At 69.0% G+C, this 818192-nt stretch carries 712 protein-coding genes, 16 tRNA genes, 3 rRNA genes, 1 other RNA gene, 15 pseudogenes and 2 riboswitches (1 of these 749 running past the window's edge); of the genes and pseudogenes, 362 read left to right on the forward strand and 385 right to left on the reverse strand.

The window, feature by feature from the left end:
• From FEZ32_RS09725 to FEZ32_RS09740, 4 genes are all read left to right on the forward strand, one after another.
• On the forward strand, positions 1–247 hold the 3' end of the coding sequence (locus FEZ32_RS09725) for a LuxR C-terminal-related transcriptional regulator (RefSeq protein WP_138680498.1). Its footprint begins 392 nt before the window's first position; only the last 247 of its 639 coding nucleotides appear in the window; the start codon falls outside the window, past its left edge; the stop codon is at positions 245–247.
• A 121-nt stretch (positions 248–368) separates the two neighbouring features.
• The gene (dapB, locus tag FEZ32_RS09730) at positions 369–1109 is read left to right on the forward strand and encodes a 4-hydroxy-tetrahydrodipicolinate reductase (protein WP_028702369.1); all 741 of its coding nucleotides are present in this window, start codon (positions 369–371) and stop codon (positions 1107–1109) included.
• 7 nt (positions 1110–1116) lie between these two features.
• Positions 1117–2037 carry an LmeA family phospholipid-binding protein gene (locus FEZ32_RS09735; RefSeq protein ID WP_051238106.1) on the forward strand — a complete coding sequence of 307 codons (921 nt, stop codon included), beginning with the start codon at positions 1117–1119 and terminating at the stop codon, positions 2035–2037.
• A gap of 129 nt (positions 2038–2166) precedes the next feature.
• Entirely contained in the window at positions 2167–3906 is a 1740-nt protein-coding gene (locus FEZ32_RS09740; protein ID WP_097828142.1) for a pyruvate dehydrogenase, read from the forward strand.
• A 47-nt stretch (positions 3907–3953) separates the two neighbouring features.
• Here the strand turns inward: FEZ32_RS09740 and FEZ32_RS09745 are convergent, their stop codons facing one another.
• A complete protein-coding gene (locus tag FEZ32_RS09745; RefSeq protein WP_138680499.1) occupies positions 3954–4505 on the reverse strand; it encodes a GNAT family N-acetyltransferase in 552 nt (183 codons plus the stop codon).
• 155 nt (positions 4506–4660) lie between these two features.
• Between FEZ32_RS09745 and FEZ32_RS09750 the strand changes: the two genes are divergently transcribed.
• The 3 genes from FEZ32_RS09750 to FEZ32_RS09760 all read left to right on the forward strand — a co-directional run bounded on the left by FEZ32_RS09750 (position 4661) and on the right by FEZ32_RS09760 (position 9015).
• Positions 4661–6349: a ribonuclease J gene (locus tag FEZ32_RS09750; RefSeq protein ID WP_097798630.1), complete on the forward strand. Its 1689-nt coding sequence runs from the start codon at positions 4661–4663 to the stop codon at positions 6347–6349.
• 130 nt (positions 6350–6479) lie between these two features.
• A complete protein-coding gene (rpmB, locus tag FEZ32_RS09755) occupies positions 6480–6665 on the forward strand; it encodes a 50S ribosomal protein L28 (protein ID WP_028702373.1) in 186 nt (61 codons plus the stop codon).
• A gap of 46 nt (positions 6666–6711) precedes the next feature.
• Positions 6712–9015 (forward strand): ATP-dependent DNA helicase RecG, encoded by a 2304-nt coding sequence (locus FEZ32_RS09760; RefSeq protein ID WP_138680500.1) that lies wholly within the window; start codon positions 6712–6714, stop codon positions 9013–9015.
• A 100-nt stretch (positions 9016–9115) separates the two neighbouring features.
• Here FEZ32_RS09760 and FEZ32_RS09765 read toward each other — a convergent pair whose 3' ends face one another.
• Positions 9116–9538, reverse strand: a complete 423-nt coding sequence (locus FEZ32_RS09765; protein ID WP_028702375.1) for a pyridoxamine 5'-phosphate oxidase family protein — start codon at positions 9536–9538, stop codon at positions 9116–9118.
• A 176-nt stretch (positions 9539–9714) separates the two neighbouring features.
• On the opposite strand from FEZ32_RS09765, the gene FEZ32_RS09770 reads away from it, so the two are divergent.
• The 31 genes and pseudogenes from FEZ32_RS09770 (at position 9715) to dprA (ending at position 36537) form a co-directional block, all read left to right on the forward strand.
• Complete coding sequence (locus FEZ32_RS09770; RefSeq protein ID WP_244937982.1) at positions 9715–10272, forward strand: RsmD family RNA methyltransferase; 558 nt, start codon at positions 9715–9717, stop codon at positions 10270–10272.
• Complete coding sequence (gene coaD / locus FEZ32_RS09775; RefSeq protein WP_028702377.1) at positions 10269–10742, forward strand: pantetheine-phosphate adenylyltransferase; 474 nt, start codon at positions 10269–10271, stop codon at positions 10740–10742. The genes FEZ32_RS09770 and coaD overlap by 4 nt, the downstream gene beginning before the upstream one ends.
• 140 nt (positions 10743–10882) lie before the next feature.
• The gene (locus tag FEZ32_RS09780) at positions 10883–11458 is read left to right on the forward strand and encodes a YceD family protein (RefSeq protein WP_028702378.1); all 576 of its coding nucleotides are present in this window, start codon (positions 10883–10885) and stop codon (positions 11456–11458) included.
• A gap of 103 nt (positions 11459–11561) precedes the next feature.
• Positions 11562–11753 (forward strand): 50S ribosomal protein L32, encoded by a 192-nt coding sequence (gene rpmF, locus FEZ32_RS09785; RefSeq protein ID WP_028702379.1) that lies wholly within the window; start codon positions 11562–11564, stop codon positions 11751–11753.
• A complete protein-coding gene (gene rnc, locus FEZ32_RS09790; RefSeq protein ID WP_097828140.1) occupies positions 11753–12523 on the forward strand; it encodes a ribonuclease III in 771 nt (256 codons plus the stop codon). The genes rpmF and rnc overlap by 1 nt, the downstream gene beginning before the upstream one ends.
• On the forward strand, positions 12516–13412 hold the full coding sequence (mutM, locus tag FEZ32_RS09795) for a bifunctional DNA-formamidopyrimidine glycosylase/DNA-(apurinic or apyrimidinic site) lyase (protein WP_138680502.1): 897 nt from the start codon (positions 12516–12518) through the stop codon (positions 13410–13412). The genes rnc and mutM overlap by 8 nt, the downstream gene beginning before the upstream one ends.
• A gap of 2 nt (positions 13413–13414) precedes the next feature.
• A complete protein-coding gene (locus FEZ32_RS09800) occupies positions 13415–13999 on the forward strand; it encodes a GtrA family protein (RefSeq protein WP_138680916.1) in 585 nt (194 codons plus the stop codon).
• 120 nt (positions 14000–14119) lie between these two features.
• Positions 14120–14362: a hypothetical protein gene (locus FEZ32_RS09805; RefSeq protein ID WP_097798637.1), complete on the forward strand. Its 243-nt coding sequence runs from the start codon at positions 14120–14122 to the stop codon at positions 14360–14362.
• Between the two features lie 94 nt (positions 14363–14456).
• Complete coding sequence (gene ftsY / locus FEZ32_RS09810) at positions 14457–15650, forward strand: signal recognition particle-docking protein FtsY (RefSeq protein ID WP_138680917.1); 1194 nt, start codon at positions 14457–14459, stop codon at positions 15648–15650.
• A gap of 5 nt (positions 15651–15655) precedes the next feature.
• On the forward strand, positions 15656–16774 hold the full coding sequence (locus tag FEZ32_RS09815; RefSeq protein ID WP_138680503.1) for a glycosyltransferase family 2 protein: 1119 nt from the start codon (positions 15656–15658) through the stop codon (positions 16772–16774).
• Positions 16767–17132, forward strand: coding sequence for an EamA family transporter (locus FEZ32_RS09820; protein ID WP_084149225.1), 366 nt, complete (start codon positions 16767–16769; stop codon positions 17130–17132). Before FEZ32_RS09815 ends, FEZ32_RS09820 begins: the two co-directional genes overlap by 8 nt.
• Positions 17129–17464, forward strand: a complete 336-nt coding sequence (locus tag FEZ32_RS09825) for an EamA family transporter (protein ID WP_051232538.1) — start codon at positions 17129–17131, stop codon at positions 17462–17464. Before FEZ32_RS09820 ends, FEZ32_RS09825 begins: the two co-directional genes overlap by 4 nt.
• A gap of 27 nt (positions 17465–17491) precedes the next feature.
• Positions 17492–19330 carry a DUF6020 family protein gene (locus tag FEZ32_RS09830; RefSeq protein ID WP_028702383.1) on the forward strand — a complete coding sequence of 613 codons (1839 nt, stop codon included), beginning with the start codon at positions 17492–17494 and terminating at the stop codon, positions 19328–19330.
• A complete protein-coding gene (locus FEZ32_RS09835) occupies positions 19327–20487 on the forward strand; it encodes an alpha/beta hydrolase-fold protein (RefSeq protein WP_244937844.1) in 1161 nt (386 codons plus the stop codon). The genes FEZ32_RS09830 and FEZ32_RS09835 overlap by 4 nt, the downstream gene beginning before the upstream one ends.
• Before the next feature lie 68 nt (positions 20488–20555).
• Positions 20556–22142: a signal recognition particle protein gene (gene ffh, locus FEZ32_RS09840; protein ID WP_138680504.1), complete on the forward strand. Its 1587-nt coding sequence runs from the start codon at positions 20556–20558 to the stop codon at positions 22140–22142.
• Position 22143: 1 nt separating this feature from the next.
• The gene (locus FEZ32_RS09845) at positions 22144–23334 is read left to right on the forward strand and encodes an amidohydrolase family protein (RefSeq protein ID WP_138680505.1); all 1191 of its coding nucleotides are present in this window, start codon (positions 22144–22146) and stop codon (positions 23332–23334) included.
• Positions 23335–23521: 187 nt separating this feature from the next.
• Positions 23522–23932, forward strand: a complete 411-nt coding sequence (rpsP, locus tag FEZ32_RS09850; RefSeq protein WP_028702387.1) for a 30S ribosomal protein S16 — start codon at positions 23522–23524, stop codon at positions 23930–23932.
• A gap of 1 nt (position 23933) precedes the next feature.
• Entirely contained in the window at positions 23934–24188 is a 255-nt protein-coding gene (locus FEZ32_RS09855) for an RNA-binding protein (protein WP_028702388.1), read from the forward strand.
• A gap of 90 nt (positions 24189–24278) precedes the next feature.
• The gene (gene rimM / locus FEZ32_RS09860; RefSeq protein ID WP_028702389.1) at positions 24279–24827 is read left to right on the forward strand and encodes a ribosome maturation factor RimM; all 549 of its coding nucleotides are present in this window, start codon (positions 24279–24281) and stop codon (positions 24825–24827) included.
• A gap of 15 nt (positions 24828–24842) precedes the next feature.
• Entirely contained in the window at positions 24843–25538 is a 696-nt protein-coding gene (trmD, locus tag FEZ32_RS09865; protein WP_138680919.1) for a tRNA (guanosine(37)-N1)-methyltransferase TrmD, read from the forward strand.
• Positions 25539–25659: 121 nt separating this feature from the next.
• Complete coding sequence (locus FEZ32_RS09870; RefSeq protein ID WP_028702391.1) at positions 25660–26319, forward strand: succinate dehydrogenase cytochrome b subunit; 660 nt, start codon at positions 25660–25662, stop codon at positions 26317–26319.
• The gene (locus FEZ32_RS09875) at positions 26319–28343 is read left to right on the forward strand and encodes a fumarate reductase/succinate dehydrogenase flavoprotein subunit (RefSeq protein ID WP_097798645.1); all 2025 of its coding nucleotides are present in this window, start codon (positions 26319–26321) and stop codon (positions 28341–28343) included. The genes FEZ32_RS09870 and FEZ32_RS09875 overlap by 1 nt, the downstream gene beginning before the upstream one ends.
• On the forward strand, positions 28340–29113 hold the full coding sequence (locus tag FEZ32_RS09880; RefSeq protein WP_028702393.1) for a succinate dehydrogenase/fumarate reductase iron-sulfur subunit: 774 nt from the start codon (positions 28340–28342) through the stop codon (positions 29111–29113). The genes FEZ32_RS09875 and FEZ32_RS09880 overlap by 4 nt, the downstream gene beginning before the upstream one ends.
• Before the next feature lie 341 nt (positions 29114–29454).
• Positions 29455–30807: a hypothetical protein gene (locus FEZ32_RS09885; RefSeq protein ID WP_138680506.1), complete on the forward strand. Its 1353-nt coding sequence runs from the start codon at positions 29455–29457 to the stop codon at positions 30805–30807.
• Positions 30808–30921: 114 nt separating this feature from the next.
• Positions 30922–31275 carry a 50S ribosomal protein L19 gene (gene rplS / locus FEZ32_RS09890; RefSeq protein ID WP_028702395.1) on the forward strand — a complete coding sequence of 118 codons (354 nt, stop codon included), beginning with the start codon at positions 30922–30924 and terminating at the stop codon, positions 31273–31275.
• A gap of 163 nt (positions 31276–31438) precedes the next feature.
• Positions 31439–32273: pseudogene (gene lepB, locus FEZ32_RS09895) on the forward strand (signal peptidase I); the annotation flags it as partial.
• Positions 32274–32293: 20 nt separating this feature from the next.
• A complete protein-coding gene (locus tag FEZ32_RS09900) occupies positions 32294–32908 on the forward strand; it encodes a ribonuclease HII (protein WP_028702397.1) in 615 nt (204 codons plus the stop codon).
• Positions 32905–33213, forward strand: coding sequence for a DUF2469 domain-containing protein (locus FEZ32_RS09905; RefSeq protein ID WP_028702398.1), 309 nt, complete (start codon positions 32905–32907; stop codon positions 33211–33213). The genes FEZ32_RS09900 and FEZ32_RS09905 overlap by 4 nt, the downstream gene beginning before the upstream one ends.
• 140 nt (positions 33214–33353) lie before the next feature.
• Positions 33354–33854 (forward strand): YraN family protein, encoded by a 501-nt coding sequence (locus FEZ32_RS09910; protein ID WP_138680507.1) that lies wholly within the window; start codon positions 33354–33356, stop codon positions 33852–33854.
• Positions 33851–35377: a YifB family Mg chelatase-like AAA ATPase gene (locus tag FEZ32_RS09915; RefSeq protein ID WP_138680508.1), complete on the forward strand. Its 1527-nt coding sequence runs from the start codon at positions 33851–33853 to the stop codon at positions 35375–35377. Before FEZ32_RS09910 ends, FEZ32_RS09915 begins: the two co-directional genes overlap by 4 nt.
• Complete coding sequence (dprA, locus tag FEZ32_RS09920) at positions 35374–36537, forward strand: DNA-processing protein DprA (protein WP_175415775.1); 1164 nt, start codon at positions 35374–35376, stop codon at positions 36535–36537. The genes FEZ32_RS09915 and dprA overlap by 4 nt, the downstream gene beginning before the upstream one ends.
• Before the next feature lie 12 nt (positions 36538–36549).
• Here the strand turns inward: dprA and FEZ32_RS09925 are convergent, their stop codons facing one another.
• Complete coding sequence (locus FEZ32_RS09925; RefSeq protein ID WP_138680510.1) at positions 36550–37113, reverse strand: phosphatase PAP2 family protein; 564 nt, start codon at positions 37111–37113, stop codon at positions 36550–36552.
• 1444 nt (positions 37114–38557) lie between these two features.
• On the opposite strand from FEZ32_RS09925, the gene FEZ32_RS09930 reads away from it, so the two are divergent.
• Together FEZ32_RS09930 and FEZ32_RS09935 are read left to right on the forward strand one after the other, a co-directional pair.
• Positions 38558–40858, forward strand: coding sequence for an RNA ligase (locus FEZ32_RS09930; protein WP_138680511.1), 2301 nt, complete (start codon positions 38558–38560; stop codon positions 40856–40858).
• A gap of 30 nt (positions 40859–40888) precedes the next feature.
• Entirely contained in the window at positions 40889–41491 is a 603-nt protein-coding gene (locus FEZ32_RS09935) for an XRE family transcriptional regulator (RefSeq protein WP_097828128.1), read from the forward strand.
• Between the two features lie 268 nt (positions 41492–41759).
• On the opposite strand, the gene FEZ32_RS09940 is transcribed toward FEZ32_RS09935, so the two are convergent.
• The 4 genes and pseudogenes from FEZ32_RS09940 to FEZ32_RS09955 form a co-directional block, all read right to left on the reverse strand.
• Positions 41760–43015, reverse strand: a protein-coding gene (locus FEZ32_RS09940; RefSeq protein WP_138680920.1) for an IS3 family transposase whose coding sequence is annotated in 2 segments (ribosomal slippage) — positions 41760–42691 and positions 42691–43015 — 1257 coding nt in all. Because the reading frame shifts where the segments join, the coding sequence is not laid out codon by codon here.
• A 167-nt stretch (positions 43016–43182) separates the two neighbouring features.
• Positions 43183–43872, reverse strand: coding sequence for a hypothetical protein (locus FEZ32_RS09945; protein WP_138680512.1), 690 nt, complete (start codon positions 43870–43872; stop codon positions 43183–43185).
• Positions 43873–44187: 315 nt separating this feature from the next.
• Positions 44188–44568 (reverse strand): annotated as a pseudogene (locus FEZ32_RS09950) (transposase); the annotation flags it as partial.
• Positions 44569–44722: 154 nt separating this feature from the next.
• On the reverse strand, positions 44723–46096 hold the full coding sequence (locus tag FEZ32_RS09955; protein WP_097827575.1) for an IS1380 family transposase: 1374 nt from the start codon (positions 46094–46096) through the stop codon (positions 44723–44725).
• Positions 46097–46280: 184 nt separating this feature from the next.
• Between FEZ32_RS09955 and FEZ32_RS09960 the strand changes: the two genes are divergently transcribed.
• Positions 46281–46568 carry a transposase gene (locus FEZ32_RS09960; protein WP_138680513.1) on the forward strand — a complete coding sequence of 96 codons (288 nt, stop codon included), beginning with the start codon at positions 46281–46283 and terminating at the stop codon, positions 46566–46568.
• A 17-nt stretch (positions 46569–46585) separates the two neighbouring features.
• Entirely contained in the window at positions 46586–47389 is an 804-nt protein-coding gene (locus tag FEZ32_RS09965) for an IS3 family transposase (RefSeq protein ID WP_244937985.1), read from the forward strand.
• On the opposite strand, the gene FEZ32_RS09970 is transcribed toward FEZ32_RS09965, so the two are convergent.
• From FEZ32_RS09970 to FEZ32_RS09995, 5 genes are all read right to left on the reverse strand, one after another.
• Positions 47348–48151, reverse strand: a complete 804-nt coding sequence (locus FEZ32_RS09970; RefSeq protein ID WP_138680515.1) for a transposase family protein — start codon at positions 48149–48151, stop codon at positions 47348–47350. The genes FEZ32_RS09965 and FEZ32_RS09970 overlap by 42 nt on opposite strands.
• 568 nt (positions 48152–48719) lie before the next feature.
• Complete coding sequence (locus tag FEZ32_RS09975; protein ID WP_138680516.1) at positions 48720–50363, reverse strand: IS1634 family transposase; 1644 nt, start codon at positions 50361–50363, stop codon at positions 48720–48722.
• 236 nt (positions 50364–50599) lie between these two features.
• Complete coding sequence (locus FEZ32_RS09985) at positions 50600–51622, reverse strand: sensor histidine kinase (protein WP_051282030.1); 1023 nt, start codon at positions 51620–51622, stop codon at positions 50600–50602.
• Positions 51619–52281 carry a response regulator transcription factor gene (locus tag FEZ32_RS09990; protein ID WP_138680517.1) on the reverse strand — a complete coding sequence of 221 codons (663 nt, stop codon included), beginning with the start codon at positions 52279–52281 and terminating at the stop codon, positions 51619–51621. Before FEZ32_RS09990 ends, FEZ32_RS09985 begins: the two co-directional genes overlap by 4 nt.
• A 111-nt stretch (positions 52282–52392) precedes the next feature.
• Positions 52393–53262 (reverse strand): undecaprenyl-diphosphate phosphatase, encoded by an 870-nt coding sequence (locus tag FEZ32_RS09995; RefSeq protein ID WP_138680518.1) that lies wholly within the window; start codon positions 53260–53262, stop codon positions 52393–52395.
• A gap of 149 nt (positions 53263–53411) precedes the next feature.
• Here FEZ32_RS09995 and FEZ32_RS10000 point away from each other — a divergent pair, with 149 nt between their 5' ends.
• Genes FEZ32_RS10000 through FEZ32_RS14070 form a run of 3 tightly spaced genes read left to right on the forward strand, consistent with a single transcriptional unit; the run spans position 53412 to position 55159 of the window.
• Entirely contained in the window at positions 53412–54233 is an 822-nt protein-coding gene (locus FEZ32_RS10000) for a phosphatase PAP2 family protein (protein WP_138680519.1), read from the forward strand.
• Positions 54230–54988, forward strand: coding sequence for an ABC transporter permease (locus FEZ32_RS10005; RefSeq protein ID WP_138680520.1), 759 nt, complete (start codon positions 54230–54232; stop codon positions 54986–54988). The genes FEZ32_RS10000 and FEZ32_RS10005 overlap by 4 nt, the downstream gene beginning before the upstream one ends.
• Before the next feature lie 36 nt (positions 54989–55024).
• Complete coding sequence (locus FEZ32_RS14070) at positions 55025–55159, forward strand: hypothetical protein (protein WP_276338745.1); 135 nt, start codon at positions 55025–55027, stop codon at positions 55157–55159.
• Positions 55160–55195: 36 nt separating this feature from the next.
• Here FEZ32_RS14070 and FEZ32_RS10010 read toward each other — a convergent pair whose 3' ends face one another.
• Positions 55196–56431 carry an IS110 family RNA-guided transposase gene (locus tag FEZ32_RS10010; RefSeq protein WP_138680521.1) on the reverse strand — a complete coding sequence of 412 codons (1236 nt, stop codon included), beginning with the start codon at positions 56429–56431 and terminating at the stop codon, positions 55196–55198.
• A gap of 336 nt (positions 56432–56767) precedes the next feature.
• On the opposite strand from FEZ32_RS10010, the pseudogene FEZ32_RS10015 reads away from it, so the two are divergent.
• Positions 56768–58063, forward strand: a pseudogene (locus FEZ32_RS10015) (ISL3-like element ISPfr8 family transposase); the annotation flags it as partial.
• Positions 58064–58296: 233 nt separating this feature from the next.
• Positions 58297–59532 (forward strand): IS110 family RNA-guided transposase, encoded by a 1236-nt coding sequence (locus FEZ32_RS10020; protein WP_082816084.1) that lies wholly within the window; start codon positions 58297–58299, stop codon positions 59530–59532.
• A gap of 582 nt (positions 59533–60114) precedes the next feature.
• Here FEZ32_RS10020 and FEZ32_RS10025 read toward each other — a convergent pair.
• The 4 genes from FEZ32_RS10025 to FEZ32_RS10040 all read right to left on the reverse strand — a co-directional run bounded on the left by FEZ32_RS10025 (position 60115) and on the right by FEZ32_RS10040 (position 64885).
• Positions 60115–61113, reverse strand: a complete 999-nt coding sequence (locus FEZ32_RS10025) for an uL1 family ribosomal protein (RefSeq protein WP_138680522.1) — start codon at positions 61111–61113, stop codon at positions 60115–60117.
• Positions 61114–61515: 402 nt separating this feature from the next.
• The gene (locus tag FEZ32_RS10030; protein WP_138680523.1) at positions 61516–62019 is read right to left on the reverse strand and encodes a hypothetical protein; all 504 of its coding nucleotides are present in this window, start codon (positions 62017–62019) and stop codon (positions 61516–61518) included.
• Between the two features lie 482 nt (positions 62020–62501).
• A complete protein-coding gene (locus FEZ32_RS10035) occupies positions 62502–64145 on the reverse strand; it encodes an IS1634 family transposase (RefSeq protein ID WP_138680524.1) in 1644 nt (547 codons plus the stop codon).
• A gap of 654 nt (positions 64146–64799) precedes the next feature.
• Positions 64800–64885: transfer RNA gene (locus FEZ32_RS10040), tRNA-Leu, on the reverse strand.
• Between the two features lie 134 nt (positions 64886–65019).
• Between FEZ32_RS10040 and FEZ32_RS10045 the strand changes: the two genes are divergently transcribed.
• Complete coding sequence (locus FEZ32_RS10045) at positions 65020–66372, forward strand: M20/M25/M40 family metallo-hydrolase (protein ID WP_138680525.1); 1353 nt, start codon at positions 65020–65022, stop codon at positions 66370–66372.
• Positions 66372–67670, forward strand: coding sequence for a citrate synthase (locus tag FEZ32_RS10050; protein WP_028703742.1), 1299 nt, complete (start codon positions 66372–66374; stop codon positions 67668–67670). The genes FEZ32_RS10045 and FEZ32_RS10050 overlap by 1 nt, the downstream gene beginning before the upstream one ends.
• Positions 67671–67709: 39 nt before the next feature.
• Here FEZ32_RS10050 and FEZ32_RS10055 read toward each other — a convergent pair whose 3' ends face one another.
• Positions 67710–68669, reverse strand: coding sequence for an aldo/keto reductase (locus FEZ32_RS10055; RefSeq protein WP_028703741.1), 960 nt, complete (start codon positions 68667–68669; stop codon positions 67710–67712).
• A 108-nt stretch (positions 68670–68777) separates the two neighbouring features.
• Between FEZ32_RS10055 and FEZ32_RS10060 the strand changes: the two genes are divergently transcribed.
• The 4 genes from FEZ32_RS10060 (at position 68778) to hisG (ending at position 71482) form a co-directional block, all read left to right on the forward strand.
• The gene (locus tag FEZ32_RS10060; protein ID WP_097828103.1) at positions 68778–69359 is read left to right on the forward strand and encodes a DUF3090 family protein; all 582 of its coding nucleotides are present in this window, start codon (positions 68778–68780) and stop codon (positions 69357–69359) included.
• A 150-nt stretch (positions 69360–69509) separates the two neighbouring features.
• Positions 69510–70196 carry a nicotinamide riboside transporter PnuC gene (gene pnuC, locus FEZ32_RS10065; RefSeq protein WP_138680526.1) on the forward strand — a complete coding sequence of 229 codons (687 nt, stop codon included), beginning with the start codon at positions 69510–69512 and terminating at the stop codon, positions 70194–70196.
• Between the two features lie 142 nt (positions 70197–70338).
• The gene (locus FEZ32_RS10070) at positions 70339–70605 is read left to right on the forward strand and encodes a phosphoribosyl-ATP diphosphatase (protein WP_028703738.1); all 267 of its coding nucleotides are present in this window, start codon (positions 70339–70341) and stop codon (positions 70603–70605) included.
• A 16-nt stretch (positions 70606–70621) separates the two neighbouring features.
• Positions 70622–71482 (forward strand): ATP phosphoribosyltransferase, encoded by an 861-nt coding sequence (gene hisG / locus FEZ32_RS10075; RefSeq protein ID WP_244937845.1) that lies wholly within the window; start codon positions 70622–70624, stop codon positions 71480–71482.
• A gap of 150 nt (positions 71483–71632) precedes the next feature.
• Here the strand turns inward: hisG and FEZ32_RS10080 are convergent, their stop codons facing one another.
• The gene (locus FEZ32_RS10080) at positions 71633–72151 is read right to left on the reverse strand and encodes a hypothetical protein (protein WP_138680528.1); all 519 of its coding nucleotides are present in this window, start codon (positions 72149–72151) and stop codon (positions 71633–71635) included.
• A gap of 38 nt (positions 72152–72189) precedes the next feature.
• Here FEZ32_RS10080 and FEZ32_RS10085 point away from each other — a divergent pair, with 38 nt between their 5' ends.
• The 19 genes from FEZ32_RS10085 to FEZ32_RS10170 all read left to right on the forward strand — a co-directional run bounded on the left by FEZ32_RS10085 (position 72190) and on the right by FEZ32_RS10170 (position 93629).
• Positions 72190–72732, forward strand: a complete 543-nt coding sequence (locus tag FEZ32_RS10085; RefSeq protein ID WP_028703736.1) for an SseB family protein — start codon at positions 72190–72192, stop codon at positions 72730–72732.
• Between the two features lie 901 nt (positions 72733–73633).
• A 16S ribosomal RNA gene (locus tag FEZ32_RS10090) occupies positions 73634–75161 on the forward strand.
• A gap of 322 nt (positions 75162–75483) precedes the next feature.
• Positions 75484–78583 (forward strand): 23S ribosomal RNA (locus FEZ32_RS10095).
• 168 nt (positions 78584–78751) lie between these two features.
• Positions 78752–78868, forward strand: a 5S ribosomal RNA gene (rrf, locus tag FEZ32_RS10100).
• The 16S, 23S and 5S rRNA genes sit together here, the layout of an rRNA operon.
• A gap of 403 nt (positions 78869–79271) precedes the next feature.
• Positions 79272–79985, forward strand: a complete 714-nt coding sequence (locus tag FEZ32_RS13570) for a hypothetical protein (RefSeq protein ID WP_217496648.1) — start codon at positions 79272–79274, stop codon at positions 79983–79985.
• A gap of 56 nt (positions 79986–80041) precedes the next feature.
• Positions 80042–80785, forward strand: a complete 744-nt coding sequence (locus tag FEZ32_RS10105; protein ID WP_244937846.1) for a tetratricopeptide repeat protein — start codon at positions 80042–80044, stop codon at positions 80783–80785.
• Positions 80782–81822, forward strand: a complete 1041-nt coding sequence (locus FEZ32_RS10110) for an HAD-IIA family hydrolase (RefSeq protein WP_244937847.1) — start codon at positions 80782–80784, stop codon at positions 81820–81822. Before FEZ32_RS10105 ends, FEZ32_RS10110 begins: the two co-directional genes overlap by 4 nt.
• 81 nt (positions 81823–81903) lie before the next feature.
• A complete protein-coding gene (locus FEZ32_RS10115; RefSeq protein WP_138680529.1) occupies positions 81904–82644 on the forward strand; it encodes a biotin transporter BioY in 741 nt (246 codons plus the stop codon).
• Complete coding sequence (locus tag FEZ32_RS10120) at positions 82637–83368, forward strand: energy-coupling factor ABC transporter ATP-binding protein (protein WP_097828099.1); 732 nt, start codon at positions 82637–82639, stop codon at positions 83366–83368. Before FEZ32_RS10115 ends, FEZ32_RS10120 begins: the two co-directional genes overlap by 8 nt.
• 65 nt (positions 83369–83433) lie before the next feature.
• Positions 83434–84018, forward strand: a complete 585-nt coding sequence (locus tag FEZ32_RS10125) for an energy-coupling factor transporter transmembrane protein EcfT (RefSeq protein ID WP_236082252.1) — start codon at positions 83434–83436, stop codon at positions 84016–84018.
• A 114-nt stretch (positions 84019–84132) separates the two neighbouring features.
• Positions 84133–85065, forward strand: a complete 933-nt coding sequence (locus FEZ32_RS10130) for an NAD kinase (RefSeq protein ID WP_097828097.1) — start codon at positions 84133–84135, stop codon at positions 85063–85065.
• Positions 85062–86765 carry a DNA repair protein RecN gene (gene recN / locus FEZ32_RS10135; RefSeq protein ID WP_138680530.1) on the forward strand — a complete coding sequence of 568 codons (1704 nt, stop codon included), beginning with the start codon at positions 85062–85064 and terminating at the stop codon, positions 86763–86765. The genes FEZ32_RS10130 and recN overlap by 4 nt, the downstream gene beginning before the upstream one ends.
• Positions 86766–86885: 120 nt before the next feature.
• Complete coding sequence (locus FEZ32_RS10140) at positions 86886–88604, forward strand: CTP synthase (RefSeq protein WP_138680531.1); 1719 nt, start codon at positions 86886–86888, stop codon at positions 88602–88604.
• Positions 88601–89284, forward strand: a complete 684-nt coding sequence (locus FEZ32_RS10145) for an NUDIX domain-containing protein (protein WP_138680532.1) — start codon at positions 88601–88603, stop codon at positions 89282–89284. The genes FEZ32_RS10140 and FEZ32_RS10145 overlap by 4 nt, the downstream gene beginning before the upstream one ends.
• Positions 89281–90264, forward strand: coding sequence for a site-specific tyrosine recombinase XerD (locus FEZ32_RS10150; protein WP_097798665.1), 984 nt, complete (start codon positions 89281–89283; stop codon positions 90262–90264). The genes FEZ32_RS10145 and FEZ32_RS10150 overlap by 4 nt, the downstream gene beginning before the upstream one ends.
• Before the next feature lie 57 nt (positions 90265–90321).
• Positions 90322–91242, forward strand: a complete 921-nt coding sequence (locus FEZ32_RS10155) for a ParA family protein (RefSeq protein WP_138680533.1) — start codon at positions 90322–90324, stop codon at positions 91240–91242.
• Positions 91227–91703 carry a hypothetical protein gene (locus FEZ32_RS10160; RefSeq protein ID WP_138680534.1) on the forward strand — a complete coding sequence of 159 codons (477 nt, stop codon included), beginning with the start codon at positions 91227–91229 and terminating at the stop codon, positions 91701–91703. The genes FEZ32_RS10155 and FEZ32_RS10160 overlap by 16 nt, the downstream gene beginning before the upstream one ends.
• A 27-nt stretch (positions 91704–91730) precedes the next feature.
• Complete coding sequence (locus FEZ32_RS10165) at positions 91731–92471, forward strand: pseudouridine synthase (RefSeq protein ID WP_097798668.1); 741 nt, start codon at positions 91731–91733, stop codon at positions 92469–92471.
• A 60-nt stretch (positions 92472–92531) separates the two neighbouring features.
• Positions 92532–93629 (forward strand): FKBP-type peptidyl-prolyl cis-trans isomerase, encoded by a 1098-nt coding sequence (locus FEZ32_RS10170; RefSeq protein ID WP_244937986.1) that lies wholly within the window; start codon positions 92532–92534, stop codon positions 93627–93629.
• On the opposite strand, the gene gluQRS is transcribed toward FEZ32_RS10170, so the two are convergent.
• Complete coding sequence (gene gluQRS, locus FEZ32_RS10175; protein ID WP_097798670.1) at positions 93590–94666, reverse strand: tRNA glutamyl-Q(34) synthetase GluQRS; 1077 nt, start codon at positions 94664–94666, stop codon at positions 93590–93592. The two genes, FEZ32_RS10170 and gluQRS, sit on opposite strands and share 40 nt — an antisense overlap.
• Before the next feature lie 135 nt (positions 94667–94801).
• Between gluQRS and FEZ32_RS10180 the strand changes: the two genes are divergently transcribed.
• The 12 genes from FEZ32_RS10180 to ilvC all read left to right on the forward strand — a co-directional run bounded on the left by FEZ32_RS10180 (position 94802) and on the right by ilvC (position 107110).
• Positions 94802–95797, forward strand: a complete 996-nt coding sequence (locus FEZ32_RS10180; protein WP_138680536.1) for a helix-turn-helix transcriptional regulator — start codon at positions 94802–94804, stop codon at positions 95795–95797.
• Positions 95794–96777 (forward strand): WYL domain-containing transcriptional regulator, encoded by a 984-nt coding sequence (locus FEZ32_RS10185; RefSeq protein WP_097798672.1) that lies wholly within the window; start codon positions 95794–95796, stop codon positions 96775–96777. The genes FEZ32_RS10180 and FEZ32_RS10185 overlap by 4 nt, the downstream gene beginning before the upstream one ends.
• Positions 96774–96998 carry a hypothetical protein gene (locus FEZ32_RS10190; protein ID WP_420809243.1) on the forward strand — a complete coding sequence of 75 codons (225 nt, stop codon included), beginning with the start codon at positions 96774–96776 and terminating at the stop codon, positions 96996–96998. Before FEZ32_RS10185 ends, FEZ32_RS10190 begins: the two co-directional genes overlap by 4 nt.
• Before the next feature lie 75 nt (positions 96999–97073).
• Positions 97074–97328 carry a twin-arginine translocase TatA/TatE family subunit gene (locus FEZ32_RS14150; protein ID WP_420809244.1) on the forward strand — a complete coding sequence of 85 codons (255 nt, stop codon included), beginning with the start codon at positions 97074–97076 and terminating at the stop codon, positions 97326–97328.
• A 28-nt stretch (positions 97329–97356) separates the two neighbouring features.
• On the forward strand, positions 97357–98244 hold the full coding sequence (gene tatC / locus FEZ32_RS10200) for a twin-arginine translocase subunit TatC (protein ID WP_338028421.1): 888 nt from the start codon (positions 97357–97359) through the stop codon (positions 98242–98244).
• Entirely contained in the window at positions 98241–99221 is a 981-nt protein-coding gene (locus tag FEZ32_RS10205; RefSeq protein WP_236082571.1) for a diacylglycerol/lipid kinase family protein, read from the forward strand. The genes tatC and FEZ32_RS10205 overlap by 4 nt, the downstream gene beginning before the upstream one ends.
• Positions 99222–99305: 84 nt before the next feature.
• Positions 99306–102074, forward strand: coding sequence for a DEAD/DEAH box helicase (locus tag FEZ32_RS10210; protein ID WP_138680537.1), 2769 nt, complete (start codon positions 99306–99308; stop codon positions 102072–102074).
• Between the two features lie 29 nt (positions 102075–102103).
• Positions 102104–102865, forward strand: a complete 762-nt coding sequence (gene hisF / locus FEZ32_RS10215) for an imidazole glycerol phosphate synthase subunit HisF (protein WP_097798674.1) — start codon at positions 102104–102106, stop codon at positions 102863–102865.
• Between the two features lie 89 nt (positions 102866–102954).
• Complete coding sequence (locus tag FEZ32_RS10220; RefSeq protein ID WP_028703520.1) at positions 102955–103350, forward strand: HIT family protein; 396 nt, start codon at positions 102955–102957, stop codon at positions 103348–103350.
• 340 nt (positions 103351–103690) lie between these two features.
• Positions 103691–105499, forward strand: a complete 1809-nt coding sequence (locus FEZ32_RS10225; RefSeq protein WP_138680538.1) for an acetolactate synthase large subunit — start codon at positions 103691–103693, stop codon at positions 105497–105499.
• A 5-nt stretch (positions 105500–105504) separates the two neighbouring features.
• A complete protein-coding gene (gene ilvN / locus FEZ32_RS10230) occupies positions 105505–106023 on the forward strand; it encodes an acetolactate synthase small subunit (RefSeq protein ID WP_097798677.1) in 519 nt (172 codons plus the stop codon).
• Positions 106024–106081: 58 nt separating this feature from the next.
• Positions 106082–107110, forward strand: a complete 1029-nt coding sequence (gene ilvC, locus FEZ32_RS10235) for a ketol-acid reductoisomerase (protein ID WP_028703518.1) — start codon at positions 106082–106084, stop codon at positions 107108–107110.
• A gap of 65 nt (positions 107111–107175) precedes the next feature.
• On the opposite strand, the gene FEZ32_RS10240 is transcribed toward ilvC, so the two are convergent.
• Positions 107176–107745 (reverse strand): O-methyltransferase, encoded by a 570-nt coding sequence (locus FEZ32_RS10240; protein ID WP_138680539.1) that lies wholly within the window; start codon positions 107743–107745, stop codon positions 107176–107178.
• A gap of 114 nt (positions 107746–107859) precedes the next feature.
• Complete coding sequence (locus tag FEZ32_RS10245) at positions 107860–108945, reverse strand: 3-isopropylmalate dehydrogenase (protein WP_138680540.1); 1086 nt, start codon at positions 108943–108945, stop codon at positions 107860–107862.
• 88 nt (positions 108946–109033) lie between these two features.
• On the opposite strand from FEZ32_RS10245, the gene FEZ32_RS10250 reads away from it, so the two are divergent.
• Entirely contained in the window at positions 109034–110125 is a 1092-nt protein-coding gene (locus tag FEZ32_RS10250) for a branched-chain amino acid aminotransferase (RefSeq protein WP_138680541.1), read from the forward strand.
• A gap of 8 nt (positions 110126–110133) precedes the next feature.
• Positions 110134–111750, forward strand: a complete 1617-nt coding sequence (gene cimA / locus FEZ32_RS10255; RefSeq protein WP_138680542.1) for a citramalate synthase — start codon at positions 110134–110136, stop codon at positions 111748–111750.
• A gap of 15 nt (positions 111751–111765) precedes the next feature.
• On the opposite strand, the gene FEZ32_RS10260 is transcribed toward cimA, so the two are convergent.
• Positions 111766–113040 (reverse strand): thymidine phosphorylase, encoded by a 1275-nt coding sequence (locus tag FEZ32_RS10260; RefSeq protein WP_138680543.1) that lies wholly within the window; start codon positions 113038–113040, stop codon positions 111766–111768.
• Positions 113041–113075: 35 nt separating this feature from the next.
• Between FEZ32_RS10260 and FEZ32_RS10265 the strand changes: the two genes are divergently transcribed.
• The 4 genes from FEZ32_RS10265 to FEZ32_RS10280 all read left to right on the forward strand — a co-directional run bounded on the left by FEZ32_RS10265 (position 113076) and on the right by FEZ32_RS10280 (position 115393).
• A complete protein-coding gene (locus FEZ32_RS10265) occupies positions 113076–113876 on the forward strand; it encodes a fumarylacetoacetate hydrolase family protein (protein ID WP_028703512.1) in 801 nt (266 codons plus the stop codon).
• Between the two features lie 195 nt (positions 113877–114071).
• The gene (locus tag FEZ32_RS10270) at positions 114072–114998 is read left to right on the forward strand and encodes a CPBP family intramembrane glutamic endopeptidase (RefSeq protein ID WP_244937848.1); all 927 of its coding nucleotides are present in this window, start codon (positions 114072–114074) and stop codon (positions 114996–114998) included.
• A gap of 48 nt (positions 114999–115046) precedes the next feature.
• Positions 115047–115118: transfer RNA gene (locus FEZ32_RS10275), tRNA-Gln, on the forward strand.
• Positions 115119–115320: 202 nt separating this feature from the next.
• Positions 115321–115393: transfer RNA gene (locus FEZ32_RS10280), tRNA-Glu, on the forward strand.
• A 124-nt stretch (positions 115394–115517) separates the two neighbouring features.
• Here the strand turns inward: FEZ32_RS10280 and FEZ32_RS10285 are convergent.
• The gene (locus FEZ32_RS10285) at positions 115518–116237 is read right to left on the reverse strand and encodes an IclR family transcriptional regulator (protein WP_028703511.1); all 720 of its coding nucleotides are present in this window, start codon (positions 116235–116237) and stop codon (positions 115518–115520) included.
• Between the two features lie 92 nt (positions 116238–116329).
• On the opposite strand from FEZ32_RS10285, the gene leuC reads away from it, so the two are divergent.
• From leuC to FEZ32_RS10305, 4 genes are all read left to right on the forward strand, one after another.
• Positions 116330–117745: a 3-isopropylmalate dehydratase large subunit gene (leuC, locus tag FEZ32_RS10290; RefSeq protein WP_097798683.1), complete on the forward strand. Its 1416-nt coding sequence runs from the start codon at positions 116330–116332 to the stop codon at positions 117743–117745.
• Positions 117746–117748: 3 nt separating this feature from the next.
• Positions 117749–118354, forward strand: coding sequence for a 3-isopropylmalate dehydratase small subunit (gene leuD, locus FEZ32_RS10295; protein ID WP_028703509.1), 606 nt, complete (start codon positions 117749–117751; stop codon positions 118352–118354).
• Positions 118355–118415: 61 nt separating this feature from the next.
• A complete protein-coding gene (locus tag FEZ32_RS10300; protein ID WP_414973651.1) occupies positions 118416–119171 on the forward strand; it encodes a lysophospholipid acyltransferase family protein in 756 nt (251 codons plus the stop codon).
• Between the two features lie 30 nt (positions 119172–119201).
• Complete coding sequence (locus tag FEZ32_RS10305) at positions 119202–120398, forward strand: D-alanine--D-alanine ligase family protein (RefSeq protein ID WP_084149444.1); 1197 nt, start codon at positions 119202–119204, stop codon at positions 120396–120398.
• A 14-nt stretch (positions 120399–120412) separates the two neighbouring features.
• On the opposite strand, the gene FEZ32_RS10310 is transcribed toward FEZ32_RS10305, so the two are convergent.
• Complete coding sequence (locus FEZ32_RS10310; protein ID WP_244937849.1) at positions 120413–120919, reverse strand: DUF3515 domain-containing protein; 507 nt, start codon at positions 120917–120919, stop codon at positions 120413–120415.
• 51 nt (positions 120920–120970) lie between these two features.
• Between FEZ32_RS10310 and FEZ32_RS10315 the strand changes: the two genes are divergently transcribed.
• Together FEZ32_RS10315 and FEZ32_RS10325 are read left to right on the forward strand one after the other, a co-directional pair.
• Positions 120971–121930 (forward strand): thiamine-phosphate kinase, encoded by a 960-nt coding sequence (locus FEZ32_RS10315; protein WP_097828082.1) that lies wholly within the window; start codon positions 120971–120973, stop codon positions 121928–121930.
• A gap of 105 nt (positions 121931–122035) precedes the next feature.
• Positions 122036–124633, forward strand: coding sequence for an FtsK/SpoIIIE family DNA translocase (locus tag FEZ32_RS10325; protein WP_244937850.1), 2598 nt, complete (start codon positions 122036–122038; stop codon positions 124631–124633).
• Positions 124634–124797: 164 nt separating this feature from the next.
• On the opposite strand, the gene FEZ32_RS10330 is transcribed toward FEZ32_RS10325, so the two are convergent.
• The 3 genes from FEZ32_RS10330 to FEZ32_RS10340 form a co-directional block, all read right to left on the reverse strand.
• Positions 124798–125691: a DUF805 domain-containing protein gene (locus FEZ32_RS10330; protein ID WP_138680547.1), complete on the reverse strand. Its 894-nt coding sequence runs from the start codon at positions 125689–125691 to the stop codon at positions 124798–124800.
• Positions 125692–125794: 103 nt separating this feature from the next.
• Positions 125795–126364 (reverse strand): DUF805 domain-containing protein, encoded by a 570-nt coding sequence (locus FEZ32_RS10335; protein WP_028703503.1) that lies wholly within the window; start codon positions 126362–126364, stop codon positions 125795–125797.
• 97 nt (positions 126365–126461) lie between these two features.
• Positions 126462–126535 (reverse strand) — tRNA-Val (locus FEZ32_RS10340).
• Between the two features lie 111 nt (positions 126536–126646).
• On the opposite strand from FEZ32_RS10340, the gene prfB reads away from it, so the two are divergent.
• The 12 genes from prfB to ssrA all read left to right on the forward strand — a co-directional run bounded on the left by prfB (position 126647) and on the right by ssrA (position 138644).
• Positions 126647–127753: a peptide chain release factor 2 gene (gene prfB / locus FEZ32_RS10345; RefSeq protein WP_138680548.1), complete on the forward strand. Its 1107-nt coding sequence runs from the start codon at positions 126647–126649 to the stop codon at positions 127751–127753.
• Positions 127754–127929: 176 nt separating this feature from the next.
• Entirely contained in the window at positions 127930–128616 is a 687-nt protein-coding gene (gene ftsE / locus FEZ32_RS10350; RefSeq protein ID WP_028703501.1) for a cell division ATP-binding protein FtsE, read from the forward strand.
• Positions 128617–128702: 86 nt separating this feature from the next.
• Positions 128703–129605, forward strand: a complete 903-nt coding sequence (gene ftsX / locus FEZ32_RS10355) for a permease-like cell division protein FtsX (RefSeq protein WP_211221184.1) — start codon at positions 128703–128705, stop codon at positions 129603–129605.
• A 286-nt stretch (positions 129606–129891) separates the two neighbouring features.
• Entirely contained in the window at positions 129892–130374 is a 483-nt protein-coding gene (gene smpB / locus FEZ32_RS10360) for an SsrA-binding protein SmpB (RefSeq protein WP_028703499.1), read from the forward strand.
• A gap of 110 nt (positions 130375–130484) precedes the next feature.
• Entirely contained in the window at positions 130485–131600 is a 1116-nt protein-coding gene (gene argC / locus FEZ32_RS10365) for an N-acetyl-gamma-glutamyl-phosphate reductase (protein ID WP_028703498.1), read from the forward strand.
• 47 nt (positions 131601–131647) lie between these two features.
• Positions 131648–132814 carry a bifunctional glutamate N-acetyltransferase/amino-acid acetyltransferase ArgJ gene (argJ, locus tag FEZ32_RS10370; protein ID WP_138680549.1) on the forward strand — a complete coding sequence of 389 codons (1167 nt, stop codon included), beginning with the start codon at positions 131648–131650 and terminating at the stop codon, positions 132812–132814.
• Positions 132811–133761, forward strand: coding sequence for an acetylglutamate kinase (argB, locus tag FEZ32_RS10375; RefSeq protein ID WP_028703496.1), 951 nt, complete (start codon positions 132811–132813; stop codon positions 133759–133761). Before argJ ends, argB begins: the two co-directional genes overlap by 4 nt.
• A complete protein-coding gene (locus FEZ32_RS10380; RefSeq protein WP_138680550.1) occupies positions 133754–134986 on the forward strand; it encodes an acetylornithine transaminase in 1233 nt (410 codons plus the stop codon). The genes argB and FEZ32_RS10380 overlap by 8 nt, the downstream gene beginning before the upstream one ends.
• 1 nt (position 134987) lies before the next feature.
• Positions 134988–135944: an ornithine carbamoyltransferase gene (argF, locus tag FEZ32_RS10385; RefSeq protein WP_138680551.1), complete on the forward strand. Its 957-nt coding sequence runs from the start codon at positions 134988–134990 to the stop codon at positions 135942–135944.
• Positions 135945–135973: 29 nt separating this feature from the next.
• Entirely contained in the window at positions 135974–137407 is a 1434-nt protein-coding gene (gene argH / locus FEZ32_RS10390; protein WP_244937851.1) for an argininosuccinate lyase, read from the forward strand.
• Between the two features lie 104 nt (positions 137408–137511).
• A complete protein-coding gene (locus FEZ32_RS10395; protein WP_161626020.1) occupies positions 137512–138153 on the forward strand; it encodes a DUF1707 domain-containing protein in 642 nt (213 codons plus the stop codon).
• A 122-nt stretch (positions 138154–138275) separates the two neighbouring features.
• Positions 138276–138644, forward strand: a transfer-messenger RNA (tmRNA) gene (gene ssrA / locus FEZ32_RS10400).
• A 69-nt stretch (positions 138645–138713) separates the two neighbouring features.
• Here ssrA and FEZ32_RS10405 read toward each other — a convergent pair.
• Positions 138714–138995: a hypothetical protein gene (locus FEZ32_RS10405; protein WP_138680553.1), complete on the reverse strand. Its 282-nt coding sequence runs from the start codon at positions 138993–138995 to the stop codon at positions 138714–138716.
• 64 nt (positions 138996–139059) lie between these two features.
• Between FEZ32_RS10405 and FEZ32_RS10410 the strand changes: the two genes are divergently transcribed.
• The 10 genes from FEZ32_RS10410 to secA all read left to right on the forward strand — a co-directional run bounded on the left by FEZ32_RS10410 (position 139060) and on the right by secA (position 150623).
• Positions 139060–139581, forward strand: coding sequence for a hypothetical protein (locus tag FEZ32_RS10410; RefSeq protein ID WP_138680554.1), 522 nt, complete (start codon positions 139060–139062; stop codon positions 139579–139581).
• A gap of 55 nt (positions 139582–139636) precedes the next feature.
• Entirely contained in the window at positions 139637–140212 is a 576-nt protein-coding gene (locus tag FEZ32_RS10415; RefSeq protein WP_138680555.1) for a GNAT family N-acetyltransferase, read from the forward strand.
• Between the two features lie 34 nt (positions 140213–140246).
• Entirely contained in the window at positions 140247–140819 is a 573-nt protein-coding gene (locus FEZ32_RS10420) for a YqgE/AlgH family protein (RefSeq protein WP_138680556.1), read from the forward strand.
• Between the two features lie 295 nt (positions 140820–141114).
• A complete protein-coding gene (gene mtrA, locus FEZ32_RS10425; protein ID WP_051238397.1) occupies positions 141115–141771 on the forward strand; it encodes an MtrAB system response regulator MtrA in 657 nt (218 codons plus the stop codon).
• 101 nt (positions 141772–141872) lie between these two features.
• On the forward strand, positions 141873–143372 hold the full coding sequence (gene mtrB / locus FEZ32_RS10430) for an MtrAB system histidine kinase MtrB (protein WP_028703318.1): 1500 nt from the start codon (positions 141873–141875) through the stop codon (positions 143370–143372).
• Complete coding sequence (locus FEZ32_RS10435; protein WP_138680558.1) at positions 143369–145144, forward strand: LpqB family beta-propeller domain-containing protein; 1776 nt, start codon at positions 143369–143371, stop codon at positions 145142–145144. The genes mtrB and FEZ32_RS10435 overlap by 4 nt, the downstream gene beginning before the upstream one ends.
• Before the next feature lie 53 nt (positions 145145–145197).
• Positions 145198–145848, forward strand: a complete 651-nt coding sequence (locus tag FEZ32_RS10440; protein ID WP_244937852.1) for a ComF family protein — start codon at positions 145198–145200, stop codon at positions 145846–145848.
• 181 nt (positions 145849–146029) lie between these two features.
• Positions 146030–146644, forward strand: coding sequence for a ribosome hibernation-promoting factor, HPF/YfiA family (gene hpf, locus FEZ32_RS10445; RefSeq protein ID WP_414973639.1), 615 nt, complete (start codon positions 146030–146032; stop codon positions 146642–146644).
• A 116-nt stretch (positions 146645–146760) separates the two neighbouring features.
• Positions 146761–147693: a winged helix-turn-helix domain-containing protein gene (locus FEZ32_RS10450; protein WP_244937853.1), complete on the forward strand. Its 933-nt coding sequence runs from the start codon at positions 146761–146763 to the stop codon at positions 147691–147693.
• Positions 147694–147845: 152 nt separating this feature from the next.
• The gene (gene secA / locus FEZ32_RS10455) at positions 147846–150623 is read left to right on the forward strand and encodes a preprotein translocase subunit SecA (RefSeq protein WP_476692232.1); all 2778 of its coding nucleotides are present in this window, start codon (positions 147846–147848) and stop codon (positions 150621–150623) included.
• A gap of 13 nt (positions 150624–150636) precedes the next feature.
• Here secA and FEZ32_RS10460 read toward each other — a convergent pair whose 3' ends face one another.
• Complete coding sequence (locus tag FEZ32_RS10460; RefSeq protein ID WP_126412636.1) at positions 150637–151185, reverse strand: Rv3235 family protein; 549 nt, start codon at positions 151183–151185, stop codon at positions 150637–150639.
• 180 nt (positions 151186–151365) lie between these two features.
• Between FEZ32_RS10460 and FEZ32_RS10465 the strand changes: the two genes are divergently transcribed.
• Positions 151366–151884 (forward strand): DUF6912 family protein, encoded by a 519-nt coding sequence (locus tag FEZ32_RS10465; protein ID WP_051238382.1) that lies wholly within the window; start codon positions 151366–151368, stop codon positions 151882–151884.
• A gap of 72 nt (positions 151885–151956) precedes the next feature.
• On the opposite strand, the gene FEZ32_RS10470 is transcribed toward FEZ32_RS10465, so the two are convergent.
• Positions 151957–152439: a DUF2505 domain-containing protein gene (locus FEZ32_RS10470; RefSeq protein ID WP_028703310.1), complete on the reverse strand. Its 483-nt coding sequence runs from the start codon at positions 152437–152439 to the stop codon at positions 151957–151959.
• Positions 152440–152585: 146 nt separating this feature from the next.
• On the opposite strand from FEZ32_RS10470, the gene FEZ32_RS10475 reads away from it, so the two are divergent.
• From FEZ32_RS10475 to trpS, 3 genes are all read left to right on the forward strand, one after another.
• Positions 152586–157277, forward strand: coding sequence for an NAD-glutamate dehydrogenase (locus FEZ32_RS10475; RefSeq protein WP_138680924.1), 4692 nt, complete (start codon positions 152586–152588; stop codon positions 157275–157277).
• A gap of 103 nt (positions 157278–157380) precedes the next feature.
• Entirely contained in the window at positions 157381–158184 is an 804-nt protein-coding gene (locus FEZ32_RS10480) for a PHP domain-containing protein (protein ID WP_236082247.1), read from the forward strand.
• 175 nt (positions 158185–158359) lie between these two features.
• Complete coding sequence (gene trpS, locus FEZ32_RS10485; RefSeq protein ID WP_138680561.1) at positions 158360–159475, forward strand: tryptophan--tRNA ligase; 1116 nt, start codon at positions 158360–158362, stop codon at positions 159473–159475.
• A gap of 61 nt (positions 159476–159536) precedes the next feature.
• On the opposite strand, the gene FEZ32_RS10490 is transcribed toward trpS, so the two are convergent.
• Together FEZ32_RS10490 and FEZ32_RS10495 are read right to left on the reverse strand one after the other, a co-directional pair.
• Complete coding sequence (locus FEZ32_RS10490; protein WP_028703307.1) at positions 159537–160016, reverse strand: hypothetical protein; 480 nt, start codon at positions 160014–160016, stop codon at positions 159537–159539.
• A gap of 248 nt (positions 160017–160264) precedes the next feature.
• Positions 160265–162124, reverse strand: a complete 1860-nt coding sequence (locus FEZ32_RS10495; protein ID WP_476692233.1) for a DEAD/DEAH box helicase — start codon at positions 162122–162124, stop codon at positions 160265–160267.
• 383 nt (positions 162125–162507) lie between these two features.
• Here FEZ32_RS10495 and FEZ32_RS10500 point away from each other — a divergent pair, with 383 nt between their 5' ends.
• Positions 162508–163074, forward strand: coding sequence for a hypothetical protein (locus FEZ32_RS10500; protein WP_028703305.1), 567 nt, complete (start codon positions 162508–162510; stop codon positions 163072–163074).
• A 54-nt stretch (positions 163075–163128) separates the two neighbouring features.
• Here the strand turns inward: FEZ32_RS10500 and FEZ32_RS10505 are convergent, their stop codons facing one another.
• From FEZ32_RS10505 to FEZ32_RS10515, 3 genes are all read right to left on the reverse strand, one after another.
• Complete coding sequence (locus FEZ32_RS10505; RefSeq protein ID WP_028703304.1) at positions 163129–163356, reverse strand: DUF3107 domain-containing protein; 228 nt, start codon at positions 163354–163356, stop codon at positions 163129–163131.
• A 13-nt stretch (positions 163357–163369) separates the two neighbouring features.
• Positions 163370–164308 carry a PP2C family protein-serine/threonine phosphatase gene (locus FEZ32_RS10510; protein ID WP_138680925.1) on the reverse strand — a complete coding sequence of 313 codons (939 nt, stop codon included), beginning with the start codon at positions 164306–164308 and terminating at the stop codon, positions 163370–163372.
• A gap of 175 nt (positions 164309–164483) precedes the next feature.
• The gene (locus tag FEZ32_RS10515) at positions 164484–164690 is read right to left on the reverse strand and encodes a cold-shock protein (RefSeq protein WP_028703303.1); all 207 of its coding nucleotides are present in this window, start codon (positions 164688–164690) and stop codon (positions 164484–164486) included.
• 234 nt (positions 164691–164924) lie between these two features.
• Here FEZ32_RS10515 and FEZ32_RS10520 point away from each other — a divergent pair, with 234 nt between their 5' ends.
• The 4 genes from FEZ32_RS10520 to nudC all read left to right on the forward strand — a co-directional run bounded on the left by FEZ32_RS10520 (position 164925) and on the right by nudC (position 173455).
• Entirely contained in the window at positions 164925–168245 is a 3321-nt protein-coding gene (locus FEZ32_RS10520; protein WP_138680563.1) for an ATP-dependent DNA helicase, read from the forward strand.
• Positions 168242–171466, forward strand: coding sequence for an ATP-dependent DNA helicase (locus FEZ32_RS10525; RefSeq protein WP_138680564.1), 3225 nt, complete (start codon positions 168242–168244; stop codon positions 171464–171466). The genes FEZ32_RS10520 and FEZ32_RS10525 overlap by 4 nt, the downstream gene beginning before the upstream one ends.
• A gap of 182 nt (positions 171467–171648) precedes the next feature.
• Positions 171649–172374: a C40 family peptidase gene (locus FEZ32_RS10530; protein WP_175415776.1), complete on the forward strand. Its 726-nt coding sequence runs from the start codon at positions 171649–171651 to the stop codon at positions 172372–172374.
• 145 nt (positions 172375–172519) lie between these two features.
• Positions 172520–173455, forward strand: coding sequence for an NAD(+) diphosphatase (gene nudC, locus FEZ32_RS10535; protein ID WP_420809245.1), 936 nt, complete (start codon positions 172520–172522; stop codon positions 173453–173455).
• Positions 173456–173511: 56 nt separating this feature from the next.
• On the opposite strand, the gene recD is transcribed toward nudC, so the two are convergent.
• Genes recD through FEZ32_RS10550 form a run of 3 tightly spaced genes read right to left on the reverse strand, consistent with a single transcriptional unit; the run spans position 173512 to position 182172 of the window.
• Positions 173512–175398 (reverse strand): exodeoxyribonuclease V subunit alpha, encoded by a 1887-nt coding sequence (gene recD / locus FEZ32_RS10540; protein ID WP_138680567.1) that lies wholly within the window; start codon positions 175396–175398, stop codon positions 173512–173514.
• Positions 175391–178855, reverse strand: coding sequence for a UvrD-helicase domain-containing protein (locus FEZ32_RS10545; protein ID WP_138680568.1), 3465 nt, complete (start codon positions 178853–178855; stop codon positions 175391–175393). Before FEZ32_RS10545 ends, recD begins: the two co-directional genes overlap by 8 nt.
• Entirely contained in the window at positions 178852–182172 is a 3321-nt protein-coding gene (locus FEZ32_RS10550) for an exodeoxyribonuclease V subunit gamma (protein ID WP_138680569.1), read from the reverse strand. The genes FEZ32_RS10545 and FEZ32_RS10550 overlap by 4 nt, the downstream gene beginning before the upstream one ends.
• A gap of 167 nt (positions 182173–182339) precedes the next feature.
• Here FEZ32_RS10550 and FEZ32_RS10555 point away from each other — a divergent pair, with 167 nt between their 5' ends.
• The gene (locus tag FEZ32_RS10555) at positions 182340–184433 is read left to right on the forward strand and encodes an ATP-dependent DNA helicase UvrD2 (protein WP_236082578.1); all 2094 of its coding nucleotides are present in this window, start codon (positions 182340–182342) and stop codon (positions 184431–184433) included.
• Between the two features lie 20 nt (positions 184434–184453).
• On the opposite strand, the gene FEZ32_RS10560 is transcribed toward FEZ32_RS10555, so the two are convergent.
• Positions 184454–185245, reverse strand: coding sequence for a hypothetical protein (locus FEZ32_RS10560; protein WP_028703298.1), 792 nt, complete (start codon positions 185243–185245; stop codon positions 184454–184456).
• Positions 185246–185575: 330 nt separating this feature from the next.
• Between FEZ32_RS10560 and FEZ32_RS10565 the strand changes: the two genes are divergently transcribed.
• Positions 185576–186232 carry a M48 metallopeptidase family protein gene (locus FEZ32_RS10565; RefSeq protein ID WP_138680570.1) on the forward strand — a complete coding sequence of 219 codons (657 nt, stop codon included), beginning with the start codon at positions 185576–185578 and terminating at the stop codon, positions 186230–186232.
• A gap of 123 nt (positions 186233–186355) precedes the next feature.
• Here FEZ32_RS10565 and FEZ32_RS10570 read toward each other — a convergent pair whose 3' ends face one another.
• Positions 186356–187762 carry a zinc-dependent metalloprotease gene (locus FEZ32_RS10570; protein ID WP_138680571.1) on the reverse strand — a complete coding sequence of 469 codons (1407 nt, stop codon included), beginning with the start codon at positions 187760–187762 and terminating at the stop codon, positions 186356–186358.
• Positions 187763–187892: 130 nt separating this feature from the next.
• On the opposite strand from FEZ32_RS10570, the gene FEZ32_RS10575 reads away from it, so the two are divergent.
• The 4 genes from FEZ32_RS10575 (at position 187893) to FEZ32_RS10590 (ending at position 195261) form a co-directional block, all read left to right on the forward strand.
• Positions 187893–189059, forward strand: coding sequence for a YlbL family protein (locus tag FEZ32_RS10575; protein WP_414973637.1), 1167 nt, complete (start codon positions 187893–187895; stop codon positions 189057–189059).
• A gap of 98 nt (positions 189060–189157) precedes the next feature.
• On the forward strand, positions 189158–189778 hold the full coding sequence (locus FEZ32_RS10580; protein WP_232021121.1) for a PPA1309 family protein: 621 nt from the start codon (positions 189158–189160) through the stop codon (positions 189776–189778).
• A complete protein-coding gene (locus tag FEZ32_RS10585) occupies positions 189775–192765 on the forward strand; it encodes a UPF0182 family membrane protein (protein WP_244937856.1) in 2991 nt (996 codons plus the stop codon). Before FEZ32_RS10580 ends, FEZ32_RS10585 begins: the two co-directional genes overlap by 4 nt.
• Before the next feature lie 63 nt (positions 192766–192828).
• The gene (locus FEZ32_RS10590; RefSeq protein WP_028703294.1) at positions 192829–195261 is read left to right on the forward strand and encodes a glycoside hydrolase family 3 C-terminal domain-containing protein; all 2433 of its coding nucleotides are present in this window, start codon (positions 192829–192831) and stop codon (positions 195259–195261) included.
• Between the two features lie 135 nt (positions 195262–195396).
• Here FEZ32_RS10590 and FEZ32_RS10595 read toward each other — a convergent pair.
• Positions 195397–195470: transfer RNA gene (locus FEZ32_RS10595), tRNA-Met, on the reverse strand.
• Positions 195471–195614: 144 nt separating this feature from the next.
• Positions 195615–195688 (reverse strand) — tRNA-Met (locus FEZ32_RS10600).
• A 103-nt stretch (positions 195689–195791) separates the two neighbouring features.
• Between FEZ32_RS10600 and FEZ32_RS10605 the strand changes: the two genes are divergently transcribed.
• The 7 genes from FEZ32_RS10605 (at position 195792) to serA (ending at position 203032) form a co-directional block, all read left to right on the forward strand.
• A complete protein-coding gene (locus FEZ32_RS10605; protein WP_028703293.1) occupies positions 195792–196535 on the forward strand; it encodes a M50 family metallopeptidase in 744 nt (247 codons plus the stop codon).
• A gap of 206 nt (positions 196536–196741) precedes the next feature.
• The gene (locus FEZ32_RS10610) at positions 196742–198235 is read left to right on the forward strand and encodes an ABC transporter substrate-binding protein (RefSeq protein ID WP_028703292.1); all 1494 of its coding nucleotides are present in this window, start codon (positions 196742–196744) and stop codon (positions 198233–198235) included.
• Positions 198232–199206 (forward strand): ABC transporter permease, encoded by a 975-nt coding sequence (locus FEZ32_RS10615; protein WP_028703291.1) that lies wholly within the window; start codon positions 198232–198234, stop codon positions 199204–199206. The genes FEZ32_RS10610 and FEZ32_RS10615 overlap by 4 nt, the downstream gene beginning before the upstream one ends.
• On the forward strand, positions 199203–200015 hold the full coding sequence (locus FEZ32_RS10620; protein WP_028703290.1) for an ABC transporter permease: 813 nt from the start codon (positions 199203–199205) through the stop codon (positions 200013–200015). The genes FEZ32_RS10615 and FEZ32_RS10620 overlap by 4 nt, the downstream gene beginning before the upstream one ends.
• Positions 200012–200890, forward strand: coding sequence for an ABC transporter ATP-binding protein (locus tag FEZ32_RS10625; RefSeq protein ID WP_084149397.1), 879 nt, complete (start codon positions 200012–200014; stop codon positions 200888–200890). The genes FEZ32_RS10620 and FEZ32_RS10625 overlap by 4 nt, the downstream gene beginning before the upstream one ends.
• A complete protein-coding gene (locus tag FEZ32_RS10630) occupies positions 200887–201723 on the forward strand; it encodes an ABC transporter ATP-binding protein (protein WP_138680572.1) in 837 nt (278 codons plus the stop codon). Before FEZ32_RS10625 ends, FEZ32_RS10630 begins: the two co-directional genes overlap by 4 nt.
• A gap of 118 nt (positions 201724–201841) precedes the next feature.
• Positions 201842–203032, forward strand: a complete 1191-nt coding sequence (gene serA, locus FEZ32_RS10635; RefSeq protein ID WP_028703287.1) for a phosphoglycerate dehydrogenase — start codon at positions 201842–201844, stop codon at positions 203030–203032.
• 99 nt (positions 203033–203131) lie between these two features.
• On the opposite strand, the gene FEZ32_RS10640 is transcribed toward serA, so the two are convergent.
• Positions 203132–203926, reverse strand: a complete 795-nt coding sequence (locus FEZ32_RS10640) for an inositol monophosphatase family protein (protein ID WP_028703286.1) — start codon at positions 203924–203926, stop codon at positions 203132–203134.
• 326 nt (positions 203927–204252) lie between these two features.
• Between FEZ32_RS10640 and FEZ32_RS10645 the strand changes: the two genes are divergently transcribed.
• The gene (locus tag FEZ32_RS10645; RefSeq protein WP_331855830.1) at positions 204253–205437 is read left to right on the forward strand and encodes a S10 family peptidase; all 1185 of its coding nucleotides are present in this window, start codon (positions 204253–204255) and stop codon (positions 205435–205437) included.
• A 57-nt stretch (positions 205438–205494) separates the two neighbouring features.
• Here the strand turns inward: FEZ32_RS10645 and rsgA are convergent, their stop codons facing one another.
• Genes rsgA through FEZ32_RS10660 form a run of 3 tightly spaced genes read right to left on the reverse strand, consistent with a single transcriptional unit; the run spans position 205495 to position 208419 of the window.
• Positions 205495–206562, reverse strand: a complete 1068-nt coding sequence (gene rsgA, locus FEZ32_RS10650) for a ribosome small subunit-dependent GTPase A (RefSeq protein WP_138680573.1) — start codon at positions 206560–206562, stop codon at positions 205495–205497.
• Positions 206559–207842, reverse strand: coding sequence for a 3-phosphoshikimate 1-carboxyvinyltransferase (gene aroA, locus FEZ32_RS10655; RefSeq protein WP_244937857.1), 1284 nt, complete (start codon positions 207840–207842; stop codon positions 206559–206561). Before aroA ends, rsgA begins: the two co-directional genes overlap by 4 nt.
• A complete protein-coding gene (locus tag FEZ32_RS10660; protein ID WP_127822663.1) occupies positions 207835–208419 on the reverse strand; it encodes a DoxX family protein in 585 nt (194 codons plus the stop codon). Before FEZ32_RS10660 ends, aroA begins: the two co-directional genes overlap by 8 nt.
• Positions 208420–208675: 256 nt before the next feature.
• Between FEZ32_RS10660 and FEZ32_RS10665 the strand changes: the two genes are divergently transcribed.
• The gene (locus tag FEZ32_RS10665) at positions 208676–209341 is read left to right on the forward strand and encodes a sigma-70 family RNA polymerase sigma factor (RefSeq protein WP_051238359.1); all 666 of its coding nucleotides are present in this window, start codon (positions 208676–208678) and stop codon (positions 209339–209341) included.
• Positions 209338–209610 carry a zf-HC2 domain-containing protein gene (locus FEZ32_RS10670; protein WP_138680575.1) on the forward strand — a complete coding sequence of 91 codons (273 nt, stop codon included), beginning with the start codon at positions 209338–209340 and terminating at the stop codon, positions 209608–209610. Before FEZ32_RS10665 ends, FEZ32_RS10670 begins: the two co-directional genes overlap by 4 nt.
• 129 nt (positions 209611–209739) lie before the next feature.
• On the opposite strand, the gene FEZ32_RS14225 is transcribed toward FEZ32_RS10670, so the two are convergent.
• Positions 209740–209814 carry a 50S ribosomal protein bL37 gene (locus FEZ32_RS14225; RefSeq protein WP_373887156.1) on the reverse strand — a complete coding sequence of 25 codons (75 nt, stop codon included), beginning with the start codon at positions 209812–209814 and terminating at the stop codon, positions 209740–209742.
• Positions 209815–210027: 213 nt separating this feature from the next.
• Between FEZ32_RS14225 and FEZ32_RS10675 the strand changes: the two genes are divergently transcribed.
• Complete coding sequence (locus FEZ32_RS10675) at positions 210028–211518, forward strand: sensor histidine kinase (RefSeq protein WP_138680576.1); 1491 nt, start codon at positions 210028–210030, stop codon at positions 211516–211518.
• Between the two features lie 9 nt (positions 211519–211527).
• Here FEZ32_RS10675 and FEZ32_RS10680 read toward each other — a convergent pair whose 3' ends face one another.
• Positions 211528–211779: a WhiB family transcriptional regulator gene (locus FEZ32_RS10680; protein WP_138680577.1), complete on the reverse strand. Its 252-nt coding sequence runs from the start codon at positions 211777–211779 to the stop codon at positions 211528–211530.
• A 329-nt stretch (positions 211780–212108) separates the two neighbouring features.
• Here FEZ32_RS10680 and FEZ32_RS10685 point away from each other — a divergent pair, with 329 nt between their 5' ends.
• Positions 212109–212513, forward strand: a complete 405-nt coding sequence (locus FEZ32_RS10685) for a hypothetical protein (protein ID WP_051238356.1) — start codon at positions 212109–212111, stop codon at positions 212511–212513.
• Between the two features lie 119 nt (positions 212514–212632).
• On the opposite strand, the gene FEZ32_RS10690 is transcribed toward FEZ32_RS10685, so the two are convergent.
• From FEZ32_RS10690 to FEZ32_RS10705, 4 genes are all read right to left on the reverse strand, one after another.
• Positions 212633–216385 carry a multifunctional oxoglutarate decarboxylase/oxoglutarate dehydrogenase thiamine pyrophosphate-binding subunit/dihydrolipoyllysine-residue succinyltransferase subunit gene (locus FEZ32_RS10690; RefSeq protein WP_244937989.1) on the reverse strand — a complete coding sequence of 1251 codons (3753 nt, stop codon included), beginning with the start codon at positions 216383–216385 and terminating at the stop codon, positions 212633–212635.
• A 181-nt stretch (positions 216386–216566) separates the two neighbouring features.
• Positions 216567–217805, reverse strand: coding sequence for a glycosyltransferase 87 family protein (locus FEZ32_RS10695; protein WP_138680927.1), 1239 nt, complete (start codon positions 217803–217805; stop codon positions 216567–216569).
• 234 nt (positions 217806–218039) lie between these two features.
• Positions 218040–219101 (reverse strand): LOG family protein, encoded by a 1062-nt coding sequence (locus tag FEZ32_RS10700; RefSeq protein WP_028703278.1) that lies wholly within the window; start codon positions 219099–219101, stop codon positions 218040–218042.
• Between the two features lie 46 nt (positions 219102–219147).
• A tRNA-Arg gene (locus FEZ32_RS10705) sits at positions 219148–219219 on the reverse strand.
• Positions 219220–219350: 131 nt separating this feature from the next.
• On the opposite strand from FEZ32_RS10705, the gene lysA reads away from it, so the two are divergent.
• From lysA to FEZ32_RS10755, 10 genes are all read left to right on the forward strand, one after another.
• Positions 219351–220775 carry a diaminopimelate decarboxylase gene (gene lysA / locus FEZ32_RS10710; protein ID WP_138680579.1) on the forward strand — a complete coding sequence of 475 codons (1425 nt, stop codon included), beginning with the start codon at positions 219351–219353 and terminating at the stop codon, positions 220773–220775.
• A 97-nt stretch (positions 220776–220872) separates the two neighbouring features.
• Positions 220873–222237 carry a homoserine dehydrogenase gene (locus FEZ32_RS10715; protein ID WP_097798726.1) on the forward strand — a complete coding sequence of 455 codons (1365 nt, stop codon included), beginning with the start codon at positions 220873–220875 and terminating at the stop codon, positions 222235–222237.
• Positions 222238–222241: 4 nt separating this feature from the next.
• On the forward strand, positions 222242–223204 hold the full coding sequence (gene thrB, locus FEZ32_RS10720) for a homoserine kinase (protein ID WP_138680580.1): 963 nt from the start codon (positions 222242–222244) through the stop codon (positions 223202–223204).
• A gap of 284 nt (positions 223205–223488) precedes the next feature.
• A complete protein-coding gene (rho, locus tag FEZ32_RS10725; RefSeq protein ID WP_138680581.1) occupies positions 223489–225486 on the forward strand; it encodes a transcription termination factor Rho in 1998 nt (665 codons plus the stop codon).
• Between the two features lie 175 nt (positions 225487–225661).
• A complete protein-coding gene (gene rpmE, locus FEZ32_RS10730; RefSeq protein WP_028703275.1) occupies positions 225662–225880 on the forward strand; it encodes a 50S ribosomal protein L31 in 219 nt (72 codons plus the stop codon).
• Positions 225881–226073: 193 nt separating this feature from the next.
• Positions 226074–227123, forward strand: a complete 1050-nt coding sequence (prfA, locus tag FEZ32_RS10735) for a peptide chain release factor 1 (RefSeq protein WP_414973647.1) — start codon at positions 226074–226076, stop codon at positions 227121–227123.
• Positions 227120–228022 carry a peptide chain release factor N(5)-glutamine methyltransferase gene (gene prmC, locus FEZ32_RS10740; RefSeq protein WP_138680582.1) on the forward strand — a complete coding sequence of 301 codons (903 nt, stop codon included), beginning with the start codon at positions 227120–227122 and terminating at the stop codon, positions 228020–228022. Before prfA ends, prmC begins: the two co-directional genes overlap by 4 nt.
• Positions 228019–228861 (forward strand): L-threonylcarbamoyladenylate synthase, encoded by an 843-nt coding sequence (locus FEZ32_RS10745; RefSeq protein WP_138680583.1) that lies wholly within the window; start codon positions 228019–228021, stop codon positions 228859–228861. The genes prmC and FEZ32_RS10745 overlap by 4 nt, the downstream gene beginning before the upstream one ends.
• The gene (locus FEZ32_RS10750) at positions 228862–229977 is read left to right on the forward strand and encodes an MraY family glycosyltransferase (RefSeq protein WP_138680584.1); all 1116 of its coding nucleotides are present in this window, start codon (positions 228862–228864) and stop codon (positions 229975–229977) included.
• A 133-nt stretch (positions 229978–230110) separates the two neighbouring features.
• On the forward strand, positions 230111–231346 hold the full coding sequence (locus FEZ32_RS10755; protein ID WP_138680585.1) for a rhamnosyltransferase WsaF family glycosyltransferase: 1236 nt from the start codon (positions 230111–230113) through the stop codon (positions 231344–231346).
• Here FEZ32_RS10755 and FEZ32_RS10760 read toward each other — a convergent pair.
• Both FEZ32_RS10760 and FEZ32_RS10765 read right to left on the reverse strand, forming a co-directional pair.
• Complete coding sequence (locus tag FEZ32_RS10760; RefSeq protein ID WP_051238344.1) at positions 231343–232806, reverse strand: lipopolysaccharide biosynthesis protein; 1464 nt, start codon at positions 232804–232806, stop codon at positions 231343–231345. The two genes, FEZ32_RS10755 and FEZ32_RS10760, sit on opposite strands and share 4 nt — an antisense overlap.
• A 167-nt stretch (positions 232807–232973) precedes the next feature.
• Positions 232974–234632 (reverse strand): DUF4082 domain-containing protein, encoded by a 1659-nt coding sequence (locus tag FEZ32_RS10765; protein ID WP_138680586.1) that lies wholly within the window; start codon positions 234630–234632, stop codon positions 232974–232976.
• Between the two features lie 246 nt (positions 234633–234878).
• Here FEZ32_RS10765 and FEZ32_RS10770 point away from each other — a divergent pair, with 246 nt between their 5' ends.
• From FEZ32_RS10770 to FEZ32_RS10810, 9 genes are all read left to right on the forward strand, one after another.
• Positions 234879–236717, forward strand: a complete 1839-nt coding sequence (locus FEZ32_RS10770) for a glycosyltransferase (protein ID WP_138680587.1) — start codon at positions 234879–234881, stop codon at positions 236715–236717.
• A gap of 214 nt (positions 236718–236931) precedes the next feature.
• Positions 236932–237798, forward strand: a complete 867-nt coding sequence (locus tag FEZ32_RS10775) for a hypothetical protein (RefSeq protein ID WP_138680588.1) — start codon at positions 236932–236934, stop codon at positions 237796–237798.
• A 67-nt stretch (positions 237799–237865) separates the two neighbouring features.
• Positions 237866–238534: a hypothetical protein gene (locus tag FEZ32_RS10780; RefSeq protein WP_138680589.1), complete on the forward strand. Its 669-nt coding sequence runs from the start codon at positions 237866–237868 to the stop codon at positions 238532–238534.
• On the forward strand, positions 238531–239592 hold the full coding sequence (locus FEZ32_RS10785; protein WP_138680590.1) for an ICP22 family protein: 1062 nt from the start codon (positions 238531–238533) through the stop codon (positions 239590–239592). The genes FEZ32_RS10780 and FEZ32_RS10785 overlap by 4 nt, the downstream gene beginning before the upstream one ends.
• A 31-nt stretch (positions 239593–239623) precedes the next feature.
• On the forward strand, positions 239624–240925 hold the full coding sequence (locus tag FEZ32_RS10790) for an O-antigen ligase family protein (protein ID WP_244937991.1): 1302 nt from the start codon (positions 239624–239626) through the stop codon (positions 240923–240925).
• Between the two features lie 152 nt (positions 240926–241077).
• Complete coding sequence (locus FEZ32_RS10795) at positions 241078–242352, forward strand: glycosyltransferase family 4 protein (protein WP_244937859.1); 1275 nt, start codon at positions 241078–241080, stop codon at positions 242350–242352.
• Positions 242349–243572 (forward strand): glycosyltransferase, encoded by a 1224-nt coding sequence (locus FEZ32_RS10800; protein WP_138680593.1) that lies wholly within the window; start codon positions 242349–242351, stop codon positions 243570–243572. The genes FEZ32_RS10795 and FEZ32_RS10800 overlap by 4 nt, the downstream gene beginning before the upstream one ends.
• Positions 243572–245428 (forward strand): asparagine synthase (glutamine-hydrolyzing), encoded by a 1857-nt coding sequence (gene asnB / locus FEZ32_RS10805; protein ID WP_138680594.1) that lies wholly within the window; start codon positions 243572–243574, stop codon positions 245426–245428. The genes FEZ32_RS10800 and asnB (FEZ32_RS10805) overlap by 1 nt, the downstream gene beginning before the upstream one ends.
• Positions 245425–246777: a glycosyltransferase gene (locus FEZ32_RS10810; protein WP_175415778.1), complete on the forward strand. Its 1353-nt coding sequence runs from the start codon at positions 245425–245427 to the stop codon at positions 246775–246777. Before asnB (FEZ32_RS10805) ends, FEZ32_RS10810 begins: the two co-directional genes overlap by 4 nt.
• On the opposite strand, the gene FEZ32_RS10815 is transcribed toward FEZ32_RS10810, so the two are convergent.
• The gene (locus FEZ32_RS10815; RefSeq protein ID WP_028702411.1) at positions 246719–248311 is read right to left on the reverse strand and encodes a PIG-L family deacetylase; all 1593 of its coding nucleotides are present in this window, start codon (positions 248309–248311) and stop codon (positions 246719–246721) included. The genes FEZ32_RS10810 and FEZ32_RS10815 overlap by 59 nt on opposite strands.
• 159 nt (positions 248312–248470) lie before the next feature.
• Here FEZ32_RS10815 and FEZ32_RS10820 point away from each other — a divergent pair, with 159 nt between their 5' ends.
• Genes FEZ32_RS10820 through FEZ32_RS10830 form a run of 3 tightly spaced genes read left to right on the forward strand, consistent with a single transcriptional unit; the run spans position 248471 to position 251210 of the window.
• On the forward strand, positions 248471–249973 hold the full coding sequence (locus FEZ32_RS10820; protein ID WP_028702412.1) for a class I adenylate-forming enzyme family protein: 1503 nt from the start codon (positions 248471–248473) through the stop codon (positions 249971–249973).
• Positions 249970–250803, forward strand: a complete 834-nt coding sequence (locus FEZ32_RS10825) for an SGNH/GDSL hydrolase family protein (protein WP_138680596.1) — start codon at positions 249970–249972, stop codon at positions 250801–250803. Before FEZ32_RS10820 ends, FEZ32_RS10825 begins: the two co-directional genes overlap by 4 nt.
• A gap of 11 nt (positions 250804–250814) precedes the next feature.
• Positions 250815–251210, forward strand: a complete 396-nt coding sequence (locus FEZ32_RS10830) for a holo-ACP synthase (protein WP_175415779.1) — start codon at positions 250815–250817, stop codon at positions 251208–251210.
• Here the strand turns inward: FEZ32_RS10830 and nadE are convergent.
• Positions 251168–252145, reverse strand: coding sequence for an NAD(+) synthase (gene nadE, locus FEZ32_RS10835; protein WP_138680598.1), 978 nt, complete (start codon positions 252143–252145; stop codon positions 251168–251170). The two genes, FEZ32_RS10830 and nadE, sit on opposite strands and share 43 nt — an antisense overlap.
• Positions 252108–254090 carry an asparagine synthase (glutamine-hydrolyzing) gene (gene asnB / locus FEZ32_RS10840; RefSeq protein ID WP_244937860.1) on the reverse strand — a complete coding sequence of 661 codons (1983 nt, stop codon included), beginning with the start codon at positions 254088–254090 and terminating at the stop codon, positions 252108–252110. Before asnB (FEZ32_RS10840) ends, nadE begins: the two co-directional genes overlap by 38 nt.
• 163 nt (positions 254091–254253) lie before the next feature.
• On the opposite strand from asnB (FEZ32_RS10840), the gene FEZ32_RS10845 reads away from it, so the two are divergent.
• The 13 genes from FEZ32_RS10845 (at position 254254) to FEZ32_RS10905 (ending at position 263825) form a co-directional block, all read left to right on the forward strand.
• The gene (locus FEZ32_RS10845) at positions 254254–254514 is read left to right on the forward strand and encodes an acyl carrier protein (protein ID WP_138680600.1); all 261 of its coding nucleotides are present in this window, start codon (positions 254254–254256) and stop codon (positions 254512–254514) included.
• Between the two features lie 48 nt (positions 254515–254562).
• A complete protein-coding gene (locus FEZ32_RS10850) occupies positions 254563–255123 on the forward strand; it encodes a serine O-acetyltransferase (RefSeq protein WP_232020948.1) in 561 nt (186 codons plus the stop codon).
• A gap of 202 nt (positions 255124–255325) precedes the next feature.
• Positions 255326–255862, forward strand: coding sequence for a cyanate permease (locus FEZ32_RS13970; RefSeq protein WP_244937861.1), 537 nt, complete (start codon positions 255326–255328; stop codon positions 255860–255862).
• An 80-nt stretch (positions 255863–255942) separates the two neighbouring features.
• The gene (locus FEZ32_RS10860; protein ID WP_338028423.1) at positions 255943–256206 is read left to right on the forward strand and encodes a hypothetical protein; all 264 of its coding nucleotides are present in this window, start codon (positions 255943–255945) and stop codon (positions 256204–256206) included.
• Complete coding sequence (gene atpB, locus FEZ32_RS10865) at positions 256203–256985, forward strand: F0F1 ATP synthase subunit A (RefSeq protein ID WP_028702418.1); 783 nt, start codon at positions 256203–256205, stop codon at positions 256983–256985. The genes FEZ32_RS10860 and atpB overlap by 4 nt, the downstream gene beginning before the upstream one ends.
• Positions 256986–257067: 82 nt before the next feature.
• Complete coding sequence (atpE, locus tag FEZ32_RS10870; RefSeq protein ID WP_028702419.1) at positions 257068–257289, forward strand: ATP synthase F0 subunit C; 222 nt, start codon at positions 257068–257070, stop codon at positions 257287–257289.
• 23 nt (positions 257290–257312) lie between these two features.
• Positions 257313–257876, forward strand: coding sequence for a F0F1 ATP synthase subunit B (locus FEZ32_RS10875; RefSeq protein WP_097798752.1), 564 nt, complete (start codon positions 257313–257315; stop codon positions 257874–257876).
• A complete protein-coding gene (locus FEZ32_RS10880; RefSeq protein WP_138680601.1) occupies positions 257873–258688 on the forward strand; it encodes a F0F1 ATP synthase subunit delta in 816 nt (271 codons plus the stop codon). The genes FEZ32_RS10875 and FEZ32_RS10880 overlap by 4 nt, the downstream gene beginning before the upstream one ends.
• Before the next feature lie 65 nt (positions 258689–258753).
• Positions 258754–260391, forward strand: a complete 1638-nt coding sequence (gene atpA, locus FEZ32_RS10885) for a F0F1 ATP synthase subunit alpha (RefSeq protein WP_028702422.1) — start codon at positions 258754–258756, stop codon at positions 260389–260391.
• Between the two features lie 3 nt (positions 260392–260394).
• Positions 260395–261315, forward strand: a complete 921-nt coding sequence (locus FEZ32_RS10890; protein WP_138680602.1) for a F0F1 ATP synthase subunit gamma — start codon at positions 260395–260397, stop codon at positions 261313–261315.
• Between the two features lie 11 nt (positions 261316–261326).
• Positions 261327–262784, forward strand: a complete 1458-nt coding sequence (atpD, locus tag FEZ32_RS10895) for a F0F1 ATP synthase subunit beta (RefSeq protein WP_028702424.1) — start codon at positions 261327–261329, stop codon at positions 262782–262784.
• The gene (locus tag FEZ32_RS10900) at positions 262784–263206 is read left to right on the forward strand and encodes a F0F1 ATP synthase subunit epsilon (protein WP_028702425.1); all 423 of its coding nucleotides are present in this window, start codon (positions 262784–262786) and stop codon (positions 263204–263206) included. Before atpD ends, FEZ32_RS10900 begins: the two co-directional genes overlap by 1 nt.
• 100 nt (positions 263207–263306) lie before the next feature.
• Positions 263307–263825 (forward strand): DUF2550 domain-containing protein, encoded by a 519-nt coding sequence (locus FEZ32_RS10905; RefSeq protein ID WP_028702426.1) that lies wholly within the window; start codon positions 263307–263309, stop codon positions 263823–263825.
• Positions 263826–264079: 254 nt separating this feature from the next.
• On the opposite strand, the gene FEZ32_RS10910 is transcribed toward FEZ32_RS10905, so the two are convergent.
• Both FEZ32_RS10910 and FEZ32_RS10915 read right to left on the reverse strand, forming a co-directional pair.
• Positions 264080–264751 carry a cob(I)yrinic acid a,c-diamide adenosyltransferase gene (locus FEZ32_RS10910; protein ID WP_028702427.1) on the reverse strand — a complete coding sequence of 224 codons (672 nt, stop codon included), beginning with the start codon at positions 264749–264751 and terminating at the stop codon, positions 264080–264082.
• Between the two features lie 67 nt (positions 264752–264818).
• Complete coding sequence (locus FEZ32_RS10915; RefSeq protein ID WP_138680603.1) at positions 264819–265646, reverse strand: alpha/beta fold hydrolase; 828 nt, start codon at positions 265644–265646, stop codon at positions 264819–264821.
• A gap of 365 nt (positions 265647–266011) precedes the next feature.
• Between FEZ32_RS10915 and nucS the strand changes: the two genes are divergently transcribed.
• Complete coding sequence (nucS, locus tag FEZ32_RS10925) at positions 266012–266725, forward strand: endonuclease NucS (RefSeq protein ID WP_138680604.1); 714 nt, start codon at positions 266012–266014, stop codon at positions 266723–266725.
• A 43-nt stretch (positions 266726–266768) separates the two neighbouring features.
• On the opposite strand, the gene FEZ32_RS10930 is transcribed toward nucS, so the two are convergent.
• Together FEZ32_RS10930 and mce are read right to left on the reverse strand one after the other, a co-directional pair.
• On the reverse strand, positions 266769–268259 hold the full coding sequence (locus FEZ32_RS10930) for a DivIVA domain-containing protein (RefSeq protein WP_028702430.1): 1491 nt from the start codon (positions 268257–268259) through the stop codon (positions 266769–266771).
• Positions 268260–268443: 184 nt separating this feature from the next.
• The gene (gene mce / locus FEZ32_RS10935) at positions 268444–268905 is read right to left on the reverse strand and encodes a methylmalonyl-CoA epimerase (protein WP_028702431.1); all 462 of its coding nucleotides are present in this window, start codon (positions 268903–268905) and stop codon (positions 268444–268446) included.
• A 218-nt stretch (positions 268906–269123) separates the two neighbouring features.
• On the opposite strand from mce, the gene FEZ32_RS10940 reads away from it, so the two are divergent.
• Both FEZ32_RS10940 and FEZ32_RS10945 read left to right on the forward strand, forming a co-directional pair.
• Positions 269124–269270 (forward strand): hypothetical protein, encoded by a 147-nt coding sequence (locus FEZ32_RS10940; protein WP_232020950.1) that lies wholly within the window; start codon positions 269124–269126, stop codon positions 269268–269270.
• Positions 269271–269289: 19 nt separating this feature from the next.
• Positions 269290–269817, forward strand: a complete 528-nt coding sequence (locus FEZ32_RS10945; protein ID WP_301456246.1) for a PH domain-containing protein — start codon at positions 269290–269292, stop codon at positions 269815–269817.
• 246 nt (positions 269818–270063) lie between these two features.
• Here the strand turns inward: FEZ32_RS10945 and FEZ32_RS13975 are convergent, their stop codons facing one another.
• Positions 270064–270228, reverse strand: a complete 165-nt coding sequence (locus FEZ32_RS13975; RefSeq protein ID WP_232020951.1) for a hypothetical protein — start codon at positions 270226–270228, stop codon at positions 270064–270066.
• A gap of 28 nt (positions 270229–270256) precedes the next feature.
• Here FEZ32_RS13975 and FEZ32_RS10950 point away from each other — a divergent pair, with 28 nt between their 5' ends.
• From FEZ32_RS10950 to FEZ32_RS11035, 19 genes are all read left to right on the forward strand, one after another.
• Positions 270257–271054 (forward strand): polysaccharide deacetylase family protein, encoded by a 798-nt coding sequence (locus tag FEZ32_RS10950; protein WP_028702433.1) that lies wholly within the window; start codon positions 270257–270259, stop codon positions 271052–271054.
• A gap of 189 nt (positions 271055–271243) precedes the next feature.
• On the forward strand, positions 271244–271465 hold the full coding sequence (locus FEZ32_RS13670) for a hypothetical protein (RefSeq protein ID WP_217496596.1): 222 nt from the start codon (positions 271244–271246) through the stop codon (positions 271463–271465).
• 42 nt (positions 271466–271507) lie between these two features.
• Complete coding sequence (locus FEZ32_RS13675) at positions 271508–271792, forward strand: DUF1345 domain-containing protein (RefSeq protein ID WP_217496597.1); 285 nt, start codon at positions 271508–271510, stop codon at positions 271790–271792.
• A gap of 272 nt (positions 271793–272064) precedes the next feature.
• Positions 272065–273135 carry a CHAP domain-containing protein gene (locus tag FEZ32_RS10960; RefSeq protein WP_138680605.1) on the forward strand — a complete coding sequence of 357 codons (1071 nt, stop codon included), beginning with the start codon at positions 272065–272067 and terminating at the stop codon, positions 273133–273135.
• Positions 273136–273236: 101 nt separating this feature from the next.
• Positions 273237–274496 (forward strand): IS256 family transposase, encoded by a 1260-nt coding sequence (locus tag FEZ32_RS10965; RefSeq protein ID WP_138680606.1) that lies wholly within the window; start codon positions 273237–273239, stop codon positions 274494–274496.
• A 356-nt stretch (positions 274497–274852) separates the two neighbouring features.
• Complete coding sequence (thrS, locus tag FEZ32_RS10970; RefSeq protein WP_138680607.1) at positions 274853–276919, forward strand: threonine--tRNA ligase; 2067 nt, start codon at positions 274853–274855, stop codon at positions 276917–276919.
• A gap of 3 nt (positions 276920–276922) precedes the next feature.
• Entirely contained in the window at positions 276923–277498 is a 576-nt protein-coding gene (locus FEZ32_RS10975; protein WP_028702435.1) for an HIT family protein, read from the forward strand.
• Entirely contained in the window at positions 277491–278114 is a 624-nt protein-coding gene (gene pgsA, locus FEZ32_RS10980; protein ID WP_028702436.1) for a phosphatidylinositol phosphate synthase, read from the forward strand. The genes FEZ32_RS10975 and pgsA (FEZ32_RS10980) overlap by 8 nt, the downstream gene beginning before the upstream one ends.
• Positions 278111–279070: an LpxL/LpxP family acyltransferase gene (locus FEZ32_RS10985; RefSeq protein WP_175415780.1), complete on the forward strand. Its 960-nt coding sequence runs from the start codon at positions 278111–278113 to the stop codon at positions 279068–279070. The genes pgsA (FEZ32_RS10980) and FEZ32_RS10985 overlap by 4 nt, the downstream gene beginning before the upstream one ends.
• Entirely contained in the window at positions 279067–280224 is a 1158-nt protein-coding gene (locus FEZ32_RS10990; RefSeq protein ID WP_138680609.1) for a glycosyltransferase family 4 protein, read from the forward strand. Before FEZ32_RS10985 ends, FEZ32_RS10990 begins: the two co-directional genes overlap by 4 nt.
• Positions 280225–280291: 67 nt before the next feature.
• Entirely contained in the window at positions 280292–281095 is an 804-nt protein-coding gene (locus FEZ32_RS10995) for a DUF881 domain-containing protein (RefSeq protein WP_126412593.1), read from the forward strand.
• A gap of 100 nt (positions 281096–281195) precedes the next feature.
• Positions 281196–281528: a small basic family protein gene (locus FEZ32_RS11000; RefSeq protein ID WP_097798763.1), complete on the forward strand. Its 333-nt coding sequence runs from the start codon at positions 281196–281198 to the stop codon at positions 281526–281528.
• The gene (locus FEZ32_RS11005; protein ID WP_084149238.1) at positions 281521–282354 is read left to right on the forward strand and encodes a DUF881 domain-containing protein; all 834 of its coding nucleotides are present in this window, start codon (positions 281521–281523) and stop codon (positions 282352–282354) included. Before FEZ32_RS11000 ends, FEZ32_RS11005 begins: the two co-directional genes overlap by 8 nt.
• A 105-nt stretch (positions 282355–282459) precedes the next feature.
• The gene (locus tag FEZ32_RS11010; protein WP_028702440.1) at positions 282460–282849 is read left to right on the forward strand and encodes a glycine cleavage system protein H; all 390 of its coding nucleotides are present in this window, start codon (positions 282460–282462) and stop codon (positions 282847–282849) included.
• A 105-nt stretch (positions 282850–282954) separates the two neighbouring features.
• Entirely contained in the window at positions 282955–283461 is a 507-nt protein-coding gene (locus FEZ32_RS11015) for an FHA domain-containing protein (protein ID WP_028702441.1), read from the forward strand.
• On the forward strand, positions 283461–284153 hold the full coding sequence (ftsR, locus tag FEZ32_RS11020) for a transcriptional regulator FtsR (protein WP_028702442.1): 693 nt from the start codon (positions 283461–283463) through the stop codon (positions 284151–284153). The genes FEZ32_RS11015 and ftsR overlap by 1 nt, the downstream gene beginning before the upstream one ends.
• Positions 284154–284196: 43 nt before the next feature.
• Positions 284197–284661 carry a bifunctional nuclease family protein gene (locus tag FEZ32_RS11025; RefSeq protein ID WP_138680930.1) on the forward strand — a complete coding sequence of 155 codons (465 nt, stop codon included), beginning with the start codon at positions 284197–284199 and terminating at the stop codon, positions 284659–284661.
• 192 nt (positions 284662–284853) lie between these two features.
• Positions 284854–285423, forward strand: a complete 570-nt coding sequence (locus tag FEZ32_RS11030; RefSeq protein WP_028702444.1) for a MerR family transcriptional regulator — start codon at positions 284854–284856, stop codon at positions 285421–285423.
• A 93-nt stretch (positions 285424–285516) separates the two neighbouring features.
• Positions 285517–286677, forward strand: coding sequence for a YhjD/YihY/BrkB family envelope integrity protein (locus FEZ32_RS11035; RefSeq protein ID WP_051238124.1), 1161 nt, complete (start codon positions 285517–285519; stop codon positions 286675–286677).
• Between the two features lie 152 nt (positions 286678–286829).
• On the opposite strand, the gene FEZ32_RS11040 is transcribed toward FEZ32_RS11035, so the two are convergent.
• Entirely contained in the window at positions 286830–288053 is a 1224-nt protein-coding gene (locus tag FEZ32_RS11040; protein WP_028702445.1) for a pyrophosphate--fructose-6-phosphate 1-phosphotransferase, read from the reverse strand.
• Positions 288054–288153: 100 nt separating this feature from the next.
• Here FEZ32_RS11040 and FEZ32_RS11045 point away from each other — a divergent pair, with 100 nt between their 5' ends.
• The 3 genes from FEZ32_RS11045 to FEZ32_RS11055 all read left to right on the forward strand — a co-directional run bounded on the left by FEZ32_RS11045 (position 288154) and on the right by FEZ32_RS11055 (position 290098).
• A complete protein-coding gene (locus FEZ32_RS11045) occupies positions 288154–288570 on the forward strand; it encodes a pilus assembly protein TadG-related protein (RefSeq protein WP_097798768.1) in 417 nt (138 codons plus the stop codon).
• Positions 288571–288713: 143 nt separating this feature from the next.
• Positions 288714–289340 carry an L-threonylcarbamoyladenylate synthase gene (locus FEZ32_RS11050; RefSeq protein WP_138680610.1) on the forward strand — a complete coding sequence of 209 codons (627 nt, stop codon included), beginning with the start codon at positions 288714–288716 and terminating at the stop codon, positions 289338–289340.
• Positions 289341–289408: 68 nt separating this feature from the next.
• Positions 289409–290098 carry a 5'-methylthioadenosine/adenosylhomocysteine nucleosidase gene (locus FEZ32_RS11055; RefSeq protein ID WP_474391397.1) on the forward strand — a complete coding sequence of 230 codons (690 nt, stop codon included), beginning with the start codon at positions 289409–289411 and terminating at the stop codon, positions 290096–290098.
• 18 nt (positions 290099–290116) lie between these two features.
• Here FEZ32_RS11055 and FEZ32_RS11060 read toward each other — a convergent pair whose 3' ends face one another.
• Genes FEZ32_RS11060 through FEZ32_RS11070 form a run of 3 tightly spaced genes read right to left on the reverse strand, consistent with a single transcriptional unit; the run spans position 290117 to position 292928 of the window.
• Positions 290117–291028, reverse strand: coding sequence for a diacylglycerol/lipid kinase family protein (locus tag FEZ32_RS11060; protein ID WP_097798770.1), 912 nt, complete (start codon positions 291026–291028; stop codon positions 290117–290119).
• A gap of 10 nt (positions 291029–291038) precedes the next feature.
• Entirely contained in the window at positions 291039–292241 is a 1203-nt protein-coding gene (locus tag FEZ32_RS11065) for a glycoside hydrolase family 3 N-terminal domain-containing protein (protein ID WP_138680611.1), read from the reverse strand.
• 27 nt (positions 292242–292268) lie between these two features.
• The gene (locus FEZ32_RS11070) at positions 292269–292928 is read right to left on the reverse strand and encodes an IMPACT family protein (RefSeq protein WP_244937863.1); all 660 of its coding nucleotides are present in this window, start codon (positions 292926–292928) and stop codon (positions 292269–292271) included.
• Between the two features lie 94 nt (positions 292929–293022).
• On the opposite strand from FEZ32_RS11070, the gene FEZ32_RS11075 reads away from it, so the two are divergent.
• Positions 293023–296427: a PPi-type phosphoenolpyruvate carboxykinase family protein gene (locus tag FEZ32_RS11075; RefSeq protein ID WP_138680613.1), complete on the forward strand. Its 3405-nt coding sequence runs from the start codon at positions 293023–293025 to the stop codon at positions 296425–296427.
• A 7-nt stretch (positions 296428–296434) separates the two neighbouring features.
• Here the strand turns inward: FEZ32_RS11075 and FEZ32_RS11080 are convergent, their stop codons facing one another.
• The 3 genes from FEZ32_RS11080 to FEZ32_RS11090 form a co-directional block, all read right to left on the reverse strand.
• Positions 296435–297814: an MBL fold metallo-hydrolase RNA specificity domain-containing protein gene (locus FEZ32_RS11080; protein WP_097798774.1), complete on the reverse strand. Its 1380-nt coding sequence runs from the start codon at positions 297812–297814 to the stop codon at positions 296435–296437.
• Between the two features lie 31 nt (positions 297815–297845).
• Positions 297846–299369, reverse strand: coding sequence for an Hsp70 family protein (locus FEZ32_RS11085; protein ID WP_097798775.1), 1524 nt, complete (start codon positions 299367–299369; stop codon positions 297846–297848).
• An 86-nt stretch (positions 299370–299455) separates the two neighbouring features.
• Positions 299456–300601 carry a PAC2 family protein gene (locus FEZ32_RS11090; RefSeq protein ID WP_217496598.1) on the reverse strand — a complete coding sequence of 382 codons (1146 nt, stop codon included), beginning with the start codon at positions 300599–300601 and terminating at the stop codon, positions 299456–299458.
• Between the two features lie 118 nt (positions 300602–300719).
• Here FEZ32_RS11090 and arfB point away from each other — a divergent pair, with 118 nt between their 5' ends.
• The 4 genes from arfB to FEZ32_RS11110 all read left to right on the forward strand — a co-directional run bounded on the left by arfB (position 300720) and on the right by FEZ32_RS11110 (position 306003).
• Positions 300720–301160: an alternative ribosome rescue aminoacyl-tRNA hydrolase ArfB gene (arfB, locus tag FEZ32_RS11095; protein WP_051238128.1), complete on the forward strand. Its 441-nt coding sequence runs from the start codon at positions 300720–300722 to the stop codon at positions 301158–301160.
• Between the two features lie 192 nt (positions 301161–301352).
• On the forward strand, positions 301353–303215 hold the full coding sequence (locus FEZ32_RS11100) for a glycosyltransferase family 2 protein (RefSeq protein WP_138680614.1): 1863 nt from the start codon (positions 301353–301355) through the stop codon (positions 303213–303215).
• On the forward strand, positions 303212–303952 hold the full coding sequence (locus FEZ32_RS11105) for an HlyD family secretion protein (protein WP_097827987.1): 741 nt from the start codon (positions 303212–303214) through the stop codon (positions 303950–303952). Before FEZ32_RS11100 ends, FEZ32_RS11105 begins: the two co-directional genes overlap by 4 nt.
• A complete protein-coding gene (locus tag FEZ32_RS11110; protein ID WP_084149242.1) occupies positions 303949–306003 on the forward strand; it encodes a glycosyl hydrolase in 2055 nt (684 codons plus the stop codon). The genes FEZ32_RS11105 and FEZ32_RS11110 overlap by 4 nt, the downstream gene beginning before the upstream one ends.
• Positions 306004–306216: 213 nt before the next feature.
• Here FEZ32_RS11110 and FEZ32_RS11115 read toward each other — a convergent pair whose 3' ends face one another.
• The 3 genes from FEZ32_RS11115 to lpdA all read right to left on the reverse strand — a co-directional run bounded on the left by FEZ32_RS11115 (position 306217) and on the right by lpdA (position 309900).
• Positions 306217–307734 (reverse strand): amino acid permease, encoded by a 1518-nt coding sequence (locus tag FEZ32_RS11115; protein ID WP_028702456.1) that lies wholly within the window; start codon positions 307732–307734, stop codon positions 306217–306219.
• Between the two features lie 271 nt (positions 307735–308005).
• Positions 308006–308497 (reverse strand): hypothetical protein, encoded by a 492-nt coding sequence (locus FEZ32_RS11120; protein ID WP_138680615.1) that lies wholly within the window; start codon positions 308495–308497, stop codon positions 308006–308008.
• A complete protein-coding gene (lpdA, locus tag FEZ32_RS11125; RefSeq protein WP_138680616.1) occupies positions 308497–309900 on the reverse strand; it encodes a dihydrolipoyl dehydrogenase in 1404 nt (467 codons plus the stop codon). The genes FEZ32_RS11120 and lpdA overlap by 1 nt, the downstream gene beginning before the upstream one ends.
• A gap of 171 nt (positions 309901–310071) precedes the next feature.
• Between lpdA and FEZ32_RS11130 the strand changes: the two genes are divergently transcribed.
• Positions 310072–311601 (forward strand): helix-turn-helix domain-containing protein, encoded by a 1530-nt coding sequence (locus tag FEZ32_RS11130; RefSeq protein WP_036980882.1) that lies wholly within the window; start codon positions 310072–310074, stop codon positions 311599–311601.
• On the opposite strand, the gene pdxY is transcribed toward FEZ32_RS11130, so the two are convergent.
• Positions 311538–312434: a pyridoxal kinase gene (gene pdxY, locus FEZ32_RS11135; protein ID WP_051238131.1), complete on the reverse strand. Its 897-nt coding sequence runs from the start codon at positions 312432–312434 to the stop codon at positions 311538–311540. The two genes, FEZ32_RS11130 and pdxY, sit on opposite strands and share 64 nt — an antisense overlap.
• Positions 312435–312452: 18 nt before the next feature.
• On the opposite strand from pdxY, the gene FEZ32_RS11140 reads away from it, so the two are divergent.
• Entirely contained in the window at positions 312453–313232 is a 780-nt protein-coding gene (locus FEZ32_RS11140) for a glycerophosphodiester phosphodiesterase family protein (RefSeq protein ID WP_175415781.1), read from the forward strand.
• 131 nt (positions 313233–313363) lie between these two features.
• Positions 313364–313693: an RNA polymerase-binding protein RbpA gene (locus tag FEZ32_RS11145; protein ID WP_028702461.1), complete on the forward strand. Its 330-nt coding sequence runs from the start codon at positions 313364–313366 to the stop codon at positions 313691–313693.
• Between the two features lie 171 nt (positions 313694–313864).
• Here FEZ32_RS11145 and FEZ32_RS11150 read toward each other — a convergent pair whose 3' ends face one another.
• From FEZ32_RS11150 to metX, 5 genes are all read right to left on the reverse strand, one after another.
• On the reverse strand, positions 313865–314662 hold the full coding sequence (locus tag FEZ32_RS11150) for a polyprenol monophosphomannose synthase (protein WP_028702462.1): 798 nt from the start codon (positions 314660–314662) through the stop codon (positions 313865–313867).
• A gap of 101 nt (positions 314663–314763) precedes the next feature.
• Entirely contained in the window at positions 314764–316368 is a 1605-nt protein-coding gene (gene lnt / locus FEZ32_RS11155) for an apolipoprotein N-acyltransferase (protein ID WP_138680932.1), read from the reverse strand.
• A 143-nt stretch (positions 316369–316511) separates the two neighbouring features.
• Positions 316512–317012 carry an Lrp/AsnC family transcriptional regulator gene (locus FEZ32_RS11160; RefSeq protein ID WP_084149245.1) on the reverse strand — a complete coding sequence of 167 codons (501 nt, stop codon included), beginning with the start codon at positions 317010–317012 and terminating at the stop codon, positions 316512–316514.
• A gap of 53 nt (positions 317013–317065) precedes the next feature.
• Complete coding sequence (gene metW, locus FEZ32_RS11165; RefSeq protein ID WP_051238132.1) at positions 317066–317734, reverse strand: methionine biosynthesis protein MetW; 669 nt, start codon at positions 317732–317734, stop codon at positions 317066–317068.
• A complete protein-coding gene (gene metX / locus FEZ32_RS11170) occupies positions 317731–318954 on the reverse strand; it encodes a homoserine O-acetyltransferase MetX (RefSeq protein ID WP_036980884.1) in 1224 nt (407 codons plus the stop codon). Before metX ends, metW begins: the two co-directional genes overlap by 4 nt.
• Positions 318955–319059: 105 nt before the next feature.
• Between metX and FEZ32_RS11175 the strand changes: the two genes are divergently transcribed.
• Positions 319060–320298, forward strand: coding sequence for an acetyl-CoA hydrolase/transferase C-terminal domain-containing protein (locus tag FEZ32_RS11175; RefSeq protein WP_028702465.1), 1239 nt, complete (start codon positions 319060–319062; stop codon positions 320296–320298).
• Between the two features lie 34 nt (positions 320299–320332).
• Here FEZ32_RS11175 and FEZ32_RS11180 read toward each other — a convergent pair whose 3' ends face one another.
• The 5 genes from FEZ32_RS11180 to FEZ32_RS11200 all read right to left on the reverse strand — a co-directional run bounded on the left by FEZ32_RS11180 (position 320333) and on the right by FEZ32_RS11200 (position 325349).
• Positions 320333–321163 carry an aldo/keto reductase gene (locus FEZ32_RS11180; RefSeq protein WP_138680618.1) on the reverse strand — a complete coding sequence of 277 codons (831 nt, stop codon included), beginning with the start codon at positions 321161–321163 and terminating at the stop codon, positions 320333–320335.
• 11 nt (positions 321164–321174) lie between these two features.
• Positions 321175–322074, reverse strand: a complete 900-nt coding sequence (locus tag FEZ32_RS11185) for a Cof-type HAD-IIB family hydrolase (RefSeq protein ID WP_028702467.1) — start codon at positions 322072–322074, stop codon at positions 321175–321177.
• A 16-nt stretch (positions 322075–322090) separates the two neighbouring features.
• The gene (locus FEZ32_RS11190; protein ID WP_217496599.1) at positions 322091–324067 is read right to left on the reverse strand and encodes a heavy metal translocating P-type ATPase; all 1977 of its coding nucleotides are present in this window, start codon (positions 324065–324067) and stop codon (positions 322091–322093) included.
• Positions 324068–324272: 205 nt separating this feature from the next.
• On the reverse strand, positions 324273–324869 hold the full coding sequence (locus FEZ32_RS11195) for a PIN domain-containing protein (protein WP_028702468.1): 597 nt from the start codon (positions 324867–324869) through the stop codon (positions 324273–324275).
• A 21-nt stretch (positions 324870–324890) separates the two neighbouring features.
• Complete coding sequence (locus FEZ32_RS11200; RefSeq protein WP_036980888.1) at positions 324891–325349, reverse strand: helix-turn-helix domain-containing protein; 459 nt, start codon at positions 325347–325349, stop codon at positions 324891–324893.
• A gap of 116 nt (positions 325350–325465) precedes the next feature.
• Between FEZ32_RS11200 and FEZ32_RS11205 the strand changes: the two genes are divergently transcribed.
• A complete protein-coding gene (locus FEZ32_RS11205; protein WP_084149246.1) occupies positions 325466–325849 on the forward strand; it encodes a TraR/DksA family transcriptional regulator in 384 nt (127 codons plus the stop codon).
• On the opposite strand, the gene FEZ32_RS11210 is transcribed toward FEZ32_RS11205, so the two are convergent.
• The 3 genes from FEZ32_RS11210 to FEZ32_RS11220 all read right to left on the reverse strand — a co-directional run bounded on the left by FEZ32_RS11210 (position 325749) and on the right by FEZ32_RS11220 (position 328167).
• Positions 325749–326615, reverse strand: a complete 867-nt coding sequence (locus FEZ32_RS11210) for an alpha/beta hydrolase family protein (RefSeq protein ID WP_028702470.1) — start codon at positions 326613–326615, stop codon at positions 325749–325751. The genes FEZ32_RS11205 and FEZ32_RS11210 overlap by 101 nt on opposite strands.
• A 3-nt stretch (positions 326616–326618) precedes the next feature.
• Positions 326619–327548, reverse strand: coding sequence for a hypothetical protein (locus tag FEZ32_RS11215; protein WP_028702471.1), 930 nt, complete (start codon positions 327546–327548; stop codon positions 326619–326621).
• Positions 327549–327672: 124 nt separating this feature from the next.
• Positions 327673–328167 (reverse strand): GNAT family N-acetyltransferase, encoded by a 495-nt coding sequence (locus FEZ32_RS11220; RefSeq protein ID WP_232020954.1) that lies wholly within the window; start codon positions 328165–328167, stop codon positions 327673–327675.
• A 116-nt stretch (positions 328168–328283) separates the two neighbouring features.
• Between FEZ32_RS11220 and FEZ32_RS11225 the strand changes: the two genes are divergently transcribed.
• The 4 genes from FEZ32_RS11225 to FEZ32_RS11240 are packed head-to-tail and all read left to right on the forward strand — an operon-like array spanning position 328284 to position 330559.
• The gene (locus FEZ32_RS11225; RefSeq protein ID WP_028702473.1) at positions 328284–328613 is read left to right on the forward strand and encodes a PadR family transcriptional regulator; all 330 of its coding nucleotides are present in this window, start codon (positions 328284–328286) and stop codon (positions 328611–328613) included.
• 16 nt (positions 328614–328629) lie between these two features.
• Positions 328630–329001, forward strand: coding sequence for a DUF1048 domain-containing protein (locus FEZ32_RS11230; protein WP_197720484.1), 372 nt, complete (start codon positions 328630–328632; stop codon positions 328999–329001).
• Complete coding sequence (locus tag FEZ32_RS11235; RefSeq protein WP_084149247.1) at positions 328986–329876, forward strand: ABC transporter ATP-binding protein; 891 nt, start codon at positions 328986–328988, stop codon at positions 329874–329876. Before FEZ32_RS11230 ends, FEZ32_RS11235 begins: the two co-directional genes overlap by 16 nt.
• Positions 329873–330559, forward strand: a complete 687-nt coding sequence (locus FEZ32_RS11240) for an ABC transporter permease (protein ID WP_414973631.1) — start codon at positions 329873–329875, stop codon at positions 330557–330559. Before FEZ32_RS11235 ends, FEZ32_RS11240 begins: the two co-directional genes overlap by 4 nt.
• Here the strand turns inward: FEZ32_RS11240 and FEZ32_RS11245 are convergent.
• Positions 330544–331122 (reverse strand): NADPH-dependent FMN reductase, encoded by a 579-nt coding sequence (locus FEZ32_RS11245; protein ID WP_138680619.1) that lies wholly within the window; start codon positions 331120–331122, stop codon positions 330544–330546. The two genes, FEZ32_RS11240 and FEZ32_RS11245, sit on opposite strands and share 16 nt — an antisense overlap.
• Before the next feature lie 101 nt (positions 331123–331223).
• On the opposite strand from FEZ32_RS11245, the gene FEZ32_RS11250 reads away from it, so the two are divergent.
• Positions 331224–331688 carry a MarR family winged helix-turn-helix transcriptional regulator gene (locus FEZ32_RS11250; protein ID WP_051238134.1) on the forward strand — a complete coding sequence of 155 codons (465 nt, stop codon included), beginning with the start codon at positions 331224–331226 and terminating at the stop codon, positions 331686–331688.
• A gap of 42 nt (positions 331689–331730) precedes the next feature.
• Here FEZ32_RS11250 and FEZ32_RS11255 read toward each other — a convergent pair whose 3' ends face one another.
• The 10 genes and pseudogenes from FEZ32_RS11255 to FEZ32_RS11295 form a co-directional block, all read right to left on the reverse strand.
• Positions 331731–332315 carry a DUF1697 domain-containing protein gene (locus FEZ32_RS11255; protein ID WP_051238135.1) on the reverse strand — a complete coding sequence of 195 codons (585 nt, stop codon included), beginning with the start codon at positions 332313–332315 and terminating at the stop codon, positions 331731–331733.
• Positions 332312–332734 (reverse strand): NAD-dependent epimerase/dehydratase family protein, encoded by a 423-nt coding sequence (locus FEZ32_RS13680; protein ID WP_232020955.1) that lies wholly within the window; start codon positions 332732–332734, stop codon positions 332312–332314. The genes FEZ32_RS11255 and FEZ32_RS13680 overlap by 4 nt, the downstream gene beginning before the upstream one ends.
• Positions 332735–332871: 137 nt before the next feature.
• Positions 332872–332940, reverse strand: a pseudogene (locus tag FEZ32_RS14230) (hypothetical protein); the annotation flags it as partial.
• A 20-nt stretch (positions 332941–332960) separates the two neighbouring features.
• A complete protein-coding gene (locus FEZ32_RS11265; RefSeq protein WP_051238137.1) occupies positions 332961–333857 on the reverse strand; it encodes a sulfite exporter TauE/SafE family protein in 897 nt (298 codons plus the stop codon).
• 827 nt (positions 333858–334684) lie between these two features.
• Entirely contained in the window at positions 334685–335278 is a 594-nt protein-coding gene (locus FEZ32_RS11270) for a HesA/MoeB/ThiF family protein (protein WP_028702477.1), read from the reverse strand.
• On the reverse strand, positions 335275–335577 hold the full coding sequence (locus FEZ32_RS11275; RefSeq protein WP_028702478.1) for a ubiquitin-like small modifier protein 1: 303 nt from the start codon (positions 335575–335577) through the stop codon (positions 335275–335277). The genes FEZ32_RS11270 and FEZ32_RS11275 overlap by 4 nt, the downstream gene beginning before the upstream one ends.
• Before the next feature lie 104 nt (positions 335578–335681).
• Entirely contained in the window at positions 335682–336143 is a 462-nt protein-coding gene (locus FEZ32_RS11280) for a M67 family metallopeptidase (protein WP_138680620.1), read from the reverse strand.
• Positions 336140–337123, reverse strand: a complete 984-nt coding sequence (locus tag FEZ32_RS11285) for a PLP-dependent cysteine synthase family protein (RefSeq protein ID WP_036980896.1) — start codon at positions 337121–337123, stop codon at positions 336140–336142. The genes FEZ32_RS11280 and FEZ32_RS11285 overlap by 4 nt, the downstream gene beginning before the upstream one ends.
• 5 nt (positions 337124–337128) lie before the next feature.
• Entirely contained in the window at positions 337129–337500 is a 372-nt protein-coding gene (locus tag FEZ32_RS11290; RefSeq protein ID WP_244937864.1) for a DUF4395 family protein, read from the reverse strand.
• 40 nt (positions 337501–337540) lie between these two features.
• On the reverse strand, positions 337541–337972 hold the full coding sequence (locus FEZ32_RS11295) for a thioredoxin family protein (RefSeq protein ID WP_036980897.1): 432 nt from the start codon (positions 337970–337972) through the stop codon (positions 337541–337543).
• A 424-nt stretch (positions 337973–338396) separates the two neighbouring features.
• On the opposite strand from FEZ32_RS11295, the gene FEZ32_RS11300 reads away from it, so the two are divergent.
• The 3 genes from FEZ32_RS11300 (at position 338397) to FEZ32_RS11310 (ending at position 340499) form a co-directional block, all read left to right on the forward strand.
• A complete protein-coding gene (locus FEZ32_RS11300; protein ID WP_138680621.1) occupies positions 338397–338783 on the forward strand; it encodes a hypothetical protein in 387 nt (128 codons plus the stop codon).
• Between the two features lie 65 nt (positions 338784–338848).
• A complete protein-coding gene (rocD, locus tag FEZ32_RS11305; RefSeq protein ID WP_138680622.1) occupies positions 338849–340063 on the forward strand; it encodes an ornithine--oxo-acid transaminase in 1215 nt (404 codons plus the stop codon).
• A 76-nt stretch (positions 340064–340139) separates the two neighbouring features.
• Positions 340140–340499, forward strand: coding sequence for a VOC family protein (locus tag FEZ32_RS11310; RefSeq protein ID WP_028702485.1), 360 nt, complete (start codon positions 340140–340142; stop codon positions 340497–340499).
• Positions 340500–340545: 46 nt separating this feature from the next.
• On the opposite strand, the gene FEZ32_RS11315 is transcribed toward FEZ32_RS11310, so the two are convergent.
• Both FEZ32_RS11315 and FEZ32_RS11320 read right to left on the reverse strand, forming a co-directional pair.
• Positions 340546–342210, reverse strand: a complete 1665-nt coding sequence (locus tag FEZ32_RS11315) for an acetolactate synthase large subunit (RefSeq protein WP_028702486.1) — start codon at positions 342208–342210, stop codon at positions 340546–340548.
• Positions 342211–342261: 51 nt separating this feature from the next.
• Positions 342262–343119: a hypothetical protein gene (locus FEZ32_RS11320; RefSeq protein ID WP_028702487.1), complete on the reverse strand. Its 858-nt coding sequence runs from the start codon at positions 343117–343119 to the stop codon at positions 342262–342264.
• 123 nt (positions 343120–343242) lie between these two features.
• On the opposite strand from FEZ32_RS11320, the gene FEZ32_RS11325 reads away from it, so the two are divergent.
• Positions 343243–345048, forward strand: coding sequence for a lipase family protein (locus tag FEZ32_RS11325; RefSeq protein WP_028702488.1), 1806 nt, complete (start codon positions 343243–343245; stop codon positions 345046–345048).
• On the opposite strand, the gene FEZ32_RS11330 is transcribed toward FEZ32_RS11325, so the two are convergent.
• From FEZ32_RS11330 to FEZ32_RS11340, 3 genes are all read right to left on the reverse strand, one after another.
• On the reverse strand, positions 345049–345825 hold the full coding sequence (locus tag FEZ32_RS11330) for a hypothetical protein (protein WP_138680623.1): 777 nt from the start codon (positions 345823–345825) through the stop codon (positions 345049–345051).
• A 186-nt stretch (positions 345826–346011) separates the two neighbouring features.
• On the reverse strand, positions 346012–346716 hold the full coding sequence (locus tag FEZ32_RS11335) for a VIT1/CCC1 transporter family protein (RefSeq protein WP_036980902.1): 705 nt from the start codon (positions 346714–346716) through the stop codon (positions 346012–346014).
• Positions 346717–346804: 88 nt separating this feature from the next.
• Complete coding sequence (locus FEZ32_RS11340) at positions 346805–347734, reverse strand: HNH endonuclease (protein WP_175415782.1); 930 nt, start codon at positions 347732–347734, stop codon at positions 346805–346807.
• 481 nt (positions 347735–348215) lie between these two features.
• Here FEZ32_RS11340 and FEZ32_RS11345 point away from each other — a divergent pair, with 481 nt between their 5' ends.
• Positions 348216–349223: an NADP-dependent oxidoreductase gene (locus tag FEZ32_RS11345; RefSeq protein ID WP_028702491.1), complete on the forward strand. Its 1008-nt coding sequence runs from the start codon at positions 348216–348218 to the stop codon at positions 349221–349223.
• 223 nt (positions 349224–349446) lie between these two features.
• On the opposite strand, the gene FEZ32_RS14080 is transcribed toward FEZ32_RS11345, so the two are convergent.
• Positions 349447–351834: an AAA family ATPase gene (locus FEZ32_RS14080; protein WP_138680625.1), complete on the reverse strand. Its 2388-nt coding sequence runs from the start codon at positions 351832–351834 to the stop codon at positions 349447–349449.
• A 161-nt stretch (positions 351835–351995) separates the two neighbouring features.
• Here FEZ32_RS14080 and FEZ32_RS11355 point away from each other — a divergent pair, with 161 nt between their 5' ends.
• Positions 351996–352838, forward strand: a complete 843-nt coding sequence (locus tag FEZ32_RS11355) for a PhzF family phenazine biosynthesis protein (RefSeq protein WP_028702493.1) — start codon at positions 351996–351998, stop codon at positions 352836–352838.
• Between the two features lie 34 nt (positions 352839–352872).
• Here the strand turns inward: FEZ32_RS11355 and FEZ32_RS11360 are convergent, their stop codons facing one another.
• Positions 352873–353142, reverse strand: coding sequence for a hypothetical protein (locus FEZ32_RS11360; RefSeq protein ID WP_126412595.1), 270 nt, complete (start codon positions 353140–353142; stop codon positions 352873–352875).
• Positions 353143–353585: 443 nt separating this feature from the next.
• On the opposite strand from FEZ32_RS11360, the gene FEZ32_RS11365 reads away from it, so the two are divergent.
• Complete coding sequence (locus FEZ32_RS11365) at positions 353586–354545, forward strand: helix-turn-helix domain-containing protein (RefSeq protein WP_138680626.1); 960 nt, start codon at positions 353586–353588, stop codon at positions 354543–354545.
• 125 nt (positions 354546–354670) lie between these two features.
• On the opposite strand, the gene FEZ32_RS11370 is transcribed toward FEZ32_RS11365, so the two are convergent.
• From FEZ32_RS11370 to FEZ32_RS11410, 10 genes are all read right to left on the reverse strand, one after another.
• On the reverse strand, positions 354671–355084 hold the full coding sequence (locus tag FEZ32_RS11370) for a hypothetical protein (protein WP_097798817.1): 414 nt from the start codon (positions 355082–355084) through the stop codon (positions 354671–354673).
• Between the two features lie 459 nt (positions 355085–355543).
• Complete coding sequence (locus tag FEZ32_RS13575; RefSeq protein WP_175415783.1) at positions 355544–355960, reverse strand: WhiB family transcriptional regulator; 417 nt, start codon at positions 355958–355960, stop codon at positions 355544–355546.
• Complete coding sequence (locus tag FEZ32_RS11375) at positions 355957–357489, reverse strand: hypothetical protein (RefSeq protein ID WP_175415784.1); 1533 nt, start codon at positions 357487–357489, stop codon at positions 355957–355959. Before FEZ32_RS11375 ends, FEZ32_RS13575 begins: the two co-directional genes overlap by 4 nt.
• Positions 357486–357722 carry a hypothetical protein gene (locus tag FEZ32_RS11380; protein ID WP_138680627.1) on the reverse strand — a complete coding sequence of 79 codons (237 nt, stop codon included), beginning with the start codon at positions 357720–357722 and terminating at the stop codon, positions 357486–357488. Before FEZ32_RS11380 ends, FEZ32_RS11375 begins: the two co-directional genes overlap by 4 nt.
• The gene (locus FEZ32_RS11385) at positions 357719–358414 is read right to left on the reverse strand and encodes a hypothetical protein (RefSeq protein ID WP_138680628.1); all 696 of its coding nucleotides are present in this window, start codon (positions 358412–358414) and stop codon (positions 357719–357721) included. The genes FEZ32_RS11380 and FEZ32_RS11385 overlap by 4 nt, the downstream gene beginning before the upstream one ends.
• A gap of 1 nt (position 358415) precedes the next feature.
• Entirely contained in the window at positions 358416–359492 is a 1077-nt protein-coding gene (locus FEZ32_RS11390; protein WP_138680629.1) for a hypothetical protein, read from the reverse strand.
• A 61-nt stretch (positions 359493–359553) separates the two neighbouring features.
• Positions 359554–360036: a hypothetical protein gene (locus tag FEZ32_RS11395; RefSeq protein ID WP_138680630.1), complete on the reverse strand. Its 483-nt coding sequence runs from the start codon at positions 360034–360036 to the stop codon at positions 359554–359556.
• On the reverse strand, positions 360033–360503 hold the full coding sequence (locus tag FEZ32_RS11400) for a hypothetical protein (RefSeq protein ID WP_138680631.1): 471 nt from the start codon (positions 360501–360503) through the stop codon (positions 360033–360035). Before FEZ32_RS11400 ends, FEZ32_RS11395 begins: the two co-directional genes overlap by 4 nt.
• A gap of 154 nt (positions 360504–360657) precedes the next feature.
• Positions 360658–361032, reverse strand: a complete 375-nt coding sequence (locus FEZ32_RS11405; protein WP_138680632.1) for a hypothetical protein — start codon at positions 361030–361032, stop codon at positions 360658–360660.
• 156 nt (positions 361033–361188) lie between these two features.
• Positions 361189–361905, reverse strand: a complete 717-nt coding sequence (locus FEZ32_RS11410; RefSeq protein ID WP_138680633.1) for a hypothetical protein — start codon at positions 361903–361905, stop codon at positions 361189–361191.
• A gap of 133 nt (positions 361906–362038) precedes the next feature.
• Between FEZ32_RS11410 and FEZ32_RS11415 the strand changes: the two genes are divergently transcribed.
• Positions 362039–362251, forward strand: a complete 213-nt coding sequence (locus FEZ32_RS11415; RefSeq protein ID WP_138680634.1) for a hypothetical protein — start codon at positions 362039–362041, stop codon at positions 362249–362251.
• A 256-nt stretch (positions 362252–362507) separates the two neighbouring features.
• Here FEZ32_RS11415 and FEZ32_RS11420 read toward each other — a convergent pair whose 3' ends face one another.
• The 3 genes from FEZ32_RS11420 to FEZ32_RS11430 form a co-directional block, all read right to left on the reverse strand.
• A complete protein-coding gene (locus FEZ32_RS11420) occupies positions 362508–364076 on the reverse strand; it encodes an AAA family ATPase (protein ID WP_138680635.1) in 1569 nt (522 codons plus the stop codon).
• 173 nt (positions 364077–364249) lie between these two features.
• Positions 364250–364597, reverse strand: a complete 348-nt coding sequence (locus FEZ32_RS14235) for a helix-turn-helix domain-containing protein (RefSeq protein ID WP_138680636.1) — start codon at positions 364595–364597, stop codon at positions 364250–364252.
• A 51-nt stretch (positions 364598–364648) separates the two neighbouring features.
• Positions 364649–364891, reverse strand: coding sequence for a hypothetical protein (locus FEZ32_RS11430; RefSeq protein WP_138680637.1), 243 nt, complete (start codon positions 364889–364891; stop codon positions 364649–364651).
• Positions 364892–365020: 129 nt separating this feature from the next.
• On the opposite strand from FEZ32_RS11430, the gene FEZ32_RS11435 reads away from it, so the two are divergent.
• From FEZ32_RS11435 to FEZ32_RS11445, 3 genes are all read left to right on the forward strand, one after another.
• On the forward strand, positions 365021–365755 hold the full coding sequence (locus FEZ32_RS11435) for a COG3415 family protein (protein ID WP_138680638.1): 735 nt from the start codon (positions 365021–365023) through the stop codon (positions 365753–365755).
• A 168-nt stretch (positions 365756–365923) separates the two neighbouring features.
• A complete protein-coding gene (locus FEZ32_RS11440; RefSeq protein WP_138680639.1) occupies positions 365924–366487 on the forward strand; it encodes a hypothetical protein in 564 nt (187 codons plus the stop codon).
• Between the two features lie 30 nt (positions 366488–366517).
• Entirely contained in the window at positions 366518–367852 is a 1335-nt protein-coding gene (locus tag FEZ32_RS11445) for a tyrosine-type recombinase/integrase (RefSeq protein ID WP_138680640.1), read from the forward strand.
• 122 nt (positions 367853–367974) lie between these two features.
• Here the strand turns inward: FEZ32_RS11445 and FEZ32_RS11450 are convergent.
• The 9 genes from FEZ32_RS11450 to prcB form a co-directional block, all read right to left on the reverse strand.
• Positions 367975–368048 (reverse strand) — tRNA-Pro (locus FEZ32_RS11450).
• Between the two features lie 70 nt (positions 368049–368118).
• Positions 368119–368928: an NUDIX domain-containing protein gene (locus tag FEZ32_RS11455; RefSeq protein WP_051238142.1), complete on the reverse strand. Its 810-nt coding sequence runs from the start codon at positions 368926–368928 to the stop codon at positions 368119–368121.
• Positions 368929–368977: 49 nt separating this feature from the next.
• A complete protein-coding gene (locus tag FEZ32_RS11460; protein WP_028702495.1) occupies positions 368978–369403 on the reverse strand; it encodes an OsmC family peroxiredoxin in 426 nt (141 codons plus the stop codon).
• A gap of 129 nt (positions 369404–369532) precedes the next feature.
• Positions 369533–371716: an RNA polymerase recycling motor ATPase HelR gene (gene helR / locus FEZ32_RS11465; protein WP_051238143.1), complete on the reverse strand. Its 2184-nt coding sequence runs from the start codon at positions 371714–371716 to the stop codon at positions 369533–369535.
• A gap of 108 nt (positions 371717–371824) precedes the next feature.
• Positions 371825–373186, reverse strand: coding sequence for a ribosome biogenesis GTPase Der (der, locus tag FEZ32_RS11470; RefSeq protein ID WP_028702497.1), 1362 nt, complete (start codon positions 373184–373186; stop codon positions 371825–371827).
• Entirely contained in the window at positions 373179–373946 is a 768-nt protein-coding gene (gene cmk / locus FEZ32_RS11475) for a (d)CMP kinase (protein WP_097827944.1), read from the reverse strand. The genes der and cmk overlap by 8 nt, the downstream gene beginning before the upstream one ends.
• An 89-nt stretch (positions 373947–374035) precedes the next feature.
• Positions 374036–375130, reverse strand: coding sequence for a prephenate dehydrogenase (locus tag FEZ32_RS11480; RefSeq protein ID WP_138680641.1), 1095 nt, complete (start codon positions 375128–375130; stop codon positions 374036–374038).
• A complete protein-coding gene (prcA, locus tag FEZ32_RS11485; protein WP_028702499.1) occupies positions 375127–375813 on the reverse strand; it encodes a proteasome subunit alpha in 687 nt (228 codons plus the stop codon). The genes FEZ32_RS11480 and prcA overlap by 4 nt, the downstream gene beginning before the upstream one ends.
• 79 nt (positions 375814–375892) lie before the next feature.
• On the reverse strand, positions 375893–376711 hold the full coding sequence (gene prcB, locus FEZ32_RS11490; protein WP_036980906.1) for a proteasome subunit beta: 819 nt from the start codon (positions 376709–376711) through the stop codon (positions 375893–375895).
• 209 nt (positions 376712–376920) lie between these two features.
• On the opposite strand from prcB, the gene FEZ32_RS11495 reads away from it, so the two are divergent.
• Positions 376921–377301, forward strand: a complete 381-nt coding sequence (locus FEZ32_RS11495) for a DUF3054 domain-containing protein (RefSeq protein WP_097827942.1) — start codon at positions 376921–376923, stop codon at positions 377299–377301.
• A gap of 16 nt (positions 377302–377317) precedes the next feature.
• On the opposite strand, the gene FEZ32_RS11500 is transcribed toward FEZ32_RS11495, so the two are convergent.
• Both FEZ32_RS11500 and metH read right to left on the reverse strand, forming a co-directional pair.
• Positions 377318–378922, reverse strand: coding sequence for an HAD-IA family hydrolase (locus FEZ32_RS11500; protein WP_138680642.1), 1605 nt, complete (start codon positions 378920–378922; stop codon positions 377318–377320).
• On the reverse strand, positions 378912–382481 hold the full coding sequence (metH, locus tag FEZ32_RS11505) for a methionine synthase (RefSeq protein WP_138680643.1): 3570 nt from the start codon (positions 382479–382481) through the stop codon (positions 378912–378914). Before metH ends, FEZ32_RS11500 begins: the two co-directional genes overlap by 11 nt.
• Positions 382482–382549: 68 nt before the next feature.
• Between metH and FEZ32_RS11510 the strand changes: the two genes are divergently transcribed.
• Positions 382550–383368 (forward strand): proteasome assembly chaperone family protein, encoded by an 819-nt coding sequence (locus FEZ32_RS11510; protein ID WP_028702504.1) that lies wholly within the window; start codon positions 382550–382552, stop codon positions 383366–383368.
• An 11-nt stretch (positions 383369–383379) separates the two neighbouring features.
• Here the strand turns inward: FEZ32_RS11510 and rpe are convergent, their stop codons facing one another.
• From rpe to efp, 14 genes and pseudogenes are all read right to left on the reverse strand, one after another.
• Positions 383380–384042 carry a ribulose-phosphate 3-epimerase gene (gene rpe, locus FEZ32_RS11515; RefSeq protein ID WP_028702505.1) on the reverse strand — a complete coding sequence of 221 codons (663 nt, stop codon included), beginning with the start codon at positions 384040–384042 and terminating at the stop codon, positions 383380–383382.
• Positions 384043–384065: 23 nt separating this feature from the next.
• Positions 384066–385442 (reverse strand): RsmB/NOP family class I SAM-dependent RNA methyltransferase, encoded by a 1377-nt coding sequence (locus FEZ32_RS11520; protein WP_420809246.1) that lies wholly within the window; start codon positions 385440–385442, stop codon positions 384066–384068.
• A complete protein-coding gene (gene fmt / locus FEZ32_RS11525) occupies positions 385439–386365 on the reverse strand; it encodes a methionyl-tRNA formyltransferase (protein WP_138680644.1) in 927 nt (308 codons plus the stop codon). The genes FEZ32_RS11520 and fmt overlap by 4 nt, the downstream gene beginning before the upstream one ends.
• A gap of 42 nt (positions 386366–386407) precedes the next feature.
• A complete protein-coding gene (locus tag FEZ32_RS11530; protein WP_138680645.1) occupies positions 386408–388447 on the reverse strand; it encodes a primosomal protein N' family DNA-binding protein in 2040 nt (679 codons plus the stop codon).
• 9 nt (positions 388448–388456) lie between these two features.
• The gene (locus FEZ32_RS11535) at positions 388457–389296 is read right to left on the reverse strand and encodes a carbon-nitrogen hydrolase family protein (RefSeq protein WP_138680646.1); all 840 of its coding nucleotides are present in this window, start codon (positions 389294–389296) and stop codon (positions 388457–388459) included.
• Between the two features lie 64 nt (positions 389297–389360).
• Positions 389361–390215, reverse strand: coding sequence for a DNA-formamidopyrimidine glycosylase family protein (locus tag FEZ32_RS11540; protein ID WP_236082592.1), 855 nt, complete (start codon positions 390213–390215; stop codon positions 389361–389363).
• 10 nt (positions 390216–390225) lie between these two features.
• A complete protein-coding gene (locus FEZ32_RS11545) occupies positions 390226–394932 on the reverse strand; it encodes an ATP-dependent helicase (protein ID WP_138680647.1) in 4707 nt (1568 codons plus the stop codon).
• Between the two features lie 45 nt (positions 394933–394977).
• Positions 394978–396198: a methionine adenosyltransferase gene (gene metK / locus FEZ32_RS11550; protein ID WP_138680648.1), complete on the reverse strand. Its 1221-nt coding sequence runs from the start codon at positions 396196–396198 to the stop codon at positions 394978–394980.
• Between the two features lie 74 nt (positions 396199–396272).
• Positions 396273–397538 (reverse strand): bifunctional phosphopantothenoylcysteine decarboxylase/phosphopantothenate--cysteine ligase CoaBC, encoded by a 1266-nt coding sequence (coaBC, locus tag FEZ32_RS11555; protein WP_138680649.1) that lies wholly within the window; start codon positions 397536–397538, stop codon positions 396273–396275.
• 7 nt (positions 397539–397545) lie between these two features.
• A complete protein-coding gene (gene rpoZ, locus FEZ32_RS11560) occupies positions 397546–397890 on the reverse strand; it encodes a DNA-directed RNA polymerase subunit omega (protein WP_138680650.1) in 345 nt (114 codons plus the stop codon).
• Positions 397891–397951: 61 nt separating this feature from the next.
• Positions 397952–398563 (reverse strand): guanylate kinase, encoded by a 612-nt coding sequence (gmk, locus tag FEZ32_RS11565; protein ID WP_028702515.1) that lies wholly within the window; start codon positions 398561–398563, stop codon positions 397952–397954.
• 45 nt (positions 398564–398608) lie between these two features.
• On the reverse strand, positions 398609–398923 hold the full coding sequence (gene mihF / locus FEZ32_RS11570) for an integration host factor, actinobacterial type (RefSeq protein ID WP_028702516.1): 315 nt from the start codon (positions 398921–398923) through the stop codon (positions 398609–398611).
• 262 nt (positions 398924–399185) lie between these two features.
• Positions 399186–399680: pseudogene (gene nusB, locus FEZ32_RS11575) on the reverse strand (transcription antitermination factor NusB); the annotation flags it as partial.
• Positions 399677–400246 carry an elongation factor P gene (gene efp / locus FEZ32_RS11580; protein WP_028702518.1) on the reverse strand — a complete coding sequence of 190 codons (570 nt, stop codon included), beginning with the start codon at positions 400244–400246 and terminating at the stop codon, positions 399677–399679. The gene efp and the pseudogene nusB, both read right to left, overlap by 4 nt.
• Positions 400247–400421: 175 nt before the next feature.
• On the opposite strand from efp, the gene FEZ32_RS14085 reads away from it, so the two are divergent.
• The gene (locus FEZ32_RS14085; protein WP_138680652.1) at positions 400422–401165 is read left to right on the forward strand and encodes a pentapeptide repeat-containing protein; all 744 of its coding nucleotides are present in this window, start codon (positions 400422–400424) and stop codon (positions 401163–401165) included.
• Between the two features lie 9 nt (positions 401166–401174).
• Here the strand turns inward: FEZ32_RS14085 and aroB are convergent, their stop codons facing one another.
• The 15 genes from aroB to FEZ32_RS11660 all read right to left on the reverse strand — a co-directional run bounded on the left by aroB (position 401175) and on the right by FEZ32_RS11660 (position 416707).
• Positions 401175–402254 (reverse strand): 3-dehydroquinate synthase, encoded by a 1080-nt coding sequence (aroB, locus tag FEZ32_RS11590; RefSeq protein ID WP_138680653.1) that lies wholly within the window; start codon positions 402252–402254, stop codon positions 401175–401177.
• Positions 402251–402802 carry a shikimate kinase gene (locus FEZ32_RS11595; protein ID WP_138680937.1) on the reverse strand — a complete coding sequence of 184 codons (552 nt, stop codon included), beginning with the start codon at positions 402800–402802 and terminating at the stop codon, positions 402251–402253. Before FEZ32_RS11595 ends, aroB begins: the two co-directional genes overlap by 4 nt.
• A 46-nt stretch (positions 402803–402848) precedes the next feature.
• Positions 402849–404051 (reverse strand): chorismate synthase, encoded by a 1203-nt coding sequence (gene aroC / locus FEZ32_RS11600; protein WP_097827930.1) that lies wholly within the window; start codon positions 404049–404051, stop codon positions 402849–402851.
• A 52-nt stretch (positions 404052–404103) separates the two neighbouring features.
• Positions 404104–404928: a shikimate dehydrogenase gene (locus FEZ32_RS11605; RefSeq protein WP_236082010.1), complete on the reverse strand. Its 825-nt coding sequence runs from the start codon at positions 404926–404928 to the stop codon at positions 404104–404106.
• Between the two features lie 4 nt (positions 404929–404932).
• Positions 404933–406048 carry an endolytic transglycosylase MltG gene (gene mltG, locus FEZ32_RS11610; RefSeq protein WP_028702523.1) on the reverse strand — a complete coding sequence of 372 codons (1116 nt, stop codon included), beginning with the start codon at positions 406046–406048 and terminating at the stop codon, positions 404933–404935.
• Positions 406045–406491: a Holliday junction resolvase RuvX gene (gene ruvX / locus FEZ32_RS11615; RefSeq protein ID WP_097827928.1), complete on the reverse strand. Its 447-nt coding sequence runs from the start codon at positions 406489–406491 to the stop codon at positions 406045–406047. The genes mltG and ruvX overlap by 4 nt, the downstream gene beginning before the upstream one ends.
• Positions 406492–406505: 14 nt before the next feature.
• A complete protein-coding gene (gene alaS, locus FEZ32_RS11620; RefSeq protein WP_097827927.1) occupies positions 406506–409187 on the reverse strand; it encodes an alanine--tRNA ligase in 2682 nt (893 codons plus the stop codon).
• Positions 409188–409294: 107 nt separating this feature from the next.
• The gene (locus FEZ32_RS11625) at positions 409295–409573 is read right to left on the reverse strand and encodes a hypothetical protein (protein WP_138680654.1); all 279 of its coding nucleotides are present in this window, start codon (positions 409571–409573) and stop codon (positions 409295–409297) included.
• The gene (locus FEZ32_RS11630; RefSeq protein ID WP_036980917.1) at positions 409570–409974 is read right to left on the reverse strand and encodes a DUF948 domain-containing protein; all 405 of its coding nucleotides are present in this window, start codon (positions 409972–409974) and stop codon (positions 409570–409572) included. The genes FEZ32_RS11625 and FEZ32_RS11630 overlap by 4 nt, the downstream gene beginning before the upstream one ends.
• Before the next feature lie 41 nt (positions 409975–410015).
• Positions 410016–411398, reverse strand: coding sequence for a replication-associated recombination protein A (locus tag FEZ32_RS11635; RefSeq protein WP_138680655.1), 1383 nt, complete (start codon positions 411396–411398; stop codon positions 410016–410018).
• Between the two features lie 2 nt (positions 411399–411400).
• Positions 411401–412189, reverse strand: a complete 789-nt coding sequence (locus FEZ32_RS11640; protein ID WP_138680656.1) for a tyrosine-protein phosphatase — start codon at positions 412187–412189, stop codon at positions 411401–411403.
• An 88-nt stretch (positions 412190–412277) separates the two neighbouring features.
• Positions 412278–412628 (reverse strand): metallopeptidase family protein, encoded by a 351-nt coding sequence (locus FEZ32_RS11645; protein ID WP_036980924.1) that lies wholly within the window; start codon positions 412626–412628, stop codon positions 412278–412280.
• A gap of 82 nt (positions 412629–412710) precedes the next feature.
• Positions 412711–414537, reverse strand: a complete 1827-nt coding sequence (aspS, locus tag FEZ32_RS11650) for an aspartate--tRNA ligase (RefSeq protein WP_138680657.1) — start codon at positions 414535–414537, stop codon at positions 412711–412713.
• Between the two features lie 168 nt (positions 414538–414705).
• Positions 414706–415773 (reverse strand): hypothetical protein, encoded by a 1068-nt coding sequence (locus FEZ32_RS11655; protein ID WP_028702530.1) that lies wholly within the window; start codon positions 415771–415773, stop codon positions 414706–414708.
• A 262-nt stretch (positions 415774–416035) separates the two neighbouring features.
• On the reverse strand, positions 416036–416707 hold the full coding sequence (locus FEZ32_RS11660) for a TetR/AcrR family transcriptional regulator (protein WP_084149250.1): 672 nt from the start codon (positions 416705–416707) through the stop codon (positions 416036–416038).
• An 85-nt stretch (positions 416708–416792) separates the two neighbouring features.
• Here FEZ32_RS11660 and FEZ32_RS11665 point away from each other — a divergent pair, with 85 nt between their 5' ends.
• Both FEZ32_RS11665 and FEZ32_RS11670 read left to right on the forward strand, forming a co-directional pair.
• Positions 416793–421157 (forward strand): acyl-CoA dehydratase activase-related protein, encoded by a 4365-nt coding sequence (locus FEZ32_RS11665; RefSeq protein ID WP_138680658.1) that lies wholly within the window; start codon positions 416793–416795, stop codon positions 421155–421157.
• Between the two features lie 463 nt (positions 421158–421620).
• Positions 421621–422463: a cation diffusion facilitator family transporter gene (locus FEZ32_RS11670; RefSeq protein WP_232020957.1), complete on the forward strand. Its 843-nt coding sequence runs from the start codon at positions 421621–421623 to the stop codon at positions 422461–422463.
• Positions 422464–423290: 827 nt separating this feature from the next.
• Here FEZ32_RS11670 and FEZ32_RS11675 read toward each other — a convergent pair.
• The 3 genes from FEZ32_RS11675 to FEZ32_RS11685 form a co-directional block, all read right to left on the reverse strand.
• Positions 423291–424184 carry a DUF222 domain-containing protein gene (locus FEZ32_RS11675; protein WP_175415785.1) on the reverse strand — a complete coding sequence of 298 codons (894 nt, stop codon included), beginning with the start codon at positions 424182–424184 and terminating at the stop codon, positions 423291–423293.
• Positions 424185–424532: 348 nt separating this feature from the next.
• Positions 424533–425891 carry a histidine--tRNA ligase gene (hisS, locus tag FEZ32_RS11680; RefSeq protein WP_138680661.1) on the reverse strand — a complete coding sequence of 453 codons (1359 nt, stop codon included), beginning with the start codon at positions 425889–425891 and terminating at the stop codon, positions 424533–424535.
• A gap of 143 nt (positions 425892–426034) precedes the next feature.
• Entirely contained in the window at positions 426035–426709 is a 675-nt protein-coding gene (locus FEZ32_RS11685) for an MBL fold metallo-hydrolase (RefSeq protein WP_138680938.1), read from the reverse strand.
• Here FEZ32_RS11685 and FEZ32_RS11690 point away from each other — a divergent pair.
• Positions 426702–427985, forward strand: coding sequence for a DUF349 domain-containing protein (locus FEZ32_RS11690; RefSeq protein WP_036980929.1), 1284 nt, complete (start codon positions 426702–426704; stop codon positions 427983–427985). The genes FEZ32_RS11685 and FEZ32_RS11690 overlap by 8 nt on opposite strands.
• 9 nt (positions 427986–427994) lie before the next feature.
• Here FEZ32_RS11690 and thrC read toward each other — a convergent pair whose 3' ends face one another.
• From thrC to dnaE, 18 genes are all read right to left on the reverse strand, one after another.
• On the reverse strand, positions 427995–429428 hold the full coding sequence (gene thrC, locus FEZ32_RS11695) for a threonine synthase (protein ID WP_028702539.1): 1434 nt from the start codon (positions 429426–429428) through the stop codon (positions 427995–427997).
• A gap of 77 nt (positions 429429–429505) precedes the next feature.
• On the reverse strand, positions 429506–431830 hold the full coding sequence (locus FEZ32_RS11700) for a RelA/SpoT family protein (protein ID WP_138680662.1): 2325 nt from the start codon (positions 431828–431830) through the stop codon (positions 429506–429508).
• 54 nt (positions 431831–431884) lie between these two features.
• A complete protein-coding gene (locus FEZ32_RS11705; protein ID WP_138680663.1) occupies positions 431885–432970 on the reverse strand; it encodes a potassium channel family protein in 1086 nt (361 codons plus the stop codon).
• A 13-nt stretch (positions 432971–432983) separates the two neighbouring features.
• On the reverse strand, positions 432984–433520 hold the full coding sequence (locus tag FEZ32_RS11710) for an adenine phosphoribosyltransferase (RefSeq protein WP_028702542.1): 537 nt from the start codon (positions 433518–433520) through the stop codon (positions 432984–432986).
• The gene (gene secF / locus FEZ32_RS11715) at positions 433517–434656 is read right to left on the reverse strand and encodes a protein translocase subunit SecF (protein ID WP_138680664.1); all 1140 of its coding nucleotides are present in this window, start codon (positions 434654–434656) and stop codon (positions 433517–433519) included. The genes FEZ32_RS11710 and secF overlap by 4 nt, the downstream gene beginning before the upstream one ends.
• 1 nt (position 434657) lies before the next feature.
• Positions 434658–436319 (reverse strand): protein translocase subunit SecD, encoded by a 1662-nt coding sequence (gene secD / locus FEZ32_RS11720; protein ID WP_097799859.1) that lies wholly within the window; start codon positions 436317–436319, stop codon positions 434658–434660.
• 134 nt (positions 436320–436453) lie between these two features.
• Positions 436454–436915: a preprotein translocase subunit YajC gene (gene yajC, locus FEZ32_RS11725; RefSeq protein WP_051238150.1), complete on the reverse strand. Its 462-nt coding sequence runs from the start codon at positions 436913–436915 to the stop codon at positions 436454–436456.
• A 108-nt stretch (positions 436916–437023) separates the two neighbouring features.
• Positions 437024–438067: a Holliday junction branch migration DNA helicase RuvB gene (gene ruvB, locus FEZ32_RS11730; protein ID WP_028702545.1), complete on the reverse strand. Its 1044-nt coding sequence runs from the start codon at positions 438065–438067 to the stop codon at positions 437024–437026.
• A 100-nt stretch (positions 438068–438167) separates the two neighbouring features.
• A complete protein-coding gene (gene ruvA, locus FEZ32_RS11735) occupies positions 438168–438782 on the reverse strand; it encodes a Holliday junction branch migration protein RuvA (RefSeq protein WP_138680665.1) in 615 nt (204 codons plus the stop codon).
• Entirely contained in the window at positions 438779–439327 is a 549-nt protein-coding gene (gene ruvC, locus FEZ32_RS11740; protein WP_028702547.1) for a crossover junction endodeoxyribonuclease RuvC, read from the reverse strand. The genes ruvA and ruvC overlap by 4 nt, the downstream gene beginning before the upstream one ends.
• Positions 439328–439425: 98 nt before the next feature.
• Positions 439426–440223, reverse strand: coding sequence for a YebC/PmpR family DNA-binding transcriptional regulator (locus tag FEZ32_RS11745; protein WP_028702548.1), 798 nt, complete (start codon positions 440221–440223; stop codon positions 439426–439428).
• Positions 440224–440390: 167 nt separating this feature from the next.
• Positions 440391–441134, reverse strand: a complete 744-nt coding sequence (gene priA / locus FEZ32_RS11750; RefSeq protein ID WP_028702549.1) for a bifunctional 1-(5-phosphoribosyl)-5-((5-phosphoribosylamino)methylideneamino)imidazole-4-carboxamide isomerase/phosphoribosylanthranilate isomerase PriA — start codon at positions 441132–441134, stop codon at positions 440391–440393.
• A 90-nt stretch (positions 441135–441224) separates the two neighbouring features.
• Entirely contained in the window at positions 441225–441851 is a 627-nt protein-coding gene (hisH, locus tag FEZ32_RS11755; protein WP_036981481.1) for an imidazole glycerol phosphate synthase subunit HisH, read from the reverse strand.
• A gap of 91 nt (positions 441852–441942) precedes the next feature.
• The gene (gene hisB, locus FEZ32_RS11760; protein WP_097799861.1) at positions 441943–442563 is read right to left on the reverse strand and encodes an imidazoleglycerol-phosphate dehydratase HisB; all 621 of its coding nucleotides are present in this window, start codon (positions 442561–442563) and stop codon (positions 441943–441945) included.
• Complete coding sequence (locus FEZ32_RS11765) at positions 442560–443759, reverse strand: histidinol-phosphate transaminase (protein ID WP_036981477.1); 1200 nt, start codon at positions 443757–443759, stop codon at positions 442560–442562. The genes hisB and FEZ32_RS11765 overlap by 4 nt, the downstream gene beginning before the upstream one ends.
• On the reverse strand, positions 443756–445060 hold the full coding sequence (gene hisD / locus FEZ32_RS11770) for a histidinol dehydrogenase (RefSeq protein ID WP_138680666.1): 1305 nt from the start codon (positions 445058–445060) through the stop codon (positions 443756–443758). Before hisD ends, FEZ32_RS11765 begins: the two co-directional genes overlap by 4 nt.
• A 9-nt stretch (positions 445061–445069) precedes the next feature.
• Positions 445070–445750, reverse strand: a complete 681-nt coding sequence (locus FEZ32_RS11775) for a hypothetical protein (RefSeq protein ID WP_175415787.1) — start codon at positions 445748–445750, stop codon at positions 445070–445072.
• A gap of 3 nt (positions 445751–445753) precedes the next feature.
• Positions 445754–449326, reverse strand: a complete 3573-nt coding sequence (gene dnaE, locus FEZ32_RS11780) for a DNA polymerase III subunit alpha (RefSeq protein WP_097798879.1) — start codon at positions 449324–449326, stop codon at positions 445754–445756.
• 88 nt (positions 449327–449414) lie between these two features.
• On the opposite strand from dnaE, the gene FEZ32_RS11785 reads away from it, so the two are divergent.
• Entirely contained in the window at positions 449415–450104 is a 690-nt protein-coding gene (locus FEZ32_RS11785) for an HdeD family acid-resistance protein (protein WP_097798880.1), read from the forward strand.
• Here FEZ32_RS11785 and FEZ32_RS11790 read toward each other — a convergent pair.
• The 11 genes from FEZ32_RS11790 to hisI form a co-directional block, all read right to left on the reverse strand.
• Positions 450082–450423, reverse strand: a complete 342-nt coding sequence (locus FEZ32_RS11790; RefSeq protein ID WP_097798881.1) for a hypothetical protein — start codon at positions 450421–450423, stop codon at positions 450082–450084. The two genes, FEZ32_RS11785 and FEZ32_RS11790, sit on opposite strands and share 23 nt — an antisense overlap.
• Positions 450424–450510: 87 nt before the next feature.
• Positions 450511–451980, reverse strand: coding sequence for a glutamate synthase subunit beta (locus FEZ32_RS11795; RefSeq protein ID WP_138680667.1), 1470 nt, complete (start codon positions 451978–451980; stop codon positions 450511–450513).
• On the reverse strand, positions 451973–456493 hold the full coding sequence (gene gltB / locus FEZ32_RS11800) for a glutamate synthase large subunit (protein WP_138680668.1): 4521 nt from the start codon (positions 456491–456493) through the stop codon (positions 451973–451975). Before gltB ends, FEZ32_RS11795 begins: the two co-directional genes overlap by 8 nt.
• Positions 456494–456679: 186 nt before the next feature.
• Positions 456680–457585: a prolipoprotein diacylglyceryl transferase gene (lgt, locus tag FEZ32_RS11805; protein ID WP_051238276.1), complete on the reverse strand. Its 906-nt coding sequence runs from the start codon at positions 457583–457585 to the stop codon at positions 456680–456682.
• Positions 457582–458427 carry a tryptophan synthase subunit alpha gene (gene trpA, locus FEZ32_RS11810; RefSeq protein ID WP_138680669.1) on the reverse strand — a complete coding sequence of 282 codons (846 nt, stop codon included), beginning with the start codon at positions 458425–458427 and terminating at the stop codon, positions 457582–457584. The genes lgt and trpA overlap by 4 nt, the downstream gene beginning before the upstream one ends.
• A complete protein-coding gene (trpB, locus tag FEZ32_RS11815) occupies positions 458424–459710 on the reverse strand; it encodes a tryptophan synthase subunit beta (RefSeq protein ID WP_051238275.1) in 1287 nt (428 codons plus the stop codon). Before trpB ends, trpA begins: the two co-directional genes overlap by 4 nt.
• 67 nt (positions 459711–459777) lie before the next feature.
• Positions 459778–460659 (reverse strand): indole-3-glycerol phosphate synthase TrpC, encoded by an 882-nt coding sequence (gene trpC / locus FEZ32_RS11820; RefSeq protein WP_084149348.1) that lies wholly within the window; start codon positions 460657–460659, stop codon positions 459778–459780.
• A 10-nt stretch (positions 460660–460669) separates the two neighbouring features.
• A complete protein-coding gene (locus tag FEZ32_RS11825; protein WP_236082007.1) occupies positions 460670–460903 on the reverse strand; it encodes an HGxxPAAW family protein in 234 nt (77 codons plus the stop codon).
• 128 nt (positions 460904–461031) lie between these two features.
• Positions 461032–461658: a Trp biosynthesis-associated membrane protein gene (locus FEZ32_RS11830; protein WP_161626009.1), complete on the reverse strand. Its 627-nt coding sequence runs from the start codon at positions 461656–461658 to the stop codon at positions 461032–461034.
• Positions 461659–461662: 4 nt separating this feature from the next.
• Complete coding sequence (locus FEZ32_RS11835) at positions 461663–463186, reverse strand: chorismate-binding protein (RefSeq protein ID WP_028703028.1); 1524 nt, start codon at positions 463184–463186, stop codon at positions 461663–461665.
• Between the two features lie 62 nt (positions 463187–463248).
• Positions 463249–463608, reverse strand: coding sequence for a phosphoribosyl-AMP cyclohydrolase (hisI, locus tag FEZ32_RS11840; protein ID WP_036981475.1), 360 nt, complete (start codon positions 463606–463608; stop codon positions 463249–463251).
• Positions 463609–463734: 126 nt separating this feature from the next.
• Between hisI and FEZ32_RS11845 the strand changes: the two genes are divergently transcribed.
• Positions 463735–464379, forward strand: a complete 645-nt coding sequence (locus FEZ32_RS11845) for a TIGR03085 family metal-binding protein (RefSeq protein WP_028703026.1) — start codon at positions 463735–463737, stop codon at positions 464377–464379.
• A 110-nt stretch (positions 464380–464489) separates the two neighbouring features.
• Here the strand turns inward: FEZ32_RS11845 and FEZ32_RS11850 are convergent, their stop codons facing one another.
• From FEZ32_RS11850 to gatC, 5 genes are all read right to left on the reverse strand, one after another.
• Entirely contained in the window at positions 464490–466427 is a 1938-nt protein-coding gene (locus FEZ32_RS11850; RefSeq protein WP_138680670.1) for an N-acetylmuramoyl-L-alanine amidase, read from the reverse strand.
• A 188-nt stretch (positions 466428–466615) separates the two neighbouring features.
• Positions 466616–467962 (reverse strand): uracil-xanthine permease family protein, encoded by a 1347-nt coding sequence (locus FEZ32_RS11855; RefSeq protein ID WP_097798889.1) that lies wholly within the window; start codon positions 467960–467962, stop codon positions 466616–466618.
• Positions 467963–468095: 133 nt separating this feature from the next.
• Entirely contained in the window at positions 468096–469601 is a 1506-nt protein-coding gene (gatB, locus tag FEZ32_RS11860; RefSeq protein ID WP_097798890.1) for an Asp-tRNA(Asn)/Glu-tRNA(Gln) amidotransferase subunit GatB, read from the reverse strand.
• Entirely contained in the window at positions 469598–471145 is a 1548-nt protein-coding gene (gene gatA, locus FEZ32_RS11865) for an Asp-tRNA(Asn)/Glu-tRNA(Gln) amidotransferase subunit GatA (protein WP_097798891.1), read from the reverse strand. Before gatA ends, gatB begins: the two co-directional genes overlap by 4 nt.
• Positions 471146–471171: 26 nt before the next feature.
• Positions 471172–471507 carry an Asp-tRNA(Asn)/Glu-tRNA(Gln) amidotransferase subunit GatC gene (gatC, locus tag FEZ32_RS11870; RefSeq protein WP_084149343.1) on the reverse strand — a complete coding sequence of 112 codons (336 nt, stop codon included), beginning with the start codon at positions 471505–471507 and terminating at the stop codon, positions 471172–471174.
• 150 nt (positions 471508–471657) lie between these two features.
• On the opposite strand from gatC, the gene FEZ32_RS11875 reads away from it, so the two are divergent.
• Together FEZ32_RS11875 and FEZ32_RS11880 are read left to right on the forward strand one after the other, a co-directional pair.
• A complete protein-coding gene (locus tag FEZ32_RS11875) occupies positions 471658–472269 on the forward strand; it encodes an ACT domain-containing protein (RefSeq protein WP_028703022.1) in 612 nt (203 codons plus the stop codon).
• A 13-nt stretch (positions 472270–472282) separates the two neighbouring features.
• A complete protein-coding gene (locus FEZ32_RS11880) occupies positions 472283–472810 on the forward strand; it encodes a VTT domain-containing protein (protein ID WP_138680672.1) in 528 nt (175 codons plus the stop codon).
• A gap of 28 nt (positions 472811–472838) precedes the next feature.
• Here FEZ32_RS11880 and FEZ32_RS11885 read toward each other — a convergent pair whose 3' ends face one another.
• The 7 genes from FEZ32_RS11885 to FEZ32_RS11915 all read right to left on the reverse strand — a co-directional run bounded on the left by FEZ32_RS11885 (position 472839) and on the right by FEZ32_RS11915 (position 479277).
• Positions 472839–473882: an ABC transporter substrate-binding protein gene (locus FEZ32_RS11885; protein ID WP_138680673.1), complete on the reverse strand. Its 1044-nt coding sequence runs from the start codon at positions 473880–473882 to the stop codon at positions 472839–472841.
• Positions 473879–474649 carry an ABC transporter permease gene (locus FEZ32_RS11890; protein ID WP_138680674.1) on the reverse strand — a complete coding sequence of 257 codons (771 nt, stop codon included), beginning with the start codon at positions 474647–474649 and terminating at the stop codon, positions 473879–473881. The genes FEZ32_RS11885 and FEZ32_RS11890 overlap by 4 nt, the downstream gene beginning before the upstream one ends.
• Positions 474646–475491: an ABC transporter ATP-binding protein gene (locus FEZ32_RS11895; protein WP_051238272.1), complete on the reverse strand. Its 846-nt coding sequence runs from the start codon at positions 475489–475491 to the stop codon at positions 474646–474648. Before FEZ32_RS11895 ends, FEZ32_RS11890 begins: the two co-directional genes overlap by 4 nt.
• Before the next feature lie 7 nt (positions 475492–475498).
• Positions 475499–475595: riboswitch (TPP riboswitch) on the reverse strand.
• A 50-nt stretch (positions 475596–475645) separates the two neighbouring features.
• The gene (locus FEZ32_RS11900; protein WP_028703018.1) at positions 475646–475852 is read right to left on the reverse strand and encodes a hypothetical protein; all 207 of its coding nucleotides are present in this window, start codon (positions 475850–475852) and stop codon (positions 475646–475648) included.
• Positions 475853–475883: 31 nt separating this feature from the next.
• Positions 475884–476852, reverse strand: coding sequence for a uroporphyrinogen decarboxylase/cobalamine-independent methonine synthase family protein (locus FEZ32_RS11905; protein ID WP_414973641.1), 969 nt, complete (start codon positions 476850–476852; stop codon positions 475884–475886).
• A gap of 56 nt (positions 476853–476908) precedes the next feature.
• Complete coding sequence (mnmA, locus tag FEZ32_RS11910) at positions 476909–477997, reverse strand: tRNA 2-thiouridine(34) synthase MnmA (protein ID WP_028703016.1); 1089 nt, start codon at positions 477995–477997, stop codon at positions 476909–476911.
• A 77-nt stretch (positions 477998–478074) separates the two neighbouring features.
• Complete coding sequence (locus FEZ32_RS11915) at positions 478075–479277, reverse strand: cysteine desulfurase family protein (RefSeq protein WP_138680939.1); 1203 nt, start codon at positions 479275–479277, stop codon at positions 478075–478077.
• 209 nt (positions 479278–479486) lie between these two features.
• On the opposite strand from FEZ32_RS11915, the gene glgX reads away from it, so the two are divergent.
• Entirely contained in the window at positions 479487–481682 is a 2196-nt protein-coding gene (gene glgX / locus FEZ32_RS11920) for a glycogen debranching protein GlgX (RefSeq protein ID WP_051238271.1), read from the forward strand.
• 162 nt (positions 481683–481844) lie between these two features.
• Here glgX and glgP read toward each other — a convergent pair whose 3' ends face one another.
• On the reverse strand, positions 481845–484397 hold the full coding sequence (gene glgP / locus FEZ32_RS11925; protein WP_138680675.1) for an alpha-glucan family phosphorylase: 2553 nt from the start codon (positions 484395–484397) through the stop codon (positions 481845–481847).
• Between the two features lie 396 nt (positions 484398–484793).
• Here glgP and FEZ32_RS11930 point away from each other — a divergent pair, with 396 nt between their 5' ends.
• The 4 genes from FEZ32_RS11930 (at position 484794) to FEZ32_RS11945 (ending at position 492335) form a co-directional block, all read left to right on the forward strand.
• Positions 484794–486815, forward strand: a complete 2022-nt coding sequence (locus FEZ32_RS11930) for an alpha-1,4-glucan--maltose-1-phosphate maltosyltransferase (RefSeq protein WP_276338773.1) — start codon at positions 484794–484796, stop codon at positions 486813–486815.
• Positions 486812–488170 (forward strand): maltokinase N-terminal cap-like domain-containing protein, encoded by a 1359-nt coding sequence (locus FEZ32_RS11935; RefSeq protein WP_244937866.1) that lies wholly within the window; start codon positions 486812–486814, stop codon positions 488168–488170. Before FEZ32_RS11930 ends, FEZ32_RS11935 begins: the two co-directional genes overlap by 4 nt.
• Position 488171: 1 nt before the next feature.
• Positions 488172–490112, forward strand: coding sequence for a 1,4-alpha-glucan branching protein GlgB (gene glgB, locus FEZ32_RS11940; protein ID WP_138680676.1), 1941 nt, complete (start codon positions 488172–488174; stop codon positions 490110–490112).
• Positions 490113–490217: 105 nt separating this feature from the next.
• A complete protein-coding gene (locus FEZ32_RS11945) occupies positions 490218–492335 on the forward strand; it encodes a glucose PTS transporter subunit IIA (protein WP_138680677.1) in 2118 nt (705 codons plus the stop codon).
• A 161-nt stretch (positions 492336–492496) separates the two neighbouring features.
• Here the strand turns inward: FEZ32_RS11945 and FEZ32_RS11950 are convergent, their stop codons facing one another.
• The 3 genes from FEZ32_RS11950 to FEZ32_RS11960 all read right to left on the reverse strand — a co-directional run bounded on the left by FEZ32_RS11950 (position 492497) and on the right by FEZ32_RS11960 (position 496794).
• Positions 492497–495037 (reverse strand): glycoside hydrolase family 65 protein, encoded by a 2541-nt coding sequence (locus FEZ32_RS11950; RefSeq protein ID WP_138680942.1) that lies wholly within the window; start codon positions 495035–495037, stop codon positions 492497–492499.
• 38 nt (positions 495038–495075) lie between these two features.
• Positions 495076–495789, reverse strand: a complete 714-nt coding sequence (locus tag FEZ32_RS11955) for an HAD family hydrolase (protein ID WP_138680678.1) — start codon at positions 495787–495789, stop codon at positions 495076–495078.
• A gap of 72 nt (positions 495790–495861) precedes the next feature.
• The gene (locus FEZ32_RS11960; RefSeq protein WP_028703010.1) at positions 495862–496794 is read right to left on the reverse strand and encodes a tetratricopeptide repeat protein; all 933 of its coding nucleotides are present in this window, start codon (positions 496792–496794) and stop codon (positions 495862–495864) included.
• A gap of 102 nt (positions 496795–496896) precedes the next feature.
• On the opposite strand from FEZ32_RS11960, the gene pgm reads away from it, so the two are divergent.
• Both pgm and FEZ32_RS11970 read left to right on the forward strand, forming a co-directional pair.
• Positions 496897–498525: a phosphoglucomutase (alpha-D-glucose-1,6-bisphosphate-dependent) gene (gene pgm / locus FEZ32_RS11965; protein WP_138680679.1), complete on the forward strand. Its 1629-nt coding sequence runs from the start codon at positions 496897–496899 to the stop codon at positions 498523–498525.
• 103 nt (positions 498526–498628) lie between these two features.
• Positions 498629–500008, forward strand: a complete 1380-nt coding sequence (locus FEZ32_RS11970) for a glycoside hydrolase family 32 protein (protein ID WP_097798905.1) — start codon at positions 498629–498631, stop codon at positions 500006–500008.
• A 173-nt stretch (positions 500009–500181) separates the two neighbouring features.
• Here FEZ32_RS11970 and FEZ32_RS11975 read toward each other — a convergent pair.
• A tRNA-Val gene (locus FEZ32_RS11975) sits at positions 500182–500256 on the reverse strand.
• A gap of 179 nt (positions 500257–500435) precedes the next feature.
• Here FEZ32_RS11975 and FEZ32_RS11980 point away from each other — a divergent pair.
• The 7 genes from FEZ32_RS11980 (at position 500436) to FEZ32_RS12010 (ending at position 504047) form a co-directional block, all read left to right on the forward strand.
• Positions 500436–500508: transfer RNA gene (locus tag FEZ32_RS11980), tRNA-Gly, on the forward strand.
• A gap of 37 nt (positions 500509–500545) precedes the next feature.
• A tRNA-Cys gene (locus FEZ32_RS11985) sits at positions 500546–500616 on the forward strand.
• Between the two features lies 1 nt (position 500617).
• Positions 500618–500692, forward strand: a tRNA-Val gene (locus tag FEZ32_RS11990).
• Between the two features lie 135 nt (positions 500693–500827).
• The gene (locus tag FEZ32_RS11995) at positions 500828–501577 is read left to right on the forward strand and encodes a sirohydrochlorin chelatase (protein ID WP_028703006.1); all 750 of its coding nucleotides are present in this window, start codon (positions 500828–500830) and stop codon (positions 501575–501577) included.
• A 117-nt stretch (positions 501578–501694) separates the two neighbouring features.
• A complete protein-coding gene (msrB, locus tag FEZ32_RS12000; RefSeq protein ID WP_138680680.1) occupies positions 501695–502126 on the forward strand; it encodes a peptide-methionine (R)-S-oxide reductase MsrB in 432 nt (143 codons plus the stop codon).
• A 65-nt stretch (positions 502127–502191) separates the two neighbouring features.
• Positions 502192–502788: a DUF3000 domain-containing protein gene (locus tag FEZ32_RS12005; RefSeq protein ID WP_097798906.1), complete on the forward strand. Its 597-nt coding sequence runs from the start codon at positions 502192–502194 to the stop codon at positions 502786–502788.
• Complete coding sequence (locus FEZ32_RS12010; protein ID WP_138680681.1) at positions 502785–504047, forward strand: HRDC domain-containing protein; 1263 nt, start codon at positions 502785–502787, stop codon at positions 504045–504047. The genes FEZ32_RS12005 and FEZ32_RS12010 overlap by 4 nt, the downstream gene beginning before the upstream one ends.
• 21 nt (positions 504048–504068) lie before the next feature.
• On the opposite strand, the pseudogene dxs reads toward FEZ32_RS12010, so the two are convergent.
• From dxs to FEZ32_RS12030, 4 genes and pseudogenes are all read right to left on the reverse strand, one after another.
• Positions 504069–505958 (reverse strand): annotated as a pseudogene (gene dxs, locus FEZ32_RS12015) (1-deoxy-D-xylulose-5-phosphate synthase); the annotation flags it as partial.
• 108 nt (positions 505959–506066) lie between these two features.
• Positions 506067–508748, reverse strand: coding sequence for an aconitate hydratase AcnA (gene acnA / locus FEZ32_RS12020; RefSeq protein ID WP_138680683.1), 2682 nt, complete (start codon positions 508746–508748; stop codon positions 506067–506069).
• Positions 508749–508908: 160 nt separating this feature from the next.
• On the reverse strand, positions 508909–510084 hold the full coding sequence (locus FEZ32_RS12025; protein WP_138680684.1) for a class I SAM-dependent RNA methyltransferase: 1176 nt from the start codon (positions 510082–510084) through the stop codon (positions 508909–508911).
• Between the two features lie 94 nt (positions 510085–510178).
• Complete coding sequence (locus FEZ32_RS12030) at positions 510179–512209, reverse strand: APC family permease (protein ID WP_028703000.1); 2031 nt, start codon at positions 512207–512209, stop codon at positions 510179–510181.
• Positions 512210–512328: 119 nt separating this feature from the next.
• Between FEZ32_RS12030 and FEZ32_RS12035 the strand changes: the two genes are divergently transcribed.
• Positions 512329–512976, forward strand: a complete 648-nt coding sequence (locus tag FEZ32_RS12035; RefSeq protein ID WP_051238286.1) for a potassium channel family protein — start codon at positions 512329–512331, stop codon at positions 512974–512976.
• A gap of 30 nt (positions 512977–513006) precedes the next feature.
• Positions 513007–513669 (forward strand): potassium channel family protein, encoded by a 663-nt coding sequence (locus FEZ32_RS12040; RefSeq protein WP_028702998.1) that lies wholly within the window; start codon positions 513007–513009, stop codon positions 513667–513669.
• Positions 513670–513718: 49 nt separating this feature from the next.
• Here FEZ32_RS12040 and FEZ32_RS12045 read toward each other — a convergent pair whose 3' ends face one another.
• The 4 genes from FEZ32_RS12045 to FEZ32_RS12060 form a co-directional block, all read right to left on the reverse strand.
• The gene (locus FEZ32_RS12045) at positions 513719–514111 is read right to left on the reverse strand and encodes an OB-fold nucleic acid binding domain-containing protein (protein ID WP_051238270.1); all 393 of its coding nucleotides are present in this window, start codon (positions 514109–514111) and stop codon (positions 513719–513721) included.
• The gene (locus FEZ32_RS12050) at positions 514111–514941 is read right to left on the reverse strand and encodes a DUF3710 domain-containing protein (protein ID WP_338028424.1); all 831 of its coding nucleotides are present in this window, start codon (positions 514939–514941) and stop codon (positions 514111–514113) included. Before FEZ32_RS12050 ends, FEZ32_RS12045 begins: the two co-directional genes overlap by 1 nt.
• A gap of 75 nt (positions 514942–515016) precedes the next feature.
• Positions 515017–515460 (reverse strand): dUTP diphosphatase, encoded by a 444-nt coding sequence (gene dut, locus FEZ32_RS12055; RefSeq protein ID WP_036981517.1) that lies wholly within the window; start codon positions 515458–515460, stop codon positions 515017–515019.
• Positions 515461–515474: 14 nt separating this feature from the next.
• Positions 515475–515987 (reverse strand): DUF3093 domain-containing protein, encoded by a 513-nt coding sequence (locus FEZ32_RS12060; protein ID WP_097798912.1) that lies wholly within the window; start codon positions 515985–515987, stop codon positions 515475–515477.
• 132 nt (positions 515988–516119) lie between these two features.
• Here FEZ32_RS12060 and FEZ32_RS12065 point away from each other — a divergent pair, with 132 nt between their 5' ends.
• Positions 516120–516380 (forward strand): DUF4235 domain-containing protein, encoded by a 261-nt coding sequence (locus FEZ32_RS12065; RefSeq protein ID WP_028702993.1) that lies wholly within the window; start codon positions 516120–516122, stop codon positions 516378–516380.
• Positions 516381–516420: 40 nt separating this feature from the next.
• On the opposite strand, the gene FEZ32_RS12070 is transcribed toward FEZ32_RS12065, so the two are convergent.
• Positions 516421–516717, reverse strand: a complete 297-nt coding sequence (locus tag FEZ32_RS12070; RefSeq protein ID WP_028702992.1) for a DUF4193 domain-containing protein — start codon at positions 516715–516717, stop codon at positions 516421–516423.
• A gap of 307 nt (positions 516718–517024) precedes the next feature.
• On the opposite strand from FEZ32_RS12070, the pseudogene sepH reads away from it, so the two are divergent.
• A pseudogene (sepH, locus tag FEZ32_RS14155) lies at positions 517025–517633 on the forward strand (septation protein SepH); the annotation flags it as partial.
• Between the two features lie 669 nt (positions 517634–518302).
• Here sepH and FEZ32_RS12080 read toward each other — a convergent pair.
• Positions 518303–519475, reverse strand: a complete 1173-nt coding sequence (locus FEZ32_RS12080; RefSeq protein ID WP_244937993.1) for an alkaline phosphatase family protein — start codon at positions 519473–519475, stop codon at positions 518303–518305.
• A gap of 194 nt (positions 519476–519669) precedes the next feature.
• Here FEZ32_RS12080 and FEZ32_RS12085 point away from each other — a divergent pair, with 194 nt between their 5' ends.
• The 4 genes from FEZ32_RS12085 (at position 519670) to FEZ32_RS12100 (ending at position 525542) form a co-directional block, all read left to right on the forward strand.
• A complete protein-coding gene (locus FEZ32_RS12085) occupies positions 519670–520755 on the forward strand; it encodes an App1 family protein (RefSeq protein ID WP_097798915.1) in 1086 nt (361 codons plus the stop codon).
• Between the two features lie 133 nt (positions 520756–520888).
• The gene (locus FEZ32_RS12090; protein WP_138680686.1) at positions 520889–523504 is read left to right on the forward strand and encodes a DNA gyrase/topoisomerase IV subunit A; all 2616 of its coding nucleotides are present in this window, start codon (positions 520889–520891) and stop codon (positions 523502–523504) included.
• Positions 523505–523588: 84 nt separating this feature from the next.
• Entirely contained in the window at positions 523589–524074 is a 486-nt protein-coding gene (locus FEZ32_RS12095) for a beta-class carbonic anhydrase (protein WP_138680687.1), read from the forward strand.
• 19 nt (positions 524075–524093) lie between these two features.
• A complete protein-coding gene (locus FEZ32_RS12100) occupies positions 524094–525542 on the forward strand; it encodes a hypothetical protein (protein WP_097827855.1) in 1449 nt (482 codons plus the stop codon).
• A 107-nt stretch (positions 525543–525649) separates the two neighbouring features.
• Here FEZ32_RS12100 and FEZ32_RS12105 read toward each other — a convergent pair whose 3' ends face one another.
• Positions 525650–527038: an MFS transporter gene (locus FEZ32_RS12105; protein WP_138680688.1), complete on the reverse strand. Its 1389-nt coding sequence runs from the start codon at positions 527036–527038 to the stop codon at positions 525650–525652.
• 69 nt (positions 527039–527107) lie between these two features.
• On the reverse strand, positions 527108–529213 hold the full coding sequence (locus FEZ32_RS12110; protein WP_097799868.1) for a DNA gyrase/topoisomerase IV subunit B: 2106 nt from the start codon (positions 529211–529213) through the stop codon (positions 527108–527110).
• 291 nt (positions 529214–529504) lie between these two features.
• Here FEZ32_RS12110 and FEZ32_RS12115 point away from each other — a divergent pair, with 291 nt between their 5' ends.
• Complete coding sequence (locus FEZ32_RS12115) at positions 529505–529702, forward strand: DUF7455 domain-containing protein (protein ID WP_027586685.1); 198 nt, start codon at positions 529505–529507, stop codon at positions 529700–529702.
• Positions 529703–529761: 59 nt separating this feature from the next.
• On the opposite strand, the gene FEZ32_RS12120 is transcribed toward FEZ32_RS12115, so the two are convergent.
• From FEZ32_RS12120 to FEZ32_RS12130, 4 genes and pseudogenes are all read right to left on the reverse strand, one after another.
• Positions 529762–530316 (reverse strand): GNAT family N-acetyltransferase, encoded by a 555-nt coding sequence (locus FEZ32_RS12120; protein ID WP_097798920.1) that lies wholly within the window; start codon positions 530314–530316, stop codon positions 529762–529764.
• A 56-nt stretch (positions 530317–530372) separates the two neighbouring features.
• Positions 530373–530903, reverse strand: a complete 531-nt coding sequence (locus tag FEZ32_RS14090; RefSeq protein WP_175415788.1) for a family 20 glycosylhydrolase — start codon at positions 530901–530903, stop codon at positions 530373–530375.
• A gap of 79 nt (positions 530904–530982) precedes the next feature.
• A pseudogene (locus tag FEZ32_RS14240) lies at positions 530983–531453 on the reverse strand (family 20 glycosylhydrolase); the annotation flags it as partial.
• 94 nt (positions 531454–531547) lie between these two features.
• Positions 531548–533113: an RNA polymerase sigma factor gene (locus tag FEZ32_RS12130; protein ID WP_138680945.1), complete on the reverse strand. Its 1566-nt coding sequence runs from the start codon at positions 533111–533113 to the stop codon at positions 531548–531550.
• A gap of 306 nt (positions 533114–533419) precedes the next feature.
• On the opposite strand from FEZ32_RS12130, the gene FEZ32_RS12135 reads away from it, so the two are divergent.
• Positions 533420–534358, forward strand: a complete 939-nt coding sequence (locus FEZ32_RS12135) for a sigma-70 family RNA polymerase sigma factor (protein WP_138680690.1) — start codon at positions 533420–533422, stop codon at positions 534356–534358.
• A 109-nt stretch (positions 534359–534467) separates the two neighbouring features.
• On the opposite strand, the gene FEZ32_RS12140 is transcribed toward FEZ32_RS12135, so the two are convergent.
• The 14 genes from FEZ32_RS12140 to miaA all read right to left on the reverse strand — a co-directional run bounded on the left by FEZ32_RS12140 (position 534468) and on the right by miaA (position 554896).
• Positions 534468–535325, reverse strand: a complete 858-nt coding sequence (locus FEZ32_RS12140) for an acyl-CoA thioesterase (protein ID WP_138680691.1) — start codon at positions 535323–535325, stop codon at positions 534468–534470.
• Positions 535326–535337: 12 nt separating this feature from the next.
• Positions 535338–537485 (reverse strand): 1,3-beta-galactosyl-N-acetylhexosamine phosphorylase, encoded by a 2148-nt coding sequence (gene gnpA, locus FEZ32_RS12145; protein WP_420809266.1) that lies wholly within the window; start codon positions 537483–537485, stop codon positions 535338–535340.
• A 199-nt stretch (positions 537486–537684) separates the two neighbouring features.
• Positions 537685–541698 (reverse strand): ATP-dependent RNA helicase HrpA, encoded by a 4014-nt coding sequence (gene hrpA, locus FEZ32_RS12150; RefSeq protein ID WP_138680693.1) that lies wholly within the window; start codon positions 541696–541698, stop codon positions 537685–537687.
• A 77-nt stretch (positions 541699–541775) separates the two neighbouring features.
• Positions 541776–542390 carry a DUF1707 SHOCT-like domain-containing protein gene (locus tag FEZ32_RS12155; protein WP_138680694.1) on the reverse strand — a complete coding sequence of 205 codons (615 nt, stop codon included), beginning with the start codon at positions 542388–542390 and terminating at the stop codon, positions 541776–541778.
• A gap of 129 nt (positions 542391–542519) precedes the next feature.
• On the reverse strand, positions 542520–543404 hold the full coding sequence (locus FEZ32_RS12160) for a universal stress protein (protein WP_138680695.1): 885 nt from the start codon (positions 543402–543404) through the stop codon (positions 542520–542522).
• A 115-nt stretch (positions 543405–543519) separates the two neighbouring features.
• Complete coding sequence (locus FEZ32_RS12165) at positions 543520–544476, reverse strand: T3SS (YopN, CesT) and YbjN peptide-binding chaperone 1 (RefSeq protein ID WP_138680696.1); 957 nt, start codon at positions 544474–544476, stop codon at positions 543520–543522.
• 56 nt (positions 544477–544532) lie between these two features.
• Positions 544533–545114: a dCTP deaminase gene (gene dcd / locus FEZ32_RS12170; protein ID WP_097798928.1), complete on the reverse strand. Its 582-nt coding sequence runs from the start codon at positions 545112–545114 to the stop codon at positions 544533–544535.
• Between the two features lie 94 nt (positions 545115–545208).
• Positions 545209–548076, reverse strand: coding sequence for a vitamin B12-dependent ribonucleotide reductase (locus FEZ32_RS12175; RefSeq protein WP_028702978.1), 2868 nt, complete (start codon positions 548074–548076; stop codon positions 545209–545211).
• Positions 548077–548217: 141 nt separating this feature from the next.
• The gene (gene nrdR, locus FEZ32_RS12180; RefSeq protein ID WP_028702977.1) at positions 548218–548733 is read right to left on the reverse strand and encodes a transcriptional regulator NrdR; all 516 of its coding nucleotides are present in this window, start codon (positions 548731–548733) and stop codon (positions 548218–548220) included.
• Positions 548734–548863: 130 nt separating this feature from the next.
• Positions 548864–549151, reverse strand: a complete 288-nt coding sequence (locus FEZ32_RS12185; protein WP_028702976.1) for a hypothetical protein — start codon at positions 549149–549151, stop codon at positions 548864–548866.
• Positions 549152–549457: 306 nt separating this feature from the next.
• Positions 549458–551464 (reverse strand): ATP-dependent DNA helicase, encoded by a 2007-nt coding sequence (locus FEZ32_RS12190; protein ID WP_028702975.1) that lies wholly within the window; start codon positions 551462–551464, stop codon positions 549458–549460.
• A complete protein-coding gene (gene hflX / locus FEZ32_RS12195) occupies positions 551461–552990 on the reverse strand; it encodes a GTPase HflX (protein WP_244937867.1) in 1530 nt (509 codons plus the stop codon). The genes FEZ32_RS12190 and hflX overlap by 4 nt, the downstream gene beginning before the upstream one ends.
• Positions 552991–553060: 70 nt before the next feature.
• Entirely contained in the window at positions 553061–553891 is an 831-nt protein-coding gene (gene dapF / locus FEZ32_RS12200) for a diaminopimelate epimerase (protein ID WP_138680697.1), read from the reverse strand.
• A gap of 81 nt (positions 553892–553972) precedes the next feature.
• On the reverse strand, positions 553973–554896 hold the full coding sequence (miaA, locus tag FEZ32_RS12205) for a tRNA (adenosine(37)-N6)-dimethylallyltransferase MiaA (protein ID WP_138680698.1): 924 nt from the start codon (positions 554894–554896) through the stop codon (positions 553973–553975).
• A gap of 140 nt (positions 554897–555036) precedes the next feature.
• Between miaA and FEZ32_RS12210 the strand changes: the two genes are divergently transcribed.
• Positions 555037–555237 carry an antitoxin gene (locus FEZ32_RS12210; protein WP_028702972.1) on the forward strand — a complete coding sequence of 67 codons (201 nt, stop codon included), beginning with the start codon at positions 555037–555039 and terminating at the stop codon, positions 555235–555237.
• A gap of 179 nt (positions 555238–555416) precedes the next feature.
• Here the strand turns inward: FEZ32_RS12210 and miaB are convergent, their stop codons facing one another.
• Positions 555417–556907, reverse strand: coding sequence for a tRNA (N6-isopentenyl adenosine(37)-C2)-methylthiotransferase MiaB (gene miaB, locus FEZ32_RS12215; RefSeq protein ID WP_028702971.1), 1491 nt, complete (start codon positions 556905–556907; stop codon positions 555417–555419).
• Positions 556908–556991: 84 nt separating this feature from the next.
• Here miaB and FEZ32_RS12220 point away from each other — a divergent pair, with 84 nt between their 5' ends.
• A complete protein-coding gene (locus FEZ32_RS12220) occupies positions 556992–557909 on the forward strand; it encodes an aldose 1-epimerase family protein (RefSeq protein ID WP_084149333.1) in 918 nt (305 codons plus the stop codon).
• A gap of 128 nt (positions 557910–558037) precedes the next feature.
• Here the strand turns inward: FEZ32_RS12220 and rny are convergent, their stop codons facing one another.
• From rny to FEZ32_RS12240, 4 genes are all read right to left on the reverse strand, one after another.
• Positions 558038–559543 carry a ribonuclease Y gene (gene rny / locus FEZ32_RS12225; protein WP_244937868.1) on the reverse strand — a complete coding sequence of 502 codons (1506 nt, stop codon included), beginning with the start codon at positions 559541–559543 and terminating at the stop codon, positions 558038–558040.
• 120 nt (positions 559544–559663) lie between these two features.
• Entirely contained in the window at positions 559664–560206 is a 543-nt protein-coding gene (locus FEZ32_RS12230) for a regulatory protein RecX (protein ID WP_097798935.1), read from the reverse strand.
• Complete coding sequence (gene recA, locus FEZ32_RS12235) at positions 560203–561258, reverse strand: recombinase RecA (RefSeq protein WP_028702967.1); 1056 nt, start codon at positions 561256–561258, stop codon at positions 560203–560205. Before recA ends, FEZ32_RS12230 begins: the two co-directional genes overlap by 4 nt.
• A 235-nt stretch (positions 561259–561493) precedes the next feature.
• Complete coding sequence (locus FEZ32_RS12240) at positions 561494–561688, reverse strand: DUF3046 domain-containing protein (protein WP_028702966.1); 195 nt, start codon at positions 561686–561688, stop codon at positions 561494–561496.
• A 220-nt stretch (positions 561689–561908) separates the two neighbouring features.
• Here FEZ32_RS12240 and FEZ32_RS12245 point away from each other — a divergent pair, with 220 nt between their 5' ends.
• Positions 561909–562667 (forward strand): DeoR/GlpR family DNA-binding transcription regulator, encoded by a 759-nt coding sequence (locus FEZ32_RS12245; RefSeq protein WP_028702965.1) that lies wholly within the window; start codon positions 561909–561911, stop codon positions 562665–562667.
• Between the two features lie 122 nt (positions 562668–562789).
• Here FEZ32_RS12245 and FEZ32_RS12250 read toward each other — a convergent pair whose 3' ends face one another.
• The 4 genes from FEZ32_RS12250 to rimO form a co-directional block, all read right to left on the reverse strand.
• Complete coding sequence (locus FEZ32_RS12250) at positions 562790–563065, reverse strand: helix-turn-helix domain-containing protein (protein ID WP_138680699.1); 276 nt, start codon at positions 563063–563065, stop codon at positions 562790–562792.
• A gap of 135 nt (positions 563066–563200) precedes the next feature.
• Positions 563201–563704, reverse strand: a complete 504-nt coding sequence (locus FEZ32_RS12255) for a CinA family protein (RefSeq protein ID WP_028702963.1) — start codon at positions 563702–563704, stop codon at positions 563201–563203.
• Entirely contained in the window at positions 563694–564293 is a 600-nt protein-coding gene (gene pgsA / locus FEZ32_RS12260; protein WP_028702962.1) for a CDP-diacylglycerol--glycerol-3-phosphate 3-phosphatidyltransferase, read from the reverse strand. Before pgsA (FEZ32_RS12260) ends, FEZ32_RS12255 begins: the two co-directional genes overlap by 11 nt.
• Positions 564294–564369: 76 nt before the next feature.
• The gene (gene rimO, locus FEZ32_RS12265) at positions 564370–565794 is read right to left on the reverse strand and encodes a 30S ribosomal protein S12 methylthiotransferase RimO (RefSeq protein ID WP_138680947.1); all 1425 of its coding nucleotides are present in this window, start codon (positions 565792–565794) and stop codon (positions 564370–564372) included.
• Between the two features lie 13 nt (positions 565795–565807).
• On the opposite strand from rimO, the gene FEZ32_RS12270 reads away from it, so the two are divergent.
• Positions 565808–566653, forward strand: coding sequence for a fructosamine kinase family protein (locus FEZ32_RS12270; RefSeq protein WP_244937869.1), 846 nt, complete (start codon positions 565808–565810; stop codon positions 566651–566653).
• Positions 566654–566675: 22 nt separating this feature from the next.
• On the opposite strand, the gene pyrE is transcribed toward FEZ32_RS12270, so the two are convergent.
• From pyrE to pyrR, 8 genes are all read right to left on the reverse strand, one after another.
• The gene (gene pyrE, locus FEZ32_RS12275; protein ID WP_028702959.1) at positions 566676–567326 is read right to left on the reverse strand and encodes an orotate phosphoribosyltransferase; all 651 of its coding nucleotides are present in this window, start codon (positions 567324–567326) and stop codon (positions 566676–566678) included.
• A gap of 105 nt (positions 567327–567431) precedes the next feature.
• A complete protein-coding gene (gene pyrF / locus FEZ32_RS12280; protein ID WP_028702958.1) occupies positions 567432–568142 on the reverse strand; it encodes an orotidine-5'-phosphate decarboxylase in 711 nt (236 codons plus the stop codon).
• The gene (locus FEZ32_RS12285) at positions 568142–569053 is read right to left on the reverse strand and encodes a dihydroorotate dehydrogenase (RefSeq protein WP_051238280.1); all 912 of its coding nucleotides are present in this window, start codon (positions 569051–569053) and stop codon (positions 568142–568144) included. The genes pyrF and FEZ32_RS12285 overlap by 1 nt, the downstream gene beginning before the upstream one ends.
• Positions 569054–569175: 122 nt before the next feature.
• Positions 569176–569958 (reverse strand): dihydroorotate dehydrogenase electron transfer subunit, encoded by a 783-nt coding sequence (locus tag FEZ32_RS12290; RefSeq protein ID WP_420809267.1) that lies wholly within the window; start codon positions 569956–569958, stop codon positions 569176–569178.
• A 109-nt stretch (positions 569959–570067) separates the two neighbouring features.
• The gene (carB, locus tag FEZ32_RS12295; protein ID WP_138680700.1) at positions 570068–573256 is read right to left on the reverse strand and encodes a carbamoyl-phosphate synthase large subunit; all 3189 of its coding nucleotides are present in this window, start codon (positions 573254–573256) and stop codon (positions 570068–570070) included.
• On the reverse strand, positions 573256–574422 hold the full coding sequence (locus FEZ32_RS12300; protein WP_028702954.1) for a carbamoyl phosphate synthase small subunit: 1167 nt from the start codon (positions 574420–574422) through the stop codon (positions 573256–573258). The genes carB and FEZ32_RS12300 overlap by 1 nt, the downstream gene beginning before the upstream one ends.
• On the reverse strand, positions 574419–575762 hold the full coding sequence (locus tag FEZ32_RS12305) for a dihydroorotase (protein WP_138680701.1): 1344 nt from the start codon (positions 575760–575762) through the stop codon (positions 574419–574421). Before FEZ32_RS12305 ends, FEZ32_RS12300 begins: the two co-directional genes overlap by 4 nt.
• Positions 575759–576325 (reverse strand): bifunctional pyr operon transcriptional regulator/uracil phosphoribosyltransferase PyrR, encoded by a 567-nt coding sequence (gene pyrR / locus FEZ32_RS12310; protein WP_028702953.1) that lies wholly within the window; start codon positions 576323–576325, stop codon positions 575759–575761. Before pyrR ends, FEZ32_RS12305 begins: the two co-directional genes overlap by 4 nt.
• A 264-nt stretch (positions 576326–576589) precedes the next feature.
• On the opposite strand from pyrR, the gene FEZ32_RS12315 reads away from it, so the two are divergent.
• Both FEZ32_RS12315 and FEZ32_RS12320 read left to right on the forward strand, forming a co-directional pair.
• Complete coding sequence (locus tag FEZ32_RS12315) at positions 576590–577717, forward strand: hypothetical protein (RefSeq protein WP_138680702.1); 1128 nt, start codon at positions 576590–576592, stop codon at positions 577715–577717.
• Between the two features lies 1 nt (position 577718).
• Positions 577719–578594 (forward strand): hypothetical protein, encoded by an 876-nt coding sequence (locus tag FEZ32_RS12320; protein ID WP_138680703.1) that lies wholly within the window; start codon positions 577719–577721, stop codon positions 578592–578594.
• A gap of 9 nt (positions 578595–578603) precedes the next feature.
• On the opposite strand, the gene FEZ32_RS12325 is transcribed toward FEZ32_RS12320, so the two are convergent.
• The 4 genes from FEZ32_RS12325 to aceE form a co-directional block, all read right to left on the reverse strand.
• Complete coding sequence (locus FEZ32_RS12325) at positions 578604–579065, reverse strand: GatB/YqeY domain-containing protein (RefSeq protein ID WP_138680704.1); 462 nt, start codon at positions 579063–579065, stop codon at positions 578604–578606.
• Between the two features lie 53 nt (positions 579066–579118).
• On the reverse strand, positions 579119–580129 hold the full coding sequence (mgrA, locus tag FEZ32_RS12330; RefSeq protein ID WP_097798943.1) for an L-glyceraldehyde 3-phosphate reductase: 1011 nt from the start codon (positions 580127–580129) through the stop codon (positions 579119–579121).
• 48 nt (positions 580130–580177) lie between these two features.
• Entirely contained in the window at positions 580178–580582 is a 405-nt protein-coding gene (locus FEZ32_RS12335) for a DUF3052 domain-containing protein (RefSeq protein WP_028702950.1), read from the reverse strand.
• A 133-nt stretch (positions 580583–580715) separates the two neighbouring features.
• On the reverse strand, positions 580716–583469 hold the full coding sequence (gene aceE / locus FEZ32_RS12340; RefSeq protein ID WP_138680705.1) for a pyruvate dehydrogenase (acetyl-transferring), homodimeric type: 2754 nt from the start codon (positions 583467–583469) through the stop codon (positions 580716–580718).
• Positions 583470–583718: 249 nt separating this feature from the next.
• On the opposite strand from aceE, the pseudogene FEZ32_RS12345 reads away from it, so the two are divergent.
• From FEZ32_RS12345 to FEZ32_RS12375, 7 genes and pseudogenes are all read left to right on the forward strand, one after another.
• A pseudogene (locus FEZ32_RS12345) lies at positions 583719–584843 on the forward strand (PucR family transcriptional regulator); the annotation flags it as partial.
• Between the two features lie 93 nt (positions 584844–584936).
• Positions 584937–585281, forward strand: a complete 345-nt coding sequence (locus FEZ32_RS12350) for a NifB/NifX family molybdenum-iron cluster-binding protein (protein ID WP_138680706.1) — start codon at positions 584937–584939, stop codon at positions 585279–585281.
• Complete coding sequence (locus FEZ32_RS12355; protein WP_138680707.1) at positions 585281–586192, forward strand: 2-dehydropantoate 2-reductase; 912 nt, start codon at positions 585281–585283, stop codon at positions 586190–586192. The genes FEZ32_RS12350 and FEZ32_RS12355 overlap by 1 nt, the downstream gene beginning before the upstream one ends.
• Positions 586193–586367: 175 nt before the next feature.
• On the forward strand, positions 586368–587255 hold the full coding sequence (locus FEZ32_RS12360; protein ID WP_420809268.1) for an ACP S-malonyltransferase: 888 nt from the start codon (positions 586368–586370) through the stop codon (positions 587253–587255).
• On the forward strand, positions 587255–588268 hold the full coding sequence (locus tag FEZ32_RS12365; RefSeq protein WP_138680709.1) for a beta-ketoacyl-ACP synthase III: 1014 nt from the start codon (positions 587255–587257) through the stop codon (positions 588266–588268). Before FEZ32_RS12360 ends, FEZ32_RS12365 begins: the two co-directional genes overlap by 1 nt.
• 124 nt (positions 588269–588392) lie before the next feature.
• Complete coding sequence (locus FEZ32_RS12370; RefSeq protein WP_028702945.1) at positions 588393–588638, forward strand: acyl carrier protein; 246 nt, start codon at positions 588393–588395, stop codon at positions 588636–588638.
• 44 nt (positions 588639–588682) lie between these two features.
• Complete coding sequence (locus tag FEZ32_RS12375; protein WP_138680710.1) at positions 588683–589957, forward strand: beta-ketoacyl-[acyl-carrier-protein] synthase family protein; 1275 nt, start codon at positions 588683–588685, stop codon at positions 589955–589957.
• A gap of 135 nt (positions 589958–590092) precedes the next feature.
• Here FEZ32_RS12375 and FEZ32_RS12380 read toward each other — a convergent pair whose 3' ends face one another.
• The 6 genes from FEZ32_RS12380 to FEZ32_RS12405 form a co-directional block, all read right to left on the reverse strand.
• A complete protein-coding gene (locus FEZ32_RS12380) occupies positions 590093–590587 on the reverse strand; it encodes a DUF3145 family protein (protein ID WP_138680950.1) in 495 nt (164 codons plus the stop codon).
• A 229-nt stretch (positions 590588–590816) separates the two neighbouring features.
• Positions 590817–591521, reverse strand: a complete 705-nt coding sequence (locus tag FEZ32_RS12385) for a YggS family pyridoxal phosphate-dependent enzyme (RefSeq protein WP_138680711.1) — start codon at positions 591519–591521, stop codon at positions 590817–590819.
• Positions 591522–591556: 35 nt separating this feature from the next.
• Positions 591557–592567, reverse strand: coding sequence for a VWA domain-containing protein (locus FEZ32_RS12390; protein WP_236082232.1), 1011 nt, complete (start codon positions 592565–592567; stop codon positions 591557–591559).
• Positions 592568–592569: 2 nt separating this feature from the next.
• Positions 592570–593541, reverse strand: a complete 972-nt coding sequence (locus tag FEZ32_RS12395) for a VWA domain-containing protein (protein ID WP_097798952.1) — start codon at positions 593539–593541, stop codon at positions 592570–592572.
• 8 nt (positions 593542–593549) lie between these two features.
• Positions 593550–594554 (reverse strand): DUF58 domain-containing protein, encoded by a 1005-nt coding sequence (locus FEZ32_RS12400; protein WP_028702939.1) that lies wholly within the window; start codon positions 594552–594554, stop codon positions 593550–593552.
• 89 nt (positions 594555–594643) lie between these two features.
• Entirely contained in the window at positions 594644–595726 is a 1083-nt protein-coding gene (locus tag FEZ32_RS12405) for an AAA family ATPase (protein ID WP_097798954.1), read from the reverse strand.
• 397 nt (positions 595727–596123) lie between these two features.
• On the opposite strand from FEZ32_RS12405, the gene FEZ32_RS12410 reads away from it, so the two are divergent.
• From FEZ32_RS12410 to FEZ32_RS12420, 3 genes are all read left to right on the forward strand, one after another.
• Positions 596124–597059 (forward strand): hypothetical protein, encoded by a 936-nt coding sequence (locus FEZ32_RS12410; protein ID WP_236082434.1) that lies wholly within the window; start codon positions 596124–596126, stop codon positions 597057–597059.
• A gap of 2 nt (positions 597060–597061) precedes the next feature.
• On the forward strand, positions 597062–597892 hold the full coding sequence (locus FEZ32_RS12415) for an HAD family hydrolase (RefSeq protein ID WP_138680712.1): 831 nt from the start codon (positions 597062–597064) through the stop codon (positions 597890–597892).
• 30 nt (positions 597893–597922) lie between these two features.
• Positions 597923–597996, forward strand: a tRNA-Ile gene (locus FEZ32_RS12420).
• Between the two features lie 101 nt (positions 597997–598097).
• On the opposite strand, the gene FEZ32_RS12425 is transcribed toward FEZ32_RS12420, so the two are convergent.
• Together FEZ32_RS12425 and FEZ32_RS12430 are read right to left on the reverse strand one after the other, a co-directional pair.
• Positions 598098–598736, reverse strand: a complete 639-nt coding sequence (locus FEZ32_RS12425; protein WP_175415789.1) for an HAD family hydrolase — start codon at positions 598734–598736, stop codon at positions 598098–598100.
• A gap of 63 nt (positions 598737–598799) precedes the next feature.
• Positions 598800–600512 carry an SH3 domain-containing protein gene (locus FEZ32_RS12430; RefSeq protein ID WP_175415790.1) on the reverse strand — a complete coding sequence of 571 codons (1713 nt, stop codon included), beginning with the start codon at positions 600510–600512 and terminating at the stop codon, positions 598800–598802.
• Positions 600513–600609: 97 nt separating this feature from the next.
• Between FEZ32_RS12430 and FEZ32_RS13590 the strand changes: the two genes are divergently transcribed.
• The 4 genes from FEZ32_RS13590 (at position 600610) to FEZ32_RS12440 (ending at position 603742) form a co-directional block, all read left to right on the forward strand.
• Entirely contained in the window at positions 600610–600999 is a 390-nt protein-coding gene (locus tag FEZ32_RS13590) for a hypothetical protein (protein ID WP_175415791.1), read from the forward strand.
• A gap of 108 nt (positions 601000–601107) precedes the next feature.
• Positions 601108–601329: a hypothetical protein gene (locus tag FEZ32_RS13595; RefSeq protein ID WP_175415792.1), complete on the forward strand. Its 222-nt coding sequence runs from the start codon at positions 601108–601110 to the stop codon at positions 601327–601329.
• A gap of 638 nt (positions 601330–601967) precedes the next feature.
• Complete coding sequence (locus tag FEZ32_RS12435; protein ID WP_138680715.1) at positions 601968–603401, forward strand: serine/threonine-protein kinase; 1434 nt, start codon at positions 601968–601970, stop codon at positions 603399–603401.
• Positions 603398–603742: a hypothetical protein gene (locus FEZ32_RS12440; protein WP_138680716.1), complete on the forward strand. Its 345-nt coding sequence runs from the start codon at positions 603398–603400 to the stop codon at positions 603740–603742. The genes FEZ32_RS12435 and FEZ32_RS12440 overlap by 4 nt, the downstream gene beginning before the upstream one ends.
• A gap of 19 nt (positions 603743–603761) precedes the next feature.
• On the opposite strand, the gene FEZ32_RS12445 is transcribed toward FEZ32_RS12440, so the two are convergent.
• Genes FEZ32_RS12445 through pdxS form a run of 3 tightly spaced genes read right to left on the reverse strand, consistent with a single transcriptional unit; the run spans position 603762 to position 605812 of the window.
• Complete coding sequence (locus FEZ32_RS12445) at positions 603762–604358, reverse strand: DNA-3-methyladenine glycosylase I (protein ID WP_269471506.1); 597 nt, start codon at positions 604356–604358, stop codon at positions 603762–603764.
• A gap of 24 nt (positions 604359–604382) precedes the next feature.
• Complete coding sequence (gene pdxT, locus FEZ32_RS12450) at positions 604383–604979, reverse strand: pyridoxal 5'-phosphate synthase glutaminase subunit PdxT (RefSeq protein ID WP_097798960.1); 597 nt, start codon at positions 604977–604979, stop codon at positions 604383–604385.
• Positions 604973–605812: a pyridoxal 5'-phosphate synthase lyase subunit PdxS gene (gene pdxS / locus FEZ32_RS12455; protein WP_236082639.1), complete on the reverse strand. Its 840-nt coding sequence runs from the start codon at positions 605810–605812 to the stop codon at positions 604973–604975. The genes pdxT and pdxS overlap by 7 nt, the downstream gene beginning before the upstream one ends.
• Before the next feature lie 157 nt (positions 605813–605969).
• Between pdxS and pdxR the strand changes: the two genes are divergently transcribed.
• On the forward strand, positions 605970–607403 hold the full coding sequence (gene pdxR, locus FEZ32_RS12460; RefSeq protein ID WP_175415793.1) for a MocR-like pyridoxine biosynthesis transcription factor PdxR: 1434 nt from the start codon (positions 605970–605972) through the stop codon (positions 607401–607403).
• Between the two features lie 6 nt (positions 607404–607409).
• On the opposite strand, the gene cysK is transcribed toward pdxR, so the two are convergent.
• Both cysK and otsB read right to left on the reverse strand, forming a co-directional pair.
• A complete protein-coding gene (cysK, locus tag FEZ32_RS12465) occupies positions 607410–608345 on the reverse strand; it encodes a cysteine synthase A (RefSeq protein WP_028703692.1) in 936 nt (311 codons plus the stop codon).
• A gap of 590 nt (positions 608346–608935) precedes the next feature.
• Positions 608936–609841 (reverse strand): trehalose-phosphatase, encoded by a 906-nt coding sequence (otsB, locus tag FEZ32_RS12470; protein ID WP_232020966.1) that lies wholly within the window; start codon positions 609839–609841, stop codon positions 608936–608938.
• A 117-nt stretch (positions 609842–609958) separates the two neighbouring features.
• Here otsB and FEZ32_RS12475 point away from each other — a divergent pair, with 117 nt between their 5' ends.
• Positions 609959–611362 carry an alpha,alpha-trehalose-phosphate synthase (UDP-forming) gene (locus tag FEZ32_RS12475; RefSeq protein WP_097798962.1) on the forward strand — a complete coding sequence of 468 codons (1404 nt, stop codon included), beginning with the start codon at positions 609959–609961 and terminating at the stop codon, positions 611360–611362.
• A 69-nt stretch (positions 611363–611431) separates the two neighbouring features.
• Here the strand turns inward: FEZ32_RS12475 and FEZ32_RS12480 are convergent, their stop codons facing one another.
• A complete protein-coding gene (locus tag FEZ32_RS12480; RefSeq protein ID WP_138680718.1) occupies positions 611432–613081 on the reverse strand; it encodes an ABC-F family ATP-binding cassette domain-containing protein in 1650 nt (549 codons plus the stop codon).
• Positions 613082–613297: 216 nt separating this feature from the next.
• Here FEZ32_RS12480 and FEZ32_RS12485 point away from each other — a divergent pair, with 216 nt between their 5' ends.
• From FEZ32_RS12485 to FEZ32_RS12495, 3 genes are all read left to right on the forward strand, one after another.
• Complete coding sequence (locus FEZ32_RS12485; RefSeq protein ID WP_036982255.1) at positions 613298–614137, forward strand: sigma-70 family RNA polymerase sigma factor; 840 nt, start codon at positions 613298–613300, stop codon at positions 614135–614137.
• Between the two features lie 17 nt (positions 614138–614154).
• Positions 614155–614703 (forward strand): hypothetical protein, encoded by a 549-nt coding sequence (locus tag FEZ32_RS12490; protein ID WP_138680719.1) that lies wholly within the window; start codon positions 614155–614157, stop codon positions 614701–614703.
• 86 nt (positions 614704–614789) lie between these two features.
• A tRNA-Asn gene (locus FEZ32_RS12495) sits at positions 614790–614865 on the forward strand.
• Between the two features lie 149 nt (positions 614866–615014).
• Here FEZ32_RS12495 and FEZ32_RS12500 read toward each other — a convergent pair.
• The 3 genes and pseudogenes from FEZ32_RS12500 to FEZ32_RS12510 form a co-directional block, all read right to left on the reverse strand.
• On the reverse strand, positions 615015–616217 hold the full coding sequence (locus tag FEZ32_RS12500) for an MFS transporter (RefSeq protein ID WP_028703688.1): 1203 nt from the start codon (positions 616215–616217) through the stop codon (positions 615015–615017).
• A gap of 141 nt (positions 616218–616358) precedes the next feature.
• Positions 616359–618137 (reverse strand): annotated as a pseudogene (gene dnaG, locus FEZ32_RS12505) (DNA primase); the annotation flags it as partial.
• A gap of 35 nt (positions 618138–618172) precedes the next feature.
• Positions 618173–619291 (reverse strand): HD domain-containing protein, encoded by a 1119-nt coding sequence (locus FEZ32_RS12510; protein ID WP_138680721.1) that lies wholly within the window; start codon positions 619289–619291, stop codon positions 618173–618175.
• 85 nt (positions 619292–619376) lie between these two features.
• Between FEZ32_RS12510 and FEZ32_RS12515 the strand changes: the two genes are divergently transcribed.
• Positions 619377–619943 (forward strand): hypothetical protein, encoded by a 567-nt coding sequence (locus FEZ32_RS12515; RefSeq protein ID WP_138680722.1) that lies wholly within the window; start codon positions 619377–619379, stop codon positions 619941–619943.
• 3 nt (positions 619944–619946) lie between these two features.
• Here the strand turns inward: FEZ32_RS12515 and dusB are convergent, their stop codons facing one another.
• The 7 genes from dusB to FEZ32_RS12545 all read right to left on the reverse strand — a co-directional run bounded on the left by dusB (position 619947) and on the right by FEZ32_RS12545 (position 626955).
• Positions 619947–621014: a tRNA dihydrouridine synthase DusB gene (dusB, locus tag FEZ32_RS12520; RefSeq protein WP_028703683.1), complete on the reverse strand. Its 1068-nt coding sequence runs from the start codon at positions 621012–621014 to the stop codon at positions 619947–619949.
• A 112-nt stretch (positions 621015–621126) separates the two neighbouring features.
• Positions 621127–621882, reverse strand: coding sequence for a succinate dehydrogenase/fumarate reductase iron-sulfur subunit (locus tag FEZ32_RS12525; protein ID WP_097827794.1), 756 nt, complete (start codon positions 621880–621882; stop codon positions 621127–621129).
• Positions 621879–623843 carry a fumarate reductase/succinate dehydrogenase flavoprotein subunit gene (locus tag FEZ32_RS12530; RefSeq protein WP_028703681.1) on the reverse strand — a complete coding sequence of 655 codons (1965 nt, stop codon included), beginning with the start codon at positions 623841–623843 and terminating at the stop codon, positions 621879–621881. The genes FEZ32_RS12525 and FEZ32_RS12530 overlap by 4 nt, the downstream gene beginning before the upstream one ends.
• On the reverse strand, positions 623840–624499 hold the full coding sequence (locus FEZ32_RS12535; RefSeq protein WP_236082641.1) for a succinate dehydrogenase cytochrome b subunit: 660 nt from the start codon (positions 624497–624499) through the stop codon (positions 623840–623842). The genes FEZ32_RS12530 and FEZ32_RS12535 overlap by 4 nt, the downstream gene beginning before the upstream one ends.
• Before the next feature lie 214 nt (positions 624500–624713).
• Positions 624714–625304 carry a pyridoxal-dependent decarboxylase gene (locus FEZ32_RS14095; RefSeq protein WP_269471507.1) on the reverse strand — a complete coding sequence of 197 codons (591 nt, stop codon included), beginning with the start codon at positions 625302–625304 and terminating at the stop codon, positions 624714–624716.
• Positions 625213–626181 (reverse strand): pyridoxal-dependent decarboxylase, encoded by a 969-nt coding sequence (locus FEZ32_RS14100; protein WP_276338766.1) that lies wholly within the window; start codon positions 626179–626181, stop codon positions 625213–625215. Before FEZ32_RS14100 ends, FEZ32_RS14095 begins: the two co-directional genes overlap by 92 nt.
• A gap of 39 nt (positions 626182–626220) precedes the next feature.
• Complete coding sequence (locus FEZ32_RS12545) at positions 626221–626955, reverse strand: NUDIX hydrolase (protein WP_138680723.1); 735 nt, start codon at positions 626953–626955, stop codon at positions 626221–626223.
• A 116-nt stretch (positions 626956–627071) separates the two neighbouring features.
• Here FEZ32_RS12545 and nadA point away from each other — a divergent pair, with 116 nt between their 5' ends.
• The 3 genes from nadA (at position 627072) to nadC (ending at position 630906) form a co-directional block, all read left to right on the forward strand.
• Positions 627072–628133: a quinolinate synthase NadA gene (gene nadA, locus FEZ32_RS12550; RefSeq protein WP_138680724.1), complete on the forward strand. Its 1062-nt coding sequence runs from the start codon at positions 627072–627074 to the stop codon at positions 628131–628133.
• The gene (gene nadB / locus FEZ32_RS12555) at positions 628130–629878 is read left to right on the forward strand and encodes an L-aspartate oxidase (RefSeq protein WP_138680725.1); all 1749 of its coding nucleotides are present in this window, start codon (positions 628130–628132) and stop codon (positions 629876–629878) included. Before nadA ends, nadB begins: the two co-directional genes overlap by 4 nt.
• Before the next feature lie 143 nt (positions 629879–630021).
• Positions 630022–630906 carry a carboxylating nicotinate-nucleotide diphosphorylase gene (gene nadC / locus FEZ32_RS12560; protein ID WP_028703678.1) on the forward strand — a complete coding sequence of 295 codons (885 nt, stop codon included), beginning with the start codon at positions 630022–630024 and terminating at the stop codon, positions 630904–630906.
• Positions 630907–631040: 134 nt separating this feature from the next.
• Here the strand turns inward: nadC and FEZ32_RS12565 are convergent, their stop codons facing one another.
• Positions 631041–632432 (reverse strand): glycine--tRNA ligase, encoded by a 1392-nt coding sequence (locus FEZ32_RS12565; protein WP_028703677.1) that lies wholly within the window; start codon positions 632430–632432, stop codon positions 631041–631043.
• Positions 632433–632610: 178 nt separating this feature from the next.
• On the opposite strand from FEZ32_RS12565, the gene FEZ32_RS12570 reads away from it, so the two are divergent.
• Positions 632611–633027, forward strand: a complete 417-nt coding sequence (locus FEZ32_RS12570) for a Fur family transcriptional regulator (protein WP_028703676.1) — start codon at positions 632611–632613, stop codon at positions 633025–633027.
• 145 nt (positions 633028–633172) lie between these two features.
• On the opposite strand, the gene FEZ32_RS12575 is transcribed toward FEZ32_RS12570, so the two are convergent.
• From FEZ32_RS12575 to arsB, 3 genes are all read right to left on the reverse strand, one after another.
• On the reverse strand, positions 633173–634504 hold the full coding sequence (locus FEZ32_RS12575) for an ISL3 family transposase (protein WP_138680726.1): 1332 nt from the start codon (positions 634502–634504) through the stop codon (positions 633173–633175).
• A 98-nt stretch (positions 634505–634602) separates the two neighbouring features.
• Positions 634603–634938 carry a hypothetical protein gene (locus tag FEZ32_RS12580; protein WP_097798976.1) on the reverse strand — a complete coding sequence of 112 codons (336 nt, stop codon included), beginning with the start codon at positions 634936–634938 and terminating at the stop codon, positions 634603–634605.
• Between the two features lie 141 nt (positions 634939–635079).
• Complete coding sequence (gene arsB / locus FEZ32_RS12585) at positions 635080–635892, reverse strand: ACR3 family arsenite efflux transporter (RefSeq protein WP_276338767.1); 813 nt, start codon at positions 635890–635892, stop codon at positions 635080–635082.
• Here arsB and FEZ32_RS14255 point away from each other — a divergent pair.
• Positions 635891–636220 (forward strand): hypothetical protein, encoded by a 330-nt coding sequence (locus FEZ32_RS14255; RefSeq protein ID WP_276338768.1) that lies wholly within the window; start codon positions 635891–635893, stop codon positions 636218–636220. The two genes, arsB and FEZ32_RS14255, sit on opposite strands and share 2 nt — an antisense overlap.
• Positions 636221–636460: 240 nt before the next feature.
• Here FEZ32_RS14255 and FEZ32_RS12590 read toward each other — a convergent pair whose 3' ends face one another.
• The gene (locus FEZ32_RS12590; RefSeq protein WP_002546834.1) at positions 636461–637855 is read right to left on the reverse strand and encodes an FAD-dependent oxidoreductase; all 1395 of its coding nucleotides are present in this window, start codon (positions 637853–637855) and stop codon (positions 636461–636463) included.
• 27 nt (positions 637856–637882) lie between these two features.
• Positions 637883–638230, reverse strand: a complete 348-nt coding sequence (locus FEZ32_RS12595; RefSeq protein WP_002546835.1) for an ArsR/SmtB family transcription factor — start codon at positions 638228–638230, stop codon at positions 637883–637885.
• Positions 638231–638342: 112 nt separating this feature from the next.
• Between FEZ32_RS12595 and arsD the strand changes: the two genes are divergently transcribed.
• Both arsD and arsA read left to right on the forward strand, forming a co-directional pair.
• Positions 638343–638765 carry an arsenite efflux transporter metallochaperone ArsD gene (gene arsD / locus FEZ32_RS12600; protein ID WP_008598604.1) on the forward strand — a complete coding sequence of 141 codons (423 nt, stop codon included), beginning with the start codon at positions 638343–638345 and terminating at the stop codon, positions 638763–638765.
• Positions 638766–638787: 22 nt separating this feature from the next.
• Positions 638788–640554, forward strand: coding sequence for an arsenical pump-driving ATPase (arsA, locus tag FEZ32_RS12605; RefSeq protein ID WP_456236348.1), 1767 nt, complete (start codon positions 638788–638790; stop codon positions 640552–640554).
• Between the two features lie 73 nt (positions 640555–640627).
• On the opposite strand, the gene istB is transcribed toward arsA, so the two are convergent.
• From istB to FEZ32_RS12620, 3 genes are all read right to left on the reverse strand, one after another.
• Positions 640628–641437 carry an IS21-like element helper ATPase IstB gene (gene istB / locus FEZ32_RS12610; protein ID WP_138680727.1) on the reverse strand — a complete coding sequence of 270 codons (810 nt, stop codon included), beginning with the start codon at positions 641435–641437 and terminating at the stop codon, positions 640628–640630.
• Positions 641434–643095 (reverse strand): IS21 family transposase, encoded by a 1662-nt coding sequence (gene istA / locus FEZ32_RS12615; protein WP_138680728.1) that lies wholly within the window; start codon positions 643093–643095, stop codon positions 641434–641436. Before istA ends, istB begins: the two co-directional genes overlap by 4 nt.
• A 407-nt stretch (positions 643096–643502) precedes the next feature.
• The gene (locus tag FEZ32_RS12620) at positions 643503–643988 is read right to left on the reverse strand and encodes a pyridoxamine 5'-phosphate oxidase family protein (RefSeq protein WP_015069156.1); all 486 of its coding nucleotides are present in this window, start codon (positions 643986–643988) and stop codon (positions 643503–643505) included.
• A gap of 298 nt (positions 643989–644286) precedes the next feature.
• Here FEZ32_RS12620 and sbnA point away from each other — a divergent pair, with 298 nt between their 5' ends.
• The 5 genes and pseudogenes from sbnA to FEZ32_RS12650 all read left to right on the forward strand — a co-directional run.
• Positions 644287–645474, forward strand: coding sequence for a 2,3-diaminopropionate biosynthesis protein SbnA (gene sbnA, locus FEZ32_RS12625; RefSeq protein WP_097798981.1), 1188 nt, complete (start codon positions 644287–644289; stop codon positions 645472–645474).
• Between the two features lie 88 nt (positions 645475–645562).
• Entirely contained in the window at positions 645563–647548 is a 1986-nt protein-coding gene (locus tag FEZ32_RS12630; RefSeq protein ID WP_138680729.1) for an FAD/NAD(P)-binding protein, read from the forward strand.
• 11 nt (positions 647549–647559) lie between these two features.
• Positions 647560–649269: a type III PLP-dependent enzyme domain-containing protein gene (locus FEZ32_RS12635; protein WP_138680730.1), complete on the forward strand. Its 1710-nt coding sequence runs from the start codon at positions 647560–647562 to the stop codon at positions 649267–649269.
• A 359-nt stretch (positions 649270–649628) separates the two neighbouring features.
• A complete protein-coding gene (locus tag FEZ32_RS12645) occupies positions 649629–650633 on the forward strand; it encodes an IS481-like element ISPfr15 family transposase (RefSeq protein WP_138679765.1) in 1005 nt (334 codons plus the stop codon).
• A gap of 170 nt (positions 650634–650803) precedes the next feature.
• A pseudogene (locus FEZ32_RS12650) lies at positions 650804–651460 on the forward strand (transposase); the annotation flags it as partial.
• Between the two features lie 121 nt (positions 651461–651581).
• Here FEZ32_RS12650 and FEZ32_RS12655 read toward each other — a convergent pair.
• The 3 genes from FEZ32_RS12655 to FEZ32_RS12665 are packed head-to-tail and all read right to left on the reverse strand — an operon-like array spanning position 651582 to position 654398.
• Entirely contained in the window at positions 651582–652400 is an 819-nt protein-coding gene (locus FEZ32_RS12655; RefSeq protein WP_010552309.1) for an AAA family ATPase, read from the reverse strand.
• Entirely contained in the window at positions 652397–653794 is a 1398-nt protein-coding gene (locus tag FEZ32_RS12660; RefSeq protein WP_138680731.1) for a Mu transposase C-terminal domain-containing protein, read from the reverse strand. The genes FEZ32_RS12655 and FEZ32_RS12660 overlap by 4 nt, the downstream gene beginning before the upstream one ends.
• Positions 653795–653801: 7 nt before the next feature.
• Positions 653802–654398, reverse strand: a complete 597-nt coding sequence (locus FEZ32_RS12665) for a recombinase family protein (protein WP_010534181.1) — start codon at positions 654396–654398, stop codon at positions 653802–653804.
• A 193-nt stretch (positions 654399–654591) separates the two neighbouring features.
• Here FEZ32_RS12665 and cmtR point away from each other — a divergent pair, with 193 nt between their 5' ends.
• From cmtR to FEZ32_RS12680, 3 genes are all read left to right on the forward strand, one after another.
• Positions 654592–654951: a Cd(II)/Pb(II)-sensing metalloregulatory transcriptional regulator CmtR gene (gene cmtR, locus FEZ32_RS12670; protein ID WP_006590980.1), complete on the forward strand. Its 360-nt coding sequence runs from the start codon at positions 654592–654594 to the stop codon at positions 654949–654951.
• Complete coding sequence (locus FEZ32_RS12675) at positions 654948–655550, forward strand: cadmium resistance transporter (RefSeq protein ID WP_015070590.1); 603 nt, start codon at positions 654948–654950, stop codon at positions 655548–655550. Before cmtR ends, FEZ32_RS12675 begins: the two co-directional genes overlap by 4 nt.
• Before the next feature lie 186 nt (positions 655551–655736).
• A complete protein-coding gene (locus FEZ32_RS12680; protein ID WP_244937871.1) occupies positions 655737–656222 on the forward strand; it encodes a recombinase family protein in 486 nt (161 codons plus the stop codon).
• Positions 656223–656294: 72 nt separating this feature from the next.
• On the opposite strand, the gene FEZ32_RS12685 is transcribed toward FEZ32_RS12680, so the two are convergent.
• The 4 genes from FEZ32_RS12685 to FEZ32_RS12700 form a co-directional block, all read right to left on the reverse strand.
• Positions 656295–657113 carry a hypothetical protein gene (locus FEZ32_RS12685; protein ID WP_138680733.1) on the reverse strand — a complete coding sequence of 273 codons (819 nt, stop codon included), beginning with the start codon at positions 657111–657113 and terminating at the stop codon, positions 656295–656297.
• A gap of 76 nt (positions 657114–657189) precedes the next feature.
• A complete protein-coding gene (locus tag FEZ32_RS12690) occupies positions 657190–661464 on the reverse strand; it encodes a type ISP restriction/modification enzyme (RefSeq protein ID WP_138680951.1) in 4275 nt (1424 codons plus the stop codon).
• On the reverse strand, positions 661413–662738 hold the full coding sequence (locus FEZ32_RS12695) for an ISL3-like element ISPfr3 family transposase (protein ID WP_138680734.1): 1326 nt from the start codon (positions 662736–662738) through the stop codon (positions 661413–661415). Before FEZ32_RS12695 ends, FEZ32_RS12690 begins: the two co-directional genes overlap by 52 nt.
• A 106-nt stretch (positions 662739–662844) precedes the next feature.
• Positions 662845–663234 (reverse strand): RHS repeat-associated core domain-containing protein, encoded by a 390-nt coding sequence (locus FEZ32_RS12700; RefSeq protein ID WP_138680735.1) that lies wholly within the window; start codon positions 663232–663234, stop codon positions 662845–662847.
• A 187-nt stretch (positions 663235–663421) separates the two neighbouring features.
• Between FEZ32_RS12700 and FEZ32_RS14000 the strand changes: the two genes are divergently transcribed.
• Positions 663422–663523 carry a ribbon-helix-helix protein, CopG family gene (locus FEZ32_RS14000; protein ID WP_236082438.1) on the forward strand — a complete coding sequence of 34 codons (102 nt, stop codon included), beginning with the start codon at positions 663422–663424 and terminating at the stop codon, positions 663521–663523.
• 406 nt (positions 663524–663929) lie between these two features.
• Here FEZ32_RS14000 and recO read toward each other — a convergent pair whose 3' ends face one another.
• Entirely contained in the window at positions 663930–664676 is a 747-nt protein-coding gene (recO, locus tag FEZ32_RS12710; RefSeq protein ID WP_097799876.1) for a DNA repair protein RecO, read from the reverse strand.
• Between the two features lie 120 nt (positions 664677–664796).
• Here recO and FEZ32_RS12715 point away from each other — a divergent pair, with 120 nt between their 5' ends.
• From FEZ32_RS12715 to FEZ32_RS12725, 3 genes are all read left to right on the forward strand, one after another.
• Positions 664797–667571, forward strand: a complete 2775-nt coding sequence (locus FEZ32_RS12715; RefSeq protein ID WP_138680736.1) for a S8 family peptidase — start codon at positions 664797–664799, stop codon at positions 667569–667571.
• Between the two features lie 27 nt (positions 667572–667598).
• Positions 667599–668813 (forward strand): cation:proton antiporter, encoded by a 1215-nt coding sequence (locus tag FEZ32_RS12720; protein WP_138680737.1) that lies wholly within the window; start codon positions 667599–667601, stop codon positions 668811–668813.
• Positions 668814–668940: 127 nt separating this feature from the next.
• Positions 668941–669648, forward strand: coding sequence for an isoprenyl transferase (locus FEZ32_RS12725; RefSeq protein ID WP_236082225.1), 708 nt, complete (start codon positions 668941–668943; stop codon positions 669646–669648).
• 28 nt (positions 669649–669676) lie between these two features.
• On the opposite strand, the gene FEZ32_RS12730 is transcribed toward FEZ32_RS12725, so the two are convergent.
• Positions 669677–670492 (reverse strand): class II glutamine amidotransferase, encoded by an 816-nt coding sequence (locus tag FEZ32_RS12730; protein ID WP_097799001.1) that lies wholly within the window; start codon positions 670490–670492, stop codon positions 669677–669679.
• Positions 670493–670637: 145 nt separating this feature from the next.
• Entirely contained in the window at positions 670638–672401 is a 1764-nt protein-coding gene (leuA, locus tag FEZ32_RS12735) for a 2-isopropylmalate synthase (protein WP_138680738.1), read from the reverse strand.
• A gap of 189 nt (positions 672402–672590) precedes the next feature.
• On the opposite strand from leuA, the gene FEZ32_RS12740 reads away from it, so the two are divergent.
• The gene (locus FEZ32_RS12740) at positions 672591–674090 is read left to right on the forward strand and encodes an amidohydrolase (RefSeq protein WP_097799877.1); all 1500 of its coding nucleotides are present in this window, start codon (positions 672591–672593) and stop codon (positions 674088–674090) included.
• Between the two features lie 100 nt (positions 674091–674190).
• Here the strand turns inward: FEZ32_RS12740 and era are convergent, their stop codons facing one another.
• From era to FEZ32_RS12760, 4 genes are all read right to left on the reverse strand, one after another.
• Complete coding sequence (gene era / locus FEZ32_RS12745; protein WP_138680952.1) at positions 674191–675174, reverse strand: GTPase Era; 984 nt, start codon at positions 675172–675174, stop codon at positions 674191–674193.
• Positions 675175–675313: 139 nt separating this feature from the next.
• Positions 675314–676612 carry a hemolysin family protein gene (locus tag FEZ32_RS12750; protein WP_138680739.1) on the reverse strand — a complete coding sequence of 433 codons (1299 nt, stop codon included), beginning with the start codon at positions 676610–676612 and terminating at the stop codon, positions 675314–675316.
• Positions 676609–677076 carry an rRNA maturation RNase YbeY gene (gene ybeY, locus FEZ32_RS12755; protein WP_028703392.1) on the reverse strand — a complete coding sequence of 156 codons (468 nt, stop codon included), beginning with the start codon at positions 677074–677076 and terminating at the stop codon, positions 676609–676611. The genes FEZ32_RS12750 and ybeY overlap by 4 nt, the downstream gene beginning before the upstream one ends.
• Positions 677076–678047, reverse strand: coding sequence for a PhoH family protein (locus FEZ32_RS12760; protein WP_028703393.1), 972 nt, complete (start codon positions 678045–678047; stop codon positions 677076–677078). Before FEZ32_RS12760 ends, ybeY begins: the two co-directional genes overlap by 1 nt.
• Before the next feature lie 169 nt (positions 678048–678216).
• On the opposite strand from FEZ32_RS12760, the gene FEZ32_RS12765 reads away from it, so the two are divergent.
• Positions 678217–679332 (forward strand): aminoglycoside phosphotransferase family protein, encoded by a 1116-nt coding sequence (locus tag FEZ32_RS12765; RefSeq protein ID WP_138680740.1) that lies wholly within the window; start codon positions 678217–678219, stop codon positions 679330–679332.
• Positions 679333–679369: 37 nt separating this feature from the next.
• Here the strand turns inward: FEZ32_RS12765 and FEZ32_RS12770 are convergent, their stop codons facing one another.
• Positions 679370–679975 (reverse strand): class I SAM-dependent methyltransferase, encoded by a 606-nt coding sequence (locus FEZ32_RS12770; RefSeq protein WP_138680741.1) that lies wholly within the window; start codon positions 679973–679975, stop codon positions 679370–679372.
• A gap of 208 nt (positions 679976–680183) precedes the next feature.
• Here FEZ32_RS12770 and FEZ32_RS12775 point away from each other — a divergent pair, with 208 nt between their 5' ends.
• Positions 680184–681533 (forward strand): MFS transporter, encoded by a 1350-nt coding sequence (locus FEZ32_RS12775; RefSeq protein WP_138680742.1) that lies wholly within the window; start codon positions 680184–680186, stop codon positions 681531–681533.
• Entirely contained in the window at positions 681530–682183 is a 654-nt protein-coding gene (locus tag FEZ32_RS12780; RefSeq protein WP_161971526.1) for an ArsR/SmtB family transcription factor, read from the forward strand. Before FEZ32_RS12775 ends, FEZ32_RS12780 begins: the two co-directional genes overlap by 4 nt.
• On the opposite strand, the gene pip is transcribed toward FEZ32_RS12780, so the two are convergent.
• Entirely contained in the window at positions 682102–683115 is a 1014-nt protein-coding gene (gene pip / locus FEZ32_RS12785) for a prolyl aminopeptidase (protein WP_138680744.1), read from the reverse strand. The two genes, FEZ32_RS12780 and pip, sit on opposite strands and share 82 nt — an antisense overlap.
• A 35-nt stretch (positions 683116–683150) precedes the next feature.
• Between pip and FEZ32_RS12790 the strand changes: the two genes are divergently transcribed.
• Complete coding sequence (locus FEZ32_RS12790) at positions 683151–683873, forward strand: queuosine precursor transporter (protein ID WP_028703395.1); 723 nt, start codon at positions 683151–683153, stop codon at positions 683871–683873.
• Between the two features lie 4 nt (positions 683874–683877).
• Here FEZ32_RS12790 and FEZ32_RS12795 read toward each other — a convergent pair whose 3' ends face one another.
• From FEZ32_RS12795 to tgt, 5 genes and pseudogenes are all read right to left on the reverse strand, one after another.
• The gene (locus tag FEZ32_RS12795) at positions 683878–685101 is read right to left on the reverse strand and encodes an ABC transporter permease (protein WP_028703396.1); all 1224 of its coding nucleotides are present in this window, start codon (positions 685099–685101) and stop codon (positions 683878–683880) included.
• Positions 685098–686015, reverse strand: coding sequence for an ABC transporter ATP-binding protein (locus FEZ32_RS12800; RefSeq protein ID WP_028703397.1), 918 nt, complete (start codon positions 686013–686015; stop codon positions 685098–685100). The genes FEZ32_RS12795 and FEZ32_RS12800 overlap by 4 nt, the downstream gene beginning before the upstream one ends.
• Before the next feature lie 52 nt (positions 686016–686067).
• Positions 686068–686763 (reverse strand): response regulator transcription factor, encoded by a 696-nt coding sequence (locus tag FEZ32_RS12805; RefSeq protein WP_028703398.1) that lies wholly within the window; start codon positions 686761–686763, stop codon positions 686068–686070.
• A complete protein-coding gene (locus FEZ32_RS12810) occupies positions 686760–688181 on the reverse strand; it encodes a sensor histidine kinase (protein ID WP_138680745.1) in 1422 nt (473 codons plus the stop codon). Before FEZ32_RS12810 ends, FEZ32_RS12805 begins: the two co-directional genes overlap by 4 nt.
• Positions 688182–688289: 108 nt before the next feature.
• Positions 688290–689516 (reverse strand): annotated as a pseudogene (gene tgt / locus FEZ32_RS12815) (tRNA guanosine(34) transglycosylase Tgt); the annotation flags it as partial.
• A 36-nt stretch (positions 689517–689552) separates the two neighbouring features.
• Between tgt and FEZ32_RS12820 the strand changes: the two are divergent.
• The 4 genes from FEZ32_RS12820 to FEZ32_RS12835 all read left to right on the forward strand — a co-directional run bounded on the left by FEZ32_RS12820 (position 689553) and on the right by FEZ32_RS12835 (position 694397).
• Positions 689553–690410, forward strand: a complete 858-nt coding sequence (locus FEZ32_RS12820; RefSeq protein ID WP_036981904.1) for an EamA family transporter — start codon at positions 689553–689555, stop codon at positions 690408–690410.
• A 32-nt stretch (positions 690411–690442) separates the two neighbouring features.
• Positions 690443–691645, forward strand: coding sequence for a UDP-N-acetylglucosamine pyrophosphorylase (locus tag FEZ32_RS12825; RefSeq protein WP_028703401.1), 1203 nt, complete (start codon positions 690443–690445; stop codon positions 691643–691645).
• Between the two features lie 66 nt (positions 691646–691711).
• Entirely contained in the window at positions 691712–693847 is a 2136-nt protein-coding gene (locus FEZ32_RS12830; RefSeq protein WP_138680747.1) for a RecQ family ATP-dependent DNA helicase, read from the forward strand.
• Positions 693848–693992: 145 nt separating this feature from the next.
• Positions 693993–694397: a DoxX family membrane protein gene (locus tag FEZ32_RS12835; RefSeq protein ID WP_028703403.1), complete on the forward strand. Its 405-nt coding sequence runs from the start codon at positions 693993–693995 to the stop codon at positions 694395–694397.
• Positions 694398–694415: 18 nt separating this feature from the next.
• Here the strand turns inward: FEZ32_RS12835 and FEZ32_RS12840 are convergent, their stop codons facing one another.
• From FEZ32_RS12840 to hrcA, 3 genes are read right to left on the reverse strand one after another with little or no spacing between them, the layout of a single operon-like run.
• Positions 694416–695144, reverse strand: coding sequence for a 16S rRNA (uracil(1498)-N(3))-methyltransferase (locus FEZ32_RS12840; protein WP_097799014.1), 729 nt, complete (start codon positions 695142–695144; stop codon positions 694416–694418).
• Positions 695141–696328 carry a molecular chaperone DnaJ gene (dnaJ, locus tag FEZ32_RS12845; RefSeq protein WP_138680748.1) on the reverse strand — a complete coding sequence of 396 codons (1188 nt, stop codon included), beginning with the start codon at positions 696326–696328 and terminating at the stop codon, positions 695141–695143. The genes FEZ32_RS12840 and dnaJ overlap by 4 nt, the downstream gene beginning before the upstream one ends.
• 9 nt (positions 696329–696337) lie before the next feature.
• On the reverse strand, positions 696338–697357 hold the full coding sequence (hrcA, locus tag FEZ32_RS12850) for a heat-inducible transcriptional repressor HrcA (RefSeq protein ID WP_138680749.1): 1020 nt from the start codon (positions 697355–697357) through the stop codon (positions 696338–696340).
• Positions 697358–697471: 114 nt separating this feature from the next.
• Here hrcA and FEZ32_RS12855 point away from each other — a divergent pair.
• Positions 697472–698089, forward strand: a pseudogene (locus FEZ32_RS12855) (MBL fold metallo-hydrolase); the annotation flags it as partial.
• Positions 698090–698272: 183 nt separating this feature from the next.
• Here the strand turns inward: FEZ32_RS12855 and FEZ32_RS12860 are convergent.
• The 5 genes from FEZ32_RS12860 to hemW all read right to left on the reverse strand — a co-directional run bounded on the left by FEZ32_RS12860 (position 698273) and on the right by hemW (position 702996).
• On the reverse strand, positions 698273–698578 hold the full coding sequence (locus FEZ32_RS12860) for a hypothetical protein (protein WP_028703408.1): 306 nt from the start codon (positions 698576–698578) through the stop codon (positions 698273–698275).
• 170 nt (positions 698579–698748) lie between these two features.
• Positions 698749–699984, reverse strand: a complete 1236-nt coding sequence (locus FEZ32_RS12865; RefSeq protein ID WP_028703409.1) for a chymotrypsin family serine protease — start codon at positions 699982–699984, stop codon at positions 698749–698751.
• 78 nt (positions 699985–700062) lie between these two features.
• The gene (locus FEZ32_RS12870; RefSeq protein ID WP_015070130.1) at positions 700063–700872 is read right to left on the reverse strand and encodes an inositol monophosphatase family protein; all 810 of its coding nucleotides are present in this window, start codon (positions 700870–700872) and stop codon (positions 700063–700065) included.
• The gene (locus FEZ32_RS12875) at positions 700869–701726 is read right to left on the reverse strand and encodes a DUF3097 domain-containing protein (protein WP_138680750.1); all 858 of its coding nucleotides are present in this window, start codon (positions 701724–701726) and stop codon (positions 700869–700871) included. Before FEZ32_RS12875 ends, FEZ32_RS12870 begins: the two co-directional genes overlap by 4 nt.
• A 70-nt stretch (positions 701727–701796) precedes the next feature.
• Positions 701797–702996: a radical SAM family heme chaperone HemW gene (gene hemW, locus FEZ32_RS12880; protein WP_138680751.1), complete on the reverse strand. Its 1200-nt coding sequence runs from the start codon at positions 702994–702996 to the stop codon at positions 701797–701799.
• A gap of 24 nt (positions 702997–703020) precedes the next feature.
• On the opposite strand from hemW, the gene FEZ32_RS12885 reads away from it, so the two are divergent.
• Genes FEZ32_RS12885 through FEZ32_RS12895 form a run of 3 tightly spaced genes read left to right on the forward strand, consistent with a single transcriptional unit; the run spans position 703021 to position 706135 of the window.
• Complete coding sequence (locus tag FEZ32_RS12885; RefSeq protein ID WP_097799022.1) at positions 703021–704316, forward strand: ABC transporter substrate-binding protein; 1296 nt, start codon at positions 703021–703023, stop codon at positions 704314–704316.
• Complete coding sequence (locus FEZ32_RS12890; protein WP_232020971.1) at positions 704313–705278, forward strand: carbohydrate ABC transporter permease; 966 nt, start codon at positions 704313–704315, stop codon at positions 705276–705278. The genes FEZ32_RS12885 and FEZ32_RS12890 overlap by 4 nt, the downstream gene beginning before the upstream one ends.
• Positions 705275–706135, forward strand: coding sequence for a carbohydrate ABC transporter permease (locus FEZ32_RS12895; protein WP_084149427.1), 861 nt, complete (start codon positions 705275–705277; stop codon positions 706133–706135). Before FEZ32_RS12890 ends, FEZ32_RS12895 begins: the two co-directional genes overlap by 4 nt.
• A 50-nt stretch (positions 706136–706185) precedes the next feature.
• Here the strand turns inward: FEZ32_RS12895 and FEZ32_RS12900 are convergent, their stop codons facing one another.
• Entirely contained in the window at positions 706186–706758 is a 573-nt protein-coding gene (locus FEZ32_RS12900; RefSeq protein ID WP_028703415.1) for a dihydrofolate reductase family protein, read from the reverse strand.
• Between the two features lie 131 nt (positions 706759–706889).
• On the opposite strand from FEZ32_RS12900, the gene FEZ32_RS12905 reads away from it, so the two are divergent.
• Genes FEZ32_RS12905 through FEZ32_RS12915 form a run of 3 tightly spaced genes read left to right on the forward strand, consistent with a single transcriptional unit; the run spans position 706890 to position 710046 of the window.
• Positions 706890–707540, forward strand: a complete 651-nt coding sequence (locus tag FEZ32_RS12905) for a TetR/AcrR family transcriptional regulator (protein WP_051238457.1) — start codon at positions 706890–706892, stop codon at positions 707538–707540.
• Entirely contained in the window at positions 707537–708442 is a 906-nt protein-coding gene (locus FEZ32_RS12910; protein WP_028703416.1) for an ABC transporter ATP-binding protein, read from the forward strand. The genes FEZ32_RS12905 and FEZ32_RS12910 overlap by 4 nt, the downstream gene beginning before the upstream one ends.
• The gene (locus FEZ32_RS12915) at positions 708439–710046 is read left to right on the forward strand and encodes an ABC transporter permease (protein WP_138680753.1); all 1608 of its coding nucleotides are present in this window, start codon (positions 708439–708441) and stop codon (positions 710044–710046) included. The genes FEZ32_RS12910 and FEZ32_RS12915 overlap by 4 nt, the downstream gene beginning before the upstream one ends.
• Before the next feature lie 7 nt (positions 710047–710053).
• Here the strand turns inward: FEZ32_RS12915 and acs are convergent, their stop codons facing one another.
• Positions 710054–711946, reverse strand: coding sequence for an acetate--CoA ligase (gene acs / locus FEZ32_RS12920; RefSeq protein ID WP_138680754.1), 1893 nt, complete (start codon positions 711944–711946; stop codon positions 710054–710056).
• 229 nt (positions 711947–712175) lie between these two features.
• On the opposite strand from acs, the gene FEZ32_RS12925 reads away from it, so the two are divergent.
• Both FEZ32_RS12925 and FEZ32_RS12930 read left to right on the forward strand, forming a co-directional pair.
• Positions 712176–712730 (forward strand): rhomboid family intramembrane serine protease, encoded by a 555-nt coding sequence (locus FEZ32_RS12925; protein WP_051238461.1) that lies wholly within the window; start codon positions 712176–712178, stop codon positions 712728–712730.
• Between the two features lie 50 nt (positions 712731–712780).
• Entirely contained in the window at positions 712781–713716 is a 936-nt protein-coding gene (locus FEZ32_RS12930; RefSeq protein WP_232021076.1) for a 1,4-dihydroxy-2-naphthoyl-CoA synthase, read from the forward strand.
• A gap of 46 nt (positions 713717–713762) precedes the next feature.
• Here FEZ32_RS12930 and FEZ32_RS12935 read toward each other — a convergent pair whose 3' ends face one another.
• Entirely contained in the window at positions 713763–714065 is a 303-nt protein-coding gene (locus FEZ32_RS12935) for a hypothetical protein (protein WP_051238463.1), read from the reverse strand.
• A 31-nt stretch (positions 714066–714096) separates the two neighbouring features.
• Here FEZ32_RS12935 and FEZ32_RS12940 point away from each other — a divergent pair, with 31 nt between their 5' ends.
• Positions 714097–715302 carry an AMP-binding protein gene (locus FEZ32_RS12940; protein ID WP_036981911.1) on the forward strand — a complete coding sequence of 402 codons (1206 nt, stop codon included), beginning with the start codon at positions 714097–714099 and terminating at the stop codon, positions 715300–715302.
• A 40-nt stretch (positions 715303–715342) separates the two neighbouring features.
• Positions 715343–716551 carry an isochorismate synthase gene (locus FEZ32_RS12945; protein ID WP_028703421.1) on the forward strand — a complete coding sequence of 403 codons (1209 nt, stop codon included), beginning with the start codon at positions 715343–715345 and terminating at the stop codon, positions 716549–716551.
• 54 nt (positions 716552–716605) lie between these two features.
• Here the strand turns inward: FEZ32_RS12945 and FEZ32_RS12950 are convergent, their stop codons facing one another.
• The 4 genes from FEZ32_RS12950 to lepA form a co-directional block, all read right to left on the reverse strand.
• The gene (locus FEZ32_RS12950; RefSeq protein WP_138680755.1) at positions 716606–718237 is read right to left on the reverse strand and encodes an ABC-F family ATP-binding cassette domain-containing protein; all 1632 of its coding nucleotides are present in this window, start codon (positions 718235–718237) and stop codon (positions 716606–716608) included.
• Positions 718238–718399: 162 nt separating this feature from the next.
• Complete coding sequence (menD, locus tag FEZ32_RS12955; RefSeq protein WP_138680756.1) at positions 718400–720091, reverse strand: 2-succinyl-5-enolpyruvyl-6-hydroxy-3-cyclohexene-1-carboxylic-acid synthase; 1692 nt, start codon at positions 720089–720091, stop codon at positions 718400–718402.
• Positions 720084–721088, reverse strand: a complete 1005-nt coding sequence (locus tag FEZ32_RS12960) for an o-succinylbenzoate synthase (protein ID WP_138680757.1) — start codon at positions 721086–721088, stop codon at positions 720084–720086. Before FEZ32_RS12960 ends, menD begins: the two co-directional genes overlap by 8 nt.
• Positions 721089–721114: 26 nt before the next feature.
• Complete coding sequence (gene lepA, locus FEZ32_RS12965) at positions 721115–722968, reverse strand: translation elongation factor 4 (protein ID WP_036981916.1); 1854 nt, start codon at positions 722966–722968, stop codon at positions 721115–721117.
• Between the two features lie 156 nt (positions 722969–723124).
• Between lepA and rpsT the strand changes: the two genes are divergently transcribed.
• The gene (gene rpsT, locus FEZ32_RS12970) at positions 723125–723391 is read left to right on the forward strand and encodes a 30S ribosomal protein S20 (RefSeq protein WP_028703426.1); all 267 of its coding nucleotides are present in this window, start codon (positions 723125–723127) and stop codon (positions 723389–723391) included.
• Between the two features lie 200 nt (positions 723392–723591).
• Here the strand turns inward: rpsT and holA are convergent, their stop codons facing one another.
• The 6 genes from holA to FEZ32_RS13000 form a co-directional block, all read right to left on the reverse strand.
• Positions 723592–724617, reverse strand: a complete 1026-nt coding sequence (gene holA / locus FEZ32_RS12975) for a DNA polymerase III subunit delta (RefSeq protein WP_138680953.1) — start codon at positions 724615–724617, stop codon at positions 723592–723594.
• Between the two features lie 26 nt (positions 724618–724643).
• The gene (locus FEZ32_RS12980) at positions 724644–726386 is read right to left on the reverse strand and encodes a DEAD/DEAH box helicase family protein (protein WP_474390819.1); all 1743 of its coding nucleotides are present in this window, start codon (positions 726384–726386) and stop codon (positions 724644–724646) included.
• A gap of 68 nt (positions 726387–726454) precedes the next feature.
• Positions 726455–728830 (reverse strand): ComEC/Rec2 family competence protein, encoded by a 2376-nt coding sequence (locus tag FEZ32_RS12985; protein ID WP_138680758.1) that lies wholly within the window; start codon positions 728828–728830, stop codon positions 726455–726457.
• A complete protein-coding gene (locus tag FEZ32_RS12990) occupies positions 728817–729797 on the reverse strand; it encodes a ComEA family DNA-binding protein (RefSeq protein ID WP_036981918.1) in 981 nt (326 codons plus the stop codon). Before FEZ32_RS12990 ends, FEZ32_RS12985 begins: the two co-directional genes overlap by 14 nt.
• Before the next feature lie 100 nt (positions 729798–729897).
• On the reverse strand, positions 729898–732384 hold the full coding sequence (leuS, locus tag FEZ32_RS12995) for a leucine--tRNA ligase (RefSeq protein WP_028703431.1): 2487 nt from the start codon (positions 732382–732384) through the stop codon (positions 729898–729900).
• An 87-nt stretch (positions 732385–732471) separates the two neighbouring features.
• Positions 732472–733518: a DUF4192 domain-containing protein gene (locus tag FEZ32_RS13000; protein ID WP_028703432.1), complete on the reverse strand. Its 1047-nt coding sequence runs from the start codon at positions 733516–733518 to the stop codon at positions 732472–732474.
• A gap of 140 nt (positions 733519–733658) precedes the next feature.
• Here FEZ32_RS13000 and FEZ32_RS13005 point away from each other — a divergent pair, with 140 nt between their 5' ends.
• The gene (locus FEZ32_RS13005; RefSeq protein ID WP_051238465.1) at positions 733659–734261 is read left to right on the forward strand and encodes a hypothetical protein; all 603 of its coding nucleotides are present in this window, start codon (positions 733659–733661) and stop codon (positions 734259–734261) included.
• 91 nt (positions 734262–734352) lie between these two features.
• Here FEZ32_RS13005 and FEZ32_RS13010 read toward each other — a convergent pair whose 3' ends face one another.
• Positions 734353–735615 carry an alpha-amylase family protein gene (locus FEZ32_RS13010; protein WP_028703434.1) on the reverse strand — a complete coding sequence of 421 codons (1263 nt, stop codon included), beginning with the start codon at positions 735613–735615 and terminating at the stop codon, positions 734353–734355.
• Positions 735616–735780: 165 nt separating this feature from the next.
• On the opposite strand from FEZ32_RS13010, the gene FEZ32_RS13015 reads away from it, so the two are divergent.
• The 4 genes from FEZ32_RS13015 (at position 735781) to thiE (ending at position 739936) form a co-directional block, all read left to right on the forward strand.
• Positions 735781–737787 carry a heavy metal translocating P-type ATPase gene (locus tag FEZ32_RS13015; RefSeq protein ID WP_138680759.1) on the forward strand — a complete coding sequence of 669 codons (2007 nt, stop codon included), beginning with the start codon at positions 735781–735783 and terminating at the stop codon, positions 737785–737787.
• Between the two features lie 61 nt (positions 737788–737848).
• On the forward strand, positions 737849–738256 hold the full coding sequence (locus FEZ32_RS13020; protein WP_028703435.1) for a DUF1801 domain-containing protein: 408 nt from the start codon (positions 737849–737851) through the stop codon (positions 738254–738256).
• A gap of 19 nt (positions 738257–738275) precedes the next feature.
• Positions 738276–738370: riboswitch (TPP riboswitch) on the forward strand.
• 73 nt (positions 738371–738443) lie between these two features.
• Positions 738444–739265: a hydroxyethylthiazole kinase gene (gene thiM, locus FEZ32_RS13025; RefSeq protein WP_036981921.1), complete on the forward strand. Its 822-nt coding sequence runs from the start codon at positions 738444–738446 to the stop codon at positions 739263–739265.
• Positions 739265–739936: a thiamine phosphate synthase gene (gene thiE, locus FEZ32_RS13030; RefSeq protein ID WP_036981923.1), complete on the forward strand. Its 672-nt coding sequence runs from the start codon at positions 739265–739267 to the stop codon at positions 739934–739936. Before thiM ends, thiE begins: the two co-directional genes overlap by 1 nt.
• 8 nt (positions 739937–739944) lie before the next feature.
• Here thiE and FEZ32_RS13035 read toward each other — a convergent pair whose 3' ends face one another.
• Positions 739945–740499, reverse strand: a complete 555-nt coding sequence (locus tag FEZ32_RS13035) for a helix-turn-helix domain-containing protein (RefSeq protein WP_028703436.1) — start codon at positions 740497–740499, stop codon at positions 739945–739947.
• A 163-nt stretch (positions 740500–740662) separates the two neighbouring features.
• Here FEZ32_RS13035 and FEZ32_RS13040 point away from each other — a divergent pair, with 163 nt between their 5' ends.
• Positions 740663–742072: an L-lactate permease gene (locus FEZ32_RS13040; protein WP_175415794.1), complete on the forward strand. Its 1410-nt coding sequence runs from the start codon at positions 740663–740665 to the stop codon at positions 742070–742072.
• A gap of 18 nt (positions 742073–742090) precedes the next feature.
• Here FEZ32_RS13040 and FEZ32_RS13045 read toward each other — a convergent pair whose 3' ends face one another.
• Positions 742091–743224, reverse strand: coding sequence for an ADP-ribosylglycohydrolase family protein (locus tag FEZ32_RS13045; RefSeq protein WP_028703438.1), 1134 nt, complete (start codon positions 743222–743224; stop codon positions 742091–742093).
• Positions 743225–743333: 109 nt separating this feature from the next.
• Positions 743334–744116: a TetR/AcrR family transcriptional regulator gene (locus FEZ32_RS13050; RefSeq protein WP_036981955.1), complete on the reverse strand. Its 783-nt coding sequence runs from the start codon at positions 744114–744116 to the stop codon at positions 743334–743336.
• Positions 744117–744236: 120 nt separating this feature from the next.
• Between FEZ32_RS13050 and FEZ32_RS13055 the strand changes: the two genes are divergently transcribed.
• From FEZ32_RS13055 to FEZ32_RS13105, 11 genes are all read left to right on the forward strand, one after another.
• Entirely contained in the window at positions 744237–745166 is a 930-nt protein-coding gene (locus FEZ32_RS13055; protein ID WP_232020972.1) for an ATP-binding cassette domain-containing protein, read from the forward strand.
• Positions 745167–745168: 2 nt separating this feature from the next.
• Complete coding sequence (locus FEZ32_RS13060; RefSeq protein WP_097799043.1) at positions 745169–745990, forward strand: ABC transporter permease; 822 nt, start codon at positions 745169–745171, stop codon at positions 745988–745990.
• 211 nt (positions 745991–746201) lie between these two features.
• The gene (locus FEZ32_RS13065; protein WP_138680761.1) at positions 746202–747509 is read left to right on the forward strand and encodes an ISL3-like element ISPfr6 family transposase; all 1308 of its coding nucleotides are present in this window, start codon (positions 746202–746204) and stop codon (positions 747507–747509) included.
• 99 nt (positions 747510–747608) lie between these two features.
• Positions 747609–748388 carry a hypothetical protein gene (locus FEZ32_RS13070; RefSeq protein ID WP_138680762.1) on the forward strand — a complete coding sequence of 260 codons (780 nt, stop codon included), beginning with the start codon at positions 747609–747611 and terminating at the stop codon, positions 748386–748388.
• Entirely contained in the window at positions 748385–749875 is a 1491-nt protein-coding gene (locus FEZ32_RS13075) for a VirB4 family type IV secretion system protein (protein ID WP_138680763.1), read from the forward strand. The genes FEZ32_RS13070 and FEZ32_RS13075 overlap by 4 nt, the downstream gene beginning before the upstream one ends.
• Positions 749876–750040: 165 nt before the next feature.
• Positions 750041–750646, forward strand: a complete 606-nt coding sequence (locus FEZ32_RS13080) for a helix-turn-helix domain-containing protein (RefSeq protein WP_028703042.1) — start codon at positions 750041–750043, stop codon at positions 750644–750646.
• Positions 750639–751364, forward strand: coding sequence for a B3/B4 domain-containing protein (locus tag FEZ32_RS13085; RefSeq protein ID WP_036981550.1), 726 nt, complete (start codon positions 750639–750641; stop codon positions 751362–751364). The genes FEZ32_RS13080 and FEZ32_RS13085 overlap by 8 nt, the downstream gene beginning before the upstream one ends.
• Entirely contained in the window at positions 751361–752266 is a 906-nt protein-coding gene (locus tag FEZ32_RS13090; protein WP_232020973.1) for an EamA family transporter, read from the forward strand. Before FEZ32_RS13085 ends, FEZ32_RS13090 begins: the two co-directional genes overlap by 4 nt.
• A gap of 179 nt (positions 752267–752445) precedes the next feature.
• Positions 752446–752610, forward strand: coding sequence for a hypothetical protein (locus FEZ32_RS13690; RefSeq protein ID WP_197720489.1), 165 nt, complete (start codon positions 752446–752448; stop codon positions 752608–752610).
• Complete coding sequence (locus FEZ32_RS13100; RefSeq protein ID WP_028703044.1) at positions 752607–753512, forward strand: dihydrodipicolinate synthase family protein; 906 nt, start codon at positions 752607–752609, stop codon at positions 753510–753512. The genes FEZ32_RS13690 and FEZ32_RS13100 overlap by 4 nt, the downstream gene beginning before the upstream one ends.
• Positions 753505–754701, forward strand: coding sequence for an MFS transporter (locus FEZ32_RS13105; RefSeq protein WP_217496601.1), 1197 nt, complete (start codon positions 753505–753507; stop codon positions 754699–754701). The genes FEZ32_RS13100 and FEZ32_RS13105 overlap by 8 nt, the downstream gene beginning before the upstream one ends.
• Here FEZ32_RS13105 and FEZ32_RS13110 read toward each other — a convergent pair.
• On the reverse strand, positions 754651–755433 hold the full coding sequence (locus FEZ32_RS13110) for an arsenate reductase/protein-tyrosine-phosphatase family protein (RefSeq protein ID WP_138680764.1): 783 nt from the start codon (positions 755431–755433) through the stop codon (positions 754651–754653). The genes FEZ32_RS13105 and FEZ32_RS13110 overlap by 51 nt on opposite strands.
• A 28-nt stretch (positions 755434–755461) precedes the next feature.
• On the opposite strand from FEZ32_RS13110, the gene FEZ32_RS13115 reads away from it, so the two are divergent.
• From FEZ32_RS13115 to FEZ32_RS13125, 3 genes are read left to right on the forward strand one after another with little or no spacing between them, the layout of a single operon-like run.
• The gene (locus FEZ32_RS13115) at positions 755462–755749 is read left to right on the forward strand and encodes a transposase (RefSeq protein ID WP_138679867.1); all 288 of its coding nucleotides are present in this window, start codon (positions 755462–755464) and stop codon (positions 755747–755749) included.
• A gap of 53 nt (positions 755750–755802) precedes the next feature.
• Complete coding sequence (locus tag FEZ32_RS13120; RefSeq protein WP_138680765.1) at positions 755803–756150, forward strand: IS3 family transposase; 348 nt, start codon at positions 755803–755805, stop codon at positions 756148–756150.
• A 49-nt stretch (positions 756151–756199) separates the two neighbouring features.
• On the forward strand, positions 756200–756631 hold the full coding sequence (locus tag FEZ32_RS13125; protein ID WP_244937995.1) for an integrase core domain-containing protein: 432 nt from the start codon (positions 756200–756202) through the stop codon (positions 756629–756631).
• Here FEZ32_RS13125 and FEZ32_RS13130 read toward each other — a convergent pair.
• Genes FEZ32_RS13130 through FEZ32_RS13140 form a run of 3 tightly spaced genes read right to left on the reverse strand, consistent with a single transcriptional unit; the run spans position 756614 to position 759469 of the window.
• The gene (locus FEZ32_RS13130) at positions 756614–757993 is read right to left on the reverse strand and encodes a hypothetical protein (RefSeq protein ID WP_138680767.1); all 1380 of its coding nucleotides are present in this window, start codon (positions 757991–757993) and stop codon (positions 756614–756616) included. The two genes, FEZ32_RS13125 and FEZ32_RS13130, sit on opposite strands and share 18 nt — an antisense overlap.
• Before the next feature lie 59 nt (positions 757994–758052).
• Positions 758053–758379 carry a helix-turn-helix domain-containing protein gene (locus tag FEZ32_RS13135; protein WP_028703048.1) on the reverse strand — a complete coding sequence of 109 codons (327 nt, stop codon included), beginning with the start codon at positions 758377–758379 and terminating at the stop codon, positions 758053–758055.
• Positions 758380–758386: 7 nt separating this feature from the next.
• On the reverse strand, positions 758387–759469 hold the full coding sequence (locus FEZ32_RS13140; protein WP_051238288.1) for a tyrosine-type recombinase/integrase: 1083 nt from the start codon (positions 759467–759469) through the stop codon (positions 758387–758389).
• A 202-nt stretch (positions 759470–759671) separates the two neighbouring features.
• On the opposite strand from FEZ32_RS13140, the gene FEZ32_RS13145 reads away from it, so the two are divergent.
• The 6 genes from FEZ32_RS13145 (at position 759672) to FEZ32_RS13170 (ending at position 764951) form a co-directional block, all read left to right on the forward strand.
• Complete coding sequence (locus FEZ32_RS13145) at positions 759672–760202, forward strand: hypothetical protein (RefSeq protein ID WP_175415796.1); 531 nt, start codon at positions 759672–759674, stop codon at positions 760200–760202.
• Entirely contained in the window at positions 760199–761980 is a 1782-nt protein-coding gene (locus FEZ32_RS13150) for a type IV secretory system conjugative DNA transfer family protein (RefSeq protein WP_138680769.1), read from the forward strand. The genes FEZ32_RS13145 and FEZ32_RS13150 overlap by 4 nt, the downstream gene beginning before the upstream one ends.
• 89 nt (positions 761981–762069) lie before the next feature.
• A complete protein-coding gene (locus tag FEZ32_RS13155) occupies positions 762070–762528 on the forward strand; it encodes a single-stranded DNA-binding protein (RefSeq protein ID WP_028703052.1) in 459 nt (152 codons plus the stop codon).
• Between the two features lie 19 nt (positions 762529–762547).
• On the forward strand, positions 762548–763129 hold the full coding sequence (locus FEZ32_RS13160; protein WP_138680770.1) for a hypothetical protein: 582 nt from the start codon (positions 762548–762550) through the stop codon (positions 763127–763129).
• Between the two features lie 2 nt (positions 763130–763131).
• Positions 763132–763335, forward strand: coding sequence for a hypothetical protein (locus FEZ32_RS13165; RefSeq protein ID WP_197720491.1), 204 nt, complete (start codon positions 763132–763134; stop codon positions 763333–763335).
• Positions 763336–763478: 143 nt separating this feature from the next.
• On the forward strand, positions 763479–764951 hold the full coding sequence (locus tag FEZ32_RS13170) for a recombinase family protein (RefSeq protein ID WP_138680771.1): 1473 nt from the start codon (positions 763479–763481) through the stop codon (positions 764949–764951).
• On the opposite strand, the gene FEZ32_RS13175 is transcribed toward FEZ32_RS13170, so the two are convergent.
• The 10 genes from FEZ32_RS13175 to FEZ32_RS13220 all read right to left on the reverse strand — a co-directional run bounded on the left by FEZ32_RS13175 (position 764847) and on the right by FEZ32_RS13220 (position 778565).
• Complete coding sequence (locus FEZ32_RS13175; RefSeq protein ID WP_138680772.1) at positions 764847–766490, reverse strand: IS1634 family transposase; 1644 nt, start codon at positions 766488–766490, stop codon at positions 764847–764849. The two genes, FEZ32_RS13170 and FEZ32_RS13175, sit on opposite strands and share 105 nt — an antisense overlap.
• A gap of 31 nt (positions 766491–766521) precedes the next feature.
• Entirely contained in the window at positions 766522–766884 is a 363-nt protein-coding gene (locus tag FEZ32_RS13180; RefSeq protein ID WP_138680773.1) for a hypothetical protein, read from the reverse strand.
• 477 nt (positions 766885–767361) lie between these two features.
• The gene (locus tag FEZ32_RS13185) at positions 767362–768411 is read right to left on the reverse strand and encodes an EcsC family protein (RefSeq protein WP_138680774.1); all 1050 of its coding nucleotides are present in this window, start codon (positions 768409–768411) and stop codon (positions 767362–767364) included.
• Between the two features lie 71 nt (positions 768412–768482).
• Complete coding sequence (locus FEZ32_RS13190) at positions 768483–769742, reverse strand: IS256 family transposase (protein ID WP_138680606.1); 1260 nt, start codon at positions 769740–769742, stop codon at positions 768483–768485.
• A 301-nt stretch (positions 769743–770043) separates the two neighbouring features.
• The gene (locus FEZ32_RS13195) at positions 770044–770877 is read right to left on the reverse strand and encodes a toll/interleukin-1 receptor domain-containing protein (RefSeq protein WP_175415797.1); all 834 of its coding nucleotides are present in this window, start codon (positions 770875–770877) and stop codon (positions 770044–770046) included.
• Positions 770874–773816, reverse strand: coding sequence for a type I restriction endonuclease subunit R (locus tag FEZ32_RS13200; protein WP_138680776.1), 2943 nt, complete (start codon positions 773814–773816; stop codon positions 770874–770876). The genes FEZ32_RS13195 and FEZ32_RS13200 overlap by 4 nt, the downstream gene beginning before the upstream one ends.
• Positions 773813–774883, reverse strand: a complete 1071-nt coding sequence (locus FEZ32_RS13205; protein WP_138680777.1) for an ImmA/IrrE family metallo-endopeptidase — start codon at positions 774881–774883, stop codon at positions 773813–773815. Before FEZ32_RS13205 ends, FEZ32_RS13200 begins: the two co-directional genes overlap by 4 nt.
• Before the next feature lie 11 nt (positions 774884–774894).
• Entirely contained in the window at positions 774895–775188 is a 294-nt protein-coding gene (locus FEZ32_RS13210; RefSeq protein WP_138680778.1) for a type II toxin-antitoxin system RelE/ParE family toxin, read from the reverse strand.
• A 51-nt stretch (positions 775189–775239) separates the two neighbouring features.
• Positions 775240–776595, reverse strand: a complete 1356-nt coding sequence (locus tag FEZ32_RS13215) for a restriction endonuclease subunit S domain-containing protein (RefSeq protein ID WP_138680779.1) — start codon at positions 776593–776595, stop codon at positions 775240–775242.
• Positions 776595–778565 (reverse strand): type I restriction-modification system subunit M, encoded by a 1971-nt coding sequence (locus FEZ32_RS13220; RefSeq protein WP_138680780.1) that lies wholly within the window; start codon positions 778563–778565, stop codon positions 776595–776597. The genes FEZ32_RS13215 and FEZ32_RS13220 overlap by 1 nt, the downstream gene beginning before the upstream one ends.
• 229 nt (positions 778566–778794) lie before the next feature.
• Between FEZ32_RS13220 and FEZ32_RS13225 the strand changes: the two genes are divergently transcribed.
• Positions 778795–779391, forward strand: a complete 597-nt coding sequence (locus FEZ32_RS13225; protein ID WP_175415798.1) for a TetR/AcrR family transcriptional regulator — start codon at positions 778795–778797, stop codon at positions 779389–779391.
• Positions 779392–779824: 433 nt separating this feature from the next.
• A pseudogene (locus FEZ32_RS14245) lies at positions 779825–780844 on the forward strand (recombinase family protein); the annotation flags it as partial.
• A 243-nt stretch (positions 780845–781087) separates the two neighbouring features.
• Here FEZ32_RS14245 and FEZ32_RS13705 read toward each other — a convergent pair.
• The 27 genes and pseudogenes from FEZ32_RS13705 to uvrC all read right to left on the reverse strand — a co-directional run bounded on the left by FEZ32_RS13705 (position 781088) and on the right by uvrC (position 805675).
• On the reverse strand, positions 781088–781462 hold the full coding sequence (locus FEZ32_RS13705; RefSeq protein WP_217496602.1) for a hypothetical protein: 375 nt from the start codon (positions 781460–781462) through the stop codon (positions 781088–781090).
• A tRNA-Ala gene (locus tag FEZ32_RS13235) sits at positions 781452–781527 on the reverse strand. Before FEZ32_RS13235 ends, FEZ32_RS13705 begins: the two co-directional genes overlap by 11 nt.
• A gap of 42 nt (positions 781528–781569) precedes the next feature.
• Positions 781570–781642: transfer RNA gene (locus FEZ32_RS13240), tRNA-Ala, on the reverse strand.
• Positions 781643–781733: 91 nt separating this feature from the next.
• Positions 781734–782381, reverse strand: a complete 648-nt coding sequence (locus FEZ32_RS13245; RefSeq protein ID WP_138680782.1) for a histidine phosphatase family protein — start codon at positions 782379–782381, stop codon at positions 781734–781736.
• The gene (gene rsfS, locus FEZ32_RS13250; RefSeq protein WP_028703064.1) at positions 782378–782761 is read right to left on the reverse strand and encodes a ribosome silencing factor; all 384 of its coding nucleotides are present in this window, start codon (positions 782759–782761) and stop codon (positions 782378–782380) included. The genes FEZ32_RS13245 and rsfS overlap by 4 nt, the downstream gene beginning before the upstream one ends.
• Complete coding sequence (gene nadD, locus FEZ32_RS13255; protein ID WP_138680783.1) at positions 782758–783420, reverse strand: nicotinate-nucleotide adenylyltransferase; 663 nt, start codon at positions 783418–783420, stop codon at positions 782758–782760. Before nadD ends, rsfS begins: the two co-directional genes overlap by 4 nt.
• 16 nt (positions 783421–783436) lie before the next feature.
• Positions 783437–783559: a hypothetical protein gene (locus tag FEZ32_RS14110; RefSeq protein ID WP_268919831.1), complete on the reverse strand. Its 123-nt coding sequence runs from the start codon at positions 783557–783559 to the stop codon at positions 783437–783439.
• 9 nt (positions 783560–783568) lie between these two features.
• The gene (locus tag FEZ32_RS13260) at positions 783569–784813 is read right to left on the reverse strand and encodes a glutamate-5-semialdehyde dehydrogenase (protein ID WP_138680784.1); all 1245 of its coding nucleotides are present in this window, start codon (positions 784811–784813) and stop codon (positions 783569–783571) included.
• Positions 784814–784963: 150 nt separating this feature from the next.
• Positions 784964–786094, reverse strand: a pseudogene (proB, locus tag FEZ32_RS13265) (glutamate 5-kinase); the annotation flags it as partial.
• A complete protein-coding gene (gene obgE / locus FEZ32_RS13270; RefSeq protein ID WP_138680785.1) occupies positions 786084–787610 on the reverse strand; it encodes a GTPase ObgE in 1527 nt (508 codons plus the stop codon). The pseudogene proB and the gene obgE, both read right to left, overlap by 11 nt.
• Positions 787611–787673: 63 nt before the next feature.
• Positions 787674–788672: a hypothetical protein gene (locus tag FEZ32_RS13275; protein WP_138680786.1), complete on the reverse strand. Its 999-nt coding sequence runs from the start codon at positions 788670–788672 to the stop codon at positions 787674–787676.
• Positions 788673–788973: 301 nt separating this feature from the next.
• On the reverse strand, positions 788974–789243 hold the full coding sequence (rpmA, locus tag FEZ32_RS13280) for a 50S ribosomal protein L27 (RefSeq protein WP_028703068.1): 270 nt from the start codon (positions 789241–789243) through the stop codon (positions 788974–788976).
• Between the two features lie 12 nt (positions 789244–789255).
• Positions 789256–789564 (reverse strand): 50S ribosomal protein L21, encoded by a 309-nt coding sequence (gene rplU, locus FEZ32_RS13285; RefSeq protein WP_028703069.1) that lies wholly within the window; start codon positions 789562–789564, stop codon positions 789256–789258.
• A 172-nt stretch (positions 789565–789736) separates the two neighbouring features.
• Positions 789737–792325 carry an Rne/Rng family ribonuclease gene (locus tag FEZ32_RS13290; RefSeq protein ID WP_420809269.1) on the reverse strand — a complete coding sequence of 863 codons (2589 nt, stop codon included), beginning with the start codon at positions 792323–792325 and terminating at the stop codon, positions 789737–789739.
• A 375-nt stretch (positions 792326–792700) separates the two neighbouring features.
• On the reverse strand, positions 792701–794341 hold the full coding sequence (locus FEZ32_RS13295; RefSeq protein WP_138680788.1) for a glycoside hydrolase family 3 protein: 1641 nt from the start codon (positions 794339–794341) through the stop codon (positions 792701–792703).
• Positions 794338–794775, reverse strand: coding sequence for a nucleoside-diphosphate kinase (gene ndk / locus FEZ32_RS13300; RefSeq protein ID WP_097799881.1), 438 nt, complete (start codon positions 794773–794775; stop codon positions 794338–794340). The genes FEZ32_RS13295 and ndk overlap by 4 nt, the downstream gene beginning before the upstream one ends.
• Positions 794776–794798: 23 nt before the next feature.
• A complete protein-coding gene (locus FEZ32_RS13305) occupies positions 794799–795122 on the reverse strand; it encodes a DUF4233 domain-containing protein (protein WP_084149364.1) in 324 nt (107 codons plus the stop codon).
• 38 nt (positions 795123–795160) lie between these two features.
• Positions 795161–796624, reverse strand: coding sequence for a bifunctional folylpolyglutamate synthase/dihydrofolate synthase (locus tag FEZ32_RS13310; protein WP_244937873.1), 1464 nt, complete (start codon positions 796622–796624; stop codon positions 795161–795163).
• Positions 796621–796977: an RNA polymerase-binding protein RbpA gene (locus FEZ32_RS13315; protein WP_138680789.1), complete on the reverse strand. Its 357-nt coding sequence runs from the start codon at positions 796975–796977 to the stop codon at positions 796621–796623. Before FEZ32_RS13315 ends, FEZ32_RS13310 begins: the two co-directional genes overlap by 4 nt.
• A 62-nt stretch (positions 796978–797039) precedes the next feature.
• The gene (gene secG / locus FEZ32_RS13320; protein ID WP_051238293.1) at positions 797040–797282 is read right to left on the reverse strand and encodes a preprotein translocase subunit SecG; all 243 of its coding nucleotides are present in this window, start codon (positions 797280–797282) and stop codon (positions 797040–797042) included.
• A gap of 111 nt (positions 797283–797393) precedes the next feature.
• Positions 797394–798173, reverse strand: coding sequence for a triose-phosphate isomerase (gene tpiA / locus FEZ32_RS13325; RefSeq protein WP_138680790.1), 780 nt, complete (start codon positions 798171–798173; stop codon positions 797394–797396).
• Positions 798173–799381 carry a phosphoglycerate kinase gene (locus FEZ32_RS13330; RefSeq protein WP_138680791.1) on the reverse strand — a complete coding sequence of 403 codons (1209 nt, stop codon included), beginning with the start codon at positions 799379–799381 and terminating at the stop codon, positions 798173–798175. Before FEZ32_RS13330 ends, tpiA begins: the two co-directional genes overlap by 1 nt.
• 128 nt (positions 799382–799509) lie before the next feature.
• Positions 799510–800517: a type I glyceraldehyde-3-phosphate dehydrogenase gene (gene gap / locus FEZ32_RS13335; RefSeq protein ID WP_028703078.1), complete on the reverse strand. Its 1008-nt coding sequence runs from the start codon at positions 800515–800517 to the stop codon at positions 799510–799512.
• A gap of 148 nt (positions 800518–800665) precedes the next feature.
• A complete protein-coding gene (whiA, locus tag FEZ32_RS13340) occupies positions 800666–801652 on the reverse strand; it encodes a DNA-binding protein WhiA (protein ID WP_028703079.1) in 987 nt (328 codons plus the stop codon).
• Between the two features lie 69 nt (positions 801653–801721).
• Positions 801722–802687 carry a gluconeogenesis factor YvcK family protein gene (locus FEZ32_RS13345; RefSeq protein ID WP_028703080.1) on the reverse strand — a complete coding sequence of 322 codons (966 nt, stop codon included), beginning with the start codon at positions 802685–802687 and terminating at the stop codon, positions 801722–801724.
• A gap of 53 nt (positions 802688–802740) precedes the next feature.
• A complete protein-coding gene (gene rapZ, locus FEZ32_RS13350; RefSeq protein WP_084149355.1) occupies positions 802741–803631 on the reverse strand; it encodes an RNase adapter RapZ in 891 nt (296 codons plus the stop codon).
• Between the two features lie 28 nt (positions 803632–803659).
• Positions 803660–805675 carry an excinuclease ABC subunit UvrC gene (uvrC, locus tag FEZ32_RS13355; protein WP_097799065.1) on the reverse strand — a complete coding sequence of 672 codons (2016 nt, stop codon included), beginning with the start codon at positions 805673–805675 and terminating at the stop codon, positions 803660–803662.
• Between the two features lie 249 nt (positions 805676–805924).
• Between uvrC and FEZ32_RS13360 the strand changes: the two genes are divergently transcribed.
• Positions 805925–806674: a histidine phosphatase family protein gene (locus tag FEZ32_RS13360; RefSeq protein ID WP_028703083.1), complete on the forward strand. Its 750-nt coding sequence runs from the start codon at positions 805925–805927 to the stop codon at positions 806672–806674.
• Between the two features lie 11 nt (positions 806675–806685).
• Here the strand turns inward: FEZ32_RS13360 and FEZ32_RS13365 are convergent, their stop codons facing one another.
• Complete coding sequence (locus tag FEZ32_RS13365; RefSeq protein WP_232020975.1) at positions 806686–807141, reverse strand: hypothetical protein; 456 nt, start codon at positions 807139–807141, stop codon at positions 806686–806688.
• 365 nt (positions 807142–807506) lie between these two features.
• On the opposite strand from FEZ32_RS13365, the gene FEZ32_RS13370 reads away from it, so the two are divergent.
• Positions 807507–807917: a Rieske (2Fe-2S) protein gene (locus FEZ32_RS13370; protein ID WP_138680792.1), complete on the forward strand. Its 411-nt coding sequence runs from the start codon at positions 807507–807509 to the stop codon at positions 807915–807917.
• A gap of 87 nt (positions 807918–808004) precedes the next feature.
• Here the strand turns inward: FEZ32_RS13370 and FEZ32_RS13375 are convergent, their stop codons facing one another.
• A complete protein-coding gene (locus tag FEZ32_RS13375) occupies positions 808005–808358 on the reverse strand; it encodes a hypothetical protein (RefSeq protein WP_028703086.1) in 354 nt (117 codons plus the stop codon).
• A gap of 89 nt (positions 808359–808447) precedes the next feature.
• On the reverse strand, positions 808448–811477 hold the full coding sequence (gene uvrA, locus FEZ32_RS13380) for an excinuclease ABC subunit UvrA (RefSeq protein WP_028703087.1): 3030 nt from the start codon (positions 811475–811477) through the stop codon (positions 808448–808450).
• A gap of 202 nt (positions 811478–811679) precedes the next feature.
• On the opposite strand from uvrA, the gene FEZ32_RS13385 reads away from it, so the two are divergent.
• Entirely contained in the window at positions 811680–812315 is a 636-nt protein-coding gene (locus FEZ32_RS13385; protein WP_028703088.1) for a maleylpyruvate isomerase family mycothiol-dependent enzyme, read from the forward strand.
• Here the strand turns inward: FEZ32_RS13385 and FEZ32_RS13390 are convergent.
• The 4 genes from FEZ32_RS13390 to rpsA all read right to left on the reverse strand — a co-directional run bounded on the left by FEZ32_RS13390 (position 812304) and on the right by rpsA (position 817825).
• On the reverse strand, positions 812304–813305 hold the full coding sequence (locus tag FEZ32_RS13390) for a TerC/Alx family metal homeostasis membrane protein (RefSeq protein WP_028703089.1): 1002 nt from the start codon (positions 813303–813305) through the stop codon (positions 812304–812306). The two genes, FEZ32_RS13385 and FEZ32_RS13390, sit on opposite strands and share 12 nt — an antisense overlap.
• 181 nt (positions 813306–813486) lie before the next feature.
• Positions 813487–815571 (reverse strand): excinuclease ABC subunit UvrB, encoded by a 2085-nt coding sequence (gene uvrB, locus FEZ32_RS13400; protein ID WP_138680793.1) that lies wholly within the window; start codon positions 815569–815571, stop codon positions 813487–813489.
• A 36-nt stretch (positions 815572–815607) separates the two neighbouring features.
• Positions 815608–816240, reverse strand: a complete 633-nt coding sequence (gene coaE, locus FEZ32_RS13405) for a dephospho-CoA kinase (RefSeq protein ID WP_138680794.1) — start codon at positions 816238–816240, stop codon at positions 815608–815610.
• An 82-nt stretch (positions 816241–816322) separates the two neighbouring features.
• The gene (gene rpsA / locus FEZ32_RS13410; RefSeq protein ID WP_097799883.1) at positions 816323–817825 is read right to left on the reverse strand and encodes a 30S ribosomal protein S1; all 1503 of its coding nucleotides are present in this window, start codon (positions 817823–817825) and stop codon (positions 816323–816325) included.
• Positions 817826–818192 lie beyond the last annotated feature (367 nt).

Genomic DNA, 818192 nt, shown 5'->3' on the forward strand with positions numbered 1-818192 from the left:
CCAGACGGTCGTCGACGACTACCTCAGTCGCGGTCGAGGACGGGTCGGCCGACTCACCGATCGCGAGGCGCAGGTGCTGCGGCTGGTGGCCTCGGGCCGCAGCAACGCCGGGATCGCCGACGCCCTGGTGATCTCCCGGCGCACCGTCGACGCCCACCTGCGCTCCATCTTCGCCAAGCTCGGCATCGAGTCCGCCGCCCACGACAACCAGCGCGTCCTGGCGGCTCTCGACTGGCTCGCCGGCTGATCCCGGGGACTCCTTGCAGGCGGGCCGCGCCGGTGGCGAGCCGGGCCGGGCGAGGGAGTCTCTCGATCCACCGTGTCGTCTGTAGGGTGGGAGCCGAGTTGCCCCCACGGAAGGACGAAGGATGATCAAGGTCGGTGTGTTCGGCGCGAAGGGTCGGATGGGCAGTGAGGTGTGCCGGGTGGTCGAGGCCGCCGAGGACCTCGAACTGGTCGGCGGGATCGGCCCCGGCCAGGACCGCTCCGCCCTCGAGGGCGCCGACGTCATCGTCGACTTCACCCAACCGGACGCCGTGATGGACAACCTGGCCTGGGCCATCGACCACGACATCGACACCGTGGTCGGCACCTCCGGGTTCACCGCCGAGAAGTACGACGCGCTGCGCGCCCAGCTGGCCGACCACCCCACCACCGGCTGCCTGGTGGCCCCGAACTTCGGCATCGGCGCGGTGCTCATGATGCACTTCGCCGAGCAGGCCGCCCGCTTCTTCGAGTCGGTCGAGATCATCGAGCTGCACCACGCACACAAGGCCGATGCCCCTTCCGGAACCGCCGTCGCCACCGCGGAGAAGATCGCCGCTGCGCGCAGTGCGGCGGGTCTGCCCGCCGTGCCGGACGCCACCACCCAGGAGATGGCCGGCGCCCGCGGGGCCACCGTCGACGGCATCCATGTCCACAGCGTCCGACTGCCCGGCCTGGTCGCCCATCAGCAGGTGATGCTCGGCTCCCTGGGTGAGACCCTCACCATCAAGCACGACTCCTTCGACCGGGCCTCCTTCATGGCCGGGGTGCTCGCCGGGGTGCGGTCGATCGGTTCGCGGCCCGGTCTGACCGTGGGCATCGAGGGTCTCCTCGGGCTCCAGTGAGGACCCGATGACCAGTCAGCCCGAGGGTCCCGGTGCCGATCCGTACCGCCGGCCCGGGATGGACGAGCCGACCCGGGTCCTCCCGGACCCGCTCGGCTCGCCCGACCCGCTTGACCCCACCGACCCGCGGACCCTCGTCGATCCCGACGGCGTCCCCACCCGGTCCCGGGGACGCAGGGACCCGGCCGGCGCCTCGGGATCGGGCGGGGGAGCACGCAGGGTGATCCGCAGACTGGCCACCGTGCTGCTGGTCGTCCTGCTGATCGTGGCCGCCGTGCTGGCCGACGCCGTCGCCCGGCAGCGCACCGAGCAGCATGTCGCCCAGCAGATCGCCACCCAGCTCGACACCCGCCAGGAGGACGTCGACGTCACCATCGGCGGCTGGCCCTTCCTCGCGGTGCTGGCCACCGACCGGCTGTCCTCGGTGGACCTGTCGATCCCCGTCGCCACCGTCACCCGGCAGGACCGCAGGGTGACCTTCCGCGATGTGGCGGTTCACGCCAGCGGAGTCCGCAACGCCCGCCATCTCGACCGGGGCATCATCGACCAGGCCGAGGCCAGTGCACGCCTCGACTGGGCGCAGCTCTCCCAACTCAGCGGCGCCACCATCACCTCGGCCGGGAACTCGCGGGTCCAGGTGGTGCGGAAGGTCGACGTCCTCGGGGCGCAGGTCGACGTCCAGGTCTCGGCGGTCCCGGGCATCAACCCCGCCGATCGCACCGTCACCTTCAGCGATCCCAAGGCCAGCGTGGACGGGATCACCATTCCCGCCTCGCTGCTGGGCCCGGCGATGTCGTCCATCTCGAAGAAGATGGTGCTGCCCGATCTGGGCTCGATGAGGTACCAGTCCCTGACCGTGGACTCCCGGGGGGCGAAGGTCTCGATGGCCGGCAGCCAGGTCGAGTTGAAGGATCTGCTCGCGAGCTGATCCGTCGGTCCCGATGTCAGCCCATCGCGAAGTCGCGAAGACCCTCCTCCGGTGCGGAGTTAGGGTACCCATGGTCAGGCAGCCTGACCACTGTCTTTGTTCTCTTTGTCCCCGATCCGGAGGTCACCCATGAATGTCGCCGAGCAACTCGTCCAGCAACTAGTGGACGCGGGGGTGCGGCGCATCTACGGGATCGTGGGGGACTCCCTCAACCCGATCGTCGACGCCGTGCGCAAGTCCGGCGGGTCCGCCAAGGGCGGGATCGACTGGGTGCACGTGCGCCACGAGGAGGCCGCCGCCTTCGCCGCCGCCGCCGAGGCCCAGTTGACCGGTGAACTGGCCGTCTGCGCCGGATCCTGCGGGCCGGGCAACCTCCACCTCATCAACGGCCTCTACGACGCCTACCGCTCCCAGGCGCCGGTGCTGGCCCTGGCCTCGCACATCCCCAGCGTCCAGATCGGCTCCAGCTACTTCCAGGAGACCCACCCCGACCGTCTCTTCGTGGAGTGCTCCTCCTACTGCGAGATGGTCTCCAGCCCCGATCAGGCGCCCCGGGTCGTGAACTCGGCGATCCGCCACGCGGTGGCCATGCAGAGCGTCTCGGTGATCACCCTGCCCGGTGACATCTCCGACCAGAAGGCCACCGCCCCCACCCCGGTCTACGTGCCGAGCCGTCGCCCGGTGCTCGCCCCCAACCCCGAGGACGTCAAGCAGCTGGTCACCCTGCTCAACGACTCCCGCAAGGTGGCGATCTTCGCCGGCGCCGGCGTCGAGGGAGCCCACGACGAGGTCATCGCGCTGGCCGACAAGCTCCAGGCCCCGATCGGCCACAGCCTGCGCGGCAAGGACTTCATCCAGTACGACAACCCCTTCGATGTCGGCATGACCGGCCTGCTGGGCTACGGCGCGGCCGCCGAGGGGATGAACGACGCCGACGTCCTGCTGCTGCTGGGCACCGACTTCCCGTACAACCAGTTCCTGCCCGACACCCTCACCGTCCAGGTGGACACCCACGCGGAGAAGCTGGGACGCCGCACCGACGTCTCCTTCCCGGTCCAGGCCGATGTCAAGGCCCTCGCCGAGGCCCTCACCCCGCTGGTGAAGCAGCACGACGACAAGTTCCTCAAGGCCACGATCAAGCGTCACGCCAAGATCATGAAGGCACCGGTCGGCTCGTACACCCGCAATGTCGAGCACCTCAAGCCGATCCACCCGGAGTTCGTCGCCCACACCCTCAACGAGGTTGCGGCCAAGGACGCCATCTTCACCGCCGACACCGGCATGTGCAATGTGTGGACCGCCCGCTACATCGACCCGCTGGGCACCCGCCGGCTGATCGGCTCCTTCCTGCACGGCTCGATGGCCGACGCCCTGCCGATGGCCCTGGGGGCCCAGGCCTCCCATCCCGGCCGCCAGGTCATCTCGGTCTCCGGCGACGGCGGACTGTCGATGCTCCTCGGTGAGCTGGTGACCGCGCGGATGCACAACCTGCCGATCAAGGTCATCGTGTTCAACAACTCCACCCTGGGCATGGTCAAGCTCGAGCAGCTGGTCAACGGTCTGCCCGACTTCGGCACCGATGTCCACGACGTCAACTACGCCGGGGTGGCCGCCGCGATGGGATTCCACGCCGAGCGGGTCGACGACCCCAAGGATGTCCGGCGGGCCCTGACCGACGCCCTGGACGCCGACGGTCCGGCCCTGGTGGAGTTCCTCACCGACCCGAACGCGCTGTCCCTTCCCCCCGAGATCAAGGGTGAGATGCTCATCGGTTTCGCAACCGCCATGAGCAAGGTGGTGCTCAACCGCGGAGCCGGCGAGATCATGTCGATGGCCACCTCGAACATGCGCAACATCCCACGTCGCTGAACCGACGACAGCCGCTCCGGGGGCGGTACTCAGATCAGGGAGATCTGCTACTCACCGATCCAGGTGTGCAGGCGGACCTCCCTGATCTGCACCGTGCCGTCCTCGGTGCCGGTCTGGCGGTGGGCGCCGTCGGCCTGCCAGCCGGCTGCGCTGAGGAAGGCGCGCAGGGTGTCGTCGGTGGTGCGCAACCACCAGGTGGCCCGGGTGAACCGGTCGGCCCGCAGGGTGTCGACGACGGCATTGAGCAGTCGCGACCCGTGCCCCCGGCCCCGATGGTCCAGATCGACGACGAACTCGGCGACCAGCGCATCGGTGGGCTCGGCGTCCTGGTCCTCGCTGGGGCCGATGGTGGCGAAGGCGCGCACCCGGGGCCCCTCCTCCCCGGGATCCAGGGCGACCAGGACCCTCAGCTCGGCGAGCGGTGGAGTGGCGATCGCGCGCCACCAGGTCTGCGTCATCTCCTCGACGCTCATCGACTCCAGCAGCCCGTGCAGATCCGGGTCGGCCTGCCAGACCCGGCGCTGCAGAGCGGCGATGGCGCCGGCCTCGGCGGGCAGGGCGAGCCTGACGGAAGGGGTTCCTGCGGTGGTCCCGGACATGCTCACACCCTATGTGGAGACGCCGCCGGACGATCCGAGGGGCTGCGCGGAGGTTCGCCCGAAGCAGCCCGTGCCGGGGCTGGTTCCCGCGGTGCCGACCCGTCCCGGGAGCGGCGGAACTGCATCTACCGGCGTCAACAGATAGGCTGGTCGTTGTGGCGAAGAATGGACTGAAGAACCCCCCTGCCCTCAAACCTGACGTGCTGCGGGTCATCCCGCTCGGCGGTCTGGGAGATGTGGGACGCAACATGTCCTGCTACGAGATCAACGGCGAGATGCTCCTCATCGACTGTGGAGTGCTCTTTCCCGAGGACGACCAGCCTGGCGTCGATCTCCTGCTCCCGGGCCTCGACTACCTCGACGACAAGCTGGACATGATCCAGGCCCTCGCGCTGACCCATGGTCACGAGGACCACATCGGCGCGGTGCCCTACCTGCTCAAGCGTCGGCCCGACATCCCGGTGTACGGCTCCCGGCTGACCCTGGCCCTGCTGGAGGCCAAGCTCAAGGAGCACCGCATCAAGGGCTACCAGCTCCACGTGGTGCGCGAGGGGGACACCGCCGAGATCGGCGAGCAGTTCGACCTGGAGTTCCTGGCCGTCAACCACTCGATCCCCGACGCCCTGGCGGTGTGCGTGCGCACCGACGCCGGCACCGTGCTCAACACCGGTGACTTCAAGATGGACCAGCTCCCCCTGGACCACCGGATCACCGACCTGCGCGGGTTCGGCCGGCTCGGCGAGGAGGGCGTCGACCTGTTCATGGTCGACTCCACCAATGCCGAGGTGCCGGGCTTCATCAAGTCCGAGACCGAGATCGAGCCGGCCATCGAGAGGGTCTTCGAGAAGGCCCAGAAGAAGCTCATCGTGGCCTGCTTCTCCTCCCACGTGCACCGTGTCCAGCAGGTCCTCAACATGGCCGTCAAGCATCACCGCAAGGTGTGTTTCGTCGGTCGGTCGATGATCCGCAACATGTCGGTGGCCCGCGATCTTGGCTACCTCCACGTGCCCGGCAACACGCTCATCGAACTGCGCGAGCTGGACAAGTACTCCGACTCCCAGGTGGTCATCGTCTCCACCGGTTCCCAGGGGGAGCCGCTGTCGGCGCTGGCCCGGATCGCCAACCGCGAGCACCGTGACATCTCGGTCGGCGAGGGGGACACCGTCCTGCTGGCCTCCTCGCTGATCCCCGGCAACGAGAACGCCGTCTACCGGGTCATCAACGGCCTCACCCGGCTGGGCGCCGTGGTGGTCCACAAGGGCAACGCCCTGGTCCACGTCTCGGGTCACGCCGCCGCCGGCGAGTTGCTGTTCGCCTACAACATCGTCCGGCCCCGCGCCGTGATGCCGATCCACGGCGAGATCCGTCACCTGATCGCCAACGCCGCCCTGGCCAGGTCCACCGGGGTGGCCGAGGAGAACGTCATCGTCACCGAGGACGGCGGGGTGGTCGATCTGGACGACGGCGTCCCGCACCTGGTCGGCAAGGTCGACGCCTCCTACATCTTCGTCGACGGCGCCGGTGTCGGCGAGGTCACCGAGGACTCCCTCACCGACCGCAAGCTGCTCGGCGAGGAGGGGTTCATCTCGGTGGTCGCCGGGGTCAACACCCGCGAGTCCTCGGTCATCTCGGGACCCGCCATCCAGGCCCGCGGATTCGCCGAGGGCGAGGAGTCCTACGACAAGATCCGCAAGCAGATCGTCAGCGAGCTCGAGAAGGCGATGAACGACGGCGTCGATGACCCCCACCGTCTCCAGCAGGTGGTGCGTCGCACCATCGGCCGATGGGTCTCCAAGACCTACCGTCGCCGTCCGATGATCGTTCCGGTCGTCATCGCGGTCTGACTGCTGGCCGGCGATTTGGAGTCGTCGGATCAGGGCATGTAGTCTGAACAGGTTCCTGCCTGGAACCCCCTTGCAGAATTACGAGTGTGTCGGCGCGCATGGCGCCGGCTGTTGAACAGGAGAACTCCCAGTGGCTGCTGTGTGTGACATCTGTGCCAAGCGCCCCGGTTTCGGACACAACGTCCCCTGGTCGAAGAAGCGGACCAACCGGCGGTGGAATCCCAATATCCAGCGCGTTCGTGCCGTCGTGAACGGCACCCACAAGCGGATGAACGTGTGCACGTCCTGCCTCAAGGCCGGGCGCGTCGAGCGCTGAGACCGCGCGGGCGTCTGCCCGCAGGCCAGGAAAGGGCCGACCCTCCATGCGGAGGGTCGGCCCTTCTGCGTTCCGGTGCACAGACCTGTCGGTGCACTCCGGTAGCCTCGCCAGAGTGGATGACGTCGTCTCACCGTGGTTGACCGGAGCCCAGCAGGAACTGCACCGCCCGCTGGCGGAGGTGCTGGGCACCAGGACCGCCAAGGCCTTCACCGCCCTGCACATCTCCACGGTCGGCGAACTGCTCTCCCACGTGCCCAGGCGGTACCTCACCGGCACCGAGACCACCGATCTGTCGCAGCTGGTGCCCGGCTCCGAGGTCGCCCTGGTCGCCGATGTGGCATCCGTGGAGGTGCACGACATCGCCGGCCCCGGCCACCGCCAGCGGCTGGAGGTCGGCCTGACCGACGGCAGGGCCACCCTGCCGATCACCTTCTTCGGCAAGGACTGGCTGGTCAAGTACTGGCAGAAGCAGTTCACCGCCAGCACCCACGGGATCTTCGTGGGCAAGGTCGGCACCTTCCGGGACCGGCCCCAGATCACCCATCCCGACTTCGTGATGTTCGACGCGAACGGCCGGATCGTCGGCAAGGCCGACAAGAAGACGATGGCCACCCAGGTGATGCGCCACGGCCTGGTCGGCCTCTACCCGGCCACCGCGAAACTGCCCACCTGGACGATCGCCGAGTGCGCGACCCTGGTGCTGGCCCAGGTGGGCCGGCAGCAGGACACCCTGCCCGACTGGCTGCGCGAGGAGGCCGACCTGCCCCGGATCTGGGACGCCTTCGAGGAGGTCCATCACCCCCACGACCTGAACAGCGCCGAGCAGGCCGCCGAACGCCTCATCTGGGAGGAGGCCATCGCCACCCAGGCGACGATGGCCTCCAGACGCCGGACGGCCGCCGGCCGGGAGGCCCCGGCCTGCCCGCCGCGACCCGACGGGATCCTGGCGGCCTTCGACGCCGTGATGCCCTTCACCCTCACCGCCGGTCAGCAGGAGGTCGGACAGCGGATCTCCGGTGAGCTGGCCGGCACCGCCCCGATGCAGCGGCTGCTCCAGGGGGAGGTCGGATCGGGCAAGACCCTCGTCGCGCTGCGGGCGATGCTCCAGGTCGTCGACGCCGGCCACCAGGCCGTCCTGCTGGCACCCACCGAGGTGCTCGCCCAGCAGCACCACGCCACGATCACCGGGCTGCTGGGAGATCTCGGGGCCGGTCGGGTGCTGGGGGCACCCGAGAACGCCACCGGCGTCGCCCTGCTCACCGGCTCGATGAACGCCGCCCAGCGCCGCGATGCGCTGTCCCGGATCGCCGATGGGTCGGCCGGAATCGTCATCGGGACCCACGCCCTGCTCACCGGCACCGTCGAGTACGCCGATCTGGGGCTGGTGGTCGTCGACGAGCAGCACCGCTTCGGGGTGGAGCAGCGCGGAGTGCTGACCTCCTCCTCCCGGCGTCACCCCCATGAACTGGTGCTCACCGCCACCCCCATTCCCCGCACCGTGGCGATGACGGTCTTCGGCGACCTGGAGGTCTCCAGCCTGCGCGAGCTGCCCGCCGGACGGGCCGACGTCCAGACCACCGTGGTCGACGTGCAGCAGCACCGCGGCTGGCTGGACCGGGCCTGGCAGCGGGCCCGCGAGGAGGTCGAGAAGGGGCACCAGGTGTTCGTCGTCTGCCCGCGCATCGACGCCCACGAACCCGACGAGAGGCCCGACGGGGCAGGCCCGGCCGAGGACCATCGGCCCCCCTCCGCCACCGTCGAGGAGCTCGCCCCGGCACTGTCCGGCGGACCGCTGAGGGGCCTGCACGTCGAGGCCCTTCACTCCCGGATGGACCCTGCCGACAAACAGCAGGTGATGGACCGGTTCGCCCGGGGAGCCTGCCAGGTGCTGGTCTCCACCACCGTGGTCGAGGTCGGCGTCGACGTCCCCAACGCCACCATGATGGTCATCATGGACGCCGACCGGTTCGGCGTCTCCCAGCTCCACCAGCTGCGCGGTCGAATCGGACGCGGCACGCTGCCCGGGCTGTGCCTGCTGGTCACCGGCGCCGAACCCGGAACCGACACCCGCGCCCGGATCGACGCCGTGGCGGCGACCCGCGACGGATTCGAGCTGGCCGAGCTGGATCTGGCCCAGCGCCGTGAGGGCAACGTCCTGGGCTCCTCCCAGGCCGGACGCCGCAGCCCGCTGAGGCTGCTCAAGGTCCTGGACCACGCCGAGATCGTCAGCGCCGCCCGCACCCTTGCGGAGCGCTGGATCGACAAGGATCCCGACGACCCCCGACTGCGCGACCTGGTCGCCTCGACCGAGCGGATCGCCGAGGGCGACCTCATGGAGCAGGGCTGACGGGAGCGCTGCGCCCCCGCCGCACCCGCCTTCCGCGGCCCCGGGACGCAGCCCCGTCCATCACGCCGTCAGCATGCGCTGCCGGCCGGATACTGCCCGACTACTTGTCGGTCGGCTCGGGGCCGAAGGCGAAGGTCCGCCCGCTGATCTGGCCGGGCTGGATGCGCACCCAGTTCTTCTTGACCGTGGGCACCCACGGCCGCAGCGGCATCTTCTCGCACAGCGCCAGCTCGTCGGGATCGGTGATGAGCTCTGCGCGTCCACGCAGCACCACACTCCACCCGCCGTCCTCCGACCAGCCGTCGGCCTCGAAGGCCACCGCGCTGTTGCGGACGATCTCGTCGAGCTTGCTGCCCGGGGCGGTGCGGAAGACAATCGACAGCCCGTCAACGACATAGTTGACCGGGAAGATCTGGGGCTGGTCATCGATGCTGGTGGCCAGCCGGCCGACCAGGGCGGTGTCGAGGTAACCCCAGCAGGAGTCCTCCTCGACAACGGACATCGGGCTCTCCTCATTGCTCATGGACTATTTCTACCAGCCCGGTGGGACTGGCGCAGGCACCAGGCAGATCACCGGGCGAGCGCGGCCGACCCTCGGCGGGCGCGGGGGCGAGATCTGCTCGCGAGGGTATCGCGCGGCGACTTCGATACCCTGAACCGGTGACCAGGATCATCGCGGGACGAGCCGGTGGGCGCCGGCTGCGCACCCCCGACGGGGACTCCACCCGACCGACCTCCGACCGCGTCCGCGAGGCCTTCTTCTCGAGCCTGGCGGCCTGGAACGGCACCTCCGACCAGCCCGCCGACACCCAGCTGGAGGGCCAGTCCGTGCTCGACCTGTTCGCCGGATCCGGGGCGGTGGGGCTGGAGGCCGCCAGCCGCGGCGCCAACCGGGTGGTCGCGGTGGAGAAGAACCCCCGGACCGCGGCCCTCATCCGGACCAACGCGAGGACCTGCGGTTTGGCCGAGCGTCTCACCGCGGTGGCCGCCGGCGCCGAACGGTATCTGGCCGGCGGGCTCCAGGCAGACCCCTTCGACGTCATCTGGTTCGACCCGCCCTACGCGGCCGACGCTGACCAGCTCGACGCGATGATCGCCGAGGCGGTCGGAGCCTTCCTGGCCCCCGACGGCCTGATCGCGGTGGAGAGGTCGGCCAGGGGCCGGGCGCCGGTGATGCCCGAGGGTCTGGACAGCTGGACCAACCGCTACGGTGAGACCGTCGTCCACCTCGCACAACCCACCAGGGAGCACTCGTGAAGGCCGTCATCTCGGGATCCTTCGACCCCATCACCCGTGGACACGTCGACATCATCACCCGCGCTGTCAGGCTCTTCGACGTCGTGGTGGTCGGGGTCGCGGTCAACTCGGCGAAGAACGGCATCTTCTCGATGGACGAGAGGGTCGCCTTCGTGCGGGACGCCGTCGCCCACGTCCCGGGCGTGGAGGTCGCCCCCGTGGAGGGACTGCTCGTCGACTTCTGCACCGCCCAGGGCGCCGAGGCCATCGTCCGGGGCCTGCGATTCGGCGGGGACTTCGACTACGAGCTGCAGATGGCCCACGTCAACAAGGCGATGAGCGGGATCGAGACGGTGCTGCTGCCGGCCGGCCGGGAGTTCGGGACGATCAGCTCCACGATCATCCGGTCGGCGGCCAGCAACGGCGGCGACGTCTCGGACTTCGTCCCCCCGGCGGTGGCCGCCGCGCTGAAGGAGCGGTTCGGGGGCTGAGATCCCCACGCCTCGAGGGCCTGCCCGTCGTCGCCGGGTCGGTGGAGGCCGATTGAGGTTTTGCCCGGCGATTGAACCGTTGTAGAGTAAGCGGTCGGTCATGACCTCGTCATGGTCCATCGGTTGAAGGGAATGCTGCGATGAACACCAACCATCGCCGCAGTGGCGCCTCTCGCGATCTCATCTTCGAGACTCACGACCTGCGTCGACGTGCGGGTCAGATGATGCAGGTCCAGCGCGACGCCCGGGCACCTCAGGACCTCGGCTTGGACATGATCGGCGTTCCCGAGGACTCTCCCGTCGACCTGGACCTGCGTCTGGAGTCGGTGATCGAGGGGATTCTCGTGACCGGAACCGCCGAGGTCACACTGACCGGGGAGTGTTCACGGTGCCTGGAACCGATTGAGGAGAAGTCCTCCTTCGACCTCCAGGAGCTGTACTACTACCCGGGACATGAGCCCGAGGAGGATGCCAACCGGGTGAGCGACGAGGAGGAGATCGATCTCGAGCCCGTCCTGCGCGAGGCAGTGGTGCTGAACCTGAAGTTCAGCCCGCTCTGTCGCTGGGACTGCGCGGGATTGTGCCCCGAGTGCGGGGCCAACCTCAACACGCACCCGGATCACGACCACGGGGAGAGAATCGATCCCCGATGGTCGGGGTTGAAGGATCTCGGAGCGGTTCTGGCCGATCCCGACTCGGACCGGTCCCAGGCTTGACGGTTCATGGCCCCGACGGGCGATGGATCTGACCGGTCATCAAGACGGCACACACATGAAGGACGACACCGCAGAGGCGGCGTCGCAGGATGAGGAGATTATCGTGGCAGTCCCGAAGCGGAAGATGTCCCGCAGCAACACCCGGAGCCGTCGTTCGCAGTGGAAGACGTCCGCCCCCACCCTGGTCACCTGCGCCAACCCGGCCTGTGGACAGAAGCATCTGCCCCACACCGCGTGCCCGTCGTGCGGCGAGTACGGTCCGCGCGGTGACCGGCGTCAGGTCACCGAGGCCTGATGACCGACTGCTCCGACCAGGAGCAGGGCGCGCAGGCAGGCCGGAGGGGTCCCGCAGAGGATGCGAGCTGGCCCTTCCTGACACTGCTCGAGGAGCTGGGAATCGAGATCGATCCTCAGCTCCTTCAGCTTGCCCTCACGCATCGCTCCTACGCCTTCGAGAACGGCGGGATACCGACCAACGAGAGACTCGAGTTCCTCGGTGACGCCGTCCTGGAGGTCGGTGTCACCGAGTACCTCTACAACGCCTACCCGGCCTTCGCAGAGGGGCGGATGGCCAAGCTGCGCGCCGCGGTGGTGAGCACCGTCTCCCTCGGGGGTGTCGCCCGGAGCCTGCAGATCGGCCCGCGGGTGCTGCTCGGACGGGGCGAGGAACTCACCGGCGGACACGACAAGACGCACCTGCTCGCCGACACCACCGAGGCCCTGCTGGGCGCGGTGACCCTGTCGGCGGGGCTGGCCGAGGGGGTGCGACTGGTCCACCACCTGTTCGATCCGCGCATCGACGAGGCGGTCCGCTCCGGGGCGGGCACCGACTGGAAGACCGCCCTGCAGGAGATGTGCGCCGAACTGCACCTGGACTCCCCGCAGTACCGGATCGAGGGCTCGGGGCCCGACCACGACCGCCGCTACCTCGCTCGGGCCGTCGTCGGCGGCCGCGAGCGCGGCGGGTATGTCGGCCACAACAAGAAGGAGGCCGAGCTCGGCGCCGCGAGGCTGGCCATCGACGAGCTGGTCGCCGAGCACCACATCCCGGTACCGGATGCCTGAACTTCCCGAGGTCGAGACGATCAGGCGCGGTCTGGCCGCCCTGGTGTCCGGCCGACAGGTGGTCGGCGTCACGGTGCTCGACGATCGGGCGGTGAGGCGTCAGCGGGGCGGCCCCGAGGCCTTCATCGCATCGTTGAGTGGGTGCACCCTGCTGGAACCGCGCCGGCGCGGCAAGTATCTCTGGTTCCCCCTGCGGGGGACTGATCGGTCGACCGTCGACGATGCCCTGCTGTGTCATCTGGGTATGAGCGGTCAGTTCCGGGTCGACGACGCCGGCGCTCCGCTGGAGCGTCACACCCGCGTCATGGCGGACCTGGACGACGGCGCCCAGCTGCGCTTCCTCGATCAACGGCTCTTCGGAGGCCTGCAGATCAGCCCTGCCGGGGCGGATCTGCCCGCCGAGATCGCCCACATCGGGCCCGACCCGTTCTCAGACGGCTTCGACCCCCGACGCGCGGGGGCACTTCTGCGGGCCCGGCGCAGCACCCTCAAGAGGTCCCTGCTCGACCAGACCCTGGTCTCGGGGATCGGCAACATCTATGCCGACGAGACCCTCTGGCGGGCGCGACGCCACCCTGAGACGCCGACCGGCCGACTGCGGGCCGCAGAGGCCGGCGCACTGTACGAGACCGCACGCCAGGTGATGGCGGAGGCCCTGGTCGCCGGGGGCACCTCCTTCGACTCCCTGTACGTGCGGGTCAACGGCGAGTCGGGCTACTTCAGTCGCAGGCTCGACGTCTACGGCAGAGCCGGACAGCCCTGCCGTAGATGCGGCACCCCGATCACCCGGATGGCCTTCATGAACCGCTCCTCCCATCTGTGCCCGCACTGTCAGCGATGGCCCAGAGGGGTTCCGCGTCCACCCGCCCCACTAGGATCGCCGAGGTGACCATGACCCGTTCAACTCCCGGTGACCACCGCCGTCACCTGGCAGAGTTCATCAAGTTCGGCCTGGTCGGCGGCTCCGGGGTGCTGGTCAACATGCTGGTCGCCCTGGTGATGAACAAGGCCAACGGAGGCACCAGGAACTCCCAGCAGATCCTGTTCAACCTGTTCGGCACTCCCTGGAACTTCCGGTTCACCAGCCTGGTGTGGATCGTGGCCTTCATCGTCTCCAACATCGCCAACTTCCAGCTCAACCGCTCCTGGACCTTCAAGAGGGACCGGCGCCGCAGCTGGTGGGCCGAGTTCTGGCCGTTCTTCTCGGTCGGGACGGTGGCTGCCTTCGTCGGGATGTTCATCAAGATCGCCCTCACCAACCCCACCTCGCCGGTCTTCCTGTCGGCGTCCTTCTTCCACGAGGAGGCGGGTCTGCACTCGAGGGAGTACTGGTCGCAGATCATCACGATCGCCATCACGACGCCGATCAACTTCGTGGTCAACAAGCTGTGGACCTTCCGCACCATCCGCCACCGCGAGGAGGAGTCGTCCGGCTCCCGCGCCGGCCGCGCCGCCTCGAATGTGAAGACGAGCTAAGGATCCCCTTAACTGAGTCTGGGAAGGGGTGTCCTGGTTGTGGTCGGACCATTGCGACATGCACTCTTGAACCGGTGTGCGGGCAGTGGGTCGGCACACCGGCAGTGAGAGGCAGTACTGGTGGCGTTCACATTCATCATCTCGATGGTGGTCATTCTTCTGGTCGCCGCGGGAGTCGCCGCGGTCGTGTGGGCCGGGCTGAGGGAGCCGCGCACACCGGTCACCGGAAGCGGGCTGACGGCGGTCGCGGCGCGGACCGGCCGAATCCTCAACGGTGACGAGCACGCCGCCGACATCCTGCAGCTGGTGAAGGTCCCGGTGCGCACCGGCCGCCCGCAGTCGACCGATCCCCGCACGCACTGACCCGACAGGTTCGGATCCGCACGGTGCGACCGTGCGTACACCGGGCCCCGGCCACGCCGGGGCAGGCCGGTAGGATCATCCCGTGCCATCTTCCATGATCTTCGTGTGGACGCTGTTCGGCGTCCTGGTGCTCGCAATCGTCGTCGGGGTGAGTGTCGCCCTCGTCAACCGCTACCGGGTCCTCAAGGGGGGCAAGGCCCCCCACGAGGTGGAGGCCCCCCGACCCGGTGAGCCGGCGGAGCAGGCGACGCCCACCGAGACGCCGACCAGCCCCGCACCGACCGGCGGGGCCCCGGCTGCCGAGGACACCACGTCTCAGCCCACCGCACCCGCTGCCGAGGCTCCCGTCGAGCTGGAGGCTCCCGAGGCGCCGGCCTCGCGGATGGCCCGGCTGCGCCGGCGACTGGCCGGCAGCAACAACGCTCTGGCCCGCGGACTCGCCCAGCTACTGAGCGCGGACCATATCGATGAAGACACCTGGGACGACTTCGAGACCGCCCTCATCACCTCCGACCTGGGGGTCGGACCGACCACCGAGCTGGTCGAGAAGCTTCGTGGCGAACTGGCTCTGGACGGCGTCGCCGATCCCGACCAGGCCCGCGCTGTGCTCCACCGCGAACTGGTCGGCCTGGTCGACCCGGCGATGGATCGCCGGCTCAACCTCGACCATCCCGAGGGCAAGCCGGCCGTCGTCCTGATGGTCGGCGTCAACGGAACCGGCAAAACCACCACCTGCGGCAAACTCGCCCGGGTCCTGGTCGCCGAGGGACACTCCGTGCTGCTGGGTGCGGCCGACACCTTCCGTGCGGCCGCCAGCGAGCAGCTGGAGACCTGGGGGGACCGCGTGGGGGTGCGCACCGTCCGCAAGGACGAGGGCGCCGATCCGGCCTCGGTGGCCTACGAGGCCGTTCAGGCGGGAATCGATGAGGGCGCCGATGTCGTCCTCATCGACACCGCCGGTCGCCTCCACACCAAGTCCGGGCTGATGGACGAGCTGGGCAAGGTCAAGCGCGTCATCGAGAAGCTCGCCCCGGTCTCCGAGGTGCTTCTGGTGCTCGACGCGACGACCGGCCAGAACGGGCTCACCCAGGCGAGGATCTTCGCCGAGGTGGTCGACGTCACCGGGATCGTGCTGAGCAAGCTGGACGGTTCGGCCAAGGGCGGGATCGTCGTCCAGGTGCAGCGCGAGCTGGGCGTTCCTGTCAAGCTCATCGGGCTCGGCGAGGGACCCGACGACCTGGCCCCCTTCGACACCGAGCAGTTCGTCTCCGGACTGATGGGGGAGTAGGTCCGATGACCGCGAATCTGCCGGAGAACGGGACCTTCGGCCATCCCGACGTGGAGCCGGTGCACCTGGACTCGGCCCGGGTCGCCGTGCTGATTCCCTGTTACAACGAGCAGGCCACCGTGGCGAAGGTTGTCCGGGACTACCGGGCGGCCCTGCCGACGGCACAGGTCTACGTCTACGACAACAACTCGACCGACCGCACCGCCGAGATCGTGGCAGACCTGGAGGCCAGTGACGACCGCGTGCACCTGCGTCACGAGTGGCGCCAGGGCAAGGGCAATGTCATTCACTCGATGTTCCGCGACATCGATGCCGACTGCTACGTGATGATCGACGGGGACGACACCTATCCCGCCGAGTACGCCCCCCAGCTGGTCGAGCTGGTGCTCACGGGCAGGGCCGACATGGCGATCGGCGACCGCCTGTCGACGACCTACGCGACCCAGAACAAGCGGCCCTTCCATGAGATGGGCAACACCGTTGTCCGTAGTCTCATCAACCACCTGTTCCGATGCGACATCACAGACATCATGACCGGGTACCGGGCCTTCTCCCGCACATTCGTCAAGGGGTTCCCGGTCCTGTCGCGAGGATTCGAGATCGAGACGGAGATGTCGATCCACGCGGTCGACAAGAACCTCAAGGTGCGCGAGGTACCGATCGACTACCGCGACCGTCCCGAGGGGTCGGCCTCCAAGCTCGACACCTACTCCGACGGCTGGAAGGTGCTGCGCACCATCTTCCGGCTGTTCAAGAACTACCATCCACTGGCTTTCTTCGGATGGCTCGGTGCCCTCTTCGCAATCGCCTGTGCGGTGACCTTCCTCCCGGTGTTCCTGGAGTATCTGCGGTCCGGCGAGGTACCCCGGTTCCCCACCCTGATCGTCTCGGTCGCGCTGGGCATGGCGGCCGTGCTGTGCTGGGCGGTGGCGCTCATCCTCGACGTCGAGGTGGCCAAGAGCCGCCAGCTGTACGAGGTGATGACGAACTACCACGACCACATCGAGAGGTTGCTGGCGGCCAATCGGTCCCAGCTGGACCCGCAGTTGCGCGAGCGCACCGGCCCGGATCCGGCGCAGCGCGTGGAACGGTCCCAGGGCGCGGGGCAACATCGCAGTGGCTGAGAGCGAGCGGATCGGCAGGCAGGCCTCCGGGGCGGCCACTGCGCCGATCGGCATCATCTTGATGGTGGTGTCCTCACTGTTCACCTGTACCGGCCAACTGATGTGGAAGCTGGCCGCCACCGGGAGGGCGGCTGAGATCGTCATCGGCTTCGGCTGCTACGGGGTCGGCGCGCTGCTGATGCTGATCGCCTACCGATTCGGCGAGCTGTCGGTGCTGCAACCGATCCTGGGGTTGTCCTATGTGCTCAGCCTGCTGGCCGGCTGGACATGGCTGGGGGAGCAGATCACGGCCGGACGAGTCATCGGGGTGGCCGCGGTAGTGGCAGGCGTCGCGATGGTCGCCAGGAGCGCGCGGTGACACTGCTGCTGTGGGCGGGGATGCTCACCATGACCCTGATCGGTGCGCTGTCGAGCTGGATGCTCAAGCTCGCATCGGGGGATCTGCGCCCGGCGCGGCTGATCCGCAACTGGCATCTGTGGGCCGGTGCTGCGGGCTATCTGTGCGCCGCTGTCATCAACATCTGGGTGCTGCGCCACATGGATCTCTCGGTGGTGCTGCCGATGACCGCACTGACCTACCTGTGGACTCTGCTGCTGGCCCGTTTGTTCCTGGGCGAGAGCCTCGATCGGTGGAGGATCGGCGGGGTCACGGCGATCCTGGTCGGCGTCGTCCTGATCGCGACGACCTGAGGTGGGTCGGATGGATGAGGTGGAGTGATGTCTGAGTGGACGGATCGGTGGCAGTCGGCCGAGGGAGTCAGGGGGATGGCCGGCGGCCCGGCGGGTGTGCTGATCAGTCTGGTGTGCTCGGCGGTGCTGACAGCCGGGTGGTGGTTCACCGGCCACACCGGCCTCCCGTCGGCGGGCCAGTGGATCGCGATGGCGATCGGATGGCTGGTGCTGGCCTCCGCGGTGCGGCTGAGCGCCACGATCCGCCGGCCCGGGCTGTGGCTGGTGGCGATCCTGCTCGGAGCGGTGCTGGCCATCATGAGGGTGCTCGGGGGTCGCTTCGATCCTGCTCTGCATCCGCCCTACCGGCACACCCGGATCTCGCCCTGGGTCGAGTTCGCGGTCGACTGGCTGATCGCGGTGCCGGTGATATGCGTCCTTCTGGAGGTCCTCGCCCATCCCCGCCGGGTGCGTTCCCAGAAGCTCACCGCAGGCCGAAAGGCCGCCTGGTGGGCGATCTCTGCAGTGCTGATGCTGGCAGCCTGGGCCCCCTACCTGCTGGCCTTCTGGCCCGGCATCGTGGTGCGCGACTCCTGGTCGTCGATCCGGATCGGCACCGGCATGCAACCGCTCAACAATCACCACCCGATCGCCTTCTCACTGCTGGTCGGGATGTGCATCAGGATCGGCGGCAGCTTCACCGCCGGCACCGCGGTGTTCTCCGTGCTGCAGGCCCTCCTGCTGGCCTTCGGGCTGGCGATCTGCGTGGTCTGGCTGCGCTATCGCGCAGGGCCTGTGCCCGCCATCCTGGCGCTGGCCTGGTTGGCCCTCGACCCGTCGGTGGCGATGTGGTCGATCACCATGCAGAAGGACACCCTGTTCGCACTGGTGATGACCCTGATGACGGTGCTGCTCGCCGAGGCAGGGCTGCGCGGCTGGACCTGGCTGACGCGGCCATGGCCGCTGGCGGGATTCCTGACAGGCCTGGTGGGCCTGTCCTTCACCCGCAACAACGGGACCTACATCGTCGCCTTCATGGTGGCGGGGGTCTGCCTGTTCCTCATCCCACGCCTGGTTGCGCCACGGCGCCACGGGTGGCGGTGGTGGGCGGTGCCGATCAGCTCGGCGATCGTGATGGCGCTGGTGTTCGCCCTACAGGGGCCCGGCTACAAGAAGGCTGGCATGGTGCCCAGCGATTTCGTGGAGGCGGCCGGGCTGCCGCTTCAGCAACTGGCCTGGGCGAACCGGTACGGACACCTGACGGCCGCCCAGCAGCGGACGCTGGCCCATCTGATGCCTCTGGAGCGGATGCGCCAGGACTACAACCCGACCCTGTCTGACAACATCAAGTTCGATCCGCGCGGGTTCAACAACCGCTGGCTCAACCACCACCGTCGCGAGTTCATCAGGACCTGGGCGCAGGCGATGCCGGCCAACCGCACCGGTTATGCGCTGTCGTGGTATGCCCTGGCGGGCCGGTATCTCGATCCCGGATCGGTCTTCCTGAGGGTCGACCCGGGCACCAAGCGGGGTTCGGGCAGCATCGTCATCGATGACCGCGACCGGCTCGCGACGGTCAGCGGGGGAAGGCTGGGCGCTGGACAGCTGCTGGACGTCGCCCGAACGGTGTCCACGAACCCGGTGACCGGCCTGACCTATCGGATGCCGCTGGTCATCTGGGCGGCGATCCTGGCGATGTGCTCGGCACTGCTGGCCAGACGTCCACGCGGCTCGCTGGCCTTCCTGCCGTTGATCGGGATGGTCCTGACGCTGCTGATCGCGGCACCCCTGACCGATTTCCGCTACGCGGCGGCAGGCCATGTCGGACTTCCCTTCCTGCTGCTGGCGCTGTGGGCCGGGGCGCACCGTGAGGAGGAGGCATCGTGACCACTCGGACACCGCTGCTGCTGGTCGGCATCATGAGTCCGCAGCTGGCCTGGGCGATGATGGGCCTGGCGGTGCTGGTCCCCATCCTGATCGGTCTGTGGTGGGGGTGGCGGGCCACCGGCGGTCGGCTGCGCAGAATCGGGCGGGGGATCGGCCGCGCACTGCTGGTGTTCTGCTGCCAGCTCATCGCCCTGGTCGCGGTCTTCCTGCCGATCAACAACACCTACGGCTTCTACACCAGCTGGGGAGAACTGATCGGCGAGGCGCCGGCCGCCCCGCGCCACGACCTGGTCGACATCCACAGCCCGCAGGTCAAGCGGATCGCGATCTCCAAGAACAACCCGCAACCCGACGGCCTGATGGCCGGCATCATGATGCCCGGCACCGACCCGCGCAACGCCCATGTCCCGGTCTGGCTGCCCCCGCATTACTTCGAGCGCTCCCAGACCCACACCCGGTTCCCGGTCCTCTACTGGATCGGCGGAGAGGGGGACTCCGGGGACCGCGACAACATCTCGATCCCGCTGGTCGGCCCCGCCCTCAACCTCATCAAGAACTACCAGGCCAATCCCTTCGTCATCGTCTTCCTGCCCGGGGAGATCCGCACCGGGCAGGACACCGAGTGCACCGATGTCGGCGGGATCAACCAGCAGAGCTGGATCATGCGCACCGCCATCACCAGGATCCAGAAGCACTACCGGGTGGGCCGCACGGCCGCCTCGAAGTTCGTGGCCGGCTACAGCACCGGCGGCTACTGCGCCGCCAACTTCACCATCAAGTACCACACCGAGTTCCGCGCCGGATTCGGCCTGGCGCCGTACTACCACCCGGTCTACGGGCAGCCCCAGCTCTCCCAGGTCACCCAGCAGACCCGTGACGAGAACTCGCCGATCATGCGGGTCAAGGCGAGGAATGTGCCCAGTGAGGTCCGCTTCCTGTCGGTGATGAGCCGGGCGGACAAGTCCACCTGGGGGGACGCCGCCAACCCGGCGATGTCCTACGGACAGGTCTGGGCCGACGGCCAGGACTTCTGGAACCACGCCCATACGATGGACCAGTTCGCCTTCATCCTCACCGCCGAGGGAGGTCACCACACCAGCACCTACACCCCCTTCATCTCGGAGTCGATGCGGTGGTTGGGACAGTACGGACTGTGAGTCGCGGGGTCCATCGGCGGTACTGTGGTCGTTGACTGCCAGCACAAGTCCACCGAAGGAACTCACCCGTGTTCGACACACTCCAGGATCGACTCGCAGCGACCTTCAAGGGCCTGCGCGGCAAGGGCCGACTGACCGACGCCGACATCGACGCCACCGCGCGTCAGATCCGCATCGCCCTGCTGGAGGCCGACGTCAACCTCGGCGTCGTCAAGGAGTTCGTCGCCGCCGTCAAGCAGCGCTGCCGCGGCGAGGAGTTGTCCAAGGCCCTCAACCCGACCCAGCAGATCGTCAAGATCGTCAACGAGGAACTGGTCGGCATCCTCGGCGGGGACACCCGCACCGTGCGGTTCGCGAAGAACCCCCCGACCGTCATCATGCTCGCCGGCCTCCAGGGAGCCGGAAAGACCACCCTGGCCGGCAAGCTGGCCCGCTGGTTCAAGGACGAGGGTCACTCCCCGATGCTGGCGGCCTGCGACCTGCAGCGTCCCAACGCCGTCACCCAGTTGCAGGTGGTCGGCGAACGCGCCGGCGTCAAGGTCTTCGCACCCCAGCCCGGCAACGGCGTCGGCGACCCGGTCGCGGTGGCCCGCGAGTCGGTGGAGGAGGCCCGCCGCAAGCTCTACGACGTCGTCATCATCGACACCGCCGGACGACTCGGCGTCGATGCCGAACTCATGCAGCAGGCGGCCGACATCAAGGCCGCCACCAGCCCCGCCGAGACCCTCTTCGTCGTCGACGCGATGATCGGCCAGGACGCCGTCAACACCGCGGTGGCCTTCCAGGAGGGCGTCGGCTTCGACGGGGTGGTGCTCACCAAGCTCGACGGCGACGCCCGGGGCGGCGCTGCACTGTCGATCGCCCGGGTGGTCGGGCGGCCGATCATGTTCGCCTCCTCCGGCGAGGGCCTCAAGGACTTCGACGTCTTCCACCCCGACCGGATGGCCTCCCGGATCCTCGACATGGGCGACATGCTCACCCTCATCGAGCAGGCCGAGAAGGCCTTCGACAAGGAGCAGTCCCAGGCGGCGGCGGAGAAGCTGCTGGCCGGCAAGGGCCAGTTCGGCCTCGACGACTTCCTCGGCCTGATGCGGCAGATGCGCCAGATGGGGCCGATGTCCAAGATCATGGGGATGCTCCCCGGGGTCGGCCAGATGAAGAACCAGATCTCCGACATCGACGAGCGCGAGGTCGACCGGATCGAGGCCATCATCCTGTCCATGACCCCCGCCGAGAGGGCCGACGTCGGGATCCTCAACGGCTCCCGCCGCTCCCGGATCGCCAAGGGGTCGGGAGTCGAGGTGAGAGACGTCAACAACCTGGTCAACCGATTCGTCGACGCCCGCAAGATGATGACCCAGATGAGCCAGGGGATGGGCGGCGGGATGGTCGGGTCGATGGCCAAGCACGGCGCCAAGCAGCAGCGCAAGAAGCAGCAGAAGCGCCGCAAGGGGGCCTCCGGCAATCCTGCCAAGAGGGCCGCCCAGGAGAAGGCCGGCACCTCCCAGAAGCCCGCCGAGACCGGCAATCCGTTCGGCACCCCGGCGGCCGGGCTGCCCACCTCCCAGGAGGACCTCAGCAAGGCGATGGCCGACTTCCGGATGCCGCCCGGCATGGAGCAGATGTTCAACCAGAAGAACAAGGGCCCGCGCTGAGATGACAGGGCCACAGGACGGCGCGCCGCTGTTCCACACCCACACCCACGACGGATCCACCCACACCCACATCGATCCCGCCGCGATGGCCCGCCTGGCCCCGGCCGAGGACCTGCGGATCCGCGCAGTGGTGCTGCCCGCCGGTGACCAGCGCGACCTGTGGATCCACGACGGAGTGCTCGTCGAGGGCCCGCTGCCCGGAGCCCGGACCCTCGCCCGGGACTGCTGGGTGATGCCCGGCCTGGTCGACGCCCACAATCACATCGGGCTGAATGCCAAGGGCGCGGTGAGTCACCAGGAGGCGGAGAGCCAGGCGATCACCGAGTCGAGAGCCGGCACCCTGCTGATCCGCGACGCCGGATCACCGGTCGACACCCACTGGATCGACGAGCGCGAGGACCTTCCCCGGATCATCCGGGCCGGGCGCCACATCGCCCGCCCCAGGCGCTACATCCGCAACTACGCCGCCGAGGTCGACCCGGACGAACTGGTCGCCGAGGTGGACCGGCAGGCCCGGGCCGGCGACGGCTGGGTCAAACTCGTCGGCGACTGGATCGACCGCGAGGTCGGCGACCTGGCCCCGCTGTGGCCCCAGGACGTCGCCCGGGCGGCCATCGAGAGGGCCCACCAGATCGGTGCCCGGGTCACCGCCCACTGCTTCTCCGAGGAGGCCCCGGCGCAGCTGGTGGCGGCCGGCATCGACGGGATCGAGCACGGCACCGGACTGACCGACGAGACGATCTCCCAGATGGCGGTGCGCGGGGTGGCCCTGGTGCCCACCCTGGTCAACATCGAGAACTTCCCCGCCATCGCGGCCTCGGCCGACGGCAAGTTCCCGGTCTACGCGGCCCACATGCGCCATCTGCACGCCCACGTCGCCGAGACCGTCGGCAAGGCGGTGGACGCCGGGGTCCCGGTGTTCGCCGGCACCGATGCGGGAGGCACCGTCCCGCACGGCCTGGCGAGCCGGGAGGTGAGGATGCTCGCCGAGATCGGCGGCGCCGAGTTCGCCCTCGGGGCGGCCTCCTGGCGGGCCCGGCAGTGGCTCGGCGGCCCTGGCCTCGATCTCGGCGACTCGGCCGACCTGCTGGTCCTGGACGCCGATCCGAGGCAGGACCTGAGCACCCTGGAGCGGCCCCGGCACATCGTGCTGCGCGGCCGGGTGCTGCTCGACCGGCCTGAGCAGGCCTGACCTCCCGTCGAGTTTCCGTCGGACCGGCCAGTTGTGGCAGAATGACGGGAGCTTCTGCCCGGTCGGTACCCTCTCACACCGTCCGGGCGGTTCCTCGGAGTCATTGCCGTGTCCCCACACCGGCAGTGTCCCCACCCGTCTTCCCGGGCCGACGGTCCGGGTGATCCCATTAGGAGAATCCACACACGTGTCTACCAAGATTCGTCTGAAGCGTCTCGGCAAGATCCGCACCCCGCACTACCGCGTTGTCGTCATGGACTCGCGGACCAAGCGCGACGGACGTGCCATCGAGGAGATCGGCCAGTACCACCCCAAGAGCGACCCGTCGATCATCTCGATCGACTCAGAGCGCGTCCAGTACTGGCTCGGCGTCGGCGCCCAGCCCAGCGTGGCCGTCGTCGCCCTGCTCAAGCGGACCGGCGACTGGCAGACCTTCACCGGTGACGGAAGCCAGTCCGGGGTCACCCCGCAGCCGGCCCGCCCCAACAAGGACGAGGTCTTCGACGCCGCCCTCGCCGAGGCCGACGAGGCTCCTCGCGAGGCCATCACCAAGAAGGCCGACGCCGAGGAGGCCCCGGCGGAGAAGGCCGAGGACTGACATGCTGACCGACGCTCTTGAGCACTTGGTCTCCGGCATCGTCTCCCACCCCGATGACGTGCGGGTCCGTGAGAAGCAGTTGCGCCGCGGGCCGATGCTCGAGGTGCGCGTCAACCCGTCCGACATCGGCAAGGTGATCGGCCGCCAGGGCCGTACCGCATCGGCGCTGAGGACGGTCGTGGATGCCCTCGCTGGAGGCGAGCAGGTCCGCGTCGACTTCGTCGATGTCGACCGTCGCGGCGGACGTCATCGCTGAGCACACCGGAGCTGTCGGCGGCCGTGACCCGAGAAGGGTCACGGCCGTTCGTCACGTTCAGCCCCCAGTCGGGGAGTCGAAGGAGAAGAGATGAGCGAGTCGTCGCACAGCGGGTCGGTCGAGGTGGTGGTGGGACGGATCGGCAGGGCCCACGGTCTGCACGGTGAGGTGGCCGTCTCGCTGCGCACCGATGAGCCCCAGACTCGGTTCGCCCAGGGGGCGACCCTGCGGGTCGAGGGCAGCGGGCGCGAACTGCACGTTCAGCAGACCCGCAGCCAGTCGGCCGCCTTCCAGGTGCGCTTCCGTGAGATCGATACCCGTACCGGGGCCGAGGCCCTTCAGGGCAAGATCCTGGTCGCCGATGTGGCGGCCGAGGAGAGGCCGACCGGCGAGGAGGAGTACTACGACCGGCAGCTGCGCGGGCTGGCGGTCCTGGACTGGCAGCAGCACCGGATCGGCCGGGTCAGCGATGTCATCCATCTTCCCGCCCAGGATCTGCTGGCGATCGACGTCGACGGTCAGGAGAGGCTGGTGCCCTTCGTGAGCGCCCTGGTGCCGACGGTCGATCTGGATGCCGGGACCCTCACCCTGGCCGATGTCGGCGGGCTGGTCGACGCCGACGCCGAGGAGGCGCGCTGAGACATGAGTGCTGCGCTGAGGCTCGACTACCTGTCCATCTTCCCCGACTACTTCCAGGTGCTGCACCTGTCCCTGCTCGGACGGGCCGTGGAGCACGGGATCGTCGAGGTGCACTCCTGGGACCTGCGGGACTGGACCCATGACCGGCACCGCACGGTCGACGACACCCCCTGCGGAGGGGGAGCGGGAATGGTGATGAAGCCCGATCCCTGGGGGGAGGCCCTCGACGAGCTGCTGGGCCCCGATCCCGACCCGGAGGTCCACGTGGTTGTCCCCACGCCGTCCGGCTACCCGTTCCGCCAGAGCGACGCCGAGGACCTGTCGCGGGTGCGCAGGATCGTGTTCTGCTGCGGCCGCTACGAGGGCATCGATCATCGGGTGCTGGACTACATCGGGAGTCGCTGGACCCTCCACGAGCTCAGTCTGGGCGACTACGTGCTCAACGGGGGAGAGGTCGCCGCGCTGGCGGTCACCGAGGCCGTCGCCAGGCTGGTTCCCGGGGTGATCGGCAACCCGGAGTCCCTCACCGAGGAGTCCTACGCGCCCGGTCAGGACGGCCTGCTGGAGTACCCGGTGTACACCAGGCCGATCTCCTGGCGCGGCCTGGATGTGCCCGAGGTGCTGATGAGCGGACACCACGGTCGGATCGCCCAGTGGCGCCACGACCAGTCGGTGGAGCTCACCCGCAACCGTCGGCCCGATCTCATCTGAGCCCAATCGGGGGGTCCACTACACAGTGACGTAGTGGGTTGGCTATGGTGTCGCCGTGGCGACTACAACACTTAGTACTCATCAGAGAGCGGTGCGATCAAGCGTCGCGGCGAAGGCCCTTATGGCCGTCACCGGCCTGATCCTGGTCCTGTTCCTGCTCTTTCACATGTTCGGCAACCTTAAGATCCTCATGAGCGTCGAGGACTTCAACCACTACGCGGGATTCCTGCGCACCATCCTCAACCCGATCCTGCCCGGAGACACCTTCCTGTGGATGTTCCGGTGCGTCCTGCTGCTGTGCATCATCCTGCACATCTGGTCCGCCTCCCGGGTGACCAAGCAGAACGTCAAGGGAAGCGGCGGTCGAGGACGCTACTCGATCAAGAAGTCCCTGTCGCCGAACAACTCGTACGCGGCCCGGACCATGATCTGGAGCGGCATCATCATCGTGCTGTTCGTGATCATGCACCTGCTGCAGTTCACGATCGCTCCGGCAGCCTTCGGCAATCCCCACGACGGTCCTGACGGGCGCGCCGGGATGGTCTTCACGGCCTTCGGCAACTGGGTCTTCATCGTCATCTACGTGATTGCGATGGCGGCGATCTGCGCCCACGTCAGCCACGGATTCTGGAGCGCCTTCGCAACCCTCGGAGCCAACGTCTCGGGCCTGACCCGCAAGGTCCTGCGGCTGTGCTCGTGGGCCGTCGGAGCCGTCATCTTCGTCGGCTTCCTGGTGCCTCCGTTCCTCATCTTCTTCAACATCGTCGGGGGGGCCAACTGATGTCCACTTCAGCCAAAGAGACCAATGCCGAACTGGCAGGCCAGTACTGGCAGGTCGGTGAAGACATTCAGGACAAGAAGGCCAATGTCAGCCTTCCGATCGAGAAGATGTGGCCCGACCGCCAGTTCACCTCGCGTCTGGTGAACCCGGCCAACCGCCGCAAGATGACCGTCATCATCGTCGGGACGGGGCTCGCCGGCGGCGCTGCGGCAGCCACCCTCGGCGAGGCCGGCTACCGCGTGGAGAACTTCTGCTACCAGGACTCCCCGCGTCGCGCCCACTCGATCGCAGCACAGGGCGGCATCAACGCCGCCAAGAACTACAAGTACGACGGCGACTCCGTCTACCGGCTGTTCTACGACACCGTCAAGGGCGGTGACTACCGCGCCCGTGAGACCAACGTCTACCGCCTCGCCGCGGTGAGCGCGAACATCATCGACCAGTGCGTCGCCCAGGGTGTTCCGTTCGCCCGCGAGTACGGCGGACTGCTCGACAACCGGTCCTTCGGCGGCGTGCAGGTGCAGCGCACCTTCTACGCCCGTGGGCAAACGGGTCAGCAGCTGCTGATCGGCGCCTACCAGGCTCTCGAGCGTCAGGTCAACGCCGGCACCGTGCACATGCACACCCGCCACGAGATGGTCGAGCTGATCGTCGCCGACGGCCGCGCACGCGGCATCGTCACCCGCGACATGATCACCGGCAAGATCGAGGAGTGGCTGGCGGACGTCGTCGTTCTGGCCACCGGCGGATACGGCAACGTGTTCTTCCTGTCGACCAACGCCATGGGCTGCAATGTCACCGCCACCTGGCGGGCGCACCGCAAGGGCGCCTTCTTCGGCAACCCCTGCTTCACGCAGATCCACCCCACCTGCATCCCGGTGCACGGCGACAACCAGTCCAAGCTCACCCTGATGTCGGAGTCGCTGCGAAACGACGGTCGCATCTGGGTGCCCAAGAAGGCCGAGGACTGCGAGAAGGACCCCCGCCAGATCCCCGAGGCGGACCGCGACTACTACCTGGAGCGGATCTACCCCTCCTTCGGCAACCTGGTTCCCCGTGACATCGCGTCCCGGCAGGCCAAGTACCGCTGCGACGAGGGTCTCGGTGTCGGACCGAAGGTCAAGGAGATCGATCACGACGGCACGGAGCACATGCGCTCCCGCGGCGTCTACCTCGACTTCGCCGAGGCCATCGGCCGACTGGGCAAGGACGCCGTCGAGAAGAAGTACGGCAACCTGTTCGACATGTACCAGCGGATCACCGATGAGAACCCCTACGAGGTTCCGATGCGGATCTACCCCGCGGTGCACTACACGATGGGCGGACTGTGGGTCGACTACGACCTGGAGTCGTCCATCCCCGGGCTGTTCGTGTGCGGAGAGGCCAACTTCTCCGACCACGGTGCGAACCGGCTGGGCGCCTCGGCCCTGATGCAGGGTCTGGCCGACGGCTACTTCGTGCTGCCGAACACCATCACCGACTACCTGGCGGACTCCCCGAAGTTCCCCAAGGTGGATCTGAAGCACCCGGCCGTGGTGGCCGCCCGTCAGGGCGTCGAGAGCCGTGTCAACAAGCTGCTGTCGATCAACGGCACCCGCACGGTGGACTCGATCCACAAGGAACTCGGCCACATCATGTGGGAGTACTGCGGCATGGAGCGCAATGAGGCCGGCCTGGTCAAGGCCATCGGTCTCATCCGCAACCTGCGCAACGAGTTCTGGACCAACGTCAAGGTCACCGGCGTCAACGAGGAGCTCAACCAGACCCTCGAACGCGCCGGTCGTCTCGCCGACTTCCTGGAGCTCGGTGAGCTGATGTGCATCGACGCCCTGCACCGTCGCGAGTCCTGTGGCGGGCACTTCCGTGCCGAGTCCCAGACCGAGGAGGGCGAGGCGCTGCGTCACGACGACACCTATCAGTACGTCGCCGCCTGGGAGTGGACCGGTGAGGGTCACAAGCCCGTCCTGCACAAGGAACCGCTGATCTACAACTCGATCCAGGTCAAGCAGAGGAGCTACAAGTGAAAATCAATCTGCGTATCTGGCGTCAGCGCAATGCTGACGACCACGGACGTCTGGTCGAGTACACCCTCGACGGGGTCTCGGGAGACATGTCCTTCCTGGAGATGCTCGACCAGCTCAATGAGCAGCTCACCGAGAAGGGCGAGGACCCGGTAGCTTTCGACTCCGACTGCCGCGAGGGCATCTGCGGCCAGTGCGGCGTCGTCATCAACGGCGTGCCCCACGGCGGCCAGGGTGTGGCCCAGCCGGTCCGCACCACGACCTGCCAGCTGCACATGCGCTCCTTCGCCGACGGCTCGACCATCACCATCGAGCCCTGGAAGGCCGCGGCCTTCCCGGTGCTGCGCGACCTGGTCGTGGACCGCTCCGCCCTGGACCGCGTCATCGAGGCCGGCGGCTACATCTCGGTCAACACCGGTGCAGCCCCCGACGCGCACGCCGTCCAGATCAACAAGAAGCGCGCGGACCGCGCCTTCGACGCCGCCACCTGCATCGGTTGCGGCGCCTGCGTGGCGGCCTGCCCGAATGGTTCAGCGATGCTGTTCACCTCGGCGAAGATCACCCACCTGGCGATGCTCCCGCAGGGCCAGCCGGAGCGGGTGCTGCGCGTGAAGTCTATGGTGGCCGAGCAGGACGCCGAGGGATTCGGCGGCTGCACCAACATCGGCGAGTGCGCCGCGGTCTGCCCCAAGGGCATTCCGTTGGAGTCGATCAGCCAGCTCAACCGTGACCTCATCGCCTCGCTGTTCAAGCACGACGGCAAGGAAGATTGAGCTGATCGAGGCAGGGGGACGACCCCCTCGCAACCCCCGTGGCGGGGGCTCTGCGCAGGGGTGAGTCCCGCCTCGCTGGCCATTCGGCTGGTGAGTGGGGGACGACCCCCTCGCAACCCCCGTGGCGGGGGCTCTGCGCAGGGGTGAGTCCCAGGTTGTGTCGCCAGGATGGGCCGGTTCCTCGGGACCGGCCCATCTGCCGTGTCGGGCAGGATGCGGATCGTACATTGATCGCTTGTGAATCCCGTGGGTGGATTCAGGACCTCGAGGGAGGGCGCTTCGTGACACACAACAAGACTGCCGTTTGGTGGCGAGTGGTCTGGCGATACATCCTCAAAGTGTTGGCGACGCTTCTCGCGACCATCGTCGGGTGCACAGTGCTGCTGGCTATCGGGTTCGCGATTCCCAACGGGCGGATCATCAACCAGGTCGTCGCCCAGTCCCGGAGCGGGCTCAACTCGGCCAGCTATCAGCCGAACGGGCTGGGCAACCGGACCGACACCTACACCGAGACCATCGGATACTGCATCGGCGTTCTTCCGGCGCACTCGCAGATGCCGCTGTGGAAGCGGGTCTCCATGGTTCCGCGGTGCACCGGGGGACCTCAGGTCGCGGTGATGATGGGGCACTTCAAGAGGCACCCGAACGAGCTCACCGGTGGCGCGAGCCCCTATATCCGCTACTGGTCCGGCTTCTCAGTGGTCTCCAGGCCTGCGCTGGCACTGGGCGGGGTCTACATGGCTCGGGTGGTGTCGCTGTTGTGCCTGGTGGCCGCGGTGTTCTACCTCGCCGTCATGCTGGCGAAACGCGCCGGTCTGTGGGCGGCGATCGGGCTGATCGGCGTCTATCTGGGCACCACCGATCTGTTGGCGCTGACCTCGCAGTTCACCCACGCGCTGGCCCAGGCGACCATTCTGGCCACCGGAGCGATGATGCTGCAGTTCGGCCGCAAGTGGCAGACCGTGGGCTACCTCGCGGTGGTCTCGGGCGGCCTGTTCGCATTCATGGATCTGTTGACGAACCCTCCGGCATCCTGTGCCCTGACTGTCGCGATGGCGGGTCTGGTGGGCTGGACGGGGAGCCGTCGGATACGCACCACGCTGGTCTTTCTGGCGTCATCGACTCTTGGATGGCTGGTCGGTTTCGTGGGCACCTGGGTGGCGAGATGGATCGAGGCGATGCCCTACAACGGCGGGAGGACGACAGTCAGCAACGTGAGGAACACGGCGAAGTTCCGTCTCGATGGCGACGTGTCATCTACTGGCCGCCACTACGCGGTGAATCTGGAACCCGGAGCGACCACCATGACGAATTTCCGCATGTGGCTGTCCTACCCGCTCTCGCAGTACGTGCTGACAATGGTGATCGTGCTCGCCCTGGTCATCATCGCGTGGCTGCTCCTGCGTGACCGTCACAGTCTGGTGGGGATGCTCGTCCTACTCATTCCCGTGCTGTATGTTCCCGGATACCTGGAGAGTATGAGGAGCCACTCCCAGATTCACAGCTGGTTCGTCTTCAGGGATGTCGCGATGGGGTTCGCCGTGACCGCGGCAGTCTGCCTCCACTTCTTGGAGGAGAAGGTGCGGCCTCACGCCGTGCCGGTGGTTCTGCGAGTCCGTGATGACCCAGCCGGTATCCGAACCACCGAAGGCTCCGACGACACGAATGGCGCCGCGAGGCCGAGCATGTCATAATTGTGGACTGTGCCTGTGGGCGCCGGCTCCTGCCACGGGGGGACCGTCCGGTGCGATGGGCCTCACACCATACTTCGAGCACCAGGTGACCTGTGGCACCGGCGAGGACATCTCATGAGCAACATCATCCAGGAGATCGACAAGGCCGCCATGCGCGACGACATCCCCGACTTCCGCACCGGCGACACCATCCGGGTGTACGTCAAGGTCGTCGAGGGCAGCCGTTCCCGTGTGCAGCTGTTCACCGGCGTGTGCATCTCGCGCACCGGCGGCGGCATCCAGGAGGCTTTCACGGTCCGCAAGCTGAGCTTCGGAACCGGTGTCGAGCGGACCTTCCCGCTGCACTCCCCGATCATCGACCACATCGAGGTCGAGCGCGAGGGCCGGGTGCGCCGCGCCAAGCTGTACTACCTGCGCGGTCTGCGCGGCAAGGCCGCCAAGATCAAGGACAAGCACGCCAACCGGTGAGCTGACCCCGCACACTCGCTCCGGAAGGACCCCCGCCACGGCGGGGGTCCTTCTGTTGTGGCAGCAGGCTGTCGAGAGGTGAGGATCGACCCGCCGGGAGGCCTGTGACCGACGAGCACCGGACCGCTGTGCGCCATGTCGGCGATGACTAGAATGCCGATGGCGTCGCGCATCGGGATGGACCCGCGACACGGAGGACGCCGGCAAGGACGACCGTGGCGAGGAAAAGTCAACCCGAGGGCTCGCAGAGCTCCGTCTCCGGATGGCGTCGGTTGCGCGGAGGACTCACCGAGCTGGTGCTCATCGTGGTGGGGGCACTCATCATCTCCGCCGGGATGCGGGCCTTCGTCGGCCAGATGTTCGTCATTCCGTCTGGGTCGATGGAACAGACCCTGGAGATCGGCGACCGCGTCGAGGCCCTCAAGGTCACCGACTTCAAACGGGGCGACATCGTCGTCTTCAGGGACTCCGAGCACTGGCTCGGCGGGGATCCGGCGAAACGGTCGGTCCCCGGCCAGGTCCTCGAGTTCATCGGGCTGCTGCCCAACACCAGCTCCAACTACCTCATCAAGAGAGTCATCGGGATGCCCGGGGACACCGTCTCCTGCTGCACCCCTCAGGGCCGGATGAGCGTCAACGGTAAGGCCCTCGACGAGTCCGACTATCTGTACCGCCAGCAGAACGGCCAGACGGTGGCCTCCTCGTCCATCGCGTTCACGGTGACCGTGCCGAAGGACCGGATCTTCGTGATGGGAGACCACCGCGACGCCTCGGGCGACTCCCGGTTCCATCTCAGCGATGTCGGCGACGAGTACACCGGGGCCTCGGCATTCGTGCCGATCGGCGACGTCGTCGGACCTGCCAAGGCGGTCGTCGTCCCGCTGTCGCGAATACGCGTGCTGCGCACCCCCGCAGCCTTCGACGGCATCGAGGACCGCTCCTCCAGGGCGCCGGCGCGCGCCGCCATCTGCCTGGGCGAGTCCTGCCCCCGACCATGAGGATGGTGGGGCCGGGACCGCTGGGTCCCGAAAGGCTGCTGCGACGGGTCGGACTGGGCCCGGTCGCCGGCTGCGACGAGGCCGGGCGCGGAGCCTGCGCGGGACCGATGGTGGCCGCCGCGGTGATCCTGGCCGACGGCCGAGGTGGACAGATCCCCGGCCTGGCCGACTCGAAGAAGCTCACCCCGCGGGCCCGCGAGAAGTGCTACCGGCAGATCATGACCCATGCCCGGGCCAGCGCATGGGTGGCGGTGCCGGCCGCCGAGTGCGACCGACTGGGCATCCAGGAGGCCGACATCCAGGGCCTGAGACGGGCGGTGGCACGACTGTCCGTGCGCCCCGGATACGTCATCAGCGACGGCTTCCCGGTGGACGGCCTCGGCGTCCCCTGTCTGGGAATGTGGAAGGGGGACGACGTGTGCGCCTGCGTCTCGGCGGCGTCGGTGGTGGCCAAGGTGGTGCGGGACCGGATCATGGTGGCGATGGACGCCGAGATACCCGGGTACGGCTTCGCGGTCCACAAGGGATACGCCACCCGGGCCCACCAGCAGCGCCTCGAGGAGCTCGGCCCCAGCCCCCAGCACCGGCTGACATACGCCAATGTGGTCCGAGCGGCTAAAGTGCATGCATCATGAGTGCCGACGATCTTGACGAGTACGAGAGCCGGGTCGAGCTTGAGCTCTACCGGGAGTACAAGGACGTGGTCGGAATCTTCACCTACGCGGTGGAGACCGAACGCCGTTTCTACCTGTGCAACGCTGTCGACCTCAAGGTGCGCACCGAGGGAAATGACGTGTACTACGAGGTCTCGATGGCCGATGCCTGGGTGTGGGACATGTACCGACCCTCACGATTCGTCAAGACCGCCAAGATCCTGACCTTCCGGGACGTCTCCATCGAGGAGATCGTCCACTCCGAGCTCGAGGTCCCCGAGAAGTAGCCCTCGGCTCCGCCGGAAGGCCACGGGTCCACGCCGACCTGTGGACAGTCCCGCGGGTTCAGACTCACAGGAACTGGTCTGTGGACAACTGACCGATCCGCCCTCCCACCGCCATACGTGACGGTGAGGAGGTGGTCACGATGACCCCTGAACCACCGCCGGACCCCGCTCCGGCACCCCTGGACGCCACTGCCCCCTGGTCCCTGTCCCCGCCCGCCGGCGCACAGCTCGTCACCACGCCACGGGGGGCCGCCCTGCGGGGACGCAACGACCCACGAGCCCGGCTCGGAGCCTGGGGGGAGGACGTCGCCGTCGATCACCTGCGCTGCCTGGGATGGCACGTGATGGCCCGCAACTGGGCGTGCGAGATCGGCGAGATCGACATCGTCGCACTGGAACCGGGCCCCACCCCGGCCACCGAGACCCTCGTCCTGGTCGAGGTCAAGTGCCGTTCCGGAACCAGCTTCGGGGATCCGCTGGAATCCATCACGGTGGCCAAGGTCCGCAAGCTGCGCAGCCTGGCGCTGGCCTGGCTCAGCGCCAGTCCGCGCTGGATCCCCCGGATCAGGCTGGACGCCATCGGCGTCCAGCGGATCGGCGGGCGGCCCCCGGTCATCACTCACGTGCGGGGGATCTCATGACCGGGGCGAGCGCATGGTCGGTCGCCCTGGTCGGCATGGAGGGGGCCATGGTGGAGGTCGAGGCGGCCACCGGCGGGGGCCTGCCGCGCACCGTGCTGGTCGGCCTTCCCGACACCGCCCTCTACGAAGCCCGCGACCGGTGCCGCGCCTCCGTGGCGGCGGCAGGGCTCGGCTGGCCCAGCCAGCTGCTCACCATCAACCTCACCCCCGCATCCCTGCCCAAGGCCGGGACCCACTTCGATCTGGCGATCGCCGCCGCCACCCTGGCCAGCGTCGGCGTCGTGCACAGGACGCTGCTCGGGTCGACCGTGCTGATGGGCGAGCTCGGCCTGGACAGCCGGGTGAGGGCGGTGCGCGGCGTCCTGCCCGCCCTGCTCGCGGCACGCTCTGCCGGGTTCGAGCGCGCCGTGGTGCCCGCCTCCCAGTACCGCGAGGCGGCGCTGGTGAAGGGGCTGACCATCTGGCCGGTGACCGGTCTGAAGGACCTGGTCGCGGTGCTCAACGGATGCCCACTGCTGATGCCACCAGCGCAGTCTGAGCACCCGACCGAGGAGATCGAGGACGGCGGTGGGGATCTCGATGAGGTGATTGGCCAGCAGGAGGCCCGATTCGCCCTGGAGGTCGCCGCGGCAGGTCGCCACCACCTCCTGCTGCGCGGGGCGCCGGGCTGCGGAAAGTCGATGATCGCGGCCAGACTGCCGACCATCCTGCCGGCCCTGATCGAGCAGGAGGCCCTGGAGGTGACCGCCCTGCACTCCTTGGCGGGCACCAACCCCGCCGGGGGACTGATCACCCGGCCGCCGCTGTCGGCACCTCACCACAACGTGTCGATGGCCGCGATGGTCGGCGGCGGCCCCAGGATCGCCCGTCCCGGGGCGATCTCCCTGGCCCACCGCGGGGTGCTCTTCCTAGACGAGGCGCCGGAGTTCCCACCCCGCGTCCTCGATGCCCTGCGCGGTCCCCTGGAGACCGGAACAGTCACGATAGGACGATCCCAGGCGCAGACCCGCTACCCGGCCCGCTTCCAGCTCGTGACGGCACTGAACCCCTGTCCCTGCGGGATGGCCGACGATCCCTCTGGGCGGTGCACCTGCACACCACAGGCGGTGATGCGCTACGCCGCGCGACTGTCCGGACCGATCCTCGACCGGGTCGACGTGCACCAGCGGATGCGGCCGCTCACCAGCGCCGCTCTGCTCGGGTCGCGGATCATGCCCGCCGCCGAGTCCAGCAGCACGGTCGCCGCCCGGGTGGCCGATGCCAGGCAGCGTGCCGCGGCACGGCTGGCGGAGACGCCGTGGCGCACCAATGCCGACATCCCCGGCTCCTACCTGAGGCGCAGCCTGCCGGCCCCCTCGGACGCCGAGGTCCTGGAGGAGGCCCTCGCCCGGGGCCGGCTGAGCGCCCGCGGGGTCGACAAGGTGCTCAGAATCGCATGGACGTTGGCCGACCTGGCCGGCACGGACCGGATCGGCGCCAGCCAGCTACGCGCCGCCATGGCGCTGAGACGAGCGGAGACATGATGACCAGTGGGGAGTGGACACAGGAGAGGGTGGCCAGAGCCGCCCTGAGCGCGGTGAGCGAGCCGGCAAGTCCGGCCCTGGCCGAGGGCCTGCAGCGGTGGACCGGCGTCGAACTGTGGCACCGGGTCCGCGACGGCCAGCAGTACCCCTCCTGGCAGGCTCGAGCCAGGACGCTGCAGCTCCAGCAGCTGGTCGAACGGGCCCAGACGCTGGGCATCCGATTCATCATCCCCGGGGATCGGCAGTGGCCGGCGCGTCTGGACGATCTGGCCGGCGGGCCCACCCACGAGGGAATGGCAGGGGCTCCCGCCGGGCTGTGGTTGCGTGGCCCGCTGGATCTCGCCCTGGTCACCGACCGGGCGGTGGGAATCGTCGGGTCCCGGGCGGCCACCGGATACGGCCAGGACGTCGCCATGGACCTGGCTCACGACCTGGCCCGCAGGAGAGTCGGCCAGCCGGACCCCTGGACGGTGATCTCGGGAGGGGCCTACGGAATCGACGTCGCGGCCCACCGGGGTGCCCTGGCGGCCAGCGGGGTGACGGTCTGCGTGCAGGCCGGCGGGCTGGATCAGCTCTACCCGCGCGGCAATGTCGGGGTGCTGGAGCAGATTCTCGCCGAGGGACTGATGGTCTCCGAGCGACCACCGGGAGCCCACCCCACCCGGCCCGGCTTCCTGGCGCGCAACCGGCTCATCGCCGCAGTCTCGATGGGCGTGGTGGTGGTGGAGGCATCACGGCGTTCCGGTGCCCTGAGTACGGCCAACTGGGCCGAGAAACTGCTGAGACCGGTGATGGCGGTGCCCGGTCCGGTGTCGTCCAGCCGGTCGGCGGGACCGAACCTGTGGATCCGCGACGCTCGCGCCATCCTGGTGCGCGACGCCGACGACATCCGGCGGGACCTGGGACCGATCCAACCCGACCTGCCCTGGGAGCCGGGGCCCTCCCGGCCGCTGGACGCGCTGGCACCCGAACTGCGCGACGTCTACGAGGCGCTCCCGGCTCACGGCGCGGTCGGGGCCGACGAGATCGCGCTGGAGGCCGGACAGAGCATCCAGGACTGCCTCGTCGGTCTGGATGCGCTCGAGGACGCCGGACGGGCGCAACGTCACGACAACGGCACCTGGTCGGTCAGGCTGCAGGGCGGTCCGCCACCGCGGTGAGGGCGACGTGCCTCAGTCGATGTTGTAGAGGAGGTAGCTGGCTCCGCCGAGGGCGCCCAGGGCGGTGCCGAGCAGGACCTGGAGCCGGGTGTGGCGGCCCTCGTCGACCCGAGCCCAGGCCAGCAGCGGCACGGCGGCGGCGCAGAGGGCTCCGGCGCCGATCCAGGCGAGGATGAGGATGTAGAGCCGGTGGCGTTCGGTGCGGCGCACCACCTGTTCGTCGCTGACCGATCCGGATCTCAGGAGTACTGCCAGGGTGAGGTAGGGGCCGGCCACCAGGCAGATCAGTCCCACGGTCAGGCAGATCAGTCGGGTCCGGGGGGTGACCAGGCAGGTGATGGTCCAGACCAGCGAGACGATGTGCGGGGGACTGGCGATCCATCCGGCCAGGGCCGAGCCGTGGTGTGCGGGCCGCGACGCGAGCCGCCTCAGATCGGGATCGGGGTCGTCGGGAGTCGAGGCGGCCCGGGCGTCGTCGATCTCCATGAGTCGACGCGCGCGCTCGATGCCGGGGTGGAGCAGGCGGTCCAGGACGGTCATGGCCATCACCCCGAGGATTCTCGTCGACACCGCCATCGTAACGGCACCTGCTGCTGTCGGGTCGCCCCCGCACCGCACCCCCGACCGCGATGAGCGCGCGTCTTCCGCGCCCGACGCCCAGTTCCTGCCCGCGATCCCGAGAATTGTCACCGGTCCGAGCGGTAGCGTCCTGACTATGACTTTCAAGAGCGTCTTGCTGGACCCTGTTGGGGGTTCTCTGTGCAAATGAAGTATTCACGTGGTGATGTACTTGCGTTCCTGGTGACGACCACCCTGTCTCTTCTCATGTTCTGGGGGATCGACCTGCTCTCGAACAATCATCAGGAACTGTTTGTGCGAGTGCTGGCGGTCCTACTGGCTGCGTCCGTGGGGCTCGGGGTCGTGTGGGGGCGTCGGACAAGAAGAAAGGAGAGGAAGGACGGCAGTTCGCGGAATTGATAGCGAATTACCGTCTGGCTCGAGCGTGTCCTCCAAGTGCGGCGGGATGACGAGTTGATCAGCTTCCTCTCCGGCGCAGCCGTCAAAGAGGAGACTATGTGGGGGCTGGGCTCGGACTGCGTCTTTACCCTACAGGTCATGGTCTGTGGCGCAGCTTCATGAGAAGCAACCTGGACTGGATTCAGCGGGGGTATCCGGGCATGGGGATCCGTCTGGGTGTCGCGTCATTCAACCAGCGAGAAGTCAAGGTGCAGGAGAGGCTCAGATCTCATGTCGTGCCCCATTGTTGGTGATCGACCAGGGGGATTGTTGCTTCGTCGAGATGAAGTACATCGCCTGAGGGATCAAAACTGCTCCGCCCATGTTGTCACTCAAGGCCGATGGGCGGACTGCATGATTGACGATCCGGGAATTCCGGGAAGCACATTGTGGGGCGCCCCACCTGTTCAGTGCTGACCGATCCGGATCTCAGGGGCACCTCCGAGGCGAAGGTGGGGCCGGCCACCAGGCGAATCAGTCCCACAGCCAGGCAGAACAGTCGGGTTCAGGGGTCATTGGGAAGGGCCAGGCAGGAGATGATCCAGACCAGCGAGACGATGTCCGTGCGCTGGTGATCCGCCCGGCCGGGGTCGAACCGGGCTGTGCGAAAACGGCACCGCATCCTGCCAAGACGTCCCCGACCGCACCTCCGTCATGAGCCTGCGTCTCCCGCGCCCGACGCTCGGTTCCTGCCGGCGATCCCGAGAATCATCACCGGTCCGAGCGGTAGCGTTGTCCCATGACCCCACGATCCAGGTTGCTGACATCGGCTGCGCAGCCCCTCCAGGCCGTCGAGGAGTCCCTGGGGATGGCGAAGTCCTGGCCCTTTGCCGTGCCCGGCTTGCTCGAGGTGACAGACCATCTATCCGAGCTCGATCTCCGGGTCCCAGCAATCGCAGTGGATCCGCGCTGACGTGTGCGCCGGTACGACGCGCGCATCGCGCTGACATGTGCGCTGTACTCACACTCTTTCTCGCACGACTCTCCACCGAAGGACATCCTCATGCGTGCACTCTTCATCCTCCGCGGCGCTCCTGGTGTCGGTAAGACCCGGCTGCTGAGCGACCTCGGCGTCACCGATCTGGGTGTCGGCTTCGACCAGATGCGCCGCATCTTCTGCCCGGTGATGCCGTGCTTCGAGCCAGGCACCGAGACTGTGGCGCCCGCAGAGTCGCAGACGCTGCGGGTACCCCCGGACGTCGACGCACTGGTGGTGAAGGCCACCTACAACGCGCTGGAGGCCCGGATGGGAGCCGGGGTCACCGTATTCTTCGACGCGACCTCGCTGACCATCAGCAGCCAGAACGAGCTGATCAAACGCGCCCACCGGTTCGGCTACGCCTGCCACCTCATCGACGTGCAGGGCGACATCGGTCTCGAGGAGCTGAGAGCCCGCAATCGCGCACGGGGTGTCGAGCGTCTTGACGACCAGTCTCTGGAGAGGATGTGGCAGGCCGGCACCAAGAGGCAATTCGCCCGCGGACTCGAGGTGATCTCGGGATCCTCCGCCCAGATCGCCGAACGGATCGGGCAGATCGCCGCCGTGCCGAAGGTCACCAGCTCGCGTGTGGTGGTCGTCGGAGATGTCCACTCGTGTGAGGCACCCCTGCGCCAGGCGCTGGCCGACCACGACACGCCCGCCACGCACTGGGTCTTCGTCGGCGACCTCTTCGACCGCGGCCCCGACCCGGTGGGCGTCTGGCAGATCGTCAGTCGACTGATCGCCGAGAACAGGTGCACCGTTGTGACAGGCAACCACGAGGCGAACCTGCGGGCGGTCAACAACCACACCGGCTCGCGGCGTCTGGTCGACACCAGGGAGACTCGCGACGCGCTGCTGGAGGCCGGTGTCACCGCCGATCGGCAGACCGCCTTCGTCAATGCCACGGTCCCGGCGGTGTTCCTCGACGGCGCCGATGAGACTCCCTGGCTGGTGACCCATGGCGGCGTCGGACGCACCACGGTCTCCACCCTGACCGACACCGGCCTGCTCCATGTCAGCGACGCCGAGTGCATCTGGGGACTGGGAGATCGAAACCACACCTATCGAGGCAGGTCGAGCTACGACGTCGAGCACATCGAACTGGCCGGACGACAGCTCCACGGACACCGCAACGGGATCCTCGACTCAGCTCCGGTCGACGCCGTGCGAACCGCCGAGGACGGGCCGGTGGTGTGCCTGGAGTCCGGAGTCTCCACCGGAGGACAGCTGAGCCTGGCAGTGCTGGACCGGTCGATCGGTGCCGCAGCGAGACTGTCCCACTACGACGACCAGGTGGACTCGGCTCGGGCCGAGAGGCTCTCCGGGCCACCACGGAGTCACCGCGAGTCGACGGGATCGGCAAGCCTGCTGGAGCGGATGGAGGCCTCCCCGAATGTCCGGGTGAGGGGAGTCGAGGGACTGCCGGGCATCGTGGCGGCCAATTTCACCCGCAGAGCGTTCGCCGAGGGGGCCTGGGACGAGGTCTCGGTGCATGCCCGGGGACTGTTCATCGACCGTGAGACCGGAAAGGTCGTTGCACGGGGTTACGAGAAGTTCTTCCATGTGGGGGAGACGCCGGGCCGGGACCGGGACCAGTGGGTCGATGCGGAGGTGACGAGGTACCCGGTCCGGGCGGTGCGGAAGTACAACGGCTACCTCGCGCTGGTCGCCTCGATCAGAGGCCGGCTGATGGTGTTCTCCAAATCGGGTCTCACCCCCTATGCGAGGGTGGCCGAACGGATGCTCGTGGCGGGGGTGGGAGACGACGGGGCCGAGCAGTTGCGCGAGATGCTGGAGCGTGCCGATGCCACAGCGGTCTTCGAGGTGCTGCGTCACGACGACCCTCACCCGATCACTGAGTCGGGGCCCGACAGGCTGGTGCTGCTGGACGCGATCGGCAACGACGAGAGGTTCGCCACCCGCGACCAGCTGAGCACCGGGATCGGGCGGCGTTTCGGGCTGGAGTGCGCCGCCGATCACGTGATGGCCGTCATACCCGGGCCCGACGGGTTCGATGAGATGGTCAGGACCATTCGGGCCGGACACGACGAGGGTGCGGTCCTGATCGATGCGAACGGCTACCGGTCGAAGGTCAAGACCGATCGCTATGCGGACCGCAAGGCCGTCCGGGGTGCCCTGGAGCGGTTCTGGCGGGGAGACTCTGCGACGGTGAAAGGTCACGACGCTCTGGGAGGACGCCTGGAGGCGGCCGGGTTGCTCACCGCCATCCGAGCTGGCCGGTTCACCACGACCGGGGTGGACCAGTCCCCGCATCTGGATCTGGCCGGCGTCCTCGACGCCCTGGAGGCGTCCCGGGAGTGACGGTCGTCGGATGAGAGGTAGCGTCTCCTCATGACCCTACGAGCCAGGCTGTTCACATCAGCTGCGACAACCCTTCAGGCCGCAGAGGAGTCCCTTGTCGCGACGCTGGACCTGCTGCGAGTCGAGCTGACGGAGCAGGGAACGAGTGCCAACGAGGTGGCCCTGGAGCTGGGGGTGTCCCTCGACTTCGCCACCCGCCTGCTCGAGGGCAGTGCGGTGCCCGAGGAACTGGCGGCCTGGCGGGCCACTGAGGTGACACGGCTCGTCCAGGACGTCTATCAGGACCTCGACTCGTACCGCAGTGGTCTGCTGTGCTGTCGCGCGCAGGACCCGGTCACGCTCATGATCTCGGCCACCCATCCCGCCGATGAGTACCGCAGAAGGTATGAGACGCGGGCCGAGACCCTGGGGATGACGGTGTACTGGCCACAGACGACGCTGAGCCTGTTCGACGTGAAGGACCATCTCGCCGAGCTCGATCGTCAGGCCGCGGTGACCCATGTGGACCCGCCGGCCGGGAGGATTGACGACACAGACCTGACCGTTGCGGCAGAGTCCGTGGCCATGCAGGACTGGATCGGGAACCATCTCGGCCAGTGGATCCGCACGGGCCAGAGTCTGGAGAATTCCTGAGATTCCAAATCTGCGCTGACGACCAACACGTCGGGCCTGGACCTGTCGACGTCCATGCGCAGTCTCTATCAGTAGGACGGCAACGCTCGCATCACCCGGTTCTATGCCAAACGATTCAACAGCTCGGCGAGCAACTTGTCCACGGCGTTCGTGGGACTCACGACAGGATGCTTCGGCACGTTCCCAGTGACCAAATACTCTCTGCTGAAAGCCGCGAAGGCAGACAGCCGGGCCTTGACCCGCGATCGTGGACACGGTGTCGGTTCGGTTATGCCGCTTCCGCGAGGGTAGCTGATGTCGCGGTTTCGTGGGCTTTCTCGTAGTTGTTCGGGGTGATGTAACCAATCGCGGAGTGGCGTCGGCGGGTGTTGTAGCGGCTCGCCCACCGGAACACGGCCCGGTGGGCGGTGGCCTGGTCCGGGAACGCCGCAGCACCTTCGAGGAGCTCCCGCTTGAGCGCGGCATTGACGCTCTCCGCCAGCGAGTTGTCGGCACTCGTGCCCACGGCACCCATGGACTGGGTCACCTGCAGGGCCTCGCAGAGAGCTGCGTAGGCCTTCGAGGCGTAGACGCTGCCGTGGTCGCTGTGAAAGATCGCGCCGGCCAGCGACCCGCGGTCACGGGCCGCGGCGCGCAGGGCATCCTCGACGAGCTCGGTGCGCATGTGATCGGCAATCTGCCAACCAGCGAGCTTGCGGGAGCCGAGATCGATGCAGGTCGCGGGGTAGAGGTTCGAGCCGTCCGCGATCGGGAGGTAGGTGATATCGCCGACATACCGGCGGTTCGGTTCCCCGATGCTGAAGTCTCGCCCGATGAGGTCGGGGAAGCGGCGTCCGGACTGGTCCGGGATCGTGGTCTTCACGCGTCGGCGCAACCGGATCCCCGCGAGTTGGTGTTGCCGCATCACCCGGGCGACGCGCTTGTGATTGACCCGCTCGGCGGCGGGAACGCCATCGTTGAGGTCCGCGGTGATGCGCGGTGCCCCGTAGGCGCGGTCACCGCCCTGCGCGGGGTCCTGCAGCACCCGGATCCGCGCCGCGAGGGCAGCGTCCTCGGCGGCCCTCTCGACCCGCCGCGGGGCAGAGTCCAGCCATGCGTGGAACGACGATCTCGCGACCTCGGCGACCTCACACAACCGCTTCACGCCGAAGGCGTCCTTGTGGTCCTCGACAAACTGGAAGCGGTTCACCAGTTCGTCTCCCCCGCGAAATACTTCGCGGCCTGACGGAGGATGTCCCGCTCCGTCTCGAGCTTGAGCTTCTCCGCTTCCAGCCTCGCGTTCTCGGCCTCCAACCGGACGACCTTCGCCGCCTGCGACTCCGCCCGAACCGTCGCGGGCATCGACGACGTGCCGGCGGTCGTCGTCCCGGAGCCGCGCTTCTCGACCCATTCCCGCAGCGCACCCCGGGAGATCCCGAGGTCGGAGGCGATCGCCTTCAACGTCGCGCCAGGCGTGGACTCGTACAAGTCCACCGCCCGCTGACGGAACTCATCCGTGTAGTTCTTCCTAGCCGTACCTTGGATTCTCACTTCCCCAGCGTCGTGCTGGAATCAGCGTGTCCAAGATCAGGGGTCAGGAGCCGCCTGCCCACAGCTGCGCAGGCTGATGTCTGTGCCCGTGCCTATGCTGCGACCCTGGCAAGCCCGCACCGCTGATGGTCGTACTCCGGCCTGATCACCTGCCCGGCTCCTCATCGAGCCGGGCAGGTGATCAGATGGGGGTAGGGATTCGAGGTGCTGAAGGGAGGGGTGTGCTCCTGCGCCTGCAGGTGTCCTTGATTGCCGGACCATGTGAGAGTCAACCGGGAGTTCTCCTCAGGAGCATCAGGATTGATCTGCACAACGCCGGGAAGTTGTCGCAGTGTCACCGATCCCGGTGTCTTCAGATACACCCAGGTGCTCTGTCCGTAACCGGAGTCGGGAGTGCGCCACAGCATCACGTGACATCTACCGGGGCTGGCCGGGGACAAAACGTGGATCTTCTGTCTCGCGTCGTCGACCTCCAGAAGAGTCATGGCTCCGTCGAGTATCAGGAGAACACTTGCCGTCACAACAACTGTCACGATACAGACGACTCTCCAGATTCTGCGTGCCAGCCCGAGCGGGCGGATGTGGGGCCCGAAGGCCCACAGGCAGAGGCATGTGAGCCACACCCCTACGCCGACCAGTGTGCCGGCCACGATGAGGCGTGCCGCTGATGTGATGAATGGCCCGATCATCCAGAACGGCGAACCGAAACCCTGAACGATCTCGGCAATGCCCCACACCCCGGCGAGGATCGCCAGTCCGGTCCACCACAGGAGCCGTCGCCATCCACGACGACTGAGACGGCGGCGCGTGGTCTGCTCCGGCTGCGGATTCGGAGTATCTGTGTGCTCCATGTCGTCTCCTGACCTGCCGGGGCGCGCAGATGGTGGTCTGGCCCCACCTGAAGGCTACCGGCGGGACTCTCCCCGGATGATCGGCTGATGCTGGCCTTACGAGATCACCATCGGTCCCGGCAATTCCGCTGACGGTGATTTGTGTGTACCGGTGGCTCCGGATTCCGGCAGGTAGGCTTTCCATTTCACGGTACGTATAACGCCACAATGGTGCATTTCTCGTGACAATGCCGTGGCCGGCTCCTCATCGAGCCGGGCAGGTGATCAGATGGGGGTAGGGGTTCGAGGTGCCGAAGGGAGGGGTGAGCTCCTGCGCTAGTGTCCTGAGTCGGAAGTTTCTGGCTGGTCGTTGGTGTGGTTGAGGATGGTGCAGTAGGAGGCCAGGGTCTCGAGGATCGCGTCGGCAGTCTTGGTCCAGATGAAGGGCTTCGGGTCGGCGTTCCACTGGTTGATCCAGGCTTGGATATCGGCTTTCAGCTCGGTGACTGACTGGTGGGCCGAGCCCCGCAGCTTCCTGCAGGTCAGTTCGGCGAACCAGCGCTCGACCAGGTTCAGCCACGACGAGTAGGTCGGGGTGAAGTGCAGATGGAACCGCGGATGGCGCAGCAGCCACGTGTGGACCTTGGCAGTCTTGTGAGTGGCGTAGTTGTCCAGGACCAGGTGCAGGTCCAAGTCCTGGGGCACGGCCTTGTCGATCGTGTGGACTGAGCCCTGATCCACCGGCGTTGATTCGTGATCGGTGATTCCGGTGTGGTCGTGGGCGGGTTGTGGTGTGGGCGTGGCTGACTCGCCGGTCTGTTCCGGCTCTTCCACTGTGGGGTCCTCGGTCGCGCCGGTTCCGGCTGGGTGGTCAGGTGGTGGCCGGAGTCGGTGGCCCGGTCGCGGTCGCCCACAGCGACTCCCAGTTCGCCGTCCATGGCCAGTGGGTTGGCAGGTGCATCACGAGGCGTCGTCCGGTGGTGGCGATCCGGGCCGGGACGTTGATGATCCGGGTCCGCAGGGTGGCCCACCGTGCACGGTGCTGATTGGTGGCCACGGCGCTGGCTCGGGCGATGTTGAACGCGATGGCCGCGTGGGCGACCCAGGCGGCGTTGGCCGCGTACTTCCCGCTGGGCAGGTGCGCGAGTGGTCCTTCCTTGAGCTCGGCGATGACCTGCTCGATGATCGCGTGGTCACGGTGGCGCTCGTCGGCCTCGACCAAGCTCAGGGTGCTGTTGGTGATGAACGCGTGATGCCGGTAGCTGGCGAACAGCTCCTTCTGCTCACTGCCGTCAGATGCCAGGGGCTGCAGTCGCTTCACGCGGCGCACGATGAGCCGGCAGGCGACCCGCTCGCTCTTGCGGCGACCGGTGAACGCGGTGAACGCGATCTCGGCGACCTCGGCGTCGGAGACCCAGCGCTGTTCGTCCTCATCGAAGACGGCGTTGGGGTACTTGATCGGGATCCAGGCGTCCTCGGCGATGGTGGTGATCGCCTTGACCACGCTGGCAGTCATGCGGGCAGTAACCGAGTACCAGGCCTGGTGACGGATCGCGGTGCCGACGAACGCCCACCCGTAGTAGGCCGAGTCCGCCCGGCACATGATCTGGCCCCGAACACCTGCCGCCCGGGCGGTGGTAAGGGCCTGGGCCAGCAGACGTCCAGCACCGGTGGCCGAGGCGGTGTTCCCACGTCGGAGTCGCGCGCGGGCGATCACCGGTGCCGCCAGCGGGGTGCTGATCGTGGCCAGCTGGAGGTTCAGGCCACGGACCCCGGAGTAGCCGAACGCGGCGCCCTGTTTGGCGTGGCCGTGGACCTCACCGATGGTGTCGTCGACATCGATGGTCGCGAACCCCTGGCAGTCCGCGCCGGCGAGCAGATCGGGGACCCGCGCGGCAAGCCCGGCCAACAGTCCCGCGTTAACCTTGTCGAGCTGCTGCACGTGTCCGTGGGTGAACGAGCGCAGGAACGTGCCCAGCGTCGAGGGTGCCCGCACCCCGCCGAACAACCGCCCCATCCCGCCGTGGCGCAGCAGGTCCATGTCATCGATCGAGTCGGCACCGGCGAGCATCCCGCCGACCACACACGCCACCTTCGCCGTGGCGTGAGGCGAACCCACCGTCAACGTGTCGAGCAGGTCGTACAGGCCTGCAGATTCGGCCAGTCCCAGCGCCGGGACCAGGCCCGCGGCCGACACCAGATTCGGATCATCGAAGACAGGCCGGATGGTGTGAGAGGCTTTCACTTACGAGGTGCTCCTCTTGAGTGGCTGGGTGTGGACGTCGCAATCGACATCCTCCCTGCTCAAGAGGGCATTCTCGTTCTACGCCACGCCCACACCGCCATACCCCACGGTGGATCAGGGCTGAGTGAAGCTTCCCGGACTTCTGAGGAAAGTCATAGTTTCGAGAATCGGGTAGGATCACATCATGTCAGGATCGAAGTACAGTCCCGAGTTCAAGGACCAGGTCGTTCTTGACGTCGTGGACAAGCATCGCACCATCAAAGCCGTAGCAGAATCATACAATCTTGTCGCTCAGACTGTCGGTGTATGGGTCAAGGAGTATCGCAAGAAGAATCCGGACCCGGAAACCGAGAACCTCACCAGTGCCGAGTCGGCCGAACTCGAACGGTTGAGGAAGGATCTCCGTGAGGCCCGGATGGAGAACGAGTTCCTAAAAAAATCGGCAGCCTTCTTCGCGAAGGAATCACAGTAGCTGTCCGCTACACGTACATCTTCTCGCAAGAAGGCAACTACCCCGTTCGGCTCATGTGCCGATGCCTCACCGTGTCCCCCTCCAGATATTATGACTGGCGAGCCAGGCCCATTTCTGCGACCGCACGTCGACGCCGTGACCTCGCTTCCAAGATTCGTTTCTATTTTGCTGACTCGGACGGTACCTACGGCTACCGGCGGATCGCCGCCGAGCTCGCCCGGGCCGGTGAGGCGGTGCACCCGGACACGGTCCGCTCCATCATGCGGGCCGAGGGGCTGGTGGCCGCCCAGCCCCGCCTGAGGGTCCGCACCACGATCCCGGCCGACGACGCCGACGGGCGCCCAGACCTGGTGGAACGAGACTTCACCGCGGCGCAGCCGGGATACAAATGGGTCGGTGACATCACCTACATTCGCACCCTGGAAGGATTCTGCTATCTGGCGACGGTACTGGACTGCTGCACGAAGAGGGCCGTGGGTTACGCGATCGATGATCACATGAGGACCGGATTGATCTGCAAGGCCATCGACATGGCCGTCAGGAATTGCGAGTATGTGAGAGGGGCGACCATTTTCCATTCGGATCATGGGTCGCAGTACATGTCGAAGGAATTCACCGAGCTGCTCGAGTCCTACGATATCAGACTGTCAGTGGGAAGGACGGGACTGTGCTGGGATAATGCGTGGGCGGAGTCGTTCAATGCGACATTGAAGAACGAGAGGGTGCACCGGGTAATCTATCGGACCAAGGATGAGGCGGTCCGGGATATTGAGGTTTTCTCACCAGGCTCCTCGCACGTGAGTAGCGATCACGAGGGCTGAGCGGACGATCTGGGTGATGCGCCAGGGGTCGAGGGTGACTTTCTGGAGGGCCTTGAAGTGTTTGATGATGGCATTGGCTCGTTCGGCTGGGGCGCGGAGTTGGGTGATGAGCCGGTTGCGGGTGTTGGTGTCGGGGGCCAGGCCGTGGCCCTTGATCGGGTGGCAGATGCCGATGCCGGCGCCTTGGTAGCCCTTGTCGGTCAACGTTTTCAGGCCTTGTGCGGCGGCTGGGTAGAGGGCTGGCAGGACGTGTTGGCGGGCGGCGGTGAGGTCGTGGGTCGAGCCCGGGGATACCGGCGAGGTCCAGATCGGGAAACCGGAGCTGTCGGTGAGGACTTGGACGTTTCCGCCGTGGCGGTGGTGTTTTCCCGAGTACCACGCATCGGTGGTTTTCCCTTGTCCGGCAGGGGTGTGGACGGCGGTGGTGGCGATCAGGGTGCCGTCGAGGCAGACGAACGCCGCGCCGTGGGCATGTTGTTCGTCGAGGACCTCGTGGAGGTCGGGTGCGTGGTCGGCGACCACGTCCAATGCCTCGTGGAGGTAGCGGTAGCAGGTGGCTTGGGACAGGCCATGGTCACGGGCCAAGCGGTGGATGGGCGTCGCATCACACATCCAGCGGCAGAGCAGGATCGCTTGGGTCCAGCAGGTGGCGGCGCGTTGCCAGGGGCGGCGGTCATGTCGGCGTCGGTGGGCCGACAGCCACGCGGAGATGCGGCGAACGATGGTGGTGGGACGGTCAAGGGTGGCACGATAGGACAGCATGCGGGCTCGGTTCTGTTACAGGGACGGTCTCTTGGCAGAAACCGATCCTGCACCACCCGACCCGCATGCACCCACCCGAGTCGACCATCACCCCTTGCCACAGCATCAACGCCGATGATCCACGGTCAGGTCTGGTGAGAAAACCTCATTGTGCGGTGGATCGAGCTCAGGTATAATCAGAAACGTCTTCACTCGTCGTTGGGGTATTCGGACCCCTAATGAGATTGAGGTGGAGTACCGGGAATCACGTCAGGTGGCCTGAAACCAAGTGTTTGGGCGTGTCCGAGAGACGGCAAGCAGTCCATTGACACGAAGCTGCGCGGGCAGCAGAGCAAGGTCACCTACGCCAACGAGAGGATCTATGCCCTCGACAGGGGAGGCGAGGACAGCAGGGGTGAACTGCGGATCTACTCCCTGGACACCGGCAGACTTCTGCAGGAGATGGCGACCCCGGCCCCTCGACAAGGCCTACGACAGGTCGGGGGACTCGGCCATCACGGGGATCGCCGCCAGACCGGACCACTGACACGACCTGCGCTGGCACTGTCACCTGACTTGTTGCATTGGCTTAGTGCCCCGCATCGGACTCGATCGCGTTGATGATGGCGCGGGCCTCGGGTGTGGTCTGGGGCTTGATGGTGTGAAGCGAGCCGTTGATCTCCAGGGTCGCTGAGCGTAGTGGGGCGAGGGTATGGACGATCCGTTTGACCGACAGGCCGGTGACCTGTCGTAGGTAACGCGAGACGGCCAGGGCGGCGAATGCCGTGGTCAGGTGGGCCTCGATGGAGTCAGAGAGCCGGTGGAAGATGGGCCGGGCCCGCAGGTCGGACTTGGCCATGCGGAAGGAGTCCTCGACGTGCCAGAGGTCGTGGTAGGCCCCGATCACCTGGACCGGAGTCATCACCGATACTGGAATATTGGTCACGTATCCCTTCAACCCGACCAGTTGGCGGGCCCGGTCGATCGCCTTGTGATCCAAGGACAAGCCGTTCGCCGATGCGCTGACGAACCGTGGCTTGCGGGCCGGTCTGTCACCGTCGACCACGGCTTTGGCGCGGTTCTCCTGAGCCGTCAATGTGGCCGAGTCCCGCACGGCCCGTTTGCGGGAGTACTGCCAGACCGCCCGCCAGCTATCGGTGGACCCGGCTGGATCCCAGACCGGCTCGGCCCGTCTGCTGCGAGGGTGGCAGGTCTTCCTCCTCGGGGTGCGGGGTGTGATCGTGTCGATGATCTGCCCGTCATCGAAGGCCGTGCCGTTCCAGTGGAAATGGCCGGCCAGGTCGCTGGGGGCCTTTACCGACCGGGATCCCACGATGAACCGCAGACCTGCACCGTCCAGGGCCTCCAGATTGGAGGCCGACAGCATGCCGGCGTCTGCGACCACCACCATGTCGGCGATCTCGTGGGCCGACCGGTAGGCCTCAACAATCGGGATCAGGGTCGTGGTCTCGGCCTTGTTGCCGGGAAAACAGCCAATCTGGAGGGGAAAGCCCCAGCGGTCCACGAGGAGCCCGACCACGATCTGGGGATCAACCCGGCGTTCCTTCGAATAGCCGACCTTGCGCAGACTGTCCTCGTTGGCAGCCTCGAAGTACAGGGTGGTCACGTCATAGAGCACCAGAGTCACCTCCCCGCCACCGGCCGAGTACCGGTGGCAGGCATCGGTGATCACGGCACGGTAGTCGCGGTCCTGGGCACGAGCCAGGTGCCGGTAGATCGTGGTGTGATGGCGCGGGTCCTGACCCAAACCGGTCAGGACCCGCCCGACAGCCAGTTTCGAGGTGGGTTCGACGATCCGGGCCACAACGACCTGCTCGAACACCTGATCGGCAACCGCGTCGAATCCCAGGCGGCGATAGGCCCTGTCCAGCACAGACCACAACAGGTCCGAGGCCGTCGAGACGACCTGCGCAGGCCTGGCAAGCGCTGAACTCTCATGGCGTCCAGAGTCCTCACCGGTCAACCTGTCCTGGACCACGGGCTCGGTGAACGACTCCTCGACCGCAACCGGGATCTCCACGCCCAGGTCCAAGGGCTCCTGGCCGCTCAACTGCTCGATCCTGGCCCGGGCAGTGGTCCTGAGTACCGCCAGTTCCTCGTCACTGTGAGCCGAGCCCACATGCTCCACGATGATGCGCCTGCCCCGTCGCTTCTCAGCGATCTGGACCGCCACCGCACCCGAACCCGTGCGGACCGTCCGGACATAGGTCATGACCCCCACAATACGGGTCCCCAGGACCGTCTTAGTGCCCCAAAACAGCCACGATCGAACACGAAACCCGTAGCCAGACCAACACACCCGACCGAACCCCGAAAAACTGCATCAAGTCAGGCGCGACGCCCCGCTGCGGGCCGAGATGGGGGCCCGGAGCCTGCGGATCGTCGAGGACCACGGCCTGGACCGCACCCTCGACGCCTTCGAGGGCTGCTACCAGCGGCTGTGCCGGGTCACTGAGCCAGTGGCACCGTGAGCTCCATCACCGTGCCGTCGGGGCCGGTGGAGGCCACCTTGACGCCACCTCCACTGCGCGTCGCGAGCTCCTGGACCAGTGCCAGGCCGATGCCTAAGCTCTGACGGGCGCCCGGCTGGTCAACGGGCTCGGTGTGGGCGAACCGGTCGAAGACCCGGTCGGGGGCGACGCCGCGGATGCCGGGCCCGTCGTCGGACACGGTCATCACCGCCCGGCCGTCGTCGCGGGCCAGCTGGACCTCCACCCGTCCGCGCGCCGAACCGTGATCGCCTGAACTGTGATCACCCGAGCCGTGATTGATCGCATTGTCGACCAGCGCGGTGACGCAGCGCCCCAGCCCGGCCGGCGGCATCCGCACCTCCAGGTCCGGCTCCACGTCGATCACCAGGGACACCCCCCGCTGCTCGGCGAGCACCCGCATCGACTCGGCGCTGGACGTCACGATCTGTGAGGCGTCGGCGACCGGGCCCGGCCCGCGGGCCCCCTCCCCCGAATCGTCGCCGGAGACCGCCAGGAGGTCGTTGACGATGCCGATGAGCCGCCCAGTGTCCTGGCGCAGGGCCGACGCCGTCTCCCCGGCCGGCTGGCCCTCGGCCAGCTCGCGCTGCAGCATCTGGACCCGGGCGTCCAGGACGGTCAACGGCGTCCGCAGCTCGTGGGAGGCGTCGGCGACGAATCGGCGCTGGAGCTCCAGGGCGTCCGCCAGGGGGCGCACCGCCCGCCGCGACACCACCCGGCCGATCACCAGCGCGTAGACGACGGCCGCGACCGCGACGCCGATCGACAGGCCGACGGTCTTGGCCGCGCTGAGATGGATCCTCACCTCGCCGGGCCGGGCGGGCTCGTTGAGCTCGGCGGGGCGCGACTGCAGGATCACCATGACGACGACCGCCGCGACGAACAGCAGGGACACCGCGACGGTCGCCAGGCCGATCTGGCGGGTCATCCGCGTCGAGGTCCGGCGCACCCGCAGCTCGTCGGGGCTCTTCGGCGCGCTCACAGCGTCCCCAGCCGGTAGCCCTTGCGGCGAATGGTGAGGATCACCGTCTGCTCGGTCTTCTGCCGCAGGTAATGGACGTAGGTGTCGACGGTTCCGGGGCTGTCTGTCGGGGAGAACACCGCAGCCAGGATGTCGTCGCGGCTGTAGGTGCGGTCCGGGTGGCGGGCCAGCAGTTCCAGCAGGTCTGATTCTCTGGGGGTCAGGACGATGGGGCCGATGTAGGGGGAGTTGATGATGCGGTCGGCCGGGCGGAAGTCCCAGTCGCCGACCTCCAGGCCCCCGGCGTCATCGTCGTAGCTGCGCAGCAGGGCGCGCAGGCGAGCCTCCAGCTCGTCGAAGTCGAAGGGCTTGACGAGATAGTCGTTGGCCCCCGAATCGAGGCCCTCGACCTTGTCGGCGACGGTTCCCAGGGCGGTGAGCATGAGGATGGGGGTCTTCACCCGGGCCCGGCGGAGCCGTCGCACCACCTCGGTGCCCTCCATGACGGGAAGCATCCGGTCGACCACCATGACGTCGACCGGGCTCTCCAGTGCCGACGTCAGACCGGAGCCGCCATCGGCGGCGACGATCACCTCGTATCCGCGCAGGTAGGAGGCCATGATGGCCGACAGGTTCGGGTCGTCCTCGATGAGCAGCAGACGTGGGCGTCCCGACGTCATCGCCCGGCCCTCCCGGTTCTGTCGGGCCGGTCGTTTCGGTCGGGCCGGTCGTTCCGGTCGGGTCGTTCCAAATGGCCGGTCGTCACGATCGCTGCCCTCCGATGCTCCGCCTCAGACGGACATCATTCCGGTGGCCGCCAGCACCAGCAGCAGCGCCCCGACGATCACCCGGTACCAGATGAATCCGGTGAACTTGTTCGAGGAGACGAACTTCAGCAGCCAGGCGATCGAGAAGTAGGCCACCACCAGTGACACGATCGTAGCGATCACCGTCGGGCCCCAGCCGATGACGCCGGACCCGCCGGACAGCAGGATGCGGCTGGAGGCGGTGATGTCGCCGGCCGAACCGAGGGCCTCGTAGGCGCCGGCCGCCACCAGAGCGGGGATCCCCATGAAGAAGGACAGCCGGGTGGCGTCTGGCCGGTTGAAGCCGCGGAACAGGCCGGCCGAGATCGTCGCGCCGGAGCGGGAGACGCCGGGGAAGAGCGGGGAGAGGGCCTGGAAGAGGCCGATGACGACGGCGTCGACGAGGGTGACGTCGTGCATGGAGCGGCGGAGATTCTTGCGCCGGTCGGCCAGCAGCATCACGAGGCTCCAGAGCACCAGCGCCCCGGCGACCACCCGGATGGATGCCAACGGCCCCTCGATGGCGCTCTTGAAGGCCAGGCCGACGACCGCGACCGGGATCGAGCCGATGATGACTCCCCAGCCGAGAATGTAGTCGGGGTTCGTGCGGGCATCGGAGTGGAAGACGCCGGAGACCCAGGCGACGACGATGCGGACGATGTCTCGCCAGAAGAAGATGATGGCGGCGATGATGGCGCCCACCTGGATGATCGCGGTGAAGGCAGTCATCCCGGCCCCCTGCGTCTGGAAGCCCATGAGGTGCTCCACGATCCGCAGGTGCCCGGTGCTCGAGACCGGGAGAAATTCTGTGATGCCCTCGACGATGCCGAGAACGACGGCCTGCCACCAGTTCACCGGTGCTCCTCCTGTCGTGACGTGTGCAGGTTGAGCCTGCCTGCCGGGGACTCAGAAACCTCTAAGAGAGGTCGGCGGCGGGGGCCGTGTCGGATCCCGGGACGCGCTTCTGAGAGGTTTCTGAGTGCCGTGGACGGCATGCTCGAGGGATGCACGACGAACTCACCGTCCAGGAATCCGGACCCACCGCGTCGGGGGGCAGTCCCGCCTCCGCGCCCGGGAGCACCCCGGCCCCCCGCAATCCTGGACGCGCCGACCAGCTCGATCGCCGTGAAGGGCTTGGCCGGCTGGGCCGGAGCGTGCTGCGACCGGCCTCGGTGGTCTGCCTCATGCTGGTGGCGGCGGTGATCGCGACCGGTTTCGCGGTGCGCAGCTCCACCGCCGAGACGGGGATCCTGATCTGGATCGACGTCCATCACACCCCGGCCCTCGACGGCGTCGCGTGGGCGCTGAGCTGGGCCTTCGAATCGCCCCGGGCGATCGCGGTGGTCGTGCTGCTCGCCGCCGGGGTGGCCTGGCGGCGTCGACACCTGATCGACGGGCTGTGCGCGGGGATCGCGCTGGCGCTGACCTGGGGCACGAGCTACCTGGTGAAGCTGCTGGTGGGACGCCACCGGCCGGCCTGGACGCTGCTGCGCCACCATGTGGGCGGCCCGGAGCAGGATCCCAGTTTTCCCAGTGGCCATGCGACATTCACGACGGCGCTCGTCGTCGTGGTCGTGATGTGCACCCGGCGCGGGTGGCGGGTGTGGATCGGGGCGGTGGGGTGCGTACTCGCGGCGGGGGTGGCGGCGTCACGGCTGTACCTGGGAGTGCACTACCCCAGCGATGTCGCCGCCGGTATCGTCTACGGCGCGGCGGCCGGATACCTGATGTTCCGCGCCACCACCCTGGTGAGCCATGCGCGTCCGGACCGCCGTGCCGGCCAGGACGAGGACGAGCTCCGATCCGGGCCTGGAGAGATCTCATGACCATCAACCCAAGCTGGCAGTTCCTCGTCGCCTTCCTGGCGCTTGTGGCGCTGACGATGGTGATCTCCCGCGTCGGGAGGCTCGGGATCGGGCGGGCCTCGGCCGTCGCCTCGGTGCGTGCCATGATCCAGCTGGCCGTGGTCTCCCTGATCCTCGTCTACGCGCTGCAGCATCTGTGGGCGGCCGTCGGATTCACCCTGCTGATGTTCGCGGTGGCCGTGGGGACGACTGCCGGGCGCACCGGGGTGGGCAGGGCCTGGCCGTGGACGGCGGTCGCGGTGGCCTCGGGGATCGTGCCGGTGCTGGTGATCGTGTTCTGCTCCGGGGCGTCGCCGTTCAATGCCGCGGCACTCATCCCGATCGCCGGGATCATCATCGGCAACATGATGAACGGCCACACCCTGGCCGGGCGGCGTCTGTTCCCCGCGCTGCGGGAGGACATCGGCACCTTCGAGGCGGCCCTGTCACTGGGCCTGCCGCGCGCCGACGCGATCCGCATGGTGACCCAGGGCAGCGTGGCCGAGGCGGTGATCCCCAGCGTCGACAGCACCCGGACCGTCGGCCTGGTGACCCTGCCCGGCGCCTTCGTCGGCGTGCTGCTGGGAGGCGGGTCGGCGGTTCAGGCTGGCGCCGCGCAGTTGCTGGTGCTGATGGGGATCCTGGCCGGACAGGCGGTGACCGTGGTGGTGGCCCACAAGCTGATCTGCCGGGGGCTGCTGCTGCCGCCGGACCTCAAGGAGAAGCTGCACGAGTAGTGCACTGGTCCGGAGCCGGCCCCATAGACCGAGGCGATGGCGGAGTTCGTCCTCTTCTGCGTGCCGACCGTCGTCTACCTGGTGGCGCAGTCGCGAGGAGCTGAGCGCACTCTCCGCGCCGCGCCGCGCCGCGCGGGGGTGGTCTGGGGAGCCCCGACAGCCTACGGATAAGTGGCTCTTCACGAACGAGGGATGCTCCTATATCTGTCAAGCGGCGTGTTGGTGATGGGTGAGGTAGTCACGGTAGGTGGTGATGGTCTGTCGGTTCGAGGAGTGTCCGCGTTCGATGGTGGAGAGCGTGGAGATGGAGCATTTGAGGGCGTCGGCGGCCTGGGCGAGGGTGAGGTCGGCGGCTTCGCGCAGGGGACGGAGCTCGGTGGTGTCCAGGGGCTGGGGTGGGTTCGTGATCAGGTGGTAGACCTCGCTGGCTATGGCGCGCTTGAGGCATCTGATGATCTCCTTGGTGGTCCTGCCCTCGGCGCGACGGCGGGCGGCGTAGGCGCGGGTACGGGAATCGGAGTGCAGCCGGACAACGGCGATGTGGTAGAGCGCACTGTTCGCCCGCCGGTTGCCACCCCGGTTGAGGCGGTGCCGGATGGTCTTTCCCGAGGATGCCGGAACGGGAGCTGCCCCACACATCATCGCGAACGCACCCTCACCCTTGATGCGTTCGGGGTTGTCGCCGGCCGCGATGAGAAGTTGGGCGGCGCAGATCACACCGATGCCCTTGGCCTGGAGAAGTGCCGGGTTGGCCTCGGCCACGAGCCGTCGCAGCGTGCGGTCGTGTCCTGCGATTTCGGCGTCCAGCATGCCGATGCGCCTGGCGAGGGTCCGCAGTGTGGCCCGGGTGAGCCCGGTGAGCCGGTCGTCCGATTCGTGGCCACGGGTACGGGCCAGCATGTTGATCAGCGCACTGCCGGACAGATCTCGGAACTGGGATCGGAGGGTGTCCGGGGCCGACACGAGCAGGTCTCTGATCTGCAGTGTGGTATCGGTGCCGGCCTTGATGGCGCTGGAGCGGGCGACCACGGTCACGCGTATGGCCTCGACGAGACCGTCGCCGTTCTTCGGCGTCGAGCAACCGGTCCCGGACAACGCCGTCCGGGCCGCCGCGTAGGCGTCGATCTGATCGGTCTTGCCCCGCATGCGGCGAACCTGCCGGCTCGGGCGGAGCACCTCGACGACCTCGATGCCCGCCGCGATCAGATGCCGGGCCAGGCCTGCCCCGTAGGAGTTCGTGCCCTCCACCCCGACCCTTGCGAGAGGCCCGTGAGCGGTGATGAACGCGGTCAGCGCCCGGTAGCCGGCCGGGGTCGCGGGGAACGGTGCGGCCTCGAGCTGTTGGCCGGTCGACGTGATCACGGCTGCGTAGTGCGTGTCCTTGTGGGTGTCCACTCCGGCGATGACCGGCGTGTCCCTCCCGACCGTATCGTTGCGGACCATATCTAGTCGCTCCTCCGATCGTGGTTCATGATGGAGGCGCCGGCCGGGACGGTCGGGCAACACGTTGACGAAACCGGGTCGAAAACGGGGTCGTGCTCCTATCAGGCCATGACCGCCCGACCAGCGCCTCTCGCGGGTTCCGATGGGCAGACAAATCCCTTGCAGGGCAGGATCAGCAGACCGGCCAGTGTAGACATCGAGTCATGCCCACCGGAACTACTTCGAGTATCAACGTGTAGCGGGGGGTTGAGTCTGGCTGGCGTGTCGGGGTGGGTGTGAGGGTCGGGGTCTTCCGATGATGGGAGTTCCTACGCTGCCCATCTGAAAGACCCCGACGTGTCCCACGCTACCTTTGCTGCCCCCGATCTGACCACGTTCGCCCGCCTGGATGACCTCGGCCTCGTGGTGGTGGGCCAGAGAGTCCTCCCGGATCGCTGCGAGGTGGCCTGCCGGGTGGTGGACGATGACCGGTGGTGTCGCGAGTGTGGGTGCGAAGGGATCCCCCGCGACACCGTGGTCCGTCGCCTCGCCCACGAGCCCTCGGGCTGGAGACCGGTGACACTGGTGGTGCGAGTGCGTCGCTACCGCTGTTCGGGGTATGGGCGTGTGTGGAGGCAGGACACCACTGGGGCGGCCCAGCCGCGCTCGAAACTGTCCCGGGGCGGACTGCGTTGGGCCCTGGAAGGCATCGTCGTCCAACACCTCACCGTCGCCCGGGTCGCTGAGGGTCTGGGCGTGTCCTGGGACTGCGCCAACACCTCCGTCCTGGAGGAGGGACGCAGGGTCCTCATCAACGATGAGCATCGCTTCGAGGGTGTGACCACGATCGGGGTGGACGAGCACGTGTGGCGGCACACGCGCAGGGGCGACAAGTTCGTCACCGTGATCATCGACCTCACCCCGCTGCGCGAGGGAAGGGGTCCTGCCAGGTTGTTGGACATGGTGGAGGGCCGCTCCAAGAAGGCCTTCAAGGAGTGGCTCAGCCAGCAAGACCCTGCGTGGCGCGACCGGATTGAGGTGGTCGCCATGGACGGCTTCACCGGGTTCAAGACCGCAGCGAAGGAAGAACTCCCCGACGCGGTGGAGGTCATGGATCCCTTCCACGTCGTCCAGCTCGCCGGCGATGCCCTGGACCACTTCCGCCAGCGCGTCCAGCAAGACACCACCGGACATCGAGGCCGGTCCGGGGACCCCCTGTACGGGGTGCGCAAGACCCTGCACACCGGGATGGATCTCCTCACAGACAAGCAACGCACCCGCCTGGAGGGCGTCTTCGCCCAGGACGCTCACGTCGGGGTGGAAGCCACCTGGGGCATCTACCAGAAGATCGTGGCCGCCTACCGCGATCCCGACCCCAAGGCCGGGCGAGCCCAGCTGGCCCACGTCATCGAGGTCATCAGCCGCGGCGTTCCCGCCGCCCTCGCTGAGATCATCACCCTGGGGCGCACCCTCAAGCGGCGCGCCACAGACGTCCTGGCCTACTTCGAGCGCCCCCACACCTCCAACGGCCCGACAGAAGCCCTCAATGGCCGACTGGAACACCTGCGCGGCTCAGCCTTGGGCTTCCGGAACCTGACGAACTACATTGCCCGCAGTCTCCTCGAGGCCGGAGGATTCAGACCCCAACTACACGTTGATACTCGAAGTAGTTCCGGTGGGCATGACTCGATGTCTACACTGGCCGGTCTGCTGATCCTGCCCTGCAAGGGATTTGTCTGCCCATCGGAACCCGCGAGAGGCGCTGGTCGGGCGGTCATGGCCTGATAGGAGCACGACCCCGTTTTCGACCCGGTTTCGTCAACGTGTTGCCCGACCGTCCCGGCCGGCGCCTCCATCATGAACCACGATCGGAGGAGCGACTAGATATGGTCCGCAACGATACGGTCGGGAGGGACACGCCGGTCATCGCCGGAGTGGACACCCACAAGGACACGCACTACGCAGCCGTGATCACGTCGACCGGCCAACAGCTCGAGGCCGCACCGTTCCCCGCGACCCCGGCCGGCTACCGGGCGCTGACCGCGTTCATCACCGCTCACGGGCCTCTCGCAAGGGTCGGGGTGGAGGGCACGAACTCCTACGGGGCAGGCCTGGCCCGGCATCTGATCGCGGCGGGCATCGAGGTCGTCGAGGTGCTCCGCCCGAGCCGGCAGGTTCGCCGCATGCGGGGCAAGACCGATCAGATCGACGCCTACGCGGCGGCCCGGACGGCGTTGTCCGGGACCGGTTGCTCGACGCCGAAGAACGGCGACGGTCTCGTCGAGGCCATACGCGTGACCGTGGTCGCCCGCTCCAGCGCCATCAAGGCCGGCACCGATACCACACTGCAGATCAGAGACCTGCTCGTGTCGGCCCCGGACACCCTCCGATCCCAGTTCCGAGATCTGTCCGGCAGTGCGCTGATCAACATGCTGGCCCGTACCCGTGGCCACGAATCGGACGACCGGCTCACCGGGCTCACCCGGGCCACACTGCGGACCCTCGCCAGGCGCATCGGCATGCTGGACGCCGAAATCGCAGGACACGACCGCACGCTGCGACGGCTCGTGGCCGAGGCCAACCCGGCACTTCTCCAGGCCAAGGGCATCGGTGTGATCTGCGCCGCCCAACTTCTCATCGCGGCCGGCGACAACCCCGAACGCATCAAGGGTGAGGGTGCGTTCGCGATGATGTGTGGGGCAGCTCCCGTTCCGGCATCCTCGGGAAAGACCATCCGGCACCGCCTCAACCGGGGTGGCAACCGGCGGGCGAACAGTGCGCTCTACCACATCGCCGTTGTCCGGCTGCACTCCGATTCCCGTACCCGCGCCTACGCCGCCCGCCGTCGCGCCGAGGGCAGGACCACCAAGGAGATCATCAGATGCCTCAAGCGCGCCATAGCCCGCGAGGTCTACCACCTGATCACGAACCCACCCCAGCCCCTGGACACCACCGAGCTCCGTCCCCTGCGCGAAGCCGCCGACCTCACCCTCGCCCAGGCCGCCGACGCCCTCAAATGCTCCATCTCCACGCTCTCCACCATCGAACGCGGACACTCCTCGAACCGACAGACCATCACCACCTACCGTGACTACCTCACCCATCACCAACACGCCGCTTGACAGATATAGGAGCATCCCTCAATCGTGAAGAGCCACTTTACGGCCTGCCTCGACGGAACAGAACCGACCCTGGTGGCTACAAGCTGCGCGATCCATCCAGGAGGCACTCATATCGACAACGAAGAGGCACAAGATGTTCCAACGTCTAACGACGGCGCAGAAGCTACGCATCGTCGAGTACTACTTCGACTGCCACTCTAGCCGCGACACCGCCACCAGGCTCAAAATCAGGAAGACGACAGTTGTGAGGCCAGCCCGAGACCTCGGCCAGACGCCGCGATCCCGTCACGTCACAGCACCAACGGTACCGACTATCCTTTCAGTCTCATGCGCATCCAATCCATGAACATCTCTTGATGATGGGTATTCAATACTTGTTGCCCGACAGTCGGCAGCGCTGACCCTATAACCATAGGTCAATAACAGATTCTTTCTGTATAGACTTTGGCAGCTGAATATCACCTGAAGAGCCAACCATCTTCAACAGGGTCAAACTTCAATAAAGAAGGAAGTAATTAGTCCACCGACATACTTTCTTTAAAGTACCAAGCAAAGGCAGGACGAATCAACCACTTCAATACCCTAAGACTGTTGCGTGGCACTATTGGGGTATCCTTGATCTGGGTTATTACCAAGTGTTTGCATTGTGTACACTGGCATGTTTCTCCCATCGTCTGTCGGCGTTGTTGTAAAGATGACCGATATGACATCTGTGCTTGGTTTTGTCTTACCTTTCCAGTCGCTAGCGGCGAGATTGGCTGCGATGAGACACTGGGCATCTGATGCCGAAGTAAATCCATTTGGTGGAGTATTGACATCAAGCTGAGGTGTCTGCTCTTCCGCGCCAATCTTAAACGTTGGGTCGTATTTATAGTACCCGAAGAATCTTTGTAGTCGCTTATAGATGATTGGATCAGAAGTTGTTTCGCTATCATCAGACCCTATCGCGTTTATTGCTACCGCATTCATGACCCGAAGACGAATCGCAAGTTCACGCCAGGTCGTTATGCTCTTCTCTTTTGTAGAAGTATACTTCTCACCAAGATTACCCTGAGCCATGTCGGGTGACGCAACCGTCCAGTCTATCTCATTCAGAAGCTTTTCGGCCTCTTCCTTGTTCTCGTTATCAGCGATCAACTCCTCTATGTTTACAATAGCAGCATCTGTATAGTCAAGAGCTATTCTTGCCTGTTTCTTTTTGTCAAAAGTATCATAGTCGGGCCGTGCCATTTCTTTTGCAGCGTTATTGAAGATCTCATCGTATTTGTCATAGTCTTCTGTAGCTAATGTTCGGATGTTAATTTTCTTTTCGCGCACATCGCTGATCGTGTGGACGTCCTTATATTTTTCAGATGAGGCCGTTTCCACACCCGAACTAGCCGCGTCTGGTGTTGCTGTTGCCTCTGGAGTCTTTGGTGCCGAAGATACCGTTGTACTAGGTTTTTCGGCAGCGTTCACCTTGCTACCACATCCTGCTACGGCCACTGCGGCACCAATGCCCGCCATTAAACCAAATAAACTTCGGCGACAGATTGGATCTGAACTGGGATGAAACTGATTCGAATACTGTTCATGCGACATGATTGAGATACTTGCCTAACTTTTCGAGTATGCACCATGTGTACGCGATCACACCAATCGGGCGCGTGTATAGAAGACCATATATCTAAAGATCAGCGAATGCCAAGAGGAACTTGATGTGTCCCCCAAACTGGGGACAGATCGAGTTGCTCTGAAGCATCTGGTGGCACAGGACGAGTCTCACGCCAACCGCTGCTCGAGTGGCTCAACCAAGCTTATTGAGACACACTCGCCCGTTGGTCGCGTTACTTCAAGTATATGAGCCCGCCGCAGCTGGAGAAGATCTCCAATCGAACCAAGTTGCGAAAACGATCCTCGATCTATCCCACAATGGATGCGTGTGATCTCAGCATCCTGACGAAGTCCATTGCGCCATATAACCGGCAATAATCCGTCGTGTCCCTATATGCCCATCATCCGGACCAGCTTGTCCGTCAAATCATCCCTATACTCCCGTTTCTCCAGCCCGTATGTTTTCAGTGCCTTAACTAGGTCTTTGTTCTCGGCTTCGGCTTCAGACAGATTCACGTAATCGTAGTGAAGGGCATGCCACTTGCGCGGAACCAGCATGATCATGTCAATGCCTGAGACGGGGCCGCGTTGAAAGGCCTTGTAGTCCTTTAGATCGTATGAGCGGTCTCTGATGTGTATGATGCCGTCTCGTAGCTCGGCATCATGAACGACTTCATCCTTCTGCCGGTAGCTCAGAAGAAGCGCCGTCGCCGCTAATGCGATCACCAAGCCAAAGAGATACTCCCCCAAACCGACAACTATGATCAGGATATAGCACACAACGAGCACGAACACTATGCGCCACCTCATGGAGTGATGCCGAGACTTGATGGGTGCCGCCCACTGGACAGCCGGCCTTATTGATGGGGATTCTCGCTTCGTTCGAGTTGTCATGCTACCTCCTGTCGTCTCTATCGATACCTAATTGTGTCTTCATTATACCTAATTTGTCGGCCCTGCGTCATGGGTTGAATCAACGTCTGGATTCTGATGGCGAACGTCAAACCGTCCCGGTTCCGGATCTTGGACGTCAGGTGGAACCTGCGGTGCAGCTTGTGGGGTGGGTTGACCCTCTCTCTGTCCAGACTGCGACTCTAGCTGAAAGTGCTCCGTCAACACCTTCTGCTTGTTCTCCCCCATATTGTTCCATGTATTCTTGTTACTGAACATTGCCCTGGCGTGATTTTCTGTGATGCCACCTGATACCACGCCCTTTTGAAGATTGTCCACGCTCTGACCTGAAAGTTCATTAGCGGTCAGATTCTTGAACGTCTCGGGATTGTTCGTAACATCCGTCACCGTCGTGCCCGGAGCCGAATGGGACAGCTTATCCAGCACGGCGTTCTTACTCTTTAGACCTGACTTGTTGCATTGGCTTAGTGCCCCGCATCGGACTCGATCGCGTTGATGATGGCGCGGGCCTCGGGTGTGGTCTGGGGCTTGATGGTGTGAAGCGAGCCGTTGATCTCCAGGGTCGCTGAGCGTAGTGGGGCGAGGGTATGGACGATCCGTTTGACCGACAGGCCGGTGACCTGTCGTAGGTAACGCGAGACGGCCAGGGCGGCGAATGCCGTGGTCAGGTGGGCCTCGATGGAGTCAGAGAGCCGGTGGAAGATGGGCCGGGCCCGCAGGTCGGACTTGGCCATGCGGAAGGAGTCCTCGACGTGCCAGAGGTCGTGGTAGGCCCCGATCACCTGGACCGGAGTCATCACCGATACTGGAATATTGGTCACGTATCCCTTCAACCCGACCAGTTGGCGGGCCCGGTCGATCGCCTTGTGATCCAAGGACAAGCCGTTCGCCGATGCGCTGACGAACCGTGGCTTGCGGGCCGGTCTGTCACCGTCGACCACGGCTTTGGCGCGGTTCTCCTGAGCCGTCAATGTGGCCGAGTCCCGCACGGCCCGTTTGCGGGAGTACTGCCAGACCGCCCGCCAGCTATCGGTGGACCCGGCTGGATCCCAGACCGGCTCGGCCCGTCTGCTGCGAGGGTGGCAGGTCTTCCTCCTCGGGGTGCGGGGTGTGATCGTGTCGATGATCTGCCCGTCATCGAAGGCCGTGCCGTTCCAGTGGAAATGGCCGGCCAGGTCGCTGGGGGCCTTTACCGACCGGGATCCCACGATGAACCGCAGACCTGCACCGTCCAGGGCCTCCAGATTGGAGGCCGACAGCATGCCGGCGTCTGCGACCACCACCATGTCGGCGATCTCGTGGGCCGACCGGTAGGCCTCAACAATCGGGATCAGGGTCGTGGTCTCGGCCTTGTTGCCGGGAAAACAGCCAATCTGGAGGGGAAAGCCCCAGCGGTCCACGAGGAGCCCGACCACGATCTGGGGATCAACCCGGCGTTCCTTCGAATAGCCGACCTTGCGCAGACTGTCCTCGTTCTCAGCCTCGAAGTACAGGGTGGTCACGTCATAGAGCACCAGAGTCACCTCCCCGCCACCGGCCGAGTACCGGTGGCAGGCATCGGTGATCACGGCACGGTAGTCGCGGTCCTGGGCACGAGCCAGGTGCCGGTAGATCGTGGTGTGATGCGGCGGGTCCTGACCCAAACCGGTCAGGACCCGCCCGACAGCCAGTTTCGAGGTGGGTTCGACGATCCGGGCCACAACGACCTGCTCGAACACCTGATCGGCAACCGCGTCGAATCCCAGGCGGCGATAGGCCCTGTCCAGCACAGACCACAACAGGTCCGAGGCCGTCGAGACGACCTGCGCAGGCCTGGCAAGCGCTGAACTCTCATGGCGTCCAGAGTCCTCACCGGTCAACCTGTCCTGGACCACGGGCTCGGTGAACGACTCCTCGACCGCAACCGGGATCTCCACGCCCAGGTCCAAGGGCTCCTGGCCGCTCAACTGCTCGATCCTGGCCCGGGCAGTGGTCCTGAGTACCGCCAGTTCCTCGTCACTGTGAGCCGAGCCCACATGCTCCACGATGATGCGCCTGCCCCGTCGCTTCTCAGCGATCTGGACCGCCACCGCACCCGAACCCGTGCGGACCGTCCGGACATAGGTCATGACCCCCACAATACGGGTCCCCAGGACCGTCTTAGTGCCCCAAAACAGCCACGATCGAACACGAAACCCGTAGCCAGACCAACACACCCGACCGAACCCCGAAAAACTGCATCAAGTCAGGCGAGAGACGGCAAGCAGTCCATTGACACGAAGCTGCGCGGGCAGCAGAGCAAGGTCACCTACGCCAACGAGAGGATCTATGCCCTCGACAGGGGAGGCGAGGACAGCAGGGGTGAACTGCGGATCTACTCCCTGGACACCGGCAGACTTCTGCAGGAGATGGCGACCCCGGCCCCTCGACAAGGCCTACGACAGGTCGGGGGACTCGGCCATCACGGGGATCGCCGCCAGACCGGACCACTGACACGACCTGCGCTGGCACTGTCACGCGGAGACCCGAGGCCCCAAGAAGATGAGGTGGCGCTCGGTGGTCAGCCACCCCTGGGCGCACTCCTTGCCGATGCGCGACTCATCTGGTGCTGCTGCTCGTTGCGACCGCTCGCACCCATATGGTTGAAATCGGTCAAGTCGTGCGATCTACGTGCGATAGCAAACCCCTCAGATGCCCTCCCATGCCCCTTCCTGCGGTTCTCCCGAACATGACAAATGGCTCGTGACTAGGTGTAACACCTAGTCACGAGCCATTTATTCTCGTGTCCGAGAGAGGACTTGAACCTCCACAGCCTAAAGCGGCCACTAGCACCTCAAGCTAGCGCGTCTACCAATTCCGCCACCCGGACAGATCGCCGACTCGGGCAGTGCGCCCTGCGTCGACAGCTATGGAAGCTTATCCCGATCTCTCCGGAGTCCGCAAATCTGTGTCTCACAGTGGCCGGGATGTCCGGTTGCCGGGAGCCGGTGGCAGAATCCCGGTATGGATCCAGACACCTCGACGACCTCGGTCGTCGGCACCGCACCCGAGACCGAGGTGGTGACGATCTGTCAGGATCTTCTCCGGGTCGACTCGACGAATTTCGGTCCCGGAAGAGCCCGTGGCGAGGCCGAGATGGCGGGTCTGGTGGCGGGTCTCCTCACCGAGATCGGGGCGACCTGCCGGACCTACGAGCCCGAGCCGGGCCGCACCACCTTGGTCGCCGACTGGGCTCCCGAGGGCACCGACATGTCCCGACCGGTCCTGATGCTGCACGGTCACAGCGACGTCGTGCCCGCCGATGCGAGCGACTGGACGGTGCCCCCGTTCTCCGGAGAGATCCGCGACGACTGCCTGTGGGGACGCGGCGCCATCGACATGAAGGGGTTTCTCGCCATGGTGCTGTCGGCCATGCGGGCCCGGCACCGTCGCGGCGAGGTCCCCTCCAGGCCGGTGAGATTCATCCTCTTCGCCGATGAGGAGGCCTCCGGCACTCTGGGTTCTAGCTGGCTCGGCCCGCACCACCCCGAGGTCTTCGACGGCGTCACCGAGGCCATCAGCGAGATCGGCGGATTCTCCGTCACCACTCCCCAGGGTCGTCGCGGCTACGTCGTCCAGGCCGCCGAGAAGGGACTGTGGTGGTTCCGGATGACCGCCACCGGGCTGGCAGGGCATGGTTCGATGCGCAACCCGGACAACGCCGTGGCGCGGATCTGCGCCGCTGTCGACCGGATCGTCGCCCACCGCTGGCCCGATCTTCATCATCCGGTCCAGGAGGCCTTCCTGGACTCCTACTCGCGGCTATGGGGGGTCGACGTCGACCACGACGACCTCGAAGGATCGCTGGCCGGTCTGGGACCGCTGTCGAGAATGGTCGGCGCCGCATCCAGCCAGATGGTGACCCCCACCGTGCTGTCGGCGGGATACAAGGTCAACGTGATCCCGACCGCCGCCAGCGCGGAGCTGGATGCGCGGTTCGTGCCAGGCCACGACGAGGAGATGATCGCCCAGATCAAGGACCTCGCCGGACCCGGAATCACCTTCGAGACGATCGCCTACCGGCCCTCGGTCGAGGCACCGTTCGACGGCCCGGTGGTCGATGCCATCAGGTCGGCCATCGATGCCGAGGACCCGGGTGCGATGGTGCTTCCCTTCCTCAACAGTGCGGGGACCGATGCGAAGGGCTTCGCCCGGCTCCCGGACGGCCGCACCATCCGATGCTACGGATGCACGCCCCTGAAACTCCCGGAGGACTTCGACTTCATCTCGCTGTACCACGGGGTGGACGAGAGGGTACCGCTGGACTCCTTGGCATTCGGGGCCAGGGTCGTTGATCACATTCTCGAGGAGGCATGATGATGAATCAGAACACAGGCCAGACCTGCACCCTGACCCTCGATGGCAAGGAGTACACGCTCCCGGTGCTCACCGGGACCACCGGCGCGAGGTCGATCGACATCTCAGGGCTACGGGCCGCAACCGGCGGGGTGACGACCTTCGACCCGTCCTTCGCCAACACGGCGTCCTGCAGCTCGGCGATCTCATCGATCGACGGTGAGAACGGGGTGCTCACCTACCGGGGCATCCCCATCGAGACCTTCGCCACCGAGCACATCTCGTTCACCGAGACGGCCTGGCTGCTGATCTTCGGAAAGCTGCCGACCACCGCCGAGATCGAACGATTCGGCGCCCTGCTCACCAAGTACTCGGCCCTGCACCGGTCGATGGACCTGCACTTCAACGCCTTCCCGCCCAATGGGCACCCGATGGCGATCATGTCCTCGATGATCAATGCGATGAGCACCCACGACAGGCCCAGGATCACCGATGACGAGTCCTTCATCGAGTCCGCGGCCAAGCTGCTGTCCAAGGTGCGCACCATCGCGGCGGCCTCCTACAAGGCCTCGATCGGCGAGCCGGCCATCTACCCGCGCTTCGACCTGCGGTACGTGGAGAACTTCCTCCACATGATGTTCTCGCTGCCCTACGAGCCCTTCGAGGCCGATCCGGTGGTCGCCGAGGCGCTCAACCTCTTCCTGGTGCTGCACGCCGACCACGGGCAGAACTGCTCGACGTCGACCGTGAGGATGGTCGGCTCCTCGGGGGCGAACCTGTTCACCTCCTGCGCGGCGGGGGTCTGCGCCCTGTGGGGTCCGCGTCACGGCGGAGCCAACGCCAATGCGGTGAAGGGCCTGGAAAGGATCCACGAGTCCGGCCTGACGCCGCGCCAGTACGTCGCCAAGGTCAAGGACGAGAGGCAGCGCATCCCCGGCTTCGGCCACCGCATCTACCGCAACTGGGACCCGCGGGCCAAGATTCTGCGCCGCGCCTGCGACCAGCTGCTGGACACCCTCAACCGCACCGACCCGCTGCTCGACATCGCCCGCGAACTGGAGCAGGTGGTGCTGGCCGACGACTACTTCGTCGAGCGCAGGCTGTTCCCGAACGTCGACTTCTACTCGGGAATCGTGCTGCGCGCCCTCAACATCCCGCTGAACATGTTCACGGTGATGTTCTCGATCGGGCGGACCGCCGGATGGATCGCCCAGTGGAAAGAGGTCCACGACGACCCCAGGGGCCGGATCGACCGGCCCCGTCAGCTCTACCGCGGCGCTGCCCACACCGAGTGGACCCCTCCCGAGGATCGCGACTGAGAGGTCCCCGACGACGAACCCTGTCGGTGACAGGTGCTCTCACCGGAGCAGGTTCGGCCCGCCCGTGATGTCGTCGAGAGCGGCGGTGATCTCGTCGGGCAGCTCGTGCTCGTCGGCGGCCAGCAACTCGGTGAGCTGGGCGGGAGTGCGCGGGCCGACCAGCGCCGAGGCCACCTGAGGGGCGTCGCGCACCCAGGACAGCGCCACCTGGGCCGGGGTGATGCCCAGACCGTCGGCGGCCTTGGCGACAGCCTCGGCGACGGCCCGCGACTTCGTCGTGAGATACGGCTCGACGAACCAGGAGAGCTTGTCGTTGGCCCCCCGCGAGTCCCGCGGGGTGCCGGTGCGGTACCTGCCGGCGAGGACTCCACGACCCAGCGCGGACCAGGCCAGCACCCCCATCCGGTGGTGACGCGCCGCCGGCACCACCTCGATCTCGGCGCGGCGGGCCAGCAAGGAGTACTCCACCTGGTTGCTGACGATCGGCATCCGGGAGTGCTCTGCGCGCTGCCAGGTGGCCGCGGTCGCCGACTGCCATCCCACGAAGTTGCTCACCCCGACATAGCGGGCCATCCCGCTGCGCACGGCATGGTCCAAGGCCTCGCAGGTCTCCTCGAGGGGCGCGTCGCCCCAGGCGTGGACCTGCCACAGATCGACGTGGTCGGTGCGCAGTCGTCGCAGAGACCCCTCCAGATCCCGCAGCATCGCCGACCGCGAGGTGTCGACGATGCGGTCGGGCCCCTCGACGGTGAACCCGGCCTTGGTGGCGATCACCAGGTCGTCGCGGTTCAGGTCGAGATGGATCGCCCGACCGATGATCTTCTCGGCCAGACCCGAGGCATAGGCCGGAGCGGTGTCGATCAGACTGCCGCCGGCCTCGACGAAGCGCAGCAGCATGGTGCGGGCATCCTGGACGTCGGTCTGCCCGCCCCAGGTCAGCGTGCCAAGCCCCATACGCGAGACCTTGAGGCCGCTGGCGCCCACTGTTCTCGACAGCATCTGTGTTCTCCCTCGGGCCGACGCGCCGGTGCGCGCCAAGCCTAGTGGTGCCGATGGACCGATCGTGGGGTCCACCTCGACCCGTCCCTGAGCCCCTACAGTGGCCCCATGGCCCGAGTCACCCACCACTACCAGGATCCTGACCGTTTCGTGTGCGGGACGGTCGGATGGCCGGGGGACCGGGTCTTCTACATGCAGGTCCGCCAGGCCAACCGCCTCACGACGGTGCGCTGCGACCGGGAGCAGGTGGATCTGCTGTCGGGCCACCTCGACCGGATCCTCAACGACCTGAGCAGGCTCGCAGCCGGCATCGTGAGCATTCCGGACGCCGTCGAGGAGCCCGATGACACCGACCCCCTGGACGCCCCCCTGGAGGAGGAGTTCACCATCGGGGCGATCGCTATCTCGTGGGACAACCCCGCCAACCGGCTCGTCGTGGAGTTCTTCGCAGTCAGTGGCGACGAGATGATGAGCGCGGATCCCCAGCTTCTGCTCTACGCCAGCCCCGAGGACGCCCCCAACTCCCTGGAGGTGCGACTCACCCCGGACCAGGCCCGACAGTTCGTGGCCCGCTGCCGGTTCCTGCTGAAGGCCGGACGCCCGTCCTGCCCGTTCTGCGGTCAGCCGATCAACCCGGGCGGTCACATCTGCCCCCGTTCCAACGGCTACCGCCGCCCGCTGTTCCTGTGATCTGCTCTCCTCCCGGGCGCCCGGGCACGGCCCCAGTCCGACGGTCGAGGGCGGTGGCCCGGGCCTGGTCGGCGGGTCAGTGCCCACGGCTCTGGCAGAATCTGGGGCCGTTGGTCCAGTACGGGTGCGGGCAGAGCGGAGGCGGCATCAATGGGTGAGGTCATTCTGAGGTTCCTCAACGCCCAGTGGGACGTCGGGCTGGGCAGGCCGATCCTGTGGCGCGAGATCGTCGGGAATCTGTTCGGTCTGGCCTCGGCCCTGGGCGGGGCCCGGCGACGGGTGTGGGCCTGGCCGATCGGGATTCTGGGCAACGCCCTGCTGTTCACGGTCTTCCTGGGCGGCGTCTTCCACACCCCGCAGGACCTGGACCTGTGGGGCCAGGCCGGTCGCCAGGTCTTCTTCATCATCACCTCGGTCTACGGATGGGTGGCCTGGGGCCGCTACCGACGCCACCACAGCGACTCCCGGGAAGCCGTCAGACCGCGCTGGGCGACCCCGCGGGAACGGGCTGTCGCGGGAGCCGCGGCCGTCGTCATGCTCGTGGTCTTCTACCTGGCGCTGGAGGCGCTGGGCTCCTGGGGGCCGGCCTCCGACGCCTGGATCCTCACCGGTTCGATCCTGGCCACCTACGGCATGGCCCGCGGCTGGAACGAGTTCTGGTTCGTGTGGATCGCGGTCGACCTGGTCGGCGTCCCCCTGCTGCTGTCGGCGCACTACTACCCCAGTGCCCTGATGTACAGCTTCTACGGGCTGTTCTGCCTGTACGGCTTCCTCACCTGGTGGCGCAGCGAGCATCCTCGGGTCGTCAGCGACGACGAGGGCGACGCCGTCGGGTGATCCCGACGTCCGGGGTCGGACATCGCGAATCCCCGCAGTGATCGCAGCGGTGCGGGTGCTGCGACCTAGGTCCCACCGATGCCGCTGGCCGCTGGATGGTCAGGGACGGAGCGGGAGGCGCCCCTCGGCTAGGGTTGGCCGGGTGAGCAAGACATTCGAAGAACTCTTTGCCGAGCTGTCCGAGAAGGCGGCCAATCGCCCCGAGGGGTCGAAGACCGTCGACGAGCTGGATCGCGGGGTCCATGCGATCGGCAAGAAGGTCGTCGAGGAGGCCTCCGAGGTGTGGATCGCCGCTGAGTACGAGGGCAATGACCGCACCGCCGAGGAGATCAGCCAGGAGCTTTACCACCTCCAGGTGATGATGATCAAGCTGGGGATCAGCCTCGACGATGTCTACAAGTACCTCTGAGCCTGACAGGACCGACGTGCACGATCAGGAAGCGCAGCTGCGCATCGCCGTTCCCAACAAGGGAGCACTGTCCGAGGCCGCCGCCTCCCTCCTGCTGGAGGCCGGCTACCGGCAGCGGACCGACCGCAAGGACCTCAGGCTGTTCGACGAGGAGAACGGGGTGGAGTTCTTCTACCTTCGTCCCCGCGACATCGCCATCTACGTGGGGGAGGGGACACTCGACCTGGGGATCACCGGTCGTGATCTCCTGCTGGACTCCGGTGCCGAGGCGGTGGAGGTCAAGGGTCTCGGATTCGGACGCTCGCGGTTCCGGTTCGCCGGTCGCGATGGCCTCAGGACCGTCGACGAGTTGGACGGTCGTCGGATCGCCACCTCCTACCCGGGGTTGCTGAAGCGGTACCTCGACGAGCGCGGAGTCTCTGCCCGTCTCGTTCATCTTGACGGCGCGGTGGAGTCCTCCATCGGGCTGGGGGTCGCCGATGCGATCGCCGACGTCGTGGAGACCGGGACCACCCTGCGCAAGGCCGGACTGGCCGTCTTCGGGGACGTCATCCTCGAGTCGGAGGGGGTGCTCATCCGGCGCCACGGGTTCGACGGGGGACCGGCCTTCGACCACTTCATGAAGCGGATCGAGGGGGTCCGGGTCGCCCGGAACTACGTGATGCTCGACTACGACGTGCCCGAGGCTGCGCTGGAGCAGGCATCCAGCCTCACCCCCGGTCTGGAGTCACCGACGGTCTCCCCGTTGTCGCGTCAGGGCTGGTACGCGGTGCGAGCGATGGTGCCCAAGACCCAGGTGCAGGGGCTGATGGACCAGCTCTGGGACGCCGGGGCCAGGGCCATCCTCAGCACGGACATTGCGGCCTGCCGCATCTAGCGGGTGGAGTGGCCGCCGCATCTGACGGTGGAGTGGCCGCTGCATCTGATGGTGGAGTGGCCTGCCGCATCCAACAGCGTGAAGCACATCGGGTGGTGACCCGCGGATATCCGTAGGTCACCACCCGATGTGACATGAAGGGCCGTGGCGTCAGTCGATGCCGCGGTCCTTCAACAGGTTCATGAGCTCACGGTCCTCATCGGTGAATCCCGCCTTGTCGGGGTTGCCGGGCCCTTTCCGGCTCTTCTTGTCCGCCGGCTTGGTCGGCGTGGTCCTGCTGGTGGGGATGGAGGGCTGCGTGCTGCCGCCCGCCTTCTTCGGCTGCCCCGCCGAGTTCTCGATGCGACGCTGCTTGGCCTGTTGCCGGGTGACCGGCTCCAGGTAGCCGGCGCCCAGCCAGATGACGATGCCCAGGGCAGCGCCACCGACCCCCACCCATCGGGTGGTGTCCATATGGGTGGATCGCACCCAGTCCACCGACTGTCGAAGCCATCCCGCGACAAGGCTCATCAGTCCGAGAACCCACAGACCGGCCGGCACGAGAGCCGCACCGATCCCGCGAAGTACAGATCGCACGGAGTGGCGTCTGACCCACATCAGTACCGCCCAGGCGAGCGGGAGCACGATCAGGACGACGGAGACGATGACGGTGATGGTGGCCTCACTCATGCCGTCAACTCTCCCACACGCACGGTAGCGTGCGGGCCGTGCGCAATCTCCTGAAGCCCGTCGAAGGAGATCGGGGCGATCCCGATCCCGAGGTTCGCCGACTCGTCGCCGCGGCGCGCCGGTCGAGGAGCGACTACCTGGACGCCGTGGTGTCGCTGTGCACGGCTCGTCTGCTGATGCCGGTGATGGCACCGCAGGATCGTCTGTCGCCGACTCCCGCCGCACCGCAGCCGTCCCACCCGAGCGCTGGGTCCGCAGGTGACCAGACCCATGAGATGGCGCCCGAGGTCAACGAGTTGGGCGCGGTGGTCCTCACGCACCCGGACGGGACGACCGCCCTGCTGTGTTTCACCGGGGCCGATGCCATGGGGGAGTGGGACGCCAGGGCGCGCCCGGTACCGGGGCACCTGGACGATCTGGCGGCAACCGTCGACGAGGCAGGCGCCCAGGTGCTGCTGATCGATGTGGCCGGTCCGGTCCCCATGGTGATCGGACCCGACCTCATTGCACAGTTGTCGGCGGGTAGACGCCTGGTGAAGCTTGACGACGGCGGCTACGGGTGGATGTCGGTGGCTCGCTGAGCACAAGGCGTCGGAGCGATGGGACCTCTTCGGGGCGGACCCGCCCCGGTGACAGGTCGGGATCGAGACGTCGCGAAGTGCGGCCGGAGACCGTCCTCCAGGGAGCTCTGAAGAGCCCGCGGGTGGCTGTGTGCGCTGGAGCGCTGGCCGGTGGGGACAGCCACACCGGGCCTGTGTTGCGTGGTGGGTGGGTGTGGGGTAATGTTCTCCGGGCTGTCCGGTTGATGGTTCGTGGCTGTTCGGCTGTCTGGTGCCTGTTGTGGGTGTCGGGTGGTGGGTGGTTTCGGGTTGTTGGGATGATGGTTCGGGATTTGTGCCGGGTTGTTGTTTCGGGTAGTGTTGGTCGGGTCGCCTCGTGAGGGGCGGTGTGATTGACCTGATGGTTTCGGGAATGCTTCTTTCGGGGTGTTTTCGGGATGAATCAGTGCCGGGATGTGTGCGGGTTGGTCGGTTTGACTGGCTGGTGTTGTTTCGGTAGTGTTGATCGGGTCGTCCTGCGAGGGACGGTGTGATTGATTCCGGTTGTTCCGGGGATGCTTTTTTGGGGTGTTTTCGGGATTGATTGGTGCTGGGAAGTGTGTGGATCGGCTGGTTTGACTGGCGGGTTTGTTTCCGGTAGTGTTGTGAGAGCCCCAAGCGGCCATGTGATGTGGTGGTGCGGGTCGTGTGTGATGTTTGAGAACTCAACAGTGTGTCATATGTTTAGTCAATAAAGATGTTTTGTTGATGCACAACTTGTGTCGTGTGTCGGATTTATTGATTCCTTTGATTGATTTCGATTGATCATCTGATTTTTTGTCAGTTGGTTTGTCGGGGTCAGTGTTTTGGATTCTTTGATGGTGTCGCCTGTACTGTGGTCCGCCGGCCTTTGGGGTTGGCGGGGTGCGGTGGTGATATTTTTTCATTGGAGAGTTTGATCCTGGCTCAGGACGAACGCTGGCGGCGTGCTTAACACATGCAAGTCGAACGGTAAGGCCCTTTCGGGGGTACACGAGTGGCGAACGGGTGAGTAACACGTGAGTAACCTGCCCATCACTTCGGGATAACGCTAGGAAACTGGTGCTAATACCGGATATGAGCTCTCATCGCATGGTGGGGGTTGGAAAGTTCTGGCGGTGGTGGATGGACTCGCGTCCTATCAGCTTGTTGGTGAGGTTGTGGCTCACCAAGGCGTCGACGGGTAGCCGGCCTGAGAGGGTGACCGGCCACATTGGGACTGAGATACGGCCCAGACTCCTACGGGAGGCAGCAGTGGGGAATATTGCACAATGGGCGCAAGCCTGATGCAGCAACGCCGCGTGCGGGATGACGGCCTTCGGGTTGTAAACCGCTTTCACCAGGGACGAAGTGCCTTTCGGGGTGTGACGGTACCTGGAGAAGAAGCACCGGCTAACTACGTGCCAGCAGCCGCGGTGATACGTAGGGTGCGAGCGTTGTCCGGATTTATTGGGCGTAAAGAGCTCGTAGGTGGTTGATCACGTCGGAAGTGAAAACTTGGGGCTTAACCCTGGGCGTGCTTTCGATACGGGTTGACTTGAGGAAGGTAGGGGAGAATGGAATTCCTGGTGGAGCGGTGGAATGCGCAGATATCAGGAGGAACACCAGTGGCGAAGGCGGTTCTCTGGACCTTTCCTGACGCTGAGGAGCGAAAGCGTGGGGAGCAAACAGGCTTAGATACCCTGGTAGTCCACGCTGTAAACGGTGGGTACTAGGTGTGGGGTCCATTCCACGGATTCCGTGCCGTAGCTAACGCATTAAGTACCCCGCCTGGGGAGTACGGCCGCAAGGCTAAAACTCAAAGGAATTGACGGGGCCCCGCACAAGCGGCGGAGCATGCGGATTAATTCGATGCAACGCGAAGAACCTTACCTGGGTTTGACATGGATTGGTAACGGTCAGAGATGGCCGCCCCCCTTGTGGGCCGATTCACAGGTGGTGCATGGCTGTCGTCAGCTCGTGTCGTGAGATGTTGGGTTAAGTCCCGCAACGAGCGCAACCCTCGTCCACTGTTGCCAGCAATTCGGTTGGGGACTCAGTGGAGACCGCCGGGGTCAACTCGGAGGAAGGTGGGGATGACGTCAAGTCATCATGCCCCTTATGTCCAGGGCTTCACGCATGCTACAATGGCTGGTACAAAGAGTTGCGACACTGTGAGGTGGAGCGAATCTCAAAAAGCCAGTCTCAGTTCGGATTGGGGTCTGCAACTCGACCCCATGAAGTCGGAGTCGCTAGTAATCGCAGATCAGCAACGCTGCGGTGAATACGTTCCCGGGGCTTGTACACACCGCCCGTCAAGTCATGAAAGTCGGTAACACCCGAAGCCGGTGGCCCAACCTTTTGGGGGGGAGCCGTCGAAGGTGGGACTGGTAATTAGGACTAAGTCGTAACAAGGTAGCCGTACCGGAAGGTGCGGCTGGATCACCTCCTTTCTAAGGAGCTGTGACTGTGTGGGTCGTCGTTGTGGCGGTCTGGCATGGTCCATTGGGTCGGGCGCCTCCTGTGTGGGGTGTGTGGCCTGCTTCTGTGGAATGTTGACTGGATGTATTTTTCTGCCTGGTCTGGTGTCCTCCTGTGTGGGGGTGTCGGGTGGGTGGGGGCGCACTGTTGGGGTTCTGGGGTATCACCTTGTGGTGTCCTGGCGAATGCCGCTGCTGCGGGTCCTGTTGTGGGGCTTGTGGTGGGTGTCTCGTGTGGTGGTTGAGAACTGTACAGTGGATATGAGCATCTTTGTAGATTCTTGTTTTGTGTGTATTGCAAGCTACTTAGTGCGGTCGGTGGATGCCTTGGCACCAAGAGCCGATGAAGGACGTTGTGACCTGCGATAAGCCCCGGGGAGTTGGTGAACGAACTGTGATCCGGGGATGTCCGAATGGGGAAACCTTGAATTGCCGGAGTCATGTCCGGTGACCCTGCCCTGAATGTATAGGGGTGTGGGAGGGAACGCGGGGAAGTGAAACATCTCAGTACCCGTAGGAAGAGAAAACAATAGTGATTCCGTGAGTAGTGGCGAGCGAAAGCGGATGAGGCCAAACCGTGTGTGTGTTCAAGCCGGCAGGCGTTGCATGCGCGGGGTTGTGGGGCCTTCTTGATCTGACTGCCGTCGGGTCGACCAGTAAGAAATGGTGTGTGAAGTCGAATCGTCTGGGAAGACGGACCGGAGTGGGTGAGAGTCCCGTAGACGTGAGTGCACCGCTGGTGGGAGTGACCCCAAGTAGCGCGGAACTCGTGAAATTTCGCGTGAATCTGGCGGGACCACCCGTCAAGCCTGAATACTCCTTGGTGACCGATAGCGGATAGTACCGTGAGGGAATGGTGAAAAGTACCCCGGGAGGGGAGTGAAAGAGTACCTGAAACCGGCCGCATACAATCCGTCGGAGCCTGAACACTTGTGTTCGGGTGACGGCGTGCCTTTTGAAGAATGAGCCTGCGAGTCAGTGGTGCGTGGCGAGGTTAACCCGTGTGGGGTAGTCGTAGCGAAAGCGAGTCCGATAAGGGCGACAGTCGCGTGCTCTGGACCCGAAGCGGTGTGATCTATCCATGGCCAGGATGAAGCGACGGTAAGACGTCGTGGAGGTCCGCACCCACTTCAGTTGAAAATGGAGGGGATGAGCTGTGGATAGGGGTGAAAGGCCAATCAAACACCGTGATAGCTGGTTCTCCCCGAAATGCATATAGGTGCAGCGTTGCGTGGTGCGTGCCGGAGGTAGAGCACTGGATGGTCTAGGGGGCCTATCAGCTTACCGAAATCAGCCAAACTCCGAATGCCGGTATGTTGAGCGCAGCAGTGAGACGGCGGGGGATAAGCTTCGTCGTCGAGAGGGAAACAGCCCAGATCATCAGCTAAGGCCCCTAAGGGGCGGCTAAGTGGAAAAGGATGTGGAGTTGCGGTGACAACCAGGAGGTTGGCTTGGAAGCAGCCATCCTTGAAAGAGTGCGTAATAGCTCACTGGTCAAGTGATTCCGCGCCGACAATGTAGCGGGGCTCAAGCCGTCCGCCGAAGCTGTGGCAGTCAGTCCTTGTGGCTGGCTGGGTAGGGGAGCGTCGTGTCAGTGGTGAAGCGGTGGGGTGACCTGTCGTGGAACTGGCGCGAGTGAGAATGCAGGCATGAGTAGCGAATGACGGGTGAGAAACCCGTCCGCCGAATATCCAAGGGTTCCAGGGTCAAGCTAATCTGCCCTGGGTGAGTCGGGACCTAAGGCGAGGCCGACAGGCGTAGTCGATGGACGACCAGTTGATATTCTGGTACCGGTGCAACACCGTCCGTGCCGAGGTGTGTGATGCTAAGCGTGCGAGTCCTGGTCTTGCGCCTCTTTGAGGTGTGGGGCTGGTGATGAGTGTGTGAACCGATCATGTAGTAGGCAAGCTGCGGAGGGACGCAGTGAGGTAGCTCAACCCCAGCGATGGTTGTCTGGGGCTAAATGTGTGGACCGTCCGGCAGGTAAATCCGTCGGGCATGTGGTCGAGGCATGATGGCGAGCCCACGCTTGTGGGTGAGTGAGTGATCCTGTACTGCCGAGAAAAGCTTCGTGAGCGAGGTGTTGGACCGCCCGTACCCTAAACCGACACTGGTGGATTGGTAGAGTATACCGAGGCGATCGAGAGAATCATGGTGAAGGAACTCGGCAAAATGCCCCCGTAACTTCGGGATAAGGGGGGCCCCAACTGTGACAGTCCTTGCGACTGGTAGCGGTGAGGGTCGCAGAGACCAGGGGGAAACGACTGTTTACTAAAAACACAGGTCCGTGCGAAGTTGTAAGACGATGTATACGGACTGACTCCTGCCCGGTGCTGGAAGGTTAAGGGGAACTGTCAGAACCTTCGGGTTTGAAGCGGTGAACTTAAGCCCCAGTAAACGGCGGTGGTAACTATAACCATCCTAAGGTAGCGAAATTCCTTGTCGGGTAAGTTCCGACCTGCACGAATGGAGTAACGATTTCCCTACTGTCTCCACCATGAACTCGGCGAAATTGCATTACGAGTAAAGATGCTCGTTACGCGCAGCAGGACGGAAAGACCCCGGGACCTTTACTATAGTTTGGTATTGGTGATCGGTGCGACTTGTGTAGGATAGGTGGGAGACTGTGAGGCAGCCACGCCAGTGGTTGCGGAGTCATTGTTGAAATACCACTCTGGTCGTTCTGGTTATCTCACCTCGGACCGTGATCCGGTCCAGGGACAGTGCCTGATGGGTAGTTTGACTGGGGCGGTCGCCTCCTAAAAGGTAACGGAGGCGCCCAAAGGTTCCCTCAGCCTGGTTGGTAATCAGGTGTTGAGTGCAAGTGCACAAGGGGGCTTGACTGTGAGACAGGCATGTCGAGCAGGGACGAAAGTCGGGACTAGTGATCTGACGGTGGCTCGTGGGAGTGCCGTCACTCAACGGATAAAAGGTACCCCGGGGATAACAGGCTGATCTTGCCCGAGCGCTCACAGCGACGGCATGGTTTGGCACCTCGATGTCGGCTCGTCGCATCCTGGGGCTGGAGTCGGTCCCAAGGGTTGGGCTGTTCGCCCATTAAAGCGGCACGCGAGCTGGGTTTAGAACGTCGTGAGACAGTTCGGTCCCTATCCGCTGCGCGCACAGGAATCTTGAGAAGAGCTGTCTCTAGTACGAGAGGACCGAGACGGACTGACCTCTGGTGTGCCAGTTGTTCCGCCAGGAGCATGGCTGGTTGGCTACGTCGGGATGTGATAACCGCTGAAAGCATCTAAGCGGGAAGCACACTTCAAGATGAGGGTTCCCACAGATGAATCTGGTAAGGCCCCCGAGAGACCATCGGGTTGATAGGCCGGACGTGGACGCACTGCAAGGTGCGGAGCTGACCGGTACTAATAGGCCGAGGGCTTGCTACACACACTTCATCTTCTGTGACTGCTCGTATCCACTGTGCGGCTCTGGCCCACCACACACCCCCTGCGGGGGTGCGGGATGGTGGCTGGATCCGAAACAAACACGCCCACACACTCCAACCCATTCAATGGGCTGACGGGTTGTGTGGGAGTCATATCCACAGTTTTTGTGCCGGTGGCCATGGCTGGAGGGAAACACCCGGTCCCATTCCGAACCCGGAAGTTAAGCCTCCACACGCCGATGGTACTGCCCACGCCAGTGGGTGGGAGAGTAGGACGCTGCCGCACAAACCCCTTAAAAAAAGAGTTCGGGGCCCGGACCGTGTTCCCCATGTCGAGGTGATCGACATGACGGGGACCCGGTCCGGGCCCCGAACCACACCCACACCCAGACACCGACGGCAACACCCCTGGATCGACCGGGCACAGACGGGAGACAGCCCGGGGCCGGCTCGGCGCTGCCGCCCGAGAAATGCTCATTGTCGAGCCTGCTGGAAACGCTCCAGGTGGCCGGTGCGCCGACCGGTACCCAGGGCGATCCCATCAGCGTCGGCGTCCGCGACCGGCGGGTGGGGAGCGTCGGGGCCCGCCAGTGGCACAGCTGCGCGCTCATCGGAGGTGGGGCAAGGACTTTCAGTATTGGTGCGGACCGTGCTGCTGCGGGAGAATGTCCCCATGGCAGATTCCACAAATGGCGGCGGACGTTCGGGCCGTGGCTTCTCCGGTGACGGACGTCGCGGAGGAGCGGGGCGCTCCGGCGGCTACGGCAGATCCTCCTCATCACGAGGCGGGGGTTACCGCTCCGGCGGCGGTCGCTCCGGTGGCGGTGACTGGCACGGTTCGCGTCGCGACAATGATCGAGACAGCAGCGGGTCGCGTTGGCACAGTGAGAACGACCGCGATCATCGTGGATCCGGTGGTCGGGACGACGACCGGCGCAACTCCCGACGTCGTGATGATGATCACCGTGGGTTCCGTGGTCGTGACGATGATCACCGTGGGTCCCGGCGTCGCGACGACGATCGCGAGGGCGGCGGATCGCGCTGGCACGGAGATCGGGATCGAGACCGCGGTGGCTACCGGGGCCGAGACGATGATCGTCGCGAGTCGCGGGGCTCGGAGGGTCGCGGCCGACGTGACTGGGATCGCGGTGAGGGCGGCGACGACTCGAGTCGTGACGGCGGACGCCGTGGCGGGTACTCGCGCGGTGGACGTGACGAGCGTCGGTCCGATCGTGGCGGACACCAGTCCCACGGGTCCTGGGGAGATCGTGGGCCCAGGCGTCACGACGATCGAGGAGCATCCAGGGACGATGCCGGCAGCGAGACTCGGGGACGCGGACGCTACGCCGATGAGCCGCTGGCACCGCTGGACTTCGACGAGGACTCTCTGCCGCCCTCGGTGAAGGCCGAGCTGCGAAGCGTTCCCTCCGATGTTGCTCACATCATCGAGGGTCACGTGGTGGCTGCCGCGGAGCTGCTGGGCGATGATCCGCAGTTGGCGCACCGTCATGCCCAGGCCGCGCTGAGGCGTGCCGCGAGGCTGCCCGTGCTGCGCGAGGTCGCTGCCGAGACGGCCTATGCGGCGGGGGAGTACGCCTCCGCCCTCAACGACTACCGTGCGCTGCGACGGATGACGGGCAATGACAACCTCATCCCGGTGATGGCCGACTGCGAACGAGCACTCGGTCGTCCGCAGAACGCTCTCAAGCTCATTCGACAGGCCGAGGATGATGACCGGCTGAGTTCCTCCCAGCGCGTCGAGCTGGTGCTGGTGAAGGCCGGTGCACGCGAGGACATGGGCCAGGTGGCCGAGGCCAAACGCCTCCTCCACGCGGCCGTCACCACGATGCAGGGCTCCGATGAGGCCAAGGCGCGGCTGCACTACGCCTACGCCGATCTGCTGCTCAACACCGGCGACAAGCACGGGGCGAAGACCTTCTTCGCCTCCAGCGATGCCCTCGACGCGTCTGGACTGCTGGACGCAGCCGACCGGCTCGAGGAACTGGAGACCGGCCGCAAGGCCGCTCCGGACCCCGATGAGCAGAGCCCGTCGGACCACCCGAGTGACGGCAGCAGCCAGAGCCCCGACGTCGAGAAGCCCGACGCTGAGAAGCCGGACATCGAGAAGCCGGACATCGAGAAGCCCGACGCTGAGAAGCCCGACTCCGAGAAGTCCGACGACGAGACGAGCAGCAACGAATGAGTGACGACGTCAACCCCCGAATGGCACAGCAGGATCCCGTCGATCAGCCGTTGATCGACCACTACGACGCGGCCCTGTTCGACCTGGACGGGGTGATCTACGTGGGTCCCCACCCGGTCCCGGCCGCCCCTCCGACCGTCGAGAAGCTGCTCGCCCGCGGGGTGAAGGTCGGTTTCGTGACCAACAACGCCGCGCGCAGCACCACCGTGGTCGCCGATGTGCTGCGGGGCATGGGCATGGACGTCACCCGCAACGACATCGTCTCCTCCGGGGAGGCGATCACCGACCTGGCGGCGTCCCGGCTTCCCCGCGGAGCACGCGTCCTGATCGCCGGCACCGAGGCGCTGGCCGACGAGGCGCGCGCACGAGGCCTGGAACCGGTGTGGACCGCCGACGAGAACCCGGTGGCGGTGATCCAGGGCTATCACCCGCAGATGCCCTGGTCCCTGCTCGTCGAAGCCGGCCTGGCCGTTCAGCACGGAGCCGCCTGGTACGGGGCCAATCCGGACATGACCAGACCCACCGACCGGGGCATCGTCCCCGGCGTCGGGGTCCAACTCGCAGCGGTCGGTGCCACCGTCGATGTCGAGCCGGTGATCGCCGGCAAGCCGCACCGCCCCCTGCTGGATGCCACGGTCGCCCGTCTGGGCTGCACCCACCCGGTATTTGTCGGCGACCGGCTGGACACCGACATGCTCGGGGCCAACCGCGCCTCGATGGGCTCGATGTTCGTGTTCTCCGGAGCCCACGGCAAGCACGATCTGCTCGACGCCGACCCCCAGTCGCGTCCCGAGCACATCGCCAAGGACGTCTCGGGGCTGCTGGATCCACCGCGCGAGGCGGTCATCGACGGTGATCGCGCAGCGTGCCGGAACGGCAGCGCCGCAGTGGTGGACGGCCTCGTACAGGTCGACGGTCCGGTCGGGTCCGAGCTGGACGCCCAGCTCGACTGCCTGGCGGCGGTTCTGGCCCTGGTCTGGTCCGGCCGTGGGACCGGATCCCACGACGGACTGGCGGTCCTCGACCTGGTCCACTGAACACTGTTCAGGGCGGTCGGCTATGATGTCTGCCGACCCGGTCCCCACGACTGGGTCCACCCGTGCCATCAGGAGGGCATCATGGCCGACCCATCGGCAACCGACTCGACGCGTGCGTCGGGCACCGACTATCTGCACAACGGATCGGCCGGTGGGCCCGCGGTGCCGGGCCAGGGGTCGGGCGGCATCCCGAGGACTCCCGAACCGGCTCGCACCGCACCGGCGAAGCGAGGATTCGAGGCCACCGACATCGCCCTGATCGCGGTCTTCGCGGCCCTCATCGCCGTGCTGGCGATCATCCCGCCACTGTTCGCGATCGGTGCGGTGCCCTTCGCCCTGCAGATGATCGCCGTGATGGCGGCCCCGATGATCCTCGGGTCGCTGCGGGGAGGCGCGGCCGTCGGCCTCTACCTGGTGGTCGGCCTGCTCGGTCTGCCGGTCTTCGCCGGCCAGACGAGCGGACCCGGAGTGCTGCTCGGAGCCTCGGGCGGATTCCTCCTCGGATACTTCTTCGGCGCCTTTGTGGCCGGTGCGCTGGCCACCGCGGTGCTGCGGTCCCGGCCGCGGCGCAGTGTGCTGCCGATCCTGCTGTACCTGGTCGCTCTGGTCGACATGGTCGTCATCTACGCCTTCGGGGTTGCCGGGATGATGATCAACGCCGGCATGTCCCTGCGGGTCGCGGTGGCGGCCAACGGCCTGTTCATGGCCGTCGACCTGGTCAAGGCGGTGCTGGTGGTGATCATCGCGGTCGCCGTCTTCACGGCCTTCCCGCGGTTGATGCCGGCTCCCCGACGGGGCTTGCGAGCAGCTGCCGGTGATTGAGTTCAGGGAGGTCGGCCTGGTCGTCGACGAGTACGACATCGCCGGGGAGCACCGCCAGGTGACCATCCTCGCCGACGTCAACCTCAGCCTGCCCGAGCGCCGAGTCGCCGTCATCGGTCCCAACGGCGCCGGCAAGTCGACCCTGCTGCGAATGGTCAACGGCCTGGTGGCACCCACCACCGGGGTCGTGCTGGCCGACGGCGTCGACCCGGTGCGAGACCCGCGCAGGGCCCGACGACAGGCCGGCTACATCTTCACCGACCCTCGCTCCCAACTCGTGATGTCGACACCGTTGGCCGACGTCGAGCTCAGTCTGCGCCCCAGGGTGAGGCGGCGCGCCGACCGTCACCGTCTGGCCCTGGAGCTGCTCGCCGACCGCGGGCTGTCCGACATCGCCACCCGCAGCGTCCACGACCTGTCCGGGGGAGAGCGGCAGCTGGTCGCCCTGGCCAGCGTGCTGGCCGTCGAACCCACCATCATCATCGCCGACGAGCCCACCACCCTGCTGGATCTGCGCAACCGCGAGCAGCTCAGGCGCGCCTTCGACGCACTGGACCAGCAGATCCTGTGCTCCACCCACGATCTGGACCTGGCCTCGACGATGGACCGGGTGCTGGCCGTCGAGAACGGACGCATCGTCGACGACGGTGCACCGGGCCCGGTCATCCAGCGCTACCGGGAACGGATGACGATGGCGCCGGCCGGCGACGGAGCACGGCCGTGAACGGCCAGGGGGACGTCGAGCGCTACCTCGGCGTCTACGTTCCGGGCCACACCCCGGCGCACCGGATGCCGGTCTGGGCCAAGTACCTGATGCTCGTGGTGGTCGGGGTGCTCCCCTTCATCCTGCGGATCTGGTGGTTCTCCCTGGTCTGTCTGGCGGTGGCGGTGGTCATCGTCCTGGTGGTGGCACGGCTTCCCCGGCGCCTGGCCCTGCGGATCGGCACCGCACTGTGGATCATGAACGGGCTGATCCTCGGCTATCACGTCGTCTTCAACACCTGGCAGCGCGGGGTGGTCTACGTCGCCTCCCTGATGGCCTGTCTCTACATGGCCAGGATGCTGACCTGCACCACCTCCACCGACACCCTGATGGACGCCATCGCCGGCTTCGCGAGGATCCTGCGGCCGCTGGGCGTCAGCCCCGAGAAGGTGGCCCTGGCGGTGACCCTGATGTGGGCCACCGTCCCCTACCTGCTGGGATCCTTCCTGTCGGTGCGCGACTCCGCGCGGGCCCGCGGGATGGAACGCTCCTCGTGGCGATTCGTGGTCCCGGTGATCGTCGGGATCGTGGGTCACGCCCTGGAGGTCGGCGACGCGCTGCGCGCCCGCGGCCTCGGCGACGAACCGCAGATCAGGGCGGGTGTGCGGTGACCACGGCGGTTCGGCCGCTCTGAGGCGAGAGGGCCCGGTCCGGCCGGCATCGGCCGGATGTCGCAGTGGGAAAGCTAGTCTGGGTCCGTGACGTCCCAGAAGAGCACTTCCCCTGTGGGCACGGTCCGCGTGTCCGACCGGTCGCGTGCGGTGGTGGTCCTCTCCCACGCCTACCGCCAGGAGGCCTTCGACGCCGCCGCCGAGTTCATCCGGGCGATGGATGAGCGCGGAATCGTCTGCCTGGTCATCGACGAGCAGCACGCCCAGCTCGGTGCACGGCTGCCCGGGGTCGATCTGGTCAACCTGTCCCAGCGCAGTCACGACATCGAGGCGGTCGTCGTCTTCGGCGGGGACGGCACGATCCTCCGTGCCGCCGAGTGGTCCCTGCCGCACCAGGTGCCGATGCTCGGGGTCAACCTGGGCCATGTGGGCTTCCTCGCCGAGCTGGAGCGCTCCGACATGAGCACCCTGGTCCGCAAGGTCTGCGCCCGCGACTACACCGTCGAGGACCGCCTGGTGCTCGACGTGCGGGTGCTGGACCACCACGGCGACCAGCTGTGGCGCTCCTTCGCGGTCAACGAGCTCAGCCTGGAGAAGGCCGCCCGCCGCAGGATGCTCGACGTGCTGGCCTCGATCGACGAACTACCCGTCCAGCGCTGGAGCTGCGACGGGGTGCTGGTCGCCACCCCCACCGGCTCCACCGCCTACGCCTTCTCGGCCGGCGGACCGGTGATGTGGCCCGACCTGGACGCCATGCTGATGCTTCCGCTGTGCGCCCACGCACTGTTCGCCCGCCCCATGGTGCTCAGCCCCGAGGCCCGTGTCGACCTGGACCTCCAGCCGGACGGGTCCGACTCCGGGGTGCTGTGGTGCGACGGCCGTCGGAGCTTCGACCTCATGCCGGGACGACGGATCACCGTCACCCGCCACCCGCAACGGTTGAGGATCGCCCGGCTGGCCGAGCAGCCCTTCACCTCGCGACTGGTCAAGAAGTTCGCGCTGCCCGTCGAGGGGTGGCGCCAGAGCGAGGGCGACACCGGCGCATGATCGGCCATTTCCTGATCCGCGACCTCGGGGTGATCGACGAGGCCGAGGTGGAGTTCTCCCCGGGCCTCACCGCCGTCACCGGTGAGACCGGCGCCGGCAAGACCATGGTGGTCAGCGGCCTGGGCCTCCTGCTGGGTCAGCGCGCCGATCCGGGACTGGTGAGACGGGGGGCCCGCAGGGCCGTCGTGGAGGCCACTCTCGGCGTCGACCCCCCGATCGCTCGGACGGTCGCCGAACTCGGCGGCGAGACCGAGGACGGCGAGGTGATCTGCAGTCGCCAGGTGCTGGCCTCCCACCGCTCCCGGTCCTCGGTCGGCGGGGCCCAGGTGACGGCCGGCCAGCTGGGCCGGCTGACAGCCTCGACCCTCACCATCCACGGCCAGTCCGACCAGATCAGACTCACCTCACCAGACCACCAGCTCGACGTCCTGGACCGGGCCGCGGGCTCCCGGATGGCCGACCTCCTCGAGGCCCACCGCGACCTGTGGCGCCGGCACCGCGAGGTCGCCGAGCACCTGACCAGGCTGAGCACCGGGGAACACGACCGCTCCCTTCAGATCGAGGTGCTGCGTCGCAGGATCGCCGAGGTGGACGCCGTCGACCCGCAGCCCGGCGAGGACCGGGAGCTCATCGAGGAGATGAGGAGGCTCCAGCGGGGCCAGGACACCCGCGCCGCCCTGGCGCGCGCCGACCGGAGCCTCAACGGCACCGAGACCGAGTCGGGGATGGACCCCGGAGCGGTCTCCCTGCTGGACCAGGCCCGGCGTGAGCTGGACTCCCTCGCCGATCTGGACGAGTCCTGCGCGACCCTGGCCCGGACCGCCCGCGGGCTCGGCTACGACCTGGCCGAACTGGCCTCCGAGGTGGCCTCCCAGGCAGACCGGGCCTCGGCCGATCCCGCCCGGATCGAGCAGGTCAACGGGCGTCTGGCGGCGATCCAGGCGCTGGTGAGAACCCGTGCGACCACCCTGGAGAGGCTGCTGTCCGAGACCACCGCCGATCGCCGGGAGCTCGCACAGCTGGACGGCGGGGGAGCGGACCTGAGTGCCCTGGAGGAGCAGCTGGCCCAGCTGACCGGCCGGCTGGAGACCAGCGCCGCCACGATCTCCGCACTGCGGTCGACGACTGCCGCGCGACTGGCCCACGACGTCGCCCCCGAGTTCGCCGCCCTGGCGATGCCCAGGGCCAGCCTGGAGTTCCGGCTGTCGGACGCCCCGATGGGCCCCCGGGGCATCGACCAGGTGACCATCATGCTGGCCGCCAACCCCGGTGCCGCACCGGCGCCTCTGGCCAGAGCGGCCTCCGGAGGCGAACTGTCGCGGGTGCGGCTCGCCCTGGAGGTCGTGCTGGCCGCCACCGAGACGGCTCAGACCTTCGTCTTCGACGAGGTCGACGCCGGGGTGGGAGGTGCGGTCGGCATCGAGATCGGACGCCGGCTGGCTCAGCTGGCGGACCGCCACCAGGTGATCGTGGTGACTCACCTTCCCCAGGTCGCCGCCTTCGCCGACCGCCAACTGGTCGTCACGAAGGCCTCCGACGGTCGGATCACCCGATCCGGTGTCCACCAGGTGAGCGGACCCGACCGACTCAGCGAGCTGGCGCGGATGATGACCGGGATGGCCGACTCCGAGCTGGCCGTCGAACACGCCCGGGAACTGATCGGCCTGGCCGCCCAGCATCGAGGAGACGACTCCGACTGATCCCCGGAGTGTCCGGGAGACCACCCGACACCCGCCGCAGACCCCCTCTCCCACACCGCCGGACGTCTATCACCGATCCGCGGTGGAGGAGATCCTTCTCACCAGATAGGCTGGAACCCCGTGAGCACCGACAGTCACTGCACCAAACATGTTTTCGTCACCGGGGGAGTCGTCTCATCGCTCGGGAAGGGGCTCACGGCGTCCTCCCTCGGCTCCCTGCTGAAGTCGCGTGGCCTCAAGGTCACGATGCAGAAGCTGGATCCCTACCTGAATGTGGATCCAGGCACCATGAACCCGTTCCAGCACGGCGAGGTGTTCGTCACCGAGGATGGCGCCGAGACCGATCTGGACATCGGCCACTACGAGCGGTTCCTCAACGAAAACCTGTCCGGCGAGGCCAATGTGACCACCGGCAAGGTCTACTCCACGGTGATCGCCAAGGAGCGTCGCGGCGACTTCCTGGGCGACACCGTCCAGGTCATCCCGCACATCACCAATGAGATCAAGGCCCAGATGCTCGCGATGGAGGCCGGCGATCCCGATGTCGTCATCCACGAGATCGGCGGCACCGTCGGTGACATCGAGTCGCTGCCCTTCCTGGAGGCCGCCCGCCAGGTCCGCCACGAGATCGGCCGGGAGAACGTCTTCTTCCTGCACGTCGCCCTGGTGCCCTACATCCGGCCGGCCAAGGAGATGAAGACCAAGCCCACCCAGCACTCGGTGGCCGCCCTGCGCGAGGTCGGCATCCAGCCCGACGCCGTCGTCTGCCGGTCCGAGCGCCCGCTGGCCAAGGGCATCAAGTCCAAGATCGCGCTGATGTGCGATGTCGAGGAGCAGGCCGTCGTCTCATGCCCCGACGCCTCCTCGATCTACCTCATCCCCAAGGTGCTGCACCGCGAGGGACTGGACGCCTATGTCGTCCAGCGGCTGTCGATGTTCTTCCGTGACGTCGACTGGACCACCTGGAACGACCTGCTCAACCGCGTCCAGCACCCCACCGAGGAGCTCACCGTCGCCCTGGTCGGCAAGTACATCGACCTGCCCGACGCCTACCTGTCGGTGACCGAGGCGCTGCACGCCGGCGGCTACGCCAACCGCGTCAAGGTCAACGTCAAGTGGGTCGCCTCCGACACCTGCGCCACCCCCGAGGGAGCCCGCAAGGCCCTGGCCGGGGTCGACGCGATCTGCGTTCCCGGCGGGTTCGGGATCCGCGGTGTGGAGGGCAAGGTCGGCGCGATCCGGCACGCCCGCGAGACCGGGCTACCCTTCCTGGGGCTGTGCCTGGGCCTGCAGTGCGCCGTCATCGAGGTCGCCCGGGACCTGGCCGGGATCGAGGACGCCGCCTCCAGCGAGTTCGAGCCGGACAGCAAGAACCCGGTCATCGCCACGATGGCCGAACAGGTCGACATCGTCTCCGGCAATGCCGATCTGGGCGGCACCATGAGGCTCGGCGCCTACCCGGCCAAACTGTCCAAGGACAGCCTGGTCGCCACGCTCTACGGCACCACCGCCGTCTCCGAGCGGCACCGTCACCGCTACGAGGTCAACAACGCCTACCGCGACCGCCTGGAGGCCGTCGGACTGCACATCAGCGGCACCTCCCCCGACGGCAGCCTCGTCGAGTTCATCGAACTGGACCGCGGCCTGCACCCCTACTTCGTGGCGACCCAGGCCCACCCCGAGCTCAAGTCTCGCCCGACCCACGCCCACCCGCTGTTCCGCGGCCTGATCGCCGCCGCGATCGCCCACCACCACGGGGAGGACCGCTCGGTGCCGCTGCCCGAGGGGACCGACGCTCCGGTGGCCGGGCAGGGCGCCGAGGGCGAGGACGCGAAGTGAGCGCCCCGCGCTGGGACCACGACGAGACCTGGCGGGTCGACTCCCACGAGGTTCTCGCCACCGGCAGGGTCTGCGACTTCGTCAACGACACCATCACCACACCCACCGGTGAGCAGGTCGCCCGCCAGTACATCACCCACCCCGGAGCGGTCGGCATCATCGCCCTGGACGACCAGGACCGGGTCGCCGTGGTGCGTCAGTACCGCCAGCCCGTCGAGATGATCCTCGTCGAGCCGCCCGCCGGTCTGCTGGACGTCGCGGGGGAGAACTACCTGCACGCCGCCCAGCGGGAACTCGCCGAGGAGGCCCAGCTGGCCGCCTCGGACTGGCGGATCCTGGTCGACATCTTCACCTCGCCGGGAGGATCCCAGGAGTCCCTGCGGATCTTCCTGGCCCGCGGCCTGCGTCCGGCCCCCCGCCCCGACGGGTTCGTGCTGGAGGGGGAGGAGGCCACCATGAGCCACGACTGGGAGCCCCTCGACGACCTGGTCGACGCCGTCTTCGCCGGCAACTGCCAGTCGCCCACCCTGGTCACCGGAGTGACGGCCCTGGTCACGGCCCGCGACCGCGGCGTGATCGACCGGCTGCGCCCGGCCGACGCCCCCTGGCCGGTCCGGGAGCGTCCCGGCGGGCTGTCCGGGATGCCTCCCGAGTCGAACGGCGCCGCGGAGCAGGGTTGAGCGACGCCTCGGTCGATGACCTGGTCGTCGACTACCTGTCCCACCTGGCGGTGGAGAGAGGGCTGTCCGACAACACGGTGGCCGCCTACCGCCGCGACCTGGACCGGTACCGCCACTTCCTGGCCGGCCGCGGACTGACGGATCTGGCCCAGGTGAGCGCAGTCGACGTCTCGGAGTTCTCCCGGGACCTCGCGCGCCGGGATCTGGCGCCGGCCTCGGTGAGTCGCGCGGTGGTCGCGGTGCGCAACCTGCACGCCTTCGCCCTGGCCGAGGGACGGGTCGGCCTCGACGTCGCCCACGAGGTCTCCCCGGGAGCCCGCCCCCGCCGTCTGCCCAAGGCCCTGAGCATCGAGTCGGTGGAGGCGCTGCTGGACTCGTGCGACACCACCACCGTCGAGGGGCTGCGCGACCGCGCCCTGCTCGAGCTGCTCTACGGCACCGGGGCCAGGGTCTCGGAAGTCTGCTCCCTGGACGTCGATGACCTCACCCCGGTGCTGTCCGACCCGCAGCAGGGACTGCGACTGTTCGGCAAGGGGGGCAGGGAGCGCGTCGTGCCGCTGGGCAGCTACGCCGCCGACGCGGTCCGCGGGTGGCTGGTGCGCGGCCGACCGGGGTGGGCCGCCTCGCACGGGTCCGGCAGTGCCCCGGCCACCCCGGCCCTGCTGCTCAACCAGCGCGGGGGCCGGCTGTCGCGGCAGAGCGCCTGGGCGGTGATCCAGCGTGCCGGGCAGCGCGCCGGGATCACCGAGCACCTGTCGCCGCACAGCCTGCGGCACTCCTTCGCCACCCACCTGCTCGACGGCGGAGCCGACGTCCGGGTGGTCCAGGAGCTGCTGGGACACGCCTCGGTCACCACCACCCAGATCTACACGCTGGTCACCGTCGAGCATCTGCGCGAGGTCTACCGGTCCAGTCACCCCCGCGCGCTCAGCAGTGACGAGAGGGACGGCCCCACGACACCCGTGGGCACCACCGACTAGTGTTGAGCCAGCCCGGTGCAACCCGGGTCCGACACGAGGCGAGAGGAAGGGTCCCAGGTGGCCGAGGCGACGGATCAGGAGGAGATCTTCCACGTACCGGCTCCCGGCAAGGAGGCCGCCGAGGCCGCTGAGCACGACATCGGACCGACTGGTCGACCGATCCCAGACATTCCCGAGCCGCATCCGGTGCCCGACGGGCCCAAGCACGCCTTGGTGATCTCGATGTGCAACCAGAAGGGCGGGGTCGGCAAGACGACCACCACCATCAACCTCGGTGCCGCTCTGGCCGAGTACGGCCGGAAGGTGCTGCTGGTCGACTTCGACCCCCAGGGGTCCCTGTCGGTGGGGCTGGGGATCAACCCGCACAACCTCGAGATCAGCATCTACAACCTGCTGCTGTCGAACCGGGATCGCGTCGAGGACGTCATCCAGGAGACCGTCATCAACGGGATGGATCTGCTCCCCGCCAACATCGACCTGTCGGCGGCCGAGGTCCAGCTGGTCTCCGAGGTGGCACGCGAGCAGACACTCAAGAGAGTCATCGACAAGGTCCGTGGCGAGTACGACGTCATCCTCATCGACTGCGCTCCCTCCCTGGGGTTGCTCACCATCAACGCCCTGACCGCCTCCGACTACGTCATCATGCCGCTGGAGTGCGAGTTCTTCGCGCTGCGCGGCGTCGCCCTGCTCACCGACACGATCGAGAAGGTGCAGGACCGGCTCAATCCCGATCTCAAGATCCTTGGCATCCTGGGAACCATGTTCGATCCCCGCACCCTGCACGCCCGCGAGGTGATGGAGAGGGTCGTCCAGGCCTTCGGCGAGGTCGTCTTCCACACCGTCATCAAGCGCACCGTGAAGTTCCCCGAGACCACCGTCGCCGGGGAGCCCATCACCACCTACGCCTCCTCCTCGCCGGGGGCCAAGGCCTACCGCGACCTCGCCAAGGAGGTGCTGCACCGTTGCCACGTCGGGTGAGCCTTCCGGGAGCCGATGAACTCTTCCGCCCCACCACACCGGTCCGGACCCCCCGCCACAGGTCCGCTGACCGGCCCCACGACCAGGATCCCGAGCCGATCCGGGAGCAGGATCCCGACGACTCCGCACACCGCAGCGCCGGGAGCAGTGCCACTGCGCGGAGAGCCGCTGCGCAACCCGGCGGTACCGCACAACCCGCCGGTAGCGCACAATCAGCAGATTCCGCACGAAGGGCCGGCAGATCCCGGTCGGTGACCGGCAGGGTCCGCCACGACGAGAAGATCACCGTCTACGTCAGCACCGGCGAGCTCATCGCCCTTGAGACCGCCCGGGTGGCCCTCAAGGCTCACGGCATCAGCGCAGACCGGGGTCGCATCGTCCGGGAGGCGATCGCCATCGCGCTCGCCGATCTGGACACCAGCGCCGAGTCATCGGCCCTGGTGGCCCGGCTCAGTCGCTGAGCCACCCACACACGAACAGGAGAACCCATGACCGACGAGAAACAGGGAGTCCGGCTCCAGAAGGTCCTCGCCCAGGCCGGCGTCGCCTCCCGGCGAGCCGCCGAGGAGATGATCGATGAGGGCCGGGTCGAGGTCAATGGCGAGATCGTCATCGTCCAGGGCCGCCGAGTCGATCCCGAGCACGACGAGATCCGCGTCGACGGGTCCCGGATCCCCACCGCCCGACGCCACCTCTACTACGTGCTCAACAAGCCGCGCGGAGTGGTTTCCACGATGGACGACCCGGACGGGCGGGCCTGCCTGGCAGATCTGGAGGGGGTCCCGAACCACGAGCGACTCTTCCACGTCGGACGTCTGGACACCGAGACCGAGGGGCTCATCCTCCTCACCAATGACGGCGAGTTCGCCCACCGGATGACCCACCCCTCCTACAAGGTGCTCAAGAGTTATCTCGCCGAGGTCGAGGGATTCGTCGACGACAAGGTCATCAGGCGGCTCACCAAGGGGCTGACCCTGGAGGACGGCCCGGTGCACCCCGACTCGGTGCGACTGGTGCAGGCCTCCGAGATGAAGTCCCTGGTCGAGATCAGCCTCCACGAGGGGCGCAACCGCATCGTCCGGCGCATGATGGACTCGGTGGCCCACCCCGTGCGCCGACTCTCCCGGACCGCCATCGGCCCGGTGCGGGTGGGCCGTCTCGGAGTCGGCGACATGCGTCCGCTGAGTCGCGAGGAGCTGGGCAAGCTGTTCGATCTCGTCGATCTGTGAGAACGGCGTCCAGGCGTTCGCAACCGCCTGTGAACTGGTTCGTCGACCGCCGAGCAGGGTCTGCCCCGGGTGCGGCGGGCCGTCGCCTCGGGTAACGTGCACCGGGTGATCTCTCGTGCCTTCCGTTCCCGCCGGACCACGGCCGCAGGGCTGACCGCCCTGCTGTGCGTGGCGGCCCTGGGCCTGACGGCCTGCAGCTCCGACAGTTCCTCCAGCAAGGCGACGCCGACACCGTCGGCGAGTTCGGCGGCCGTCTCCCCCTCCGCCTCGGCCACGCCCAGCCCGTCGGTCTCCGCCACCCCGACGAAGCCGGCCACCACGATCACCAGCCTCGATGCGATCACCGTCACGGGGGCGGCGGGCAAGAAGCCGACCGTCACCGCGAAGTGGCCCCTCAAGATCGCCGCGACCACCTCGAAGGTGCTCACCGCCGGATCCGGTCGCACGGTCTCCGACGACGCGACCGTGCGGATCAACTACGAGGGCGTCAACGCCCGCACCGGCAAGTCCTTCGACTCCAGCTTCTCCCGCGGCAAGCCCACCAGCTTCCCGCTGAGCCAGGTCGTGCCCGGCTTCCAGAAGGGCCTGAAGGGCCACAAGGTCGGCGACCGGGTGCTCGTGATGATGCCCGGCTCCGACGCCTATGACTCCCAGGGCGGCAACCCCCAGGTCGGGATCGCCAAGGGCGACTCGCTGATCTTCGTCGTCGACATTCTCGACACCTCCTTCGAGACGGCCACCGGCACCGCGGTCACCCCGCCCGCCGGGCTGCCGACCGTCACCGTGAAGAACAACATCCCCACCGTCACCATCGGGAAGGCCACCAAGCCGACCTCGCTGGTCACCCAGCCCCTCATCAAGGGCGACGGGGCCAAGGTCAGCGCCTCCGACGTCATCCAGGTCAAGTACCGCACCTGGGCCTGGTCCACCGGAAGCCTCATCGAGGACGGCTACTCCGGCAGTGCGGTGACCGGTCAGATGTCCGGGGTCATCGAGGGCTGGAAGAAGGGGCTGGCGGGCCAGACCGTCGGCTCCCGGGTGATGCTCATCGTCCCGCCGGCCCAGGCCTACCCGAACGGCAATGCCACCCCGGCGATCGACAAGGGCGAGACCCTCGTCTACGTCGTCGACATCCTGTTCGCCGAGCCCGCCTCCTGAGTCGAACCGGCCGGCTGACCTGAGGTCCCCTCCGCAGGGGCATCCAGTGCCACATCGGACCACCAGCCCCGGGGCCCGGCCAGAGGGCCGGCCTCCAGGGGCCCGGGTTCGGCCGAGTCCGCGGCGGCACCCCGGGGCGGACGCAGAGCCGCGTCGATCCCGGGATCCCCGGCCAGCAGGTCGGTCAGCCTGTCCACCTCGGGCAGACCCAGTGACCGGCACAGCACGGCCCTGACGCGCGCGGCGGACAGCCCGCCGGCCGCCAGCTCGGCCATCCCCGCGGCACCCCTGGCCTTGGCCAGGCGCTTGCCTCCCGGACCGGTGACCAGTCCGGTGTGGGCGTAGCCGGGGGCCGGCAGGCCCAGCAGGTCCGCGATCATCGCCTGGCGGGGGGCCGAGGGCCACAGATCCCGTGCCCTCACCACCTGGTCGACCCCCTGGAGCCCGTCGTCGACCACCACCGCCAGGTTGTAGGCCCAGGTCCCGTCATTGCGGCGCAGCACGACGTCATCGACCCGACCCGACTGGGTGCCGCGGGCCAGATCATGAACCGTCCAGTGGTGCACCGGCGCCGCCAGCCGCAGGGCCGGCGGACGGCGGCCGGCAAACTCGGCGCGTCGACTCCGGGACAGCCCCCGGCAGGTCCCCGGATAGGGCAGCCAGTCGCCCTCCCCGGAACGCGGGTTCCCGTCGGGCGCCCGGGAGGCCGCGGCGATCTCCCGGCGGGTGCAGAAGCACGGGTAGCTCGGCAGCCGGCGGGCCATCTCTGCGTAGATCTCCAGGCGGGCGGACTGGCGGACCACCGGTCCGTCCCAGTCCAGCCCCAGCGCCTCTAGATCGCGCAGCTGCTGGTCGGCGATGTCACCGGCGGCCGCCACCCTCACCTGGTCAAGGTCCTCGACGCGCACCACGAATCCACGGCCGCTGCGCCGGGCCAGCAACCAGGCGACCAGTGCGGTGCGCAGATTGCCCAGATGGAGGGCCGAGGTCGGCGAGGGGGCGAACCGGCCGTGCCCGGGGAGGTGTGCGCTGTCCATGATCGTCACTGTAGGGGCGCCCCGCACGACCGGCCCGGCGGCAAGACGGAGTGACCGGGGGTGATGGGCGACCGGCAGTGATGGGCGACCGGGGGCGATAGGCTGTGGGGCCGCGGCAACCTTCGGGAGGTGCTCATGTCGTCACGGCGGTCGGAACGGTTGGTGAACCTCGTCATCGCACTGCTGGTCACCGATCGCCCACTCACCCGGGCCGAGCTGCGCGAGGCCATCGAGGACTACCGGGGCAAGTCCGACCAGAGCTTCGAGCGCACCTTCGAGCGCGACAAGGACGAGTTGCGCAACCAGGGCATCGATGTCCGCGCCGTCACCATCGACAGCTACTTCGGCAACGAGGTCGGCTACCGCATCCCCCGATCAGACTTCGAGCTGCCGCCGGTGCAGTTCAGCCAGGCCGAGGCTGACGCCCTGGGGATGGCCGCCCGGGTGTGGCGCGACCAGGTGCTCGACGAGTCCTCGGCCTCGGCCCTCACCAAGCTGCGGGCCGCGGGGGTCGAGCCCGACATCGAGGCCGGGGTCTCCACCCAGGTGACCTCGGGCCCCGACCAGACCGGCTTCCCCGAGTTGTGGCGGGCCACCCTGTCGGGCACCCCGGTGCGCTTCGACTACCGCGAGACCGCCGTGCGCCACGTCGAACCCTGGCGGATGGTGCTGCGCCGCGGCCACTGGTACCTGCTCGGCTTCGACCGCGACCGGCAGGACCCCCGCGTCTTCCGACTCTCCAGGATCAGCTCGAAGGTGGCCGAGGACGGTCCCGCGGGCTCGGTCCTCAGACCCGGCCCCGAGGTCGTCCAGCAGCACCTTCAGCGTCTGGAGCCCCCTCCCGCCAGTCCCGTCACCGCTCTGGTGGCCCACGACCGGACGGTGCGGCTACCCGGACGGGCCGAGGCGGCACAGCCTCCCGAGTCCCTTCCTGACCGGGTGCAGATCCCCGGCGACTTCGTCGTGGAGACGCTGACCGTCGCGGGGATGGACCAGATGGTGACCTCCCTGCTCCAGGCCGGCGGCAGGGCGATCCTGCTGGGACCCCCGCAGGTGCGCCGGGCGATGGCCGACCGGCTCGAGCAGATCGCGGTCAGGCCCTGGAGCCACTCCCCGGAGGTGCCGCGATGACGCACTCCCAGACCGAGGTCACCAGGCTGCTGTCCCTGGTGCCCTACCTGCGCGCCCATCCCGGGGTTCCGCTGACACGGGTCGCCGAGGTCTTCGGGGTGCGCCCGGCCCGCATCGTCGCCGATCTCAAGACCCTGTGGATGTGCGGCCTGCCCGGCGGACTGCCCGACGACCTCATCGACATCGACATGGACGCCGTGGACGCCGAGGGCACCGTCACGATCGGCAATGCCGACATCCTGCCCCGCCCGATGAGGCTGACCCCCGACGAGGCCTGGTCCCTGCTGGCCGCCCTCCAGGTGGTCGCCGATCTCGCAGACCCCTCGGTGCGGCCCGCCGTGGAGTCGGCCATCGCGACCCTGCGGACCGTGGTGCCCCAGATCGGCCCCGACCCGGTCCAGGCCAGTGCCGGGGCCGGCACCGACCACCGCCGCGAGTGGTTCGCCCACGCTGTGGCCGAGGGCTGGCGGGTCCGTCTGGTGCACCGTCGCCAGGAGGACGACAGGACCACCAGCCCGGTGGTCGACCCGGTCCGCATTGAGGTTCGCGAGGGCCACAGCTATCTGCTGGGGTGGTCGCTGGAGCGCGGCGCCTGGCGGACCTGGCGGCTGGACCGGGTCGAGCGTGCCGAACACCTCGGCGAGTCGGTCGGCCACGGTCTTCCGCCGGCCGAGGTGAGCTGGTTCAGCGACGTCCCGGCCCGCGACGAGGTCACCCTCACGGTGGCACCGTCGGCGCGATGGGTGGCCGAGTACCACCCCGCCCGCCGGGTGGAGAAGGTCCCCGAGGGCTGGCAGATCACCTTCGCCATCGCATCCCGCGGTTGGTTGGCCGACCTGCTGATCTCGCTGGGCCCCGAGGTGCTGGATGTCACACCCCCCGAGGCGGCCTGGCCGGCGGCTCGGGCGCTGAGCGCGGCGGCGCGGGCCAACGGCCTGACCGAGCCTGACATCGCGGCGTCGGAGAAGGAGGACCGGTGACCATGCTGTGGCTGTGGGTGCTCATGGCCGCGCTGGTCGGAGGACTGGCCCTCACCGTCTGGGGACTGTGGTGGCTGTGGCACAAGGTGACAGCTCTGGCGGCGGAGCTGGAGAGGCTCCTGGGCCGTCTCGAGGAGGCCGCCCAGATCCTCGAGAAGGTCGACCTCGACCCGCTGGATGGCGCCGTCTCGCACCCGGGCGGCCACGATACGGCGTGGTAGCCTGAGCGGCGACTCCGGACTGCGGGAAAGGTCTCGCAGACGGCCGGTCGCGTCGGTTCTGAAAGGTTGTCGGCCATGGCCCTGCAGCTCATGCTCATTCCCACCGAGATGGGAATCCTCATTCTGGTCATCGTGGCCCTCGTGCTGTTCGGCGGGTCCCGGATCGCCGGCGTCGGCAAGGGCGCCGGCCGCGCGATCCGCGAGTTCAAGGAGGAGACCAAGGGTCTCAACCAGGCGGACAAGGACGCGAACTCCGGGACCGCCGACACCGCCGATCCGACTGCCGGGACGAAGCCGACCACCACCGACACCGAGGCCAAGTCGGAGTGACCCCCGGGTCGGGGACGGACAGGTGGAGATGAGCGTCGACACCGGCAAGGACGTCGCGCAGGCGCCCGAGCAGCAGAAGACCGGGCGGCTGTCGTGGCTGCGCGCGCCCAAGGGCGGCGAGGGCGGCACCATGTCGCTCATCGATCACCTCAAGGAGCTGCGCTACCGGGTGGTGGTCTCCCTGGTCGCAATCGTGATCACCAGCTCGGTGGCCTTCGTCTTCTACCGGCCCCTGGTCGAGGTCGTGATGTGGCCCTACCACCAGGCCAGCGCCTCCATCCTCGCCAAGAACCCCTCGGCCCATCTGCAGGTCGTCAACACCGGCGTCACCGCCCCCTTCGTGCTCAACCTGAGGATCGCGATGGTGGTCGGCCTCATCGCGGCCTGCCCCATCTGGCTCTACCAGCTGTGGGCCTTCATCGTCCCCGGGCTGGTCGCCAGGGAGAAGCGGTGGGCGATCCGGTTCCTCGCCTCCTCTATCCCGCTGTTCCTGATGGGTGCTGCCCTGGGGTACTGGGTGATGCCCAAGGGCATCTCGATGATGCTGAACTTCACCCCGAACGGGATGGGCATCACCAACCTGCTCGACATGAACGCCTTCCTCGCCCTCGAACTGCGGCTCGTGCTGCTCTTCGGGGCCAGCTTCCTGCTGCCCGTGGTGCTGGTCATCCTCAATATGGTCGGCGTGCTCAAGGCCACCCAGCTGGCCGGTGCCCGCAAGTGGGCGATCTTCGGGTTCTTCGTGCTGGGGGCCTTCGCCAACCCTGCCGGTGACCCCATCTCGATGTGCGCCCTGGCGCTGCCGCTGACCGTGATGTACCTGGTCGCCGAGATGATCTGCCGGGCCCATGACAGGAAGACCAGGGTCGACGACATGGGCATCGACTCCGACGAGTTCAAGATCGACGTCGATTGAACCACCCCCCGGCCCGGCCGGAGGCCGTGGTCGAGCCCTCCGGCATCCTCACCCTGGTCGTCAATCCCGCCGCCGGTGCCGGCACCGCCCGCCGACTCGCCGCCCCGGTCGCCGGACGTCTCAGTGCCCAGTTGCCGGGCACCGCGGTCCGCACCGTCCTCACCGACTCCCTGGCCCACGCCGACGCCGTGATGCGCGAGGTGGTCGACCAGGCGCTGGCCGAGCCCGACCGCGGACCGCACAGCCTGGTGACGATGGGAGGGGACGGCATGGCCCATCTGGGCCTCAACGCCGCCGCCGGCACCCCGGTCCGCCTCGGCCTGGTGCCTGCCGGAACCGGCAATGACTTCTGCCGCGGGGTCAGGCTGCCGCGCCGGATGGGGGAGGCCGTTGACGCCATCAGCTCCTGGCGGGTCGGCGAGATCGACCTGGCGGTGGCCAGTGGATCCCTCCGCCACCCCGGCGGAGTGGGGCGCACCGACCGCCGATGGCTCGGATCGGTGCTGTCGACCGGCTACGACGCGCGCGTCAACCGTCGCACCAACTCCGCCCGGCTGCGGCTCGGCCCGCTGTCCTACGCCTGGGGTGCGCTGGCGGAACTCGCCAGATTCTCCCCGCTGCACTACTCCATCACGCTGGACGGGCAGCACAGAGACCTCGACGCGATGCTGGTGGCGGTCGGCAACGCGGGCTGGATCGGCGGCGGGATGAGGATCTGTCCGCGAGCCGATGTGCACGACGGGATGCTCGACATCACCATCATCCGTCCGGTGAGCCGCAAGGTCCTGCTGGCCGCCCTGGCCACCGTCTACACCGGGGCCTTCGCGCGGCTGCCATTCGTCGAGACGCTGCGCGCCCGCACCGTCCGGATCGACGGCGAGGGGCTGTTCGCGATGGCCGACGGCGAGGAGTTCGGGGACCTGCCACTGACCGTCTCCTGCCGGCCACGGGCTCTGCACCTGCTCGGGGCGCGCTGAACCGGAGCAGCCGGGCAAGGGTCCGGGTCCGGGTCCGGCCCGGCCCCGGGTCGGCGACGGGCCGACTGAACTAGGTTGGGGTCCATGGACTCCGCCCTCACCCGCTTCGCGGCCGGCTACGACTTTCCCCTCGACGACTTCCAGCGCAGGGCGTGCGAGTATCTGGACGACGAGGCCGGGGTGCTGGTGGCGGCCCCCACCGGCTCGGGCAAGACGGTGGTGGGGGAGTACGCCACCTTCCTGGCCCTGGAGACCGGCCGCAAGTGCTTCTACACCACCCCCATCAAGGCCCTGTCCAACCAGAAGTTCCACGACCTGGTGGACCGCTACGGCGCCGACCAGGTGGGACTGCTCACCGGCGACCTCTCGGTGAACTCCGAGGCCCCGATCGTGGTGATGACCACCGAGGTGCTGCGCAACATGATCTACGCCTCCTCGCGCACCCTGGAGGGACTCGGCTGGGTGGTGATGGACGAGGTGCACTACCTGGCCGACCGGTTCCGCGGGCCGGTCTGGGAGGAGGTGATCCTCGGCCTGGCCGAGTCGGTCCGGCTGGTCTGCCTGTCGGCCACCGTGTCCAACGCCGAGGAGTTCGGCGAGTGGCTCGCCGAGGTGCGCGGCGACATCAGGATCGTCGTCTCCGAGACCCGGCCGGTGCCCCTCACCCAGCACGTCGCGGTGAGCCGGCGGATCATCGACCTGTTCGCACCCGACCAGCCCGGCGACGTCAACCCCGAGCTGGTCCGGATCGCCCGGGAGGAGGCCCGTTTCCAGCGCGACGACTCGCGGCGTCCCCGCGGACGCAACGGCAAGGGGCGCAGGAGCGTCAGCTACGGCTCGGGCCGGTTCGGCGGCGCCACCAGCAGGCAGGACCGCAACGGCCCCGAGCACCGGGGCCCGCGCAACAGCCCCAGCCGCTCCCAGGTGGTCCGCTCACTGCGTCAGGCCGGGCTGCTGCCCGCCATCATCTTCGTGTTCTCCCGCACCGGCTGCGACGCCGCGGTGAGCCAGCTGATGAACTCCGACGTGGTGCTCACCAACGGGGCCGAGGCCGACCGGCTGTGCGAGATCGCCGAGCGCCACGGCGCCGGGCTGAGCCCCGAGGAGCGCGCCGCACTGGGCTGGGACCGATTCCTGGCCGCCTTCTGCCGCGGCATCGCCGCCCACCACGCCGGACTGCTGCCGGTCACCAAGGCGATCGTCGAGGAGGGATTCGTTACCGGCCTGCTCAAGGTCGTGGTGGCCACCGAGACCCTGGCCCTGGGCATCAACATGCCCGCCCGCACGGTCGTCATCGAGAGGCTCGTCAAGTACAACGGGCAGACCCACGCCGACATCACACCGGGGGAGTACACCCAGCTCACCGGTCGCGCCGGACGCCGCGGCATCGACGTCCAGGGCCACGCGGTGGTCTGCTGGCAGCCCGGGATGGACCCCCGGGCGGTCGCCGGGCTGGCCTCCCGGCGCACCTACCCGCTGCGCTCGGCATTCGCCCCGACCTACAACATGGCGGTCAACCTGGTGGCCTCGATGGGCCGGCAGCGGGCGGCACGACTGCTGGAGCACAGCTTCGCCCAGTTCCAGACCGACAGACGCCTGGGAGGCTCCACCGCCTCCCACCGCAGGAAGGACGAGGAGGCCATCGCGGAGTACCTGGCGGCCGCTCACTGCGATCGCGGAGACTTCACCGAGTACGCCGGGATGCGCGAGAGGGTCTCCCAGCTGGAGGCCGAGCAGGCCCGGCTGAGGCGCGGAGCCCGCGACGCCGAGGTCGCCGACTCGCTGTCGGCGCTGGACCCCGGAGACATCATCGCGGTGCCCTCGGGACCCCACCGGGGCTGGGCGGTGATCGTGGATCCCGGCACCCGGGGAGGCCATCGGGACCGGGGCTCCCGACCCCATCCGCTGGCCATGGTCGAGGGTCGCAGTGTGCTGCGACTCGGGGACGGCGACATCGACTCGCCGGTCCGCCGCTATGCCGGGGTGCGGATCCCGGCCCACTTCCATCCCCGCGACGCCGCCGCCCGCAAGATCCTGGGACGAAGCCTCGACGACGCCGTCGCCCAGCTGCCCGAGCTCCCCGAGAGGCCCGCCAGGGCGACCGTGGATGCCGAGCTGGCCGACCAGATCGCCGACCTGCGCTCCCGGATCCGCAGCCACCCCTGCCACTCCTGCCCGGACCGGGAGACCCACGCCCGGTTCGCCGAGCGGGGGATGGCACTGCGCCGCAGCACCGATCAGGCCGTCCAGCGCGATGCCCGCCGGTCCGGTTCCATCGCCGCCCGGTTCGACCGGATCTGCCTGGTCCTGGAGGCCCTGGGCTACCTCACCGAGGGGGGTGCCGAGGTCACCGAGCAGGGCCGGATGCTCGCCCGGATCTACTCCGAGCTGGACCTGGTCACCGCCGAGGCGGTGCGCGAGGGGGTGCTGTCGGGCCTGGACACCCCCCAGTTGGCCGCGGTGCTGTCCACCCTGGTCTTCGAGTCGCGGCCGGCGGACCGCCGCCGACCCTCCTGGCTGCCCGACCACACCTGCGAACAGGCCGTCACCCGGCTGAGGTCGGTGCGGGCCAGGGTGGGTCGGTTGGAGCGCGACCACCGGCTGGAGAGGCCCCGCGACCTGGACGTCGGGTTCGCCGAGGAGATCTACGCCTGGACTGCCGGTGCCGGCCTGGAGGTGGTGCTGGGCGATGGGATGAGTGCCGGCGACTTCGTCCGCCAGGCCCGCCAGGTGGCCGACCTGGCCGGCCAGATCGCCGCCGCCGGGGTGGACCAGGAGCTGGCCCGCGGCTGCCGACGGGTGCTCAACGCCGTCCAGCGCGGAGTCGTCTCGATGTCCGGGGAGGACGACTGAGCGGCGCCGATGATGGATAGGCTCGCCTCATGGGTGTTGCGCTGAGAGTCATCCCGTGTCTGGATGTCAAGGACGGACGGGTCGTCAAGGGAGTCAACTTCACCGGGCTGCGGGACGCCGGGGATCCGGTCGAGCTGGCCCAGGCCTATGGCGAGCTGGGGGCCGATGAACTCACCTTCCTCGACATCTCCGCCTCCACCGAGGGCCGTGCCACCACCCGCGAGATGGTCACCAGGTGCGCCCAGACGGTCTTCATCCCGCTGACCGTCGGCGGGGGAGTGCGCTCGGTCGCCGACGTCGACTCCCTGCTGCGCTGCGGGGCCGACAAGGTCGGCATCAACACCGGGGCGATCGCCCGGCCCGAGGTGATCGGCGAGATCGCCGACCGGTTCGGCAACCAGGTGATGGTGCTGTCCCTGGACGCCCGCCGGGAGCCCGGTCAGCCCTCCGGATTCGGGGTCACCACCTTCGGGGGCACCCGCTCGGCAGGCCTGGACGCCATCGCCTGGTGCAAGGAGGCAGTCGACCGGGGGGCCGGCGAGGTGCTGCTCAACTCGATGGACGCCGACGGCACCACCGACGGTTTCGACATCGAGATGATCGAGGCGGTCCGCGCCGAGATCGACGTCCCCCTGATCGCCTCGGGCGGGGCCGGCGCCGTCGAGCACTTCGTGGCGGCCGCCCGGGCCGGGGCGGACGCCGTGCTGGCGGCCTCGGTCTTCCACTACCGCACCCTCACCATCGCGGCCGTCAAGGACGGCCTGCGGGCAGCCGGGTTCGAGGTGCGCTGAGCCCCTCGAGGACCCGACCGCAGGTTCCGGTCGGCCCGGGTGCCGCGAGTTCGTCGGCGTCGGGAGCCCGGTCATGGTAGGCATGGGCCATGGACTGCCTCTTCTGCTCGATCATCGCCGGTGACATCCCCTCCCGCAGGGTGGCCGACGACCAGACCGGCATCGCCTTCCTCGACGTCGCCCCCTTCCAGGACGGACACACCCTGGTGGTGCCCCGCCGTCATGTCCGTGACCTGCTCAGCAACGACGGCGAGCTGGCCCGCATCACACCCCTGGTGACGAAGGTCTCCCAACTGCTGGTCGACCGGCTCGGCGCCCAGGGGATCAACATCGTCTCCAATGTCGGGGAGGTGGCCGGCCAGTCGGTCTTCCACCTGCACGTCCACCTCATCCCGCGGTACGAGGCCGAGCCCGGATTCGATGCCATGAGGTCCCGACGTCCGTTGCGCGATCCGGCCGAGGTGCTCGCCCAGATCCAGGGCTGAACCGCAGCCGGGCCGTGCCGGTCCCGCACCTGAGCAGCGCCCCAGTCGTCCAGAATATGAGACGACTGTCCCAAAGTTTTGACATAGCGTCCCGAATAAGGAAATCTTCTCCTCGTGAACGGTCTTATTGTTCTTAGTTAGCGTCTTGGCCTCGGTCAGGACGCTCCCTCGTATGCCAGTCGGCAGCGAGGGTTTTTTCTTGCCGGGGGACCGACGTCGGGGCGCGCACAACGGGCCACGACAGCAGCGGACTGTGAACATCACGCGGGACCGACTCCCGCGGGAGCACAGACATGTTCGACACAGGCATCTCCGACACGGAGGGAATGGAGGATCAGCGATGGCTGACAATCCCCGGCAACCGAGACTGATGACCGGCGCGCAGATGATCGTCGCCAGCCTCGAGAAGCTCGGTGTCGACGTGGTCTTCGGGCTTCCCGGCGGCGCCATCATGCCGACCTACGACCCGCTGATGGACTCCTCCAGGGTGCGCCACATCCTGGTGCGCCACGAGCAGGGGGCCGGCCACGCGGCCGAGGGGTACGCGGTGGCCACCGGACGGGTCGGGGTCTGCATGGCCACCTCGGGTCCCGGAGCCACCAACCTGGTCACCGCCCTCTACGACGCCTACCTGGACTCGGTGCCGATGATGGCCATCACCGGCCAGGTGGGCAGCTCGCTGATCGGCACCGACGGCTTCCAGGAGGCCGACATCCGCGGCATCACGATGCCGATCACCAAGCACAACTTCCTGGTCACCGAGGCCGCCAAGATCCCGCTGGCGCTGGCCGAGGCCCACCACATCGCCTCCACCGGCCGGCCCGGACCGGTGCTCGTCGACATCGCCAAGAACGCCCAGCAGGAGACGGCCGAGTTCGTCTGGCCCAAGCAGTACGACCTGCCCGGCTACAAGCCGACGGTGCGTCCGCACTCCCGCCAGATCAAGGAGGCGGCCACCCTCATCCGCGAGGCCACCCGCCCGGTGCTCTACATCGGCGGGGGAGTGGCCAGGGCCAACGCCGCCCATGAGCTGATGAGGCTGGTCGAGCTGACCGACATCCCGGTCACCACCACCCTGATGGCCCGCGACGTCTTCCCCGACTCTCACCCGCGAGCCCTCGGGATGCCCGGCATGCACGGATCGGTGGCGGCGGTCGGCGCCCTGCAGCGCGCCGATCTCATCATCGCGGTGGGCACCCGCTTCGACGACCGGGTCACCGGACGGCTGGACACCTTCGCCCCGCTGGCCAAGATCATCCACGCCGACGTCGACCCCGCCGAGATCGGCAAGAACAGGCACGCCGACGTGCCGATCGTCGGCGACGCCCGCCAGACCCTGGCCAGACTCGTCGAATCGCTGTCCGACAAGTCGATGCCCGACATCTCCGCCTGGAACTCCCAGCTGGACGCCATGAAGCAGGTCTACGCCCCCTCCTGGGAGGAGCCCCCGGCCGGCAAGATGTCGCCGCAGTGGGTGATCTCGCGGATCGGCGAGCTGGCTCCCGACGACTCGGTCTTCGTCACCGGCGTCGGACAGCACCAGATGTGGGCCTCCCACTTCCTGCCCCACACCAGACCGCACACCTGGCTCACCTCCGGGGGAGCCGGCACGATGGGCTACTGCGTGCCCGCCGCGATGGGCGCCCAGGTCGGTCGGCCCGACTCCACCGTGTGGGGGATCGACGGCGACGGCTGCTTCCAGATGACCAACCAGGAGCTGGTGACCTGCGCCCTCAACGGCATCCCGGTGAAGATCGCCATCATCAACAACAACGTGCTGGGGATGGTCCGCCAGTGGCAGAACCTCTTCTACGACCAGCGGTACTCCCAGACCGATCTGCACTCCGACACCCTGCCCGACTTCGTCAAACTGGCGGAGGCGCTGGGCTGTGTGGCCTTCCGGGTCACCGACAAGGACAAGGTCGACGAGGTCATCGAGCAGGCCAATGCGATCACCGACCGACCGGTGGTGGTCGAGTTCGTCGTCCACAAGGACGCCATGGTCTGGCCGATGGTCGCGGCCGGGACCAGCAATGACGAGATCAAGATCGCCCAGGGGCTGGCACCCGACTGGGGCGAGTACGCCGAGGAGGAGGAGCTCTCCGCCCCGGGCTCTGCGGTGACGGCCACCAGCGAGCAGAAGGACTGAACGCCATGAACGCCACACACATCCTGTCCGTGCTGGTCGTCAACCGTCCCGGTGTCCTCACCCGGGTGGCGGGGCTGTTCGCCCGCCGCGGCTACAACATCGAGTCGCTGACCGTCTCGCCGACCAATGATCCCGACCAGTCGCGGATGACCATCGGTGTCGACGTCGACTCGCCCAACACCCTCGAGCAGATCGTCAAGCAGCTCAACAAGCTCATCGAGGTCCACAAGATCATCGAGCTGGAGGGCACCGCGGTGGCCCGCGAGCTGATCCTGGTCAAGGTGCGCTCCACCCTGGAGACCCGCTCCCAGGTGATCGACACCGTCGCCCTGTTCCGCGGCAAGGCCGTCGACGTCTCGCCGGAGTCGATCACCGTCGAGGCCACCGGCAGCCGTGAGAAGCTGGACGCCCTGGTCAAGATGCTGGAACCCTTCGGCATCATCGAACTGGTCCAGTCCGGTCGGGTGGCGCTCAACCGGGGAGCGGTCGCACTGGCGGCCCGCGGCTCCCGAAACGGCTCCTGAGGCGTCCCGCCCGGCCGTTCAACAGACTTCCATTTTCCCATCAACAAGGAGAGATTCCATGGCAAAGATCTACTACGACGACGACGCTGATCTGTCGATCATCCAGAACCGTCAGGTGGCGATCATCGGGTACGGCTCCCAGGGTCACGCCCACGCGCTCAACCTGCGCGACTCCGGCGTCGACGTCCGGGTCGGCCTGCGTCCCGGATCCAAGTCGATCGCCAAGGCCGAGGCCCAGGGCCTGCGCGTGGTCGGCATCGAGGAGGCCTGCGAGGAGGCCGACGTCATCATGGTGCTGGCCCCCGACCAGAACCAGCGTCAGCTCTACGCCGAGCAGATCGCCCCCCACCTCAAGTCCGGTGACGCGCTGTTCTTCGCCCACGGTTTCAACATCCACTTCGGCTACATCAAGGCCCCGGCCGATGTCGACGTGTGCATGGTCGCCCCCAAGGGCCCCGGTCACATCGTCCGTCGCGAGTACGAGGACGGCCGTGGCGTCCCGGTGCTGGTGTGTGTCGAGAAGGACGCCACCGGACACGCCTGGGAGCTCACCAAGTCCTACGCGAAGGCCCTCGGCGGGCTGCGCGCCGGCGGCATCGAGACCAGCTTCCGCGAGGAGACCGAGACCGACCTGTTCGGTGAGCAGAACGTCCTGTGCGGCGGCCTGTCGCACCTCATCGAGACCGGGTTCGAGGTCCTGGTGGAGGCCGGCTACCAGCCCGAGATGGCCTACTTCGAGGTCTGTCACGAGATGAAGATGATCGTCGACCTCATCATCGAGGGAGGCATCTCCAAGCAGCGCTGGTCGATCTCCGACACCGCCGAGTACGGCGACTACGTCTCCGGCCCGCGGGTCATCGACGGACACGTCAAGGAGAACATGAAGGCGGTCCTGGACGACATCCAGTCCGGCGCCTTCGCCAAGCGGTTCATCGCCGATCAGGACGCCGGCGCCCCGGAGTTCAAGAAGATGCGCGCCGCCGAGGCCAGCCACCCGATCGAGGCCACCGGCAAGGAGCTGCGCAAGATGTTCTCCTGGCTGGAGAACCAGGACGCCGACTACACCGAGGGCACCGCCGCTCGCTGAGTCTCCTCCTGCGCTCAATGAGGTCCCGGCAGGGGCCCGCCTGATGGCGGGCCCCTGCCGTGCTCTCAGCGCAACCGGCAGGCGATGATTGCCGCCATGTCCTCGGCCAGCTGGATCTCGGTGCAGTTCACCGACGGCTCGGTGCGCCAGGCCAGCCGGGTGTGGTCCACGCCGCCGTCGATGGTGCGCGGCGGGAAGCCGAAGCTCGGGGGCATGTCGTCGATGAGGATGATCCCGCCCCGGCGGACCGCGTGGACGATGTCGGGGATCGGGGTGGCCCGGGCGATCCGGATCGGCATCGACAGCAGCCCGAAGGGTCCGCGCTCCATGAGGTCTGGCCAGCCGCCGTGGATCACCTCGACGTCCAGGCCCTCCAGGATCCCTCTCACCCGTCGGCAGCGGTCCTCGTCGTCGTCGACGGTGACGACATGGGTCCGTGCCCGGGCGCCCAGCCGCAGCCAGGCGGCTCCCGCTCCGCAGCCGGCCTCGCACTCGCCGATCGGGCCGCGCATGGACCCGGCCAGGGTGGCCAGCAGCCGGCCGGTCTCGTTGCGGGTGGTGGTGACATAGCCGAGCTCCAGGGCGTTGTGCAGGGCGGCGGCGACCAGGTCGGGAGTCTCAGGAACGGGTATCACCCCGGCATTGTGCCACTTCCGACGCACCCTCCCGCGGGGCGTCGCGCCCGGTCCGGGGACAGCGGCGGCCGCCGACGAGACCTCGTCGACGGCCGCCGCCGGGTGTCGGGGAGCTCAGACCAGGGCCGCGATGGCATCGCCGATCTGGCTGGTGGTGCGCGTCGGTCCGCTCAGCCGGGAGGCGATGTCGGTGCCCACCGCGGTGCGGATCCGGTCGGCGTCGGCGGGGCGTCCCAAGTGGTCGAGGAGCAGAGCCATCGAGGAGATGGCCGCCGTCGGATCGGCCTTGCCGGTACCGGCGATGTCGGGGGCCGAGCCGTGCACCGGCTCGAACATCGAGGGGAACTTCCCGCTGGTGTTGATATTGGCGCTCGGCGCCAGGCCGATCCCACCGGTGACCGCCCCGGCCAGGTCGGTGATGATGTCGCCGAAAAGGTTGTCGGTGACGATGACGTCGAACCGCTGGGGCTCGCGCACCAGGGCGATGGTGACGGCGTCGACGTGCATGTAGTCGTGCTCGACATCGGGGAAGTCGGCGCCGACCTCGTCGACCACCCGGCGCCACAGCGAGCCGGCGTTGACCAGGACGTTGTGCTTGTGGACCAGGGTGAGGTGTCCTCGCCGGGCCTGGGCGCGGGTGAAGGCGTCGCGGACCACCCGCTCCACCCCGAAGGCGGTGTTGAGGCTCACCTCGGTGGCGATCTCCTGGGGGGTGCCGGCCCGCACCACCCCGCCGTTGCCGCAGTAGAGACCCTCGGTGCCCTCCCGGCAGACCACGAAGTCGATCGGGCCGGCCCCGGTGACCTCCTCGGACAGCGGGGTGGGGGTGCCCGGGTACCACACCGAGGGGCGCAGGTTGACGCCCTGGTCCAGGGAGAACCTCAGCTTGAGCAGCAGTCCGCGCTCCAGCAGGCCGGAGGGCACCTCGGTCGATCCCGGGGCGGCCCCGACTGCTCCGAGGACGATCGCGTCGGCGGTGGCGATCTCGGCCAGGGTGTCGTCGTCGAGGACCTCTCCGGTGGCCTTCCAGTGGTCGGCGCCCAGGGAGTACTCGCGGGTGCTGAAGGCATCGGCCCCGATCGTGGCGCGCAGCACCTTGAGGGCCTCGGCGGTGACCTCCGGACCGATCCCGTCGCCGCCGATGACGGCGAGGGTGGGCGCAGTGCCGGCGGACTGGGCAGCGGAAGAGTCATTCGTCATGGCCCCACGGTATCGAACCGTCCAGAATGTGACATCCGTATGTCAGTCCGTGAACAATCGTGATCGCGTCCGGTGTAGCGTGACGGCCATGAGTCTGAGCTTTGCTGCACCCGATGATCTCACCTGGTCCCCCGACGACGCGATCGCGGCCCTGCACGCCGATCCCAAGTTCGGCGTGGCCTTCACCGACCACATGGCCGAGGCGATCTGGACCGCCGACGGCGGATGGCACGACGACGCCGTCGCCCCTTACGGCCCGCTGGACGTCAACCCGGCCAGCGCGGTGCTCCACTACGCCCAGGAGATCTTCGAGGGCCTGAAGGCCTACCGCCACGCCGATGGCTCGGTGTGGCTGTTCCGCCCCGACTGCAATGCCGAGCGGTTCGCCAACTCCGCACGACGTCTCGCCCTCCCGGTGCTGCCGGAGGAGGACTTCGTCACCAGCTGTCTGCAGATCGCTGAGACCGAGGCCCGCTGGGTCCCCGATGCCGGCAAGAACGGTGAGAAGAGCCTCTACCTGCGTCCCTTCATGATCGCCTATGAGGACTTCCTCGGGGTGGCCCCCGCCAAGCGGGTGCTCTACTCCGTGATCTGCTCCCCGGTCGGACCCTACTTCTCCGGCGGCGTCTCGGCGGTGCGGATCTGGCTCGAGCGTCACAACTCCCGGACAGCCCCCGGTGGTACCGGTGCGGCCAAGTGCGGTGGCAACTACGCCGCCTCCCTGCTGGCCCAGGAGGAGGCCTATGCCAAGGGCTGCTCGCAGGTGCTCTTCGCCGACGCGGTGGAGCACGCCTGGGCGGAGGAGCTCGGTGGCATGAACATCTTCGCGGTCACCAAGGACAAGGAGATCGTCACCCCCGTGCTCACCGGCACGATCCTGCCCGGCGTCACCCGTCGGTCCATCCTGGGAATGGCCCCCGACCTGGGGCTCACCCCGGTCGAGCGCCGTCTGGGCGTCGACGAGCTCCTCGACGGGATCCGCTCCGGCGAGTTCCCGGAGGTCTTCGCCTGCGGTACCGCCGCCGTCGTCACCCCGATCGGGTCGCTGGTCGACGAGTCCGGCGAGACGACCGTCAAGGAGCAGGCCGGCGAGGTCACGATGGCCATCCGCAACCGCCTTCTCGACATCCAGTACGGCCGCGTGGAGGACATCCACGGCTGGCTCCGCCGCGTCTGCTGAGGACTGAGATGACTGAGTCCCGGATCACCGTCCCGTCGAGCATCACACTGTTCGACACCACGCTGCGAGACGGGGCCCAGCAGGAGGGGCTGCGGTTCAGCGTCGAGGACAAGCTGCGGATCGCAGCCCTTCTGGACGGTCTGGGGGTCGGGCTGATCGAGGGCGGCTGGCCCGGCGCCAACCCCGCCGACACCGCCTTCTTCCAGCGCGCCCGCACCGAGCCGGAGCTGCACGGCTCTCGGCTGGTCGCCTTCGGATCCACCCGCAGGCCCGGCTCCCGGGCCGCCGACGACCAGCTCGTCGCGGCCCTGAGGGACGCCGACACCCCCGTGGTGTGCCTGGTCGCCAAGGCCGACTCGCGACACGTCGAGAAGGCGCTTCGCACCACCGCGGCCGAGAACCTGGCGATGATCGCCGACACGGTGACCCACCTGGTGGGTCAGGGCCGCGAGGTGATGGTCGACTGCGAGCACTTCTTCGACGGATTCCGGTACGACCCCGACTACGCCCTCGAGGTGGTGCGCACCGCAGCCGAGGCCGGCGCCTCCACGGCGGTGCTGTGCGACACCAACGGCGGAATGCTGCCCTCGATGATCTCCGAGATCGTCGGGGCCACCGCCGAGCTGGGGGTGCCCCTGGGGATCCACTGCCACAACGACACCGGGTGCGCGGTGGCCAACTCGCTGGCCGCCGTGGAGGCCGGTGCCAGCCAGGTTCAGGGCACCATCAACGGCTACGGGGAGCGCACCGGCAATGCCGATCTGGTCACCCTGATCGGCAACCTCGAGACCAAGTACCACCTGCGGGTGCTGCCCGAGGGCCAGTTGGCGCACCTGTCGGGGGTCGCCCACGCCATCGGTGAGATCGCCAATCAGCTGCCACAGGCCAGGCAGCCCTATGCCGGCCGGTCGAGTTTCGCCCACAAGGCCGGGCTGCACGCCTCGGCGATCCGGGTCGACCCCGATCTGTACCAGCACATCGACCCCGCCGTGGTCGGCAATGACATGCGGATGCTGGTCTCGGGAATGTCGGGGCGGGCGAATGTGCTGCTCAAGGCCAGCGAACTCGGCTTCGACGGTCTCACCCGCGACCAGGCCGGCGAACTGGTCGACCTGGTCAAGCGCCGGGAGGTGGACGGCTACTCCTACGAGGCCGCCGACGGCAGCTTTGAGCTGCTGCTGCGCGACCATCTCGGAATGCCCAGCTCGGCCTTCGAGGTGCTGTTCTGGCAGGCCAGCTCCCACCAGACCGGGGACGGCGAGGTCATCACGACGGCCGTGGTCTCCCTGCACCCCACGGCCGGGTCACCGGGGGTGGAGTCCTGTGGGGGATCGGCGGCGACCACCGTGGAGGCCACCGGCAACGGCCCGGTCCACGCCCTGGACCAGGCTCTGCGCGGGGCACTCATCGACCACTTCCCGCAGATCGCCGCCTGCCACCTCACCGACTACCGGGTGCGGATCCTCGACGACGGCCACGGTACCGACGCCACCGTGAGGGTGCTCATCGACACCGAGATCGACCAGCAGATCACCGCGACCGTCGGTGTCGGCACCGACATCATCGAGGCGAGCTGGGAGGCCCTCTCGGACGCCTACCGGCACGCCCTCATCAGTCGGTCCTGAGCTGGTCGGGGCGCCTCACAGCGAGTCGATCACCAGGGATGTCCGGGGAGCCGACTCGCCGATGGTGAAGGCGCCGACCAGGGCCTCCTCGGCCCTGGGGATCGCATCGGCGGTGTCGGTGAGAAGGGTGGCCAGCGGCTGGCCGGCGACCACCGGGTCGCCGACCTGGACGTTGAGGTGGATGCCCGCTGCCGCCTGCACCGGGTCCTCCTTGCGGGCCCGGCCGGCGCCCAGCCGCCAGGAGGCCACCCCGACCGCCATCGCGTCGATCCCCGAGACCACGCCGTCAGAGGTGGCGGCCACGTCCTGGGAGTGACGGGCCACCGGCAGGGCGGCGTCCGGATCCCCGCCCTGGGCTGCCACCATCTGCCGCCAGACATCCATCGCCCGGCCGCTGCGCAGCTCCTCGGCCGGGTCGGCGTCCAGCCCGGCGGCGGCCACCATCTTCTCGGCCAGCGCTAGGGTGAGCTCGACGACGTCGTGGGGGCCGCCACCGGCCAGCACCTCGACCGCCTCAGCGACCTCGATGCCATTGCCGACCGCGCGGCCCAGGGGGGCCTCCATGCTGGTGAGCAGGGCGCTGGTGTGCACCCCGGCGGCACTTCCCAGGCCGACCAGCCGGCGGGCCAGCTCGCGGGCGTCCGCCTCGGTCTTCATGAACGCCCCCGACCCGGACTTGACGTCCAGCACCAGGGCGGAGGTGCCCTCGGCGATCTTCTTGCTCATGATCGAGGAGGCGATCAGCGGGATCGACTCGACGGTCCCGGTGACGTCGCGCAGCGCGTAGAGCTTCTTGTCAGCGGGGGCCAGACCGGGCCCGGCCGCGCAGATCACCGCCCCGACGGTCTCCAGCTGGTGCATCATCTCGTCATTGGACAGGTCCGCCCGCCAGCCGGGGATGGCCTCCATCTTGTCGAGAGTGCCACCGGTGTGGCCGAGTCCGCGGCCCGACAGCTGCGGAACCGCCGCCCCGCAGGCCGCCACCAGGGGGGCCAGCGGAAGGGTGATCTTGTCTCCCACCCCGCCGGTCGAGTGCTTGTCGACGGTGGGACGCGACAGTCCCGTGAAGTGCATCCGGGTGCCCGACTCGATCATCGCGGTGGTCCAGCGCGACAGTTCGGCGTCGTCGAGCCCCTGGAAGAAGATCGCCATCGCCATCGCAGACATCTGCTCGTCGGCGACCGTGCCGCGGGTGTAGGCGTCGATCAGCCAGTCGATCTGCTCGGGTGCCAGGCGATCGCCCGATCTCTTGGTGCGGATGAGGTCGACGGCGTCGAAGGCAGTTGTCATGGCGGTCAGTATTCCAGCACCGATATTCTGGGGCCATGCGCATTGCCCGATTCGTCCCCACCGGTGGTGATCCGGCCTTCGGAATTGTTGAACTGGCCGCTGATGAGGGGGAGCACCCCGACACCATCGCCGTCATCACCGGGGATCCGGTGGCCGCCCCGGTCCAGTACACCGGAGCCCGCCACGACCTGGCGGATGTCCGGCTGCTGTCCCCGGTGATCCCTCGGAGCAAGGTGGTGGGGATCGGGCGCAACTATGCCGAGCACGCCGCAGAACTGGGCAATGAGGTGCCCACCGACCCACTGGTCTTCCTCAAGCCCAACACCTCGGTGATCGGACACGACGAGGCCATCATCCGGCCCTCCTTCTGTCACGAGCTGCACTACGAGGGCGAACTGGCCGTGGTGATCGGGCGGATCTGCAAGGACGTGCCGGTGGAGCGCGCCCAGGAGGTCATCTTCGGGTTCACGGTGGCCGACGACGTCACCGCCCGGGACGTCCAGAAGGGCGACGGACAGTGGACCCGGGCCAAGGGCTCGGACACCTTCTGCCCGCTGGGCCCGTGGATGGTGACCCATCTGTCGGTCGCCGAGGCCCAGAGTCTGCCGATCACCACCCGGCTGGACGGCCAGGTCGTCCAGCGCGGCAACACCCGCGAGATGGTCCGGCCGATCCCCGAGCTGATCAGCTACATCTCCTCCTTCACCACCCTGCTGCCCGGAGACGTCATCCTCACCGGCACCCCCGCCGGGGTCGGCCCGATGGAGCCCGGACAGCGGGTCGAGGTCGAGATCGACGGCATCGGCACGCTGTCCAACACCGTGGCGGAGGCCTGAGCACCCATGGCCGCAGCGCGACGACCGGTTCCGCGGCGTCCCGGACCACAACGACCGGGTCAGCAGCCCCCGGCGCAGAGGAGACCGGTCCAGCGACCGGTCCAGAGGCGTCCAGGACAGGACGGACCGGGGCAGGACAGGACAGGGCAGGGCGGACCGCAGTCGGCAGGCCCTGGCGGACTGCTGTCGGGCCGGGTGCGTGACCCTCAGCCCCGGGTGGACTACTCCCAGGTGCTGGTGGAGCCCGGTGAGGGGCGACTCGCCGGAGCCTTCGGCATCGCCGGTGGACTGCTCGGCTACGCCCTAGTGGTGCCGCTGGTGCTCCAGGCGCTGCTGCTGGCCGGATGGCTGGCCGGTGGCCGGTCCGGGTCCTTCTCCGACTACGCGCACCGCGCCCAGGGATTCGAGACCATCTGGGGGCTCACCGCCACCCATCTCGCCCTGGCCTGCCTCATCCCGGTCGTCCTGCTGCTGGCCCGCTACCTGCACCACCGCGCCCCTCGATGGGTGTGGTCGGTGCAACCGGGACTGCGCGCTCGTTTCCTGGTCTGGGTGATGCTGGTCGCCGTCATCGTGCTCAACCTCACCCAGATCCTGGCCCGTGGCTACGGGCACCTGGACTTCCAGGTGCCGCACCTGTGGTGGCTGTGGCTGCTGGCGATCCTGCTCACCTCCCCCCTCCAGGCGGCGGCCGAGGAGGTGTTCTTCCGCGGCTACCTGCTCAACTGCTTCGGCTCGCTGGGGGCCAACAGGTGGGTGGCGGTGATCGCCTCGGCTCTGGTCTTCGCCCTGTTCCACGGCACCCAGAACCTCTGGCTGTTCCTCGACAGGCTCTCCTTCGGGCTGGCGGCCGGGGCGCTGGTGATCCTCACCGGGGGACTGGAGGCCGGAATAGCCGCCCACGTCGTCAACAACCTCTTCGCCTTCGGCTACGCGGTCTTCCTCGGCGGGGCCGCCCAGGCGCGAGGGATCACCTCGATGGGGGTCGTCGACGCCCTGTGGGACGTCGGTGGCTTCGTCGGGGTCGCGATGGCGGCCTGGTGGATCGGTCGGCTGATGCGGGTGGCCCGCCTCACCCCGGGTCCGACCGGCGGGGATTTGCGCAGTACTCGAAGGGGCTGATATCGTCTCTCGTCGTTGCGTCACCGGCCCGAACAGGCCTCGACGCCATGGGGTATGGGGTAATAGGCAGCCCGACTGATTCTGGTTCAGTTAGTCCAGGTTCGAGTCCTGGTACCCCAGCTCTGGAGAGCCGAGGATGTTGGTTGGCGGTGACGTCGACTCATCTGATAAGCTCTCCGGGCTGGGTTGTTCGAGGCAGTTCTCGCAATTGCTGAAGAGCATTTCCCGGTGGAGTTGAATGGTCTCGCGGAATTGTCGCTGACAAGCGTCGACAGGCGAAATCGGAGATTCCAAGGATGTACCTGTTCTCCTCGGAGAACATGGCCCCGTGGTGCAGCGGCCTAGCACGCGGCCCTCTCAAGGCTGAAACGGCGGTTCGAATCCGCTCGGGGCTACTCAATGAAAAAGCCCGGACCTCGACGGTCCGGGCTTTTTGCATTCCTGGAGGAAGATTCCGCTCGTCGGGATCTGTTGCTCAGACCCCGACGTCGGGCCGGTCGTCCCACCACGGTGACGCCCTCACTCGGTCGAGCGGCGGAGCACCTCGGAGAGACGGTCGGCGGCGGCCATCACGGCGGGGGCGTGGATCCGGCCGGGCTGACGGGTGAGACGCTCGATCGGCCCGGAGACCGAGACCGCGGCAATCACCTTGCCCGAGGGGGAGTGCACCGGGGCGGAGACGGAGGCGACCCCCGACTCGCGTTCTCCCACCGACTGGGACCAGCCGCGCTTGCGGACCGCGGCCAGGGTGACGGCCGAGAAGGCCGAGTGGGCCAGGGAGCGCTGGATGCGGTCGGAGTCCTCCCAGGCCAGCAGCACCTGAGCCGCCGAACCGGCATCCATCGAGAGCACGCTGCCCACCGGAATGGTGTCCCGCAGTCCGGTCGGGCGCTCGGCGGCCGCCACGCAGACCCGGCTCTCGCCCTGGCGGCGGTAGAGCTGGGCGGACTCCCCGGTGATGTCGCGCAACCTGGCCAGAATCGGACCGGAGGCGGCGAGTAGCCTGTCCTCACCAGCAGCGGCGGCCAGCTCGGCCAGCCGGGGACCGAGGATGAACCTCCCCTGCAGGTCACGGCTGACGAAGCGATGATGTTCCAGAGCCCGGGCCAGTCGGTGAGCGGTGGGACGTGCCAGGCCGGTGGCCTGCACCAGACCCGCCAGACTCGCCGGTCCGGTCTCCAGTGCCGACATCACCAGAGCTGCCTTGTCGAGGACACCCACCCCGCTTGATTCGTCCATATTGCAAGATTAGCGTCTCACTTCTTGATCGGCCAGCCACAATGGCTGGTGACGTCGCTCACCCAGAGCGACGAGAACCGGAAGGGAGTGAGATGGGCCGCACACTCAGCGAGAAGCTGTGGGACGCCCACGTCGTGCACAAGGGCGAGGGAGGCGAACCCGACCTGCTCTACATCGACCTCCACCTCGTGCACGAGGTGACCAGCCCGCAGGCCTTCGAGGGCCTGCGACTCGCCGGCCGACCGGTGCGTCGTCCCGATCTCACCGTGGCCACCGAGGACCACAACATCCCCACCCTGCATCCGGAGCTGCCGATCGCCGACCCGGTCTCCCGGGCCCAGGTCGAGGCGTTGCGCACCAATGCCAAGGACTTCGGCGTCCCGATCCACTCCCTGGGCGACGCCGAGCAGGGTGTCGTCCACATCATCGGGCCGCAGCTGGGCCTCACCCAGCCCGGCATGACGATCGTGTGCGGGGACTCCCACACCTCCACTCACGGCGCCTTCGGCGCGCTGGCATTCGGCATCGGCACCTCCGAGGTCGAGCACGTGCTCGCCACCCAGACGCTGCCCCAGGCCCGCCCCAGGACGATGGCGGTCACCGTCGACGGCGAGCTGCCCGACGGCGTCACCCCCAAGGACCTCGTCCTGACCCTCATCTCCGAGGTCGGCACCGGCGGCGGCCAGGGGTACATGGTCGAGTACCGCGGCGAGACCTTCGAGAAGATGTCGATGGAAGGCCGGATGACGGTCTGCAACATGTCCATCGAGTGGGGTGCCAAGGCCGGCATGGTCGCACCCGACGAGACCACCTTCGCCTACGTCAAGGGACGCCCGCACGCCCCCCAGGGAGACGAGTGGGACAAGGCGGTCGCCTACTGGCGCACCCTGCGCACCGACGATGACGCCGTCTTCGACCGGGAGATCCACCTCGACGGGTCGAAGATCACCCCCTTCGTCACCTGGGGCACCAACCCGGGACAGGGCGTCCCGCTGGACTCCGCGGTGCCCGCCGCCGACTCCTTCACCGACGAGGTGGCGCGCAACGCCGCCGAGCGGGCCCTGACCTACATGGACCTGCGCCCCGGCACCCCGATGCGCGACATCCAGATCGACACCGTCTTCCTCGGTTCGTGCACCAACGGCCGGATCGAGGACCTGCGGCTGGCGGCCGGCATCATCAAGGGCCACAAGGTCGCCGAGGGCACCCGGATGCTCGTCGTCCCCGGTTCCGCACGGGTCCGCCTGCAGGCCATGGACGAGGGCCTGGACCAGGTCTTCCTGGACGCCGGCGCCGAGTGGCGCGGTGCGGGCTGCTCGATGTGCCTGGGCATGAACCCCGACCAGTTGTCGCCGGGGGAGCGCTCGGCCTCCACCTCGAACCGCAACTTCGAGGGCCGTCAGGGCCGCGGCGGACGCACCCACCTGGTCTCCCCGGCGGTCGCCGCCGCCACCGCCATCACCGGACATCTGTCGGCACCCGCCGACCTGGCCCTCAAGGAGGCCTGAACCATGGAGAAGTTCACCACTCACACCGGGGTGCCCGTCCCGCTGCGCCGCAGCAACGTCGACACCGACCAGATCATCCCCGCGGTCTACCTCAAGCGGATCACCCGCACCGGCTTCGAGGACGGTCTGTTCGCCGCCTGGCGCAAGGATCCCGAGTTCGTGCTCAACCAGCCCGCCTGGCAGCACGGCTCGATCCTGATCCCCGGCCCCGACTTCGGCACCGGGTCCTCCCGCGAGCACGCCGTCTGGGCCCTGCAGAACTACGGCTTCAAGGTCGTCATCGGATCCCGCTTCGGCGACATCTTCCGCAACAACGCCGGCAAGTCCGGACTGCTGGTGGCCACCGTCGACCAGTCGGTCGTCGAGCAGCTGTGGGCCGACGCCGAGAGCGCCGCCGGCGAACCGTTCACGGTGGACCTGCAGACCCGCACGATCACCACCCCCGAGCGGGTCGTGGAGTTCACGGTCGACGAGTTCACCCGGCACCGGCTGCTCGAGGGTCTCGACGACATCGCCTCGACCCTGCGCCACGCCGACGAGATCGACGCCTACGAGGCCACCCGGCCGTCCTTCAAACCCACTACGATCCCGGTGAACGCCACAGTCTGAGCAGGTCGGCCTGGGCGCCGTCCGAACAGGAGAGCTCGTGCACCGGATCACCGTGCCCCGTCTGAAGCCGCTGGCCAGCCCCGCCGACAGGCCGGGGCCGATCTTCATCGCCGGGGTCGGGGTGCTGCTGCCGGCAGCCCGTCTGCTGACCCGCTTCGACCACCACGGTCAGGCGAACCTCCCGGCCAGCGGGGGTGCGCTGATCGTCAGCAACCACGTCTCGAACTACGACCCCGTGGTGCTGGGCGCCTTCCTGGTGGAGAACGGCCGGTGGCCGCACTGGATGGCCAAGAAGGAGCTCTTCGACGTGCCGGTGGTGGGCTTCGTGGCCCGTCACGCCGACCAGATCCCGGTCGATCGGAAGGCCCCCGGCCCCGAGATCCTGGCGGCCGCCCGCCGCGAGCTGATTCGCGGGATGACCCTGGTCATCTACCCGGAGGGCACCATCACCGCCGACCCGCTGCACTGGCCGATGACCGGCCACACCGGAGCGGCACGGCTGGCGATGGATACCGGGGTGCCGGTGATCCCGGTCGGCCAGTGGGGGCCCCAGGAGGTGATGGGCTACAAGGACATGACCTTCCCCAGGGTCCTCCCCCGCAGGACCATGCACCTGCACTGCGGCCCGGCGGTCGATCTCGCCCAGTTCCGGGGGCGCAGCAACGACCAGCAGGCGGTGCGCGAGGCCACCGAGAGGATCATGGAGGCCATCGACTCCCAGGTCGAGCTGGCCCGCGGCGAGACCGCTCCCGACAGCCGTTTCGACATCCGCACCGGCCAGCGCGTGCCCAAGGACTCGCTGCGCCGATGCCGGTAGGGTGATCCGAGTCTGACAGGAAGGACACCGATGACTGACGCCGTCCACCATGCCGCGAGCACTACCGAGGCCGACCCCGGCAAGGGCCCGCAGGCAGACGCACGACCCGACGGAGGATCCGGCGAGGGTGGCCGGATCCGGGTCGCCCTGGTCTTCGGAGGAGTCAGCTCGGAGCACTCGATCTCTTGTCTCACCGCCGCCAATGTGCTGGCCGCGATGGATCCGGAGCGGTTCCAGGCGGTCGGTATCGGCATCACCGCCGACGGCACCTGGACCCGGTGGAGCACCGAGGAGATTGGGGCGCTGCCCGACCAGGGCGAGCTCCCCGAGGTCACCGCGGGACATCCCCTCACCGGACTGAAGCACCTGGACGGCGGATGCTTCCTGGTCGACAACGACGGCGCCCGCGCTCCCGAGCCGATCGACGTCGTCTTCCCCCTGCTGCACGGACCCTTCGGCGAGGACGGCACCATCCAGGGACTGTTCGAGATGACCGGGGTGCGCTACGTCGGCTGCGGTGTCGCGGCCAGTGCCAACTGCATGGACAAGCACCTCACCAAGGTGGTGCTCTCCCAGGCCGGGATCCCGGTCGGGCCCTATGAGGAGATCCTTCCGCACGACTGGCTGGCCGACCGCCAGGGCTGCCTGGACCGGATCCAGAACCTCCGATACCCGCTCTTCGTCAAGCCGGCCCGAGGCGGCTCCTCGGTCGGCATCTCGAGGGTCGCCTCCCCCGACGGCGTCGTGGAGGCCGTCGAGGCCGCCCGTCGGTGGGACCCGAAGGTCATCGTCGAGCAGGGGCTGGTCGGTCGCGAGATCGAGTGCTCGGTGCTGGACGGTCACCACGGGGAGCCGCCCAGGGCCTCCCTGCCCGGCGAGATCATCGTCCACGACCCCGACGGGTTCTACGACTTCGACGCCAAGTACCTCACCGCCGACTCGCTGGCCACCGTCGCCGTCCCCGCCGATCTCGACCAGGACACCTCGGACAAGGTGCGCCGCACCGCGGTGCGGGCCTTCCAGGTGCTGGGCTGCGAGGGACTGGCCCGTATCGACTGCTTCGTCACACCCGAGGGGGAGGTGCTGGTCAACGAGCCCAACACCCTGCCCGGATTCACCCGGACCTCGGGCTACCCGCTGATGTGGAAGGCCAGCGGCCTGGACTACCGCCAGCTGGTCACCGAGCTTCTCGAGCTGGCCCTGGAGAGGCCCCTCGGCCTGCGCTGAGGGCCCGGCAGGGACTACTGGCAGGCACGCACCGAGGCCATCTCGCGAACCGCCGGAGCCAGATCCACCAGGGCATCGGCGGCCGGGGCATGGACCTGGGGAACCGTCACCTCGACATACCCCACCCGACCGATCGTGGTGAACCGCCGGGCCTGGGTGAACTCCTCGGTGAACCAGCCCACCTGGTTCACCTCGTCGCACCTCGAGGTCGCGGTGAGGCCCTCGGGGCGGTCCACCCCGCACCGCAGGATGATCGCCGGATCCCCCCAGGACGCCGTGCGGGCGGTGGTCTCGGAGCGTTCCAGGCCGGCCACCCTGGCCGGCAGGGCGCCCATCACGGAGGCGCAGGAGTCGGCCACCGATCCGGTGGGGGAGGGCTCGGCCACCGGCCGGACACCGCTCGGTGAACACCCGGCGAGGGCCACGCACCCCACCAGCACTGCCCATCCGGCCAGCGCCACCGAGCGGGCCAGTCTCACCGGACGGGCCCGCACCGGCCACCTGGTCCACATCAAGGTCATGACTGCACGCTAGCGTTAGGTGACTCAGTCGCACGACCCCCAGGAGACGCCATGAGCAGTACGGGACCGACCATCGCGCAGGTGGGGGAGTTCCCCCTCATCGCCTCACTGGTGAGAGACCTCCCCTCCTCGCCGGCGATCTCGGTGGGCCCCGGGGACGACGGCGCCGTCTTCCTGGTGGACGGCTCCGCGGTGGTCTCCACCGATGTCCTGGTCGAAGGAGTGCACTTCCGGCGCAGCTGGTCGGAGGCCGAGGACGTCGGACGCAAGTCGGTGGCGGTCAACGTGGCCGACATCGAGGCGATGGGTGCGGTTCCGGTCGCCCTGGTGGTCGGTCTCAGCGCGCCGGGGGACCTGCCGGCCAGCTGGGCCCGCGAGTGCATGACCGGGATGCGCGAGGAGTCCGCCCTGGCGGGGGTGAGCGTGGTCGGCGGGGACACCACCGGCGGGCCCGTCGTCACCATCTCCATCACCGTGATCGGCCAGACCGCCGGTCTGGCCCCGGTGCGGCGTGACGGCGCGGTCCCCGGGGACGTGGTGGCGATCCGCGGCCGGCTGGGCTGGGCGGCTGCCGGACTGGTCGTGCTGGGACGCGGGTTCCGCTCCCCCCGGGCGGTGGTCGACGCCCAGCGGTGCCCCGAGGTCGCCTACGGGGCGGGCCGCCAGGCCGCACTGGCCGGGGCCCACGCGATGATCGACGTATCCGACGGACTGGTCGCCGATCTGGGCCACATCGCCGACGCCTCCGGATTCGCCATCGACATCGACACCGCCCGGCTGGACGTCGCCGAGCCGATCGTCACGGTCGGGATGGCCACCGGACTGGACCCGATGCTCTGGGTGCTCGGTGGCGGGGAGGACCACGCCCTGGCCGCCACCTTCGCCCCCGGCACGGTGCCCGACGACTGGCAGGTCATCGGCCGGGTGCTGGATCCCCAGGACGCCCCCGAGCCCACCGTCCTGGTCGACGGTCAGCCCTGGGAGCACCCCGGCGGCTGGACCCACTTCTGATCCCCGCGGGACACCGCGGAGGGACCCCGACCGGTAGCCGGCCAATGTGCGCCCGAGCGGCGCGGGCTGACCGGATCGACGCCTCTGATTGCTAGCCTCGATGGCATGGCGACTCGTGTGTCTTCCCCGACGCGGTCCCGCAGCAGCTCGGCCAAGAAGTCGTCGAGTCGCGGGACCGCGCGTTCCGGGGGCAGCAGGAAGAAGACGACTTCCAGGCCCCGGTCCGGGCGGGCGAGCACCTCGACGAGCCGTGAGAACCCCGTCGCCCGGGCCCTGGCCGCCACCTGGTCGGGAATCGCCCATCTGGTCGGCGGGGCGGTGCGCAGGATCGGTCGGCGGGTCGTCGACCCCGAGCGTCGCCGCGACGGCTCCGGGCTGCTCCTGCTGCTGATCACCCTGCTGGTGACGATCGCCTTCTGGTTCCAGCTGCCTGGTGCCTTCGGCCACCTCATCCGGGTCGGCGTCTCCACCATCTTCGGTTCGCTGTCCTACGCGCTGCCGCTGTTCGGTCTGGTGATGTGCTGGCGCACCTTCCGTCACCCCGACCGCAACGGCCCCACCGGGCGCCAGCTGATCGGCTGGTCACTGCTCTTCCTCGGGGTGCTCGGCGTCGTCAACATCTCCGACGGCCTGCCCCGGCCCGACCAGATGGACCGGGTGAGGGCCGCCGGCGGCGTCCTCGGGTTCATCTCCTCGAGCTTCTTCGCGGACCTGCTGACGGTCTGGGCCGCCGTCCCGCTGCTCATCGCGCTGGCCGGGCTGGGCATCGTCATCATCGTCGGCCGGCCCCTCCTCGACTCGGTGGCCCGGTTGCGCACCGCCAGGCAGCAGCGCATCGAGAGTCGTCAGGAGGAGATCGAGTCCCGCGAGGCCTACGAGACCCCGCTGCTGTCCGAGGACGACACCCCCACCCTCGACATGGCCGCCCATCCGGCCAATGCCGTCGAGGAGGTCGTGCCCCGGAGGAAGAGGCGCCGGAGCCGGTCGTCCAGGAACGACGAGGTCTTCGACTACGACTCCCTGAGCCCTGAGGCGAGCTCCGCGACGCCGGCCCAGTCGGCCCAGCCGAGCAGGCCGGGCTCCGCACAGCCCACTGGCACCGCACACCCCGATGGCACCGCCGAGCGGACCACCGCCGGCCTGCCCCAGGGATTCACGGTCCATGAACACGCCGACCCCGCCCCCGTCGAGGCCGACCCGATTCCGGCCGGAGGGGAGCAGCTCCAGCTGTCCGGAGACATCTCCTACACCCTGCCGCCGGCCGATCTGCTGGTGCCCGGATCGGTGCCCAAGGCGCGCACCGAGGCCTCGGACGCGGTGGTGGCCAAGCTTCAGGGGGTGTTCTCCGAGTTCGGCATCGACGCCCAGGTCACCGGGTACTCCCGCGGCCCGACGGTGACCCGCTACGAGGTGGAACTGGGGGCCGGCATCAAGGTGGAGAAGGTCACCGCCCTGAGCCGCAACATCGCCTACGCCGTCGCCTCCCCGGATGTGCGGATCCTCTCCCCGATCCCGGGCAAGTCGGCGATCGGCGTCGAGATCCCCAACACCGACAAGGAGGTCGTCTCGCTGGGGGACGTGCTGCGCTCCCCGAAGGCCCGCAACGACCACAACCCGCTGGTGGTGGGACTCGGCAAGGACGTCGAGGGCGGATATGTCATCGCCAACGTCGCCAAGATGCCCCACCTGCTGGTGGCCGGGGCCACCGGATCGGGCAAGTCGAGCTTCGTGAACTCCCTCATCACCTCGGTGATGATGCGCGCCACCCCCGAGGATGTCCGGATGATGCTGGTCGACCCCAAGCGGGTCGAGCTCAACCAGTACGAGGGCATCCCGCACCTGGTGACGCCGATCATCACCAGCGCCAAGAAGGCCGCGGAGGCCCTCCAGTGGGTGGTCCGCGAGATGGACCAGCGGTACGACGACCTGGCCGCCTTCGGGTTCCGCCATGTCAAGGACTTCAACAAGGCGGTGCGGGCCGGACAGGTGAAGCTGCCCGAGGGCTCCCAGCGGGTGCTGGCCCCCTACCCGTACCTGCTGGTGGTGGTCGACGAGCTCGCCGACCTCATGCTGGTCGCCCCGCGCGACGTCGAGGACTCCATCGTGCGCATCACCCAGCTGGCCCGTGCCGCCGGGATCCATCTCGTGCTGGCCACCCAGCGGCCCTCTACAGACGTCGTCACCGGGCTCATCAAGGCCAATGTGCCCTCCCGGCTGGCCTTCGCGACCTCCTCGATGACCGACTCCCGGGTCATCCTGGACCAGCCCGGTGCGGAGAAGCTGGTCGGCCAGGGCGACGGGCTGTTCCTGCCGATGGGGGTCTCCAAGCCCGTCCGTGTGCAGGGCTCCTGGGTCTCCGACAAGGAGATTCACGCCGTCGTCGAGCACGTCAAGGAGCAGATGGCGGCCCACTACCGTGACGACGTCGCCGCTCCGGTCGCCGAGAAGGCGGTGGCCGAGGACATCGGAGACGATCTGGAGCTGGTCCTGGAGGCCGCCAAGCTGGTCGTCGAACTGCAGCTCGGCTCGACCTCGATGCTTCAGCGCAAACTCCGGGTCGGATTCGCGAAGGCCGGTCGGCTGATGGACATCCTGGAGACCCGCAAGGTGGTCGGCCCCTCGGAGGGGTCCAAGCCGCGTGACGTCCTGGTGCAGCCCGACGATCTGGACGACGTCCTGGCCAATCTCCAGGCCGAGGGCTGAGGCCCTGTCTGCTGGGGCTGTGCACTTCCTGCTGCGGCCGCGCACTGTCTGCTGTGGCGATGGCGCTGTCGCCGTGCGCCATCCGTCGATCGCAGCGGGGATGCAGCGGGGCCCCGGACCGAGTGGTCCGGGGCCCCGCTGCATGCCTGTGAGGCTCAGCTGGCTCAGCTCTCAACGGGCAGCTGTCCGTTGTCCCAGCGCTGCCAGGCGGTGGGGACCGGAGCCAGAGCCAGCAGGACGATGACGATGATCCCACCGACGTAGGGGATGAGGCTGAGGAAGTAGAAGGCGCCCGACTTGTCGGTGTCGTGGAAACGCCGCCAGGTGATCGCCAGACTCGGCACGATCACCGCGAGCCACATCAGTATCCCGAGGATCATGAGAAAAATGAACCCGGCGCCGAGTCCGTTGCTGGCCGTGCTGGAGGTGGTGGTCCCGTAGGGATCGGTGCTCGACATCGCCAGGGCGAACCCGCCGGCGATCCCGAAGAGGATCCCCCAGACGATGTACACCAGGCCGAGGAAGAGGCTCACCCACCAGTACTCCGACCGGGAGGCCCTTCCACTGAAGACCGCGTAGTTCTTGAAGAACAGCTTGATGGCCGTCACGAAGTCCACCGAGGGGCGCGGACGACCGGCTCCCGGTCCGGTGAACGCGGCGTACGGGTTCTGGCCGTAGAGGTCCTGGCCGTAGCCGCTCTGACCGTAGGGGGCCGGCTGATAGGGGGCCGGCGGCTGGCCGTAGGGCGAACTCTGCGGTTGGCCGTACTGCTGCTGGGAGTCGTAGGGGCTGGGCTGGCCGTAGGCCCCCTGCTGGCCGTACCCGGGCTGACCCTGCTGCGGGTCGTATCCCTGCTGGCCGTACCCGGACTGGCCGTACTGCTGGGTGTCGTATCCCTGCTGGCCGTAGGAATCTGCGTTGGAGGCAGGTTGGGAGGACGGGTCGGCGCTGTGCTGACTCTGGTAGGGATCCTGCGGGTTCTGGTACGGATCCTGCGCGGGTTGCTGCCCATTGCCCTGGGCGTTCGGATCGTAGGATCCCCACGGCTGGTTCGACATACTCACTCCTTCACTGCAAGACGGACGGGCCCATGCTAACGGTCTCAGCCCCCATCAGAACCCGCGAAGACGCCAGCAGGGGCCCACGATGAGGACCAGAGACTCAACTCTCGACGGGCAGCGTGCCGTTGTCGAAGCGCTGCCACGCGTCCTGCCGGGAGGGGCCGGCCAGGAAGACGATGAGGATGATCCACCCGACGATCGGGATCAGGACGATGAAGAACCAGCCGCCGGGCCGGCCCGTGTCGTGGAGGCGGCGCCAGCAGATGGCCAGCGAGGGGACCAGGATCGCCAGGCTCCACAGACTGCTCACCACCGTCAGAGCCATTGACCCGGAGTCGCCGATCGAGCGCGCGAGGCCGTTGAGGACCGCGTTGACCAGGAAGGTGAAGAGAGCCACCCACCAGTACTCCGAGCGAGAGGCCCTCCCGTTGAACACCGCGTAGTTCTTGAAGAACAACTCGATGGCCTGCTGGAAGGTCACCGAGGGCCGCGGTCTGCCACCGGCCGGTCCCGCCGCCCCGTAGGGGTTCTGCTGATATGGACCCTGCTGGTAGGGATCCTGCGGGTACGGATTCTGCGAGTAGGGATCCTGCGCACCGGCGTACTGATCGTAGGGGGATGGCGGCTGCTGGCCGTTCGGGTCATCGGGATTCAACGGGGGATTGGTCATGTCGCTCCAGTCGATCGGCTCTGAATCTTGGAAGCAGCATATGGGTCCCCGGGCCGCCGCGACAGGAACCGCACGGCGAGTCTCAACTGGTGTTCGGTGGGCACAGCCGGGCTCGAACCGGCGACCTCCAGCGTGTAAGGCAGGCGCTCTGACCAACTGAGCTATGTGCCCCGGGGTGCCGAGACGCAGGACACCATATCGCTGTCCTCACCGCTGGACCCATCGCCCTCACCGGGACTGGATCCCAGGACCCGGGCCAACGGCACGGTAGGATGGCCCGCCGTGGCACTTGTAGACCTTCAGCAGACAGCCGACGCCCTGGACCACTCCTTGGCGTCCATCGAGTCCGTGCTCGACCCCACCGCGAAACGGCAGGAGATCGTCGAGCTCGAGAAGGAGGTCGCCGCACCGGACCTCTGGGACGACCAGGAGCACGCCCAGCAGGTGACCTCCAAACTGTCGGCCCTGCAGTCCCAGGTCGATCGTCTCGACACCCTGCGCTCCCGGATCGACGACGTCCAGGTGCTTCTGGAGTTCGCCGCCGAGGACGGTGACAAGGACTCGGCCACCGAGGCGGAGGCTGAGCTCGGCGCGCTGCAGACCGAGATCGACGCGCTGGAGGTGCGCACCCTGCTGTCTGGCCCCTATGACGAGCGCGAGGCCGTGATGACCATCCGTTCGGAGGCCGGTGGCGTCGATGCCGCGGACTTCGCCGAGATGCTGCTGCGGATGTATCTGCGGTGGGCCGAGCGCCACGAGTACCCGGTCGAGGTGCTCGACACCTCCTACGCCGAGGAGGCCGGCATCAAGTCGGCGACATTCATCGTCCACGCCCCCTTCGCCTACGGGACGCTGTCGGTCGAGCAGGGCACCCATCGGCTGGTCCGGATCAGCCCCTTCGACAACCAGGGCCGCCGCCAGACCTCCTTCGCCGGGGTGGAGGTGCTGCCTGTCGTCGAGGAGGCCGACCACGTCGACATCCCGGAGTCCGACCTGCGGGTCGACGTCTTCCACGCCTCGGGACCGGGCGGCCAGGGGGTCAACACCACCGACTCCGCGGTCCGCTTGACCCACCTGCCCACCGGCATCGTGGTGAGCTGCCAGAACGAGCGCTCCCAGATCCAGAACAAGGCCGCTGCCATGCGCGTCCTGCAGGCCAAGCTGCTGGAGAAGGCTCGCGCCGATCAGGAGGCCGAGATGAACTCGCTGAAGTCGGAGGGCAACTCCTGGGGCGCCCAGATGCGGTCCTACGTGCTGCACCCCTACCAGATGGTCAAGGACCTGAGGACCAACTACGAGGTGGGCAACACCGACGCCGTCTTCGACGGCGACATCGACAACTTCATCGACGCCGGCATCCGTTGGCGCCGCAGCCAGGCCGACGAGTGAGACTCTCTGGGCAGATACTTGGGCGAGTCTGACTTGCTCACAGAGCGTCTTCTCATAGACTCGGTACCAGTGAACTGAGAAATTCTCAGGAACTTGCGGTTCCGTCGCTGCCACCGGACGGGCCGCATCATCGCGATTCCACCCGCCGGCGACGGCGTCAACCCAAGGACGGTCCGTTGATCACCTTCGACAATGTCACCAAGGTCTACGAGGGACAGGTCAAGCCGGCTCTCAAAGGTGTCAACGTCGACATCGACAAGGGAGAGTTCGTCTTCCTGGTCGGTCAGTCCGGTTCCGGCAAGTCGACCTTCATCAGGCTCATCCTGCGTGAGTACCGGCCGACCAAGGGCACCGTCTACGTGGCCGGAAAGGACCTGTCCACCCTGCACAGCTGGAAGGTTCCCGCCCTGCGCCGCCAGATCGGCACGGTCTTCCAGGACTTCCGGCTGCTGCCGGGCAAGACCGTCTACGAGAACGTGGCCTTCGCCCTCCAGGTGATCGGCAGACCGACCCGGGAGATCAAGAAGGTCGTGCCCGAGATCCTCGACCTGGTCGGGCTGGAGGGCAAGGACCGGCGGATGCCAGACGAGCTGTCGGGCGGCGAGCAGCAGCGGGTCGCGGTGGCTCGGGCCTTCGCGAACCGGCCGAAGATCCTCATCGCCGACGAGCCGACCGGAAACCTCGACCCCGCCACCAGCGTGGGGATCATGAAACTGCTGGACCGGATCAACCGGACCGGCACGACGGTCATCATGGCCACCCATGACTCCACGATCGTCGACCAGATGCGCCGGCGGGTCATCGAGCTCGACTCCGGCCTGGTGGTCCGGGACCAGCGTGAGGGCGTCTACGGCACCGCCTGAGCGGATGCCCCTCAGACCGAGGCGCCGATGACTGTCGGCGCACCATCCAGATACTCCGACCCGACTGATACCGAGGAAGACCATTCATGCGTCACACCCTGAGAGAGACCTGGACCGGCCTCCGTCGAAACCTCACCATGACGGTCGCCGTGATCGTGACGATGTGGGTGTCGTTGTCCCTGTTCGGTGCCGCTCTGCTGGCCACCCAGCAGGTCGATCTGGTCAAGGGCAAGTGGTACGACAAGATCGAGGTCTCGGTCTTCCTGTGCGTGCCCAATGTTGATGGCGGCCAGTGCACCTCCGGGCAGGGGGCGACCCAGGCCCAGAAGGACGCGATCCGGCAGGCCCTGGAGGCCAATCCCCAGGTCGAGAAGGTCTACTACGAGTCCAAGCACGAGGCCTATCAGGAGTACCAGCGGGTCTACAAGGACTCGCCGGTCAAGGATGTCCTCACCGAGGCCACCATTCAGGACTCCTTCCGCGTCAAACTCAAGGATCCCCAGCAGTACGAGGGGGTGGTGACACAGGCCAAGGGACTACCAGGGGTGCAGGCCGTCCTTGATCTGCACCCGGTGCTCGACCCACTGTTCCTGTGGCTCAATGCCCTGAAGTGGGGGACCCTCGGAATGTCGGTGCTGCTGCTGGTGGCCGCCGCCCTGCAGATCGGCAACACCATCCGGATGGCGGCCTTCTCCAGACGGAGGGAGCTCGGCATCATGAGACTGGTGGGCGCCTCGAACGCCTACATCCTCACTCCCTTCCTGCTGGAGTCACTGGTGGCGGGTCTGATCGGTGGCATTCTCGCCAGCGGGTCACTGGCGCTGGGGGTGTACTTCATCATCATCAAGAAGGCGGCTGCCTCGATCACCACCATCGTGTGGATCGGGTGGCACCAGGCGCTCCTGGCGATGGGCGCGGTCCTTGTCGTGTCGATCCTGCTGTCGGTGCTACCGGCCTTCGTGGCCACCAGGAAGTACCTGAAGGTGTAGCCCCTCGAGGGGGTGCGTGCGAGATCTGCCACCACCGCGTCGGCAACTGGATAATCCAGCTGTCGGTCCTGTGGTGGCAGATCTCGTTTCTGTGGTTCTCGGGTCGAGTGTGAGTTCTGCCACTGGAAACCTGGGGACTGGATAGTGCAGCTGTCGGCCCTGTGGTGGCAGATCTCAACCCAGTCTCTCGGCTCCGCCTGACCCGGGAGGTGACCGGGTATCATGGGCCGCCGCGCCACGGGGTGCGGAAGTGGGTGCCGTGACAGCGGCGCCGAAGGAGGTCAGGATGCCCAGGGAGAAGGGCCAGAAGGTCGTCGCGCGCAACAAGAAGGCCCTCCACGACTACAACATCGGTGATCGGTGGGAGGCCGGGATGGTGCTCCAGGGCACCGAGGTGAAGTCGCTGCGGGCCGGCAAGGCCTCATTGGGGGATGCCTTCGCCCAGGTCGACGATCACGGCGAGGTGTGGTTGTACAACCTGCACATCCCGGAGTATGCCTTCGGTACTTGGAGAAACCACGAGGTGATGCGCAAGCGCAAGCTGCTGCTCACCCGGCGCGAGATCGCCAAGCTCTCGCGGGAGTCGGCCGACTCCGGCAAGACCATCGTCCCGCTCTCGCTGTACTTCAAGGACGGCTACGCCAAGGTCGAGATCGCGGTGGCCACCGGCAAGCGCGACTGGGACAAGCGACAGGCGATCCGGGAACGCGATGCCAAGCGCGAGGCGCAGCGCGCCATGTCGGCCAGGATCAAGCACGGTCGTCGCTGACCCGGATCATCCTGTTCTGGCGGGGTCCTGAACATCCCCCACAAAGGTCCCGGCCACTCCCATCGCGGGACTCCCTCAGGTTGTGGGCCCGCATCGTGTGATGTATAAATATTCGTATGACTGCAAAGCCATTCAGTGTTGCCGTGGCCGGAGCCTCCGGTTATGCGGGCTCCGAGGCGGCCCGACTCATCCTCGGGCACCCCAATATGCGCCTCGGTGCCCTCGCTGCCCACAGCAGCGCCGGCCAACCGGTGAGCTCGATCCTGCCGCAGCTGGCTGGTGCTCCCGGGGTTGCCGAGACCTTCAGCACGATGGATCCCCAGATGCTCGCCGCCCACGACGCGGTGGTCCTGGGCCTTCCGCACGGTGCCTCGGCGACACTGGCCGGACAACTCATCGCACTGAATCCCGACCTGGTGGTCGTCGACGCGGGGGCGGACTTCCGGCTGGAGTCCCCCTCGGACTGGCAGCGCTGGTACGGCGGTGACCACGCCGGGACCTGGCCCTACGGACTGCCGGAACTACCACTCGCCCCTGACTCCGCCCACCAGGGCGGCCACAAGCAGCGCGACGAACTGGTCGGACGCAAGCACATCGCCGGACCGGGCTGCAATGCCTCGTCGGTGGCCCTGGGGCTGGCACCGGTGGTGGCCGCAGGTCTGATCGAGCCCGAAGGACTCTCGGCAGTCCTGCCGGTCGGTACCTCGGGCGCCGGACGCAAGGCCAAGGCCGACATGATCTTCGCCGAGGTCAACGGCGGTGCCAAGCCCTACTCCACCGGAGGGGCCCACCGTCACATCCCCGAGATCCTCCAGTCCCTGCGCCGCGCCGGTGCCCCCTGGCAGACCAGCCTCACGGTCACAGCGGTGCTGGTCCCGATGAGCCGCGGGATCCTGGCGGTCTGCACCGGTCGCACCTCGCAGTCCTCGCTGGGAGCACCCGGGGACCCCACCGCGGCGCTGCTGGCCTGTCTCAACGACGCCCACGCCGAGGAGCCCTTCATCACCGTGCTCCCGGCCGGGCAGATGGCCTCCACCCACCCGGTGATCGGGTCGAACATGGTGCGGATATCGGCGGTGGCCGATCCGGCCTCCGGGATGTCCACCGTGATGGTGGCCATCGACAACCTCGTCAAGGGCACCGCCGGTGCCGTCGTCCAGTGCCTCAATCTGGCCCTGGGACTGCCGGAGACCCAGGGGCTGCCCCGAGTCGGGCTGGCCCCCTGACAGCCATCCCACCCCCACGCACACCACGTTCCACGGAGAGAATCACCATGTCAGTCACCTATCCCAGAGGATTCCGCGCCTGCGGCATCTCGGCCGGTCTGCGGCACAACGGCAACCCCGACCTCGCGCTCATCGTCAATGACGGGCTGATCCAGTCGGCCGCCGGGGTGCTCACCAGCAACCGCGTCTTCGCCGCCCCCGTCGCATGGTGCCGGGAGGTGCTCGCCGGCGGCGCTGTGCACGCCCTGGTCGCCAACTCGGCCTGCGCCAATGCCTGCACCGGCTCCGAGGGGCTCGCCGACACCAAGACCGAGGCCGGTCTGATCGCCGAACTGGAGGGCTGTCAGCAAGGGGAGGTGCTGGTCGCCTCGACCGGCATCATCGGCCAGCGCCTGGAGATGGACAAGATGCTTCCCGGCATCCGTGTCGCCCACGCCGGGCTGGCCGTCGGGGGAGTCGCCGACGATGCGACCTCGCGGGCCATCATGACCACCGACACCCGCCCCAAGACCTCCGAGAAGGAGTTCCACGGGGTCCGCTTCGGCGGTATCGCCAAGGGTGCGGGAATGCTGGCCCCCCAGCTGGCCACCATGCTCGTGTTCATCACCACCGACGCGGTGGTCGACTCCGAGCAGCTCCAGGAGGCGCTGGCGCCGGCCGCCGACATCACCTTCTCCAGGGTCGACTCCGACGCCTGCATGTCCACCAACGACACCGTCATCGTGATGGCCTCGGGGGCCTCCGGGATCACCCTGAGCCCCGAGCAACTCCGCGAGGCGCTCACCGCGGTGAGTGGCGACCTGGCCCGGCAGTTGGTGGCCGACGCCGAGGGCGCCCACCACGACGTGCTGATCCAGGTCACCGGGGCCAGTTCCACCGAGGCGGCCGTCGCGGTGGCCCGCGAGGTGTCGCGGTCCAACCTCGTCAAGACCGCGATCGCCGGCGACGACCCGAACTGGGGGAGAATCCTCTCGGCGGTCGGCTGTGTGCCGGAGTCCGTCGCCCCCTTCGACCCCGACCTGGTGAATGTGTCGCTCAACGGCGTCACCATCTGTCGGGGTGGGATGATCGGTGAGGACCGCGAGCTGGTCGACATGACTCCCCGGGAGGTCCACATCGACATCGATCTGGCCGCCGGGGACGCCTCCGGGCACATCTGGACCAATGACCTGACCCACGAGTACGTCGAAGAGAACAGCGCCTACACATCATGAGCATTTCACTGGACGTCCCACTGAACGCCTCGCAGAGCGCCGCACAGCGCAAGTCCGAGGTCCTCGTCGAGGCCCTGCCGTGGATCCGCAGGTTCCAGGGCTGCACGGTCGTCGTCAAGTACGGCGGCAACGCGATGGTCGACCCGACCCTCCAGCAGGCCTTCGCCGATGACATCGTCTTCATGGCATCGGTGGGGATCCGCCCCATCGTGGTGCACGGCGGTGGCCCGCAGATCAACGCGATGCTGCACAACCAGGGCACCCCCGTGGAGTTCCGCAACGGACTGCGGGTGACCAGCCCCGAGGTGATGGACGTCGTGAGGATGGTGCTGGTCGGCCAGGTCGGCCGCCAGCTTGTCAACCGGATCAACACCTTCGCCCCGCTGGCCGTCGGAATGTCGGGGGAGGACGCCGGCCTGCTGTCCGCCCGGCGCAGCCGAGTCGAGGTCGACGGCGAACCGGTCGACATGGGCCTGGTCGGCGAGATCTCGGCAGTCAACACCGATCTCATCAACGACATGCTCGACCGCAGCCAGATCCCGGTCATCGCCCCGGTGAGTCCGGAGGTCGACGACCAGGGCAACCCGACCGGCGAGGTGCTCAATGTCAACGCGGACGCGGCCGCCACCGCGATAGCCCAGGCGCTGCGCGCCGAGAAACTCGTGATGCTCACCAATGTGGCCGGCATCTACCGGACCTGGCCCGATCCCCGGACCCTCATCCCCGACATCTCGGTCTCCGACCTGCGCCGCATGATCCCGCGGCTGGGGGAGGGCATGAGGCCCAAGGCCCAGGCCCTGCTCGAGGCCATCGACGGCGGGGTGACCAGCTCGGCGATCGTCGACGGACGCATCGAGCACGCCCTGCTGCTGGAGATCTTCACCACCAAGGGGGTCGGCACGATGGCCCGGCCCGACGACTACAACTCAGGTGTGACCGATGACTGAGACCACCACCCTCGACGACCAGGACCTCCCGCAGACCTGGAGCAGGAGGTACGCCGACAACCTGCTGGGAGTCTTCGGGTCGCCACAGATGTGCCTGGTCTCAGGCCACGGCTGCCACGTCACCGACGCCGCCGGGAACAGCTACCTGGACCTGCTCGGCGGGATCGCCGTCAACGCCCTGGGGTACGCCCACCCGGCCTGGGTCAAGGCGGTCTCCCAGCAGGCCGCGACGCTGGCCCACGTCTCCAACTTCTTCACCACCCCCGGCCAGCTGGCCCTGGCCGAGAAGCTGCTTCAGCTGGCCGAGGCACCCGAGGGCTCCGCCGCCTTCTTCTGCAACTCCGGGACGGAGGCCAACGAGGCCGCCCTCAAGATCGTCAAGGCCCACCACCGCGGCGGGCGGGTGATCGCCCTGGAGCACGCCTTCCACGGGCGCACCCTCGGTGCCCTGGCGCTGACCCACAAGGAGATCTACCGCAAGCCCTTCGAACCGCTGGGCGCCGAGGTGACCTTCATCCCCGCCGAGGACCCCGACGCCTTGGAGGCCGAACTGGTCCAGGGCGATGTGGCCGGGGTCTTCCTCGAACCCACCCAGGGGGAGGCGGGCGTCGTCCCGCTGAGCCTCGAGTACCTCCAGTCGGTGCGCACCCTCACCCGGCGCCACGACGCCCTGATGGTGGTCGACGAGGTGCAGTGCGGGATGGGCCGCACCGGTCGGTGGTTCGCCCACCAGGCGGCCGGCATCACCCCCGACGTGATGACCCTGGCCAAGGCCCTGGGAGGCGGTTTCCCGATGGGCGCGACGGTGACCTTCGGGACGCAGATCACCGCGATCCTCACCCCCGGCCAGCACGGCACCACCTTCGGCGGCAACCCGCTGGCCTGCGCGGCCGCCCTGTCGGTCATCTCGACCATCGAGTCCGACGACCTGCTGGACCATGTGAGGACGATCGGCCGGCACCTCGTCGACTCGATCACCGGGATCCACCCGCAGGTGGTGGAGGTGCGCGGCAGCGGTCTGCTGCTCGGCGTCCAGCTCGCCTCGCCGATCGCCGCCGATGTGGTCACCGCGGCCCGGGGGGCCGGGTTCATCATCAACGCGGCCAATCCCTCCACCATCCGGCTCGCACCCCCCTACATCCTCACCGTCCAGGAGGCCGACAGCTTCATCAGCGCGCTGCCCGGCCTGCTCGACGCGGCCACCACCACCCAGAAGGAGAACTGACATGCGCCACTTCCTGCGCGACGACGACATCACCAGTGCCGAGCAGAGGGCGGTGCTGTCCCGCGGACTGGCGCTCAAGGCTGACCGGTTCTCCTCGAAGCCCTTCGCCGGACCTCACACCGTGGCGGTCATCTTCGACAAGTCGTCCACCCGCACCCGGGTGTCCTTCGCCGTCGGGATCGCAGACCTGGGGGGCAGCCCCCTGGTCATCGACGCCGCCAGCTCTCAGATGGGGCGCGGTGAGCCGATCGCCGACACCGCGAAGGTGCTCTCCTCGATGTGCTCGATGATCGTGTGGCGGACCTTCGCCCAGGACCGTCTCGACGAGATGGCCGCCAACTCCAAGGTGCCGGTCGTCAATGCGCTGACCGATCAGTTCCACCCCTGCCAGATCCTCGCCGATCTGATGACCATCGCCGAGACCCGCGGCGGGCTGTCGCAGTCGGGCCCCGCGCTGGCCGGGCGCAGCCTCGGCTATCTGGGGGACGGTGCGAACAACATGGCCGCCTCGTACCTGATCGGTGGGGCACTGGCCGGGATGGATGTCCGGGTCGGCTGCCCGGAGTCGCACTCGCCGCGCCCCGAGATCGTCGCCCGGGCCACCGAGATCGCCAAGGAGTGCGGCGGTTCGGTGCTGGTGACCACCGATCCCCGCAAGGCTGTGGAGGGGGTTGACGCCGTCATCACCGACACCTGGGCCTCGATGGGGTTCGAGGAGGCCGGCCATGCCGCCGAGGGGGTCCTCAAGCCCTACCAGGTGACCTCCGAGCTGATGGCCGAGGGCAACGACGCCGTGTTCATGCACTGCCTGCCCGCCTACCGCGACCACGAGGTGACCGCCGAGGTCATCGACGGCCCGGCGTCGATCGTCTGGCGGGAGGCCGAGAACCGGCTGCACGCCCAGAAGGGCCTGATGGACTGGCTGATGGATCCCGAGCAGCTCACCGCAGGTGAATAATGGCGCCGACACCAGCCGAAAGGACCGACGTGACCTCCTCAGACCAGCCCAGTAGCACCGCCCGACCGCTCGCCCTGTGGGGAGGTCGGTTCGCCGGCGGACCCTCCCAGGCGCTGGCGGCCCTGTCGGTGTCGACCCAGTTCGACTGGCGACTGGCCCGTTACGACATCGCCGGGTCCAAGGCCCACGCCCGGGTGCTGCACCACGCCGGGCTGCTGGACGCCCGGCAGTTCGCCGCGATGGAGGACGCCCTGGACCGGTTGCTGGCAGACGTCACCTCCGGCGCCTTCGTGCCCTCCCCCGAGGACGAGGACGTCCACACCGCCCTGGAGCGCGGCCTCATCGAGCGCGCCGGCGCCGACCTGGGCGGCCGGATCCGGGCCGGCCGGTCGCGCAACGACCAGATCATCACCCTGCTGAGGATGTACCTGCGCGACGAGGCCAGGGCACTGGCCGCCGACGTCCTGGATCTTGCCAGGGCGCTGGTCTCGAGGGCCGACGAGGTGGGCGACGCCGTGATCGCCGGGCGCACCCACATGCAGCACGCCCAGCCGGTGCTGCTGGCCCACCACCTGCTGGCCCACACCTGGCCGCTGCTGCGCGATGTCGACCGGCTGCGCGATCTGGACCGCCGACTGGACTCCAGCCCGTACGGATCCGGCGCACTGGCCGGATCCACCCTCGGTCTGGACCCCCAGGAGGTGGCCCACGACCTCGGCTTCAGCGACTCGGTGCCCAACTCGATCGACGGCACCGCCGCTCGCGACGTCGTCGCCGAGTTCGCCTTCGTCGCCGCCCAGATCGGCGTGGACCTCTCGCGGATGTGCGAGGAGGTCATCATCTGGAACACCCGGGAGTTCGGCTACATCATCCTCGACGACTCCTACTCGACCGGGTCGTCGATCATGCCCCAGAAGAAGAACCCCGACATCGCCGAGCTGGCCCGGGGCAAGGCGGGCCGGATGATCGGAGACCTGACCGGGCTGATGGCCTCCCTCAAGGGGCTTCCGCTGGCTTACGCCCGCGACCTCCAGGAGGACAAGGAGCCGGTCTTCGACCAGATCGACCAGCTCCACCTGCTGCTGCCGGCGGTGACCGGGATGATGGACACCGCGGTGTTCAACCTCGACCGGATGGCGCAGATGGCCCCCCAGGGGTTCTCCCTGGCCACCGACATCGCCGAGTGGCTGGTGCGCAACGGCGTGCCGTTCCGTCACGCCCATGAGCTCAGCGGGGCGTGCGTGCGCGAGTGCGAGCAGCAGGGCAAGGAGCTGGCCGATCTCACCGACCAGGAGCTGGCGGCCATCGATCCGCTGCTCACTCCGAAGGTGCGCGAGGTGATGACGGTCCAGGGTTCGGTGAGCGCCCGGACCGGACGCGGCGGGACCGCGCCGGTGCGGGTCCGCGAGCAGCTGGATGAGGCGCGCGGGCAGATCAGCGAGCTGCAGGCCTTCGTCGGGTGAGTCCGCTCCCGGACCTCACCTGCTCTCCTGGTGGGTGAGTCTGGGGGATCGGTCCGGGACGGCGGGGCTGGGCTCCGGGCTCGGCGTGAGCAAGGATGGATGTCATGACGAGCCCGTTCGGTGACAATCCCTTCCAGCGCTCCCGCGCCGATGCCCAGAGCCTGGACTGGCGGGTCACCGACGCTCAGCGGGACCGCGTCCTCGACTATCTCGGCCAGGCCTATGCCGACGGCCGGATCACCATCAGCGAGTTCGAGAAGCGGATGGAGGACGCTCTGGCGTCGCGGACCCGCAGGGAGCTCAACCAGACGCTGTCCGGACTGGCGACGGTCCCGGTGACCTCCTCGGTGCACAGCGCGGGGCTGGCCCAGCGACGCAGGACCGACGCGACGCCGGTGGGTTCGGTGACCGCGGGGATGGTCGGCCTGGCCCCGGTCGCTGCCACCGGACCGTTGGTGCCGCTGATCGCCTCGGCGGTCACCGAGAAGGGCACCTGGGCGCACCGACAGATCGCCAACCAGGCCAATGCGCAGATCTACATGTGCATCGTCCTGGTGCTGCTCGGGCCGGTCCTCCACGTCACCGGGGTGGTGGTGTCGCTGGCCTGGATGGCCTACCTGGCGCTCACCGTCATCCAGGCGATCAAGGGGTTCAAGGGGGAGACGTGGCGCAACCCGATCACCAGGGTGATCCCCTTCCAGATCATCAAGGAGGGGGAGAAGCCGCGCAAGCGCATCGGGCGGTGAGCTACACTGGACGATGCACGTTGCGGATGATCCCTTTCGGGTGACTGCGCTGGGTGTGGCGGTGCGAGGCAGTCGGGTCTGCTGATCCGATGGTCCGAGCACCGTGGTTGACAACTCAACAAGGGGATGACTGGTTTCGACTTGGAATGGTTGTTCCAGGAGAAGCGGGCCGAGAATCCAGGGTTATCTCGTTAACGACCCCTGGGAACCAATAAGTGCCGATAACAAGCGCACTGACTTCGCTCTCGCTGCCTGATCAGTGATCGAAGGGTCAGCCCGGATGTAGCCTTCCATCCGGAATCTGGCCTCATTTGAAGGCTTGCTGCGTGGTAGTGGTCACGGGGACCGCGCGGGACTCAACTGTGACTGGGCTTGTCTGCACCGTGTCGGTGGGAGCGTAGGAGCCAAGTAGAACGACAGCATCGACTGCGCCCGGAGAATGTCTGGTTCGCCTTTTAAGGACGCGGGTTCAATTCCCGCCATCTCCACCCACAGAAGACCCGCCCCCACGTGGGGGCGGGTCTTCGCCGTCCCGGGGCTCGCGGAACCCCGGGACGACCTCAGGGTGAGTAGCGGCCGGTCAGAACCGAGATGCTCCACCACGTGGACCGACCGGTGAGGACCAGCATCACCAGGGCGACCACCGCCGCGGCGAGGATGAACCCGGCCCAGCCGACGATCGGGGTGGCCCAGGTACCCGAGAGGCCGCACAGGCGGAGCAGGCGTGCTGCAGCGGGCGGACCGGGGAAGAAGGCCAGATCGCTGAACCACGGGTGGGAGCCGCCGCCTGTCGCAGCGCGCAGCTGTGTGCACCGCAGGTGGACCGGTGCGGAGACTGTCACGCACCTGTGAGACCATCTCGACGTCGCGGCGAACGGAAGCGCCCGCCACCTCGAAGGAGACCACATGCATCGGATCGCTGTCGCCACACTCACCGCCGTGGTGGTACTCACCCCGGCTCTGTCCGGGTGCGGCGGATCCTCACATGCCAGCGGTGTCCCGACCACCGCCTCCACCGGGGTCCCGACCTCGGGGTCATCGGCCTCCAAGAACTGGAGATCCACCGCGGACTACCAGATCTGGTGCGACCAGAGCACCAAGAAGATCGATCCCGACCTCGCCGCGGCAGCGAAGGTGACGGTGCCCGACGGGGGACACGTGCAGCAGCTGTGGCTCGACGGCAACTCCGTTGTCGCCCGGCTCTGCGCCCCCATCTCGGGGAACGCGCTCAAGAAGGTCGCCGAGGACCTGGCCATCGGGGTGAGGAGGTCGAGCGTGGCACCGATGGTGGCAACCATGTCGGTCCACGCGCTGCCCGACTCGTCAATCAGGGGAGCCCGGCTCCGCGACTCCGACTTCCAGGGCCATCTCCACGACGGCTCGCAGAATCAGGCACGAGCGCTCACGGCGTGGACGGTGGTCTCCTGATCGGCTGCCACAACCGGTGTCTCTGCCGGCCCGTACTCGCCCTACAGTGGGTGCCATGTCGTCCCAGAGTCGATCCGTGAGCCGGTCGGGGGCAGAGATCCGCGTCGTCGACGCCGGTCCCGAGCATCTTGCGACGATCACTGTCATCTACAACGAGGCGGTGCGCAACACCACCGCGGTGTGGAACTCCCAGGTCGTCACCCAGGAGGAGCGGCGAGCCTGGTGGCAGGACCATCAGCGGTCGGGCTACCCGGTGCTGGTCGCCGTGTCGCCGGGACCCGACGGTGAACAGGTGCTCGGATACGCCTCCCTGTCGGGTTGGCGAGCATCCTTCACGGGCTACCGTCTCACCGCCGAGGACTCGATCTACGTCGCCGCCGAGCACCGCGGCAGGGGAGCCGGACGAGCTCTTGCTACGGCCCTCATCGAGCGGGCCCGCTCGCTCGGACTGCATGTCATCGTAGCCGCCATCGAGGCCGGCAACACCGCCTCGATCCGCCTGCACCGCAGCCTGGGATTCGAGCGGGTTGCGCTGATGCGCCAGGTCGGGGTGAAGTTCGGCAGCTGGCTCGATCTCGCGCTCATGCAGCTCACCCTCGACTCCCGCTCCCTGCCGCCGGGACGATCCTGACCGGCGCACTGCCCGATCGTGCAAGGATGGACGCATGATCCTGGCTGATCCCCCACGCGCCGGGGAACTCGTCATCGCGACATCGGCCGTCACCAGCGGGATCTTCGCACGATCGGTCATCTACCTGCTGGACGCCGACGAGCAGGGCAGTCTCGGCGTCATCCTCAACACCCCCGCACCGATGGACCTGGCGGAGGTGCTGCCCGAGTGGGTGCATCTCACGGTGCCTCCCCAGACCCTCTTCCAGGGGGGACCGGTGTCCCCCAACGGTGCGGTCTGCCTGGCCCGGCTGCACCACCCCTCCGAGGAGCCGCCCGGCTGGCGCCGGGTGTCCGGGCCGGTGGGTCTGCTCCATCTGGACACCCCCGTCGAACTGGTCGAGGGGGCCTACTCCGACCTGCGGATTTTCGCCGGCTACTCCGGATGGGAGCCCGGACAGCTCGAGGGGGAGATCGTCCGGGGGGACTGGGTCCGGGCCCGCGCCCACGAGGAGGACCTCTTCGGCTCCGACCCGCAGACCCTGTGGCGGCGCGTGCTGCGCCGCCAGAACGGTGAGCTGGCGATGATGGCGACCATGCCCAGGGAGCACGACGGCCACGTCAACTGAGGTCGTCTCAGCGGCGGCCGCGTCCAGGCGGGGATGGCCGGCCAGGCTCAGGACCAGACTCAGGACCGGGCGGCAGGACATGGCATCAGGGCAAGGCGGCACCGGGGGCCGCAACCACCGGTCGCGCACCATCAGGACTGTCCTGTGTGCAGCTGCGGACTACCATGTGACTGGATTCCGACAGGGGGCGTCGAGAGTCGGTGAAGAACGAGGAGGCCGAAGCGTGACCCAGCCCAGCGCCGAGTCGACGGGCCAGCGGATACTCGTGGTCGACGACGACCCTGCCCTGGCAGAGATGCTCCAGCTCGTGCTCCACAAGGAACGATTCGTCACCGACTGGTGCGCCAGCGGTTCGCGGGCCCTCGACGTCTTCGACCGGTTCAAGCCCGATCTCATCCTGCTGGACCTGATGCTCCCCGGACGCAACGGGATCGACGTCTGCCGGGAGGTGCGGCGGGTCTCGGGGGTCCCGATCATCATGCTCACCGCCCGCTCCGACACCCAGGACGTGGTCTCCGGGCTGGAGGCCGGCGCGGACGACTACGTCTCCAAGCCCTTCAAGTCCAAGGAGCTGGTGGCCCGCATCCGGACCCGCCTGAGACAACCCCTGGAGGCGGCGACCGACACCGAGTCCGATGTGACATCGATCGGCGATCTGGTCATCGACGTGCGCGCCCACCAGGTGACCCGAGGCGGACAGGAGATCCCCCTCACCCCGCTCGAGTTCGACGTCCTGGTCGCCCTGGCACGCCGCCCGCACGACGTGTTCAGTCGCGACGCCCTCCTCGAGGAGGTGTGGGGGTACCGTCACGCCGCCGACACCCGACTGGTCAACGTCCACGTCCAGCGGCTGCGCTCCAAGATCGAGCGCGACCCTGAGCACCCCAGCATCGTCATCACCGTTCGTGGGGTCGGCTACCGGGCCGGCTCCGGTGACCGGGAGGAGAACTGACCGGCCAGCACCCCGGGCCCGGTGAGAAGGTCCACGGGAGCCGGGGAACCCGACTGCTCCGTGGCCCGGCGCGCCTGTGGTGGTCCTCCCTCGGTCTTCGGATGGTCACCATCGCGCTCACCGGGACCCTCGTGGTCCTGCTCGTCTTCGGGTACTTCCTGGTCCGCCGGGTCGAGGCCGGCATCCTCGACGCCAAGCGCAGCGCCTCGGTCGCCGAGGCGACCACCTCCCTGGCCCGTCTCCAGCAGCAGCTGCGCAGCACCGACCTGCGCACCGCCTCCCTCTACGAACGCCTCAACCAGCTCGCCGACGACGCCGCCCGCCAGTCGGGGCAGTACCACGTCATCATCCAGGGGCCGGTGTCAGGACTGGTCTCGGAGGGGATCTCGGTGGAGTCTGTGCCCCCCGAGCTCCAGGCCCAGGTGACCCGAGGTGAGGGGATGTGGACCCAGCCCACGACCATCCTCTACTCCGACCCGGACCGACCGGGAGATCCCGGCATCGTGGTGGGGTCGACCCTGTGGGCCCCCGGTGAGAACCGCGGCTTCCCGATCTACTTCATCTTCCCCGAGACCGATGAGGCGGCCACCCTGGCCCTGGTGCAACGGGTCGTGATCACCTTCGGTGGACTCATCATGCTGGCGATGGGGATCGCGACCTTCCTGTCCACCCGCGAGATCGCCCGGCCGATCCGGCGGGCGAGCATCACCGCGTCGCGGCTGGCCGACGGACATCTCGACGAGCGGATGCGGGTCCGCGGCACCGACGACCTCGCCCGGCTGGCCACCTCGATGAACGGGATGGCCGCCACCCTGCAGGGCCAGATCACCGAGCTGGAGAACCTGTCCAGCCTCCAGCAGCAGTTCGTCTCCGACGTCTCCCACGAGCTGCGCACCCCCCTCACCACCGTCCGGATGGCCGCCGACATGCTCATCGACTCCCGCGACGACTCCGACCCGGACATGGTCCGTGCCACCGAACTGCTCCACGACGAACTCGACCGGTTCGAGTCCCTGCTGTCGGACCTGCTGGAGATCTCGCGGTTCGACGCCGGCGCGGCGGTGCTCGCCCTGGACCTGTGCGATGTCGCCGACCTGGTCACCGACGAGGTCAACGCCGCCCAGCCTCTGGCCGAGAAGCTCCAGACCCCCGTCGTGGTCTCCACCGACGGGCCCGCGACCGCCGAGGTCGACCCGCGACGGATCCGCCGGATCATCCGAAACCTGGTCTCCAACGCCCTGGAGCACGGCGAGTCCAGCCCGGTCGAGGTCACCGTGGCCCTCGACGACCAGGCGGTCGCGGTGACGGTTCGCGACCACGGCATCGGATTCGAGCCGTGGCAGGCCGAGAAGGTCTTCGCACGATTCTGGCGCGCCGACCCGTCGCGGGTGCGCAGCGTCGGCGGGACCGGCCTGGGGCTGGCCATCTCTCTGGAGGACGCCCACCTCCACCACGGCTGGCTGGAGGCATGGGGCCGGCCGGGCGGCGGTGCCCAGTTCCGACTCACCCTGCCCCGACGTCCCAACCACCCGCTCACCGGATCGCCGCTGCCGGCCGTCCCGGCCGACGACCGGCCCCAGATCACCGGGAGCAGGCCATGACCGGCCGCGATCTGTCCCGACGCCGGTTCCTCGGGCTGGGCGCCGGTCTGGCGGCCCTGGCCGGATGCGCCAGGGTGCCCACCACCGGGCCGGTCACCCAGGTCTCGGCCAGCGCCGACACGCCGGGACGGGTCGGGATCGACGTCGACCCCCAGCCGCCACCGCGCAAGGCCTCCCCGGAGATCATCGTGGCCGGCTTCCTGCAGTCGATGACCAGTCCCCAGAACTCCTACCGGATCGCCCGGGAGTACCTCACCGAGGCCGCCGCGCGCAGCTGGGACCCCGAGTCGGGAGCCGTCATCTACGACGCCACCACGAACACCCCCGTCGTCACCGGGAGCACCGCCGGTCTCAAGGCGCCGATCATCGCCCGGCTGGACGCCGCCGGGCGCTACCGGCCGGTGACCGGCCAGTCCATCGACCTGGACTTCGGGATCACCAGGGTCGACGGCGAGCTGCGGATCTCCCGGCCGCCCGACGGACTGGTGCTCTCGCTGTTCGCCTTCTCCCGGGCCTACTCCACGGTCGCGCTGTACTTCACCAGCCTCACCCGCCCCTTCCTGGTCCCCGAGCTGGTGCACCTTCCCCAGGCGACCTCCAACCCCACCACCGCGGTCACCGATCTTCTCGACGGTCCCTCGGACTGGTTGGCGGGGGCCGTCACCAATGTCTTCCCGACCGGCACGAAGCTGTCCTCCGACGCCGTCGCGGTGGACAACGCCGGAGTATCCACCGTGCCGCTGAGCCCGGAGGTGACCCGCCTCACCGACGCCCAGCGCCGCCAGGTCGCGGCCCAGGTGAGCTGGACCCTGGCCGCCTACCCCCAGGTCTCCAGGGTGCGGTTCACGGTGGGCGGCACCTCGGTGGCGATCCCCGGGGCGGCCGAGGACGACACCGTCTCCACCGGACTGTTCACCTCGATGTCCCCGCTGATCTCCTCGGACCTGCCGACCATGAAGGTGCTGCGGCGGGGGGTGCTGGGGCAGGTCTCCGACCAGTCAGGCACCTTCACCCCGCTGCGCGGGCTGCTCGGCGCCGACTCGGGCGGCGAGTCCCCGGTCGGCGTCGCGGTGGAACCCTCCGGAGGGTTCTGGGCCGTGGTGGACTCCTCCCGGCAGAACCTGCTCAGCTGGCAGGAGGGGGCCCGGGTCACCCGCCAGCTGGCCTCGGGGACCGGGCTGCTCAGACCGCAGGTGAGCACCGACGGGACCTGCTGGACGGTCTCGGTGCAGGGCGACTCGTCGCGGTTCATCGCGGTCGGCAGCAGCCGCGGCAGACTCCAGATCCGGGCCGACGAGCTGGCCACCCGACGCGTCGTGGCGTTCTCCGTGTCCCCGGACCTCGCCCGGGTCGCGGTGGTGCTCCAGGACCGCGGGGACCGGGTGCTGGCCATGCTGCGGATCCGACCGACCACCGGCGGGGCCCCGGGGGTCGTCGTCGACGGTCTGCGCGAGTACCACCTGCAGGGCAACGACTCGGGACTCACCCTCATCGACGATGTCGGCTGGATCTCGGCGACCGAACTCATGGTGGTCGCCAGGGCCACCGCCGACTCGCCCGGCGCCCCCTACCAGATCGCGCTGGACGGCTCCGACGGGATGGCCGTGGGACCCCTCAGCGGGGTCAACATCGTGAGCCTGAGCACCCTGCCGCGCTCGGACGGGATCAACGTCCTGGCTCTCACCGACGGCGGTCAGGTGCTGCGTTTTGAGGACCGCTACCGGTGGCGGACGGTGGCCGACCAGGTGACCGGGATGGGCATCTGCATCTAGTCAGCACCGGACTCGGCCCGCCCGCCTGCCGTGCCGGTCAGTACCATGACAGCGTGCTCGACCCGCTGGCCGACCTGCTGCTGGGGGCCTGCTGCCCCGGATGCCGACGACCGGGCAGCGGGATCTGTCGGCGCTGCCTGGCGGCCCTTGAGGCCCATCCCCGCGTCATCCTCGACGGCCCGCCGCCGATGGTCGCCTGCCTGCCCTACCGCGACCCCCTCCCGGACCTGGTCACCGCGCACAAGGACCGAGGCGCCGGCTGGCTGAGCCGCCCCCTCGGATCCAGCCTCGGGGTGGGGCTGCGGGCGGTCGTCGAGGCCGCCGACGGCCCGGTGAGCCTGGTCCCGATGCCCTCGGATCGGGCCGCGGTACGGCGCCGGGGAGCAGATCACTGCGCAGATCTGGTGCGCTCGGCCGCGCGTTCCTGCGGCCTGCCACCGGATGCGGTGCGACCGCTGCTGCGCCGAACCCGCCGGGTGCGCGACCAGATCCAGCTGGACCACGACCAGCGGGTGGCCAACCAGGCCCACTCGATGACAGCCCTGCCGGCCGGGCCCGGTGAGCCCCCGGTGGTGCTTCTCGACGACATCAGAACCACCGGTGCCACCCTCGCCGAGGGGGCCAGGGCGCTGGACCGCGCCGGACATCTGGTGCTGGCCTGCCTGGTGCTGGCCGACGCCGAGCACCCGTCCCGCTGGGCCTGAAGCGCGAAATCCCGGCCGTGGGAGAGCATTTGGGCTCCCATGCGCTTCGCCGATCCGGTAGCGTTGCTGCATGGCACGACAAGCGGTGGTCCACAGCCTTCCGGGCTGAGGACCGTCGCGGGATCGTGCCATTCGTATATATGCGCCGGAGCCCATCCGGCACAGACCACAGGAGGTCGATATGGACGTCATCGTTTCTGGCCGGCACTGCAAGATCAGTGATGACATCAGGAGCCAGGTCGAGGATCGCATCTCCAATGTCGAGAAGCTGAGAGACCGGGTCCAGCGGGTGGAGGTGGTCTTCACCGTGCAGGACACCAAGGGTGCCAAGGACCAGGCCACCACCTGCGAGCTCACCCTGCGCTCCCGCGGCCCGGTGGTGCGCGCGGTCGGCCAGGCGGCCGACAAGATGGTCGCCTTCGACAAGGCCTCCGAGCGGATGCGCAGCCAGCTGGCCAAGGCCGCCGACCGACGACGCAGTCGTCGCGGCCTGCGGGTCTCCCAGGTGCTCGATGTGCCTGCCGACGAGATCACCGATGATGCACGCGACATCATCCCCACCCGAAGGATCGCCGGTGACGTCGAGGTCACCGGCGAGGGTCCGCTGTACGTGAAGGAGAAGGTCTTCCCGGGCGCCCCGCTCACCCTGGCCCAGGCCCTCGACGAGATGGAGCTGGTCGGTCACGACTTCTTCCTCTACGTCGACGCCGAGACCAAGGCCCCCAGCGTCGTCTACCGGCGGCGCAAGGGGTACAACTTCGGCGTCATCCATCTCGATCTGGAGAAGGCCCGCTGACCGAGCACGTCGCGCGTGCTCTGAGACGCCGTCAGGCGGCCAGGCTCGCCCTGGCCGCCCAGGGGCTGGGCCGCACACCACCCGCACGGGTCGATCGTGCGGCCCTGTCCCGGACGGTGCGGCGTCTGGCGCTGTTCCAGGTGGACTCGGTCAACGTCTTCGCCCGCGCCCACGAGATGCCGCTGTTCACCCGGTGCGGCAGCTATGATCCGGCGCTCCTGGTGGACGCGTCGACGGGGCGCAGACCGCTGCTCCACGAGACCTGGGCCCACGTTGCCAGCCTGGTCGACATCACCCTGGAGCCGGCGCTGCGGCACCGGCAGGCCAGCGCGGTTCAGGAGGCCTGGGGGGAGATGCTGAGAATCAGTCAGGAGCGCCCCGATCTGGTCGACGAGGTGGTCGCACAGCTGGCCCGCCGCCCGGCCACCGCCCGGCAGGTCTCGGCGGGGGAGCGCGGCATGCACCCCGAGAGCTGGGGATGGAACTGGTCACAGACCAAGACCGCCCTGGAATGGGCCTGGCGCAGCGGCCGGGTGGCCGTGGCGGGTCGCACCGCCTCCTTCGAGAAGGTCTACGCACTCCCTGAACGGGTGCTGCCGCCCACCGTCGACGGCCAGGCCGGCTGGTGGATGCGGGCCGGGGCCACCGTCCCGAGACGGATCGGTGCCGCAACCCTGGTCTCCCCCTTCGATCCGCTGATCTTCCACCGGCCGCGGGCCTTGAGACTGTTCGACCTCGACTACCGGATCGAGATCTACGTCCCAGAGCACAAGCGCATCTTCGGCTACTACAGCCTGCCCTTCCTGCTCGGCCAGGACTTCGTGGCCCGGGTCGATCTGAGGGCCCGCCGTCAGATCGGGGAGCTCGAGGTGGCCGCCGTCTGGCGCGAGCCCGGGGCCGAGCGGAGTCCCGACTTCCCCGGCTGGTCGGCGGTAGCCCGGGCTCTGGCCGATCACCTGTCGGTGGCCGCGAGCTGGCGACGGCTCGATCGGATCAGGGTGGCCGGCGTCGGCGACCTGGCCGGGCAGCTGGCGGTGGCCCTGGGCTGATTCCCACCGGCCCGGGATGAGTCTGCGCTGGGTTGTTGGCGGCCCAGCGTTTAGGATGGAGGGCGGCTCGCGACCTGCCACCTGGGTGCGAGCAAGGTCGTCAGCGTCCGCGGCGCGAGCGACTGATTCATCCTTGGAGGAGGACCATCCCTGTGAACCCACTGGATCGCATGCTGCATGCCGGCGAAGGCAAGGTGATCCGGCATCTCAACCGGATCGTCTCCCAGGTCAACAGCATCGAGGAGGACTACTCCGAGATGTCCGACGATGAGCTGTCGGGCCAGACCGCCGATCTCAAGCAGCGCCTGGACAACGGGGAGGACCTCGACAAGCTTCTCCCGGAGGCTTTCGCCACCGTGCGCGAGGGAGGCCAGCGGGTGCTGGGCAAGCGCCTGTTCGACGTGCAGATCATGGGCGGCGCCACCCTCCACGAGTGCAACATCGCCGAGATGAAGACCGGTGAGGGCAAGACCTTGGTCGGCCTACTGCCCGCCTACCTCAACGCCCTGAGTGGCAAGGGCGTCCACGTCGTCACCGTCAACGACTATCTCGCGCGAGTCCAGTCCGAGCAGATGGGGCGGGTGCACCGTTTCCTCGGCCTGGAGACCTCGGCGATCCTCACCGAGATGAACCCGACGGAGCGCAAGGCCGCCTATCAGGCGGACATCACCTACGGCACCAACAACGAGCTCGGGTTCGACTACCTGCGCGACAACATGGCCAACTCGCTGGACGACTGCGTCCAGCGGGGCCACCACTTCGCGATCGTCGACGAGGTCGACTCGATTCTCATCGACGAGGCCCGGACCCCGCTGATCATCTCGGGTCCCGCCGAGGAGAACAAGCAGTGGTACCCCGAGTTCGCCCGCATCGTCACCAAGCTGGTGCGCGACCGCGACTACGAGGTCGACGAGAAGAAGCGCACCATCTCGGTCCTAGGGCCCGGCATCGAGAAGGTGGAGCGCAGGCTCGGCATCGACAACCTCTACGAGTCCGAGAACACCCCGCTGATCGGCTACCTCAACAACGCCATCAAGGCCAAGGAGCTGTTCCACCGGGACAAGGACTACGTGATCTCCAGCGGAGAGGTGCTGATCGTCGACGAGCACACCGGCCGCACACTGGCCGGGCGCCGCTACAACGAGGGACTGCACCAGGCGCTGGAGGCCAAGGAGCACGTCGAGATCAAGGACGAGTACCAGACGCTGGCCACCATCACCCTGCAGAACTACTTCAGGATGTACGACAAGCTGGCCGGCATGACGGGCACCGCCAAGACCGAGGAATCGGAGTTCCAGAAGATCTACGGCCTGGGCGTCATTCCGATCCCGACCAACAAGCCGATGATCCGCGAGGACCAGAAGGATCTCATCTACCGCACCGAGGAGGCCAAGTTCGACGCCATCATCGCCGATGTCGTCGAACGCCACGAGGCGGGTCAGCCGATCCTCATCGGTACCGCCTCGGTGGCGAAGTCGGAGCTGCTGAGCGCCAAGCTGAAGAAGGCCGGCGTCCCGCACAAGGTCCTCAACGCCAAGCACCACGAGTCGGAGGCGGCGATCGTCGCCCTGGCCGGGCGCAAGGGAGCGGTGACCGTCTCGACCAACATGGCCGGCCGTGGCACCGACATCATGCTCGGTGGCAACCCCGAGTTCCTCACCGAGATCGACCTGCGCGACAAGGGTCTTGACCCGGTCAAGGACGAGGAGGCCTACCGGATCGCCTGGAAGAACACCCTCGAGAAGTTCGAGAAGCAGTCGGAGTCCGAGCACAAGGACGTGATGGAGCTGGGTGGGCTCTACGTCATCGGTTCGGAGCGTCACGAGTCCCGGCGCATCGACAACCAGCTTCGAGGACGGTCGGGACGTCAGGGCGATCCCGGCGAGTCCCGCTTCTACCTCTCCCTCCAGGACGAGCTGATGAGGCTGTTCAAGCCCGAGGTGATCGAGCGGGCGATGGTCACCCTCAAGATGCCCGACGACGTCCCGATCGAGTCGAAGTGGGTCTCCCGTCAGATCGAGAGCGCCCAGAAGCAGGTCGAGGCGCAGAACTTCGAGATGCGCAAGAACGTCCTGAAGTACGACGACGTGATGAACCGTCAGCGCCACGCCATCTACGCCGACCGGCGCAAGGTGCTGGAGGGCGCCGACGTCGAGCACGAGCTGCGGGCCACCACCGACCGGGTGGTGGAGACCGCGGTGCGCAACCTCACCGAGGGGTATGCCGAGGACTGGGACCTCGACAACGTGTGGAAGGAGATGGCCACCATCTACCCGGTGTCCATCGACAAGACCGATTTCGTCGACTGCGAGGACCAGGACGAGCTGGTGGAGGCCTTCGTCGCCGACGCCCAGAGCGCCTACGACGCCCGGGAGGAGTCGTTGGGGGCCGACACCATGCGCGAGCTCGAGCGTCAGGTGCTGCTCACCGTGCTGGACCGCAAGTGGCGCGAGCACCTCTACGAGATGGACTACCTGCGCGAGGGCATCGGACTGCGCGCGATGGCCCAGCGCGACCCGCTGGTGGAGTACCAGCGGGAGGGCGGCCAGATGTTCAACCAGATGATGGACGCCTTCAAGGAGGAGGTGGTCGGGTTCCTGTTCAACCTGGACATCCAGGCTCCGGCACCCTCCAAGGTCGGGGTCATCACCGGGCAGGACGGGGCTCCGGTCACCGCCGACAGTCTGGTGGGCGCCGGCGCCACGGCCGGCAGCCGGGCCGCCCTGGGCGGCGCATCGGTGGCCTACAGCGGCCCCGAGGAGTCCGACGAGGAGCTCACCGGCGACACCGATGAGACCGATGACTCCGAGCAGGACGAGGGCTCGCGGCCGGCCGGCTTCCAGAACGTCGGGCGCAATCAGAAGTGCCCCTGCGGGTCGGGCAAGAAGTTCAAGCACTGCCACGGCAAGGACGGCGGAACCGCCGCCTGAGACGAGGCGCGACTCAGGGTGCCTGGAGGGCCTCGCTCACCCCTTCGGTGAGCAGGAGCTGGGCGTCGTCCACCAGCCACCTCTCGTCGTACCTCCTCAGCCGCACAGACATCGCCAGATGGCGGTCCGCCAGGGCGATCATCACGACGGCGTCGACCTGGTCCCGGGCCAGCCTGACCACCGGCACGGCGGTGACTCGCGCCCGTCTCCAGCCCGTCCGCCGGGGCCATCGGCGGACCCGGGACAACGCCTGGTCGGTGCACAGCATGCGCAGATGGCTGGCGGGTCGGTGTCCCGCCAGGCACTCCAGGATCGCCCCGGCCACCGCAGCGGCCGAGGCCCGGGCGGCGGGCTTCTCCGGATGGCGCAGGTCGATCGTCGGGGGGTCGTCGCGGTCCGGAGCCCCGTCGTCGTCGAGCGGCAGCGGGTCCTGGTCGGTCAGCGACAGGTCACGCGGCGGCGAGGGCCGGGGGAGCCAGTCGGCGACCTGCTCGAGCAGCACCCCCTCCGCCGCTGCCAGGATGTGTCCGAGCGGTGCTGGGCTGGGGATGAGCGCTGTCATGGGCACAGTCCAACCGATGGCGGTTCGGTTGACCAGAGCACGTCACCCGATCTGTGGACAATCCCGGCTGTGGACAAGTCCCGGGCATCTCGACCCTTGGACGATTGAGGTCCGCGGGTCGAGATGTTTTCCGGCTCGGGCTACCGTGGATGAGTTCACAGTTCCAGGAGGTTTTCATCCATGGCGATTTCCAGCAGCCCGGTACGAGACGCACACCGACTTGTCTTCCTGCCCACCGATGCGCGGGGAGCTCGGCAGTTGCTGAAGGAGGGCGGAACCGACCTGCAGGGGTTCACCGTCACCGATGAGCTGCGGTCGGTGCTCGACCTGAGCAGCGGCGGCGACGAGGAGGCCGAGCGGGCCGCGATGGTGATCGGTTCCATCTGGGGTCTGGCCCGCTTCGGCAGGCGCCTGGTCCTGGTCGCCCAGGTCCAGGACTCGGTCCTGGCCGCCAACGGCGAGGTCGACAACGGGGGAGTCACCGTCACCCGCCTCGAGCCCTCCGCCATCACAGCCTGGTTCGCCGACGAGGACGACGCCGTCAGCGCTCCGGTCGCCGGGGCGATCGCCGGCATGGTCATTGACGACGCCTGGAGCGACGTCGCCGTGCAGAGCCTGCTGGCCAGCCACGAGCTGTCCTGGCACGACATCACCGAGGAGCTGCCCGAGGAGGCCAGCGACCCTCACACCACGGTGTGACACTGCGTTGTGGACACCGTGGTGCGGGACTGCCCGGTATGAGGCTGCCCGATGTGAGGCTGCCGGGACGCCCTACTGGGCCGACCGGGCGCTCAGGTAGTCGTTACCGGCCTCCTGCTGCACATCGAAGGCGCGGGTGATGTAGGGGCCCGCCGTCGACTCCAGCTTGCGGCCCACCAGCGGGATCGAGACGGTGAACTCACCGGTGTAGGTGATGACGCTGCCGGGGCCCCCGACCGCGAGATCGGCATGGCCGACGGCCTTGGCGGGGAGACCCTTCGGGGTGATCGTGAGGGTCCCCTTGCGAGACCCGTCGTCGGCCGCCGGACCCCAGCTGAGGTCCTGGTGGGCGGCCATCGTCTCCCCGACGAACTTCTTGACCTGACTGGGAGCGGGCAGAGCCAGATCGAGGCTCAGGCCGGTGTCGGTGACCGTCACATCGCTGGTGGTGGCACCGATCCGGCGGTAGACGTCCTGCCACCACGAGGGATCGGTCATCATCGCGCAGACCGTGTTCGGGTCGGCCGCGAACTGTGCGCTGGTGTTGATGTCCATGGTTCCCAGTCTGGCACCCCGGACCGGCGGCGTCACCCTCACCCGATCTGCGCCGGGCGTTCCATTCCCGAGGGCGAGGATCGTCGCTAGTGTGGGATGAGTCACCCATCAGCACGAAGGAGTGTGGACCGGTGGACGATCTCGAGATGGACACCGAACGACTGGTGCCCGCATTCCTGGAGCATCTGGGCGGTTCGGACCTGGCCTCGCGGTCGCCCGACTACCTCGCCCGGATGATCCGCAATGAACTCGTTCTGGCTGCCCGGCTGGACCCCGACCAGGTGCGCATCCGCATCGAGGCGCGCGCCGACTGGGTGCCACGCCACGCCGGGATCATCGAGGTGGTGACCGCCGACCGGCCCTTCCTGGTCGACACCATTCTGGTCACCCTGGACAGGTTGGGGTGGAGCATCGGCGAGGTGATCCACCCGGTCCTGGGAGTGCGGCGCGACGAGCAGGGCAGGCTGGTCGGCGTCTCGACCCAGGGGGCCGTGGAGGGGCGGGACGAGTCCTGGGTGCACATCGAGGCGGCGCCGGCCCTGGGGAACTCTCCTCGGCAGGCCGCCGAGCAGCTGCGCACAGAACTCGACGACTGCCTGGCCGAGGTGGTGAGGGCCACCGACGACTGGCCGGCGATGAGTGAACGGATGGCATGGGTGGCCGGCCAGGTCGGGGCATCGACCGCCCCCTCCGATGACCGCGACTCCAGCGTCGAACTGCTGAACTGGCTGGCCGAGGACAACTTCCTGATGCTCGGCTACCAGCAGTTCTCGATCACCGAGGGAGTCGTCGAGCCGGTGCCCGGCACCGCGCTGGGGATCTGCGCCCGGCAGAGCTGGCCGGCCAACCGCTTCGACGCCCTGGCCGGTGACGACGACCTCGCCACTCTGGTGGTCACCAAGGACTCGGTGCGCGCCCGGGTGCGCAGCAACGACTACCGCGACTACATCGGGGTGCGGATCCGCGACGCCAACGGCCGGCTGGTCGGGGAGCACCGCTTCCTCGGTCTGCTGGGGGAGACCGCATACACCGACCCGGTGAGCAGGATCCCGGTGCTGAGGGCCAAAGCGGCCCGGATCCTGGCGCTGAGCGGATACCCGATGAAGTCCCACGGCGGCAAGGCGATCACCCGGGTGCTGACCGGCTACCCTCGCGACGAGCTGTTCGAGGCCGACGCCGACGAGCTCGCCCCGCTCGTCGAGCAGGTGGTCGACCTGCAGGAGAGACGACGCACCCGGGTGTTGGTGCGCCCCGGCCGGTGGGGCCGGTTCATCCACGTGATGGCCTTCATCCCGCGCGACTGCTACGGGCCCCACAGCCGGTCCATCACCGAGGAGGTCGTCCGTCGTCAGACCGGCGCCGCACAGGTCGAGTCCCAGATGGAGATGGCCGGGCCGGCCCTGGTGAGGGTGATGGTGACCGCCACGATGGCCCCCGGTCAGCCCCTGCCCAGGGTCGACGTCGCGGCCCTGGAGAAGGCTGTCGCCCAGGCGGTGCGCAACTGGGAGGACGACTTCCGCGACCTGGTGGAGGAGATGCCCACCGATCGGCGCGGCATCGAGTTCGGCGCCGACTACCGGGCCGAGTTCGCCCCGCGCCAGGGGCTGCTCGACCTCGAACTGCTCAACACCACCCCCGAGGACCGGGAGCTGGCGCTGGTGATGTACCGGCCCAATGACCCGGAGGACCCCTCCGACCTTCGCCTCAAGGTGTTCAACCGGTGCTCGGCGATGAGCCTGTCGCAGGTGATGCCCCACCTCACCAGTCTGGGGGTCGAGGTGATCGACGAGCACCCCCACCGGATCCTGCTGCGCGGGGCCGAGGTCTGGCTGTTCGACCTGGGCCTGGCGGTGCAGGGTGCCGAGGGCTGGACCGCCGCCGACAGGCACCGCTTCACCGAGGCCTTCGAGGCCTCCTGGACCGGGACCGGGGAGCCCGACACCTTCAACGGGCTGGTCACCGCGGCGGCTCTCAGCGCCCGCCAGGTCGGGGTGCTGCGCGCTGTCGCCCGGTACCTGCGTCAGCTGCGGGTGTCCTTCTCGCAGACCTACATGGCCCGGGCGCTGATCGCCAACCCGCCGGTGGCGCGCCGGCTGGTGAGCTACTTCGCCACCCGCTTCGACCCGGACCGCTTCGAGGACACCGACGGTCCGGGCCCCGAGAGGCTCGCGGCGATGGCACAGGTCCGCGGCGCCGCCGATGCCGAGCTCGACGAGGTGGTGAGCCTCGACCACGACCGGATCCTGCGGATGATGTGGGCGGTGCTGGCCGCGATGAAGAGGACGAACTACTACCAGCCGGTGCACTCGGTCGACAACGGCCGGCCGGTGACCAGGGCGCTGGCGTTCAAGATCTGCCCGGCGGAGCTGGACTTCGCCGTCCGGCCGCGTCCGCGCAGCGAGATCTTCGTGAACTCCCCGACCGTGTCGGGCACCCACCTGAGATTCGGTGCCGTGGCCCGCGGCGGGATCCGCTGGTCGGACCGCCCCGAGGACTTCCGTACCGAGGTGCTCGGACTGGCCAAGGCCCAGATGGTCAAGAACGCGGTCATCGTGCCTGCCGGTGCCAAGGGCGGGTTCCACCCCGGAAGGCTGCCCGACCCGGCCGTCGACCGTGCCGGCTGGGCGGCAGAGGGACTTCGCTGTTACCGGATCTTCATCGGCGCCCTGCTCGACCTCACCGACAACATCGTCGACGGAGCGGTGGTGGCCCCGCACCGGGTGGTGCGCCACGACGGGGACGACCCCTATCTGGTGGTGGCCGCCGACAAGGGCACCGCCAGCTTCTCCGACCAGGCCAACCAGATCGCCGTGGAGCGCGGTTTCTGGCTCGGTGACGCATTCGCCTCGGGAGGCTCCCACGGCTTCGACCACAAGGCGATGGGGATCACTGCCCGGGGTGCCTGGGAGTCGGTGAGACGCCATCTCGGTGAGCTGGGCCTCGACGAGTCCGCACACGACTTCAGCTGCGTGGGAATCGGCGACATGTCCGGGGACGTGTTCGGCAACGGGATGCTCCTGAGCCACCACATCCGGCTGGTCGCGGCCTTCAACCACCGCGACGTCTTCGTCGACCCCGACCCCGATCCTGAGACTTCCTGGCTGGAGCGCAGACGACTGTTCGAGCTGCCCCGCTCCAGCTGGCGTGACTACGACCCCGCCAGGATCTCGGCCGGCGGAGGGGTCTGGCCACGGTCGGCCAAGTCGATCCCGATCAGTGACCAGATGAGAGCGGCCCTCGGACTGCAGGACGATGTGACCGCGCTCACTCCCGACGGACTCATTCGCGCGATCCTCCAGGCACCGGTGGACCTGATGTGGAACGGGGGAGTCGGCACCTATGTGAGGGCCGACACCCAGAGCGATCTGGAGGTCGGCGACCGCAGCAATGACGCCGTGCGGGTCACCGCCGGACAGGTGCGGGCCAGGGCGGTGGGGGAGGGGGGCAACCTCGGCTGGACCCAGGCCGCCCGGATCCAGTACTCCCTTGCCGGGGGCCGGATCAACACCGACTTCATCGACAACTCCGCCGGAGTCGACACCTCGGACCACGAGGTCAACATCAAGATCCTGCTCGACGCCGAGGTGGCGGCCGGGCGCCTGGACCGCGAGGACCGCGACACCCTGCTGGCCTCCCTCACCGAGGAGGTCGCCGGCCTCGTCCTGGCCCACAACAGATCCCAGAACATCGCCCTGGCCTGCGCCTCGGCGCACATCCGCGAACGGGTCGGGATGGTCGAGGCGTGGATGCAGCAGCTGGAGGACGCCGGCCACCTGGACCGCACCGTGGAGACCCTGCCGTCGCGTTCCGAGATGGACCGCCGGATCACCTCGGGAGACGGGTTGACCAGCCCCGAGCTGAGCACCCTGCTCGCCTGGACGAAGATCGCCCTGGCTGATGAGGTGCTGGCGACCGGTCTGCCCGACGACCCCCATCTTGGAGAGGTCCTCATCGACTACTTCCCGACGCCGCTGCGCCGCCAGTTCGCCCGGGCGATGCCCGCTCACCGGCTGCACCGCGAGATCACCACGATGGTGCTGGTCAACGAGTTCGTCGACGCCCAGGGACTGTCGGCCTTCCTGAGGCTGCACCAGGAGACCGGGGCCGGACCCGACGAGATCATCACCGCCCAGGTCGCCGCCCGGCGGGTGTTCCGGATCGCCGCGGCCGAGGAGGCTCTCACCGCGGCCGGCCTGGACGCCGCCACCACCACACGGCTCAGACTGGTGCTGCGCGATCTGGTCGAGGAGACCACCCGCTGGCTGCTGCACCGCGGCAGTGCCGCGCTGGCCGAGGGCCCCGCGGCGGTCGCCTCCCGGTTCGAGTCCGGCGCCGCACGGCTGGTGTCCGGCCTCGAGCGGGCTCCCGGCGTGGTCGGAGAGCAGATCGGGGCCCGACGCCACGAGCTGACCGAGCAGGGACTGCCCACCGACCTGGCGGCCGCGGTCTCGGTGGGCCACTGGGCCTCGGTGCTGCTGTCGGCCATCGACATCTCTGCGCGCACCGGAGTCGATCTGGACGACGTCTCGCACAGCTACTTCCTGCTCGCCGAGCAGATCCGCCTGCACCGGCTCACCGACCTGCTGGCCGGTCTGCCGCAGCGCCGGGTGTGGGACGCGATGGCGGTGGCCGGGTTGAGGCAGGACCTGCTCAACGCGGTCGGCGGGGCGGTCGAGCAGTCGCTGGCCACCGGGGCCACCGGAGACCTTCGCGACGCCGAGCTGCAGGTCCGGCAGATGGTTGACAGAATCGGCGACGACCCCGGACTGGCGCAGCTGACGGTGGTGGTGCGTAGTCTGGGGTCACTGGTCAGCCATGGTGGCGGCCAGGGATCCTGACCTGCCCATCGTGGCAGCGTCCTCGTGATGGAGGTGGGACATGCGGATTGATCTGCACACACATTCCACGGTCTCCGACGGCACCGACTCGCCGACCCGACTGGTGATGAGAGCGGCCTACGCCGGGCTGGCGGTGGTCGGACTGACCGACCACGACACCTTCGACGGGCTGGGCGAGGCGATGGCCGCCGGACCCCGGTTCGGCGTCAAGGTGCTGCCCGGTCTGGAGGTCTCCTGCCAGCTCGGGGATCACGAGATCCACCTGCTCGGTTACGGGTGCCGCCGTGACGACGCGAACCTGCTCGCCGAGCTCGAACTGCTCCGCAACTCCCGCACCGGACGGCTGCTGAGGATGGTCGAGGCGCTGCGCGCCGCGGGAATCGGCATCACCCTCGAGGACGTTCGCACCGCAGCCTCGGGAGCCTCCACCATCGGACGCCCCCATGTCGCCGACGCGATGATCGCCAGGGGATACGTCGCCGATCGCGACGAGGCCTTCCGCGACTGGCTGAACGAGGGCCGACCCGGATTCGTCCGCCGCTACTCCTGCGACCTCACCCGGGCGGTCGACCTGGTCCACGGGGCCGGTGGCGCCGCGGTGCTGGCCCACCCCTGGGCCCGGGGGGCCGATGCCGTCCTGACCCCGGACACCATCGCGGCTCTGACCCATGAGCACCAGCTGGAGGGGATCGAGGTGGACCATCCGGACCACACCCCCGAGCAACGCTCCCTGCTGTTCGACCTCGGCGGGCGCCTGGGGCTCATCCGGACCGGGTCCAGCGACTACCACGGCAGCGGCAAGAAGGACCACGAGCTGGGCTGCGAGACCACCCGGGAGACCGCATACCGCGAGCTGTGCACCCGCATCCAGATGCGCGGCGGGCTGCTGTGGCGCAGCGCCGTGTAGCGGAGTACCTGCCGGGGTGCCGCCTTGGTACAGTGTCGTCCATGGATCCCGCCCCCGCGCCCCGCTGCTGCTGGTGGCGCCGCTGCGCGCGGCCCTGAACCTCTCACCCCCATCAACGGCCGCCCTGAGGCGGCCGTTCGCGCGCACGCCGACGGGGGCGCCTGAAAGGACACTCATGACCGACATCTCCTCCGAGTCCGGCACCCACCCGCAGTCCGGGGAGGGTTCCAACGAGGCCACCCTGGCGCGCTCCCAGGAGCGCAGCGACAAGGTCGAGGCCGACCTCGAGAAGCACCCGGAGAACTGGCGGATGCTCACCGGGGACCGTCCCACCGGCAAACTGCACATCGGGCACTACTTCGGCTCCCTGGCCAACCGGGTGCGACTGCAGAACATGGGGATCGAGTCCTTCCTGCTGATCGCCGACTACCAGGTGATCTACGACCGTGACGGCGTCGGCGACATCCAGGAGAATGTCCTCTCGGCGGTGGCCGACTACCTGGCGATCGGCATCGACCCCGCGCGGACCACCATCTTCACCCACTCGGCCCTGCCGGGACTCAACCAGCTCCTGCTGCCCTTCCTGTCCCTGGTCACCGAGGCCGAGCTGCGCCGCAACCCCACGGTCAAGGACGAGCTGGCCAACTCCGACCGCCCGATGTCGGGCCTGATGCTCACCTTCCCGGTCCACCAGGCCGCCGACATCCTGTTCTGCAAGGCCAACCTGGTCCCGGTCGGACGGGACCAGCTGCCCCACATCGAGCAGGCCCGGGTGATCGCCCGGCGATTCGACGAACGCTACGGCCGCGTCGATCCCGAACACCCCGTCTTCCCCGAGCCCGAGGCGCTGCTGTCGGCCACCCCGCACGTGCTGGGCCTGGACGGCACCAAGATGAGCAAGTCGCGCGGCAACACCATCGAGATCGGGATGTCGGCCGACCGGACAGCGGCGCTGATCAAGAAGGCCAGGACCGACGCCGATCGTCACATCAGCTACGACCCGCAGAACCGTCCCGAGGTGTCCAACCTCGTGCTGCTCACCGCGCTGTGCGAGGGCACCACCCCGCGGCAGGTGGCCGAGGAGATCGGCGATGGCGGATCGGGAACCCTCAAGAAGCGTCTCACCAGCTCGCTGAACGACCACTTCGCACCGATCCGGGCACGGCGGGCCGAGCTGGTCGCCGACGAGGGACAGTTGCGCCAGGTGCTTCACGAGGGCAACGAGAAGGCCGGAGCGATCGCCGACCAGACCCTCGACGAGGTCCGTCACGCCATGAAGATGGTCTACTGATCCAGCTCCGACGCCGCAGCAGAGGTTGTGACGTCGCCGCGGACGACGGCGCTCGGGGATCTCAGGTGCCCCGGGTGGAGTCGGGCTCCGACCACCACAGCCCGTGGGCCTCGCACGCCGCCTGGGCGCGCACCCTGACCATCAGGGTGCAGGTGACCAGTCGTCCGGAGGTCAGCAGATCCAGCTCGGCCTGGCTGACATTGAGGTAGTGGGCGATCTGGCTGCGGCCGTGGCCGGCCCCCTCCAGAGCCTCGATCCGGTGCACGGTCGGTGTCACCGGTACCGTGGTCCGCTCGGCGGCGAGGATCGCCTCGGAGGTGAGGTTGAGAAGCTGCCGGGCGTCGACCTCGCGGATCCGCGCCCGTGGCCGGCCGGTCGGTCCGATGATCGCACTGACGGTGCCGCTGGGCACCCCGGCGAGAAGCGCGATGACCCGCCACGGCACCCCGGTGGAGGCCGCCAGGTGGCGCACATGGTGCCGCAGATGGGAGGAGAACACCCACGCGTGTCCCTCCGTCGGGGGACGTGGTGTGGCGGGCATGGGAGACCTCCCCGGGGTGTCGGTCCGGTCGCTGTCGCAGCGATGCCCACCCGGGCGGGTGATCGATGCGGTGGCCGGGTGCGGCTACCGCATCGAAGACAGCGGTGGGTAGAGAATGCCATGCCGGGGGCCGACCGGGAAGGAGTTCCCGGTCGGCCCCCGGCATCTGACACCTCAGGCTCGGCCCTCAGGACCGGGCGGAAGAGCCCGTTGAACCCGCGACCGGGATCTGCGAATCCGGGGGCAGTTCAGTCGGCCTGCGACCTGCGGGTCCTGCGGCGCCGACGCTGGCCGGCACTCGTTCCGCGCTGCTGCCCGTCACCGGCAGGGTTGGCCACGGCCGCCTCGGTCTCGACGACGGCTCGCCGAGGAGCGCTGTCCCGCGCCACCTCGTCGTGGGACCGGCCGTGGTCCTTGTCCCGCTTGCCCTTGTCATGCCGGGACTTCTCGTGTGGGGTCTTCTCGTGCTCGGTCTTGTCGTGCCGGGTGCGATCGTGCTTGGACCCGTCGCGCTGCGCCCTGTCCTCGCGGGCATCGTCATGCCCGCTGCGCCCGGCATCGGTTCGCTCGCGACGGGGCCTCTCGCCAGCATCGGCGTCCGAGGGCGCCGACACCTGCTCGGTGGAGGACAGGTCCTCGCCGGAGGCCACGACCTCCCCGTTGCGGCGTCGAGTCCGCTTGCGCTTGGGTCGATCCGACTTGGCGGCCTTCTCGGGGCGATCCCCGGACTTCCTGGCGTGGCCCTTGCGCTCGCCGTCGCGGCGGCTGTCGTCGTGGTGGGACTTGTGGTGGCCGTGGCGGTCGTCGTCACGTCGCCTGGGCTCGCGGGTCGCCGGGTCGAACCCGGGCAGGAACCCCACCGTGCCCTCGGGGATGTCGAGGTCGGTGTACAGGTGCGGGGAGGTCGAGAAGGTGACCACCGGGTCGTCGATCCCCAGGTCGAGAGCCTTGTTGATCATCTTCCAGCGGGTGACATCGGCCCAGTCGACCAGGGTCACCGCGATCCCCTTCGCGCCGGCCCGGCCGGTGCGGCCGATCCGGTGGACGTAGGTCTTCTCGTCGTCGGGGCACTCGTGGTTGATGACGTGGGAGACACCGGTGACATCGATCCCGCGCGCCGCCACATCGGTGGCCACCAGGATGGTGGCGTCCCCGGAGCGGAACTTCTTGAGGGCCTTCTCGCGGGCGACCTGGGTGAGATCGCCGTGGATGGCCCGGGCCTTGAAGCCGCGGTCCTCCAGGTCATCGGCCAGCCGCTGGCAGGCCCGCCTGGTGCGACAGAAGATCATGACCTTCTCGACATCGCGCGCCTGAAGGATCCGCGCGATGACCTCGATCTTGTCCATCGCGTGCGCCTGGTAGACGAACTGGGTGGTGTCGGGAACGGTGGCCTGAGCATCGGCCCCCTCGGCCCTGATGTGCACCGGCTTGTTGAGATGGGCCCTGGCCAGAGCCATGATGGCGGCCGGCATGGTCGCCGAGAAGAGCATCGACTGCCGGTTCGTCGGCGTCATCGCCAGAAGTCTCTCGACATCGGGGAGGAAGCCCAGATCGAGCATCTCGTCGGCCTCGTCGAGGACGGTGATTCGGGCGTGCGACAGGTCAAGGTCCTTGCGGTGGGCCAGATCCAGGAGCCGGCCGGGGGTGCCGACGACGACGTCGACACCGGACTTGAGGGCGTCGATCTGCGGGTCGTAGCCGACCCCGCCGTAGACGGTGAGAACTCGGGCGCCACGCACGCTGGCGGCCGTGGCGATGTCGCGGGAGACCTGGAGGGCGAGTTCGCGGGTGGGGCACATCACCAGTGCCTGGGGCTTGCCCTGGCCGACCAGCTCATCCCAACCGTCGTCCCCGGGAAGGGTGATGCGCTGCAGGATGGTGACGCCGAAGGCCAGCGTCTTTCCGGTGCCGGTCCGGGCCTGACCGATGAGATCGGTGCCCTGGACGGCGATCGGGATGCACATCGCCTGGATCGGGAAGGGGGCGGTGATGCCAACCCCGGAGAGGGCCTGGCAGATGTCGTCACGGACACCGAGCTCGGCGAAACTAGTGGGGGCGGAGAAATCAGCAGACAGGATCGTGGCCTCTTCGTGAAATGGGCCCGTCAAGGCCCGCTGTCGTGGACTTCGGCCCGAGTCAGGATCTGCGGATCGCGTGCCCATGACGGGACCAGGTGCGGAGAAGTGTCGACACACCAGCGCCCACTGTATCTCCTTTTGTCGCCAGTTCGGTTGTCGTCCTCCCGGCCCGGCGCTGGTTCGGCGACGTCTGACAACCCTGCCGTGGCGCCCGGCCCCCCCACGATGCAGGGCTGTCGGGGCCCAAGAGGCGTGTCCGGGCCCGCGCGGCGACGCCGGGCGCCTAGTCTTGCGGTGTGAACACCGATGTCAGCACCGCGGGTCCTGGCACCCCGCCGCCCGCCGCCGTGACAACATTCTGGGCCGTGGTGAGCTCCGCGGCGCTGCACAGCATGAGTGCGGTGGTCGGGGCCATGCCGCTGGCCCCCGATGTCGCGCGTCGACTGCTGCTCGCCGACCGTGCCGGGGAGTTCTGCGACATCCTCGACGAGTCACGCGGCCACCTCGACGGGCTCGGCGAGCTCACCGAGGTCGAGCCCCTGATCAGCGGCATCGCGACCTACGTGCCGAGCCGGAACTGGCTCCAGGTGCTGCTGCGCGATCATCTGATGGTGGGGCTGTGCGCCGACTTCATCTCCTTGGTCGAGCCCCAGCTGGGCCCTGAGCTGAAGCCCTCCAGCGGCTCCTTCGGTCCCTGGCTGGGACTGGGCACCGGAGTGAGGGTGCGCTGGGACGAGGAGATGACGGCGGAGCTGTCGGTGCCCTCGGACCACTCGTCAGACTCGGCCTTCGCCAGGAAGCTGGTCGGCGAGGTGCTCAGCGTGGCCCAGCGACTCGCCGCGGTCCACCAGGACCTGTGCTCGGTGCTCACCGGCGCCGGCGACGGCGAGCTGGACGACCTCTCGGAGATCAACGAGGTGATGGCCGAGGTGCTGTCCCGCCACGACCGCAGGGTGGCAGATCTCGGTCTGGAGCCATGAGAAAAGGGTCCGGCCAAGAGGTCGGACCCTTTTCCCAGACGTGGACGGACGGTGTCAGGCCCGTCCGAAACCGACCTGCCGCTGGTTGGGCTGACCCAGGTCCAGGTAGGCCAGGGTGCGGGTCGGCACCAGGACCACGCGGCCCTTGGCGTCGTTGAGTCTGAACAGTCCGTCCGGCTGGGCCAGCGACTCGCGCAGCCCGGCCTCAATCGTCTCGGCGCTGTCATCCGACTCGATGGTCACCTCACGGGGGACGTCCGTGATTCCGATCTTGATCTCCATGTCCCCCAACCTACTAGCTGGGCTGGCCGACCTGAGTCTGGTCGGCGGCGGTCTGGTCGGGGGCGGTCTGCTCGAGGGCCGGGGGATCGGGCGGAGTGGTCCCCGCCGGCACCTCGTCCAACCGCCACAGGGCGATGGTGACATTGTCGTAGCCGCCGCACGCGTTGGCGTAGTCCGCCAGCGCATCGGCGACACGGTTCGGGTCGGGACGCCCATCGGGGCCGGCAGGTGCCTTGGCGACGAAGTCCCAGAACACCTTCGCCAGGTCCGAGGGGTCGGGGACGTGATTCCACAGCCCGTCGCTGCAGATCATCACCCAACCCGGGATCCGAGGAGAGTAGGCGTGGACCCTCGGGTCCAGGTCGGCGGCGCGAGCGCCGAGCCACTTGGTGATGGCGTGGGCTCCGGCTCCCGACTCGGCCTCCTCGCGCGGCATTCCCAGATCGATCTGGGCCTGGGCGACGGAGTCGTCGACGGTCAGCCGGCGCTCCTTGCCGGAGCTGGGGAACCAGTAGGCGCGGGTGTCGCCAATGTTGGCCGCCAGCACCCGATCGGGGGAGCAGATCGCGGCGACCAGGGTGCAGGCGCCGATTCCCCGGGGCCCTGGATGATCCAGGACCGCACGGTGCGCGCGCCGCACCGCATGGCCGAACAGCGAGACGACGGCGTCGTCGGCGGGCGGAAGTCCCTGCGCCAGGCAGGCGGTGAGGTACTGGCAGGCCGTGGTGGCCGCCACCTCGGCGGCCTGCTCGGCCCCCTCGGTGGAGGAGACGCCGTCAGCGACCACGATGACGACGTGTCGGGCGTCCTTGTCGACGTCGACCGCCAGGTAGTCCTGATTGGTCGGGTGCCGCATGCCGACATCTGACGCGACGCCGATGGTCGGCAGGGCGTCGGCGGCCTGCGAGATGAGGATGCGGGAGGGCCGGAGTCGATGGGTGGCCTCGTCCATCGGATCGGTGCGGGACCTCTGGTCGTCCGGGGAACCCTGGGCCTGCGGCGAAGCGTCGGGGCTGTCAGTGCTGCCGGAGTCGGGTGAGGTCATCGGGTGTCCTTCGTTGGTACGGAAAGCCGTCCCGCACCAAGAACTGGTGCGGGACGGCCATCATTCATCGAGCCTTGTTGAATCAGGCGATGCGGACGTTCTCGGCCTGCTGGCCCTTGCGGCCCTCGGTGATGTCGAACTCCACCCGCTGGCCCTCGTCCAGGGACTTGAACCCGTCGGTCTGAATGGACTTCCAGTGGACGAAGACGTCCTCTGAAGCGTTCCCGTCGACGGCGATGAAACCGTAACCCTTCTCAGGGCTGAACCACTTCACGGTTCCCTGTGCCATGTGCACTCCTTGTCAGCGCTTTGGGGATACACCTCGTATCCCCAATGCCGGTCCCAACCCCGGCGACGCCAGTGATGAGCCACAGTCGAGGTGTTCCAGGTCCTCCGGAACCCCTGTCGTGCGAGACGGCGTATCTACCTTCTCACAAATTGGCCGCAATGTACTCATCGGGTCGGGTTGAACTTCGGATCTGGCCTCCAAGAACTGTCGGTGGTCGGTGGTGTGATGGGGGTCATGAGCGTGAATGAGGCGGTGCGACTGACGGCCGATCCCGACCAGGCGGAGGCGCTGGCCGACCGGCACGGCACCGTAGTGGTGCTCGGCGGCCCCGGCACCGGGCGCACCACCGTCTGCCTGGAGCGGGTCGCAGGTCATCTCGAGGAGGGCGGCCGGCTGGACCGGGCGGTGCTGCTCACCCACAGCCGTGCGGCCGCCCAGGACCTGCGCAATGCCCTGCTGTCGCGGGTCGGCGGCGCCCATCTGGCCCCCAGGGTGACCACCGTGCACGCCCTGGCCGCCCGGATCCTTGCCGACCACGCGGGTCGATCCCTCGCCCTGCTGACGGCCCCCGAGCAGGAGTTCCGGATCCGCGAACTGCTGGCCGGAACAGACCTGTCCGGCTGGCCGGAGTACCTGCGGGCCAGCGCCGGCACCGCCAGGTTCGCCTCCGACCTGAGAGTGCTGGCGGCGGCACTGCGCCAGGAGGGCTGCGACCCCAGCGACCTGTCCCGGCTGGGTGAGCGCGACGATGTGGAGGCCTGGCGGGTGCTCGGGCCGTTCCTGTCGGACTATCTGGACGTGCTGGACCTGGAGCAGACCCTCGACTACGCCGAGGCGGTCCATCGGGCGAGGATCCTGCTCACCCGCCCCGAGGTGCTGGCGGCGGTGACCGCATCCATCTCATTGCTGGTGGTCGATGAGTTCGGCGAGTGCGATCCCTCCCAGGCCGCCCTGCTGGCCTCCCTCGCCGGCAGCGGTGTACCGACTCTGCTCGCGCTGGATCCCGATCAGACCGCCTTCGAGTTCCGCGGCGCGGTTCCGGATCGGCTGCCCGAACTGCTCGGTCTGTTCCCCGACGTGTCGGTCCACCACCTGGGCACCGACCACCGCTGCGCCGGCACGGTCCATGACGTCGTCGAGCAGATCAGGGGTCGGCTGCCCCTGGTGCCGGCCTCCCCGCTGCTGCGTCGCCGCTCCACCGTGGTCGCCGCAGATCAGGGCCGGCATCCCGAACAGGTGTCCGAGGCCGGGGTGCGCACCATCGTGGCGCCCTCGACCGCCCGAGCCGCGCGACTGCTGGCCGGGGAACTGCGCCGGGCCCATCTGGCGGGCGGGGTGGACTGGTCCGCGATGGCCGTCATCACCCGGCACGGGTCGGAACTGGCCGCGCTCGCCGCCGTGCTGGCCTCCGAGGGGGTGCCGGTGCACCGGAGCAAGGAGGAGACCACCCTGTCGGGTGTCCACTCGGTCCAGGTGATGCTCGCCGCCCTCACCGCCTGCGCCACTCTGGCCGACGGCCGTACCCCGGGGTCCGGGACCACCTCGGCACTGCTGCGGGGGCCGATGTCGGGGCTCGACCAGGCCGTCTGCGACCGGATCGACGACTGGTCGAGGATTCGCGGGATCGAGTCGGGGGACTGGACCGTGCTCACCGGAACTCTGCTCTCCGCAACTCTGCCCTCCGCAAGTCTGCCCAACGACCCGGGTGCCGACTCCCGGGGCGGCGACTCGGCTGCTCCGCCGGACCCTCCCGCGTGCTCGATGATCGGCCCGGACACACCGCCCCCGGGTCTGGTGCGCGCCGTGCGACCTGCCGCCGAGATGGTCCGCCGGATCACCGCCGCCGCCAGCAGGCTCGCCGCCGGCGGCGAGGTCCACGAGGCGTTGTGGACCCTGTGGGGAGGCGGGAGATGGGCTGCCGAACTGCGCGACCGAGCCCTCGCCGGTGATCTCACCGCCGATCGGGAGCTCGACGCGATGTGCTCCCTGTTCGATCTGGCCGAGCGCTCCGCCACCCTCTCCGGAGCGGCCGGTGCCAGGCGTCTGGTGCGCTCGGTGCGCGAGGAGACGATTCCTGCGGACCGCAGCCGCGAGTCCGACCACGACCGGACCGGGGTGAGCCTCATCACCGCCCACCGTGCCAAGGGTCGCGAGTTCACGGTGGTGGCGGTGACCGGCCTCGAGGAGGGGAGCTGGCCCGCCCCCAATCACACCGGCTCCCTGGTGGCGGCCGACCAGTGGTCTCCCGAGGGGCTGATCCCATCCCCTGGGTGGCCCGAGACTGTTCGCGCAGAGCGAAGACTGCTGTTGCTGGCCTGCTCCCGGGCGAGCGATCTGCTGGTGCTGGTCTGCGTCTCGGACATCAATGCCGGCATTACCGCCTCGCCCTTCTTCACCGAGATCGCGCAGACCCTGGCCCAGGGGGCACAAGTTCCCCCGGCGACCGGGGAGCAGCCGGCCACCAGGATGGCCGACCTGGTCGGGAGGCTGCGTCGAGCCGCACTCAGCCCAGACTCCTCACCGGCGGTGCGCGAGCATGCCGGGGGTGTCCTCGCACAGCTGGCCGCCCAGGGGGTCGGCCAGGCCGATCCGGGTCGCTGGTGGCGGTCCGGCTGGGGCCGCGGGCCCGCGGAGGGGCCGGGGCCGGCCACCCCCGAGCCGGTGATCGTGAACCTGTCGGCCTCCCATGTCGGAGAACTGCTCAGCTGCCCCCGGCAGTGGTTCCTCACCCGGCGCGGCGGGGCCGCCTCGGTGCGCGGTCCGCGCGCCGCGGTGGGCTCACTGGTCCACCAGGTGGCCGCCGAGACGATGGCTCAGGGCTGGTCGCTGGACCGGGCGGTGGAGCGCCTTCGGGACAGCTGGACCCGGCTGGACTTCCAGATCGGATGGCAGTCGTCGGTCGAGGAGCAGGGTGCCGAACAGGCCCTGGACCGGCTCGACCGGTGGCTCGACGGACGGCCCGGCACCCTGATCGGCACCGAGGTCGGATTCGAACACACCTTCGACCTGCCGGCCGCTCGGGTGCGGTTCCGCGGCAGCATCGATCGCCTGGAGCGTGACCAGGCCGGCCGGCTGGTGGTGGTCGACCTCAAGGCAGGCACCAGCAGTTCGGCCCAGTCGCAGCGCTCCCACCTGCTCCAGGTCGGCGTCTACCAGGCGGTCCTGACGGCGGGCGGGGTGGCCGGCCTGCCCGACCCGGCGCCGGTGCCGGTCGGCGGCGCCGAACTGGTCTACCTGCGCCGGGGGGCCGGACGAGGCGGCGTCGAGCCCAAGGTGGTGCGTCAGCCCGCCCTGGCCGACGCGCCCTGGCCGCCGGGGGAGGACCGCCCGGCCGATGAGCGGCTCACCGACTGGATTCATGCCCGCATCAACGACGCGGCCACCATCGTGCGGTCCGGCCGGTTCCCGGCGGTGCCCAACCCGGGCTGTTCGTTCTGCCCGGTGCGCGACGGCTGCCCCGCCCTGGTCCCCCCCGAGGACGTCGTCCCCGGGACCACCGCCGGCCGCGATGCTCCGACCGGACACTCCGCCACCGGCCGTCAGGAGAACCGATGATCACCACTGCCCGACAGGTCGGCGAGCTGCTCGACATCCCCTTCTCCGAGGAACAGCTCGCGGTGATCGGGGCGCCCCTGCACCCCTGCGTCGTCATCGCCGGGGCGGGAACCGGCAAGACCACCGTGATGGCAGCCCGGGTGGTGTGGTTGGTGGCCTCCGGGCAGGTCGCGGCCGACCAGGTGCTGGGACTCACCTTCACCCGGAAGGCCTGCGCCGAGCTCGCCGGCAGGATCGACACGGCACTGGCCAAGGCCGGGATCATGGAGACCGGGGACCCGTCTGCCACCGTCTCCACCTATGACGGGTTCGCCGCCTCCCTGGTCGACGAGTACGGGGCCTGGGACGGGATCGAGACCGGGGACCGTCTCATTCTCAAGGCCCGGTGTCACCAGCTCGCCCTCGAGGTGGTGACGGGTCTGGACCATCCCCCGCGGATGGCCGACCGGCTCACCCCCATGTCGATCGCCACCGCCATCGTCTCGCTGTCCGGGCAGATGGGATCCCACCTGGTCGACGTCGATCGGGTGCGCTCCGCCGACCGGTCCTGGCGCGCCGCCCTGGCCGAGGCTCCCACCAGACGCGGGGGGCAGATCTACGCAGACGTCGCCCGGGCGATGGACACCGTCGACGAGCGCGAGGAGATGCTGGGGATGGTCGAGGCCTACCGGCGCCTCAAGCAGGAGCGAGGGCTGGTCGAGTACGCCGACCGGATGGCCCAGGCGGCCCATCTGGCGGGTCGTCGGAGCCAGGTCGGACGGGACCTGCGTCGGCGCTTCCGAGTGGTCCTGCTCGACGAGTACCAGGACACCTCCTCGGCCCAGGCCCAGCTGCTGTCCGACCTGTTCACCGGGCCCGACCCCGACAGCGGTCTCGGCCACCCGGTCACCGCGGTCGGCGATCCCCTTCAGGCCATCTACGGCTGGCGGGGCGCCGCCGCCAGCAACATCCTCGGGTTCTCCCGACAGTTCCCGATTCTCGACCGGACCGGACAGACCCGACCCGCCCAGGAGTTCAGCCTGCTCACCAACCGTCGTTCCGGCACCCGCATCCTGGACTGCGCCAATGACATCTCGGCCGAGCTCAGGGAGTCGGGGGAGATCGCAGGAAGAGTCGGGGCACTGGTCGCTCCGGTCGGCACCCGGCCCGGCGAGGTGGTCTGCCACGGCCATCTCAGCTGGACCGAGGAGTGCGCCTGGGTGGCCGACCAGCTGGTCGAGGCGCGGGCGCGCGGCCAGATCGACTCGTGGTCGCAGGCCGCCGTCCTGGTGCGCCGGAACGGCGACGTCGCCGACCTGCACGCCGCCCTGGTGAACCGGCAGATCCCCGTCCAGATCGCCAACCTGTCGGGGCTGCTCCAACTGCCCGACGTCGTGATGGTCGTCGCCCATCTGCGCGTGCTGGCCGACAGGCGGGACAACCAGGCCTGGTCAGCGCTGCTGGCGGCCCCCCGGCTCGGACTGTCCCCCGACGATCTCGCCGCCGTGGGGAGGCGGGCCGGCGAGCTGGCCAGGACCCGGGCGGCGGAGGACCGCGGCCTGCCCGGGGACGACTCGCCCGCGGCCATCGGTCCCGACCGGCCCCAGCCGCTGCTGGCCGATGCGGTGGCCGAGCCCGGACGGCTGTCGGAGTCCGGCCGGTTGTCCGCGGGGCTGGCGCGACTGGCCTCCGAGACCCGGGTCCTCAGTGCTCACGCCGTCGACGGACCCGATGATCTCGTGCTGCGGATCCAGCAGGTCACCGGCCTGGCCGACGAGCTGGCCGCCGACGAGCCGGCCCGGGCCCGTGCCAGGCAGGGGCATCTGGACGCACTGTGGTCGGAGATCCACTCCGCGCTGCGCGACGATCCCGACCTCACCCTGCCCGGTCTCACCGCCTGGCTGGCGGCCGAGGAGGAGTTCGGGGACGGGCTGGCCCGCAGCCTGCCCGAGAGCTCGGACGCCGTGGTGATCAGCACGGTCCACGGTGCCAAGGGCCTGGAGTGGCCACTGGTGATGCTGCCCGACCTCGATGACGGCGTCTTCCCCTCCTCGATTCCCCCCGACAATCCGGTGACACGGGCCACCGTGCTGCCCTCGGCGGTGCGCGGCGACGCCGACCAGGTCGCCCAGCCGCAGTCCGGTGCCCGCGAGGACCTGGCTGCCTACAAGGACGCACTGGGTCAGGAGTCGCGAGGAGCCGAGGACAGACTCGGCTACGTGGCCCTGACACGGGCGCGGGACCGGCTCGTGGTGTCCTGGCACCGCTGGCGTCCACCGGCCGTCAGACCACGAGTGGCAGGACGCTATGCCGAGGCGGTGGCGACCCGGATGGCCGGCTGGGGACTGGAGGCGGTTCGGCCCCCCGAGGACGAGGACACCCCGGCAGCCACCGGCGGCCCTACCGGAACAGACTGGCCCGAGCCGGTCGACCCCGACCGCGCCGACCGACTCACCGACCTGGCGGCCAGGGTCGGCGCCGGACGGGGTGCTCCCGCCGGTCTTCCCGATGACCCGCAGGAGGCGCAACTGGTCGCCGGCTGGCGCCGCGACGCCGCCATCCTGCTGGCCGCAGCCCGACGGCAGGCCGCGCTCCGGTCCCGGCCCGATCTGCCCCTGGGCCTCACGACATCCCAGGTGGTGGCCCTCCATGCCGATCGCCGGACCTTCCTCGACTCGATACGCCGCCCGATGCCGCGTCGAGTGCTGCGCGGGGCCGACATCGGCACCCGCTTCCACGAGTGGTTGGCCGACTACCTGCAGCCCGGCGGACAGGAGCCGCTGGCCCTGCTCGACGAGGGCGGAGCACCGCTCGACCCGGGCGTCTCGGGAGGCCCCGACGATCCGGTGCTGGCCAGACTGCAGCGCGCCTTCCTCGCCAGTCGCTGGGCCGATGCACGACCGCTGGCGATCGAGGAGCCATTCACCCTCACCGTCGCCGGACTGGTGATCCGTGGACGGTTGGACGCCGTGCTGGCCGATCCCGACCGTCCCGGGGAGCAGGTGGTCGTCGACTGGAAGACCTCGGCCCCCGACAGTGCCGACCCGCTCCAGCTGTCGGTCTACCGGCTCGCCTGGGCGGGAGCCACTGGGGTCGATCCGCAGCGGGTCCGCGCCGTCTTCCACCACGTCGGCGCCAACCAGACCGTGGAGGCCCACCCGCTGCTGTCGATGGAGGAGCTGGCGAGGGTTCTGTCCGGCGAGTCGGCACCCGCCCGGCAGGACACCCGACAGGACGACTGACAGGAGATCCGTGCAGCAGCTGGGAGCGAACATCAAGCTGAGACTTGCCTGAGAAAGTCTTATTCACGTACTGTCGTCGCTGTCGCACCTCAGTGCGGCCCGCGCGACTCAGCTGCTTTTCCGGTGATGACCTGTGGTCAGCCATGGCCCTGTTGTGCGGACCTCGATCAGGAGTTCGACCCATGACCATGCTGCGCAACCGCATCGCTGCTACCGCCGCCGCAATCAGCCTCGGTGTGGGGTTGGCCCTCACCTCCAGCCCCGCCGCACAGGCCCGTTCGGTGCCCTGCATGCCGAGCAAGGGGACCGTGAGCTGCTCGAAGTACTGGGCCAACCGGGCCAATCCGGCCAAGCCCACGTCCTCCTCGATTCTTAACCTTCAGCGTGCACTTGTTCAGGTTGGTTACCCGATCAAGCCGCTCACCGGCACCCTCAACTCCACCACCAGGGCGCGACTCCAGAGCTACCAGCGCGAGCGCGCCATCAAGGTCACCGGCAAGTTCGACCAGCAGACTGTCAAGGCGCTGCGCGCCGGACGGCCGAAGCTGGTCAGCACGGCGGGCAAGGCCGCCAAGGTGGTCGCCTACGCCAACCGCCAGCTGGGCAAGCCCTACCGCAGCGGAGCGGTCGGCCCCTCCGCCTTCGACTGCTCGGGGCTGACGATGGCCGCCTACAAGTCGGCCGGTCGCAGCATTACCCGCACCAGCTACGCCCAGCTGTCCGCCCACAAGTCGGTGCCCAAGTCCGCCCTGCAGCCCGGCGACATCGTCGGCTTCTACGGCGGCGGACATGTGGCGACCTATGTCGGCAAGGGCTATGTCATCCACGCCTCGCGGCCCGGTCGCCCGGTCGCCAAGGTCAAGCTCTCGACGATGCCCTTCTACAAGGCTGTTCGTCCGGTGATCTGAACCACCCCGACCCACAGCGCCGACGGGCCCCGGCAGGATGCCGGGGCCCGTCGGCGCCCTCAGGTGCTGCGGGCCGCGCCCGCCGCACCGCAACCCCTTCCGGACGATGTCCGCGTCCCCGCCGGTGCGAACTAGAGTCGACCGGGTGACTTCTGCCTCGAGACCCTTCATCGGAGAGCCCCTCATCGACCGGTGCCACGCCGACCGTGACGACCCGCTCGCCAATGCCGCCCGGTGGGCCGACCCCGGGGCCCTGCTGCTGAGCGTCGGAGCCCACGACGAGGTGGCGGTGCTGCCCGGTGCCACCCCCGAGGACACCGTCCGACTGGCCCCGACGCCGACCAGCGGTGAGCGCGACGACCAGCGTCAGCTGCTCATCGGTGTGGTGCAGGGCCGACCGTGGTTCATCACCCGCGACACCCCGAGGGCCGCCGCCGGCCAGCAGATCGCGCCACTGCGCAGCCTTCGGCTCGGCCCGGTCGCCCGCGAGATCGTGTGGGCCGGACTGGCCTTCCTCCACTGGGCGGAGTCCCAGCCGATGTGCCCCTCCTGCCACGGGACCACCCGGCTCACCTCGGGAGGTCCCACCCGGGTGTGCACCGCCTGCGGTCGGGAGGTCTTCCCCCGCACCGACCCGGCGGTGATCTCGGCGGTCGTGGACCGACAGGACCGGATCGCCCTGGGACGACAGCCGAGCTGGGCGCCCGGACGGGTCTCGGTGCTCGCCGGATTCGTGGAGGCGGGGGAGGCCGCCGAGCACGCCCTGGTGCGCGAGGTCGCCGAGGAGACCGGGCTGCGGGTCACCGCCGCGCGCTACCTCTCCTCCCAGCCGTGGCCCTTCCCGCGGTCCCTCATGCTGGGCTATGTGGCTCGTGCCGAGGGCACCATCAGCGACGGCGACCACGAGCTCGACGAGGCCCGCTTCTACTCCCGCGACCAGGTGCGGGACCTGGTTGCCGGGGGAGGGCTGATCCTGCCGACCCCGATGTCGATCGCCAGGTCGATGGTGGACGGCTGGTTGGACAACCGGCTCCCGTCTCCCGAGTCCGGCACCGACCTCAGCGTTCCGTTGAGCCTGTAACCCGTTGGTGCCCGGTGGCCGAACACCGGGGCGTCGAGTGACACCCAGGGCTGCGCTCAGGGCGTGTCGGGGATCTGGTGCAGGTCGCCGAGTTCACGCCAGCGTCGGGTGAGACCGGACTGGCGCCGCGAGGTCTGGGACACCGCCCGGACCACCGACTCGCGGGTTCCCACCAGGACCAGACGACGTCTGGCCCTGGTGATCGCCGTGTAGAGCAGCTCGCGGGTGAGCAGCGGCGACTCGGGCGGCGGCAGCACCACGGTCACCCGGCCGAACTGGGAGCCCTGGGCCTTGTGGACCGTCAGCGCCTCGAGCGGTCGCAGCGAACCCACCAGGGAGCAGGGCAGGCGCCGACTCGTCCCGCCGGGGCTCGGGAGCGCGACCATCGGCACCGGCCGCTCGGCCACCACCACCCCGCAGTCGCCGTTGTTCACCTCGAGCTGGCGCATGTTCTGGTTGACGATCACCGGTTGTCCGATCGACCACTCGCCCCGGGTGCGGGCGCGCTCGCCCGGGTCGGTCGAGGCCCGGCCGGCCCGTTCGGCGGCCGCCATCTCCTCGGACCACCGACTCACACCGTAGGGGCCCTGCCGATGGGCGCACAGCAGCCGGTGCTCGTCGACCAGCTCCAGGGCCCCGGCGTCATCCTGCTCTCCCGCCAGACGGGTCATCCGGCTCGCCAGCGAGGTGATCTCGGCGTGGACATCGGGAAGGTCGGCCAGGCTCAGCGCGGCGGGGTCCTCCGCCACGAACCGGACCGACTCGTCGCCGGCGTCCAGCACCCTGATGACCTCGTCGGTGCGGCCCCGGCGGACCGCCTCGGACAGCTCGGCGATGGCTCCTCCGGAGCGGTGGTTGCGGGTGAGGGTGGTCACCGGAAGCACATCGGGACCCAGGTGGGGGGCCGAGGCCACCACATCGGCCAGCACCGAGCCGGCGTCCACCGAGACCAGCTGGCCGGGGTCCCCGACCAGCAGCACCCGGGTTCCGGGTCCGACGGCCTCCAGCAGTCTGGCGGTCATCGGCAGGGACAGCATCGAGGTCTCGTCGATGACCACCAGGGAGCAGGGCAGCGGATCGTTGCGGTCGTGTCGGAACCCGCGGCCCGGGCCCATCGACCCCAGCAGGGCGTGCACGGTGGTCGCCTCCAGCGGCCCCGGGCCCACCTCGGGGGGCAGCAGCGCGCCAACCTCGGCGACGGCGTCGCGCAGCCGGGCGGCGGCCTTCCCGCTGGGGGCGGCCAGACTGATCGGACCCAACCCCGGATCGGCGGCCTTGAGCACGGCCAGCACGGCGCACACCGCGGTGGTCTTGCCGGTTCCCGGACCTCCCGCGAGCACGCTGAGACGACGGTCGCAGACCCGCAGCGCAGCCTGGGCCTGGGCGGGGTCGAGGACGATTCCGGCGCCGTCCAGGGCGGCGGCGACGGTGTCCAGGGCGGCCTGCGCGGTGGCGGGGGAGATCTCTGGCCGGTCGGCGGCCAGCCGGGCGGTGAGCAGCGCCACCTGCTGCTCGGCCTGCCAGTAGCGCTCCAGATAGACCAGGCCGGAGTCCAGTCGCAGGCCGCGCCGGTTGACCGGCGAGTCGCGGTGGGCCACCGCCGGACTGTCCTCCAGCCGTGCCAGCCAGTCGGTGGGATCGGGCCAGTCAAGGGACCCGAAGACCTCGATGGCTGCCAGTTCCTCGGGGCCGGCCGAGGCCACCACGGCAGGGTCCAGCATCTGCCGTGTGATCTGGGCGGCGATCTCGGTCGGATCCATCTGCACCGATCCGAGCCGGACCTGGCGGCAGGTCAGTGCGGCTGCCAGCTCGACCCGTTCGTCGGACTCCCCGCAGCCGCGGCAGAGCAGTCGCGCCAGGTGGATGTCGGCCGGGCTGAGGACGCCGGCCAGGGCGAACCGGCCTGGAAGGCCGGTGGCCGAGATCGAGACCAGGTCAGTCATGGCGGCCCTCCTGAGCAGCCGAGGGCGAGTCGGTGCGATCGGGGCTGCTGCGCCACAGCAGCTCGGAGACCCGCACCACCAGCTCGGGGCGGGGGTACCAGCTGAACACCCCGGTGGGGGTGTCCCGGGCCGAGTCGCCCTGGAGCGAGCTGCCCGAGGTCGAGCTGCCCTGAACAGAGCCGCCCAGCACCGGGGCTGCCGGTGCAGGGGTGTCGCCGGTCATTCCCCGGACGAACAGATAGCCCACCCCGCCGAGGTGGCGCGCGGGATCGTACCCGGGCAGTCGGGCCGCCAGGAAGCGGTGCAGCGCGGCGCTGTAGAGGATCGCCTGGAGGGGATAGTGCGAGTCGATCATCATCTGCGTCATCGTCGCGTGGCCGTAGTGCCGAGGCTCCAGCGACTCCCCGGGAGGCAGCGGGACCCGGTTCGTCTTGTAGTCGACGACGACATGGCGCTGGTCGGGCAGTCTCAGCACGGCGTCCAGGGAGCCGGTGAGGAATCCGGCCAGCACCCGGTCGGAGGCGGGGGAGTCGGCCAGCACGCGTCCGTAGTCGGCCAGCGGATCCTCGGGGGACACCAGACCGGGGTCGTTCAGGGCGGCCGCGATGTCGGCCAGCACCGAGGCGTGCCGGGAGTCGGGCGCCATCGCCAACTCGAAGCCGAGCTCGGCGAGCCGGTTCCCCTCGCCGATGTCGCACAGTCTCAGGCCCGAGGTGAGCTCGCCCAGCGGGGTGCGCATCACGTCGACCAGGCCCCCGGCGAGATCCTCGGGGCTCACCCCCGGAAGGGGGGTCTGGGCCAGAGCCGCCGAGGTCTGGTCCGCAACATCGGCGGACAGCCCCTCGCCGACCGGACGGACCCGCTCCAGAATGGCGTGCACCAGGGTGCCGAAGGCGGTTCCGCCGGGCATCGCGCACAGCCCCGACCCCGGGTCCTGCCCGCCGATGGCCTCGGTCGTCTGCGTCGAGGTCTCGGCCTCCTGCGGCTCATCGGTGCCTGCCGGTCGGTCCGCACCACTGGCCCGGGGATCGACACCGAAGGTGTGCAGACCGTCCGTCAGACCGGAGTAGGAGGTGCGTCCCCAGGAGCGGTCGATCCGTCGGTCCAGGCTGCGAGGAGCCGCCACCGCGGACTCCGCCGCCCGGTCATGGCGGGTCAGCAGCATCTGGCGAGGCACCTGGACCACCTCGATGAGGGAGGGGTCGAGCCAGCTCAGCCGGGCCGGATCGACGTCCTGCTGGCCGGGGCCGGGGGTCTGCACCGACAGGTGGTCGAAGGCGAGCAGCCGGTGCAGCGGCGAACCACGGTGCTGTCGCCGGTCCGGGGCCCACCACAGCCGCAGGGCGGACCGGGCCCGGGTGAGTCCGACGTAGAGGGTGCGCAGGTCCTCGGCCCGCTGGTCGGCCAGATGCGACTCCCACGCCTGCTCCCGGCGGGGGCCCTGGCCTCCCAGGTCGAGGACCCGTCGGGCCCCGTCATGCCAGACCAGCGGCTCGTCCCTGTCCCTCATGGGCCAGCTGCGGGCCGCGTCGGGCAGCAGGACGACCGGGAAACCCAGCCCCTTGGCCTGATGAATGGTCATGATCGTCACCGCCCGCCGATCGGTCTCCAGGCGTCGCGGGGACTCCACCGAGGCCGAGTCCCGTTGGTCCCGCAGCCACCCGGCGAGCTCGGCCGGGCCCGGCCGGCCGGCTCCCTCGGGGCCGGCGAGGGAGCCGTCCGCCCGGTCCCGGGACTCGGTGGCCGACAACTGGGCCGCCTGGCGCAGGTCGGTGAGATACCGCTCGCCGCGAGGATCGGAGAGCATCGAGGGCATCACCCCGGGTCGTCGCACCGCCTCGTCGACCAGCCCCCAGGGGCCCAGCTGGTCCCAGCGCCGGGCCCACGATCCGATCGACACCGCGAGATCGGGCCTGACCCGTGAGTCGGGACGCACCATCTCCTCGGGACGACCCCCACCCAGTGGCGACAGGGCCAGTCGTGCCATCACCGCCGGTTCGGGTCGCGACAGAGCGTCCAGCAGGTCGATCAGGTCCGCGGTGGCGGCACTGCTCCACACCGACTCGTCCCCGCTGAAGACGGCCGGCTGGCCGACCGAGGCCAGCGCCGCCCGGATCTGGGAACCCCGCCGTCGGGTGCGCACCAGAACGGCGATGTCGGGGGCGCTCAGGGGACGCACCCGGCCGTCGTCATCGGTCCAGGTGGAGCCTCCCTCCAGCATCATCACCACCTGGTTGGCCAGGTCCTCGGCGATCCGCCGGTCGGCGGTGGCACCGTCCATCGAGCCCCGCTCTGACCGGATGCAGCGCAGCTGAACCGGTCGCTCCCAGCTGTAGCGGTGTCCATCGGTGGCCCGGCATCCCAGCCGGCTGCCGGTGTGCCAGGCCTCCACCGGTTCCAGGCGGATCCTGGAGTCGCCCAGCAGGGCCGGGCCGAAGAGGTGCGAGATGCCGGCCACCACCGGCTGGTCGGCGCGCCTGTTGACCCTCAGCGCCAGCACCCGGTCGACCCGTTCGGTGGCCTCCAGGTAGGAGTGGATGTCGGCTCCCCGGAAGGCGTAGATGGACTGCTTGGGGTCGCCGATCAGCCACAGGTCGACCCTGCCCCGGAAAGCCAGGTCGAGGGCCGCCCACTGGAGCGGGTCGGTGTCCTGGAACTCGTCGACCATCACCAGGCAGAAGCGCGTCGACAGCGTCCGGACCGCCGCCGGACCGCGGTCCGGATCGGCCAGTGCGTGGGCCAGGTCGGCGATCAGGTCGTCGAAGGTGTGCCAGCCCTGAGCCCTGCTGCGCCGGTCCACCTCGGCCCGCACCGCCCGGGCCCACCGCGTCCGGTCCAGGGATCGGGGGGTCCCCGAGGGTTCTGCGATCTCCACCTCGCGGTACTGGACGGCGACCTGTCGGGCCAGTCGAAGAGAGGGTGCGGGGGAGGGCGGCCTGTCCTGGTCCAGATTCGCCCTCAGGTACAGGTCGGCGGCCACCTGGTCGGTGAGAGGTCCCGCGTCGGCCAGCAGCCGTGAGGACCGGTCGTGGTCGGCCAGCACCCCCAGCTCGTCGAGCATCCTCGAGGCGAACTCGTGGGTGGTGGTGATGGTGGCGTCCTCGAAGGCGTCCAGACCCGCCCGCAGCCGGTCCGCCATCTGGGCGCGCTCGCCGTCGGGTCGCGACGCCAGGACGGTGTCCAGTTCGTCTGCGGCGTCCCGCCCCCCGGTGAGCAGCCGGTGGGCCGAGACCAGTCTCGCGTGGACCCGCGACCTCAGCTGTCGCGCCGCCGACCGGTTGAAGGTCACCAGCAGCACCCGGTCCATGCTCACCTGACCGGAGGCGACCGCGCGGGCCACCACAGCGGCGATCGCCCAGGTCTTCCCGGTGCCGGCACTGGCCTGGAGAAGGGTGGTGCCGTGGGGCAGGTCGGCGGTGATGTCGAAGGGTCGGCCCGTCTGAGGGATGTCCGTCATCGAGACCCCCCGGGAGAGCCGACGGCAGGGCGACCGGAGGCGGCCTGGACGGGTTCGAAGAGCCACCGGCCAAGATCCTCCGCGGTCGTTCCGCGGGCCAGGCAGGTGGCCCGGAGGCTCTGCTCGTCCTCGTCGAGGAAGACGGCCCAGTCGTCGTCGAACTCACGGGCCCACTGGACGCCCACCCCCGACCTCTCGGTGGCCCACTCGGCACGGGGGCCGCGGGTCAGGCCACCGATCACCGCCATCGTGCGCAGCGGCAGGGGCACCAGCTGCTGGGTCGACCACCACGCCAGCCGGGCGAGCCCGGCGAGCAGGTCGGCGGCCCGCTGCGGGTCGGGCGCCGCCAGGATCCAGGGCTGGGAGTTCGACGCCAGAACAGCCCGCCACCGGCCGGGCCGCCCGGCCGCAACGCACAACAGCTCGATCCAGCTCCTCAGCAGGTCCCGGGCCGAGGCGCGCGAGGAACTGGCGTGCACCACCGCGTCGCCCCAGACCGGGACCCGACCGGCGACCCGCAGCCGGCGATCCGGCTCGGTGAGGGCGCCCTGGGGCCATGACAGCGGAGGAAGATCGCCGCCGGACAGCTCCACATCGACGTCGACCAGCTGCTCGGAGCCCGCCGCGCGGGCGCGTTGGGCGGTGGCCCGGATCGCGGTGGCCCGGTCGAGCTCGGTGGCCAGCGCATCCAGGCCGATCCGGCCCGGCGGGGTGGAACCGCGCAGCCGCTCGGCGGTCCGGGCGTCCTCGGGACTGGCGCCCCGTTCCAGATCGGCCAGCAGCCGGGCACGCACCCCGTAGCTGTCCAGCGGCCCCAGGTCCAGCGGGAGCTCGTCGGCGGGCTCCTCGCGCCAGCTGCGGGTGTCGGTGCCCAGCCGGGCGCGCAGCAGGGCCCTCGCCGGGTTGAGCAGCACACCGGCGAGATCGGCGGGCGACCACACGCCGGTGCCCACCGAGGCGGGAGCCGGCAGCAGCGGGGCGATGCGCGGTTCGGCGGTGATGACGCCGGGGGCCAGGCACGAGGCGGTGGCTCCGGCTGCACACGCCGGGTCGAAACTACGGCGCTGCCGGTCAGGGTCGAACTCCGTGAGGGAGAAGGGTTGCAGACCGTGGTCGAGATGAACGGCGGCCGCATCGACGCCCAGCCGGTCGATGGCGGCGTCCAGGGTGGCGGAGAAGGGGCCGGGAAGGACCGGCGCGTTGGTCACCGGGTCGTGGGCCTGCCGCACCACGACCAGACGCTGCCGGGCGGAGGCCACCGCGTCGAACAGCAGCTGGCGGGCCAGGGCGCCGGGGTCGCGCTCGGGATCGCCGGGATCGCGCAGCCCGCGCAGCTCGTCGGGCGGCTCGTCGCCGCCGTCGGGGTCGAGCAGGATCACGACCCGGTGGGCGATCCCGTCCAGGTCCCTCGGTCCGCACACGTGGGTGCTGCCGTCGAACCAGATCGGGGGTCGGGCCGCCGGGACCCGATCCTCCAGCAGCGCGATGACCTCGGTGACGCCCAGTCGGACCTCGGGGCCCGCGGCCAGTCGTGCCAGGGTGCCGACCGTGGCCGGTCCCTGCCAGGCTCCGGCGGCTGGTGAGGCGGTGAGCTCGGCCACCATCCGGGCGATCCGACCGGTCCACTGCTCGACGGTGGCGGGCTGCGTGCTGTCCAGGACGGCGCGCCGCACCCGCGAGATGAGCTCGGCGAGCCGCCCGACCAGGTCGATGTCGGCCGATCCGACCCCCTCCACCGGGGTGACGGTGGCCAGCCATCCCGGCGGGGTCGATGACATCGCCGCCCCGAGAAGCATCCGCTCCACCCCTGCCAGCCAGGTCGACTGCCGGACCTGCGGCAGCCCGGCGCGGGCCCGCGACCCGGCGTCCAACCCCCACCGGATCCCGGCATCGGTGACCAGCCGGGCAATCTCGGCGAGCTCGTCGGGGGAGAAGGAGAACCTCCGTGCGACCGCCGGCATGGCGCACAGTTGGATCAGTCCCGAACCGCCGGCCCTGGCCGATCCCAGTCCCAATACCCGCACCACCGCCTCGGCGACCGGATTGGTCGTCTGGTGGGCGGGACCCTGAACGCGCAGGCTGCGCGCCGGATGGGCGCCCTCGGCCGCCGGGTCGGCCGGGCAGACCAGGGCCGCCAGCATCTGCTCGACCTGGGGATCGGGGCAGACGACGACGATGTCCCGCGGCTCCAGGCCGGGCAGTTCGGCGATCGCCTCGCACAGCACGTCGCGAACCACCTCGACCTGTCGGTCCGGGCCGTGGCAGTCGTGGATGCGCACGGTGCCGTCGGGCGCTGGTCGTTCCCCGGTCGAGCCGCCGACCAGGGCCGCGAGCAGAGTGGTGGGGCCACCCGCTCCTGCGCTCGCTCCCGGTCCCTCCTCGGGTCCTGAATCGGGTCCTGAATCCGCTCCGGTGCCGGACCCGGTGCCGGGACGGGGACCGGTTGTCGCCGGCTGGCCGTCGAGGCGACGCTGCCAGGCGGTGCGGGAGGCTGCCCTGACGCGGTTGAAGGATCCCCAGGCACCATCGGTGGTGGGAAGTGTCTGGACCCCGACACTGCGGCAGGCGGTGTCCAGATGGATCACCCGGCAGCCGAGACGCCGTCCCAGGTCCACCGCCAGATCGCGATCGGCCGGGGTGCTGGAGGGTCCGGTCAGCCAGGCGCAGCGCGACCATGGCAGCACGGTCGACGGATCGGCCAGGGCGTCGGCCAGCAGGTCGCGACGGCGGGCGGGGTCCGGGACGTCGTGATCCTGGTCCAGCAGCCTGCGCCACAGCGGCGCCCACCAGGTGTGGGCCGGGTCCAGCGGGCGTCCGGCGGCGTCGACATCCTCTCCGCGGGCCCAACCGGTGAGGATCTGGGGCCACTGCCCCGCCACCGTCTCGAGATCGGCGGCGGTGCGCCTGGCAAGATCCCAGGCCGGACTGGGCACCCCACTGGTCGCCAGGGCGGTCAGGTGCTGGCGGACCGGCAGCGCCCACGGCTGATCGACGTCGTCGAGGACCCCGGCGATGCGCAGGGCCAGAGCCGCTCCGCGCCAGGGGTCGTCGGCGGTGTGCAGACCCAGCAGCAGGCTCTCCAGATCGGTGCGTAGCCGAGCCGGCGTCACCCCTCCGATACCCGCCGCGATCCCGTCGCGGAGGGCCAACTGCTGGGCGATGGCCCGGCCGTGGGCCCGCGACGGAGCCACCAGCAGAGGGAGCCGGAAGGGGTCGACGTCGGGATCGGCGGGCGGCTGCAGGGCGTCCAGGACCTCCCGGACGGCACCCTCCCATGAGTCGACGACCGTCACGGTCGCGCTCCGCTGAGTGCTCATCTGCTGGCCTCCCGTCCTGGCCAGACCCTATCGTCACGCTCTCGGTGGACCGGTCCCGACGGGCCGTTGCGTCCGGGTCCGGCAGGGACTGCCGATCGGGGGCGGTGGGACCGTCGCAGACCCGGCGGGCTGGGAAACCGTCGTGGGCCGCGCCTAGTGTTCACCCCGTGACACCCGATGAGACTGCCGACCGGATACTCGACGCCCTGGATCCCGAGCAGCGCCAGGTCGCCACCACCTTCGGCGCCCCGGTCTGCGTGGTGGCCGGGGCGGGGACCGGCAAGACGCGGGCGATCACCCACCGGATCGCCTGGGCGGCCGCCACCGGGCGGGCCGACCCGCACCGGACCCTGGCGGTGACCTTCACCACCCGGGCCGCCGGCACGATGAGGGGCAGGCTCGCAGCCCTGGGAGTGCGGGGAGTGCAGGCGCGAACCATCCACTCGGCCGCACTGCGTCAGGTGCGGTACTTCTGGCCGAGCGCCTACGGCTGCGAGTTGCCGCGAGTCTCCGACGCCCGGTTCCGGATGCTCGCCGAGGCCTCCCGCAGAGTCGGCCTGGGGGTGGACACCGCCCTGCTGCGCGACCTGTCGGCCGAGGTCTCCTGGGCCAAGGTCTCCAACGTCGGAACGGAGCAGTACCCGGCACTGGCCAGGGCCGAGGGACGAGTCGTCGCCGGGGCCTCGGCGGCTGTCGTGGGCCGGGTGCTGTCGGGATATGAGGCCGTCAAGAGGGAGACCGGGGTGATCGATCTCGACGACATCCTGCTGTGCGCGGTCGGCCTGCTCACCGACCATCCCGAGATCGCCGCCCGGGTGCACGACCAGTACCGCCACTTCGTGGTCGACGAGTACCAGGACGTCTCCCCGATCCAGCACACCCTGCTGGAGCTGTGGTTCGGGGGACGCGACGACGTCTGCGTGGTGGGGGACCCGCATCAGTCCATCCACGCCTTCGCCGGAGCCAGGGCCGAGTACCTCACCGGTTTCCTCGCCGAGCATCCCGGCGCCACCCGGATAGAACTGATGCGCAACTACCGCTCCACCCCGCAGATCGTGGCTCTGGCGAACACCGTGCTGCACCATGGCGGGAAGGGGAACGACCAGATCGGCGAGGACCAGGGGGTGCGTCTCGTCGCCCAGGCCGAGGACGGCCCGCAGCCGCGCTTCGCAGCCTTCACCGACCAGGTTGCGGAGGCCGCCGGGGTGGCCGCCTGGCTGAGCGAGCTGCACGGCAGGGGGATCGGCTGGGCAGATCTGGCCGTGCTGCACCGGGTCAACTCCCAGGCCCCGGCCCTGGAGACCGCGCTCACCGAGGCCGGGATCCCTTACCTCATCAAGGGGGCCGAGAGGTTCTACGACCGTGCCGAGGTTCGCCAGACCCTGGCGGCGGTCTCCCGGCGCGTCGAGCAGGGGCCGGGGGAGGCCGGCCTGGGACTCCATGACGCCGAGGAGGTGCTCGCCGGGCTGGGCTGGACGGCCCAGGCCCCGGAGGGCCAGGGCAGCGTGCGGCAGCGGTGGGAGTCCCTCCAGGCCCTCCACGACTTGGCCGGCACGGTGATGACCGGGGACTCCGAGGCCCGTCTGGCCGATGTCGACCGGGCCTTCCAGCAGGCGGCCGCACTGCAGCAGGCCCCGGCTGTGGACGGGGTTACGATCTCCACGATGCACGCCGCCAAGGGGCTGGAGTGGCGCGGGGTGGCGTTGATCGGCGTCTCGGACGCGATGGTGCCCTTCGTGATGGCCACCCGGCCCGAGGAACTGGCCGAGGAGAGGCGCCTCCTCCACGTCGCGGTGACCCGTGCCTGCCGGCACCTGTACATCACCTTCGCCCGCAACAGCACCGCCAAGGGCCGGTACGGCATCTCGCGCTACCTCAAGGGGCTTCCGGGCACCCCGGACGCCGCCACGACGTCGACCTCGGGGCGACCCGCCAGACACCGCACTGTCAAGTTGCTGGACTGCCGGGTCTGCGGGGGTCCCCTCACCGCCGCCGCCGACCGGAAACTGGGTCATCACATGGCCTGCGAGGTCGACGTCGACCCGGCCGTGGTGGACCGGCTTCGCGCCTGGCGGCTGGACCGTGCGCACCGCGACAAGGTGCCCGCCTTCGTGGTGCTCACCGACGCCACCCTGCTGGCCGTGGCCGAGCAGATGCCCTCGGGACCCGATGATCTGCGACAGATCTCGGGGATCGGCCCCAGCAAGATCAAGCGGTACGCCGACGAGCTGCTCGCCACTCTCGACGAGGTGCGCAGCTGAGGCGGCGTCGGGGGTCCCGGTCATGCTGCTCGTGGGGCCGGTGAGTGTCGGTGCGGGCGGCACCGCGGGCAGTCGGGAAGCGGGTCGAGGATTGCGGTGTGATGGTGCTCGCTCGTCCAGGACGACCAGGAGGGTGTGATCCAGTCGGCTCCCCGTGATCCCTGGTCGACCAGACGGGAGATCTGTTGGGCCACCCACTGGCGCGGCCCCCACGCCGATGACGAGCCTGCCAGAGCCGCTGCGGTATGGGCCCACAGCGGGTCCCGCCGGGCCATTCCGGTGTCCAGGCAGTCCTGGCAGCCCGGTCGGGTCGGCAGGGCGACGGGTCCCAACCAGGCGCCGGAGGTACCTGCCCAGCCCACCACCACCGGAATCCCGCGGTCCTGACACAGTTGCACCGGCTCCCGCAGACCCAGCGGGTCTTGGGGGCAGACCACCGTCAGGCCGGGGCTGAGCCGAGATCCCGGGTCCGCCAGGATGGACCAGTGTCCCGAGGAGCTGCGCCGACCGGTGCCCTCGCCCAACTCCACCACCAGTGCCCCGCAGACCGACTGCACCGCCTCGCGGACGGCGGCGGCCAGGGAGCCGGAACCCACCACCGCCACGGTGATCGGCGTTCGGTCCACCACGAGACCCAGGGTGGCCATGGTCTGCAGGATCGCATCGGGAAGGCGGCCCTCCACCAGCTTCTCGACGGTGGTGCCGCGCAGCAGGAAGGATCGGCCGTCGGGGCACAGCAGCCGGACACCGTGGGGCACCTGGACGATCTCACAGGCCAGGTCCGGATGGGCCGGGGGAAGAAGAGCTGTCATGGCACAGATCCTGACCGACCGCCCCCGCCGCGGCCAGAGGTCGAGGGCAACGGGAGACACCAGGGCCCGAACGGACAACACATCGAACGGCCGGGCAACACCTGTGACAACACCGAACCCGATCCCGGCAACACCTACAACCCTGACAGCGCCGACATCCCTGACAGCGCCGACAACCCCGACAGCACAGACAACCCAGGAGATCTCGACAACGCCGGACACCCGGACAGCACGGGTCCGGGGCGAGAGCTCTGTCGGTCAGCCGGACGCCGCGAGCACAGAACTGGCGGCGTGCACAGAACTGTCAGTGGTCACCGCCATGATGGTGTCATGACTCACCAGCCCGCCATCTTCGACGAGTCCGGCCTCGCCGAGGGGCCGGACCTTCCCACCGGGATCCCTGCGGACTCCCGACCGGTCGACCTGGGCGTTGCGCCCAGGGTGATCATCCGACGCAGCGCCCGTCGTCGGCGGACTCTGGCCGCCAGGCGCGAGGGGGACGCCATCCTCGTGATGGTGCCCGACCAGATGGATCCGCAGAGCGAGCAGCGTCAGGTCGATGCGCTGGTCGGCAAGCTGCTGGCCAGGGAGAACCGGGACCACCACGGCACCGGGCCGGTCGACCTGACACGCCGGGCCAGAGCACTTGCCCGGCAGTACATCGAACCGAGGGTCGGCTACGCCCTCGGGCTCGACTCCGTGCGCTGGGTGGGCAATCAGCAGCACCGCTGGGCCTCGTGCACCCCGGCCAGCGGCCAGATCAGGGTGTCGGACCGGATGATCGGGTTCCCACCCTGGGTGATCGACCACGTCCTCATTCACGAGCTGTGCCACCTGGTGCACGCCAACCACGGCCCGGCGTTCCGCGCCCTGGCCGGCTGCCTTCCCAGAGCCCAGGAGGCCGACGGCTTCCTGCTGGGATGGAGCTGGGCCACTCAGCGGACCCACGACCAGAACAGTCTGGACGACGACCTGGCCGAGGACTGACCGGGAGCCGGCCCCTCGCTGCACGGCGGGGGAGCGATGCGCCGTCCAGTCGGAACCCGGCGTGCCGTCGAGTCGGATCCCGGTGTGCTGTCGAGTCAGATCCGGGCGGCTGCGGACTGGAACTCAGTCGTCCTCGCCCTCGGCGCGCAGCAACTCCTCGAGCTCGGCGTCCAGGTCGGCGGTGATCTCGTCGCCGTTGTGGACCGACTCCCCGGAGACATAGCCCAGCGGGTCGTCCAGATCGGCGGCGGTCGGCATCAGATCGGGGTGGTGCCACACGGCGTCACGTCCGACCGTGCCGCGGCCGTCGCGCAGTGCCGCCCACAGATTCGCGGCGTCGCGCACCCTCCGGGGGCTCAACTGCAGTCCGAGTAGGGAGGAGAAGAAGGCCTCGGCGGGACTGGAGGTGGCCCGACGCCGACGGACGGCCTCCTCCAGCTGGGCGTGCTGAGGCATCCACAGCCCGGCCACCTGACTGGTGACCTCGTCCACCCACCCCTCGATCAGCGCCAGCAGGGTCTCCAGGCGGGACAGCACCCCCTCCTGCTCGGGGGTGCGGGTCGGCTCGAAGAGCCGGCCCTGAAGGCGTCGCGACAGCTCCTGGATCTTGTCCGGGGTGAGCTGTGACAGATCGTCGACGTCGACGGCGTCCTCGATGGCCGAGGAGTCGATCCGGATCCCTCGCGCGTAGTGCTCCACCAGGGCCAGCAGCTGTGGTCCCAGCCATCCCACGGCATTGAACAGCCGCTGGCGGGCGGCCTCGCGCAGCACGAGGTAGATCTCGATGTCGCGTGGGTCCAGGTCCAGGTCGTTCCAGGCGGCCGCGATGTTGGACGGCAGTAGCACCACCTGGGCCTGAGGCAGCACCTGGAGGCCGATCTCGGTGCCGCTGACGGTGGTGACGGCCAGATCGGCGAGTCCCTCCGCCAGCTGCGAACCGTAGAGCATCGACGCCATCTGACGCAGGACGGGGCCCATCATCGCGCCCAGGGCCGCCATCGGATCCTGAGGATTCTCCCCGGAGTCGGGGACCAGCAGGTTCGTCATCGCCGAGGTCAACGAGGTCAGCACCGGTTCGACAACCTTCTGCCAGGCGCCGAAGGTGTTCTCGATCCACTCCGCGCGGCTCCAGGCCTCGGGCTGTGCCGCCACCTGGGCGAACTCACAGGCCTGGTCCAGCCAGTTCTCGGCCAGCCGCGAGGCGTCCAGCAGAGCCTCCCGGTCGCCTCTGCCCGGGGTCGGGTCCGGACCCTTGGTGGCGGCGACATGACGGGCCAGGTCCTTGATCCGGTTCCAGTCCAGCGCGCCGGCGCGGCCCGGTTGCTGGCCGGGGGCCTGGAAGCCGACCGGGGCGCCCGTGCCGGGAACCGACATGCCCTGAAGCATCTGGGACAGCTGGGACATGAAGTCGGCGGGGTCTCCCTGCATCGGGAGGCCGAACTGCTGCATCATCTTGCGGAACTGTTCGGCCATGTCGTCGGGATCGGGCTGGCCCGAATCGGGGGTCGAGTCGTGCGGACCGTCGTTCATGCCCATCTCCTGAGGTGTGATTCCTGGGGTCCACCCAGTCTAGAGAGCCGGTGGCACCACCCATAGTGGTCCCTGGGGTGCAATCGGCCCCCGACACGGACTGTCGGTCCATCGGGGGGTCGCGGGTAGCATGACGGCCATGTCCGCTCCTGCTCCCGATCGCGCTCCCGCTGGGCGCAGCACCCTCAGCGTGGAGGACTGGCGGTGGCCCGGGAGTCGCAGCCCGCGGACCCGCAGGGATCCCGGGCAGGGTGGCTACCGGGCCACCGCCCTCATCTCCGCGGTCGTGGTCCTGATTCTCATCATCGCGATGTCCTTCGTCCCGGTGCCCTTCGTGAGCTGGGCCCCCGGTCGCACGGTCAATGTGCTGGCCTCCACCGATCAGGGACGACCCCTCATCCAGGTTCAGGGACTGCCGACCCGCACCTCCCGGGCCGAGCTGCGGATGACCACCGTCTCCATGACGACCGTCGACGGTCGTCTCAGCCTTGTGGAGGCCCTCGTCGCCTACTGGCTGCCGCACCGCGATGTCATCCAGCGCGACGCGATATACCCGGCCGGCCAGTCCGCCGACGAGGTCAAGGCCTCCGAGGTCCAGAGCATGGACACCTCCCAGCGCGACGCCGTGGTCGCCGCCCTGAGGGCCGCCGGTCAGCCCGTCACCGAGATGCCGATGATCGATGCGGTCACGGTGGGCGGGCCCTCCTACAACACCCTCGTCCCCGGTGATCTGATCCAGAAGGTCGACGGCACGGCCGTCCAGTCGGTGGCCGACGTCCAGCGGGCGATCCGTCGCCACCGGGTGGGAGACACGGTCGCGATGGCCGTGCTGCGCGGCGGCGCCGCCAGGAACGTCCAGGTGGTCAGTTCAGCCTCCCGCAGCGACCCCCGGACCCCGCTGATCGGGGTCAGCCTGTCGACCGGCTACCGCTACGCCCCGACCGTGACCTTCGGGGTGCCCAGCAGCATCACCGGGCCCAGCGCCGGTCTGGTGCTCTCGCTGGGGGTCTACCAGACGATCGCCAGCACAGATCTGCTCGGCACCCTCAACGTCGCCGGCACCGGTGAGATCTCTCCCGACGGCACCATCGGGGCCATCGGCGGCATCCAGGAGAAGATTGCCGGAGCCCAGCGCGACGGCGCCCGCATCTTCCTGGTGCCCTCCGCCAACTGCCGCGACGTCCAGGGGGTTTCCACCCGGATGACGCTGGTCAAGGTCTCGACCCTCAAGGACGCCATCTCGGCCCTGCAGAAGCTGCGCCAGGGCACCGACGCCAAGGAGATCCCGCATTGCTGAGCGACGACACCCGCCAGGCCGGTGCCCGCACCGCGGCCGGCGGCACCACGGACGACTGCGGCACTGAGGCCGACTGCGGCAGCAGGGCCGATTCCAACATCACGCGCGATTGCAACAGCACCGCCCGCTGCGGCAGAAGTGCCGACCACCGGTCCGACCCGCTGGTGGCGGCTCTCACCGAGATCGACCGGTTCCTCGGCGCGGAGGGCTGGGGGCTGCCGGCCCGGCTGTTCGCCCTGGTGCCCACCGCAGATCTGCTGGCCGCCGAGCCCAGTCTTGTGGGCCAGCTGTCGGCGGGATCTCCCGACTCCCTGTCCAGCGTCGAGCAGGAGGACTTCCACGGCGGCGACCACCTGGAGCAGACACTGTCGGCCATCGCCTGGCCGCCGACCGTCCAGGGCGTCGCGGTGAGCGTCGAACGCGTCTTCCTGCCCGATGACGAGGAGGCCTCCATCCCCGAGGACCCCGACCGGGCCGCCGAGTACGTGGCAGGCCATCCCCGCCGTCAGGACCTGAGGGTGGTCAGCGGGGCGATGCGCGACGGGAGCCATTTCTCGGTCGCCCGGGTGCTCGGTCATCCCGACGAGCTGTTGGGAGCGGCCAACCTGGTTCCCTCCCTGGAGGCCGCACTGCTGAGCACCCTCGACGACTCCGGGACCGACGACCTCCCCGGACCAGATGATGCACAACCCGACCACTCAGGGATGGAGCCACAGTGAGCACCACTCGACCGATGCCCAGGATCGTCGGCGGATCCGCGCCCCGAGGGAGGTCGCGAGTGCTGCTCATCGTGGCGGCTGCGGTGGTCGGGCTCCTGATCGCCTGGTCGATCGCCTCGACCATCACCACCGATCTCCTGTGGTACTCCGCGGTCGGCTACCGGGACGTCTATCTGGTGCGGCTGCTGGCCGCCGCCGGACTCTTCGTGGCCGGAATGGTGCTGGTGAGCGGTGGCACCGCCATCAACATGGTGATCGCCTTCCGGATGTCGCGCCGGAAGGCCTCGCAGCGGCCCGAACCCGCCGGGAGGGCCGGTGACCCGGGGCACCCCTCCGGCTCCGGGGGGACCGGACGGCCCGGCGGCCGGCGCAAAACCACCGGTTCACGCGGGCGCACCGACCAGGGATTCCTGGAGAGCCACCGTCGCACCGCGATCCTGGTGCCCTCGCTCTTCGTCGGTCTGCTTGCCGGATTCTCGGCGGCCGCCGAGACCCCCACCATGCTCGCCTGGTGGAATCGCACCCCGACCGGGACCAGGGACCCCTACTTCGGGATCGACGTGTCCTTCTACCTGTTCACCTACCCCTGGCTGCGCTTCCTGGTGAACATGGGCATCACCGCCGTCGTGCTCGCCCTGATCGGCGCACTGGCGGTCTACCTCGCCAGGGGTGCGGTGACCATCCTCACCCCGGCGATCCTCACTCCTGGTGGGACGTCGCGGACCAGACGGGAGCACCAGCACCTCTTCAGTCCCCGGGCCCAGGCCCACCTGTCGGTGCTGGTGGCCGTCGGGCTGGTGCTGATCGGGCTGTCCAGCCTGCTGAGCCGCTACGGGCTGGCGGTGTCGCAGAGCCCGCTGTTCACCGGAATCGGGTACACCGCGGACCACTACCGGGTGACCGCCAAGGCCATCGTGGCGGTGATCTGCTTCCTGGTCGCGGCGCTGTTCTTGGTCAACGCCAAACTCCGCCACTGGGGTGTGCCCGGCGTCGGAATCGTCCTGATGCTGGTCGCCACGATCATCGTCCAGGGCATCTACCCGGCGTTCATGCAGCGCTTCTCGGTCTCTCCCGACGCACCCGACAAGGAACGCCCCTACATCGTCAACAACATCGCGGCGACCCGCGCGGCCTTCGGTGTGGCCGGCACCACGATCTCCGACTACTCGGCCAGGACCAGTGCCAGCGCCGGCCAGCTGAAGGCAGACGCCGAGGCCCTGCCGGCCATCCGGCTGATGGATCCGGCGGTGCTCGGACCCACCTTCGAGCAGCTCCAGCAGGTGCGCGGCTTCTACTCCTTCCCCGGCACCCTGGACGTCGACCGGTACCGGGTGGACGGAACCACGACCGACGCCGTGGTGGCCGCCCGCGAGATCGATCTGGCCGGTGTCACCGACAAGAGCTGGAACAACGTCCACACCGTCTACACCCATGGATACGGACTGGTGGCCGCCTACGGGAACAAGGGGCAGGTCTCCGGGGAGCCGCAGTGGCTGGCCCGGGACATCCCCACCGTCGGGGCCCTCAAGGAGACCCAGTCGCGGATCTACTACGGCGAGCGGTCCACCCAGTACGTGGTCGTGGGCGCCCGGCCGGGAGCCAGTCCCGTCGAGCTGGACACCCCCGGCGGCGGCCAGGGGGCCACCGGCTCGGAGAGCAAGAGCACCTATGACGGGAAGGGGGGCGTGCGGGTCGGCAACCTGCTGGTCCGCGCGATGTACGCAACCAAGTTCGCCGACATCAACCTGATGCTCTCCGACCGCGTGCACTCCGACTCCAGGATCCTCTACGACCGCACCCCGTTGGACCGAGTGACCCGGGTCGCGCCCTGGCTCAAGGTCGACAGCGACGCCCTGCCCAGTCTGGTCAACGGACGTCTGGTGTGGATCGTCGACGGGTACACCACCTCCGGGAACTACCCGAACTCCACGCGGGTGGACCTGCGCCAGGCCAGCAGCGACTCGAACTCCCAACAGCGCCAGGCGCAGCCCGACGAGCAGGTCAACTACATCCGGAACTCCGTCAAGGCGGTCGTCGACGCCTATGACGGCACGGTCCAGCTGTACGCCTGGGACCAGAGCGACCCGATCCTCAAGACCTGGCAGAAGGTCTACCCGGGTCTGGTCAAGCCGCGGACGGCGATGTCGGCGGACCTTCTCCAGCACGTCCGGTACCCGCAGGACCTGTTCAAGGTCCAACGGCAGATCCTGGGTCGCTACCACACCACCGATCCCGACACCTGGTACCAGCGCAATGACCTGTGGGAGGCTCCCGAGGACCCGGTGCGCAGCAACCAGGGCACCGAACCGCCCTACTACCTCACCATTCGCTGGCCGGGGGAGAGCACCCCGGTCTTCCGCAGCACCGCGGCGATGGTGCCCAACAAGAGGGAGAACCTGGCCGCCTACATGGCCGTCGGCTCGGACGCCACGAAACCGGACTACGGGAAGATCCGCGTGCTGCGGATGTCCAGCTCCACCCAGATCGACGGCCCCAACCAGACGGCCAGCGCCATCAACTCTGACACGAATGTCTCGGCGAAGCTGCTGCCCTACCAGAACAAGGGATCGGCCAGCGCCACCCTGGGCAACCTGCTGACCCTGCCGGTCGGCGGCGGGCTGCTGTACGTCCAGCCGATCTACGCCCAGCGGCAGACCGGTTCGGGCGGGTATCCGGTACTGCGGTTCGTGGCGGTTCGTTTCGGCACCCATGTCGGTATCGGCGGCACCCTCCAGGAGGCGCTCAACCAGGTCTTCGGGGGAGACGCCGGGGCCCAGACCGCCGAGAACCAGGACTCCGGGTCCGGCTCCTCGGGCGGCTCTGCGCCGCCCGCCACCTCCGCCCAGGCCAGACAGCTGCTCAGCCAGGCCCAGGCCGCCTTCACCGCGGCCGACAAGGCCCTGTCGGCCGGCGACCTGGCCGGCTACCAGAAGGAGGTCGAGAAGGCCCGCCAGCTGGTCACCCGGGCGCTGGGACAGGTGAGGTGAGGACGCCGGGGTATCGGCCCTGAGGACCGCTCCCGGGCACCGCACGGCGCATAGGGTGGGGCCATGACATCGGCTGACGTCCATGACCTGCCCCTCACCGACCAGATCCGGCTGCTGTCGGGAGCCGACGACTGGCACACCGAGGCGTCCACCGGGACCGGACTGCGGCCGCTGCGACTGTCCGACGGGCCGGGCGGTCTGCGGGTGCCCGATCAGGAGGGCGGGTCGCTGCCGGCGACCTGCTTCCCGACCGCGGTGGTGCTCGGATCCAGCTGGGACCGGGATCTGGCGGCGGAGATCGGTGGCGCCCTGGCCGTGGAGGCCGGTGTGCGAGGGGTCGATGTGATCCTGGGGCCGGGGATCAACATCAAGCGCCATCCCCTCGGTGGGCGCAACTTCGAGTACCTCTCGGAGGACCCGGTGGTGGCCGGCGAGTTGGCCGCCGCGGTCATCGGCGGCATCCAGGGCCGAGGGGTCGGCGCCTGCGTCAAGCACTTCGCGGTCAACAACCAGGAGACCATGCGGTTGTGCGTGGACGCCGTGGTCGACGAGCGGACCCTTCACGAGATCTATCTGGCGGCCTTCGAGACCGTCGTGCGGCGGGCCAGGCCGGCCGCCGTGATGGCCTCCTACAACCAGATCAACGGCACCGCGGCGACCACCGACGCGGCCCTGCTGACCGACACCCTTCGCCGAGAGTGGGGATTCGACGGACTGGTGATGAGCGACTGGGGGGCGGTCTGGGACCGGGTCGCCGCCCTGGAGGCCGGCCTGGACCTGGAGATGCCCTCCAGCCACGGCGCATTCGACCGGTCGGTGGCCTCGGCCGTGCGATCGGGACGCCTGTCGGCCGAGGCGGTGGCCACCTCGGCCCAGCGGGTCGCCGATCTGGCCGACCGGGTGAGCCCGCCGCCGGTGACCGAGCTGCCGGTGGTCGAGCACGACCGTCTGGCCCGCCGGGCCGCGGCCGCCGGAACCGTGCTGGCCGCCAACGACGGCGTCCTTCCGCTGGCCCCCGGGGCCCGGGTCGCGCTGATCGGCGCCTTCGCGGCGCGCCCGCGGTTCCAGGGAGCGGGGTCCTCCCAGGTGAACCCCACCAGGGTCACCGGACTGCTGGAGGGGTTGAGGACCAAGAACCTCCAGGTGAGCTACGCGCGCGGATACGACCCCGACGACCATCGCACCGACGCGGTCCTGGTCGCCGAGGCCGCCGAACGGGCCGGTGACGCCGACGCCGCAGTGGTGGTCGTCGGGCTGCCCGAGGAGATGGAGTCGGAGGGATACGACCGCACCGGGCTGGACCTCCCCGCCCAGCACGACGCCCTGGTGCGCGCGGTGCTGGCCGCCAACCCGCACACCGCGGTGGTGGTCTGCTCCGGCTCTCCGGTCTCACTTCCCTGGGCGGACCGGGCCGGAGCCGTCGTGCTGGCAGGTCTGGGCGGTCAGGCCGGGGGAGCGGCGCTGGCCGATGTGCTGGTCGGCGACGTCGACCCGGGCGGCCGGTTGGCCGAGACCTGGCCCCATGATCTGTCCGAGGTGGCGTCCGACCGATGGTTCCCCGGGACCGGCCATCTGGTGCAGTACCGGGAGGGGCCTGCGGTCGGCTACCGGCACACCACCACCGAGTCGATCACCCCGGCATTCTGCTTCGGGCACGGGCTGTCCTACACCCACTTCGAGTGGCGGGAGGTGGCGCTGAGCGCCACCGACATCACCGCCGGGGAGGGTTTCTCGGTGAGCCTCGAGGTCGCCAACGTCGGTTCCCGGGCCGGCGACGACGTCGTGCAGGTGTATCTGGCCGACCGCACCGGGATCACCTCCCGTCCGAGACGATGGCTGGCCGGCTTCGCGAAGGTCCATCTGACCGCGGGGCAGACCCGGCGGGTGGAGGTGGGCGTCGAGGCCCGCGAGCTGGCCTTCTGGGACGTCGATGACCATGACTGGCGGGTCCCCTCGGGCGCCTTCAGCGTCGAGGTGGCGCGATCCTGCCAGCAGATCGTCGAGGTCCGCGAACTGCGGGTCACCGGAGGTGTCGACCACGCCGCCGAGAAGGCCTGGACGCCGCTGGTGGCGGCATCCGAGGAGGCCTTCGCCGCCCGGCTGGGCAGGCCGGTGCCGGCCGAGCCGCCCGCCCGTCCGTTCACCGCGACCTCGGTGCTGCGCGAGACCCGCAGCCATCCGGTGGGCGCTGCGATCCACGCGATGATCATGCGGCGGGTGGCGGCCAGCCAGCCCGACCCGAGGTTCCGCCGGATGATGGAGCACACCGTCGACGAGTTGCCGCTGAGGAATCTGCCCGCCCTGTCGGCGGGAGTGGTGCCGCCCGAGGCGGTTCCGGTTCTGGTCGATGTGCTCAACGGGGCGCCCGACGACATTCTTCGTCGCTCGGTGGGAGGGGCGGCCGGTCTCGGCCGGGACTTGGTCGACACCCTGATCGGTTCGGGCCGGAAGGTGTGGGACGAGATCGGCTCGAGGTGGGGGAGGTTCCAGCGCTGATCTGCGGCCGCTGGGCCCCGGCCGCTGACTCGCGGCCTCGGGGACCGGCCTCCGGGTCCCGGGAGAGCGCCACGGAACGGCGGACATGCACAGGTCCCGGTGCCATCTCTGGCACCGGGACCTGTGTTCTCCTCGTAGCGGGGACAGGATTTGAACCTGTGACCTCTGGGTTATGAGCCCAGCGAGCTACCGAGCTGCTCCACCCCGCGTCGGCCCCGACATTGTTGCACGCGGGCCCTGCCCGACACAAACTCGCCGAGGCCGGGCGACCGGGACCACGAGTTCGACCACCACTGCGCCGAGACACAGATATCCCGGTGCCATCTCTGGCACCGGGATATCTGTCTTCCTCGTAGCGGGGACAGGATTTGAACCTGTGACCTCTGGGTTATGAGCCCAGCGAGCTACCGAGCTGCTCCACCCCGCGTCGCAAGAGGAAACACTACCGTCCGGGCACCACAAGGGCAAATCGTGGGCCCGGCGGACCCGACCTGTCCGGACCTGCCAGGTGCTCGCGCCATCATGGACGGGTGAACTGGAGAGGTCTGCTCGATGCGCTGCTGGTACGGCTGGGCGCCACGATCGGCGCCGGCCGGCCGGTGGTCCCGGGGTGGCCGCCCGGCGCCCTGGCGCTGGCCGTGCTGAGCGTCCTGGTGCCACCGGTCTGGCGGGTGATCCGGCCGGTCGTGACCCTGGTCCACGAGCTGGGCCACGCCGGGGTCGGTCTGCTGTGCGGGCGCCGCTTCTCGGGATTCGTCATCAGCCCCGACATGTCGGGACACACCGTCACCGTGGGACGACGCCACGGGCCTGCCGTGGTGCTCACCGCGGTGGCCGGCTACCCGATGCCCGCCCTGGTGGGTGCGGCAGCCATCCAGGCGGCGGTCGGCGGTCATGCCGGTGCGGTGCTGCTGGCGGTCCTGCTGATCCTCCTCGGCGTGCTGGTGCGGGTGCGTTCCCTGTTCACGATGGCCTGGGTGGTGGCCCTGGCCGCCGCCGTCGGCGCGCTGTGGTGGAGCGGAACCCCTCGGTGGTCGGCCGCCGCGGTGGTGTGGTTGGGCGCGGTGCTGGTGGTCGGCGCCTGGCGACACCTGGTGGCGGTGGCCGTGCACGGCGATCGCGACCAGGATCCGGGAGCGCTGGCCCGCCTCACCGGCGTCCCGGCGGCGCTGTGGTGCCTCGTCATGGCGGTGCCGGTGGCCGCATGCAGCTGGTGGGCCTGGCGCGCCCTGGCCGGACCCCTCGGTCCGCTGCTCGGTGGTGCGCTGCGGTGACGGACTCGCAGACCCTGTCCCTGGAAACGCGTTCCCTGCCGGGCCCGGTCCTCGGAGTCATTGTGGGAACCGACCAAGATCGGCGGCCGGTCTCGCAAGATTGCCGCCGTGCGCGATGAATGCGGTCCCTCGGGTGAGGACTCGGTCGGTGGAAGGCCCACGGGATGCGTAGGCTCATGGCCCACCAGAACGGGAAGGAGGATGCCATGGGAAGACTGTTGCGGGCGGTCGCGGTGATCGGTGCCGCCGCGCTGGCACTGACCGGTCTGGCGGGCTGCTCCCCCGAGCGGCCGCAGAGCACCCTGGTGATCGGGGCAACGGCGGCCCCGGCGACCCTCGACCTGGTCTCCAACACCGCGGCGGCGATTCCCCAGGTGCTGCTCTACAACGTCTACGAGACCCTGGTGAGGGTCGACGACTCCGGCACCCTGCGACCCCTGCTCGCCCGGCAGTGGACGGTGAGCCCCGACGGGCTGACCTACACCTTCACCCTCGACGACCGGGCCCGGTTCGCCTCCGGAGCCCGGGTGGACGCCGCCGCGGTGGCGGCCTCCCTGAACCTGCTGCGCTCCAAGAAGTCCGGCCCGGTGCTCCAGACCCAGCTCTCGGCCATCCGGTCGATCGACGCCGAGGGGGAGCGGGTGGTGCTGAGACTGGCCCACCGCGACAACCTGCTGATCTACAACCTGGCGGGCAGCGCCGGGGTGGTCATCGACCTGGCCCACACCCGAGACCTCGCGGTCCACCCCGCCGGCTCGGGCCCCTACCGGGTCACCGGCTTCTCACCGGGCCAGGAGGTCGACCTCCAGGTCTCCCCGACGGCCTGGCACGAGCGCCCCCAGGTCCGCAGCATCCGGTTCAGCTACTACTCCGACCCCACCTCGCAGACCGCCGCCCTGCTGTCGGGGGATCTCGACGTCGTCACCGACCTGCCCACCCCCCAGGCCCTCTCCCGGTTCTCCGACCCCAGCAGGTTCACCGTGTGGCGCGGCACCACCAACGGCGAGGTGGTGCTCGGACTCAACAACTCCACCAGGGCGCTGTCGGACCGGCGGGTCCGCCAGGCGATCCTGATGGCCATCGACCGGCGGGGACTGATGGACGTCGTCTCCAACGGCCAGGGCACCCTGATCGGATCGATGGTGCCACCCACCGACCCCTGGTACACCGACCTGTCGACCCGCTGGCCCTACGATCCCGCCCGCGCCCGCGCCCTGCTCAAGCAGGCCGGATACGGCCACGGCCTCACCCTTCGACTGAGGGTCCCGAGCCTTCCCTACGCCACCGCCTCCACCCGGGTCATCACCTCGATGCTGGCCCGGATCGGGATCACGGTGGTCACCGACGAGCTGGAGTTCCCGGCCCGCTGGCTCGACGTCGTCTACACCCGCGCCGACTACGACATGACCGTCATCGCCCACGTCGAGCCCCGCGACATCGTCAACTGGGCCAGCCCCACCTACTACTGGCGATACCGCAACCCCGCCTTCAGCGCGTTGGTGAGCCAGGCGATCAGCGGCCCCGCCGACCAGTCGACCGCCAGGATGCGACAGGCCTCCGTCATGCTGGCCGACGACGCCGCCAGCGACTTCCTCTACCTGATGCCGAAGATCACCGTGACCCGCGCCGGAGTCACCGGGCTGCAGCACAACGCCGCCAGCCTGAGCTTCGACCTCACCTCGGTCCGGGAGTCCCGATGACTGTGCTGCGGCGCCTGGCCCGCCCCCTGGTCGAACTGCTGATCAGCCTGCTGATCGCCTCGGTCATCGTCTTCGCCCTGCTCAACCTGCTGCCCGGAGACGTCGCCCAGGTGATGCTGGGCACCAATGCCGACCCCGCGGCGGCGACCGCGCTGCGCCACCAGCTCGGCCTGGACCGACCCCTCACCGCCCGATACCTGGACTGGATGGGGCACCTGCTGAGCGGGAACCTGGGCGCCTCGGCGATCACCGGGGAACCGATCGCCCCCGAGATCGTCTCCCGACTGGCGGTGACCGGCTGGCTGGTCGTCGGGGCCATGGCGCTGGCGATCGCGGCCTGCATCCCGGTCGGGATCTACGCGGCCGTGCACCGGCGCAGGGTGCGTGGTCTGGTCGTCTCGGTGGCGTCCCAGATCCTCATGAGCGTCCCCGCCTTCCTGGCCGGGATCCTGCTGATCCTGCTCTTCTCGGTCACCCTCGGCTGGTTGCCGGCCGGCGGCTACACGCCGCTGCTGGACAGCCCCTGGCAGTGGTTCCGCCATCTCCTGCTGCCGGTCTGCGCCCTGGCGATCGTGCAGTCGGCGGTGCTGGCCCGGTACGTGCGCAGCGCCTTCATCGACATCCTCGCCGACGACCATCTGCGAACCGCCCGGGCGGTCGGCTGGCGGCTGCGGCCCGCACTGATCCGGCACGGCCTGCGCAACGCCTCGATCAGCCTGGTGACGGTGGTCGGCCTGCAGCTGTCGACCCTGCTGGTCGGGGCGATCGTCGTGGAGCAGGTCTTCGTCATCCCCGGGCTGGGCTCCTACCTGCTGGACGCCGTCTCCCTGCGGGACCTCACCGTGGTCGCCGACGTCGTGATGATCCTGGTGGGGCTGGTGCTGCTCATCACCTTCCTGGTGGACACCCTGGTCATTCTCATCGACCCGCGGTTGCGGGTGTCCTCGGGCCTGGAGGGGGCGCAGTCATGAGACGTGCTGGACTGGTGATCGGATCGGTACTGATCGGCGTCATCCTGGTCGCGGCCGTGGTGTCGGTGTTCTGGACCCCCGTCGACCCCTCCCTGGTGGTGCCCGCCGAACGACTCCAGGGGCCGTCCCTGCACCACCTGCTGGGCACCGACGGGTTCGGCGCCGATATCGCCTCCAGACTGCTGGTGGGAGCCCGGATCGGCCTGCTGGTCGGCGTCGTCTCGGTGGTCATCGCCGCCGGGCTGGGAGTGCCCTGGGGAATCGCCTCGGCGATGCTCAACCGGCCCTGGTCACGGGTGGCCTCCCGGGCCTCCGACCTGCTCTACGCCTTCCCCGCCCTGCTGCTGGCCATCATTCTGGCCGCGGCGGTCGGCGGGTCGACGCTGACCGGAATGATCGCCATCGGGGTGTCCACCGTGCCGGTCTTCGCACGGATCACCCGATCGGCGACCTGGCAGGTGATGAGTCAGGACTACGTGCTGGCCGCCCGCTCCTCGGGGATCAGCTCCTGGGGCATCGCCCGCAGCCATGTGCTGCCCAACATCGCACCGCTGATCGGGGTCCAGGCCTCGGTCTCCTACGGGATGGCGATCCTCGCCGAGGCGGCGCTGAGCTACCTCGGCCTGGCCACCCCGGCCACCGTTCCCACCTGGGGCAGGATGCTGCGCGACAGCCAGACCTACCTGTTCAACAGCCCCGTCCAGACCCTGTGGCCCGGACTGGCGATCGCCGCCGCGGTGATGGGGTTCACCCTGCTGGGGGACGGCCTGAGGGACTTCCTCGATCCACGCCTGCGGGAGCTCAGATGACGACAGCCGGAGACGAGACAACCAGCCCGGTCGACCGGAGGACCACCGCGGCGTCCCCGAGGGAGGCGGGACTGCTGGCCGTGGACCATCTCAGCATCGACTTCGGACGACGCCACCGGCCGGCGGTCCGCGACATCGGGTTCACCATCGCACCGGGTCAGCGCCTCGGTCTGATCGGTGAGTCGGGGTCGGGCAAGTCGGTCACCGCCCTGGCCCTGATGGGCCTGCTGCCCGACAACGCCCACGTCAGCGGCTCGGTCCGCTGGCGGGGCCGCGAGCTGCTGGGCCTGGGCGACCGCGAGATGTCGCGGCTGCGCGGGGACCAGATGACGATGGTCTTCCAGGAGCCGATGACCGCCCTGGACCCCACCATGAAGGTCGGCCGGCAGGTCGCCGAGGCGCTCCGGCTCCACAACTCCTCGGCCTCCTCGGCGCGACAGGCCGTGGTGGAGATGCTCGAGCAGGTGGGTCTGACCGAGCCGCACCGGGTCGCCGAGTCCTACCCTCACCAGCTGTCGGGGGGCCAGCGGCAACGGGCCCTGATGGCGATGGCGCTGGTCAACAGCCCGGACCTGGTGATCTGCGACGAGCCCACCACCGCCCTGGACGTCACCGTCCAGGCGCGCGTGCTGAAGATCCTCGACGAGGTGCTGGACGCCGTCGGCGCGGCCTGCCTGTTCATCTCCCACGACCTGGCCGTGGTCTCCCAGGTGTGCGCCGATATCATGGTGATGCGCGACGGGTCCCTCGTCGAGAGCGGACCGGTCGACCGGGTGCTCAGCCACCCCGAGCATCCCTACACCCGCCGGCTGCTGCGGGCGGCCCAACTGGATCTGGTCGAGCCCGGCCAGCGGATCATCCTGGAGGACGAATGAGCGACTCCGCAGTTCCCGACTCCGCAGTTGCCGACTCCACTGCTCCCGAGCCTGTGCCCGAGCTGGAGGCCAGCCACCTCAGCCTGCATCTGGGACGCTCCCGCGGCGGCCTCCAGGTGCTGGACGATCTCAGTCTCAAGGTTCGAACCGGCCGCCGGATCGGACTGGTGGGTGAGTCCGGATCGGGCAAGTCCACCCTGCTGAGGGTGCTCGCCGGACTTCAGCGACCCGACTCCGGGCAGGTGAGGTTCCGTGGACGCTCGATCCTGGGCAGGCGTCCGGGACAGCTCGCCGACCTGCGTGCCGACGTCGCCCTGGTGCTGCAGGATCCGCGTTCCTCCCTGGATCCCCGGATGAGCGTGGCACGCACCATCACCGAGCCGCTGCGCTCCCCGGTGCTGAGCGGCGCGGCGGGTTCGCGGGAGCAGGTGCGCCAACGGCTGGTCCAGGTGATGACCGAGGTCGGTCTCGACCCTGCCACCGCGGGGCGCTTCCCCCACGAGTTCTCCGGGGGGCAGCGTCAGCGGATCGCGATCGCCCGGGCCCTGGTCACCCGTCCCGACGTTCTGCTGGCCGATGAACCGGTCTCGGCGCTGGACGTCTCGGTGCGCGCCCAGGTGCTCAACCTCCTCACAGAGTTGGTGAGTGCCCGCAACCTCACGATGGTCTTCGTCTCCCACGACCTCACCGTGGTGCGCCACCTGTGCGACGAGGTGGCGGTGATGCAGCACGGCGCGATCGTGGAGTCAGGCGATCTGGCGCGGGTCTACGCCGACCCCCAGCACCGGGTGACCCGGGAACTGCTGGCGGCGGTGCCACGCATCAGAACCTGAACTGGCCGCCGCGCACCCCGCCGCCGTGCACTCTGCCCCCGGGCGCCCCCATTACCACCCGGCGGCGCTGCTTCCATCGTGTGAGACGGCCATTTCAGGCTCCCTAGACTAGGGCGACATGAAGGCACTCCTGCTCGAGAACATCCACGACGAGGCCGTCAGGACCCTACGATCCGAAGGCTACGAGGTGGAGAGGCTCAGCAAGGCTCTCGGGGAGGACGCGCTGATCGAGGCCCTGGACGGCGTCGACCTGCTGGGCATCCGATCGCGCACCGGCGTCACCAAGCGTGTCATCGAGGCCCGGGGGAGTTCGCTGACAGCCGTCGGGGCGTTCTGCATCGGCACGAACCAGATGGACCTGGACGCCCTGGCGGAGGCCGGTGTGGCGGCCTTCAACGCCCCCTACTCGAACACCCGGTCGGTGGTCGAACTGGTGATCGCCGAGATCATCGCGCTGGCCCGGCGACTGGGCGACCGCAACACCCAGATGCACCACGGGTCCTGGCGCAAGACCGCGGTCGGCTCCCACGAGATCCGCGGCCGCAAGCTCGGCATCGTCGGCTACGGCAATATCGGCTCGCAGCTGTCGGTCGTCGCCGAGGCGCTCGGCATGCAGGTGTGGTTCTACGACGTCGCCGACAAGCTGCCGATGGGCAATGCCCACAAGTGCGAGTCCCTGGAGGAACTGCTCCAGACCGTCGAGACGGTGAGCATCCACGTCGACGGACGTCCCGACAATGTCGGCATGTTCGGCGCCGCCGAGTTCGAGATGATGCGGCCCCGGTCGCTCTTCCTCAACCTGTCGCGCGGCAGTATCGTCGACATCGACGCGCTGGCCGAGAACCTGCGGACCGGACACATCGCCGGCGCGGCCCTCGACGTCTTCCCCAGCGAACCCAGGTCCGGCGACGAGCCCTTCGTCTCCCCGCTCACCACTCTCGACAACGTCATCCTCACCCCCCATGTCGGCGGATCGACCCAGGAGGCCCAGGTCGACATCGGCCGCTACGTCGCCAACAAGCTCATCGACTACACGGAGAACGCGTCGACGAGCATGAGCGTCAACCTGCCCGACATCTCCCCGGCGCCCAGGTCCGGGACCAGGATCGGACACCTGCACCACAACATCCCCGGGGTGATGGCCCACCTCAACCGGCTGGTCGCCGACTACGGCGGCAATGTCACCTACCAGGCCCTGGCCACCCGCGACGAGCTGGGCTACGCCGTCGTCGACATCGACGAGACCGACCGCGACCTGCTGTCCCAGGTGGCGCACCTGGAGGGCACCATCAGGGCCCGGGTGCTCTGAGCCCGCCCGACACAAGCAGACACAGGACACCGGGCCCCGCCGATCCGTGATCGGCGGGGCCCCTGCACGCCCGGGGCGAGGCGAGCCGCCCGCGACGACTCAGTCCGTCGGGTCGGCCCGCACCATCGCCAGGGCCTCGTCGTGCAGCAGCCCGTTGCTGGCCATCGCATTGGGCCCCCAGGGTCCGTCGGCCCCCTCCAGGGAGGTGAACCGACCACCGGCCTCCCGCACGATGACGTCCAGGGCCGCCATGTCGTGGAGGTTCAGATCGGGCTCGCAGGCCAGATCGACCGACCCCTCGGCCACCAGCATGTAGGACCAGAAGTCGCCGAAGGCGCGGGTCCGCCACACCGTGCGCATCAGCTCGCCGAAACCGCGACCCCGACCGCTCTCCACCCAGCCGTGCAGGGAGGAGTAGGACAGGAAGGCGTCCTCCAGCCGGGCGACCCCCGAGACGTGCATGGGCCGGGCCTTGAGCAGGGAGGTCCCGGTCCACGCCCCCGATCCCTCGGCGGCCCACCAGCGGCGCCTCAGCGCAGGAGCCGAGACCACCGAGGCCACCACATGGTTCTCGACGCTCAACCCGATGAGGGTGGCCCACACCGGGACCCCGCGCACATAGTTGGCGGTGCCGTCGATCGGGTCGACGATCCAGCGACGCGGGCCCTGCCCGGAGTCGTCGCGCTCTTCGCCGTGGACGGCGTCGCGGGAGCGGCTCTTCGCCAGGGTGCGGCGCACCGAGTCCTCCACCGCCAGGTCGGCGTCGCTCACCTCGGTGTGGTCGGGCTTGGAGGAGACGTGCAGGTCCGCGGCACGGAAGCGGGCCATCGTGATGGAGTCGGCGTCGTCGGCCATCAGATGGGCCAGGCGCAGGTCATCGGTGTAGTCGGTCATGGCCCCACGCTAGTGAATAGAGTTGACCCATGCCCGACCTGTCCAGCGACCCGGCGACCACCCCCTCCGCGCAGACCCCAGGGAGCCCGCCCCCGGCCGACGAGCTGGTGACCACCCGCCACACCCTGGAGACCCCCGAGGGGACCCTCCACTACACCGCGGTCACCGGCCGGATCCTGGTCGGCACCGAGGAGATCGCCGACGGGGTGGCCAGGGGCACCGTCCCCACCGCACTGATGGGTGTCACCGGCTACACCCTCGACGACGCCGATGCGGCCACCCGTCCCATCACCTTCGTCTTCAACGGAGGGCCGGGATCGGCGTCGATGTGGCTGCACATGGGGCTGGTCGGTCCCCGGGTGGTCGACGCGGGCACCCCGAGCGCCCCCGCAGTCGCACCCTTCCGGCTCATCGACAACCCGCACACCCTGCTGCGCGGCAGCGACATCGTCGTCATCGACGCCATGTCGACCGGCTACTCGCGGGTGGTCGACGGAACCCGGCCGGGCCGCTGGCACGGCTGGAAGGCCGATGTCGAGCAGGTCGCCGAACTGATCCGGGTATGGTGCACCCGCAACGACCGGTGGACCAGCCCGATCTACCTGCTGGGGGAGTCCTACGGCACGGTGCGCGCGGTGAGCGTGGCCGAGCGCCTCCAGGAGGCCCACGGGATGTACCTGGCCGGCATCGTGCTGATCTCCAGTGTCCTGGACTTCGGCTCCCAGGACTTCGACAACCTGCGCTGGGACCAGGCCTGCATCCACTTCCTGCCCAGCTACGCGGCGATCGCCTGGTACCACGGCAGGCACCCCGGCCGCACCCTGGCGGAGGTGCTGGCCGAGGCCGAGGAGTTCGCCGACGGACGCTACCGGCTCGCCCTGGCGAAGGGGCGCCGGCTGGGGGCCGAGGAGCGCTCCCGGGTGGTGGCGGAGCTGGCCCGGATCGCCGGACTGTCACCCCAGTACGTCGACCGGTGCGACCTGAGGATCGAGCACATGCGGTTCTGCACCGAACTGCTGCGCTCCGAGGGACGGACCGTCGGCCGGATCGATGGCCGGTACACCGGCCCGTCGCGTTGCGGCACCGACGAGATGATGGACGCCGACCCCTCCGGCGATGCCACCCTGGGCGCCTTCACCGCCGCCACCCAGCACTACCTGCGCCATGAGCTCGGCAGTCGTTCGGAGGCGGAGTACCGGGTCTCCTCCGACCTGTGGAAGCACTGGAACTACCACGAGTTCGAGGGCCGGCCGGTCAATGTCACCGACAAGCTGGAGCGGGTGATGCGGGCCCAGCCCGGCCTGCGGCTGCGCATCGAGTACGGCCGCTACGACCTGGCCACCCCGTACTTCGCCGCCCAGGACATGGTCGACCACCTCCGCCTGCCCCAGCAGGCCTTCGACCGGATCGAGAACGCCTGGTTCGAGACCGGCCACATGCCCTATCTCACCGACCGTGCCGAGGAGGCCGACCAGATCTGCGCCTTCCTGGAGGGATTCGACCGGCACTGAGTCCTGGGTCGGAGTCCTGAGGTCGGGCTCGCAGAGGCCGGGGCCGCAGAGGTCTGATCACTGGGTCCGGGCGGCGTCCAGACGGCGGAAGGAGTCCAGTCTGGCCGCCGAGATCCGGCCGGCCGCCAGCGCCTCGTCGAGCCCGCACTCGGGGCTGCCGGCGGTGTGCGGGCAGCCGCGCGGGCAGTCGGCGGTGAACGGGTCCAGGTCGGGGAAGGCCGCCAGGACGTCGTCGGCGGTGACATGGGACAGCCCGAATGACCGCACCCCGGGGGTGTCGATGATCCATCCGCCCTCGGGCAGCGGCAGGGCGAGTGCCGAGGTGGAGGTGTGCCGACCCCGCCCGGTCACCTCGTTGACCTCGCCGGTGCGCCGGCTGACTCCGGGCACCAGGGCATTGATGAGCGTCGACTTGCCCACCCCGGAGTGTCCGACCAGCACGGTGACCCGATCGGTCAGCAGGTCGCGCAGCGGTGCCAGGTCCGAGCCGGGAGAGCTGGTGACCACCGGAACCCCGAGCGGCCGGTACATCGCGGCCAGCTCGTCGGCGGGCGCCAGATCGGCCTTGGTGAGGCACAGCACCGGCTCGGTGCCCGCCTCGTAGGCGGCCACCAGGATCCGGTCGATCATCCCGGTGCGCGGCGGCGGGTCGGCCAGTGCGGTGACGATGAAGATCTGGTCGGTGTTGGCGACGATCGGACGCTCGTAGGGGTCGGTGTCATCGGCGGTCCGGCGCAGCACATTGCGGCGCTTCTCGGTCTCGGCGATCCTCGCCAGGGTGCCCTCGGCCCCCGAGGTGTCGCCGTCCAGCCGGACCCGGTCCCCGACGATCACCGAGCGCCGACCCAGCCGCCGGGCCTTGGCGGCGACGACCTCCTGACCACTGGCAGGGATCGCGGCCCCCTGGTGGTCCCGGCGATGGGGGTGGTGCTTCTGCTGGTGGCCGTGGACCTGGTCGTCGAGCATGACCCGGTAGCGGCCCCGGTCGATCCCCAGCACGGTGCCCATCGGCAGGGTGGAGTAGTCGGGACGGTTCTTGGTCCTCGGCCGGGTACGCCGGGGCCGGTCGTAGGCGTCCTCGTCATTGGTGTCGATCCCCGAGGAGGCCAGCCGGCGGGGGCTCATCGGGGACCGATCATGTCGGACCACATCTGCGGGAAGTCGGGCATCGTCTTGGAGGTGCAGGAGACGTCGTCCAGCACGACGCCGGAGACCACCAGGCCGATCAGTGCGGCGGCGTGGGCCATCCGGTGGTCGTCGTGGCAGCGCAGAAGGGCGCCGTGCAGGGCGGCGGGGCCCCGACCCTCCACGACCAGGCCGTCGGGGGTCTGGCGGACCTCGGCTCCGACCGCCGACAGCTGCTCCTCCAGGGCGGCCAGCCGGTCGGTCTCGTGGCCGCGGATGTGGGCCACCCCGCTGATCCGGGTCCGGCCGTGGGCCAGGGCCGCCAGGGCGGCGACCACCGGGGTGAGTTCGCTGGCCTCGTGGAGGTCCACCTCGGCGTCGTGGAGCTGTTCGCCCCCGATGACGCTCAACCGGTCCCCGGATCGCGCGACCCGGGCGCCCATCGACCGGGCGACGTCCAGGAAGTCGACCCCGGGCTGGGTGGTGCGCTCCGGCCACCCCGGGATGGTCAGGCGGCCGGCGGTGACCATCGCGGCGGCCAGGAAGACCGCGGCGTTGGTGAGATCGGGCTCCACGGTGGCATCCATCGCGGCGATCGGGCCGGGGCGGACCCGCCAGTGATCCGGATCGGGGGTGCTCACCTCGACCCCCCGCTCGGCGAGCATCGTGCAGGTCATCGCGATGTGGGGGGCCGAGGGCACCGCCGGACCGCGATGGCGCAGGTCGATGCCGTGGGGGTAGCGGGCCCCCGACAGCAGCAGGGCGGAGACGAACTGGCTGGATCCCGAGGAGTCGATGGTCGCGCGGGGCCCGCCCAGACGGGCCGGCGGGTCGACGGTGAACGGCAGCCGGTCACCCTCGACCCGCACCCCGAGCTGGGACAGGCCCTCGAGGACCGGTGCCACCGGGCGTGCCGAGGCCGCCGGGTCGCCGATGAACCGGGTGGGTCCGGGAGCGGTCGCCGCGGCGGCCGGCAGGAAGCGCATCACGGTGCCGGCCAGCCCGCAGTCCACGGGCTTCTCGGCATGGTGCAGTCGGTCGGGTGGCAGGATCCTCAGGCGGCCGGGGCCCAGCTCCTGGAAGCCGACACCGAGGGCGGTCAGACCGGCCCTCATGAGCGTGGTGTCACGGCTGCGCAGTACCCCGTCGAGGGTGCTGGGGCCGTCGGCCAGACCGGCCAGCAGCAGGGCGCGATTGGTCTGGGACTTCGACCCGGGGACGACCACCTGGGCGTCCACCGGGCCCGGGGCAGTCGGCGCGGGCCAGCCGGACTCAGGCACCGATCTGCTCTCGGACCTTCTTCTGGGCCTTGCGGGAGGCCTTCGCCAGCTTCTTCTGGCTCTTGCGGGCGGTCTTGGAGGCCTTGTCCTGGAGGTCCTGGGCGCCACTGCTGACGGCCTGTCGGCGCTGGTCGGCCCGCCAGGCGAGGCTGGGCCGTCCGGCGGTGTCGCGGGAGGCCATCATCGCGGCTCCCAGCAGGGCGACATTGCGCAGCAGGATGCGACGTCCGGCAGCCCTCTCCTCCTTGGACAGGGTCTTGTCGGGAACCGAGGCGATGACATGGGGAACCATCGTGAGGGCCACCGTGGCGGCGCCGACCCGGCGCAGCAGGCCGGTGGCCATCGCCAGCCCGCCGAGGGCCTGTGCCGCACCGCTGAGACGCACCAGGGACTTGGTGTCCTCGGGGATCCGGGCGCTCACCGACGGCGGCAGAGTCCGCTGGAGCAGCGGGACGAGGCGGTCGGCGACCGGTTCGGCGTCGGCCACGAAGGAGTCGGGCTTCACCGCGGAGTTGGTCCCGTTGACGATGAAGTAGCTTGCGAACAGGGTTCGGCCCAGGCCGCGAATGATGCTCATGCCTCTATTCCTACCGTCTCCGGGCGGTCGGCGGAAGCAGATCGTGCCAACGAAGTCGGTTTCCGCCCGGCGTCCGGGCCGGTCGGGGCGGCCAACGGGCCGGTCCGGGCGGGAATACCGTGCCGGTACAGGCGTTAGGTGCTGTATGGCTTGTGCAATGCTGTGCCGCGAGCGCACCGCTCCGGTCCCGGGTCGTCGGGCCGGTGGGCTGGTCGCCCCGGGACGTCATGGGTCCGGTGGACTACGCTTGCAGCCGATGACCATCCCTGACACACCGACAGATGACGGGGCAGTCCCGGATCTGGCCGAGGAGACCGACGCGCAGCGGGCCGAACGGTTCGAGCGCGATGCGATGGGCTACCTCGACCAGCTCTACGGCGCCGCCCTGCGGATGACGCGCAATGCGGCTGACGCGGAGGACGTCGTCCAGGAGACCTACGCCAAGGCCTTCTCCTCGTTCAAGCAGTTCAGACCGGGCACCAACCTCAAGGCGTGGCTGTTCCGGATCCTCACGAACACCTACATCAACACCTACCGCAAGGCTCAGCGGCGTCCCCAGACCTCCGACGACGAGAATGTCGAGGACTGGCAGATCGCCCGCGCGGCCTCACACCAGGCGACCGGGCTGCGGTCGGCGGAGGTCGAGGCGCTGGACACGATGCCCGACGCCCAGGTGCTGAAGGCCCTCGAGGGGCTGTCGGACGACTTCCGTCAGGTCGTGATGCTGGCCGATGTCGAGGGCTTCTCGTACAAGGAGATCGCTCAGATCATGGGAACCCCGATCGGCACCGTGATGTCGCGACTCAACCGGGCCCGCAAGCAGTTGCGGGCCCAGCTGGTCGATGTGGCCGGCGCCCACGGGATCGGCCCGCTGGCCGGCAAGGTCGACCAGGAGACCCTGGATCAGGAGGTGCACTCATGAGCGCACAAGACGCCTTCTTCCCGGAACCCTCGCACTGTCCCGAGGAGGCGTGCGACTGGGCCCTGGGCCATCTCCAGGCCTTCCTGCACGGCGAACTCGACGAACAGGAGGCCGACACCTTCCGGCGTCACCTCGCCGCCTGCGAGTCCTGCCTGGACGAGGCCGATCTGGAGGCCGCTGTCAGCCGGGCACTGAGACGCTGCCACCACACGGTGCGCGCCTCCTCGTCGCTGCGGATGAGGGTCGTGCGGCTCCACATCGAGGGCTGAGACACCGCGAACAGATCCCGCGCACAGACAACCGCGTAAAGACGCGAACAGGGCTCCCGTCCTCGGACGGGAGCCCTGTTGCATCCCCGGTCACGGAGCCGGGGACGGCGCACCGGATGGTGCGTCAGATCAGGCGTTGGGACGCTTGCCGTGATTGGCGTTCTTCTTGCGACGCGCGCGACGCTTACGACCAGTCTTGCCCATGGCGCTCTCCTCAGCTCGGTCCACCCTCCCCACGGAGGGGCCGCGTGGATGCGCGGCAACGACCATATATTCTGCCCCACTGAGCCGCCTCGTCCAAATGGCCTGCCGCCACGCCCGGATCTCGCAGCCCTGTCCCGGACGGCGGTGGCCGATCGGGAGGCCGTGAGGGGCACCGGAGAGTGCGGACCGGGAACCGGGCCATAGAGTGTGACCATGCCCTCAATGGACCGTTTCATGGCGAGCCACAGCCGTCTCAACGCCGACGACGTCTCGTGGTTGGGCGAGGTCGTCGAGGAGTGGCAGATCCTCGCCGATATGTCCTTTTCCGACCTCATCCTCTGGCTCCCCGACGAGAACCCGCAGATCTACTGGGCGGCCGCCCAGATCCGTCCCGACACCGGACCCACCGCACTGGAGGACGACGTGGTGGGGGAGTCGATCGCCTACGACGACGAGAACCTCGTCACCGAGGCGTTCATGAGCGGCCAGATGTGCGAGACCAGCAACAACAAGCTGTCGGCCGGAATCCCGGTCGATGTCTGGGCCATTCCGGTGATCCGCCACGGCGAGGTCATCGCGGTGGTGGAGAGGCACACCAACCAGATGGGGGTGCGGGCCCCCGGGTCGACCGAGGACAACTACCTGGAGATCGCTGGCATCCTCTCGGAGATGCTGCACCACGGCCAGTTCCCGCTCTTCCCCGGACACGACCGGGCCCTGGCGCCCGGGGTGACAGACGGCGTCCTGAGGGTCGCGACCACCGGAATGGTGACCTATGCCAGCCCCAACGCGATGTCGGCCTTCCGCAAGCTCGGACTGTCGGGGGATCTGGACGGGGAGTACCTCATCCCGGTGGTGCGGGAACTGTGCCCCAATCTGCGCGACGTCGGCCAGACCGTGGGGATGGACCTGGAGGGTCGCTCGCTGCGGGAGACCGACATCGAGAACGCCGAGGCGACGCTGAGGGCACGGGTGCTGCCACTGCGCACCTGGCTTGACGACTTCGAGGTGCCCGCGGGCACCCTCATCCTGGTGCGCGACCTCACCGAGCTGCGCACCAGGGACCGGCAGCTGGTGACCAAGGACGCCACCATCCGGGAGATCCATCACCGGGTCAAGAACAACCTGCAGACGGTGGCGGCCCTGCTGCGGCTGCAGTCGCGGCGAATGACCAATGACGACGCCAGACTCGCCCTCAAGCAGGCGATGGCCAGAGTCTCGGCGATCGCGGTGGTGCACGAGATCCTGTCCCAGAACTTCGATGACGTCGTCGAGTTCGACGACGTCATCGACCGGATCCTGCGAATGGTCGGCGACGTCGCGGCCTCCTCGGGCCGGGTGGTCGCGCGGCGGGAGGGGAGCTTCGGAAAGGTCCGCGCCGATGTCGCGACGGCCCTGTCACTGGCCACCACCGAGCTGTGCCAGAACGCGATCGAGCACAGTCTGGCCTCCTCCTCGGGAGAGGTGGTGGTCCACCCCTACCGCAGGGCGGGACTGCTCATCGTGGAGATCTGGAATGACGGAAAACCGCTTCCGGAAGGATTCAGCCTCTCGGACCACCGCAAGTCCCTGGGACTGTCGATCGTCACGACTCTGGTCCAGGACCTCGGTGGCACCTTCACCCTCGAGAACAATCCCGACGGGAGAGGTACCCGGGCCACCATCAGCGCCAGGGTCGATCAGCCGGGAACGCAGATCGGCTGATCGACGACGTCAGGCCCGCCGGACCCGGGAACGGGACTGGCGGCGCTTGATGGCTCGACGCTCGTCCTCGCTCATGCCGCCCCAGACGCCGTGATCCTGGCCGGCCTCGAGGGCCCAGGCGAGGCACTCGGTGCGCACCTCGCACCGCGCGCAGACTTTCTTGGCCTCCGCGATCTGTGCCAGAGCGGGACCGGTGTTACCGATCGGGAAGAACAGCTCCGGGTCCTCATCGAGGCAGGCAGCCTTGTGGCGCCAGTCCATGCGTATGTCACTCCTTCTCTGCCCACCTGGGGTGGGTGGAAACTCACGATGTCCGGTGGTCCGCGGGACGGTCCACGACCTCAACCCGGACGGTCGAACCGCAGGGGGTCAACGACCGCGTTATGGTCCGACCAATAAAGTCTGACAACAGGATCGGCCATTGGCAAGACCTTTTCCCGTATTGCGGACAGCTGGTCAGGGCCGGCGGTCAATCGTGCAGGCTCCCGACTGTCTGTCCTGTGCGAAACACCGCCCTTATGATATGCGAGGCGGACCGGTTCGGGAAGGGTTTTTCCGAGGGATGAGGTCCCGACACAAGGAGGCGGCTCGTGGCTCAACCCGGCGCAACAGGCGGGCACACCGTCCACCGCTCGGTGCGGTCGGCCACCGGGTGGGGTCTGCTGGCGGCCCTCGGCAGCTGGCTCTCGGCCCTGGTGATCGCCGGCGTCGCGGTGGCCGTGATGATCATCGGCCACGCCCTGTTCTCGGCCGGCGTCGGCGTGATGCTGCTGGTCTACGCCGGAATCCTCGGCCTCATCGGGTGGGCCGCCGCACGGGGCGTCGGGTGGGCGGACGGGCTGCTCATCGCGAGCTCCCTGGTCCACATCGCGGTGGTGGTCACCCTGGTCCGCTCGGGTGCACCGGCATGGTTCCTGGTCTTCCTGGTGCTGGGCGCCGTCGTCCTGCTGGCGGCCGTGATGCTGGCGGTCGGCCACCGCGGACCGACCGCCTGAGCGACCGAGCCGGTCACCCGAGTGGACCGATCACCAAGGGGATGCGCACAGCCCTGAGCAGGGATTCACTCCACTGCTCAGGGCTGTGCACGATCTTGCTCAGGCTGCACCTGATCTGCTCAGGGCTGTGCCAGGGCAGCGGTCAGCAGGTCCTCCTCCTCGGCCATGTGCACGCTGTGCTGGCCCACCGACGAGGCCGCCGACGGAGGCCTCGCCACCACGGTGAGGGTGTCCAGCAGGCCCGGCTCCAGGGAGGACACCGCCTCGCGGAGGTGGGCCTGCATGAACGGCCACGGGCCCTGGTTCGCCGGCTCCTCCTGAACCCATCGGACATCGTCGACGTGGCGGTAGGGGGCCAATGCCTCCACCAGCTGCCGGGTCGGCAGCGGGTAGAGCCGCTCCATCGAGATGATCGCCACCTTCTCGGTCAGGTGGGCCTGCTCGCGACGCCGAACCAGCTCCCAGCGCACCTTCCCGGTGCACAGGATGACCTGCCGGACACCCGAGGGATCGGAGATCGACTCATCGCTGATCACCGGACGCCAGTGACCCTCGGTGAAGTCCTCCACGGTGGAGGCGGCCGCCTTGTTGCGCAGCATCGACTTCGGGGTCGCGATGACCACCGGCCGGTGCAGATTCACGTAGGCGTGGTAGCGCAGCAGGTGGAAGTAGCTGGCTGCCGTCGAGGGCTGGCAGACCGCCATCGCCTCCTCGCTGCACAGCGAGAGGAACCTCTCCAGACGGGCCGAGGAGTGGTCGGGCCCCTGACCCTCGTAGCCGTGCGGCAGGAGCAGGACCACCCCCGACTTCTGCCCCCACTTGGATCCGGCCGAGGCGATGAACTCGTCGATGATGGTCTGGGCGACATTGGCGAAGTCGCCGAACTGCGCCTCCCAGAGCACCAGGGAGTCGGGCCGGGCCACCGAGTAGCCGTACTCGAAGCCCAGCGAGGCGTACTCGTTGAGGGGGGAGTCGTAGATGTCCAGGTGGCTCCTGGCTCCAGGGATGTGGTTCACCGGCACGTAGTGCTTGTTGGTGGCCCGGTCGACGATCGCGCCGAACCGCTGTGAGAAGGTGCCCCGGCGCGAGTCCTGTCCGGTGAGGCGCACGTGCAGCCCCTCGGCCACCAGCGATCCCAGGGCGAGCATCTCGGCCGAGGCCCAGTCGATCGGCCCCTGGCCGCGCAGCGCGCGGGCGCGCCTGGCCAGCTGGGGGGCGATCTTGGGGTGCGGGGTGAAGCTGGCGGGCAGCACCTCCTGGGCGGTGGCCACCCGGTCCATCATCTCGGCGCTGATGGCGGTGGGCCGGTCCTTGTTCTTCTTGCGCGGGTAGTCGGGCACCGAGTCGTAGGGCTGGGCCTTTGAGGTGGCGTTGCGAACCTCCTCGAAGGCGGTCTCGAGCTTCCTGCGGAAGCTCGTCATCGCCGCGTCGGCGTCCTCCAGGGTGATGTCCCCGCGGCCGATCAGGCTCTCGGTGTAGACCTTGCGGGTCGACCTCTTCTGGGTGATGAGGTCGTACATGTGCGGCTGGGTGAAGCTCGGGTCGTCGCCCTCGTTGTGACCGCGTCGCCGGTAGCAGAACAGGTCGATGACGACGTCGCCGTGGAAGGTCTGACGGTAGGCGAAGGCGATGTGCGCGGCGCGCACCACGGCCGCCGGGTCGTCCCCGTTGACGTGGATCACCGGCGCCGCGATCGACTTGGCCACCCCGGTGGCGTACTGGGAGGTGCGTCCCTCGGCCGGGGAGGTGGTGAACCCCACCTGGTTGTTGACCACCACGTGGATCGTGCCGCCGGTCCGGTAGGGCCGCAGCTGGCTCATCTGGAGGGTCTCGAAGACCACCCCCTGGCCGGCGAATGCGGCATCCCCGTGCATCAGGACGGGCAGCACCGGGAAGTGCGAGGAGTCCGCCAGAACGTCGAGCTTGGCCCGGCAGATTCCCTCCAGAACGGGGTCGACCGCCTCCAGGTGACTCGGGTTCGCGGCCACCGAGGCCTTGATGCTGTGCCCCGAGGGGGCGGTGAACCGGCCCTCGTCGCCGAGGTGGTACTTGACGTCGCCCGATCCCTGGGAGTTGGAGGGCTCGGCATTGCCCTCGAACTCCCGGAAGATCTGCCCGTAGGACTTGCCGATGATGTTGGCCAGAACGTTGAGCCGGCCGCGGTGCGGCATGCCGATGCACACCTCGTCGAGGCCCTGGTCGGCCGCCTGGGTGAAGATCGCAGCCAGCAGCACGATGGCGGACTCCCCGCCCTCCAGGCTGAACCGCTTCTGGCCGACGTACTTGGTCTGCAGGAAGGTCTCGAAGACCTCGGCGTCGGTGAGCTGATCGAGGATCCGCAGGTGCACATCGCGCGACAGCGGGGTGTGCACCCGCTCGAACCGGTCCTGGAACCAGCGTCGCTGCTCGTGGTCGGTGATGTGCATGTACTCGATGCCCATCGTGGAGGCGTAGGAGTCGCGCAGGATCTCCAGGATCTCGCGCAGCGTGAGGTTGGCGCGCTTCATGCCGCCGAAGTTGTTGACCGGGAAGGACCGGTCGAGGTCCCACAGGGTCAGGCCGTGGCTGTTGAGCATCAGGTCGTGGTGGTACCGCGGCTTGTACTCGAGAGGGTCCAGGTCGGCCGACATGTGGCCGAACTGCCGCCAGGCGTCGATGAGGGTGATGACGCGGACCTGTTTGCTCACCTGGTCGGGGCGGCTGGCCATCCGGTCGGGGGCCCACTGGACGGGCGCGTAGGGGATCCGCAGGGACTCGAAGATCTCCTCGTAGAATCGGTCGGCCCCCAGCAGCAGCTTGTGGATGCGGCGCAGGAACTCCCCGGACTGGGCGCCCTGGATGATCCGGTGGTCGTAGGTCGAGGTGAGGGTGGTCACCTTCGAGATGCCGAGCTCGGCGAGCCGGGTCGGGCTGCCGCCCTGCCAGCCGGCCGGGTAGTCGATCGATCCCATCCCCAGGATCATCCCCTGACCGGGCATCAGACGGGGCACCGAGTGGTTGGTGCCGATCCCGCCGGGGTTGGTGAGGGATGCGGTGACTCCCTTGAAGTCCTCGACGGTCAGGGTGTTCTTGCGGCCTTTCGCGACGATCTGCTCGTAGGCCGCCCAGAACTGGCTGAAGTCCATCGCCTCGGCGGCTCTGATGGCCGGCACCACGAGCTTGCGGGTGCCGTCGGCACCGACCACGTCGATCGCCAGCCCGAGATTGACCGAGGGGTTCTCGATGATGTGGGGCTTGCCGTCGATCTCGGCGTAGGCATTGTTCATCGCCGGGACGTCCTTGAGGGCCCGGACCATCGCGAAGCCGAGAATGTGGGTGAAGGAGACCTTGCCGCCCTTGTTCTGGCTCAGGAAACGGTTGATCATCAGGCGGTTCTCGATGACCAGCTTCATCGGGATGTCGCGGACCGAGGTCGCTGTCGGCATCGACAGCGAGGTCTCCATGTTCTTGGCGGTGCGCATCGGGGCGCCGCGCAACCGTTCGGTGCGGGGCTCCGCCGGGGCTGCGGCGGGCGGCTCGTGGACCGGCTGGTCCGCCGACACCGGCGCCCGGTGCGGGGCGCCGGCCGGAGTTGACGGGGCGGGAGACGGGGCTGACGGGGCGGGGGAGGGTGCGGCCGAGGCCCTCGGGGCCGGTTCGGCCGGGGGAGCCGAGGGTTCCTCCCGCTGAGCGCGTCGGGGCTGGGGCGGGGTCGTCGTCGCGGTGGGGTCCGGTTGCGGGACCGGGTCTGCCTCGCGGGGGGCCGGGGCGGCGGACTCCGGGGCTCGCGGCGTCTCGGGGCTGCGGGGGGCCGACGTCCTCTCCTCGGCCTGGAAGAAGGTGACCCACTCGGGACCGACCGAGTCGGGGTCCCGTTGGAACTGCTCGCGCATCTCGTCTATCAGCCAGTCATTGGCCCCGAACTCCGCACTGGTCGGGGAGCTGGTGTGTCCGGCAGTACCTGATGCCACCTCTGCGCCTTCTTCCGTGGTCGATCACGGCACTGGGGTGCAGTTCGCCCTGTCCAGCGCCATTGCTCGTGACCCCGGTGCAGGGGCCGTCCTTGTCATGATGCTAGCGAGTCTCGGCAACCCGGCGGAGTTTCACCAGGGGCGAGATCGCCGATGAGCTGCGGGGGTGTCCGTCCCCGGTCCGCAGCGAGACGACCAGTGCCCACACGCACAGTCCGAGGGTGAGGATCGACATGGCGTTGCGGGTGGTGAGCAGGAGGATTCCCCAGCTGGTGGGTACGGGGGAGATGATCTGTCCGTAGCTCAACGGGTAGATGCACTGGGTGAGCACGGCGGTGACGAACAGCGCCCCGGCGATCATCAGGGTCAGGGGTCCCAGCCGTGCCGGTGCCCGACCCGGTCGGTCCGACTCGCCGGGCAGGCGGTCGAGCATCACCGCGACCGGTGCCCCCCACCACACGAAGTACTGGGGCGACAGGGTCTTGTTGCTCACGATCAGGGCGCCGATGATGACCGTCGCCGCCAGGATCGCCTGGCGGTGGCCGAGTCCACCGCGCCGCCAGGTGAGCCATCCGATCATCGCGGCGGCCGCCACCGCGATCATCATCAGCACCGAGGAGACCGCGACCCAGGTGTCGACACCGGGTCCGCTGATCTCATAGGCGTTGAACGGGGACATCCCCACCAGGTACTGGGCGCCATGGGAGAGCGCGTGCCGGATCATCGGGATGGTGGCCGGCACCGCCTCGACCTGAAGGCCGCGATCGGACTGCCAGCTCAGGGGAGAGACGGTGCGCGTCCAGCCGGTCAGCAGCAGCGAGGCCAGGGCCAGGCCGCCACCGGTGACGGCGAAGGTGACCAGGCGACGCACCGCCAGCCGGCTGCGTCCGATCATCGGCAGGATGAGCAGGGCCGGCCACAGCTTGATGGCCGCGCCGACCGCCACGGCCACCCCGCAGGCGCCCGGGTGACGGTGGAACCACAGCACGGCCAGTCCGATGCACACGGCGGGGACCATGTCGAAGCGGAACCACATCAGGGGTCCCATCGCCATCACGAAGAGGATCCACCACACCGTGCCGACACGGTGCCCGCTGTGCCACAGGGACATCGTCATGACGGCGTCCACGGCGATCATGGTGGCGGCGAAGAGGGGTATGAAGTAGCTCTCCTGGGCGCTGTCCGAGGCCCATGCAAGGACCTTCATCCCCCACACGACCGGCACCGGGTACTCGCGCATCACCTGTTCGATCGGCATCCGGCTGGAGGTCAGCCACCACCGGTAGTACTTGACGTCGCCGGTGATGTAGCTGCTGTTGGGCAGAGTGAACACCCGCAGCATCAGCAGTCGGGTGATGATCCACAGGGCCGTCACCGCGGATCCGGCCAGGAACTGGGCGCGGGCACGGTTGACTGATTGCTTCACCGGGTGGTCGGACACGACCCCCGACCTTACCGGCCGGCCGCTGTGACGGCACTGTGCCAGCGCTCGGGGCGGGAATAGACGCAGGAGCTCGGGGCGGGGCCCGGCACGGTGGGACGCGACGGGGCCGTCGTCAGCGCAACGGGACCGTCATCAGTGCAGCTGCTCGGGACGCGCGGCGTCCGGTGCGCTGTCCAGGTTGTTGAGGGCGCGGATGAGTCGGTACAGCGAGCCGACCTTGAAGGGGTCGAAACGGCAGACCAGACGCGGCAGGCCGAGGTGATCGTCGTCCCTGATCTCGCGGTGCAGTGGACCGCGGGAGCGGAATCCGCCGGATGTCAGCAGGTCGCCGAACCGCTCGTCCAGGTCGGCGATCTCGGCGGCGGTCGGCTCGGCCCTCAGTCGCAGCACGAGCCGGTCGTCCGCCCATCGCAGGGAGTCGTAGTTGCGCCAGAAGCCGGTGATCTCGTCGGCGGCGGCGGTCACCGAGTCGGTGAGCAGGACGCGGTCGAAGTCGTCGGGGGAGATCACCCCGGCGGGCAGCAGCTGTCCCTCGGCGAAGTCGCGCAGGCCGTGCCACAGTCGCCCACCGGGCTCGTCGAGAAGGACGATGGGAGTGGGTTCGGCCTTTCCGGTCTGCTGGAGGGTGAGCAGCTCGAACAGCTCGTCGAGAGTTCCGAACCCGCCGGGCACGTAGACGAATCCGTGCGACTCCTTGACCAGCATCAACTTGCGGGTGAAGAAGTACTTCATCGCGACATTGCGACTGCCCTCGATCGAGGAGTTGGGCTTCTCCTCGAAGGGCAGACGGATGGACACGCCCAAGGAACTTCGGGACCCCGCTCCCTCTGCGGCGGCCTGCATGATTCCCGGTCCGGCACCGGTGACGACCATCCAACCGCGCTCCGCGAGGGCGGCGGAGACGTGCCTGGTCTGCTGGTACGCCGGGCTGTCCGGCCTGGCGCGCGCCGATCCGAAGATCGTGACCTTCGGGGTCCGGGCGAAAGGGGCGAACAGTGCGAACGCGTCCCGCATCTCGGTGAGGGCGGCACTGGCGATCTTGAGGTCGAGGCGAGTGGTGCGATCGACTCCCAGACCTATTCCGGTCTCCAGGAGGCGTCTCACGAGCTTCTTGTTGTCGCTGACTCCGGCCTCGGTGAGGATGGCTCGGAGCTTCTCGGTGACCTCGGGTGGCACAACCTCTGAATTGGTCATGACCCCAGCCTCGCACAGCGACAGACCGGCAGGTTCTTCCGTACTGCGCCCCCGGCGCGATTCGAACGCGCGCTCCCGCCTCCGGAGGGCGGTGCTCTATCCCCTGAGCTACGGGGGCCGGGCCCACATCGGCGGGCCAGAAACAGACTCTAGCGCCTGCGGGCCGCAGGCGGCAATCTGACCCCTGCGCACCGTCTCCGGGGATGGACCCCCGAGCAGGCGCGACGCCGGGAATGGCAGGCTAGTGCCATGACCCACATGCACGTGGCCGGCTCGGTCCACGCCGACGTCGCCGCAGCCGCTCCCCAGTGGCTCTTCGTCCCGACCGATGTCAACGCACTCGATCCCGCGCTGTGGAGCTCCACGGTGCGACGGCGTCCCGACGGCGCTCTGGAGATCGGCGGCATCGATGTGCGCACCCTCGTCGACGAGGTCGGTACCCCGGTCTACGTCATCGACGAGCAGGACTTCCGGCAGCGAGCCCGGGCCTTCCGGTCCGCCTTCGCCGGGTGGGACGTCTACTACGCCGGCAAGGCCTTCCTCACCCGCACCATCGCGGGCTGGGTGCACGAGGAGGGACTCTTCCTGGACGTGTGCACCGAGGGTGAGCTCCGGGTGGCCCTCGAGGGCGGGTTCGATCCCGCCCGGATCGGGATGCACGGCAACAACAAGTCGCGCCGGGAGCTGGAGATGGCCCTGCGCTCCGGGGTGGGGCGGATCATCGTCGACTCCCTCGACGAGATCGATCGCATCGAGGAGCTGTGCCGCCGCCACGAGGTGAGGGCACGGGTGATGGTGCGGGTCACCCCCGGTGTGGAGGCGCACACCCACGAGTACATCGCCACCGCTCACGAGGACCAGAAGTTCGGCTTCTCGATCACCAATGGCGCCGCCATGGTGGCCATGGTGCGCTGCCACGCCAGCCCCGTCATCGATCTGCTGGGGATCCACTCGCACATCGGCTCCCAGATCTTCGACACCGGCGGCTTCGAGGTCGCGGCCCGGCGCACCATGAAACTGCTCTCCCAGTTCCAGCAGGCCACCGGGATCGTGCTGTCCGAGCTCGATCTCGGCGGTGGCTTCGGGATCGCCTACACCTCCCAGGACTCGCCCTCCTCCCCGGAGGACCTGGCGACCGACCTGCGGGACATCGTCGAGACCGAGGCCAGGGCCCACCAGATGCCCGCCCCCCATGTCTCCCTGGAACCGGGCCGGGCCATCGTCGGACCGGCCGGGATGGCCGTCTACGAGGTGGGCACCGTCAAGCCGGTGGACCTGGACGGCGGGGCCCAGCGGGTCTACGTGTCGGTGGACGGCGGGATGAGCGACAACATCCGGCCCGCCCTCTACGGGGCCGAGTACTCCGCCACCCTGGCCAATCGCACCTCCGCCGAGGTCGGGGCGCTGTGCCGGGTGGTCGGCAAGCACTGCGAGGGGGGCGACATCCTGGTCCGCGACGAGTACCTGCCCGCCGACATCCACCCCGGAGACCTCATCGCGGTGCCCGCATCGGGCGCCTACTCGCGGTCCATGGCCAGCAACTACAACCACGTGCCGCGTCCCCCCGTGGTGGCCGTGGATCAGGCACAATGGACGACGCTGCTGCGTCGGGAGACCCTCGACGACCTGGTCGGTCTGGACCAGGGCCAGGTCGTGGGCACCATCCCGCAGTGACCGACCAGCACAGCAGGCGCCGCGGCGACCGCGGCGCACCAGCACCCCGTCGGACACCCACCAGTACCCGATGACTCGAGTTGAAGGACCAGCACACATGACCCCCACCAGCGCCCATCAGGGCCCCGCGTCCACCCAGGCAGGCGACCAGACCACCGAGTCCAGCACTCCGCTGCGGGTCGGTCTGCTCGGCTGCGGAGTGGTCGGCTCGCAGGTGGCCAGGATGATCCTGTCGGGTGCCGACGACGTCCGCGCCCGCGTCGGACGCCCCGTCGAACTGGCCGGGATCGCCGTGGCGCATCCCGACCGGCCCCGCGCCCGCCTGCCCCAGGATCTGTTCACCGCCGATGCGCAGGCCCTGGTCGCCCGCGACGACATCGACATCATCATCGAGGTGATCGGCGGAATCGAGCCCGCCTACCACCTCATCATGTCCGCGATCGAGCACGGCTCCTCGGTGGTCACCGCCAACAAGGCGCTGCTGGCCGCCCACGGACACGAGATCTACGCCGCCGCGGACGTCCACGGCGTCGACGTCTACTACGAGGCGGCGGTGGCCGGAGCCATTCCGATCGTGCGACCGCTGAGGGAGTCCCTGGTCGGTGACGAGATCCGTCGGGTGATGGGGATCGTCAACGGCACCACGAACTACATCCTGGACAAGATGACGACCGAGGGAGTCGGGTTCGACCGGGCCCTCGCCGAGGCGCAGCGGCTGGGCTTCGCCGAGTCCGACCCGACCGCCGATGTCGAGGGGTTCGACGCGGCCGCCAAGGCCGCGATCCTCGCCTCGCTGGCCTTCCACACCAGGATCCGCGGCAGTCAGGTGTACCGCGAGGGGATCACCGACATCACCCCCGAGGACATCCGTGCCGCTCGGGGAATGGGCTGTGTCATCAAACTGCTGGCGATCTGCGAGATGGAACCGGAAGGGGTCTCGGCGCGGGTGCACCCCGCCCTGGTGCCCGAGGACCATCCGCTGGGAGTCATCCGCGGGGCCAACAACGCCATCTTCGTGGAGGCCCGGGAGGCGGGCCACCTGATGTTCATGGGGCCCGGTGCCGGTGGATCCCCGACCGCCTCGGCGATCATGGGTGATCTGGTCACGGTGGCCCGCAACCGCACCCGCGGAGTGGCCGGTCCGCCCCAGTCGATCTTCGGGGACGTCCCGGTGGCCGGTATCGGCACCGTGCACACCCGCTTCCACCTGAGCATCCAGGTGCGCGACCAACCGGGCATCCTCTCCCAGGTCGCCTCGGTCTTCGCCCGGCACGGGGTCTCTCTCCAGACCGTCCAGCAGTCCGCTCTGGAGGGGGCCTCCAAGGAGGACGGCTGGTCGGCCAGCCTCCGGATGGTGGTCCACCGCACCCGCGAGTCCGACTTCGAGGCCTGCCTGGCCGAGCTGAGCCAGTCGCCCATCGTCAACGGCGACCCCCGGTTCATCCGGGTGGAGGGGATGTGAGCCGATGATCGGCGCCGGACAACGGGTCAGCGTCCAGGTTCCCGCCACCTCGGCGAACCTCGGACCGGGGTTCGACTGCATGGGTGTCAGCCTGAGCATGTGGGACCACGTGACGGTCACCACCCGGGAGCAGCCCGGACTGCTCATCCAGGTGGCGGGGGAGGGCCACGACACCGTCCCCCGTGACGAGTCCCACCTCGTGGTGGCAACCCTGCGTCAGGGACTGGTCGACCTGGGCCATCCGCATCCCGACATCGGCCTGGAGCTGTCGGCCCGCAATCACACCCCCCAGAGCCGTGGCCTGGGCTCCTCGGCCTCGGCGATCGTCTCGGGCCTGTGCCTGGCGTGGGGGCTGGCGCGTCCCGGCGAGCCGCTGGACCGCGACCACCTCCTCACCATGGCCACCGCCATCGAGGGGCATCCCGACAATGCCGCACCGGCCATCCTCGGCGGTGCCCAGGTCGCCTGGTTGCAGGACGGCGAGGTGCACCACATCGGCCTTGACGTCCACCCCGCGATCCGGTTCCGCGCCTATGTGCCCAACCGGCACGTGCCCACCGCGCTGGCCCGCCACGTGCTGCCGAAGATGATTCCTCGCAGTGACGCCGTCCACCAGGTGCTCGCCTCCACCCTGCTGGTGACGGCTCTCACAAGCGCACCCGATCGCCTGCTGGCCGCCACCCAGGACTGGATCCACCAGCCCTACCGGCGTCCCCTGATGCCCGAGTCCGGAGCGCTGATCGACCGGCTCCGGCGGGCCGGTGTTCCCGCCGTGATCTCAGGGGCGGGCCCGACGGTGCTGGCACTGGGGACCTCCGAGATGCTGTCGGGAGCCGACGAGATCGAGGCCGACGGCTTCCTGGTGCTGGAGCTCGAACTGGCCGGCGGAGCCCGGCTTCTGGCGCCCGAGAAACGGGCCGGCCAGGAGCAGCCGCCATTCCCGCAACCCCGGGAACCACTGCTATAGTGGTCGGCAACGCGTCACCGACGCGTTTCCCCCCAACATGATGCGCGAGACTCTCTGCGCGGATGTTCTGTTCGGCACGGTGTGATGCCGGGCGCTCAGGACAGCCATGACGTTGCAGCAGTACAGCGCAGCACAGTGTGCTCCCGCCACCATCACCGGGGTCCTTCTCGGCAGACAGCCTCCCTCTCGGTCCATGAATGGGCGAGAGGTGAGATGCCTGGCCATCAGACATTCCTGCCTCCCGGGCGGATCATCCCGGGTCCGGGCAGTTCGAAGGGAAATACGTGACACAGTCCACACACGGGGCCGCCTCGACCGGGGCGTCCCAGGGCACCGACCTGTCGGCCAGACTCCTGCCGGAGCTGCGCGCGATCGGGTCCCAGATGGGCATCAAGGGAGCCCGCACGATGCGCAAGGCCGACCTGGTCGCAGCGATCAGGGAGGGCGGGTTCTCCCCGGCCTCCGCCGGCTCCACCGCCGCCCCCGCCAGCGCGAAGGCCGCCGTCGGCCACGAGTCCGGCAGCGCTCCGTCGAGCGCCGACCAGGCCTCGAACGACCAGGCCGGCAGCGTCGAGCAGGCCAGTGGCGTCGAGCAGGCACCGCGTCGGCGTCGTGGTCGGGAGGGCGGCCAGCGCCGCTCCGAGGATCAGTCCCGCCCCGACCAGAACACGGCCGATCAGAACAGGGACGACCAGAGCAGGGACGATCAGAGCAGGGCCGAGCGGCCCCGTTCCGATCAGCGCCGTTCGCGGGACCAGAACCGTCCTGAGCAGAACCGCTCCGAGCAGGGTCGTTCGGAGCGTCATCAGGACCGGCAGTCCCAGAACGGCCAGAACCGTGGTGAGGAGCGGTCCCGGCGCCGCCGGGCAAACCCCCAGCGGACGGCTCAGGAGGACGGTCCGGAGCTGTCCACCAGCCAGGTGAGCGACGAGGTGGGGGCCCGCCTGGACGCCCTGTCCCATCATCAGGGCGGCCACCAGGACACCGCCGAGCACGAGCATCAGGAGTCGTCTGTGACATCGTCGGGCGAGGATGACTACAACGGCGGTCGGCGCTCTCGTCGGCGCCGCCAGCGCGATCGTCAGAACAGGCGCAAGCGCGGCGGGGACCACGGCGGCGGCGACGAGCCTGAACTCAGCGTCCGCGAGGACGACGTCCTCGTCCCGTGCTCCGGAATCCTCGACATCCGCGACCAGTACGCCTTCGTGCGGACCAGCGGCTACCTGCCCGGTCCCAGCGACGCCTATGTGGCGATGAACCTGGTGCGCAAGCAGGGGCTGCGCAAGGGAGACGTCATCACCGGCGCGATGCGCGCCAAGCGAGAGGGGGAGAGGCGCGAGAAGTTCGCCCCTCTGGTCCGTCTCGACACCGTCAACGGCGCCGACCCCGAGCAGATGCGCAGCCGCGCAGAGTTCTCCCGGCTCACCCCTCTCTACCCTCAGGAGAGGCTGCGGCTGGAGACCGACGCGAAGAACATGACCGGCCGGATCATCGACCTGGTCAGCCCGATCGGCAAGGGTCAGCGCGGTCTCATCGTCTCCCCGCCGAAGGCCGGCAAGACGATGATCATGCAGTCCATCGCGAACTCCATCACCCAGAACAACCCCGAGGTCCACCTCATGGTCGTCCTGGTCGACGAGCGTCCCGAGGAGGTCACCGACTTCCAGCGGACCGTCTCGGGGGAGGTCATCGCCTCGACCTTCGACCGCCCGGCCGATGACCACACCCAGCTCGCCGAGCTGGCCATCGAGCGCGCCAAGCGGCTGGTGGAGCTCGGCCACGACGTCGTCATCCTGCTGGACGGGATCACCCGGCTGGGACGCGCCTACAACCTGGCGGCCCCGGCCTCGGGCCGGATCCTGTCCGGCGGCGTCGACTCGGCGGCCCTCTACCCGCCGAAGAGGTTCTTCGGCGCCGCCCGCAACATCGAGGACGGCGGGTCGCTCACCATTCTGGCCACCGCCCTGGTGGAGACCGGCTCCAAGATGGACGAGGTGATCTTCGAGGAGTTCAAGGGCACCGGCAACTCCGAGCTGCGGCTGCGCCGCGAGTTCGCCAACAAGCGGCTCTTCCCCGCTATCGACGTCGACGCCTCCGGTACCCGTCGCGAGGAGCTGCTGCTGTCCCGCGAGGAGACCGCGATCATGTGGAAGCTGCGTCGAGTGCTCTCGGGTCTGGACGGTTCCCAGGCCCTGGAGATGCTGCTGTCCAAGCTGCGCAAGACGCAGACCAACACGGAATTCCTGTTCACGATCGCCAAGACCACCCCCGGATCCGACTGAGTCCCGGCGGGTCTCCTCCCCGCGGGGAGGAGACCCGCCGGGCAGCCGTCCTCGGACTCTTCCGAGACTTGATCGGGGTGGGTCGATGGGGAACAATGGTGCGCCGCTGCCGGTTCACGCCCCGGAGATCTGCTCCTCGGCGACCCGGCACCGTGACGAGTCAAGGAGTTTCTCGATGAAGCAGGATACCCACCCCCAGTACCACCAGACCACGGTCGTGTGCACCTGTGGCAACACCTTCACCACGCGCAGCACGGCCCCCACGGGCACCCTGAGCGCCGATGTGTGCGCCACGTGCCATCCCTTCTACACGGGCAAGCAGAAGATTCTGGACACCGGTGGCCGGGTGGCCCGTTTCCAGCGCCGCTACGGCAAGGTCGCGGCACAGCACTGAGCCGGGTTCTCGGGAGACCGGGTCCGCCGTGCGGAACTGAGGACGCCGGGCGCACCGCCCGGCGTCCTGTCATGTCATCACCGGCATCGAGGAGATGCGTGCATTGTCGTCATCACAGTCGGCCCCGTCATCACAGTCGGGGAACGGCCCGACCGTCCCAGCGGTCCTGGCGGAGCACGAGGTCGTCGACCAGATGCGGACCCGGCGGAGCGAGATCGACTCCGCCCTGTCGACCCCGAGCGTGATCGCCGACCCCTCGGCGGTCCGACGGCTGTCCCGGGAGAGGGCCAGACTCAGCAGGGTGCTCAGCCACGCCGACGCCGTCTCCGCACTGGCCGATGACACCGCCGCGGCGGCCGAACTGGCCGCCGAGGACGACAGCTTCGCCGCCGAGCACGACCGGCTGGCCGCCGACCTGGCCCGGGGGCGGGCCGAGCTCACCGAGCTGCTCATCCCCTCCGACCCGATCGACGACGAGGACGCGCTGCTGGAGATCCACTCGGGCGAGGGCGGTGAGGAGTCCGCCCTGTTCGCCGCCGATCTGCTGAGGATGTACCAGCACTACGGCGAGTCCCTCGGGTGGCGACTGGAGATCCTGGACGCCCAGCTCACCGATCTGGGGGGCTACCGCTCCGTGACGGTCGCCGTCCGGGGCACCGCCGACAGACCGGCCTACGGCACCCTCAAGTTCGAGGCCGGGGTGCACCGGGTGCAGCGGATCCCGGTCACCGAGTCCCAGGGCAGGGTGCACACCTCGGCGGTCGGGGTGCTGGTGATGCCCGATGTCGACGCCGGTCAGGTCGATCTGGACCCCGTAGACATCCGGGTCGACGTGTTCCGCTCCTCGGGCCCCGGCGGCCAGGGGGTCAACACCACCGACTCCGCGGTCCGCCTCACCCACATCCCCACCGGGATCGTGGTGAGTTGTCAGAACGAGCGCAGCCAGCTCCAGAACAAGGAGCAGGCGATGCGCCTGCTGAGGGCCAACCTGATGGCCCTGGCCGCCGAGGAGGCCGCCGACGAGAGCACCCGGATGCGTCGCGAACAGGTGCGCTCGGTGGACCGCTCGGCACGCATCCGCACCTACAACTTCCCGGAGAACCGACTCACCGACCACCGGATCGGCTTCAAGTCCCATCGCCTCGACGAGATCCTGAACGGGCGACTGGACGAGTTGGAGGCGGCCCTGCACGCCGATGAGGTCTCCCGGCGGATGACGGCCGTGCGTCGGGAGAACCGTTGACCTCCCGCCCCGCGGACCGTCGGCGTCCCGGCCTCTCCGGGCTGCTCGGCCAGGGCTCGCAACGCCTGGCTCGGGCCGGAGACGAGTCTGCGGCCGCGACGGCACGGATCCTGCTGTGCCACGCCCTGGATGTCGAACCCGCCAGGCTGATTCTCTGCCCGGACCCGGGCCCCGATCAGGAGCAGCGGTACCGCGACCTGATCGACGCCTGCGCCGCCGGGCGTCCCGCCCAGTACCTCACCGGTCGCGCCTGGTTCCGGTCGGTGCGCCTGGCCGTCGGGCCCGGGGTCCTCATCCCGCGCCCGGAGACGGAACTGGTGGTGGGCGAGGCGGTCCAGGCCTGTCGAGACCTGGTGGCCCGGGGCATCCGCCCGGTGGTGGTCGATCTGTGCACCGGCTCGGGGGCGATGGCCGCGGCACTGGTGCGCGAGGTGCCCACCGCCCGGGTGCACGCCGTGGAGCTCGAGCCCGAGGCCCTGCGATGGGCCAGACGCAACCTGTCGGGAACCGACGTCCAGCTGCACCCCGGAGATGCCCGGACGGTTCCCGCCGGGATGGACGGCCGGGTCGACGTCGTGATGACCAATCCCCCCTACCTGCCCGAGGCCCTGGCCGACCAGGTTCAGGACGAGGTGCTGGCCAACGAACCGGGATCCGCGCTGTTCTCCGGGGCGGACGGGCTGGATCTGGTCCGGGACCTGGTTCCGCGAGCCGCTCGGCTGCTTCGGGCCGGCGGGATCCTGGTGATGGAGCACGATCCCAGCCAGCAGCACAGTCTGCCCGCCCTGCTGACCGCGGACGGGCACTGGGACCGGATCCGCGATCACGCCGATCTGACCGGACGGTCGCGCTTCGTCACGGCCGTCCGCCGGGATGAGGGCGAAGTGGTGGAAGGATGACAGACATGGATGCGAGCGAACACATCGACCCCGACCCGACAGGATCGGAGTCGCCCCAGCAGGATCTCGAGCCGGGCCTGACCCCGGAGATCGTCGACATCACCGACCCTCAGCAGCGGCCGGAGGCGCTGCGACGCGCGGCCGCCCTGCTCAAGGAGGGGGAGTGCGTCGTGCTGCCGACCGACACCGTCTACGGGATCGGCGCTGACGCACTGGATCCGATAGCCGTCCAGCGGCTGCTGATGGCCAAGGGTCGCGGACGCGACATGCCCCCGCCGGTCCTCATCGGCGACGCGGCCGTGCTGCCGGCGCTGTGCGACCGGGTGCCCGATGCGGCGAAGGCGCTGGCCGACGCCCACTGGCCGGGCGGGTTGACCCTCATCTTCCATGCCCAGCAGGACCTCACGATGGACCTGGGTGAGACCAACGGGACCATCGCGGTGCGGGTCCCCGACCAGGACGCGACCCGCCAGCTGCTGCGCATCACCGGGCCGCTGGCGGTCAGCAGCGCCAACAAGTCCGGATCACCCGCGGCGCTGACCGCTCAGAACGCCGCCGACCAGCTCGGCATCTCGGTGGCTCTCTACCTCGACGGTGGCCCCTCGCGCATCGGGGAGGCCTCGACGATCATCGACTTCGCCTCCGGTGACGAGGGAAAGGTGCTGCGCCAGGGCGCGCTGTCCATCGAGGACATCCACCTCATCGCACCCGATGTCGTCCCCCTCGCCCAGCCCGAGACGCCGGACCCGGCACCGGAGACCGACCCGGAACCCGCCGACGGGCCGAGCCAGGACGCCGACCCGGTCACCACCGACCAGCCCACCGGCTCGACCGAGTAGATGCGCGAGTATCTGCTGGTCATGCTCGTCTCCGGGCTGACCACCTACCTGCTTGCCGGCCTGTGCCGGCAGGTGGCGCTGCGCGTCGGAGCGGTCGCGCCGGTGCGATCGCGCGACGTGCACACCGTCCCCATCCCGTACTTCGGCGGGGTGGCGATGCTGGGAGGGGTGGCCCTGTCGTGCCTGCTGGCCGACAACCTGCCCTTCCTCGGACGCCACCCTCTGGTCGGCGACGACGCGTTCACCATCTGCATCGCCGGGATGACGATCTGCGCCGTCGGGGTGGTCGACGACATCCTCGATCTGCCCGCCCTGGCGAAGGCGGCCGGTCAGGTCCTGGCGGCCGGGATCGTGGTGACCGGTGGGGTGCGCCTGTTCTGGATCCCGCTGCCGAACTCGATCATCGCCCTGGGGACACCCACCTCGATCCTGGTGACGGTGCTCATCATCGTGCTGTGCGCCAACGCCGTGAACTTCGTCGACGGGCTGGACGGACTGGCGTCGGGGGTGGTGGCGATCGGCTCCTTGGCATTCTTCGTGTACACCTATCTGCTGGCCTACGAGCAGGACTTCGTGGTCGCCACCACGGCCTCCCTCATCACCGCGGTGACCGCGGGCGCGTGCCTGGGCTTCCTGCCCCACAACTGGCATCCCGCCCGGATGTTCATGGGTGACTCGGGAGCCCTGCTGCTCGGTCTGCTGCTGGCCTCATCGACCATCTCGCTGACCGGTCAGGTGGACTCCAGTGCACTGGTGGCCCGTGACGGCGGCCTGGTCCCGGCCTCGCTGCCGATCATCCTGCCGGTGGTGATCCTCTGCCTTCCGCTGCTGGACCTGGTGATGGGTTATGTCCGGCGCACCCTGCACGGCACCTGGTTCTTCGTCGCCGACAAGAAGCATCTTCACCATCGGCTGCTGGCCCGTGGCCACTCCCATGTGCGCGCCGTGCTGCTGATGTACCTGTGGTCGGCGGTGCTGTCCTTCGGCGTGGTGACGATGGGGCTGGCCCGCAGCCTGTGGTCGGTGCTGGTCTTCCTGGCCGGCCTGGGGGTCACGATCCTGCTGACCCTGGCCAACAATCACGCCGGGTCCAGGCGGTCGGGAACCGAGGGCTGAGAGGCCGACAAGCGGCCTCCGCGGGTGCGGGAGTTCCCCCGTTTCGCCGGTCCGCCCACCGGCCATGGGGAAGAATGACGGCCATGACTTCGACACTCCTGGCCGTGGGCCGGTTCGACCTGGGGAGCCTGGGATGAGCGCCGTGCGCGAGCTCTCCGGGGCCGGTGGGAAACTCGTGAGCAGGGCCGGCAGAGCCGCCAGGGTGCTGCGCCAGGAGGGGCCGATCGGTCTGGCCCGTCGCGGGGTGCGGGCGGCCTACCGTTCGCTGGGGGCGGCTGTGCTGGACGAACCGCTGCTCAATGCCGACATCGCAGATCCCACCGCGCTAGATCTTCAGGTGCCCGCCGAGCGGCCGTCCCGGGACCGCCCGATGAAGGTGGGATGGGTGACCACCCCGCCGGCCGCCGGGTCGGGAGGGCACACCACCCTGCTGCGGATGGTCGAGGCGACCGAGCGCGCCGGCCACCACTGCACCCTCTTCCTCTACGACCGCTACGGCGGGGACCTCGCCCAGCAGGAGGCCGTGATCCGCCAGTGGTGGCCCGGCGTGCGCGCCACGGTGCGCAGTGTCGAGGACGGGATCAGCGGGGTCGACGCCTGCGTCGCCTCCTCCTGGGAGTCGGCCCACGTGCTGGCCACCCGGGGGACCGAGGCGATGCGCCGGTTGTACTTCATCCAGGACTTCGAGCCCTATTTCTACCCCAGGGGATCTCTCTACTCGCTGGCCGAGGACACCTACCGGTTCGGATTCCGCTGCATCGCCCTGGGAGCGATGGTCGCCCGGCTGCTGCGCTCGGAGATCGGCATCGAACCCGATGTCACCGAGTTCGGGTGCGACACCACCGTCTACCGACTGCTGGACCCGCGTCCCCGTACTGGCGTCGTCCTCTATGCCAAGCCCGACGTGCCGAGGCGGGGGTACTGGTTGGCGCGGATGGCCCTGGAACGGTTCCACCGGGCCCATCCCGAGGCCGACATCCACTATTACGGTGAGACGGTGGCCGACCTGCCCTTCCCCGCAACCCAGCACGGTCGACTGACACCGGTAGAGTTGAACGAGCTGTACAACTCGTGCCGGGTCGGTCTGGCGATGTCCTTCACCAACATCTCCCTGGTGCCCGAGGAGATGCTGGCAGCCGGCGTCGTGGCGGTCGCCAACGACGAGCCCGACGCCCGGGCGATCCTCACCAATGACCATGTCAGGTGGGCCGCCCCCAACCCGGCATGCCTGGCCGAGGCACTCGGCCAGGCCTATGAACGGCCGAGCGGCGACGAGGCCGCGATCGCCGCCTCGGTGAGTCAGGTCGGCTGGACCAGGGCGCAGGCCGATGTCGTGCGCATCCTCGAGGAGGAGGTCTACGGAGACTAACCGGCCTGGGGCCCGCGGACCTGGCGGACGCGGGCCAGCAGCCACCGTCCCATCACCGCCAGATAGACCGCGACCGCGCCGGCTCCTCCCACCAGCAGGGCGATCACGGGGGCGCTGATGAGGTGGCAGGCCGCCAGTGCGGCCAGGCAGGCCGGCACGGTGGCGAGGGTCGGGCGCAGGCAGGCCCTGGCGAGGGCGCCCAGTCGGACGCCGGTGGCGCGGATGATCCCCAGATAGCCGGGCAGGATGAAGATCACCGAGGCGCCGACATGGACCCATGCGGCACCCACGATGCCGTGCCGGGTCGTCATGAGGATCATTCCCGTGGTGAGCACCACGATGGTGAGCACCTGGAGCCACAGCACTCCGCGGCTGCGTCCCAGGGCGTACAGGTAGGCGGCGAACAGGTCGAAGATCACCCTCAGCGAGCCGTAGAGGCCCAGGGCGGCGAGAACCGGCACCGAGGGGGCCCACTTCGCCCCGTAGATGACGTGGACCAGAGGGTCGGCGAGGGCTGCCAGGGTGACGCCGGCGGGCAGGGCCATCGCCCAGATCACCGAGGTGAGCATCGGCAGCGCCCCGGCGGAGTCCTTGACCCGGGAGACGTAGGGCATCGCGATTGAGCGGACCATCTGCGACAGTGCGCTCATCGGCCAGTTGGCGATGTTGAATCCCAGCACGTAGAAGCCGAGGGCGGTGGCCCCGGCCAGACGTGCGATGACGACATTGTCGACGTTGAGCAGGATCCAGGTGAACAGGTTGGCGCCGGCGATGGGCAGGCTGAAGGCCAGCACCGCGCGCCACCGGGTGCGGTCCAGACCGAATCTCGGCCGGACCCTTGCGGCCATGAACTGGAGGGTGCTGGAGACCGCCTGGGCGGCCACCCGACCGATCGCCAGGGAGAGCACGCCCAGCCCGGCGGCGATCAGGATGAATGTCACCGCGGTGGAGACGATGAGGTCGACCAGGCTGATGAGGAACAGCTCGCGCTGCTGGAACCGGCGAAGCATCAGGCCGTAGGGCACGATCGAGACGCCTGCCAGCAGCAGCGTGAGCGACAGCACCGCGATGGCGCTGCCCGCCCGGTGGTCACCGAGCAGGGTCGCCAGTGGTCCACTGAGCGCGACGGTGGCGACCGTCAGGCTCGTCCCGCTGATCAGTCCGAAGGTGGCGACCGTCGGGGCGACCCGCTCGGGCTCCTCGGAACGGATGATCTCGGCGGACAGTCCGAGGTCCGCCACGGTCATCAGGATCCCCTGGACGGTCAGGGCGACGGCGTACAGACCGAACTGGTCGGGGGAGAGGATACGGGCCAGGACCACCCCGACGAGCACGCTGCCCAACCGCAGGATGACCGTGCTGACGCCGCTCCAGACAGCTCCCCTGGCCGCGGTCGCCCCCAGGCTCGGGGAGCCCGGGTCCGAGGTGTCATCGGCGGCGGTTCGAGGAAGCAGTCCCATCGTCGAGCCCTCTCGTCGTCGCCTGCCGCAGCACCGTGTGGGGGAGTCTAGCCCGACCGGCACGCCGCACAGGGGCAAACAGGCGCAGCCTCTGACAGGTGCGGGGACGAACGACGCCGGCCGGACCCTGAGGGTCCGGCCGGCGTGGCTCGGGTGAACAGCCGAGGTCAGCTGGCGCTGACCGCAGCTCCCCTGGCATCGGGGGCCGAGGGGCTGTAGCGGTAGTTGTCGCGCCACTCGGCCCAGCCCGGTCCACCTTGAACGGTGGAGGGGCCCCAGCCGGTGCTGTTGAACCGGTTGTTCACGGCCCGGACGTTGCGGTAGCTGCCGTTCTCCGAGGAGGGCTGGTTGAGGAAGAGGTTGTAGCCGCCTCCCTCGATGAGGTTGCCCTCGACGCGCAGGTTGTCGATCCGGTCGCCGAGGGACTGGATGAACAGTCCGGCGGTGACATTGCCATCGGCGATGTTCAGGCGGTTGTTGGTGAACCGCGCCACCCGGTTCGGGTTGTCGCCGGTGACCATGAAGTCGCGCATGGTGGCGGCCTCGTTGTGGGAGCTGCCGTAGGAGCGCAGGTCGGTCACGTAGTTCTGCTCGGCGATCGCGTCGTGCTTGGTGCCGGTTCCGTAGAAGCAGATCCCGCTGCCCATGCCGTGCATGTAGTTGCGCTGGAGCGTTCCGGTGCCGCGGAAGGCGCAGGCCGCCGCGATCTGAGAGGCGGGCACGTTGGAGGCGTCGATCTCGGAGTCGCGGATGATGATGCTGCGGTCCGAGATCACCGGGCAGGAGTCCCTCCCGCAGACGAAGTTGGAGACGATGGCGGCGGTGCCCGAGTTGGAGGCAGAACCGCTGCTCGGCTGGATGCAGGAACGTTCGACGATGATGTCGCCGTTGCGCAGGTCAAGCTGACCGACGATCCTCACCCCGGAGATCCGGGTGCCCGCCGCCGGGGTCAGGGATCCCTTGTAGACGGGCAGGCTGGAGCAGGTCAGTCCGAAGGGGGCCAGGCCGACATTGTGGGAGTTCAGCTGCCAGCCCATCAGACCCTTGGCAGCCGTGCTGTTGGTGGTCGTCGAGTTGCTCGGCCTCGGAATGGTGGTGCTGGGCGTGGGAGCAGTGGTGTTCGGCTTCGGGGCGCTGGTGCTGGGCTTGGGCGCGCTGGTGCTGGGCTCGGGAGCGCTGGTGGCCGGCGACGAGGTCGCGGGGCTCGGTGCCGGGGTGCCGGAGGTTCCCGAGGAGGGGGTGAACTCGGTGTCGACCCAGTAGTTGCTCGCCCCGTAGGTGCTGGTCGGGAAGGAGGACTTCCAGCCGTTGGTGTAGACCCCGGCATTGCGCGGCATGGTCAGGGTGGAACTCGTCCTGGCCTGGGAGAAGTAGTTGCGGGTGGTCGGGTACGACCCGGACTTCGCGAAGGCCGAGACCACGTAGCCGCTCCCGGCGGTGAGCTTCACCGGAGAGGTGAGGCGGACGCTGATCCAGCCGGTGCTGGTGGTGCGGGAGACCCGGGTCTGGGCCAGTCGGTCGCCGTTGGCGGTCCACAGCGAGACGCTGCGGGGGGTCACGGAGGCATCGGCGCTGGCCTTGTAGAAGCGCACCGAGGAGACCGTTCCATCGGTCGACGGGGTGAACCGCATCCCCAGTTCGACGGGGATGCCCTCGTCGATGGACCTGACGTCCTTGGGAGCGGATGCACCGAAGGTGGTGGACGGGGCGGCACTGGCCTGGTTCGGAAGGGCGGCGAGGGCCGCTCCTGCCGCAACCGCGGCCATCACGATCGCGACCGAGGCGCGTAACGGCCTCCGGTGCGAGGCGGTTGACGTGGACTTCATGGGCTTGGGACCTCTCCAGGATGGACGGTGGTGGTCCACAGCGTGCAGACGGAATGACGCCCGCGACGTTGACTGAGACGACAGTAACAAAATGCTGAGAAACTCTCAAAGTCGCATCAGGTTTGATCGCACGAGGTCCCTCGCGGTCTGCCGCCACCGTACCGGCTGATCGATATACTGACGGCGCGTCGTGGGCCGCCCGGGCACTTCACACACCGATGAGTGGACTCCCAGTGAGGACGATCAATGGACACAGCCGAGGCCAGACCGGTCGGACCGCTCGCGTCCGGCCAGGAGCAGGGGGAGCGGCAGTTCTCCGGTCCCGACGGTGAGGTCGATGTCGCGGCCGTCGTCGTGACCTACAACAGCGCCGAGATGATCGAGGGTCTGGTGGAGTCCCTGCGCCGGGACGCCACCGACATCGCGCTGCGGGTCGTGGCCGTCGACAACGGCTCCACCGATGACACGGTCGAGCGCCTCAGGCGACTGGGGGACGTCATCGTCATCGAGTCCGGCGGGAACCTGGGGTACGCGGCGGGCATCAACATCGGGATGAGATCGGTGGGGGCGGCCCGCAGCGTCCTCATCCTGAACCCCGACGTGAGGCTGCTGCCGGGCTGCCTGGCAGCGCTGCGCGGCCGTCTGGGTCGGGGAGCCGCCTGTGCCGTACCGGCCATCGTCGACGCCGAGGGTCACCTCTCCCACTCGCTGAGGCGCGAGCCGAGTCTGACCGCCGCGGCCGCAGACGCGGTGCTGGGCAGGCTGTGGCCCACCCGACCGTCCCTCCTGTCGGAGACGGTCCGTTCGCCGGCGGCCTACCGACGACCGCATCGGATCGACTGGGCCACCGGGGCGGCCCTTCTGGTGGATCGCCGCACCGCCGATCGGGTGGGCCCGTGGGACGAGCGGTTCTTCCTCTACTCCGAGGAGACCGACTTCTTCCGCCGGCTGCGCGACTGCGGCGGCGAGGTCTGGTACGAACCGGAGGCACGGGTCGTCCACTCCGAGGCCGGCTCGGGCCGGACCCCCGAACTGGTGGCCCTCACCATCGTCAATGCGGTGCGCTACGCCGAGAAGCACCATCGGCGCACCGCCCTGCCACTTCGAGGGATCCTGCTGCTGCACGAGCTCCGCAGATGGCGGGACCCCGATCACCGAGTGGCCCTCTCGGCGCTGCTCTCGCGTCGCCGCTGGGAGGACCTTCCGCACACGACCTCCGGTGACGCGCAGGGTGCGATCGACCTGTTGCTGGTAACCCGGTTCAACCTTCCCTCCCGCGGGCCCGAGAGTCTCATCAGGGCCCAGGAGGGCTGGCTGCAGAGCCGCATCGAACTCTTCGAGCGCTACACCGTGCCGTCGGTGCGCTCCCAGACCGACGAGGGATTCCGGTGGCTGGTCTACCTGGATCCGCAGAGTCCTCAGTGGCTGCTCGACAGGCTGAACCCGCTGGTGAGGCAGGGGCTCCTCACCGTGCGCTACAGCGAGGAGGTGAGTTGGCAGGACCTGGCCGCCGACGCCCGCGATGTCACCGGTGGCCGCGGACGGCTGCTCGTCACCGCCAATCTCGACAACGACGATGCCCTCGCCGCCGACTTCGTGGCACGACTGCGGGACGCGGCGTCCAGAGGACTGCGCGGAGCCGTCTACCTGGCAGACGGCCTCATCAGGGTGGACGGCCGCGTCTATCGGTGGCGGGATCCCGACAACGCGTTCTGCAGCGTCATCGAGACGTGGGACGCGCCGATGACCGCCTGGCGGGACTGGCACATTCTGCTGCATCGACACATGGCTGCCACCGCACTGGAGGGACCGCCCGGATGGCTGCAGATCGTCCACGGCAGGAATGTCAGCAACCGCATCCGAGGACGCCTGGTCGATCCTCTGGCCTTCCGTAGACTGTTCCCGGGAGCCCTGGATGACGTCGCCTCACCGTCCGGACGAGAACTCATCGCTGACGCTCTGGTGGCCCGACCCGCACGGGAGGGTCGTGAGATGGTCCGCGGAGCTGCCAAGCGGGTGCTGCTGATGGTGCTGGGAAAGAACGGTCTGGAGAGGCTCAAGGAGAGGTGTCATGGCGGGCGCTGACAGGACTGGCACGGGAGATGCTCACGTGGATGTCACCGGCTGCGCTGGTGCGCTCCGTGGTCGGCGCTGGGCCGGTGGGGCGGCACTGATGGTGGGGCTGTGCCTGATGGCATCGGGCTGCACTGGCTCCGGACCCGGTCCGGCCTCCGGTTCGAGCCCGGCATCTGGTAGTTCGAGACCGTCGGCGGTCTCCCCGTCGGCCGGCGCCTCCTCCGTGGCGGCACCGACCTCGGGCTGGGCGATCACCCAGGCGAATGTCGGTCTCAGGCGCCTCGGACTGAACTGCACGAGCCTTCCCGCCTACCGGGGGCCGAGCACGGTGCCCGCCGGGACGACGATCTCGGGCCGGCTCATCAGCACCGGTCTGGACCTGTCGTCGGGCAGCATCACCATTGAGCGCAGCTGCATCCGTCCCACCAAGGCCGCACCGGGGATGCCGATCGTGGGCACGACGAACTACAACTCGATGCGGCCGGCCGCCGGCAGGGTGATCATCCGCGACAGCGAGATCGACGGCACCCTGCTCGATGCGAGAACCGCGGCCCAGGCGACCGGTTTCATCGGTGTGGCCGACCTGGCCCGGAACTACATCCATCGCCTCGGCAGCGGTATCGGAATCATGAACGCCGGATCGGAGCTCGACTCGGTGATCGAGCAGAACTACGTCACGGGACTGGTGGCCGAGGGCGACCCGGCCAAGGACGGCACCCACTCCGATGCCTTCACGGTCCGTGACTTCGACGTCAGCAAGAGGGCCGACCGGACCCTGGTCGTGCGCAACAACCGTTTCGACTGCGATTCCGGGTCCGACACCGGTGCACTGTTCATCCAGACCTATTCCGGACGCATCGGCAATGTGCTGGTCGAGGGGAACCTGCTGGAGGGGGGCGGCTACCAGTTGGGGCTGAACGGTGCGAACTACCCGTACAGCAATGTCCGCGCCCTCAACAACCGGTTCAGCGGGACCGGTTGGGGCCCGGCCTATCTGCAGGGTGGAAAGGGCTGGACCCGGTGGGAGAACAACCATCTCCACGGCGATGGTGACGTGCGTGCACAGGGTGCCGCGGTGAACCACCCGTGACCTCGTCCGGGCGTCACCCGGGGTGGCTACGATGGCGTCAACATGATGCCGACACGAAGGGCGCGTCGTGAGCTTCCTGACCGTTGCCGGGGTGATGGTGCGTCGGTGGTACGTCGTGCTGGTGGCGGTGCTGTGCGCCTCATCGATCGGATACCTCTGGATGAGAGACGGCGGCTGCTACAGTGCGGCAACCACGGTGAGCTTCACCCTTCCGGCACGGGCGGCTCTGCTGCCCGACAGTGGTCGTGACGACGCGAGCGTCATCGCCTTTGCGGGATCGGTGGCGGGGGAGATCAACAACGGCAGGGAACCGGCGACGTATGCGTCCAATGACGCACCTCTCTACGGGGTGGGGGTTCGGCAGGGGGTGCTGGTCGCCATCCCGAACACCGGGGGGCAGTGGTCGGCCATGTTCTCCAGGGCCGACATCGAGATTCAGATCGTGGGTCGGACCCGGGAGTGGGTGGAGAGAACGCAGCGCGAGACCATCCAGAAGGTCTTCGAGGTGTCCAGACAACGCCAGGGCGCGGCCTACACGGATCCGCAGAAGTACATCACCCCGACCGTGATGCCGCTGACCGGCGGCATCCAGCAGGTGACGGTCGGCCGCCCGGCCCAGATGATGGCCTTCGTGGCCCTGATGGCGGCCGCTCTGCTGGCCGGCGGATGGGGTGCCGTGATCGTTGACAGAGGACTCGCCGGACGGCCTCCCCGAGATGAAAGGTCCGCAGCATGACCGTGACCCAGACCTTGCGCGGGCTTCTGCGCCGCTGGTACATCCTGGTGGTCGGCCTCGTGGTGGCGATCGCCGTGGCAGCGGGAGTCTGGAGTGCCGTGCCGCCCACCTACACGCGCACCTCGACCCAGATTCTTCTGCCGGGATCCGGAATGATCCCGAGCGGCAGCAATCCCTACCTGTTCGTCGGAGGACTGGCACCCGCCGCTGACATCATCGTCCGTGGTCTGGGCTCGAAGAATGTCATCGAGGAGGTCGTCCAGGGCCGTGCCGGGACCACTGTCCAGGTGGCTCGGGACCAGACCACCTCGGGACCGGTGATCCTCATCACCGTGGAGTCGACGAGTGACCGGGACGCAGCAGCCGTGCTGTCGGCCATGAACCAGCGCACCGCGAGCCTGCTGGACTCCCTGCAGGCCGAGGAGAACATTCCGGAGCGGCGACGCATCTCGGTGGTGGCCGTCTCGGTCGACAAGCGCGGTACCGCCGAGCAGAAGAAGCGCCTCATGATGACCGGCGCATCGGGGGCCGCGGTCCTCGCCCTGTCGGTGCTGGTGGCATCCTTCGTCGACGGCGCCGTGCTGCGACGGCGGCGAGCGCGACGGGCGGCGCAGAGCGATGAGGACACGGCCTCCGACGAGCCGGCCCTCGACGGGCCGCCGGACTCCGAGAAGGGTCCCGGGCCCGACGGGGCAACACGCTCCGAGGAGTCCGCCCAGGCCGATGACGAGTCGGGCGAGACCTCCGGTCCCGATGCGACTGCGGCAGCCGGGGAGGAGTCGTCGAAGGGTCACGGCGCCGAGTCCGAGGAGGACTCCTCGACCGATGAGGCCTCGGACGGTGCCGACGGCTCCGAGGACACCGACGGGGTCGATGCGCAGTCCCTGGGTGACCGGGACCCCGCCCGGACCGACGATCCCGAGCAGACTGCGGTCCGCCCGCAGGCGGACCAGGGCTCCTCGCTGTCCCGGTCGGCGGCCTCCCCCGTGGATCCCGCCGAGGACACCGATCTTCCGGACCGAAGGGGTGACCGTGGAGAGCGGGCGCCCATTGGGTGATCCGGGGACGGGCAGGGTCGGCGCCGTGGGAATGCTCACGGTCTACCTGCTCTGTCTGCTGGTGATCCCCTCCAACGTCACCATCGTCGGCCTGGGAACCTACGGTCGTCCATCGATGCTCTGGGGACTGGTGCTGTTGGCATGGTGGGTGCTGTGGCGGCTGGAGGGAGGGGTTCCTCCCGCCGGTCGGGACCGTCAGGTGGTGCGGATCGCGATGGGCGCCCTCGCCTTCGTGATCCTGGTGAGCTTCGCCCACGCGATGCTCAGAGGTCAGCCCGCCGACCAGATCAGCCCGGCGATCGCGGCCCTGGTGCGTACCGCCTCCTGGGGCGGGGTCTTCCTGGTGGCGGTGGACGGCCTGGTCGACACCGATGACGTGGTGCGCCTGACGCGGCGGTTGGTGGTGCTCACCGGCCTGATCGCCTGCTTCGGGCTGGCTCAGTTCGCCACCCGGCGGACGATGCTGTCCTGGGCCGAGGGGATCCCCGGCCTGGTGTTCGGCGCCGACGACTTCTCGTCGCGGGGCATGTTCGCCCGTGCTGTCGGCACAGCGACCCACCCGCTGGAGTTCGGCGCCGTGGTGGTCGGCATGCTCCCACTGACCATTGCCGCCGCGGTCTCGGGAGGATTCCGCAGGGATCGGGCACTGCGCTTGCGCTGGTGGATACCCGCGACCCTCGCCGCTCTGGTCGCCCTGGTCTCGGTGTCGCGTTCGGCCATCGTGGGACTGGCGGTGGCCATCCTGGCATCGATCCCGGGGATGCCCCGCAAATCCCGCCGGGTGCTCACGGTGGCAGCCGGAGTCGCCGTCGTGGTGGTGGCCGTCGCGGTTCCGGGAATGGCCAGCACGGTCGTCTCGCTGTTCACCGGGGCCTCCGACGATCCCAGCACTCTGTCGCGCACCAACGCGCTGGCCAGGGTGCCCGACTTCCTGGCCGCATCCCCACTGCTCGGCGCTGGATTCGGCACCTTCCTGCCGCGCTACTACATCTTCGACAACCAGTGGGTTCTCACCCTGGTCGAACTCGGCATTGCGGGAGCGGCGGCGCTCGCCGCCGTCGTCGTCTCCGCGATATGGAGCGCCGTCATCGCGGCGAAGGGCCTTGACCCCGCCGGTGCCGTGGTGGCGCGAGGAGCGGCGGCCTCGATGCTCACCCTCGCTGTGCTGTTCGCATTCTTCGACGGTCTGGCCTTCCCGATGTCAGCCGGTCTGCTGTTCCTGGTGGCCGGTGTGTGCGCAGCCTCGTACCGGATGAGCGCCCGCCCGGAGACGGCCTCGCGGTTGCCGTCGATTCCGCTCCCCGAGAGCCGGGCCATGAGAGACTCGGTCTAGCTGAGGAGCCGCCCGGGACACGACCCATGCGGCACCGAGCGATGGCAAGCCCACTCACCTGTCGAGAGATAGAGGGAGCCGTGCGGAGAAGTCAGCGAGCAGATGGCCGGGACCGGGACCGGCACGTTCTGATCATCGTGCAGAACCTTCCCGTGCCATTCGACCGCAGGGTGTGGCTCGAGTGTCGGGCCCTGAGGGCCAATGGCTATCAGGTGAGCGTCATCTGCCCCAAGGGACCGGAGGACAGTTCCCGCGAGACGATCGACGGTGTGCGCATCTACCGCTACCGTCCGCCCCGTGAGGCCAGGGGAGCCCTCGGCTTCGCCGCTGAGTTCGCCTACTGCTGGCTGCGCACCGCCATCCTGTCGGTCGAGGTGGCCAGGGCCCTGCCCTTCCGGGTCATCCAGGCCTGCAATCCGCCCGACACCTACTGGCTCCTCGCCCTGCTCTGGAGACCCGCCGGGGTGCGCTTCGTCTTCGATCACCACGATCTCAACCCGGAGCTGTTCATCTCCCGGTTCGGGCATCCCCGCACGGCGGTGCAGAAGCTGGAGTACCGCATCCTGTCCCAACTGGAGCGGCTGACCCATCGGACCGCCGACCGGGTCATCTCCACCAACGAGTCGTACCGGCGGATCGCCATCACCCGCGGAAGGGTGAGGCCCTCCCATGTCACGGTGGTGCGAAGCGGTCCCGACACCCGGGTGATGGCCCCCAGCTACCCCAGCCGGCCACGGCCCAGCGGCGCTGTCGAACTCGTCTATCTGGGCATCATGGGGCCCCAGGACAACGTCGAGATCGTGCTCCACGTGATGGACGAGTTGGTGCACCGTCGGGGACACACCGGGGTCCATGCCACCCTGATGGGCTTCGGCGACTCCCTGGAGAGTCTGCGAAGGCTGGCCCACAGGCTCGATCTCGACGACTCAGTCACCTTCACCGGTCGGGCGGACCGCAGGATGGTCGCGGAGAATCTGAGTCGTGCCGACATCGGTCTGTGCCCCGATCTCAAGACTCCTCTCAACGACCTGTCGACCATGAACAAGACGATGGAGTACATGGCCTTCGCCCTGCCGTCGGTCTCCTTCGATCTGACCGAGAGCATGGTGAGCGGCGGGGACAGCATCCTGGTGGTGCCCTCGGGTGACGTGAGCGCCTTCACCGATGCGGTGGAGAGGCTGATCGTCGACCCGGACCTGAGGCTGAGGATGGCCAGAGCCGCCCGCTCCCGGGTTGCCCGGGACCTCGACTGGCGGCCACAGGCTGAGGTTTATGTCGGCGTCTACGACTATCTGCTGGGAGTCGAGCGTCCCAATGGCGCCCTCCACGCCGACCTGCCGCCTCGCAGCAGGGACGAGTGGGGCAACCGCATCGTCCCGCTCGAGGACGAGCACGAGTTCGACCGGTTCATCCTGGAGCGCAGATGAGACGGCCGGCGCGACGCCCTCGCGGTGGAGGACAGGGTGAGGGATTCATCTGGTTCGCGGCCCAGGACTGGTGGTACCACAATCAGGCCCACTCCGACTTCCAGCTGATGCGCCAGGTCGCCCGGAGCCGACCGGTGCTGGTGGTCAACAGCCTGGGGCTTCGCGCCCCCGGACCCAGAACAAGTACCCGACCCGGCAGACGGATTCTCCGCAAGCTGCGCAGCATGACCAGGTTCCTCAGGCGTCCTGTGCCCGATCTGCCCGGCTTCCATGTGTACACCCCGGTGATGCTGCCGGCCTACGGCCGCAGCGGGGCGGTCTACCGGTTCAATGCCTGGCTCATCCGGACTCAGGTGAGAGTGGCCGCCCGACTGGCCGGAATCCGGGGAGTCCCGGCGATCGGAGCGACGATTCCCACCGCCTGGCCGGTCGTGGCGGGGATGGCCCGATCCACACTCGCGTTCAACCGTTCGGACCTGCAGTCGGCCTTCCCGGAGGCGGACGGGCAGTGGGTCGCCGGTCTCGAACGGAAGTTTCTGACCCACAGTGACCATGTGCTCTACGTGAGCCACGAACTGATGCGCCGGGACTCCTCGCTGGTGGGGGAGCGGGCCTTCTTCCTCGACCACGGAGTGGATCTGGACCACTTCAGGGCCGATGGCCCCGTTCATCCCCAGATCCTTGAGATTCCGTCACCCCGGATCGGCTTCTTCGGCGGGATCGACGACTATGTCGTGGATCTCGATCTGATAGAGCAGACGGCGCGCCGGATACCCGATGCCAGCATGGTGCTGATCGGCGATGCCACCTGTTCGATGGACTCCCTCACCCGCCTGCCGAACGTCCACTGGCTCGGCAAACGCGACTATCGCGACATTCCGGCCCTGGGCCGAGGCTTCGATGTCGCGATCATGCCGTGGCTCGACAACGAGTGGATCCGATTCGCCAATCCGGTCAAGCTCAAGGAGTACCTGGCACTCGGGCTGCCCGTGGTGACCACCGAGTACCCCGAGGTCGAGGGGTGGCGTCACCTGGTTCGGGTGGCGGACTCGCCGGACGGGTTCATCGACGAGGTGAGGAGGGCGCTGGCCGATCCGGGTGACCCCGAGCCGCGCACCCAGTCCGTGATCCCCTACTCCTGGGCCGGTCGGGCCCGGGCCCTCCTGGACAATGCCGGTCTTCTGGACACTGCCGGTCATCAGGACGAGGGAGGACGCTGATGTGCGGAATCGGTGGTGTGCTCACCAGGCGAGGGCCGGCCTCCGCCTCCGGACTGGAGAGGATGACCCACTCGCTGCGCCACCGCGGCCCCGACGAGTCGTCGACCTGGGTCGAGGACCGTCTCGGACTGACCCACACCCGGTTGTCCATCATCGACCTCGCCGCCTCTCACCAGCCGATGCACGCCGTCGACAGATCGTGGAGCGTCGTCTTCAACGGGGAGATCTTCAACTACCGGGAGCTGCGAGAGGACCTGGACTACCCCTTCCGCACCGAGGGTGACACCGAGGTGCTGGTCGCCGGACTGGTGCGCCATGGAATCCGGTTCGTGGAGAGGCTGCGCGGTCAGTTCTCGATTGCCGCCTATGACCACACCGGTAGGACCCTGCACCTGGTGCGCGACCGGCTCGGAGTGCTTCCCCTCTACTACCGTCTCGACCACCGTGGGATCGTCTTCGGTTCGGAGATCAAGGCGATCCACGCCTACCTCGCAGAACCTCCCGAGGTCGACCCCGACAGTCTCGACGGGTACCTCGCCGGACGGTCGGTGCCCGCCCCGTTCACGCTCTTCGCGGGAGTTTCCAAACTGCCTCCCGGGCATCGCGCCGAGATCGGAGAGTCCGGGGAGCTCCGGGTGGACCGGTACTGGGCGCCGCCCTCGGTCCGTGCCACGGACCTCGATCCGGCGAAGACGGTGGACGAGGCCGACCGGAGAATTCGTGATGCGGTCCAGGCGGCCCTGGTGGCAGATGTGCCGGTGGGCTCCTATCTCAGCGGCGGGGTCGACAGCAGCCTCATCGTCGCGGTGATGAAGGAGTTGCGCGGCACGGCGCCGGTCGACACCTTCGCGGCCGGATTCGGCGATCCGCGCGTGGACGAGCTCAACTGGGCGCAACTGGTCAGCGACCGGGTCGGCACCCGTCACCACCAGGTCGAGGTCCGTGCCGAGGACTTCCTCGCGCTGTGGCCGAGCCTCACCTGGCACCGCGACGCGCCCATCTCCGAGCCCGCCGACATCGCCGTGTTCAGGCTGGCCCAGACCGCGCGCCAGCACGTCAAGGTCGTCCTCAGCGGGGAGGGTGGCGACGAGCTCTTCGGTGGCTACCCCAAGTACCGGTTCGCCTCCTGGGGCGGGCGGGCCCGATGGGTTCCGGCGGGCCCGCGCCAGGCGGTGGGACGGTTCCTGGAGGCTCGGCTGCCGGCCAGCATGGGCCGTCACCGGATCGCCCTGCGGGCTCTCACCGCGGGGTCGGAGGTCAACCAGCTGGGTACCTGGTTCGCTCCCTTCACCGCGGCCGAGAGGCGCGAGCTGATCGGGCGTGACCCGGCGCCGGAGCGAGCGCGTCAACTGCCCGACGGGACCGACGAGATCGACCGGATGCTGCGCTACGACCTGGCGAGCTGGTTGCCCGACAACCTGTTGGAGAGAGGCGACCGGATGACGATGGCCGCTTCCCTCGAGCTGCGCCCGCCGCTGCTGGACCATCGCCTGGTCGAGTTCGTCTTCGGACTCCCCTCCAATCTCAAGGTCCGTCGTGGCGTCCCCAAGTGGCTGCTCAAGGAGGTGGCCCGGCGCTACCTGCCCGAGGAGATCGTCACCAGGCGGAAGGTGGGGTTCCGAGTTCCCCTGGACAGCTGGTTCCGGACCGGTCTGCGCGAGACCGCCCGGGACCGCCTCACCGGCCCGGGCTCCTTCGTCGGGTCAGTCCTGGACCGCCACGCGGTGTCGCGACTGCTGGACCGCCACGAGGGTGGCGGTCATGACGAGGAGATCCGGATCTGGACCCTGCTGTCCCTGGAGGTCTGGCACGAGGTCTGCGTCGACGGTTGGGCGAAGGAATGGCGGGCGGCATGACCGACGATCGGCTGAGACGCCGACTGGCCGGTGCGGGCTACCGGGGGCTGCTGGGTCTCACTGCGCTCACCGACGCCCTTCCCGCCCGCCTCCGGTTCGGACACTGGCAGTCGGTGCTGGCCCTCACCCGACCTGCCGACGATCTGCCCGCCGTGCCACGGCCCCCGGGTCCACCGTCGGACGGTCGCGACGCACCGTCCCCTGATCCGGTGCCACACCAGTCCTGGGGGCCGAGCTGCATGCTGGTGGCCGGTGAGCTGGACGGCGGAGGGGTCGAGCAGGTGGTCGCCACACTGGCCCTGGGGCTGCCCGGCGAGGGGTTCGAGGTGGAGGTGGTCACCTCCCGGTCCGGACGGGTCGGGGCAGAGCTGGTGGCTGCCGGGGTGACCGTGACCGTCTGTGACACCGAGGGGCTGGCCGACCTCATCGCCGGACGCCACCCCGATGTGATCGAGTTGCACCGGCCCGACCCCGGTCTGGTCTCGGCGGTCGCCGCTTCGCAGAGGCCCGTCATTCCGGTCTTCCACGCCGTCGAGTCCTACCTTGACTCCGGCGCACGGGCCACACTCGCCGCCCTGTCAGGGTCCGCACCGGCGTGCATCGCGGTCAGCAGCGGGGTGGCCCGGTACTTCTCCGGGCTGGCGGAGGGGGCGAGGATCTCGGTGGTGGTCAACGGGGTGGCCCCCGACGGCGTCGCCCACGCCCCCGACCGGGTGGGCGCCCGCACCGTCCTCGGGGAGACGATCGGCTCTCCGATCCTCGATGAGGACATCCTGGTGGTGGCCCTTCAGCGCTACAGCGACCAGAAGAACCCGGCCGGACTGGTGGACGCCTTCCTGGTGGCGGCCGAGAAGGATCCCCGGATGCGGCTGGTGGTGGCCGGATCACCCGACAACTGGTTGGAGTACCGCCGGGCAGATCTGCTCCGGAGACGATCGGCGCTTGGCGAGCGGGTGCACCTTCTCGGTGACTCCGACCCGGCGACGATTCTCGCCGCAGGCGACGTCTACGCTCTGGACTCCTTCGCCGAGGGCGGGCCGCTGAGTGCGGTCGAGGCGGCACTCCATGGTCTGCCGCTGGTGCTCTCCGATGTCGGTTTCGCCAGGGACCTGGTCGGCCGGGAGGGTGTTGTCGGCGAGGTCGTCGACGGTCCCTGCCCCGGATTCGGCCAGGCCGATCTGGCCAGGGTGCGCCGGCGCCTGCACCAGCCCAACCGGCGACTGTTCGCCGACGCCCTGGTGCGGGCGCCCGGGCGTGGACGAGGACGATCCGGTCAGGTCCAGGAGCCCTTCACCGAACGCGCGATGGTCGCCGGCCACGCTGGCGTGCTGCGTAGCGTCCTGGACTGACTCCTGGACTCACCGGTGTCGAGTCGCGCGGCGGCACTCCTGTGCCACCCACCGCGGGGACGGCCCGGGTGGCATCGGGGTCGATCGCCGAGGCGGGCACCGCGATCGAGCCGTCGGGCTTGACCACTGGCGCCCGGTACTGCCGCTGGATCCACACAGCCTCGTTGCCGGTGGGGCAGGGCGTGTTGTCCGGGCACAGCGCGGGGTCGTAGTCGGCATAGCTCACCAGAGCGTCCCTCTTGAGGATCAGAGCCTTCCCTGCAACATTGGCGGGTTCGACGCGGATGCCGTAACCACGGTAGGCGAGGATGGGTCCCCGGAAACCGGTCAGCGCGCTGACCGCGACCCTGGCGGCCGCCATGTGGTCTGCGTGGTCCTCCTGGCCCGAGCGGCCGTCCTGGATTCGAACGGTACGGGGGTTGGTGGCCTCGACGATGGCCCGGACCGTGGCGATGAGGCTGTCGCGGTTGTAGCTGGATGATCCGTCGAGGGAGGAGATCGTGCGGATCCGGCCGTCGAGAAGCTTGCTGAGGGACCGGTGCCCGGTGGTCTCGGTGCCCGTTCCGTCGAGGTCCCCGTCCGGCAGACGCAGGCTGTAGAGAGTGATGCGGCCCTGTCCGGGGCTGCGGGAGACGTGCAGCCGGTGACCTGCGAAGGTCGCCGATCCCCGGTTCCACTCGGGCCCGGGGTCCATCGCGGTCATCGTGGCATAGGCCATCTCGGGACCGATCTCACGGTCCTCCCAGTACTGGGTGCCGTTGCCGGAGTCACCGGCCGTCAGGAAGACGGTGGTGGCGCAGGCTCCCGCGTTGAGATCGTTCTGGAGGTCGGGATTCATGAAGATGATGTCGTCATCCTGATGGGCGACGATCGTGAGAATGTTGAACGGGCAGCGGTCGGCACCAGGATCGGTGCCCTTGACGCTCACCCCGCCTGAGATCACCGACGGTGCGCCCCGCCAGCCGGTCATCACGGCCCGGTAGTCGGTGGAGGCCTTCGGCTGCTTGATCGTGACGGTGGCGTGGCCCTGATCGTCGAATGTGCCGGTCTCCGCGTTCACCCAGGTGCTGCCCTTGCGGTACTGGAGGGTCACCTGGCGGCCGATGCGGATCGGACTGCCGATCGCGGTGAGGGAGACCTGCGATCCTGAGACGGCTGTCGTGAGGCGGACATTCTGGTCGACGGCGCGAACGGTGACCGGTTCGGTGGTGATCTGCGGGTAGCTCTTCCCCTGATGAGAGGTCTTCGGGGAGAGGGCGCGAAGCGACATGATCCCCTCCGCCGTGACGTCGAAGCTGAAGGAGCCGTCGGCTCGGGTGCGCGCCGACCCGATCGTCACCCAGTTGCGGTTCTGCGCCTTCTGCAGGACCACGGGACGGGCGAACCGGGTGGTCTGTGCGGAGCGGAACTCGAACTTCTCGTGCCTCATGGGCACATCGGGAACCACCACGGTGGCCGGTTCGGTCGCCTCGGTCGAGGTGTCACCGGGCGAACAGCCCACCAGTGAGACCGCCAGAATCGGGGGGAGAATCAACGCCCACAGAATATGTCCGCGCATGTCCACCACTTCACGTCAGGGCTGGTCCGAACCGGAGGTGCGGAAAGTGCTCAACATATTAGCGGTCGATGACGCCCTCAGTGGGACCCGAGCAAGGTGACATCCCACGGACTGAACGCCCGTTAACATGCAGCCATGAACACGGCTGAGTATCTGCTCGCCGGCGGTGCGGCCGGTGACATTTCTGTGGTGGACTCCGACGGCGCGCACAGCTACGCCGACCTGCGCGGCGAGGTCGCGCGCCGGCTCGAACTCCTCGACGAGTCGGGGCTGGGTCCCGGCGGCCGGGTCGGGCTGATCGGCGTCAACAGCTTCGGCTGGGTGGCCAGTTACCTCGCGGTGCTCGCAGCCGGCATGGTCGCGGTGCCGATCGCCGCCACCCTGCTGCCCGAGGAGATGTTCTCCCGAGTGGAGTGGCTCGGCGTCGGGGCGACCTTCCTCGGCCCCATCGAGGCGCGCCGGCTGGCGGGTCGGCTCCCGCACACCCTGGACCTCGGATGGGACGGCACCTCGGTGCCCGCCTCGGAGATCTCCGTCGTCGAGATCTCCGAGGACCGGGACGCCACACTCGAGTTCACCTCCGGGACCACCGGTCGGCCGCGGGTGGTGCGCATCACCCACGGCAACCTGATCGCCAACACCGAGTCGATCCTGGGATACCTGCCGTTGACCAGTCGGGAGCGGGTGTTCGTGGTCCTGCCGTTCAGCTACGTCTTCGGCGCCTCCCTGCTGCACACCCACCTGAGGATCGGCGCGACCCTCGTGGTGCAGCGCAGCGCTGCCTTCCCCCAGCAGATGGTCGACCGGATGGCGTTGGAGCACTGCACCGGACTCGCCGGGGTGCCCTCCACATTCGCCGTCCTGCTGCGCAACAGCACCTTCGGACGACAGCCACTGCCCGATCTGCGCCTCGTGCAACAGGCCGGCGGGAAACTGGCACCTGCGATGGTCGATGAGTTGAGGAGAGCCCAGCCGCAGGCCCGACTGTTCCTGATGTACGGCCAGACCGAGGCCACCGCACGGCTGTCCTACCTGCCGCCCGAGGATCTCGACCGCAAACCGGGATCGATCGGTCGGGGAATCCCGGGAGTGAGTCTCCGGGTGGTCGGCGAGGACGGCGCCGAGGTGGCGCCCGGCGAGGTGGGTGAGATCAGGGCGCGCGGAGGCAACATCTCGCCGGGCTATCTGGACGACCCGCAGGAGACCGCCAGGCGGATGCCCGACGGCGAGTTGCGGACCGGCGACCTCGCCACCGTCGACGGTGAGGGATACATCTACGTGGTCGACCGTCGCGAGGACTTCATCAAGTCCTGGGGGGTGAGAATCTCCAGTCAGGAGATCGAGTCGGCCGCTCTTCAGCTCGACGACCTGGTCTCGGTCGCGGTGGTCGGCGTCCCCGACGACGCGGCGGGGGAGCGGGTGGAGATGGTCGCGGTCCGCAGGGACGGCTCGACCATCACCGAGCAGGACATCCTGGTGCACTGCCGGGCTCGGCTGGCCAGGCACATGGTGCCGGTGGCGGTCCACCTCGTGCCATTGATTCCCCTCAACAGCAACGGTAAAGTCGCAAAACAAGATGTCCGCGAACTCTGTGTCGGCTGGGGGAGTGCCGATGCGTCTCCGGAAGGGACACCATGACACGAAAACTTCTCCTCGTCGCCCTGGCCGTCACGCTCGTCGTGGTCGCCGCAGCATCGGCGCGGGTACTCCACGGCAGGTCAGCGACGGTGCCGGCCGCGGTGGAGAAGAAGACCCCCACCGCCACCGAACTCGCATCCTTCAGCGACAGGAAGATCTTCTTCGGGCACCAGTCGGTGGGCATGAACATCATCGACGGGCTCCAGGCGACGTACTCCCCCTCGGGCCGTCCGACCCTCACAGTGGTGGAGTCTCGGACGGCTCCTGCCAGGACCGGTGGCTACCTCGCCCACGCGCCGATGGGGGTCAACGGTGATCCGATCGGCAAGTTCGCCGATTTCACGACGGTGATGAACGGTTCGATGGGCAAGGCCGTCGATGTGGCCATGCTCAAGCTGTGCTACGTCGACGTGACCGCGCAGACCGATGTCGACGCGCTGTTCAAGAAGTACTCCGCGATGATGGCTCAGCTCGAGGCCGCACATCCCGACGTGACCTTCATCTACACGACCGTCCCGCTGACCACTGATCGCGGGTGGAAGCAGAAGGTGAAGTCCTGGCTCGGCCGCGATGACCAGATGGGTCCTGCCGACAACGCCGCCCGGGAGCGCTACAACCAGTTGGTGCGCAAGCAGTACAGCCAGACCGGTCGGTTCTTCGACATTGCCGCAGTCGAGTCCACCATGGACAGCGCACCGGCCGAACGCAAGCGCGACGGTGTGCCCTACTACGTGCTGAACAACAGGCTCGCCGCCGACCCGGGCCACCTCAACGGGGTCGGCTCACGGGCGGCCGCGGCGGAGTTCGTCAGCGTCGTCGCGGCTCAGTGACGCTGCGCGGAGTGGGTGTCGATGTCGTCGACCTGCTCCGCTTCCGCAGCCTGATCGACAGGTGGGGGCAGGCCCTCGCCAGGCGCTGGTTCGACACCGAGGAGCTGGACCAGCCGGGTGACCGGGCACTGAACCTGGCGCGGAGCTTCGCCGTCAAGGAGGCCGTTCTCAAGGCCCTCCGCCCGAGCGCGGTGCACCACCCGAGGTGGCGGGAGATCGTGGCCGTCGGGGATGGCACCTCGATGGCGGTGCGGTTGTCCGGGCTGGTCAGGAGGGAGGCAGACGCCTGGGGTGTCAGGTCGATCTGCGTCACAACGGCGGTGCGCGACCAGATCCTGATCGCGACCGCCATCGCCGAGGTCGCTCAGACCTCCGGCACCTCGCCCAGCAGCACCGGCCTGTCGTGAAGATAGGCGGTGGTGCGCCGCTTCTGCTCGATGTCTTGGACCACACGTCCGACCTGTTCCTCGGTGAGACCGGTCGCCGCGGCGATCTCGGACGTCGGGACGTCGTTGTTGTGGCCGTACAGGCACAGGTCCATGAGGTTGTACGGGAGGCTGAAGTAGAACTCCTCCTGGGACTGCGGCATCGAGTAGGTGTCGGTGGTCGGCGGCCTGGTCCGAATGCTCTCGGGTACCCCGAGGTACTCCGCCATGGCGTAGACCTGCGACTTGTAGAGGTGGGCGATCGGCTTGAGATCGGCCGCCCCGTCACCGAGCTTGACGAAGAACCCCTGGTCGTACTCGAGTCGGTTCGGGGTTCCGGCCACCGCGTAGTTGAGGCGGTCGGCGTGGAAGTACTCCAGGACCTTGCGGGTGCGCTGCTTGAAGTTGGTGGCCGCCACGATCTCGAGGTAGGCGTCGGTGGTCAGCCGGTGCGTCTCCTGGCTGCCGTCCGGGGCCTCCACCACGATCGAGTAGATCCGGTAGCGGTCGGAGTCGACCACACTCGGCAGCACGATCTTCGACCGGTATCCCGGACCGTACTCGGGAACCACCCGGCGGATCGCGTCATCGCGACGGCGGTAGCAGCCGAAGGCCTCCAGCATCGGGGAGATGTCCTCGTGGCGGGAGTCCACTCCCAGTGATGCGATGAGTTCGGAGCTGATCGGCAGCGTCTCGTCGGAGGACTCGGACTCCGGCAGCTGCAGGGCGAGGACCCGCTCGGGGCCGAGCGCCCGCACGCACAGGGCGGCCACCACGCTCGAGTCGATGCCTCCCGAGACCGCGACGACTGTTCCCTTGCGCCGGGCTCTTCGCAGGTAGCTGCGGATGCCCTCGGAGATCCGGGTGGTCTCCGCGGCCTCATCGATGCGGAGGGTCGCTGGGCCGAATGCGGTCATGATGTGCTCCTTGATCGGTAATCGAACACTGCGGGGTCGACGGGGGACTGGGCGGATCGCGCCTGGCGCGACGGGCCTGATCGAGCAGCAGCTGGGTCGACAGGACGGCCACCAGGCGCATGTTGTCGGTGTTGCTCATGCCCCGGCCCAGACGCCTGCGCGCCTTCGACATCAGGGCACTGACCATCGCGGGACGGAACACGCCGCTGCGGGAGAGCGCCTCGGAGGAGGTGACGTCGCCGACCCAGTCCGGTGTGCCTCCCGCGAAGAAACTCGCCGCATCGGGGGCCCGGTAGGGCTGCTTGGGGCGACTCAGGATCTCTTTCGGGAGCAGATCCTGGAATGCCAGCTTGAGCAGGTGCTTCTCGTCGAGTCCCTTGATCTTCTGCTCGGCGGGCAGGGCGGCGGCCAGCCGGCTCACCTCGACGTCGAGGAAGGGGAACCGTCCCTCGACGGAGTTGGCCATCAGCATCCGGTCGCCCTGCGAGGCCAGGATGTAGCCGGGCAGCAGGGTCCGCATCTCCAGCCACTGCGCCCGGCCCAGCATCTCCCACCCGGAGCTGTCGGCCGGCATCGCGGCGACCAGGTCGTGGGCCACCGTCGAGTCCACGCGCAGCTCGGGAGTGAGCATGGACTTCATCGTCGAGGCGGTATCCCATCGCGGGCGGTGGGACATCGCCGGGTCGTGGGGATCCAGATTCTGGCCGAAGAACTGTGCGGCGAAGGCCGGTGCCCGGCCCGGGGACCGCTCCATCCAGGGGTAGAGCTGCATCACGGCGCGCTGACGTGCGTCCGGATCGGGGTCTGCGGCCCACGTCTGACGGACCTTGGCCTCCAGGAAGATGTCATAGCCGGCGAGCACCTCATCGGCTCCCTCTCCGGTCACCACCACCTTGTACCCGCTCTGGTGCACCAACCTCGACAGCAGGAACATCGGGGCGGGGGCGGTGCGCAGCAGGGGGTGCTCGGCGTGCCACACCACCTCGGGGAAGATCTCGGCGATGTCTCGCTCTCCGACCTCGACCTCGTGGTGCCTTGTCCCGAGACGCCGGGTGAGCAGGTGCTGGAAGTGTCCCTCGTCGTGCTCGGGCGAGTCGAAGCGCAGCGAGAAGGTGTCCACCTCGACGTCGGTGAAGGAGGCGATGAGGGATGCCGTCACCGAGGAGTCGATACCGCCCGACAGATAGGCGCTGACCGGCACATCGCTGCGCTCGAAGCGCAGTCGCACCGCCGCGATGAGCCGTTCCCTCAGTTCCTGGGCGTTCTGCTGCTCCGATCCGCCACGACCCGTCGCGGGTTCGGTGAAATCGGGAGTCCAGTAGGACGACGTCGAGGAGTGCTTCCCGCTGACACACATCCAACTTCCCGGTGGAAGCTGGCTGACCCCCTTGAACGGGGTGACCGGAGCCACCGGTGCCCAGAAGGTGAGGATCTGGTCGAGACCCACCGGATCCAGGTCCGGGCCAGCCTCTGCGACGGCGAACAGCGCCTTCATCTCGGAGGCGAACCGCAGCTCGCCGCCGTGCCACGTGTAATAGAGCGGGCGAACGCCGTAGCGGTCCCGGCTGAGGATCAGCTCGTCGGTGCGACGGTCCCAGATGGCCAGCGCCCACTGCCCGTTGAACCGGTCGAAGGCGAGTGGACCCCACTCCTCCCAGGCATGGACGATGACCTCGGTGTCGCACCGGGTGCGGAAGCTGTGGCCGCGGTCGGTCAGCTGAGCCCTCAGCTCCACGTGGTTGAAGATCTCCCCGTTGAAGGTGACCCACACCTGGGAGTCCTCATTGCACATCGGCTGGACGCCGTGGGCGGTGTCGACGATCGCGAGTCGGGTGTGTCCCAGGGCGACCCTGTCGTCGACGAAGTACCCGCTGCCGTCCGGACCGCGGTGGCGCAGAGCGACCATCATGGTCTCCACCCGCTCCGGGGAGGGAGGGCGTGCCATCGAGTAGGTGCCACATATGCCGCACATTTCTCAGTGCTCCAGTACTCCGTTGTGCGTCGATCTCATTGCGACAGCCTAATGGGTGCAATGGTTCACCGGCAGGCCCTCAAAGAGGTGACATGGAATCGGCCCGGGACACCCCTTCACCGGGTATGGTCCAGCCATGCAGATCGACGACGCCACACTGCGCGAGAAGGTCCGGGGATTCGTCCTGGAGGATCTACTGCTCGGGGACTCCGAGAGGCTGCCCTCCGATGACTCCTCATTGCTGGAGACTGGAGTGATCGACTCCACCGGAATCCTGGAACTCATCGAGTTCCTGGAGCAGAACTTCGGAATCCAGGTGGCCGACAACGAGACGATCCCGGAGAATCTGGACGGGATCGACCGCGTCGTCTCCTATGTGCTCAGCAAGCGATCCTGACCTGCGGTGACCCCGATGGGCGCACTACGGGAGGACATCGCGCGAGGAATGGCGGCAATGCTGCCGTCGGCCCCCTCCGCACGCACGCGTCTGCAGTATCTGCTGACGAACTCGGAGTTCCACTGCGTCGCGGCGTACCGGTTCGGTCAGCTGGCCAACGACCTCAGACGTCGGCACTCGCCACTGGCGGTACCGGCGCTCGCGGTGCACCGGTTGGTCAACCGGGTCATCACCCACATCGATCATCTGGAGATTGCACCGGGAGCCAGCATCGGACCCGGACTGCTGCTGATGCACCGGCACGGGGTGATCATCGGACCCGCGGTGATCGGACGCCACTGCGTGCTGCACCAGAATGTCACCATCGGTCAGCGGGTGGCCGGCGGGGACCAGGGAGTCCCGAGACTGGGCGATGACGTCTGGATCGGGCCCGGGGCCGTCATCACCGGAAGCGTCACGGTGGGTGACGGGGTGGCGATCTCGGCCGGCTCGGTGCTCTCGAAGGACGTCCCCGACCGTTGTCTGGTGGCGGGCAACCCCGCGCGGGTGATCGCCAAGGACTACGACAACTCCCGGATGATCGGACTCGGCGGGGAACCCGAGTCCTGATCTGCGAGCGGCCCGGTCGCCGACTCCGGGTCCGTCCGCAGGAGAACCAGGACCGCGGAGAGCTCACCGACCCGCGCGGATTCGGCCCCACCGGCCGTTTCGGAGACCGGCCGGAACGATCATCTGTGGTAATTTCCAGCTGCGAGAAGTGGACAGGCACTCACGATCGACGGGACGGGCACAGATGACCATGGAGATGGCCGTGCGTGAGAGTCCCGGTGGTTCGCAGCAGCCCGAGCGGCCCGGCTCACAGGTCGGCGGGTCCGACGCAGTCGGGTCCGCCTCGGACCGGCCCCCGTCCCACCGGCCGCCCCGTCGGGACCTGGCCGCCAGCCAGGTGAGCGCCCTGATGCGCACCGCTCTGGTCTGGGCTGTTGCCGGCGGACTGGTGGGCGTCGGCCTGTGGGGTCTGTTCGGCCCCGGTCACCTCGACGACCTGGTGGGATCGGTCATCGGTTCCGCCCTCGCCGTGCTCTTCCTGTGGACCGGGAGGTCGGTCCATCTGCTGGTCGACGGCGGATCGATGGCGGGAGCTCTCATCCTGTTCGTCCTCCAGCTCGCGGTGCTCGGAGTCCTCGGCACCGCCGTCATCTCGGGTGACCTGCTCGCCCGCCTGGGGACCGGCCCGATGCCGGTGGTGACCACCCTTGCCGGGGTCGCCGTGACGTGGACCGTCGGAGTGGTGGTCGCGGCACGACGCCCGCACCAGCGCATCTACCGGGATCCGGGGGACAGATGAGAATTCAGCCCTCGGCCTGTGTCGCGCACCCCGTTGGAACAGCCGCAGCAGGGGTCCGAACTGCTAATGTGACTCCCGTCATGAACAGAAACGCATCGCCGCGCAGACCCGCGAACCAGGGACACACCGGTTCGGGATCAGACGACGCGATGGGCGTGCTCAGCTATGTTCTGGCAGGCCTACTCCTGTACGGCGGGCTGGGCTGGCTCATCGGTCACTGGCTTCATCAGAACTGGATCTTTCCGATCGGGATGATCCTCGGCCTGGCCGCAAGTGTCTATGTCATCGTGAAGAGATACGGGTCCGAGGTCCCTGTCTCCGGCGAGAAGAAGGAGAAGAAGTGAGCCACGGGCTGTTCGTGCCGCTGGAGTACCACACCCCAGGTCTCGACGACTTCAGGTATCCGGGGACATTCGGCGTCTCATGGATGGACAAGCCCTTCTGGCAGGCGATCATCGCCACGGTGATCGTGATCGGCCTGTGGCTGTGGCTCAGCCACTCCATGAAGGTGGTGCCGGGCAAGCGGCAGGTCTTCGCGGAGTACTGCTACAACTTCATCCGCAACTCCCTGGTCCGCGACATCATCGGCACCGGGTACCGCCGGTGGCTGCCCTATCTCGTGGCCCTGTTCAGCTTCATCCTGGTGAACAACTGGTTCGGCGAGCTGTTCATCTTCATGTTCCCCACCTTCTCGCACGTCGGGTACGTCTACGGCATGGCGCTGGTCTCCTGGGTGGTCTACATCGCCGCCGGGATCCAGGCGAAGGGGCCGTTGAAGTTCTTCAAGAACTCGATCCTTCCCCCTGATGTCCCGGTGGCCCTGTGGATCCTCATCATTCCGTTGGAGATCCTGTCGAACTTCATCACCCGGCCCGTCACCCTGGCCCTGCGACTGTTCGTCAACATGTTCGCCGGTCACCTCATCATCCTGATCTTCCTGGTCGGTGGGGGATATCTCCTCACCTATGCCGGCAATCCGCTGTACAACGTCACGGGGGTGGTGTCGATCATCTTCAGCGTCGCCCTCTTCGGACTGGAACTGTTCGTCGGCTTCCTGCAGGCCTACGTCTTCACCGTCCTGTCCGCGCAGTACGTCTCCACATCGATCTCGGCCGAGCACTGAGATCACACTGAGTTTCGTCCCCAGTCCGGGGACGTAGATGAGAAACGCCCCCGGCGGGGCACAATCCGGAAGGAAACACTCCATGGTTCCCATGCTTATCGGCGGTTCTCTGAACGCCATCGGGTACGGCATCGCCACGCTGGGCCCTGGCATCGGCGTCGCAATGATCTTCTCCGCCGTCATCAACGGCACCGCCCGTCAGCCTGAGGCCCGGCCCGCCATGATGACCACTGCCTTCATCGGCTTCGCCGTGGTCGAGGCCCTGGCCCTGTTCGGCTTCGCGCTGGCGTTCATCGTCTCGTGACTGCGGCCCTCGTGAGTACAGTCATGACTGCGCCGCCGACGGCTCTGCTGGTGAACCTCGGCCCGCTGATGCCCGAGCACCCCATCGAGATCATCCTCGGCATCGTCCTGGTCCTCATCATCACCTGGGCCTGCGCCAAGTTCATCGTCCCTCGCTTCGAGGACATGTACCACGAGCGTTCGGAGACCATTCAGGGTGGCATCGAGCGCGCCGAGAAGGCTCAGCAGGACGCCCGGGCTGCTCTCGAGCAGTACCAGGCTCAGCTCGCCGGTGCCCGCGACGAGGCCGCCCAGATCCGTGAGGACGCCAAGACGCAGGGCGCCCAGATCGTCGCCGAGATGAGGACCAACGCGCAGGCCGAGGCCAATCGCATCTCGGCCCAGGCCAGCGCCCAGATCAAGGCCCAGCGCGACCAGGCGGTCGCCGAGCTGCGACGCGAGATCGGCGGACTGGCGACCAATCTGGCCGGCCGGATCGTCGGGGAGTCCCTGGACGACGACGAGCGGGTTCGCTCGACGGTCGACCGGTTCCTCTCCGAGCTCGCGGTGCAGCCGGCCAAGTCCTCCCAGGCGGTGGACAGGGCATGACCTCCGCACCAGCCGACTGGGGTGTCGCCGCAGAGCGCACGGCCACCCTCGATGCCGCACTCGACGGCGTCTCGGTGACCGGTCACCTCAGCGAGGAACTGTTCGCCGTCGTCGACCTGCTCAACGCCCAGCCGACCCTGTGCCGGGCACTGAGCGATGCCGGCAGTCCGGCACCGGCCAGGCAGAAGCTCGCCTCGCAGTTGCTGTCGGACCAGCTGAGCGCCGAGGCGTTGACGGTCGTCGAGGCCGCGGCGGCAGTGCGCTGGCCCTCCTCGGCCGGGCTGTCAGGAGGACTGGAGCGCCAGGCCGTGCGGGCCCTGCTGCTGACAGCTGTCAGCGCCGGGGAGGCCGACCAGGTCGAGGAGGAGCTGTTCCGGCTCCGCCAGACGGTGCTCGGGGACCTCGACCTGTCGGTCGCCCTGGAGGATCGCGACAGGCCGGTCGCCGATCGCCGCGAACTGGTGAGATCGCTGCTGGCCGACCGGTCGACCAGCCAGACCAGGGAACTGGCCGCCAGGGCGGTGCCCACCACCGGGCGCGCCCACTACGAGCAGGTCCTGGCACGCTACCTGGAGCTGTCGGCGGACCTGCGCGGTGCGTCGATCGCGGTGGTGACCACCGCCCGCGCGCTGAGCACCGCCCAGCGCGAGGAGATGGTCAACCAGCTGGAGCGCATCACCGGCCACCACATCGACCTGCGCGAGACGGTCGATCCGTCGGTGCTGGGCGGGGCCAGGATCAACCTTCCCGATGAGGTCATCGACGGCACCGTGGCGCGCCGTCTGGACCAGGCCCGACAGTCGTTGGGCTGACCAAGAATGTTCTACCCGTGGTCGGGCTGGTGCCGGACCCCCGAGTCAATGCTGAAGGAGAAGCAATGGCGGAACTGACGATACGTCCGGAGGAGATCCGCGACGCGCTGGACCACTTCGTCCAGAACTACAGTCCGGAGGCGGCCAAGCGCGAAGAGGTCGGATCCGTGATCACCTCCGGGGACGGCATCGCGCGAGTGGCCGGACTTCCCTCCGTGATGGCCAATGAGCTCCTCCAGTTCGAGAACGGCCGGATGGGCATCGCCCTGAACCTGGAGGAGCGCGAGATCGGCGTCGTCGTGCTCGGGGACTCCGAGGGGATCGATGAGGGATCCACGGTGCGCGGCACCGGCGAGGTGCTCTCGGTTCCGGTCGGCGAGGGTTACCTCGGCCGGGTCGTGGACGCGATGGGCAACCCCATCGACGGCCTCGGTGAGATCAGCGGGATCGAGGGACGTCGAGCCCTCGAGCTCCAGGCGGCCGGCGTGATGGACCGCCAGGAGGTTCGCGAGCCCCTGCAGACCGGCCTCAAGGCCATCGACTCGATGATGCCGATCGGACGTGGGCAGCGACAGCTCATCATCGGGGACCGCAAGACCGGCAAGACGGCCATCGCGATCGACACGATCATCAATCAGAAGGCGAACTGGGAGTCCGGGGACCCGACCAAGCAGGTGCGCTGCATCTACGTGGCCATCGGTCAGAAGGGATCCACGGTCGCCGAGGTCAAGGGATCCCTGGAGAAGGCCGGAGCGATGGAGTACACCACCATCGTGCACGCCCCGGCCTCCGACCCGGCCGGCTTCAAGTACATCGCCCCGTACGCCGGCTCGGCCATCGGCCAGCACTGGATGTACCAGGGCAAGCACGTCCTCATCGTCTTCGACGACCTCACCAAGCAGGCCGAGGCCTACCGGGCGATGTCCCTGCTGCTGCGTCGTCCGCCGGGCCGCGAGGCCTACCCCGGCGACGTCTTCTACCTCCACTCCCGTCTGCTGGAGCGCTGCGCCAAGCTCTCCGACAAGCTGGGCGGGGGATCGATGACCGGTCTGCCGATCATCGAGACCAAGGCCAACGACGTCTCGGCCTTCATCCCGACCAACGTGATCTCCATCACCGACGGCCAGATCTTCCTGCAGTCCGATCTGTTCAACGCCAACCAGCGTCCGGCCGTCGATGTCGGCATCTCGGTCTCCCGAGTCGGTGGCGCCGCGCAGATCAAGGCGATGAAGAACGTCTCCGGAACTCTCAAGATCGACCTGGCCCAGTACCGCGACATGCAGGCCTTCGCGATGTTCGCCTCCGATCTGGACGACACCTCGCGGTCCCAGCTGGACCGTGGCGCGCGCCTCATGGAGCTGCTCAAGCAGGGCCAGTTCTCGCCCTACCCGATCGAGAACCAGGTCATCAGCGTGTGGGCCGGCACCACCGGAAAGCTGGACAACGTGCCGGTCGACGACGTGCTGAGGTTCGAGCACGACATGCTGGACTACCTGGCCAACAACACCGAGGTACTCACCGGTATCCGGGAGACCGGGACCTTCCCCGATGACTCCCAGAAGACCGCTGCGGCGGCCATCGAGAAGGTCAAGGAGTCCTTCAAGACCTCCGAGGGCAAGTACCTCGCCGGCCATGAGGAGTTCGAGCCGATGGATCGCGACGAGATCGACCAGGCCAAGATCGTCCGGGCCAAGCGGGGCTGACCGATGGCCTCCAACCTGAGACAGCTGCGAGATCGGCGCGACTCCGTCGCGACGACCCAGAAGATCACCCGTGCGATGGAGCTCATCGCATCGGCACGGGTGCCGAAGGCCCAGCGAGTGGTGCGTGCGGCCGCCCCCTACGCCCATGAGCTGAACCGGGCCGTCTCGGCGGTGGCCGCGCACTCCCACGAGGACCACCCGCTGACCAGGGGGGTGGACAACCCGGTGCGCTCCGGGATGCTCGTGATCACCTCCGATCGCGGACTGGCGGGGGCCTACTCGTCCAATGCCATCAAGGCTGCCGAGGAGCTGACCGCCACCCTGGGCGACTCCCAGGAGGTGCGGACCTACCTGTGCGGTCGCAAGGCGATCCAGTACTACGAGTTCCGCGACCGGCCGGCGGCACAGACCTGGAGCGGATTCTCCGACGCGCCGACCTATCAGAACGCCCGTCAGATCGCCGACCGGTTGATCGCCGACTTCCTCACCCCGACCGAGGAGGGGGGACTGGACGAGCTCCATCTCGTCTACACCCACTTCAGGTCGATGCTCGTGCAGACCCCCAGGGTGATGCGGCTGCTTCCGTTGGAGGTGGTCGACGCCCCCGAGGACGATGACAGCGGTGACGGGGGTCACGAGGAGATCTTCCACGAGTACCAGTTCGAGCCCAGCGCGTCCTCGGTGCTGGACAATCTCCTGCCGCTCTACGTGGCCAACCGGATCCACTACGCCCTGCTCCAGTCGGCGGCCTCCGAGCTGGCCAGTCGGCAGCGGGCCATGAAGTCGGCCACCGACAACGCCGAGCAGCTCATCCAGACGCTCTCGCGTCAGGCCAACCAGGCCCGCCAGGCCGCCATCACCCAGGAAATCACCGAGATCGTCGGCGGCTCGGCCGCCCTGACAGATTCCACCCCCGAGGAGTGAAGAGAGAAGCCATGACAGCTACCGTGACCAGTACCCAGGAGGACACCCGACAGGGCGCCACCGGCCGGGTCGTCCGGGTCATCGGCCCGGTCGTCGACGTCGAGTTCCCGGCCGGGCATCTGCCCGAGATTCTCAACGCTCTGCACGTCGAGACCGAGGTGATGGACCACAAGCAGACCATCACCCTGGAGGTGGAACTGCACATCGGCGACAACACCGTGCGGACCATCTCCCTCAAGCCCACCGACGGCATGCGCCGCGGGTCCGAGGTGACCGACACCGGCGCCCCGATCAGCGTTCCGGTGGGCGACGTCACGAAGGGCCACGTGTGGAATGTCACCGGTGAGGTGCTCAACGCCGATCCGGCAACCCTGGAGATCTCCGAGCGCTGGCCGATCCACCGGGATCCGCCCGCCTTCGACGATCTGGAGCCGGAGACCGAGATGCTGGAGACCGGCATCAAGGTGCTCGATCTGCTGACCCCCTACGTCAAGGGCGGAAAGATCGGCCTGTTCGGCGGCGCCGGCGTGGGAAAGACGGTGCTCATCCAGGAGATGATCTACCGGATCGCCCACAACTTCGGCGGCACCTCGGTCTTCGCCGGCGTCGGCGAGCGGACCCGTGAGGGCAACGACCTCATCAATGAGATGGACGAGGCCGGGGTCCTCAAGGACACCGCACTGGTCTTCGGGCAGATGGACGAGCCCCCGGGCACCCGTCTGCGGATCGCTCTGACCGGACTGACGATGGCCGAGTACTTCCGCGATGTCGAGAATCAGGACGTGCTGCTCTTCATCGACAACATCTTCCGGTTCACCCAGGCCGGTTCCGAGGTCTCCACCCTGCTGGGCCGGATGCCCTCGGCGGTGGGCTACCAGCCGAACCTGGCCGATGAGATGGGCCAGCTGCAGGAGCGGATCACCTCGACCAAGGGCCACTCGATCACCTCGATGCAGGCGATCTACGTGCCCGCCGACGACTACACCGACCCGGCACCGGCCACCACCTTCGCCCACCTGGACGCCACCACCGAGCTGTCGAGAGACATCGCCTCGCGAGGCCTCTACCCGGCCGTCGACCCGCTCACCTCGACCTCCCGGATCCTCGATCCGCAGTACGTCGGCCAGGAGCACTACGACACCGCGACACAGGTCAAGCAGATCCTGCAGCGCAACAAGGAACTCCAGGACATCATCGCGATTCTGGGCGTGGAGGAGCTCTCCGAGGAGGACAAGGTGATCGTCGGTCGCGCCCGGCGCATCCAGCAGTTCCTCTCCCAGAACACCTACACGGGCGCGAAGTTCACCGGAGTGCCCGGATCGACCGTGCCGATCAAGGAGACCATCGAGTCCTTCCAGATGATCTGCCGCGGCGACGTCGACCACATCCCCGAGCAGGCCTTCTTCAACGTCGGCAGCATCGAGGACGTGCAGAAGCGCTGGGACGAGATGCAGAAGAAGGACGCCTGATGGCTCCCAAGCCGTTGCACGTCGACGTGGTGGCCGCAGACCGCCAGATCTGGGAGGGCGATGCGGTCAACATCATCCTTCGCACCACCGAGGGTGACATCGGCCTGCTGCCGGGACACACCCCGATCTTCGCGAACCTGGTGCCCTGCGCCGCTCGGATCATCACCGACGACGGTCGCCAGGAGGTGATCGCCGTTGACGGTGGCTACGTGGCCCTCGACGACAGCGGGCGGGTCTCCATCCTGGCCCAGTACGCCACCCGGTCCGATGAGATCTCCAGCGCGGACGCCCAGCACGAGATCGACGTCATCTCGCGCAAGATGGACCGCAACGACGAGTACACCGAGGACGACGTCCACCGGTTGCACCTCGCCCAGGCCCAGTTGCTCGCCGCCAAGCACATCTCGGGGCAGAAGCCCTGAGATGACACCGTGGTAGTTCCACCAGACGATTCGATCATGCCGTGACGTCCGGACGAGACTCTCGTTTGGACGTCACGGCTTTTCGGTCTAGCGTGTCGCCATGGGCCCCGTTCACGTCAGTCTGCAGGTGGCGCTGGTGTCTGTCATCCAGCTGGAACTGATGGCGGCCGTGCTCGTGGTGGCGATCGTGGCGATGGCCATGGTGTGGCTGCTGATCCGCCACCAGATTCTTCTGAGGCGGCGCGGGGTGTTCGTGTGCGGCCTGAGGACCCTGGGTCCCGATGAGTCGGCGGAGGCCAGGCCCGGCAAGTGGATGCTCGGGCTCGCCCAGTACTGCGCCGGAGACTTCGTGTGGTACCGACCGATCAATCCCTGTCTGTCTCCCAGCGTGGCACTGCACCGCAGCAGTCTGGAGATGGCCGAGCACCACCGTCCGACCCCGGGGGACCAGATCCCCTTCATGATGAGCCAGGAGGTCATCACCTTGGTCACGGCGGCGTCGGGTCAGCGGAGCCGATGTCAGATCGTCGTGGACAAGGGTGTGCTCACCGGCCTGATGAGCTGGCTGGAGGCGGCTCCCCCGGGGGAGGCCAACCACCTCACCGCGCGCAGCATGTGACCTCCACCGACTGCTGTTGGCCCGCCTGCTGTCTCCCGGACAACCATTGCCCCGACTGTCACGGAACCGCTCGTGCCGAACCGTTGAACTCCTGAACCCCCCTCACTGCCCGAACCCCCGCTGTACTGCTGCTCCGGTCACGTCACCGGGGCATTTCTGCGTTCGGGGACGTGCCGGACCCCCGAGTCGGCAACAGGGCTCGGGGGTTCCCGGACACGCTCGCGGCGCAGCTCTTCGGAGGGCCTCAGTGAGGCTCAGTGGTGGCGCTTGGGGGCCTCGGCGTTGCGTTCCCCACCGGGAACCCACAGCACCTCGTCGCTGGCCCCGTCACTGGCGCGGTTGGCCGCCCGGGAGAGGATGAACATCAGGTCCGAGAGGCGGTTGAGATAGGTGATCGCCAACTCGTTGACCCCGCCCGGAGTGACCTTCGGGTCCTCGGAGGTCTGGGTGCCGTAGGTCTCCACCGCCCTCCAGGCGGCCCGCTCGGCGGTGCGCACGGCGGTCCGGCAGACGTGCAGCTGGGCCCCGACCGGATTGCCCCCCGGCAGGATGAAGGATCGCAGGGTGGGCAGGGCGTCCCCGAACTCATCGCACCAGTGCTCGAGCCGGTCCACACTGGACTGCACGGTGCGCAGCGGCTCCCACTGCGGATTGGCCACCAGCGGGTTGGCCAGGTCGGCGCCGACGTCGAAGAGCTCGTTCTGGATGATTCCGAGGGCCTCGCGGACCGGCTTGTCCAGGACGGTACCGACCTCGGGATCTGAACCGCGGTCCAGAGCCAGTGCCAGGCCGATCGCGGCATTGGCGGCGTCCACCAGTCCGTAGGCCTCGACGCGGACATCGGTCTTGGCCGCCACCGAGTTGTCGACCAGCCGGGTGGTGCCGTGATCGCCGGTACGGGTGTAGATACGAGAGAGAGTCACCATGGGCCCCAGCTTACGAGGTCACCTCCCGCAGACCCGTGGGCGCGGTGGACAGCCTCAGGGACAGGGGTCACACATTCTCGAGGAAGCGGTGGAGCACCTGCACGAAGACCTCCGGCTGGTCGGCGTGCACCCAGTGGCCGGCGTTCTTGACCCGGACCCGCTGGACCCGTGGGAACAGGGCGGCCATCGCCGCCTGGTGCTCGGGGTGGACGTAGTGGGAGTCCCCACCGCTGATCCACAGCACCGGTCCGTCCCAGTGGCGTCCCCGGGTGTCGGGCCACTGGGCGACCTGGTCCATCTGGCTGGCGAGCAGGTCCAGGTTCATCTGCCAGTGCCACTGGTGACCGGCCGGGGCATGGACGTCGTGGCGCAGATTCTGCAGCAGGAACTGGCGGATCACCGGGTCCGGCACGCCGACCGACATCTGTGCCTCAGCCTGGGTACGGGTCCGCAACGAGGAGAGATCCAGTGCCTCCATGGCTCGGGTGAGAGGATCGAATCGCAGGTTCAGCGGCGAGACGACCGGGGCCATGTCCACCACGACGAGACTGGCGAGCAGCTCGGGGAAGTCCAGAGCGGTGCGCATCGCGACCTTGCCGCCCATCGAGTGACCCAGTAAGTGAACCGGGCGGTCGGGGGAGTGCTCGCGGATGGACCGGGCGACGCTGGCGGCCATCTGCGGATAGGAGATCTCGCTGGTCCATCCGGAACGACCGTGGTTCGGCAGGTCCAGCAGGACGCAGCGCCACCGGTCGCGATCGGTGGCGACCAGGTCCTTGGCGACCCTGGTGAAGTTCTTTCCCTGGCCGAAGACCCCATGGCACCAGACGACGGTCTCAGCGCCGTTCCCGATGGTGGTGGCATGCAGCTCGGTCGTGGCGGGTGTGGGTGTCATGATCGCGATCTCCAGCAGCCGGTGTGCCAGTGACGCCGTCGGGAGACCGGTGAGTCGGTGCTGAAACCGGTCGGTTCGTGGGGCCAGGCGACGATGTGAGGGGTCCCCGGGAGGATGGGGTGGAGGCAACCAGGGCAGGTGTACGTCTTGACCGCCCGGTCGGCTGGGACATTGTGCACCACGTGCGCGCCGTCCCTCTTCTGCTCGCTGTGGGCGTGCGAGGAGGGCTCCAGGGGCCGGATCTGTCGCAGCCTTCTGCTACTGCGACTCTTGTGACGGCCCATGCCTGCGATCATAGCGGGGCCGGCAGGGGTCACCTCTGATGAGCGCCGGGGCGGACGACGGGGGCAGTAGTATCGCCTCTCGTGCGACTCGTGATAGCGGAGTGCCAGGTCGACTACACCGGGCGACTGACCGCCCATCTGCCCTGGGCCAGACGACTCATCATCGTCAAGGCCGACCACTCGGTGAGCGTCCATGCCGATGATCGCGCCTACAAGCCGTTGAACTGGATGAGCCCGCCGTGCACCCTCACGGTGCGCGAACCGGCCGCCGACGAGGCCGCCGCCGTGGACTCGGTCGACTCGCGGATCAGCCAGGTGTGGGAGGTGGACTCACCCGGCGGGGATCACCTGCAGATCCTCATCGGTGAGGTCGATCTGGATGCCACCGAGGACCTCGGCGCGGACCCGGGTCTCCAGAAGGACGGCGTCGAGGCGCACCTGCAGGAACTGCTCGCCGAGAACCCGGAGACCTTCGGCGCGGGCTGGACGGTTGTCCGGCGGGAGTACATGACGCCGATCGGCCCGGTCGATCTGCTGTGCCGTGATGCCGAGGGCACCTACGTGGCGGTCGAGGTGAAGCGCCGCGGTGAGATCGACGGCGTCGAGCAGCTGACTCGATATCTCGACCTGATGAACCGCGACCATCTGCTGGGGGACCACGTCGACGGAGTGTTCGCCGCACAGCAGATCAAACCGCAGGCCCGGACGCTGGCCCAGACCCGCGGGATCAGCTGCCTGACGGTCGACTACGACGCCCTGCGCGGGATGGACCACCCGGAGGACCGGCTGTTCTGACCGGCCCCCCGCACTGGTGGCGACCACTCCCGAACGGTGCTGACTACTCCAGAACGGTGGTGGGCTCGTCCTCGCCGGCCTGCTGCTTGGCCGGGCGGATCATCGTCTTGTCGGCGTCGCTCTTCGCGGTCCCCGGCTGGTCCTTGGCGGATCGGTCCGAGGCCGGCGTGCCGGAGGTCTTCCCGGCCTTGGTGTCGTCCTGGCCCTCGGTGTCGAAGGGATCGGTACCCGGGAAGTCCTTGCCGGCCTCCCCGGCCAGTTCGCGCAGATTGCCGAGCTGGGCGAGGACCGCCTCCCGATGCTGCTGAAGGGCCGCCACCTCGCGCTCGAGCTGCTCCTTGCGCCACGCGTACTGCTCCTCGAGACGCTCCTTCATCATCGCCGCCTGGCGATGGGCGACCGCGATCCGGTTCTCCGCGTCGCGAGCCGCCTGGGCACGCACCTTCTCGGTCTCGGCGAGGGTCTCCTCGCGGATCTTCTCCGCCTTGACGGTCGCCTCCTCCAGGGACTTGGTGGCCGCCTGCATGTGAGCCGCTCCCTTGTCCTGCAGCTCGTTGAGCTTGGCAACCGCCTGATCGTGGTTCGTCCTGGTCGCGGTGGCGATCCGCTCGGCCTCCTCGTGGGCACTGCCGAGCGTCGCGGCGGCCTGCTTGTCGGCCTTGGTCGTGGTGGCCGTCGCCTGGTCATTGGCCGCCGAGGTGAGTCGAGCGGCCTCCTGGCGGGCCTTCTCGAGCGTGCTGGCGGCCTCCTTGCGGGCCTTCTCGACCGCGGCGCCGGCCTCCTGCCGGGCCGCCTCAAGGGTGCTGCCGGCCTCCTGGCGAGCCTTCTCGAGAGTGCTCGCGGCCTCCTGCTTGGCGGCACCGACGGCCTGCTCGGAGTCTTGGCGGGCCTTCGAGGTGAGCGCGCCCGCCTCCTTCTGGGCTCCCTCGATCATCTGCCGGGCCTGGGCCTCGGCGTTCTGACGGGTGGCCTCGGCACGGACCTTGGCGTCATTCATGATCGACTCGACATGGGTGGTGGCCTGGGCGACGATGGTGGTCGCCTGCTGACGCGCCTCGTCGACCGAGGTCCGGGCCTCCTTGGTGGCCTGGTCGCGCAGCTCGCGCTGATTGGCCAGTCCTGCCACCCGGATGTCGTCCGCCTCGGTCTGGGCGGCGGAGCGCAGGTCGGCGGCGACCCGGCGTCCCTCCTCCTTGATCCGCTCGGCCTCGTTGCCGGCCTTGGCCACCAGATCCTTGGCCTGGGTCTCGGCGGCGGTGAGGATGCCGGTCGCGTGAGACCCCAGGCGTGCGAAGTCCGACTTGTCGGCCTCCTGCTCGGCCTTGGCGACCTCATGGCGCAGATGGCGGGTGAGCTGCTTGAGGGTACTGACCTGCTGCTCGATCTCGCGGACGTAGTTGTCCACGCTGGTGCGGTCATAACCCCACATCGCGTGGGCGAAGCTGCCTGCGGCGCTCGCGCTGTCGTCGAAGAGATTGAGGCCGGTCTCCTCGTCGCCGGGATCCTCGCTTCCAGGCGTGACTGGATCGCTCACCACGGACTCCTTCCGATGCCATCTGTACGGACCCCACGCTACCAATGTGGACCGCAGGTTCGGCCGTGACGGGCTGGGGTGGACATCATTGACCACACCTGGCCAGGGAGTCCGTGCAGACGGACAACGGCGGAGGATCCGCGAGGGATCCTCCGCCGTCGGTCAGATGGCTGCGTCGCCGATCTCAGTCCTTGTAGGGCATGCCACCGGCCGGGGGCTCGGTGATCTCGACGAGGATTCCACCGGTGCACTTCGGGTGGAGGAAGACCACGCGGGAACCGGCGGTGCCGAGCGAGGGCTCATCGGAGATGAACCGGGCGCCGCGCTCCTTGAGGGTGGCGATCGTCTTGTCGATGTCGTAGGTGCGGTAGCACACCTGCTGAATCATGTTCTTGTTCTTGGCGATGTACTTGGCGATGGTGCTGTCCTCGCCGAGGGGCGCCAGAAGCTGGACGACGGTGCTCTCCTCGCCGCGCTTACCGGTGGCGATCATCGCCTCCTCGACGCCGTGACCCGGGTTCTTCTCACGCAGCAGCACGTGGAAGCCCAGCACCTCGGTGTGGAACTTGATGGCCTCGTCCATGTCCTTGACGGCGTAGCCGACGTGGTCGATGCACGCGAAAGGATCGTTGTTGAAGTTCTCCATATCTCATATCTTTCCACCCTCCCGGTGAAGATCGACACCGGGGTGCGGGCTGGGACAAGGGGGTGTGCGGGGCCCGCACGGCGGGATGTGCGACACGCCCGGCGTTGCGGCTGGCGCGGGGGCGGGTCGGTAGGTCAGCATGTCTGGGAGAGTGCGTCAGCACGTGTGGCGACATGCCTCGATCCCGAGAGCCGGGATCCTCAGCCGAGGAGACGAACGTGAAGAAGTTCCTGACGACGACCATCGCGGTGTTCCTGGTGGCCTTCGCCCTCTACTACATCTTCACCGACCCCGAGGGCACCGCCGACGTGGTCCGTGGATTCTTCAGTGGGATCTTCGGGTTCATCAGGGCACTGGGACGATGACCCTGGTGCCGTGCCTTCGGTGCTGAGGACGTTGCGGCGGTTCGTCGATCCCGAGGTGGACCGCCACCTGCTCGCCAGCGAGGGCGAGTTCATCATCGATGAGGTCGTCAAACACTGGTGGACACTCGTCCTGCCGATCTGCGGACTGGCCGCCAGTGTGGTGTGCTTCCTCGCGATGATTGTCACCGGGGCCGCGTGGTGGTTGTTCCTGCTGCTGGGGCTGGTGATCGACGTGTGGGCGGTGGTGAGGATGTTCCGGGTCCACATGGATCGATTCGTCATCACCAACATGCGGGTGTTCCGGGTGCACGGGGTGTTCAACCAACACCTGGCGACCATGCCGATGACCCGGATCCTCGACATCTCGGTCGAGCAGCCCTTCCTCGGGCGACTGCTCGGGTTCGGTCACTTCATCTTCGAGTCCGCCGCCCAGGACCAGGGGCTGAGGGTGATCCGTTACGTCGGGCGACCCGAGCAGCGGGATCTGATCATTCAGCGGGTCATCCAGATGGCCGGCCTGCGGACCAATCTGGCCCACCCGCGCTGACCCGGCCGTTGCCCGGTGACGACGTGGGGATCGGGTGAACACTGTCGCCGTCGCTGTGCCCGGCGGGGGAGGGGAGGGACTGCTCCGGGGCAGGAGAGAATGATTCTCAGCAGCGGCATAGTGTGGTGTCGTCATCTGCGTTCAGGTGACGGTCAGGAAGGCACACATGTCACGTCCAGTCCGGTTGCACTCGGTCCAGTCGCACCCAGTTCGCCCCACCCCCTCCCGTCCAGGTCGGGCACGGACTCAGCTGTCGGCGCTGGTCGGAGCACTCACCGTGGCGGCCCTGGCGCTCACCGGCTGCTCCTCGAGCACCACGGCGACAGCCCCCGCGACCACTCCCGCTGCCAGCACATCGGCCGGTGGATCCCCCCGTCCCTCCGGTTCAGCCACCGGATCGCCGTCGGTCACGACAGGTCCGCACGGAGTCGGAGCACCGGTGACAGATCCCTCCTGCGCCGCCCCGCCCTCGCAGTGGAAGACCTTCAGGGCACCCGACAAGGTGGTGGCTGACCTGCCGGAACTGGAGAGCGGTACCAACCACTCCAAAGTCGCCGACCGGTGGACCTATCCTGCCTCCGAGGTGCACCAGTGGATGACCAGGCCGGCCACCGCCCCCAAGGGTCGCAAGCTGGTCTTCCTCACCTTCGACGACGGGCCTGACAAGACCGTCACGGCGCAGGAGCTGACGAATCTCGAGAAGGGCGGAGTGCCGGCCACCTTCTTCATGATCACTCCTCAGATGCAGGGGGTCCCCGTGGACCTGCTGCGACGGTCCCTGAGGGACGGCAACGGCCTGGGAGTGCACTCCTACAGCCACGACTACCGGTATCTGTTCAAGGGCGACGCCGCCCAGCGGGCCACCCACGTGGCCTGCGACTACGACTGGGCACTGGCTCAGGCCAGGGCGATTCTCGGGTCGGGATACGCCGAGTCCGGGTTCCGCTACCCGGGTGGCCACATGTCGTGGAGCCATCTGGGTCAGGCCGATGCGGAGCTGGCCCGTCGGGGTGTCGTTCCCATCGACTGGAACGCCATGAGCGGGGACGCCGATGCGCAGATGCCGACAACGGTCCCGGGCTATCTGGCGATGGTCAAGAAGTCCATCGCCGAGGCCGGGAACCCGCGGGTCGTCGTGCTGCTCAACCATGACAACAAGGAGCGGACCGCCGAGGCGATGCCGAGCATCATCGCCTGGTTGAAGTCCCAGCACTACCAGTTCGGCATCATCAGCTGAGACGGACTCGTTCCCCGGGGGGCGGTGTCGGGCCACCGGGGCAAAGGAGGAGACGGGTGGTGCACTCGCAACAGGGCCGTGAGCCCGTCGGAGCCCACGGGGCGGTGTCCCGGATGGTGGCGGCCGTGGTGGCCGGCCTGGTCGTCGGAGGGCTGACCGGATGGCTCGGGGGCGGGCCTGGGGGCTGCTGTGGGGCTCACGGCCCAGTCGGTCTGGTTCGCCGTGGCGAACTGGCTGGCGCTGTGGCCGATCGGGCCAGCAGGCACCAGGGAGCATGCCCGTCGCGAGGAGTTCCGGCCGGTGGCCGAGGAGATCGTGATCGTGGCCCTCATCGTGGCCGGTGTCACAGCGACCCTTCTGCTGGGACGGGTCGGAGACCCGGTGGCAAGCGGGTCGCAGCGGCCGCGCTGACCCTGGCCGTGGTCTTCATGCAGTGGTTCGGTCTGCACGGCGATGTACGCGGCCCGGTACGCCTACGAGTACTACCGGACAGGACCGGACGGCACCCGCGAGTCCGGCGGGATCGACTTCAACCAGGACGACCCTCCGTCCTACCGCGACTTCTACTACTTCAGCTACAACTTGGGGATGACCTACCAGGTCTCCGACACCGCCGTGACGAACTCGCGGGTCTGGGCGGTGGTCCTGAGGCACTGCCTGCTGTCCTATCTCTTCGCCCTGGTCATCCTCGCCAGTGCGATCAATGTGGTCACCGGGGTCTTCACCTCCGGGCTGTGAGGACGACTCAGGCCATCACGAGGTCCTGGACTCCCGGGATTCCTGCGCGGCCTGACATTCCGAACACCGTTCGGGATCGCGTTTCCGGCAATCGTGCTTCGAGCATGATGCGGATCTCTGAGTTGTCCGCGCCCCCGGTCGCACTGGAGGGAGAGCATCACAAGAAGAATGCCACCAGTCCAGCAGAAACACTTGTCCCCCGATGAGGGGATCGACGTGCGTTCGGGGGGCGCTCACGATGTCCTCAGGAACTCAACCCACAGGAGGACATTGTGAGACAACTGCATTCTCATCGTTCGTCATCGGCAGTGATCATGCTGGTGAGCCTCGCCCTCGGACTGATCGGCTTTCAAGCCGTCGGCGCATCCCCGGCCAGGGCCGCCACCACCAACAACACCGTGATGACCACGACCCAGAGCATGTCGGCCGCGACGCTGAACTCTCGACAGGTCGGCACCTACGCGGCGGGAAGGCATCTGAACCTCATCTGCTATGCCCACGGGCAGTCTGTGAAGGGTTACTTCAGCAGGTGGATCCCCGGAGGGTGGGACAGTCTGTGGTACCTGGTCGACGACGGACACTGGGTGGCCGACGTCGACATCCAGACCTACTCACAGAACCCCGTCACCTCCGAGTGCCCCTCCGGGCCCGTGGGGGTACCGATGGTGACCACCCAGCGGATGGCCGGGCCGGGCCTCAACACTGGTCAGGCCGGGACCTATCAGCAGTACAGTGCCCTGGGGCTCGTCTGCTGGGCCAGAGGTCAGTCGGTGAAGGGATACTTCAGCAGGTACATCTCTGGTGGCTGGGACAGTCTGTGGTACCGGACCAGAGATGGCTACTGGGTCGCCGATGTCGATCTTCAGACCGGTAGTTCCGGCCAGGTCGGCCCTCAGTGCGGTCAACCCGGCACTCCCGCCTCCTCTTCGAGAGAACAGCGCGCCGTGTCCTGGGCTCTGAGTCAGGTCGGCTCTCAGCAGTACGACTTCCTGTGCGGGGCCTTCGTCGCCAATGCCTACGGAAAGAGCGCCCTCGGATACTCGAATGCGATCTCCTTCTACTCCGCCCTGCGCGGTGCCAATCAGATTCACGGCGGCACTGCCCCAGCGGGTGCTTTGGTGTTCTCTCGCAGTTCGACGGATCAGGGCAATGGTCACGTCGATATTGCTGTCGGTAACGGCACCTTTGTGAGTGGCGGGGTCTCTCGGTCCTATCGAGGGTTGAGAGGCGGTGGAAGCACCGTGCAGCTGATGCCGACGCTGAACCCATCCCACGGAGCCGTGTACCTCGGCTGGGCCTACGCCCCGAGTAGTGCCCCTTATGGTGGTGTAACCCGCTGGTGACCAACCCGTCGGCCTCCGCGACTTCGTGGTGGACGGCAGCGCGGTCACCGTGTGATCCTTCGAGAAAGCTCTCTACTTCTCACTCGAAAGGAACAACCACGATGACCGCTCCTCATATTGTCGACCCGACGCGGGTCCTGGACCAAGCCCTGGGCCAGGCCTCCCCGGACCTGCTGCGCTCACTGCTGCAGACGATGATCAACATGCTCCTGTCAGCCGACGCCGACCAGGTCGCCGGCGCGGAGTACGGCCGCCCCGACCCCGACCGCCTCGTCCAGCGCAACGGCTACCGTCACCGCGACCTGGACACCCGGGTCGGCACGGTGGACGTGGCGATCCCCAAGCTCCGCCAGGGCAGCTACTTCCCCGAGTGGCTGCTGGAGCGGCGCAAGCGCGCCGAGTCGGCGATGATCACCGTGGTCGCCGACGCCTACCTGGCCGGGGTCTCCACCCGCCGGATGGACAAGCTCGTCAAGAGCCTGGGTATCGACTCCCTGTCGAAGTCCCAGGTCTCCAGGATGGCCGCCGACCTCGACGCCCAGGTCGAGGCCTTCCGCCACAGGCCTCTGGGCGAGGCGGGCCCGTTCACGTTCGTGGCCGCTGACGCCCTGACGATGAAGGTCCGGGAGGCCGGACGGGTCATCAACGCGGTCGTGCTGACTGCCACCGGGGTCAACGCGGACGGCCACCGGGAGGTCCTGGGCCTCCAGGTCGCCACCGCTGAGACCGGGCCGGCCTGGAACACGTTCTTCGCCGATCTGGTGGCCCGGGGCCTGTCCGGGGTGCGGCTGGTCACCTCGGATGCCCATGCCGGGCTGAGGGAGGCGATCGCGGCGAACCTGCCCGGGGCTGCCTGGCAGCGGTGCAGGACCCACTACGCGGCCAATCTGATGAGCGTGTGCCCCAAGAGCCTGTGGCCGGCGGTCAAGGCCATGCTCCACTCGGTCTACGACCAGCCCTCCGCGGCCGCCGTCGACGCCCAGTTCGACCGGCTGCTGGACTATGTGGAGGCCAAGCTTCCCCAGGTCCATGCCCATCTGGACGCCGCGCGGGCCGATCTGTTGGCGTTCACGAGTTTCCCGGTCGACGTGTGGCGCCAGATCTGGTCGAACAATCCTCAGGAGCGGCTGAACAAGGAGATCCGGCGGCGTACCGATGCCGTGGGGATCTTTCCCAACAGGGAGGCCGTCATCCGGCTCGTCGGGGCCGTGCTGGCCGAGCAGACCGATGAGTGGGCCGAGGGCCGGCGCTACCTGGGCCTGGAGGTCCTGGAACGCTCACGAGGCACTCACAACCCCGACGGCCCGGACCAGACGCACCTGGAAGGAGCAGACCCCATCCCATCCGAACTGGCAGCCTGACCCCGTATCGAAAGATCACGAAACGGATACACCACTACCAGGGACTTGACCACGCCCCGACGTCCTGGCGCGGTTGATGACCCCCCAGGGGTCTGACCGGTAGGTCGTGACCAGCACAACCGGGCAGGTGACCGGTCCGCAGGACCGGTCACCTGCCCGGACGGCCCCATCGTCGGGGATGACGTGCGCACCGATGCCAGCCGTGTCACCGCTGTCGGGGGATGACCCAATGAGCATCCTTCTGGTGGTTTCGGGCATGATAGACAAGGTCGGTCCGGGCCGCGGGTACCCGCGGGCCCGCCGATGTCACATTCCACCCGGCCCTGTCCGGGCGCGTCGAGAGAGAGAACGTCATCGTGTCCTTCACCATCACCGTTCAGCGATCCGGAGATTCCGAGGAGCGACAGGTGGACACTACGACGACCGGCCTCGACCTGTTCGGATCTGATCGTTCCGTCGTCGCGATGAGGGTCGACGGCGAGCTCGAGGACCTTCAGCGCCCGATCAGCCAGGACGCCACCGTCGAGGCGGTGGAGGCCACCAGTCCCGACGGCCTCAACATCATCCGTCACTCGGCCACCCACGTGATGGCCCAGGCCGTCCAGCAGGTCTTCCCCGAGGTCAACCTGGGGATCGGCCCCTTCATCACCGACGGCTTCTACTACGACTTCGGAAACATCGATCCCGTGACCCCCGAGCTGCTCAAGGATCTCGAGAAGCGGATGAAGAAGATCGTCAAGGAGAACCAGCGGTTCGTGCGGCGTCCGGTGACCGAGGAGGAGGCCCGCCGCGAGCTCGCCGACCAGCCGTACAAGCTGGAACTGGTCGACTCCAAGGGCGGCCACGAGGCCGAGGGCGCCTCGGTGGAGGTCGGCGGCTCCGAGCTGACGATCTACGACAACGTGCGGCGCGACGGCGAGACCGCCTGGAAGGACCTGTGCCGCGGACCCCATGTGCCCTCCACCAAGTACCTGGGCAACGGGTTCGCGCTCACGAAGTCCTCGGCGGCCTACTGGAAGGGCGACCAGGCCAACGATCAGCTGCAGCGGGTCTACGGCACCGCCTGGGCCTCCAAGGACGATCTGGTGGCCTACCAGACCCAGATGGCCGAGGCGGCCCGCCGCGATCACCGCAAGCTGGGTGCCGAGCTGGACCTGTTCAGCTTCCCCGAGGAGATCGGGCCCGGGCTGGCGGTGTTCCACCCCAAGGGAGGGATGCTGCGCCACATCATCGAGGACTTCATCATCTCCGAGCACCTCAAGCGCGGATTCGACATCGTCTACACCCCTGAGATCACCAAGGGCGGCGTCTTCCACACCTCGGGTCACCTGCCCCACTACGCCGAGACGATGTTCCCCCCGATGAACGTCGATGAGGAGCGCGACGACCAGGGCAACATCACCCGCGCCGGCCAGGAGTACTACCTCAAGGCGATGAACTGCCCGATGCAGAACCTCATCTACAAGTCCCGGGGTCGCTCCTACCGGGATCTGCCGATCAAACTGTTCGAGATGGGCCACGACTACCGCTACGAGAAGTCCGGGGTTGTCCAGGGGCTGACCCGGATGCGCGGGTTCACCCAGGACGACTCGCACATCTACTGCACCCCCGAGCAGGCTCCCGAGGTCATCAAGAACCTTCTCGGGTTCTTCGACGAGGTGCTCTCGGCCTTCGGACTGGGGGAGTTCTACCTCGAGCTGTCGACCCGTGACGCCGAGGGCAAGAACCAGGACAAGTTCATCGGCTCGAACGAGGACTGGGCCGAGGCCACCCGGATCCTGCAGGAGGTCTGCGAGTCCAGCGGACTGGACCTGGTGCCCGACCCGGGCGGCGCGGCGTTCTACGGCCCGAAGGTCTCGGTCCAGGCCAAGGACGCCATCGGACGCACCTGGCAGATGTCGACGGTCCAGTACGACTTCAACCAGCCGGAGCGGTTCAAGCTGGAGTACACCGCTCCCGACGGCAGCCGCCGGCGTCCGGTGATGATCCACTCCGCCAAGCTCGGCTCCGTCGAGCGGTTCATCGGAGTCCTCACCGAGCACTACGCGGGAGCCTTCCCGGTGTGGTTGTCGCCGGTCCAGGTCCACGCCGTCCCGGTCGCCGAGGAGTTCGACTCCTACCTGGACGGACTGGCCGCCCGGCTGCGCGCCGCCGAGCTGCGTGTGGAGATCGACAAGTCCACCGACCGGTTCGGCAAGAAGATCCGCAACGCCACCCAGACCCGGTCGCCGTTCATCGTGATCGCCGGCGGCGAGGACGTCGCGGCGTGGGCGGTCTCCTTCCGCTTCCGCGACGGCTCGCAGCTCAACGGGGTCCCGATGGACCGGGCGGTCGCCATCATCGACGGCTGGGCCAGGGCCAGGCGCAACGACGACCCGACCGCCGCCAACGCGGAGTCGGTGCTCGGCCAGTCCGAGGCCTGAGGAATGGCGGCAGACCACGACGCCGACCAGGTCCGGATCGAGTTCGACGACGACGAGGTCGGTGTGCCCGATCCCTTCCGTCGGCTGTGGACACCCCACCGGATGGCCTACATCGGCGGGCAGGACAAGCCGGCCAGCGCCCGGGCCGGCCAGGATTGTCCGTTCTGCCGGGCCCCGTCGCACCGTGACGAGGAGTCCCTCATCGTCCACCGCGGCGAGTTCTGCTATGTCGTGATGAATCTGTACCCGTACTCGCCCGGACACCTGCTGGTGTGCCCCTACCGCCACGTCGCAGGGTATGTGGATGCCACTGCCGAGGAGACCCGCGAGATGGCCGAGCTCAGCCAGTCGGCGATCCGCGTGCTCACCGCCACCTCCCACCCGCAGGGATTCAACCTGGGGATGAACCAGGGGGCGCCCGGTGGCGCCGGGGTGGCCGCCCACCTGCACCAGCACGTCGTCCCGCGGTGGATCGGGGACACGAACTTCCTGCCCATCATCGGTGGCACTCGGGCGGTGCCCCAGCTGCTGGGGGACGGGCGGGCGCTGCTCGCCGAGGCCTGGGAGACCCATGCTTGAGCACTTCAGAGCCAGCTGGCAGAAGGTCATGCACCCGATCGGGGCGCTGCTGATCCGCCTTGGCGTCACCCCGGACATGGTCACCTGGGCGGGAACCATCGGGGCCATCGCGATGGCCCTGGTCTTCTTCCCTCTGGGCATGCTGTGGCAGGGCTCCCTGCTGGTCGCCCTGTTCATCTTCTCCGACTCCCTGGACGGGAACATGGCCCGCCAGATGGGTCGGCACTCCCAGTGGGGGTCCTTCCTGGACTCCTCCCTGGACAGGCTCGCCGACGGCGCGATCTTCGCCGGACTGGTGCTGTACTACACCGGCCCGGGCGACTCCAGGCTGTGGGCCGGGGCCGGACTGGTGGCGCTCATCCTCGGCCAGGTGACCTCCTATGTGAGGGCGAAGGCCGAGTCCCTGGGAAAGACGGCGTCGATGGGTCTGGCCACCCGTTCCGACCGACTCCTGGTGACCCTGTTGGGGGCCGAGCTCACCGGTCTGGCGAGTGTCGGCGTCCTTCCTCACTGGTTCACCTGGGCACTGCCTGTCGGGCTGTGCTACCTCAGTCTGGCAGGAGCCGTGACGGTCGGACAGCGGATGGCCGCGGTGCGCCGACAGGTCACCTCGTGACCCCTGGCCATCGATCCGACTCCGGCCGCGGCCGGCTGTCGGCCGCCACGCTGGGCCTGGCCGGCCATCTCCCCGACTCTGTCTGGCGTCCCGGGGCCCAACTCGCCGGGTCGGTGCTGGCCCGGTTCCCCACTGCCGGGGTGCAGCGGTGGCGGGGCAATGCGCAGACCATGACAGGGCAGCGCCCGTCTCCCGCCCAGACCCGCCGCGCGGTCGTGTCGTGGATGCGCACCACCGTCACCTCCATGCAGCTGCCCCGCTGGTCGGGGGAGCGCATCGATGCCACGGTCGACCATGATCCGGCCCAGCTGCAGGCGCTGCGCAGGGCCTGTCGGGACCGGGGCGCGCTGGTGGCCCTGCCTCACATGGGATCCTGGGACCTGGCCGGAGCCTGGGTGGCCCGGCGCGGCATGCCGGTGACCACCGTCGCCGAGCACCTTCCCGAGGCCGAGTTCCGGCTGTTCGTGCGAACCAGGGAGCGTCTGGGAATGCGGGTCCTCGGCTACCGCGAGCCAGGAACGGTGCGCCATCTGGTCGAGGACCTGTCTGGCCACCGGCTGGTCTGCCTGGTCGCCGACCGCGACCTGTCGGGTGGCGGTGCCCCGGTTCACTGGGCGACCGCCGACGGCCCGGTCCCCGGTTCGATGCCCCCCGGGCCCGCCCACCTGGCGGTGCTCACCGGCGCCGCACTGATCGGCGCGGCGTGCAGCTACCGGGGCCCTGACCGGATGCACATCGAGTTCTCACCGATCCTGGAACCAGCCGCCGGAGAGACCAGCAGGCAGCGGGTCGGCCAGCTCACCGAACGGCTGGCGGAGTGGTTCAGCGCCCAGATTCGCGACCAGGTGTGCGACTGGCACATGTTCCAACCCTTCTTCCCAGACCCTGTGATCCCAGGCCCTGTGATCCCAGACAATAGGGCCATGCATCCGGACTCGGCCGGGACCGGCCAGTGACAAGGGCCGACGACTGGCTCAGCATCGGACTGGTCTGCCCCTACTCCTTCACCCGGCCCGGAGGGGTCCAGAACCATGTCCTCGGGCTGGCGCGCTGGCTGCGCCGACGCGGACATGTCGTGGCCCTGCTCGGCCCGGGTCATCCCGACCGCCGGACCCTGCGGAGCCTGGGACTGCCTCCGGAGTGCTTCACCAGCACGGGCCGCAGCGTGCCCGTCCCGGCCAACGGATCGGTCGCCCGCCTGAACTTCGGGGCGGCATCGGCTGTCCGGGTGAGGTCGTGGATGAGCGACCACTACTTCGACGTCATCCACCTCCACGAGCCACTCACCCCGTCCAGCTCGCTGCTGGCCCTCTGGAACGCAGACCGGCCGCTGGTCGCCACGTTCCACTGCTGCTTCGAGGACTCCAGTTTCGCCGACTCGACACTGCTGCGGGTGGCACGAAGGCTGGCCCCCTCCTCGTTGGCCCGCATCGACGAGGCGGTCGCCGTCTCGCAGGCGGCGGCCGAGGCGGCGCGACGCGCCTGGCGGGTGGACCCGGTCATCATCGGCAACGGGGTGGACACCGCCGAACTGTCGACGGTGTGGACCGCCCCGGCCCCCTGGCGCGGCGGGGAGCATCCCAGGGTGTGCTTCCTGGGCCGCTTCGAGGAGCCCCGGAAGGGCTTCTCCGCCTTCCGCAGGGCGGTGCACCGGGTGCGTCTGAGCCATCCCGATGTGGACGCCGTGGTCATCGGGCCGGGCGCGGTGCCCGGCGACACCGACGGCCTGCGGTTCCTGGGCCCGCTGTCCGATGCCGATCGCGACCGGGTGCTGGGATCCTGCGATGTCTACGTCGCCCCCAACAGCGGGGGGGAGTCCTTCGGGATCGTGCTGGTGGAGGCCCTGGCCGCCGGGGCGAGAGTGGTGGCCAGCGATCTGCCCGGGTTCCGGGAGGTCCTCACCGACGATCGCGGACTGGTGGGATGGCTGGTTCCTCCCGCCGATGCCGCTGCTCTGAGCCGGGCCATCAACCAGGCCCTCGGCAGTGGGGACAGCGGTCTGGCGGCACGAGGTCTGAGACGCGCCCGGCAGTTCGACTGGGAGTCGGTCGGTCCCCAGCTCGAGGACCAGTACCGGGCGGCCATCTCGTCGCGGCGCAACCGTCGGTGACTCCGCTCACTATTCTGGGACACGTGGCGAGACCGATCGAGACATCCGGGCCGGTCGGGCGGCGACCATGAGCAGCCCCACCCCCGAGCATGCGCCGCGCCCGGACGCCAGCATGGATCTGCTGCGCCAGGTGCGTCAGGAGGCGATGGAGCCCGAGTACCTCACGGCCGAGGACCGCCATGGCCGGGAACGGCCGCACGGACGGGGTCTGATCGGAACCCTCACCATGCTCGTGCTGGCCGGCCTGCTCCTGGGCGGCGCCTGGCGCGCTACCACGGTGGCGCGGCCGGCCACGGTGGCCGAACGCGACGACCTCATCAACCGTGTCCAGTCCGCCCAGGCGCACCGGGCCAGCCAACAAGCGGCGGTCGGTCGACTGCAGCGCCAGGTCGATGCGATGCGAGCCTCCCAGTCGGCCGCCGGCACCGCCGCGGCCCGGATCTCGGCCGCGGGCATGGCGGCAGGTCAGGTCGCGGTGGTCGGTCCCGGCGTCCAGGTGCTCCTGGACGACTCACCGGACGGCTCCGACGAGGGACGGGTCGGCGACCAGGACCTGCGCCAGCTCATCAACGGGCTGTGGCAGGCCGGTGCCGAGGCGATCTCGGTCAACGGTCACCGGATCACCACCCGCACCGCGGTCCGATCCGCCGGATCGGCCATCACGGTGGACTACGTCTCGCTCACCCGGCCCTACCGGGTCAGTGCGATCGGCGACCCCAATGTGATCCCCGGGAAGCTCTCCCAGAACGGCGGGGGGCAGTGGATGGCCTACATCGCCGACAATTTCGGCGTGCGCTGGTCGATCACGACCGCCAGCACTCTCAAGCTGCCGGCCGGGGCAGGATCCGTCAGCCTCGCCACCCCGCGGTGAACCCCGTGGTGATTCGCCCACTGATGGTGGGCACACCGCCCCGGGACGCTGCCGGTGGCGCGCCATGGCAGGATGGTGCCCATCGAGGAAGGGAACGGACATGATTGCGGTCGCTGGCCTGATCATCGGAGTCATTCTCGGCCTGGTGCTCAATCCATCCCTCCCGGTGACCCTTCAGCCCTACCTGCCGATCATGATCGTGGCCGCCCTGGACGCCCTGGTGGGTGCCGCCCGCGCCTATCTCGGGCACACCTTCTCCGACAAGGTCTTCGTGGTGTCCTTCCTGTCGAATGTCCTGATCGCGGGGCTGATGGTCTGGGTCGGGGATCAGATCGGCGTCGGCTCCCAGCTGTCGACGGCCGTCGTGGTTGTCCTGGGAATCAGGATCTTCACCAACGTCGCAGCCATCCGACGGGCCCTGCTGCATGCCTGATCCGCACCAGAACCCCGAACAACAGGACATCCGCGCGCCTCAGGACAGCCCTTCACCGCGGGCGAGTTCCGGGACGCAGGACGGCCCCGGCACCGACCGGCAGAAGCCCTCGCACCGCGCCAGAATCCTCCACGACCTGGCTCACCCGGCGTCCGGACAGCTCATTGTCGCCATCATCCTGTGCCTGTGCTCCTTCGCGGTGGTCACCCAGGTGCGGTCTCGGGCCGACGAGGATCCGTTCGCCTCGATGCGGCGGGCCGATCTGGTCACCATGCTCGACTCGCTGTCCACCTCCTCCCGGCAGCTCGACTCCGAGCTCGCCGAGCTGCGCGACACCCAACGGCAGTTGCAGTCGGGGGCCGATTCCCGGCAGGCCGCCCAGAAGCAGGCCGCGACCCGGCTCTCCCAGCTCCAGGTGCTCTCCGGAACCGTGCCGGTCCAGGGCCCCGGCATCACCATCAGGATTGCCGATCCCGGCGCCAAGGTGACCTCCGACATCCTGCTGGACGCCGTCGAGGAGCTCCGCGACGCGGGGGCCGAGGCGATCTCCCTCAACGGGAAGGTCCGCGTGGTCGCGAGCACCTGGTTCGCATCCGGTGCCGACAGCGTGATCGCCTCCGGCACCCCGATCAGCCGACCCATCACCATCCAGGCCATCGGCGATCCGCACTCCCTCGAGGAGGGCGCCAGGTTCCGCGGCGGTCTGGTCTCCCAGGTCCAGGCGCCTCAGGTCGGGGGCAGCGTCCAGATCACCTCATCCACCCTGATCAGGATCACCGCGGTCGCCACCCCGGCGCCGATGACTCACGCCAGCCCCGTCCGCTGACACCTGAGGCCGTGGGCGGCTAGTCTGGGTGACAGCACGGCCGACACCGTGCCGCGGCAGACCTGCGACAGGCGCCGATGACACCACGCTCAGGAGGTTTCTGCGATGGCCGGTGCCCCCGAGGATCTCCAGTACACCGTGGACCACATCTGGGTACGCCCGGGCAACGGCGACGAGGTGCGGGTCGGTCTGACCGCCGAGGGCCTCTCGGGAATCGCCGAGATCCTCGACGTGACGCTGCCCGAGGTCGGCGAGCAACTGGCCCGGGGCGATGTCGCGGCCGAGATCGACACGGGCGATGAGCCCGTCGACGTGGAGACGCCGGTGAGCGGGGTGGTGGTCGCTGTCAACCAGGTGGTCGCCGACTCGGCACAGACCCTGGCGGCCGACCCCTACGGGGACGGTTGGCTGATGTCGGTCGAGCTCACAGCGCCCTCCGAGCTGGACGACCTGCTCGACGCCGACGCATACGATGCTCTCACCGACTCGTCCTGATGCGGCGGGAGTGGTGAGGATCCGACAGACTGCAACAGGCAGACGTCCCGCTGCAGGACGGGTGGGAAAACAGGCCCCGGAAGGGGCCGGGAGTGAGGATGCGAGATGAACAAGTGCCTCAGGTGCGGGCAGGACAACGCGGATGACGCCAACTTCTGCTCTCGCTGCGGAGCTCGTCTGGGTGCCGCGGCGGGCATTCCAGGGGACAACACCGGGGTGATCCCGGTGATGACCGACGAGGTCGTCGCCGACACCCCGGAGCTGTCGGGGGAGGCGCTGTCCGCCATCGCGGACCTTCCCGAGGGGGATGGACTGCTGGTCGTCCAGCGCGGGCCCAATGTCGGCACCCAGTTCGTTCTCGACCAGGACGTCACCACGGCAGGTCGCAGCACCCACTCCGACATCTTCCTCGACGACATCACCGTTTCGCGGCACCACGTGAAGTTCATCCGCAGGGATGGCCGGATCTACGTGGAGGACCAGGGCAGCCTCAACGGCACCTACGTCAACCGCACCCTGGTGGATGGATCGGCCCCGCTGCGCGAGGGCGACGAGGTGCAGATCGGCAAGTTCCGGATGATCTTCCACCTCGGCGGGAGCGGACTGCGCTGATGGCTGGCCCGGTCTGGAGCATTGGGCAGGTGATGAAGCTCCTCAAGCCGGATTTCGCCGACCTCTCCATCTCGAAGATCCGATTCCTGGAGACCGAGGGTCTGCTGAGTCCCGAGCGCGCACCCTCCGGGTACCGAAAGTACGCCGAGTCCGATGTCGAGAGACTGCGCTACATCCTCACCTGCCAGCGCGACAACTTCCAGCCCCTGAAGGTGATCCGCGAGCATCTCGAGATGCTCGACCGGGGGGAGGAGCCTCCCAGTGTCGATCAACCCGCACCGCCGGGAGCCGGTTCCGACAAGGAGCCCGGAGTCCAAGGTCCGGTGATTCCCCAGCCCCGGGCGCCGATCAGGATGAACCGGCGGGAGTTGGTGAGGGCCAGTGGGATCACCGAGGCACACCTGGTCGAGCTGGAACGCCATCAGCTGGTGCGCACCAAGCGCGGTCACGACTGGTACGGCCAGGAGGCGCTGATGGTGTGTGTGGCGTCCCGCAGGCTGCGCGAGTACGGGATGGACACCCGTCACATCCGGGCGATGAGACAGGCCGCCGAGCGGGAGGCCGGGATGATCGAGCAGACGGTGCTGCCGCACGCCCGGCACCCCCAGCGGGCCAATCAGGTCGCCACGGAGATCACCTCCCTGGTGCTCCACGCGCATGCGGCGATGGTCTACGACCTGCTCCAGCACTGACGTCGTTCTGTCGGCCATCGACCGCGGGTAGGCTGGCCCTATGGTGGTCGCACTGGAGGTTGTCGGGATCCGGCTGGACCAGATCTCACAGTCGCCCATCCTGCTGCTCAAGGAGTCCGAGGGACGCCGCCATCTGGCGATCTGGATCGGCGCCTCCGAGGCGGCATCGATCGCCCAGGCCATCGACGACGTTGAACCCCCACGACCGCTGACCCACGACCTGTTCGTCACCGTGCTGGGCGAGCTGGGCTGTCCTAGCCCGCAGATGGTCATCACCAGTGTCACCGATGGCGTGTGGGAGGGCGAGATCCGCCTGCGACCGGGCCATGTCGTGCAGGCCAGACCCTCGGACATGGTCGCCCTGGCAGTGCGGCTCGGGGTCACCGTCGGCTGCCGCGAGGAGGTCCTCGAGGAGTTCGGCATCCTTCTCGATGAGTCCCCCCAGGATGAGGTCGAGAGGTTCAAGGAGTTCCTCGACCATGTCAGCCCGGACGACTTCGAGGACTGAGCCCGGCAACCCTAGAGTGTCACTTGACCCTCTGATCTCATCTGAAATGCCTTGTCAGAGGGTTCTTCGAGGAGATTCCTGGGGTATCCTTGAGACCCCACGGCGTGGCAGCGGTTCGCTCGGACGGCGGCCACGTAGCGTCTGTGGGACAGGGACGGTACCGAATCGGCCCAGGGACAGAGGGTGATCGAGATGGTCGAGAGTGCGGCTCAACAGGCCTCCTCGCCCAGATGCGCACAGAGCGCGCTCTTCGACGGGGACTTCTTCCCCCTTCCCGATGACATCGGGTTCCGCGGCCCGGTGGCCTCCGGCGCTGCTGGGATCACCTACCGTCAACTCGACTACTGGGCTCGCACCGGTCTGGTCCGCCCGGAGATTCGTGGCGCCTCGGGGTCGGGCAGTCAGCGGCTGTACTCCTTCCGCGATATCCTGCTGCTCAAGGTCGTCAAGCGGCTGCTGGACGCCGGTGTGGCTCTCCAGCAGATCCGGATCGCCCTCGATCACCTGCGCGCCAATGGCGTCGAGGAGCTCTCGACGGTGACCCTGATGAGTGACGGCGTCTCGGTCTACGAGTGCACCCGTGACGAGGAGGTCATCGATCTGCTGCGCGCCGGCCAGGGCATGTTCGCCATCTCGCTGGGGGGAGTCTGGCGCGACGTCAACGGCTGCCTGTCGACACTTCCGCACGAGAAGGTCGGTGGCGCCGCTCATCATGCCGAAGATGAGCTGTCGCGCAGAAGGGCCACCCGCCGGGTGTCGTGACACTGACGTCCTGAGCCAGGGAGCCGGCCGATGAGGGAGACGCTGAGGAGTGCCGCGGACAGGGCGCTTCGTCGTCCTCCCATTGCCCACCTGGTGCGTGCCCAGGCTCGCTACTCCAGCCGGCTGGGGAATCACTTCGCCGCCTCCATCACCTTCTTCACGGTGCTCGCGGCGGTCCCCGTGGTCGCCTTCTCCTTCGCCACCCTGAGCGTGGTGCTGACTCATCTGCGTCCTGACATCTTCGATGCCGTCAAGGATCTGGTCATCCGGTCGCTGGGGTCGACCGGCGGCGCCCACAAGGTCACCGAGGTGATCGACTCGTCGGTGCGCAGCACGGGATCCTGGGGGACCCTGGCCACCACCATTCTGGTCACCCTGTGGACCGGCGTCTCATGGATCGGCGATGTCCGCTCGGGGGTGCTGGCCCAGTGGGAGCCCTCCTTCAGCATGGTCAAGGAGGACAAGAACCCGCTGGCCTCCAAGGCCCGAGACATGCTGTCCTTCATGACGGTCCTGGTGGTGCTGCTGGTGGTCTTCGCCACCGCCCAGGCTGGCTCGGCCCTGTCGGGGGCGCTCGGACGGCGTCTGGGCCTGGATCTGCTGCCGGGTCACACCGTCATCGTGACGATCTCCGGGCTGGTCGTCTCCACCCTCGCCGGGGCGCTGTTCTTCGTCTTCCTGTACGGCATCCTGCCGCGATCGCGGCGCAACTGGTCGGCGATCCTGCGCGGTTCACTGGCTGCCGGGGTGTGTCTTGCGGCGGTGCAGACCGGCGCCGGAATCGTGGTCCGGGCGGTCAGCGTCAACCGCGCCGTCCAGGCCTTCGGATCGATTGTCGTGGTGATGCTGGTGCTCAACCTGCTGGCCCGGATCATCCTCTTCGTGGCGGCCTGGATCGCCACCGCCGATCAGCCCGCGGTGGCGTTCCGGTGGCATGACGCCGATGCTCCCCTCGAGGAGCGCGAGGGAGCTTGGACCGCGGAGGGCCACTGGCAGGCCGCCCACGCCGACCGGGAGGCTCAGCGGCGCGAAGCCGAGGGGTCCGGCCCGGACACGACCCACGAGGAGGAGCAGGGCAGCGGAGAGGGCCAGGAGGTGGTGGCGACCGTCGCCGAGGACGGCCGCCGGGTGCGTGCCGGACTGACCGGCTTCCTGGCCGGGGTCGCGGTGAGTGCGGTGGCACTGCTCGGGTCGGTTCTGGTGTGGGCCGGGCTGCGTCATCGAAACCGTGACCGCCAGGACCAGACACCCTGAGCCCAACGAGAGCAGCGCCCGACCCCGCAGGGTCGGGCGCTGATGTGAGCACTCGGGCCACCAGCGACCCGAGTCGCTGGTGGCCCGAGTGCCTTGTAGTACGAGCTGGTGGTCCGTTGGCGTCGGTGCCCGCCGGGCTCCGACGCCAACCCTCAGTGCTGGAGCGGCTTCGGCGCGCCCTGCCCGATCTCGTCGAGCATCGAGGTGAACCAGGGCTGGGTGAGATCGAAGGGCTTTCCGCCCTTGATCCGGTCGAAGTCGATGTTGGTCAGCACGTCGCCGGCCTCCTCGTCCTGGCCGATGACCCCGGAGCGTCCCGACAGGGCGCACTCCACGGCCAGCTCGGTGCAGCGACCGATGAGCTCCAGATCGGCCTCGTTGGAGGCGGCCGAACGGGAGAAGTAGCCGGACTTCTGGACCATCGTCTTCTCGGCGGACAGCCTCTTGGCGAACTGCTTGCCGAACCACGCCCCGGGGTTGATCTTGTCGAGCTTGACGTGGCCGAAGGGGTCGCGCGGGACCTCCTCGCCGGACTTCTCCAGCTCGGCGATGATGGCGTCCAGGCCGGCCCCCTCGGACAGGAAGATGGTGACATTGCCGACGGTGTCCATCACCTTGTTGAGGCGCTCGGCCTCGGCGTCCAGGTCGATCTCGGCCTCGGGGAGGTAGACCGCGTGGATATCCCACGCCTCGCGCGACAGACCGATCTCGGGGACCCACTCCTGGGCGTCGAGCCACTCCCGGTACTTGGCGGCGGTGGCTGCGGTGAGATATCCGCAGTTGCGGCCCATCACCTCGTGGACGATGAGCATCCGCGAGCCGGAGTTGTGCTCGGCCACCACATTGGCGGCGAACTTCGCGCCCTGCTCGGCGGCGGTCCAGGCGCCCAGCGACTGGCGGATCGGGATGATGTCGTTGTCGATGGTCTTCGGCAGTCCGACGACGGTCAGGCCGTAGTCGTGCTCGGCGAGATAGGCGGCCAGGTCGGCCGCGGTGGTGTTGGTGTCATCGCCGCCGATGGTGTGCAGGACGTCGACCCCGTCGGCCACCAGCCGGTCGGCGGCCACCTTGAGAGGATCCTCGCCCTCGGCCACCAGGCCGCGACGGACCAGATCCTCCTTGTTGGTCAGCTTGACCCGGGAGTTGCCGATCGGCGAGCCGCCGAAGCGGTGCAGCACATCGGCCTTGGCACGCACCTCGTCGGTGACCGTCAGGTAGTCGCCCTTGAGCAGCCCCTGGTATCCGTACCGGTAGGCGATGATCTCGACGTCTGGGGCTACCTCGGTGTAGTGCTTGACCAGCCCGCCGACCGCCGTGGAGAGGCAGGGGGCGAAGCCGCCCGCCGTGAGCAGGGCGACCTTCTTGACCTGGGCCATGGTGTGGAGACCTTTCTTCGGGTGAGATGTCGCGCACCAGCCTAGGCCACCGTGGCCAGAGTCTTCCCAACAGGTGCCCGGACGTGCTGAGCTTGTCCCCATGACCACCACCGCCCTGCTCGGGACGCGCTGCCGGGAGCGCGGAGCCAGCATGTCGGTGGCGGCCGCCCTGCTGATGCCCTGCCTCATCCTGGCCGGGGGACTGGCGGTCGACGGCGCCCAGCAGGCCCGCGCCCGTCGGGAGGCCCACACCCTGGCCGCCCAGGCCTCCCGGGCGGGCTGCGACGAGGCCTCGGCCGCCCAGCTGGTCGGGATGGCGGGGGATGGCACGGCCCGCGCCCGGCAGGTGGCCGCAGCCGCCCCGGCGGGGGCGACGATGAGTGCGACGGTGAGCCGACAGGGCGATCTGCTCACCGTGCGGGTCAGCGTCACCCGGGCCACCATCGTGCTCTCGGCGATCGGTGTCGACGCGGTGCACGGGCACGCCCGGGCCAGCTGCCGGCTGGTCCCCCGGTAGTCGGCACCGGTAGGTCGCACCAGGGTTCGGGGGTCTCAGGGAGCGCTTGGACGCCACGAAGTGCCAGGTCCCGCGAGCGTACGGCAGCTTCGCGAGATCCTGATTGGCGGCCGCCCGGGGCCCTCCACCGATAGCATGTGGCAATGGCCCACTCCCACTACTATCCGGTCCACCCCGTCAACCCCCAGCGCCGCTCCCTCAACCAGGTGGTCGCTCTGCTCCGGGACGGGGGACTGATCGCCTACCCGACGGACTCGGGATACGCGTTCGGGTGCCGACTCGGCAACAAGGACGCTCTGGAGAGGATCCGCCGGATCCGCGATCTCGACGAGAAGCACCACTTCACCCTGGTGATGAGCGAGTTCGCCCAGGTCGGCCGGTACGTGCAGATGGAGAACTGGGTGTTCCGCACCATCAAGGCGGCGGTGCCCGGGCGCTACACCTTCATCCTGAGAGCCACCCGTGACGTCCCCAAGGTGATGCTGCACCCCAAGAAGCACACCGTCGGGGTGAGGGTCCCCGACCACGTCACCAGCCTGGCGCTGCTGGACGCCCTCGGCGAGCCGATCGTCTCCTCGACCCTCATCCTTCCCGATGCCGAGCAGCCGATGGACGACGGCTGGCAGATCCAGGAGACCCTGGGCCAGGAGCTGGACGCCGTGCTGGACTCCGGAGACTGCGGCACCGAGCCCACCACGGTCGTCGACTTCAGCTCCGGGGAGGCCGAGATCACCCGGATGGGCGCCGGCGACCCGACACCCTTCCAGTGAGCGGGGCAGTCTCAGTGAGCACGACGGGGCCAGTGAGCGGGACGGGGACGATGAACCCGTCCGAGCAGATTCTCGGGCTGCTGGGCGCGATGGACGAGGAGGTCCGTCTGATCCGCTCCGACCTCGTCGGGGCCCGGGTGGTTCCCGGGCCCTGCGAGATGATCGCCGGCCGTCTGGAGGGCCGTCCGGTGATCCTGGCGCGGTCGGGGATCGGCAAGGTCAATGCCGCCCTGGCGGCCGCGGCGATGGTCTCGGCCGGTGCCTCCTCGATCGTCTTCACCGGTGTCGCCGGCGCGGTGACCGAGGGACTGGGGATCGGCGATGTCGTGATCGGCGACCGCTTCGTCCAGCACGACGCCGACGGCACGGCCTTCGGCGACCCGATCGGCCAGGTGCCCGGAGAACCCCGGTTCTGGAGGCCCGACGAGGTCCTCAGCGATCGGGTGCACGCCGCCGCACTGGCCCTGACCGGCCCCGGCATCGGTCACGCGGTGGTGCGGGGAACCATCGCCAGCGGGGACCAGTTCATCGCCGACCCCGCCAGGGTGCAGTGGCTGCGCCGGACCTTCGACGCGGCGGCCGTCGAGATGGAGGGAGCGGCCCTGGCCCAGGCGGCGAGCCATCTGGGGGTGCCCTTCGCGGTCGTACGGATCCTCTCCGACTCCGCCGACGGGGACGCCGTCCAGGACTTCCCGGCGTTCCTGGCCGAGGCCGCCGAGCGGGACCGTCAGCTGGCCCGGATGCTGGTCGCCGGCTGAGAGGACCGCAGCAAGCCGTCAGGCGCGCACCAGCAGCGCCCCGACGTCGACCCGGACACGCATGGTGGTCGCCCTGGCGACCGGGTCCCCGTCGATCTCGGTGAGCACCGGACGGTCGGCCCTCACCAGGCAGGTGCGACTCGGGTCGTGCCGGATGATCCGGTGGCCGCGCCGCCGGGCGGTGACCGCCCACAGGGTGGCGGCCGCCCAACCGACCAGCCCCGAGGGGGAGAAGGTCATCAGGTCCAGATGGCCGTCGTCGATCTGCGCCTCGGGAACCAGCTCGATGCCGCCGGGCAGTAGTCCGCAGTTGCAGGCCAGCACCATCCGGCAGCGGCTGGTGAACGGCCGTTTTCCCTCGACGGTGGTCTCCACGCTGAAACCCCGTTGGGCCAGCACGGACAGCCCGGCCAGGATGTAGGCCGGCCAGCCGATCCGGTCCTTGGTCCGCGGCTCGGTGCCGGCCAGCGCCTCGGCGTCGAGCCCCATCCCGACGATGACGGTGAAGCACCGCTCTGGACCCTCGTCGAAGCGCACCCTGCCCAGGTCGACACGGCGCTCGGACCCGTCGAGCACGGCGGCCAGGGATGCGGTGAAGTCGTTGTGCGGCAGGCCGAGATTGCGCGCCAACAGGTTTCCGGTGCCCAACCCGAGAACACCCAGGGCGACATCGGTGCGAGCGAGCGCGGAGGCCACCTCGCGCACCGTTCCGTCGCCGCCGAGCACGCACACCAGATCGACCCCCGATGCCACGGCATCACGGGCCTTGCCGCAACCGTGGTCCTCGGCGGTGGTGGCCATCCACTCGGGATGGCGCCATCCGCGTGCGGCGCACAGCGCCTCGGCGGTGTGCTCGAGGGAGTCGATGTCGTCGACCTTGAGCGGGTTGTAGATGATGACCAGCCGTCCGGTGGAGGTGCTCGGGGCCATGTTCTCGACCCTATCCCGCCAGTCGGCCGATGAGGGCCTCGACCCGGGCGGCGGACCTGGCCACCCTGGCGGGACTCCGGTCGACGCGCAGTCCCTCGACCATCGCCGGCACCAGGGAGGGGTCGGCGCACAGCGCCAGATCCCCACCGGCGTCCAGGAAACGCCGTGCGCGCTCTGCGGCGGGCACCTGGGCGACCGCTCTGGCGGCACCCAGATCGTCGGAGACCACCACCCCGGAGAAGCCGAGCCGGCCCCTCAGCAGGTCTGTCACGACGGCGGTCGAGAAGACGGCCGGCCGTGCCGGATCGATCCTCGAGTAGACCGCCGAGGAGACCATCACGGTCTGGCTGCCGGCGACGATCCCGGCGCGGAAACTCTTCAGCCCCGGCGATGTCACCGATGCGGTGGTGTCGGTGGCCACCGCCAGATCGGTGTTGGCCCGCACCGCTCCCAGACCCGGGAAGTGCTTGACGCTGGTGGCCACCCCGCCCTGCCGGAACCCGGTGACCGCCGCGGTGACGAACCGGGCCACGGTGTCGGGGTTGGTGCCGTACCCCCGGTGCAGGGCCCCGATCGGTGCATTGGCGGAGCCCAGCCGAGGGTCGACGACGTCAGCCACCGGCGCCAGCACGAGATTGAGGCCGGCCCGTCGCATCTGCGATCCGGCGGTCCTGGCCAGACTGCGACAGACCGCCGGGTCCCCGGCGCCGAGGCGCTCGGCCGAGGGCATCGGGGTGAACGCGGGGGAGGTGAGGTTGTGGACCAGCCCGCCCTCCTGGTCCGCGGCGATGATCGCGCGCGGAAGGCCGGCGGCCCGGGCCGCCCGGTGAATGGCGGAGGTGGCCTCCCGGATCGCGCTGGTCGAGGACCAGTGGCCCAGCATGAAGACCCCCGCCAGCCGGTGCCGGGTGACCAGTGTGGCGACCCGGTCCAGATCGGATCCGGCGGGCAGCCCCACCATCAGGCAGTGTCCGGCCACGGGCTGGCGGGCGGAGGTGCGGGTGCTTGAGGCAGAGGCGGCCGAGGGCGTGCCGGGATGGCGTGCCGTGGTGGTGGCCGGCGTCCGGGACGTCGTTGAGGACAGTGAGGAGGACCGTGAGGTCGGGGCCGATCCGGTGACCGGATCGGCCCCGGACGGTGCCCGACCGGCGCATGCGGACAGGGTGGGTGCCAGTGCCCCGCAGACCAGTAGTGCTCGTCGAGAGATGGACATGGCCCCAAACCTAGTCACCGGAGCCGCTCACAGGTCCAGCCAGGATGATCCGGCGGGGCTCAACCGGACCGGGCGCCCCAGCAGGCCTGACATCGTCGCCCCCAGATCAGCTGCTCCCCGGCGAGGATCCGCTGCCTCCTCGGCGGTGCGGCCGACGGTGAGATCGACCCCCGTGGCGTGATAACTCAGGTCGAGCACCGGAATCCCGGCCGCGCGCAGCACGGCCTCCTCGCGGCCGGCATCGGCCATGGCAAGGGTGGTGGTGAACCTTTGCTGACGGACCCTGCGGGTCAGTGCGGCCTCGTCCAGGGCCCGGCCGACCGCCTCGGAGTAGGTGCGCAGCAGTCCCGAGGCGCCCAGCTTGATCCCCCCGAACCAGCGGGTGGTGACGGCGACGACGTCCGACAACCGCCCGTCGCGGTACTGCATCAGTTCCTGGAGGGTGGGGATGCCGGCGGTGCCGGCTGGTTCCCCGTCGTCGCTGGACCGTTGCACATCGCGGCCCGGCCCGATCAGGAAGGCGCTGACGTGGTGGCGGGCGTCATGGTGGGCCCGGCGCTGCTCGGCGATGATCCCACGGGCCCGGTCCTCGTCGTCGACCCGCACCAGCCTGGTGAGGAAGACCGACCTGCGCACCTCGATCTGGTGGCAGAGGTCGGTCCCGGCGGCCAGAACGGTGTACCCCACCCGGACAACACTGCCACACGGGTGCGCAGTGCTGTTCTCCGGTGGATTTCGCGTGGATGTTCCGTTCGGCGGCGAGCTGTTACAGAATGGGGCCATGGCTGAAGCAAGGATGCTCAATGCTGCAAATCTGAGACTTGCGATCAACGGTCTGCCGCTTCCCAGCGGCGGCGCGTCGACCGACATCGAGGCCGTCGCGCCGGTACTGGCGCGACAGCGCGAGCTGCGACGAGAACTGCCCGACGCGCTGTGCCCGGCCGACCGTCGGATCCAGGGGTTCATCAACCGCTACCTGGCGACCGCGGGGGTCGACGACGTCTCCCCCCGGCTGCCCGAGACCACCCTGGTGCTCGACGAGGCCGGGCTGGCACGCACCTTCTCGCTGCCCGTCGACGCCGACGAGTTCTCCTCCGGGCTGCTGTCGAGCTACCGGGTGGCCAACGGCGTGCTGCACAACCCGCGCCATGACCGGCGCACCACAGCTGGGGTGTTCCACATCGCCGAGGGGGGACTGGCCGTCCCCGACGACAAGAAGGCGGTCCCCGCCAGAGTCTTCGCCCTGATGCTGGAGCGCGCCTTCCAGGCCCCTGATGCCGACACCCTGCTGCCCTACAGCGCCACTCAGGACCCGGAGCACCAGGCGCACACCTATGTCTCCCTGCTGATGCGACCCATCGTCGTGCCACAGGTGCCCGGCCTGGTCTCCGAGCGTCGGATGGAGACCAGGTTCTTCACCCCCGGCGGCCTGGTCTCGAACCTCGACTTCGTGGAGGGAATCTTCGGAAACGCCGGGGACCCGCTGCTGCCCGCCAACGACGCCGCCCTCGCCCCGACCTCCTGGACCGGCCACACCGGATGCGTGATCCTCGCCCCGCACCTGAGCCTGCTCACCAAGAAGGAGCTCGGGCTGCCGCACGTCGACCAGGCCACCGAGCGCCAGCGTCGCGACGGGATGTGCTGGTCGAGCGAGGAGGAGTGCTACAACGAGGGCAAGGCCTTCAAGCTGTGTGCCCGCGACGAGTCCGGGGTGATCGTGACGATCATCGCCGACAACTACTACGGCTACTGCAAGAAGGAGGTCAAGACCCAGATCGGCTACTCCGCCAACCTCTTCGGGATCAGCGAGGAGGAGCACTCCGGAGGAGCCCGGGCCTACACCGCCTACAACGAGGGCGCGGAGTACACCACCGAGTCCCAGCCCGGTGATCCCAGCGTCGAGGAGGTGGTGGCCGCCAATCCGAACCGGTTCACCCGCCACCCCGAGGGATACGCCAGCGACAACGAGCTGGATGCCGTGGTCATCGTGCCCGGGCAGGCCCGGTTCTCCCTTCTCAAGGGGACCGTCGCGTGGACCGACGGGGAGGGCGTCGAGCAGGAGCTGCGGTTGCGGGTGGGCCACGAGTACCTGTCCACCACCGGGACCCGGATCCGGATCGAGCACTCGGAGATCGACAACCAGTGGGCGCTGATCCTGGTCGACGGTGCCTCCACCACCCTGCACAAGCAGTGCACCGTCTCCGGCGGCGGCAAGTCGGAGATCTCCAAGGCGATCTCCGACGCCTTCATCCCGGGCAGCGCCTACACCCCCGACTTCGACGCCGACATGGCCGCGGTCGACCAGATCCTGCACCGCGACTACTCGATGAGATTCGCCGACCCCGCCCTGGCCGGGACCGACCACCGTCTCATCCTGTCCCGCGAGAGGTCGGTGGGCTCGGTCATCAAGCTGCTCACCGTCTCCCGTGACTTCACCGACGACTACAACGCCTGGGTGTCCTCGATACCGCAGTTCCGCAAGGAGCTGGTGTTCACCATCAAGCGCTACTACAAGCCGGAGTGGGGGGCGAACTGGGCGTCCCACTTCTCGGTCTCACCGACCAATGGGAGACACGGCACGATGGTGCGCCTGGACGGCGAGAAGATTCGCGTCGACATGCTGAGGGTCGGTTTCGACGAGAGCGGGGCATGGCGGCTGTTCACCCTGCGACACGACTACGCACCCGACGTCAAGGTGCAGACCGAGGACGACATGACGGCCTCGGCCGTGGTGCCGGCGGGGCTGACGGTGGGCCCCGAAGACCTGTCGAGCAAGGTGGTCGCCAACTGCGAGGCCCTGCTCTTCCAGCGCCCCGACGATGCGATCCACCGCGGCTACGACCGCCAGACCGAGCGGGACATGTCCGGCACCGGACTGTTCATCTCGAACTACCAGCCGCTGACCCGCGAGGACGTCCGCGAGATGCGCGACGATGTGGTGGCCTTCAGCCAGTTCTCCACGCCGATGCGCCGGTTCCTCTCGGAGTTCGCCGACTCCGATCCCGCTGCCGGCCCCAAGTACGTGGTCTCCAGTGCCAACCCCCGGCTGATCGACGGGGTGGCCTCGAAGAACCCGCGCTACCTGCAGGTCCGCCCCGACATCTCGCACCCCCGCCAGACCCGGATCGCCGATCTCGCCTCCCACCTGTACCACCGCCGGCCGGTCGACGAAACCCTTCTCCTGCCGGTCGACGTGGTGGCCGCGGGACGGCGCAACAACCCGCCCGAGGAGCGCGTCCCGGCGCTGTGCTCCTACAACCCGCTGCACTACATGGAACTGCCCGAGCTGTTCATGGAGTTCATCTCCTCGATGACGGGCAAGAGCCCCTCCACCACCGGGGCGGGATCCGAGGGAGCCCTCACCAAGGGGCCCTTCAACGCGATGCCGGCGGTCTTCGACCTCAATGCGTCATTCCTGTCCTTCGTGCTGTCGGGATACGACGGCTGGCTCTCCTCGGCCGGCTGCATCGGCCCGAAGGTTCAGGTGGCCCACGACATCTCTCTGCTCATTCCCGAGCTGTTCTCCCGGATGTCGCCCACCGAGAGGGACGCCCGGACGCTCATCGCCGGCGGCTACCTGGAGAAGCTGGAGGACTACCAGTACCAGGGGGAGACGATCCTCGCCTCGCGGCTGGGCTACCGGATGACCGAGAAGTTCATGACGATGTACTTCGGCCGGATCTTCCTGCATCCCGACACGATCTTCACCCCCGAGATGCTGCGTCCCGAACTCCAGGACGAGCAGGTCTTCGCAGACTCGGTGCGCACCATCGCCGCCACCCATGCCAGGGTGGCCAGGGCGTACTTCGACGACCAGACGGTGGCGATGGCGGTGCCGCCGATCCGTGCCCTGCTGGAGATCATGGCCGAGGGCAGGTCCTCGGAGGGGCTGACCCTGGGATCGGCAGAGCTGCGCCAGATGTTCACCCGCGAGTCCGTGCTGGCCTCCGACTGGTACGCCGCCCGGCTGGATGCCAAGCAGGCCGAGGACATCAGACGGTCCGAGGCCGCGCTGGCTCATCTCCAGGAGTTCATCGACGATCCGCGCAACGGGACCGCCGCCGCCGAGATCGGCGCCGCCGACCGGGTGGCGGAGGTGAGGGCCTCCCACCAGAAGGTGACCTCTCCCCAGTACCGTCAGCTGCTGGTCGGCACCCTGGGACGGCAGGTCGACTTCCGGTTCTGACCGGGAGTCAGTCCACCCTGACCACCTCGTCGGCACGGGGCACCACCGCGGTCCACCCGAGTTCCTGGTGGATCCGGTCCTGCAGCGCCAGGGCGGACTCCTTCTCGCCGTGGACCAGATAGATCGTCTCAGGTTCGCGACCCAGGTCGCGCAGCCAGCCGATCAGGTCGTCGGCGTCGGCGTGCACCGAGAACTCGTCGTCGCTGACCACCCGGGCTCCGACCTTGACGTAGCGGCCGAACAGTTTGATCCGGCGGGCCCCCTCGGACAGGTCGCTGCCGCGGGTCCCGACCGCCTGGTAGCCGGTGAGGACCACCGCGTTGCGCGGGTCGGGGAGCAGCCGAGCCAGGTGGTGCAGGACCCGGCCGCCCTCGCACATCCCCGAGCTGGAGACGATGATCATCGGTTCGCGACGACCGCTGAGGGTCTTGGACTCGGCGGCGCTGCGCGTCTCCCGCAGATCGGGGATCTGGTCGAGCCACTCCATCCCGGCGCCGGGGAGCAGTTCGCCGGGCTCGGCCCGGTAGACGTCCAGGACCCGCAGCGCCATCGGCGAGTCGACCACCACCGGGACCTGCGGAATGCGCCCGTCGGCCATCATGTCGGCCAGCACGTGGAGCACTCCCTCGGTGCGGTCCACCGCAAAGGCGGGAATGACGACCTGGCCGCCGGCAGCCACCGCGCGCCGCACCGCCTCGGCCATCTCCTCGTGACCGGGGCCGGCCGGCTCGGGGTGGAGTCGGCCGCCGTAGGTGGACTCCATCACCACGGTGCGCGCCGGTGGGGGAGTCTGACGCGGTCGCAGGATCGGATGGGTGGGCCGACCCAGGTCCCCGGAGAACAACACGGAGGAGTCGTCGGTGGCCACATTGATGCTGGCCGATCCGAGGATGTGGCCGGCCCGCGTCCAGCGGGCCACCGCGTCGCGTCCGACCTGGACGTCCTGGCCCAGCGGGACTGGTCTGAACAGCGGCAGCGTGCGTTCGACATCGGAGGAGTCGTAGAGCGGGGTCGGACTGGTGTGGCGGGAGTACCGGCCCCTGATGGCGTCGGTGGTGGCCAGCTCCTGGAGGTAGGCGGAGTCGCGGAGCACGATCTCGGCCAGTTCCAGGGTGGGGCGGGTGGCGCGGATCGGCCCGCGGAACCCGAGCTTGACCAGGGCGGGCAGATACCCGGTGTGATCGGCGTGGGCGTGGGTCACCAGCACCTCGCCGATCCGTGCCGGGTCCATCATGAAGGGCGCCCGGTTGCGCAGTCGCAGGGTCTTCAGGCCCTGGAACATGCCGGCGTCGACCAGCAGGTGCTGGCCGGCGCGGCTGAGAAGGAATTTTGACCCGGTGACTGTTCCCGCGGCACCGAGGAAGGTCAATGTCACTGGTGTACTCATGACACCACTGTGCCCGCCCTCGGCGGCGCTGTCAGCCGGCTGGCGGAACCGGGACCCGCCGGGCGCTGGGCGGCAGGATGACCGGGCGGTCGCGTCCCATCGTGGTGGAGACGCTCCAGCCGGTGTCCAGGTCGGTGATCGCCGCCCCGACCATCCCGGAGGAATCGATGGTGTAGGTCTCCTCCACCCAGTGACCCTGGTCCACCGGGTGCACCTGCGCCTTGTCGATCGGGGCCCCGGATCTCTGCAGACCCTCGTCCAACGGCACGACGATCTCGGCGAAGGGACTCAGGTCCCCGCGGGGGGTGCCGTCGGCGTCGGTCCGGGAGAACTCGACGAACCGGTAGACCCCGATGTTGTGACGGGACTGGTAGCGGCGGGTGATGGTGGTGGGGGAGTCGAGCCGCAGGTTCTGGTCGGCCAGCACGTCGAAGGCCAGTTCCTGGCCCCAGTTCGTCTCCCGGAAGACGCCGAATCCGCGCGACAGCCGGTCGCGGATGCTGTGCGGGGAGGTCGGATCGGCGGCGATCGCCAGCCCGATGGCGGTGGAGGCGGTGGGATTGGGGGAGCGGTGGACCCGTCGGCCGAACAGCTCGCGGACCAGCCGGGGCACCAGAGGAAGCGAGGTGGACCCGCCAACCATGTCGATCCCGGCGACGTCGGACTTGGCGGGATCGGACTGCAGGAGCTTGCTGAGCGGTTCCATCACCGACAGGCTGCGGTCCACCAGTGGATGGCAGGCCTGTTCGAACTCGGCGACCGGAATCCGGACCGTCTCGTCGGGAAGGTCGACCAGGGCATTGCGAGACTGAGAGCGGATCCCCTCCTTCGCGAGTCGGCAGGCCTCCAGCAGGCTGTCTCGAGGGGGCACCTCGCCGGTGATCCGAGGGGTCACCAGATCGGCCAGGACACGATCGAAATCGTCGCCTCCCAGGTCGTTGAGGCCCACGGAGTCGATCACCTCGCCGCTGGTGCCCGACATGTCGACCAGGGAGGCGTCGAAGGTGCCCCCGCCCAGGTCGTAGATGATCACCCGGGTCCGCCGGGAGTTGAGGGTCCGCGACTGGCGCAGCGAGTACTCGAGTCCGGCGGCGGAGGGTTCGTTGACCATGCCCAGCACGGTGAACCCGGCCGCCTTGAACGCCTCGATGGTGACGAACCGCTGACCGGTGTGGGCATGGGCCGGGACCCCGACCACCACCCGCAGCTCCCCGTCCGCCCCGTTGAGGTGGATCTGATCGATGACATGGCGCAGGTAGGAGGTGAGCAGCTCGCCGATCGGCACGGCGGTGTCGCCGATGTGCACCGGGGTGGCGAAGGTCACCGCCGGGTTGGCCAGAGCGCGCTTGACCGATCGGATGCCGGGGCGGCCCGCAACCATGGCGGCGGCCGCAGCGAAACCGTGCACCATCTGACCGTCCACCAAGGCCGTGAGGCTGGGGATGTGGTCGTGGGAGTCCCCGTCCTCGTCCTGAAAGGACATCACGGGGTAGTTGCCACGGTCCACGGACGCGACCACTGTGTGGGTGGTCCCAAGGTCAATGCCGAGATCCATGGGGCCGAGCCTAGTCCGCCGCGTCCGGTCCGGCCGGCAGGTTCAGGACGTGTCGGCCGGACCGCGGCGGTGCGGATCCGAGGGGCTCAGCTGTGCCAGGAGTCGTCGCCGTGGCGGGGGCGGTAGGGGCCCTCGTCCTGGCCGGACGCCTCGGCCGAGGGGCCGGCGCCGGTGGAGGGCTCGTCGTCGTGACGGTCCTCGGGTGTCCCTACCTCGCCCCGCTGGGCGGTGCCCCCGGTGGTCCCGGCGGTGCCGGCGTCCCCTGTGCTCTCGGCGTCCCCTGTGCTCTCGGCGTCCCCTGTGCTCTCGGCGTCCTCTGTCTCGGAAGGGCTGTCGGAGTCGGTGTCCATCGCGCGCAGGAAGGCCTCCGCCTCAGCACCGATGTCGTCGGCACTGGGCAGCACGACGTGCTTCGACTCGATCTCGCGCTGCCCGTTCTGGCTGTCGTACTGCTCCTCCAGGTTGTGGACCATCGCCGAGAGCTCCTCGGAGTTGTCCACCTGGTTGGAGATCTGGGCGCGAACCACTCCGGCCGCCATCGCCAGGGCGTGGCTGGGCAGGGCGAGGCCGGTGGTCTTGCGGATCGCGTCGAGCAGACCGCGTGCCGCATCGGGATAGTCGAGATCCGACAGGTAGTGCGGCACGTGGGCCGCCAGCCCCAGCACGTCGTGGTCGTGCTCGGCCAGCCGCTGGGACAGCATCGCGGGGAAGGAGGCCGGCATCTGGATCTTCCCGAAGGGGGACTCCTCCCCGAGGATGAGCTCGGGCCGGCTCGCCCACCTGGTCACCTGGACCGGACGGGTGTGCGGGGCGGCCATCGGGATCGACTGGGTGACGATGCTCAGCCGCACGTCTGTCTGCCTGATGATCCGCTCGATGGCTCTGGCCATCCCCTCCCAGCGCAGTGCCGGTTCCGGACCGTCCAGCAGTAGGAAGTGCTGTTCCAGCTCATCGGTCACCTCGTGCAGGGTGATCGTCGGGGTCTCGTACCCCTCGAAGTGGTTCTCATCGAAGATGATGGGCGGCCGGGAGTCGCGATGGTCGAGGATCTCGTCGAGGGAGAACTGCCCCAGGGGTCGATGAGCCAGCTCCGACAGCAGGCTCTGGCGCAGCAGGTGCTGGGCGTGACCGGCGTCGATGAACGCCCCCAGGGTCATGATGAGAGTCGACACATCCAGTGCGCTGGGATCGACGTCGGGGCTCCAGCTGAACAGCTCGTCCTCGTCGCTCATGATGCCTCCTCAGTGTGCAGCACGCGTTCGGGCCACAGGTTCCGAAACAGCAGGTCCACGAGTGATATTCCACCAGACGGATCTGTGACGGAACCATGAACCCCGTACATTGGCGGGTATGGACGGGCTGTGGGTCACGGTGGCGCAGGACCCCCGAGGGGGGTTCGGCGTGGGGGAGTCCCATCTCTCCGAGCGGTTCTCGCACAGCTCGGGTCCCGGTGGCCAGGGAGTCAACACCTCATCGTCGCGAGTGGAGCTGAGCCTGGATGTTGCCGGCTGCCCCGACATTCCCGAGGCGTTGCGGCAGAGGATTCTCACCGGTCTGTCGAAGCGGTTGGTGGCCGGCGTCCTCACCGTGGCGGCCTCCCAGTACCGCGAGCAGCTGGCCAACCGACGGGCCGCCCGGCAGCGCATGGCGGAGATGCTGAGTGCGGCCGCCCGCCCGGTGCGGTCCCGAAGACGCTCGAGGCCCACCCGCGGATCCAGGCGACGTCGACTGGAGGACAAGAGACGTCGGTCGCGCACCAAGGCCGACCGGAGACCGCCCACCGACTGGTGAGGGGGCGGTCGCCACCACCGGACGGGTCCGGTGTCAACATCCTGGAAGCCGACCGTAACTGGTACGTAACGGCTCGCGCTTAACGTTGTCAACATCGAGCGACGACGCGGATTGGCGGCGTCTCGCGGCGCGACCGTCCCCGCCAAGTCCTCAGCAACTACAGTCTGACCCAGAGCCGACGAGAGGAATGCGATGACAACCGAGTTCGACATGAGGTTGGGGGAGGACACAGCGGACGCTCTCGCGTCGGACCGCGAGAGAAATCACCACATGTACTCCCCGGTGATGCAGCTGGTGACGCTGGTCGCGACGGGCGGGATCCTGGCCTATGCGGGATTTCTGCTGAATCCCTCCAACAGGGGAGACGTGCTGCCGTACTCCATCGTGATCATCGCCGAGACGGTCCTCATCTTCCACGCGCTGATGGCGATGTGGATCATCATCTCAGGCATGCGCGGGGCGCGCCCCTTCTCCTATCATTTCGCCCGCCAGTACATGTTCGACCCCGTCATCATCGAGACGACCTGCGCCGAGCCCGAGGATCCCTCCCAGTGGCCGATCATGTTCTCCGGCAGGCAGGCCGACGTCGACATCCTCATCACCGTCTACGGGGAGCCCGTTCCGGTGATCGAGCGCACGGTGCAGGCCGCCCTGGAGGTGCGCGGTCTCCACTCCACCTACATTCTCGATGACGGCGACTCCGACGAGGTGCGCGACCTCGCCAGCAGACGGGGGTGCCACTACATCCGTCGGCTCACCCACACCGGTGCGAAGGCCGGAAACGTCAACAACGCGCTGACGGTGGCCAAGAGCGAGTTCTTCATCATCCTCGACGCCGACTTCGTCCCCCGGCCGAACCTCATCGAGGAGACCCTGCCGTTCATGGTCGACGACCGGGTGGCCTTCGTCCAGACCCCTCAGACCTACGGGAACATGCACAACATCCTGTCGCGTGGGGCCGGATACATGCAGACGATGTTCTACCGCTACATCCAGACCGGCCGCAATCAGTTCAACGCGGCATTCTGCGTCGGTACCAATGTCATGTTCAGGCGATCCGCCGTCCTGGAGATCGGGGGCATGTACACCGGGTCGAAGTCCGAGGACGTCTGGACCTCGCTGATGCTCCACGAGAGCGGGTGGCGATCGGTGTACACGCCCATCACCGTCGCGATCGGGGATGCCCCCGAGACCATCGAGGCCTACAGCAAGCAGCAGCTCCGCTGGGCCACCGGGGGCTTCGAGATTCTGTTCACCCACAACCTGTTCAGTCCCCGCCACCGGCTCACCTCCAGCCAGCGGCTGATGTACTTCGTCACAGCGACCTTCTACCTGCTCGGTATCACCCCCGGTCTGTTGATGACGGTGCCCCTGCTGGAGATCTTCTTCGACCTGCACCCGATGAATCTCTCCGTCACCTGGTGGCAGTGGCTGCTCTTCTACGGCGGGTTCTACATCATGCAGATCGTGCTCGCCTCGGTGGTGCTGGGTCGATTCCGGTGGGAGGTGATGGTGCTGTCGGTGTGCTCCTTCCCGATCTACGCCAAGGCCCTCTTCAACGCCCTGGTGGGTATCGATCAGGCCTGGTCGGTGACCGGCGCGACGCGGAGGAGGCGGGGCGCAGCATTCAACTACATGATTCCCCAGGTACTGATCTTCGTCGCGGTGGTCCTCGCCCTGGCGACCTCGATCTGGCGGGATGTCCGGCTGGGCTTCCTCAACATCGCCACCGTCTGGCTGACCGTCAACTGCATCGCCCTGATCGCCTTCCTGTGGATCGGCGTCCAGGAGTCGATCCGGGCCGGGCGATCGGTGGCGCCGGCCGCCGCCGGCGCCCGCGTCGATCAACCGGCGCCGCGTCGCGGCGTCACCCTCGTCCCGGTCCTCGACCGCTCGCAGATCGAGGACGCCCGCGACTCCATCGGAACCGTCGCCAGTACCGGAGACCCGTCGTCCATCGAGTGGCCGGACACCCCGGCTGTCGCGCAACCCATGGCCCGCGGGAAACGGGCACCCAGGTCCTCACGCCTGCCGAGAAGAGGAGAGACCCCATGACCGCCATCAACCGAGTCAAACTCATCATCGGTCTCATCGTGGTGATCGCCATCAGCTGCTCCCTCATCCTGCTGTTCAATCAGCGGCAGTCGCAGGTCGACAGTCGTCAGGCGGAGGTACAGGCCCCGGTCGCCACAGTCGGAGTGGCCTACAGCGGCGTCGTCACCTCGCTTAAGGTCAGCAACGGCAAGCGGGTGAACAAGGGAGAGGTCCTCCTGGTGACCGCCAGCCAGGATCTCCAGCAGGCCGTCGCCCTGGGCGCCCGTCCCACCAGCAATATCGCCTTCGATGTCGACATCAAGGCCTCCACCATCACCTACAAGGCGGCCATCGACGGATACATCTCCGGACTGACCGCCCACGTCGGCAGCTACCTGGCGGCCGGTGGCCAGATCGCATCTGTGGTCGGAGACGGTGACCGCAGCGTCGTCGGGGTCTTCGAGCTCGACCCCACCCAGTACCAGCGCGTCGAGGTCGGCGCGCCGGTCAAGGTGATGCTGCCCGACAACACCATGCTGGTGGGCACCACCACCGACATCGAGGTGACCACCAGCGCCGGGTCGCGCACCAGCACCAAGATCTCGATCTCGTGCCCCGATCTGGTCAACCCCAAGTACCAGGCGATGGCCCGGCTCGGCAGCCCGGTGACCGCGATCGTGAGTCTTCGCGATGACGGCATCCTGGCCGGTCCGACCGACGCCCTGATGACCTTCCTCACCAAGATCGGACTGCGATGACGAGATCATCACGACATCTGATGCGCGTCGCCACACCGGCTCTGGCATTCGCAATGGCCCTGTCCGCCTGCAGCGGCTCCACCCCCTCACCGTCTCCCTCCTCCAGCGGTTCGGGAGCCTCGGCCAGCTCGGCCAACGGCGTCACCGCCCTGAGCGCGGCCAAGATCAAGCCGCTGGTGAGCAGCATCGGCAGCCAGGCGGGGGCAGATCTGAAGCCCGCCCGGCTGGCGAGCGGGCTCACACCGCCGACCAACAAGTGGTTCTCCGGCCTGGTCTTCGGCGGCACCGCCCAACCGGTCTTCCCGCTGCCGATGTCCTTCGGGCTGTCCGGGGCGGGATTCTCCTTCGGACTGCCGGTGATCACCAGCTCGGACAAGACGATCATGGGCGGCTACCGCCCGTCGATCCAGGTCGGTGCCGGCGCCGACTCCTGGCAGGTGACCCGCTATGACGAGATGTCGGTGACGTTCACCGGCCGGAAGGGCGGATCGCCGATCGGCACGGTGACGATCGCCCAGGGATCCCCCTTCATCACCTTCACGGCGGCCGGGCAGCGCCAGATCACCACGAACCTGCCCTTCGCCGGGTCGGGCTCACCGTGGGCGGTCCAGGCCGGTGAGGACCGATACGGCCTGACCGGTTCGGAGGGGGTCTCGGTGTCGGGAGGCACCGTGACGGTGCCCGACCGCGGTCACGCCACCTTCTACGTCATGCCGGAGGGCGGGGACGCCGCCACCATGGCAGCCCTCGCCGCCAGCCCGCTGAAGGCCACCGCGTCGTCGTACACGCTGTCGGGCAGCACCGCGACCACTCGTCTGTCCTACACCACCCAGAACGGCTCACCGACCGGGATCGTGGCCCTGCCGCACCAGCAGGCGGGCCTGGTCGCCGGTCAGAGCTGTGACCTGGGCCGCTACCGCAGCATCCTGGGAACCCTGAAGCTGTGCCGGGGGACCGCGATGAGTTGGACGACCCCGACCCGACCGGCGACCGCCCAGTTGGACCTGTCCGGGCTGGACGACACCCGTCGTGCGACCCTGCGCAAGCAGGTCGATGCCGACGTCCAGGCCTTCAAGCCCTACCCGGCCGACACCTACTTCGGCGGCAAGGCGCTCTACCGGGATGCCCAGCTCTACACGATCGCCAAGCAGATCGGCGCGACCTCCTCGGCGACCGCCCTGCGCACCCGGATCGTCGCCCAGTTGAACCAGTGGGCGAACCCCGCTGGATGCGGTGGCAGGACGAGCCTGTGCTTCTACTACGACCGCACGAACAAGGGCATTGTCGGGCTCACCCACTCCTTCGGCTCCGAGCAGTTCAACGACCACCACTTCCACTACGGATACCTCCTGTACGCGGCCGGGGTGATGGCCGCCGACGACCCGTCCCTGGTGGAGAAGCTGCGTCCGGTGATGACCCTGCTCGCCGCCGACATCGCCTCTCCCTCCGACACCGGCGCCTTCCCACAGCGTCGGAACTTCGATCCCTACGTGTCGCACTCCTGGGCGTCGGGGACCTCTCCCTTCGCCGACGGGAACAACCAGGAGTCGGCCAGCGAGGCCGTCAACGCCTGGGTGGGGCTGGGTGTCTGGGCGCGCGCGGCGGGGGACAGCCAGCTGGCGGGGGAGGCGACCTGGATGCAGGCCCTGGAGAGCGCCTCCTCGCTGGCCTACTGGACGAACTTCGACACCAAGGATCCGGTCTACAAGGGGTTCAACCACAGCATCACCCCGCTGGTCTGGGGTGGCAAGCGCGACTACGCGACCTGGTTCTCACCCGAGCCGGCCGCGGCCCTGGCCATCCTGCTCATCCCGATGAACCCCTCCTCGGGCTATCTGGGGTCCGATCCGGCACGGGTCCGGGTCAACCTCGCCGAGGCTCTCGGCTCGCGCGGGTACCGCCAGACCTACGGGGACCTGCTGCTGCTCTACTCGGCACTGCAGGGCAGTGCCCAGCGCGACGCCGCGATCAGGCAGGCGGCGTCCCTCACCTCGATCGACGACTCGCTGACCCGCAGCTACATCCTCGCCTACCTCTACAGTCTGAAGTGATCCCTGCTCCCTTCCTGGAATCCGCCCCGGGGCTGGATGCCGCGCCGTCCTGAGCGCCTCGAAGGTGGTGGGGCCGCCCCTCCGAGGCGGTGTCGGGCGAGTTCGGCAGGGGAGCTGGATCCGACAGAGTGCGACCCGGGCGAACCGGCCCGAGCATGGTTGTGGCCCCGTCCGACGGACGGGGCCACAACCATGCTCGGGACGGGCAGTCGATCAGTCCTTCGTGCTGTCCTCGACGACCCCGGCCATCTGCGTGTCGATGTCCTGGGTCAGCTCCTCCCCGCCGTTGAGCCGGGAGTGCTTCTTCGAGTACACGAAGTAGATGACCAGTCCGAGGGCCATCCAGATGAGGAACCGCATCCAGGTCTCCACCGAGAGATTGAGCATCAGGTAGAAGCAGATCAGCGCCGAGAGGATCGGGATCAACGGAACCAGCGGCACCCGGAAGGCGCGCGGCAGGTCGGGACGCTTCCTGCGCAGCACGATGATGCCGATGGAGACCATCACGAAGGCCAGCAGAGTGCCGATGTTGACCATCTCGTCGAGGATGCCCGGGGGCACCAGGGCCGCGGCCAGGCCGTCGGCCACCATCACGACGATGGTGATGACGTAGGGGACCCGGGTCCTGTGGGAGATCTTGGACAGCGCCGGGGGCAGCAGGTGGTCGCGCGACATCGCGAAGATGACGCGGGTGGCGCCGACCATCATGGTGAGCACGACCGTGGTGAGGCCGGCCACCGCACCGGCGGAGATGATGACGGCCATCCACGGCTTTCCGACCATCGTGAAGGCCTTGGCCAGGGAGGCGCTGGGATCCAGCTGGGTGTAGGGCACCATTCCGATGAGCACCAGGGAGATGGCGATGTAGAGAATGGTGCAGATCACCAGGGACCCGAGGATGCCCAACGGGATGTCGCGCTTGGGGTTCTTGGCCTCCTCGGCGGTGGTGGCCACCACGTCGAAGCCGATGTAGGCGAAGAACACCAGGGCGGCTCCGGCGACGATTCCCGAGGCGCCGAAGGCGGTGGGCTGGGAACCGGTGAACCACTGCAGCAGCGGCTGGGTGAGTCCGGCGGCCGAGCTCTCGGTCGGCGCCTTGGCCGGGATGAAGGGGTGGAAGTTCGCTGCCCGGACGTAGCCGATGCCGGCGAAGATCACGAACAGCACGACGAACAGCTTGAGGGCCACCAGAGCGGTGTTGACGCGCATCGACTCCTTGATGCCGCCGAGCAGCAGCAGTCCCAGAACGACGATGATGCCCATCGCCAACAGGTCGACGCGGCCTCCGGAGACGATCTCGGGTGGCAGGTGGATGCCCAGCTCTCCGAGCAGCACGGTGCAGTACGCGCTCCAACCCTGGGCCACCACGGAGGAGGCCAGGAAGAGTTCCAGGAAGAGGTCCCAGCCGATGATCCAGGCGAAGATCTCGCCCATCGAGGCGTAGGAGAAGGTGTAGGCCGATCCGGCCACCGGGACGGTGGAGGCGAACTCGGCGTAACACATGGCAGCCAACCCGCAGGCCACCGCGGCCACCAGGAAGCTGATGATGATCGACGGGCCCGTCATCGAGTGGGCGACACGGCCGGTCATGGTGAAGATTCCGGCGCCGATGACGACGCCGATTCCGAAGGTCGTCAGTTCGACCCAGGTCAGATTCTTGTTGAGCTTGTGCTCTGGATCCTCGGTGTCGCGGATCGACTGTTCCACCGATTTCACTCGCAGGATACTCACGGGACTTCCTTCTCCGGTTCCACTGTTCGAGTCTGCGGCCCGACTGGCGGGTAACCGTCCCTTGTCGCGGGACGGCTTCCAGACCGGCACCGTTGCGTGTCACCACGCAGCGCGGACCACGCATGATGGGTCGAGAACCTACGCCCGCCACGTTACGACTGGAATACCGGCCCGGTGCTGCCCGCATGCCGAGACGTCGCGAGCCGGCCCGGAGGATGGCCGAATCCCGGCGAAATGACATAATGTCGCTTATCGGACAACTGGTCCGGGCTCAGAACTGATCGAGGAAGGCCTGCGCGTCGGTCCCGTCGGGCAGCTTGCGACGGACGAACTCCTCGGCCCTGCGACGGGTCGGACGCAGGCTGATCCAGACCACCGCGGCAGTGAGCACCATTCCGAGGCTGACCTGGGCCGCCGACAGTTCCATGATGAATCCCAGCGCGAACAGAAGGATTCCCGGCGCCTCGGTGGCCGCCATCGTCATGAAGAACTGAGCTCCGTAGGCCGTTGCCAGGTCGGCCGGGGTCCTGACCGCCGGGCTGATGAGCCCCACCACCCGCGACAGAGCCAGAGAGACGACCGGCGCCGCGATGGCCGCGCCCCATCCCAGGACCGGGTTTCCTGTGAATTGTCTGTCAAGGACGAACCACGAGGCGCCGACGATCACCACCAGGGCGATCGCCACCGTGGCCGTGATGATCCTCAGCATCGCCACCTGCCCCTGTCCGGGGCGCAGTGGCCTGCTGGTGGAGTAGTCGACCATCAGAAGTTGATCATGTGGCCGCCGATACCTTCCGCGGCGTCCTTGAGGGCCTCCGACAGGGACGGGTGCGCGTGAATGTTGCGGCCGATCTCCTCGGCGGTGATGTCCCACAGCTGCGCCAGGGTCAGCTCCGGGAGCAGCTCGGAGACGTCGGGGCCGATCAGGCTGGCACCCAGCAGCTCGCCGTGCCGGGAGTCGGCGACGATCTTGACGAAACCGGTGGCATCCCCCAGGCCCCAGGCCTTGCCGTTGGCGGCGAACGGGAACTTGCTCACCGTGACGTCGTAGCCCTTCTCCTTGGCCTGGGCCTCGGTGTACCCGAAGGACCCGATCTGGGGCTGGCAGTAGGTGGCGCGCGGGATCATGTCGTAGTTGATCGGCATCGTCTCGGCCCCCGCGATGGTCTCGGCGGCCACCACCCCCTGAGCCTCCGCGGTGTGGGCGAGCATCAGCTTGGCGGTGCAGTCCCCGATCGCGTAGATGCCCGGCACATTGGTGCGCATGTACTCGTCGATGGCGATGGCGCCCCGGTCGGTGAGCGTGACCCCGGTCTTATCCAGCCCGAATCCCTCGGTGCGCGGGGCGAAGCCGACGGCCTGGAGCACCCGATCGGTCTCCAGCACCTGGGCCTGGCCCCCGGCAGCCGGCGAGACGGTGACCTTGACCTTCTCCCCCGAGTCGTCGATGGCGTCGACCTTGGTGGAGGTGAGAACACTCACCCCGAGCTTCTTGTAGGCCTTGGCGAGCTCGGCGCTGATCTCCTTGTCCTCATTGGGGACGATCCGGTCGAGGAACTCGACGATGGTGACCTTGGTGCCGTAGGCGGCCAGCACGTAGGCGAACTCGGTGCCGATCGCCCCGGAGCCGGCGATCACGATCGACTGCGGGACGGACTCGGAGAGGATCTGCTCCTTGTAGGTGACCACCCGCTCGGACAGTTCGGTGCCGCGCAGCGTCTTGACAACAGAGCCGGCGGCGATGATGCAGTTGTCGAAGGTGATCTCCTCGCTCACCGCACCGCCGTCATCCTTGACGACCACCGTCCTGGGGCCGGTGAACTCCCCCCACCCGTTGAACTCGGTGATCTTGTTCTTCTTCATGAGGAAGTGGATGCCGTTGACCATCCGCTTGGAGACCGCCCGTGAGCGGGAGAAGGCCTTCTTGTAGTCCACCGAGACCTCACCGGAGATCCCGAAGGTGTCGGCCTCGCGGGTGACGATGTTGGCCAGTTCGGCGTTGCGAAGCAGGGACTTGGTCGGGATGCAGCCGACGTTGAGACACACCCCGCCCCAGTACTCCTTCTCGATGATGGCGGTCTTCTTGCCGAGCTGTGCTGCGCGAATCGCTGCCACATAGCCGCCGGGGCCGGCACCAAGGACAACGACGTCGAAGTGTGAGGTCATGGCGCCACTCTAACGGGCCGCTCCGAAGTCGTCAGTCCGAACGCGGCGCGGTGACTTCAGCCGTCGTCGAACGGCGCTCTCCCCCCCCCGAGCGCCACACTCACCGAGACCGGGGACTGTCGATCTCGAATATGATATATTCCCGGCAATCGCATCGCGAAAGGACTACTCGTGGACACCCTCAGCCCAGCCTCCGTGGGACGGCTCATCCGTGACGCCCGCAAGCAGCGCGGCCTGACGCAGACCCAGCTCGCGGATCTCCTCAAGACCTCCCAGAGCGCCATCCACCGGGTCGAGGCGGGACACCAGAACCTGTCCCTCGACTACATCAACCGGATCGCCGAGGCCCTGGAGTCGCCGCTGATCTCCACCCCGAAGTCCGGGACCTCGATGAACTACCGGATCCAGGGCGGCAAGACCCTGTCGGGCAGTATCGAGGTGCGCTCCTCCAAGAACGCCGCGGTCGCCCTGCTGTGCGCCAGCCTCATCAACCGCGGGCACACCGTGCTGCGCGGCCTGGCCCACATCGAGGAGGTCAACCGGATCCTCGAGGTGCTGGCCAGCATCGGTGTGAAGGCCGACTGGTCCGAGGACGGCAAGGACCTCACCCTGGTCCGGCCCGCCGAGCTCGATCTGGACGCCATGAACGTCGAGGCCGCCCGGCGCACCCGCAGCGTGCTGATGTTCCTGGGCCCGCTGATGCACTTCTACGACGAGTTCAAGCTGCCCTACGCCGGCGGCTGCAACCTGGGCGCCCGCACCGTGGAACCCCACCTCCAGGTGCTGCGCGCCTTCGGGCTGGACGTCGTGGCCACCGAGGGGGCCTACCAGGCCCGTGTGCACGACCGCACCCTCAAGGAGCGCCACATCGTCCTCACCGAGCGCGGCGACACGGTCACCGAGAATGCGCTGCTGGCCGCCGCGCAGATGCCGAGCCTCACCGTGCTGCGCAACGCCAGCCCGAACTACATGGTCCAGGATCTGTGCATCTTCCTCACCAAGCTCGGCGTCCAGATCGAGGGGATCGGCTCCACCACCCTGAGGATCCGCGGGGTGGCCGACATCAACTGCGACGTCGAGTACTTCCCCTCCGAGGACCCGATCGAGGCGATGAGCCTCATCACCGCCGCGGTGGTCACCAAGTCCGAGCTGTCGATCACCCGCTGCCCCATCGAGTTCCTCGAGATCGAGCTGGCCATCCTCCACGAGATGGGTCTGGACTTCACCCTCAGCGAGGAGTACCCGTCCAACAACGGGTACACCCGGCTGGTCGACATCACGGTGCGCCCGAGCCATCTGAAGGCCGTCGCCGACAAGATCGCCCCGATGCCCTTCCCCGGACTCAACATCGACAACCTGCCCTTCTTCGCGGTGATCGCCGCCGAGGCCGAGGGGCAGACCCTCATCCACGACTGGTGCTACGAGAACCGGGCCATCCACCTGGTCGATCTCGGCAAGCTCGGTGCGAACGTCCAGCTGCTCGACCCGCACCGACTCATCGTGGTCGGGCCGACCCGCTGGCGGGGACGCGAGCTGATCTGCCCGCCGGCCCTGCGCCCGGCGGTGTGTCTGCTGCTGGCCGCACTGGCCGCCCAGGGGGAGACCGAGCTGCGCGACGTCTACATGATCAACCGCGGCTACGAGGACCTGCCCGCCCGGCTGGGGGCACTGGGAGCCGACATCAAGGTGTTCAACGACTGAGTCGGCGCCGGCTCGGCGCTGACGAGCTGGTCCTGGGCCTGGACCAGGGCCAGCTCCTGTCGTCCCAGCCGCACCGTCTCGGCCAGCACCGCGTGCACCGACCCGGCGGTGGCGCCCAGCGCGGCGGCCAGCTCCTCCCCCGCCAGCAGATGAGCCAGCAGGACCGCCGCGGTGAGATCCCCGGACCCGTCGAAGTGGGCGTCCAGGACCGGTGTGGAGACCAGGACCGCGCTCTCGGCGGTGACCGCGACCATGTGCACCTGGTCGGCCGGCAGGTCGGCGGCGGCCACCGAGGTCACCAGCACCGTCGCGGTGCCGGCCGCCACCAGGGTGCGGGCGGCCGCCACCACCTGCTGGACCGAGGAGGGCCGCATCCCGGTGAGGGCCTCCAGCTCGAAGAGGTTCGGGGTGAGGATGTCGGCGCGGCCCGGAGCCCGTCGGCCCAGGAAATCGCGCACCTCGGGCGGCACGTAGAAGCCGGTGCCGCTGTCCCCCATCACCGGGTCGCAGCAGAACAGCACCTTCGGGTTGAGCTCCCTGAGACGGTCGGCGGTCTCCCAGATCACCTCGGCGGTCTCGGCGGTGAGATATCCGCTGAGCAGCGCGTCGACCTGACCGAGCACCCCGTTGGCCTCCATCGCGTCGACGATCGCGCGCAGTTGGTCGGCGCCCAGCGACGGCCCGGCGACGTGCGGGCGGGCGTTGTCATTGGACAGCACCACGGTGGGCAGCCCCCAGGTCTCCACGCCCAGACGCTGGAGGGCGAAGACCGCCACCGAGTTGCCGACCGATCCGACGGTCACATGGGACTGAATGGACAGAACGGTGCTCACGGGAGTCACAATATGGGAGTGCGAGCCAGCGACTATCCCTACTTCGCGGAGCGATTCACCGCCCTGGCGCACCGGGGAGGGTCCCTGCTGGCCGACAACATCGGCCACGAGAACACCCTGCGGGCCTTCGGGAATGCGGTCTCTCTGGGCTACACCCACATCGAGACCGACGTCCATGCCACCCGTGACGGGCAGCTCGTCGCCTTCCACGACTCCCGGCTGGACCGGGTGACCGAGGCCACCGGCCTGATCAGCGAGCTGCCGCTGTCCCAGGTCCGCCGCGCCACCGTCGGGGGCGAGCCGATTCCCACCCTCGACGAGGTCCTCGACGCCTTTCCCGACACCTTCGTCAACATCGACATCAAGGAGTCGGGGGCGACCGAGCCGCTGGTGGGGGTGCTGCGGCGCCACAACGCCACCAGGAGGGTGTGCGTGGGCTCCTTCGGCTCCGACCGGTTGATCCGCTTCCGACAACTAATGGGTCGCGAGGTGGCCACCGCCGTCGGGCCGGTCGGGGTGGCCTGGTCGGCGATCGGCCGGGTGGTAAGCCGGGTGCTCCCGCCGGCCGGAGTGGCCTTCCAGATGCCGGTCCGCACCCGGATCGCCGGTCTCCAGGTACCGCTGGTGACCCCGGCCTTCCTGCGCGCGGCCCATGCCAGGGGGCGGGCGGTCCACGTCTGGACCATCAACGACCGCGCCGAGATGAACCGGCTCATCGACATGGGTGTCGATGGCATCGTCACCGACGCCATCGAGGATCTGGCCGATGTGATGACCGAACGGGGACTGGTCGGCTGAGACCCCGGGATGGGGGTCCTCCGGGACATCGACGGCCCTGCCCGTCCGAAGTGCTCGCCACGGGTTGCCCGGGCCTGTCATGATGGATGTCGCGAAGACTGACCGATCCGGGAGGTCCGGAAGGAGGAGTCATGGCAGATCGTGCACTGCGTGGCATGGGTCTGGGGTCCAAGAGTTTCGAGGACGAGGAAGGCGTCGAGATGGCCGAGAGGCAGGAGATCGGTTTCGACTGCCCCAACGGCCATCACTTCGAGATCACCTTCTCGGTCGAGGCTGAACTCCCCGGAGTCTGGGAGTGCCCGCGATGTGGCGCCGAGTCACACCGAAGCGACGGGACGAAAGCCGAGAAGAAGAAGGAGAAGCCCCAGCGCACCCACTGGGACATGCTGACCGAGCGCCGTTCCATCCCCGAGTTGGAGGAACTGCTCAAGGAGAGGCTCGAGGAGATCCGCAAGGAGTGAGTCCGGCGGCCCGTTATCGGGTCCCGGACCGAGTCACGGGAGGGCGTCGTCCATCACGGACGGCGCCCTCCCGCCATGTGGTGCAGTGCAAGACGCATGACGGCCCAGTGCATGGCGGTGCAGTGCATGCCGGTGCAGTGCTTCTCGGGGCCGCCTGTCGACGCCGGGCCGTCAGTGCTCACCGGACCTGCCGGTCAGCCGTCGGCGCACCCCGGCCAGAGCTCCGGAGAGCTGTCGGGTCCGGTAGTCCACCCCCCACAGGGTGGTGCGGATCAGCGCCTCCACCACGATCGCCCGGCTCATCTTGGAGTTGCCGTACTCGCGCTCGACGAAGTCGATGGGCACCTCGGCCACCGTCATCCCGCTCTTGAGCACCCGCCAGGTGAGGTCGAGCTGGAAGCAGTAGCCGGCCGAGGCGACGTCGTCCATTCCGATGGTGCGCAGGGTGTGGGCGCGGAAGGCGTTGAACCCTCCGGTCGGGTCCTTGACCTTGATGCCGAGCATCAGCCGGGTCCACACGCCGCCGCCCCGGGAGATCAGCTCGCGGTACTTCGGCCAGTTGACCACCCGGCCGCCGGGCACGTAGCGGGACCCCTTGACCATATCGGCGTGGTCCAGGGCGGCCAGCAGGGCAGGCAGCTCCTCGGGCTGGTGGGACCCGTCGGCGTCCATCTCGACCAGGACGTCGAAGCCGGCGTCCAGCCCCCATCGGAAGCCGGCCAGGTAGGCCGCCCCCAGACCCTCCTTGCCGCGCCGGTGCAGGACGTGGATGTGATCGTCGGTCTCGGCCAGGCGATCGGCGATCTGGCCGGTGCCGTCCGGTGAGTTGTCATCGGCGACGAGCACCTCGACGTCGGGGTTCGCCCGCCTCACCCGACCGGTGATCGTCTCGATGTTCTCGGCCTCGTTGTAGGTGGGAATGATGACGATGACCCGCGAGTTGGTCACCTCGTCCTCGCTGGTGGGCATTGACGTTCCGATCCTCTCCCGGGCCAGGTCCGGCCCATCCACAACGACCGGGCCTGAGCGGCCCGCCCGACGATGCCCGACCTCACGGGCCGGACGGAGTCTCAGCCTAACGCTCCGCCACGACGGCGGGTCGACCGTCCCCGGCCCGGCCCGACGCGCCGGCCCACCCCGACCAGTACCGAGATGGCCGCCACCGCGACGCTGCCCCAGCCAATCACCGGGGACAGTCGCACCCCGGCCGAGACCCCCGAGCCGAGTGCCAGCTGGTAGCTGCGCCAGTCGTGGCTGGCCTCGGCCGTGCGGTCGCTGACCTGTCCCCCGGGCTCGATGAGGCCCGACAGGGAGGAGGTGGTGGACACCACGATCTGTCGGCCGGTCTCGATGGCGCGGGCCCGGGTGATCTGCCACTGCTGGTAGGGCTGGCCGGTGTGGGTGTAGGTGGCGTTGTTGGACTGGACCATCACGACCTGGGCGCCGTTGCGCACGGTGTCATGGACGGTGGCGTCGTAGGCCAGTTCGAAGCAGATGACGTCGCCGATCCGGATCGTGCGCCCGTTGATCCGGGCATCGATGACCCCCGGGGTGGTGCCGGCCACCGACTGGCGTCCGACATGTTCGAGGACCGGTATCAGCCGGACCAGGGTGGAGCGCCACGGCACCCACTCGCCGAAGGGGACCAGGTTGCGCTTGTGGTAGACGTCGGTCGGCCCCTCGGCACCGACCGGCCACCACATCGCGGTGGTCTGGCGCTCGTCGGGCCCGGGGCCCTCGGTGACCGCCCCGACCAGGATCGGCCGCTGCGCCAGGGTGACCGCGGTGGTCACCAGGGCGTGGGTCTGGTAGTCCTTGACCGGGTCGACGTCGGTGCTGTTCTCGGGCCACAGAATCATGTCGGGCGCTGGCTGGCCGGCGGCCCGCTGGGAGGCCAGGGCGGCGATCGTCTGGGACAGGTGGTTGTCGGTGACCGACCGGGCGTAGCCCATCGCGTAGGAGCCGGCGGTGCCGTCGACCCCGCCCTGGATGACCATCACCCGCGGCCCCCGGGGCAGAGCGTCGACCTGACGATCGGCCCAGTGGACGGTCCACTCCCCCGCCGCCGAGGCCACCGCCATCAACCCCACCAGGGTGAGGGCGGCGACCAGCCGGGGACGCCGCCCTGCAGAACCCCTGCGGCTGCGTCCCGGTGCCAGGGCGGCGGCGAGGAGCTGGCCGGCCAGTGCGATGAGCAGGCTGACGCCGGTCGCACCGATCCATCGCAGGGTGCCGGCGACGGGCGTGTCGACCGCGGTCCAGGCGAGCCGGACCCAGCCGAACCCGCCGAGCGGCAGGTGGGCGGCACCGATCTCTGCGGCCGACCACACGCAGGCCGCCCACAGCGGTGCCAGCCGCAGGTCCTGCACCATCCGGATCCCCCAGCCGGTGAGTGCCGACCAGCAGGCCATGAAGGCGATGAGCACCGGGGCGGCGGGCCAGGCGACCACGTGCACCCAGGCGATCGTGGTGGTGAACAGGCCCAGACCGTACAGGTATCCCAGCCCCAGGGCGGCGCGAGGGCGTCGTCCGGCCACCAGCAGGGTCAGTGCCGCCACGCCGGGAACCACCAGCGGCCACCAGCCGAGGGGGGCCTGGCCCGCACCGGTCGCCGCCCCGGCCAGGAGCGCACACAGGCCACGACGCCACGACGTCCGGAGGAGGGCCGCACGGATCCGTGAGGATCGCGACCGTAGCGACCGGACCCAGGAGGAGCGGGTCCATGAGAAGCCGACCCAGGAGGATCGAGCGCGGGAAGGTCGCGCCGGGGTCGACCGGGAGGCAGCCTCCGAGGGCGTGGCGGTGCGGGGTTTCGCGGTCACTGCCGGTTCGCCGCCGGATCCGACCCCTCGGCGTCGTCGGACTGCGGGTCGGCCTGCCCGGCCAGCAGCGGGCGGGCCTCGAAGACGGTGTCCAGCACCACGGTGGTCTCCGTGGAGCAGCGACACTCCTTGCGGATCCTGTTGAGCAGCTGGTCGAGGTGGTGGGGGGAGGCCACCTGGACCCGGATGAGGTAGGAGGCCGAGCCGGCCACCGAGTGGCAGTCGCGCACCGCGGGCATCTGACACAGGGCCGCGGGGATCTGCTCGTCACGGGCCGGGTCGACCGGGCGGATCAGGATGAAGGCGGTCACCCCGGCGTCGATCGAGACCGGATCGATGTCGGCGTGGTAGCCGGTGATGATCCCCTTGGCCTCCAGCCGCCGGACACGTTGCTGAGCGGCCGAGGTGGACAGACCGGTCTCCCGCCCCAGATCGGTCCACGACATCCGCCCGTTGGACTCCAACAGGGCCAGGATCTGTCGATCGGTGCTCTCCATGGCCCACATCGTGCCACTGGCGGTTGCGTGGCCGCTGGTCGATGGGACCGACGTCATGAGGACTGCTGGACCGGTGTCCAGTTCGATCGCAGCACGTGGATGGTGGATCCGGCGAGCAGGTTCGGCGCGGTCCGGGCCGCCCGGGTGGGTCGGCCATGCTCCCCCAGGCTGACCCGCTGGAGGATGTCCAGCCCCTCGTCGGCGAACCAGGCCTCCAGGTCGATGACCGTGGAGTACCGGACGTTGGGGGTGTCGTGCCACTGGAAGGGCAGGTCGCGGGAGACCGGCATGTGTCCGCACACCAGTCTCAGCCGGTTGCGCCAGTACCCGAAGTTCGGCATCGAGACGATGAGGAGGCGTCCGATCCGGGCCATCTGACGGATCACCTCGCCCGGGCGGGGCACCGCCTGCAGGGTGCGCGAGAGCACCACGACGTCGTAGGAGTCGTCGTGGAACTCCCCCAGATCGGCATCCAGGTCCAGTTCGAGGACCGGCACCCCCATCCCGGCGGCGGTGATGAGTTCGGTGGTGTCGGCGTCCACGCCGGTGCCCAGGCAGTCCCGCTCATCCATCAGGTGGCGCAGCAGCAGGCCGTCGCCGCAGCCCAGGTCCAGCACCCGCGAGCCGGTGGGCACCACCGAGGAGATGATGAGCTGGTCGCGACGCAGTCGCCGGCTCGACCCGGTGGCCGAGGAAGAGTGTGTCGAGGAGGAGATGCTCATCGGGAGACCTCCCGGTCGCAGATGTGTCCGTCGAAGTGCGGGGCCCTGGCCGACGCCCGAGCGGTGCGTCGCTCGGCGGGCACCTCGAGGAAGGCCCTCACCAGGTCGTGGTAGGGGTCCAGCTTCATGAGGAAGGAGTCGTGGCCCCAGGAGGAGGCGATGGTGGCGAAGGTCACCGGCAGCCCGGCCCCCTCCAGATGCCGGACGATGCGCCGGGAGTGGGACGGGGAGAACCGCCAGTCGGTGTCGAAGCAGACGACCAGGTAGTTCACCGGATCGGCCACCACGCGGTTGGTCGCCTGCGGGTGCCCGAACGGATCGAAGTAGTCCATCACCCGGGTGAGGTAGATGTAGCTCAGCGGGTCGAACCGCGACAGGAAGGTCTCGCCCTGGTGGTCGAGGTAGCTCTCCACCGCGAAGTCGACGCCGAAACCGCGACGGGACTGACCGAACTGGTGGGTCCGGCCGAACTTCTCGGCGAAGGCGTCCTCGGACAGATAGGTGATGTGGGCCAGCATCCGGGCGATCGACAGGCCGGTGTCCGGTCGGGAGTCGGCGTTGAGGTAGGCGCCGTCCTCGAAGTCCGGGTCGCGGACGATGGCCTCCCGCCCGACCGCCGAGAAGGCGATGTTCTGGGCGGTGAGTCGACTGGAGGCCGCGATGATCACCGCGTTGTCCAGGGTGTCGGGCCGGGTCAGGGACCAGTCCAGGGCCTGCATGCCGCCCATCGACCCCCCGACCACCGCGTGGAACCGGCTGATGCCCAGCTGGGCGGCGAGCCGCAGGTGCACCTCGACGAAGTCGTGCATGTCGATCTGGGGGAAGTCCAGCCCCCACACCTGGCCGGTGTCGGGGTTGATGGAGGTGGGACCGGTGGTCCCCGAGCAGCCGCCCAGCAGGTTGGAGCACACCACGAACCACCGGTCGGTGTCGATGGCCCGTCCCGGGCCGATGATGTTGTCCCACCAGCCCGGCTTGGAGTCCTCGTCGAGGCCGGCGCCGTGGGCGTCTCCGGTGAGGGCGTGACAGATGTAGATGGCGTTGTCGCGCTGGGGCGACAGGGTGCCATAGGTCTGATAGGCGACCTCGACGTGGTCGAGGCGCCCCCCGGCGACCAGGTCGAGGGGATTGTCGGGGGTGGCGACCGTGGCGACCCTCGTCCGGACGGGGCCGACCCCGGGACCGACGGGTTGGGTACGGAGAGCTGGCTGGCGTGGCATCGATGCCGATTGTGCCACCGCGGGCCACCACCGAGCGTCACGGCGGTGTTCCAGATGGGCGCCCAACGCCGCGTGGGCGGCTCGGGGAGCTATACCGTTGAAGCCATGCGACTCATCACAATGGACGAGTTGGAGCGGGTCACCGCCGCCCTGCCCGACTGCCCACGGATCGTGGCGGCCGGAGGTGGTGCCTCACCGCTGGCACTGCTCAACGGCCTGGATGAGAGCCTGGACAACTGGCGACTGTTCTGCGTCAACGCTCCCCTGGGTGTGCCCGCCCACGACGGCGTCTGCCACGAGACGGTCTTCCTGGGACCGGGATCCCGGGCCGCCCGCGACGTCGACTACTTCCCGATGCCGATGAGCACCGCACCGATGCTGCTGTCGACCAGCTGCCCGCCCGACCTGGTGGTGCTGCACACCACCACGGTGCACAACCGGGTGGTGAGCATGGGGATCGAGGTGCAGCTGATGGCCGCGGCGGTCGAGGCCGCCAAGAGACGCGGCATCCCGGTGATCGCCCAGATCAACCCGCAGATGCCCTTCACCCGGGGCGACGGCGTGCTGCCCGAGGACGCCATCGACCTGGCCGTGGAGGTCGACGAGCCGCTGATCCCGGTCGATCCGGCACCACTGGACGACGACCTGCTGCAGATCGGGGATCTGGTGGCCTCCCGGGTCCACGACGGCGACGCGATCCAGATCGGGATCGGCAAGGTCCCCGACGCCGCCGCCCGCGGACTGCTGGGTCACCGCAACCTGCGGATCTGGTCGGGGATCCTCTCCGACGCGGCGATGACCCTCGACCAGGCCGGCTCGCTGGTCCCCCACCGGCAGATGACCGGATCCTCCCTGCTGGGAAGCCTCGAGCTCTACGCCTGGGCCGACGAGAACCCGCGGATCCGGCTGCTGCGCAGCGAGAAGACCAGCAACCCTGCGACCATCTCGGCCCTCAATGGCTTCGTGAGCATCCACAGCGCCCTGGAGGTCGATCTGTTCGGGCAGGTCAATGCCTCGCGGTTCGGGCTCAAGGTGTACTCGGGAACCGCCGGATCCACCGATTTCCAGACCGGGGCGATGCGATCCAAGGGGGGCCAGTCGCTGGTGGCCCTGCACAGTCGTCACGCCGACTCCTCGACCATCGTCGGGCGGCTGTCGGGGCCGGCGACCTACTCCCAGCCGAGTGCGGTGATCACCGAGAACGGCATCGCGGAGCTGTTGTTCCGCGACGAGGCGATGCAGGCCAGCCGGCTCATCGAGCGGGCCGCCCACCCCGACTTCCGGGACGAGCTGAGGGAGCAGGCCGAACGGATCGGCCTGCTCCACGCACCCCGCCAGTCCTGACCGGGGCCCGCGGACCCGCCTGAGACCCCCGGCCTCAGAACTCCTCGTAGACGGCCGGGTCCTGATCCTGGAGGCGGCCGTCCGGCCGGCCCAGGGCGGTGACCGCGTCGATCTCGCCGACGGACAGGCTCACCGTGGCGGCCGCCAGATTCTCGATCTGGCGGCTGGGGGTGGCCGCCTTCGGCAGCGGCACGGCGCCGCGGGCCACCTCCCAGGCCAGCACGACCTGGGCTGGGGTGATCTGGTGAGCGGTGGCGATCTCGCCGATCTCCGGACGCGACAGGATGTCGTTGCCGCGACCCAGCGGGCTCCACGCCTCGGTGAGGATGCCGTGCTCGCGGTCGTAGGCGAGGGTGTCGGCCTGCGGGAAGTAGGGGTGCAGTTCGATCTGGTTGACCTCGGGCATCACCCCGGTCTCCCGCTGGAGCCTGTCCAGGTGCTCGGGAAGGAAGTTGCACACCCCGATGGCACGGATCAGGCCGCGCTCCCGGGCCTCGATGAGAGCCTGCCAGGCCTCGACGTAGAGCCCGGTGCGCGGGTTGGGCCAGTGGATGAGGTAGAGGTCGATGGCGTCCAGCCCGAGCCGGTAGAGGCTCTCCTCCACCGTGTAGAGCGCCTCGTCGTGCTTGTGGTGGCGACCCGGCAGCTTCGAGCTGACGATGAGGGGTTCGCGGTCCAGCTGGGAGACGGCCTTGCCGACGGCTCCCTCGTTCTCGTAGTTGAAGGCGGTGTCGAGCAGGGTGTAGCCGTTGCCGACGGCGGTTCGGATGGTGTCGACGCCGGATGCGCCGTTGAGCTTGTAGGTCCCGAAGCCGATGACCGGCAGTACGAGACCGCCGTGAGAGGTGACGGTGGGCACAGGCATCTGTGATCTCCTCAGTGGTTGACGAGCAGGTGGGACAGGGTGGTGATGACGCCGCCCTCCAGGTTGGAGGGGGCGGTGAAACGGGCGCGGGCCAGCAGGTCCGGGTGGGCGTTGGCCATCGCGAAGGACAGCTGGGCGTGGTCGAACATGTCGAGGTCGTTGAGGTAGTCGCCGAAGACCGCGGTCTGGGCGGGTGTCACCCCGAGGGCCTGTTGGAGCTGGGCCAGGGCGTGGCCCTTGGTGGCCCGGGCATTGCTCACGTCGACCCAGTGGCGGGCCGACAGCACGACGGAGTGGCCCTGGGCGGCCTCGTGGAGTCGTGGGTGGACGACCGTGGAGGCGTCCCCGAAGTCGTAGACGGCCATCTTGATGACGTTGCCGATGCCGGACAGGTCGTCGACGACCTCCAGCTGGTGGTAGTACTTGCGCACCTCGGCCAGGAAGGCGTCGTCGTGACGCCGGACGCGGGCCACGGTGGTGCCCGAGAGCACCACCCCGATGTTCTGCCCCTCGGCGACCAGTCGGTCGAGTCTGTCGAGGGTGGCGGTGACGTAGTCGGGGTCGATGACCGAGGCCGCCAGCAGGACGCCGTTGCGCATCAGCTGGGCGCCGTTCTCGGCGATGAAGGCCATCCCGTCGGTGGAACCGGTCCCGGCGTCGTGGTCGGACTCTGGTCCGCTCGTGCCGTCGTCGGTGCCGCTACCGGTGGCCGCCGAGCCGAACATCGACTCCAGAGTCGCGTACTGACGCCCGGAGGCGGGGGTGAATGCGATCCCCCGGTGCCGCATGGTCTCCAGGAGGGGCCACAATCCCTGGGGGATCTCACCGCGACCGTCGAGCAGGGTGCCGTCCATGTCGCAGACGACCAGCTTGAGGTCGGCGGCCTGTGCCTCCGGGGTGGTGTGGCTCAACGTCCTTCAGTCTCCCTCACATCGTGACGGACCTGTCTGCCGACCGGCCCTGGTACGCCGATCCGTCGGCAGCCCCGACCATCGGCCTGGCTGGGGTTTTCCCGACGTTACCCGGCGCCGGCGTCCTGGTCGAGAGGGTCTGGTGGCGGCGCTCCTCGCGTCCGGGGCGTCCCGACAGCAGGGCCCACAGGATGCAGGCGAGATCGACGAGTTCCTGGAGGCCGGCTCCCAGCACGGCCGGCATGACGCCGGTGGCGCCGACCAGCATGAGTGCCACCGACAGTCCGATGCCGATGGCGATCGCCTGCCAGGCCACCGCCAGGGTGCGACGGCCGATCTGGACCGCACGGGCGACCCGGAACAGGTCGTCCTCCATCACCACGACGTCGGCCGACTCGACCGCGGCGGCCGATCCCTTGGCACCCATCGCGATCCCGACATCGGCTGCGGCCAGCACCGGGGCGTCGTTGGTGCCGTCGCCGACCATCAGGACCGGACGGCGGTCCAGCGATCTCACGGTCTCCACCTTGTCGGCGGGGGTGAGCTCGGCCCGGACCTCGTCGACGCAGACCTGGCGGGCCACCGCGTCCGCGGTGGCGCGACCGTCTCCGGTGAGCATCAGGGTGCGACCGACGTTGAGCTGCCGGAGCTCGGCCAGGGTGGCTCGCGCCTCGGGGCGCACCAGATCGGCCAGCTCGATGACTCCCGTGGGCTGCCCGTCGCAGGAGACGAAGACCCGGGTGACGGCGGCCCGGTCCGTCGGCTCGGGGGCCGTGCGGCCCGCCCAGGCGAAGGATCGGGTCCCGACGAGGACCTGGTGTCCCGACACCACGGCGGCGATCCCGGCCGCCGGGACCTCCCTGGCCCCGGTCGCCGACTCCAGCGACAGTCCCCTGCCCAGCGCGTCGGCGGTCAGCGAGGTTGCGATCGGATGGGTCGACATCTGTTCGACGGAGGCCGCCAGGGCGATCAGCCGATCGGCCGCGATGCCGTCGGCCGGGTGGACGGCGGTCACCGCGGGGGTGCCGGAGGTGAGGGTCCCGGTCTTGTCGAAGGCGGCGGTGCGCACCCTGGCCAGCTGTTCGAGAGAGCCCGAGTCCCGGACGATGATTCCGAGCTTGGCGGCACGGCTGGTGCCGGCCATGAAGGCCACCGGGGCGGCGATGATGAGGGGGCACGGGGTGGCCACCACGAGCACCTGGGCGAATCTCACCGGATCTCCCGACAGGGCCCAGGCCAGGCCCGCGATGGCCAGCGAGACGATGGTGAAGGGCACCGCGACGCGGTCGGCGAGGCTGACGAAGGGGGCTCGGGAGGACTGGGCGTTGCGGACCAGGGTGAGGATCCGCTGGTACTGGGAGTCGGCGGCCAGCGCGGTGGCGCGCATCGCCACGGCGGTGGGGCCGTTGACGCTGCCCGCCATCAGCTGTTCACCGGGACGCCTCAGCACGGGCATCGACTCGCCGGTCAGCGAGGACTCGTCGAGGGTGGCGTTGCCGACCTCCAGCGTCCCGTCGACGCCGACCATCTCCCCGGGGCGGACCTGGATCCGGTCACCGATCTGCACCAGGTCGACCGGAACCCGTTCGACCTGGCCGTCGGCGGTGATCCTGCCGACCTCGTGGGGGGCATTGTCCAGCAGCGCCGACAGCGAACGGCCCGCGCGACCGTGGGCGTAGTCCTCCAGGGCCGCTCCCCCGGCCACCATGAGGCAGATCACCAGGCACGCCCAGTACTGGCCGACCCACGCGGTGGCGCCGATCGCCACGATGGCGAGCAGGTCGACGCCGTAGGTGCCGCTGCGCAGTTCCTGGATCATTCCGACGGTCAGACGCACGGCGACGCCGAGGCAGGCCACCGTGACCACCCAGCGGGCGGGCACAGACGCGCCGGCCAGAACCAGCGTCCCGCCGAGCACCCCGGTGAGCACGATGAGAATGACCAGCGGGTAGCGCCGGGCGAACTGCAGGCCTTTCGTCATCGTCTGTGTCATGGCTCAATGGTCCCGCGGTGGAATCGATTTTTCCAGCAAGGGAAGGCGATCCTGAGCTGCCTGGAGGATTCAGGTGAGCCTTACCTCTGCAGTATTTCGACACCAGGCTCCGGGCGATGGTTTCACATGCATTCTGAGTTGCTGATCCAGCTGGTAGTGAACTCCAAAGGATCGGTGACGTACTGATGAGTACGAGCCACTGAGGTCAGAAGTCCATGTCAAGTTGCATCGTGCGAACGCGCTCCGCGAAGTCTGGAGCTCCGGCCCGCTTCAACCCTGTGGGGAGGTTGGGTTCAGTTCCCCGCCGGAGGAAGTAGCTGATCTGGTCTCTGATCGCATCGCGCACAACCCCGGGCTGGCTGTCGGCGACGAGCATGAAGAACTCATCGGCCGTGTGCACCTCGTAGGAAAGCTCATCTTGGTCCTCCTGTCGTGCAGGCCGGAGGTCCTTGATGTTGTTGGTCACCAGGATGTCCGCGCCTCCGGCGACTGCGGCGGCGTGGACATGCTTGTCGTAGGGATCCTGGATCGGCCGATCCGCTTCCACTGCGAAGTCACGGATCTGCCCATCCGGGAAAACTCCGACAATACTCTCTCTGACGTGTGCGATCTTTTCCCCTTCAAGATCAGGATAGAGCTGGCGGACGGCGTGCAGAGTCTCTGCGAGAATGTCTTCTGTCCACACCACTGTGAACATGGCGCTGCTGTGAACATACAAGGCGCAGAACCAGTCACGAAGATTCCTGGACACCCACACATTTGCATCGACGAGGACGACAAGCTCACCGTTGATTCTGACCACAAACCGATCCTATCGGAAGGCTCAGTCAGTAATGCCTGCGTCGTCCTGAGCCTCGCGGACACGATTAAAGGTCTCGGCAGCCTGTCTGCGCTTCTCATCACGTGCTCGCATGACATCGGCAGTGGCCAATCGATGGTGGGTGCCGACTTTGCGTGCCGGAATCTCCCCCCGATTGATCCGCTTCATGAGGGTGGTGCGCGAGACGCCCAGCAGGTGGGCCGCCAGAGACGTTGTCAGCTCAGCTGGCATTGCTGTCACGGTAAGACTTCCTCCCTCGGCAATCGAATCCAGCATGGTCATGATGAGGTGGCCGAGTTCAACAGGAACGTCGACAGCGTTGGAGCCGTCCATGCGGGCACTGAACACGGGCCGTTGCCCGCCCTTTGTTGCAGCATTGATGCACTCAACTGCCGAGCGGGCTGCACGGGCCTCCTGATCTGTGGCGATGATGGTGCGTGTGACGCCAGTAGCTGCATTCATGGTTCATCTCCTTCACACACACGGTATGTGGTGTCACTTGCAACCGCAACCCACCGGGTGATCGTCCGGGACCGCCGTCGCCCCTCCTGGTGGTGGGTCGATCTAGCATCGAGAGCATGGATGACGCACTCGATCCCTCGGCTCTCCAGGCGGCCCGTGAACGGTTGGGGGAGGCCCGGGAGGAGGCGCTGCGCCGGTGGGACAGCGTCCAGAGTCGTGTCGAGGACCTGCGTCGTGACCGTGCCGAGGAGCCCGCGGACGACGAGCACGACCCGGACGGACCGACCCTCTCCTCGGAGTGGACGATGGCCGAGGCACAACGCGGTGTGGTGGAGTCCGCCATCGCCGAGATCGACGCCGCCCTGGCGAGGGTGGAGGACGGACGCTACGGTCTGTGCCTCAGGTGCGGCCGTCCGATCTCACCGGAGCGGTTGGCGGCCCGGCCCTCCGCGGCGACCTGTCTGGACTGCGCCCGACGAGCCAGTCGATCGCCTCGATGAGGATCTGGTGGCGATGGCACATCTCGGAGTGATCCAGGCCCTGGTGGTCCACGACGTCGATCCGGGGCCCCGGCCGGCCCTGGCCCTCGGGGCCGGTGGATCGTAACTCCGAGGCGAACCGGTGTGCCGCCTCGCCGGGCACATGGCTGTCGCGGGTCCCGACGTCCAGCCGCAGATCCAGTCTCCGCCGGTAGCGGTCGGTGTGCAGCAGAGGATCCAACCGGGAGCGCAGCCAGGACCCGGTGACACTGCCCTCGCCCTGATCGATGGGCCGCTCCGGCTGTCCGATCAGGGTCATGGCGGGGCGGGTCCAGTCCGGTGTGGCGGCGATCGCGGCGACCCGGAGGATCCGCCGGTCCGCGCCGGCCAGCGCAAGGGCGGCGTCCCCGCCCATTGAGATCCCGCCGGCCAGGATCGGACCAGGGATCCCGAACCTCTCGACGGCCCAGTCGAGGACCGCCATCGCGTCCAGAACGGTGCCCCCGAGGATCGGCCACATGGTGGCTCTGAAGTGCTCCATGACCTCGGCGAACAGATCGCCGGAGGGCCGGTCGGCCCGCATCCCGTGACGGGGCGGATCGATCGAGACCGCGAGGAACCCTGCGCACGCCAGCCGGCGAAGCGCCTGTTCGCATCCTGCTGCGGAGCCGCCCAGCGGAGGCAGCCACACCACCAGACCGCGCGGAGAACCGGCATGAGCGCCGACAACCCTGACCGGCACCTCGCCCACCGCGGTGACAATCGTCTGCGCGAGATCGACCTCCACCGGTCAGGACCTCTCCGGGATGCCCATGTGTCTCATGAATCCGGCGGCCGGGCGGATGTGCAGGGTGAGCTGGCCCTGCGTGTCGACCTGGCGACCGCCCAGGGATTCGATGCGGTTGTCCGGGGACCAGTAGAAGATCTCGCTGCTCAGCAGACCTCCGGGGTGGCGGACGTCATCGGCGGTGAAGGTCGTCTCACACGCCCGGATGAGATCGGTGGCCTGACGGCGCCAGCTGTCCCCGCTCATGACGGTGTACAGCACCAGCGACCGGTTCGGGATGGCGAATGCGATCCCGCGGGGTGCCGGACCGATGATCTCGGCACTCAGCAGGGCCATGTTCATCACCCGGGAGGCGAGGAACGGCGAGTCCCCGGTCAGCCCCCAGATGGGCCCCTCGACCTGGAACCGCTCCCCCACCGGTTCGGTGTCGGTGTTCCGCCGCCCCAGGCTGAAGGCGTCATCGATATCGACGGACTGCCTCTGGAGCATCCCCGACGTCATCACCACCACACCCCGGGGGCCGGACAGGGACAGCACCTCGAGAATGCCGGGGGCGAATCGGCGGGCGTAGGACAGGTCGGCCCCCGGGTCGCGGGTCTCGGCCCGCAGTTGGCAGCGCAGTTGGGACTCCAGCTCCTGGCGGCTCAGGGGCCACTGCCCGAGGTGCCGATCAGCGGCCAGCAGCAGTCTGACGTGGTCATCGACCGCGTCGGGCCACTCGGAGCGGATGTGCTGGCGGCGCAGCCGTCCCACCAGAGCGGCCAGCGGCCACTCGGTGCCGTGGCCGTCGAGCACCCTGGCACTCGCCAGGTCGTCGGCCTGCTCCAGATGGGAGGCGAGGCCGTGGTCGGCCAGGGCCCGGCGGACCAGTCCTCCCACCCACAGCGCGTCGGGCGGGGTCATCGGGGATCGGGAGTCGTGCGACGGGGCCATGGGGACCTCCGCAGGTCGTGGTGGCTGTCGAGTTGGTGCCAGCCTAACCACAGGACGGCGTCAGATCAGCAGGAAAAGCCGCTGATCGGGCGGATTGGCGCTCCCAGACCCAGCTGATTGCCCGTCAGGCCAGCGCGGCCAGGGCGCTGCCGGTGACCCGCTGGGTGGTCCACCCGCTCATCGGCTCGGCGCCGATCGAGCGGTAGAAGGCGATCGACGGGGCGTTCCAGTCCAGCACGGTCCAGTCCAGCCGCGGGTAACCGCGCTCCAGGCACAGCGCCGCCAGGCTGGAGACCAGGGCCTTCCCGAAGCCCCGGCCGCGGAACTCGTCGCGGACGTAGAGATCCTCCAGCCAGATTCCGTTGCGGCCGGTCCAGGTGGAGTAGGTGAGGTACCACACCGCGATCCCGACGATCTCGCCCCGGTACTCGACGACGTGGGCGAAGACACTCGGCCGATCGCCGAAAAGTGTCTCGGTGAGGGCGTCGACGGTGTTCTCCACCGCGTCCGGCTCGCGCTCGTAGGCGGCCAGGGCCTGGATGCAGTCGAGCACCCCCTGCTCGTCGCCGGGGTGTACGCGGCGCAGCACGGCGCCGTCGGCCAGGGATTGAGGGTTCACGTCCGGCAGGCTATCGGATCGGTGCTCCCAGATCTCTGCTGTCGGCCCTGTTGATCACCCAGTACTTAGAGTTACTATCTAGTAGTAGTCATTGACACTGAGTAGCAGGAGGACCGATGGGCCGACAGGCGACCGAGATGCTCAAGGGGATCCTGGAGGGAGTTGTCCTCGCGATGCTGTCCAACCATCCGGCCTACGGGTACCAGATCACCGCGCGGCTGCGAGAGCAGGGATTCACCGACATCGCCGAGGGCACCGTCTACGCACTGCTCGTCCGTGTCGAGCAGCGCGGCCTCGTCGATGTCGAGAAGGTCCCCTCGCAGAAGGGGCCGCCGCGCAAGGTCTACTCGCTCAGCGCCCAGGGACATGACTACCTCGATGAGTTCTGGAGGACCTGGAGCTTCCTCTCGGAACGACTGGAACGGCTCCATGGAGAGGTGGGATGACGATGAGCGTCAAGAGGTGGGTCGAGAAGGTGATCGGACCACTCGACCAGAAGAGGGAGTACCGGAGCTACCTGGCGCGCATCAGAGCGCTCCCGAGCCCTACCGCCAGACCGCGGCTGCCCTGCGGCGCTACTTCAACCACACCGCGGCGACGGTGCTGGACGTCGAGGGATCGATGCGGATGTGGAGCGACTTCGCCGACCTGTGGGAGGAGGCCGCCGCCGACGGCACCGCCATCGGCGACATCGTCGGGCAGGATCCGGTGGAGTTCGCCGAGACCTTCGCGCAGGCCTACACCGGCAAGCGCTGGGTCGACAGGGAGCGCCGGCTGCTGAACGAGGCCGTCGACAGGGCGAAGCGGGAGCAGCGGCGATGGCCACGCCGATGATCCAGGTCCGCGGGCTCGTGAAGTCCTTCAAGGACCTCGAGGTGCTGCGCTGGGTCGACCTCGAGGTGGGCCCCGGCGCCATCGTCGCCCTGCTCGGGTCGAACGGCGCCGGCAAGACGACGGTGGTCAGAATCCTGTGCACCCTGTTGAGGGCCGACGCCGGGATGGTCAGGGTCAACGGTGTCGACGTCGACCGGGATCCGACCGGGGTGAGAGGGGCGATCAGCCTCACCGGCCAGTCCGTGGCCGTCGACGAGATACTCACCGGTCGGGAGAACCTCCTCCTGGTCGCCAGACTGCGCCACCTCGACGATCCCCGGGCGGTGGCCGACTCCCTGATCGAGCGGTTCGGGCTCGCCGATGCGGCCGGCCGACGGGTGTCGAGCTACTCGGGAGGGATGCGCCGCAGACTCGACATCGCGATGAGCCTGGTCGGCGATCCGCCGGTGATCCTCCTCGACGAGCCGACCACCGGACTGGATCCGGAGGCTCGGGTCCAGGTCTGGGAGATGGTCAGGCAACTCGCCCGCCACGGCACCACGGTGCTGCTCACCACGCAGTACCTGGAGGAGGCCGAGGCACTGGCCGACAGGATCGCGATCCTGCACCGGGGCCGGATCATCGTCGAGGGCACCCTCGAGGAACTCACGAGGCTCCTTCCGTCACCGAGGGTCGAGTACATCCGCAAGCAGCCCAGTCTCGAGGAGATCTTCCTCGCCCTGGTCGGCAACGCCGACACCGGCGGGGACACTGCCGGATCCTGTGCTGCGCACCACGAAGGAGTGCAGAGACGACCACCGGGGCGCTGGGCGACACGGTCGTCCTCACCGGGCGGACCATGCGCCACGTCACCCGCAGTCTCGACACCATCATGACCACGGTGATCACGCCGGTCGCCATGATGCTGCTGTTCGTCTACGTCCTGGGCGGTGCGATCCGTACGGGTCAGGGGACGGGCTCCTACATCGACTACATGCTGCCCGGGATCCTGCTCATCACGATCGCCTCGGGAACCGCCTACACGGCATTCCGGCTGTTCGCCGACATCCGCAGTGGAATCGTCGAACGGTTCGCTGCCATGCCGATCGCCCGCTCGGCGATGCTGTGGGCCCATGTGCTGACCTCACTGGTCGCGAACCTGCTGTCACTGGTCGTGGGGGTCGCGGTCGCACTGCTGATGGGCTTCCGCAGCCCGGCGGGTCCGGGTGCCTGGCTGGCGGTCGCCGCGATCCTGGCGCTGTTCACCCTGGCTCTCACCTGGCTGGCGGTCATCCCCGCAATGACCGCTCACTCGGTGGACGGGGCGAGCGCCTTCTCCTACCCGCTGATCTTCCTGCCGTTCATCAGCTCCGCCTTCGTCCCCACCGCGACCATGCCCGGGCCGGTCCGATGGTTCGCCGAGAACCAGCCGGTCACCCCGATCGTCGACACAATCCGCAACCTGTTCAGCGGGGCGCCGGTCGGACACGCGATCTGGTCGGCCCTGGGATGGATGACGGGGCTCCTGGTGCTGGCACTCGCCGCCGCGACCCTCATCCACCGTCACCGCAGCCGCTGACCCATCGAGCCGCCCAGCGCATCGCGGAACTGGGAGTCGATGTCGGCCAGGTGTCCGCGGACCGGGTCCAGAGTGGCCGCGGCGTCGATCAGCTGCCAGTCGGCGTCGATGTCGGAGGGTCCGATGACAGCCTCGACATGGGTGTCGAGGACCGTCATGTGCAGGCCGCGCAGCACCCGTTGGAAGGGTTCGGCAGCGGCGCTGCCGCCGTGGTTGCCGTAGCAGAGAAAGGTCGCGGGGCGGCCCTTCCACTCCTCGTACAGGAAGTCCATGGCGTTCTTGAGCACCCCTGGATACCCCCAGTTGTACTGCGGGAACACGAAGAGGAACCCGTCGAAGACGCGCACGGTCCGGCTCCAGGCGCGGGTGTGCTCGTGCTGGTAGTGGCCGAGGGCGGGCATCCGGGGCTCATCGAGGAAGGGCAGATCCACCTCGGCGAGGTCGAGCAGCTGGTAGCTCAACGCACTGTCCTGCGACAGGACGTCGCGGGTCCAGCCGGCGATGTCGGCGCAGATCCGGGTGGGTCGGGTGCTGCCGATGAGAACGGCGATCCTTGCGGTCATGGCGACTCCTGGTGTTCTGGAGGGTTCCGGTGCCTCCGGATGGTTCGTGACACGAACCAGTATTAGTTCGTGGGACGAATTGAATCAAGTAGGCTTGCGTCATGAGTGAAGCCCGTGACAAGAAGAGACACTCGCCGGACGTCGACCTGGTGGACGCCGTCGTGCAGCTGTCCTTCGCGGTGCAGACGGTTCTCGGCCGACTCGCCGAGTCCCAGGAGCTGTCGATCACCCAGACCCGGATGCTCGCCGTCCTGGAGGACCGCGACATCGGCGTTCAGGAACTGGCCGCGATCCTGGAGCAGGGGAAGTCGAGCACCTCCGGTCTGGTGACCCGGGCCGCCCGGCGAGGACTGGTGAGACGCCGCGAGGTGCCGGGTGACCGGCGCGCGGTCCACGTGGCCCTCACCCCCGCCGGTCGGTCCCTGGTCCGGGAGGTGCGCGAGGAGGTCCGGGTCGAGATCGGCCGGCTGACGACGGCCATGCCTCAGCGCGACCGCGACCGCCTCGCCCGGCTGGCCCGGGTCCTGGTCGACCAGTACGCGATCCATCACCGACTCCCGGTGTGAACCTCGGACGGGCCGGCGACGTGCGCCGGGACTGCTGGAGTATCAGGCGGTGAGCTGTGCGAGCCGGGTCACGGTGTTCCAGTTGCGGACGGTGACCACGGTGTCGCGGCCGACGACCGTCCTGCGCAGCACCGCCTGGGCCAGCGTGGAGCGACCGATGCCGTCCGGCAGCCACAGGTAGAGCACCCGGTCGCCCAGTGCGCACTGCTCGGGGGCGAAGGCGGCGCTCTCGATCCGGTCGAGGGGTGCGGGGTCGATCCGACGGTTCATGAAGGCCGCGTGGAGCTGCTTCCCCTCGATGTCGGCGGTCGGGAAGGGGCACTGGTCGATGACAGAGCGCAGATATGCGTGTCCGGCGACGAGGACGTCGACCGGTGTGCCGAACCGCTCGGCCAGGGCCGCGGCGACGCGCTCCTGGACGGCCCGCTCGTCCTGGTCTGCGGCGGTGAGGGCGGCCTGGCCGCTCTGCAGGTAGGTCACCACGTCCCGGTAGCCGAGGTCCTCCAGCAGCAGTCGCAGATCCGCCATCCGGATCCCCCGGTGACCGCCGACATTGATCCCGCGCAGCAGGACGGCGTACCGGTTCCCGCCTGCACCGACCTGGCCGGATTCTGGTGTGGCCCTCATGTCAGTGGAAGACTCAGCCGGTGATGGTCATGGAGCCACCTCAGGGCCTGGTGGACGGCGTCCTCGGGTTCGAACCGCGGGGCGTATCCGAGCAGCCTGCGGGCCTTGTCGATGCTGGCGTAGTGACTGCGGTGGAGGTGGCGCCAGCTGAGCTCGGCGTCCTCGGCGCTGGTCGCGTCGCGGAACTGTTGCCAGCTCACGTCCTCCAGCACGGCCGAGCGCCCGAACCAGCCGGCCGCGATGGTGGCGAACCCCCGTGCGCTCATCGCCGACCCGGAGACGATGTTGAGGTCGGCACCGACGACCCGGGGCCGTCTGTCCACCGCCCTCTCGAAGGCCTGGGCCACGTCGTCGGCGTGGACGTGGTGGAGCATCTGGGTTCCCCCGTCGGGAATCGGCAGCGGTGGCGGGGCGGCCAACCGGGACCAGACGGTGGGGTCGAGATTCCCCAGCGGCCCGCATCGGCGATCACCCGGGTGATCTCGCGCCACTCGGGTCCATCGGTGTACCGGGCGCCGCTGCCGCGGGTGATGGTCGTGACGCGGTGGCCGGCGCGGACGAGTCGGGGCACCAGGAATGATCCGATGTGCCCGCCCCCGCCGATGACCAGAATCCTCACCCGCACACTCTGTCAGACCCGGGGGGTCAGACCAGCAGGATCACACCGGCCACCGCACTGAGGATCAGGACGAGGGTGGTGAACACCCTCCGGTCGACCCGCCTGGCCAGTTGACGACCGACGAGGACCGTGGCGACGATCACCGGGACCATGATCGCCACCGGCCGCAGGTCGGAGCCGGTGAGCATCCCCAGGCTCAGTGAGAAGGGCAGCTTGATGAGGTTGAGGATGAGAAACAGCCACGCGGTGGTGCCCAGGAATCGGACCACCGCGAACCCCTCGGACAGGAAGTACAGGGAGGTGATGGGGCCCGCGGCGTTGGCGACCATCGTGGCGAATCCGGCCAGCACGCCGAACAGCAGGGACTTGGGGCTCACCCGGCGCCGGGTCCCGGTACCGGTGGTCGTCCCCCCGGCGGTTGCGCCCTCCCCCGCCGATCCGCGTCCTCCCTGGCCGTCATCACCGGCCGTGAGATCCGCAGTGTGATCGGCAGTGGTGGGGGCGGCAGCTGGAGTTGTGGGGGCCGTAGCGGGAGTGGCGCGTCGATGTCGGTTGCGCGCCATCACCGCGATGTTGATGAGGACGAAGGCCACGATGAGTACGCCGATGGTGCGCTTGGTGGCGGCGTTGTCGGCGACCAGCAGGAACCCGGACCCGAGCACGACGCCGACCACGATGTTGGGCAGAAGCCGCAACAGAGCCCGCCAGTCGACGTCCTTGCGATAGGCCCAGATCGCCGCCCAGTCGGCCACGATGATCAGCGCCAGGGTGATACCGGAGGCCTGACGGGCCGGGATCACCGCGGCGAGGAAGCCGATCCCCAGCACTCCGGCGCCGGGCAGGAATGACTTGTCCAGGCCGATGAGAATCGCCACCGCCACCAGCAGGAGCCAGGTGTCCATCGACGCCGACATCAGATCCATTGCACGATCCCCGTTCCCAAGTTGTCCCAACGCGCCTCATCATCGTTCTCCCGATGCGGCCGCCTGACAAATCAATGAATGGGACTGCCAAGTCACTGATTGGGAACTCCCCCGGCGCGACTGCGTGCTGGCACGGATGGCGGCGGCACCGGGTCGTCCTATTCTGCTGAGATGAGAACGCCTCCGGTGGCGGGGGTCCCGGTCACGGGGCTCGATCGCGGGCAGCTCAGGTCGCCGATGATCGTGGTCGGGGCGGCCTGGATCCTGGCAGCCTGCCTGGCCATCGGCGTCGCGGTGGCATCGATCGCCAGCCCGTGGCCGCAGTTCGCAGTGGCCTGTCTGCTCGGGGCGGTCTGTCTGGGACTGGCCACACTCGTGTGGTGGCGGGAACCCCAGCACCGGTTGGCCGGCTGGTTGTCGCTGGCCGGTTTCAGCGTGGTCGCGACGAACACCGTCGACCCGAACCGGATGGGGCCCTTCGACGGCAGTTGGATGCTGCTCTACCTGCCCTTCGCCATCATTCTGCTGCTGGTCCCCGATGGACGTTTGGCCGGCCCCCGGTGGCGACTGGTCGGATGGGCCATCACCCTGGATGTCGCGCTGTTCATGGCCCTCGTGGCGGTGCAGTGGCGGTGGCCCGGCGTCGCGGGACCGTTGACGGGGATCGGCACAGGACTGCTGCTGGGCTTCCTCGCCCTGCTGGTGGCCTGCGCCGCCGCCCCCGTCGTGCGGTACCGGCGCGGCGGGCGGCTCGAGCGCAGCAGACTCCGGTGGGTCCTGCTGGCCGGACTCAGTCTGCCCCTCACCCTGCTGCTGTGCTGGGCGAGCTACCTGGTGCTGGGTACCCCGGACCTGGTCGGGATCGGCCTGCTCGCGATGTATCTGGCGATCCCGCTGGCCGTCACCGTCTCGGTGCTGCGCCCGGAGCTGTTCGACGTCACCCGGGCGGCGGCGGCCACCGTGACCGCCGCATCGTTGAGCAGGTAGCGGGTCGGGAAGTTGTCGGTGCCGTCGACGACGACGTCATAGGGCTCGAGGATTCTCAGCGCGTTCTCGCTGGTGAGCGCCTCCTGGTGGGTGACGACCTGCACCCCTCGGTTGATCGCGCGGATCGAGTCCCGGGCGGAGGCGGTCTTGGGACGCCCGATGTCGCGGATGCCGTGGATCACCTGGCGCTGCAGGTTGGACTCGTCGACGACGTCGTTGTCGACCAGACCGACGGTGCCCACCCCGGCGGCCGCCAGATAGAGCGCGACCGGAGCTCCGAGGCCGCCGGCACCGACGACCAGGACCTTGGCGGCCCGGATCCGCTGCTGGCCCTCGATGCCGACCTCCGGCAGCAGGATGTTTCGGCTGTACCTGTCGAAGTCCTTGGGGCTGAGCGGCTCGATGCGGTCCTGAGGAATGATCGAGGCGGTCATCGACGGCTCCCCTCGCCGCTGTCGGGGGCACCGCCGGCGATGGCCGGCAGCAGCCTGACGGTGGAGTCCTCCTCGACCGCGGTCAGTTCTCCATCGAGCTGTCGGATATCGGAGTCGTTGACGAAGACGTTGACGTAGTCGCGCAGCGTGCCGTCCTCGTCGAGGATGTGAGGTGCGAGATCCGGGTAGGCGCTGGTGAGCTCCTTGACGACCTCCGCGACGGTCGTCCCCGGGAGGACGACCTGGCGTTGACGGTCGGTGTAGCTCTTCAGCACGGAGGGAATAGAGACGATGGCCATCGGAATGGCTCCTTTGCTGTGTGGTGACTGATGCGGTCGCCGATGTGGGTGACCGACGTGAAGGGGCGGCTGGGCGGGGACGGCTCGAGTGGCGGCGGGCCCGCTCAGATATTGGTGCTGAACTCGGCCTCCTGGGTCATGGTCGATCGGTCGGGAGTCAGCTCCCAGCTCGTGGAACGGGGCACGTCGACGGCCCCCTCGCCCTGACCGGCCCGGCCTCCCGCGGTGGCGACCACGATGTAGCTGAGCCCGGGGAAGGCGTGGTCCCGGTCGTAGTCGGAGGGGACCGCCGGGTGATCGGGGTGGGAGTGGTAGAAGCCGACGACGTCCAGACCTCGACGGGCGGCGTCCTCATCGGTCCGCTGGTAGTCGAGAGGGTCGATCCGGAACCGGTGGTACTGCTCCTCGGCCTCCCGGGAGTTGACGATCGCGACGATGTCGACGACCGTTCGGGCGCCGTCCCCCTGCGGGAAGCTCCCCAGCAGGGCCCCGCAGCCCTCCTCGGGGTAGGCGGATCGGCACTGGTCGTGGATCCTGGCCAGCAGGTCGTCTGTGATGGTGATCATCGTGGCTCCCAGAAGTGATCGCTGAGGTATCGCGAACCGGTGTCGGGCAGGACGGTGACGATCACGGTCCCGGGTTCGCCCCGGTGGGCGAGGTCGAGTGCGGCTGCGACGTTCGCGCCGGAACTGATGCCGCAGAACAGCCCCTCGCGAAGAGCCAGCGCCCTGGTGACCTCGTAGGCGCGGGCCGTGGTGACGGTGACCACCTCGTCGATGAGCGACTCGTCGAGGATCGAGGGCCGGATGGTGGAGGCCATGTGCTTGGTGCCCTCGATGCCGTGGAGCGGGGAGTCCGGCTGGACGGCGACCGCCTGCACCGCCGGGTTCTCCGCCTTGAGCCGGCGTGAGGTCCCCATCAGAGTCCCGGAGGTCCCCATCGATGCGACGAAGTGGGTCACCGCCCCGCCGGTCTGACGCCAGATCTCCGCCCCGGTGCCCAGCTCATGGGCGCGCGCGTTGACGGGGTTGTCGTACTGGTTGGGATAGAAGTACCGGTCAGGCTCGGCCGACACGAGCTCCCGGACGTGTTCGAAGGCTCCATCGGAGCCGTCCTCGGCGGGCACCGTGTCGATGACGGTCGCACCCAGGCAGCGCATCGTCTGTTTGCGTTCCGGACTGGTGTTCTCCGGCATCACGAGGGTCACCGGGATGCCCAGTGAGGCGCCGATCATCGCGAACGCGATGCCGGTGTTGCCGCTGGTCGCATCGATGATGGTGGGCACGTCTCGGAGAGGGATCCCGTTGCCCGGTCGCCTCAGCAGACCTCGCTGCAGGCCGTCGAGGACCATGGCCGCGGCTGCCCGGTCCTTGATGGAGCCGCCGGGATTCATGAACTCGGTCTTGGCGAACACCCGGATGCCGGTGGGCACGGTGCCCACCCTGGTGAGTTCCACCAGCGCAGTGCCTCCGATGGCCGCCAGCAGAGGATGCTCTGCCAGACCCAGGCTGTCCTGAGGGGTCGATGTCTGCGTCGTGCTCGTCATCGCACTCAGGCTCCTGCCGTGCGGTGAATGACTCCGGCCCTCACCAGAAGTCCGTGGATCTGGCAGCCGAGGCACAGACCGATGGCGGCGTTGAGGAAGGTCGCGATGAAGGCCAGGGCGGCGTCCTCGGTCTCGGTGGTCGGGGCGAGCCGTGGTCGGATGGTGCGGAACAGGGCGCTCCAGGGGTGCAGGGGTGAGTCCAGGGCCCCCAGGGCGAAGATCGCCACGATCGCGGCGAGCAGGATGAGCGCGGCCGCGGTGGCCCCGATCAGGGCGAGCACGATCTCCACGGCGAGCAGGAGGCTCATGATCGCGGCGCCGAAGCGTGGGGCCCGCACGTCGATCTGGCTGCGGTGCGCGGCCGTCGCACTCGTCACGGTTCCGGGAGTGGGCGTGTGCTGTGGTTCAGTGGACAGTTCAGGCTCCTTCGGGGTGCGTGACGGCCTCGAGGTGACGTGTGAGTTCGGATGTCGTGGGAGGTCCTGAGAACCTCACTCGGATCTGCCCGGAGGTGTCGAGCAGGAAGACGGTGGGGGCGCTGAGAATGTTGAGACGCCGCGCCAGGTCCGGGTGGGCGGCCGTGTCGAGTTCGATGTGCTGGACGCCGGGATGCTGGGCACTGAACTGCGCGAGGAGTCGGGACGCGGCTCGGCAGGGGGCACAGATCTCGGTGCCGAACTGCACGAGGGTTGCGACCTGGCCGAGCCGGTCGGCCACCGCAGGGATGGGAAGCTGCTGAGGACCGCGCACCCTGCGGCCCCTTCCGCGGTGGCGGGCGAGGATGACGGCCAGCAGGGCCGACGTAGCCACCAGAAGGGCCACCACGGCCAGCGCAATGGGTACAGACATGACTGGTCTCCCGAGCGGGATCGAGCGAGAAGAAGGTGCAACAGCAGGGATCTCAACCCTTCAACAGGGAGCCCCGACGGCGCGGCGGTGTGCGGGTCAGCGCATTCGACAACAGGCGCGGATGATGGACGGTGCCGCCATCGTGTAGCCCTGCTGCTCAGTCATGTCCGGCACAGTACAGGTGCCGGAAGAAATGATCTATGCAGAACTCAGGAATGACGCAATGACGCGGTTCTCGCCGTCGAAAGTATCGAATAGCGATACTGCGTCTTGAAATACGGGATCCGTTCGGGTCCATCTCCGTGCTGCCACGGACCTCGGTCCCGTGCCGCCCCGGTGCCGGCGACACCGCGATCTCAGGAGGATGGAGTCAGCCTCGCAGATCCGGGGCCGAAGGCACACAATCAAGGCAGGAGCCCCTCCCATGACTGCTCAGACCGTCTCCACATCTCACCCCTCCAGCATGCTGCGCTCCGGGACCGTGCTGGCCCTGGCCCTGGCTGCTCTCGACATCGTCGGCAAGCTGGTCGTCGGGCTGACGACCCCGCCGGTCCTCGTCGTCGTGCTCACCATCGTGTTCGCGGTCGGCACCCTGATCGGCTGCGGCTGGTCGTGGCGCGGCCTCGGACGGGGAACCTGGCTGGTCGTGGTGACACGACTGCTGGCGACACTGATGGCGATCCCGCTGTTCTTCATCCCCGACGCACCGAGCAATGCCGTCCCGATGGCCGCCGTGGGCGCGGCACTGACCGCCGTCGCCATCGTGATGCTCCTGGTCGGGCAGCACCAGGTCTCCCGACGCGCGGGCTGACCGGCTCCGGGCCGGGTCCCCGGGGTCCGGCCCGGCAGGGGCCGGTGGCACGTAGCCTTGAGGGCATGGCCACTGATTCCGCCTCGGCCTGCATCAGGCAGACCGAGCGTTTTGGAGCTCACAACTATCAGCCGTTGCCGGTGGTGATCGCCTCGGGACAGGGAGCCTGGGTCCTCGATGTCGAGGGCCGCAGGTACCTGGACTGTCTGGCTGCCTACTCGGCGCTCAACTTCGGTCACCGCCACCCCGCACTGGTCGCCGCGGCCCACGCCCAGCTCGACCGCCTCACCCTCACCAGTCGCGCCTTCCACAACGACCGGCTGGGCGAGTTCATGGAGCGCCTCGCCACACTGGCGGGCACCCAGATGGTGCTCCCGATGAACACCGGCGCCGAGGCGGTGGAGTCGGCGATCAAGGTGGCCAGGGCCTGGGGCTACCGGGTCAAGGGGGTGCCGACCGACCGGGCCAGGATCATCGTCGCCGCCAACAACTTCCACGGCCGCACCACCACCATCGTCGGATTCTCGAGCGATCCGAGCGCCCGGGACGGTTTCGGACCCTTCACCCCCGGTTTCGACACCGTCCCCTACGGGGACGCCGAGGCGCTGGCCGCGGCGATCACCCCCGAGACGGTCGCCGTCCTCATCGAACCGATCCAGGGCGAGGCCGGCGTCATCCTGCCTCCGGAGGGCTACCTGGCCCAGGTGCGCCGACTGACCACCGAGCACGGGGTGCTGTTCATCGCCGACGAGATCCAGTCGGGGCTGGGACGCACCGGCGCCACCTTCGAGTGCGACAACGCCGGGGTGCGTCCGGACCTCTACCTGCTCGGCAAGGCGCTGGGTGGAGGGATCGTCCCGGTCAGTGCGGTGGTCGGGGAGTCCTCGGTGCTCGGGGTGCTCAGACCCGGGGAGCACGGCTCGACCTTCGGCGGCAACCCGTTGGCCGCGGCCGTCGGCATCGCCGTGGTCGACCTGTTGGAGACCGGCGAGTACCAGTCGCGGGCGCGCGAGCTGGGAGCGGTGCTGGGTCGGCGTCTCGAGGAGCTGGTGGGCGCCGGGGTGCAGTCGGTGCGGGTGCGCGGCATGTGGGCCGGGGTCGACATCGATCCGGACCTGGCGACCGGACACCGGGTCTGCGAACTGCTGGCCGAGCGCGGAGTGCTGGCCAAGGAGACCCATGGCTCGACGATCCGTCTGGCTCCCCCGCTGGTGATCACCGCCGAGGAGATCGACTGGGCGATCGACCAGCTGAGAGAGGTCCTGGCCGAGCTGTCATGATCCCGGTCCGGGCCGGGGTGACCCCAGGACGGGCAGAATCTCGCGTCAACCGCTGACACAACCACTGGAGGTTGAGATGGCTCACGGAGACATCACCCACGTCGAGATTCCGGTCTCCGACTTCGCCCGGGCGACGACGTTCTACTCCGACCTGTTCGGATGGAAGATCGCCACGATTCCCGGATTCGAGACCTACCCCATGTGGCAGGCCCCCAACAAGATCTCGGGCGGGGCGCTCACCCCGTGCACCGAGGACTTCACCGAGCCGCGCTCCTTCGTCGAGGTCGACTCCATCGACGAGACGCTGGAGAAGGCCACCGCCGCGGGAGCCACCGTCGTCACGCCGAGGAGCCCGATCGACGAGAAGAGCTGGTGGGCACTGATCACCGACCCGGACGGCAACCACATCGGGTTGTACGAGGGCGACGTCAGCTGATCCGGAGACACCCGGGCGGACCCGCCGCGGGTGCCGGCGGGACCGTTCAGAGCTGGACGGTCAGCTCCCCCAGCCGGTCGGTGAGGGCCAGGTTCTCGCTGTAGTCCACCGGGCAGGCGATGACGTGCACCCCGCCGTCGTCCAGCGCCGCGCGCAGGGTGGGCGCGAGCTCGTCGGCGGCGGTGATGAGGTGTCCCTGAGCACCGAACGAGTGCGCATAGGCCACCAGGTCGGGGTTGGTGAAGTCGACCTCCTCGTGGCGTCCCAGCTCCATGTCCATCTTCCACTTGATGAGGCCGTAGGCGTCGTCGATCCACACCAGGGCCACCAGCGGGATCTGCTCGCGCACCGCGGTCTCGATCTCCTGGGAGTTCATCAGGAAGGCGCCGTCGCCCATCGCCGCCAGGACCTTGCGGTCGGGCACCGCCAGGGCCGCCCCGAGCGCCCCCGGCAGTGTCCAGGCCATCGTCGACAGGCCGTTGGAGATGACGCAGGTCTCCGGATCCTCGGTCGGGTAGAGCCGAGCCATCCACATCTTGATGGCCCCGGTGTCGACCAGCACGATGTCCTCATCGCCCAGTGCCGAGCGGATCTCGTGGACCACCCGCTGCGGCTTCATGGGGAAGGAGTCGTCCTCGGCTCCGCGCTGCAACTCATCGTGGAGCAGCCTGCGAATGGGGGCGTGCGGGAAGTTGAAGGGGCGCAGGCCGGCATCCCGCGCCGCCTCGGTGAGAGCACGGAGGGACTCGGCGACGTCGGCCTCGATGTTCACCGAGATCTGGTAGTCGGCGTCCTCGTCCTGGGCGAAGCAGTTGACGTGGACGATCGTCTTGTCACCGGTCGGGTTGATGCGGGCCGGGGCGAACTCTTGGAGCTCATAGCCCACGGCGAGGATGACGTCGGCCTTGTCGAAGGCGAAGTTCTCGTAGTCGTGGCGCATGAACCCCACCACTCCCAGCGCATTGGGGTGGGAGTCGGGCAGTACCCCCTTGGCCTGGAAGGTGGTGGCCAGCGGCAGGTTGAGGGTCTCGACCAGTTCGCGCAGCGGAACCTCGGCGTGGGACCGGGCGACTCCGTGCCCGGCGAGGACGATGGGCGAGTGGGCGGTCTGGAGGGCCTGTATCGCGGCATCGATCTGGGCCGGGTCGGGCAGCGCGTGGTGCGTCGGCCGGGAGACCAGGGGCACCAGGGAGGCGTCGGCGATCTCGGACTCGACGTCCTGGGGGACGGCGATATAGGTGGCCCCCGGCCGCTCGGCCTGGGCCAGATCGAAGGCCTTGCGAAGCATCTCGGGCACCGCCTCGGGACGCTGAATGGTCGCCGACCACTTGGTCACCGGAGCGAACATCGTCTCCAGATCGACGATCTGGTGGGACTCCTTGTAGATCCGGTTGAGACCCACCTGGGCCGAGATCGCGACCACCGGAACCGAGTCGGTGGTGGCGTCGGTAACCCCCAGCAGCAGGTTGATGGCGCCCGGGCCCAGGGTGGCGGTGCACACCCCCGCCCGGCCGGTGAGACGGCCGTAGACGTCGGCCATGAAGGAGGCGCCCTGCTCGTGGCGGACCAGCACGAACCGGATGCTGGGGTCGTCGTGGATCTCCTGGACGAGCTGGATGTTCTCCTCGCCGGGAATACCGAAGACGACCTCCACACCCTCCTGTCGGAGGCACTCGGTGATCAGGCGGGCGACAGTGCGGTCTGTGTTCACAACCGACATCCTCCCCCATCGGCTCGTCATTGTCCCGGTCATCGGCGGCAACTACGCCCGAAGCGATGGCGAACAGTCCAGGACGGACTCGGGCAGTCCCCACATCGGCACCGTGGACCGCCCGGGACAATTGGCGTGGCTCTCGGCGATCCTCTCCCCGTAGTCCCGGGCTCCTGCCCCCAGCAGGTTCTCGTAGATGAGGTCGAACAGCCCGAAGGCCGGTCCGAAGGCGGCGACGGCCAGCGTGTGGCCGGTCTCGTGGGCCACCACGGCATCACAGGTGGTGTCCGGCGAGGACTCGTCGATGTAGCCCGGGTTCACGAAGACGATGTTGCCCATGTCGAATGCGGTGGGGCCGTGGATGAGGCCGCCGTGGATCACCAGGGCACCCACCGTCGGGTCCAGGACAATCCTGAGGATCCTGGCTCTGGACCATCGGTGGAGGATTGCACCCGCCGCCGCGAGGCTCACCAGGCAGAACGCGGCACCGAGTGCGGTCGCTCCCCACGACATCGGCATCAGCCAACTGGCCCATCCCAGCACGCGCTGGTATCTCGGACTGAGGGCCATCGCGTCGACGGCGGCGAGCAGGGTGACAAGTCCCAGGATCACACCGATCACCGGGGTCAGGACCACGCCGGCCAGGACGGTGTTCATCCCGGCATTGACGCCGATCATGAACCGCCGGAGGAACTGGCCGAGAACTGCCGCGTGGTCGGTTCTGCTGGCCGCCACGTAGGGAATCACGGTGACAGCCAGGGACGCCGCCACCGCCAGCCCTATTCCCGCCGCAGTCCCGAGGGCTCTTCCGCCGACCACCGCCCCGATGGCCAGAGAAACCCCCACGGCCAGGCCGAGCACCGCGCCCGCGATCGACCCGGCGGTGTTCCACGATGTAGGGCGCTGCATCGGAGGACTCCTGGCTGTGGGAACAGTGGCAGGGACAATCTCGCACCTGGACGGATCACCGCGCCAGTGCGGGGTTCGATCGGCCCGAGGCAGGATCCGGGGGGCGATCACTAGGCTCGCGGGGTGAACCTCTTGTGGGATGGTCCGGGCCGACTGGTGAACCTGGCGCCGCGCTGGCTGTTGGGAGCGGCCGGTGCCGTGGTGCTGGCGCTCGGGATCCTGCTCGTGCCGCGACCGCTGTCCTCCGCAGCCGTGCTGTGCCTGTGGGCGGCGGTCAGCCTGGCACTCACCGGCGTCCTGGATCTTCTCGGTCGGCGCCGGGACGCCGGATCGGCGGATCGCCGTGCCGCAAGGGCGAGCCGGCCCGCCTGGATCGGTCCTGCGGTCTCGGTGGCCTCGGTCCTCCTCGGCGTCGCCGTCGTGGTGCTGCTTCGCCAGACGATGGCGATTCTGCCCATCGTGCTGGTCGCCGCGCTGATCTGCTGGGGCCTGGTGCGCGCCAGGGCGGCGCTGCATCGATCCTCCTCCCCCACCGCCCGGGTGCTGGCCGGATCGCTCGGCGTCTCGGCGATCGCACTGGGCGTGGTCGCGGCCTGGTGGCCCGATCTCGCCCTGGTGCTGGCCGGGGCGGCCTTCGCGGTCCGAACGGTGGTCGGCGGCATCACGCTGGTGGCGCGGGCCATCGCACCGGGTCAGAGACCCCGGTTCCCGCGGCGCCCAGCGGCTCTCAGACCGGTCCTGCGCGTCATCGCCGCGGTGCTGGTGGTGGCCCTGGCAGCCGGCGGCCTCCTCGGCAGCCTCAGACTGCGCTCCGGCACACCGGAACTCACCGACTTCTACCGGACTCCGGCGAGCCTGCCTGCCGATCCGGGCGTCCTGATCCGCAGCCAGCGCTACACCACCGACGTCCCGGACGGCGTCACCGCCTGGCGGATTCTCTACACCACCACCAATGCCGACGGCAGCCCTGCGGTGGCCAGCGGCATCGTGGCGATCCCGTCGGCGCCGGGCAGCGGGCCCCACCCGGTGGTCGCCATCGCGCACGGGACGATCGGCATCGCCCGCAACTGCGCCATCAGCCTGGGCGGAAGCGCCCTCACCGAGGCCGCGATCCCGGCGATGAAGCAGGTCTTCGCCAACGGCTGGACGGTCGTCGCCACCGACTACACCGGCCAGGGCGCCGAGGGCCGCTATCCCTACCTTGTGGGGCAGTCGGAGGCCCGATCCACCCTGGATGCCGTTCGCGCCGCCCGAGAGCTCACACCGCTGACCCGCCGGACCGTGGTCTGGGGCCACTCCCAGGGAGGACATGCCGCGCTGTGGACCGCCAAGATCGCCGCCCGCTACGCCCCAGACGTGCCGATCACCGCGACCGCGGCCTTCTCCCCCGCCAGCGACCCCTACGACCTCGCACGCAAGGTGCTGGCCTCCGGATCCAGCCTGTCGAACATCGTCACCGCCTATGTGGCGGCCTCCTACACCCGGATCTATCCCGACATCAGCCTGGAGCAGTACCAGAACCCGGCGGCGTCGGTGCTGGTCGACCAGGCGGCGAGGCGCTGCGCGAGCTCACCAGACATCCTGGTCAGCGTGCTGAGCCTGTCGGCCGTCTCCCACGACCGGCCGGTGTTCTCCGCCGACCTGGGAGAGGGCGCGCTGGCCGACCGACTCAGGCAGAACCTGGCCTCGGGCCCCTTCCAGGGCAAGGTGTTCATCGCCCAGGGAACCGCGGACGAGGTGATCCCGATCTCCCTGCAGCGCCGGTTCGTCGCCGACCGGTGCGCGGCCGGCCAGCCGATCTACTTCCGGGAGTATCCGGGGCGCACCCACATGGGCATCCTGGCCGCCGGGTCCCCCTTCCCGGCCGACCTGGTGGGTTGGACGCGGCAGGCCTTCGCCGGAACGGCGAAGGCGTCGAACTGCCGATAGTCAGGCGAAGACGGCATCGTCGCCGGGAGGCTGGTAGGCGACCGGGCCCAGCTTGACGGTGACCGTTGCGGATGGGTCGACGCTGATCGACCCGTTGACGAAGGTGCTGCGGAACCCGCCGGAGCCGTCGGGCTCGACATCGCTGGTGGCAGGTCCGAAGGGCCCGCCGGCCCCCTGCGCCTGCCACCAGGTCTGGAGGATCGGCCCGTGCACCTCGAAGACGTCATCGGCCGCACCGGCGACGATCAGTCCGGTCACCGTGCCGGTCGGGTCGTCCCAGTTGGTCCACCAGTACAGGTAGGGGCCGGTTCCCAGCCATGGGGTCAGGGGCGGGGGCTCCTCCCCCTCGTCGAAGAGCCTCACCGGTGCGTCGGCGTCCTGGAGGGCACCGGCCTTGGAGATGATGACGACGCGCATGTCGTCGCGGTGGGAGATCTGGCGGTCGATTCGGTCCAGGGTGCGCGGTCCGACGAAGCCGTCCAGGACGCCCCTCGGATCGTCGGGCGGAAAGTGGATGTTGTAGCGGGTCTTGAGTGCCAGGGCCGATGCCGCGGTGACCGGACCGAAGTCGCCGTCGACGAACCTGAGGCGGCTCGGGTAGTGGTTCTCCTGGGGGAATCTCTGCGCCCAGTGCAGGTCGTAGAGGGCATTCTGGACGGCCGCCACGGCCTTGGGGTCGCTCTCCCTCTGGAGCTTCCTGGTCCCGGTGTCGGGATCGTCGCGGATCTCTGCCAGCGTGGAGTTGTCATCGAAACGAGTGGACCTGAAGACGCTCATCGCATTGCCTGTCGTCGCATCGGTACCCCTGGCGGGGTCATCTCGGGAGAGTTTCGTCGACCGGGACTGGTGCGCGGCCCTGACAGCGCCCAAGGGGTGATCTCATGTCGTTGAGAGTCACCGGTTCGCGGATTGTACCTCCCATCTGGTTCACGCCAGGGGCGATCGGTGGCCCGCAGCGCGGGGTCACAGCACCAGGAGTCCGACCAGGTAGCTGATGGCCATCGTGGCCAGACCCACACCGAGGGATCGGAGAAGGGTGCGCCTCAGATGGGTCCGGCCCAGGCGGGCGCTGAGGACGGAGGTGATGGTCAGGGAGATGACCACCGCCGCGACGATCGCCAGGGATTCCATCCGCGACGGGAAGAAGAAGGAGATCAGCAGCGGGATGAGGGCGCCGACCGCGTGCACCAGCCCGGCGCCCACCCCCGCCCGCAGGGTCGACGCGGTGCTGCGGATCTCCCTGATCCCGTACTCGGTCTCAAGTTGGACGCTGAGTGGATCGCGTGCCATCAGCTGGCGTGAGACCTCCTCGGCCACCTCGGGAGTCAGCCCCTTGTCCAGGTAGTAGGTGGTGAGTTCCCGGGCCTCGGCCTCGGGGTTGTCCTGGATCTCGCGCTGCTCGTCCTCGCTGGCTCTCAACTGCGAGTCGCGCTCGGCGGAGGCCTCGGCCCACTCGGCTCCGCCGACACTGAGCATCCCCGCGATGGTGGCGGTGGCCGCGGCGGTCAGGAGCACCTGGTCGCCGGCCCCGGCTCCGGCGAATCCCTCGAGGATGCCCGCGGTGGCGATGATCCCGTCATTGGCTATCGCGAACCAGGTGCGCGCCTCGCCGTCGTCGGATGCGGCCCAGCGCCACCGTCTCGGTGCCCGCGGCACGGACTCTGTCACGCTCGCTCCTTGGTGGGTCGGTCCTGGCGGCTGCCCGGCCGCGCGGGATCACGCTATCCCGGGTGGGTGCCGCGCAGGGACTCCCCGGTCAGCGGACGCCGGTGAGCACCTTGTTGGACTTCCTGCGGTTGCATCGCCAGCACAGCGTCTGCAGGTTCTCCGGCACGGAGTGTCCCCCTCGTGAGACCGGAATGATGTGGTCCACCTCGAGAAGAAGGTTGGGACTGGTGTGCTGGGAGACTCCGCAGATCTGGCAGGTGTAGTCGTCGCGGCGCTTGATCTGGTCCCGCAGTTTCTGCGTCATTCTGGAGCGCTCCTCGGCGGCGCTCCGGCCCGTCTGGATCCGTCTCGACACCTCGGAGATGAGACTGTCCAACAGGGCCGTGTTGAGGGTGACCGTTGCTCTGTCCAGGCTGCGACCTGCGGGGCTGCGGTACTCGAAGACGAAGACGGGATAGGGCAGGTCGCAGTACTGCGGGACGATTCCCAGTTTGCCGATGAGGGTCGGTGTGAAGTGCTTCATGATGTAGCGGGGAACGCCCATCGACGTCAGGATCTTCTCCTCGTCGCGCGCGAGGATATGTGTCGCATACTCGAGGACGCCGAGGTCGTCGCGCAGCCTGCTGAGCGTGAACAGTCCCATCCGGTCGGCTCTGAAACCGGAGTACTTGTACTTCGTGAGGTACTTCACCGGGTCGTGGGCGACGCCGTCCACGATGCTGCGCGAACAGTTCACCAGCTGCTTCATGCCGTATCCGAGGGCACCGTCGCGGGGAGGATCCACCCGGAACACCTGGCACTCGTCGCGGGTGGGGTAGGAGTAGGTGTCTTTCGTCGTCTCGCCGATCTCGAATGTCTGTCTGCGTCTCACGGAGACGACGTACTTGGCGGTGTCGTTGTACTCGGACACCAGCTGCGCCACTTTTGATCGCCGGTCCAGGAAGGTCTTTCCCCGGAAGTAGGAGTAGGCGCGGATCGGCAGGGTTCCGTAGTAGATGATCGGGAGGAGAGCGAGCACCACAATGATCGTGATGGATGCTTCAGGAAGCGACATGACCACTCAGAACCCATTCTTCGACGTGTCCGTCAACATCGACGCCGTGATCGAGACTCAATACCCTCGGTATCGGGAGAAACCGAAGCAGATGGAGGCTACACCCAAGGTTCTGGACCGGGACGGCCAGGTCGCGGCGCCGAGGACGGTGCCGCCTCTCAGGCCCCCCGCGCGAACCGGCCATGGAACAGGGCGGCCCGGAATCGGGCCGGATCGGTCGGCCTGCTCGCACTGGTAGCAGAACATATGGTGGTCCCTTCCCCCAGCCGGGACGAGCCCGGCCTGTCTGAGTTTTTGACTAGTTGATCCCCGTTATTGATGGGCAGTCTGTTCATCGACCCTTGTCGGGAGTCGCCCGGGGTCGGGGAGGGCGACCCTCGTGATGGAACCGCCGTTTCTTGCGGGCTCCGGAGCACGCGAGTGGATTCAAGGAGAGAGAAGCACCATGAGAGCGTTTGTGTTCGACGGCTACAGGCAGCCTGTCCACGAGGCCGATGTCCCGGAGCCCGTGGTCGGGGACCGGGACGTCCTGGTCCAGGTGGAGGCGGCGGGTCTCAACCACATCGATGAACGGCTCCGGGCAGGAGAGTTCAAGGCGATCCTGCCCTACAGGACGCCGGTCATCCTGGGTCATGAGCTCGCCGGGACCGTCATCGGCACCGGCCCGCAGGTCACCGGATTCAGCGTCGGGGACCGGGTCTTCGGCCGTCCTCGGGACCTGCACATCGGCACCCTCGCTGAAAGGATCGCGGTCGATGAGGCCGACCTCGCCCCCTCTCCGCGCTCCGTCAGCACCGTGGAGGCGGCCTCACTGCCGCTGGTCGCGCTCACCGCGTGGCAGGCCCTGACGGAGAGGGGTGGTGTGACGGCCGGGAAGAAGGTGCTCATCCATGCCGGTGCGGGCGGAGTGGGTGCGATCGCGATCCAGCTCGCCAAGCACCTCGGTGCCGAGGTGGCGACCACCGTGTCGGGCAGGAATGCGGACGTCGTCCGGGGCCTCGGCGCCGATGTGGTCGTCGACTACCGCAGCCAGGACTTCGTGCGCGAGCTCTCCGGCTACGACTTCGTGCTGGACTCCCTGGGAGGGGAGAACCTCACCAGGTCATTCAGGGTCCTGAAGCGCGGCGGAGTGGCTGTCGGGATCTCCGGGCCGCCCACCCCTGCGTTCGCCAGGGCTGCCGGACTGAACCCGGTGGTGCGTCTTGCCATCTCGGCTATGAGTTACAGGACCCGAGCTGTGGCCGCAAGACTCGGCGTCTCCTACGAGTTCCTGCTCATGCACGCCTCGGGAGACCAGCTGCGCCGGATAGCGGAGCTGGTCGACGCCGGCGTGATCCGCACCACGGTCGGCGCGACCTTCCCCTTCGACCGGACCGCGACGGCACTCGCGACGCTGAGCACGAGCGGCATGCGTGGCAGGACCGTCGTCACCAGCCCGGACCACACGGCCTGACCTCGTCTTTCCACGGCGAGCCGCCACGAGAGGAGTCGAGACCGCGAGAACCCACGCATGGGCGCGGGGATGGACCTACCAGGTGCCGGAGTTCCCGCTGTACTGGATGACACCGACCCCGAGGACGCCAACACGGTCCTCTGCCTCGTCTGGGAGATGGAGTCCCAACCCTGGAACCATCTGGTGCACATGGCCCTCCGGAGCCTCACCCGCCACCGCACCATCACTGCCCTCGAGCCCACTCAAGAAACGCATCTGCCGGAAGCACCGGTTTGCCCCACTGAGCCGCCTTTTTCGCCTTACCCGACTGCGTGCCGCGCTGGGCGACCACCAGCACATCGGTCTTGGTCTTCGTCATGTTCTCCGAGATGGCAAGTCCACGATCGAGCGCCAGCTGCTGCATCTCACCACGATCGAACGCCCCGTAGCGTTGCGAGACCACCTCGCCGGTGAAGCAGACCCTGGCACCCGGCACAAGCACCGCCCGTGCCTCCAACGGGCCGGTCGCCTCGAACCCGTCGGGAAGAATCTGCACGCCGAAGTGGCGTTCGGCGTCACGCAGTCGTGAGACGACCTCGGCGTCCCGGTCGACGACGCGCGTCCACGCGCCGGCCAGAGCATCCGCCAGCACCTGGGCCGGATCGTCCTGCGCCGAGAGGTTGCCCCCCACCGTGAATCCCGTCGCGTCCCGGCATCCGCCGGCACCGGTCGTGCGGGCGAGCAGATAGCCGCTCCCCCAGGCAGGGACCGGAAAGGCCGAGACACCAGCCGCTGCGAGCGCATCGGGATGCTCCTGCAGCAGACGCTCCCCCGCGTCCCGCATCCGGCGGGCCAGTGTCAGCGCTGTCGCCCCGGCGCAGCCATCCGCGCCGCCGCGAGCAGGACCCGCGAGGGCATCTGCGGGCAGCTCCGCACCGAGCGGCATCTTCTGCACGATGCCGTTGCGCTTGAGCTCCGAGTCGATCAGCCCGAGAGTGCGATCGATGTCGACCCCCACCGGGGTCCGCCCGGCGAGCAGCGGCGACAGTGCCGCCCAGGCCTCGGTGAGCAGGGGGGCCAGCTGCACGTCCCGCGTGGTGATGCCGTACTCGGTCTTGGCGGAGTAGAGATCCATCGTCGGGTTGACGACGGTCGTCGCCTCCTCGCCGTCGCCGCCTGCGGTGGCCACGGCGATCTCCACCGGGCGGGGCCGATATCGGTCGCCCTCGGTGCCGACGAACAGGGCCGCGACATAGGCCCTACCCCGACCATGCACGTCATCTGCATCGGATGCGGCATTGAGAAACCGGCGCACCCGCACGTCGGTCTTCAGGTCCTTCGGCAGCACCGGACGCTTCAGCACGAGCCCATCCAGACTGGTGCACCGGCTGAGCGCAACATAGAGCTGACCGTTGGCGAATGTCCCTCCGGTGAGGTCGACGACCACGTGATCGAGAGTCTGGCCCTGGCTCTTGTGAATGGTGATCGCCCAGGCCAGCTTCATCGGCAGCTGCTCGAAGGTGCCGACGATCTGGTGCACCAGGCGGTCGCCGTGCACCACCGGCCGGGTGATGTCCCAGACGTGCCGGCGCACCTCCACCAGGTCGCCGTCGCGCAGCCGCACCTCGACGACCGGTCCGGACTGGTCCTTCCGAATGCTCTCGATGCGGCCGATGCTGCCGTTGACCCACCGGCCGGCGGGTTCGTTGTTCAGCAGCATGACCTGGGCGCCGACCGCCAGCTTCAGGACGTCCTCGGCAGGATGCTCGAAGCCGTCGGTCTCACCGGTCACCGTCGCGTTGAATGTCCTCGTCTCGCCACCCAGCAGTTCCAGCATCCTGCGATTGCGCGCACCCACGATGCGGTTCGTGGTTGCCAAGGTCAGCCAGAACTCACCCGGATCGGGTTCGAAGTCTGGGTCGGACCGGGCGTTGAGCTGGGCACGGGCGTCATCAAGCAGCGCACCCTCGCGCACCCCGTTCAGCAGCCTGACCAGCTGATCGTCGCCGATCTGACGGAACACCGTGGTGAGCTCGACCGTGGGAAATGCCTCGCGGGTGAAGGAATGCCCGGAGAAGAAGTAGGGCGTTCCGAACTCCTCGTCGATGAAAGCGCCCTCGGCATCGGTCACCACCGGAGGCAGCTGGTAGAGATCGCCCACCAGGACCAGCTGCACACCACCGAATGGCTCGCCCGGATGCGGGCCGAAACGCTCCAGCGCCGCGACCATGGCGTCGAACAGGTCGGCGCGCACCATGGAGGCCTCGTCGACGATGAGTGTCTCGAGCTCGCCCAGCGTCTTCGCGAACCGCCCCGGATAGTAGGAGCTGCCACGCACATCCTGCTCGCTGACATCCTTCGGGAACGAGAACAGCCGGTGGATCGTGTACCCGTCGACGTTGAGCGCCGCGATTCCGGTGGGGGCGACGGTGACCGTGCGCCGGTCGGTGTGCTCCAGATAGAGCCGGATCAGCGTCGACTTGCCGGTGCCGGCCTTGCCGGTGAGAAACATGTTGCTGCCGCTGTCGAGCAGTTCGAGCCCGGAGACGAACTCAGGGGTGAGGGTGAGGCCCGGATCAGCGGCGTCTGCCCAAGTCGGCGCTGCTGCTTCCTGTGCCGCGTGTCGTCTCATTGGCGTGCTCCCATTGCGGTCCGAGGAAGGCTCTCCGCACCTCGTCCTCGCAGCTGGAACTCTATCCGCACAGGTTTCCGCAGCAACAACCAGATCAATGCCCCACGAGTTGCTCCGCCAAGGACATCAGGATCAGCACAGTGCCCTGTTAACCTCTGGACGTGGCCACCATCTTCCGTCAGATCGACGTCTTCGGTGAGGGACCGTACACAGGAAACCCTGTCGCTGTGGTGCTGGGCGCTGAGGGACTAGATGACGAGCAGTTGCGCGCGTTCTCAGTCTGGTCGAATCTCTCCGAGTGCACCTTCGTGCTCCCGCCCACCGACCCCGGGGCCGACTACCGGGTTCGCATCTTCAGCCTCAGCACTGAACTGCCCTTCGCCGGGCACCCCACGCTGGGCACGGCTCGAGCATGGCTCGACGTCGGCGGCACTCCGCGCAGGCCCGAGACGATCGTTCAGCAGTGCGGAGCTGGTCTCGTCCCGATCCGCGTCACCGGAGAGGTGCTGGCTTTTGCAGCCCCGCCACGTCTGCGTTCCGGACCCGTCGCCCCAGAACTCCTGCAGGCAGTGGTCGAGGTGCTCGGCGTGGACCCTGCCGCAGTGGTCGATGCCGAATGGCTGGACAAAGGGCCGGGGTGGGTCGGCGTGCTGCTCGACAGCGCCGAGACGGTCCTCTCCCTCGAACCCGACTCCTCGCACCACCCGGGACGGTGGGACATCGGGGTGATCGGACCTACCCGCCCGGGCGAGGAGGCACGGATCGAGCTGCGCGCGTTCTTCACCGACGGGGACAGCCCCCTTCGAGAGGACCCGGTCACCGGAAGCCTCAACGCGGCGGCGGCGCAGTGGCTGCTGGACGCTGGACGCCTCTGTGCGCCGTACCTCGCCCGGCAGGGCACAGCTCTGGGCAGGCAGGGCCGAGTCATGGTTGATATGGACGAGCGCGGCATCTGGGTCGGCGGCCGCACGCATGTCGCCATCAGCGGAACCGTGGCGTTCTGAACGCCGCCCGCGACTCTCGAGCAGGTGCGGTGCCCTACTCGAGCAAGGTCGGAGTTCCCGCGTCGGACTCACCCTCACCCGCGCGAGCCTCCGAGAGCAACGCCGCTTGCTCTGTCCGGATGAGGAACTCGCGGATCGTGTCACGACTCTGACTCAGGCACTGGATGCGGCCCTCAAGACCGCTCAGCTCTCGTGCCAACAGCTCGGCGACCGTCCGGGGACAGGTTGGATGATCGGCGGCAGCCGCGTCCTGCAGGTCCAAATCGCTGATCGTCCTCGCCGGCGTCTCCTTCATGATGGTCACCACAGAGATGCTGCCCACCGCGATACTTCCGCAACTGAGCGAAGGACTGGCCTCAGCGATGCACAGGGAGGCCTGCTCGTGTCGATCTGGGCCGGAACGATCGTCGTCACGATCTTCCCGCTGGTAAGTGCGACCTCCCGCTGGAACCGACGCTCTGTGATCATCGCGGCACTGGCCGTCCTGACCTTCTCGAGTGCGCTGAGCGCCGGTGCCCCAACTATGGCTGGATGATCACCGCCCGACCGGCCGGCAGGCCATCGCGCGGCGATCGACCGAGAGTTGCACTGCCGGTTGCCAACGTCTCGTGCTGATTGCTTGGAGAGCTCGACGATTCTCGCCCGGTGCCAGTGCCACAACAGCAGAGCCCGGAGTCGGGCGGCGTGTCCCCTCGAACTCCTGAGCCGGCTTGATCTGGAGTGCACTCCAGAAAATACACTCCGGTTGTGAGTAGAGATGGCGAGGTGGTGGACGTGAGTGACAGTGCGGTTGGCCACTTGACGGAGATGGCCCGGCGTCTTGACGTGCCGCTCGCCAGGACGGTGCCGGAATGGTCGGTGAGCGAGGTCTCCAGACAGACCAGTATCAGCATCGACACATTGCGCTACTGCGAACGTCTGGGACTGATCGATCCAGTGTTCCGCACCAGTGGCGGAAGGTGTTTGTACAGTGACCCGGAAGTCGAGCGCATCTGTTACGTTTGCCGACTGCGGGCGACCGGCATGAGGACCGAGAAGGCCGCTGAGTGTCTCCGGCTGCGGCGCTATCCCCTCCCAGAGCCGCCGCACGACACCGTCGAGCTGGACCTTGGCGCGCCGAAGGAGACGACTCTTGGGAAGCGGCGCGGGCGGTCGAGCAGAGAGACTCGCGTGGTTGTGAGCGCCAACGGCGGGGCTTTGGATGCCGATGTGGTCCGCAGGATCCTGGCGGCGGACCCGCGCTTCAATGTGCCTGCCTCAGTCCAGAAGAAGCTCAAGCTCAACAAGGACGTTGTCTACAAGCAGGAGGTCGACATGAAGTTCGAGGTCAAGATCACCCGCGTGCAAATGGCGACCAGGTACGTCACGGCCACGGACCAGGAGGCTGCCGCCGAGAAGATCCGCGCACAGATGGAGGAGGATCCGTACCGGATGTACGCAAACTACAAGACGGTGGGCACCGAGATCGAGGTCACTCGCGTCGAAGAGAAGCGCACCGTCACTCCGCTCCGGATCGACCGCGAGGGACCATTGCTGATCTCATTGGCCGACGCGGCTCGAGCGACCGGTATCGGCTATAGCCAACTGGGCCAGCTGGCCGCCCAAGGCGGCATCGAGCAGGTAAAGGTGGGCAACCGGCGTTATCTGAAGCGTGAGTCGCTCCTGGAGTTCATCGATCGGAACACGTACAGGGGCTGGACGTACTGACCGAGCTTCGCTCAGACAGCAACAGTCGTCTCGGGAGCCCGCGCGAAACCGCACCCATGTTTGACCACACCGAGGGACGATGCTGGCTAACATGCTGAAGCATCATCGGACCGTGCAATCTTCCATCACTCCGTGTGGTCGCGCCTACGGACGACGATGTAACTGATCAGGCTGCCGGCGAGCGTTATCGATGAGATGGCGACGTGCTCCCGCGCGGCCGTGTCGCACTCTCGAGTGCTGGTTCGGTCAATCTCATCGGGCACCTCGCGGACGGCCTCGTCGGAGCCTTGGAAGCCCAGCACTTCCGTCGCGGGGTCGAACATGCATTCGGCGTCGGTCGATGGTGCGCGGGTTGGGACGTACAGAAACGCAAGAGTAACCACAGACAGAGTCACACAGACTGCCGCACTGATCCTTCTGGGACGCCAAGTCCTCCTGCCGCGCAGCCGAACCGCGTCGAAGATCACCAACACTATGGTCGCAATGGCACACGCGAGGAGGATCGAGAGTGTGAGGGATGGAAGAATCTCGTCGGACACGAATTCTCCTCCTGTCGTCACTTGTGTGCGAGGCCGTGCCACTCGGTGCGGAGTGTCCACCGCACTGGGAACGGTCCACATCCAGGACCTTGACATCCGCATCGCGGCACCATCACTGGCGGACTCCTCCGTGAGCTCATCCTCGACACGATCAGGAACGATCAACCCACTGGACACCCACCCGGCCCATAACCGGGCAACAAGAAAGCCGGACCTACGGAAACGTAGGTCCGGCTGTCCTCGATGTCCTGAGACATCACATCGTCGGGCTGACAGGATTTGAACCTGCGACCCCTTGACCCCCAGACAGGTTAATAGGTGGTTGGTGGGTGGTGTGAGTGGCCAATCATGCGGGTTTGTTCGGTTTGTGTGGTGGTTGATTCGGGCTTGTTTTCGGCCGTCTGTGACACGCGCTGTGACATGTGAACGGGGGTTTCACGTGAAACATCACGCGATGTTTCACGCGGCCTTCTTCGAGGGCACCTTCTTCCCCTTCGAGGGGACCTTCTTCCCGTAGCGCCGTCCTGCCCAGATTCCGCACGACGGTTTCAGTGTTTCGGCATAGGCGCGGCACTCGTCGAGGACGGGGCAGGTGGTGCAGCGGTGGCAGGCGGCCTCCACCTGCTGGTCGTCGAGCTGGTCTCCGGTCCACGCTTCTGGGTCGGAGGCGCAGGGCGGTTGGGCGGCCAGCTCGTCGAGGGTGTCGAGCAGCGCTCGGCGCTGGGGGGCCGCCCGATGGGTTCTGTCGGTGATGAAGCCGACGGGCATCCTCACGGGTGGGGTGGTGTGCATCCTTGGCCAGTTGTGGGCGTCTGGGCGTCCTTTCGCTCCGGAGTCGTGGCCGTTCAGGAATCGGTTCAGTTCGTCGGGGGTCATCGGTTGTGTCCTCTCTCGAAGGGGTTGCGGCGGTGGTGGACGACGGGGCGTCCGGCCAGGCCTTGCAGCGCGGTGTGGGCGTCGGCCGGGTCGGGTCCGGCGCGGTGGTGTCGGGTGGCCGCCAGGACCACGCGGGTGGGCCGCCGGTCCAGGTCGGGCCGGTTGCGGGTGGTGGGGACCCGCGCGGCTGAGGTGCCGCTGTCGGGCCGCTCGGTGAGCAGGGCGACGGCCATGCCGACGACGGTGGGGATGTCGTCGTGGTGGCCGGCGGGGTTGTGGAGTTTCACGGTGCCCGGCGTGGTCTCGATCATGCGGGTCGAGTTGAACCCGTCGACAAGTTCGGGGTCGTCGGGCAGGGACAGGGCCCGGTCTCGCAGCGCGATGTACAGGGCCCGGGCGAGCCGGTTCGCCCCTGCCGAGCTGAACACGTATTCGTGGCAGACGACGCCGGCGCGGGTGAGGTTCGAGGTGAGCTGTTCGGCCTGCATCCGGTCGAAGTGCACGGGTGCGTGGTACTCGCGGGCCAGCCGGGCGATGGTGTGCTGCACCTCGTCCAGATCGACCCGTCCGCCGGACTGTTTCGAGGGCCGCCAGCTCATCACCCGGTCGACGACGACGACCCGTCCGGCGTCGGTGCGCTCGGTGTGGGATACCGCTACCGCGGTGAGGTCCCGGCGGGTGCCGATGTCGAGGGTGATGATGTAGCGGCGGCCGGGGCTGTAGGGGAGCACCGGGCTGCCGGGGCGGATGGCGGCGGCGACGGCGGCCGGGTCGGTGAGGGAGTCGTCTCCTTCGGCGAACTCGCAGAGGATCAGGCGCCGCCATTCGGAGGCGGTGAGGGAGGCTTGGGTGGCGGCGACCTCGTCGGCGGTCCACCACGGTGACGGGCCGGGCCTTACGGTGGTGCGCCAGTGGGCGGGGTTGTCGGAGGCCAGCTTCCAGATCTCGGCGCCCAGACCGGCCGGTGAGCCTCCTGTGCCGGTGACGATCAGCCGGGCGCCGGGCACCTTGGCGACGCCGGAGGCGATGGCCGACCAGAGTTTGCGATGGTTGGTGGTGGCAGGCCACATGGGCAGCTCGTCGGCGACCGTGATGTAGGGGCGAAGCCCGAACGCCGATGCGCCGTCGGAGGTCTCGATGCGCAGGGTGGCGCCCGAGGCGCGGGCGGTGATGGTGCGGGCATCGACGGTGAACGCGCCGGCCAGGCCGGGGGTGCGGTCGATCCATCCGGCCGCGGAGTCGGCGAAGATGGCGGCTTGGTCGGCGTCGACGGCGAACACGTAGGAGCGGGAGTGCGCCGGCGCCTCGGTGAGCATCAGGGCCAGCACCTCGGCGGCGGTGTCTCCCGTCTTGGACATGCCGCGGCCTGCGAGTCGGAAGGATCGGCGCGGGCCTGTTGGGGCGAGCACCTCGCGGGCGTCGTCCAGCTGCCAGGGCTCGGCGGCCTCACCCCAGCGGCGGCCGTCCTCCAGCACGAACGACGACATCAGGGCTACCGGGTCCAGCTTGGCGGGATCGGTGGTGCTCATCGGTCGACCTCCTCGGTGTTGTCGATCTCGGGCATCGGGTCGAACTGGCCTGCGTCGACGGCCTCCCGGATGGCGGATACGAACTGACGGGCCTCGTCGAGGGAGGGGCAGGACCGGATCTCGACATGCCGGGACGGTGTGGGCACCCGGGCGGTGTAGATGGGGCGGCCGTCGCGGGCGACCTTCAACACGATGGGCTCGTCCGGTTCGGGCCGCTCGTACATGGTGCTCATCGCCCGGCCTCCTCGTCGTGGTCACCATCGAGGGGGCCAGGGCGTCCAGCGGACTGGTCCTCATCGAGGGGAGCGTCAAGGTGCTGGTCCAGGCGGGCGACGCCGGCGGGCCGGTCCCCTTCGAGGGGGCCGGCCAGCTGTGGGGTTGACCGGCTGTCGAGGGCGGCGCGTCCGGCGTCGGCCAGCTGGGCCAGGGACACCATCGTGGTGGTGGCGTCGGCCCGCTCGCGGGCCAGAGCTGCCGAGGATCGCGGGTCGAGCCCTAGGGTGGCGCGGGCCTTGGCCGCCCGCCCCTCCATCTGCTCGGACAACTTGACGTAGCTGAGCGGGTCGCCGTCGGAGTCGAGCAGGCCGTGATCGTCGGAGTAGTTGCGGAGCAGCTGGCATCGGGCCTCGGCGGTTGCCCAGGCCGCCAGCGCCGGGGCGTACTGTGCGTCGGCCAGATCGGGGCGGACTTCCAGCAGTTCGGCGCGGAGCTGGTCGGCGACCTGCGAGACGACACGTGGGGAGCTGGCGCCGTGGGTGAGCCAGTCCCAACCGACCGGCGGTCGATGGCCGGGGAACTTGCCGCCCAGGCCGGGGCCCTTCGACCCGCCGGCCGGGATGCCGGATGCCGGGCGCCGTCCCCCCAGCTCGCGGCATCGCTTCTCATAGGCGGCGCGGTTGGCCGCGCGGTTCTTGTGTCCGGCCATCTCAGATCTCCTCCTCCGGGTCGGTGCGTATGTATCGGGGCCCGCGGTGATCGCCGTCGTCCTCGTGCTGGCCATCGTCGAGGCGGCGCAGCCCGGCCCGGGCAAGCCGGTCCCGGATGCCGTCGAGCTGGCCAGCATCGCCGATGTGAGCCCACCGGGTGGTGCTGGCCGGTTCATCGTGGGTGGCCCACCACGGCATCGCCCGCAGGCGGATATCTCCGGCGAGCACCGGGTCAGGGTTCAGCCCAAGGTGCGCGGCCAGGGCGGCATCTATCGCGGTGGCCCCCACCGCATGATTGTTGGCGGCGATGGCGGCCTCACATGCCGGGCAGACGTGCCCGGTGAGCCGCTGGCCGTGGGGCCCGTCGACGGCGAGACGGGCCCACACCTGCCGGGCCGCCGGTGCCCTGCCGCCGGCACGGCGGACCTCGGAGGCGGTCACGGTGACCGTGTCGACTCCGCAGATCAGGCAGCCTCCGGGCTTGGCGAGCTCGTGCCCGCTGGCCCTGATCTCCGGCGGCTCGAGGGGAACCGCCGGCGCGGACCGGGCGATGCGCTCCGCCAGGACGTCGGCCAGCACGCCGCGATAACGGGCCCGGTCCTCATCGGTGATGAATCCCCACCGCTCGGTGCAGCAGGACTGAGTCACCCCTCGTGAGGTGCACGCTGCCGACCAGGACGGGGTTCCTGTGTCCCGGACCGCGGCCAGCCAGTCGCTCATCTCGAGGGGGTCGGCGCCGGCGCTGGGTGGGTCGACGTCGAGCAGGCAGCAGACAGCAGCGATGCGCTCGGCGAGCCGTTCGGCACCAGCAGGGCCGGCGGCGCGGAGGTCGTCCCGACTGGCCAGGGCTCGGGAGTACCCCCACCACGGGGTGCAGTCATCGCAGAGTCCGAATGGTTCTCGCCAGGACGGTGCAGGGGCCAGACCGGGCCGATGCACCATGGCCGCGAGTACCTCCTCGGCCCCGGGGTCGAGCCCGACACCACACCAGCAGCAGGCCATCCGGTCATCGGGCAGCCGGGCGAATCTGACAGCCCCCGCCTCGGTATCGCTTAGCGCGTAATGGTCAGTGCTCATCTCGATAAATCCTCTCGTCGCATAGCACATTGCAAATCTTCGGTTTGGACGGCGTGTCGCGCTAGATCTTCCTGTCGAGTTTTTCGACTAGGTTTCGGAGGGCGACGGGGTCGACACGGTCGGCGGCCTTGTCGCCGAAGGCCTCGGCGACCAGCTTCCGGACTGATCGGGTGCGGACATCGAGCTGCTCGGGCGAGTTCAGCGGATAGGCCCAGCAGCCGTTAGCTAGGCGGGGCCTCACCAGCCCGCCGCGATAGATCGCGCCGCGGACCGAGTGCCTCCGGGGCCGGTCCAGCCTCCGGAGCAGACCATCATCACGAATCACGTAGTACGGCTCGTATCCGGCGACGGCTCGCCACCGATGGCCGCTCCGGTCGTCCACCAGGACATCGGCAGCCGCTGTACGGCCGTCTGAGGGCCTGTCAGCGGTCGGGGGTGCAACTACACCGGCCCCGGGGTGCGAGGCGCTCCTAGGGCCCTTCTCGTGGCTCTCAGAGGGGTTTCTGTCGAATAGGGCGAATGTCGGCGTGTCGATGGGGTTCATCGCGTCCTCCTGTGGTAGGTGCGGGCGAAGCTCTGGCGGCCGCGGTACAGGTCGTCGACGCGCTGGCGCTGCCGCTGCTCGTCGTCCTTGAGCACCAGATCGGCGGCCTTGAGCAGGGCTCGGTGTTCGTCGCGCGGGATCGTGACCACGTCCTCGTCGGGTGCCGGGCTCGAGGCCGCGGCAGCCTTCGAGGGGCCAGGGTCCGACCGGGTGGCTGGCTTCTCGGCGGTCGAGGCCTCGGCCTTCTTCGAGGGGCCCGCGGTCGAGCTCGTCGAGATCTCGGCCGTCCTCGGTTCGGGGAGTCGCTCGGCCAGCCCTTCGGCGCGACCGAGCAGCCCAGCGGCTTCCCGATGGCGTCGCTGCTGCTCGGCCGTCTCCGAGGACATCCCCTCGGTGTCGTGGGGGTCGGGGAACTGGGTCGCCGGGGCGCCGGGGCCGATGAATCCTCGGCGGATCGGTGCGGTCATGATCGGGCCTCCTCGGTGCTCAGGGGCCGTTCTGGGGCCCTCGCTGTGACACGTTCTGTGACACCGCCGGCCCGATGGCCCGCGGACAAGGCCGAACGGCCGGTTTCGTTCTGACCGTCGATCAAATGGGCCCCGGATCGGGGCTGCCGGGCGGTCACCGGTCCACCCGGTGCAGGTCGGCCAGACGGCGCTCCAGATCGGGGCGCGGGCGGCCCTTCGAGGGGAGCGCATCGCGGTGCTCGCCAGGACCGGCGACGGGGTGCTCGACAGGTCCTCGTCGGCGATCCGGGCGGGGTGCAGGGGGGATCAGACCGGCGTCGTGGCAGCGCTGGCCACAGAGTCCGCTCCGGTCGGCCCCCTCGGCGTTGTGGAACCTCCAGCAGGGCTCTCCGGGCTTGGCGTGGTGCTTCGGGCAGGCGGTGGCCAGGGCGTGCTCCCAGCCCATCCGCGACTGGCGGTCGCTGGCGACGCCGTGGGCCTCCGGACCATGGGGGTCTCGGAGCGGGATCTGTCGAGACGGCTTGTGCATGAGTGGATCTCCTTCTTGGGTTGGGTTGAAGCTGAAGTCGCGCGCGCACGATTGAACGGTGTTCAAGAGGTTGGCGGCGAAGATCTTCGGGGGTGTCCCTCGCGGACAGGTGATCGGGTGACCCTCGTGACCCCCCGGCATCGGATGGTCGAGGACTCATCGCAGGATCACCGGGCACTGCTGCTCCTCCGAGGTCGGCATGACCCGCGTCACCCCCTCGTGGTTGCTGAACGAGACGGTGGTCCTCCGGGTGCAGCCCTCGCAGTAGAAGTGGAGCGCCGCCCACGGCCGGTCCTCGTCGTCAGCTTCCGCGATGGGTGCCGCCTCGGGGTTGTTGAGGGTGTCGGGGTCGGCGTTGACGGCTTCCGGGATGGTGGCCAGCTGGTTGAACATGCCGTTCACGGTGACCCCGAACAGGTGGGTGTACTCCGATCCGCACGGGCAGGTGAGGATCGGCCACCTTGGGGTGTGCTGGTTGCCGAGGATCGCGGCGAACGTCTCACCGAAGGGGGGTTCGGGGAATCGGTGCTGCGCTCCGGTGTGCTGCCAGACCGGCTTGCGCGTGGACGCCACCGGGATTCGCACCATCGTTCTGGGGCGGTCGATCATCTGGCGGCCCATCTCGGTGAGGATCAGGTCGGAGGCCTTGCCCGGTCCGGGGTTGACCGCGGCGTCGGCGAGGAGTCCATCTCTCAGGAGTGCCCGGGTCGCGTTGTCGATGTCGACGTGTCGGCCGCCGATGTCGTAGACAGACGACTTGGTGGCGCGGAGGTTGCTGTCGTTCCTGGCGGAAACGTGTCTGAGCACCTTCTCCTCAAGGTCGGTGATCGGTGCGATGGTGCTGATGGTGGTGTCGGTGCTGTCGGTGGTCATGGGGGACTCCTTGGGATTGTGATCGGTGATGGATGACGCGGCTTCGGGGTCGTCGGTAAGGGCCAGCCCGGGCTAAGCTGAGGACATCAGGGATACCCCGCGGGGTATCCGGACCGGATAGGAGCAGAACGACATGTCGAGGACTTCCATCACCCGAACCCAGCAGGCAGAACTCCACCGCTGCACCCAGGCGGCCCGGAGCCTCAGCAGTGCGCGGGCCATCACTGACCAGCGGGAGCGCGGCCGCGCCATCGAACGGCACTTCGACCAGTTCGGATCGGGCTGCCGCTACATTCCCCCGCGCGTCCGGCTGCACATGGTCCAGCAGGCAGCCACCACCTACTGAGTCCAGCAGTGTCTCTCCTTCGAGGGGGTGCCGGCCGGGATGCACTGTGCTCGCCCGGCGGGACCCCGACCGAAGGGAGGGCCGCCGGGGCGGGGCGCAGTCCATCCCGGCCCCCAGCACTCCAACAGTCAGGGTGGAACCGTGCCGGGCACGGTTGCCGGACTTCTCATCGGAACATGGTGGTTCCGGGTCGTCCCCAACAGGTGAACCGCACCGCTGGAATCCGCTGTTCAAGCCGGTTTGCCGGGTATTGAACTCACTGAACAGACAACTGTGCCGAACGAAGTGTGCTTTCGGTTCCCCCTGTATGGGGGACCGATGCACACGTAGGCGCGGAACAGTTAGCACGGTTCCGGCACGGTGGATCACAGACATCGGCCGCCACCCCCTCGGAGGCTCCGGAGGTGATCCAGTAGGCGTATCCGCCGCCTCGTCCCTTACGGGTGCGTCGGGTCAACCTGCCAGCATCGAGCAGCTGGCGGACGGTGGAATCAATGTCGGCGTTGGGCCCGGCCACTCCCTCGCGGATGCTCCGGGTCGTGGGTCCGGTGCCGTGACTGTTGGCTTGGGAGATGAACTCCAGCACCCTCTTCTCAAGGTCGGCCCCGTCCGGCTCCACCGGATCGGCATCCTCGGTGTCCACCACAGGGCTCAGGGTCTTGGAGGAGAGTCGTCTGGGGTCGTTCCATCGCACCGTGTCGGGTGCGATCCTCAGCAGGCCGTCACGGTCCAGGTCGACACGTCCGGTGAAGGGCTGGCCGTTGCCGACCCGTGGGGAGGTTCGGAAGTACCTCGGGGCGTCGGTCCGGTCGGCATCCTTCGACGTGAACAACCAGTTCCCATCGGACCCGGCCAGCGCCTCGACACCGCCCATCGAGTGCGAGCCGGACAGCGTTGCATGTCCGACCACCAAGGAGTTCTCGATACCGACGAAGGCGAGCAGCTCCCGGAACCGCGCATACCAGCGGCCGTACTTGCTCGTGTCTCCACCGAGGATCGCGGTCAGGCCATCGACCACCAGCGCGAAGGGTGCCCACTCGGTGGTCCCGTCGGTGAAGATCAGGTCCCGCCGCCATCTGTTGAGAACTGAGTCGTCGGTGAGGTCGAACGACGATGGCCCACCAACCTCCTCGAGGAGGTCGATCACCTGCACCAAGTCACAGGGGCGCAGGTCCTCGCCCTCGGTCTGTGAGTCGTTGACGCCGGACTCCCAGAGCAGCTGGCGGAAGGACCTCGCCGGGTTCTCGGCGTTGATCATCACCGCGCCGCGCTCGCGCTCGCAGACGTCGATCTCAGCGGCTGGGAAGTACTTGAGGAAGCGGTGCCCGGGTGCCAGCAGCGAGGCCAGCCAGTCGGACACCATGCAGGACTTGCCGGCCTTCGGCACCCCGGCCACGAACACGGATGTTCCCCAGGCCTGCAAGCCCGGAATGAGCCATCGCTCGGCCACCGGGTCACCGTCCTCGTCTAGGAACGGATTGGACAATCCGGACAGCCGTAGTGGGTTGATCTCGACACCAGCGAGGCGGGCTTGTGCCCGGTTCCGGGCGGCCGCGGTCATCAGGGACTCATCGGCCTCGTGGTACTCGCCCTCCTCGGCGATGCGCTCCAGTCGTGCGAGCTCGTCGGAGGCCCCGGAGTCGTCGCCGAAGGTCGACACGATCTCCCGGGTACTCGCCAGGGCGCTGACCAGATCCTCGAGGGAATAGGCGCTGCCCTCGTCGTCGGGATCGGTCTGCCAGAAGATGAAGGCCTCGGACACCCCCGAGTCCTCCTCCTCCTCGAGGGCGTCCTCGTGCTCCTCGCTGTCCCAGTCGGCGGACATTTCCTCCTCGGAGGAATCGACCGAGGCCAGCGGCAGCCGGATAGTGCGCGAGGGCTCAACCGCGCTATTGTGGACACCGTCAATAACCGAACCCTCGTGCCCGGGGGAAGCCGTCGGACTTGACGTGTGGTGGCCGTCCCTTGGTGAGGGGGCGGCCACTTTTTCGCACAAAGTCATCGCGGGTTCACCCCACGGCGTGAGTCGTCGATGAACCGCTGAAGCTCGGACTGAAGCCAGAACACGCGGCCGCCATAGCGGACCGGGGAAATTCGGCCCCTCCGGGTCCAGTCGGTGATGGTTCGTGTCGCCACGCCCAGGAATTCGGCAGCCTCGGCACGATTGAGCGCGTCCGACCACGGACGGTCCAAGCGGGTTTTGGGCATAGAGGCATCCTTTCGAAGATGCCCGGCCCTACTGCCAGCGGCGAATCTTGCTTTCCCATGAATGCTAGCGCACTGCGGCATGGAATGGCGACTGGGAATATCGTCAATCTTTGGTTTGGAAATATCGTGGTTGTGCATTTAATGTCCTTCCCGGTGCAAGATATCCCCGTGCAAGCCGGGGAATATCGCTCAGGCGGCCTCCGGTCCCTCGTCGGTGACCCCCAACTGCGCGAGCAGCAACGGGACCGGCACGACCTTTCGACGTCCGAGCCTCACGCTCGGCCACTGGCCAGATCGGATCGAGGCGTAGCCGACGGACCGGCCGCACCCGAACAGGCCGCACAGGCTTGGACCGTTGAGGTCGTAGATCGGGATCACTGCGAGACCACGAATCTGGTCGATGGTGCAGGGCTGGGCTGGAATCTCAGGCATGAGTGCCTCTCCTCCTCCCGCACTTCGGCGGGCTCGGTGTGTGTCGATGCCTCCACTGTGGCAGTAGTTTTCTCGCTGCGGAAGTGGTAATGTTCTGCGCACCGTTGAAGTTCAAGTGAAGGAGGGCAGATGGCACCGCCAGCTGCAGACCGGTGGATCGCCAGCTCTTGGTTCCGCCAGGAGTGGCGCGACGACCCGCCGGTCCCGCTACGCCCGGGTCAAGCTGCGCAGATCATCGAGGAGCTCGACAAGGCCGGCGTCCGGGACGCTGACATGGTCGAGGTGCCCGCCGGGCTTCTGCGGCAGCTCGTCGCCCTTGCCGAGGGCGGCCGCCGGGTGCCGGGTGCCCGGATCGAGGATGCCGAGATGAACGCCGCCTACCTCGTGACCATCTCCCCGCGGGAGCAGTCGGCCCGGCTGCGCACCGTCGAGGTCGTGCCACTCGATCCCAGCCGACCGGTAGATCCGCGCGCATTCCGCATACCCGAGCAGTCCCTCGCCGACGCCGCCGCGGTCGTGCTCGCCCGCCAGCGGGCAGCCGTGAGGATCGGCGACCCCAACGACCCCGACCAGATCGCCCGGGTGGTGTCGAGCCCACAGAGCGCCAGACCTGCCAGCAGGTCGCGGCCGGATGCCGAGCAGCTGCGGGAGGACGTCCGCGAAGGGCTCCCCATCGAGGCGATGGCAGAGCGCTACAGCCGGTCCAAGTCCACGATTCTGCAGTGGCTGCGCAAGGCCCGCCGGGAGCGGCCAGATCTCAACTGGCCAGCGGTCCGGCACCCCGGCGTCAAACATCAGTTCGTGGCTCGGACTGAGCTACCCGGCGAGGACCCCCACCAGACTCCCGACGGCAGCACCAAGTAGTCGACCAGCAGATAGATAGGAGCAGACCATGCCGCAGCTCAGTGGGCCCATGGTGGCCGATCTCGTCCACGATGGCGACGACCCCACCTCGTCTACAAAGGCGAGAGTAGAAGTTGGGATTTCACGGTTCCCCTTGATTTACAAGACAGACCAGGATATTTTGTACTCATGAGTCATGACAGCTACCGAGACTTCAAGGTCTCAGGATTCTCCCGTGAGGTTCGCTCCCGCGACCGGGACGGCAACTACAGCACGCTCGGCGAGCAGGAGCTCGTGACGGTCGTTGAGGTCGGTCAACGATGCTTCGAGGTCGTCCTCGGCGATGACGGCCAGATCGTCGAGCTTCTCATCACCGGTGGTGAGCCGGTGACCCCCGACATCGTCCGGAATCTGCCCATCAGCTTCCTACGGGAGGCAGCACGCGGATATGCGGAGACTCACCGCGGGGAGCGGACTCGCGCCGTCGAGGCCGACCGTCCCCGGGAGCGCAGTGGGCCCCCATCGCCAGCAGCATTCGCCGATCAGTGGCACCGGACCCCGTCCTCAGTCATCACCGCCGGCGGGAAGCGGGTCACCCGGCGCCAGGCCCTCGCCGACCACTACTCGGTGACACCGTGGGCCGTCGACAAGTGGTCGAGGGTGGCCCGGGATGCCGGGCTCATCAAGAAGGACCGGGCCGGGGCCCCTCGCAAGAAGACTTCCGGCGGCTCATCGCCGGACAGCACCAAGTAGTCGACCAGCAGATAGATAGGAGAGCAGATCATGCCTCGGATCAGTAAGCCCAGACCGGGCGAGCCCATCAAGATGGTGACCCTCAAGGACGGCTCGGTGCGCTACCGCGCCACGGCGACGACCTCGCCGCGTGGGGCGGCGAAGCGCACTCAGGCGAAGCGGTCCTTCGCCACCCTCAAGGAGGCTCGGGCGTGGGTCGCTGAGACTCACGTGGCCGTGGCCGCCGGGAAGTTCACCCGCCGGTCAGGGCTCACGCTCGATCAGGCGGCGGACCGGTGGCTTGCCGCCCGTGAGGGCGACGTGCTCTCGGGGGCCATCCGGCCGGTCACGCTGCAGGGATATGTCGGATGGCTGGCGGCGGTCCGCCGGTGGGGTGGTGACCGCCGGGTGTCCAGCCTCCGGCCGTCCGACATCGAGCAGTTCCGCACGTGGTGCCTGTCCCCCGGCGCCAATGCGAGGGCGACCCGGACCCCTCGGGCCTTGAGCAACAGGGCGACGGCGTGCGCCATAGCCCGGCTGCAAGACGTGCTCGATATGGCGGTGCGTGACGGGGTGATCCCCAACAACCCGGCTCGAGGGATCAGGCGGCCCCCGTCGGGCAATGCTGCCGGCCCCCGGTCGGATCAGGTGTGGACCCTCGGGCAGGTCGGCCAGTTCATCGAGCAGGTCGACGTGGAGCGCCAGGCAGGGCGGCTGTCGCTGCCGCTGGCGGTGGCCCTTCGGCTTGCGTCCTGTGCGATGCGACGCTCCGAGGTCGCCGGGCTGTGCTGGTCGGCGGTCGATCTCGAGGGCGGCCGGGTCGCGGTGGTGTCCGGCCGGGTGGTGCTCTCCGATGGCAGCGCCGACCGGCTGACCGGCCCCAAGTCCGCGAGGTCTCGCCGGTGGGTCGAGGTCGAGGCGCTGTCCCCGGGGATCACCTCCCAGCTCAAGGCCTTGTGGCTGGCGGCTGGCAGGCCTGCCGCCGGGCTGGCGGTCGGTGAGGGTGTCGACGGGTCGGGGGCCCCGGTGCTGCCGTCCAGCGCCGACATGGGGGCCCTCGTGGTCGCCTCCGGAGGTGTGCCTGTCAAACCTCAGGCGATCTCCGCGTGCTTCCGGTCGGTGAGCCGGGATGCCGGGCTCCCGGTCGTCAAGATGCACCACACCCGGCACGCGCTCGCCTCGGCACTGGCCGCCGATGCCGAGATTCCCGACGTCGACGCGGCCGCGCTGCTCGGCGACACCGTCGAGGTGTTCCACTCGGCCTACGTCGCCTCCCGCGACGATGGCCGGGCGAGGGCTGCCTCACGGCTCGGTGCTCTCATGTCGGCGCAGCGCGTGGCACCCGTCGGAGTCGTACCCGACGGGGGCCAGGGGCAGACGGCGTGACGGTGCAGCCATCTGGGAGTCCGTGTCAAAACTGTGACATCGTGTGAAAGATGCCCCCTCCCGGTCGTACTCGGGAGGGGGCATCGGCCCTTGTCAGATGGCGGTTACAGCCATTCCATCGGTCGGGCTGACAGGATTTGAACCTGCGACCCCTTGACCCCCAGTCAAGTGCGCTACCAAACTGCGCTACAGCCCGATGGACCACTCCGTGACCCGGGAAAGAACACTAGCCCATAGCGACTGGCGGGCACAAACCCGGCGGGCCATCAGATGCCGGTCCCCGCCTCGCGCTCCGCCACGATCTCGGCAAGCCAGTCACCTGTTCTCACTCTGGCGCCGGCCCCGACGAGCTCTCCGGTGAACACCTCGTCGTCGCCGACCATCGTCACATAGGGACTGGTCTCCGCCAGGCTCAGCGCCCTGGCGACCGCCTCACGACGGTCGCCGACGCGCACCACCTCCGGGAACCATGCGGTCCCCGGAAGCCCGAGCTGTGCGGCGCCGACCCCGCGCTGCTCCACGGCGTCCACCAGGCCGGGATCTGTCACGCTCGAGCAGTTGACGACCAGCACCGGCCTGATCTGCAGCAACTGCCTCATCGCCGGCCAGGAGCGCTTGAACCCGGGGTGCAGGTCGAAGCCGGCGACATCGTCGAGTGGCACCCAGCGCAGCTCCAGGCTCTCCGCGTCGCTGATCCTGGGTTCGAAGGGTCTCACCACGTCGGCCAGGACGGTCAGGTAGCTCCATACCTTCCGGTCGAGGACGCTCAGACACCTCGGCCGCACCGCGTCCCGGGGCACCCCGGCCTCCTCACCGGACTCCCTCAGGGCACCCTCGAGGCCCGTCTCGCCCTTGTGGCGGGCGCCACCGGGGATGCCCCAGGTCCCGCCGAAGTGGCTCCACCCCACCCGGTGCTGTAGGAGGACGCCGCGCTGCGGATCCACCGCGAGCAGCCCGGCGGCGCCGTAGACGCCCCAGAACTTCTCCCCGGAGTCGGTGACGACCCAGGCGTCCCCGGGATCCCGGGGCCCGTGGGGACGACGAGGGGCTCCCGGCGCGGGAGGATCAATTCTCACGCGCCAAGCCTCCCACCCCACGATGACGCCAGGGTGACGATCCGGTGCCTCACCCGATGGTCAGGGTCTTCGGCACGGCCCTCAGGGCCATGGAGATCGGGCAGTTGTCCTTGGCCCACTCGGCCTTCTCCTTGAACCCTGCGGCGTCCAGTCCCGGAACCTCCCCGGTGACGGTGAGGTTGATCTGGGTGACCCCCTCGCCCGGGACGAAGGTGACACCGGCCCTGGTGTCGATCGTGGCGGGATCGTGGCCGTCCTGGGCCAGGGCATTGCTCAGCGCCATGGTGTAGCAGGTGGCCAGGGAGGCCGCCAGCAGCTCCTCCGGGTTGGTGGTGCCCTGGCCGGACTCGGCGCGCTTGCCCCAGTTGACGTCGAAGGTGGCCACCCCGGACGTCTCCAGGCTGGTCTGGCCGGAACCCTCGAACAGGGTCCCGTTCCAGATGGTGTGTGCGGTGCTGACAGTGGGTCGGGCCATGATTGCCTCTTCTCCTCGTGCAGACGTTGCGCGGACACCCACGACGCTACCCAGACATGACCGTCGGACAAGCGGCCCGGCACGCTCACCCCCCGCCCGGAGGGTCGCCCCCTTGAGGGCAGGACGCCCTCATCGCGTCAGGATCACCAGCTGGCCGGTGGTCCTGGTCATCGAGACGTAGCGGTCCACCGCCAGTGCCCGGCCCTGCTCGGTGCCCAGCGGTTCGACGATCACCACCAGGTCGAACTCCAGACCTTTGACCGTTGTGGGGCTGAGCACCTGCACCCTGGGGCGCTCGACCCCCCGGACCCCGCTGACCCCGTCGGTCTCGGCAGCGATCACGCATGCCGTCCCGTCCGGATGATCGGCCAGCCACCGGTCCAGCACGGCGTCGAGGTCCTCGATCCTGCCGTGGACCAGCGGCGCCCCGCCCCGGCGGATCGAGCTGGGCACCACGGCGTCCGGCACCTGCGCGAGGATCACCGGGGCCGCCTCGGCCATCACCTCGGCCGGGGTGCGGTAGTTCACCCGAAGGGTCCGGGTGGTGACGTCGCTGAACCCCAGGCCGGTCAACCGGTCCCGCCAGCTCCCCTCGAAGCCGCTGCGCGCCTGGGCGCGATCCCCCACGATGGTGAAGCTGAGCGAGGGGCAGCGCCTCATCAGCATCTGCCACTGGGCGTCGGTGAGTTCCTGGGCCTCATCGACGATGACATGGGCGAAGGGCCCGGCCAGCGGGTCGCGGTCCGGCTCCTCGACCGCGTCGGGATCCATCAAGGCGTCGCGGAGGTCTTCGCCGCGCAGCATCGACAGGGAGCTGTCGGGGTTGTCGTCGCTGGCCAGCACGTAGTCGACCACATCGTCCATGTAGCGACGCTGCTCGGCCATCACCTTCTCCCGGCGACGTCGACGGCCCGCCGCCGCGGGATCGCCGATCCGCCTGCGGGCGGCGTCCAGCAGCGGCAGGTCGGCATCGGTCCACGGTCTCGACTCGGGCCTCTGCAGGGCGGCCACCTCGGCCTGCGAGAGCCAGGGGGCGCAGCGGCGCAGATAGGCCGGCACGCTCCACAGATCGGCGACCGTCTGGGCCGGGTCCAGAACCGGCCAGGTCCTGGAGAACAGCCGGCGCAGCTCCTCGTTGTCCAGCAGGGCGCGACGCACCAGCTCGACCGGTGCCTGCTGCGGATCGACCTTGTCGACCAGGATCTCGACCAGCGCCTCCCAGATCTGGTCGCGGGCCTCGTTGTGCGGGGTCGACGGCGCCGGAGCGTCGAAGGCCTCGGCCCAGTCCTCGGGGTCCAGGTCCAGATCGACCCACGGCGTCTCCACCACCGTGCGACCGGTCGGAGCCTCCTCGTAGAGCCCCACGGCGGGATCCACCGCGCCTACCATCGCGGCGGCGGACTTCAGCGCCGCGACCCGCCGATCGGGTTCGGGGACGGCGTCCCTGCCCTGGGGCACCATCTCGGCCAGGGTGGCGGCGCGCACGCCGTCCTCCCCCAGGCTCGGCAGCACCCCCGCCACGTAGTTCAGGTACCCGGCGTGCGGCCCCACCAGCAGGACGGCCCCGGCGCGTCCGTCCAGTCGCGGATCGGCGTAGAGCAGGTAGGCGGCGCGGTGCAGGGCGACCACCGTCTTGCCGGTGCCCGGTCCCCCCTCCACCACCAGTGCGCCACGGGACCGGGCGCGGATGACCGCGTCCTGGTCGGCTGCGATGGTGGCCAGCACGTCGCGCATCTGCGGGGTCCGGGCCGATCCGAGACTGGCGATGAAGGAGGACTGGTCGTCCAGGGCGGCGCCGGCGGTCGCCGAGTCCGCGTCCAGGATCTCGTCCCAGTAGTCGCGCACCCGCCCGTCGACCCACTGGTAGCGGCGTCGGCTGGACAGTCCCATCGGATCGGCGCTGGTGGCGGCGAAGAACGGCTCGGCGGCAGGTGCCCGCCAGTCGACCAGCAGCCGTCGGTCGTGGTCGTCGGACAGTCCCAGACGGCCCACGTAGACCGGCTCGCGGCCGTCGGAGAAGGACATCCGGCCCAGCACGATGTCGGGCCCGAACCGCTCCAGCACCCCCAGCTGGCGGGTCAGCCGGTGGATCGACTGGTCGCGGTCCAGGGCGCCGCGGCCCAGACCGCCCGGTGCCCGGCGCAGCGTCTCGATCTCATGGTGCAGCTGGGATCGACGGGAGCGGACCCGGGCCACCACCTCCGCCAGCCGATCCGGGTCGGGACCCAGCAGTGCGGGAGTCGCCTTGGCGGCGGCCCTCCCCGACAGCTCGAAGAGGCTGTCATGGGGAGTTCCGGGGGTTGTGAGAGGCATCGGCACCACTTCCAGTTGCGACGGGAGCGGCAATTGTGCGCCCCCGACGGGGCCTTGCGGCAAGCCCCCCGGTGCCGTATAAGTTGGAATTGGCAAAGAGGCCTGTTCTCAGCGCTTTCTGCCGCGCTTCTCCCTGGGCCGGACCTCCACCTTCACCGGTGTGCCGACGAATCCGAAGTCCTCGCGCAGCCGCCTCTCGATGAACCGCACATAGCCTTGGTCCATCAGACCCGAGGTGAACAGCACGAAGGTCGGCGGGCAGTTGTGGGCCTGGGTGCCGAACAGGATCCGCGGCTGCTTGCCGCCCCGCACCGGGTGCGGATGGGCCGCGGCCAGACGGCCCAGGAAGGCGTTGAGCTTGCCGGTGGACACCCGCGTCTCCCAGCCCTCCAGGGCGGCCTCGATCGCCGATCCGAGACGCTCGACGTTGCGTCCCGACAGGGCGGAGATGTTGACCCGCGGCGCCCAGGTGAAGGCCTGGACATCCCTCTCGATCTCCCTCTCCAGGTAGCGGCGTCGCTCCTCGTCGGTGAGATCCCACTTGTTGTAGGCGATCACCATCGCCCGTCCGGCCTCCTCTACCATCGACAGGATCCGCAGGTCCTGGTCGCTGATCGTCTCGGCGGCGTCGATCACCACGACGCACACCTCGGCTCGCTCGATGGCGGTCTGGGTGCGCAGCGAGGCGTAGTACTCGTGGCCCGAGGCCTCGTTGACGCGCTTGCGCAGACCGGCGGTGTCGATGAACCGGTAGACGGTGCGACCCACGCTCACCAGCTCGTCGACCGGGTCGACGGTGGTGCCCGAGACGTCGGAGACCACCGACCGGTCGGCCCTGGCCATCCGGTTCAGCAGGGAGGACTTGCCGACATTGGGCTTGCCGACGATGGCCACCCGTCGGGGTCCACCGGGCTCCTCGGCGATCTGCGCCCGGTCCGGGAGCACCGCGACCAGGGCGTCCAGCAGATCCCCGGATCCGCGACCGTGCATCGCCGAGACCGGCCAGGGCTCCCCCAGCCCCAGATCCCACATCGTCGCCGCGCTGGCCTCGGTGCGCTGGTCGTCGACCTTGTTGGCCGCCAGCACCACCGGCTTGTTGGCCCGCCGCAGCACCCGCACGACCGCCTCGTCCTCATCGGTGGTGCCGATGGTGGCGTCGACCACCAGCAGCACGACGTCGGCCGTGGAGATCGCCAGTTCGGCCTGCTCGGCGATCCTGGCGGCCATCCCCTTGGCGTCGGAGGCCCAGCCCCCGGTGTCGACCAGGACGAAGTCGTGGCCGGTCCACTCGGCATCGTAGGAGACCCGGTCGCGGGTCACCCCGGGAATGTCCTGGACGACCGCCGCGCGGCGCCCCAGGATCCGGTTGACCAGCGTCGACTTGCCGACGTTGGGCCGGCCCACCACCGCCACCACCGGCTTGGGCAGCGCCTCCTCGGCGCCCTGGTGTGGTCCTGTCGTCTCAGTCATGACGTTCCTTCGTGCTGGTGGTCGTGTTGGTCTTGGTGGGAACCGGGTCCGGTCCGGGAACCAGCGAGATGACGGTATCAACCACCTGGTGGAGAGTCAGGAAGGTGGAGTCGATGACCTCCACCCCGGGAGCCGGGGCCTGGAAGGAGGACACCGCCGCGTCGTCGTGGTCGCGGCGGATCACCTGGTCGGTGACCTGGTCCATCCCGACCGACCCCTTGAGCTCGGCGCTGCGCCTGGCCACCCGGGCGGCCGGATCGGCGACCAGCAGCACCCTCAGCTGCGCATCGGGGCACACCACCGTCGTGATGTCGCGGCCCTCCACCACGATCCGGTGCCCGCACTCGGCCACGATGGCGCGCATCCGGTCGATGAGCAGATCGCGGACCGGCTGGATGGTCGCCACCGATGAGACGTGCGCGCTGGTGGCGGGTTCTCGGATCTGGGCGGTGACGTCGTCCCCGTCGATGACCACCCGCTCGGTCCCCGGAACCGTGCTCAGCTCCAGGTGGGCCCCCCTCACCAGGTCGATGACGGCCTGCGGGTCGGCTGCCGGGTCGAGTCCGCGGTTGACGACCGCGCAGGTGATCGCCCGGTACATCGAGCCGGTGTCCAGATAGGCCAGTCCCAGCCGCTGCGCGACGGCCCGCGAGGTCGACGACTTGCCCGACCCGCTGGGCCCGTCGACGGCGATGACCAGCTCCCGCCGGTCCGCGGGTGCGGTGGTCTGGGGTGGGTCGGCGGGCTGGGCGCAGCTCATGGCGGGGCTCCAATCGGGGTGGATCTGACACGCTACCGGCATCGGGTCGGCAGCAGGAACGGTGTGGTGCGGGACGGCTCGGGCGCGGCTCAGGAGCGCAGCCTCCAGTGGTGCTCGCGCATCCAGGCCCGCAGGTCGTCGGCTCGTGCCGGATCGACCTCGATGGACAGGAACCCGGCGTCGCGGACCTGGTCGTGCTCCACCGAGAGGTCCTCGATGTTGACCCCCAGGCGGTCGATGTCGGCGAACAGCCGCGCCAGGGCTCCGGGCTGGTCGGGGATCTCGACCACCACGGTGGTCGTCTCCGACATCTCCTTGCCGTGCTTGCCGCCCAGGGAGCGGGCGCCGGCCCGGCCCATCGCCAGGAAGGACTCCAGCTCGTCGGGGTTGTCCAGCACGCCGATGAGGGTGTCCAGATCCTCGCGGACCTGGCTGAGCTGCTCGCGGATCGCGGGGCGGTTGGCGGTGAGGATCTGGCGCCACATCCCGGTCTGGGACTGAGCGATCCGGGTGACGTCTCGGATCCCGCCGCCGGCCAGCGGCAGGTGAGAGCGCTGGGCGTGCCTGAGGTTCGCGGCGGTGAGGATGCTCATCAGCTGCGGCAGGTGGGAGACCTCGGCGACCGCGGTGTCGTGCTCCCGAGTGTCCAGGGAGACCGTCCGGGCACCGCACAGTCTGGCCAGCCGGCGGACCCTCTCCACCGACTCGGCGCTGTTCTCGTGCCGAGGGGTCACCACCCAGGTGCGGTCGACGAAGAGCTCGGGGACGGCGGTCAGCGGGCCGGTGTACTGGGTCCCCGACATCGGGTGGGAGCCGACGTAGCGGGACAGGTCGAGCTCGGTCTCGCGCAGCGCGCTGAGGACCGCCGACTTCACCGAGGCGGTGTCGGTGACCACCGCGGAGGGGTGCCATCTCAACCGCTCGGCGACGGTGGCGGCCACCGCCCCGGGAGGGGTGGCGACGACGACGAGCCGGTAGTCGCCCGGGTCCAGCTGACTGAGCATCCCGGCGCCACGGCCGGCGGCCACCATCGCATTGGCCGGGTCGAGATCCCACAGGTGGACCTCCACCCCCTGGCTGGTGAGGGCGCACCCGATGGAGGCCCCGATCAGCCCGGTGCCGACGATGAGGACCGGCTCCAGGCTGGCGATGTCGCGCGGGTCGGCGGGAGGAAGCGGCGTCACCTGGCACCCCAGAAGGATCGGATCCGCTCGGCGCTGAGCCGGCGGAAGGTTCGGCGGCCGCCGGTGCGTGGATCGAGGATCGAGACCTCCAGCTGCTCGGGGGTCGGTTCGGAGGAGGCGGTGAGCGCCGCGGCGGCGCACCGCACGGCGTCGTCGAGGGGGGTGGAGTCGGTGAGGAACTCGTTGAGGGTGTCGCGGCGGTCCTGGGCCATCGGTCCCAGCACCGTCGGGGCACTGCCGTCAGCGACCGAGCCGTCCCAGGAGATCTTGAAGATCCTGTCCTCGGCGCGGCTGAGTCCCAGTTCGGCGACCGCCAGTTCCACCTCGTAGGGCTTCTGGGACAGCGTCGCGAAGTTCGCGCCGATCACCTGGGCGTAGGTGGTGGCCAGCGCCAGGCCGGTGACGTCGAGGCGGTCGTAGGCGTAGGCACGGATGTCGGCCAGTCGGATCCCGGCCACCCGCAGCTGCTCCAACTCGTCGTAGCGACCGACCGCAGCGAATCCGATCCGGTCATGGATCTCGGAGGTCTTGCGCAGGGACCTCGATGAGTTGAGGGCCACCATGCAGATCCCGTCGGCGCAGCGGGCCACCACCACCGCCCGGCCGCGAGACACCCCGCGCCGGGCATAGTCCGCCCTGTCGCTCATCCACTGGTCGGGTGAGACGTATGCGGGCATGGTCATTGGACTGCTCCTCTCGCGATGATGGCGAAGACGTGGTGACGGTGGCGGACGATGGTGACGAGACGGCGGGACCGGCCGGTCAGGAGCTCTCGTTAGACTGGGTGACCTCGTCGACGATCCGCTTGGCGACCAGCGCAACGTTCTCCGTGGAGATCTTCGTCACACCGTCCTCGTCGGCGACCATCACCACCGGATAGATGCCCCGGGCCAGGTCCGGGCCGGCGGTGGCGGCGTCGTCGTCGGAGGCGTCGTAGATCGCCCGCACCGCCAGCTGGACGGCCTCGTCGCGGTCCATGTCCAGCCGGTGCAACTTCTTCAGGGTCGCCTTGGCGAAGATGCCCCCCGACCCGGTGGTGCAGAAGGAGTGCTCCTCGTAGCGGCCGCCGGTGCCGTCGTAGGAAAAGATCCGACCGAGGTGGCGGACCACGTCCCAGCCGGCGAAGACCGGGATGACGGCGATCCCCTGGACCGCCATCGCCATGTTGGACCGCACCAGGATCGACAGTCGGGCGGCCCGGCCGTCCAGACTCAACGGACGACCCTCGATCTTCTCGTAGTGCTCCAGCTCGGTCTGGAACAGTCGCACCATCTCGATGGCCAGTCCGGCGGCCCCGGCCACCCCGATCACCGAGGTGTCGTCGGCTCCGACCACCTTCTCGATGTCGCGCTGGGCGATGAGGGTGCCCATGGTGGCCCGCCGGTCCCCGGCCACCACCACCCCCGAGGTGTACTTCAGCGCCACGATGGTGGTGCCGTGTCGCAGCAGCTCCGGCATGCTGGTGTCCAGCGTGTTGGGGGGCAGCAGATCCGGGGACACCTGACGGGTGAACTCGGCGAAGGAGTCGCTGCCGGCGGCGAGATAGGGGGCTGGGAGCACCGTTCCCCAGGGCTGGATCATGGTCCTCCTCCGCGTGACAGGGATGCCGTCGCGATCTTCGGGCCGCGGCGTGCCGACCCAAGACTAGCCAACCCGGTCGGTCCCCGGCGTCACCCTGCGCCAGAGGGCACGCCGGGCGGCCGATCCGGTAGTCTCATCGTCTCGACGGGCCCGCCCTCGGGTGCCGTCCGGCTACCTGACCGCGAGGGCGCGTTCAGGATGAGGCATCGATGAGCCACAGCAACGACACAGCGACGGGTCAGGTGCGCCTGGCCGTGGTGATGGACGTCCTCTCGGTGGCGGTCTTCGTCATCATCGGCCGGCTCTCCCACCACGAGACCCTCACCCCCGGCGGACTGCTGAGGACCATCGTCCCCTTCTTCGTCGGCCTGGTGGTCGGCTGGACGGCCGTCGTGGTGCTGCGGATGTCGGCGGCGCGCTGGAGGGGCGGCGTGGTCGTGTGGGCCGCCACCCTGGTGGTCGGCATGGTGATCCGCCACTTCACCCACCAGGGGGTCGCGGTCTCCTTCGTCATCGTCGCCGCGATCTTCCTGGCCCTCTTCCTGATCGGCTGGCGGCTGGTCGCCAAACTGGTGAGACGGCACTCCTGAGCCATCGGGCGCCGACTCAGCGCTCCTCCTTGGCCACCCGCCACTGGTCGTGCTCGGTGATGTTGCGCGGCCTGGGGCCGTGGTAGTCGGGCCCGTAGGCCCCCGGGGCCGGACGGCGCTTGCGCATCGGGGCCACCACCCCGGGGGCCAGCCGCCGTGCGATCACCAGGAATCCGGTGTGCCCGGTGGATCCGTGGGAGGGCCTGATCGACAGTCCCTCGGCATGCCAGTCGCGGATCGTCGTCTCGGTGGCGGAGGGCTCGGTCCAGCCCCCCTCGGCCCGCAGGGTGTCCATCACCCGTCCCATCTGGGTAGTGGTGGCGACGTAGCAGCACAGGATGCCGCCAGGGACCAGGACGTCGCCCACCGCCTGGACGCACTCCCAGGGGGCCAGCATGTCCAGCACGGCGCGGTCCACCGGTTCCGGTGAGATCTCGGTGGCCAGATCGGCCAGCGTGAGCTGCCAGGATCCGGGCTCCTGCCCGTAGAAGGTGATGACATTGCCGCGGGCCACCTCGGCGAACTCGGGGCGCCGCTCGTAGGAGGTGAGCCGGCCCTGCGGGCCGATCGCCCGCAGCAGCGGGATCGTGAGACCGCCGGAACCCACCCCCGCCTCCAGCACCCGGGCGCCCGGGAAGATGTCGGCCATCATGAGGATCTGGGCCGACTCCTTGGGGTAAATGATCGCCGCCTCGCGGGGCATCGTCACCGTGAACTCGCTGAGGATGGGCCGCATCGCCAGGAAGTCCATCCCCCCGGCGGAGGTCACCACCACCCCCTGGGGTCCCCCGATCAGATCGTCGTGGCGGACCATCCCCTTGGTGGTGTGGAAGACGCTCCCCTCGGACAGCACGATGGAGTGGCGCCGTCCCTTCGAGTCGGTGAGGGTGACCCGCTCCCCGGCCCTCAGCACTCCCCCGCCACCTGCCGACATCGGGGCGGCCTGCTGGCCTGCCAGATGCCACAGCTTCACCAGATCGGCCAGGTGGACGCCGTCCAGGTTGGCCCGGCGGACCCGGTTGGGGGCCGGCGGCGCGGTGGCGACGCCGTCCAGGGCCAGCACCCGGGCCCCGGCCTCATTGCCGGCCCTGGCGCCGGAGACCGAGTCCTCGATCACCAGGCAGTCGGCCGGGTCCACACCCAACCGAGAGGCCGCCATGAGATAGGGGTCCGGTGCCGGCTTCGCCCGGCCCTCGGGCATCTCGTCGAAGGTGATGACGACGTCGAACAGACCGTCCTCGAAGTGGTCCAGCAGGGGCGACATCACCGTCCGCGGGGAACCGGTCACCAGGGCGCACGGGATTCCCGCCGCCCGCACCTCCTGGAGCAGCGGGTAGGCGCCCGGTGTCCACGGCACCTCCCGTTCCCGGTGGTAGCGGCGCACCGTGGCCACCAGCAGGTCGGCGACACCCTCGGGGGTCGGGTCGCCGCCGACGGCCTCGCTCAGGGCGGCGCACACGGTGGTCATCGGCGCGGAGACCAGACTCCTGGCCTGCTCCTCGCTCCACTGGTGGCCACGAGCCGTCACGATCTCCGTCTCGGCCTCCATCCACCGCGGCTCGGTGTCGACCAGGGTGCCGTCGAGATCCCACAGGACGGCGGACAGTGTGTCATTTGGCATTGAAGTAGCTGGCCTCCGGGTGATGGACGACGAATGCATCGGTGGACTGTTCCGGGTGCAGCTGGAACTCCTCCGACAGCTCGACGCCGATGCGGCCGGGATCCAGCAGACCCGCGAGCTTGGCGCGATCCTCAAGATTGGGGCATGCGGCGTAGCCGAAACTGTACCGGCAGCCCCGGTAGGTCTGGTGATCGATGGCCGCGGCGATGTCCTCGTGGGGGGCGGCGATGCCGAGCTCCTGACGGACCCGGTGGTGCCACATCTCGGCCAGCGCCTCGGCCAGCTGCACCGACAGGCCGTGCAGTTCCAGGTACTCCCGGTAGGAGTTGGCCTCGAAGAGCTCGGCGGTGGCCCTCGACACCTGCTGTCCCATCGTCACCAGCTGGAAGGCGATGACATCGGGGCCCAGCTCGGCGGCCTCGGCGGCGTCGCGGAAGAAATCCGCCAGGCACAGCCGGCGTCCGCCGTGCTGGCGGGGGAACTCGAAGCGGGAGAGCTCCCGGGAGGTGTCGGCCGGGTCCAGGACGATGAGTCGGCGGCCTTCGGCGACCACCGGCCAGTAGCCGTGCACCACCCCGAACCGGGCCAGGTTCTCGGCGCGGATCCTGTCCAGCAGCATCCGCAGCCGTGGCCGGCCGATGTCACGGACCATCCGGTCGTAGGAGCCGTCCGTGCGACTGCCCTTGAGCCCCCACCGGCCCATGAAGGTGGCCCTCTCGTCGAGCCACTGGGTGACCTCGTCCAGGGCGATCCCCTTGGTGACCCGCGACCCCCAGAAGGGCGGGGTGGGGACGTCGACACCGCCGGCCGGGGTGGGCCGGGCGACATCGGAGCGGACATCGGGCTGCGCCGGATCGGCCCCGCCCGACTCCCCGGACCCACCGGAGGTGGCGGCCTCGGCACCACCGGCAGAGCCGGCGCGGGGACGGGCCGGGACCCGTCGGGCGCGGATCTCGGGCAGCGAGGAACCGGGCACGCCGTGCTTGACGGCCATCACCGAGTCCATCAGCCGCAGTCCCTCGAAGGCGTCCCTGGCGTAGCGGACCTCCCCCTCGAACAGGTCGTTGAGGTCGTGCTCGACGTAGGACCGGGTGAGCGCGGCGCCGCCGAGCATCACCGGGTAGTTGCGGGCCAGCCCCTCCCGGTTGAGCTCCAGCAGGTTGTCGCGCATCACCATGGTGGACTTCACCAGCAGCCCCGACATCCCGATGGCGTCGGCGTGGTGCTCCTCGGCGGCCCGGATGATCGCCTGGACCGGCTGCTTGATGCCCAGGTTCACCACCGAGTAGCCGTTGTTGGAGACGATGATGTCGACGAGGTTCTTGCCGATGTCGTGGACGTCCCCCTTGACGGTGGCGAGCACCAGGGTGCCCTTGCCGCCGGCATCGGTCTTCTCCATGTGCGGCTCCAGGTGGGCGACCGCGGTCTTCATCACCTCGGCCGACTGCAGCACGAAGGGCAGCTGCATCCGCCCCGAGCCGAACAGCTCGCCGACCACCTGCATGCCGGCCAGCAGGTCCTCGTTGACGATGTCCAGGGCCCCCTTGACGGTCAGCGCCTCGTCCAGGTCCTCGATGAGCCCCTTCGCGTTGCCGTCGATGATGCGCTGCTTGAGCCGCTCCAGCAGCGGCATGGCGGCCAGCTCGGCCTCCCTCTCGGCCTTCATCGAGGCCGCCGTCACTCCCTCGAAGAGTTCCAGGAAGCGGGTCAGCGGGTCGTAGCCCTCCACCCCGCGCGGTGCCGGGGCGTCGGTGCCGCGGCGGTCCCAGACCAGGTCCAGGGCCACCTCCCGCTGCTCCTCGGGGATCCGGTCGATCGGCAGGATCTTGGCGGCGTGGACGATGGCGGAGTCCAGGCCGGCCTCCACCGCCTCGTGCAGGAACACCGAGTTGAGCACGATGCGGGCGGCCGGGTTGAGTCCGAAGGAGATGTTGGAGACCCCCAGGGTGGTGCGCACCCCCGGGTACCGGCTCTTGAGCTCGCGGATCGCCTCGATGGTCTCCACCCCGTCGCGACGGGTCTCCTGCTGGCCGGTGGCGATCGGGAAGGTGAGGCAGTCCACCAGGATGTCGCCGACCTCCATCCCCCACCGGCCGACCAGGTCGTCGATGAGACGGGAGGCCACCCGGACCTTCCACTCCCGGGTGCGGGCCTGGCCCTCCTCGTCGATGGTCAGCGCCACCACCCCGGCGCCGTGCTCGCGGACCAGGGGCATCACCCGCTGGTAGCGGGACTCGGGCCCGTCGCCGTCCTCGAAGTTCACCGAGTTGATGATGCAGCGTCCCGCCAGGTGCTCCAGGCCGGTTCGCAGCACCTGCGGCTCGGTGGAGTCCAGGACCACCGGAAGGGTGACGGCGGTCGACATCCGGGCGGCCAGGGTGGCCATGTCGGCGGTCCCGTCGCGGCCGACGTAGTCGACGCACAGGTCCAGCAGGTGGGCGCCGTCGCGGGTCTGGGTCTTGGCGATGTCGATGCACTCGTCCCAGTTCTCCGCCAGCATCGCCTCGCGGAAGGCCTTGGAGCCGTTGGCGTTGGTGCGCTCACCGATCGCCAGGTAGGCGGTGTCCTGGGACAGCGGCACCTCGGAGTACAGGCTGGCGACGGCGTCGACGTGCACCGGGTGACGAGGCGCCACCGGGCGTCCGGCCAGGGCCGCCGAGACCATCGCGATGTGTTCGGGGGTGGTGCCGCAGCAGCCGCCGACCACCGACAGGCCGAACCGCTGGGCGTAGTCGGTGAGGGCCTCGGTGAGATCTTCGGGGCCCAGCGGGTAGCGGGCACCCTCCCCGGTGATGACGGGAAGACCGGCGTTGGGCATGCAGGTCACCGGGACCCGGGCGGCCCCCGACAGGGTGCGCAGATGCTCGGCCATCTCGGCGGGACCGGTGGCGCAGTTCATCCCGATGGCGTCGATGCCGAGGGGCTCCAGGACGGTGAGGGCGGCCCCGGTCTCCGATCCCAGCAGCATGGTGCCGGTGGTCTCCACCGTGATGTCGACCATCACCGGAAGGTCGACGCCGCGGGCGGCGGCGGCCCGGTGGGCTCCGATCACCGCGGCCTTGGCCTGCAGGAGGTCCTGGCAGGTCTCGATCTGGACGGCGTCGGCCCCCTCGTCGATCATCGCCTCGATGGTCTGCTGGTAGACGTCGCGGATCGCGGCGAAGGCGATGTGGCCCAGGGTGGGCAGCTTGGTGCCCGGGCCCACCGATCCGACGACGAATCGCGGCCGGTCGGGGGTGCTGGCGGCATCGGCGGCCCGGCGGGCGAGCCGGGTGGCCGCCCCGGCGAGCTCGACGGCCCGCTCGGCGATGTCGTACTCCCCCAGCGCCGACAGGTTGGCACCGAAGGTGTTGGTCTCGATGAGATCGGCGCCGGCGGCCAGGTAGCGGTCATGGATCTCGGAAATGACGTCGGGCCGGGTGACGTTGAGGATCTCGTTGCAGCCCTCGAGGCCGTCGAAGTCGTCGAGGGACAGATCCGCGGCCTGCAACATGGTGCCCATCGCACCGTCCAGGATGAGAAGTCGAGATCCCAGCGCGGAGCGAAGAGCCGAAGTCATGGGCCCCACCATAGGGGTAGGGATCGCGGAATCGGAGATTCGGCCGCCGAACGGACTACTCTTACCGCATGGCCCGGCACAGTAGTGATCATCCCTGGGTGATCGTCGGATACACAGGGTGGAATGACGCGGGAGGCGCAGCCTCCGAGACGGCGGCCCGCATCATCCGCCACACCGATGCCACCGAGTGGAAGGTCCTGGACTCCGAGGACTACTACAACTTCCAGGACACCCGTCCCGTGGTGGCGGCGATGGAGGGCGTCGAACTGCTCACCTGGCCCTCGACCACCGTGTGGCGCGGGCAGGCCGACGGTCACCCGGTGGCGGTGGTCACCGGACCGGAGCCCGACCTGCGCTGGCGCTCCTACTGCCGTGAGCTGCTGGACACCCTGATGAAGCTGGATCCCGAGGGGATCGTCGTGCTCGGCGGGATGGTCGCCGACGTCCCCCACACCCGTCAGCTGCCGGTCTCCGGATCGGCCTCGGACCCCTCGATCGCCGAGCAGCTCGGTCTGGAGGGGCTCGAGTACTCCGGACCGACCGGTATTCCCGGGGTGCTGGTCAGCCTGGCCGCCGACCGGGGCATGAATGCCGTGGGGCTGTGGGCCAATGTGCCCGAGTACGCTTACGAGCCGCCCTGCCCGCCGGCCGTCCAGAGTCTGCTGGTGCGGGTCGAGGAGCTCACCGGGGTGACGGTTCCCCAGGACGAGCTCGTCGAGCGTCGCCAGAAGTGGGTCACCGACGCCGACAAGATGGTCACCGACAACGACTCACTGAGCGACTACGTCCACGCGCTGGAGCGCCAGCGCGATGCCGAGCTGCCCGAGGGGGTCACCGGCGACGTGCTGGCGATGGAGTTCCAGCACTACCTGCGGCACCGCTCCTGAGGCGGGACCGTTCAGCCCTGGTGGCGCTCGGCGATCTGACGCAGTCTGCGCACCATCGCGTCAGGATCCTCCGAGCGGTAGACCGCCGAACCCGCGACGAAGGTGTCGGCGCCGGCCTCGGCGGCCCGACCGATCGTCTCGGCTGAGACCCCGCCGTCGATCTGGAGCCAGATGTCGGCGCCGGTGGCGTCGATGAGCCGACGGGTGCGCCGGATCTTGGGCAGCACGACGTCCAGGAAGGACTGGCCGCCGAAGCCGGGTTCCACCGTCATGATGAGGATCTGGTCGAACTCGGTGAGGATGTCGGCGAGCTGCTCGACGGGGGTGGCCGGTTTCAGCGCGACCGCCGCGCGGGCGCCCATCGCACGGATCTCCCGGGCCAACCGGACCGGGGCCTTGGCGGCCTCCAGGTGGAAGGTCACCGACTCGGCGCCGGCCTCCACATAGCTGGGCGCCCAGGTGTCGGGATCGCTGATCATCAGGTGGATGTCGAAGGGGGTGTCGGTGACCGGGCGCAGGGACTCCACCATCGGCAGACCCATCGTGAGGTTGGGGACGAAGTGGTAGTCCATCACGTCGATGTGGATCCCGTCGGCCGACGGGATCGCCCGGACCTCATCACCCATCCTCGAGAAGTCGGCGTTGAGAATGCTGGGGGTGATGCGGGCAGTCATGGGGTTCAGCCTATCGGGAGCGCTCAGCGGCGCCGGAGGAGGGCGAAGAACATCGCGTCGCAACCGTGGCGGTGCGGCCACAGCTGGACGCACCGCAGCTGCGGCCCGGTGGCCGCCCCGGTCACCTCGGGCAGCGCGGCGGGGGCGTCGAGCAGTTCGACGTCCAGGGTCTCCAGGGCCCAGCCGACCACGTCGAGGGTCTCGGTGACGCTGGGGGAACAGGTCACATAGCCGACCACTCCCCCGCCCGGTCGTGCCGAGCAGACGGCGGCGGCCAGCAGCTCCTTCTGGAGGGTCTGCAGATGGTCGATCTCCGAGGAGGTGCGTCGCCACCGCGACTCGGGGCGTCGGCGCAGGGATCCCAGCCCCGAGCAGGGCACATCGGCCATCACGGCGGCGAAACTGCCCGGCAGCCAGGGCGGGCGGCGGCCGTCGGCGGTCACCACCTGGTGGTCCCCCGGGATCGGGGCCAGCGCCTCGGCGACCATCCGGGCGCGGTGCGGGTGGAGCTCGGCGGCAACCAGGGCGCGGCCGTCGACGGCGGCCAGTCCGGCCAGCAGGGCGGCCTTGCCGCCGGGTCCGGCGCACAGGTCCAGCCAGGGTCCCGGGGTTCCGGCCAGCTGGGCGGTGCGGGCCAAGGCCAGGGCGACCAGCTGGCTGCCCTCGTCCTGGACCCCGGCCCGACCCTGCTGGACCGCGGGCACCTCGGCGGGGTTGCCCGGTCGGGTCGCCCCGTAGGGGGAGTAGAGGCAGGCGGTGGCGCCGGCGTCGACCAGCTCACCCACCTCGGCCAGTCCGGGGCGCACCACCAGGGTGGGCACCGGGGCCAGATTGTCGGCCTCCAGGGCCTGGCCGGCCTCCTCGGTGCCCAGACGCTGGGCGAACTCGGCGGCGATCCACCGCGGGTGGCAGGTCCGCAGGGCCAGGTCGGCCAGTTCGTCGCCGGTCGACAACTCCTCGGTCCAACCGTCCAGGTCGTGGCGGCCGATCTTGCGGGCCACCGCGTTGACCAGGCCGGTGACCCGCTCGCCGATCTCGTGGCGGGCGAGCACCACCGAGGTGTCGACGGCGGCGCGCTGGGGCACCCGGGTGGCCAGGATCTGCTGGCAGGCCATCCTCAGCACGACCCGCACCGCCGGCTGCCAACTGCTGGGGGAATGTCCGGAGGCCGCCGTCAGGACGGCGTCCCAGGTGCCCTGGCCGCGGGCGGTCCCGTCGACGAGCACCGTGGCGAAGGCCGCGTCGCGCGGGCTCAGACGGGCACGCGACAAGGCCTGGGAGAGAGCCAGATTGGCGTAGGCGCCCTCGGACTCGACCGCCATCAGGGCTCTGAAGGCTGCCGTCCTGGCCGGGTCGGCGGGACGCGAGGAGCGGCGGCGCTGGGGATGGGGCACGGTCACTCCAGGACGGTGCCCGGTGCCAGCTGGGCGCCACGGGCCCAGTCGGCGCCGGCCATCGCCTTCTTGCCGAAGGCCTGGACGGTGACCAGTTCGACGGTGCCCCTGCCGGTGCCCATCAGCAGGTGCTTCTTGGAGGCGCTCAGCTCACCGGGCGCCAGCTCCTCGGCCTGGTCCCAGACCCGGGTGAGGAGGACCTTGAACCGTTCTCCCTCCAGTTCCCCCCATGCGCCGGGGGCCGGTGAGGTGCCGCGCACCAGGTGGTCGACGTCGACGGCCGACCAGGAGGGGTCCAGCCTGGCGTCGTCGGGGGTGATCTTGGGGGCCGAGGTGACTCCTGCCAGGGGCTGGGGGGTGGGTGCGATGCCCTCGGCGATGTCGGTGAGGGCGGCGGTGACCAGGTCCGGGGTCTGGTTGGCCAGGCGCCGTAGCAGGGTGCCCGCGGTGTCGGTGTCGGCGATCGGGTAGCTGCGCGAGTTGTAGACCGGGCCGGCGTCGAGCTGCTCGACGAGCCGGAAGACGGTGGCCCCGGTGGTGGCGTCCCCGGCCATCAGGGCGCGCTGGACCGGGGCGGCGCCGCGCCAGCGGGGCAGCACCGAGAAGTGCAGGTTGATCCAGCCGTGCCGCGGCCGCTCGAGCAGCTCCTCGGGGACCAGGGCGCCGAAGGCGACCACGACGGCGATGTCGAAGTCCAGCGCCTCGATCACCTCGCGGGTCTGTCCCGAGCGCAGCGTGCGGGCCTTGAGGACCGGGATGGTGCGCCGGGCGGCCTCCTCGGCGACCGGCGAGGGGTGCGGGGTGCGGTGCCTTCCCTGCGCGGCGTCCGGGCGGGTCAGCACGGCCACCACCTCATGGTCGGGGTGGTCGTCCAGAACCGCCAGGGTGGGGCATGCGAGTGCAGGGGTACCGGCGAACAGGATTCTCACCTCTCCACCCTATCGGGGTGCCGATCCCGGGGTGAGGGGCGGCTACAGCTGGCCGATCGGGTTGACCCGGACCCGGAGTGGCCCGCCCTCACCGCGCATGCTGTGGGCCGAGCGGAGATGGCGCAGCATCGGGACCAGGCGGGACGCCAGGGCCGGCTCGGCGCGGATCACCAGTCGTTGCTGGGGGGCACCGGGACGCTGCCCCTCGACCTCGACCGGACCCAGCAGGTTGACCTGGCCGGGAGCCATCCCGATCTCCAGATCGGCCTCGGCCACGGCGTTCCGCAGCCTTTCGGCGGCCGCCTCGACAGCCTCGGTGCTGCCGTCCACCAGAGCGGCGAAGGCCGCCGGCGGGAATCCGGCCTCGGCCCGCTCGGCCATCTCGACGCCGGCCCAGCCGACCGGGTCGTTGCGGATCACCGCCTGGACCGCCCGGTCCTGGGGCGGGCCGACGATCACCAGCTGACCGTCCTCCACCCCGGAGCGGACCAGGGAGGCCACCCGGAACCAGTGCTCCAGGGCCTGGCAGACGGCGTCCAGACCCGGCCGGTTGAGCGCCTGGCCTGCGTCCAGAAGCAGGGCGGCGGCGTACCCGGACTCGGCCCGCGGCTCGGCCATCGGGGTCGCCACCACCAGGGCGGGGGTGTCCCCGACCGAGCTTCGGATGTGATCCCCCGAGGAGTCGATGACCTGGACCGAGGGGAAGGCCCGGCCCAACTCGGCCGCGGTGGTGCTGGCACCGACCACCCCGGAGCGCACCACGGTGCCACCGCAGCTGGAGCAGGCCCAGCCGGCCAGCAGCTGGCCGCACCAGGTGCACTCCAGTTCGGTGGCTCCCCCGGCCAGCCTGCGGCCCCGTACCGGGCCGTTGCAGCGGGGGCAGGAGATCGGGGCCCGGCAGCTCGCGCAGCAGGGCCGCACCAGGTCCCCGGGTCTGGGCACCGAGACCAGCACCGGACCGGAGAGGAGTCCGTGAGAGATGGTCTGCATCGCCAGGTCCGGAAGCCGGACCCGGTTGGCCAGTGGGTCGCGCGACAGCCCGAGATCGGAGTCCCCCGGAGCCCGGACGGTGGCGCACAGCGCCCTGAGCTGCTCCCGGGGGGTCTGGATCTGCGCCAGCCAGCCGGTCGACAACCACCCCGCGGTCTGCGGTGAGCAGGAGTGACCGGCCAGCAGCAGCGCGCACCGGTCGGTCTGGGCGCGCAGGGCCGCCACATCGCGGGTGTTCGGGTAGGGGGCGCGCGGCTCGTCGTGGAGACTGGCGGCCTCGTCCCACACCACGATCACCCCCAGGCGGGTCAGCGGTGCGAGCACCGCCCCGCGGATGCCCACCACGATGGAGGCCTGACCGCGGACCACCGCCAGGTAGTTGCGCCAGCGGTCGGCGGCACTCTGGTCGGCGTGGAGCATGACGACCGTTCCGGCGCCGAAGGGCTCGGTGAGGCAGGCCGCCAGTTCCTCGGCCTGGGCGACGGTGGGCACGCAGCACAGCGCCTGGCGGCCGGACTCCAGGGCTGCCGAGACGGCCTGGGTGATGCCCAGCCGCCAGTCCCCCAGCCGGTCCCGGTCGGCCGGCCCGGCGACCGGGGCGACCCTCCAGAAGGCCCGCGGGCGGCCCCCCTGGGCCAGCAGCCGGAGGAATGCGGTGCCCTCGGCCAGGGCGTCCAGGGCACCGGGGATGTGCGCCGGACGGGGCACCGGCCAGGGGCGCGGCTCTGCCCTCTCGGTGGCGGCATGGCGGGCGGGCAGCGCCCAGCGAATGACCTCCTCGAGGGTGCCGGCCCACCGGTCGGCGACCCGACGGGCCATTGCGAGCTGGTCCTCGGTGACCACCACCTCGGAGGAGACCACCCGCTGGAGGGCTTGCAGAGTGACCCCGGGCTGACGGTGGTGGTCGACGGCCAGGATGATGCCGTCCAGCAACCGGCCGGCCAGCCGCACCCTGACCCGGATCCCGGGGCGGGCCTGGCCGACCATCTCCTCGGTCACCAGGTAGTCGAAGGGCCGGTCCAGGTGGGCCAGCCCGGACAGCACGCAGACGTGGGCCACCCACTCGGTGGGTTCCAGCAGCGCCTCGGTCATGCTCCGATGCTAGAGGGAGGGTCTGACAGTTCTGGCGCGGTTGGCCAGCACCGGCAGGCTGGCGCGCACGGCGTCGACCTCCTTCGGGTCGATCTGGACGACGCGCACCTCGGCGGAGTCCGCGAGCTCGCAGAGGATCTGACCGTCGGGCGCCACCACCATGCTGTGGCCGATTCCGGTGGGTGCGCTGGACGGCGCGTGCTCCGCGTCCCGGTCTGCCGAGGCCGGATCGGCCTGGCCGACCGCCACCACGAAGCAGGTGGAGTCCAGTGCCCGGGCGCGGGCCAGCAGCCGCCACTGGCGGAGCTTCCCGGCCCGTTCCGCGGCACTGACCCCGGCTCCCCAGGAGGCGGGCACGATGGTGACGGTGGCGCCGAGATCGGCCAGCTGGATGAACAGCCCGGGGAAGCGGATGTCGTAGCAGACCGCCAGTCCGACAGTCGTCTTGCCGACAGCGGCCACGGTGGGGCTGGTGCCGGCGGTGACGGTGTCGGACTCGGCGAATCCGAAGGCGTCGAACAGGTGGATCTTGTCGTAGCTGGAGACGATGCCCGCCGGTCCGGCGACCAGCAGGGTGTTGCGGACGTGACCCCGGTCCCCGGGGGTGAACATGCCCACCGCGATCGTGACGCCGCACTGGCCGGCGATCTGCTGGACCCCGGTCGCGAAGGGCCCGTCGAGGGGCTCGGCGATGTCGGTGAGACTGTTGCCGAAGGCCCTCATGGTGGCCTCCGGGAAGACGATCAGCTCGGCATCCTGGCCGGCGGCGCGCTGTGTCCAGTCGCGCACCAGATCCAGGTTCGCGGCGACGTCTCTCCCGCTGGTCAGCTGTGCAAGTGCGATCCTCATGGCACCCATCCTGCCCTCCTGCCCGGAGCCGGTCCCTCGGCGGCGACCCCGACCACCGGCTTGTTCATCGCTGACAGCTCGGGCACCACCAGATGACCCGCTCCTGGTCGGGCAGGTCGGCCGGGCCGAGCCACCCGTTGCGGATCAGGGTGCCGCAGCGCAGACATGGCTGGTGGTTGCGTCCGAAGACGAAGGAGCGGTGACCGGGGCGGTTGTCTCCGGTGCTGCTGCGGTACCGGTTGTGCCGGTTGGCCTGCATCAGTGTGGCGGCCCTGTCGATGACCGTCGGCAGGTCGGTGTCGCCGGTGGGACGTCGCGGGTCCAGGCCAGTCAGGAAGCACACCTCGGCACGGAACTCGTTGCCCACCCCGGCCAGCACCGACTGGTCCATCAGGTTGACGCCGATCGGCCTGTCCGGGTGCATCCCGGCCCGGCGGACCGCCTCGTCGCGTCCGCTCGGCAGCCATCGACCGGCCCGGTCCCAGTCCTCGTCCAGCGGGTCGGGCCCCAGCCATCCCAGCCGGCTGGCGAGCTCGTCGGCCGGCCACAGCTCGACCAGGCCCAGATCGTGGCCGACCAGCTCGACCTGCGGGCCGCCGGGCCGGGCGCCCTCCAGCCGGAGCACCACCCGGGCGGTGTGTCCGGGGGCGCGCCATCGCTGACCGGCGGGGTGCACCCGCCAAGTGCCCTCCATCCGCAGGTGGGTGTGCAGGATCCACTCCCCCGCGGTCGGCATTCCCGCGATGCGGCCGGCCGGTGCGGTGGGGGCGAGGGTCATCAGCAGGTGCTTGCCGTGGGCCCGCACCGCGGTGAGGGTGGCGCCGGTGAGATCGGCCACCGCCAGCCGGGGCACCCTCAACTGGCATCCGGTGACCAGTCGGCCCGCTGCCGGCCGGAGGCGCTCGGCCAGACGGTGCACGGAGTCCCCCTCAGGCACGGCGCGCCGTCGCGTCCCGCCGGCCCGTCGGGGGTTCGGCCTCCAGGCGCAGTCCTCGGGGGGTGACCCCGGCCCCGGCGGCGCGCATCGCACCGGCCAGTTCCAGGCCGTGCACCGGTTGCCCGTTGACCTTCTCCACCGTGACCGGGCGTCCCCCCGAGATCCCCAGCCAGCCGCGCAGGGCCGAGGTCACCATCGTGGCAGCCCTGCCGGCGTCCACACCCTCGGGCAGGCCGTCGGTGAACAGGCTGAGACGCCGCCCGCCCCGCGACAGGTGGGCCAGCAGCACCCCGTCGGCGATCACCACCAGGGCGCCGGCCGCCCGCGAGGGTGAGGCACCCTCCTGATCGGGCCACTCCAGGGCGGCTCCGTAGGGGTTGGCCGGATCCACCGCGGCCAGCACGGCGGCCGACGGTTCGGCGATCCCGGAGGGCCAGCCGGCGGTGTCGGGTCCATCGGCGAACTGGCGCAGCCGGTCGACCACCGGCGGTGCGGCGAACTGGGCCCCGCCCAGCCCGTCGACCAGATAGCCGCGGATCACCTTCCCGGCCTCCTCCGCCGATCGCAGCACCTGGTAGACCGCGGCGAAGCCGCCCTCGACGCCCTCATCGGCCACCGCGGTGCGCACCAGGATGCCGTACCGCTCCAGCATCAGCTCCACCTGTCCGGTCGCCCGCTGGGCCGGCGTCCCGGCGCCGGGGCGGCAGCGGTGCCATCGGCCCGCCAGATCGGCGGCCTGCCCCGGCACCGAGCTCGCCGAGCGCAACGAGTACCGGGCCATCCGGGCCCTCGAACGCGTCGAGGTGCGCCGGGGGCGGTGGGCCACGCTGCCCCCGGCCAGATGCGCGCGCACCGGGCCGAACCCGTCGGGGGCGATCAGTCCCTGACTCACCAGCCGCCACACCTGCTCCTGGAGCCGGGCACCGGCCAGGCCCAGGTCGGCGGCCAACGGCGCCAGCATCACCGAGCCCTCACCGATGGCCTCGATCAGCTCGCGGCCCGCCCCGGCATCGGCCTCCGGCAGACTCTGCGGCGAGCAGAGCCCCAGATCGGCGACCGCCACCAGCCGGATGAGGGGGTCGGCCGCCCCGGCGGTCGGTGTCGGGACCACCAGCACATCGCCGGCCGAGGTGAGCTCGTCGAGCATCGCCGGGGAGTAGTCGGCCACCCGGACCGGCAGGACCGCGGACTCCCAGGCGGAGGCGGGCAGCGCCACCCCCGCCATCGTCTCGATGACCTCCAGCACCCCGTCGGCACCCCTCAGCGACGGCCTGGCCCCGATCGGCGCGACACCGTGCCAGTCCAGGGTGAATCGGGCCAGGGCGCTGGCGGAGACCGGCTCGATCTCCTGGCGGGCCCGCGCCAGGGCGCGGCCGCGGATCCGCGACAGCACCCGGGAGTGGCAGTACTGGGCGCGGTCGCCGGCGACGAACCGGCCACGGACCAGCTCGCCCTGCCCGACCAGCCGGTCGACCACCCCCTCGGCGGTGGCGGCACCGACCCCCAGGCAGCCGGCCAGCCGGTCGACGGTGAACGGCCCGTGACAGCGCGCCCAGCGGGAGATCAGCTGGGTGAGCGGGTCCCGTCCGGTGACGCCGGTGACCGGATGGCCGGCGGGCACCGGAATCCCCAGGCCGTCCCGCAGCAGTCCCAGGTCCTGGCCCGAGGCCAGCTGCGGGCGGCCGGCGATCCGCACCACCGCGACCCGCTCCCCCAGCCTCTCCACGGCACCCGGCAGGTCGGCCGACAGGTCCGCGCTGCAGCGTTCGGCCAGGTCGGCCATCGGCACCGGGCCGAGCCGGGCGACCAGGTCGACCAGCCCCTCGTCGTCACGGGCCCGACGGTCGGGCCGGGTGTGCTGGAGCTCGGCGACCACCTCCTCGATCACCTCGGGGTCCAGCAGGTCGCGCAGGTCCAGGGTCCCCATCAGCTGGGCCAGCAGGCTCGGGTCCAGCGACAGGGCGGCGGCGCGCCGCTCCGCCAGCGGCGTGTCGTCGCTGTACATGAACGCGCCGGTGTAGTTGAACAGCAGGGAGGAGGCCAGCGGGCTGGGGGCCGAGGTGGTCACCTCGGCGACCTGCACCCGGTGCGCCGACAGGTCGGTCATCAGGGCCTTGAGGGCGGCCAGGTCGTAGACATCGGCCAGGCACTCCCTGGCGGTCTCCACCACGATCGGGAAGTCGGACTGGTCCCGGACGGCCTCCAGCAGCTGGCCGGCGCGCAGCCTCTGCTGCCACAGCGGGGCACGGCGTCCGGGGTCGTGCCGGGGCAGCAGGAGGGCCCGGGAGGCGCACTCGCGGAACCTGCCGGCGAACAGGGCGGTGTCGCCGATGTGGGCGGTGACGATGTCGGCGATCTCCTCGGGCTCGAAGACCACCAGTTCGGCCCCAGGTGGGGAGTCGGTGTCGGGCAGTCTCAGCACCATGCCGTCATCGCCGGCGACCGGCTGGGTGTCGACCCCCAGCCTCTCGGTGAGACGCTGGCCGATGGCCAGGGCCCAGGCGGCGTTGACCGGCTGGCCCCAGGGGCTGTGCACCACCAGCCGCCAGTCGCCCAGTTCGTCGTGGAACCGTTCCAGCACGATGTGCCGGTCGTCGGGCAGGACGCCGGTGGCCTCGGCCTGGGCGTCCAGCAGGGCCACGATGTTGGAGCGGGCCCGCTCGTCGAGGTATCCCATCTCGGCGACCCGGTCCGGGTCCTCGTGGACCGCCCGGGTGAAGGCCCCGATCGCCCGGCCCAGCTCGGCGGGGCGGCCCTCACCCTCGCCGTGCCAGAAGGGCAGCCGGCCGGTGTGGCCGGGGGCGGGGGTGACGCGCACCTGGTCGCGGGTGATCTCGGCGATCCGCCAGGAGGAGGCGCCCAGGGTGAAGACGTCGCCGACCCGGGACTCGTAGACCATCTCCTCGTCCAGCTCGCCGACCCGCCGGCCCTCCCCCTCGCCGACCAGGAAGACCCCGAACATGCCGCGGTCGGGGATCGTGCCCCCCGAGGTGGAGGCCAGCCGCAGGGCCCCGGGGCGGGCCGTCAGGACGCCGTCGGAGAGCACCAGCCGGGCTCGCAGATCGGCCAGGTCGGCCGAGGCGTAGCCGCCGGTGAGCATCGCGATGACCCGGTCGAGGGCCTCGGCGGGCAGCTGGGCGAAGGGCCGGGACCGGCGCACGGTGTCGTACCAGTCCTCCACCACCAGGCCGTCGGGCCGGCTCACCGCCGCCGCGACGGTCTGCTGGGCGAGCACGTCGAGAGGGTTGCGGGGAATGTGGAGAGCCTCGATGCGGCCCTCGAGCATCCGGCCGGTGGTCACCGCGGCGTGCACCAGGTCGAGCCGGGTGCGCGGGTAGACCGACCCGCGGGAGACCGCCCCGACGGCGTGGCCGGCCCGCCCGATCCGCTGCAGGGCGCTGGAGACGCTGGGCGGCGACTGGATCTGGATGACCCGGTCGACCAGCCCCATGTCGATGCCCAGCTCCAGGGAGGAGGTGGCCACCACGCATCGCAGCTCACCGGACCGCAGATCCTCCTCGGTGCGCTGACGCTCCAGTCTGGACACCGATCCGTGATGGGCCCGGGCGATCACGGCCGGCGCCCGCCCCACCTCGTCGGAGGGCGCCATGATGTCGGCCGGCATCCGTCGGCCCGGTGCCACCAGGGAGTCCGGGTCGTGCTCGGCGGCCCACAGCTCGTTGAGCCGGCTGGTGAGCCGCTCGGCGGTGCGCCGGGCGTTGACGAAGACCAGGGTGGACCGTCCCGCCAGCACCTCGGCATAGACCTCGCGCTCGATCCACGGCCACAGGGAGGCCTGGGTGGGCAGCGCCGAGTCCGAGACGTCGGTGGTGAGGGTGTCGGTCCCGCCACCGCTCAGCAGCGGATCGGTGAGCAGATCCTGGTCGCTGGAGGGGGTCTCGGGCAGTGCGGCCATGTCGTCGACCGGAACTCTCACGTGGACGTCCCAGCGCTTGTGGGCCGCCGGTGCGACGACGGTGACCGGTCGGTCGCCGGCCAGGAAGGAGGCCACCTCGTCGAGCGGGCGGACCGTCGCCGACAGGCCGATCCGCTGGACATCGCGGCCGACCAGGGCGTCGAGGCGTTCCAGGGACAGTGCCAGGTGGGAGCCCCGCTTGGACCCCGCCACGGCGTGCACCTCGTCGACGATGACGGTCCGGACGCCGGCCAGCACCCGGCGCGCCCGGGAGGTGAGCATGAGATACAGCGTCTCGGGGGTGGTGATGAGGATGTCGGGGGGTTGCCGCACGATCCGGGCCCGCTCGGCGGCGCTGGTGTCTCCGGTGCGCACCGCCACCCTCACCGGTGCGCAGATCTCCCCGAGTCGCTCGGCGGTGTTGCGGATCCCGGCGAGGGGGGCGCGCAGGTTCTTCTCGATGTCGGAGCCCAAGGCCTTCAGCGGGGAGATGTACAGCACCCGGACCCCCGGGGCCCGGTCCTGGCGGCCGGGTCCGGACCGACCCGCACCTTTCGGCGCGGTGTCGTCCTCGCCTGTCGGGTCGGTGGGGTCGGTGAGCCGGTCCAGGGCCCACAGGAAGGCGGCCAGCGTCTTGCCCGAGCCGGTGGGGGCCACCACCAGGGCGTGCTGGCCCCGGGCGACCGCCTTCCAGGTCTGCGTCTGGACGGGGGTGGGCGCGGCGAAGACGTCGGTGAACCAGCGGCGCACCGGCGCCCGGAACGCGCCCATCCCCTCGATCATGGCGCCCACGCTAGCCGGGGCCGCCGACAGTTCCGGGTGCAGGCCTCAGGCGATCGCCGCGAGCAGGGCGTCCACCCGGTCGGTGAGCTCCCACCGGACCCCGGGAAGGGTGCGTCCGAAGTGTCCCCCGGCGACCAACTGGGCGTAGATCGGGTGACGCAGGTCCAGGTCGCGGATGATCGCCGCGGGGCGCAGGTCGAAGACCTCGCCGACCGCCCTCTCGATGTCCTCCTCGGGAACCGTGGAGGTGCCGAAGGTCTCCACCCGCAGACTCACCGGGTGGGCCTTGCCGATGGCATAGGCGACCTGGCACTCGCAGCGCGTGGCCAGTCCGGCGGCCACCACATTCTTGGCGACCCAGCGCATCGCGTAGCAGGCCGACCGGTCGACCTTCGAGGGATCCTTGCCGGAGAAGGCGCCACCGCCGTGCCGGGCCATCCCGCCGTAGGTGTCGACGATGATCTTGCGGCCGGTGAGACCGGCATCTCCCATCGGGCCGCCGATGACGAACTTGCCGGTCGGGTTGACCAGCACCTCCAGCCCGGCGGTCGACAGGTCGTAGCGCTCCAGCACCGGTGCGATGACATGGCGCCGCAGATCCGGGGTGATCGTGGACTCGATGCTCACCCCGTCGCGGTGCTGGGTGGAGATGACGATGGTCTGCACCTCGGCCGGACGGCCCTGTGCGTCGTAGCCGATGGTGACCTGGGTCTTGCCGTCGGGCCACAAGTAGTCCAGGGTGCCGTTCTTGCGGACGGCGGTGAGCTGGAGGGACAACGCATGGGCCATGTCGATCGGCAGCGGCATCAGGGAGTCGGTCTCGGTGCAGGCGTAGCCGAACATCAGGCCCTGATCCCCGGCACCCTGGGCATCGATCGCGTCGGTCGAGCCGTGCCGGGCCTCGTACGCCGTGTTGACCCCCTGGGCGATGTCGGGGCTCTGCGCGTCGATGGCCACCGAGACGCCGCAGGAGGCGCCGTCGAACCCCTTGCGGGAGGAGTCGTAGCCGATCTCCAGGATCTTGGTCCGGGCGATGTCGGCGATGTCGACATAGGCCTCGGTGGTGACCTCCCCGCAGACCATCACCTGTCCGGTGGTGACCAGGGTCTCCACCGCGACGTGGGACAGCGGGTCCTCGCGCAGCATCGCGTCGAGCACCGAGTCGGAGACGGCGTCGGCGATCTTGTCGGGGTGGCCCTCGGTGACCGATTCCGAGCTGAACAGTCGTCGGGTGGAGCCGAGGGGTCTGGGGGTGTCGACGGACATCTGTACTTCCTGACCGCGCGGCGAAGAGCCGCGCATTGTGGCCCCGTGGAGACGGGGGCCGGACGGGTACCCGCTCAGGACGCCGGAACAGGTTCCGGGGTGCCCGATGCGGGAGCCAGCAGCGAGCGGACCTCGTCGAGGATGGCCTGGGCGGCCATCATCTTGGGGCCCTGGACGCGTCGACCGGGTCCCTGCTGGCGGACCACGGTGACGTCGGTGTCGACCTTACCGAAGACCTTCCCGGCGCTCACATCGTTGACGACCAGCAGGTCACAGGCCTTGCGGCGCAGCTTCGCCGCGGCCAGCTCCAGCAACTCGGCGCGATCGGGGGCGGTCTCGGCGGCGAACCCCACGATGACCTGGCCGGGTCGTCTCGAGGCGGCCAGGGCGGCCAGCACATCGGGGGTCTGGACCAGGTCGATCCTGGTCCCGGCACCGACGGCGTCCGATCCCTCGTGCTTCTTGATCTTGACCTGCGCGCTGGATACCGGGGCGAAGTCGGCGGCGGCGACCGCCATCACGATGACATCGGCACTCGGGGCCAGCGTCCCCATCACCTCGGACAGGTCCTCGGTGCTGGAGACCGGGATCTGATGGAGGCAGGAGGGCACCGGCACCTCCAGGTGCGCGCTGACCAGGGTCACCTCGGCCCCACGGGCGACGGCCAGCATCGCCAGGGCGGTGCCCATCCTCCCCGAGGAGGAGTTGCCGAGGTATCGCACCGGGTCCAGGGCCTCGCGGGTCCCACCGGCCGAGATGACGACCCGGCGTCCGGTCAGGTCCTGGGCGGCCAGGGAGCCGACGACCCCGGGATCGGCCAGCAGCAGAGCGGCCAGCTCGGCCAGTTCATCGGGTTCGGGAAGGCGCCCGGGTCCGGAGTCGGGCCCGGTGAGACGACCGTCGGCGGGGTCCTTGACGACGACTCCGCGGCGTCGCAGGGTGGCCACGTTGTCGCGGGTGGCCGGGTTCTGCCACATCGCGGTGTGCATCGCCGGGGCCACCAGGACCGGGGCCCGGGTGGCGAGAACGGTGGCGGTGAGCAGGTCATCGGCCGCTCCGGCGGCGATCCTGGACACCAGGTCGGCGGTGGCCGGGGCCACGATCACCAGATCGGCCTGCTCCCCCAGCCGGACGTGCTCGACGCCGGGGACATCGTCGAAGACGGTGGTGTGAACCGGATTGCCCGACAGGGCCTCCCAGGTCGGACGCCCGACGAACTGAAGGGCCGCCTCGGTGGGAATGACGTGCACCCGGTGACCGGCCTCGGCCAACCGCCGCACGAGGTAGCAGGCCTTGTAGGCGGCGATGCCGCCGCCCACCCCCAGGACAACCGTGGACACCGACGGATCAGGCCGGAGGGGTGAGGTCGGCGAACGGGTCGTCGAGCTCGACGGCGGGCGCCTGCTGTGCGGCGGCGGCCTCGGCCGCGACCTCCTCGGGGTTCATCTGATGAGCCTCGATGACCCCGGCCTGAATCTCGCGCAGCGCGATGGACAGCGGCTTCTCCTGGTTGGAGACCTCGACGAGGGGACCGACGTTCTCCAGCAGGCCCTCGGCCAGCTGCGAGTAGTAGGCGTTGATCTGACGGGCGCGCTTGGCGGCGAACAGCACCAGCCGGTACTTGGAGTCGACGTGCTCAAGAAGCTGATCGATCGGGGGGTTGACGATGCCCTCGGGGATGGTCTCGCTCAAGGAATGTCCTCACGTGTTGAAGGAGTGCGTACTGACGGTGTGCGAGACAACACACACCACGTCATAGACCTAGTAAGTCTACCAATGACTCGACGGCGTGGTCAACGGTGTCGTTGACGACCACGGCGTCGAACTCGTCGACGGCCGCCAGTTCCTTGCGGGCGGTGCGCAACCGCCTGGCCTGCTGCTCGGGGGTCTCGGTGCCGCGCCCGATGAGGCGGCGCTTGAGCTCCTCCCAGGAGGGCGGGGTGAGGAAGATGTGCTCGGCCCGAGGATAGGACTCGCGCACCTGGCGGGCCCCCTGCATGTCGATCTCCAGCACCACGGTGCGTCCCGCCGCGACCGCCTCGTCGACCAGACGGCGGGGAGTGCCGTAGCGGTGGCTGTTGTGGACCACGGCCCACTCCAGCAGTCCGCCGTCGGCGATGAGCCGGTCGAACTGGGAGTCGGTGACGAAGTCGTACTCGACGCCGTCGCGCTCGCCGGGGCGCGGTGGTCGGGTGGTGGCCGAACGGGAGACGACGATCTCGGGATGGGCCCGGCGCAGTGCGGCCACCACGGTTCCCTTGCCGACCGCCGTGGGCCCGGAGACGACCGCCACATTCACCGACTCCGGTCGCCTGTGCCCTCTGGCATGAGGTATCTCGGGTGCCGGGTCGGGATCGATCTCCATGGCCGACACCCTAGAGCATGGCGAGCGTGGGCCGCAGGAGGGCTGTCAGCCGGGGAACTCGGCGCGCAGGCCGGCGGCCTGGTGGCGTCCCAGTCCCCTGATCCGCCGGTTCGCCGCGATGTCGAGTCGCGCCATGATCTCGGCGGCGCGCTTGTCGCCCACCCTGGGCAGTGCCTTGAGCAGATCCACCACCTTGACATGGGCCAGCACGTCGTCCTGTGCGGCCGCGTCGAGGGCCTCTCCGAGGCTGAGACTTCCGTTGCGCACCCGCGCCTTGAGTTCGGCCCTGGCACGTCGTGCCTGGGTGGCCGCCTCGCGTGCGGCGCTGAGTTGTTCCGGAGAGAGGGTGGGGATGGACACGTCTGCTCCAATCTGACATCGATGAACCTGCACTGGCCCCGGGCCCGGGCCCGTGTTTGCACAGTAGACCCTCAGCAGCGGTCCCGCTGCTGGTCAGAGGCAATTGCAGGGACTGATGTCAGTCGGTCGGCGCTGCCTGTCCTTCCGGGGGTTCGGTGGCGGTCGGTTCGGTATCGAGCTCTGCCTCCCCGGGTGCCTCCTCCGCCGCGTCCTGGGAGTCGGTCGGCGCTCCGGCCAGGGTGCCCGCCCGGTTGCCCTCGGCGATGCCGGTGAGCAGTCCGTTGAGGAAGGAGGCCGAGTCATTGGTGGAGAACTCCCCACCCAGCTCGACCGCCTCGGCGATCGCGCTGGGATCGGGGACGTCGGTGAAGATGATCTCGTAGGCCCCGATCTGGGCGAGGATCCGATCGACCCGGGGCATCCGGTCCAGCGTCCATCCACTGGCCAGGCGCGCCGAGACGGCGGCGTTGAGGGTCGCCAGGTTCTGGCTCACCCCGCGCACCAGGTCGGCCGCGAAGTCGCGCACCGGGTTGTCGATGACGGTCGGACGCAGCGCCAGCACGTCGATCGGGTCGGTCGACATCAGGTCGGCCTCGAAGAGGATGTCGAGGGCCTGCTTGCGCGCCTTCGACCGGGTGGACAGGTCGGCGTGCTTCTGGACGTCTCCGGAGACCTTCTCGACCTCCAGCTCACCGATCCACTCGGTCTTGTGCGACGAGGCCTGCTGCGGCGTCTCGGCGCCGGACTGCTGGCTCACTTGTCGGAGATGCGGCCGAGGTAGTCACCATTGCGGGTGTCGACCTTGACGGTCTCGCCCTCGCTGATGAACAACGGCACCTGGATCTCGCGACCGGTCTCCAGGGTGGCCGGCTTCGTCCCGCCGGTGGAACGGTCGCCCTGCAGGCCGGGCTCGGTGTAGGTGACCTTCAGCTCGACCGAGGCCGGAAGATCGATGTAGAGGGCATTGCCCTCGTGAAGGGCGATGGTGGCGGTCTGGTTCTCCAGCATGAAGTCCTTGGCGTCCCCGACGGTCTCGGCGGGGATCGGGAGCTGCTCGAAGGTGCCCTCGTCCATGAAGATGTAGTTGTCGCCGTCCTGGTACAGGTACTGCATGTCGCGGCGGTCCACCTCGGCCGACTCCACCTTGGTGTCAGAGTTGAAGGTCTTGTCGACGACCTTGCCCGACAGGACGTGCTTCAGCTTGGTGCGCACCACGGTGTTGCCCTTGCCCGGCTTGTGGTGCTGGAACCAGATGACGTTCCAGAGCTGGCCGTCGAGGTCCAGCACGGTGCCGTTCTTGATGTCATTGGTGGAGATGACCACAGGTCGCTGCCTTTCGAGATTCTGATGTCAACACTCATATGTCGACCCGCGGGCCGAGGAACGGCCCAGACTGCCCGATCCTACCTCAGCGCAACCCCGGGGCTCCACCAGAGCGGTCTGCGCCGGCTGCTGGCTGCCATCAGGACTGTCAGACCTGCGCCGTAGGGTCGGATCCATGACCAGATCGACGCCGCCCGGATCGACGCAGTCCGGATCGACGAAGCGCAGCCCGGGTCCCCGCCCGCCGGCTCCTCCTCGGCTGAGCGGTGCGCTCGCGGCCCTCGGCCAGGTGCCCGAGCCCGACGCTCTGGTCGAGGACGCCGACCTCAGCGGTGCGGACTGGACCGATGCGCAGCTGGAGGGGGTCGACCTGATGTCGGTGTCCGGTCGCTCGGTCCGGGCGCCCAGATCGGTGTGGCGGCGCTCTCAGTGCGCCGATCTGGAGCTGGCCTCCTGCGACCTGGCCGGCAGCAGCTGGCCGGAGGCGGGCTGGCGGCGGGTCAGACTGACCGACTGCAGACTGACCGGCGTCGAGTTGTCGGGCTGCGTCCTGGAGGACGTGGACTTCTCGGGATGCGTGCTGGAGATGGCCCGGTTCCGGTTCGCGACCCTGCGGCGGGTCCGCTTCACCGGCTGCCGACTGACCGGGGCGGACTTCTCGGACTCCCGCCTGGAGGAGGTCGCCCTCGATGACTGTGTGCTGGACTCGGCGGTCTTCGACCAGGTGCGCATCCTGGGCCGGCACACCACCGGGAACCGGCGCCAGGGACCCGGACTGGTGATCTCGGGGGGCTCGATCGAGGGGCTGTCCGGCGCCGATCAGCTGCGCGGGGCCGCGATCGATCCGCTCCACCTCGAGATCCTGGGGGCTCTGCTGGCCGGTGCCGCCGGGATCTCCCTGGAGCTGCCCGACCGGTAGCGCCTCAGCTCACTCGGGAATCGGCGCCAGCGTGGCGAAGCACTCCTGGAGCACCTCCTCGGAGGGACCCTCGATCATCGCGACACGACCCGGGGCGCTGAGCCCCACGAACCGCAGCATCGTGCCGCGGGTCTTCTTGTCCAGGTTCATGGTGGCCCGCAGCTTCGCCCACTCGGTTCCCTCGAAGGTGGTGGGCAGCCCCAACCCGGCCATGATCTCGCGGGTCCGATCGACGACCTGGCGGTCCAGTCCGAGTTCCCGGGCGGACAGCTCGGCGGCGAAGATCATGCCGACCGCATCAGCCTCGCCGTGGCGCCAGGTGAAGTGCTGGTGGGCCTCGATGGCGTGGGCCAGGGTGTGTCCGTAGTTCAGCCTTTCGCGGCCCACATCGGTGCCGCGCGAGGTGGACTCGGTGAGGTCCGCGGCGACCACCGAGGCCTTGACCTGAACCGCCCGGGTGAGGACCTCGTGGAAGGCGTCGGAGGCGGGATCCAGCACCGCCGCCGGATCCCTCTCGACGATGCTGAGGATCCGGGGGTCGTTGATGAATCCGCACTTGACGATCTCGGCCATTCCCGAGCGCATCTCGCGGATCGGCAGATGGGTCAGGGCATCGGTGTCGCACAGCACGGCGGCGGGTTCGTGGAAGGCGCCGACCAGGTTCTTGCCGGCTGTGATGTTGATGCCGGTCTTGCCCCCGACGGCGGCGTCAGCCATTCCGAGCACGGTGGTGGGCACCTGGATGAGGGTGACCCCGCGCATCCAGGTGGCGGCCACGAAGCCGGCCAGGTCGGTCGTGGCTCCCCCTCCCAGTCCCACCACGATGTCGCCGCGGGTCATCCCGGCGGCGGCCAGACGGTCCCAGCAGCCGGCCAGCACGGTGGCGGTCTTGGCGGCCTCGGCGTCGGGCACCTCGATGTCGATGACCTGACCGAGCCGCTCCCTCAGCGGTGCGGCCAGGAACTCCACGGAGGCGGGATGGACCAGTGCCACCCGGGATCCGACCGTCAGCTGTTCCAGTCCCTGGATCACCCCGGGTCCGATGCGCACCTCGTAGGGTTGCGGACCGTTGACCTCCACGACACTCATGACTGCTCCCCCGTCTCGTTGGCTGATGTCTCGATGACTCCGGTGGCCTCGGGCAGACCCTGAAGCTCCACCAGGATCTGTTCGACGATCTGTCCCGGGTGCAGCGAGTCGGTGACCACATGGATGTCGGCCGGGGCCGCGTAGACCGGACGCCGCTCGGCCAGCAGGCGCACCATCCGGGAGTGCACGTTGCCCAGCAGCAGGGGACGGGTGGCGTCATTGAGCCCGACCCGTCCGGAGGCGGTGCGGGCGCTGACCTCCAGCCAGACGGTGCGAACCCGGTCCAGAGCCTGCCCGATGCTGGGGGTGAGGGGGGCGCCCCCACCGAGCGAGACCACTCCCCCGGCGGCCAGCGCCGCGAGGGTCTCGCGGGCCTCCACCTCGCGGAAGTAGGGCTCCCCGTCGGTGGCGAAGATGTCGCTGATGGGACGTCCCTCGACCCGGCTGATCACCTCGTCGACGTCGACGAAGTCGAGGCCCAGCCGTGCGGCCAGCAGCGGTCCGACGGTCGACTTGCCCGATCCTGGGGCACCGATGATCGCAATCACCGGGGCCGGCCCGGAACCGGTCTGGTCGAGGCGGTCTCCGCCCGACTCACTCATGAGGTGCGATCTCGAGATGACGCTCGTCGAGACGGGCCAGGTAGGCATCGGCATTGCGGCGGGTCTCGGCCACCGAGTCTCCGCCGAACTTCTCCAGGGCGCACTCGGCCAGCACCAGGGCGACCATCGCCTCGGCGACCACCCCGGCGGCCGGCACCGCGGTGATGTCGGAACGCTGGTGGTTGGCGCGGGCCGGCTCCCCGGTGGCGGTGTCGAGGGTGCGCAGCGCCCGCGGGACGGTGGCGATCGGCTTCATGGCGGCGCGCACCCGCAGCAGCTCGCCGGTGCTGATCCCGCCCTCGGTACCACCGGAGTGGTCGGTGAGCCGGTGGACCCCGGCAGAGGTGGGCTCCATCTCGTCGTGGGCGGCCGAACCGCGCACCCCGGCCAGGGCGAACCCGTCGCCCAGCTCGACCCCCTTGATCGCCTGGATGCCCATCAGCGCGCCGGCGAGCCGGGAGTCCAGCCGCCGGTTCCCCTGGGTGTGGGATCCCAGTCCGGCCGGCAGCCCCCAGGCCAGCACCTCGACGATCCCGCCCATGGTGTCGCCGTCCCTGCGGCACTCCTCGACCGCCTCGATCATCCGCGCGGAGGTCTCCGGATCGGCGCAGCGCACCGGGTCGGCGTCGATCCGCGCGAGCTCATCGGGTCCCGGCCGCAGCCCGGCAGGTGCGACGACAGGTCCGAGCTGGACGACGTGGGAGAGGATCTCGACCCCCAGAGCCTGGCGCAGGAAGGCCTTGGCGATCGTCCCGAGGGTCACCCGGGCAGCAGTCTCCCGGGCCGAGGCGCGCTCCAGGATCGGACGGGCCTCGGCGAAGTCGTACTTCTGCATCCCGGCCAGATCGGCATGGCCGGGACGCGGACGGGTCAGCGCCTCGCCGCGGGCCTGGCCGACGAGCACCTGGGGATCGACCTTCCCGGGGTTCATCACCTCGCGCCACTTGGGCCACTCGGTGTTGCCGATCCGCACGGCGATCGGGGAGCCGAGGGTCTCGCCGTGCCGGAACCCGGCCAGCAGGGCGAGTTCATCGGCCTCGAAGGCCATCCGAGCACCGCGACCCACCCCCAGCCGGCGGCGTCGCAGCTCCTCGGAGATCTCGGCGGCACCGACCTCCACATGGGCGGGGATGCCCTCCATGGTGGCGATCAGGGCCTCGCCGTGGGACTCCCCGGCGGTGATGTAACGCAGCATGTGTCTACCTTCTCAGAATCGGGGCCGGCCCGTCACGGTGCCGGCGGGCACCTCAGGACCGGTGGCGCGACAGGTTCTCCTGGTGGGCCGCCGCCCACAGCACCTCCATCGGCACCTGCCGTCCTGTCATCAGGGCGACCTGCCCGACGGCCTGTCCGGCCAGCAGGTCCAGTCCGTCGATGACCTCGCAGCCGCGGGCCCGGCCGGCCTGCGCCAAGGGGGTGGGCCAGGGGTCGTAGACGACGTCGAAGACGGTCCGCACACCGGCCACCAGGGGTTCGGCGAGGGTCTCCAGGGCAGCGGCCGGGACGGTGGAGACGAGCAGATCGGCCGCTGTCGGCTGGTCGGCGAGGGTGGCGTCCAGCGGCGTCCACTGGACCTCCATGCCCAGGTCGACGGCCAGTGACAGGGTCTGGCCGGAGCGTTCCAGGCTGCGCGAGACGATGGTCGCCCGGCCGGCCCCCAGTCGTGCCGCACCGGCCAGGGCGGATCGGGCGGTGGCCCCGGCGCCGATCACCGCCACCCGGTCGATGGCGTCCACCCGATGCTTGCGGCAGGCCAGCACCAGACCCTCGACATCGGTGTTGGCCACCACCGGGCCGTCCGGGGTGCGCACCCAGGTGTTGGCCACGCCGAGCCGTCGGACCGTCTCGTCAGGGGTTCCCAGCCCCACCAGGTCGGCCTTGTGGGGCATCGTCACCGACAGGCCGCGCCAGCTGGTGTCCAGCCCCGCGACGAACTCCGGCAGCCCCCCGGGGGCGATGTCGATGGCCTGGTAGCTCCAGTCCAGACCCAGCGCCCGGTAGGCGGCGCGGTGGATCGCCGGGGACAGCGAGTGGGCGACCGGATGGCCGACGACCGCGCAGCGGGTGCTCACCGGGTCAGCACTTCCCCTTGTGGGCCTGGCACCAGGCCTGGAACTTCGCAACATTCTTGTTGTGGTCGGTGATCGTGGCGGCGAAGGCGGTGGTGCCCTTCTCGGGATCGATCACCACCCAGTACAGATCGTTGGTCTTGGCGGGGGCCACTGCCGCCGACATCGAGTCGGCACCGGGATTGTTGATCGGGGTGGGGGGCAGCCCCTTGACCAGATAGGTGTTGTACGGCGACTGCTTCTTGCGCTGGGCGTCGGTGGTGGTGAGCTTGGAGGTCGCGTTGTTGGCGAACAGCACCGTGGCGTCGGACTGCAGCGGCATCCCCTTGGCCAGCCGGTTGTAGATGATGCCGGCGATGATCTTCTTGTCCTTGGCGGTCTTGCCCTCCTTCTCGAGGATGGAGGCGACCGTGAGGGCCTCGTAGGGGGTGCGCTTGATGGTGCCGGCCTGGCCGGTGAAGTTGAGGGTGTTCGTCACCTTGGTGAACTGGCGGGTCTGCTGCTGGAGGATCCCCAGGGCGGTCGGCTTGTCGGCCACCTCGTAGGTGTCGGGGAACATGAACCCCTCCGGGTTGCCCTTGGCCCAGGCCGGCAGGCCGAGCTTGCCGGTGTTGGCGATCGCCTTGGTGAACTGGGAGACCGGCAGACTGGATCCCTTGGCCAGCACGGCCGCCTGCTCGGAGATCGTCAGACCCTCGGTGACGGTGACCCGGGTGTGCTGGATGTTGGCCGGGTCCGACAGGATCGCCAGAGCCTTCTCGGCGCTCATGTGGGTCCACAGCTTGTACTGGCCGGCCTGGATGGTCGGGTCGGTGCTGGCATCGCGGACCGCCGCCCGGAAGGCCTTCATGGACTTGATGACATCGGCATCGAGCAGGATGTCGCCGGCCGCGGTCACCGATGCGTCCTCGGGAATGCGGACCAGGACGGGCTTGTCGCCGTCGCCGAGGTAGTCGTCGGTGGACTTGTAGGAGAGGTAGGCGCCGTGCACCTGGTCGGCGACGAACAGTCCGCCACCGACCAGCACCACCAGCGACAGCACGACGGCGAAGGCCGACCGGAACCGGTACCAGAACTCCTTGCGGGGATCCTGCTCCGGATCGTCTCTGAACGGTCCACTCACGAGCCGTCTCCTTCCCCGCCCGCGGTCCGGGCGTGCTCCAACACCTGCTCGAGAATGGCCACCGCGGCCGCCTGGTCGATCACCGAGCGCTGGTGGCGGGCGTCCCGGCCGGCGTCGTGAAGGGCCCTGGCCGCGGTCCTGGTGGTCATTCTCTCATCGACCATCCGGATCGGGACCGGGGCGATCGCCCTGGCGAGTCGGGCGGCGGCCGCCCGGACGTCGCGAGCAGCGATCTGCTCGGTGCCGTCCAGGGCCACCGGCAGTCCCATGATGACCTCGACCGGTTCGTACTCGGCGATGATCTGGGCGAGTCGGGCGATCGGCCGGTCCTTGGTCGCCACGGTCTCCACCGGGTAGGCGAGGATGCCGCGCGGGTCGCAGGCGGCGACCCCGATCCGCGCCTTCCCCCAGTCGATCGCGACGCGGGTGCCGAACAGGCTCATCGGTGGGTCTCCGTTCAGCCCAGGGACGACAGCTCGGAGGCCACCAGACCCAGCGCGGCGTCGGCCCCGGTCGAGTCGGTGCCGGCTCCCTGGGCCATGTCGTCCTTGCCGCCGCCGCGACCCGAGATCGGGGCGACCGCGGCGCGCAGCAGCGCTCCGGCCTTCGCCCCCTGGGCGCGGGCCGTCGACGTGGTGGCGACGATTATCGCCGGGTGGCCGGGCTGACCGCCGATGAGGGCGACCACACCGGGCCGGTCGCCCAGCCGCGAGCGCAGCTCGGAGGCGACGTTGCGCAGGTCGGCGCCACCGATCCCGGGCAGCTGGCCGGCGACCAGGTCGAAGGACCCGGCCGGTGCGACCTGGGCGAGCAGGGACTCGGCCTTGCCCATTGCCTCGCGCGCCCGGGCGGCGGCCAGTTTGCGGTCGGCGTCCTTGAGTTCGGAGACGAGCTTGGCGACCCGGTCGGTGAGCTGATCGGGCTGGACCTTGAGGATGCCGGTGAGTTCGTTGACCAGGGTCCGCTCGGCGGCCATCTGGTGGAAGGCGTCGGTCGACACCAGGGCCTCGACCCGTCGGGTTCCCGAACCGATCGACTGCTCCCCCAGCAGGTTGAGCAGCCCGATCCGTCCGGTGGAGGCGACATGGGTGCCGCCGCACAGCTCACGCGACCACGGGCCGTTGAGCTCGACCATCCGCACGATCGGCGGGTACTTCTCGCCGAACATCGCCATCGCACCCATCGCCTTGGCCTGGTCGAGCGGCATCTGGGTGTCGGTGACGGCGAAGTCGTCGTGGATCGCCTGGTTGCAGCGCTCCTCGATCTCCTTGCGCAGCTCGGCCGACATCGCCTCGCGCGACGAGAAGTCGAAGCGCAGGTAGCCGGGCTTGTTGTAGGAGCCCGCCTGGGTGGCGGTGGGCCCGACCAGTTCGCGCAGCGCGGCGTGGATCACGTGGGTGGCGGTGTGGGCCTGGCAGGCCCCGAACCGGTTGGCGGCGTCGACCTCGGCGTCCACCGCGTCTCCGACCGCCAGGTCGCCGTCCAGACGGACCTTGTGGACCACCAGGCCGGGAACCGGACGCTGGACGTCGAGCACCTCCAGGTCGAAGCCGGAGGCGTGGATGAGCCCGGTGTCGGAGTCCTGGCCGCCCATCTCGGCGTAGAACGGGGTCTCGGCCAGCACCACCTCGACGACCGAGCCGCTGGGTGCGCTGGTCACCGACCGGCCGTCCGAGACGATCCCGGTGACGGTGGTGGGCACCGACAGCTCGGTGTACCCGAGGAAGGGGGTCTCGCCCTGACTGCGCAGCTGGGTGTAGGCCTCGGTGTCGGTGGTGAGGCCCTTCTTCGCGCGGGCATCGGCCTTGGCACGCTGGCGCTGCTCGGCCATCAGGGTGGTGAAGGTCTCGCGGTCGACGCTCAGGCCCTGCTCGGCGGCCATCTCCAGGGTGAGGTCGATCGGGAAGCCGTAGGTGTCGTGGAGCTGGAAGGCCTTCTGGCCCGACAGGGTCGTCGAGCCGGCGGCGCGGGTCTGGGCGACCGCGGTGTCGAGCATCGTGGTGCCGGCCGACAGGGTGCGCCGGAAGGTCTCCTCCTCGGCGGTGGCGGCCTCGATGACCCGGTCCCACTGGACCAGGATGTCGGGGAAGGTGTGGCACATCAGATCCCGGGAGACCGGCAGCAGGGTGGGCAGCACCGGCTCGTCGACGCCGAGCAGCTTCATCGCGCGCACGACACGGCGCAGCAGCCTGCGCAGCACGTAGCCGCGCGCCTCGTTGCCGGGGGTGACGCCGTCCGTCATGAGCATCAGCGCCGAGCGGACGTGGTCGGCGACCACCCGCATCCGCACGTCGTCCTCGTGGTCGGCCCCGTAGCGCCGGCCGGACAGTTCCGCGGCCCGGGTGATGACCGGGAAGACCTGGTCGATCTCGTACATGTTGTCGACGCCCTGGAGGAGCAGGGCGATCCGCTCCAGGCCGGCGCCGGTGTCGATGTTGAGGCTCTTGAGCGGGCCGGCGATGTCGAAGTCGTCCTTGGCGCGGACCTTGGACAGGTCCTCGGTCTCGAAGACCAGGTTCCAGATCTCCAGGTAACGGTCCTCGTCGGCCTCGGGGCCGCCGTCGCGGCCGTACTCGGGACCGCGGTCGATGTAGATCTCCGAGCAGGGGCCGCCGGGGCCGGGGATGCCCATGTGCCAGTAGTTGTCGTTGAGGCTGCGGCCCTGGATGTGATCGGCGGGCACGCCGACCTTGAGCCAGGTCTGGCGGGCCTCGGTGTCGCCCTGGGGGTAGTCGGGGTGGAACCCGGGTCCGAGCACCGTCACCCAGATGGAGGCCGGGTCGAAGCCGAATCCGCCCTCGGACTGCGGGGAGGTGACCAGCTCCCAGGCGAAGGCGATGGCCTCCTTCTTGAAGTAGTCGCCGAAGGAGAAGTTGCCGAGCATCTGGAAGAAGGTGCCGTGCCGGGTGGTCTTGCCGACCTCCTCGATGTCGAGGGTCCGCACGCACTTCTGAATGCTGGTGGCGCGCTTCCAGGGGGCGGGCTCCACCCCCATCAGGTAGTGCTTGAAGGGCACCATTCCGGCATTGACGAACAGCAGAGTCGGGTCGTTGTACAGCAACGAGGCGCTCGGCACGACGGCGTGCCCCTTGCTCTCGAAGAAGTCGAGGAATCGCTGTCCGATCTCCGCAGTTCTCATACCCGTCCTTGTCGATGGTCCGGTCGTCCGCCGACACAGCGGAACCGGAGCGCAAGCCTACCGCGGTCGGCGGACAGTTCCGCCCCGCGGCCTGTGTGCGGCCGGTCTCAGTGCTGCTCGTCCAGGCCCAGCCGGGTGCGCAGCTCGGACTCCTTGGACGCCGACTCGGCGCGCACCACCCGGACGAAGTCCGCGGCCTGGGAGGCGAGATCGCCGATCTGCTCGGTCAGTCGCTGGTACCTCAGGCGGATGTCCGGCGACTCCCGGACGGCGGGCAGTCGCGACGGCGGGAGCTCCTTGAGGCGGCTCGCGCGGACCGCCACGGTCCCGGCCGAGACGGCCAGGGCGGCCCCTGCCGCCGCAAGGATCCACGCCCTGGCGCTCATGAGTTCCTCCTGGCCCGTCGTCCCAGCCGTCCGGCGCGCTGGGCGGCACCGGCCTGGCGGATCCCGTGGGCCAGCCCGGCGACCTTGACCATCGGGGTGCCGACGGTCTCGGTGAACACCTTCGACAGCTCATTGGTCCGCGACGAGATCTCGGTGACGTGCTCGGAGACGGTGTGCACATCGGTCGTCACGTCGCCGATCTTGGCGATCTCATCGTTGGTGACGGTCACCGTCCCCTTGAGCTCCTCGAGGATCGGCACCGTGGAGTCGTCGAGATCGCGGACCGCGGTGCGAAGCTGGTCGAGGACGCCGCCCAGTTTCAGCAGCGGGACGGCGAGCAGCGCCACCAGGGCGACGACGGCCAGGGCTGCGATGAGCCCCGCGATCTGGCCAACTGTCATGGGGTGATCTCCAGGATGGGGGTGGACGACACCGCCACACTCTAGTCGGGATCGCGACCGAGCAGGGCGCGGATCTGCTCCCACCGGTGGCCGATCGTCTCCTCGTTGCCGTGGTCGGTGGGCCGGTAGTAGCGGGTGCGGGCCAGATCGTCGGGAAGGTACTGCTGGGCGGCCACCCCGTGCGGGAAGTCGTGGGCGTACCGGTAGCCGGCGCCGTGCCCCAGGCCGGCGGCGCCCGAGTAGTGGGCGTCGCGCAGATGGGCCGGCACCTCCCCTCCCCTGCCGGCCCGCACATCGGCCAGAGCGGCATCGATGGCGGTGATGACGGCATTGGACTTCGGGGCGGTGGCCGCGGCGATGGTCGCCTGGGCCAGGTTGATCCGGGCCTCGGGCATCCCGATGAGCTGGACCGCCTGGGCCGCCGCGACACAGGTCTGCAGGACGCTGGGGGCGGCCATCCCGATGTCCTCGGAGGCCAGCACGATGAGCCGCCGGGCGATGAACCGGGCGTCCTCCCCCGCCTCGATCATCCGGGCGAGCCAGTGCAGGGCGGCGTCGACGTCGGATCCCCGGACCGACTTGATGAAGGCGCTGATGACGTCGTAGTGCTGGTCCCCGCCCTTGTCGTAGCGCACCGCCGCACGGTCCACCGCGGTGGCGACCACCTCCGGGGTGATCTCGTCGGTGCCCGAGGCGGTGGCTCCGGCGGCCGCCTCCTCGAGGTAGGTGAGGACCCGTCGGGCGTCACCGCCCGCCATCTGCAGGAGATCGGCCCGACCCTGATCGGTGAGCCGGTAGTGGCCGTCCTCGGGGGTCCGAAGCCCCCTCGGATCGGTGAGCGCACGATCGACGAGGGTGGCGATGTCCTCGGGGCTCAGCGGTCGGAGGGTGAGCAGCAGGGATCGTGACAGCAGCGGGGAGATCACCGAGAACGACGGGTTCTCGGTGGTGGCGGCGACCAGGGTGACGATCCGGTTCTCCACGGCGGGCAGCAGGACGTCCTGCTGGGCCTTGTTGAACCGGTGCACCTCGTCGACGAACAGCACGGTGGGCCGTCCGGCGGCCAGTTCGCGCCGGGCGGTGTCCAGCTCGCGGCGGACATCCCTGACCCCGGCGGTGACCGCCGACAGTTCCACAAAACGGCGGGCCGAGGCATGGGAGATGACGCTGGCGATGGTCGTCTTGCCGACCCCGGGGGGACCCCACAGGAAGACGCTCATCGCGGCGCTGCCCTCGGCCAGCCGTCGCAGCGGCGAGCCGGGCCCCAGCAGGTGCTGCTGGCCGACGATCTCGTCGATGCTGCGCGGACGCATCCGCACCGCCAGCGGGGCCGACGGGTTGACGGCCTCCGACAGGGAGCCGCCTACTGTTGCCGGCGAGGCGGGACCGCCGCCGACCGGGTTTCCGAACAGGTCCTCGCTCATCGTCAGGCGGTCAGCAGGTGGGACTCCAGGCGGGCCTGGTCCTCACCCTGCCAGCCGATCCGGTCCAGGTAGTTGGCGACCCCGCCGTGACGCTGCTCGACCAGATCGAGCAGATTGGTCATGATCTCGGCGGGGGTGGTCTGCTCCGGTCCCGAGTAGGCCCCCTGGGTGGCCGATCCGGCGGCGCCAGCCTCCCCCAGGCTCGCCATGATCCGGTCCAGACGCTGGTTGGTCGCCTCGTAGTCGGTGACGATCGCCTCCCTGGGAACGCCCAGGGCGGTCAGCACCACCGCCATCAGGGTGCCGGTGCGGTCCTTGCCGGCGGCGCAGTGGATGTCGGTGGCCCCGCGCGCCGAGCCGAGAACCCTCAGACCGGCCAGCACGGTGTCGGGCCGGGCCTCCAGGTACTCCAGGTAGTGCGCGGCCATCGCCTCATTGCGGGTGGTCGGGGTGATGGCGCTCATCGTCTCCCGCCACGGCGGGATGACGGCCCGCGGGTCGTCCTCGGGGTACAGCGATCCGGTGGTGACCTGGACCCGCGGGTCCTGGCGCAGCGGACCGGCCCCGATCCGGGACAGCTCGTAGCGGGTGCGCAGATCGATGACATCGGTGAGGTCGTGCTGGTGCACCAGGGTCTCGATGCTGGCCGGGGTCAGGCGGTCCAGATTGTCGGACCGCAGCAGCCGGTTGGCGGCGATCTTCCGGCCGTCCTTGGCCGGGATGCCCACCAGGTCGCGCATGTTGTTGACGCCCTCGACGTCGATCCAGGTGATCGCGGTGGTGATGGTCATGCCCCCACCCTAATGAGCCAGCCCGACACTGTGCCCGGACACGGCCGAGTCAGACTCGACGTCGTCATCCCCCAGTACTGCCCCCGGCTCAGCCCCAGCCCAGTGCGTGAAGACGCTCGTCACTGATTCCGAAGTGGTGTGCCACCTCGTGGATGACGGTGATCGTGATCTGCTCGACCAGCTGCGCTCGACTGGCGCACATCCGTGTCAACGGTCCGGAGAAGATCGTGATGACATCTGGAGGCACGAACCCCCAGTGGGAGTCGCGACTGGTCAGCGGCACTCCCTCGTACAACCCAAGCAGGGTGGGCGGCTGGTCCTCGGAAGGCTCGTCGGCGACCTGGATGGCGACATTGTCGATGGCCTCCGACAGAGCGCGCGGTATCAGGTCCAGGGCGTCATCGATGCACGCCTCGAAGTCCTCCTGGGACATCTCCATCCCCGCTCCTCCTCCCGCTCCGGCCCCGGGTACGGGACTGCCCGGGCGACCGAGGTCGTCCGGGCAGCTGGACCCGTCAGGCTCACGCCTTGGTGTCGGCCTCCTCGGCCTTCTCGGCGGCGTCCTTCTTCTCGCCCTTCTTGACCGGCTTGGCGTCCACGCCCGCCTCGCGGCGCTGGGCCGGGGTGATCGGCGCCGGAGCCTGGGTCAGCGGGTCGTACCCGTTGCCGGTCTTCGGGAAGGCGATGACATCGCGGATCGACTCGAAACCGCCCAGCAGCATCACCAGGCGGTCCAGGCCGAAGGCGATGCCGCCGTGCGGCGGGGCGCCGAACTTGAAGGCGTCGAGCAGGAAGCCGAACTTCTGCTGGGCCTCCTCGGCGCTGAGTCCCATCACCTGGAAGACCCGCTTCTGGACGTCGCGACGATGGATACGGATCGATCCGCCACCCACCTCGTTGCCGTTGCACACGAAGTCGTAGCCGTAGCTGAGCGCGGACCCCGGATCGGTGTCGAAGGTGTCCATGCACTCGGGCTTGGGGCTGGTGAAGGCGTGGTGAACAGCGGTCCACTCGCCACCGCCGACCGCGACATCGCCCTCGGCCTCGGCCTCCTTGGTGGGCTTGAACATCGGGGCGTCGACCACCCAGCAGAACGCCCAGTCGGCCGGATCGTAGAGCTTGCAGCGCACGCCGATCTCGAGTCGGGCGGCACCCAGCAGCTCCTGGGACGCGGTCCGGGAGCCGGCCGCGAAGAAGATCGCGTCGCCGGGCTTGGCACCGACCTTCTCGGCGATCCCGGCCTTCTCGTCGGCGGAGATGTTCTTGGCCACCGGGCCGGCCAGCGCGCCGTCGTCCTGGACGGTGATGTAGGCCAGCCCCTTGGCACCGCGGGTCCGCGCCCACTCCTGCCAGGCGTCGAACTGGCGCCGCGGCAGGGAGGCCCCGCCGGGCATCACCACAGCACCCACATAGGGCGCCTGGAAGACCCGGAAGGGAGTTCCGGCGAAGAAGTCGGTGACCTCGGTGATCTCATTGCCGAACCGCAGGTCCGGCTTGTCGGAGCCGTAGCGGTTCATCGCGTCGTGCCAGCTGATGCGCGGCATAGGCCGGGGCAGGTCGACGCCGATCAGCTTCCAGCACTCGGCCATCACCTCCTCGCCCAGGGCGATGACGTCGTTCTGGTCGACGAAGCTCATCTCGATGTCGAGCTGGGTGAACTCGGGCTGGCGGTCGGCGCGGAAGTCCTCATCGCGGTAGCACCGCGCGATCTGGTAGTAGCGCTCCATCCCGGCCACCATCAGCAGCTGCTTGAACAGCTGGGGGCTCTGCGGGAGGGCGTACCAGGAGCCCGGCGCCAACCGGGCCGGCACCAGGAAGTCGCGGGCGCCCTCGGGGGTGGAGCGGGTGAGGGTCGGCGTCTCGATGTCGTAGAAGTCGTGGCGGTCGAGGGCCTCGCGGATGATGTGGGTCACCTTGGAGCGCAGCACCAGGGCCTGGTGCTGGCGGGGACGGCGCAGGTCCAGGTAGCGGAACCGCAGTCGGGCATCCTCGTTGACGCTGACGTGCTCGTCGATCTGGAAGGGCAGCGCGGCCGAGCGGTTGAGCACCTCGAGCTCGGAGATGGCCACCTCGATCTCCCCGGAGGGCAGATTCGGGTTGGCGTTGCCGTCGGGGCGGGCCTCGACGACGCCGGTGACCCGGATGCAGAACTCGTTGCGCAGGTCGTGGGCTCCCGAGGATGCCAGGATCTCGTCACGGATGACGACCTGGGCCAGTCCGGAGGCGTCTCTCAGATCGATGAAGGCCACTCCGCCGTGGTCGCGTCGGTGGCCTACCCAGCCGGCCAGGGTCACCTCCTTGCCGATGTCGCTGGCTCGTAGGGTGCCTGCCTCGTGGGTTCGCAGCACGAACGTGATCCTTCCATTGTCGGGGCCTCGCATAGACGGTGCGGGCCTTCCCCGTGAGCCTATCGCTCCGGGCCCCGACGGATCCAGAACGCCCTCCGCGCACGGCGGTCGACCGGAGGGTGATCGGACGGCTCCCTGCGGTCGACCGCTGTCCGATGAACCCCGGTCTCAGCCGACCTCGGGGAACCAGTCGGCGATTTGGGCGCGCAGCGCCTCGTTGCCCTCGGCGCGGGTGTGGTTGGCCAGGATCCAGTCCTTGAGGGACCCGCCGGCCGAGTCGTCGACGGCCTTGCGGGCGGCGGCCGGGTCGGAGAGCACCTCCTGGAGCATGTCGGCCGCCTGGTCCTCGGTGGCGTACAGGTAGGGGTAGAAGGCCGGCACCAGATGGGCGGCCCACGGCTGGTGGGGGAAGATGCCGACCGCACCGGCCAGCAGCGCCTCCAGATACTCCATCCCGTAGGCCTCCTCGTGGGCGGTGGCCAGGAAGGCGGTGGCGTGGGAGAGGGACTCCCAGTACTCCTCCTTCTCACCGAACAGTGGCGAGACCTTCGCCCATCGGGGGTTCGACATCTTCATCGCCATCACGCTGGCGAGATCGCGCTGGGCCAGTCGGGCCTCCATCTTCAGCGGCATCCTGCTGGCGACGTCGCGCACCACCTTGAGGAAGATCTTGGGCTTCTTCGAGTCCACCAGGTGGATCGCCGGGTACAGCACCACGGGGACGTCGGGGTCGGTGTGGGGCCGCAGCAGGTCGTCGCGGATGCCGGGGTGGAACCAGCCGATCCTGGCCTGGTGGGCCAGCGGCGGAATGGTCCAGCGGCGCACGATCTCGCTCACCTCACCGGCGGTCCGCTCCCCGGAGCACAGCGTCGGGAAGAGCGCGAAGGACAGCCCCATCGCAGCGAAGTTCACCTTGTGGTGGAAGTGGGAGGGCGGCAGCCACTGGATGTTGAGGATCCTCGGCTCGGCCCCGCCGCGGTGAAGCCTCTGGAACAGCCCGATCGAGTCGAGCACGTCGAGATTGATGATGAGGTCGCGACGGGGATCGAGGTGCTGGAGGGTGCGCATCGTGATGGCACCGACCTGACGGTCCTGTGGCCCCACCAGGACGGCCTCGGGGAAGATCGTGAAGAGTCGTCCGGCGATCGCGCCGCCGGCACCGCGGCCCGCGAACCCGCCATTCTCGTCGACCACCGGATCGTCGTCGAGGAAACCGATCTTGATCGCAATCGTCATGGCCAACTCCCTGCTGTCAGCGAATCTGGTGTCCCTGCTGGCGCCCGCGCACTGGCTGCTCCCCGTGCCCCGGCCGTTGCCGGTGCACGTGTCCGGGAGCTCACATCCGCCTTGCGCACCGTGTCGACCGGTGAGCCGTGGAGCTGTGATCAGAACGCGTCCTTGCGCCTGGGGATCACTCTAGCCACAGAACCGGTCCAGTGGGTCCCGATCACCGGGGTTGTCCCCAGGGCGGGGATGTCCGGGTTGCGGTCCGGCGTCCTCAGTCCCGGGTCGGCGAGGGACCGGTGAGCACCTGCTGGAGGCTGGCACCCTCGCGGGCCACCAGCTCCTCGCCGGGGATCTGGGCCAGCGCGTCCAGGCCGACGATGTAGCGGGTGGTGAACAGTCCCAGCAGCCGGGCCAGTCCGATGGTGGCCCGCAGCTGCGCCTCCTCGGGGTCGAACCGGTCCCCCAGCAGGGCGACGATCGGGTCGATGAGGGAGTGCTGGTACAGGTCGTTGACCAGTTCGAAGGCGTAGGGCTGGGTGACCATCGCCTGGACGACTCCCTGCAGGGTTGCCGAGCCCCGCTCGGTGAACTCCCCCACGTGGCCGTCCCAGGCCTGCACGAAGGCGCGGATCAGCGCCTCCCCGAGATCCTCGGGAGCGCACCCGGCGCAGACCCTGGCGATGATGAGGTGGGGGCCGCTGGGCAGCGCCATCGCCTCGTTGTAGAGGTCCTGCTTGGTGCCGAAGTAGTAGCTCACCAGGGAGGTGTCGACGCCGGCCTTCCGGGCGATGGCGCGCAGGCTGACGGCGCTGAACTCGTTGTCCACGAAGAGGGTGCGGGCGGCCGCCAGGATCGCCGCACGGGCCTGGCCCGACTGTGCGCGGGGGCCGCGCCGCGACGGGACCCGTTGCGGGTCGCCGGTCCTGCGTGCGGTGCTGGTCATGGCGCACAGCGTAGGCAACCGGCAGTGACGGCAATAGAGGGGGGGTGGGGTGGGGCCGGAATTTCCATGGTGTTGAAATGTGCTCATGGATGCTGGGAGAGCAGATCTGCGGATGGGCCTGGACATTGGTTCCACCACCATCAAGGCCGTGGTCTTCGACGGCGATCCCCTCACCGGGGCGGCGATCGTCTTCGAGGACTACCGGCGCCACCACGCCGACATCACCGGTGCCATATCGACCCTGCTGGCCGACGCCGCCGAGGCGCTGCCCGGGGCGATGGTGCGGGTCTCGGTGACCGGTTCGGCCGGACTGGGCACCGCCGACGCCCTGAACGTCCCCTTCATCCAGGAGGTGATGGCCGAGACCGCCGCCGTCCAGCACTGGAATCCCGATGCCGACGTCCTGCTGGAACTCGGTGGCGAGGACGCCAAGATCACCTACCTCAAGCCGGTCCCCGAGCAGCGGATGAACGGATCCTGCGCAGGTGGCACCGGGGCTTTCATCGACCAGATGGCCACCCTCCTGCACACCGACGCGCCCGGACTCGACGACCTGGCCAGCCGCGCCACCACCACCCACCCGATCGCCTCCCGGTGCGGGGTCTTCGCCAAGTCGGACCTCCAGCCGCTGATCAACGAGGGGGCCCGTCACGAGGACCTGGCCGCCTCGGTGATGCGCGCGGTCGCCACCCAGTGCATCGCCGGGCTGGCCTGCGGCCGTCCGATCCGCGGCCAGGTGATCTTCCTGGGCGGTCCGCTGCACTTCATGCCCAGCCTGCGCAAGGCCTTCGGCGACGTCCTGGCCGGTAAGGTCGACCACTTCGTCACCCCGGAGCGGGCCCAGCTCTACGTCGCGATGGGGGCCGCCCTGAAGGCCGAGTCCGCACCGCTGAGCCTGTCCCACCTGGCCACCCGGGCGCGCACCGCCCGCACCCAGAGCGGGGTGAGCCAGTCGATGCCCCCGCTGTTCCACGACCAGGCCGAGCTGGACTCCTTCCACTCCCGCCATGCCCGCACCAAGCTGCCCGCCCGACCGCTCTCATCGGCCCGCGGAGACCTGTTCCTGGGGATCGACGCCGGGTCCACCACGATCAAGTCGGTCCTGCTCGACGACTCCCTCACCATCGTCGCCTCCCACTACGCCTCCAACGAGGGAGACCCGGTCAATGCCGCGGTCGGGATCCTCGCCGACCTCTACGACAACCTCCCCGAGGGAGCCCGGATCGCCCGCACCTGCACCACCGGGTACGGGGAGGGACTGGTCAAGGCCGCCCTGGGCGCCGAGGACGGCGAGGTCGAGACGATGGCCCACTACCGGGCCGCCGAGCACCTGTGCCCCGGGGTCACCTCGATCATCGACATCGGCGGCCAGGACATGAAGTACCTCCGGGTCTTCGACAACTGCATCGACTCGATCAGTGTCAACGAGGCCTGCTCCTCGGGCTGCGGATCCTTCCTGCAGACCTTCGCCGCCGGGATGGACACCGACATCCGCAGTTTCGCGCAGATGAGCCTGCTGGCCGAGCACCCGGTGGATCTGGGCAGCCGGTGCACCGTGTTCATGAACTCCTCGGTCAAGCAGGCGCAGAAGGAGGGGGCCACCCCCAGCGACATCGCCGCCGGGCTGTCCTACTCGGTGGTCCGCAACGCCCTGTACAAGGTGATCAAGCTCACCGACCCGGCTCAGCTGGGTGAGCGGGTGGTCGTCCAGGGCGGCACCTTCCTCAACGACGCCGTGCTGCGCGCCTTCGAGCTGCTCACCGGCCACGAGGTGGTCCGCCCCGACGAGGCCGGCCTGATGGGGGCCTACGGCGCGGCGATGACCGCCCGTGCCCGGTTCCACGCCGGGGAGGACTCCGACGGGGTGGGACTGCGCGACCGCGCCGAGCTCGACGGGTTCGCCGTGGAAACCCACCGCGACGACTGCACGCTGTGCCAGAACCACTGCCAGCGCACCATCTCGACCTTCTCCGACGGCCGGGTGTTCGTCTCCGGCAACCGGTGCGACCGGGGTGCCGAGGTCGACAACAAGGCGGCCGGACGGCGTCCCAAGTCCGAACTGCCCAATGTCTTCGAGGCCAAGTACAAGCGCCTCTTCTCCTACCGGCGTCTCACCGCCAAGAAGGCCTTCCGCGGGGATCTGGGCCTGCCGCGTGCCCTCAACATGTACGAGAACTACCCGTTCTGGTTCACCACCCTGTCGGCCCTGGGCTACCGGGTGATGATCTCGGGGCGGTCCTCCCACGAGCTCTTCGACAAGGGCATGGAGTCGATCGCCAGTGAGAACATCTGCTACCCGGCCAAGCTCAACAACGGCCACATCGAGGACCTCATCGAGCGCGGCGTCAAGCGGATCTTCGACCCGTGCATCCGCTTCGAGCAGGTCTCCGTGGAGGGGGCCGACAATCACTTCAACTGCCCGGTGGTGGCCTCCTACCCCGAGGTGATCCGCGCCAATGTGGAGGACCTGCGCGACAAGGACGTCGAACTGCTCTCCCCCTTCCTCTCGCTGGCCGACCCCGAGAAGCTGGCCGAGCGGCTGGCCGAGGTCTTCGCCGAGGACGGGGTGAGCTACGAGGAGGCCCGTGAGGCGATCGACAAGGGGCTGGCCGAGGACGCCTCCTTCCACGCCGACATCAGGCAGATGGGCGAGGACGCGCTGGCCTACATGAGCGAGCACCAGGTGCCCGGCATCGTGCTGGCCGGACGGCCCTACCACGTCGACCCCGAGATCCACCACGGCATCCCGGAGATGGCCAACTCGCTGGGACTGGCGGTCCTCACCGAGGACTCCGTGGCCCATCTGGGGGCCGACCTGCTGGAGCGCCCGCTGCGGGTGCGCGACCAGTGGATGTTCCACTCCCGGCTCTACCAGGCGGCCGCGTTCGTGGCCTCCCGCAAGGATCTGGAGATCGTCCAGCTCAACTCCTTCGGATGCGGACTCGACGCCATCACCACCGACCAGGTGCGCGAGATCATGGCCGCCCGGGACCGGATCTACACCACCCTGAAGATCGACGAGGTCTCCAACCTGGGAGCCGCCCGGATCCGGCTGCGCTCCCTGCACGCCGCCGCCAAGGACCGGCAGAGTCACCCGCGTCCGGCCCCGACGGGCCACCTCAGCGACGACCGGGTGCCCTTCACCAAGGAGATGAAGGCGACCCACACGATCCTGGTGCCCCAGCTGGCCCCCTACCAGACCACCCTGGCCGAGGCGGCGCTGCGCAGTTGCGGGTACCGCGTCGAGGTGCTGGAGACGGCACCGAGGTCCGACATCGAGTACGGCCTGTCCCTGGTCAACAACGATGCCTGCTTCCCGGCGATCGTCGTCATCGGCCAGCTGGTCTCGGCGCTGAGATCGGGGCGCTACGACCTGGAGCACACCACCCTCTTCCTCACCCAGACCGGTGGGATGTGCCGCGCCACCAACTACATCGCACTGCTGCGCAAGGGGCTCAAGGACGCCGGCTTCGGCGCCATCCCGGTGATCGCCGCCAGCCTGCAGGGGGTCGAGGAGAACCCCGGGTTCAGTCTCACCGGGCCCCTGGTGCACCGGATGGTTCAGGCCATCTCGCTGGGCGACCTGCTGCAGAAGGTGCACCTGAGGACCCGCCCCTACGAGGCGGTGGCGGGATCGGCCGATGCGCTGATGGAGCACTGGACGACGATCTGCCGGGAGCACTTCACCGGCTCCGGTCACTCCCAGACGCTCGGTGGCAAGACCTCCTACCGCCGACTGATCGCCGGCATCGTCTCCGACTTCGACGCCCTGGAGTTGCGCGACATCGCGCGCAAGCCGCGGGTAGGGGTGCTCGGCGAGATCCTCGTCCAGTTCCATCCCGACGCCAACAACCACATCGTGGAGACCATCGAGGCCGAGGACTGCGAGGCGGTGCTGCCCGGACTCATGTGGTTCGTCTACAACTGCCTGTCCTCGGGGGACTACAACTACAAGACCTTCGGCACCGACAAGTGGGGACGCCACATCAAGAAGGCCTTCCGCGCCCTGCTGCTGCAGTACCAGAAGCCGATCGACGCCGAGCTGGCCCGTAGCGAGAGGTTCGAGGTCTCCACCCCGATCACCACCCTGATGTCGGAGGCCCAGAAGATCGTGGAACTCGGCAACCAGGCCGGTGAGGGCTGGTACCTGGTCGGCGAGATGGTCGACATGATCCGCGGCGATGTCCCCAACATCGCCTGCGTCCAGCCCTTCGCCTGCCTGCCGAACCACGTCACCGGACGGGGGATCTTCCGGGAGCTGCGACGTCAGTACCCGCAGGCCAACATCGTCTCGGTCGACTACGACCCCGGCGCCTCCCAGGTGAACCAGCTCAACCGGATCAAGCTCATGGCGGCCACCGCCAGGGACCGCAACGCCGCACCGGCCGAGGACATCCCGACCTCTCCGGCGACCGCCCCGGTAGTCCCTCAGGAACTCGCCGAAGTCTGATCCACCGCGGTCGGCCCGGGGTAGTGTGGGCCCTGTCTGGATACCCCATGGGGGTTTATCGAGAAGGGTTCTCGCCATCATGTCTGAGCACCGCGATCCGACCGAGCGGCACGAGCGGCACAGCTGCGGGGAGGACGCCGGGCATCTGGCTCACTCCCCCGGTGGGTCTCACCGCAATCCTGACTCGCACGGGGTCTCTGGCCCGGACGGGGGCTCTGGCCCGGAGGGGTCTGGCCCCTGGACGATCTCGGGGGCGCACGGGCCATCGGACACCCGGACAACCTCGGGGGCGGAGTCTGTGCCGGGCTCTCACAGGCTGCCGGATCCCTCGGCGCAGAACTCCTCGGCGGTGCAGCGTCCCGGGCATCAACACGATGAACACCAGCGCGATGAGCACCGGCACGGAGGACACCAGCATGGTGGGCACGGTGTCTCGCGGAGGCGGTTGTCCGCCGCCCTGGCGGTGACCGTAGTCGTCCTGGTCCTCGAACTGGTCGGTGCGTCCATCTCCGGGTCTCTGGCCCTGGCGGCCGATGCCGGACACATGGCGGTGGACTCCACAGGGTTGGTGGTGGCTCTGATCGCCACCGTGCTGATGGCCCGGCCCCGCGACGACCGGCACACCTGGGGCTGGGAGCGATCGGAGATCATCGCGGCCGCGCTCCAGGCCGGAATGCTGGTGATCATCTGCCTGATGGTCGCCTGGGAGGCGATCCAGCGGCTCGCATCCCCGACGCCGCTGGACCCGTTGCCGATGCTGGCGATCGGAGTCATCGGACTGGTCGCCAATGCCGTGTCCCTGTTCATCCTGGCCGGGGGGCGTGGGGACTCCCTCAACATGCGCGCGGCCTTCCTGGAGGTGGCCAATGACGCACTCGGGTCACTGGCCGTCATCGTCGCGGCGATCCTGGCGCTCACCACCGGCTGGCACACCGGTGACGCGGTGGCCTCCCTGTTCATCGCCGTGCTGATGGCACCGCGGGCGGTCGTGTTGTTGAGACGGTCGTTGCGCATCCTCATGGAGGAGACTCCCGAGGGTCTGGATCTGGCGATGGTGCGCGACCACATCCTGTCGATCCCGGGGGTTGACGACGTCCACGACCTCCACGTCACGACCATCTCCACCGGAAATGTCTCCCTCACCGCCCACCTGACGGTGGCCCCCGAGGTCGACGAGCCGGGAAGTGTGCTGATCGTCCACGCTCTGGAGGACTGTGTGGCCTCGCACTTCCCGGTGCCCGTCACCCACTCCACCGTCCAGATCGACTCACCGCAGCACCGGGACCACGAGCGGCTGCGCCACTGATCCTTGGGGTACTCGCCCGCGGTTCTGCCGTGTGTCGGCCGTGTCTCGACGTCACCCCTCATCGGCACCGGTCGACCGAGTCGCGAGGTCGCCCAGCGGACCGCTTCTGTCCGATAACAGAGGTCTGGTCGACTTCGGCGCAATAGACGCACCCAAACTCGACCACACCCTGTAGCCCTCCCGGGATCAGGACCACTCACCACGAGCCAGCCACACTCAACATCCAGCCATGTCCCGAAGGCTGTTCGCCTCACCACTGATCGTCGACGGCCCGGCTCAACCCGGTGCCCAGCAAAGGAACTGCGTCCGCGACGCGAGGTCTGGTCGACTTCGGGGCAGTACACGCACCCAAACTCGACCACACCCATCCAGGATCACGCCATGAAGGCTGGCTCAGTTCCTGCTGTGAACGCCCCTGATGAGGACCTGGTCTGGCCACCGAGGCTTGCCGCGTGGTCGCTGCCCGCATCTTCAAGCGTCGTCGACACTCGGGCACAGTCACAGCGGACCCGGTGGATGTTCGCCGGGCCCTTCACCGTGACGTCGAGCCGATCGTGATCCCGGCCCGTCACTTCTCCGGTGCGACAGGCCGGTCTTCTGCTCTGCTCGCGAGTCGGTGGGTGTGACCGTTGACAACGGCGAAGCGCATACCGGTGGGCGAGGTCCACAGGTAGAGGCCCTGGGCAGGCTGGACGACAGTCCAGGACCCCGCGGTCTTGGCTCGATGCTCGGATCGGGAGAGCGGGCCGAGGTTGGAGGTTCGCGTCTGGCCCCCAGCAGCTGGACCATCGCGGCCGCCGGGCCGGTACGGCTCGGTGTGGTCCAGATCACAGGTCCACGATCTGAGACTCGAGTTGGGGGAACACCGAGGTGTCCTCCCGAATCTGCATCTGCATCCTCATCCGGGTCGGGATCCGGTAGCCGTCGAAGGACAGGTCCTGGTTGAGATCGATGACCGGGATCGCCCGGATCCTGAAGTGCCCCAGCAGATCGGCCAGCTGGCTCACCAGCACCGGCCCCACATCACCGCCACGGGTTGTCACCTCCGCGAGCCTGCCGGCCCACGTCGTGGGGTCGAGGTCCTCGGCACTGATGTGCACCACCACATCGGCCAGCGGCAGCACCGGCGCCGGGCTCGCGCTCGAGAAGACACCGGTCCGTGAACCACCGCGGCTGTCGTCGGAACCCTCCCCGCCGTCGCCCTCGGGAAGATAGGGGGTGGCCATCATCTCCATTGCCACAGCCCTGAGAAATGGCAGAGAATCCTGGGCGCCCTCGGCAATCAGGTGATCTGCCAGTCGCCCCAGGGAATCCTCCAGGTGCAGCGCCGATTTCGTGCCGATCCTGGCGAACACCATGGATGTGGAGTCACCGTTGTGCCTGATCCTCACATACTTCTCGGCCCGGGCCTCCCTGGCCTTCTTGAGGGCCAAGGCCTTGTCGGCTGTGACGATGTATCCCCGGGCCTTCTTCTCGATCCTGCTGAATCCCACTCCTGAATCCCAGTGGTGCGACAGTTTTCGGTCCACCTCCAGAGCACCGTCCAGACCGAGCTCCCGGCAGGCCGACACGATCCTGCGAGCCTGCCACACCTCCAGGTGCAGATCCTGAACCGCCTGCCACATCACCGGGTGGCGGGAACGCAGGCTCGCAGCATCATGCACCAACCGCCATGCCACCGGTTCGGAGACTCCCAGAGCAGCCGCGACCTCCAGGGCCACGAACTGCCCAACCTCCCCGGCACCTGCAGCCCCCACCGGGACACGGCGCTCGGCCGCTGGATGTTCGACCCCCCAGCCTGTCGGGAAGGGCCCACATGTCGATCATCTCGAGCACCGCGCGAAACTTCTCCACCTCGGCCCGTCGAACTATTCTCTGCGCATTGGCCAGACGTTTCCTGGCCGACCGGACGGCAATTCCTCCTGCCCAGTCATCAAGTGGTTCGGTGTCCATGGATCAATTACACCAACGACCACTGACACTTCTGACTCCCAGAAACCCGTTGATCTCAGAATGCGGACAATCTCTGGAACTATTCTCCAGCAGAAGGATCGGACTGCGAAATCAGCTCACCACTGGCCGACAACGCCTGGGTGCAGGTCATCTGCCGGGGGCTGCCAGGCCGCGGAGTCGGCGTCGACCTGGTCACCGGAACGGATGTCCTTGACCTGGTCGGACCCCACTTGGCCAAGTCGTCCCGGGAACCACACGAAGGGGATCCCCCGCCGGTCGGCGTGCTTGATCTGCTTGCCGTACTTGTCGGCCCTGGGCGCCACCTCGCAGGCGATGCCCCGGGCGCGCAGGGACCGCGCCACATCCTCGGAGACGCCCCTCTCCTCCTCGGTGTTCACCGCCACCAGCACCGCGCTGGGCACCGTCCGGGTGGAGGTGAGCTGCCCCTTGGAGATCACCGGCGCCAGCAGGCGGGTGAGGCCCAGCGAGATGCCCACCCCCGGGTAGGTGTGCTTGCCGTCGGAGGCCAGGGAGTCGTAGCGGCCGCCCGAGGACACCGACCCCATCGACTCGTGACCGACCAGCTCGGTCTCGTAGACGGTGCCCGTGTAGTAGTCCAGGCCACGGGCGATCTTGAGGTCGGCGACCATCCGGCCCGGCACCGCCCTGTTCACTGCGGTGACGACCCGGTTCAGGGAGTCCAGCCCTTCCTCCAGCATCTCGTTGGACACCCCGAGATCGCGCACCTGGTCGATGAAGGAGTGGTCGGCCGAGCAGATCCCGGCCAGCGCCACGCACTTGTCGGCCTGGTGGTCGCTCAGCCCGAGCTCCTCGGTGAGCAGCTCGTGGACCGCCTCGGGCCCGATCTTGTCGTACTTGTCGACCCGCTGGAGGACGCCGGCGGGCTCCTCGATACCCAGCCCCCGGTAGAACCCCTCGGAGAGCTTGCGGTTGTTGACGTGCATCAGCACCGGCGGGAATCCCAGCTCGGTGTGCAGCCTCTCGAGGGCCTCCAGCATCACCAGGGGGGCCTCGACGTCGTGGTGCTCGGCCAGCGTCTCGGAGCCGACGATGTCGATGTCGGCCTGGCTGAACTCGCGGTAGCGGCCCTCCTGGGGCCTCTCACCCCGCCACACCTTCTGGATCTGGTAGCGGCGGAAGGGGAAGTCCAGGTGTCCGGCATTCTCCAGCACATAGCGGGCGAAGGGCACCGTGAGATCGAAGTGCAGACCGAGCTGGTCCTTGTCGCGATGGGAGTCGTGCTCATCGGCCTGCAGCCGACTCACCACGTAGACCTCCTTGTCGATCTCCCCCTTGCGGGTCAGCGACTCCATCGTCTCGACCGCCCGGGTGGTGATGGGGGCGAACCCGTGGAGCTCGAAGGTCTCCTCAAGAATCCGGACGACGTGGTTCTCCACCATCTGTCCCTGGGGCAAGAACTCGGGGAAACCGGACAACGGCTTGAGGCGGGGCATGAAGGATTCCTTCTGATCTGGGAGATGAGATCGGGTTGACGATGAGTAGGGGCGGTACGACCTGAGATGGTCAGTCTAGAAGCCGGGATCGTGGATGGCGTCGATGGCCCACGGCCCGGGGTGCCGGCGCAACTGCGGCCGGATCAGCCCAGGCCCTGGAGGTACGGGTTGGTCCTGCGCTCCTGGTCCATCGTGGTCGCCGGTCCGTGACCGGGCAGCAGGTGGGTCCTGTCATCGAGGGCGCCCACCACACGGGCGAGGCTGGTGGCCATCACCGAGGGGTCGCCCTCGGGCATGTCGGTGCGCCCCACCGATCCGGCGAAGACGACGTCCCCCGACATCATGATCGGTCCGTACTGCTCGTCGACCAGTCGGATCATCGAGCATCCCGGGGTGTGACCGGGGGCGTGCAGGAACTGCAGGTCGAAACCGGCCAGCTCGTGGTGGGAGTCGGGAGCCACATCGACGACCTCATCGGGCTCCTCCAGAGTGGTGGTGCCGTAGAACTGCTCGATGAGGGGGGCGGCCTCGGGCATCAGCGCGGCCATCGGGTCCGACAGCAGGTTGCGGTCGTCGACCGGGCACAGCACCGGAATGCGGTAGTCACGGCAGATCTCGCGGGCCGACCCGACATGGTCGATGTGACCGTGGGTCACCGCCACCGCAGCCGGCCGGAGCTGGTGCTCCGACAGCGCCCGGGAAAGCATCTCGAGGGCCCCGACACCGGGGTCGACGACGACGCAGTCGCTTCCGGGTCCGGCCGCCACGAGGTAGCAGTTGGCCTGCCAGGGGCCGGTGACGAAGGAGACGATGAGCACAACCGCCACAATATCGGGCAAGATGGCCCTCATGAGTCAGGTTGCAGGTCCGCAGTCATTCGGTCGAGTCGATGAGGACGGAACCGTCTATGTCCGCACCCCTGATGGGGAGCGGGCCGTTGGGCAGGTCCCGGATGTGTCCGGCGAGGAGGCGATCGCGTTCTTCGTCAGACGCTACAACTCCCTGGAGACGGAGGTGGGATTGCTGGAGTCGAGGTTGAAGTCCGGCCGGTTGTCCCCCGAGAACGCCCGCCAGGCCGCCGCGAAGCTGCGCACATCGATCCTTGAGGCCAACGCGGTGGGCGACCTGGCCTCGCTGGCCGCACGGCTGGACGCGCTGACCCCCGACATCGAGGCCCGCGCCGCCAGCCGCCGCGAGGAGAAGGCCGATGCCCAGGCCAAGGCACGCCAGGCCAAGGAGGAGATGGTCGGCCGGGCAGAGCAGATCGCGGCCGGCACCGACTGGCGCGGCGGGGTCACGAAGTTCCGGAACCTGCTCGACGAGTGGAAGAAGCTCCCCCGGATCGACCGGACCACCGACGACGAGCTGTGGCACCGGTTCTCCAGCGCCAGGACCACCTACACCAGGCGTCGCAAGGCCCAGTTCGCCGAGCAGAACGCGAAACGCGAGGATGCCCGCAAGATCAAGGAGGCCATCATCGAGGAGGCGGCCCCGCTGGCCACCTCCACCGAGTGGGGGCCCACCGCGCGGGACTTCCGCGACCTGATGGCCCGCTGGAAGGCCGCCGGCCCGGCGCCCCGCGAGGTCGATGACGCGCTGTGGAAGAAGTTCCGCAAGATCCAGGACACCTTCTTCGACGCCCGGACCGCCGCAATGAGCCAGCAGGATGAGGAGTTCCGGGGCAATCAGGAGGCCAAGGAGACCCTCCTGGAGGCCGCCGAGAAGCAGATCCTGCCGATCAGCGACATCAACGCCGCCAAGGAGCAGTTCCGCTCCTTCCTCGACCGGTTCAACGAGATCGGCAAGGTTCCGCGCGACGCGATCCGCCGGATCGACGCCCGGGTGCGCGACCTGGAGGAGAAGGTCCACTCCGCCGAGCAGGCCGAGTGGAAGCGCACCGATCCTCAGGCCCGCGAGCGGGCCGAGGAGACCGTCACGATGCTCCAGTCCCAGATCGACAAGCTCACCGCCGACGCCGAGAAGGCCGAGGCGGCCGGCAAGGACGCCGACGCCCGCAAGGCCCGCGAGTCCGTCCAGACCTACCAGAGCTGGCTGGACCAGGCCCGCAAGACCCTGGACGACTTCACCGCCTGACCTGCTGCTTCAGCGGCTGACCCGTTCGGCGATCAGCGCCTTGAGGGTCGCCACGTCGTCGGGCATCTCGACGACGTGGCGGGGCCGGTCCTCCAGCCCGTCGAACCGGGCGGGGCGCTCGGGACGGCGTCCCACCGCCTCCTCGATGGTGGCGGCGAACTTCACCGGCAGGGCCGTCTCCAGCACGATCATCGGCACCCCCGGCTGGACGTGCCGACGGGCCACCGTCACCGCATCGGCGGTGTGCGGGTCGATGAGGACGCCGTCACGACGGTCCACATCGGCGATCGCGGCCAGCCGGTCGGCATGACGCGAGGATCCCGAGACCAGACCGAACCGCTGCCTGAGGGTCTGGAACTCGGGTGTCCCCGACAGGTCGAACATCCCCTCGGCCACCAGCCTGTCGGCGAACAGCTCGCGGACCCTTCCGGCGTCGCGTCCGAGCAGGTCGAAGACGAACCGTTCGAAGTTCGAGGCCTTGGAGATGTCCATGCTGGGCGAGGACGTGGCCCTCGTCTCGGCGGCCGAGCGGACCCGGTAGACGCCGGTGTGGAAGAACTCGTCGAGGACGTCGTTCTCATTGGTGGCCAGCACCAGGGTGTCGATCGGCAGGCCCATCATCCGGGCCACATGGCCGGCCATGATGTCGCCGAAGTTGCCGGTGGGCACCGCGAAGGAGACCGGACCACCGGTGGTCGAGACCCGCAGCCAGGCCGCGACGTAGTACACCACCTGGGCGACCAGCCGGGCCCAGTTGATCGAGTTCACCGCGCCGATCTCGTAGCGGTGCTTGAACGCCAGGTCCGCCGAGACCTCCTTGACCAGGTCCTGGCAGTCGTCGAAGACGCCGTCGACGGCGATGTTGACGATCGACGGGTCGTCCAGACTGAACATCTGGGCCTGCTGGAAGGGGGTCATCCGCCCGGCCGGGGTGAGCATGAAGACCCGGATCCCAGCCAGCCCGCGCATCGCGTACTCGGCGGCCGAACCGGTGTCACCGCTGGTGGCGCCCAGGATCGTCAGCCCCCGACCGCGCCGGCCGAGCTCGAACTCGAAGAGCCGGCCGAGCAGCTGCATGGCGATGTCCTTGAAGGCCGCCGTCGGGCCTCCCGACAGGTGGGCCAGCCACAGGCCGCCGTCCAGCTCGGAGACCGGGACCACCTCGGGGCTGGAGAACACCCCCGGCCCGTAGGCCAGCTCGCACAGCCGACGCAGGTCGGCGGGGTCGATCCCGTCGATGAACAGGGACAGCACCGCCTGGGCCAGCCCCGGGTAGCCCTCGGTGGCCAGGACATGCCGCCACCGGTCGAGGGTCTGGTCGTCGGCCTGCGGGTAGTTCTGCGGCAGGTAGAGGCCCCCGTCGGGGGCCAGCCCCTCCAGGAGGATGTCCCAGAATCCGGGCCGGGGGTCGTCGGGCAGTCCGCGGGTGGAGAGATAACGCACGTCGCAAACCCTACCCACCCGGCCGGAGTGCCCGCCCCTCGCTCAGGACGTGGCCCCGATCGCGACGGGTCCCGCGATCAGGACTTGACGCGGAAGACGTCGTAGACACCGGAGATCCGGCGGATCGACTCGACCAGGTGCTTGAGATGGGTGGGATCGGGTGACTCGAAGGTGAGCTTGAGCCGAGCCAGATGGTTCTTCGAGGCGCTGACATTGGCCGACAGGATCGAGACCCCCTGCTCGGCGAGGATCTTCGAGGTGTCGAAGAGCAGACCGGAGCGGTCCAACCCCTCCACCTGGACGGTGACGACATACCCCTCGTCGGCCTCCCCGGCCCAGGACACCGGGACGATCCGCTCGGGGTACTGGAGCAGGTGTTTGGCGTTGCTGCAGTCGGTGCGGTGCACCGAGACCCCGTCGGAGCGGGTCACGAAGCCCATGATGGCGTCGCCGGGCAGCGGGGTGCAGCAGCGGGCCAGCTTCACCAGCATGTCGGGCTGGCCGTCCACCTCCACACCGGCCTCGGTGTGCCGGCGGTGCGGACGCGCAGCCACCTCGACGGCGGCGTCCTCCTCCTGCTCGGCACGGGTCTCCTCGACCCCTCCGCCCAGTGCGATGAGCCTCTCGACCACCGCCTGGGGGCCGATGTTGTGCTCCCCCACCGCGGCATAGAGGGAGTTGATGTCGCCGACCTTGAGGTCATCGGCGACCGCGGTGAGGTACTCCACGGTGAGCAGCTGCTGGATGTGCATCCGGTTGTGCCGGATCTGCTTGGCGATCGACTCCTTGCCCGCCTCGATGGACTCCTCGCGGCGTTCCCGGGTGAAGTGGGCCTTGATCTTCGAGCGGGCCCGCGGGCTGGTGACGAAGCTCAGCCAGTCGCGGCTCGGCCCGGCGTCGGGGGCGTGGGAGGTCAGCACATCGACCATGTCGCCGTTGGCCAGCTGGGTGTCCAGGGGCACCAGCTTCCCGTTGACCCGGGCGCCGATGCAGTGGTGGCCCACCTCGGTGTGCACCGAGTAGGCGAAGTCGACCGGGGTGGCTCCCTGGGGCAGTGACATCACGTCTCCCCTGGGGGTGAAGACGTAGACCTCGGTGGAGTTGATCTCGAACCTCAGGGAGTCGAGGAACTCGCTGGGGTCGGACTCCTCCCGCGACCACTGGTTGAGGCTGTGCACCCAGGACAGCTCGGCCCCGTCGGGCTGGACCCCCTTGCCCACCGAGTTGGGGTTCTCCTTGTACTTCCAGTGGGCGGCGACACCGTACTCGGCGCGCTGGTGCATCTCGTGGGTGCGGATCTGCAGCTCCACCGGACGCCCGCCGGGCCCCAGCACGGTGGTGTGCAGGGACTGGTACATGTTGTACTTCGGCATCGCGATGTAGTCCTTGAAACGCCCCGGGAGGGGGTTCCACCGGACGTGCATCACACCGAGGGCGGCATAACAGTCGCGGGGGGAGTCCACCAGGATCCGCAGCCCGACCAGGTCGTAGATGTCGGAGAAGTCGCGGCCGCGCACCACCATCTTCTGGTAGATCGAGTAGTAGTGCTTCGGACGTCCGTAGACGGTCGCCCTGATCCCGGCGTCGGCCAGGTCCTGGCGGACGATCTCGATGACCTCCTTGAGCTGCTTCTCCCGCTGCGGGGCCTGCTCGGCGACCAGGTGGACGATCTCGTCGTAGACCTTCGGCTGGGTGGTGGAGAAGGCCAGGTCCTCAAGCTCCCACTTGATGGCGTTGACGCCGAGTCGGTGGGCCAGCGGGGCGAAGATCTCCAGGGTCTCGCGGGCGATCCGGTTCTGCTTGTCGGGGCGAAGGAAGCCGATGGTCCGCATGTTGTGCAGCCGGTCGGCGAGTTTGATCACCAGCACCCGGATGTCGCGGCTCATCGCGATGACCATCTTGCGGATCGTCTCGGCCTTCGCCGAGGAGCCGTACTGCACCTTGTCGAGCTTGGTGACGCCGTCGACCAGCAGGGCGACCTCCTCGCCGAAGTCGGCGGTGAGCTGCTCCATCGTGTACGAGGTGTCCTCGACGGTGTCGTGGAGCAGGCCCGCGCACAGCGTCTGGTCGTCCATCCCGAGCTCGGCGAGGATCATCGCCACCGCCAGCGGGTGGGTGATGTAGGGGTCCCCGGACTTGCGGGTCTGGCCGCGGTGGTAGTGGTCAGCGGTCTCATAGGCCCGTTCCAGCAGGGCGATGTCGGAGCCGGCGTGGGAGGCCAGGACGGTCGAGATGAGGGGATCGAGGACCGCCTGGGCGGGCGCCTTGGGGGCGCGCCAGCGGACGATCCTCTCGCGCATCCTCATTCTGGGCTGCGGCGTCCCCTCGGCAGGCTGGGGACGCACCCGCCCGGGGGCACCGTGTCCGGTGCCGTAGGGCCCGTAGACGCTCTCCTCAGCCACGATGGACCTCCTTGTGCAGCCCGTGGGGTGGGCGCCAGTCTAGTGCCCTCCTTCTCAACTGTGCGGTGGCTGAGGAGTTGCCCGGTGCCGGGTCAGCGCACGGCGAACCACGATCACCGAGTCGCCGGCCTTCAACTTGTCGAGGGTGGGGTCGTAGAAGTTGCGCAGCGTCCCGTTGCGGACCACCGCAAGGACCCTCTCGTTGACGATGTCGGAGGGGCGTGCCCCCACCTCGTTGGCGCTGACCATCCGCTGGATGACCTCCATCCCGTGGGCGCTGGAGATGAGGTCGTCGACCACCTCGCCGACGTGCGGGTTGACGGTGGTCAGGCCCAGCAGTCGTCCCACCGCGTCGGCGGAGGTGACCACCGCATTGGCCCCGGACTCGCGCAGCAGGGGCAGGTTCTCCTCCTCGCGGCCGGCGACCACGATGTGGCAGCGGGCGTTGAGCTGGCGCACGGTGAGGGTGGTGAGGATGGCGGTGTCGTCGCGAGGCAGGGTGATGATCACCTCACGGGCCTTGGCGACCTCGGCGCGGCGCAGCAGGTCGCGGCGGGTGGCGTCCCCCTCGAAGGCGGCCAGTCCGTGCCGGTTGGCCTCGGCGACCGCGGTCCCCTTGGCGTCGATCACGACGATCCGGTCCGAGGGGAGGTCGTGGTTGAGCAGCGTCGCGATGGCGCTGCGTCCCTTGGTGCCATAGCCGATGACGACGGTGTGATTGCGCATATGCCTTCTCCAACTGGCGTCTCGCAGGCCCCGCCGGCCCTCATTGGCGAGCACCTCCAGGGTGGCCCCGACCAGCAGGACCAGGAATCCGATCCTCAGCGGGGTGACGACGATGGCGCTGATGAGCCGCGCCCACGGGGTGAGTGGGGTGATGTCTCCGTAGCCGGTGGTGGTGACGGTGACCGTCGAGTAGTACAGGGCGTCGATGAAGGTGATCGGCTGGTGGGTGACGTTGTCGATGTAGGAGCCCCGGTCGACGTAGACGATGACCGTGCTGATCCCCATCAGGACCAGTGCCAGCAGCGCCCGGCGTCCCAGCTCCACCAGGGGGCTGTGGGCCTTGAAGGGCATGCTCACCATGGCCCGTCGCCTCAACTGGCGACTGGTCTGGTCGAGCGGTTGCTCCTGGGACATGACGGGGCCCCGTTCAGCCCTTCACGATGGCGTGGAAGTGGTCGATGCCGGCATCCTGGAGCACCCGGCGCCCGCCCAGGGCCTCCAGTTCCATCAGCACCGAGACCTGGGCCAGCTCCACCCCGAGCTGGCCGAGCAGTCCGGCGGTGGCGGCCAGGGTGCCGCCGGTGGCGAGGATGTCGTCGACGATCATCACCCGGGAGCCGCTCGGGATGGCGTCCTGGTGGATGGTGAGGGTCTCCCGGCCGTACTCCAGGTCGAAGCTCTTCGAGAAGACCTCGCAGGGCAGCTTGCCCGGCTTGCGGACCGGCACGAAGCCGACCCCCAGGGCCAGTGCCACCGGGGCCGCGAAGACGAATCCGCGGGCCTCGATGCCGACCACCACGTCCAGATCCTCGGGGGCCGCCCGAACCAGCTCCTCGATCGCCGCCGAGAAGCCGTTGGGGCTTCCCAGCAGCGGGGTGATGTCCTTGAAGTCCACCCCGGGCTTCGGGAAGTCGGGAACGGAACGGATCAGACCGGCGATCAGGTCGGCGTTGCTGGCGGTCATTTCTTCCTCTGCGATCGGGTGGTGCGAGGGTTCTGGGACCGGTTCGAGGATCCGGACGGGGCATCGGCCCCCGGGACCGACTCGGGCAGGTCGGCGACGCCGGCCGCCTCGGTCCGGACCGTCTGGGCGCTCACCTTCGGGGCGTCCTGGGCGGCCTTGGCGCGGCGCCGCAGCACCGCCTCGGTGTGTGCGTGAACCTCCGGCTCGCGCTCGCGCAGCTGAGCCAGGATCGGGGTGGCGATGAAGATCGACGAGTAGGCGCCGACGATCATGCCGACGAACAGGGCCAGGCCGAGATCCTCCAGGGGTCCCGAGCCGAGCAGGAAGGCACCGGCGAAGAGCAGCGCGGCCACCGGCAGGACGCCGATGATCGTGGTGTTGATGGACCGGACCAGGACCTGGTTGACGGCCCGGTTGGCTCCCTCGGAGTAGGTGATGTCACGACTGTTCAGATCGGCGGTGTTCTCACGGACCTTGTCGAAGACCACCACCGTGTCGTACAGCGAGTAGCCCAGGATGGTGAGCACCCCGATGAGGGTCGAGGGGGTGACGGTGAAGCCGACCAGGGCGTAGACGCCGACCGTCACGATGATGTCGTGGAGCATGGCGATCACCGCCGAGACCGACATCTTCCACTCGCGGAAGTAGATCCAGATCAGCAGCATCACCAGGACCAGGAACACCGCCAGGGCCTGGAGCCCCTTGTTGGTGATCTGCTGGCCCCACTGGGCGCCGACATTGGAGTAGGTGACCGCACCGGAGTCGGCGTGGGTGGCGCGGGCGAGGGCCTCGCGGATCGTCACCGTCTCGGAGGGGCTGAGCGGGCGGGTCTGCACCCGGACGTAGTCAGACCCCACGGTGACGACCTCGGTGCCGTCCAGGTCGGAGACCCCCGAGGAGGTCACCGCCGAGCGCACCGTGTCGGTGGTCCCGGCGCTCACCGCCACCGGGGCGTTGAACTCCACGCCGCCGCGGAAGTCGATACCCAGGTTGAGTCCGCGGACCGCCAGTCCGAGGACGGAGATCGCGATGAGCACCGCGGAGAGGATGTACCAGACCTTGCGCCGTCCGACGAAGGAGTAGGAGATCGCGCCGGTGTACAGCGCATGGGCGAAGCCGGTCTTGCGCTCAGCCATCTCAGGCCTCCTTCTGGTCGAGGTGGGCAGTGGTGGAAGCCAGGCGGTGAGCGCGTCGGCCCAGCAGCTGGGCCTCGCTGACCCCCATGTGCGCGGGTTCCAGACCCGATCCTCGTCGTCCTCGACCCCAGAACTTGGTCCGGCCGAGGACCAGCATGATCGGATGGGTGAAGAAGAAGCAGATCAGCAGGTCGATCGCGGTGGTCAGCCCCAGGGTGAAGGCGAACCCCTTGACCTGGTCGACCGAGAGGATGAACAGGATGACCGCCGACAGCAGCTGGACGCCGTCGGCCATCGCAATGGTGCCGCGGGCCTTGCGCCACCCGGTGCTCAGCGAGGTGCGCAGGGTGCGGCCCTCGCGTATCTCGTCACGGATCCGTTCGAAGTAGACGATGAAGGAGTCGGCGGTGATGCCGATCGCCACGATGGCGCCGGCGACCCCGGCCAGTGACAGGGTGAATCCCATGGAATCCCCGAGCAGCACGACGGCCGCGTAGGTGAAGGCTCCGGCGATCAGCAGGGAGCTGATCACCACCAGCCCCAGACCGCGGTAGTAGATGATGCAGTAGGCGGCCACCAGCAGCAGGCCGACGAGGCCGGCGATCAGGCCGACCCGCAGCTGCTCGCCACCGAGGGTGGGCGAGACGGTGTCGACGCTGGAGGCGGTGAAGGACAGCGGCAGGGCGCCGTACTTGAGGATGCTGGCCAGTTCATCGGCGGACTGCTGGGTGAAACTGCCGGAGATCTCCGCCTGGCCGGTGGTGATGGGGCACGACGTGCCCTTGTTGCCGTCCAGCTGGGGGTAGGAGATCACCTTGCCGTCCAGGACCACCGCGAACTGGTTCTGCGGGCTCTGCTTGGAGCACAGGTAGGTCGTCGCGGTGCCGAAGCTCGTCGCACCGATCGAGTTGAAGGTGAGGTTCACGACGTAGGAGACGTTGCCCTCGGGGATGCCGGCGGTGGCCTTGGTGACCAGGGTTCCGGGCAGTGCCACCGGGGAGAGCAGGAACTTCATGTTCCCCTCGCGGTTGCAGGTCACCAGCGCGTCACCGTCCTGAGCGGTGACGTTCTGGCCGCACTTGTGATCGGTGAAGGCCTGCTGATCGGCCTCAGTGGGCTGCCAGGCCTGCGCGGCCTTCACCTGGTTGGCCTGGGCACCGGCGTCGGTGGGCGAGTAGGTCTTCGCCGAGGCCTTCGAGCTGGCCGGGGCGCTGGGCAGCCCGGTGGCGGTGGGAACCACCGTCGAGGGGGCGGTCGGCAGGCCGCTCGGCGCCGGCGCCTGGGCGGTGGATCCGGCCGATCCGCTGGCGGACGGGGTCGCCTGCACCTGCTGCTCGGCGTAGACGAAGCGGAACCCCAGCTGGGCGGTCTGACCGACCATCTCCAGCAGCTTGTCGGAGTTCACATTGGGCGCCGAGACGACGATGTTGCGGTCGCCGGAGGTCTTGACCGAGGACTCCCCCACCCCGAGTGAGTTGACCCGCTGCTGAATGATGTTGCGGGCCTGCTCGAGATTGGCCGATGACGGCGCCTTGCCGTCGCTGGTCCGGGCCGTCAGGGTGATCGTGGTGCCACCCTTGAGGTCCAGGCCGAGCCGCGGGGACCAGGAGTGGGTGGCGGCCATCAACCCGTACATCGCGGCGATGACCACCAGGAAGATGATGAGTGTCCTGCCTGGGTGGGGCTTGCGCTGAGTACTAGCCACGTATCGGAGTCCTTGGTCGGTGGTCAGGAGGCGCAGCCGTCTGGCTGTCGCCTCCTGCGTGAGAGGTGGGTCGGGAGTTCCCGGCCGGAAGACTACTCCGAGGGCTTGTTCTCGGTGGTGGGATCGCCGGTCGCGCTCTGGGCGGCGACCGGATCCCCGGACTCAGCGGCCGCTGACTCAACGGGGGCGGTCTCGACGGGGGCGACCTGCGGTGCGGCGGAGTCCACCGGAGCCGGCTCTGCGGTCTCACCGGCGAAGGAGAACTCCTCGTCGGCGGGACTGACGACCTTGTTGATGGCCTGCTTGACGACGACGATCTCGGCACCGGGGGCGAGCTCGACGATGGCCTGCTTGTCACCGACGTGGGTGAGGGTGCCGAAGATGCCGCTGGTGAGCATCACCCGGGCTCCCTCCACCATCGAGTTCTCCATGTCCTTGCGGGCGGCCTGCTGCTTCTTCATGTTTCGACGCGTGGTGAAACTCATCAGCCCCAGGAAGACGATGAGGATGATGACCATCGGCATGAGGCCGCCAAGGCCGGCGAGGAGTGGCATGTAAAGTCCTTTTCTTGAATCACGATTGCCCCGGACATGGTACCTGTCCGGACCAACGGATTCCTCCCGCGTTCGCTGTGGGGCAGCTGGGAGACGGCCCGAACCGGCTCAGAACAGCCCGGCCTCGCTGGCCGAGGTACTGGAGTCCGAGCGGTCCGGAGGGGTCAGACCCAGATGGGTCCAGGCCCGGTCGGTGGCCACCCGGCCGCGCGGGGTGCGCATCAGGAAGCCCAGTCTCACCAGGAAGGGCTCGGCCACCTCCTCGACGGTCTGCGGCTCCTCCCCCACGCTGATCGCCAGGGTCGACAGGCCGACCGGTCCGCCGCCGAACTTGACGCAGACGGCGTCCAGCACGGCCCGGTCCAGCCGGTCCAGGCCGAGCGGGTCGACCTCGTAGAGGTCCAGGGCGGCAGCGGCGCTGGCCGGGCTCACCGGTCCCGACCCGATGTTGACCTCGGCGTAGTCGCGGACCCGGCGCAGCAGCCGGTTGGCGATCCGCGGCGTCCCCCGGGACCGACCCGCGATGGTGGCCGCGGTGTCGGCCGCCAGGTCCACCCCCAGGACGCCGGCCGAGCGGGTGATGATGTCCTCCAGATCGGCTGGGTCGTAGAACTCCAGCTGGGCGGTGAAGCCGAACCGGTCGCGCAGCGGGCCGGGCAGCAGACCCGCCCGGGTGGTGGCACCGACCAGGGTGAAGGGCGGGATGTCGATCGGGATGGCGGTGGCGCCGGGCCCCTTGCCCACCACCACGTCGACCCGGAAGTCCTCCATCGCCAGGTAGAGCATCTCCTCGGTGGGCTTGGACATCCGGTGGATCTCGTCGAGGAAGAACACCTCGCCGGGAACCAGCGAGGAGAGGATGGCGGCCAGGTCGCCGGCGTGCTGGATCGCCGGACCCGAGGAGATCCGGATCGGAGCACCCATCTCGGCGGCGATGATCATCGCCAGGGTGGTCTTGCCCAGCCCGGGGGGTCCCGACAGCAGGACATGGTCGGGGGTGGTCTGGCGTGCCCGGGCGGCCTCCAGCACCAGTCCCAGCTGGTTGGAGACCCGTGGCTGGCCGCGGAAATCGGCCAGTGCACCGGGCCGAAGAGCAGCCTCCTCGGCCTTCTCGGGTGGCTCGGCCCAGGGATCGACCGGCGAGTTCTCCATTACCCCTCTTCCTCCTCAGGCGGCCGCAGCGGGCCGCTCAGAGATCACGATAGTCAACGGCACCGACACTCCCCCGGCGTGCTGGGGCCGGCCGGGCGGCTCAGCTGGCGAGGCTTCTGAGGGCCGCCCTCATGAGGACCCCGATCGAGACGTCGGGATCCTCGGTGCGCATCCCGGCCACCGACTCGGCGGCCCGTTCGGCGTCGCGGGTCGACCAGCCCAGACCGGTGAGTCCGTCGACCACCTGTTCCCGCCAGGGTTCGGCGCCCGGCACCGCGGCCGGGGCTCCTCCGGCGGCAGCGGCCCCCGAGGAGATCATCGGGGCGCGGTCCTTGAGCTCCAGGATGAGCTTTGCGGCGCCCTTGCGTCCGATACCGGGCACCCGGCACAGTGCGGCGGCGTCCTCTCCCGCCAGGGCGGCTGCCAGCTGGTCGGCGTCCAGGACCGACAGCATCGCCATCGCGAGTTTCGGTCCGACCCCCGAGGCGGTCTGGACCAGTTCGAAGGCGTCCCGGTCCGCGGCGGAGACGAACCCGTGCAGGGTCATCGAGTCCTCCCGGACCACCAGGCTGGTCTCCAGGGCCAGCTGGGAGCCGGTCCGGGCGGCGGCCGCGGTGGCCGGCGGGCAGCTCACCCGCAGGCCCACCCCCGAGATGTCCAGCACCACCCAGGTGGGGCCGGCGGTGGAGACGGTGCCGCGAAGATGCGAGATCAACGTGCCAGATCCTTCCATGAACGGGCTCTGCGCCCGGTGACGGCCCGCTGGGCCTCGGCCGCGGCCTGCAGACGCTGGTCGGCCCCGCCGCGCCAGATCTGGCAGATCGCCAGGGCCACCGCGTCGGCGGCGTCGGCGGGTCGGGGGGCCTTGTCCAGGTGCAGGACACGGGCCACCATCAGCCCCACCTGGGACTTGTCGGCCCGACCCGACCCGGAAATCGCCGCCTTGACCTCACTGGGGGTGTGCAGGGCGACCGGAAGTCCGTGCCGGGCCCCCACCACCATCGCCAGCCCGGCGGCCTGTGCGGTGCCGGTCACGGTGGACCTGTTGTGCTGGGCGAAGACCCTCTCGATGGCCACCTGGTCGGGGCGGTAGGTGGTGCACCACTCCTCCAGCTCGTCGTGGATGTGCAGCAACCGGCGGGAGGTGTCCTGGTCAGCCGGGGTGCGGATGACGCCGACGGCCACCAGTCTCAGCTGGCGGCCGTAACCGCCCTCGACCAGGGCCACCCCGCACCGGGTCAGGCCGGGATCGACCCCCATCACCCGCATCAGCCGGCGGTCGGAGGCGGTGACCCGGTTGAGCCTCTGCACCGGCCCGCGCCCGGGCCCACGACCCGGCGAGGGCTCCGGCGTACCGGTCAGTCCTCGTCCTCGTCGATGGCGGCAGCCACCTCGGGGGTGACGTCGGCATTGGAGAAGACGTTCTGGACGTCGTCCAGGTCGTCGACGGCGTCCAGGATCTTGAACAGCTTGCGGGCGTCGTCGACGTCGACGGGCTGCTCGAAGTCGGCGCGGAAGGAGACCTCGGCGGAGTCGTAGTCGATGCCGGCGGCCTGGACGGCCTTGCGGACCTCGACCACCACATTGGGGTCGGAGATGATCTCGAAGGAGTCGCCGTCGTCGACGATGTCCTCGGGCTCGGCCTCCAGGGTGGCCTCGAGCAGGTCGTCCTCGCTGACCGTTCTGGTCACCGTCCGGCGGCCCTCCTCGACGTCATAGCTCTTGGGGACCTCGACGACCCCCTTGCGCTGGAAGAGCCGCTGGACCGACCCGCCGTCGGCCATCGTGCCGCCGTTGCGGGTGACCGCCACCCGCACGTCGGAGACGGCGCGGTTGCGGTTGTCGGTGAGGCACTCGATGAGGATCGCGATCCCGGCCGGGCCGTAGGCCTCGTACATGATCGTCTCGTAGGACACCGCGTCGGAGCCCGCACCGGATCCGCGCTTGACGGCGCGGTTGATGTTGTCATTGGGGACCGAGTTCTTCTTCGCCTTCTGGATGGCGTCGAAGAGGGTCGGGTTGCCCGACGGGTCTCCTCCTCCCACCCGGGCCGAGACCTCGATGCTCTTGACCAGTTTGGCGAACAGCTTGCCGCGCTTGGCGTCGATGGCCGCCTTCTTGTGCTTCGTGGTGGCCCACTTGGAGTGACCGCTCATGGACGCGCCTCCTGATGTCTGAAGTGGATGTGCACAGTTCGATGACTTCGGCGCTGCTGCGGAGCAGCACCCGACTTCGGCACTGCTGCGGAGCAGCACCCGAAACCGGCGCGGAATCCTCCCCGCGCGAACGACCCTTTAGTTTACACCGGGGTCTGGAGGGTCGCTCAGACCCGGGCGGACTGCCCCCGGCAGACCGTCATGGCGTCGGGCAGGGTGAAATTGCCCAGGTACAGGGCGGTGCCGACGATCGCGCCCTCGACGCCGATCGGCACCAGTCCGCGCAGCCGACGCAGGTCCTCCAGGGTGGAGATCCCGCCGGAGGCGACCACCTTGCCCTGGGTGCGGGCGCACACCTGACCCAGTAGTTCGTAGTTGGGGCCGGTGAGCATCCCGTCGCTGTTGACGTCGGTGACCACGTAACGGCGGCAGCCGGCCTCCTCCAGGCGGGCCAGCACCTCGAGCAGCCGACCGCCCTCCTGGGTCCAGCCGCGGGCCGCCAGCCGGTCCCCGCGGACGTCCAGGCCGATCGCCACCCGGTCGCCGAACTGGGCCACCGCCTCGTCGCACCACTGCGGGTTCTCCAGGGCGGCGGTGCCGATGTTGACCCGGCTGGCCCCGGCCGCCAGGGCCGCGTCCAGGCTGGCCTGGTCGCGGATACCGCCGGAGACCTCGACATTGATCCCCATCTCGCCTACCACCCGGCGGATCAGTTCGGTGTTCGAACCCCGGCCGAAGGCGGCGTCCAGATCGACCAGATGGATCCACTGGGCTCCCTGGGTCTGCCATCTCCGGGCCGCCTCCAGGGGGTCCCCGAAGACCTTCTGGGTGCCGGCCACCCCTTGCTGGAGCTGGACGGCCTGACCGTCCTGGACGTCGACAGCTGGAAGCAGAATCAGTTCCTCAGTCACGTCTCGACCCTACCAATGGGAGTGGATCGGGCCGGTTCGCGACACATCGCGGCCCGGTGGACGCCACGGACCCGACCGGTGCCGGTCGACTCAGTCCTCGTCGAGGAGGTCCAGCCAGTTCCTCAGCAGTCGGGCGCCGGCCGCCCCGGACTTCTCGGGGTGGAACTGGGTGGAGCAGATCGGGCCGAGCTCGGTGGCCGCCACGAACTCGGCGTCCTGGTGGCGGCAGGTGGTGATCCCGGTGTGCGGTGAGTCGACCAGCACCCCGTAGGAGTGCACGAAGTAGAACCGCTGGTCCTCGATGCCGGCGAACAGCCGGCTGCCGGGGCACGGCGTGACGGTGTTCCATCCCATGTGCGGCAGTCTCTCGGCGGGCAGCATGCTCACCGATCCGGGCAGCAGCCCGAGGCATCCGACCGGTTGGTCGCGCTCCTCGCCGTCCTCGAAGAGCATCTGGTGACCCACGCAGATGCCCAGCAGGTGACGTCCGGCGTCGACCCAGCCGGCCGCCAGTTCGTCGCCTCCCATCGCCCGCAGTCCGGCCATGCAGGAGGCCAGCGCGCCGACCCCGGGCAGCACCAGGGCGTCGGTGCGCTCCAGCTCGTCGACGGCCGAGGACAGCACCACTTCGGCGCCGGCCCGGGACAGCGCCCGGCAGGCCGAGTGCAGGTTCCCCGAGCCGTGGTCGATGACCCCGACTCTCACCACCGCGGTCATGAGTTACCTCCTGTGACATCTGTGGGGCGGCCCGACAGGGGCCCCGGGCACGGTTCAGGCGTTGAGCGTTGTTTCAGGCGTTGGGCCTTGTTCAGGCGTTGAGGGTGCCCTTGGTGCTGGGTATCCGCCCGGCCATCCTGGGGTCGGGGGCCAGGGCGATCCGCAGAGCCCGCGCCAGGGCCTTGTACTGGGCCTCGCAGATGTGGTGCGGGTCGCGTCCGGCGAGCAGTCGCAGGTGCACGCACAGCCCGGCATTGGTGGCCAGGGACTCCACCACGTGGTAGGTCATCGACCCCTGGTAGGCCACCCCGGATCCGCCGATCCGCACGGTGACCTGGGACTCCGGCTCCCCGCTGCACACCACATAGGGTCGACCGGCGACGTCGACGACGCACTGGGCCAGCGCCTCGTCCAGGGGGACGGTGGCGTCCCCGAAGCGGGTGATGCCGGCCTTGTCCCCCAGCGCCTCACCGATCGCCTGACCCAGCGCGATGGCGGTGTCCTCGATGCTGTGGTGGCCGTCGATCTCCAGGTCCCCGGTGGTGCGGATCCGCATGTCGATCCCGGAGTGCTTCGACAGGGCGGTGAGCATGTGGTCGTAGAACCCCACCCCGGTCGAGATGGTCGACTCACCGGTGCCGTCCAGATCGATCGAGACGTCGACCTGGGACTCCGAGGTGTTGCGGACCACGTGTGCTGTGCGACTCATCAGGACCGTCCCTGGGAGGAGGTGCGGACATGTTTCTTGGAGCTGATCGCCTCTGAGTCGGCGACCTTCATCATCTCGGCGTGGGGTGCGATCTCCAGGACCGCGCGCTGGAAGGCGTCGACCTCGGCGGGGGTACCGGCGCACACCCGCAGGTACCCCTCGGGGCCGACCTCGCGGATCAGGACGCCGTGCTCGAGGAACTCGGCCCACACCGCGTGGCGGTCGACGAATCGTCCGAAGAGCAGGAAGTTGGACTGGCTGGGCACCACGGCGAAGCCGCGCATTCGCAGCCACTCCTCCATCCCGGCCCGGGTCTCGCGCAGCTCGTCCACCCTGGCCAGCATCTCGGGGGCGTGCCGCAGAGCCACCCGGGCGACGGTCTGGGTGGTCGCCGACAGGTGGTAGGGCAGCCGGACGATCCGCAGCGCGTCGATCACGGCGGGGGCGGCGACCGCGTAGCCGACCCGGCCGCCGGCCAGCGCGAAGGCCTTCGACAGGGTGCGCACCACGATCAGTCGGCCGTACTTGGGCAGCAGGGCGATCGCGGAGTCCTCGGGGGTGTCGTTGAACTCCTGGTAGGCCTCGTCGACCACCACGATGGCGTCGGTCCCGGCGCACACCTCGTCGATGACGGCCACCGGGGTGGCGGTGCCGGTCGGATTGTTGGGGGTGGTGATGAGGACCACATCGGCCCTGACATCCCGGATCGCGGTGAGGACCCGCTCGGCGTCCAGGCCGAAGTACTCGTCGCGGGGGACGGTGACGTAGTCGGTGTGGGTGTTGCGGGCGTACTCGGGATACATCGAGTAGGTGGGGGTGAAGGTCAGCAGGGTGCGACCCGGCCCGCCGAAGGCCTGGAGGATCTGGGTCATCACCTCGTTGGAGCCGTTGGCCGGCCAGACCTGGTCGGCCCCCACCCCGAACCCGATGTACTCGGCCAGATCGGTGCGCAGCCCGGTCGCCTCGCGGTCGGGGTAGCGGTTGAGCCCGGCGGCCTGTCTGGCCACCTCGTGGGCCATGTCGCGACGCACCGCCTCGGAGGGCGGGTAGGGGTTCTCGTTGACGTTGAGACAGACCGGGACGTCCAGCTGGGGGGCGCCGTAGGGCTCCTCCCCCACCAGTTCGGGGCGCAACGGCAGCTCGGCCAGGGTGATCGGGTTCACCCGGGCGATGGCGGTGGGCACGGCGTCGGAACTCATCGGCCCCTCCTGACGGTGATGGCGTTGGCGTGGCCGGGGAGGTTCTCGGCGAGCGCGAAGGCCTCCACGGGGGCCGAGAGCTGGTCCAGGCCCTGCTTGTCGTAGTGGATGACGTGGACCGCCTTCATGAAGCTGCGCACCGACAGTCCCGAGGAGTAGGCCGCCGAGCCGGCGGTGGGCAGCACGTGGGTGGAGCCGGCCGAGTAGTCCCCCAGCGAGACCGGGGACCAGGGGCCGACGAAGATCGCCCCGGCGTTGTGCACCCGGGCGGCCACCTTCTCGGCGTCGGCGGTCTGGATCTCCAGGTGCTCGGACCCGTATCCGTCGACGACCGCCAGACCCTGGTCGATGTCTCGGACCAGCACGATCGCCGACTGCTCGGAGCCCAGCGAGGTGCGGATCCGGTCGGTGTGCAGGGTGGCCGCGACCATCGGCTCCAGCTCCTCGCGGACCCTGTCGGCCAGCTGCGGCGAGTCGGTGACCAGCACGGCGGCGGCCAGCGGGTCGTGCTCGGCCTGGCTCATGAGATCGGCGGCCACGAAGCGCGGGTCCGCGGTCTGGTCTGCCAGGATGGCGATCTCGGTGGGACCGGCCTCCGAGTCGATGCCGACCACCCCGCGCAGGTGGCGCTTGGCGGCCACCACGAAGACATTGCCGGGTCCGGTGACCATGTCGACGCGGGGACACAGGTCCGGCACCCCGTAGGCGAACATCGCGATCGCCTGGGCGCCGCCCACTGCGTAGACCTCGTCGATGCCGAGGATCTCGCACAGAGCGAGGATGTTGGGGTGCGGCAGCCCGCCGAACTCCGCCTGGGGCGGGGAGGCCACCGCGATCGAGGAGACCCCGGCCACCTGGGCGGGGACGACGTTCATGATGACGCTGGAGGCGAGCGGGGCGAACCCGCCCGGAACGTAGAGGCCGACCCTCTCGACCGGGATGATGCGCTGGCTGACCTCGGCTCCCGGGGCCAGTTCCACCGGGGCCGAGGAGGTCTCCAGCTCGGCCTCCTCGCACACCTCCCGGCGGCGTCGGATGGACTCGGTGAAGGCGGATCGGAGGGTGGGGCTGAGCTCCTCGGCGGCTCGGGCCAGGGCGTCGACCGGGACCCTCAGCGACTCGGGTTCGACGTGGTCGAACTTGGCGCTGAACTCGCGCAGCGCCTGTTCGCCCCGGGTGCGCACCTGATGGCAGACGTCGACGACGGCCGTCATGGCCGAGTCGACGTCCACATCGGCACGGGGCACGATGGTCCGGTAGTCGTCTGGGTCGGTGTCGGTGAGGTCCACGGTGCGAATCACATCACCAGCTTAGTGATCGCGGTCGGTGACCTGCGATCCGTCTCTGGGTGCGGTCACCTCGGCCGGTGCAACCGGACGTGAGGACCGGGCCCGTCGCTCGGCGGCGTCCCAGCCGAGCAGGGACATCACCAGCACCGGCAGCAGGGCGGCGAAGGGCCACACCAGCACGGGCGTCCAGCTGCGCAGTGCCAGATCGATCGGGACGACGTCGCCGGCCCTGGCCCCCGAGATCCGCACCGCGAACCCGTCGGGACCGACCAGCACGCCGATCCACCAGCAGACCAGGGAGGCCAGCAGGGCCGAGACGGCGGCCAGCGGCACCACCAGGGCGCCCCGGCGGCCGAACCACCACCAGGTCACCAGGCCCAGCAGGAGGCCGGCGACCAGCCCGGTGAGGCAGTACCCGGCGTCGGAGGAGAACACCCCGGCCAGTCCGCGCTCGGTGATGCTGGCCGATCCGTCGGAGGCGATGGTGTAGGTCGGCAGCCTGGTGGAGGCGTTCCACACCAGACCGGACAGCCCGCCGAGCACGACGCTGACCCCCAGCAGCAGCACGATCCGGCGCAGCAGCAGGGCGTTGTCGGCGGCGCGGGCCACCAGGGGATGGGTGGAGGCCACCGCCCTGGCTCGCTGGGGGGCCGGCGGACTGGAGGGAGTCGCGGGACGGGTGGATTCACTTGAGGTGGACATCTGTCACCGTCCCGGGATGCAGGAGGGCCCGAGCAGGGCCTTGAGGTCGGCCATCAGGGGTTGGTCGCTGGTCACCTTGAGGGCGTCCGCCAACCGGAAGACGGTGGTCTGGCGACTGGGCTCCTGGAGCTGCAGGTGCACCTCGCAGGCGCCGGGATGGCGGCGCAGCACCGATCTCAGGTCCGCCACCACCTTCGGGGTGCAGCGGCCCGATCTCAGCGAGATGGTCACCGGTGCGTTCCCGGACTCGGTGAGATCGAGGATCCACACGTCGGAGGCGGCCATCTCGGCGGTGTCGTCACGTTCGCGCACCCGGCCGCGGATCTTGAGGATGGTGTCCACCCCCAGCAGCGGCTCGACCCGCTGGTAGACCTTCGGGAAGCAGGCGACGGTGATCGCGGCATCCAGGTCCTCGATGGTCAGCGAGGCCCAGATGTCACCGTTCTTGGTGGTCCGCCGGACGATCTGGGTGACCATTCCGGCGATCTCGTACTGGCCCTCGCGGGGTCCGTCGGGGGCGATCAGATTGGCGATCGGGATGTCCCGTTCGGCCTCCAGGGCCGACTCCAGGCCGTGCAGCGGGTGGTCGGAGACGTAGAGCCCGAGCATGTCGCGCTCGAAGGCGAGTTTGGTGCGGCGGTCCCAGTCCTCCTCGGGCACCACCCTCTCGACCCCCAGCTGGGCGGGTTCGGATCCACCTCCCATCCCGAACAGGTCGTCCTGGCCGTTGGCCTCGTTGCGCTTGAGGTCGATGACGGCGTCCACCGCCTTCTCGTAGACATTCATCAGGCCGCGGCGGGAGTGGCCCATCGAGTCGAAGGCGCCGGCCTTGATGAGGGACTCGATGGCCCTCTTGTTGCACACGTCGATGGGCATGTTGTCGAGGAACTCGAAGAAGTCGTGGGCCGGGCCGTGCGCCTCGCGGGCCTCGATCATCGAGTCGACCAGGTGCTCGCCGACATTGCGGATGGCGCCGAGCCCGAAACGGATGTCGGTGCCGACGGCGGTGAAGGCCAGCGAGGAGGCGTTGACGTCGGGGGGCAGCACCTTGATGTGCTGGGCCCTCATGTCGGCCAGGTACATGGCCATCTTGTCCTTGTCGTCGCCGACGCTGGTGAGCAGCGCGGCGCCGTACTCGGCCGGGTAGTTGGCCTTGAGGTAGGCCGTCCAGTAGGACACCAGCCCGTAGCCGGCGGCGTGGGACTTGTTGAAGGCGTACCCGGCGAAGGGCACCATGACATCCCACAGCGCCTGGATCGACTCGTCGGAGTAGCCGTTCTTGCGCATCCCGGCCTGGAAGGGCACGAAGTTCTCGTCCAGGATGTACTTCTTCTTCTTGCCCATCGCCCGGCGCAGCAGGTCGGCGCCGCCCAGGGTGTAGCCCGCCAGCTTGCGGGCGATAGACATGATCTGCTCCTGATAGACGATCAGGTGGTAGGTCGGTGCCAGGATCTCGTCGAGGGCGTCCTTCAGCTCGGGATGGATCGGGGTGATGGGCTGGCGGCCGTTCTTGCGCTCGGCGTAGTTGATGTGCGCGTTGGCGCCCATCGGGCCGGGCCGGTACAGCGCGATGACGGCAATGATGTCGTCGAAGTTGGTGGGCCCCATCAGGCGCAGCAGGGAGCGCATCGCGGTGCCGTCGAGCTGGAAGACGCCGAGGGTGTCGCCGCGGGCCAGCAGCGAGTAGGTGTTGGCGTCGTCCAGCGGGAGCTTCTGCAGGTCCACCTCCTCGCCACGGTTGGCGCGGATGATCTTGAGGCAGTGGTCCATGATGCCGAGGTTGCGCAGGCCCAGGAAGTCCATCTTCATGAGCCCCATCTCCTCGAGCTGGGGATAGGCGAAGCCCGCGATGATGGTGCCGTCCTTGTCGCGGCGGTGCATCGGGACCAGGTCGAGCAGTTTGGCGCTGGACAGGATGAAGGCGCAGGCGTGGACGCCGGTGCCGCGGATCAGCCCCTCGATCCCCTTGGCGGTGTCGACCACCTTGTGGACGTCGCCGTTCTCCTCGTAGAGGGCGCGGAACTCGGCCCCCTCCGAGTAGCGGGGGTGCTCGGGATCGAAGATCCCCGACAGCGGGACCCCCTTGCCCATCACATCGGCGGGCATCGCCTTGGTGATCCGGTCGCCCAGGGCGAAGGGGTAGCCGAGAATCCGGTTGGCGTCCTTGACGGCGTTCTTCGCCTTGATCTTGCCGAAGGTGTTGACCTGGCTGGTGTACTCCTCGCCGTACTTGTGGGTGACGTAGTCGATCACCCGGTCGCGCTGGCGGTCGTCGAAGTCCAGGTCGATGTCGGGCGGGTTGACCCGCTCCGGGTTGAGGAACCGCTCGAACAGCAGGTCGTGCTCCAGCGGGTTGATCTGGATGATCCCGGTGAGATAGGCGACCATCGAGCCGGCCGCCGAACCTCGGCCCGGCCCCACCGGGACCCCCATCGAGCGGGCGGCGTCGCAGATGTCGGAGACCACCAGGAAGTAGGAGGAGAAGCCCAGCGGCTCGATGGTCGCCAGCTCTGTCTCGACCCTCTCCAGGACCGCCTGGGGAGGGTTGGGTCCGAACTTCTCGGCGAGTCCCTTCTTGAGCTTCTTGCGCAGCCAGGACTCCTGGGTCTCCCCCTCCGGGACGTCGAACTGGGGCATCCGGTCGACGTAGCTGAAGACCTCGTCGTAGGGCTCGATCATCTCGGTGAGCGCCAGGGTGTTGTCGCAGGCCTCGGGATGGTCGGGGAACAGCTGCCTCATCTGCTCGGAGGTCTTGATGTAGTAGCCCGAGCCGTTGAACCGGAACCGGTTGGGGTCGTCCTTGTTGCGACCCACCCCGACGCACAGCAGGGAGTCGTGGGCGTCGGCCTGGTCCTCGGTGACGTAGTGCGAGTCGTTGGTGGCCAGCAGCGGGATGTCCAACCTGGCGGCCAGCTTCAGCAGGTCGGCGCGCACCTCGCGCTCGATCGGGACGCCGTGGTCCATCAGCTCGCAGAAGTAGTTCTCGGGTCCGAAGATCTCCTGGTAGGCGCCAGCCGCCTCGCAGGCCTCCTCGAACTGGCCCAGTCGCAGCCGGGTCTGGACCTCTCCTGAGGGGCAGCCGGTGGAGCCGATCACCCCCTCGGCGTAGCGGGAGATCAGCTCCCGGTCCATCCGCGGCTTCATGTAGTAGCCCTCGTAGGAGGCCAGCGAGGAGGTCTTGAACAGGTTGTGGAGTCCGGTGGCGTTCCTGGCCCACATCGTCATGTGGGTGTAGCGGCCGCCGCCGGAGACGTCCTTGCCGCCCTCGGAGTCCGGATCCCCGAGCTGGCCGCGGCCGCGTCCCCAGAACTCCTGGACCCTGGAGAACCGGCTGCTGGGGGCGACATAGGCCTCCACCCCGATGATCGGCTTGACCAGCGGGTTCTTGGTCCCGTCGTACTTCTTGGCGAGCTGGAAGAACTCGTAGGCGCCGAACATGTTGCCGTGGTCGGTCATCGCCACGGCGGGCATCCCCTGTCGGGCCACCTCGGCGAAGAGCTTCTCGTTGCTGGCCGCGCCGTCGAGCATCGAGTACTCGGTGTGGGTGTGCAGATGAACGAAGTCGGACCGTGCCACGGATGCGCCTCTCGGGTCGGGATCGCCAACACGATAGCCCCTGCCCGAAGCGTCTTGGGTGCGTCCGTGCGACCCATATCCTGGAACCATGTCGACACCGACGCTGACGCGAACCCTGAGCTCCCTGTGGTGGCTACCGATGATCAAGGGGTTGTTCGCCGTCGCGGCGGGCATCGTCGCCCTGGTGTGGCCCGGTCCCACGGTGGTGACCCTGGTGGTGGTGCTCGGGATCTACGTGCTCGTCGACTCGGTCATCAGTCTGGTCAATGCCCGTGCGATGCGCGGCCTGCCCGGCTCCCGCCTGATGGCGCTGCTCGGGGTGGCGGGAATCGTGATGGGTCTGCTGATGCTGTGGCACCCCGGCCCGCTGCTGCGGGTTCTGGTCGTGCTCACGGCGGCCTGGGTGACGCTGGTGGGGCTCGGCCTGGCCCTGGTGGCGGTGCCCCTGATGCCGCTCACCCGGCGGGCCTGGCTGTGGCCGCTGGCGGCGGGTGTGGTCTGCCTGGTGCTCGGTGTGATCGGCCTGGTCCATCCCGGCTTCGGGGTGGCGGCGCTGGGCTGGCTGATCGGCCTGGGGGTGATGGTCTACGGCGCCGCCCACATCGGGCTGGCCGTCGGGATGCGCCATCTCACCGGTGTGATCGGGCGGGCGGGTGCCTCCGCGACACCGACCGTCATCGAGGGCGAGGTGGTCCCCGAGGACTCGACAGGATCCCATCGCGACTCCTCCTCGGGGGGTCCCGGTGACGGCCCGGTCATCGAGGGTCGGGTCGAGTGATCTCCTGGGCGTCCAGCTCGGCGTCCAGGCGTGCCGCCCGGGCCACCGATCTCAGGTAGCCCCAGCTCACCAGGGCGTAGAGCAGCACCAGGAAGAACAGCCCACTGGTGATGCTGGCGATCATGAAGACCAGATTGGCCTCGCCGACCGCCACGATCACCAGGTCGGAGACCACGAACCCGATCGCGCCGATGAGGGCGGCCCGTCGGGTGGCTCTCAGCCTGGATGCGTGAGCCGCGCCGGCCGGATCCGGCCCGGCAGCCTGCTCCGGCCCATCAACCTGCTCCGGCCCATCAACACTGTGTGAACTGCTGGCCATGGCCCCGACCCTACCGGCCCCTGAGACAGCTGTGGCCCGTCCCCGATCGGGGACGGGCCACAGCCGTCTGGGCCGCAGTGACCGGCGTCACACCATCAGCTGGCGGGTCGAGGGATCGACCGGGCGGGGCAGCACGGACCGCGTCCCCGACAGGAAGGCGTCGACCCCGTTGGCCGCCGAGCGGCCCTCGGCGATCGCCCACACGATGAGCGACTGGCCGCGCCCCGCGTCACCGCAGGCGAAGACGCCGGGGACCGAGGTGGAGTAGTCGTCGCTGCGGGAGATGTTGCCGCGGGCGTCCAGATCCAGGCCGAGCTCGTTGACCAGGCCCTCCTTCTGAGGCCCGGTGAATCCCATCGCGAGGACCACCAGCTGGGCGGGCCGCTCCCGTTCTGTGCCGGGCACCGGCACGAAGCTGCGACCCTCGCGGCGCACCTCGGTCACCTCGAGCGCGCGCACATTGCCCTGCTCGTCGGCGAGGAACTCCAGGGTGTTGGTCGAGTACACCCGCTCGCCGCCCTCCTCATTGGCGCTGGCCACCCGGTAGATCATCGGGTAGGTCGGCCACGGCTGACCGGCGGGACGGCTGGCCGGCGGATGGGGCATGATCTCCAGCTGTGTGACGGAGCGGGCACCCTGCCGCAGGGCGGTGCCCAGGCAGTCGTTGGAGGTGTCGCCGCCGCCGATGACGATGACGTCCTTGCCGGTGGCCACCACCTGGTCGGGGATCACCGCACCGTGGACCACCTTGGTGTTCTGGGTGAGGTACTCCACCGCCTGGTGGATCCCGCCGAGCTCACGGCCCGGGGCCCCCAGATCGCGCGGGGTGGTCGAGCCGATCGCCAGCACGACGGCGTCGAACCGCTCGCGCAGCTCCTCGCCGGTGATGTCGACGCCGATCTCGGTGTTGGTCCTGAAGACGGTGCCCTCCAGGTCCATCTGCTTGATCCGGCGGTCCAGGACCGCCTTCTCGAGCTTGAACTCGGGGATCCCGTAGCGCATCAGCCCGCCGATGGCGTCGGCGCGCTCGTAGACCACCACGGTGTGACCGGCCCGGGTGAGCTGCTGGGCGGCGGCCAGTCCGGCCGGGCCCGATCCCACCACCGCGACGGTCTTGAGGGAGTGCCAGTCGGGCACCTCGGGGATCACCCGACGGTCTTCCCAGGCCTTGTCGATGATCGCCACCTCGATGTTCTTGATGGTGACCGGATCGCGATTGATCCCCTCCACGCAGGCCGTCTCGCAGGGAGCCGGGCACAGCCTCCCGGTGAACTCCGGGAAGTTGTTGGTGGCGTGCAGCCGTTCCAGGGCGTCGCGCCACTCATCGCGCCAGATCAGGTCGTTCCACTCAGGAATGAGATTGCCCAGCGGACAGCCGGAGTGGCAGAAGGGGATGCCGCAGTCCATGCACCGGGCGGCCTGGTCGGTGATGATCGGCAGCAGGGCGTGGCCGGGGGTGCCCGGGTAGACCTCCTTCCAGTCCTCCAGCCGCTCGTCGACCGGTCGGCGCTCGGCAACCTCGCGGGGGTACTTGATGAATCCGCGTGGATCAGCCATGGGAAGCCTCCATCAGCAGTTCGGTGGTGTCGTGTTCGTCCAGGTGCTGGGTCTTCGCCTCGTCGACGACGCGCAGGATGCGGGCGTAGTCGCGGGGCACGACCTTGGTGAAGTCCTTGGACAGGGTCTCGTCATCGGCGTCCAGCAGGCCGGCGGCGACCGTCGACCCGGTGGCCTCCAGATGGGCGGTGAGCAGTTCCCGGATTCTCACCAGGTCGGAGTCCTCGAGGGGCATTCCGTCGACCATCTCGGGATTGAGACGGGTCGGGTCCAGGTGCAGCACCCAGGCGACGCCGCCGGACATCCCGGCGGCGAAGTTGCGCCCGGTGGGTCCCAGCACGAGGGCCTCTCCCCCGGTCATGTACTCGCAGCCGTGGTCGCCGACCCCCTCGACCACCGCGGCGGCCCCGGAGTTGCGCACGCAGAACCGCTCGCCGACCAGTCCCCTCAGGAAGATCTGGCCGCTGGTGGCACCGTAACCGATGACATTGCCGGCGATGATCTGCTCCTCGGGACGGAACACCACGTCCTCGGGCGGGGTCACGATGATCCGGCCCCCGGACAGTCCCTTGGCGACGTAGTCGTTGGCGTCACCGACCAGCTTGAGGGTGACCCCGGCCGGCAGGAAGGCGCCGAAGCTCTGGCCGGCGGTGCCGTCGAAGGTGAAGGCTATGGTCCCCTCGGGCAGTCCCCTGCCGTTGGTGGCCCGGGTGACCCGGTTGCCGAGCATGGTGCCGACCGTCCGGTCGACGTTGCGGATCGCCAGTCGGGCGTGCACCTGCTCGCCGTTCTCCAGAGCGGGTGCGGCCAGGTCGATCAGGGTGACGTCGAGGCTGTCCTCGAGGTCGTGGTCCTGGTTGATGCGGTGGTGCAGGGTCTGGCCGTAGGGCACCTCGACCTGGGCCAGCACCGGGGACAGGTCCAGCCCCCGGGCCTTCCAGTGGGTGATGCCGGTGCGGGCCTTGAGCACCTCGACGTGGCCGACCGCCTCCTCCACCGAGCGGAATCCCAGCTCGGCGAGGAGTTCACGGACCTGACGGGCCATGAACATGAAGAAGGTCACCACGTGGTCGGGGTTGCCGGCGAACTTCTTGCGCAGCTCGGGGTTCTGGGTGGCGATCCCGACCGGGCAGGTGTCGGAGTGGCACTTGCGCATCATGATGCAGCCCTCCACCACCAGGGCGGTGGTGGCGCAGCCGAACTCCTCTGCTCCCAGCAGCATCGCGATGAGGACGTCCCGGCCGGTCTTGAGCTGGCCGTCGCACTGGACGACGATCCGGTCGCGCAGCCCGTTGACCAGCAGGGTCTGCTGGGTCTCGGCCAGGCCGAGCTCCCAGGGACCTCCGGCGTGCTTGATCGAGGTGAGCGGGGCGGCTCCGGTTCCGCCGTCGTGTCCCGAGATGAGCACCACGTCGGCCTTGGCCTTGGAGACTCCGGCGGCCACCGTGCCGACCCCCGCCTCGGCCACCAGCTTGACGTGCACACGGGCACGCGGGTTGGCGCACTTGAGGTCGTGGATGAGCTGCTTGATGTCCTCGATCGAGTAGATGTCGTGGTGCGGGGGCGGGGAGATCAGTCCGACCCCGGGGGTCGAGTGACGGGTCCGGGCGATCCACGGGTAGACCTTCGGACCGGGCAGCTGACCGCCCTCGCCGGGCTTGGCGCCCTGGGCCATCTTGATCTGCAGGTCGTCGGCATTGACCAGGTAGTCGCTGGTCACCCCGAACCGGCCCGAGGCGACCTGCTTGATCGCCGAGCGGCGCTGCGGGTCGTGGAGTCGCTCGGGATCCTCGCCGCCCTCGCCGGTGTTCGACTTGCCGCCGATCCGGTTCATGGCGATCGCCAGGGTCTGGTGGGCCTCCATTGAGATCGAGCCGTAGCTCATCGCCCCGGTGGCGAACCGCTTGACGATCGCCGACTCCGGCTCGACCTCCTCGATCGGGACCGGCGGACGGTCGTGGCGGAACTCCAGCATGGAGCGCAGGGTCATCAGATGGGCGGACTTCTCGTTGACCAGATCGGTGTAGCGGTTGAACTGCTCGTAGTCCTCGGTGCGGGTGGCCTGCTGGAGCCGGAAGACGGTCTCCGGGTTGAGCAGGTGGTCCTCCCCCTCGCGGCGCCACTGGTAGTGGCCGCCCACCGGGAGGGTGCGGTGCGGCAGTCGCACCCCGGTCTCCGGGTAGGCGCGGCGGTGCCGGCGCTGGATCTCGGCGGCGATCTCGGTCAGCCCGATTCCCTCGATCCGGCTGGTGGTGCCGGTGAAGTACTCGTCGATGAAGTCCTGGGACAGGCCGGTGGCCTCGAAGATCTGGGCACCGGTGTAGGAGGAGATGGTCGAGACGCCCATCTTGCTCATCACCTTGAGCACGCCCTTGCCAAGCGCCTTGTAGACGTTGTGGATCGCGGTCTCGGGGGTGACTCCCACGAAGGTCTCGTGGCGGGCCATGTCCTCGGCGGTCTCGAAGCACAGGTACGGGTTGACCGCTGAGGCTCCGTAGCCGATCAGCAGGGCGACGTGGTGCACCTCGCGGACATCACCGGCCTCCACCACCAGCCCCACCTGGGTGCGGGTCTTCTGGCGCACCAGGTGGTGGTGGACGGCGGAGGTGAGCAGCAGGGACGGGATCGGGGCCAGCTCCTTGGTGGCGTGCCGGTCCGACAGCACGATGATCCGTGCGCCGTCCTCGATCGCGGCCGAGACCTCGTCGCGGATCTCCTCGATCCGGTCGGCGAGGCCCTGGCCGCCCTGCTCCACCTGGAACAGCCCGCGCACCACATGGGTCTGATGGCCCGGGTGGGTGCCGTCGGCGTTGATGTGGACGATCTTGGCCAGCTGGTCGGAGTCCAGGATCGGGTAGTTGATGACCAGCTGGCGACAGGAGTCGGGGCCGGGATCCAGCAGGTTGGCCTCCGGTCCGATGGAGCCGGTCAGGGAGGTGACCAGTTCCTCGCGGATCGAGTCGAGAGGCGGGTTGGTGACCTGGGCGAAGAGCTGGGAGAAGTAGTCCCACAGCATCCTCGAGCGGTTCGACAGGACGGCCAGCGGGGTGTCGTCGCCCATCGATCCGAGGGCCTCGACGCCGTTGTTGGCCATCGGGGCGATGAGGACCTTCTCGTCCTCGTTGGTGTAGCCGAAGAGCTGCTGACGACGGGTCACCGAGGAGTGGGAGTGGACGATGTGCGGCCGGTCGGGGATCTCGTCGAGATTCATCGTCCCCTTGAGCCACTCGCCGTAGGGGGCTCCCTCGGCCAGGGTGGCCTTGATCTCGGAGTCGTCGACCACCCGGTGCTGGGACAGGTCGACCAGGAACATCCGTCCGGGCTGCAGCCGGCCCTTCTGCACCACCTTGTGGGTGGGGATCTCCAGGACCCCGGACTCGGAGGCGAAGACGACCAGTCCGTCGGAGGTCACCCAGTACCGGGCCGGGCGCAGGCCGTTGCGGTCCAGCACCGCACCGATCTGGTTGCCGTCGGTGAAGGTGACGCAGGCCGGGCCGTCCCAGGGCTCCATCAGGAAGGAGTGGAAGGCGTAGAAGTCGCGCAGCCGGGGGTCCATGTGCTCGCTCTTCTGCCAGGCCTCCGGGATCATCATGAGCACCGCGTGGGGCAGCGAGCGGCCGCCCAGGTGGAGCAGTTCCAGTACCTCGTCGAAAGAGGCCGAGTCGGAACCGCCGGGGGTGCAGATCGGGTAGAGCCGGGACAGCTCCCCGGGGATGAGGTCCGACTTGAGCAGGGCCTCCCGGGCGCGCATCCAGTTCCGGTTGCCGGCCACCGTGTTGATCTCGCCGTTGTGGGCGATCATCCGGAAGGGATGGGCCAGCTCCCAGGTGGGGAAGGTGTTGGTGGAGAACCGCGAGTGCACCAGGGCCAGGGCGCTGGTGAGGTCCTCGTCCCCCAGCTCCGGGAAGAACTCGGCGAGCTGGTTGGTGGTGAGCATGCCCTTGTAGACCAGTGTGCGGGCGGACAGCGATGCGAAGTAGACCCCCGCCTCGTGCTGGGCGCGGCGCCGCAGGACGAAGGCCAGCCTCTCCAGGTCCATCCCGACCCGGCCGTCGCGGGCCCGCACCATGACCTGCTCGAAGTGCGGCATGGTCGACAGCGAGATCGGCGAGAGGGTCTCGGTACGCACCGGCACCTCGCGCCAGCCGAGCACCTCGATGCCCTCATCGGCGGCGATCAACTCGATCACCGCACGTGAGCGAGCGCGCTGGGCCTCGTCGGTCGGCATGTAGGCCATCCCGACGGCGTAGGAGCCCGGCTCGGGCAGCCGCAGTCCGGTGACCCGGCGCAGGAAGGCGTCCGGGACCTGGAGGAGGATCCCGGCACCGTCGCCTGCCGCCGCATCGGCGCCGGTGGCACCGCGGTGGTCGAGATTGCGCAGCACCTCGAGGGCCTGCTCGACGATCTGGTGACTGGCGACGCCGGTCATCGTGGCGACGAATGCGACACCACAGGCGTCGTGCTCGAAGGAGGGGTCGTACAGCCCCTGCTTGGGGAGATGGCCAAAGGTCATCCGGGTCTCCTTTCAGACTCCGCCCGGCGGTGTGGGCCCAGCGGTCCACATTCCAGCATTCAGGTGGACAGTTACGGACGTGTTACAGATCGCCACTCCGCGAGGTACCGGCCAGAGTGCCACAGAGCGCCCAGCAGATGAAACAGTGGTTCGCACTCTGAGACCCCCGGTGGTCACTCTGTGACACTACCGGGACTCGGAGGCGCCGGACTCCTCGTGATCGTCCGCCGGTGGCGCGGGCTGCGGCACCCGCACCGGTCGCGGATCGGCCCCCGGCCGGTAGCGCAGCAGCCAACAGAACCAGATCAGGCCGGCGGTGAAGACGATCACCGAGGTGTAGGAGTTGAGGCGCCAGCCACCGAGGTGGTTGGCCGGATCGATCCGCAGCCTCTCCACCCAGAACCGGCCGAAGGTGTAGACGACGACGTAGAGGGCGAAGAGTTTACCGCGCTCCAGCCGCCAGTGCCGGTCGATCCACAGCAGGGCCAGGGCGCCGAGGACGTTCCAGATGAGTTCGTAGAGGAAGGTCGGGTGGAAGGTCTGGTACTGCAGGTAGCCGGCGGGACGGTGCGCCGGATCGATCCGCAGGCCCCAGGGCAGGGTGGTCGGGGAGCCGAAGAGCTCCTGGTTGAACCAGTTGCCCAGCCGGCCGATCCCCTGGGCCAGCAGCAGGGCGGGGGCCAGTGAGTCGGCCATCGGGCCGAAGGTGAGTCCGCGGCGGTGGCAGACCCACAGCACGGCCAGGGCGCCGCCGGTGATGGATCCCCAGATTCCCAGGCCGCCCTGCCAGATGAAGAAGGCGCGGTACCACTGGCGTCCGGGGCCGAAGTAGAGCTCGTGATCGGTGATCACGTGGTAGACCCGGGCGCCGACGATCCCGAAGACCACCGCCCACAGGGCGACCGCCTCGAAGTCGTCATCGGTGCCGCCGCGGTCGCGGTAGCGACGCCGGCCCAGCAGGTAGGCCACCACGATGCCGGTCAGCAGGCACAGCGCATAGATGTGGATCGTCACCGGACCCAGGGAGAACTGGCTGAGGGGGGGACTGGGGATCGACAGCGCCGCCGGACCGCTCAGCGAGGCTGGGCTCACCGTGCTCCCTCGGTGACCCGGGCGCGACGCACACCGGCCACCAGATCGTCGACGATGAGCCGCATCCGCTCGATGCCGGCGTCGGCCCCCTCCCCGGACTCGTCGGCCTCCACCAGGGTGCGCACCAGGGCCGAACCCACGATGACGCCGTCGGCGAAGGATCCGATCTCGGCGGCCTGGTCGCCGTTGGAGACCCCCAGCCCGACCCCGACCGGGATGTCGGGATCGACGGCCTTGACCCGGGCGACCAGCTCGGGGGCGGCGGTGGAGGTCTGGTTGCGGGCGCCGGTGACCCCCATCACGCTGGTGGCGTAGACCCAGCCGCGACAGGCGTGGACGGTCCGGGCGAGCCTCTCCTCGGTGGACGAGGGGGCCACCAGGAAGATCCGGTCCAGGCCGTGGGCGTCGGAGGCCTCGAACCACTGGTCGGCCTCGTCGGGGGTCAGATCGGGGGTGATGAGGCCCGATCCGCCGGCGGAGGCGAGATCCCGGGCGAAGGCGTCGACACCGTAGTGCTCGATGAGGTTCCAGTAGGTCATCACGACGCAGTGGGTCCCGGTGGCCGAGACCGTCTCGGCGGCGCGCAGGGCGTCGCGGGTGTGCACCCCGCGGCTCAGCGCCGCGGTGGTGGCGTGCTGGATGACGGTGCCGTCCATCATCGGGTCGGAGTAGGGCAGACCGATCTCGACGAGGTCCACACCGACGCCGGTGGTCCCCTCGGTGAGCGCCTTCATCGCCTTCAGGGAGTCGGCGACGCTGGGATGGCCGACCGGCAGGTAGCCGACCAGGGCGGCCCGGTTCTCGGCTCGTGCGACCCGGTAGGCCTCGCCGCTGCTGCTCACTTCATGCCTCCTGTCGTGGCGTCGACGCTGCCGTCGATGCCGAACCACTTCAACGCCGTGTCGACGTCCTTGTCCCCGCGCCCGGAGATGGTGATGATGATGACCGGCGGATTGCCGTTCCTGCCCGCCAGGTCCTTGCTGATCTTCATCGCCCCGGCGACCGCGTGGGCCGACTCGATGGCGGGCATGATCCCCTCGGACTCGGTGAGGATGCGCAGCGCCTCCATCGCCTCGTCGTCGTCGATGGGCAGGTACTGGGCCCGGCCGGTGCGGGCCAGCCAGGAGTGCTCGGGGCCCACCCCCGGGTAGTCCAGGCCGGCCGAGATGGAGTGGGACTCGACGGTCTGGCCGTCCTCGTCCTGAAGGATGTAGGTCCGGGTGCCGTGCAGCACCCCCACCGATCCCCCGGTGATGGAGGCGGCGTGGTGGCCGGTGGCCACTCCCTCGCCGCCCGCCTCGAAGCCGAACAGCTTGACCGAGGGGTCGGCGATGTACTCGGCGAAGGAGCCGATGGCGTTGGAGCCGCCACCGACGCAGGCGCAGATGGCGTCGGGCAGGCAGCCGGTGATCATCTCGATCTGCTCGCGGGACTCGATCGAGATGACCCGCTGGAACTGCTTGACAACCTTGGGAAAGGGGGCCGGGCCCGAGGCGGTGCCGATCAGGTAGTGGGTGTCGTCGACATGGGCCACCCAGTCCCTCATGGCCTCGTTCATGGCGTCCTTGAGGGTCTTGGAGCCGGCCTCCACGGCCACCACCTCGGCGCCCAGCAGCTGCATCCGGGCGACGTTGAGGGCCTGCCGGTCGGTGTCGACCTTGCCCATGTAGACCCGGCACTTCATCCCGAGCATCGCCGCGACGGTGGCGGTGGCGACGCCGTGCTGGCCGGCACCGGTCTCGGCGATCAGACGGTGCTTGCCCATCCGGCGGGCCAGCAGAGCCTGCCCCAGGACGTTGTTGATCTTGTGCGAACCGGTGTGGTTGAGGTCCTCGCGCTTGAGGAAGACCCGGGCCCCGTGGCAGTGCTCGGCGAACCGGTGGGCCTCGGTGAGAGGGCTGGGCCGTCCGGCGTAGTTGCGACGCAGGTCGTCCAGGGCGGTGGCGAAGGCCGGATCGGCCATCGCCTCCTCGAAGGTGCGGTCGAGCTGGTCCAGGGCGGCCTGCAGGGCCTCGGGGACGAACCGGCCGCCGAATCTGCCGAAGTGGCCGGTGGCGTCGGGCACCTGGGCCGGTGCCCCGGTGTCCGGGGTTCGGGGTGCAGGAGATGTGCTGGAAGGTGACATGTTCTCGCGTTCCGTAGGACGAGTGCCCGGCGGCGAGGGCCGCTGGGCGGGGGCGGTGGGATCGGGTTCAGGCCCCGGCTGTCGATGAGCCGGGGGTCGCGCCGGTGGCGCGTCCGATCGAGTCGATGAAGGCGGCCGGGTCGCCGGAGCGGACCAGCGCCTCACCGACCAGGATGGCGTCGGCACCGGCCGCGTGGGCGGCCAGGGCGTCGTCGAGGGTGAGGATGCCCGACTCGGCGACCTTGACCGCCTGTGCGGGCAGCAGGCCCACCAGCTGGCCGAAGACAGAGGTGTCGACCTGGAGGGTCTTGAGGTTGCGGGCGTTGACCCCGACCACAGTGGCTCCCAGGTCTGCGGCCCGTCGGGCCTCCTCGGGAGTGTGCACCTCCACCAGGGCGGTCATCCCCAGACTGGTGACCAGCCGGTGGAGGCTGGTGAGCTCCTGGTCCCCCAGGGCCGCCACGATGAGCAGCACGAGGTCGGCGCCGTGGGCGCGGGCCTCCAGGACCTGGTACTCGGTGACGATGAAGTCCTTGCGCAGCACCGGGACGGCGACCGCGGCGCGCACCGCGTCCAGATCGGCCAGGGTTCCGCTGAACCTGCGCTGCTCGGTGAGGACGCTGATCGCGGCGGCTCCGCCGGCCTGGTAGCGCAGGGCCAGGGCGGCCGGGTCCGGGATCGGGGCCAGGGAGCCCTTGGAGGGGCTGGACCGCTTGACCTCGGAGATCACCGAGAGCCCGGGACGCCGCAGCGCGGGAACCGGGTCCAGGGCCGGGGCGACGAGCTCGATGGCCCCCCGCAGACTGGCCTCGCTGACCATCAGCTGACGCTCGCGCAGATCGGTCACCACCCCCGCGATGATGCCGTCCAGAACCGTTCCGGTCTGTCGCGGGCCGGTGGCGACCCTGGTCGTGGCGGTCTCGGGACCGGCCCCCGGTTCGGTCGGCATCGGGGCAGCCTCAGTACTGGGAGCCATAGCCGAGTGCCTTGAGGACCACGACCGCGATCATGGCGACCACCACCAGGGCGCCGCCCACGATGCAGGCCGGCCAGTTCGGTCCGGCCATCGCGCCGATGGTGGCGACCACGAAGCCGAGAGCGGCGATCACGGTGCCGGTCCAGGCGGCCGGGCTCTTTCCGTCGTCGTACACGCGTCCCTGGCGGGCGCGAACGGGGGCGGTCTCGCGGCTCATGGCTCCTCCTGGATATCGGGCTGCTGTGCGGCTGGTTCCGGTCGGGCAGCTGCCGCCTGTCAGCGGCTGTGTCGGGGGTTCCGGCGTGAGCCGTCCCCTGTTCGGCACTGTAGCGCGCCGGACCTGTGTCAGGAGTGGCTCTCGCTGGGTGGTCGGGACTGCGGGGCCGCCTCGGACCGGGGGTCCGGGAGTTCCGGCGGCTGGTCCCGGGTGGGGTCCTCGCCGCGGTCCATCGCGGCCCACACGTCGCGGGGATCGGCGTCCGGGCCGACCGGTGGCGTCCGGCGGTTCCGGGCGAACCGCGAGGGGCTGACGGGCCAGCGCCGTGCGGCCACCGCCAGGGCGGCTCCGCCCAGAGCCATCACCGCACCGGCCACCAGGGCGACCCGGCCCGCGGCGTGCAGAGGCGGCTCCGGCCGCGAGCCGATCGCCACTCCGTGGGCCGCCCAGGTGGCGGCGCTGACAGTCGAGTCCAGGACGGCGAGCACGGTGCCCAGGCCGACCGCCACCAGGACCAGCCCGACCAGGCGACGTCCCACCGGTCCCATCACCAGCAGCAGCGCGGTGGCGGCCAGGCCGACCAGACCCAACCCGTCCACCAGCGCCCCGGAGGCCTCGGTGCCGGTCAGCGACACCGACCCCACCCGGCGCCAGGTCTGGCGGGATGCGGCGATCACGACGGCGGCGCACAGCGCCGGCAGGAGGGTGAGGGCGGCCCGCAGGCCGGACGGCAACGGGGTGGGCGGGGTCCTCACCGGCTCACCGCCGGTCCTGGCGATGGGCGGCCAGGGCCTCTGCGCTGCGCACCGCGTCGATGACCGCCGAGGCCTTGTTCTCGCACTCCCGGTTCTCATTGGCGCCGATCGAGTCCAGCACGATGCCGGCCCCGGCCTGGATCCGGGCGATCCCGTCGATCAGGACGGCGGTGCGGATGGCGATCGCGCAGTCGGAGTTCCCGTTGAGGTCGAAGTAGCCGACCACTCCCCCGTACACCCCGCGGCGGGTCTCCTCCAGCTCCTCGATGATCTGCATCGCGCGGATCTTCGGGGCCCCCGAGAGGGTGCCGGCCGGGAAGCAGGACAGCGTGACGTCCAGGGCATCGACCCCCTCGCGCGGGACTCCGGTCACCGACGCCTCCAGATGCATCACCCGGGAGTACCGCCCGACGTGCATGAACTGGGTGACGTTGACGGTGCCGGGGCGGCAGACCCGTCCGATGTCGTTGCGTCCGAGGTCGACCAGCATGGTGTGCTCGGAGCGTTCCTTCTCGTCGGACAGCAGTTCCCGCTCCAGCCTCTGGTCCTCGGCGTCGGTGGCGCCGCGGGGCCGGGTGCCGGCAATCGGGTGGGTGGTGGCCACCCCGTCGGTCATCGTCACCAGCGCCTCCGGGGAGGACCCGATCACCGAGAACCCCGGGAGCTTGAGCAGGTAGAGGTAGGGGCTGGGGTTGCAGCGGCGCAGCTGCCGGTAGATGTCCAGGGCGTCGGCCCTGGTGGGGATGTCGAACCGCTGGCTGGGCACCACCTGGAAGATCTCGCCGTCCTTGATCTTCTCGATCGCCCGGTCGGCCATCGCCGCGAACTCCTGCCCGGTGCGCTGCCGGGTGATCGTGACATCGGCCATCCCGTGGTCGACCTGGCTGAGGCTGGCGTGCGGTGCCAGGATCTGGTCGGCCATCTGCTCGATGCGCTCGACGGCACGCTGCCAGGCGGCCTCGGTCCGGGCGGGGTCCTGGCGGTCGGGCCCGGACGGCAGGTAGTGGTTGGAGATCAGCCACAGCTCGCCGGTTTTGTGGTCGACCACCGCCATGTCCCCGACCAGCATGAAGTACAGCTCGGGCAGCTTGAGGTCGTCGACGGTGTCGTCCCCGATCCGCTCCAGGCGACGCACCACGTCATAGCCGAGGTAGCCGATGAACCCGGAGGTGAGCGGGGGCATCCCGGGCTCGCGCGGGGACTGCAGCATCACCAGCGCCGACTTGAGGGCGGCCAGCGGATCCTTCTCCCGGCCGGCCCCCTGCACCGGGGTGCCGATCCAGCGGGCGGCGCCGTCGGCGGTGGTCAGCGCGGTCTCGCAGCGCACCCCGATGAAGGACCACCGCGACCAGATCCCGGCGTCGGCGGACTCCAGCAGGAAGGTGAGGTCGCGGTCTGCGCAGAGCTGGTGGTAGACGCCGACCGGGGTGACGTCGTCGGCGATCAGTCGGGCGCGCACCGAGATGACGCCGCGGTCGGGATCGGCGGCCAGGGTGCGGAACTGGTCGAGGGAGGGTTCGACGACCAGGCCGTGGCGGGGCCCGGTCGCGGTCTGGTCGGTGGTGGACCCGGTGCGGGGACTCTGGTCGTTCACCGGGCATCCTCCGCGGTGTCGGCCAGCAGCAGGTCGGCGTCGAAGCAGGTGTGGTCCCCGGTGTGACAGGCCCCGCCGGTCTGGTCGACGAGCAGCAGGATGGTGTCGCCGTCGCAGTCCAGCCGGACCTCTCGGACGTGCTGGGTGTGACCGGAGGTCTCCCCCTTGACCCAGTACTCCTGGCGCGACCGCGACCAGTAGGTGGCCCGTCGGGTGGCCAGGGTGCGGGCCAGCGCCTCGTCGTCCATCCAGGCGAGCATCAGGACATCGCGGCTGCCGGCCTCCTGGACGACGGCCGGCACCAGGCCGGCGGCGTTGTGTGTGAGGCGTGAGGAGATCGAGGGGTCCAGTGACATGGAACACATTATGGCTGCTCACCGGGAGCTCGCGGGATGGTGACCACGGCCTCGACCCTGCTCCGGAGGTGGTGGGGTGCACTGATGCGGCAGGATGGAGTCCACACACGAGGGAAGGGGTCGGCGATGTCGCTGGCGAGAACCGAACGGGCCGCACTGGCCGATGATCTGGACAAGCTGGGGCCGGCCGCACCGACCCTGTGCCAGGGGTGGCTCTCCGATGACCTGCTGTGCCACCTGCTGATCCGGGAGAACGACCCGATCGGGGCGCTGGGCGGACAGATCGACCTGTTCGACGAGATCGGGGCCCGCCGCACGGAGAAGCTGGAGCGCTCCACCTCGTTCGCCGAGCGGGTGCAGAGGTTTCGCAGCGGTCCGTCGCGGCTGTCGGTCTTCCGGATTCCCGGGGTCGACCGGATCGCCAACGGCGCGGAGTTCTTCATCCACCACGAGGACCTGCTGCGCGCTCAGCCGGGATGGACGCCGCGGACCCTGGGTCACCAGACCGAGACCCATCTGGCCACCTCCCTGTCACGGATGGGACGGCTGTTCACCAGGCACTCGCCGGTCGGGGTGCGCGCAGAGCTGAGCGATCAGACCGGGGCCCTGCACCGGATCTGGCTGCACCCGGGTGATCGGATCGTCACCCTCGTCGGGCTGCCCTCGGAGGTGCTGCTGTACTGCTTCGGCCGGACCGGGGCGGCCCGGGTGGAGATCCTCGGGGAGCCCGAGGCGGTGGAGGCCTTCCGCACGACCGAACTGTCGGTCTGACCACCACCGCCCCCGAGTCCCCCGATCCCGAGCCCGCCGCTAGCTGGGCATCCGGTACCGGGTCAATCGGTCCTGGGTCATCCGGTACTGGGTCATCCGGTACTGGGCTCTCACAGGCAGGCCCTCCTGATGTCGACGTCGGTGGACAGCACGTAGCCGATCCGGTGACCCACCCCGATCATGTAGTACTTGAGCTTGCCGACGATGTCGACATGGTCGCCGGGGGTGGCGGCCGAGTAGGTCCAGGCCTTGTAGTAGTCGGCCGGGATGTCGGCGTCGTGGAGAACATAGGCCTGGCCGGGCTTGAGGGTGTAGATCAGCGGTGCCAGCTCCTTGGCGTCCTCGGGGTTCGGGTAGGCCGAGGCCTCCGGGAAGGCCACCCCGTAGACCGGGATGCTCGTCCGGCCCCGTTTCGGGGTGACGACCCGGGCTCCCAGCCACACCACCGCCGCGGTCGGGCGCCGTCGGGGATTGCGGAACCACACCTTGTCGCCCAGGTACCAGATCGCGGTCCAGTCCCCCTTGACGGCGGCCACCGCGTAGTCGCAACCGGCCGCGGCTCGACCTCCCATGTCGGACACGTAGGAGGACCCGGCGGTGCCGTTCTGGTGCAGCCCGGCGTCGGTGTAGATCGGTGAGGAGTCATCGGGTGCAGTGTGGAGGGTCACGAAGTTCATTCCGGTGCCGGCCGGGTATCCGGCCCCGGCGTCCCCGTCCTTGCCGGTGAGGGGCTGGGTGTTGGTGTCGAACCCGGGCAGGATCCGCACCACCTCACCGGGCCGTGCCGGACGACGGATGGTGCCGCGGCGCAGGTCGGCGCCCATCAGCTGGAAGTAGTGCTCCCAGTCCCAGAAGGGGCCCGGGTCCCAGTGCTGGCTCGGGATGTGGGCGGTGTCGACCCCGGGCACCTGGTCGTGGCCGAGGATGTGGGCGCGGTCCATCCGGATCCGGTACTTGCGCGCCAGGAAGCCGACCAGCCGGGCGGATCGCCGGTACATCGCCTCGGTGTACCAGGTCTCGTCGCCGACCGCACCGAATCCCTCGTGCTCGATCCCCAGGGCGTGGGTGTTGACGTACCAGTTGCCGGCGTGCCAGCCGATGTCGTTGGCCTGAAGGTGCTGGGCGACGTGCCCGTCGGAGGCGCGGAAGGTGTAGTTCCAGGCCAGATAGGTGGGCATCTTCACGAGCTTGAGGGCCTCGTCGTAGACGCACTCGGTGTCATGGATGACGATCTGGTCGAGGGTCGGGGTCACCGGTCGATGGGCGAGGTCGTGGTTGCCGTAGTCGCCGTCGCCGGGCCCGTACTGCTCGTAGGGGGCCTCGACCCACTCGATGCCCAGCCCGCGCGGCCCGTCGATCCGGGAGTCGGGGCGTCCACCCGTGGTGGCGGCCGCCTGGTTGATCCTGGCGGTGAGCCAGGACCGCTGCCTGGTGGGTGTCCCGATGGTGCGCGGAGCCATCCTCAGGGTGCCGCCGACGGTGCTGCGCACCACCCCGCGGCGCAGATCCTGGAGGGCGTCGTCGGCGAAGACCCGCTGGGCCGAGGAGGAGGCCAGTCCGCTCGCCGCCGCGATGGCCGAGTACCAGGTGGCCGGGTCGGTGTCGGTGCCCAGCGCCAGGCCGAGCTTCTTCTGCACGCTGGCGATGAGGGCGGCGGCTCCCATGATGTTGGCCGCCGGGTCGGTCCGCAGGGTGCTGGTCGAGTAGCCGGTCAGCGTGGCGGCCTGTCCGAGGGTGTCCATCACTCCGGTGCCGGTCTTGTCCGCGGTCCGCCGGGCCGCGGCGGCCCGGGCCCCGTCGACCAGGTGCATCGGGCCGTAGCCGCCGCCCGCCGACGGGCTGCCGGCATGGTCCTCCCAGCGGGACTGGCCGTAGCTCACGGTCGCCAGAACCGCCGCCGGGACGTCGTACCGGGCTGCCGCCCGGGTGAACTCACCGGCTCGGTCGACGGCCAGCGCCGGTTCACTTCCCAGCACGGTTCCGGCTGCGGCGGTCGCCGAGGCGGCCAGCGTGGCGAACAGGAAATTGCGTCGCGAAAGGGTTGTCATCTCACTCTTTCCCCCATGACTCGCGTCACCCCGGAGTCTGCCGGGGGGACGGTCGGGGAGACCGTCACCCCGGCAGTCCGCCACGTTGCCACCGGTCGCACCCCGATGTGTGTCGGGTTCATGACGATCGTGTGGCGGGGCCGGCGCGGGCCGACAGGAGGCGGGCGGGGTACCGGAGATCCCCCTCGCTACCGGGCCACTCCCCCGCGGCCGTTGAGGACCAGGTTGAGCACGACCGCGGCCAGCGCCGCCGAGGAGATCCCCGATCCCAGGATCATCGAGATCCAGCTGGGCAGCTGGGCGTAGATGGTGGGTGCCCCGATCGGGAAGAGCACCATCGCCAGCGCCACGGCGACGATGATGAGGTTGTTGGGGTTCTCGAAGTCGGCCTTGGTGAGGATCTTGATCCCGGCGGCGGCCACCGTCCCGAACAGGACGACGCCGACTCCGCCGAGCACCGGTGAGGGGATCGCCGCGACGAGTCGACCGAGCCAGGGGAACAGACCGAGCAGGATGAGCAGGCCGGCTCCGGCGGCCACCGTGAACCGGGACCTGATGCCGGTCACCGCCACCAGGCCGACGTTCTGGGCGAAGGCGGTGGGCGGGAAGGAGTTGAACACCGGGGCGACGGTGGCGGCCAGCATGTCGGCCCGCAGCCCGTCGGCGACCCGCTTGTCGTCGATGGTGGTGCCGATGGTGTCCCCGACCGCGAAGAGGTCGGCCATCACCTCCATCAGGGTGACGATCATCACGATGGTCATCGACAGGATGGCGCCGATCTCGAAGACCGGGGCGCCGAAGTAGAAGGGGTGGGGCAGGGCGATGACCGAGCCCTTGGACACCTGGGAGAAGTCGGCCCGCCCGAGCAGCCAGGCGAACAGGGTGCCGACCACGATCCCCACCAGCACCGCCACCTGGGACAGCGCCCTGATCCGGCTGCAGATGAGCACCACGACCAGGGCGAACAGGGCGATCCCGAGGTTCGTCAGGGATCCGTGGTCGGGGGCCTTGGGATCGGGCCCCATCGACCAGCCCGCCGCCACCGGCAGCAGGGACACCCCCATCGCGGTGATGATGGTGCCGGTGACCACCGGCGGGAAGAACCGCCGGATCCGCGCGAACAGCCCGGCCAGCACCAGGCCGACCGCGCCGGCGACGATGACCGACCCGAAGATCACCCTCATCGCCTGGTGTGGATCGCCCTGGTGGGCGGCGATGATGGCCAGCATGGTGGAGGCGGCGCCGATCGTCGTCCCGTTGACCAGCGGCAGCTGGGAGCCCAGGTGGGGCAGTCCGAGGGACTGCAGGAGGGTCGCCAGGCCGGAGACGAACAGCGCCGCGGCCACCAGCATGCCCAGCTCGGCGGCGTCGAGTCTGGCGGCACTGCCCACCACCAGGGGAACGGCGACCACCCCGCCGTACATCGCCAGAATGTGCTGGGCGCCGTAGAGGATCGCCCTGCCGATCCCGACCCTCTCGTCCTCGGGCCGGGCGGACCCGGTGGCAGTGCTGTTCTGGAGATCCGTTGATGACATCCTGCTCCCGAAGGATTGAACCGGAGACGGCCGTGAACCGGCGAGCCGCCAGCACGCTATCAGAGCGGCTCGGCCGGTTCCGGCCGGGTCACCACCCGGACCGCCGGCGCCTCCCGACGGCCCGGGGAGTGGTTCAGGACAGCTTCGACAGGATGATCTCGCGAACCTTCTTGGCATCGGCCTGGCCGCGCATCGCCTTCATCACCTGGCCGATGAGCGCCCCGGCCGCCTGGACCTTGCCGCCGCGGATCTTCTCGGCGATGCCCGGGTTGGCCGCGATCGCCTTGTCCACGGCGGCCCCCAGGGCGCCATCGTCGGAGACGACGGCCAGGCCACGGGCCGAGACGACCTGCTGGGGCTCTCCCTCACCGGCGAGCACCCCGTCGATGACCTGGCGGGCGAGCTTGTCGGTGAGCGTCCCGGCGTCGACCATCTTCTGCACCTCGGCCACCTGGGCGGGGGTCATGCCGACCTCCGCCAGCTCGCAGCCGGCCTCGTTGGCCCGCCGGGACAGCTCGGTGAGCCACCACTTGCGGGCCGCCTCGGGGGCGGCGCCGGCGATCACCGTCTGCTCCAGAAGCTCCAGGGCACCGGCATTGACGACGGCGTCCATCTCACGGTGGTCGAAGGACCACTCGGCGCCCAGCCGGGCCCGCTTGGCGGCGGGCAGCTCGGGCAGGGTGGCGCGCAGTTCCTCGACCCGCTCGCGGGAGACCTCGATCGGCACCAGGTCGGGCTCGGGGAAGTAGCGGTAGTCCTCGGCGTCGGACTTCTCCCGCCCGGCGATGGTGTACTCCCCGGTCTCCTGCCACATCCGGGTCTCCTGGCGGACCTTCCCGCCGCCGGCCAGAACGGCCGCCTGACGCTGGATCTCGTAGGTGAGGGCCCCCTCCACCGAGCGCAGCGAGTTGACGTTCTTGGTCTCGGTGCGGGTGCCCAGCACGTCGGTGCCCTTCGGCATCAGCGAGACATTGGCGTCGCAGCGCAGGTTGCCCTTCTCCAGACGGGCGTGCGAGACGCCCAGGGCGACCATGATGTCGCGCAGGTGGGCCATGTAGGCCCGCGCCACGTGCGGGGCCTTGGCGCCCAGCCCGCGGACCGGCTTGGTGACGATCTCGATGAGCGGGACGCCGGCGCGGTTGTAGTCCAGCAGGGAGTAGGCGGCGCCCTGGATGCGGCCGTCGGTGCCGCCGACGTGCAGCGACTTCCCGGCGTCCTCCTCCATGTGGGCCCGCTCGACCTCCACCCGGTAGGTCTTCCCGTCGACCTCGAGGTCGACGTGGCCGTCGTGGCAGATCGGCTCGTCGTACTGGGAGATCTGGTAGTCCTTGGTCATGTCCGGGTAGAAGTAGTTCTTCCGGGCCATCCGGCACCACGGGGCGATCTCGCAGTTGAGGGCCAGACCGATCCGGATCGCCGACTCCACCGCGTGGGCGTTGATCGCCGGCAGCGAGCCGGGCAGCCCCAAACACACCGGGCAGACGTGGGTGTTCGGCTCGGCCTCCGAGTCGGCCGAACAGCCGCAGAACATTTTCGAGGCGGTCGACAGTTCGACGTGGACCTCCAGGCCGAGCACCGGGTCGAAGCGCTCGATGGCCTCGTCATAGTCGAGCAGGTCGTCAGTGGTCCAGGCGCTCATCGCAGCCCCTCCGTCTCGTGTGCCCCGGACAGCGGCGGGATCTGGGCGAGCACGGGTGCTCCCCAGGCCGCCGTCATCTGCTTCTCCAGTGCCCCTCCGACCCGGTAGACGCGGTCGTCGGCCAGCACCGGTGCCATCACCTGTAGGCCGACCGGCAGGCCGTCCTCGGGGGCCAGTCCGGCCGGGAAGGAGCCGGCCGCCAGGCCGGCCAGGTTCGCCGGGATGGTGCACAGGTCCGCCTGGTACATCGCCAGCGGGTCGTTGGTGCGCTCCCCGATCCGGAAGGCGGTGGTCGGGGTGGTCGGTGAGATGAGGGCGTCGCAGCTGTCCCAGGCGTGCTCGAAGTCCCGGGCGATGAGCGTGCGGACCTTCTGGGCCGAGCCGTAGTAGGCGTCGTAGTAGCCGCTGGACAGGGCGTAGGTGCCCAGGATGATCCGCCTCTTGGCCTCGGCGCCGAACCCGGCGCCGCGGCTGATTGTCATCACCTGCTCTGCGGAGTGGTTGCCGTCGTCGTCCAGACGCAGTCCGTAGCGCATCGCGTCGTAGCGGGCCAGGTTGCTCGACACCTCGGCGGGCTGGATCAGGTAGTAGGCGCCCAGGGCGTGCTTGAAGTGCGGGCAGGAGATCTCGACGATCTCGGCGCCGGCCTCCTGGAGGGCGGCGACCGCCTCGCCGAACCGCTGGGAGACCCCGGGGGCGTAGCCGTCGCCCGACAGCTCGGCGACCACTCCCAGACGCATCCCCGACAGGTCGGCGCCCCGGGCGGCCTCCACCACCGGGGGAACATCGCGGGGGATCGAGGTCTGGTCCATCGGGTCGTGACCGGCGATCACCCGGTGCAGCAGCGCGGCGTCGGTCACGGTGCGGGCGCAGGGTCCGGGCTGGTCCAGGGAACTGGCCATCGCGATCACCCCGTACCGCGAGGTGCCGCCGTAGGTGGGCTTGACGCCGACCGTGCCGGTCACCGAGGCGGGCAACCGGATCGACCCTCCGGTGTCGGTGCCCAGCGCCAGGGGAGCCTCGAAGGCCGCCAGGGCGGCCGCCGATCCACCGCCCGAACCGCCGGGGATCCGGTCCAGGGCCCACGGGTTGTGGGTGGGGCCGAAGGCCGAGGTCTCGGTGGAGGAACCCATCGCGAACTCGTCCAGGTTGGTCTTGCCGAGCACGACCATCCCGGCGTCCAGGCATCGCTGGACCACCGTGGAGGTGTACGGGGAGATCCAGTCCTCGAGGATTCGCGAGCCGGCCGTGGTGGCCATCCCGCGATAGCAGAACAGATCCTTGACGGCCAGCGGGACGCCGGCCAGCGGGCCGAGCTTCTCACCGGCGGCCCGCCTTCTGTCGATCCCCTCGGCCTGGTCCATCGCCCGGTCGGCGTCGACGGCGAGGAAGGCGTTGACCTGACCGTCGACCTGCTCGATGCGGTCCAGACAGGCGCGGGTGATCTGGGCCGAGCTCAGCTCCCCCGCCTCCATCGCGGCGACCAGGTCGCAGGCGCTGGCGGTGAGAATCTCGGCGTCGCCGGTGGTGACCGCCGAGGTCATCCCCGTCTCACTCATCCCTGTGTCACTCATCCTTGGGCCTCCTGGTCGAGAATCCTCGGCACCCTGAACCGGTTCTGCTCGGCGCGCGGAGCCATCGCCAGCGCCTCCTCGGCCGGCATCGAGGGTTTCACCTCATCCGGTCGGAAGGCATTGACCAAGGGCAGTGCGTGAGAGGTGGGCGGCACCTCGGCGGTGGCAACCTTCGACACGCTGGCGACGGCGTCGAGAATGACCTCAAGCTGGGGTGCCAGCGTGGCGGTCTCATCGGCGGTCAGCTCAATACGTGCCAGGCCGGCCAGACGGGTGACGTCATCCGGCGTGAGAGCCACGATGATCCTCCTGGGGGACGGGGCAGAGAACATGACGCGGGCAATGGGACAAGGGGCGGCGCCAGTGGCGCGGCCCGATGAGTGTCCACAGCCCTGCTGGCCAATCCTAGGGCCTGTCCGCGACGCTCTCACAGGTCGCACATTTTGGACCGTCGACCGGCGGGGGGAGAATGAAGCGTGCTCATGCTTCGCGTTCAACTTCCCGACACCCCGGGTTCACTGGGGTTCGTCGCCACTGCGATGGGGACGGTCGACGCTGACATCTCCGCGGTCGAGATCGTGGAGAAGGGCCCCGGCTACGCCATTGACGACTTCATCCTGACCCTGCCCCCGAGCACCCTTCCCGACACCCTGGTGTCGGCCTGCGACATGCTCGACGGGGTGAAGGTGCTGTGGCTGTCGCGCTACCCGGAGAACTGGGGCATCGAGTCCGACATCGCCACTCTCAACCGGATGGCCGAGGATCCGGCCCATGGCGCCGAGATCCTCACCGAGGCCACCCCGGTGGTCTTCCACTGCCAGTGGGCGGCCCTGTTCAGCCCGGATCGCTCCGTGCTCACCTCCACCGCCCTGGCCCCCGAGTTCACCCCTGAGGCGGTGGACCGGCTGAATCCGCTGGACGCCACCCACTCGACCGATCTGGACGAGGGCTGGATGGCCGGCTGGGGTGACACCGTGGTGGCGGTCGCCCCGCTGTCGGGCGGACGCAGTCTGGTGCTGGGACGTCAGGGGGGCCCGGAGTTCCTGGCCTCCGAACTCAACCGGCTGCAGCACCTGGCCGCACTCGCGAACTGATCCGGGGCGGTTCGTGGTTGCCCTTGAGGCCGCGGCGTGGACCAGCCTGCGGTTCTGGTACGAGGTCCTCTCGGCATTCGGCTTCGGCGTCGCCTCCAGCCTCGTGCCCGTCCTCAACTCCGAGATCTTCATCGTGGGGTCCCTGGCCAGCGGTCTGCTGGGACCTCTGGAGGTCTCCATCGGCCTGGCCCTGGGCCACGGCGTCGGCAAGCAGATCATGTTCCTGGCCGTCCGCAAGGGTCGCCAGCTGAGCTGGTTCGCCCCTCGGGAGAAGACCGCCCCACCCCCCGGGTCCCGCCGGGAGAGATGGCGCCGGTGGAACGGGCGGGTCGCCCGGATGGTGGAGAACCCCCGCTGGGGGATGCCGATCCTGGTCTTGTCGGCGATCACCGGCATCCCGCCGGTCTACCTGGTGGTCATCTACTCGGCCACCACGAGGATGCGGTTCTGGTCCTTCTCGGTGTGGGTGACGGTGGGCTTCTTCGTGCGCTGCCTGGCCCTGGCCCTGGCCACCAGGTGGGGCGTCCACCTGGTGCTGTGAGCCCGGTCCGGGACGTCAGCGCGCCGGGTCAGGCAGGCAGGTAGTCGTTGGTGGTGGCCGAGGCTCCGTCCAGGGCTTTGTCGAGCAGCCCGTTGCGGTGCATCCAGGTGGCGAAGGCCGCCCAGTCGGCCGGCTTCTGGACTCCGAACGGTCCGGTTCCCAGCAGTTCGACGGTGGCGTCGACCATCTTGGCGACCATCTGCGGCTGGTAGGAGCCCCTGGTCGGGGCGGTCATCGCCTCGGCGGCTGTGCTGTGGTCCTTCTGGGCGGCGCTCTGACCGGCGGCCAGTCCCCGCAGGAAGGCCCGCACCTTCTCGGCGTACCCCTTCTCCTGCGCCAGCCGTCGACGGCTGGCGATGATCACCAGTTCGGCGTAGTCGGGAAGTCCGAGCTCGGTGGCCGGCATGACGTTGACCGGCACCTTCTCGGCGAGCTCGATTCCCTCGATGTTGCGGAAACCGCCGTAGATGGCGTCCACCTTGTCGGTGAGCAGGGCCTGGCTGAGGCTCTGCTGGATGTTCGGCATCGTGATGGTGGCCGGATCGACCCCGGAGCGGCGCGCGATGTACTCCACGCTGGGCCGCTGGGAGGCCAGCCCGGACAGTCCGACCGTCCGGCCCTTGAGCTGTGCCCCGGAGGTGATCCCCCGCGACTTCTTGGCGATCAGGGAGGTGAGGCTGACCGGGATGAGGGCGGCCACCGAGATGACGTCGAGCCCCTGGCCGACCGCGATGAGGGTGTCGGGCTCGTAGCTGACGGCCAGGTCGACCTGGCCCAGGGAGACCTGCTTGGCGGCGTCGGCGGTGTTGGCCGGGTTCTGGATGCCGACCTCGATCCCCTCCTTGGTGAAGGCCCCGGTGTGCACGGCGGTGTAGAGGGTGACGTGGTCCGGGTTCGGGTTCCAGTCCAGCAGCAGGCTCAGCTTCGAGCTCGCCGACGGGGAGGACGCCGACCGGGCCTCGGTGCGCCCGCATCCGGCCAGCCCTGCGGCGGCCAGTGCGCCGCAGAACAGGCCGCCCAGTCGACGGCGACTGATCGGTGTGCTGAGGGTGGGGTTGTGGACAGCTGTCATGATTCTCCTCGTTCGGGGGTGATCCAGGGGCAGATGAGGCGCTCCAGCAGGGTTGCGGCGCCCAGCAGCAGGCCGGACAGGGCGGTGAGCACCACCACCTGGGCGAAGACGAAGTCGGTCGCCAGACGCGGGATGGCCTGGAGCATGAGATAGCCGATGCCGTCGGTGGAACCGGTGTACTCGGCGAACACCGCGGCGACCGGGGCGAAGGTCACCGAGACCCGCAGGCCGGCGAATCCGCGGGGTGCGGCGTGCGGCAGGCGGACCCGCCAGAACAGCGCGCTGCGCCCGGCGTTCAGGGTGCGCATGGCGTCGATGAGTCGGGGGTCCACAGAACCGATCCCGGCCATCAGGTTGAGAGCCACCGGGAAGAAGCACAGCAGTGCGACCACGATGATCTTCGGGGACATCCCGTACCCCAGGGCGATGGTGAGCAGCGGCCCGATGACGATCGTCGGGATGGCCTGGGAGGCGACCAGCAGCGGCGTCAGGGAGCGCCCGACCAGGGGCAGGTAGCCGGTCGCGACGACCATCGCGACGGCGACCGCCACTCCGGCGCCGACCCCGGCCAGGGTCTCGGCGGCGGTGACCATGGTGGCTCGGCCCAGGGTGTCGGGCCAGTTCGTCACCAGGGAGGCCAGCACCGAGCCCGGGGAGGGGATGACGTAGTCGGCCACCTGTCCGGAGGAGGTGAGGCCGATCCAGCCGGCCAGTACGAGCAGCACGGTGAGTGCGGGTGGCAGCACCCGGGCCATCAGGTGCCTCATCGGGATTCCCCCGGCACCGGGCCGGACCCCGCAGAGGCCTCCGCGGAGTCGCCGAGGGCCTCCAGGACGGCGGTCCGGGCGGCGGCGAACCGGGGATCGGCCAGGATCTGCTCGCGACGGCGGTCATCGTCGAACCAGCCCGGCCAGGATCCCTGGGCGGCGGCCGGTCGCGGTCCTGCGGGTCCGAGCAGGATGACCCGCCGGGACAGCAGCAGCGCCTCCTCGACGTCGTGGGTCACCAGGATCAGCGTGGCGCCGGCCGCCAGGACGGCGCGGCGAAGCCACCGCTGGCCGTCCGCACGGGTGATGGCGTCCAGGGATCCCAGCGGCTCGTCGGCCAGCAGCACGGGCTTGTCGGCCAGCAGGGCACGGGCCAGGGCGGCGCGTTGGCGCATTCCCCCCGACAGCTTGTCGGGCCGGGACCGGGACCATTCGGCCAGTCCCCACTGGTCCAGCACCGCCAGTGCGCGGGTGCGCGCCTCACGGCGCGCCACCCCCTTGTTGCGCAGTCCGATGGCGACATTGTCGACCAGCCTCAGCCAGGGCAGCAGCAGATCGTTCTGCGGCATCATGGCGCAGCCGTCCAGTCTGTCGTGGGGGTCGCGGTGGCCCAGCACCTCGATGGTCCCGGTGACGGGTTCGGCCAGGCCGGCGATCAGCCTCAGCAGGGTGGACTTGCCGCACCCCGAGCGGCCGACCAGGGCGATGTGCTCCCCCACCGCGGCGGTCAGACTCAGATGGGCCAGCACCGGATGACTCGAGTGGGGGTATCGGTAGCTTGCATCGTCGATCCGGATGGCCGGCCGGCCGGCCCGCGCACCGCTCACCGGAGCGTTCACCATTGCATGCGCCGACGCATCGTGACATCCCTCCGCTCATGCAAATGAGATCAGGTTCGGCGGGTGTTATCTCAGCCCCACGATGGGAGGCACCCCGTGTCTTTCAGCCTGTGAGTATACCGAGCGGGCCTGGCCGGCCGCGCTCAGCCCCGCGGAATCAGCCCTGCGGAATGAGGATCCGGTAGAAGAAGTAGAACAGCGCGGCCAGTCCGGCCAGCACCAGGACGAAGACGATCGGTGCGATGATCCGCTGAACCTTCTTGGCGCGGGTGGAGGGAACCCCCCTGGGCCCCCATTCGCCGATCTTCGGCTGGACGCGCACCGGTGCGCGTCCGTTGAGGTTCAGGTCGGTGAAGATGCCCACCCGGCCATGGTAGCCATCGTGGTCCGCCCGGTCAGTCGCGCAGCGCCTCCTCGGCCAGCTGTGCGGCGCGGGCGAGTTGCTCGCACTGGCGCGCGGCGGACGGTTGGGACCAGGACGCCAGTCCGCAGGCCGGGGTGAGGATGCACCCGCTCAGGACCAGACGTCGGTCCACCCCGATGCGTCGGCTCACCTCGACCAGCCGGTCGAGGATCTGGTCGGCCGAGATCACCCGGTCCGGTGCACTGGTCGGGACCAGGCCGAGACCCAGCCTCCGGTACTCCCCCGGCTCAGCGCTGCCGGTCCGGGGGACCGACTCCAGCCATTCGGCGCAGTGGTCGAGATCCTGGTGGCCCAGTGCGTCGCGATCGACCAGCAGGTCGTCGATGTCGATCCGTTCCAGCAGGTCCCAGGGCAGTCCGGGAGCGCAGCAGTGCAGGGCCGCCCGGGCGGCTCCGGCCGTCCGGAGGGCGTTGACGACCGGGCCGATGAGACCGGTGGCGGTGTGCGGGGCCATCGCGGGATAGCGATGGAGTCCCGACTGGGTGGCGACGCGTCCGGCGAGCACGGCCGGTGCGGCCGGCTCGTCGAGCTGCCAGACCCAGTCCACGGCGGGCATCCTGCGGCTCAGTTCGGCCTGCTGTGCGGCCAGGCCGTCGGCCAACGACTGGCCGACGTCGCGCAGCGCGCCGGGGTCGTCGAGGACCGCCTCGCCGTGGCGCAGGTGCACCCCGGCGGCCAGCGTGAGGGGCCCGCAGATGCCGATCTTGACGGTGGCGGACTCCCCGGCCAGGGTCTCCTCCAGATCGTCGAGATCCCTGCGCCAGCCGGCACGCGCCGACCGGGCGGCCCGGTCGTCGGCGTCGGCCAGCCGCCAGCCGGCCGGGCCCAGGTCGGTCGGGATGGACTCCAGCTGGGCTGTCCCGCGCCCGAGGATCCCTGCCCCGGGACCCCGATCGGGCAGTTCGGGCAGCGGGATCAGATCGGGGAAGTACTCGGCCATCGAGGCGAGCGCCCCGCGGAAGTCCCGACCGGGCAGGGAGCCCAGCGCGGTGGCCCTCACCGGGTGGCCCCGACGATGTCGGTGCCGGCCCGGTCCGTGCCGCAGATGGTCGCCGATCCGACCACCAGGTCGCCGTCGTAGAGCACCGCCGCCTGGCCGGGCGCCACTCCCTTCAGTGGCGTCCGCAGGGTCATCCGCACTCCGCCGTCGACCCGCTGGACGCGGGCCTCCACGGGGGTGCCGTGGGCGCGGACCTGGACCTGCCCGACCCAGGAGTCGGTTCCGGGGGTGTCGGAGCACCAGACCGGCCGGATGGCCTCCAGTCGATGCACCTCCAGGTCCTCGGAGGGGCCGACCACCACGGTGTTGGAGACCGGTTCGATGTCCAGCACATAGCGTGGCCGGCCGTCGGAGGCAGGGGTTCCCAGGTGCAGGCCGCGTCGCTGACCGATGGTGAAGTGGTGGTAGCCGTCATGGTGGCCGACCACATCCCCGGTCTCGTCGCGGAACTCACCGGTGTGCTCGCCCAGCTGGTCCGAGAGCCATCCGGCGGTGTCCCCGTCGGGGATGAAGCAGATGTCGTAGGAGTCCGGCTTGTCGGCGACCGTCAACCCCAGTCGGGCGGCCTCGGCGCGCACCTCGGTCTTGTAGGAGTCGCCCAACGGGAACAGGCAGTGGGACAGCTGCTCCTGGTTGAGCACCCCCAGCACATAGGACTGGTCCTTGCCGGGGTCGACCGCACGGCGCATCCTGGTGATCCCCTCGCGGGTCTCCAGCCGGGCGTAGTGGCCGGTCGCCACCGCGTCGAAGCCGAGATCCAGGCCCCGCTCCAGGACGGCGGCGAACTTGATCCGCTCGTTGCAGCGCAGGCACGGGTTGGGGGTGCGACCCGCCCGGTACTCGTCGATGAAGGGGTGGATCACCTCCTCGGCGAACCGCTCCGAGAAGTCCCACACGTAGAAGGGGATGCCGATCCGGTCGGCGGCCCGCCGGGCGTCGAAGGAGTCCTCGAGGGAGCAGCAGCCCCGCGACCCCTCGCGGTAGGCCAGTGGGGTGCGCGACAGGGCGAGATGGACGCCGGTGACGTCGTGACCGGCGGCGACCAGCCGGGCGGCGGCCACCGCGGAGTCGACTCCTCCCGACATTGCGGCCAGAACTCTCATGTCGGTCCCCTTTCAACGGCGGCCCATGCTACCCGCGCCCCGCCGCAGCGCGCCTGCACTCAACGCACCGCACGCGCCTGCGTGACGACCTCGGGAAGCAGGGCGGCCAGCCTGTCGATCTCGGCCACCGTGGTCTCCGGCCCGAAGGAGAACCGCAGGCAGGAGGAGGCCTGCTGGCGGGAGCGCCCCATCGCCAGCATCACCTCGCTCGGAGCGGCCACCCCGGCATGGCAGGCCGACCCGGTGGAGCAGTCGATCCCCCGGGCATCCAGCAGCAGCTGCAGATTCTCCCCCCGGGCCCCGGCCACGCTGAGATGGCAGACCGCCGCACTCACCCGGTCCCCGCCGTCGACCCGGACCCCCTCGATCGCACCAGCCGCCTCCACCAGCCGGGACCGCAGCTTGCCCCACAGCTCGGTGCGCCGGCCCATCTCGGCGACGGCCTCGTCAAGAGCCGCCGCGAAACCCCTGGCCAGAGCGACCATCTGAGTGCCGGACCGCAGCCCGGCCTCCTGACGACCACCGGCGGCGACCGGTGCCACCGTGACCCCGCGACGGACCCACAGGGCCCCGATCCCGACCGGTCCCCCGAGTTTGTGGGCCGAGAAGGAGGCCAGGTCGACATCCCACTCGGCGAGCTCGACCGGCAGATGCCCCAGGGCCTGGACGGCATCGGTGTGGAACAGGGCGCCGGCCCGGTGGGCCTGCCGGGCGCACTCGGCGACCGGCTCCAGGGTGCCGGTCTCGTTGTTGGCCGTCATCACACTCACCAGTCCAGGTGCGTCCAGAGCCGCGATCGACGACGGATCGACCACGCCGTCGGCGTCGACCGGGAGCACCCGGGCCCGCTCGCCCATCAGCCCGGGGGCGGTCAGACCGGCGATCGCCGCGTGCTCCACCGCCGAGATCCCGACCGTTCCCGCACCGCCGGCCCCCAGCAGTGCCAGGGTGTCGGCCTCCGTCCCCCCGGAGGTGAGGACGATCTCCAGGGGCCGAACTCCCAGCAGGGAGGCGATCTGCTCCCTGGCATCGTCCAGCATGGCTCGAGCGCGACGTCCCGCGGTGTGCACCGCGGCCGGGTTGGCGACCGCTCCGGTGGCGACCACCGCCGCCAGCGCGCCGGGTCTCAACGGGCTGGTCGCGGCATGGTCCAGGTAGCTGCGGGAGGCCGGCGCAGCCGTCCGCCCCCCGTCCCGACACCCCTCGTGGGTCCGGTCCCCGCTGCGTCCCGGCCCGCCGGAGGGTCCCGATGTGCTGGTCATTGCGCTCACCGCGGCAGGGTACCGCCCGACACCTCGGCCGAGGGGCCCGGAACCTTCGTCACCAGCCGCCTAGCGTGCGGCGTACGACATGGCGAATGAATCCGCTTGACGGGGAATATCCCCATCTGAGTGAAACCCTAGTGCGAGCCGGGCTACGATTTCCTGTCGTCTCACCGGCGGCATCCGCGAGCAGGTAGGTCCTCAATTTCATGGTTCAAGCTCTTGCCGAGACATTGCCCGTGCCCTCTCCCACTGATTCCAGTGTGCTGGGGGCCCAGCTGATGAACGGCGGTTGCCGGTTCGGGTTGTGGGCTCCCCGCGCCAGCCAGGTCGAACTGGCCCTGGTGAACACCGACCGCAGTCAGCGCAATGTGCACATGGAGATGGGTTCCGACGGTGTGTGGGTCGTCTTCGTCGACCACATCACCGAGGGACAGCTCTACGGCTTCCGGGTGCACGGCCCCTGGGATCCCGGCGCCGGCATGCGGTTCAACCCGGCCAAACTGCTGATGGATCCCTACGCCCGGGCCATCACCGCCGGGGTCGACTACTCCGGGCCGATCCTGGACCACACCGAGGAGTCCAACTACACCCCCGACACCCGCGACTCCGCCTCGGCGGTTCCGATGTCGGTGGTCGTGAGGTCCACCCCGGCCCCCGAGCCGATCGCCCGTCGACGTCCGATCGAGGAGTGCGTCATCTACGAGACGCACGTCAAGGGCTACACCCGGCTGCACCCGCTGGTGCCCGAGCATCTGCGGGGCAGCTACGCCGGACTGTCCTACCCGGCGGTCATCGAGCACCTCACCAGCATCGGCGTCAACACCATCGAGCTGCTGCCCATTCACCACTTCGTCTCCGAGCCCTTCATCGTCGGCAAGGGTCTGAAGAACTACTGGGGCTACAACTCCCTGGGCTTCTTCGCGCCGCACGCCGCCTACTGCTCGGTCGGCACCACCGGCGAGCAGGTCCGCGAGTTCAAGGAGATGGTGACCCAGTTCCACCGCGCCGGCATCGAGGTTCTCCTCGACGTCGTCTACAACCACACCGGGGAGGGCGGCCACGAGGGCCCGACGCTGTGTTTCCGCGGCATCGACCACAACACCTACTACCGGCTCACCAATGACCACCGCAACGACTACGACGTCACCGGTTGCGGGAACTCGGTCAACACCGCCAATCCGGGCGTCCTGGAGATGATCGCCGACTCACTGCGCTACTGGGTCACCGAGATGGGGGTCGACGGCTTCCGCTACGATCTGGCGACCACCCTGATCCGCGACGCCGACCACGGCGTCGACCAGAACCACCCCTTCAAGAAGCTCATCCGCGAGGACCCGGTGCTCAGCCAGGTCAAGCACATCGCAGAGCCCTGGGACCTCGGCCCCTACGGCTACCAGGTGGGCCGCTGGGGAGACGACTGGAGCTGTTGGAACGACCGGTACCGCAACTACGTGCGCGACTTCTGGCGCGGCGCCACCGAGGGGGTCCACGAGCTGGCCACCCGGCTGTCGGGATCTGACGATCTCTACGGCTTCCCCGGCGCCTCGATCAACTTCGTGGACGCCCATGACGGCTTCACGCTGCGCGACCTGGTCACCTACAACATGAAGCAGAACCAAGCCAACCGCGAGGACAACCACGACGGCTCCAATGACAACCGGTCGTGGAACTGCGGCTGGGAGGGCGAGTCCGAGGACCCTGCCGTCAATGCCCTGAGGCATCGCCAGATCCGCAACTTCCTGGCCACCCTGATGACCTCGGCCGGTGTCCCGATGATCGTCGCCGGCGATGAGCTGGGCCGCACCCAGCAGGGCAACAACAACGCCTACTGCCAGGACTCCCCGATCTCCTGGGTGGACTGGGAGGAGGCGAAGTCGTGGACCGATCTCACCGATCTCATGACCACCCTGTCGCAGCTGCGCGCCGACCACCCCACCCTGCGGCCGACGACCTACCGGCAGCGCGAGGAGGTGCTGGACGCCGACGGCGAACCGACCGGCCGCGTCGAGCTCACCTGGCTCTCGGGCCAGGGCGGCGAGATGGCCGCCGAGGACTGGCACGACGGGGGCCGCACGGTGCTGGGGCGCTACACCTCCGACGAGCACGAGGCGATGCTGGTCTGGTACAACCGCGGCGCCGACCCGATCGACGTCGTGCTGCCCTCGGCGCACTGGTGCGGCTCGTGGACCATGGTGGCCCACACCGCCGAGCCCGACGAGGTGCCCGAGGGTCCGTTGGCCGCGTCCAGCTCGCTGGTCCTGCCGCCGCGCTCAGTGATCATTCTGGAGGGCGATCTGACCGCCGTTCCGGAGCCCGCGACGCAGGCCGATGAGGCCGATCACCTCACCTCGGCCCAGATGGGTCCCGACTGGGCCGCCATCTCCCCGGCCACCGCCGAGTAAGGGCCGGGAGGTCCGGCCCATGGCGGGTCGGCCCTCGCGTCCGGACGCAGGACGCGTCCAGACACAAAAGAGGTCTGGTCGAGTTCGGGTGCTTGTAGTGCCCCGAACTCGACCAGACCTCTTTCTTGATGGTGCGCTGTCAGATGGTGCTCAGACAGCGAGTCACTCCCCCGGAGCGACCGCGGCCAGACCCATCTCCACGTCGCCGGCCAGCAGCGGGTTCTTCGGAACCGCGCGCACCGTCCACCCCCAGGAACCGGGATCCTTGGCCTTGACGGTGGCGGAGAAGTGGGAGATTCCCCGCTCATTGGTGCCGTCCAGGGTCATCGGGACGATCTCCAGGTCGTGCAGCCAGTCATCGGCGTCCACCTGACCCAGGACCACCTGGACCCCGACGTCCTCGGCATTCAGCCCGTCCAGGTCGACCCAGGCGGCGAATGGCACCTCGGCGCCCATCGCGACCCGGTCGCTGAGGCTGGACTCCACCCGGCGCACCTGGACCTTCGGCCAGGCGGCGCGCACCTTGCGCTTCCAGGCGGCCAGATCGGCGGCGGCCTGTCCCTCCACCTGACGCGACGACACGGCGGCCGGGGTGTACAGCTTCTCGACGTAGTCGCTGACCATCCGGGAGGCCAGGATCTTCGGCCCGAGGATCTGGACGGTGTCGCGCATCATCTTCAGCCATGCGGTCGGCAGCCCGTGGGAGTCGCGGTTGTAGAACTTCGGGACGATCTCGTTCTCGATGATGTCGTAGAGGGACTCGGCCTCCTGGGCGTCACGGGCGGTGGGATTGCTGATCCCCTCGGCCGAGGGGATCTCCCAGCCGAACCGCGGGTCGTACCACTCGTCCCACCATCCGTCGCGCACCGACAGGTTCGCCGCACCGTTGAGAGCGGCCTTCATGCCGGAGGTGCCACAGGCCTCCAGGGGACGCAGCGGGTTGTTCATCCAGACATCGCAGCCCGGGTAGAGCGGACGGGCCAGGGAGATGTCGTAGTCGGGCAGGAAGACGATCTTGCCGCGGACATCCTCCTGGTCGGCGAACTGGACCATCTGCTGGATGAGGCCCTTGCCGACATTGTCGGCCGGGTGAGCCTTGCCGGCGATGACGATCTGGATGGGGGTGGCCGGGTCGTTGAGCAGCCTCTTGAGTCGCTCGGGATCCGACAGCATCAGGGTGAGGCGCTTGTAGGAGGCGCCGCGACGGGCGAACCCGAAGGTCAGCACATTGGGGTCCAGGGCGTCGTCCACCCAGTCCGAGGAGATTCCCCGGGACCGGCAGCTGGCGTGCAGCCGCTTGCGGGCCATCTCGATCATCGCGGTGCGCATGTGCCGCTTGGCGCTCCACAGGGTCTGATCGCCGACCCGGTCCAGGGCGGTCCAGTCGCAGCCGTCGTGGATCTGCGGTCCGGAGTCGCCGACCACCGGCTGCATCAGGTTGAGCAGTTCCGGGTGGATCCAGGTGAGGTGATGGACGCCGTTGGTGACGGATCCGATCGGCACCTCGGCGGCGGCGAATCCCGGCCACAGGCCTCGGAACATCTCACGGGAGACCTCACCGTGCAGTTCGGAGACGCCGTTGGCGCGCTGCCCGGCGCGGAATCCGAGCACCGCCATGTTGTAGATGCCGGGGTCTCCGCCCTGATAGGTCTCCCGACCCAGGTCGAGCACCCGGTCGATCGGCAGCGGGCCGAAGCCGCTGAACTGGTCGCGGACCCGGTCGATCGGGAACCGGTCGATGCCGGCCGGAACCGGGGTGTGGGTGGTGAAGACGTTGCCGGCGCGGGTGCGCTCCAGAGCGGTGTCGAAGTCGTCACCGGTCTCCATGTACTCGCGGATCCGCTCCAGGCCGAGGAATCCGGCGTGACCCTCGTTGGCGTGGTAGACCTCCGGGACGGCGTGACCGCTGACCCGGCAGTACTCGCGCAGGGCCCGCATCCCGCCGACTCCCAGCAGCACCTCCTGGACGAGCCGGTGCTCGGCGTCCCCGCCGTACAGCTGGTCGGTGATCTCGCGCATCGGGCCGGGGTTGGCGTCGATGTCGGTGTCGAGCATCAGCAGAGGGACGCGACCGACCTGGACCACCCAGACCTGGGCCTTGACCTCGTTGCCGAAGATCTGGACCGGGATGAGCACCGGGTCGTCTCCGTCGCGCAGCTGGGTCACCGGCATCTCGTTGGCGTCCAGCACCGGGTAGCGCTCCTGCTGCCATCCCTGCGCGTTGAGGGACTGGCGGAAGTACCCGTGCCGGTAGAACAGCCCCACCCCGATGATCGGCACACCGTTGTCGGAGGCCGCCTTGAGGTGGTCTCCAGCGAGGATCCCCAGGCCGCCGGAGTACTGCGGCAGCACCTTGGTGATGCCGAACTCGGCGGAGAAGTAGCCGATGGCCGTCGGGGCCTCGGGATGCTCCCTGGACCATTCCTGGAACCACAGGTCGCCGGTCATGTACTCGTCCAGGTCCGCAACGGTCAGCTCGAGGCGACGCACGAAGCGCTTGTCGTTGGCGAGGATGTCGAGACGGTCGCTCGGCACCCGGGCCAGCAGCCTGAACGGGTCGTGACCGACCTCGTCCCACAGCACCGGGTCGATGTCGGCAAACAGAGCCCGGGTGTCCAGATTCCAGCTCCAGCGGAGATTTGTCGCAAGCTCGCCCAGCGCCTTCAGCGGTCCGGGCAGCACAGGTTGGACGATGAATCGTCTGATAGCACGCACGGCAGGTAGCTTATCCGACGCAAACCGCCCCGGAGGGCCTGAGGCTGACACGTGGAAGGCCGGCCGGGGCGGTCCCGGCCGGACCGATCCCCGTCAGGCCCCCAATGTGGGGCCGCACCCGGTAGCGTGACCCCCGTGCAGAGGATTCCCAGGCTCATCAGACGTGCCGGCGCCGACGAGGACGCCGGGGGCACGACCCGGGATCCATCTGCCGGCCCGAACGAGCACGAACCCGTCCAGGAGGGTGTCATGGCCAAGAAGCGTCCGCCCCGTCGCATCGCCGATCCCGGTCCCTCGGATCCCGACCTCGCCGGCACTGATGTCGCCGGCACGGATCTCACCAGTACTGGGGGGCCCGACCCCGAGGCTCCCTCCGCGGCCGACATCGCCGACCTGATGCGGCGCTCCACGGGGCTGCGCGAGCCCTACCCGCCCGAGGCCATGGACGTCCCCGGCCAGCTGCCGCTGCGGGGCTTCGGCCGGATCCCGGTGCACAACGTCTCACCGACCGTGGAGGCCGGCCGGCTGCCCGTCAAGGCGGTCGTCGACGAGGAGTTCACCGTCTCCGCGAATGTCTTCCGGGAGGGGCACGACGCCGTGGGCGCCTCCGTGGTGCTGGTCAGCCCGCGCGGAAAGCGCCACGTCACCGACATGGTGCAGGTCGAACCGATGGGGCTGGACATCTGGGAGGCCCGGGTGCACGCCTGGGCCCCTGGCGACTGGACGATGCACGTCGAGGCCTGGTCGGACGCCTGGGGCACCTGGCATCACAATGCCGAGGCGAAGCTGGAGGCCGGGATCGACGTCGACCTGGTGTGCGCCGAGGGACATGTCTTGCTGGACTCGGCGGCCGACCGCGCCGCCGCGGCCTCCCGCCCCGACGAGGTCGAGGTGATCGGCCGGGCCGCCGAGGCCCTGGATCCCTCCCGGTCCCCCGCCGAGATCCTCGCATCGGTCGTCCGGGACCCCGCGGTCGACGCCGCCATGCGGGTCTACGCCGACCGGCCGCTGGCCACCGCCACCCCCGCCGAACCGCTCAAGGTGGAGCGCCGGCGCGCCCTCTACGGATCCTGGTACGAGTTCTTCCCCCGCTCCCAGGGGGCCCACCAGACCGAAACCGGCTGGGTCTCGGGGACCTTCGACTCCTCCTGGGAGCGCCTCGAGGCCGCCGCCGCGATGGGCTTCGACGTCGTCTACCTCCCCCCGATCCATCCCGTCGGGAGGGCCTTCCGCAAGGGCCCCAACAACACTCTGGACGCGGGCCCCGACGATCCCGGGTCGCCGTGGGCGATCGGCTCTCCCGATGGCGGCCACGACGCCGTCAACCCGGATCTGGGCACCCTGGAGGACTTCGACCGGTTCGTCGGACGGGCCCGTGAGCTGGGCCTGGAGGTGGCCCTGGACTTCGCCCTGCAGGCCTCCCCCGACCATCCCTGGGTGCACAGCCATCCTGAATGGTTCACCACCCGCGTCGACGGCACCATCGCCTACGCCGAGAACCCGCCGAAGAAGTATCAGGACATCTACCCGATCAATTTCGACAACGACCCCGAGGGCATCTACCACGAGGTGATCCGCCTCCTGGAGTTCTGGATCGCCCACGGGGTCACGATCTTCCGGGTCGACAACCCCCACACCAAGCCGCTGAACTTCTGGGCCTGGGTGATGGAGCAGATGCACCGCGACCACCCCGAGGTGATCTTCCTGGCCGAGGCCTTCACCCGGCCGGAGATGATGCAGGCCCTGGCGAAGGTCGGGTTCCAGCAGGGCTACTCCTACTTCGTGTGGCGCACCGAGAAGTGGGAGCTCGAGGAGTACCTCCACGAGATCTCCCACGACACAGGCCACTACTACCGGCCGAACTTCTTCACCAACACCCCCGACATCAACCCCATCCCCCTCAACGACGGCAACCCGGCCGGATTCGCCATCCGGGCCATCCTGGCGGCCACCATGAGCCCCTCCTGGGGGATGTACTCGGGATTCGAGATCTGCGAGCACGCCCCGGTCCCGGGCCGCGAGGAGTACCTGGACTCCGAGAAGTACCAGTACCGGCCCCGCGACTGGTCCTCCCAGCCCAACATCATCGAGCTGGTGACCCGGCTCAACCAGATCCGCCGGGAGCATCTCGCCCTCCAGCAGCTGCGCGACGCCACGATCCACCGCACCGACCACGACAAGGTCTTCGCGTTCTCCAAGAGGGCCGGCGACGACGTCGTCATCGTGGTGGTCTCGCTGGATCCCGACTGGGGGCTCGGAGCCCACGTCACCTTCGACATGGCCGCCCTGGGGCTGGCCGACGACCAGCTCTTCGAGGTCCACGACGAGCTCACCGGCACCGACGCCACCTGGGCCCGGGAGGACTGGGTCGAGCTCTACCCCGCCCAGCCCGCCCGCATCCTGAGGCTGCGACGGTGAGGGGGACGACCCCGCTGCCCGACGGTTCGCTGCCGGGCCTGTGGGAACACATCAGCACGGCGCGCTGGTTCGCCGGGAAGGGGCGGGGCGGCCGGCTGATCGCCGCCGGGCTCTTCGACGCCGTCGATCCGGATGCGCCCTGCCCGGTGCACCACGGACTGGCACGGGTGCGTCACGACGACGGCGGCCAGGACGTCTACCAGCTGCTGCTCAGCAGGCGCCACGGCCCGGACGGCCCGCCCGGGATCTGCCCGGCCCCCGGCGGCGGCCGGCTGTGCGACGCCGCCGAGGATCCGGCGGCCCTGGCCGACTGGGCACGGGCCCTCCTCGACGACACGACGGAAGGGTCGGCCCCCGGGGCCGGCTGGCTGGTCGAGCACCTGGTCGCGGCTCCCTCCCCGGTCCGCGCGGCCCACCGGCTGTCGGGAGAGCAGTCCAACACCACCGTCGTCGCCGAGTGCGACGGCGATCAGGCCGTCATGATCAAGGTCTTCCGGCGCCTGGAGCCCGGCGAGAACCTCGACATCACCACCTGCGCGGCGCTCAACCGGGTCGGGATCGACGCGGTGCCGACGGTCCACGCCGCGGTCCACGCCGACGTCGACATCCCCGGGTTCCGGGACGGCCCCACCGACCTGGCCATGGCCACCGGGCGGTTCCCCGACGCGAAGGACGGGTGGCGGCTCATCTGCTCCCTCGCCGCCGAGGGCCGCGACGTCAGCACCGAGATGACCGAACTGGGAGCGGCGCTGGGCAGCGTCCACGCCGCGATGGCCGACAGCTTCGGGACCGGGGTCCTCGACGGCGAGCGGATCGCCGGGCGGATGACCCGGGAACTGGACGACGCCGTCGCCCTGGCGCCGGCGCTGGCCCCTAGCCGCGACGGCCTCGCCGCGATCTTCGACCGGCTCCGCGGCCGGTCCCTGCCCACCCACCGGGTGCACGGCGACTTCCACCTGGGCCAGACCCTGAGCACCCCCGCCGGCTGGCGGATCATCGACTTCGAGGGCGAGCCCCTCCGACCCGCGGCCGAGCGCCGCTCACTGGACTCCCCGTGGCGAGACGTCGCCGGCATGACACGATCGCTGTCCTACGCCTCATCCGAGGCTCCCGGACCCGCCGAGGCGGGCCGCCGGGAGTGGCTGGAACGGGCCAGGACCGCCTTCCTGGCCGGATACGGGCACCGTGACGACGCGGTGCTGCTCGCCTACGAGGCGAACAAGGCCGTCTACGAGACGGTCTACGAAACCCTCAACAGACCCGGTTGGGTCGGCATACCGTTGGGGGCAATCACCGCGATGTGTTCCGGAGCGGCAGCGTTGCTCCCGGACACCGCTGAACGGAAGGACCGATGACATGGCGCACGACCTCGCTGGAGGACTGACCGGATGGGACCTCGAGGGATTCCACTCGGGCGGGGACACCGAAGCCTGGAAGCGGCTCGGCTCCCACATCGTCACGGTCGACGATGACGAGCGCGGACCGATCACCGGCGTCCGGTTCGCGGTCTGGGCCCCCAACGCCCAGGCGGTCCAGGTCATCGCCGACTTCAACTGGTGGACCGGCGACGACATGCACATCATCCCGGGCTCGGGGGTGTGGGGCACCTTCATCGAAGGAGTCGGGCCCGGCGCCCGGTACAAGTACCGGATCCTCGACCAGTGGGGCAACTGGCACGAGAAGGTCGACCCGATGGCCCGTTTCTCGGAGCAGGCCCCCGGTAACGCCACCATCGTCTGGGAGTCGGACTACTCCTGGGATGACACCGAGTGGATCGACCGGCGCACCGCGTCCAAGGCCTACCAGGAGCCGATGAGCATCTACGAGATCCACCTGGGTGGCTGGCGCAAGGGGCTGGGCTACCGGGACCTGGCCGACGAGCTGATCCCCTACCTGCAGTGGCAGGGCTACACCCATGTCGAGATCCTGCCGCTGGCCGAGCACCCCTTCCTGCCGTCCTGGGGTTACCAGGTGACCGGCTACTACTCCCCCACCAGCCGCTACGGGAACCCCGACGACCTGCGCTACCTCATCGACAAGCTCCACCAGGCCGGTATCGGCGTCATCATGGACTGGGTGCCGGGCCACTTCCCCAAGGACGACTGGGCGCTGGGCCGATTCGACGGCACCGCCCTCTACGAGCACGCCGACCCCCGCCAGGGGGAGCACCTGGAATGGGGCACCTACGTCTTCAACTACGGCCGCAACGAGGTGAAGTCCTTCCTGGTCTCCAATGCGCTGTACTGGATCAGCGAGTTCCATGTCGACGGGCTGCGGGTCGATGCGGTGGCCTCGATGCTCTACCTGGACTACTCGCGCCCCGAGGGTCAGTGGGTGCCCAACAAGTTCGGCGGCCGGGAGAACCTGGACGCCATCGACTTCCTGCGCTATGTCAACGCCCATCTGTACCGGCGTCACCCCGGCATCCTGATGATCGCCGAGGAGTCCACCAGCTTCGCCGGGGTCACCAAGCCGGTGGACGCCGGCGGGCTCGGCTTCGGTTTCAAGTGGAACATGGGCTGGATGAACGACTCGTTGAGATACCTGGCCCTCAACCCGTTCCACCGGCAGTACCACCACAACGAGATGACCTTTGCGATGGTCTACCAGTACTCGGAGAACTTCGTGCTGCCGATCAGTCATGACGAGGTCGTGCACGGCAAGGGTTCGATGATCAGCAAGGTCGACGGCGACGACTGGCAGCAGTTCGCCACCCTGCGGGCCTTCTACTCCTACATGTGGGCCTTCCCCGGCAAGCAGCTGATCTTCATGGGCCAGGAGTTCGGCCAGCGCCACGAGTTCGACGAGTCGGCCAGCCTGGAGTGGTTCGTCGCCGACCTGTGGGGTCACGGCGGGCTCAAGAGGCTGTTCCGTGATCTCAACCACATCTACCGGGCCCACTCGGCGATGTGGCAGCTGGACACCGATCCGGCCGGGTTCCAGTGGCTGGACGCCGACGATGCCGGGGAGAACATGTTCTCCTGGCTGCGTCGTGACGCCGATGGCCAGGTGATCGCCTGCTTCACGAACTTCTCCCCCAATCCCCAGGAGCACCACCTCACCGGACTGCCCCACCCCGGGGTGTGGAAGGAGATCCTCAACACCGACTCGGCGAGCTACGACGGCACCGGCCGATACGGCAACCTCGGCCAGATCGTGGCCACCGACGAGCCGTACCGGGACTTCCCTGCCAGTGGTCACCTCGTCGTGCCGCCGATGGGCTCGGTGTGGCTGGAGTACCAGGGCACCGACGAGGCCCCACAGGCCGGAGATCCGGACGACGGCCAGCAGGCCTAGCGGGCCTCGGGGAGCCGGACGAGGTCATCGGCGCGACGACGACTATGCTTGTCAGGTGTCCCGTTCGGGACACCGTGAAGTTCCAGTCTCAGGAAGGACAACGATATGTCCTCGTCCTCACCAGCCTCCGAGATCGTGAAGGCGGTGGGTGGGCCTGACAACATTGCCAGTCTCACCCACTGCGCCACACGACTGAGGTTCCAGCTCGTCGACGGGTCGGTGGTCAATACCCCGACCGTCGAGCAGATCCCCGGTGTGATGGGGGCGGTTCCCCAGAGCGGGGACCGGTATCAGGTGGTGATCGGAGGGGCCGTCACCACCGTCTTCAACGACATCATGGGTCTGCCCGAGATGGCCCACGAGGGTCAACCCGGCGGATCGGCAGGCAGGTCCGATGCCGAGATCAAGGCAGCCGCCCGTTCCGGTGGCCCGCGCGGCAAGTTCAGCTGGCTCGACAGCTTCTTCGAGTTCCTCTCCGACTCCTTCCGCCCGCTGATCGGCCCGCTGCTGGGAGCCTCGCTGTTCATCACCTTCATGTCGCTGATGGCGACCACGGGGGTGATCGGCAACTGGGCCGACCCGCGGGTCCCGCTGTCTCCTTCCTGGCAGTTCATGAACCTCACCTGGAAGACGGTCTTCTACTTCCTGCCGCTGATGGTCGCCTACAACGCCGCCAAGAAGGTCGGCGCCGATCCCTGGGTCGGTTTCGCCATCATGGCGATCGTCATGCTGCCGGGATTCTCGGCTCTCAAGGACGTCGCCCACCAGGCCACCATCGCCGGTTCCCAGGTCGACATCGTCACCATCTTCGGAGCCCCGCTGACGATCTTCGACTACGGCTCACAGGTCTTCCCGCCGCTGTTGATGGCAGCAGTCCTGGGGCCGCTGTGGAGAGGTCTGAAGAAGCTCGTGCCGGAGAATCTCCAGCTGATCTTCGTACCCTTCCTGGCGATGCTGATCATGCTGCCGCTGACGGCCTTCATCATCGGGCCGATCGGCGTCTACGCCGGCGCCTACCTGGCCAAGGGACTGTCGGCGGTCAACAGCGTCTCGGCGCTGATCTTCGCCATCGTCATCCCGCTGGTCTACCCCTTCATGGTGCCGCTGGGCCTGCACTGGCCGATCAACGCCATCATGCTGCTCAATATCCAGACCCTGGGATACGACTACATCCAGGGGCCGATGGGAGCCTGGAACTTCGCCTGCTTCGGCGCCACCGCCGGTGTCCTGGTGCTGGCGGTCAGGGACAAGGATCCGACGATGCGCCAGACGGCCACCGGAGCCCTGGTCGCCGGCCTGGTCGGCGGCATCTCCGAACCCTCCCTCTACGGCATCCATCTGCGCTACAAGCGGGTCTACCCGTCGATGCTGGTCGGCTGCCTGCTGGGCGGAGTGATCATCGGGATCGGCGGCGGGCTGCACACCAGCGCCTTCGTCTTCACCTCCCTGCTCACCATCCCGGCCTTCAACAAGATCCCGCTGTACTGCATCGCGATCGGTGCGGCCTTCTTCGCCTCGATGGCGATGGTGATCATCCGCGACTACCGGACCGCCGAGCAGAAGGCCGAGGCACTGGCCACCAAGAATGCCGCCGCGGCCGCCGACAGCGCCCCGGCCAGCACGGCTCCGGTGAGTGCCCCAGCCACCGCCGCGGTCGGCAGCACGGCCACCCCGGTGTCCACCGACGTGACGGGACCTGGGAGTGCCCCGGCAGCCTCCGGCGAGGCGGCCGCCTCCTCCGGTGCGGCTTCTGAGGCCGGGTCACGGACCTTCGCGATCACCTCTCCACTGGTGGGCCGGGCACTGCCGATCACCGAGATCCCCGATCCGGTGTTCTCCACCGGTGTTGTGGGCCAGGGCATCGCGATCGAACCCGAGGGAGACACCGTCTACGCGCCGGCCGACGGCACCGTGGTGACCGCCCCCGACTCCGGCCACGCCTTCGGGCTGAAGCTGGACAACGGCGTCGAACTGCTCATCCATGTCGGCGTCGACACCGTCGAACTGGGCGGCAAGGGATTCGACGTCAAGGTCAGCGCCGGTGACACCGTCACCGCCGGCCAGCCCCTGGTGGTCTTCGACAAGAAGGTCATCGCCGACGCCGGGTACTCCAACATCACCCCGGTGCTGGTGACCAACGGGTTCGCCTTCGCCAAGGTGACGGGGATCCCCGCCGACCATGTCGACACCTCCACCGAGGTGATCTCGGTCACCACCAGCTGAGGGCTGCGGGGTGCTGGGGGCCGACGGTCCCCCGGCACCCCGAGGGCCCCGTCGGGACTGGCGGCACTGTCTGAACTGACAGCACTAACTGGACTGACTGAACGCCGTGATGGCCGCGACCACCGGGTCGCGGCCATCACGGCGTTCCGGTCCTGGACGGCTCAGGTGGCGTGCGGATCGGCCAGGCTCATCGCCGGGGTCGAGGACCGCGGGGAGGGCACCGCCTCCGGGACGGCGTCGGGCACCTCGGCTGTCACCAGGGATCCGTCGGCCCGGCGCAGGCCGGCCACCGGGAAGCTCCCGTTGAGACTGGGACGCAGCGGCCCCTGGTCGGCCAGCGGCACATGGACCGGCTGGTCGCCGAGATGGATCTGCTCACCGCGCACGGTGACGTCCAGCTCGCGGCCCGAGGTGAGGGTGAAGATGATCTCGTCGCGCTGCAGCTCGACCTCCAGCACCTTACCCGACAGCACCAGGTGGTAGCGGATCGAGGTCCAGTCGGCGGGCAGCCGGGGATCGAAACTCAGCCTGCCCTTGTAGTAGCGCATCCCGCCGAAGCCGTTGACCAGGCACCCCCAGATCCCTCCCGTGGAGGCGACGTGGACGCCATCCGAGGAGTTGCCGTGGGAGTCCGACAGGTCGCAGTACAGGCCCTCGCGGAAGTACTCCATGGCCATCTCCTGGTGGCCCACCTCCGCGGCGATGATCGACTGGACCAGGGAGGACAGGCTGGAGTCACCGGTGGTGATCGGGTCGTAGTACTCGAAGTCGGCGAGCTTGACCGCCTGGGTGAAGTCCTGACCCTGGAGGAACATCGCCAGCACCACGTCGGCCTGCTTGAGCACCTGGAAGCGGTAGATCACCAGCGGGTGGTAGTGGAGCAGCAGGGGCCGCTTGGAGGCGGGGGTGTTGGCCAGGTCCCACAACTCCCGCTCCAGGAACTGGTCGTCCTGGGGATGGATGCCGAAGGTCTCGTCGAAGGGGATCACCATCCCCTCGGCGCACTCCTCCCAGGCCCCGATCTCATCGACGCTGAGATGACGCTCGGCGCACAGGTGCTCGAACCACAGCGGGTCCTCCTCGGCCATCCTGCGCATCAGCGCGGCGGCGTCGAAGAGGTTCGCCCGGGCCATCACGTTGGTGTAGAAGTTGTTGTTCACCACCGTGGTGTACTCATCGGGCCCGGTGACCCCGTGGATGTGGAACTGGCGTCCCCCGTTGACCCGCCAGAATCCCAGATCGGCCCACATCCGGGCGGTCTCGATCATCACCGGGGCGGCGTCGTGGAAGAGGAAGTTCTTGTCCCGGGTGGCCCACGCGTAGGTCATCAGGGCGTGGGCGATGTCGGCGTTGATGTGGTACTGGGCGGTGCCGGCGGCGTAGTAGGCCGAGGCCTCCTCGCCGGTGATCGTCCGCCACGGGAACAGCGCCCCCTGCTCCGACAGCTCGGCGGCCCGCGACTGGGCCTGGGCCAGCGTGTTGACCCTGAACCGCAGCGCATTCTCGGCGAGCCGGGGATGGGTGAAGGTGAGCATCGGGATGACGTAGACCTCGGTGTCCCAGAAGTAGTGGCCCTCGTACCCCGAGCCCGTCACCCCCTTGGCGGGGATGCCGCGCTGATCGGCCCGGGCGGCGGCCTGGGCGATCTGGAAGAGGTTCCAGCGGACGGCCTGCTGGACGCTGGTCGGCGCCCCCTTGATCCGCACGTCGGCGGTGTCCCAGTAGTCCTTCAACCACTCCCGCTGGGAGTCGTAGTAGCACTCGGTGCCCCGGTCCCGGACCCGGTCCAGGGTGCGTCGCACCCGGTCGAAGAGTTCGGTGACCGGCACCCCGCGGGAGGTGTGGTAGGCGACCGACTTCTGGATCCGGATCGGCTGACCCTGCTTCGCCTCGATCTGGTAGACCTTCTTGCCCATCTCGGAGGTGGTGTCGATGATCTCGTCGTAGGCGTTCTCGGTGTCGATGAAGTGGTCGGCGCCGACCGCCAGGGTCATCCGGGAGCGGGCGGTGCGGAAGCCGAGGATCATCCTGCGGTCGGAGTGCCAGTGCAGCTGGGGCTCCAGGACCCGGTCGCCGAGCCGCTGGGCCTTCCTCGGATCGTTGTCCAGGCCCTCCCCCAGGGAGGCGCCGGGGACGTGGTACTCGTCCTGGCCGTCCTGACGGTTGAGGATCTGGGAGCTGATCACCACCGGGGCGTCGCCCTCGAGCATGGTGACCTCGATGCTCATCAGGGCGAGGTGCCGCTGGGTGAAGGAGACCATCCGGGAGGTCGCCACCCGGACCAGCTTGCCGGCGGGTGTCCGCCATACCAGTTCACGGCGCAGCACCCCCTCGCGGAAGTCCAGCCAGCGCTTGTAGGACTGCAGCTCATTGGCCGACAGCAGCAGGGGCTCGTCGTCGACGTAGAGCTTCATGAGCTTGGAGTCGGGCACGTTGACGATGGTCTGGCCGGTGCGGGCGAAGCCGTAGGCGTTCTCCGCGTGGTGGATGTCCCAGACCTCATGGAATCCGTTGATGAAAGTGCCGTGCGTGTGGGTGTCACGTCCCTCGGACGGGTTGCCGCGCATGCCCAGGTATCCGTTGCCGACCGAGAAGAGGGTCTCGGTCTTGCCGAGGTCCTCGGTGCTGGGCTGGGTCTCCACCAGGGCCCACTGGTCGTCGGGGAAGCGGAAACGGTCGATCGGGTCGTCGTGGAACCTCAGTCGTCTCGGATCTGCCAGATGCTGTGCGCCGTCGGGATTCACTTGATGACCTCCTCCAGATCGTCCACCACGATGTCGGCCCCCGAGGCGAGCAGCCGGTCCCGGCCGACCCCCCGGTCGACCCCGACCACCAGACCGAAGTGCCCGGCAGCACCGGCCGCCACCCCCGAGACGGCGTCCTCGAAGACCACGCAGCGCGACGGTTCCAGACCCAGCAGTTGCGCCCCGCGCAGATAGGTGTCGGGGGCGGGCTTGCCCGCCAGACCCTCGGCGGCGGCCACCACACCGTCGACGACGACATCGAACCGGCTGCGCAGGCCCGAGGCCCTCAGCACCGCCTCGGCGTTGAGGGAGGAGGAGACCACCCCCATCTCGATGCGCTGGGCCGCCAACCAGTCGACCAGTCGCTGGGAGCCCTGGTAGGGGCCGATGCCGTCGCGGGACAGGATCTCGACGAAGGCGTCGTTCTTCCGGTTGCCCAGCCCGCAGATGGTCTGGGCCTGGGGCGGGTCGTCGGGGCTGCCCTCGTCGATCGCGATGCCGCGGTCGGCGAGCACCGCACGAACCCCGTCGTAGCGGGGTTTGCCGTCGACGAACTGGAAGTAGTCCTCATCGGTGTAGGCCCTGGCGCCGGGGTGTTCGGCCAGGAAGGAGTTGAACATCTCACTCCAGGCCTTCCGGTGGATCACAGCGGTCGGGGTGAGGACGCCGTCCAGATCAAAGAGGGCGCCCGAGTAATCGGTCCAGTCCATGGGGCCATGCTATGGGCGTGACCAGGTCGTCTGCGACTGCAGAGTCACGCCCACAGCAGAGCGACCCGGCGCTCAGAACAGTGCTGCGGCCAGCGAACGGCGGGCCTGGGCCACCGCGGGATCCTCCCCGACCATCGAGAAGAGCTCCAGGAGACGGACCCTTGCCCGGTCCCGGTCCTCGTCGCGAGTGGTCCTGATCACCGCGAGGATCCGGTTGAAGGCCTTGCCGGGATCCCCGCCCATCAACTCGGCATCGGCGGCGGCCAGCTGGGCGTCCAGATCGCCGGGCGCGGCATCGGCGGCGGCCACCAGGGCCGCCGGGTCCTTGCCGTCCAGACGCTGCAGGGTGGCGGCTCCGACCTTTCCTGCGGTGAGCACCGGGTCATTGGGGGTCTTGGCGAGCAACTCGTCGTAGGCCGCCACCGCATCGGCATAGCGGCCCTGCTGCACCAGCGCCTCGGCGGCCGCGGTGCGGGGGTCAGGTGCCGCCGCGTCGTCGGGTGCGGAGGCGGGTGCCTGGGAGACCGGTGCGGCACTGCCGGCGATGCCGTTGGCCACCGCCACCTTCGTCACCTGGTCGGTGAGCTGGGTGATCTGGTCGGCCGACAGGGTTCCCTGAATCGGCTGGGCGATCGGCTGACCGGCCACCACCGGCAGGATCGTGGGCAGGGCCTGGACGTTGAGGGCCTGGGCGAGCTGGGGAGCGGCGTCGACGTCGATGCGCACCAGGATCCAGCGTCCGGCGGCCTCGTTGGTGATCCGGTCCAGATCGGCGTCCATCGCCTGGGTGTTGGCCTTGACGGAGGTGAACTCCAGCAGAACCGGGTGCTGCATGGACTTCTGGATGTAGTCGTTGAAGCCCTGCTCGTCGCTGACCGTCGCGACCCAGCTGGCGCCTCCCGGACCTGAAGGTGCTGCGGTGGTGCTGGTGTGGGCCCTGGCTGCCAGGTCTGACAGGTCCACGGCTCCGGGACGATTGAACGACTGTGCTGACATGTCCCTCATTCAAGCAGAACCCTCAAGGACTCGGGACAGGGCCCGTCCGACCTCGAGCCGTCCTGCAGTCGCCCCCACGCACAGGGGCGTCCTGGTGGCAGGATGTGGGCCATGGCTCATCCACGCGCTGGGCAGCCGGCCCAGGAACAAGATCTCATCGACGTCGACGCGGTCGTCTCGGCCTACTACGACATCAAGCCCGATCCCGACAATCCCGATCAGCAGGTGGTCTTCGGCACCTCCGGTCACCGCGGTTCCTCCCTCGACGGCGCCTTCAACGACGCCCACATCGCCGCGACCAGCCAGGCGATCGTCGAGTACCGCGCCTCCCAGGGGATCACCGGACCGCTGTTCATCGGCAAGGACACCCACGCGCTGTCCGGACCGGCCTGGCGCACCGCCATCGAGGTGCTGCGCGCCAACGACATCACGGTGATGGCCGAGCACGAGGACGAGTGGACGCCGACGCCGGCGGTGAGCCGGGCGATCATCGTCTACAACCGCGACCATGAGGGTCCCCGGGCCGACGGCATCGTCGTCACCCCCTCGCACAACCCGCCCCGCGACGGCGGCTTCAAGTACAACCCGCCGCACGGCGGCCCGGCCGACACCGACGTGACGAGCTGGATCGCCTCGCGGGCCAACCAGCTGCTGGCCGACCCCTCGGGGATCCACCGCAGGCCCTACGACCAGGTCGAGGGCGATGTCATCCGCCACGACTACCGGACGGCCTACTGCGAGGACCTGCGCAACGCCATCGACATCGATGCGATCGCCCGCGCCGGGGTCCACATCGGCGCCGATCCGCTGGGCGGCGCCTCGGTGCAGTACTGGCAGTACATCTCCGAGCACCTGGGACTGGACCTGAGCGTCGTCAACCCGACGGTCGACCCGACCTGGCGGTTCATGACCCTGGACACCGACGGCAAGATCCGGATGGACTGCTCCTCCCCCAACGCGATGGCCTCGCTCATCGCGCACAAGGACGACTACGACATCGCCACCGGCAACGACGCCGACTCGGACCGGCACGGGATCGTCACCCCCGACGCGGGCCTGATGAACCCCAACGCCTACCTGGCGGTGGCCATCCAGTACCTGTACGCGCACCGTCCGGGCTGGTCCCCCGACGCCGGGGTCGGCAAGACCCTGGTGTCCTCCTCCCTCATCGACCGGGTCGTCGGCGAGCTCGGCCGGACTCTGGTCGAGGTGCCGGTCGGGTTCAAGTGGTTCGTGCCCGGCCTGATGACCGGTGAGATCGGGTTCGGCGGAGAGGAGTCGGCCGGGGCGTCCTTCCTGGACCTGGCCGGCCACACCTGGACCACCGACAAGGACGGCCTGCTGCTGGCGCTGCTCGCCAGCGAGATCAAGGCGGTCACCGGGCGCTCCCCCTCCGAGCACTACGCCGACATCGAGGACCGGTTCGGCAAGTCCTACTACGCCCGGATCGACTCGGACGCCACCCGAGAGCAGAAGGCCCGCCTCAAGGCTCTGTCGCCCTCCGACGTGTCGGCCGACACGGTGGCCGGGGAGAAGGTCGAGAAGGTCCTCACCGAGGCTCCCGGCAACGGCGCCCCGATCGGCGGCATCAAGGTGATCACCGAGCACGCCTGGTTCGCGGCCCGGCCCTCGGGCACCGAGAGCAAGTACAAGATCTACGCCGAGTCGCTGCTCAGCGCCGACCATCTGGCCCAGGTGCAGGCCCAGGCCAAGGAGGTCGTCGACGAGGCGTTGAGGTGATCCGGCCCTGCTGAGGACCGACTCCTCGGCCCGGGCTGCGCGGCGGCCTCCCCGACGGGAGGCCGCCGCGGTGCACTACCACGACCCTTGCCCCCTGACCGGAATGGAGTCCCGCAGCGTGAACCGCCCCGCCGACCATCACCGTCCTCAGTTCCACATCTGCCCTCCCCGCGGCTATCTCAACGACCCCAACGGTCCGATCCACGACGGCCGGACGACCCACCTGTACTTCCAGTCGCGTCCACGGGTGGACCTGGATATCCCCGTCGAGTGGGGACATGCCACCAGCCCCGATCTGGTGCACTGGACTCTTCACCGGCCGGCGATCGCCCCGCTTCCCGGGGGCCCCGACACCGACGGCGTCTGGTCTGGGAACACGGTGTGCGCAGGGCCGGCGATTCGCGCCTACTACTCCGGGGCGGTGGCCGGCGATCCCCTCCAGACGGTGCTCCTGGCCCAGTCCGACGACGGTGGTGCCAGCTTCGGCGCGCCGGTTCGAGTGGTTGAGGATCCGGCACCCGAGGAGTCGGTGACGATGTTCCGCGACCCCTTCGTGTGGCGGGATGAGGACGGCTGGTCCATGGCGGTCGGCTCGGCGAGGACCGGGAGGACCGGTCAGGTCGCTGCGATCCGCCACTACCGGTCGGCCGACGGTCTGGAGTGGCGCCACGTCGACGACCTTGCATCCCTTCCGCGGACTGTCGTGGCCGGGGAGGACACCGGCGAGGGGTGGGAGTGCCCGCAGATCCTGCCGGTCGACGGGTCCGAGGTGGCGCTGGTCTGCTCCTGGTCGCAGGCCGGCGGGCCGGGCCAGGTGCTCGCTCTGTCCCTCGGCGGGCCTGTGCACCCGCTCAGGGTCGACGACGGGCCGAACTTCTACGCCGCATCGGTGATGAGGGACAGTCCCTGGGGGCCGGTCCTGTTCGGCTGGATCACCGAGGGTCGGGCCACCGGGTGGATCAGGCAGGCCGGCTGGTCCGGGGCGATCTCGCTGCCCCGACGGACCTGGCTCGACCACGGCAGGCTGTGCTGCGAGCCGCACCCGACACTCGACTCCCTGCGCCTCGGTGCACCCGTCGCGGCGCAGGGGGCCACCGTCGGGGCGCAGTGCGAGATCGTCCTGCCCGCCGCGCAGACCGGGACGGTCCGGTTGCGCTTCTGCGAGACCGAGCACCTGGACATCGCCCTGGATGCCGATGCGAACACCGTCTCGGTGGATCGCAGCAGGGCCAGCGCGGATCCCCGCGCCGACGGCGGCTGCGCCGTGGCGACCGGGGCCTTCGACGACTCGGCCGATCGTCCGGCGGTGAGGGTGCTGGTCGACGGGTCCGTGGTGGAGATCTTCACCAGTGCCGGTCGGTCGGTCACGACCCGGGTCTACCCCACTCAGGTGCCGCCGTGGACCATCCAGGCCCCCGCCCGGGCTCTTGTCTGGCAGCTGGGGCGCACCGTCACCACAGAGGCCGTCCCGGGCCACCGGTAGACCAGGCGGTACTCGGGTGCGGACCCGCGGTGAGCCGTCCGGGTCGAAGGCACAGCACGCACAGCACGAGGTCACCCCGAACATGCACGAGGAGCGCCCTGATCGGGCGCTCCTCGTGGTGGAGCATCGTGCTCCGCGGTTCTGCTGTGGCCCCCTGATCGAACAGGGGTTCCTGGTGGGCGATGCGGGTTTCGAACCCGCGACCTCTTCGGTGTGAACGAAGCGCGCTACCACTGCGCCAACCGCCCAGCGGAGGAAGATTATGCCAGACCTCTGCCGTCATGTCCAACCGGACCCGCACCCCGATCGCATCCGCATCGTCGGGCTGGGTGCCCTCCCCCGGGGACGGCGCGAGGAGATTTGCGCCCCCAGCCGCCGTGGGATACTGTTTCTTCCCGTCGCCGGGCGGATCGCCGACCGGAAACATGCGGACGTGGCTCAGTTGGTAGAGCATCACCTTGCCAAGGTGAGGGTCGCGGGTTCGAGTCCCGTCGTCCGCTCGGAGAAGGTCATTCGGACCTCATCCAAGACGATCTTGGTGGAGTGGCCGAGAGGCGAGGCAACGGACTGCAAATCCGTCTACACGGGTTCAAATCCCGTCTCCACCTCGGGCGGTTGGCGCAGCGGTAGCGCGCTTCCCTGACACGGAAGAGGTCGCCAGTTCAAACCTGGCATCGCCCACCACCGGACGAAGGGCCGGTCGGCACCAGCCGATCGGCCCTTTTCTTGTCTTTCGGCCAGATTCCGGTGCCCGGCCCCCGCGACCCGGTGCGTCGATGCGAGAATGTTGCGGACACAGACGACGGGAGGGGTCCTACCGTGACGGCACCGGTGCTCCTTCTCGTGATGCCGCTGGCTGCGACCGGGCAGGCGACCATCGCTGCGCACCGGCTGCGTCAGCGTCTGGCACGAGAGCACCCGCACGTCGAGACCGCGATCTCCTTCGCCGGGTCCCAGACGGCCCCCGCCACACCCCCCGAACCCAAGCCCGACTGGAGTGAGGTCGTGCTGGTGCCGGTGGATCTCACCCACCTCAAGGAGCCTCCGGAGTCCGTCCGGGCCCTCGCCGAACTGCTGAGCGCCTCCCATCCGGACCTGGCGGTCCGGATCTCCCGGCCCCTCGGGCCGGCCCCCGCCCTGCTCGGCGTCATCGACGACCGGATGCGGATGGCCACCCACCGCGCCCACACCCAGGAGATCGACGCCCTGGTGCTGTCCTCCCCCGACGCCGGGGACCGGCGCGGGTCCACCATGCTGTCGCGGATGTCGCGGATGTGGTCCCAGCACCACCACATCCCGGTCCGGCAGGCCAGTGGTTCCAGCGGGGCCCTGCACGTCGCCGAGGTGGTGCACTCGCTGCGCCGGGAGGGACGCCGTCACGTCGCGGTCGGCAGCCTGTGGGTGAGCATCAGCCCCGAGTCCCACGAGCACGACCTGGCGGCCCTGGAGGCCGGGGCCGAGGTGGTCTCGGCCCCGATCGGCGACGACGTGCTGCTGGCCCAGTGGGCCTTCGAGCGCTACTGCTCGGCGGCGATGGGGTCGGTGGCCGAGGACCCCGGCGGGGACTGACCGGCGAGACCGGGAACATCGGGTCACCGCACCGCGTTGACCTCACCTGACCACGATCGGCCAGAACCGGCGGGCACAGGCTCACCGACCGGCGTCCGATCGGCCGAGGAGGACCCGATGACCAGCACGAACCACCACGACACCCCCCGGGTGCAGATGACCCCCGACCAGTGGCGTCAACGACTCACCGACCAGGAGTTCAAGGTGCTGCGCGAGGCGGCCACCGAGGCCCCCTTCACCGGCGAGTACACCAGCACCACCACCGAGGGGGTCTACCGCTGCCGGGCCTGCGGGGCCGAACTGTTCCGCTCCACCGAGAAGTTCGAGTCCCACTGCGGATGGCCGAGCTTCTTCTCGCCGCTGGCCGAGGACCGGGTGCGTTACATCACCGACACCTCGCTGCCCGGGATGCCGCGCACCGAGTTGCGCTGCGCCGCCTGCGACTCCCACCTGGGACACGTCTTCTCGGGCGAGGGGTATGACACCCCGACCGATCTGCGGTACTGCATCAACTCGGTCTGCCTCACCCTGGAACCCACCGGGCGGTGAGGGACTCGCCGCCCGGGCGGCGCGCCCGGTGGCACCGGGGAACCTCCCACGGTTAGCCTCCTGGTGTGAACAACCCCACTCCGATCGATCTTCCCGACGGTTTTCCCGCAGTGAGGGCTCACATCCTCGACCACGTGTGGCGCGACGAGTTCACCGTCTCCGAGATTCCCGCGCCCCATCGGATCGCCCCGGACGCGATGGCCCTGGACGCCACCGTCTGTGAGGGGGACCGGACCCTGGGACAGGGCCGTCTCATCATTCTCCATGACCCCGAGGCCCCGGAGGCATGGCAGGGCACCACCCGGCTGGTGACCGTCGCGCGGGCCGAGGTCGACCTGGAGATGGCCACCGATCCCCTGCTGTCGGGGGTGGCCCGGTCCTGGCTGACCGACGCCCTGGACAACCTCAAGGCCCCTTACACCTGCCTGGCGGGCACCGCCACCTCGGTGGTGAGCAGATCCTTCGGCGGCCTGGACGACAAGCCCCAGGAGAGCCGCATCGAACTGCGCGCATCCTGGACCCCCCTCGTCGACGACGCGACCCAGCTCGACGCCCACCTGGCGGCCTGGCAGGATCTGTTGTGCCACATCTGCGGGCTTCCGCCGGCCGACCCGGGAGTGGTCATGCTCAGACGACACCGCCGGTGGGAGGCCGACGCATGAGCGACACCGACCCCGACGGCCCCGAGCTGCCGGTCCTCAACTTCCCTGCCGAGGGCGTCCCGCCCCTGGTCGACACCCCCGAGGCGCTGCTACGCACCGCCGAACGGCTGGCCGCCGGCACCGGACCGGTGGCCATCGACACAGAGCGCGCCCACGGCTACCGCTACAACACCCGCGCCTACCTCATCCAGCTGCGCCGCACCGGATCGGGAAGCCACCTCGTCGACCCCGCCGCCCTGGACCACCACGGCACCGGATCGGGGCTGGGCCCCCTGGCGGAGGCCCTGTCGGGAACCGAGTGGATCCTGCACGCCGCCACCCAGGACATGCCCTGCCTGGCGATGGAGGGGCTGAGACCCTCCCGGCTGTTCGACTCCGAACTGGCCGGCCGACTGCTCGGGCTGCCACGGGTCGGCCTGGGACCGATGGTGGAGCACTACTTCGGGGTCCACCTGCTCAAGGAGCACTCCGCCGCCGACTGGTCCACCCGCCCCCTGCCGGCCGACTGGATGGTCTACGCCGCACTGGACGTCGAACTGCTCATCCCGCTGCGCGACCTCCTCATTGCCGACCTGCGGCAGGCCGGCAAGCTGGACTGGGCGGACGAGGAGTTCGACCACCTGGTCCAGATCGGCGCCGAGCTTCCGGACGACCTGCCGGACCCGGACCCGCAGCGTTGGAGACGGACCACCGGCCTGCACGACGTGCGGACCCGGGCCGGTCTGGAGGTCGTCAAGGACCTGTGGTGGGCCCGCAACGACATCGCCAGGCGCACCGACATCGCTCCGGGACGGATCGTCAACGACCGGGCGATCTCCGCCCTGGGCACCCACACCGGCGACCGGGTCACCCTCACCGCCGAGGAGCTCGGACACTCCTCCGGATTCCGTCGCGGTCGGGCCCGACGCTACACCGACGACTGGCGACGGGCCGTGGAGGCCGCGGTGGCCACCAGCCCGCAGGACTACCCTCCCCGGCGCCTGCCGCCCGACGGTCCGCCACCGCCGCGCAGCTGGGCGAACCACCATCCCGAGGCCGCGGCCCGCTGGGAGGCGGTGCGCCCGGCGATGAACCAGCGGGCCGCCGACCTCGCCATGCCGCCGGAGAACCTCATCTCTCCCGACTGGCTGCGACGACTCGCCTGGCAACCGCCGACCGACCTGTCACCGCGCGGCGTCGACGCCTTCCTGGCCGATCTGGGGGCGCGTGCCTGGCAGCGCAACCTGGTCTGCGGGGAACTCAGTCGCCTGCTGTGCTAGCCGCGGCCTGGTCACCTCGCCCAGAGCGTCGACCATCTGGCGGACCCGCCCGGCGATCCCGGCGGCGTCCAGCCCGATCCGGTGCAGCAGGCTGGACCGGGAGGCGTGCGGCAGGTACTGCGAGGGGATGCCCAGCTCCAGCACCGGAGTCCACACCCCCCGGGCGTGCAGCTCACCGGACAGCCGCGCCCCCAGACCGCCGACCACCAGCCCGTCCTCCACACTCACCACGGCGCGCGCCCGCGACGCCATCGCCAGCAGCTCCTCGTCGACCGGCAGCGCCCAGCGGGGACTCACCACCGCGATCCCGGCGCCGTCCAGACCCAGGTCACCGGCGAGCAGCTCGGCGGCCGCCAGGGTGGCCGAGCACATCTGACCGTGGCACACCAGCAGGACGTCGACCGGCCCGGACGGGGAGGTCTGCCACAGCACGTCCAGGTCCCCGGTGCTGCGCAGCACCGGGATCTCGGCGGGCATCCGGTCCTTGGAGTAGCGGATCACGGTGGGGCCGTCCTCGATCCCCACCGCCTGCCACAGCAGCGACTCCAGATGGTGACGATCCCTGGGACACGACAGCCGCATCCCGGGGACGATCCCGCAGATCGAGGTGTCCCACATCCCGTTGTGGCTGGCCCCGTCCGAACCGGTCACACCGGCCCGGTCCAGCACCACGGTGACCCCCTGGTGATGCAGTCCGGCATCCATCAACAGCTGGTCGAAGCCGCGGTTGAGGAAGGTGGAGTAGAGCGCCACCACCGGGTGCAGGCCGACCGCCGACAGTCCCGACGCCGAGGTGATGGCGTGCTGCTCGGCGATCCCGACGTCGAAGATCCGGTCGGAGAAGCGCTCGGCGAAGGGAGCCAGACCGACCGGGTGGAGCATCGCGGCGGTCATCGCGACGACCTCGGGGTGGGCCCTGCCGATGCTCACCATGGTCTGGGCGAAGGTCGCGGTCCAGGAGTCCTCGGCGCTGACGCCGTGCGGCCGGCCGGTGACCGGGTCGACCGCGCCGACGGTGTGGAAGTGGTCCTCCTGGTCGTGCTCGGCGGCCGGGTAGCCCTTCCCCTTGGAGGTGATCGCGTGGACGATGACCGGCTGGCGGTACCGCTTGGCCAGTTCCAGGGCTCGTTCCAGAGCGTCGACGTCGTGCCCGTCGACCGGTCCCAGGTACTTGATGCCCAGATCCGAGAAGATCCCGTGGCTGCCGATCAGGGCGTCCTTCATGCCGGTCTTGACGCCGTGCATCAGGCCGTAGACCTGACGCCCCAGGGGCTTGTCGGTCACCATCTGCTTGATCCGGTCGAGGGTCTCCTCGTAGCGCGGGTCGGTGCGGATCGCCGACAGCTGGTTGGCCAGCCCGCCGACCGTCGGGTAGTAGGAGCGGCCGTTGTCGTTGACGACGATGACCAGCTGCAGGTCCTGCTGGGCGGCGATCGAGTTCAGCGCCTCCCAGGCCATCCCACCGGTGAGTGCCCCGTCGCCGATCACCGCTACCACGGTCCGGTCGCCGCCGGTCAGCCGGATCCCCTCGGCCATTCCCTCGGCCCATGACAGCGAGGTCGAGGCGTGGGAGTTCTCCACCCAGTCGTGCGGCGACTCGGCGCGGCTGGGATATCCCGACAGGCCGTCCTCCTGGCGCAGGGTGTCGAACAGTCCGCTGCGACCGGTGATGATCTTGTGGACGTAACTCTGGTGACCGGTGTCGAAGATGATCGGGTCCCGGGGGGAGCAGAACACCCGGTGAATGGCCAGGGTGAGCTCGACCACACCGAGATTCGGGCCGAGGTGGCCGCCGGTGCGGTTGACATGCTCTATGAGGAACTGTCGGATCTCGTCGGCGAGATCGCGTGTCTGACGGTCGCTGAGCTGTCGTAGATCAGCCGGACCGTGAATCGAGTCGAGCAGGGCCATGGCAGAGATCTTATTGCCCGGGGGAAACCGCCGGCCCCCGACATCGCCGGAGGCACCGCGGCCCCGACGGATCACTCCGTCGGGGCCGCGGTGCTCAACCAGCAGTGCTCAGCGCGACGCCATGTGCCGCAGCACGTACTGCAGGATGCCGCCGTTGAGGTAGTACTCCCGCTCCCCTGGCGTGTCGATGCGCACCACGGCGTCGAACTCGACGGTCCGGGCAGGGGCGTCGGCCGGCGCGGTGGCCCGCACGTGGACCGTCTCGGGGATCGTCTCGTTGATGGCGTCGACGCCGGTGATCTCGAAGACCTCGGTGCCGTTCAGACCCAGCGAGTCGGCGCTGGAGCCCTCGGGGAACTGCAGCGGCAGGACCCCCATCCCGATGAGGTTGGAGCGGTGGATCCGCTCATAGGACTCGGTGATGACCGCCCGGACGCCGAGCAGCATCGTGCCCTTGGCCGCCCAGTCCCGGGAGGATCCCGAGCCGTACTCCTTGCCGCCCAGGACGACCAGCGGGATGCCGGCGGCCTGGTAGTGCTGGGAGGCGTCGAAGACGGTGGTGACCGGTCCGCCGTCGACGGTGAGATCGCGGGTGAATCCGCCCTCGGTCCCCGGTGCCAGCTGGTTGCGCAGCCTGATGTTGGCGAAGGTGCCGCGCATCATCACCTCGTGGTTGCCGCGCCGCGAGCCGTAGGAGTTGAAGTCCTTGCGGGCGATCCCGCGCTCGGCCAGCCAGCGCCCGGCCGGCGAGTCGGCCTTGATGGCCCCGGCCGGGGAGATGTGGTCGGTGGTCACCGAGTCGCCGAGCTTCAGCAGCACCCTCGCCCCGGTGATGTCGCCGACCGGCTGCGGCTCGGCGGGCATCCCGTCGAAGATCGGCAGCTTGCGCACATAGGTCGACTCCGGGTCCCAGGCGAAGGTCTTGCCGTCGGGGGTCTCCAGGGACTTCCAGCGCGGACCTCCCTCGAAGACGTCGGCGTAGCGGCTGGTGTACATGTCGGCGGAGATCGCCGAACCGACGATCTGCTCGATCTCCTCGGCCGAGGGCCAGACGTCCTTCATGAACACATCGGTGCCGTCGGAGGCGGTGCCGATCGGCTCGTTGGCCAGATCGATGTCCATCGTGCCGGCCAGGGCGTAGACCACCACCAGGGGCGGCGAGGCGAGGTAGTTCATCTTGACGTCGGGGCTGATCCTGCCCTCGAAGTTGCGGTTGCCCGACAGCACCGCGGTGACGGCCATGTCGTTCTCGTTGACCGCCGCCGAGATCTCCGGGATCAGCGGGCCGGTGTTCCCGATGCAGGTGGTGCACCCGTAGCCGACCAGGTCGAAGCCCAGGGCGTCCAGGTCGGAGGTCAGTCCGGACCGGTCCAGGTAGTCGGTGACCACCTGGGAGCCCGGCGCCAGGGAGGTCTTGACCCACGGCTTGGGGCTCAGCCCCAGGGCGCGGGCCTTGCGGGCCACCAGCCCGGCGGAGATCATCACGCTCGGGTTGGAGGTGTTGGTGCAGGAGGTGATCGCCGCCACGCTCACCGCGCCGTTGCGCAGGTCGAAGGAGCGGTCGTCGGAGAGGGTGACCGGGACCGTGATGTCGGGCTGGGAGGAGTAGCGCGGCACTACCTTCTCGAAGGCCTGCTTGGAGCCGGCCAGCGGGATCCGGTCCTGGGGGCGCTTGGGTCCGGCCAGGGAGGGCTCGACGGTCGACAGGTCCAGCTCCAGGTACTCGGAGTAACGCGGCTCGTGGTCGGGGTCGTGCCACATCCCCTGGGCCCGGGCGTAGGCCTCCACCAGGGCGATCTGGTGCTCGGGGCGTCCGGTGAGGCGCAGGTAGTCCAGGGTCACCTGGTCGATCGGGAAGACGGCGATGGTCGAGCCGTACTCGGGGCTCATATTGCCCAGGGTGGCCCGGTTGGCCAGCGGAACGGCCGCCACGCCCGGCCCGTAGAACTCGACGAACTTGCCGACCACCTTGTGCTCGCGCAGCATCTGGGTGATGGTGAGCACCAGGTCGGTGGCGGTGACCCCCTCGGCGAGGGCGCCGTGGAGCTTGAAGCCGACCACCCGGGGCACCAGCATCGAGACCGGCTGGCCCAGCATTGCGGCCTCGGCCTCGATCCCGCCGACCCCCCAGCCCACCACGCCGAGTCCGTTGACCATCGTGGTGTGGGAGTCGGTGCCCACGCAGGTGTCCGGATAGGCGACCTTCCGGCCGTCCTCCTCGCCGACGAAGGTCACCCGGGCGAGGTGCTCGATGTTGACCTGGTGGACGATGCCGGTGCCCGGCGGGACGACCCGGAAGTTCTCGAAGGCGCCCTGGCCCCAGCGCAGGAACTGGTAGCGCTCGCGGTTGCGCTGGTACTCCATCTCCTGGTTGAACTCGAAGGCCCTGGGGGTGCCGAAGCTGTCGACGATAACGGAGTGGTCGATGACCATCTCGGCCGGAGACAGCGGATTGACCTGCTCGGGGTTCCCACCCAGATCGGCGACCGCCTCGCGCATGGTGGCCAGGTCCACGATGCAGGGGACGCCGGTGAAGTCCTGCATGATCACCCTGGCCGGGGTGAACTGGATCTCGTGGGAGGGCTGGGCCTCGGGGTCCCAGTGGCCCAGCGAGGAGATCTGGTCGGTGGTGATGTTGGCGCCGTCCTCGGTGCGCAGCAGGTTCTCCAGGAGCACCTTGAGGCTGTAGGGCAGGTCCGCCGAACCCTCGACGGCGTCCACCCCGTAGATCTGGTACGACTGGCCATCGACCTCGAGGGTTCTTCTCGCGCCGAAACTATTGATGCTCATCGGTTGAACTCCAAGCTGTAGCGGGCTGGATCGGTCCAGAACCCATCATGGCCCCGTCCGGGCCTGTCCGGTCCAGAACGGCTGAGACGACACGGCTCATGGCGTTTCTCTTGACGTCAAGATACCACGCTGGAACGGCGTGCCGGGCCGGTCCCGCGGCTCAGTCCTCGGTGGCGGGAACCAGGATCGCCACGCACTCGACGTGATGGGTCATCGGGAACAGGTCGAAGGCCCTGATCGAGGCCGGCCGGTAGCCCCCCTCGGCGAACAGTGACAGGTCCCGGGCCAGCGAGGCGGGGTCGCAGGCGACGTGGGCCACCGCCCGGGGACGACGGGTGAGGATCTCGGCCACCACCTTGCGGCCGGCCCCCTTGCGCGGCGGGTCCAGCACGACCAGGTCGGCGCGCGAGGACAGCTGCCTCATCGAGCGCTCGGTGCGCCCGACGATGAACCGCCCGGTGACATTGCGTCGGGCCAGGGTCACCGCGCGCCGGGAGATCTCGACACCCTCGACACGCGCACCGGCCCGGGCCAGGACCCCGGCGAACAGTCCCACCCCGCAGTACAGGTCCAGGGCCTTCTCCGCCTGGCGCGGTTGCAGTCCGTCGAGGACGGCCGCGGTGAGCACCTTGGCGGCCCGGGGATGGACCTGCCAGAATCCGCCGGCATCGACCTTCCACTGCAGCGGCCCGCAGCTCTCGGTGACGGTGGCCGGTCCCTCGACCAGGACCTCGTCGGCCAGCACCGAGACCCTCGTCCGGTCGGCGCCGGTGCCCGAGACGACCACCTGGACCTCCTCGGCGCCGGCGGCGGCATCGCGGGCGGCCGCCCGGCCGCTCGGATGGGAGATCGGGCATCCCTCGGCCGGCACCGCCACCAGGTCGTGGGACCGGAAGGCGCGCAGCGCCGGGACGCCGTCACGGGTCCGGTAGTGCATCCGGGTGCGCCAGCCCAGCCCGTCCTCGTCGGCGTCGGCGGGTTCGACCGCACCCTCCCAGTCGATGCCGGCGATCCGCTGCAGCTGCTCGGCGACCACCCGACGCTTGAGCTCCCGCTGGAAGTCGATCTGGACGTGCTGGAAGTCGCACCCGCCGCACACCCCGGCCACCGGGCAGACCGGGTCGACGCGGTGCTCGTCGGCGACCAGCACCTCACGGGTGGCGGCGAACCAGTGGGAGGCCTTCGAGTCGTCCAGCACCCTCGCCCGGACCTTCTCCCCTGGCAGCCCGCCGCGCACGAAGACCACCCGGCCCTCGGAGCGGGCCACGCAGAACCCGCCGTGGGCGATCGGGCCCAGGTCCAGCTCCAGGACGGCGCCCTCGTGCTGCTGTGTCATCGGTCCTCCACATCTCGACGGGTCCGTGTCGATCCGTCGCCGTCCCAGTCTGCCCGGTCTGCTCCGGGAGCCGTACCGCACCCCCGAGGGCCGGTCAGCCTCGAGTCGAGCTCACCGACCGCCGCGAGTCGCGCCAGGAGCGCGGATCGTCACGGCGCCAGCGCCGCTCGGCGTAGCGGGAGGAGCTGAGCTGGTAGGGCACCGTGGAGATCAGCACGCCGGGCATGAAGTGCAGTCGGGCCCGGATCATCACACCAGTCTGGTTGTGCAGCGCCCGCTCCCACCAGTGGCCGACCACGTACTCCGGGATGAACACCTCGACCATGTCGCGGGGGTTCTCGCTGCGGATCCGCCGAATGTGCTCGACGAAGGGGTTGGTCACCTCGCGGAAGGGCGAGGCGATGACCTTCAGGGGGACGTCGACGTCCTCGGACTCCCAGGTCTGCAGGACCTTCTCGGTGGCGTCGGGGTCGACGTCGACCGTGACGGCCTCCAGGAAGGTCGGCACGGTGGCCTTGGCGAACTGCAGGGCCCGCATGGTCGGCTTGTTGAGGTCGGCGACCATCACCACCGCGTGCACCCTCGAGGGCAGCGCCCGGTCCGAGGAGTCCGACAGCTCCAGCTCCGCATGGACCTTGTCGTAGTGGCGTCGGATCGACTTCATCAGGGCGAAGGCTCCCACCATCGCGATGAGGGCCAGGTAGGCGCCGTGGGTGAACTTCGAGGCCAGGATGATGATGAGGACGATCCCGGTCATCACCAGGCCGACCCCGTTGATCACCCGGGAGCGCTGCCAGGTGCGCCGCTGCTCCTTGGGAGCCCTCTGGTCGGAGCGCAGCAGGCGCGTCCAGTGCCGCAGCATGCCGGTCTGGCTCACCGTGAAGGAGATGAACACCCCGACCACGTAGAGCTGGATGAGGGCGGTCACCGAGGCGTTGAAGGCCAGTACCAGCACGGCGGCGCCGACGGCCAGGGTGATGATGCCGTTGGAGTAGGCGAGCCGGTCTCCGCGGGTGTGCAGCTGGCGGGGCAGGAAGCCGTCCTTGGCCAGGATCGAGCCGAGCACCGGGAAGCCGTTGAAGGCGGTGTTCGCGGCCAGGAACAGGATGAGCATCGTGCAGATGATCATGATGTAAAAGCCGGGCCGGAAGGTGTCGAAGAAGACGGTGCGGGCCAGCTGGCCGACCACGGTGGTCTGGGCGGCCAGCGGATGACCGTCGGGACCGATGATCCGGGACCCGCCGCCGGTCCCGTCGAACATCTGGACCCCGGTCACCCGGGCCAGCACGATGATCCCCATCAGCATCGACACGGCGATCCCGCCCAGCAGGGCCAGGGTCGCCGCGGCGTTGCGGGACTTGGGCTCCCGGAAGGAGGGGACGCCGTTGGAGATCGCCTCGACTCCGGTCAGGGCGGCACATCCCGAGGAGAAGGTGCGCGCCATCAGGGCCACCATCGCCAGGCCCATCATCGAGGTGTACTTGGCCGATCCCTCCACCTGGAGTCCGGCGGTGGCGGCGCGCAGGTCCTGACCCATCAGGAAGATCCGGACCAGTCCCCAGGCCACCATCGCGCCGACGCTGATCATGAAGGCGTAGACCGGGATCGCGAAGAAGGTTCCCGACTCGCGGGTGCCGCGCAGGTTCAGGCCGGTGAGAACCACGATCACCCCGGCCGCTACCAGTCCTTCGTGGCCGTGGATGGCCGGGATCATCGCCTCGGCGTTCTGGACTCCCGAGGAGACCGACACCGCCACCGTCAGCAGGTAGTCGACCAGCAGGGCGCTGGCCACCACGAGGCCGGCATTGGGGCCGAGGTTGTCGGTGGCGACCTCGTAGTCCCCGCCTCCCGACGGGTAGGCGTGCACGGTCTGTCGGTAGGACATCACCACGACGAGCATCACGCAGGCGACCGCGATGCCGATCTTCCAGGAGAAGGCGAACCCGGCCGCCCCCGCCAGGGACAGGGTGATGAGGATCTCGTCGGGAGCGTAGGCAACGCTCGACAGCGCGTCAGAGGCGAACACGGGCAGCGCGATGCGCTTGGGCAGCAGCGTCTGGCCCAGTTCGCTGCTCTCGAGCTTGCGCCCGATGAGCAGTCTCTTCACAGCCTGCGTTACATTCACGAGCGGTCACTCTACGTCTGAGCGCCGCGGTGCAGAAGACGGGCGGTGCGACACCGCGGCCCCGACAGGGCAGAATGACACCCTGAGAGTGACGGGAGGGTCACGTGCACATCGTCATCATGGGATGCGGTCGGGTCGGTTCGAGCCTGGCCAGGTCTCTGGAGAAGCGCGGCCACAGTGTGGCGGTCATCGACCAGGAGGCGGAGTCGTTCCGTCGTCTCGGCCCGGAGTTCCGCGGCATCACGGTGCGCGGGGTGGGTTTTGACCGCACCGTTCTGGAGAAGGCCGATATCCGCAATGCGGACGGTTTCGCCGCGGTGTCCAGCGGTGACAACTCCAATGTGCTGGCCGCCCGGGTGGTCCACGAGGAGTTCGGCATCGACAACGTGGTGGCCCGGATCTACGACCAGGGTCGCGCCGAGGTCTACGAGAGACTCGGGATTCCGACCGTGGCCACCGTGCGGTGGGCCGCCGACCAGGTGTTGCGCTCCATGATGCCGGAGGGCTCCGAGCCGGCCTGGCGCGATCCCTCGGGTCAGGCCCGGTTGATCCGGGTGAACACCCACGCGGCCTGGGTGGGGATGAAGATCAGTGCGATCCAGGACCAGATCCACACCCCGCTGCCCTTCCTGCAGCGCTTCGGGACCGGCATCGTGCCCTCCCCCTCCACCCTGCTCCAGGACGGCGACGTCGTCTACGCGGCCGTCGAGGTCGAGCGGGTGCCCGAGGTCGAGCGCCTGCTCGCCGCTCCCCCGGCCCGCCGCTGAGCCGCTCCCACCTCTGAAAGGCAACTCAAATTGCGCATCGCCATCGTCGGGGCCGGCAATGTCGGCCGGTCCATCGCCCGTGAGCTCATCGCCCACGGGCACGAGATCCTTCTCATCGACCGCAATCCCCACGCCATGAACCCCGACACCGTGCCGGAGGCCGAGTGGTTGTGCGCCGACGCCTGCGAGCTGGACTCCCTGGATGAGGCCCGGCTGGACCACTGCGACGTCTCGATCTCGGCGACCGGCGACGACAAGGCCAATCTGGTGCACTCCCTGCTCGCCAAGACGGAGTTCGGGGTGCCGCGCACGGTGGCCCGGGTCAACCACCCGAGCAATGAGTGGATGTTCGACGAGGTGTGGGGGGTCGACGTCGCGGTCTCCACGCCGCGGCTGATGGCGGCACTGGTCGAGGAGGCGGTGACGGTCGGCGACCTGGTGCGGCTGTTCACCTTCCAGAAGGGCCGCGCCAACCTCGTCGAGCTCACCCTCCCCGACACGAGTCCTCGGGTCGGCGAGCGGGTCCGCGACATCCAGCTGCCCGGCGACGGGGTGCTGGTGGCGGTCATCAGGGACGGTCAGGGCCGGGTCCCCGAGCGCGACGGCGCTCTGGAGGCCGGTGACGAGCTGCTGTTCATCGTCTCGCCGAACTACGAGTCGGACCTCGTCCAGCTGCTGGCCCCCAAGGAGTAGCTGCCGGTAGTAGGTGCCAGGCCGGGCGAGGGTCCGGGGGCGCGCGCCGCTAGTCGCTCAGCAGCTGGTACCTGGGGTTGTAGATGGTCCACTGTCCGTCGTGGATGGCGATCAGGCCGTCGACGGCGAGTCTGCGGCCGGCGCGCAGCCCGGGTATCCGGCGTCTCCCCATCCACACCAGGTGGACCGAGCCGGTGCCGTCATTGAGTTCGGCCTCCAGCCAGCGGTTGGTGCCGTTCGGGTTGAGGGTGAGGACCTCGATCCTGCCCTGGATCCGCACCCGGGTGCGGGGCTGGGCGTTGGCGATGGTGCTCGCCCCGGCGTTCTGGGACTCCTTGCGCAGCTCGTCGTCGGCCAGGTCGTCGTTGGAGGCCGCGACCCGGTACAGGACCCGGCGCAGCACCCCGGGGCGTGCTCCGGGTCTGCGGGCGGGCCGGGCCATCAGGACTCCTCGGCGCGCAGCTCGTCGGGCACCTTGAGCGGAATGACGTCGCCGGGCACCCGGGGCAGCTCGTCACGGCGGACCACCAGGTTGCAGAAGAACTCCAGGAGCAGCTGGCCGGTGGCGTCCAGCTCCTCGCCCACCGCGCAGTCGCCCATCAGGACGCCGCGCAGCAGCCAACGGGGGCCCTGGGCCAGCCAGCTGCGCGACACGTGGAATCCCTGATCCCCGTCGGGTCCGGTCATCGGCACCACCCGGTGCAGCTCGGCTCCCAGCGGTCCCTGGTTGACGACCGCCTGGCCGTTCTGGGCCTCGGTTCCCTGGATCATCTCCCGGTGGACCTGGCTGATCATCTCGCCGGTGGAGGGGGCGGCGAACAGGGCCACCTCCAGGGCGTTGTTTCCGCGCACGACCAGCAGACTCTGGACCTCACCGCTGTCCTGGTCGATCTGGATCTGCATCTGCATGTCCTCGAAGGGGGTGACGATCAGCGATCCGAAGTCGATCCGCTTGATGTCGTCGGCGTCGAGGTCGACCTGGTCGATGTCGAAGGGACCGTCCTCGCGCTCCAGGTTGATGCGGTAGATGCCGTCATCCCCGTCCTGGTCGGTGCCGTCCTCCTCGGTGTCCCCATCGGCGGTCTCGTCGTCCTCGGTCTTCGCTACGTCCTCGGCGTCGGAGTCCTCCTGAGTCTCAGCGGCCACAGAGTCCGGTGTGTCCTCGGTGGACGCGGTGTCCTCGGGGGTCTCGGCGGCATCGACCTGCTCGGTCGCGACCTCGGCCTCCTTGTCGACGTCCTTGTCCTTGTTCTTCCTGCGACCGAAGATCACAACCAGGTCCTTCCGTGACGATTAACCCCGACGACGCCCAGAGCGTCACCGCAGTCTATCCACGGCTCGGCAGAGTCATGCCACACCGGTGGACCCGTACCCGGACTCCCCCCGGGATGACGGCGGAAGCTCCTCCACCGGAACGAACCGGGCCCGGACCACCGGGATGATGACGAGCTGGGCGATCCGGTCCCCGGCGTCCAGGTGGATCGGATGGCTGGGATCGGTGTTGATGAGCAGGATCCGTAGCTCCCCGCGGTACCCGGAGTCGATGGTGCCGGGGGTGTTGACGATGCTGAGTCCGGTGCGCGCCGCCAGTCCGGAGCGCGGGTTGATGAACCCGACGTACCCGTCGGGGATGGCAACCCGAACCCCGGTGGGCACCATGAGCCGCCGGCCCGGGGCCAGATCGACCTCGACGGTGGTCGACAGGTCGGCGCCGGCGTCCCCGGGCATCGCGTAGTGCGGGGCGGTGGCTCCCGCCGCCACGGTGGTCGCGATCTCGATCTCGGGGGTCATGTCGATCTGGTCGGTCACGGTGTCTCCTTCAGCGTCGATCCGGTCGGGCCGGGGTGTGCGACCGCCGGCCGATCGGCCTGGTGCAGATGGTCCTGAACGACCGCCGCGAGCTCCTGGGGGTGTCGGGTGGACAGGATCCAGGCGGGATGGGGATCGGCCGGGTCGGCCAGTCGCAGCACGACTCCGGTGGAGATCCAGGGGCGGGTGACGATGAAGGCGTCGATCTGGTGGCGGCTGTGCGTCACCGTGGCCATGGTCTGGGTGTCGCAGGCCCGCACCCGGTCGATCCACCGCCACTCGATGCGACTGCCGCCCACCGTGACGGCCTGGTCATCGGCGCGGATCCGGGTCGCCCCGGCGGCCAGCCCGGCCCACAGCGTCACGGCGAGGATGATGACGGCGGCCACCAGGCCGACCACGGGAGGGGTCCAGGCCGCCACCGCAATCGCGATGGAGACCGCGAAGAGACCGGCGATGAGCCACCACGGCCAGGACATCGACAGGCGTTCTGTGTAGTGAGAAGACATCACGGGGGAGGCTCAGGCCTCCGCACCTCCCTGTCCGGAGTTCGGGTCGACGGTGAAGGCAAGGACACTCGGGAACTGGTGAGCAGCCCGACGATGACCATGGTGGCACGTGGACCCCCATAGGATGGCCCCATGAGTTCTGACACGCTGTTCTGGAAGATCTACGCCGGGCTCGCCGGCGCTGTCACCACCCTGGCCGCCCAGAAGGCGGTGTCGCTGCTGTGGCGCACCGTCACCGGTGATGACGAGCCCCCGGTTTCCGAGGATCTGGAGGTCTCGACCGGCAAGGCACTCAGCTGGATGGTGGCCAGCGGGATCGGCGTCGCCGCCAGCCAGCTGCTCGTGAGCCGGGCTATCCGACGCCAGCAGCTGAACCGCAGCGTCTCCCACTGACTCTCCGACCACTGCGCCCACCCCGCCGGGGCGGACCGGGTCAGACGCAGTCGACGCAGTAGGACAGCCCGTCGCGGACCTCTGCCAGCTGGGAACGTCCCTTCACCAGGAAGCAGGAGGCGCAGGTGAACTCCCCGGACTGCCGGGGAAGCACCCGCACGGTGAGCTCCTCGTGGGAGAGGTCGGCTCCGGGAAGCTCGAAGGCCTCGGCCGCCTCGGTCTCGTCCTCATCGACCTTTCCGGAGTTCGAGTCGTTGCGGCGATTCTTGAGTTCCTCGATGGAGTCCTCATTGGGATCGTCATCGGTCTTGCGCGGGGCGTCATAATCTGTCGCCATAGTTGCCCTCCCGTAGCGAACTGGGTGCCTTGTGATCGGTGCGACAGCACGCAATGGGCTGTATCGAGGTGTCCACCGGTCGATGTTCGGCCCCATGTGTATCACACTGTGCAGCATGGTCCCCGACCACCGTGGTTCTCCCCGGTCCCGGGGGCCGTTGCAGGGACCGGGAATCAACCCTCGACCAGTGCGGAGCAGCCCCGGAAAAGGTGCCCGACCGGTGGCGCGCCGGTAGAGTGCCCGCAGAGCACGTGTCGACAAGCAGGAACCCCCGGGACACGGCTCCCCCGGGAGGGAAGGACTGAGGATGGACAGCGCACTGAGCCCCCGGGAGATCCAGTCGAGGATCCGCTCCGGGGCCAGCGTGGACGACGTCGCCGCCGAGGCGGGCGTGCCCACTGAGCAGGTGGAACCCTTCGCCGTCCCGGTGATCGCCGAGCTCGCCCACATCGTCGAGACCGCCATGGGCGCCCCGGTGAGACGGCACGCGGATCCCGGATCGCACCGTTCGCTGGGTTCGGTCGTCGAGCAGGTGTGCCGGTCCCACGACCTGGACCAGAGTGAGCTCTCCTGGCGCTGCTGGCGCCATCCCGACCGCACCTGGGCGCTGCTGGCCACCTGGCAGGGTGAGCCCGGCCCCGGAGAGGGGCAGGCCACCTTCAAGTTCGATCTGCGCGGCCGCTACTCCACCCCGCAGGACGCCGGTGCGCGCTGGCTGGTGGACGACCGCACCGCCCTGGTCGATCCCGACCAGGATCCCGAGGATCCCGACCAGGAGCCCACCATCGATCTCAACGATGAGCTCGCGATCGTCCGCGCCGTCAGCGACCGACCCCGCCGGCGCCCCGGCAACCGCCGCACCACCCGCGCCGCCACCGAGCGGGTCGCCGGGTCGCCGGCCGCTGCGCCGGGCAGCACCGAACAGGCGAGCTCCGGTGAGACATCTGCCGCGGGCCACGGCGACCGGCACCGCGATCCCGCCCCCGAACCGCAGGTCGAGCTGCCGACACTGCCAGGAATGACCGCCACCAACGGCGTCTACGACTTCGTTCCGAGCACCGACCACCAGATGGACACCCTCTACGAGGTGCTGGCCGGATTCCAGGAGGACTCGGTCAACGTCTACGAGGGTCTCGACTCGCCCCCGGTGGCCGACACCGGCGCGGAGGCGGCCGGTGGCCAGCCGACACAGGGCACCGGCGACGCGGGTGACGATCGCCCCGACGACCAGTCCGGTACCGGCTCGTCGGACCCGGGCTCCTCGAGCAGGGAGCAGTCGAGCACAGAACCGTCGAGCAGGGAACCCGCCGACACGGGCAGGCCGGGCAACGGCCGGGGCGCCGGTGCCGAGCCCTCCGGCGACGAGCACTCCGACTCCGAACAGCAGGAGTCGCAGCTCGAGGAGGGGTCCGGGGGCAGGTCGACGAAGCCCGGGGGACGCCGTGGCCGCCGCGGAGGTCACAGCAAGAGGGCATCGGTGCCCAGTTGGGACGAGATCATGTTCGGTGGCCCCACTCCTCATCTGTGACCCAGCCACCCCTCACCTGTGAACCGGCCGTCCGGTCGACAGCAGCCGGGCAGGTCCTCACCAGGTCGGCGTGCCAACCATCTGCCATCTCATCGGGATGGCCATCTCCGCGCGGCTGAGTGAGCCGTGCATGCCCACCAGTCCCAGCTCCTGGGGGGCTCGCCGGGTCATCACCGCCCAGTCACTCCTCATCGCGACCAGGACGTCGCCGACCCGGTTGCGCAGGGTCGGGTCCCAGTCGCCGAACAGGCCCTGCTCGATCGCCCGGTCCGCGGTGAGGACCACGGCCCGGTCCGCCAGGATCTCGGTCCAGCGCCGGGCCACCTCCAGGGGGTTTCGAGTGTAGATCTGGCGGAATCGTGGCTCTCCCCCGATGTCGTCGACCTCGGCCGTCAGCTGGGGCTCGTCCTCCACGACCAGACGGTGCGCGGCGGGGACGTCGATCATCCCGTGGTCGGCGGTGACCACCAGCACGGTGCCCGGTTCGAGTCCCTCGCACAGTGCCTGGACCAGTTCATCGACCCAGTTGAGACGGCGACTCCAGGCCGATGACTCGCACCCCCGGCCGTGGCCGACATGATCCAGCGACCGTTCGTAGACGTAGCACAGGGACCTCTCGCCGGTTCCCGATCCCTGGCCGGCGAGCTCCACCCGCAGATCGATGTCCTCCTCGTCGTCGACTCCCAGGAACTGCGGCCCGCGCAGCGAGGCCCGGGTCAGGCCGGACCCCTCGAATCGGCGGGGACCCACCGAGGTCACCGCCACGCCGGCACCGGCCAGTCGCTGGAAGGCGGTGCGGTGGGGCTGGACGACCGCGGGATCGTCACCGCCCTGCCAGCTCAGGGCGTTCATCATCCGGCCACCCACCGGGGAGCGGAAGGTGTATCCCATGATCCCGTGGCACCCGGGCTGGCTGCCGGTTCCCAGACAGCTCAGCGAGGTCGCGGTGGTCGAGGGGACCGCACAGGTGACCGGCACCGGGCAGCGCTCCAGGGAGTCGAGCTGGGGGGCCAGCCGACGATGCCGGTCCAGCAGCTGCTCCCCCATTCCGTCGACCAGCAGGACGACGTAGCGGCGGGCCTCAGGCAGGCCGAAGGGATCCTGGTCGAACAGCTCCATGCCAGCGGTGTCAGGATCGGCAGATCCGGGATCTGCGCGGCCGGAGGTCAGGTGGGAGCCGATCGCCGGGACCAGCTGGGCCAGTGTCGTGGCGCCGTGGCGCGGCAGCAGGAACTCGTCGGGCCAACAGGTGGCGGGCACGGATCCGGAGGTGGACACGGGTACGGGCACGAGCTCGACTCCTTCTCAGGCCCGCATGGATGCGGGACGATCGGGACCACTATGCCACCGGGACGCCGGTGGATTCTCGGGCGTGTGCTCAGGAGCCGGAGGAATGAGGGGTGTCCTGCACTAGGGTCGGCATCATGACGAACCGCCCTTTCATCGGTGCCCGGGTGGAAGAGGCCCTCACTCGTCGCCTGAACCGGATCGTGGGTCGGCGCGGCTGGATCACCAAGGTGATCCCGTACTTCGGTTACGGCTCCCAGACCGGGATCCGGATCCTCGCCCGGGTGGTGACGGCCCCTCCGTTGGGACGCACCGTGCTGGGCCGGGTCGCCGAGGACTTCCTGGGTCAGCGCGGCTGGCGCAACTTCCTCCAGGTTCCGGCTCCCGGCGCCGAGGTGTCCCTCATCCTGGCCGGGGAGAGGATGGCCCTGCACGCCGATCGGAACGGCTACATCGACCTGCGGGTCGCCAACCCTGGCCTGGCACCGGGATGGCACGAGTTGAGGCTTGACGGCCCCGACTCCTGCTCGGCGCGGGCCCGGGTCCTGGTGGTGGCCCCCGAGGAGACCTTCGGGATCATCTCCGACATCGACGACACGGTGATCGCCACCTTCCTGCCGCGGTCCCTCATCGCGGCCTGGAACTCCTTCGTCCGCACCGAGCAGGCCCGACAGTCGGTGCCGGGAATGGCGAGGATGTATCAGCGGCTGCTCGCCGAGCACCCGAGCGCACCGGTGGTCTACGTCTCGACCGGGGCCTGGAACACCTATCCCTTCCTCACCCGGTTCCTGGCCCGCCACGGGTACCCGACCGGTCCTCTGCTACTCACCGACTGGGGGCCCACCAACACCGGCTGGTTCCGCTCCGGACCCGAGCACAAGAGGGCCGCACTGCGCGAGCTCGCCCGGGACTTCCCGCACATCCGGTGGGTGCTGGTCGGCGACGACGGCCAGCACGACGTCGACCTGTACACCGAGCTCGACGAGGGGCGGCCCGGACATGTCCGGGCCATCGCGATCCGCGAGCTGTCGCCGGCCCAGCAGGTGCTGGCGCACGGGGCGGCAACCGCCCTGGAGCGCGGGTCCCGGTCCGGCTGGGGCCACGGGTCGGCGCCGCTGGTGAGGGCCGCCGACGGAGACCAGTTGTATCCCCGGCTGCGTGAGACTCTCGCCAGGACCAGCCGCTGCGAGGACGACGCCGCGGAGGGTCGGCAGAGCGACTGAGGCCTCGATCCGGTAGCGTGGTGGGGCCCCTCAGCTGGCCCTGGAGCGGGGACGGGCGCACACTGGTGCCGCCACCCGCCGGACCGTACGAGCGATGTGACGATGTCAGGGACGTGAGGAGTACAGGGAATCGATGGCCAGGTCGACCGTGGATGACGACTTCACCGAGAACATCATCGACGTGGACGTCTCGAGCGAGATGGAGAACAGCTACCTCGAGTACGCCTACTCGGTGATCTACTCGCGCGCCCTGCCCGACGCCCGGGACGGGCTCAAACCGGTGCAGCGTCGCATCCTCTACAGCATGGGCGACATGGGGGTGCGCCCCGACCGGCCGCACGTCAAGTCCGCGAGAGTGGTCGGCCAGGTGATGGGCCAGCTGCACCCGCACGGCGACTCGGCCATCTACGACGCCCTGGTGAGAATGGCCCAGCCGTGGGCGATGCGACTGCCGCTGGTCGACGGGCACGGAAACTTCGGCGCCCTGGACGCCGGGCCGGCGGCGATGAGGTACACCGAGTGCCGGATGGCCCCCTCGGCCCAGGCGATGATCGAGGGACTCGACGAGGACACCGTCGACTTCGTGCCGAACTACGACGGCAAGGAGACCGAGCCGGGTGTGCTGCCGTCGGCCTTCCCGAACCTGCTCGTCAACGGCGCCTCGGGGATCGCGGTGGGGATGGCCACCAACATCCCGACCCACAACCTCGTCGAGGTGGTGGCGGCACTGCGCCACCTGCTGGTCCACCCGGATGCCGATCTGGACACCATGATGCGGTTCATCCCGGGGCCCGACATGCCCACCGGTGGACGGATCGTGGGCCTCGACGGGATCCGCGACGCCTACGCCACCGGCCGGGGCACCTTCCGGATCCGCGCCACCACCTCCATCGAGCGGGTCTCCCCGCGACGGATGGGGATCGTCGTCACCGAGCTGCCCTACATGGTCGGTCCGGAGAAGATCATCGACCAGATCAAGACCCTGGTGCAGTCCAAGCGGATCTCCGGCATCGCCGACGTCAAGGACCTCACCGACCTGGCCAACGGCACCCGTCTGGTCATCGAGGTCAAGAACGGGATCAACGCCGAGGCGATGCTGTCGCGGCTCTACCGGCTCACCAAGCTCGAGGACACCTTCGCGGTCAACGCGGTGGCCCTGGTCCAGGGGCAGCCGCGGACCCTCGGGCTGCTGGACCTGCTGCACATCTACCTCGAGCACCGCCTGGAGGTCACCCTCCGACGCACGACATTCCGGCTGCACAAGGCCAAGGACCGGCTCCATTTGGTCGAGGGGCTGCTCACCGCGATCGTCGACATCGACGACGTCATCGCCATCATCCGGTCCTCCCAGGATGCCTCCGAGGCCCGCACCCGGCTGATCGAGGCCTTCGATCTCGACGAGATCCAGGCCAACTACATCCTCGACATGCAGCTGCGGCGTCTCACCCGCTACTCCACCATTGAGCTGGAGTCCGAGCGCGACGACCTGCTGGCCGAGATCGACAAGCTCACCGTCATCGCCACCGACGACCGCCAGCTCCGCAAGGTGGTCTCCCGCGAGCTGGCGGCGGTCTCCAAGACCTTCGGCACCCCGCGGCGCACCGTCCTGCTCGGCTCGGCGGGATCGGCGGCCGGTGCCGAGGAGCCCCTCGAGGTGCCCGACTCCCCCAGCTGGGTGCTGCTGTCGTCCACCGGACGACTGGCCCGCGTCGACACCGATGAACCGCTGGCCTGGCAGGGTCCGCGCGCCCGCCACGACGCCATCGCCTCGACCGCCCTCAGCAGTACCCGGGGCGAGTTCGGGGTCCTCACTTCCGCGGGACGGTTGATCCGCGCCCGCACCATCGACCTGGTGAGCCTGCCGGCCACCGCCACGGCACCGTCCCTGGCCGGAGGCAGCCCGGTGGACGAGCTGGTGGATCTGGCGGCCGAGGAACGCGTGATCGGCGTCACCAGCCTGTCGGGGGACGGGCCCTCCCTGGCCCTGGGAACCCGCAACGGTCTGGTCAAGCGGGTCAACCCCGAGCTGCCCACCGGCGACTCGTGGGAGGTCATCACCCTCAAGGACGGTGACGAGGTGGTCGGCGTCGCCGAGTGCGAGGACCCGGAGGCGCAGCTGTGCTTCGTCACCTCCGATGCCCACCTGCTGCACTACCGCGCCGGCCTTGTGCGCCCCCAGGGTCGGAAGGGATCGGGGATCGCCGGCATCCGGGCCTCCTGTCCGGTGATCTTCTTCGGGGCGGTGGCTCCCCGCCACGCCGTGGTGGTGACGGTGGCGGCGGCCGCCGCCGACCAGCTCGACGGGCCGGCCACCTCGGTGAAGGTCACGGATCTGTCCGAGTACCCCGCCAAGGGCCGGGGCACGGCCGGGGTGCGCTGCCACCGCTTCCTGTCCTCCGAGACCGTCCTGGCGCTGGCCTGGGTCGGGTCCGAGCCGGCGGTCGCCTGCACCTCCGACGGCAGTCCGGTCGAGTTGCCCACCGAGCGGGGACGCCGTGATGGGTCGGGTGACCGCACAGCCGCGCCGGTGGTTGCGGTGGCCAGTAGACGTCATGGCCCGGCCTCAGACGTCGAGTGCCCCGTTTCCCCCAGCACCGCTCCTCCGGCCTCCGCGGCCCCCGTCTCCGGGGGGCCGTCGCAGTCTGAGGGGACCGCAGGCACCGATCCCGAGTCCAGGCCCGGACCGGACCGTCGGAATCGCGAGGACGGCTCGGGGACCGACTCCGGGCAGCCCGAGTTGTTCGACTGATCGCGGTCCCGGCGGCCCTGTCAACGGTCCAGCCGCACCATGTCACAGCGTGACAGTGGCCCTGACTTCGGTAGTGTCTGGCCCATGGCATTCACCGATCTCCTCGAGGGCAATGCGCGTTACAGCGCCGGTTTCACGGAGAAGGGCGTCCCGGGAAGAGCCGCACGAGGGGTGGCCGTGGTCACCTGTATGGACTCGAGGCTGGATCCTCTGGCAATGCTCGACCTCAAGGTCGGAGATGCGAAAGTGCTGCGTACGGCCGGTGGTCGAGTGACTCTCGACGTGCTCACCGCCCTGGTGGTCGGGGTCCATCTTCTCGGGGTGACCCGGATCATGGTGATCGCCCACACCAGATGTGCGATGGCGTCAGGGGATGACACTCAGATTGCCGGGGCGATCGAGGCTGCCGACGGGACGAACGTCCACGGCATGCGGATCGGCGCCACCACCGACCAGCTCACCGCCCTCCATTTCGACGTCGATCAGCTGCGGTCGAACCCACTGATCTCCGCCGAGACCGCAGGGTTCATGTACGACGTCGACACAGGCGCCATCACCCAGGTCAACTGACCCCAGCACAGGAGGAGAGATGACGAGCAACAACCAGGGGCCAAGCTCCCCGTGGGACCCGAACTCCGGCCAGCAGAACTGGGGCCAGGGCGGCCAGCAGCGGGATCCGCAGCACCCGCCGCAGAACTGGGGATCAGCCAACCAACCTCCTCAGGGCGCTCAGGGGCCGCAGTCCCCCCAGAGCTGGGGATCGGCCAACCAGCCGCCCCAGGGTCCGCAGTCCCCGCAGAACTGGGGGTCGGCCAACCAGTCGCCCCAGCAGAACTGGGGCCAGCAGGCTCCCTATGACGGTTCGACCCAGACCTGGCCGGCCTCCGGCTCGGACCCCAACTCTCCCAACTCCGGGAACTGGAGCGGCCAGCAGCCCTGGGCCCAGCAGCCCGGACAGGGCGGTGGTGGCCCCACCGGCCCCCATGGCTCCCGCAAGGGGATCGGGATAGGGATCGCCATCGTGGCCGTCGTCCTGGTGGCCGCGGTCGGACTGGCCTTCTTCCTGGTGAACCGGAACAAGGACGGTGGCGAGCAGGCTCAGGGCGGGTCCACCTCCTCGGCGAGCACGGACTCCGGCTCCCAACCGATCAAGACCATCGACGACCCGAAGGCCGCCGTCCAGGACTACTTCGACGCCGTCATGAAGGGCGATCCCAAGCGGGCCCTCAGCTATGGCCGCAGCAGCCCCTCGGGCTCCTCGAAGTACCTCACCGCCGAGGTGATGAAGGCCGCCCAGAAGCAGAACCCGATCAAGAACCTCACCGTCGATGCGACCTCTGACTCCGACTTCAGCTCCTCGGTCAATGTGTCCTATGACATCGGCAGCGAGTCGGTGACCAGCACCCTGCGGCTGTCCCGCACGGACAAGGGCGGCCACTGGCAGATGTCGCAGGCCGCCGCGAATGTGGATCTGAGCCGGATCGGTGGCGACGAGATCACCATCAACGACATGCCGGTCTCGGCCTCCAGGATCGCCCTGTTCCCCGGCGGCTACACCTTCCAGTCGGGCAATGACTACATCCAGTACGGCGACGACGACTCGACCCTCTACGTCAAGGAGCCGTCCAGCTACGTCTCCACCTATGACATGGCTCCGGCGCTCACGGCCAAGGGACTGAGCACCTACCGCTCCCTGGTCAAGGAGAGCCTCAACGCCTGCCTGGCCTCGAACAAGATCCGGCCGACCGGGTGCCCGTTCTACTCCCCAAGCACCACCACCTCCGGAAGCTCCATCGTGGAGAACTCGGTGCAGTACTCCACCACCCAGGCCTCCAACATCGACACCCTCGTGCCGAGGCTCGCCCCCGGAACGATGCAGGCCAGCGGCTCGCTGTACCTGTACGTCAAGGTGACCGCGAAGACCCGCAGCTCCAGCGGGTCCACCGGTCAGGCCAGCGGTTCGGCCGGGACCGCCAGCACCCGACCCACCGTGGACTTCAGCGCTGACAAGCCGGTCGCCAGCTGGCCGGCCTCCTGATCGCGCCGCGCTGATCTGTGGCGCCGATGCCCCCGGAACCGATCGGTTCCGGGGGCATCGTGCGTCACCTCCCGGTGATGAGGAGCCCCGGAAGGTAGTCCCGGGACTCAGTCCGTCCCGGAGTGCTCGACGCCTGGTCTGACGGCGTCGGCGACCGGGATCATCGCCACCAGACCGGCCACCAGTACCACCGCGATGCCGAGGATCCCCCAGTACTGGTTCGAGTCGCCGCCGCGCACGGCGTGCCCGATGGCGATGAAGGCGCCGAACAGCAGCGGGGCCAGGAACGACACCGCCTTGCCGGTGGTGGCGTAGAGGCCGAAGACCTCACCCTCCATGCCCGGCGGGCAGACCCGGGCCAGGTAGCTGCGGGAGGCCGACTGGGCAGGTCCGACGAAGGCGCACATCGCCATCCCCAGCACCCAGAACACGATCTGGCCGCCGTCGTGGAGGATGAACACCGCCACAGCAGCAACGATGAGCGCGACCAGGGACCAGACGATGACCCGGCGGGGTCCGATCTTGTCGTCGACCAGCCCGAAGGCGATGGTGGCCACCCCGGCGACCAGGTTCGCGGCGATCCCGAACACCAGCACCCCGGCTGAGGTGAAACCGAAGGTCTGCTTGGCGATCACCCCGCCGAACTGGAAGACGCCGTTGAGCCCGTCCCGGAACAGTGCCGAGGCGATCAGGAAGATGACGATCGACCGGTGGCTGCGCCACAGTCGGGAGACCGAGTGGCCGAGTTCGACGTAGGCGTCCCGAAGGCTGCGCGGGGAGTCGGCGACCGGCTCGACCCGCGGGGGGTCGCGCAGGATGAGGAAGGTGGGCAGGGTGAGCAGCAGGATCCACACCGCGCAGAACAGCATCGACACCCGGATGTTCATGCCATTGGTCGAGGTCACCCCGAACCAGCCGATGGTCGGTTTGATCCAGCCGATGTAGATCACCAGCAGGGCGATGATTCCCCCCACATATCCCATTCCCCAGCCCAGCCCGGAGATGCGTCCCACCTTGGAGGGTTCGGCGACCTCGTCGAGCAGCCCGTTGTAGATGGAGCTGGCGACATCGCTGATGATCGTGCCCACCCCGAGCAGGATCAGGCCCAGGGTGAGGTAGGAGGCCCTCGCCTCGACGAGGAAGAGGCACCCGGCGAAGACCGCCAGCGCCCAGGTGAGCCATCTCAGGACGCCGATCCGTCGTCCAGCCCGGCCGGCCCACTGGCCGACCACCGGGGCGAGCAGGGCGATCATCAGTCCTGCCAGCGCCATCGTCCACGACAGTGCGGTGCTGGTGAGGTCCCTGGGACCGAAGGAGTCGCTGACGATGTAGACGCTGAAGACGAAGGTGGTGATCACCGAGGCGTAGGGCTGGGTGCCGGGATCCCACATCGCCCAGCCGAGCATCCTGCGGCGTCTGGCACGCACCTCGTCGTGGTGCGACGTCACCGGCCGATCGCCGACCTGTGATCCGGCGTCCCCGCGCTGAGAGCTCATGGCCCCGAACGCTACCGGAGTTGGCGGCCCGCCTCCATCACTGGTAGGGCCAGGGTGCACCGCCTGTGGTCAGGCGTCGATCCGCTCCTGATCGAGCCGGTAGGCCCCCTGGACGATGAACTCCTTGCGGGGGGCCACGTCGCTGCCCATCAACACCTTGAAGGTGTGCTCGGCCTCCTCCGCATCGTCGATGGTGATCCGCCGCAGGGTGCGGTGGTGGGGATCCATCGTGGTCTCCTTGAGCTGGGAGGCATCCATCTCGCCCAGCCCCTTGTACCGCTGCGGCTCCTTGAACCGGATCCCCTTCTTGGTGAGGCTGGCCAGGGTGCGCTGGTACTCGGCGTCCGAGTAGGTGTACAGGTACTTGTCCATCCCCCGCTTGGGGTTGATGAGTTCGAACCGGTGCAGCGGTGGCACGGCGGAGTACACCCGTCCGGACTCGATCATCGGCCTCATGTACTTGAAGAACAGGGTGGCGAGCAGGGTGCGGATGTGGGCCCCGTCGGAGTCGGCATCGGCCATGAAGATCACCTTGCCGTAGCGGGCCTGGTCGATGTCGAAGGTCTTTCCGGAGCCGGCCCCGACCACCTGGATGATGGAGGCGCACTCGGCGTTGCGCAGCATGGCCCCCAGATCGGCCTTCTGGACGTTGAGGATCTTGCCGCGGATCGGCAGCAGGGCCTGGTGCTCCGAGTTGCGGGCCACATTGGCGGTGCCCAGTGCCGAGTCCCCCTCGACGATGAACAGTTCCGTGCGGTCCGGGTCCGAGGAGCGGCAGTCCTTGAGCTTGGGGGGCAGGTGGGAGGACTCCAGGGCGTTCTTGCGGCGCTGGTTCTCCTTGTGGGCGCGTGCCGCGACTCTGGTCCGGGAGGCATTGACGACCTTCTCCATGAGGGCCCTGGCCACCGGTTTGACCGCGGCCTTGGTGGAGGTGAGGAAGTCGGTCATCTCGGACTCCACGATCCTGGAGACCAGTCGTCTCACCGGTGGGGTTCCCAGCACCTCCTTGGTCTGGCCCTCGAACTGGGGTTCGGCGAGCTTGACGGTGACCACCGCGGTGAGCCCCTCCAGGACGTCGTCCTTGACGATCTCCTCCGAGGTGCGCAGCAGCCGGGTGCCCTCAAGGGCGCCGGAGAAGGCCTTCACCAGGCCGTGCTCGAACCCCTGGACATGGGTGCCCCCCTTGGGGGTGGCGATGATGTTGACGAAGGACTTCTCGACGGTGTCGTAGCCGTCGCCCCAGCGCACCGCGATGTCCACGTCCAACCGCCGCTCCACATCGGTGGGGACCATTGCGCCGTTGGCATCGAGTTCGGGAACCGTCTCGGTGAAACTGTCGTGGCCCTGCAGGCGGAGCACCTCGGTGACCGGACGGCCGCTCGCCAGGAAGTCGGCGAACTCGGAGATGCCGCCGTCGAATCGCAGCGACTCGGTGACCTCGTCGATCGGCTCGCCGGTCTCCGGGGAGATCTGGACGCCGCGGCGGTCGGCGATCTGGATCTCCAGTCCGGGGACCAGGAATGCGGTCTGCCGGGCCCGGTCGACCAGCTTGCGCCAGGACAGTTCGGCCTCGGGAAGGAAGATCTGGCGGTCGGGCCAGTACCGCACCCTGGTGCCGGTGACCCCCCGCTTGGCCCTGCGCAGCTTGTCGACTCCCGATCCGGGGGTGAATGCGGCATCCGGGCCGTCCCCCTCGAAACGCCCGGGCACCCCGCGTCGGAAGCTCATCCCCCAGGTGGTCCCCTTGCGGTCCACCTCGACGTCGAGCCGTGTGGACAGCGCGTTGACCACCGAGGCGCCCACACCGTGCAGACCGCCGGAGACCTTGTACGCCCCACCACCGAATTTTCCGCCGGCATGGAGCTTGGTGTAGACCACCTCGACGCCGGACAGGCCGGTGCGGGGTTCGGTGTCGACCGGAATGCCTCGCCCCCGGTCGGTGACGTGGATGGACCCGTCTGCCTCCAGGGCCACCGTGATGAGTCGGCCGAACCCGGCCAGGGCCTCGTCGACGCCGTTGTCGAAGATCTCCCACAGGCAGTGCATCAGTCCTCGGGTGTCGGTGGACCCGATGTACATCGCAGGACGCTTGCGCACCGCCTCCAGCCCCTCCAGCACGAGGATGCTCCTCGCCCCGTACTCGCGGCCCGCCTCCTCGACGGCCGAGCGCCGCAGGGAGTCGGGTTGCGTCGCACTGCCGGACTGCTTCGCGGTGCTGGATTGCTGAGCTGTGGTCACGACAGGGACACTACCGGTCGGCTCCGACAGTTCCACGACGCCGACCCCGCTCGCACCCCTGTCAGCGGTCGCAGACCGGTCGTCGACACATCCTTGTGGTGCCGGTCGTTACGATAGGGAACACAACGGACCGGCGGTGCGTTGCCACAGATGACTCGCGGGGTCGCTCCGGTGGCCCCGCGCCCAGGGCTCCCGATCGGGAGCCGCATCCAATCAGAGGAGGTTGTCATGGGAACCACGATGATCGAGGACCGCGCGCTGACCGCGGCAGATCGCTGCGACCGCTGCGGCGCGCAGGCGTACTTCCGGGTGACCCTCCACAACGGCGGCGAGCTGCTGTTCTGCGCCCATCACGCCAAGGCCCACCAGGACAAGCTGAAGCAGGTGGCGCTGTCCATCCACGACGAGACCGGCCGTCTGAGCTGACGACCCGACGAACAGGAGCCCCCGGACACCACGGTGTGTCCGGGGGCTCCTGTCGTGTGTCATGCCTCGCCGCGCACCATCCGTTCCAGCAGCACCCCGCCCAGTGAGTTGTCGGTGGATCCGGGTTCCACCTCGAAGCCGTGTCGTCGCAGGAAGTGCTGAGCCCGCAGATTATCCTTGAACACCCAGAAGTGCGCCGGCCGGTCGCCGATCGCGGCGGCGATGAGAGCGTCCGAGGCCCCGCAGGTCCGCGCCTCCGGCATCACGTGGAGGGTGGACAGCTCCAAGGGGGTCGGTGCGTCGGGATCGGTGCTGGTCTGGGTGAGGGCGACGCCCACGATGCGCATGTCGAGCAGGTCGTCGATGACCCAGAAGGAGGCTCCGGCGTCCATCAACTGCTGCCAGGACTCCACCGTCGCATGGATCGTCTCGGGCCCGGTGAGCTCCTCCAGGGCCTCCGGGGGAATGACCGACTCGCCGATCTCACGCAGGCAGAGCGCCTGGACCGCGGCGGCCTCGGCGAGGTCCTTGCGGGCCGCCCGACGGACCGCGAATCGTCCGGGACCCTGGTGGTGGGCATCCTCGTGTGCACCATTGCTGAGCGACGTTGCCATGGGCAGAGCCTACCGGTGCGGGGGTTGCCTGGGGAGGGATCGCGGCCGATCGGGCCTCAGTCGGGCCAGTCGACCCCGGCGGAACGGTGCCAGCGCAGTCCGCGCTCGGTCCATCCCTGCGCCTGCCGGCCCACCGCCGACCGGAACTCCTGCCACTGCCCGATACCCGATCCTCGGGTGGCGACCTGCGAGAAGGCCGCCAGGCGCGGCAGCAGCATGTAGCTGAGGTCGTCGCGGGTGCGCAGCGTCTCGCTCCACAGGAATGCCTCGACGCCGACCACCGCGGCCGGGTCCAGCCCGGGGATGTACTGACGGGGATCCCACTCCAGGGCGTCGCGCAGCTCGATGGTTCCGGCCCAGGTGAGCCCCAGAGCGGTGTCCGGATCGTACTTCATGTCCAGATAGGCGCGATCCCCTGGAGACAGCAGCACCCCGACGCCGCGACTCGCGGCGTCCAGCACTCCCTGCCAGCCGATACCGCGGTCCCAGACCTGGATGACGTCGCCGGGATCCAGCAGGTCGGCGGCCTCCTGCCAGGCGACCACCCGCGATCCGGCGCGATGGACCGCGTCGACGGCTCGTCGCACCAGTGCGCGGTACTGGTCGTGAGGGGGTCACCTTGGACTCGTCGCCGCCGATGTGGACCCAGCCCGCACCGAGTTCGGCCAGCTGGGTGAGGACCTCATCGATGTAGCGGTCGGTCAGCGGAGCGTCGGTGGACAGGGTGGAGAATCCCACCTCGATCCCGGTGTGGAGATCGGGGGTCCGCCCGTCCGGGTTGAGGCCGGGCAGCGCGTGCAGGGCAGCGGTGGTGTGTCCGGGCAGATCCGACTCGGGAACAACGGTGATCCCGTGCCGGCCGGCGTACTCGCAGATCCGCGACCAGTCGGCCAGGGTGTAGTAGCCACCGGGATCCCCGCCGACCGCGCTTCCCGACGACCGCTCGGTCAGTTCCGGCCAGCCCGGGATCTCGATCCGCCAGCCCTGGTCGTCCGACAGGTGCAGGTGGAGCACATTGAGGTCCATCTCGGCCATCAGGTCGATGACCAGTTCGACGTCGTCGACACCGAAGAAGTGGCGCGAGACGTCCAGTCCCAGTCCTCGCCAGCCGAAGGCCGGCCCGCTCGTCTCACTCATCTCGTTGTTCTCCCACGATCCCGGTCCGGCGTTGTCCCCGGTGGCGCACCCCGTCCGGACCTCATCCCGCCGGCCCGGACGGTGCTCCACAGGCTCAGTCCAGGTAGTCCCGCAGGACCTGGGAACGGCTGGGGTGGCGCAGCTTGGACATCGTCTTGGACTCGATCTGGCGGATCCGCTCGCGCGTCACCCCGTAGACCTTCCCGATCTCGTCGAGGGTCTTGGGCTGGCCGTCGGTCAGTCCGAAGCGCATCGAGACGACGCCGGCCTCTCTCTCGGAGAGGGTGTCCAGCACGTCGTGGAGCTGCTCCTGGAGGAGTGTGAAGTTCACCGCGTCTGCGGGCACGATGGCCTCGGAGTCCTCGATGAGGTCACCGAACTCGGAGTCTCCGTCCTCTCCCAGCGGGGTGTGCAGGGAGATCGGCTCGCGGCCGTACTTCTGGACCTCGACGACCTTCTCGGGGGTCATGTCCAGTTCCTTGGCGAGCTCCTCGGGAGTGGGTTCGCGGCCCAGGTCCTGGAGCATCTGGCGCTGAACGCGGGCCAGCTTGTTGATAACCTCGACCATGTGCACCGGGATGCGGATGGTGCGGGCCTGATCGGCCATCGCCCGGGTGATGGCCTGCTTGATCCACCAGGTGGCGTAGGTCGAGAACTTGTAGCCCTTGGTGTAGTCGAACTTCTCGACCGCGCGGATCAGGCCGAGGTTGCCCTCCTGGATGAGATCGAGGAAGAGCATGCCGCGCCCGGTGTAGCGCTTGGCCAGCGAGACCACGAGTCGCAGGTTGGCCTCGAGCAGGTGGTTCTTGGCGGCCTTGCCGTCGTCGGCGATCCACTCGTAGTCGTCGCGGTTCTTGGCGGGAACGGTGGTCTCCGGGTCCGCCAGCTGCTCTCCCGCGAACAGGCCTGCCTCGATCCGCTTGGCGAGATCGACCTCCTGGGCGGCGTTGAGCAGCGCGACCTTGCCGATCTGCTTGAGGTAGTCCTTGACCGGGTCGGCGGTGGCTCCGGCGACCATCACCTGCTGCTCGGGCTCATCGGCGTCATCGGTGTCGGAGACGATGAACCCCTCGGTCTCCTTGTTGATGCGGGCCTCGTCCTTGGCGGCCTCGTGTGGGTCGTACTTGCTGTCGTCGACGTCGTCGAGGGTGCGCTTCTTTCCCCCGACGGTGAGCACCACCTCGTCGCCGTCGCGCTCGACGTGGACGTCGATCTGACCGGAGGCGGCCTCGGCGATGGTGGCCCCCTTCGCCTTGGAGCGGGAGCGTCCGGTCCCGGTGGACTTCTTCGCGGTGGTCTTCCTCGCGGTGGTCTTCCGGGTGGCCGGCTTCTTCTTCGCCGTGGTCTTCGTGGTGCGCGAGGAGGTCTTGGCGGCGGTACCGCTGGTGGACTCCTTCTCGGTGCTCGCGGAGGAGCTGGCGGGGCTGGCAGCGGTCTTCCTCGCCGAAGTCGTGGTGCTGCCGGAGCGGCTCGTCCCGGAGGACTTGGCCGACGTCTTCCGGGTGCCCGTCCTCGCCTTGACGCTGTGGGCGGCTGACGTCTTGGTCGCCGAGCTCTTGCCAGCCGAGCTCTTGCCGGCCGAACTCTTACCGGCACTGCTCGTGGCAGCGTGCTGCTGGCCAGATCTGCTGGGCTTCGCCTCCTCGTCGGCAACGGTCATATTCGTGCGGGACGTGGAACGAGTCGTCACGGGGATCCTCTCACCAAGGCAGAAACCTTTGAAGGGCACAGGACAGCCGGGAGCCGTCAAGAGCCGAGGTCCATTGTGACACCGGCCCGGACCGGAACCAAACTGCGGCTCAGGGTTTTCTTCTGCCAGTGGGACCAGCAGGCCGGTGAAGGGCTACGACCACGGTCTGATCCTGGTAGCACGCACCCCAACCGCGGGCGTCAATACCGGTTCGGGGAATGACAACGGCACCGAAAGGCGTTGTCATAGGTGCTCTCACGTTGAAAGGCGGGGCACATGGACACCAAGTCTCGAGTTCGTACCACCGATGGCATCGATGGCAAGGACGCAGTTGGTCTCTACTTGGAGGGGATCGCTCGGACGCCTTTGCTCAACGCGGCCGAGGAGGTCGCACTGGCACGTCGTATCGAGGTGGGCGTCTTCGCCCGTGCAATCCTCGCCGGCGATGCCAAGAACCGTCTCAAAGCCAGCCAGGAGGAACTGGAGGACATCGCCGCAGACGGGGACCGGGCGATGGCCCACTTCGTTCGCGCCAATCTTCGTCTGGTGGTCTCGGTGGCCCGCAAGTACGGCCGCTCCCAGATGCCCCTGCTGGATCTGGTCCAGGAGGGCAACACCGGCCTGATCCGGGCCGTCGAGAAGTTCGACTACGCCAAGGGCTTCAAGTTCTCCACCTATGCGACCTGGTGGGTCCGTCAGGCGATCAGCCGCGGCATCGCCCAGCAGGGACGCATCGTCCGCCTGCCGGTCCATGTCGCCGAGCAGGTCAACCAGGTCTCTGCGGCCCGCCGCAACCTCGAGCGCCAGCTGGGTCGGGAGCCCGAGATCTTCGAGATCGCCGGCGAGCTGGGCCTCACCGAGGAGCGGGTCGTCGAGCTCATCCGGTTCGGCCGCGACCACGTCAGTCTCGACGCCCCTGTCGAGGACGACGGCGACACCAGCCTCGGCGATCTCATCGCCCGCGAGACCGCGCCGGGACCCGACGACATCGTTCTGGACGCCGAGGACCGCAGCCGTCTGGAGGGGCTCCTCGAGGATCTCGACGAGCGCTCCGCCGACGTGGTGCGCCGCCGGTACGGGCTGGTTGACGGACGTCAGGCCAAGCTCGCCGACATCGGCAAGGTCTGGGGGATCACCGCCGAGCGGGTCCGCCAGATCGAGCGGGCCGCGCTCACGACGATGCGCGAGCGCAACGAGGCGGTGATGGCCGCCTGAGGGCGGGTCATCCCTGACAGATCGTGCCCAGCGGCGCCCCGGCCTCACCAGGCCGGGGCGCCGCGTCACGTCCGAACCGGGGCCGCATCCGCGTCACGGGCGGCGAGGGTCAGCGCTCGGGATCGACGAGTCGCAGCAGTCCCTCCTGGGAGCAGGAGGCCACGATCCTGCCGTCCTGCATGAGCCGGCCCGTCGAGAAGCCCAGGGCGTCGGAGGCGCTGGGCGAGACCTCGTCGTAGAAGAGCCACTCGTCGGCCCTGGCCGGACGGTGGAACCACATCCCGTGATCCACCGAGGCGGGGGCGATCGACTTGCCGGATCGCAGCGCCGCCTCATGGGGCAGCACCGCCACGGCCAGCAGGCTGATGTCCGACAGATAGGCCAGGATCGCCTGATGGACCACCGGGTCCTCCGGCAGGGCGCCGGTGGTGCGCACCCACAGGCGCATATGGGTGGCGTGGTTGTGGGTGGTGATCTCGGGCTGGGCGATGTAGCGCACGTCCAGGGCGTCGGCCCGCCAGATCGAGGGCAGCGCCTGCCCGAGTCTGTCCTCCAGAGCCTCCGCCAGGGACGGGCAGGACTCGGGATCGGGCAGGCCGTGGGGCATCGCGTCGGAGTGGTCCAGACCGTCCTCGACACTCTTGAAGGACAGGTTCGAGGTGAAGATCACCTGACCGTGCTGGCGGGCCCGTACCAGCCGGGTGCTGAAGGTCCGCCCGTCGCGCATCCGCTCGACGTCGTAGATGAGGGGTGCGTCGTTGCTGCCCGGCCGCAGGAAGTTCGCGTGCAGCGAGTGCAGGCGACGTCCGGCATCGACGGTACGGGCGGCGGCGACCAGCGCCTGGGCGAGCACCTGCCCGCCGAAGGTGCGCTGCCAGGTGGTGGTCGGTTGGGACCCGCGGAACAGGTCCTGGTCGAGGACCTCCAGGTCGAGCAGATTCAGCAGTTCACGAGTGGATACCGGCACCGCCCCAGTCTGTCACCCCTGCTGGTGAACCAGCGGCAGCCACTGCGAACCTGCCGCGTCCAGGGTCACGCGATAGTCGTGGCCCGCCCCTCTCACCACGGTGCTGACCGGTTCCAGGACGGTGTTGGCCGCCAGCAGGCATCCGCTGTCGGGGTAGACCGACACCTCCACCCGGGGGTCCTCGGCGACGAAGGAGTCGGCGAACTCCTGCTCGCGGCCGGCGGCCCACCACAGTGCCCGCGCCAGCAGGCGGGCGTTGTCGGGCGAGTAGGGAAGGCCGGCGAGGTAGACCGCGCGCCCGGCCCCGTAGGAGTGCACCGACAGTCTCACGGTGGCCTCTCCGGCCGCCAGGACGAGGGTGTCGGCCGAGGTGGTGACGATCTCGGGGGCCACCGGGCCGACCTCGAGGTCCGCCCCGAGGTCGGCGGTGATGAAGTGGTCGGGCTCGGTCCTCGGGTAGCGGTCGGTCGACAGGCTCCAGCCCATCTCGCGGTCGACCCCCAGGATGTCGGACAGCTGGAGGGCGGCTCCCTCGCCGATGTGGAAGCTCGGCTCCCCCACCCCTATCAGCCCTCCGCCGGCGGCGACGAACCGCCGTATGACGGCCTGGATCCGAGGATCCGCCCATGCCGGTCCGCCGGAGAAGGAGGTGCCGGCGGCCCCGGCGTTGATGATGACGCCGATCTCCTCGGGCACCCCCTCGGCGATGTCGTCGAAGGACAGCCAGTCGATCTGGAAGGGCAGCCCGGCCAGCGCCTCCACCACTCCGAGGTAGGGATCGGCCTGCTTGTAGTAGAGCGCGTGGGCGACCATGAAGGTCATCCAGGATCGACTCCTCCCCCACGCGTTGAGAATGCCCACCCGGAATGGTGCCGACTGCGGCGTCTCGCCCCGGGACCTCTCCCAGATGTCGCGGAACTCCTGGCAGATCTCGGAAACTCTCGCCATGAAGTCTGGGAACTGGGCGGCCAGTGAGAGATATCCGCCGAACCCTATTCTGTCCAGGGGGCTGCGCATGATGGCCCGCCGGGCGGTGATCCAACTGGTGTTGGCCACCCCGATCGGATCGCCCCGGTCGTTGAAGACGTCGGGGAAGAAGTACGGCAGGAATCGTCCCTCGGTGTACCGCACCCCGGGAATGTCGGAGATCATCCGGGTGGTGGCCGCCGAACCCACCGACCCGACCACGGCGTCCAGCCCGGTGGTGGCGAACAGGTCGCCGTAGGGTTCGGTGCCGATCCAGTTGTCACCGAGGAACATCATCGCCTCGCGGCCCTTGTCATGGCAGATCTGGACGAGGGTGCGCACCTTCTCGACGACGAATCGGTTGACGAATCCGATCCAGGCCAGGAAGAACGGCGACGGGGGGCGGAAGGAGGAGTTGTGGTAGCCGGCGTCGATGAAGTCCTCGGGGTCGATGACCCGTCCGGTCTCAGCCTCGAACTGTTCCATCAGCGGCACCGAGACGGAGGCGGAGTACCCGAACCAGTCGACGTACTTCTCCTGTGCGCGGTCATTGAAGTACAGGGTGAAGTGGTAGAAGAATGTCGTGAATCGCACGACATCGACCTCGGGATGGGCATCGAGCCAGGATCCGAGATCATCCCTCACGTGATTCCAGGTGTCCGGGAATGCCACATTGTAGGAGTGCTCCTTGACCCTGGTGGGGTCATTCTCCCAGTGATTGGTCGTGTAGTTGTAGATCTGGGTGCTGTCCCATATCTGGGCCGCCAGGAAGGCCACCGTGTACACGTGGCCGGCGTGGGCGCCGGCGATGGTCACGGTGCACTCGGAGCCCTCGCCCCGGACCGTCCACCCCGAGGGTGCGAGGACCTCACCGGTGGTGCGGTCGCGGACCTGCCACCATCTGGAGACGTCGACCTCGGTGTCGGGTCGCAGCTGGTCGGCGAGGAAGCCGGCCATGATGTCGATGCGAAGCGGACCGTCGACCAGCGCCGGAACCCGGTCGGAGCAGACATAGATGCTGGTGTGCTGGTCGAGGTGGTCCACCGCCCAGGCCTCGTCCCCGCGGGCGCAGAACCGGGTCGCGTAGACCTTCACCGGCAGTGTGCCGACGATCTCGGGGAGCCAGGTGCCGTCGGAGTTACGCACGGCGTCGGCGCCCAGATCGGCGAGAATCCCTGTGAGCCGGTCGTCCATGCCCTCCTCGACGGGCAGCGTGACCCTGCCGCTGGTGTGTCCGACCGTGGTCGGCGGTTGCGCTGCATCCTTGCTGTGATCGCTCATCCGGGTCGCCCGTGTCCTGTCTCGTCGAAGATCGGATCAGAGGTGTTCAGCCTAGTGGTGCGGCCTCTGGCGGGGCACAGCTCACTCATCGGGGATGCGTGACCGCGGCCTGTCAGGAGGCCAGCCGGGAGATGGCGGTGCGGACCTTCTTCACCGAGACCGGCACGTGGGTCTGGAGGCGCTGGGCGAACAGCTGGATGCGCAGCTCCTCGATGAGGAATCCGATCTCCTCGACCCCGGCGGGCAGCGGTCCGGGGGGCTGGGCGGCGCACAGCGAGTCGTAGGCGTCCAGCAGCGGGTCGAGCTCGGCCATCCAGCGGGCGTCACGTCCGGGATTGGTCGAGACTCCCTCGGCACGCACGGCGACCTCGCGCATCCAACGGGACATCCGCTGGTACCAGGGGTCGGGAGTGGCCGAGATGAAGTTGAGGAAGACCAGGTCCGACAGCTGGTTGGTCATGTCCTGACGCGCCGGTCCGGGGGCCAGTGCCGCCACGGCGGACCGGGCCTCCCCCCAGGCGGTGAGGATCTCGGCGGCGGTGGACACCACCCGGGCCATCGTCTCGGCGGCCTCCTGACGGACCGCCAGGGCGAGCTTCTCGAAGGCCTGCCGGTCTCGGATGTCCGACAGGTCACCGGCATGACGGCGGGCCAGCGAGTCGACGGCCTTGCGTCGGGAGTCGGCCAGCAGTGCCGGGACGCTGGGGTAGGGCGAGCCGGCCAGGGCGAGCTTGGTGCGATTGGACAGGTGGGCGACGGTCCAGGTGGTCGGGTCAGGCAGGTTGAGCAGCAGCAGCCGCACGACACCGGCGCCATGGCTGCGGGTCTGGGCGGCCACCGAGTCGCGCACCGCGGTGCCGACGGTCGACCCCTCGTCGACCAGGCAGGGATAGCCGACGGCGTCGGCCCCACTGCGTCGAAGGGAGACCTCCCGGGCCAGGGTGCCGAACGCCCAGTCGGTGGCTCCGTGGACCTGGTCGTCACCGGCGGCCCGGGTGAGGGAGACCGACACCTTCGGCGCCAGGTCCACGCGCAGCGCGGACAGATCCTCGGAGTGGGCGACCCGGGACCTGCTCTGCTTCGACGTGTCGTGCTGCCCCGCCTCATGCTTCGGTGGCTTGTGCTTCGACGACCCGCGCTGGGGGCTGCCGACCTGTCCCGTCCGGCGTCCCTCGGCATCGACGACGTCGAAGCCGACCCGCAGGTGGGCGGGGATCTGGTCAGGGCGCCAGTCGGAGTCGTCGATGAGCACCCCGGTCAGCGCGGTGAGAGCGCGCCCCAGCTCAGCGGTGAAGGGGGCGTCGTGATCGCCCCGGGGAACGTCGGGGTGCCCTGCGCCGGGGTCCGGACTCTCCAACCAGGCCAGTGCCTGACGGGCCCGGTCGGGGGCGGGAACCAGCTGGGTGCGCACCTTCTTGGGCAGCGAGCGGATGAGTTCGGTGGCCAGTTCGGTGCGCAGACCCGGAACCTGCCAGCTGAACGGCTCGGAGGGGACCTGGTTGAGCAGGGCGAGGGGGATGGTGACGGTGACGCCGTCGTGGCCGGATCCCGGGTCGAAGACGTAGCGCACCGGCAGGGACAGCTCCCCCACCTCCCAGTGGTCGGGGAAGTCGTCGCGGGCCACCGCCTGCGGGTCGACCAGGTCGTCCAGGGACAGGTCGAGCTGGTGGCGGTCCTCGACGCGTCGCCACCAAGCGTTGAAGTGGTTGGCCGAGACGATGTCGGAGGGGATCCGTCGGTCGTAGAAGGCGAACAGGGCGTCGTCGTCGGCGACCAGACCGCGCTGCCGGGAGCGCTCCTCGAGGTCCTCGGCCTGGTTGCGGACCCGGTCGTTGTGCACCAGGAAACCGTGGTTGGCGCGCCAGTCCCGTTCGACCAGGGCCGATCGGATGAAGATCTCCCGGGCGACGACCGGGTCGATGCGGGCGTAGTTGACCAGCCGGTCGGCCCACACCGGCACGCCGTAGAGGGTGGCCCTCTCGGTGGCCACCACCGAGGCGGTGGACTGCGCCCAGTGCGGCTCGGAGTACTGGCGTTTGAGGAGGTGCCCGCCGACCTCCTCGACCCACTCGGGCTGGACGCCGGCGACGGTGCGCGCCCACAGTCGGCTGGTCTCCACCAGTTCGACGGCCATCACGAGCTCGGGCGGATGCTTGGCCAGCGCCGATCCCGGGTTGATCGCGAACCGTGCTCCGCGGGCGCCCAGGTACTCGCGGGGGCCGCTCCGGTGGCCCCGGCGCCGCTTGTCCCCGGTGGTTCTGTTCTTCTGCTTGTCGGCGACCTCGGCCAGACCGATGTGGGACAGCAGTCCCGACAGCAGGGCGACCAGGATCCGGTCTTCGGGGGCGGCCTCCTTGTTGCGCTCCAGCTTGAGTTCGCGGCAGATCTGCTTGAGCTGGGAGTGCAGGTCCTCCCACTCGCGCACCCGCAGGAAGTTGAGGAACTCGCGGTGGCACATCCGCCGGAAGGCCGATCCCGACAGCGCCTTGCGCTGATGGTGCAGGTAGCGCCACAGCCGGTGGATGGCCAGAATGTCGCCGCCCTGGTCGACCGGTCCGCCCACCTCGTTCTGGTCGGCGGTCTCGGGGTGCATGGCGCGCTGCAGGCCGGTCTCGGTGAGGAACCGGTGGTGGAAGACGTCGGCCTTGTCCCGTTTGTCGGCCGGTCGTTCGCGGGCGTCGGGGATCGACAGTGCGGCCACGATCACCAGCACCTCGCGCAGGCTGTGCTGGCGGGCCCCCTCCAGGATCATCCGTCCGAGCCGGGGGTCGACGGGGATCGTGGCGAGCTGGTGACCGATCCGGGTCAGCCGGGGCTCCTCGCGGTGGCCGGACTTCAGCGCGCCGAGTTCGTCGAGCAGCCTGAGGCCGTCCGCCACCTGGGAGTGGTCGGGGGCCTCGACGAATGGGAAGTCGGTGATGGCGCCGAGCCGTGCCTGGGCCATCTGCAGGATGACGGCGGCCAGGTTGGTGCGCAGGATCTCTGGCTGGGTGAACTCGGGGCGGGAGTCGAAGTCGCGCTGGGAGTACAGCCGGATGCAGATCCCGGGAGCCACTCGTCCGCACCGTCCGGATCGCTGGTTGGCGGAGGCCTGGGAGACCGGCTCGATGGGCAGTCGTTGGACGTGGGTCCGCACCGAGTAGCGGGAGATCCGGGCGGTGCCGGGATCGATGACGTAGCGGATCCCGGGGACCGTCAGCGAGGTCTCCGCGACGTTGGTGGCCAGCACGATCCGTCGTCCGGGGTGGCGGGTGAAGACCCGGTGCTGCTCGGCGGCCGAGAGTCGGGCGAACAGCGGGAGGATCTCGGTGTCGCGCAGTCGCAGGTCGGTCAGCGCCTCGGCGGCGTCGCGGATGTCGCGCTCCCCCGCCAGGAAGACGAGGATGTCGCCGGTCCCCTCGCGGCTCAGCTCCTGGACGGCCCGGCAGATGCCGGTCGTCTGGTCGATCGGGTCGGCGGCGACGGTGATGTCGTCCTCGTCCTCTGCCAGGTCCTCGGCGGGATCCAGCGGCCGGTAGCGGATCTCGACGGGGTAGGTGCGTCCGGAGACCTCGATCACCGGCGCGTCGTCGAAGTGGGCGGAGAACCGCGCGGTGTCGATGGTGGCCGAGGTGATGATGACCTTGAGGTCGGGACGCCGCGGCAGCAGCTGTTTGAGGTAGCCGAGCAGGAAGTCGATGTTGAGGCTGCGCTCGTGGGCCTCGTCGATGATGATCGTGTCGTGGGCGCGCAGCTCCCGGTCGTGGGAGATCTCGGCGAGCAGGACGCCGTCGGTCATCACGGTCAGCGCGGTGGCACGGGTGGCGCGCTTGGTGAAGCGGACCTGGAACCCCACCTGGTTGCCGATCTCCACCCCCATCTCATCGGCGATCCGGTCGGCGACGCTGCGCGCGGCGATCCGACGGGGCTGGGTGTGGGCGATGTGCCGACGTCCCAGGGCCAGGCAGATCTTGGGGAGCTGGGTGGTCTTTCCCGAGCCGGTCTCCCCGGCCACCACCACGACCTGGTGGTGGTCGATGAGGTCGGCGATCTCGTCGGCGTGTGCGGCGATCGGCAGATCGGGATCGAATCGGATGGTGCCCCCGTCGGGCAGTTCACCCTCCAGGTGTGACGCGTGTGCTGGCATGACCTGCTCAGCCTACCCGGTGCGGGAACCACCGGCAGATCCCGCGGGCCGGCGCGACGGTCCGACGCCGGCGCGGATCAGTCTCCGTGGTGCTGGTCGCGCGCATCGGGTCCGGTGACCCCGATCCCTCCGAAGAGGGCCACTCCCCGCAGGACCAGGACAGGGCCGGTGCGGCTGGGCCGTACCCCGTCGGTGCCGGCCCCGCCGAACAGCGGCACGATGTGGTTGATGACCCGGACCCCCTCGGGGACCTTGATCTCGGCTGCCCCGAAGGCGATGAAGCAGGTCACCTCGATGCGCCCGTCAGCCGGCCAGACGCAGTGGCGCAGGTCGAGCTCCGCTCCCCCGAACAGCAGGATCATGCTGGCGGTCGAGGAAGCGATCCAGTCGGCCTCCCGGTTCGCCCCGCCGAAGATTGCCACGACATTCTCGTGGCGGGGGGCCTCGACCTCCCCCATCCGCACCCGGGCGGTCGGGACCTGGGTACCCTCCTCGGGCACCGCCAGCTGATGTGGAAGATCCCTGGTGAGGCCGACCAGGTCGTCCCGGAAACGGGCCGTGGAGGCCTGGCTGCTGCGCGCCTCGAACTCGTCCTGGTCCAGATATCCGGAGGCGAAGGCGTCCCCCAGCCGCGACAGGGTGGCGTCGCGTTCGCTGTAGCCGGCACGGATCCGTGCGTCATCCTCGCTCATGCGGTCAGCCTAGAGCAGGGTGTACAGCGGGGCGTCGCGGCGCGATCGTCGGGTCGACCCGACGATCGCGCCGGTGGGCAGCCGATTCAGTGGACGATCAGCTCAATGGACGACCGGCCCGGTGAACGATCAGTGGACGATCGCCAAGGGGGCTCGGGAGTGGGCCATCACGCCGCGGATCACGCCGCCGGCCGTCCACCCGAGGATCGGGTGGCGCTTCATGCCGACGATGAGCATGTCGACCGACTCCGAGAGCTTGACCAGCTCGTCGACGGCCTGACCCATCAACACCCTGGTGGTGACCTTGACCCCGCCGAACTCGGCCTTCAGCGGGTCGACGAAGTCATTGACGTGGCGCTGGTTCTCGGCGATGAAGTGCTGCATGGCCTCGTCGGTGAGCTGGTAGCCGCCCGATGCGCCCGCCGGCAGGGCCGGGGCGACGGTGACCACGACGAGCTCGGCCTTCTGCCGGTCGGCCTCCTCGAACCCGTAGCGCAGTGCGGCGGTTCCGGAGGTCTGGGGCCCCACCGCCACCGCGAGCTGATGTTTGCCGCCGACCGGATCGGGGGTGGTGGCGCGGGAGATGACGACCACCGGGCAGGCCGACATGCCCGCCACGGCCACCGAGGTGGATCCGACGAACATTCTCTCGAGTCCGCTGGCGGCACGCCGTCCGACGACGATCATGTCGGCCTGGCGGCTGCGGTCGGCCAGCACGGCGGCGGGGTTGCCGAGCACCACCTGGCCGTGGGTGCGCTTCTCGTCGGCCCCGGCGTCGATGGCCTCGGTGCGGGCGTCGTCGACGACGACCTGGCCGGCCTCCTGGAGTGCGGTGGGGTCGTATACCACTCCCCAGGCCCCGGCGACCGCGGCGTCGTCGACCGCGTGCAGGATCAGCAGGTCCGCATCGAGCTCCTCGGCCTGACCGGCGGCGTACCGGGCCGCTCGCAGTCCGTCCTCCGAGCCGTCGACGCCGGCGATCACCAGCGGAGTGCGATTGGTGTCAGTGGACATGGCCATCCTCCTCGTTCCGATCGGTACGGCCGGACGCCGTCGATGGTGCCCGGCCGGGTGTACGAGTGGGCCGTACACGGCCTCATCCCCATTGTCTCACCGACAAGGAGTCGGGTCAGCCATCCGTGCCGAAGCCGGGGTCCTCGAATGTGGTGCGGCCGCGCAGTTTCCGTGCCAGTTCGTCATCGATGCCGTCGGCCAGCCGGGACATGATGCGCACACCTTTGTGAAGGTGCTCGGCGACGAAGGGGCGGCACATCAACGACATCGTGACGAAGACGCGGTCCTGGTAGAGCGCGAATCGGCCGTACCGCGACTGCACGTTGAGATCGTTGAGGACCTCGACGGCCCGGGACCGCCCCTCGATGTCATGGACCAGGGCGGAGAAGAGCACCAGCTCCTCGGCATCGGGGGTGGTGCGGATGAAGACCATGGTCGACCCGACCCGGATGGCGAAGTCCCCCTCGGCGTCGCTGATCGGCTGGTGGCCGAACATCTCGGTGAGTTCGGCGGCGACCATCTCGTCCAGCTGGTCTCGGTTGGCCGGCATCACGGCCGGTGCGGTGAGCGGACCGTTGGGGGTCTCGTGGAGGGGTTTGGAATCGGGCTGGAGGATCTCGGCGAGCTGATCGGGGGCCAGGAAGACCGGGTGCTGGACGCCGAAGACGTCGCGCAGGGTGCGTACCGCCAGGTCGGCCAGCTCCTCGCAGTGGTCCTGGCTGCGGTAGACCCAGAAGTTGGCGCAGGGCCGGGGGCCGTCGGCGTCGGGGGCCTGCCAGCCGAGTGTGTCGAGCTCCTCCAGCTGAGTGCTGGTGAGTCGGAACTCCTCCCCGAGACTGGCATTGCCGGAGGCCTCGACCAGCACCATCGGCTCCTCGGCGGCGGTGCTCGGGTCGTGCTGGGTGAAGCGCACGAAGGGAGCCGGGTCATCACTGGTCGACAGGGTTCCGATGGTGAGTTCACCGGCGTCGTCGATGACGGAGATCACCTCGGCGAGCCGCTGGGTGAACTGCGACCACGCCTGGGCGGTGCTGCGGTCCAGATCGAACTCGAAATCGCTGGGCTCCTCCATGCCGCCAACCTAGCAGCCGGGGTCCGGGACTCCCCGTCACCACCAGGGACGCCCGGTCAGAACGGGCTGCGGTAGAAGTGCTGCCAGGAGCGGCTGGCGGTGGGTCCCCGCTGGCCCTGGTAGCGGTTGCCGGTCGCCGGGTCGGAACCGTAGGGGTGCTCGGCCGGGCTGGACAGCGCGAAGAAGCACAACTGACCGATCTTCATCCCCGGCCACAGGGCGATCGGAAGGGTGGCGACGTTGGACAGCTCCAGGGTGACATGGCCGGTGAACCCGGGGTCGATGAATCCCGCGGTGGAGTGGGTGAGCAGGCCCAGCCGGCCCAGCGAGGACTTCCCCTCCAGCCGGGCCGACAGATGGTCGGGGATGGTGACCTTCTCCTTGGTGGAGGCCAGTACGAACTCGCCGGGGTGCAGCACGAAGGGCTCCTCGGGGGACTCCTCGACCAGATGGGTGAGCTCGGGCTGACTGCGCGCCGGGTCGATCATCGGGTACTTGTGGTTGTCGAAGAGCCGGAAGTAACGGTCCAGGCAGACATCGATGCTGGCGGGCTGGACCAGCGCCGGGTCGTAGGGGTCCAGGACGATACGACCGGCCTCGATCTCGCTGCGGATCTCACGGTCTGACAGAAGGCTCACGGCACCGACCCTACGACAGCACCGAATGGCGAGGCCCCCGTCACGGTGATCTCTCACCGTGACGGGGGCCTGCGACCCACAACTCTCGGGCCGATCAGCTGCAGCCGCTGGTCGAGCCGCATCCCTCGCAGACGTAGCAGGATCCGGAGGGCCGCATCTTGGTGCCGCAGGTCATGCACAGCGGGGCGTCGACCTCACGGCCGAGCTGCTCCTCCAGCAGTTCGGCGCTGGTGTGGGCCCCGCCGACGTGCTCGGGGGCCGGCGTCGGGTCGAACAGCCCTGGCTGGGCGGCGCCGTCCTCGTGCACCCGCACCCGGTCGGCCGGGGTCTCCTTGAGGCTCTCGGAGTCGATGAGCTCGGCCTCGTCCTCCTCCGACAGGTAGGAGCCGGTCTCGACGTAGTGCGCCCGCTCGGCCGAGGTGTAGATCCCCAGCTCCGCCCGCTCGTCGAAGGACAGGTAGTCCAGGGCGAGTCGCCGGAAGATGTAGTCGATGATCGACTGGGCGATCCGGATGTCCGAGTCGTCGGTCATGCCGGCCGGCTCGAACTTCATGTTGGCGAACTTCTGGACGAAGCTCTCCAGCGGCACTCCGTACTGCAGACCGATGGAGATGGCGATCGAGAAGGCATCCATCGCGCCGGCCAGGGTGGATCCCTGCTTGCCGAGCTTGAGGAAGATCTCTCCCAGCCGACCATCGTTGTAGGCGCCGGTGGTGAGGTATCCGCCGGCCCCGGCGACCTGGAAGCTGGTGGTGCGACCCAGCCGGGACTTCGGCAGCCGCTGGCGGCGCGGCCGGTACTCGATGCGGACCTCCGGCTCGGGCTCCTTCTTGTCCCCGGCCTTGTCGCCGGTGGTCTCCACCGACAGCGGCTGGCCGACCTTGCAGTTGTCGCGGTAGACCGCGACGGCCTTCAGGCCGAGCTTCCAGCTCTGCATGTAGACATCGGCGATGTCCTCGACGGTGGCACTCTCGGGCAGGTTGACGGTCTTGGAGATGGCTCCCGACAGGAAGGGCTGGACGGCGGCCATCATCCGCACGTGGCCCATCGGGGCGATCGCCCGCTCGCCCATCGCGCAGTCGAAGACCTCGTAGTGGGCCTTGTCGAGATGGGGGGCGCCGATCACCGATCCGTGCTCGGCGATCCAGGCGACGATCTGGTCGGCGTCGCTGGTGGAGTAGCCGAGATTGGTCAGGGCGCGCGGGACGGTCTGGTTGACGATCTGCATCGAGGAGCCGTCGACCATCTTCTTGAACTTGACCAGGGAGAAGTCGGGCTCGATGCCGGTGGTGTCGCAGTCCATCATGAAGCCGATGGTGCCGGTGGGGGCCAGCACCGAGGCCTGGGCGTTGCGGAACCCGTTCTCGGCGCCCAGCTCGACGACCCGGTCCCACTCGGCACGGGCGGCGGTGAGCACGGCGGTGTCGTTGGTGTGCAGCGGGTGGACGTCGTTGTTGGCGTCGCGGTGCTTGCGCATCACGGCCTGGTGGGGCTCGGCGTTGGCGGCGTAGCCGTTGTAGGGGCCGACCACGGCGGCCAGCTCGGCGCTGCGCCGGTAGGCGACGCCGGTCATCAGGGAGGTGATGGCGGCGGCCAGGTTGCGCCCGCCCTCGGAGTCGTAGCCCAGTCCCATCGCCATCAGCAGGGCGCCGAGGTTGGCGTAGCCGATGCCGAGCTGGCGGAAGTCGCGGGTGGTCTGGCCGATCGACTCGGTCGGGAAGTCGGCGAAGCAGATCGAGATGTCCATCGCGGTGATGACGATCTCGACGGCGCGGGTGAACCGGGCGACGTCGAAGACCTCATCGGCCCCGACGAACTTGAGCAGGTTGAGGCTGGCCAGGTTGCACGAGGAGTTGTCCAGGCTCATGTACTCCGAGCAGGGGTTCGACGCGTTGATCCGCCCGGTGTTCGGGTCGGTGTGCCAGGCGTTGATGGTGTCGTCGTACTGCAGTCCGGGGTCGGCGCACTCCCAGGCGGCGTGGGCGATCTTGCCGAACAGCTGCCGGGCGTCGACCTCGTCGATCACCTTGCCGGGCTCGACCCGGGAGGTGAGACCGAACGTGGTGCCCTTCTCGACGGCGGTCATGAAGGTGTCGGAGACGCGCACCGAGTTGTTGGCGTTCTGGTACTGGACCGAGGCCATGTCGCGGCCGCCGATCTCCATGTCGAAGCCGGCATCGCGCAGCGCACGGATCTTGTCCTCCTCGCGCGCCTTGGTCTCGACGAACTCCTCGATGTCGGGGTGGTCGACGTCCAGCACGACCATCTTGGCGGCCCGGCGGGTCGCTCCGCCGGACTTGATGGTGCCGGCCGAGGCATCGGCCCCGCGCATGAAGGAGACCGGCCCCGAGGCGGTACCGCCCGAGGACAGCAGCTCCTTGGAGGATCGGATCCGGGAGATGTTCACGCCGGCCCCGGAACCGCCCTTGAAGATGAATCCCTCCTCGGTGTACCAGTTCAGGATCGACTCCATCGAGTCGTCGACCGACAGGATGAAGCAGGCACTGACCTGCTGGGGACTGGTGGTCCCGACGTTGAACCAGACCGGGGAGTTGAAGCTGAAGTACTGGTGGACCAGCAGCCAGGTGAGCTCCTCGCTGTAGACCTTGGCGTCCTTGGCGCTGGCGAAGTAGCCGTTGTCCTGACCGGCCCTCACGTAGGTCTTCACGACCCGGTCGATGAGGGTCTTGAGGCTGTCCTCGCGGGCCGGGGTCCCCAGGGCACCGCGGAAGTACTTGTTGGTGACGATCGTGGAGGCGTTGACGCTCCAGAAATCGGGGAACTCGACGCCGCGCTGCTCGAAGACGACCTCTCCGGTGCGCCAGTTCTTCTGGACGACGTCACGGCGCTGCCAGGTGACCTCGTCATAGGGATGCACCCCCTCGGTGCTGAACACCCTGCGAACGGGCAGGCCCGAGGAGGCCGGTGTCGTGCTGCGCGACGCCGTCTTGGTCTCAGTCATGGGTTATCCCTCACCTCGTCAAGCGACGATCTGTTCTCATACTCGGTTGGACACGGACCATGACCGGGGTCGTGGTCGTGCTTCTTTCATCTCTCATGGCGGAGGCCGGGCTGTGAACCCTGCCCCGCAGGTTCCTGGGGGTCAGAACAACGGCTGACTCGCCGCATCCCTGACCGGTGCCGGTTGGCCCTGGTCGACCGACGGTCGGTCGGTCCCGTCGGCCTTGAGGCGATCGATCTCCTTGACGAAGTCGTCGATCGTCTCGTAGTGGCGATACACAGACGCAAAGCGAAGGTAGGCGATCGGGTCGAGATCGCGCAGCGGCGGCAGGATCGCCAGACCGACCTCATCGCTGGGAATCACCGAGGCTCCCGAGGCGCGCAGGGCGGCCTCGACCCGCTGACCGAGCAGCGCCAGGTCGGCGCTGCTCACCGGTCGACCCTCGCAGGCCTTGCGGACCCCCTGGACGACCTTCTCCCGGCTGAACGGCTCCTCCGAGCCGTCCTTCTTGCGGACCACCATAAGCATCCGCTCGATGGTGGTGAAGCGACGCTCGCACACCGGGCACTGCCGGCGCCGACGGATCGCCAGACCGTCCTCGCAGACCCTGGAGTCGAGCACCCGGGAGTCCTCGTGCTGACAGAACGGACAGCGCATCGTGACCCCTCCCGTCCTTGGTCGACCGGCCTGCACGGACCTCGTGCGTGAGACCTAGAGTACCGCGAAAATCCACTAGTTCTAGTTCTGGCGTGTCGCTGTTGACACTAGATGTAGTGTCTCCCCGAAATCATCCGGCGAACCCTCCGGAGATCTGGAAGAGCTGCCACAGGCCGACCGCCGCCCCGGTCACCATCAGTGCCAGGAGGCTCGCCATCACCAGATTCCAGACCATATCCGGATCGGCCCACCAGGGGCGAAGCGATCCAGCGCCGGCGGCCAGCTCCCGCCGGTCGATCATCACGACCGGCTCGGACTCATCGAGGATCTCCTCGATCGCCGGCCACGGCCCGACGATGACCTGCCCGGCCCCCTGATCGACCTCTTCCCCGTCCCACGCGCGTGTCTGAACGCTCATCGGAGTGCTCCTTCGTCAGGTCCCCGGCCATCCGCCGGGGACGTGACTTCATCAAAGCTGCGAGCACTGACAGTTCTGGGAGGGATTCCTGCAGGGCCGTCGCCACGGGGTTTCCAAGGGGTCGTCCCCGCCCCTCTGCGCAGCTCCTGGCCAGCGACGCTGTCCGACAGTCTGCAGGGCCGTCGCCACGGGGTTTCCAAGGGGTCGTCCCCGCCCCTCTGCGCAGCTCCTGGCCAGCGCCAGCGACGCTGTCCGACAGTCTGCAGGGCCGTCGCCACGGGGTTTCCAAGGGGTCGTCCCCTTGGCTCAGCTCAGCCTCTTCAACGCCCCGATCGCGACCTCGCGGTCGGTGGTGGTCCAGAACCCCGGCATCGAGGCGCGCAGGAAGGATCCGTAGCGCGCCGTCACCAGCCGGGGGTCGAGGACCGCCACCACCCCCTTGTCGTCGGCGCGTCGGATCAGCCGGCCCGATCCCTGGGCCAGCAGGAGTGCGGCGTGTCCGGCCGAGACGGTCATGAACCCGTTGCCGCCGGCCTCCTGGACGGCCTGACTGCGGGCCTGGGTGAGGGGGTCGTCGGGACGTGGGAAGGGGATCTTGTCGATGACCACCAGCCGGCAGGTGTCCCCCGGAACGTCGACCCCCTGCCACAGCGACAGGGTGCCGAACAGACAGGTGGCCGGATCGTCGATGAACTGCCGGGTGAGCCCCGCCAGGTGCCCCTCCCCCTGGCACAGCACCGGAACCTTCGGCAGGGCGTGTCGCAGGTGCTCGGCGGCCCGCACCGCATTGCGCTGGGAGGCGAACAGGCCGAGGGTGCGTCCGCCGGCGGCCCAGACCAGTTCGGCCAGGTCGTCGAGGACCTCCTCGGCGATTCCGTCCCGTCGCGGCCGGGGCAAATCGCGACCGACGTAGAGGATCCCCTGGGAGCGGTAGTCGAAGGGTGAGCCGACATCGACCCCCCGCCAGGCCATCTCGGTGTCCAGCACCTCGGGCGTGTCGTCGACCCGTTCCCCGGGTTGCAGTCCGACGTCGCGGGCCGCCGAGGTGAACTCCCCGCCGATCTTCAGGGTCGCCGAGGTGAGGATGGTGGTGGCCCCGGACAGCACATTGGCGCGCAGCAGCCCCGCGACCTTGAGAGGTGCGACCTGTGCGGCCCGCCCGGTGTACTCCGACTCGCTGATCCACACGACATCGGCGGTGGCCAGGGCGGCGATCCGTTCGGCGACCTCGAAGACCTCGCGCATCGCACCCTGGGCCTGGGTCCGTTCGGCATCGGCCCCGGCCTCCTCCCCCTCATCGCGTCGTCCCAGCGCAGAGACGGCGGATCGGGACAGGTCGCGCAGGCTCTGGGCGGCCACGATGAGCGAGGCTCCGGGGTCGGTGACCCGGCCCGGTTCGGTGGCCTCCAGGGCCTCGTGGAGGGTGTCGGCCTGGTCGAGCAGGTCGGCGGCCAGGTTGTCGTCGAGCCAGGATGCGGCACGTTTGGCGACGGCGGTCACCAGGGTGGGGGTGAGCAGGGCCGAGGCGGCACCGGTGAACCGGTCGACCACCTCGTGGGCCTCGTCGATGATGACGACCTCGTGCTCGGGGAGCACATTGCCGTCGTTGAGGGCGTCGATGGCCAGCAGGGCGTGGTTGGTGACCACCAGATCGGCCTCCCGGGCCTTCTGACGGGCCACCTCGAAGAGACACTCCTCGGCGAACGGGCAGCGCGTGCCGAGACACTCGCGGGCCGGCACCGAGACCTGCGACCAGGCTCGTGGCGAGTGGTCGGGAGCGTCGTCGCGATCGCCCAGCAGGCCGCGGTCGGCCTGGTCCTCGGCCCACTCGCGCAGCATCACGACCTCGGCGCCCAGGCGGGAGTCGGGGTCGCCGGCGGCGGACTGGTCGGCGGTCAGCTGGCCGCCGGTGAGCAGGGCGTCCTGGTCGGGTCGCACCCCGTCACGCACCCGGTAGAGGCAGGCGTGGTTCGAGCGTCCCTTGAGCACCGCGGTCCGTGGGGTGCGCTTCAGGGTGGCGGCGGCGGCCTTCAGGGCGGCGGGAATGTCCTTGTGGGCGAGCTGGGCCTGGAGGGCGAGGGTGGCGGTGGCGACGATCACCCGGGTGTCGTGGTCGACGGCCCGTGCCAGGGCCGGTGCCAGGTAGCCCAGCGACTTGCCGGTGCCCGTCCCGGCCTGCACGAGAAGGTGGATCCCCTCGTCCATCGCTCGGTCGACCGCGTCTGCCATCTCCAGCTGGCCCGGCCTGGGACTGCCCCCGATGGCCTCGACCGCGGCGGCCAGCAGGGCGCGGTGGGCCGGCACCGGACTCACCGGGCGGCGACCGCGGCGGCGCGCACCTCGGCGGCCAGGCCGGGGTGCAGGTGGGCCACCACGTGGGTCCCCTCGCCGGTGTGCTCGACCGAGACGATGGTGCCGAGTCGGTGGATCCTGTCGACCAGATCGCCCCGCTGGTAGGGCAGCACGGCGTCGACCAGCTCCTCGGGGACCGGCAGTCCCTCCTCGATCCGGGAGACCAGCTCCTCGATCCCCTCGCCGCTGTGCGCCGAGACGAGCAGGGCCCCGGGGAAGGTGGCGCGCAGCGCCATCTCGTCGTCGCTGCTCAGCAGGTCGGCCTTGTTGAGGACCAGGAGTTCGGGCAGCTCGCCGGCACCGATCCCCGACAGGACCTGGTGGACCGCCGCAACCTGACCGGCAGGATCGGGAGCGGCGGCGTCGACGACGTGGACCAGCAGATCGGCCTGGGCGGTCTCCTCCAGAGTGGAGGCGAAGGCCTCGACCAGGTGGAGCGGAAGGTGGCGGACGAATCCAACGGTGTCGGTGAGGGTGTAGACCCGGCCGTCCTCGGCGGTGGCCCGTCTGGTGGTCGGGTCGAGAGTGGCGAAGAGGGCGTCCTCCACGAGCACCCCGGCCCGGGTGAGGCGATTGAGCAGGGACGACTTGCCGGCATTGGTGTATCCGACGATGGCGACCGAGGGGATCGCATTGCGGTTCCGGTCGGCGCGCTTCTCCTGGCGGGTGGAGTGCATCGCGCGGAGCTTTCGGCGAAGCCGGGAGATCCGGGTGTTGATGCGACGTCGATCTGTCTCGATCTTCGTCTCGCCGGGACCGCGGCCGCCGATCCCGGCCCCCGCGGCCGCCCGGCCGCCGGCCTGCCGGGACAGGCTGTGGCCCCAGCCGCGCAGCCGCTGCTTCATGTACTGGAGCTGGGCCAGCTCGACCTGGGTCTTGCCCTCGACGCTGCTGGCGTGCTGGGCGAAGATGTCGAGGATGAGGATGGTGCGATCGATGACCTTGACGCCGACCCGGTCCTCGAGGTTGCGCAACTGGGCGCCGTCCAGCTCCCCGTCGCAGATCACGGTGTCGGCACCGGTGGCGACCACCACCTCCTTGAGCTCCTCGACCTTGCCGGACCCGATGTAGGTGGCCGGATCGGGGGTGGGACGCCGTTGGATGAGGCCGTCGAGTACCTGGGAGCCCGCGGTCTCGGCGAGCAGCTTGAGCTCCTCCATCGCGTTCTGGGCGTCCTCGGCGCTGCCCTCGGTCCACACCGATGCGAGCACCACCCGCTCCAGACGCAGGGTCCGGTACTCGACCTCGGTGATGTCGGACAGGTCGGTGGACATGCCCGGCACCCGGGTCAGTGCCAGCCGCGCGTCCAGGTCGAACTGGTCGCCGTCCCAGTTCTCGTCTGTCGGGGTCTCATCTGCCGGGGTCTCGTCTGCCGGGGTCTCAGAGGTCCGGTTCTCATCGTCCCGGGCCTCGTTGCCGGTGCTGTCCTGGTCGTCCCGGTGCTGCCCGGGCATGTTCTCAGGGGGTACGTCATCGATCGAAGTCATCAGCCACAGCTTTCCACGACTGCCTGCTGTTTTCCACGGCCGGCGCCTGCGGCATCCCGATCGCGGCCGGTCAGCCGAGGTCGGGACAGATCACCTCGCCGTGGATCTGGATCACCGCCGGACCGATCAGCCGGAACCCGTCGTCGGACTCCTCGACGACGATCCTGCCTCCCGGCACGTCGACCGTCCAGGGTCCGTGGTGTCCGGTGGCGGCCGTCATGGCCGCCGCCACGGCCACCGTTCCGGTGCCGCAGGACAGCGTCTCGCCGACACCCCTCTCATGGACCCTCATCCGGACGTGTCCCGGCTCGATCATCTCGACGAACTCGATATTGACCCCGTCGGGGAATGCCGACCGGGGCTCCCAGCTGGGCTGGGTCTGCACCGGCAGCTCGTCGAGGTCGTCGTCGGCCCCCAGCAGGACCACGGCGTGCGGGTTGCCGACGTCGACCGGTGTGGCCTGCCAGCTTCTCCCGTCCAGGGTGACGGTCACCGGCTCGTCACTGACCGCGGCACGGCCCAGGTCGGCGGTGATGGTGCCGTCGCCGTGCACCAGGACGTGCTTGACCCCGACCCGGGTGGCGATGTCCACCTCGTTGCCGGTGATGAGGCCCTCCTCGCGGAGGAACTCGGCGAAGACTCGCAGACCGTTGCCGCACATCTCGGCGATCGAACCGTCGGCATTGCGGAAGTCCATGAACCACATGTCGGGGCGGCCGTCCCACTCGGGGATGTTGCTGGCGCGGGTGGCGCGCAGCAGGCCGTCGCCGCCGACGCCGAACCTGCGGTCGCACAGCCACTTGACGTGCGCCGGGGTGAGATTGAGCATCCCCGGTCGGTCGAGCAGGATGACGAAGTCGTTCCCGGTGCCCTGGCCCTTCGAGAACTGTGTGGTCCACATGGCCACCATGCTTACCCCGTGGGCGCCGGTCGTCAACAGCGGGGGAGCCATTTCTCGGTGCTCCCTGCCAAGGGCTCCCCCTCAGCGTGACTCCAGCCACTCCAGGACCCGGTCCACCAGATCGGGGTCAAGCGCGTCGAACCAGTGGATCCGGGGATCGCGCCGGTACCACATGAGCTGCTTGCGGGCGAACCTGCGAGTCCGCACGACGGTGTCGGTGCGCGCCCTGTCCTCGTCGATGTGACCGTCGAGGAGATCCAGCACCTGGCGGTAGCCCAGTGCCCGCGATGCCGTGCGGCCCTGTCTCAGACCGGCCTCGACTAGACCTCTGACCTCCGCGACCAGACCCTCGCTCCACATCTGGTCGACCCGCTGCTGAATCCGGGCGTCCAGGTCCTCACGGGAGAGGGTCAGGCCGATCTCCACGGTTCCCGGGTAGTGGAAGCGCCCGTCGGGAAGTGTCGCCGAGAAGGACCCGGTCAGCTCCACGACCTCCAGGGCTCTGACGATCCGCCGTCCGTTGCCCGGCAGGATGGCCGCCGCCGCTGCCGGGTCGAGACGGGCCAGCCGCCGGTGGAGCTGCTCGGCCCCGACATCGTCCAGCTCGGCCTCCAGACGCGATCTCACCGCCGGATCGGTCGGCGGGATCTCCAGCTCATCGAGAACGGCCCGGCTGTAGAGGGCCGATCCTCCGACCACCAGGGGGAGCACCCTGCGTGCGGCGCAGTCCTCGATGGCGCTGCGCGCCATCTGCTGGATGAGCGCGATGGAGGAGGTCCGGGTGACCTCGAGGACGTCGACCAGATGGTGGCGCACCCTGGCCAGCTCGGTGGGGTGCGGCTTGGCGGTGCCGATGTCCATCCCGCGATAGACCAGCATCGAGTCGGCGTTGACGATCTCGGCGGGGGTTCCGCCGGCGGCCATCCGCTCGGCCAGCGCGACGGCCAGGGCAGACTTGCCGCTCGCGGTCGGCCCGAGCACGGCGATCACCGGGGGGACCACCATGCGACCTCCTCCAGGGGCGGCCCATCGGCCGTCATCTCGAATTCTGAGAAATTCTGAGCTCGGCCCTTGCGCACCGGAGCTGTGATGAGCACACTGTACTGAACCGGACGGAGGGGTGATCCCCCGAGTGAGGAGGGCCTATGGGACTCTTTGACAAGGCCAAGGACGCCGTGATCAACCATCAGGACAAGATCAAGGACGCCGTCAACAGCCACGAGGACCAGATCGATCAGGCAGTGGACAAGATCGGTGACAAGATTGACTCAGTCACCGGCGACAAGTTCTCAGGTCAGATCGATGCAGCCCAGAAGGCAGTCAAGGACAGGACCGGAAACCTCTGAGTTTCCGTCTCCGATGACGGCCCACAGATCTTGACGAGGTGTCACTCGGCGGTTCCGCTTCGGCGGAGGCCCGCCCAGGGCACGGCAGAGGGGCGACAGCACATGGCTGTCGCCCCTCTGTCATGTCCGGACATCATTCCGGGCGCCTCACCTCACCCGAGACGCGGCACAGCAGGTCCTCACCGGGCCGACGAGCCGATGACCGGCATCCCCAGCGAGACCGTGCGCGTCTGGGGAGTCATTGCGACGACGTCCTCCCGGGACTCCTCGCGGGCCTGCCAGGCGTCTCCACCCCTGGTTCGCCGCAGATCCAGCAGGCCGCCATCGGCGATCAGGTGGTGGGGCGCCCCGTGGCTGATCCGCACCGTCCCGATGTCACCGGGGCGGGGGCGCTGCTGGCCGGGGGCCAGGCTCACATGGATGAGCCGGTTGTCCCGGGCGCGTCCGGTGACCCGGTGCGTCTCCTCGTCCTTGCGACCCTCCCCCAGGGCGAACATCACCTCGGCGGTGCTTCCCTCCAGGGTGCGGTTCTCCGCCCAGGCGATCCGGTCGACCAGGGCGACCAGCCGCTCGTAACGCTCCTGGACGACCTGCTTGGGCACCTGGTCCGCCATCTCGCCGGCCGGGGTGCCGGGCCGGATCGAGTACTGGAAGGTGTAAGCGGCCGAGAACCGGGCCTGCTCGACGACCCTCATCGTCTCGGCGAAGTCCGCCTCGGTCTCACCGGGGAAACCGACGATGATGTCGGTGGTGATCGCGGCGTGCGGGATGGCCTCGCGCACCCTCTCGAGGATGCCGAGGAACCGGGTGCTGCGGTAGGAGCGCCTCATCTGACGAAGGATCCGGTCGGATCCGGACTGCAGGGGCATGTGCAGGCTCGGCATCACGTTGGGGGTCTGAGCCATCGCCTCGATGACGTCGTCGGTGAAGGCCGCCGGGTGCGGGGAGGTGAATCGCACCCGCTCGAGGCCGTCGATCTGGCCGCAGGCGCGCAGCAGCTTCGCGAACGCCCCCCGGTCTCCGAACTGGACGCCGTAGGAGTTGACGTTCTGGCCGAGCAGGGTGATCTCCTGGACCCCCTCGTCGACCAGGGCGCGGATCTCGGCGAGGATGTCTCCGGGACGCCGGTCGGTCTCCTTGCCCCTCAGCTGGGGGACGATGCAGAAGGTGCAGGTGTTGTTGCAGCCCACAGAGATCGACACCCAGGCGGAGTACGCCGACTCGCGGTGGGTCGGCAGATTGCTGGGGAAGGTCTGGAGGGCCTCCTTGATCTCGACCTGAGCGGCCTCCAGGGACCGGGAACGTTCCAACAGCGCCGGCAGTGACCCGAGGTTGTGGGTGCCGAAGACGACGTCGACCCAGGGCGCCCGGTCGACCACCACCTGCTTGTCCTTCTGGGCCATGCAACCGCCGACGGCCAGCTGCATCCCGGGATTGGCCTCCTTGACCGAGGCCATGTGGCCCAGGGTTCCGTACAACCGGTTGTCGGCGTTCTCGCGGACCGCGCAGGTGTTGAAGACGACGACGTCGGCGGGATCGAGGCTGCCGGTGCGCGGGTCGGGGACGTAGCCCGCCGACTCGAGCATCCCGGCGATGCGCTCGGAGTCGTGGACGTTCATCTGGCACCCGTAGGTGACAACCCGGTAGGTGGGGGAATCTGTCTGGGTCATGGCGTGCACACTGTACCGGTCCCTCCGGTCCTGTCCATCCGAGCATCTGTCGGCGGAGGTCACGACGGCTCTAGAGTGAGGCTCATGGACTCAATGACCGAATCCTCCCTCCAGACCGTGCTGCCGACCGGTCGCCAGTACACCCTCTCGTCCGCGGGATATCGGGCGATCATCTGCGAGCAGGGCGCGACGCTGCGCAGCCTCACCCATGACGGCGAGGACCTGCTGCTCACCTTCCCGGCCGACCAGTCCCCGCGGGGCTCCCGCGGCCAGCACCTGCTGCCCTGGCCCAACAGGATCCGCGACGGCCGGTACACCTTCGACGGCATGACCCAGCAGCTCCCGATCAACGAGGTCGCTTTCAACAACGCGATCCACGGCCTGACCCGGTGGATGGCCTGGACCCTGGAGGATCTCGCCGAGGACCGCGTCACCCTCTCGCTGACGCTGCTGGCCCAGCCCGGCTGGCCGGGGTGCGTGCGGTTGAGCCTCACCCACCGGCTCAGCGCCCAAGGACTGACCGTCGAGGTCGGGGCCCGCAATGTCGGAGAGACGGCGGTGCCCTTCGGCTATGCCGCCCACCCCTATCTCGTCGCGGGGTCCACACCTGTCGACCAGTGGCAGGTCACCGCCCCCTTCGGGACCTTCCTGGAGGTGGACGAGCGGCTGCTGCCGATCCGTCTGGGAGCGGTCGACGGCAGACCTCAGGACCTGCGCAGCGGTGACCAGTTCGGCGACCGGGTGCTCGACACCGCCTACACCGGGGCACCAGAGGGCCGGCCGTGGCGGATCGAGGTGCAGGCCGGTGACCTGACGCGGGCGATCTGGGCCGGTCCGGGAATGGCGTGGAGCCAGGTCTTCACCCCCAGGGACCGGATGTCCCTGGCCCTGGAACCGATGACCTGCGGCCCCGACGCCTTCAACCCGGGCCCCACCCATGACTCGGTGATTCGTCTGGAACCCGGAGATCAGGTCGAGTTCAGCTGGGGCATCAGCATCTGAGACCTCAGTGCCGGGGGCCGGACTGGCCGGCTCCCTCAGTCCCGGGGGCCGGACTGGCCGGCTCCCTCAGTCCCGGGGGCCGGACTGACCGGCTCCCTCAGTCCCGGGGGCCGGACTGACCGGCTCCCTCAGTCCCGGGGGCCGGACTGACCGGCCACGGCCACCGCGCGGGTCTCCCGGATCACGGTGACCCGCACCCGTCCGGGCACCATCACCCGGTCGCCGACCTCACCGGCGATCTCTCGCGCCAACGTCCGGGTGCTGGGATCGTCGACCTGCTCGGGTTCGACCATCACCCGCAGATCCCGGCCGGCCTGGACGGCGAAGGCCCGAGACACCCCGGGATGAGCGGTCGCCAGACTCTCGAGCTCCTCCAGTCGTTGCACATGGGACTCCAGGGACTCGCGCCTGGCCCCGGGGCGGGAGGCCGAGATCGCGTCGGCGGCCTGGGTGAGGACGTCGACGACCGTGGTGGCCTCGATCTCGTTGTGGTGGGCGGCGATCGCGTGGATCACCTCCGCCGACTCGCCGTGGCGCCGGGCCAGTTCCGCACCGACCGCCGCATGGGAACCCTCCACGTGCGGGGTCAGGGACTTCCCGATGTCGTGCAGCAGGGCGGCGCGCCGGCAGGTGTCGACGTCGGCACCGATCTCGGCGGCCATCAGGCCGGCCAGCCGACCGCACTCGATGCTGTGGGCCAGAACATCCTGGCCGTAGGAGGTGCGGAACCTCAGTGAGCCGAGGATCGGTCGCAGACCGGCCGCCATGTCGGTGATCGACAGTTCGTGGAGAGCCTGATCGGCCGCGTCCAGGCACATCTCCTCGATCCTGGCGAGGGCCTTGGTGTGGGCCTGCTCGATCCTGGCCGGATGGATCCTGCCATCGCTCACCAGATCGACCAGGGTGAGCCGGGCGACCTCGCGCCGCACCGGGTCGAAGCAGCTCACCAGCACGATCCCGGGGGTGTCATCGACGATGACCGTGGTCCCCGTGACCTGTTCGATGGTGCGGATGTTGCGTCCCTCACGGCCGATGATCCGGCCCTTCATGTCATTGGAGGGCAGGTCGACCGAGGAGACCACCGAGTCCGCGGTGACATCGCCGACGCAGCGTTGGATGGCTGTCGCCAGCACGGAGCGCGCCGTCAGCTCGGCCTGCTCACGGGCCCTCTCCTCGATGCCTCTGGCCAGTTCCTCGGCCTCGGCCCGGGAGTCCGCCTCGGCCTTGTCCAGCACCACCTGCCGGGCCTGTTCGGCGGTGAGTCCCGAGGCCTGGGTGAGTTCGGCACTGACCCGGTCGAGATCACGGGTGAGCGCCGCCTCCCGCAGATCCAGACTGCGGCCACGTTGCCTCTCGGACTCCTCGACCACCTTCCGGCGCCGCTGGAAGTCCTCCTCCAGGCCGTTGCGCCGCTCCTCCAGGGCCACATCCAGATCCGCGCGGCGACGCTCCATCTCCTCCTCCAGACGCTTGCGCTCCCGGACGAGATCGCGCCTGGACGCGTTAAGCAGGTTCCCGGATCGACGCCGCGACAGCAGGTCGCCGACCCCCACCACGACGAGGGCGAGTGCGAGCACGACCGAGATGATCGGCCATGCTGATATCAACACCATCTGCGATGGCAGTGCTGTCATTCCGAGGGATTCTGTCATCGAATGCCCCTCACGCTGTGTCCACAGCTGTTCACGGCCGGGACCCTGTGCCCCGGTTGTGGCAAGCCTGCCACAGTGCACCGAGCACCGACCCGTGCGGGATCAGATCTCCTCCGGCCCCTCCTGCGCGGTCTCCTCCTCGCCGAGCTCGCGCTGGGCAGCACGGATGGCCTGCCAGCAGATCTGGGAGGAGTACCCCTTCCGGGCCAGGGCAGCCAGCACACGGCGAGTCAGCCGGGTGCTCTCCACACCTCGGCCCGCGCGTATCCGGGTGACGGCCAACCGGGTGGCGGCCTCCAGTTCGTCCTCCTCGGAGACCCCGGCCGTGGACCGTGCGATGGTCTCCTCGTCGACCCCCTTGCGCCGGAGCTCCATGCTGAGCGCCCTGCGCGACAGACCGCGGGAGGCCTGGCGGGAGCGGACCCACTGGTCGGCGAAGTCGGCGTCGTCGACCAGCCCGAGCTCCTCGAACCGATCCAGCACCGCTGCGGCGACATCGGAGGGAACCTCCTTGCCGCGCAGTGCATCGGCCAGCTCGTGACGCGTCCTGGCGCGATCGTCGAGACGACGCAGCACCGCCTCCCGGGCGAACGCGTACCACTCCTCGCGGCTGCGCTCGACCGGCTTGCGCGACCGGCGGTTCAGAACATCACCTCCCCGGTCTTCGGGTCCACCTCAGCCGGAACCTCATCGTCGGCAGGCTGGTCCAGCCCCATCTCGGTGCGGATCCTCGACTCGATCTCCTTGGCGATATCGGGGTTCTCCTTGAGGAATTTGCGGACATTCTCCTTGCCCTGTCCCAGCTGCTCGGACTCCTTGTAGGTGTACCAGGAGCCGGACTTGCGAATGATGTTGAGATCCACCCCCATGTCGATGAGGCTGCCCTCACGGGAGATGCCCTGGCCGTAGAGGATGTCGAACTCAGCCTGCTTGAAGGGCGGTGCGACCTTGTTCTTGGCGACCTTCACCCGGGTGCGGTTGCCGACCATCTCGTCGCCGTCCTTGAGGGTCTGGATCCTTCGGACGTCGAGTCGCACCGATGCGTAGAACTTCAGCGCCCGACCGCCGGTGGTCGTCTCGGGGCTGCCGAACATCACGCCGATCTTCTCGCGCAGCTGGTTGATGAAGATGGCGGTGGTTCCCGCCGCATTGAGTGCGCCGGTCATCTTGCGCAGCGCCTGACTCATCAGGCGCGCCTGCAGACCGACATGGGAGTCGCCCATGTCACCCTCGATCTCGGCCTTGGGGGTCAGCGCCGCGACCGAGTCAATGACGATGAGTTCGAGGGCACCCGATCGCACCAGGGTGTCGGCGATCTCCAGGGCCTGCTCACCATTGTCGGGCTGGCTGATCAGCAGGTTGTCGGTGTCGACCCCGAGGTTCTTGGCGTACTCGGGATCCAGTGCGTGCTCGGCGTCGATGAAGGCGCACACTCCGCCCTCGGCCTGGGCGTTGGCGATCGCGTGCAGCGCGACCGTCGTCTTGCCGCTGGACTCCGGTCCGTAGATCTCCACGATCCTGCCGCGCGGCAGGCCGCCGACGCCCAGGGCGACGTCCAGGGCGACCGAGCCGGTCGGGATGGCCGGGATCTTGACCGTCTCGCGCTCCCCCAGCCGCATCACCGATCCCTTGCCGTACTGCTTGTCGATCTGGTCGATGGCGGCCTCGAGGGCCTTCTCACGATCCTTGACGGGCATGTCTGTCGTCTCCTCCATCCGTGGGCCCCTGCCGGGATCCGCTGCTCCCGACCGATCGGCCGGGGATGTCATGTTGAACTGTAGGGGCGGGCACCGACACTTCTCGGACGGGAGCGTCGAACTGTGGACAAGATCGCTCTCCCCCGCTGTCCCCGGGGCCGGCTGTGGACAACCCTCTGTGACGGACGACCCTGGGCCGGAGAGTCCTGAATCGACGGCCCGGGCCCGGCACGGCTCAGCGCATCCGGTCGGGCAGTTCCAGAAAGGCCCAGCAGGCCCGCCAGATCGCCTTGATGTCGATCCCGTCGGCCAGCGCCTCGCTCACCGTGCGCCCGCCGAGATCGGCGATCACCTGCGAACCCGCCCATGACCGGACGTAGTCCACACCCAGCTCGGCCTCCAGCCGCCGCCACAGTTCTGACTCGCGCACCCGACAAGACTATGAGCTTCGCAGAAATCGTCCAGCCGGAGGCCGACCTCCCGGGGTAAGGGAGACAGGCGCGTGCCACCAACGATCATCTATGATCAGTACGACTGAGCGAGTGCTCACCACGTGAGTGCCACTGGGGAGTCCACCACTGCGAGGGAGAATTGGGACGATGTCCTTTCTGGTTCCCGACACGACCACCTCATCGCGACGCAGCGAGCGAATGGTTGCGCTGCTGTCCATCCTTCGCGACCGCGAGGAGGTCCAGCTGCGCGAACTGGCCCAGTTGCTGGGCGCCAGCGCCGCCACCATCCGGCGCGATGTCGCCGCCCTGGCCGATCAGGGCCTGCTGGTCCGCACTCACGGCGGGGCGCGCAGCGCCGGGGTGGGTGCCGAGCTGCCGGTCAATCTGAGGGACGGGCGCCACCGTGCGGCCAAGGCCGCGATAGCCCGCGCCGTGGTGAGCGAGCTCCCGGTGGGCAAGCACGCCATCTCGCTGACCGGTGGCACCACCACCGCTGAGGTGCTGAGGGCGCTGCACCACCGTCATGACCTCACCATCGTCACCAACTCGGTGGGGATCGCCCTGGAAGCCGCCCATCAGGGTCAGCAGAGAGTGCTCATCGCCGGCGGGATCCTGCGCCCCAGCTCACTGGAGCTGGTCGGGTCGCTGGCCGAGGCCACCTTCAAACAGATCAATGTCGGCACCGCGATCATCGGCTGCGACGGGCTGTCGGTCGACGGCGGTCTGACAACCCATGACGGGGTGGAGGCCGCCACCAATCACACGATGCTCCAGCGTGCGTCGCGGATCGTGGCCGCGGTCGACGGCTCGAAGATCGGCAAGGTGACCCTGGCTCGGATGGCCGATGTCACCGACATCGATCTGGTCGTCACCGATGAGTCGGCCGATGCCGAGGAGATCGAGCGGATCCGGGCTCGCGGAGTCCAGGTCAAGATCATCCAGACACCCGAGGACTGAGTCGCCCGGCCCGACGGGATCTCGATGGACCGCGACTCCAACCGTTCACCGGTTCCCACCCAGGCCGGTTCCTTCTCAGACCGATCCTGCTCAGACCGTTCCCTGCTCGGGACGGTTCCTGCTCAGGCTGCCGCGCCGACCTGGCGCTCGGCCTTCGTCTCGGCCTTCAGCAGCTTCTCGCTGACGGTCCTCATGAGTTCAGACTGCGGAAGCTCGAGAGCGGTGCAGATGGCGAGAATCAGTTCGCTGGAGGCCTCCTTCTGGCCCCTCTCCACCTCGGACAGGTAGCCAAGCGACACCCTGGCCCCCGATGACACCTCGCGCAGCGTTCGCCCCTGGGCGAACCTCTGCTCCCGGAGCGCCTCACCCAGCATTTCTCGTAGCAGCGCAGCCTTCATGATGTCTCCTCGTTGTCGATTCGGAGGTGACAACGCGGGTTCACAGGCTTTCATTCCCGCTGTTGGCGAAAAATCTCACACTTTCCGATCGCGCGCCCGGTCTCACGGCCGCGTCCTCCCAGCCCCGAGGTCGGCTCAGGAGGTCCCGGCGACCACCCGCAGCCCGGCCTGCAGCACGGCGCTCACCGTCTGATCGCGGATCGCCCAGCGGTCTCCCGACAGGTCCAGCCGCAGGGGATCCCCCCGGTGGTCCGGACTCCGATCCGGGCAGCCAAGGCGGGCGCACACGTACACGGTCCCCACCGGTTCTCCGTCCTGGGGGTCGGGCCCCGCCACCCCGGTGCACGACAGGCCGAGATCGGCCCCGCACACCCGGGCGCAGCCCGCCGCCATCATCTCGGCGGTCCGGGCATTGATGACGCCGTGGGAGGAGATCCAGGCAGGATCGACCCCGGCCAGGGTGCCCTTGAGATCGGAGGCGTAGGTCACCAGACCTCCCCGGTAGGCGGCCGATGCGCCGGGCACACCGGTGAGAGTGGCCCCCACCAGGCCGCCGGTCAACGACTCGCAGGTCGCCACCGTCAGTCCGCGGGCCACCAGCTCACCGATGAGGCGGGAGGCCAGCGGGTCAGGACTCATCCGATCCCCCACCGGCCTGCTTCGCCAGCGAGTCGCGGCGGATCCGCGCGGCGTCGATGAGGTACATCACCCCGGTGACCAGGGTGAGTCCGAAGGCGAGGATCATCACCGCCCAGGCCACCACGTCGACCGGGGTCGGGGTGCGCCACAGGCCGATGCAGAACAGTGTGATCGCCAGCGACTGGGTGGCGGTCTTGAGCTTGCCGCCCTTGTTGGCGGCCATCACCTCGTACTTGAGCATGAACACCCGCATCACGGTGATCCCCCACTCCCGCAGCAGGATCAGCGCGGTGATCCACCAGGGCAGCTCGCCGACGATCGACAGGCCGATGAAAGCCATCCCGGTGATCGCCTTGTCGGCCACCGAGTCCCAGATCTTCCCGAAGTCGGTGATGAGGTTGTACCGGCGGGCGATCCGCCCGTCGATGAAGTCGGTGAAGATGGCGACGGCGAAGACCACCGTGGTCCAGGTGCGCCAGGTCCCGTCGTGCGGGTGTGACAGCAGCATCCAGCCGAACACCGGCACGGCGATGAGCCGTAGAACGGTGAGTGCGTTCGGGATGTTGACGTTGCTCGGACGATCGCTCATCCTCCGGCTCCTGACGAGATGACCAGTCCCGGGTCGACGCGGTCACCCTCCAGTATCCCGGTCTCGGGGCCGCCCGTCACCTCAACTCCCCGATCAGGTCGGCACCCTCCGAACCGATGAAGCCGACCTCCACCATCTCGCCGACGCCGACCCCGCAGTCGGCCGGCAGCAGTACCGTTCCGTCCACCTCGGGCCCCTGGTGGGGAGCCCTCCCGACGACCGCCTCCGGGGTCACCTCCTCCACCAGCACCGGGGCGTGCTCACCGATCCTGTCCTCGGCCCGCTGGCTGACCAGCTCGTCGATCAGGTCGGCGAGCATCTCGCGCCGTTCGGCGATCACATCGTCGTCCAGATGATCGCTCAGCTCAGCCCCCTCGGTGCCCTCCTCGTCGGAGTAGGCGAAGATCCCGGCGACGTCCAGACGCGCCCGCTGAAGGAAGTCGGCGAGAGTCTCGACGTCCCGGTCGGTCTCGCCGGGGAAGCCGGTGATGAAGTTGGAGCGGAACCCGGCCCCCGGGCAGCGCTCCCGGATCCCCTCGATGAGACCGAGGAAGGAGTCGGCGTCGCCGAACCGTCGCATTCTCCGCAGCAGCGGTCCGGAGGCGTGCTGGAAGGACAGGTCGAAGTAGGGCACGACCTTGTCGGTGGTGAGCATCGCGTCGATCAGGGAGGGCCGCAGCTCAGCGGGCTGGAGGTAGGAGATCCGGATCCAGTCCAGACCGTCGATCCGGTCCAGCCCGGCCAGCAGCTTCTCCATGTGTGCCAGGTCTCCGAGGTCCTTGCCGTAGGAGGAGGAGTTCTCCGAGACCAGGAAGAGCTCCTTGACACCGTGGTCGACCAGCCAGCGGCCCTCCGCCACGATCTCCTCGACCGGCCGTGACAGATAGGAGCCGCGGAAGCTCGGGATGGCGCAGAAGGCGCAGCGCCGGTCGCAGCCCGAGGCGATCTTCAGCGGCGCACAGGGGCTGGAGGACAGTCGGCGCCGGGTGGCGGCGCGCGGCCCACTGGCCGGGGTGACCTCCGTGGGCAGATCCGGTGCGGTGTGGATGCCGGGCACCGAGACCGATGCGGCGGCCTCCGGCCGGTCCACCGGCGACAGCGGCAGCAGGGTGCGGCGGTCGTGGGGGACGTGGGCCTCCAGGGAGCCGCCGGCCAGAATGATCCTCAAGCGCTGCGAGATGTCCTGGTAGTCGTCGAATCCCAGCACCGCGTCGGCCTCCGGCAGCGCCTCGGCGAGCTCCTTGCCGTACCTCTCGGCCATGCAGCCCACCGCGACGACCGACCGCGTGGTGCCGTCGGACTTGAGGTCCGCGGCGGCCAGCAGGGTGTCGACGGAGTCCTTCTTGGCCTGTTCGATGAATCCGCAGGTGTTGACCACCACCGTCTCGGCCTGCTCGGCGTCATCGACCAGCTGGAATCCGCCGGCCTCCAGCCTGGCCGCCAGCTCCTCGGAGTCGACCTCGTTGCGGGCACACCCCATCGAGACGAGATGGACGGTCATGAGGTGGTCTGACATGGAACTCCTGTCGATGGACAATCGCGGCAAGTCTACGGTGGGGGCCATGGATGTCTTCCGCAAGTCCGACCATCGCCCCGGCCGCATCGGCTATGAGATCGCCGGGCTGGCCTGGCTGGCCGATGTGCCCGAGGAGGGTGCCCCGGTGGTGAGGGTCAGCGACCACGGACGCGACTGGCTGGAGGAGCCCCGACTGCCCGAGGTGCGTCCCACCGCCGCGGCCGCCGAGGAGTTCGGACGCCGGCTGGCGCACACCCATGCCGCCGGCGCCTCCCACCTGGGCGCGCCCCCGCCCGACAATCACGGCCAGGGCTGGATGGGGCTGGCGAAGCTCCCGCTGCCCGCGACTCCCGGCGAGTCCACACCCTCCTGGGGGGACTTCTACGCGCGGTTCCGGCTGGCCCCCTACCTGGATGCCCCGGCCTTCACGGCCGAGGAGCGCGCCACCCTGGTGAGACTCTGCGACAAGCTGTCATCGGGGGTCTACGACCACGACCAGCCGACCCTGGTGCGAGGCTCTGCCCCCGAGGGCGACCGGTACTGGGCGGCCCGCACCCATGGCGACCTGTGGACCGGCAACATCATGTGGACCCCCTCGGGCGCCACCCTCATCGACCCGGCGGCCCAGGGCGGCCACGCCGAGGAGGATCTGGCGGCCATGGCCGTCTTCGGGGCACCCCACCGCGAGACGATCTGGGCGGCCTATGACGAGGAGTCCCCGCTGGCCGACGGATGGCGAGACAGGGTTCCGCTCCACGAGTTGCACATGCTGATGGTCCACTGCCAGCTCTTCGGGCGCGGCTACGTCGGGCAGACGCTGGAGATCGCCCGACGCTGGGTGTGAGCAGGGGGGCCGGGGACGGTCCTCAGTGGGCGTCGGACCAGGCCTGGGGATCCGACGACCAGGTCGCCAGGGTCTGCTGCTGGGCGGCGGTGATCTGCCCGGACTTGGCGGCGACCTCGACCAGGGTCGGGTAGTTCGACAGGGTGAAGAGCGGCAGCCCCGCCTTCTCGAAGTTCTGCCTGCCCTTCTCCAGCTCGTAGGAGAAGATCGCCAAGACGCCGAGCACGGTCCCCCCCTCGCGCTCCACCGCGGCGGCGGCGTCCAGCACCGAGCCGCCGGTGGAGATGAGGTCCTCGACCATCACCACCGCCGAGCCGGCGGCCATCCGGCCCTCGATCTGGTTGCCGCGGCCGTGGTCCTTCGGCTTGGACCGGACGTAGATCATCGGCCTGCCCAGCCGGTCGGCGGCCAGCGCCGCGTGGGCGATCCCCGCGGTGGCGGTGCCGGCCACCACATCGACCCGGCCGAAGTTCTCCCTCACCAGGGTCGCCAGTCCGTCGGCGATGAGGGAGCGGGCGGGCGGGTCGGAGAGGGTGACCCGGTTGTCGCAGTAGATCGGTGAGTGCATCCCCGACGCCCAGGTGTACGGCTCGTCGGGTGACAGCGAGACGGCGCCGACCGACAGCAGCGCCTCGGCGACGGAGTGGGCGAGGGTGGGATTGGAGATGGTCATCTGTGCTCCTTGAGGATGGACTGAGCCGCGCGGGGCCCCGTGATGTGCAGGGCGCCGGGTTGCCAGAGGCGCTGTGCTGCAGGTGGTGGTGTCAGGCGATGGCGGTCAGCTCTGCTGACCGCTGTTCCAGGCCTTCCGGATGGCGTGGTAGGCGGCCACCGGGTCCTCGGCACGGGTGATGGGCCGTCCCACCACGATGGCGCTGGACCCCATCGAGTGGGCCTTCTCGGGGGTGGCGACCCGGGCCTGGTCGCCGACCGCGGCGCCGGTCGGCCGGATTCCCGGGGTGACCCGCAGGAAGGACTCGCCGGTCGCCTCGCCGATGCCGGCGGCCTCCCAGGCCGAGCACACCACTCCGGCCAGTCCGGCGGACTGGGCCAGCTGGGCGTAGTGGACCACCGACTCGGCCAGCGGCACCTCGATGAGCTGCTCGGTGTGCATCGCCTCCTCGCTGGTCGAGGTGAGCTGGGTGATGGCGACCACCGAGGGGTCGTTGGAGGCGGCCGACAGCCCCTCCACGGCGGCCTCCATCATCGCCCTCCCGCCGGCGGCGTGGACGGTGAGCAGATCGGCCCCCAGCCCGGCGAGGCTGGCCGCGGCCCGCTTGACGGTGTTGGGGATGTCGTGGAGTTTGAGATCGCAGAAGACGTCGTGGCCGGCGTCCTTGAGCTGTCCGACGATGCCGGGGCCCGACGCGTAGAACAGCTCCATCCCCACCTTGAGGAAGAGTTTCTCGTCGCCGAACCGTGAGACCAGCGCCAGCGCCTGGTCGGCGCTGGGCAGGTCGAGGGCGATGATCGGGCGGGAGGTGTCCATCAGTTCTCCTTGAGGAAATCGGAACGGTGTCTGTCCGGGCGGTGCTCGGCATCCACCTCGGCTTGGAGCTGGGCGAGGCTGTCGATGCCCAGCTGGTCCATCAGCGGTTCCAGGCCGCCGATGATCCGCGGGCAGGCCAGCGGGTCGGTGAAGTTGGCGGTGCCCACCGCGACCGCCGAGGCGCCCGCCATCATCATCTCCAGGGCGTCGCGGCTGGAGGAGACCCCGCCCATCCCGATCACCGGGATGTCGACGGCCCGGGTGACGGCGTCGACCATCCTCAGCGCGATCGGCAGCACCGCCGGCCCGGACAGCCCGCCGGTGCCGTTGGCGATGAGGGGACGTCGTCTGCGCAGGTCGATGCGCATCCCGGTGAGCGTGTTGATGAGGGTGAGTCCGTGTGCGCCGGCTCCGGCGACCGCCCGGGCGATCTCGACGATGTCGGTGACATTGGGCGAGAGTTTCACGTAGACGGGCACCTGGGAGACTGCCACGATGGCGGCGGTGAGCTGGGCGGCGACCTCCGGACGGGTACCGAAGGTGATCCCCCCGTGCTTGACGTTGGGGCAGGAGATGTTGATCTCCAGGGCGGCCACGTTCGGGGCGGTGGAGATCACCCGGGAGACCTCGACGTAGTCCTCGGTGAGGGTGCCGGCCACATTGGCGATGATCGGCAGGTCGGGGAAGTGCTCGGCGAGCCACGGCAGTTTCTCGGCCATCACGGCGTCCAGCCCCGGGTTCTGCAGGCCGATGGCGTTGAGCATCCCCGAGGGGGTCTCGGCGACCCGCACCACCGGATTGCCGCGACGGGGTTCGGCGGTGGCGGCCTTGATCATGATCGAGCCGAGCACCGAGAGGTCGTAGTACTCGGCGTACTCGGCACCGAATCCGAAGCAGCCGGAGGCCGGCATGATCGGGTTGGAGAGCTCCAGGCCGGGCAGCGACACCGCCAGCCGCGAGGCGGCGCTCCCGGTCCCGGCACCGGTCGCCCCGGTATCGGTAGTCCTGGTATCGGTTGTCCCGGTATCGGTTGTCACAGCACGACCTCCTCGGCCCGGAAGACCGGTCCGTCCCAGCAGATCCGGTGCTGGTGATCCCGGTCGGCGGCATCGGTGACCACGCAGGCGTAGCAGGCGCCGACCCCACAGGCCATCCTCTCCTCCAACGACAGCTGGGTGCACACCACCGTGCCGAAGGCGGCCTGGACGTGGCGCAGCATCGGCAGCGGTCCGCAGGCGAAGACGCCGTCGGGGGTGAAGGCGAGGGCCCGCGGGTCACCGGCCAGATCGGCCACCGTCCCCCGTGCACCGGCCGAGCCGTCGTCGGTGGAGATGAGCACCTCCCCGAGTCGGGCGAACTCCTCGATGAGGAAGAGGTCTCCGGCATCGCGGAAGCCCAGTCTCATCTGCACCTGGACACCGCGCTCGACCAGGCGGCGGGCCAGCAGGTACAGCGGCGGGACGCCCACTCCCCCGCCGACCAGCAGCGCCCGGCCACCGGCCGGCACGGCGTCCAGATCGAAGCCGTGACCCAGCGGACCCAGCACGTCGATCTGGGATCCGACGGGCTGGCCGGCCAGGGCCGCCGATCCGGCGCCGACCACCCTCAGGATGACGGTGAGGTCGCGGCCGTCGGCCGAGCAGTCGGCGATCGAGAGGGGGCGGCGCAGCACCGGGGCGCCTCCGGACTGGGCCGGGATCACCGGCAGCAGGTCGAGGAAGGTCCCCGGCTGCGGGGCCGGCGCGGTCTCCGGGCGGCGCAGCACGAGGCTGAACACGTCCCGGGCGATCCGCGTGTTGGCCACCAGGTCGAGCAGCTGCGGGCCGTCGCGTCGGATGACGCCGGCCAGTCGGGCGGTACCCGGGCGGTCCGACCCCGAGCAGTCCGACCCCGGGCGGGGTGAGGCGGTGGGCTCTGTCATCGGTTCAGATGACCTCGGTGGAGAAGGCCCGCGACTCCATCACCTGACAGATCGCCGAGGCGGTGTCCAGCGAGGTGAACAGCGGGATCCCTCGACCGATCGCGGCCCGCCGGATCTGCTTGCCGTCGATGATGGTCTCCTGGCCGTTGGTCATCACGTTGATGACGGCGTCGCAGCCGTTGCGCGAGATGAGATCGAGCACCGACTCGGTGCTGCCGTCCTGGCTGGAACCGATCCGGTGGGCGATGTCGATGTTGAGGCCGGCCTCCCGGAAGAAGGTGGCGGTGCCCTTGGTGCCGACCAGCTGGAAGCCGATCCGGTCGAACCGGCGGGCCAGTTCCAAGGCCTCGGCCTTCGAGTCGTCGGCCACCGTGAACAGCACCTTGCCGTACTCGGGGACGTGCAGCCCGGCGGCCTCGAAGGCCTTGTAGAGGGCCTTGGCCTGGGTGTCGTCGGACCCCATCACCTCGCCGGTGGACTTCATCTCCGGGCCGAGGTGGGAGTCCACCAGGTCCAGCTTGGAGAAGCTGAAGACCGGGGACTTCACATGGATCCGGCTCGACTCGGGCATCAGGCCCGGGGACATCCCCAGACTCTCGAGGCTCTCCCCCAGAATCACCCGGGTGGCGATCTCGGCCATCGAGGCCCCGGTCACCTTGGACAGGAAGGGAACCGTGCGGGAGGCCCGCGGGTTGGCCTCGATGACGTAGACGATGCCGTCCATCACGACGAACTGGATGTTGAGGATGCCCTTCGTGTTCAGCCCCAGGGCCAGCTTCGTGGTCACCTCGACGATCCGCTGCTTGACCTCCTCGCCCATCCGCTGCGGGGGGTAGACCGCCATCGAGTCGCCGGAGTGCACCCCGGCCCTCTCGATGTGCTCCATGATCCCGGGGATGACGACCTGCTCGCCGTCGCAGATGGCGTCGACCTCGCACTCCAGGCCCTGGAGGTAGCGGTCGATGAGGATCGGCCGGTCGGGGCTGACGTGGACTGCTTCGCGCATGTAGCGCTCCAGCTCGTGGGGGGCGTTGACGATGGCCATCGCCCGCCCGCCGATGACATAGGAGGGTCGCACCAGCACCGGGTAGCCCAGGGTGCCGGCGACCTCGAGGGCCTCGGCCGGATTGTGGGCCATTCCGCCGGGAGCCTGGGGGATGTCCAGACTCTGCAGGAGCTTCTCGAACCCCTCCCGGTCCTCGGCGCGGTCGAGATCCTCCAGCTGGGTGCCGAGGATCCTCACCCCGTGGGCGGCCAGCGCACTGGCCAGGTTGATGGCGGTCTGGCCGCCGAACTGGACGATCACTCCCTCGGGCTGCTCGAGCTCGATGACGTCCAGGACGTCCTCGACCGTCAGCGGCTGGAAGTACAGCTTGTCGGAGATCGAGAAGTCGGTGGAGACCGTCTCCGGGTTGGAGTTCATGATGATCGCCTCGTGGCCGGTGCCCTGGATGGCCTGCACCGAGTGCACCGTGGCGTAGTCGAACTCGATTCCCTGGCCGATCCGGATCGGCCCGGAACCCAGCACCAGGATGCTGGGCCGGTCCGAGCGCACCGACTCGTTATCCACCTCATAGGTCGAGTAGAAGTAGGGAGTCTCGGAGGCGAACTCGCCGGCGCAGGTGTCCACCATCTTGTAGACCGGCCGCAGTCCAGCCTCCTGTCGGGAGGTGCGCACCTGATCGGGGGTCCGCGACCAGAGCCGCGCGATGGCCGAGTCGGAGAACCCGTTGCGCTTGGCGACCCACAGCGACTCGGTGTCGCCGGGGGTCACCCGCAGCCGGTCCTCGATCTCCAGGATGTGGGCGATCTTGTCGAGGAAGAACATGTCGATGCGGGTCTGCTCGTGCAGCTCCGCGATGGTCCGGCCGCGCCGGATGGCCTCGGCGACGCAGAACAGCCGGTCGTCGCGGGCGCGCAACAGCCTCTCCTCGAGGACGTCGTCGGGCAGGTTGGCGACCTCCGGGTCGTCGATGTGGTCCAGCCCGATCTCCAGGGAGCGGACCGCCTTGAGCAGCGACTCCTCGATGGTCCGGCCGATCGACATCACCTCGCCGGTGGCCTTCATCTGGGTTCCCAGCCGCCGGTCGGCGCGGGCGAACTTGTCGAAGGGCCAGCGCGGGATCTTGGCGACGACGTAGTCGAGCATCGGCTCGAACATCGACCAGGTGGTGCCGGTGACCGGGTTGCGGATCTCATCGAGGGTGAGTCCGACCGCGATCTTCGCGGCGATCTTGGCGATCGGGTAGCCGGTGGCCTTGGAGGCCAGCGCCGAGGACCGCGACACCCGGGGGTTGACCTCGATGACGTAGTAGCCGAAGGAGTCGGGGTCCAGGGCCAGCTGGACGTTGCAGCCGCCCTCGATGCCGAGCGCCCGGACGATCGTGATGGAGGCGTCGCGCAGCATCTCGTGCTCGCGGTCGGTGAGGGTCTGGGTGGGGGCGAAGACGATGGAGTCGCCGGTGTGGACGCCGACCGGGTCGAAGTTCTCCATGTTGCAGACCACCATGGTGTTGTCCGCGGAGTCGCGCATCATCTCGTACTCGATCTCCTTGTACCCGGCGATCGACTGCTCGACCAGGCACTCGGTGATCGGGGACAGTTCCAGCCCCTTGCCGACGACGCGGACCAGCTCGGCCTCGTTGTCGCAGATCCCGCCGCCAGTCCCGCCCAGGGTGTAGGCGGGTCGGACGATGAGGGGGTAGCCGATCCGGTTGCCCACCTCCACCGCCTCGACGACGGTGTGGACGATGTCGGAGTCGGGGACCGGCTGGCCCAGTTCATCCATCAGCTGCTTGAACAGGTCGCGGTCCTCGGCCTTCTGGATGGCGTCCAGACTGGTGCCGAGCAGTTCGATGCCCAGCTCGTCGAGGATCCCGGAGTGGGCCAGCTGGGCGGCCATGTTGAGGCCGGTCTGCCCGCCGAGGGTCGGCACGATCGCGTCGGGGCGCTCCCGGCGCAGGATCTGGGAGACGAACTCGAGGGTGATCGGCTCGATGTAGACCCGGTCGGCGATCTCCCGGTCGGTCATGATGGTGGCCGGGTTGGAGTTGACCAGGACGACCTCGTAGCCCTCCTCCTTGAGTGCCAGGCAGGCCTGGGTGCCGGCGTAGTCGAACTCGGCCGCCTGGCCGATGACGATGGGCCCCGACCCGATGACGAGGATCCGGTGGAGGTCTGTGCGGCGTGGCATCAGTGGTTCCCTTCGGTGGCGGGCATCAGGGCGCGGGTCACGGCGCCGCGCGCCAGGACCGGCTGGGACATGTCCCGGGGTGTGGGGTGGGAGGTGCGGCGAGCATCCATCAGGGCGATGAAGTCGTCGAAGATGTGCGCGGCGTCGTGCGGCCCGGCGGCGGCGTCGGGATGGTACTGCACCGACATGGCCGGCAGCCTGCGGTGCACCACCCCCTCGACGGTGCGGTCGTTGAGCTCGATCTGGGTGATCTCCAGTTCGGTTCCGGGGATCGACTCGGGGTCGACGGCGTAGCCGTGGTTCTGGCTGGTGAAGTCGATCCGGTCGGTGCGCAGGTCCTTGACCGGGTGGTTGAAGCCGCGGTGGCCGAAGGGCAGCTTGTAGGTGTCGGCCCCGTTGGCCAGGCAGAGCAGCTGGTGGCCCAGGCAGATCCCGAAGATCGGGTACTCCTCCTCGAGCTCGGCGATCACCTCGCCGACCCCGGTGAGGCTCTTGGGGTCCCCGGGACCGTTGGACAGCATGATCCCGTCAGGGGCCAGAGCGCGGACCCGCTCGGCGGTGATGTTGTGGGGGACGACGGTGACGGCGCAGCCGCGCTTGGCCAGCTCCCGCAGGATGGAGTGCTTGAGACCGAAGTCGAAGAGCACCACCGAGTAGCCCCCCAGCGGGCTGGGGTAGGCGGTGCGGGTGGAGACCTGGGCGACCTGGTCGGTGGGCAGCTCGGTGCTGCGCAGCTTCTCCAGCGCGACCTCCAGGTCGGCGTCGGGACCCAGCAGGGCCCCCTTCATCACTCCCTCGGTGCGCAGCCGGCGGACCAGGGACCGGGTGTCGATGCCGGCCAGCCCGGGAATGTGGTGGAGCCTCAGGAAGACGTCGAGGCTGGTGCGGTTGCGCCAGTTGGAGGCGAGTCTGGGGACCTCCCGGCAGATCACCCCGGAGGTGGTCGGGAAGAGGCTCTCCATGTCGTCGCGGTTGATGCCGGTGTTGCCGATCAGGGGGTAGCTGAAGGCGACGATCTGACCGTTGTAGGACTGGTCGGTGAGGGTCTCCTGGTAGCCGGTCATGCCGGTGGTGAACACCACCTCGGCGGTCACCTCGGCCTCCCCGCCGAAGGCCTCGCCGACGTACCTGGTGCCGTCGGCCAGTAGCAGTGTTCGGGTGGTCATGCCTGGTCCTTCCCGTCTGTGGTGGGTTCTTGGAGTGAGCTGGATGGTGGCGCGGCGCGGTGGACGAGCTGTCCGTCGACCATGGTGAGCACGCAGTCGCCGATCACCCGGCGTCGGGCGAAGGGGGTGTTGCGGCCCATCCCGGCGAACCGCTCGGGGTCGATGGTGACCTCCCGGGTCAGGTCGAAGGCCGCCAGGTCGGCGGGGCCGCCGACCCTGATGCGGCCGGCGGGACCGAGCTGATAGGCGTCGGATGGGCCGTCGGTGAGCCAGTGGACGAGCTGGTCGAGCCGGAACCGGCCGGCCAGCACGAAGCTGGTGTAGAGCAGCGCGAAGGTGTGCTCGTTGGTGATCACCCCGAAAGCGGCGTCGCGGAAGGAGCAGTCCTTCTCGGCGGCGGTGTGCGGGGCGTTGTCGGTGGCGATGGCGCACAGGGTGCCGTCGCACAGCCCCTCGACCATCGCCTCGACGTCGTCGCGGCTGCGCAGTGGCGGGTTCATCTTGTAGAAGCCGTCGTCGGCGGGGATGTCCTCGTCGGCCAGCAGCAGGTGGTGGGGGGCGGCCTCGGCGGTGGCGTTGACGCCGTCGGCCCGGGCCCGGCGCAGCGCCCGGATGGACTGGCGGGTGGAGGCGTGGCACAGGTGGTAGTGGGCCCCGGTGACCTCGGCGATCGCCAGGTCGCGCACCACCTGGACGGTCTCGGCAAGCCGGGTGATGCCCGGCAGATGGAGCTCCTCGGCCTTGCGGCCGGCGTTGATCACTCCCCCGCGTACCAGCGAGTTGTCCTCGGCGTGGGCGGCGACCGGCCGCCCGTGCCGGGCGGCGGCCCTCATCGCGTCGTACATCACCCCTGCGCTCTGGACTCCCTTGCCGTCATTGGAGAAGGCGACCGCACCGGCGGCGACCATCGCCTCGGCGTCGACCAGTTCCTCGCTGGTCAGTCCGACGGTGATCGGGGCGTAGGGCAGCACCTTGACGCTGGCGGATCGGGCGATCCGTTCCCTCAGCTGGGCCATCAGGCCCGGGTTGTAGGGGTCGGGGGTGGTGTTGGGCATCGCGCACACGGTGGTCCAGCCGCCGCGGGCGGCCGCGGCGGTGCCGGAGGCGATGGTCTCCTTGTCCTCCTGGCCGGGTTCGCGCAGGTGGTCGTGGAGATCGACCAGGCCGGGGGTGAGCAGGGCGCCGCCGAGGCTGATCCGGGCGGCCTCGGCCCCGTCCAGGGCGCTGCTGCGGCCCCGTGAGATCGCCTCCACCCGGCCGTCGGAGACCAGCACCTGGGAGGGCACCGGGGTGCCTCCCTCCAGCATCGTGAGGTCGGTGAGAAGTATCCTGTTGCTCAACGTCGTGCCGCCTTCCTGATGGCCACCTCGTCGAGGCCGTCGACCTCGGCGACCCGCACGACGACCTGTTCCTCGACCGCGGTGGGAAGATTTTTGCCGACGAAGTCGGCCCGGATGGGGAGTTCGCGGTGGCCGCGGTCCACCAGGACCGCCAGCTGCACGGCCGCGGGACGCCCGACATCCATCACCGCGTCGATCGCGGCACGGGTGGTGCGCCCGGTGTACAGCACGTCGTCGACGATGATGACGGTGAGTCCGGAGAGGTCCTCGGGAAGGCCAGGATTGGGATCGGCGAACTGGGCCTCGAACCGCTCCTCGACCAGGTCGTCGCGGTAGGCGCGGACATCCAGGTCGACCGCCGGCACCGCGACCCTCTCGACCTCTCCGAGACGGGCGGCCATCCGGGCGGCGAGCTGGGCCCCGCGGCTGCGCACCCCGGCGAGCAGGAGCTGCTCGGCGCCACGGTTGCGTTCGACGATCTCGTAGCAGATCCGGGTCAGTGCCCTGCGCATCGCATCGGCGTCCATGACGAGGACCTCGTCATCGGGCAGCTGATCGGGCATGCAGTTCCTCCCGGCGCATGAGAGATGCCGTCCGGCGAAGCTGGCGGAGGGCGTGGCGTCGGGGAGAGACCGAACCGGGCGCGATCCGCGCGAGAAGTCCGTCTCACCACTGTGCTGACGACCTTGCCGACCTCACTGGATCGACCTTAAAGGGCGTTGTTCGCACCCTAGCACGGTCCCGACACGGTGCGGCCCGGGCACTCAGCGATTGGGTGTGAGTCAGGCGTGCGGTGTGGGCCAGAGGATGTGGTCGCGTCCGGACCGGTGGACGGTTCGTCGTGCCAGGACGGGGTCCAGTCCGGCGATAGTCCAGTGCATGCCGGCACGTTTGGCACATTGTTTGACGATGGTGTTGCAGGCTCATTTCACGAAGCTCGAGCCGATGTAGTAGTAGTAGCCATTGACGATGAAGTCATTGACATCACCCACACACGATGGTATGAAGAGAAAGTCATCACACTACTGGGGGTAGATATGACGAAGAATCTCATTGTCATCGTTGACAGTTCATGTGGGCCCTGCAGCTCGCTCGGCCGGGAACTGAGTGGCATCCCGGGAATACGAGCCATCGCCGCCACCAGCGAGGAGGCCGCATCCCTGGGGGCGGAGTCCCAGGCACCGTGCGTGGTCGAGGTCGCCGGATCCGGTGACCGGCGTGTCTATCGCGGCTGGGCAATGCGGATGCGTCTTGCGCGGCACTTGGGACTGAAGCGGGCCGGACGGTGGTTCTCCCTGCTGGGTGCCGAGCTCGGTGCGCGCCAGGCCAGGGCCACGGCCCAGACAGACCCGTCACGTCGTGCCATCCTCGCCGGCGGGATGCTGGCCGGGCTCGCCGTCATCTTCGGCGCCCACAGTGCTACCGAAGCTGAAGCCGCGCCGCAGCAGAGTGCCCGCGCACTGTCCGGAATCGAATTCACGGCAGCCCTCGACATGCTCCCGGAGCACTCCGTCATCAAGTCCTCGGACGTCCACGACGTTTATCAGGTGGGTTCCGGTGAGGCGAAGTCCATTGCGTTCATCGCGAGTTCTGGTGTGTCGGTCATTATTCCAGAAAAGCACCCCGAAGCCGCCTTGGCGATGGCATCGAGGGAAAAGTCGCTATGGTTCGGGGCTGTGGACGGGATGCCGATCGTCGAGCTCACACCAAAGAGCGGAAAGGTCATCACAAGAGTACCGGCGCAGAGTCTGACTACCACACCCGCTGCATTCCAGGCACGGTCGACATCGAACGTCGCGCCCCAGGGTATTGGGTCACTTGCTGCCTGTGTCACCGCATGCTCGGGACGAGTCGTAACGTACAAATGTCTCTTGGCCTACTGCATTCCCCCGGGCGCCGCATGCACCCTGTGTGGCGGAGCCGCTGTCGTTGCATGTGTTATCGAGTGTCTTTGATATGACACTGGTTCTCATCGATCCCCAGCTGGGCGCACGGATCACCGGAGACGTCGTACGGCGCCTGCCCGACGCCGTGGCCTGGCCGGCCAGCACGCTGGCGACCATGGTGGCCCCTGTCCAGGCAGCTCAGGTGCTCACGGATCTGCAGGAGGGTGCCGAGCTCTGGGACGGGGCGATCGGGCTGGGATTCGGCTGCGGCCCGGCCGCCTCGCTGGTGCGGTCGGGCCGTGCCCGTCGGGCGGTGCTCATCGACCCGGCCGCCTTCCAGGCCTGCGATGCCGGCCTCGAGCTGGTCTGGTCGGTGCCGATGTTCCACCCCGACGGCCCCCAGAGGCCCTATGACAAGATCATCGAGGCGCTCGGCGCGGACGAGTTCCGCGATCCCCCGGACGTGGTCATCGACGACATCCATGAGGCGGAGAGGTGGACCGCCCCCACCGCACCGCCCTACCGGACAGTACGAATCCTCTTCCCACCAGCACTCGAGGACCTGAGCACCACCGGGCCGTACCCCCGCGAGAGGTACGCCGCCTACGCGGCCCTGGCCTACGGCACGCAGCTGACAGACGATCCCGTATTGTGGGACCAGGTCACCACGATCTGTCAGGAGGCCGAGGAGGCGCGCCAGCCCTACGATGACGCCCTCCCGTCCCAGCCCGATGAGTCGTCCACACGAGATCTCAACTGGCTGAGCGCCTGGACCGATCCCGACCTCGACATCACGATCTGGCTGTCACAGGACGCCGGCTTCCTCGCCCGTCCGCTGGCCCGCCGCGGGCCGGACCGCCCCCTCGTCACGCAGCCGTGGCGGTCACTCGCCTGGCTGACAGACCCGCAACGTCTCGTGCAGGCCCTGACAGCCTGGGCCGGATGACCCGACTCCTCAGCTCAGCGCGGCGCGGACCAGCTGGGAGGTCTGCTTGCCGTCGAAGCGGCCCTTGGTGCGGGCCTGGACGGCCTTCATCACCGGGCCCATGAGCTTCATCGTGGGCTTCTGGGCACCGGCAGCGCCCGCCACCTCCTCGTCGATGATGGCCTTGACCTCATCTTCGGACAGGCCCTTCGGCAGGTACTTCTCCAACACGGCGATCTCGGCCTCCTCGTCAGCGGCCAGTTCCTCCCGCCCGCCGTCGCGGTAGGCCGCCGCGGAATCGCGACGGGAGCTCACCTGCTTGACCAGGACGTCGGTCTCCTCGGCGTCGGTGAGCTGGCGGGCCTCCTCACCGGCGACCTCGGCGGACTGGATGGCCGCCAGGGCCATCCGGATGGTGGACTTCGCCACCTCGTCTCGGGCCTTCATGGCGGCGACGAGGTCGGACTTGAGCTGGGTCTTGACGGCTCCCATGTCGGGATACCTCCTGGAAACTGGGATGGATGAAACGGTGGCGCCCGGAAGCGTCAACGGCGCTCGGCCAGGACGGTCTCGATACGCACGAGCTCCTCCTCGGTGAAGGGGTCGGTGCGCAGCGCGTCGATGTCGGAGTCGAGCTGGGTGATCGAGGAGGCCCCCACCAGCACGCTGGTGATCCGCGGATCGCGCAGGATCCAGGCGATCGCCATCTGCGCCAGGGTCTGGTCGCGGTCCTTGGCGATCTCGGTGAGGGCGGTGACCGTCCTGAGGGTCGAGGGGTCGATCTGGTCGGGGGCCAGCGAGCGCGACCCCATCGCGGCCCGCGAACCCTCCGGGATGCCGTGCAGGTACTTGGAGGTCAGCAGCCCCTGGGCCAGCGGGGAGAAGCAGATGATCCCGAGTCCCTCGTGCTCGCAGGTGTCGACCAGGCCATCCTCGATCCAGCGTTCGAACATGTTGTAGCGCGGCTGGTGGATGAGGATCGGGGTGCCCAGATCGCGGGCGATCCGGGCGGCCTCGGAGGTCTGCTGGGGATCGTAGGAGGAGATCCCGGCGTACAGCGCGCGTCCGGACCGCACGATCCGGTCCAGCGCCCCCATCGTCTCCTCCAGCGGGGTGTCCGGGTCGAACCGGTGGGAGTAGAAGATGTCGACGTAGTCCAGGCCCATCCGCTTGAGCGACTGGTCGCAGGAGGCGATGAGGTACTTGCGCGTCCCTCCGCCCTGGCCGTAGGGCCCCGGCCACATGTCGTAGCCCGCCTTGGACGAGATGATGAGCTCGTCGCGGTACGGCTTGAGGTCGGTCGCGAAGATCCGTCCGAAGTTCAGCTCGGCCTGGCCGTAGGGCGGACCGTAGTTGTTGGCCAGATCGAAATGGGTGATACCCCGGTCGAAGGCCTTCCGCAGGATGGCGCGCTGAGTGCCCCCCGGATGCAGATCGCCGAAGTTCTGCCACAGTCCCAGCGAGACCTCGGGCAGCACCAGCCCCGACGCACCGCAGCGCCGGTACTCCATCTGGTCGTATCGGTCAGGAGCGGCGATGTAGGTGCTGACAGCCATGGGCCAACCCTATACATCTCCGGCCCCCGACCGGCCCGAGGGCCGAAATCAGCGGCGCACTCCCTTGGGGCGGACCACCTTGTGGGCCTGCCAGTCCTCGGACACGTTGTGGGTCGAGGTGAGCACCATTCCGGCGGCCTCGGCCCCCTCCGAGAGGTCTGTGGCGTCGACCGTCCCGTCCCGGCCGACCTTGGGGGCGACCAGGATGACGTACCCGTCGCCGGAGAGGTCGCGCATCGCGTCGACCAGACCGTCGGCGACGTCACCGTCATCGGCGCGCAGCCACAACAGGACGACGTCGACGGCCTCCTCGGCGTCCTCGATGAGGTCGCCGTCGATCGTCTCCATCACCTGTTGGCGCAGATCCTCATCGACGTCGTCGTCCCATCCGAGTTCCTGAACGACCTGACCGCGATGCAATCCGAGCTTCTCGAAGTCAGTAGCGGTTTCCACGAGTCTCCCCAGCTCCCCAATCCTCTTGCCGTCTCTCCTCTTGCTGTCTCAGCAGCACCAGCACCATGCTCTCAGCCTGCCAGATCATGGCACCCGGGGCCAATACCGACCCCGGGTGCCGTTCTCATCGATCTCAGGCGTCGCCCCCGGCATTGCCCGAGGTGCCGGCGTTGACATTGAGCAGGTCGTACTTGCGGGCGGCCTGCGCCGGCCACTCGGCGGGCACCTCTCCCCTGGCCGCCAGCATCTGCAGCACCCGCACCGCGATCGACGGGCCGTCGATGTGGAAGAACCGGCGGGCCGCCGAGCGGGTGTCGGAGAACCCGAACCCGTCGGCGCCCAGGGAGGCGTAGTCGCCGGGCACCCACTGGGCGATCTGGTCGGGGACCTGGCGCATGTAGTCGCTCACCGCGACCACCGGGCCGGGGGCGCCGTCCAGCCGCTGGACCAGGTAGGGGGTGCGAGCGCCCTGCTCGGGGTGCAGGAAGGCCTGCTCGTCGGCGTCCATCGCATCTCGGCGCAGCTCGGTCCAGGAGGTGACGCTCCAGATGTCGGCGACGATCCCGAAATCGGCCTTGAGCAGGTCCTGAGCCTCCAGGGCCCACGGCACCGCGACCCCCGAGGCGAGGATCTGGGCGCGCCTGGCGTCCGCGTTGACCCCCTCGAAGGAGCCCGGGTGCACCAGGTGCATGCCCTTGACGATGCCCTCGACATCGACGTCCTCGGGCTCCTTGGGCTGGACCATCGGCTCGTTGTAGACGGTGAGGTAGAACATCACGTCCTCGTCATCGGGGCCGTACATCCGGTGCAGGCCGGACTCCACGATGTGGGCGATCTCGTAGGCGTAGGCGGGATCGTAGGAGACCACCGCCGGATTGGTCGAGGCCAGCAGCGGGGACTGGCCGTCCATGTGCTGGGTGCCCTCGCCGGTCAGGGTGGTGCGCCCGGCGGTGCCGCCGAGGATGAACCCGCGGGCCATCTGGTCGGCGGCCGCCCAGAAGGAGTCGCCGGTGCGCTGGAAACCGAACATCGAGTAGAAGATGTAGATCGGCACCATCGCGATGCCCTGGGTCGAGTACGCCGTCCCGGCGGCGATGAAGGCGGCGGTGGATCCCGCCTCGTTGATGCCGGTGTGCAGGATCTGGCCGTTGCGGGCCTCCCGGTAGCTCAGCATCAGCTCGTGGTCGACCGGGGTGTAGTTCTGGCCGTGCGGGTTGTAGATCTTGATCGTCGGGAAGAAGGAGTCCATCCCGAAGGTGCGCGCCTCGTCGGGAATGATCGGCACCACCCGCGGGGCGAAGTCCTTGTCCCGCATCAGGTCCTTGAGCAGCCGGACGAAGGCCATCGTGGTGGCCACCTGCTGCTTGCCCGACCCCCTCTTGACGCCGTCATAGTGACTGGCGTCGGGCAGCGCCAGGGCCTTGTGGGCGGTCCTGCGCTCGGGCACGAAGCCGCCGAGGGCCCGTCGCCTCTCCAGCAGGTACTTGATCCGGTCGTCCTCGGGTCCCGGGTTGAAGTACGGCGCCCGGTAGGGGTCGGCCTCCAGCACGGCGTCGGAGATCGGGATGTCCAGACGGTCCCGGAAGGACTTGAGATCGTCGAGAGTCATCTTCTTCATCTGGTGGGTCGCGTTGCGCCCGGCGAAGTGGGAGCCCAGGTCGTAGCCCTTGATCGTGCAGGCCAGCACCACGGTCGGTGCGCCCTTGGTCTCGGTCGCGGCCTTGTAGGCGGTGTACATCTTGCGGTAGTCGTGCCCGCCGCGGCGCAGCGCCCAGATCTGGTCGTCGGTCCAGTGCTCCACCATCGCCAGGGTCCGCGGGTCACGGCCGAAGAACTCCCGACGCACGTAGGAGCCGTCGTTGGCCTTGAAGGTCTGGTAGTCCCCGTCGCGGGTGTTGTTCATCAGATCGACCAGGGCACCGTCGTGGTCGGCGTCCAGCAGCGGGTCCCAGCCCGATCCCCAGATCACCTTGATGACATTCCAGCCGGCGCCGCGGAAGGTGGACTCCAACTCCTGGACGATCTTGCCGTTGCCGCGCACCGGGCCGTCCAGGCGCTGCAGGTTGCAGTTGATGACAAAGGTGAGGTTGTCCAGCTCCTCGTTGGCGGCCACCTGGAGGAAGCCGCGGGACTCCGGCTCGTCCATCTCGCCGTCGCCGAGGAAGGCCCAGACGTGCTGGTCGGAGCAGTCCTTCACACCGCGGTTGGTGAGGTACTTGTCGAAGGACGCCTGGTAGATGGCGTCCATCGGGCCCAGTCCCATCGAGACCGTCGGGAACTGCCAGAACTCCGGCATCATCCGCGGGTGAGGGTAGGACGGCATGCCGTGCGGGGCGGCGGACTTCTCCTGGCGGAAGCCGTCCAGATCGGCCTCGCTGAGCCGTCCCTCGAGGAACGCCCTGGCGTACATTCCCGGGGCCGCGTGGCCCTGGAAGAACACCTGGTCGCCACCGCCGGGGGCGTCCTGGCCGCGCCAGAAGTGGTTCATCCCCACCTCGTAGAGGGTCACCGCCGAGGCATAGGTCGAGATGTGACCGCCGACCCCGATACCGGGACGCTGGGCCCGCTGGACGGTGATCGCGGCGTTCCAGCGGAGCAGCCGACGAATCTGCTGCTCGAGCTTCTCGTCGCCGGGGAAGGGCGCCTCGTCGGCGGCGGAGATGGTGTTGATGTAGTCGGTGGAGGTGAGCGCGGGAACCTCGAGCTTGCTGCGACTCCGAGCGTGCTCCAGCATCTTCAGCAGCACGGTCCGGGCCCGGTTCTCACCTTCCGCGCCGACCATCGCGTCGAGCGACTCGAGCCACTCCCGGGTCTCCTCGGGATCGGTGTCGGGCAGGGTGGTCGGGAGTCCGTTCAGCACAGGGCCGAGCTCTTCGCGTGGGATCACGCCGGGTCCTTTCTCATCGACGGTGACGCGGGACCGAGGTCTCCGGTCGGCATGACACCTCACATTCTGGCCCCGAACAGCGGAAAAATCACACAACTGGGCGTTGATGTTCTCGCTAGGCTCGATTCCGACAGAAGAGGGGAGACGCCCGTGGCATCGAGGAGTCCGCACGCCGGCGAGGGGTCGCGCCGGTCGGGAATGTCCAGTACAGGCCGCACCATCGTCGCCTCAGACCGCACCCGGCGGGCGATGGCCAAGCGGCTGGCCGCGCGCACCTCGACGATGACCACGGCCACCCTGGCCGAGATGACCGCCCGGCACTCCTGGTTCCGCGACCTGTCGGCCGACGACCGGTCGTGGATCTCGATCGTGGCGCGCAGCGGCATCGACGGGTTCGTCCGCTGGTTCGCCGACGACGAGGCCGAGCCCTACTCCCCCACCGATGTCTTCGACGTCGCCCCTCGGTCGATGACCCGCAAGATCTCCCTGCACCAGACGGTCGACCTGGTGCGCACCACCATCGACGTCGTCGAGGAGCAGATCCAGGCACTGCCCCGCGGCGACCGCCAGGTGCTGGCCCAGGCGATCGTGCACTACTCCCGGGAGGTCGCCTTCGCCGCCGCCGAGGTCTACGCGCGGGCCGCCGAGCAGCGCGGCACCTGGGACGAGAGGCTGGAGTCCCTGGTGGTCGACGCCATCGTGCGCGCCGACACCGATGCCGACCAGCTGGTCTCCCGGGCCTCCACCCTGGGGTGGCGACCAGGCAGCCGGTTGTGCGTGCTGGTGGGTCCCTTCCACCGGCCGCACACCCTGTCGGCGCTGCGCCACGCCGGCGAGCGGCTGGGGCTGAGCGTGCTGGCCGCGGTGCAGAGCGACAAGGTGGTCGCGGTCCTGTCGGGGGATGCGGTGACCGATGACGCGGCCGCCCTGGCCGCCGCCGGAACCCTGGCCGACCAGCTCAGCGAGGGCCCGGTGGTGGTCGGTCCGGTGGTCTCGGATCTGGTGGACGCCCCGGCGTCGGCCCGGGCCGCCCTGTCGGGGGCCTCTGCGGCGCTGGCCTGGCCTGAGGGTCCGCGGGTGCTGGCGGCGGTCGACCTGCTGCCCGAGAGGGCCCTGTCGGGGGACCGGGACGCCATCCACTGGCTGGTGGAGCAGGTCTACCGTCCGCTGGCCGAGGCCACCGGCGACCTGCTGGACACCACGGTCTCCTTCCTGGACCACGGCTGCTCGGTGGAGGGCACCGGTCGTGCCATGTTCATCCACCCCAACACCGTCCGGTACCGGCTCAAGCGGGTCCAGGACGTCTCCGGCTACTCGCCGTCGGCACCCCGTGAGGCCTATGTCCTCCACCTGGCGGTCACCCTGGGCCGACTGGCCGGGGTGGCCACCGGCTCGGGAACCTCCTCGGGTTCCGGTTCAGGTTCTACGGGATCGTCCCACCACCAGGGCTGAAGATAGGCTGCCGGCATGAATCTCATGATCCCGGTGCGTCCGGACGGCTCCGTCGAACCGCGGTTCGGCAAGGCACCGATGGTCGGAGTCGCCCAGGTCGACGCCGACGGCACCATCCACCAGTGGACCTCCTACCGGGTTGACTGGGACCGTCTCCACGACACCGGCAGCGAGGGATCCCACCACGCCCGGATCGTCACCTTCCTGCGCGAGCACGATATCGACGCGGTGGTGACCACCCATGTCGGCCACGGCATGCAGCGCACCCTGGCCTCGATGGGGCTGCCCATCCTGACGGCCACCAGCCCCGACGCGCGCGGCTCGGTGAGCGCCGCGGCGGCAGGACTGGGGGATCACTGATGAGGATCGCCGTGATCGGGGCCGGCGCCATCGGAGGGTTCTTCGGCGCCCGGCTGGCCGCGGCCGGCCAGGACGTCTTCTTCGTCGCCCGGGGTGCCACCCTGTCCACCCTGAGGTCCCGCGGGCTGGTGCTGAGCGGCGCCCACGAGCTGACCCTTCCGGTCACCGCCGCCGACGACCCCGCCGAGATCGGCCCGGTCGACGTCGTACTGGTGTGCACCAAGACCTTCCAGGTGGCCGATGCCGCGACCGCGTACCTTCCCGGGCTGATGGGTCCCCAGACCCTCGTCGTGAGCACCCAGAACGGGCTCCAGGCACCCTATCTCCTCGCCGACGCGGTAGGGCGCGACCATGTCGCCCCCGGCATCTGCCGGATCTGGAGCCAACTCCTGTCCCCCGGCGTCATCCATGTCTCCGAGGGACCCCAGAGCCTGGTCGTCGGCACCTGGGAGGGCAACGCCAGTCCCGTTCTGAGCGCCTTCCGACAGGCCCTGCGCGACGCCGGGGTGCACACCGTCGACTGCCACAACATCTGGACCGAGCTGTGGACCAAGGTGGTCCACGTCGTCCCCCAGGGCGCCGTCGGAGCCCTTCTCGACCTCCCCCTCGGCCAGCTTCTGGAGCACCACCGGTCCCTGCTGGGCCGCTGCATGACGGAGATCGCCACCGTCGGCCGCGCCCAGGGTGCCGAGCTGCCCGAGGACATCGTGGAGCAGACCCTGACCTTCCTGGCCGACCAGGACCCGACCTCCACCACCTCCTTCCAGCGCGACATCACCGCCGGCAGGCCCAGCGAGCTGGACGCCCAGATCGGCGCCATCCCCGGGCTGGGGGACGAGGTGGGGGTCGACACCCCGGTCTGCGATGTCATCGCCGAGACCCTCGGGGTGCACGCCGCCCGCGGGCGCTAGCTGTACTTCCCCGGGCCGGGGGCCGGCCGCCCGGGTGCCCCACTTGTCGGATCCCCACAACGCTTGTTGTGGGGATTTCGTGGCACGGGGCATCGCGCCCGGGCCGCGGATGGGGAAGAGTTGAACCGTGCTAGCTATCGTTGCCCCCGGACAGGGCGCCCAGAAACCAGGACTGCTGTCGGCCTGGCTCCAGGACCCCTCCTTCGCGGCCCATCTCGCATGGCTGTCCGCCGTCGCCGACATCGACCTGTCGGCCCACGGCACCGTCTCCGACGAGGCCACCATCAAGGACACCGCGGTGGCCCAGCCGCTGCTGGTGGCCGCATCCCTGGCCACCGGCTGGGCGGTCGCCGAGGACCTGTTCTCCCGCGCCGACCTGCTGGCCGGCCACTCGGTCGGCGAGATCGCGGCCGGCGCCGGAGCCGGAGCCTTCTCCCCGGAGGCCGCGATGGTCCTGGTCCGCGAACGCGGCCGTGCGATGGCCGAGGCCGCGGCCCAGTCCCAGACCTCGATGACCGCGGTCATCGGCGGCAACCCCGAGGAGGTCGTCGCCGCCATCGAGGAGGCCGGCCTCACTCCCGCCAACTACAACGGCAAAGGCCAGATCGTGGCCGGCGGCACCCTCGCCCAGCTCGCCGCCCTCGCCGAGAACCCGCCGGCCCGCACCCGGCTGTTCCCGCTGACGGTGGCCGGCGCCTTCCACACCGTGCACATGGAGCCCGCCGTCAGGCACCTGGCCGAGGTCGCCGCGGCGATGCCCACCGGCACCCCGACCACCGCCCTGCTCTCCGACCTGGACGGCGCCGTCGTCACCGATGGCCGCGACTTCGCCGACCGGCTGGTCCGCCAGGTCGCCCACCCGGTGCGCTGGGACCTGTGCATGGACACGATGGCCGAGCACGGCGTCACTGGTCTGATGGAGCTGGCCCCGGCCGGCACCCTCACCGGGATCGCCAAACGCAATCTCAAGGGGGTTGACCTGTTCAACCTCAACACCCCCGATCAGCTCGAGGATGCCCGCGCATTCGTCGAGAAGCACTCCAGCAAGACCGCGGAGGTCTGATGTCGCAGTCCACCCGTCCCGAACTCTCCCTCGTCGAGGGGGCGCACAGCTCGCGCATCCTGGCCACCGGCCATGTGCGCGGATCCCGTGTCGTCACCAATGAGGAGATGTGCACGATGATCGACTCCACCCCGGAGTGGATCGAGCAGCGCACCGGTATCAAGGAGCGGCGCTGGGCGACCGCCGAGCAGACCCCGCGCAGCATGGCTGTGGAGGCCGCGCGCAAGGCGCTGGCCAAGATTGGCATGGATCCGGCCGAGATCGGTGCGGTGGTCTGCGCCACCGTCTCCCATCACCGTCCCTCCCCCTCGCTGGCCACCTATGTGGCCCACGACCTCGGGGCGAACTCCGCGGTCGCCTTCGACCTCAACGCCGCCTGCGCCGGGTTCTGCTACTCGATGTCGGTGGCCGACTCGATGATCCGCTCGGGCAGCGTGCCCAATGTGCTGGTGATCGGCGTCGAGAAGCTCTCGGAGATGACCAACATCGCCGACCGTGGCACCGCCTTCCTGTTCTCCGACGGGGCCGCGGCCGCCGTCGTCGGACCCTCGCAGACCGTGGGGGTCGGCCCGGCGGTCTGGGGCAGCGCCTCCGACCAGGTCGAGACCATCGAGATCGAGGACTGGACCGAGGTGGCCTCCCACCCCGAGGTCGGCCACCCGCTCATCGCGATGAACGGCCGCTCCGTCTTCAAGTGGGCGATGACCGCCGTGGTCCAGAAGGCCGGCGAGGCCATCGAGAAGGCCGGGCTCACCCCGGCCGACCTGGACGTCTTCATCCCCCACCAGGCCAATGACCGCATCACCGAGGCGATGCTGCGTCACCTCAAGCTGCCCGAGTCGGTGACCGTGTGTCACGACATCGCCGACATGGGCAACACCTCGGCCGCCTCCATCCCGATCGCCATCGACCGGATGCTGGAGCGCGGCGAGGCCCACAGCGGAGACATCGCCCTCATCATCGGATTCGGCGCCGGACTGGTCTTCGCGGGCCAGGTCGTCGTCCTTCCCTGACCCGCGGACCCGTTCCCCGCGGGCAGATTCCCCGCGGGCCGGTCCAGCCGGGGCGCCCCGTCCGGAGGCGTCCGGGTCACCACAGATTCCCACAAGACACGTTCCACCAAGAAAAGGAAAAACCATGGCTGACAACGCACAGGTCCTCTCCGACATCGCCGACATCGTCAACGACATCACCGGAGTCGACCAGGCCGAGGTGACCCCGGAGAAGTCCTTCACCGACGATCTGGACGTCGACTCCCTCTCGATGGTCGAGATCGTCTACGCCTGCGAGGAGAAGTTCGGCATCGAGATCCCCGACGACAAGTCCAAGGACCTCAAGACCGTCGGCGACGCCATCAACTTCGTGGTCGCGGCCAAGGCCTGAGGGCCTTCCACCCACCGGTCACACCCCATCTTCAGGAGAGATACATGAGCGACGTCGTCATCACCGGCTTTGGTGCCACCACACCCCTTGGGGGCGACGCCCCGAGCACCTGGGAGGGGCTGGTGGCCGGCCGCAACGGCGTCCACACCCTCACCCAGGACTGGGCTGCCGACCTGCCGGTGCGGTTCGCGGCGGAGGTCGTCGACGAGCCGACCAACCACATCCCCCACCCCAAGGCGCGGCGGATGGACCGCAGCTCGCAGCTGGCGATGGTGGCGGCCGAGGAGGCCTGGGCCGATGCCGGCCTGGAGCTGCCCCATGACGCCGAGGGCAACGTCGTGGACAACGGCATCGACCCGGAGCGGCTGGTGGTGTGCTGCGCCACCGGCATCGGCGGCCTGCACTCCCTGCTCGGGCAGTGGGACGTCCAGAAGGACCGCGGCTTCCGCCGGGTGAGCCCGTTCACCATCCCGATGCTGATGGCCAACGCCCCGGCGGCCAACATCGGGCTGCTGGTCAACGCCAAGGCCGGGGTGCACACCCCGGTCTCGGCCTGCGCCTCCTCCTCGGAGGCCATCTCGCTGGGTCTGGATCAGATCCACCTGGGCCGGGCCGACATCGCCGTGGTGGGCGGCACCGAGGCGGTCATCCACCCGCTGCCGCTGGCGGCCTTCTCGCAGATGCAGGCGCTGTCCAAGCGCAATGACGATCCCGAGCACGCGTCGCGTCCCTGGGACACCGACCGTGACGGCTTCGTGCTGGGCGAGGGTGCTGCCGTGATGGTCATCGAGACCATCGAGCACGCCAGGGCCCGGGGGGCCAGGATCTACGGCACCCTCGCCGGGGCCGGCATCTCGGCCGACTCCCACGACCTTGTCCAGCCCGATCCGACCGGGGCCGGCCAGGCCTCGGCCATGCACAAGGCACTGGTGGCCGCCGACCTGTCGCCGGCCGACATCAACCACGTCAACGCCCACGCCACCTCGACCCCCCAGGGGGACATCGCCGAGGCCCACTCGATCCGCAGCACGCTGGGATCGGCCACCGACCAGGTGCTGGTCGACGGCACCAAGTCGATGACCGGCCATCTGCTGGGCGGGGCCGGGGCGCTGGAGTCCCTCGCGGTGGTGATGGCCCTGCTGACCCGGCAGGTGCCCGGCACCATCAACATCGAGCATCTGGAGGAGGACCTCCCGATCAACGTGGTGCGCGAGACCACCGCCCTGCCGCAGGGGGACCTGGCGGGGCTCAACAACTCCTTCGGGTTCGGGGGCCACAACGTGACCCTGGCGTTCACCAACGCCAACGCGACCCGCTGACCCGCCGGGACAGTTCAGCGTCGCAACGGCCCGGGCCCCATCCGATCGGATGGGGCCCGGGCCGTTGCGACGCTGCTGGGCGGTTGAGCTGGTGAGCTGGTGGACGGTCGGGCCGTTGAGCTGGTGGGCCGGGCCTCAGCCGACCTGGCTGGACAGCCAGCTGACATCCAGCTCGGGGTCGCGGGCCCGGTAGGGCTCCAGTTCGACGTCCCAGGGCTCCCCCAGCAGGTCGGACAGCTCCGCCTGCAGGTCGGTCCCCTCGCGTCGCGCCTCGGCCATCGCCAGCCTCAGTCGGTTCTCGGAGACCATCACGTCGCCGATCGCACTGGTGTCGGCCGAGAAGACCCCCAGACTCGGGGTGACGCTCCAACGGTGTCCCAGCCCCTCGCCATGGCCCTGGGCGGGAGGGTCGACGGTGAGTTCGAGACGAAGCCTTCCCCAGGTGGACAGGGTCGACACCAGGCCGGCGGCCTGGGCCCTGTCGCCATGCCACTCTGCGGCCAGGCACCAACTGCCCGGCTCCACCGGCTGACGCTGCCAGTCAACTCCCGAGGGCAGCCTGACAGCGGCGGCGACTGCCCACTCGATGTGGCTGCGCAGCGCCGTCGGTGCCGAGTGGATGAAGAGCATCCCCCTTGCATCATGTGCGGAATCGTTCACGGCCGTCCTCCCCTTTGGTCCACGTGCCTTCCCCAGCAAATGGCGTCCGGAGGGACGAACAGGGACAAGTGTGCCCCGTCAGCGGCGCGGCCTTCAACCTCTGTCGGCGAGTCGCGGCCGACGAATCGATGAACGTTGTGATCCGAGCCCGGGACGGCGACGTATCGCCACCGGGACGGTGTCGGACCGGTGCGGCCCCTCAGGAGTAGTCCCGGGCGCCGAAGATCGCGGTGCCCACCCGCACCACGGTGGCTCCGTGGGCGATCGCCTGCTCGAAGTCCCCCGACATCCCCATCGACAACTCGTCCCAGGAACTCGGCGCCGGCGCCTCCTGACGCAACCTCTGCTGGAGGTCCTGCATGGTCTGGAAACAGGCGGCCACCCTGGCCCGGTCGGGAGAGTTCACCGCCACCGTCATGAGCCCTTTGACCCTCAGAGTGTCCATGCCGACCAGTTCACGGGCCAGGGCCGGGGCCTCGGAGGGGGCCACCCCGGACTTCTGCGGCTCACCCGAGGAGTTGACCTCGATGAGGACGTCGATCTGGCGACCCTCGCGGTCCAGGCGCCGGGCCAGGTCGCGGGCCAGCTTGACCGAGTCGAGGCTGGAGACCTCGGTGGCGAACCGGGCGACGTCGCGGGCCTTGTTGGTCTGCAGGTGCCCGATGATGACCCACTCGATCTCGGGGTGCCCCTCGTGGAGCTCCTGCCACTTGCCCATCGCCTCCTGCACCCGGTTCTCCCCGAACCGGGTGTACCCGGCGGCGACGGCGTCCAGCACGGCCGAGGCGGGATGGGTCTTGCTGACCGGCAGCAGGCGCACCTGCGAGGGGTCGCGTCCCGCGGCCAGGCAGGCGGCGTCGATCCGGTGTCGAACGGAGTCCAGGTTGTCAGCGACGGAGGTCATGCCCCGACTCAACCACACCGGCGCGCCGACGCGCATCAGGGCCATCTGGCGGCCAGCGAGACGACCCCCAGGCCGGCCAGCACGGCCAGCAGCAGGCCGTAGCCCACGTACCGGTCGGTGACCTCGGCGTAGACCTTCTCCTGGCCGACCGCCTTGGCGATCGACTTGTACACATCGGTGAGCTGGCCCAGCGACTCCGCGGAGAACTTCTCCCCACCGGAGGCCTTGGCGATGGCCGCCAGCTCGTGGTGGTTGACCGGGACCGGCTGACGGCGTCCCTCCTCGTAGACGTAGCCGCCGGCGGTGCCGTAGGCGATCGTGTACACCGGGACGTTCTCCCGCCGGGCCTGCTGGGCGGCCGGCAGGGAGGGCCTGCCGACATTGGTGGCACCGTCGGACAGCAGCACCACCGCCGCCGGCGGCTTGGTGCCGGGATGGGAGGGGTCGTCGGGGGCCAGTTTCAGGGCGTCGAGGGAGGAGTAGATGCCCTCCCCGATGGCGGTGGAGGGCAGCACCTGAAGGTTGTCGATGGCGGTCGAGACGGTGCCCCGGTCGGTGGTGGGAGGCACCACCAGCTGGGCACTGGCGGCGAACTTCACCAGTGCGACGTTGAACCTCTCGGGCAGTTCGGTGAGAAAGGACTTCGCGGCCGACTTGGCGGCCGACAGCCGGGAGGGCTGGACGTCGGTGGCGATCATCGACCGCGACACGTCCATCGTGATGACGACGGTGGCCCGGTCGCGGGGCTCCTCCCGGAAGGCCTGCGGCTGGGCGAAGGCCAGCACCAGGGAGGCCATCGAGGCGACCGAGCAGAGCACCGCCAGATGGCGCTTCCAGGCCTTGTCACGGGGCAGGATGCGACGCAGATCGATCCTGCTGGGTCGCCGGACCGGGGTTCTGCGGGCACTCAGCCCGACATACCCGAGCACCACCACCAGCGGGACCAGGAGCCACCACAGGCGTCCGGGGCGCTGGAACTGCACGATGAGCCCCGGATCGGTGACCAGGGTCGCCAGCGGCCCGCAGATCATGGGAGGGATGAGCATCATCACGGCCACCTCGTCGCCATCGAGACCACACCCAGGCCGGCCACGATCGCGAATCCCAGGGCGTAGAAGGCCCACCGGGCGGTGACCTCCTTGCGCACCTCCTGGTAGCCGACCGAGCTGTGGACGTCCTGGTAGACGCTCTTGAGGTCGCCGGCGGACTCCGCGGTCCACGACCGCGCCCTGGTCCGATCGGCGATCTGGGCCAGCAGGGTGGTGTCGGGTGCCACCCGTTCCCGGGCGCCGTCGACGTCGACGTATCCGGTCTGGGTGCCGAAGGCGATCGTGTAGACGGGCACCTTGGCGCTGGCGGCGGAGTTGGCGGCGGTCATCGGGTCCGACCCGTCGGTGTTGCCACCGTCGGACAGCAGCACGACGGCGGCCGGCACGGGTTCCTTGCTGGCTCCCCCGGGGGCCTCCTTGATGGCCTGCAGGCTGATCGTGATGGCGTCCCCGATGGCCGTCCCGTTCTCGGTCCCGATGGCGTTGAGGGCGCGCTCGGTGGTGGCCCGGTCGGTGGAGGGGGGCATCACGACGCGTGGATGGCCCGAGACGGTGACGACCGCCACGTTGAATCCGGCGGGCAGGGTGCTGATGAAGTTCCGGGCCTGGGCCTTGGCGGCGTCCAGCCTGGTGGGATCGACATCGGTGGCGGTCATCGACAGCGAGTTGTCGATACCCACGACGATGGTGGCTCGTTCCCGGGGGATCTTCTCGATGCCCATCGGGCGGGCCCAGGCATAGGTCACCGCGGCCAGCGAGCACAGCGCCATGGCCACCGCCACATGGCGCTTCCACTGGGACTGGGGGCGCAGCACGGCGCCCAGCACCCCGGTGTTGGGGAATCTCATCCCGGTGCGGTTGCGCCGGCGCAGGGCCAGCAGGTAGAGGGCGACCAGCAGCGGGACGGCGACCAGGGCCCAGAGTCGGGCGGGCTGCTGGACCTGGGGCAGACCCAGCACCAGGCAGATCATCGACGATGTCATCGGGCCACCCCCTGCGGGGGCTGGTGGAGCATCGAGGCCACCCGGCGGTAGCCCAGCACGAAGCGGGCGATGTCGGCGACCCAGTCGGAGTCGGTGCGCAGCTGGATGTGGCCGGCGCCGGCGCGCCGGATGGCGGTGGCGACGCGCGCCCGCTGGGCCGCGGTGGCGGCGTCCATCCGCTGCTTGGCGGCCGGGTCGGCGGTGTTGACGTAGCGCGCGAAGTTCGTCTCGGGGTCGCGCACCAGGATCTCCCCGACATCGGGGAAGTCGGTCTCGGCGGCGTCGATCACCTCGATGCACAGCACCTGGTTGCGCACCGACAGCCGGCGCAGCGACCGCTCCCAGTCGGGCGGCACCGCGGCGTCCAGTTCGTGGTCGCCGGGGGTGAGGAAGTCCGAGACGACGACTCTCATGCCGCGGCGGCGCTCGGTGCGGTTGAGCTGCTCGATCCCCTTGGCCAGGGTCATCTCGCCGGGCGCGTTGTCGGCGACGATGGGTTCGGTGAGCATGCTGCGCAGCAGACCGTAGAGGGCCATCCGACCACTGCGCGCGGGCAGCCTGCGAATCCCGTCCTGGCGCATCACCAGGCCCCCGAAGCGGTCCCCCATCCGTTGCGAGAGGAACCCGATGGTGGCGATCCCGGCGATCCCGAGATCGCGCTTGGTGACCCCCTGGGTGCCCCAGTTCATCGACGGTGTGACGTCGAGCAGGGCCCAGACCTCCAACTCGCGGTCGGCGATGGTGTCGCGGACATGGGGCTCGGTGGTGCGGGCGGTGACCGCCCAGTCCATCCGTCGCACGTCGTCCTGCCCCGGCTGGTAGGGCCGGGCGTCATTGGTGTCGGAGCCGGCCCCGGGCAGCAGTCCGATGTGATCGCCGTGCAGGAATCCCTCCAGGCGGCGCACCACGGTGAGCTCCAGCCGCCGCAATGCCGCCTCGGGTGCCAGCTGGCTCAGCGGCAGAGTGGCGCCGGTGGGCGGTCTCAGGACGGTCTGGGCCACCCCGAGGTCCTGGCGGGCCGGATCCGGGTCAGGCGGCAACCACGACGGCTGCGGAGGGCCGAAGGTGGGACGCGATGACATGGGCGTCCTCAGTTGCGGTACTCGGGCTGGTGGCGGTGCGACTGGTGGGCCTCGGAGCGCTGCTGGGCGTTCCACACCGGGGTGGGCGGCGGGACCATCGCGAGGATCCGCTCGATCACCTGGGGGGTCTCGACGTTGTCGGCGATGGCGTCGAATCCGAGCACCAGTCGGTGCGACATGACGTCCTTGGCGACTGCCTGGACGTCGGTCGGCAGGACGTAGTCGCGGCCGTGGATGAGCGCCAGGGCTCGTGCGGCGGCGACCAGGCCGAGGCTGGCCCTCGGGGAGCAGCCGATCTGGATGACCGACTCCAGGTCGGGCATCCCGAACTCGGCGGGGGTCCGGGTGGCCAGCACCAGGCGCACGACGTACTCGGCGACCAGGTTGTGGACGAAGACGTTGGAGGCCATCGACTGCAGCTCGATGACCTTCTGGGGGGTGAGCACCCGGTTGGGCTCGGGGGTGCGCACGCTCATCCGCCGCAGGATCTCGAACTCCTCATTGCCCCGCGGGTAGGGGACGTCGATCTTGAGGAGGAATCGGTCCCGCTGGGCCTCGGGCAGCGGGTAGACGCCCTCGGACTCGACGGGGTTCTGGGTGGCGAAGACGCTGAACGGGGCCCTGGCGGGGAAGGTCTGTCCGGCGATGGAGACCTGCCTCTCGGCCATCAGCTCCAGCATCGCCGACTGCACCTTGGCGGGGGCGCGGTTGATCTCGTCTGCGAGCACGAAGTTGACGAAGACCGGTCCCAGCTCGATGTCGAAGCTCTCCTTGGAGGCCGAGTAGATCCGGGTCCCGACGATGTCGGAGGGCACCAGGTCGGGGGTGAACTGGATGCGGGCGAAGTCTCCGCCCAGCACGGTGGCGAAGGAGCGGACGGCCAGGGTCTTGGCGACGCCGGGGACTCCCTCCAGCAGGATGTGACCCTTCGCCAGCACGCCGACCATCATCTGCTCGACCATGTGCTCCTGGCCGACGATGACCTGCTGCACCTGGCCGATGGCCTCCCCGATGAGGGTGGCGGCCTGCTCATTGGTCATCGAGGCGTCGGCATTTCCGGTGCCGATGTTCTGGCCACCGGACAGCCTCATCTCGGGCTGGGCGGGAGGCTGTGCCGCATGCGCGGGAGCCGAGGCCGCATGAGCGGGGGCCGACGGTGCGGGAAAGGCCTGTCCGTTCTGCCCCTGCTGACCGTGCTGTCCCGGCTGACCCTGGGGTGGCGGAGCCTGCGGGGGAAGACCCTGCGCGGGGGGCCAGGCCCCCTGCTGGCCCGGTGTCTGGTGCACACCCGGTTGCATGCCTGCTGTGCTCACTCGTTGCTCCTGCCTGGACCCGTGAGGCGGGCCGTTGTGCGGTGCTCGCCACGATACCGTGCATCGATGAGACGCGGCCGTGACGCCGCTGGGCGCCCCGATCCTCGCCGCCGGGCAGCGCCGTTGGGCGGCGCCGCCGTCCGGTGATTGCCACGATGTGGTGAGATGGGTGGCGATGTCCGAGTCTCAGCCGCCCACCGGCCCGTCCGCCACGGGGGGCGGTGCGCCGTCTCCCTCGCCGCTGCTGGCCTCCGATCCGCCGAGGATCGGGGACTTCTGGTTGGACGCCCGGGTGCTGGCGACCCCGGCCGGGGTGACCTTCATCGGCCATGACGACGCCGACACCCCGGTGCTGCTGATCCTGCTGTCGGAGGGTGCGGCCGCCGATGCCGCCGCCCGTGACCGGCTCAGCGGAGAGGTGAACCACCTGCATGCCGAGACGGTGGTCGCTCGTGGCGGTCAGGGCCAGGACCAGGGGCGGCTGGGCCATCTGTTCCGCAGCGAGGACGACGACCCGCGAGGTCCCGCGCAACTGCCGTTGGCCCCCTGGGTGGCACTCGTCAACGACGGGTCGCCCGCGGCCCCGGCCGAGGCGTTGCGGATCCTGCAGGCCGTCGACCTGTCGATGACCCGTGAGATCGGCAGTCCTTCGGGGCCCGGCTACCGGTTGTACTGGGCCGATCGGCACGACGCCGGCACCTCGCGGACCTGGCCGCTGCCCTGGCCGGGTCGCGGCGACCGTGCCGGCTGGTCGAGCGTTGGCATCGCGTGGCTGCTGATCGTCATGATCGCGGCCCTGGGTCTGCTCATCGCGGTGCTGCTCTTCCAGAACGTCCCGCCGAGCCCTCCCCCACCGCCGGTGCCGACCTCGGCGTCCGGTTCCGGTGGCGGGTCCGGCTCACCCTCATCGGGTTCCCCCTCATCGGGATCCCCGTCCTCGGGTTCGGGCTCGCCCTCCTCCTCGGGATCCCAGCCGCAGTCCCCCTCCCCGTCGGACTCAGGCAGACCGACCAATCCGACTCCCACCACCCCTCCGACCATGCAGTCGCCGGGGGCCAGCGGATCCAGCGGGACCGCCACTCCCACACCCACCACCAACACGAAGCTGTGACCATGCCGTCTGTCGATCTCATCGCCTCCGATCTGGACCACACCTTTCTGGGTGCCGACAAGCTGCCCTCGGCGCAGAACGTCGCGGCCGTGATGGACGCGGCGGAGGCCGGGGTGAGAATCGTCTTCGCCACCGGTCGGCCCTACCGATGGCTGGACGTGCTGGACCAGCTGGCTCCCGCCGATCCGACCATCCTCGCCTCCAACGGCGCGGTGAGTGTGGACGCCCGGACCGGGGAGGTGATCCACCAGTCGCGGATCGATCCCCAGATCTTGGCCGAGATCGTCTCCGCGGTGCGGCGGGTGGTGCCCGACGCGCTGTTCTGCGCCGAGGAGGCCCGGCACTGGGGGCTGGAGGACGGTTTCGAGAGATCGGTGGAGAAAGGGGCACCCGACCTGGTGGCGCCGGTCGAGGAGCTCATCGCCCCGGACCGACAGGTTGTGAAGTTTCTGGTCCGCGGATGGGGTGTTCCCAGTGAGGAGCTCTACGAGCGGGTGGCACCTGTGATCGGGGGACGGGCGACGACGACCTTCTCCTTCACCGGTCCCGACGGTCTGCTGGAGATCAGCGCGGCCGGCGTCTCCAAGGGGGTGGCGCTGGCCCAGGTGTGCGCCGATCTGGGGATCGATCCGGCGAGGGCCGCGGCCTTCGGGGACATGCCCAATGACATCACGATGCTCGACCTGGTGGGCCACCCGTTCGCGGTGCGCAACGCCCATCCGAAGGTGCTGGAGCGGGGATACCCGGTGATCGGGGACCACGACGACAGCGCGGTGGGACGCACCATCGAGCAGTTGCTGGCCGAGAAGCGGGAGCCCTCGAGTTCCCGCTAGAGTGCTCTGCGCGACTTCCCTGGAGTCGTCGGGGCGTTAGCTCAGCCGGTCAGAGCAGGGGACTCATAATCCCTGGGTCGTGGGTTCGAGCCCCACACGCCCCACCCACAGGTCATTCCGAACTCAGCAGGATAACGTCCACGGCTCGTCTCCCTGGCAGACCCCGACTCCCCCCTCGCACCTCGACGCTGATGAGGTACTGCCGTCACTGCCACCCTCGGTCCAGCACTCGGTCGAGCTGCTCCAGGGAGTCGATGTGATGCACCCCGGCCCCCTCCAGGCTCTGATGACCGGAGGTGAGATGGATGAACCGCATCCCCAGGTAGTCGGCGATTTCCAGGTCGTGGTTGGTGTCGCCGACCATCACGATCCGCTCCGCAGGGGTTCCCGTCCGGTCCAGCCAGGAGGCGACGACGTCGCGCTTGGAGGCGTGGTAGGCATCCTCGGCCGACAGGACCTCGCTGAACACGGACGCCAGATGGTGGGGTTCCAGCTGCGCCATCAGGGTGGGGGCGGGGGTCGCCGAGGCAAGGATCTGCTGCATGCCACGCTCCGCCAGGCCTTTCAGGGCGTCGCGGGCCCCGGGCTGGAGTCCGGCCCGAGGTGCCGACTCACCGACGAGATCCAGGTAGCGGCTCGCCGCGTCGTGATATGCCGTCCCGCCGAGCCCGAGATCAGCGTAGAAGTCAGGAATCGGGAACCGGAACAGGTGGCGGTAGGCGTCCAGGTCGTCGATGACGGGACGACCGTTCTCGGTCAGGACCCGGTTCATCGCCTCGCGGCAGATCTCGACATCATCGAGCAGGGTCCCGTTCCAGTCCCAGCACACCGCCTCGACGCGCACCTGTTCTCCGCCCCGCTGCCGTCGGCTCGACCCCGCCCCTGACCGGGGCGGGGATGGGATCACTCAGAAGTGGATGAACCCGTCGAAGCCGCTGCTTCCGCCGCTCTGCCAGTTCACATTGCTGCGGGTGTCGAAGCCGCTGGTGACCAGGTAGTTGTACTCCGAGACGTCGATCGTGCCGTTGGAGTGGACGGCGGTGACATAGGCCACGTGTCCGGCCGAGCCGCTGGTCCGCCAGGCCACCGAGCCGACGGTCGGCGTGGAGTTCACCGTGATTCCCAGGCTGCGGGCGGCCGATCCCCAGTTCTCCGCATTGCCGAAGTGGACTCCCCGGTACATGTTCTGGAAGTTGCTGTGCCCGGTGTTGCTGCGCACCTGCCATGCGACGTAGGAGACGCACTGTCCCCAGTAGAACCCCCACGGGTCGACACCGCCGCTGCTGGGCACCGATGAGTAGCTGCGCGGAGTGGTCGAGGTCACGGTTCCCGACACCGAGCTGGCATTCGTGCGACTCGAAGTCGCACTCACCTTCGGCTTCGACGTCGACAACAACGACGACTTCACCCACCCAGCCTTCCCCTGGAACGACACCGGGGTCCACCCACCCACAGCCGCACCACGAGTACCCACATAATCCCCCTGCGACAACTGACCCACCACCCGATAAGCCGTCCCCGCACCACTCCGCACATTCACACCCACCGACGCATACACAATCCGCCGAACAGACCCAGCAGAACCCGCCGAAGACGCACTCACCTTCGGCTTCGACGTCGACAACAACGACGACTTCACCCACCCAGCCTTCCCCTGGAACGACACCGGGGTCCACCCACCCACAGCCGCACCACGAGTACCCACATAATCCCCCTGCGACAACTGACCCACCACCCGATAAGCCGTCCCCGCACCACTCCGCACATTCACACCCACCGACGCATACACAATCCGCCGAACAGACCCAGCAGAACCCGCCGAAGACGCACTCACCTTCGGCTTCGACGTCGACAACAACGACGACTTCACCCACCCAGCCTTCCCCTGGAACGACACCGGGGTCCACCCACCCACAGCCGCACCACGAGTACCCACATAATCCCCCTGCGACAACTGACCCACCACCCGATAAGCCGTCCCCGCACCACTCCGCACATTCACACCCACCGACGCATACACAATCCGCCGAACAGACGCGGCGTTCTTCGCCGCGGCGGACTTCGTGGCCGAGGCCTTCTTGGCGGTCTGGGCAGGTGTGGAGGCGCTGGGCGCACGCAGGCTCGCCGGCACGATGGCTGCCGGCTTCGTGGTGGACAGGAATGCCGCCTTCACCCAGCCGGAGTGACCGGCTGCGCTCACGGGAGCCCAGCCGTCGACCGTCGCTCCGCGCAGCGTGAGGTAGCTGTGGGCCGGCAGGATGCCCAACGACTTCTGGTCGGTGCCGGCAGCGCTGCGCAGGTTGACGTTGTCTGTCAGGTAAGCACCGCGCACCAGCGCGGTCGATACCGAGGACGGCGCCTTGGCAGCCGCCGAGGGAGCGCTCGCGGTGACCTTTCTGGTCGACTTCGCCACGGCAGCGGTGCCGAGAGTTCTACTGGAGGCCGGCGCCGCGTCAGTCAGGTACTTGGCCTGGACCCAGCGGGTGCGTCCCTGGAAGACGACCTGCTGGTAGCCGTTCGCGGTGCGGCTGGTGGTCCGGATCTGCTGTCCGGGCGTCAGGGTGGCGACCTTGGGCAGGGATGCCGAGGGACCGCTGCGGACGTTGAGGTAGTCCGTCACCCACGCGGAGTTGCTCCCGGTCGAGGACTCCTCGGAATCCTGCTGGTCAGCACTCTGCTGCTCGGGTGCGGACGGCTTCTGAGAGGATGCCAGGTCCTTGGTGGGCAGCCGCCGACTCGACGTCGAGGACGGCGCGGCGCTGGAGACCGACGGGGCCAGTGTCGTGGCCGACTCAGACGGGCTCGGGGCAGACGGAGTAGAGGTCGCGCCAGACGGAGCCGAAGTCGTCGCGGAAGGGGTCGACGTCGCGGATGAGGGCGCCGCGCTCGAGACGGACGGAGTCGGTGCCGTGGCGGCCGGGCTCGAGGAGGAGGACGTCACACTGGGGGTCGCAGACGCCGACTCCGGTGCTTCAGCTGTGGTGCTCGCCGCCGTGCTGCTGGACGAGTCCGAGGGCGTGGCAGAAGCAGTAGCGGGAGCGTCGGTGCTCATCGCGGCATCAGGAGTCGGGGCAGCATCGGGGGTCGGTGTGGCCGTCGACGGCTGAGCGGCGGCGACCTGGACATCCTGGTCGGCCGTCTGATCGGTCGACTCGGGGGCGGACTGTTCCGCATCCGACTGGGCCGACTCGCCGGCCTGGTCGGCCGGATCCTGGGTGTCGGGAGCCTGGGCCTGCTGCGTCTGTGCGGGAGCGGCGGTCTGCGAGCTGGAGTCGTCCGGCACCGTGGAGGTGGCCCGGGTCGACCGCATCGAGGCAGTGGCGGACGCCGATCCGCTGTCGGCCGGGACACCGCGCGGCTGGGTGAGCGCCCGCAGGGCGTCGGCCTGTTTGCGCGCAGTCGACCCGTCGTCGACCCGCCGGGTCGCCTGCTGGTGAGCGGTGAGTGGGGCACATCCGGCCATCAGACCTGCCGAGGCTATTGCTGCGACACCGATTCTCAGTGAGTGCGCTGCTCCCATCAGGCTTACTTCCTTCCGCCGGGCGAAACCCGTCTCTCGACTGCTCGAGGCGGTCCCCAGAGCCCCTTCCTGTCGTCCAGGTCGGGACAGGGCCACTGCCATTGCGACTACGGGAAATGTACGTGAGTCCGCCTTCCACGGACCAGTGCCAGATCACCGATCTCCGGCCGCATCAATGCAACACGCCATCCGCGGGGTAAGAAATACAAACATGTGATTCGTCTCCTTGGGGGCGTCCATGTAACGCCGTACACATGTATCTGGCAAGGGGCGTAGCTCCACGATCAGGTGGGTCGCCGGTCCGATCCACCGACGACGACAGTGCTTCCATCAGACACACTGAGAATTTTTCAGCGATCCCTCAAGTGCCGGTTGAGAGATCCCGACCGCCGGACTGATGGGTGATCCCAACCGACCAGAGGACTGCTCATTCCACCCTCCGGCCATCCCCTCATCGTGACCATTGAGCCGACCGGTGCGCCGTTCCCCTCCGGCATCGCAGTGATTGGCTGAGACGCCCGGAGAGCCCGCCACCCGACTTGTAGAATCCCGGCCATGAATGACGACCAGAGTGAGCCGCAGGGCGCTGGTCGGGCCCTCGGCAGCAACTACCTCCTCACCTCGGTCCTCGGTACAGGCTCGATGGGGGAGGTCTGGCGGGCCACAGACCGCTCCGGCCGGGCCTTCGCAGTCAAACTTCTGCTCCCCGGACTGGCCAGCGACCCCGATCTGGTCCGGCGTTTCGTCACTGAACGCTCGATCGCCCTGGGAATCGACTCGCCCCATGTGGTGCGGGTCCACGACATGGTTGTCGAGGGGCAGACCATGGCCATCGTGATGGACCTCGTCGACGGCACCGATCTGCAGAGCCTGCTGGCTCGTCGCGGCACACTTCCCGCGGGCGAGGCGGCCGAACTCGGCCGCCAGATCGCCATCGGCCTGGGCGCGGTGCACGCCCACGGCATCGTCCATCGGGATGCGAAACCGGCGAATGTCCTGGTCGAGCCCGGCCCTCCCGAGTCCGCCAGACTCACCGACTTCGGCGTCTCCTTCCTCCAGGACGCCTCCCACCTGTCCCACATGACCGCCGTGGTCGGAACGCCGAACTACATGGCTCCCGAGATCATTGAGGGCCATCGCCCCACCGCGGCCTCGGACCTGTACTCGCTGGGCATCATGCTCTACGAGATGGTCTGCGGGGTGACTCCCTTCGCCACCGGCTCCACCATGACCGTGCTGCGCGGTCACTGCCAGTGCGCCCCCGGGCGCCCCGACGGGTTCCCCGAACCACTGTGGCAGATCGTCTCACGGCTGCTTGCCAAGTCACCGACCGACCGGCTCTACCGGGCGGCCGACGTCGCTGCGGCACTCTCGGCGGCCGGCCCCGTCCTGGCGGCCGTTCCCGCCCTGGCCCGGCTGCGCACTCCCCCGCCCGCCGTCCCGCTGCCGCAGCTCGATCCCACAGTGATCCCGGCACCCGACCCGACGTGGGTCCCGGGACCGGCGTCTCCGGCCACGTTCCCTCCGGCCGCGCCTTCTGCTGCTCCTGCTTCCTGCTGTTGCGCCCGGTTCCCCGTACCCCGCTGCCGCAGCCTTCCCGGCGCCGGCCGACCCTCGACTCCCCGGGGGATCCCGACGACGCCGTCGAGGTCTGGTCGTCGGCGCACTGGCCGTCGTGGTCATCGCCGCCTCAACCGGCGGCTACCTGTTCTCCCAGCGCGGCACCGGAACGGGTGGGACCGCCGCTGCGGTGGTCGCTCCCACCGACAGCTCGGCTTCCGCGACCTCCGGTCCGGTCGGCGCGATGGCACCCGCCCAGTCCACCGCTCCCGCCCAGCCCACCACTTCCACGCCATCCAGCACGCCGACCGCGGCCGCCACGCCGAGCCTGGTCAGCGCCGGCACCAGCAGCTACCGGAACCAGCGCTACGGCTTCGGGTTCACCGCCCCGATCGGCTGGTCCGGCACCGAGGACGCCGACGGGGGTGACCTTCACCTCACCCGACGGACGCGCCACGATGCGCGGCCTGGGGGTCAACACCGGCCTGGCAGACTGCGGCGGCTCCCTCAGCGCCTGCTACCAGACGGCCCAGGACAGCTACCGCGATGCCGGGGCGAGCATCACCTACAAGGCCCACGGCAAGCACTGGTACGTGATCTCCGGATACCGCTCCAACGGGTCGGAGTACTACGAGCGACGCCACCTGGGCACGGCCTCCAGCAATGCCCTGGTGGTCGATGCGCCGCCCGAGCAGCAGAAGCAGATGGAGGCTCCGATCGGCAAGGCCTCGCTGAGTTTCACGGCGGGCGACCTGTCGACCACCCACTGAGGCGGGCGCCCCGGTCCGGTCACTGCGGCCAGACTCCCGAGCTTCCTCGACGCCACGATCCGACCAGATGGGTGTCGACGATGCCGACCGCCTCCATCAGGGCGTACATCGTGGTCGGACCGACGAACCTGAATCCCCGGGCCCGCAACTCCTTGGCCAGTGCGCGCGACTCCGCCGAGACGGTGGGAACCTCGGCCAGGGTGCGCGGGGCGGGAGTGGTCGACGGCCGGAAGGACCAGATGAGATCGGCAAGTCCACCGTCGGACCTCAGCCTCATGGTCGCTCGCGCGTTGTCGATGGTCGCGGTGATCTTGAGCTTGTTGCGCACGATGGCGGAGTCGTTCATCAACCGCTCGACGTCATCGGCGGCGAACCGGGAGACCACCTCGGGCTGGAAGTCGCGGAAGGCCTGCCGGAACCCCTCGCGCTTGCGGAGGATGGTGAGCCAGGACAGCCCCGACTGGAAGGCCTCCAGAGACAGCCTCTCGAAGAGGCCGCGCTCGTCGCGGACCGGCAACCCCCACTCGGAGTCGTAGTACTCGCGCAGCAGCGGATCGGACACCGCCCACGCCGGTCGAGCCAGCCCGTCCGGGCCCACCACAAGGTCCTTTCCCACGACCCTCACCCTACTGGTTCATCCTCAGGACGCTAACTCCCCCGAGGCCGCCCAGGAGTCGATCCAGGCACGGTGCACCCGCAGATCGGTGCTCTCCTCGGGATGGAAGGAGTAGCCGGTGACGGCGCCCTGGCGCACCCCCACCACCCGACTCTCGTCCAGTCGGGCCACGGCACGCACACCGGGTCCCAGCTCGGTGATGACCGGGGCTCGGATGAAGGTGGCCGGCACCGGATCGGCGACCCCGTCGACCGACAGGAGGGTCTCGAAGGAGTCCAGCTGCGTCCCGAAGGCATTGCGTCTCACGGTGATGTCCAGCACCCCCAGGGTCTGCTGGCCGGGTGCGGCCCCTCGAATCCGGCAGGCCAGGTAGATCAGCCCGGCGCAGGTGGCCAGGGTGGGCAGCCCCGTCGCGATCGCCGCCCTGAGCGGTTCGGCCAGTCCGAAGGTGCGGGCGAGCTTGTCGATGACGGTGGACTCGCCGCCGGGCAGGACGATACCGTCCAGACCCGCCAGATCGGCGGGTCTGCGCACCTGGGTGGTCTCGACGCCGAGCCGGTGCAGTGCCTCGCGGTGCTCGGCGACCCCTCCCTGGAGGGCCAGGACGCCGACCCTCACCAGCCACGCTCCGCGAGACGGTGCGGGGCGGGCACGTCGGCGACGTTGATCCCCACCATCGCCTCACCGAGCCCCCGGGAGACCTCGGCGATGACATCGGGATCATCGAAGGCGGCGGTGGCCTTCACGATGGCGGCGGCCCGTTTGGCGGGACTGCCGGACTTGAAGATCCCCGATCCCACGAAGACCCCTTCCGCCCCCATCTGCATCACCAGCGCGGCGTCTGCCGGAGTGGCCACTCCCCCGGCCACGAAGAGCACCACGGGCAGCGCCCCGGTGCGCGCCACCTCGCGCACCAGCTCGTAGGGAGCCGCCAGCTCCTTGGCGGCGACGTACAGCTGGTCGGCGTCCATGCTGGACAGGTTGTGGATCTGGCTGCGGATGGTCCGCAGGTGCTTGACGGCCTCGGAGACGTCGCCGGTGCCCGCCTCGCCCTTGGACCGGATCATCGCCGCTCCCTCGGTGATCCGGCGCAGCGCCTCCCCCAGGTTGGTGGCCCCGCACACGAAGGGCACGGTGAAGTCCCACTTATTGATGTGATTGGCGTAGTCGGCGGGGCTGAGCACCTCGGACTCGTCGATGTAGTCGACCTTGAGGGAGGCCAGCACCTGGGCCTCGACGAAGTGCCCGATCCGCGTTTTGGCCATCACCGGGATGGAGACGGCGTCGATGATCCCGTCGATGAGGTCCGGATCGCTCATCCGGGCCACCCCGCCCTGGGCCCGGATGTCGGCGGGCACCCGCTCCAGAGCCATCACGGCCACCGCCCCGGCGTCCTCGGCGATGCGGGCCTGATCAGGGGTGACGACGTCCATGATGACGCCGCCCTTGAGCATGTCCGCCAGTCCGCGCTTGACCCTGGAGGTGCCCGTCTGGGCCTCGTCCTGTGTGTTCTCAGCTGTCATGAGGCCATCCAAGTCCTGCAAAGTGGTCTGTTCCAAGATCCAAATCGCACCACTTGCACTGGTCCACTCTCCCGGTCAGACTGGTCGGGTGAGACGGGACCTGGTGATCGATCTGCCGCTGAGGGTGGAGCGCGGCGGGTCCCGGACACTGTCGGTCCAGCTCGCCGACCAGATCAGGACGCTCATCTCCTCGGGCCGCGTGCGTCCGGGTGACCATCTGCCGAGCACCCGGCAGGCGGCGGCCCGTCTGGGTGTCTCCCGGGGGTGTGTGACCTCGGCCTACGACCAGCTCCAGGCCGAGGGGTACCTGGTCGCGGCGCACGGCTCGGGGACCTCCGTCAACCGGCGTCTCGACGGGCTGCACGCCGGGACGCCGTCCACCGTCCGCACCGGGACTGTCGGGCATGGCGCCGAGGTCCCCGACCGGCCGCATCTGCTGGACCTGCGCCCCGGACAGCCCGACACCTCCTCACTGGCCGACTCGGTGTGGCGCGGTGCCTGGCGCGAGGCGGTGTCCTCCCCGCCGGGACCGGTCGAGGACCCGCTGGGACTGTGGGAGCTGCGATGCCAGATCGCCGAGCACCTGCGTCAGATGCGCGGCCTGATCGCCACCCCGGACCGGGTGGTGGTGACGGCCGGGGCCCGCGAGGGGCTGGCCACCGTGCTGGGGACCTGGGCCACCCCGGACCGGGCGGTGCTGCGGATCGGGGTGGAGTCGCCGGGCTATCCCAGCCTGCGCCGGGTGCCGCCGGCACTGGGCCACCGGACCGTCGACCTGGCCACTGACGCGCACGGCCTGCGCACCGACTCGCTGCCCGACGGACCCGGGGATGGGCTGGACGCCGTCCTGGTGACGCCGAGCCACCAGTACCCCTACGGCGGGTCCCTCGATGCCGAGCGCCGGGTGGCCCTGACCGCCTGGGCGAGCGGCCACCACAGCTGGCTGATCGAGGACGACTTCGACTCCGAGCTGCGACACGTCGGGTCCCCGCTGCCCGCCCTGGCGGCGATGGCCCCCGATCTCACCGTGCTGCTGGGAACGTTCTCCTCACTGCTGAGCCCATCGGTGGCCTGCGGCTACCTGGTCCTGCCGGCCTCCCTGGTGGCGCCGGTGGGACGGCGCCGGCAGGCCCTCGGACAACCGGTCGGGGCCCTGGTGCAGACCGCCCTGGCGCACTACCTGGCCAGCGGTGCGCTGCGGCGACGCACCCAGCGGATGCGGCGCATCTACCGACGGCGCCGCCAGATGGTCATCGACACCCTCGGCGATCTGCCCGGGGCGCGCCTGCAACCGATCAACGGCGGCCTCCAGGCGGTCCTGGTGTGCCGGGGCGAGGAGACCGGTCTGGTCGAGTGCTGCCGGCGGGCGGGGGTCGGTGTCACGCCGCTTTCGTCCTACTGGGGAGGCGCCGGCGCCGAGCACGGCCTGGTGCTGGGGTTCGGCGCACACGACGACGCCACCCTGGCGCACAGTCTGCGCAGGGTGGCGTCGTTCATCGGGGGCCGGATCGACCCCGTGTGAGCGGGTTCAGTCGAGGTACCCCTTGAACAGGTCGGTGGACTCGTAGCGCTCGGCGGTGTCGGCGATCACCGTGACGATCGTCTTGCCCTCGTTCTCGGGCCGGGCGGCCAGCTGTGCGGCCGCCTGGAGAGCCCCGCCGCCGGAGATTCCGGTGATGATGCCCTCCTCGGAGGCGGCCCGACGGGCCAGCTCGATGGCCTCGTCGCCGGGCACCAGGAGAATCTCGTCGACGATCGACTTGTCGAGGTTCTTCGGGACGAAGCCCGGGCCCCAGCCCTGGATCTTGTGGGGGGCCTTCTGGCCCTTGGTGATCACCGGGGACTCGGCGGGCTCGGCGCCGACCGCCTTGATCTGGGGGTTCTTCTCCTTGAGGTACCGGCCGGCGCCCGAGATGGTGCCGCCGGTGCCGATGCCGGCGACCAGGATGTCGACGGTGCCGTCGGTGTCCTCCCAGATCTCCTCACCGGTGGTGTCGTGGTGGATGGCCGGGTTGGCGGGGTTGTCGAACTGCGCGGCGAGGATCGATCCGGGGGTCTCGGCGACGATCTCGGCGGCCCGCTTGTTGGCTCCGGGGACGCCCTCGGCTCCGGGGGTGAGGACGAGCTCGGCACCCAGCAGACGCAGCAGCGAGCGACGCTCCTTCGACATCGTCTCCGGCAGGGTGATGATCACCTTGTAGCCGCGCGCCGCGCCGACCAGGGCCAAGCCGATACCGGTGTTGCCGGAGGTGGCCTCGACGATGGTGCCGCCCGGCTTGAGCTCACCGGACTTCTCGGCGGCGTCGACGATCGACTTGGCGATCCGGTCCTTGACGCTGGAGGCGGGGTTGAAGTACTCCAGCTTCGCCAGGATGGTGGCCTTGGCGTCGGGGAAGAGCTTGTTGATCCTCACGAGGGGGGTGCCACCGATGAGCTCGGTGACGTCGTTGGCGATCTTGGCCATGGTCTCTTGCTGTCCTTTGCGGTAGTGCGTCCCCGGGGGTTCGGGGACTGTCTGGGTGTTCACGGATGACGTGGTGATGATGCTGGTGTGCTGGTTCTGGAGGACTGGTGGGCGCCCGCGTCGGACCTCATCGGTTCGCGAGGGCCTGGTCCGGACCTCCGGGTCGAGGGCTGCGGGGCCCAGCCGGTTCCGACGAGACGTCTGCAATACTGACGAGACGACCAGGAGCCGAGTGCCGGTGATCCGGGTACCGTCAACCGGGGGCTGATCGGCGCGGGATCGGGGCTCGCTCGCAGATGAGCTGCCCGTGGCCTCATCGGTCCAGGACCGGGTTCAGCGGCAACAGCTGCTGGTCACCGGACAGGAGGGCATTCGGCAGGCCGGCATCGACATCATGACCACGCATGATGCGTGTGCCATCACTGCGGTGCGCCGTGTCTCCACCTGGCTGTCCTCTCCTCGACGTGCTCCCGACCCTGCGACCACCGCGGTCCTCAGGACTGGCCGTCGAGCACTGGTGTCACTTTAGGCACGGGGTCATCGGGTTGCCAAGACACTCGCCGATTTCTTCCGGAATCTGAGATTTGATATCACATTGTGGAACTCTCGGTGATCCGTCCGGAGATCTCGTCGAGGAACGCCGCCACTCCCTCGGGGCCGTCGCACAGCACATCGGCCGACCGTGCCACCCGTGGCTGCTCGGCCGACCAGGACACCACCCTGGCCCCCGGCCTGCCCTCGCCGATCCACTCCTCGACGACGGCCATCGCCGGCAGATCGCCGAGGTCGTCGCCGCACATCAGCAGCACCGAGGGCATGCGTTCGGCGATCAGCCGGCGCAGGGCGTCCCCCTTGGTGGTCTGCCAGGCCTTGAGCTCGACGACGTCGCGGCCCTCCTCCACGGCCAGCCCGAGCTCCCCGGCGAGATCGCGGGCCACCGGCCCCAGCAGCGCCAGGGCCCGGTCGTGCTCGACGGCTCGGCGGGTGTGCAGCACCACCGCGCTGCCCTTGTCCTCGACCATCGTCCCGGCCATCGCGGGATCGGCGGCCACCGCTCGGTCCACCGCCTCCTGGAGCCGGTGGCGGGCCTGCCCCATCACGGCGGGAGGCTCGGGGACCTGCAGCTGCCCGGTGCCCACGTCGTAGCGCTCGACCCCGTACAGACCCAGCATCACCAGATGGTCCAGTCCGCCGCGCCGGTCGACGTCGACCATCTCCCGCGCCCGGGCGACCGGACGTCCGGTGATCACCGCCAGGGTGCCGACCCGTCCGTCCAGCCCCGCCAGGGCCCGGCGGGCCCGCTCGCTCACCGCGGCCCTGGTCGGGTCGGCGACGATCGGGGACAGGGTGCCGTCCACATCGCTGGCCAGCAGGGTTCCGGCCGGGTCGTGGCCCACCGCTCGCGCCACGGCCCGTCCGGCAGGGGTCAGTGCCACCCATCCGTCGGCCGGTGGCGGGGAGCAGGAGTCCAGATCGGTGTTCGTCGTCTCGCTCACCCGTCCATCGTCACACATCGCCGAACCGGGCCCGGCGCGGACCGGTTGATACGGTGGCCACGGTGTGCCGCCTGCCGGGCAGAGCAATCTGAGACAGGACAACTCGAAGGGGATCACATGTCCGAGACCGTCCAGGAGAAGGCGAGCTTTCTCGTCGTCGCCAACCGACTTCCCGTGGACCGGGTGACCAGCGAGGACGGCACCGAGTCCTGGCGCTCCTCCCCCGGTGGGCTGGTCACCGCCCTCGAACCGGTGATGCAGTCGCGCGGCGGCGCATGGATCGGATGGCACGGCGCCCCCGACGAGAGGGTCGAGCCCTTCCACCACGACGGCTACGACATCATCCCGGTCCCGCTGTCGAGCCAGGACGTCGAGCGGTTCTACGAGGGGTTCTCGAACGCGACGCTGTGGCCGTTGTTCCACGACTGCATCGCCGAACCGGTCTTCCACCGCGAGTGGTGGGACGCCTTCCGCGAGGTCAATCAGCGATTCGCCAGGGTGGCCGCCGAGCACGCCGAGCAGGGCGCCACGGTGTGGATCCAGGACTACCAGCTCCACCTGGTCCCCCAGATGCTGCGCGAGATGCGCCCCGACCTGCGGATCGGCTTCTTCCTGCACATCCCCTTCCCGCCCCCGGAGCTGTTCACTCGGATGCCCTGGCGCAAGGAACTCATCGAGGGGGTGCTCGGCGCCGACCTGATCGGCTTCCAGTTCCCCGGCTGCGTCTCGAACTTCCTGCGGCTGGCCCGCAGGCTCCCCGACGTCGAGGGGGCCCGCGGCCGGGTCCACATGCCCGACGGCAGGATGGTCGTCGTCAAGGCCTTCCCGATCTCGATCGACGCCGTCGGGATGCGCAACCTGGCCAACTCCCCGCAGGTCCTGGCCGAGGCGCAGAAACTGCGTCAGGAACTGGGCGACCCGTCGACCATCCTGTTCGGGGTGGACCGGCTGGACTACAGCAAGGGGCTGAGAAACCGCGTGCGGGCGATCGGCGAGCTCTTCGAGAGCCGTGACCTGGACCCCGAGCAGGTGGTCTTCCTCCAGCTGGCGACCCCCTCCCGCGAACGGGTCAAGGAGTACCGGATGCTGCGCAACGACATCGATCTGCTGGTCGGCCGGATCAACTCCCAGAGCACCTCCCTGGCCCGCAGCCCGATCGCCTACCGCTACACCTCGGTGCCGCGCGAGACCCTGGCTGCGATGTACCAGATCGCCGATCTGATGATCGTCACCCCGCTGCGGGACGGCATGAACCTGGTCGCCAAGGAGTACGTGGCCTGCCGGTCCCGCAACGACTCGGCCCTGGTGCTCTCGGAGTTCGCGGGAGCGGCGCTGGAGCTGCGTCAGGCCTACATGGTCAACCCCTATGACATCGACGGGATGAAGGCGAGCATCCTGCAGGCCCTCCACGAGTCGCCGCGGGTCAAGGCCCGCAAGATGCGCGCGATGCGCAAGCAGGTCTTCGACCACGACATCAATGTGTGGGCCGACTCCTTCCTCACCGAGCTCGAGAGCAACTGAGCCCGCGAACAACTGCCCTCGAGAACAGCTGACGAGAACAGCTGGGCGGACGCCGTCCGGCGGCGCCGCTCAGCGCGGCTGGTCCGCGATGCGGGTGCCCTGCGGGGTGCGGTCGAGCTGCCACTGCCGGTCGATCCGCAGCCTCTCGGCCAGCGTGCCGTCGTGGGTGACCACCAGCAGCGCCCCGCGGTAGTCGGCCAGCGCCTCCACCAGATGATCGGTCGAGGCCATGTCGAGGTTGTTCGTCGGCTCGTCGAGGACCAGCAGCTGCGGGGCGGGGCGGGCGAACAGCATCCGTGCCAGGGCGACCCGGAACCGCTCCCCTCCCGACAGGTCCGCGATCGGCCGCTCCACCGTCGCCGCCCCTATCAGGACCCGCGCCAGCAGGGCCCTGGCCTCGTTCGGGGAGCTGTCGGGGCAGGCCCGGCGCACCGCGTCCAGAGGCGTGGCGAAGGCCGACAGGTCGTCGCGCTGGCCGATCAGACCCACCGGGACCCTGGGGGCCAGCGCACTGGTCACGGGTTCGGCGAACAGTTCAGCCGACCGGACCGCCAGCCCGGGATCGGTGCTGCCCAGGGCGATCTGCACCAGGGTCGACTTCCCGATGCCGTTGGGCCCGGTGAGCCGGATCCGCTCCGGACCGTCCATCCGCAGCGTCCGGTCCCCCACCTGGAGGGCCAGCAGCTGTCTGCCCTGGGGCACCGCGGTGTCGGGAAGGTCGATGCGGATCCGGTCGGGACGCCGTGCCGCGGCGTCGGCACGATCTCTGGCGGCGGCCGCCTCGTCGGCCTGCTCCTCGCGCGCCTGGCGCCGTGAGGCCGAGTTCTTCTCGGCCTTGTTGACGAAGAAGTGCACCGCCCCCTTGCCCATCCCCGAGGTTGCCGCCTCCCGGCGTCCCACCCTGTCGCGCTGGGCGCGGTGCTGCTGGTCGGCGGCCGCCTGCCGCCGGACCCTGCGCACCTCCGCCTCGGCCTGGCGCAGCCGCTGGTCGGCACTCTGCTGCTCGCTGCGTCTCAGCTCCTGGTATCCCGACAGGGTCCCGGAGAACAGTCTGGCCCCCTCGGGGCTGCCGGGGTCGAGCTCGACGATGGCGTCGACGTGCTCGAGCAGCTCGCGGTCGTGGGAGACCACCAGCACCGATCCGGACCAGTGGTCCAGGGCGTCGTGGAGCCGGGCCCGGGAGTCGGCGTCCAGGTTGTTGGTCGGCTCGTCGAGAAGGCTGACGTCGGCGCCGGCCAGTCTCACCCCGGCCAGCCCGACCAGGGTCGCCTCACCGCCGGACAGGCTGGTGGCCGGCCGGTCGAGGAGGTGCTCGTCGGCGGGTATGCCGAGGCCGGCCAGCTGGGCGACGGCCCGGGGCTCGATGTCCCAGTCGTCGCCGATGGTTGCGTAGGCGGCGGGGTCCACCGAACCGGCCTCCACGGCTCTGAGGGCCGAGCGCACCGGGGCGATGCCGAGCAGCTCGGCGACCGTGGTGCCGGGTCGGGAGGCGACGTCCTGGCGCAGCAGGGCGACGGTGCCGGTGACCCGGACGGTTCCCGCGGTCGGTGTGAGGTCGCCGGTCAGCAGGCGCAGCAGGGTGGTCTTGCCGGTGCCGTTGTCACCGATGAGGCCGGTGCGTCCGGTGGGCGCGGTGAGGCTGAGGTCGGTGAGGACGGGGGTTCCGTCCGGCCATGAGAAGGACAGGTGGTCGACGACGACCGATGGGTGTGAAGACATGAGGATCCTGGGTGCTCGGGTGTGCAGGGCCGTGCGGCAGCCGCCAGAGCGGGTGCCATCCTCAGTGCGTCAACGTTCCTCCTGGTTCGGGGCGCAGACCACTGTACCGCCTTGGCTCGACGACCCCCCTGTGACGGGTGTGGACAACTTTTTTTCTGTCCACAGATCGACTGCCGGCCCTCGACGCAGACTCGCGCCGGGGGTGAGCCTCGGTGCATGAACTTCGCAGAATTCATCAGTCGTGCCGGATCGGGTCGTCTCACGGCGGGCCAGCAGCACCGCCTGTTCCTCATGATGGAGGCCGGCCTGGTGGCTCAAGCCGTGAGGCACGGCGACCTGGTCGTGGCCACCGATGCGACCACCGGGGAGCTGGACAGACTCATCGAGGAGGGCCGGCGGGCCCACGAACGGCTGTGGCAGTCCAATCTCCCCCTGGCCATGAGAATCGCCGGGGAGACCGGCCGCTCCCGGGCGGTGGCCTCGGAGGATCTCATCCAGGCCGCCTGCGTCGGGCTGGCGGAGGCCCTGATGCGCTTCGATCCGCGCCGGGGGCTGAAGTTCTCCACCTACGCGTGGCCCGCGATCCGGCGTCGGGTCGCCGAGGAGCTGATGGGAGGAGACTCGTCGCGACCGGTCTGGCGCAGGCGGACCGAGTGCGCGGTCGACCGCCGGGAGATGACCCTCACGATGGAGCTGGGCCGGCCGCCCGGGGACGCCGACATCGCCACCGACCTGGGAGTCGATGTCGCCTGGGTCCGAGATCGTCGGGGACGCCGTGGCGATGTCCCGATCGGTGAGGCATGGCTGCTGGAGCAGCTGATGCCCCGCGGCGACGCCGCCGAACCGGACGAGCACTGGCTGACCGAGGCCCGTCGGCAGCTGCCGCAGCTGCAGCGACGCATCATCGATGCCCACTTCGGCCTCGGGGGCCGGGCAGTGCCACGCCACAGGCTGGCGGCCGAGCTGGGGATCAGCGACCGGGCGGTGCGTCGGATGGAGCTGCGCGCACTGGAGCTGATGCGCGATCTGGCGGCCCGTCACAGGGAGGAGTCGTGACGCGGGAGAATGTCCCCATGGCCCAGTTCTGGAAGCGTCTCATCGACTCCGCCTCGGCGCACCGGCGCCCCGATCCCCCGGTGATGGCCGCGGTGGCGGCGGTGATCGGGGTTGACGAACCCCACCTGCTTGCGTGGGGGGAGGGTCATCACGGGGACACACCGGTCACGGTGGTCGCCGTCGACGAGGGTCTAGCCCTGGTCGACCCCCAGGGCGGCGCCGAGGCGGTGGCCTGGCACGAGGTGGTGCGCGGCGGCTGGCGGGAGGAGGGATCGACCCTGTGGTGGTCCTTCCTCGACCAGCAGTCCGACGAGGTGAGGCTGGAAGAGCCCGGCGACCTTCCGGAGGTCTTCAACGACCGGGTGACGGCGTCCATCGTGGTACGCGAGCCGGTCCCCGCCGAGGGAGGCACCGTCGTCATCGCCGGACGTCGCCGGCTCGGCCGGCTGGACACCGGCCAGATCCTGTGGACGGCGATCGCCGACGGTGACGCCGATCTCACCAGCCCCGACATCGAGAGGCGGGTCCTGGATCGCACCGCAGCACTGCAGAAGGAGTGGCGCTGAGGGGTCCGAGATCCCCCCGGTGCCGCCGCTTTTGCACCGCACCGGGGAGGCTGCTAGAGTCTGATCTCGCGTCAAGGCGCCGTTGATCCCCTGTAGCTCAATTGGCAGAGCATCTGACTGTTAATCAGAGGGTTACTGGTTCGAGTCCAGTCGGGGGAGCCATCGCACGCACGGGCCGGGCCTTACAGGCCCGCCCGGCGGCCAAGATCGGCCATCACCCAGCATCGTTGCGGGTAGGCCGACCCGGTTTTCCTCGCTCATCCCCGTTCTCTCATCACCGGTGGAACGACTCGCTCGTCCAACCGGAGCTCTCAGGCCTCGCGTCGGCCCGTGGCCCTGCGCAGACTCGGCAGCCCGATGATCATGCAGAGCACCATCAGCCATGCCGAGCCGACCACCACCAGGAACCCGCCGTGGGCACCCGATCCGTCGATGATCCGGCCGGCCAGGGTCGAGCCGGCCGAGGACCCGACATTCATCGCCGTGATGGTCCAGGTGAGTCCCTCGGTGAGCTGAGCCGGGGTCACCACCCGGGCCACGATGGTGTTGACATTGGTCATCGTCGGAGCACAGGTCACCCCGGTCACCAGCATGACCAGCCCCAGAACCAGCAGACTGTGCGCCAGCAGGAAGGTCGAGGCACCCACCGCCAGCAGCAGGATGCCGGCCGCGAAGAGCTTCCACAGCGGTTGACGCCAGACCCGCGAGCCGTAGAACAGCCCGGACAGGAAGGACCCGGTGGAGAAGAAGGCCAGCAGGATCCCGGCCATCGCGGCCGCCCCGTGCTCACGGGTGAACGCCACCACCGACACGTCATTGGCCCCGAACAGCGCGCCGGCGCCGATGTAGGTCGCCATCAGGACCAGGATCACGGGATTCCTCAGCACGCTCGGCCGCCTCTCCCCCGGCACCCGGGGAGTGGGGGCGGGCTCCGAGGAGGTCTGGGCGAAGAAGGCCAGCCCACCGGCCACGAAGCAGACGGTGGCCAGCACCAGTCCGCTCACCGGGTGGATGGCGGCACCCAGCACCGTCGACAGCACCGGGCCCACGATGAAGATGAACTCGTCGACCGCCGACTCCAGGGCATAGGCGGTGTGCAGCTGCCCCGGGGACGCGACCACCTTCGACCACCGCGAACGGACCAGGGATCCCGGCGACCCCCAGGTCGCACCGCCCACCACAGAGAGGGCGAAGAGCACCCAGACCGGGGACCGCGTCACGATGGCCGCCGCCAGCAGCGCCATCGACGCCGACGAGATGAGAATGGAGGGCGCCATCACGCGGCGCTGGCCGTGGCTGTCGACCAGTCGGGCCAGCAGCGGTGCGCACAGGCAGCTGGTGAGAAGGCTCGCCGCCCCGACGGCCCCGGCCAGGGTGTAGTTGCCGTAGGCGGCGCGCACCGACAGGATGATGGCGATTCCGACCAGCGACATCGGCAGTCTCATCAGCGCTCCCGGCAGCGAGAACCGCCAGGCCCCGTTGGTGCGCAGCACGTCGGCGTAGGTCGAGAACACGATGGGCCATGCTACCGGGCGGTGCCGGTGTGGCTACTGGACCTCGATGCTGCCCGAGCCGGCCGAGATGAGCTCCTTGCGCAGCGCCTCCAGTTCCACCAGATCGGCGAACATCGCGTTGTAGGCTCCCCGGTCGGTGGTGGGGTTGGTGCGCTGCAACCGTGACTTCAGATCGGCGATGTCATCGGTGACCGACAGCAGCCGCACCCGGGCGGCGTAGGCCGCGGCGTACCGGGCATCGGGTTCGGCCGACAGCACGGGCTCCACCAGCAGGGCGACCTCCAACTGCCGCACGATCGGGTCTGAGGTGGCCTCGCTCACCGCCTGGGACCAGCCCTCGGGGACCACCGGCACCGAGGTGGCGGCCTCGAAGACGGCCCGGTAGGCGGGGTGGCGGAAGTCGGCCGGCTCGACCAGGTCCCAGTCGGCGTCGAACAGGTCGGGGCGCTGGAGGAGGAGTTTGAGCAGCCCTCGTTCGGCGGCCAGCCGCCGGTCGGCCGGATCGGGCCACGGCATCGAGGGGGCGGCCGGGGCCTGCGGGGCGGGATCGGCCACCTCGGGGAGCACCCTGAGAGTCGGCCGCAAGTCTGCCGGCGGGGCCGGGTTGCGACGGGTGCGGGCCACCTCCCGGCGCACCTCGTCGACGTCCATCCCGACGATCTGGGAGAGCTCGCGCAGGTAGCCGTCGACCAGTGAGGAGTCCCGGATGCTGGTGACCAGGGGGGCGGCGGCGCGCACCGCGGCGACCCTCCCGTCGGCACGGTCGAGGTCGAAGTCGTGGACGACGTTGTCCATCACGTAGCGGTACAGCGGAATGCGCCGGGCGACCAGCTCGCGGACCGCCTCGGGGCCGTGCTGGATGCGCAGGTCGCAGGGGTCCAGGCCGTTCGGCTCCACCGCGACATAGGTCTGGGAGACGAACTCCGAGTCCCCCTGGTAGACCTTCAGGGCGGCCTTGCGGCCGGCGGCGTCCCCGTCGAAGGTGAACACCACCTCCCCCGACAGGGCGCCGTTGTTGCCCATCAGGCGTTGCAGCAGCCGGGCGTGGTCGGAGCCGAAGGCGGTCCCGCAGGAGGCCACCGCGGTGTCCACCCCGGACAGGTGGGCAGCCATCACATCGGTGTACCCCTCCATCACCACCGCCTGCCTCTTCCTGCCGATGTTGGTGCGCGACAGATCCAGGCCGTAGAGGACGTGGGACTTCTTGTAGACCACCGTCTCGGGGGTGTTGATGTACTTGGCCGGCAGCCGGTCGTCGTCGTAGACCCGGCGGGCGCCGAATCCCAGCACCGACTTGCCGGAGTCCTTGATGGGCCACAGCACCCGGCCCTGGAAGAAGTCCCAGCCCTTCTCACGAACCAGCCCCGAACTCACCAGCGCCTTGGGGCTGAACCCCTTCGCCAGCAGATGGTCGCGCAGCACGTGGCCGCCGCGCGGGGCGTACCCGATGTGGAAGGTCTCGGCGGCCTCCCGTTCGAAGCCACGACCGTCCAGGAACTGGCGGGCGATGATCCCCTCGGAGGAGCTGACCTGCTGGTGGTAGAACTCTGCGGCAGCGTCGTTGGCCTCCAGGATCTGCAGCCGCAGGCCCGGCTCGATGCCCGGACGCCCGTCGTCGACGATGCGCAGCTGGACCCCGACCTTGTCGGCCAGCCGCTGGACGGCCTCCACGAAGGTGAGGTTGTCGATCTTCTCGACGAAGCTGATGACGTCGCCGCCCTCACCGCAGCCGAAGCAGTAGAACAGGCCGCGCGAGGGGGTCACCTGGAAGCTGGGGGTGCGCTCGTCGTGGAAGGGGCACAGTCCCTTCAGCGAGCCGCCGCCGGCATTGCGCAGCTGGACGTACTCGCCCACGATCTCGTCGATCCTCGCCCGCTCGCGGACCAGCGCGATGTCCTCATCGTTGATCCGTCCGGCCATGGGTCCACATCCTAGTGCCGTTGCCGGGACCGGGCTCAGAACCCTCGACCCAGCCAGCGGGGCAGCCTCGCACGGTCCCAGCCGAGCAGCTCCTCGGCGCAGCTGAAGGCGAACTGATCGGTCATCCCCGCCACATAGGCGACCACCTGGTGCACCCGGTCGGCGCCGCTGGAGAGGAACTCCTGGGGCACCAGTTCGAGGTGCTCCAGGTAGTAGGAGACCAGTCCGCGCAGGACAGAGATGACCGCCTCGCTCTGGGCCTGGGACTCCGGGCGGGTGTAGATCCGTTCGTAGTTGAACTCCCGCAGCCCGGCCAGCGCCCGGGCGGCGTCGGCCCCCATCACCACCTCCCCAGTGGCGCAGGTGGCACCGATGACCGAGCGGATGAAGGTTGCCAGCTGGGTCCGCCGGTCGTCGCCGACGACCTCGCGCACCGATCGGGGAATCTGCCCGGTGGTGACGATGCCGGCGCGCTGGGCGTCCTCCAGATCGTGGGCGCAGTAGGCGATCCGGTCGGCGAAGGAGACCACCTCCCCCTCCACGGTCATCGGCGCCGGTCGCGACCAGGAGTGGTTGCGGATCCCGTCCAGGGTCTCGGCGCACAGGTTGAGCGAGATGAGGGCCACATCGGCCCCCCAGGTGGCGTGGTCGAAGCCCTCAGGCAGGAAGGTGTCGAAGGCCTCCTCGGAGGCGTGACCGCCCGGTCCGTGGCCGCAGTCGTGGCCCAGCGCCATCGCGTCGGCCAGGGTGACGTTGGCCCCGATCCCGGCGGCGATCGACCGGGCGACCTGGGCGACCTCCAGGGCATGGGTCAGCCGGGTGCGCTGGTGGTCGGTGGGCTGGACGACCACCTGGGTCTTGCCGGCCAGCCTGCGGAAGGCGGTGGAGTGGACGATCCGGTCGCGGTCGCGCTCGAAGCAGGTGCGTTGCGGGTCGGGCCGTTCGGCGACCGCCCTGGTTCCGGCGCCGTGGGCCAGGGCAGCACCGGGCCTGAGGGTGGCCGCCTCGCGCTCCTCGCGGGCCCGGCGGTCGACCACCGGTCCCGGCTGAAGTCGGCTGCGGGTGGCCGCGTGGCTCCTCACGACGCCGCCGTCGACGGCGTGGCCCGACATGGTCTGCGCCCAGGCGCGGGATCGGTAGGAGGGTTCAGCCATGGACCCAGCATGCCAAAGACCACCGACAGGTTTCAGCGACCAGTAGTCTTTGCCCATCGTTCCACTGACGGTGACGGGAGGGCCCATGTCACAGGATCCCCGGGGCCCCGGATGGTCCCCACCACACGATCCGCAGTACTCCCAGAACTCCTGTGACTCCTCCTCGGAGGGGTACCAGTCGTATCCCCCCGAGCAGCCCCACCCTGTCGACCAGCCCTACCCTGTCGACCAGCCGTACTCCCCCGGCCCCCAGCAGACGCCGGTGTCCCGATTCGAGAAGCGCTCCGCCAAGGGGGTGATCTCGCTGTGCCTGGTCCTGTGCGCCCTGGGGATCTCCCTGATGCTCAGCTGGATCGCCGGGACCGCGATGGCCGCCTCCAGGCGCCTGCGCAGCCCGGACCTCGACTCTGCTCCGGACGATGGCTCCTTGGTTCCCAGTGCGGCGGACGAGTTCCTCAAGGGGGCCTTCACGCTGGTCCTCCAACTGGTTCCCACCGCGCTGGGCATCGCCGCCCTGGTGGTGGGGATCCTGGCGTGCAAGCACCGCAACAGCAAGCGCCTGGGCATCGTCGCCATCATCATCTCGGTGCTGGCCCCGGTGGTCTCGGCCCTGCTCTTCATGATCGCCATGGCGCCCTCCATCGAGGGCTGAGGCTCACCCCCCGGAGACCCCCAGTTCGGCCTCCGACAGATCGGCATCGTCGAGGGTGCGCCCGTCCAGCCACCCCATCGGCATGACCACCTTGCGCCGGGGACTGCCCTGGCGTCCGCGCGGACGTCCGAGCTCCTTCACCGGGAAGGGCGCGTCGGCGTCGAGGGTGGCCAGCAGGGAGTCCAGCTCCTCGAAGGTGGAGATGGTGCCCAGGGCGTGCCGGGTCGTCCCGCCGACCGGGTAGCCCTTGAGGTACCAGGCCATGTGCTTGCGCATGTCGACCAGTCCGTGCGGACCCTCGTAGCGGACCAGCAGCTCGGCGTGACGACGGATCATCGCGGCGACCTCGCCCAGGGTCGGCAGGGTCCGGGTCCGCTCGCCGGCGAAGGCGTCGGCCAGATCACGGAACAGCCAGGGCCGTCCCAGGCAGCCGCGCCCGACCTCCACCCCGGCGCAGCCGGTGCGGCGAACCATCTCCAGGGCGTCGGAGGCCTCCCAGATGTCGCCGTTGCCGAGCACCGGGACGTCGACCGCCTCGACCAGCCGGGCGATCGCATCCCAGTGGGAGTGGCCGGCGTAGGCCTCGGCGACCGTGCGGGCGTGCAGACAGACCGCTGCCGCCCCGGCGTCTGCGGCCAGCCGGGCCGAGTCCAGATAGGTGATGTGGTCCTCGTCGATCCCGATTCGGGTCTTGACGGTGACCGGCACCCCGTGCCGGTCACCGGCCTCGACGGCAGCCCCGACCACCGCGGAGAACCGGTCGCACTTCCAGGGAAGCACTCCCCCGCCGCCCTTGCGGGTCACCTTGGGGACCGGGCAGCCGAAGTTGAGATCGACGTGGTTGACCCCGAACTGCTCGCACAGGATCTCGGTGGCCTCCCCGATCATCGCCGGGTCGACCCCGTACAGCTGGACCGAACGGACCTTCTCGACATCGGCGAACCGCAGCATCTCGGCGGTCTTGTGGTCCCCGTAGACCAGCCCGCGGGAGGTGATCATCTCGCACACGTAGAGTCCCGCACCCTGCTCGGCGCACAGCTGACGGAAGGCGGCGTTGGTCACCCCGGCCATCGGGGCGAGCACCACGGGGGTGTCGACGACCACCCGACCGCCCGAGGGCGCGGTGAGGACAAGAGGAGGGACAACAGGCACCGGGTCATGCTACCCGGCACCGCGGGCCGGCTCAGTCGTCCCTGTTGCGCCCCCGCAGGCCGGCGCGCAGCCGCTCCCGGTTGACCGTGGCCACCGCGGCCAGCGGAATCCCGGCCGGGCACACCCTGGCGCACTCCCCGTACAGCGAACAGGGGCCGAACTGCTCGTCGAGGGCGTCAACCATCCGGCGCGCCCGTCGTCCGCGCTCCTGACGGCCCTGGGGCATCCTGGCCAGATGGGCCAGCTCCGCCCCGGCGAAGAGCATTGCCGCGCCGTTGGGGCAGGCCGCCACGCACGCCCCGCAGCCGATGCAGGCGGCGAAGTCGAGGGCCTCCTCGGCCTCGTGGTGGGACTGGGGGGCGGCGTCGGCGTCGGCGGCGGTCCCGGTCATCACCGCGACCGTCCCGCCGGCGCGCACCAGGGAGTCCAGTCCGGAGCGGTCCACCGCCAGGTCCCGGATCACAGGGAAGGCGGCGGCCCGGAACGGCTCCAGCCGGAAATGGCTGACGCCGGGGAAGGCCCGCAGGTGCTGGCGGCAGGCCGGGGTGTGGGGCACCGGGCCGTGCGGTGTCCCGTTGACGAGGAACCCGCAGGACCCGCAGACCCCCTCACGACAGTCGGACTCGAAGACCACCGGTTCCCCGCCCTGCTCGATGATCTGGTCATTGAGTCGGTCGAGGAGCTCCAGCAGGCTCATCTCGGCGGTGGCGTCCTCCACGGTGTGGTGCTCGAAACGTCCGGACGCGCGGGGGCCGTCCTGACGCCAGACCTCCAGTGTCACTCTCATCGGTAGTCCCTCACCTGCAGCTTGATCAGCGAGAAGTCCAGGGGCTCGCTGTGGCGGACATGGTCACCCTCGGGGGTCGTCTCCCAGGCCGAGACGCTGCGCCAGTGGTCGTCGTCGCGGCGGGCCTCGCCGTCCTCGGTGGCGTACTCGGTGCGGAAGTGTGCGCCGGCCGACTCCCGGCGGTCCAGGGCGTCCAGGATCATCGTCTCGCCGAGCTCGATGAAGTCGGCGACCCGCCCGGCCCTCTCCAGCTCCTGGTTGAGCCGGTCGCCCTCACCGACGACCAGGACGTCCTGCCAGAACTCGGTGCGCAGCGCGCGGACCTTCTCCAGACCCTCCATCAGCCCCTGCTCGTCGCGGCTGACCCCGCAGTGGGCGTAGAGGATGTCGCCGAGTCGGCGGTGGAACCACTCGGGCCGGTGGTGGCCGCCGACCGCCAGCAGCCGCTCGACCCGGCGTCTCACCTGGTCGGCGGTGGCGAGAGCCTCGGCGGAGTCGACCGGGAGCACCGGCTCTCCGACCAGACCGGCCAGGTAGTTCGGCACCGACAGGGGCAGGGTGAACCAGCCGTCCACCGATGCCGACAGCAGCGAGTTGGCTCCCAGTCGGTTGGCGCCGTGGTAGTTGTTGGAGGCCTCCCCGCCCACGAACAGGCCGGGGATGGTGGTCATCTGGTCGTAGTCGACCCACAGCCCGCCCATCGTGAAGTGGGCTCCCGGCGCGATCCTCATCGGCACCCGGTAGGGATCCTCCCCGGTGGCGTCCAGGTACATCGAGAACAGGTTCCCGTAGCGCTCGGCGATGGTCTCCCGACCCAGCCGGGCGATGGCGTCGCGGAAGTCCAGGTAGACCGAGTTGTGCAGCGGTCCGACGCCGTGGCCGGAGTCGATCTGGCTCCGGGCGTTGCGGGAGGCGACGTCGCGGGGGGTGAGGTTGCCGAAGGCCGGGTAGCGCCGTTCCAGGTAGTAGTCGCGCTCCGCCTCGGGAATGTCGTTGGGCGGCCGGTCGTCACCGGGGCGCGCGGGCACCCAGATCCGACCGTCGTTGCGCAGCGACTCGCTCATCAGTGTGGTCTTGGACTGCCATGTCGAGCTCACCGGCAGGGCGGTGGGATGGAACTGGACGAAGCAGGGACTGGCGAAGTAGGCGCCGCGACGGTGCGCCCGCCAGGTGGCGGTGGCGTTGGAGTTCATCGCCAGGGTGGACCAGTGGTAGACCGACCCGTACCCGCCGCTGCACAGGATGACGGCGTGGCCGGTCCAGGTGCTGATCTGCCCGGTGAGCAGGTCGCGGGTGACGATTCCCTGGGCGCGTCCGTCGGCCACCACCAGATCGAGCATCTCGGTGCGGGTGTGCATGTGCACGGTGCCGGCGTCCACCTGCTCCTGGAGGGCCTGGGCGCAGGCCACCTCGAGCTGCTGTCCGGTCTGGCCGCGGGTGTAGTAGGTCCGTGACACCTGCACCCCGCCGAAGGAGCGGGTGGCCAGCTGGCCGCCGTACTCGCGGGCGAAGGGGGCGCCGATCGCGTACATGTGGTCGATGACGCGCACCGACTCGGTGCCCAGTCGCACCGCGTCGGCCTCCCGTCCGCGGTAGTCCCCGCCCTTGACGGTGTCGGTGACGAAGCGGATCAGGGAGTCGCCGTCGACCTTCCTGGCGCGGGCGGCGTTGATCCCTCCCTGGGCGGCCACCGAGTGGGCGCGACGCGGCGAGTCGTGGAAGCTGAAGCACTCGACCCGGTAGCCGAGCTGTCCCAGGCTGGCGGCGGCCCCGGCACCGGCCAGTCCGGTCCCGACGACGATCACCGTCATCTTGCGGCGGTTGGCGGGGTTGACCAGCCGGTACTGGTCCTGACGCCGCTGCCAGGCGGTCAGCGGATCGCCGGGCGGGGCGTGGCCGTCCAGTTCGGTCCCGATCCGGTATCCGGCGACGGGCTGGTCGGCAGGTGCTGGGCCGGTCATGAGATCACCCCGGTGAGAATGAGGATCGGCAGGGTTCCGTTGCCGATGACGACGGCCAGTGCGACGAGCAGACCGACCAGCAGCCAGATCCGGCGAAGCCGGGGGCCGGTGCCGCCCAGATCGTTGATGACGTTCCAGATCCCCTGGGCCAGATGGACCCCGATCACCAGCATCATGAGGCTGTAGTAGATCGCCATCGGCGGCCGGGAGAGGCTGGCCACCAGGTTCTGGTAGGCGTGGACGTCGACGTCGGCGGGTCCGGTCCTCACCGGCGCCCGGAAGCTCGAGGACTCCAGCCCGGCGCCCAGGGTGAGGTCCAGCAGGTGGACCACGACGAAGCCCAGCAGCAGGATCCCGGAGAGCAGCATGGTCCGCGCCCCCCAGGTGAGGCCGGCCATCCCGCGGCGCCGGTGCCCTCCCCGGCTGCGCCGACCCCGCCACCAGATCAGCACTCCCGCCCAGACGTGGGCGACCAGGCAGCCGAGCAGGACGATCCGCAGGATCCACAGCACCCCCTCGTAGGGGATCAGGGGGTGGGCCAGCACGCGCAGGAAGCGGGCGTAGGAGTTGAACTCCTCGGGCCCCATCAGCGCCTTGAGATTGCCGATCATGTGGACCAGGACGAACAGCGCGAAGATCGTGCCGGTCACCGCCATGACGACCTTGAGGGTGACATTGGAGGGTCTGAGCCTGGCGTGCCGCACGGTGACGACGGCGTCCCCCTGCGCTGCGGGCTCGTCGGTTCTGCTGGCTGTCCGGTCAGTGACGCTCATGACCTCGCTCCGTTCCAGGCCGGGTCCGCCAACCCTATCGGAGGGCTTTGCCGGCCGGGCGCCGGGGCCTCATCGGATGGTTGGCGCGGGGTCCCCCTCAGTGGTGGAAGGCGGGGGCGTGGCCGACCCTGGGCATCGGGGAGTCCAGCGAGTCGAGATAGTCGACCTCGTCCCGCAGATCGGCCAGGAAGGCGTCGGCCAGATCCTGGCTGAACCCGTTGCGCACCACGATCCGCTGGACAGTGAGATCGGTGAGGTCGGCGGGCATCGGGTAGGCGGGCACCAGCCATCCCTTCATCCGCAGCCGGTCCCCCAGGTGGTGGAGATCCCAGTTCTCGGTGTGGCCCGGGCGCAGGCTCCAGGCGAAGACCGGGATGTCGGATCCGTCGTTCCACAGCTGGAAGGCCGGCATCACGCCGATCTGGGCGGCCAGCCCCGTGGCGACGTCACTGGAGGTCTGCTGGACGCGCCGGAAACCCTCGAACCCGAGCCTCAGGAACATGTAGTACTGCAGCAGGACCTGGGCCCCGGGCCGCGAGAAGTTCAGCGCGAAGGTGGGCATGTTGCCGCCGAGGTAGCTCACCGTGAAGACGAGGTCATCGGGCAGGTACTGGCTGTCGCGCCAGACCACCCATCCCAGGCCCGGGTAGACCAGCCCGTACTTGTGGCCGGAGGTGTTGATCGACACCACCCGGTCCACCCGGAAGTCCCACTCCAGATCCGGCTGGAGGAAGGGGGGCGATCATCGCCCCGGAGGCGCCGTCGACGTGGATCCTGACGTCCAGCCCGGTGCTCTCCTGGATGGCGTCCAGAGCCGCCGAGATCTCGGCCACCGGCTCGTACATGCCGGTGTAGGTGACCCCCATGATGGCCACCACGCCGATGGTGTGGTCATCGACGTACTCGTCCAGCCGGTGGCCGTCCAGCACCTTGTGGTCGGCCGAGACGGGCACCTGGCGCATCTCGACGTCCCAGTAGTTGCAGAACTTCTCCCAGCACACCTGGACCGCGCTGGACATCACCAGATTGGGTCGGTCCGCGCTCCTGCCGGCCGCTCTGCGGGCGTGGGTCCAGCGACGTTTGAGGGCCAGCCCGGCGAGCATGCAGGCCTCCGAGGAGCCGATGGTCGAGGTGCCCGGGCAGCGCTGAGGATCGGGGGCGTGCCACAGGTCGGCCAGCATCCTGGCGCACCTGGTCTCGATCTCGGCGGTGCGCGGGTACTCGTCCTTGTCGATCATGTTCTTGTCGGCGGCCTCGAGGTAGAGGCGGTTGGCGTCGTCGTCCATCCAGGTGCCGACGAAGGTGGCCAGGTTGAGCCGTGCGTTGCCGTCGAGCATCGCCTCGTCGTGGACGATCTGGTAGGCCGTCTCGGGCAGACTCTCCTGGCGCGGGAGCCGGAATCGCGGGAGCTCGGTGGTCTCCCCGGGTCGAGCGAAGACCGGATTGAGGGCGACCGACTCCTCGTCGGGACGCGGGACCTCGGCTGCCTGTCTGCGGGACGGTCCCGAATACTCCTTCCCGGTGGTGCCCGTCCCGATGTGTGCTGGCCCGGTGTGTGCTGACATGGCGGCCCCTTCGCGACGCGTGATCGACTGCCCCCATCCTCACACTGTCGGGTTCCTGCCGGGGCCGAGGACGGCGAATGGGTCGGTGACCCGATAGCTGTCCTCGGTGAACCGCCAGGTGCTGGGCGGCCGACCGCCCCTGGCGCCGGCCTCCCCGAGGGTCCCGACCCGTGCGATCTGACCCCGGCGGCGCAGCACCCGCGACAGATTGGTGACGTCGATCTCGCGTCCGAGGACCGCCTCGTAGATGCCGCGCAGGGTGGCCATCGTGAACTCCGGCGGAGCCAGGGCGAGGGCGATATTGGTGTAGGACACCTTCCCGCGCAGCCGGTCGACCGCCTGGCCGACCACCAGATGGTGATCGAAGGCCAGATCGGGCAGCTCGGCGACGGCTGTCCAGCGCGCTCCCGACTCGCGGGGCCGGGCGTCCTCCCAGGGCACCAGCCCGAGGTACGCGGTGGCGATGGTCCGCTCGAAGGGATCGCGCCCGGGATCGGACAGGGTGGCCAACTGCTCGCAGTGCCTCAGCGTCTCCAGGCCCAGCTGTTCCCGAAGATGGCGGGCCAGGGCCTCCTCCATCGTCTCGGTGACCTCGACCGGCCCGCTCGGCAGCGCGAACTTCCCGGCGAAGGGCTCGCGGTCCCGGCGTCTCACCAGGACCTGCAGCTCCGCCGGACGACCCGGCGATCCCACCGGGCCGGCCCGCAGCACCACCCCCAGCACCTCGTGGCGATACTTGGCCACTCCCCGCTGGTCCCGCAATGGTGCCCTCATCACGTGGGGCATGTTACAGTTCCCCTGTTTTCGACTGATCGTCGATAACTTTTCGACTACCAGTCTTCAACATGTCTCCCGCATCTCTCCCTCAACTCTCCAGAATCGGAGTGCCGATGACCACCACACCGTCCGCGACCGGATCAGCGCCGACCCGCTCACCCCTCCCAGGTTGCGCCGACCTCCTCACCGACGACACGACAGACCGCACCGCCGGGTTCGACGAGTGGGCCGATCAGGTCCGCACCGCCGCCCGCGCCCAGAACGCCGTGATCCTGGCCCACAACTACCAGCACCCCGACATCCAGGACGTCGCCGACCACGTCGGGGACTCGCTGGCGCTGTCACGGATCGCCGCTCGGACCGACTCCTCGACCATCGTCCTGGCCGGCGTCCACTTCATGGCCGAGACGGCCAAGATCCTGTCCCCCGACAAGCGCGTCCTCATTCCGGACGCGCGGGCCGGGTGCTCGCTGGCCGACTGCATCACCGCCGAGCAGGTGCGCGACTGGAGGGCCCAGTACCCGGGCGCGGTGGTGGTGAGCTATGTCAACACCACCGCCGCGGTGAAGGCCGAGAGCGACATCTGCTGCACCTCCTCGAATGCGGTGGAGGTGGTCCGCTCGATCCCCTCCGCCACCGATGTGCTGTTCTGCCCCGACCAGTTCCTCGGCGCCCATGTGCGCCGCACCCTGCACCGCGACAACGTCCACACCTGGATGGGCGAGTGCCACGTGCACGCCGACATCTCTCCGGACAGCCTCATCGAGAGGGTCCACGCCAACCCCGGGGCCGATCTCTTCGTGCACCCCGAGTGCGGGTGCACCACCAGCGCCCTGTGGCTGGCGGGGCGTGGAGAGCTACCCGCCGAGCGCACCCACATTCTGTCCACCGGCCAGATGCTCACCGCGGCGAGAACCACTGGTGCCAGCACTGTTCTGGTGGCCACCGAGGTCGGGATGCTGCACCAGCTGCGACAGGCCAACCCGCGGGCCAGCTTCCAGCCGGTCAACGCCGGGGCGATCTGCCCCTTCATGCGGATGACCACCCGGGACAAGCTGCTGCGCTGCCTCCAGGAGGGCCGCGACGAGGTCCTGGTCGACCCGGTGATCGCCGCCCGGGCGCGACTGGCCGTCGAGCGGATGATTGCCATCGGCAGCACCGGGGGCCGGCGATGACCTCCCCCTCCGGCACTCAGTTGTTCCCGGGCTCCCCCGGCTCGTCTGCCTCCCCCGCCTCGTCTTCAGCCCGTGCCTCGTCTGCCTCCCCTGCCGGCGCCGGTGCGGGCCGGCGCTGCGACGTCGTGGTGGTCGGCACAGGGGCCGCCGGACTGTCGACCGTCCTGGGACTGCTGGCCTTGGGACTCGAGGTCGCCGTCGTCACCCGGGCAGGACTGACCGACTCCTCGACGGACTGGGCCCAGGGCGGTCTGGCCGCGGTCTGGGCGGCCGGCGACAGCACCGGGGCGCACCGGTCCGACACCCTGGCAGCCGGAGCAGGGCTGTGCGGGCGGCAGGCCGTCGCCGAACTGGTCGACGGCGCCCCCGGCGCCGTGCGTCGACTCATCGATCTGGGCGCCCGCTTCGACACCGACTCCCTGGGGCGTATCGACCTGCATCTGGAGGGCGGCCACCACGCCCGCCGGATCCTGCACGCCGGCGGGGACCAGTCCGGTCACGAGGTGGAGCGGACCCTGAGCAGCGCTCTGGACAGCGCCCTCGCCGCCTCGGGTGCGGGAGAGCGCCTGCAGATGCTGTCGGGCACCCGGCTGATCGACGTCCTCACCGACTCTCAGGGCCGCGCCTGCGGAGTCTCGGTGCTGGAGGCCGACGGCGGAACCGCACGGATCGGAGCTCGGGCGGTGGTGCTGGCCACCGGTGGGATCGGCCAGCTGTGGCCGACCACCACCAATCCCCCGGTCGCCACCGGGGACGGCCTGGCCGCCGCCCTGAGGGCCGGGGCAGTGTGTCGCGACGCCGAGTTCATGCAGTTCCACCCGACCATCCTGGTGGTTCCCCCCGCCCGTCGGATCCCCGGCGACCGCGGTGTGCTGATCTCCGAGGCGGTTCGTGGAGAGGGGGCATTCCTGGTCGACGGGAGCGGACGCCGGGTGATGACCGGGGTCCACCCGCTCGCCGATCTGGCACCCCGCGACGTCGTCTCCGCGGCCGAGCAGATGCGGATGATCGCCACCGGGGAGGACCATCTGTTCCTCGACGCGACCTCCTTCGGGTCCCAACGCTGGGAGCGGTCCTTCCCCTCGATCCTCCAGATGTGCCGCGAGCGTGGGATCGACCCGGTGGTCGAACCGATCCCGGTGCGCCCCGGGGCCCACTACCACTGCGGCGGAGTAGCGGCGACGATGACCGGGCTGACCGGCGTGCCCGGACTCAGAGCCGTCGGCGAGGTCGCCTGCACCGGGGTTCAGGGGGCGAACAGGCTGGCCTCCAACTCCCTCACCGAGGCCCTGGTGATGGGCGAGAGAACGGCCGCGGACCTGGCCGGATGGCTGTCCTCGGCGCCCGCAGCGGGGCCGGCCGTCGAGCGGGCGGCCGCCCGACTGGTCGATCACCGCGAGATCGACCCGATACGAGCGGTGATGGAGCGCGACGTGTCGGTGATGCGGGATGCCGACGGTCTGAGACGGGCTCTGGGCCGGCTGGACGCCACCGCCGGTGCCGACCGTCTCGACGACCTCGTCCTGACAGCGACCAACCTCGCCCTGGTGGGACGGCTGGTGGCCGGTGCGGCCACGATGCGCACGGAGTCGCGGGGCTGTCATCGTCGCCTGGACATCCCCGAGCGGTCGGACGCCTGGCGTCTCCACATCGACACCCGGATGGACTCCTGCGGCGGCCTCGTCCTCACCCGTACCGAACCCGGCACCGACCGTCACGGCGGCCGCGACCAGGAGGCGGCATGACCCTCCGTACTCCCCCTGCCTCCGCAGGTTCCGCTGAGTCCGCAGGTTCCAATGAGCCCACCGCGTTCACAGACTTGGTCGTGTCCGCATGCTCCGCTGAGCTGCCGGGCACCGCTGACTCTCCTGATCCCGCCGCACCTGCCCTGCCGGCCGACCTTCTCGACACCATCGGAGCACTCGGACTGGAGACCGACCTCCTCATCGAGATCACCGACCGAGCTCTGGACGAGGACCTGTCCTGGGGCCCGGACGTCACCTCCGACGCCATCTTCGACGCCGATCAGCGCGGCCGCGCACGAATGGTGTCCAGGGCCGAGGGCTGCCTGGCGGCGGTGCCGGTGGCCTCACTGGTGCTCCACCTGATGGCTGCCCGCAACCACGATCGCGCGCGGAGCACCATCCTGATGTCCGACGGGTCGCGGGTCCATCCGGGCGACATCGTCCTGGAGGTCGAGGCGCCGCTGCGCACCCTGCTGACCGCTGAGCGCACGATGCTCAATCTGGTCGGGCAGCTGTCGGGAGTGGCGACCGCGACGGCGGCCTGGGCCGATGCCCTGGCCGGATCCGGGACCCGGGTGCGCGACACCCGCAAGACCGTCCCGGGGCTGCGCGTCCTGCAGAAGTACGCGGTGCGCTGCGGCGGCGGGGTCAACCACCGGATGGGACTGGGAGACGCGGCGCTCATCAAGGACAACCACATCGCGGCCGCCGGATCGGTGCGGGCGGCGCTGGCGGCGGTGCGCACCAGCGCCCCGGGACTGGACTGCGAGGTCGAGTGCGACACCCTCGCACAGGTCTGCGAGGCGGTCTCGGCCGGGGCCGGACTGATCCTGCTGGACAACATGTCGGTCGACCAGATGAGACGGGCGGTCGCTGTGGCCCGACCCGCCGGAGTGCTCACCGAGGCATCGGGCGGACTCCAGCTGAAGGACGCCACGGCGGTGGCGGCCACCGGCGTCGACTATGTCGCAGTCGGCGCACTCACCCACTCTCCGGCGGTGCTGGACCTGGGTCTGGACCTGGTCTGAGACAGACCCCGGAAGCACCGGGACACCATCCCCGGACGACGACTCCCCAGTGCCACCCCGGACGGCGAGGGGCCCCGGAACGCCTGGTCGGCGTCCCGGGGCCCCGGCGGGTGCCCGCAGTGGTGCGGCTGCTGTCAGCAGCCGATGAGGCGAGCTCCGAGATAGGACTCCACCTGATCGATGGCGACCCGTTCCTGGCTCATGGTGTCGCGATCACGGATCGTCACGGCGTCGTCCTCGAGAGTGTCGAAGTCGACGGTGAGGCAGAACGGAGTGCCGATCTCGTCCTGACGGCGGTACCGCTTGCCGATCGCCTGGGCGTCGTCGAAGTCGACGTTCCAGTGCTTGCGCAGGGTCGCGGCGAGGTCGCGGGCCTTGGGCGAGAGGTCGGAGTTGCGGCTCAGCGGCAGCACGGCCGCCTTGACCGGGGACAGCCGCCTGTCGAGCTTGAGCACGGTGCGCTTGTCGACGCCGCCCTTGGTGTTGGGGGCCTCGTCCTCGGTGTAGGCGTCGACCATGAAGGCCATCAGCGACCTGGTGAGGCCGGCCGCGGGCTCGATGACGTAGGGCAGGTACCGCTTGTTCTCCTTCTGGTCGAAGTAGGACAGGTCCTTGCCGGAGTGCTTCGAGTGGGTCGACAGGTCGAAGTCGGTGCGGTTGGCGATACCCTCCAGCTCGCCCCAGTCGGAACCGATGAAACCGAACTTGTACTCGATGTCGACGGTCCGCTTGGAGTAGTGGGAGAGCTTCTCCTTGGGGTGCTCGAAGTGACGCAGGTTGGCCCGATCGATACCCAGGTCGACGTACCAGTCGGTCCGGTGGCCGATCCAGTACTCGTGCCAGTCCTCATCGGTGCCGGGCACGACGAAGAACTCCATCTCCATCTGCTCGAACTCGCGGGTGCGGAAGATGAAGTTTCCGGGAGTGATCTCGTTGCGGAAGGACTTGCCGGTCTGGGCGATCCCGAACGGCGGCTTCTTGCGGGCGCTGTTCACCACGTTCTGGAAGTTGATGAAGATGCCCTGGGCGGTCTCGGGACGCAGGTAGTGCAGCCCGGCCTCGTCCTGGACCGGACCGAGGTAAGTCTTCAGCATCATGTTGAAGTCCCGCGGCTCGGTCCACTGCCCCTTGGTGCCGCAGTTGGGGCAGTTCACCTCGGAGAGCTTCACGGAGTCGGGGTCGTCGACGCCGTGCTTGTTGGCGTACATCTCCTGGAGGTGATCGGCGCGCATCCGCTTGTGGCAGGACAGGCACTCGGTCAGCGGGTCGTTGAACACCCCGACGTGACCCGAGGCGATCCACACCTCCTTGGGGAGGATGACCGAGGAGTCCAGGCCCACGATGTCGTCGCGGCTGGTCACCATGGACCGCCACCACTGACGCTTGATGTTCTCCTTGAGCTCGACCCCGTACGGACCGTAGTCCCAGGCGGCCCGGGAGCCGCCGTAGATCTCGCCGCAGGGGAACACGAAGCCGCGGCGCTTGCACAGATTGGTGACGTTGTCGAGAGTGCTAGTGGAGGCCAAGGCCGTCCCTTTCTTCCAAGTCCTCATTGGAGTGGGCACCAGGATGGCGTCCACGCAATGGCCCACACTACCGGTCCGGGGCGATCGACTGGCCGCCTCGGACCGGAGTCCTCGGCCATCGGGGCCCCGCCGCGCTAGATTGACGGTGTTCACGTGTCCATGACAGAGGTGATGATCCGTGTCGAACCCGGCGGCAAGCCCCGTCAAGCGCACCACCCGGCAGCGTGTCGCCATCAACGATCTGTTCGACGGCGAGCGTGCCTTCCTCACGGCCCAGCAGGTCCATGAGGAGCTGCGCGAGCGCGGCGTCAAGGTCGGACTCGCGACGGTCTACCGCAATCTCCAGGCGATGAGCGAGGAGGGCGAGCTGGACACCATCCGCGCCGAGGACGGCGAGATGGCGTACCGACGTTGCTCCTCCTCACACCACCACCACCTGGTGTGCCGCCAGTGCGGCAAGGTGGTCGAGATCGGCCAGGACCAGATGATCGAGTCCTGGGCGTCCGCGGTCGCTGCTCGTCACGGGTTCAGCGAGACCGGCCACGAACTGGAGCTCTTCGGGCTGTGCGCCGAGTGCTCGAGGGAGAATTCCTGAGACACCGCTCACGCAGCCTCCGGAGCGTCAATCAGCGTCATCGAGAACAGCGCCCCGGACGCACTCGTGGAGCGCCCATGAAGGTGTCGAAGCCGCCCTTGGTGATAATGCGCACCAGATGCATCTCGGGGTTCTGGTTTCCGGCTCATCCGAATCCAGGGTGTGGTCGGGGTCTGAACCCGCCGGTCTCGAGCAGGGATCTGGCGATGTAGTTGGTCAGGTTGCGGAACCCCAGCGCCGAGCCGCGCAGGTGCTCGAGCCTGCCGTTGATCGCCTCGGTGGGCCCGTTGGAGGTGCTGGGCCGGTCGAAGTAGGCCAGGACGTCGGCGGCGCGCTTCTTCAGCGTCCTGCCGAGCTTGGTGATCTCGACCAGGGCCTTGGGGACGCCGGTGCTGATCGAGTCGATGAGCCGGGCCATCAGCTCGCGGCCGTGGCGCCGGTTCTCGTGGCGGTAGGCGGCGATCATGGGCTGGTAGACGCTCCAGGTGACCTCGACCTCGACGTGGGCGTCGTCGGCGAACAGGGTGTCCAGTCGGTCCTTCTGCTTGTCGTTGAGCAGGTCGGCGCCGGTGGACAGGGTCCGGCGGGCCGAGTAGAGCGGGTCGCCGGCACGGCCGCGGTGGCCGTGCAGATCCTGTTGGATTCGACGGCGGCACCGGTCGAGGGCCTCGCCAGCGAGCCTGGTGACGTGGAAGGGATCTAGCACGGTGACCACGTCGGGCAGTTCCTCGACGGCGGCGGTCTTGAACCCGGTGAAGCCGTCCATCGCGACCACCTCCACGCCGTCGCGCCACTCCTGCGGGCGGTCGGCCAGCCAGGTCTTGAACGCCTGCTTGGAGCGTCCTTCGACCATGTCCAGCAGCCGTGCCGGGCCGGTGCCATCTCGCACTGGGGTGAGGTCGATGATCACGGTGACGTACCTGTCGCCGCGACGGGTGTGGCGCCACACGTGCTCATCGACCCCGACGACCTTCACCCCCTCGAAGCGGTGCTCCTCGTCGATCAGCACCCGCTTGCCCTCGGCCAGAACGGCGTCGTGGGCGGTGTCCCAGGCCACCCCGAGCCCCTCGGCGACCCGAGCCACGCTCAGGTGGCGCACCACGATCCCTTCCAGCGCCCACCGCAGAGCGCGCCGAGACAACTCGGCCCGGGGCTCGGCCGCGGCGGTGGTGTCCTGGCGCCACACATACCCGCAGCCGCTGCAGCGGTAACGGCGCACGACGACCTCCAGCGTCGTGGGCCGCCAGCCCAGTGGTTCGTGGGCAAGCCGTCGGACCACGGTGTCACGTGGTCTCCCTTCGCAGCCGCAGCGCCGGCACCACTGGTCGGGCTCGACCACCTGGCAGGCCAATACGGCACGATCCGGCTCGAGTCGCTGCCCGGTGACAACGAGGCCGAGTTCGTCGAGGCGGCAGAAGGCAGTCAGGTCGGGGCTGGCGAACGCATCAGCGCGCCCGCCGACGGTAGCGTCGTGCACGTCGAGGTCTTTCGGGCTGAGTGTGTAGGAGCTCTCATCCTCTGGAGACCTCGACCTCTATCCGGCCACCGACGCGCCGGCCCGCCGCGAGACGTGCGCTACACCCTCATCTGGGAAGAGCCCGGAAAGCGCCTCTTGACGACCCCGCGGGTGACGCCCTTCCAGTCGGTGTTGTCGGTGGCGATGGTGCCCCGTGTGGTGTCCCTGTAGCCGGCCTCGTCGATGTGGGTGGCCTGGCGCGTGGTGTAGTTCCACGGCGCGCTGCTGGCTTCGGAGGTTCGCGGGGCAGCCGCTTCGGGGGCGGGCTCTTGGCGCTCGGGCTGGACGGCCGACGCTTCGGCCTTGGGCTGGACGGCGGGCGCGGGGGTCTGCGGGGTGAACGGGCTGCTTCCTGTGTCGATGGTGTAGCCGTCGACGGAGGTGTAGTCGCGCATGGTTCCTTCTTGGGTTGATCGTTCTAGCGAATGGGTTGGGGTTGGACGTTCGCGGGGGCGGTCGCCCGGGGTCGTGTGGTTGGCCGGGTCACTGGGTGGGTGGTGTGGTGATGGGCGCTCCTGTGGGGGTGAGAAGGCTGGTCAGTGCTGGCTGTCGACGGGGTAGCGTTTGCGCAGCCAGAGGCTGATGTAGACGAGTCCGATGAGGGCCGGGACCTCGATCAGGGGGCCGACGACGCCGGCGAGGGCTTGGCCGGAGGTGACACCGAAGGTGGAGATGGCGACGGCGATGGCGAGTTCGAAGTTGTTGCCGGCGGCGGTGAAGGCGAGGGTGGTGGTGCGTTCGTAGCCCAGGTGCAGACTCCGTCCGAGCAGGTGGCCGATGCCCCACATGACCGCGAAGTAGACCAGGAGCGGCAGGGCGATGCGGACGACGTCGAGGGGGCGGCTGGTGATCTGTTCGCCCTGCAGGGCGAACAGCACGACGATGGTGAACAGAAGCCCGTACAGCGCCCAGGGGCCGATCTTCGGCAGGAAGCTGTGCTCGTAGGTTTCGCGGCCCCAGGCGTTCTCGCCCAGGGTGCGTGTCAGGTATCCGGCGACCAGCGGGATGCCGAGGAAGATCAGGACGCTCTTGGCGATCTGCCAGGCGGAGACGTTCAGGCTGGTCTGCTCGAGGCCGAGCCAGGAGGGCAGGGCGGACAGGTAGAACCAGCCGAGCGCGGCGAAGGCGACGACTTGGAAGATCGAGTTGATCGCGACGAGCACGGCGGCCGCTTCGCGGTCACCGCAGGCCAGGTCGTTCCAGATGATGACCATGGCGATGCAGCGCGCGAGCCCGACGATGATCAGGCCGGTGCGGTAGGTGGGCAGGTCGGCGAGGAAGGTCCATGCCAGCGTGAACATCACAAAGGGACCGACGACCCAGTTCAGCAGCAGGCTGGAGACCAGCATGCTGCTGAACTGGGTCGTCGGTCCCGAGCCGGTCGTATCGGACCTTGGCGAGCACCGGGTACATCATCACGAGCAGCCCGATGCTGATGGGCAGCGAGACGCCGTCCACCTCGACGGCGGCCAGCGCCGTGCCGATGCCGGGGACGACACGGCCCAGCAGGAGCCCGACGACCATGGCCGCGAGGATCCACACGGGCAGGTAGCGATCGAGCGTGGACAGCTGCTGCGCCACGGGCGTCCGGGTCGGTGTGGACGGTGGTTCGGTGGTGATTACGGCCATGACTACCTCACATTGACGATCATCGATATGAACGTCCTCATCATATAGACAACCGTCAATATGACAAGTCACGGGGTGTTCGTCGTCGAGATTCAACCCTTTCGGGTGCGTCGGGGTGCGGCCGTGGAGCTAGGCCGGGTGGAGGTCACCTGTCATGGCGGGGGTGGGGATGGCTTGGCGGCGGCGTGCTGACGATTGGCCCGTCGGGGGTGTGGGCGGGTGGTGAGCGCGCGCTGAGGAGCGCCCCCGGGGTTCACGCTCGGCGGGGGCGCTCATTACTGCAAGGGGTCAGGGTTGGGTGCGAGTGCTCGCTGGCTGGTGCTGGGTCACCCATGCCTGCGCGGCGATCTGGATGGCGTCCCAGGGCGAGCCCAGCGGCGGTGTGTAGGCGAGGTCGAGGTCATTGATGTCGGCCACGTCCATGCCGTGGAAGAGCGCGGTGGCGTAGGTGTCGACCCGCTTGGCGGTCTCGGTGGTCAGGTGCCCGACGAGCTGGGCACCTAGCAGCCTGCCGGTGGCGCGGTCGCCGGTGATGCGGATGGTAATGGGGTGGGATCCCGGGTAGTAGGCCTTGTGGTCGTCGGGCGCCGAGGTGGTGCTGGCGGGGTCGAACCCGGCGGCGATGGCTTCGTGCTCCCGCAGCCCGGTGCGGGCTGCGACCAGGTCGAACACCTTGAGCACCTGGGTGCCGATGCTGCCCGCGAATCGGGCGTTGCCGCCCAGCGCGTTCTCGCCGGCGACCCGTCCCTGTTTGTGGGAGGTGGTGCCCAGTGGGAGGTAGGTGGTGCCGAGCAGGCGATGGTGGGTGGCCACGCAGTCGCCGGCGGCCCACACGTGTGGCAGGCCGGTGGCCATCGTCTCGTCGACGAGCACCGCACCGCGGGGCCCTGTCTGGGCTCCAGATCGGACGAGCAGGTCGGTCTCGGGGGTGACACCGACCACGACCAGAACGAGGTCCACATCCCACGACAGGGCTTCGCCGTCTCTGGCCTGACCGGTCACGTGCAGGCCGTCAGCACCCTTGGCTATGCCGGTGACGCTCGTACCGGTGTGGATATCGACCCCGTGCCGCACGAGTTCGGCATGGACGAGGGTACCGAGTTCGGGGTCGAGGGTGGACAGTACCTCGGGGGCGGCCTCGACCTGGGTGACGTGGATGCCGCGGGTGGTGAGGCCTTCGGCCATCTCCAGGCCGATGTAGCCGGCGCCGACAACCAAGGCGGTGCGCGGCTGCAGCTTCTCGAGGGAGTCGCCCAGGGCGAAGGTGTCGCCCATGGAGTGCAACAGGTGGACGCCGTCGGCGGCGCCGAGGGTGTCGAGTCCGGTGATCGGGGGACGCACGGGCCGGGCGCCGGTGCCGACCACCAGCGCGTCGTAGTCGACCAGGGCGGGGGTGTCGTCGGGTCCGATGGCCTCGAGCTGACGGGCGTCGACGTCGATGCGGGTGGCGCGCGTGTCGAGCAGCAGGTGCAGGCCCGCGGCCTCCAGGTCGGCGCGGGTGCGGTGTGCCAGGTGGTGCCAGTCTCCGACCTCGCCGGAGATGTAGTAGGGGATCCCGCAGATGGAGAAGTTCGGGTAGGCGTCGGCCACCACGACGGTGACCTCGGTCGACGGGTCGAGTTCGCGGGCACGCAGCCCCGCGGAGATGCCGGCATCGCTGCCGCCGACGCACACAACGTGCATGGGGATGTCCTTTCGGGTCGCCGGGCCTCAGCCCAGCATGGCGAGGTACTCGTGCAACGCGGCCAGCCCTTCGGGTCGCGGGGTGAAGTGCGCCCACTTGCCGCGCATTTCCTTGTCCACCAGCCCGGCCTCGACCAGCTTCTTCAGGTGGTGTGACAGCGTCGGCTGGGTCACGCCGAACACCTCGGGCATGTGGCACGCGCACACGCTGGAGCACCGGCTGGCCGCGATGTGGTGCAGGATCCGCAGCCGCACCGGGTCAGCGAGCGCCTTCACGACGAGCGCAACCCGTTCCGCCTGCTCCATCGAGATCGTGCCACCACCCGGCGCGCAGGCCTCGGCGGCGGCCATCGGGGCTTCCAGCAGTTCGGTCATGCAGACATGCTACCCGCTCATATTGACACCTGTCGATATGTGTGCCACGCTCACTCATATCGACGGTCATCAATGCGTGATGGTCGTCCTCCACCCGAGCCGGAGGTTTCCCATGCCCGTCATCCGTGTCTTCGAACCTGCACTGTGTTGCAACACCGGGGTCTGCGGCCCCGACCTCGACCAGGAGCTGGTCGACTTCACCGCCGCGGTCAACGCCCTCAAGGCGCAGGGGGTGGACGTCCACCGCGCCAATCTGGCCAGCGAGCCGGCGCAGTTCGCGGAGCACCCCGTGGTCGTCAAGTTCCTGCAGGCCGCCGGCTCCGAGGGGCTACCCCTGACGCTGGTCGACGACGTCACCGTGCTGGCCGGCCGCCACCCGCGCCGCGACGAGCTGGAGCGCTACGCCGGCCTGAACCCGACGAAGGACGCCCAGCCCCAGGGCGGATGCTGCGGCCCGCAGCAGGAAGCCCCCGCCGCGTCCACTGGCTGCTGTGGGCAGCCCGCCACTACCAGCACCGTGTCCGGCTGCTGCTGACCCCGACTCGAACTTTCAGGAGATGGTGATGACCCAGTTTCTCGACAACCCGCCCCCGCACTTTTTCTTCACTGGCAAGGGCGGTGTCGGCAAGACCAGCATCGCGTGCGCCACGGCCGTGCACCTCGCCCACCAGGGCAAGCGGGTGCTGCTGGTCAGCACCGACCCGGCGAGCAACATCGCCCAGGTGTTCGGTGCCACCATCGGCAACAAGATCACCCCGATTCCGCAGGTGCCCGGCCTCGACGCGCTGGAGATTGACCCCGACGAGGCCGCTGAGGCCTACCGCAACAAGATCCTGGAACCGGTGCGCGCGGTCCTGCCCATCAAGGAGATCGAGGCCATCACCGAGCAGCTGTCGGGCTCCTGCACCACCGAGATCGCCTCGTTCAACGAGTTCACCGACCTGCTCGCCGACACCCAGGCCACCGCCGGCTACGACCACGTCATCTTCGACACCGCCCCCACCGGCCACACCATCCGCCTGCTGCAGCTGCCCGGCAGCTGGACCAGCTACCTTGACAACGGCAAGGGCGACGCGTCCTGTCTGGGGCCCATGAGCGGGCTCGAGAAGAACCGCGCCACCTACCGCGCCGCCGTCGAGGCCCTCACCGACCCCACCAGCACCCGCCTGGTGCTCGTCGCCCGGGCCCAGCAGTCCACGCTGCGCGAGGTCGCCCGCACCCTGGACGAGCTCGCCGAGCTCGACATCCACGCCACCAACCTGGTCGTCAACGGCGTCTTGCCCGCCGCGGCCGCCACCGACGACCTGTCCCGCGCCATCCACGACCGCGAACAGGCCGCGCTCGCTGCCATGCCTGCCGCCCTGGCAGCCCTGCCCCGCGACACGGTGAGCCTCAAGAGCGTCAACATGGTCGGCCTGGAGGCACTCGCCACCCTGTTCCACGACGAGGACGCCCCGCAGGCCGACGCGCAGGACACCGGCGGGCAGGGCATCGGCCAGCAGCCGCACCTCGCCGGCCTGGTCGATGCCCTGCCCGCCGAGGCCGACCATGGGCTCGTGATGACGATGGGCAAGGGCGGTGTCGGCAAGACCACCGTCGCAGCCGCCATCGCCATCGCCCTGGTCCAGCGCGGCAAGAAGGTCCTGCTCACCACCACCGATCCCGCCGCGCACCTGTCGACCACCCTCGGCAACGACGTCGACGGGCTCGAGGTCAGCGCCATCGACCCTGAGAAGGCCATCCAGGAGTACCGCGACCACGTCATGGCCTCCAAGGGCGCCAAGCTCGACGACGCCGGCCGCGCCGCCCTCGCCGAGGACCTCATGAGCCCCTGCACCGAGGAGATCGCCGTCTTCCAGCAGTTCAGCCGCGCCGTGAACAAGGCCCGCGACCAGTTCGTCATCATGGACACCGCCCCCACCGGCCACACCCTGCTCCTGATGGACGCCACCGGTTCCTACCACCGCGACATCACCCGCCACCTCGACGACGACCAGCGCGGCCACGTCACCACCCCGCTGATGCGGCTCCAAGACCCCGACCACACCAAGATCATCGTGGTCACCCTGCCCGAGACCACCCCCGTCACCGAGGCGCAGGCCCTGGCCAGCGACCTGGAACGCGCCAACATCCACCCGTGGGCGTGGGTCGTGAACAACTCCCTCGCGGCAGCCCACCCCACCAGCCCACTGCTCGCCACCCGCGCACGCTCCGAGCAACAGCAGCTGGACGCGGTGGCCGCCACCACCAACCGCATGGCCGTCATCCCCACCCAGACCCGCGAACCCGTCGGCACGCAACAGCTCACCGCTCTCAGCAACTGACTCAGGGAGTGACGCCTACCCGCCGGACCCAACTGGTGGATCCGGCGGTAGGCGACTGCCTATTTGCAGGGTGTCACCCGGCCTGTCGGGCTCGGGTGTGGGCGAGGCGGTAGGAGTTGGTGCCGGTTTCGATGATGGTGGCGTTGTAGGTGAGGCGCTCGACGATCGCGGCGCACAGGCGGGGGTCGGTGAAGGTGTCGGTCCAGGCGGAGAAGGACTGGTTGGAGGCGATCGCGATGGCGTTCTTCTCCTCGCGTTCGGTGAGGACTTGGAACAGCAGTTCGGCGCCTCGCCGGTCGAGTTCCATGTAGCCGAGCTCGTCAATGACGAGGAGGTCGACGCGGCCGTAGCGGTTGATGGTCTTGGTGAGTTGTTTCTCGTCGGCGGCTTCGACGAGCTCGTTCACGAGGCGGGTGGCGAGGGTGTATCGGACGCGGTAGCCCTGTTCGGCGGCGGCGGTGCCGAGTGCGATGAGCAGGTGGGATTTGCCGGTGCCGGAGTCCCCGATGAGGCACAGGGGGTCGCCGCGGCGGATCCAGTCGCCGGTGGCGAGTTCGTTGATGGTGGCGGGGTTGATGCTGGGGTTCGCGGTGAAGTCGAAGTCGGCGAGCCATTTCTCGCGGGGGAAGCCGGCGCTCTTGATGCGGCGCAGGGTGGAGCGGCGGTCGCGGTCGTCGACCTCGGCCAGGAGGAGTTCGGCGAGGAAGCCTTGGTAGGTGAGTTGTTCCTTGGTGGCGGCCGTCACGGCGTCGTCGACGACGGCGCGGATGGTGGGCAGCCGCAGCCGGCGGCAGGCCTGGTCGATCGCGGCTTGGGCGGCTTGTTCGGTCAGGCCCTGACGTCGGCGAAGGCTCGCGGGGCGGCTGGTGCTGGTGGTGGTCATGGGGTTCCTGTCGGGGTGTGGTGGTGGGCCTCGGCGGGGGCCGGGGTGGGGTTGGGTTGGCGGCGGCGCAGGAGTTCGTCGTAGGCGGTGACGGTGGGCAGGGGCCGGGTGTCGGCCGGTAGCGCGGCGATCAGCGAGTTCGAGTCGGTGTGGCGGCGCGGTGGCAGGTTCACCACGGTGCCGCCGCGCTGCGGCGCGGGCGCGGTGTGGCTGACGCTGTGGCGTCGGGCCTCGACGGCGACGACGTCGGCCGAGACGGCCCCGACGGACAGGGCCGAGGTGATCCCGGCGATCACCGCCTCGGCCGGCAGGGAGCGGTGGAGCAGGAGCACGTCGATCAACTCCTGGGTGCCCGCGACGTCGCCGCTGGTCTTGCGGGCGGCAGCCCAGAACGCGTCGTGGGCGGCGGTGAACGCCCCCGCGGCTCTGGCTTGGGCCAGGGCGGTCGAGCCGGGGAACGCGCCGGGCTTGTGGCGCAGAACCTCGAGGTAGTGGTCCAGCTCGACCCGGGTCACCCCACGCGTGCCGAGGCGGGGATGGGTGGCGACCACGGTGCGGCCCTCGAACACGACCACGCACGAGGCCCGCAGACTGACCCGGACGCGCTGCCCGATCAGGTGCGCCGGAACGGAGTACTTGACCATGCGCACGGTGATCAGGGCGGAGCGGTCGACGCGCGGGTGGAGGATCAGGCCGGGGTCGAAGTCATCGGCCGGCAACGGTGCCAGGTGGTCGAGTTCGGCGCGGTGGTCCTGCCCGATCGTGTTCGCATGGCCGGCGATCCGGCGGGTGTTGTCGTCGACTTCCCAGACACGGATCTGGTCGTTGAGTTCGTCCAGGCTGGCGACCTCGGGCATCGGGGTGAGGTGGTTGCGGCGGAACCAGCCGACCTCGCCCTCGACACCGCCCTTCTCATGGGCGCCGTCGATGCCGGGCTGGCAGTAGAACGCGTCGAAGCCGTAGTGGGACTTGAACAGAACCCAGCGTTCGTTCTCCTCGCGGAGCCGGTCACCGCCATGGATTACCTGCACGACCGCGGACGTGAGGTTGTCGTAGCGGATGTGGCGGGTCGGGATGCCGCCCAGGGCGTGGAAGGCCTCGATGTGGCCTTCGAGGAAGGCCTCCTGCCCGCCGGTCGGGTAGACGCGGTGGATCGCCTTGCCCGAGTGCGACAGGCGGTAGACGAACATGTGGCACTTGGTCTTGACGCCGTCGAGGATCACATACACCTCGCCGAAGTCGACCTCGGCCTCCGCGCCGGGGGCGTGGTCCTGCGGCACCATCGCCTCCACCCGCCGCCCGGCCTCCAGCTCGATCTGCGCCCGCCGGGTCCTGACATAGTCCCGCACCGTCGAGTAGGACAGGTCCGTGGCACCGTGCTCGTCACGCAACCTGGCCAGGATCCTCGTGGCGGTGTGGCGCTGCTTGCGCGGCGCGGTCAGGTCATAGCGCAGCATCTGGTCGATCGCCGGCTTGTACGGGTCCAGACGTGGTGCGGACCGTACCGGGGTCTTGCGGGGCGGGGGTTCGGCTGCCGCGAGGGCCTGGCGAATGGTGCGGCGGTGCACCCCGTGCTTGCGCGCGAGCTCGCGGATGGACAGGCCATCGACTCGCGCGTCGTGGCGGATGTCGGCAAACAGTTGCACTCGTGATCCCATCTTGGCTCCCTTGCCCTCGCGACTGGTTCCCAGTGATGGGGACCAGCGTGAAGGGGTGGGGCCAGTTCAGACCGTCAACACCCCGGCAAGTCGCACGCGGGGCCAGATCAGGCCGTCACAACGGGGCCAAACCAAGCTGTCACAACCACCCCAGTGCACCGCAGGTCCCAAAGAATCGCTAATGGCGGTTCATGGTGTGACATGGGGGCTCCGGAGCTCACCGGGGCTCCTGGCCCGCGCACCAGCTGCACTGCACCAGCAAAGGACGATTACGTTCCAGGACCTCGCGATCGTGGAACGGAATCGTCCTTCTTGTGACTGGACAGCACGAAGGCCAGGGCACCTGCAACACGTCGCAGGCGCCCTGGCCTCTGTGGCCCCGTCGCGGGGGGGCGGTTACCCGAGCATCACAGCTCCGTGGTCCCCGTCCCGCCGGGGGTGTCGCCGCCGGTGACCTTGGCCTTGAGGATCTGGGCCACACCTGCGACCTTGCCACCGGGCAGGCCCCAGTACTGTGCGGACTCACTGGTGACCAGCACCAGGGCCAGGTTCGGATCGTCCACGCCGTCGGGGAAGTAGCTCTTGGCGGAGTCGTCCCACAGCTCGGCGATCTTGGCGCGGTCCTCGACGAACTTGGCCCTGCCCGCCACGGACAACCAGGATCCGGCCTCGGAGACGTTGAGGTTCACCTCGGGGCCCTGACGCAGGGCGTCGGCCTGATCGCCCTGCAGGCCCACGAACAGCCACACATCAGCATCGTCGGTGACGTCCTGGACGGTCATGGGGTGGGACAGCAGCTTGCCGTCGGCGCGGGCGGTGGTCAGCATGACGATGCTGGTGCCGCGCAGCTTCTCGACGACGTCCTGCTGGGTGAAGTCCTGGTCGGTGCTCACGGTTCCTCCATCGGGTCGAGCGGGTGGTCGAACGGGGTGCGGGCCCCTGGGCCACACCTGGATGAGCGGGCGCGCCGACGTCGGGCGGCCGCGCCCGGTGATGCGTCGACCGTAGGCTCCGCACCTGCGACGGGCACCCAGGAACCCGACCGACCGGTCCCGGGATGCCAGGCAGCTCGTCGCGCACTCCGGCGGCCACCAGCACCCTTCGGGACCGGATGCGGGTGCCACGCCCCCTCGACCATTCGGTCACAGCAGGCCGTCCGTTCATGGGGCCTGCATGTTGTAGCGTGGCCAGGTGACCCACACCTCCGGCTCCCCGCAGCGGGAGCATACCAGCAGCACGCCCGCGGATGACCGGCCGCCCGCCACCCCCACCGAGGCGGCCACCAGCGGACCCGACATCCCCGTCGGCCTCGACAACGCCCCGGAGGGCCCGGGCGTCTCCGCGGCGGGGTTCGCGTCCCCCGTGCCCGCGATCGTGGCCGGGATCAGCGAGGCCATCGGGAACACTCCCCTGATCCGTCTGGACTCCCTGTTCCCCGACTCCGGGGTGGAGATCCTGGCGAAGCTGGAGTCGGTGAACCCGGGCGGCTCCACCAAGGACCGGCCGGCGATGGGCATGGTGCGCGACGCCCTGCAGACCGGGCGACTGGCCCCCGGCGGCACCGTGGTGGAGTCCTCCTCCGGCAACCTTGGCGTGGCCCTGGCCCGTGCCTGCAACGCCCACGACGTGCGGTTCGTGTGCGTGGTCGACGCCCGTACCAACGCCACCACCGTGCGCACCATCCAGGCGCTCGGCGGGGAGATCGACCTGGTGTCCGAGCCCGATCCAGCTACCGGCGACCTGCTCACCGCCCGCTTCAACCGGGTCAAGGAGCTGCTGGAGGAGATCCCCGATGCGGTGAACCTGTACCAGTACGGCAATCCCGCCAATCCCCGTGCCCACTACGACGGCACCATGCGGGAGATCGCCGAGGCCACCGGGCACCAGGTGGACGTGCTGATGGCGGCGGTGTCCACGACCGGAACCATCGGCGGCTGCTCCGCGTACATCCGCGACCACGACATGAGCACCCGCGCGATCGCGGTCGACGCGGTGGGCTCGGTTCTGTTCGGTGGCACCGCCGCGCCCCGCCCCCTGCCCGGCATGGGTGCGGGCGTGGTCACCGAGCTGTCCCGCCAGGTTCAACCCGATCAGGTGATCCGCGTGGAGGGCCTGGACTGCGTGGTGGGCGCCCGGCACCTGGCACGCAGCGAGGGCATCCTGGCCGGGGGCTCCACCGGCGGCATCGTGCATGCCCTGGGCGGGCTGATCCCCAGCCTCGAGCCCGGCACCCGCGTGGTGTTCGTGGTGCACGACGGCGGCGTTCCCTACCTGGAGACCGTGTACGACGACCAGTGGGTGCGGGAGAACCTCGACGCCGACACGGACGCGATCGCGGAGGGGATCGAGCAGCTGCGCAGGACCGCCCGCCGTGGCTGAGCAGCCCTCCGTCCGGGCCGGCACGGCCCATCCGGCCCGCAGCGACGGTGCTGCCCGCCCGATTCGCGACGACCGCACTGCACCGCCCATGGCAGCCGCTGAGACACCGCTTCGCCCGGCCGCCGATGCGCCGCTGCGGCTCGCCGTCGTCGGTGCCGGACCGAAGGCGCTGTACGCGCTGGAGGAACTGACCGCGCTGCTGGATGCTGCGGGCTCCGCCACGGCCACCGCCGACGACGCGGGAGCTGCGGCCTCCGAATCGTCAGCAGCATCCGGCCTGATCGTGACGGTGATCGATCCTGTCGCCGTGCCGGGTACGGGCGCCGCCTACCACTCCGGCCAGCCGCACCACCTGCGGCTGAACGTGACCGCGGCGATCCTGGATGAGCCCGCCACCGGCGACTTCCCCGCGTACCCCAGTTGGGTGCAGGACCCGTACCCGCCGCTGGCCGACGAGCCGTACCCGCCGCGCGCGGTGGTCGGCGAGTACCTCGCCCAGCGCTGGCAGCAGATGATCCATGGTCTCTCCCGGCATGCCCGCGTGGAGCACGCCCGGGCCCGGGTGACGGACCTGCGGCGCGAGGGCAGCGCCTGGCATCTGACCACCGACGCTGCTCCCGCGGACGTCGGCCCGGTGGACGAGGTGCTGATCGCCACCGGTCACGCCGCTGGCCACCGGGGCGCCCTGGTGCACCACTGGAGTTCACCCCTCCCCCTGGTCCCGGCGGTGCTGCCCGCTGAGCGGATGCTCAGCGCCGAGCAGGTCCCACCCGGTTCCCGGGTCGCGGTGCGCGGCGGGGCGCTGACCTTCATCGACGCCTGCCTGACCCTCACCGAGGGCCGCGGCGGCACCTTCACCGAGAGCACCGAGGTCGACGCGAGCGGCGGCACCGAGGCGGATGTCCCTGCCCGCCTGGTGCACCATCGCGGGCCGCACGAGCCGACCGTGATTCGGCCGATCACCCGGCAGGGTCTGCTGCTGGATGCGAAGCCGGACCCGGGATCACCCCTGACCGGGGCCGGCGAGCGCGCCGTCGAGCAGGCCCGCGCCCGATTCACCTCCGGCCAGGGCATGGGCCCGGACGCGGTGCTGGCGATCGTGGTCGATGCCGCCACCGCCATGCTCGAGGGGACACCCGCGCCCAAGAAGCACGCCAGTACCTCGGGACGGGATGCGCGCGACACCGTCGCTGGTTCTCGCGCGGCCGTCGAACACACGCTGAGCACCGGTGCGGAACCCGATCTGCCCCGCGGCGCGGGGCGCGCCGAGGCGGCGCTGCGTCGCAGTATCGAGACGGCCCAGGGCCACCGCTCGCCCGGTCCGGCCTGGGCGCTGGGTCGCGTGTGGCAGACCCTCTACTCCCTGGTCTCCGCCGCCCTGCGCGGCAGCGACGCCCCCGAGGAGGAGTGGGCGCGCTTCCGGCAGGCCGCGCAGGTGCTGGAGCGGTTCGCCTTCGGCCCTCCGCTGGTCAACGCCCGCAAGCTGCTGGCGATGATCGACTCCGGCGCGGTGGACCTGTCCTGGATGGATGGTGGGACGGGCATCGACGGCAACAGCATCCATGTCGCGCCCGTGACCGAGAGCTCCGACGCCACTGCCACCGGCCGGCATGTTGACGCCACTGCCACCGGCCGGCACGACGACGCACCGTCGGGCGGCGATGTCGACGTGGTGATCGACGCGGTGCTCACCCCGCCCGGTCTGCTGAACCTCACCGACGAGCTGGCGGGGTCGCTGCTGCACCGCGGCCTGGTGCAGGTGCGGCCCGGCAGGCGGGGGGCGATGATCGACGAGGCCGGCTCCCCCGTCGGCCGCGATGACGCGCCACTGGTCGCCCCCGACGGTCGGACCGTGGCCGGGCTCGCGCTGCTCGGGCGGCCCACAGAGGACCATGTCATCGGCCACGACTCGCTGAACCGCCACCTGCACCACGAGGGCCGATGCTGGGCCCGACGGATCGCGGACCGGGTTGCGGGCGTTGACGATGCCGCTCCCGCTGACGCGGCCGCCCCTGCCGCGCCGGCTGACGCAGCTGTTCCTGCCGCCCCCGCCCCCGCTGTCGCCCCCGAGTGAGAGGACCTGCCGTGACCGAGGAACCCACCCTGCGCGAGGCATGCCAGGGAACCCCGCCGCTGTCGGCTCGTCTGGAGCCGTGGATGCAGGAGCTGCTGGCGGACCCTGCGACCTGCAGCTCGCTGCTGGAGCGCTACGGAAGCCCGCTGAACGTGCACGACTTTTCCGCGCTGCCGCGCAACGCCGCAGAGCTCACGGAGGTGGCCGAGGGCTCCGGGGTGGACCTGCGGATCTTCGTGGCACGCAAGGCCAACAAGACCCTCGGCATGGTGCGTGCCGCGCATCGCGCCGGGCTGGGGGTCGACGTGGGCAGCGAGCGCGAGCTGGGCCAGGTGCTCGAGGCCGGTGTGCCGCCGCATGACGTGGTGGTCACCGCGGCCATCAAGCCCGATCCGGTGCTGCGCCTGGCCCTGGAGTCCCGCTCACTGCTGGTGATGGACAACCTCGACGAGGTGGCCGCCTCCCGGAGGGTCGCCGAGCAGGTCACCGGCGCCCGGAGCGCGGAACCAGGTCGCCCCGCGGACGGGGCCTCTGGTGCCCCCGAGCCGTTCCCCGTGGCGCTGCGCCTCGCGCCCAAGCCCAGCGACCTGATCCCGCCCACCCGCTTCGGGGAGTCGGCCCGCGCCTGGCTCGAGCTGATCGACTCCGGCGGCCTGGGCGACCTGCTGCGGGTGGACGGTGTGCACTTCCACCTGCACGGCTATGACCCGACCGCGCGCGCCACCGCCCTCGGGGAGGCGCTGGAGCTGATCGACGCGCTGCGCGAGCGCGGCCTGGCCCAGGATGGCGCGTTCGTGGACATCGGCGGCGGCATCCCGATGAGCTACCTGGACGATGCCGAGCAGTGGGACGCCTTCTGGCAGGCCCACGAGCGGCAGGCCCCGGAGTCGGGCCTCGGCGGGGGTGCTCGCGCGGCCGACGACGACCGGCCCGCGGCTGCCCCCGACGCCGGCGAGGACGCCCCCACCGCCCCGCTGACCTGGCGCCGGGAACCGCTGCGGCAGGTGTACCCCTACCACCAGCAGGTGATCCGCGGGCCCTGGCTGGAGCGGTTCCTGGGCCACGAGATCCGCCCGGGTGCCACTGCCGGGCAGGCCCTGCGAGAGCGCGGGGTGCAGCTGCGCTGCGAGCCGGGCCGCTCCATGATGGACGGTTGCGGCATGACGCTGGCGAGGGTCATCCAGCGCACCAGTGCCAGCGACGGCGTGCCCCTGGTGGGGCTGGAGATGAACCGCACCCAGTGCCGCTCCACCTCCGACGACTTCCTGGTGGACCCGATCCTGGTGCGCACCGGCACACGCGACGATGCCACGGATCCGTCGGTCGCCGGTGCCGGGCAGAGCAGGGCGAGCGAACGGTTCGAGGGGTTCCTGGTGGGCGCCTACTGCATCGAGGCCGAGCTGATCCTGCGTCGGCGCCTCGCGTTCCCGCAGGGTGTGGCCGTGGGCGATGTGATCGCCCTGCCCAACACCGCCGGGTACCTGATGCACATCCTGGAGAGCGCTTCCCACCAGATCCCCCTGGCCTCCAACGTGGAGCGCGTCGGCGGTGGGGAGGCAGGCGGATCCGGAGGTGACCACCCCAGCGCAGAGGTGGCGGACCGCAGCAGGATGGGCGGCACGGACCACAGCAGCACCGCCGTCGAAGGCAGCGATCCCCGTCCTGATGTGCCCGGGTTCAAGCGCGACGGCATCGACCGGGTGCTGCCCATCCGGGCCTGATCCCCCGCTTGAGAGCTCTGTGAGCACGCCTACATGCCGGGAATCTTCGGTCCACCGGTCGAGGTGGGCACAGATGCGTCCCGTCAGGTGCAGGTGCCGGCACGCACGGGGCGGCACGCGACCAGCTGACGGCGCGGCCATGCACGGGGCGGCCTCGCGCTCGGCGGCACGCGACCTGCTGACGGCGTTGCCAAGCGCGGGGCGGCACGCGAGCCGGTGGCGGCGCGGCCTCGGTCTGACCCGACGCAACAGGAGTGCTAGCTGTACTTCCCCGGGACGTTGTGAACAGTTGAGCTGAGGGGGGAGGCCTCCGGCAGGATGTGGGTTACCACACACGCATCCAGGAACCGGAGGCCTCCGTGACCCACGCTAACGCACCCCTGACCCCCGCTGGAAGGCTCCGGCTGGCCGCCTGCATCGTCGACGACGGCTGGCCCCTGAGACGGGCTGCTGAGCGCTTCCAGGTGAGTCCGGCCACCGCGAAACGCTGGGCCGATCGCTATCGTGCCGGCCAGCCGCTGATCGATCACTCCTCCCGGCCGGCTCACAGCCCCAACCGGTTGTCGCGGCGCACCGAGCACCGGATCGTCGGGCTGCGGTTCACCCGGCGGTGGGGGCCTCATCGGATCGCCTACCACCTGCACATTCCCCGCTCCACCGTGGGGCGTGTCCTGGAGCGCTACCACATGCCTGTGCTGGCCAACACCGATCAGGCCACGGGCCTGCCCGTGCGCCGCCCCGACCCTGTCCGCTACGAGAAACAGGCCCCCGGGGACCTGATCCACGTCGACATCAAGAAGCAGGGCCGTATCCCCGACGGGGGCGGCTGGCGGGCCTTCGGGCGCGGATCGGTCCAGGACCGAACGGCACGGGCCGCAGGAGACCGCGCCGCGCGGGCGGGCGCGCCCGCATCTCGGGGCTACCGGTATCTTCATCACGCCGTCGACGATCACTCCAGAGTCGCCTACTCCGAGATCTGTGACGACGAGAAGAAGGAGACCGCTGCGGGGTTCATGACCCGGGCTCTGACCTTCTTCGAATCCATCGGGGTCGCCGTAAAGGCCGTGATGACCGACAACGGGGCCTGCTACCGGTCCCGGGTCTTCAGCCAGGTCCTCGACGACGCCAAGATCGGTCACAAGTGGACCCGGCCTTACCGGCCTCAGACCAATGGGAAGGTCGAACGGTTCAACCGGTCCCTGGCCGCCGAGTGGGCCTACGCCCGCGACTACACCAGTGAAACTGAACGCGAAGCGGCCTACACGGAATGGTTGCATCACTACAATCACCACAGACCCCACACCGGTATCGGCGGCCAGACCCCCTCAGAACGTGTTCACAACCTCACGGGGAAGTACAGCTAGCGGACATGCCAATCTCCCTGTAGGCGGACACGTACTTCCCTGCTGATGGACAGTTGATCTCCCTGTCTATGGCCATGGGATCAGGTCGTGTCGGTCCCCAATAGCGCGTCCCTCCGGGGTTTTGCTCGAGGTCTTCTACCACCACGAGCAGGTACCCACCGGAGGGACGCATGAAGAAGTCTGACAGGGAGATCATGGAAACTCTGGAAGCGTTCGACGCGACGGGCAGTGCACACTCGGCAGCGGTGCTCGCGGGGGTGGATGCGAAAACGGTGCGGCGGTATGTCGCTGCGCGGGATGCTGGGGCGCCGGTGACGGGGCCGGGGCGGCGGCCGCGGATGCTTGATGCGTTCTCACCGAAGATCGAGGAGTGGGTCGAGCGGTCAGGTGGGAAGGTCCGAGCAGACGTGGTCCACGAGCGGCTCCTGGCTCTGGGGTTCGCGGGGACGGAGCGGACGACTCGGCGGGCGGTGGCCGAGGTGAAGGCCGCGTGGCGGGCTGGGCATCGGCGCACGTATCGGCCGTGGATCACGGAGTCGGGGCTGTGGCTGCAGTTCGATTGGGGCGAGGGCCCGCGAGTGCCGGGCCCGGAAGGTGTTCTGCGGCGGACGTGGCTGTTCTGTGCGTGGCTGGCCTGGTCACGCTTCCGGGTGGTGATCCCGGTCTGGGACCAGACGCTGGCGACGCTGATCACCTGCCTGGATGCGACGCTGCACCGGATCGGTGGGGTTCCGACCTATGTCCTGACCGATAACCCCAAGACCGTCAGTATCGATCACGTCGCCGGGGTTGCAGTGCGGCATCCGCAGATCGTCGAGGTCGGTCGAGGGTTGAGAGACGCCGAGTGACCGTCACTCCTCCCTGAGATGGACCTGATCGCTCATCAACCCCATGACCTGTGACTTCGTCTGCTGAATGGCGGGGTTCTTCGTTCGCTTCGTGGCGGGGTCAGGTGACACCGATGACCAGGGTGCTCTGTGCGGCTTCGATGACGTCGTTGGTGATGGTGTCGAGTTCGTTGATCTTCAGGACCCGCTGGATCTGGGGGAAGAGGCGTTCGAGGAGCCGGAAGTTGCCGCGGGTGATCCGTGCGATGGCTGCGATGGCTTGGGCGTCGGTGAAGTCGTCGGGGTCGAGGGTCTTGCCGAGGGATCGCCAGTGTCGCTCGAGGACGAACAGCAGTTCGTCTTGTCCCAGGGGCCGGTACTGGTGGGCGAAGCCGACTCGGCTGTAGAACTGGGGGTAGTGGCTGAACTGCTTCTCCAAGCCGGGCATGCCGATCAGGATCAGGGCGATGCCGTCGCGGTCGTAGCGATCGCGCAGCAGTTCCAGCGCGGCGGGACGCAGTCGTTCGGCCTCGTCGACGATGATCAGCTCCACGTAGTTCCTGCCGTGTCGCCATCCCCAGGCCTCGGGAGTGGCCGTGCCGGGAGGTACGAGGTGCTGCTCGATGCACATGTTGGTGCGGGTGATGGCTTGGGTCAGCTCGTCCTTCAGGGTCCGCGGGGTGGTCAGCACGCTGGGGGTGTAGAGCACGGTGCGGCTCCGGTTCAAGGCGGCGTAGATCTTGGCGTCGTTGTCGGAGCGCGGCCCCCAGTAGGTCAGCAGGTCATGAGCCTTCTCGTAGTGTGCGTAGCGGCGTGCGGAGAGTGTCTTTCCTACGCCGGCTGATCCGAAGCACAAACCGATGGTGTGCCCGCGGCGCACGGCGTCGGCGAACTCGGTGAAGCGGCGGTGCTCCTTGGTGACGATGAAGCGCTGGCTCACCTGAGGTCCTCCTTGTAGATCTTCAACGCCGACCTCGGCGCCGGAGCCGGTGCTTCGGTGATCCGTGGCGTCTCGGTAGGTGCGGCCACGAGGGCGATGCGTTCGTTGATGCCGGCTCGCAGCGCCCGGCGGCGGGCGTTGCGCGCGGCCTGGATCTCCTTGAGGCTGACCTTCTGGTCGTGGTGCTCTTGGTTGACGGCCTTGCAGACGAATTCGTCGTGATCGAAGACGCGGATCTCGGTGATGTCGCGGGGGTCGTAGCGGATCACGACCGAGCGTCCGACGTAGCCGGCCAGAGTTGGCGAGACGTAGCGCAGGCCCTGGAAGCGGATGCCATCGCGGCGCACGACGCGGGTCTTGGCGACGGTTAACAGCAGTCTGTCGAGGTCTTCCAGGCTCTCGGGCATTCGGGGCAGCCAGCCATCGGCGATCCACGCGCTGCGCGGGGAGGTTCCGAGCTCGCTGTGCGTGCGGTCGTTGTAGGTGGCCACGAACGCCTCCAGGGCGCTATCGAGGGCGGCCAGGGACAGTTTCGGTGTCGGCCAGGGGTGCCCTTCGGTGATGAGTCCGGGCAGGGTGGCGAGTAGCTCGGTGTTGATGGTGCCGAAGAACCGCTCGATCTTGCCCCGTCCCTGGGGTCGGGCGACGGTGGAGTGGATCAGTCGGATGTGGAGGTCGACGGCGGTGTGGGCGAGCTGGTCACTGGTGAAGTCGCTGCCGTGGTCGACGTAGAGCACGTCGGGCAGGCCGCACATCGGCCAGGCCGGGTCGGTCTTGTGCCAGATCGCTTGGCGCAGCGCCAGGGCGGTGTTCATCGCCGACGGTGCGCCCAGGAAGACTGTGTAGCCGCAGACCGCCCGGGAGCAGTCGTCGAGGATCGTTGTCAGCCATGGCCGTGCGGGCTTGCCGTCGGTGCCCACCACCAGGATGTCGAGCATGGTGTGATCGGATTGCCACATCGCGTTGGGCAGCTCTGCTTGCCGGCGTAGCACCAGCTCGTGCTTGTCGCGGTAGGACGCTGCGCCCTCCAGGGCGAGGGTGACCATGCCGGGATCCAGGGTCCGCACGATGTCCCACACCACCGAGTAGGAGGGGACCGGCCATCTCCGGGCGGCGCAGATGCCGGTGACTTTGCGGTGGATGGTGGCGATGACCGGCCGCGGCTTGCTCAGTGCCAGGCCCTCGATCAGGTGGACGAGGTCGGGCGGAAGGCGGCGGGAGCCGGTGTCCGCTCGCGAGGCGGTCTCCAGTCCGGCGTAGCCGTCGGCGCGGTAGCGGGCGTGCCAGCGCTCCAGGGTCCGCAGCCCAACATCGGTCTCGCGAGCTAAGCGCGCGAGGGGCACCTGGTCCTCGACGTGGAGCCTGAGGATTCGCCACCGCGCTCGAGCGTCCACGACGCACCTATTGCAAGGCGTTCTCGCGCCCGCGCTCGGCGCGCTGAAGGGCGCGGTAGACCGTGGAGCGGCCCACGCTGAACAGCTCGGCCAGCTCGCCCACGGTGTGCTCGTCGGCGGCATGTAGCTGGACGAGGTGAGCTTCTTGCCGGGGGGTGAGTTTCGGTGACTTCCCGCGCAGCCGGCCCTTGGCCTTGGCGACCTTCATCCCCTCGCGGGTGCGGGCACGGATGAGGTCGGCTTCGAATTCGGCGACCATCGCCAGCACGTTGAACAACAGTTTCCCCATCGGGTCGGTCGGGTCGTACACCGATCCGGCGATGCTCAGCTTCACTTCCCGCGCCGCGAGGTCGTCGGCGATCTGGTGGGCATCACGGACCGAACGCGCCAGCCGATCGAGCTTGGTGACCACGAATGTATCGCCGTCCCGACACGCTGCCAGCGCCTGCCGCAGGCCCTCACGGTCGGCGTTGCGGCCCGTGAGCCCGTGATCGACGTAGATGCGCTTGGGATCGACGCCGAACGCCGCGAGTCCGTCACGCTGCGCGGTCAGGTCCTGCTCGTCGGTGGAGACTCGGGCATAGCCGACCTTCAAGGGGGACATGCTCGCCAGTGTGTCATATAGCCTCCCTTCACCGGACAGTTCACCGGACGGGTCTTACGGGACAGCCCGCCAGGCGTGCCGTCGTTCCTCTCGATAAGTAGCGGTGGTGTCCGGTGAGGGTTCCCCTTACGGGCATGCGATCTGGGCTGACGCCTGTGACCGAGTGTTCAGTGCGCGCTGTATAGTTCAGTCCATGCTGACTATTGCTTCGCGTCTCGACGTGATGAACCGCCTGGGTCGTGCACTGGCCGACCCCACTCGATCCCGGATCATCTTGACCCTGCTCGACCATCCCGCTTACCCGGCGGAACTGGCCCGAGATCTGGACCTGACACGCCCGAACGTGTCCAACCACCTGGCATGCCTGCGCGATTGCGGGATCGTCGTCTCCGAGCCCGAGGGTCGTCGGACACGATATGAGATCGCCGATTCGCACCTGGCGCAGGCGCTGACGGCACTGGTCGATGCCACCCTGGCAGTGGACGAAGACGCCCCGTGCATCGATCCCGCCTGCTCGCTTCCCGGATGCGACGCAGCTGGGGAGGGCGCATGATCCTCACCTCGGTCTTGCAGGCGATGGGCCTGTTCGCAGCGACCAACATCGACGACATCATCGTGCTCTCCCTCTTCTTCGCGCGAGGGGCAGGCCAGCGCGGCACTACCGCCCGCATTCTGGCCGGCCAGTACCTCGGATTCGCCGGCATCCTCGGTGCCGCGGTCCTGGTGACCATCGGTGCCGGAGCATTCCTGCCCTCGGCAGCCATCCCGTACTTCGGTCTCATCCCTCTGGGCCTCGGCCTCTGGGCCGCATGGCAGGCCTGGCGCGGAGACGATGACGACGATGACGACGAGGCCAAGGTTGCCGGCAAGAAGGTCGGCGTGTGGACAGTCGCAGGCGTCACCCTTGCCAACGGCGGCGACAACATCGGCGTCTACACCCCTGTCTTCCTCGGCGTGGAACCTCTCGCAGTAGTCGCCTACTGCATCGTCTTCCTCGCGCTCGTCGCGGTCCTGGTGGCCCTGGCAAAGTTCGTCGCCACCCGCCCCCCGATCGCCGAAGTGCTCGAACGCTGGGAGTACATCCTCTTCCCCATCGTTCTCATCGGCCTCGGCATCGTGATCCTCGTCAGCGGCGGAGCCTTCGGACTCTGACGTAGCGGCAGCGATCCAAACGGCCCCGACCGGGCGCACCCCTCTCGGTTCAGACCGCGACACCTACCTGCAGCCAGTCCTGCGTGATCGCGGCAACAAGACCGCCACGGAGCGCTGCAAAAACCCCGCCACCAAGCGAACGAAGCCACACAGAACCCGGCACGACAACTGGAAGCCATCGGCCAGGTGGATCGACTCTTCACCGAGAAGATCTCGGCCAGGACCACCGACCGGCCCAAGCTCCAAGCCATGCTCGCCTATGTGCGCTCCGGCGATGTGGTGAAGGTGAAGTCTCCCGACCGGCTCGCCCGCTCCACCACCGACCTCCTGACCCTGGTGAACCAGCTCAAGAACAAGGACGTCCAGATCCAGTTCATCGACCAGCCGGCCCTGAACACCGACTCACCCCAAGGGGAGTTCATGCTCACCATCCTGGGGGCGGTGGCCCAACTAGAGCGGGCCACCATCAGGGAACGCCAGGCCGAGGGCATCGCCCTGGCCCGAGCCCGGGGGGTCTACGACCGGGCCCCGAAACTGTCGGCCGACCAGATCGAGCAGGCCCGCCGGCGCATCGCCGACGGGGTGACCAAGGCCAGGGTCGCCCGGGACTTGAACGTCTCCCGACAGACCCTCTACACCGCCCTCGCTGGCCGGGGTCGATACCTCCAGTGAAGAGGCCACAAATGCCACACGTCCCAGCAAACCTCCCAGTGGGAGGGAGAGCAGCAGCCGAACTAGCGATCGTCAGTTCGATGTCGTTCGTCCAATGTACAGCTTGATCGCAGTAATTTGCATTAACATAGATAACTGCATCATGCTGATGAGCACGTCGTCATTTACAGTGGTAGACGTTTGCCAACCACCGGGTATCTTAATCACCTTTGAGATATCTGACACCTCTGCCACAGCATTCATATCACCATGTTGAAGCGCGGAGAGGATGCGCCATGCAAGATAGAAGTAGTTACCGTCGACCTTATCGATCCTTAGTGACTCCAGTTTGGGAAACTCTTTCTCCGGATCAACTCTTTTTCCAATGAGGTTCTTACCCATATGAAGAGCTTGGGCTTCCTTTTCAAACTTCTTGCCTAACTCTTGGTTTCTTCTTTCCCTTCTCTGGACGTCCTTGTTCCTCTGGCCCCCCATGACCTTCTTTCCGGCTTTATCTCGAGCTTTCCGTGATCTAAGCTCATCCCCGGCCAGCCTCAGCCCTCTACGCATCCTCTCTTGAGAGTCATCAGGGTCAAGAATCCATACGACATGAAAAGCAGCCTCAAATGCTGGCCTGATCAGACTCCACACAGAAAAGGGGTGTATCGCACTTCTCATCATATCTTGGAGTGCCTGCTGGTGATCATACGCAACCGCTAACAATCCCGCCGCTTGAAAGTATAGTCGCTCACCGGGGTCAGAGGCCTCCTCAAATCTCCGCTTCGTGAAAACCACGCCGGCACGATAATTACTATCCACGCGGCGAACCTTTTCGTAACATTTCTCGAGATTCATCCATGATTTTTCCAGCGAGGTGAGGTCTATCCCGCCAGTCTTCGATGCCGAGTTCATCGGATGCTCTCCCTTCCGTGCAGGCCCCAGCCCGACACATCCACCTGATTCCACGGATCCAACGGCTCAGGAGAGGTCACAGCGGGAGTTTCGGCAGCGAGCTCACGATGCGCATCGTGTCGACCGAGACTCGGGTGACGCGTTTGATGAGGTCGATGATGTAGCGGGGGGCGTGGTGTTCGTCGGCCCACTGATTGGGGTCGTTGACGATGCCTGAGGTCTTGTCAGGCTTGACCTGGTAGCGGTCGATGAGCCACTCCAGCGCCGATCTGGAGCCGAGCATGTACTGACTAGCTGCTTCGGGGATGTCGTCGAGGGTGATGTGACTGTTGTAGATGAGGGTTTTCTTGGTCGTCTTGTCCTTCCACCGCATCTTTTGCACCCGGTAGGCCTCGGGACCGGTGGTGTCGTCGCTGTGCTGTTCTGACAGCGGGTAGGGCTCGACGGTCTCGTAGCCGATGTGGAGGTTGGCGAGTTTGCGGCCGGCCGCGACGAATTCGTCGAAGTCGTCTCGGGAGCCTGCCAGCGGGATGCGGGGCAGCATCCGTTTCAGGTCTGCGGCGAACGCGGTGCGGTACTGCTGTGAGTGGAGGACGGCGTAGACGTAGTAGAAGATGTCGTCCTTGGACACCTGGAGCCCGAACGCATCCCGGTAGGCCTTGAGGGCTTGGTCGGTGATGTTGTCGACTCGCCGGTATCCGTACTCGTCGACGGTATCGCCAGGGGCAGGCAGGACGTCCTGGTCGCCACTATCGGCCCGCTCATAGGTCCAGCGAGGGAAGAACTGCGCCATATAGGTGAAGAGAGAAAGATCTGGCAGTTGGTCCGTCGCGAGTGCCACGAACTCTGTTCCTGGACGTGGCGCAATTACTGCGATGCCGATGTTGTCGTGTGTGGGGGTGGGGAAGTATGCCGCGTTCTTTCCGGGAACTGAGTTAAAGACTGGATCGAAGTAAACCGCTTCCTTTGTGAACGGTCGGTAAATTGCTTCTGTCCGCAGGTGGCTTGGGTCGTACGCCTGTGACCGCCCCTTTTCCGCCATGCGTCGGATGTTCCTGCTCCAGCTGATCTGGGTCGGATCGTTACTGAGATCTCTTCCACTGATGGCCTCGTTGACTTGCTGGTTGTAGTAGTCGATCATGCGGGACATGTTTGCCTCGACGGCCTTGTGGCTGAAGTTGTAGCACCACGCGTCACGGTTGGTCTGCACTCCGGCTGAGTGGCTGGTGAACATGGCTAGTGGTTCATCGGCTATCGGCATGAAGGTCTGGAAGGTGGGGTTGCGCTGGTTGAGCCAGTCCCCGTCGTCGTTGGGTGTGATGGTGGTCCAGGTGGTGGTGGTGAGGGTGGCGTCGGTGATGTCGTCGAGTTTGTCCTCACGTGACTGGTAGTCCGGCACCCCGTGGTAGTGGATGTGGCAGCCCGTCTGGTGGGGATTCTTGGCAGCGATGAGGACCGCAATTCCTGTCTGTGATCCACCTTTGAAGATCTGACCACCCTCTTGTTTCCAGTCGGACCTCCGCATGTTGCCTCGTAGGTTGTAGACCCAGATGTCGGAGAACTCTGTCTGGAAGGTCTTGCGGATTCCGTCGGCGGTGTTGCCGTCCAGCCAGCCGTTGTTGGTCACGAACGCGACCACCCCTTGGTCGCCGAGGCGGTCGGTGGCCCACCGGAACGCCCGAATGTAGGAGTCGTACAGATTGTTCTTGTTCGTCGCCGTGGACTGGGCCGCATACGTGGCGGCGATCCGCCCATCCAACGTCGGATACGACAGGTTGGCGTTGTTGTCGTTGGCCGAGTCCTGGCCGGCACTGTACGGAGGATTGCCCACGATGACCTTGATCGGGGCCGCCAGCTGGGCCTCGATGCGCTGGTTGTTGACCGGGATGAGGCTCGTGTCGACCCGGTCACCGTCCTCGGTGATCTGGAACGTGTCGGTCAGTGTGGCCCCCGGGAACGGCACATAGTCCACCGGGTGGTCCGGCTGCTGGGCGGCGACAAGGGCCTGGTAGGTGGTCTCAATGTTGACTGCGGCGATGTAGTAGGCCAACAGCATGTACTCGTTGGCCCACAACTCCCCGGCATACTTGCGGACCAGGTCCGCCGGAGCGATGATGCCCGACTGCAACAGCCGCACGATGAACGTTCCGGTTCCGGTGAACGGGTCCTGGACGTGGACCCCGGGATCGGTGATGCCGTACCCGAACTGGTCACGGCACACCTGGTCGGCGGCTCGCAGGATGAAGTCGACGATCGGCACCGGGGTGTAGACCACCCCCAGTGAGGACGACTGGGCGGGGAAGGCCTTGCGGAAGAACTGTTCGTAGAGCTGGTGGATGACGGTCTGGCGGCCCTCCGGTGTGCGGATCTGGGCGGCACGGCGTCGCACCGAGTCGTAGAACCGGTCCAGCTGCACGGTTTCTGCTGCCAGCCCGTAGCCGGCCAGGGCGGTGGCCATTCGTCCCATCGTGATCGAGACCGGGTTGCGATCGGCGAACGAGCCCGCCGGGAACAGCGCCTCGAACACGGGCCGAGTGATCAGGTGCTGGGAGATCATGTCGACGGCCTGAGCGGCATCGATCGAGTCGTTGAGGTTGGCTCGCAACCCGTCCAGGAACACATCGAACTGCCCGGCGACCGGCGCCCCGGCGTGGCGGGCGCTGGCGATGATGCCGGTGATGCGGCGGACCTGGTTGGCGTGGATGCGCACCACGTCGTCGGCCCACGACTCCCAGTACTCGCGTTGGCCGCACTTCTTGACGATGCGGCCCAGGATCGCCTCGCGCCACAGGTCCGAACCCACCAGCAGCGGCTGGGTCCCGGCGAACGGGTTGGTGCCCGGCTGCTGGCCCTCTGGCCGGTTGTCATCGTCGGCGGGGCCGCCGTGGGAGGAGAACACGTCGATGGAGACCTTGCCGCCGGTGCTGTGGTCCAGGTCGATGGTGTTGATCATCGCCTCGAACCGGTCATCATGGGCCCGCAGGGCGTTCAGGACATCCCAGACGACCTTGAACCGCTTGTTGTCACGCAGCGCCACCGACGGTTCCTCGCTGGCGTCGATCGCCACCGGCAGGATGACATAGCCGTACTCCTTGCCCGGGGCTTTGCGCATCACCCGGCCCACCGACTGCACGACGTCGACCAGGGAGTTGCGCGGCGACAGGAACAACACCGCATCCAGGGCCGGCACGTCCACACCCTCGGCCAGGCACCGGGCATTCGACAGAATCCGGCACTCCCCCTCCGGGACAGGGGCCTTGAGCCAGGCGAGCTCCTCGCCTCGGGTCAGCGCGTTCATGGTGCCGTCGACGTGGTGGGCGTCGACCTGCAACACGGCATCATCTGTGATGGCCTGGTCGACGACCTGGGGCAGCGCGCTGGCGAAGGCCTTGGAGGCCTTGATGTTGGCGGCGAACGCCACCGCCCGCTGCATCGGTGTCGGATGGTCGCCGAAGTCGTTGTCGGTGGTGCGTTTGGCCAGCCCGTTCCAGCAACCCACGATCTTCGCCGCGTCGTCCAGGCTGATCTCATGGCCCTCACTGGCCAGGGAGGCCTGCATGTCCGGGTCGATGGCGTCATTGGCGACCGCCAGGATCATCACCTTGTAGTCCGAGAGCAGGCCGCGCTCCACAGCCTGTCCGAAGCCCAGGCGGTGGAACACCGGCCCGAACATCGCCTCGTCGTCCATCGAGGTCAGCACCGCGGCCGCGTCATCGGCCTTCTTCTTCACATCGGTGCCATAAATCCTGGGTGTCGCGGTCATGTAGAGCCGCTTGATCGCTGGCAGATAGGTGTTGTCGTGGACCTTGATGAACGCCGACTCCCCGGTGTCACCGGCCAGGGTGACACCGGTGGTGCGATGGGCCTCATCACACAGGATCAGGTCGAACGGGCCTGCCCCAGACTGCTTCTGCGCCCGGGCCACCACGTCGATGGACTGGTAGGTCGAGAAGATCACCGTCATCTGTTTGCCGCGGCGCCCACCGGCGGCCATCTCGGCGACCAGCCGGTCGGGGTCAGTGGTGGGCAGAGGAATGTCGTGGACGGTGATGTCCTCGGCCTGACGGCTGGCCTTGGTGTCCGAACACACCACGAACGGACGGATCGGGGTCTGGGACTGGGCCAGCCACTCCCGCAGACTCTGGGAGACCAGCGAGATCGACGGCGCCAGGAACAACACCCTCAGATGCCCGCCATTGCCGGCACAGCGCCGCTCGGCCAGCTTCAACGACGTGAACGTCTTACCCGTCCCGCACGCCGAGATCCACTGACCCCGATCATGGGAGGCAAACCGGCTCTTCAGGATCCAGGGTGTAGTCGGGGTCTGAACCCGCCGGTCTCGAGCAGGGATCTGGCGATGTAGTTGGTCAGGTTGCGGAACCCCAGCGCCGAGCCGCGCAGGTGCTCGAGCCTGCCGTTGATCGCCTCGGTGGGCCCGTTGGAGGTGCTGGGCCGGTCGAAGTAGGCCAGGACGTCGGCGGCGCGCTTCTTCAGCGTCCTGCCGAGCCTGATCTCGACCAGGGCCTTGGGGACGCCGGTGCTGATCGAGTCGATGAGCCGGGCCATCAGCTCGCGGCCGTGGCGCCGGTTCTCGTGGCGGTAGGCGGCGATCATGCGCTGGTAGACGCTCCAGGTGACCTCGACCTCGACGTGGGCGTCGTCGGCGAACAGGGTGTCCAGTCGGTCCTTCTGCTTGTCGTTGAGCAGGTCCGCGCCGGTGGACAGGGTCCGGCGGGCGGCATAGAGCGGGTCGCCCTTGCGGCCGCGGTGCCCACAGATGGCCTGCTGAACTCGCCGTCGGCACTCATCGAGCGCCTCGCCAGCGAGGCGCGTGACGTGGAAGGGATCTAGCACGGTGACCACGTCGGGCAGTTCCTCGACGGCGGCGGTCCTGAACCCGGTGAAGCCGTCCATCGCGACCACCTCCACGCCGTCGCGCCACTCCTGCGGGCGGTCGGCCAGCCAGGTCTTGAACGCCTGCTTGGAGCGTCCTTCGACCATGTCCAGCAGCCGGGCCGGGCCGGTGCCATCTCGCACTGGGGTGAGGTCGATGATCACGGTGACGTACCTGTCGCCGCGACGGGTGTGGCGCCACACGTGCTCATCGACCCCGACGACCTTCACCCCCTCGAAGCGGTGCTCCTCGTCGATCAGCACCCGCTTGCCCTCGGCCAGAACGGCGTCGTGGGCGGTGTCCCAGGCCACCCCGAGCCCCTCGGCGACCCGAGCCACGCTCAGGTGGCGCACCACGATCCCTTCCAGCGCCCACCGCAGAGCGCGCCGAGACAACTCGGCCCGGGGCTCGGCCGCGGCGGTGGTGTCCTGGCGCCACACATACCCGCAGCCGCTGCAGCGGTAACGGCGCACGACGACCTCCAGCGTCGTGGGCCGCCAGCCCAGTGGTTCGTGGGCAAGCCGTCGGACCACGGTGTCACGTGGTCTCCCTTCGCAGCCGCAGCGCCGGCACCACTGGTCGGGCTCGACCACCTGGCAGGCCAATACGGCACGATCCGGCTCGAGTCGCTGCCCGGTGACAACGAGGCCGAGTTCGTCGAGGCGGCAGAAGGCAGTCAGGTCGGGGCTGGCGAACGCATCAGCGCGCCCGCCGACGGTAGCATCGTGCACGTCGAGGTCTTTCGGGCTGAGTGTGTAGGAGCTCTCATCCTCGGGAGACCTCGACCTCTATCCGGCCACCGACGCGCCGGCCCGCCGCGCGACGTGCGCTACACCCTCATCTGGGAAGAGCCTGTTTGCCCGAGTGGGCTGGCGTGCGGTAGAGACTTCGGGCCGGGGTCCAGTACTGGGTCTTGTAGTGGGCGTCGTTGTCCTTTTTGTGGGCTGCCTTGTTGTAGGGGATCCGCGAGTTGGACTCGTGAATCTGGTAGGCGGCGTCCTTGCCCTGGCACGTGTCGGCACAGTAGATGGGGCTACCCGGCATCAGACCATCGGGGTCGGGGCGGTCCACCGGGTTGTTGGCCCCGTAGGCATGCGCATTCCACTGGGTCGGATCGGACGGATCAAGAATCGGGTCGGGCTGGGTGAACCTCCCCGTCACCTGGTCGTAGTCGCGGGCCCCCAACCGCAGGGTTCTGGTCACGGTGTCGACGATGCCGTTGGCCATCCCCCGGTCCCCGGCCCATCCCAACGGACTGGCTCACCGTCGAGGACCCGGGTAGACGAGGTGAGATATCCAGGCTTGACGGTGCCCCAGACCCATTCGGCGCGCAGGTTCCCCCGGCCGTCTGATCGCGCATGGAGGTCCGGCGTCCCAACGCGGCCGTCCCCCCGTCGGGGACGGCCCGGGCTCGGTGGTTCCGGTACGCCTGGACGCGAAGGCCGCAGCCGAGGGAATCACCACCCGTTCCGAGGCGATCCGCGCCGCGATCCGAGAGTGGACGAGCATTGCCTGAACTGCATCATTCGGACCGCAAACACTATGCCCGAGACAGCCTGGACGACTCCTCGGTGCTGTACGCCGCCGCTCATGGCCTGACCTGCTGGGCCCTCGATGACGAGGACGACCCTCGTCGGTGGCTCATGATCAGGGCCGACCCCGCAGGACTGACACTCCTCGGGTCCCTCGTGGCGCCCCGGTGGGGGCAGCTGTGATGATCACGTCGAGTTGATCTCGAAGGTCCCGTCGGGCGGCCAAGGAGGCTCCCGTTGACTGGGTGAAGACGTTCCCGCGGGAACGCTTCAGCGGGCCGAGGACGTGATCGCAGGACCGCGACGCGGCTGCGCCGATGCGTCGCCACAACCGCATCTCTGAACAGCATCTCCGCGACGGCGTCACCGAAGCGCGTCGCCACGCACGCCTCAGTCCTGGCGATCCATCAAGGGAAGGGATCGCAGCCCGCGCTCCATGTGCCAGGAGACGAAGGCCGAGACGAGACCGGCCGCCTCCCGGACCCGCACCGGTGCCACGGTCCGGGTGGCCATCCAGTCGCCGGACAGCAGGGCGCCCATATACTCGATGGTCTCCGGATTGGGGTGCGGGGTGCCCGGCGGCTGGCAGTCGGCGCAGACCACACCGCCCAGGCTCGGTGAGAAACCGGCGCGGGCCCCGGCCCGGCCACACTTGACGCAGTCGTCCAGATCCGGTGCGTATCCGGCCACCGACAGGGACCGCAGGAGGTAGGAGTCCAGCACCATGGTCGCCGGTCGCGGCCCGTCGGGAGTGCCCTCCCCCAGGGTGCGCAGCGCACCCGCCAGAAGCCGGTACTGGGTGGGCGCGGGCTCCTTCTCGATGGGGACGAGGTGGTCGGCGGTCTCGACCATCACCTCGGCCGCGGTGAACAGAGAGTAGTTCGTCCGCAACGGGGCGGAGTAGGAGCGCAGCGTCTCCACCTGGGCGACGACGTCCAGGCTGCGTCCGACCACCAGCTGGATGTCGACCCGGTTGAAGGGGTCCAGACGACCGCCGAACTTGCTGGAGGTGCGCCGGATGCCGCGCGCCACCGCCCGCACCTTTCCATGGTCGCGGGTGAGCATGCTGATGATCCGGTCGGCCTCACCGAGCTTGTAGGTCCGCAGCACCACGGCGCGGTCTCGGTAGGTCGGCATGGCTCCCATTGTTCCTCGCAGGACCGTCACCACTGGTCAGGGGATCGATCCGAGGACCGAGGCCAGCCATTCCCATGAGAGGGCTTAAGGTCATCCCAGAAACCACTGAGAGGCAGATGCATGTTCTTCAGGATGATGCCGCGTCCAGGCACCCGCACCACGCGCCTGTGTCTGGCGACGCTGGTCGCGGCGACGGCCTCGGCGGTGGCCCTTCCGTCGGCCGTCGCAGCCCCCGGCACCGATTCCTCGGGCACGACCTCCTCCGGCTTCCACCGGGCCCCCTCGAAGGGCCGGATCGACACCGACGCCACGGCCCGGATGAGCGACCCGAACGCCAGGGTGAGCGTCATCGTCCAGCTGAGCGGCGACCCTGTCGCCGTGGCTCAGGCGAAGGCCGGCGGTGATCTGTCGAGCACGAAGGTGAACCAGATCCAGTCCGCCCTGTCGACCGAGCAGAGCCCCGTCGCCGGCTTCGTCCGCTCCCACGGCGGCCACGTCGTCTCCCAGATGCGTTCGGCCTACAACGGCCTCCACGTCCAGATCGCCAGCAAGGACATCGACCGGCTCGCCGACCTGCCCGGCGTGGAGGCCGTCCATCCGGTGCCCTCCCGCACCGCCGCCGACTCCTCCACCTCCTCCAGGTCCGCGGCCGCCTCGGGCTCCTCCCTGGGGATCCCCCAGCTGTGGCAGCGCACCGGACTCACCGGCAGGCGGATTCGGGTCGCGGTGATCGACACCGGCCTGGACTACACCCACGCCGACTTCGCCGGCCCGGGAACCCCGGCCGCCTATGACGCCGCACGGGCGCGCTCCGCCGCCACCCCGAGTGCCTCCCTGGTCGGCCCCCGGGCCCCGCGGGTGAAGGGCGGTCGCGACTTCGCCGGTGACTCCTACGACTCCTCGGGCACCGGCTCGGCGCTGGTCCCGCGCCCCGACTCCAACCCGCTGGACTGCAACGGCCACGGCACCCACGTCGCCGGCACCCTGGCCGGCTCGGGGGTCACCACGGCGGGACGCACCTACACCGGCCCCTACAACACGTCCGCCAGGTCGTTCCTGGTGAGCCCCGGGATCGCCCCCCAGGTCGACCTCTACCCGCTGAAGGTCTTCGGCTGCTCCGGCACCAGCGACCTCACCACCGAAGCCATCGACTGGGCGGTCGCCCACCGCATGAATGTCATCAACATCTCCCTCGGCAGCGTCCACGGCCGCCCCGGGGATCCCGACGCCGTCGCCGCCAGCAATGCGGTGGCCGCCGGCGCGGTCGTCGTCTCGGCCGCCGGAAACCAGGGGCAGAACCCCTACCTCACCGGAGCACCGGCCGCCGGCCGCGGCGTCATCTCGGTGGCGGCCGTCAACAACCAGGCCTCCCTGCCCGGGTACCGCAGCTATGCGCCGTTCAGCTCCTCGGGACCGGCCAGCGGCGACTCCAGCCTGCCCACCGGCGTCGCCGCCCCGGGCATCGCCATCTCCTCGGCGGCCCTCGGCACCGGACGTGCTGCGGTGGCGATGTCGGGCACCTCCTCGGCCTCTCCCCAGGTCGCCGGGGTGGCGGCCCTGGCTGTCCAGGCCCATCGCGGCTGGAGCGCCAGCCAGATCGGCGCGGCGCTGTCCAGCACCGCCTCCTCCTCGCGGGTGGTGGGCTACGACCCCGTTCTGGGCGGCGGGCTGGTCGACCCCGCCCGGGCACTGGCCACCTCCTCCTTCGCCGAGGGCGACCACTACCGGGTGGCCTCCGGGACGCTGACCACCGGCACCCTGAGCTTCGGTCTGGTCGAGTCCCGCTCGACCATCCAGCGGACCCGCCCCCTGGTCCTGGTCAACAAGGGCTCCCGCCCGATCACCTACACGGTGGCCGCCCGGGCCTCGGCCGGGTCGCGTCCGGCCACCGTCTCCCTCAGCACCCGGCGGGTGACCCTGAGGGCGCACTCCAGCGCGAGGATCATGGTGACGCTGAGGGCCCCGGCCTCCCGGGTCGGCAGCTCCCTGGACAACCGCACCGGCTTCCACCAGATCTCGGGGGACGTGGTGCTCAGCGCCGGGCGCAGCACCCAGATCCTGCGGGTGCCCTATCTGATGGTTCCGCGCGCCCAGACCAACGCGTCGGCGGTGCTGCGCACCACCCGTCCCGGGGTCCGGACCGCCCACACCGCGGCGATCGCGCGGGGCGTCCGGCCCGGCACGACGAACCTCACCGTGACCAACTCCCGCGGCGCGATGGCCGCCCGCTCGGCGGTGTTCACCTGGGGGCTGTCCGACCGGCGTCGCGACCCCACCATCACCGGGGGCTCCGGCTACGACCTGCGGGCTGCCGGGGTCCAGACGCGCACGGTCGGCGGCCAGAAGCTGCTGGTCTTCGCCATCAACACCTGGGACCGCTGGTCGAGCGCCTCGGCCAACGAGTACGACGTCGCCGTCGACGCCAACGGGGACGGGGTCCCCGACCGCATCGTCTTCGCCACTGACTCCGGGGTGATCCGCCGCGGCGAGCCGGACGGCGTCACCGAGGTGTTCATCCAGGACATCCGAACCGGCTTCATCTCGGCGTCGGGATACCTGGCGCTGGCCCCCACCGACTCCAGCACGATCGAACTGCCGGTGACCGCCTCCGCCCTGGGGCTCCGCTCCTCCTCGGGATCCTTCTCCTACACGGTCGCCGGCTACGGCGTCGACTCCGGTGAGGACACCTTCGGATCACAGTGGTCGCGCTACAACCCGTGGCGACGCGCCATCGGCGACGGCGCCGGCCTCACCGTGGCCGTCAACCGCTCGGCGAGGGCGTCTCTGGCCACCACGGCTGCGGAGATCAGCCGCCAGAAGCCCCGCGGGGTGATGGTCGTCACCCCCGACAACCCGTCGGGCAGCGGCCAGGCGGCCCTGCTGTCGATCCGCTGAGGAGACGACGGGTCCTAGGCTGAACCCATGACCCCGTCGCTCGCCGGCGTGCTGCTGGTGCCCCTGGCCGCCATGGTCGCGCCGCTGCTGGGGGCCGCGCTGAAACCCGTGCTGCGCGTCCCGCTGATCGTCTTCGAGATCCTGCTCGGGGTGCTGCTGGGCCCCAGCATCCTGGGATGGGTGCACCCCGACGCCGTCACCGGGGTGCTGTCCAGCTTCGGCGTCGCGATGCTGTTCTTCCTCGCCGGCAACGAGATCGACTTCCAGGGGATCCGGGGCCGCCCGATGCGCCGGGCGATCGGCGGCTGGCTGATCTCCCTGGCCCTCGGGGTGGGCATCGGGATCCTGCTGGCCCCCTCCCTCATCACCGCCGTCTTCATCGGTGTCGCACTGACCTCCACGGCGCTGGGCACCCTGATGCCGGTGCTGCGCGACGAGGGGGACCTGCACTCGGAGTTCGGGAGGGCCGCCACCGCGACCGGGGCGGCCGGTGAGTTCGGCCCGCTGCTGGCCATCTCGATCTTCCTGGGAGGTCGCAGCCCGTTGTCCGGGGCGCTGGTCCTGGCCACCTTCGCGGTCATCACCGGGGTGGCGATCTGGCTGGCCTCCCGCGGCCCCTACCCGGCCTTCAACCGCCTGGTGGCGGCCACCCTGCGCACCAGCGGCCAGTTCGGCGTGCGCACCGTCATCCTCGTGCTGGCGGCGCTGTCGGTGCTCAGCCAGCTGCTGGGACTGGACATGCTGCTCGGCGCCTTCGCCGCCGGGGTGCTGTCGAGGGTGCTGCTGGCCAGCGCCCGTCCGCCCGACCGCGAGATGGTCGAGGCGAAGCTGGAGGCGGTGGGCTTCGGGTTCCTGGTCCCGGTGTTCTTCATCATGACCGGCGTCACCTTCGACCTGGCCGCGCTCCTCTCCTCGCCGCGACTACTCTTGCTGATGGCGGGGGCCCTGGTGCTGCTTCTGGTGATCCGCGGCATCCCCTGCCTGCTGGCGGCCCCGAAGGGGTCGACGAGGACCGACCGCGCCTCCCTGATGCTGCTCGGCGCCACCGGGCTGCCGATCATCGTGGCGGTGACCGGCATCGGGGTCGAGCGCCACGAGCTGGGGTCGGGGATCGCGTCGGCCCTGGTGGGGGCCGGAATGCTGTCGGTGCTGGTGTTCCCCGCCCTCGCGCTGGCCCTGAGACGCCGTTCGGCGGGCGGGCGGCTCACCCCCGATCCCGAGGACGTCCCCATCCAGGGCTAGTAGCGTGTCGGCCATGGCCTCCAGCACCCGTCCGCGTCCCGCCAAGCGCGGCCCACTCCCCCACCCCTCGGGCGCCCGCCCGCCGCAGCTGCCCGCAGAGCTGCTGCCCCGTCACGTCGCGATCGTGATGGACGGCAACGGACGCTGGGCCAAGGAGCGCGGCCTGCGACGCACCGAGGGTCACGCCCGCGGCGAGGACGCCCTTTTCGATGTCATCGAGGGGGCCATCGAGATGGGCATCCCCTACCTGTCGGCCTACGCCTTCTCCACCGAGAACTGGCGCCGGTCCCCCGACGAGGTGCACTGGCTGATGGGGTTCAACCGCGATGTCATCCACCGACGTCGCGACCAGCTCGACGCCCTCGGGGTGCGCGTCCGATGGGCGGGACGCCGTCCCAGGCTCTGGCGCTCGGTGATCCGCGAGCTCGAGGAGGCCGAGGCCCAGAGCGAGGACAACACCGTCCTCACCCTGCAGTTCTGCGTCAACTACGGGGGACGGGCCGAGATCGTCGACGCCGTCCGCGACATCGCCCGGCTGGCCGCCGAGGGCCGGCTGGACCCCGACCACATCACCGAGAAGACCTTCCGCACCCACCTGGACGAGCCGGAGATCCCCGATGTGGACCTGTTCTGGCGCTCCTCGGGGGAGCAGCGGACCTCCAACTTCCTGCTGTGGCAGTCGGCCTACGCCGAGATGGTCTTCTCCGACGTGCTGTGGCCCGATGTGGACCGGCGCAACCTGTGGGACGCCGTGATGGAGTACGCCCGCCGCGACCGGCGGTTCGGCGGTGCGGTGCCCAACGAGACCCCCACCACCGACGCCGGGGCCCGCTGAGGAGCCGACCGGAGGGTTCGGCCGCCGATCACGGGTAGGAGCGCTGGGCGGCGAACTCCTGGTGGCTGCGGGCCTTGTGCGCCGAACGGCGCCACGGGGTGGTCGACAGGGCGAGGCTGCCGCGCTCGATCCGCAGCACGGTGCGCTGGGTGAGCAGGGTCCAGCGCGGCGACTCCGGACCCTGGGAGGAGATCCGCAGGGAGCGGCCCTCGGCGTCGGTGCTGGCCAGGAAGTGCAGGTCGTAGTACCCCTCGGGCCGGTCGGGAACCAGCTCGGGGAAGGCCAGGCTGAAGGCGTAGAGCGCCTCCTCGGTGCCCAGCATGCAGTCCAGGGCCCACACCTGGCCGGCCGGCACCAGCGCGAGGATGGTGCGGGCGGCGTCCAGGATCGCCTCGGGCCAGGCCAGCCCGCGGGAGTGATTGCGCAGGATCAGCGCGAAGTAGAGCTCCGAGTCGGTCGTCCCGCGCGGCCTGTAGTCGCAGCTGTCGACGACCTCGGCGAGGATCTCGGGGGTCTTGGAGAACTGCCCGTTGTGGGCGAAGCAGACATTGCCGTCGATGAAGGGGTGGCAGTTCTCCTCCCGGACCGCCAGCCCCTCGGTGGCCAGCCGCAGATGGAAGATCGACTGGTCGGTGGTCAGTGCGTCGACCATCGGCCAGAACGACGCCGACTCCATCACGGGCTCGGGGTCGTGGTGGACCCGGGCCCGCTGACCGTCCCAGGAGGCGATCCCCCAGCCGTCGTGGTGGATCCGCCCCAGGTCGTGAAACGTCTGCAGGTCATGGCCCGCCGCCTCGGCGACCGACCTGGGGCGATCGGTGAGGAATCCGAACATCCGGCACATCTGTCAGGTGATCCTCTCGCCGATTTCAGTGGTCCAGATCTCGTCGAGGCGGCTGACCACCCGCGACAGACTCATCCCGATAATGGCACAGATCTGCCCGAGGACGGTCCGGGAACACTGCTGTCAGCCCTGTCGGGAACCGCTGTCAGCCCTGTCGGGAACCGACCCGTTCGTCGACCTGCACCCTCGCGCCGGACCGGTTGACGGCCCCGATGACCGCCTTGAGAGAGGCCTCGGTGATGTCGGAGTCGATGCCGACACCCCACAGGATCTGGCTGGACTCCCCGTCGCCGACCTCGCACTCCACATAGGCGGCGGCCTTCGCGGTGCCGCCTGCGGTCATCGCGTGCTCGGAGTAGTCCAGCACGTGGACGACCACGCCGAGCGAGTCCAGGGCGTCGACGAAGGCCGAGACCGCGCCGTTGCCTTCACCGGAGATGGTGCGCTGGGCGCCGTCGACCCCGATCGTCGCGGTGATCTCGTGACTGCCCCCGCGGGTGGCGGACTCGCGGGAGACCAGCTGGATCCCGTCGGTGTGAAGGTACTCCCGGGAGAACAGGTCCCAGATCTCGTCGTGGCTGATCTCGCGGGCCTCCTGGTCGGTGAGGAACTGCACCGACTTGGAGAACTCGATCTGCAGACGCCGGGGCAGGTCCACCTGGTGCTCGGTCTTCATCAGGTAGGCCATCCCGCCCTTGCCGGACTGGCTGTTGACGCGGATGACGGCCTCGTAGGTGCGGCCGATGTCGTGCGGGTCGACGGCCAGGTAGGGGGCCTGCCAGGTCACCTTGCGCTCATCGACGCCCTGCTCGTCGGCGATCCGCTGCAGGTCCTCCAGGCCCTTCTTGATGGCGTCCTGGTGGGAGCCGGAGAAGGCGGTGAAGACCAGGTCGCCGGAGTAGGGCTGGCGGGCCGGCACCGGCAGCCCGGTGCAGTACTCGACGGTGCGGCGGATCTGGGGCATGTCGGAGAAGTCGATCTTCGGGTCGACGCCCTGGCTGAACAGGTTCATCCCCAGGGTGACCAGGTCGACATTGCCGGTTCTCTCGCCGTGGCCGAAGAGGCATCCCTCGACCCGGTCGGCGCCGGCCATCTGGGCGAACTCGGCGGCCGCGACGCCGGTACCCCGGTCGTTGTGGGGGTGCACCGAGACGCACACGTGCTGGCGGTCGCGGATGTTGCGGCAGAAGTACTCGATCTGGTCGCCGAAGGTGTTCGGGGTGCTCATCTCCACGGTGGCGGGCAGGTTGAGGATGATCTCGCGGCCCTCGGCGGGCTGCCAGACGTCCATCACCGACTCGCACACCTCCAGGGCGAAGTCGGTCGGGGTCTGGGTGAAGATCTCCGGGGAGTACTCGTAACCGAACTCGACGTCGTCCAGGTACTCCTCGGCGTACTTGACGACCCATTCGGTGCCCTGGTGGGCCAGGTCGATGCACTGCTGCTCGTTGACGTGGAAGACCACCCGGCGGAACAGCTCGGCGGTCGCGTTGTACATGTGGATGGTGGCGCGGTGGGCGCCGACCAGGCTCTGCGCGGTGCGGCGGATGAGGTCCTCGCGGGCCTGGGTCAGCACCGAGATCGTGACGTCGTCGGGAACGACGTCCTCCTCGATCAGCTTGCGCACGAAGTCGTACTCGGTCTGGGAGGCCGAGGGGAAGCCGATCTCGATCTCCTTGTAGCCCATCTCGATGAGCAGGTTGAACATCCGCACCTTGCGCGAGACGGTCATCGGGTCGATCAGGGCCTGGTTGCCGTCGCGCAGATCGGTCGACAGCCATCGGGGTGCCTTGTCGAGGGTCTTGTCGGGCCAGGTGCGATCGGGCAGCGACTGCGGGATGAAGGGCTTGTAGCGGTCGACCGGCATCGGTGAGGTCAACTGGCAGGGTGAGGACTGTGGGCGGGTCATTGCGATCTCCTGGGGGGTGGCTGAGCTTCAATGGGCAGCCGAAGTACCCGCAGCGGAGGGGCTACCCGTCAGCGGACCCCGCTGCGGCACATAAGCAGGAGAACGCGTGCCACAAGCGGCATGGTAGCACCCGCAGTGTGAGCCGTGCTCCACGGTGGGTTCGGACGTGACAGGATCGGGGCCGTGACGATGCTCCTTCACCGCGCCCGCCTGCTCGATCTGCGCACCGGACGCCCCGGCGATCCGTGCGACATTCTGCTGAGTGGGGGCCGGATCGACTCGATCCGCCCCTCCCTGCCCCGGCCCTCGACCGTCCAGGCCCCGGTGATCGATCTCGACGGCCGTCTGGTGATCCCCGGCCTGTGGGACGAGCACGTCCACACCGAGCAGTGGGCGCTGGCATCGCGCCGGGTGGAGGTCTCCCAGACGGCCTCCCCCGCCGAGATCCTGAGAACCATCGCCGACCACCTGGCGACCCTCACCGGTCCCGCCGACGGGGAGATCATCCAGGGGTTCGGGCTGCGCGCCTCCCGCTGGCCCGCCAATCCCAGCGCCGCCGACCTGGACGCCGTCTCGGGCCGCTGGCCGGTGGCGATCGTCTCGGCCGACCTGCACTCCACCTGGTGCAACACCGCGGCCCTCCAGCGACTCGGGATCCCCGACCGTCCCGGATTCCTCACCGAGGCCGACTCCTTCGCCGCCCAGATCAAGCTCGCCCAGGTGCCGACCCGGTCCCTGGACATGTGGCTCGACGAGTGCTGCCGCCGGGTCGCCGCCCGCGGGGTGGTGGGAATCGGCGACATGGAGTTCTCCAGCGATGTGGATGTCTGGCTGGCCCGCGAGCAGGCCGGCCGCTGCCCGATGAGGGTCCAGGTGGCGGTCTACCCGGACCGGCTCGACGAGGCGATCGGCCGCGGACTGGCCACCGGGCAGTGCGCCGCCGAGGAGCCCGGGTCGGGGCCGGAGTCTCTGGTGGCGATGGGCCCGCTCAAGATCATCTCCGACGGCTCGGTCTCGACCCGTTCGGCCTGGTGCCGCCAGCCCTACCCGGGGGCCTCCGGGCCCGAGGGGTCCGGGGTGGACGCGGTTCCGCTGGCGGAGCTGGAGTCGCTCATCGTTCGGGCCACTCGGGCGGGGATTCAACCGGCCGTCCACGCGATCGGCGACCTGGCGGTGAGCACCGTGCTGGACGCCTACCAGCACTGCGGGGTGGGCGGACGGCTGGAGCACGCCCAACTGGTCGAGGACGCCGATCTGCCGCGGTTCGCGGCCCTGGGGGTGACGGTCAGCATCCAGCCGGCCCATCTCATCGACGACCGGGACGTCATGGACCAGGTGTGGGGGGATCTCAACGTCGGCAGCTTCCGGTTCCGCGACATGCTGGACGCCGGCGCCCGGCTCATCATGGGGTCGGACGCCCCGGTCTCCCCGGTGGACCCGTGGCTGGCGATCCGGGTGGCCGTCGAGCGCACCGGCGACCAGCGGCCCGGCTGGTACCCCGGCCAGGAGATCACCGTCTCGGAGGCGCTGAGAGCCTCCACCCACGGGGTCGAGGCCGTGGCACCGGGGGGCCGGGCCGATCTGGTCGCCCTGGAGGACGATCCCTTCGGGTCCCACGGCGAGGAACTCGCGTCGATCTCCTCAGCCCTCACCGTGGTCGGCGGTCAAGTGAGCCACACCACCTTGTGACGCCGCCCAGGCTGTGACGCCCCCGGGTGGTGACGTCCCCAGGCCCGTGACGTCCCCCGGGCTGTGTACCGCCCGGGGACCGCGGCAGGTCTCAGAACCCTCAGAACCCCAGGCGGTTGAGGTACTTGGGGTCGGACTGCCAGTCCTTGAGCACCTTGACCTGCAGATCCAGGTGCACCGGGGTGCCCAGCAGGACCGAGATCTGGAGCCTAGCCCGGGTCCCGACGTCCTTGATGTGGGCCCCCTTGTGGCCGATCATGATCCCCTTCTGGGAATCCCGCTCCACGATCAGGGAGGCCACCACGTCGAGCAGCGGACGGTCCTCGGGCCGGTCCGGGCGCTGGCCCATCTCGACGATCTCCACCGCGATCGAGTGCGGCAGCTCCTCGCGCACCCCCTCCAGGGCGGCGGCGCGGATGAGTTCGGCGACCAGGGTCTCGGTCGGCTCGTCGGTGATCTCCCCGTCGGGATAGTAGGCGGGCCCCTCGGGCAGCAGCGAGATGATGGTCTGACGGACCTCCTCGACCTGGCTTCCCAGGACCGCCGAGCAGGGCACGATGTGCTCGAAGCGCACCCCCAGCTCCGTCTCCAGGGCGGCGATCGACGCCAGGTGGGCGGCCAGCCGAGAGTCGCCGACCAGGTCGGACTTGGTGGCCAGGGCCACCAGCAGGGGGCGATGGGTCAACTGGGCGATCTGGCCCACCAGATAGCTGTCCCCGGGTCCGATCCGCTGGTCGCAGGGCAGGCAGACGCCGATCACGTCGACCTGGGACCAGGTGTCGCGCACCAGGTCGTTGAGCCGCTGGCCCAACAGGGTCCGGGGCTTGTGGAGGCCGGGTGTGTCGATGACGACCAGCTGCGAGTCATCGGTGGTGACCACACCGCGGATGACGTGCCGGGTGGTCTGCGGCTTGTCGGTGGCGATCGCGATCTGGGCCCCCACCAGGGCGTTGGTGAGGGTCGACTTGCCGGCATTGGGCCGGCCGACGAAGCAGGCGAAGCCGGAGTGGAATCCGGGACGGGTCGCCTCGGCCACCCGGGTGGCGACGTAGTCGACGTCGGAGACCTCGTCCTCGCCGTCCATCAGCTCGGCCAGCGAGGGCTGGGCGTCACTCTCCTCGGCGTCCTCGACGCGCTCGGCGTCCTCCACCTCCTCGACAGTCGGCTCGGCGTCGTCGGGGCGTGCCGCGTCGTCGCTGCCGGTGCTCTGCGGGGTCTCGGTGTCAGTCATCGTCGTCCTTCTCGTCTGCGGGTTCGGCGGGTACCTGGCGGACCAGGTAGGTGTCCACCTGGTGGCGTCGTCCGGTGGCCTTCTCGGCGGTGATCTCGATGCCCTCCCAGACCACCGAGGCGCCGGGTACCGGAACCACCGACAACTCCTTGGCCATCAGCCCGCCGACGGTGTCGACGTCCTCCTCGGCGGCCTTGATGTCGAACAGCTCGGCCAGGTCATCGACCGGCATCCGGGAGGAGACCCGGTAAACACCGGGATCGATCTCCTCGGTCTCGGTGGGCTCGGGGTCGTACTCGTCGACGATCTCGCCGACGATCTCCTCGACGATGTCCTCGATGGTGGCCAGCCCGGCGGTGCCGCCGAACTCGTCGACCACGATGACGATGTGATTGCGGTCGCGCTGCATCTCGCGCAGCACGTCGTCGATCGGCTTGGAGTCGGGGACGTAGACGGCCTCCCGCATCACCTGGGAGACCTTCTCCTGACGCTGGCCGTCGGGATTGTCCTGGACCCGGCGGGCCAGGTCCTTGAGGTAGATGATTCCCAGGATGTCGTCCAGGCTCTTGCCGACCACCGGCATCCGGGAGAAACCGGAGCGCAGCGCCAGGGACATCGCCTGACGCAGGGTCTTGTCCTGCCGGATGAACACGACATCGGTGCGCGGCACCATCACCTCGCGCAGGTAGGTGTCGCCGAGCTCGAAGACCGAGTGGATCATCTCCCGCTCGTCGGGCTCGATGAGGTCGGAGGCCTCGGCGTAGTCGACCATGTCGCGCAGCTCGGCCTCGGTGGTGAACGGCCCCTCGGCGAACCCGCGACCCGGGGTCACCGCGTTGCCGACCGCGATGAAGACCGCCACCAGCGGCCTCAGCAGGGTGGCGGTGACCATCCAGATCCGCCCGGACAGCCGGCACACCGCGACGTCGTGCTGCTTGCCGAGGGTGCGCGGAGCGACCCCCCACAGGATGTAGCTGACCACCAGCATGGTGGCCGAGACCACGAGGATCCGCTCCCAGTCCGACCCCAGGTGCGGGAACAGCGCCTGGCAGACCAGCACGATGGTGGCGACCTCGCTGCCGATCCGCACCACCATCGCGGAGTTGACGAACCGGGCCGGCTCCAGGGCCATCGCGTGCACCCGCACCGAACTGCGCCGGCCGTCCTCGACCAGCTCCTCGGCGCGACTGCGCGACAAGTGCTGCAGAGCGGCCTCGCAGGCGGCCACCAGGGAGGCCACCAGGGCCAGCACCAGGGCGACGACGATCTCGACCCACTGGGACTGGGTCATCGGGCCTGATTCCCGTTGCGGGCCATCTCCCAGGCGTTGATGATCTCGTCGTTGAGGCCGAACATCACCTTCTTCTCCTCCGGCTCGGCGTGATCGTGGCCGAGCAGGTGGAGCAGTCCGTGGATGAGCAGGTACTCGGCCTCGCCGTCGGGAGTGCGGCCGTTCTCGCCGGCCTGCCGGGCGGTGACCGTGGGGCACAGCACGATGTCGCCGAGGATCCCGTTCGGCTCGGCCTCCCCGTCGGAGGGGGAGCGCAGCTCGTCCATCGGGAAGCTCAGCACATCGGTGGGCCCGGGCAGGCCCATGAACTTCTCGTGGTAGCCCTCCATGGTCGCCTCGTCGACCAGCAGGATCGACAGCTCGGCCTCCGGGTGGATGCGCAGCCGGGCCATCGCGAACCCCGCCAGGGCGACCAGGCCCCGCTCGTCGGCGTCCTGCCCCGACTCGTTGTTGATATCGATCATCATCGTCTCCTCAGCTGGCGTCCGGACCGTCCGCCGGCCGCCCGGCGCTGCTGGGCGTCTCGGTCGAGGACGGCGTCGTACTGGTCGTAGGCCGCCACGATCCTGCCGACCAGCCGGTGCCGGACGACGTCCCGGCTGGTGAGGTTGCAGAAGGCGATGTCGTCGATGCCGTCGAGGATGTCCTGGACCAGCCGCAGGCCGCTGGTCACCCCGCCGGGCAGATCGACCTGGGTGATGTCGCCGGTGACGACCACCTTGGAGTCGAAGCCGAGCCGGGTGAGGAACATCTTCATCTGCTCGGGAGAGGTGTTCTGGGCCTCGTCGAGAATGATGAAGGCGTCATTGAGGGTCCGCCCGCGCATGTACGCCAAGGGGGCCACCTCCACGGTCCCGGCGGCCATCAGCCGGGGCACCGAGGCGGCGTCGACCATGTCGTGCAGGGCGTCGTAGAGGGGCCTCAGGTAGGGGTCGATCTTCTCCGAGAGGGTGCCGGGCAGGAAGCCGATCCGCTCGCCGGCCTCCACCGCCGGGCGGGTGAGGATGATCCGGCTCACCTGCTTGTTCTGCAGGGCCTGGACGGCCTTGGCCATCGCCAGGTAGGTCTTGCCGGTGCCGGCCGGTCCGATCCCGAAGACGACGGTGTGGCTGTCAATGGCGTCGACGTAGCGCTTCTGGTTGAGGGTCTTGGGACGGATCGTCCTGCCCCGGTTCGACAGGATGTCGGCGGTCATGATCTGGGCCGGCTCCTGGCCCTCCCGGGTCATCGTCACCACCCGGTCGACGTCGTCGGCCGACAGTCCGTGACCGGTGCGGATGATGGTGACCAGTTCGGTGAGCACCTCGGTCGCGTCGGCGATCTGGGCGGCGGTGCCCGACAGGCTCACCTCGTTGCCGCGCACCATGATCTCGGCCGCCAGGGCCCCCTCGAGCCGGCGCAGATACTCGTCCCCCGGTCCGACCAGGGAGACCATCGGCACCGATGCGGGCACGGTGAAGGTCCGGGTGCCGCGACTGTCGGGAAGGGTCGATGCCGACCCGTCGGACTGTCGAAGGCGTGGCTGGTGGGCTGTGGTACTCAGGGTTCTCTCCTGGTGGAGCGCGAATGTACCCCACCAACTCTAGCCGTGGTGGAATGTCGTCATGGGTCTTGGCTGGGTCGATGACGCCGCGTTCGCGCTGGGCACTGAGCTGTCGGTCAAACAGGTGCTGCGCGAGGGAATCCGCACAACGGTCGCCCGCTGCTGGGTCGACGGGCCCACCACCGCCACCGGGGGCGCCCGGACCGTGGTGGCCAAGTGCTTCCGGTCGCGTGCGATGTCCCACAACTCGGGAGGGTACGGGGCGGTCCGGGAGTGGGCCGGTCTGGCCGCTGTTCCCGGTGCCCCGCGCCTGCTGGCCGCCGACCTGGACCACGGTGTGGTGGTGATGGAGGACCTGGGGTCGGTGCCGACCCTGGCCGATCTGCTGGCCGGCGACGACGGGGACGCCGCTCTGGAGGCGGCCTGGGTGTGGGGACGCAGCAGCGCCCACCAGCTCACGGCCTCCCGTGAGGCGGTGTCCCGGTTCTCCGATCTGGTCCGGCAGGCCGATCCGGGCACCCTCACCGCGGGCGGTCCGGCCTCCCCCCGGCTGCCCGAGCGCGGCGCCGCCCGGTTGTCCGCGATGCTGCGGCTGCCGGGGCCGGCCTGCCAGAGGTTGGACGAGGAGGTCGCGCTGCTGGCAGGGCTGGACGGCGTCGAGGGGTCCAGGGTGTGCAGCCAGGCCGACCCCGCCCCCGACAATCTGCTGGTCACCGGTGACGGGTGGGTCAAGGCGATCGACTACGAGGCGGCCTCCTACCACCACATCGCGGTGGATCTGGTGAGCCTGTTGACGCCGTGGCCCGCCAGCGGGCTGCTGGCCGGGACCCCCGGGGAGTTCCAGGCGGCCGTGATGTCGGGGTTCGGGACCGCCCACGGCGGCCTGACCGACCTGCTGGACGACCCGGACCTCGACCCGATGACGGGACTGGCGGCGATGAGCACCGCCCTCCAGATGACCGAGCTCACCCTGGAGCCGTTGACCCGGCGCGAGGACGTCGGCCGGTTCTCCGGGGGCCGGTCCCGGCTCATCACGTTATGGCGGTCGGCCGCTGAGCACGCCGCGGCGGTGACCCCGACCCTGGCCCGGGCCTGCGAGCAGGCCGCCGACACCGCCGCTGGAACCTGGGGGTGGCCCGAGGAGCTGCCCCTCTACCCCTGCTTCGAGCGCGCCTGAACGGCCCCTCGACGGCTGAGGTCACACTCTCAGCGATTCACCCAGAACAAGTCCACTCGGCAACGAGCACAGCGTCCATCCCGTACCGGAAGGTCCTGTGCCGGACGAGTCGGAGACCGGAAGGTCCGAGAGCCACGGCGACTTTGTCGAGGCTGTCGAAACGGGCCCGATCCGGATTCGGACCACCATGCCGACCGGGGTCGGAGTCGACGAAGGTTGCCGTCACTGCACGGCCACCAGACCTGAGCACCCTGGCGGATTCCTCAGCCATCGTCGCGACGTCGGGAATGAGATGCAGCGCAGCCACGCAGGTCACCAGATCGAAGGAGTCGGTGGCGAACGGCAGGGCAGCAGCGTCCCCCACGGTGAGGGTGGCACGGGGAAGACGTCTGCGCGCCACCTCCAGCATCCCCGGTGAGATGTCGATACCGGTCAGTTGAAGCTCTCGGTCCGGACAGCGCCGAGCCAGTGCCCGCAGCACCAGGCCGGTACCGGTCGCAACGTCCAGCACCGCACTTCCATGTCCTGGATCCACGAAGGAGGCCACCTCGTGGGCCAGTGCCCGGTGCATCGCCGACGAGTCGTAGCTGTGGGCCCTGGCATCGAAACGGACCCTGATAGTCCGCAGCGGTTCCTCCAACATGACCCAGCAGACTACCGCGGCCCGGCATGACGAGATGTGCGCAATCCGTCCCGAATACCAGTGACTGACGTCCGACCCAACTCCACCAAGGGCTCAGGGCGCACGCAGTCCGGAAGGATCCCCTCCCCCGGGTCCGACTCGCGGGACACCCCTCCAACATTGCGCAAGATTGCTTGCGCAATGACTATTGCGTATCTAGTCTTGAGTCATGGACACCGACATCAAGGCCGTCACGAGGACCCCGCTGAGGGCAGATCGCGACTACCTCGCATGGCTTGCCGCCGACACCAGCTGGATGTTCGGCAGTGCGATTCAGACCTTCGCGATGGCCCTCATCGGCTACGCCGTGACGGGCTCCTTCGCCCAGGCCGGCGCCATCTCCACGGTCTCGACCGTCGTGTCGATGGTGGCGATGGTGCCCGGCGGCGTCCTGGTGGACCGCTGGGACCGGCGCAGATCCCTCATCGTCTCGGGCCTGATCCGACTCCTGGTGTTCGCCGCAGCGGCGGCGGCCTGGTGGGCCGGGGTGCTCACCGTTCCGGTGCTGTACCTCGTCGGCATCGCCTCGGGGGCGGTGAGCGGACTGTTCAGCGGAGCCCCCGACGCGGCACTGAAGTCGGTGGTGGGGTCCGAGGACCTACCGCGCGCCGTCGCCGCGAACCAGGGCCGGGACGGGGCGATCCGACTCGCCGCCCCTCCCCTGTCCGGACTGCTGATGGCCGTCTCCACCGCGCTGCCCTTCCTGGCCGCCGCGATCGGCTCGGCCCTCCAGGTGATGTGCACCCGACTCATCCGGACCGATCTGAGGCCAGGACGTCGCCCCGCCGAGCAGGGGCCGGCCCAGGCCACCGGCTGGCGCGGCGAGGCCCTCGCCGGGTTCTCCTTCGTGATTCGCGATCCCCTGCTGAGGCGGATCGTCCCGGCTCTGGTCTGCCTCAACACCGGGATCGGCGCGCTGTACATCGGGATCACCCTGACCCTGCAGGGCCGGGGCGTCCCGACCTGGCGGATCGGGCTCATCGACTCGGTGATGGCTGCCGGAATGCTGATCGGGACACCCTTCGCCCAGCGGTTCATCCGGACGATTCCGACCGGACGGCTGGTCGTCTCGGCCTTCGTGGCCTGCACGGTGATCTTCGTGCCGGTCTCGCTGGACCAGCGGATCCCCCTGGTGCTGGTCTCCTTCGGTCTGCTGGGGCTGATCGCCCCGGCCGTCAACGGCGCCATGGGCGGATATGTCCAGGCCGTCATCCCCGACGACCTGCAGGGCCGGTCGATGGCCGCCCTCGCACTGGTGCTGCAGACCCTGCCGGCCCTGGTGCCGGCGACGGTCGGGTTCGGCCTTCAGCACCTGGGGCCCGGACCGACGATGGCCGCGACCGTCGTGCTGTTCCCCGTCGCGGCCGTGCTGATGGCCAGCCACCGAGCTCTGCGCGAGTTGCCGACCCCCGACAGATGGCCGCTCGACACCGCGGCGGCAGACACGGTCACAGTCAGCACCGAGGCATTCGACACCGAGGCAGTCGACACCGCGGCAGTCGATACGGTGGAGCCATGAGCGAGGACGATCGTCGCGATGCCCGGCCCGATCACCCCAGCGCCGAGCGCGCGCTGGCGATGCTCAAGGTGCTGACTCAACCGGTCCGCCAGAAGATCGTGCGGACCCTGATGGTCGCCGATGCGATGCGGGTCTCAGACATCGCCGCGGCCATCGGGGAGCCGGCCAACTCGGTCTCCTACCACCTTCGCCAGCTCGCCAGGATCGGCGTCGCCCACACCACCGAGCCCCCCGGCGACCGCGACAGCAGGGAGACCTGGTGGGTGATCGACGACTGGCACGGCATGAGCATCGCCCCGAGCCAGATTCGGGCGCTGCCCGGCGGCGACGTCGTGCTGGCGGCCCTGGACCGGGTCGACAGCCCCGAGATCACCAGCATCTTCTCCATGGAGCGCGCGGCCGCCGCGGAGGCCTCCGGACAGCCGGGGTTGCGGATGGACGGCCCTCTGCTGCTGACCGGCGAAGAGGCCCGGGAGCTCGTCGACGCCGTCGAGGCGCTGTTCTCGGCGGCGGCGGCCACCTCCCACCGGCACCGACTCGACCACGACCAGGGGGTCGAGGGGTTCGACTACCGGGTCGCGGTGATGCCGGCGAACTCGTCGCAGACCTTGACCAGCTCGGAGGTGAGCAGGGGCTCGAAGGCCGAGTGACCTCCCATCACGATCCGCAGGTCGGCGCTCGGCAGAGCCTTCTTGAGATCCCACGCGGTGGTCGCGGGGCAGCACATGTCGTAGCGGCCCTGGACGATGGCGGTGGGGATCGCGGCCAGCCTCCCGGCGTCACGGATCAGCTGGCCCTCGGCCATGAACCCGTGATGAATGAAATAGTGATTCTCGATCCGGGCGAAGGCCAGGTCGAACTCCGGGTCCTCCTCCTCGGGCTCGGCGTCGACGGCCAGCCTGGTGGTGGCCGACTCCCAGTTCGTCCAGGCGGTGGCGGCCGGCCCGTGGACCTGCGGGTCCGGATCCCACAGCAGGTCGAAGTAGCCGGAGATGTTGTCGCGGGAGAAGTCGTGGCCGGCGCGCCGCAGGGGTTCGCAGTAGCCCTCCCACAGGTCCGGGTAGACCGCTGAGGCGCCGCCGTTGTAGAACCAGTCGAGCTCGGACTGGCGCAGCGTGAAGATCCCGCGCAGGACGAGTTCGGTGACCCGCTGGGGATAGGTCTCGGCGTAGGCCAGGGCCAGGCACGAGCCCCACGACCCGCCGAAGACCTGCCAGCGGTCGACGCCCAGCTCGAGTCGGACCTTCTCCAGGTCCTCCACGAGGTTCCAGGTGGTGTTGCAGGCCATCTCCTCGGGGGTACGGGCGTTCGCCACGTGCGGGGTCGACAGCCCGCAACCGCGCTGGTCCAGAACGATGATGCGGTAGCTGTCCGGGTTGAAGAACTGCCGGCGCTCGGTGCCGCCGCCTCCCCCCGGTCCGCCGTGCAGGAAGACCACCGGGCGGCCCTGCGGGTTGCCGCACTGCTCGACGTGGAGGAGCTGGCCGTCGCCGACATCGACCATCCGGGTGTCGAAGGGTTCGATCGGCGGGTAGAGGTCCCGTTCCGGGCCGATCCGGAGCTCCGGCGTCGCAACTGTCATGGCGGGAGTCTACGGGAGGGTTACGATGTCGCCCCGTGACAGATCAACCCTCCGAAGCCCCCCGCGCCGTCTACGCCGATCGCGGCTCCAGCCACTACGACATCATTCTCACCGCGATGTGCGTGGTGGTGATCATCTCCAACATCGGAGGGTCGAAGGGGGTCCAGCTGGGCCCCATCACCACCGATGGCGGATTCTTCCTGTTCCCGCTGGCCTATGTGCTCGGTGACATCACCACCGAGGTCTACGGGCTGCGGGCGGCCCGTCGCGGCATCGTGATGGGATTCCTGATGGCCATCCTCGCGGTGCTGTGCTTCTGGGTGATCATCGCCCTGCCCGGCCTGGGGGACTCCTACTCCACCGAGCACGACGCCGCGATCGCCGCGGCCCTGGGGCCCGTCTGGCAGATCGTGGTCGCCGGACTGTGCGGCTTCCTGGCCGGCCAGATGACCAACTCCCTCATCATGGTCCGGTTGAAGGCCCACTACCGGGAGCGCGGCCTGGTGGGGCGGCTGATGGGCTCGACCGGCGTCGGGGAGCTCGTCGACACCGTCATCTTCTGCACCATCGCCGCCCCGGTGGTCGGCATCACCAGCTTCGGCCAGTGGGTCAACTACGCCTTCTTCGGGTTTCTGTGGAAGACCCTGGTGGAGTACGCCCTGATCCCGGTCACCACCCGGGTGATCGGCTGGATCAAGAAGCGCGAGCCGAGCTACCAGGAGGGCCTGGCGGCCGCCGAGCGGGTGAGCGTGGCCTGACCCCTCAGCGCACCACGTCGACGTTGCGCCAGGCCTTCCGCAGCGAGGTCTTCCCGCCGGTCTGGAGGATGGCCCGCCGGTAGATCCGCTCCCCGGCCCAGATCGTGAGGACCGAGAAGACCAGCGAGATGGCGATCGAGACGATCGGCTCCCACCAGTCGGCCGATCCGCTCACCAGCCGGGTGGGCATCGCGATGGCCGAGGCCACCGGGATGTAGGAGGCGATCACCTGGGAGGAGCCGTTGGCCAGCATCCCGTAGAAGTAGACGGCCATCACGACCATCAGCAGCGGCATCGAGGTGGAGCTGACGTCCTCCGAACGGCCGGCCAGTGCCCCGGAGGCGGCCCACAGGCAGGCCAGGGCCACGAACCCGACCACGAAGTAGACCAGGAACCACAGCGCCGGGGCGGTCACCATCGACAGGTACTCGCTCCACGGGGAGAAGGACAGCCCGGCCAGCGCCACCCCGACGATGAGCACCATCTGGCCCATCGCCAGCACGGTGTTGCCGAGGATCTTGCCGAGCAGCAGCTGTCGCGAGGGGATCGCGGTGAGCAGGATCTCGGCGATCCGCGACTGCTTCTCCTCGACCACCGAGTTCGCGATGGCGTACCCGAAGATGATCATCGACAGGTAGAACAGCACGGCGAAGACGATCCCCAGGACGGTGGCGGCCGCCTGCTTCTCGGCGTCGTGCTCGCTGCCGAGACTGCCCAGGGCCAGCTGGGTGCCCGCGGTGAGACGCTGCGGGGAGACTCCCAGAGCGCGGGCGTTCTCGGCCGTCGCCTCCCCGGCGACGGCCTGGGAGATCGCCCGGGTGGACCAGGTGGTGGCGGTCGGGGAGGTCTTCAACCCCGACAGCCGCCACTGGTCGCCGGTGCGCTGGAGCAGCGCCTTGGCGTTGCCGTCGCGCATCTGCTGGGCGGCCTGGGCCGCCGAGGAGACCGGCAGGGCGCGGATCGTGTTGTCGGAGCCGGTGGCCCGGTTGAGCTGCTGGGCGGTGGCGACCAGCTGGGCGCCGCGGTCGTCCAGGACGGCCACCGTGGTGGTCTGGGAGCGCCCGTTGAACAGGAAGGACAGCCCGAAGACCACCACCATCAGCAGCAGGGTGGTGACGGTGGAGGTGATGAAGGTCTTGTCGTGGAGTTTCGCGGAGATCTCGCGGCCGGTGACGATCTGCCACAGGCTGCCGGTCCGCTGGTCCGGGGTGGTGTCCGGTCGACTCATGATGCCGCCGCCTCTCGGTAGATCTCGGACAGGGTGGGGACGATGCGGGAGAACTCGGTGACCTCGCCGCGTCTGAGCGCCTCGGCGAGGACGGCCTGGTCGGCGCCGGGCTCGGTGAACTCGAGGACGGCGGTGGTGCCGCCCAGGTCGACGACGTCGACCCCGCGGGCCGAGCGCAACCATCCCAGGTCGGTGTCGGCGCAGAGCCGGTGACGTCGAGGACCCGATCCGCGCAGCTCGTCGGTGGATCCCTGGGCGACCACCCGGCCACCGCTGAGGATCACCAGCCGGTCGCACAGCCTCTCGACCAGGTCGAGCTGGTGGGAGCTGAACAGCACCGGGACCCCCGACGAGCTGGCCTCCCGCAGGACCTCGGCCATCGCGTCGACGGCCATCGGGTCCAGCCCGGAGAAAGGCTCGTCGAGGATGAGGGCCACCGGGCTGCCCAGCAGCGCCGCGGTCACCTGGACACGCTGCTGATTGCCCAGGGACAGCGTCTCGACCTTGTCCTTGGCCCGGTCGGCCAGCCCGAACCGCTCCAGGTAGGACATCGTCTGCTGCTGGGCGGCCTGGGCCGAGACCCCGCGGATCCGGGCCAGGTAGACCAGCTGGTCGACGATCGGCTGCTTGGGGTACAGGCCGCGCTCCTCGGGCATGTAGCCGATGCCGCGGCGGTCGGCGGCGGTGATCGGGTGGCCGTTGAAGCTCACCGATCCGGAGGTGATCGCCAGCACCCCGACGATCATCCGCATGGTGGTGGTCTTCCCGGCGCCGTTGGCCCCGACGAACCCGGTCATGGTGCCCGGGGGGACGGTGAAGCTCACCCGGTCGGCGGCCAGAACTTCGCCGTAGCGGCGGGTGAGCTCGCTCACCTCGATGCCGCCGGCCGTACTCGTCCTCTGGTGATCGGTCATGACTCCATTCCACCGCGGACGGCCCGCCGGCACATCGGCCGCAGGAGGGAGATCAGCCCTCCCCCGCGCGGATGAGACCCGACTCGTAGGCGAGTGCCACGAGTTGGACCCGGTCGCGCAGGTCCAGCTTGGACAGGCAGTTGGAGACGTGGGTCTTGACGGTGGCCTCCGAGACGAACAGCTCGGCGGCGATCTCGGCGTTGGACAGCCCCCGGGCCACCTGCACGGCCACCTCCCGCTCCCTGGCGGTGAGCACCTCCAGGCGGGGGTCGGGGTCCCCCTCGGGATCCCCGGATCCACCGCCGGGGGCACTGCGGTCAGCACCGCCGGTGGCACTGCCGAGTCGCGACTCGATGACCCTCCTGGTCACCTCGGGGGCCAGCAGCGAGTACCCCTCGTGGACCTGTCTCAGCCCGGCCACCAGGGCCTCGGCGTCGGCGTTCTTGAGCATGAACCCGCTGGCCCCGGCGTCCAGGGCGTCGAAGAGGTAGTCGTCGCGGTCGAAGGTGGTGAGGATCACGACCTTCGTCCGGCCGGCCGCGGTGATCTCGCGGGTCGCGGCGATGCCGTCCAGGACCGGCATCTGGACATCCATCAGCACCAGGTCGGGCTGGAGCCGGGCGGCCTGTTCGACCGCCTGCCGGCCGTCGGCGGCCTCCCCCACCACCTCGATGTCCGGCTCCACCGACAGGATGAGCCGGAACCCGGTGCGCACCAGTTTCTGGTCGTCGGCCAGCAGCACCCTCATGAGCTCTCCCCCGGGACGAGCGGCAGTCGTGCCAGCACCCGCCAGCCTCCGGTGACCCGGGGGCCGGTCTCCAGGGTCCCCCGGTGGGCGGCGACCCGCTCGGCCATACCGATCAGCCCCACTCCGGCGCCGCCGTCGAGCCCGGAGTCCTCACGGCCCGTTGAGTCGCCCTTGGTGCCGACGGGTCGTGTGCCGCCCGGTCGTGTGCCGCCCGGTCGTGTGCTGCCCGGTCGTGTACTGCCCGGTCGTGTGCCGCCCGGTGGAGACGTCCGCGCGCCGCGCCCGTCGTCGGTCACCTCGACCTCCACCTGGTCGGGGCCGATCCGCACCGCCACGTGGGCGTGGGCGGCCCTGGCGTGCTTCTCGACATTGGTGATCGCCTCCTGGACCACCCGGTAGACGGTCAGTCCCAGTGCCGGTCCGACCGCCTCGGTGTCCCCCACGATGTCCAGGTCGAGCCGGTGGCGGTGCGGCCCCGAGCACAGCTCCGCCAGGTCCGACAGTCCGGGATCGACCCCGGTGCCCTGCCGCAGCGAACCGAGCAGGGAGTGCATCTCGGTGACAGCCAGACGCGACTCCTCCTCGATCGCCGACAGGGCCTGGCGGGCCTGGTCAGGGGCCACCTCCATCGCCCGCCGGGCGCCAGCGGCCTGGATGCCGATCACCGAGACGTGGTGGCTCACCGAGTCGTGGATCTCACGGGAGATCCGCAGCCTCTCGGCGACCACCGCCTGGTCGGCCAGCCGGGATCTCTGGGCGGCGATCGTGGCGGCCTGCTCGCGGGCCCGGTGCAGGGCCCTGGCCTCCCGCCAGGACACCTGTCCCAGGGCGGCGGCGCCCACCACGAAGGCGGTGTTGATGAGGGCGTAGAGCACCACCAGACGCACCAGGCCGTTGACACCGCGGGCCTGGGGGGCCAGGTCCTTCATGATCTGGGCCAGCGAGTTCGTCCGGGCGAAGATCACCGCCACCCAGCCCAGCAGGGCGAGCTCGACGGCCGCGATGAGGCCCCAGGCGGCCCGGCGACTGGCTCCCCAGGCCACCGCGGCGTGCAGCGAGACGAAGTAGAGCACCTGGGTGAAGAAGCTGGCGCTCACCAGCGGGGTGAGGAAGCTGCCGATCAGCAGGTGGGCGGCCGAGGCGCCCCCCTGGGTCAGCGGGAAGCGGCGTCTCAGGCACAGGATCAGGCCAAGCACCAGGACCGAGACGACCTGGCGCCAGACCGACCCGGTGTCGACGCGGACCTGCACCTGCTGGAGCCAGACGGTCAGCCCGATGACCAGGACCCCCGTCGCGGCCACCAGCAGGTCGACCACCGACAGCCATCCCACCACCGGGACCCGGATGATCCGGGAGCGCGGCGCGGGGCGCTCCCACAGGTCATCGAGGCTGAGGAAGTCCACCAGGGCGGTGCGCATGTCCCGAGGGTAGCGAACTCACTCCTTCGCGCCGCCCGCACCGGCCGCGGCGGCCGCAGCCGAGCCGACTGATCCGGCCGCGCCGACCGAGGCGGATCTGGGGGCCGGCAGCCGACCGCCGTGGGCGTTCCAGCGGCCCATGAACTCGGTCTCCAGGTCGTCGAGCTGCCCGGAGGCCATCGCCGAGCGGATCGAGTCGACCAGCCGCACCGTCCATCTCTCGTTGTGGATGGTGGCCAGGGTGTTGGCCAGCATCTCGCGGGCCTTGAAGAGGTGGTGCAGGTAGGCCCTGGAGTAGTGGGTGCAGGTGTAGCAGTCGCAGCCGGGCTCCAGGGGACCCAGGTCGCGGCGGAACCGTGCGGTGTTGACGTTGTAGCGGCCGTCGACGGTGTAGATCGCGGCATTGCGCGCCACCCGGGAGGGATTGACGCAGTCGAAGGTGTCGGCCCCGGCCCGGCAGGCCGCGAACAGGTCGTCGGGCTCAGAGATCCCCAGCAGGTGGCGGGGCCGGTTCTCGGGCAGCTCCTGCGCGCACCAGCCGACGATCCGGCCGAGGTTCTGCTTCTCGATCGCCCCGCCGATCCCGAACCCGTCGAACCGCTGACCGTCGACCTCCATGGCGGCCAGGTCGCGGCAGGCGGTGCGCCGCAGATCCTCGTACTGGGCGCCCTGGATCACCCCGAAGAGGGCCTGGTAGGGCTTTCCGGTGCGCTCCTCGGTGAGGCGGCGGTGCTCGGCCAGGCACCTCAGCGCCCACCGCCTGGTCCGCTCCAGGGCCTCCTGCTGATAGCCGCGGGTGTTCATCAGGGTGGTCAGCTCGTCGAAGGCGAACATGATGTCGGCCCCCAGGTGGTGCTGGATTCCCATCGACACCTCCGGGGTGAACCGGTGCAGGTCGCCGTTGAGGGGGCTGCGGAAGGTCACCCCGTCGTCGTCGACCATCGCCTTGCGGTCGGCGTCGGCGGCGATCACATCGGCCTCGGTGAGATCGGCGACGTCCATCGCGAGGGTCTTCTTGAACCCGGCTCCCAGGCTGAGCACCTGGAACCCGCCGGAGTCGGTGAAGGTGGGTCCGGTCCAGTTCATGAACCGGCCCAGCCCGCCGGCCTCGTCAATCAGTTCGGGGCCGGGCTGGAGGAACAGGTGGTAGGCGTTGGCCAGCACCGCCTGGGCTCCCAGCTGGGCGACCGTCTCGGGCAGCATCGCCTTGACGGTGGCCTTGGTGCCCACCACCACGAAGGCCGGGGTCTGGATGTCGCCGTGCGGGGTGTGGATGGTTCCGGTCCTCCCCAGTCCGTTGTCGAGGCGGGAGGTGATGTCGAAACCGAGGGGCATGGGGCATATTGTCGCACCGTGCCAGGAGTCGTCTACATGCTCGCCTCGATCCTGTCGGTGCAGTTCGGCGGCGCCTTCGCGGCCACCCTCATCCCGCAGATCGGGCCGTTGGGCACCGTCGCGCTGAGGCTGACGATCGCCTCCCTGATCCTCATCCCGGTGGCCCGTCCCAGTCTGCGCGACCACCGCACCGGACGGCCTCACAGCGCCTCGGACTGGTGGCGGGTGGTGGCTCTGGCGGCGGCCCTGGGGGCGATGAACACCGCCTTCTACTTCAGTCTGAGGTATCTGCCGATCGGGGTGGCGGTCACCATCGAGTTCGTCGGCCCGATGACGATGGCGGCCCTCGGCTCGCGCACCCGCCGCGACTACCTGGCCGTGCTGCTGGCCGCCCTGGGGGTGGTCGGGGTCTCGGGGGCGGTGGGTGCCGACTGGGCTCACGTCAGCATCCCGGGGGTGCTCCTGGCGCTGCTGGCCGGGGCCTGCTGGGCGCTCTACGCGAAGGCCTCCCAGGCGGTCGGCGCCCGGTGGGAGACGCTGCGCGGGCTCACCTGGGCGATGCTGATCTGCGCCGTCGTGATGCTGCCCCTGGGGATCGCCAGCGCCGGCGTCGAACTCATCCGGCCGCGCCACCTGCTGATCGGCGCGGCGGTGGCCCTGATGTCCTCGGCGCTGCCCTACAGCCTGGAGATGTACGCCCTGCGCAAGCTGTCCACCAAGGCCTACGGGATCCTGTCGGGAGGGGATCCGGCGGTCGCCGCGCTGGCCGGTCTGGTGGTCCTCGGCCAGACCATGGGGCTGCCCCAGATCCTCGGGATGGCGTGCGTCATCACCGCCTCCGTCCTCGTGCTGGGTCGCGGCAGATCGGCTGCGACTGCCACCGGCGAGCACTAGGCTGGCAGCCCAGAACCGAGGAAGGACCAGCTGTGGAACTGCGACCGCGCGGCCTCGACAAGGTGGAGGCCCTCACCGCCAAGGGGGTGCGCATCCCCAACCCCTGGACCGTCGACATCGACGACGACGTCAACATCGACCGGATCAGCGGGACCAATGTCGTCATTCATCCCGGGTGCCGGATCCGCGGCTCCCGCACCGTGGTCTCCGCCGGCTGCGTGCTCGGCGCCGAGGCCCCGATGACCATCCAGGACTGCCAGCTCGGGGAGGGCGTCGCGCTGGCCGGCGGGTACGCCGAGGGGGCGGTCCTGCTGGCCGGCGCCTCGATGGCCTCGGGGGCCCATGTCAGGCCCGGCACGATTCTGGAGGAGCAGGCCAGCGCCGCCCACACCGTCGGGCTCAAGCAGACCGTGCTGTTCCCCTTCGTCACCCTGGGCAGTCTCATCAACTTCTGCGACCTCCTGATGGCGGGCGGCACCTCCCGCCGCCAGCACTCCGAGGTCGGCTCCTCCTACATCCACTTCAACTTCACCCCCGACGGGGACAAGACCACCGCGTCCCTGTTCGGCGACGTCCCGCGCGGGGTGCTGCTGAACCAGCCGCCGATCTTCCTGGGCGGCCAGGGCGGGACGGTCGGTCCGGTCTCAACCGGCTTCGGCACCGTGGTCGGCGCCGGGTCGGTGCTGCGCGACGACGTCGAGGAGGACGGCCAGCTGGTGCTGCCGCCGCGTCCCGCCGAGGTCCGTCGGCCGGTCACCCCGGCCTCCTACCGGCAGCTGTCGCGGATCATCTCCAGGAATGTCTCCTATGTCGCGAACCTGTCGGCCCTGGAGTCCTGGTACCGCCAGATCCGCCGGCTCTTCCTCTCCCAGCTGGAGTTCGGCCCGCTGCTGCTGGCGGCGGCCCTGGTGAACCTCACCGACATCCGCGCCGAACGGATCAAGAGGGTGCGCAATCTGGTCGGTCGGCTGCACCCCGACGACGAGGGCCGCAGCCAGCTGCTGGAGCGTCTGGACGACGTTGTGGCCGCGCTGGCGGTGGTCGACGGCCCGGCCCCGGCCGAGCTCGTGCGACTGTGCGGGGCAGCGGCCGGCGAGGGCCAGGAGTACCTGACGGTGGTCCAGGGCCTGGACGAGGAGCAGCGGATCGGCGTCACGGAGTGGCTGGGCGGGATCGTGGAGACCCAGCAGCAGAATGTCGCCGAGGTGGTGCCGGCCCTGGAGCTGCGGTTCTGACCCCGGGACCGTGGTCGGGTCGGTGATCCTCCAGAACCTGTCGGTGCCCTCTGGCACGGTGGGTCCATGACCGAACTCAGGGACCAGGGCCTCGACATCCTGCGCAGGCTCACCGGGAACCCGCACGCCGACTTCCACGCCGGCCAGTGGGAGGCCATCGAGGCCCTGGTGGCCGACCACCGGCGCGCCCTGGTGGTGGAGCGGACCGGCTGGGGCAAGTCGGCGGTCTACTTCGTGGCCGCCCTGCTGCAGCGCCGCGCCGGCAGCGGACCGGCCCTCATCGTCTCTCCCCTGCTGGCCCTGATGCGCGACCAGGTGGGGGCCGCCGAACGGGCCGGGGTGCGCGCCGCCTCGATTTCCAGCGCCAATGTCACCGAGTGGGACCAGATCCGCTCCCTCCTCGACCAGGACAGCCTGGATGTCCTGCTGGTCTCCCCCGAACGCCTGGTCAACCCGCGGTTCGCCGCCGAGCAGCTGCCCGAGCTCACCGCGAGGATGGGCATGCTGGTCATCGACGAGGCCCACTGCATCTCCGACTGGGGCCACGACTTCCGCCCCGACTACCGGCGGATCCGCGACCTGGTGGCCGCCCTGCCGGCCGGGGTGCCGGTGCTGGCCACCACGGCCACCGCCAACTCGCGGGTGGTCACCGATGTCGTCGAGCAGATCGCCCCGGCCGACCAGCCCGGCGAGGACCGCGGGGTCTTCGTGCTGCGCGGCCCGCTGGCCCGCGACTCCCTGCGACTGGGGGTGCTGGATCTCCCCCGCCCCGAGCTGCGACTGGCCTGGTTGTGCTCCCATCTCGGCGAGTGCACCGGCTCGGGGATCATCTACTGCCTCACCGTCTCGGCCGCCGAGGACACCGCCCGGGCACTCGTCGAGGCCGGCCACCACGTCAAGGTCTACACCGGGCGCACCGACGCCGAGGAGCGCGCCGATCTGGAGACCGAGCTCACCGGGAACCGGGTGAAGGCGCTGGTGGCCACCAGCGCCCTGGGAATGGGATTCGACAAGCCGGACCTGGGCTTCGTCATCCACCTGGGGGCACCGAGCTCACCGGTGGCCTACTACCAGCAGGTCGGCCGCGCCGGCCGCGCCACCGCCTCGGCCGACGTCCTGCTGCTGCCCGGGCCGGAGGACCGCGACATCTGGCACTACTTCGCCACCAGCGGGATGCCCACCGAGCAGCGCGCCGACGCCGTGCTGTCGGCGCTGTCCACCGAGCAGACGCTGTCCACCCCGGCCCTGGAGGCCCGGGTCGACATCCGCCGCAGTCCCCTGGAGCTGCTGCTCAAGGTGCTGGCCGTCGACGGCGCGGTGGAGCGGGTCCAGGGAGGCTGGCGGTCCACCGGCCGGGGCTGGGTCTACGACGCCCAGCGGTACGCCCGGATCGCCGCCGCCCGGGCCGCCGAGCAGGACGCCATGGAGCGCTACGAGCACCTGGACAGCTGCCGGATGAGGTTCCTCACCGGACAGCTGGACGATCCCGACACCACCCCGTGCGGGCGCTGCGATGTCTGCGCCGGAGCATGGTACCCCACCGACGTCGACCCGGACCAGCAGGACCGGGCGCGCCAGGCGCTGGACCGGGTCGGGGTGCCGGTCGAGCCCCGGCGCAGCTGGCCGACCGGCCTGGACCGGCTCGGGGTCGATCTGAGGGGTCGCATCCCTGTCGACCAGCAGGCCCGCGAGGGCCGGGTGATCGCCAGGCTCTCCGACCTGGGCTGGGGAGGACCGCTGCGCGAGCTGCTCACCACCGACGAGCAGGGCCGCCCGGTCGACGCCGAGGTGCCCGCCGGCCTGGCGGGGGCCTGCCTGCGGGTGCTCGCCGAGTGGGACTGGTCGCTGCGACCGGCTGCGGTGGTCCGGGTGCCCTCTGTGAGCCGGCCGCGACTGGTGGACTCGCTGGCCGCCGGGGTCGCCCGGGCCGGGCGGCTCGACGACCTGGGATCCCTGGACCTGGCACCCGGCGCCGAACCGCTGGACCCGCACGTCAACTCCGCCTTCCGGATCCGAGACCTGCAGGGCCGGTTCCGGGTCGGTGAAGGGCTGGCCGAGCGGATCGGCGCCCTGGCCGGGGCCCCGGTGCTGCTGGTCGACGATGTCATCATCAGCCGCTGGACCATGACGGTGGCGGCCCGGCAGCTCCGGCTGGCCGGTGCCGGCGAGATCCTGCCGCTGGCCCTGGCGCTGGGCTCCTGAGCGCGACTCCACCGGAAGACCGCGGGGACTCCACCGGAAGACCGCGGGGAGGAGGCGTATGGAGGAAGCGTGTGGAGGGATTGCAGGGAATCGTGGCGCGATGAGTAGCGTTCGTGGTGAGGAAACACCGATACGAGGAGGAAGTATGTCTTTCAGCAGGTTCATCGGCCGGTCGCTCCTGTCGACCACCTTCATCAGTGGCGGCATCGGAGAGCTGCAGAACGCCGACAAGCTCGCCCCTGCACTGGACGCCGCCAGGGAGAAGCTGCCCGCCGGGCTGCGCGAGGCCGCCGGTCAGGTGGACTCCGAGACCCTGGTGAAGCTCGACGGCATCGTGATGGCCGCCGCCGGAGCCGGTGTGGCGCTGGGTATCCTGCCGCGGCTGTCGGCCGCCGTGCTGGCCGCCCAGATGGTCCCGGTGACCGTCGTCGGCCACCGGTTCTGGGAGAAGGAGGGCGAGGAGCGTCAGGGCAACAAGATCCACTTCTTCAAGAACGCCAGCCTGGCCGGCGGGCTGCTGCTGATCGCCCTGGGCGGACGCTCGAAGTGAGTCGGGCCGCCGGGCGGCTCACAGCTGGCTGAGAGCCTGCAGCTGGGCCAGTCCGACTACCGGTGCGGTGGAGGCGCGCAGGACGGCGTCGGCCACCAGCACCGGGACCGCACCGGCCCCGGTAAAAGCTGACAGCTCCTCGGGGGTGATGCCGCCCTCCGGGCCGACCACCATTATCACCTCTCCGGAGGCGGGCAGGTCGGACGGGCGGATCGGGTCGGTGGCGCTCTCGTGGAGGACGAAGGCCCCCTGGGCCGTCGAGATCCGGGAGCGCAGCTGGGCGGTGCTGGCCATCGTCACCGTCGGCACCCGGAACCGGCGCGACTGCTTGGTGGCCTCGCGGGCGGTGCTGCGCCAGCGGTCCAAGGCCTTCTCGCGCTTCTCGGCCCCCCACCGGACGATCGACCGGGATGCCTGCCAAGCGATGATCTCGTCGACGCCGAGCTCGGTGAGGGTCTCGACGACCAGGTCGGCGCGCGGCCCCTTGATGAGGGCCTGGACGGCCACCCAGCGAATCGGGTGGTCGGGGCTGGAGAGTCTGTCGACCACCTCCACCCGCACCGCACTGCGGCTCACCTCGACCGCCGGTCCCCGCACGGCGGTGCCGTGGCCGTCGGTCACCAGCACCGACTCGCCCACCTCGATCCGCCGCACGGTTGCGGCGTGATGGCCCTCGGACCCGGTGATCTCGACGATGTCGCCCGGACCGGCGTCACCGATCTCAGCGATGAAGCAGGGATTGCTCATCCTCCGAAGGCCTCCTTGAGGCGGGAGAAGACCCCCTTCGAACCGGAGGTGTGCACCGAGGCGCGACCCTCGTGCTCACCCCGCGACTCGGCGAACTCTCGCAGCAGGTCCTTCTGGTGCCCGTCGAGCTTCGTGGGCGTCCTCACCAGCAGGGAGACCCCCAGGTCACCCCGGCCGCCGCCGCGCAGCCGCGGGATGCCGCGGCCCTCCACGACGATCCGGGCCCCGGACTGGGTTCCGGCGGGAATCTCCACCTCGACGCTGGACTGGTCCTCGTCCATGTCCTCGCGGTCGGCCTCCAGAGTGCGCACCGAGACCGTGGTGCCAAGCGCCGCAGCGGTCATCGGCACCTCGATGGCCATCTCCAGGTTCGCGCCGTCGCGGCGGAAGACCTCGTGAGGGGCCACCGACAGTTCGACGTAGAGGTCGCCGGCCGGACCGCCGCCGGGGCCGACCTCTCCCTGGGAGTCCAGATGGATCCGGTTGCCGTCGTCGACGCCGGCCGGGATCTTGACGTTGATGGTGCGCGAGGTGCGCACCCTGCCCTCCCCCGAGCACTCGGAGCAGGGGTTCGGGATGACGCTGCCGTAGCCCCGGCAGGTGGGGCAGGGCTGGGTGGTACGGATGTCGCCGAGGAAGGACCGCTGCACGGTGATCACCTCGCCGGCTCCCTCGCAGGTGGTGCAGGTGACCGGCTCGGAGTCCCCGTCGGACCCCTTGCCGTGGCACTTCGGGCAGACCACCGCGGTGTCGACGTCCAGAGGCTTGGTGACCCCGAAGACCGCCTCGGCCAGAGTCAGACGCAACCGGACCAGGGCGTCCTGGCCACGACGCACCCGGGAGCGCGGACCGCGCCGCGACCCGCCCTGCCCGCCGAACGGCGAGCCGCCGCCGAACATCGCGTCGACCAGGTTAGTGAAGTCGAACCCGCCGCCGCCGAATCCGGCGTCGCCGAAACCGCCCGCGCCCTGGTGGGCCGGGTCGCCGCCGCGGTCGAAGACCGCCCTCTTCTGGGGGTCCTGGAGCACCTCGTAGGCCTCCTGGACCTCCTTGAAGGCCTCCTCGGAACCGGGTCCGGCGACATCGGGGTGGAGCTTCATCGCCTTCTTGCGGTAGGCGCGCTTGATGTCATCGGCACTCGCGTCGCGGGCGACGCCGAGGACCTCGTAGTAGTCACTGCTCATGGGGTGGGGTCATCCTTCTGCCAGGAATCTGCCGACATACCGGGCGATCGCCCGGACCGCGGCCATCGTCGAGGGGTAGTCCATCAGGGTGGGGCCGACGACGCCCAGTCCCGACCGGCCACCGTCGTCACCATAGGTGCTCACGACGACCGAGGTCGACTGGAAGTTCTCGTCGGAGTTCTCGGAGCCGATCCGCACGGTCAGACCTGCCGAACCGTCGGAGGTGGCGTCGCCGAGCAGGCGCAGCAGCACGACCTGCTCCTCCAGCGCCTCCAGAACGGGCTGGATGGAGGTGTGCAGGGTCGGTCCGAAGCGGGTGAGATTGGGCACCCCGGAGACCAGCACCCGTGCCGACGGGTCGGCGGACAGGATCTCCAGGACGCCGGCGGTCACGCTGGCGGCCATCGGCCGGGTGGTCGGGTCGAACTCCTCGAGGAATCCGGACAGCAGGTCGGCAGACTCGGCCGGGGTGCGTCCGATCAGCAGCTGGTTGAGACGGTTGCGCAGCCTGGCCAGCAGGTCCTCGGTGGGGCCGGGAAGCTCCAGGGTGCGCTGCTCGACGGCGCCGGTGGAGGTGATCAGGACGATGAGCACCCGGTCGGCCGACAGTCCGACCAGCTCCAGGTGTCGGATCGACGAGGAGGAGGCCACCGGGTACTGCATGATCGCCACCTGATGGGTGATCTGGGCCAGCAGCCTCACCGTGCGGGTGACGATGTCGTCGATGTCGACCGCGCCGTTCATGAAGCTCGCGATCGCGCGTCGTTCGGGACCCGAGAGGGGTTTGACGGTGGCGATCCGGTCGACGAAGAGCCGGTAGCCCTTGTCGGTCGGGATCCGACCGGCGCTGGTGTGCGGATGGCTGATGTAGCCCTCCTCCTCCAGCGCGGCCATGTCATTGCGCACGGTGGCCGGCGAGACGTGCAGGCCGTGGCGCTCCACCAAGGCCTTGGATCCCACCGGCTCCCTGCTCGAGACGTAGTCGGTGACGATGGCCTTGAGCACGTCGAGTTTGCGATCGTCGAGCACTGCCCCTCCTCACCTCGGATCCCGTGAATTCTGGCACTCTTACAGAGCGAGTGCCAGTCTATCGCGGCGGGCCGTGGTGTTCGCGCCCCGCATCTTCCGTGCCATGCTGGCGGCATGGACATCACAGCCGAGGTCGAGTGGTCGCCGCTGACGGCGAGAGTGTGGACGACCCGCCTGGAGCCCTGCGCGGTGACCTGCGGGCTGGTGATCGGGGACGAGCACATCCTGCTGGTGGACACGGGTTCGACGCCGGAGCAGGGCCGCGCGCTGGCCTGGGGAGCGGCGCGCGCGATCGGCCGTCCGGTGGACCGGGTGGTGGTGACCCATTCCCACGAGGACCATTGCGGCGGGCTGGCCGGGGTGGCCGACGCCGAGGCGTGGATGCACCGAGCGGCGCTGGCGCATCTGGCCGATCCCCCAGCAGTCGCCCACCCCATCTCGCTTCTGGCGTATGTGGATCTGGGCGGGCTGGGGGCCGAGGTGCTCCATCCCGGTGCCGGCCACACCGACGGGGATCTCGTGGTGCGGGTGGCCGGGGAGGATGTCACCTTCACCGGGGATCTGGTGGAGACCTCCGGAGACCCGCAGGCCGACGACTCCACTGACTTCTGGAACTGGCCCTCGGCGGTCGGGTCGATGATCACCGCGACCGACGGCAAGGGGCGCTATGTGCCCGGCCACGGGGATCCGGTGGACGCCGACGCGGTGATGGCCCAGAACGCCGACATCGCGCGGTGCGTCGACCAGGTGAAGGCATCGATGGAGGCCGGGACGCCGGTCGATAAGATCCAGGCCGCCCACGAGTGGCCGTTCTCGAAGGACACGATCAGCGAGTGGATCCCCCGGATCGCCGATCAGCTGGCGGCCCGGGGAATCACCCGGAAGAACCTGCTTCCGTTGAGCAGACGCTGATATTCAGGAGCTGCTGGACGATGGGGAAACCTGGGCAGGGGCATCCTGGCCCGGCCCGCCCGCGTAGCGCACGCGGTACCAGCTTCCATTGATGTCCACATACGATTCCACCGATGGGTCAACCTGGAAGCCCTTGGGCAACGCGACGTCCGTGCTGAGCGCCCTCATCCACACTTCAGTCGTCGTTGACGTGTCGTGAGGCCTGCCGACATCGATCCTCCCCGACTCAGTGTCAATATCGCAGTACCACGGCAGAGTCCCGATGAGTGTCTTCGCCTTGTCAAAGGTCAGTTTCGGCGCATCTTTCACCGCCTCCTTCGTGCAGGCCGGTGACGGGGCCGAGGCACTCGCAGAAGAAGAGCGTGATGCCGAGGACGGACGAGCAGGAGTCCCTTTGTCGCCGGTCCCGGCACAACCCGACGTCACAGTCAAGATAGCAACGGCTCCCAATATTATTTTCCGGCCATGAGACATGCCGGTCACCCCAGCGCCGCCGAAGAATTCCAGGCACGTAGACCCATGAGGTCCGTGCAGTAATAACTCATTCCCTTTGGCCAAGGCTTCGTCCCCTTGACGATCCCCGCCACAGTCATACCGTTGGAGTTCGCGTAGTAGCAGGTCCCTCCTGAATCCCCGCCTCTGAACCCACCCTTATCACGGGTACCGTGATACAACTCAATGAGATGGTTGCTCGTCACCCCATCCACGGTCAGGGACCGACCAGTGCTATTGACCTTGTACCTGCAGATCTGGCCGGACGTGCTCCCTGACGTGCACATCCCATTGCCGAGCGGAAGGGTCGCCCACCGCGCGGCCGTGATGGGATGGCTGTCTCCACTTGACAGCCCACCGCTGAAGACCCGCTTGGCGTAGCTCGATCCCTTGATGAGCTTCCAATCGCCATAGCGGTTGGCATTGCCGGGATAGGCCGTCGTGTACTGCGTGCCCACCACGGAACCGTTGTTGGTGAAGCTGCTCCCCGTGCAATGACCGGCCGTCATCAGCGTATGGACGCCCTTGACCGTGATCGGAATCCCCGATGAGCAGTAGGAATTGCTCCAGCTGAGCCGCCCGCCCATATACCACGGCGACGAATCCGCGAGCCGCGTCGCAGCATCCTGACCTTCGGCACTCGGACGATATGACACAGCGACCGGACTCGACGTCCCCTTCGAGGAGGACGGCACCGACGTCTTGGCTTGAACCCTCTGTGTCAGAGCCGCTTCCTTCACGTCCACCTCAAGTGAGCCGTCATAGATCACCGGTCCCCAACCGACCATGTTGTCGCCCAACCCGAGGCTGACCGCAAGTGTCCGACCCGTGGCTTCGAGATCAGCCAGGGAGTGCGGAACGATATGGGTCTCGATGACAGCCTTCGGATGTTGGGCGCCAATCGCCTTGATGCTCGCCGTCAGCTCCGGCGTGGGATCCGACAGGTAGACCGCGAGGCCCTCATAGTGAGAACAGAACGCCGTACCGGTCGCGTTCCCCGGATGGTCGGCAATCAGGGCCGCGAGATCCTCGCCCATCTCGGTCATGTCCATGGTCGCATCGCCCGTCCAGGTGACCTGCCCGTCGGCATCTCTCGCAATACATGTCTTGTCCGAGGGGGACGGGGACGGGCCAGCCTGGGCCGGCACAGACCCGGCGCCGAGCCCCGCAGCGACCAGTCCGAGAATGGCGAACGGTAGGACGATCCGCTTGTGAAACCTCATGACTCTCCTCTCTGAGAACTGAGTTGTCAGAACAGTAGAGCTGGTCCCCAGCGGCAGGAAGTCGCACAATGGCCACCGTTACCGAACCGTGACGCCGAGCCCTATCAGGGCGTCGGCGACCGCCCGGTACGCCGGCTCGTCGGAGGCCACGATCAACGGGTCGCGATGGAATTCCTTTACTCCGAAATCGTGGCCCGACAAGGTCCGCACGACCCCGCCGAGTTCCCGCAGCATCAATGCCCCGGACAGGTGGTCCCACGGATGGGAATGCAGATACACGGTGGCGTCCACGTCCCCGGTGAGCACTCGCGGGTAATCCACCCCGCAGCACCACCGCGACCATCCCCAATCCAACCGCGGTCCCGAAACAGATTGCGGGGCCTGCTGAAAGGCCTCGTGGGTCGTCACCGCGATCACAGGATCCCCGGACGACGGCCGAGTGACCTTCTCACCGTCGCGCCAGGTACCGGCTCCCGCCTCGGCGATGTACATGTGCTCGTGCCGCGGCTGATAGATCCAGCCTCGCACCGTCACCCCGGCCCGCACCTCGGCCACCATGACGGCGTGGTCGTCGGACCCGTTGACGAAGTTGCGGGTGCCGTCGATAGGGTCGATAACCCAGGCCAAGGGCGCGTCGGGAAGGCCCGAGAGAACATCAGGGTCGGCGAAGACGGCCTCCTCCCCCACCGCGAGCCCGCCGCCGCGGCCCACCAGCTCGGCGCTCAGCGCCAGCTCGGCCTGCCGGTCGAAGTCGGTGACGAGGTCGCCGGGGTGGGTCTTCTCATGGACCTGGTCCGGATCCAGGTGGCGGAAGTGCGGCTCGACGATGCGCTCAGCCACTCCGCGGATGATCTGCGCCACCTCGTCTGTATCGAGTTCTGCGGTCATCCGGCGTCCTCCATGTGGTCGCAGGTGACGAAGTCGATGAGCCGCTCCATCTCGGTGTTGAAGCGCGGGTCCAGGTCGTGCCAGTCGCGCACCCGGGCCAGCATGGCCTGCCAGGCCTTGCCGACGTCGGACTGGCCCTCGTGGGGAAGCCCGAGCCTTTTCAGGGTGCCGAGCTTGAAGTCCTCGTCCATCGGCACCTCGGGCCAGGCCTTCCGCCCGATCCGCTCGGGCTTGATGGCCTGCCACACGTCGATGAATCGGTGGCCGGTGATCATGACGTAGTCGCCGTAGCCGCCCTTGGCGACCTGGGCGGCGACCCGCGACTCCTTGGTTCCGGCCACCAGGTGGTCGACGAGCACGCCGAGGCGGTGCCCGGGGCCGGGCCGGAACTCGGCGACGATACCCACCAGATCGTCCATCCCGCCCATGTACTCCACCACCACGCCGACGTGGCGAAGGTCATCCCCCCAGATCTTCTCGACCAGTTCGGCGTCGTGGCGTCCCTCGACGTAGATGCGGCTGGGCAGCGCCACCCTCGCGGCCTCGTGCTCGGGGCTGCTGAGGGAGCCCGACGCGGTGTGGGTGCGCCGGGCGGTGCCCTGGCGAGGGGGGATGCACAGGTTGACCGGTTCGCCGTCGATCCAGAATCCCGGGCCGACCGGGAAGGCCCGCCGGGCGCCACGGCGGTCCTCCAGGATCACCAGACCGTTCTCCCAGCCGACCACGGCACCGACATATCCGGTGGAGGGGTCCTCGACGACCAGGTCCAGCTGGAGGGGCACGTCGGTGCTCCTGGGGCGTCCCTGCTGCTGCCAGCCCGGTTGCAGGACATCGGAACTGTATCGATCAGCCATGCACGCAACCTTAACGGCGCCCCCTGACATCACGAGCCGGGCCATGCGCGCCAGGCGGGCTCCTCGCCGCTCACACCAGCAGGTCGGTGATGATCCGGTCGGCCAGCAGGCGTCCCCTCAGGTTGAGTCGCAGCACCCCGTCGGACTCCTCCCCCAGCCCCTCGGCGGTCACCCGCCGGGCCCGGCCGAGCTCGGCGGCCGACAGCTCCGCCAACGGCAGCCCGTCGGCCAGCCGCAGCCTCAGCAGCACCGTCTCCTCGTGGCGCTCCAGCTCCCCGAGCACCTCCCCGTCGTCGACGGGCAGCTGCCCGGCCTCGACCATCTCGTCGTAGTGCCGCGGGCTCTTGACGTTCCACCAGCGGGCCCGGCCGAGGTGGGAGTGGGCCCCCGGACCGATCCCCCACCAGTCATGGCCCAGCCAGTAGGCCATGTTGTGCTCGGCCCGGTGCCGGTCGACCAGGCCGTCGGGGCCGGTGCTGGGCCTCGCCCAGTTGGACACCTCGTAGTTGACGAAGCCGGCCCCGGTGAGGATCTCCTCGCTGGCCAGGTACTTGTCGGCCAGGTCGTCCTCGTCTGTCATCGGCACCTCCCCGCGTCTGATCCGGGCCGCCAGCCGGGTGCCCTCCTCCACGATGAGGGAGTAGGCCGAGATGTGGTCGGGATCGGCCGACAGGGCGGTCCGCAGGCTGGTCCGCCACGACTCGAGGGTCTCCCCCGGGGTGCCGAAGATGAGGTCCAGGGAGATGTCGTCGAAGCCGCAGCGCCGCGCCAGCCGGGCCATCTCCACCGCCCGACCCGGGGTGTGGACGCGGTCCAGCAGCTTCAGGACCGCCCGGTCGGCCGACTGCATCCCCATCGAGAGCCGGTTGATCCCCGCCTCCAGCAGGCCGTCGAGGACCTCCTCGGAGAGGGTCTCGGGGTTGGCCTCGGTGGTCACCTCCGCGCCCGGAGCCAGCCCCCACACCTGTTGCACGTGGCGGACCAGACCGCCCAGCTGGTCGGGGGTGAGCATGGTCGGGGTTCCGCCCCCGAAGAACACCGTGGACGCCGGGCGGGCGTCGTGGCCGGCCAGCGCGGACGCAGCGGCCTCGATCTCGCCGTGCGCGGCGCGCAGATAACGCTGGCCGGCATCGGGCCCCTGACTGGCCAGAACATAGGTGTTGAAGTCGCAGTAGCCGCACCGGGAGGCGCAGAAGGGGACATGGATGTAGACGCTGAAGGGACGGTCGCCGGACCACTGGCCGGCCTCGTCCAGTGGGTGAAATGTCACCGTTGCGGTCCTAAGCTTCGAGTCATGAACTTCTCCCGACGTCACTTCATCACGGGCGCGACCGGTCTCGCCGCAGCCGCTGTCCTGTCCGCCTGCGGCTCGAACTCCGGTGGTGTGAGCACCGGATCGAATGCCAGTGCCTCCGGGGGTTCCGGCTCCGCAAAGCTCATCCAGTGGTACCACGAGTACGGCGAGAAGGGCGTCCAGGACGCCGTCAACCGCTACGCCAAGGCCTACAAGAATGCCGACGTGACGGTGAAGTGGAACCCCGGCACCGACTACATGACCCTGCTGGCCACCACCCTGCTGTCGGGCAACGGCGTCCCCGACGTCTTCGAGTCGGAGAACGGCGCCACCCTGGACATGATCCAGAAGGGCCAGGTCGTCGACCTCACCGACACCATCGGCGACTCCGCGAGCAAGTTCTCCAAGCCCGTCCTGGAGCGGATGACCTACCAGGGCAAGATCTACGCGGCCCCCCAGGTCGTCGACATGCAGATGCTCTACTACCGCAAGTCGGTGCTGGAGAAGGCCAAGGTGGAGCCGCCGAAGACCTTCGCCGATCTGGTGAAGGCCGCCAAGGCCGTGCGGACCAACACCATGGGCGGGTTCTTCGCCGGCAACGACGGCGGCCTGGGAGTGCTGGCCAACATGCTGGTCTGGAGCGCCGGCTTCGACCAGCTCAACAGCGACGACTCCGACCTGGGATTCATGGAGTCCAACTTCCTGGACGGCGTCAACGCCTACCGGGACTTCTACGCCTCCGGCGCCCTGCTCACCAGCGCCTCCAAGGACTGGTTCGACGGCTCCCCCTTCGTCAATGGGGAGACCGCGATGCAGTGGACCGGACTGTGGGCGCTGAACGACATCAAGAAGAAGTGGGGCGACGACTTCGGCGTCCTGCCCTTCCCGGCGATCGGCTCCACCGGCCGCCAGTCGGTGCCCTTCGGTGCCTACGGCTCCTGCGCCGCGGCCAAGGGTGCCAGTAACAATGTCAGCGGCGCCAAGGCCTTCATCAAGTGGCTGTGGGTCGACCAGACCGACAAGCAGATCGACTTCGCGAACTCCTACGGCACCCACATCCCGGCCCGCACCGACCTGGTGAGCCAGGCCTCCCAGATCGCCAGCGGGGCCGGCCGCGACGCGGCCGAGTTCGTCGACAAGCTGGGGCACGCCTCCGGTCTGCTGTGGACCAGCACCATCTCCGACGCCTTCAACGCCGCCCTCACCAATGTCGTCAAGAAGAAGGCCAACGCCAAGACGGAGTTCGCGGCCGTGCAGAAGACCGCCCAGAGCGAGCTGAAGCGCATCAAGAAGTGAGTATCGCACCAGCGGTCCCCACCGGGCAGACCGCCCGCCACAGGTCTTTGTGGGACCGGATCCGCGGACGGCAGGGGCGCAACCTGTGGTTCGCCGTCTTCGTCACCCCCTTCCTGGTGGGGCTGCTGGTGTTCGTCTACGTTCCGATCGTCTGGAGCGCCTATCTGTCCTTCTTCGACGCCCGGGCGACCATCCGGCCGACCCACTTCGTCGGACTGGCCAACTACCGGTACCTGCTGGCAGACCCGTTGTTCCGCGACTCGATGCTCACCTTCATCATCTTCGCGGTGGTCATCGTCCCGGTCACCTATGCCTGTTCGCTGGCCCTGGCGCTGGCCCTGGACAATGTGGGCCGACTGCGCGCCTTCTTCCGGTCGGTGTTCTTCATCCCCACCGCCTGCTCCTACGTGGTGGCCGCCATGGTCTGGCGGCTGTCCTTCTTCAACGGGGCGCGGTTCGGCCTCATCAACTCGGTGCTGGCGAGCCTGGGCCTGGGAACCGTCGACTGGCTCGGCGGCGCGAACTCCTGGTACTGGCTGGCGCTGGTCTCGCTGCGGTTGTGGCTGCAGGTCGGCTACTACATGATCCTGCTCATCGCCGGGCTCAACCAGATCCCGGTCGACACCTATGAGGCGGCCGCCATCGACGGGGCCTCCGGCTGGCGCAGGCTGCGCTACATCACCCTGCCGCAGCTGCGCTCGACGAGCAACGCGGTGCTCATGCTGCTGCTCATCGGGGCCTTCCAGGCCTTCGACGAGTTCTACAACATGCTGTCCACCGCCGGCTCCTACCCGCCGTACGCGCGGCCGCCGCTGCTGCACCTGTACATGATCAGCGTCGGCGGATCCCAGCAGGACCTGGGACTCGGCGGCGCCGGAACGATGATCCTCACCGCCGTCATCGTGGTCTTCGGACTCCTCCAGAACTGGTGGGTCACCCGCGCCGACAGGAGACAGTCATGAGCGAGTCGTCATCGGCCTCCCGGATGGTCCAGGGGAGAGTGGGCCGGATCACCCACGCCGTCAAGGTCGTCCTCCTGCTGGGGCTGTCGGTGGTCTTCCTGCTGCCCTTCTACGTCATCTTCCGCAACGCCTTCACCTCCGACGCCGGGTTCGTCTCCCCGCAGTGGCGCTGGATCCCCGACAATCTCAACCCGTCGGTGATCACCGGCCTGTTCTCCGACTCGGACCTGGGCCTGGCCAGCGCGATGATGCACTCCGCCGTGCAGTCGGTGGGCCAGACGGTGCTCACCGTCATCGTGAGCTTCATGGCCGGCTACGGGCTGGCCAGGTTCACCAACCGGGCCGCCGGGGTGATCCTCAAGCTCACCATCCTCACCCTGATGGTGCCGGCCGCGGTGACCTTCGTGCCGAGCTTCATCATGACCAGCGAGTTCGGCTGGATCGACTCCTACCGGGGCCTCATCATCCCGGTGATGTTCTCGGCCTTCGCCACCTACCTGTTCCGCCAGTCCCTGCTCGGCTTCCCCAAGGAGCTCGAGGAGGCCGCCGAGCTGGACGGCGCCAACCCGTGGACGGTGATGTGGCGAGTGGTGCTTCCCAACTCGATGGGGATCGTCGCCGCCGTGTTCACCATCACCTTCATCGGCGCATGGAACGCCTTCCTGTGGCCGCTGCTGGTGGCCCGCGACAACACCCGGACCATCCAGCTCACGCTGAGCCGGTTCATGACCAGCCAGGGGGTCGACTACGCCCAGCTGTTCGCCGGGGCCCTGGTGGCCATCATCCCGGTGGTGATCGTCTTCCTCTTCCTGCAGCGCTACCTCGCTCAGGCGGTGACCACCTCAGGGCTGGACTGACCGGCACTGGACCTGACCCGGCTCGGGTCCGACTGACCCGGCCGCGGGGCTCAGTCGGCCGACCGGACGTACTCCTCGATCGCCACACCGGACCCGAAGGTCCGGCAGCCGACCAGATCGAAGCGGATCATCGTCGGGTCGGCGGGGCCGAACAGCCGGATCCCGTCCCCGAGCACGATCGGGTTGCGCTTGAGGATGAGCCGGTCGATCTCGGGCAGCAGGGAGCCGGCGAGGGTCCCTCCCCCGCACAGATAGATCCCCAGTCCCGGTTGCTCCTTGAGCTGGCGGACGGTGGCCAGCGGGTCGGCAGTGAAGGTCACCCCCTCGGGTGCCGGTTTGCCGGACCGGGTGGCGACGTACTCCGCCAGGTGGGAGTAGGGCCGGGTGATCCCCTCGCGCAGTGCGATGTCGTAGCTGGCGCGGCCCTGGATCACCGTGTCGAAGCGGTCTCCCGCGGCGCTGAGCCCCAGGGCCGACAGGACGTGGGCCGGTATCGCGTCGGAGAACTCCGAGACCATGGTGGCCACGTGGTCCCCCTCCAGCGGAAAGGCGTCGTAGCTGCCGTCGGGTGCGGCGATGTAGCCGTCGATCGAGACCGCGACGTAGTAGACGAGTTCGCGCATGACACTCCCATCGTCGGTGATGTGTGCTGCTGGATCGTCCAGGGTACTTGACAGACCTTGAACGCGCGTTCAACATATTGAACGTGAGTTCAACACCAGCGGAGCACGTGAGTTCAACATCGGGAGAGCACGTGAGTTCCACACCTGAGGACCTGCTGCCCAGTGCGCGCATCCGCCTGGCGGCTCTGGAACTGTTCGGCAGCCAGGGCTTCGACAGGACGACGGTGCGTCAGATCGCCGCCCTCGCCGGCGTCTCCCCCGGCCTCGTGATCCACCACTTCGGCAGCAAGCACGACCTGCGGCTGGCCTGCGACGCCTACGCCTGCCAGCTGTTCGACGACGAACGGGTCTTCCTCAAGGACTCCGGCCCGATGCCCAGCCTGGAGAGCTGGGTGCACGACCACCCTGACCTGCAGCCGGTGATGACCTATCTCGTGCAGTGCCTGCGCGGCGGTGGGGAGATGGCCGACCGGGCCTACCAGCTGCTCTGCTCGGTCAGCGAGGACCTGCTCACCGAGGCGGAGAGTCAGGGTCTGGTCCGGCTGCCCGCCGACCGGGAGGCGGCGATCGCCCTGCTGGCCACCTGGAGCGCCGGCCTGCAGATCCTCAGCGACCTGTTCGCCCGCCGTCTGGGCGGCCGGCACCTCACCGATCCCGAGGTGATGCGCCGCTACGCCGTCGCCGCCACTGAACTGCTCAGCAACGGCGTGCTCTCGCCCTCCTACACCGAGACCCTCCGACGGGTCATCGAACCCTCCGACGATCAGGAGTCACGATCATGACTGAACCAGCGATCCGTACCGAGGGGCTGGTCAAGACCTTCGGGCCGGTGCGGGCCCTCGACGGCCTCGACCTCACCGTCCCCACCGGATCGGTCCGGGGATTCCTCGGACCCAACGGGGCCGGGAAGTCCACCACCATCCGCGTCCTGCTGGGCCTGCTGCGCGCCGACTCGGGGACCGTGCGACTGCTGGGCGGGGACCCCTGGTCCCAGGCCCCCGCGCTGCACCGCCGGCTGGCCTATGTGCCCGGCGAGGTGAACCTGTGGCCCAATCTCACCGGCGGGGAGGCCATCGACCTGCTGGGCAGGGCCCGCGGGGGGATCGACGCCGCCCGGCGCGACGCGCTCATCGAGCAGTTCGCCCTGGATCCGCGACGTCGCACCCGCGCCTATTCCAAGGGCAACCGGCAGAAGGTCGCACTCATCGCAGCCCTGGCCAGCGACGCCGAACTGCTCCTCCTCGACGAGCCGACATCGGGCCTCGACCCGCTGATGGAGCGGGTCTTCACCGACCTGATCCGCCAGGAGTCCGGCCAGGGACGCACCGTCCTGCTGTCCAGCCACATCCTCTCGGAGGTCGAGAAGCTGTGCGACTCGGTCTCGATCATCCGCGCCGGGCGCATCGTCGAGACCGGCACCCTGGCCCAGTTGCGCCACCTCCACAGCCTCGAGGTGGTCGCCGAGCTGGCCACCCCGCCCGCCGGTCTGGACCGGCTGTCCGGACTGCACGACCTGTCGGTGGAGGGCACCACCGTGCGCGCCCATGTGGACGCCGACGGCCTGGACGACCTGCTGACCGCGCTGACCCGGTGCGGGGTGCGGTCCCTCACCTCGACTCCCCCGAGTCTGGAGGAGCTCTTCCTCAGCCACTACTCCGATCCCACCGAGGAGGTCTCGCGATGACCACTCTCACCGGGACCGGCCTGTGCCTGCGGGCCGCACTGAGACGGGACCGCCTGTTCTGGTTGTGCTGGATCGTGGTGCTGGCATTGATGCCGGCCTTCACCGCGATGAAGTACGACGAGCTCATCCCGGCCGGCAGCGACCCGCGCCTCACGCTGGCTCCGCTGGCCGCCAACCCGGCGATGCAGGCCCTTCTCGGGCCGGCCTTCGACATCTACACCAAGGGCGGGTTCACCTTCTGGCGGGCCGGCGGGTTCACCGCCATCTTCGCCGGGATGATGACCGGTTTCGCGATCATCCGGTCGACCCGCGCCGAGGAGGAGGCCGGCCGCCTCGAGCTCGTCCGGGCCGGGGCGATCGGACGCCACGCGCCCCTGGTGGCGGCCCTCCTGGAGTCCCTGCTGGGTGCGGTGGCCGCCGGAGTGGTCACCGCCGCGGCCTGCATGGCCGCCGGACTGGGGACCCGCGGGTCGCTGGCCGGCGGGCTGGCCCTGACCTGCTGCGGCCTGGTGATGGCCGGCGCGGGCGCCGTGATCGGCCAGGTCTTCGAGAGTGCCAGGACCGCCAGGGCCTGGACCGTCGGCATCGTGTTCGGCGGGATGTTCCTGATCCGGATGATGATCGACGGGGCCGGGACGGACTCGGGCCGGGCCTGGCTGCGCTGGGCCGTTCCCCTGGAGTGGGGACTGTTGATCCGTCCCTGGGCCGGGGAACGGTGGTGGGTGGCGGCACTGCCTCTCGCCCTCTTCCTGGCCCTGTCCCTGCTGGCCCTGAGGCTGGAGTCTGTCCGCGACCACGGCGCCGGGCTGAGGGCGTCGCGGCCGGGCCGGGCGCGGGCCTCCGTGCTGCTCTCGGGCCCCTTCGGGCTGGCCTGGAGGTTGCAGCGCAACGGCCTGATCGGCTGGGTCATCGGCCTGCTGGTGGGTGCCGCCGGCACCGGCTCGATCGTCAGCCAGACCGGGGCCTCCCTGGCGAGGAACCCGCAGTTGGCCGAGTATCTCGACCGGATGGGCGGATCCCACGACTTCGAGGTGTCCTTCTACGTCGCGATGCTCACCATTCTTGCCGGTATCGCCGGGGTGATGGCCGCCGTCCTCATCGGCAGCCTGCACCGGGAGGAGGCCAACGGCCACCTGGAGTCGCTGCTGGCGACCTCGGTGAGCCGCTGGCGGGCGGCCGCCTCCCATCTGGTGTGGGCGCTGGCGGCACCGGTGGTCCTGATGGTCGGCGTCGGGGCGCTGCTCCCGCTGTCCCAGGCCCGCTCCGACGGCGACTACTCGCTGATCGGCCAGTACGCCCGCTCGGCGGCCGCCCTGGCACCCGGGATGCTGCTGATCTGCGGGATCGCGATGGCCCTGCTGGGGTGGCTCCCCCGGCTGTTCAACCTGGTGTGGGTGGTGATCGGCTGGACCCTGTTCACCACCTGGTTCGCCGCACTCATCAACCTGCCGGCGAGCGTGGCGAGGGTCCAGCCCTGGGGATACCTGTCCTTCCTGCCCCGCGACACGATGGACTGGACCCCCTTCCTGGTGGAGACGGGGATCGCTGTGGTGCTCGTCGGCGTCGGCCTGATCGGCTACCGCCGACGAGACATCACGGCGTGATCGCGTCTCAGCCGTTCTCCAGGGTGGACAGGTCCCCCTCGTCCTCGCCCAGGGCCCGGGCCCTCAGGACCCGGCGCATGATCTTGCCCGACCGGGTCTTGGGCAGCTTGTCGACGAACTCGACGACATCGGGCTTGGCGATCGGCGAGAGGGTCTGGGAGACGTGCTGGCGGATGTCGCCGACCAGCTCGTTGGACCCCTCGTAGCCGGTGTTGAGCACCGCCAGGACGTGGATGGCGTTGCCCTTGACCTCGTGCGGCAGGCCGATCGCCGCGCACTCGGCGACCGCCGGGTGGGAGTTGACCGCCGCCTCCACCTCGGCGGTGCCGATCCGGTGTCCCGAGACCTTGATGACGTCGTCGGTGCGTCCGATGATCCAGACGTAGCCGTCCTCGTCGATCCGCGCCGAGTCGCCGGTGAGATAGACCCCGGGATACTTCGTCCAGTAGGTCTCGACGTACCGATCGGGCTCCTTGAACAGGGTGCGCAGCATCGAGGGCCAGGGGTTCTTGAGGACCAGGAAGCCGTCGGTGCCGGCGGGCACCTCGTGTCCGGCCTCGTCGAGGACCGCCACCGCCTGGCCGGGGATCGGCCGACCCGCCGAACCGGGCTTCTTCGGCATCGCCGGCAGGCTGGTGATCTGCATCGCCCCGGTCTCGGTCTGCCACCAGTTGTCGATGACGGCGCAGCGCTTCTGGCCCACCACCTCGTGGAACCAGCGCCAGGCCTCCGGGTTGAGGGGTTCGCCGGCGCTCACCAGGATCCGCAGGGTCGACAGGTCGTGCTTGGTGACCCAGGCGTCGCCGAACCTCATGAGGGTGCGGATCGCGGTGGGGGCGGTGAACATCCCGTTGATCCCGTAGTGCTCGACCAGCTGCCACCACACGTCGGGGTAGGGGTAGACCGGGCTCCCCTCGGCCATGAAGGTCGTGGCGCCGCGGATCAGCGGGGCGTAGATGACGTAGGAGGTGCCGGTGATCCAGCCCGGGTCGGCGGTGCACCACCAGCGGTCGGCCTCGTGGATGTCCAGGCAGTTCTTCATCGTGGAGGACAGGTGCACCTGGTAGCCGCCGTGGGTGTGCACCGCGGCCTTGGGCTTTCCGGTCGACCCGGAGGTGTAGAGGATGAACAGCGGGTCCTCGGCGTCCACCTGGACGGTCGGGCAGTGGCCCTGGGCGATCGGCAGCCGGGCCAGCTCGTGGTACCAGTGGTCCCGGGTGGGATCCATCGTCACCTCGGAGGCGGTGTTGCGCACCACGACGACGTTCTCGACGCTGGGCGAGAAGCGCACGGCGTCGTCGACGATCTTCTTCATCGGGAAGACCGATCCGTTGATCCAGGAGCCGTCGACGGTGATGACGACCCGGGACTCCGAGTCGTCGATCCTGGTGCTCAGCGCATCGGCGGAGTAGCCGGCGAAGACCACCGAGTGGATCGCGCCGATCTTGGCGCAGGCCAGCATCGCGAAGAAGATCTCGGGGATCCGCGGCAGGTAGATCGTCACCACATCGCCCTTGCCGACACCCATCGACAACAGGATGTTGGCCATCTGCTCGACCTCTCGGTTGAGCGAGAAGTAGGAGAAGGTCCGCACCTTCGAGGTGTCCTCCCCCACCCAGATCAGCGCCAGCTTGTTGCGGGTCGCCGAGCTGAGGTGCCGGTCGACCGCATTGGTGACGATATTGGTGCGCGCCCCGGTGAACCACTTGTAGAACGGTGCCGCCGAGTCGTCGAGCACCTTGTCCCAGGGTTTCGACCACTCCAGCTCGGAGGCCTGGTCGGCCCAGTAGGCCTGCGGATCGGCGGCCGCACGGGCCTCGACGGCCCTCCAGTCCTTCACCCATGCCCGGTCGACGATCTCGGCGGGGGGCTCGAAGACATCCTGGTGATCTGTCGTCATGTGGTCCTCCTCGACCGGGCATCGTCTGCCTGTGAATGACAGCTCTGAGGTAACCACAGTTCGGGCCGGGTGCTGCCCGAATTGACCAAAGACGTTCGCCATCGGCGTGACGGTGCGCGACGCCCGCCCGACTTGGTCGGGCACGGACACTGGAGACATGAGTCAACTGCAGCCGCGAGCGCCCAGACTGCCCACCACGAGCAACCCCGCGGGACGATCCGCGGCGGTGATGGCGGGGGTGGTCGCGGTGATGTGGCTGCTGGAGATCATCGACGCCGCCACCGGCGGGGCGCTGGACACCCTGGGGATCCACGCCCGGACGGTGGACGGGCTGTGGCAGATCTTCACCGCTCCCTGGCTGCACCACGGCTGGGCCCACCTGGCCGGCAACACGATTCCGCTGCTGGTGCTGGGGTGGCTGGTCCTGATGGACTCCACCCGCACCTGGCTGGTGTCGGCCCTCATCGTCACGGTGAGCTCCGGGCTGTTCGCCTGGGTCGCCTCGCCGAGCGGCAGCGTCACCCTGGGGGCCTCCGGGGTGGTCTTCGGATGGCTGACCTTCCTGCTGGTCAAGGGCATCTTCACCCGCGACATCGGCGACATCGTGCTGGCCGTCATCGTGCTGTTCGTCTACGGCGGGGTGCTGTGGGGGATCCTGCCGACCGCCTCGGGGGTGTCCTGGCAGGCCCATCTGGGTGGGGCGGCCGGCGGCGTCCTGGCGGCCTGGTTGCTGACCCTCACCGAACGCGAGCAGCGCAGCCGGATGATAGCTTCGCGGCCGTGAGCAGCCTGCCCTTCGTCTCCGACACCTTCGACCCCCAGCGGTGGCGCGAGATCGCCCTTCCCGGCGATCCGCTGACCGACATGACCTATCACCGGTTGATCTCGCGGGGGCCCGACGACGGCGCCCCCCGCGGCGAGGACCTGCCGGTGGTGAGGATCGCCCTGGACCGGCCGGGGATCCGCAACGCCTTCCGCCCGCACACCGTCGACGAGCTGTACCGCACCCTGGACGACGCCCGGTGCTCGGCCGACGTCGCCGCGGTGATCCTCACCGGCAACGGCCCCTCGGCGGCCGACGGCGGATACTCCTTCTGCTCGGGCGGGGACCAGCGGATCCGCGGCGCGGCCGGCTACCAGTACGAGACCGATGAGGCGGCCGGGGACGAGGCCCTGTCCACCGATGCCCGGCACCAGAGGCTCGCCAAGGGGCGTCTGGGCCGGCTCCACATCCTGGAGGTGCAGCGGTTGATGCGCGCCACCCCCAAGCCGATCATCGCCGCGATCCCGGGCTGGACCACCGGTGGCGGCCACTCCCTGATGGTGGTCGCCGACCTGGCCGTCGCCAGTCTGGAGCACGCCCGCTTCAAGCAGGTCGACGCCAACGTCGGGTCCTTCGACGCCGGCTACGGGTCGGCCCTGCTGGCCCGTCAGATCGGCGACAAGAGGGCTCGCGAGATCTTCTTCCTGGCCGACACCTACGACGCCGCCCAGGCCGAGCGGTGGGGGGTCGTCAACCGCGCGGTGCCGCACGCCGAGCTGGAGACCACCGCCATCGAGATGGGACTGAGCGTCTCCCGGCGCTCCCCCCAGGCGATCCGGATGCTCAAGTACGCCTTCAACATGGTCGACGACGGGATCGCCGGCCAGCAGGCCTTCGCCGGGGAGGCGACCCGGCTGGCGTACATGACCGAGGAGGCCCAGGAGGGTCGCGACGCCTTCCTGGAGCATCGCGCCCCCGACTGGTCGTCCTACCCCTACTACTACTGAGCTGGCGGGGACTCCGTCCCGATCGAACCAGCGGTCCGCAGAGCGACTACTCGCACCGGCAGACGGAGGTGTCGAGGCCGCCATGCCACAGCGCCCAGATCTGATCGGCGATGGAGGTGTATCTGTCCTCGGGTCCCGCGATCTGGTCATCGAACCACGTCACGAAGACCTGGTGGACCAGTGATCGAGTGTCTGCGGCGTCCTGGGCATCGGGCAGGCGATCGATGATCTCGTCGGCCTCACTGTCGTACTCGTCGACGTGCGGTTCGACGACGATGCCGATGGGATCGGCGTCGAAGAGAATCCGCGACACCCGCGCTGCCAGCTCCCGGCGACAAGGCCCGTCCATGGGCCCAGCCTGCCATCTGTGCGAGGATCTCATGGTGAATCTGCTGTCGAATGCCCGGGTGGTGCGGGTCGAGCGCACCGTCGAAGACGTCTCCTGGCTGATGGGCCGCCTGACGGCTGTCCTGGACGGCACGACCCGGTCGGTCCTGGTGCCGGTCGGCGGCGATGAGATGCCGCCGGCGGTCGTCACCGATCTGGAGACGCGCGCGGCCCGTGACCTGGACGACGTCCGGCTCATCGTGCGCACCTCGGGGTCGACCACCGGACACGGGCGTCTCGTCGGGTTGTCGGCGGCCCAACTCACCGCCTCGATCGGTGCCACCGACGACCGGATCGGCGGACCGGGCACCTGGGTGCTGGCCCTGCCTCCCCACCACATCGCCGGCCTCCAGGTGGTGGCCCGCTCGGTACTGGCGGGCACCACTCCGCAGGTGCTCACCGGCTCCTTCGACCCCGAGTCCCTGGCAGCAGGGGTCGATCACGCACTGTCCCGCGACCCGCACGGCCGGGTCCACGTCTCCCTGGTGCCCACCCAGCTGGTCGACGCGCTGGCCTCGCCGCGGTGCCTTGAGGCACTCGCGCAGTGCACCTCGGTGCTGGTCGGTGGCGCCGCCGCCGGCCCCGAGCTCCTCTCCCGGGCCCGGCAGGCCGGAATCGGTGTGCGGGTGACCTACGGCATGAGCGAGACCTGCGGCGGATGCGTCTATGACGGTCTTCCGCTGGAGGGGGTCCGGGTGGAGATCGACCAGGAGCACCGGGTGCGGCTCGGCGGCCCGATGGTGATGAGCGGCTACCTGGACGCTGATCTGGGGATCGGGGAGCGGGACGGGACCCGCTGGTTGACCACCAGCGACCTCGGCCACCTGGATGCCGGCGCACTGGTCATCGACGGCCGGGCCGATGACGTCATCGTCACCGGTGGCCTCAAGGTCAACGCCTCCGAGGTGGCCCAGGCCGTCCGCGACACCGGGATGGTGAGCCGGGCGGCGGTGCTCGGTCTGGACGACGAGCGCTGGGGGCAGCTGGTGACCGCTGTGGTGGTCCCCTCCCCCAGCTGGACCTCGGCCCCCCAGCTGCGCGAGGCGGTCGCCTCCCGACTGCCCAGAAGCCATGCACCGCGGATGGTGGTGACCGCCGAGGATGTGCCCATGCTGGCCTCCGGGAAGGTCGACCGGATCGGGCTGCGGGAACTGGCCGAGAGGGCCCGCGACGAGGGCCGGGCGTGGAGCCGGGACTGAGAACCTAGAATCTGCACACGTGCCCGCCACCCAGACATCAGTGCTTCTCAGCACGGAGCTGCCCGACTCCCGGTTCCTCGCCGAGGTGCCCGGCGCGGACTGGCTGTCGGCCGTCGCGCCGCTGCTGCCCGCCTCCGTCGAGCGGCCCTGGGTGTGGGTCTCCCCCCAGGCCGATGCGGCCCCGGCGGTGCTCGGCTGGGGTGAGGCGGCACGATTCAGTGCGAGCGGACACCAGGGGGTCCAGCACGCCTGGCAGGAGTTCAGCCGATGGGCCCGACAGGTCGGCGCCGATCCCCTGGCCCTGGGATCCTTCCCCTTCTCCCGTCGCCAGCAGGGCGACCTGGTGGTGCCCGCCGTCACCGTTCTGAGGAGGGCCCCCGGCCGGCCGACCGAGGTGATCGCGGCACCCGGGACAGCGATGCCGATCCCCTCGCCGATCGCCCCGGCGGCCTCCCTCACCCTCACCGAGACGCCCCGGCCGGGAGCTGAGCAGGCCTGGCTGCGGGCCGTGCAGGCCGCCATCGGCAGTCTCACCCTGGACTCGCGGATCCAGAAGGTGGTGCTGGCCCGCGCCGTGGAGCTGTCAGCCTCCCGGCCGGTGCGTCAGCTTGCGGTGGCCGCCGCCCTGGCCGCGCGGTTCCCCGGCTGCTGGACCTACGCCCATGACGGGCTGGTGGGCGCCACCCCGGAGCTGCTGGTCGACCTGCGCGGCGGCCGGTTCCGGTGCCGGGTGCTGGCCGGAACCCGCAAGCCGGCCTGGTCCGAGGAGTTGCTGAGCGATCCCAAGGAGCAGCGCGAGCACGCTCTGGCGGTGGCCTCGGTCACCTCGGCGCTGGCGGGCGACGGTATCGAGCCGCTGGTCGACGGGCCCTTCCTGCTGAAGCTGCCCAATGTCACCCATCTGGCCACCGACATCACCGCCGAGGTGGGTGGTCGGGCCAGCGCCGCCCGGATCGTCGACGACCTGCACCCCACCGCCGCGGTGTGCGGCACCCCCCGCGAGGAGGCCTACCGGATCATCGGGCGGGTCGAGGACCTGGACCGCGGCCGGTTCTCCGGCCCGGTCGGATGGATGTCGGCCGACGGCTCGGGACAGTGGGGCATCGGTCTGCGCTGCGGACAGTTCGCCCCCGGCTCCCGGCAGGTCCGGGTGTTCGCCGGGGCCGGCATCATGCCCTCCTCCGATCCCGCCAAGGAGTGGCTGGAGACCGGAGCCAAGATGGAGGCCTTCCTCTCGGTCCTGAACTGAACCGAGCTGACTGAACCGAGCCGACTGACGGGACCTCTGCCGACGGAGGCCCTCTCAGCGCCCATCTCCGGCGCCCGGCGGTGACGGTGAGGTCTCGTGCAGTCCCGACTCGTCCATCGTGACCCAGGTGTCGATGCCGAGGCGGTCCAGGACGTGGCTGTCGTGGCTGACGACGATGAGTCCGCCGCGGTAGCCGGCCAGCGCATCGACGAGTTCGTCGACGCTGTGGAGATCCAGATTGTTGGTCGGCTCGTCGAGGACCAGGAGCTGGTTCGGCGGATCGGCCAGCAGCAGGGCGGCCAGGGCGACCCGGAAGCGCTCCCCTCCCGACAGGTCCCCGACCCTCCTGTCGACGGCCTCGCCACGGAACAGGAACCTGGCCAGTCCCGCCCGCAGATCCCCTTCCGGCGCACCGGGGGCGGCAGAGCGCACCGTCTCCAGAGCCGTCGCCCCGTCGTCGAGATGGTCGAGACGCTGAGGCAGGTATCCGATGCGATCGGTGAGACCCTCGGCCCGCATCCCCTGCCATGGGGCACCCTCGGGGCTCATGAGGGTGTTCAGGAGTCGGGTCTTTCCGACGCCGTTGCGCCCGGTGAGGGCCAGGTGCTCCGGCCCCTGGAGAATGATCCGGTGGCCGTGACGGTCCCTCAGTTCGGCGAGCCGACGACCCGAGGGCACGTCGGGGTCCGGAAGGGCGATGGTGATGGTGGGGTCGCGGCGAATGCGCTCCTCCTGCTGCGCGACGGCCCGTCTCGCGGCCTCCACCGAGGCATCCAGCCTTCCGCGCAGCTTCCCGGCCGAGACCTGGGCCTCCTGCCTGCGGTTGTTCATGATCATCTTGGGCTTGCGCTTGTTCTGGTAGTCGGTGCGGGCGTAGCACCGGCGCCGGGCCAGTGTCGTCTGGGCCTCGACGCGTTGGCGCTGCTCGGTGCGCAGCTGCTGCTCGGCCGAGCGCAGGGCCTGCTGGGCGGCGGCCTGTTGGTCCGCCAGGTGGTCCTGGTAGTCGTCGTAGGGTCCGCCGAACAGGGCGAGAGTGCCGTCGCGCAGCTCCGCGGTGGTGTCCATCAGGTTGAGCAGCTCGACGTCGTGGCTCACCACGATCAGCGTCCCCCGCCACGAGGCAATCGCCTCGTACATCAGACGCCGCGAGTCCCGGTCGAGATTGTTGGTCGGTTCGTCGAGCAGCACCACCTCATGGCCGGCCAGCTGGAGGCCGGTCAGCGCCGCCAGCACCGTCTCCCCGCCCGACAGGGTGCCCACTCGCCGGTCCAGGCCGATTCCGGGCAGGCCGATCCGGTCCAGCGCGGCCAGGCTGCGGGCCTCGACGTCCCAGTCCTCGGCCAGGGTCTCGAAGTGGGCGGGGTCGGCGTCCCCCGACTCGATGGCGCGCATCGCCGCCAGGCGGGCTGCGACCCCGAGTAGATCGGCGACCGTCGATCCGGTCTCCAGGATCAGGTGCTGGGGCAGGCGTCCGACCTCTCCGGTGACCGTCACGCTCCCCGAGGTCGGGGCGAGATTGCCCGCGATGAGGCGCAGCAGGGTGGTCTTGCCGGTGCCGTTGGAGCCGATCAGTCCGGTTCTTCCGGCGGTGAAGCTGGCCGACAGCTCATGCAGGACGGTGCTGCCGTCGGGCCAGTGGAATGAGAGGTGCGCCAGCGTCACGGCCGGCGTGCGGGTGGAGGACATGGGACTCCCGGGTTGTCAGTGGAGACGCTGACAACGGAGCCCCCGGATCCGGGGCGATCGACGACGTCAGCGCGCGATGGACGCGGTCAGACGGTCGCGGATCAGCATGACTGGAGTCCTCCCCGGGGAGATCAGAACACCGTCGAGGCTACCAGGGGTTCCTCAGGAGAGTCCGGTGAGCAGGGTCACCTCGACGATGCCTCGCCCGGTCACCGGACGCTCCAGAACGGCGGGCAGGCCGTCGACGTCGACCCGCTGGAAGTCGGCCCCCAGCGCCGCGGCCAGGTGGGCGAGGTCGATCCTCTGCGGGGTGAGGAAGAACCTCTCCAGGACGTCGTGGGGGGCCCGGGCATGCTCCAGGCCGGCAAAGATCGCCCCGCCCGAGTCGTTGAGAACGATCACCTGGACGTCGGCCTGACACTCGCGCCGCCCGGTCAGCAGACCGGTGGCGTCGTGGACGGCGGTGAGGTCGCCCACCACCGCGCGGACCGGACGGCCCAACCCCGTCGACAAGCCCACCGCCGTCGAGACGGTGCCGTCAATACCGGCCAGCCCACGGTTGGCCACCGCTGTCGGAGCCACCGCTCCGGGCACGGCGTGCCGGTCGAAGGAGCGGATCACCGCCGAGGCGCCGATCATCAGAGCCGGTCCTCCGGGAGTGCAGGAGGCCTGCCAGATCATCGCGGCGGCGCGGTTCTTCTCAGCGGCCGCCCCGGAGGCGCCGTCGACAGAGCCGTCTGGAGAGCCGCCATCCGGGTGGTCCGTGCGGTGGTCGGCACTGTGCCAGCGGTCCAGCCAGGACTCGTCCTCCCCCCTCGCGCGGATCTTCCCGGGGGCGGCGACCGGCCGTCCCACCCCGGCGACATCGGTCCACCGCGGGGAGTCGGTGATGACGGTGATCGGGATGTCGGTGCGGGCCAGTAGTCGCGAGACCGGCCGCGACAGGGTCGGATGGCCCAGAACCAGGACCCCCTCGATGTCGTCGGCCAGTGAGGTGGAGAGCAACCCTTGGTAGTCGACAAGGGCGGTGCGACCCGACCGGGCACCCGAGCTGGGTTCGGCCAGCAACGGCCATCCGTGCTCCTCGGAGAGCTCCCGGGCCCGTCCCCCCGCGGCGTCTCCGGCGACCACGACACTGCGGGCCGGCATCTCGACGAGCGGCCCGACGGGCTCAACCCGTCGTGCGGGGGTCGAGACCTCCGGTGGCTGACCGGGGAGCCACGCCCGGTCGGGCACCAGGGGGTCGCGGAAGCAGACATCCAGGTGCACCGGTCCGGGGTCCGCGCTGAACTCGCCGGTGGCGGCTGCCATCGTGCGACCGACCAGCCCGTCCAGCCGCGAATCGGCCGGGTAGCCGGCCGGAAGTGTGGCCGAGAACCGGGTCGCGGAGCCGAAGATCCCCTCCTGGACGGTGGTCTGGTTGGCCCGGGTGTGCCACATCTCGTGGGGCCGGTCGGCGGTGAGCAGCAGCAGCGGGACGCCGGCGGCATCGGCCTCCAGCACCGCGGGATGCAGGTTCGCCACCGCGGTGCCCGAGGTGGTCACGACCGCCGCCGGGGTGCTGCGGCCCTGCAGGACGGCGGCGCGGGACAGGCCCAGGGCCATGAATCCGGCCGTGCGCTCGTCGAGGCGGACGTGGACGCGCAGCCAGCCGGCCTGTTCGGCGGCGGCCAGGGCGTATCCCAGGGGTGCGTCGCGGGATCCGGGACAGTAGACGACCTCTCGCAGTCCTCGGGAGACCAGGGCGCGGATCAGGTACCGGGAGCGCAGTGCGGACTCGACCTCGGAGGCGGACCCTGTCTCGGATGGCCCTGTCTTGGAAGGCTGGGCCTCGGAGGGCTGGGTCTCAGGCATCGACGACCTCCAGCATCGCGTCCAGCCGGGCCGCCCAGCGATCGCACAGCCCACGGTCCCCCTCGACGGCGTCGGCCTGGTCGACCTGGCAGAGGCGGACCGGGATGGAACCGTCGACCGGGGTCATCGGGTCGGCGGTGACATCGCCGGTGAACAGTCGGGTGGTCGCCAGCCCGCAGGCGTGGTCGAGGTCGGGAAGGGCGGCCGCCAGATGGGCGGCCAGCCCGATCCCGACACTGGTGTCCAGGGCCGAGGAGACGACGGCGGGCAGACCGGCCTGCTCCACGACGTCCAGGGCCCGACGCACCCCGCCCAGGGGCTGGGCCTTGACGATGAGGATGTCGGCGGCGTGAGCGCGGGCCACCGCGACCGGGTCCTCGGCGCGGCGCACCGATTCGTCGGCGGCGATCGGGACGTCGACGGCCCGTCGCACCCGGGCCAGGTCCTCGACGCCGGGGCAGGGCTGCTCGGCGTACTCGAGTCCCTCGGCGGCCCGGTTCAGCTCTGCGATGGCGCCGACCGCGGTCTCGACGTCCCAGGCGGCGTTGGCGTCGACCCGGATGAGGCCGTCTGGGCCGAGGGCGTCGCGGACCGCCTCGAGACGGGCACAGTCGGAGGTCAGGTCGGTGCGCGGGTCGGCGACCTTCACCTTGGCGGTGCGGCACCCGGAGCCCGCCACGAGCCGGTGGGCGCGCTCGGGGTCCACCACCGGCACGGTGACGTTGACCGGAATCCGGTCGCGGTGCGTCTTCGGCAGGGACGCCGTCGCCCCCTCGAGGCCGGCCCGCAGCCAGGCCGAGGACTCGGCGGGACCGTAGTCCCAGAACGGGGAGGTCTCCCCCCAGCCCGCCGGGCCGTGCAGCAGCAGGCCGTCGCGCACGTCGATGCGCCGGAACCGGACGGTGAGCGGCACCCGGTAGACCAGCACCCGGTCGATCCCCCGCTCGGCGAGAGATCTGGGCACGGCGAGCGGGTGAAGCGCGAGGGATCCGGTCACGGCGCCATGGTAGGCCCCGCCATGACTCACTTGGTGTCGGTGGCCTCACCGGTGCGAAGGGCCGCGACGAAGGCCTCCTGGGGCACCTCCACGGAGCCGACCATCTTCATCCGCTTCTTGCCGGCCTTCTGCTTCTCCAGCAGCTTGCGCTTGCGGGAGATGTCGCCGCCGTAGCACTTGGCCAGGACGTCCTTGCGGACCGCGCGGATCGTCTCGCGGGCGATCACCCGGGCGCCGATGGCCGCCTGGATGGGCACCTCGAACTGCTGGCGGGGAATGAGTTCGCGCAGCTTGCCGGCCATCGCGACCCCGTAGGCGTAGGCCTTGTCGCGGTGCACGATCGCCGAGAAGGCGTCCACCGGGTCCCCGGCCAGCAGGATGTCGACCTTAACCAGGTCGGAGGCCTGCTCGCCGGCCTCGTGGTAGTCCAGCGAGGCGTATCCCTTGGTGCGCGACTTCAGGACGTCGAAGAAGTCGAAGACGATCTCCGACAGCGGCATCGTGTAGCGGATCTCCACCCGGTCGGCCGACAGGTAGTCCATCCCCTTCTGGACCCCGCGGCGCTGCTGGCACATCTCCAGGATCGGGCCGATGAACTCGGCGGGGCTGAGGATGGTGGCGTCGACCACCGGCTCGTAGACCTCGGCGATCCGCCCCTCCGAGGGGTACTCGGAGGGATTGGTGACCCGCACCTCGGAGCCGTCCTCCATCACCACCCGGTAGACCACCGAGGGGGCGGTCGAGATGAGGTCGAGGTCGAACTCGCGCTCCAGCCGCTCGCGGACGATCTCCATGTGGAGCAGTCCCAGGAATCCGACCCGGAAGCCGAACCCCAGGGCAGTGGAGGACTCCGGCTCGTAGACCAGCGAGGCGTCGTTGAGCTGGAGTTTGTCCAGGGCGTCGCGCAGCTCGGGGAAGTCCTTGGCGTCGATCGGAAACAGTCCGGAGTAGACCATCGGCCGCGGTGGCGCGTAGCCGCCCAGATCGGTGGCCGAGGGGTCCAGGGCCCGGGTGACGGTGTCGCCGACCCGCGACTGGCGGACGTCCTTGACGCCGGTGATGAGATATCCGACCTCGCCGGCCCCCAGCCCCTCGGAGGGCACCATCTCCGGCGAGATGACCCCCATCTCCAGCACCTCGTGGGTGGCGCGGGTGCTCATCATGAGCACCTTGTCGCGGCTGCGCAGCTCCCCGTCGACCACCCGGACGTAGGTGACGACGCCGCGGTAGGTGTCGTAGACCGAGTCGAAGATGAGTGCCCGGGCCGGACCGTCGTCACGGCCGGCGGGGGCCGGCACCCGGGCGACGATGGTGTCGAGCAGCTGGTCGACCCCGACTCCGGTCTTGGCCGAGACCCTCAGCACCTCGGAGGGGTCGCAGCCGATGATCCCGGCGATCTCCTCGGCGTGCTTGTCGGGCTCGGCGCCGGGCAGGTCGATCTTGTTGAGCACCGGGATGATCTCGAGGTCGGCCTCCAGGGCCAGGTACAGGTTCGCCAGGGTCTGGGCCTCGATCCCCTGGGCGGCGTCGACCAGCAGGACCGCTCCCTCGCAGGCCTGCAGGGACCGCTCCACCTCGTATGTGAAGTCGACGTGGCCGGGGGTGTCGATCATGTTGAGGATGTAGTCGCAGTCACCGGTGCGCCAGGGCATCCGGACCGCCTGGGACTTGATCGTGATCCCGCGCTCCCGCTCGATGTCCATCCGGTCCAGGTACTGGGCGCGAGCGCTGCGCTCGTCGAGTACTCCGGTGAGCTGCAGCATCCGATCGGCCAGGGTGGACTTGCCGTGGTCGATGTGGGCGATGATGCAGAAGTTGCGGATCACCGACGGGTCGGTGGACCCGGGGCGCGGCGCATTCTCGACGGTGGACGCAGGCATCTGCTCCCTCAGCGGTTCAGAATCAGTATCAGTGGGCTCCGCACAGTCTCTCACGGGCCGGGGATTTGGTGGCCTGTCGGGCCGCTGGTAATGTTCTCTGTCGCGTCGTCTGTCGGCGCTTTCCCAGATTCATCGAGTGAAAACAGAGGCTGCCCAGTGCCCAACATCAAGTCGCAGGTCAAGCGCGTCAAGACGAACGAGAAGGCCCGTCTGCGCAACAAGGCCGTCAAGTCCGCTCTTCGCACCCACGTGCGCAACTTCCGTCGCGCCGCCGAGGCCGGCGACCAGGAGAAGGCTCTCAGCTACGCGAAGATCGCCAACCGTCAGCTCGACAAGGCGGTCTCCAAGGGCGTCATCCACCAGAACCAGGCCGCCAACCGCAAGTCGGCCATCTCCAAGAAGCTCAACTCGCTGGCCGCCTGAGCCGGCTCCCGAGCGGATCCACTGCTCACAGCGCCTCGACCCACTGGGTGGTCGGGGCGCTTGTCGCGCCCGGAAACGGCGTGACTCCCTGATGTCGGGATCGTGACGCTGTCCGCAACCTCGGCGCGCTGCCGTTCGGGGCGCGGATGCGGCTGTTCACAGGACCCATCAGACCGTTTCGGAACACGGCCGGGACCGGATCAGGAGCGCCGCGACCCCCGACGTCGCAGGCCGTTGATCTGCAGCAAAACGGCCTCCAGGGCGTACCCGGCGTCGACGGCGGCGCCCTTGACGGCCGCGTCGGCCCGGCCCACCGCGGTGATCGCCCTGGCCAGACCGAGGCTGTCCCATCCGCGCGAGGTGCGCGACAGGTCCTTGATCCGCCCCAGCGGCACCCCGATCGCCCTGGACATGTCCAGATCGCTCATCCTCGAGGTCCGCAGGTCCAGGTAGAGCCCCAGTCGGCGCAGCCCCAGGGCCAGCGCCGAGGTTACCTGCACCGGGGCGGTGCCGGTCGACAGCGCCCAGCGCAGCTGCTCCAGGGCCCGTGACAGGTCACCGGCCAGCACGGCGTCGCTGACCACATACCCCTTGACCTCGGCGCGCCCGCCGAAGTAGGTGGTGACGATCGCCGGGCTGATCCGGGTGGTGTCGGCGTCGGAGGCCACCTGGGCCAGTGCCGTCGCCAGGGTGCGCAGATCGTCGCCCAGAGCCATCTGGAGGGCATCGGCGGCGCCGGCCTCCAGGACCAGTCCGGTGGAGTGGGCCTCGGCCGCGATGAACTTCGGCACATCCCACGGCCTGGGGGCGGCGGCGTCGATCCTCTCGACCCCCGCCTTGCGCAGCCGGTCGACCAGGCCCTTGCCCTTGACACCGCCGGGGTGGACCAGGATCAGGCACAGGTCGGGGCCGGGGTCGGCGGCGGCTGCGGCGACCATCTCGAACAGGTCCTTGTCGATGTCGCAGATCTGGTCGACCACCAGGGCGGTGGCCGTGCTGAACAGGGATCCCCCGCTGGCCTCCAGGAAGTCGGCGCCGGTCATCCCGGTGCCGGTGAGCCGGACCACCTCGACCTCGGGTCGCTCGGTGCGGGCGGCCGCCACCCGTTGGTTCACCGCCCGCTCGCTGAGCAGCGCCTCGGGGCCGTGCACCAGCAGGGTCCGTCCGAAGACGGAGCTGTTCTGGCTCGCTCTCCTGCCGCCTCGTCCGGTCACGGAGCCCAGCATGCCAGCTGTCACCGACAGTTCTGCACTCAGTGCCGGTGCAGCCAGATGAGCCGCCTCTGCAGCAGGTGCATTGGCGCGGCGTCATTCTTCTCCCCGGGGATCTCCCGGTAGAGCTGGCCCCAGGCGGCCTGCGGGGTGAGCCGGTGGTCGCGGGCGAAGTCCTTCAGGGCGGTGGAGATCTCCCGGCGCATCTCGTGGGGGTCGGTGATCTCGTCGTAGACGGATCCTCCGGCATGCTGCAGGGCGATCAGGTCCTCGCGCCTCTCCTGCCTGCTGAGGGCCTCCTGGCTGGCCCGTCGGGCGCGTCTGACCGAGGCCACCTTCTTGGCCTTCTCGGCGCGCGCCTGCTCGTCTCGGGCCAGCAGGGCCCTCTCCTGGGCGGGGGTCAGCAGCCCGTCGAGGGCGAAAAGTCCGCCGTCGGAGGGTTCGGTGGCGGTCTCGATGACCTCCCCGAGGATGGCGTCGGAGGCGACCGCCTGCCATCCGGGGCCTCCCTCACCGGGCTCGTTGCGCTCGCGCTCGGCCTCCTCCAGCGGGTCCCCCTCGGTCGGCGGGGCGATCACGTGGTCGCGCTGCTCCTCCATCTCGGCGGCCAGGTCGAGCAGTCTGCTCACCGCGGGGAGGAAGACGGTGGCCCGCTCCCGCCGGTTGCGGGCGCGCACCACCCGGCCGACCATCTGGGCGAAGAAGAGCGGGGTGGAGGCGGTGGTGGAGTAGATGAGGACGGCGGCGTCGGGGACGTCGACCCCCTCGGTGATGAGGCGGACGCAGACCGCGCAGATGGTGTCGGGGTCGTCGCGGTAGTCGGCGAGTTTGCGGGCCGAGGCGGCGTCATCGGAGACGATGACGCTGGCCCGGTTCCCGGTGACCTGGTTCCACACCTCGGCGTACTCCTTGGCGACCTCCTGGTTGGAGGCCGGGATGAGGACCTTGGCGTGCGGGATCTGGCCGGAGTCGCGCAGTCGGTTGACCCGGGCCCAGGCGGCAGCCATCACATGGGCGATCCACTCCCCGTCGGGGTCCAGTGCGGTGCGCCAGGCCATCTCCTCGGAGCTGCGGGTGAGTTCGGAGTCGCCGAGAATCGCGGTGTGCTCCTCGCCGACCGAGTCGTTCCAGGTGGATCGTCCCGAGTAGGTGGCGAAGGTCACCGGGCGCACGACGCCGTCGTGCAGCGCCTCGGCGTAGCCGTAGGTGTGGTCGGCGACCGACTCCAGGACCCCCTCCCCGACGTCCTCGTAGTGGACGTGGGCGATCTTCGCGTCGTCGGAGCGGAACGGCGTCCCGGTGACCCCGAGGCGTCGACGGGCGTGGGAGAAGGCGTCGATGACGCCGGCCCCCCAGCTCATCTGGTCGCCGGCGTGGTGGATCTCGTCGAAGATCACCAGGGTGCGATGTGTCTCGGCGCGCGCGGCGTGCAGGGCGGGCTTCTGGGCCACCTGGGCGTAGGTCACCACGCAGCCGTGGGCGTCGGAGGGCAGCCGCTCGGAGTTGGGGGTGTCGCGCAGGTCCAGTCCGAGGGCACCGGCGGCCCCGATCCACTGGGTGCGCAGGTGGTCGGTGGGGCACACCACGATGACCCGATCGATGACGTGGGTCTGCCACAGGTGGGCGGCCACGGCCAGGGTGAAGGTCGTCTTGCCGGCTCCCGGTGTGGCGCACTCCAGCCAGTCGGTGGGATCGGCGGCGATGTACCTGTCAAGGGCCTCGCGCTGCCAGGCGCGCAGTCGGACCGGCATTCTGGGGCCCTTGGCCGCAAACCGTGAAACCACCTGTCCCCTTCCCGAGGTTCTCGTCATGAGGTGTGACACCAGCGGACAAACCTAGCTCATCGATCGCCTCATCGCCGCGTCCTGGTCACCACCTGGTGCTGGTGGGACTCGACGGTCACCGTGCCCTGCTGGTCGGTGCGGCGCACCTCCATGCCGAGCCGGCCGGCCAGCCTGAGGGCGCCGGCCGCCGGGTGCCCGTAACTGTTGTCGAGCCCCGACGAGGCGATCGCCAGGCGGGCCCCGGTGGCTCTCCAGAAGGCCTCGTCCTGGCGGCCCGATCCGTGGTGGGGCATCACCAGGACCTGTGCCTGCAGGCTTCGCCCCGAGCCCTCGGCCCAGCGCCGGGCGGCCTGCTGGGCCAGCGGCTCGATGTCCCCGGTGAGCATCGCGGTGAGCTCGGGGGTGCGGGCGCGCACCACCACCGAGGAGTTGTTCTCGGCCGATGACTCCCCCGACCCAGCGTCCTCCTCACCGTCGACCGGCCCCGACCAGAGCACCTCCAGGTGCACCTGGCCGACCTGGACGGTGTCTCCGGGCACCGCCGCCCGCAGCCGGACCCCGGCCCCGGCCGCGCTCCTGAGGACCCGTTGCGCCTCGGCCCTGGGGGAGGCCAGCGGGGAGACCAGCACGGTCTGCACCCCGGAGCGGGCCAGCACCGCCTCGGTGCCCCCGACGTGGTCGGAGTGGAAGTGGGTGAGCACCAGCACCGGGACCTGCCGGACGCCGAGCTCGTCGAGGCATCGGACCATCGGTTCGGGTTCGGGGCCGGTGTCGACCAGGACGGCGGCCGCCGGGCCGGCGCGGACCAGCACCGCGGTGCCCTGGCCGACGTCGCAGACCCCCAGCTGCCAGTCGCCGGGCCAGCCGGGGACCGGGGGTCGCACCACGGTGGCCAGCACCACCAGGATCGCGGTGACCAGGGCCCGCAGCCGTCGGGCGAGCAGCCACGGGGTGATCATCCCGATGCCCAGGCACAGCCCGCCCAGAACCACCAGGAGAACCGGCCTGGCCGGCCACTGGAGGGCTCCGGCCGGGGCCGCGGCGCCGGTCCTGGCGATCCACAGGATGGGGGCCACGCACCAGCCGGCGAGCCATCCGGCGGGGACCCCCAGCGGCGCCCAGACCGCCCCGAGCAGGGCCGCCGACATGCCCAGGGTGGTGGCCGGGGCGACGAAGGGCGCCGCGGCGAGGTTGGCGAGCAGGCCGGTGGTGCTCACCTGCCCCGACAACCAGGTGATGATCGGCTGGGTGGCCAGCTGCGCGGCCCAGGGCACCGCGACCGCCCGGGCCAGGTTGAGAGGCGCCCAGGAGGCCATCGCCGCGGCCCAGCCGGCGGTCCACCACAGGATGCCGGCGGTGGCGCTGACCGACAGCCACAGTCCCACCGAGCGTGACAGCCAGGGGTCGGCGATCATCAGCCCCACCACGGCCACGCACAGGGCGCGCAGTCCCGCGGCCCGGTCGAAGGCCAGTCCGACCGCCGCCAGGGTGACCACCCCCATCGCCGCGGCCCGGACCACCGAGGGTTCGGAGCGGCAGATGATGACGAATCCCACCACCCCGCACACGCTGAGCACCCGCAGCAGTCGGCGCCTCATCCCCAGCCAGGACCCGACCCACCACAGCAGGGCGGTGGTGGCGGCCAGATTGGCCCCCGAGACCGCCATCAGGTGGGTCAGGGAGGTGGCCCGGAACTCCTCGGCGATCGTCTCGGGGACCATGGTGGTGTCGCCGACCACCAGGGAGGGGACCAGGGCGCGCTGGTCGGGCGGACTGTGGGCGACCGAGGTGACCAGCGCGTCGCGGATCCTGTTGACCCCGGCGTCCAGGGCTCCGGGACCGGACATGACCCTCGGTGGCGCGGTGAGCCGCAGCCATCCGGCGTGCGGGTCCTCGGGGGCCGCCGCGGTGAGGATGCCGCGCACCTCGACGGTGCTGCCCACCCTCAGCCCCGACACCTGGGAGCGCAGGGCCGGACCGGCCCGCACGATCAGCGGCGAGGCGGCGGTGATCTGCTGGCCGCGGGCGACCAGGGTCACGGTGCGCACCTGGACCAGCACGGCCTCGGGCATCACCCCGCGGGCCTGGAGGGTTCTCGGGTCCGAGCTGATCCTGACCACCGCGGTGACCGCCGCTCCCCCGGCGGCCAGCCGGTGCACCGGGGAGTCGTGGAGGGCCCCGACCCTCATCAGCCCGAGGGTGGCCAGCACGGCGGTGACGGCCGCGCAGGCGGCCAAGGACCACCGCCTGCCGATCGTGGCGAGCACCAGCACCACCAGGGCGGTCAGGCCGATCGCGACCACCGGGGGACGCTGGCCGGTGGTGACGCACCAGGAGGTCGCCACGGCGGCCACCGCCAGCGGCAGGGTGCGCAGGTCCGGCCTGGCCCCGTGCGCGGTTCTGGACCCGGGCTTAGTGCCGGGGCCGCTTCTAGACCCGGACATGGTTCTTGAGCCGGGCGAAGGTCTTGGGGCCGATCCCGTCGATCTCCTGGAGTTCGGCGATGTCGGTGAACCTGCCGTGACTCTGGCGGTGGGCGATGATCTTGGCCGCGGTCGCAGGGCCCACCCCGTCCAGGGTCTGGAGCTGTTCGGAGGTGGCGGTGTTGAGGTCGATGCGGGTGTCGCCGCCGGTGGTGCCCGACCCGGTGCCCTGGGCTGCGCCGGGGACTCCCCCGGTGCCCTGACCTCCGGTTCCCTGGCCCCCGGTTCCCGGATCACCAGCGGCCGGAGAGCCTCCCGCGGCTCCCGTCGACTGGTCGGGAGGGATCACCCGGCCGTCACCGGCGGCCGGGATGACCACCTGGCAGCCGTCGCAGACCGGGGCGGCGAGGTTGAGCCTGCCCGGGTGGGCCCCGGGAGCCATCCCGCCGGCAGCGCTCACGGCGTCGACCACCCGCGCCCCGCCGGGCAGCTGGTGGACCCCGGGCCGGTTGACCCGGCCGAGCACGTGCACCCGGATCCTCGTGTCCACCGAGGGCGTGGTGACGACCGGGGTGGAGGGTGCCGCCGAGACCACCGGGCTCATCGAGACCGCCGACAGCGGCACCGTGGAGGGCCGGGCCCGCATCAGCCACACGGCCACCACAGCCAGCACCAGGACCAGCACGATCCCGAGGGCCGACAGATGGGGTGCGGTGAGGGTCCGCGCGGCCGGGGACCACCCGGACCCGGCACCGGCCGACCTGCTGGAGCCGTCCGGTCCGGCCCGTGAACCTGCAGTGGAGCGCCGGTCGCCATCGGAGCCGGACACGCCATCGGAGCCGGAGGCGGTGTCCTTGCGGGCATCAGAGCCGGCATCGGGGGCGGGGTCGGGTTCGCTGTCGTGGGCGCGACGGGGCCCGGGGACCGGGCCGGGGAGCCCGGCCAGCAGGTCCTCGAGCCGGTCGCGGAATGAGTCGTCGCTCTTCACACCTCCACTTATCGCGGTGGAGGGGACGAATCGGACACCCGATCTCCAACCTGTGGACAACTCGTCGCCGGGGGCGAGCAGCTGTCCACAGGCGGGAGGGCTACCTCACGACGATGGAGATCATCTTCGGCAGCCGGGCGATGACCTTGACGACCTGCTTGTCACCGATGTGACGCTGGACGTTCTGGTCGGCGGTGGCCGCCGCGACGGCGTCGGTCTCGGAGATGTCGGGGGCGACCTGGATCTTGCCGCGCACCTTCCCGTTGACCTGGACCACCAGGGTCACCTCGTCGGCCACCAGCAGCGACGGATCGGCGGTCGGCCAGCTGGAGTTGGCCACCGAGGCCTCGTTGCCGAGCAGCTCCCACATCTCCTCGGAGACGTAGGGGGCCAGCATCGACAGGGCCTGGGCGGTGAAGGTCACCGCCTCGCGGACCGCCGGGTCGGCGGCACCGCAGCCGGAGTCGATGGCCTTGCGGGTCGCATTGACCAGCTCCATGATGCGGGCCACCACGACGTTGAACCGTCCGCCGTCGAGCAGATCGGTGATCTCGGCGATCGCGTGGTGGGTGGCCCGGCGCAGGGACAGGTCCCCGGTGGCCGGGTCGGCGTCGGCCGGGGCGGTCACATCGGCGGCCACCCGGTAGGCCCTCTGGAGGAACTTCAGGGAGGCTCCCGGGGAGACGTCGGCCCAGTCGATGTCCTCCTCCGGGGGTCCGGCGAAGATCACCGTGGTCCGCACGGCGTCCACCCCGAACTGGTCGAGCTGCTTGCCCAGATCGACGCCGTTGCCCAGCGACTTCGACATCGCCCGGCCCTGGTTGATCACCTGGCCCTGGTTCATCAGCCGCGAGAAGGGCTCGTCGAAGTCGACCAGACCCATGTCGTGGAGCACCTTGGTGAAGAACCGCGAGTAGAGCAGGTGCATGGTGGCGTGCTCGACACCGCCGACGTACTGGGCCACCGGCATCCAGCGGCGCACCTCCTCGGGGTCGAAGGCCTCGCGGTCGTCGTGCGGGGAGCAGTAGCGCAGGTAGTACCAGGAGGAGTCGACGAAGGTGTCCATCGTGTCGGTGTCGCGCTCGGCCGGTCCGCCACACGTCGGGCAGGCCACCTCGCGCCAGGACCGGGCCTCCTCGCCGGCCAGCGGGGAGACTCCCTTGGGGGCCAGATCGGCGCCGCGCAGATCGGGCAGCCGGACCGGCAGCTGGTCCTCGGGCACCGGGACGTCGCCGCAGGACGGGCAGTGGATGACCGGGATCGGGCAGCCCCAGAACCGCTGGCGGCTCAGCAGCCAGTCGCGCAGCCGGTAGGTGATGGTGGCCTCGCCGATCTTGCGGTCGTCGAGGAACCGGCACATCCGGGAGACTCCCTCGGCCTTGTTGGTGAGGCCGTCCAGGTCGCCGGAGTTCTGGTAGGCGCCGTCGCCGATGGTGGCGATCCCGCTCTCGCGCGGGTCGGGCTCGCCGGTGTCGATGACCGGGATGACCTCGATGCCGTACTTGCGGGCGAAGTCCAGGTCGCGCTGGTCGTGGGCGGGCACGGCCATGATCGCGCCGGTGCCGTAGTCGGCCAGCACGTAGTCGGCGGCCCACACCGGGATCTTCGCGCCGTTGACCGGGTTGGTGGCCTCGGCCCCCAGGTAGACGCCGGTCTTGATGTGCTCGGTGGACTGGCGCTCGATCTCGGTCTTCTTCTTGACGGTCTCCAGGTACTCCTGGAAGGCCGGCCGCTGCTCATCGGAGACGACCTGGTCGGCCAGGTCGGCGTCCGGGGCGACGACCATGAAGGTGGCCCCGTAGAGGGTGTCGGGACGGGTCGTGAAGACCCGCACCGGCTCGTCGTGGCCGTCGATCATGAAGTCGACGTAGGCGCCCTCGGAGCGGCCGATCCAGTGGCGCTGCATGGCCAGCACCCGCTCGGGCCAGTGGCCCTCGATCTCGCTCATGTCGTCCAGCAGCCGCTGGGCGTAGTCGGTGATGCGGAAGTACCACTGGTTGAGCTGGCGCTTGGTGACCACCGCGCCGCAGCGCTCGCAGCGGCCCTCCTTGACCTGCTCGTTGGCCAGCACCGTCTGGTCCTCGGGGCACCAGTTCGCCCACGAGTCCTTCCGGTAGGCCAGGCCGCGCTCCATGAACTTCAGGAACAGCCACTGGGTCCAGCGGTAGTACTCCTCGTCGGAGGTCTGCAGCCGCTTGTCCCAGTCGAAGGAGATCCCGTACCGCCGGAAGGAGGAGGCCTGGGTGTCGATGTTGCGGTAGGTCCACTCGGCGGGATGGGTGCCGTGGTGGATGGCGGCGTTCTCGGCGGGCAGCCCGAAGGAGTCCCAGCCCACCGGGTGCATGACGTCGTAGCCCTTCAGACGCCAGTACCTGGCCACCACGTCGCCGATCGCGAAGGCCTCGGCGTGACCCATGTGCAGATCGCCCGAGGGGTAGGCGAACATGTCGAGCACGTAGCGACGCTCCCTGGAACCGTCGTCAAGGGTGGCGAAGGTCTTGTGCTGTTCCCAGTACCTCGACCACTTCTCCTCGGCAGCAGTCGCGTCGTAGCCTGCACGACGCGTCTCGCTCACTCCGTTGCTCACGTCTCACCTCTCGTTTGATGCCCGGACAATTCTAGCGATACGACCGCTGGTGGCCGCGCCATGACCGTTCCGGGACCCTCGCAGGGCTCATCGGCGACGCCGACGGGCGGTTCGGCGGCCCCGGGAGGAGCGGCGCGGCCTCTTGTGCACCGGCCCGGCGGGGGCCACCGCGTCGAGGAGGATCCCGTGGGCGATGAGCTCGGGATCCGGTGCCATCAGGGGCCACGCCGAGGGGTGGACGGCGCTGCGCTGGAGATGGTCCAGGGCCCGGAAGATCACCAGGTCCGGGTCGATGCCGCTCGCCCTCTCCAGGCAGCAGCTCTCCAGGGCGCCGTCGCCGGTGAGCCAGGCCGCCAGCCCACACAGCACCAGGGGCCGGGCGGCCATCGACTCGGGGACGTGGGCGATCACCTGGGTCCACGCCCGCACCATCGCCCGTGCCACATCGGCTTCGGTGGAGACCCACTGGGCCAGGGCGATCTCGTCGTCGCAGGTGAGGTGCGCCAGTTGGAGGGCGGTGCGGACGTCGGGGGGATCCTCGGACTCGGCGATCTCGGTCCAGATCCGGGTGATCTCGTCGGCGGCCTCCCGGTGGCTCAGCTCGGCGGCCCACTGGCCGGTCTCGATGAGCAGGGGGCCGTCGGCGGCCAGCTGCTCGGGGGTCGGGCCGGCGACGCTGGCCGCCAGGGTGGTGCGGTCCGGCAGGACTCCCAGTCCCCGGTAGACGGCCTCGGCCCTCACCTCCTCGTCGACCACCACCGCGTGGCCGTCCTCGGCGCAGCGCTCGGAGTCGCAGTACAGACTCCACCACCGGGCGCCGTCGGTGGCCACCGCGTCGATGACGCGTTCGGGGCCGAACATCGACTCGGCCAGCTGGAGCGCGTCGCAGGCCTGCCGTCCCCCTTCCGACCAGGCGACCATCAGGAGCTGGGAGTCGGGGAACCGGGTGGCCACCGGGCCCAGCAGGGCCATCAGGCCGCCGGGGGTGCGCACCTCCTCGAGGTCGGCCCGCACGGTGCACACCAGGCCGGGATTGATGACGAGGATGACCAGGTCCTCGCAGGGTCGGTACCCCAGCAGGTGGGGAATGATGCTGATCGCCTGGTCGACGGAACGGATACGGACGGGGGGCATGGACTGCTGCTGTGTACTCACACTGAACGTGTCGTGGTCGCGGGCCCGATCTGCCGCTGCCCGGCGAATCTGTGGACAACGCCGCGATCCTCTTCCGGAGCCGACCGCACCTGTGGACGGCGACGTATCGTGGGTGCCCTATGAGCGCACCCCAGTGGCCCGGTCCGGACGACCGACCCGGCACCGCATCCCGCAGCACGATCGAGCAGTACGCCCCGCCCCGGCGCCGGGGCGGCTGGGTGATGGCTGTGATCGTCGTGCTGGTGGTGGCGGCCCTGGCGGTGGCGGCCTGGAGGGTCAGCCGCGACCCGCAGACCGCGACGGGCGGCGTCTCCCCCTCAGCGGTGCCCACCAGTACCCGGGCGACGCCGGTGCCGATCGCCCCGACGGCCACCTCGGCCGTCTCCTCGATCCCGTTCGTGACCAGCACCGGATCGGCCAAGGGCCGGTGGACGATCAAGAACGTGTCCTGGTCCTCGACCGGGGTCACCCTCACGATGACCCTCCAGGTCACCGCCGGGACGCTGTCCAGCTACTCCTTCTACCTCATGGAGAACGGCTCCACCGAGGTCCACTCCCCCGAGAGCAAGGGCTGGTCCGACGACATCGCCAACGGGACGATCCGGGCCGGCGAGACGGTGAGCGGGCGGGTCTTCATCCCCTGTCCGAAGGTCGACTCCACCGTGATGCTGGTCCGCGGTGCCGGTTTCGACCCGGTGACCGCACTGACCATCTCCGCCTGAACCCCGGCTGATCCCCTCCCACCTGATTCACCCCCGGTTTCCCTCGCGGCCACCCGGGGAAGCCGCCGGACACCGCTCGCCGGACACCGGGTCAGTGCGCTGCGCTGTCGGCGGCCTGCTGGGACCACAGGGTCTGACCGGCACTGTCGATCACCGTGGCGCGCGGCGTCGCGGTGAGGTCGATCCGGACGTCGAGGAAGTCGGCCCCGTCGGCGGCGGTGGACCGGTAGTCGAATCGGGCGTTCTCCAGATGCAGAGTGCTGGTGGTCGCGGTGGTGAGCCACGGGTGACGCCGGCGCAGACCGATCAGGTCCTGATGGGCCCGCAGGATGTCCTGGCCCCAGCCGGCCAGCTGCTCGGGATGGTCGGGAACGGGGGGTCGGATGTCGTCGTCCCCGCCGATCCGCTCCTCCTTGACCCCGGTGAACCCCTGCTCGTCGCCGTAGTAGATCGACGGGATGCCGCCGATCGTCATGAGGATCGCCAGGGCGGTGACCGCGCCGTCGGCCCCCAGCGTGCTGGCGATCCTGGTGACGTCGTGGTTGCCGATGAAGGTGTTGGGCGTGAAGTCGGCGAGGAATCCGTTGTGACGCTTGAGGGACCAGGCCAGTTCGAACAGGTTGCGGTCCTTGAGGCTGGACCAGATCGCCTTCCACAGCTCGTACTGGGTCACCGAGTCGACCCCCGAGGAGTCGACGAACTCGGGGTAGTCGCCGTGGATCACCTCGCCCAGGAACCACGCCTGGGGGAACCGTTCCCGGATCCCGGGGAGCACCCGCGACCAGAAGGCGGTGGGCACCGAGTAGGCCGCGTCCAGCCGCCAGCCGTCGATCCCCCGCTCCAGCCAGTGCGCCATCACCGCGGACGTGTACTCGACGGCGCGATCGCTGGAGTGGTTGAGCCGCACCAGGGAGGAGTGGCCCTCGAAGACCCGCGGTGCCGGGCCCCCCTTGGCCTGCCAGTCGATGTCGAAGAGGTCGGCGTCGGGACCGTCGGGGCCCTCCGCCAGGGCCCGGATCACCCCGGGGTGCTGGGATCCGACATGGCTGAAGACGCCGTCCAGCAGGATTCTCAGGCCGCGGTCCCGGCAGCCCGCCACCAGGCGGTCGAAGTCGTCCTCATCGCCGAGCCGCGGATCGATCACCATCGGGTCGAGGGTGTCGTAGCCGTGCGACTCGGAAGCGAATATCGGCCCCAGCAGCAGCCCCGAGGCGCCGAGCTCGACGGCGTAGTCGAGCCAGTGGGACAGCCTGCCCAGGCGGTGGGTGAGGGTGCGGTCACCGTCCCGAATGGGAGCGCCGCAGAACCCCAGGGGGTAGACGTGCCACCAGATCGCGTGGTCAACCCAGGTCACCGGATCCTCCTGATCAGTTGTGTCTCGAATGCGTTCAGTGCCATTGACGAGCGTAATTCACCGGCAACCCCCGCGTCGCAGGTACCGCCCGGCCAGGGGCGAGAACTCCTTGTTAATACCCCCTGGGGGTATTAATCTCGGGGGTGTCAGCCGAGGAGTGGACCCATGACCGATCACCACGCACATGCGCACCACGAGACCCACGCGTCCCATCAGGGGGCTCACACCCACCACCAGGACCATGCGGCGGGATTCCGGCGCCTGTTCTGGGCCAATCTGGTCCTCGCGGTGCCGGTGGTGGCGCTGTCCCCGATGTTCGCCTCCCTGATCGGCTACTCCACACCGGGCTGGACGGCCCCCGTCGCCCCGGTGCTGGGCACCGTGATGTTCGCGTGGGGAGGCCGCCCCTTCCTGGCCGGCGCCCTGACCGAACTGCGCTCCCGCCGGCCGGGAATGATGATGCTCATCGGCCTGGCGATCACGGTGGCCCTGGTGTCCTCGTGGGGAGCCACCGTGGGGGTCCTCGACCACCACCTGGACTTCTGGTGGGAGCTCGCCCTGCTGATCGTCATCATGCTGCTGGGCCACTGGGTCGAGATGCGCTCGATCGCGCAGACCTCATCGGCCCTGGAGTCTCTGGCCGCGCTGCTTCCCGACGAGGCGCAGCGCGTCGACGGCGAGCGGATCGTCACGGTCTCCCCCGCCGATCTGGCCGTCGGCGACCTGGTGCTGGTGCGCCCCGGCGGGGCGGTGCCGGCCGACGGCACGATCGCCGAGGGCGGCGCCTCGATGGACGAGTCGATGGTCACCGGGGAGTCCCGTCCGGTCGAGCGCAGTGTCGGAGACAGGGTCGTGGCGGGAACCGTGGCCACCGACTCCGGGCTGAGGGTGAGGGTCACCGCGACCGGCGAGGACACCGCCCTGGCCGGTATCAGGAGAATGGTCGCCGAGGCCCAGACCTCGTCCTCCCGGTCCCAGCGGATCGCCGACCGGGCGGCGGCCCTGCTGTTCTGGTTCGCCCTGGCCACCGCCGGCCTCACCGCCCTCGTGTGGAGTCTCATCGGCCTTCCCGACCAGGCCGTCACCCGCGCCATCACCGTCCTGGTGATCGCCTGTCCGCACGCCCTGGGCCTGGCGATCCCGCTGGTGGTCTCAATCTCCACCGGACGGGCCGCCCGCGCGGGTGTGCTCATCCGGGACCGGCTCGCACTGGAGCAGATGCGCACCGTCGACGTCGTCGTTCTGGACAAGACCGGAACCCTCACCCGCGGCAGGCCGACCCTCGACGCCGTAGCACCGGTGCAGGGCTGGTCGGCCGAGGCCCTGCTCGCCCTGGCGGCCGCCGCCGAGACGGACTCCGAGCATCCATTGGCCCGGGCCGTGGTGGAGGCCGCGCACGACCGGGGTGTGAGGGTGCCGGCGGCCGGCGGTTTCAGCTCCTCCCCGGCAGTCGGGGTGAGCGCCACCGTCGAGGGACGGGTGGTGCGGGTCGGAGGGCCGCGCCTGCTCCGGGAGGTCGGCGCCGCCGAGGTCGACGAGGCCGAGCGGTGGCGTCGCGACGGTGCGATCATCCTGCACGTCCTGGCCGACGGGGAGGTGATCGGCGGGCTCGCGCTGTCCGACGAGGTGCGCCCGGAGTCCGCCGAGGCGGTGGCGGCGCTGCACCGCGACGGCGTCGAGGTGATGATGATGACCGGCGATGCCGAGCCGGTCGCCCGGTCGGTGGCCGGCCGGCTCGGCGTGGACCGGGTCTTCGCCGGCGCCTCCCCGGCCGACAAGGCCGACCTGGTCGCCGACCTCCAGGAGCAGGGGCACCGGGTGGCGATGGTCGGTGACGGGGTCAACGACGCCCCGGCCCTGGCCCGGGCCGATGTCGGGGTGGCGATCGGCGCCGGCACCGATGTCGCGATCGCCTCGGCCGGCGTCATCCTCGCCAGCTCCGACCCGCGCTCGGTGAGCTCGGTGATCGCCCTGTCGCGGGCGACCTACCGCAAGATGACGCAGAACCTGTGGTGGGCCGCCGGGTACAACCTCGTCGCGGTGCCGCTGGCCGCCGGGGTGCTGGCCGGGGTCGGGTTCGTCCTGCCGATGTCGGTAGGCGCGGTGCTGATGTCGGCCTCCACCGTGGTGGTCGCGCTCAACGCCCAGTTGCTCCGGTGGCGGGCACAATGACCCCACCCGGGCCGGGGAGCGGGTCCGAGGGGATCCGGGTGCGGCGACAAGGAGTGTCGAGATGGCGGAGAACAAGACCACGGTGACCGACGTCGACCCCGAGGACTTCCTCGCCGGCGTGAAGACCGCACGCCAGCGGGAGGAGTCCCGGAGGCTGCTGGCGATGATGAGCGAGCTGACCGGTGCACCGGCGCGGATGTGGGGGCCGACGATGGTCGGCTTCGGGCAGTACCACTACCGCTACGACACCGGACGGGAGGGAGACGCCCTCATCCTCGGATTCGCCCCGCGCAGCGGCAAGTTCGCGCTCTACGGGCTGATGGACAGTCCCGAGGCACCCGCCCTCCTGGAGCGGCTCGGCACGCACCGGCGGGGAGCCGGCTGTCTCTACGTCAACCGGCTGGACGACGTCGACGAGGAGGTGCTGGCCGAGCTGATCCGCGCAGCCTGGGCCGCCCGAAGGCCGTGACGGCCATCCGCTAGAGTGACGATCCGACACGGGGTGCCGCACCAGTGGCTGAGATGACACCCGTCGAACCTGATCCAGTTCGTACTGGCGAAGGGATTGTCTCCCGCCGGATGTGAGCCGTTCAGCAGCACTGCTGAGGCGCCGTCGGCCCGGCACTCCTTCCGCCCGAAGAAGGAGTGAGACCGACATGACCACCGGCGTTGAGATCGCAGAGCTGCTGACCCGGGTACGGGAGACGACACCTCTGGTGCAGTGCATCACCAACAGTGTGGTGACGAATTTCACCGCCAATGTGCTCCTGGCCGCCGGCGCCGCCCCGGCGATGGTGGACATCCCCCAGGAGGCGGGGATGTTCGCGACGATGGCCGGCGGGCTGCTGGTCAACACCGGCACCCCGACCGCCGAGCAGCGGGCGGCCGCCCGCGAGGCGGTCGCCGGGGCCGGCGAGGCGGGGACGCCGTGGGTGCTCGACCCGGTGGCGATCGGCGCACTGCCGGTGCGGACCGCCCTGGCCGCCGAGCTCGCCGAGCAGCACCCGGCTGCGGTGCGCGGCAATGCCTCGGAGATCCTCGCGCTGGCCGGGGCCGGTTCCGGGGGCCGCGGGGTCGAGTCCTCCGACTCGATCAGCGACGCCGCCGGGGCGGCCCGCGAGCTGGCCTCCCGGCTCTCCACGGTGGTGGCGGTCTCCGGCCCGGTCGACCTGGTGACCGACGGGACGCGGGTGCTGCGCGTCGGCAACGGCCACGAACTGCTGACCCGGGTCACCGGTGGCGGGTGCGCCCTCGGGGCGTTCATCACCGCCTTCCTGGCCGCCCGGGCAGAGGCCGAGCCGCTGGCCGCGGTGGTGGCCGCCCACACCGTCTACGGGATCGCCGCCGAGCGGGCCGCCGCCGGCTGCGCGGGGCCCGGATCGTTCGCCACCGCCCTGATCGACTCCCTCGCCGCACTGACGGCGGCCGAGGTCGAGGCCGGGGCGCGGGTGTGGCAGGACTCCGAGGAGCAGAAGTGATGGATCTGGGCGTCTACCTGGTGACCGACCCCCGGATGTGCGCCGACAGGGGGGTGTCCCAGACCGTCGCCGCCGCGGTAGCCGGCGGGGTGCGCACCGTGCAGATCCGCGACAAGAGCTGTTCTGCCACCGACTTCTTAGCCCTGGTGGAGGAGGTGGTCGAGACGGTGGCCGGTCGGGCCATGGTGGTGGTCAATGACCGGCTCGACGTGGTGCGCACCGCCCGGGAGCGCGGAGTCGGGGTCGACGGCGTCCACCTCGGTCAGGGCGACGCCGATCCCCGGGTGGCCCGCGAGCAGCTCGGCCCCGATGCGGTGATCGGTCTGACCGCCGACCATGCGGCACATCTGGCCGCGGTGGAGTCCTGGCCGGCCGGGACGATCGACTACCTGGGAGTCGGTGTGATCCACGACACCAGCACCAAGCTCGACCACCCGCCGGTGCTGGGAATCGACGGGTTCGCCCGGTTCACCGCCGCCTCACCGGTCCCCACAGTCGCCATCGGGGGAATCTCGCGCGACGATCTGGCCGGACTGCGCCGGGCCGGGGCATCGGGTGCGGCGGTCGTCTCGGCGATCTGCGCCGCCGAGGATCCGCAGGAGGCCGCCCGCGATCTGGTGGAGGCCTGGCAGCAAGCTCCCGTGCCCGCCGGGAGTCTGGCGAGGAGCTGACCCCCTGGTCAGTGCGGGATCGTCGTGACGATCGTGAGGGTGGCCTCCTGATCCAGGGGGTTGGAGATCCGGTGATAGCGGTCCCCCGGCGTCTGCGCGGTGTCCCCGTGGTCCAGCCGGACCAGTTCGGCACCGTCGGTGAGGATCACCACCGTGCCGGTGATGACGTGGAAGGTCTCGACGGTCTTGGCCGGATGGGGCGCGAACTCGGCGGTGGTGGATCTGCCGGGCAGCGTGTAGTGGATGAGTTCGACGCCGGCGACCGGCCGGGCCAGCAGTTTCCTGCGGATCCCGGTGTCGGGGTCGACGTACTCGGGACCCTCATCCCGCCGCAGGACGGTGAGCTCTGCGGCGGGCCGGGTGAGCTCGTTGAGATCGCTGCCGAGGCTCTCGGAGATCGCGATGGCGCTCTGCAGACTCGGGTTCAGCGATCCGCGCTCGAGTCGCGACAGGGATCCCGCCGACACGCCGCTGGCGTGGGCGAGCTGTTCGAGGGTGATTCCCAGTTCGGCCCGGCGGGCCCGCACGGCCGCACCGAACCTCTCCTGCGGGGTGGCCGGCACTGGATCAGTGTGTGCACGGCCGGACCGCTTGGGCGTGTTGGGTACCGAGTTCGTCGACTCTGAGCGACTCGGTGCTGAAGGACCTGGCACCCGGCTGGTTGGCATGACACCATCCTGTCACCGCGTCTTGCATATTCGCAATCATTCTTGCTTATACTCAAACATGACGGTTCTCCTCTCGGGTCTCCCCCTCATCGCGGTCATAGCGGCCCTGCTCGCCCGGCAGCCGGCGCTGCGATCGGCGGTGCTCGGGGTGGTGCTGGCGGCCGTCATCGGCGCGGGCTGGTTCGACCTGAGTCCCTCGGTGGCAGCCCGTGCGGCCGCCTCGTGGTGGGCACTGGTGGCCGAGGTGGCCCTCATCGTGGCGGGCGGGATCGCCTTCGCCGAGGCCGGTCGCCTCACCGGCGGCCAGGAACGGCTGTCCTCCTGGCTGCGGCGGTCCCTGGGGACCGGTATCGCTCCGGTCCTCGCGATCGTGCACGGGGTGACCCCCCTGGCGGAGTCGCTGACCGGGTTCGGGATCGGCGCGATGCTGGCGATCCCGCTGCTCACCGCCCTGGGACTGACCGGACGCCGCGCGGCGACGATCGGTCTGCTCGGGCTGTGCGCCGTCCCGTGGGGATCGATGGGACCGGGAACCCTCATCGCCGCGCAGCTGGGCGGCGTCGGCTTCGACGCCCTGGGGGTGGCGTCGGCCCTGCTCAGCCTGCCGGTCTTCGTCGGAGTCGGCGTCGCAGCGGTGCTGATGGTGGCGCCCCGGGAGGACCAGCTGCGGGCGTGCCTGGCGGCGGTCGCCTCCGCAGCGGTGCTGTGGTGCGGGGTGCTGGTGGTGAACCTCGCCGTCGGGACCGCCCCGGCGGGGGCGGTGGGGGCCCTGCTGACCCTGGCCGTCCATCTGCTGGTGAGTCGTCTGCGCGGCCACCGGCTGGACTTCCCCCGTGAGGTCGGCCACTCCCTCGTGCCCTACCTCGTCCTGCTGGTCGGTGTGGTGTCCCTCAGCGCGGTGGTGCGGGCGGCCGGCCAGACCGGCACGTCCTGGCGGTACCTCGCCTCCCCCGCCCTGTGGCTGGCGATCGCCACCGCGGCCGGCCTGCGTCGTGGTCGTCCGGGCCTGGCCCGCGCGGTGTGGGCCCACACCGTGCGCACCTGGCTCCATGCCGGGCCGGCGACCGTGCTGTTCATCGTCCTGGGGGTGCTGATGGCCGTCTCCGGGATGTCGGCCCATCTGGCGCCATGGCTGGCGGGGCTCGGTCACGGCTACCTCGCCGCGCTGCCCTTCCTCGCCGCCCTCGGGGGCTTCGTCACCGGATCCAACAGCGGTGCCAATGCCATGTTCGCCGCCCCGCAGGCGCACACCGTCACCGCGGTCGGCGCCGATCTGCTGCCGGCGATGGCCGCGCACAATGTGTCCTCGTCACTGCTGACGATGGCCTCCCCGGCGCGGGTCGAACTCGCCGTGCGGCTATGCCCCGGCCATCCCGAATCGGCCCCGGTGCAGCACCGGGTGCTGCTGGTCGACGTCGTCCTCGTCGCCTGCGTCGCGGCGGTGTACCTGGTGACGGTGATCGGGTGAGGGTGATCGGGTGAGGGGTCACCAACCGGGGTAGCGCGTGGTCCAGCGGTTGCGTCCCTCGAAGTGGTCCCCGTGCAGTCGGCGGGACTGGGTGAACTCGTAGATGAAGTCGTCGGCAAGTTCCAGGATGGTGCCGCGGCCCTCGATCTCGAAGGCGAGTTCGGGCGGCAGGGCCTCGTCGCCGTAGAGGGCACCGAGGATGTTGCCGCACACCGCACCGGTGGAGTCGCTGTCGCCGGAATGACTCACCGAGAGCGTCAGCGCCTCGGCGATGCCCTCCGGACCGGGGTGCACCAGCGCCGCGTAGAGGGCGATCGCCAGGGTCTCGTGGGCCACCCAGCCGCCGCCCAGGGACTCGACGACATCCGCGCCGGGCTCCCCCACCTCGGCCGCCGCGAGCGCCCGCCGGATCGCATCGGTGGTCTCCTCGTGATGCTCGTGGCCCTCGAGGACCGCAAGCGTGGACGCCACCGCGTCGGGCAGGCACTGCCCCGCCACGATCGCCGCGATGAGGGCAGCCTGTGCCCCCGAGGCCAGCTGGCCGGTGGGATGTCCATGGGTGTAGGAGGCGGCCTCGGCCGCGGCGTCGAACTGCCACTCCAGTGACTGGGCCCAGCCTGGCGGCGTCAGTCCGAAGGGTGCACTGCGCATCACCCCGCCGCAGCCCATCGAGTCGTTGCGGGCCGGCTGGCCGAAGCGCTGGATGGACCGTTCGCCCTGGCGCGCCGATATCAGCGCAGACAGGCAGGTCTGGCCCGGCGCGCGCTGGGAGTAGAGCCACTGCTGATTGATGAGCCACCCGTCGCGGGTGCCGTCGGGCCCGTCCTCGAGCTGGGTGTCGAGCCACCGGTCGTAGGCATGATGGACGACGGCAACGGTGAATCCGAGTCCGCGGTCGCAGCGCACCGACGCACGGATCATCCCCTCGGCGGTGAACAGGGTCATCTGGGTGTCATCAGTCACCCGGCCGTAGACCTCGTCGACGCCCACCATGTCGGGGAGGAACTCGGTGACGCCGTCCTCACCGCAGGTCCTGACGATGCTGGCACGGTCCCAGAACTCGACCGGAGCCCCGAGCGCATCGCCGATGGCGCCACCCAGGAGGCAGCCGCGCACTCGCGAGCGGTAGATCAGATCGTTGGTGTCTGTCATGTCTCCACATCCTCGTGGTCTCGTGTTCACGCCGACGACTCCCACCACGGTATGTGGTCAGTCCGAGGAACCGCTGATCGCCGTGCAGATGTCACAGGCTCGGGCGCCTTCAGCCGAGCCTGTGCTGGGAGGCGTCCTGTTTGCTCGCTATGAGTTTCTCCACCCCGTCGAGGATCATGCGCAGGCCGAAGTCGAACTGCAGTTCACCGTCGACCGCGGAGTCGTACTGCGCTCCGGCCGCCGCCCCGATCCGCGATGCGTGCGGGAATCGCTTGTCGTCGATCAGAGCGGCGAGAAGGGGGCCGGCCGTGGTCCACCAGTCATGGTCGTCGCTTCCGGTTGCCTCGGTCGTCTCCGCCACCCCCAGGGACACCCTGGATGCCGCTTTGACGTGATCCAGGACGAGCGCGAGAACCTGGTCGATCTCAACGTCGCTCAGCCCCGTCCCGACCAGCGGGGTGAGTTCCAGGTCGTACTTGGCGGTCGTGCCGGGCCCCAGCGGTGGCCTGGTCGTGTCGATCCCGAGGAGCCAGGGGTGCTGTGCGAACAACTCCCAGTTCCGGGCGGCGATCTCCTCCACCGCTGGGCGCCATCCGTTCGTGGCGTCCGGTCTGGTGGCCGTGTCGTAGACGCCGCCATTGACGTGATCGACCATGAGATCGATCAGTTCGCCCTTGCCGGGGACGCGCTGGTAGAGGGACATCACCCCCACGCCCACACGCTCGGCGATCCTGCGCATCGACAGCTTGTCGATCCCAGCCTCGGTGGCGACGGCGATCGCGGCCTCCACGATCGCGTCGAGGGTCAGACTCGACCGTCCGGTCCTCGGGTTGGTGCGCCAGAGCAGCGCGATGCTCTGCAGTGGGTCCCCGGTTCCCGTGCGCTCAGTCACCGTGATCACCTCCTGCTGCCGGTGGGAATAGGTCCCGTCCACGATATGTTATCCGTACACTGTACGGAACGTTGTAGTGATTGGAGTCTGCCAGTGAGACCAGCGATAGAGGCCGAGGGCGTGAGCAAGATCTACCGGTCCCGGGACGGCGAGAGCGGGCTGCGCGAACTGAGCCTGCACGCCAACGAAGGTGAGGTCCTGGCGCTCCTCGGGCCCAACGGCGCCGGGAAGACGACGGCGATCAAGGGGTTCGCCACGCTTGTGGCCTTCGACCGAGGAACGGCGCGAGTCGGTGGGTACGACGTGTCCACCGAGGCAGCTCGCGTGCGGGAGCACATCGGGCTCGTGGGGCAGTACGCCGCCGTGGACGAGCAGCTCACCGCAGGACAGAACCTTCGCTTCTTCGGGCGGCTCCGGGGACTCTCACGACGCTCGGCCGGGCAGCGCGCCGACGAGCTGATCGAGGGGTTCGGCCTGGGCGAAGCGCAGAATCGGGCGGTCAGCACCTTCTCCGGCGGGATGCGACGCCGGCTGGACCTCGCCGCCAGCCTCGTCGTGCCGCCGCAGGTGCTCTTCGTAGACGAGCCCACATCAGGGCTGGACCCCGCAGCGCGTCGAGACCTGTGGGAGTCCCTGCGAGCACTGGTCCGCGGCGGCACCACGATTCTGCTGACGACCCAGTACCTCGAGGAGGCCGACCAGCTCGCCGACCGGATCGTCCTGCTCGCCCGCGGCACGGTCGTGGCCCAGGGCACCCCGAACGAGCTCAAGACGCTCGTCGGCCCTCCGGTCGTCCAGGTGGTCCTCGGCACCACCGACGACGCGCAGAGCTCCTTGCGGGTTCTCAGCGCGATCTGCGCGCAGGCCCACCTGGACGAGCACACCACCACGGTCACCCTGCCGGGCTCATCGGCGACGGTTCTGGGCCGGGTCGTCGCCGATCTGTCATCGGCCGGGATCACCCCGGCCGAAGTGACACTGCGCAGGCCATCGCTCGATGAGGTCTTCCTGACGCTGACCGGCTCGCACCACGACACCGAGGAGAACTGACGATGACGACGAGTTCCGTGACGATGCACACAGACGTCCCTGCCCCCAACCTCCTGTCGGCGTCGTGGATCATCGCCGGACGGACCGTGGGTTCCTGGCCCCGCCAGATCGGCGCCACCGCGACGGTGTGGCTCTTCCCGGTGTTCACGGCCCTGTTGTTCCTCGGCCTGTTCGGCGGGGCGATCGACGTGCCGGATGGCTCGACGTATGTGGACTTCCTGATTCCCGGCATGCTGGCCGTCACCATGCTGTTCGGACTGGAGACCACAACGCTGTCGGCGGCGGCCGATGCCACCCGGGGCATCAATGACCGCCTGCGCTCCTACCCCATCAGCGGCGTGGCGATCGTGTTCGGCCGGGCACTGGCCGATCTGCTTAGTTCGCTCATCAGCCTGACGCTGATGGTGGCCTTTGCCTTCGCGATCGGGTGGCGGCCGGACCTCGGCGTCGATCGGGTGCTGCTGGCACTGGCGCTGCTGCTGCTCCTGCGATTCGCTCTCCTGTGGTTCGGCATCTTCATCGGCTACGGGGCCAGGTCCGTCGAGTCAGTCGCCTACATCCAGATCCTCACCTGGCCCGTGGCCTTCCTGTCCAGTGTCTTCGTCAACCCGGCCACCATGCCCAGCTGGCTCGGTGCCGTCGTGGAGTTCAACCCGGTCTCAGCAACGGCCACCGCGGTACGTCAGCTGCTCGGCGGCACACAGTGGCGGGCGCTGAGCTTTGCCGGAGAACATGCGTTGGCCTTCGCGATCGGATGGCCCGTCCTGCTCAGCCTGGTCTACCTTCCGCTGACCGCGCGCAGGTTCCGCCGGGGAGGCAGGTGACAGATCTCCTTCGGCCCTGGAGCGCATAGCCGCCCTCGCGCCGCCGGAGTGTGGTGCACTCCCCGAACTGGGCGCACGGCGTGCAGAGTGGCTCATCACAATCCACGGTGTAGTGGGGGTGTGATGGTGGCTGGCGTGTCGGTCACCGGGTAGGGGTCGAGGTCTTCCGAGGATGGGGGTTCTCACACCAACCCATCGGGAAGACCTCGACGTGCCTGACGCTACCTTCGCGACCCCTGACCTGACCACCTTCTGCCGGCTCGACGAGCTGGGCCTGGTTGCGGTTGGTCAACGACTCGAGCCTGGACGGGCGGTGATCGCTTGTCAGGTTGTCGAGCCGGACGACTGGTGCCACCGCTGCGGCCAGCATGGTGTGTTGCGGGACACGGTGGTACGTCGGCTCGCTCACGAACCGCTCGGGTGGCGGCCGACCCTGCTGGAGGTGCTCGTCCGCCGGTACCGGTGCGCCGACTGCGCTCATGTGTGGCGCCAGGACACGAGCCGGGCCGCGGAGGCCAAGACCCGACTGTCGCACCGCGGGCTGCGGTGGGCGTTGGAAGGGATCGTGGTGCGCCACCTCACCGTGGCCCGGATCGCCGAAGGCTTGGACATCAGCTGGAACACAGCGAACGACGCGGTGCTCGCCGAGGGTAAGCGGGTGCTGATCAACAACCCGCACCGGTTCGACAAGGTGACCACGATCGGCGTGGATGAGCACGTGTGGCGGCACACCCGTCGCGGCGAGAAGTACGTGACCGTGATCATCGACCTGACGCCGGCAAGGACGAACAGTGGACCGATCAGGTTGCTGGACATGGTCGAGGGCCGCTCCAAGAGCGTGTTCAAGCAGTGGTTGTCTGAGCGTGACCAGGCGTGGCGCGACCGGGTGGAGGTCGTCGCGATGGACGGCTTCACCGGCTTCAAGACCGCCACCACCGAGGAGTTACCTGATGCGGTCGCGGTGATGGACCCCTTCCATGTCGTGAGGCTCGCCGGCGACGCCCTCGACCGGTGCCGCCGTCGAATCCAACAGGATCTGCACGGCCACCGCGGCCGTGCCGGCGACCCGCTCTACTCGGCCCGGCGAACCCTGCACACCGGAGCATCGCTGCTCACCGACAAACAGAAGACCCGGCTTGACGCCCTGTTCGCTGACGAGGCGCACACCGAACTTGAGGTCACCTGGGCGGCCTACCAACGCATGGTTACCGCCTACCGCGACCCCGACCCTGCTCGCGGCCGAGACCTCATGAACAAGCTCATCGCCAGCCTCGCCAGCGGCGTCCCAGCAGCGCTGGTCGAACTTCGCACACTGGGCCGCACGCTGAAGCAGCGGGCGGTCGACGTGCTGGCCTACTTCGACCAGCCCGGCACCAGCAACGGTCCCACAGAGGCGATCAATGGCCGCCTCGAGCACCTCCGCGGATCAGCCCTCGGCTTCCGCAACCTCACCCACTATGTCGCCCGATCCCTCCTCGAAACCAGCGGGTTCAGACCTCAGCTACACCGTGGATTGTGATGAGCCGGGAAAGTCATAGCCTAAGCGTACGGATGGGCACCGACATTGTGATGGTCCAGCGGCGCACCTGTCTCCCACACGACCATGAGGGAGACTGTCATGCCCACGTTCTACGATTCCGGCGCGGACGCCGGGGAAGCATCCGAGGCGCTGCGCGGGCTCGCGCACGCCACCCGCGCCATCGAGCACCCGCAGGACATGTACTCGGTGCTCGGTGACCTGCTCTCGGGAGTGAGGTCGCTGCGGCAAGTCCTTGACCAGCTCGCGTCGGCTCACGCCAGCAACCGGGACCTGGCGTTCGACGACTACGGGGACCACGCATCCGGCTCGGCCGACGCTCTGGCCGCCGCGGACGAACTCCACCAGACCGCGACCTTGATTGACCAGGCGGAGGACCGGCTCAACGTGGCGATGTCGGCAGCTGGGCGGATCGCCTGGCACAGCGAGCCTGCCACCGAGGAAGTGCCGGTGCGTCGCTGGATCTCCGTGGTGTTCCTTCAAGGGTCGGAGGCTGACGAGGTGCTCGACATGATCGACCGCGACGGCCCCGACGCCGCCATGGAGTACTTGAAGAACTGGGACTACGGGGACGAGACGACCGACGCGGCAATGGAGAACGGCCACGTCTACGACCTCCCACCGGCAGGCATGCTGGACCGGGAAGTCCGCGACGGGGACTACCAGATGACCTACAACCACACTTTCGGCCACGTCGGCCTCTATCGCCTCCACACCATCGAACCCGACGACGTTCTCGACGACGAACCCGCCCGTCATGCTGTCGGACACGCGGAGTCGCTGCGGGCGGTGCCCGACGGGTCGTGGTTTGAGCACCCGGGCGTCGCCGCCGTGAAGCAGTCGCGGGGGTTGGGACTGTGACCGCCCGAGAGCCCGAGACTCTGCACACCGCAGTCCTCGTCGCCCCAGCGAAGGAACGCCGTCGTCTGCGCAAGCAGCGCCGTCGGGCCGCGGCCCGGCTCCAAGCCGAGCAGCGCGCCACTGAACGTGAGGCGGCCCGTGCGAAAGCAGACGCAGAACGTGCCGAGCGGAAAGCGATCACGTACCTGCCTGCCGCCGGTGAGCCCGGGCACGCCCAGCTGCGCTCACCAGGCCGGTTCCGGCTCCCTCGCCATCAGGACACCTCCGCCACCCTGGCCGGGGCCTACCCGTTCCTCGCAGAGGGTGGGCTGGGCTCCGATGGCGTCTTCGTCGGCCAGGACCTCTACTCGGGAGGCAGCTTCGTCTACGACCCGTGGGTGCTCTACGCCCGCGGCGTCATCACCGCCCCGAACCTGGTACTCGCGGGCATCGTCGGCTCGGGCAAGTCATCGCTCGCGAAGAGCCTCTACACCCGCTCACTGCCATTCGGGCGCCGCGTGTACGTGCCGGGGGACCCGAAAGGCGAACACACCGCCGTCGCCGAAGCCGTCGGCGGCCGGGCCATCGTCCTTGGCCACGGCCTGTCGACCCGGCTCAACCCCCTGGATGAGGGATACCGCCCCTCCGGCATGGACGATGCCGGATGGGCCTCCACCATCGCCTCCCGCCGCCGCGACCTCATCGGGGCGCTGGCCGAAACCGTACTGACCAGACCCCTGTCACCGTTGGAGCACACCGCCATCGACACCGCCCTGACCCAGACGGTGCGCGGCAATGACGTGCCGATCCTGCCCATGGTCGTCGACCACATCCTCAACCCTAGCCAGGCGGCAGATCCGGATGGGCGGCTCGCCGAGGATGGGCGCCTCGTCGGCCACGCCCTGCGCCGCCTCGTCGCAGGTGACCTGGCCGGGCTCTTCGACGGCCCCTCAACCGTCACCTTCGACCCGGCCCTGCCGATGATCTCTCTCGACCTGTCCCGCGTGACCGAGAACTCCACCCTCATCTCGGTGCTGATGACGTGCTCCAGCGCGTGGATGGAGTCCGCCCTGCTGGACCCGGCCGGTGGGCAACGGTGGTGCATCTACGACGAGGCCTGGCGCCTCATGTCCCACCCGGCCCTGTTGAAGCGGATGGATGCGCACTGGCGGCTGGCCCGCCACTACGGCATCGCCAACATGCTGATCTTTCACAAACTCACCGACCTGGAAAACGTCGGCGACCAAGGCTCCGCCATGCGATCCCTCGCCAACAGTCTCCTGGCGAACGCGGAGACCCGGATCATCTACCGGCAAGAGTCCGACCAGCTCGGCACCACCGCCCGAACCCTCGGGCTGACCGGCACGGAGCAGAAGCTCTTGCCAGGGCTGGGGGTCGGCCAGGGACTTTGGCGCATCAAAGACCGCTCCTTCCTCTGCCAGCACCAGCTCCACCCCGACGAACTCGCCCTCTTCGACACCATCACCCGCATGACCAGCAAAGTTTAAAAGTTCCCTGGAATATTGAAGGTTTTCGTCGGAACTTGAGTACTCGACACCTGTTCAGACTAGCTCTTGTTTAATGTTCGCGGAACCTGTCATCGGAGTGCTTTGGCGGTTGCTCGGAGCGCCGGAATCTAGACCATGCCCGCGTAGTGCACTATCATGCACTGTATGGATGTGAGTGCGGAGTCGTTGGCGCGTGCGATCGGTACGCGAGTCAAGCAGCAGCGCAAAGACCGGGGATGGACTCTCGATCAGCTCGCCGAGTTCGCTGGGGTGAGCCGCCGCATGCTCGTGAACGTCGAGCAAGGTGCCGTGAATCCGAGCGTGGGCGCGCTGTTGCGGCTCTCAGATGCGCTCAGGGTGGGCCTTCCGGCTCTTGTGGAGCCTCCGGCCTCGCGTGCAGCGAAGCTCACTCGCAATGGACAGGGCGCTGTCCTCTGGACTGGCGACGCAGGGGGCCAGGGTGTGCTGGTTGCGGGCACGGAGCCGCCGGATGTGGTCGAGTTGTGGGACTGGACGCTCGCGCCGGGTGAGCGGCACGACAGTGAGGCGCACAGCCACGGCACCCGTGAGCTCCTGCACGTCCAGGAGGGAACGGTCACGGTCGAAGTCGACGGCGATCGCTATGACCTCGCACCCGGCGACGCTCTGTCGTTCCACGGCGATGCTCCCCATGCCTATATCAACTCGACCGATGCTTCTACCCGGTTCTCGCTGACGGTGTTCGAGCCGGGCGTGGGAGCCGCACACCGAACGGAGACCCCGAATGCCTGAGCCCATCACCCCCGAACAGTTCCTCAACGCCTGCACCGTGGATGCGGCGGTGTTCGAGCTGCGCCCGGACTACCGCACCCTCCTGCTCGTGGTCGATGGCCTCGACCCAGCTACGTCCGGTGAGGGCAACACCATGGTCGATGAGCTCATCGCCGCGGCTGAGGCACACGCGCGTGATCTCCTGGTGGGATCGCCGGTGGATGAGCTGCCGCATATCGCGTCGTGGCGTGAGGCGTATCGGGGGTTCGGGGCGAAGCCGCAGCGCACTCGCAACAGTCTCGAAGCCCTCACCCGCCGAGCCGAGAAGGGTCTGCCGCGCGTGAACGCGCTCACCGATATCTACAACGCAATCTCGGTGCTGCACCAGATCCCCCTCGGCGGTGAAGACTACGCGCACTATGCCGGGCCTGCACGTCTGGTCCGGGCCACGGGTGAGGAGCCGTTCGACACGACCGCGAACGGGGAGAGCGTGATCGAGCACCCCGAGCCCGGCGAGGTCGTCTGGTGCGACGAGGCCGGGGCGACGTGCCGCAGGTGGAACTGGCGGCAGGGCCGGCGCACCGGGCTCACCGATACGACCCGGACGGCATTGTTCATCCTCGACGCCCTCACCCCCGTCACCGACGAGCAACTGCACGCGGCCGGCGACACACTGGCGGACGCGCTGGGGAGCCTGGGCGAAGACGTGCAGGTCGCGAGACGGCTGGTGGGCGCGTGATCCGGCAGCGCATGACGGGGATACCGCCGTGGACGATGGCGGTCGCGGCCATGCTGTCCGTGCAGCTCTCCAACGCCCTGTCTGTGCCGGTGATCGACCAGGTCGGGCCGGCGGGTACTGCGTGGCTGCGCATGTGCTTTGGCGTCGTGTTCCTCTGGCTCATCGCCCGGCCCGCGATCCGCTCCCTCCGCAAGAAAGACATCCCCGCGCTGATCGTACTGGGCGTGGTGACGGGGTTCATGACGACGTTCTTCCTCGCAGCCGTCGACCGCATCCCGCTAGGTACCGCGGTCGCGATCGAGTTCCTCGGCCCGCTCACGGTCGCCGGGATCATGAGCAAGCAGCGCAAGGCCCTCATCTGGCCGCTGCTCGCCCTCATCGGCGTCGTACTGCTCACGGAGCCGTGGCACGGGAGCATCGATCTCGCAGGCGTCGGCTTCGCCCTCGCCGCGGGCACCTGCTGGGGCCTCTACAACGTGTTCACCCAGCATGTCGGAGACCGGTTCTCCGGCATCAGCGGGCTGTCGCTGACGATCCCGGTCGCAGCAATAGCGACTCTGCCGGTGGGGTTGCCGCAGGTGATCGTGGGCGAGTTCACCTGGTGGGTACTGCCCGCTGCGGCGGGGATCGCGCTCATTACGCCGGTGATCGCGTTCGGTCTCGAGATGCTCGCCCTGCGCCGCATGACCCACAACGCGTTCGGCACCCTGCTGTCGATCGAGCCCGCGTTCGGGATCCTCATCGGCCTGCTCGTGCTCGCCCAGACTCCCACGCTCGTGCAATTGGCCGGTATCGCGCTGGTCCTTCTCGCGGGAGCGGCGGCGCAACGCGGAGGCAGACGAACGACCGAACCCGTTGCGACAACTGACCTGCCCGCATCTACAGCGAAGGAGACCCGATGACCGCCACCCCGAAATACAGTTCCACGTTCATCTTCTAAACCCGGAACCTCACCGAGGAGTTCGACCGGATCGACAGCGAAATCGCCACCCGTGCCCGCCAGATCCCCGGCTTCCTCGGGGAAGAGGCGTGGCACAACGAGGACACGGGTCTGCACGCTGAGGTCTACTACTGGACCGACATGGACGCCCTGAAACAGCTCATGGGCATGGACACCCACCGTCTCGCCAAATCCCGGTATGGGGAGTGGCTGGGCGAGTACCGGGTCGTGATCTCCGAAGTGCAGACCGTCTACGGCAATCCGATCCTCGGCCTCGAACACCGCCCCGAACAGGAGCAGTCATGACCAGCAGCATCTTCACCGGCCTCTCCGCGTTCCCCCTCACCCCGCTCCACGACGACCACGTCGACGAGCGGGCCTTCACGGGCCTCATCGAGCGGCTGGCCGCGGCGGGGGTGGATTCGATCACCGCGCTCGGGTCGACCGGCTCCTACGCCTACCTCACCCCGGAGGAGCGCGCCCGCGTCGCGAAGCTCGCGGTCGAGCATGCCGGGTCGACGCCGGTGTTCGTCGGCGTCGGAGGCTTGCGCACCTCGCACGTCCTCGCCCATATCGATGCCGCGGAACAGGCGGGAGCTGCGGGGGTGCTGCTGGCTCCGATGACTTACCAGGCGCTTACCGCGGATGACGTGTTCGAGTTGTACCGCACTGTCACCGAGCATACGGAGTTGCCGGTGATCGTCTATGACAACCCCGGTACTACTCACTTCACGTTCACCATCGACCTCTACGCTCGCGTCGCAGAGCTGCCGGGGATCGCGTCGATCAAGATCCCCGGCGTTCCCACCAACCCCGAGGAGGCGCGCGAGCATGTCGCGGGGATTCGTGCGGTCGTGCCCGAGCATGTCACGATCGGGGTTTCCGGTGACGCGTTCGCCGCGACAGGCCTGAACGCGGGCTGCGAGGCCTGGTACTCCGTGATCGGCGGCACCCTCCCCGAACCGGCCCTCACCATCACCCGCGCCGCGCAAGCGGGCCGCACGAGCGAGGCGGTGGCGGAGTCGGAGCGCCTCGCGCCCCTGTGGGGGTTGTTCACCGAGTTTGGGGGCAGCCTGCGCGTGACCGCCGCGATCGCCGAGCACCTCGGCCTCGCACCGCACCAGTGCCTGCCCTTACCGATCCAGGGCCTCACCGAGGCGCAGCGTGCTCGCGTCGCGCAGGTGGTGGACGAGCTCGACCTTGCCTGACCAGACGAACCACGCCGCGGTGTCGGGTGGGTCGGGGTGGGCGCTGGCCCGGTATGTGTTCGCGGCCACGCTGGTACGTTCCGCAGACGGCGGCGCCGTCGTCGCGATCGTGCTCCTCGCCCACACATCCGGGCACCCCGGCTGGGTGGCCGGGCTCCTCGGGGCCGCGATCACGGCCCCGCACCTGCTGGGCCCGTTCATCGCCCGCCGCCTCGACACCGCCACAGACGGCCGCAAAGTCATCGCCCTCTCCGCCCTCGCACACGGCGCCCTCCTCGGAGCATCCGGGCTACTCCTCCCGGTGACATGGGCGGTGGTTCCGGCGGTGTTGTTGATCGTGTCGGGCTTATTCGGGCCGATGCTCACCGGCGGGGTCAGCAGCCGCCTCCCCTCGATCGCTGGGCCCTCGCAGCGGAGCCAACGGCGGGCGCAGAGCTGGGATGTCGCCAGCTACGGCATCAGCGGCACTCTCGGCCCCGCCGTCGTCGCCTCCATCGCCGCCACCACCGGCCCGATGGCCGCGACCCTGATCCTCGCAGCCGCGGCGATCATCGGCGCAGGTGCCGTGCTCGCCCTCCCACGGCAAGCCCCGGTCACTGATCCGGGGGCGGTGCCCTCTCCGGCGCGGACACTGGTGACGATCTGGCGCTCCGGTCCACTGCGCCGCACGCTCACACTCACGGTCGTGGTCGCGTTCTCTGTCGCGGCGCTGCCGATCTACGCCGTCGCCATCGCCCCGAGCCTGGGCAGCGCGGCCCTGGCCGGCACCCTCGTCGCCGGGTACGGGGTCGGCAACCTTGTCGGGTCCGCGCTGCTGATGGTCTGGCCGCTGCGCGGCGACGCCGACAAACTCACCACCCTCCTCGCCGCAGCCGTCGCGGTCACCCTCATGGTCGTGATCCCCATGCCGAACCTCACCGCCGCCTTGATCGCGTTCACCCTCGCGGGGGTCGCGAATGCGGTCTTCTTCGCGGCGACGCTCGCCGCCCGCAGCGAATACGCCCCCGACGAAGCCCGCGGGCAGGTATTCATCTGGGTCGGCGCCTTAAAGATCGCCGCAGGCTCGGCCGGAACCGCGACCGCCGGGGCTCTCATCGGCGGCGTCACCTGGATGCCCGTCGCGGCCGTCGCCGCCCTGTCAGCGCTCGCTGCTCTGGTGTGCGGGATCGAACGCTCCCGCACCACCTGACATAGGCTCATCACCCGTCGGCTCAACGCGGAGGCGGTCGCGGATCTCCGCCATCAAGCCGAGCATGCACCACATGATCCGAGTCAGGGTGTGCTCATAGGCGCCCTGGTCGGACTCGAACGGATCGGCGACATCCACCGGCGCGTCCGATTCCGGATCGAACCCTCCCAGCAGTAGTACGTGGTCGTTCGGAGCCCCGAGTTCACGCAGACGGTCGGCGTGACTGTGGTCGAGGGCGACGAACAGATCGGCCTCGCCGACGTCGCTCGTCTGGAGCGGCCTAACATGATGGTCGTCGCCGGGGTCGATGCCGCGCCCAGTCAGGGCGCGCACGGCCCGCAGATCCATCGGCGCACCCCCCCCGACCAAAACGCGAACGCCCCGCGACGAGACCGTGCACGAGTCATCTAGCCCAGCCGAGCGGAGATAGTCGATGAGGACGCGGGCGGCTATCGGCGAGCGGCACGTGTTCCCCGTGCACACGAACACCACCCGAAACCCCGACTCCATGCACCCATTCTCCAAGCAGGTGCAGAACGGGGGCAAGTGGCCGGATGCCGGGGTGCGGGCTAGAATAGTGGGGTTGGAGAATGCTGCCGGGACGACCCGGGCAGCGACGAGAATGAGCCGGGACGACCCTGCAGAACAGGCCGTACCCGTGCCACACACTTCCACCCTGCGCACTATCCTCATGGACTGAGTGAAGCTTCCCGGACTTCTGAGGAAAGTCATAGTTTCGAGAATCGGGTAGGATCACATCATGTCAGGATCGAAGTACAGTCCGGAGTTCAAGAACCAGGTCGTTCTTGAAGTCGTGGACAAGCATCGCACCATCAAAGCCGTAGCAGAATCATACAATCTTGTCGCTCAGACTGTCGGCGTATGGGTCAAGGAGTATCGCAAGAAGAATCCGGACCCGGAAACCGAGAACCTCACCAGTGCCGAGTCGGCCGAACTCGCACGGTTGAGGAAGGATCTCCGTGAGGCCCGGATGGAGAACGAGTTCCTAAAAAAAGCGGCAGCCTTCTTCGCGAAGGAATCACAGTAGCTGTCCGCTACACGTACATCTTCTCGCAAGAAGGCAACTACCCCGTTCGGCTCATGTGCCGATGCCTCACCGTGTCTCCCTCGGGATATTATGACTGGCGAGCCAGGCCCATTTCTGCGACCGCACGTCGACGCCGTGACCTCGCTTCCAAGATTCGTTTCTATTTTGCTGACTCGGACGGTACCTACGGCTACCGGCGGATCGCCGCCGAGCTCGCCCGGGCCGGTGAGGCGGTGCACCCGGACACGGTCCGCTCCATCATGCGGGCCGAGGGGCTGGTGGCCGCCCAGCCCCGCCTGAGGGTCCGCACCACGATCCCGGCCGACGACGCCGACGGGCGCCCAGACGTGGTGGAACGAGACTTCACCGCGGCGCAGCCGGGATACAAATGGGTCCGGTGACATCACCTATATTCGCACCCTGGAAGGATTCTGCTATCTGGCGACGGTACTGGACTGCTGCACGAAGAGGGCCGTGGGTTACGCGGTCGATGATCACATGAGGACCGGATTGATCTGCAAGGCCATCGACATGGCCGTCAGGAATTGTGAGTATGTGAGAGGGGCGACCATTTTCCATTCGGATCATGGCTCGCAGTACATGTCGAAGGAATTCACCGAGCTGCTCGAGTCCTATGATATCAGACTGTCCGTGGGGAGGACGGGACTGTGCTGGGATAATGCGTGGGCGGAGTCGTTCAATGCGACGTTGAAGAACGAGAGGGTGCACCGGGTGATCTATCGGACCAAGGATGAGGCGGTCCGGGATATTGTGCGGTGGATCGAGCTCAGGTATAATCAGAAACGTCTTCACTCGTCGTTGGGGTATCGGACCCCTAATGAGATTGAGGCGGAGTACAGGGAATCACGTCAGGTGGCCTGAAACCAAGTGTTTGGGCGTGTCCGAGAAACGGCAAGCAGTCCAGATGTCGGTGAGCTGGAGGTTGCGGACTTGGAGATTCGTGAGCGCGTGGAAGGCCACGATCGCGACGGCCAGAGCGATCGCCGGGTCGTCGTGGCCCAGGACGGCACGAATCTGCGCGGGTTCCAGCGGCAGCGGCGTGGTGCTGCTGAACTGGTAGGAGCCCAGGCTGCTGGTCGGGTCGGTGAAGACGAGCTTGCGGCCTTTGAGAATCGCGAACAGGGAACGCAGGCCGAGCATCGCGACCTGCCTCTTGGCCGATTCCTCGGGAAGGGAGTCGACCAGGACGGCCGGGCTGATCTCGGCAAGGGATTGGTAGCCGGCTTCGGCCCAGGCGGTGACGATCGGGGCGAGACCGATGATCTGAACGCGCACGGTCGTCTCCTCGCGGGGCTTGCGGCGAGGAGGGATGCGACTGCCATTGAGCATGATGTCGAACCAGAGCTCGAGCTGGGTGCGCATCGTATCGGGAAGCTGGTCGAACTTGCCCGCGAAGTAGCGGTCGATGGTCGGGATACGGTCGTCGATGAGGATGCCAGCGGCGTCGAGAACGTCGAGGGTGGAGCGGACGTTGCTGTCGCTGTCGTACCGGCGAAGCCGGATCACTTCGCTCGCGCGGATGGTCATCGCGCCCTCGGGGGCGAGAATCTGGAGCATCTTCAACGAGCGGCGCACCTGGTTGGTCTGCCGTTTGGACCAGCCGAACCGTTCGGCGTGCTCGAACACGATGCCATCAGTTCGCCAGGACCAGTCGCGAGCCTGAGCTGTGGTGAGCTCGCGGAGCACGTCCGGGTCAGGGGCAAGATCGAACAGGGCCGGCTGCTCCCAGTCGGAGATTTCCTCGGCCTGCTGCGCCAGGAGGATGCGGGCGGCCCGCACCGACTGCCTGGGCTGCTTCGGCTTGCGGCGGGGAGCCATGTTCGCGAAGAAGAGCTGCAGCCCCAGCCGGGCACCTTCCTCGAAGTCGAGGGGCCGGCCGGGTACCTGGATGCGGCGGGCGTTCTCAAGACAGAGGCGGCAGGCTCCCTGGTCGCCGACGGTGACGTGGCGTCCGCAGTAGAGGCAATCGCCGACCGGATAGTGACTCGACCACCAGCGGCATTGCCAGCACTTCCAGTTGTGTCGGCGGTAGACGCCCCAGGCGAGGCAGTCCTTGCAGGAGCCGACGTACTCCGGGCTGCCGGGGTGACAGCGGTCGCAGAGGCCCTGGCTGTAGTAGTTCTTCGACCCGCATCGCTCGCAGGGCGGAGCGGGGAACGGACCACCGGGCAGGCAGTCGTAGCAATAGTCGACGGCAGGCCAGGTCCATGCCGCCGCGTTCACGCCGCAGGTGAAGCACGTGCGAGGGGGCCGGAAGCGTGAGTTGAGCCCCTTCCTGGTGCTCACAGCGGCGGCTCGGACCGCGGGTTCCCGAACCTCGGAGAGACACGCGGTCCGGTCTCGTTCTCGCCGTTGATCGTCTCGGCCTTCTTCGGTCGGCGGGCGGCGACCTTCTCCGGCTCAGGGGTCATCAGGTCAGAGGGGGTGCAGCCGAGGATCGCGCAGATCACGTCGAGTTCTTCGAGCCGGATCGTCGGCGGAGTGCCCGACCACCAGCCCGACATCTTCCCGGCGCTGATCTCCACCCCGGCCGCGGCGAGCTGGCGGCGCAGCTCGGCTGACTTCCAGATGCCTCGTTCGGCGGCTCTCATCCGCAAGTTCCACTTCACGGTCTTCTCACCCTTCCCCTGTCAGGCGGGCCTCGACCCGCTGGTTGGCGTTGCGCCACGCGAGCTCGACGTGCTCGCTGCGCACATGGATATAACCCGATGTCGTCGCCAGCCACTGATGGCCCAGCAGTTCTTGGAGGGCCTTCAAGTCCATCCCGGTCCCATACAGCGACGAGGCGCAGTAGTGCCGCAGCACATGCGGCGTCAGCCGCCCCGCCCACGCGGGCAGGAACCGTTCGGTCTGGATCGTCAGCGCCCGCCGCAGCGAGTTGTGACCGATCCGCCCGCACCGGCCGAGTTCGTCATCGAACCGCTCGGAGGGCATCAGCGGCGCGTCGGGGTTCTGCCAGTCTTCGCCGAACTGGTGGCGGACCTCGGCCAGCCACCAGTCGATGAGCTGGTCGGCGCCGTTGATCGCCGGCACCAGTCGCGGCTTGAAGCCACGCCCGCCCGAGCCTTTCCCGAAGCGAACATGCAGTTTGCCGAACCCGCCCAGGTCAGGTCGCCAGTCGCGGATGTCGAGCATCACGGACTCGTTGATCCGCAGCCCCAGCCGCCGCCACAGCGACGCCGCGAAGTAGTCACGGGCAGCGGGCAGATACTTTCTCGCACCGGGGATCGAGCCGCGCCACCGGGTGAACAGCTCCTCGATCTCAGCATCGGACGGCGGCACCCTGATCTTGCCCAGCGACTTGCCCTTTTGCCGGTTGAACTCGTCGATCGGCTGCTCGACCGTTACCCCGGTCATCCGGCGAATCTTGCCCTGATAGCGGGTGATTAGGAACTCGTAGAACTGCGCCAACGATCCGGCCTTGCCCGCCCGCGTCGTCACCGACAGGCCCCTGCGCCGCTGCTCGGCGAGGAAGCGGTCGGCATCGTCAGCCGACGCCTCCCACAACGGGCACGTCAACGACCGGGCGAACTCGATGACCGTCGCCCGTGTCGACCGCACATGCCCATCGGTGAGCCCGGCAGCAGCCATCGCCAGCGCGTACTCGTCGACGAGCTCCTGCTCGAAATCCTCCGCATCCTGCGCGCTGCGCAGCACCTCGTCAGCCACACCACCACCTTGCAGCGCGACGAGCTTCATGAACTTCTCGGTTCACTGTGACCGACCATGCTTCAATCATACCGACGAACCTTCAGTCCCAGTGACGGTTCTTCAACATGTCTTCCGGGCACGGAGAACCTTGCACCACCTGGGAAGCAGGCCCCTTAGACAGCCGGGGCGTCAGGAGGAACTTGAGTGCATGGAGATTTGATACCAGGGACGACTGGTGCACCTGATGGGCATGAGCATCCACCACAGCCACTCCGTCAACTCCGACGAGACACCGGTCAGTCTGCCGCTGGCCACCATCACGGTCGATCCCTACGGGGTCCTCAACGTCACCCTGGATGGCGCCGAGTATCCGCCGCCCTCGCCAACGGCACCGTGGACGAAGGGCCGGTTCGGGGAACTCCTCGACGTCCTGACCGCGGACCGCACGCGGACCATCCGAGTCGAGATCCACGAGTCCGACGGAAGCACATTCACCGACATCATCCGTGCGGCCCGCACCCCACGCTCGGAGCCGACGGATGAGTCGCCTGCGCCTCGTCGGGCCCGGCACCGCCACGCACCAGAAACCATCAAGGTGACCGGTGCCGGGTTCCAGCCGGGGGAAGACGTCACGGTCGCTGTCGTTCGGAGCACCGCAGAGGCAACCGCGGCCGGGACAGTCCGCGTGACCCTGAATCTCGGGGAACTGCCCACGGGCGGCGCCGACGTCCTGTTGGTCGGGACTTGCTCGGCGCGGGTCGTGACCCGGCGGGTGCCATGAGCACGCAGCGCCAGTCCGGCTCGATGGGTGACGAGCTGACGAACATCCTCATGGTCGGGCTCGCCGCCCTCTTCGGCCTCATCCTCGCCATCCGCGGCGCAGGGTCCGTTGCTGCATTCGTGACCGGCACCGACCAACCACAGACAGGCATCGCCGGTGGGCTGGCGGTCCTGTTCAGCCCCGGAGATCCCGCGGGCGCGCTCCACGCCGACGGACTCAACCCCATCGCCTACTGGATCACCCTGACGCTCATGCTCGGCCTCCTCGGAGCCGCAGGGACCTGGGGGTGGATCAAGTGGCGACGACACTCCCGCGCGGTCGATATGGACCCACACCGGTTGGCGGGCACGGCCACAAGCCACGAAGTCGCCACCGCAGCCTCCGCGAATACACTCGTCCGCCACGCCGGGACACTCCGCCCGTCCCTCAACAGCCCACAACCTCACGATGTGGGGTTCCTGCTCGGCCAGTCGAAGGGCAAACAGGTGTGGGCCAGCGTCGAGGACTCCATCCTCCTCATCGGCCCGCCCCGCTCCGGCAAGGGCCTACACATCGTCATCCCCGCGATCCTCGACGCACCCGGTGCCGTGGTCACCACCAGCACCCGGCCCGACAACCTCACCGCCACACTCAAGGCCCGGCAGCAGATCGGGCCAGTCGCCGTCTTCGACCCCCAACACTTGGCCGACGGCGTTCCCGCAGGTCTTCGCTGGTCACCCATCCGCGGCTGCGACGACCCACTCACCGCCATGATCCGCGCCACCGGGCTCGCCGCCGCGACCGGCCTCGCCGACGGCGGGGTCGACGGAGGCGGATTCTGGGAAGGCAAGACCCGAGTCGCCCTCCAAGCACTCCTGCATGCCGCCGCACTGGATCACCGCACACCCGCCGAACTGTTCCGCTGGACCCTCGACCCCTCCGCCGCGGCAGACGCCGTCGCCATCCTCACCGGTTCACCCCACTCAGCGACCGGCTGGGCCGAATCCCTGGAAGCCATGATCGACGCCGACCCCCGCACCCGCGACTCCATCTGGCAAGGCGTCTCCCTCGCCCTGGCGGCCCTGGCCGACCCCCGCGTCCTCGACGCTGTCAGTCCCGGGCCCGGTGAGCAGTTCGATCCCGAAGCCTTCATCCGCGACAAGGGCATCCTCTACCTGCTCGCCACCGGCGCCGGGGCAGGCAACAGTGCCGCACTCGTCGCCGCGTTCGTGGAAGACCTCGTCGAAACCGCCCGACGTATGGCCGCCCGCAGCCCGGGCGCACGGCTCGACCCACCACTCCTTCTCGCACTGGACGAGATCGGCAACCTCGCACCCCTCCCGTCACTCCCGACCCTGATGGCAGAAGGCGGCGGCACCGGGATCACGACCATGCCCGTCCTCCAGTCCCTGGCCCAGGCCAGGGACAAGTGGAGCGAGAACCAGGCCGGAGCCATCTGGGACGCCAGCATCGTCAAGATCATCCTCGGCGGCGCCTCCAACAGTCGCGACCTTCAAGACCTCGCCACCCTCATCGGCGAACGCGACGAGTACACCGACGCCATCACCCTCGGCGACCACGGCACCCGCTCAAACCAGCGCTCCGTACGCCGGGTGCCGATCCTGCCACCCGACCGCATCCGCACCCTCCCATTCGGCACCGGCGTCATCCTCCTACGCTCCACACCGCCGATCATCACCGACCTACATCCCTGGCCCAAACGCGGCGACGCTGTACAGCTTCAACGCGACCGGGAAGGTATCGAGGCCCTCCTGCAACGGCCACCCAGCACCGAGTAGTCGAACGCCGGGAAGCCACGTGCACCTGCCTGTCAGAGCGACCCTGTCCGATGGGGCCGCCCCGATATGAAGGGCAGGAGGACAGTCCCATGGCTATCCGCACCCAGCAGTCCATCTCCGGCTTCATCGCCACCGACCCGCAGCTGACCGTGACGGATCGCGGGGAGGCGCGCTTCTACGCGAGGTTCGGTCAGGAGAACTTCCACCGCGAGGAGGATGGCTCGTTCACAAAGCTGGAGCCGACCTTCCACAACCTCGTCATGTACCGGGCCACCGCCGAACGCGCTTTCGAGCGGTTCGCCAAGGGCGACAGCTTCGTCGCCGAGGGCTACGCCCACGAGTACTCCTACGAGCGAGACGGCCAGTCCCTGTCCGGGGAGGAGTTCGTCGCCAAGAAGATCGGCCACGACACAGCCCGCACCCGCTACGACGTCGACCGAACGCCCCGAAACTCCCAGACCCGTGAGGCGGCCACGCGAGACCAGGAGCGCGCGTTCGACCCTCCAGTCTCGCGGCCGACCACCAGCGCTCCCGTGCTCGGCCGCTGAACCTGGAGAGGAGCGCACCATGACCACTCACACGCCGGGCTTCGACGAGGAGCCTGACTACGACGACACGCAAAATCTCATCGCCGAGCCGCCACACCCTGTCAACTGGAATCTGTTGACCGCCACCGACCTGGAGCAGGAACTCCTTGAGCTGAACCGGTGGGTCGACTGGCTGCGCCACACCTACGGACTCCCAGCCTCCGTCATCCCGCCCTACTGGCACCGCCACCCCGAACTCCTCTGGGAACTCTCCGCCCTCCACCTGCACTGGCTCTGCGCCTACGACCCCGACCAGAACGGCTCCGCGCCGCTGGGCTGGCACCGCGACTTCGCCGACGCCCGCCAACGCCTCCGCGACTGGGTCACAGCCTCCGGAACCCGCCTCGACCGCGACCGCCCCACACGACAAACCACATGGCCCGGGGAATCGCCCGCCGAACACGCGGAAGAGACCGCGATCACCGACCGGGACCAGGACTTCGTCCAGTACGTCCTCGACGAGGTCCACCAGAGGCAAGAAGCCGAAGACGCGTTCTATGCGAGCATCGACGAACGCACCGGCGAGATCCACGACCACCCCGAGAGTGCCCAGGGCGGGTGAGGATGATGGTCCGCTCCTACAAGCGCACGACGGACCGGTCGGACGCCAACCGGCCGGTCCGCGTGCGCTACATCAAACGCAGCGAGATCGACGCCGAGAAGGTCGCCGAGGTTCTCATCCGCATCGCCCTGCGCGCTGCGGGCAACGGCACGACCACCGGGAACGCCGGTTCCTACGTCCGGGATCTTCTCGTCAGCGCCCGGTAGACTGTTGGGCAAGCTCAACGAACCGGCGTCGTTGGCACCAGACTCTTAAGCCCCGCACTCGGGGTGTTCTTCCTGCTTCTTGACGTGACCGCCATCCGGCGCCCCACAAGACCCCGCTCAGGGGTCCGTGAAAGGCGGTCACCATGACTCTCACGTCCCTCCCGTCCGGAATCGATATGGGCGAGCTGCGCAAGCTCGCCGCCACCGCCGCCAAGATCCAGCAGGCCACGGGCGCGACTGACACGAATGGTCTGGTCCCTGCGATCAGCTACCTTCGGGTCTCCACCAAGGACCAGGCCACCCGAAACGGTCTTGAAGAGGGCCTGTCGATCCCCGCCCAGCGCAAGGCGGCTCAGCGAAAGGCTGACCAGCTTGGCGCCGTCATCGTCAAGGAGTTCATCGAGCCTGGCGAGTCCGCCAAGACGGCGCAACGCCGCGCCCTCCAGGACATGCTCGACTACGTCACCGAGAACCCCGTCCAGTACTGCATCATCAACAAGGTCGACCGCCTGGCTCGCAACCGCCTCGACGACGCGATCATCCACGCGACGCTTCGGGATGCGAACATCAGCTTGGTCTCCGTGACGGAGAACATCGACGAGACGCCCTCAGGGATGCTCATGCACGGCATCCTCGCCTCCATGGCCGAGTTCTACTCCCTGAACCTCGCTCAAGAAGTCCTCAAAGGAATGACCCAGAAAGCCAGCATGGGCGGCACTCCTGCCAAAGCACCCCTCGGGTACCTGAACGTGCGCACCACCGACGCGAAGGGCCACGAGATCCGAGACGTCACCGTCGATCCCGAGCGGGCAGACCTCATCACGTTTGCCTTCACCGCCTACGCCACCGGCGACTGGACCCTCTCCTCCCTCGCCGCCGAGCTGGAAGCCCGAGGACTCACCACCAGGCCGACGCCGTCCTTCCCGTCGAAGCCCGTGACGACGAAGGCACTGCACAAGATCCTCACCAACCCCTACTACCAAGGCAGCCTCACGTTCCGCGGCGTCACCTACGACGGCGCTCACGACCCTCTCGTCGACACCGAGACATGGCTACGCGTCCAGACCGAACTGGCCGCCAAGAACCAGCGCGGAGAGAAGCCCCGCACCCACGACCACTACCTCAAGGGAACGCTCTACTGCTCGTGCGGGGCGAAGATGATGATCGAATGCCCCACCGGCAAGTCCGGCATCACCTACGAGTACTTCACCTGCTCCGGGCGCCGCAAGAAGAACGGTTGCACGCGGTCCGCCATCCTCACCGACCGCATCGAGGACCGCATCGACTCCACCTATGGCGCCAACGGCCTCACCCCCGACGAGGCCGATCGTGTCCGCGAAGTCCTCGGAGCCGTCTTCGACCAGCTCGAAGCCACCACCGACGACGAACGTGCACTCCTGACCGCCCAGAAGGAGAAGCTCGACGCCGAGCGACTCAAGCTCGTCCAAGCCCACTACGCCGACGCCATCCCGCTCGACCTCCTCAAGTCCGACCTGACTTGTTGCATTGGCTTAGTGCCCCGCATCGGACTCGATCGCGTTGATGATGGCGCGGGCCTCGGGTGTGGTCTGGGGCTTGATGGTGTGAAGCGAGCCGTTGATCTCCAGGGTCGCTGAGCGTAGTGGGGCGAGGGTATGGACGATCCGTTTGACCGACAGGCCGGTGACCTGTCGTAGGTAACGCGAGACGGCCAGGGCGGCGAATGCCGTGGTCAGGTGGGCCTCGATGGAGTCAGAGAGCCAGTGGAAGATGGGCCGGGCCCGCAGGTCGGACTTGGCCATGCGGAAGGAGTCCTCGACGTGCCAGAGGTCGTGGTAGGCCCCGATCACCTGGACCGGAGTCATCACCGATACTGGAATATTGGTCACGTATCCCTTCAACCCGACCAGTTGGCGGGCCCGGTCGATCGCCTTGTGATCCAAGGACAAGCCGTTCGCCGATGCGCTGACGAACCGTGGCTTGCGGGCCGGTCTGTCACCGTCGACCACGGCTTTGGCGCGGTTCTCCTGAGCCGTCAATGTGGCCGAGTCCCGCACGGCCCGTTTGCGGGAGTACTGCCAGACCGCCCGCCAGCTATCGGTGGACCCGGCTGGATCCCAGACCGGCTCGGTCCGTCTGCTGCGAGGGTGGCAGGTCTTCCTCCTCGCTGTGCGGGGTGTGATCGTGTCGATGATCTGCCCGTCATCGAAGGCCGTGCCGTTCCAGTGGAAATGGCCGGCCAGGTCGCTGGGGGCCTTTACCGACCGGGATCCCACGATGAACCGCAGACCTGCACCGTCCAGGGCCTCCAGATTGGAGGCCGACAGCATGCCGGCGTCTGCGACCACCACCATGTCGGCGATCTCGTGGGCCGACCGGTAGGCCTCAACAATCGGGATCAGGGTCGTGGTCTCGGCCTTGTTGCCGGGAAAACAGCCAATCTGGAGGGGAAAGCCCCAGCGGTCCACGAGGAGCCCGACCACGATCTGGGGATCAACCCGGCGTTCCTTCGAATAGCCGACCTTGCGCAGACTGTCCTCGTTCTCAGCCTCGAAGTACAGGGTGGTCACGTCATAGAGCACCAGAGTCACCTCCCCGCCACCGGCCGAGTACCGGTGGCAGGCATCGGTGATCACGGCACGGTAGTCGCGGTCCTGGGCACGAGCCAGGTGCCGGTAGATCGTGGTGTGATGCGGCGGGTCCTGACCCAAACCGGTCAGGACCCGCCCGACAGCCAGTTTCGAGGTGGGTTCGACGATCCGGGCCACAACGACCTGCTCGAACACCTGATCGGCAACCGCGTCGAGTCCCAGGCGGCGATAGGCCCTGTCCAGCACAGACCACAACAGGTCCGAGGCCGTCGAGACGACCTGCGCAGGCCTGGCAAGCGCTGAACTCTCATGGCGTCCAGAGTCCTCACCGGTCAACCTGTCCTGGACCACGGGCTCGGTGAACGACTCCTCGACCGCAACCGGGATCTCCACGCCCAGGTCCAAGGGCTCCTGGCCGCTCAACTGCTCGATCCTGGCCCGGGCAGTGGTCCTGAGTACCGCCAGTTCCTCGTCACTGTGAGCCGAGCCCACATGCTCCACGATGATGCGCCTGCCCCGTCGCTTCTCAGCGATCTGGACCGCCACCGCACCCGAACCCGTGCGGACCGTCCGGACATAGGTCATGACCCCCACAATACGGGTCCCCAGGACCGTCTTAGTGCCCCAAAACAGCCACGATCGAACACGAAACCCGTAGCCAGACCAACACACCCGACCGAACCCCGAAAAACTGCATCAAGTCAGGTCCGAGCAGGAACGCATCCGCACCACTCACGACGCTATCGAACACCGGCTGGAGAACCTCGCCACCAGCTACGAGGACGCCCGTGAGGGCCTCGACCAGCTCGCCGACATCCTCACCGATCTCGGCGACGTCTACGCGCGATGCGAACCTGCTGAACGCCGCATCCTCAACCGAGCCCTCTTCGACAAGATCATCCTCGACGACGAGCAGGCCATCCGCTACCAGCCCGACGGGGCCGTTCGAGCGGCCTTGGACTGCGTCGCCCCTGGTCACACACGGATTGTCTCTGTCGAAGCGTCTGACCCTGAAGACACTTCGAACCCTGCCCGCTGGTCTGCGGGGCAGGGTTCGAAGATGTCACTTTTGGTGGAAGCAATTGAGCACTGCGGGAACAAGCGACCGCGGGTTGAGCGGCTTGTTTCCGAGTGGAATCAAGGCCTCCGCGAGGACACCGCCCCTATCGGAGAGTCGGGCGACCTGCTGATCGGTGCGTCGGCGGAACCAAGTAAACGACCTCGAACACGCCTCACCGAGGAGGAAGTGGACGCTATGCGAGCAGCCCACGCACAAGGTGTAAGCGTGAACGCGCTGGCTCGCCAGTTCAGAGTGCACCGGAGCACGATATGGGCAAAGACGCGGCCAAGGTGAAGACGGCTGGTCGTCATGGGCGACCTGACCTTGGCCCACGATCGATCCAGACGACGACCCCAATCGGGGGGGATTGCGGCCCGCCAGTAGGCATGTGGTACCTCAGCCTTCCTGGGGCTCCCGCGGGTCATGCCCGCCAGCATCAGCGAGTTCGTCAAGCACGCTGAATGCCTGGTCAGCGTCCTCGGCTACGTCTCCTTCGATGTCAGACAACCAAGCCGAGGACTCCTCGGTCCGGAGTTGCGGGTACTTCTCGATCAGCAAACGCCGACGGTACGCGACATCTGCGGCGTCGACAATGGACTCCAGCGTGGTCCAGTTGAGGGCACCACCTACTACAATCCCGATTGCGGGGATGGCCTTCCCGAGGCCCTTCTTAGTGAGGCGGAAGCTGAAAACTTTCGCGACCTGCTGCGAGACCTTTGAGATGACTGACTCGTTGAGGGCTGTCCAGGTCTTGCCGCGTACGAGAGCCTGAGTGAGGCGGGAGACATCGGCCATCGCCGCGGTCTTCGCGGTCGCGGACATCGCGGTTCCGGCGTTGACGACGGACAAGATGAAGAGCTTCTCGGCAGGATCTTCGGGGTCATACCCGTAATTCAGGGCGACTTGACCGACGACGCGCGAGGAGAGTCCAAGCACGATCGTGGCATCGCCAGCGAATGCGCCGACGATCGCGCCGCCTGAAGGCGCTGCCGCAACGCCCGCTGATGGCATGACGACCAACTCGCTACCTGAGATCACAAAACCAGCGCCAGCACCGGACAGCGCAGCGAGCGCCGGATAGTACCAACTCGCTCCCAGCCCGCGCACCTCGTCGATTTGCTCAAGATCCAGTCGGCGAACGTCAGCCAGCTTAGACACCTCGTGGCCACGCTTCTTGTGTCGATCTACAACTCTCCTCGGCGAGAGACCCGCTCGCGAGATACGCGTGAGTGACCGCTTGGTCGCCTCAATTCCCTCGCCGCTCCAGTCGGGGAGGGCGCTTGCAGCCGTGCGGAACCCGGCGCCGATGGCCTTGGCTCCTTTGGCGGCTACCTCTTTGCCCCGCGAGACAGCCGACTGGGCTTTGGGGTGGCTGTCGAGGAACTTGTCGGCGTTGTCGACGAGCGCCGCGAACCCGTCAGCCGCCTTGTCGCCAGCCCATCGCATCCCTTGGGACAGCGGCCGTCGGTCAAGTCCCTGGTAGTGGTGTATCCGTTTCGTGATCTTTCGATACGGGGTCAGGCTGCCAGTTCGGATGGGATGGGGTCTGCTCCTTCCAGGTGCGTCTGGTCCGGGCCGTCGGGGTTGTGAGTGCCTCGTGAGCGTTCCAGGACCTCCAGGCCCAGGTAGCGCCGGCCCTCGGCCCACTCATCGGTCTGCTCGGCCAGCACGGCCCCGACGAGCCGGATGACGGCCTCCCTGTTGGGAAAGATCCCCACGGCATCGGTACGCCGCCGGATCTCCTTGTTCAGCCGCTCCTGAGGATTGTTCGACCAGATCTGGCGCCACACGTCGACCGGGAAACTCGTGAACGCCAACAGATCGGCCCGCGCGGCGTCCAGATGGGCATGGACCTGGGGAAGCTTGGCCTCCACATAGTCCAGCAGCCGGTCGAACTGGGCGTCGACGGCGGCCGCGGAGGGCTGGTCGTAGACCGAGTGGAGCATGGCCTTGACCGCCGGCCACAGGCTCTTGGGGCACACGCTCATCAGATTGGCCGCGTAGTGGGTCCTGCACCGCTGCCAGGCAGCCCCGGGCAGGTTCGCCGCGATCGCCTCCCTCAGCCCGGCATGGGCATCCGAGGTGACCAGCCGCACCCCGGACAGGCCCCGGGCCACCAGATCGGCGAAGAACGTGTTCCAGGCCGGCCCGGTCTCAGCGGTGGCGACCTGGAGGCCCAGGACCTCCCGGTGGCCGTCCGCGTTGACCCCGGTGGCAGTCAGCACGACCGCGTTGATGACCCGTCCGGCCTCCCGGACCTTCATCGTCAGGGCGTCAGCGGCCACGAACGTGAACGGGCCCGCCTCGCCCAGAGGCCTGTGGCGGAAGGCCTCGACCTGGGCGTCGAGGTCGGCGGCCATCCTGGAGACCTGGGACTTCGACAGGGAGTCGATACCCAGGCTCTTGACGAGCTTGTCCATCCGGCGGGTGGAGACCCCGGCCAGGTAGGCGTCGGCGACCACGGTGATCATCGCCGACTCGGCGCGCTTGCGCCGCTCCAGCAGCCACTCGGGGAAGTAGCTGCCCTGGCGGAGCTTGGGGATCGCCACGTCCACCGTGCCGACCCGGGTGTCCAGGTCGCGGTGACGGTAGCCGTTGCGCTGGACGAGGCGGTCGGGGTCGGGGCGGCCGTACTCCGCGCCGGCGACCTGGTCGGCGTCGGCTGACAGGAGCATGTTGATCATCGTCTGCAGCAGTGAGCGCAGCAGGTCCGGGGAGGCCTGGCCCAGGGCTTGGTCCAGGACCCGCGTCGGGTCGACAATATGAGGAGCGGTCATCGTGGTTGTTCCTTTCGAGTGAGAAGTAGAGAGCTTTCTCGAAGGATCACACGGTGACCGCGCTGCCGTCCACCACGAAGTCGCGGAGGCCGACGGGTTGGTCACCAGCGGGTTACACCACCATAAGGGGCACTACTCGGCCGTCCCTTGAACCGCTGGATGGCTTCCCATGCTTCGAGTTCGTACTCCGAGGGTCCCATGGCCTCCAGCGTAGTGGTCGGGACCAACACGAATCAGGGACCGGGCGGACTCCGCGGTGAGTCAGATCCTCGCTCTCATGGAAGGTCTGGGAGAAGAGGCGCTACTGAGTGTCCTCTGCGACGGCTTCTGCGATGACTCCAGCAATTTCCGAGACCGTCATCGTCGCCGAGTTGAGGGCAAGGAGTCCTGCGAGTAGCGGCGAGTGAGCGGCCACCTCGTCCTTGGTCACACGGTGCCACACTGGGAGGATCATGCTGCGACTGCTATCAATCTTCTTCGTGAAGAGGGCGTCCAACTCTGCCTGTGTCCATTGCTTCGCGAAGAAGCTCGGGGAGAGTATCACTACGCCGAACCTAGCACCCTCAATACCCTTCTCAATCTCCTGTCGGATGCTGTGGCCAACTTTGATCTTGAGTTCATCGAACCAGACGGTGAGCCCGCGGTCTTCCAGAGCCTCACGCAGTGGTCGAGCAATCTCGTCCTTGTCTTCGCTGGCGTGTGAAAGGAAAATATCTGTGAGTTCCGGGCTGACCCTTGGTTGCCATACGACCGGAGCTTGCGCGCGAGAGAATGACCCGAATTGAGAGCTTGCCGTGGCCGACGCTTTGCGAATTGCGTTCAGAGACCGCTCTGATTCGGTACGCTGTTCCTTCTCGTATCGGGTTTGAAGGTCGGCCACCTTCTTCTCGACGTCGGCGAGCTTCTTCTCAGCGTCCGCTCGCTTGCGCTCGGCAGTGTTTGCTGCATTGGTCGCAGTCTCCGCCTCGCGCAGCTTCGAACGAATAGTCGCGTCCGATCGACTACGTGAGGCCGCTGACTGAGCATCCGCAGCCTTCTTCCGCTTGTCAGCGACGGTCTTGGAGTGTCCGCTGATGTCCTTGCGGAGACTTACAGCTTGCTCTCGATAGCGCTTGAGTTCGCTCGCCGTACTCATGCGCTCCTCCTGTAGGTCGCATTGAACACTGCGTCGGCGAGCCATCGTTTGAAGCTCTCGTTGTCTTGGAACTCCTTGAAGAGCTGGGTGTCGTCGGCGATGAGGCGCAGCATGACCTGACCGAGCGCGCGATCACTTTCGACGCGCGCATTGACCGGGTCGTTGTTGGCTTGGGCGTTCTTGTAGGCCTCGTCTTCGGAGACGAGGCGAGGGATCTCTTCGGTGATGAACCGCTCGACACGGTCGGAGTCGTTCCATTCGATGTTGCCGAAGTGGGCGTTGAAGCTCTTCACGATCTCTGAGAGCCGTTCCAAGTCTGGATCGACCGGACTGCCGCCTCCAGCAGCGGGAACGGGGGCGATCAGGCCGTCCTCGTCGTCGAGCACGATGCGCATGGAGGCGAGTTTCTCCGCTCGGTAGGACTCGAGGTCGACGTTCTCCAGAATCCCTGTGGAGAGGTCTTCTTCTTTCGGTGCGGGGAGCTTCGGGACGAGGTGGTCGAGGAAGATGGAGTGCTTCTCCCAATCCGCACTGCCGTAGGGCAGCACGGTGGACAGGAAGTTGTAGGTCCGCAGGAATGCCTTCGCGTCACCCTTGAACTTGACCTGGTCGTCTTCCTCGGGCAACTCGACGTATTCGGCGACGCATTCGTCGAGCAGTGGGTCGAGTCGGTCGCGTGACTCGCCTCGCAGGTACCGTGCGACGAACTCATCGACATGCTCGAGCGTGTAGACGCCGAAATCGTCGAGATCATGGACGAGGTCGTGAAGCTTGTTCGCGTCCGTGGCTTCAGCCAGCACCGTGGTGCGGTAGTACGGAGCGAAGGCACGTTGGATGTCGTCAGCGGTGTTCGCGAAGTCGAGCACGAAGGTCTCGTGTTTGGCCGGGTGCGCACGGTTGAGACGGGAGAGCGTCTGCACGGCGAGCACGCCCGACAGGGTCTTGTCTACATACATCGTGTGCAGCAGGGGCTCGTCGTACCCGGTTTGGAACTTGTTGGCAACCACGAGAATCCGGTACGGATCCGTCCTGATCTGCTCGGCGATTGCGCGGGACGGGAGCCCGTTCAGGCTCGCCTCAGTGACCTGGATGCCCTTGTCGTCGTGCTCACCAGAGAACGCCACGATCGCCTTGTACGGGCTCTTCCGGGCAGCCAGCGCCGCCTCCACGGCATGGAAGTACTCGATGCACCGGGCGATGGACGAGGTGACGATCATCGCCCGGGCCTGCCCTCCGATCTTCTGCTTGGCGAGGACCTGGCTGAGGAAGTGGTCGACCATGATGTCGGCCTTCTGTGCGATCGCGTGCTCGTTCCCTTCGACGTAGGCACGCAGCTTCTTCGAGGCTCGCCTAGCGTCGAACTCAGGATCGTCCTCGACGGTCTTCATGAGCTTGTAGTAGCTGCCGACCGGGGTGTAGTTGGCCAGCACATCGACGATGAAGCCCTCCTGGATGGCCTGCTTCATCGTGTAGGAGTGGAACGGTCGGTACCCAGTGGTGCCGTCAGGGTTCGCGACGGGCTCCCCGAACATCTCCAGCGTCTTGTTCTTCGGGGTCGCGGTGAACGCAAAGTAGCTCACGTTGGGCAGCAGCTTCTTGGATTCGATGATCCTGTTGATCTGATCCTCGACGCTCTCCTCCTCATCGCCGTTCTCCCCACCGCCGAGTGCACGGGAGATCGCCGCCGACGTCTTCGAGCCTTGAGAGGAGTGGGCTTCATCGATCACGATCGCGAAGCGGCGCCCTTGGTGCTCTGTGCCGATGTCGTCGAGGATGTAGGGGAACTTCTGGACCGTGGTGACGATGATCTTCTTGCCAGCCGTGATCGCCCGGCGCAGGTCACCGGAACGGTCCGCGTGCACCAGGGTTGACCCGACTTGGAGGAACGCCTTGATGGTTTGGGACAGTTGATCGTCGAGGATGATCCGGTCTGTCACGACGATGATCGAGTCGAACGCGACGCGCCCGTGATGGGTGGTCTCGGTCAGCTGGTGCACGAGCCACGCGATCGAGTTGGACTTGCCGCTACCCGCCGAGTGCTGGATGAGATACTTTCGGCCCGCCCCGTTCTTCGTCACATCGGCGAGCAGGCACCGCACTGCGTCGAGCTGATGGTAGCGGGGGAAGATCGCCTTCTTCGTCTTCTTGCCCGTGGTGGGGTTCTTCTCAGTGAGGATCTGGGCATAGTTCTCGATGATCCCGGCGAGACTCTCGGGGGCCAGAATCCTCCGCCACAGGTAGTCCGTCATGACCCCGTCAGGGTTGGGAGGGTTGCCCGCGCCATCGTCGTATCCCTGGTCAAACGGCAGGAACCACGACGCGGCGCCCTTCAACTGGGTACAGAACTTCACCCGCTGGTCATCGACTGCGAAGTGCGCGAGCGTACGCCCGAAGGCGAACAGCAGCTCCTTCGGGTCGCGGTCCCGCTGGTACTGCTGCACGGCATCATCGACAGTCTGCTTCGTGATGTTGTTCTTCAGCTCGAACGTGAACACGGGGATGCCATTCACGAACGCCACAAGATCCACGGCATCGCCGCGGTTGCTCGGACTGTGATGCACCTGCCGGGTGATCACGAAGCGGTTAGCCGCAAACAGCTTCGCGGCCCTCGCGTTACCTGCGCTCGGTTGCGGGTAGTAGAGGTCCACGTGCTGGCCGAGGTGATCCACACCGCCCCGAAGGATGTCCACCACCCCACGCTTCGTGATCTCACCCTGCAAGCGGGCCAAGAACCTGTGACGGGCAGGCGTCTGATCACCCAACGACAACGCCTTCGCGACGCGGGGCTGGGTCGCCTCGACGAACGTCGTCAGATGTTCGAGATCGAGAGCATAGGCCGGATCGAAATCGGGCGGGCGGCCTTCGCTCCAGCCTCCTTCCACCATCTGAGTAACGATGAGCGCTTCGAGGCTGGCCTCGTCGAGGCGTGGGGCGATCATTGCGCCGCCTTCGTGTCGTCCCACACCAGCCTCACGCGGAGCTTTTGGCCCCACGCGAAGTCTTGCGTGGCTCGCTGCGCCTGGCCGAGGACGATGCTCGGAGCGATGCCAAGTTCTGCGGCAAGGTCACGCACAGCAGCGATGTTCCGGCCGCTCGGCAGCCGGTCCTGGTAGGGCTCAGGGATCAGGGTCGATGACGCGAACTCATCGGCTTCGGCTTCCGCTCGGTCGCCTGCCCCTTGCAGGAAGACCGTCTTCTGGCCGTGCAGCAGCACATGTCCCAGTTCGTGGAAGAGCGTGAACCACAGCTGGTCATCGGTCTTTCCGCGAACGGAGAGCTGGACCACAGGGTGCCCGGAAATCCAGCGGGTCGCGCCGTGCACGCCAAAACCTGGAATCGGTGGGATCAAACAGAGCGCGACTCCCACGCCCCGGAGCATGGCCGTCACTTCACCGAGCGCCTCGACCGGGTTCGGACGCGCTGTCAGCGCCCGCAACTGCGGGATCAGCGCTTCAAGGGCAGACCGCTCGTACTCGCCCAGGTTCTCCACCTCGGCTTCGTGCTCTCCCAGGGCGAGCCACGTCGCCCGCTCGTAGACCTTGTCCGTGGCAAGCCCGATCTTGCGGTAGGCCACCTTCGGACGCACCCACGTCGCAGCAAAGGCGTCGAGATCTGCGATCCCGAAAAGACTCAACAGGTCACGAACCGTCCCCGCCTTGTCACGCGCCGGGGCTGAGATGTACCTCCACTTACGCAGATACGCCAGCGGGAACAACTTCGCCTGCGGGTACTGGGCGGCGAGCCGATCAGCCTCCGCTAGGCGAGCCATGTCCTCCCGGTAGCCCGCCTCGAACCGGTTCCAGATCCGGGCGGGGATCCCCGTGACACGCTCCAAGCCCAGCGCGACAGTGGCAGACAACGGGGCCTTCCCAGAGAGCAGCTCCGACACATGCTTGGGCGTCACGTCGAGGCGACGGGCCAGCTCGGCCGCGTTGATTCCCTGGTCGTCCAGCCACTCCTGGATGTGGTCCCCGGGAGAGACGGCGTAGTCGGGAAGGGTCGTCATGTCAGCTCCTCTCAGTGATAGTCGACGATCTCGCGGACAAGAACGATGGTGATGACGGTGCGGTCAGGCTCGATGATGAGCCGCCAGTTGGCGGTCAGTCTGCCTGACCACTGCCCTGCACGATCACCCTTCAGCTCCTCCCACTTGCCACCGAAGAACAGCAGATCAGCGAGCTCTTCGGCACGACGAAGCTCGTCAAGGCGCAGCCGCAAAGCCTTCGCCCGCTGCGCACCCAGCTTGCGCTGCATGTAGCGCTGCTCGGTGCACTGGCGCTCCAACTCGCGGTCCGCGTACCTCAGCTCCATAGCGTTACCTAAATCGTAACACTCGCGAGGTGGATGCGGTAGGCCTCCGCGTCATTCATCGTCGCCCTCCACAGTGTCGCCGAGCTCCTCATCGAGCATGGGAACGTCCTCCCCCAGAGCCTCAACAGCCGCCTCGGGAGCGTCAGGCATGGTGGCAGCGATCGCGCGGACGTCGACCTGACCCGTCACCACGTCAGCGACCAACCGCGTGCGGAACTCTTGGAGCAGCGCGATCTCCGATTGCATCTTGTCGATCACCTCGTTTGCACCACTGTTGGCGTTTTCAATCTTGCTCACGAGCTGGCGCTGAACCTCGATATCAGGCACAGCCACGCGCATCCAGCAAATGTCATCCATATTGAAATGCCCGACGGTAGACCCCTGTGTGGCGAGGGAGATACGACGTCGGGGCAGTCCCGCGTAGACCTGATAGACCAAGAACTGAGGATCCATGATCTCTCTTCTGACCTTCATCAAGACCGTGCGCTGGCCAAGAGCTACTCGCCGCCCATCAGGGATGACAGCTGCCTCACCCACGGGAGCCTCTCGGGTGAAGATCACGTCGCCCGCTTCAGGGACCGCGCGACTAGTCCATACCTCGTACGATGCAGCGTCGGTGGTGTAAGCGCCCGACCAGACAATCTCCCCCGACTTCACGGACGACGTGCGGAGCAGCCAGTACGGCTCCCCTTCTACGAACGGTGCGGTCTTGTGCTCGCAGTCCACAAGCTGCGACAGCACATGGCGAACCTCTCGGGCGCCTTCGTCGAGTTGGCCCAGGATCACGTCAGCGATGGCCTTCTTCTCTTCTTCGAGGAGGGCGATGAGGCGGCGCTTGGCTGCAATGGCCTTGTTGATGCGGGCGTTCGCATGGGCGAGGTACTTGACGATCGCCGCCTGCTCCGTTGCAGGGGGTATTAGGAGGGGCGCATCAAGCCACCTCTCGTCCGTCATCTGCAAACGGGACTTCCAAACGCCCTGCGAGCGTACTTGCAGCTCCCACTGGAACGGCTGCGAGCGGACTAGCTGGTGAAGGTAAGCGGGTTCCAGTGCACGCTGACGTTGCCGGTAGACACCATAGGCTGTGCTCACTATCCCGTGGTTCGTTGCGACGCCTAAGCCACGACCCCAAGCCCACAGGCTGTTGATCACGAGGTCGTCTGGCCAACAGAGCTTGTGGCCCACATAGCTTGCCGCTTGAAACATGGTGACGTTGGCGGATGATCGAGGAACTACTCCGCGACCTGACGAAACGGTGAGCAATTCCTCCTCGCCCGTACTCGAGCGGATATCCACGGCGTACATGATCGTCTTCGCCCGCTGGATCTTCCAATGACTAGGAACGACCTTTGCCCAAGCAAGCGCTGTGTCACGAGTAGATGCATACGACTTCAAGTCGGTGAACATCAGTCTTCACCTGCGATTTCGGCCATAAGGTTGTCGGTTTCGGCGGTGAGGGCGCGGATGTCGGCCTGGATTTCGGCGAGGGTGCGCATGGGTGTGGGCTTGTAGAAGTGGCGGGTGAAGGAGATTTCGTAGCCGATCTTCGTCTTGGATTGGTCGATCCAGGCGTCCGGGGCGTAGGGCAGCACTTCGCGGCGGAAGAATGCTTCGATCCCGTCCGCGTGCTCGCCTGCGGGTTCGATGAGTGGCACCTGCTCGGTGTCGCGTAGTTCGGTGTCGGGCTCGTATTCGACGACGCGTGTGCGTCCGTCGATGGTGGCCTCGTAGCGTCCGTGGAGGGGGTCGGGCTTCGCGGCGTAGGGCAGCACCTTCTTGATGACCGGTGGGGCGGACTCGTCGCGGATGCCGTCTTCTTTGAGTTTCTTGATCTCGGCCGTCTTGTAGACCCGGTGCGGGTCGATTCCGGCGATGCGCAGTGGACGTTCGACGACGATCTTCGAGTAGCCGAAGTCCACCCCGTCGAAGACCTTAGAGTGGTCCGGGTCGTCTGCCTGGTCGAAGGCCTTGAGCGTGGCGAGTACCCGATCGGCGTCGGCACTGCTGATCTCGACGCCCTTCTCTCCCAGGTTCTTCCGCAGCGGGGTGAACCAACTGGTGGCGTCGATCAGCTGGACCTTGCCGCGGCGGCGTTCCTCTTTGCGGTTGGTAATCACCCACACGTAGGTCGCGATGCCGGTGTTGTAGAACATCTTCAGGGGCAGAGCGATGATCACCTCCAGCCAGTCGTTCTCGATGATCCACCGGCGGAAGTTGCTCTCGCCCTGCCCTGCGTCGCCAGTGAACAGCGATGAGCCGTTGTGCACTGAGGCGATGCGAGAACCAAGCTCGGTGCCTTGCTTCATCTTGGAGATGAGGTTGGCCAGGAACATGAGCTGGCCGTCGCTGGACCGGGTGACCAGCGAGTACTCCGCGTCGCCATCGTGGGTGACGACGAACCGCGGGTCAATGACATGGGTCTTTCCTCCGAGGCGTTCCAGGTCGGTCTTCCAGCTCTTGCCGTAGGGCGGGTTGGAGAGCATGAAGTCGAACTCCTGGCCAGCGAACGCATCGTTGGACAAAGTCGACCACTCGGGGCCACCCACGAGGTTGTCCGCCGCCTGGCCGTCGCCCTTGAGGATGAGGTCGGCCTTCGCGATGGCGTAGGTCTCGGCGTTGATCTCCTGCCCATACAGGTACGTGGAGATCTGCTTGCCCAACGGCTCCGTGAGCTGCTTGAGGGTCTCCTCAGCGACGGTGAGCATGCCGCCGGTGCCCATCGCCCCGTCGTAGAGGCGGTACGTGCCTGAGGGAATCCTGTCAGCGATCGGCTCGAACATGAGGCGTGTCATCAACCGCACCGCGTCGCGTGGCGTCCAGTGCTCGCCCGCTTCCTCGTTGTTGTCCTCGTTGAACCGGCGCACCAACTCCTCGAACACAGTGCCCATGCCGTGGTTGTCCAAGCCCGTCGGGGAAAGGTCGAGGTCGGGCGAGCAGAACTTCTCAATGAGTGCCCCCAGCGCATCTGCTTTGGTGAGCTTGGGAAGTTGGTGACGAAGGTCGAAGTTCTCGATGATCTCCTGCACGTTCGGTGAGAAGCCGTCGAGATATGCCTCGAAGTTCTGGCGCAGCCGAGTCTTGTTGGCCGCGTTGCGCAGGTCTTTGAAGGTAAAACCTGACGTGTTGTAAAACGCCTGCTTCGCCGCGTCGCGCAGCGGCGCGTCCTGATCGACGATACCGGCGTCGTCGAGGAGCCTCTTCATCTCCATCACCGCGTCCCGGGTGGGTTCCAGGACGGCATCCAGGCGCCGCAGCACGGTGAACGGCAGGATCACGTCGCGGTACTTACCGCGCACATACAGGTCGCGTAGCACGTCGTCGGCGATGCCCCAGATCAGCGAGACGATCCTGGCGTGATTGATGGAATCGTGCGGCAATGCGTGTCCTTCGTCTCGTGCGGCAGCTGACAGAATGAGGAGAAGCGCGCAGGTACCGGTATGCGGATGGCGCCGGTACCGACGGTGTCGCTTCCCCAACAAGGAGGGTACGCGTCACCACCGACATTCCCCGTGCATGCCCAGCTCAGGATGGGGGCTGTCACGCCTCTTGCAGATCGAGGATCATACTACCCTGTATGGAACTCGGGATGGTGGATCGGAGGCGTGGATGACATCGCAGCGACGCAGGACCGGCAGGCCCGCGCACGGCTCGCGCGGGAAACTCGTGGCCGCCGCGTGCGAGCTGTTCGCGGAGCGCGGGTTTACAGCGACCAGCCCCACGATGGTGCTGGATCGGTCTGGTGTGGGCCATGGAAGCCTGTACCACTACTTCGACGGCAAGGAAGCCCTGGCGCTGGCTGCGATCGAGCAGATGCGCGCCGACCTGATGGCCAAGCTCGGGCTTGAGAATAGCGAGGACCGAGATTGCGAGGCCGACGCCGAGAATTCGGGAACGACGGGCATCGACGCGATCCTCGACGTCTACTTCGGTCGAACAGAGGGGCGTGCGCTGCTGCACCTGCTCACCGACCCCACTATCGGCGAGAGCCCGACGCTGTCCCAGCAAGTTCGGGCGTGGTGCGACGATCTGCGCGCCGCCATCGAAGCCTCCATCACCGGCGACAGCGCGGAAGGCTCGACGGACGACGTCTCGTCGGGCAGGCTCCCCGAGGTTGCCGACCCGCATCTGGCCGCCGCACTGGGACGCGGACTACTCGCCATGCCGCACAAGGTAGACCTGTTGCACCCGGCTGATCCCAGGTAGTCTGTCCGTACCGACAATTCCATACCGATAGGTACGCTCCTTGATCTGCAAGAGGCGTGGCACCTTGGCACGGTGGTCTTTACGGACTTCGTTCGTCTCAGCGCCGACGGATTTTGCGGCACCGGGTTTGCGGCGTGGGAGCCGGTGCGCACCTACCTGTCATGAACCGTGACGTGAGGAACCTACGATTGAGGGTCTGGCGGCGAGACGAGCCGGACCTACACTGGCTGGTCGACCTGATGCTCAACGTCGCCCAAGCGCGGCACCGCGCCTGGCTGGCCGGGGAGCCGGATCCCTATGGCCTTCCGATACCAAACGGCCTCGACTGGCCGGTCTCGTGTGGCATCGACGGTTCCGCAAAGTTTGCGGGACCGTCACCCAGACCAGAGGACCACGCTGAATCCGCACCCTGACGGCGAGAGGAGCACCCGCCATGGAACCCACATCCGACGACACACCGGCAGAGCCGGAGTTGCTGGCGGTGTCCTACCTGCGGGTCTCCACACGCGAGCAGGCCGAGCGCGGCGGCACCGAGGAAGGCTTCTCCATCCCCGCCCAACGCGAAGCCAACCAACGGAAGGCCGCCGACCTGGGTGCCCGAATCGTCCGCGAGTTCGTGGATGCGGGCGAGTCCGCGCGCTCTGCCGATCGGCCAGCACTCCAGGAGATGCTCGCGTTCATCGCCGCAACGCGGGTGCAGGTCTGCCTGGTGCACAAGGTCGACCGGCTGGCCCGCAATCGCCTCGACGACGTCCACATCCAGCAAGCCCTCCTGGAGGCAGGCGTTACCCTCGTCTCCGCGACCGAGTCGATCGACGAGACCCCGTCAGGGATGCTGGTCCACGGCATCATGTCGAGCATTGCGGAGTTCTACAGCCGCAACCTCGCTACCGAGGTCACCAAGCGCATGACGCAGAAGGTCGCCCAGGGCGGTACCCCCATGCGAGCCCCCATCGGCTACCTCAATGTCCGCCGCACCGACGACCAAGGCCGGGAAGTCCGAACCGTCGAGGTCGACCCCGAGCGCGCGCCACTGATTCGGTGGGCATTCGAGACCTACGCGCACGGTGAGACCTCCGTCGTCCAGTTGCTCCGCGACCTCACCGCCCGCGGACTCTTGACGGTTCCCTCGCCGAATCGCCCCTCCAAACCGCTCGGCCGGAACACGCTGTACAAGCTGCTAACCAACCCTTACTACGCCGGGATCATCCGCTACAAAGGCGCACTCCACTCCGGAGCCCACGAGCCCCTCATCGAACCGGCCCTGTTCGACCAGGTGCAATCCCTCCTCAAAGCCCGCAACACCCACGCGACGCGGCACGTGCAGCACGCCCACCACCTCAAAGGCCTGCTCTACTGCGGGAACTGCGGGTCACGAATGCTGCTCGACTACGCCACCAACCCACGCGGCACCACCTACGCCTACTTCGTCTGCTCCGGACGCGCTGCAAAGAAGACCACCTGCACGCGGCGTGCCGTCCCCGTCCAAGTCGCCGAGCGCCTCGTCGAAGACTCCTACGCCAACATCACCATCAGCGAAGCCGACTACCAACACCTCGCCGCCGAAATCAACGCCGCCTTCGACCAACGCTCCGCCGGGCGCGACCAAGAACTCGCCGACCTCACCGCGAACCGGGCACGCCTGGAAGCAGAGAGCGACAAGCTGCTGGCCGCACACTTCGCCGACGCCATCGACCTACCAACATTGAAGCGCCACCAGGATCGTATCCGCGCCGGACTCGCCGACATCGACCAGCGCCTCGCCACCCACACCGAGCAATACGCGGGAGGCCGCGCATTCCTCCACGACTCCCTCAGCCTGCTCACCGACGCCCACCGCATGTACGCCCACTCCGACGACGCCAACCGACGCCTCGCGTGCCAAGCCTTCTACGAACGCCTGGAGATCACCGACGACGAACACCTCCGCCCGCACCTGGCCGAACCCTTCGCCACCCTCATCGGCAACGACACCAGCACCGGCGCACCAGAGCACCCCGGAAACGCCAAACGGGCACACCCCACACCTTCTGATGTCGAGTGTTCCCGTAACGACCTTCTGGTGGAGCATAGGGGATTCGAACCCCTGACCTCTTCCATGCCATGGAAGCGCGCTACCAACTGCGCCAATGCCCCAGATTCAGACCTTCCGGTCCGTCTGGCTGATCTTCGTCAGAGTGGAGCATAGGGGATTCGAACCCCTGACCTCTTCCATGCCATGGAAGCGCGCTACCAACTGCGCCAATGCCCCGAGAACCGCCATTTCATGCCGTCCCCGCGCCGCCATCCTTGCTCCGGCGACCGGAGAAACTATAGAGGATCTCCAGTCGCGGTGCCAACTCTCAGTCCCCTGCCACCTGGCAGTTGTAGGCCCGCAACCGCCACGGCGTGGCCAGTCCGCGGGCCCGGGACTCCTCGTTGCTGAACCGGTCCAGCAGGGTCCACGAGCAGTTCGACAGCCCGCCCAGCCCCCGCGACGCCGAGTAGTCGCCGCCCAGCAGCCGGCAGATCCCGGTCCGCAGCGCGAACCCGTGGCTCACCACCACCACCGTCTGGCCCGGATGATGGGCGGCGATCCCCTCCATGGCGCCGGCGATCCGGTCCATCACCTCGGACCCGGTCTCTCCCCCGGGCCTGCGGAAGTCCTTTCCGACCTCCCTGGCGGCCACCAGGTTCGGTGCCTCGCGACGCAGGTCGGCGACCCGCAGTCCTCCCCAGCGTCCGACGTCGATCTCCATCAGACGGTCATCGGGCACCGGGTCGATGCCGCACGCCCGACCGATCCTCCGGGCGGTCTGGCGGGCCCTGGTCAGCGGCGAGCAGACGATGATGTCGGGATCCATCCCGGCGATCACCGGGGCCACCGCCTCGGCCTGCCGCACCCCCCGCTCCGCCAGCGGGATGTCCATCCGGCCCTGCAGCCGGTTCTGCGCGTTGTACTCGGTACGCCCGTGTCGTACCAGGATGAACCGTGTCAGCGCATCGCTCACCGGGCAGCCTCGTCGGAGACCGCCGGAAGCTTGAGGTCGACCTCCGGGCAGTCCTTCCACAGCCTCTCCAGGGAGTAGGTCTGGCGCACCTCGGGCTGCTGCACGTGGACGATGATGTCGTTGTAGTCCAGCAGCACCCAGCGGTTCTCCCGCTCCCCCTCGCGGCGCACCACCTTCGCGCCGGCCTCGCGGGCCGCCTCGTCGACGGCGTCGACGACCGCCCCGACCTGACGCTCATTGCCGGCGGTGATGATGAGGAAGATGTCGGTGAGGGCGAGGTTCTCCGAGACGTCCAGGGCGAGGATTTCGGTGCCCTTCTTGTCGGCTGCCGCGCGGGCGGCGGTCCTCGCCAGTTCGATGGCCTGTTCCGTTGCGCTCAATGGTCCTCCGGATGGTCGGGTTGTCCGTACAACCCACGTTTGTTGATGTACTGCACGATGCCGTCGGGCACCAGGTACCAGATCGGCAGGCCGGTGTAGACCCGCCTGCGGCAGTCGGTCGAGGAGATCGCCATCGCCGGCACCTCGAGCAGGGTCACCTTGTCGGCCGGCAGGTGGGAGATGTCCTTCCTGCCGAACGGTACCCCGGGCCGCGATACCCCCACGAAGTGCGCGAGGTCGAAGAGCTCCTCGGCCCCCCGCCAGGTGAGGATGTGCGACAGGGCGTCGGCGCCGGTGATGAAGAACAGGTCGACGTCGGCGCCCCTCTCACGCCGCAGGTCCTTGAGGGTGTCGACGGTGTAGGTGTCCCCCAGCCGGTCGATGTCGACCCGGGAGACCGAGAAGGAGGGGTTCGAGGCGGTCGCGATGACCGTCATGAGGTACCGGTCCTCGGCCAGGGAGACGTTGCGGCCCTTCTTCTGCCAGGGCACCCCGGTCGGCACGAAGACGACCTCGTCGAGGCCGAACCGCGAGGCCACCTCGGAGGCGGCCACCAGGTGTCCGTGGTGAATCGGGTCGAAGGTGCCACCCATCACACCCAGTCGGTAGCGGCGACCGTCATGGGCGCGCGCAAGTCCAAGTTCCACGCTGTTGCTCATCCAGAATCTGCAATCCTCAGCTGTGCGGACGAGCCTTGCCGATCCCGCGCACCGCGAGAAGGGCCCCGAACAGAACGACCAGGACGACGACGGCGACGACCCAGGTGGGGGTACCCGCCAGAAGGGGGACAATGCTCATGGCCACACCCTATCCGAGACGCGTCTGACCGCTGCCGTTCAGACGGTAGGTGGTCGAGGTCATCTCCGCCAGACCCATCGGTCCGCGGGCATGGGTCTTCTGGGTCGAGATCCCGATCTCGGCGCCGAAACCGAACTCGGAGCCGTCGACGAACCGGCTCGAGCAGTTCACCAGCACCGCGGCGGCGTCCACCGAGTCCTGGAAGGTCCGGGCGGCCGCCAGGCTGTCGGTGACGATCGTCTCGGAGTGCCCCGAGCCGAACTGCCGGATGTGGGCGATCGCCGCGTCCAGATCGTCGACGACCCTCATCGCCAGGTCCAGCGACAGGTACTCGGCCTCGTACTCGTGCTCACCGGCGGGCACCACCCGGTCGTCCAGGGCCTTCGACCGCTCGTCGCCGTGCACCCTCACCCCCGCCCCGGCGAGCGCTCCCACCAGCCGCGGCACGGCCTCGGCCGCGATCTCGGAGTGCACCAGGACGGTCTCCAGGGCGTTGCAGACGCTGGGCCGCTGGGTCTTGGCGTTGAGGATGATCTTCTCGGCCATCGCCAGGTCGGCGTCGGCGTCCACCACCAGATGGCAGTTGCCGGTGCCGGTCTCGATGACGGGCACCGAGGACCCGGTGACCACCGCGTTGATCAGCCCCGCCCCGCCGCGCGGGATGAGCAGGTCCACCAGCCCGCGAGCGTGCATCATCTCGTCGGTGATGTCATGGCCCCCCTCGACGAGGTTGACGGCGTCGACCGGCAGGCCTGCGTCGGCCAGCCCGGCGCGCAGCGCGCCGATCACCGCCCGGTTGGACTCCAGGGCCGAGGAGGACCCCCGCAGCAGCGAGGCATTGCCCGACTTGAGGCAGATCCCGGCCGCATCGGCGGTGACATTGGGGCGGGCCTCGTAGATGATGCCGATCACCCCGATCGGCACCCGCACCTGCTCGATCCGCACCCCCTGGGGGGTGGTCCAGCCGCGCACCACCTCGCCCACCGGGTCGGCCAGTCCGGCCAGCGACTCCAGGCCGGCAGCCATCGACTCGACCCGCTCCTCGCTGAGCGCCAGCCGGTCCTGGAGGCCCTCGGCCATCCCGGCGGCGCGGCCGCGGTCCAGGTCGGCACGGTTGGCCTCCAGCACCTCCCCGGTCGCCGACCTCAACCGGTCGGCCATCACACGCAGAGCCTCATCCTTGGCGGCGCGATCGAGGCGGCGCAGCAGCGTCGCCGAGACCTTGGCGGCACGCGCCTGGTCCTGAAAAGTCATGGCGCCATGCTACGTGCTGGCCGCACGCCCCGCTCAGCTGCGGGATCGGTCGGCCGCCGGGGCGGTCTGCCCTGCGGCCCGCTCGCCGGCCGGGGCGGGCTGTCCCACCGGCCCCTCCCCCGTCGCGGCGGGCTTCTTGTCGGCGCTGGGGCGGCGTCTGCGGGTCAGCACCAGGGCGTCGCGGTGGATCACCTCGCGGCTGGCCCCCTGTCCCATCTCGCGGGCCAGCCAGGCGCTGGAGCGGCCGCGCATCTCGCGGACCTCGTCGTGGGAGTAGGAGACGATGCCGCGCCCCTCGGTGCGCCCGTCCGGGCCGATCACCAGCACCGGGTCACCGGCCTGGAAGTCCCCGTGCACCTCGGTGACCCCCACCGCCAGCAGGGAGGCCTTCCGGTCGCGCAGGGCGTGCACCGCCCCGACGTCGATCCGGATCTCCCCCTGGGGTGCGGCGGCGTCCGCCAGCCACAGCAGTTTTCGCGGCCGGCGGCGCGTGGAGGGGACGAAGTAGGTGCCGACGTCCTGGCCGGTGATGGCCGCCAGGGCGTCTCCCGAGTCGGCCAGCACCACCGGGATGCCCGAGGCGGTGGCGATCCGGGCGGCCTCCAGCTTGGTGGTCATCCCGCCGGTGCCGACCCGCGAGCCGGACCGGGAGGTGTCGACGTCCAGGGCCTCGACGTCGTCGACCCGCTGGATCCGCCGGGCCGAGGGGTCGGAGGGGTGGGCGGTGTACAGCGCGTCGACGTCGGAGAGCAGCACCAGGGCCTGGGCGCGGATGAGCTCGGAGACCAGCGCCGCCAGCCGGTCGTTGTCGCCGATGTGGATCTCGCCGGTGGCCACCGTGTCGTTCTCGTTGATCACCGGGATCACCCCCAGGGCGAGCAGTTTGCCCAGGGTGGACCAGGCGTTGCGGTAGCTCTTGGGCCGCACCAGGTCCTCGACGGTGAGCAGCACCTGGCCGGTGGTCACCTTGTGGCGGGCGAAGTCCTCCTCGTAGCGGTGCAGCAGGATCCCCTGGCCGACCGAGGCGGCCGCCTGGCGGCCGGCCAGGTCGCGGGGCCGGCGAGCCATCCCCAGGGCTGGGAAGCCGGCGGCGATCGCCCCCGAGCTCACCAGCACCACCTGCCGGCCGCGATCCCGGGCGGCCGCCAGCACCTCCACCAGGGCGTCGACCTTGGAGACGTCGATCCCCCCGCCGGGCAGGGTGAGGGAGGAGGAACCGACCTTCACCACGACCCGGACGGCGGAGGCGACGTCGGGACGGTGGGCCTGCTCAGAACTCATCGGTCTGCTCGCCGGCCTGCTCCTCGGCCAACCGCGCCCGCCAGGACCGTCCCTCGGGGTCGCGGCCGACGACACCGTAGGCGTCCCGGGCCTCGTGGTACTCGCGGTCCTCCTCGCGGCGACGGGTCGCCGAGGGCCGCTCGTGGTCGAGGCGCTGGTCCTCACCGCGCCGCGACAGCAGCTCGGCGCCGGACTGCACCTGGGGTGCGAACTCGAAGATGACGGCGTCCTGGCCGCCGACCGCCACCGAGTCCCCGGCCTGGGCGCCCATCGCCAGCAGCTCGTCCTCGACCCCCAGCCGGTTGAGACGGTCGGACAGGTAGCCCACCGCCTCCTGGTTGGAGAAGTTGGTCTGGGCCACCCAGCGGGTCGGCTTCTCCCCCTTGACCCGCCACAGGAAGCCTCCCTCGCCGTCGCCCTGCCGGGCGATGGTGAAGTCCTTGCCGCCGGTGTCCACCGGGTTGGGCCGGATGACGATCCGGGCCGCCTCGGGCTCGGGGGCCTCCTTGCGGGTGTGCGCCACGATCTCGGCCATCGCGAACTTCAACGCGTTGAGTCCCTCGCCGGACTTCGCCGAGACCTCGAAGACCGGCAGTCCGCGCGCCTCGATGTCGGGGCGCACCATCTCGGCCAGTTCCGCGCCGTCGGGCACGTCGACCTTGTTGAGGACCACCATCCGGGGCCGGTCCTCCAGGCCGCCGTGGGCCTTCAGCTCGCCCTCGATGACGTCCAGATCGGTCACCGGGTCGCGTCCGGGCTCGTAGGTGGCGCAGTCGATGACGTGGACCAGGGCGCGACAGCGCTCGATGTGGCGCAGGAAGTCGAAGCCGAGTCCCTTGCCCTGGGAGGCGCCGGGGATCAGCCCGGGGACGTCGGCGACGGTGTAGGTGGTGTCCCCGGCCACCACGACGCCCAGATTGGGCACCAGGGTGGTGAAGGGGTAGTCGGCGATCTTGGGCCGGGCCCGCGAGATCGCGGCGATCAGGCTGGACTTGCCGGCCGAGGGGAACCCGACCAGACCGATGTCGGCGACCACCTTGAGCTCCAGGGTGATCTTGCGCTCCTCGCCGGCCTCCCCCAGCAGGGCGAATCCGGGGGCCTTGCGGGCCGAGCTGGCCAGTGCCGTGTTGCCCAGACCGCCGCGGCCGCCGGCGGCCGCGATGACCTCGGCGCCGGCCCCGGTGAGATCGGCCAGCACCTCGCCGGACTCGGCATCGCTCACCACGGTGCCGTCGGGCACCGCGAGCACGATGTCGTCGCCGTTGGCGCCGTTCTGGTCGTCCCCCTTGCCCGCCTGGCCGCTGGTCGCCTTGCGGACCGACAGCCGGTGGAAGTCGACGAGGGTGGTGAGCTGGGGGTCGACGCGCAGGATCACGGACCCGCCACGGCCGCCGTTGCCGCCGTCGGGGCCGCCCAGCGGCTTGAACTTCTCGCGGCGGACCGAGGCGCAGCCATCGCCTCCCTTGCCGGCTACTGCGAGCAGAGTCGCGCGGTCGACGAACGACGGGATGGCCATCCGGTTCCTCCTGGCTACGGGTGCGGTGAGGCCCACCCTACTGGTCCCGGGGAAGTCGGCGGGTCACCTGACCGCGGCCCGCCAGGCCTCCTTGAGGTAGGGCCAGGCCTGGTCCCACATCTCGCGGGCCCGGTATCCCGAGGAGGTGATGTTGATGAGCTGCTGGGAGACCGACCCGCCCATCTCATTGGTCAGGATGATGGCACCGATCACTCCGGTGCCCAGGGTCACCGCCAGGGCGACGCCGACGGTGCGCAGGAAGACCCCTCCCCGACCTCGGCGCGCCGCAGGGGCGGAGCGGTCGGAGCGATCGGATCGAGCGGTGGTCCCGGCGCCGGTCCCCCGACTGCGGTCGCGGGTCAGCAGCTTGGCGAAGACGGCGCCGGCGATCGCGATGACGATGCTCGTCATGGCGCTGCCGAAGGCGGTTCCCCCGATCCCGAGGGTCGAGGTGACCAGGGTGGCCAGGGCCGACGCGCCGGCACCGGCGATCACCTCATGGCCGCGCAGACCCAGCCCGCGGGACCGGGCGCGGACCACCTCGACGTCCTTGCGCACCTGTCCCAGGCCGTCTCCGAGCGGACCGGCGGGAGAGGGTGCCGGGGTGCCCGCAGCGGTTGCGGCAGGCGACGCCCCGGCACGGGCGGTCTCGGCAACACGGGTTGTCGCGGCGGCACGGGTGCTCGCCGTGGGACCGGCGGGCGCTGTGCCGGGAGCACCGGCCGTCAGCGAGGCGACGGGGAGACCCGGTTCCAGCTCGAGCTCGAGTTCGCTGCCCGGCGTGCCGTCGGGCCGGCGCGAGGCGGACGGGGACTCCGGGCGGTAGAGGCCCAGCGGGTCGTCCTCGACGGACCTGTCGGTCCCCCGATGATCGGCTCCCTCGGCCGCGGAGTGGTCGGTGGCACGAGCGCTGCGATGACGGACCGGGCGTCTCACCCGCACGGCATGGTCGCGGCCTCCGGGGAAGCCGGTCCCCCACCCCGCGGGAAGGGTGACGTGGCTGCTGCGCGTCGCTGGTGCCGGACTGTCGGAACGCGTGGCCGATGTCTTCTGGTCTCGCACGTCTGCCTCTCTCCTGTCCCATCCGTGTCGGCCGGTACTGGCTGCTGTTGCGCCTTGTGGGAACGCTGTTGTCGAGCTCCGTTCCGGAGCCTGCGCTGTGTGCTGTGCTGGTACCTGCCATGACGAAGGGCCGACCATCATCACTCGGTCACGACGCTAGGCCACCGTGTCAGCTATCTCAACCTGGCTATGTCATCTCATACCGGGGTCGTACCGGAACCACATGAAAGCCGGAACCACATGACAGAAGGACCCCCTCCGCAGGGAGGGGGTCCTTCAACGTCGGTGAGGAGGTCTGCGCTCAGGCCTGAGCGGGCTCCTCGACCGGAACGACGTCGATCACGCGGCGGCCGCGACGGCTGCCGAAGGCGACGTTGCCGGCGCGCAGCGCGAACAGTGTGTCATCCTTGCCGCGGCCGACCCCCTTGCCGGGGTGGAAGTGGGTGCCGCGCTGACGGATGATGATCTCGCCGGCGTTGACCAGCTGACCGCCGAACCGCTTGACGCCCAGACGCTGAGCGTTGGAGTCGCGGCCGTTGCGGGACGAGGATGCGCCCTTCTTGTGTGCCATGTCTGCCTACCTTCAGCCCTTGATCCCGGTGACCTTGACCTGGGTGTACTTCTGACGGTGCCCCTGGCGCTTCTTGTAACCGGTCTTGTTCTTGAACTTGAGGATCCTGATCTTCGGACCCTTGGCCTCACCCAGCACCTCGGCGGTCACCGAGACATTGGCGAGGGCATCCTTCTGTGAGGTGACAGACTCGCCGTCCACCAGCAGAAGGGGAGTCAGCTCAATGCTGCTGCCCACCTCGTCGGTGACCTTGTCGATCTCGACGACGTCACCCACTGCCACCTTGTGCTGGCGGCCGCCACTACGCACGATCGCGTACACGCCTGACCTACTCTCGTTCGATGTCTTCTCAATGAAACGGAACCACGGGGGTTCCGACCGAAGTCTGACCGACTCTGGGGCGAGCTTGCACCAACAGGTCGGACCGGCCGCCAACTTTACCGTTGAACCCCTACGGGGTCAAAACGCTGCTGCCGACGGCCGGAGTCACACCTCAGTCCGACTTTCTGGAGCCGTGGCCCGAGTGCTTCGATCCCGACCGGGAGTGGTTCGAGCGACCCTTGTGGGCCGACCTCTCCCCGCCGTCGGCCGGAGCCTGCGAGTCCACAGGTTCGGTGAACCGATGATATCCCCGGCCGCCGCACTCCTTGCACTCCTCGGTGAAGGCCTCGGCCAGTCCGGTGCCGATCTTCTTACGGGTCATCTGCACCAGGCCCAGGGAGGTCACCTCGGAGACCTGGTGGCGGGTCCTGTCCCGTCCCAGGCACTCCACCAGCCGCCTCACCAGCAGCTCCCGGTTGACCGGAAGCACCATGTCGATGAAGTCGGTGACGATGATGCCGCCGATGTCGCGCAGCCTGAGCTGGCGGACGATCTCCTCGGCCGCCTCCAGGTTGTTGGCGGTGACGGTGGCCTCCAGGTTGCCGGCCGATCCGGTGAACTTGCCGGTGTTGACGTCGATGACCGTCATGGCCTCGGTGCGGTCGATCACCAGGGAGCCGCCGGAGGGCAGGAAGACCTTGCGCTCCAGGGCCTTGGCGATCTGCTCGTCGATCCGGTACTGGGCGAAGGGATCGCCCTGGGTCTCGGTGTCCCAGCGGGTCAGCCGGCCGCCCAGATCGGGGGCGACGTGGTCGATGTAGCCCTTGATGGTGTCGTAGGCGTCATCGGGCCCACCGGCACCGGCCACCACCAGTTCGGTGAAGTCGGCGGTGAACAGGTCGCGGATGATCCGCAGGGTCAGGTCGGGCTCGGTGTACAGCATCGCCGGGGCGTGGCTGCTCTTGGCCTTGCGCTCGATGACCTCCCACTGGGCCTTGAGGCGATTGATGTCGCGCTCCAGGTCCTCCTCGGAGGCGCCCTCGGCGGCGGTCCGCACGATCACGGAGGCGTCGGAGGGGATGTTGCTGTCGATGATCTTCTTCAGCCGCTTGCGCTCGGTGTCGGCGAGCTTGCGGGAGATCCCGGACAGCTGTCCGCCCGGGGAGTAGACGATGAAGCGACCGGGGATCGAGATGTGGCTGGTGAGCCTGGCGCCCTTCTGACCGACCGGGTCCTTGGACACCTGGACCAGCACCTGGTCGCCCGACTTCAGGGCGTGCTCAATGCGCCTGGGCTCGCCCTCCTTGCCGTACCTCGACCAGTCGACCTCGCCGGCGTACAGGACGGCGTTGCGGCCGCGACCGATGTCGACGAAGGCCGCCTCCATCGAGGGCAGCACGTTCTGCACCTTGCCGAGGTAGATGTTGCCGATCGAGGAGGCCGCCGAGGACCGGTCGACGTAGTGCTCGACCAGTGCCCCGTCCTCCAGGACCGCCAGCTGGGAGTAGTCCTCGGACTGGCGCACCACCATCCGGCGCTCGACCTGCTCGCGGCGGGCCAGGAACTCGGCCTCGGTGAGCACCGCGCTGCGGCGCCGGCCGGCGGCCCGGCCCTCGCGGCGGCGCTGCTTCTTGGCCTCCAGGCGGGTCGACCCCTCGATCCCGGTGACCTCGTCGGTCACCGAGTGGCGCGGGCGCGGCTCGCGGACCTTGACGACGACGTCGCTCGGGTCGTCGTCGGCACCGGTGGTGTCCTCCCCGCGGCGACGGCGACGACGGCGGCGACGACGGCTCGAGCCGGCCTCCTCCTCGCCGTTGCGGTCGTGGTCCTGCTTCTCGCGGTCCTCGTGCCGGTGGTTCTCGTGCTTGTCGTGCTGATCCTCGCCGTCGGACTCCTCGGAGTCCTCGCCGTGCTGGTCCTCGTGGTCCTCGGCGGCCTCACCGCGACGACGGCGGCGTCCTCCGCGACGACGACGGCGACGGGTGCCGCGGGACTCATCGGCGTCCTCGGACTCGCCGTGCTGGTCCTCGTGGTCCTCGTCGTGCTGGTCCTCGTGCTGATCGGGCGCGGAGCTCTCCCCGGCCCGGTCGGCGGGAGCCTGGCCGGTGGGGCCGTCCTGCTCGGCGGCCTCCTCGTGCTGCTCCGCGGGCTTCTGCTCGTTGTCGTTCGGCTCGTTGTCCCTCTGTGCACCGTCCTTCTGTGCACCGTCCTTCTGCTCAGGGGTCTTCTCGCCCGAACGGGTGCGACGACGACGGGTCCGCTTCGGGGCGGCCTCCTCGCCACCGATCTCGGCGGCCAGCGAGTCGAGGATGTCTGCGGTCGACCGGTTCGGGTCGGCGGAGGCGAAGGGGTTGGCGACCGCGGCGTCCAGAGCGTCGGTCCGGTCGGCGGCGTGCTCGGCGGCCTTCGACAGGGCCGCGTCGATGGCACCCTCATCGGCGCCGGTGTCCGCGGCGTCCTTGCGCGTCGCGGCGGTCCGCCTGGACCTCCTGGTGGGGGCCTCGGAGGCGGCACCGTCCTCGGCGCCGGCAGCAGCGGGAGCGCTCGCGGGGGCCTGAGAGCGGGTGGCGCGGCGGCGCGTGGTGCGGGCCGGCTTCTCGTCGGTCTTCTCAACGGCCTTCTCAGCGGCCGTGGCGACCGGCTTCTCGGCCGTCCTGGGGGCGGCCTTCTCGGCGGCCGGGGAACTGCTCGAGCGGGTGGCGCGACGACGACGTCCGACCGGGGGGCGGGGAAGGTCGGAGGTGTCTGTCGCGGAGGTGATGACGCTGCCGCCGGAGCCCGCGGCGCCGATCGTCAGGGCCGGGGCTGCCGGGCTGGCGGTGATCGCGGGGGTGGTGGGTGCCCCTGCCGGTCGCGACGCCGCCCTGTGGTGTCGCGATCTCGACTTCTCAGGTGTCGATTCCGAGGTGGTGCTGTCGTTGCTGTCCTGGACCATGTGGTCTCCTCCGCCTTGCGGCGTGTTCAGATGCACACGATCACCGGGAGGCCGCTCGCAATGTGGAGCGGCAGACATCCGGCCCGTTCCTGCGGAGTGTTCCGCACGTTCCGGTTCCCGGTGCGATGCAAAAGCTGGCGGTGAGCTCTGTCGCCGTCATCCCCCGCGGTCGCCGTGGCGTCGCGGTATGGATCTCCGACTTCAGAGGTTGGGGCGGTGCCCCGTCACCTGATGGTGATTATGCCACACCGAGAGATCCACCGGGGACATCCCGCACGGCGGCCGGTCATCAGTGAGAACCTTCACCACTGCTGCGGGCACCGTCTCGGCCGACGAGTACGCCGCCAGCTGAGTGACCTCAGCCGGCAGCTCCCAGAGGTCGTAGGGGGTTCCCACCGAGACCGTCAGCACCGCCGGGCAGGCCCGTGCCAGGTCGGCGACCAGCCGAGCCTGGTCCGATCCCGCTGCGACGTCATGGGTGAGGCAGACCACCAGATCGGCCCGATCGACCCTGGCGACCGGGGTGGCGCCGGCGACCTCCAGCGCGTCGCCGAGGGCTGACACCAGGTCGTGCTCCGGAGGCCGCCACCCGCAGACGTGGACCCGACGGCCGGCCAGATCGACCGGCAGCGCCACCCTCCCCCGGTGGACCAGGGTGATGGCGCGCCGCGCCAGATCGGCGGCGAGGTCCAGATGCTGCGGGGTGCCGACCGTCTGTCGCACCGTCTCCGGGTCGACCGGAACCGGGTCGAGCATCCCGCGGCGGGCCTTCATCCTCAGCACCCGCAGCACCTTGGCGTCGATCTGCCGCGGGTCGATCCGCCCGGACTCCACCGCCTCGACGATGGCGTCGCGGGCCCCCCGCGGGTCCGGCGGCATCAGGATGAGGTCGGCGCCGGCGGCCAGCGCCATCACCGGGACCTCGCGGTCCGAATGGCTCTGGCGCACCCCGGCCATCTCCAGCGAGTCGGTGATGATGACCCCCTGGAAGCCCAGCCGGGTGCGCAGCAGGTCGGTGAGGACCGCCCGGCTCAGGGTGGCCGGTTCGCCGCTGGGTTCCAGGGCGGGGAACCGGATGTGCGCGGTCATCACCATGTCGACCTCGGCCGCCACCGCCGCCTCGAAGGGGGGCAGGTCGGTGTGCTGCCACTCCTGCTGGGAGTGGTCGATGACCGGCAGTCCGGTGTGGGAGTCGGTGGCCGTGTCGCCGTGGCCGGGAAAGTGCTTGGCGCAGGCCGACACCCCGGCGTCCTGCTGATACCCCTCGACCTGGGCCACCACCATCTCGGCGACCCGGGCCGGATCGGCGCCGAAGGAGCGGACCCCGATGACCGGGTTCGCCGGGTTGACGTTGACGTCGGCGTCCGGGGCGAGGTCTGTGGTGATACCCACCGCCGCCAGCTCCCGGCCGGTGACCGCCGCGGCGGCGCGGGCGGCGTCCAGATCCCCGATCGCACCCAGCGGCATCGCCCCGGGGAAGGGGGTGGCGGGGCGCCCGAACCTGCTGGAGGGGCCCTGCTCCTGGTCGGTGGCGATCATCAGTCCGACTCCCGCCCCCGACCCGGTGGCCGCGGCCTGGAGACGGTTGGACAGTCTGGCGAGCTGCTCGGGGCCATCGGCGAAGGAGTCTGTCCAGCGGAAGTAGACCACCCCGCCCAGATGCAGGTCCTCGATCACCCGGGCCGCGGCGGCGGTGCCGTAGTGGTCGAGGTTGCCCGGGTGGGGCCGGTCCGGATCGGTGCCGTAGATCTCGCAGACCAGCAGCTGGCCAACCTTCTCGGCCAGGCTCATCCGGGCCAGGATCTGCTCGGGCCGGGGGTCACCGCCGGGGGACCGGCTCATGCGGTCTCGTCCGGCTCCTCGGCGAGCTGGGGGAACCACAGGGCGACCTCGCGGGCCGCCGACTCCGGGGAGTCCGAGGCGTGCACCAGGTTGCGACGGTAGTGCACCCCGAGATCCCCGCGGATGGTGCCGGGGACGGCCTCGGCGCAGTCGGTCTTCCCGTTCATGGCGCGGACCACCGGGATCGCCTTGCGACCCTCCAGGACCATCGCCACCAGCGGGCCGGAGGTGATGAACTCCACCAGGGGCTCGTAATAGGGACGTCCGATGTGTTCGGCGTAGTGCTGGGCGGCCATCTCGGCGTCGATCGTGCGCAGCTCCATGGCCCGCACCGTCAGCCCGCGCGCCTCGTACCTGCCGATGATCTCTCCGATGAGACGACGCTTCACTGCGTCTGGCTTGAGGAGGACGAGGACTCTCTGCTTGTCGCTCATGGCCACGACCATATCGCACCGGTTCAGTGGGTGTCGGGCGACCTTTTCTCGAGTCGGCGTCCCATCACGAAGCTCGCCACCCAGATCACCGCGAAGATCACCCCGACCAGGTACATCATCGGGGTGGCCAGTCCCAGCGCGATCCCCGCGACCTGGGTGAGCCAGGCCACCGGATAGCCCCAGCCGCGCCGCAGGCCGGCCGCCGCGACCAGTGCCAGCAGGGCGCACAGTCCGCCCAGCAGGGCGGCGGTGCCCGCCGGCACCGCCGACACCAGGATCATCCCGGGAATCGCCAGCCCGAAGACGACGACCTCGCTGATCAGGGTGGCCGCCAGCGGGGTGCGCATCGGATTACCGGGGGCCAGCCGGGCGAGGGAGGAGACCCTCACCAGGACTCCTCGTCGCCGTCGGTGGGATCCTCCTCGACGGGCTCGAGAACCTCCCCCTCCATGGCGGCGATCTGCTCCTCGGACAGCTGAGGGGTCTCCACCACCGCCTGCGGCCCGGCATGGACGTGATTGATCCCGTCGGGCACCAGGATGGCTCTGGCCTGGCCGGCCAGCACCGCCGACCCGCCGACGAGCACGCCGGCACCGGGGCCGGACATGTCGGCGATCCGGACCGCCTCCTCGAGGGCCTGGGAGACCGTCGGACAGGTCATCCGGTGGTCGGCGTCCCAGTACTTCGAGGCGATCTCGTCGAGTTCGGCCACCGGCAGTGCCCGGGGCAGCTCCGGCATGGTGGTGAGGACCACCCGGCCGACCGCCTCCGACATCTCCGAGAGCACCCCGTCGACGTCCTTGTCGCGCATCGCGGCGACGACGGCGACCAGCGGGTTCAGGTCGAAGGCCTCGGTGACCCCGGCCATCGCCGAGTGCGCACCGTGCGGGTTGTGGAAGGTGTCCAGCACGATGGTGGGGGTCCGCCGCACCACCTCGAGCCGGGCCGGGGCGACCACATCGGCCAGTCCCTGCTCGATGATCTCGGGGTTGAGCGGCTTGCCTCCCATGAAGGTCTCCACGGCGGCCACCGCCAGGGCGGCGTTGTGCGCCATGTGCTCGCCGAACAGCGGCAGGAAGAGCTCCCCCAGCGGGCCGCCGGCGGTCTGGATCCGGATCACCTGGCCGCCGACCGCGCCACGGCGGTCCAGCAGCCCGAAGTCCGGCCCCTCGAGGATCGGCTTGACCCCCACGTCGGCGCACTGGGCCAGCAGCACCTGGGCGGCCTCCGGCTTCTGGCCGGCGATCACCGCGCTGCTCACCGGCTTGATGATCCCCGCCTTCTCGCCGGCGATCTTGGCCAGCGTGTCACCGAGGATGTGCATGTGGTCCATCGCCACCGGGGCGACCACGGCGACCTGGGCGTCGACCACGTTGGTGGCGTCCCACCGGCCCCCCAGGCCCACCTCGACCACCGCGACGTCGACCGGGGTGTCGGCGAAGGTCGCGAAGGCCATCGCCGTCATCACCTCGAAGAAGGTCGGCTCGATGCCGTCGATGTGCTGCTCGTCGACCATTCGCACCATCGGTGCGATCTGCTCCCAGATCTCATCGAACCGTTCGACGCCGACCGGCTCGCCGTCGATGCAGATCCGCTCCCGCAGGTCCACCAGGTGCGGTGAGGTGTACCGACCCACCCACAGACCGGCGGCCCGCAGCAGGGAGTCGATCATGATCGCGGTGGACCCCTTGCCATTGGTCCCCGCGACCTGGATCACCGGGTAGGCCCGCTCGGGGTTGCCGAGCAGGTCCAGGATCGCCCTCTCGCGATCCAGCCCCGGGCCGATCCGGTGCTCGGGCCAGCGTGCCTGCAGTCCCTCGACGAGCGTGCGATGGTCCGTCGCTCTCAATAGATGACCTCGCCGTTGCGGCGACGCGCGCGCAGGCTGGCGAGTGCCTCGGCCAGTATGGCCGCGGCCTCGGCGTCGCTGCGACGCTCCTTCACATAGGCCAGGTGGGTCTTGTACGGGGTGATCTTCGGCGGCGCGGGCGGGTTCTCCCGGTCGCGATTGGCCGGCATCCCACACTTGGGGCACTCCCAGGTGTCGGGCACCGTGGCCTCCGCCGAGAACACCGGACGGACCACATGGTGGTTCGAGCAGTAGTACTGCACCACCTCGCGGGGTGCGGCCTCTCCGCGCTCGGCCTCACCAGCCGGCCCGGCACCTACTCTGCTGCCTCGGATAGCGCTTCCACCAGCCACGTCCCGGTCACTCTCCTATTGATGTCTGTTGCTGTCGTACTTGAAATGGTCCGGACGCCGACTCAGGCGTACCGGTACACGAACAGCAGGCCGATGATGCAGGCCAGCCACAGCAGGCCCATGATCACCGTCAGCCGGTCTAGATTGCGTTCCGCCACCGAGGTGCCGCCCATCGAGGTGGACACTCCCCCACCGAACAGGTCGGACAGGCCGCCACCCTTGCTCTTGTGCAGCAGCACAAACAGGGTCAGGATCACGCTGAACACGCACAGGATGATCGACAAGGTCATCACGGGCCATGTCATGAGGGGGGCTGAAATCACAACCGCTACCCTAACTCACAATGGCGAACAGAACACTGCGCCCCGGGTCGGTGACCCGGGGCGCAGCGGTTCGTCGAGGAGATCCTCAGGCGGTCACTTCTGGTAGAAGGTGACGATGTCGGCGAAGTCGCCGGCCTTGAGGGAGGCCCCTCCGACCAGCGCGCCGTCGACGTCGGACTTGCTCATGATCTCGACGACATTGCCCGGCTTGACGGAGCCGCCGTACTGGATCCGGACGGCCTCGGCGGTCGGGGCGTCGTAGAGCTTCTCGACGGCCTTGCGGATCGCGCCGCAGACCTCCTGGGCGTCGTCGGCGGTGGCGGTCTCGCCGGTGCCGATTGCCCAGATGGGCTCGTAGGCGATGACGAGCTTGGCGACATCGGCGGCGTCGATCCCGGCCAGCGCGCCCTCGATCTGAGCCACCGTGTGCTCGACGTGCTTGCCGGCCTTGCGGACCTCGAGGGCCTCGCCGCAGCAGATGATCGGGGTCATCCCGTACTCGATGACCTTCTTGGCCTTGGCGTTGACCAGCGCGTCGGACTCGGCGTGGTACTGGCGGCGCTCGGAGTGGCCGACGACGACGTAGGAGCACTTGAGTGCAGCCAGCATCGAGCCGGAGATCTCTCCGGTGTAGGCGCCGTCATCGTGGGCCGAGATGTCCTGGGCTCCCCAGGCGATCGGCAGCTTGTCGCCCTCGACCAGCACCTGGACGGTGCGGATGTCGGTGAACGGCGGGATGACGACGGCCTCGGCCTTGCTGGGGTCGTGGTCCTTGTCGGCCAGGGCTGCACCCAGGTCCTGGACCAGGCTCAGGCCGGCCAGGTGGTCCAGGTTCATCTTCCAGTTTCCGGCCAGAATCGGCTTGCGGGACATCAGTTGCTCTCCTTCAGGACTGCGATACCGGGAAGTTCTTTGCCCTCCATGAGCTCCAGGGAGGCGCCACCACCGGTGGAAATGTGGCCGAACTGGTCGTCGGCGAAACCGAGCGAGCGGACCGCGGAGGCGGAGTCCCCGCCACCGACGACCGACAGGCCCTTGACCTCGGTGAGGGCCTGCGCGACGGCGCGGGTGCCCTCCTCCAGGCCCTTGATCTCGAAGACCCCCATCGGGCCGTTCCAGAACACCGAGGCGGCCGAGCGGATGGCATCGGCGTAGAGCTTCTCGCTCTTGGGGCCGATGTCCAGGCCCATCTTGCCGGCGGGCATCTGGTCGGCGTCGACGACGTCGATCTCGCCGACGGTGTGCGCGCCGAAGTCCACGGATTCGGAGACGCGGACGTCCACCGGCAGCAGGATCGACTTGCCGGCGGCCTTGGCCTGGGCGAGGTAGCCCTTGACGGCCTCGAGGGAGTCGTCGTCGACAAGCGAGGTGCCGACCTCGTGGCCCTGGGCCTTGATGAAGGTGAAGGCCATTCCGCCGCCGATCACCAGGGTGTCGGCGACCTTGAGCAGGTTGTCGATGACGGCCAGCTTGTCGGCGACCTTGGCGCCGCCGAGAACGACGACGAAGGGGCGCTTCGGGTCGGCGGTCAGGCCCTCGAGGACCTTGACCTCCTTGGCGACCAGGGATCCGGCGGCGCTCGGCAGAAGCTTGGCGACGTCGTAGACCGACGCCTGCTTGCGGTGCACGACGCCGAATCCGTTGGAGACGTAGAAGTCGCCGAAGGAGGCGTACTTCTTGGCCAGCTCGGTGCGCTCGGCCTCGTCCTTGGAGGTCTCGCCCTTCTCGAAGCGGACATTCTCCACCAGGGCGATCTCGCCGTCCTTGAGGGAGGCGGAGGTCTGCTGGGCCGAGGGGCCGACGACGTCGGTGGCGAGCTTGATGTCGAGACCCATCAGCTCACCGAGACGCTTGGCCACCGGGGCCAGCGAGAACGTGGGGTCCACCGCGCCCTTCGGGCGTCCGAGGTGGGCCAGCACCGTGGTGCGCGCACCGGCCTGGTGCAGCTGCTCCAAGGTGGGCAGGGCGGCCTTGATGCGGCCGTCGTCGGTGATGGTCTGGCCATCCAGCGGGACGTTGAAATCGCAGCGGATGACGACCCGCTTGCCTGACAGGTCGCCGAGGTCTTCAACTGACTTCATGGACGATCCTTTCTGTGCTTCCGTAATGGTTCGGTACACGTGTGATGGCGGCGGACGCGAACGACGGCCCCGCGCCCCGCGAGGGGCACGGGGCCGTCGTGCATGTCACGCCGAAGGGCTCAACGCGCTCAGGCCAGCTTGCTGGCGACGAGCTGGGTGAGGTTGACGAGACGGTTGGAGTAGCCCCACTCGTTGTCGTACCAGGACAGCACCTTGACGAGCTTGCCGATGACCTTGGTCTCGGTGGCGTCGAAAATGCTGGAGTGCGAGTCGTGGACGATGTCGGAGGAGACGATCGGGTCCTCGGTGTAGGCCAGGATGCCCTTGAGCGGGCCCTCGGCGGCCTTCTTCACCGCAGCCTGGACGGACTCGACGGTGACCTCCTTGGAGGCCTCGAAGGTGAGGTCGGTGAGGGAGCCGGTCGGGGTCGGCACGCGAACGGCCAGACCGTCGAACTTGCCCTTGAGGGCCGGGATCACCAGGGCGACAGCCTGAGCGGCACCGGTCTTGGTCGGGATCATGTTCAGGGCGGCGGCGCGGGCGCGACGCAGATCCTTGTGGGGGGCGTCCAGAAGCTTCTGGTCGCCGGTGTAGGAGTGGATCGTGGTCATGATGCCGCGCTCGATGCCGAACTCGTCGTTGAGCACCTTGGCCAGCGGAGCCAGGCAGTTGGTGGTGCAGGACGCGTTCGAGATGATGTTGTCGGTGGCGTTGTCGTAGTCGGCGTCGTTGACGCCCATCACGAAGGTGCCGTCGACATTCTTGCCGGGAGCGGAGATGACGACCTTCTTGGCGCCACCGTCGAGGTGGGCCTTGGCCTTGGTGCCATCGGTGAAGAAGCCGGTGGACTCGACGACGATCTCGACGCCCAGCTCGCCCCAGGGGAGCTCGGCGGGGTCGCGGTGGGCCAGCACCTTGATGTGCTTGCCGTCGACGATGATGCCCGCCTCGTCGTAGGACACCTCACCGGGGAAGCGGCCCAGCAGCGAGTCGTACTTGAGCAGGTGAGCCAGGGTCTTGTTGTCGGTCAGGTCGTTGACGGCGACGACGTCCAGATCCGCCTTCTGCTCGAGCAGTGCGCGGAAGAAGTTGCGGCCAATGCGACCAAACCCGTTGATACCAACCTTGACGGTCATTCAGGGATCTCCTACAGGTGAGATGTGTGCCCCGCGGGGCACGCGGACACCCCTAAGGATAGCCAAAACTTCTCAGAAAGGCGCACGGAGGGTTGCCTTTTTCACGTTCGTTCAGCAGGACCGCGGTTGAGCCCCTGAAATGACCAGCTCAGGAGTGCTCGTCGCGGATCTCGGCGGGCAGGCTCTCCAGGGTGGTGGGGATCCCCCGGGCCCTGGCCGCCTTGTCCGCGGTGGCGAGCAGCCGGCGGATCCGTCCGGCGACGGCGTCCTTGGTGAGCGGCGGGACGTGCAGCCGGCCGAGCTCCTCCAGACTCGCGTTGCCGTTGTCCAGGCGCAGCCTGCCGGCCTCCAGCAGATGGTCGGGGACGTCGTCGCCGAGGATCTCCAGTGCCCGGCGCACCCGGGCGCTGGCGGTGACCGCCGCCCTGGCCGAGCGTCGCAGGTTGGCGTCGTCGAAGTTCGCCAGCCGGTTGGCCGAGGCGCGCACCTCGCGGCGCAATCGCCGGTCCTCCCAGGCCAGCAGGGACTCGTGGGCCCCCATCCGGGTGAGCATCGCGGCGATCGCGTCCCCGTCGCGGATCACCACCCGCTCGACGTGGCGGGCCTGGCGGGACTTCACCGGGATGTCCAACCGCCGGGCGGCCCCGACCAGGGCCATCGCGGACTCCGAGCCGGGAGCGGTGATCTCCATCGCCATCGACCGTCCCGGTTCGGTGAGCGAGCCGCGTGCCAGGAAGGCGCCCCGCCAGGCCGCCGCCTGGCAGCACTGGCCGCCCCCCACCACCGCGGTCGGCAGACCGCGGACCGGCCGGCCGTGCCTGTCGATGAGGCCGGTGAGTCGGGCCAGATCACCGCCGCCGCGGGCCAGTCTCAGCACGTAGCGGGTGTTCTGGTGGATCCCGGAACCGCGCACCACCACCACGTCGGGGTCCAGGCTGTAGATCTCCTGGATGGCCTGGCGCAGCCGGCGGGCCGCCCCGCCGCTGTCCAGCTCAGCCTCGATGACGATGTGTCCGCTCACCAGGTGGACCCCACCGGCGAAGCGCAGAGTCGTCGCGATCTCCGAGCGCCGGCAGCACATCTTGGGCACCACGACGGTCGACAGTTCCGACTTCACGCGAGCGGTGAGAGCCATCTGGTGAGTCCTTTCCGGGGGTCGGGGGATCAGGGGTGTCGGGAGGGCGGATCTGGGCCGGGGGTCGGGTCAGTGCGGCAGACAGCCCATGATCTCGGCGTAGGCGGAGGCCAACCGTAGCGTGTCGTGTCGAGCCGAACCGTCCCTGGCGGCCAGATCGGCCTCGACCAGTTCGGCCCCCAGGTTGCGGGCGTAGCTGGCCAGATGGGCGTCCTCGCCGGCGAATCCGCGGTCGGCGAGGATGGTGTCGAAGCGGATCCTCGCCTCGTGCTCGGCGAGCACCTCCAGGTGGCGCGCGGGGCTGAACCCGTCGGTCTCCTCGGTGGGGGCGATGTTGAGGGTGAGGATCTTGTGGGCCCGCGACTCGATGATCGCGTCGGCGATCTCGGGGACCAGCAGGTGGGGAATCACCGAGGTGAACCAGGATCCGGGGCCCAGCACCAGGTAGTCGGACTCCCGGATCGCCTCGACGGCCTGCGGGCAGGCCGGCGGGTTGGCGGGATCCAGGTGCACGGTGAGCACCTCGGCCATCGTCTTGGCCACGGTGGACTGCCCGGTGAGGGTGTAGGTCTCGTCGGGGCGCATCGGGTCCAGACCGATGACCTCCGCCGAGATGTCGAGGGGGACCAGGGACATCGGCAGCACCCGGCCGCGGGTGCCGAGCAGCTCCCCCACCATGTCCAGACCGGCGACCGGGTCGCCGAGCTCCTGCCACAGCCCGGCGATGAGGAGATTGCCGATGGCATGGCCGGCGAGTTCGCCGTCCCCGTGGAAGCGGGCCTGCAGCACCTCGGCCCAGGTGCGCCCGACCCGGTCGTCGGCGCACAGCGCCGCCAGTGCCCGGCGCAGGTCCCCCGGCGGCAGGCAGGAGAACTCCTCGCGCAGCCGGCCCGAGGAGCCGCCGTTGTCGGCCACCGTGACGACGGCGGTGATCCGGGAGGTCACCCGGCGCAGCGCCCGCAGCGAGGCGGCCAGGCCGTGGCCGCCCCCGAAGGCGGTGACCACCGGGCCCTCGCCGAAGCTCTCGGAGCTCAGCCGGCTCGCGCCGCTGGTCCGCCCCGTCGTCGTGTCGTGAGTCGAGGACACCGTCACTCCCTTCCCAGATCCCGGTGCAGGACGGCGACCGGCCGGCCCCTGGAGCGCAGCCGGGTGGCCAGCTCCTCGGCGATCGCGGTGCTGCGGTGCTTGCCGCCGGTGCAGCCGATGGCGACCGTCACCTGCTTCTTGCCCTCCCGGATGTAGCCGGGCTCCATTCCCTCGAGCAGTTCGTCGACCCGGTCGATGAACTGCCGGGCGCCGGGCTGGGCGAGCACGTAGGAGGCGACGTCGGGTGACAGTCCGGTCTTGGGCCGCAGCTCCGGCACCCAGTAGGGGTTGGGCAGGAAGCGCACGTCGAAGACCAGGTCGGCGTCGATCGGCACGCCTCGCTTGAACCCGAAGGTCATCAACTGGATGGTGAGCGGGGCGTCCTCCCCGCCGAAGACAGAGTCGATCCGCTGGGCCAGCTGGCGGGCATTGATCGAGGTGGTGTCGATGACCAGGTCGGCGGCCGCCCGGATCCCCGAGAGCATCCGGCGTTCCAGCGAGATGGCGTCCATCAGGTGGCCGCCGTGCTGCAGCGGCAGGGGGCGACGACTCGACTCCTGACGTTTGACGATCGCCTCGTCGGAGGCCTCCAGGAAGACCGTCTCGGGATCGATCCCGCGTCGGGTGAGGTCGGTCAGGGCGACGTCGATGCCCTCGAACATCCGGCGGGTGCGGACGTCCAGGACGACGGCCAGCCGGTCCACCCCGTTCTCGGAGGTCTCGTCGATGAGCGCCCCCAGCATGGTCGGGGGCAGGTTGTCGACCACGTACCAGCCCAGATCCTCCATCGCGTGCGCCGCGGTGCGCCGTCCGGCACCCGAGATGCCCGTGATGACGACCACGCGCTGCGGACCGGTGTCGTCGTCCCGGCTGGAGTGGTCATGTGTGCTCACGGGGCCATGGTAGGACCCCGGGCTCCGGTCAGGGTGCTGTTGGAGCGTCCTCGAGGACCTCGCCGGTGGCGGTGTTGACTGCGGGCAGCGGTCTGTCGGCGGTCAGCGCCTCGACCACCGAGCGGGCCAGCACCGGGCCGAATCCCGGCACCTCGCCGATCTGGTCGGCGCTGGCGGCGCGCAGCGCCTTGAGGGAGCCGAAGTGCTGCATCAGGGTCTTGCGGCGGACCTCGCCGAGCCCGGGGACCCCGTCGAGGACCGACTCGATCATGGCCTTGGACCGGCGCTCCCGGTGGAAGGTGATGGCGAACCGGTGGGCCTCGTCGCGCAGTCGCTGCAGCAGGTAGAGGCCCTCGGAGGTGCGCGGCAGGATGACCGGCCACTCCTCGTCGGGAAGCCACACCTCCTCCAGGCGCTTGGCCAGGCCGCACAGTGCGATCTCGTCGGCCAGGCCGTACTCCTCGAGCACCTCCTGGGCGGCGTGCACCTGGGGGGCGCCGCCGTCGACCACGATGAGGCTCGGGGCGTAGGCGAACGACCGGGGGGAGCCGGTGGTCGGGTCGATGAGGGTGCCGGTGGTGTCCCCGTCGGCGACTCCCCCGGCCATCGCCTCGCGGTCGTCCAGCAGCCGTCGGAGACGCCGGGAGAGCACCTCGTGCATGGCGGCGAAGTCGTCCGAGCCGTCGAAGCTCTTGATGATGAACCGGCGGTACTCGGACTTGCGGGGCATCCCGTCCTCGAAGACCACCATCGAGCCGACCACCTGATGGCCCTGGATGTGGGAGATGTCGTAGGACTCCATCCGCAACGGCGCCCGGTCCAGACCGAGGGCCTCCTGGATCTCCTCGAGGGCCCGGGTGCGGGTGGCCAGGTCGGAGGCCCGGCGCAGCTTGTGCTGGGCCAGCGCCTCCTCGGCGTTGCGGGTGACGGTGTCCATCAGGGTGCGCTTGTCGCCGCGTTGTGGCACCCGGATCTCGACATGGGAGCCTCGGGACTCGCTCAGCAGATCGGTCATCGCGTCCAGGGAGGCCGGTTCGTGGGAGACCATCACGAGTCTGGGGACCACCGGGCCCTGGCCGGTCTCGCGGACCTGGCCGCGGGAGACGTCGCCGGCCCCGTAGAGCTGGAGCAGGAAGGTCTCCATCAGGTCCGGGGCCCCGGCCTCGTCGGCCCGGTCGGCGACCCATCCGCGCTCCCCGCGGACCCGTCCGCCGCGCACGTGGAAGATCTTGACGGCCACCTCCAGGGGGTCCATCGCCAGGGCGATGACATCGGCGTCGGTGCCATCGCCCAGCACGATGGCGTTGCGCTCGGTGGCCTTGGCCAGGGCGCCCAGGGAGTCCCGCAGCACGGCGGCCCGTTCGAACTCGAGGTTGGTCGCGGCGTCCTCCATCTGCCGCTCGATGCGATGGACCAGACCGGTGCTGCGGCCGGCCATGAAGGAGCAGAAGTCGTCGGCGATGTCGCGGTGGGCCTCGGGGGTGATCCGTCCCACGCAGGGGGCCGAGCACTTGCCGATGTAGCCGAGCAGACAGGGCCGGCCCTGGGCCCGGGCCCGGTTGAAGACCCCGGTCGAGCAGGACCGCATCGGGAAGACCCTCAGCAGGGTCTCCATGGTGTCGCGGATCGCCCAGGCCTGGCCGAAGGGCCCGAAGTAGCGCCATCCGCGCCGGTGGGCGCCCCGCCCCACGAAGACCCGGGGGAACTCGTCGCTCCAGGTGACGCACAGCCAGGGATAGGTCTTGTCGTCGCGGTACATCACGTTGAACCGCGGGTCGAACTCCTTGATCCAGGTGTACTCGAGCTGAAGGGACTCCAGCTCGTTCTGGACCACCGTCCACTGGACGTGGGCGGCGGTGGTCACCATCCGCTGGGTGCGCGGGTGCAGGGCCGAGATGTCCTGAAAGTAGGAGTTGAGCCGGTTGCGCAGGTTCTTCGCCTTGCCGACGTAGATCACCTGGCCGTGCTCGTCGCTGAACCGGTACACCCCGGGGTCGGTGGGGATGGTGCCGGGGGCAGGGCGGTAGCTGGACGGATCGGCCATGTATCGCACTATAAGCGGCAGCGCAGACACCGCCTCCGCGTCACTGGGCTGCTGCCTCCGCGCTGCGGTGCTGCCTCCCCGCGCCATCGACGGCGGGGACTCGCGAGCCGAACGTGCACATTTCACTCGCGCAACACCCGTCCCCGGCCGCCAGGACGACTCACCGGCTGTTGCGCGAGTGAAATGTGCACCCCGGAGTCGTTGCCGGGCACGCAGGCCACATCCCCGGCACCCCGATAACCTGAGGCCGTGCACCTGATGCTGATCCGACATGGCCAGTCCGCCAACAATGCCCTGGCCGCTCAGGGCGCCGAGGTCTTCGGCGCGGGCCGGGTGGCCGATCCCGCGCTCACCGAGCTGGGGGCCCGTCAGGCCGACGCCCTGGCCGGTTGGATCGGCGGTGTCGACCCGCGGCCCACCCGGCTCTACTGCTCCCCGATGAGACGGACTCTCCAGACCGCCGCCCCGGTGGCCGAGGCCCTGGACCTACCGCTGGAGGTGGAGGACTTCCTCTACGAGCGCCCGGGCCCCACCGAGGGCTTCGGGGAGACGGTGAGGGCCGCACCCGGTTCTCCCCTCGCAGAGCTGTCGGCGATCACCGCGAGGGCAGTCTTCCCCGGCTCGGTGACCGAGCGGGGCTGGTACACCGGCGAGGTCGAGACCCCCCAGCAGGCCGCCGCGCGGGCCGTCCGGATCGCCGCCTGGGTGCGCGAGGCCCACGACGAGGACGACTGCGTGGCGATCGTCGCCCACGGTGCGATCGGAGCCCTCATCCTCTCGGCGATCATCTGCCCCGGCCGCCAGGAGACCCTGGGCGGCTTCGTCGCCGGGACCGAGCCCTGGTGGTTCGACCTCGCCAACACCTCGACCTCGATGGTCGAACTCATGCCTGGTGACAAGATCGAGGTGCACTGGATCAACCGGGTCGACCATCTCGTCGCCGCGGGAATGGTCACCGGAGCCAACGCTCACGCCACCGGCAACCCCGGGACGCGGTGAGCCGAAGCTCTCTACTCGTGCTCGACCAGGAGAGCGACGACGAGGGTGTGACAGTCCATGGCGAGCACCGAGGCACCCGGAAATCGCCACACATGGGCTTGAATGGGTTCTCCGTCCATGGAGACAACAGTCGTCGCATGTGGCGGAGTGCGATTCCACTGCTCGGCACAGGAGACGTTGTCCCGGTGGAAATAGCGCGCCACTTCGGCGATGACCGCATCATCGCATTCAAGATCAAGCCACTCCAGCAGGCCCTCGATGGCGCCCATGAACTCGTCCCGATCCTGATGCTCGTAGGCCGGCGCGGCCAGATCACTGACGGGCCCTCGCGCTGCGATGGCCCACCGGCCCGAGGCGTTGCGCGCCTCGGCGGTCATGGCTGGATCACTGTCGGACAACTCAACCGGTCCATCGATTCCTTTGAACCAGAAGATCCGACCCTTGTTCAGGTTCCAGAGCTGGAGCACAGCGTCACCGACTTTGCGTTGCAGACATCCCACCCGCGAATACGGTTCGTTCAAGCTACACCGCAACGCCTGCCGGGCGCCTCCAAGAGGGAGAAGTCCGCACTGCTGGACTCGCTGACTGTCACCACCTACCGGTACCCGAAACCGTTGAAGGACCCCGCCCATCCGCCTGCCCTCTCACGGTGCACGCCCCACACGCCATCTCAGAAAAGGCTTTCGCCTACGCTGTGCACGCGGCGATCCGCTTCCCCGAACGTGTAGTCGTAGGTACCTGAGTAGCGTCAGAAGTGGCGGCGGCAGCGCCGACAACCCAAGGACGCGCCAAGAGAAGTCCAACTGCGCGGTTCAGTAACCAGGAGGTTCACATGTCACCCACCAGGCGCACCATTCTCAGGGGCGGTCTCGGGATCGCTGCACTGGCCACCGGAGCGGCCCTCACCGGTTGTTCCGGGGGCGGCAGCTCCCAGGGGGTGGGGCCGTCCGCCCCGGCCACCATCGACGCCGACCAGGTGCCGGTCGGCGGAGGTGCAGTGCTCGGCAAGAAGGCCGGATTCGTCGTCACCCAGCCCACCAAGGGCTCCTACAAGGCGTTCAGCGCGGTCTGCCCGCACGCCGGGTGCGACGTCTCCAAGGTCGCCGACGGGCAGATCATCTGCCCCTGCCACGGGTCCCGGTTCAACATCACCGACGGCTCGGTGGTCCAGGGTCCCGCCACCAGCGGTCTGGGCAGCGCGAAGGTCACCGTGGAGGGATCCACCCTGAAGGTCTCCGCCTGACACTCCGGACGGTCCGCGGATGCCGGTTCGCCGGGCGGGCGCTCCCCCGACCGCTCAGCGACTGCGGGTTCTCTCGGGTGAGCGGTCCTAGCGCCTCAGCGCCAGGGCGATGTTGACGACGGCCAGTCCCACCCAGCAGATGAGGGTTCCGAGCAGGCCGCCGTGGGTGCCCATCATGATCCCGGTCAGCGGGATGGCCATCACCACCGAGACGATGGCCACCGCGATCCGGCCGCCGGCCGGCACGGCACCGGTGGACCGGGCCACCTGGGCGCCGCGCTCGGCGGCCATCTGCTGCTGGATCTCCGCGGTCACCCTGGAGGCGAAGGAGTCCACCAGGGCCGGGTCCATGGAGTCGCCGAGTTCCTTGCGGGCGGCGAGGACGGCCTCGGCGTCGGCGCGACCCACCCTCGGGTCCTTGGGAATGGGATTGCTGGCCATCTCTGGCTCCTCTCAGGTGCGTGTGCACGGGCCATCCTGCCTTCTCAGCGCCGACCGGGGCATCCTCCGGCCGATCTACGGGGAGAAGATCAGGAGGCTTTCCGGGTTCTGGTCGCCCCGGCCGTGCTGGGCCTGCGGGTGCCCGCCGCCTTCCGGCCCGCCTTGCCACTACTGGTCTTCGCAGTTCCAGTCTTCGCGCTGCTGGTCCGCCCGATCCCCTTGTGAGCCACCGGCCTCATGACGACAGGCTGGTCGCCGACCGGCACCTCGTGGCCGTCCAGCACCTCCTTGAGGTACTTCCCGGTGTAGGACTGCGGGCATGCGGCGACCTGCTCCGGGGTGCCCTCGACGACGACCGTGCCGCCCCCGTTGCCGCCCTCCGGGCCCATGTCGATGAGCCAGTCGGCGGTCTTGATGACGTCGAGGTTGTGCTCGATGACGATCACGGAGTTGCCCTGATCGACCAGCCTCCCCAGCACGGCGAGCAGCTTGCGGATGTCCTCGAAGTGCAGGCCGGTGGTCGGCTCGTCCAGCACGTAGAGGGTGTTGCCGGTGGACCGCCGGGCCAGTTCGGTGGCCAGCTTCACGCGCTGCGCCTCGCCTCCCGACAGGGTGGTGGCCGGTTGGCCCAGCCGGACGTACCCCAGTCCCACCTCGACCAGGGTCTTGAGGTGGCGGTGGATCGCCTGGATCGGCTCGAAGAAGGCGCAGGCCTCCTCGATCGGCATGTCGAGGACCTCGGCGATCGTCTTGCCCTTGTAGTGCACCTCGAGGGTCTCCCGGTTGTACCGGGCCCCGTGGCAGACCTCGCAGGGGACGTAGACGTCGGGCAGGAAGTTCATCTCGATCCTGATGGTCCCGTCGCCCTGGCAGTTCTCGCAGCGTCCCCCCTTGACGTTGAAGGAGAACCGGCCCTGAAGATAGCCGCGGACCTTCGCCTCGGGGGTCTGGGCGAACAGCGCCCGGATCTTGTCGAAGACGCCGGTGTAGGTGGCCGGGTTGGACCGCGGGGTCCGCCCGATCGGGGACTGGTCGACGTGGATCACCTTGTCGACATTGCCCACCCCGTCGATGGTGTCGTGCTTGCCGGGCACCGCCCGCGACCCCTGGATCCGGTGGGACAGGGAGCGGAACAGGATCTGGTTGACCAGGGTCGACTTGCCCGAGCCGCTCACCCCGGTGACCACCACGAGCTGGCCGAGCGGGAAGGAGACGTCGATCCCCTTGAGGTTGTTCTGCCGGGCGCCGCGCACCACGACGTCGCGGCCGGTGCGGGGACGCCGGTCAGCAGGCAGCGGGATGGACCGCCGTCCGGACAGGTAGGCGCCAGTGATGGACTCGCGACTGGCCATCAACTCGCTCACCGGCCCGGAGACCACGATCCTTCCGCCGTGCTCGCCGGCTCCGGGGCCGACGTCGACCACCCAGTCGGCCACCCGGATGGTGTCCTCGTCGTGCTCCACGACGATGAGGGTGTTGCCGAGATCGCGCAGCCGGATGAGGGTCTCGATGAGTCGCCGGTTGTCGCGCTGGTGGAGCCCGATGGAGGGTTCGTCCAGCACATAGAGGACGCCGACCAGCCCCGAACCGATCTGGGTGGCCAGCCGGATCCGCTGGGCCTCCCCGCCCGACAGCGAGCCGGCCGAGCGGGACAGCGTGAGGTAGTCCAGGCCGACGTCGATGAGGAACCGCAGCCTCGCCCGGACCTCCTTGACCACCCGCTCCGAGATGGCCAACTCGCGGGTGCTCAGTTCCAGGGACTCCAGGAAGGTCCAGGCGTCACCGATGGACAGGTCGGAGACCTCGGCGATGTCGCGGTCCCCGACCGTCACCGCCAGGCTGGCGGGCTTGAGCCGCCGACCCTGGCACGCCGGGCAGGGGCTCTCCCGCAGGTAGGCGCCCCACCGGGAGCGCGCGGTGTCGGTCTCGGCCTCGTCATAGCGGCGCCGCACGTAGTGCATCACTCCCTCGTAGTTCTGGGAGTAGCTGCGCAGCCTGCCGAACCGGTTGCGGTAGCTGATCATCACCGGATCCCCGTCGCCGTGCAGGACGAGGGCGCGGGCATGGGCGGGAAGGTCCTGCCAGGCCAGCTCGGGGTCGAAGTCGTTGTCGCGGCCGAGGGCCTCGAAGACGTGCCGGTAGTGATTGGCGACCTGCGGGGTCGACCAGGGGGCGATCGCACCGTCGGACAGGCTGACCTGCCGGTCGGGGACCACCAGGTCGGGGTCGACATCGAGGGTGGTGCCCAGCCCCGAGCACTCCGGGCAGGCCCCCCAGGGGCCGTTGAAGGAGAACTGCCGGGGCTCCAGCTCGTCGATGTCGATGTCGTGCTGGTTGGGGCAGGCCATGTTCTCGCTGAACCGCCGGATCCGGTCCGGGGCGGCCTGCTCCCGGTCGACGAAGTCGATCGCGACCACCCCGTGGGCCAGCCCCAGGGCGGCCTCCACGGACTCGGTGAGGCGCTGCTTGGCGGACTCCTTGATCGCGATCCGGTCGACGACCACCTCGATGTTGTGCTTGCGCTTCTTGTCCAGGGCCGGCGGGTCGTCGAGGCGGTGCACCTCCCCGTCCACCCGGACCCGGGTGTAGCCGTCGGTGACGAGCTGACGGAACAGCTCGACGTACTCCCCCTTGCGGCCCTGGATGACCGGGGCGAGCACCTGGATGCGGGTCCCCTCCGGCAGTGCGATCAGCCGGTCGACGATCTGCTGGGGGGTCTGCCGGGAGATCCGCTCCCCGCACACGGGGCAGTGCGGCACCCCGATCCGCGCCCACAGCAGCCGCAGGTAGTCGTGGATCTCGGTGATGGTGCCGACCGTGGACCGGGGATTGCGGGAGGTGGACTTCTGGTCGATGGACACCGCCGGGGAGAGCCCCTCGATGAAGTCGACATCGGGCTTGTCCATCTGGCCGAGGAACTGCCGGGCGTAGGCCGACAGGGACTCCACGTAGCGGCGTTGGCCCTCGGCGAAGATGGTGTCGAAGGCCAGCGAGGACTTGCCGGACCCGGACAGGCCGGTGAACACGATCATGGCGTCGCGCGGCAGTGACAGGCTGACGTTGCGCAGATTGTGTTCCCGGGCTCCCCGGACGATGATGCGATCACTCACGGGGTTCATCGTATGTGTCGACTCTGACAGTTCTGCGACGCTCCAGTTCCGGGCGCTCGGGGCACGCACCCCGTGGTGGACGGCGGTGGCGCACTAGGTTGGACCCATGATCTCCGAATCGACCAGGACTGGGGGGTTGCGGATCGACGCCGGGACGGACGAGGTTCGCGCCGCCAAGCTCGAGGCCACCCAGCGGCTGCTCGGCAGCACGATGGGCATCTCCGACGAGCAGTGGCAGTCTCCCAGCAGACTGCCCGGCTGGACCCGGGCGCATGTCGCCACCCACCTGGCCCGCAACGCCGACGCCCTCACCCGGCTGGTGGAGGAACTGGCCCTGGGACGCCATGTCCCGCTCTACCCGTCCCTGGCGGCCCGCGACCAGGAGATCGAGCGCGGTTCCGAACGGGACGGACTGGCCCTCCAGATCGATCTGGACACCAGCGCCGGGCGCCTGCACGGCGCCTTCGACCTGCTGGAGGAGATTCCCGTCTCCTCCGTGGAACTGGCCCCCGGACTCGAGGTGGAGACGAGTCAGCTGCCCACCGTCAGACTCTCCGAGGTGCTCCTGCACCACCTCGATCTGGACGTCGGCTTCAGCCTCGATGACATCTCCGCCGATGCCGGCCGCTGGCTGCTGGCCTGGGTGTGCTTCCGGCTGCGGCGCCGGATGAGCACCCCGGCGATGCGGATCATCAGCGACTCCGGGCTCACCGACCGGATCGGCGGCTCCGGCTACGCCACCACGGTCCGCGGCTCGGACGCCGCCCTGGCGGGTTGGCTGTCCGGCCGCACCGGGTCCGACCAGTTGCGCGGAGCGCAGAACCTGGCCCTGCCGCTACTGGGCTGAGTCCCGGGCGGCCGGGCCGTCGGCGGACCGGGAGCGGATCAGGCTGGCCGCCGCGGTGATCACCAGGGTGCCGACGATGACCCCCAGCGACACCTCGGTGGAGATCTCGGTGGTGATGCCGAACCATCGGCGATCCAACCCGTAGTGGTTGAGGGCGTGCAGGATGAGCTTGACGGAGATGAATCCGAGGATCACCGACAGCCCGAGCGGCAGGTAGACCAGCTTGTGGAGCAGGTTGCCGAGCAGGAAGTAGAGCTGGCGCAGCCCCATCAGGGCGAAGACGTTGGCGGTGAAGATGAGATAGGCCTCATCGGTGAGGCCGTAGCTCGCCGGGATCGAGTCCAGGGCGAACATCAGGTCGGCGGTGCTCAGCGCGATGACGACGGTCAGCAGCGAGGTGGCCAGCACCTTGCCGTCCTCCCTCACCAGGAAGGAGGTGCCCCGGTAGTCGCCGGTGGTGGGCAGATGGGTCCGCATCCAGCGGGTCACCGCGTTGTCGCCGGCGTCCTCCTCGCCCTCATCGGGGTCCTTGGAGAAGTAGTCGCGGACCAGGCCGATGGCGGAGTACATGAGGAATCCACCGAAGATGAAGAACACCCAGGCCCACGCATTGAGGACGACCTGACCCAGCCCGATGAACACCCCGCGGAAGATCAGCGCCACCATGATGCCGATCAGCAGGGTGAACTGCTGGAGGTAGCCGGGCACCTTGAACTTGGTCATCAGCACGATGAAGATGAACAGGTTGTCCAGGGAGAGACTGTACTCGGTGAGCCACACGGCGAAGAACTCCTTGCCGTGCTCGGCCCCCTGGAGAAAAATGACGCCCAGCCCGAAGAGTCCGGCCAGCACCACGTAGAGCCCGATGAAGGCGCTGCACTCCTTCATCGAGGGCATGTGGGGACGTCGGCCCAGGATCAGCGCGTCGGCCAGCAGCAGCCCCACCATGACGACGATGGTGAGAATCCAGACATAGGGATGAATGTGCACCCGGGCCTCCGAAGGCGTGCTGAGGGTCCGGAGGTCTCGTCCGTCCCGGCTCCCGGCATCACCCGGGCAACCGGAACTGCGTGGCCGGATCGCGATGGCACGATCGTGGTGACGACCACAGCGTTCTCAGGAGTACTCCCCTCCAACCCGGCCGAGTCTTGCACCTGACGGCGGGGTCGCGCTACTTGGCGGCCTCGACCATCTGACGCAGTTCCTGCTTGAGGTCGGCGATCTCGTCGCGCAGCCGGGCCGCCACCTCGAACTTCAGCTCCGCGGCGGCCTGGCGCATCTCGGCGCTCAGCTCAACGATGAGATCGCCGAGCTGGGAGGCGGCCATCGTCGAGGTGTCCAGATTGCGTCGACCCTCCATCCCGGCGGCATCGGCCCCCTTGCGACCGCCCGCCACTGAGGCCACCAGCGAGTCGGTGTCGGCGTCCTCCCGGGCGAGCATCTCGGTGATGTCGCCGATCTTCTTGCGCAACGGCTGCGGGTCGATGCCGTGCTCGGTGTTGTAGGCGATCTGGATCTCGCGTCGACGGTTCGTCTCGTCGATCGCCACCTGCATCGAGTCGGTGATCTCGTCGGCGTACATGTGGACCTGCCCGTTGACATTGCGGGCGGCTCGACCGATGGTCTGGATGAGGGACCTCTCCGAGCGCAGGAAGCCCTCCTTGTCGGCGTCCAGGATGGCGACCAGGGAGACCTCGGGAAGGTCCAGCCCCTCCCTCAGCAGGTTGATGCCGACCAGCACGTCGAACTCCCCCATCCGCAGCTGCTTGAGCAGTTCGATCCGTTTGAGGGTGTCGATCTCCGAGTGCAGGTACCGGGTCCGGATGCCGTGCTCCATGAGGTAGTCGGTGAGGTCCTCGGCCATCTTCTTGGTGAGGGTGGTCACCAGCACCCGCTCCTGCTTCTCGACGCGGATCCGGATCTCGCCCATCAGGTCGTCGATCTGGCCCTTGGTGGACTTCACGATGATCTGCGGGTCGACCAGCCCGGTGGGGCGGATGATCTGCTCGACGACTCCGTCGGCCCGCTCGGTCTCGTAGGGGCCGGGGGTGGCCGACAGATAGACCGTCTGACCGATCCTGCTGACGAACTCGTCGAACTTGAGCGGCCGGTTGTCCATCGCGCTGGGCAGCCGGAAGCCGTGCTCCACGAGGGTGCGCTTGCGGCTCATGTCCCCCTCGTACATCCCGCCGATCTGGGGGATGGTGACATGGGACTCGTCGACCACCAGCAGGAAGTCCTCCGGGAAGTAGTCGAGCAGGCAGTTCGGCGCCGACCCGGGCTCGCGTCCGTCGATGTGACGCGAGTAGTTCTCGATCCCCGCGCAGCTGCCCACCTGGCGCATCATCTCGATGTCGTAGTTCGTGCGCATCTTCAGCCGCTGGGCCTCCAGCAGTTTGCCGTCGCGCTCCAGCACGGCCAGCCGGTCGGCCAGCTCCTTCTCGATCCCGGTGATCGCCCGCTCCATCCGCTCGGGGCCAGCCACGTAGTGGGTGGCCGGGAAGACGTAGACCTCCTGGTCCTCGCTGACCACCTCGCCGGTGAGCGGGCGCAGGGTGGTGAGGGCCTCGATCTCGTCGCCGAAGAACTCCACCCGCAGCGCGTTCTCCTCGTACATCGGGAAGATCTCCAGGGTGTCGCCGTGGACCCGGAAGGTGCCCCGCTCCCCCGCCAGGTCGTTGCGGACGTACTGCTCGGTGACCAGCTGGCGCAGCAGCTTGTCGCGGTCCCACTCGTCACCGACCCTCAGGGTGACCATCCGGTCCACGTACTCCTGCGGGGTGCCCAGGCCGTAGATCGCCGAGACGGTCGCCACCACGATGACGTCGCGCCGGGTGAGCAGCGAGTTGGTGGCCGAGTGCCGCAGCCTCTCCACCTCCTCGTTGAGGCTGGAGTCCTTCTCGATGTAGGTGTCGCTCTGCGGGATGTAGGCCTCGGGCTGGTAGTAGTCGTAGTAGGACACGAAGTACTCGACGGCGTTGTCGGGGAAGAAGGTCCTCAGCTCCTGGGCGAACTGGGCGGCCAGCGTCTTGTTGGGCTGCATCACCAGCATCGGGCGCTGCACCCGCTCGGCCAACCAGGCGACGGTGGCCGTCTTGCCGGTGCCGGTGGCGCCGAGCAGCACGACGTTCTGCTCCCCGGCCTTCAGCCTCTTCTCGAGCTCGTCGATGGCCTTCGGCTGGTCGCCCGAGGGCTGGAAGTCGCTGACGACATGGAAGGGTGCCACCCGGCGGGTGATCTCTGAGACGGGGCGCATGGGCCCAAGACTAGGCGGCGGGTGTGACAGTTCCGCTCAGCCGCGGTCGGTGCGACCCCTCAGGTCGAGCAACTGCTGCCAGACGCCGTCGACGATCCCGGGCAGCACGTCGAGCGGGCCCGAGGTGTCGATGACGATGTCGGCCACCGCCAGGCGCTGGCGCCGGTCGGCCTGGGCGGCCACCCGGGCCCTCGCGTGGGCCTCGGTGGTGCCGTCGCGGCGGACCGCGCGACGCACCTGCTCGTCCGGATCGATGTCGGTGACGATGACGACGTCGAACCCCTCGGCCAGACCGGCCTCGACGAGCAGCGGCAGGTCGTGGACGACCACTCGCCCGGCGGCCGCGCCGGCCTCGATGCGGTCGGCCTCGACCTCCACCAGAGGATGGATGATCCCCTCGAGGCGGCGTCGCCGAGCCGGGTCGGTGAAGACCAGACCGGCCAGCGCGGCACGGTCCAGTGAGCCGTCGGCAGCCAGCACCTCGGGCCCGAAGGCGGCCACCACGGCGGCCAGCCCACCGCTTCCGGGATCGACCACCCGGTGGGAGAGCAGGTCGTAGTCGATGACCAGGGCGCCGTGCTCGGCGAGCAGTCGGCTGACGGTCGACTTGCCCGAGGCGATCCCACCGGTCAGTGCGATCCGGGGCCGGCGGTGCTGAGGGCTGTCCATCTGGGATCCTCGTCGAAGTGGAGTGCGGGCCCCATCCGAGACTCGGATGGGGCCCGCACCAGGTGTGCTGTCGAACAGCCGATCAGTTGCCGGTCAGCTTGTCGCGCAGGGCCTGCAGAGCCTCGTCGGAGGCCAGCGAACCCTCACCGGGGGTCGGGGAGGAGTAGGACGCGGTGGACTCGCCGGAGACGGCGGCCTCCTGCTCGGCCTGCTCGGCCTCGATGACCTGCTTCTTGTGGGCCTCCCAGCGGGACTGGGCCTCGGCGTACTGCTGCTCCCAGGCCACTCGCTGCTCGTCGTAGCCGGCCTTCCACTCGTTGGTCTCCGGATCGAAGCCCTCGGGGTAGATGTAGTTGCCGTCCTCGTCGTAGGAGGCGGTCATGCCGTACAGCGACGGGTCGAACTCGTCGGAGTCGACGTCGACGCCCTCGTTGGCCTGCTTGAGGGACAGCGAGATACGGCGGCGGTCCAGATCGATGTCGATGATCTTGACCATGACGTCCTGGCCCACCGAGACGATCTGCTCGGGCAGGTCGACGTGGCGCTCAGCCAGCTCGGAGACGTGGACAAGGCCCTCGATGCCGTCCTCGACACGCACGAAGGCGCCGAACGGGACGAGCTTGGTGACCTTGCCGGGAACGATCTGGCCGATCTGGTGCAGACGGGCGAAGGCCTGCCACGGATCCTCCTGGGTCGCCTTGAGGGACAGCGAGACGCGCTCACGGTCCATGTCGACGTCCAGCACCTCGACGGTGACCGGCTGGCCGACCTCGACGACCTCGCTCGGGTGGTCGATGTGCTTCCAGGACAGCTCGGAGACGTGGACCAGTCCGTCCACCCCGCCGAGATCGACGAAGGCACCGAAGTTGACGATCGAGGAGACGACGCCCTTGCGGATCTGCCCCTTCTGCAGCTGCTGCAGGAAGTTGTGACGGACCTCGGACTGGGTCTGCTCGAGCCAGGCGCGACGCGACAGGACCACATTGTTGCGGTTCTTGTCGAGCTCGATGATCTTGGCCTCGATCTCCTGGCCGACATAGGGCTGGAGGTCGCGGACCCGTCGCATCTCCACGAGGGAGGCCGGCAGGAAGCCGCGCAGGCCGATGTCGACGATCAGGCCGCCCTTGACGACCTCGATCACGGTGCCGTTGACGACCCCGTCCTCATCCTTGATCTTCTCGATCGTGCCCCAGGCGCGCTCGTACTGGGCGCGCTTCTTCGACAGGATCAGTCGACCCTCCTTGTCCTCCTTCTGCTGGACAAGAGCCTCGATCTCATCGCCGACGTGGACGACCTCGAAGGGGTCGACGTCGTGCTTGATGGAGAGTTCCTTGGAGGGGATGACACCTTCGGTCTTGTAACCGATGTCGAGGAGAACCTCGTCCCTGTCGACCTTGACGACGGTGCCGGTGACGATGTCACCGTCGTTGAAGTACTTGATTGTGGCGTCCACGGCGGCCATGAAGGCCTCGGGGCTGCCCAGGTCGTCAACGGTGACCGAGTCAGTTCCGGTCGCGGTGGCGGCAGTCTGCTGGTCGCCGGCGGCGACCGTGTTCGAGGTGGAGGCCTCAGTGGGGGAGGTCATGTAGTAGGGCTCCGATTGGTTGATGTGCGGTCCAAGCACCATGGCCCCCGCCACTGTCCACGTGCCGACCGGCGGCCGGGCGTGGCTCCAGCGAACGCGTCCTGCTACGTCCGAGGCCGCGCAGGCCACAATGCCCTCCCCACAGTACGCTGTGCGCCAAGCCTCCGGCAAACCCCGGGGCACTTTTCCCGACAGGAGGGTGTCGTCGGTTCCGGATGGCTCTGCGTAGAGTGCATCCGGCAGTACGACCGGCGAGGCCAGGAGGCCCGACCCCCATGAACTCCGACCCAGTGAACCCCGACCCTGTGACCGCTGATCCAGGGAACCACGATGCACCCGGCCCGTCCCGGCGGCGCACACCGGGCCT

The sequence above is a fragment of the Acidipropionibacterium jensenii genome, assembly GCF_005890135.1.
Lineage (GTDB): Bacteria > Actinomycetota > Actinomycetes > Propionibacteriales > Propionibacteriaceae > Acidipropionibacterium > Acidipropionibacterium jensenii.

What these genes read in the sequence shown, in the direction of transcription:
- dapB (WP_028702369.1), top strand. Translation starts at nt 369, where the DNA reads ATGATCAAGGTCGGTGTGTTCGGCGCGAAGGGTCGGATGGGCAGTGAG.
- FEZ32_RS09735 (WP_051238106.1), top strand. Translation starts at nt 1,117, where the DNA reads ATGACCAGTCAGCCCGAGGGTCCCGGTGCCGATCCGTACCGCCGGCCC.
- FEZ32_RS09740 (WP_097828142.1), top strand. Translation starts at nt 2,167, where the DNA reads ATGAATGTCGCCGAGCAACTCGTCCAGCAACTAGTGGACGCGGGGGTG.
- FEZ32_RS09745 (WP_138680499.1), bottom strand. Translation starts at nt 4,505, where the DNA reads ATGTCCGGGACCACCGCAGGAACCCCTTCCGTCAGGCTCGCCCTGCCC.
- FEZ32_RS09760 (WP_138680500.1), top strand. Translation starts at nt 6,712, where the DNA reads ATGCGGAGGGTCGGCCCTTCTGCGTTCCGGTGCACAGACCTGTCGGTG.
- FEZ32_RS09765 (WP_028702375.1), bottom strand. Translation starts at nt 9,538, where the DNA reads ATGAGCAATGAGGAGAGCCCGATGTCCGTTGTCGAGGAGGACTCCTGC.
- FEZ32_RS09780 (WP_028702378.1), top strand. Translation starts at nt 10,883, where the DNA reads ATGAACACCAACCATCGCCGCAGTGGCGCCTCTCGCGATCTCATCTTC.
- rnc (WP_097828140.1), top strand. Translation starts at nt 11,753, where the DNA reads ATGACCGACTGCTCCGACCAGGAGCAGGGCGCGCAGGCAGGCCGGAGG.
- mutM (WP_138680502.1), top strand. Translation starts at nt 12,516, where the DNA reads ATGCCTGAACTTCCCGAGGTCGAGACGATCAGGCGCGGTCTGGCCGCC.
- FEZ32_RS09800 (WP_138680916.1), top strand. Translation starts at nt 13,415, where the DNA reads ATGACCCGTTCAACTCCCGGTGACCACCGCCGTCACCTGGCAGAGTTC.
- ftsY (WP_138680917.1), top strand. Translation starts at nt 14,457, where the DNA reads ATGATCTTCGTGTGGACGCTGTTCGGCGTCCTGGTGCTCGCAATCGTC.
- FEZ32_RS09815 (WP_138680503.1), top strand. Translation starts at nt 15,656, where the DNA reads ATGACCGCGAATCTGCCGGAGAACGGGACCTTCGGCCATCCCGACGTG.
- FEZ32_RS09830 (WP_028702383.1), top strand. Translation starts at nt 17,492, where the DNA reads ATGTCTGAGTGGACGGATCGGTGGCAGTCGGCCGAGGGAGTCAGGGGG.
- FEZ32_RS09845 (WP_138680505.1), top strand. Translation starts at nt 22,144, where the DNA reads ATGACAGGGCCACAGGACGGCGCGCCGCTGTTCCACACCCACACCCAC.
- FEZ32_RS09855 (WP_028702388.1), top strand. Translation starts at nt 23,934, where the DNA reads ATGCTGACCGACGCTCTTGAGCACTTGGTCTCCGGCATCGTCTCCCAC.
- rimM (WP_028702389.1), top strand. Translation starts at nt 24,279, where the DNA reads ATGAGCGAGTCGTCGCACAGCGGGTCGGTCGAGGTGGTGGTGGGACGG.
- FEZ32_RS09870 (WP_028702391.1), top strand. Translation starts at nt 25,660, where the DNA reads ATGGCCGTCACCGGCCTGATCCTGGTCCTGTTCCTGCTCTTTCACATG.
- FEZ32_RS09875 (WP_097798645.1), top strand. Translation starts at nt 26,319, where the DNA reads ATGTCCACTTCAGCCAAAGAGACCAATGCCGAACTGGCAGGCCAGTAC.
- rplS (WP_028702395.1), top strand. Translation starts at nt 30,922, where the DNA reads ATGAGCAACATCATCCAGGAGATCGACAAGGCCGCCATGCGCGACGAC.
- FEZ32_RS09905 (WP_028702398.1), top strand. Translation starts at nt 32,905, where the DNA reads ATGAGTGCCGACGATCTTGACGAGTACGAGAGCCGGGTCGAGCTTGAG.
- FEZ32_RS09910 (WP_138680507.1), top strand. Translation starts at nt 33,354, where the DNA reads ATGACCCCTGAACCACCGCCGGACCCCGCTCCGGCACCCCTGGACGCC.
- FEZ32_RS09915 (WP_138680508.1), top strand. Translation starts at nt 33,851, where the DNA reads ATGACCGGGGCGAGCGCATGGTCGGTCGCCCTGGTCGGCATGGAGGGG.
- dprA (WP_175415775.1), top strand. Translation starts at nt 35,374, where the DNA reads ATGATGACCAGTGGGGAGTGGACACAGGAGAGGGTGGCCAGAGCCGCC.
- FEZ32_RS09925 (WP_138680510.1), bottom strand. Translation starts at nt 37,113, where the DNA reads ATGGCGGTGTCGACGAGAATCCTCGGGGTGATGGCCATGACCGTCCTG.
- FEZ32_RS09930 (WP_138680511.1), top strand. Translation starts at nt 38,558, where the DNA reads ATGCGTGCACTCTTCATCCTCCGCGGCGCTCCTGGTGTCGGTAAGACC.
- FEZ32_RS09935 (WP_097828128.1), top strand. Translation starts at nt 40,889, where the DNA reads ATGACCCTACGAGCCAGGCTGTTCACATCAGCTGCGACAACCCTTCAG.
- FEZ32_RS09945 (WP_138680512.1), bottom strand. Translation starts at nt 43,872, where the DNA reads ATGGAGCACACAGATACTCCGAATCCGCAGCCGGAGCAGACCACGCGC.
- FEZ32_RS09960 (WP_138680513.1), top strand. Translation starts at nt 46,281, where the DNA reads ATGTCAGGATCGAAGTACAGTCCCGAGTTCAAGGACCAGGTCGTTCTT.
- FEZ32_RS09970 (WP_138680515.1), bottom strand. Translation starts at nt 48,151, where the DNA reads ATGCTGTCCTATCGTGCCACCCTTGACCGTCCCACCACCATCGTTCGC.
- FEZ32_RS09975 (WP_138680516.1), bottom strand. Translation starts at nt 50,363, where the DNA reads ATGACCTATGTCCGGACGGTCCGCACGGGTTCGGGTGCGGTGGCGGTC.
- FEZ32_RS09990 (WP_138680517.1), bottom strand. Translation starts at nt 52,281, where the DNA reads ATGACGTCGGGACGCCCACGTCTGCTGCTCATCGAGGACGACCCGAAC.
- FEZ32_RS10000 (WP_138680519.1), top strand. Translation starts at nt 53,412, where the DNA reads ATGCACGACGAACTCACCGTCCAGGAATCCGGACCCACCGCGTCGGGG.
- FEZ32_RS10005 (WP_138680520.1), top strand. Translation starts at nt 54,230, where the DNA reads ATGACCATCAACCCAAGCTGGCAGTTCCTCGTCGCCTTCCTGGCGCTT.
- FEZ32_RS14070 (WP_276338745.1), top strand. Translation starts at nt 55,025, where the DNA reads ATGGCGGAGTTCGTCCTCTTCTGCGTGCCGACCGTCGTCTACCTGGTG.
- FEZ32_RS10010 (WP_138680521.1), bottom strand. Translation starts at nt 56,431, where the DNA reads ATGGTCCGCAACGATACGGTCGGGAGGGACACGCCGGTCATCGCCGGA.
- FEZ32_RS10020 (WP_082816084.1), top strand. Translation starts at nt 58,297, where the DNA reads ATGGTCCGCAACGATACGGTCGGGAGGGACACGCCGGTCATCGCCGGA.
- FEZ32_RS10025 (WP_138680522.1), bottom strand. Translation starts at nt 61,113, where the DNA reads ATGTCGCATGAACAGTATTCGAATCAGTTTCATCCCAGTTCAGATCCA.
- FEZ32_RS10030 (WP_138680523.1), bottom strand. Translation starts at nt 62,019, where the DNA reads ATGACAACTCGAACGAAGCGAGAATCCCCATCAATAAGGCCGGCTGTC.
- FEZ32_RS10035 (WP_138680524.1), bottom strand. Translation starts at nt 64,145, where the DNA reads ATGACCTATGTCCGGACGGTCCGCACGGGTTCGGGTGCGGTGGCGGTC.
- FEZ32_RS10045 (WP_138680525.1), top strand. Translation starts at nt 65,020, where the DNA reads ATGGATCCAGACACCTCGACGACCTCGGTCGTCGGCACCGCACCCGAG.
- FEZ32_RS10050 (WP_028703742.1), top strand. Translation starts at nt 66,372, where the DNA reads ATGATGAATCAGAACACAGGCCAGACCTGCACCCTGACCCTCGATGGC.
- FEZ32_RS10055 (WP_028703741.1), bottom strand. Translation starts at nt 68,669, where the DNA reads ATGCTGTCGAGAACAGTGGGCGCCAGCGGCCTCAAGGTCTCGCGTATG.
- FEZ32_RS10060 (WP_097828103.1), top strand. Translation starts at nt 68,778, where the DNA reads ATGGCCCGAGTCACCCACCACTACCAGGATCCTGACCGTTTCGTGTGC.
- pnuC (WP_138680526.1), top strand. Translation starts at nt 69,510, where the DNA reads ATGGGTGAGGTCATTCTGAGGTTCCTCAACGCCCAGTGGGACGTCGGG.
- FEZ32_RS10080 (WP_138680528.1), bottom strand. Translation starts at nt 72,151, where the DNA reads ATGAGTGAGGCCACCATCACCGTCATCGTCTCCGTCGTCCTGATCGTG.
- FEZ32_RS13570 (WP_217496648.1), top strand. Translation starts at nt 79,272, where the DNA reads ATGGCGGCGGACGTTCGGGCCGTGGCTTCTCCGGTGACGGACGTCGCG.
- FEZ32_RS10110 (WP_244937847.1), top strand. Translation starts at nt 80,782, where the DNA reads ATGAGTGACGACGTCAACCCCCGAATGGCACAGCAGGATCCCGTCGAT.
- FEZ32_RS10115 (WP_138680529.1), top strand. Translation starts at nt 81,904, where the DNA reads ATGGCCGACCCATCGGCAACCGACTCGACGCGTGCGTCGGGCACCGAC.
- FEZ32_RS10125 (WP_236082252.1), top strand. Translation starts at nt 83,434, where the DNA reads ATGCCGGTCTGGGCCAAGTACCTGATGCTCGTGGTGGTCGGGGTGCTC.
- recN (WP_138680530.1), top strand. Translation starts at nt 85,062, where the DNA reads ATGATCGGCCATTTCCTGATCCGCGACCTCGGGGTGATCGACGAGGCC.
- FEZ32_RS10165 (WP_097798668.1), top strand. Translation starts at nt 91,731, where the DNA reads ATGACCGACGAGAAACAGGGAGTCCGGCTCCAGAAGGTCCTCGCCCAG.
- gluQRS (WP_097798670.1), bottom strand. Translation starts at nt 94,666, where the DNA reads ATGGACAGCGCACACCTCCCCGGGCACGGCCGGTTCGCCCCCTCGCCG.
- FEZ32_RS10180 (WP_138680536.1), top strand. Translation starts at nt 94,802, where the DNA reads ATGTCGTCACGGCGGTCGGAACGGTTGGTGAACCTCGTCATCGCACTG.
- FEZ32_RS10185 (WP_097798672.1), top strand. Translation starts at nt 95,794, where the DNA reads ATGACGCACTCCCAGACCGAGGTCACCAGGCTGCTGTCCCTGGTGCCC.
- FEZ32_RS14150 (WP_420809244.1), top strand. Translation starts at nt 97,074, where the DNA reads ATGGCCCTGCAGCTCATGCTCATTCCCACCGAGATGGGAATCCTCATT.
- tatC (WP_338028421.1), top strand. Translation starts at nt 97,357, where the DNA reads ATGAGCGTCGACACCGGCAAGGACGTCGCGCAGGCGCCCGAGCAGCAG.
- FEZ32_RS10210 (WP_138680537.1), top strand. Translation starts at nt 99,306, where the DNA reads ATGGACTCCGCCCTCACCCGCTTCGCGGCCGGCTACGACTTTCCCCTC.
- hisF (WP_097798674.1), top strand. Translation starts at nt 102,104, where the DNA reads ATGGGTGTTGCGCTGAGAGTCATCCCGTGTCTGGATGTCAAGGACGGA.
- FEZ32_RS10220 (WP_028703520.1), top strand. Translation starts at nt 102,955, where the DNA reads ATGGACTGCCTCTTCTGCTCGATCATCGCCGGTGACATCCCCTCCCGC.
- FEZ32_RS10225 (WP_138680538.1), top strand. Translation starts at nt 103,691, where the DNA reads ATGGCTGACAATCCCCGGCAACCGAGACTGATGACCGGCGCGCAGATG.
- ilvN (WP_097798677.1), top strand. Translation starts at nt 105,505, where the DNA reads ATGAACGCCACACACATCCTGTCCGTGCTGGTCGTCAACCGTCCCGGT.
- ilvC (WP_028703518.1), top strand. Translation starts at nt 106,082, where the DNA reads ATGGCAAAGATCTACTACGACGACGACGCTGATCTGTCGATCATCCAG.
- FEZ32_RS10245 (WP_138680540.1), bottom strand. Translation starts at nt 108,945, where the DNA reads ATGACGAATGACTCTTCCGCTGCCCAGTCCGCCGGCACTGCGCCCACC.
- FEZ32_RS10250 (WP_138680541.1), top strand. Translation starts at nt 109,034, where the DNA reads ATGAGTCTGAGCTTTGCTGCACCCGATGATCTCACCTGGTCCCCCGAC.
- cimA (WP_138680542.1), top strand. Translation starts at nt 110,134, where the DNA reads ATGACTGAGTCCCGGATCACCGTCCCGTCGAGCATCACACTGTTCGAC.
- FEZ32_RS10260 (WP_138680543.1), bottom strand. Translation starts at nt 113,040, where the DNA reads ATGACAACTGCCTTCGACGCCGTCGACCTCATCCGCACCAAGAGATCG.
- FEZ32_RS10265 (WP_028703512.1), top strand. Translation starts at nt 113,076, where the DNA reads ATGCGCATTGCCCGATTCGTCCCCACCGGTGGTGATCCGGCCTTCGGA.
- FEZ32_RS10285 (WP_028703511.1), bottom strand. Translation starts at nt 116,237, where the DNA reads ATGGACGAATCAAGCGGGGTGGGTGTCCTCGACAAGGCAGCTCTGGTG.
- leuC (WP_097798683.1), top strand. Translation starts at nt 116,330, where the DNA reads ATGGGCCGCACACTCAGCGAGAAGCTGTGGGACGCCCACGTCGTGCAC.
- leuD (WP_028703509.1), top strand. Translation starts at nt 117,749, where the DNA reads ATGGAGAAGTTCACCACTCACACCGGGGTGCCCGTCCCGCTGCGCCGC.
- FEZ32_RS10305 (WP_084149444.1), top strand. Translation starts at nt 119,202, where the DNA reads ATGACTGACGCCGTCCACCATGCCGCGAGCACTACCGAGGCCGACCCC.
- FEZ32_RS10310 (WP_244937849.1), bottom strand. Translation starts at nt 120,919, where the DNA reads ATGACCTTGATGTGGACCAGGTGGCCGGTGCGGGCCCGTCCGGTGAGA.
- FEZ32_RS10315 (WP_097828082.1), top strand. Translation starts at nt 120,971, where the DNA reads ATGAGCAGTACGGGACCGACCATCGCGCAGGTGGGGGAGTTCCCCCTC.
- FEZ32_RS10325 (WP_244937850.1), top strand. Translation starts at nt 122,036, where the DNA reads ATGGCGACTCGTGTGTCTTCCCCGACGCGGTCCCGCAGCAGCTCGGCC.
- FEZ32_RS10330 (WP_138680547.1), bottom strand. Translation starts at nt 125,691, where the DNA reads ATGTCGAACCAGCCGTGGGGATCCTACGATCCGAACGCCCAGGGCAAT.
- FEZ32_RS10335 (WP_028703503.1), bottom strand. Translation starts at nt 126,364, where the DNA reads ATGACCAATCCCCCGTTGAATCCCGATGACCCGAACGGCCAGCAGCCG.
- ftsX (WP_211221184.1), top strand. Translation starts at nt 128,703, where the DNA reads ATGCGTCACACCCTGAGAGAGACCTGGACCGGCCTCCGTCGAAACCTC.
- smpB (WP_028703499.1), top strand. Translation starts at nt 129,892, where the DNA reads ATGCCCAGGGAGAAGGGCCAGAAGGTCGTCGCGCGCAACAAGAAGGCC.
- argJ (WP_138680549.1), top strand. Translation starts at nt 131,648, where the DNA reads ATGTCAGTCACCTATCCCAGAGGATTCCGCGCCTGCGGCATCTCGGCC.
- argB (WP_028703496.1), top strand. Translation starts at nt 132,811, where the DNA reads ATGAGCATTTCACTGGACGTCCCACTGAACGCCTCGCAGAGCGCCGCA.
- FEZ32_RS10380 (WP_138680550.1), top strand. Translation starts at nt 133,754, where the DNA reads ATGACTGAGACCACCACCCTCGACGACCAGGACCTCCCGCAGACCTGG.
- argF (WP_138680551.1), top strand. Translation starts at nt 134,988, where the DNA reads ATGCGCCACTTCCTGCGCGACGACGACATCACCAGTGCCGAGCAGAGG.
- FEZ32_RS10395 (WP_161626020.1), top strand. Translation starts at nt 137,512, where the DNA reads ATGACGAGCCCGTTCGGTGACAATCCCTTCCAGCGCTCCCGCGCCGAT.
- FEZ32_RS10410 (WP_138680554.1), top strand. Translation starts at nt 139,060, where the DNA reads ATGCATCGGATCGCTGTCGCCACACTCACCGCCGTGGTGGTACTCACC.
- FEZ32_RS10415 (WP_138680555.1), top strand. Translation starts at nt 139,637, where the DNA reads ATGTCGTCCCAGAGTCGATCCGTGAGCCGGTCGGGGGCAGAGATCCGC.
- FEZ32_RS10420 (WP_138680556.1), top strand. Translation starts at nt 140,247, where the DNA reads ATGATCCTGGCTGATCCCCCACGCGCCGGGGAACTCGTCATCGCGACA.
- mtrA (WP_051238397.1), top strand. Translation starts at nt 141,115, where the DNA reads ATGCTCCAGCTCGTGCTCCACAAGGAACGATTCGTCACCGACTGGTGC.
- mtrB (WP_028703318.1), top strand. Translation starts at nt 141,873, where the DNA reads ATGGTCACCATCGCGCTCACCGGGACCCTCGTGGTCCTGCTCGTCTTC.
- FEZ32_RS10435 (WP_138680558.1), top strand. Translation starts at nt 143,369, where the DNA reads ATGACCGGCCGCGATCTGTCCCGACGCCGGTTCCTCGGGCTGGGCGCC.
- hpf (WP_414973639.1), top strand. Translation starts at nt 146,030, where the DNA reads ATGGACGTCATCGTTTCTGGCCGGCACTGCAAGATCAGTGATGACATC.
- FEZ32_RS10460 (WP_126412636.1), bottom strand. Translation starts at nt 151,185, where the DNA reads ATGACAGCGCTCATCCCCAGCCCAGCACCGCTCGGACACATCCTGGCA.
- FEZ32_RS10465 (WP_051238382.1), top strand. Translation starts at nt 151,366, where the DNA reads ATGGCGATTTCCAGCAGCCCGGTACGAGACGCACACCGACTTGTCTTC.
- FEZ32_RS10470 (WP_028703310.1), bottom strand. Translation starts at nt 152,439, where the DNA reads ATGGACATCAACACCAGCGCACAGTTCGCGGCCGACCCGAACACGGTC.
- FEZ32_RS10475 (WP_138680924.1), top strand. Translation starts at nt 152,586, where the DNA reads ATGGACACCGAACGACTGGTGCCCGCATTCCTGGAGCATCTGGGCGGT.
- trpS (WP_138680561.1), top strand. Translation starts at nt 158,360, where the DNA reads ATGACCGACATCTCCTCCGAGTCCGGCACCCACCCGCAGTCCGGGGAG.
- FEZ32_RS10490 (WP_028703307.1), bottom strand. Translation starts at nt 160,016, where the DNA reads ATGCCCGCCACACCACGTCCCCCGACGGAGGGACACGCGTGGGTGTTC.
- FEZ32_RS10500 (WP_028703305.1), top strand. Translation starts at nt 162,508, where the DNA reads ATGCCGCTGGCCCCCGATGTCGCGCGTCGACTGCTGCTCGCCGACCGT.
- FEZ32_RS10505 (WP_028703304.1), bottom strand. Translation starts at nt 163,356, where the DNA reads ATGGAGATCAAGATCGGAATCACGGACGTCCCCCGTGAGGTGACCATC.
- FEZ32_RS10510 (WP_138680925.1), bottom strand. Translation starts at nt 164,308, where the DNA reads ATGGACGAGGCCACCCATCGACTCCGGCCCTCCCGCATCCTCATCTCG.
- FEZ32_RS10515 (WP_028703303.1), bottom strand. Translation starts at nt 164,690, where the DNA reads ATGGCACAGGGAACCGTGAAGTGGTTCAGCCCTGAGAAGGGTTACGGT.
- FEZ32_RS10520 (WP_138680563.1), top strand. Translation starts at nt 164,925, where the DNA reads ATGAGCGTGAATGAGGCGGTGCGACTGACGGCCGATCCCGACCAGGCG.
- FEZ32_RS10525 (WP_138680564.1), top strand. Translation starts at nt 168,242, where the DNA reads ATGATCACCACTGCCCGACAGGTCGGCGAGCTGCTCGACATCCCCTTC.
- FEZ32_RS10530 (WP_175415776.1), top strand. Translation starts at nt 171,649, where the DNA reads ATGACCATGCTGCGCAACCGCATCGCTGCTACCGCCGCCGCAATCAGC.
- recD (WP_138680567.1), bottom strand. Translation starts at nt 175,398, where the DNA reads ATGACTGACCTGGTCTCGATCTCGGCCACCGGCCTTCCAGGCCGGTTC.
- FEZ32_RS10545 (WP_138680568.1), bottom strand. Translation starts at nt 178,855, where the DNA reads ATGACGGACATCCCTCAGACGGGCCGACCCTTCGACATCACCGCCGAC.
- FEZ32_RS10550 (WP_138680569.1), bottom strand. Translation starts at nt 182,172, where the DNA reads ATGAGCACTCAGCGGAGCGCGACCGTGACGGTCGTCGACTCATGGGAG.
- FEZ32_RS10560 (WP_028703298.1), bottom strand. Translation starts at nt 185,245, where the DNA reads ATGACAGCTCTTCTTCCCCCGGCCCATCCGGACCTGGCCTGTGAGATC.
- FEZ32_RS10565 (WP_138680570.1), top strand. Translation starts at nt 185,576, where the DNA reads ATGACTCACCAGCCCGCCATCTTCGACGAGTCCGGCCTCGCCGAGGGG.
- FEZ32_RS10570 (WP_138680571.1), bottom strand. Translation starts at nt 187,762, where the DNA reads ATGAACGACGGTCCGCACGACTCGACCCCCGATTCGGGCCAGCCCGAT.
- FEZ32_RS10575 (WP_414973637.1), top strand. Translation starts at nt 187,893, where the DNA reads ATGACGGCCATGTCCGCTCCTGCTCCCGATCGCGCTCCCGCTGGGCGC.
- FEZ32_RS10590 (WP_028703294.1), top strand. Translation starts at nt 192,829, where the DNA reads ATGACATCGGCTGACGTCCATGACCTGCCCCTCACCGACCAGATCCGG.
- FEZ32_RS10610 (WP_028703292.1), top strand. Translation starts at nt 196,742, where the DNA reads ATGGGAAGACTGTTGCGGGCGGTCGCGGTGATCGGTGCCGCCGCGCTG.
- FEZ32_RS10615 (WP_028703291.1), top strand. Translation starts at nt 198,232, where the DNA reads ATGACTGTGCTGCGGCGCCTGGCCCGCCCCCTGGTCGAACTGCTGATC.
- FEZ32_RS10620 (WP_028703290.1), top strand. Translation starts at nt 199,203, where the DNA reads ATGAGACGTGCTGGACTGGTGATCGGATCGGTACTGATCGGCGTCATC.
- FEZ32_RS10625 (WP_084149397.1), top strand. Translation starts at nt 200,012, where the DNA reads ATGACGACAGCCGGAGACGAGACAACCAGCCCGGTCGACCGGAGGACC.
- FEZ32_RS10630 (WP_138680572.1), top strand. Translation starts at nt 200,887, where the DNA reads ATGAGCGACTCCGCAGTTCCCGACTCCGCAGTTGCCGACTCCACTGCT.
- serA (WP_028703287.1), top strand. Translation starts at nt 201,842, where the DNA reads ATGAAGGCACTCCTGCTCGAGAACATCCACGACGAGGCCGTCAGGACC.
- FEZ32_RS10640 (WP_028703286.1), bottom strand. Translation starts at nt 203,926, where the DNA reads ATGACCGACTACACCGATGACCTGCGCCTGGCCCATCTGATGGCCGAC.
- FEZ32_RS10645 (WP_331855830.1), top strand. Translation starts at nt 204,253, where the DNA reads ATGTGGCTGCACATGGGGCTGGTCGGTCCCCGGGTGGTCGACGCGGGC.
- rsgA (WP_138680573.1), bottom strand. Translation starts at nt 206,562, where the DNA reads ATGAGCCCCCGCCGGCTGGCCTCCTCGGGGATCGACACCAATGACGAG.
- FEZ32_RS10660 (WP_127822663.1), bottom strand. Translation starts at nt 208,419, where the DNA reads ATGAGCATCATTCGCGGCCTGGGCCGAACCCTGTTCGCAAGCTACTTC.
- FEZ32_RS10665 (WP_051238359.1), top strand. Translation starts at nt 208,676, where the DNA reads ATGACCATCCCTGACACACCGACAGATGACGGGGCAGTCCCGGATCTG.
- FEZ32_RS10670 (WP_138680575.1), top strand. Translation starts at nt 209,338, where the DNA reads ATGAGCGCACAAGACGCCTTCTTCCCGGAACCCTCGCACTGTCCCGAG.
- FEZ32_RS10675 (WP_138680576.1), top strand. Translation starts at nt 210,028, where the DNA reads ATGCCCTCAATGGACCGTTTCATGGCGAGCCACAGCCGTCTCAACGCC.
- FEZ32_RS10680 (WP_138680577.1), bottom strand. Translation starts at nt 211,779, where the DNA reads ATGGACTGGCGCCACAAGGCTGCCTGCCTCGATGAGGACCCGGAGCTG.
- FEZ32_RS10690 (WP_244937989.1), bottom strand. Translation starts at nt 216,385, where the DNA reads ATGCGCGAGCAGTTCCAACGGGACCCCGACTCGGTCGGTCCCGAGTGG.
- FEZ32_RS10695 (WP_138680927.1), bottom strand. Translation starts at nt 217,805, where the DNA reads ATGCTGCGGGTGTTCACTCTGCCCAACAGCAGCTACATCACCGGCGAC.
- FEZ32_RS10700 (WP_028703278.1), bottom strand. Translation starts at nt 219,101, where the DNA reads ATGACCAATTCAGAGGTTGTGCCACCCGAGGTCACCGAGAAGCTCCGA.
- lysA (WP_138680579.1), top strand. Translation starts at nt 219,351, where the DNA reads ATGACCCACATGCACGTGGCCGGCTCGGTCCACGCCGACGTCGCCGCA.
- FEZ32_RS10715 (WP_097798726.1), top strand. Translation starts at nt 220,873, where the DNA reads ATGACCCCCACCAGCGCCCATCAGGGCCCCGCGTCCACCCAGGCAGGC.
- thrB (WP_138680580.1), top strand. Translation starts at nt 222,242, where the DNA reads ATGATCGGCGCCGGACAACGGGTCAGCGTCCAGGTTCCCGCCACCTCG.
- rpmE (WP_028703275.1), top strand. Translation starts at nt 225,662, where the DNA reads ATGAAGCAGGATACCCACCCCCAGTACCACCAGACCACGGTCGTGTGC.
- prfA (WP_414973647.1), top strand. Translation starts at nt 226,074, where the DNA reads ATGCGGACCCGGCGGAGCGAGATCGACTCCGCCCTGTCGACCCCGAGC.
- FEZ32_RS10745 (WP_138680583.1), top strand. Translation starts at nt 228,019, where the DNA reads ATGACAGACATGGATGCGAGCGAACACATCGACCCCGACCCGACAGGA.
- FEZ32_RS10750 (WP_138680584.1), top strand. Translation starts at nt 228,862, where the DNA reads ATGCGCGAGTATCTGCTGGTCATGCTCGTCTCCGGGCTGACCACCTAC.
- FEZ32_RS10755 (WP_138680585.1), top strand. Translation starts at nt 230,111, where the DNA reads ATGAGCGCCGTGCGCGAGCTCTCCGGGGCCGGTGGGAAACTCGTGAGC.
- FEZ32_RS10760 (WP_051238344.1), bottom strand. Translation starts at nt 232,806, where the DNA reads ATGGGACTGCTTCCTCGAACCGCCGCCGATGACACCTCGGACCCGGGC.
- FEZ32_RS10765 (WP_138680586.1), bottom strand. Translation starts at nt 234,632, where the DNA reads ATGAAGTCCACGTCAACCGCCTCGCACCGGAGGCCGTTACGCGCCTCG.
- FEZ32_RS10770 (WP_138680587.1), top strand. Translation starts at nt 234,879, where the DNA reads ATGGACACAGCCGAGGCCAGACCGGTCGGACCGCTCGCGTCCGGCCAG.
- FEZ32_RS10785 (WP_138680590.1), top strand. Translation starts at nt 238,531, where the DNA reads ATGACCGTGACCCAGACCTTGCGCGGGCTTCTGCGCCGCTGGTACATC.
- FEZ32_RS10790 (WP_244937991.1), top strand. Translation starts at nt 239,624, where the DNA reads ATGCTCACGGTCTACCTGCTCTGTCTGCTGGTGATCCCCTCCAACGTC.
- FEZ32_RS10800 (WP_138680593.1), top strand. Translation starts at nt 242,349, where the DNA reads ATGAGACGGCCGGCGCGACGCCCTCGCGGTGGAGGACAGGGTGAGGGA.
- asnB (WP_138680594.1), top strand. Translation starts at nt 243,572, where the DNA reads ATGTGCGGAATCGGTGGTGTGCTCACCAGGCGAGGGCCGGCCTCCGCC.
- FEZ32_RS10810 (WP_175415778.1), top strand. Translation starts at nt 245,425, where the DNA reads ATGACCGACGATCGGCTGAGACGCCGACTGGCCGGTGCGGGCTACCGG.
- FEZ32_RS10820 (WP_028702412.1), top strand. Translation starts at nt 248,471, where the DNA reads ATGAACACGGCTGAGTATCTGCTCGCCGGCGGTGCGGCCGGTGACATT.
- FEZ32_RS10825 (WP_138680596.1), top strand. Translation starts at nt 249,970, where the DNA reads ATGACACGAAAACTTCTCCTCGTCGCCCTGGCCGTCACGCTCGTCGTG.
- nadE (WP_138680598.1), bottom strand. Translation starts at nt 252,145, where the DNA reads ATGACCGCATTCGGCCCAGCGACCCTCCGCATCGATGAGGCCGCGGAG.
- asnB (WP_244937860.1), bottom strand. Translation starts at nt 254,090, where the DNA reads ATGGCACGCCCTCCCTCCCCGGAGCGGGTGGAGACCATGATGGTCGCT.
- FEZ32_RS10845 (WP_138680600.1), top strand. Translation starts at nt 254,254, where the DNA reads ATGCAGATCGACGACGCCACACTGCGCGAGAAGGTCCGGGGATTCGTC.
- FEZ32_RS10850 (WP_232020948.1), top strand. Translation starts at nt 254,563, where the DNA reads ATGGCGGCAATGCTGCCGTCGGCCCCCTCCGCACGCACGCGTCTGCAG.
- FEZ32_RS10860 (WP_338028423.1), top strand. Translation starts at nt 255,943, where the DNA reads ATGAACAGAAACGCATCGCCGCGCAGACCCGCGAACCAGGGACACACC.
- atpE (WP_028702419.1), top strand. Translation starts at nt 257,068, where the DNA reads ATGGTTCCCATGCTTATCGGCGGTTCTCTGAACGCCATCGGGTACGGC.
- FEZ32_RS10875 (WP_097798752.1), top strand. Translation starts at nt 257,313, where the DNA reads ATGACTGCGCCGCCGACGGCTCTGCTGGTGAACCTCGGCCCGCTGATG.
- FEZ32_RS10880 (WP_138680601.1), top strand. Translation starts at nt 257,873, where the DNA reads ATGACCTCCGCACCAGCCGACTGGGGTGTCGCCGCAGAGCGCACGGCC.
- atpA (WP_028702422.1), top strand. Translation starts at nt 258,754, where the DNA reads ATGGCGGAACTGACGATACGTCCGGAGGAGATCCGCGACGCGCTGGAC.
- FEZ32_RS10890 (WP_138680602.1), top strand. Translation starts at nt 260,395, where the DNA reads ATGGCCTCCAACCTGAGACAGCTGCGAGATCGGCGCGACTCCGTCGCG.
- atpD (WP_028702424.1), top strand. Translation starts at nt 261,327, where the DNA reads ATGACAGCTACCGTGACCAGTACCCAGGAGGACACCCGACAGGGCGCC.
- FEZ32_RS10900 (WP_028702425.1), top strand. Translation starts at nt 262,784, where the DNA reads ATGGCTCCCAAGCCGTTGCACGTCGACGTGGTGGCCGCAGACCGCCAG.
- FEZ32_RS10905 (WP_028702426.1), top strand. Translation starts at nt 263,307, where the DNA reads ATGGGCCCCGTTCACGTCAGTCTGCAGGTGGCGCTGGTGTCTGTCATC.
- FEZ32_RS10910 (WP_028702427.1), bottom strand. Translation starts at nt 264,751, where the DNA reads ATGGTGACTCTCTCTCGTATCTACACCCGTACCGGCGATCACGGCACC.
- FEZ32_RS10915 (WP_138680603.1), bottom strand. Translation starts at nt 265,646, where the DNA reads ATGACACCCACACCCGCCACGACCGAGCTGCATGCCACCACCATCGGG.
- mce (WP_028702431.1), bottom strand. Translation starts at nt 268,905, where the DNA reads ATGGAGAACTTCAACAACGATCCTTTCGCGTGCATCGACCACGTCGGC.
- FEZ32_RS13675 (WP_217496597.1), top strand. Translation starts at nt 271,508, where the DNA reads ATGTACGCGGCCCGGTACGCCTACGAGTACTACCGGACAGGACCGGAC.
- FEZ32_RS10965 (WP_138680606.1), top strand. Translation starts at nt 273,237, where the DNA reads ATGACCGCTCCTCATATTGTCGACCCGACGCGGGTCCTGGACCAAGCC.
- FEZ32_RS10975 (WP_028702435.1), top strand. Translation starts at nt 276,923, where the DNA reads ATGGCGGCAGACCACGACGCCGACCAGGTCCGGATCGAGTTCGACGAC.
- pgsA (WP_028702436.1), top strand. Translation starts at nt 277,491, where the DNA reads ATGCTTGAGCACTTCAGAGCCAGCTGGCAGAAGGTCATGCACCCGATC.
- FEZ32_RS10995 (WP_126412593.1), top strand. Translation starts at nt 280,292, where the DNA reads ATGAGCAGCCCCACCCCCGAGCATGCGCCGCGCCCGGACGCCAGCATG.
- FEZ32_RS11000 (WP_097798763.1), top strand. Translation starts at nt 281,196, where the DNA reads ATGATTGCGGTCGCTGGCCTGATCATCGGAGTCATTCTCGGCCTGGTG.
- FEZ32_RS11005 (WP_084149238.1), top strand. Translation starts at nt 281,521, where the DNA reads ATGCCTGATCCGCACCAGAACCCCGAACAACAGGACATCCGCGCGCCT.
- FEZ32_RS11010 (WP_028702440.1), top strand. Translation starts at nt 282,460, where the DNA reads ATGGCCGGTGCCCCCGAGGATCTCCAGTACACCGTGGACCACATCTGG.
- FEZ32_RS11015 (WP_028702441.1), top strand. Translation starts at nt 282,955, where the DNA reads ATGAACAAGTGCCTCAGGTGCGGGCAGGACAACGCGGATGACGCCAAC.
- ftsR (WP_028702442.1), top strand. Translation starts at nt 283,461, where the DNA reads ATGGCTGGCCCGGTCTGGAGCATTGGGCAGGTGATGAAGCTCCTCAAG.
- FEZ32_RS11030 (WP_028702444.1), top strand. Translation starts at nt 284,854, where the DNA reads ATGGTCGAGAGTGCGGCTCAACAGGCCTCCTCGCCCAGATGCGCACAG.
- FEZ32_RS11040 (WP_028702445.1), bottom strand. Translation starts at nt 288,053, where the DNA reads ATGGCCCAGGTCAAGAAGGTCGCCCTGCTCACGGCGGGCGGCTTCGCC.
- FEZ32_RS11045 (WP_097798768.1), top strand. Translation starts at nt 288,154, where the DNA reads ATGACCACCACCGCCCTGCTCGGGACGCGCTGCCGGGAGCGCGGAGCC.
- FEZ32_RS11050 (WP_138680610.1), top strand. Translation starts at nt 288,714, where the DNA reads ATGGCCCACTCCCACTACTATCCGGTCCACCCCGTCAACCCCCAGCGC.
- FEZ32_RS11060 (WP_097798770.1), bottom strand. Translation starts at nt 291,028, where the DNA reads ATGGCCCCGAGCACCTCCACCGGACGGCTGGTCATCATCTACAACCCG.
- FEZ32_RS11065 (WP_138680611.1), bottom strand. Translation starts at nt 292,241, where the DNA reads ATGTCCATCTCTCGACGAGCACTACTGGTCTGCGGGGCACTGGCACCC.
- FEZ32_RS11075 (WP_138680613.1), top strand. Translation starts at nt 293,023, where the DNA reads ATGGCTGAAGCAAGGATGCTCAATGCTGCAAATCTGAGACTTGCGATC.
- FEZ32_RS11080 (WP_097798774.1), bottom strand. Translation starts at nt 297,814, where the DNA reads ATGAGTACACCAGTGACATTGACCTTCCTCGGTGCCGCGGGAACAGTC.
- FEZ32_RS11085 (WP_097798775.1), bottom strand. Translation starts at nt 299,369, where the DNA reads ATGGATCTCGGCATTGACCTTGGGACCACCCACACAGTGGTCGCGTCC.
- FEZ32_RS11090 (WP_217496598.1), bottom strand. Translation starts at nt 300,601, where the DNA reads ATGAGCGACGAGGACGAGCTGTTCAGCTGGAGCCCCGACGTCGATCCC.
- arfB (WP_051238128.1), top strand. Translation starts at nt 300,720, where the DNA reads ATGGACGGGCTGTGGGTCACGGTGGCGCAGGACCCCCGAGGGGGGTTC.
- FEZ32_RS11100 (WP_138680614.1), top strand. Translation starts at nt 301,353, where the DNA reads ATGACAACCGAGTTCGACATGAGGTTGGGGGAGGACACAGCGGACGCT.
- FEZ32_RS11105 (WP_097827987.1), top strand. Translation starts at nt 303,212, where the DNA reads ATGACCGCCATCAACCGAGTCAAACTCATCATCGGTCTCATCGTGGTG.
- FEZ32_RS11110 (WP_084149242.1), top strand. Translation starts at nt 303,949, where the DNA reads ATGACGAGATCATCACGACATCTGATGCGCGTCGCCACACCGGCTCTG.
- FEZ32_RS11120 (WP_138680615.1), bottom strand. Translation starts at nt 308,497, where the DNA reads ATGGTCGACTACTCCACCAGCAGGCCACTGCGCCCCGGACAGGGGCAG.
- lpdA (WP_138680616.1), bottom strand. Translation starts at nt 309,900, where the DNA reads ATGACCTCACACTTCGACGTCGTTGTCCTTGGTGCCGGCCCCGGCGGC.
- FEZ32_RS11145 (WP_028702461.1), top strand. Translation starts at nt 313,364, where the DNA reads ATGGCAGATCGTGCACTGCGTGGCATGGGTCTGGGGTCCAAGAGTTTC.
- FEZ32_RS11150 (WP_028702462.1), bottom strand. Translation starts at nt 314,662, where the DNA reads ATGCCCACCAGCGAGGACGAGGTGACCAACTCGCGGGTCATCGTCATC.
- FEZ32_RS11160 (WP_084149245.1), bottom strand. Translation starts at nt 317,012, where the DNA reads ATGGAGAGCACCGATCGACAGATCCTGGCCCTGTTGGAGTCCAACGGG.
- metW (WP_051238132.1), bottom strand. Translation starts at nt 317,734, where the DNA reads ATGAGCATCTCCTCCTCGACACACTCTTCCTCGGCCACCGGGTCGAGC.
- metX (WP_036980884.1), bottom strand. Translation starts at nt 318,954, where the DNA reads ATGCCACGCCAGCCAGCTCTCCGTACCCAACCCGTCGGTCCCGGGGTC.
- FEZ32_RS11175 (WP_028702465.1), top strand. Translation starts at nt 319,060, where the DNA reads ATGCGACTCATCACAATGGACGAGTTGGAGCGGGTCACCGCCGCCCTG.
- FEZ32_RS11180 (WP_138680618.1), bottom strand. Translation starts at nt 321,163, where the DNA reads ATGCCTGTGCCCACCGTCACCTCTCACGGCGGTCTCGTACTGCCGGTC.
- FEZ32_RS11190 (WP_217496599.1), bottom strand. Translation starts at nt 324,067, where the DNA reads ATGACACAGACGATGACGAAAGGCCTGCAGTTCGCCCGGCGCTACCCG.
- FEZ32_RS11200 (WP_036980888.1), bottom strand. Translation starts at nt 325,349, where the DNA reads ATGAATGCAGCTACTGGCGTCACACGCACCATCATCGCCACAGATCAG.
- FEZ32_RS11205 (WP_084149246.1), top strand. Translation starts at nt 325,466, where the DNA reads ATGGATGACGCACTCGATCCCTCGGCTCTCCAGGCGGCCCGTGAACGG.
- FEZ32_RS11215 (WP_028702471.1), bottom strand. Translation starts at nt 327,548, where the DNA reads ATGGCCCCGTCGCACGACTCCCGATCCCCGATGACCCCGCCCGACGCG.
- FEZ32_RS11225 (WP_028702473.1), top strand. Translation starts at nt 328,284, where the DNA reads ATGGGCCGACAGGCGACCGAGATGCTCAAGGGGATCCTGGAGGGAGTT.
- FEZ32_RS11235 (WP_084149247.1), top strand. Translation starts at nt 328,986, where the DNA reads ATGGCCACGCCGATGATCCAGGTCCGCGGGCTCGTGAAGTCCTTCAAG.
- FEZ32_RS11240 (WP_414973631.1), top strand. Translation starts at nt 329,873, where the DNA reads ATGACCACGGTGATCACGCCGGTCGCCATGATGCTGCTGTTCGTCTAC.
- FEZ32_RS11245 (WP_138680619.1), bottom strand. Translation starts at nt 331,122, where the DNA reads ATGACCGCAAGGATCGCCGTTCTCATCGGCAGCACCCGACCCACCCGG.
- FEZ32_RS11250 (WP_051238134.1), top strand. Translation starts at nt 331,224, where the DNA reads ATGAGTGAAGCCCGTGACAAGAAGAGACACTCGCCGGACGTCGACCTG.
- FEZ32_RS11255 (WP_051238135.1), bottom strand. Translation starts at nt 332,315, where the DNA reads ATGAGGGCCACACCAGAATCCGGCCAGGTCGGTGCAGGCGGGAACCGG.
- FEZ32_RS11265 (WP_051238137.1), bottom strand. Translation starts at nt 333,857, where the DNA reads ATGGATCTGATGTCGGCGTCGATGGACACCTGGCTCCTGCTGGTGGCG.
- FEZ32_RS11270 (WP_028702477.1), bottom strand. Translation starts at nt 335,278, where the DNA reads ATGACCGCCTCGATCATTCCTCAGGACCGCATCGAGCCGCTCAGCCCC.
- FEZ32_RS11275 (WP_028702478.1), bottom strand. Translation starts at nt 335,577, where the DNA reads ATGGCCATCGTCTCTATTCCCTCCGTGCTGAAGAGCTACACCGACCGT.
- FEZ32_RS11280 (WP_138680620.1), bottom strand. Translation starts at nt 336,143, where the DNA reads ATGATCACCATCACAGACGACCTGCTGGCCAGGATCCACGACCAGTGC.
- FEZ32_RS11285 (WP_036980896.1), bottom strand. Translation starts at nt 337,123, where the DNA reads ATGACGAGCACGACGCAGACATCGACCCCTCAGGACAGCCTGGGTCTG.
- FEZ32_RS11295 (WP_036980897.1), bottom strand. Translation starts at nt 337,972, where the DNA reads ATGTCTGTACCCATTGCGCTGGCCGTGGTGGCCCTTCTGGTGGCTACG.
- FEZ32_RS11300 (WP_138680621.1), top strand. Translation starts at nt 338,397, where the DNA reads ATGACTGCTCAGACCGTCTCCACATCTCACCCCTCCAGCATGCTGCGC.
- rocD (WP_138680622.1), top strand. Translation starts at nt 338,849, where the DNA reads ATGGCCACTGATTCCGCCTCGGCCTGCATCAGGCAGACCGAGCGTTTT.
- FEZ32_RS11310 (WP_028702485.1), top strand. Translation starts at nt 340,140, where the DNA reads ATGGCTCACGGAGACATCACCCACGTCGAGATTCCGGTCTCCGACTTC.
- FEZ32_RS11320 (WP_028702487.1), bottom strand. Translation starts at nt 343,119, where the DNA reads ATGCAGCGCCCTACATCGTGGAACACCGCCGGGTCGATCGCGGGCGCG.
- FEZ32_RS11330 (WP_138680623.1), bottom strand. Translation starts at nt 345,825, where the DNA reads ATGAGCGTCTTCAGGTCCACTCGTTTCGATGACAACTCCACGCTGGCA.
- FEZ32_RS11345 (WP_028702491.1), top strand. Translation starts at nt 348,216, where the DNA reads ATGAGAGCGTTTGTGTTCGACGGCTACAGGCAGCCTGTCCACGAGGCC.
- FEZ32_RS14080 (WP_138680625.1), bottom strand. Translation starts at nt 351,834, where the DNA reads ATGAGACGACACGCGGCACAGGAAGCAGCAGCGCCGACTTGGGCAGAC.
- FEZ32_RS13575 (WP_175415783.1), bottom strand. Translation starts at nt 355,960, where the DNA reads ATGACCCCCGACGAACTGAACCGATTCCTGAACGGCCACGACTCCGGA.
- FEZ32_RS11375 (WP_175415784.1), bottom strand. Translation starts at nt 357,489, where the DNA reads ATGAGCACCACCGATCCCGCCAAGCTGGACCCGGTAGCCCTGATGTCG.
- FEZ32_RS11380 (WP_138680627.1), bottom strand. Translation starts at nt 357,722, where the DNA reads ATGAGCACCATGTACGAGCGGCCCGAACCGGACGAGCCCATCGTGTTG.
- FEZ32_RS11385 (WP_138680628.1), bottom strand. Translation starts at nt 358,414, where the DNA reads ATGGCCGGACACAAGAACCGCGCGGCCAACCGCGCCGCCTATGAGAAG.
- FEZ32_RS11390 (WP_138680629.1), bottom strand. Translation starts at nt 359,492, where the DNA reads ATGAGCACTGACCATTACGCGCTAAGCGATACCGAGGCGGGGGCTGTC.
- FEZ32_RS11395 (WP_138680630.1), bottom strand. Translation starts at nt 360,036, where the DNA reads ATGAACCCCATCGACACGCCGACATTCGCCCTATTCGACAGAAACCCC.
- FEZ32_RS11400 (WP_138680631.1), bottom strand. Translation starts at nt 360,503, where the DNA reads ATGACCGCACCGATCCGCCGAGGATTCATCGGCCCCGGCGCCCCGGCG.
- FEZ32_RS11405 (WP_138680632.1), bottom strand. Translation starts at nt 361,032, where the DNA reads ATGCACAAGCCGTCTCGACAGATCCCGCTCCGAGACCCCCATGGTCCG.
- FEZ32_RS11410 (WP_138680633.1), bottom strand. Translation starts at nt 361,905, where the DNA reads ATGACCACCGACAGCACCGACACCACCATCAGCACCATCGCACCGATC.
- FEZ32_RS11415 (WP_138680634.1), top strand. Translation starts at nt 362,039, where the DNA reads ATGTCGAGGACTTCCATCACCCGAACCCAGCAGGCAGAACTCCACCGC.
- FEZ32_RS11420 (WP_138680635.1), bottom strand. Translation starts at nt 364,076, where the DNA reads ATGTCCGCCGACTGGGACAGCGAGGAGCACGAGGACGCCCTCGAGGAG.
- FEZ32_RS14235 (WP_138680636.1), bottom strand. Translation starts at nt 364,597, where the DNA reads ATGCACAACCACGATATTTCCAAACCAAAGATTGACGATATTCCCAGT.
- FEZ32_RS11430 (WP_138680637.1), bottom strand. Translation starts at nt 364,891, where the DNA reads ATGCCTGAGATTCCAGCCCAGCCCTGCACCATCGACCAGATTCGTGGT.
- FEZ32_RS11435 (WP_138680638.1), top strand. Translation starts at nt 365,021, where the DNA reads ATGGCACCGCCAGCTGCAGACCGGTGGATCGCCAGCTCTTGGTTCCGC.
- FEZ32_RS11440 (WP_138680639.1), top strand. Translation starts at nt 365,924, where the DNA reads ATGAGTCATGACAGCTACCGAGACTTCAAGGTCTCAGGATTCTCCCGT.
- FEZ32_RS11445 (WP_138680640.1), top strand. Translation starts at nt 366,518, where the DNA reads ATGCCTCGGATCAGTAAGCCCAGACCGGGCGAGCCCATCAAGATGGTG.
- FEZ32_RS11460 (WP_028702495.1), bottom strand. Translation starts at nt 369,403, where the DNA reads ATGGCCCGACCCACTGTCAGCACCGCACACACCATCTGGAACGGGACC.
- helR (WP_051238143.1), bottom strand. Translation starts at nt 371,716, where the DNA reads ATGCCTCTCACAACCCCCGGAACTCCCCATGACAGCCTCTTCGAGCTG.
- der (WP_028702497.1), bottom strand. Translation starts at nt 373,186, where the DNA reads ATGACTGAGACGACAGGACCACACCAGGGCGCCGAGGAGGCGCTGCCC.
- cmk (WP_097827944.1), bottom strand. Translation starts at nt 373,946, where the DNA reads ATGAGCTGCGCCCAGCCCGCCGACCCACCCCAGACCACCGCACCCGCG.
- prcA (WP_028702499.1), bottom strand. Translation starts at nt 375,813, where the DNA reads ATGACCATGCCCGCATACGTCTCACCCGACCAGTGGATGAGCGACAGG.
- prcB (WP_036980906.1), bottom strand. Translation starts at nt 376,711, where the DNA reads ATGATCCAGCCCTGGGGAACGGTGCTCCCAGCCCCCTATCTCGCCGCC.
- FEZ32_RS11495 (WP_097827942.1), top strand. Translation starts at nt 376,921, where the DNA reads ATGAGCCACAGCAACGACACAGCGACGGGTCAGGTGCGCCTGGCCGTG.
- FEZ32_RS11500 (WP_138680642.1), bottom strand. Translation starts at nt 378,922, where the DNA reads ATGCCAAATGACACACTGTCCGCCGTCCTGTGGGATCTCGACGGCACC.
- metH (WP_138680643.1), bottom strand. Translation starts at nt 382,481, where the DNA reads ATGACTTCGGCTCTTCGCTCCGCGCTGGGATCTCGACTTCTCATCCTG.
- FEZ32_RS11510 (WP_028702504.1), top strand. Translation starts at nt 382,550, where the DNA reads ATGGCCCGGCACAGTAGTGATCATCCCTGGGTGATCGTCGGATACACA.
- rpe (WP_028702505.1), bottom strand. Translation starts at nt 384,042, where the DNA reads ATGACTGCCCGCATCACCCCCAGCATTCTCAACGCCGACTTCTCGAGG.
- FEZ32_RS11530 (WP_138680645.1), bottom strand. Translation starts at nt 388,447, where the DNA reads ATGACCGAGGCGCTGCTGGAACCCACCGAGTGGGTGGCCCACGTCTGC.
- FEZ32_RS11535 (WP_138680646.1), bottom strand. Translation starts at nt 389,296, where the DNA reads ATGAGGATCGCACTTGCACAGCTGACCAGCGGGAGAGACGTCGCCGCG.
- FEZ32_RS11545 (WP_138680647.1), bottom strand. Translation starts at nt 394,932, where the DNA reads ATGATCGAGGGGATGGGCGCGTTCCGGGCGCCGGTGCGCCGCTGGTTC.
- metK (WP_138680648.1), bottom strand. Translation starts at nt 396,198, where the DNA reads ATGTCCGTCGACACCCCCAGACCCCTCGGCTCCACCCGACGACTGTTC.
- gmk (WP_028702515.1), bottom strand. Translation starts at nt 398,563, where the DNA reads ATGGAGATCGATCCCGACCCGGCACCCGAGATACCTCATGCCAGAGGG.
- FEZ32_RS14085 (WP_138680652.1), top strand. Translation starts at nt 400,422, where the DNA reads ATGACCAGATCGACGCCGCCCGGATCGACGCAGTCCGGATCGACGAAG.
- aroB (WP_138680653.1), bottom strand. Translation starts at nt 402,254, where the DNA reads ATGAGTGTCGTGGAGGTCAACGGTCCGCAACCCTACGAGGTGCGCATC.
- aroC (WP_097827930.1), bottom strand. Translation starts at nt 404,051, where the DNA reads ATGCTGCGTTACATCACCGCCGGGGAGTCCCACGGCGAGGCCCTGATC.
- ruvX (WP_097827928.1), bottom strand. Translation starts at nt 406,491, where the DNA reads ATGAGCCTGTTCGGCACCCGCGTCGCGATCGACTGGGGGAAGGCGCGG.
- alaS (WP_097827927.1), bottom strand. Translation starts at nt 409,187, where the DNA reads ATGAGAACTGCGGAGATCGGACAGCGATTCCTCGACTTCTTCGAGAGC.
- FEZ32_RS11625 (WP_138680654.1), bottom strand. Translation starts at nt 409,573, where the DNA reads ATGAGCGCCAGGGCGTGGATCCTTGCGGCGGCAGGGGCCGCCCTGGCC.
- FEZ32_RS11630 (WP_036980917.1), bottom strand. Translation starts at nt 409,974, where the DNA reads ATGACAGTTGGCCAGATCGCGGGGCTCATCGCAGCCCTGGCCGTCGTC.
- FEZ32_RS11635 (WP_138680655.1), bottom strand. Translation starts at nt 411,398, where the DNA reads ATGAGCGAGGACCTGTTCGGAAACCCGGTCGGCGGCGGTCCCGCCTCG.
- FEZ32_RS11640 (WP_138680656.1), bottom strand. Translation starts at nt 412,189, where the DNA reads ATGACCATCACCACCGCGATCACCTGGATCGACGTCGAGGGCGTCAAC.
- FEZ32_RS11645 (WP_036980924.1), bottom strand. Translation starts at nt 412,628, where the DNA reads ATGGAGATGTCCCAGGAGGACTTCGAGGCGTGCATCGATGACGCCCTG.
- FEZ32_RS11655 (WP_028702530.1), bottom strand. Translation starts at nt 415,773, where the DNA reads ATGACGATTGCGATCAAGATCGGTTTCCTCGACGACGATCCGGTGGTC.
- FEZ32_RS11660 (WP_084149250.1), bottom strand. Translation starts at nt 416,707, where the DNA reads ATGACCAGCACCGCACGCAGGACCGGCGACCCGCAACGGGTCCCGTCG.
- FEZ32_RS11665 (WP_138680658.1), top strand. Translation starts at nt 416,793, where the DNA reads ATGGATGCTGGGAGAGCAGATCTGCGGATGGGCCTGGACATTGGTTCC.
- hisS (WP_138680661.1), bottom strand. Translation starts at nt 425,891, where the DNA reads ATGCCCCGCCTCAAGCCGTTGTCCGGTTTCCCCGAGTTCTTGCCCCAG.
- FEZ32_RS11690 (WP_036980929.1), top strand. Translation starts at nt 426,702, where the DNA reads ATGAGCACAACCGCCACAATATCGGGCAAGATGGCCCTCATGAGTCAG.
- FEZ32_RS11705 (WP_138680663.1), bottom strand. Translation starts at nt 432,970, where the DNA reads ATGTCCCAGGAGCAACCGCTCGACCAGACCAGTCGCCAGTTGAGGCGA.
- FEZ32_RS11710 (WP_028702542.1), bottom strand. Translation starts at nt 433,520, where the DNA reads ATGACCGCCAGCAACGCCGACCTGATCGCCGGTCTGATCCGTTCCGTT.
- secF (WP_138680664.1), bottom strand. Translation starts at nt 434,656, where the DNA reads ATGGCTGAGCGCAAGACCGGCTTCGCCCATGCGCTGTACACCGGCGCG.
- yajC (WP_051238150.1), bottom strand. Translation starts at nt 436,915, where the DNA reads ATGCCACTCCTCGCCGGCCTTGGCGGCCTCATGCCGATGGTCATCATC.
- ruvB (WP_028702545.1), bottom strand. Translation starts at nt 438,067, where the DNA reads ATGGAGAACTCGCCGGTCGATCCCTGGGCCGAGCCACCCGAGAAGGCC.
- ruvC (WP_028702547.1), bottom strand. Translation starts at nt 439,327, where the DNA reads ATGGGGGTCGATCCCGGCCTGACCCGGTGCGGGGTGGCCCTGGTCGAG.
- FEZ32_RS11745 (WP_028702548.1), bottom strand. Translation starts at nt 440,223, where the DNA reads ATGAGCGGTCACTCCAAGTGGGCCACCACGAAGCACAAGAAGGCGGCC.
- hisH (WP_036981481.1), bottom strand. Translation starts at nt 441,851, where the DNA reads ATGACCGCGGTGGTGAGAGTCGGGGTCATCGACCACGGCTCGGGGAAC.
- FEZ32_RS11765 (WP_036981477.1), bottom strand. Translation starts at nt 443,759, where the DNA reads ATGAGTTCCGACGCCGTGCCCACCGCCATCGCCCGGGTGAACCCGATC.
- FEZ32_RS11775 (WP_175415787.1), bottom strand. Translation starts at nt 445,750, where the DNA reads ATGTCCACCTCAAGTGAATCCACCCGTCCCGCGACTCCCTCCAGTCCG.
- FEZ32_RS11785 (WP_097798880.1), top strand. Translation starts at nt 449,415, where the DNA reads ATGTCGACACCGACGCTGACGCGAACCCTGAGCTCCCTGTGGTGGCTA.
- FEZ32_RS11790 (WP_097798881.1), bottom strand. Translation starts at nt 450,423, where the DNA reads ATGGCCAGCAGTTCACACAGTGTTGATGGGCCGGAGCAGGTTGATGGG.
- FEZ32_RS11795 (WP_138680667.1), bottom strand. Translation starts at nt 451,980, where the DNA reads ATGGCTGATCCACGCGGATTCATCAAGTACCCCCGCGAGGTTGCCGAG.
- gltB (WP_138680668.1), bottom strand. Translation starts at nt 456,493, where the DNA reads ATGACCTTTGGCCATCTCCCCAAGCAGGGGCTGTACGACCCCTCCTTC.
- trpB (WP_051238275.1), bottom strand. Translation starts at nt 459,710, where the DNA reads ATGTCACCTTCCAGCACATCTCCTGCACCCCGAACCCCGGACACCGGG.
- trpC (WP_084149348.1), bottom strand. Translation starts at nt 460,659, where the DNA reads ATGCCGACCGAACCGGGGGCCGGTCCCGAGACCGCCACGACCAGGGTC.
- FEZ32_RS11825 (WP_236082007.1), bottom strand. Translation starts at nt 460,903, where the DNA reads ATGAGCCGCGAGACCGCCCCCGTTCGCGCCCGCCAGGGACGCGTGTAC.
- hisI (WP_036981475.1), bottom strand. Translation starts at nt 463,608, where the DNA reads ATGTCACTGGACCCCTCGATCTCCTCACGCCTCACACACAACGCCGCC.
- FEZ32_RS11845 (WP_028703026.1), top strand. Translation starts at nt 463,735, where the DNA reads ATGTCGCTGGCGAGAACCGAACGGGCCGCACTGGCCGATGATCTGGAC.
- FEZ32_RS11850 (WP_138680670.1), bottom strand. Translation starts at nt 466,427, where the DNA reads ATGACAACCCTTTCGCGACGCAATTTCCTGTTCGCCACGCTGGCCGCC.
- FEZ32_RS11855 (WP_097798889.1), bottom strand. Translation starts at nt 467,962, where the DNA reads ATGTCATCAACGGATCTCCAGAACAGCACTGCCACCGGGTCCGCCCGG.
- gatB (WP_097798890.1), bottom strand. Translation starts at nt 469,601, where the DNA reads ATGAGCGCCTGGACCACTGACGACCTGCTCGACTATGACGAGGCCATC.
- gatA (WP_097798891.1), bottom strand. Translation starts at nt 471,145, where the DNA reads ATGACCTCGGCGGTCACCACCGGCGACGCCGAGATTCTCACCGCCAGC.
- gatC (WP_084149343.1), bottom strand. Translation starts at nt 471,507, where the DNA reads ATGTTCTCTGCCCCGTCCCCCAGGAGGATCATCGTGGCTCTCACGCCG.
- FEZ32_RS11875 (WP_028703022.1), top strand. Translation starts at nt 471,658, where the DNA reads ATGCTTCGCGTTCAACTTCCCGACACCCCGGGTTCACTGGGGTTCGTC.
- FEZ32_RS11885 (WP_138680673.1), bottom strand. Translation starts at nt 473,882, where the DNA reads ATGACAGCTGTCCACAACCCCACCCTCAGCACACCGATCAGTCGCCGT.
- FEZ32_RS11890 (WP_138680674.1), bottom strand. Translation starts at nt 474,649, where the DNA reads ATGAGGCACCTGATGGCCCGGGTGCTGCCACCCGCACTCACCGTGCTG.
- FEZ32_RS11895 (WP_051238272.1), bottom strand. Translation starts at nt 475,491, where the DNA reads ATGGTGAACGCTCCGGTGAGCGGTGCGCGGGCCGGCCGGCCGGCCATC.
- FEZ32_RS11905 (WP_414973641.1), bottom strand. Translation starts at nt 476,852, where the DNA reads ATGGCCGAGTACTTCCCCGATCTGATCCCGCTGCCCGAACTGCCCGAT.
- mnmA (WP_028703016.1), bottom strand. Translation starts at nt 477,997, where the DNA reads ATGTCGGGAGGAGTCGACTCCGCGGTGGCCGCCGCCCGGCTGGTCGCC.
- FEZ32_RS11915 (WP_138680939.1), bottom strand. Translation starts at nt 479,277, where the DNA reads ATGACCAGCACATCGGGACCCTCCGGCGGGCCGGGACGCAGCGGGGAC.
- glgX (WP_051238271.1), top strand. Translation starts at nt 479,487, where the DNA reads ATGGTTCAAGCTCTTGCCGAGACATTGCCCGTGCCCTCTCCCACTGAT.
- FEZ32_RS11930 (WP_276338773.1), top strand. Translation starts at nt 484,794, where the DNA reads ATGCGGCGCTCCACGGGGCTGCGCGAGCCCTACCCGCCCGAGGCCATG.
- glgB (WP_138680676.1), top strand. Translation starts at nt 488,172, where the DNA reads ATGGCGCACGACCTCGCTGGAGGACTGACCGGATGGGACCTCGAGGGA.
- FEZ32_RS11945 (WP_138680677.1), top strand. Translation starts at nt 490,218, where the DNA reads ATGTCCTCGTCCTCACCAGCCTCCGAGATCGTGAAGGCGGTGGGTGGG.
- FEZ32_RS11955 (WP_138680678.1), bottom strand. Translation starts at nt 495,789, where the DNA reads ATGGACTGGACCGATTACTCGGGCGCCCTCTTTGATCTGGACGGCGTC.
- FEZ32_RS11960 (WP_028703010.1), bottom strand. Translation starts at nt 496,794, where the DNA reads ATGAGGGACATGTCAGCACAGTCGTTCAATCGTCCCGGAGCCGTGGAC.
- pgm (WP_138680679.1), top strand. Translation starts at nt 496,897, where the DNA reads ATGGCTCATCCACGCGCTGGGCAGCCGGCCCAGGAACAAGATCTCATC.
- FEZ32_RS11970 (WP_097798905.1), top strand. Translation starts at nt 498,629, where the DNA reads ATGGAGTCCCGCAGCGTGAACCGCCCCGCCGACCATCACCGTCCTCAG.
- msrB (WP_138680680.1), top strand. Translation starts at nt 501,695, where the DNA reads ATGACCAGCACGAACCACCACGACACCCCCCGGGTGCAGATGACCCCC.
- FEZ32_RS12010 (WP_138680681.1), top strand. Translation starts at nt 502,785, where the DNA reads ATGAGCGACACCGACCCCGACGGCCCCGAGCTGCCGGTCCTCAACTTC.
- acnA (WP_138680683.1), bottom strand. Translation starts at nt 508,748, where the DNA reads ATGAGCATCAATAGTTTCGGCGCGAGAAGAACCCTCGAGGTCGATGGC.
- FEZ32_RS12025 (WP_138680684.1), bottom strand. Translation starts at nt 510,084, where the DNA reads ATGACACAGCAGCACGAGGGCGCCGTCCTGGAGCTGGACCTGGGCCCG.
- FEZ32_RS12035 (WP_051238286.1), top strand. Translation starts at nt 512,329, where the DNA reads ATGGGATGCGGTCGGGTCGGTTCGAGCCTGGCCAGGTCTCTGGAGAAG.
- FEZ32_RS12045 (WP_051238270.1), bottom strand. Translation starts at nt 514,111, where the DNA reads ATGGCCCGGCCCGCCCGCAGACCCGGAGCACGCCCCGGGGTGCTGCGC.
- dut (WP_036981517.1), bottom strand. Translation starts at nt 515,460, where the DNA reads ATGACCCCCGAGATCGAGATCGCGACCACCGTGGCGGCGGGAGCCACC.
- FEZ32_RS12060 (WP_097798912.1), bottom strand. Translation starts at nt 515,987, where the DNA reads ATGTCTTCTCACTACACAGAACGCCTGTCGATGTCCTGGCCGTGGTGG.
- FEZ32_RS12065 (WP_028702993.1), top strand. Translation starts at nt 516,120, where the DNA reads ATGAGTTCTGACACGCTGTTCTGGAAGATCTACGCCGGGCTCGCCGGC.
- FEZ32_RS12070 (WP_028702992.1), bottom strand. Translation starts at nt 516,717, where the DNA reads ATGGCGACAGATTATGACGCCCCGCGCAAGACCGATGACGATCCCAAT.
- FEZ32_RS12085 (WP_097798915.1), top strand. Translation starts at nt 519,670, where the DNA reads ATGACGAACCGCCCTTTCATCGGTGCCCGGGTGGAAGAGGCCCTCACT.
- FEZ32_RS12090 (WP_138680686.1), top strand. Translation starts at nt 520,889, where the DNA reads ATGGCCAGGTCGACCGTGGATGACGACTTCACCGAGAACATCATCGAC.
- FEZ32_RS12095 (WP_138680687.1), top strand. Translation starts at nt 523,589, where the DNA reads ATGGCATTCACCGATCTCCTCGAGGGCAATGCGCGTTACAGCGCCGGT.
- FEZ32_RS12100 (WP_097827855.1), top strand. Translation starts at nt 524,094, where the DNA reads ATGACGAGCAACAACCAGGGGCCAAGCTCCCCGTGGGACCCGAACTCC.
- FEZ32_RS12105 (WP_138680688.1), bottom strand. Translation starts at nt 527,038, where the DNA reads ATGAGCTCTCAGCGCGGGGACGCCGGATCACAGGTCGGCGATCGGCCG.
- FEZ32_RS12115 (WP_027586685.1), top strand. Translation starts at nt 529,505, where the DNA reads ATGGGAACCACGATGATCGAGGACCGCGCGCTGACCGCGGCAGATCGC.
- FEZ32_RS12120 (WP_097798920.1), bottom strand. Translation starts at nt 530,316, where the DNA reads ATGGCAACGTCGCTCAGCAATGGTGCACACGAGGATGCCCACCACCAG.
- FEZ32_RS12130 (WP_138680945.1), bottom strand. Translation starts at nt 533,113, where the DNA reads ATGACCGTTGCCGACGAGGAGGCGAAGCCCAGCAGATCTGGCCAGCAG.
- FEZ32_RS12135 (WP_138680690.1), top strand. Translation starts at nt 533,420, where the DNA reads ATGGACACCAAGTCTCGAGTTCGTACCACCGATGGCATCGATGGCAAG.
- gnpA (WP_420809266.1), bottom strand. Translation starts at nt 537,485, where the DNA reads ATGGACGACCGGCTCACAGGGATTCTCGCCGATCTGGGCGCCGACGCC.
- hrpA (WP_138680693.1), bottom strand. Translation starts at nt 541,698, where the DNA reads ATGCCAGCACACGCGTCACACCTGGAGGGTGAACTGCCCGACGGGGGC.
- FEZ32_RS12155 (WP_138680694.1), bottom strand. Translation starts at nt 542,390, where the DNA reads ATGAGCGAGGATGACGCACGGATCCGTGCCGGCTACAGCGAACGCGAC.
- FEZ32_RS12160 (WP_138680695.1), bottom strand. Translation starts at nt 543,404, where the DNA reads ATGTCCACTGACACCAATCGCACTCCGCTGGTGATCGCCGGCGTCGAC.
- FEZ32_RS12165 (WP_138680696.1), bottom strand. Translation starts at nt 544,476, where the DNA reads ATGGAGGAGCCCAGCGATTTCGAGTTCGATCTGGACCGCAGCACCGCC.
- FEZ32_RS12175 (WP_028702978.1), bottom strand. Translation starts at nt 548,076, where the DNA reads ATGACTGAGACCAAGACGGCGTCGCGCAGCACGACACCGGCCTCCTCG.
- nrdR (WP_028702977.1), bottom strand. Translation starts at nt 548,733, where the DNA reads ATGCGCTGTCCGTTCTGTCAGCACGAGGACTCCCGGGTGCTCGACTCC.
- FEZ32_RS12185 (WP_028702976.1), bottom strand. Translation starts at nt 549,151, where the DNA reads ATGAGCGTTCAGACACGCGCGTGGGACGGGGAAGAGGTCGATCAGGGG.
- hflX (WP_244937867.1), bottom strand. Translation starts at nt 552,990, where the DNA reads ATGACTTCGATCGATGACGTACCCCCTGAGAACATGCCCGGGCAGCAC.
- dapF (WP_138680697.1), bottom strand. Translation starts at nt 553,891, where the DNA reads ATGTGGACCACACAGTTCTCGAAGGGCCAGGGCACCGGGAACGACTTC.
- miaA (WP_138680698.1), bottom strand. Translation starts at nt 554,896, where the DNA reads ATGGTGGTCCCCCCGGTGATCGCCGTGCTCGGGCCGACCGCGAGCGGC.
- FEZ32_RS12210 (WP_028702972.1), top strand. Translation starts at nt 555,037, where the DNA reads ATGGGACTCTTTGACAAGGCCAAGGACGCCGTGATCAACCATCAGGAC.
- miaB (WP_028702971.1), bottom strand. Translation starts at nt 556,907, where the DNA reads ATGACCCAGACAGATTCCCCCACCTACCGGGTTGTCACCTACGGGTGC.
- FEZ32_RS12220 (WP_084149333.1), top strand. Translation starts at nt 556,992, where the DNA reads ATGGACTCAATGACCGAATCCTCCCTCCAGACCGTGCTGCCGACCGGT.
- rny (WP_244937868.1), bottom strand. Translation starts at nt 559,543, where the DNA reads ATGACAGCACTGCCATCGCAGATGGTGTTGATATCAGCATGGCCGATC.
- recA (WP_028702967.1), bottom strand. Translation starts at nt 561,258, where the DNA reads ATGCCCGTCAAGGATCGTGAGAAGGCCCTCGAGGCCGCCATCGACCAG.
- FEZ32_RS12245 (WP_028702965.1), top strand. Translation starts at nt 561,909, where the DNA reads ATGGTTGCGCTGCTGTCCATCCTTCGCGACCGCGAGGAGGTCCAGCTG.
- FEZ32_RS12250 (WP_138680699.1), bottom strand. Translation starts at nt 563,065, where the DNA reads ATGAAGGCTGCGCTGCTACGAGAAATGCTGGGTGAGGCGCTCCGGGAG.
- FEZ32_RS12255 (WP_028702963.1), bottom strand. Translation starts at nt 563,704, where the DNA reads ATGAGTCCTGACCCGCTGGCCTCCCGCCTCATCGGTGAGCTGGTGGCC.
- pgsA (WP_028702962.1), bottom strand. Translation starts at nt 564,293, where the DNA reads ATGAGCGATCGTCCGAGCAACGTCAACATCCCGAACGCACTCACCGTT.
- rimO (WP_138680947.1), bottom strand. Translation starts at nt 565,794, where the DNA reads ATGACCGTCCATCTCGTCTCGATGGGGTGTGCCCGCAACGAGGTCGAC.
- FEZ32_RS12270 (WP_244937869.1), top strand. Translation starts at nt 565,808, where the DNA reads ATGGAACTCCTGTCGATGGACAATCGCGGCAAGTCTACGGTGGGGGCC.
- pyrE (WP_028702959.1), bottom strand. Translation starts at nt 567,326, where the DNA reads ATGACCATCTCCAATCCCACCCTCGCCCACTCCGTCGCCGAGGCGCTG.
- pyrF (WP_028702958.1), bottom strand. Translation starts at nt 568,142, where the DNA reads ATGGACACCTCCCGCCCGATCATCGCCCTCGACCTGCCCAGCGCCGAC.
- FEZ32_RS12285 (WP_051238280.1), bottom strand. Translation starts at nt 569,053, where the DNA reads ATGCCGGCCTCCGGCTGCTTCGGATTCGGTGCCGAGTACGCCGAGTAC.
- carB (WP_138680700.1), bottom strand. Translation starts at nt 573,256, where the DNA reads ATGCCACGCCGCACAGACCTCCACCGGATCCTCGTCATCGGGTCGGGG.
- FEZ32_RS12300 (WP_028702954.1), bottom strand. Translation starts at nt 574,422, where the DNA reads ATGACCACCCGAACACTGCTACTGGCCGACGGCACCAGGTACGTCGGC.
- pyrR (WP_028702953.1), bottom strand. Translation starts at nt 576,325, where the DNA reads ATGCCCGATCAGCTGCCCGATGACGAGGTCCTCGTCATGGACGCCGAT.
- FEZ32_RS12320 (WP_138680703.1), top strand. Translation starts at nt 577,719, where the DNA reads ATGACACTGGTTCTCATCGATCCCCAGCTGGGCGCACGGATCACCGGA.
- FEZ32_RS12325 (WP_138680704.1), bottom strand. Translation starts at nt 579,065, where the DNA reads ATGGGAGCCGTCAAGACCCAGCTCAAGTCCGACCTCGTCGCCGCCATG.
- mgrA (WP_097798943.1), bottom strand. Translation starts at nt 580,129, where the DNA reads ATGGCTGTCAGCACCTACATCGCCGCTCCTGACCGATACGACCAGATG.
- FEZ32_RS12350 (WP_138680706.1), top strand. Translation starts at nt 584,937, where the DNA reads ATGAATCTCATGATCCCGGTGCGTCCGGACGGCTCCGTCGAACCGCGG.
- FEZ32_RS12355 (WP_138680707.1), top strand. Translation starts at nt 585,281, where the DNA reads ATGAGGATCGCCGTGATCGGGGCCGGCGCCATCGGAGGGTTCTTCGGC.
- FEZ32_RS12365 (WP_138680709.1), top strand. Translation starts at nt 587,255, where the DNA reads ATGTCGCAGTCCACCCGTCCCGAACTCTCCCTCGTCGAGGGGGCGCAC.
- FEZ32_RS12370 (WP_028702945.1), top strand. Translation starts at nt 588,393, where the DNA reads ATGGCTGACAACGCACAGGTCCTCTCCGACATCGCCGACATCGTCAAC.
- FEZ32_RS12375 (WP_138680710.1), top strand. Translation starts at nt 588,683, where the DNA reads ATGAGCGACGTCGTCATCACCGGCTTTGGTGCCACCACACCCCTTGGG.
- FEZ32_RS12380 (WP_138680950.1), bottom strand. Translation starts at nt 590,587, where the DNA reads ATGCTCTTCATCCACTCGGCACCGACGGCGCTGCGCAGCCACATCGAG.
- FEZ32_RS12385 (WP_138680711.1), bottom strand. Translation starts at nt 591,521, where the DNA reads ATGACCTCCGTCGCTGACAACCTGGACTCCGTTCGACACCGGATCGAC.
- FEZ32_RS12390 (WP_236082232.1), bottom strand. Translation starts at nt 592,567, where the DNA reads ATGCTCATCCCTCCCATGATCTGCGGGCCGCTGGCGACCCTGGTCACC.
- FEZ32_RS12395 (WP_097798952.1), bottom strand. Translation starts at nt 593,541, where the DNA reads ATGATCTGCCTGGTGCTGGGTCTGCCCCAGGTCCAGCAGCCCGCCCGA.
- FEZ32_RS12405 (WP_097798954.1), bottom strand. Translation starts at nt 595,726, where the DNA reads ATGAGGCTGTCCGGTGGCCAGAACATCGGCACCGGAAATGCCGACGCC.
- FEZ32_RS12410 (WP_236082434.1), top strand. Translation starts at nt 596,124, where the DNA reads ATGTCCGAGTCTCAGCCGCCCACCGGCCCGTCCGCCACGGGGGGCGGT.
- FEZ32_RS12415 (WP_138680712.1), top strand. Translation starts at nt 597,062, where the DNA reads ATGCCGTCTGTCGATCTCATCGCCTCCGATCTGGACCACACCTTTCTG.
- FEZ32_RS12435 (WP_138680715.1), top strand. Translation starts at nt 601,968, where the DNA reads ATGAATGACGACCAGAGTGAGCCGCAGGGCGCTGGTCGGGCCCTCGGC.
- pdxS (WP_236082639.1), bottom strand. Translation starts at nt 605,812, where the DNA reads ATGCTCAAGGGCGGCGTCATCATGGACGTCGTCACCCCTGATCAGGCC.
- cysK (WP_028703692.1), bottom strand. Translation starts at nt 608,345, where the DNA reads ATGGCCAAGATCGCCAACGACGTCACCGAGCTCATCGGTGGCACCCCC.
- FEZ32_RS12475 (WP_097798962.1), top strand. Translation starts at nt 609,959, where the DNA reads ATGTCCGAGACCGTCCAGGAGAAGGCGAGCTTTCTCGTCGTCGCCAAC.
- FEZ32_RS12480 (WP_138680718.1), bottom strand. Translation starts at nt 613,081, where the DNA reads ATGTCTTCACACCCATCGGTCGTCGTCGACCACCTGTCCTTCTCATGG.
- FEZ32_RS12485 (WP_036982255.1), top strand. Translation starts at nt 613,298, where the DNA reads ATGAACTTCGCAGAATTCATCAGTCGTGCCGGATCGGGTCGTCTCACG.
- FEZ32_RS12490 (WP_138680719.1), top strand. Translation starts at nt 614,155, where the DNA reads ATGGCCCAGTTCTGGAAGCGTCTCATCGACTCCGCCTCGGCGCACCGG.
- FEZ32_RS12510 (WP_138680721.1), bottom strand. Translation starts at nt 619,291, where the DNA reads ATGGCTGAACCCTCCTACCGATCCCGCGCCTGGGCGCAGACCATGTCG.
- FEZ32_RS12515 (WP_138680722.1), top strand. Translation starts at nt 619,377, where the DNA reads ATGTCACAGGATCCCCGGGGCCCCGGATGGTCCCCACCACACGATCCG.
- dusB (WP_028703683.1), bottom strand. Translation starts at nt 621,014, where the DNA reads ATGGCCGGGGTGACCAACGCCGCCTTCCGTCAGCTGTGCGCCGAGCAG.
- FEZ32_RS12525 (WP_097827794.1), bottom strand. Translation starts at nt 621,882, where the DNA reads ATGAGAGTGACACTGGAGGTCTGGCGTCAGGACGGCCCCCGCGCGTCC.
- FEZ32_RS12530 (WP_028703681.1), bottom strand. Translation starts at nt 623,843, where the DNA reads ATGACCGGCCCAGCACCTGCCGACCAGCCCGTCGCCGGATACCGGATC.
- FEZ32_RS12535 (WP_236082641.1), bottom strand. Translation starts at nt 624,499, where the DNA reads ATGGCGGTGACCGGCACGATCTTCGCGCTGTTCGTCCTGGTCCACATG.
- FEZ32_RS14100 (WP_276338766.1), bottom strand. Translation starts at nt 626,181, where the DNA reads ATGTCAGCACACACCGGGCCAGCACACATCGGGACGGGCACCACCGGG.
- FEZ32_RS12545 (WP_138680723.1), bottom strand. Translation starts at nt 626,955, where the DNA reads ATGAGGGCACCATTGCGGGACCAGCGGGGAGTGGCCAAGTATCGCCAC.
- nadA (WP_138680724.1), top strand. Translation starts at nt 627,072, where the DNA reads ATGACCACCACACCGTCCGCGACCGGATCAGCGCCGACCCGCTCACCC.
- nadB (WP_138680725.1), top strand. Translation starts at nt 628,130, where the DNA reads ATGACCTCCCCCTCCGGCACTCAGTTGTTCCCGGGCTCCCCCGGCTCG.
- FEZ32_RS12580 (WP_097798976.1), bottom strand. Translation starts at nt 634,938, where the DNA reads ATGCGCGACTACACCTCCGTCGACGGCTACACCATCGACACAGGAAGC.
- FEZ32_RS14255 (WP_276338768.1), top strand. Translation starts at nt 635,891, where the DNA reads ATGCTGCTGAACTGGGTCGTCGGTCCCGAGCCGGTCGTATCGGACCTT.
- arsB (WP_276338767.1), bottom strand. Translation starts at nt 635,892, where the DNA reads ATGCTGGTCTCCAGCCTGCTGCTGAACTGGGTCGTCGGTCCCTTTGTG.
- FEZ32_RS12590 (WP_002546834.1), bottom strand. Translation starts at nt 637,855, where the DNA reads ATGCACGTTGTGTGCGTCGGCGGCAGCGATGCCGGCATCTCCGCGGGG.
- FEZ32_RS12595 (WP_002546835.1), bottom strand. Translation starts at nt 638,230, where the DNA reads ATGACCGAACTGCTGGAAGCCCCGATGGCCGCCGCCGAGGCCTGCGCG.
- arsD (WP_008598604.1), top strand. Translation starts at nt 638,343, where the DNA reads ATGCCCGTCATCCGTGTCTTCGAACCTGCACTGTGTTGCAACACCGGG.
- arsA (WP_456236348.1), top strand. Translation starts at nt 638,788, where the DNA reads ATGGTGATGACCCAGTTTCTCGACAACCCGCCCCCGCACTTTTTCTTC.
- istB (WP_138680727.1), bottom strand. Translation starts at nt 641,437, where the DNA reads ATGACCACCACCAGCACCAGCCGCCCCGCGAGCCTTCGCCGACGTCAG.
- istA (WP_138680728.1), bottom strand. Translation starts at nt 643,095, where the DNA reads ATGGGATCACGAGTGCAACTGTTTGCCGACATCCGCCACGACGCGCGA.
- FEZ32_RS12630 (WP_138680729.1), top strand. Translation starts at nt 645,563, where the DNA reads ATGGCAGCCGCTGAGACACCGCTTCGCCCGGCCGCCGATGCGCCGCTG.
- FEZ32_RS12665 (WP_010534181.1), bottom strand. Translation starts at nt 654,398, where the DNA reads ATGTCCCCCTTGAAGGTCGGCTATGCCCGAGTCTCCACCGACGAGCAG.
- cmtR (WP_006590980.1), top strand. Translation starts at nt 654,592, where the DNA reads ATGCTGACTATTGCTTCGCGTCTCGACGTGATGAACCGCCTGGGTCGT.
- FEZ32_RS12675 (WP_015070590.1), top strand. Translation starts at nt 654,948, where the DNA reads ATGATCCTCACCTCGGTCTTGCAGGCGATGGGCCTGTTCGCAGCGACC.
- FEZ32_RS12685 (WP_138680733.1), bottom strand. Translation starts at nt 657,113, where the DNA reads ATGAACTCGGCATCGAAGACTGGCGGGATAGACCTCACCTCGCTGGAA.
- FEZ32_RS12700 (WP_138680735.1), bottom strand. Translation starts at nt 663,234, where the DNA reads ATGGCCAACGGCATCGTCGACACCGTGACCAGAACCCTGCGGTTGGGG.
- recO (WP_097799876.1), bottom strand. Translation starts at nt 664,676, where the DNA reads ATGCCGACCTACCGAGACCGCGCCGTGGTGCTGCGGACCTACAAGCTC.
- FEZ32_RS12715 (WP_138680736.1), top strand. Translation starts at nt 664,797, where the DNA reads ATGTTCTTCAGGATGATGCCGCGTCCAGGCACCCGCACCACGCGCCTG.
- FEZ32_RS12720 (WP_138680737.1), top strand. Translation starts at nt 667,599, where the DNA reads ATGACCCCGTCGCTCGCCGGCGTGCTGCTGGTGCCCCTGGCCGCCATG.
- FEZ32_RS12725 (WP_236082225.1), top strand. Translation starts at nt 668,941, where the DNA reads ATGGACGGCAACGGACGCTGGGCCAAGGAGCGCGGCCTGCGACGCACC.
- FEZ32_RS12730 (WP_097799001.1), bottom strand. Translation starts at nt 670,492, where the DNA reads ATGTGCCGGATGTTCGGATTCCTCACCGATCGCCCCAGGTCGGTCGCC.
- leuA (WP_138680738.1), bottom strand. Translation starts at nt 672,401, where the DNA reads ATGACCCGCCCACAGTCCTCACCCTGCCAGTTGACCTCACCGATGCCG.
- FEZ32_RS12740 (WP_097799877.1), top strand. Translation starts at nt 672,591, where the DNA reads ATGCTCCTTCACCGCGCCCGCCTGCTCGATCTGCGCACCGGACGCCCC.
- era (WP_138680952.1), bottom strand. Translation starts at nt 675,174, where the DNA reads ATGGACGGCGAGGACGAGGTCTCCGACGTCGACTACGTCGCCACCCGG.
- FEZ32_RS12750 (WP_138680739.1), bottom strand. Translation starts at nt 676,612, where the DNA reads ATGACCCAGTCCCAGTGGGTCGAGATCGTCGTCGCCCTGGTGCTGGCC.
- ybeY (WP_028703392.1), bottom strand. Translation starts at nt 677,076, where the DNA reads ATGATCGATATCAACAACGAGTCGGGGCAGGACGCCGACGAGCGGGGC.
- FEZ32_RS12760 (WP_028703393.1), bottom strand. Translation starts at nt 678,047, where the DNA reads ATGGTCTCCCTGGTCGGACCGGGGGACGAGTATCTGCGCCGGCTCGAG.
- FEZ32_RS12765 (WP_138680740.1), top strand. Translation starts at nt 678,217, where the DNA reads ATGGGTCTTGGCTGGGTCGATGACGCCGCGTTCGCGCTGGGCACTGAG.
- FEZ32_RS12770 (WP_138680741.1), bottom strand. Translation starts at nt 679,975, where the DNA reads ATGTTGGAGGAACCGCTGCGGACTATCAGGGTCCGTTTCGATGCCAGG.
- FEZ32_RS12775 (WP_138680742.1), top strand. Translation starts at nt 680,184, where the DNA reads ATGGACACCGACATCAAGGCCGTCACGAGGACCCCGCTGAGGGCAGAT.
- FEZ32_RS12780 (WP_161971526.1), top strand. Translation starts at nt 681,530, where the DNA reads ATGAGCGAGGACGATCGTCGCGATGCCCGGCCCGATCACCCCAGCGCC.
- pip (WP_138680744.1), bottom strand. Translation starts at nt 683,115, where the DNA reads ATGACAGTTGCGACGCCGGAGCTCCGGATCGGCCCGGAACGGGACCTC.
- FEZ32_RS12795 (WP_028703396.1), bottom strand. Translation starts at nt 685,101, where the DNA reads ATGAGTCGACCGGACACCACCCCGGACCAGCGGACCGGCAGCCTGTGG.
- FEZ32_RS12800 (WP_028703397.1), bottom strand. Translation starts at nt 686,015, where the DNA reads ATGACCGATCACCAGAGGACGAGTACGGCCGGCGGCATCGAGGTGAGC.
- FEZ32_RS12805 (WP_028703398.1), bottom strand. Translation starts at nt 686,763, where the DNA reads ATGAGGGTGCTGCTGGCCGACGACCAGAAACTGGTGCGCACCGGGTTC.
- FEZ32_RS12810 (WP_138680745.1), bottom strand. Translation starts at nt 688,181, where the DNA reads ATGCGCACCGCCCTGGTGGACTTCCTCAGCCTCGATGACCTGTGGGAG.
- FEZ32_RS12820 (WP_036981904.1), top strand. Translation starts at nt 689,553, where the DNA reads ATGCTCGCCTCGATCCTGTCGGTGCAGTTCGGCGGCGCCTTCGCGGCC.
- FEZ32_RS12830 (WP_138680747.1), top strand. Translation starts at nt 691,712, where the DNA reads ATGACCGAACTCAGGGACCAGGGCCTCGACATCCTGCGCAGGCTCACC.
- FEZ32_RS12835 (WP_028703403.1), top strand. Translation starts at nt 693,993, where the DNA reads ATGTCTTTCAGCAGGTTCATCGGCCGGTCGCTCCTGTCGACCACCTTC.
- FEZ32_RS12840 (WP_097799014.1), bottom strand. Translation starts at nt 695,144, where the DNA reads ATGAGCAATCCCTGCTTCATCGCTGAGATCGGTGACGCCGGTCCGGGC.
- dnaJ (WP_138680748.1), bottom strand. Translation starts at nt 696,328, where the DNA reads ATGAGCAGTGACTACTACGAGGTCCTCGGCGTCGCCCGCGACGCGAGT.
- FEZ32_RS12865 (WP_028703409.1), bottom strand. Translation starts at nt 699,984, where the DNA reads ATGAGGTTTCACAAGCGGATCGTCCTACCGTTCGCCATTCTCGGACTG.
- FEZ32_RS12870 (WP_015070130.1), bottom strand. Translation starts at nt 700,872, where the DNA reads ATGACCGCAGAACTCGATACAGACGAGGTGGCGCAGATCATCCGCGGA.
- FEZ32_RS12875 (WP_138680750.1), bottom strand. Translation starts at nt 701,726, where the DNA reads ATGGCTGATCGATACAGTTCCGATGTCCTGCAACCGGGCTGGCAGCAG.
- FEZ32_RS12885 (WP_097799022.1), top strand. Translation starts at nt 703,021, where the DNA reads ATGAACTTCTCCCGACGTCACTTCATCACGGGCGCGACCGGTCTCGCC.
- FEZ32_RS12895 (WP_084149427.1), top strand. Translation starts at nt 705,275, where the DNA reads ATGAGCGAGTCGTCATCGGCCTCCCGGATGGTCCAGGGGAGAGTGGGC.
- FEZ32_RS12900 (WP_028703415.1), bottom strand. Translation starts at nt 706,758, where the DNA reads ATGCGCGAACTCGTCTACTACGTCGCGGTCTCGATCGACGGCTACATC.
- FEZ32_RS12910 (WP_028703416.1), top strand. Translation starts at nt 707,537, where the DNA reads ATGACTGAACCAGCGATCCGTACCGAGGGGCTGGTCAAGACCTTCGGG.
- FEZ32_RS12915 (WP_138680753.1), top strand. Translation starts at nt 708,439, where the DNA reads ATGACCACTCTCACCGGGACCGGCCTGTGCCTGCGGGCCGCACTGAGA.
- acs (WP_138680754.1), bottom strand. Translation starts at nt 711,946, where the DNA reads ATGACGACAGATCACCAGGATGTCTTCGAGCCCCCCGCCGAGATCGTC.
- FEZ32_RS12925 (WP_051238461.1), top strand. Translation starts at nt 712,176, where the DNA reads ATGGCGGGGGTGGTCGCGGTGATGTGGCTGCTGGAGATCATCGACGCC.
- FEZ32_RS12935 (WP_051238463.1), bottom strand. Translation starts at nt 714,065, where the DNA reads ATGGACGGGCCTTGTCGCCGGGAGCTGGCAGCGCGGGTGTCGCGGATT.
- FEZ32_RS12940 (WP_036981911.1), top strand. Translation starts at nt 714,097, where the DNA reads ATGGTGAATCTGCTGTCGAATGCCCGGGTGGTGCGGGTCGAGCGCACC.
- FEZ32_RS12950 (WP_138680755.1), bottom strand. Translation starts at nt 718,237, where the DNA reads ATGTCCTCCACCCGCACGCCGGCCGTGACGCTGGCGCACCTCTCATTC.
- menD (WP_138680756.1), bottom strand. Translation starts at nt 720,091, where the DNA reads ATGCCTGAGACCCAGCCCTCCGAGGCCCAGCCTTCCAAGACAGGGCCA.
- lepA (WP_036981916.1), bottom strand. Translation starts at nt 722,968, where the DNA reads ATGCCTGCGTCCACCGTCGAGAATGCGCCGCGCCCCGGGTCCACCGAC.
- holA (WP_138680953.1), bottom strand. Translation starts at nt 724,617, where the DNA reads ATGCTGGGCTCCGTGACCGGACGAGGCGGCAGGAGAGCGAGCCAGAAC.
- FEZ32_RS12985 (WP_138680758.1), bottom strand. Translation starts at nt 728,830, where the DNA reads ATGTCCGGGTCTAGAAGCGGCCCCGGCACTAAGCCCGGGTCCAGAACC.
- FEZ32_RS13000 (WP_028703432.1), bottom strand. Translation starts at nt 733,518, where the DNA reads ATGCCCCCCGTCCGTATCCGTTCCGTCGACCAGGCGATCAGCATCATT.
- FEZ32_RS13005 (WP_051238465.1), top strand. Translation starts at nt 733,659, where the DNA reads ATGAGCGCACCCCAGTGGCCCGGTCCGGACGACCGACCCGGCACCGCA.
- FEZ32_RS13015 (WP_138680759.1), top strand. Translation starts at nt 735,781, where the DNA reads ATGACCGATCACCACGCACATGCGCACCACGAGACCCACGCGTCCCAT.
- FEZ32_RS13020 (WP_028703435.1), top strand. Translation starts at nt 737,849, where the DNA reads ATGGCGGAGAACAAGACCACGGTGACCGACGTCGACCCCGAGGACTTC.
- thiM (WP_036981921.1), top strand. Translation starts at nt 738,444, where the DNA reads ATGACCACCGGCGTTGAGATCGCAGAGCTGCTGACCCGGGTACGGGAG.
- thiE (WP_036981923.1), top strand. Translation starts at nt 739,265, where the DNA reads ATGGATCTGGGCGTCTACCTGGTGACCGACCCCCGGATGTGCGCCGAC.
- FEZ32_RS13040 (WP_175415794.1), top strand. Translation starts at nt 740,663, where the DNA reads ATGACGGTTCTCCTCTCGGGTCTCCCCCTCATCGCGGTCATAGCGGCC.
- FEZ32_RS13045 (WP_028703438.1), bottom strand. Translation starts at nt 743,224, where the DNA reads ATGACAGACACCAACGATCTGATCTACCGCTCGCGAGTGCGCGGCTGC.
- FEZ32_RS13060 (WP_097799043.1), top strand. Translation starts at nt 745,169, where the DNA reads ATGACGACGAGTTCCGTGACGATGCACACAGACGTCCCTGCCCCCAAC.
- FEZ32_RS13070 (WP_138680762.1), top strand. Translation starts at nt 747,609, where the DNA reads ATGCCCACGTTCTACGATTCCGGCGCGGACGCCGGGGAAGCATCCGAG.
- FEZ32_RS13080 (WP_028703042.1), top strand. Translation starts at nt 750,041, where the DNA reads ATGGATGTGAGTGCGGAGTCGTTGGCGCGTGCGATCGGTACGCGAGTC.
- FEZ32_RS13085 (WP_036981550.1), top strand. Translation starts at nt 750,639, where the DNA reads ATGCCTGAGCCCATCACCCCCGAACAGTTCCTCAACGCCTGCACCGTG.
- FEZ32_RS13690 (WP_197720489.1), top strand. Translation starts at nt 752,446, where the DNA reads ATGGACGCCCTGAAACAGCTCATGGGCATGGACACCCACCGTCTCGCC.
- FEZ32_RS13100 (WP_028703044.1), top strand. Translation starts at nt 752,607, where the DNA reads ATGACCAGCAGCATCTTCACCGGCCTCTCCGCGTTCCCCCTCACCCCG.
- FEZ32_RS13110 (WP_138680764.1), bottom strand. Translation starts at nt 755,433, where the DNA reads ATGACTTTCCTCAGAAGTCCGGGAAGCTTCACTCAGTCCATGAGGATA.
- FEZ32_RS13115 (WP_138679867.1), top strand. Translation starts at nt 755,462, where the DNA reads ATGTCAGGATCGAAGTACAGTCCGGAGTTCAAGAACCAGGTCGTTCTT.
- FEZ32_RS13120 (WP_138680765.1), top strand. Translation starts at nt 755,803, where the DNA reads ATGTGCCGATGCCTCACCGTGTCTCCCTCGGGATATTATGACTGGCGA.
- FEZ32_RS13140 (WP_051238288.1), bottom strand. Translation starts at nt 759,469, where the DNA reads ATGAAGCTCGTCGCGCTGCAAGGTGGTGGTGTGGCTGACGAGGTGCTG.
- FEZ32_RS13145 (WP_175415796.1), top strand. Translation starts at nt 759,672, where the DNA reads ATGAGCATCCACCACAGCCACTCCGTCAACTCCGACGAGACACCGGTC.
- FEZ32_RS13150 (WP_138680769.1), top strand. Translation starts at nt 760,199, where the DNA reads ATGAGCACGCAGCGCCAGTCCGGCTCGATGGGTGACGAGCTGACGAAC.
- FEZ32_RS13155 (WP_028703052.1), top strand. Translation starts at nt 762,070, where the DNA reads ATGGCTATCCGCACCCAGCAGTCCATCTCCGGCTTCATCGCCACCGAC.
- FEZ32_RS13160 (WP_138680770.1), top strand. Translation starts at nt 762,548, where the DNA reads ATGACCACTCACACGCCGGGCTTCGACGAGGAGCCTGACTACGACGAC.
- FEZ32_RS13165 (WP_197720491.1), top strand. Translation starts at nt 763,132, where the DNA reads ATGATGGTCCGCTCCTACAAGCGCACGACGGACCGGTCGGACGCCAAC.
- FEZ32_RS13170 (WP_138680771.1), top strand. Translation starts at nt 763,479, where the DNA reads ATGACTCTCACGTCCCTCCCGTCCGGAATCGATATGGGCGAGCTGCGC.
- FEZ32_RS13175 (WP_138680772.1), bottom strand. Translation starts at nt 766,490, where the DNA reads ATGACCTATGTCCGGACGGTCCGCACGGGTTCGGGTGCGGTGGCGGTC.
- FEZ32_RS13185 (WP_138680774.1), bottom strand. Translation starts at nt 768,411, where the DNA reads ATGCGATGGGCTGGCGACAAGGCGGCTGACGGGTTCGCGGCGCTCGTC.
- FEZ32_RS13190 (WP_138680606.1), bottom strand. Translation starts at nt 769,742, where the DNA reads ATGACCGCTCCTCATATTGTCGACCCGACGCGGGTCCTGGACCAAGCC.
- FEZ32_RS13195 (WP_175415797.1), bottom strand. Translation starts at nt 770,877, where the DNA reads ATGAGTACGGCGAGCGAACTCAAGCGCTATCGAGAGCAAGCTGTAAGT.
- FEZ32_RS13200 (WP_138680776.1), bottom strand. Translation starts at nt 773,816, where the DNA reads ATGATCGCCCCACGCCTCGACGAGGCCAGCCTCGAAGCGCTCATCGTT.
- FEZ32_RS13205 (WP_138680777.1), bottom strand. Translation starts at nt 774,883, where the DNA reads ATGACGACCCTTCCCGACTACGCCGTCTCTCCCGGGGACCACATCCAG.
- FEZ32_RS13210 (WP_138680778.1), bottom strand. Translation starts at nt 775,188, where the DNA reads ATGGAGCTGAGGTACGCGGACCGCGAGTTGGAGCGCCAGTGCACCGAG.
- FEZ32_RS13215 (WP_138680779.1), bottom strand. Translation starts at nt 776,595, where the DNA reads ATGTTCACCGACTTGAAGTCGTATGCATCTACTCGTGACACAGCGCTT.
- FEZ32_RS13225 (WP_175415798.1), top strand. Translation starts at nt 778,795, where the DNA reads ATGACATCGCAGCGACGCAGGACCGGCAGGCCCGCGCACGGCTCGCGC.
- FEZ32_RS13705 (WP_217496602.1), bottom strand. Translation starts at nt 781,462, where the DNA reads ATGCTCCACCAGAAGGTCGTTACGGGAACACTCGACATCAGAAGGTGT.
- nadD (WP_138680783.1), bottom strand. Translation starts at nt 783,420, where the DNA reads ATGAGCAACAGCGTGGAACTTGGACTTGCGCGCGCCCATGACGGTCGC.
- FEZ32_RS14110 (WP_268919831.1), bottom strand. Translation starts at nt 783,559, where the DNA reads ATGAGCATTGTCCCCCTTCTGGCGGGTACCCCCACCTGGGTCGTCGCC.
- FEZ32_RS13260 (WP_138680784.1), bottom strand. Translation starts at nt 784,813, where the DNA reads ATGACTTTTCAGGACCAGGCGCGTGCCGCCAAGGTCTCGGCGACGCTG.
- obgE (WP_138680785.1), bottom strand. Translation starts at nt 787,610, where the DNA reads ATGGCCATCCCGTCGTTCGTCGACCGCGCGACTCTGCTCGCAGTAGCC.
- rpmA (WP_028703068.1), bottom strand. Translation starts at nt 789,243, where the DNA reads ATGGCACACAAGAAGGGCGCATCCTCGTCCCGCAACGGCCGCGACTCC.
- FEZ32_RS13295 (WP_138680788.1), bottom strand. Translation starts at nt 794,341, where the DNA reads ATGAGCCGGTCCCCCGGCGGTGACCCCCGGCCCGAGCAGATCCTGGCC.
- ndk (WP_097799881.1), bottom strand. Translation starts at nt 794,775, where the DNA reads ATGAGCGACAAGCAGAGAGTCCTCGTCCTCCTCAAGCCAGACGCAGTG.
- FEZ32_RS13305 (WP_084149364.1), bottom strand. Translation starts at nt 795,122, where the DNA reads ATGCGCACCCCGCTGGCGGCCACCCTGATCAGCGAGGTCGTCGTCTTC.
- secG (WP_051238293.1), bottom strand. Translation starts at nt 797,282, where the DNA reads ATGACATGGCCCGTGATGACCTTGTCGATCATCCTGTGCGTGTTCAGC.
- tpiA (WP_138680790.1), bottom strand. Translation starts at nt 798,173, where the DNA reads ATGTCCCGCAAGCCGATTCTGGCCGGAAACTGGAAGATGAACCTGGAC.
- FEZ32_RS13330 (WP_138680791.1), bottom strand. Translation starts at nt 799,381, where the DNA reads ATGAAGTCAGTTGAAGACCTCGGCGACCTGTCAGGCAAGCGGGTCGTC.
- gap (WP_028703078.1), bottom strand. Translation starts at nt 800,517, where the DNA reads ATGACCGTCAAGGTTGGTATCAACGGGTTTGGTCGCATTGGCCGCAAC.
- whiA (WP_028703079.1), bottom strand. Translation starts at nt 801,652, where the DNA reads ATGGCTCTCACCGCTCGCGTGAAGTCGGAACTGTCGACCGTCGTGGTG.
- uvrC (WP_097799065.1), bottom strand. Translation starts at nt 805,675, where the DNA reads ATGGCCGATCCGTCCAGCTACCGCCCTGCCCCCGGCACCATCCCCACC.
- FEZ32_RS13370 (WP_138680792.1), top strand. Translation starts at nt 807,507, where the DNA reads ATGTCACCCACCAGGCGCACCATTCTCAGGGGCGGTCTCGGGATCGCT.
- FEZ32_RS13375 (WP_028703086.1), bottom strand. Translation starts at nt 808,358, where the DNA reads ATGGCCAGCAATCCCATTCCCAAGGACCCGAGGGTGGGTCGCGCCGAC.
- uvrA (WP_028703087.1), bottom strand. Translation starts at nt 811,477, where the DNA reads ATGAACCCCGTGAGTGATCGCATCATCGTCCGGGGAGCCCGGGAACAC.
- FEZ32_RS13385 (WP_028703088.1), top strand. Translation starts at nt 811,680, where the DNA reads ATGGGCATCTCCGACGAGCAGTGGCAGTCTCCCAGCAGACTGCCCGGC.
- uvrB (WP_138680793.1), bottom strand. Translation starts at nt 815,571, where the DNA reads ATGCGCCCCGTCTCAGAGATCACCCGCCGGGTGGCACCCTTCCATGTC.
- coaE (WP_138680794.1), bottom strand. Translation starts at nt 816,240, where the DNA reads ATGGACAGCCCTCAGCACCGCCGGCCCCGGATCGCACTGACCGGTGGG.
- rpsA (WP_097799883.1), bottom strand. Translation starts at nt 817,825, where the DNA reads ATGACCTCCCCCACTGAGGCCTCCACCTCGAACACGGTCGCCGCCGGC.